We start from the raw sequence: 669783 nt of genomic DNA, 5'->3' as shown, positions 1-669783 counted from the left end.
CTATGGGGGTAGAGCACTGGATGGGCTAGGGGGTCGCGAGACCTACCAAACCTAACCAAACTCCGAATACCATAGAGATAAGTCCGGGAGACAGACGGCGGGTGCTAAGGTCCGTCGTCAAAAGGGAAACAGCCCTAACCTACAGCTAAGGTCCCCAAGTCATTACTAAGTGGGAAAGCATGTGGGAATCCCAAAACAACCAGGAGGTTGGCTTAGAAGCAGCCATCCTTTAAAGAAAGCGTAACAGCTCACTGGTCTAAATAAGGGTTCCTGCGGCGAAGATGTAACGGGGCTAAAGTAATGCACCGAAGCTTAGGGTTCATAATTTATTATGAGCGGTAGCGGAGCGTTCCGTAAGCGGATGAAGCCGAAGGGTAACCGACGGTGGACGTATCGGAAGTGCGAATGCTGACATGAGTAGCGACAAACAGTGTGAGATGCACTGTCGCCGAAAGCCCAAGGGTTCCTGCTTAAAGCTAATCTGAGCAGGGTGAGTCGGCCCCTAAGACGAGCCCGAAGGGGGTAGTCGATGGGAACACGGTTAATATTCCGTGACCTGGTGGAATGTGACGGATCTCGTGTGTTGTCTGATCTTATTGGATTGATCAGGCTTCGAAGAGGTTCCAGGAAATAGCTCCACCATATAGACCGTACCCTAAACCGACACAGGTGGGCAGGTAGAGTATACCAAGGCGCTTGAGAGAAGTATCCTGAAGGAACTCGGCAAATTACCTCCGTAACTTCGGGAGAAGGAGGCCCTGCATGAAGGCAACTTTTTGCAGGGGGCACAAGCTGGGGGGTAGCGACTGTTTAGCAAAAACACAGGGCTCTGCTAAGTCGGCTTCAAGACGACGTATAGGGTCTGACGCCTGCCCGGTGCTCGAAGGTTAAGAGGAGGAGTGCAAGCTCTGAATTGAAGCCCGAGTAAACGGCGGCCGTAACTATAACGGTCCTAAGGTAGCGAAATTCCTTGTCGGGTAAGTTCCGACCTGCACGAATGGCGTAACGACTTCCCCACTGTCTCCAGGATATGCTCAGCGAAATTGAATTCTCCGTGAAGATGCGGAGTACCCGCGGTTAGACGGAAAGACCCCGTGCACCTTTACTGCAGCTTCAGAGTGGCATTAGGAAAGAATTGTGTAGAATAGGTGGGAGGCTTTGAAACTTGGGCGCCAGTCCGAGTGGAGCCATAATGTGAAATACCACCCTATTGTTTTCTGGTGTCTAACCTAGATCCGTTATCCGGATCAGGGACCCTCTGTGGCGGGTAGTTTGACTGGGGCGGTCGCCTCCTAAAGAGTAACGGAGGCGCGCGATGGTGGGCTCAGGACGGTTGGAAACCGTCTGTTAGAGTGCAATGGCATAAGCCCGCCTGACTGCGAGACTGACAAGTCGAGCAGAGACGAAAGTCGGTCATAGTGATCCGGTGGTCCCTCGTGGAAGGGCCATCGCTCAACGGATAAAAGGTACGCCGGGGATAACAGGCTGATGATTCCCAAGAGCTCATATCGACGGAATCGTTTGGCACCTCGATGTCGGCTCATCACATCCTGGGGCTGGAGCAGGTCCCAAGGGTTTGGCTGTTCGCCAATTAAAGTGGTACGTGAGCTGGGTTCAGAACGTCGCGAGACAGTTTGGTCCCTATCTGCCGTGGGCGTCGATAATTGAAAGGAGTTGACCCTAGTACGAGAGGACCGGGTTGAACATACCTCTGGTGTACCAGTCATGCCGCCAGGCGTGCCGCTGGGTAGCTATGTATGGACGGGATAACCGCTGAAAGCATCTAAGCGGGAAGCCTCCCTTAAGATAAGTTATCATAGAGTCGTGGAAGACCACCACGTTGATAGGCTGGGTGTGGAAGTGCAGTAATGCATGAAGCTAACCAGTCCTAATTACTCAATTCGCGCTTGTAGAATCCCGCCATCAACAACAATGTTGGACTAGTTCAACTTGTCGTAGATGCTGGACATATAAGCTCAGCCCACGGTAATATGTGCATGGATTTAAACATGCATATCTTACCAACGATATATCGATTAAAAGACCCGTGATTACAGCTTATGCGCTTGCTTCATTGCTTGGTGGCCATAGCATCTGTGCCCCACCCGATCCCATCTCGAACTCGGCCGTGAAACCAGATTGCGCCGATGGTACTTTGTCTCAAGGCATGGAAGAGTAGGACGTCGCCAGGCATTGCAGCAGGCGCATAAAGATGTAGTCACGAGGAAATAACCCATTCACTTTTTCAAAAAGCGGCCTGTCCGGCAACGGGCCGGCCGCTTTTTTTATTTTGGCGGCTGTTGAAATACAGCTTCCATTGGTGGCGCGGGATGGAGCAGTCCGGTAGCTCGTCAGGCTCATAACCTGAAGGTCGTAGGTTCAAATCCTACTCCCGCAACCAAATTAACGGCTAAAATACAATAGCTTAACGAAAAGCCTCGGTCGAAAGACCGGGGCTTTTGTTCGTTCTGGAGCTAACACATAGCTAACACATTTTGACTCTTTCTCTAAAACCTGATAGCCGTAGGTCATCATATCCCAATTGGTGGAGGCGACGTGTGGAAAGTCACCGAGTTCTCAATGGCAAGGTGCAGCTGTATCGGCGCGGTGAGAGTCGCATCTGGCAATGCTCTGCTTCAGTCGGCGGTAAACAACGACGGGCCACAACCAAGCGTGAAAGTCTCGCGCTGGCATCCGAGTTTGCCGAAGACTGGTATCTTGCACTTCGCGGCAAAGATCACGCTGGCATTCTCCTGTCGGAGAAGAGTTTTGCCCAAGCCGCAGCACAGTTTCTTGCCGAGTATGAAGTTATTACCGAAGGTGAGCGCAGCCAGAAGTGGACCGAGGGACATGAAATCCGGTTGCGGATTCATTTGCTGCCTTTCTTCGGCGAGCTTGGCGTCTCGAAAGTGACCCCGGCCAAAGTGCAGGATTATCGCGTTCACCGGATGACGTCGCGGCTTGAACCAAATCCTGCGTCACGCAGCAATCGACCGTTGGTGGACAAACCGCCAGCGCGCAGCACCCTACATAATGAAATCGTCACATTACGAATGGTTCTGAAGACAGCAATCCGCAACGGGTGGCTTGAGCATTTGCCTGACCTATCACCGCCTTACAGAACGCAGGGCAAGATCGTCCACCGTCCTTGGTTCAGTCCAGCCGAATACAAACAGCTCTATGAAGCCACGCGCGCCTATGCGCGTGATCCCTTCCATGAGCGTGACAGGTGGAATGCCGAACAGGTCCATGATTATGTCCTATTTCTAGCCAACACTGGCCTGCGGCCCGATGAGGCAAAAAATCTCCAGCATCGCGATGTTGCTATTGTCGAAGACGAGGCAACTGGTGAGACGCTCCTCGAAATTGAGGTGCGAGGTAAACGCGGCGTTGGCTATTGTAAGTCGATGCCGAGTGCAGTTAGGCCGTATGAGCGATTGCTCAATCGGCCAAAACCGGTTCAAGCAGAAAGCCGCCGTGAGAAGCAGCGACGGCGTAAAGAAGGCCTGCCGCCATTATCGGAAGACCCACCGGCACCGGAATATCCCGAACTTAGAGACCCAGTGTTTCCAGGCAACCACGTCAGGCTATTTAACGGAATTTTGGAGCGGGCCAACCTCAAGCGCGACCGGGATGAGAAGCCCCGCACTGCCTATAGTCTGCGTCACACCTATATTTGTATGCGGTTGATGGAGGGGGCCGACATCTACCAGATCGCCAAAAACTGCCGCACCAGCGTCGAGATGATTGAGAAATTCTATGCCGCGCACATCAAGAGCACTCTTGATGCGGCCTCCATCAACGTCCGTAGGCCCAAACCCCTTAGAGCCTCGAAATCGTCACCTCGCGCCGAGGTTGATCTTGACGATGAATAGGCTTGTTACGGGCATGGATGGAACAGACCGCTGAACAGCAGTGTTCCCATGTCCAATGAGGCGAGCTGACCAAAGGGGAAGCGCCTCAACTTTTCGCGAAATGACAATCGAAGGATATTGTCATGCTGGCCACCAGAATCCTGAACGGGATTCGGCCATCGCCACAACTTAACGACGCGAAGCGACATTTTTTCCTTTGATGATTGATTGGCACTCGCCTTATCAATCACAATACTGTTATATCATGATTGATAGAAAGGGTTCTTATCGATCATGCGCTGGAACTGGCAACTTCCTGACTGGCCTGACTTTCGCTTCGACGCGGAATCTATCCGCATGTCAGAAGCACAATTCTTAAAAGGTTCCGGTGTTGTAATCGGGGCATTGCATCATCTTGACGACGATGAACGCAACGGCTTGACCATCGAACTTATTTCCCAAGAAATTGTCGATAGCTCTGCCATAGAAGGCGAAATCCTTGACCGCGATAGCGTCCAATCATCACTGGCACGGCATCTGGGCTTTGCTGCCGACCAGCGCCGGGCAAGCGCCGCTGAGGCCGGTGCTGCCGAGCTTATGGCCGATGTCTATCGCAGCCATGCCGCGCCGCTTGACGATCAGACGCTGTTTGCGTGGCACGCGATGCTAATGAATGGTCGCCGCGACATTGCTGATGTCGGACGCTACCGGACACACGAAGATCCGATGCAGATTGTGTCGGGCGCACTCCAGGCACCGCGCGTGCATTTTGAAGCGCCGCCGTCAACAGATGTGCCGATGGAGATGTCTCGCTTTATTGCATGGTTCAACGAAAGCGCCCCGTCATCACCAAATCAAGTTCCTGCGATCACGCGGGCGGCTATCGCTCACCTTTGGTTTGAAAGCATTCATCCCTTTGAAGACGGCAATGGCCGGATTGGGCGCGCGATTGCTGAAAAAGCTTTAGCACAAAGTCTCGCAACCCCGACGCTGACCGCGCTTGCAGAGACGATTCATCGCCACCGCAAAGCCTATTATGCCGCGCTTCATCTCGGAAGCCAGAGCAACGACATCGATGCGTGGCTGACATGGTTTGCCGATATTGTCATCAAGGCGCAGGCTCGCACGATTACCCGCATACGGTTCCTGATTGAAAAGACGCGCCTGTTTGATCGCCTTCGCGGCGAACTCAACGAGAGGCAGGAAAAGGCCTTGATCCGAATGTTCCGCGAAGGGCCAGATGGATTTGAAGGCGGGTTAAGCGCTGGAAACTATCGGACGATTACCGGTGCAACCACAGCGACTTCGACGCGCGATTTGAATGACTTGATTGCAAAAAATGCGCTGATCCGCACCGGTGAGCGTCGCTATGCGCGCTACCGACTGGCGGTGGATATTGGGGGCGATAACAAATGACAGCGACCCTTCGTTTGTTGATTGCGAGTAATGTGCCCCGGCGTCTAAAGATAATCCGTGCAGAATAATAATCAGATAAATTCATTCATTGCGGACTGGGCTATTACCGGCGGTTCGGAGCTTGCCAATACGCAGAGCTTCGTGAACGGACTTTGCGCTCTCATTGGAGTTGATTCTCCCAATGGCAGCCAGCCTGATGACGCTCACAATGATTATGTCTTTGAACGCCGCGTGTTTCAGGACAATGGTGACGGCACAACCAGCTTTGGTCGCTTGGACGCCTATAAGCGTAATTGTTTCGTGCTGGAGGCAAAGCAAGGCACGGATGCGGACCGTGAAGCTGCGAAACGCGGAGAAGCTGACTTTTTCGGCAAACCCGCAGCCGAAAAGCTGAAGCAAGGCACCGCCAAGCGCGGCACTCCGGGCTGGGCTGCGGCGATGCTGAAAGCCAAAGGACAGGCCGAACGCTATGCCAAGGCATTGCCGCTCGAACATGGCTGGCCGCCATTTCTGCTAATTACCGATGTTGGCCATTGCATTGATGTCTATGCCGATTTCAGCGGAACCGGAAAGCAATATACCCAGTTTCCCGACGCGGCTCGTTTCCGCATCAAACTGGATGATCTACGGCATGAGGATGTCCGCGCCCGCTTGGCAACCATCTGGACTGCCCCACTCAGCCTTGACCCCTCCAAGGAAGCGGCCAAGGTCACGCGGGAAATTGCCGACCGGCTTGCCGCATTGTCCAAACGGCTAGAGGCGCGTGAGCAAAACCCGACACGCGTTGCTGATTTCCTGATGCGCTGCCTTTTCACGATGTTTGCCGAAGATGTCGGCCTTATTCCGGACGGCAGTTTTACCGCACTCCTTAAAAAGATGCAGATGCGACCGGATAATCTCACACCCGCACTGACCGATCTATGGGCGAAGATGGACGCTGGCGGTTTTGTCGGCGCGCTGGGTGATGCCGGAGAGACCGTCCGAAAATTCAATGGCTATCTGTTCAAAGATCAGACTGTCATTCCTCTCGATGCAGATGAGATCGGGCTTTTAATCCAGTCGTCGGAAAAGAAATGGAACGATGTTGAGCCAGCGATTTTCGGCACCTTGCTCGAACGCGCGCTCGACGGCAAAGAACGCGCCAAGCTGGGCGCGCATTATACCCCGCGTGCCTATGTCGAACGGTTGGTATTGCCCACCGTCATCGAACCACTGCGTGCTGATTGGGCGGGTGTGCAGGCGGCGGCGACAAGCCTGATTGAGGCCGACAAGGCCAATGAGGCGCGCGCGGTTGTCGAAAAGTTTCATGGAACGCTAGCGCAAACCAAAGTTCTTGACCCTGCCTGCGGCACGGGCAATTTCCTCTATGTTGCGCTGGCGCGGATGAAAGAGCTTGAAGGCGAAGTCGTCTCGCTGCTGATCGAACTGGGCGACAAGCAATATGTGGCGGAAATGAGCGGCCACACGATTACTCCCGAAAATTTCCTTGGTATCGAGATAAACCCGCGCGCGGCGGCGATTGCACAATTGGTTTTGTGGATCGGCTACCTGCAATGGCATTTCCGGGTTTCTGGCGAAGGACGAATGCCGCCCGAACCCGTGCTGCGCGACGTAAAGACCATCGAAAATCGTGATGCCCTTATCTCGTGGGATAAGAAAATCCTTGAACGCGACGAACATGGCAAGCCGCTCACCCGTTGGGACGGCGAGACGATGAAGCTGCATCCCGTGACCGGAAAGAAGGTTCCCGATGAGGATGCGCGCGTCGAGGTTGAACGCTATGTCGGTGCAAAGTCAGCAAAATGGCCCAAAGCGGATTTCATTGTCGGTAATCCGCCGTTTATCGGCGGCAAGGATGTTCGGGAACGATTGGGGGGCGGCTATTTTGATGCGCTGTTCAAAACCACTGATGTTCCCGAATCCGCTGATTTCGTTATGCACTGGTGGGATAAGGCGGCGCTTGCAACAAGAAAGAAAACGGTACGACGCTTTGGTTTCATCACGACCAATTCGCTGCCACAAACATTCAGCCGCCGTGTCGTCGCAAAATATCTGGAAAACAAAGACCGGATCAGTTTGACCTTCGCCATTCCCAATCACCCTTGGGTTGATTCCAGCGATGGCGCAGCGGTGCGTATTGCAATGACCGTGGCGCAACCTGGTAAAGCAGAAGGCTTGCTGCGAACCGTCACGGACGAAGGCGCCGCCCCTGATAGCATCAGCCTTGATAGCAAGCAGGGAATGATAAACAGCGATCTCCGTATCGGTGCGGATGTCACAGCAGCAGTCCCGCTCAAATCCAATGACAAGCTCGCTTCGCGCGGAGTTCAGCTGATGGGGAGCGGCTTTATTCTTTCGCCGGAAGAGGCCGAAAAACTTGGATTTACAACCTCAAACGATAAGCCGCGCTTTCGCTCAGGCAATCCCGGCGATGCCAATGTGATATTTGATTATCGCAATGGCCGCGACCTGGCATCACGCTCGCGCGATGTAAAAGTCATCGACCTTTATGGCCTGACCGAGGCCGAAGCGCGGGACCAGCATCCGGCGGTATATCAGCACGTTCTTTCAAATGTGAAACCCCACCGCGCCCAGAACAACCGCGCCAGTTACCGCGAAAACTGGTGGATTTATGGCGAAGCGCGCAGCGAGATGCGGAAGGCTATGGCCGGAATTGATCGCTATATCGCAACCATTGAAACCGCCAAGCACCGGGTGTTCCAATTTCTGCCAATAGGCATTGTCCCGGATAATAAGCTGATTTGTTCTGCACTAGATGATGCGTGGCATCTTGGCGTGTTGTCGAGTGCAATACATGGCGCATGGGCGCTAGCGGCGGGCGGTCGCCTTGGAATGGGGGACGATCCAGTATATGCCAAATCAGCTTGTTTTGATCCGTTTCCATTCCCAGCGGACGTTGCTGATACTCTAAAAGCCCGTATCCGTGAGGAAGCTGAAAAACTGGATGCGTTGCGTAAGAAAGTGTTGGCTGAACATTCGGATATAACGCTGACCGGGCTATACAATGCGCTGGAAGCCATTCGCGTCGCTGAACAGGAAAAGACCGCGATAGAACCGAAGCTGAAAGACATCGCAACACGCGGGCAAGTCTCGCTCATCAAACAGCATCACGATGCAATCGATGCCGCCGTTGCCGAAGCTTACGGCTGGCCTGCTGGTTTGTCGGATGATGAAATCCTTACCCGCTTGGTGGCGCTCAACAGGGAACGGGCCGCTGAAGAAGCCAAGGGCGTCGTCCGTTGGCTGCGCCCTGAATATCAATCGCCGGGCGAAACCGCCAAGCCGGTGAACCGCGATCTCGATCTGGGCGATGCCCCCGCTTTGCCGGTTGTTGCAACAATCATCCCGTGGCCAAAAACACTTGCCGAACAAGTCAGCGCTGTCGCCAATATTCTTGCCGCATCGCCATTACCCCAACACCCCCGCGACATCGCCCGCGCTATCAAAGGCACAAACGCCAAGGGCATAACCCCCGTGCTGGACGCCCTAACCGCGATCGGACAGGCGCGGCGGCTTGCAGATGGACGGTATGCGGCGTGAAATTAAAATATCAGAGAAAGTCCGATTATGACTTCACTTAGGCCAAATATCGTCAAACGCATTGAGCGTTTGCCAAAGCCCAAAAATGTGACTGCTGCGATGCAACCACTTTTTGAGGCCATTTCGAATGCCATTCATTCAGTTCAAAACCGGTTTGGGGAGACTGTCAGCAAGCAAGGGCAGATTCACGTCACCGTGAACACCAATCGTAACAAGGATAAAGTGTGGGCGACTGTCGAAGATAACGGCTTTGGACTAGACGAGAAGAATTGGGACGCTTTTACCGAAACCGACACGGACAACAAAATTTCGATTGGTGGTAAAGGCGTCGGGCGGCTCTTATGGCTGGATTGCTTCCAGAAGATTAGCGTCGTCAGCACGTTCAAATCCAAAGACGGCATGGAAACACGATCCTTTGACTTCATGTTGAAGCGGAATGACCAAATTCAGAACGAGAAAATAGAGGCAGTCGGATCGACCCAGAGCCCGTCTTTCTTCGTTCGTTTCGATGGATTGCGTGATAACGGGTATCTTTCGAATTTTCCGGGCCGCGACAGCTTTGTTTTTCAACATTTGACTTCGCATTTCTTGCCGACATTCATCGGCAAGAAATGCCCCCAAATTTCGGTCTATGTTGGCGATGAGACCCGTCATTATCCTGCCGAGATCGACAACATCGTTCACCGCAAGCAAGCTGACATACAGCTTGAGACCGAAGAATATGGCCTACTGCTGTTAACCCTTATGGAATGCGATAAAGTTGCCAGCGCGGACCTCAAAGGACACCATTTTGTCCATTTTATTGCTCACGACCGGACGGTCCAGTCTCAAAGCATCGACGGTAAGCTAGGTCTGAAATATTTTGGCAGCGACAATGACCGTGTATTCCACGCTATTTTAACAGGCGAATATCTCGACACGAATGTGAATCAGGAGCGGACGGCTTTCATGTTCGAAGATGTTGTTCTCGACCGCATCATCAATGATGTTTGCAGTTCGTATATTGAGGAGTTTCTCAAGGAACCCCTTGAGAAACTTGGTGGCGAGCAGCGCGAGAAGATTGAACAGATAACAGAAAGCTATCCATCTGTTGCCTTCGGTAACACCGAAGAACTTCAGACCAAAATCCCTTCGGGTGAACTGAAAGAGGATGCCATTTACGGGCATTTGGCTCGTGAGCGCTTTCGCAGAGACCAGCGGCAGGCTGATAAAATTAAATCCGTCCTCAGCCGATTGAGAGGTGGTGAAGCTGACGCCGCTTCCTTTGCCGATGCCATTTCGGAAGCCGGTTCAGCGATTGAGGATGCAGAGCAACGCAGCCTTGCAGAGTATATCGTGCGCCGGAAGGTCGTTCTCGATTTTATCGAAATACTTCTGGAAAAAGTGCGTGATGATACACGGGACAGTTCGTATCAGCGCGAGGACATCCTTCACTCGTTCATTTGCCCGCTACGCATAAATACAATTGAAGATGGCACGAAAAAAGTTGAATCTGCATCATCTCACGATCTCTGGATCATCGATGAACGGCTAACCTTTGCGCAATATTTCAGCTCTGACGTCGAGTTTTCAACGTTGTCGCAGGCTATCGAAAGCGACGAACGCCCTGATGTCCTAATCTTTGATTATGTTCACGGTTTGCGACAAACCGAAGAACCGTCCAAAGTTCTTTTGGTCGAATTCAAACGGCCGGGCCGGTCAAGCTACGGTGACAATGAAAATCCTCAGTCGCAAGTCGAGCGTTATGTGCGGCGGTTGCAAGAGGGAAAATTAAGTGATGTGAAAGGGCGACCGATCAAGCTTGATGATCGCACCGTTTTCCATTGTTTCATCGTTGCAGATATTGTCGGTAAAATTGATGAATGGACATATACTTGGCAACGCACAGCGGATGGGCGCGGGCGTCTATATCAGCCGCAAAGCGGGTTTCAGGGTTCGATAGAGCTGATCGGATGGGACGCACTTTTGGGCGACGCGCGAGCGCGCAATCAGGCGTTTTTTGATCGCGCTGGTATTTCAGGCAAGAGTTATTTTAGCCTAGATTGAACGCCTGCGGACAAGTCCGCACCGCGCTCTATTCCACGATCCCGCCTTCGCGGGCTCACTCCACCGAGCCGCCTTTGGCGTCTCGGCCTGCCGGTGACGATCGCATGGCGCAAGAGGAAGGGCAGTCCTGGCGGACCGCTGGTGATGAGCGGGATTTTTAAGGACGCACTCTTTCCCGCTGCGCTCCTTGAGGGTGCGGCTTCTTTGTTCTGACCCGCAGGCACTCTTGCCTCTCTCCTTGCCCGGTGGGCGCTGGCGCACATTTGCGCGCGCACACCACCGCGCGGCGTCGCGCCGTGCAAGGGTGCCGTTCTTGTTGGGCCGCTTCGCGGATGGGATAATCGCGATTGTTAGCGATTGATATGGACGGCGCGGACGCGCCGGCGTTGTTTTCCGGCACCAGAGAGACGGTGTGGGCGGCGCTCCCGGCTAGGCCCGCCGCGCTCAGGCGCAACCCGGCAAGCCGGGTATTTCTCTTTGTTTCATCCCTTCGGGTGCGCCTGACCGCTTGATGCGGGCCTTTCTGGTCGCTCTTGCCGCCCACCCCGCCTCTCCGGGGCCGGTTGCGGCAGTTTTGGGGTGATGGAGGCGGTTATGTTGCATGAAAATACGAAAGTTAGTGAAAACGGCAAGGGCAGGGCAGCGAAGGCAAAGCGCGCTTCGCGCACGGCGCGCAAGACCCGCCGTGGCGGCAGGGCAGCGCCGAAGCTGTCACTTTATGATGAAGTGACCGCGCAGATTATCGCGCAGCTGGAAGAAGGGGTATTTCCTTGGGTGAAGCCTTGGAATGCTGGCAACGCTGTGACCGGATTGCCGCGCAACGCGATTTCGGGGCGGCAGTATTCGGGCATCAATATTCTCATATTGTGGGGCGCGGTCATTGATGGCGGCTATCCCTCGCAGGACTGGCTGACATTCCGGCAAGCCTTGGCCGCTGGCGGATGCGTTCGCAAAGGCGAGAAGGGCCGGACGATTTTCTATGCCGACCGCTTCACGCCCGACGATGAGCGGCAAAAGCAAGGCGAGGGTGATAAGCCCCGCTCCATTCCGTTCCTCAAACGCTTTACGGTATTCAACGCCGCGCAGTGTGATGGCTTACCCGAGCGGCTGACCGCCGAACCCGCACCGCTTCCGCAGCGCGAGTTGCACGATCAGGCCGAGGTTCTGATTGACGCTACAGGCGCGGACTTTCGGACGGGTGGAACGAAAGCCTTTTACAATGTGGGCGCGGATTATGTGCAGGTTCCCCCGCAGCCAGCTTTTACTAATCAAATCGACTATTACCGCACCGCCTTGCACGAACTTGGTCATTGGACGGGTCACAAGACCCGTCTTGGCCGCGATCAGTCGGGTAATTTCGGGACCGCGCTTTATGCGCGGGAGGAACTGTGCGCCGAACTAGCATCGGCTTTTCTGTGTGCAGCGCTCGGTATCGTGCCGACCGTTCGCCATGCCGATTATCTCGGCTCATGGCTGGCGGTATTGCGGCAGGACAATCGTGCCATTTTCAAAGCCGCCAGTCAGGCCAGCAAAGCGGCGGATTATCTGCTGGCCTTTACCGATCAGGTGCCGCTGCGCTCGGAGCGGGCGGCATGAGCGGGGAAGCGCCAGATCATGCCGCCGCACCGCTGGAAGCGGAGCAGACACCTATCGGCGTGCAGACATTGGTGTCGGGTGTTGCGCCGATCACGCCAGCCCAGAGGCTGGCGATACGCGCCAACGCGCCAATGGAACCCAAGAAGGCCCAGCGACCCGCCGATGATGTCACCGGAAGTCGGGGATGCTCCGGGGGAGCATCTCCTCCGGGGGCACTGTTCGACACCAACAGCCGCAACCAGATCGAGATGTTCTGAAAGGAGTTTTGCCATGATGCTGCTGACCAAAGATCACAGAAAGCGCCTGATCGCCAACGGCCAAAATCGCGGCGACCATGTGCCAATTGTCAAATTGTTCAATCCGGTGGGCGCAGCCACTTGGCTGCTTTCCGAACTCGATAGCGATGGCGACACTTTGTTTGGTTTATGTCGAGTTCAACATAAACCGAAGTATGTCGAGTGCGGAATTATGTTGAGCGCACCGCGCGATCTGGCGGTTTGTCAGGTGTTTCTAAGGACAACACTTCGCATAACGAGCATGCTCCCGACGTCTCAAGACGAAAGGAGTATCACAATGTCAGACGAACAATTTACCACTATAGCGGCTCGCCATATTGAGGATTTCGGCAAACATCTCCGCCAGCAGGGATATGCTGAGGGTACAATCAAGCATTACGGTCATAGCTGCCGCCACTTCGTGACGTGGCTCGATCAGCACGACATTCCACTTGATGCCGTCGATGAAGAGCTCATCGAACGGTTCGCCGTCCATAGCTGTGCTTGCCCAGGCTACTTTGTGCAAAAGGCGCGGCGGAATGCCCAGTATCTGGCGTCGATCCGCCGCTTTGTGCGCCATCTCGCAGCGATCGGCGCGATCCCTGAAATGGTGTGTGGAAAGCAGGGAGATGACCGGCTTCATCCGTTCCGCGACTGGCTGAGCCGACATCGCGGCGCGAGCGAACGCACGATCCTCGGTCATCTGCATATGGTCACCAAGCTGTTGCCCCAGCTTGGCGATGATCCGGCGTGCTATGATGCTGCCCTGATCAACCGGGTCATATTGCAGAATCTGGAGAGCGCGTCGCGGGTGAGTGTCCAGCAGATGTGCGGTTCGCTGCGGATGTATCTTCGTTACCTGGCCGCGAGCGGCACTTGCTCACCGGCGTTGGTCGGAGCAGTCCCGCGAATACCGCGATGGCGGCTCGCGACGCTGCCGCGCTATATCCTGAGCGACGATGTGGAACGCGTGATCGCCTCATGCGATCCGGCCACGCCTCGGGGACTGCGGGACCGCGCCATTCTGCTGTTGCTGGCGAGGCTGGCCCTTCGCGGCGGCGATGTCGCCAACCTGCATCTTGAAGACATCGACTGGGACAATGGCCTGATCCGAGTCGCTGGCAAGACGAAACACGCCGTCGCGCTGCCTTTGCCACAAGACGCAGGTGATGCCCTGCTGGCCTATATCGAACGTGCCCGGCCTATCGTTACCTCGACGAAGGTCTTCATCCGATCAATCGCGCCGTTCGTGCCGTTCGCATCGTCGTCGCCGATCTCGATCATCGTGCGCGACGCCCTTCAGCGGGCAGGTGTCGACAATGCCAACCTGCGCGGTGCCTATCTGCTGCGCCACTCCGCCGCCACGCACATGCTGCGCTCGGGCGCAACGCTCGATGCCGTCGGCGCGGTGCTTCGTCACCGTTCGCCGGAAACGACCGCTATCTACGCGAAGGTCGATACGACGATGCTGGCGCATGTGGTGCAGCCCTGGATCGGAGGTGCGTCATGCTGATGATCACCAATGTTCAGCGCTATGTCGCGATCAAACGCGGGCTCGGCTACAAGTTCGCCGATCAAGAGCAGATGCTCCTGAAATATGCCGGGTTCGCCGACGCCCGCGGTGATGAATATACCTTCGCCGACCGGATGATCGAATGGGCGTCGATGGCGCCATCGGGGCAGCGATCGCGAGAATGGCTGAGGGTAGCACGACACTTTGCGATCTCCATGCATGCCGAGGATGACCGCAACGAAATACCGCCGCGCGATGTGTTCGGCAGGGCCAAACGGCCGAGGCCTCGTCCGCACATCCTAACCCCATCGGACGTCAATCGGATTATGGAGGCGGCGCTATCGGTCCCGCCGGTCGCGTCGATCACGCCCCATACCTATCACCATCTGTTCGGGCTGTTGGCGACGACGGGGCTGCGCGTATCCGAGGGGGTTGCTCTGTTCTATACCGACATAACGCCTGATGGGCTGATGATCCGCGAGACCAAGTTCCGCAAAACCCGGCTTGTTCCGATCCACGACAGCACGCGCACCGCGCTCGCCGAATATCTGACGCTCCGGCAGCGCATCGGCGGTCCCAGTCCGCACCTGTTCGTGCTCTCGACAGGCGAACCACCGGATCATGCGACGGTGACGCGCACCTTCGTCAGGCTAGCGCGGCAGGTCGGGCTGCGCGGTCCGCAAGGCGAGCGCGGTCCAAGGCTGCATGATCTTCGCCATAGCTTCGCGGTCCGCTCGCTCGAACAATGCGGCAGCGATCGTGCAACTATCAACCGGCACATGCTCGCACTCAGTACCTATCTTGGACACGCCTGTCTCTCCGATACCTACTGGTATCTGGAGGCGACGCCGGTGCTGGTCCAACAGATCGCGACCGCGACCGAGGCGTTCCGGGAAGGGGGTGCGGCATGACCGCGCTCGCACCGCACCTCAGCGTCTGGCTGCTGGAGCATCTGCCCCGCGATCGGGGCGCGAGCCGCCATACGATCGACAGCTATGCCTATAGCTTCCGGCTGCTCGTCTGCTTCGCGGCCAAACGGTTGCGCCTACGGCCGTCAGACCTCCGGATCGAACAGCTCGACGCCGCGCTGATCCTCGACTTCCTCGACGACATCGAGAAGAGCCGGGCCAACACGCCTCGCACGCGCAATGCCCGGCTTGCCGCGATCCGGTCCTTCTTCCGGTTCCTCGAATATCGGGCACCGGCCTGCCTCGACGTCGCCATGCAGGTGCAGGCGATACCGGCCAAGCGGGTCGAACAGCCGCTGGTCGATTATCTAACCCGTGCCGAGTTGCAGGCCCTGCTCGACGCTCCTGATCGGCGAACACGATCCGGGCTGCGCGACCGGGCGATGCTGCACCTTGCCTATGCTTGTGGGCTGCGCGTCTCCGAACTGACCGGCATTCAGCTTGACGACATCAACCAGCCCACCGCCGATACCGTCCATGTTCTGGGTAAGGGCCGGCGCGAACGGGTGTTGCCGATGTGGAAGGAAACGCAAGCCGTCCTGCGAGACTGGCTGCGAGTACGGCCAGCAGGTGATGAACAGGCTCTGTTCCTCAACGCGCGCGGCGAGGCGATCGGGCGGCATGGCTTCGCCAGTCGGCTGACGGTGCACGTCAAAACGGCCCAGCGGACTGCTCCGAGCCTCGTCCGGAAGAAGGTTACGCCGCACGTTCTGCGGCACACCTGCGCCATCCACACGCTTGAAGCCACCGGCGACATCAGGCGTGTGGCGCTGTGGCTCGGCCATAGCAGCGTCACCAGCACCGAGATCTATCTGCGGATCGATCCGAGCGAAAAGCTCGACATCCTCGATGCCGGGGCTCCGCCACAGATCAGGAAAGGCACGTTCACCGGCGTGTCTGATCGCCTGCTCGCAATGCTGGAGGCTGCCCATGCCTCATGATTATGTGAAGCAATCAGAGCTCATCGCCGTGAAATGCGACAATGGGACATCCCAACACAACATAACGCTGTGCTCGACATACTTCGGTCTGGCCGATCTGGGGTTTGGCTGCGCTGAACTCGGTTCAGTCAGCCTGTCCGAGATTGCATCTCTGACCTTACCGTTTGGCTTGTCCATCGAGCGCGATCTGCATTTTGAAGCGCGCTTTCCGCTCACCGTTTACGCCGATGCCGCCCGAATAATCGGGCGCATCACCGAGGATGAAATGCGGCTTGAAGCCGCTGTCTTGGCGCAAACGCAAGAGCGCCACGCTTGACCGCGCATTTCCCTTTCACAGCTTCCGCCGTCTTGACCACCCCTCCGGTCAAGGCGCGGCAGACCCCGCACGGCAATCCCGCCGTGCGGACCACCGGCCCCGCTTCCACCGCCACCCCCGTATGCAACGGGAGCGGGGCCAATCATCAACGTAACCTTGAAGGAGAAAACCAATGCAACTCGAAAATATAGACCTCGCCAAACTCTCGGTGTCACCGGCCAATATGCGAAACGCCAAGAAGCCGCCCGACATTAGCGATATATTACCCTCGGTGCGGGTGCGGGGCGTTCTTGTGCCGCTCTTGGTTCGCCCAAACGGCAGCGCCGAAACCTTCGAGATTGTCGCGGGACGGCGGCGCTATCATGCGGCAACCACAGTGGCCGAAGAAGGCGGCAGCGATGGACCGCTCCCTTGCGCGATACTCGAAGAAGGCGATGATGCCGCTGCCTTGGAAGCGTCGCTGATTGAAAATCTTGTCCGCGAAAATCCCGACGAGGTAACGCAGTGGGAACAATTCACGCAGTTGGTGAAGAAAGGCCGCAAGGCAAGCGAGATTGCCGACACGTTCGGGATGGACGAGAAGATGGTGGGGCGCATTCTTGCGCTCGGCAATCTGTTGCCGCCCATCCGCAAAGCCTATGGCCGTGAAGAGATTGATGCCGCCACCGTGCGCCATCTGACCTTGGCCAGCAAGGCGCAGCAAAAGGCATGGCTGGCTCTGTTCAAAGATGAAGAAGCCTATGCGCCGCGTGGAAGCCAACTCAAGGCTTGGCTATTTGGCGGCGCTTCGATTTCTACGTCCGCCGCGATCTTCGATATGACCGAGTTCAAGGGTCAGGTAGTTTCTGATCTTTTTGCCGAGGATGGTTATTTTGCCGATGCCGACCAGTTCTGGGAAGCGCAGACCGCCGCCATTGAAGCGAAGAAGGCGGCATATCTGGAGGATGGCTGGAGCGATGTGCAGATCATTCCGCAAGACAGCTATTTCCAGACTTGGGACCATGAAAAGACGACCAAGCGCAAAGGTGGCCGCGTCTATATTGATGTGAGCGCCAAGGGCGAGGTGACGTTCCACGAAGGCTATCTGACCGCCAAGGAAGCGCGGGTGCGGGAAACCGGACAGGTGGACAGCAAAGCGGATAAACCAGCGCGTCCCGAAATTACCGGACCAATGGCGGAATATATTGACCTTCATCGTCATGCTGCCGTTCGTAACGAACTCGCCGCCAGCCCCTTTGTCGCGCTGCGCGTCATGGTGGCCCATGCGATTTCCGGTTCGCCATTATGGAATGTGAAGGTGCAGGAGCAGCGCAGCCGCAAGGAAGCGATTACCGAAAGCATCGAGACCAGCGTGGCAGAGGCCCGTTTTGACGAGCGCCGCCGCGCCATTCTGGCAGTGCTTGGTTTTGATGGCGACGAACCCACGGTCACACTCGGCCATGAGACACGAAACGGTATGAGTGGCCTGTTGCTCCGCTTGCTCGATGTGCCGGATGCTGTGGTGATGGAGATATTGGGTGTGGTTATGGCCGAAACGCTGGCCGCTGGCAGCGAACTGGTCGAAACCTTGGGCGTCCATCTCGATGTGGAAATGGCCGATTACTGGACAGCCGATGATGCGTTCTTTGATCTTGTCCGTGACCGTGAAGTCCTGACCGCGCTTTTGGGCGAAGTTGGCGGAGCCAGCATTGCTGCTGCGAACGCCAGTGAAAAGACCAAAACGGTGAAGGGCATTATCAGTGACCATCTGACCGGCGAGAATGGTCGTGATAAGCAGGAGCATTGGGTTCCGCGCTGGATGGCGTTTCCGCCCTCGGTCTATACGACACGCGGCGGTGTCGGCACGGTTGCCGCCGCCGAAAGAGCCAAGTGGCTGATGGAAGAGGACGAGCCATCCGAGCCGGAACCGCAGGAAGCGGACGAAGCTGCGTCCACGAAAGACGAGAATGAGCGAATTGCAGCTTGAAACATTGGCGGGCGGCTTGTCAGCCGCCCGCTCCAAAATCACCGCAAAGCCGGTTGGGGCAGCGTTGTGGGTGCAGCCTTCCTTAAGCGGGGCTGCGCCTTACCTGTTGGTGTCAGAGCCATCGCCACCGGCGAACAGGCTGGCAGAAGCAGTGCGCTAGCAGCCTCCCGATGCCCGAAATGATCGCTGCGTTTGCTGCGGCCTTTGACGAGGCCCCGATTAGCCATGTCCATCATAGCCTAGCGCGTCAGTGCGCTTTCATCTGACCTATCGGCATGAGGGTCGCCCCGTTCTGCAAACAGTCCGCGCCATATCGACCGGAGTCTATGAGCCAGACATTGAACGCAATTGGGTATTAGCCAGATCTCCTTGGCATTATTGGCCAGCCGCACTCATTCACGTCCTCGTCAATGGCTTTGATTGGCAGGGGACGGCTGCGCCTCTTGCCCCTAGCTGCAACGGTGCAGCCCAAAGTTTCTTCCCCTGCGCTACGCGCATTCCTCGCGGAAACAAGAAACCCCGGTCTGCACCGTCCTCCACTTCGTTTCGGCCCTGCGGGTGCATCGGTTCAAGCCCCTGCCTGTAATCAGCCATCGAGGCCGCGAATGAGCGCGGGTTCGACCAAACCAAGGAGAAGTATCATGGCTAATATCGGAACATTCAAAAAGACAGGCAACGACTATCGCGGCGAAATCGTGACCGTGATGTTGCAGAAGAAAAACGTTACCATCGTCGCCGAAGAACCAAGCGAGAATGAAAACGCACCGACCCACCGGGTATTCGTGGCAAAGGCAGAAATCGGTGCAGCCTGGGCAAAGACCAGCAAGGAAGATCGCGACTATCTTTCGATCAAGCTCGACGATCCCAGCTTCAACGCGCCGATCTTCGCCAGCCTGTTCGCCGATGAAGATGGCAAGACACACAACCTGATCTGGTCACGCGCCCGCACATCGAACGGCAATTGATCCAAACGCCTACGCCCCGACCGGTGTTCCCGGTCGGGGCTTCACTGTGTTCGTTTGGGGGCGATTCGGTCTCGCGCGCGGATAACAAACTATTGTATATGAAATGTGAAATCCTCTGGTTAGAGTAGGGAATGAACAAAAGGGGGGTGTTAATGCGAGTTGAGCCGATTGAGGATACTGCGTGTGCGTTCGAGGATCTCTTGAATGACGGGAGCAAAAATGAAAATGACCTGCAACGCTTTTTGGAGGAGCATAGTGAGTTTTTGGTGACGCCTTGGCTACTTAACCATCAACTTCATATGAACTGTGTCATAACGAAATTTCCTGTTGGCGATCGCACTGCCGACTTTGCTTATCTGACCAAATCTTCTGACAAATGGTGTCTCGTGTTGGTCGAGATCGAGCGCGCGGATAAGTGTTTGTTTAACAGAAGTAGCAAGCATGTTGGTATGTCTGCGGTATTCAATGAAGCGTTGGCTCAAACCAGCGTATGGCGAGAGTATTGGGATGAAAACAAAAACACTGTCAGAGAGCGGCTTCGACCTCTTCTCGTACCGCTAGGGATGGCCCGCAACAAATTGGAGCTTCGTAGGGTTTTGGTGATTGGACGGTCTCAAGAGAAAGACAGCAATGAAGACCGTCGGCAGCGCATAGCGGCGATTGAAAAAGATCAACAAATTGAGATTCTAACTTTTGATACCTTGCTCCGCCATTACCGCAATGGACGGGGTGAGAAGAGGTGCATATTGTCGCCGCGCTCCAGCGGCTACTCCATCAAACACATGGACGGTCAGCCAGAGCATCTCTTTGCATATGTCTATCCAGAGCACTTGGACGTGCCGCCAATCTTTGAAACGCAGTTGAAGGCAGCGGGATTTCAAATGGATGCTTGGCGGAATAATGAGTTACTTATCTACAACGGGAAGTGGTCGACAACTCCAAGCGACGAAGAAGCGGGCGGTGTCCACCCAGGTGTAAAAAAGATCATTGCAGCAGCTAAAGCGCATAAGACTTGAGTGACCTTAAATGCAAGAATTCGCTGTGTTTGCCGGAGGCCATGAACAGCCGACCCCTATCTCCTTGCAAAGATATTTGCGCGCTGGACGATAGTGCCAGCGTCTGCACCGGCTGCGGTCGCACCGTCGCCGAGATCGCCGAATGGGGGAGCGCGACCGCCAGCCGCCAGCACGAAATCGTGCGGCGATCTTCGGCTCGTATGAGAAGCCCCGCTTCACAGGCGCACTCAAAAACGTAACCCCCAAGCCCATCCAAAGCGGCCTTCATCTTTGATGAAGATAGCCGCTTTGGATGCGCTTTTCTTAGGGGGATTTAGGGCATTTGTCTTAATTGCAGGATATGCCTAGCGGCGCGTGTTGTATTACAATGCCCGTGTTTCACGAGGCAATTTCATGGCGACAAATACCGATCCGAAACCTGCGATGCTGAGCATTAGGCTAGATGCTGGAGCGCTATCTGCGCTCGACAGCTTCGCAGTGGGGCGGGGCGGTCGAAGCGCGATCTTGCGGCAAATGATTGAACAGGTGTTGGAGGAGAACAGTGGCCGTCCTCTGTTAGAACGCCGCGAAGGAATAGCGCATAATCGTGTCTCGCTACGCTTCACCGATGCCGAGATTTCGGTAATCGAATACCGTGCATCACAGCGCTCGACCAATCGGTCAGGCTGGATCAAAGCATTGGTGCGCCGACACCTGTCTTTGAAATCGCGCGTCGATGATGGTTTGCTCGCTGAGCTCGCACCGATACGAATGCAGTTGCTCCGCATTGGCCGCAATCTCAATCAGGCAATGAAGGCTGCCAATTTGCGTATGATGGAAGATGGCGACAAGCAGATTGGAAACGACCTGCGCCGTATCGCCGACATGCGTATGGAAATTTCCGAACAGATAGCAGCCGTCGGTGATGCCATGCACGGCGATGCGGGCTATTGGGAGGTAGCGGATTGATGGGGTTGGAATCTGCCCTTTGGGAAGCAACCCGGCCAGCATTCCGGGTGCGCTATATTCATGACCCGAATGGCCAGCCGCTGACACCGCTCTATGCTAGCTACGGGTCTGCCAGCGGCAAGACAGCACGGGCAAAGTTGGCGAGGATTGTGCGCCGCGCGCCCGAAGTTTTGGTCAAAGTGACGGGACGCCAGAAGGGTGGTCGCCATGTCAAAGCCCACCTAGATTATATCGGACGCAAGGGTGACGTCGAGATCGAAAGCCGCGACGGAGAAATTCTCACGAGCAAAGACGATATTGCAGAACGCGCGGCTGAGTGGAGTGACACGCTGCAATGGCGGTCACGGCCAACTGTGTCGTCGGTGTCGTTGGTTTTTTCGATGCCCGGAGGCACTGACCCAGACAAGGTGCTGGGAGCGGTTCGCGCGCTGGCCCATGCCGAATTCAGCGACAATCATGATTATGTCTTGGCGCTTCATACCGATACGCCGCGCCCGCATGTTCATTTGACAGTGCAGGCAGAGGGGCTTGATCGAACCCGCTTCAATCCTCGCCCGGTCCAACTGAATGGTTTGCGTGAACGGTTTGCACGCGAGCTGCGCGCGCGCGGCGTGGCTGCCGAAGCAACGCCAAGACGCGCGCGCGGGCGAGGGGTTGCTGGGTCAAGCATGGCGTTGGTCAAATTGCGCGCACGGCTGCGCACCGGATCAAGCCGTCAGATGATGAAGGCAGATCGGCGTACCAATGAACAGGCTATCGCCGTCGCGCAGGGGCAAGAGGCACTGCCGACATTTATCGCACTTGGCGCAGAAAAATGGCAGGCGATCCGCAAGGCATATCGCGAAGCTATCTTTGCGCTGAACGCCACCGGATCAAATCAAGATCGAGAGCTTGCCAACGACGTTCACGGCTTCCTCGAAAAGCATCAACACATGAACGCGACCCCCGAAGTCTTTGCCGCGCACTATGCTAAAAAGCTCGGATTCAAGGATGGTCATCCTAAAAAGCAGGCACGTGACCTATCGCCGCGTGATCGCGGGCGAAGCCAATAAACCCGTATGCCTAGCGCTCGAAAAGCGGTCATTAAATTCCAGATTTGGAGGTTGCCTGCTCAGCCTCTGGTCTAATCGCCAGTTGCATAATGGATGGGCTTGAATGATCCGTTATTGGACTGCAGAGCCGAACAGGCCGTCAGCCCAATAATCAAGTCCATCTGAGCGCGGAAGCGGATGCACTCGCCCGCCTTGCTCATCGGCGATTCTACCGTGATTTCGCCTGTAACGGCATTGACTGGAACATTCATAAAGCAGTTGAAGGCTGTCGGAATTTGATCCTCGCTCACACCCCACGGTGCGAGAGCGCTGGCGAGATTGCCAAAGCATCCCCGATGCGGGTCCTTGTCACCATAAATAATGCGAAAAGTATCTTTCGAGCAGGGTGTCAGCAGAAAATCATGTCGCCCGACGTCATCCTGTTCGATCTGAAGCATTACGTTACTGCGATTGGAATAAAGCGGATCGCCAGTTGTTAGGTAAATGCGGCTTGCATAATCCAGTGTTCGCCCGGAAGAAATGACCTCGCCGATGTCGTGAAGGTTATAAGCCAACAAATCGGCTACCTGCTCACCCATAGGATCAATCACGGTCAGCGTCTGCCCGGTCTTTAACTCAAAAGCCGTTCCGGTGCGTGGCTTCAATTCCTGAATCATGGGGCTTTTTTCTCTTTCCTGTGAAAAGGACAGGCCCAATCGGCCTCAACCTGCCGTCCGCTATATTGCCGCGCTGCCGATATCATGCCGTGCGGTGCGAGCATAGGGTTCCGGCTTCCGGCCAGTGCCGTATCACGCTCCGAAATACTTGCCTGTAGCTGATTATAGAGTCCGGTCTTTCGCATTTGTTCAAATTGATCGTGGATGTTAAAAATGATGGTTGGTTTGGAAAAGCGCCGTGCCGGTCGGCTTGAACCCGGATGCAGACCCACGATAAAGAACGCCGCCCCTGCAAAGCTAACGGAGAAATTACCGGCATCAGGATCTGCACTAACCTCTTGATCATGGCTGCACCCGGCTGCGACATCAATGTCGGACAGGGCTTGCAGCCGAATCCACAAAGCCTGTTCAAATTCACGTTCTGACAGTGTGTTGTCGTCAGCAAAAATCACAGCGAAGCTTTGAAACATGTGCGGGTCAGTTCGGTAACGATATGCTTGGCCGCTCAGCCGTGAATAGATGTCTTTATCATCGCCAGTGTAAAACAGGCTGCTTGCTGTCAGGATTTCCATGTTGCCTTTTGCCAATGATGCCTTCGCGCCAACACACGGAAACTTCTGAGCATCAATGAAGCAGGTGAGGGCCTCTTTAGGGGTGGCGGTTTCGTGGTTGGTCATGCGGGGGCATCGCTGTTCAGCGTTAGCAAAGACGCAGCGGGCCGAATTTCTGCGGTTCGTGGCACCTCCTCTTTCTTCACTATGTCTAACGCACGCAACCAATGAGCGCCGATCACCGCGTCCAAACCCACCGGATTAAATGGATCAAGGCCTGAACCGGGATAAAATGTCATCTCTCCAAACACCGGCGACCCTGCAGGTTCGTACAAGTCTACGCGGGCAAAATCGATATCGCTGCCGAGCAACTCGGCGGCTTCTACCATTGAATCTAGTGATCGTGGAGGTTTGGGGTCGGCATCTGCAGTGAGCGCAGAAACCCTACACCAGTCTTGGTCAAATAGAATCCAGCGGTGTCGGTTTCCCCGGCCCAGATGCACCTGAATAAAGGCAACTTCGCCGCCAAAAACATAAAATTTATAGTCGACCGGCACGCCGCCATCTTGCCCGATAAATGGTTCGATCAAAAGGCCATGCGGAATATGCCGGTAGAGCCATTCGTCGAGCCAAAAGCCATAGGTCTTCTTGACCCAGCCATGCGCCCTACGCCTTACCGCAGCCCAATTGGTATCGTTAGGGTCAACAAACGCAATTTGGTTGCAACCATGTCGCGATTTGAGGACGAACCGCTCCCGCCACTCGCTAGTTTCAGGCAATTGCGTCCCGCTCCATAAAGTGGGTGTGATCCATTCCGGTCCCAACCGCTTCGCCGCGATATCCTTGACTGCAACCTTGTCCGCCAGAATGGGAAGCTTGGGATTTCTGTCATGCAGTTTGCGCAGCTGTACTAGTTCGGTAAATGTCGTGGGCGCGGTCAGATTGGGTAAGCGGCCATGGCGCGCCAAATAAGTAAGGTGTATCCGCAACAGAGGAAACAATTTGGTGTTTTCAGTCAATGCTTGGGGATGTTTCAAAAAATTGTTCCAAACTCGGATTTAAAATTTGCCAATACTGTCCCGGTGAAAACATGAGTATGTAGTATTAACACCATAGCTTACGCGTCGGCGAGCGGTAAGTTGCAGGATCAATGCAAAACGCGTTGGATGACAAACATCGTACTAGGACGATGTTCACCACATCGCTGTCGGCCTTGATGCATCATGTCATTCATGCCCGTGATCATCTTCGCCAATCCACAGGCTATGGCTGTCGATCCTCAGCCTCGTGATGGCATCCAGAGCATCTTTTCGGGCACTGGCTTCTGATCGAAAAGCATCATGCGCTAGCCGCTCCGCTAACAATAGATCAGACAGGTCGAAGGCACCAAGGTCGTTTCCGCGGCGCATTTTCATGAGACCATCCACTTGGGCTTTCATACCCTCCCGACTACGCTGCCAAGAGCGCCATGTTGCTTCGGCTGCCGCCAGATCGGTATCGGCCACTTCTTGTACATCAAAGCGAATGGCAGCCGCTTCGGCCTGAACGGCCAACGCTTCGCTCGCGGCGCGGTCAGCCAGAGCACTTCGGTGGCGACCACCCAGCGGTATAGAGGCAATAATGCCCGCTCCTTTTTCCATGCCGTCACGCTCGCTGAACACCCGAAAACCAAGTGATGGATCAGCAATGCGGTCGCGGCGTGTGCGCTCTGCCATTGTAGAGACACGATTTGCTTCCGCATCGGCCGCAGCAATCTCATGGCTGCGCTCAATCACCAGATCGCGCAACATAGCAAACCCGCCTTCAGGTATAGAAGGTAGAGGCATTTCCGGTGCTTCAACAGGCAGAGCTAAACTAGGGAATTGGGCCGCGAGCCGTGCACGTGCATATTCTGCCCGCCCCTTGGATTGCTCGGCCATCAAGCGCGCCGATCCTAACGCTGCTTCGGTTTGATCGGCTTCGAGTTGCGCAGCGTCGCGCAATTGGACCCGCCGCTGTATTGCGGTTAGCGTTGCCTCATAATTTTTGACGGCTTGCGCATCGATAACTGCTTCAGCGCCCGCACCCAACCATTGCCACCAAAGGCTTCCCAATAATGTTGCTGCCTGGTGCTTAACATCCTCAGCGCGGTTTTCAGCAGCTGTGACTCCATATTGGCCAGCCTCCCGATCGAGTTTCTTTTTCCCCGGCAAGCGGAAAGGGCGCATCACGGTCGCATCAAATTCGTTGAAATTACCCTCAAGGTCCACATTGCGGCGAGTATAGGAACCGGAAACGGTCACTTCGTGTGAACCAACTCCTAACGCTCTGGCTTCAGCCTTTGCCGCTTCCACACGAGCGCGCGCCGCTGCGACGCTGGGATGATCGTCGAGCGCCGTCTGAACCGATGCTTCATCAGGCAGGCCAGATTCGACCTGAGCAGATAATGGCGCTGCAGCTGTGACTGTCAGAGTAAGTGCAACAAAATATCGAAGATGTTTCATGCCTTAGCCCCCTCATCAAATGATTTTTGGCCAGCGTCTCGTTCAGCCTTGTTCTCGCCAAATCGTTCGTACAGCATCGGCAGCAAGATGAGCGTGAGCATGGTCGCGCTAACCAGGCCGCCGATTACTACAATGGCCAGTGGTTTCTGGATTTCCGAACCGGGGCCAGTTGCAAATAACAAAGGAACCAGCCCGAATGCGGCAATGCTTGCCGTCATCAAGACGGGCCGAAGCCGCCGCGCAGCGCCAATGCGCACCGCTTCATGCATTGGCATGCCTTCCTCTCGCAATTGCCGGAAATAGCTGACCATCACGAGGCCGTTGAGAACCGCGATCCCTAGTAGAGCAATGAAACCTACCGAAGCGGGCACTGAGAGATATTCGCCTGATGCTGCTAGGGCAACCATCCCGCCGACCATCGCGAAGGGAATGTTGATCAAAATTAATAGCGATGCGCGAACCGAATTGAGCGTTGCGTAAAGAACTACAAAAATAAGGATTAGCGAGATGGGCAGCACGACCATCAATCTTGCTGAAGCACGCTGCTGGTTTTCAAACTGCCCACCCCAAACGATCCGGTAGCCCGGTGGCAGCTTCACATTGCTTCCAATATCAGCTTTTGCCTCTTCGACATATCCAACAAGATCGCGGCCAGACACAAAGGACTGGATCAGCGCGAAGCGGGAGCCGTTTTCATGTTCCAGCTTCACCGGCCCTACGACTTGATTGACGGTTGCAACATCACTGGCGCGCACAAGCTGACCCGTGGGTGAGCGGTAAAGTTGATCGGCGAAGTTTTGCGGGTTCATTCCTCCGCTGCCTTCGCCCTTGATTTGGATTGGAACGCGGCGATTGCCATCGGCTACGACGCCTGAGCGCACACCCTCAACCTGTGCACGCATCATGTCCTGCAGCATGTCGATCGGCATCCCCGAACGCCCGGCGGCCATTCGGTCCATATCAAGCTGCAAATAATCTACCGTATCATTGGCGATGGTCATCGCTTCCGTTGTTCCGTCAATCTTTTGCAAACGACCTTGTATTTCACCGGCAAGGCGCGAAAGCTCCTGTAGATCAGGGCCAAACAGCTTAATCGCCAGATCGCCGCGCGCTCCTGTGAGCATTTCGGATATCCGCATTTCAATGGGCTGCGTGAAACTTGGCTCAATCCCGGGCAAATCATCAAAGACATCGCGGATTTTCTCTGTCAGCTCATCTTTGTTTGATACTTGCCACTCATCGCGCGGTTTGAGTTTCAGGAAACTGTCGGTTTCATTTGGGCTCATCGGGTCCAGGCCCAGTTCGTCACTGCCTACTCGCGCGATGACGTCCGTCACTTCTGGCACGTTGGCAAGTATCGCTTTTTGGACCTTGATGTCGCCATCTACTGAGTGATCGAGCGAAATGCTGGGCAATTTGGTAAGCTGAACGATCAGCGAGCCTTCGTCCATCGTCGGTAAAAACGTCTTGCCCGTCACGCTATAAGCAAAGCCGGCAGTTACGAGAGAAAATGCTGCTATCCCGATTACAAGCGGACGACGATTGAATGCGCCGCCAAGCACACGCGTGTAGAAGGGAGAGAGTTTGCGCATAAGCCACGGTTCGTGATGACCATCTGGCATTTTCAGCATGAAAAAACACAAGACAGGTATCAATGTGAGCGAAAGGATAAGCGAGGAAAGCAGAGCGAGGACAATCGTCAACGCCACGGGTGAAAACAGCTTTCCTTCCAATCCTTCCAACGTAAGCAGTGGCAGGAACACAAGTGCAATAATAGCTAAGCCCGAGGCTACCGGTTTTGCGACTTCGGCTGAAGCAACAAAGATATTGTGCAACTTGCTTACCTTCTTATGTTTTTCCTCAGCTAAGCGCTCGACGACATTTTCAACCACAACAACCGCGCCATCAACCAGCATGCCGATAGCAATCGCTATGCCGCCCAAACTCATCAGGTTCGCCGTGAGACCAATCGACCGCATGCAAATAAAGGTTAGTAAAACCGACATAGGAAGGGCTAGCGCAACGATAATTGATGCTCGGACATCCCCGAGGAATAGCAACAACAGGATCACAACGAGGATTGTCGCTTCAAGCAGCGCTTTTTCTACAGTGCCCACAGCGCGTTCGATCAAATCCGAGCGATCGTAAAACGGGACGATCTTCATTGAGGCTGGCAGGCTTGGCTCAATCTCTTGCAGACGTTCTTTCACGCCCTCAACGACCTTGCTGGCGTCTGCGCCGCGTAAGCCCACAACGAGGCCCTGGACCGCTTCCCCTTCGCCATTTTTTGTAACAGCGCCGTAGCGGGTCAGACTTCCGGTGCCGACTTGCGCCACATCACCGACGCGAACAATAGCGCCATTTTCTGACTTGACGATGATCGCCGCCATATCTTCGACGCTCTTGATGGCACCTACTGACCTGACAATAAGGGATTCCTCGCCCACTGTCAGTCGGCCTGCGCCATCATTGCGGTTGCTGCTTTCAATAGCCGTCTGCAAATCGGAAATCGTGAGATTAGCCGCTGCAAGCGATGCGTTGTTGGGGTTCACTTCATAAGTTTCAACGAAACCGCCCAGTGCGTTAACATCAGCAACACCTGGCACCGTACGCAGCGCAGGTCGAACAATCCAATCCAGCACGCGGCGTTTCTCGGCTAGCGATTGCGGGCCTTCGAAAGTGAACATATACATGTCGGAAAGCGGTGTTGATATCGGTGCCATGCCGCCTGAGACGGTCACGGGCAAATCGCCCATCACGCCGTTCAGCCGCTCGCCAACCTGACTGCGCGCCCAGTAAATATCTGTGCCGTCCTTAAAATCGATAGTAATGTCAGCAATCGCATATTTGGCAACCGAACGCAGCACTGCCTGATCAGGAATACCAAGCATTTCCATCTCGATTGGCGTGATGACCCGGCTTTCGACTTCCTCCGGCGTCATGCCGGGTGCTTTCAGGATGATTTTGACCTGCGTTGAACTGATATCGGGAAATGCATCGACCGGCAGGGTCATAAAAGCATAGACCCCAAAACCAGCTAATCCCAGTGCCGTAGCTACAATAGCCATACGAAAGGCAAGTGCTTTTTCAACCAAATTTCTAAGCATTTGGTCAGTCCCCGCCCAGCATGACTTTAAGTTCCGCTATGCCGCTGGTAGCGACTTTTTCACCGACCTTCAGGCCGGAGTTTATGACCGCAGATTCGCCCGCTTGAGCTGCCAATGCCACTTGCCGTTTTGCAAAACGGTTCCCTGTCAGAACGAAAACATAGTCATTGTCACCTATATGGGCGATAGCTTTTGCCGGGACAGATACGCCGGTTTGCTGCCCATTTCCGGTGATGGTGACCATCACACTTTTGCCTGCCACCATTCCTGGTGCCGCGCCAATACTCGCCTTGGCCATCACCGAGCGGGTCATGGGGTCGAGAGTTGGTGACACCGAGATAATAGTACCGCCATTCGGGATCGGAGTTTCCGTGCCTCCGGCCTGCGCTATATTCACTTCAACAGGCATTCCTGGCGAAACAGATTTGGCCAATCTTTCCGGCAGTTGAATGTCGAGTGTATAGGATGACGTGTTATCAATCACAAAAGGCGCGGTCATGGTGTCAACCGGGCCGCCGGTTTGCACATTGACCGCAGACACGCGGCCGTCGATCGGCGCGCGCAGGGTCATTTGCCCGCCGCTACCCGCGCCGGCCTGTGATAATATTTTCTGGTTTTCTGATACTGTGACCTGCGCGGAGCGAAGTGCTGCATTGGCCTCGTCCGCGCGCGCTTCGGCAATAATTCCCTCACGCGCTAGCTGGTTGAGGCGGTTAGCATTGGCGCGCGCGAGGCCAAGGTGGGCTCTGGCGCGCGCCAAGTCTGCACCGACCTGCAAAGTTTCGCGCACCTTGATCAAGGCCAGGGGCGTCCCGCGTGCAACCGCCTGACCTTCAACTACATACATGCGGATGATCGCACCTTCGAATGGCGCGGTAACAGCAACGCGCGCTTCGGGAGGGAGGCTAACAATCGCGGGGACAGTTCCAAGCGGAACCGCGCCTGCATTAACGGCAACAGCCGTTTCAATGCCGAGAGCTTTTAATTGCTGGGCTGTAACAGTGCCGGGCGTGGTCTCAGCCGGGGCTTCTGTTTTGGACTCAGCCGATCCATTAGTCTCTGAAAAGAAGGAATAATAGGCAATCGCTATCACCGCGATTGCAGCTGCGATTGATAGGATGATTTTATGGTTGCGTGTCATAAATGAGCCCATGCACAGCGAACCTGACAACAACTTGCTATTTTGTCAGCTTCACTTCAGAAACATGCACTATTGTTAGAATCGAACTCAGGAGTAATCACAGAAATGCGGCTTTTACTGGTAGAAGATGATCTGGAGTTGTCCCGGCGGCTGTCAGATCGCTTGCGCCAGTCCGGCTTTGCTGTCGATCTGGTCACCAACGCTGCTGATGCCATCGAATGGCCGGACCTTGATCAATTCGCAGCAATCATTTTAGACCTTGGGCTTCCGGACGGCGATGGGATGCAAGTTATCAAACGCTGGCGGGACTTGGGTGTAAAGGTCCCGGTAATTATCCTCACGGCGCGCGGAGGCTGGGAAGATAAAGTTGAAGGGCTAAACCGCGGTGCTGATGACTTTGTTGTTAAACCTGTACGGTTTGAAGAGCTTTTAGCGCGCCTCCATGCTTTGATCCGCCGCTTTTCAGGACAGGCAGATGACCTTCTCAACGCAGGTGATGTTACAATCGATATTGCTGCAAAGTCGGTCAAGCAGGGAAACAAGCAAATCACCTTGAGCCGCCAAGAATTTAGGTTACTTCATCTTTTCGTTAGGCGTGCGGGCCATATCCTGCCGCAATCCGACATACTCGAGAATCTTTATGCGCTTGATGAAGAACGCGAACAGAACACCATTGAAGTTCATGTCAGCCGTTTGCGCCGCAAAATTGGCAAGGAAAAAATCACAACAATTAGAGGAATGGGATACAGGTTCGAAAAATGAAATGGCAAATGAACAGCCTGCGTGCGCGATTTGTTGTCGCTATATTATTGTGGACGGTAATTGGTACAGTAGCAATCTGGTATTCTTCAACCCGGCTTTTCACAGTCCACGTTGCGGAACAATATCACAGTGAACTTTCCGTTCATGTGAAGGAACTTGATGCACTGACAAAGCTAGATACTTCTGGCCAGCCCTATTTATCGCGGCCACTTTCAGATCCAAGATTTTCTGTCCCGATGGCCGGGTTCTACTGGCAAATTACACGTGACGGCTATGCTCCGGTTCGCTCGCCTTCCCTTAAGCAAGGGGAACTTGACGACAGTATAGCGCGGTTGCCCTCAGTTACGCATCGTTTGGAGCCCGGCCCCACCGGAGAAGCTATAACTTATGGCTTGGTTCGCAAGTCGGATAGCGGAAATGACGTTCATTTCGTGATTGCAACTGATCAGCGGCTGCTCGACGAAATTACCCGGCAGTTTGAAAAGGAATTGACAATCTGGCTTGCCATATTGGCCTGTCTGTTGATCGTCAGCGGCGGTATCATTATTTGGTTTGGCTTGCGACCACTTGAGCAACTAGGGCAACTTGTTGCGGGGCTGGGAAAGGGTGAATCTAAATATATTGAAGGACGCTATCCAAGTGAAATCGAGCCTTTGGTCAATAATCTAAACGCCTATATTGGTAGCAATGACGCGCTAATAATAAGCGCGCGAACTCAGGCGGCAAATTTGGCCCATGCCCTGCGCACGCCGCTGGCAGTTATGACCGATGAAGCTGAGCGAATTAAACAAAATGACCCAAGCTCGTCCGCCGCAGATACTTTCCTGCAGCAATGCCAGTTGATGACCCAACAAACCGAATACCAACTCGCCCGTTCCCGGTCCGGTACTGCTCAAATGCGACCGGGCGGAAGTTGCAGGCCAAACGAGGTCATTGTGCCATTGATAAATGCAATGCGCCGTCTCCACCCAAACAAGCATTTTTCATTCAACTGTAACGCCTCGGAACAAATTCGAGCTGGACTCGGCGAAATAGGATTTCGTGAAATGGCAGGATGTGTCCTTGATAATGCAGGAAAATGGGCGAAAATCGAAGTCACTTGTGTGCTTTATACGTCCAAGAAGCAGATTATCTTGGATGTTAAGGATGACGGTCCGGGAATGACGGCTGATGAGGCGGCAGAGGCTTTTGAGATTGGGTCACGCTTTGACAAGTGCAAACCGGGCTTTGGGTTAGGGCTAGCCATTGCAAATGATATCGCTCGCGATGTTGGGGGCGAGATTCTCATAGTCACCAATGAAGCAACGGTCGCGGGTTTGCTTGTGAGAATTACCATGCCGTTAAGAGCTTAATCATCATAGAACGTGGATAGTCGATTGAGGGTGGAGCGATCCATTCACTCCAATGGACTTGTCGTTGGATTTTGCTTCCCGCTCTGAAAATTCTATATTTCCCACCTGTTCTCGAGCATTGCACCAGCATACATTTTATACCTGTATCAATGAAATCAAATCGGGATGTTATAATGAAGGAAACGAAGGTTTGTAATTTGTCAGCGGGTAGTCAGCTTTCGGGGTCATTATAGGACAGCCCATCAGACTATCAAGGCAAGGAGAAATAGCTCATGCGACAGCAACCTGCTGATAAACTTATGCAAAATTTCCGGTTGATTGAAGAATCTGTTCAGATTTCGCCTTTACTGACCGAAATTGATTCTGTTGAAGGCGCTTGGGACCTCAACCAAGGCCGACAGTCCACGATCAAGGTTCAACGAGAAGCCAAGGCTATCCCTATTCGTGGCCTCAGGAAGTCCAAAATTGCCGGACGCAAAAAATGGGATGTCCATGAATCACGATTTACAACCATTTCTCAAAATTTTCCCGTAGTTCGGGGGCAACTTGAACATTGGGCGGCAAAGTTAAATGGCGAGCTTTCCAGAGCAAAAGTCGTGAAGCTCGAACCTGGACACCGCGTTTATCCGCATATTGATAGAGGGGACTATTACCGGATCCGCAATCGATATCACCTCGTTTTGCGAAGTGATCCCGGCAATTACCTGAGGGCCGGAGAGGAAAAAATCTGGATGAAACCCGGCGAACTCTGGTGGTTCGACAATAAGGCCGAACATGAAGCAGAAAATTGCAGCGATACTGCGCGCATCCATTTCATATTCGACCTATTGCCGCTTTGAACCGGCAGAAATTACAAAATATTTCCCCGGAACTAATCTGGAGTGATATCTTCCCAAAAAGATCATCTAAGATTGATTCCGGGTAATTTACGTTCCTTATCAACCCGTCAAAATGCAATCTGGAACCGGCCCATAAAGGCATTCACATTTTCATTGATTCCGTTTCTGTTCGGCCTTGTTTTGGCGTTGACATAGTTAGCCATAACGCGAAGGTTCTGGGTTATGTACCAGTTTAGGCCGACCGAATAATTGGATTGTTTTCCGCCAGTGATGGGGCCATCAGTTAAATCCAGAGTACTATAACGTGCTGCAATTTCAACGGCGCCGAATTTTCCTTGTGGGCGGATACCGCCAAATGTCCCGCTGGAGCTGCTATAACGCTGGCGTTCCCCGGTCAGGACAAAAGCTGCTTCGACCGAAGCGCCCTTGTAGGTTGGGTCGCCTATTAACGGAGCATCATTCTTACGCATGATATATTGCCCCTGGATCAGGAACGGCCCGTTCATATAGCCTGCCTCGATATTGTAATTCATATATGACTGGACATCCGGTTGTGATCCGGTGCGGATAAGAGTGATGCCTGATAAGCCGAATTCTGGTTGCGCACTCACCTTAGACGGCTCCAAGTCCTTCAGCTTACGATATTCAATGGCGCCGGCAAGGTGGATAGCTTGCTCCCTCTCATCGATCGGAGCAAAAACTGCGCGCCCCACAATGCTCCTTCCCTGATCGGTAGCTCGAATGGGGTCTTGGCCTAGGGGATTACCAAAATACCCCCCGGTGACTGACCAATTTTTGCCTCGATAGCGTGCTGAACCACCAACAGCAAAATTTGGTGCCAGAGCTGAAGGCAGCCCTCGTTCCATCAGCTTCAGATCGTTCGAACTCTTCATATCCTCGCCATTGAAAGGCACGGTCATCTGACCTGCTTTTAGTGACAGATTATCGATGCCGCGATACTCCGCCCAAAGGTTTTTCCAACCGGTGCTCAGGCCGCCAATGTCGCGGTCTACCTTGATACGAAAGTCGTCAGCAATTGTTAGCGTTGCGTCGATACGGAGACGACGGATGTCAGTCCTGCTGGGAATGATAGTGATATCATCGTTTACGCTAACTGTATCCAGATGCAGCCGACCGCCGAAGACCAGCTCGAAATCATCTCCTTCGATCGTTAAACCTTTTTCGTCGGCTGTCACATCTTGTGAATATGCCGGTGAAGCAATTAGGGCTGAAATCGCGCTTCCCATAAATAGCAATTTTTTCATGATTTTTCTCCTTTTTGATCTGGTATGAGCCAATTGAAAACTAACTCGTCCAATTGGTGTTTGCGGATGCTGGCGCCAAAATTGTGTTTAGCCCTGTTTATTATTTGAAGTTCAATATCGGCTTTCACTTTATGATCACCGGCATATTTTTGCATTGCGGTGACCCATCGTTGTGCGCGTTCAACCCGGTTGCGTCCCTGCATCCGATCGATTTGTTTGCCGGTTTTCAGTGAATCGTCCCGCCTCAAATCGCGCTCACCCACGAATACTCGGGTTGGGCATCCGAAAAAACTTGCCAGATCAAATGTTCGGTCGGCCAAAATTTCTGACGGAGCTATTCCAAGAGGGTAGGGGACATCGATATCGGGCATTGTGAACCATCCCGCTGCCATCAAGGCCATTCTGTTCACTAGATGAGGGCGCATCATTCCAAAGCGATGAGCAAATTGCGCACCGCCGGAAAACCCGAATAAATTGATGGTTCGGGTATCGATATTGAATCGCTGCTGGGCATCGCGCAGAAGATTTTCCAATGCTTCAGCAGGACATCGCTCCCCTTTGCGAATTTCCAGTCTTTGATAATGTTTGTGTTCTTTTCGCGAGTATAATGGGGCGATGACAGTAACGCCTTTCGTCTCGGCAAGGCTGGCAAGCCGGAAGGCGTGTTCCGCGGCATTACGCGTCCAGCCATGGATAGAGACGACGGGGGCTAAGCCAGCTTTCGGTGAAGTTGGCTGAAAGATGAAATATGGAAGCTGTTCGGGGCCAGCGTCATGAATAGACAACACCCGACCTTTCCACCGCTTTGCATCAATGGTATCCGCTAGGGGTAGCGAAACAGCTGAAACGTCAATCAATCGATGTTGCTCCTTCATGCCACAGCCTCAGCAATTTCGATGCTGCTATCGTCGAGATGCCAGCGAATTTTCGAATGCTTTAAGAATGCGGGGTTATGTGTCGCGAGGAGCAGCGTGCCCTCAAACTCACGAATAATATTGTTCAGAATCTCAATGCCATCTTCATCCAGATGGCTATCCGGTTCGTCTAACAAGAGCACCGATGGGTTACCGAGCAGGGCCCGCGCTAGAATGATGCGCATGCGCTGACCAGCGCTTAGGTTTCCGCCGCCTTCTTCAACAGGAGAATCAAGCCAATAAGGAGAATCGGAATTTAATCCGTCCATGCCGCAGCGCGCGGCTGCTTGTTGAATATCATCCTCATTTGCGGTTTTTGAACCATATGCGATGTTTGATCCAATCGAGCCTCGCAGGAGCGGAAGGGTTGGAGATGCAATTGAAATTGAACGGCGTAACTGCCCTGTTTTGACTTTATGAATGTCGCGACCATCCAGCAAGATACGCCCGCTCTCTGGCTCGATCAGTCTTAAGGCAAGTAGCATTAGAGTGGATTTTCCAGAGCCGTTAGGGCCGGTGATCAAAACACAGGTTCCAGGCAATGCTTCAGCTGAAAATTCGTTCAATGCCCCGGAAACAGTCACCTTGTCGAATTTCAAATGACCTTGAACGCGTTTCAATGACTTTGGCTCGATCGCCGTTTCAATGACTGGACCTTTACGCAATAGGTTTTCGGTTTTCTCCAGAGAAATATCGTAACTTTTACGATATTCATAAACCCGGCCAAAATCGAAAAGGTTGGGCGTTATCATCGACAAAACGCCCAAAGCCGCCATGATTTGGCCTGTTGTTGCCATATCGTTTGTGACAAGCACACTTCCTACCATCACCGAGACAGTGAGTGCCAAACCGACAACGACATAAACCATAGCGCGAAACGTACCTATCGCGCCCGCCCTCGCGATCATTGCCCGCTTCAGGCTTTGGGTTTGTCGTTTAACTTTTCTTCGCTCATTATTGCGCTGGGCAAACGCTTGCACAATAATCATATGCTCAAGCTTTTCTGTTAGATTGGCGGCGATATTAGCCCGTCTCTTACGAGACTCTCGCATTGTCAGGTCGATTGAGCGTCCGAGAAAAAGTGCGCTTATTGAGCCAAGGCCTACGAGCGCGAATAACAGCCCGCCCAGAATGGGATTCATGATAGTCAAAGCAGACATGGCACCGGTCAATACGACGCCGGATACCGCTAATCTGGCAATACCCATCGTCACCCACTGGCGAAGGGCAGTGAGATCATTGACGAAGCGTAACAGGACGAACCCCTTGCGTGTTTCTCCAAGCGCCCTTGCGGACAATTTACTGACATGTTGAAAAACAGTGAGCCGGATGTCGGCGACATAGTCCTGTCCCATTGTTTCCGCATCAACCCGCTCACGCCGCTTCAACCAACCGATCAAAAATGAAGCAGACACCATTATCAAAGCATTCGGCCAAATTGACTGTTTCGCCCCCGTCACGGTCAAGCCATCAATCATCGTTTTCATGACCATTGCGATTCCAATCATGGCCCCGGCTTGCACGAATCCATTCAAAATCAGAGCTGCCAGATGCCAGCTCCGTTTTCGGGTCAGGAGCTTAGGCAGATTTTGCAAGGCGCTGCTCTTCGAAAACATGCGCGCTGCGCATGCATATGCTCAACGCATTGTCGTCAGCAGCGAATCTTTGAAGTCCGAATACTTCGACACCAGATAAAGATTCGAGTTCCTGTGCGGCCAATGGCGAGGCAGTAACAGCTCCTGATAATGCGCTTGGCTCCAAGCCAATTTCACGTAGTGCCTGAACTCCCGCCATACCGGCCATTGGATCAGATGCAGCGAAGAGAATACTGTCGATGCTGGCACGAAAGCTCGGTGAATGGAGTAATCCGTCTGTCTCTTTCTGGTAGAGGCCATCTGCAAGTTCAACGATGATGATATCGCAGCTCGCAGCAGCTGCATTCACCAATCGATTGAATAGGATTTCGAGAGATGCAATTGATACATCAACAGTTGTGGCATAACCGCCATCGGTGAAATCAAAAACAGGATCGATGCCGCTATCTTGATATTTCCAAAGATCACCGCCCGACCCGGTACCGGTCAGTTTTATCGCGCCGGTGCGCAATCCGCCGCGTAATGCCGCGCGCCCGACCTCCGCTGCGGTCGTTGTTTTCCCTGCATTCATGCTCGACCCCACGACAGCGACGATATGCGGTCTTTGAGGATGAAACGCCCGGTCAGGATTTACCGCGAAGCCATTTAAGTTGACTGTGTTTCCTTTTGCATCAGCGAGTAAGCTGATGGGAGTGATCTGCGTAGGTTGGCGCGTTTTAGCATGGCGTGATAACATTGCCGAAGCGATCCCGCCTGCTGCCACCATTTGGCATGGTTCAAGGTTCGCAGGCACTTCAGAACAAAACTGATCGGTTGCGTAGCGCGCGCCAAAAGCAAGCAGAACTTCATCGCCGGGATATAAGAACGCCCGCCGCCCACTTGGTAGTTCAAGTCTACTATGATGTCCCAAACGGTCTATTCTTGCTAAACAAATATCGCCGGCTTTTGGGGGCTTTTCAATCAATGCTTCGACGCATTGTAGGTCGACCCTACGGGTAACGAACGAACGCTTGGCAGCCGACAATCGGCGGTGCAATTTTGTTTCGGACATCATTAGTTATTCCTCTCAGTTTTTCTGCGCTAGCTCTCACTGGCGTATAAAACTGACGTGAGGCTGAATTTTGAATTAAATGCTGTTTACCAATCGCTTTGGAGGCACTTGCTCATCGATTACTTTAGAAATGACTTGTGTTATCGCAACAAGGCATCTTCCTCGTTTTTAGATTTAGATGATGATTGAGGGCAAGTGGAATAGCCTGATAGTTTTGTAATTGAATTTTATTGCACTACGTCGTTCAATTGGTCTTGACCAATGGGAGTTAAGTAGCGCGGGCAGCGGTTTGGTTCGGGTCGAATCATCTGACGCACGCCATGCAAATATTGATGCAAAACTCCGTCATGCCGAATGACGTTATATTACAGTGCCTACGAGCGTCCCGATTCCCGCCGTTATTGCCATCGCAAGCGCTCCCCAGAATGTTACCCTTAGGGTTGCTTTGACGACCGGTGCGCCGCCAGCTTTCGCGCCCAGTCCGCCTAAAAGTGCTAAGAAAAGCAAAGATGCAATCGCCACAATTGGCACCAATGATAGAGCAGGAGAGAATACGACCAAAATCAAAGGGAGCGCAGCGCCTACCGTAAATGTGCCGGCCGAAGTCAGCGCAGCAAGAATTGGCTGGGCAGCAGTATGTTCTGTTATGGCGAGTTCGTCATGTGCATGGGCCGCAAGTGCATCTTTCGCCATCAGTTGTTCGGCAACGGCATTTGCTGTTTCTTGGTTCAATCCCCTGGCAACATAAATGCCTGCAAGCTCTGCATGTTCACCAACCGGATTGGTCGCGAGCTCGGCAGCTTCGCGCGCAAGATCGGCTTGCTCGGTATCAGCTTGTGAACTCACCGATACATATTCGCCGGCCGCCATCGACATGGCCCCGGCAACCAGCCCAGCTGATCCCGCGACCATGATTTCGCTCGTCCCCGCCGACGCCGCTGCAACGCCGATTATCAGACTGGCAGTCGAGACAATTCCGTCATTGGCTCCCAAAACGGCCGCACGAAGCCACCCTATACGCGAAACCAGGTGGGCCTCTGGATGAATGTGTAATCTGCTCATGATATTTCGCTTTCAGCTAGTTAATATCGGAAACTGTATGACCCAAAATTTATGCGGCGGTATCGGAAGGGAAGGTGACAATGAATTTTGCGCCGCCGCCTTCCGGATTTTCAAAGGCTATCGATCCGCCATGCGCTTCGGCCAATCTTTGGACTATTCCCAGCCCAAGGCCCGCTCCCCGGCCGGTACTGCGATTTTTCCGCCAGAATCTCTCGAAAAGTTTGGGACCATCCGTTTCTGAAATTCCTGGACCATAATCCCGCACACTGAACCGGGGGCCTGGACCAACTTCTATTTCAATAGGTGTATTGCCCGGCGCATGCGCGAGCGCATTGTCGATAAGGTTGCGATAAATGCGGAAAATCGCTTCCTCATGACCCTTGGTTGTTGCTGTGCCATAATCCTCAAAAACAAGGTCGCGCCCGGCTGCAAAAGCGGCAGGGGCAAGCTGTGTTACAGCCTTGCGGCCAACTTCGACCAGGTCAACCGGTGCCCCGGTTTCAAACGCTTTGGCGTCCGCCTGGGCAAGGTCGAGCATCTGGTTCACAAGCCGTGTCATTTGCTGGTTATCGGTCAAAAGCGCATCACGCTGTTCGCCTTTGGGCAACTGGTCGATTGACAATTGCATGATCGATAGCGGTGTACGCAGTTCATGCGCTGCATTGGCGGTAAAGGATCGCAAAATTGCCATTGAGCTATCGAGTCGCTCCAGTGCCCGGTTAACTGCCCGAACCAATGTTGTAACTTCTCTGGGTTCTCTGGGTTCGGTTATGCGAAGCGCCATGTCTTCAGGATCAAGCCGATCAACCTCTGCCTCGGCGCGCCGCAAGGGATTCAACACGCGGCGCACAGCAAAAATATTGAACAGAAGCATAAGTAGCGAAAGCGGTATCAGCGGGAGAGCGACATGCTGAATAAGCTCATTAATAATTACGGGAACATATGGGCTGATGCCTCTGCCTTCGAATTGCATGTAGAGCCAACGCTGCTCCCCTGCGATAACTACTGATCGCACGCCTGAAATGCGGAAGCCTTGCGATAGTTTCTCCCGGCGCGTCCAATCCATGAGCGTCCCGCGATTAGGTGATGGATATGCGGCGGACAAACTTCCGGAATTGCCCAGATTGCTGTCGACATAGCTTGCGAACCAATGGGTTGATTCGGGCGGCCCCGCAAACTGGTCTAGGTCGGTGAACTTGCTGCCATCCATTTTATCCGCTTCAAGTGTCAGCAGTTCTTCCGCCAGCGACTGTGGTTGCTGGCCATAAGTGAAAATTACGATCCCGATATCAAGGACCGCAAACAATAAGGTAAAGATTGCTAACCGGGTAGCAATCTGACGGAATAATGTAGGCCCTTTAGATTGTTCATTTTGCGTCATAAACTTATTCGGTAACATTCGATGGAGCATATAGCGCATAGCCGACCCCGTGAATTGTTTTAATCTGGACATCGGCAGATGCTGCCGAGAGACGTTTGCGAAGTCTTGAAATCGAGGCTTCCATAGCATTCGGTGTTATCTCGGCATCCATCGAATATAGCGCGCTCTCAATCGATTGCTTGGCTACAACATGGCCGCTTCTGCGAAGCAGCACTTCAAGCAGATCAACTTCGCGCGGCGCAGTATCGACAGCAATATCACCAACATGAACTGTCCGTTCGGCAGGGTTTAGCGATACATTCCCAACATGAAGCACGGCCTCCAACGCGTGGCCTGGTCGCCGCAAAAGAGCGCGGCAGCGCGCTGCCAATTCTGGTATCTGGAATGGCTTGACCAAATAGTCATCTGCGCCTGCATCTAATCCGGCCACCCGGTCGTCAAGCCCGCCGCGCGCCGTCATAATCAAGATAGGGGTTTGGTCCATCTGAGCGCGCATAGCTGTCACAAGATCGAGACCATCTCCATCAGGCAATCCGAGATCTAACAACACCAGATCATAATCACCAATCTGCATGGCATGCTGTGCCCCTTCAATTGTCTCATACCAGTCAATGGCAAACCCCTGACGATCCAATCCATCACGAATGAGCGTTGCCAAACGGGGATTGTCTTCAACGAGAAGCAGGCGCATCATCAATATCCGATCCAGAAGCTGCACGCTTATAGCCGGTAATCATCGACCATGGCATATTTTCCCGTTGACGGACACTTTCTACAATCGCCGCACCGACATGGAGCACAGCTGCGCCAATGATTATATTGGCCAGAGTTTCATGCAGCTCTTCCACCCAGGGCTCTCCCCAGAATTGGTCACTGCCCATCATCCAGCCGGTAATTCCCAAGCCAGCGACGAGCGCCATCAAAACGAGCATCATTATTGCGCCAGCGGGATTATGGCCAATATATCTCGGTTCTCGGCGAGCCATCAAGGCAGCTCCGTATCCAAGCAATTTCTTTGGACCAGGCACAAAAGCTGAAAAGCGAGCATGTCCTTTTCCGACGAAGCCCCAGATCAAGCGGACAAGCAGCGCTGCGACCATAGCATAGCCTAGATATATATGCGGGTCTTCGACATGCCGAAGCACGGTCAGGTTAGCGATAGTGCCAAGCGCAACCGTCCAATGAAAGATGCGTACCAGCGGATCCCAAACTTTGATCCGCTGGCTTCTTACAAAGGTTTTTCCAACCTGACCCGTCGGAACTTGATCGACTAGAGGATTATCATCTTTCACGGTCAGTCTACATTATTCTGGACGACAGCGCCCGTTACGGGATTGAAATAAACCTCGGCGCGGCGCCCATCTTTGTTGATGGCATAAATTTCATAACAGCTGCCCGAAACTTGAAAGACTTTAATTGACTTAAAGCCCATTTTGGCAATCTTGGCCTTCATCTTTGCCGGCGCGATCCATTTGCTTTGCGGTTGCGCTGTGCAAACCGGACTGGCAAGAGCGGCTGAGGAAAAGGTCATCGCTGCGATAGTTGCCGCTGCTGAAATCAAAAGCTTGGTCTTCATAATTGTCACTCCATTTATTTGGCCAAGAAATTGGGCCGACACTTGTTAGATGCTCCGCAAAGCTGACGAAGTGCTGACGCGCTGTGCAAATAGTTACGAAATTCCGAGAATTAATTACTGCCTCGTCAGGACGCAGTCAGGAATCTGGTCGATCAGAGAATGGTCGCAACGATGCGAAGAATTTTCGGAGACACACCATGAAGACTTTTGTAAAAATGAGCGCCGCTATCCTAGCGTTGTCCTTTGCAGGTACGGCTGCGTTTGCTGGCCAAGGTGATAGTGCCAAGGAACTCTCGCCGCAAACTAAGGCCAATCTTGAAACCGCGATGCATGGTGAGGCCTTCGCTAATCTTAAATATCAGCGTTATGCTGACCAGGCCGATGAGAAGGGGCAGTCAGAACTCGCTCAACTTTTCCGCGATTCCGCGAATATCGAAGCGAACGAACATTTTGACCGTGAAGCTGAGGCACTGCAACTTGGCAGCTCAAGCGACGTCAATCTGGAAGATGCAATGGCTGGCGAGCATTACGAAAATACCAAGATGTACGTAGAATTTGCAACTCAGGCAGAAGCCGACGGCGATATGAAAGTGGCCGCAATGTTCCGCCAGATCGCCGTCGATGAAGGTGTGCATTATGACGCATATAAGGCTGCGCTGGCGAGATTAAAAACAAAATAATGATCGTCAGCGGTGCCGGTCGGGATCACGCCCGCGCCCGGTCGGCACAACGATACGGCAATTTCTAAATCGATGGAATCTTTAGAAAATGCACCCTGGGTTAGGAGATATAAGGAACGGAACTGCACTTTTGGAAATACGTCTGAATGCCAAATTGTTGAGTAGGCTTTCGGCGTGTTGTCGGCCGGGTTTAACCCCCATCGCCCGGCCGACACTTTACCACACCCCGAATAACAAATTTTTCAATCAAGCAACGGACTTAAATCAGGAGGAATCTTATGAACAAGAACACAACATCAATTTTGGCCCTTATGGCAACTGTAATGTCGCCGATGCTCCTTTCCGCGCCTGCTGCGGCTCAGTCAGAGAGTGACGCGAAACCACAGGCAAAACCAATGTCCAATCAGGACTGGTGGCCAGACAAGCTCGACCTGACAGCACTGCGTCAGCAAGATGCAGGTGCCAATCCCTATGGTGATGATTTCGATTACGCGGCGGAATTTGCCACGCTCGATCTCGATGCTGTCAAAGCCGACATCGAGAAAGTTCTCACGACATCGCAACCTTGGTGGCCGGCCGACTATGGCAATTACGGCCCGTTCTTCATCCGCATGGCTTGGCACAGCGCCGGAACATACCGGGTCGGTGATGGCCGCGGCGGGGCTGGCGGCGGCGAACAGCGTTTTGAGCCGCTGAACTCTTGGCCTGACAATGTCAGTCTCGACAAAGCGCGCCGCCTCGTATGGCCGATCAAACAGAAATACGGACGCAAGCTTTCCTGGGGAGACCTTATGGTTCTTTCTGGCAACGTCGCGTTGGAGAACATGGGATTCAAGACCATTGGTTTTGCTGGTGGCCGTGTCGATACCTGGGAACCGGATATGGTTTTCTGGGGACCAGAAACGAAATTCCTCGCGGCTGATCGCTTCGACAGGGAGGGCAACCTCATCGGCCCGCTGGCAGCAACCCAGATGGGACTTATCTACGTCAATCCGGAAGGACCGGGCGGCAATCCTGATCCTCTGGCAGCCGCAAAGGCCATTCGCATTGCTTTTGGTAATATGGCGATGAACGACGAGGAGACGATTGCTCTTATCGCTGGCGGACATACTTTTGGCAAAGCGCATGGCGCGCGCAAACCAGATGAATGTGTTGGTCCTGACCCAACTGGGGCGGGCGTGGAAGAACAGGGATTTGGTTGGAAAAACAAATGCGGGAAGGGTAATGCCGAAGACACCGTGTCCAGCGGGCTGGAAGGTGCATGGACGTCCAATCCGGTTGCATTCACGACCCAATACTTTGACAATCTCTTCCGTTTCGATTGGGTCAAAACGAAAAGCCCGGCCGGAGCAACTCAATGGATTCCTACGGCTCCTGCCGCAGCCAATTTGGTTCCCGATGCGCATGTCAAAGGCAAGACACATGCACCGATCATGTTCACGACCGATCTTGCGCTAAAAGAAGACCCCGGCTTCCGCGTGATTTCGCAGCGCTTTCACGATAATCCCGAAGAGTTCAAGGATGCGTTTGCTCGGGCTTGGTTCAAACTAACTCATCGCGATATGGGGCCAAGTTCCACCTATCTCGGCAAGGACGTGCCTGCTCAGCAATTTTCATGGCAAGACCCGCTGCCAAAAGCTGATTACGCACAAATAGGTAATGCGGAGATTGTTCAGCTCAAATCGGAAATTCTAAAATCCGGCCTGAGTGTGCCGCAACTGGTCAGGACGGCATGGGCATCGGCTGCTACCTACCGGCAAACAGACATGCGAGGCGGGGCTAATGGAGCGCGCGTCCGGCTTGAGCCTCAAATTAACTGGCTTGCAAATAACCCTGCCGAATTGCGCAGCGTGTTGAAAAAGCTAACTACAATTCAAACGGCATTTAACCGCTCACAAAAATCAGGCAAAAGGGTCTCGCTCGCAGATTTGATCATTCTGGGCGGGAATACTGCGATTGAGCAGGCTGCTAGCCAGCGTGGTAGCAATATCAAAGTTCCGTTTACCCCTGGCCGGGTAGATGCGGCGCAAGATCAGACTGATGCAGTTTCCTTTGCCGCGTTGGAACCAACAGCGGACGGTTTTCGGAACTATTACGCGGCGAACAGCCTTTATCCACCCGCAAAGATGCTCGTAGAAAGAGCAAACTTGCTCGACCTGACTGTTCCAGAAATGACGGTTCTCGTTGGCGGAATGCGCGGATTGAATGCAAATTCGGGGCAATCGGCCAATGGTGTGTTTACAGATCGCCCGGGCACCTTGAGCAATGATTTCTTCGTGAATCTGCTCGATATGTCCACCAAGTGGTCGAAGTCGCCCAATGACGCGGGCCTTTACGAAGGGCGTGACCGGGAAACCGATGCACTTAAATATACGGCGACACCTGTCGATCTCGTCTTTGGATCAAACTCCGAGCTACGTGCGGTAGCAGAGGTATATGCCTCGAATGATGCCAAAGCGAAATTTAATCAGGATTTTGTAAGGGCTTGGACCACAGTGATGAATCTTGATCGTCAGTAAACTCAGATCGATCTGCAGTTGAAGGAACAGTTTCGCTAGTGAACCAAGTTTAACGGGTCGCTTCGCTAGCGCGTACCGACCGGGCAGCGCCCTCGCAGCCCGGTCGGTATTAATTTTGAGAGCCTTTTGACAAAGGGCAAAGACCCTGTTCACGTGTACATCAACCGAAGTAGGCAAAAGATCTCAGGCGTTGGGCGGTCATATTTTATTCAGTCAGGTGCTGCTTATGAAGAAATACTATTTTGGCTCAGCTGTCTCGGTGCTTCTTTCCGTTTCCCCTGCTCAAGCCAGTGAGAAAGGGTGGGCTGATGCTGGCACAGCAGCTGAGATTGGGCTCGTTGTGATTGCACTTGGAGCGCCTGCGGTTCAGGAAGATTGGAATGGTGATTTACAGGCTGCGGGCAGCATCGCAGCCGCCGGCTTGATCACACAGGGATTAAAAGAAACATTCCCCAAATTGCGCCCAGACGGCAGTGACAATCGCAGCTTTCCTTCTGGTCATACGTCGGTGTCCTTTGCAGCCGCCGCGACGATCACCAATCGTTATGGTTGGAAAGCTGGCCTACCCGCACAAGTAGTGGCGGCATTTGTCGGATTATCCCGCATTGAAGCGCGCAAACACGACGTCGCTGACGTATTGGTAGGAGCTGCCATCGGTGAAACCAGCGGCTTTCTGATTACTTCAAAGCGCAACAATAATGTTCAAGTGTTTCCCTGGGCCAGCACAAAAAGTGCCGGTATCTCAGTTGCAGCGCGGTTTTGACTCTACGGATGATTGCTATTGGTGAAAGCAGTGAAGTTCGCGGTACGCATTTTGCGAGAGTGACCCGTACATAAACCGAATGTCAGTCACAGACAATTTCACCATATTGCGTTACCGTTAGCGAGAACGTCCATTCCGCTGCAATACCTGATCCTGTGTAATTTCGCGGATGCGCTGTGCCTGCTGGTTACGCACCTGAATGACGGCGATTTTGTCTCCTTTGGCGATACGGATCGCAACTTCCTGCCGTTTGGCTTCAACTTCCTTTGCCGCTTTAACCGCATCATCGGGATGTTTTGCGCGCGCGATGGATATGGTCTGGGCGACCAGACTTTGTGCGCGACGGAGGTCGGGGTCTCGCGCGTTTTCTGCATGGGACTGGCTCAGGAATCTTTTGGACAGTGCTCTCAGTTTGATCGGTTCTTCTTCAGGTTTCGTTTTAGTGGTCCTAGATTTCTTCGGCTCGCGACGTTTTTCCCGTTCAGCAATCCGTGCGCTGAGACGGTCAGCCTCGGCCTGAACGACTTTTGACGGCCGATAGTTCTCGACGGACAACCCCTGCGCGGAAGCTGCAAGAAATGCGGCCTTTTTGAATTTGTCGCCGCCGTTGATCTGGATTGAAGTCCAGCCATTGGCCTTAGCGATGCGGATAATGTCGGGAAGGGCATCGATATTGCGGGTTTTGAGGCGGTCAGCTTCGAGCCGGACAAATGGTGTTTTGTCATCCGAAGTCCGGTAGAGCTTATTACCGACGCGAAGAAACTTGCCTGTGAGATCGTCGGTGATGGTCGGCCTTTCAGTTTTGCGTTTTGACTTGGTCGGTGCGGGTTTAGCCTTCTCAGACTTTGCCGCACCATCAAGACTTCGCGCGCGCGGGGCGGCGCCTTCTAGTTCGTCAGCCATTCTCATCGCCTTCCTCTAAAATGCCTTGCACCTGGCCGTTCCGATCAATGGTCAGCAAATCGGCGCAGAAGCTCGGATAATCTTCGGTGCGTATGGCATCCGGATTCAGGGGATGGGCCGGATTCCCTTCTGCCTCTTCGTCGCTCATTTCCCGGAATGGCGCGGGAACAGTCGCAATTTGAGTTCGCCGTTCGATAAGCGGGACCAAAGGTGGGAGCATAGCCCGTTTCTTGAAGAAGCGGTTCCTGAAATAGGCGATCTTCGAGCCGATGATTGGCGGGATGCCGCCGCGCAGCAAAACTAGCTTACCGGCTGAAAATTGCATCAGTTCTTGCGGTAGCATCAAGGCGCGGCGTTGCTCTGAAATGGATTTCGACCGATTGGCGAGTAATCCATTGATGGTGAGCGACTTGGTAATGCTGTCCTGTCCTACATAGCCGATGCGTTCGGACAGATCGTTGGCGACGCGCAGTTCTTTTGGCGTAAACGCCACTTCGACGCCGCAATTGGCGACGATTTCATCGGCGACATGCTCGCCGTAAACACCGCGCAATTGCGAACGTGACTGAATGACCGGAAGGAGCCTGATCCCGTAACCTGCGACATAGGAAAAGGCGCTCGCAATCACCGATGCGCGGCCAAGCCGCGCAAATTCATCTAGGATGACCAGCACTGGTATCGGCGTGGTCTCACCGGGTAGTTCTCGCACGTTGAGGTCAATAAGCTGCTGGAACAGGAGATTGTAGAGCGGGGCTATGCGGTCCAGTTCATCGGGTGATACACCAAGGTAGATCGAGATAGGCCGTTTGCGGAGTTGGCGAAGATCGAAGTCGCTTGCTGCGGTTGCGGCATCAACCAGGGGGTTGAGCCAAAGACCGAGGACGTTTGTGATCGTTTTCTTGACGTCAGCAAAGCTATTGTCTGAACCACCAGCAAAATCGGCAAGGGCGGTCCGGCATCCGACCGACAGGATCAGGCTAGGATTGCCCAGTTCCTTTTTGAAAAAACCGCGCGCGTCGCCTTGGTTCAAATGGCGATAGATTGCGCCCATCGTTAGAGGCTCGTCGCTGGTTTCGGCAATCCATGCACCGACACCAGCAAATCCGGTCCGTGCGCCGTTGGCCCAAAAGGCTTCGCCGTGGTCGGGCGCAACAAACAGCATTGTCGCGATCTTCTGCAATTCGATAATGACATCATCGGTATCATCGCGGTTGATGTAGGCCAGCGGATTGTAACGGGCAGTGCGGCCTTCGCGGTCGGTCGGGTTGAACAGATAGACGTCCTGACCATAATGGGCGCGAAACCCCGCGCTCGCATCGTAATTTTCGCGTTTCACATCGAGGACGACAACCGAGCCCTGCCATGTCAGCAGGTTGGGAATGACAATACCCGTGCCTTTACCCGAGCGGGTTGGAGCTTCGACGATGACATGCTCGCTGCCACCAAAGGTCAGGAAACGGCCGCCTTTGCGGCCAAGAACGATACCGGAGCGGGCGCGAAAGCCGTGGCGCTTGACCTCGCTTTCACGGGCAAAGCGCGCAGCTCCATGCAGCGGCGCACCGCGCGCCCAAAGCGCATAGAATAGGCCCACCAGAAGCAAGCCCCCGCCGATCAAACCACCCGCCATCGCCCGCACAACTTGCGGATCGCCGCGATAATACCAGATGAACTGGGGAATTTTGAGCGGATCATAGACAGTGACGGGCAGACCTAGAATAAGCCACCCAATCATACTGGCTATGGCGAGTGCAATGAACAGCCCGAACGGGATTCCGATGAGTAATCTTAACGCGCCGCCGTCAGGCGGCGTGCCTGCCTTCTGGGTCATAATAGATCTCCGTTACCCGAAATTTGCCATCGGTTTTTTTGATCTGGACAACGCAATCCACGAGCATTTTTAGCAACGCCCGAATATCATCGCGCGCAAGATCGGAGCCGCCTTCGCTTTCCTTGACCAGCAAAGTCAGCTGCTCGAACGCCAGTTCGGCGGAATCGGCATGGATAGTAGTAATCGATCCTGGATGACCTGAATTGACGTTGCGCAGGTAAAAGAACGCCGTCCCATCCCGCAGCTCCTGAAGCAAGATGCGATCAGGGCGCATCCTGAGCGCGCTTTCCAGCAAATGCTTGGCAGTAACATTGGCGGTGCCTTGCCCGTCCTTCGCATAGAGCATGTGCACGACATTCTTCTGAGGAACGATCAATTCGCGCGTATCTTCAATGGTTAGGAGCCGTTCTTCGGAAGGGATCAGTTGGATCAATCCCTTGGAAAATGTGGTTTTGCCAGAGCCGGTCGCGCCCGAGATGAGAATGTTCAGTTTTGCTTTGACCGCAGCATCGAAGAATTCGACATGATGACCTGCGCGAAGCAGTGTGAGTAAGTCTAACTCATGCTGGCTGACCTTTTTTTCAGCAATCCGAGTGTTTTTGAACAAGCCCGCTGCTTCGAAATCATCCAGTGTCATGGACACGCTTGATGGTTTGCGAATGGTGATTGAGACCGTTTCATCAGGGACAACCGGCGGGACAATAATTTGCACCCGCTCACCGCTTGGAAAGATGGTTGAAACTATCGGATTTTCGCGGTTGATGTCCTGCGCTGTATAGGCGGCTGCAGCAGTTGCCAGCGCCATCAGCGTTTTGAAATCGAGCGATGGCTCATTTTCCCATGTCCAGCGTCCGCCCCGCTCAATGCCGACCTCACCGGGAAGATTGATAACCAGTTCGGTGACGCTCGCATCATCAAGATATTTAGCTAAAGGTTGGGTCACGCTGTCCAGAACAGCGGTGTTTTTACCCGGCGCGGCCATTATTGAAGCGCAAGGCCGTAAACGGTCGAGAAATCGAAGTCCTGTGCGACGGTTATTCCAACATCCTCACCCTGATTTTTGCGCAGGACCGGCTTGATTTCGCCATTCTGCTGCAAGACGGTGGAGGCTGCGTCAGATGGAACACGGGTTGTGTTCGAGCCATTATTGCCGACCGCTTCTGCTCCAACGGTCGCTGCATCCTCGACAAGACTAAAAAGCAAAGCGGTGCCAAATCGTTTCCAGAAAAAATTTTCGACTTTACCATCAACACCGCCGCGACCAAGTGTGTCGGTTGCCGGCGAGCCGACATCAATCGCGATGCCGCGCGGTGTTACTGCGCGCGTCCAGAGGACAAACAGGCGGTATTGTCCGCGATTGAGGCCGCCTTGATATTCGCCAAAGATCTTCGTGCCTTTTTCCAGAAGCACAACCCGGCCATTGTCGGAATAGACATTGCGCGGGACAATGCAGCTCACATAGCCGGGCTGACTTGAATCCATCGCGGTTTGCAGGACGCACGGAATGAAGCTTCCCGCGGTAATCAGGAAATTTCGGTTGGGAAGCTGGCGTGCCCGAGCCTGTCCGATTACCGACGCGCGCCGGAGCGTATCAAGATTGGTGGCTTGCCGGGGTGAAGCCTCTCCGGTGCTCGTTCCACTAACAGCCGCGTTATAGTTGGCTGCACTGCCTCCACCAGCGCGCTCACCGCCAAAGGCAATAAGTGTTGACTGCCGCGAAGCTTCTCGCAGCGCTTCAGCTGGCGATTGCTGACGCGGCTGCACGGTAGTTGTCGCTTGGCCCTGTGGGGGCAGGGGCTGAGGGCCAATAGCTGGAACAACCGGTTCCCCCAATGGAATAGGCGCATTGGGATCGGTTCCAGCTTCTGCGAGCGTCGGTGCAATCACCGTGGCCGGGTCATAGTCTGCCGCTTCAAGCGCTGGTTTTGGTTTTACGGGCGGCAATTCTGAATTGCCGGTTAGCCCGGTTCCAAGTGCCAGTACCGTAAACATAAGCGCACCAGCGGCGGCGGCAAAGCCGATCATCTTTTTCGGGTCCACAGTGGTGCCGGGAATAGACGGCATTTTGCTACCGCGTTCGCCAGAAGGGCTGCGGTCAATTTCGTCTGGGTTAGGGGTTTGATCGACTTCAGCGCGTTCAGCGGCTCCGACGTCATTGGCTGTATCGGCCATCACCGTGTCTCCCCATCATCTGTGCGTTCAACGACGCTTGATGCCGTGCCGGTCTTGGGATCGCGTCCATAAAAATCAGGTGCGTCATTGAAGATGCACAGCACTTTCTTGCCGCGCCGCAAACGAAGCTGCGCAAACACGCCGTGAACAACCACAAACTCATCGCGAACATCAAACGGAACAATGCTCTCAGTGCCATCGGGATTGATTGCAAATATTGCAGGTAATTCGCGCTGGTTCGGAAAACGCAGGGCGGTAAATTGCCCATTGTCAGTAATTTCGGAAGGCTGGATTTCCGATGATCCCTGAACACTGTATTTTAGATTGCGAGTGCCTTCGAGAACACCAAGATCAAGCGCCGAACGGATTGCTCCGGATTGGAGCGCTACTGCCTGAGTATATGCTGCCTGCGTTGCAGCAGCTTGCGCCGCTGCTGCCTCTTCGCGCGGATAGCGGAAGGCTACCTTAAAGAAGGTATCCGGTGTTCTTTCTCGAATGGCTCCCCTGCGTGCGCTCAGCTCGAAAGTATAGGTGCGATTTCCTGTATTTGAACGCGTGATGACGATCAGATTGGTTGGGCCAGCTCGTTCGCGAGGTTTGATGAACAGCGAATTTTCAGCCGGGGCAACCTCCCAGGATATCGTGTCGCCAAGCGCGACATGCTCTACCCGTTCGCCCGGTGAAAATACGATCTGCGTTGCCGACCGAAAAACGCCCACAATACGGAAAACCTGATTCTCGTCATAGATGACTTCGCGGATTCGGTTGTCTTGCGCCGTTGGCTGAGGGGTTTCACCAGCCATTATTGGTGATCCGCTAAGCAGCATCGCCAATAGGGTGAAGTTTCTTAGATTTTTCATGGTGTGACCTCCAGATCAGCGCGGTAAGTTTGCACTTCCAGCCCCAGCGGATTTTTGAACCGTTGCTGTTCGGTAGTTGGTGTGTCCGTGGTATCGTAGGTCACGGTTGCGATGGCCTGCGTGTCAGTAACGCGCGACCCTTGCTGGAGCGATTTAGTGAAGCGTATTTGCGCTACGTTTTCGGAGACGAATGTGACCGATTTAACCGCGATGAATATTGTATCGAGATCGGTGAAGACGTTCTGCGGTGAGCTTGCATTGTCTTTGCTATAGAAGGCGGTCCAGCGTGCCTGTTCCTCGCGGGATGACATCGCCAGCACGCCCTCAAAAAACTCTTTGCGTGCTTGCGGTATCCAGCCCTCGCGGTTGCGGACATAATCGGCGAGAAAATATTTGGCGACAGCTTCATTGTAGGTGATCTGGTTATCGCCCGACATCTGCGCGGTAATCTCACTCGCGCCGGTCGCCTTATCGACAGTGATGACATAGGGCGCGACGGTTTTTAGCGGCGTCAGCATTGCAACAGCGGCAACGCCGGTAATCGCAAGACCGCTGGCAATCGCAGCAACTATCCACGCGAGCCGTTTTGAACGCCGCGCTGCAACAAAGCGGTCGCGGTCCCAGCTTGCGCTTTCCGCAAAATAGGCTTTGAGATCATCTCTATCAGTGACGCCGCCAGCCACCGCTCAGCAACTTTGATACACGCGCTTTGGCTGCGCGCTGCTGATAGGTGGGACTATGGGCTGGGTTTTGGCGCCGTGCCTTGTTGCGGGTTTTGGGAGCATGGATGATTTGCTAGGGAATACTTCAACGCCTTCACGTTTCGGTTCTTCGCCCGATTCACTACCAGACGGCTGCCCTGCAGGCGTTGACGTGCCAGTCTCGGGATCGACGGTCGGCAATATAGAGCCGTGAGGGTTGGCTGGTCGGCGCTTCTTTCCATCGCACTTGGAGAGCTTGGGCGACTTTGGTGCAGCTACAATAGGGCTGGCAGGTATCGAGATTGCCAAGGCGGCAATCAGAGCCATGATTTGTTTACGCATAATTTGCTCCTCAATTTGTTCCGCGACTGACCGAACCTGATGTCCGTATTCTTGCGATGCCGCGCGCGAAACCGCGTTCGATGGCGCGGCTTGTTGCCTGCGCTCCGGTCGCGCCGCGCCCGATGACAAACCCGCCTGCTGCTGCGATTGCCGATGCGAACTGGTTGGCGAGGGCAGGGCCACCGCCACCTAGGGATGCGGCTAGCATCGGAATTTGCAGGAAAAAGAAAAAGCCGAGCGCGTAAAAGGCGAGAGCCTTGATCGCAGCCATGCCGATTTCGTCATTTTCTGAAATTGTGGCGATGATTGCTTCGCCGGTCTGCGTAAGAAACAGCGTCAGAACGAGCGCGAAGACGATCAGCATCAGATAGTTGATGCACGCGCCCAGCCAGGCAAAGAAATAGCCGCGCGTGGACTCGAACAGAAGTGCCGCAACAAAGAGCGGTCCGACCACCGATAACAAAGCCAGTGCAAACAGGCCAAACGCGCTGATGACGAAGCCGATAGCAGCACATAGCAAGGTGGCTATAAGGACCATCACCACCAGAAAGCCTGAAAAAACAGCATAGCCAATATCGGGAAGCGTGCCTTGAGTTTCCTGATAATTCGCCGCGATCTTGCGCATAGTGTTGGCGGTTTCAAAGCCGGTGCCTGCCAGCTTGTCATAAAAGCCGCCAAGACCGCCAACATCCGCGCCGCCAAGAGCGGTGGCGAACTGGCTTGGCAGGCCGCCAAGTGCGAACATGCCGATTTGGGTTCCGTAAAGCGAAGTTACGGCAAAATAGAGGAACGCGAGCTGGCAGCCGCGATAGGCATATTCGCGAAATGGATATTGCACAGCGCCGCGCATAATCGCGTAACCGAGCAGCGAAATATAAATCACGATGCCGATCCGCAGCGCAGGCGATACTATGCCGATTATAGCAGCATATTTACCAACGATCGCGCCCAAGGCGGTATTAAGCGCCTCAAACATCGTGGTAAAAACATGATCGCTAAAATCCATTTCGGCACATGGTCCTTTTGACTCGGTTCTATTGGGTTAGTTGAAGCTGTGACTTGGCGAATGCTGCTGCGCGGCAGTTGGTCGTGACCACCGCAGGCTGCGCGCTCGTAGGAGTATTCGAGCCTGCCCAGCGCCGACAAATTTCCTGCATTGGCTCGATCTCGGCAGGGTGGGCAGCATAATATTTCCAAGTTCTGGCTGGCATATCGCCGTCAGTCCCGTCCGAATTCTCAGACGCGCCGCACCCCGCGAGCAACAACAGGATCGTCAGCGATGCGGCCCGCATAGTCATTGCCCCCGGTAGTAACGGCTTGCTTCATCAAGCTTGTGTGCCAAGGCGGCTTGACCCTCGGCAGCGCGAGCGCGTTCCTGTGCTTGTTGCTGCAAAGCGATGGCCTGCAAGCGCAGCTGGTCATTTTGCATGGCGGCAGATTCCAGTTGCAACCGAGCGGTTAGATCAGCAACTTCCTTGGCTGTGGATGCGCTCGCCAATCGTGTGCGCAGTTGGTCGAGCCCTTGAGCCCGCGAAGTAACGGCAGAGCCGACATTTTCTGCGAGGCCAGCATTGATGCCAATGTTGCGCGCATTGAGATCAAAGGCCGCGCGCGACTGCTCCGAGCCTGCAAGGCCAAGACGGTCCAGAAGTCCGCGATAGACTTCATCGGCCTTCGCGCGTCCTGCGCCAACTACATTAAGATCGCCATTTCCGAACCCTTCGAGCGAACCGTTTGATGTATCAAGCTCGCGCAGTGCATCGGTTTTGAGCTTCTGGGCTAATGTCGGAATGTCGGTGAGCTTGTTCAGATCCTCATAAAGCCTTTGCGCTTCGGCAATTTGCTCTTTGCCTTGCTTCACCATTTCCAAGGTTTGCCGAACTGTGTTGATCTGTTGGATCAGGCCGGCGCTGTCATGGACGGGCATACCTTGGGCAAATGCGGGCAAGGGTGCTGCGAAAAGCAGCGTGGCACTTAGTATCTGTGTCAATTTCTTCATCGTCTTACCTTTCTTCATGGTTCAGCGTCGTTGTTGGATTCAGCTGGGACGCCTCCGGCTATGGAAGAGGGGAAGCCAGACGGTAGGGTCGCTTCCTACCTCGGCTATGATTTCATCGACCTGGGCTGTGGTTTCGGCGCGGCCCGACAGGACCGCGAGCGCGTCATCGAGACCGCTCAAATCAAGTTCGACCACCACGCTGTCATGGCCCTGCTTGACCAGAAACTTGTGGCTTTCAGGCGAGAGTTCTTCGCGCACGAGTTTGAATTCGGCCTCTGACAGGGCGAATCCATCCACATAATCGCGCCGCGCACCAAAGGGATTTGGCAACATGATCTTGGTTGCGACCTGTTCGAGGATTGAATGGCTTATGTCGCTTTTAAGCGCGTCTGCTGGTGACTGTGTGGCGAACACCATAAGGGCGTTACGCTTCCGGTAAGTTTTTAGGCCGTCCTGGGCGAAGCGCCGGAAGGCTTCATCGCCCAATGCCTTCCAGAATTCGTCAATGCAGATAATCATCCGCTCGCCGGTTAGAAGCTGATCGATCCGGTGGAAGAGATACAGCATGACGGGCGTGCGGATATCGGCGTTGTCGAGGAAGTCGGTCATATCGAAACCGATAAACCTCGCATCAAGCGTCATGCTGTCATGCGCGTTGTCGAACACCCAGCCTAGAGCGCCTTCCGACGTCCATTTTTCTAGCCGCGCGCCAACGCCGCTTGCATCCTTCATGCCGAGCATTGAGCGCAGCGCGCTTAGCGAACGGTCTGCTACGGGAAGTTTCATAACCGCATTTATGCCGTCTTCGATCCTTCGTTCTTCCTGGACCGAGATGGGCTTGCCGTCAGCGCGAACCAATTGGCGGATGAATATCGACAAGAAGCTCTTGTCCGGGGCGCAGTCTGTCAGCGCTTTGAGCGGAGAGAAGCCGGTGGCGATGCCATTATGCAATGCGAGATAAGTACCGCCACTTGCCTGCACGAAAATTTGCGCGCCGCGATCTTTATCGATGAATATCTGCCGAGCGCCGGTCTTTTCCGCTTGTGCCATCAGAAAGTTAAGCAGCACAGTCTTGCCGCCGCCAGAGGGACCAATAATCAGCGTGTGACCCAAATCGCCTTTATGGAAATTGAAGAAATAGGGGCTTCGCGCGCTGGTCTTGAGAAGCGCTATCGCGTCACCCCAATGATTTCCGTTCGCTTGTCCGGCCGGGAAAGTATGAAAGGGCGAGAAAGCCGCAAAATTAAGTGATGTGATAGGCGCGGGCCTGGCGCGCCAAGCAAAATTGCCGACAAGCTGTGACCAATAGGCGGCTTCAAGCGCGGCGCCTTCTCGTGCTGCGACCATCCCGGTATCGGCAAGTGCCGCCCGCGCCACTGACATATGATCGCGCAAGGCGCGCATACTTGTCCCGTAAACGGCAAGCGTGAAATGGTGATCGCCCAAAACAAAGCGATTTGACATCAGATCATCGCTTGCATCAATCAGCGCGTCGGCCTGGCTGACCGCTCGGTCGCCTGAATTTTCCATTTGTGTCATGCGCAGCCGAAACTTCTCGGTTGCAGCCGCTCGCCCAAGAAATGTGAAGGATTGTGTCAGCACGAACCCGAAATCGACTGATAGCAACGCTTCAAACTGGCGCGGGGTGGTTTGCGCGGGATATTCGCGGATTCCGAAAATGCCGCCAAAGGCAGATGTGTCGGCACCGCGAACTTCGATGGTTTCCGCGCCGAAAATCGTCCGCGCGCGGTAAAGCGCGCCGCCCAGATGCCCGCGAACCACGGGAACACGGACATGGCGTCCGGTCATTACCATATCAGCGACTTCCATCGCTTCGGAAAACATCAATCCGCGATGTGCATATATCCTGCAGCGGCGCGGCTGACAGCGCGCCATGAGCTTTTCAAAGTCGCGAGCCTTGTCGTCGAGCAATTCGACCAGTGCCTCGTCAACCAGCGGACCTGTTTCTGCTTGCTTTGAAACCTTGCGTTTGAAGAGCTGGATGATCTTGTCGCTTCCCGTCGCAGAAGGGCGAATGACAAGACTGACGAAGAAGCGGTTGATGAACATCCGCTCCCGGTTGATGCGGCCAAAATAGGCGCGGTCCAGATCGGCAGCGAAACCAGATTGGAATGCCCCACCGGGATATTGATCCACGCGCATCCTGATAAGATGGGTCCAGACCGACAACCGCTCATCATGCAGGTTTCGAAGCAATCCGTTTAACTTGGTATGCCAGTCGTTGAGATCGCGCACATCGGACGTCTCGAAGGCGCGGCCCGTGAGTTCGAAAGTCAACATGATATCGCCGGAATCGAGCGCCACCATTTCCTCGTTTATATGGCGCGCATAGGGCAGAAATTTTTCAGGCGTTGCCTCGCGCTGCGCTATTTTGAGCGGCACAGCATTGTTGGTAGCGAGCAATCTACCCATGACGACCAAAGCCTTTGCGGCGCAGGCCAGTAAGCGGCAGCGGTGAGTAGCTACTGCCGCCCCAGAAGCTGCGGTTCCGGTTACCCGCTTTTGTCCGGCCCCAAAGGAACAGCAGGCGAAACGCATTGACATCATGCCGCACGATCAGCCGCGAAATTGAATAGCCAAAAGCCGCGATCAATGTGGCATAGAGCGGGCTGTTGCTCTGAATCAGTACCGATGCGCTAGCGATTAACAGTAATACCGCCGCTTCAATCGGAATCCCCGCCCAGAGCGCCGGGCGCGTCACCGCGAGGAACAGCGTGTTCTTTGTCAGACTTTCGGTTTGCTCGTTCATCGCCGTCAGCCCGCAATGAGACCGACGATGGAATCCGCCGAAAAGACTATGGCGATGCCAATAATGACCGTCACGAGAACAGCGGTCGAAGCGCGCCCTGTAAACCAGAGCAGGCCAGTTACAATTACGGCGATCACTGCCAGCGTGCGAAGAAGCGTCGATGATAAAAGGCCGCGCACATTGCTTGCAAAGCTTTCCAAATTTTGTGCGTAGGCTGGGTCGGGTAGGGCGAGCGAAATGAACATCGCAGACAAGAGGGTTATGCTCCAGAACACCGCACGTTGGCGCTTGTTTGGAAGCTGGTTAGATTTCGCTGCACGGGATGTGTGCCACACCTTAGCGCCCCGTGCCAAATTTAGGATGATGCTCATATGCTGCCCCTTTCATTATTTGCGAGAGCTTTGGTTTCGCGTTCGTAAGCCGCCCGCTCAAAGAGGTTCCAGCGCGGGGGTGGTGCAGGGCGAGGCGGCGCTTGCTGCGCTGCATTTTCCGCGACGATGATTGCCTGTAGATCGCCGCTTGTGTCCGCGATTGGTTGCGATGCAGTGGGGGTATAAGATACTTGTCTATCGGCAATGCCAGCATTGCCGACAACCTTGGCGACATAGCCATTACGAAACCCGCGTGACTGGCTTCCGGTGTTATACATTGAGAGGGCAATACGAAGGGCGCTTTGTGGGTCGCGCCCCGCTTTTACCGAATTATAATTCTGGGTAAGAACGCGGCCCAGTGCCGCAATATTGGTGCAGGGGTCGAACACTGTTTCCCATGTGAGACCAAGCCAGCGCATATTGCGGGAATTGATCTGGCCAAGGCCCAGATCGACTGAATAACCTGCTGCAACATAGCGTTTAGCTGTGGCAGCGGCTGTTGCAGCGCTGGTTTGGCGGCGAGGCTGCCGGCCTCCGTTGACGTTGAGGGCGAAGGGATACCCTCTGCTTTCGGTATGTATGATTGCCAGCACCGTTTTGGGAGCCACTGTAGGTGCGCATTGTGATGCAAGTGCAAATAAGGCGGCGGAAGAATAGTTCATGTAAGGCTTACCCCAGATGAAGTGACAGTTGGTTTAAGATACCCGCTATATTTCATTAATTTTGTCCCGAACTATTTGCTCTAATACGACTATCATTTTGATTTTCGAACTAATCATAGAAGTCAGGGGCTTAATTCAGCTATAGATTCAGGAAGGCGTTACGGACGTTTCGACTTGTCTATCGAAACCCGTAACGGCTTTTGACCTTCAATCTTGATCCTGCGGACTGTGTGTTCGTCGTTGGGCGGGTTCGCTGTCAGCCCGATTTCAAGTCCGAGTGCGGATAAATAAGGCAAAATCGAACATTTGCCTTCGCAATCTCAAGGCCTCGCCGGAGTCATCCAGCTAGAGGTATATTATGAATCGAAGCCGATATGTAACACGGCCGCTCGACGCTACTGATCGAGCGATCATCGCCGCATTGCACGAAAACGGTCGAATGACCGTTCGTGACCTTGCGGAACAGATTGGAATGTCCAGTCCAAGCGTAACTGAACGCATTCACAAGCTAGAAGATACAGGCGCGATACGGGGTTATACAATTCTTGTTGACCCTACGGTCTTTGGTCTCGGTATTTTTGCGCATGTGCGAGTCCGCGCCATGCCGGGTGAAGCAAAAAGAGTGGCACAGATGCTCATCGACACTCCTGAGATTGTCGAGGCGGATCATGTGACGGGCGAAGATTGCTTTATGGCGAAAGTGGTGGCTGGCGATCTACATGAGCTCGAAACCGTGATTGATCGTTTTCTACCATTCGCATCGACTGACTCGGCAATCATCCAATCTTCAACAGTGGGCCGACGTCTTCCAAAGTTGTGAATTGTTCGTACCCGCCTCATTGGCATTGCCAAGGCGCCCTAGGTCTGAGGCATTGATTTGGCGCTATTCAAGAGCTGTCTAGCTGGGGCCCAGTATCCTAACGCAGACGAATTCCCGGTGACACCCACGCCGAAAACACGTTATTTTTACAAGATGTGACAAGTTCGATAACTAATTATTAACCACAATCCGACATTGCCATCACATCGACGACCATAAAAATAACAGTTCAGGGAAAACAGGGTGGCACATTTCAAATTTCAGCAGCTCGCTATGGCGGGTCGGGCAGTTGCTCGGCTTATTGTCGGCATCGCTTTAGCGATTCCGGCAGTTGCATCGGCACAGAATTTTTCGGTTCAATCGGTGCCCGATCCTTATACTGCGATCTATTCGGACGGTTCGGGACGAACAATTACAGTGCGCGGCGAGCCGCAAAACACGGCCTGCTTTTCCTTCGACGCAAATGGAGTTGCAGACGTTTTCGCTACGGCAAGTACTGCTGCGTGCGACAGGTCGATAGAACTTCGGTTCGAGACATCTGGCTTCTTGTTCGACAGCGTAATTTATCCTGACATCGACGATATTGATGGAACCGCTCCGCGCGATAGCTTCGCTGCAAACGTTGCGGGTAGTTGGTCCTCGCCCACAATTGAGGTTTATTCGTTTGCTTCACCGCCTGCTTTTGCGGATCAAGCCGCGCGGCTTTCAGGTTCGGGAGCCGTGGGAAGCTTTCTGGCAAATGCCGCAGGCAATAACCCCACGAATGAAACTGCCACATTTGCACTAACCAATCCTACTACGACTTTTTCAATTTTTTATGACGATGTTGAAGGAGCGCGGAACGCACGAGCTTTCTTCAATCTCAATTTTCTCACCATTCAAACGGCGCAGGGTACGGTTCTGGCCGTTTCCGACAATGCCTCTGGTGTAAATGGTGTTTCCGGTGCGTCAGCGGTCGTCAATGCTTACGATGATGATACGCTGAATGGAGTTTCTGCAGACCCTACAAATACCGTGCTCAATGTAGCGCTTGGTTCGAGCGTGCCTGCGGGTCTGACGTTCGACACTATGAGCGGCGATGTTGGTGTTGCTGCTGGCACGCCAGCTGGCACGTACAGCTTCGATTATGAGATCTGCGAAATTGGGTTTCCAAGCAATTGTCAGATTGCGACTGTTACTGTGGTTGTCGAACCCACTGTCGATCTAGCTATCACGAAGACGAACACGCCTGGCCAGAATGGCGAAGTCGATCAGTCCAACGATACTGTGACGTCCGGATCGGCCACGACTTATACCGTGATCGTGACCAATAACGGGCCGGATAGCGTCACTGGAGCTGTTGTAACTGATGCGCCCGGCAGTGGTATCACTTGCCCCGGGACCAATGCAGTAATGATTTCGGGCAGCGGAGTTCCCGCTGGGAGCTTTACGATAGCCGATCTTACGGGGTCGGGGATCACGCTTGGCACACTCGCGAATGGCGAAAGTGCAATCCTCACATTCTCTTGCCAGGTGAACTGATATGGTACGCTCAACTTCAACTTATAAGCAATTTTTGCTAACAACTAGTGGGTTGCTGATAGTCGGCTTGCCTTCTGCAGTGCACGCGCAAGTGGCCGCCAATACCGCTAATGTTTCTGCGCCTGCGGGTGCTTTCGAGACCGACGCAAGCAACAACTCTGCGTCAGACTCTGATACGGTATTTGCAGCGATCGTAGCGACGAATGACAGTGCGACTGGCATTAACGGAGCCTCTGGCGCGACGGCGGTTGTGAATGCGTTTACCGCTGACACGATCAACGGTGTTGCGGCCTCTGCTGGCAATGCGACGCTTAGCGTTGCGACCGGTTCAACGGTCCCTGCTGGTCTGACGTTCGATGTTGCGAGCGGCAATGTTGATGTTGCTGCTGGTACGCCTGCTGGGACATACACGTTCGATTACGAGATCTGCGAGACCCTCAATCCTACCAACTGCCAGATCGCCACGATTAGTGTGACGGTGGATGCCGCGCCGATCACGGCGGGTGCTGATACACCGCCTGCGGTGAACGGTGCTACTGGCGGTGATGATATCGTCAATGCGTTCGACAATGACACGCTGAACGGCGCTGCGGTTGATCCGGCTGATATTACGGCCACGATCACCACGCCAGCGACGCCTGCAAGCCCGGGCGCTCCTGTTCCGGTTATGGATCCTGCGACGGGTCTGGTTGACGTTCCTGCTGGCACGCCTGCTGGCAGCTACACGATCACTTCGAGATATGCGAGACGCTGAACCCTAGCAACTGTGCGACGAGCACGGTGACGGTGGTGGTTGATGCGGCACCTGTGGTTGCGACGAATGACAGTGCGACTGGCATTAACGGAGCCTCTGGCGCGACGGCGGTTGTGAATGCGTTTACCGCTGACACGATCAACGGTGTTGCGGCCTCTGCTGGCAATGCGACGCTTAGCGTTGCGACCGGTTCAACGGTCCCTGCTGGTCTGACGTTCGATGTTGCGAGCGGCAATGTTGATGTTGCTGCTGGTACGCCTGCTGGGACATACACGTTCGATTACGAGATCTGCGAGACCCTCAATCCTACCAACTGCCAGATCGCCACGATTAGTGTGACGGTGGATGCCGCGCCGATCACGGCGGGTGCTGATACACCGCCTGCGGTGAACGGTGCTACTGGCGGTGATGATATCGTCAATGCGTTCGACAATGACACGCTGAACGGCGCTGCGGTTGATCCGGCTGATATTACGGCCACGATCACCACGCCAGCGACGCCTGCAAGCCCGGGCGCTCCTGTTCCGGTTATGGATCCTGCGACGGGTCTGGTTGACGTTCCTGCTGGCACGCCTGCTGGCAGCTACACGATCACTTACGAGATATGCGAGACGCTGAACCCTAGCAACTGTGCGACGAGCACGGTGACGGTGGTGGTTGATGCGGCACCTGTGGTTGCGACGAATGACAGTGCGACTGGCATTAACGGAGCCTCTGGCGCGACGGCGGTTGTGAATGCGTTTACCGCTGACACGATCAACGGTGTTGCGGCCTCTGCTGGCAATGCGACGCTTAGCGTTGCGACCGGTTCAACGGTCCCTGCTGGTCTGACGTTCGATGTTGCGAGCGGCAATGTTGATGTTGCTGCTGGTACGCCTGCTGGGACATACACGTTCGATTACGAGATCTGCGAGACCCTCAATCCTACCAACTGCCAGATCGCCACGATTAGTGTGACGGTGGATGCCGCGCCGATCACGGCGGTGCTGATACACCGCCTGCGGTGAACGGTGCTACTGGCGGTGATGATATCGTCAATGCGTTCGACAATGACACGCTGAACGGCGCTGCGGTTGATCCGGCTGATATTACGGCCACGATCACCACGCCAGCGACGCCTGCAAGCCCGGGCGCTCCTGTTCCGGTTATGGATCCTGCGACGGGTCTGGTTGACGTTCCTGCTGGCACGCCTGCTGGCAGCTACACGATCACTTACGAGATATGCGAGACGCTGAACCCTAGCAACTGTGCGACGAGCACGGTGACGGTGGTGGTTGATGCGGCACCTGTGGTTGCGACGAATGACAGTGCGACTGGCATTAACGGAGCCTCTGGCGCGACGGCGGTTGTGAATGCGTTTACCGCTGACACGATCAACGGTGTTGCGGCCTCTGCTGGCAATGCGACGCTTAGCGTTGCGACCGGTTCAACGGTCCCTGCTGGTCTGACGTTCGATGTTGCGAGCGGCAATGTTGATGTTGCTGCTGGTACGCCTGCTGGGACATACACGTTCGATTACGAGATCTGCGAGACCCTCAATCCTACCAACTGCCAGATCGCCACGATTAGTGTGACGGTGGATGCCGCGCCGATCACGGCGGGTGCTGATACACCGCCTGCGGTGAACGGTGCTACTGGCGGTGATGATATCGTCAATGCGTTCGACAATGACACGCTGAACGGCGCTGCGGTTGATCCGGCTGATATTACGGCCACGATCACCACGCCAGCGACGCCTGCAAGCCCGGGCGCTCCTGTTCCGGTTATGGATCCTGCGACGGGTCTGGTTGACGTTCCTGCTGGCACGCCTGCTGGCAGCTACACGATCACTTACGAGATATGCGAGACGCTGAACCCTAGCAACTGTGCGACGAGCACGGTGACGGTGGTGGTTGATGCGGCACCTGTGGTTGCGACGAATGACAGTGCGACTGGCATTAACGGAGCCTCTGGCGCGACGGCGGTTGTGAATGCGTTTACCGCTGACACGATCAACGGTGTTGCGGCCTCTGCTGGCAATGCGACGCTTAGCGTTGCGACCGGTTCAACGGTCCCTGCTGGTCTGACGTTCGATGTTGCGAGCGGCAATGTTGATGTTGCTGCTGGTACGCCTGCTGGGACATACACGTTCGATTACGAGATCTGCGAGACCCTCAATCCTACCAACTGCCAGATCGCCACGATTAGTGTGACGGTGGATGCCGCGCCGATCACGGCGGGTGCTGATACACCGCCTGCGGTGAACGGTGCTACTGGCGGTGATGATATCGTCAATGCGTTCGACAATGACACGCTGAACGGCGCTGCGGTTGATCCGGCTGATATTACGGCCACGATCACCACGCCAGCGACGCCTGCAAGCCCGGGCGCTCCTGTTCCGGTTATGGATCCTGCGACGGGTCTGGTTGACGTTCCTGCTGGCACGCCTGCTGGCAGCTACACGATCACTTACGAGATATGCGAGACGCTGAACCCTAGCAACTGTGCGACGAGCACGGTGACGGTGGTGGTTGATGCGGCACCTGTGGTTGCGACGAATGACAGTGCGACTGGCATTAACGGAGCCTCTGGCGCGACGGCGGTTGTGAATGCGTTTACCGCTGACACGATCAACGGTGTTGCGGCCTCTGCTGGCAATGCGACGCTTAGCGTTGCGACCGGTTCAACGGTCCCTGCTGGTCTGACGTTCGATGTTGCGAGCGGCAATGTTGATGTTGCTGCTGGTACACCTGCTGGGACATACACGTTCGATTACGAGATCTGCGAGACCCTCAATCCTACCAACTGCCAGATCGCCACGATTAGTGTGACGGTGGATGCCGCGCCGATCACGGCGGGTGCTGATACACCGCCTGCGGTGAACGGTGCTACTGGCGGTGATGATATCGTCAATGCGTTCGACAATGACACGCTGAACGGCGCTGCGGTTGATCCGGCTGATATTACGGCCACGATCACCACGCCAGCGACGCCTGCAAGCCCGGGCGCTCCTGTTCCGGTTATGGATCCTGCGACGGGTCTGGTTGACGTTCCTGCTGGCACGCCTGCTGGCAGCTACACGATCACTTACGAGATATGCGAGACGCTGAACCCTAGCAACTGTGCGACGAGCACGGTGACGGTGGTGGTTGATGCGGCACCTGTTGAAGCCCTTCCGGACGAAATAGGTCCAGTTGATAGCACCGAAGGTGATCCTGATGCAGGTAATGCCTATGATAATGATACATTGAACGGTGAGCCTGTTGATCCGGACGATATTGTTGGTTCAATACTAACTCCAGCAACACCGGCAGAGCCAGGAGCCCCTGTGCCCGTTATGAACCCTATAACAGGGGTCATTTCAGCACCTCCAGGGACACCTCCCGGGACGTATGTAATCGTGTATGAAATTTGTGAAAAGCTTAATCCTACAAATTGTAAAACCGGAACAATCAGTATCACGATTGACCCGCCGGTCGCCGGTATAAGCGGTATCGTCTTCCTCGATGAGGATGGCGATGGCATCTTCGATGATGGCGAGAACTTGCTGATCAATTGGATTGTTGAAATCAAAGATGCGGATGGCAATTTGGTTGCAACCGTACAAACTGATGAAAACGGTTTCTATGAAGTTGGTGATTTGCCGCTTGGTGAATATGATATCAGCTTCAAAAATCCAACAAATGGCGTACTTTACGGAACTATTGAGGGTGTTGAACTAACCGGCGGCAATGTCACTGTTGATCAAAACCTTCCCATTGATCCATCAGGTATTGTTTATGATGCAATAACGCGTCAACCGGTTGCAGGTACTAGAGTTACCTTACTAGGCGCCAACGGCAACCCTTTGCCGGCCGCTTGTTTCGTAGACGCTGCGCAACAGGATCAATTGACTGATGCCGACGGGTTTTATCGCTTTGATGTTGTTCCGGGTGGTGCAGTAGCCTGCCCAGTTGGTGAGACAGAATATAGCATCGTCTTCGACGCGCCGGGTACCTATAGCGATAATCCATCAACGATTATTGCGCCTCAATCTGATGCGTTGAATTCGACACCTGGTATTGGGTCACTTCTTGTAGCTCCACAGGCAACCGCGCCAAATGGTGGGCAAGACACAACCTATTATCTGCGCTTTATATTGGCGACCGGTGACCGGGACGTGGTGCACAACCATATTCCACTGGACCCATTCCAGAATCGTTCGCCTTTGGTGGTTAGCAAAACCAGCATTAAACGGTCCGCGAGTGTCGGTGATCTCATCCCTTACACGATCTCTGTTCGCAATGCTGAGAATGTGCAGCGTTCGGGTGTTAATGTCATTGATATCATTCCGCCAGGGTTCAAATATGTACCCGGTAGCTCGATCGTCAATAATATTGCCGAAGAACCTGAGCAAACCGGCCGTGAATTGCGCTGGAATGATCAGACCATCGGCGCAGCAGCAACGTCAACTTACAATCTGACAATGGTTGTTGGTGCAGGCGTCACCGGCGGGGATCGTGTGAACACTGCTCTGGGCCGTAATGGCTTTGATGGAGCGGAGATCTCCAACCGCGGACAGGCCGTTGTATCGATTGTTGCCAGTGCAATATTCGACTGTGCTGAGATTATCGGTAAGGTTTTCGACGATCTTGACGGCGATGGTTATCAGGATGAAGGTGAGCCAGGTATTGCCAGCGTGCGCCTTGCCAACGTCAATGGTCAGTTGATTACAACCGACGAATTCGGACGCTATCACATTACTTGTGCAGCGGTTCCGGATGCCCGGATTGGATCGAACTATGTCTTGAAGGTCGATACCCGCACATTGCCGTCCGGCTATGCGGTGACCAGTGAGAACCCACGGGCTGTTCGTTTGACGCGCGGTAAGATCACCAAGCTGAACTTTGGTGCGAAGCTCTCCAAGCGAGCAATTGTGACACTGGACAGCAACGCGTTTCTTGCCGGAAGCTCGGATCTTAAATCGATATATTCCGAACAGCTAGTCTCGCTGCGAGATCAGATTGATCCTGAAAACCCGGTGATCCGTATCGATTATGCAATTGGTGCGAACGAAGACGCAGGTCTTGCGAAAAACCGTGCTCAGGCCGTGGCAGAGATGATTGCAGCGCAATTTAGCGAAGATTGGGGTGGCCCACCGGCCTCAATCGAAACAAACGTGGTCCGAACCACCAGCAACTCAGGTGGGGAGTAAGAAGTATGTCTTATCAATATCCAAAAAACGCATTCCGTGCATCACTTCCAGTTTCTGTTACCTCACTGGAAATAGACAAAAAAACACGCAAAAGTGAATGGCTGGCAGGAACGGCAGTGGTCTTAACTTCTGCTAGTCTATCGACTGTCGCTCAAGCGGGAACCTTACAGACTGATACCCAGAGTGCGGTTGAGCAAACAAGGGATCTGAACACGCAGAGTTTGAAAGACTCGCTAGTACGTGAAGCTGTTTCAAACACTAAGGCTGCAAACCCAACCCAATCAGCATTTTCTATCAAAGTTGATGAAAACCGGGATGTCGCCGAAGCTAGTGTGCACAATGTACAAGTGCGTGTTGACAGCTTGCTGGTGCAACCGGTCCTGTCGGCAGGATTGGTGGATAGTGAACGAACTGTTGTTCGCGGCGAAAAAGCTCGTTTCGTAGGGTATACGAACTACCCGGCCTTGGTGGAAAAAGCCGAAGTGCGGATATTTGCGGATGGGAAAGCCAGTGACGGCAAACCCATGGCTGTGGCCGAGGTAGATGCTGACGGAGCCGCCAGCTGGCTGGTTTCCGGAGTTGCGCCGGAAAATCTATATTATGTTTACCGGGTCTATGGCGCCAAAGGCCGCTTTGACGAGACCAAACCGCAAGAATTGACGGTTTTGGACGAACCCTTCAAACAGAATGAGGAAGCTCCCTCCAGACCAGAATTTGGTCTGCTGGATCAGGCGAATATTCGAAATATTTCTACATCGGATACAGTGGCAGTAACGGTGACTGGTAAAGCCGATCAATCGAAAGACAATGTCCGCGTATCTGGTCAATATATTCCGATTGATGACAAAGGCAATTTTGTTGCCAAGCAAATCATTCGTAAAGATGTGAAGAAGGTAGAAGTACAGATCGCCCGCAACAATGTGGTGAATCTGGACAGCAGCTACAGCGTCTTTGTTCCCAAGAGCGATTGGTTCTTTGTTGGTCAAGGCGACCTGACATTCATTACCTCTACCGGCAACGGTCCGGCGGTTGACGTCAGCGGCGATATCTTGTCCGATGGTGACTATCTGACTTCGCGGGCTGCCTACTATCTGAGCGGTAAGTTCGGTAATGGTTGGAAACTGACCAGCTCGCTCGATACCGGTGAGGTTTTGCTGGAAGACCTATTCAACAATATCGACCGCAAAGACCCACGCCAGTTGCTGCGCCGTCTGGATAACAATGAATATTATCCGACCTATGGCGACGACAGCGTATTGGTCGAAGATGCGCCAACGCAAACCGGCTTCTACGCCCGATTGGAACATCACGATAGCAGCATCATTGTCGGTAACTTTATCGCCAATTTCAATCAGGCAGAACTGGCGCAGCTAGATCGCGGCCTGTTTGGCGGATTGATCGACTATAAGAGTTCTGCTGTGACAAGCTTTGGTGAACGCAAATTGCAATTGACGGCATTTGCATCCGACCCTGGTACCGTCCCGGCACGCGATGAATTTCGCGGAACAGGTGGTTCGCTATATTTCCTGAACCGTCAGGATTTGACTATCGGCTCTGAGCGTCTGCGTATTGAAACGCGCGACCGGGAAACGGGTCTTGTGCTCTCTTCGGTCGAACTTCGTCCGCAAGAAGACTATGATGTCGACTATTTCCAGGGCCGTATTACACTAGCTCGGCCACTGGCGTCAGTAGCTTCCGATGGCGAGATTGTGCGTCAGGGCAGTTCGGCAGGTAATATCCCTGTGCTTGTTGTGCGTTATGAATATACACCACTGGTCGGTGATCTGGATGGCTATACCGTGGGTACACGCGGTGCTGGCTGGATTGGCGAACATGTCCGTTTGGGTGTGACGTCGCAGAAGGAAACAACCGAAACAGCGGATCAAACGTTGCTCGGTGCAGATGTCTTGCTTCGCTATGCGGCAGGCACATATATTAAGGCCGAAATTGCCAGAACAGAAGGACCCGGCTTTGGCCAGTCCAACTCTGTTGATGGCGGGTTAAACTTCCTGAACATCGCATCGCCGGCAGCTATCGGTCAATCGGCTGATGCCTATCGCGCCGAGGTTGCGATTGATATTGCTCAACTGACCGGAGCAGATGGCAACTTGGGCAAAGTCGGTGGCTATTTTGAGCATTTCGATGCGGGATTCTCGTCTAATTCACAGCTTAGCTTTAGCGATACCGAGCGTTGGGGCGTTCATGCTGATCTGCCGATTGGAAAGAATACCCATATCAAAGCCAAATATGATGAACTCTCGACTGCGACCAATGGCTCAACGGCCGCCGCAACCGGAGAGATTACACAGAAATTTGGTGGCGGTGTAAGCGGTAGCCTTGGCATTCGTCATGACGAACGCACGCCAGGCTTACTGTTCAACAGTGTTGAAAATGGCAAGCGTACCGATGCAGCGTTTCAGGTCGACTATAATCCGGAAGCGGCCAATTGGTCTGCCTATGGCTTTAGTCAGCTGACTTTGGAGAATGACAATGGCCGTTTTGACAATAATCGCGGCGGTGCTGGTGTCAAAGCAGAGCTGACCGACAAATTGACCTTCTCCGGAGAACTATCCGGTGGAGACGGCGGTTTGGGTGCTGATGTCCAATTGAACCGTCGCCTTGGCGAAGGATCTGAAGCCTATATTGGCTATGCTTTGCTCGCCGATCGCAATGATACTGGTTTGGAAGCGCAAAATCTGTTTAACCGCTCCAATAGCGGAACACTGACAGTCGGCGCGCGTCAACGCTTCTCCAGCAGCCTGTCTATATATGGTGAAAACCGTATCGGCCATGGCGGAACCGCGCCGAGTTTGGTCCGCAGTTTCGGACTGACATTCGATCCAAGCGAGCATTGGTCTTTCAGTGGTTCGTTTGAAAACGGGCGGATTGATGATGCGACCACCGGTGTGTTTAAACGTACAGCGGCCACATTGGGCGCAGGATACAGCAAGGAGGGCTTGAAGATCAGCTCACAAGTCGAGGCACGCTTTGAGAACGGCAATGGCCGCGATCAGGAAGTCTGGTTGTTCCGTAACAATGTCAATGCGGAGATCAATCTCGACTGGCGTTTCCTTGGCCGGTTGAACTTTGCCATCGCCGATGAAGAAGGGCCAAGTGTCCGGGCAGCGGACTTTGTCGAAGGGGTCGCCGGTTTTGCCTATCGCCCGGTCGACAATGATCGGTTGAACGTTCTCGCTCGGTATAACTATTTCCGCGACCTAGGTCCCGTTGGTCAAATCACCCAAGGTGGTGAGATCAACAGTCCTAAACAGGTTAGTCAAATTGCGTCGATTGATATCAACTATGACTTGGCCCAATGGCTGACCATCGGCGGAAAATACGGCTATCGCCAAGGTAAAGTATCTTTGGGTCGAAACAGCGATCAATTTGTATCTAGCAACACCCATCTGGGTGTATTGCGTGCCGATGTTCACTTTGTGAAAGATTGGGATGCGCTCGTTGAAGGGCGCTTGCTGACCAATGATATTGCTGGAAACACGCGATATGGGTTCCTGGCTGCAATCTATCGTCACCTTGGTAACAACGTGAAAATCGGCGTGGGCTACAGCTTCACTGACTTCTCTGATGATCTGTCTGACCAAAGCTACACCAGCGATGGACTATTCATCAACTTGCTTGGTAAATTTTAGAGCAATTCTGGATGGCGCATTGTCACACTAGCTTGACATAGACGCGATAAATTTGGGGGATTGAATGTTAGACGCTCAGAGCCATAGATCGGTATTCTCCAAACGCACTAAATCTTAGGTACTTGAACAGGGATCGATTGGTGTGATGACATTGGAAGTCAAAACGATTGTAGGTTGCGGGTTGGAGTCGGAAAAATCACTGAGCTGATTTGACTGATTAGAACCGCTGCATCATTCATTCCTGTCTTTGCTAGGCTTATCGAAACCCCGCTCGTTTCATCTGCTGAGTAAATGTGACAATGCCAAGGACGAGCTACTTGCAACGATAATACAATAATTTACGTTTTCCATCTTAGGCTAGGGTCTCAATTAAGAAATAATTGAGTTTAGAGTTCTAAAGCGGACTGATGGAAGAAACTTTCATCTTTCGTGGCATGACGGTTGCGATACTTGGCCTTTTTGCAGGTGTTTTCGCAAGCATATACCTATACGATCGCAAACAGCGTTTTGCTGGATGGCTGGCCTTGGCCTATCTATTTGGACTTATCGCCTTTTTGACCGATATTAGCCGTTCGATGCTTGCCCCCGTTTTTTCAGATATTTTTGCCAAGACCATGTTCTGGTGTTTCAGCATCGCATTGGTTTTAGCTATCTTTGATAGATACAAGTCCAGATTTCCAATCGTCAAGATTGGCGTGATTGTTGGCCTTGGTGGCGCAGCCTTATTATGGTTCAGTTTCGTGCAACCCGACGTTATCATGCGCTCGATTTTTTCGGCTTCAACCGCAGGTTTGATACTGATGTGCGCCTTGCCACCTTTGTGGCAGAAACGCAGCGGCATGCTCGAAAGCATCATGTTCGGTTTAGTTGCTGCGATTAGCGCCACCTATTTTTTGCGCCCAATCATAGTTTACGGTGTGATGGATGCGGCTCACTCAACGGCTACTTATCAGGGTTCGGCCTATGCAACACTCCTCCATGCAACCAGCGCAATTTGCGCATTGGCTTGCGGTGTGGCTATGCTGATTGTCGCTGGGCATGATATTATCGCAAAGCAACAGCTTGCGATGACAATTGACCCGTTAACGGGTTTACTAAACCGCAGAGGCTTAGATGAACTCGTGGACCAGGAAGTCTCGAACGATGACGGGGTTGGTAACCAAGGTTCGGTTATAATTTTCGACCTTGATTTGTTCAAACAGGTCAATGACCGCTTTGGGCATGAAGCAGGTGATGATGTCTTGAAGCGTGTTGGATCAACTGTCATGACTCTAATCAGTGAACACGGCAAAGCTGCCCGCATTGGTGGTGAAGAATTTGTTGTCATTCTCGATCCGTTGAGTTCGGAAGTCCGCGTCACTATTGCTAATCAGTTGCGTGTTGCGCTAGGAATGTTGGTGCACCCGGAACTTGACGCCGATTGCCGGGTTACATCTAGTTTTGGTGTGGCAAAAATTCATGACGGGGAGAGCTTTAAGATGGCACTATGCCGTGCAGATTTCGCCCTTTACCGCGCCAAAGCAGAGGGCAGAGATCGAGTTGTCGAAGCAAGGCCGGAGCGAGCCAAAGTTGCTTCGAAGAAATCAGCTTGAGAAAGGAAGTAGCAGCTCCTTTCCCATTTCCGAAGTACCCGACCAATCTCAAGCTTAAACGACCATAACAATATCATTGATGCTGTTTCAATAGCGAATACCGTGCGGGCGTATTCAAACCGAGCATTCTAAAATGTTGTCAGCCAGCGTTTTTTTTGCATACATTGAGGAATTTACCTATTGCTGTTCCCGAACCCTCCAGATGGATTGAAAATTTGTTGCCGTTCAAGTTTATAAACGCACGGTTGCCGAGGCGCAGTGCTTTCCAAAGATCATGTGAACGGCCAATATCAAAATGCGGAAAATTAGTATTACTTCCTTGTATTTGAATTGGGTCCATACGACCGATCAATCCATAGGACTTTCCATTGTCGATACGGATAGAAAAGCCGAATTGGTCGCCCTCTCGTAACTCTGGAGGATTAGCGAACAACGTATTTGAGACAGTGCCGTTCTTAAAATTTGCACATGAAAATTCCCATAATCGATCAAGTCGATGTTCTGTTTCTTTCACACCAAACTCTAACGCAGGCTTTCCACGTTGCGATTGGAAGCTCCATGTCATTCCCACGCCGCGCCCGACATCTTCATATAGCTCTTCAGAAGGGGCAGGTGCCTCGCTTTGTGCGGAAACCGCAGACGGCATTGCCACGGCGATGAAAAGCAATTGGGAATATAAAATCCTCATACATATTTTCATAGCACATCCTATCGGTCAAATACAGAATTTCGAACTCCCGGCCCAACATTTTGGAGTTACAAACGGCAACATCTTTTTGCATTTTACTTAACTTTGGGTTCATCGAAAAAGGCGTTGTTCTGGGGCATCACAAAACAGGGACACTCATTATGAACAAGCACATTTTTCTCCTTCCACTCATTTTGGGTATGCCCCCGTCATTATGCCTCAAGATATAAGGTTTGCTGCCCTTCACTTCAACTTTGTGTTAGCCAACTAACACAAAAAGTTACGATTCTAGGAAAAAGAGTAAAAACGCTAACACATATTCTAACACATGTTGTAAAATAGCGGGATATTATCCAATATTGTCAGTTATATAGTTATCTATCATTCCGTCTCATAACCTGAAGGTCGTAGGTTCAAATCCTACTCCCGCAACCAAACTAAAGTCTAAAATACAATAGCTTAACGAAAAGTCTCGGTCGAAAGATCGGGGCTCTTTTTGTCCGAGCAGTAAGCATAGGTAACCAAGCTGCTGAGTAGGATTGAGTATTCGCTCCACGGTGGACCCCGGCGCACGCCTTTTCACGGTCTGCCGATTTCAACCTGTGCTGCCTTGCTAACTTCCTTCCTCTATCTGAGCTCTCGGTATTCTGTTGGAACAATATCAACAACCTTCTTGATTATCGAATTTTTATAGCTGCTTATCCAATAGTTCAGCCATGGATTTGGGAAGGCCTTACTGCCGTTTTCACTTGTTTATCTAAACCCGTAACGGGCTTTTACCTTTAATTTCGACGCTGCGGATGAGATACTCTTCGCTGACTACAATTGCTCTCGAAGCGATTTCTAACTCATAACATAAATGTAAAAGGCAGTATCCGTCATTTGGCGTCGTCGCCAAAAGATGCCCCTACGCTATAAAGCTAAATCGCTCTCTCGCTAGAATGGGTGCCCCATTAATGTTGCGTAAGCAGACGTTCGGAAAGAGATCTAGTGGTAGTCATTCCGAATTTCATCTCTATTTCTTAATAGGGGGATGTTTACCAGCTCACGGGAGCCCTACTTTGGAGGTTCATCAACATTCTTAAGCGATGGTGCATACCGGAAACACATCATCTTACCAACGAGGTGACTTCAGGGGAGGAACCGAGATTGCGGAATGAACTGGTTGGCTTTTTGGATTGAGACACGAACGATTTCTTTTTCAGTTGTATGGCAAGCCCACTACGCACATCTGTTCTGTCAGGAGCCTCGACCTTGAATCTTTAATATCTTATGGTGCAATTTACACGTTTTTACCCGTTTCTAGGGTCTCTATTCTGGTTTAATTAACTATTTTCATTCATTTTTTATCTTACGCGCAACGGTAAGGTAACTTGATGACACACGCCGCTTTTGAAAAGATAGAGCAACCAATTCTCGGCAAACTTTCCAGTTTGTTGAAGGTTGCTGCTGGTATTGGCCTGCTGGCAATATCAGCTCCTGCAATGGCCGCACCGTTTAGTTGTTCGGGTGATATTTACCAGGTTCAGTCCGGGCAATTACGAATTTTTGATCCACTGGTCTCCGCCTATGTCGATGTTGGCACCAATCAAGGTTCTTACAATGCCACGGGCTATAATATTAATGACAATTTTGCTTACGGGTCGCAGGGCAACAATGTAATCCGTATCCATGCCGATGGTACTGCGCAAACGCTCTATAACGTCGGATTTAGCAGTTTTGCCGGGGATGTTGATGATAGTAACGGGCTATGGTTACGCCGTTCTGCAACGCAGTACAGCCGGGTTAATCTGACCGATGGAAGTGTTGCAACTTCAAACTTCACGGGAAATACAGTCAGCGGTGCTGATGCAGTCTGGATCCGCAACGGCGGCATTCCCTATCTGGTAATGGTGACAACAAACAATATTGGCGTGGTCAACCTGAACACCAACGTGTCTGAAAGTAAATCGATTTCAGGTTTACCAAGCGGCGGTTTTGGGGCCACTTGGTCGGATTTTAATGGCAGAATATTTACGTTTAACAATGGTAATGGCGGGATTTACGAGCTGTTCAACATCTTTGGTGCGTCGCCTAGCGCGGTATTGGCCGCACAAGGGGATCCAAGCGGCAATAACGACGGTTTCTCGTGTCCACTGGCTCCTTTCCCCAATCTACAGCCGGTCGCGCAGGACGATGTCTTTACTACGCCTTTCCAGACCGCAATTACCCGAAACGTTTTAACCAACAATGGCAATGGCGTTGATTTTGATCCCGAAAGCACAGCGCTTTTGGTGGAAACTACACCGGTTGTAGCTCCGGCCAATGGAACTGTCTCGATCGCAACAGATGGGAGCTTCACTTACACGCCCAATGCTGGATTTTACGGAACGGACAGTTTTCGTTACAGAATATCTGACGCCACCGGCCTAACCGACACGGCAACAGTTACAATCACGGTTCCGGCTCCCCCCATCAACTTGGTCACTGTGAAAACCTTGGCTTCGGGCAATTCTAATCCGATCGCCGGTGATACGGTGACATTCAATATAACCGTGACCAACAACGGTCCGGCCGAAGCGACGGGTGTATCGCTTATAGATCAAATCCCCACTGGATTGACGCCAACGGCCAATAACGGAAACCTCACTGTCGGCAGCTATGTTGCTGGTTCTGGCGTTTGGACTATTGGCACGCTCCCCAATGGTGCCTTCGCGACTTTAACGATCGAAGGTATAATTGATGGCAGTTCGGCTGGTCAGCCGCTTGAAAATGTAACGACCAAGGCTGTGGGTGATCAAGCCGATCCTACTGATAGCGGCAATGACCTTATGGAAGGCATCGTCATTTTCCCGCTAACCCTGTCTGCTAACTCGGACAGTTCTGATGATATTGTTAGCAGTGTAGGTAACGCTAATGCGCTAAATGTATTTGATGGTGATACCCTAGGTAACAATCCGGTAGTACCGGGGGACATGACTTTGTCGGTTGCTGCGGGTTCATCACTGCCGTCAGAACTGACCTTCGACACGACGAGCGGTGTTGTTGGTGTTGCGCCGGGAACAGCCCCGGGCGTCTATTCCTTCGTTTATCAAATTTGCGAAACTGCAATTCCGACTAATTGTGCAACCGCTACTGCGACGGTTACTGTCATCGCCAATCCTATTGATGCCGTGAATGATGAAGTTTCCGGCATTGTCGGCGCGACTGGCGGATCAGCTGTTTTAAATGCATTTACTGGTGATAGCGTGGATGGCAATGTTGCCACTACTTCCAATGGCCAATTGTCGGTCGCAATCGGTAGCACCGTTCCGAGCGCACTGGTTTTTAACGCTGCCACTGGTGATGTCGATGTTGTAGCTGGCACACCTGCTGGAACTTACAGTTTTGACTATACCCTTTGTGAGGTTGGCAATCCTAGCAATTGCGACACGGCCACGATAACGGTAATAGTCGAAGCTGCTATTATTAAGGCCAACACCGATAGCTTGCCAAGCGTGAACGGCGCAACCGGCTCGCCAAATGCAGGAAATGCCTTTTCCAACGATACATTGAACGGCGCAATGGTTGATCCTGCCGACATCTCTACAAATGTTACGATGCCAGCAACGCCCTCGTCTCCCGGAGCATCAGTACCGGTGCTCAATACGTCTACAGGTATCGTATCCGTTCCTTCAGGCACTCCGGCGGGAGCATATATGATTGAATACCGGATATGTGAAACCATCAATACGATGAACTGCTCCATTTCCACAATTACAATTGAAGTGACAGCATCCGTTGTTGTGGCCACCAATGATAGTGAAACCGGTGTTAACGGCGCAACTGGTCAAGCGGGCGTGCTTAATGCATTTACCGGTGATACGATCAATGCAAACGCAGCTTCTCCATCGAATGCAACGCTCTCCGTTGCGCCAGGTGAAACCGTCCCGTCAGAACTATCTTTTGACTTGGCCACTGGCGCAGTGGACGTTTTGCCAGGCACGTCGGCGGGGATCTATACATTTGACTATCAAATCTGTGAGACTTTAAACCCTACAAATTGCCAGATCGCAACAATCACAATCGATGTCGCGCCATCGGTTGATTTGGTTATCACGAAAACAAATACGCCTGGTGCTAATGGCGATGTTGATCAGGCAAGTGACACGGTTACTTCCGGTACAAATACAACCTATACGTTGACGGTAACCAACAATGGTCCGGATGCCGTTACTGGAGCTATCGTAACTGACACGCCGACCAGCGGCTTGACTTGTGCCCCAGCAAATTCGCTCACAATAACAGGCGATGGAGTGCCGCCCGGAAGCTTCACCGTAGCTGATTTAACAGGTGCAGGGATCACGTTGGTAACCCTGGGTAATGGACAATCGGCGTCCATAAGCTTTGACTGCCAAGTCAACTAAGATTCTGAGAAGCAAACAAAATAAACTCTATACTTGGAATATAATAAATAAAATCTCTTATTCTATTTACCGTAAGATACCATCCCGATTTAACGCATAACCGCTTATTCTGTTCTAGATACATATCCCTGATTTTAGACGATTTTACACCCAGACGGGGGTTTTGGAAGGTTTTTGTTAACCATCTTAATTTAACAAAAATATCGCAAAAGAGCCAAAACAGGGCATAGAACATGAAGTTCAATAGTAACAGTAACCAACTTTTATTTAACCACATCAAAAGTCGTTTTTATAACCTATTAATTGTAGAGTTTTTGAAAAAAAATCTCTTCACGGTTTTGGCGGCCATATTGACTATATTCTATGTGGCAGGTGTTATGCCATTGACATCGAAGGCCGATGCTCAGGTTTTTGCCCTGACTAGCGTTCCGGACAATTTTACCTCTGTCTATACTGATACTGTTGATCCAACCCGGACCATTACGGTTACGTTGGAACCGCAAAACACAGCTTGCGCGTCTTTCAACGCCGCGGGTCGGGCAGATGTTTTTGCGACGAGCAGCAACGCAGCTTGTGATCGTTCCATCGCAATGACCTTTCAAACCTCTGGCTTCGCGTTGAACTCAATCGGCTTCAACGATATTGATGATATGGATGGTATCGCACCGCGCGATAGTTTTTCGGCAAGCGTAGCAGGTACGTGGACTTCGCCGACTATTGAAATTCATACATTTGCCTCTCCTCCTGCATTTGCGGATCAAGCTGCGCGTTTAAGCGGCTCGGGCGGTGTCGGAACTTTTCTCGCCAATGCCTTTGGAGAAAACAACCCAACCAATGAAACCGCGACGTTTACACTTACGAATCCAACCAGCTCCCTGACCATTTATTTTGATGATGTGGAAGGCGCGCGTAACGCTCGTGCATTTTTCAATTTGGATCCGCTCGGTGCGTCGGTAAACCCGAACGCGGATCTGGTGACTGTAAAGTCTTTGGTGTCTGGCGATGCCGAGCCATCCGTGGGTGACACGGTTACGTTCCAGATCGTTGTGACGAACAACGGTCCCGCCGATGCTAAAAATGTTTCTCTAACAGATTTGCTTCCCGCTGGCCTAACGGCAACGGCGAACAATGGCAATGTGACGGCGGGCTCTTATGCGGGTTCGGGTGTCTGGACAATTGGACCTTTGGATAGCGGAGACAGCGAAACCCTGACGCTTGAAGGCACGGTTGTTGCGGGTCAAGGCGGTCAAACGATCCAGAATGTAACGAGCGCTGCATCGGGAGATGAACCCGACCCTTCTACCGCAGGCGATGATCTGATCGAAAGCGTCGTTGTCGATAATCATATCGTTGCCAATGACGATGATTTCTCCGGCACACCAATCGCTTCTAGCGGAGGTAATACCGCCAGTGTCTTTACTGATGACACACTTAACGGTGCGGGCTTTGCCAATGGCGCTGTCATACCGAGTATCACCGATCCAGATGGATTAACGGGTGTCTCGATCAATGCTGACGGTACATTGACGATTCCAGCAGGATCAACGCCTGGTACTTACAATGTTGAATATCAAATTTGCGAAGTTGGCAACCCGACCAATTGCGACACGGCAATTGCCACCATCGTAATCGGGGCGTCAGTTGATTTGGCGATTACAAAAACCAATACGCCTGGCGTCAATGGCGAAGTTGATCAGACGGCAGATACTGTAACATCTGGAACGACAACAACCTACACCCTAGTTGCCACCAATAACGGTCCGGACTCTGTAACCGGTGCGATTGTAACGGACACGCCCACCAGCGGCATCACTTGCCCCGGAACAAATACTGTAACGATCACCGGCGACGGGGTTCCCGTAGGCAGCTTCACTATTTCAAATTTAACAGGCGGAGGAATCGCATTGGCGACGCTGGCTAACGGCCAATCCGCAACCCTCACCTTTTCTTGTCAGGTAAACTAATCATGAAAAATTCAGCAAAATTGTCCACACGTAGTTTTACATCTACAGCTGGAATGCTGTCCAGTGCGATACCGATCATGGTGTTGGCGATGTCATCGACAGCCTACGCGCAGACTGCAGATAATACTGCTACTGTAACGGCTCCAGCGGGCGCTTTCGAAACGGTTTCTGGCAATAATAGCGCTACAGATTCTGATACAATATTTGCAGCCATTGTCGCAACGAATGATTCTGTTTCAAATGTCGATGGTTTGGCAGGCGCTGCGACTGTTTTGAATGTCTTTACTGGCGATACGCTTAACGGGGGCGCAGCTGGCACGGGTAACGTAATTTTGACCTTAGCTCCTGGTGAAACTGTTCCGGCTGGCCTTACCTTTAATCCTGCGAACGGAGATGTTGGTGTTGATGCGGATACGCCTGCTGGCACCTATACCTTCGATTATCAGATATGTGAGGCAGCCAATCCAACCAACTGTGAAATAGCAACTGTTACTGTAGAAGTTGTCAGAACAGATGCTGATCTTGTAACGGCGAAGGTGCTTGCCTCTGGCAATGCGGCTCCGCAAGAGGGTGATACGGTTACCTTCGAGATTACGGTTACGAATAATGGCGCGGCGCAGGCGACGAATGTGAGCCTGACCGATCTTCTTCCTGCTGGCCTGAGCGCGACCGGGAACAACGGGACCGTTACGAGCGGCAGCTATGCTGCTGGCACTGGTATCTGGACCATCGGCACGCTTAGCGATGGCGCTTCTGCCACCTTGACGCTTGAAGGCGTTGTGGATGCTGGCCAGGGCGGCAATACGATTACCAATACCACGGGCGTTGCCACCGGCGACCAGCCTGATCCGACGACTGCCGGGGATGATCTGACCGAAAGCGTTGTTGTAGATGCTGGCGCAGACTTGGTAACGGCGAAGGTGCTTGCCTCTGGCAATGCGGCTCCGCAAGAGGGTGATACGGTTACCTTCGAGATTACGGTTACGAATAATGGCGCGGCGCAGGCGACGAATGTGAGCCTGACCGATCTTCTTCCTGCTGGCCTGAGCGCGACCGGGAACAACGGGACCGTTACGAGCGGCAGCTATGCTGCTGGCACTGGTATCTGGACCATCGGCACGCTTAGCGATGGCGCTTCTGCCACCTTGACGCTTGAAGGCGTTGTGGATGCTGGCCAGGGCGGCAATACGATTACCAATACCACGGGCGTTGCCACCGGCGACCAGCCTGATCCGACGACTGCCGGGGATGATCTGACCGAAAGCGTTGTTGTAGATGCTGGCGCAGACTTGGTAACGGCGAAGGTGCTTGCCTCTGGCAATGCGGCTCCGCAAGAGGGTGATACGGTTACCTTCGAGATTACGGTTACGAATAATGGCGCGGCGCAGGCGACGAATGTGAGCCTGACCGATCTTCTTCCTGCTGGCCTGAGCGCGACCGGGAACAACGGGACCGTTACGAGCGGCAGCTATGCTGCTGGCACTGGTATCTGGACCATCGGCACGCTTAGCGATGGCGCTTCTGCCACCTTGACGCTTGAAGGCGTTGTGGATGCTGGCCAGGGCGGCAATACGATTACCAATACCACGGGCGTTGCCACCGGCGACCAGCCTGATCCGACGACTGCCGGGGATGATCTGACCGAAAGCGTTGTTGTAGATGCTGGCGCAGACTTGGTAACGGCGAAGGTGCTTGCCTCTGGCAATGCGGCTCCGCAAGAGGGTGATACGGTTACCTTCGAGATTACGGTTACGAATAATGGCGCGGCGCAGGCGACGAATGTGAGCCTGACCGATCTTCTTCCTGCTGGCCTGAGCGCGACCGGGAACAACGGGACCGTTACGAGCGGCAGCTATGCTGCTGGCACTGGTATCTGGACCATCGGCACGCTTAGCGATGGCGCTTCTGCCACCTTGACGCTTGAAGGCGTTGTGGATGCTGGCCAGGGCGGCAATACGATTACCAATACCACGGGCGTTGCCACCGGCGACCAGCCTGATCCGACGACTGCCGGGGATGATCTGACCGAAAGCGTTGTTGTAGATGCTGGCGCAGACTTGGTAACGGCGAAGGTGCTTGCCTCTGGCAATGCGGCTCCGCAAGAGGGTGATACGGTTACCTTCGAGATTACGGTTACGAATAATGGCGCGGCGCAGGCGACGAATGTGAGCCTGACCGATCTTCTTCCTGCTGGCCTGAGCGCGACCGGGAACAACGGGACCGTTACGAGCGGCAGCTATGCTGCTGGCACTGGTATCTGGACCATCGGCACGCTTAGCGATGGCGCTTCTGCCACCTTGACGCTTGAAGGCGTTGTGGATGCTGGCCAGGGCGGCAATACGATTACCAATACCACGGGCGTTGCCACCGGCGACCAGCCTGATCCGACGACTGCCGGGGATGATCTGACCGAAAGCGTTGTTGTAGATGCTGGCGCAGACTTGGTAACGGCGAAGGTGCTTGCCTCTGGCAATGCGGCTCCGCAAGAGGGTGATACGGTTACCTTCGAGATTACGGTTACGAATAATGGCGCGGCGCAGGCGACGAATGTGAGCCTGACCGATCTTCTTCCTGCTGGCCTGAGCGCGACCGGGAACAACGGGACCGTTACGAGCGGCAGCTATGCTGCTGGCACTGGTATCTGGACCATCGGCACGCTTAGCGATGGCGCTTCTGCCACCTTGACGCTTGAAGGCGTTGTGGATGCTGGCCAGGGCGGCAATACGATTACCAATACCACGGGCGTTGCCACCGGCGACCAGCCTGATCCGACGACTGCCGGGGATGATCTGACCGAAAGCGTTGTTGTAGATGCTGGCGCAGACTTGGTAACGGCGAAGGTGCTTGCCTCTGGCAATGCGGCTCCGCAAGAGGGTGATACGGTTACCTTCGAGATTACGGTTACGAATAATGGCGCGGCGCAGGCGACGAATGTGAGCCTGACCGATCTTCTTCCTGCTGGCCTGAGCGCGACCGGGAACAACGGGACCGTTACGAGCGGCAGCTATGCTGCTGGCACTGGTATCTGGACCATCGGCACGCTTAGCGATGGCGCTTCTGCCACCTTGACGCTTGAAGGCGTTGTGGATGCTGGCCAGGGCGGCAATACGATTACCAATACCACGGGCGTTGCCACCGGCGACCAGCCTGATCCGACGACTGCCGGGGATGATCTGACCGAAAGCGTTGTTGTAGATGCTGGCGCAGACTTGGTAACGGCGAAGGTGCTTGCCTCTGGCAATGCGGCTCCGCAAGAGGGTGATACGGTTACCTTCGAGATTACGGTTACGAATAATGGCGCGGCGCAGGCGACGAATGTGAGCCTGACCGATCTTCTTCCTGCTGGCCTGAGCGCGACCGGGAACAACGGGACCGTTACGAGCGGCAGCTATGCTGCTGGCACTGGTATCTGGACCATCGGCACGCTTAGCGATGGCGCTTCTGCCACCTTGACGCTTGAAGGCGTTGTGGATGCTGGCCAGGGCGGCAATACGATTACCAATACCACGGGCGTTGCCACCGGCGACCAGCCTGATCCGACGACTGCCGGGGATGATCTGACCGAAAGCGTGACCGTTGAGTTTGCCGAAATTGAGTCACCCGATGACAATGTCGATGGAATTAATGGTGCTACCGGTGACCCGGATGCAGGAAACGCCTATGATAATGACACGCTAAACGGTGACCCGATTGATCCAAGCGAGATAGACGGATCGATATTGACACCCGCAACGCCTTTGATTCCGGGTGCTCCGGTACCGGTAATGGATCCAGGCACCGGCAATATCTCGGTACCACCGGGGACTCCAGCCGGAACATATACGATTGAATATGAGATCTGCGAAACTGCAAATCCAACCAATTGTTCAACCGGTACTGTTACGATTGTTGTCGAAGCTGCTCCAATCGAGTCATCTCCTGATGAGATTGGTCCGGTAGATAGCACCGACGGTGATCCAGATGCGGGCAATGCCTATGACAATGACTTGTTGAACGGCGAGCCGGTTAACCCAGATGATATTGTTGGCAGAATCTTGACTCCGGCAACTCCGGTTACTCCAGGAGCCCCGGTTCCAGTCATGGACCCGATCACTGGTGTTGTATCAGTACCGCCAGGAACGCCTGCCGGAACTTATGATATCGAATATGAAATTTGCGAGAAGCTGAACCCGACCAATTGCACGACCAATATCGTGACGGTAACAGTAGATCCTCCTGTGGCCGGTGTAAGCGGTATCGTTTTCCTCGATGAAGATGGCGATGGCGTCTTCGATGATGGCGAAAACTTGCTTATCAATTGGATCGTTGAAATCAGAGATGCGGACGGCAATTTGGTTGCAACCGTACAAACTGATGCAAACGGTTTCTATGAAGTTGGTGATTTACCGCTTGGCGAATATGATATCAGCTTTAAAAACCCAACCAACGGCGTGATTTATGGCACTATAGAAGGTGTCGAGCTAACCGCTGGTAACGTTACTGTCGATCAAAATCTACCAATCGATCCATCTGGTGTCGTTTATGATGCACTGACGCGTCAACCGGTTGCAGGGACGCGAGTTACTTTGCTTGGAGCCAACGGCAATCCGCTGCCAGCTGCATGTTTTGTAGATGCTGCGCAGCAGGACCAATTGACCGATGCAGACGGTTTCTATCGTTTTGACATCGTTCCAGGTGGCGCAGTGGGTTGCCCTGTTGGTGAGACTGAATATAGCATCGTCTTCGACGCGCCGGGTACATATAGCGATAATCCTTCGACGATTATTGCGCCTCAACCTGATGCGTTGAATCCGACACCTGGTATTGGATCACTGCTTGTGGCTCCACAGGCTACCGCGCCGAATGGTGGGCAGGATACGACTTACTATCTGCGCTTCATTTTGGCGACGGGCGATCGGGACGTGGTGCACAACCATATACCACTGGATCCATTCCAAAATCGCTCGCCTCTGGTGGTTAGCAAGACCAGTATCAAACGTTCAGCGAGTGTCGGTGATCTGATCCCTTACACGATCTCTGTTCGCAATGCCGAGAATGTGCAGCGTTCGGGTGTAAATGTCATTGATATCATTCCTCCAGGGTTCAAATATGTACCCGGTAGCTCGATCGTAAATAATATTGCCGAAGAACCCGAGCAAACCGGCCGTGAATTGCGCTGGAATGATCAAACCATCGGCGCAGCAGCAACGTCAACCTACAATCTGACAATGGTTGTTGGTGCAGGCGTCACCGGCGGGGATCGTGTGAACACTGCTCTGGGCCGTAATGGCTTTGATGGAGCGGAGATTTCCAACCGCGGACAGGCTGTCGTATCGATTGTTGCCAGCGCAATTTTCGACTGTGCCGAGATAATCGGTAAAGTCTTCGACGATCTTGATGGCGATGGATATCAGGATGACGGAGAGCCAGGAATTGCAAGCGTGCGCCTTGCTAACGTCAATGGTCAGTTGATTACAACCGACGAATTCGGACGCTATCACATTACGTGTGCAGCGGTTCCGGATGCCCGGATTGGGTCGAACTATGTCTTGAAGGTCGATACCCGCACATTGCCATCCGGCTATGCGGTGACCAGTGAGAACCCACGGGCTGTTCGTTTGACGCGCGGTAAGATTACCAAGCTGAACTTTGGTGCGAAGCTTTCCAAACGGGCAATTGTAACGCTTGATAGCAACGCATTCCTTGCGGGAAGCTCCGATTTGAAATCGATATATTCCGAACAGCTAGTCTTGCTGCGAGATCAGATTGATCCTGAAAACCCAGTTATCCGTATCGATTATGCAATTGGTGCGAACGAAGACGCAGGTCTTGCGAAAAACCGTGCTCAGGCCGTGGCAGAAATGATTGCAGCGCAATTTAGCGAAGATTGGGATGGCCCACCGGCCGCAATCGAAACCAACGTGGTCCGAACCACCAGCAACTCAGGTGGGGAGTAAGAAATATGTCTTATCAATATCCAAAAAACGCATTCCGCGCTTCACTTCCAGCTTCAGTTACCTCGCTGGAAATAGATAAAAAATCACGCAAGAATGAGTGGCTATCAGGCACGGCTGTGGTCTTAATTTCTGCTAGTCTATCGACTGTTGCGCATGCCGGAACTTTGCAGGCTGATACCCAGAGTGCGGTTGAGCAAACGCAAGATCTGAACACGCAAAGTCTGAAAAATTCACGGGCTAGCAAAGCGGCTTCGAGCGCCCCTCCGGCTGCTCCGGCTCCGTCCGGATTTTCGATAACAGTTGATGAAAATCGGGATGTCGCCGAAGCTAGTGAACATAATGTACAAGTTCGTGTCGACAGCTTGCTGGTGCAACCAGTCCTGTCGGCAGGATTGGTAGACAGTGAGAGAACCGCAGTGCGCGGCGAAGAAGCTCGCTTCGTTGGTTACACCAACTATCCCGCTTTGGTCGAAAAAGCAGAAATACGGATATTTGCTGATGGCAAAGCGAGCGATGCTACACCAATGGCTGTGTTGCCTGTTGACGCCAATGGCGCAGCAAGTTGGTTGGTATCTAACGATACAGTTGAACATCTTTACTTTGTGTACCGGGTCTATGGTTCCAAAGGTCGTTTCGACGAAACAAAACCTCAAGAATTGACGATTTTGGAGAAAGCTTTCGATAAAGACGAGAAAGCGCCCTCCAGACCGGAATTTGGCCTTCTAGATCAAGCTAATATCCGTAACATCTCGACATCGGACACTGTGGCAGTAACCGTTACCGGTAAAGCTGATCAGTCGAAAGATAGTGTCCGGGTTTCCGGTCAATATATTCCGATTGATGACAACGGAAACTTTGTTGCCAAACAAATTATCCGCAAGGATGTGAAGAAAGTCGAAGTTCAAATCGCCCGCAACAACGTGGTAAATTTGGATAGCAGCTACAGTGTCTTTGTTCCTAGGAGTGATTGGTTCTTTGTCGGCCAAGGTGACCTGACATTTATTACCTCTACCGGCAACGGCCCGGCGGTTGATGTCAGCGGTGATATCTTGTCCGATGGAGACTATCTGACTTCGCGGGCCGCTTATTATCTTAGCGGTAAATTCGGCGATGGTTGGAAATTGACCAGTTCGCTCGATACTGGGGAAGTATTGCTCGAAGACCTATTCAACAACATCGACCGCAAAGACCCGCGTCAGCTGTTGCGCCGTCTGGATAGCAATGAATATTATCCAACCTATGGCGACGACAGCGTATTGGTTGAGGATGCGCCAACGCAAACCGGTTTCTATGCCCGGTTGGAACATCACGATAGCAGCATCATTGTCGGTAACTTTATCGCCAATTTCAATCAGGCAGAACTGGCGCAGCTAGATCGCGGCCTGTTTGGCGGATTGATCGACTATAAGAGCTCTGCGGTGACCAGCTTTGGTGAGCGCCAGTTGCAGCTGACGGCATTTGCTTCCGATCCCGGTACCGTTCCGGCTCGTGATGAGTTTCGCGGTACAGGCGGTTCGCTTTACTTCCTCAACCGTCAGGATTTGACTATAGGATCGGAGCGTCTGCGTATTGAAACGCGCGACCGCGAAACTGGCCTTGTGCTCTCTTCGGTCGAGCTTCGCCCGCAAGAAGATTATGATGTCGACTATTTCCAGGGCCGTATTACGTTGGCCCGGCCCCTGGCGTCAGTAGCTTCCGATAGCGCGATTGTGCGCCAGGGCAGCTCAGCAGGTAATATTCCTGTCCTTGTTGTGCGCTATGAATATACGCCGCTGGTCGGTGACCTGGATGGTTATACGGTGGGCACGCGCGGTGCTGGCTGGATTGGCGAGCATGTCCGTTTGGGCGTGACTTCGCAGAAGGAAACCACCGAATCCGCTGATCAAACCTTACTTGGTGCAGATGTCTTGCTCCGCTACGCTGCAGGTACATATATCAAGGCTGAAATTGCCAGAACAGAAGGACCGGGTTTTGGCCAGTCTAACTCTGTTGATGGCGGTTTGAACTTCCTGAATATCGCATCGCCTGCAGCTATCGGCCAATCGGCAGATGCCTATCGCGCCGAGGTTGCGATTGATTTTGCTGAACTGACCGGAGCAGATGGCAATTTGGGTAAAGTCGGTGGCAATTTTGAGCATTTCGATGCGGGCTTCTCGTCTAATTCACAGCTTAGCTTTAGCGACACCGAGCGTTGGGGCGTTCATGCTGATCTGCCGATTGGAAAGAATACCGATGTCAAAGCCAAATATGACGAACTTTCAACTTCGACCAACGGCTCAACTGCCGCTGCGACTGGTGAGATTACGCAAAAATTTGGCGGCGGTGTAAGCGCAAGCCTTGGCATTCGCCATGACGAACGCACGCCAGGCCTACTGTTCAACAGTGTTGAAAATGGCAAGCGTACCGATGCAGCATTGCAAGTCGATTACAAACCGGAAGCGGCTAACTGGTCTGCGTACGGCTTTGGTCAATTGACGCTGGAAAACGATAATGGCCGTCTCGATAATAATCGTGGTGGTGCTGGTGTTAAAGCAGAGCTCACCGACAAATTGACCTTCTCCGGAGAGCTATCCGGTGGAGACGGCGGTTTGGGCGCTGATGTTCAATTGAACCGGCGTCTGGCCGAAGGTTCAGAAGCCTATATCGGCTATGCACTACTCGCCGATCGTAACGATACCGGTTTGGAAGCGCAAAATCTTTTCAGTCGTTCCAATAGCGGAACGTTGACTATAGGCGCGCGTCAACGCTTCTCCAGCAGCCTGTCCGTATATGGTGAAAACCGTATCGGCCATGGCGGAACCGCGCCGAGTTTGGTCCGCAGTTTCGGACTGACATTCGATCCAAGCGAGCATTGGTCTTTCAGTGGTTCGTTTGAAAACGGGCGGATTGATGATGCGACCACCGGTGTGTTTAAACGTACAGCGGCCACATTGGGCGCAGGATACAGCAAGGAGGGCTTGAAGATCAGCTCACAAGTCGAGGCACGCTTTGAGAACGGCAATGGCCGCGATCAGGAAGTCTGGTTGTTCCGTAACAATGTCAATGCGGAGATCAATCGTGATTGGCGTTTCCTTGGTCGCTTGAACTTTGCCATTGCTGATGAGGAAGGTGTCAGCGTCCGTGCAGCAGACTTTGTGGAAGGGGTTGCCGGCTTTGCCTATCGACCCGTAGACAATGATCGATTGAACGTTCTAGCGCGGTATAACTATTTCCGCGACCTAGGTCCGGTTGGTCAAATCACCCAAGGTGGTGAGATCAACAGTCCGAAGCAGGTCAGTCAGATCGCATCGATTGATATCAACTACGACTTAGCGCAGTGGCTGACCATCGGCGGTAAATATGGCTATCGTCAAGGTAAAGTATCTTTGGGTCGTAACAGCGATACATTTGTATCAAGCAACACCCATCTGGGCATATTACGTGCCGATGTTCACTTTGTGAAAGATTGGGATGCGCTGGTTGAAGGGCGTCTGTTGACCAATGATATTGCTGGAAACACGCGATATGGGTTCCTGGCTGCCATCTATCGTCACCTTGGTAACAACGTGAAGATCGGCGTGGGCTACAGCTTCACTGACTTCTCTGATGATCTGTCTGACCAAAGCTACACCAGCGATGGGTTGTTCATCAACTTGCTAGGAAAATTCTAAACCTAAGCTGCAGGGCGGCATTCCCAGCCGCCCTGCAAACAATCGCAGATGATTCGACGCGTGACCGAAATTGTCAAATCGTTAACCAACTTCCGATATATTTTATAAATTGAAATTACCGGAAGTATTGATGTTCCAACGTTCAAACCCAATTATTCCGTTATATGGAATATTTTGCAGTATATCACGGCTGCTTGGGTATTTGATCGCAACTTGGCTCTTTGCCAGCGCCGGTTTAGCACAGGCATCCGGTCTGATTGTTAACGAAGCATCACAGGGACCATCGGGGGCCAAAGAATTCTACGAATTCATGGTTGTTGGAAACGCCGGTAACCCAACCGGTGATGTCAACCTCGATGGCTGGATTTTCGATGATAATAATGGCGAATGGGGAAGTGGCGGTGGCGGCGTTGGCACCTCGCCCGGTTACGCACGTTTCGATGCAACATCTAATGCTACCATGTGCTCGGCATTGTCGTCCATTTCACCCGGTTCAATCATTGTTGTTTATAATGACGGCGATCCAAATGCGAATTTGCCAGCAGATGACGCAAATGATTCCAATGGCGATGGCGTATATGTTTTTCAGGCCCGAGGCGATTGCATAAAAACTTGTGCAGGACCGCCGACAACATCTGACATCAGCTTTTCGACATGTACAACTGCGGCCACGCCATCCTATTCACCCTTGGCACTGCGAAATGGCGGCGATGTAGCACAATCTAGAGATAGCGCCGGCGTTTTATTCCATGGGTTCACTTACGGAGATATTGGAACGCCTTATCCCGCTGGCTCGTTCCGGATAGGGTCGGCGAGCGAAACTGGTAGAAGCTTTGTCTTTTCTTGCGGTAGCTGGTTTGTCGAGGTAAATTTTTCAAGAGTAGCTGCTACATCGGATACCCCTGGAGCAACCAATAATACCGACAACGAAACTTTCCGGCAAAAGATCATCACTGGAACTTTTAATTATTCCAGTCTCACAGACCCATCAAATTGCAGTGCTGGGCCGTCGGTTGACCTTGTAATAACAAAAACAAACACGCATGGTGTCAACGGAGAAATTGATCAGACCAATGACACGGTGACCTCCGGCACAATGACAACCTATACTCTGGTAGTGACCAATAACGGCCCGGACGCAGTGACGGGGGCAATCGTTACCGACGTACCAGGCAGCGGCCTTACATGCCCTGCCAGTAACGCAGTTAATATTTCCGGTGACGGGGTTCCGCCCGGCAGCTTCACGATCGCCGATTTGACAGGTTCGGGTATCGTATTGGGAAATCTCGGCAACGGGCAGAATACGGTTCTCAACTTTAGCTGCCAAGTAAACTAGATAGGTTACGACCGAGTTCATCATCCCGGCATTGTTCATTAGAAGTGAACGTCAGCTGTCGGGATTTAGCGATCATAGCTTTTCAGATAATCTTCTTTCCTGCCTTTCACTTCAATTTTGTGCTAGCCAACTAACACAAAAAGTTGCGATTCTAGGCAAAGGAGCGAAAATGCTAACACATATTCTAACACATAGCACAAGATCGTGATTTATTATCCAATATTATTAGTTATATAGTTATCCATCATTCCGTCTCATAACCTGAAGGTCGTAGGTTCAAATCCTACTCCCGCAACCAAAAAGACTAATGAGATCAAAGCATTACAAGCCTCGCTGTTACCAGCGGGGCTTTTTTGCGTTTGCGCAGTAAGCATATAGTAAGCAAGATGGAGAGTGTGTTAGCGTATTAGCGAGCTATCTTGCGGGTTTCCTGGTTTCAAACAGGAAGCGCTACGATCCCGTCACGACGTTGGATAACCGCACGGTTAACGCAAATACGCCGGATAATGTCAAACCTTCAGGTTTTCCGATTGCTGGTCAGTACATCGATCAAGACCAATTATCCATGTCCACTTCCAGGGCCAAAAATGCTTCTACCCATTTTTCCACATTCGACTTATATCCGTCTAACTCCGCGAAGCCAGGCCTCTTATTTGATCGCGCAACCACGTCAGCCCTGGATCCTTTTCGCGGGTTGCGTGGTACTGGAGCATTTCGCGCATGGGAGGAACCTCGTAGGGCAGTTCTGCAATTCGCAGTGGCAGTCGGCCAGCGAGTGATTGCGCCAGCCGTTCATGCATGATGCAGACCCGGTTAGTTTCCAGCACCAGGAACGGAGCCTGGAGAAAGGAAGGTGCACGCACCTCGATCCTGCGCTTGATATTTGTTTCACGCATCCAGGCATCGATAAACGTATCACCGCCTGATATCGCTACACCCACATGGCCAAGCTCCGACAGAAGCTTGCTCGACATCGGGCCTTTCATGAAAGCGTTACCAGACCATCCCACTACGACGTGCCGTTCTTCAAAAATCAGTTCGGAAGGATGGTCGGGGTGTGTGAAGGACTCGGGGCCAAGGAACATGTCGAGTTCACCATCCGCCATAGCCTTGTTGGTGTTGGAATATGGCAAAGCGATATCTAGTTTCACGGAAGGGGCGATGGCCGAAATCGGCCCCAGCAAGGGAACAAGCAATACGGTAGTGATGTAATCCGATGCCGCGATTTTAAATTCCCGTTCGGAAACTGCCGGATCAAACCTGCCTTTTCGGGCGATCAGAGCTCTCAAGGCCGCGATGGTTGCCGTAAGTTCGGGATGCATAGCCATGGCGTATGGGGTTGGCACCATTTTCTTGCCTTGTTGAGCCAGTATCTCGTCTTGGAACGCATCACGAAGGCGCTTTAACTGCGCGCTCATCGCCGCTTGTGTGACGTGAGCTCTTGCGGCGGCTTTCGTTACGTTCTTCTCCTGCAGCAATATGTCAAATGCCACGAGCAGATTCAGATCAAAATTATCGAGCCGCATATTTCCCCATCAATAAGCTGTTTTGTTGGCAGCGGAACAAACTGAAATCTCCAGATTGCCACACACTCACAAATTTCATTTATGCATAACAACACAAACAAATGATTTTTACAATCTGTAAAATTGGTTATCACTAATACCGATAGTGATTCTTGCAATGTGTGAATGTGGTTAATCCACAAAACCAATCAAGCAGCGGCATACACGCCGCACGGAATCGAAGTTTTAGGGAGGAAAATAATGAAGTTTCGCGTGGGTAATAGGACGGTATCTAAGGCAGCGCTTTCTGTTGCGCTGATTTCAGCAATGTTTGCATCGCCAGTGGCCGCGCAGAACAATGCAGATGCCTCGACGTCGGACGCCGCCGGGCAAAATGATACTGATGAAAATGTCATCCTCGTTACTGCGCGTTTGCGTGACGAGAGCCTGACTGAGGTACCGGTCGCTGTGTCTGTCGCGACAGCAGAACAGCTTGAGCGTGACCAGGTTTACACGCTGGTCGATCTGCAAAAGATCACACCGGCTCTTGAAGTCAGTTCAAGCTTCGGCGGCAATATCAACGGCGGTGCTGGTTTGCGCGGGATTCGCACGCAGGCTTTTAACCCCAGCGTATCGCCCTCGGTGGCCATTGTGGTGGATCAGGCCGCTGCGGGTAACGTGACCTTTCCGATTCTCCATGATCTGGCGCAAGTCGAAGTACTCCGCGGTCCGCAGGGGACGTTGTTCGGTCAGGGCGCGTCAGCGGGTGTGGTTAATATTAGCACGAGGGCTCCGTCTTTGGGCGAATTTGGTGTGAACTTCGGCCTTGATTATGCTGACGATGGCACGGCCGGTTCAGAGAATACCGATATCACGGCTCGCGCAGGTGTGAATATTCCTCTGGGCCAGATTGCAGCTTTGCGTATCTCAGGCCTATTCAGCGAAATTGATGGACTTCGCACCAACACTTTCCTCAACCTTGATGATAGGAACCGCAAATATGCGATCCGTGGGCGGCTGCTCGTTGAGCCATCCGACACGATCACGATCAACCTGATCGCTGATCACGGAAAACAGGACGAAGATGGTGTGAATTTCTTTGGTCAGATTGAAGCTCCTTCAAGCACTGCGCCATTCCCACCTGCGGGCCCCAACGCTACTGTAGGCGGTGTTTCTACAAACAACTTCGCAGCCTGCGGTGTTACGGCAGACCTCTATAGCGATCGGGGGGAATTCTTCTGTGAGGACACGCAGTCCAGAGAAGATGCTACTGCAACAAGCTTGACCGCTATTGTGGATGCTGAATTGACAGATCGACTCTCGATTACCTCGGTCACGTCATATCGTGAGCTCAAGCTTGAGATTTTCGGGCGGAATTTCGGTGGTCGCGCTATTGGTTTTTCTGCACGCGATGAAAACCTGCAAGGTGACTACAAGCAATTTAGCCAAGAACTGCGGTTTGGTTATGAAGGTGATGGCTTTGATCTGATCGCGGGCGGTTATTATAGCGATTTTGGCTATGACCAGTCTCCATTGGACTCGTCCCTAGCATTTAGTAATCCAACTCCGGGTCAACGTCTGGGGTTTAGCGTCTGTCAGCCTGACATCCCAGTTTGCGCCGGCCCGGATAACCTTCCGACATTTGAGCTGGAGACCGCAGACAACCGGACTATCGCTGTCTTTGCCGATGTGACAGTTACTTTGTCGGATCAGGTCGAACTCTTTGGCGGTCTGCGCTTCACCGACTATAAGAATGACAGTTCTTACGGCACCAATACTCTGACCGCGACGGATGTTGGTTCAATTTCTGAAACAAACCTGTCTGGCCGGGTTGGCCTGAGCTATCAGCCGACGCCGGACTCGAATATCTATGCGTCCTATTCGCGCGGCTATAAGCCCTCAGCCTTGGGCTTTCCGGGCATCCCAGGTGATCCGTTTATTCCGCTTGATGCCGAAGAAAACGATGCCTTTGAGATTGGCGCAAAAGCCGAGGTTGGAAGGCTTCAGCTTGCAGGCAATATCTTCTATATGAATGTTGCTAACTTCCAAGGGCAGGAAAGTATTACGACACCAGGCGGGTTGGTCTCGCAGGTCCGTAACATCGGGGACGTTGAATCCTACGGGTTTGAAGTTTCCGCTTTCGGTCAGATCACAGATAATATTTCGATCAATGCTGGTTATCAGTTCAACCACGCAACCTATCCTCAGGGTTTTGCTGGAGACGACGCGTCAGACCTGAGCGGCGAGCAGTTGCTTAGTGCCCCGCGTCACAAATTCACTCTTTCGGGTGAGTTCACGCAACCCGTTGGCGATAGCTTGGAAGTCTTCTTCAACCCGAACATCATCTATAAGAGCGCCATTCGCCTTTCTAACCGAGACCCCGGGAATCGTTTCGTGCATCCAGCCGGAGAAAACGTAAGTCTGCGTCTTGGCTTGCGTGACGAGGATGCTGGTTGGACAGCCTCGCTCTTTGCTAGAAACCTAACCAAAAACCGCGAAGTGTCAGCGTTTCTTCCAACCGTTTTCGGCGGCCGCGATGATGGCGGTCTGCGTGGCCGCCCTGTATCCGGCCTGACCACGCGACTCATTGGTATCTCGCTTGGCTTCGAATACTAAATGAAAGTACGCCCACCCGCTTTCAGATGCATTTTCGATAGGCGGGTGGGTCATTATTCTCTGATAGGATATCGCATGCTTAAACTTACTCTACTACTTGCGAGCACTTTGGCGGCGGTCAGCGTGCCGGCTCAGGCACAGCAGCACGGTGGGGCTGCTGCCGATCAAACAGTTCAACTGGAGATGGGAAGCTGGGTTACACTGGGCACGCGCGGCGGGCCTGTGACCAGCCCAACTCGTTCCCAGCCTGCGAACCTTCTGACTTTTGGTGGCAAACATTACCTTGTCGATGTCGGCGACGGAACTGCCGGACAATCGGGTAAAGTTGGTGTGCAGACCGATGAAATCGACGGCATATTTATCAGCCACCTCCACTTTGATCACACCGCTGGATTGCTCGGCATTTTGGGTCTTCGCTTTCAAACAAGGGCCGATGAGCCGCTGACGATCTATGGCCCGCCCGGAACGCAAGAATTGGTCGATGGGCTGCTCGCAGGAATGCTGCCTGGCGCGACGGCCAATTACGGTGTGGCCGGTGCTCCGATAAGGGACCATACCGCCGGTATTGAGGTCGTTGAACTGCGTGATCGAGACAGCGTAGAGGTGGATGGCATGACCGTCACCGTGCGCAGCAACACGCATTACAGCTTTGTCCCGGGCAGCGATCTTGCGGCTCGTTTTCAGGCGCTGTCGCTAAGGTTCGACCTGCCAGGGCGTTCGATTGTATATACTGGCGACACGGGGCCAAGCACAGCGGTAGAAGAATTGGCGCAAGGTGCTGATCTTCTGGTTGCTGAAATGATGGATGTGCCCTTGATTGTGTCGAATGTCCGCAAGGCCAATCCGAACATGCCCGAGCCCGCGTTAAACAATATGGCAACGCACCTTCGTGATCATCACCTGTTGCCAAAGGATGTCGGGGAGATGGCTAAGCGAGCAGGTGTAAGGGCCGTTGTCGTGACCCATTTTGCTGGCGCCGAACGTGACAGTCCCAAATTTTTTGAATATTTGAAAACTATCGCAGAACATTACGACGGGCCAGTTGTTGTCGCCAATGATATGGACAGCTGCTAAGCCATGAATGATCTGAACATTCTTGTCATCGGTGGCGGTATTGGTGGATTGACTGCGGCAATTGCATTGCGCCAGAAGGGCCACAAGGTCACAGTCATTGAGAAGGACCCTGACTGGTCGGTCTACGGTGTCGGTATCATTCAGCAGTCGAACGTTATCCGCGCGATGTCGGAACTGGAGCTGCTGGACGACTATCTGAGTGCTGGTGTCCCATTTGACAATATCGCGATTCATACTCCGGATGGTACCAAGGTAGCCGAAATACCCGCGCCGCGATTGGCAGAAAATTACCCGGCCAATGTCGGAATCGGAAGGCCCGCTTTGCACAAGGTTCTGGGCGACCGGACAAAGCGATCGGGCGCAGATGTTCGTCTGGGTGTTGTCGCCAAAGAGATTGATGATTTGGGTGACACGGTTCGTGTCAGGTTTTCAGATGGAAAGACCGAAGAATTTGATCTGGTCGTCGGTGCGGACGGGGTCTATTCCGACACCCGGCAGAAGATAATGCCAGATGCGGAGAAGCCGGAGTTTACCGGGCAATCTGTTTGGCGATATAATTTCAAGCGTCCCTCAGACCTAAATGCTCTCCACGTCTATAATGGCCCGACGGGCATTGGGCTTGTACCAATCAGCAAAGAGCTGATGTATATGTATGTGACGACGCCTGAACCTGACAATCCAGTTTATCAAACTGCGGGTATCGCACAGACCATGAAAGACAAATTGTCCGCTGCGCCGCCGCAGATTCAGGAACTTGCGGCTGACATTACCGACGATCTGGGAGTGGTGTATCGTCCGTTGGAGCAGATGATGCTTTATGGTGATTGGCATAGTGGCCGCGTTGTTCTACTCGGCGATGCCGTTCACGCAACGACGCCGCATCTTGGCCAAGGGGCCGGAATGGCGATTGAAGACAGCCTGGTGCTGGCGGATGAGCTATCCGGAAACGATACTCCCGAAGCGGCATTCAAGGCCTTCCGCGATCGCCGCTTCGAACGTTGCAAATACATTGTCGAGAAATCACTCGCCATTTGTAACGGCCAGCTCGGCAAGGGGCCGCCAGTCGACAATGCTGAAGCGACACAAGAGATGTTCGCGATTGTCTCTCAACCTATTTAACTGATTATACCAAGGACAGACCAATGAGCCGAGTTACCGAAATTCGATATGTAGGATACGGCGTCGAAGACTTTGACACTGAACGCAAATTCTATAACGATGACTGGGGTCTGGTTGAGGTGGAATCGCGCGATGATATGGCTTGGTTCAAAACCCATGGTCATGACGAGCATCATGTCGTGCGCCTGCATAAATCCGACACCAATTGCGTTGAAGTGATTGCGCTTGCAGCAGACAGCCGGGCCGATGTTGATGCGCTGCATGGCAAAGTTGCAGAAGCAGGTTGCAAGACTATTCACGAGCCACGCGATCTTGATGCGCCGGGCGGCGGCTATGGTTTCCGTTTCTTTTCCCCCGATGGTTTACCGTTTGAAATTTCATCCGATGTCGCACGCGGCGAAAAACGTCCAATGAAACGCTGGGAGGGCATGCCGGTCAAGATCAGCCATATTGTTTTGCACTCACCGGATCATCAGGCGATGGTGAAATTCTTTACCGATGTGCTGGGCTTCAAGGTAAGCGACTGGCTCGGTGATTTCATGTGCTTCCTGCGCTGCAACGAAGCGCACCACCGCATTGCAGTATTGCCTGGCCCACCTTGTCTGAACCACGTCGCCTACGATATGCTGACCGTGGACGATATGATGCGCGGGGCTAGCCGACTTAGGAAACGCGATATCGATATCAGATGGGGACCGGGGCGGCACACCGCTGGAAACAATACGTTCAGCTATTTTTGTACGCCCGCAGGATTTGCGGTGGAATATACGTCCGAACTGGAAGACGTCGATTTCGAAAATCACACACCCGAGGTCCACGAGCCGGGTCCGCAGATAATGGACCAATGGGGCATCGGCACCGGTGGCCCGCAGACCATGCCCAAAGCCGAGCCCGATCCATGCCTTTTTCAGCCAGCGGAGAATTAGATCATGGCGTTGTTCGAATTCTTCCCCAATTACATCTGGAACCTCTCGGTCGCGATTGCGATGGAAAGTGGCGGACAAATCGGTGAAATCATCGATATGTGCCAGCCAATCAAGGACGCTGCCGATAGCGGCGCTGACGCAGGCGTACCGCAGTTTATGAAGCAATGGTCGGCAATGGGCGAGAAACTGCTCGAACTGGCCGCAGAAGATGAAGCGAAAGGTCGCAATTTTTCTGCCTCAAACAAGCTGGAACGTGCTTCGCTTTATCTCGTCACGGCGGAACGGATGCAGGGACATGGACATCCGGGCCGCACCGAGACTTTCGCCAAGGCACGAGATGCGTTTGATCGCTCCACAAATCTCGGAAAGCTAAATCGCGAACGGGTCGAAATTCCGCTGGATACGGGGACAATGCCCGCGATCTGGACAAAGGCTCCGGGCGACGGCCGGAAGCCTGCGGTGGTTTTCTGCAACGGTCTCGATAGCAACAAAGAACTTTTATACTGGACCCGGCTGCCCGAGGAACTCGCCCGGCGCGGTATCTCGACGCTTTGCGTAGATCAGCCCGGTTCAGGTGAAGCGCTTCGATTGCAGGATCTGCCGGTCGATCCACATAGTGAAAGCTGGGCATCAAAAGCGGTCGACTGGCTAGAAACGCAGGATGATGTTGATGCGTCGAAAATCGGAATGACCGGAATATCGCTTGGTGGGCATTTCGCGCCGCGAGCAGTTGCCTATGAGCCGCGCTTTGCCAGCGGTGCAGTGTGGGGTGCGAACCACAATTGGCGCGAAGTCCAGGACAAGCGGATGGAACGCGAAGGTGAAAATCCCGTACCGCATTACTGGGCGCACGTGCACTGGGCGTTTGGGGCGAAGGATCAGGAAGATTTCCTGGAAAAATCAAGCAATATGAACCTCAACGGACATATGGACCGGATCAAGGTTCCGTTTCTGGTTACGCACGGTTCCAATGACCGCCAGATCAGCGTTGAATATGCTCATGATCTATATGATCAGCTCGTCAACAGCCCGCGCCGCGAGAAAGTGATCTTCACGGCGCGCGAAGGCGGAGTTGAACATGTGGGTGCGGACAATATGGCTTATGGCCGGGATTTATTGTCTGATTGGTTCGCTGAAACTTTAGGTGGGAATGCGGGATAGCCGAGATTAACTGAATTAGCCCGCTGACGGGCAGGGGATAGGAAGCGAACATGAACCAGGCTGCGACAGATCAAGCGGGCGCCGATAGCGGGGCCACACGGCACGGCATCATCATTCTTTTTGCTTCAACTATGCCGATCATGGCGATTGTTTCGCTCATTCCGGTCTTGCCGCTTCTGATGAAGGAATTCGCCGGTGTCACAGGAAGCGAATTCCTTGTGCCAATGGCGCTTACCATTCCGGCCTTGTGTGTTGCGTTATTCTCTCCGCTGGCTGGCTGGTTATCAGATAGGGTAGGTCGCAAACATCTGCTGGTAGCCGCTCTGGTTCTCTATGCTGGTTTTGGTATTATCCCGTGGTTTTTGGATAGTCTTTTTCAGATCATTGCGGCTCGAATTGGGCTCGGCATCATGGAAGCCGTAATCATGACCGTGGCAACAGTCCTAATTGGAGACTATTTCGTCGGCGCGCGCCGCGAAAAATGGATTGCACTCCAGGTTGGCTTTGGCAGCATCGCCGCTATTATCCTGATCGCGGTGGGCGGCGGACTAGGTGAAATATTTGGATCACGTGGCCCCTTCCTGCTCTATCTTCTGGCACTCCCGATTGCGCTTGCGGCAGCGATCATATTGTTCGAGCCAACCGTCAAAGCGACTGTTGCAGATGGAGCAAAAGCGCGGTTCCCGTTGAAAGCGGTGCTTCCGCTAGTTTTGACCACGATTGGTGTGGGGATTGTATTTTATACGGTCATCGTTCAGCTGGGGCCTATTCTCGGATTGTCAGGCGAAGTCTCTCCGGCGACTATTGGCTTGATTGGTGCACTTACCAATGTTGCGGTCGCTATGGGTTCTGTTCTCTTTAACAAGTTCAAACAAAATGTAGGACCACGCCTACTGACCGTAGGTCTGGTCATTGCTGCCATCGGCTATGCTGGGGTGAGCGTTTCGACAAGCCTTGTTGCGCTGGCTGCATTTTCTGTCGTGGCTTGTATTGCCAGCGGAATGATGTTGCCCAATATGCTGACCTGGACGATGAATAGCTTGCCGCCGGAAATGCGCGGCAGAGGCATGGGTATGTGGACCGGTGCCTTCTTCCTTGGACAATTTGTCGCGCCGCTCATCACCGCAAGCATTGTTCCCGTCACTGGCGGCTTCGCGCAAACCTTCATGGCTTACGCGGCCGTCATTGCGATAGGGGCTGTGATCGTGGTGCTCACCTCTCGCAGGAGCACCATGGCAAAATCTGGATGACTGAAACAAAGCCTAAACTCTTTTTTGCACCCGGCACTTGTGCACGGGTCACGCTAACGGCGCTGGAGGAGATCGGGCAACCATTTGAAACAAAGCTGATTGCATTTATGGCGGGAGAACACCGTTCAGAGGATTATCTGGCGATCAATCCCTCAGGTAAGGTTCCGGCGCTACAAACCGAGGCCGGTGTGTTGACGCAGAACGGTGCAATCCTGCTCTATCTGGCGCGCAGCTATCCAGAAGTTAATCTGCTTCCGCTTTCCAGTGATCCTCATTCGGAAGCATACGTGGTTTCTGCGCTGTTTCGGATGTCGAGCGATCTGCACCCTCTGGTGACGCGTTTTGTCCTTCCGGGCATGATGCTGTCTGATCCGTCTGCTAATCCGTACGTGCGAGCGAAAGCCGAAGAGGTGCTCAAGCTGCAATTGGCACCCATTGCAGCGCAATTAGCCGGTCAAGATTGGTTGTTGGGGGAGAACTGGTCGATCCTTGATGCTTACCTGGCGTGGATATGGTTCCGTATTACCGGAGCGGGTTTCGATGCTGCCGCTTTTCCGAATATAGCCTCTCACTATCAACGCGCCAACGAGCGCCCATCTGCGAAGGCGGCTCTTGAGCATGAAGCGCGCGCGCAGGAAGAACTCTCGGCACGCGGCCTTGCCTTTGTGCCACCAAAGCCGAAACAGTAATCTATACAAAAGGAAGTGAAGCTATGAGCGAGAAACCAATCCGCCGCGTTGTCACCGGTCACAATGCCAAGGGAGAGGCCATTATACAGGAAGATGGAGTTGTTCCTCGTATACAGAGGATCGGAGGGGACACTGGACCGATGTTCTATGAGGTCTGGAATACGCGTGCCACACCGGCTCCAATTGATCCGGCATCTGGAGAACCGCCGGAAGAGGGCATTATCCTCGCTCCGCCTTCGAATGGTACCAGAATACGAGTTCTCGATATTCCGCCCGACGACGCTAGCTTTGAGGAGATGACCCCCGAAGCGGCCAAGGCACATTTTGCCGAAATCGGTGCTGAAGATGCATCGTCCTTCGAAGGCGCGGCGTCGCGTCATGCCCGTATGCATCGTACCGAAACAGTCGATTATGGAATCGTCATCGAAGGTGAGCTGGTCCTGATCATGGATGAAGGTGAAGCCACCGTGCGAGCAGGCGATATCGTGGTGCAACGCGGTACAAACCATGGCTGGGCCAATCGCACCGACAAAAATTGCCGTATCGCATTCATACTGATCGACGGAAAATATTCAGAAGAACTACAGGGCTAAAATGTGCTTAGCGATCATAGCGGCTGCGGCATTTCTCGGCCGCGCCATTGAAGGATAACCAAATGATACTTGCTACCTTGAAAACGGACAAACCCGACGGCCAGCTAATTGCGGTTTCGAGCGATCACCAACGATATTTGAAGATCGAACAGCCTGTTTCTAGCCTGATCAGTGCCACCGAGAATTGGGATGGGCTAGTCGGAGAGCTACAGTCCGTTTCCGAACAGCTTGGACAGGGCGGCGGCGATCCATTGGACGTTTCCGCGCTTGCTGCTCCCATGCCGCGCAGTTGGCAGTGGCTCGATGGGTCGGCATTTTCGACCCATGGAGACCTTATGCAAGTCGCGTTTGGTCTGGATCCCATCGATACCGACCGTCCGCTTATGTATCAGGGAGTGTCGGACAAGTTTTTCGGTCCGACCGAAGATGTGCCATTACCCACGCCGGAACATGGCATCGATTTTGAGGGCGAGTTCGGTGTTATTGTAGATCATGTTCCGATGGGAACTTCCGCCGAAGACGCAATGAAGCATATCAAGCTGATCGTTCAAATCAACGACTGGTCTCTGCGCGCGATTGCCCCGATAGAAATGGCCACCGGCTTTGGCTGGGTACAGGCAAAGCCCGCCTGTTCCATGGCACCTTTTGCGGTGACGCCTGATGAACTAGGTGAAGGCTGGAAAGACGGCCGTGTATGTCTTGATCTGGAAATCGACTGGAATGGCAAACGTTTTGGCGCGGCCAATGGCGCGGCCATGGATTTTGGTTTCCACGAACTGGTTGCTCACGCGGCATTGACGCGCGATCTGGTTGCGGGGACGATTATCGGATCGGGAACAGTCTCTAACCCAAATTATGCAGAAGTCGGGTCAAGCTGTATTTCCGAGGTCCGCGCTATCGAGATGATCCGCGACAAGGGTCCGGCGACCACAGGCTTTATGGGTTTCGGTGACAGTATCCGTATGGAAGGACGCGGCGTTGATGGCTCATCACCATTTGGTGTTATCGAACAGAAGGTCGTGCAGGGCTGATGGTTCAGACCTGTATCATCGGTGCGGGGCCTGCTGGATTGCTTCTGGGGCATCTGTTGCGTGCCGAAGGCATAGATTGCGTAATCCTCGAACGGCAGACACCGGAGTACGTTCTGGGCCGCGTTCGCGCAGGTGTTCTCGAACAGGTTACGGTCGATCTGCTCGAGCGCCTCGGACTCGACGCACGGATGAGAGATGAAGGCCTACCACACAATGGCTTCAACTTGGCCGATGGTGAACGATTGATCAGGATCAACATCAAAGAACTGACCGGTCAGGAAGTCATGGTCTACGGGCAGACCGAGGTCACGCGCGACTTGATGGAGGCGTGCGAAGCGCGAGGCCTAGAAGTCATCTACGACGTCAGCGATGTCGTACTCCATGATATCGAGACCGATACGCCTTCGGTGATGTATACGAAGGGCGGTTCCAAACACCGCATCGATTGCCGCATCATCGTTGGCTGCGACGGGTTTCACGGACCGAGTCGCAAAGCGATCCCGGCTGCGGTTGGTAAGGAATATGAACGCGTGTACCCATTCGGCTGGCTCGGCATTCTCGCCGATGTACCGCCCTGCAATCATGAGCTGATCTACGCCAACCACGAGCGCGGTTTCGCGCTTGCGTCGATGCGTTCGAGCACGCGCAGCCGATACTATGTCGATGTGCCTGTGACCGAGAAAGTCGAGCATTGGAGCGACGAGCGCTTGTGGGATGAACTAGCGATCCGCCTTGGGCCGGAGGCCGCGGTAAACATCACCCGCGGACCATCGATTGAGAAGAGCATCGCACCGCTAAGATCCTACGTGTTTACCCCGATGCGCCACGGCTCGCTGTTACTGTGCGGCGATTCTGCGCATATTGTTCCGCCCACTGGAGCGAAGGGATTGAACCTGGCGGCCAGCGACGTGCACTACGCAGCAAATGCGTTGACCCATTTCTTCAGTCGAGGCGCCTCTGACGCGATTGCCGAATATTCGGACACGGCCCTGGCTCGAGTATGGAAGGCTGAACGATTTAGTTGGTCACTCACCCGTCTGATGCACCGCTTCCTTGACGATGGTCCGTTTGAACGAGCCATGCAGCTCGCCGAGCTCGACTACATTGCAAGCTCGCGTGCCGCACAGGAAAGCCTCGCTGAAAACTATGTTGGCCTACCGGTCTGAAATGATGATGGAAACACCCCAAAAGAGGCAATCTATTGCCCGCAAGAAAGCAGATCTGTGAAAGCAATACTCGGACATCGCTATACCATCTGGCTGCTGCTAGCCCTGCCTGCGATAGGTATGACAATTGGATTGATTAGAGGAGGCGCTACACCGGAAGCCATCCTGCATCCATCGGGCGAATTCAGCGCACGCGCGATGATACTGGCACTATATTGCTCGCCGTTGGTGGTGCTCTTTCCACGCGTTGCTATATTCAAGTCACTGCTAAAGCGCCGCCGTTATCTGGGAGTGGCAGCGTTCGGTTATGGCTTGTTCCACACCATTCTTTATCTGATGGAAAAGGGAACGCTTGCTGCCGTTTTGGGCGAGGCAACTGAGCTTGCGATCTGGACCGGTTGGATTGCATTTGTAATCTTCGTGCCTCTTGCCGTGACAAGCAACAATACGATGGTCAAAGCCCTTGGCGCGCGGCGTTGGAAAAACTTGCAACGTGCGGTTTATGTTGCTGCGGTGCTGACTGCGATGCACTGGTTGTTCCTTGACGATAGCTGGAACTCGGTGCTGATGCATTTTGCACCTCTCGCACTGCTGGAGCTGGCAAGATTTGCGAAACAAAGGGGCTTAATATTTGCCAAGCATCGCTCCGCCTAAAAAAGAATGTGCGCCTTCGAAAGAGTGATGGCTAGTAGTCTTCCGTATCAATGGTTGCCCGCATGATTTCAGGGTTGCGAACACAGGGACTATGTTCACGCTGGACCATCGCAATCGGATGAAAGGCATGCGAGAGCCGGGTCGTCGCAGCCGACATTTCGGACAGCCAGATATGGCTAATTTTTCCGGCCTTTTCGGCAAGACAAGCGCGCCAATAGATTCCTCGATAGGAAGATTCTTGTCGAGCCTGTGCAAATAGTAGAGATCGATATGGTCGGTATCGAGCCGCTTCAGGGTGAGGTCGAGAGTGCCAGCAATGGCGTTTGGATTTCCGTTAAGCCCGCGTTCGCCATCATAGACGTCGAGTACACATTTACTCGCTAGCGTATATTCGCTGTGCCGGTGGCCAACATATTTTGCCAGCAGTAGTCTGTTGTTTTTGAAAACATATAGCGCCACAGTATCGAGCATATTGATGCCCAGATCGAGCGAATTATTAAGCAGTCGGCCAGCCTCCTCCTCCGGCGGTGCAATATCGTATGCACACGCATCCCAGCACCACTGCCGACAGCGTGAATGGTCCGATCGGGCGCTGATTGAAGGTCATCTGACTTAGCCCAACTGACCTTCAAGCTCGTGCAGAACCTTATAGCAAGGAAGAACCTGAGCCACGCTGCTGTTCGGTTCGCGGCCTTCGAGGATCGCGGTGACAAATTCGCGGTCTTGTAGCTCAATGCCATTCATCGATACATCAACCTGACTGACGTCGATGACTTCTTCCTTGCCGTTCACCAGATCGTCGTAGCGCGCGATATAGGTCGCATTATCTCCAATATAACGGAAGAAAGTTCCCAGAGGCCCATCATTGTTGAAGCTGAGCGAGAGCGTACAAATCGCGCCGCTTTCGGCTTTCATCTGTATCGACAGATCCATGGCAATGCCCAGTTCGGGATGAATTGGACCCTGAATGGCGTTTGCCTGCACAATAGGTCCGGCCTGATAGGCAAACAGATCGACCGTGTGAGCCGCATGGTGCCAAAGCAGATGATCGGTCCAGCTGCGCGGCTGCCCCTTGGCGTTGATATTTTTCCGCCGGAAGAAATAAGTCTGAACATCCATTTGCTGGATGTTATATTCGCCTGCCTTGATTTGGTTGTGCACATATTGATGGCTGGGATTGAAACGGCGCGTATGGCCAACCATGCAGACTAGCCCGGTTTCCTTTTGCTTTGCCATCACGGCTTCGCAATCGGCCCAGCTGTCGGCGAGTGGAATCTCCACCTCGACATGTTTTCCGGCATCCATGGCTTTAATGGATTGATCGGCATGCATCTGTGTTGGCGTCGCCAATATCACCGCATCGACATCGTCGCGTGTGAGCATTTCTTCATAGTCGGTCGTGGCAAACCCAACGCCGTATTTTTCAGCCATCGCCTGAGTTGGTTCAAGCGTTCGGCCAACCAGTGCCGTCACTTCAACACCATCAATGTTTTTCAGGCCGTCGAGGTGTTTTTCACCAAAAGCGCCGCCGCCTGCAAGTGCGATTTTCATGCTAGATACTCCCTGGAATTCAATTGTCTGGTTCAAGCACCATGTGCCCGATTGCGGTATTGCTGCACGGAATGTGATAATGACGGTGCAAGCATTTGGTTTTTGTTCCCAGCGCAGCGCGCATGATAAGCCACATGACCATCTCAATGCCCTCGCTGCCTGTTTCGCGCAGATATTCAATATGCGGAATATGGCGTGCGACGTCGCTATCGCCGGTCAACATGTCGAGGAACTTGTTGTCCCATTCGCGGTTGAGCAATCCGGCGCGCGGCCCCTGCAGTTGATGGCTCATCCCGCCCGTTCCCCAAATCTGCACGTTTAGGTCTTCCGGAAAACTTGCAACGGCGCGCGCAATTGCCTCGCCCAGTGCCCAACAGCGATTGCCCGAAGGCACCGGATAGGTCACCACATTGACCGCCAGTGGTACGACTTTGACCGGCCATTTATCCGGCTGACCAAACATCATCGACAAAGGCACCGTCAGTCCATGATCGACATCCATTTCGTTGATGATTGTCATGTCAAAATCGTCGAGGATCAGGCTCTGCGCCAGATGCCAGCCAAGGTCTGCATGGCCCTCTACATCGGGAACGTCTCGTGGCCCCCAACCTTCATCGGCCGGCTTGTATTTTTCGCCGCAGCCAATCGCAAAAGTGGGAATGATATTTGCATCGAACGCTGAGGCGTGGTCGTTGTAGATGAGAACAATCACGTCCGGTTTTTCGGACTGCTCCCATTCTTTGGTCCATTCATAACCTTCGAAAATGGGGCCGAAATAGTCATCCTTGGTTTTGCCTTGGTCGACTGCAACGCCAAGCAACGGAACATGGCTGGAACCAACACCTGCGGATATACGGGCCATTTCAATAGTTCCCCTTGATCGAGCGATTGCCCTCAGGCGAACGACCGCCTTGCATCATCATCTCGCGATATTCGGGAAAGCTCATATCGGTCATGGTCGAAACCGCTTCAGCAAAGCTAATACCGTCAGTCGAGAATATCTTGCTGAGGAAATAGATATTGCCGCCAAGCTCCAGCATGCGGTTATAGTCACGATCGACCACCGCTTGACGCTGTTCTTCGGTAATTGGCCATTCGGCAAGATAGGCTTCTTCATCGGCCTTCCAGCGTTTGCGATTCTCCGCCTTCATCAGGCTCATGGCGAACTGATTGAGATGATAACCCTGCCGTGCGCGTGAAGCTGTAAAGACCCGTGTGCCGGGAATGTCCTCTAATTCGGCAAGATATTCGTGAATGTCTTGATCTATCATGCGCTGCCTTCTGCTTTTTTGATACGCTCGATCATTTGGCGAGAACGTACGCCGCCCTCATCGATGTTATAGGCCTGCAACTTGCGATCTGGATTGGCGCTGATGGACTGCTGCTGCGCTTCCAATATTTCGACATCTTCTGCAAAAACGCCGCTCTGTTGCTGCCGGAAACGGGCACCAAAGCCGGGATCATCGGTCCTGAAATCGCGCGCCATGCCCCAGAAATAATGGCTATGCGTTTCGTCCTGCGGTGTCATCACATCCACCACAAACCCGCGAACGCCCTGGTCATGTTTCTCAATACTGGCACCGGCTTCAACAGGCGCAACCCCAACGTCGATGATGACGGCGGACGGTGCGATAAATTCACAAATCTGCCAGCGGTCAACACGGCCCTCCTTGCCCAGCGCGCCTTTCCAAAATGGCGGCGGATCGATGTCTGGGATCCATCGTTCAACAAACACTCGATCATCGGTTGTGCGTGTGTCCAGCGGCGCTTCCATCAGCTCCTGTTGTCCGATCGATCCCTGATGGACATAGGTCTCGTGGGTTAGGTCCATCAAATTGTCGATCAGCAGACGATAATCGCAGGCGATTGAATAATATCCGCCCTCGAAGGCCCATCCTTCCGCAGAGCAGGGCCACAAATCAGGGATAAGATCAGGATCGGCTGTCGTATCGCCCATCCAGATCCATATAAATCGATGTTTCTCGTGAACCGTGAATGTCTCCGTGCAGATGCGCCTATTCACTTTGTCGGATTTCAGCGGCATTTCCTCAGCAACACCGTTGGGGCCGAGTTTCAGGCCATGATATTTACAACGGATTGAATCGCCTTCTTTGATACCCATAGACAAAGGCAACATTCGGTGCGGGCAGGCATCACGCATGGCAACCACCTCACCATCGAGTTTGCGCCAGAGTACGACAGGCACACCCAATATTGTTCGGGCCAGTGGCTGGGGACCTATCTCATAATCCCATCCGGCGACATACCAGGCGTTTTTGATCCAGGTGCTCATTGCGTTTTCTCCGTCAAATTCGAACCTAATTCTGAAATTGGTGAGCGTATTCTGTCGGACTGTTTTTTACTGTTTGGCGGTTTTTCAACAGGATCATCGATTGCAAACACAAGAGTTTCGTACCCGAACATGAGGCAGGAATACCGTTGGCCTTTTTCAAATCCGATTTTCATAAGCCGCGCTCCTTCAACTGTGCATCCAGTCTCGGGAAAACCCTACGCGCATTGCCTTCAAAAATGGCATGGCGTTCCGCGTCGGTCAGGTCGAGCGCATCGACATAGCGCTTGGTGTCGTCGAAATAGTGACCAGTCTGCGGATCGATACCGCGCACAGCGCCAACCATTTCGCTACCGAAGAGAATATTCTTGTTTTCAATAACATCGGCGAGCAGATTGATACCCGGCTGGTGATAAACGCAGGTGTCGAAGAATACGTTGTTCATTACATGCGTCGACAGATCCGGCTGCTTCAACATATCGGCCAGTCCGCGATATCGACCCCAATGGTAGGGCACTGCGCCTCCGCCATGGGGAATGATCAAACGCAATGTCGGAAAATCCTTGAACAGGTCGCCTTGAATCAGTTGCATAAAAGCGATGGTATCTGCCGCAATGTAATAAGCACCCGTTGCGTGCATTGCCGGGTTGCAGCTACCCGAAACATGTATCATTGCGGGCATATCCAGTTCGACCATCTTTTCGTAAAACGGATACCAGAATTTGTCGGTCAAAGGCGGATGTTCAAACTTGCCGCCACCCGGATCGGGGTTCAGGTTGCAACCGATAAAACCCATATCCGCGCAGCGTTGTAGCTCCGCGATGGAAGAGCTCATATCCGCTTCCGGCGACTGCGGCAGCATACAGACCGGAGCAAATCTTTCGGGATAAAGTTCCGCCACCCGTGCGATCAGGTTATTGCAAACTTCAGCCCACTTTACCGCCACGCTCTGGTCGCCGACATGCGGCGCCATCGCCGACGCGCGCGGACTGAAAATAGTCATATCTGCACCGCGTTCTTTTAGCAGACGTAACTGGTTGGCTTCTATCGTTTCGCGGATTTCATTGTCGGAAATATCGGGATAGGGCGGTGCTTCCTCACCCGCCGCGAACGCCTCCTTTTGCAATTCGCGCCACTCGTCATGCGCCTTTGGCAAAACAGTATAATGGCCGTGACAATCGATGATCATGGCATTTTCTCCAAAATGGCGGTCAATTTACCGTTCAAGCCTTTTGGCACTGGACTGATTTCAAACTCTCCCATCGCCTGTTGCCAGCTGACAGTTCCTTCGGTGAGCATTGGAGATACGCCAAGCGAGAGCAGCGTTTGCGATGATTCAGACATCTCGGCAGATCGCCGCAGCCCGTGCACCAACATCCGATCGATACGATAGTCAGCTTGTTCCGACCAATCATTGCCGAAACTGGCGAGCACTTCGTCAGTAACGCCAGCTTTTTCGCTGGCAATCAGGCATTCAGCCGTCAACGCTTCGACACCTTTATACATGACCGAGCGCAGCATCTTGATCGTTGATGCTCGGCCGACATCATCGCCAACAATGCGAATATTGGTAAAACCCAGTACGGTCAGCGCTGCTTTGCCATCTTCCGAATAAGGGCCGGAAACAAGCAAAGGAACCGCCAGCCGCGCTGGGTTAACTGGTGACATGATTGCGACGTCAATATAACGCCCGCCAGCTGCTTCGATCTCTTGGGCAGCGTCGCGCTTGGTCTGAGGCGCAACAGAATTCATGTCGAAATATAATGTTTTGGAGTTTAAATGCGGTGCGGCATTCTTTGCTGCCATGAGCGCCTGATCCGCTGTCACAACACTGATGCATTGCGCGCTGTCCTTCAACGCAGCACCAAGCGCAGAGCAACCGGTGACACCATCTTCAGCATATAACTCATCAATCGGTTTCAAATCGAAAACCTGCGCTTGTGATCGCCAGCCAGCTTCGCGCGCGAAGGTCTGACCCGCTTCGCCATATCCAATCAGAGTTACAGGATTATCCATGCCCTCGAGTGTAGGTACTTTCCGTGTAACCGGCTAATCGGAAGCATGTTCTTGCTATAAGTTATTGATAATTTAACCTGCTTTAGAGATCTCTTTCAAGACTGTCAGAAACTTTGCCTGCATGGCCGTCGGTCGCCATTCTGCACGTGTGGTAACACCAATATTGCGGGTATATCCTTCCGGAATATTGGCAATTTTGACGAGCCAGCCAGCCTCCAGTTCAACAGCCACTTGATCCGGTGATAATAGCGTGAGAAAATCGCTTTCTATCAGGATTTGACGGATGGTAATTACAGACCCGCATTCTATCGGCACTTGCGGCAGGGGAACCGACAATTTGTCAAACATGGCTTCCCATCCAGCGCGAAGCGGCGTTCCCGAGGTTGGAATAATCCAGGGATATTTTGCAAGATTTTCAAGCGATGTTTCGCTGGATAAGGCTGGATGGCCTTTGCGGCCAATGACCGCTGGGCGATCGTCGAACAATGGCTGTTGGGCAACATCCGGGCCGGGCGATGGCGCTCGCATCGCACCGATCATCAAGTCGATGTCGCCATCGCGCAGAGGTTCGATCAATTCATGGAATGCGCCTTCGACGATATTGACCGCGACATCGGGCTGATCTCGATGAAATGCGGCGACCGCAGCTGGCAATACGCGCGCACGAGACAAGGGCATGGCTCCAATCGTGATCAGGCCTGTTTCGTGCCCTAGTAGAACGGCAAGTTCGCTCAATCCCGCTTCAAGCTCTGCACGTGCAAGGCGAAACCGCCGCGCAGTGCGCTTGCCTTGCTCTGTCAGCGCAACACCTTTTCCGCGCCGTTCGACCAACTTACGTTTCAGCGCAACAGACAGATCGCCTACGGCCCGGTGCAACGATGGTTGGGCGAGTCCGGTAGTATTGGAAGCCGCAGCATAACTTCCCGCATCCGTTAATGCTATAAGCGCGCGCAATTGTGTCATGGTGACGCGCGGGGAGATGATATGGGCCAGTGCGGTTTCTATCCTAGGTATAAATATGCGCCCGGCCTCAGTCGCAACCATGCCATCGGTCCTGCGCTCAAATAACGGCTGGCCGAGCATTGCTTCCAGTTTTGCAAGCCCCTGAGTAATAGCAGGTTGACTGATATGGATGGCCTGTGCCGCAGCAGAAATGCTACCCAAACGCCCAATAGCTGAAGCGGCGCGCAGATGACGAAGGTTGAAATCGGAAAACTTCATTGTCTCCAAGATTAGCATATTCTTATGGCTTCTGCATAGTTCCGACTTGCTTGTCTGAGTACAAGCTTTGTAGTCTTCCAACGCACAACAAGGAGTCCGGAATGGCCAACATCGTGGTTCAGAATATCGAGCGCACTGATCTCTTAGTGGTGGATGGTCTGGCAAAATGCGGTGTTGCCACTGTCCACGAAGCTCAGGGTCGGACGGGACTGATGGCCAGCAACATGCGGCCCATTTACACCGGTGCAAGAATCGCCGGGACCGCAGTGACCATATCAGCTGCGCCGGGCGACAACTGGATGGTGCATGTCGCGATTGAACAGTTGAAAGAGGGGGATGTGCTGGTGCTGGAGCCCACTAGTCCCTGCGAGGACGGCTATTTTGGAGACCTTCTCGCGACATCAGCGCAGGCGCGGGGATGTCGCGGTCTGATCATAAACGCTGGTGTACGTGATGTGCGTGATCTCAAAGAGATGAGTTTTCCTGTCTGGTCCAAAGCCGTGTTTGCCCAAGGAACGGTGAAAAACACGCTGGGCTCCGTGAATGTCCCGATTGTCTGCGCAGGAGCAGCCGTAAATCCAGGTGATGTAATCGTAGCAGATGATGATGGCGTGTGTGTTGTGCTGCGTGAAAGCGCTTCCGAAGTGCTTGCAAAAGCGCAGGAACGCGAAGCGAACGAGGAAGAGAAACGCCAGCGTCTGGCGAGCGGAGAACTCGGCCTCGACATGTACAAGATGCGTGGAAGGCTTGAAAAAGAAGGCCTCAAATATGTTTGACGCCTCCAAGGGTGTTCCATGTATGTGGATGCGCGGCGGAACATCAAAGGGCGGCTATTTTCTCGCAAATGACTTGCCTTCCAACATTGCGGAACGCGATGCATTTTTGCTTCATAGCATGGGTTCACCCGATGAACGGCAAATTGACGGTATGGGAGGAGCCGATCCTTTGACCAGCAAGGTTGCGGTGGTCAATAAATCAAATCGTGATGGCGTTGACGTCGACTATCTGTTTTTGCAGGTGTCGGTCGATCAGGCTTTGGTTTCAGACCAGCAAAATTGCGGTAATATCCTAGCCGGTGTCGGACCTTTCGCAATTGAGCGTGGACTGGTGGATGCAACAGGTGATGAAACCCGCGTGGCTATCTACATGGAAAATACAGGTCAAACCGCCGTTGCAACTGTACAGACGCCGGATGGAAACGTGCAATATCAGGGCAAAGCCAGCATTGATGGCGTTCCGGATACGCATGCACCGATTCCTCTCGAATTTCGTGACACCGAAGGATCAAGTTGTGGATCGCTGCTTCCAACCGGCAATGCTGTTGATGAGATTGAAGGCGTCGCTTGCACTCTGATCGACAACGGTATGCCTTGCGTGGTGATGAAAGCAGCCGATATTGGTATTACCGGCTATGAAGATCGCGAAAGTCTCGACAACAACAGCGAGCTGAAAGCCAAGATCGAGGCAATCCGGCTGGCAGTGGGTGAACGAATGAACCTCGGTGACGTGGCCAGCAAAACCGTGCCAAAAATGATGCTCGTTGCTCCGCCCAAAAATGGGGGAACTGTGACCGTTCGCAGTTTCATTCCACATCGCGCCCATGCATCGGTTGGCGTATTGGGCGCAGTGAGCGTGGCGACTGCTTGCCTGATTGAGGGCTCTCCTGCGGCGACTGTTGCACACATTCCGGAAGGTAGAGTCAAAACCCTGTCGGTCGAGCATCCGACCGGAGAGCTAACTTGTGTGTTGGAAACCGATGAGGGCGGCGCTTTTGTCTCGGCGGCCCTGCTGCGTACGGCGCGCAAATTGATGGATGGAGTGATATTTTCATGACCACTAAAAAGACAGACCAGTTGAAAACCTGGAACGACGGCTTCGGTAATATCTATTGTTCATCGAACGAACCGGAAAGGATCGTCAGCTGGCATTCCAATCCGTCCAAACCAACATTCACTCTACCCCCTGGTGCAGTAGATGCTCATTGCCATGTTTTTGGTCCAATGGCGCAGTTTCCGTTCAGTCCAAACGCCAAATATCTCCCCGAAGATGCCGGACCTGAAAAGCTGTTTGCGCTGCGCGATCATCTGGGATTTTCGCGCAATGTCATCGTACAGGCCAGCTGCCACGGCACGGATAACAGCGCAACGCTGGATGCAATCAGGAAATCCAATGGCAAGGCACGCGGCGTGGCGGTGGTTGATCCAGCGATTGGATCGGACAAACTCGCCGCACTCCATGAAGGGGGAATACGCGGTGTGCGCTTCAACTTCCTAAAACGGCTCGTGGACAATGCACCCAAGGAAAAATTTCTGGAAGTTGCCGCTCGTCTCCCCAAGGGATGGCATGTCGTAATCTATTTCGAGGCTGATATATTGGAGGAAATGCGCAGCTTTATTGATGCAATCCCCGTTCCCGTTGTGATCGACCATATGGGTCGCCCAGATGTTAGTCAGGGTCCTGACGGCAAGGATATGCAAGCCTTTCGCAGTCTATTGGAATCACGCTCCGATATTTGGTTCAAAGCCACCTGTTCAGACCGGCTGGATGCTGGCGGCTATCCGTGGGCGGATTTTGTCCGTTCGGTCGCGCCCTTAGTGGCGGATTACCCCGACCGTTGTCTCTGGGGTACCGATTGGCCGCATCCCAATATGCAGGATGACATCCCTAACGATGGTCATCTCGTCGATATCATCCCGCAGATTGCACCGTCATCGGCATTGCAAGAAAAGCTGCTCATCATGAATCCGAATCGGCTTTATTGGAGCGACCAATAGCAGTGACCGTTCCTGTCAGGCTTTGCCCTCCGCATCGGCGCGTTTAATCTGTTTATGTTCGTCTTCAACCAAGCCGCGTTTCCAATAGCTTGAAATGTAAAGCCGCTCCGGTCCGAATTCTTCTTCGACGCGGAGAAATTGGCGTAACAGTTTCATTGCTTCAAATTCACAGGCGACCCAAGCATATGCGAATTTGGCAATCGCAGGTAACTCACGAGCAGCCCCGGACAGCAGTGACGGATTGGCGCCGAGGTCGGGTTCAGCAATCCATTGAATTTTCATACCGGCCGGTTTGGCGATATCCTGCTTGTCATCGGCCTCACGAATGAGGATGATTGCGTTCCCTGTTGCATCATCTGGCAAAGCTTCAAGATTGACAGAGATTGCTGGCAGAGCGGTCATATCGCCGACCAATAGAAATGGCCCCCGTCCTTCCGGCAACGGTTTGGCCGCACCCGGACCGCCTACCTTTATTGAGTCTCCTACCTTTGCACTGATGGCCCAGCTCGTGGCCGGACCAGATTCTTCGTCCGACCCGTGCAGCGCGAAGTCGACATCTATGCCCGTTTCTGATTGGCTGCGGATGGTATAGGTTCGCACAATGCGCTTGCTGTCTTCCGGGACAGGTGGCATGATTTTGACATAACCGCCGTTCTGCTCGCGTGGAAAGCCGGCCATCCCATCACCGCCCAGAGTAATCCGGTGCATGTTTGGGGTGAAGCGAAAACTATCGATGACTTTCAAAATGCGTGGGTCTGGTCGTGGCATTGGTGTTCCGTTTGATCGTGGATCTCGGCGCAATCTCGTCAACTGAGCTGCATTTATAGCTATGTCCGGCGGGCTATCACACTCAAAAATACAATAGAAATCGATAGTTATAATTGATTAGTATTACTTTGGTTTATGCCTCCGAAATGTCGTTCGGACGCTTCATCCTATCAATTCATTTCATAGGGCTTATAATCCAAAACGCTTTCTACAGGTTGCAGTTTGAAGGTAGGGTTATTCAAAACATTTGAGTATCCTGCTGCGGCTGGGCGCAACTAGAAACAATGGAGAGTAGTTTGACATATCCCTTCAAACTAGACCCAAAGATGGTACGCAATCGCTGATACATCGGCGCTTGCTTCACTGCAAGCTCGCCGCCTAAAATATACCAACCAGATGAGACCAAACACTCGCTAAGCCAAACACGCCGCGTGTCTCAATTTATCTGACGGGGAACACTCGGGTTACATCGGTGATCCGCATTCGGCCGATTGCGGGTAGAATGAACAGCTTCAGGTTCCTCCGATATTCTTTTGCGGTGGTCGCTTTGAGATGTACTGCGATATGCTCTGCCTCAAATCGATCGGCTAGTTCCTTCACCGTCAGGGCATCGCGCCGTTCAGCGCGCTCTTGCAGCGGATCAATATCCTGACCGATTTTGGCAAGCGCTTGTATAGCTAGCTTCCGGGCTTGATCTAATGTGATGGCACCGTGTCTTCCGATCATCATTCGTCTTGATTTGCGGCTATGTCGGTATTGCAGAACAAACTTCTTCCGGCCGGATGGAAACACCCGGATACCAAAGCCAGGAAGCTCGCTATCCCAAATGAAATAATCCTTTGACTTTATCTCCAAAGCATCGATTTTGCTCTTGGTTAGTTTAGTCATTGTAATCCCTTCTGTTACCAGTCGGGTCATCGCAGTGCTTACAGTAAGCAAATAGTAAGCAAGAGGGTGAGCATTGCTGCGAAAACCTGCGTAGACACACAGGATCAATAGCTTCTCACAGTCAAGCGAGTGCGGTACAAATGCGGGAAATAGCGCAATAAAAAGAACTAGTTAGTAGAGATTTTAGCAGCGCTCATAACCTGAAGGTCGTAGGTTCAAATCCTACTCCCGCAACCAAAAAAATCAGCACCCGCTTATCCTTGGGATGGGCGGGTGTTTTTTTGTCTGCAGCGAATGTGAGGATGTTGGCAAGACAGTTCTCAAGCCAATTATTATCTTTGTTGTTACGACCCAAGGATATGATGATTTTATCGACAAGAGTCACACAATCATCGCTGTTGCATACAGGCAGTCTCATCAGATATGAAGCCACCTGAAATTCGCTTCAAAGATTGGTGCAATTAATGTGATGGGGCCATTTTCCATTATGTAGGTTGTTCATCTACTACTTCCGATACGCCGACAGGCAGCCGCTTGACGGCCTCTTTGCGAAGCGCTTTGAACCAATGGATGCGTTGGATGTCATCGTCTGAGAGATCCGCTATTTCGTGAACAATCAGCTCTCGGTAGGATTGATTCTAGGAACGCCCTTGAAATTTGACATCAGCTTGGCATGTCCGCGTAATTGCCGGTCAATTTCAGCTGGCTCAGGAAGCAACTTATCATTTCCTCGTTGATGGCTCCCGCCCAGCACGATGTTTCCGCGTCTGGGGAACATGTAGAGCATGCCACCCGGCTCACGGCTGATATAGCTATAATCGATTTCTGGCTGTGGCTTCAGCAGCGTCAACTGGCCGCGAATGGGGAACATGTTCTCGTCACCGAACAGAAGGCCAGCGCCCAAGCCAGAGCAATTGGCAAGTACCGAATGAGGCAATAGTGCCAAGTCTTCCCGAGCGGTAAATTTCTTCGACCAGAAGTTTACGCCCATTTCGGCCAAATCTCCCATCAATGCAGAAAGATAAAGATTAGGATCAACCATTAATGTCCGAAATTTGTCGGTTACTTTGCGTCCCAGGAAGGCTTCGTCAGGCGGTTGGTTGTCTTGCTGCAGCGGTCGCATCTGGATATGGTCAATCCAGTAAACGCCATATCTAGGTGCTGTTAAGAACGGGTTGAATCCAGTTAACGCACTATCATTAATCGCTTCATCCGATGGACCAACCCTGGCATTCTCACCCGATCGATAGTTCGGACCGGTCAATATTATTGCGCCGGCGATGTTCGAAGTCGTGTCGGGAGAAAATTTTTCGGAGTAGACTGTTACCTTGATGCCGCGCCGCGCCAACAGCCAAGCAGTGGTCAATCCACTGACACCTGCACCAACAATGCCGACTGATCCTGGTTGAGCAGCGGAGATCTGGTCCGCCGCCCACGTGGCACATGGCCAAGACAAGGTATAACCGTCACCACCATGGCCATAATTATGGACAACCAGTTTGTCGGCCAGCTTTTCGGTAGCAAGCCTGAACCCGCCAATACGGCCGGGACGCAGTCCAACGACCGATCGATCAAAAAACGCCGGTGATAATTGTACTGGTAGTCCCGGTCGTTGTGATTGCGCAGGTAGAAGACGGGTCGTTTGGCACGCTGTAAGTGATGCTGCGCCCATCGTTAAGAGAAGCGCTCTGCGCGTGGTGAGAGAGTTCGCGTGTAGCGGTGCCATATAGACTACGTAGCTCAGAACCCAAAATGTTCATAGAATTGAAATTGCCGGGACAGCTGGATGCTTTCAGCCATTCTAACAGTGGCTGCATTATGTGACATGGTTTTCGGGAGTGTTGGCGGCGATCATCCCGCCTGAATAGACGCTGGCTGTGTGCCCATATCCACAGAAATGAGATATGGAATGGCAATTGCATATGCGCCCAGGCCCAGTGTGATCAGCATCGTCAGGACGGTACCGATCATCCTGCCTTTACCAAGCTTGCCGCCGTCCATACCGATGCCATGGGCGACACGTCCCAGCATATACAAGCCGCCGACAATCCATAGCCATGTAGAGGACCCCGTAGCCAATTCAATGACTGCAATCAAAATGAGTATAATTGGCAGACTTTCGCCAAAGTTGGCATGGGCTCGCATGCGGCGTATGACTTTCTCGTTGCCTCCGTCGCCAACGCTTACTTTTTCCGACGTGCGCACTTGTCCGACGCGGATCATCAGCCAGATATTGACCAGTGCAGCAGCGCCAGCGATGGTAAGAGTGATAGGTAAAATCATGGTTCCCCCAGAGGTTTTTCAGAATATCACAGGTCTATAGATGCACAATGCTTGCAACGCACAGGAAAATCGTTATACGCGCTGTTTCGCGTGCAGTTAGCTGATCGCATGACACCGGTGATTCGTTGGGAATTATGGAGGCCGGCTTGCTCAAAACCGGCATTTGGCTTATTGTACACTTATATGAAATTTGAATTTTAAAGAACAGGCTGAGCAATGGCTGTCCCTAAACGAAAAACTACGCCGTCCAAGCGCGGAATGCGCCGTTCCCATGACGCTTTGAAAGTTGAAGCTTATCAGGAATGCTCAAATTGCGGTGAATTGAAGCGGCCCCATCACATGTGCGGGTCTTGTGGTCATTATAATGGCCGTGAAGTAATGGCTGTCGATCTATAGTCTTTTGGGCTTTACTCGACTAACGTCACGACGATCACACAGCTAATCAAGGGGAACAACCGGTGGGGATGAGGCCGCGAATCGCAATTGACGCGATGGGCGGTGATATCGGCCCACAGGTAATGGTTGCCGGCGCAGCTTTGGCGCGTCATCGCCATGAAGGTTTTCAGTTTCTTTTCGTCGGTGACGAGGTCGCGATCAAGGAAGCATTGAAAAGCCATCCGAACCTCAGCGCGGCGTCCGAAATATTGCATGCCGAAGATGTCGTCTCCGGTGACGCAAAGCCCAGTCAAGCCCTTCGTGGTTCGAAGAAAACATCGATGGGCATGACCGTCAATGCTGTAAAGACGGGCGAGGTAAGCGCTGCGGTAAGTGCTGGAAATACCGGCGCGCTGATGGCGATTTCAAAACTGGCGCTGCGTACGATGCCGGGAATTGACCGGCCGGCTCTGGCGGCATTGTTGCCAACCATGAAAGATAGCGACGTCGTTATGCTGGATCTCGGCGCGAATGCCGAATGTGACAGCCGCAATCTCGTGCAATTCTCCGTGATGGGCGCAGCCTATAGCCGGATCATGCACGGCTTTGAAAAGCCTACGGTCAAGTTGCTCAACATTGGTACGGAAGATGGCAAGGGTACCGGAACATTGCAGATTGCAGCCGATGCTCTGAAGAATGCAGACGGATTGGCCATGAATTTTCAGGGATTTACCGAAGCCGACAAAATATCTACGGGCGACGTGGATGTGATTGTTACAGACGGCTTTTCGGGAAATATTGCGTTGAAAGCACTGGAAGGAACCGCCCGGTTTGTAACAGACCTTCTAAAGCGCAGTTTTTTAAGTTCTCTACGGTCCAAAATTGGCTTTCTGATTTCCCGACCAGCGACAGAATTGTTGAAAGAGCATCTTGATCCCAACAACCATAATGGCGCAGTATTTTTGGGCCTCAACGGCGTGGTTGTAAAAAGCCATGGTAGTGCGGATGAAAAAGGCGTAGCCAATGCCGTCGAAGTAGCAGCAAGACTGGTAGAGGATAGCATTTTGGAACGAATCAGCGAAGATTTGAACAAGATCGGCAGCCTATCGTCTCTGGAAGCAGCAGCGAAATGAGTGTTGCGACCGCTCGGCGTGCGGTCATAAAAGGGACGGGTTCTGCTTTGCCGCGGACAAAAGTCTCAAATGCTGATCTTGCCAAAAAAGTTGATACAACAGACGAATGGATCGTCGAGCGCACAGGCATTAAATTCCGGCATATTGCCGAGGATGATGAAACAACGTCCAGTTTGGCAACACAAGCGGCGCGCCGGGCGCTGGAAGCTTCCGGTCTGCTGGCACAGGATATCGATTTAATAGTTCTGGCGACGGCGACCCCTGATCAAACCTTTCCGGCCACGGCGACGATCGTTCAGAATGAGCTGGGATGCAACGGATGCGTGGCCTTTGACGTGGCCGCGGTCTGTTCCGGCTTTCTCTATGCCCTGTCGGTGGCAGAAAGCATGATTCGGGCCGGAAGCGCCCAAAATGCGATTGTTATCGGTTCGGAAACATTCAGCCGGATTCTCGACTGGGAAGATCGCGCAACATGCGTTCTTTTCGGCGATGGCGCGGGGGCGATCATCCTTTCTGGCGAGGATACGGACAAGGGGGTGCTCTCTACCCGCTTGCATGCAGACGGAGAGCATAACCAGCTACTATACGTCGATGGCGGGGCAGGCACCACCGGGACAGTGGGTAAGTTGCGTATGAAAGGCCGGGAAGTTTTTCGTCATGCGGTTGTGAATTTGTCATCCGTATTGAAAGAAGCACTGGATGCCGCCGGCGAGGATATGGATAATATTGACTGGGTCGTGCCGCACCAGGCCAATGCGCGGATATTGGACGCGACGGCGAAGAAGCTCCAGTTGGCGCCAGAAAAAGTCATAAAGACGGTTGATCAACATGCCAATACGTCAGCTGCGTCGGTGCCGTTGGCGCTGGATACTGCGGTCAGAGATGGACGGATTAAAACCGGCGACCTGTTAGTGCTTGAGGCAATGGGCGGTGGTTTTACTTGGGGTGCAAGCGTGATTCGATACTGATCGCCTGGTTCGGAATATCCTTCGAAACCTGCTTTCAAATTCCATAAACGACTTGTTCGTCGTTGATTTTACATTTTGGTCGAAAGTCCGTTGAGGATTTAAACGCTCTGCTTCTAGCTGTTGCCATGGGGCAGATTAACTCAGACGACCTAAGTGTTTCGTCACAATTCTTATTTCAGGCCTTTCGAACGTGTCAGGAACTTGGCGCACGAAAGCCGGTTCTGCTGTCTGCGCTCGATATCACCGATTCCGAATTGCGCGATCCCAAAGCGCGATATGATAGCGAAATTGTAACGCGGTTATGTCAGGCGACGGCCCATGAACTCGGTCGTTCCAATATACTTCCTGATATCGGTTCCGGAATGGTACCAACCGGCTTTTCGGATATTGGTTATTCCGCTTTGTTTGGCGACACTGTTGAAGATGTGATGCAGGCGGCGGCGGCCGCGCTCGACTGGGGTACCAGCCGCCCCATGCTGCGATGGGAGCGATCGGGCGCGATTTGTCGTTTGTTAGGCGATCCGGTTTCGAATGGAACGAATGAACTGATCTTTATCATTTTCTCCATTTTATCACATATTGGTGGTGTCGTCACAAATGGCGGTTTGGCACCCGTAAAGGCGGCCTATTTCAGAAACCGCGAACCCAGAATTTGTGATGAACTTGCTCGGACCGAGCATCACCCATTGAATTTGCCATGCTTTTTCAACCAATCCCAAACCTATCTGGAACTGCACCCCCAAGTCGTTGATCGCCGTAACCCTTTGGGTAACCGCATGTTGACGAGGGTCGTGCAGGAAAAATCAGCAAAGCGAAAGATTGCTGCTAAAGAGGCGGCACCACTGACCAACCTCAGCTATGATTATCTGTTCCACTTGCTGGACAAGTCGGGGCTGAGCCTGGACGCGGCTGCCGAAACCTTTGGCATGGCCGAGCGTACTTTGCGCCGCAAGCTTGTCGCTGAAGGCGCTTCTTTTCGCCAGATATTGGAGCAGGTTCGCCGTGATGCCTGCCAGCTCTATTTCCTGGAAGGCACGCGTTCTCTCTCCGAAATTGCGACGAAACTGGGTTATAGCGAACTTAGCGCCTTCACCCGCGCCTATACCGCCTGGCATGGCCGTTCGCCCAGCAGGGACCTGGCCGCGCATATCGCGCTGGCCGCCTAATCAAATTACTGGGAAAATGGTGGGCGTAGAGAGAGTTGAACTCCCGACCCCTTCGATGTCAACGAAGTGCTCTACCACTGAGCTATACGCCCACGCTGCAGGCCGTCTAGCCAGCCCCTAGACAGGGTGCAAGACTTAATTCAATTCACCGATACTATCCGGTTCAAATAGGCGCTGCACTTCCAGAACGAGATCCTTCAAGTGGAAGGGTTTTGATAGAATTTTGGCTTTTGGAACGGACTCACCCGCGCGCAGGGTTACCCCGGAAAAACCGGTAATAAACATGACCTGGGTATCTGGCGAAACCTTCGCACAATGTTGTGCCAGCTCGATGCCATCCATTTCTGGCATAACAATATCTGTCAAAAGTAGGTCGAATTTCTCTGATTCCAGATAGGGAACCGCCGCCGTACCACGATCGACGGCAACCACTTCATAATTGGATTTCTGCAACGCACGCGTCAGGTGCTCACGCATCGCCTGTTCATCTTCCGCAAGTAGAATTCTGATCATTTCTTGGACCGATCCCTGTCTTTATCGTCTTAAAATCTGCATCTTTTATGCCTAACAAACACTATAGGTGCAAATCTCTTAATATTTTGGTTCTGTGCGGTGTTTTTATGAGTTAGTGGTTAATCCATTGAATGGAACGTGATGAAAAACGATACGGCCGACAATTTGATGCACAACGAGTCGCCTGACGGGCCGTTTTCTCACCATAATATTGATATATTGAAATTCCCGCTGTTAATCAGTGTTCCGCATGCTGGTCGGGTATATCCTCAGGAGCTTATGGATAATCTGGCGGTTCCGGCAGCACATTTGTTGCGGTTGGAGGATCGTTATGCAGATCGCCTTGTCAGCGCCGCCATTGATTCCGGGTTTCCCACAATTATTGCCCACCGGCCAAGAGCATGGATTGATCTAAACCGGAATCGCGCTGAAATCGATGCAGACATGGTCGATGGCCTGACGGCTTCCCAATTGCCGACGCCGAGCCGCAAGGTTCGTGGTGGATTAGGCGTTATCCCCAGCCGATTGCATGGTGTGGGAAACTTATGGCGTAAAAAATGGCAATGGGACGACGTCAGCCGCCGTCTGGACAGCTGCCACGAACCTTATCACCGCAGTATTCGCCAGATAACCGAGCAAATGCGGTTGAAATTCGGCTGTGCGATATTGCTCGACATTCACAGCATGCCGCCATTGGAGGAAGAACATGGCCAGGCTGATATAGTTATTGGCGACCGTTTCGGCCGGAGTGCCGGATCCCGCTATTCCGAGCTTGCGCTGGCTTTTTTTGAAAAGTCCGGCGTCAAGGCGCGCCTGAATCACCCTTATGCAGGAGGCTATATTTTAGAGCGTCACAGCAATGTAGATAAGGATATCCATGCTTTGCAATTGGAAGTGGATCGCAGTGCCTATCTTGATGTCGACTTTAGAGAGCCCAGCACTCATCTGCCAATAATGGCGGATCACATCGTAAATTTGGCAGCGCGGTTGGTTGATCAGATCAACAACCAGTTTCTGCTGGCTGCCGAATAGTCAGCCTTTGTGTTGCGCTAAAAAAAACCACCTCGCCAAGACGGCGAGGTGGCCAAGGTTCAGGGAGGTGGCATTCCAAGAATGCCTGCACTGATCCAATCGGGGGATGTGCATCAGTACGACTCTCAATGTGGTCGCTTGTGTAACGAGTTGCAAGTCCCGAACGTGAATTTATTGGTCCGATTCTGTGTGAATCGAGGGCCTATCAATCGAAAATGTTTAATTTCATAGCCTTACCAATCCAAAACAGCCGATTTAGCTGATTTGTCAAGAATCCGAAAAAGGGCTGGCGTGACTGATTTGCCCGCTCATCACTGGCGATGATGATGCCACCAGCCCCTTATTGGTTGATTTTTAGACGGTAGGGGCTTCTGAGACTTGGGGAACTTTACCCGCGGCAACCTGCTTGGCAAAAACTTCCCGCATGATTTGCAAGGAGAAGAGATGCGCATAGATTAACGGCAACATTCCGTTCTGATTGATTTTGCGCAGTTCATCGCCGCGCATATCGCGCAGCTTCTCTTCGTTGACCATCTGGAAACCGCGATAGACAAATGGTTTTTCAACACCAGTCTGCTGAATGGCGACTTCGCCTTCCATCATCAGGTCCATTTTTTTGAGTTCTTCGACAAACTGACCAGTGCGTTGACCAGCTTGTTCAAACTGTTCGCAGAATTCCAGAATGCTTTTGGTTTTTTCAGAAGGCTGATCCTTATCGAAAAGGGCGTCGCCTTCTTTGTAATCGCCAATCGCGCCGGTTGTTGGGTCAAAGCAAAGCGACAACTCGTCAGCATCGGGGCGCAATTTTGCGAGCATGAAAGGGTAGCGGCGCACATAGGCGGGGACATAAGCAGGTTGGTTAAACCGGCCATCTTCGCCCATGAACGTATTTACGCCTTCATTAAGCCCCATCAGGATCAACGGAACGCTATTTTCGCCAACCGAAAAAACAATCGGATAGTTGCGGGCCGCATTGGAAAATTCGTCAACGGTAATTGGAATTGCATGCTGTTCCTGCATGAAAGAAGCATCGTCGAGACCCTTCACTTTCCAATTGCCATGTTCCTTCGAATTGAGTGGAACAAGGTCCTTGTAAAACATAGGAAGAGCTTGGGCTTGAGGCGCGCTGGCCATATGAATTCTCCGAAAATAGGTTAAGCTGTAAATCTGTTGATGTGGCTTTAAGAGGCTGGCGTGCCGGAAGCAAGAGGAACTAGCTTACCCGGATTCATAATGTTTTTCGGATCAATCGCTTTCTTGATGGCTAGAAGCGTGAGCATCCGCGCATCATCGGACAGTCGCGCCAGTTCGTCACGTTTGGTCTGGCCGATCCCATGTTCAGCCGAAATCGATCCATTGGCGTCGATGACCAGATCATGCACCATAGGTGATATTGATTGTGAATATTCTGACATCCAGGCTGCTGCCTTTTCTGGGCCCTTTATTTCAGGCGGGGCTTTGACATGGAAATGGACATTTCCGTCGCCCATATGTCCAAATGCCGCCACTTCAGAACCTGTGAAAGCAGCTTCGATTTTTTCCCCGGCATCAGTAATAAAATCAGCCATTTGCGGCACAGGTACGCTGATATCATGCTGTAGTGCCGGGCCGTCGGCGCGTTCGGCTTCTGAAATGGAATCACGAAGCTTCCAGAAAGCCTCGGCTTGGCTTTCATTCGATGCGATTGCTGCATCGCTAATCAAATCCTGATCCATCGCTTCTGCCAGGAGGCTTTCCACTATTTCGCGCGGATCGGTGGCTTGGGGTTTGTCGCGCACAACTTCGATAAGAACGTTCCAGGCTGCACTTTGCGCAAGAGGCGCGCGCGTGTCCGGAATATGTCTGAGAACCGCATCGAGGCAGGATTTAGGAATAATCTCAAAGCCTTCCAAAGATCGACCTTCGCGTGCGTTGATAAATTGTAGCAGCCGATATCCGGCTTGCGGAGATACAACACCTGCCCAGGCAACGCAGCGATCAATCAAAGCGGGAACCGTTTTGAGGGTCGCTGCTGTAACGATCCCCAAAGTTCCCTCGCCGCCGACAAGCAATTGTTTCATGTCATAACCGCGATTGTCTTTTTTGAGCGATGCAAGGCCATCGTAAATCGTCCCATCCGGCAAGACGGCTTCCAGTCCGGCGACGAGTGTGCGCATTGTGCCATGCCGCAACACTTGTGTACCGCCGGCATTTGTCGATACCAGTCCTCCGACGGTGGCTGATCCCTTGCCTCCTAAAGTGAGTGGGAAGCGCTGGCCATGCTCATCCAGGGCTTCGTGAAGAGTTTGCAAAATGACACCGGCATCGCACACAACAATATCGTCATCCGGCGCAATGTTGCGGATCTGGTTCATTCGGCGCAGTGACAATAATATGGATTGGCCCTCACTATCCGGCGTTGCGCCGCCCACCATGCCGCTATTTCCGCCTTGCGGGACAAGTGCCACTGAATGGTCATAGGCAATTTTAACAATTGCAGATACTTCGGCAGTGGATGCGGGAGAAACGAGCGCCAGTGCTTTGCCTGTATAACGACCGCGCCAGTCGGTCAGCCATGGCTCCATCTCGTCTGCGGACTGCGTGAAGCCTTTGGGCCCGACAATTTCGGCCATTTGATCCAACCAAGCGGGCGCTTGCGACATAATTGCTCCGTGTTTTGAGAGAAGGTTTGCAAATATAAAGGCTTTAGGCGAAAATACCAATATTTCAGTGAAAGTGATAGTTCATCAAATGTTCAATCGCTACTGTTATACGCATGGCGATGATAACTAGGGGTTTTCGGTGAGTCTTTTGCTCTATGCATCGTTGCTGTTGGCGGCACCTGTTGTGGCAGAAGAACCGACAACAGAAGACACTTCCGATGCCCGCGGCGTTTTTATTCCACCAACCCAACATCAATTTGCTCAGGTACGGATAGAAAAAAGGGTTATTATCCGGGTGCCTAGGCAAAGATCCGCTATCTCATCGGCATTGTCCGACATCGCGCGCAACTCGCGACCTGCAACATATACGCAAAAAAAAATTGGCAAATGCCTTCCGATGAACAGCATTCTCGGCGTCCAGCGATTTGGTGAACGCTATATTGATCTGGTTACGAGAGACCGCAAGCAAATCCGCGCGAGGCTTGAAAAAAAATGCCAGGCGCGCAGTTTCTATTCCGGATTCTATATGGAAAAATCCAGCGATGGCCAAATTTGCGCAGATCGGGATATTTTGCACTCGCGTACGGGCTCCAAATGCGAGATTGACCGGTTTCGCCTGCTCGTTCCTGAATAGCCGTTTGTTTCGTCGTGATGATCGCCCGGGATCGTCATGCTAGATAGCTTGACAAAAGCCGCATTTGGCACCATCTCCCGGAGCGGCGTTTACAGGCCTGTTTATTGTGCGACAGTGCACCATTATTTTCCGGAAACATTATGAAATTTGCCGACCTCGGCCTCTCTGACGAATTGTTACAAGCAGTAGCCGATGCAGGCTATGATGAGCCGACGCCGATTCAGGCGCAAGCCATCCCTCCCGTTCTGATGATGAAGGACATTATCGGTATCGCTCAGACCGGCACGGGCAAGACAGCCAGTTTCGTACTTCCGATGATCGACATATTGGCGCATGGCCGGTCAAGAGCGCGGATGCCGCGGTCGCTGATCCTTGAGCCCACCAGGGAACTGGCCGCCCAGGTCGCCGAAAATTTCGAGAAATATGGCAAGAACCACAATCTCAGTATGGCGCTGCTTATCGGCGGTGTATCGATGGGCGATCAGATCAAGGCTTTGGAAAAAGGTGTGGATGTTCTGATAGCCACACCGGGCCGTTTGATGGACCTTTTTGAGCGCGGGCGGATTCTGATGTCCGGTTGTGAATTGCTGGTCATTGATGAAGCGGATCGGATGCTCGATATGGGTTTCATTCCCGATATCGAACAAATTTGCTCGAAACTGCCATCAACCCGCCAGACAATGCTATTCTCGGCAACGATGCCGCCGCCGATCAAGAAATTGTCGGATCAATTTTTGAATAATCCAAAATCGGTGGAAGTATCACGACCTGCAACGGCTAACACTTCGATTGATCAATCGATAATCCACCTTGCGCCGAAGGCAAAGCGCCAGACGCTATACGGTATTTTGGACAATGACGGTGTCGATACCGCGATCATCTTTTGCAATCGCAAAACCGAAGTGCGCGATTTGTGTGAGCAGATGCGTAAAGACGGCTTTGATGCCGGTCAAATCCATGGAGATATGGACCAAAGTTCCCGCCTTGCCGAACTGGAGCGCTTCAAGTCAGGCGAAATCAATATTTTATGTGCTTCTGATGTGGCTGCCCGCGGGCTCGATATCAAAGGCGTTAGCCATGTGGTCAATTATGATATCCCCTGGCACCCGGACGACTATATTCATCGTATCGGTCGAACGGGGCGTGCGGGCGCGACCGGGGTGGCTATTACCTTTGTTACGAAACGCGATGACGAGCATGTCGATAGCATTGAGAAGCTGACAGGTATGAAACTGCCCGTGCGAGACCTGAAATCGATCAAGCCGGAGAAAAAGCAGTCAGGCAAGAAAACTGTTGCCGATAAACCGAAAAGCGAAAAGCCCAAGAAACCGCATTCTGACGACCGGCGAGCCGACAAACCGAAGCGGCCTGAAAAATCTGCCAAGCCGGCAAAATCAATCCCGAAGCCAGAGACGGCGGATGAAACCGATGATGGCTGGAATGGACCAGTTCCCGGTTTTCTTGGTGCAAAATTCGATCGCTAAAATCAGACGCTGACAGTTTTGAAGGCTACTCTGGTTTGAAGCCCGCTATTGTAGTGTCAGGCTATCCAATATTTGTTGCGCCAGAGGGTCGACGGTTTCGGCGCTATCGGCAGGATAAGTAATCGCCGCTTTAATCATCGTGCCGTCAGGTTTGCGCAGGATACGCTGGGCGGTCTTGCTGCCTTCCGCTATAATGCCAGAGGCACGATACTCATTTTCGTTGACATAGTTGCCGGTCATGCCTTCCCCGGCATCTTCCAGGGCTTTTACAGCCGCCGTTAAATCGGCATCTTCGCGATTTTCGATCCAGCCCGCGGTCAGCGTGGCTTTCGATGCAGCATCGTTAAAGACTCTGCCATCATCGTCACTGGCGGAATCATCGGCGACCCAGTCTCTGGGAACCATGATCGAGAAACCGCGCAGCGCGTTGGCATAGCTGGTCATTTCGGCACTATCGACGAGGGGTGCATTTTCAGCACCAGCCGCAGCGGCTTCTTGATCCTGTATCGCTTTTGTTGCGGCATCTGCCTGCTTTGCCAGCTCTTCGCTGGAGGGAACGTCACCAACGGCTTCCTGTTTGCCGCAAGAAGACAGAAGTAAGGCCGCCGACAAGGCGGCGCTAATCGATAATGTGGATCGGATATATGTCATATTCGCTAGACTTAGGGAGTCGCGCGTTAAACATCAACTGAGAAGATGAAGCGATAGATAATCACACGGGCCGATCAGGCAGCGTTGTCGATACCCAGATCAGCAAGCTTGCGATAAAGCGTGGATCGGCCAATGCCGAGGCGGCGTGCAACCTCGGTCATTCGTCCGCGATAGTGGCCAATCGCGAGACGGATCACATCGGCTTCAATCTCTTCGAGAGGCCGCAAATTACCATCTTCAGAATAGAGCGTGACGCCTATCCCTTCCTGATTGCTGATTGCATGAATAGAGGCGTCACCCGAATCGGCCACGAAAGACGCAATCTGCGGAAATTCATCGCAGGTCAGTGCATCGCGGTCGCACATCACGGCGGCGCGAAACAGAACGCTTTGCAACTGGCGGACGTTGCCCGGCCATTGATAGCTGCGGAGCAGATTTAATGCTTCATCGGTAATTCCGAGGCTGCGGAGTCCCGGTTGCAGCGCCAGGCGAGACAGAAAATGCCGGGCAAGTGCCGGGATATCTCCGGTACGGTCGCGCAGCGGCGGGATGGTAAGCTGCACGACATTCATCCGGTAATAAAGATCTTCGCGGAAGCGTTCTTTGCGGACTTCCTGTTCCAGCTTGCGATTGGTCGCGGCGATGATACGGACATCAATCTGAAAGCTGTTCGGGCTGCCGAGCGGCTGGATTTCCGATGATTTCAGAAAGCGGAGCAGGCGCACCTGAGTTTCGGCAGGAATACGATCCACTTCGTCCAGAAATATCGTGCCGCCTTCCGCTTGTTGCAGCAGTCCAATTTTGCGGTCAAACGCCCCGGTAAAAGCGCCTTTTTCATGACCGAAGAGGATGGAATCGAGCAGATTTCCGGTAATAGCGCCGCAATTGATTTTCAGCATTGGCAGTTTCGAACGCGGACTCGCTGCGTGAATGGCATCAGCAATCACTTCCTTGCCAACGCCGCCTTCGCCTTCGATGAGGACCGGCACGCGGGCGCGGGCCGCTTTGGCGGCAATGGCAAGTGCAGCGCGAAAAGCCGGAGCTGCACCGACGATTTCTTCAAATTCCAAGGGTGCTGATATTTTCTCGGTCAGCGGCTGCAACTCGCCCGCTTCCTTGGAGCTCTCCACCGCAGCGGTTAGCGCTTGCAACATCTGTTCAGGCGCAACCGGTTTAATAAGATAGTCTGTTGCTCCGGCGCGTACCGCATCGACGGCTTCGGCAACTGAGCCAACGGCAGTCAGCATCAAGATCGGCAGGGCCGGGCGGCGGGATTTCAATTCGGCGATCAAGTCGGTTGCTTCTGATCCGGGCACCCAATTGTCGAGGATAATCGCATCCAGCATCATGCCATCCTGCGTGCCTAATGTTGCAATCGCGGTTTCAGCATCGCGGGCAAAGATCGTGCGATAGCCTGCCCGTGATGCAAGTGCGGAGATCAACCGGCATTGCGCCGGCTCATCATCGATTAACATCAGCAATTTTGTGCCGTTTTGAGCCATGTTTATCCCATATGTGCCATAATGAACCAATAAAGTAGCAACGAGGGGTAAAGACCGGATTAAGAACCGCTGATATTTTCTATCACTCTTATTAGGATAAAACAGGCCGCTGGGCCTTGAGCGATACGATATATATGGTTAGAGCAGCGGCAATCTTTATTCGAATATTTGGAGGAATCATGGCTTCTGACAACAATATGAAATCTGCGGAAGAGACTTATCATCGTTTTTTGGGCTGGCTCAAAATCGGAACGATCATTACGGCTCTGGTGACAATCCTGGTCATCATTCTTCTTGTTACCTGATTGGAATAACCTTTGAAAATTGCGGTATTGAAAGAACTTGCCGATGGCGAGCGGCGGGTTAGTGCTTCCCCGGAGACGGTAAAGAAGTTCACGGCACTGGGCGCTAGCATGGCCGTTGAAAAAGGCGCGGGCTTGTCTGCTTCGATTGCAGATGCGGATTATGAAGCGGAAGGGGCCAGCATCGGCACCCGGGCCACGGTTTTGAAAGATGCCGATATTGTGTTGGGCGTGCAGGGACCGGATCCCAAATCGCTCAAGGGTATTAAAAAAGGCGCCTGGCTGGTGGCCAGTCTTAATCCCTTTGGGGAAAGGGCGCGGGTTGATGAATATGCCAAGCTCGGCATTGACGCGCTGGCGATGGAGTTCATGCCGCGGATTACGCGCGCGCAGTCGATGGATATTCTTTCGTCCCAATCGAACCTGTCCGGCTATAAGGCTGTGCTTGAAGCAGGCTCCCATTATGGCCGCGCGTTTCCGATGATGATGACGGCTGCTGGAACCGTATCGGCGGCAAAATGCTTTGTTATGGGCGTTGGTGTCGCCGGTTTGCAGGCGATTGCGACCGCCCGGCGTCTCGGCGCGCAGGTGTCGGCAACCGATGTGCGGGCTGCGACCAAGGAACAGATTCAGTCGCTCGGCGCAAAGCCCATTTTCGTTGAAGATGTTGCTGGCATCGAAGGCGAAGGCACCGGCGGCTATGCCACCGAAATGAGTGAAGAATACCAGAAGGCGCAAGCCGAACTGGTATCCAAGCATATTGCCAAGCAGGATATCGTGATCACCACCGCGCTGATCCCCGGACGCCCGGCGCCGCGACTGATCAGTGATGCCCAGATCGCGACGATGCGCACGGGCAGCGTGATTGTCGATTTGGCCGCTGAGCAAGGCGGTAATGTCGAAGGCGCTGTTGCCGGCCAAGTGGTCGAAAAGCATGGTGTCAAAATTGTTGGTGCGAATAATATGCCATCCAGCATGGCAGCCGATAGCTCGGCTTTATTCTCCCGTAACCTCTATAATTTCCTCGGCGCCTATTGGGATGAAGAGGCCAAGCGGCCTGTGCTGCCCGATGACGATGAAGTGACGATTGGCATACGGCTGACCAAAGACGGTAAAGTTGTGAATGAGCGCCTTCTGGCGAACTAGGAGGCATTTAAAATGGACTTTATATCAATTCTCTCAATCTTCGTGATGGCCTGTTTTGTGGGCTATTATGTCGTCTGGTCGGTGACGCCGGCTTTGCATACGCCGCTGATGGCGGTGACCAATGCGATTAGCTCGGTGATCATTGTCGGGGCGCTGATTGCCGCGGCCGCGGGGTCGCAAGCTGATGGGGGGCAGACCGCGAAATGGTTGGGTCTGGTCGGCGTTGTTCTTGCCAGCGTAAACATATTTGGCGGCTTTGCCGTGACCGAGCGGATGCTCGCAATGTACAAGAAAAAGGAGCGCAAATAATGCGCCGTGATCATCTAGCAAACGCCGTTACTCGTGCCCCGGACTTGATCCGGGGTCCATCTCCTGCTGTTGCGTCTGGACGCAAGCTGTGGAGATGGGCATCTGCCTTTACAGGTGCACTGGCATTTTCAACGCCGGCCATGGCGGCATCGGGCGAAGCGGTCAATCCATGGGTTGCGGTGGCCTATCTCATCTCAGGCGTGTTGTTCATTCTCGCTCTGCGCGGGCTGTCATCACCGGAAACGAGCCGTGCGGGTAACCGCTATGGCATGATCGGTATGCTGATTGCAGTGGTGACCACGTTGATCACCCATGATATTGCCAGCCTGCCGGAAATCGGCGTTGCGATTGCCATTGGTGGCGGTTTCGGGTTCATCGTCGCGCGTAAAATCGCGATGACCGACATGCCCCAACTGGTGGCGGGTTTCCATAGCTTGGTCGGTATGGCTGCGGTGCTTGTAGGCATTGCCGCCTATCTCAATCCCGGTGCCTTTGGTATATTGGACAATGCCGGCGAGATTCTGGTTGTTAGCCGGGTAGAGCTCGGCCTGGGCGTTGCCATTGGTGCGATTACCTTCTCCGGTTCGGTTATCGCCTTTCTGAAACTGAACGGCAATATGTCCGGTGCGCCGATCATGCTGCCGGGTCGCCATGTTATCAATCTCGGCGTACTTGCGGGAATCATCGGCTTGACCGCCTATTTCGCGATCCTGCCAACGGCGGAAACGGCGATGGTCTTCTGGATCATACTCGCGCTGGCCTTTATCATCGGCTTCCTGCTGATCATTCCCATTGGCGGCGCGGATATGCCAGTCGTTGTGTCGATGCTGAACAGCTATTCCGGCTGGGCCGCAGCGGCGATGGGCTTCACGCTTGGCAACACAGCCATGATCATTACCGGCGCGCTGGTTGGTTCGTCCGGTGCGATTCTGTCTTACATCATGTGCAAGGCCATGAATCGCAGCTTCATCAGCGTGATTGCCGGCGGCTTTGGTGCGGACAGCAGCGGTTCTGCTGATGGCGCTGAAAAAATCGACCGTCCGTGGAAACGCGGCAGTGCGGAAGACGCGGCCTATATGATGAAGCAGGCGGAAAATATCATCATCATTCCCGGCTATGGTATGGCGGTGGCGCAGGCTCAGCATGCTCTGCGGGAAATGGGCGATATGCTCAAAGAAGAAGGCGTGAACGTCAAATATGCCATTCACCCGGTCGCCGGCCGGATGCCGGGTCATATGAATGTGCTGCTCGCTGAAGCCAATGTGCCTTATGACGAGGTGTTTGAGCTGGAAGATATAAACAGCGAGTTTGCCCAGGCCGATGTGGCATTTATCATCGGTGCCAATGATGTGGTCAACCCGGCGGCGAAGACCGACAAGGGCTCGCCCATTTACGGTATGCCGGTCTTCGATGTTGACAAAGCCAAGACCATCTTCTTCATCAAACGCTCAATGGGCGGTGTTGGCTATGCTGGCGTTGATAATGAAGTATTTTATATGGATCAGACCATGATGCTACTGTCCGATGCAAAGAAAATGTGCGAGGACATTGTAAAGGCGCTTTAGGATGATCTGATTCCCGGAGCAGTCGGTAACTCTGTCGGGGAAGTATTCCATGCGTAAAATTGGCCTGATTGGCGGGATGTCGTGGGTTTCCACCGAATCCTATTATCGCCGGATCAATAGCGAAGTGCAGCGCAAGCTGGGCGGCTTTACCAGTGCGCATATGCTCATCGAAAGCGTCAATTTCAGCGACTATGCCCGGTTGCAGTCGGATGATGACTGGGATGCGGCGGCGGGCCTGATGACGCGTTCGGCCAAGCGGCTGGAGGCTTCGGGCGCGACCGCAATCCTCATCTGCTCCAACGCCATGCACAAAATCTACGAGCAAGTGCAGCCTGAAGTTGGCGTGCCGATCCTGCATATTGCCGATTGCGTTGGCGACAAGATGGTCGCGGATGGCATCAAGAACGCGACACTGCTGGGCACGCGCAATGTGATGACAGAAGGCTTTTACCGCAAACGACTGGTCGGCAAAGGCATCACGCTAACCCCGCCGGATGAAGATCGTGTCGAGGAGATTGACCGGATTATTTACGAGGAGCTTATGTTCAGCAAAGTGAAACGTGATTCGGAACGGACGATGAAAACCTTCATCACCAATATCGCCAAACAGGAAGTGGATGCCGTTGTTCTGGGCTGTACCGAGCTGGACCTGATCATTGATACCAAGGCGAATATCCTGCCGATTTATGACAGCACCGAAATCCATGCGGATGCGGCAGTCGACTGGATTTTGGCGGACGCTTAGCACTACCGGCCTCGATCAACGGGAAATCTTTATATTTTAGGTAGTTAAATCGTTTTCCGGTTGGGCCGCCTTGGCGAGTTTCTACAGCTTCTACACAGAATAGTCTAAAAAATTTCTCGGGTTTCGGGCATAAAAATAGGCCGGAACATCGGATGAATATCGACAGCTGAGCAAGAGCGATCCGAAAATATCACAGTCTGATCCTTGTAGGAAAGCGCTTTTTGGGACGGGTGCTATTTCCCGAAAGCGGACTCAAAGCACTCGGCTCAGCGATCAATGCCGAGCAAAGCTCTCACCGCGTCGACAATCTTGTCAATTTCGCGATGGCTGGGATGATAGAAGGAGACGGTACTGATGCTGTTTGCTGTGAACGCCATCAACAGCTCGCCAGCGATTGGAACGTCAACAGTATCAGGAAGATCACCTGCATTGATGGCATCGGCAACGATGGATTGAAATATCAGGCTATATTCTCTGCGAAGCTCTATGATGTCGGTATATTTTTCGGGTTCCCGCACCATTCGGGTTTGTGCCACGCTGGTAATCAGCGGAAAGCCACGCTCAGCTTTCTGGATTTTGCCGATGATCGTCAGGATATTGTTCAAGCGATCCTTCCAAGAGCCTTCGATTCCAGCCGCCTTTGAAATTATCTTGTGATTTTTTCGGATGCGGTCTTTCACTGTTTCAGCGAATAATTCTTCCTTGGATTCGAAATGATTGTAGATCGCCGCACCGGTCATCCCGGCTGATTTCGCAATTCGGGAAAGGCTGACCTCGCCAAAGCTATGCGCATTAAAAAGGGCAGCGGCAGCGTCGAGCAGGCGTGCCCGTGTTTCTTCGGATGTGCTTCCGAACGGCCGGCCCAGTTTTACCTCATTTGATTTTTCAGCTCCAGACCCAGTCATACGAACGACCTTTCCTACCTTCCGATCATTAGTCAATGCCCAGCGGGTCCTACATTAGAGAGCAGGCAAACAACTTAAGCTGGCTGGTACCAGATTGGAGAACTATATGCCCGCTCCTGTGTTATCAGCGGAGCACCTTTCGGCGGCTTCACCTTGAACTGCACTGCATCATATAGCGTCCAGCGCGGTGTGGGAATTTCCAGCACGCGGACATAGTAGAATGCTGGCTGCTTGGGGTCGAAATCCGGATCAATCCACATGGTCGAGAGAAACGGCTCACCAATATCATTGCTGTAGGTCGCCTCTTCATAGTTCACCGTATTACCAACGGAAGGAATTTTTCCCGTCACTGGATCAACTTTGCGGTCACCGGAGAACACTACCTCGTAGATATTCTCATGCAGTTTGCCATCACTGCTACGCCAGCCCTTGATGACTTGGACGCGATCAAGATTCGCACCATTGGGGTCTTTTAGGGCCGTCACCATAAAACGCGGCGCACTGCCACTGCCCGTCAACATGCCGCCCATCGGGACGCCTTTGGCATAGCCGATGCGGGCATAATCGGATTGCTCCATATCAGACGCCTGATAGTCCCAGCCGCCGAAAAAGCGGACGGCCATGCGGGGGCCTGTCGTCGCATAAACTTCTTTGCGCTTAAACGCCGCGAATAGCTCTTCGCGGGTGTTCGCTCTCGCCCAAGCGCCAATATAGCCAGAGCTTGTCAGCCGCCAGTTTTCCCAGAGACGTCCGCCCATCTTGCTATTGATACGTTCTTTACTCGGTTCGGATTCTACAAATTTGCCCCAGAAATTATTGTCATCCGACGTCGCAAGACCGGTATGGGAATCGGTGCTTCCGATCAGGCCATATTGATAGGGATTGACGCCAAAACGTTCTTGAAGGTCGAGACCTTGTTTCAGGCCTTCGCGCGCATATTCACCGCCAAGCCATTTCCGTAACTTTGCCGGGTCGGTTGGTTTGGCCACCATGGAGATGTTGTTTGCATCCCAGCTTTCGAAATCCGCAAATTCATCGGTGGGCGATAGCAGGGGATGGGATTCTCCATCGCCTTTTACCTGAGTTGTTTCATAAAGCGGTTCCCAGCGCGCGCGCAGATTGACATACTCCTGATTAAAAGGTGAGCCGTCACTTTGGACGTCGCCAAACATGTTGCCGTTGGAAATATTGCCATTATGGGCAATGGCCATCACTTCGCCACCGGTTTGCTCTTCATAGCCAGCCAGATAACGCCACAAATCCATGGGGTTATTGCTGTCCGCAGCCGAAAATGGGAGAGTTTGCAACGTCTTGTCTTTGTCATCCTTAAAAACAACAACGCGGTGCTGATTGCCACCACCGGGCATGGAGGTCCATTCATAGCCTGCAAATGTCGTGAACTTACCGGGCTTATTGTGGCGTTCTGCTGCCTCCACAAGCTCGGACCAAATTGTTCTTCTGAATTTTTCCGGCGGTTGCCTCTTGGCCTTTCCTTCTTGCAGCGACGCGACGACTTCATTCATCGGACCGATGGTATCACCAGCCTCGTTCATGGCAGCCCAGGCTTTTCCCAATGGCGTGTCAACAATATCCGGATTGCCGTTTTCCAAACCAAGAAAAACGCCCGTAAACTCGGCATGATCGGCGACCATCAGAAAATCGAGCGGTTGCTCCAGCTTTGCTCGCTTGCCGCCATGGGCATCAACCTCTTCGCCCTGGGCAAAGCGATAGGCTTCATCCGGGCCCAGCGTTTTGTTGCCAAAATTATAACTGTCGAAGGAATAGAGCGTGTGGAGATGAAGGTCGCCCCAATAGACCTGTTCGGGATATTCGGTCACTTCAACAGAGGCGGCATTTCGGCTTCCTTCTTCTGATTGTTTGGAACAGCCAGAGACCGCCATCGCAACCGCTGCTATGCTCCAGAGCATAGAGCTTCTATTTGTTTTACGAACTCGCATCCTTCCCCCTCGCTGCTTTCCATCGATAACAGTTTTCGCGCCCCATCTCGGCCCTGTCAGTTTTGATTGTGGGCTGCATATTTAAATAAATATATGTTCATTTAATAAATAGAACACGGCCAAAATCAATAGGCCGACATAGGGGAGGAAGATAATGGGTGCATCACGTGCAACGTTTAAGCGGCATATGGCATATGGAACGGCTTTGAGCTTGATGGGCAGTTTTGCTGCACCAGCGATGGCGCAAGCTGATGACACGTCCCAAAGAGTAAGCTCCGGTAACGAAGATATTGTTGTGACGGCCCGTAAGAAAACGGAACGGCTTCAAGAAGCGCCGGTCGCGGTCACTGCTCTTGGCGGTGAACGTCTGGAGCGGATTAACGCTACCGACCTTTCCGACCTGAGCGGTCGAGCGCCCAATGTGACCATCAACACCATCGGCAACTTTGGCAGTTCGGTATCGGTTTTTATTCGCGGCATCGGTAACGGCGATCCTGACTCTACCGTTGATCCTTCAGTCGGAATCTATGTCGATGGCGTCTATATTCCACGTACGGCCAATAGCTCGCTGGACCTTTTTGATGTCGAGCAAGTTGAAATTTTGCGCGGCCCACAAGGCACTTTATTTGGCCGGAATACAACGGGTGGCGCGGTCAATTACCGTACCAAACGCCCAACCGGTGAATTTGGTCTTCGCGGGGCTGTGACACTTGGCGATTTTGGTCAGAGAGATATCAGGTTTGCAGCTGAGGCTCCGCTGATCGACGATGTTCTTGCCTTTAAAGTTGCAGCATTTTCGCAGCATCTTGATGGCTTTTACACCAATACTTTTTCGGGCCTTCCCGGAAGGCGCAGTTCGACGTCGGCTGGTGAAAGCAACACCTTTACGTTCCGGCCATCGCTGCTTTTTACCCCCACTGATAATTTTGAATTGACCATTATTGGTGAATATAGCCGGGAGCGCAGTGAAAACCTGCCGTCGATCAATGTTTCGCCGCCTAATAGTCTTCTGCAAATATTCTATGATGTGCCATCATTTGGACGGGATGAAGAGGTGCGCTCCTTCGCCTTTAATGTTCCCGGACGCAGCGATATTGATGTCTGGGGTGTGACGGCCGAAGCAAATTGGCAAGTTGGTCCGGGCACTTTGACCTCGGTTTCCAACTATCGCGAGACTACCAAGGATATAAACAATAACGATACGGATGGAACGACTGCCGGTTTTTTTGAAACCTTGCGTGATCAGCCGCATGAGCAATATTCCAGTGAACTTAGATATAATGCTGACGTCACGGATGATCTGAATATCATCGCTGGTCTATATTATTTCCGGCAGAAATATTTCTTGCGCAGGGATACTTTTCTCAACGTAACAAATGGTCCGGTCACAGCGCGCAACAATGCTATTACCGGCCAAACACACAAGAATTTCGCGATCTTTGGGCAGGCGGAATATAATATAACGCCAGAGCTTCGGGTATCATTGGGCGGTCGTTATACCACTGAGAGGAAAGACTTTTTCGCCACATTATTTACGCCGTTCCCAAATCTTGGCCCTGTGTTTGAACTGGATGAAAAATGGTCTAACTTTGGTCCGGCCGTCGGCGTTGACTATCAGGCCAGTGACGACATCTTGTTCTACGCGAAATATTCAAAAGGCTTCAAAAGCGGCGGCTTTAATGGCCGTGGCGGTACACCGGGTGCTTTGGGACCGTTTGATGAGGAAAGCGTTGATGCCTTTGAAGGCGGCATGAAAGCAGACTGGTTTGACAATCGTCTTCGGACAAATGTCGCTGTCTATTATAACAAATATAAAGATCTGCAGCGCACGGTTATCAGGAGTCTTCAGAACCAAACCGGCGGCAACAATCAGGAAACCGTGACGGATAATGCCGCAAGTGCGACCGTCAAAGGTGTTGAACTGGAAGTATCTGCTGTTCCCGTCAATGGTTTGAATCTCGATTTCTCGGTTGGCTATAACAACGCCAGCTATGATGAATATCAAGCAGATTTGAACGGCGATACGATCATCACCGACAATTCGGATTTAGAAATATCGAGAGCGCCAAAATGGACATTGGGTGGCGGGATTAGCTATGCAGCCAATCTGGGTGACGCCGGCCTGCTGACCTTCCGCGGCGACTGGACGCATGTTGGCAAGCAAAACTTGCTTGTCACTGGTGCCCTTGATGGCCGTATTCCTTCTTATGACGTTATCGATGCCAGCATAAAATGGGACGTGCCTGGCGACCAATTCTATGTGTCGGTCTTTGTTAAAAACCTGAACAAGGAATTGTACGAAGTCTCCTACACACCTGTTGGTACCTTGTTTGCCTTTCACAACATCAGCCCACCGCGGCGTTGGGGCATTACACTGGGCTTCGAAATGTAGAACGAGCTTCCGCGCGAAGGAAAAAGGGGCGTTCTCCCAACGCCCCTTTTTTGTGCAATCCTAGCATCCCCTTTTGTGTTCAAAGCACATTCTAGCTTAGTCGGCCGATAATCCTCATTTGGTCGCATCACATACCGAGCACCATTGGCCCTTTTTCCCTAGCCTACTGACATCCCTGTCAATGCTCTTGGCAAGCGATCAAATTTGCGTCATTATCTCGCCAAACGGGAGAGAGATATGATCCGCACATTACTAGCCGCCACTGCTTTATGCTGCACCATGCCAGCGCTGGCAAAAACCATTACTGTCGAAGCCGGTGCCGATGCGCAGGAGCGATTGCAGGAAGCACTGATCCTTGCCGAGCCCGGTGATATTGTCGAGCTGGGGGCAGGGACATTCGCGCTAACGGACGGGCTCTCCCTCGATGTGGATAATGTGACGGTGCGCGGTGCCGGGATGGACAAAAGCATTCTCAGCTTCGCCGGACAATTGGGCGCGGGTGAAGGCTTGCTGGTGACCTCTGATGATGTCGTGCTGCGGGACTTTGCGGTCGAGGATAGTAAGGGCGACGGGATCAAGTCGAAGGGCGCGGACCGGATTGTTTATCACGCGATCCGCGTCGAATGGACTGGCGGACCAAAGGCGACCAATGGCGCCTATGGCATCTACCCGGTCGAGGGGAGCGACATATTGGTGCAGGACAGCGTGGTGCGCGGCGCGTCTGACGCTGGCATCTATGTTGGTCAGTCGAAAAACATCATTGTCCGCCGGAACACGGCAATCGAAAATGTCGCGGGGATCGAGATCGAAAACAGCTTTGATGCCGAAGTTACCGAAAATCTCGTTACCGAAAATACCGGCGGCATATTGGTTTTCGACCTGCCGAACCTGCCGCAAATGGGCGGGCATAATGTGCTCGTCGCGCGCAATGCGATCATCAACAACAATACCGATAACTTTGCGCCAGAGGGCAATATCGTCGCCAGCGTTCCAGCCGGCACCGGCGTGATGGTGATGGCCAACCGCAACGTGCAGGTGGTCGAAAATGCCATGATCAACAATGGCACGACCAATGTGATGGTGGTCGCCTATACGCAGAGTTTTGACGATGCCAATTATGACCCGACACCGCGCGACGTTTATATTGCCGATAATGTCTATGGCCGCGCTGGTTTTGCGCCGGATTTCGATGGCGGCGAGCAATTGGCGGCGGCTTTTGGCGGCGCGCTTCCGGCGATTGTTTATGATGGTCTCGGGACAGGCCTGATTGTCAATGATGCGGTTGCGATCCTCAATCTCGGGCTGACGAAAGTCGGTCAGTCCCCCACGGAAGCGAAGCCAACGCTCGATACCGAACGCGGCGCAGGCGAGGCCGTCGCATTGTCACCCATCGTCCTGCCTGCCTCGATGGAGGCGGCACTGAAATAATGCGAACCTTCCTTGCCGTCATTACCCTTTGCGTTGCCGGTTTTGCGGTCAGCGCCGCGCCTACAAAGCCAATAGCACCGGTGTCCGATGCGGTGATTATGGCGGCTGGCATGCCCAAAAAGCTCTCGGAATATGGTTTCTTTACCGATGCCGCTGGCTGGACGCCCAATAAGGGCGTTAAGCTCTACCGGCTCAATAGCGCCTTGTTCACCGACTATGCCGAGAAATATCGCTATATTTATATTCCCGCAGGGCAGCAGGCCGTGGCCGATGGTGACGGTCGGCTGCAATTTCCGGTCGGCTCCGCGCTGATCAAGAGCTTCGGTTACAAGATTGACGGGCAGGACCGGCTGCTTGAGACCCGGGTGCTGCTGCACCGCGCCGACGGCTGGATTGCCTTGCCCTATGTGTGGAATGCCGAGCAGACCGAGGCGACGCTAAAGGTGGCGGGAACCCGGATTCCGGTGCGCTTTACCGATCCGTCCGGCAACGCGCGCGACATCAGCTATGCCGTGCCGAACAAGAACCAGTGCAAGGAATGCCATTCGCTTTCCAACGCCGTGGTGCCGATTGGCCCGAAAATGCGCAACCTGACGCATGATACGCTCGATATGTTGCTGAGCAACGCGATGCTGGAACAGCCGGGCCGCGATCATCCGCCGATACCGGACTTTGCCAATGCAGCGATGCCGCTGGAAAGCCGGGCGCGCGCCTATCTCGATATTAACTGCGCCCATTGCCACAACCGGGAAGGCTCGGCGAGCAATAGCGGGCTGTTTCTGACCTATGAGGAAGAATCGCCGGTCCATCTGGGTGTCGGCAAGCGCCCGGTTGCCGCCGGACGCGGCAGTGGCGGCTTTGCCTTTGCAATTGCACCGGGCGAGCCGGATCAGAGCATCATGATGTACCGGCTCAAAAGCCTGGAGCCAGGTGTGGCAATGCCGGAAGTCGGCCGGTCATTGGTGCATGAAGAAGGCGCGGCGCTGTTGACCGAATGGATCGCGGCGATGGATTGAGATATGGTTATGGAAAGAACAGCACATTGTGATTGTGGTCAGGTGCACATAACCACCACCGCCGACCCTTATGCCGTTGTGATGTGCCACTGCCGTGCTTGTCAGCGACGTACCGGTTCTCCCTACGGCGTTGGCGCTTATTTTCAATCGAGTGATTGCAACATTCAAGGTGAAACGAATAGCTATATCCGCACTGGCGCTAGCGGATCGGATTTTGAGAACCGCTTTTGCCCAAAATGTGGCACAACGGTTTATTGGCTAACGCCATTTCATTCCGATGGGCTGGGCATCGCATTCGGGGTTTTTGATGGCGATGACCTTCCTGCACCCGATCGAAGTGTGTGGGAAAGCGAACGACATCACTGGATTGATGTATCTGCAAGAGAGCGTTGGTTAGAAGGACGGACGGGGCCGAAGGTGAGGTCTACAGAATGAGCCTTATTTCGCGCGAGTCCAGTTCTGACCCTGACAAAACGGCCCGATACAGCCCTTCATCTTCAGCTTTGTTGGCGACATAAGGCTTACTTCCGAGCGATAGGTTTTGCCGCTCTTGGGATCGTAAACCTTGCCGCGCCAGATTTGGCCATCGGGCTTGAATCCCGTCAGAATCGCAATGCCAAGGATCTTACGGTCGCGCAGTTTCTTGTTGGGATTGTTGACGTCTTTCTGGCCCACGCCATTGGGCGGGGTGACGAGATATTTCAAAATGCGACCGCAGACCGTATCACCGCATTTGCCGATTTTGATGATGGCATCCTTGTCTTGCGTGATCCAATTGCCGTTGATGGAATCCGCGGCCAATGCTGGGGATGCAGCCAATAACCCGCCAACCAATATGGCCGTTTTCGCTATTGATAATCCTGTCATGTCGTCACCTTATAATGTCTGTTCGGTCGTCCTTAGAGGTTCTTTCTTTGCCCCTGTCTGAACGCGGCGGAAAAGAACGCCGTTCTCGGCCCACAGGATAAACAGAAAAGCCGCAATGCCGCAAAAGAAAAACCCGATGACAAGCGGCAGGGTCGTACCATCAAATTGCAGGCCAATTGCCCCGCCGATTGCGGCGGATAGCAGGGTCCGGGTAAAATTCTGAAACGAGGAAGCCACGCCAGCGGTTTTGCCAAAGGGCTGCATGGCGATTGAGCTGAAATTCGCGCCGGTAAAGCCGACCATGCCCATGGAGGTGGCAAGCAATATAACAAACAGCGTCATGGTCAGCCATCCCGCCATCGTTATCGCCAAATGAATGATCGCGATGAAGATGAAGAATAAAAGCGCCGCCTGCGATACCCGGCGCGCGCCAAAGCGCATGACGATCCGGCTGTTGATGAAATTGCCCAAAGCCATGGCAATGGCATTCGCCGCAAAGATGAAAACAAACAGATCAGCCGCATCAAAGGTGGTGAAAAATATCTGCTGCGCCGACGCGATAAAGGCAAATAGCGGCGCCATCATCAGGCCGCTGGCGAGAACATGGCCAAGCGCATTGCGGTGCAACATCACGCTGGCCCAGGCGCTGGTCACTGACGACAGATTGATCAGTGTTTTGTCTTCAGGGTGCAGCGTTTCGGGCAAGCGGATGAGCAACCACAGCAGCGCCAGGGCCCCGATGGCGGACAGGACGATAAAAATCATCTGCCACGGTGCGAAAACCAGCACCAGCTGGCCCAGCATCGGCGCGAGCACCGGCACGGCCATAAACACCATCATGATGGTCGACATCGTCCGCGCCATCGCATCGCCTTCGTAGCGATCCCGAATGATGCTGTTGGCAAGCACGCCCATGGCGGAAGCCGCCAATCCCTGAATGAACCGCGCGGTGAGCAGCAGGTCATAGCTTTCGTTAAACGCGCAGAGGATGCCAAAGCCGACATAAATGGCGGTGGTCACCAACAGTACCGGTTTCCGGCCATAACGATCCGCCAGCGATCCATAAAGGATCGACCCGATGGCCATGCCATAGATATAGGATGTGATGATCCATTGCCGGTCATTCTCGCCCGTTAGCCCAAAATCATCGGAAATCAGACCGAGCGCCGGCAGCATGATATCGATCGCCAACGCGTTGAGCGACATCAGGCTGGCCATCATGATGATCAGCTCGACGCGACCAATCGGGAAAGGGAGAGACTTGTTATTCACCGGCGGGCTATGGCAACTAATATTCATCGTGGCTATAGGTGAAAATGCTATAGGTGAGCATATGAACAGGGAGTTTGCGGTATTTTTGACATGCGCACCATATTGTTGCTTTTAGGCTCTGTTCTTGCGCTACTTGCAGGCACAGCGCCGGCCTCTGCCCAATTGCCAACCCCGCCCGTGCCGGGCTGCCAATATGCTTACGGCAATATCTACGGGAATGTAGAAGGCGAGCGCGCCGGGGAAGCGATGCAGACCTATGATGGCAGTAAAATCGCGTCGCCAGAGCAAATCGCGGGCTATTCTGCAGCCGCCGGCGACAAGAGCATCCTGATCGAAGGAGGTAATTTTTCCGGATGGGATTTCACCGGTGTGGCACTGGCCAACATCTGTTTTGTGGAAAGCGACCTCAGCCGTTCGGACTGGACCGGCGCCGAGGCTCCGGGCCTTGGATTTATCAAAGCCAATGTCGAAGCAGCTACAATGCCGGGTGCAAAGATGCAGGATATCCTGATCCGCAGCAGCGTTTTTTCGCGTGTCGATGCCAAAGCTGCGGACTGGAGTAGCGGTAAATTGGACGGTGGCTGGGACGGTGATGTCGAGGGGCTCAATCTGGACGGCGCCAACCTGACCGGCTTCAGATTTGATTGCGGGATCACGGTCAGCGATGGCTGTCCGCTGGCAAGAAGCGGCATGAGCGCGCAGGGCGCCAAATTGGCCTTTGCCGATTTGAGCAGCTTTGGTTTTTACGATGCCGATATGACCGGCGCGGTGTTGAACCAGACGGTCATCAGTCCGCGCCAACTGACCGATTTTAAAGACGCATCCAATATGGGCGCCGTGTTTATCGCTGGCGGAGATCAAAAGGTCATGGTGCTACCCGAAACATGGGCGGTGCTGATGGCATCGGCGCTGGCGGCGGCGGACAATGATGCGCCATCCTTTGATTGCGCCAGAGCCGGAACCGCTGTCGAGAAAGAAATTTGCGGGGAATATAATGGCGATATGCGGCAATCTGACCGGCAGGTGGCGGCGCTTTATGACCTGGCTCGCAAGCAGGACCGTAGCGTAAAGGCCAGCCAGAAAGCGTGGCTGAAACAGCGCAATGCCTGCGGTGCTGAGCAATATCCTGCCGATTGCCTGCGCAGGGCTTATGATGAGCGTGTCGGTCAATTAATCGGACTTTTGGGCGAGCCGGATTGGTTGAAATCCGGCGAGGAAGTTTTGTTCTTTGAAGAGGTGCTGCCGTTGACCGGGGATGTTGCGCAGTCGCCCAGTTACGCGCAATTGGTCCCGATATTGGCAGGCGAGGCACGCGCGAGCCTGTTGGTCAAACGTAGCACGGACGGCAGTCTGGAAGCTTATGGCGATGCGGTCGGCGCCAATGCGCATCTTTGCACTCTGGAGGCAAAAGGCCTCCGCTTTGATGCGGCGACCGGCTGGTATAGTCTGTCCGGAACACAAGAGGGCTTGACCCGAAAATTTCCGGTGCTCCGTTATCATGATGGGCGGATTGAAGTCTATCGCGCCGGCAGGTTGCGCGCCGACGAGGAATTGCCAGGCACGAGCTTTGCCAGCTGTGGTGCGCGGGCGAGCTTCCCGCCGATGATCAAAATGGACGTGCCACCTGCGATGATGGCGCGTTATCGTCAGGCGGTCTCAGAGGGCAGATGAGCGAACAACTCGGCATCCGCAAAATCATCCATATCGACATGGATGCATTTTTCGCGAGTGTGGAACAGCGCGATCATCCGGAGCTGCGCGGGAAACCGGTCGCGGTCGGTGGCTCGGCGGCACGCGGCGTGGTCGCAGCGGCAAGCTATGAAGCGCGACAATTTGGTGTGCGTTCCGCCATGCCGTCCGTGACGGCGAAACGGCGTTGTCCTGACCTGATTTTCGTTAAACACCGCTTTGATGTCTACCGCGAGGTTTCCCAGCAAATCCGTGCGATTTTCCGTACCCATAGCAATCTGGTCGAGCCGCTGTCGCTCGACGAGGCCTATATTGATGTGACGCAAGACAAGATGGGCATTGGCAACGCGACGCGGATTGCAGAAATGATCCGCGCAGAGATCAAAAAACAGACCCAGCTGACCGCCAGTGCCGGGGTGAGCTATAACAAGTTTATCGCCAAAATCGCGTCTGACCAGAACAAGCCCGACGGGATTTGCGTCATCAAACCACATCAGGGCGCGGATTTCGTCGCGCAACTGCCCGTGCGGCGGTTTTTCGGTGTCGGCCCAAAGACGGCCGAGCGGATGGCGAAGCTCAATATCCATACCGGCGCGGATATCAAGGCGCAGTCAGAGGATTTTCTCCGCCAGCATTTTGGCAAGTCGGCCGGCTATCTCTTTCGCGCTTCCCGCGGTGTCGATCACCGCGAAGTGAAACCCAATCGCATCCGCAAATCGGTTGGCGGTGAACGCACTTATGGCGAAGATCTGGTCAGTGATACGGATCTGGAAGAAGCGATGGAGAAAATTATCGATATCGTCTGGAACAGTATCGAGAAATCCGGTGCGCGCGGCCGGACGGTGACGCTCAAGGCCAAATATGCTGACTTTCGCCAGATCACCCGGTCAAAATCGCTGGAACGCAATGTTGAGGGCAAGGCCGAGTTTGCCGATATAGGCCGCGAATTGCTCGCCAGCATTATGCCGGTCGAAAATGGCGTGCGGCTATTGGGCCTGACGCTGGCGAACCTTGAGGGTGTGGTTGAGGCGGCGGAAGAAGCGTCGGCGGGTGAGGCGGGGCAATCGGCATTTGAGTTTTAGGGCTGCCTCAACCGCGGGATTTAATCATCCTAACCGCCTCCGTTCGCACTGAGCCTGTCGAAGTGCTGCCATGGCCTGGGGCTGTCCTTCGACAGGCTCAGGACGAACGGTAATTATTGCGGGGAACTTAAAATTTGAAACCGGCTTCAATGCCCCATATCCGCGGTTCATTGACGAAGCCGGTTAGGTTGTTGAAGTCGATTCCGCCCACTGCCGATTCATCATTGGTGATGTTGCGGACAAAGCCGGCGACGTCAAAGCTGTCGGTTTTGTAACCGATACGCAGGCCGCCTTCGAGCTGTCCGCCATCCTGGAATTCAACCGATTCATAGAGGAAGAAGTTGATTTTCGAGCGGTAGGACCAGTCGGTAAAGGCATAGACTTCGCCAGCGCCGACGGGGATGCTGTAAGCTGCTGTCCAGTTGGCAATCCAGCGCGGTGCCTGGGGCAGGCTGTTGCCATCGATATTGACGATGGCGGCTGAGAATGGAGCGGCTGGAGTCACGATCGGATCAAGCAAGGTACAGAGCGAAACGTCCGGAAACGTGTCCACCCGCGTTGCACCGCAAGCGGCGGTGGTCAGGCCGTCATCCTGGATCTCGGTATTGTTGTAGCTGAGGCTGGCGGTCAGCAGCAGCTCCGGTATGGGCTTGAACTCGGTGTCGAGTTCAAAGCCATAGCCGCGCACATTATCCGCGTTTATCAAACGGTTAGCATTGACACCGCCGCCAACAGCGGTCAGCTGGGCATCATTGAGATCATAGTAGAAACCGTTGAGGTTGATCCGGCCGCGGCCGTCCAAGACGGTGGCCTTGATCCCCGCTTCATAGGACTGGATGGTTTCGGAATCGCCGATTGTCACGCCGTCTTCTAGCGGGGTCGCGGTGGCCGGCGGGAAGAGGATGCGGCCCTGAATGCTTGGCGCGCGATAGCCGCGGGCAATGCGCGCGTAGAGATTGATATCATCCGTCGCAGCATAGGTAGCGCTGATATCCCAGGTGACATTGTCATCGCTGACCGAACGGGTGACGGTACCCAGCGGGTTTTGCAGGAAGGCAGGGAACTGGCTGTCAAGCGAGCGAACCACGCTATAGTCGCGCTCGTCATCATTGTAACGCAGGCCGCCGGAGACGCTGAACTGGTCGGTCAGCTCCACGGTCACGGCACCAAAGATACCGAACGCTTCGCTCGACTGGCGCTGGCGCACGACGATGTTCGGGCCGCCAACCGCGTTGAACGGATCGCCCAGTGTCGAGAAGTTGGTGCTGTCGATGCGCAGGTCTTCATCAAAATAGAAGAAGCCGACCTGATAGTCGAACGGGCCATCGCCATTGCTTTCGAGGCGCACTTCCTGCGTGAATTGGGTCAGGAAAGGCACCGCATCCTGGGTTTCGGCCGTGAATGGGATCTGGCCGGGACCGAACAGGTCGGGCGGCAGGAAGTTGGCGCCAAAGCCGCCATCCACATCGCCGACCGAAGTCGCGTCACCGCCCCACAGGCTGGTTACCGAGATCAACGAGACCGGGCCCAGATCGTGGGTATAGCGCGCGGCGATATTATAGGTTTCGATCTGCTGGTCGTTCTGGCCATCGACCGAGACGGAATCCCGGTCGAAATTGGCATTGAGACCGCGCTCGCCGCGGGTGAAGACGTTGGCGCGAAAGACGCGGGCAGTGCCTTCGAGGTCGCGATACTGGCCGGTGATGAGAAGTTCCTGTTCATCTGTCGGCGTAAATTTGAGCTGGCCGCGCAAGGCGATTTCTTCATAGCCCTCGAGTGCATCTTCTTCGGGCGCAGAAGGATTGTCATTATCGATCCAGTCGTCCTGGCGCTGGTAGAGAACCGAGAGGCGGGCCGACAGCATGTCATCGACGATCGGCAGAGTGACCGCGCCTTCAGCGGTCAGCGCATTGAAGCGGCCATAGCTGAGGCGCGCATGGCCGGTAACCTCATTGCCCGGCTTGACGGAATCGAACTTGACGATGCCAGCAGGCGTGTTACGGCCGAACAGCGTGCCCTGTGGGCCGCGCAAAACTTCGACGCGGTCGAGGTCAAAGACCGGGAAGCCTTTGAGGATCGGGTTTTCAAGGACGACATCATCATAGACGACACTGACCGGCTGCGAAGCGTTAAAGTCAAAGTCGGTATTGCCGAGGCCGCGAATATAGAAGCGCGGAAAAGTCCGGCCGAAGGAGGACTCAACCACCAGGCTGGGGACGCGAGCGGAAAGCGCGCGGACGTCCTGGCCGCCAGAGCCGATAGCCGCTAGCCGTTCATCGCTGAGCGTGGAAATGGAGAGCGGCACGTCTTGCAGGTTTTCTTCGCGCCGCTGTGCGGTCACGACAATCGTGCCGAGCTGATCATCATCAGCACCGGCTTCATCCTGGGCGAGAACGGGTTGTGAAAGGCCGCCTGCGAGTAAAGCTCCAGCAAGGGCGAAACGAGAAATGGCAGATACGGATATACGGCGCATGACGATTATCTCCGGCAATGAATTTGATAATGGATTCGGAGAGGTTCCCTGTTCCCCGTGCGCAAACCCCTGAACATCCCCGGGCCAGCGGTCAAGTTTACGGCGGTGTTAAGGGGCGGGATTGTGCCGAATCCGGCGCCAGTGTTGCAATTGCGTTACAAAAAGGGGGTTTGGTTGCTTTGGTTGGCGAACATTGCGCTCCGCACTTGATGCGGAGCCCAGGGTTAACTGTCTCATGCCTCTGTTCTGGGCTCCGCATCAAGTGCGGAGCACATATGTCTGGCCTTGGTTTTCCAGCGTCCCCCGTGGCGCGGCAGCCTCGCGGAGATCGCGGATCAAGTCCGGGATGACGAGTGGGTGTGAGGCTTCAAACGCCCACCCTGCACGGGAGTACAGCATATTGCTACGTTTCAAGCCTGAGCCACGATTTCGATGGGTAGGCTCGCCTAAAAACTCATCTCGTCATAGATATGTGATAGATCGCCATTCCATTCGCCATGATAGCGTTCGAGCAGCTGGGCAGCTGGCGATTTGCCCTTGGCGACCACTTCGCGCAGCGGATCGAGGAAACCGCTTTCATTGTCGCCGCTGGTGTTGAGGCGTCCGCGGGCGGTCAGGCCAGCCGAGGCGATATCGAGTATCTCGCCGGCGAGGTCGAGCAGCTTCCCGCCATTGGGAAGCGGCGCGCTCAGCCCCTGTTTCGGCACGGCATTGCGCAACGCTTCACGCTCTTCCATGGTCCAATGCTTGACCCGATCCCAGGCGGCATCTAGCGCGGTCTGGTCATAGAGCAGACCTACCCAGAAAGCGGGGAGGGCGCAGATGCGGTTCCATGGCCCACCGTCGGCGCCGCGCATTTCGAGAAAGCTTTTCAGGCGCACTTCCGGGAAGGCGGTCGACAGATGGTCATTCCAGTCGGCCATCGTCGGTTTCTCGCCGGGCAGAACCGACAATTCGCCTTTCAGGAAATCACGGAAACTAAGACCCGCCGCATTGATATATTTGCCGTCGCGAAAGACGAAATACATCGGTACGTCGAGCATATATTCGGCATAGCGTTCATAGCCAAACCCCTCTTCAAACACGAAGGGCAGCATGCCGGTGCGATGGGGATCGGTGTCGGACCAGATATGGCTGCGGAAGCTTTCAAAGCCATTGGGCTTGTTTTCTGTGAAGGGCGAATTGGCAAACAGCGCGGTGGCGAGCGGTTGCAGGGCCAGACCGACGCGGAATTTCTGCGCCATGTCGGCTTCGCTCGCATAGTCGAGATTGACCTGAATCGTGCAGGTGCGCAGCATCATGTCGAGGCCGAGATTGCCGACCGTCGGCATATGGTTGAGCATGATCTCATAACGGCCCTTGGGCATGATCGGCAGCTCGGCGCGGGTTTTGTCCGGCCACATGCCCATGCCGAGAAAGCCTTTGCCGGTTTTTTCGCCAATGGCTTTGACTTGCCTTAAATGGCGGCCGGTTTCGTTACAGGTTTCGTGCAGGTTTTCAAGCGGGGCACCAGATAGTTCGAGCTGTCCGGCCGGCTCGAGACTGACGGTGCCGTCATCACCGGCCATGGCAATGACTTTGCCGTTTTCTTCGACCGGCTTCCAGCCAAATTCCTGCAGCGCGAGCAGCAGGTCCTTGATCCCGCCGGGTTCGTCATAGCTGGGGGCGTGATGGTCATTGGTACAATAGACAAATTTCTCGTGCTCGGTGCCAATGCGCCAATCGTCTTTTGGCTTCTCGCCGCCCTGCATTGGCTCGATAAGCTGGCTGACATTCTCGATCACAGGATCGTTGCTATTTGAAACTTGTCTCGTGCTCATGATCTGCGTTTAGGCAAGTGTCCGAAATATCGCTAGAAATATTTTGTTCGGGCGGGAGGAGTCTTTATTTAACCTCAAGCGCCGGGCGCGGGCATCCGCCCGCTTGGCTATCCTCGCATAAGCTCGGGCGCGCGGTCGCGCTTGCCGACGCGGTGCGTCGGATTGGTGCCACTTTCAGAGTATCGTCCGAGCGCAGCGAGGCAAGGCCGACCGGCCGCCGCGCCTACTGGCGCGTAGCCAAGGGCACGAATGTGCCCGCCCGGCGCCTGAGGTTAAACAAAAACACCCTAAACCAACCACTTCACCGCAGCAAAGCCGCCGACAAACAGCACCCCGCCCAAGGTGGTGGCCAGCGCGAAATTCTTGTCGATCCATTCCTTCATCGGCGCACCGAACCGGGCGAGCAACACAGCAACAAGGAAGAAGCGGGCCGAGCGAGCGATGATTGCGGCGATGATCAGGATATAGAGCGGCATGGCGGTGCTGCCCGCCGCGATAGTGATCACCTTGAAGGGGAGTGGCGTGAAGCCGGCAAGCAGGACGACAATCCAGCCCTGTTCGTTGAAATTCTGCGCAAATACGTCGAACTTGTCGGTCACGCCGTAAAATTCAAGGATCGCAATACCGACAGTTTCGAACAGGAAAAAGCCGATCGCATAGCCGAGCAAAGCTCCCAACACCGACGAAACGGTACAGATGAAAGCGTACCAATAGGCGCGTTTCGGCTTGGCCAAACACATTGGCGCAAGCATGACATCAGGCGGAATGGGGAAAAAACTCGACTCTGCAAAGCTGATACCGGAAAGCCATTTCGTCGCTTGTGGATGACCCGCCTTGTCGAGCATCCATTCGTAAAGGCGTTTGAGCATTGTGGGTTCCTGTCGTTGCTCTTGTACCCCTGCGCAGGCAGGGGCCCATCTCCTGTGTTTAAGTTTGCGCGTTACAGATGTTTGGGTGAATGCGGTAGCCCATAAGCGTTTTGCAATATTGATGGTTCACAGTTTCTCTGGGTATGGAGATGGACCCCTGCCTGCGCAGGGGCACCTATACTCAATGCCCTGCTGCTCCCGACACTTCCTCTTGCAATTCTTTCGGTGTTTCCCGGCCATGGTCGGTGCCTGCCGTACGGTTACCCTTGGCCAGCGCAAAGACCACACCGGACAATGCCAGCAAAGCAATAATATTAGGCAGCGTCATAACCGCGTTTGAAATATCGCCGAGTCGCCAGACCAGTTCCAGCGGCGCGAACGAACCGAGGAAGATGACCAGGCACCAAAGCACGCGCCAGGTTAAATGAAGCTTCTTTTCACCGCTAAGCGAAGAGCCGGGCAGCAGATCGTAAAGATAGGTGATCGCGCGCTCGCCATAATAGCTCCACGTCAGCAAGGTCGTGAACACAAACAGGATCAGCGCGACTGATACAATCAGCGTCCCGATCGGAATGCTGAAAACTTCGAACGGGAACGCCGCTGCATAGGCACCAGATGTCATCGCAAAGCCATTGAGATCGGATTGCCAGGCATGTTCCACCACCGTTTTCACGCCATTGGCATCGGTAAGGGTGAAGTCCCCCGCGACCGTCAGCATGACCAAGGCGGTCATCGTGCAGATGACGATGGTATCGATAAACGTGCCCATCATCGCAAAGCGGCCCTGCGCCGCCGGATCATTGGTCTGTGCTACCGCGTGGGCGATCGGTGTAGAACCCTGACCGGCCTCGTTGGAGAACAGCCCGCGCGCGACACCGGCGCGAATGGCAATCATGATCATTGCGCCCAGAAAACCGCCAGCCGCTGCGTCATATCCAAAGGCCCCGGCAAAAATGCGGGAAAAGGTTTCGGGCAGATAAGGCAGGTTGATCATCAACGCGACGAAAGCCATCACCAGATAAGCGGCGGCCATCCACGGGACGACGGTCTCAGCGACTTTACCGATCGATTTAATGCCGCCGATAATGACCGCGAAGACAGCAATGGCTGCAACCGCGCCGCCAACCCATTCTTCGACACCGAAGAGTTCATTGGCGCTGTCGCCCAGACTATTGGCTTGGATACCGTTGCCGGTTACCAGCGCTGAAAACAGCGCGCCGATACAGAACAGCACCGCCAGCCAGGTCCATTTCGGGCCGAGGCCAAGGGTAATATAGGTCATGGGTCCACCGCGATAGGTGCCGTCTTCGGCCTGTTCGCGAAAGCGGATGGCCAGAGACCCCTCGGCAAAGGCAAGCGCCATGCCGAAAAGGGCGGTGATCCACATCCAGAAAATCGCACCGGGTCCGCCCAGCGTAATGGCGGTCGCCACACCGGCGAGATTGCCGGTACCGACTTGCCCGGAAAGAGCCGTGGACAAAGCGGCGAAGGGAGAAATCTCGCCTGCGCCCTTTTTGTCGGATTTCTTGAAAAGTCCAGCCAGAGCAGGGAATAACCGGCGCAGCGGATAGCCGCGCAGACCGATCATGAAGTAGATGCCAGCGCCCAGCAGGATGATGACCATTGGCGGAATCGGCTGGCCAGCAATGGCAAGAACCGGTTCCCCGTTCCAGCTCCCGCCCCAGATAAAGTCCGATACGTTGGTGACTGGCTGAATAGCCGCTTCAAACCCCGAAACTGGCGCTGTACTCACTCAAATTCTCCCCGCTTCGCGCATCTTGGCGCTGAAATTCTGGCTGTAATTTAATTACAATCGCAACAGGATTAGCAGTCGCGTCGTTTTTGGCAAATGCTTTTGCCAATTGCGCGTCAAAGCCTATGATAAAGTTAGAAAATCAAAACCAATATCATGATTCTTTTCAGATGGAGCAGCGCATATGAGTGACCAGATCAGCAGTCTTTGGGTAAAGAAATCCGATCTCCCCCGAGCCGAATGGCACGAAACTCCGACCCCGGAACTGGCTGATGGACAGATTTTGCTGGAGATCGAGAAATATGCATTGACCGCCAATAACATCACCTATGCCGCCGTGGGCGACGGCTTTGGCTATTGGAATTTCTTCCCGACGGGTGATGCCGACTGGGGCATTGTCCCGGTCTGGGGTTTCGCCAAAGTGGTCGCATCGAAACAGGATGGCATCGCAGTAGGTGAGCGGGTTTACGGCTATCTGCCGATGGCCAGCCTTCTCGTCGTCGCGCCCGGCAATGTCACCGATGCCGGTTTTGTGGATCAGTCCGAACACCGCCAGGGCCTGGCGATCATCTATAACCAATATCACCGTCTCGGCATGGACGCCGGACAGATGGAAGACGAGCGCGCGCTCTATCAACCCCTGTTCACCACCAGCTTCCTGATCGAAGATATGATGCGCAAGGCCGAATGGTTTGGCGCCGAAGCGGTGCTGCTTACCAGTGCCTCATCAAAAACCGCGCTGGGTCTGGCATTGGTCGCGAAAAATCTCAGCCCCGATATCAAGCGTATCGGCCTGACTTCGGCAGGCAACAAGGCCTTTGTCGAGGAAACAGGACTTTATGACGAAGTACGGACCTATGATGACCTGTCGAACGCCGATGCATCGCAAGCCATTGTCTCGGTCGACTTTGCCGGGAACAGCGCGCTGCTTTCCGCGATTCACAGCCATTGGGATACCAATCTGAAATTCAGTTCCATGGTCGGCGCGACCCACTTTGAAGCACGCACAGGCAGGGGTGAGCTAAAGGGCCCCGAGCCTATCATGTTCTTCGCACCTACGGTGGCAGAATCGCTGATGAAGGAAGTCGGTCCTGCCACGTTTCGCGCGATGGTGGACGAGCAGTTTGCTGCCTTTGTTGCCGACGTTGCGGGCCATCTGGCGGTCGAGCATCTCTCCGGTCAGGACGCCTTGCAGAGCGCCTATCTGGAAATGCTCGCCAACAAGGTCGCGCCTAATCGCGGTTTGATCTGCGCGCCGGGTTGATCTGTACTCTGGGCTGACGATGAAAAAGCGTTGATTATCAAAGAAGAAGGGCAGATAATAGGCTGAACAGGGTCGCGCCTGTTAGGGGACGACATGACTGAAACACCGGTTTCCGGCCCAGATTTGGCCCGCCACGCGCTCTTTGACGGTGTGTCGGAGGCAGCGCTTGATGCGTTGGAAGCGGTTTCCACACTGAAACCCGTGGCCGGCGGCGAGAGTCTTGTGATTCAGGGCGATGACGCGGATGCGCTCTATTTCGTCGAATCCGGCCGGTTCCGGGTGGTGGTCAACAAGGTCCATATTGTCGCCCATATCGAAGCGGGGGAAGCTGTGGGCGAGCTCGCCTTTTTTGCCGGTGGCAAACGCACAGCCGATGTGATCGCAACCCGCGATTCTGTGGTTCTCAAAGTCTCGCGCAGCGCATTCGACGATATCGCACGGACGCATCCGGAACTGACACAGGCCATGCTCAAACTGGTGTCCGAACGGTTGGTGGTCGCCACCAGCCGTGCCGGTTCGGTGGGGAGCAGCACACCGCGGGTGATTGCCTTGCTGCCCGCCGGGACCAGCCAGTTGCCGGACGGCTTTCTGGCGCGGTTGGCAGAGGCGTTTGAAGCGGTGGTGAAAGCAGACACGCCGGTAATCGCGGTGGACCAGGGCACAAACGAAGCGTCGGACAGCGCCGCCTATCAGGCATGGCTGGCGGAACAGGAAGCCAAGGGCGCCTATGTCCTGATTGACGGCAGCGGGTCGGAAGAGTGGAGCAACCAGGTCTGCCGCAACGCCGATGCGCTGGTCATGGTGGGGCGCCCTGGCCGCGCCGAACCCGAAGCCAATGCGATGGAACAAAGCGCGATGCGGTGGATTGCCGCGCCGCAGCGGACCTTGCTGCTGGTCCGTGAAAAGGCCGACAAGACGATTACCAAAAGCGCGGCGTGGATCGACCCGCGCGAACCCAAGCTGCACCACCATGTTGCGCTCGATAGCGATGCCGACTTTGCCAAGGTTGCACGCTTCCTGACCGGCCGCGCGGTGGGCTTGGTGCTCGCTGGCGGCGGCGCTTTGGGCTGCGCGCATCTCGGGGTGATTCAGGCGCTGAGAGAGGCGAATGTTCCGATCGACTTCATCGGCGGCGCGAGCGCAGGGGCCGCAATGGGCGGCGCGATTGCGCGGGGTATGACGGTCGAGGAAACACTCGACCAGATGGAGGCGATGTTCATCAAGGCGAAGGCGATGCGGCGGCTGACCCTGCCGCTCTACTCGCTGCTCGACCCGACCGTGTTCGATGCCGAATTGCGCAGCCGCTACGGGACCAAGGACATTGCCGACCAGCCGATTAATTTCTTCGGCGTTTCGACCAATTTGTCGACCAACGGCCTGCACGTCCACCGGCGCGGGCCGCTGTGGGAATGCGTCCGCGCCTCGGGTTCTTTGCCGACCATATTGCCGCCCTTTATCGACAGCGATGGCAATATCCTCGTCGATGGCGGGGTGCTCGACAATGTACCGGTAAAGGTCATGCATGATCTGAAAGCCGGGCCCAATATTGTCGTGTCGCTTGGCGATCCTGATGAAATCTGGCGCACCAATGTCGAATATGACGATATTCGGGGACGCTGGACCCTGATGAAAGACGTGCTGCTGCGCAAAAAACGCGAGGCCGAATTCCCCTCGATTGTCGAGATAATGTCGCGCTCCATGGTTGTCGCCAGCCGGATGGCGTCCAAGGAAATGCTCGGCGAGGACGATATTCTGGTCAATCCGCCGATCATCCCGGATATGCAGATACTCGACTGGCATTTGGGCCGCGAACTGGCCGAAATGGCATCCGAATATATTGCCAGTCAGGTGATCGACAGCGCCGGGCTGAAACATCTGTAAGTGCCCGTGCCCCTGCCTGCGCAGGGGCACAGCCGTAAGCACCACGGAGGATCCCATCCCGACGCATCATCCCGGCGCGCCGGCATCATCTGTCGTTCAGCCGGGTCTCTATATCTGGGCCGATATATGTATTACATAGCGAGTCCCCAAATCAGGATGACTTATGACCGCCACCACCAGCCCCTCACAAACCCTTGAATTTCAATGCCAGTGCGGCGCCATTGAGGGCGCCGTCCGCGAGTCCGCCCCGCCGACCGGCCGGCGGCTGGTCTGCCACTGCAACGATTGCCAGGCCTTTGCCCATTATCTCGGCAAGGAAAAGCTGATGCTTGACGACCATGCCGGAACCCATGTCTATCAAATGGATTCGTCGAAATTTGAAATTACCAAGGGGCAGGACCAGCTCGCCTGTGTCACGGTTACGGGCGGGCCGCTGCTGCGCTGGTATTGCGCGACGTGCAAAACGCCGATTGCCAATACGTTGAGCTCGTCGCGTTTTGCCTTTCTGTCGCTGATCCTGTCCGGATTTGATCGCGGCAAAACCGATGCGGTGCTCGGCAGCGCGGAGGAACATGTGGAAGTCTCGTCCGGGGTCGGTGATCCGGGAAAGGTGAAAACCGCCAGCATGGCGGGCATGCTGTGGAATTTGCTCGTCCGCACGATCAAGGCGCGAATCCATCCGGAACTCAGAAAATCGCCGTTATTCGATGACACCACCGGAAAGCCGCTCGCCAAGCCGATCAGGCTGGAACCCGCCGAGCGGCTGGCGCTGGACGAAAAGGCGGATATTTACCGCGAGGTATTGGCGGAGATTGGATAGGGATATTGTCGCGCCCTATCGCCTAGGGACCGGAATGATGCTTTGCCGGATCGGGCCCTATCGCTTCGGTTATTCTGGCGGTTTTCAATATATGATCCGCCATCGCATTCGCCGCATTGTCGCTGATATGATCGAGCAAGCCCCGCTTCACATATTTGGGAGCTGTCTTGATCGCTATCGCAATCGATATTCGAAGGTCATCTTTGGAGATTCGGCGCATGGCCAGAATAGAACATATAAAGAACAAAATGAAAAGGAATATTTGTTTTTAAACGGTTTTGTGTGTTTTGAGGGGTGGCTCGAAAACTGGTTTTGAACCCTGTGTCTGGCGCGATATCGAAGCGTTTTTGCTATTATGTGTTGGAGAACCAATCACCACGATCTGGCTCATTTCTTTCACTATGTTGCGCTGGATCTAAGTCGGCATTCGTGTTTGCTATGGGCGCATCTGTGGACATTATTTGCGCCGGATCGATTTCTTCAGTCTGTCAGACTCCGTTCAATATTGGGACGAATCGCTGTTACTCCTTGACTCCAGATTAACCATAGAGCAGCGTTGCCCTGGGCCGCATAACAAATTGACCGACTCAACGGTTATTTGGGGGATTGATTATGAGAGCTAAACATCTTGCCGCCGGGGCAGCTTTGGCTGCGTCGTTCACATTGGCAACACCAGCTTCCGCAGTTGTCATCGATTTTGATTCTTTGTCCAATGGAGATGTCGTTACAAACCAGTTTCCGGAGGCCATTTTCTCCTCCACACCTGGATCAGAAATACTCGTAACGGCACAAAATCTGGGATCATCGCCGCCCAATTTTATCTGCTCTGGTGTTATGGGTTCAATTAACTGCGTCGATGATATATTTGTAGATTTCACTAGCGCTGTAAGCGGTCTGAGTTTCATCGGCGTTGGAATTAACGCCGGCGGAGACGTCGGGGACGTCCGTGTCCTGTCGGGGATGACATTATTGGGCACAGTCGATATTTTCGGAACCAACGGAATAGGCACCATAGATTTGACTGCCTTTTCGAACATAACCCGGATCGAGATTTCGAACACAGATCCAGCGGGTATTGGTTTTGATGATTTTACCTTCGATATCGGCATGGGAGGTGCAGTGCCAGAACCTGCCACATGGGCTTTCATGATTTTGGGTTTCGGTGCCATTGGCGGTGCAATGCGGCGTCAACGTAAAGCGACAGTGAAAGTCAGCTACGCATAAGCTTGCCAAACAAGTTTACCCCAAAGCCCCGCTGGAGCAATCCGGCGGGGCTTTTTGTTTGTCTGCTAACGGCCGCTTCCGGGATTTAGCAGCCACCTGTTCTTCGGTCGGCAATGAGAATAAATAACCATATCGGTTAAAAACACTTGACATTGTCACGCTGTTTGGGTACATATCTGGAACATCGAGAAATTGTGATTCGGGCCGAGCGGTTCTGGAACACCGGCTAGGCCTCGCTTTCGGGGTGCCGGGTGTCTCCGCGCGTTCGCCCTTTTTAGCGCCCGCAATCCGGGCGGGAGGATAGATATGTCTGAAACAGTATATGATAGGGAACAACAAGCCGAAGAGCAGGGCGAGGTCCAGTGCGATCCGCGTGCGGCGCACAAGGCGGCCAAGAAACGGGTCTTTCTGGAACAGCTGACGATCACGTCGAGCATCAAGCAATCGCGGGAGGTAGCCGGTATTCCCAACAGCACGCTGCATAGCTGGAAAAACAACGATCCGGATTTCGCCGCCGCCTGGCTGAAAGCGCTGGCCGAAGGCTATGCGCTGCTCGAGATGGAAATGCTGGAGCGGGCGCGTCATGGCGTGGAGCGCAAGATTTTCTATCACGGCAAGCATGTCGAGACGGTGCGCGACTATGACCATAAAACGGCGCTGACCCTGCTGCGGATGCACAAGGAAACCGTGGCGCTGGTGCGCGCGGCGCAGGCGGAGCTGGCCGTGGAAAAAGAGCCGGTGCGCGACACGCTGGATGAGAAGCTCAAGAAGATAAACGTCCGCTTGCGCGCCTTTCAGGCGGAGAAGCGACGAAAGCGGCTGGGGGCAGATCATGATGAGGAAAGGGCCAGCGTGATTGATGACGCGTGATGTCAAAACGGCAGCCGAAATAGGCAAGTTGCGAGATGAAGAGCGTGATTTCTTTCTGGGCTGCATGGATCCGGAAACCCGGCTCGAATATGAAGCCAGCTGGCACCATTGGGCGCGCGATGAACAATTGGCACCGGCGGGCGACTGGACCGTCTGGATGATCATGGCTGGTCGCGGTTTTGGCAAGACCCGCGCCGGTGCGGAATGGGTCCGCGAAATTGCCGAAGCCGACGGCAGCGCGCGCTTTGCTCTGGTCGGCGCGAATTTTGCGGAGACGCGGATGGTGATGGTCGAGGGCGAGAGCGGCTTGCTGTCGATCGCGCCGCCGAAAAACCGGCCAATCTGGGAACCGTCCCTAAAGCGCCTGCGCTGGAATAATGGGGCGGAGGCCTATCTCTATTCGGCCGCGGAACCGGAAGGACTGCGTGGACCGCAACATAGCCATAGCTGGTGCGACGAGATTGCCAAATGGGTGAATAATAGTGGTCAGGCGCTGGCGGCGTGGGACAATCTGAAAATGGGATTGCGACTGGGCCGCGCGCCCAAAATTGCCGCGACAACGACACCAAGACCGGTGGCGCTGGTGCGGACCTTGGTGAAGGATAGCGGCGTGGTGACCACCCGCGGCAGGACGGAGGATAATGTGATGAACCTGCCGTCTGCGTTTATCAATGTGATGAAGGCCGATTATGGCGGTACGCGATTGGGGCGGCAGGAACTGGACGGCGAACTGATCGAGGAGCTGGAAGGCGCGCTATGGACGCGGGCGATGATTGAGGGGTGCCGGGTCAATTCACCCCTCCCCTTCAGGGGAGGGGCCGGGGGTGGGGCATACCGCGAAGCCTACACTAAAGTCCCCCACCCCAACCCCTCCCCTGAAGGGGAGGGGCTTGAAAGTCTCGCCCGCATCGTCATCGGCGTCGATCCGCCCGCCTCGAGCAGCGGAGACGCGTGCGGGATCATTGTCGCCGGATTGCGCCCTGACTGCAAAGCCGTAATCCTCGCCGATCGCAGCGTTGAGAAAGCCAGCCCCGAAAAATGGGCCAGAGCGGTGGCCGATGCGGCACGCAGGTGGGGCGCCGACCGGGTGATTGCCGAGGCCAATCAGGGCGGAGCGATGGTCAAATCGGTCCTGCAGGCGGCGGATATTTCCTTGCCGGTACGGCTGGTTCACGCCTCGCGCGGCAAGGCTGCGCGGGCCGAACCGGTGGCGGCATTGTATGAGGCGGGGCGGGTTTGTCATGCGGGCGCTTTTCCGCGTCTGGAGGATGAACTCTGCGGATTGCTCATCGGCGGCGGCTATGAAGGGCCGGGACGGTCCCCGGATCGCGCCGATGCGCTGGTCTATGCGCTGACGGAATTGATGTTGCGGCGGAAGCGCGTGCCGCGGGTGCGGGTTTAGGAAGGATTCTTTATTGATTCCCTCAGGCGCCGGGCGGCGACATCCGTCGCCTTGGCTACGCGCCATAAGGCGCGGCGGACGCCATTTGATTTTGGCGCCCTTGCCTCCGCTTCGCGTCGGTTTGGTGTTATTCCTCAAGGTCGCGCTGATCCGGCGCATAGCGTCGGCAAGCGCGACCGCGCGCCCGAGCTTATGCGAGGAAAGCCGAGCGGGCGGATGCCCGCGCCCGGCGCCGGAGGTCAAAAAAAAGGAAATAAAATGAAATTCTGGGAAAATATTTCCCTCGCCTTAAAGGGCGGGGGTGGACAATCACGGACGCCCTTGGGCCGCAGCTATATCGGCACCTACGGCGGTGTTTCGTACACCGGCAAAGCGCCCTATTCTTACGAAGGACAGGTGCGCGACGCTTACATCAACAACGCCATTGCCCAGCGAGCGGTGCGCATTGTGGCCGAGGGTGTCGGCGGTGCGCCGCTCGTGCCGATGAACGACGGCATTGCAACCCTGGTCAACGCCACCAGTGCGGGCCAGTCCTTGCTCGAAACGCTCGCCGCGCATCTGTTGTTGCATGGCAATGCCTATGTGCAGGTGATGTGCGGCGCCGACGACCAGCCTGTCGAACTGTTCGCGCTGCGGCCCGACCGGATTACGATCGAGCCGGATGAAAAGGGCTGGCCCGTCGCCTATGCCTATCGCGCTGGCGAGCATCAGACCCGCTTTGCCGCGCAGGATGCGATGGGCCGTCCGGCGATCATCCATATCAAGGCCTTTCACCCGACCGACGACCATTATGGTCTCGGCTGCCTCGGCGCAGCGGCCAGGGCGGTGGCCGTGCATAATGCGGCGGCGCAGTGGAACAAGGCGTTGCTCGACAATGCCGCGCGGCCGTCAGGCGCTTTGGTGTTTGATCCGGGGCCGGATGGATCGGTCTTGTCGGCGGACCAGTTTGACCGGCTCAAGGCCGAGATGGAGGCGAGTTTTGCAGGCTCCGGCAATGCCGGTCGTCCGATGCTGCTTGAAGGCGGCCTCAAATGGCAGTCGATGAGCATGACCCCGGCCGACATGGATTTCGTTGCGCTGAAAGCGGCCGCCGCGCGGGAAATTGCGCTGGCTTTTGGCGTACCGCCGATGCTGCTCGGGCTGCCCGGGGACAATAGCTATGCCAATTACCGCGAGGCTAATCGGGCGCTCTGGCGGCTGACGATCTTGCCGCTGGCCGGTAAGATTTTGGACGGCCTGTCGGGCGCGCTGGGAGCGTGGTGGCCGGAGGCGAAGCTGACGATCGACCGTGATCAAATCCCGGCACTGTCGGAGGACCGGGAGAGGCTGTGGAGCCAAGTGAGCGCAGCCGATTTTCTGTCGCCGGAAGAGAAGCGGGCGATGTTGGGTTTATGATTCTCTCCCCTTGAGGGAGAGAAAAGACTTGGCTTGGCAGCTTGCTGCCTAGCAAGTCTTAGTGAGGGGAGGGCGGCAGTCGCAGCCCTTTATGTGCGCCGCCCACCCCTCACCAAGTTTCGCTAGCGCCCCTGGACAAGCCCAGGGCCGCAAGCTGCACTGTCCTCTCCCTCAAGCGGAGAGGAGGGGGTATTTATTTTACCTCAAACGCCGGGTGCGGGATTTTTTGTTCAACCTCAGGCGCCGGGCGGGCACATCCGTGCCCTTGGCTATCGCGCCATACGGCGCGGCGGCCGGTCGGCCTTGCCTCGCTGTGCTCGGACGATGCTCTTTGACGTTGCGTAGAAGGTCGCGCTGATCCGAAGCGAAGCGGAGGCAAGCGCGACTGCGCGCCCGAGCTTTTGCGAGGAAAGCCAAGCGGGCGGATGCCCGCGCCCGGCGCCTGAGGTCCAAAAAAAGGAACCATGAAATGAAAAACGAAGAAATGCTCGCCCGCCTGGTGGCGCAGGCGGAAGGCGATGGGGCTGATCTGGTCACGCTCCGCGCGATAGTCGAGGAGGCAACCGACAGCGGTGCGGAGCGTGTGCTCGATCGGCTGGGTCTTGCCGATCATAAGGCGCAGGATGATCTCGACGAACTGCGCGAGCTGCTGCGCGCCTGGCGCGATGCCAAGGCGAGCGCCTGGAAAGCCGCGATCACCTGGATTGTGCGCGGGGTGCTGGCACTGCTGCTGATCGGGATTGCGATGCGGTTCGGGTTCGGGAATTTGGTGACGTGAGTGATATTCGCTTCGCTGGCTATGCCGCGATTTTTAACCGCATCGACAAGGGCGGTGACATTATTCGACCCGGTGCTTTTGGGACGCTCGCCGAGGGGCAATCGCTGCCCTTGCTTTGGCAACATAGCGCCGAGCATCGCATTGGCAGCATCAGCTATGCCCGCGAAGATCAGCGCGGCCTGCGGGTGATCGGTAGTCTTTCAGCCGCGACAAGAGCAGGGCGAGAGGTGTCGGCTATGCTGAAAGACGGTGCGGTAAAGGGCCTCAGTTTCGGCTATCGCGTGCGGCAGGCGGCGGGCCAAAAGCCACGCGCGTTGATAGATCTGGATGTGGCGGAAATATCGTTGGTTACGCACCCAATGCAGCCCTTGGCGCGGGTGCACCATATCATCTGACGCGACCGTGCTCCGCACTTGATGCGAAGCACCAATACCAGCTTTTGGCCGCCCCTGACCGGGCGGTTATTCATTATCCATAAGAAAGGAACATCATGGACATTTCAACTACCCCCCTCGAAACGAAAGCCGACCCGCTGGAGGCTTCCTTTGACGCGGTTTTGCAGACCGAAGAAACCGAACAACACGGCAAGGCAATTGCCGCATTGCGCACCGATGTTGATGGTTTGAAGAGCCAGATGGCGGATATCTCCCGTGCATCCGCCCGTCCTGCTTTAGATGGCGCGAAAGGCTTATTGGCTTCCTCTGCATCAAAAGACTTCGTCGCAAAATATCTCCGCCGGGGCGATCATGCAGGTGTCGAGCTGGAAAGTTTTTCCGGAGCATCCGGCCCCGAAGGCGGCTTTGCGGTGCCGCAGGAAATTGATGCGCTCATCGGCCGGACGCTGAAGGACATCTCGCCCATCCGGTCGATTGCCACCGTGGTGCAGACCGGCAGCGCTGGCTATCGCAAGCTTGTCACCAATGGCGGCACGCCATCGGGCTGGGTTAGCGAAACGGCGAGACGGCCCGAAACCGACACCCCCAATTTCAATGAAATCGCGCCGCCGACCGGAGAGCTTTATGCCAATCCGGCGGCGTCCCAGGCGATGCTCGATGATGCGGCCTTTGATGTCGAAGCCTGGCTGGCCGATGAGATTGCGCGGGAATTTGCGCAGGCCGAGGGCGCGGCCTTTGTCGGCGGTTCGGGCATCAACCAGCCGCGCGGTTTTCTGAACGCCCCTGTGACCGACGAGCCGGATGATGTGCGCGCTTTCGGGGCGCTGCAATATGTGCCGTCCGGTGCAGCAGGCGGTTTCGCGGGAGCGGATGGGGAAGATGCGCTGGTCGATCTGGTCCACACGCTCAAACCCGCCTATCGGCAGGGCGCAAGCTTTGTGATGAACAGCGCAACGCTGGCCCAGATCCGCAAGTTCAAGACCGCCGATGGCGCGTTTTTGTGGCAGGCGTCGCTGGCATCAGGTCAGCCGGACATGCTGCTCGGCTATCCGGTGGTCGAGGCCGAGGATATGCCGGATGTGGCGGCGGACAGCCTGTCCATCGCCTTCGGCAATTTCCGCGCCGGTTATCTCATCGCCGAACGCAGCGCGACCAGCATCTTGCGTGATCCGTTCACCAACAAGCCGTTTGTGCACTTCTATGCGACCAAGCGCGTCGGCGGTCAGGTGATGAACAGCGAAGCGATCAAGCTGATGCAGTTTAGCGCGAGTTGATAGTTGTGGGGGAGGGGGGAGAGTTTTTATTGGAACCTCAAGCGCCGGGCGCGGGTTTTTGTTTATTCCCTCAAGCGCCGGGCGGCGACATCCGTCGCCTTGGCTTTCCTCGCATAAGCTCGGGCGGACGCCATCTGATTTTGGCGCCCTTGCCGATGCGATGCATCGGACTGGTGGCATGCTTGAGGTTTCGCCTGTTCTTCTCTCCCCTTGAGGGAGAGAAAAGACTTGGCTTGGCAGCTCGCTGCGAAGCCAAGTCTTAGAGAGGGGTAGGCGGCAACCACCATCGTTAGCGATAACCGCTCCCCCCGCTCCAAGTTCCGCTCCCTCAAGGGGAGAGGATGAAGGAGCGGCCACCATTGTGTACAACCTCAACCCCCAAATCCCACACCCCCCAAAAACCCCAACCTGAAAGGACGCCCGAACCGTGAGCTTCCCCCCTATAAGCCTGCCCGCGATCCCGGCAGAGCTGATCGAAGAGGTCAAAGAATTTCTCCGCCTTGCCCATGGCGAAGATGATGACGCGCTGGAGCAATTTGTCCGCAGCGCCGCGCACCTTTGCGAGAATTTCACCGGCCAGATGCTGATTACCCGACCGGAATGCGATCGCTTGCCGGTTCGCGCAGAATGGCAGAAACTTAAAAGACGGCCGGTACAAGCGATCACGCGGGTCGAGGCCGTGGCCACCGATGGCAATATGACGCCGCTCGACCCGAGCGCCTATGCGATGGATATTGACGGCGACGGTATCGGCTGGGTGAAGCTGTATAGCTACCATAATATCCAGCGTATCGCTGTCACTTATGAAGCCGGGCTGGCCGCCGACTGGGGCGCCGTGCCAATAACCTTGCGGCAAGGCGTGGTGCGCTTGGCAGGCTATCTCTACTCCCATCGCGATGGCGCGGATGTTGCCGCACCGCCGAGCGCGGTGACAGCCTTATGGCGGCCGCATCGCCGGATGAGGCTCGCATGAGCGGTTCAAATTTTGGAGGCGGGGAATTTAGCGGCCTGCTGCGCGAACGCATCCATATTGCACGCCGGTCCGCGCAGCGTGATGCCATCGGATCAGCGACCGACCAAAGCGAAATCGTCGGCGACTTCTGGGCGGCCGCCGAGCCGCTTGGCTCGGGCAGCGAAGCGCTGGCCGAGAGCCGTTCGGCCTTGCCGCGATGGCGATTCACGATGCGTCAGACGGAAGCGATCCGTCCCGGTGATCACCTGAAATGGGGTGATCGGAACATGGTCGTCCGCACCGTGTCCGCCGACCATCGCTTCATTCCGAAAACCATGTTGGAAGCCGAGGAGAAACGGTAATGGAGAAGCTGAAAAACAAGGCGGAAAGCCTGGCAGAAGCGACGGTCGAGAAGACCAGAGCAGACGTCAAAGCGGCGCTGGACGAGCAACTGCCTGATCGGTTTTCGATCGAGGAGTCCAGGGATGGGGTTGTCGTTTCCGGTGGCGGCATTGGCGCGGAAATGGTTGAGAATAACAGCCTGCGCGATATCGCCTTTTTGATGCGAGGTGTTCGATGACCAGCGCTCTTGAGGCGGTGCAGCGGGAACTGGTTGCGGCGATGAACGCGCACCAGCCGTTGCTGGATGCAATTAACGGAATCTATGACGGCCCGCCACCGCTTACCCGCTTTCCCTATATCGCCTTGGCGACGGGCGCATCGCTCGACTGGAGCTATAAAGGCGGCACGGGCCGGGAGCTTAGCCTGGCGCTGACCGTGCATGACGATGGCGATAGCGCGGCGCGATTGCACCGGGTGATGGCGCTGATCGAGGTGGCGCTGGAGAGCGGTCTTGCAGACCCCGACGGTTGGCAGATCGTCACGTTCGATTTTCGCCGGAGCCGGATTTTACGAAATGCGGTGAGCCCGTGGAACGGTCTCGTTGAATATCGCGCTCGGGTTTTGAAGAAGCCCGCGATTTAGAGGTTCGTGCTCCGCATCAAGTGCGGAGCACAATAGTGGCAACCGAAATACCAATTCTCTCCCCTTGAGGGAGAGAAAAGACTTGGCTTGGCAGCTGGCTGCCTAGCAAGTCTTAGAGAGGGGAAGGCGGCAAACGCCGGCGTTAGCGATGGACGCCTACCCCTCTCCAAGTTTCGCTAGCGGCCAGGGCCGCAAGCTTCACTGTCCTCTCCCTCAAGGGGAGAGGATGAAAGGGGCCACCGCCGTATACAACCTCAAGCGTGCCACCAGCCCGGAGCGCAGCGGAGGCAGGCGCGACCGCGCGCCCGAGCTTATGCGAGGAAAGCCAAGCGGGCGGATGCCCGCGCCCGGCGCCTGAGGTCAAAACAAAAACTCCCCGGCGCTTGAGGTCCAATAAAAAACCACCAACACAAAAAAGGAACCAACTATGGCAGCAGAAAAAGGCAGTGCCTTTCTCCTTAAAATTGGCGACGGGCAGGACCCGGTGAGCTATTCCACCATCGCCGGTCTGCGCACGACGCAATTGTCGGTCAATGGCGAACCCGTCGCGATCACCAGTAAAGACAGCGGCGGCTGGCGCGAGCTTTTGTCGGGCGCAGGTGTGCGGTCGGTATCGGTATCGGGCGCCGGCGTATTTACCGGATCGAATGCGGAACTGCGTATCAAGAACCACGCGCTGGGCGGGGTGATTGACGCTTATGAACTCAGCTTTGAAGGCGGTGACCGGATGCGCGGTGATTTTCTGGTCACGCGGCTGGACTATAGCGGCGATTATAATGGCGAGCGCAGTTATACGTTGAGCCTCGAAAGCTCGGGCGCGGTGATCAATGTCTGAGCGGGCAAACGCGCTGCGCGGTGAGGCGGAGCTGGTGCTGGGTGACCAGCGGCTGATCTTGCGCCCCAGTTTTGCGGCCTTGGTCGCGGCGGAAGAGGAACTGGGGTCGCTGTTCGATCTGGTCGAACGGGCGGCGGGTGGCCGGTTGATGCTATCGGAAATTGTCGGGTTGTTCTGGCATGTGATCCGGGATCGGCCTGATCGTCTGACGCGAGAGGATTTTGGCGAAGCGATGATGGCGCTCGGGCTGGCGGGTGTGACGCCTGTTCTCAAAATCCTGCTCAAACAGATATTGCAGGGACGGTGATGACAATCCCGTATCCCTGCGAAGGCAGGGATCCATCTCCTGATCCATCGGTGATCAGCAGCGGCATTGGTGAGCGCCAGTCTTCTGGTAAGAGCACTCCCTCTCCGGCGCCGTCAGATGCAACGGCACGAGATGGGCTCCTGCCTGCGCAGGAGCACAGTGGCTTCCGCACCTCTGCAGCCCATCTCGCTGGTCTGATACCCGCCGCTCTTGGCTGGACGCCCGATCAATTTTGGAACGCCACGCCTGCTGAATTGGCCGCCATCCTGAAGGCTTTGTCTGCAGCCGGTCCGGTCCATCAATGCACCCAACCCCTCACCAAAACCCAACTCGAACAACTGAAAGATACCCTCCATCATGGATGAAGAAATCGAACGTCTGGTCATCGCCGTGCGTGCGGATACCGCCGGATTTGCAAAAGATGTAGCGGATATGAAAGGCCAACTGGATGGCCCGCTCGCCAGCGGAATGGAACGCGCCGGTTCTGTACTCGAAACCGGCCTCCGCCGGGCGGTCCGGCGCGGGTCGCTGGATTTTCAGGATCTCAAAAGCGTCGCGCTGTCGGTGATGGATGATATTGCCAGCGCCGCAGTGAATAGCGGTATTGGCAGCCTGCTAGGCGGCGGCGGATCGGGTGGCGGCTTGCTGGGCCTTGGAACGTCGCTCTTGGGCGCGGCTCTGGGTCTGCCGGCGCGCGCGACCGGCGGACCGGTCACCGGTGGCCGCGCTTATATGGTGGGGGAGCAGGGGCCGGAGCTGTTTGTACCGACAGCAGCGGGCCGGATCGAACCGCACGGCTCGCTCGCCGCGCCGAATGTCCGCCTGACCATCAACATATCGGATAACGGGCAGGGCAGCGCGCCCGATCAGATGCGCCGCTCCAGCCGGCAAGTCGCGCGCGCGGTGCGCAATGCGCTGGCCTATCGGGAGGGGTGAGCCATGGGTTTCTGGCTCGCGAAAGAACGCAGCGCGCAACAGACCAGCTTTATCCAGCGCTTTGATCCGCGCTTCTGGACCGTCAATTTTCCGCGCCCGATGATGGCGTCGGTGGTGACGACCGCACCGGACGCGCTGCGGGTCGATGCGGTTTTCTACAACAGCGATGATCTGGCGGGTTTGATCTGGGATAGCGAAGATACGCTCGATCACCCGCTGCTCGCTTATGAAACGAACCGCGATTATGCGCGGCTGCGGCTGAAATTCCGCTGGCGCTCGCAGGGAATCATGCCGCTCAATCGGGTCAATGGCCCGACGCTAACGATTGAGGGGCGCGATGCCAGCGGCCAGCCCAAGGCCTGGTATGTGCGGCTGTGGAACTATGCCAGCGGCACGCCGACCGACGCGCTGATCGACCTGGAGTTTTCCGCGCTGGATGGCGGCTTTGTGCTGCCGGGCGAAGCGGATCCGGTGCACCCGAATGATATTGACCGGATGTTCATCTCGATCATCCCGCCGGACTATGACGGCGCGGGCACACGCTATGCGACACCCAAAACCGGCTGGGTAGAGATGAGCGCGATTGCGGCCGATGGCGGCGGCGCCGTGCTCGAAATCGGCGATATCATGGTGCCGGAAAATGGCCTGTCGATGGCGACCGGCTATGATGACAGTTTTAACCAGACGCCCGCACGTCTGCTGCGCGCCATCCGCGCGCTCGGCTATCGCGGGGCGATCAATCATTATGTCGGGATGAGCCATTATTTCCGGCTGGAGACCAATGGCGCGGGGCTGTATGTCAGCCTGTCCGCGCCGCAGCCGGGCGAGGAATTTGCCGCGATCAATCAGCCTTGCGCGGTCTGGCACTGCGACTTTGTCACCCGCGCGGAGGCGATGGATTTTACCGTCATTTTCTCGCTGTCCTACGAGCTGTTTGATGCCCATTGCTGGAATAACTGGAAACAGCGCGCGGAAAATGGTGATCCGGCGCTGACCGGCTGGGTACCGCCATCGGCTCTCTTGTCTCCCGCGCGCCCGCCCGCGATGCGCTATCTGCAGGCGGTGGCGCGCGCCTTTACCGCGATTGCGCGCGATGCCGGGGCGGCGATCAAATTTCAGGTCGGCGAACCGTGGTGGTGGGTGATGCCGGATGATGGGCGGATCTGTCTCTATGATGCGGCGGCCAAGGCGGCCTTTGGCGATGCGCTGGTCAGCATTGCGGACATACGCGGCCCCAAGAGCGCCGCGCAAAAGGCAATGCTGGATCAGGCCGGGGAGATGCTGGCCCAATCGACCGCCGATCTGGTCGCAGCGGTCAAGGACGAGGCGCTTGGCGCGCCGGTCGAGACGCTGCTGCTCGCCTATCTGCCGACGATATTGGACGCCGCTGCGCCAGAGGCAAAGCGCGCCAATCTGCCCGTCGGCTGGGCCAGCCCGGCCTTCGATATATTGCAGCTGGAAGATTATGACTGGGTCATCGCGGGCAACCAGTCAGAGACCGAGCGCGGCATTTATCTCGCGACGCAGCGGCTCGGCTATCCGATGGCGCGGCAACATTATTTTTCCGGTTTTGTGCTGACCGCTGACGACAGTTTTATCTGGCCCAATATGGTCGATGCGGTGGCGGCCGCTCGGGCGCGGGGCACGCCGGATATTTTCATCTGGGCGCTGCCACAGGTTGCGCGCGACGGCTTCACCTATTTTCAGGAAAAGGAGGATGATATGGACGCGTTTGACGACGTACAATTTCCGCTCGCCATCGGGCGCGGGGCGACGGTTTCGCCGCGCTTTTCCACCGATGTGGTCACGACGCTTTCCGGCCATGAAAAACGCAATAGCGACTGGGCCGATGCGCGGCTGGAATTTGATGCCGGGCCGGGGGTGCGGTCGGAAGAGGAATTGCGGACGTTGCTCGCTTTTTTCCGTGCCCGGCGCGGAGCGGCCAAGGCGTTTCGCTTTGCCGATCCCTATGACCATAGCAGCAACAATATGATCGACCCGCCGAGCGCGATAGATCAGGTCATCGGCACCGGTGATGGTGAGCAGACGCGCTTTTCACTGGTCAAAAACTATGGGGACGGCGAGGCGCAGCAGCGCATAATCACCCGGCCGGTGCGATCATCCGTTCTTGTGGCGGTCGATGGCGCGGTCGTGAGCAACTGGTCGCTAGACAGGCTGGGTCAAATTGTCTTCGATAGCCCGCCGGTCGAGGATGCCCAGATTACCGCTGGCTTTCTATTCGATGTGCCGGTTCGTTTTGCCGAGGACCGGCTCGATGTCAGCGCCAGCACATTTTTGGCTGGCGAAATTCCCAAGTCCGTCTGATCGAAGTGCGGGAAGCGCCATGAGTCTGGCTTGGCTCGACCTGCCGCTTACCACCAGCTGCTATGCGTGGCGGCTGGAGCGCAGCGACGGCGTGACCATCGGCTTTGTATCGCATGATCGCGATCTGGTGATCGACAATTTGCGCTATCGCGCCGCGCCGGGAATGGTCCCTTCGACCATCGCGCTATCGGACAGTCTGGAAATGGACAGCGTTGATATTGCCGGCGTGATGACCAGTGCGGCGATTGCCGAAAGCGATCTGGTCGCGGGCCGCTGGAACGGCGCGCAGTTGCATATATCGCTGGTGAACTGGGAAAGGCCGGAGGACGAACCACTCCATCTGATCAGCGGTGAATTTGGCGAAATTACGCGCAGCGGCGATGCGTTTCGTGTCGAGATGCTCGGCGGCACGTCGTTTCTGGACGAGGCGATTGCACCGCTGACCTCCCCCACCTGCCGCGCGCGATTGGGTGACCGGCAGTGCAAGGTCAGTCTGGCCGCGCATCAGGTGGAGATGACGGTGACACAGATAGAAGGATCGCAGCTTAAATTTGCGAAGCTGCACAATAAGGCAGCAGATTATATCTATGGTGAATTGCGCTGGCTGAGCGGTAATAATTGCGGGCTCAGCTTTGCGATTATCAGCGGCGATGGTGACCGCATCCAGCTGGCCGATCAGCCAAGCCAGCCCGTATCCGTCGGAGACCGGGCGCTGCTCATTGCAGGCTGCGACAAGAATTTCGCGACTTGCCGGGATCGTTTTCGAAACAGCATCAATTTTCGCGGGGAGCCCTATCTGCCGGGCAATGACCTGCTCACCCGATATCCAGGAGCATGACCTATGACATCAGACAAATCGACAGCCAAATCCTCTGCGATGATTGCCGAAATGGCTTTGCAGCTATGCGGTACAGATTTCCGGCTCCACGGGCGCAGTGCAGAGCACGGGCTCGATTGCATCGGGTTGACGGCGCAATGTTTGAGTGCAGCGGAGCTGGCCTGTGATGTCCCGACGGGCTATTCGATCCGTGGGGGGTCGCTTGAGCAGATTACCGGGGTGATGACGCTCGCCGGATTTACTGCTCTGGCTCCCGCTGAGCCGATGCATGAAGGGGATGTGATACTGGTGCGACCCAGCCCAGTTCAATGGCACTTGATGATCAAGACCGATGGCGGCTTTGTCCACGCCCATGCGGGGCTAGGCCGAGTGGTCCATATGCCCGGCGATGCGCAATGGCCGATCGAAGCAATTTTCAGAATGTTGGAGTGCTAGATGGCAACCTTGGTTTTGACAGCCGTCGGCACGGTGTTGGGCGGTCCGATTGGCGGTGCGCTAGGGGGGCTGCTGGGGCGGCAAGTCGATCAGAATTTCCTGTTCAAGCCTAAAGGCGCAGAGGGTCCGCGCTTGCAGGAACTGGCGGTCCAGACTTCCAGCTATGGATCGCAAATTCCGCGCCTCTACGGCAAAATGCGCGTTGCCGGGACAGTCATTTGGGCGACCGATCTTAAGGAGACGCGAGAGTCGAGTGGAGGTGGCAAAGGCCGTCCGCGCAACACGACATACAGCTATTCGGTGTCCTTTGCCGTTGCCTTGTCGAGCCGGAAAATAAAGAATATTGGACGGATTTGGGCAGATGGCAAGATTTTCAGGGGGCGCGCAGGCGACTTCAAAACGGACACCGGCTTTCGTTTCTATCAAGGGTATGAAGATCAGGCTGCGGACGGGTTAATCGCCAGCGCCGAAGCGGCGGCAGGCACACCTGCCTATCGCGGCCTAGCGCTGGCCGTTTTTGAGGATATGGATTTGACCGATTATGGTAATCGTATCCCGTCACTTACCTTTGAGGTGATTGCCGATAATGGCAAGACCAGCATCGGCTCCATCATCAATGATGTTTCCGGAGAGGTCGTTCTGTCCGCAGTCGAAGAGTTACTGGACGGATTTGCTGCGGGCGGACGGGATCGCCGTGCAGTTCTGGAGGCTATTGCCGACAATTTTCCCTTGTCCTTCCGGTCAACGATATCCGGCTCGATAGCCGCACAGTCGCGCGCGCGCGATCCTGATTTGGAGTCGGTGCAAATCGGCGACGCGATAGTGTCGATCCACAATGGCCAAACCGTAACACCAATAGAACGGCAGACTTTGCCGGAATCAAAGTTGCCGCGGGAATTTGCGCTGCGCTATTACGAACCGGTAAGGGATTATCAATCAGGCATGCAAAATGTGTTTCGCCCCGGGTAAGGCAGGGTGGTGCTGGACCGGGATTTTCCCGCCGCGATGCCTGCCGTTCAGGCGAAAAAGATCGCCCAGACCAATTTATGGTCGCTTTACCAGGAGCGAGTCTCCGCGCAATTGCATGTTTTAAGGACGGGAAGAACTGTTTTTCCCGGAACTTTGGTCGAAGTCGACAACAGCGGAGACGTCTGGCTGGTTCGCAGTTGCGAGTTAAATCATGGCAGCATGAGGCTGGGTTTAACGAAGGCGGCCAGCCCTCTGTTAATCGCAGACCGGGCAACCGATAGCGGTCGTCCGATAACGGAGCTCGATGCGCTGGCCGGGATCACTCGCCTAGCTCTGGTCGACCTGCCTTTTGCAATCGATGCCCCCACACAGGTGTCCGGTCGCGCGCTGTTATACGCTGCCGCTGCGGGTGACCTTGGCTGGCGCAACGCGCAGCTGTTGGATGGAGAAAGTAACGACATTATCGGGCAGATCTCGCGGCCTGCGATTATCGGAACGAGCCGCGAAACACTTGGCCCTAGCGGCGCGCATGTGATTGATCGCAAGAACAAGTTGCTGGTGCAGATGCACAACCGTAACATGGCGCTGAACGATGCCGACAAGGCACAGCTTTTGGCTGGAAAAAATATTGCGGCCATTGGCGCTGAAATCATTCAATTTGGGTTTGCCGAACCCGTTGGAGACAACCGCTATCTATTGTCCTATTTTTTGAGAGGTTTGGGCGGGACAGAGCAGGAAATGGATCGGCACGGCGGCGATGAAGATTTTGTCCTGCTCGACGGCATCGGGCTGACAGAAATTGATAACCGCCATTATACAGCCTTTCGGCCCTTTAAGCTGTCGGCATTGGGCAGGGGAGATCCCGTTCCGGTGAAGCGGGAAATCGCCTGTCCGGGGAGAGCGTTAAAGCCTTGGTCCCCCGTTCACCCTCGCTATGGCTTTGGCGGGCAGGGCGATCTTGAGATCAGCTGGACACGCCGGTCGCGCGCCGGCTTGGCATGGGCTGACAATATCGAAACACCACTGGCTGAAGAGACGGAGCTTTACCGGGTTGAAATCGGTTCCAATCTGAGACTCGAGCCAACGCGGCCACAGGTGGTTATTCCGGCAGATCAGCTTCAGTCCTTTCGCGATGCCGGCGCCACATCACTGATGCTGAAGGTGCAGCAGATCGGCCTTCACAGCATTTCTGATCCCTTGATATTTTCCATTGCAATTTAGCCGCCAGAACGCGGTGCCCTCATTTTTACTCCAAGGAAAACCCATGACAATATTTGAGACCGCTCGATTTTCACTGCCCTTACTGGCCGCCGGACAGGCGCATAAAGAGCTTTTTCATAACGATGCATTGATATTACTTGATTTTTTGGTGCATCCGGTGGTGGAGGCCATTGCCAATGATCCGCAGTCGCTATCGCCGGTAGCCGGCCAATGCTGGCTGGTTGGCCTCGCCGCGATTGGTGAATGGAGCGGCAGGGAAAACCAGATTGCCGGTTGGTCAGCGGGCGGATGGCATTTCATTAAGCCACAGAAATCAATGAAGATTACGGTACGCGAGACCAATCAGCTCGCCCTATATCGCGAAGACGGCTGGTGGTTTAATGCAGATATCACCACGCCAACCGGCGGAAACAATATCGATAGCGAAGCACGATCTGCTATTGATTCGATATTGGCTGCTCTCAAAGTAACGGGCATTTTACCTGAAATCGGCCAAAACGATTCTGGTTTGAGCTAATTCCAGCCCACAAACCACCCTGTTTGCAGCACCTTAGAGGGCATTTTTTCGGTTAAATCACGAAAATGGCGACATTTTCGCAACAGTTGGGCGATTTGTCGGCTTGCACTGCCTTTGGGGACAGGTTACAAAGCGCCGTGAATTCAGAACCTAAATGAGAAGGGGAATATAAATGCGGAAGCTTGCCATAGGATTGGCGCTTGCCTCCACGGCGCTCGCTTCACCTGCCCTGGCCCGTGATGGCCAATGGTATGTGGGCGTAGAAGGCGGCGCGATGCTGGTTGAAGATATTACATCGGATATCGGTGCAAATAGTAACGCGTCAGAAGTCGACCACGATGCTGGTTATGATTTCGACGGTATTGTTGGTTATGACTTTGGTGGTTTCCGTCTGGAAACAGAAGTTGCCTACAAATCAGCTGCAGCTGATCGGCTGCAAGTTGGTGCTCCAGGCATCCCCAGCTTTGCTAACGGAGCCGGAACTTTTATAGGCACCACTGACATTAACGGTGAAGTCAACGCCTTGAGCTTCATGCTCAACGGTATGCTCGACTTCGGCGACGATGACGGCATTCAAGGCTTTGTCGGCGGCGGTGTTGGTGTAGCTCGTACCGAGATCACCAATATTTTTGCTGGTCCTTATCTTGATGATTCGGACACCGGTTTCGCTTGGCAGGCCATCGCGGGTATCCGCGCGCCATTGAGCGACAGCTGGGACGTTGGTTTGAAATATCGTTTCTTCAACGCCGACAAGATCGATCTTGTTGACCAAGTTGGTAACGATGTCAGCACCCGTCTGCGTACCCATTCGATTTTGGGTAGCTTGATCTACAACTTCGGCGGCGAACCAGAGGCACCACCACCGCCTCCACCACCACCACCACCACCGCCTCCACCACCACCACCGCCGCCTCCACCGGCTGCTGTGTGTGCACCTGGACCGTATATTGTGTTCTTTGACTGGGATCAGTCAGACATCACACCAGAAGCTGCTACAGTTCTGGACAATGCGGTTACAGCATATGGTGATTGTGGTTCGGCTCAGGTTATGTTGGCGGGTCACGCTGATAAATCTGGTTCAGCTAGCTATAACGTTGGTCTGTCCCAACGTCGGAACGAGTCGGTTCGGGCCTATCTCGAATCACGCGGCATCGGCGGCGGCGCGATCTCCAGCGAAGCCTTCGGTGAATCGCGTCCTCGCGTTGAAACCGCAGACGGCGTTCGTGAGCCACAAAACCGGCGTGTTGAAGTTATGTACGGTCCTGGTTCAGGCAACTAATAACTTTCAATCTCGATTTAATGAAAAGGGCTGGTCTTCGGACCGGCCCTTTTTTTGTTCTGTCGCCATGTGAAACCTCCCTAATGCAAGTTTTTGAAGAGTCATCCTGGTCTATGGCGCGGACGATGAACAATGTGGGCATGCGACTTCTTTAGAGCTTGACCACAAGATCAAATCACCGTTCATATTTAGAACGGCAATGAACCGTTTTTCAGAGATTAACAGGAAACATACCGAAAACTACCGCTCCCATTTTCAGCGCCATCATCTGATACCCTTGCAAGTGGCTACGATCGCCGATGTCATTTTGCCGCTGAATGAAGCGTTGCCCGGTGGTTTCGATTTTGATGACTTCAGCAAAAATGGCGTTTTGTTGCCCTCAGATGAAAAAACAGCAGTGGAAACGGGCCATCCGCTCCACCGCGGTCCACATCCGCGCTACAATGAACTGGTCATCGATCGACTGATACTTATTACACGACTGAGTGAGCAGATCAAAGGCAAGGGACAGCGCGCGGAGTTTTTCGGTTTCAGGGTCCGCCTTTTACAACAGACCCTTAAGCAAGCTCTGATTGGACGCGGATTAGGACGCCTTCGCCTAAACAAGAGAGACCCGGGGCCGTCTGCCGAAGCATTCAGCAATCTCGATGCGAGCGTCGACAGACTCTATCAGGCCACGCAATGGCCGCCGTTACGGTAACCGCAAGACTAGCCCAACAGGCTTTGAAACAATTTCAAGCCGTCAGTGCCGCCATGCTTCTCGTCTACCGCCCGTTCGGGATGCGGCATCATGCCAAGGACATTGCCATTTTCATTCATGACGCCAGCAATATTCCGCGCCGATCCATTGACATTTTCGGTGTATCGAAAAGCAATCTGGTTATTATCTTCCAGCCTGTCCAGACTCTGCTCGTCGGCGAAATAATTACCATCATGATGAGCCACAGGGATGGTGATCACGCCGTTCTTTTCATAGCCAGATGTGAAAACGGAATCGGTCTGCGCCACCGTTAAATCCACATCCTTGCAGATGAAATTAATATTCTGGTTGCGCATCAAAGCGCCAGGCAGAAGCCCGATTTCGGTCAGAATCTGGAAGCCGTTGCAGACTCCGAGGATTTTCACGCCTCTTTCCGAGGCCTGTACTAGGGAACCTATGATATTCGACCGCGAAGCCATGGCACCGGACCGCAAATAGTCTCCATAGGAAAAGCCGCCCGGCAGAGCGATTATATCCAGACCTTCGGGCAGGACATTTTCGCCATGCCACACCATATGCGGTTTTTTCCCGGTAACCGTTTCCAGTGCAACCGCCATATCGCGATCGCAATTGGAACCGGGGAAAACAAGAACAGCGGATTTCATGGTCAGGCTTCTTCTGTTGCTTGGTCGGTCAGTTTCTCGATCTCAAAATTTTCTATGACCGTGTTGGCGAGCAGTTTTTCGCACATTTTCTCGATGTCGCTGTCGCTGGTGCTATCATCCACATCCAGTTCGATGAGCTTGCCCGCGCGCACATCGTTCACCCCTTTGAAGTCTAGGTTTTCCAAAGCATGGTGAATGGCTTTTCCCTGTGGGTCGAGGACACCATTTTTCAGGGTCACAAATATTCTTATCTTCATGGATCTCGCTTTTCCGATGGCCGACATGATGCGCTATTTCCTATAGCGTGGTCGTCGCAGGGAGCAAGAGGTGGTTATCAGGCGATGCAGTGAATCATCGCAACCAGTTTGCTGTCGTCAGAAAAATTTCGCAAGTTTGAAATTCACCCGGTGCCGGTTCATCTGATACAAGTCATAATTGCTGTCAACGCGCGAATAATTATAGTCGACCGACGGCGAGAAACCGAGAAACTTGATCTGGCGGCTGCCAATATAGGCGCGCCCGAAACTCCGCCAGTCTTGACGTTTTTCGTTAGAATATAACGCGATCGCCTCGTCAAAAGTCGAGCGGCTTAAGCTGCCAGAAATGCCGGCATTTAGGCCGAAAGGCAATTCGCCGCCAATGCCCAGATTCACGCCATAGTTGGTGCTGGAAAAGGCGTCAGAATTCAGCAGATCGCGGCGGGTAAAAACGCTGGCTGATGCGATCAGGGATTTCCCAACCAAATGCTCGTAGGTTACATTAGCACCCAATTGCCAACCGCTAAAACTGTCGCTGAGTTTCGAATCCGTGCGGCGACCATCCAGCTCGATGCCGACGCGTTGCCCCTGGCTGAGAGCGGCCTGAAAGCCTACGCGCGCGCCATATTCCCGCGTCGCGAGTTTGCCACCAAACCAGCGTTGCTGGCCGACTGCTTGCAACGATACGCTGGCATAGCGCGCAATGCGCATTTCCGGGCCCACTGCAATTTGCCCGACAATATCATCAGCTGCCTTGCCTTGATAATTAATCACTTTGCTGTCGGCATCGAAAAGGAAAGCGAGTTTATCGCTGGCCTTTAATCTTACGCCGCCCGAGAATCCGGCAATCTGTCCGATGCCTGACCTTCGCCGTGCACTTTCGTCCAGTTCCAGTTCGCCTTGCGCATCGCCGAGTATAGGAAAAATTGCGCCAAAATTGACGTCGATGGTTTCAGCATTAGTTGCACCGTTGATGTTGGTATCAGGCGCAAAGCCAAAATCGAAGCTGAACCGCCAGACCCGCTGATCTCTCAAAATACTGCGCGTGTTACGGATTGTCCGGGAAATTTCATCCGGCAGGTTCTCGTCATTTTGCGCAAGACGGAAATGATAATCCGCGCTCGCTTCTTTGCCGCTCATCAAATAAGTGCGAGCCAGTTCCAATCGAACTCGCGTTTGTCCCGGATTCTCGTCTAGAATTGAGCGAAATGTCTTGATCGCTTTTTTCAGATCGCCGGTTTCAACCGCGATGTAACCCGCCAGAAACTGCTGTTGCATCCGCAAATCTGGAACCTGGCCAAGAACCTCAACCAACGGCAAAGCACGGTCATATTCTTTTGCCTGAACCAGTGCTTGTGCTTTGGCGAGCAGCTGGGCTGGAGTGACCTGAAATCGGCAGGTGCCGGTCGCATCGCATTTTGGCGTAGTTGCCGGAACGATATTGTCGGCCGCGGTTTCTGCCGCAGCCTCCTCGCTTATGGCCTCTTCAGCGGCCACCGGAACAGCGCAAAGCGAGGCGGCGAGACCGCCTCCCAAAAGAAGCGCTCGTTTTGTGGCAGCCTGAATGGACATGTCTGGCCCCTAGTTGCCTCTGCCGACAAAGGTTCCCAATATGTCGATTCGTTCATCTGGCGTGCCGCCAACAATACGGTATCCGCCGCCAACTTCCTCGCCATTAGGGCCATAGAAAGCGCCGTCGATACTCGATCCAGCAATGTTTATGTCGAGACGTCCGCCGCCTGGATTGACAATCCACGCTTCATTAAATTGACCGAGAAAGCCGCCTGCCGCTACCAAATCGATTTGCCCAGCACCATTGGCACGGAACTGTGCATTTTCCAAAACACTATGGGCCCGGCTGGTGCCGTCAAATAAAGGCGCGCCGACATTGCCATCAAGCGACAAGGCGAATGTGTTCGCACCGAAATCGACAGAGGTTGTTGCGCGGCCGGCGATCCACTGGAAATAGGTATCTGTATTGCCAAGCGTATCCGGTAGGTTGTTGAACACCATGGTTGCAAGCATCGCCCCTTCAAACGAACCTGTGCCGGTTGTTGGAATGTCGTCCGCTGCTGCCAGCTCGCCATAAGCAAATGCGCCACGTTCAAACGTATTTGTTTGTGTCAACAGGGTGCTGGTCGAGCCATCCGGGTTATCTATGTCCGATTCAACGACACCGGCTGTGTTCCGGAGATAGCCTGCAAAGGTCACATACTGGGTTTCTGTGCCAGGCGTCTGATAGAAGAAAGTGGTAACATCACGGCTTCCGGGGGCTCCAGTATCGATGAGATCAAAAATAAACTCGCCACCAGGCCGGCGTACAACATTGTTTCCGCTGCCAGATTCGAGATAATTAATCCCCTGCATCCCGAAGGTAGCTGATTCAAGATCTGGCGTGCCAAACTGGGGCTCTAGTGCACCACCAAAATCGGTACGATGCAACGGATCCTGAAACCGGCTGGTCGCCGTTGTTCCTGCTAAACCGTTGCTGAAGCTCACGTTAAAAATGGCATCACGCGGATTATAGTCGACGGTCAGGTTGCTGTTGCGCACCGTGTTCGCGTCACCCTGATAGAGTTGGGAACCTTGGCGGGCACCTGGGTCGCCCGCATTGACGACCTGATATTGATAACTGTGTGTGCTGCCAATGGCTTTGTAGACCTTTTGCGTTGTCGGATTGACAAATGTGTGCGTGTCTCCGCTTCCGTCGCCGCCTCCAGTGCCTCCGCCGCTTGGTGCAACGCTTCCTGCAGATTGGGGCCCCGCTCCACCGCAAGCGGCAAGCATTGTTGTACTGGCTAACAAAATCAAAAGGCGCATCGGAAAAATTCCTCACATGAGTTCCACATGAGGGCGGTGCTATCAGTTCAATGGTTAAATTCGCGTAAACCATCGCCGTAATTTATGGCTGTTTTGCCCGCCCCTTGAGCGGACAATGCGCATCATCGTTTAACAATAGCCCGAAAAACTATGGTTACTTTCCGCGCTTTTTCCGTTCACTATCCAGATCGAGTACTTCGCTGAGACCACCTTCGGGAAACAACCCCATGCGCCGGGCAACTTCTTGATATGCTTCGGCTTCTCCGCCAAGATCACGGCGAAAGCGATCTTTATCGAGCTTTTCATTGGTCTCGATATCCCACAGACGGCAGCCATCGGGGCTGATTTCGTCGGCCAAAATAATGCGCGAAAAATCGCCGTCAAAAAGCCTGCCAAATTCCAGTTTGAAATCGACCAATTTTATGCCGATTCCCGCAAACATACCGGCCATGAAGTCGTTTATGCGGATCGCCATGGCGGAAATGTCCTGCATTTCCTCCTGCGTCGCCCAGCCAAAACAGGCGATATGCTCTTCGGCTACCAGGGGATCGCCCAGCGCGTCATCCTTATAACAATATTCCAGCAATGTGTGCGGCAATGGTGTGCCTTCTTCGATACCCAGGCGTTTGCTCAACGAGCCGGCAGCAACATTGCGAACGATAACTTCGATTGGAACAATCTCGACCTGCTTCACCAGTTGCTCGCGCATGTTGAGGCGGCGGATAAAGTGGCTGGGAATACCGATATGGCCAAGCTGTGTAAAAATGTGCTCACTCACGCGGTTGTTGATCACGCCCTTGCCGTTGATCGTGCCCTTTTTCTCGGCATTAAAAGCGGTGGCATCATCCTTGAAATATTGGATGATCGTGCCTGGCTCGGGTCCTTCGTAAAGGATCTTGGCCTTGCCTTCGTAGATTTGGCGGCGACGGGACATATCGGATTCCTACTCACAGGAAGAAGCATCAAAAACCAAGCCCCGATTGTGCGAATCAAGCGAACTCGGACAGATCGGGGCAGCGATTTATCTCTATAAGCCAAAGCAGATGATGGCGCAATCAATCCTCTGCTGGCGCGGTTGGTTCCAGTTTTCGGCCCCAAAAACTGCGGTCTGCGGCCTTGAACCTGCGGCGCAGATAAATGGCGAGGGCCAGCAGCAATATCCATGGAAGCATAATCGCGATGAGCGTAATCACGGCTGCAATCGAATATCCAAGGGTCGCTGAAATATCACCCAAAGCCTCGCGGATGGGCTGTGAGAAACCGCCGGCGCCCGGTGCGCTCGACTGATAGTTGATCATCACGGTGCTATAAGAGACACGTCCGCGCATTTCTTTAAGCCAGCTGCGTGCTTGGTCAATTTCCTCATTCACGCTGGTGACAGCGCGTTCCGCCTCGACAAGCTCGGCTACCGTTCCTTTGCGGGTCCGCAGCAGTTCAGTCAGACGTTGAGAAAGCAGAACACGGCTGCGCAGACGTGCTTCAGTATCGACAATGATTTTCGACAGGTCTTCGCCACTGATTGACGCGGCAATCTGGCTGCCACCGCTTTGGTCTACCGCCTCGGCAAGTTGTTCGCCAAAGGCGCGGGCTTTCGGGGCTGCCACTTCAAGATGCAGGCGGCCGGTCGCATAGTCCCCTTCGCCGCCACTATTGGACATGTTAAGGACCCGGCAACCATTGGCAGGGAGCCGGTTGCACAGGGCAATATGCTGTTGCTGGGCTTTTGGAATTTCCGACGAAGGGAGCCGGAAGCCATAATCATAACTATAAGCAATTTGAGGTTGGCTGACAGGGATTTCGCTTCTTGCCGGCTCTTCTGTCGAAGGCATTGATGCCAACGCAGGTTCGCGAGCGATGTCAGCGTCTGCCCCCGCAGCCTCGGTTTCAGCGAGATCATATTCGGAGGCTGTCTGGTCGACACCGCTACATCCGGCGAGCCCTAAAATTACAATGGTCGCGAATAAGGTCTTGCGCATTCGCATATATTCTCTCCATGTTGAGGGTCAGAATGAGTAATGTAACATTATCACATAGTCAACGATAAAGCGTTTATTTTGAGCGACGAAGCGTTGCAAGGAGTGGATTTTGGTAAAATATGGCACGATCGATGAAGTGATGGCAACGCTTTATGACTGTATATCCGGACCACCAGGCGGTCAGGATTGGGAGCGCGACCGCGAGATTTATCATCCCAAAGCGCTGATTAATCGCACGCGCATTGTTGACGGTGAGCCGGTTATCTTTCCCTTCACTTACGATGAATTTGTCGCGGCGACCATTCCGCTGCTCGAAGGAAAGTCGTTCTACGAGATTGAAATTGGCCGCAAGACAGATGTGTTTGGCCAGATTGCGCATGTCTATTCGAGCTATGAAGCGCGGGAGACTCCGGACCATCCGGATATCCAGTTTCGCGGGGTGAATATGGTGCATTTGTGGAATGATGGAACTCGTTGGTGGATCATGGCGATGATCTGGGACAATGAGCGCGAGGGGGTGGACCTGCCGAAGGAGTGGCTCGACACCTGATCCTCTCCCCTTGAGGGAGAGGACAGATTTACTTGTCAGTTTACTGACTAGAAAATCTTGGTGAGGGGTAGAGAAGATACGCTGAGCCTCCACCCCTCACCAACTCCGCTAGGCAGCAAGCTGCCAAGCTCTCGTTTCCTCTCCCTCAAGGGGAGAGGAGAAGCCATCACCACTTTCCCACTACACAGCATGAATCCACCCTGCTATCGCATCTTCCATGAGTGATGTAACCGACCCGCCCGAAGCGGCACCTGAAGATGAATTTGATGCTATAGTCGACGCGCCCTTTGATGCGGCCCTGTCCGAGCGTTACCTGATTTACGCGATGTCGACGATTACCGCACGGTCGCTGCCCGATTTGCGTGATGGCCTGAAACCGGTGCACCGGCGGCTTTTATGGGCGATGCGGTTGCTGAAGCTCGATCCTGCGCAAGGCTACAAGAAATGCGCCCGCGTTGTGGGTGATGTTATCGGTAAATATCATCCCCATGGTGATCAGTCGGTTTATGACGCGATGGTCCGCCTCGCGCAGAGTTTTGCGATGCGCTATCCTTTGGTCGATGGCCAAGGCAATTTCGGCAATATCGACGGCGATAATGCCGCGGCCTACCGCTATACCGAAGCGCGCCTGACACGCACGGCGATCGAGCTGATGCATGGGCTCGACGAAGGCACGGTCGATTTCAAGCCTACCTATAATGGCGAAGACGAAGAACCGGAAATCATGCCGGGTCTGTTCCCCAATCTGCTCGCCAATGGCGCGAGCGGCATTGCTGTGGGCATGGCGACCAGCATTCCGTCGCATAATGTTCATGAGATTATCGATGCTGCAACCTTGCTCATTGACAGTCCCAAGGCCGAGCATGCCGAGATCATGGCGATTATCAAAGGACCTGATCTGCCCACGGGAGGCACGCTGGTTGATCCGAAATCGGTCATTGATGCGGCCTATGAAAGCGGTCGCGGCGCGATGCGCGTGCGCGCGAAATGGGAGAAAGAAGACGCCGAAGGGCGGGGTGCCTGGCAGATCGTTGTCACCGAAATTCCCTATCAGGTGCAAAAGGGCAAACTGATCGAACAGATTGCCCAGATTATCGCAGACAAAAAGCTGCCCATATTGGCGGACATTCGCGACGAATCCGACGAACAGGTTCGCATCGTGCTGGAACCGAAAAGCCGCGCGGTTGATCCCGATGATCTGATGAACGCCCTGTTCCGGATGAGCGATCTGGAAAATCGTTTCTCACTCAACATGAATGTGCTCGACAAGGACCGTACGCCCAAAGTCATGGGCATAACCGAAGTCCTGCAACACTGGATTGTTCATCAGATCGAGGTGCTGGTGCGCCGTTCACAGCACCGCATCAACAAGATCGATGCCCGGCTGGAGCTGCTTGAAGGCTATATCATTGCTTATCTCAACCTCGATCGCGTGATCGAGATTATTCGCAATAATGACGAGCCGAAGCCGCTTCTGATGGAGGAGTTCAAGCTTAATGACCGTCAAGCCGAAGCGATCCTCAACATGCGGCTGCGGTCGTTGCGCAAGCTTGAGGAAATGGAACTGCGAACCGAGCGGGACAAGTTGCTCGAAGAACGTGAGGGGCTGGCGAAACTGATAGATAGCCCGGCACGGCAAAAGACACGGCTCAAAAAAGACCTGGCGGCCATGCGCAAACTCTATGCCGAGGATACGGCGCTGGGCGCCCGCCGGACGATGCTGATCGAGGCAGCGCCAGCGCGGGAAATTTCGCTCGAAGCCTTTATCGAGAAAGAACCAGTCACTGTCATTATGTCGCAGCGCGGCTGGATCAAGGCGATGAAGGGCCATGCCGATCTCAGCGCGCCGGACAGCTTCAAGTTCAAGGAAGGCGACGGCCCCAAATTCGCCTTCCACGCACAGACGACAGACAAGCTGTTGATGTGCTGTGACAATGGGCGGTTCTATACCCTGGGCGCGGACAAATTGCCCGGCGCACGCGGCTTTGGCGAACCGGTTGCCTCTATGGTTGATATGGACCCGGGCGCGGAACCCATTGCGATGATGGTTGCGGATATGAAAGCCAAATTACTGATCGCCTCGACCTGGGGCCGGGGCTTCGTCACCAATATTGCTGATGTCGTCGCGGAAACCAAAAAGGGCCGTCAGGTCGTGAACCTGAAAGGTGATGCCAGATTGCTGGTCGTGCGGCCGGTGCCTGCTGATGCCGACCATGTTGCCGCCATAGGCGAAAACCGCAAGCTGGTGGTTTTCGCGCTGTCCGAAATGCCGGAAATGTCCAAGGGGCAGGGCGTTATGCTGCAACGCTATAAAGACGGCGGACTGTCTGACGCCACGGTGTTCAAGCTGGAAGAAGGCTTAAGCTGGGCAATGGGCGGTGATACCGGTCGCACCCGCACCGAACATGATCTGACCATGTGGCGGGTAGCCCGCGGCGCGGCGGGGCGCTTGCCGCCGACAGGTTTCCCGAAGACGGGAAAGTTTGATTGATTGGTAACATTGAGTCTCATTCTGGCACAGACATGTAAAAAGGTTAACAAATCCTTTCCAAAAGTTTGACTTTTCAGAGTTTTTCGGGACATTAAAGCAATACGAATGGTCGTGAGGGGTCGCGAGCGATTCGATTTCGTGTATTTTGATGATTTAATGCCGTCATGTCGGCACGAGGGGTATTTATGCGTAAGTTACTAGTAGCGCTGGCACTATCAGCTGCAACCATCGCACCGGCGCATGCGGGTGTGGTCTTTTCAGACAATTTTGACGGTGAAAATGGCGGAAATTCCGCCCTGAACTACACGGGCTATGCCAATTTCGCTTCAACTGGTGCTGGCACAACGGACGTTGTCAAAAACGGTGACTTCGGAATAGCATGTTCAGGATCCTGTGTGGATCTTGATGGTTCGCCCGGACCCGGTGAACTGACCAGCCTCAATAGCTTCGCATTTAACGCTGGTGATTTTGTGCGACTCTCCTTCGATCTCGGTGGCAATCAGCGCCGTTCCGGTAATGATGGTTATTTCGTTGGATTTGATTTTGGTTCGTCCATCATGGTCGATGACTACGGCATCAACTTTGGCGGCACAGATCAGATTGTTATCCCATCAACAAACACCTCCAACATCACTACTTCTTCAGGGATCGCCTTTGACGCGCCGTTCTTCACCCGTTCGATTTTCTTCACCGCTGGAGAAGCTGGATCACTGAATTTCAAATTCGGATCCAGCAGCGCCGACAATGTTGGTCCTTTGCTTGACAATGTCGTGCTGGAAATCGGTGCGCCGGTTCCTGAGCCCGCGACGTGGGCGATGATGATCTTTGGCTTTGGTCTGGTTGGCGGTGCAATGCGTCGCAACCGCAAGTCTTTGACGGCCAAACCAGCTTTGGCATAAATCCTCTGACCCAGCTTTGTTGGGTTGAGGTTCGATATTAAAAAGGCTCCCCGTTTGCGCGGGGAGCCTTTTTCTATTGTCATACGGTAGCCTAGACGCGGTTCGTTTTACTACACATCCTTTTTCTGAAACGCTGGAAAATCAGAACAGGCATCATAGTCAGCCTTGATCATCGCATGGCGATAATCAATGGCCCCGGAAAATTCGGGATGGGTGAAGATATAGAGCCGGTCTGCTTCGACACATTGCGCGGTCCATTCCGCGACATCGGCCGGGTCGATTCCGGCGTCGATGACAGCGGCCATTTCCTTGAATCGGGGATCGCTTTCGTCGCTTCCACCGGTAGGTTTATCAAAAGCGCTGCGGTGAATGTTGGTTTTGACCCATGCCGGGCACAAAATGCTGACGCCGATATTGCTCGGCGCCAGTTCCTGCTTCAGGGCTTCGGAATAGCCAACTACCGCGAATTTGGTTGCGTTATAAGGTGCCATTCCAGGCGCGGCGCCATGGCCCGCCATTGATGCGGTGTTGATGAAATAGCCGCCTTCGCCATGACTTTGGATGAGTGGTGTGAATATTTCGACACCGTGAGCAACGCCGATCAGATTGATATCAACGATCCAGCGCCAGTCTTTCATGGAAATTTCGCCAGGCATTCCGCCCAGCGCAACACCGGCATTGTTGACCACGATATGCACCTTGCCAAATTTCTCGATGGTCGCCGCCGCTGCCGCCCGCATTTGCGCTTCGTCTGCGACATCGCACACGACTGTGCCCACATCCGCACCTTTGGCGGAGAGCATTTTTGCTGCCTCGTCCAATTTCGTCTGATCGAGATCTGCCAACATGACTTTTGCGCCCCGTGCTGCCAGCACTTCGGCGATAGCAAGCCCGATCCCGCCTGCTCCGCCGGTAACGAACGCCACATTGTCACTGCCAATTTTCATCAATTTTTCCTTCTGGTTCGGTGCGAGGGATATGGCCGATACTAAAAATGAGACGACCGTTTGCGGGCCTATAGAATGTCCGCAGTGTTTCAAGTGGGCAAAATCAATTCCCGCGCAATAGAGCGCGCGCGGTCTTCCCCCGGAAAACCCTCCCTGATCCATTGGCGCTCAATACGTTCCAAGGTCTCTGCAACAACAGGACCCGGCTTAAGCCCCATGGCGATCAGGTCACCGCCGGTCATCGGTAAGACCGGTTTGTCCCACCCGTCAAGCTGAACCAGACAGTCAGCCAGCGTGTCATCTGCTGCAAACAGCAAGGCCATATCCCGAGCAGCATCTGCGCCGTGATGATAGGCCAGAGGCAGAATATCAGACGCGGTCGGATCAGGAGCAACCAGCCGGCTCGCCACAGCGCGGCGCGTTTTCTTGGACAGTTTCAACCCAGTGACAATATTTATTGCCTTGTCCACATCCTTGGGAAGAAGCCCAACCAAACGCCGAAGCGGGTCAGGGGAAATGTCGTGCGCCTCTTCGCGCAAATTCAGGGTCGCCAGAATCTCGCCGGCATCAGGATCAATCTCCGCCACAATATTGGCAAAAATATCTGCCTGGATCATCTCCTGCACGGCATAGACGGGATCGGATGCACCCAGCAATTTGATCAACTCGTCCGCCACGCGTTCGCGCGACAATTTGGCAAGTTCCCGCGCTGCTTTCCGGCAGGCATCGAACGTGTCCTGATCGACATTATGTTGTCCCAGCCGTGCGAGGAAACGGAAATAACGCATGATCCTCAAATGATCCTCGGCTATGCGCTGCGCTGCCGATCCAATGAACCGGATCTGGTGGTTCTCCAGATCAACCAGCCCACCAAAATAATCGTATATTTCAAGTGTCTCGGGATCAGCGAATAACGCATTGATGGTAAAATCCCTCCGCGCCGCATCTTCTTGCCAGTCATCGCTATAAGCCACCGTGGCGCGGCGGCCATCTGTCGAAACATCGCGGCGCAAAGTGGTGATTTCAACCGGACCGTCGGTTGTAACAGCGGTAACCGTGCCATGATCAATCCCGGTGGGAATGACCTTGATCCCGGCGTCTTCGAGCCGTTTCATGACGGCATCGGGTTTCAGGATCGTCGCAAGATCAATATCCTTCACCGGCACGCCCAGCAATGTATCGCGCACGGCACCGCCGACAAAACGGGTCATGTTCCCTGTGCCATCGAGAACGGCGATCAGGTCTTTCAGCGACTTTCGCTGATGCCATTCGGCGGCCGGCAATTTTTTGTTTTTTGGCGTCATGACAACCAATCCAGCCGCTTGGAAAGATTGACCAATATGCCGGCGGTAATTCCCCAGATACGGCGATTTTGCCAGTTAATCTGATAATATTCTCGCCGTTCGCCGCGCCATTCACCAATATGCGCGTTCTGGTTTTTCGGGTTCAGGACAAATTCCAGCGGGGCCTCGAACCAGTCATCCACTTCTTCCGGGCAGGGGATGAGAGGCAGGTCTGGAGGAATGACACCCAATATCGGCTGGATATTATAGCCGCTGCCCGAATGATAGCGGTCAGTGGGCCCGATAATGTCAACCTTCGCCGGATCAAGCTGCACTTCCTCTTCCGCTTCGCGCAAAGCAGCATGTATCGCATCCTTGTCATCGGGATCAATCTTGCCGCCGGGAAAGGCGACCTGCCCCGGATGATTGCGCATATGATCGGGCCGCTGGACGAGAATGACGCCGGGGTCGTCCGGACGATCGGTAATCGCAATCAGCACAGCAGCGCTCCGTAGGCTATCCAGGTCTTTGATAAAATCGCGCTCGTCCGACAATGCATGATCCAGATCAGTGGCATGTCCGGTGCGAAGAGCCTGCGAGAGTTTTGTCCTGAGGTCGAAGGTGCTGGTCATTCTGGTTTGTCTATCGGGAAAAAGGCGCCGTTGCTCCAGAGACCGAACGGATCAAGATTATCGGCTAGTGCATATTCTGCCAGTTCATAGTAAACCGGCCGTGCCAATACAGCCTCCAGTCCGCCTCGAACATGCAGATAGGGCCTGGCATGTTCTTCGGTTGCTGCACCAGAATTTGTTGCGGCAATTTTGGGAAAACTCAGCTTGTGCATTTCATCAGCCATGACCAGATGATCGGTGTTTAACCGGAACGCGAGTTTGCGGTCCACGCCTTCGCCTTCGCTTTCCACTTCCACCGCAACGAAAGGCGCGTCTTCAATCTGGATATAAAGCTTCTGATAGGGCGTAACCAGGACATAGCTATTGTCCTGCTCCTGCCGCAAAAGGGTAGAAAAAGCGCGGACCATGGCTGGCCGATTAATCGGCGATCCTTGATGATACCAGGTGCCGTCCACCGCAATGCGCATTTCGCTGTCGCCGGTTTCTTCCGGTTCCCACTGGTCCACTGGCGGCAATTTCTGTGCCTCGACCATCTCTGCGATATCAGCAAGGGAAAGAGAGGCGAGTTCGGGTGGCGGTACATAGGGCATGCGCTTTGCCTATTGGGAATAAGCGGACCTGTAAAGCATCGCTAATTATCAAAGGCGGCAAGAGTAGGCGTGGCCGGGAATATTCAACTTGTCCACGGTCCCAGCTTGCCCTTCTCGGGCAATGGTGCATCGCCGGGTGCCCGCACGAGCAAACGTTCCGGTTCCCAAGGTCCGGGGAGTGTCCAGCCGCCGGTACGCTCTGGCGAAAATCCGAAGAAGCGGTCATAATAGGCAGGGTCACCAATCATCACCAATGGCAGGCTTTCGCCTGCCTGCAATTCCTTCAGCAGGCCTTTCATCAGCGCCTGGCCCACACCTTGTTGCTGGCAATCAGGATAGACCGCTACTGGCCCGACCATGATCATGGGATGCTTTTTCTCTTCGGGGTCAGTTAGTGCGACAGGCCAGCATTGTAAGGAGCCAAGCAATTCATTCTCGGCCATGTCAACGGCCGCAACACTGAGCCCCTCTAACATATCCATGCCTTCACGAACTTTATAAGCGGTGCGTTCGGTGCGCTTCTTGCCAAAGGCCGCATCAAGCAGATCTTCAACCAACGCGGGATCAATTTCGGCAAGAGGAATTATTGTAGTCAAATCCAGGTCCTGTGTGATGGAGAAACTTCAGAAAGCGCGCGTTTAAACGGATTGCGCGGCGCTGTCGAGCAACATGGAGCCTCGAACGACAGTTGATTGCACTATGGCTTAGTCGCGGCTAAAAGACAGCAACCTAAAGGGAGGCAATCTGGTGAACAGTCAACAGGATCAGCAATCGAATATGGAACCGGCAGAAACCAGCGCATTAAAGACAGGTAAACTGGCGACACTGCGTAATGATCCGAAAGGCTGGACGGTCTTTGTGATAGCTATCGCATCGGTCATCGTGTTTTTCGGTTCGGCATTTGGCGCGGGCATCGGTTTGTGGGGGTGGCAAGCGGGTCTGGGCATATTGCCGTGGACCGGCTTGGCAGCATTGATTGCCCTGATTATTGCGATTGTCGGATATGTTCTTGATCGCCGGAAAGATCGCAAGACGCGTTGGCCATTGCTTGGCATTGGCACCCTGGTCTCGCTCGGATTTATCGGTTATCTGGCCAGCTATGCGATGACATTGGCGTCGCTCCCGGCCATCCATGATATCACCACTGATCTCGCAGATCCGCCGCAATTTTCTGCTCTGACCTTGCGCGCGGACAATTGGGACAATATTCCCGGGACAGACGATAGCGAGATGCGCGGCATGAATCCGCGCCAGCGCTGGGCAACATTGCATCAGGACGCTTATCCCGACATCCGTTCAGTCCGTATAGATCAACCTGTCGCTGAGGTTATTGAAAAAGCGAGACGACTTGCGGAAGATCGGGGATGGGAAGTCGTTAGTGTCGATCCTGCATCAGGCCATTTGGAGGCGACCGCGACCATTTCGCTGTTCCGGTTTAAAGATGATGTTGTCATCCGCGCGCGCGCGGCCGAAAACGGCGCAGCCAGCATTATCGACATGCGTTCGGTTTCGCGGGTTGGTATTCACGACCTTGGCGCAAACGCCAAACGGGTACGCCAGTTCCTCAGCGATTTGTCCGGAACGACAACGGCTGCTTCTTGAACTGTTGTTGGTTGGTCAGCGCTAATTGGCTGGCGTCAACTTGAGCAGCCGGCCACCTTCGCCATCTTCCAGCACCCACAGGGCACCCTTGGGCCCCTGTTCAAGTTCGCGAATACGCTGGCCCATCGCAAAGCGTTCGGCCTCTTTGGCATTTTCACCGTCAAACGAGATGCGGATAATGGCTTCGCTGGCGAGACCGCCGATAAAAGCACTGCCTTTCCAGGCAGGGAAGAGATCATCGGTGTAGAATATCAACCCCGATGGCGCGATTGTCGGAACCCAGGCCACTTTCGGTGCCGCAAATTCGGGCCGGGTATCATGGTTGGGGATTTTCTTGCCATCATAATGATCGCCTTCGGATACAATCGGATACCCATAATTGGCTTTGGGTTGAACCAGATTAAGCTCATCTCCGTCTCTCGGACCCATTTCCTGGTTCCACAGCCGGCCTTCGCCATCAAAAGCCATGCCGAGAATGTTGCGATGCCCCAATGACCATATTTCAGGCAACGCACCTTCCTGATCCACAAACGGGTTGTCATCGGGAATGCTGCCATCCGGATAAAGTCGAATAATTTTACCTAGATTACCCGTCATGTCCTGTGATGGATCGAATTTCTGGCGCTCGCCTGACCCGATAAAAAGATGTTTGCCGTCAGGCGAAAAGACCATCCGGTGGGAATAATGACCGCGCCCGGTGGTTTTCGGATTCTGTGTCCAGATTTTCTTGATGTCCTTCAGATCAGGCTGGGTTCCCTGTAAATCAAGCTTAGCATGGGCGACAACCGCGCCGCGGGTATCGTCTTCGCCGCTCTCGACCCAGCTCAGGTAAATCCGGCCGCTGGTATCGAAATCTGGCGCCAGAATAACGTCACCAAATCCGCCCTGACCACCATAATCCACTTCGGGCACATTGGCGATTTCTGTCTTGGTACCCTTCTGGTCTACCAACAGCAGCTTGCCTTTCTTTTCCGTGACCAGCATCCGGCCGTCAGGTAGGAAGGTCATCGCCCATGGTTCGTCAAAACTGGCCACTTCGGCTTTGTCAAAAGGTATCCGGTCCACCGGGGAGATATCTTTGGAGGTCTGCGCCTCTTCAGAACTGCTTTTTGAAGCCTGTGCGTCGTCGCCATTGCTGCAAGCGATCAGCACGATGGATAATCCGGTGGCAAGAGTAAGATTTCTCATATTTTTTCCCATGATCATATTTTGAAGCGATCCAATAAGTTGCAGTTTGGTTCAAGAAGTGGCGATATTGCAAATTTACAAAAATATAGCGGAATGATTGGGTAATTCCTAGGATATTCGGGTTCAAAAAGACCGATGTTCACGGGTTACTTACCATTTCTGGTTAAAGCGCCAGTCTATGTTTGCACGCAAATCAGATGCGCTTGATCCGCGGCCGCCTTCTGCGGTGTCCAGCGGTGTGGGCATCGCCGGCCTGGTCGGGCTGTTTTCCTGGATTATGATCGCGCGGCAATATGGCATGGACGGGCCTTATTCGGCGTTGGTCGCCTGCGCCGCCTGCGGCGTTCCGATGGTGATCTGGTCCCTGCTCTATGACAAAGTTCATTTGAGGGCCTCTACCGGTATCGATTGGCAGAATCCCAAACCGTTGAAACAGACTTTCGATATAAGCGTTGCCAAGCTCGCCGGACTGTGGGCGACATGGGCCATTATTGCGCTGATTTACTGTGTCGGGCGATGGTATTGGACCGGGCAATATCAATTTTCGATGGATATGATGGAAGCCGCAGCGCCTTTCGTCCTCGGACTATCCATTCCATATGTCCTGTGGATGGACCGTCGTTTCATCGAACCACGCGACGGTGCCTGGCATTTCGGACAATTTCTGATGGGTGGGGGAAGCAAGGATCATGGCGGTGAATATGACCGCGAGCAAATCTACCATCATCTGCGCGCCTGGGCGGTGAAGGGCTTTTTCCTTGCGTTCATGATTTCGATTGTACCGGGCGGATTTGGTGACATTGTCCGTCTCGATATCTCGCAAGTCCTCGGTAATCCGGTGGCGATGGCCCATTGGCTGATCATTGCGATGTTTGTTGTCGACGTGCAATTTGCGACGGTCGGCTATTTGCTGACGATGAAACCGCTGGACGCACATATCCGCACCGCCAATCCCTACATGGCTGGCTGGGTTGCTGCATTGATATGTTATCCGCCTTTCATCCTTATGGATGGCCCGCTCAACTATCACGTAAACACCGCGGACTGGGCCTATTGGTTGGAGGGGCATGATGCTATTTTGTCTATCTGGGGCGCAATATTGGTAATTCTGACGGCAATATATGCCTGGGCGACTGTCGCGTTCGGACTGCGTTTCTCTAATCTTACCCACCGCGGTATCCTGACCCACGGACCTTACCGGTACACCAAGCATCCGGCCTATGTGGCCAAAAACCTCTATTGGTGGCTGGCGACGATGCCATTTCTTGTCACGTCAAACAGTTTTACGGACATGGTTCGCAATACGGTGATCATTGCTGCTGTCAGCGGTGTTTATTTTTGGCGCGCCAAGACCGAAGAAAAGCATCTGCTTAGCGATCCGGCTTACAAGGAATATGCAGAGTGGATGGACCGTAACGCGCCAATCCCGCGCGCGCTTAACTGGGCGAAAGTAAAAATCGGCTGGTGGCGTCCAAAGCGCAAGGCGGAGCGGGATATTCAGCCCGCAGAATAGCTGTTTTGGCCTTTCATTAGGCCCGCAATCGCCATAAGCTGCCGCCCATGACAGTAATCGGTACAGACGGGAAGCATCGCTGTTTTGGCGGACAGGCGGGCAAGGAATTTTACGGCATCTATCATGACGAGGAATGGGGCATTCCCGAACATGATGATCAAAAACTGTTCGAAAACCTGATCCTCGAAGGAGCGCAAGCGGGGCTGAGCTGGGAAACCGTGCTGCGAAAACGGGAAGGTTATCGCCGCGCTTTTCACCGCTTTGACATTGCACGTGCGGCGGCGATGAGCGACGCTGAACTGGAAGCGCTGCGCGAGGATGAAGGAATTATCCGTAACCGATTGAAGATTTACTCCGTCCGTAAAAACGCATTGGTTTTTCTGGATATGCAGAAGGAATTTGGCAGTTTTGATGCCTGGCTTTGGGCGCATGTCGACGGCCAGCCAATTGTAAACCGGCCAAAAGACGGATCGGAAATGCTCGCCACTTCACCAATCAGCGATGCGATCTCCAAAGACCTGAAAAAGCGCGGGATGAGTTTCGTCGGCAGCACGATCATCTATGCTTATATGCAGGCCATCGGGATGGTCGATGATCATATGGCGGATTGCTGGCAGGCGTAGTTGTTTTTGCCGATGCTCGTTGACCTGTTCGAACTGCGTAGTTGGCAGGCTGGATCATAGGTGCAATAGGGCTGCCATGAAACACCCTCAAGCCACCAGAGCGGCCGCTTTATCGCGGCTCGCAGAATTCACCGCGAATATGGGGCATAACTATGCACATAAACGCAATTTCGACTATGGCCCAGAGGCCGATACCGAAAAGGATCCTTGGCGCGACAATGTGTCAAAGCTGTCGCCATATGTCCGACACAAACTGCTGACAGAACATGAGTTGTTGGCCGCTGCCGTGAAAGCGCATGGTGCGCAGGGGGCGGACAAGTTTGTTTCGGAAGTCTTGTGGCGTGGCTATTTTAAAGGTTGGTTGGAACAAAGGCCGGAGGTGTGGGCGGACTATGTCAACGACCGGGATGCGCGGTTCAAGCAACTGAAAGCGCAAGGCGGTCTGCGCAAAGGCTATGAGCAAGCAATAGAAGGCCGCACAGGCATTGACGCGTTTGATCATTGGGTAAAAGAACTGGTCGATACCGGTTATCTCCACAACCATGCCCGCATGTGGTTTGCCAGCATCTGGATATTCACGCTCAAGCTGCCATGGGAATTGGGCGCAGATTTTTTTCTGCAGCATCTGCTCGATGGCGACGCGGCATCCAATAGTCTTTCCTGGCGATGGGTGGGCGGATTGCACACCAAGGGCAAAACCTATCTGGCCACCAAAGAGAATATCGCGCAATTTACAGGCAGCCGATTTGCAGCCATCGGACTGGCCGCCGAAGCCAAGCCACTAGAAGAAGATAGAAACTACAAGTTGCGGCCGCTCAAGATACCACCTGCGCCGCCGGCTGCCGCCGCCTTTGCACTGTTGGTGCATGACGAGGATTGTCATCCTGAAAGTCTTGAACTGCCGCAGAAGCCATCCCTCATCATTGGTGTGAGCGGTCCAGATGGCAAGAGCCCGAAAGGCGTATCAGAAAAGGTCCGGACCTTTGCCGAAGGGGCGGTGTCCGATGCTGTAACGCGCGGTGCCGATCATTTTGGTTGTGAAAAAGTGATGTGGAACAAGGGTGAGAAATTGAGTGCGATTTTAGCCAGTGCGAAGCTTGAGCGTCTTTTGTCGCCATGGTTGCCCGTGGGGCCGCTCAAAGACGCGATAGGCAAGGAAATAAATGGCAATAATGCCCGGTGGGTGATGCGTGACTATGATGCTGCGATCTGGCCGCTGGCGACCAAAGGTTTTTTCCCGGTCAAGAAAAAGGCGCCAGATGCGCTGCGTAGTCTGGGGATGGCATTGTAATGAAAGAGCATTTTCAACGTCACAAACAACCCTGGACCAGTGAAGAAATCCAAAGACTCCATGCATTGGTCAAAAAAGGGATGACGCTGAAGGCAATTTCCAAAGCGCTTACGCGCAGCGAAGAATCCATAAAAAAGCGCGCCAAAGCGGACAAAATAAAAATTGCCAAGAAGCGCTAGAAAATAGTGAGAGACGAAAAAAGCCCTGGAGTCCAGGTAGGTTCAGAGCCGTAAAATCCCCAGCTCCAGGGCGCGGATCGAGGCGCCGATTCTATCGCTGACATCCAATTTTGCGAATATCCTGCGGACGTAAGTATCTGCGGTCGAACCACCTATGCTAAGGTCTGACGCTATGGCTTTGTTGGACCGGCCGTTGGCGATTAATTGGATAACCTGTGTTTCGCGATCAGATAATTGCACATTGTGAGCGTGTTCTTTCTCAAGGATATTGCAGATCCGGACATGAGCCATACCGGCAATAGCTGAGACCATCGCGATCGTCTTATCATCATACATCAGTTTTTCGGGCTCAAACGTAAATGCGGAATACGCATCGCGGCCTTTGGGACCAAATAAGGGAATACCAATGCCGTTATACAGGCCATGAGCCTCCAATTGCCTGACAAATTCCTCTTCTCCTTCGTTCAGTCGCTTCGATGCGAGTGCGTCCTGCCACAACATCGGTTCACCATGACGCATGATGATATCCGGTATGGGATCATGTTTTCGAAAATCCGCTTCCTCGTAGAGTCTAAGCCATTTGTCCGAGAATCCGGATGTGGCGAGATGAATGCGGCGATCGGTCTGTGATCTTAGTTTGGGAGTGAGGTGATAGCTCGTTCGGTTAGCGCCGAGCTTGACGACCACGGAGCGAACCATTTCCAGAATTTCGGCAATAGACGATGAACTGGAAATTTGTCGGAGAATCTCTCCGACATGTAGATCTTGATCCGTTGTAGCCACTATGCCATGCTACCCCCGAAAGTCACTATCATCCTATATTGCGTTATTTCACAAGTTTTTACAACTTGTCATTCATTTGCGTGACAGTGAAAATCTTTTTCTTAAATATAGGCCTTGTTCCCTGAACCAATAAAGTGTGAGCAAGACGATGGATCAGAATACTGATCAACTAGCGTTGTTGACCGAGATAAAGCATAAGCTTGATCAAATGGAGCGCAATAACTGGGCGCGAGCGATTGAAAAGCTCGATATCGCCAAATTTGCGCTGGATCTCCGCAAAGCCAGAAGTGCTGCTTTTCCCGAAGATTATTTTCCCGGCGGCTCGTGGGATATTTTATTGGCTCTGGATCATGCTGGTCGTGCGAGGCGGCAACTGCAATTGGCCGATGTTGCAGATGAGGCGGGTATCGCGCCCAGTATCGCACAGCGATATGTTGATCTGCTAATGACAGACGGGTTCCTCTATCAGGAAGAAGATCCAGCTGATCATAGCAAAAAATATATCTTGCTGACGGACAAGGGAGCCAAGCAGATGGCGATGCTCTTTTCGCAGCTTCAGGTCCAGATTGCTAAAATGGCTGGCCTTTTCGATGTTGCTGCATTGCAAGGGGTGCCTGACAAAGATTCGCTGACGGCTGCCCAATAGCTATCCTGTCTTTTACAAACCTGCTCTGCGGCTTCATTACGGCGGGGATATCGATTCACTCATCCTCATCTTGACGCAGCGACTGGATCGCAGCATGGCAATCTCATGCGATTTTTCTCCGATAATGCAGCCTCTGTCCATCCTAAGGTGATGGCGGCTCTGGCTGCAGCCAATAAACAGGACACCGCTTATGACGGGGATGCTTTGAGCGCGCAGCTGAGCGGCGCGTTCTCCGACCTGTTCGGGACTGAGGTCGAGGCGATGTGGGTTGCAACCGGAACGGCGGCCAATTCGCTGGCTCTGGCGGCGATGTGTCAGCCGCATCAGGGGGTAATTTGTCATACGGAAGCCCATATCGAACAGGATGAAGCAGGGGCGCCGGGATTCTATACTGGCGGGGCAAAGCTGATGCTGGTGGATGGTGAAGGGGCCAAAATTGCCGGGCAAACCATCGATCACCATTGCGCCGCGATCCGTGATGATGTCCATCAGGTACAGCCAGCAGCGGTATCGCTGACCAATGCGTCGGAATATGGACGGGTCTATACGCCAGACGAGGTCGCGGCGGTGGCAGAAGTTTGCACACAGCGTGGCCTAGGCTTGCACATGGATGGCGCACGCTTCGCCAATGCCATCGCGACTTTGGGATGCCACCCGGCCGATGTGACCTGGAAAGCGGGCGTCGATGTGCTGAGTTTCGGCTTTGTTAAAAATGGCGGCATGGGCGCAGAAGCGCTGGTTTTCTTTGACAAAAGCCTGGCTCGCGAGACCCATTATCGCCGCAAGCGCGCCGGGCATCTGCAATCCAAGGGCCGCTATCTCGCAGCGCAGCTATTGGCGATGCTCGAAGGCGACCTGTGGCTGGACAATGCCCGCGCCGCCAATGCCGGAGCACAGATCATTGCCGAGGCCGCCAGTGACCGGTTGATCCATCCCGTCGAAGCCAACGAGATTTTCATCACACTTTCTGCCAGCGAAGCGGAAAGCCTGCGCAGCGCCGGTTTCGATTTCTACGACTGGGGAGCAGGGCAGGCCCGGCTGGTCACCAGCTGGAACCAGAGCGCCGAAGATATTCGCCCGCTGGCACAGGCCATCCAAGCCCTATGAATCAGCAGGACAGCGGCGAACCCAGCCTATTCACGCCGCGCATATTACTCCCTTTTCTGCTGGTCTCGCTGATCTGGGGCTCGACCTGGCTGGTAATCAAGGACCAGATTTCCGACGTCCCGCCCAGCTGGTCGGTCAGCTACCGGTTCATGATCGCGTCCGCGGCAATGTTCGTGCTGGTCGGGTTCAAACGCTTGCCATTCCGGCTGGGCATAAAAGGGCAGTTCTGGGCGATCCTGATCGGCATTGCCCAATTCTCGTTCAACTTTAATTTTGTTTACAACGCAGAGCTTTACATCACTTCTGGTCTGGTCGCGGTGCTGTTTGCGCTGCTGATGGTGCCCAATGCGATTTTGGGCCGGATCTTCCTGAACCAGCGGATCAACGGCGCATTCGTATCTGGGTCCGCGATCGCGGCGGTCGGTATCGCGATGCTATTCTGGCACGAATATAAAAGCTCGCCAGCCACACTGGCCGATGTTCTCCTGGGGGTCGCGCTGACCGTTGGCGGCATATTATCCGCCTCTGTCGCCAATGTGATGCAGGCGCTGCCGCGGCTGAAAAGCTATCCGATCCTCACGTTGCTGGCATGGGCAATGTTCTGGGGCGCGGCGATCAACATTGTGCTGTCATGGATCACAGTCGGCCCGCCGGTAGTCGAAGTGCGCGCGGCTTATCTCGGTGGTATCGTCTATCTCGCCATCGTCGGCTCGGTTATCACATTCCCGCTCTATTTTTCGCTGCTGAGAGAGATCGGCGCGGGAAAAGCCGCCTATTCCAGCGTGCTGGTGCCGGTCGTGGCGATGATCCTGTCAACGCTGTTCGAGAATTACAAATGGACCATCCTGCCAGCCGCGGGCGCCGTGCTCGCCATGGCCGGCCTGCTCGTCGCTCTGCGCGCACGCAAACCGAAGGCGAATTGATGATGTCTGCACATTCACAAATTTTTCAAGACAGAGCGTGATCAAATGGTCTGCAACAGGCCGTAAAGGGGCTCATTCGGATCACGTGTGTTAGTTTTGTGCTCTTCGAGATTGTCCTTCCCGCGAGATAGGAAGATATTATATAGTCGGCCCTATGAGCCAGATTACGTCGCTATATGTTTACAAAGTCGTCGGGCAGACAAGCGACGGAGTGGAGACACGGGAACTGGTAAAAGGATTGGGGCTGGCGCCCGATGGTCCGATCGATCCCGCTCAGATGGTTTCTTCAACCGACTATTATGCGTTTTTCGCCGCATTAGCTGAACGGGATCCGGACGGCCTTCAGTTGCCCTTGCGCATTGGCGCGGCCATGCGCAGTGACGAGTTCGGGGCCTTTGGATTGGCATGGAAATCCGCGCCGAACCTTCATGGTTCTTACGTCAGATCAGAACGCTATGGCCGAATATTGGGCAATGCCGAGACCTACGCGCTGGAACAGAGCGCAGAAGGTGTGTTTTACAATCTTCACAAAGCGGGCGATGGCGATCTTGGTATGCTGCTCTCTAATGAGGCAAGCCTTTCAGCAGTTGTAGCCATAAGCCAGGAAGTCAGCACAGCTCCCTTCATCCCGCAAGCGGTCTTCTTTAAACACAGCCCAAGAGGCGATCCTTCGGTACATGCCGCCCATTTTGGATGTCCGGTACATTTTGAATCGGGTCGTGATGCTCTGCTGGTTAGCGACGAGAGTCTGGCTGCTCCCAACAAACTGGGCGACGAAACTATCGCGAAGTTCTTTGACCACCATCTAGAGCAAGAACTTGCAAGGCTCGCGGACGAGAACAGCCTGGAGAAACGCGTTCGGCTCGCGGTGGCGCAGTTGCTCAGTGAAGGTGTCCCGACGCTTTCACTCATCGCATCAAAGCTGGGTATGAGCGCTCGAACACTGCAAAGGCGGCTGTCAGATCGAGGACAGTCCTTTCAAAAACTCGTTGATCTGGCCAGGCAGGAACTCGCCCAGCAGCTGCTTCGTGATACAGAGTACAGCCTTGCGGAGATTGCATTTTTGACCGGCTTCTCTGAGCAAAGCGGATTCACGCGTGCGTTCAAACGTTGGGCCGGGCAAACGCCGCGCTCCTATCGATTAGGAGTGACCGCCAACTGACATTTTGGCGCGAACTGTCAAAAGACTGGCATCATTGGGCAAGAGTCAAAATCACTCCCTCCTTATGCATCGACTTGCACAAACCAAACAAGGAGCAAGTCAATGCACGTCCAACCCCAAAAGAAAAACATCACCCTTGTTCTGGGCGGTACGGGAAAAACAGGCCGACGCGTCGCTGAACGCTTGCAACAAAAAGGTCATGCTGTCCGGATCGGATCCCGTTCGGCCCGCCCACCGTTCGATTGGGACAATGAAACGAGCTGGGAGGCTTGCCTCAAGGATGTGACCGCCGCCTATATCACCTATGTGCCTGATCTGGCCATGCCCGGTGCGACCGATGCAATCGAAGCTTTTGTCAGCCAGGCCAAACAGGCGGGCGTCGAACGGCTTGTGCTTTTGTCGGGGCGCGGGGAACCGGAAGCCCAAACCTGTGAGCGCATAGTCGAGGATTCAGGCCTTGAATGGACAGTCATCAGGGCGGCCTGGTTTAATCAGAACTTCTCCGAGGGCGCCTTTATCGACATGGTGCTGGACGGTGCGATCACCCTGCCTGGGGGTAACACGCCTGAACCCTATATCGACGCTGATGATATCGCCGATGTCGCTGTTGCAGCGCTGACCGAAGCGGGTCATAGCGGGCAAATCTATGAGGTCACTGGACCAAGGCTGATGACCATGGCGGATGTGGCAGCAGATTTGTCCAAGGCGACTGGACGCCAGATCGACTATATCGATATTCCGCATCAGGCTTTCGTTTCGGAGATCACCAATTCCGGCGCCCCGAAAGATGTCGTCTGGATATTGGATTATCTCTTCTCAACCATCCTCGACGGACGAAATGCCAATCTAACGGACGGCGTCACACGTGCGCTTGGCCGTCCTCCCAGGGATTTCGCCGAATATGCAAGAGAGATAGCCGCATCCGGGATCTGGAGAACGGCAGCTTGAGCCGGATGGTTGCAAGTTTCCTCTGTAATTCAACCCAAAGGTACCAAATCCATGACCTACGAATGGCCTTTATATTTCTGTCTTTTTCTGGCTCTTTGGAGCGCAGTGGTCGGCGGTGTGTTTTCTGCCTTTTCGGAATTCATCATCGCAGGGCTGCTCCGCGCGGACCCGGCTGGCGGAATGGAAGCAATGCAGCAGATTAATCGTACGGTCATCAAAACCCAGTTTGTTGCCGGGATAATGTCCATTCCGGTCTTTGCAATCGCTTTCGGCCTCTATGCGGTTTTTGTTTTCTCGGGCCCCGCGCTGTTGGCGATGATTTTGGCGCCTGCAATCTTCGTTCCGTCAGTCTTGCTGATGACGATATTTGGTAATGTGCCAATGAACAACAAGCTCGATAGCCTGGATCACACGGCGGCTGGGTCGTGCGCCTACTGGCAGGAATATGGACGGGTTTGGACCAGGCTCAACCATTTCCGTTCGCTCGGCAGCATATTGACCGCCGGTCTCTACATCATTGCAGCGGTAACCCTGATTGCCAGTGACCAAGTCTAAAAACGCATCCCATAATGAACGTGAATTCGAAAGGAACAACGGCAATGTCCAAGATTCTGATCACAATATTGGCCACAGTCCTGGCGATTGCCATTTGGACAGGTACCGTCTTTGTCGGCACCAGCGAAGGATGGTGGAAGACACCGATCACGGATTCGGCAGCCTCCGAAGAATTTGTTGGATCCGTTCGCGCTAAGGTCTCTGCCGAACATCGCGGCAATTTAGGGTTCGCTTTGATCGAAAAAGGAAAGGTGGTCGACCAATTCTCAGTCTCATCTGGCGAACCTGTTGATGAAAATTCGATCTACCAGGTCGCATCCCTGGGGAAGTGGCTGACGGCCTGGGGCGTTATGGTGCTGGTCGAGGATGGTCTGGTTGAGCTTGATGCACCGGTTTCGAAATATCTGACACGCTGGAATTTGCCCGACAGCGATTTTGATCATGCGGGCGTCACGATTGGCCGACTGCTCAGTCATACCGCGGGGCTTGATGACAGGCTCGGCTATAACGGGTTCGATACAGCCGCGGAAGTGCAGACCCTTGAAGCGTCTCTGACCCGCGCCGAAGATGCGTCACCGGGCAAGAGCGGCATCGTCAAAGTCGGCGGTGAACCAGGAGCAGAGTGGGATTATTCCGGTGGCGGTTATACCATCCTGCAACTCCTAGTCGAGGAGGTCTCAGGCCTTTCATTCGCCGATTACATGAAACAGCGCATATTCGAACCGCTGGGCATGACGCGAACAACATTCGACCATGACGAGGCTATTGCATTGGGCCTCGCAGAGAATTTCACCCCGAACGGTAAGACCGAGCCATTCCGCTGGTATACCGCTCTTGGTGCGACTTCCCTGTTTACATCACCGGCCGATATGGCGAGATTTGTTGCAGTTCAATCACCAGGTGGCGTCCAATCGGTGCTGTCACAAGAGACTCTGACCGCAATGGCATCATCTCATGCCACATCGATGGGAGCCGATGTCTGGGGCTTGGGCGTAATGCTTTACGCCCCTAATAATCAGGACGGCTTCATCATTGGTCATGACGGGAATAATGAACCCGCCATCAATACAGCTGTGCGTTTTGATCCGGCTACTGGTGATGGTGTAATAGCCCTGGAAACCGGCAGTTCACTGCTCGCAACTGAAATTGCCGGTGAATGGGTATTCTGGAAGACAGGCAATGTCGACAATCTCACATTTGCGATGGCTCTGGAGCGCATGTTCCTATGGATCATCACCGGCTGCGCGATCATACTGCTTGTCGGACTAGTCATCGGTTGGCGGCAGTGGCGGAACAGGCGTGTTTGAACTGGCTGTCGGATTACGTCGGGCGAAACGCAAGCTTTTGCAGCTAGAGTTCATTTTGCCCCTGGCAAACCAGAGCCCTGCTCAAAACCAGAATCTTATGCCAATCACATAGTTGGTGATGCTCGGATCTTCGCCGTCGGCAATCGCAAAATTGCGGCTATCGCCCAGCTTCCATTCCTGTTCGATGCCAATATAAGGAGCGAATTCCGGGGCGATTTCGTAACGCAGGCGCAGACCGAGTTCGAGATTGTCGATGCCGGCGCCAATGCCCAGTTCGGGAATATCCTGTGCTGACAGATTTGCTTCGGCGCGCGGTTGCAAGATCAGGCGCTGGGTGAGGCGCTGGTCATATTCCGCCTCGATCCGTGCGGTGAGATCGCCCTGGTCCGACAGGAAGGCGGCCGCGTCCACCTCAAACATATAGGGTGCCAGACCTTGAACGCCAACGACAGCATGGGTGCGCGTCGGGCCGGTCAGGTCTTGCCTGATGCCTAGTTGCAGGTCAAAAAACGGGGCGATGGCGCGGCTGTAAAGGGCCTGGATTTCGGCATCCTCGATCGGTTCGCCGAAACTCCCTTCGCCTTCGCTTTTGAACCAGAATTTGTTGATATCACCGCCATAATAGCCCTGCACATCCCAGAGATAACCGTCGTCGCCTTCCCGTACCCGATATTCGGCGCGATCGCCCTGAAACCAGAAAAGCTGCATATTGCCATGTTCTTCGTAGAGCGCCTTGCGCGACGCCCGCATGGCATTTGCGCCCCATATCGCATCGGCGGCACGGATCGGCCCTGCTTCCAGATTGGGTGTGGTGGTTGTCGGTCTGGCGGGGTGATCCTTCTGGTGGTCCATCTTGCTATGGTCCATTTGACTGTGATCCATGACGTTATGATCCACGGGTTCGGCTTGCGCGCTGCCATGATCCATCTGCGAATGGTCCATTTTGCTGTGATCGACCGCTGGCTCCTCGTCGGGAGAAGCAGGCATCTGATGCATGCTGTGATCCCGATGCTGGGCATGACTCTGGGCTATCAACGGGGTTGTGGCGGTTGATACCGCCAAAGCTGCTGCGAATATCCTGACCATCATGCGTCTTTCGGAAAGGCGACGCTGACCGTCTGCATCATGCCGGCATGCATATGGTAGAGCAGGTGGCAGTGGAAGGCCCAGTCACCCGGCTCGTCGGTGGTCACATCAAACATGGCGCTGCTGCCCGGTTGGACGATGACGGTGTGCTTCTTGGGCTGATAATGGCCTTGGCCGTTGACGACTTCAAAGAACATCCCGTGGAGATGAATGGGGTGGGCCATCATCGTGTCGTTGACCAGCTTTACCCGTACCCGCTCGTCATGGCCAAAGCGGATTGGATCATCGCCGACCGCGCTGAATTTCCTGCCGTCAAAGGACCACATGTAGCGTTCCATATTACCGGTCAGATGCAGCTCCATCTCGCGGTCCGGTTTGCGCTTTTCGTGATCCATTTCGAGCGATTTCAGCATCCGGTAATTGAGCACGCGGTGCGGAACGTTATCGAGGCCAAGCCCCGGATAACCGGTGCGGTCCTGCGGGTTCATTGATACCATGTCGATGCCCGGACCTGTCTCCACCGTGTCAGGCAGCAGGCTGGTGTCGCGCATGGACATGCCGCCCATGGCTCTCATATCATGCCCGCTGGCAGCGCTATCGCCAGCAGGCGTTTGGCCGTGTTTCATGCCACCGCCATGTCCGCCATGCCCCCCATCGACCATACCGCCATGGCCCATATCGGTCATGCTGAGCAGAGGTGGATCCCGCAGCTCCGGAAACGCGGCCTTGCGTCCTGGCCGAGATGTCAGCGAAGCCTGCGCCATGCCGCTGCGGTCCATCGACTCCGCCGCGAGTGCAAAGCTGCCCTCTTCGGTCGGCTGCACAATCACGTCATAGGTTTCGGCGACACCAATCTGCAGCTCGTCAACCTCGACCGGTTGCACATTCATGCCATCCGCCTGAACAACGGTCATCGGCAGACCGGGTAAGCGAATGTTGAAGAAGGTCATCGCGCTGCCATTGATGATGCGCAGCCGGACACGCTCTCCGGGTTTATAGGGCAGCTCCAGGCCATCATCGGGACCATGACCATTGATAAGATAAGTGTAGGTTGGCGCAGAGACATCGGCAATATCGGTCGGCATCATCCGCATCTGCCCCCACATGCGTCGTTCCTCGCCGCTAAAGTCATAATCATCAAAAGCCGCGGTCTTTTGCTGGCTGAAATAACCTTCGGATACTTTTAGCTTTTTCATGATCGCATGGGGATGCATGGGCGTAAATTCGCTGAGCAAGATGATATGTTCGCGATCATATTGCACCGGGTCGGGGCCGGCGGGATCAACGATGATCGGACCATAATGCCCCATCTGTTCCTGCAGGCCCGAATGGCTGTGCCACCAATAGGTGCCGGATTGGCGCAGAGTAATCGGCACATCAAAGCGGGCGCTGGGTCTGATACCGGGAAAGCTGATCCCCGGCACGCCATCAAACTGGAACGGCAGCAACAGGCCGTGCCAGTGGACCGAACTATCTTCCTGCAGCATGTTGTGAACCGAAAGCACAACGTCCTGACCTTCTTGCAACCGGATCAAGGGGCCCGGCACGGTTCCGTTCACGGCAATCGCATGACCGGACCGACCGCCGGTGGCAAAACTGCCGTTGGCGATATGAAGATCGATTCTTGATCCGGAGAGCTCATCCATGCCTTTGCGCACGGGCCCTCCCATTTTGTGGCCCATATCGCCCCGCGCCCAGGCAGGCATGGGTAGCGTCAAAGCACTGGAAAGGGCGGCGAGACTGCCTATGACGTGGCGGCGGGAGACAGGAGGTTTGCTTTTGATCATGGGAGGGCCTATATACCCCCCATAGGTATAATGCAACAAGGATGTTCAGATGGATAGCAAGCGCGCCATAGTCTATCGGATGGTGATGGCCGATCATATCTGTCCCTATGGCCTGAAGGCTATAGATTTCCTCGAACGCAAAGGCTTTGCGGTTAAAGATCATCATCTCACCACGCGTGAAGAAACGGATGCGTTCAAAGAAAAGCATGATGTCGAGACCACGCCGCAAATCTTTATCGATGGCAAGCGCATCGGCGGTTATGACCAGATGATGGAATATTTCGGCAAGGATGTCCCGGATCCTGATGCGACGACCTACCAACCGGTCATCGCCTTGTTCGCGATGATGTTCCTGATGGCACTGGGCGCCGCCTTTGTGGCCGAAGGGCAGTGGCTTTCGATCCGGACATTCGAATGGTTTGTTGCCTTTTCCATGTGCGGTCTCGCCTATCTGAAACTGCGCGATGTCGAGAGTTTCTCGACGATGTTCCTGAACTATGACCTGCTGGCGCGGCGATGGGTGCGCTATGGCTATGTCTATCCCTTTGCCGAGGGGTTGGCGGGCCTCTTGATGATCGCGGGCGTGCTGATGTGGCTGGCGGTGCCGGTGGCGCTGTTCATTGGAACAATAGGCGCCTTTTCGGTATTTAAAGCGGTCTATATCGACAAGCGCGAGCTGAAATGCGCCTGCGTCGGAGGTGACAGCAATGTGCCGCTCGGTTTTGTATCGCTAACCGAAAATCTTATGATGATCGGCATGGCTTTGTGGATGGGCGTGAAGCTGTTAAACCAATAGCCTGATTCCGCCATCGGGATTTTTTGAAGGAATATATGATGAGCAAGGACATGATCGCGGCCAAGGTAAACCGCCTCAATCGGATTGAGGGGCAGGTGCGCGGCATTGCAAAAATGGTTGAAGAAGATCGCTATTGCATGGATATTCTAACCCAGATGCAGGCTGTGAAATCTGCCTTGTCCAAGGTTGAAAGCCAGATCCTGAAAGACCATGCCGCTTGCTGCGTTGCCGAGGCGATCTCCTCGGGTGATGCAGGCGAACAGAAAGAAAAATTTGATGAGCTGGTTGATCTCTTTGAGAAAATGAAGCGGTGACAATTTCCTCCGTTTTGTTATTTCAATGCCAAAGGCCGCACCACAGGGCCCTGTCTGGCCATAGTTTGTTTCGGTGAGGCACCTTATCCAAATGCAGTATGGTTTTCCATATCGGGCCGTCTATGGTCGGATGGTTGAAGCGAAGGAAACCGAACAGCCATGGACCCTTATAACTATGTTGTCATTGTAAGCGCGCTGGCGCTTCTGGCTTATTATTTCACTTTGCTGATGGCTGGCCTGGCGCGGGGCCGATTTAAAATTGAAGTCCCGTCCCATAGCGGACCGCCGGAATATGAACGCTATGTTCGCGCCCATCACAACACGCTGGAGCATCTGGTCCTGTTTCTCCCGGGCATGTGGCTATTCGCTTATGTTATCAGCCCGGTTTGGGCGGCGGGTATCGGAATAATCTGGCCGTTCATGCGCGTTGGCTATGCTTTGGGATATCACAAGGCGCCGGAAAAGCGTTTGCGGTGGCTCTATATCAGCATGCCGCCCATCTATATTTTTGTGCTGGGCTCGCTCATTGGCGGCGTGGTGCAGGTAATCGGAGGATAAGAGAGATGACCATGGAACATGATCTGGTGATCCGGGGCGGCACGATTGCCGACGGTAGCGGCGGCGCGCTGATCAAAGGTGATATTGCCGTTTCCAACGGAAAAATATCTGCCATTGGCGACGTGACCGGTCGCGGGCGTGAGGAAATTGACGCAACCGACCGGATTGTCACCCCGGGCTTTATAGACGTGCACACCCATTATGACGGGCAGTGCATCTGGGCCGAGGAATTGAGTCCCTCTTCCTCACATGGTGTGACCACAGCGGTGATGGGCAATTGCGGGGTCGGGTTCGCGCCCTGTCGAAAAGAAGATCATGATATGCTGATCAACGTCATGGAAGGGGTTGAAGATATTCCCGGGGTGGTGATGGCAGATGGCTTGCCGTGGAATTGGGAAACCTTTCCCGAATATCTCGACACGGTGGCCAAGGGTAAACGCGATATTGATGTCGCGGCCTATCTCCCGCATTCGCCGCTGCGGGTCTATGCCATGGGAGACCGCGGGGCTTCGCGAGAGCCAGCCAATGCCGATGATCTGGCACTGATGCGCAAGCTGTCGAAGGAAGCGATTGAAGCCGGCGCGCTGGGATTTGCGACATCGCGTTTGTCGATTCACAAGACCGCCGATGGCGGCAGTATCCCGACATTTGAGGCGGATGTTCAGGAGCTTGAAGCGATTTGCAGCGGAATGGCCGATGCCGGGAAGGGCACGTTTCAGGTCGTACTGGATGCCTTTGTCGGCTGGGACAAGGAATATAAGGTGATCGAACGCGTGGTCGAAGCGAGCGGCCGGCCCGCCACCTTTACGCTGGCGTCAGGAAATGACGGCCCACCGCGCTGGCGCAAGGTGCTCGACATGATTGAGCAAACCAATGCCAATGGCGGCAAAGCCACGGCGCAGATCATGCCGCGCCCGATTGGGTTGATCGCCGGGCTGGAACTGACCGTGCATCCTTTTGTGCTTTGCCCGAGCTGGTCCAAAATTGCAGACCTTTCGGTTGCAGAGCAGGTCGCGGCCATGCGTGATCCCCAATTGCGTGAAGCCCTGATCACCGAGGATTTTGAAAAGGGCCATCCATTTAACGAACTTGCGCGAGACTGGAACTGGCTGTTCCCGCTTGATGACCCACCGGATTATGCCCCGCCAAAGGAAATGAGCATGTCCGGCCAGGCGAAGGCCAAAGGCTGCTCACCTCAGGAAATCGCTTATGACCGTTTGTTGGAAACAGAAGGCAAAGGCCTGTTTCTGGCGGCACTCGGCAATTATGAGAATGCCACGCTCGATAGCGCGCATGAAATGCTCAGCCATCCGCATTGCATCCCCGGGCTTGGCGATGGCGGTGCGCATTATGGCGCGATATGCGATGCCAGCTATTCAACCTTTTTGCTCACCCAGTTTGTGCAAAAGCCCGGAGATTTGCGCTTTGATCTTGCCGAAGCGATACATATGCTGTCGCACAAGGCGGCCAAGGCGGTCGGGCTGCCGAATCGCGGTTTGTTGAAGACTGGCGCCAAAGCCGATATCAATGTCATCGATCTGGAGGGCCTGAAATTGCACTTGCCCGAGATTGTCCGTGATCTGCCCGCTGGAGGACAGCGCCTGCATCAGCGCGCGACCGGCTATGATGCAACGATTGTTTCGGGAGAAGTAATCCGCAGATTTGACCAATCAACCGGCGCCCGGCCCGGTCAGCTGATCAGGGCCAATTAGCTGCGATCAACGGTTATCCGGCTATTCTGAAGTCGATTACTATTTCCCGTTGGCATCGGCCAGCCCAGCCATGCCTGATTTAAAATCAGGATAGTGCGGTTTCCAGCCGAGCAGGCGCTTGGCTTTACTATTGGCAACCCGCCGGTTTTCTTCATAGAAACCGAGCGCTGACGCAGAAAGATCAGCATCCTCGAGTGACAAGAGAGGAGGCGGTGCGACGCCAATCAACCTTGCCGCATGGGCGATCACTTCATGCTGCGGTGCCGGCAAATCATCGGCGATATTATAGACGCCGGCCGGTCCGTCAAAGGAGGCAATGACCGCAGCAACAATATCGTCAACATGGATACGGCTGAAAACCTGCCACGGAACATCAACGCGCTTGGCCTTGCCTTGTTGAACACGGGTGATCGGATTGCGGCCCGGGCCATAGATGCCGGGCAGGCGCAACACCCGCACATCCTTGCGCAGGGTCTGCCAACGCTCGTCGGCTTCGCTGCGCGCCTTGCGCCGTCCCGATCCTATCGGCGCGCTTTCATCGACCCACGCGCCGTTGACATCGCCGTAAACACCGGTTGAAGACAGATAGCCGGTCCATTGCACGCTCGCAGTTCTGATCGCTTCGCCATAGTGATCCAGCACCGGCTCGCTTCCGTCGCGTGCGGGCGGGACCGACGACAGGATATGCGTGGCTTGGTCTAGTGCACCAAGCACGGCGGCCCGATCGTCAAAGGCCAGCGCGCCATCCACCGCCTCGCGCCGGGTGCCGGTTACTTGCCAACCCTGGCAACGCAAATGGTCAGCAAGGCGTTGTGCGGTATATCCCAGACCAAAAATCAGCATATGCGACATGGGGTAGATGTTTCCTCTGCAGTAAACCGGTAGCTACTGGTAGAGGCCATAAACGCAATTGCGCACTGTGCAAATGGCTCTTATGGCTTGGTCTATGCTAGATATCCAAAAGACCGATGCAGCCATGCCTGCGAGCCAGCCCGCCATCATCCGCCGTGAAGACTATCGTCCGCCAGCCTGGTTCATTCCGACGATTGCGCTCGATTTTCAACTGGGTCTGGATCACACGGTTGTGCACACATTACTCGACGTGCGACGTTCCAAATCAGCCAAATATCAGGAGCCATTGCTGCTTGACGGCGATGGTCTGATCCCGACTGCGGTCAAGGTTGACGGAGCGACGTGGACCGATTGGCAGCTGATTGACGGCAATTTGCAATTACCGCTGACCGGCAGCGCGCATGAAGTGGAAATTACTGTTGAGCTGGATCCATCGACCAACACGCAGCTTATGGGGCTTTACGCCTCGCAAGACATGCTCTGTACCCAGTGCGAGGCCGAGGGCTTTCGCCGCATCACTTTTTTCCCCGACCGGCCCGACATATTGAGCCGCTATTCGGTGCGGATGGAGGGTGACAAACAGACCTTCCCGATCCTGCTGTGCAATGGCGACAAGGTCGCGGAAGGAGAAGGCGACAATGGCCGCCATTGGGCGCAGTGGAATGATCCCTGGCCCAAGCCGAGCTATTTATTCGCTTTGGTCGCCGGTGATCTGGTCGCCAATACGGACAGCTTTACGACGCGGTCGGGCAAACCGGTGGAGCTCAATATCTGGGTGCGTGATGGTGACTTGCCGCGCACCGGTCATGCGATGCAGGCGCTGAAAGATTCGATGCGCTGGGACGAAGAAGTCTATGGCCGTGAATATGATCTGGGGCTCTTCAACATCGTCGCGGTGAGCGATTTCAACATGGGTGCGATGGAGAATAAAGGGCTGAACATCTTCAACTCGCGCTACATATTGGCCGATCCCGAAGTCGCCACCGACGCCGATTTTGATGGCATAGAGGGCGTTGTCGCCCATGAATATTTTCACAATTGGTCGGGCAACCGGGTCACCTGCCGCGACTGGTTCCAGCTCAGCCTGAAAGAGGGCTTTACCGTCTATCGAGATCAGAGTTTTTCAGCCGATATGGGATCGACCGCGCTCAAGCGGATTGAAGATGTGCGGATATTGCGAGCAGCGCAATTCCCTGAAGATGCTGGACCATTGGCGCATCCAATCCGTCCGGAAAGCTATCAGGAAATTTCCAATTTCTATACCGCGACCGTCTATAACAAGGGCGCTGAAGTCATTCGCATGATGGCGACTTTGCTCGGCGCAGAGCGCTTTCGCAAGGGCACGGATCTCTACTTTGACCGGCATGACGGAGAAGCGGCAACCTGCGAGGATTTTGTCGTTGCGATGGAAGAAGGCGCCGAAATCGACCTTGAGCAGTTTCGTGCCTGGTATCGCACGCCGGGCACACCGCGTGTATCCGCAAAGCTCGGCCATGATCCGCAAACCGGGACCGCGAAGCTCGACCTGAAACAGAGTTTGGCCGCCAGCGGTGCGCAGCAAAAACCATCGGAGATGGTTATACCGCTCAAGATAGCATTGCTTGACCCGGCAACCGGCTCGCATGAGGGGGAGCAGCTGATAACGTTCGATAAAGCGGAGCAGAGTTTTGCCTTTGAAGGCCAGAAAGACCATCCTATCCTTTCTATCAACCGCGGTTTTTCTGCACCCATCATCCTTGAAAGCAGCCGCACAGCCGAAGAGCTTGCGTTTCTGTCATCCCATGACGACGACCCGTTTGCGCGGTTCGAGGCAATGCAGCAATTGATGACCAGCTATCTGGTGGCGCAGGTCACCGGCACACCAGCGGATCGCGACATCATTTTGCAGGCCATTGGCGCGGTGCTGGCGGATGAAAATATCGACCGCGCGTTTCTCGCCGAATTGATCCAGCTGCCCAGTGAAGCTTTTCTCGGCGACCAGATGATCGAGGTGGATCCGCAGGCCATTCATGACGCGCGTGAAAAATTGCGCGGCAAAATCGGCGTGCAGTTTGAACGCAAGTTCCGGCGCCTCTACAAGCAATGCGTGCCGGGTGAATTCTCGCTCGATGCCGAGGCCCGGGCCGACCGAAAACTGCGCAACGTTACGCTTGGCTATATCGCTGCATCGCAGGTTGAGGATGCAGCGCAATTGGCTTTTGACCAATATCGTGATGCCGACAATATGACAGCCATGCAGGGTTCCCTCAGCGTTCTGTCGCATATGGAGGCTGACGAGCGGACCTGGGCGCTGGAAGATTTCTTCAAGCGATTCAAGGACAATGCCCTCGTGCTCGACAAATGGTTTACCTTGCAGGCGATGTCGCAACGCAGCGACACGGTGAAACGGATCGAGCGGCTGGCGAAGCATCCGGAATTTACATTGTCCAACCCCAACCGGGTGCGCGCGCTTTATGCGGGTTTTACCAGTAATCAGGTCCACTTTCATGATCCGTCCGGCAAAGGCTATCAGATGATCGCGGATATGGTGATCGCGCTGGATGCTCAGAACCCCCAGACTGCCGCACGTTTCATTCCATCGCTCGGGCGCTGGCGCCGCTATGAGCGCGGTCGGTCGGAACTGATGCGGCTGGCACTGGAGAAAATTGCCGCGACGCCGGGGCTTTCGAAAGACGTATCGGAGCAAGTGAGCAAGAGTCTTGCCTGAGCAGAGCCAATTGGCGGTGGATGTCACGACATTATCGCTTTTGGGGGGCACAGCGCACGGCTTTCTCGGGCGAGCGGGCGGACTCTCGACGGGTATTTACGCCGGCTTGAATGTCGGGCTTGGCAGTGATGATGAGCGTGAAGCTATATTGGAAAACCGGCAACGGGCAAAAGCCGCTGTCTTACCCGATAGCAAACTGGTCACGCTGCATCAGGTGCATAGCGCTGATGTCGTGACGGTAACCGGTCCGATCGCACTGGATGCGCGCCCCTATGCCGATGCGATGGTCACGGATAAGCCAGGCCTGTTGCTCGGTATATTGACTGCAGATTGTGTGCCGGTGCTATTCTTCGATCCCTCGGCGCAAGTCGTTGGCGCGGCCCATGCGGGCTGGAAAGGCGCGATTGGCGGTGTCACAGACAACACCTTATCGGCGATGGAAAAACTCGGCGCGTCGCGGGAAAGCATACGCTGTGCCATTGGACCATGTATTGCGCAGGCAAGTTATGAAGTCGATGCCGGGTTCCAGCAGAATTTTGTCGCCAAAGACCCTGACAACGCACAGTTTTTCGAAGCTGGCAAGCCGGATCACTTCCAGTTCGATATAGAATCCTATGTGGCCGATCGCTTAGCGAAGGCAGGCATTGGGACAATCGATAAGCTCGGGCTGGACACCTATGCCCATGAGGATCGCTACTTCAGCTATCGCCGTTCTTGCCATCGCGGGGAAGCGGGCTATGGTCGGCAGATATCGCTGATCGGTTTGCAGGCTTAGTCGTGCTCCTGCGCAGGCAGGAACCCATCTCCCGACATATATTATTCGCGCAAATTGTCTTCTGGACGAAACAGCAAGATTGTTGTGATTGCTATTCCTCGGCAGTTGCGGATAGGGTCAGGTGCAGGAGATGGACCCCTGTCTGCGCAGGGGCACTGGTATCTTTATCTCGGGGAGGGAATAGGACATGAACGCCCAGCGCGTCGGACTTTTTGGTGGCTTGGCGGTATTTGTCATGATGTTGCTGCTTCCTGCACCAGCAGCGATGAGCATAGCGGCCTGGCATGTCGCGGCGCTTACGATCCTGATGGCGACATGGTGGATGACCCAGGCGGTGCCGCTCACCGCGACTGCCTTGCTGCCGTTTCTTGCGCTTCCGGTGATGGATGTGATGGACGTGAAAGCGACAGCCAGCCAGTATTATTCGCCCATATTGTTCCTGATTCTCGGCGGTGCGTTTCTCGCGCTGGCGATTGAGCGGGTCGGTCTGCACCGACGGCTGGCGCTGGCGATTGTCAGCCTGTCGGGCAAGACCGCATGGGGCATATTATGCGCCTTCATGCTCGCGACCGCGCTGCTCAGCATGCTTATTTCCAATACTTCGTCGACCCTGATCATGATTCCGATTGCTGTTGCTGTGCTGGTCGCTGGCGGGGTCAAGGATGGCGAGACAGAGGGATTTGCCGGTGCCTTGATCATGGGCGTCGCCTTTGCGGCTTCTATTGGGGGCCTTGGCACCTTGGTGGGCAGCCCGACCAATGCGATTGCCGCGGGGCTGATCAACAAGACATTGGGCATGGATATTGATTTCCTGAGCTGGCTATTTTTCGGCCTGCCTATCGTGATCATTGGCCTGCCGGTTTGCGCCGCCATCCTGATCACGGTTCAGAAAGTGGGCAAGGACAGCTTTGACGGCGCAGGAGCGCGGGCCGCAATCGGGTCAGCGGGCGCATGGAGCCTGCCGGAAAAGCGGGTCGTGCCGGTGGTGGCCCTGGTCGTGCTCGGCTGGCTGTTCCTGCCCCAGATCAAGACGGTGCTTCCAGAGGGCGCTGTGCATGACGGCAGCATCGCAATATTGGGCGGCTTGCTGCTGTTCATTCTTCCCGACGGCACAGGACGGAAATTGCTGAACTGGGACGAAGCGGACCGCGCGCCATGGGGCGTGATCATGATGTTTGGTGGCGGTCTTGCGCTGGCCGCCGGGATCATCGAATCGGGCCTCGCCGACTGGCTGGGACTGGCACTGGCGCCGCTTAAGAACGTGCCGGTGATCGTGATTGCTATAGCGTTGGTCGCCCTGGTCATTCTGGTTACCGAATTTGCATCCAATGTCGCAACCGCCAGCGGCATCATGCCAGTGGTTGCCAGCCTGATCCTCGCCACCGGCGTCGACCCCGTGCTGCTTGCCATGCCGGCGGCGATGGCGGCAAGCTGGGGCTTCATGCTGCCATCCGGTACGGGGCCGAATGCGATTGCCTGGTCAACCAATCACATTGAATTGCCAAAAATGCTGAAATCGGGGCTGATGCTCGACTTGGCCGGGATACCGATCATCATCGGCTGTATCTGGGTGGTTTCATTTGTAATCAGTTGAGTTTTGCGGCATGGACTTTTCAATATGATCCACGCTGGAGAGAGATAAATGTCCGATCAGAACGACGATCCAATTGTTCCGGTAACGCCGCGCCGCATGCCAAAGGCTCCGATTGAAAAAATCGGTGGGCGCAAGCTGAAACCCGCGACTTTAATGATGGGCCATGGCTATGATCCGGTGCTTTCCGAAGGATCGCTCAAGCCACCGATTTTTCTCACCTCCACCTTTGCTTTTGAAAATGCAGCGGCTGGCAAGCGGCATTTCGAAGGCATTACCGGCAAACGTCCCGGCGGCGCCGATGGTCTGGTCTATTCGCGTTTCAACGGACCCAATCAGGAAATTCTCGAAGACCGGCTGAGCATCTGGGACGAAGCGGAAGACGCGCTGGTCTTTTCCAGCGGCATGTCGGCCATTGCGACTGTGCTGCTCGCCAATGTCAATCAGGGCGATGTCGTGGTGCATAGCGGACCGCTTTATGCCGCGACCGAAACGCTGATTAACAAGATATTGGGCCGCTTTGGCGTGACCTTCCTTGATTTTCCGGCTGGCGCGAGTCCCGATGAAGTGTCTGCCATGCTGGAGCAGGCCAAAGCCCAGGCAGCGGAAAATGGCGGCAAGGTGGCCATTATCTATCTCGAAAGCCCCGCTAATCCGACTAACGCGTTGGTCGATATTGAAGGTGTGGCCGATGCACGGACCAAGGTTTTTGGTAGTGAAAACACACCGCCAATCGCAATTGATAACACGTTCCTCGGCCCCCTGTGGCAGCAGCCGCTGAAACATGGCGCAGACATCGTGATTTACAGCCTGACCAAATATGTCGGCGGGCATAGCGATCTGGTGGCCGGCGGCGTGCTCGGTTCCAAAGCCCATATGAACCCGATCCGCGCGATCCGGAACACCATCGGAACGATTTGCGATCCCAATACCGCGTGGATGCTGATGCGCAGTCTCGAGACCCTGGAACTGCGCATGACCCGCGCCGGTGAGAATGCCGAGAAAGTCTGTGCGTTTCTGCGCGACCATCCGAAAGTCGACGGGCTCGGTTATCTCGGCTTTATTTCTGATGCTTCGCAGCAGGATATTTATGACCGCCATTGTAGCGGCGCTGGCTCCACCTTCTCGGTGTTCATCAAAGGCGGGGAGGCCGAGGCTTTCGCGTTTCTTGATGCCCTGAAAATCGCGAAACTGGCGGTGAGTTTGGGCGGAACCGAAACTCTGGCAAGCCTGCCAGCAGCCATGACCCATTTGTCCGTACCCGATGAACGCCGGGCGGCATTGGGCATTACCGACAATCTGGTGCGGATTTCCATTGGCGTGGAAGATCCCGATGACCTGATTGCCGATTTTGAGCAGGCATTGGAGACGGTTTAGGCCGGGTTCGTGAGCGCGAAAAAGAATAGGGTCACACAGGGTCACACCCCCTAAAGCTGCAATAAATTCTTACCCGTTTATGCCAATCGGTGAGTAATATTCAAAAGTGAGAAAGAGCCGACTTTTAGGTAACATAACAGCCGGATTGTAGGAAAGCCCTCTATCGCGAGAGAGGCGCTTTAATCCTCTCTCCTTGAGGGCGAGGAAACCAAAGCCTTAGTAACTTGCTACTTAGGCGATGTTGGTGAAGGGGCAGCACCCGTCACCGAGTTGCGCTAGTGAACAGGTTCACAATCTCCACTTGTCCTCTCCCTCAAGGGGAGAGGAATTAATCCCAGTCGATGATTTTCCAGCCGCGCCGCTTGGCCAGTGCCCGCAGCTTTGGCGTCGGCGTTGTGGCGATTGCTTCATCGGCAAAATCGAGCATCGGTGCATCGCTGACATGATCGGAATAGGCCCGGATATGCACGCTTTCCCGCGCCAGACCCTGTTCGTCGAGAAAGCTTTTGATCCGGTCCAGCTTGGCCTCATCATAACAATTTTCGCCGATAATCTCCGGCAGCACTTGGCCCCGTTCATCGATTTTCAACCGGGTCGCGATCACGTCATCAATGCCCAGTCGTTTGGCGATAGCATTAACGTAAAGCTCGTAAGACGCGGTGGCGAGTACCAGCTTTCTGCCTTCGGCCCGGTCGGCCTCGAGTTGGGCAATGGCTTTGGCGTAGCTATTGGCCCGCATCACCTTGTCGGCATAGCGTTCGATATGCGGTTCCAGCTTGGCGACATTGGGTTTGCTGCCGAGCAATAGTCGCTGATTATAGGTTTTCAGACCCTTGCGGCTGACCAGCTTCAAGCCATAGCCGATAAATCCAAAGGGCAGCAGCGGGAGAAAGACCAGCCGCCATGGCGCGCGCGCGAAAACCATGTGAAACAGAAACGGCGTATAGGTGCCGCGCACCGTAATCGTCCGATCCATATCGTAAATAGCCAGCTTCGTCATCGCGCCTTTTTCCCCAATAGCGCCGCCTTATTAGCAGCGCCGGTAAAATGCACCCCTTAAATGACTTGTTATAATGGCTTGAGCTTTCCTTGATTTTCGGTCACCAATAACGGCGATGACAGTGCCTAGCGATTTTGTCGAAGAAATAACCGAGGATGGAGTGACAATACTTCGTTTTTCCGGTGATTTGTCGATTGCCGCTATCGGCGACTTGCCGGAGCGTTTGCGCGAATATGATGGAGGCATCCGGCAACTGGATTTATCGGATATCGGGTATATTGATACGGTCGGCGCATGGTTGATCCACCGCACGGCCCGTGACAGCGGCGCCGAGATTGTGGGCGCTGACAACGAAGCGGAACGCCTTATTGTGGCTGTGAGCGGCGTTGATCAGCCAACGGAGGTACGTCCGGAGCCCCCCAATCCCGTGATTCGCGTGCTCGACGAAGTGGGTGAGTCGACAATGATCGCGCTGACGACTCTGGCGGGTTTGGTCGGCTTTTTCGGTTCGGTGATGATTTCTGCCGCTTCGCTGATGCGGCATCCAGGCCGGATCAGATGGAATGCGGTGATCCAGCGCTTTGATGTGGTGGGCGTACGGGCCCTTGGTATTATCGGATTGATGAGCTTCCTCATCGGTCTGGTGATCGCGCAGCAAGGCGCGGTGCAGCTTCGGCAATTTGGCGCGGAGGTGTTTACGGTCAATCTGGTCGGGCGGCTGACTTTGCGGGAATTGGGTGTCTTGATGACGGCAATCATGGTTGCCGGTCGCTCCGGTTCGGCCTTTGCCGCGCAGATCGGTACCATGAAGCTTACCGAAGAAATTGACGCCATGCGTACCATTGGCGTTTCACCGGTGGAAGCTCTGGTCCTGCCGCGTTTTCTGGCCGCTGTTTTCATGCTGCCCTTGCTGGGTTTCTATGCATCGGTTGTCGCGATTATTGGCGGCGGGCTGCTCAGCTGGGTGGAACTGGATATTCCGCCAGCGACTTTCTTTGCCAGAATCAGGGAAGTGGTGCCGCTGACCGATGTCTATGTCGGTCTGGTCAAGGCGCCGGTTTTTGGCGCAATCATTGCGATATGCGGCTGTTATCAGGGCATGCAGGTAAAGGGCAATGCCGAGGAAGTCGGTAAACGCACCACGGCTGCGGTGGTGCAGGCAATATTCCTGGTCATCGTGCTCGACGCCTTTTTTGCCGTATTCTTTACGTGGATCGGGTGGGATTGATGACTGAGGAAGATCCTATCATTGTCGATCGCGAATTTTCCGGTCCGATCATCTGCGTCAAGGGACTACGGAACAGCTTTGGCGAACAGGTGGTTCACGAAGGTCTCGATCTCGATGTCCATAAAGGCGAGATAATCGGCGTCGTTGGCGGGTCCGGTACCGGAAAATCCGTCCTGATGCGCTCGATTATCGGCCTGCAGCAACCCGATGAGGGCTCCATCGAAGTTTTCGGTGAATCGCTTTTGGGCCGGTCAGAAGCCGAAACGATTGATGTGCGCAAACGCTGGGGCGTGCTGTTCCAGGGCGGCGCGCTCTTTTCAACGCTGACGGTGGCCGAAAATGTCATGGTTCCGATCCGCGAATTCTATCCCGAGATGGATCGCGAGTTTCGCCGCGAGGTTGCGAAATACAAGGTTTGCCTGTCGGGACTGCCGCCCGAAGCTGCACCCAAATATCCCGCCGAGCTTTCAGGCGGCATGAAAAAGCGGGCGGGCATTGCCAGAGCGCTGGCACTGGACCCGGAACTGTTGTTTCTGGATGAGCCGACAGCCGGACTGGATCCGATCGGCGCGGCCGCTTTTGACAATTTGACGCGCGAGTTGCAGCAGACACTAGGGCTTACGGTCTTTCTGATCACCCATGATCTCGACACACTTCATGCGATTTGTGATCGGGTTGCCGTGCTGGCGGATCAACAGGTGATTGCTGTCGGGACAATACCGGAATTGCTGGCGCTGGATCATCCCTGGATACAGGAATATTTCAACGGCCCGCGCGGGCGGATGGCATCAACTCAAAAAGCGGCTGGAGGTTGAAAATGCGATCCAATTATAGAGATTTGTTGCAGGCGCCGGTGCGGCTGGCCATAAAGGTGAAATAATGGAGACACGGTCCAATCATATACTTGTCGGTGTTATCACCTTGACCTTGCTGGCTCTGGTAGCCGCATTTCTGGTGTGGATCGTCCGTTTTGGCGATGGAGCGCAGAAAGAATATGACATTTTCTTCGCTCAATCGGTAGGCGGCCTTGCGAAGGGCACCGGTGTGACTTTTGCCGGCGTTCCGTCGGGCCAGGTGCTCGACGTAGAACTTTGGGAAAAAGATCCCGATTTCGTGCGGGTGCGTATCGCGGTCAGCGAGGCAACCCCGATTTTGCAGGGTACGACGGCCACAATCCAGAGCATCAGTTTTACCGCTCCGCCCAATATTCAGCTGGATGGCGCGGTTAAGGGCGCGCCGCCTATCACCGAATTGGGCCCCGAAGGCGTGCCGGTGATCCCGACCAAACCGGGCGCTTTGGGCGAGCTTTTGAATAGCGCCCCACTGGTTGTCGAGAGGTTGGCAACCCTGACGGACCGACTGACGCTGTTATTGTCTGACAAGAACCAGGAATCGATTGAAGGCATATTGGCCAATACGGAACGGATGACGGGCACCTTGGCGGAGCAGGCACCCAATCTGGAAGCGTTGCTGAACGAATCCCGTATCACCATAAAAAATGCCGGAGAAACGGCCCAGAAACTGTCCGCTGTGGCCGAGAATACCAATCAGCTATTGAGCGAAAATGGCGAGCCATTGGCGAAAAATCTGACCAAAACCCTGGCCGCGGCAGAGAAAAGCATGGCGGCGCTGAGCGTTGTGCTGGATGATGCCCGTCCGGGTGTTCAGCAACTGGGAACCAAGACATTGCCGGAAGTCGATCAACTGGTTCAGGACATGCAGGCGCTGACGAAATCATTGACTTCGGTCACCGAACGGCTGGATCAGGGTGGAGCCGGATCATTGCTGTCGGCGCCAACGCTGCCCGACTATGAGCCAGGCCAATAGGAGGCATCGATGGGAGAGCAGGGATTTATGACGATATTGCATAAGACAAAAGCCGTTGGGCTGCTGGCTTGCCTTGGCCTTGTGAGTGCCTGCGTCAGCTTTGGCGGGGCAAAACCACCACCTTTTTTATTGTCGCTGACGCCGGATACGCAGGTTGATGCCGGAGCGGTGCGTACCGGGCCGCAAGCGGGCGCTCTGGTGGTCAGGCTGCCTTCGACGCCTCAGAAACTGAACAATTTGCGCGTACCGGTCCAGACCAGCACAACCGGGATTGCCTATCTCAAAGAAGCAACCTGGGTCGACAAGCCGGCCCGGCTTTTCCATGGACTGTTGACCGAAACCATCGCGGCCAAAAACAACCGGCTGGTGCTGACCCCGACACAAGCGGGAGGCAAAGCGGAAACATTTTTGTCTGGCGAACTCGTCAATTTTGGTCTGGATGGTCCGAGTTTGACCGTCACGGTGACCTATGATGCCGTAAAAATGCTGGAGGGACAGCCGGTCGAGAAACGCCGCTTTGAAGCCAGCGAACCGGTATTTGCCGCCGAAGCCGGTCCTGTCGGAGAGGCGCTGAATAGCGCCGCGAACAAGGTGGTTCTGGAAGTTGCGGATTGGATCGGTTGAAAATAGCGCGCAATCTAAGCCGTTAACGCGTCATTCCCCGCCATAAGCAAAGCCTTCCGGCTGCGGCCAATCCATTGAGGTGGCGGCCATCGCACGAAACAGCCGGCCCATTTCATCGACATGTGTCAACCGGTGATGGGCGGCCCGGATATTGTCGGCTTGCTTGGGATCGGCATTCGCCAGTTTGGTGGCTCGCTGGTCTATGCCGATGGCCTTGAGCCATTGCCCCTGTTCGGCGGGGCCATGGACAGACAAGAGCCGGGTTCTGGCGATATTGGCGAGGCTGTGAAAATTGACATGGGCGGTGAGATCAGACGTTCCCGGGCTGTCAAACGGGCTGATCGGCAAATGGTCCTTCACGGCCTGTAATGTGCTGCCGGTACCGGGCCGGTCATAGCCATAGTCGATAACCAATATGACCCCGCCTTGCTTGGCGATCCGGCCAGTCAGTTCCTGAAAAATCTCGGTGCTGACCGGAGAGCTTTCCAATATCGTCCCTGATGGCAAACCGGCAGATGCCTTTCCGACCTGATTTTCAATGGTCTGCGCGCCCGGGATGGCGATAAATTTATTGCGTTCCCTCGCCACCATTTGACGCCGCCACCCGGTCTTTGTGGAAATATATTGTTCCACCGGCAGAGCATCGAAAAATTCATTGGCGACGATCATAAGCGGTGCGTCTGTTGGCAGGCTGTCTATGCGCTCATGCCAGGCGGCGCTTTGATGCAGAGCGGCTTGCCGGGCCTTTAAAACGGGGCTGTTCTCGACAAAATGGATTTGGGGATTACAGCCGAATTTCGCCATTGCCCGCCGCGCGTCTGCCGCCAGGGTTCCGCGGCCGGGGCCAAGCTCGACATAATGCACATGATCGGGCCGGTCTTTGCGCATCCAGAGGTCCGCCAGCCATATGCCGACCAGCTCTCCAAACATCTGACTGATCTCTGGCGCGGTAACGAAATCGCCATCTTCGCCGATCGGGTCCTTAGCGGCATAATAGGCCGTGTTGGCGATCGTCATATATTCGCTGAGACTGATCGGCCCTTCGCGGTCGATTTTTTCAGCGAGGATATGAGCGGCCGACAGGCTCTCAAGCAATGCTCTTGTCTCCAGCCGTTGGTTCGACACGGACACGCCGGCCCTTGGATGTGAACACCAGGTAGACGCCCAGCAACAGCATCGGCACCGTCAGCGTCTGTCCCATGGTCAGCCCCCAACTCAGATTCTCGAGGCCCTGATCAGGTTGTCGGAAAAACTCAACAATGAACCGGCTCAGGCCATAAACCAGCAGGCCGGTACCGACCAGTTTCCCGGGATGATAGCGCGCGTCGGTTTTCCAGAAGAGCAGGGATGTGATGATGAGATAGAGTATGCCTTCCAGTCCCGCTTCATAAAGCTGGCTGGGATGGCGCGCGACTTCGCCGCCCATGGGGAAGATGATCGCCCAAGGCACTTCGGTCGCACGGCCCCAAAGCTCGCCATTGACGAAATTGGCGAGGCGGCCAAAGAATAATCCGAACGGGATAACACAGGCGATATAGTCGCAGATGCGCAGGAAACTCAGCTTCTCCTTGCGCGATATATACCAGATGGCCAGCACAACTCCCAAAACGCCGCCATGGAGCGACATGCCGCCGTTCCACACCTGCAATATCTCGATCGGGTTTTGCAGAATCTCCGGCTTGTAGAAAAATACATAGCCCAATCGTCCGCCAAGAATGATCCCCAGCGTCGCGTAAAAGATCATGTCATCGGCATGGCGGCGGGCCAGTGGAGCGCCCGGTTCCTTGATTAGTTTCGTAAGATACCAATAACCGATCAATATACCGGCCAGATAGGCCAGCGAATACCATTTTAACTGGAAGAAACCGAGGTCAAGCGCGGTTGCGGACAGTCCCAATTCCTCAAATCGAGTAAATTGCGCCGCACTTGCAAGAATAATATCAATCAACTCTTTTCCCCATCAGCTTTCATCGTCATATAGTTAGGGCATATAACGGGAAATTCTCCGATACCAAGAGAGAAACCCAAACTGACTTTGCGGGAGAAAAATGAAATGCCATCGCCATTAGACGCTATGATCGACGAAACCCTCGGCGTGATGACACAGCCGGGACAGCTTTTGGAGCTTTCCTCGGTTAATAAATATGGCGTTGACATGCCGATGTTCAAAAATGCGCCGAGCAATGTTTCAGACTTTTTTGCCTTTTTCTGCATGCAGCATGCCGAAAAGGAATTTCTGGTCGATGGTGATATCCGACTGACTTTTAAGGAAACTTATGCCGCAGCCCGCGTTCTGGCCGGCGGATTGGTCGCCGGACATGGTGTGAAGAAAGGCGACCGGATTGGGATTGCGGCGCGCAATTCGGCAAACTGGATCATCCTCGACATGGCGATCACCATGGCTGGTGGCGTGTCGACAAAACTTAATGGCTGGTGGCAGGGCGATGAGCTGGCAGACGGGATTGAGGATGTCAGCTGTTCGATTGTTTTTGCCGACAAGCAGCGCGCGGCGCGCCTGACCGAATCGGGTCGCGATCACGGGGCCGAAATTGTTTTGTTCGAACATGACGTGCCGCCGCTCGAAGGTTTGAAGGCCTGTCTGGCAAAAGGCGGGGACGCAGAAACGCCGCTGCCGCAAATGGGGCCTGAGGATAATGCGACCATATTGTTCACTTCCGGCTCCACCGGGCGGTCCAAAGGCGCCTATGCCGAACACCGCGCAGTGGTGCAGGGGGCGATGAGTTTTGTGGGCGCTTTTGCCGTGATGGCCCATCTGATGGAAAAAGCCGGAACGTTACCGGATATCCAGCCAACCGCCTTGGTCGCTGTACCGTTATTTCATGTCACCGCTTCCGTGCCGTTGATCCTCGTCAGCTTTGCCATTGGCCGCAAGCTGGTGATGATGAAAAAATGGGATGCCGAAGAAGCGATGCGTCTTATCGAAAAGGAAAAAGTCACCTATTTTGTTGGAGTGCCGTTGATGAGCATGGAGATTTATTCGCACCCCAAACTTAAAGATTATGATCTCAGCACCTGCGTTTCCATGGCGGCTGGCGGAGCGCCGCGCCCGGTGGAACATGTGAAGCGGATCAAGGAAGGCATGGGCAAGGGTTTCCCGCTCATTGGCTATGGCCTGACCGAAACCAACGGCGTTGGTTGTTCGAACACCAATGAAAATTATCTCGAAAAGCCGGATAGTACCGGTCGCGCGACGCCGCCAATTGTGGATGTCGCGATTCTCGATGACGATGGCAACAAGGTCGCGCAAGGCGAACGCGGTGAGGTCTGCATCCGTTCGTCAGCCAATTTCACCGGCTATTGGAATAACGAACAAGCGACCAAAGAAGCCTTTACCGATGATGGTTATTTCCGCAGCGGCGATATCGGTTATCTCGACGAAGACGGCTATCTGTTCATTGTCGACCGCAAGAAAGAGATTATCATTCGCGGCGGCGAGAATATCAGCTGTCAGGAAGTGGAAGCGGCCATATATAGCCATCCTGCTGTAGCGGAAGCCTGTATTTTCGGCGTTGATGATGAGCGGTTCGGCGAAGTTCCGGCTCTGGTCTATCATGTGAAGGACGGCGCAACATTGCCGCAGGATCAGCTCTTGGAGTTTCTCAAAGACAAGCTCGCACCGTTCAAGATGCCGGTCCATATCTGGCAATATGACGAGCCGCTGCCGAAACTCGGCACCGCGAAAATCGCAAAAATCGTACTGGCGAAAAAGCATCGGGAAATGCTGGCTGCTACCGGATGAATGCGCGCGCCAATATACCCACGCCGGCAGCTGATCCGGGAAAGCGGATTGTCCGGCAGCGGGATATTATCAATCGCCGCAAGCTGGTCGATGCGATTGAGGCGCTGATCGCCAAACATGGCATAACGAAAGCCCGCCCTGAAATATTGCCATTATTGCAAACGGCGCTGGCCGATGGCCGGGCAGAGATCAGCCGGCGATTGATTGAAAAACCGTCAGCGGGCCATGAAGCGGCAGCCGCGCAGTCCTTTCTGATCGATCAGCTCGTACGGATCATCCACGATATCGCGGTGGGTCATCAATATCCGGTGAACAACCCGTCAGCAGGCGAACGCATTGCGGTGATGGCGGTCGGCGGTTACGGACGCGGTGAAATGGCCCCTTATAGCGATGTGGACATCGCTTTCCTGACACCGTTCAAGCAGACCAGCTGGACCGAGCAGGCGATTGAAGCCATGCTCTACTGGCTTTGGGATCTGGGTTTGAAGGTCGGGCAAAGCAGCCGTTCCATCGACGAGATGGTGCGGATGGCGAACGAAGATCTCAGCATCCGGACCGCTTTGCTGGAAGGCCGCTATATCTGGGGCGATACTGGTGTCTACGAAGAATCAAAGGCGCGGTTTTTTGCTGATGTCGTGTCGGGTACGGATCGCACATTTGTGTCCGAGAAACTGGCGGAACGCGATGCGCGTCATGTCCGCATGGGCGATAGCCGTTATGTGGTGGAGCCCAATGTCAAGGAAGGCAAAGGCGGTCTGCGCGATCTTCAGACGCTCTACTGGATTGGCAAATACATCCACAGGGTGACCTCGGCAGAGGAACTGGTCGATGTCGGCCTGCTGACTGCGGATGAATTCAAGCGTTTTCGCAAGGCGGCCAACTTCCTCTGGGCAGTGCGCTGTCACATGCATGATATGACCGGCCGCGCCGAAGACCGGCTGACCTTTGATCTGCAATCAGGCATTGCAAAGCGGATGCGTTTTGCTGACCGGCCGGGCAAGTCTGCGGTTGAACGGTTCATGCAATATTATTTCCTGAACGCCAAAGTAGTCGGGAACCTGACCGGTGTGTTTCTTGCGCATCTCGACGAGACCCACAATGCCGGCGTGCGGCGGTTCATACCCAATATTACCCGGCGCCCCAAAAAGCTGAACGGCTTTACGCTGGATCGTGGGCGACTGGCTTTGCCGGATGAAGACTTCTTCGCAGAAGACCCGGTAAGGTTAATCGAGATTTTTCAGCTGGCCGACAAGCATGAGCTGGAGATCCATCCGCTGGCGATGCGGGCGGCACGCCGTGACGCGAAGCTGATCACCAACAAGGTGCGCAAGGACCGGCGGGCGAACAAGCTGTTCCTGGATGTGCTTTGTTCGCCGCGTGACCCTGAACTCGTGCTGCGCTGGATGAATGAAGCTTCGATTTTTGGCCGCTTCATTCCCGATTTCGGACGGGTTGTCGCACAGATGCAATTCGACATGTATCATCATTATACGGTCGATGAGCATAGTATCCGGGCGATTGGATTGCTCGCGCGGATCGGCAGCGGTGATCTGGTGGATGATCATCCCAACTCGACCGAAACGATCAAGAAGCTGAAAAACCGTCGGGTGCTGTTTGTCGCGACCTTGTTGCACGATATTGCCAAGGGGCGGGGCGGAGACCACAGCGTTTTAGGCGCCGAAGTGGCGATGAAACTATGCCCGCGGCTGGGACTTGAACCCTATGAAACGGAAATGGTGGCATGGCTGGTGCGACAACATCTGTTGATGTCGGCCATGGCGTTCAAGCGCGATCTTTCCGATTTCAAAACCATTCAGGATTTTGTCAGCCAGGTGAAAAGTATTGAGCGGCTGCGTTTGCTGACGGTGTTGACCGTGGTTGATATCCGCGCGGTTGGCCCGGGGGTTTGGAACAGCTGGAAAAGGCAGCTGCTGACCGACCTGTTTCAGGCCGCCGAAGAGATGTTGTTGCTCGGCCACAAACAGCGCGGCCGTAAAGAGCGCATTACCCAGAAGAAGGCTGTATTGGCAGAAGCTCTGGATATTCCGAAAAGCCAATTTACCAAGCTGGCCAATCGCCTGACCGATCCTTACTGGATTGCCGAACCGGATGATATTATCGCGCAGAATGCCCGGCTGATGATGCGTGCAGGTGACGATAATCTAGCGATATCGGCGGAGGCCTATCCCGAACGCGGCGCGACTCTGGTGACGATTTACGCCGCCGACCATCCGGGTCTTTTCTATCGCATTGCCGGCGGTATTCATGTTGCTGGCGGCAATATTATCGATGCGCGGATTCACACCACGCGCGATGGTATGGCTCTGGATAACTTCCTCGTGCAGGACCAGCATGGCCAGCCCTTTGCCGAGGATGCCCAGCTGAAGAGGCTCAAAACAGCGGTGGAAGATGCGCTGGCCAATCGCTCAAAACTGGCTACCAAGCTGGAAGCCCGGCCGCTGGCCCATTCGCGGGCTGGCGCCTTTACTATCGTGCCGAACGCGATGGTCGACAATGATGCGTCTAATCGGTTTACAGTTGTCGAAGTAACGGCGCAGGATCGTCCTGCACTGCTAAACGAACTGGCCTATGCGTTATTTGAATCGAAGGTCACCGTGCACAGCGCCCATATCACCACCTATGGTGAGCGGGCGGTGGATACATTCTATATCACCGACCTGTTTGGCGGAAAAATTGAAAGCAAGACCCGCTTGAACAATCTGAAAAAGAAACTGATCAACGCCGCCGGTCAAAATGAACCAGCCAAGACCGCAGCCTAGCCAAGCTTGTCTTTCAGCGCCGCGAGGGCCCCGAACGGCCCGGCTTCTTCTTCGCTTTTCAGCCCTTTTTTCTCGGCCACGCTGTCGGCTTCCGGCCCGCGCGGGTAAGGATCCAGCGCGAGATAGAGTGTTTGCGCTATGGCTTCGCCCAGATCGATTTGCGCCGCTTCATATTCGATGACATCGCAATCTTCGGCAGCCAGCTCGATTTCTTCCTCACCGGCCGGAAGATCGGTTTTCTCGACGAAGATGATGTTGAATGTTTCGGCCAGATTTACCGGAAAAGGCTGTCCGCTAATCGCGCAAGCCTGATGCAGGCTGGCGCGGATATGGCCGGAAAACCTGATCTCATGTTCTTTGGCCTCAAGGCGATAGTCAGCCTGAATGGATTCAATCGACGGCAAGTCAAATCGCTTGGCCAGGGCTTGACGCTGGCCCTCATCCGCCACGATCTCGCCGGTTAGCGGCGTACCGCCAATATCGGACAGCTTGATGATCCGGGACATTTCCGGTGGCGGCAAGGGTTTTGATTCGGTCATTATGCGGCCTTTGCAATATTTCCGGCGATGATCTGGTCTGTCGCTGTCTCGACGAGAAAGCTGTAAAAGCCCGAAAATCTTTTTGTGGAGAAGTCGAGCGCGGCCGGTTCCGGTGCTTCCCCGCGATACAGGTTGCGGGTCAGTGCCGCGGCGAGATCTGCATCGCCGGTCAGCGCCTCCCCATAGGCCCCCAGTCGTCCTCCCAGTGCGCTCATCATATCGCCAACCCGTTTGCCGACAATCAAATCACCAATGCCGATCTGGCGCAGCTGGCCTTCCATGTCGGTAACGAACAATTCGGTAAGCCAGGCAATTTCCTGTCGCGCCTCGTCACTCTGGTCCATCCGGATCATCACGGCGCAGAGGATCGCGGCAATCATGTCAAACCGGCCGTCCAGCGTATCGGGAACGGCGCCTTTTTCGTACCAGTCGGGCTGCCGTCCTTCGGCAATTACGGCATTGTAAAGTGGCTGCATCACCAGATTCGGGTTTTTGCGCCCTAACAGCTCGTTTAAAAAAGACATTATTCTGGAACCCCGTGTTGCGCCAGCTTCCCTATGGCCCGCCTGACGCTTAATGTTAAGACTACATACAGGGGATATTGATATTTGTAGCGCGAGATGCAATGGGCGTTACGACAAGCGGGGGACAATCTGTCGCTAGAATTGAAATCGCCCTGATTGCGCCCGACGCCATTTTGGCGGTTCTATTGGAGAAGTGAGTTAATGCGTAGCCAATTGAAAATGCACATGGTGCTAAGCGGTCTGGTCGCAGGCGGGCTGTTACTGTCCGGCTGTACACAGGTTCGTGGTCATCAAGGCTATATCGTGGATCCCGTTCTGACCAACGCGATTCAGGCCGGTGTTGATAACCGCGCGTCGGTCGAAGCCACTTTGGGGCGCCCGACCTTTACCGGGCAGTTTGAGGAAAATACCTGGTACTATGTGTCTCGTGAAACCAAGCAGCTTGCATTTAATTCGCCGACCCCGCGCAACCAGATGGTCATGCGCGTGACTTTTGACGAGACAGGCAATGTAACCGCTGTGGACCGTACCGGCCTTGAGCTGGTGGCGAGCATCAACCCCGATGGTGACACCACGCCGACATTGGGTCGCGAGCGGTCATTCTTTCAAGAGCTGTTCGGTAATATCGGCGCTGTTGGTGCACCGGGCGCGCAAGGTGCCAGCAACGATCCAACGCGCCCCTAACAGTCATCCAAGCGGTTTGCCGCCAGCCGGCAGCTTTGCTATTTCGCGATGCCGCTTGCCGCCAGGACCGCCAAGGTTACCAGCTCGGAAGCGGTCGAGGCCATGGTGGCGATCTGCACCGACTTATCCAGTCCGACAAGCATCGGCCCGATCACCGCATCGCCGCCCAGTTCGCGGAGCAACTTGGCCGACAGATTCGCCGATTGCAGACCCGGCATGACCAGCACATTGGCCGTGCCGGACAAGCGGCTAAACGGATAATTGGCCATGAGTTTCGGGTTCAGCGCGACATCGGGTGCCATCTCGCCTTCATATTCGAAATTGACCCGGCGCGAATCCAATGTGGCAACGGCTTCGCGGATATTTTCAAGCCAGCGGCCTGCAGGATTGCCAAAGGTCGAATAGCTTAGGAAAGCAACGCGTGGCTCATGCCCCATTTTCCGAGCGACAGCAGCGGTTTGTTCGGCAATGTCGGCCAGTTCTTCGGCGGAAGGCCGTTCATTGACCGTTGTATCGGCCATAAACACCGTGTGGCTTTGTCCGACCATCACGTGAATACCAAAGGCGGTGCGGCCTTTTTCGACATCAATGACTTTGGCGACATCCTTGAATGTCTGTGAATAAGGCCGGGTCACGCCGGTGATCATGGCATCGCCCTGATCCATCGCCAGCAAGGCCGAGCCAAAGATATTGCGGTCCTGATTGACCATGCGTTTGATATCGCGCTCCATATGGCCTTTGCGGTGCAGGCGTTCATAGAGCATGCTGACCATATCGGGGACCAGCGGGCTGTTGCGGGAGTTATGGATTTCAAAGCGATCCGGATCACTGACACCCAGTTCCTGAAGCTTTTCGCGTACGCGGTCGTCTCGGCCAACCAGCACCGGCGTGCCATAGCCGCCATCCTGAAACTGGATCGCCGCGCGCAGCACAACATCTTCTTCCGCTTCGGCAAAAATGACCCGTTTCGGTGACAGGCGGGACGTTTCATAAGCCTGCGTGAGCACCGATGTGGTCGGGTTGAGCCGTGCTTTCAGGCTCTGGCGATAGGCATCGAGATCTTCAATCGGCTTTTGGGCGACGCCGCTGTCCATCGCCGCTTTGGCAACAGCAGCCGAGACCACATCCATCAAACGCGGATCAAAGGGCGCGGGAATGATATAATCAACGCCAAAATTTGGCGCTTGTCCGCCATAGGCGGCAGCGACTTCTTCGGGCACCTGTTCGCGGGCGAGTTCCGCAATGGCGTAGGCAGCCGCGACTTTCATTTCTTCATTGATACGGGTTGCCCGAACATCCAGCGCACCGCGGAAAATAAACGGGAAGCCGAGAACATTGTTCACCTGATTGGGATAGTCCGACCGTCCGGTGGCAACAATCGCATCGGGCCGAGCCGCCTTGGCATCGGGCGGGGTGATTTCGGGGTCGGGATTGGCCATCGCAAAGATAATCGGCTTGTCGGCCATATCCTTGACCATTTCCGGTTGCAGCGCGCCAGCAGCCGAGAGGCCAAGGAACACATCTGCGCCCTTCAGCGCATCGGTCAGGTCCCGCGCATCGGTATCAATCGCATGGGCGGATTTCCACTGGTCAACATTGTCGCGACCGCGATAGATGACGCCGCTGCGGTCACACATGGTCAGATTATCATGCGGCACGCCGAGTGATTTGATCAGCGAGGCACAGGCGATGGCTGCTGCCCCTGCGCCGTTTACGACGACCTTGATATCTTTGACATCACGGTTGGTCAGCAGGCAGGCATTGATGATGCCGGCTGCCGCGATAATCGCGGTGCCATGCTGGTCATCGTGAAACACGGGTATGTTCATCTGGTCGCGCAAGGTTTGCTCGATGATGAAACAGGCCGGCGCGCCTATATCTTCCAGATTAATGCCGCCGAAGCTCGGTTCCATGATGCGCACCGCGTTGATGAAGGCATCGGTGTCTTCGGTGTCCAGTTCGATATCGATAGAATCGACATCGGCAAAGCGTTTGAACAATACGGCCTTGCCTTCCATCACCGGCTTGGACGCGAGCGCGCCCAGATTGCCGAGCCCCAAAATGGCGGTACCGTTGGAAATCACCGCCACCAGATTGCCCTTGGCGGTATAGTCATATGCTTTGGAAGGATCGTCGGCGATCGCACGGACCGGAACGGCGACACCGGGAGAATAAGCGAGGCTCAGATCCCGCTGCGTGGCCATCGGTTTTGATGCCACAATCTCGATTTTGCCAGGACGTCCGTGGGAATGGAATAATAATGCTTCGCGCTCAGAAAATTCTACGTTGCTCTTGTTTTTGTCGGCCAAATTATCTCTCCGTGATTCAGATTTTGGCATCCCCTGCCAACGTGCTGCGCGTCCCTAATCGTGCCTACTCCGATTGCTATGGTTTGAGCAAGTGTTGCTTCATGAGGCGTTCGTCTATTTGCAGTGCACAGGTTTCTGATACGCGGCCTTTTCTGAACGACGGGTCTGGGCTATCGCATCCTCATGGCAACGCGGACTCAGCATAAACCGGACAAGAAAAAAGCAACGGCTGCGAAAGCCGGTGCCGATGCCAAACGCACGCCGATGATGGAGCAATATTTTGCGCTGAAGGAAAAGGCGCAGGATTGCCTGCTTTTCTATCGGATGGGCGACTTTTTCGAGTTGTTTTTTGACGATGCCAAACTGGCCTCTGCTGCGCTTGATATCGCGCTGACCTCGCGCGGGAAAAATGCTGGCGAGCAAATCCCGATGTGCGGCGTACCGGTCCATGCGGCCGAAAGCTATCTGGCGAAACTGATCCGCGCCGGGTTCAAGGTCGCGATTGCCGAGCAAACCGAAACGCCGGCCGAGGCGAAGGCGCGCGGCGGATATAAAGCATTGGTCGCGCGGGATATCATCCGGTTTGTTACCGCCGGCACGCTGACCGAAGACACGCTGCTCGATGCGCGGTCGGACAATATGCTGGTCGCGGTGGCCGAGGTGCAGGGGCAAATTGGTATTGCGGCGAGCGACATTTCGACCGGCGATTTTGAACTGCTTCAAATTTCCGAAGATGCACTGACCGCCGAATTGTCGCGGATTGCGCCGTCGGAGATTATCTGCAGCCCGTCACTGGCGGCGCGGCTGGAGGCGGCGACGGAGTGGCCAAAAGAGGATTTTGACAGTCAGAAGGCCGAGCGCAAACTCAAGGCGCTATTCGGGGTTTCGACACTCGACGGCTTTGGCGATTTTGCACGCAGCGAACTGGCGGCCGCTGGCGGGCTGATTGCCTATATCGAACATGCAGCGCAAGGCGACACGCCGTTTCTGAAACCACCGGTGCAGCGCCATGCGGGCGAATATCTGCTGATCGACGGCGCGACCCGCGCGAGCCTTGAAATTGAGCGGACCATGGCGGGCGAACGCAAGGGCAGCTTGCTGGGCAATATTGACCGCACGGTCACGCCGGGAGGCGCGCGCCTGCTGGGCCGCGATCTGGCAGCTCCCCTATTTGATGAGGCGAAAATCAACCTGCGCCTGGGCGTGGTCCAGTGGTTTTACGACGCCCCGGCCATTCGTGATACCGTGCGCGATGCGTTAAAGGCCATGCCGGATATCAGCCGCGCCTTGGGCCGGATTTCGGCGGGACGGGGCAGTCCGCGGGATGTCGGTCAGATACGCGATGGTCTCAGCGGCGCGCGCCTGTTGCGCGAGCGGCTGGCGCTCGACATGGCGCTGCCCGATATGATGAACGCGCTGCTGCCAGCGCTTGATGGTCATGCCGCGATGGTCGATCTGCTGGAACGCGCGCTCGTCGAAACGCCGCCGACCGAGATGGGCAACGGCGGTTATATTGCCGCGGGCTATGATCCCGCGCTCGACGAATTGCGCAGCGCCGGTTCCGATGGCCGCAAGGCGATTGCGACACTGGAAGCGCGCTATCGCGAGGCGACCGGGATCAATACGCTGAAGATCAAGCATAATGCGGTGCTCGGTTATTTTGTCGAAGTGCCAGCGCGCCATGGCGACAGTTTGATGGCCGAGGATTCCGGTTTTACCCATCGCCAGACATTGGCGGGCGTGGTGCGGTTCAATTCGACCGAGCTGCATGAAGAAGCGGTCCGCGTGACGCAGGCCGGTGCCCATGCGCTTGCCGCGGAAGCGGCCCATTTTGAAGAGCTGGTCGACAAGATACTCGAGCGTAAGGATCTGATTGCGATGAGCGCCGACGCGCTGGCGCGGATTGATGTGGCATCGGCCTTGGCAGAACGCGCGGTCGAGGGCCAATGGTGCCGTCCCGAATTTACCCATGGCAATGTGCTCGATATCCAAGCGGGCCGCCATCCGGTGGTCGAGGCAGCGCTCAGCGCTTCCGGCGATCCCTTTGTCGCCAATGACTGCGCCTTGTCGAATGATGAGCGGCTCTGGCTGGTATCTGGCCCGAATATGGGCGGTAAATCGACATTCCTGCGGCAAAATGCGCTGATCGTGATCCTGGCGCAGGCGGGCGGCTTTGTGCCTGCCGCTTCGGCTAAGCTCAGCCTGGTCGACCGGCTGTTCAGCCGCGTCGGAGCGTCCGACAATCTGGCGCAGGGCCGATCAACCTTCATGGTCGAGATGGTCGAAACCGCGACAATCCTGAGTCAGGCGACGGACAAGAGCTTTGTCATTCTTGACGAGGTCGGCAGGGGTACATCGACCTATGACGGTCTCGCGCTGGCATGGGCGGTGGTTGAGGCCGTGCATGAAACCAACCAGTGCCGCTGCCTGTTCGCGACCCATTATCACGAATTGACCCGGTTGGCAGACCGGCTTGACGCGATGTCGCTGCACCACGTGCGGGCGCGCGAATGGAAGGGCGATCTGGTCCTGCTCCACGAACTTGCCAAGGGCCCAGCGGATCGCAGCTATGGTCTGGCGGTGGCAAAGCTCGCCGGAATCCCCAAACCGGTATTGAAACGCGCCAAGTCTGTGCTCGACAAGCTGGAGGCGGGCAAGGCGGAAACCGGTGGTCTCGCTGCCGGTCTCGGCGACCTGCCTTTATTTGCGGCAAGCCTTGCCGAAGACGATGCGAAAACCGATATGCTGAGGGACGCACTCCGGGAACTGGACATAGATGCCTTGAGCCCCCGCGATGCGCTCGATCAACTTTATGCGCTGAAATCGGTGCTGGAACAGGAAGAATAATGAACCGCTGGATCATCATCGTCATGTCTGCGCTGCTTTTGGCCGGCGGTGCCTATGTCTATAGCTCCCGCAGTGCCAATGCCGAACCGTTGGAAGTCGGCGCGGTCGCGCCGGATTTTGAAACCACCGGTGCGCTGGCAGGCAAGCCGTTCAAGGTCAGCCTGTCGGAAAAGCTGAAAAAAGGGCCGGTCGTGCTCTATTTCTTTCCCAAGGCGTTTACACAGGGCTGCACGATCGAGGCCAATATGTTCGCCGAAGCAACCCCCGATTTTGAAGCGGCTGGGGCGACAGTTATCGGCATGTCCGGGGATAGCATGGAAGAGCTGACCAAATTTTCGGTCGAGGAATGCCGCGACAAATTTGCCGTGGCGCGGGCCGATGACAGGGTGATGGATGGCTATCAGGTGCGCATGGAACCGACATTGGCACTGACCAACCGGACTAGCTATGTGATTGATCAGGATAGTAAAATTGCTCTGGTTCACAGTGCGCAGGACCCCCGGGGCCATGTCAAAATGACGCTGGAGAAGGTGAAACAAATGGCCCGCGCGCGGATAGCCGCTCCCCCCGAAAATTGATAAACATGTTGCAATTGCCGTAAAGCTGGATTGAAAGACGGCATGACTGAAGAAGCAACCAATCACGCGCCCGATCCTGCGATGCTGGCCAAGGCTGAAACCCTAACCGAGGCTCTGCCTTATTTGCAGCGCTATGCCGGCAAGACATTTGTCATCAAATATGGTGGCCATGCGATGGGTGATCCGGCGCTGGCGCGCAATTTTGCCGAAGATGTGGTGTTGTTGAAAGCGGTGGGCATCAATCCTGTCGTTGTCCATGGCGGCGGCCCGCAAATTGGTGCGATGCTGGAACGGGTTGGCGTCGAGAGTAAATTTGTCGATGGTCTGCGCGTCACGACCAAGGAAACCGCTGAGATTGCGGAAATGGTCCTCTCTGGCGCGATCAACAAGGAATTGGTGAGCTGGATCGAACGGGCTGGCGGCAGCGCGATCGGTATTTCCGGCAAGGATGGCGGTTTCGTCAAGGCGGCCAAGCTGCGCCGTACTGCGCGCGATCCCGACAGCAATATCGAGCGGATTATTGACCTGGGCTTTGTCGGCGAACCGAAACGCGTCGATCGCAGCATCGTCGATACGATTTCAACTGCTGGCATGATCCCGGTTATCGCGCCCATTGGTGTGGGCGATGATGGCCATACCTATAATATCAACGCGGACACTATGGCAGGCGCCGTTGCTGCGGCACTCAGAGCATCGCGGCTGTTCTTGCTGACGGATGTTGCCGGCGTGCTGGACAAGAAAGGCGATCTGCTAACCGACCTGTTTCCGGCCGAGATCAAGCGCCTTCAGGAGGATGGCACAATATCGGGCGGGATGATTCCCAAGCTCGAAACCTGCGTGAACGCGGTGGTGAAGGGCGTGGACGCGGCGGTGGTGCTGGACGGCCGCGTACCGCATGCGATGCTGCTGGAAATCTTCACCAGCAAGGGCGCGGGAACGCTTATTCGGGACGATTTTGAAACGGTTGATTAATTGTCAAACTGTATTATATTGATGATACACTAATTTTTGGCATAGATTGCTTGGCATTGCGCGCCACTATCGTTTAATGGCCATCATGAGATAAAAAGGTTCCGTCCATGTTTTACGCCTTGTTTCAGATTATCAGCATTTTGTTGAACGTCGCGATTACAGTCATCATCGTGCAAGCGATAATGAGCTGGTTGCTCGCGTTTAACGTGATCAACCTGCAAAATGATATCGCACGGGCGATCTGGACGACATTGGACGCGCTGACAGCCCCGATTTACCGCCCTGTCCGCCGTATCATGCCCGATTTCGGATCGATTGATCTGACGCCGATGGTGGTCATTATCGGTATCATCATCCTGCAGGATGCCATTCTTCCACCGCTCGGCGCGGCGCTCATACCGGTTTTATGACCAAGAGCGGGGCGGCGATAATTGACGGCAAAGCCTTTGCCGCTGGTCTAAGGGAACGCATCAAGGCCGCAGTCCCGAAATTTCAGGAACAAACCGGCCGCGCGCCGGGGCTCGCCGTGGTGCTGGTCGGCGATGATGCCGCGAGTCAGGTCTATGTCGCATCCAAGCATAAAGCGACCTTGGCCGCCGGCATGGAAAGCTTTGAACACCGCCTGCCAGCCGACACAAAACAGGAAGACCTGATCGCGCTGGTCGAGCAGCTCAATGCGGACGAGGCGGTAGACGGGATATTGGTGCAATTACCTCTCCCCGGTCATCTTGATGAAAAAGCCGTCGTTATGGCGATTGACCCGGACAAGGATGTTGATGGCCTGCATGTTATCAATGCGGGACGGCTTGCCAATGGCGAGGAAGCCCTGACGCCATGTACACCACTGGGCAGCCTGATGCTGCTCAAGGATCAATTGGGTGATCTTTCGGGCCTGAACGCCGTGGTTGTCGGGCGCTCGATTCTTGTCGGCAAACCGATGGCGCAGCTGCTGCTTTCGGAAAATTGCACGGTGACCATGGCGCATAGCCGTACCCGTGATTTGCCGGATGTCGTGCGCCGCGCGGATATCGTGGTCGCTGCTGTCGGCCGGGCCGAGATGGTCAAGGGTGACTGGCTGAAAGACGGCGCGGTGGTGATCGACGTCGGGATCAACCGGCTCGCACCGGAAGCGGGAAAGGAAAAAGGCCGTCTGGTCGGCGATGTCGCCACGGCGGAAGCGATGGACCATGTTCGCGCCATTACCCCGGTGCCCGGCGGGGTTGGGCCAATGACCATTGCTGTGCTATTGCGCAACACATTGGTCGCCGCATCAATGCGCGCCGGTCTCGCTAAGCCTGAAGGATTATAGTCTATGAAGCGGTTATTGGCAGCGTTCGGAATGGCTTTGATATTGGCGAGCTGCGCCAGCAACGGTCGGCCCAATGACCGCGAGCGGTTTTTGCGGGCCGCAGGCAATCCGGTCGCTAACCCCAGCGATATTGTGAAAGCAGAACTGGCCTTTGCCCGGCTGGCCCGGGAAAAGGGTCAATGGACCGCCTTTCGTGAAACCGCTGCTGCCGACGCTATCATGCTGACGCCAGAATTGGTCAGCGCACAAGTCTGGTTGAAGGATAAAACGGACCCGCCGCAGGCGACCGAGTGGCAGGCGCACAAGATTTACATGTCCTGCGATGGCAGCATGGGCGTAGCGACCGGCGCCTGGCAAGGAGCCAAAGGCGGCACCGGTTATTTCACGACCATCTGGGAAAAACAGGATGCAGAGAGCCGGCGTCAGCGCGGCAAGGATGTCGAGTGGAAATGGATATTCGATCATGGCGTGCCGCTCGACAAGCCGTTGGCCGAACCGGATTTCGTCACCACACGCGTCGCGACCTGCTCCAAGGATGCGCTGCCGGTGATACCTATCGGTCCGAGCGGCGAGAAAAACAAATCCGGTTTTTCAGCCGATCGCACGATGTATTGGAGCGCGCAAAGCTCTGCTGACAAATCCCGCTCGATAATTGTCCGCATGTGGAATGGCGTCGAATGGGAAGATGTCGTATTTGATGACGTGGCTGCGCCAGCCGAATGACCGAGCTGTTCATTTCTGCCTTCATCACCTTTTTCGTGGTGATTGACCCGCCGGGCTGTTCCCCGATCTATGCCAGCCTGACCGGTAACGCGTCGGCTAAACAGCGCCGGATCATGGCGATCCGCGCGGTGGTTGTTGCTGCCATTATTTTGGCGGTTTTTGCCGCTTTTGGTGAGCAATTGCTGGGCGCTTTGGGGATCAGCCTCGACAGTTTCCGCATTGCGGGCGGGATCATGCTGTTCATCATCGCGCTGGAAATGGTGTTCGAAAAACGCACCCAGCGTCGCGAAGACCGCGCGCAGGATATTATTGACCAGCCGGAAATCGAGGATGTCTCGATATTCCCGATGGCGATGCCGATGATTGCCGGTCCAGGATCAATAGCCGCGGTCATGTTGCTGATGGCGCGACATGAAGGCCTGGAAAGCACTTTGGTGATCCTGGGCGCTCTTGGCGCCGTGCTGCTGCTTACGTTGCTAGGCCTGTTGCTCGCGGGTCCGATGATGCGGATATTGGGCCACAAGGTGGAGCAAGTGATTACGCGTGTGCTTGGCGTGCTGCTTGGCGCGCTGGCGGTGCAATTTGTCGTCGATGGGCTGAGAGCCAGCTTCTAGAGCGTCCGCGCTTCCTCAATCAGCATGACCGGCACACCTGATTTAATCGGATAGGCCACACCAGCGGCCTCGCTGATCAGTTCTTGTGCCTCTGCATCATAGACCAGCGGCGTCCGCGTCATCGGACAAACCAATATATCCAGCAATTCGGTGTCGAACGTGCCTGCGTTCTGGTCGCGCATTGCCTCGGTCACTGCAGGGTCACGCGTCCCTCGTCGCCATCCTGCCGCCCGAAAAATTCGAGCAGCTGGATAATCAGCTCCGCACGGTTCGAGAGGCCGTCAATCTCCAGCAAGGCCTGTTTGGATGCCGCATCAAACGGGGCGATTTGGGCAATGCCGTTGACAAACGATGTGTCATCCAGCCGGCCGATGCTGTCCCAATCGACCTGATAGCCCTGAAGTTCCGCAAATTTGCGCGACTCAATTTCCAGTGCAGCCCGTTCGGCGCTGGCCAGAACTTCATCCTGCTCGGCATTTTCCTCGATCTCTGCGCGAACCTGCCGAAATGCGGTGGATGCATCAATCTCCTCGATAATCCGGAACCGTGATACGCCTTCCAGCACGATATTGAACCGTCCGTCGTCCATGGCTTCGATGTCGATGATCTTGCCGACACAGCCGACATCAAACAATTCGGGAATGTCACCCGCCGTTTTCGGCTGGACCATGCCGATCCGCCGGTCCCGTGCCATCGCATCGTTAATCAGCGCGCGGTAACGTTCCTCAAAAATATGCAGCGGCAAATGCATGCCCGGAAACAGCAATGCTCCGGACAGAGGGAAGATCGAGATGCGTTTCGTTTCGGCCATATCTATCCGAACAATATCGCGGAAAGCTTGCGCCTTGTGGCAGAGACCCACTCGTCTTCCAGACCGACGACCTCGAACAGCGAGAGCAGTTTTGCTCGCGCTGCACCGTCGTTCCACTCTTTATCGGCGGCAATGATGGTCAGCAGATGGTCCGCGGCACCATCATGATCGCCCGAAGCAATCATCGCGCTGGCCAGATCAAACCGTGCCTGATGATTCTTTGGATCGGCAGCAACGGCAGCACGCAAGGCTTCCGTTTCACCGTCATCCGGTTTGTCCTTTGCCAATGCCAATGCAGATCCAGCGCGCTCAATGGCAGGGTCGCTGGCCATGGCCTCTGGCACGCCGGCGAGCGCTGCTTCAGCCTCGGGCAAATGGCCGGCCAGCACCAGGGCGCGAACCAGACCGCCAACAGCCTCGGCATTGTCTGGAGCCATGTCGGCTATCTGGGCAAATATGCCCGCCGCCCGTTCTCCGTCCCCCTGCGCGAGGACGTCTTCACCCATGGCGAGCAGTGGAGCAATATCCTGCTTGGGTTCTTCGCTGCCCGCACCGATGGGGAGTTTTTCCAGCAGCTGGTCCAGAATCTGCCCCAACTGGCTCTCGGTACGTGCCGAGGTCAGATCGGCAACCGGCTTGCCTTGAAAAATCGCATAGACGGTCGGGATCGACTGCACCTGAAATTGCGATGCGATGAACTTGTTCTCGTCGACATTAATCTTGGCAAGTTTCACGCCCTTGTCAGCATAGGTCGCGGCGACTTTTTCGAGCACAGGGGTCAGCGCCTTGCACGGCCCGCACCATTCAGCCCAGAAATCCAGGATGACCAGATTGTTCATGCTGGGGGCGACCACGGCCTGTTGAAATTCTTCAACCGCCTTTTGTTCGTCCACTGTTAGTCCTGCTGTTGCCAATTGTTGCTCCTGTATCTTATTTGTCTGTTGCCACGCATAAAGCCATTTCTGGCGGGAATCGGGCAACGTTTTCTTGTTTCTGTGCGCTTTATGTGGGGTCGGACCCAGCAAAGCCAAGCATATTTTTACTTTTCATCCCCATGGATATGAAAATGGGGCTTGCCGGACCCAATAACCCATGCTAACCGCGCGCCTCACCTGCTGATGACGATACCCATGTCACAGCCGCCGAGCGGGCGTAGCTCAGGGGTAGAGCACAACCTTGCCAAGGTTGGGGTCGAGAGTTCGAATCTCTTCGCCCGCTCCAGTTTTTATGAAAATCTCAAATAACATTGCCGTTACGGCATCGCGGACTTGGTCCGGTCGATCGCTGGAGATGAGCGGAAAGCTAGTATTTTTGCGGTTGACGGCGGAGTGCCGTCCGATTTAATCAAGCAGTTAAATCGAATTATCTGGAGAGGCCGCATGAGCATAACCGTCGATAAACAGGGCGATATAGCCTTGATCACCATGGATGATGGCAAGGCCAACGCCGTCAATTTTGATCTGATGGAAGCACTGAACGATGCGCTCGATCAAGCGGAATCGGATGCCAAGGCGATCGTACTGGCGGGGCGCGAGGGGCGGTTTTCCGGTGGCTTCGATCTCAAGGCGATGGCGAATTTCAAGCCGGACGATGCGGTGCGGTTGCTCGACCGCGCCAGTGAGCTGCTGCTGCGTTTCTATGGCGGACCTCTGCCTGTCGTGGGGGCCTGTACGGGCCATGCCATTGCGATGGGCACGTTCCTGTTGCTGGCCTGCGATACGCGCATCGGGGCGGAGGGCGATTTCAAGCTGGGTGCCAATGAATCGGCAACGGGCATGAAATTGCCTGTCTTTGCGCTGGAACTGGCGCGCGACCGGCTGAGCGCCAGCCACCTTACCCGGGCGATGATTCAGGCCTATATCTATCACCCGAAAGGCGCGGTCGAGGCGGGCTATCTTGATATGCTGACAGCGCCGGAAAAAGTGGTCGATCAAGCGCTTGCGATAGCCGGTCAATTGGCGGGCCTGTCGACCAAGGCCTATGCCTATCAAAAATCCGCGCTGCGCAAGCCGACGCTGGATGCGATCCGCGCGAGTATCGGCAATCATCCCAACATGTGAGGCACAGCAAAGAATAATATCGGTATTGCGGGCATTTGCCCCTAACCAGCCAGATATTCGTCCAGAGTCATGTGCAGGCGCCTGATTCGCGCTTCCTGATAATTGCCCAATGATTGCGCGCCTTTTCTGGACGCCTTTGCGCCGTCCCTTTGCATCGCCAGATTATCGGTATCCTGATCGAGTATCTCGGCGAGCGCAAAGCCCGGTACGCTCGTATAGCTGTCCTTTATGTCCAGTTTGATCGGCTTGGCGGGGGCAGGACGATCGCCATTTTCAGGCAATGGCTGCAGCACCAGTATTTCGTGCAGGCACCTATCCACATCAATCGGCCGGAACCGATAGCACAGACGGATATTGATGCCGGGGAAGAAGAACATGTTGGGGAACAGGAAATATTCGAGGCTGTCCAGCATTTCGCTGGTCGAAACCTCGGACAGATCCACGTTAAATTCTTTGCCATATTCCTCGCGCAGCATCTCCGCATGAACGGCCCTGGCCGAAGCGCCCTCGGGCAGATCGGCGGGATCGCGGCCCAGTTTTTCGAATAATTTGGCTTCGCTGACCGGCTGTTTCAGATGCGGGCTTGGCACACCGACAGCATGCATGAAGCGGCTGACATTCTTGCCGAAAATATCATATTGCGCATTGGCGTCGGCGGCATTGTAAATGGCCTGGCTATGGGTTTCGAGCACATGATAGGCCTCCAGAAAAGCCTCCATCGCCATTTTCCAGTTGGCCGGCAGCACTTTTTGCGTATGAAGCGCGACATAACGGTCATCCATCGGCCATTGCTGGAAATGATCCGGGATGATTTCGAGATAATCGGATAGCGGCGGCGCATTGTCATCCATATTGATAAAGACAAAGCCGCCCCATGTGTCGCAGCGCACGGCGGTCAGCCCGAAATTATCCTCGTTGAGATGGGGGAAGTCCCAGCGGCAGGGAATTTCCTTCAAGCTGCCATCGAGATGAAAGGTCATTCCGTGAAACGGGCAACGGATATGGGGGCGTTTGGCGCTGCTGCTGCCCTCTGTCGCAAATTGCATCCCGCGATGGGGGCAGCTGTTGACGAAGGCGCGAATTTCATTGTCATCGCCGCGCACGACCAGAATCGAATAGGGCCCCACATCATAGACATGCCGGTTGCCGGGTTCGGGAATATGCTCCTCGCGGCAGGCCCATTGCCAGGTCCGGTTCCACATATGCTCTATTTCGCGCCGGGCGAAATCTTCGCTGATATAGCGGTCAAAGCCGATATCCTCGTCGCCGAGAAATTCATATTGCTCGGTCCGCATCGCGGCGGGCGGATGATCGCCATCGGCGTCCATAATATCCTGCATCGACGGACCGGGGCAGCGCGCCTCGCCCGGGGCCAGATTGGGATCGGATGGTTTGGTCAGATCATGGGGCATTGCTGGCTCCTGACAGGCGGCGTTTTGCTGCGGCTTAGACATTTGACCGTCGCACAAAGAGCCGCGCGCTCCTGTTCTTTTCGGTGATAGTAAAGGGCCCGGCGCTCAGGTAAATTGACCATATCGATAGCAGGAGGCAGGCAATGGCAGCAGAGGCAGGACATGTTCCTGACATGGCGGAATTGGCGGATCGCGCGGCGATTTCCGAAATTCTCGCGTTACATTGCCGCGGTGTGGACCGGGCGGATGAAGCGGCGCTGAGATCCTGCTACTGGCCCGACGCGACCACCGCCTATGGCGAAGCGGCGGTCCCGGCGCATGCCTTTTGCAGCCAGCTTGCGGAAGCCATCAAGGCCTATGCGCGCACCCATCATATGGTGACCAACAGCCTTTTCGTTTTTGATGGAGACCGCGCACAGGTTGAAACCATGTTGCTCGCTTTCCACTACAGGGAAAGCGCCGAGGGCGATGACAGCGAAATGACCTATCTGGGGCGCTATCTCGATGATTTCGAAAAGCGCGGCAATGTCTGGAAAATCAAACATCGCGAACCGGTGATGAGCTGGAGCCAGAACAGCCCGGCCACCCATGATGCGGCCCACCCGGCCCTGTCGGCGCTGCGCCGCGCTGGGCGCTACCCTGATGATCCGATATATGAGCAAGCCGTCACCCGCGCGTCATCCTGAGCCGAAGGTAGGGCGAGGCGGGCCGGGTCCGGATGGCGGCGATTAAAAGAACCACCGCCAGATCGAAACTATGAACAAGGCGCGCAACCTGATCTGGCTCAGGGGTCCTTGCTGTTATTGTCCTCACTGAACAGGAACCGCTCAATCTGCCTTTTCAATCTTTCCTCTGCGGATCCCGCGCTGGAAAAATAGGGCGGCTCAAACTTGGCTTCGAGGCAGCTGCCGTGAAAATAGGTCCCCATAGTGAATTCGGGCATATTCGGGAAACCTATTTCGACAGTTTTCATATCGGACTCCGGGATTACGCCTTCGCAAATCGAGCAGATAAATCCACCTTCAACCGGTATCTCGGATATTTGAGATTCATAAGGAGTGGCAGGGTCCAGACGTTGCATGAGATCGTCGACCACTGCGTTCCAGGCCTGACCCTCTTCTTCGTGCCAAAGGTCTGCCAGCTCGGAAGCCGCTATTAAACGGGCAGCGGCTGTTCGCGCCAGGGTGAGCATATCTGCGGAAGGCTCGCCAAAGTTCGAGAGCAAATCCGGCGCTTCCTCTGGTAAATCTGTCGCGGGTCTTCCAAGCATGCCCGCCCAAAGATCTGCCGCAGCCAGTGCCTCGCAGGCCAAATCCGCATCTATATAATCTGGCAAACCGGACACTATGGCATCTATCGGCCGTTTCAGATCATCCATCGATGCAATTTCGGAAACAAAGTCCAGAGCGGTATCGTTGCTGAAATTTCCCGGGTTCCAAGCCCCCATAACATCTCTCCCAATTGTCGAAAGACATTAGCCCAAGACTGTTAAAACATTCTCTATCAAACACAAAATCGGGCTTTTCAGACGAAGTACCCACAACGCTAGTGTCCGCTTTGGGCGCAAAAGCGGACATTAGGATTTGATTTACAAAACTAGAAGACCATAGTGTTTTTTGTGTCTCGCTTGATAGGAGACACTACTTGAGGCTGATTGATCAATGAAGACAAAACTCTCGACTTCCTTGCTTCTCATCGCTGGCATATCGGGTTGCTCAGAGCCAAATATATGTGACGCGCAGGTTGTTGACGTCTACTTTCTCAACTTTTCTGGTGAACAAGTTTCAATGCATTTAGGTGACCGGAAGCTTGTAGATGAAAAGCTACAAATACCTGAAGATGAGACAGTTGGAATCTCGAAATTTTTGACTTTGCAAAATGATTGTAGCTCGAAATTGCAACTTTCCATTCAAGGAGAAGGGGCACGATTTGACGGCCTCATTCCAAATAGGACAAAGACTATCTACATTGATCCAATCGGATCAAAAGTGATTGAATTTTCAGTCTATGAGGCGGCCTTAGATTGATTTCGGTAGTGTCCGCTTTCGGGATATTGCTGACTTTCCCTGTACAGCAGCGACTTTCCAAATCCCCTCTTTCCTACATTGTACCATATAGGTTATATCATGGACTTTCCATAACCGATGAGAGAAAGCATGATGACCGAGCTATCCCCCAAGCAATTAGACATTGAAACATTGAACGCACCTGCACCGCGCTGGACACCGGAGAAACAGGGCAGGTTTCTCGAGGCCCTCGCGCGCTCTGGGTCGGTTAAATCAGCGGCGGCTTTTGTGGGGATGAGCCGGGAGAGTGCGCATCGGTTGAGGCGTCGCGATGAGGGGCGCGCCTTTTCGCGGGCGTGGGATGCGGCGCTTATTCATGCGCGGGATCTTTATGCAGAAGAAGTGCTGGAGAAAGGGCTGAATGGCTGGGCCGAGCCTGTCTGGTATCATGGCGAGGAAGTGGGGGAGCGGCAACGTTTTTCTGTGCCCTTGTTGCTCGCGGCACTCGCGCGGCTGGATGCCAAGGCGGATGAATGTGATCTGGCGGGCAATCCGGCGCGCGCGGCTGCAGCGGAGTTTGAGGAGATGGTCGAGGCGATCAGCCAGGGCAGGGATTGTAGCGAGATGCTGGAGAAGCAGGATCAGGCGGGGCAACCGGCAGCGTCGTCCCCTTTTACAGGATTCGACAATGGAGAGCTGCTGCAACGGCTGCGCGAAAAACAGGAACGGGAAAAAATTGCCGCCACCGCTCCGGAAGATATCGACATATCCGATCTTGATCCCGACGAAGCGGCTGACTGGGACGATCTGCAATGGGAGCGCGCGATGCGCAGCAATATGAGCGATGATCCCGATTTCTGGACACGGACCCGGGCGAGTGAAGCTGCGGCGGGTATTGTCCATGAGGATGACGAGATGTTTGAAGGCTTTATGCCAGGCGAAGACATGCCCGCATCGGCGGCACAGGCACTTCCGCTTCAGGGGGTGTGACCCCGTGTGACCCTGGATGGATCGATGAACTTAGCCCGCCATCGTCCGCGGCCGGGCCTGGCGATAGGAACCGAGCAGGCGGACGCTGTTGCAATGGAAATTCAATTCCTCCAGCGCCCGGTCCACCGCCGGATCGCCGGGTGCGCCCTCGATATCGGCATAGAATTTCGATGCGGAGAAGCTGCTGCCCTCCTGATAGCTTTCCAGCTTGGTCATGTTGACGCCATTGGTCGCAAAACCGCCCATCGCCTTGTAGAGCGCGGCGGGCACGTTTTTGACCTCGAAGATAAAGGTCGTCATCGTCGGGCCATTGGCTTCCGGGACAGTGGCCTCTGGCGCCAGCAACACAAAGCGCGTCATATTATGATCTTCATCCTCGATCGCATTGGCAATCGGTTGCAGGCCGTAAATCTGGGCAGCCAGCGGCGGCGCGATGGCGGCGGCATGCGGGTCATCATGCTGCGCGACATAGGCCGCGGCGGCGGCCGTATCGGCATAGGCGACCGGAATAATGTCATGGGCGCGCAGATAATGGCGGCACTGGCCCAGCGCTTGCGGATGGCTCATCGCTGTCTTGATCTTCGCATCGGCGGATTTGGCCATCAGACAGTGGCGAATCCGCATGAAATGTTCGGCAACAATATGCAGGCCCGATTCGGGCAGCAGGAAATGGATGTCGGCGACCCGGCCATGCAGGCTGTTTTCGATCGGAATAATCGCGCTGCCAGCCGTCCCGGTTTTGACCGCATCCAGCGCATCTTCGAACGAAAAACAGGGCAAGGTCAGGCAATCCGGCGCATATTCCATCGCGGCGAGGTGGGAATTTGCGCCCGGTGCGCCCTGAAAGGCGATCGCCTGCGCGGGCGTTTCTGCGGCGGCTTCCGCCATTTTCTTGACCATGCCCAAGGCGTTTTGCGGAAAGCTGTTCATGATGCGGCTGGATCCTGTTTCTTTTTGGCCGGGTTATTAGCGCCCGCGATTGCCGCACAAAACGGGTCGGCGCAAGACCTGATCGCTTTGTCATGCAAGGGACGCAACAATATTAGCAACTGGCCGCGCAATTGAGGTCTTGCTTTGGACCGGCGCACTTATTAGAGAAAGCCCAAAGTTTTGGCAGGTGATGCCTGCCCTTTATTCAGGGATTTGACACGAGATGGACAATAACAACACCATTGCTGGCTGGGTATTGGCAGGCGGAATTGCAGCGCTTGGCTTTTCAATCTTGAGTGGCAAATATTTCCATGCTGACAAATATGAGCGGCCGGAAACCATGGGTTATGTGATTGAAGGCGTCGAATCAGCTGACGGTGGCGCGGAAGAAATGCCGATGAGCATGATGCTCGCCAAGGCTGATATTGCCGCCGGCGAAGCGGTGTTCAAGAAATGCGTCGCCTGTCACACGGTTGACCAGGGCGGTGCCAATGGCATCGGTCCCAATCTATACAACACGTTGGGCAATGCCCACGGTCATGTTGCCGGCTTTGCCTATAGCGATGCCCTGACGTCGATCGACGGCAACTGGAATTTTGACAATATGAATGCGTGGCTGATCTCTCCGCGCAAATATGCGCCGGGCACGAAAATGACCTTTGCCGGTCTGAGCAAGCCGGAAGATCGCGCCAATGTGATCGCCTATATGAACTCAAAAGGGTCGAACCTGCCATATCCTGAGCCGCCGGCTGAGGAAGAAGCTGTCGACGCGGGTGCACCTGCCGAAGCAGAAGCGGCTGCGGCTGCCGAGCAGGTGGCAGAAGAAAGCGTGGCAGCAGACGAAGCGGCTGCTGAGGAGTAAAGGCTTGGCGGATCGAGACGGGCCGCTGGCGGCTAGCCGCAGTCGAGCCCGTAGAAATGCTGGATGATGTTCCAGGCTTCGTCGGCTGTTTCGACAAATTGGAACAGGTCGAGATCTTTGGCGCTAATCGTGCCTTCTTCGGCCAGAGCGTCAAAATCGATCACCCGATTCCAGAAATCCCTGCCGAACAGGATGATGGGAAGTGGTTCCATCTTTCCGGTTTGCACAAGGGTGAGTAGCTCAAAAAACTCGTCAAATGTGCCGAAGCCGCCGGGGAACACGGCCACGGCCCGGGCCCGCAGCAGGAAGTGCATCTTGCGCAGGGCGAAATAGTGGAACTGGAAACTGAGCGATGGGGTCACATATTCATTGGGCGCCTGCTCATGCGGCAACACGATGTTGAGGCCGATGGATTCCTTGCCGGCATCGGCCGCGCCGCGATTGGCCGCTTCCATGATGGAAGGCCCGCCGCCGGAGCAGACGACGAAATCGCGTTTGCCATTTTCCGTGATGCCGCAATCGCTGGCAATCCGGCCCAGCTCGCGCGCTTCGTTATAATATTTGGACTTCTCTTTGAGCCGCTTGGCGGTCTTCAAAGCGGCTTCGTCGGTCGCCGCCTCGATCAGCGCATCGGCCTTTCTAGGCTCAGGAATACGGGCCGAACCATACATGACGAGGGTCGAGCCAATGCCGGCTTCATCCAGCAGCATCTCGGGCTTGAGCAGCTCGAGCTGAAAACGAACAGGACGCAGCTCTTCCCGCAGCAGGAAGTCATTGTCCTGAAAAGCGAGTGTATAAGCTGGGTCTTCGGTCTGGGGAGTGCTTAGAGCCTGTTGTTTGGCGAAATCTGCTTCCTGTTTCGCACGATAGAAGCGGCGGTCGTGTAAATCTTTATTTGTCATGGTTCTGCCCTAGAGCATAGCAATGTGACTTGCCAATGAACTTAATGGTTTATCGAAAAATTTCAGGCTATCGGCAATAGCCGTTGCCACTCATATCAAAATGGAAATGATCATGATGGTCAGCATTGAAATCCGGGCTGAGTACGGTCCCGAAACGTCGACAGGCGCTTTGGTGGATGGCGCGCAGGAATTTCTTCTCCTGCCGCCCATTATTCCAGTGTTTGGTCAGCGTAATGCGCCGGCCATCGGCCAGAACAAAGCCCGACACATCAATCGCATTGGCGCGTCCATGTTCGGACAAACGATTCGAGCCTGCTACGGGGCGACAGCTATAGCTGCCCATGGTTTCGATTCTTACCAGTTCGCTGCCAAGATACTGGCGTGCAGCACGCCTCACGGCATATTCCGTCCATGCGGCAAATTTGTTCGCCAATTCACATCTCACCGGGCCGAGGTTTGAAACTTCGGTACCGCGACCGACATCGAGCATCGTGATCGCGCCAATCTGGCTACACCCGCCGGAGAAATTCTGATTGGGCAAGGGAGAGAAACGGACACCGGCATTGCGCAACTCGCCGAAGCATTGCCGGGCGCTGGGGCTTGGGTTGATCGGGCTAGAGCCGCCTGTTGGTCGCTTGCTATCTGGTATACCGCAGGCACCAAGAGTCAGCGACAGAAACCCCAAATACAAAAAGTTACGCGCAACAGGCGCTTGAACACATGGCTTTTTCATAAAAACTGCTTGACGAAGCGATCCTAACTGACGGCTGAAGATAGTGGTATATACCGGTTTTTCGGCTGAAGAGGATAGTCTTTGCGACAAATGGAATTTTTCTTTCCCACTATCCGATTCGTGCCACCCCAAAAATGCCGATTTGATAGAAGCTTGGATATTGACGCTTGACTTGCTGCGCTGCAACAACCATTGCGGCGACGGGCCACGCGGTCCCAACGCCGCGCGAGCTCTCTGTAAGGAGAAGCATACATGACTGATACTGTGTTACCGCAACCCGAGTTGCGTCCAAATTGCCCGAATTTTTCTTCGGGCCCTACCGCCAAATTTCCTGGCTGGTCTCTCGACAAAATAAATACCGTGGCCATGGGTCGCTCTCATCGCTCTGCGACAGGCAAGGGCCGGCTGAAATATGCTATCGACCTCAGCCGCGAGCTACTCGGCATTCCCAACGACTATCTCATCGGCATTGTTCCTGCGTCCGATACGGGTGCGGTTGAACTGGCAATGTGGAATATGCTCGGCGCGCGTCCGGTGACGGTTGCGGCTTGGGAGAGCTTCGGCAATGTCTGGATCCAGGATGCTGTAAAACAGCTGAAACCTGCCGACCTGACGGTCCTTGAAGCCGACTATGGTGACATTCCAGACCTGACCCAGATCGACAAGGGTGATGATATTGTCTTCACCTGGAACGGTACGACATCAGGCGCGAAAATTCCGAACACCGACTGGATCGCGGACGACCGCGAAGGTGTTACGATCAATGATGCGACCAGCGCTGTATTTGCGCAGCCGATGGATTGGGCTAAGCTCGATGCCACCACTTATAGCTGGCAAAAAGTCATGGGATCGGAAGCAGGCCACGGCATGTTGATCCTTAGCCCGCGCGCTGTTGAACGTATCGAAAGCTATAGCCCGAACTGGCCGCTCCCGAAAATCTTCCGCGTCAAGAAGGGCGATAAACTGAACCGCGCGATCTTTGAAGGTGCGACGATTAACACGCCGTCCCTGCTGGCGACCGAAGATTATATCGCGTCCCTGGAATGGGCCAAATCTATTGGCGGTTTGCCAGAACTGCACGCCAGAGCAGACCGCAATGCAAAGATTGTCCATGACTGGATTGAAGCAACGCCGTGGCTGCGCAATATGGTCGGCGATCCTGCGAAATGGACCAATACCGGTGTCTGCATGATGTTCCAAGGCGATTGGTATGATGGCTTGAGCGACGATGACAAAGCCGCCGTGCCCAAGAAAATCGCTGGCATGCTCGAAAAAATGGATATCGCGTATGACTTTAACGGTTACCGCGATGCACCGCCGTCTTTACGTATCTGGTGTGGTTCAACCGTTGAGGAAGAAGACGTCCGCCGTCTGCTGCCCTGGATTGAATGGGCCTTTGCGCAGGTTAAAGCCGAGATTTAAAACGATAGCCCTCTCCCCTTGAGGGGAGGGGGTTGGGAGAGGGGCAGACCCCCTCATCATTTCTAACATATAAGGGCCGGGAGATGGTCACCCCCCTCTCCCCGGCCCTCTCCCCTCAAGGGGAGAGGGAGACACACATGCCAAAAGTACTTATTTCTGACAAAATGGACCCAAAAGCCGCGGAAATTTTCCGTGAACGCGGTGTTGAGGTGGACGAAATTACCGGTCAGACGCCCGAAGAGCTGATGAAAATCATCGGCGACTATGATGGTCTTGCCATCCGGTCCTCAACCACCGTCACATCCGAATTGTTGGATGCTGCCACCAATCTTAAGGTCGTTGGCCGCGCGGGCATCGGTGTCGACAATGTCGATATTCCTGCCGCATCGGCCAAAGGGGTGGTGGTGATGAACACGCCCTTCGGTAACAGCATCACGACAGCAGAACATGCCATTGCGATGATGTTCGCGCTGGCGCGCCAGCTTCCTTCTGCTGATGCCTCTACCCAGGCCGGCAAATGGGAGAAATCCAAATTTATGGGTGTCGAGCTGACCAGCAAAACGCTCGGTTTGATCGGCGCTGGTAATATCGGTTCGATTGTTGCTGAACGGGCCATTGGTCTGCGCATGAAGGTGGTTGCATATGATCCATTCCTGACCGCAGAACGTGCGGTTGAGATCGGGGTTGAGAAAGTGACGCTGGACGAGCTGCTCGCCCGCGCTGATTTCATTACCATGCACACGCCATTGACGGACCAGACGCGGAATATCTTGTCTGTTGACGCGCTCGCCAAAACCAAGCGGGGTGTTCGGATTATCAACTGTGCCCGCGGCGGTTTGATTGACGAAGCGGCCTTGAAAGATGCGCTGGAATCCGGACAAGTGGCTGGTGCGGCGCTTGATGTCTATGCGCAAGAACCTGCCAAGGAAAATCCGCTCTTTGGCACGCCAAATCTGATTTGTACGCCACATCTGGGCGCTTCCACCAGTGAGGCACAGGTCAATGTTGCCATTCAGGTGGCTGAGCAAATGGCGGATTATCTGGTGAATGGCGGCGTAGAAAATGCGCTTAACATGCCGAGCCTTTCTGCAGAGCAGGCGCCGAAGCTGAAACCCTATATGACGCTTGCAAATCAGCTAGGTTCCTTAATTGGCCAACTGTCCAGCAGTTCGCTTAAGGGCATTTCGGTTGAAGTTGAAGGCGCGGCAGCCGAGCTCGACCCGAAACCCATCACTGCTGCAGTTCTTGCTGGATTGATGGCAGCCTATAGTGATTCCGTGAATATGGTGAACGCGCCCTATTTGGCCAAAGAGCGCGGTCTGGATGTTCGTGAAGTGCGGCATGACCGCGAAGGCGACTATCACACATTGGTCCGCGTATCCGTCACCACCGATGAAGGCGAAAAATCAGTCGCTGGAACGCTGTTCGGTTCTTCGGGCCCGCGTCTCGTTGAGATGTTTGGCATCAAGGTTGAGGCTGATCTTGAGGGCGATATGCTTTATATCGTCAATCAGGATCAACCCGGATTCATCGGCAGCGTTGGCTCGACATTGGGCGAGGCCGGTGTCAATATCGGTACATTCCATCTGGGTCGTCGCGCGGATGCACCAGGCGGAGAAGCGGTATTGCTTCTCTCCATCGATTCGCCGGTAGAAGAGCCCGTCCTATGGGCCGTTTGCAAACTCGAAGGGGTGAAAACAGTCAAAGCCTTGCGCTTCTAGAAAATTGGCTAAAAAACCGGTGGCCTCAGCGCTTGCTTAGGCTATGGAGACGAAAGTCTATGCAAAAGCTGTCTAACTTGCTGCCTGAAGGCTTTCACGATTCCCTCCCTCCATATGCTGAGGCCGGGTCCCGACTCGAACGCGAAGTACACGATACGCTTGCCAGCCATGGCTACGCACGCGTGTCGCCACCGTTGGTCGAATATGAAGACGTTCTGACGGGTCGGATGACCGGATCAGCAAAAAGCGACTTGATGCGTTTTGTCGATCCTATCTCACAGCGAACCTTGGCCATGCGCCCCGATGTGACAATGCAAATTGGCAGGATAGCCGCGACCAGTCTGGCCGGTGCGGCGCGCCCGTTGCGTCTCAGTTATTCGGGTCAGGTACTGAAACTGCGTTCTGGCCAGCTGCGCCCGGAACGCAGCCGATTGCAAATTGGCGCGGAGTTGATTGGAACCGACAGCGTCGCAGCGGCGAGCGAAATTGTGACCGTGGCCATAGAGGCATTGGGCCGGGCGGGTTTGACTGGGATTACGGTGGATTTCACCATGCCCGATTTGGTCGATATCCTGTCCGCCGGACCTTTGCCGCTTAGCGCCGCGCAGGCGGACGAAGTCCGTAGCGAGTTGGACATGAAGGATGCTGGCGGCCTGACCGAGTTGGGCGCCACCGGCTATTTACCGCTGATAGAGGCAACCGGACCATTTAATGATGCTATGGCCAAGATGCGAGATTTCGACTGCGACGATCTGCTGAGATCGCGGCTTGACGGTATATCCGCCATTGCCGCCAACATCAAAGACAAGGCGAAACTTACCCTTGATCCCACTGAACGCCACGGCTTTGAATATCAAAACTGGTTTGGTTTCACCCTTTTTGCCGATGGCTTTGTCGGAGCGATGGGGCGTGGAGGTAGCTACGAAATTCCAACTGCCGATGGCGGAACGGAAAATGCCGTCGGCTTCTCGCTTTATCCCAGCCCGTTGATCGATGCCGGTTTCAGTGCCAAGGCCAAGGATATTCTATTTCTGCCGCTAGGGCATGACAGTGACATTGCTGCATCTTTGCGGGCAGAGGGATGGCGCACCGTTGCGGCGCTTTCGGACAGTGATGATGCTGCGACTTTGGGCTGTACGCATCATCTGGATGGCAAGAATCCGGTAGCAATTTAACAGGAAGAATGTTCAAATATGGCCAATGTAACGGTTATCGGCGCCCAATGGGGTGATGAAGGTAAAGGTAAGATTGTCGACTGGCTATCGGAACGCGCTGATGTCGTGGTCCGGTTTCAGGGTGGTCATAATGCTGGCCACACTTTGGTTGTGGACGGTGAAGTCTATAAGCTCTCGCTGCTGCCATCCGGCATTGTCCGCGGGGCCTTGTCGATCATCGGCAATGGTGTTGTGCTGGATCCCTGGCATTTGCGCGATGAAATTGACAAGCTGCGCAATCAGGGTGTCGTCATCAATGCGGATAATTTTGGTATTGCTGAAAACTGCCCCTTAATCCTGCCCATCCATCGCGATCTTGATGCGTTGCGTGAAGATGCGAGTGGAAAGGGTAAGATCGGCACGACACGGCGCGGTATTGGCCCGGCCTATGAAGATAAAGTGGGTCGCCGTTCTATCCGGGTTTGCGATCTTGCCTATCTCGATGATCTAGGTCCGCAGCTGGACAGGCTTTGCGCGCATCATGATGCTCTGCGCGCCGGTTTTGGCGAAGAGCCAGTCGATCGCGAACGTTTGCTTGCAGACTTGCGGGAGATTGCTGACTCGGTGTTGCAATATGCACAACCTGTCTGGAAGCGCCTGAACGAAGCGCGCAAACGTGGTGACCGGATCCTGTTTGAAGGCGCACAGGGCGTGTTGCTGGATGTCGATCACGGAACTTATCCGTTTGTGACCAGTTCCAATACGATTTCGGGCACTGCCGCTGGCGGTTCGGGCATTGGTCCCTCTGCGACCGGCTATGTTTTGGGGATCGTGAAGGCCTATACCACGCGGGTGGGATCGGGTCCGTTTCCGACCGAGCTAGACGATGATGTCGGACAACGCCTTGGTGAGCGCGGCCATGAATTCGGCACAAATACCGGAAGGCAAAGGCGCTGCGGCTGGTTTGACGCGGTGTTGGTGCGTCAGGCTTTGGCGGTGTCCGGAGTCGCCGGGATCGCGCTAACCAAGCTTGATGTGCTGGATGGCTTTGAAGAGCTGAAAATCTGCGTAGGATATGACCTGAACGGTGTAACTTATGATTATCTGCCGCCGCATCATCAAGACCAGGAAGCGGTGAAACCGATTTATGAAAGCATGAAGGGCTGGAGCGAATCCACTGCTGGTGCGCGCAGCTGGGCGGATTTGCCGGCACAAGCGATCAAATATATCAAACGTGTCGAAGAGTTGATTCAGTGCCCGGTGGCGCTCGTTTCCACATCTCCCGAGCGAGAGGACACCATTTTGGTCACCGACCCCTTTGCGGATTAGATTTTTCCTGCTCTTGGCGCTGGCAACTGTCGGCGGGTGCGGCTCAGCGAAGCCGTTGCAGCCGGATGATGCCGCCGAAGGTACAATTGTGCTACCTGTCATTCCAGCCGGGACCAAAGCCGACAGCATCTTAGTCGACAAGAGCGACCGGACGTTGATCCTTTACAAGGGCGTTGAAGAAATTGCCCGTTATGGCGATATCCGCTTTGGCGATAGACCAGAGGGACACAAACGCTTTGAAGGAGATGAACGCACGCCAGAGGGACGTTATACGATAAACGGACGAAACCCGGGAAGCCGATTTCATCTCAGTTTGCGGATATCCTAACCGAACGCAGCTGACCGCACCTATGCCGAGGCTAGAGGAAAATCACCCGGCGGCGACATCTTCATTCATGGCCAACCCAATGGCCGGAATGGACCGGCTATAAAGTCTGATTGGACCGACGGCTGTATCGCCTTGAGCAATGCGGAGATTGAGCAGATCTGGGATACTGTGTCCGACGGAGCGGAAATATATATCCTCCCCTAAACATCGTCCGCCGATATCATTTCCTCGATATCAATCTCACCGGTCATTACCGCCACTGTGGTTGCAATCGCGGCATCACCGGTAACATTGGTTGTGGTACGCATCATATCCATGATCCGGTCGACGCCCGCAACGAAGGCGATGGTTTCAAGTGGCACGCCGACACTGCCGAATACCAGGGCCATCATGATGAGGCCGGCGCCCGGAATGCCCGCTGCGCCAATGGCACCAAGGGTCGAGGTAATTGCGATCAGAACATAATCGCCGAAGCTGAGATCGACCCCGAAAATCTGCGCACCGAACAAGGTCGCTAGCCCGAGATACATGGCCGTACCGTTCATGTTGATTGTCGCACCCAGAGAAACCACGAAGCTCGCCACCGAGTTGCTGACACCCAGATTGCGCTCCACGCAGCGCAACGTTACCGGCAAGGTCGCGTTGGATGAGGCGGTCGAATAGCTGACCGCAATCGCATCGATAATCCCGCGGAAGAAATCAATCACCGGCAGCTTGGCGACAAATTTGATCATGGCTGAATACATCACACCAATGATCAGCAGGCAGCCGAGATAGTTGAGCCCGACGAGTTGGGCGAGCGAAATGAGCGCATCCGGTCCCAATGTACCCGCTACCCATGCCATCAGTGCAAAAACACCAAAGGGCGTCAGTTCCATGACGATCATCGTGACTTTTTGCATCACGATGGCACCACTATCGAAAATCTTGGCGAGCGGTTTACCGTCTTCTTTTGCCATCAAAATGCCGATACCGATCAGCAACGCAAATACAATCAATGGCAGGACCCGGACGTCTGCCATGACTTGCACCGGGCTGTCGGGTACGATCGAAAGGATCATGTCAACGGCAGTGGTTTCATTGGGAGCAGGTGTTTCACCTTTTTGGATCGCGCTGGTGTCAACGCCCTTGCCAGGTGCAAAAAAGGTCCCCAAGGCCAAGCCAAGCCAGGCGGCAATCTGGCCGGTTATGATGAATAATATCATCGCCCGTCCGCCGACACTGCCGAGTTTGCGAAGGTCGCCAAGCGCAGCCACACCGGCAACCAGTGAGAAGAAAATCAGTGGAACGACCAGCATCTTGATCGCTTTGATAAAGAAATCGCCGATCCATTTGATGGTTTCGGATTCCGGACCCCAGATCAGACCGGTAATGACTCCCAAAATCAGCGCTGCGATAACCCGCTGCCACAGCGGTATTTTGAACCAGAAAGACAGCATATTCCCTCACATCCCCGTATTTTGTTCATGCCTATCCTGCCAAACAGGCAGGAGCAAGCGCGATTAATGCCACATGTTAGGTAGCAGCGGTATTACATCCAAAAACTGATTGCCAGACAGGTTGCCAATCCCACACCAAAGGTCAACGGGATACCGGCCTTGAAGAAATCAGTGAACCGGTAATTACCGGCGGCGTAGACCAATGTATTGGTTTGATATCCGATCGGTGTCGCAAAACTGGCGGAGGCGGCAAACATGACGGCAATGACTAAGGGGCGCGGATCGACGCCAAGGTCCTGACCAAGCGCGATGACAATTGGAGTAATGATGATCGCGACAGCGTTATTGGTCACAATTTCGGTCATGAATACCGACAGGACGTAAATCGCAAAGACCAGCGCCCAAGGAGGCAAATCGACCAGGAACGGGGTTAGTTGCGTCACTATCAGGTCCACGCTGCCCGCCTGTTGCAGACCCAATCCGACGGCAAGCATCCCGAAAATCAGCACCAACACATTGCCGTCCATAGATCCCCAAGCCTCTTCGGCATCAATACAGCGGGCCAACAGGATAGCACCGACCGCCAAGATCGCGGCAACGGCGAGTGGCACTATATTCAGTGCTGCCAACGCGACTACGGCGACCAGTGCGCCAATGGCAATGGGGGCACGGTCTCTGCGAAAGGCCCTGATCTTTGTCTGGCCGACGCCAAAAAGATTGGGGTTTTCATACATCCGCTGGATATCTTTGGTCGATCCAGTCACGAGTAGCCGGTCGGCTGCATGGATGCGGGCGTTGGTCAGGTCAGATCGCGGCAAGTTGCGATAACGGGTCATGCCTAATATGCGGACGTTCAGCTGTCCAAGAAACGGTATGTCGAATAACCGGTTGCCGATGCTGGGATGACTAGGTGCGACCGTCGCTTCAACTAGCTCCTCCCCCAGCGGCCCGACATCGCCGGACCGGACAATGCCAATTTTGAAATCTTCCGATGCGCGCAACGAAATGAGTTCGGTAAGATCAAGGCGGACGACTATCCGGTCTCCCGCACGCAGTTCGTGATGTTCCAGATCATGGCGAATATAGCTGCTTAGCCGCTTGACCGCCGAAACATTGACGCTGGGTCGTCTCACAATTGGTATTTCGGATATTTTCTTGCCAATCGCGGTTGATCGGCTGCGGACTGTGAGTTCAGTAAGAAAATCACTCTCGTCACTGCTGGCGAATTCACCACTAACCTGACCGCCGGGCAACAACCAGCTGCTAAACAAGACCATCATGATAGTCCCGGCTACTGCGGCGATCAGCCCGTAGGGCGTAATGTCGAAAATACCAAAGCCATCAAGTCCGGAATCACGGGCTACAGCATCGACGATAAGGTTCGTCGAAGTGCCGATTAATGTCGTGGTACCACCCAATATGCAGATGAAGCTCAGGGGAATAAGCAGCTTTTTGGAGGATATACCGGTTGCACGGGACAAGCGAATGATGATCGGAATGAGAACCAGGACAACCGGCGTATTGTTCATGAATGCTGACGCGACAAAGGCTCCGAGGAACATCTCGACCACCGCCAGCTTAGGTCTTTTTTTAGCGCGTTCGATAATGAACCCGGCAATCGCATCAATCGTTCCGGTTCGAAGTAATGCCCCAGACAAAATGAACATCGCAGCAATGGTAATTGGCGCGGTATTGGAAAAAACCGAAAACAAGCCGTCGGAATCGATAATCCCGAGGAACAGGAAGGTGCAAGCCCCGAGCACGGCAACCACGGCCGCGGGAAACCGCTCCATGATGAAGCCAGCGAACAGAAAGCCTAATATGACAAGACCGATAACCGCTTTATGCGCCTGAATATAATCATCAATGACATGAAGGACGAGGTCGATCATGGGATCAAGCGCAGCCTTCAATATAACCGACCGCGGCTTTCAGTCCGGCGCGGAAATTGCTTACATATTTGGTTTGGCTTTTCGGGTCCTCAGTTTCACGTCTGGTTCCATCAACGGCCGTTTCGAAGATCATCGCATAAGTACCGTCGCTGGATGTGAGGGATAAGTAGGAACCGGAATCATTGGCATAGGGATGCGCTGAGCTTACGAGCCAATCTCCATAGACGGCGCGAACTTCCTGCTCCGACATGCCAACTCTAGCGCCCGATACGCTTTGCCAAAGGCCAGGGTCGCTTCCATAGGAGACATCAATGCGCACCAGCCGGTCTTCGTTCATCATCAATGCAATATCGGGATAATCTGGTGCGCTGTCCAGATAGTGACAAGAAAAGCGCTCTTCTTCATTGCTCCACGGCCCATCGGTGGTCAGTTTGAACCCTAAGGTTTTGACTTGCTCAACAGTCATCCCGATGCGGATTGGTCCAAGACCTTGAAAAGACAGGCGTGGATTAGACACATTGTTTCCTGTCAGCAAAGCTGCTGCCAGCGTCGGCCAGAGTAGGCCGAAGGTGCGTTTCATCCGCATTGTGCGCGATGCAATAGTTTTTGATCGGCGAGCACCAGTGCCATCATTGCCTCGACAACCGGAACGCCGCGTATGCCGACGCAAGGGTCGTGGCGGCCCTTGGTAACGATCTCTGTTGCTTCGCCTTCACGGGTTACGGTGTCGACAGGTGTCAGGATCGAGCTGGTCGGCTTAAACGCTACGCGACAGAATACCGGCTGTCCCGTCGATATCCCCCCTGCGGTTCCGCCAGCATGGTTGGATTCAAATCGCGGCGTCTCATTTCCTGGTCTCATCGCGTCGGCATTTTCTTCGCCGCGCAAACGGGCAGCGGCAAAGCCGTCACCGATCTCGACACCCTTTGTGGCATTGATGGTCATCATCGCTGCAGCGATTTCGCTGTCGAGTTTAGCGTAAACAGGTGCACCCCATCCGGCAGGAACACCAGTCGCTTCACAGGCGATAATCGCGCCGAGGCTGCTGCCATCCTTGCGTGCGCCATCGACCAGGGCTTCCCAGCGTTTTGCGGCATTGGCATCCGGACAGAAAAACGGGTTATTGCCGATTTCATCGGCGTCAAAATTCGCCATATTAATCGCATCGCCGCCAATTTCAGCAACCCACGCGCGAACGGAAACTTCAGGAATGGCGAGGCGAGCAATTGCACCCGCCGCCACGCGTGCTGCCGTTTCGCGCGCACTGGAACGACCGCCACCGCGATAATCACGAAAACCATATTTGGCATCATAAGCATAATCGGCATGGCCGGGGCGATAGGCTTTGGCGACTTCGCTATAGTCCTTGGACCGCTGGTCGACATTTTCAATCATCAGCGAAATGGGTGTTCCGGTTGTTTTGCCCTCGAACACACCGGACAGAATTTTGACCTGATCGGGCTCTTTCCGCTGCGTGGTATATTTCGACTGGCCCGGGCGCCGGGCGTCCAGAAACGGCTGAATATCGGCTTCGCTCAGTTCCAGCCCCGGAGGACAGCCATCCACAACCGCGCCGAGCGCAGGTCCATGGCTTTCTCCCCAAGTCGAAAAGCGAAAAACGCGGCCGAAACTGTTAAAACTCATATACCCTCATTTATTGGCCCAGTTTTTTTGTTTTTACAGGCGTCCAAAGGCGGGCGCATATTCTGCTCGTCCTGACTGCGGCTTTTGGAACGTCTCGTCAAGCCAGAGTGCTTGAAAATAAGGGCCGGCAAAGGGCGACGCAAATGGCTTTGCGTCTTCGACAGAAAAGCCAAAGCGTGAATAGTAGCGCGGATTACCAAGCAATATGATCAACTGCCATTGATTTGTCCGCGCCCAATGGATAGCGGCTTGAACAAGTTGCGACCCTAAGCCTTCAAGCTGGCGCTTTGGCATGACAGCGACAGGCCCCAATCCCAGTGCTCTGACCGGTTTTTCATCCGCTATGACATCCATAGGACTAAGCGCGATATGACCGATTATCGAGCCCTTCTCTTCAGCCACTTGGGAAAAGGCCAAATCACTATCGCTCCGCAACATATCGACAAGCCGCGCTTCGGCATCGGTTGCAAAAGCAGCCTTGTTTACCGCGAAGATCGGCTTTTCGTCGACTGATTGCTCGGCCCGAAAAAGCATCAATCCAGCGCAATATCAGGCGCATCTTCCTGTTTCATACCGATCGTGTGATAGCCCGCATCAACATGATGCGTTTCACCGGTGACGCCGGAGGATAGATCAGACAGGAAGTACAATGCGGAAGACCCGACGTCATCAATGGTGACATTGCGACGCATAGGAGCATTAAGCTCGTTCCATTTCAGGATGTAGCGGAAATCTCCGATGCCAGAGGCTGCTAAAGTCTTGATCGGTCCGGCAGAGATGGCGTTCACCCGGATACCATCGGGACCAACGTCATTGGCAAGATATTTGACTGATGTTTCAAGCGCTGCCTTGGCCACGCCCATGACGTTGTAATGCGGAATGACCTTTTCCGCGCCATAGTAAGACAGCGTCAGCATCGATCCGCCTGGATTCATCATCGCGACAGCGCGCTTGGCAACGGCGGTAAAGCTATAGACGCTGATATTCATCGTCATCAGAAAATCATCGAGTGTAACGTCAAAATATTTGCCGCGCAGGGCTTCCTTGTTGGTGAAGCCGATAGCGTGGACGACAAAGTCAATTGTGGGCCATTTATCAGCCAGTTCAGCGAAGGTTTTGTCGAGCTGGTCCATGTCAGACACGTCACAATCCAGAAGGAAATCACAGCCCAGTTCTTCGGCCAGTGGTTTTACACGCTTGGCCATCACTTCGCCCTGATAGCTTATCGCCAGTTCCGCTCCGGCTTCGGCCAGTTTTTTTGCAATGCCCCAGGCCAGCGACTTGTTATTCGCCAGACCCATGATCAGGCCGCGTTTGCCTTTCATCAGTTCATTCATTGCCAGTCCTTTTTACATGTAAAATCTGACACTCAATAGCGCCCATCCAGTTGTTATTCCAGAAAATCATCATCTGTCGCACATAAGTCTGGTTCACCATGCTGTGGTCTGTCGGCCAAGGCCGCGTTGAGTTCGGAACCAATCACCATGCCAAGACCGATCAGATAGAAGAAGATCAGCGTGATCATGACACCGGCAAGACTGCCATAGGTCAGTTGATAGTTAGCGGCATATTTCAGGAAGAGCGGTAACAAGCCGGTAATGAGCAGCCACCAGCCGCTGATGAAGACGGCGCCAGGCCATTTCGGATAGGCACGCGGTCGATATTGCCGGGGGGTGAGCAGGCGGAACAGTAGATAGAGTGTGATGAAAAGGATCAGGAAGGGCAACGCACTGGACAGGGAAAACCACGTTGTGTTTTCCGCCAGATCAGGGAAATACCCACCAAGAAATTCGCTGATCCCGGCTACGACAAATTGCGCACTGAGTGCCAGCATCGCGAAAAATACAGACAGAATGATAAGGCTGATCGAAGTCAGCCGATATTCCCAGAAAGTCCGCTGGGCCGTGACACCGTAAGCGCGGTGCAATATTTCGCGGATGGTTTCGATCAGGCTAGCCGTGGTCCATAAACCAACGGCAGCGCTGAACCACAATAGCGGGCCGGTTCGCGCGACCATCGCATCCTGGATCGGGTCGTGCAATGCGCGGGCAACTGAAGGCGGAACGGTTCTTAGAAACGCTTCGACAAAATCGACACCGATGGCGGTCTGTCCGATACTGCCGGCAATGGCGGCTGCGACAATGAAAAAGGAGAAGACCGCCAATAGCGCGAGATAGGCAAAATTTCCGGCGAAGGTAAAGCCATCATTATAGACGCCGACGGCCGTCCGCTCGACAACAGAAATAATCTGACGCGGCAGACGGCCTTCCGCTAATGCTTTGGCTGCTCGTTCGCTTTTTCGCCCCGGTCGCGACGGTTCTTCACGCCGCGCCTCGGGGGAAAGTGGCGATGAATCAGACATGAATCCGTTTAGCCAAAATTACACGCCCATATCAGCGCGTGGGTTTTCGCCGCTGTCCCAGTCTTTCACAAATTCCGCCAGCTTTGCGTTATCCTCCGGCAATGTGATCATCAGCGTCACGAGCTGATCGCCGCGCCCGCTGGTTTTCTTGTGAAAGCCTTTATTTTTCAGGCGTAGCGTTTTACCGGAATCAGACCCAGCGGGAATCGAAAGCATCACCGGACCGTCAACGGTCGGCACTTTGATCTTGGCTCCTTGAACCGCTTCTTTGAGGCTGATCGGCAACTCCAGCTTCACATTATCGCCGTCGCGTTCGTAAAAGGGATGGCCGTTGATGTGGATAGTGACAATCGCATCACCATTGCCGCCCGGTCCTGGCCGCCCTTTGCCACTTAGCCGCATTTGCGTGCCTTCTTCGACGCCCTTGGGCAGGCTGAGATCTATGGTCTTGCCATCCTCCAGAGTGATCCGCTGTTTCTGCAGCGTGGCCGCGGCAATGAATTCGACTTTCAGCCGATAGGCTACATTCGCGCCTTTTGGTGGTGGAGCGCTGCGCTGGCGTGAACCGAAGGGGCTGGAACTGCGGCCACCGCCGCCAAACAACCCTTCGAAAATATCGCCAAAATCCGCGCCGCCATTACCAAAATCAAATTGCTGGCCACCGGCACCACGCGAATATGCACCGCCTGGCCCGCCGCCAAAGCCAAATCCGGCTGGATTGCCATCGGCATCAATTTCGCCGCGATCAAATTGGGCGCGTTTGTCCTTGTCGAGCAGCAGGTCATAGGCCTTGGTGACATCGGAAAACCGCTCCGTCGCCTTGGGATTATCCTTGTTGCGATCCGGATGCAGTTCTTTGGCAAGCTTGCGATAGGCGGTTTTAATCTCCTTCTCGCTGGCCCCTTTGGCCACGCCTAATGCCTGATACGGATCTGCCATTACTCTACCTTTTCAATTCCTTATCTCTCTTCAAGATTGGAACGATAACTCTTTAATTCAACTCAGTGTCTTATTGAGGTACTACGGCATCTGCAACTCTATTATGCCGCGTGAAGCGTAGCAGCAGATAGAGCACTAGACCCAATGGCCCCAACATCAATACGAAAAACAATATGGGAACCTGAATCCAGCGTGCAAATCCGTATTTATCCGCGTTGCGCGCCACCCACATGCCGACAAACAGGTCAAAGGCAAGATAATGGATCCACCCCACCACTGCGCCGCCGTCACTGGAGAGCAGCGCCTGCACACCGGCGAGTGTGGTAAAGTCGGGACTTCCGCCACTTCCACCACCTATCATACCGGTCATGAGCGGTATGACGATCACGGCGTAGGCGAGGGCGAGCAACGCTACTCCGCCATAAAAAACACCCTTCATTACAACATCTTTTCGCGGCGCAAAGGCCAGTATCAGCCACATCACCAATGCCCAGTTATTGGTGATCGTGAATATGAGTTCCCAGTTCATGATGCGTTTCCCCTCTTCTCCAAAAGAGAGGCTAGCATGAAAAAGGCTGGACCTCCAATGGCGGATCACCTTGCGCTTGACAGAAGAGCGGGTTCATAGGGTATAGAACATAACATGAACATTAGTGATTCTATCCATCGGAAAAATAAAGGGAAGGCGGCTTCCCTTTCGCTTTCCTCCGCGTCCTGTCTGGATGAAAATATCAAAAAGGGCGGCGCTATCCTATTGGGTGCCCAGCGCTTTGATCATGCGTTGCGGCAGGGATTACCCAAAGCGGCTTTGCACGAAGTACAAGCCGCCTTGAAAGATGATACGCCCTGCGCTTCCGCCTTTTGCCTGCTTCTTGCAGAACGCTGCAGACTATCCGGTCAAAAGGGAAGCAACCCGATATTATGGGTGGATGAAAAACAGACCCAGCGGTGCAGAAACCTGCTCTATCCGCCGGGGCTTGTTGAACTGGGTATTGATCCTAACCGGATAATATATGCGCAAGCGACAACTGTAATTGCCGCGTTAAAGACAGCAGCCGATGCTGTTCGGTCCAATGCCGTGGTGTCAGTCATACTCGCGCTATCCGGGAAAAACCCACGTGGTCTGGATTTGACGGCAACCCGCCGTTTGTCTCTGTTCGCGCGGGAGAGCGGTGTGACCGTTTTCCTGTTGCGTGATCAACTCTCTTCGCTTTCAACCGCTGCCTATAGTCGTTGGCAAATATCATCTGCGCCATCCCGGCCTTTGGAAGCGAACGCCCCCGGTCATCCTGTTTTTGATGTGAAATTGCTGCGCCACAGGCGCGGGATAGAGGGGCTTTCAAGCCGATTGGAATGGAATCGTGACAGTAGAATATTCGAGGAATACGCGCCGGATATTGGCGCTGTTCCTGCCGTTTCTGTCTTCGGAACGGATTATCAGGAGCAGCGCAGGCGCGCTTGATACCAGGGATCCGCGGCCTTTTGCGCTTGTGGAAAAAAGCCGCGGTGCGCTTGTTCTGGCAGCGCTTGATCGACAGGCACAGGAGCAGGGGTTGCATATCGCTATGCCTCTGGCGGATGCGCGTGCGCGGGTGCCAGAGCTACTCATATTTGATCATGACGGGGATGCCGATACCCGATTGCTGGCCAGGCTTGCCGAAGCTTGTGAACGCTATACGCCAATGATCGCGCTGCATCTGCCGCAGTCATTGGTCCTTGATATATCAGGCTGCGTCCATTTGTTCGGTGATGAACATCTGTTGGTGCAGGATATCGAAGACCGCTTTGATGGCACCGGTCTGTCTTTCCAATGGGCTTTGGCCGGGACGGTGGATGCGGCGCTGGCGCTCGCCCGCTTTGGCCTGAAGGAAGGCGCGCAGGCGCAGCTACCGGTGGCGGCGCTGGATATGAATGACAAAACGCACAGGTCGCTGGAGCGCGCCGGGCTCTATCATATCGGAGATTTGGCAGACCGTCCGCGCGCACCATTGGCGGCCCGTTTTGGGGCAGAACTGGTATTGAAGCTGGAGCGTTTGCTGGGACAGGAGGATCGCCCCGTCAATCCGAAGCGTAAAAGCGCTGCTATCATCACGGAACGACGCTTTGCCGAACCGATGGGGCATATTGATAGCGCCTTGCTATGCCTGCATGAGCTGTTCATCGAGGCTGCGCAGATGCTGGAAGACAGAAAGCAGGGCGCCCGCAAAATACGGATGCAGCTCTTCCGCTGTGATGGCCATGTGGCCAAGCTGGCGATTGAAACGGGCGCACCGACCCGTGACGACAAGCTGTTTCGGCGCCTGCTGAATGAACGGATCGATACGCTGAACGATCCGCTTGATCCCGGTTTTGGCTATGATCTGGTACGCTTGTCCATTGCCGCTGCAGAATCCTTGGACGCGGTGCAAACCGACATGGATGGCGGGCGCGATGCGGCATCGGATGAAGCCGCTTTGCTCAGTCAACTCAGTATTCGGCTGGGGCGGCAAGATGTGCAGCGTTTTGAGCCGGCCAATAGCTATATTCCCGAACATGCCCTGCACGCTCGCGCTGCGCTCGATTACAAAGACGCTTTTATCTGGGATCAGCCTGAATCAGGCGCGCCGCCCACCCGGCCCCTGTTTCTGTTTGACCCACCGCAACATATCAAGGTGATGGCCGAAGTGCCCGATGGCCCGCCGCGCCGCTTCATATGGAAACGCGTCACCCATGATGTCACGCGCGCCGAAGGTCCGGAGCGCATCGCATCGACATGGTGGCGCAAGCGGCAAGGGCATTTGCCGGGCAAGGCGGGTCTGACCCGTGATTATTACCGCGTCGAGGATAGCGAAGGACGGCGTTACTGGCTGTTTCGTTACGGACTCTACGGAACAGAAAAAGCCCAGCCTGACTGGTATATTCACGGCAGCTTCGCATGACTGACTTTGCCGAACTGGTTGCTGCGACACATTACAGCTTTTTGCGCGGAGCTTCTTCGCCGGCGGATATGGTTTTGCACGCCATGAACTTGGGGATGAGCGGGCTTGGCATTGCCGACAGAAACAGCGTGGCGGGTGTCGTCCGCGCGCATGTCGCCCTGCGCGAAACCCGCGAGGCAGCGGCAGAAGAAGGCTTGGAACTACCCCCCTTTCACCTGATCGTTGGTGCGCGCTTGTGTTTTGTGGATGAGATGCCGGACATCATTGCTTATCCGGTCAATCGCAAAGGGTGGGGAAGGCTGACGCGGCTGCTTTCTACCGGCAACCTGCGCACCGAGAAAGGCGCTTGCCATCTCATGCTTGGCGATCTCCTGGGCTTTCATGAGGATATGCAATTTATCGCCATGGCTGATGAAGGCGCGCTCAAGCTTTTGCAGCCTCTGATGGATGTCGCGCACGACCGATTATGGGCGGGCGTGACGATGCCGCGGGATGGGGCAGACCGCCGCTATCTTGCAAGACTGCAAAAAGAAGCCGCTCGGCTGGGCTTGCCTTTGCTGGCCACTAATGCGCCCTTGTTCGCGAGTGCCGAGCAACGTCCGTTGAGCGATATCCTGACGTGCATATCCGAGAAAACGACCATCGCTGAAGCCGGACGCTTGCTTGCCAAAAATGCCGAAGCCCATCTGAAGCCGCCGCAGGAAATGGCGCGGTTATTTGCCGATTGTCCGCAAGCGATCGAGGAAACCCAGCGCTTTCTGTCCGGCATCCATTTTTCGCTCGACGAGTTGAGCTATCATTATCCTGATGAACCGGTTCCGGAAGGATGGACACCGCAGGGATGGCTGGAACATCTTGCCCGGGAAGCGGCGGCAAAGTCTTACCCGGGCGGTGTCCCAAGCAAATTGTCTGACAAGCTGAACGAAGAATTGGAGCTTATCGACAAGCTGGAATATGCGCCCTATTTTTTGACGGTCCATGACATTGTCCGCTATGCGCGGTCCAAAGATATCCTCTGCCAAGGCCGCGGCAGCGCCGCCAATAGCGTGGTTTGTTACCTGCTTGGCATTACCGCGGTTGATCCGATGAAGCATGACCTGCTTTTCTCCCGCTTCATTTCCAGGGAGCGTAAGGAACCGCCCGATATCGATGTTGATTTCGAACATGAGCGCCGAGAGGAAATCATCCAGTATATCTATGACCGCTATGGCCGCAGTCGCGCTGCCATTGCGGCAACAGTCGTTCATTATCGATCACGCAGCGCCATTCGCGAAGTGGGCAAGGCGCTGGGCCTGTCGGAAGATATTACCAGCCGCCTTTCGAGCACCGTTTGGGGCAGCTGGTCGACCAAGGATCCCGACAAGCGTTTCGGGGAGACTGGTCTTGATCCAGACAATCCGGAAATAGCGCGCCTGGGCGCTCTGGTGCAGCAGATACTCGAATTCCCGCGTCATCTGTCCCAGCATGTTGGCGGCTTTGTGCTGACGCAGGACCGGCTCGATGAAACCGTGCCTATCCATAATGCGGCAATGGACGACCGTACCTTCATTGAATGGGACAAGAATGATATTGATGCGCTCGGCCTGATGAAGGTCGATGTCCTGGCGCTTGGCATGCTCACCTGCATCCGTAAAAGTTTCGATATGATGCGGACATCCGCTCTGGGTGATTATGAGCTCGCGACCGTTCCAGCCGAAGACCCGGTCACTTATGACATGCTATGTAAAGGCGATAGTGTCGGCGTGTTTCAGGTCGAAAGCCGCGCGCAGATGAACATGTTGCCGCGCCTGCGTCCGCGTGAATTTTATGATCTGGTCATTCAGGTTGCCATTGTCCGCCCCGGTCCGATTGAAGGGGACATGGTGCATCCCTATTTGCGCCGCCGGTCCGGTGTCGAGAAAACCGAATATCCGTCACCCGCCCCGCCGCATGATCCCGACGAACTGAGAGGCGTATTGGGGCGGACCTTTGGTGTGCCGCTGTTTCAGGAACAGGCGATGAAACTGGCTATTGTCGCGGCCGATTTTTCATCCAGTGATGCGAACAAGCTGCGCCGTGCGATGGCGACATTTCGCAATGTCGGTACCATCCACCATTTCCAGGCAAAGATGATCGATGGCATGGTCGCACGCGGCTATGAACGCGAATTTGCCGAGCGATGCTATAGGCAGATACAGGGTTTTGGCAGCTATGGCTTTCCGGAGAGTCATGCCCAGTCCTTTGCCATATTGGTTTACATATCCTCGTGGATCAAATGCCACCATCCTGCTGTTTTTGCCGCCGCCTTGCTCAATTCGCAGCCGATGGGATTTTATGCGCCAGCACAAATCATCCGCGATGCACGCGAACACGATGTCGAGGTGCGCGGCATCGATATTAATCACAGCAATTGGGATAATATCTTGGAAGCATCAGACTCCCTCTCCCCTTCAGGGGAGAGGGGGGCATCGACGATGGCGCGGTCTTTGAATTCCCCTCTTCCGGCCTCTCCCCCGAAGGGGAGAGGGGACTTGGCTATGCGTCTGGGCCTGCGGCAAATTGATGGTTTCCGCGAGACCTGGGCCGAGCGGATGATCGCTTGCCGGCCCTTTGCATCGATTGAAGAGCTGGCCCATGACGCGCAATTGCCACAACGCGCGATGCAGATGCTTGCCGATGCGGATGCCTGCCGGTCCATCGGATTGGACCGCAGACAGGCGCTATGGGAAGTGCGCCGCACGCCAAGCGGGACTTTGCCGCTATTTGCTGCGGCCGATGCAAGGGAACTGGCTCTGGAGGAAGATACGCAGCTCCCCGGCATGACCAAGCGCGAACATGTGATTACCGATTATCAGACAACGCGGTTATCGCTCAAAGGCCATCCGATGGAGTTTTTGCGGAACGCTTTTGATAGCCAGAAAACACTGCGCTGCGCGGATGTCGCTCATGCCAAAAACGGATCATTTGCGGACGTTGCGGGGATCGTGCTGATCCGCCAGCGGCCAGGCAAAGGCAATGCGATCTTTGTCACGCTGGAAGATGAAACGGGGGTTGCCAACATCCTCATCTGGGCGCGCCTGTTCGAACGCTATCGCCGCCCGATCATGTCTGCGCGCCTGATGAAGGTTCGCGGGGAAGTGCAGAAAAGCAAAGAGGGCGTGATCCACATCATCGCCAGTCATGTGGCGGATTATACCGATCGTCTGGACAGGATTGCTGCGGCCAAGCCGGGTGTAGCGGCTGGCAATACGGGCGCCGCATTCCCCGCCAACCGGAGGCATCCACGCAATGTCAGAATCTTACCAGACTCGCGGGATTTTCATTGAGCGCGTCAGTTTCTTGCAGCGCGGAAATGCCGCTCATCATCCGCCGTGCTTTTCCTTCTGTTTCTTCCTGTAATGATAAATGCCGAAACCGATCGCAGTGATCATCAAAGCTATCATCCCATAAGCAATTTGTAATCTAACCGGCATATTTATTCCTTTTGATTAGGTTTTCTTCGGCAAATTCGGTAGTTATTTCCGCATCGAGCTTGTCGAGTGGATCCAAATGGCCTGCCTCTCGTTTTTCTGCCTGAATTGCTTCCAGCCCCCATGCTTTTGCAGCAGCAGCTGCGATTATCCGGCGGCTTTCCAGCGGGTCATTGACAGCAAGGTCCAACTGGCGCGCTTCCTGAGCACGGCAAATTTCTGCCTTTACGCGCATTTCCCGTTATTTCCCGCGACCGGTTTTCATATGTTCTAGACCGCGAACAATACCAGCCTTCTCGGATGGTTTTGAAGCATTTGTCTTCACCTTCTCTGCTTTGGGCTTACGGACTTCGCGTTTTGATTTTCTTTGTGACTTGGCCATGACGTTTTCCTTCCGACTTTGTGCTTGGAACAGTGTTTCAATTGCTTTGGTATCAAAGAAAAAGCTTTAAAACGGTGATTTAGATCGGGTCTTCGGATCGCTCATGTCGGCCTGTCGAGAATCCGGGCACAGCGATCGGTTTTCCTGTCTCAGGAAAGCCAATCAAAGGAATTTTTGATTGTGAAGAGACACCGTCAGACAGAATTACGATAAATAGATCGCAACGACGTTCTCTAGATATAGGGATTGATAAAGGCTTTTGTAAGGCGCGAAGAGATTTGAGTGCCAGTGCTTACAACCACTCGGTTCAGAACATAGCAGGCTGGACGTTAATCTATAAAAGAGTTTCGTCCAGTAGATCAGATTATGTCAGGAGACATTATCATGAAATTCGTTTTACTCGAATCACGCGGCGGCAACTATTTGGTTGTTGTCGAGAATATCGCTTGGTTACGTGCGGATGCAAACGGCCAAACGAAAGTTGGTATTGTTGGCGGAAGTCCGTTGGTTGTGGACGGCAATATCGAAGAGACAGCTGCGACCGTTTTGGCTGGTTAGATAAACCAGACAAATGGGAGGCCATGGAAAAAACAGCTAGATGCTCAAACCACCATCCACGGCAAAGCCCGCACCAGTCGCAAATTTGCTTTCGTCAGAAGCAAGATAGACGATCAAATGCGCAATGTCGTCGGGTTCGCCCATATGTCCAACCGGCTGTGCCAACGCAAATTGTTCCAGCAATGCATCAGGATCGGGCGAAGCGTCCGCCACAGACTGGACATTGGGTGTCAGGATCGTGCCCGGCAATACCGCGTTAACGCGGACCCCGTTTTTCTCTCGAGCACAATAGAGCGCAATTGATTTGGTCAGCATCGGAATGGCTGCTTTGGCGGAATTATAGGCGGCGAGGTCGGCACTAGCGCTGATGGCAGCGGCTGATGAGAAATTGATAATCGATCCGCCCGTTTTGCTCATCAAGGGCAAAGCAGATTTGCATCCGAGAAAAATGGAATCGACGTCAACGGTAAAGCATCGTTTGAAATCCTCGTAACTAATATCAGCTATCGAGCCAAAAACAGTTACAGCGGCGTTATTGATCAACACATCGAGACGGCCATAGCGGGCTTCGATTTCCGCTATAATCTCGGTCCAGCGGTTCGGGTCGGTAACATCCTGTTCCAGAAATTCCGCGTTTTCGCCCAATGCCGCTGCGGTTTTTTGCCCGGCTTCGATATTGTGGTCGGTGATTATCACCCGGGCACCCTCTGCGATCAATCGTTTGGCGGCTGCCTCGCCGAGCCCCATGGCACCGCCGGTTAACAGGATGATCTTGTCTTGCACGCGTCCCATATTCTGATCCTCAAAATTCACGCTTAGCCTTATTGGCGATGATACGTCACTATCACTTCAGATGTTTTCGATACGACTATGCCAGCAACGAAACATTGCCGCCTGCAGCCGTTGTATCGATACACACATGCCTTTCGACAATGCAGCGGCCGGAAAATTCCTCTTCCGTAATCAAAGGGATAAGCGGCCCGTCTCGTTGCGCCAGGGCGATGCGTATAGCTCTGGTATCCTCAATCTCGCTCCAGCATATAACAGCATCGAAGCCGTCCAATTCGGTCAGATGTTTGCGATCGAGGAACCCGTTCAGTGCATATTCTCCGTTCGCGTCAGGAACAACAATCAGCGGTTCACAGCCCTGCAGCCGTGCGGTTTCCGCTTGCTGTATCGCGTCTGCCAGAGATGGGCCAAGGCACAATATTCTGCCGCGCGCATAGGTGAATAGCTCATTGGATTCCCCCGTGGGTCCCGGCATGATTTCACAGCCGCGTGGCCGTGTATCTGCTTCAGGCAAGCTTTCCAGCGCTGCCTGAACCTGGTCGAGCGTTAATATATTGCCGGATGTCATAGGTTTGACCGGCGTCGAAACTTTAAAAAAGCTAGACAAATAATGCGGCCCCCCGGCTTTGGGGCCTGTGCCGGAAAGGCCCTCTCCGCCAAAGGGTTGAGAACCTACCACCGCTCCGACCTGATTGCGATTCACATAGATGTTACCAACTTTCATCGCCGCACTCAGTTTGTCGATGCGTCGCTCGATACGCGTTTGCAGACCAAAGGTCAGTCCATAGCCGCGATTGTTAATGTCGCTGATTATCCTGTCGAGATCATCATTTTCAAAAGTGGCGACATGCAGAACCGGTCCGAATATCTCCTCGCCCAGATCATTAATGCCATCCACGCGGATGACCGCAGGCCCCACGAAGTAGCCATCTTCGGGAACGTTGAGCTGCTTGATCAATCGGTCTTGCGCTCTGGCAGTCGCGATATGCGCTGTGATCTTGTCTTGAGCAGCTTCGTCGATCACCGGCCCAATATCCGTGGACAGCCACCACGGGTTGCCGATTTCCAACGCGTCCATCGCACCGCCAAGCATTTTGAGAAACGGAGTCGCGATATCCTTATGCAGATAGAGCATGCGCAAGGCTGAACAACGCTGTCCTGCAGACTGAAATGCAGAAGTGATAATGTCGCGAACGGATTGTTCCGGCAAAGCAGTGGAGTCTACGATCATGCAGTTCAGGCCGCCGGTTTCTGCAATAAGCATTGAATTCACTTGCCCGTTTTCGGCGAGATTTCGGTTTATAATCTGCGCAGTTGCAGTGGAACCGGTAAAACAGACTCCTTGAACGCCGACATCGCCACTGATGGCAGCACCCACAGTAGCCCCTGCGCCGGGTAGCAATTGCAGAGCGGTTAATGGCACGCCTGCGTCATGCAACAAGCCAGTGGCAAGCGCCGCAATCAAAGGGGTCTGGTCCGCCGGTTTCGCCAATACAGCATTGCCGGCAGCCAAAGCGGCGGCAATTTGTCCGGTAAAAATGGCCAATGGGAAGTTCCACGGCGAGATGCAACTGATTGTACCGCGTGGCTTGCTGGAAGGAATTTTTTCTGCCTCTTTTGCGTAATAGCGCAGAAAATCAACGGCTTCACGCAATTCTGCAATTGTATCGAATTGCGTTTTGCCAGCCTCCCTCGCCAATAGAGCAAATATTTCGCCGTGATTTTGCTCGTAAAGATCGGCCGCTTTTCTTAAAACTGCTGCGCGCTCGGCAATAGGAACATCCCAGACACGAGCTTCGGCAATAGCGCCGACGGCTTGTTCCGTATCAGCCTCAATTACCTCGCCAACCTGATTTTCCGGCAGCGCGGGATTGACTATTTTGCGCACCGCACCGTTTGTCACTGGTCGCACGGTTATCGGCGATGAACGCCATAGTTTTTCAGCAAATGGCGCGCGTTCGGCTACATATTCGTTCATGTCCATGCGATTGGCGAGATCCCATCCGCGCGAATTGATGCGATCCGGCAGATACAGATCGGCTGGCTTGATGATCTTCGACTGATTTGATTCCTGATCAGCCTCCAGCGTCTCAAAAGGATCTGTAGCAATCTTTTCGGCTGGCACAGCGTGATTAGCCAATTGGTTCACAAAGGACGAATTAGCGCCGTTTTCAAGGAGACGCCGGACAAGATAGGCGAGCAATTCGCGATGCTTGCCGACCGGGGCATAGATTCGTGAACGTACTTTTTCGTTGCGCAGCAGCGCGCCGTGCAATGCTTCTCCCATGCCGTGCAGTCGCTGGAATTCAAAGTCTTTGCTATTGCCCGCTAATTCCAAAATGGCCGCGACACTATGCGCATTGTGCGTCGCGAACTGAGGATAGATCCTGTCAGTCATCTTCAAAAGCTGTGCTGCACAGCAGATATAGCTGATATCGGTTGCTGATTTGGTCGTAAACACCGGGAAGTCGGGCACACCATCCATTTGTGCCCGCTTAATCTCACTGTCCCAATAAGCGCCTTTGACCAGGCGAACCATGATCTTTCTGTCGAGTTGGGTAACAAGCGCATAGAGCCAGTCCAGAACAAAGCTTGCCCGCTTTCCAAAGGCTTGTACGACGATGCCAAATCCATCCCATCCGGCAAGCCGCGGATCACTTAAGACCATTTCGATCATATCCAGCGAAAGACCGAGGCGATAGGCTTCCTCGGCATCAATGTTCAGCCCGATATTGGCATCGCGCGCGGCCAATGCGAGTTCGCCGACGCGTTCAGCGAGAGCAGGCACCGCTTTGGCCTGCTGGCTCATTTCATAACGGGGATAAAGGGCCGACAATTTGATCGAGAGACCCGGGTTTTCGCGAAAGTCATCCGAACTGGCAGCTTTCGCAATTTCTTTTATCGCATCGGCATAGGCCTCAAAATAACGATCCGCGTCGTCTTGCGTGATCGCTGCTTCCCCAAGCATGTCGTACGAATATGTTGCCCCTTTCGCCCGCCATTTCTCGGCTCGCTTTAATGCCAGCTTCATATCCTCGCCAAGTACAAATTGATTGCCGAGTTCTTTCATCGCCTGCCGCACAGCAACACGAATGACAGGTTCACCCAGTCTTTTTATCGCGCCGCGCAAAGCCTCCAGAGGACCCTGGCTTTCAGGCTCCTGTATCACGCTGCGCGTCATGGCGAGCGCATAGGTTGATGCATTGACCAGCGAGCTGTCCGACTGACCGATATGATCACGCCAGTTTGAAGGGCCGATCTTGTCTTCTATCAGGTCGTCAATCGTCTCGTTATCGGGGACACGCAAAAGGGCTTCTGCAAGCGTCATCAGGGCCAATCCCTCGTCCGTCGAAAGGCCATATTGACCAAGAAAGCTCTCGGTCAATGTCGGCCCCGATGCCTGCCTCACCTCTCGTACCACCTGTATCGCTCGCTCCTGAATACGTCCGCGCATGATCTTATCAGGGCCATAATGGGATATCAGATAGTCTATCACTTCGGCTTCATCGGCCCGATGATAGGCACGCACTTTCTCCCGATAGTCAATCAACGCATGCATGGAATATACGTGTCCTTAAAAATGTGGAGGGCTTGTTCCGATGTTCGGATGAAGATGAACCATCTTACCGCTATCGGTTCGCCTGATTATGCTGGACTATCTCAGTTGTGGCTTTGAATACAAGCTTTGTCGTTCGATACGCAAAAAGGATGTAAGTTGCCCGCAAAAATCAGGACCGCGGCGGTGCGATCTTGCTCATCTGTTTGTTCATTTCGTCAGTTGTTTCTCGGCGATAATACAGCATTCTCTTTCAACGCTCCGGAATGACCAGGAGACGATAAGGAGAGGCGTATGAGCCGAATAGCGAAACTACCGCTTGAACAATGGGACCCTCGCATTGTTGCGGCGGTTAAACCGGAAGAAGCAAGCGAGCTAGAGCAGGGATTGACGCGTTTCTTTGCTCACTGTCCCGAGCAAGCATTGGGTTTGATGGGTTTTGGTGGCGCACTCAAAATGAACCGCTCTCTCCCTGACAGGTTGATTGAGCTGGTCAGGTTGCGCATCGCCTTCTTCAATCAATGCCGGTCCTGCATGGCCATTCGGTACAGTGATGCATTGGCAGATGGACTGAATGAAGATCTGGTCTGTTCGCTGGAAAAGCCTGACGAGGCGGAAAATCTATCAAATGCCGAAAAGGCAGCGATCCGTTACGGAGAATTGTTCGCCACGGACCATTTGGCGATCGATGACTCCATATATGACGAGCTGCGGGAATATTTCTCTGAGGCACAAATCGTCGAGTTGGGGATGACAGTCGCATTTTTTGTTGGTTTCGGCCGGCTCGCAGCGACCTGGAAAATGGTTGAGGAATTACCCGACGCCTTCCAGGAAACCGAAAAAGAGATTGGGCCATGGGGCGAGGAATCGGTTCAAGTTCGCTAGCATGGGGAGACAGGAAAATGGCTACTAAATCCAGCCCGCAAATTAATCTGTTCGATGTTGATACCCAACAATGTCCTTATGAGGCTTATAAAACACTTCGCGAGGAAGCACCGGTCTACAAACAGCCCGGTACGGATATTTATGTTGTCTCGCGATATGAAGATGTTCGTGCCATATTGATGGATCCGCAGACTTTTCGCAGCGGCGCGGAAGGGACAGCCTATCGAATGAAAACCGGCAATATCGAACGGCAGAAGAAAATTGCGGCACGGTTTGCCGACAAAGGCTGGGTTCCCGGGCCAACGCTGGGCAATCGGGATGATCCCGGCCACAAACAAATGCGCGCGATGTTCAATGAAGCCTTCCGGCCCGCCAGGATCAAAGAGATGGACCCGTTGGTTGAAACACTCGCTTTTGATCTGATTGATGATTTTATCAAAGACGGCCACTGCAACTGGGTAAAGCAATTCGCCGTTCCGTTGCCGCTCTATATCATCGGCGAGCAAATGGGCGCCAAGCGTGAAGATATGTGGAAGATCAAGGGTTGGACCGATGCTTTCTTTCGGCGCATCTCGATGATGCTCGATGAACAAACTGAAATGGAGATGGTGGACCGCGAAATTGAAGGGCAGCATTATTTTCAACCGATTTTCGAAGAGCTACGGAACAATCCAAATGACAGTCTGTTGAGCGCTTTGGTCAATACCGTGATTGAAGATTGGGGAAGACCGCTAACCGATAATGAGCTGCATGCAGAAATGATGGCCGATACCTTTGTCGGCGGCAGCGAAACAACAACCAATGCTTTGTCCGCCGGTATGAAAATGCTGATTGAGAACAAGGATGTCTGGCATCAACTGAAAAATGATCCCGACAAATATATGAAAATCTTCATCGAGGAAATATTGCGGCTGGAATCACCCGTGCAAAGTCTTATGCGGTTTGTCGCGACTGATACCGAGATTCAGGGGGTGTCGATCCCGGCTGGTTCGCTGATCAATATTCGCTTCGCTTCAGCCAATCGCGATGGCAGCCAATTTGAATGTCCGGAAACTTTGGATTTGAATCGTCCAAAGCCGGGCTCCCATGTCGCCTTTGGATCCGGCGTGCATCACTGTTTGGGTGCGCCTTTGGCACGACGAGAGTTGATTTGGGGTTTCACCGCGGTGGTGGAAAGATTTGAGGATATGTGGTTCGCCGAAGAAAAGAATGATTTTGCTATCCATCCCCATTTCTTACTACGATCCCTGAAAGAGTTGCATATAGAATTTGAACCGAAGAAACGCTGAAAATGAGCATCTAAAACTGCAACCCTTGGCGAGTTTCCGTTAATTGTAACCTGTAAAAGCACAGCCGTTCGCAAATCCGATCGTTATCCGGGCAAGGCAATTGATGGCCGATATTGCAGGGGAGATCTTATTTGGTTTGGCAATGGTTACGGCAGGTTTTTCCAGGACAAATATGTTGTCCCACAAAACTGAGAAAAGCCAGCGTGACCTATTTTTACCGACGATCAATCGATCCATTGGCGCTGTTCAAACAAAAAAGGCCCCGCTTTTCAGCGGAGCCCAATTTTCGTTCAACCATATGGCGATTATTTCGGCATCAAAACACCATCAATAATGTGGACCGTACCATTGCTTGATTCCACGTCGGCTTCGATCACATTGACCTTGTTGCCAGCGCCGTCCTCAAGTATTACTTTCTCACCTTCCATGGTCGCCTTGATGACGCCGCCCTGTAGAGTGGTGAGGCTGGCTGTGCCACCGCCGTCGGTGATCGCCTTGGCAATGTCGGCAGCCTTCATATCACCCTCTACCAGACCGAATTTCGCGATGCTGGCAAGCTCGGTCTTGTCCTCATTCGACATCAGACCGGACAGTCTTTCTGAATCCATTTTGTTGAATGCGTCGTTAGTAGCTACGAACACCGTAAAGGGACCATCATCTTTAAGATCGGCAGCAATGCCTGACAAACCAACCATGGTGCTGGCCGTTGAAAGATCTGGGTTAGCCTGCACTACGGCGGTAAGATTTGTTGGTTTTTTCGCTTCTTCCGCCATGCGCGCATCATAAATGGCTTGTTCGTCCTCACTCATTTCAGAGGAGCAAGCAGTGACGGCTGCCAATGCGGCGGCGGCGAGAATAAATTTTGAGGGGGTGTTCATGTCTAACCTTTCTTTTGAATTCTCTCTTTATAACACCAGTCGCTAGATGATAGCAAAAAATCAAATAATTTGAGCCGCTTTACACTTCTATCTGATCGGCACTCACCAAAAGCATCAAGGCCCCGGAGGATAGCTGGGCTGTAAAGCTATTCCATCGCACCACGCGAACGGTAGTGCCCACGGAGATGGGCAAAAAGCTCTATCCGATGGCGGTCGACCTGTTGAGTCTCGCGCAGACGGTCAAAACCCAAACCCAGAGCGGCGAGCATATTTAGCAAATCGTCAGCGGACCGGCAATTCTGGACACCATGATCCATCCGGCCATTGGCAAATTTGCCGATCAGTATCCAAATACCCAAATCAACGTCGAGACCATGCCGCCTCTGAACCAACTGTCAGTCATTTTATCGATTGTCTCTGATTTCGGATTCTGGCGTCTTCTTTCGCGCTCAAACATACATTTGCTTTGAATATATTTTTCTGCCGGTTTTAGCCTGTAGCGGCTAATTCCACCCAAAGTCTCTCGCAGTTCAGTCCCTATTTTTGAAACACCGGTTCCCAGGCGTACGGGTCCCCGGAAAGACACGATAAAACCACACCCAAACGGCAATTAAGCTCTTGATATAAAAGAGAGAGCTGCGTGGTGACCCCTACGGGAATCGAACCCGTGTTTCAGCCGTGAAAGGGCCGCGTCCTAACCGCTAGACGAAGGGGCCATACCGATGCTCAAAAGCATCTCTGGTCAGCAGAATTGGGCGATTAGGGGTATCGGGCGCTTTGGTCAACCCTTTATTGGCGGTTTGCGGGCATATTTCCCGATATTCTCTATACCCCTTGAAACGCGGGGGATTAATCGGCCCAAGCGGCATCTTCGAGATGGATTTCGGCGGCCGGACGGCTGCCCCAATCATCGATTTTGGCGCGGCCTGCGATCCAAAGCTTGCGATTCTTTGGTGCGCTGAGCAGGGCTTGACCCAGATCACTTTCGGCGGCGCGGAAGGCGATGGTTTTAATCGAACCACCATCGTCGCCTGCGACAATCATGCGGACATGATCTTTACCGACAATATCGCATTTGATGATCCGTACGGGCCCCGCTGCAATCCGCGGCGCTGGCCAGCCCATTCCATAAGGCCCGGCACCGTCCATCGCTTCCACGAACAGCGGATTGACTCCCTTGGGTGACAACACAGCATCGAGCAATAAAGCCTTTCCGGCCTGCGCTGTGCCGACAGTGTCGGCCAGCCGATCGTTCAGAAATTCGCTGAACGCATCAATTTTGGATGCCTCAATAGTGACACCTGCCGCCATGGCGTGACCGCCACCTGCGATAAGCAAACCCTGGTCTTTCGCGGCTATTATGGCGGCACCGAGATCAACACCGGAAATGGAGCGGCCGGATCCCTTGCCAATGCCGTCATCATCCTCGGCAATGATGATCGCTGGTCGGCCGAGTTTTTCCTTGATGCGTCCAGCGACAATCCCAATGACACCGGGATGCCAGCCTTTTGCTGACAGGACCGCAACCGCTTGATTCTGTTGGGAGGAACACATGGCCTCGGCCTGTTCCAGCACATGGGCCTCAATCGCCCTGCGTTCCTGGTTGAAATGATCTAGCTCGGCTGAAATTTTCTGGGCCTCTTCCGGATCTTGGGTCGTTAGCAAACGGACGCCCAGATCGGATTTGCCAACCCGTCCGCCTGCATTGATCCGCGGTCCGAGCGCAAAGCCGAGATCAGAGCATATTGGCGCCCGCTTCAGACGGCTGGCATCGATCAGGGCGGCGAGGCCGACATTTTTACGGCCCGCCAATATTTTGAGGCCCTGTGCCACAAAAGCACGGTTCAGTCCGCGCAACTGTGCAACATCGGCGACGGTACCGAGCGCAACAATATCCAGCAGTTCCAGCAGTTTCGGTTCAGTGCGGTCTTTGAAAAAACCTTTGCCGCGCAGATTGCGAACCAGCGCTGCACCCAATAGGAAAGCCATGCCGACCGCGGCGAGATGTCCGTGTTCTGCCCCGGCATCGCTTTCATCGAGGCGGTTGGGATTCACCAGCGCGCTGGCCTTAGGCAGCTCCGCAGCACATTTATGATGATCAACGACAATCACTTCGACACCCGCGGCATGAGCCATATCAAGGGCATCAAAGGCCATCGCGCCGCAATCAACAGTAACGACCAGATCGGAACCTTGCTGTCCCAGCATGACCAGCGCTTCGCCAGAGGGACCATAGCCTTCCATCAGGCGATCGGGAATATAATAGCCCGCCTCCAGGCCTAGATCGCGGAACAGGCGAATGAGCAATGCGGCGCTGGTGGCACCGTCGACGTCATAGTCGCCGAAAACCGTGACATTGTCTTGATTTAGAACGGCCTTTGCCAATCGTTCTGCCGCCACATCCATATCCTGAAAAACCGACGGGTCGGGCATGAAGCCTCTTATGGTCGGGTCCCTGTTGATTTCCAGCGTTTCGCGCGTGGCGCCTCGGGCCAATAATAACTGTGTGACCAGGTCATCCGGCTGAAAACCGGGGTCGCGAGCATCTGCACTGGTGCTGCGCCATTGCCATGTCTGGCCAGAGAGTGATTTGGTGACATTGAGAACTGCATTCATGTCTGCAGCTATGCGCGAACCATGATCCGCTGACAATTGCTTTGATCGCTGTTAGGGCGGGGGACATGAAAAATCTGCTTATTGTCTATCACAGCTATACCGGTGGCACCCGGCAGATGGCGGAGGCCGCCGCGGCGGCGGCACGTTGCGAAGAGAATATGCATATCGCGCTGATGCGGGCCGAAGATTGCGGACCCGCCCATATGCTGGAGGCCGATGGCTATATTTTCGCGACGCCGGAAAATCTGGCAGCGATTGCCGGGGTGATGAAGGCATTTTTCGATCGCTGTTACTATCCGTTACTGGGGCAGATCGAAGGCCGAGCCTATGCCGCAATGATCTGTGCAGGATCGGATGGTGATAATGCCCGAAAACAGCTGGAACGGATTGCCACCGGATGGCGGCTCAAGAAAGTGGTCGATACGCCGATAGTCTGTACTTATGCGCAGACCGAAGAAGCCATTTTGGCACCCAAGACGATTAGCGAGACGGACAAAGCGCAATGTGCAGAAATTGGTGCGACCCTGGCCGCTGGTCTCGCTATGGGCATTTTTTGATCAATTGCGCGACGCGCTTTTGCAAGACTGGGATCACATCTGCCTCAAACCACGGATTTGCCTTGAACCAGCGGATGTTGCGCGGGCTGGGATGGGGAAGGGGCAGGGCATCGGGCCAAAATTCTTCCCACCGTTCGACTGTCTCCGTAAGTGTTTTGGATTTGGTATCGCCGAGATGCCAGTCGAGGGCATATTGGCCGAGGATGATAGTCAGATCCAAATTTGGCAAGTGACCGAGCAACGGCCGGCGCCACTGCGGTGCACATTCGGCGCGCGGCGGCAGGTCTCCGCCTTTGCCTGTTCCCGGAAAGCAAAAACCCATCGGAATGATCGCGAATAACGCAGGATCATAAAACTGGTCTTCGGTTACACCGAGCCACGCACGCAGACGCTTGCCGCTTTGATCGTCGAACGGGCGGCCTTTTTCATGGGTCTTGCTGCCTGGAGCCTGTCCCGCGATCAGGATTTTTGATGTCGATCCGGCTTGCAGCAGAGGGCTTGGGCCCAGCGGCAGTCCATCACAAATCGTGCAAGCGTGGACATCTTTCAATATTGCATCGAGATCTTGCGTCCCGTTTGTCACTTATTCTGCTTCGCGGCGACATATCGCCAGATGGTCAGGTTTTTCATCCTCGGTGGCGTCAGCCAACATGAATACATATGATAAATGGGTGGCTTCGCGCCCCTTGATCGCCCCGCGCGCGCCATTGACCACGGCCGCAAAATCACGGCAGGCAGCGGCACTGCGCAGATAGTCCCCGTGACCAATGCGGCCGTTGCTGACTGCAGTGGTATCAACAATGGTCAAACCGCTTTTCTCGGGCGGCACATCATATTGAGATTTCGCAGCATAGCAGCGTTCGGGCAGGCCTTTTTCTTTCAAGTCTGCAGCCTTGAACGGGTCGAAGCAGCGAGGATTTCCCAATCGCGGATAACCATGCACATCGTCTGAAAGGGACAAGGCGCTGTCCTTTGCCGAGGCATAGACGGTAATCCGCCGGTCATTGTTGACACGTCGGGCGGACAGTATTTCCTCGGCAATGTCGCGCTCAAAATCCTGGCGGTCGATATCCGGAGAGGCAAGGATGATGTTGGAAATGACGCTCGAATCGCCATTAGGTGTTGTCCGGTCAACAAATTCGACTGCAGGCAGTACCAAACGCGCGCCAAGCGAATGGGAAACCAACACAATTTCTTTGGTCCAGCTTTGCTGTGCCAGCTTGGTCAGGAATTTGCGGAAATTGCGTTCGTCCCAATACATGTTGGTTTCATCAACTGCATATTTCAAAAATTCGCCTTGCGAGGGCCAGGCATATTGGATGACGGGGCCGGTAAAATTGGTCAGCCGGGCAATCTGGGCTGTATCGCGGGAACTGGAGAAAAACGTTTCCCGGTAACCATGTACATAGACCAGAACGCGGCCTTCGCGGTTGCCCATGGTTTTGGAAAGGTCACTCCACCATCGGGCTTCGTTCGATATGGTAAAGGGGATTCGGCGACCGTCGGTCTTGCCCTTTTCATTCATGATATCCTGTGGTGCACCGAAGCGGCCAAAGCGGACTTTGTCACTGCGATGGTTGAGCAGCTTGATCGTTTCATCGCGACAATCGGGCAATCGGCTTGTCACCACAAAGAAGGGCAATTCAGCGCTGTCAGTGGTGTCATAAGCACCAGCTTCTGACGCAGGATCACAGCGTTTATTGGCGACATAGTCCGCGTGCCGTATGTCGCCATAGTCAACTGGCGAGATACAAGCGGCAGCAAAGAGTGGCAGGCCCAATATCAGTGGTCTTAGGCGAGCCACCAACGGTTTGAGAGTGCCACCCATCATAGATTAGGCGCGATGCTCGCTTTTTACCCAGCGCACGGTTCCGGATGAGGCGCGCATTACCACGCTCTCAGTGGTCATGACACCGCTGCGCCGTTTCTTGACGCCTTCCAGCAAGGATCCATCTGTGACGCCTGTGGCTGCAAAAATGACATCGCCCTTGGCAAGTTCCTTGAGGTCATAAATTTTGTCGAGGTCTTTGATGCCCCATTTATGGGCGCGTTTACGCTCATCATCATTGCGGAAGGTCAGTCGGCCTTTAAATTGTCCACCGACACAGCGCAGCGCTGCCGCAGCCAGTACGCCTTCGGGTGCACCGCCGCTGCCCATATACATGTCGACCGTGGTTTCTTCGTCGGTCGTGGCAATGACACCCGCGACATCGCCATCAGGGATGAGCATGATGCCACAGCCAATTTCCCGCAATTCGGAAATGATCTTTTCGTGGCGAGGCCGGTCGAGAACACAGACAATAATTTCGGCTGGATCAACGCCTTTTTCTTTGGCAACGGCTGTTACATTTTCAGTGACCGATTTGTTGAGATCGATAATATCGTCCGAATAGCCCGGCCCTACTGCAAGTTTGTCCATGTAAACATCGGGTGCATTCAGCAGGTTGCCTTTTTCGGCAATGGCAAGCACCGCCAGAGCATTGGCCCCGGCCTTGGCAGTAATTGTTGTGCCTTCAAGCGGATCGAGAGCAATGTCGATTTCCGGTGATTCGCCTTCACAGCCACGTCCGACTTTCTCACCGATAAACAGCATGGGCGCTTCGTCGCGCTCGCCCTCACCAATAACCACAGTGCCGCAAACATCGAGCCCGTTCAAAGCTGCGCGCATCGCCTCTACCGCTGCTGCATCCGCCGCCTTTTCGTCACCACGGCCAATCAGTTTGGCTGCGGAAACAGCTGCTGCCTCAGTCACTCGTACCATTTCGAGGACCAGAACGCGTTCGAGAATATCACTTGATTTAGGCATTTGAATCTTTAGTCCTTCTATAGGGGCCAATTTCGAACTCTCGATAGGGGAGGGATATGACAATGTCGAGAAGCCTTGTGGCCTTGTCCATAATCCTGGCTTCCGGCACGGTTTTCGAGACGGCCCATGCCCAAATAGAGACGGATGACCGCACGGAACAGATGATGAATAATGCGCACCGGCTGGTTGCGGTTGATGCGGATGGTTGTCTGAAAAATTCTGATCCTGATGAGATAGTCGTTTGTGCGTCGGTTGATGCCAACCGGAAATATCGGCTGCCCTTTCCCGAACTTATCGAGCGCGACCAAAGGATCAGAGAACCGATTCCGACGGGCAATGCCGAATTTGTGAATACCGGTCGCTGCTATATCGATGCCAGTGAACGCAAATGTTTCAAGGGACTGCCGATTATGACTGTATCTTTTGGCGGTGCCGGGGGCGGGGTTGATGGTCCGGCGGGCAATCTGTGGCGCGTCATCAAGCCGACCGTGCCCGATGAGGATTATATAAAACAGGTGCAGATCAAGCCCAATCCGCCAAGCGAGTGAAGCGAAACGGGCTTAGTCCTGATCGCTCAACAGGTGCATAACCACCGGCGCGCCCTGCAAACTGCTCGAATCGGACAATTTGTCGAGGCTCGCAACAACATCGCGTTCCAGGCTTTGATGGGTAACCATTGAGATGAGCACCGAACCTTCGGCAGTTTTCTGGGTTTGGATCAGGCTTTCAATCGATACATCTGCATCGCGCATCGCTGCGGTAATTTCAGCCAGCACGCCGGGTTTATCCGCGACGATGAACCGGATGTAGCTTTTGCCGGTGCGGTTCCCGCTTTCGGCTGGCTCGCTGCAGGTCATTTCGCCGGCTGGCATGGAAAATACCGTGCCGCTGTCGCCGCGCGCAATATCGATCAAGTCGGCGACCACAGCCGAAGCGGTGGGGCCATCGCCAGCGCCGGCGCCCTGGAACATCAAACGGCCCGAAAAATTGCCCTCGGCAACGACCGCGTTGGTCGATCCGTCAATATGGGCCAGAGGATGGTTTTCGGGAACAAGATAGGGATTGACGCGCTGAAACAATTTGCCGCCGTCCAAACGTGCCATGCCCAACAAGCGGATGCGATAACCCAGCGCCTTGGCCTGGCCAATATCTGCTGCCATGATATTGCGAATTCCGGCAACATCTACAGCATCAAAATTAACCGCGGTGCCAAAAGACAGAGCTGCGAGTATCGCCAGTTTATGCGCCGCATCCACTCCATCAATATCGAAACTCGGGTCCGCTTCGGCGTAACCGAGCTCCTGCGCGTCCTTCAATACAGCTTCGAAATCGGTGCCATGCTGCTCCATGGTTGTGAGGATATAATTGCAGGTGCCGTTGAGGATACCGTAAACCCGCTCGATGCGATTGGCCGACGCACCATCCCGTAAACCCTTGATGACCGGGATCCCGCCGGCCACAGCAGCTTCATATTTCAGGGCAATATTCTGATCTTCTGCCAGTCCGGCGAGTTCCATGCCATGATGGGCAATCATCGCCTTGTTCGCCGTGACGACAGACTTGCCGTGCAGCAGGCTGTTGCGGGTCAGGTTGTAAGCGGGGCCGTCAGAGCCGCCGATCATTTCGACCACGCAATCCACTTCCGGATCGGTGGCGAGATCGTTCATGTCGTCGACCCATCTGTAGGCGCTGAGATCGACACCGCGATCGCGATTCCGGTCACGTGCGGTAACTGCTACAATCTCGATCGGCCGCCCGGCGCGCTGGGCTATCATCGCACCATTTTCGTTGACCAGACGGATAACCCCTGAACCAACGGTTCCCAGGCCAGCCAAAGCGATGCGAAGTGGTGATGTCATGATGGAGACCTTGTATACGGGCTATTGTGAGAGAGAGGATCGGATAATTCGCCCGATTAATAGCGTCACGATATTATAATGCCAGCTTGTCTTTTAAACTGCCGGCATATTATTATGCGTTAGAATATTAACCTATGCGATATTCGGGGGAACGGGTGCGTGGGCAATTGCCCAAATCCTGAATCACCAGGTCATAGTCGCGGCGGGCTTGATTGGCATTCGATGCGGAATCGCCTGCCAGCGCCTCTTCCGGCAGCGATTTTGGCAAGAAACAAGCCAGCCGATACCATAGCAGGCTGTTGCGCACCGGCGCGCGCGCAGCTTCGTCAACAATTTCGCTGAGCGAAACGGCCCAGACTTTCTTTTGGCCTTCCCGGCTGAGTATCGTGATCGAAACAGGATTTCCGCTTTTGGTTTCAAGGAAAATCTGGGTTTCCCCTTCACCGATAATTGTGCCGGGCACATGAAAAGCGCTGCCGACGCCGGTGATTGCAGGTGCTGCATTGCGGGCCACAATTTCGCGGACAAGAGACCGCACGCGCTGGTCCCTTGCTGGCGTCCAGTCGATCTGTGCATCGCGCGCGGCGAGTTGCACATCGCCATTGGCGGTAGTGAGATTGCGAGCGAATATAATAAACGGCTGGCGTTTTATTTTTGGAGCACGACCGCGTTCGTTCAGAGGCAAATCGATGATATAGCGAATCGTTTCCGGGATCCCTCCCTGACCGCGAATCAACGCGTTGGTTGTCGCCACAATATAATATCTTTGCGTTCCCGGAGGAGGGTTGGTGACCCGTTTTGGATCAACTTTAATAGCTTCTTTGATCGTGACATGAGCAATGATGGGGGCATTAACACTAAGGTCAGCAAGGTCTGCATATTGCAGCGGATCTGCATCGGGGTTTGGTTGAGAAAAGGCAGGGAAACACGCAGTTAGCGCCAATAAAAGGGCGGCTGATATAGAAAGTATCGGGTGCATGGTTATCCTGTAAATTTATAATTTTAATTGGCCGTACAATAAGTGGTATTCTGTGTTTTTGACAGCTTAATCAACGCTGAACTAACAAAGCGATTGCCTGACCCCAACTACCGCGTTAAAACATTTTTAAGATGGCTTTCATCGCAACGAAAAGCTGTCATGGGGAATCTAGGGATTGGTGTGGGTTAGGCTCCGGCAGTTCTCGAACGAATCTTTTGCAAGGTTTTGATTCCTGAGGGAAGAAAAGGAGTTATATTTCTGAATGGCTTATGCTGACCAACAACAAATGAGTTCGAGCAAGATAATTTCTATTATCCTTGTTGTACTGATTCACGCGCTGTTTGGATATGCTTTGGTCACTGGACTGGCTTATAGTGCTGTCAAGAAAGTGGCGTCAGAGCTTGATATGATCGATATCCAAGAAGAACCCCCGGAAGAGATTGAGGAACCACCTCCACCGCCACCGGATCAGCCGATTGAACCACCACCCGTGGTGACACCGCCGCCAATCGTGACGCCGCCAGCAGCGCCGCGTCCGGTTATTCAGCAAGTGCAAACACCGCCTCCGGCGCCTGCACCTGTTGCACCGGCACCACCACCGGCACCACCACCACCACCGCCGCCGCAACGGGCAAATCCTGAGCCGCGCGGTAATCCAGGCAATTGGGCTAATGCGAATGACTATCCGTCAAGAGCGCTTCGTGAAGAGCGTGAAGGGACGACCAGTTTCCGTGTTGTGGTCAATGCAAAAGGCAGGGTGGATAGCTGTCAGATTACCGGATCAAGTGGTCATAGTGACCTCGATGCGGCAACTTGCAAAAACATTCAGCGCCGGGCGCGTTTCCGTCCTTCGCTTGATGCGCAGGGAAATCCGACAACTGGAACATGGTCTAGCCGGGTCCGTTGGCAAATACCGAAATAGTTTTACCGCGGCGAGGCGGCGCTGATGTCGCTCCGTCGTTAAATTTTGAATTCTAATCTATCCTTGAGGGGAAAAAATAATGTTTATTGAAGTATTAGCGGCAGGTGCACCGCAGAATCAGTTTGGTTTTTGGGAAGCAATGGAGCAAGGCGGTGTCATCGCCTGGTTCACACTGGGTGTTTTGGCGATCATGTCCGTTTCGTCATTCTACATTCTGTTTTCCAAATTATTCGAACAGAATAAGGTTATGAAGCAAGGCCAGGCGGCTCGTGCTTCTTTCTGGAAAGCCAACAGCCTAAAAGAAGGCGCTGCAAAGCTCGACAAGAACAGTGCTTACCGTCAGATTGTTGACGACGGCATCAAGGCGGAAGAAGATCACGCCCGTCTGACTGACCCTGTAGAAGCGCATGACTGGTTGCACGGTTCGCTGGATCGTTCGCAAGGCCTGATCAACTCCAAGCTGGCCACCGGCCTGCCATGGCTTGCAACTGTTGGTGCTACATCGCCATTTATTGGTCTGTTCGGTACGGTTATCGGTATTTACCGCGCGCTGATCAAAATCGGTATTGCCGGTCAGGCATCTATTGATGCTGTTGCCGGTCCGGTTGGTGAAGCTCTGATCATGACCGCGCTCGGTCTTGGTGTGGCTGTTCCTGCCGTTCTTGCTTATAACTGGCTGCAGGGCCGCAACAAGCGGATCGCAGAAGATATCAGCGACTTTGCCAATGATGTTCTGGGCTACATCTCATCTGACGGTGCGGTGAAACCATCGACCATGAAAGCCGGCGCAGCAACCAAGCCTGCAACGGCAGCAGCAAAGCCAGCTGTAAAGAAATAGGGCGTTAGCCGGTCCGTCTGTCAGCGTATGTGCGTTTGGCAGGCGGATCGGCCGCTTCTGGCTTTCGGAAAGACAGGCCTGGCCTGGCGGTCCGATAAAGTTTATTTTTGAGAGGATAGTATCTTATGGCGATGAATGTTGGGGGCGGCGGCGGAGAAGAAACTCCTCTATCGGACATTAACACGACCCCGCTGGTGGACGTCATGCTCGTTTTGCTGATCATTTTCTTGATCGCGGTTCCGGTGGTTATTCAAACGGTAGAATTGGAACTTCCCGTTCTGGAGTTTGAAGTGACCACAACGAAGCCGGAAAATGTTCTATTGGCTGTTACTACGACAGACTCGGCTGGACGGGATCCTGGTGATCCTGAATATGCCGGTGCAAATCCAGGCGGAAACTGCCGGATTTACTGGAACACCACTCCGGTCAATTCCACCGAATTGGTCGAACGGGCTGTTAGACAGCTGGAAAACCAGATCGAAGCTTTTGGCGGTGTAGAAAATATGACTCCGGAAGATATGCCAGAAGTGCATATTCGCGGAGACATTAATACGCCGTATCGGTGCATTGGCGGCGCTATCTACGCGATGCAGCGCGCTGGTTTTGCAAAGGTCGGTTTTCTGTCCACGCCAGTGGTGATCGAATAGCCCGAACGGCTTGATAGTTTAGTATTTTGAAGGAGACGCACTAATGGCAATGAGCGGCGGCAAAGATGATGGCACGCCGATGATGGAAATGAACACGACGCCGTTGATCGACGTCCTGCTCGTTCTCCTCATCATGTTCATCATTACCATCCCGGTCCAGACCCATGCGGTGAAGCTGGATCTACCGGTTGACGATCCAAATGCACCACCGCCACCGGAAATTGATCCGGTGAAAAACCGGCTTGGCATTACCGCGACCAACCAGATATTGTGGAATGAGCAACCAGCCTCGCTGGAACAGATCAAACAATATCTTGCACAGACCAAATCAATGGTTCCGGAGCCCGAGCTTCAGTTCCAGCCTGATCCGGTCAGCGCCTATCTCACTGTTGACCGCGTGTTGGCTGAGATCAAGGATAGCGGCGTAAGCAAATTCGGTTTTGTCGGTAACGAACAATATAGCAGCTTTGGTAAAGCGGCACGTCTGCCTAACTAAAGCGGAAGCATATAAATTGTAAAAGGGGCGTTGGAGAGATCCAGCGCCCCTTTTGCGTGGGTCTGTTTGATTAAGGCCGTGGGTGTCCTGACTTCAGGATCGAAAGGGTTAGATAAAAGCTGAAAGGGGCAGTTTTGAGCCTGATTGTCGCGCCAACTTCCCGGCTATGGCTGGATGCATCCTACAGGGATTCTGAACGCCCATCGGTCTTGTAGGAAATATCCAAAGGCCGCCAGAATAGCCTCGCTGCCAGCGCTTGTGCGCCATGATGATCAGCAACATTATCCGGTGCCGTATATACTCGGCATATGGGCTCAAATAGCCACTGCTGCTTTGGATTGTTCGCCGCCATTAAACTGCAATTCGGCCAGTTTGGCGTAGAGACCGTTCCTATTGACCAGACTGTCATGATCACCTTGCTCGACGATCTGTCCTTCATCCATCACTATGATCCGGTCTGCGGATCTGATGGTCGCCAGCCGATGGGCAATCACGATGGTGGTGCGATCCCGCATCAATCGTTCCAGTGCGTCCTGAACGAGCTTCTCGCTTTCCGCATCCAGAGCTGATGTCGCCTCATCAAGGAGCAGGATCGGCGACTGCCGTAACAGGGCGCGGGCGATGGCAACGCGTTGGCGTTGTCCGCCGGAAAGCCTCGTACCAGCCTCACCCATGAAACTGTCGAGTCCATCCGGGAGTTCCATCAGGAATTTCTTGGCATTTGCGGCTCGCGCAGCTTCCCAGATTTCCTCATCCGTCGCATCCCATTTGCCGTATCGCAGATTGTCGCGGGCCGAGGCTGCAAATAGCACCGTGTCCTGAGGCACCAGCGCCATGCGCTCACGAATGTCGGCCGGATCGGCGGAGGGCAGGGCAACGCCGTCGATACGTACGCTGCCGCTTTGCGGGTCGTAGAAACGTTGAGCCAGCTGAAACAGGGTCGATTTGCCTGCACCGGAGGGACCAACCACCGCAACCGTTTCACCAGGCGTAACCTTGAGTGAGAAATTTCTCAGCGCTGCCGTTTCCGTACGGGTCGGGTAAGCAAAAGTTACATTGTCGAAAGAAATCTGACCCCGCGGTGGTTCGGGCAGAGCGATTGGCGATGCCGGTGCCGCGATGCCGGGCTCCTCGGACAGCAGTTCTGCGAGACGGCCCGCAGCACCTGCTGCGCGCAACAGATCACCATATACTTCGGTCAGCGCGCCAAACGCACCTGCAACCAGCCCACCGGTCAGAACAAAGGCCGCGATCGTACCGCCAGATATGGTGCCTTCGGCCACACCGATAGCGCCCCGCCACATCAGCATGGTGATTCCGGTAAATACCATTGCAATGATGACGGCAGTTAATGCCGCGCGCAATCTGATCCGACGTTTGGCTGTATCAAATGTGGTTTCAACCGCGCCGCCAAATCGTTCATGCTCACGTTGTTCCTGACCAAAGGCCTGGACAATTTTCATTGCGCCCAAAGTTTCGGAAACCATGGCGCCGACATCGGCAACCCGGTCCTGACTGAACCGTGAGACGCTGCTAAGCTTTCGGCCGATGAATACGATAGGCAGAATAACAATGGGAATACCGATCAGCAGCCCCGCCGTAAGTGTTGGCGCGAGCGTGAACAGAAAAATTATCCCGCCAATGCCAATGATAATATTGCGTAGCGCGACTGACACTGTGGTGCCGACTGTCTGTTCGATAATCGCGGTATCAGAGGTCATTCGCGATGCGATTTCCGATGGCCGGTTTTCTTCAAAAAAACCAGGGGCCAGACGCAGCAGATTGCGCTGCACCGCAAGCCTGATATCGGCCACAACCCGTTCACCGAGCCAACTGACAAAGTAGAAACGCAGCGCGGTTGCAACGGCCAATATTGCCACAATCACGAGTAAGAACTGAAAATAGGGTGCGATATCTTCACCGCCCGAGGCAAAGCCTTCATCGACGATCGATTTGAAACCCCAGGGAATCGCCAATGTTGCCAGCGCGGCGACCAAAAGAGCAATGGCGGCAAAGACAATCTGTCTCGGATATTGAATGGCCCGATCCCAGACCATCCGCAAATTGCCTATTTTCTTGGGCGAAGGCTTTTCAGTATCCGACTGCTCCTCGTCCGGGGCATTGTCATTGGTAATTTCACTCATAAAAAGCCCCTAGCAGTCCGATCTTTGTGTCACAATCCTGTTGCAGTCATAGGCGGCCGGAAATCCATCCGCTTATCGAACCCGTTATTCCTAGATAGGAAGTGTTCAGCCGATACCAAGCATAGGCACTGTTCATCGACCCAAATCGGGATGGTCCCTCCGGCTTGGCCCAAGCCACTGGCAAAGCTGTGCAACATTCCCTAAGAAACCATAGTATTACGGCGGCTTTCCGCTGTATGATTCGTTCTGGACGGCCGTCAAAGCGGACAGGATATTGTGGGTTAAGGGAAGAAGCCGTGAACCAAATAGCATCTAAAGGCCAGTTACGCATGTCGCTATTGCGCTGGGCTTTATTCATAGTGCCGATTATCGTCGTGCTGGGCTTTATTTCAGGCCAGGTCGCGGGATCCGGCGAGGAAAACCGCTGGTTTCAGGCGTTGGTGAAACCCGAAGCACAGCCGCCTGGCTGGATGTTCGGTGTTGCCTGGACCATTCTCTACATCATGATGGGGATTGCGTTGTCGATGATTTTGCACGCGCGCGGCGCACCTTTGCGCGGACTGGCGATCGTCCTGTTTCTGGTGCAATATGCCTTGAACCTTTTCTGGTCGCCGCTTTTTTTCGGCATGCATCAGATATCAGCGGCATTCTGGCTGCTGATCACGATTTTTGCGATGGCTTTTGTCACGACGCTGGTTTTCGGGCGCATACGCAAAGCCGCGGCCTGGCTTATGGTTCCTTATCTGGCGTGGCTGTGTTTCGCCGGAATTTTGAACAAGCAGATTGTTGATCTCAATCCGGGTGCAGAAACTCTTGTTGTGCCAGCGGCCAGTACCCAGATATAGTGTATCCATATATATAGAGATAGAACGCGACCCCCAGACGGAGTAACTGATATGCAAAGCCAGAACAGATTTTTCGATGACCTTTCCAAAGTGCTGAACGGCCTCGCTGGCACGGTTGCAGGCGTTGGCCGCGAAGCCGAAGCCAGCGCGCGCGAACGGGCAAGGGAATGGGTTGGCGGCATGGACTTCGTGTCACGCGAAGAATTTGAGGCCGTGAAGGAAATGGCGTCCAAGGCGAGAGCCGAGGCCGATGCGCTGAAAAAGCGGCTGGACGCTCTGGAAAAGGCTGGCACCGCAAAGCCCGCTGCGCGCAAGACAGCAGCTGCCAAACCAGCCGCTCGCAAGCCTGTCGCTCGCAAACCAGCGGCTAAAAAAACCACGCCTCCCAAAGCGGGCAGCTAGATTCCTGAGACCATTGTGCCAAAATAGGCCGGCGATTTTTCTATTGATCGCCGGTCGTGATTATCCACAGTCTTCCCACAAACAATATGATCGCAGCGACAGCACCGCCTTGCTCTGCCAGATGGGCTGGGCCACTAAGGCTTGTGATGCAGGGCAATTGCAAATGATGTGGAACCGTAATGCTTGACGATATTTGGTCTGAGCTTGATCAGGAAGAGGCGCCACCAGTTGACATGCTGGTCGCTTTTTTCGAAGCACGCGGTTGGTCGGTTGACCATGTCAGCGAAGAAGAAATCTCGGTCGAGATTAAAGGCAACTGGACCAGCTATCAGCTGCGCGCGATCTGGCGTAACGAAGACCATGTCCTGCAACTATTGCTGCTTCCCGATATTCGTGTTCCGGACGACAAGAAAATCGCCATTTATGAATCGCTTGGTCTGATCAACGAACAGCTTTGGCTTGGTCATTTTGATCTTTGGTCGACCAACAATATCTTGTTGTTCCGCCATGCGATCATGCTGGGTGGCAGCGGCATGCTCGGCCTGGATCAGGCCCAGACGATCGTGGATATGGCGATTGATGAGTGGGAACGCTTTTATCCGGTCTTCCAGTTCGTTTTGTGGAGCGACAAAAGCCCGCAGGATGCGATTGAACATGCCATGATCGACACGCAAGGCGAAGCGTAGCGGGGCCAAACATAGCGGTACGAAGCATCGCAAGGGTGTAGTATAAAGGAACAAGCCATGATTGCAGACAGCTTTGACAGCATCTGGTTTGTCGGCTGCGGCAATATGGGCGGGGCCATCCTGCAGGCCTGGCTCGACAAAGGGCTGGATGTTGCCAAGGTCACCGTTATCAAGCCCCATGTGTCGCCGCTTCCCGGCGGCCTGCAATCCCGGCCCGATTATCCCGACGGTCCAGCACCCGATCTGGTGATGCTGGCGATGAAGCCCTATCAGCTGGACGATGTCGCGGCGGGCCTTGCGCCTCGGGTTGGTGATAATACCCATATTGTGTCGGTGCTCGCGGGAACCGAAATCGACATGTTACGGCAAGCTTTTCCCGGCGCGGGCAAGATCATTCGGTTGATGCCCAATATGGCGGTGACGGTAGCGAAATCGCCGATGATCCTGATCAGCGAGACCGATGATGATGGCCTGAAGGAGCAGATGGACCAGCTCTTTTCTCCGCTCGGGCGTCCCGAGTGGCTGGAAAATGAAGACCAGATGCATATAGCAACGGCCTTGTCCGGGTCTGGCCCTGCCTTTGTTTTTCGCTTCATCGATGCGCTCGCGGTCTCTGCCGTGCAGTTGGGCATGGATGAAACGCAGGCCGCGCGCCTTGCACTGGCGATGGTCGATGGCGCAGCGACTCTGGCTGCCGGATCGGATGTCAGTCCCGGCGCACTGGCTGATCAGGTGGCCAGTCCCAATGGTGTCACACGCAAGGGCCTTGATGTGCTGGATGCGGATGGCCGGGTTAACGCGCTGCTCCATGACGTGCTGAAAGCGGCGATGGAACGGAACCGGGAAATGGCCGAAGAAGCAAAGGCCTGAACTTTCCTACAGCACGGGCGCTATGATAGTCTGGCTGCGTTCTTTCTCAGCTTTGAATATCGATCCTGTCACAGGCAGAAAACCCAGCTTCCACGGGCATTTGAGCCAGTGTGAAATGTGTGAACTTTGAAATTCTGTCGCTAAACAAAACGCCCCAAAGGACTGTGTCCACTTTGTAAACTTCGCACGCCGTTCAGGCTTTGTCCTTGCGCAGATCAAACACCATCTGGCGGTCACTTTCCGGGACCAGCCCTTCCAGCACATGCCAGAAACCGGTCACTGATTCCTGCCCGGCGGTCACATAGGCGGCGGACAGCTTTTCCCGTAACTGCGCGAATAGCTCGGCTTCCAAAGCGGCGCCCTTGTCCGTAAGGCTCAACAGCTTCTGGCGCCGGTCCAGAGATCCGGTTTTGGTCACCACCAGATCGCGATCATGCAACTCTTTCAGCACCCGCCCCAAGGACTGTTTGGTGATCGCCAGCAAGCGTAGCAATTCTCCGACGGTCAGATCCGGTTGACGCGCAATGAAGTAAAGCGCCCTGTGATGGGCCCGGCCCAGACCCTGTTTGGCCAGTTCCTGATCAATCGCATTGGTCAGGCGGGTATAGCCAAAATAGAGCAATTCTACGCCGCGTCTGATTTCGTCTTCGCGAAGGAAGAGCGGCGATGCTCCGGGGGAGGCAGAAGGGCGAGATATGTCAGCCATGTTGACGTATCTTGACATGCTGCTTTGGGGATTGCAAGATAAACTGATCAGGGATTGAACCTTCCAACCAGCATACTGAAAGTGACGGGATATGGCCGACGACGACAGTCTTGAAATCCTTGTGGAACCTAATAGTACGCCGGTGCCAGACGCCGAGCGTGTCAAATTGCTCGAAAACCCCGGCTTCGGCAACCTGTTTACCGATCATATGGCGGTGATCCGCTACACCGAAGGCAAAGGCTGGCACGATGCCAAAGTCGAGGCGCGCCGTCCAATCCCGATGGACCCTGCATCCTCCGTTCTGCATTATGCGCAGGAAATATTTGAAGGCATGAAGGCCTACCGGCTGGCCGATGGTACGACAGCCTTGTTTCGGCCAGAACAAAATGCGCGGCGGTTTCAAGCCTCTGCCAAGCGGATGGCGATGCCGGAACTGCCGGAAGAATTATTTTTGAAATCAGTGGAATCGCTGGTTGATATCGATCGCGACTGGTTTCCTTCCACAGAGGGCGGGTCGCTGTATCTGCGCCCATTCATGTTTGCCAGCGAAGTGTTTCTGGGCGTGCGCCCGGCTAAGGAATATCTCTTTCTGGTAATTGCTTCCCCAGTGGGTGCCTATTTCAAGGCTGGCGCGTCAGCGATCACAATCTGGGTGTCAGAAGATTATAGCCGGGCTGCACCGGGCGGTACGGGGGCTGCCAAATGCGGCGGCAATTATGCCGCCAGCCTGGTCGCGCAGGCCGAGGCTATTGCTCAGGATTGCGATCAGGTGGTGTTTCTTGATGCCGCCGAACAGCGCTGGGTTGAAGAGCTGGGCGGAATGAATCTGTTCTTTGTGATGGAGGATGGCAGGTTGATCACGCCGCCGCTGACCGGCACGATTTTACCCGGGATCACACGGGAATCGATCATGATACTGGCCCGTGAAGAAGGGTTGGAAGTCAGTGAAGAGCCTTATTCCATCGATCAATGGCGCGCAGATGCAGCCAGCGGTAAATTGCTCGAAACCTTTGCTTGCGGCACGGCGGCGGTTGTGACAGCCGTCGGAACCGTGCGCTCCACCGATGGCGAATTTGCGATTGGTAGTGGCGGTCCGGGGCAATTGACTGAAAAACTGCGCATGCGGCTGGTCGACATTCAGCGCGGGCTTGCAGAAGATACGCATGGCTGGGTGAAACGCCTGTTCTAAATTTTGTTCGAAAATAAGCTGCAACTGCCCCTTGCCCCATGGGGGTAAGTTGGATATTAGGCCCCTTCGCTGACGAATGAAGCGTCCATTATTGGGGTGTCGCCAAGTGGTAAGGCAGCGGCTTTTGATGCCGCCATGCGCAGGTTCGAATCCTGCCACCCCAACCATTCTCTTTTCAAAACGACTCGGAGCACGCATCTCCGCCGGCTATCTTGTCACCAGGCGAAGGCGGGTTTTGTCTGGGAAGCGATAGAACCAATCGCAAATTCACCGTCGATTTGCCAGAATTCACCCTGATTTGTGTAAATGAATGTAAAATACGTGTCGTAGTTCTGGTAAAGTCCAATAAAATAGAGATAAACAACCCTGGGTTGGGAATTTACATAAAGCGAAAGCAGAGATGATTTGCTGTTCGCTACCGGGGAACATGTATGCGCATAGCAATAGCAGATGATGACAAAGAGATTGTCGATTTTCTAGGGAACATCGCTGAAGGTCAGGGATATGTCTATGTCGGTTTTGCCGACGGCAACGCGTTGACCAATGCGTTGTTGCGCGACACTTTTGATCTGGTGATTCTGGATTGGAATATGCCGGGCAAAACCGGGCTTCAGATCCTGGAATGGATGGAAGATGCCGTGGATGATCGGCCGCCAGTCATTATGATTACCAGCCGCACGGCAAAACAGGATATCAGCGAGGCGCTCAATGCCGGCGCTGATGATTACATCACCAAGCCGGAAGATCCCGATGTGATTGCAGCCCGGATCAATGCGATCCTGCGGCGCAGCAGCGGCGTGGCCGCGATGGAAACCAAGGCCCAATATGGCGAATATATATTGGACCGGATTGAGCAAAAGGTCCGGCACCGGGAAACCGAAGTGGCACTGACCGCGAAAGAATTTGAACTCACTGATCTGATGTTCCGTAACCGCGACAGAACCTTGTCGCGTCGCTATATTATGGAAACAGTTTGGCGGACTAACGCGCACCTGGCAACACGGACGCTCGACATGCATGTTTCGCGTATCCGGTCAAAATTATCGCTCACGCCTGAGAACGGGTTTCGAATTTTCACCGTTTTCGGTTATGGTTATAGGCTGGAGACACTGAACAACGGGGTATGACCATGGACTGTGTGACAAGTAAACGCAGATATTTCAAATATTTGCGGATTTCCATTTTCTTGTCACTGGCTCCTATTTCCATCTTACCGACGACCGCGCTGGCGCAAACAGCTGCTGACAACGCGCAGGTCGAATATGTATTTAAAAAGGGCGATACGCTGATCGCCCTTGCTTCAAAATATTTGCGCAAGCGGTCTGACTATCTGCAGGTTCAGCGGCTCAACCGTATCGCAAACCCGCGGTTCATCCCTGTCGGCAAAACAGTTGCCATCCCGTTTCGGCTTTTGAAATATCGTGAGAGCGAAGCCAGTTTGGCCGCTTTTCGGGGCAATGTTGTAATTGCGGCTGGTGGGCAGACGATCACTCCTGTCCAGGGCCTTGAGATTGGTGAAGGCAGTCGGCTGGCGACATCGGCGGGCAGTTTCCTGACGCTGCAACTGGAAGACGGATCGCGTATCTCCATGCCCTCTAACAGCAAGATGCGTATCACACGGCTGCGCCACATATTACTTACCGACAGCGTGGATTACGAGCTGGCCGTCGACAATGGCCGGATACGATCCAAGGTTACTCCGTTTGACAAGAAAGCGGATCGCTATCGGGTGCGGACACCTGTTGCTGTCTCGGCTGTGCGCGGTACCGATTATCGGACCCGCGTCGACGAAGAGACAGGCACAGCATACTCGGAAACCGTCGAAGGTGTGGTGGACGTGGCAGCGGGCCAGAGCATCGATGGCGCGACAACAGTGTCTGTTGTCGCGGGAACCGGCGCCGCAGCAACTGTCACAGGCGACCTCGCAACAGCTGACCTTCTCTCGCCACCAGAGTTGATTGACCCGGCGAAAGTCCAATCGGAAGAAACATTGCAATTTACTGTTTCGCCTCGTGCGGAAGCCGCCGCACACCGGATGATAATATCATCGGATGCCGGTTTTGTTGACATTGTCGCGGAGCAACTCAGCGAAACCAATGAAATCAGCCTGGCCGGAATTGACGATGGCCGCTATTTTGCCAAAGCAACCGCCTTTGGTGCTGATGGTTTTGAAGGTATGCCAGCGAGCTATTCATTCAAGCGTCAGCTCAGCACGCTCAGCGGCAGTGCGGATCAGGGCGATTTCGGTTTTCGATTCAAATGGACGGGCGCTGGCAGCGGCAAGCGGGTTTATCGGTTTCAGCTGATACCGGGCAATATAGAGGCTGTTCCTCTTGTCGACGAAGCTGGCTTGACCAGTGATGTCCTGACCCTCTCTGATCTGCCGGATGGTGAATATTTCTGGCGTGTTGGTGTCACACAATATTCCGCAGACCCGGAAGACAGGGACGTTTTCCAGAAATGGACTGATTTCGAAAAATTGACGGTGGCGAATTAGGGGCTTAATCGTTGGCACCGAGAGGCGTGCCATGGCCGCTATAGGGAGAGCTGACGACCAATGAAACTACGCCGGCGCCTGGGGATTGAATGGGCTGGCGTCGCATTGGCAGCATCCTTGATCGTTGCTGGACTGATCTATTGGAACAGTCTCTCGGGCTTTGATAACCTGCTTTATGACAGGCTCTCGGACTATGACCGGCCAGAGGCAATGGACGATATTCTCATCATCGCCGTGGATGAAGACAGTCTGGCCGCCTTTGGAAAATGGCCCTGGTCACGGACCCGCCATGCCGATCTATTGGCGATACTGGCCGATGCCGAACCCAAAGCGATTGCTTTCGATATCTTGTTAAGCGAGCCAGGCGATGCCGAGGCAGACTCCGCTCTTGCCGCCGCGGCGGCAACGAATAAAAATCTTTTTCTGCCGCTGCATTTTGTCGTTCCCGGTACCAATGGCGCCGCCTTTGATGTCAAAGAGCCGGTCGCACAGCTGAAGCGCGCCGCGAGCGGCATGGGTCATGTCAGCTTATTGTTCGATCGGGACGGAGTGGTCCGCCGGACGTCGCTTTGCTTTCGGGGCAAGGCGGATCCCGGAGCGACTGACGAGACGGTTTGGCCGCATCTGATGGAGCAAATCTATCGGAGCGTGCATGGCAAGAGTTCCGCTGCTTTCACGCGCCGGGACGACTGTCAGAAGCCGTTGCTCATGCCCTATGCTAGGCGCGGCGCATTCTCACAAATTTCCCATGCGGCGGTTGTGAACGGAGAGATCCCGGCCGCATTTCTGCAGGACAAAATCATTTTGGTCGGGGCGACCGCGCAAGGACTAGGAGATCAGCATCCGGTCCCGCTTGGTGATGGCGGTACCATGGCAGGTGTTGAGATCATGGCAAATTTGCTGAGTGATATATCGGCGGATCGCTTTGTCGTGCCGGTGTCACTCCCCCTACAGATATTGCTGTCGCTCATTCCCGCTTGGATATTATTGATTGGATTTTGGCGCTGGCGCCCGCGCACGACAATTTTTGTCTCGCTCGGCCTGGTCGTGCTAATATTGGGAGGCAGCGCGATTTTGCTCTCCCTCCAAACATGGTTCGCACCAGGCGCGGCATTGGCCGGGCTGGCGCTCGTTTACCCGGTCTGGGGCTGGCGACGTCTGCAGGCGACGAGCGATTTCATGGATGAAGAACTCAAAAGCTATCGGTCCGAGGCACCCGATATTCCAGTCCTGGAGACACCACTGGGGCCGGTTGATCTGGTCACCGAACAGGCGGAAGAACTGGCCCATGCCATTAAACATGTGCGCGATTTGCGACGGTTTATTTCCGATGCGCTAACGAACCTGCCCGATCCGATGTTCATTACCGATCTCGACGGCAAAGTGAAATTCGTCAACAAGCTGGCGCAGACCGGTGTTGAAGATGGCGCTCAGGATTTGGCGCTGGATGACATGTTGGATCGTTTTGTCGCGCCGGAAGATTTGGAGGACGTGAAAAACTATCTCGCGCTCGACCAGAAATTGCGTGAGCATGACTATGTCGACTTCACTTCGCGCAATGACGAGGTTTTCGCCATGCGAAGAGCCAGAGTGTTGTCTGATGAGGGCGAACTTCGTGGTCACATTCACTATCTGGCGGACATTACCGAAGTCGCCAACGCAGCGCAGGAACGGGAGGAAGTCCTGCAGCTTCTGTCCCATGATATGCGATCACCGCAGGCTGCGATTTTGGCCTTGCTGGATGGTCAGGACGCCACGGATGACAATAAACGCATCGAAAGCCATGCCCGGCGGACGCTGGCATTAGCCGATAATTTCGTCGGTCTCGCGCGGATAAAATCGAGTGAATTTTCCGGTGAGGAAATATTGCTTTCCGATCTGGTGATCGAAGCCAATGATAGCCTCTGGCCGCTGGCGAAACAGCGCGGGATCAAGTCCGTGGTCAAGGATCAAACCGATGGTGCCTTCATCATCGGGGAGCCGTCGAGCCTTTATCGTTCCTTTGCCAACCTGATCGATAATGCTATTAAATATAGTCCTGATAACAGCCAGATAGCGATCGAACTGCGCATGATAGCGCTCGACAAGCAGCCCTATGTGTCTGTGGCGATCACGGATCAGGGCAAGGGTATCGCGGAAGATATGCTGGACCAGCTGTTTGAACGATTTGCCAGCGACGATCATGATTCCAAAGGGTCAATCAGGGGCGCCGGACTGGGCTTGAATTTTGTCGCCGCGGTCATGGAGCGGCATGGCGGATCGATCCGTGCGGAAAATATCAGAAATGGCGGCGCGCGCTTTACCGTATTGCTGCCGCTGGCACCGGATCCCGAGGAACCGATTTAGCCTGCCATCCTATTCGATGCCGGTTCGGGTGCGCGTTTTCCGGTTCACCGCCGGGTTTGATCCATTGCCCAAATCTAACAAAGCGGCATCGATAAGATAAGGCAGCGATTGTTCCAGCGATCCTTTGCAATGATATTCCGCCGCCGTGCCGGAATAGAGCGTTGCACCATTTGCAGAATCGACCATTGTCAGCGTGAAACGATGTTCGACATCGTCGCAGGATTGAAACGGTTTGCGTTCCTTTGGCGAAGCAATGACACGCACATCATCCTTTTCGCCGGTGGTGAGGGCAATGGACGCAGGCCGATTGGCCAGGGCAATATGCACGCGAACGGGTGCTTCATCGACAGCCGTAAACTGCTTTTCGGTCAGTGCCGCAGCGACCAATTGCCGCGCAGTTTGATAGACCGAGCCTTCCTGTTCCGGTTTGACGGTAAAGCTATATTGTTTCTGCGCTGGTAAAGGCAGCGCGGCCTCGGTCTGGATGCGGGTCTCGATCGGTCCACCGCAACTGGCGGTCATTGCCAATATCATCAACAGTGCAAGGCGGCGCATAGCAGTCCTTCAGCTCGTTCGTGATGACTTATCAATAATATGATCCGATTGAATTGTCACGATAATAGGCGCGCCCGAGCCAGCCGGGTTCTGGCTTATGAGCGGGTCAACGCGAAATAGATGACATAGAACCAGGAGAAGAAGCCGTGGATAATCGCCCAGATAATCGACTTGTGCGTGGTGAAACTGATCGCAATGGCCAGCGCGCTGCCAAAGCCGACGCCCTTGCTGACAATTTCCTTGCGAACATAAGTGGCTCCGCGACTCATCGGTGATCCTCCTTGTGCATAGTCCTCTGGCCGCATCCGTTCCGGCTTGATTTTCTCTGCCATCGGTTATGCAGCCTCACGCGCGCGGTCTGATAATTCCTGATTGAGCATTTCCGCCAGCAGAAACGCCAGTTCCAGAGACTGGGCCGCGTTCAACCGCGGATCGCAATGGGTATGATAACGATCACCCAGAGCAGCATCGGTTATCGCGACAGCGCCGCCGGTGCACTCGGTAACATTCTGCCCCGTCATCTCGCAATGGATGCCGCCAGCAAAAGTGCCTTCTGCGCGGTGGACAGCAAAAAAGCCGCGAACCTCGGCGAGAATGCGTTCGAACGGACGGGTTTTGTACCCGCTATCCGCCTTGATGACATTGCCGTGCATGGGGTCACAGGACCAGATGACCGGATGACCTTCCTGCTTCACTGCACGAACGAGGGGTGCGAGGCCACTTTCCACCTTGTCATGACCAAAGCGCGAGATTAGCGTGATCCGCCCGGCTTCGCGGGCCGGGTTCAGCGTATCGAGCATTTTCAGCAGATCGTCGGCTTCCAATGACGGACCGCATTTCATGCCAATCGGATTACCGATGCCGCGCAGAAATTCGACATGGGCAGAGCCTTCAAAGCGGGTGCGGTCGCCGATCCACAGGAAGTGGGCGCTGGTATCATACCAGTCACCGGTCAGACTATCCTGCCGTGTCAGGGCTTCTTCATAGGGAAGCAAAAGCGCCTCATGGCTGGTGTAGAAAGACGTCGCCTTGAGCTGAGGCACGGTGTCAGGATTGATGCCGCATGCTTCCATGAAGGACAGCGCTTCGCCGATCCGGTCTGCCATTTCTTCATATTTTTTTGCCCAAGGGCTGCGTGTCATAAAGTCATGGGTCCAGCCGTGCACCTGTTGCAGATTGGCATAGCCGCCTGTTGAAAAGGCGCGCAGCAAGTTGAGAGTGGCAGCCGCCTGATTATAGGCGCGAACCATCCGGTCCGGATCGGGTTGACGGCGACCGGCTTCAAATTCAATGCCGTTGATAATATCACCGCGATAGCTGGGCATTTCCACGCCATCTTGCGTTTCGGTCGGGGCAGAGCGCGGCTTGGCAAATTGTCCGGCCATGCGGCCCAGCTTCACGACCGGCATTTTCGATGCATAGGTAAGCACCACCGCCATTTGCAGAATGACCCGAAACGTATCGCGAATATTATTGGGGTGAAATTCTGCGAAACTTTCCGCGCAATCACCGCCTTGAAGCAAGAAGGCCTTGCCCTGTGCAACTTCGGCAAGATCTTTTTTCAGGCTGCGTGCTTCACCGGCAAAGACCAGCGGCGGATAGCTGCCGAGTAGCTGCTCTGTATCCGCAAGCTTCGCAGCATCGGGATAGTCAGGCATTTGCAGCCCTTCAAAACTTCTCCAACCGTTTGGCGTCCAATTCGTCGCCATAAGCGCACTCCAATATCTTTCACTTAAAATCGAGTGGCTTTAGGCTCGTTTCAAGGGCAATGGCAAGCAAAAGCGCGGTTTGGTTGCGCCCGAAACTATCCATCCACTGCACCCCACAGCCTAGCTACCCGGTTTTGTTTTCCAGGTACCCGCATTACGATATTCTGACTTGATTTGGCTGACATTTGGCAATTTCTGGCCGGCAAAGGCTTCCTCACCGCCTTTTTCAATGGCTTCCTTGCTGTAACGTGGCGTCTGATAGGTTTTCGGCTTGTCATTTGCGAAATCAGGTGCTGACAGGCTGTGTCGCCGGGCGTTATCGGCGGCAAGAGCAGCCGCCTTTTCTGATCTTGCCGCTTCTTCCTGCGCTTTGCGGCGGCCCGCCTCATAGGCCTTTTCCAAAGCAATCGGGTCGAGCGAAGAAGCAGGCGGCGAATCATATTTACGCGGTTTGGGTGCGGGCAGGGGTTCGCCGCCGCTATATTTCTGGCTAAAGGCTGCGGCCCGACCAGCACTGCCCTTCCAGCTGTAAAAGCGGTGCGCACCTATGGTGCCCAGGAATCTTAGGCTTGGCGCCCAGTAAGGATAAATTTCGGTGGTGTGATAGTGCGTCGCGGTACCGACTGGCGAAGCAATCTTCCCGGACAGAGCCAAGGCGGCAACCTTTCTGGCCCGGTTCCAGTGAAATTTGGACGGCGACCGGCGCAACGACCCGTCACAGGTATAGGAAAACTGGCATCCGGTGCTCCGCTCGCTACCCTGGAAAACCACGCCGCAGACGGTGCGCGGATAGCTGGGATGGCGGACGCGGTTCAGAACGACCTGTGCGACGGCGCGTTGCCCGGCGTCAGGCTCCAGTCCAGCTTCGTAATAGATGGCCGAGGTCAGGCACTGCAGAGCGCGGCTATTGTCGGTCAGTGAAGCACGGAACGCGACAGGGCGAATCAGATGAACCGATGCGGTTTGATCGCGGCTGGCGATTCCGGCGCCACCACTGCTGGTCAGCAGGTCGCCCAAATCATCACCGCCGGTCTCGGCAAGCGGATCGATAGCCAGTTCGCCGTAATTTTGCGGAATCGCGTAACCGGGATCGATGAAATAGAAAGCCGACCCGGCAAAATTTTCCTCTGCCCGCTCGACCGGCTGCAGGTCAGGATCGCTGGGATTATATTGCTGCGCATCGAGACTGGCCCGCGGCATGGTTGCTGGCACCATGATCAGACTTAAGACCAGAAGTCCCAGCAATATCCGTTCGCGAACATTCAGCATCAGCCAGCCAGGCAGGTGCGAGGATGACTTCAGCCTGGAAGCAGGCGCTTCAACCTCGGCTGTTGAAGGAAGGGAAGTTTCCGCACGCGCCACACCTGGCGCGCTTTTGTGATCAGGCGCAGCCGGCGTTGGTCCCGTTTGCGGAGATGGCGAAAACACATATCCTGCCGGCCCGGCGAGGGCCGAATCGTGACTGCCGAGCTTAGGCACATAGGGAGGAGGAACGCGCACTGAGATTTTCCGAAACACCTGCAAGAGCCCCGACTGGGCTGACGGGACCGGAAATACAGCCTTTTGCGTCGGTTTTCGTGAACCAAAAACAGGCTGTTTCAAGATGGGACGCGGCGCGCCCAGTCCTTAAATGGTTAACGCTGCAATTCTGCGGAGAAAGCGGGATGCGTGCGAAATCTGTGACAAAATGAACCGGTTGAACAAGCGAAGTGCGCTTGGCCGATCAGTGCTTTTGGTGATTCGCTTCCTGAATATTGACCAGATGGCGGGCAATCGCATAGCCGATAATGCCAAATAGTACGCCGCCGATGGCGGGGCCTATGACAATACCCGGCAGCCCGTAAAGCGCTCCGCCAATCCATAGAAAGGGTAATATTCCCAATGTGTTTCGCAGCCAGTTCATGATCATCGACCAGGCTGGACGCTCCAGATTATTGCATGCGGCATTGGCGATGAACAACATGCCGTTGAAAAAGAATAATGGCGTTAGAAAGGCAGCAAACAGCCAAAAGACATCGCGGCCTTCACCCTGCAAATTGAAAAGGTCGCTGATCGGACCTTGGAGCAAGAACAACAGCGGCCAGATGAGCAGCGTATAGCCTAGCGCAAAACCCATGGCTTGCTTGATGGTGAGGCGGATGCGGTCAAATTTCAGTGCACCGAAATTCTGTCCGATAATCGGCCCAACGGCGCCCGACAGCGAAAAGAGCAAGCAAAAGGCAACCGGTACGACACGCCCCATCACTGCAAATCCGGCGATGACATCATCGGGATAGCTGGCGATAAAGCGATAGGAGATAAAACCGCCAACCGGCGTGGCAACATTGGTCATGATCGCGGGCAACAGGATTGCCGTGACCGGCTTCAAATCCTCTTTGAACGGTACCGACGCGAATGCCTGAAAACCGCCATAATGTTTGATGATCGGGGCTACCGCCAAAATCGAAGAGACAATCGCGGCGCAAGCGGTCGCCATCGCTGCGCCGTTTATTCCCAGACCAAAGCCAAAGATGAAGATCGGGTCCAGAATCGCGTTGGCAATTCCCATGCTGAGCGTCACGTTCATCGCCCGCCGCGCAGCGCCATGGGCGCGCAGGAACCCAGAACAGACCATCGCGGTGACGCTGAACGGCATGAACGGGGCGACGATGCGAATATAGCCTGTCGCAGCTTCTTTTGCGGTCCCTTTCGCGCCTGCAAGATCCAGTATTTGGGGAGCGAAGATAAAGAATATGATCGCCAGCGGGATGATCAGCATCATGCTCAGCGCCAGGATATTGGTCAGATAGCGGCGCGCATATTCCGCATCGCCCTGACCGATTTTGCGCGCCGCCAGAGCGCTAGCGGCAATCATCAGGCCGATGTTGAACGCCGTGCCGAAAAACAAAATGGTAGCGGCAAAGCCCATCGCGGCGGTCAGCGCGCTGTCACCCAATTGCGCAATATATAGTAAATCAACAAAATCGACGATGAACATTGTCAGCAAACCGATGCTTGCCGTCAAAGTCATAACCGTAATATGCCGCATCGGATTGCCGGTAAGAAATATTGCGGGCTGACTGGCGATAATATGATCCTGAAAAATGAATATGTTGGCCGGAATCGGCAAAAATCTATCGTATAATTGCCCTATAGCGTTTTGCTATCCCGTCAATTCCCCTCTATGCTAGAAAAGCTTTTTGGGGAGCAAAATATGCTTGTTCGTTTTTGCGCGTTGATTGTGTCGGCCGCTATACTATCATCCTGTTCGGTCAAGGAAGATGACGGACAGCGGGACACGTCCGAGCAAGGATATTTCGAACGCAAAAATGTCGCGCCTGATCCTGCCGACAACGCGCAATCTCCGCGCAAGCCGGAACATGCTTATGCCCGGATCGCGCTCGATTGCGTCAACAAGCAATATCCCAATAAAATCAGCCATGTCATGTCCAGCGCCAGCGATGTGCAGGAGCCGGTTCGCCTGACCCCGGTTTTCTATGGCTGTTTTGACTGGCATAGCGCAGTGCATGGGCACTGGCTGTTGACCCGGCTTTGGGGCAATGGCGCAATTCCGGAAATGGAAGATGAAATTGCCGCTGCCTTATCCACCAATTTTACTGCCGAAAAAATTGCCGGGGAAGTGGCCTATTTCAATGGCGAAGGCCGCGCTTCGTTTGAACGGCCTTATGGGCTCGCCTGGTTTTTGCAACTGACTGCAGAACTGACCGAAATTGCCGGAGGTGAGGGTGCCAAAGCGCAGCAGGCGCAGATCTGGCTGGATCGGTTGAAGCCTCTGGAATCGGTCATTATCGAACGGATCAGGACATGGGTGCCAAAGCTTGCCTATCCCATTCGATTGGGAACGCATAACCAGTCCGCCTTTGCCTTTGGTCTGTTTCTCGATTGGGCCAGGATTAGCGGTGATGATCAGATGGAAAGCCTGATCTCGGATAAAAGCCTCGCCTTCCATCAGGGGGATCGCGATTGTCCAATCGCCTATGAACCGTCCGGTGAGGATTTCCTCTCGCCCTGCCTAATGGAAGCTGATCTGATGCGGCGGATATTGTCCGAGACCGAATTTGCCGATTGGCTTAGCGGTTTCCTGCCGGACATTCCCACCGATGGCAGTGCCGACTGGTTGGCGGTCGGGATTGTCAATGATCCGACCGATGGCAAGCTGGTTCATCTTGATGGCGTGAACCTGTCGCGTGCCTGGGCGCTGGAAGGCATAGCAACGGCCCTGCCGGAAGGAGATGCCCGAAAAGCTGCGCTGTTCGCGGCGGCAAAACTGCACGGCGATGCCGGGGAGGAATCGGTTCGCACGCCGCATTATGCCGGTAGTCACTGGCTGGCCAGCTTTGCCACCTATTGGCGAACCGAAAGGGGGCTGAGTCGGGATCGAGCAGGGGGCGACAACGAAAACCAAAAAGATGCCATAGCATCAGAAACTGGTGCGGAGTAGAAGGTGATGGCAACGCAGCCAATTCCGATAATCGATAATCTGTCTCCGAAAGTGTCGCCCTTTTGGCACCGCATATTTCCGGCCAATATTGACCTTGCTATGAAAAGCATTTTCGGCGTGTGGACCGCCTATTTTCTAGTCAACGCGCTGCGTGCAGTGCTTTGGGGCGCGCCGGATCACAGCCATTCTCTGGTAACCTATCTGATCAAGGCGGCCATCTCGGTCACCGTGACCTGGGCCCTCTATCGCTGTCTGATACTAATGGGTGATCGCACCGCCCGCGCGGTCTTCATTTTAACGATTCCGACGGTTTTTCTGGCTCTCGCAGTCTCCTATTTGACCGATTTTGTAATGGCCTTTCCAACGCCGGTTCTGGAACATATTAGCGCTGTCCATAATGTCCCGATAAATATGGCCCTTTCGCATTTTTTCGATACGGCTTTTGTGGATTATCTCATACTTGTCGGCTGGGGCGGGCTTTATCTGGCCATGGCCAATAGCCGGAAGACGCAGGTCGCATTGATCCACAGCCGTAATCTGGAAAAAGCAACCCGTGAGAGCGAAATGCGCGCTCTGCGTTATCAACTCAATCCCCATTTCGTTTTCAATGCCCTGAACTCGGTCAGCAGTTTGATCATCGACAAGAAAAACGGGCAGGCCGAAAATCTTGTGGACGGGCTGGCGGACTATATGCGCTCGGTTCTGATTGACGATGAAGGCGATATGATTACGGTCGAACAGGAGATTGCCCAGCAGGTCCGCTATCTTGAAATTGAACAGGTTCGTTTTCCCAAGCGCCTGTCATTCGAAGTGCATATTGATGATGCTGTGCGTCACTGGAAAATTCCGGCCTTGATTATCCAGCCGCTGGTCGAGAATGCGATCAAACATGGTGTCGCCCGTTCCTGCAAACCGGTCACCATCAATATTTCCGCAGAAAAAGATAATGACCGCCTGAAACTGACAGTCGCCAACGATGGGCGGCTGCAAGCAGCGCGGGACAAAACCACCGGGACCGGAACCGGGCTGGCCAATATAAAAGAACGGTTGGTTGCCCTTTATGGTCCGGCGGCGGCCTTGATTGCTGGCAATGAAGACGATGATCGAGTGGTGGCGACGATCATCATTCCCGATGAAGAACAGATTTTCCGAAACTATTGTTTGTAACCATAGATGAAGCCCGGTCCAAAGCTTGATATATTGATTGTTGATGATGAACCGTTGGCGCGGAGTCGTATCAAGTCGCTATGCAAGCGAATGACAGGGATAAACCATGTCAAAATGGCAAGCGGTGGACGCGAGGCCTTGGATCTGGTTGCGCAAGATTGTCCGCAGATCATGCTGCTGGATATCGATATGCCTGACTTGTCGGGGATGGAGGTCGCAAAGTTGTGTAAGGAGTTTGCGGATGCGCCCGAGATAATATTCACCACCGCGCATGATCGATATGCCATCGATGCCTTTCGGTTAAATGCAACGGATTATCTGCTGAAACCGGTGAAGGAAGAGCTGCTCCGGGAGGCGGTAGAGCGCGTTCTGGAAAAGCGGAAGATGACGGCCAGCGGTCCGTCAAAAACTGGCGATCATTGGCTTTGGGTTCAGGATGGCGAAGGCGCGGTCCAAATCCGCAGCGCGGATATTGGATGGATTGCCGCCGATCGTGATTACATGCGGTTATGTATGTCAGATCGCAATTATCTGGTGCACGAAGCGATGCAATCGCTGTTGCAACGCTTGCCAGGCGGGCTGTTTATTCGCATTCATCGCTCAGCCGCAGTGAACCGCAGCTTTGTCCGTGATATTCGCCGCAAGGGGCGTCGCAGATTCATTGTCATGAAAGACGGAACGGAACTGACTATCGGCCCCAGCTTTGTCAAAGCAGCAATGAGCGCGCTCGCTCACTAGACGAGCCGATCGCTGGCAATCGACGTTGATCGGTTCATGCGGGCGGTTTGGGTTTGTCGGATTTGGTCACCGAATAGCGCGGTGCCGGCGCGGGTTGAAGATAGCCGCCGACATCGACAAATGTCTCCCGTTCGACATTATGAGGGTGCTGTTTTGCCTCGGCGAGCGACAGAACAGGGGCGAAGCATATATCGGTGCCTTCCATCAGGGCGCACCACTCATCGCGTGTTTTGGTCTTGAACAGGTTGGTTAGTTTCTCTTTCAGAGGTCCCCATGATTTCGGGTTCATCTGCGCGTCAAAATCGGCATCGTCTGTCAATCCGGCGACTTGGCGCAATTGCGCATAAAATTGGGGTTCGATCGAGCCGATCGAGACATATTTGCCATCTGCCGTCTCGTAGCTGTCATAGAAATGCGCCCCGGTATCAAGCAAGTTGACACCGCGTTCATCGCGCCATTGACCGACATTGTGAAAGTCGAAAATCATCGCCATTAGCGCCGCCGAACCATCGGTCATCGCACAATCGACAACCTGTCCTTCGCCGCCTGTTTTGGCATGCAAGAGCGCTGAGACCATGCCGAGCGCCAGCATCATACCGCCGCCGCCAAAATCACCGACCATATTGATCGGAGGAGTCGGCTTCTCACCGGCTCGGCCAAAAGCGTGGAGCGCGCCTGAAATGGAGATATAGTTGATGTCATGACCGGCTGCGTGGGCAAGAGAGCCATATTGGCCCCAGCCCGTCATCCGCCCGTAAACCAGCTTGGGATTGTCGTCCAAAAGAACATCCGGCCCCAGTCCCAATCGCTCCATTACACCCGGACGAAAGCCTTCGATCAGCCCGTCAGCCTGTTTGACCAGTTCGCGGGCTTGCTGGATGCCTGCTTCTGATTTCAGATCAACTTCAACAAGCTTACGGGAGCGGGAGAGTGCAAGACGGCCGTCCGGTGCGCCACCCGGGCGGTGTAAAACCGTTACTGTCGCGCCCTGGTCCGCCAGCATCATGCCGCAAAAAGGTCCGGGTCCAATGCCTGCAAACTCGACGATGTTAATTCCTGCCAATGGCCCAGCCATGTCCTGCTCCTGTTTAATCAAATGATTAAACGGTCCTATGCAGCGGCGGGATTCTAATCAAGCAGATTTATAACAGGCTCTTAACGGGGGCGCTGACCATGCCGGAGTGGCTGGCTTTTGGAGCCATGCTTCTTCAGATAGTGAGGCAATTCTATTTTCGACTGCCCGACTGGTTTGCGGGCTAGTTTCGGGTCAATCGGATGGTCAAAGGCAATGCCCAGACGGCCCTGCGCGACCCATGCAACATAGCCGGTAACCCGGCCAATATTGCGTAATTCCAATTCTACGCGATCACCCCGTTTGGTAATGACAGGTGCTTCAGCCATCAAACCGCCAGCGGACAGGTTGCGAATCCGCACCTCGCCACAATCTTCACCATCGACAAAACGCAATATTGCTTTGAGAAACATGCTGTCCCGGTCGAGCTCGCGCTTGGGAAGGCCGCTGTTTTGACCGTTTTTGCCCAGCTTATCGTCAAAAGGTTCTCTCATGTGCTTCCCGCGGTAGTTGTAAAATAATCTTGCTTAGACCGGGTAATAAGCTTGAAATGATGGAAAATTGGTTAATATCCGCCGGAGATTATGGGCCGCGTTGTTCCATATAAAGACACTGGCAGGCGGCCAATGCACGGCGTTCCGCCGCTTGCGTTAAAAACAATCAGAAAAAGTCGGTAGCAGGATCGGATTTTGGCGTCGGTTAGCCAATATCCTATTGATCGCGAGAGATTTTCTCGTTGCGTTCATGGGCTTCCTGCGCCTCGACACTCATGGTTGCGATCGGACGCGCTTCCAGCCGTTCCAGCGAAATCGGCTCGCCGGTAACCTGACAGTAACCATATTCGCCTTCTTCGATCCGCCGCAAGGCTGCATCTATTTTGGATGTCAGCTTGCGTTGCCGGTCGCGTGTGCGCAGTTCCAGACCCCAATCGGTCTCGCTGGACGCGCGGTCGTTAAGATCGGCTTCCTGAATCGGACCATCCTGCAAATGTGCAAGGGTTTCCTTGGATTCTTCTATGATATCCTGCTTCCACTTTTCCAAAGCGCGTTTGAAATAGGCAAGCTGCCGCTCATTCATGAATTCTTCGTCGGCGCTAGGGCGATAACCCTCTTCCAGCACTATTTCGCCTTTGGAACCGCTATCGGAACCGGATGAATTTTTCGCTGAGGAAGCCAAATATACTCTCCAACATCTGCCCCCAACCCGATATGGGTTGGCGAAGGGACGGCTATCAAGCGGGCCTATAAACTCGGCTTTCGTTTGAGACAAGATGCAATATGCTGTGGCACAGAAATTTGTGCCATTCAGCCTCTGATTGGGAATAGAATCGCCTCTATCGCGGTCTAATCAACAAAGTGCCCGCAATCTCACATCTTTGGTAAAGCCTCATTTTAGCTCGGTTTTTCTTGGGTGAAGGAAAGATGTCAGCCGTAAATAGTATCAATTCGGGACATTAACTCTGCTTGGAGAGAGCTTGATAAGAGTTTTTGCATTTTTTGCGATCGAAACAAGGTTAACGCAATTGTGGTCGCTCCCCCCATCTGCGCTTTTATGGGTTGTCGGACCGATTATGCTTCGTTTGCATATTATTGCAAATCTGCAGAATTCGGATCCAAAGCGGAAGAGAGTAGATACTATGTCGGTACGGATGGCTTTAGCAAAATTATGCGCCTGCACTTGCGGCGGGGCATTAATTGGTGGCGGTGCAGTGCATGTTTCGGAAGCGCCCGCGGCCCCTTATATCAAAAAGGTCGATAAGAAAAAGAAAGTGCGTGCGCGCGTCCTTAAGCGGGGCCAATCGGCACGCAAGGTTAAACGTACGCGGCGGACAGTCACCAAAACCGTGACTGCCTGTGCACCAACCGTTGTGACCATCGCACAGCCACAGCCTATTCCGCTTCCACCACCGGCTTATATTCCTGCACCCTTGCCGGAAGTTCCTGTGCTTGAAAGCGGCGGCGGCTCAGTTCCTGTCGTGATCGGCGGCAGCGGTGGCTATGGCGGCGGCTTCGGCGGCGGTTTCTTCGGCGGTTTCTTTGGCGGTGGCGGTTCCGGCGGTGGTTCTGTGGTGATCTCTTCGACCAGCAGCGGCGGCTCCACCAGTACATCCTCAGGTGGCAGCTCGACCAGCGGTGGTTCCACCAGCACATCCACCGGCGGGTTTTCAAGCACTTCGACAGGTGGCTCAACCAGCACCTCGTCCGGCAGCATCAGTACATCCACAGGCGGTGTCAGCACCTCGACCGGCGGTGTAAGTACATCCACGGGCGGTGTCAGTACTTCAACGGGTGGCAGCAGCTCTTCGAGTTCGTCAAGCAGCTCCAGCTCGTCATCAAGCAGTTCCTCCAGTTCGTCGAGCTCCAGCGGTAACACATCGAGCGGTATGACTTCGAGTGGTATGACCAGCAGCGGCATGACCTCAAGCGGCCATCCCGGAACTTCGACCAGCACGGGTAGCGGCGGTTCGTCCGGCAGCTCCGGATCATCAGGCAGCTCCGGTTCGTCCGGTAGCAGCGGATCTTCCGGCGGTTCGTCAAGCAGTTCCAGCTCTTCGTCGAGCGGTTCGTCTAGCTCATCGAGCAGCGGCGGTTCGAACGGCAGCACCGGTTCTTCGGGTGGTTCTGGCTCATCCGGGAGTTCCGGATCATCAGGTAGCAGCGGATCTTCCGGCGGTTCGTCGAGCAGCTCTAGCTCCAGTTCATCCAGCTCCAGTTCGTCTTCAAGCAGCGGCGGCTCCAACGGCAGCAGCGGCTCTTCGGGCAGCAGTGGATCGTCAAGCTCGACATCTACTTCTTCCGGGGCGAGCAGTACTTCGTCGAGCTTTGGCGGCAACAGCACGTCCAGTTCCAGCTCTTCAAGCAGCTCGAGCTCCAGTTCCAGCAGCGGCGGCTCAACCGGTGGCTCCACCGGCGGAACACCGGTTCCGGCCCCGCCCGTTGTCTTGCTATTCGGCGCAGCGGCGGCAGCTCTTTTCGCGCGCAGCCGCAAAGCCAAGAAAGCGGTTGCTGCCTGAACAGACGGCTGACCAGATATATCCAACAAGCGGCTGGAGCAATCCGGCCGCTTTTTTTGTGGCACAGGCGATGCTCTGCACTTGAACCAAGGCCCGTGTCTCGGCATAGGCTTTGGCCATGCATGATCTAAAAACCATCAGAGAAAACGCGGCCGATTTTGATGCCGCCCTGGCACGACGCGGTGTTGAACCCGTGGCTGCGACCATTTTGGCGCTGGACGAGGAGAATCGTAGTCTTGCGACCCGGCTTCAGGAGGGTCAGGCGCGGCGCAATGAGGCTTCCAAGGCGATTGGCAAGGCCAAGGGGCAGGGCGACGAGGAAACGGCCCAGGCGCTTATGGCCGAAGTGTCGGAACTCAAGGCAAGCCTGCCCGCACTGGAAGAGCAGGCCCGCGAAATTTCTGGCAAGTTGCGGGATGTTTTGGCTGGGCTTCCCAATATACCGGCCGCCGATGTGCCCGAAGGTGCCGACGAAGAGGATAATGTCGAGATAGACCGCTGGGGCACACCGCGTGTTTTTGATTTCAAACCGCGAGAGCATAGCGATATTGGCGTGCCGCTGGGACTGGATTTTGAAACAGCCGCGGAAATGTCGGGCGCGCGCTTTGCGTTTCTGCGCGGGCAAATGGCCCGGCTGCAGCGTGCGATCGGGCAATATATGCTCGACCAGCAGACGATGGAAAACGGCTTTCAGGAATGCGCGCCACCGGTGCTGGTGCGTGACGAGGCGATGTTCGGTACCGGCCAGTTGCCCAAATTTTCCGAAGATTCGTTTCAAGTTTTGCGAAAATTACCTCCCGAAGAAATCATAAGGCAAGCTTATGAAAAGTTTGGCCCATCTGCCTTCAAAACTTTTCTTCAAAATGCTCCTAAAATTGGTGGCGGCACCATCGGCGATAATTTCTCGGCCCTCGAAAACGAGATGGCCGAGGTTCACAGGGACTTTGTTGAGAATCTCGAAGAATCGCTTGATAGACTGTGGCTGATCCCGACGGCCGAAGTCAGCCTGACCAACAGCGTGCGCGGACAGATTTTGAACGAGACACAGCTGCCGATCCGGTTAACCGCACTGACTCCCTGTTTCCGCAGCGAGGCAGGCTCGGCTGGCAAGGATACCAAAGGCCTGATCCGCCAGCACCAGTTTGAGAAAGTCGAGATGGTGGCGATTGTCCATCCCGATCATAGCGATGCGGAACATCTGCGGATGACCGAAGCGGCGGAGTCGATTTTGAAAGCGCTGGAGCTGCCCTATCGCAAAATGCTGCTGTGCACCGGCGATATGGGGGCAACCGCCCGCAAGACCTATGATCTGGAAGTCTGGCTGCCGGGACAGGATGCCTATCGCGAGATTTCCAGCATTTCTACCTGTGGCGACTATCAGGCGCGGCGTATGAATGCCCGTTTCCGCGCAGAAGGCGAGACCAAAGGCACGCAATTTGTCCACACGCTCAACGGCTCTGGCCTTGCGGTTGGCCGGACTTTGGTCGCGGTTGTTGAAAATTATCAGCAGGAAGACGGTAGTGTCATTATTCCTGACGCGTTAAAGCCCTATATGGGCGGTATCGAGAAACTGGAGCCTGCAAGCTGATGCGCATATTGCTGACCAATGACGACGGATTTGACGCCCCGGGCATGAAAGTCCTGCTCGACATTGCCCAGTATTTTTCCAACGATATCTGGATTGTCGCCCCTTCGGACGAGAATTCAGGCGCGGGCCATTCGCTGACGCTCACTCGCCCCTTGCGCATCCGCAAGCGCGGCGACCAGCAATATTCGGTCGATGGTACGCCGACAGACAGCGTGATGATGGCGGTCGCGAAGATCATGAAAGACGGCCCGCCTGACCTGATCCTCTCCGGTGTTAATCGCGGGGCAAATCTGGGTGAAGACGTGACCTATTCCGGCACCGTCTCCGCCGCGATGGAAGGGGCGCTGGCGGGTATTCCGTCCATTGCGCTGAGCCAGGCTTATGCCCGCGGCGAAATGGGTGATGACGTTCCGTTCGAAGCGGCGCTGCAATGGGGCGAACGGGTGCTGCGGCCCCTGATCAAGCAGAGCATGGACCACCGGACGCTAGTCAATATCAACTTTCCGGCGCTGCCCGCCAGTCAGGTCAAAGGCATCCGCGTCGTGTCGCAGGGCATTCGCGACTATGGCCGCTTGCAGATTGTCAGCAACCGCGATCCGCGCGGCTTCGAATATCACTGGTTCGGCCTTGGTCCGATGGTCGAGACCCCGGCCCACAGCACCGATCTGGAGGCAATTGAAGACGGCTATGTGTCGATCACACCCTTGCATTTGGATCTGACTCACTATGTGTCAATAGACAGTCTCGGCAAGCTTTACGACAGTTAAGACGGCGCTCGGAACGGTGCTAACTGTCAAACCCGACAAATACGGATGCTTCTTCGACAGATTTTCGTGTTGAAACCACGCTGTTCGCCGGAAAGCTTTCGTCTGGCCAGCCGAGCGCAATGCTCTTCATGATGACCTGATCATCCGCGATCCCGGCATGCTCTCTCACCACCGGCGACTGCATGATGCCCTGGCTGTTGATGACGGTGCCGAGCCCGCGCGACCATGCTGCGTTGACCAGCGCGGTTGCTACGGCGCCGCAATCAAACGGTGTGTCGTCGCTGCCGTCGAGAACACGATCATAGGTGATAATAACGCATACCGGTGCATCAAATTGCCGGAAGCCCCGCATGACCCAGTCCTGCCGCGCCTCTTTGTCATCGCGTTCGATTTTCATTGCGGAAAAGAGTTGCTTGGCAACGCCGATCTGGCGGTCGCGATGTTGCCCTGCGAAAGCCTCGCCGGTTCTGAATTCGCGAGATTGGGGAACGCCCGCCAGCATCCGTTCGGTATTGCCGCTGCGAATTTTTTCCAGTGGCTCACCAGTGATGATGTAAAAATTCCAAGGCTGCGTATTCATCGATGATGGCGCACGCATGGCCAGTCCGATAATTTCTTCGATGAGCTCCCGCGGAACAGGCTCTGGTTTATATCCACGGATACTACGCCGGCCAAGGACAACTTCATCAAACTGCATGCATAGCTCCGGTAAAAGTTAGTCATGGTGGGCTAGCGGATAAGCCCTTGCGTGAAAACCCCAATTTCAAGGCTGATTGTTTTGGGCGCACCAATTGGCGCCCAGGGTTGCGGCTCTCCATTAATGCTGCCTTTCGCATGTGACCACAATCTGTTGTCCGCTCGTTGGCGACCGGAAATCAATAAACAGGCTTTTACATCCAAAATGGTCAAGCGGGGCTGGCAATGGGCCGATTTATTGCTAGGTAACAATCTCTCACCGGGGTGAGAGCTAGTGAACGGGGGCGTTCTGTGCGTAAGATAATTTTCCTTTTTCTGGTCGTTTCTTTGTCTGCCTGTATTCCGCCGGGCCGCGATTATGGCTGGCCGCAAGGTGAAGCAGCGCAGGATGCTCCACCAACGCTGGAAACCGATATATCCGTCTTTGGGCAGAGCCCGGCTGATGCACCGCCGCCTACCTGGACAGCGCAAAGGGTGACGCCCAATGCGATGGCGATCGAAGATGGCATATATGTCGTGCAGGCCGGCGACACTCTGCGCGGTATTGCCAACAAAACCGGGGCCAGTTCACTGATTATTGCAGACGAAAACGGCCTTGTTGAACCTTATATTATCCAACCGGGACAACGACTGAAAATTACCGGTGGCCGCTATCACTGGGTCAATGGTGGAGAGACGGGCATCGCTATCGCGCGGGCATATGGCGTGCCTTGGCGCGAAATTGTGGCCCTGAATGGATTGGAAGAGCCGTTTATCCTGCGGGTCGGCCAGAAACTGTTGCTGCCGGCAGAGGCGTCTGCTGATCCGCAGACGATCAGCATCGAACAGCGCGCGGCCTCTTTTGAACTCGATATTGACGATATTGTGACCGGCAGCCAGCCCGCGCTGGCTGACAACGCGGTTGCGGAGGAGCCATCTGAATGGCGCAAGGCTATTGCGCCAAAAACACCGGCTGCAACAAAAGTCGCCGCTATTGCTGTGCCGACGGCATTTGACAGCCGGTTCAACTGGCCCGTCGACGGTAAATTGCTCTCCGGCTTTGGCAGCAAGGGGGGAGGAAAGGTCAATGACGGGGTAAACATAGCCGTAGCCAAAGGCACCCCCATTCGCGCCGCTGCCGATGGCGTGGTGGCCTATAGCGGCGATGAAATCGATGTTTTTGGCGGTTTGATCCTGCTCAATCACGGCAATGGCTGGGTCACCGCTTATGGTCATGCGGACAAACTCAATGTTACGCGTGGACAAAAGATCAAAGCGGGTGATATTATCGGTTTGGCTGGAGACAGCGGCTATGTACAGGAACCGCAATTGCACTTTGAAATTCGTAAAGATCGAAAACCGGTAAACCCCGTCTCCCATCTGCCGAAGCGGACCTGATCTCTCCATGTCCAGGCGATATTCCCGAAACATTTCCGATTATTTGACGCTGCGCCGCCGTTCGAGCATGCCGATATGGCTGGATATTACCTGGCGGGTTTTGTTCGTGCTGGGCCTGATCGGGACGGCTGTCGCCGTCCACTGGTTTGATCGTAATGGTTTGCAGGACAGTTATGACGGGGATGTCAGTTTTCTTGATGTCGTCTATTTCACGATGATATCGATTACGACGACCGGCTATGGGGATATCGCCCCTGTGACAGAACGCGCGCGGATGTTCGACGCCTTGGTTGTGACTCCCATTCGCGTCTTCGTTGTGCTTATATTTCTGGGCACGGCCTATAATTTTGTATTCAAAAGAACCTGGGACAATTGGCGCATGAAAATCATCCAGAATAATTTGCACGATCATATCGTGATCGCCGGTTTCGGGACCAGCGGCAAGGAAGCGGTACAGGAACTGATTGCACGCGGCACCAATCCGGAGGAAATAGTCGTTGTCGATCCGTTTGACGAGGCTTTGGCGCAGGCTGAAAAACTCGGCTGTGCAGTGATCAATGGCGATGCAACCCGTGACGTGACATTGATGAACGTCAAGATATCGCGGGCGCGTTCGATGATTGTCTCGGCCGGGCGTGATGATACCAGCATCCTGATCGTGCTGACGGCACGCCATCTCGCCTATCATCTGCCGATCAGCGTGTCGGTACGGGCCGCAGACAACGAAATGCTGGCACGGCAAGCAGGTGCTACCACGGTGATCAATCCGGTGAGTTTTGCCGGACTGTTGCTGGCAGGTAGCTGCGAAGGCGCGAAAATATCCGACTATCTCAGCGATCTGGCGTCGGCGACCGGACGGGTCAAACTGGTCCAGCGTGCCATCGAAGAGGATGAAGTCGGTAAGGCGATGAAGGATATCGTGAAAGATGGGCTTGGTGTCCGCATCTATCGCGACAATAACATGTACGGATTCTGGGAAGACGAAGCCAATAAGCTTGAGGCGGGTGATATCATCGTCGAGATCAAGCCAGGCAACGGCTCAGGTAACCATCAGACCAGAGTCGGCGCAGAAGCCGATTAACCGACTATGTTGCACCTGCGAACAAACCTGCTATGACACTTGCAAAATAGCCGTTTTTCCGCAGGAGAAGTGAAATGACCGAGGCCAATGCGATACCGATGCCCAGCGGCCTTCGCCCGCCCAATCGCCTGGCTCAGCTTGGCGAACTGGCGCTACCGCTCGATTTCGTTCGCTTCGGCTTGCAATGGCCGCGCGTCGTAACCGCGCCCAAAGGCGACGGACGTCCGATCTTCCTGATCCCCGGCTATGGCGGCAGCGAATTGTCCATGGGACCGCTGAAAGTCTTTCTGACCGGGCTGGATTATGATGTTTATGATTGGGGACTGGGTCGGAACCAGGGCTCGGTCAATCGCGATATCGGCCGGTTTACCGCGATTGCGCAGGAACAATATGACAGCAATGACCGTCAGCCGCTGACGCTGATCGGTTGGTCACTCGGCGGGATAATCGCGCGTGAAGTCGCGCGTCTTTCGCCCGATCTGGTCCGTGAAGTGATTACCATGGGCACGCCGATTATCGGAGGCCCCAAATATACCACACCCGGACAGCGCTATGCGAAATCGGCGCAGATCAATCTCGATCACTTCGAAAAGGAAGTGCATGCGCGCAACAGCATCGGTTTCAGCCAACCGTTAACCGTGCTTTATTCCAACCGGGATGGCATTGTCGGACCGGATATCGCCAAGGATATCTACAATTTGCAGGCCCGCAATATCCGGGTGGATGGCGGGCATCTGGGCCTTGGCTTCAACCCCAAAGTGTGGCGGATCATTGCCGATACGCTGGCAGGACGGGCGTGACCGCCGGTACCTTGTAACAGGACGCATTTCGGCATATCCTCCTGCGCAGGAGAGAAAATATGCCGCAATTACAACGCCTGTCCGCTGCCGAAGATCCGGAAAAGCTGGCGCAGTTATTGCGGGATGACGGTGCCGCCATTGTCGAGGATGTCCTCGACGCCGCCGCCCTGGAAAAGCTGAAATCCGAGATCATGCCCTATGTCGAGGCAACCGAACCCGGGCGGGATGATTTTACCGGACGCAAGACAACGCGGACCGGCGCGCTGGTTGCGCGATCCGCAGCTTGTCGCGATCTGGTCATGCATGATCTGATATTGGGCGGGGCCAATGTCTTTCTGAAACCCTTTTGCGAGCGGGTGCAGCTTCATCTGACGCAATTGATCCGTATCCAGCCGGGACAGGTCAAACAGCCGCTCCATCGCGACCGGCTGGCCTGGGGCGGCTTTCTGCAGGATAGCATCGAGCCGCAGTTTAACACGATCTGGGCGGTGACCGATTTCACACAGGAAAATGGCGCGACACAGGTTGTGCCCGGTTCGAACCATTGGGTAGCGGGGCGTGAAGCCAAGCCGGAAGAGATTCAATATGCCGAGATGAAAGCGGGTTCTGTTCTCGTCTATTCCGGTTCGGTGATTCATAGCGGCGGCGCCAATAACGCCGACCATGACCGGATGGGATTGAACATTACCTATGCATTGGGCTGGTTGCGGCAGGAAGAAAACCAGTATCTGTCTTGCCCGCCGCATATTGCCAAGGATTTTGATCCGGCGCTGCGCGATTTGCTCGGCTATTGCATGGGCAGCTATGCGCTGGGCTATTACACGCCGCCAACCGGTCCGGGCGAAAGCCCCGAAGTGGTGCCGCCAGAGTTTCTCTTCTCCGGCAAGGTGACAGACTGGAGCGACGGTGACGATCTTTATGAAAGCGTCAGTCGGCGCTCCAGCGAAACGGTGTAGTTAACCGGAACAGCCCTATGCTAGCCAGGCGTGCACCGCCCCCATGGCGGCATAGAATAACAGCCAGTATCCGGCATCGATAAAGAACAGGGCTTTGCCTTTCTGCGAGAACAGATAATTGGTGCCGATGGCGGGAATGATAAAGCCGAGTGCAATCCCCGTCGACATCATCATCTTGATCGCAAATGGCGGCTGGCCAAGACGGAAAAACATATGCGCAAGCATGGCCGAGGCGACGAGGCTGAATGCAAAGGCACCGCCATAGATCAAGCCCATATTGCCGCCTTGTATCTCTTCTTCGGTCAAGCCGACCGCACCCATCCATTTCTTGCCCATGATCGGCCCGTACCAGATGCCGCCGACCAGAAAGCCGCAGGCCGCTGCCAAGATGATGGCGAGCCAGTTTACCTCCAATAAATTCATGATTTCCCTCCCAGAAAATTGCTAGTTAAATCGATATACATCAATTCCAGTGGAGTTGGAAAGTTTCCCCGATTTCGGCGGCTATCCACTGCTTTGCAAAAGCACTGATCGATGAACGGATGGTGTTTATTTGGTCATCGGACAGCGCTGGCGGATCTATGTGAGATGACTGGCAGGCCGCGTTAAACACGTCCCGCAGCGACTGGTTATCACTGGGCTCGCTCCACATATCGGCTTCAAAACACTCCACCAGCCGTTCGGCTTGCAGCAACTCGATAATGTGGGGCTCTGGCGCAGCGGCACGGGTGGAATTGGCATGGCCGGCCTGTTTGGCGATATGCTGGATCTCCTCCGGAGGCGTTCCATCGGCAACATGACCCCAGAAACCCCGGCGCATCGCCAGTGCCTGCTCGACATGAAAGTGGACGGCATCGTGCGGAATGATTCCCTTTTTCGGGAAGGTGGTTTCGGCCACCGAGCCATCCGTTCGCTCGATCTTTATCCAGTCGCGATCCGATCCTTTGGTGATAGAAATGATCATTGCGCTGAATTACAGGCGGACATTATCGATGACAAGCGCGCTCAATACGACTATGGGCGCGGGATATGGCTACCGCAATTCCTTCTCCGCCCAAAGTCGGCATGGTGTCCCTTGGCTGTCCCAAGGCGCTCGTCGATAGTGAACGCATTTTGACGCAGCTGCGTTCGGACGGCTATCAGATGTCGCCCGATTATGCCGGCGCGGACGTCGTGCTGGTGAATACCTGCGGATTTCTCGACAGCGCGAAGGAAGAGTCGCTCGAAGCCATTGGCGAGGCGATGGCCGAAAATGGCCGGGTGATCGTCACCGGCTGCATGGGCAATGAAGCCGACACAATCATGAAGCGCTTTCCGGATGTTTTGGCCGTCACCGGCGCGCATCAATATGAAGATGTTGTCACCGCAGTCCATGCGGCGGCCCCGGCGGCGCGCGGCGCGTTTGTTGATCTGGTCCCTGATGCCGGCCTGAAACTGACACCGCGCCATTATAGCTATTTGAAGATTTCCGAAGGCTGCAACCATCGCTGTTCCTTCTGCATCATTCCGTCGCTGCGCGGCGATCTCGTATCGCGGCGACCCGATGCGATCCTGCGCGAGGCAGAAAAGCTGGTCGCCAATGGCACCAAGGAATTGCTGGTCATCAGCCAGGACACCTCGGCCTACGGCGTCGATATCCGGCACAAGCCGCAAATCTGGAATGGCCCGATCGGGCAGGGCCGCGAAGTGCGCGCGCATATGACCGATCTCGCGGTGGCGCTGGGCGAACTGGGCGTTTGGACACGCCTGCATTATGTTTATCCCTATCCGCATGTCGACAAGGTCATCCCGCTGATGGCCGAGGGCAAGATCACGCCCTATCTCGACATCCCGTTCCAGCATGCCGCGCCCAATGTTCTCAAACGCATGAAGCGGCCGGCCAATGAAGCCAAAGTGCTGCAGCGTGTGAAAAGCTGGCGCGATATCTGCCCGGACCTCACCATCCGTTCAACCTTTGTGGTCGGTTTCCCGGGCGAAACGGAAGAGGATTTCCAGTATTTGCTCGACTGGCTCGAAGAAGCCCAGCTCGACCGCGTCGGCGGTTTCCGTTTTGAACCGGTTGAGGGAGCAGCGGCCAACGCGCTCGACGGCGCGGTACCGGAAGAGGTCAAGGAAGAACGCTACCAGCGCCTGATGGAAAAAACCGCCGCGATCAGCGCCGCGAGATTGCAAGCCAAAGTCGGCCGCACGCTGCCCGTCATCATCGATGAAATCGGTGAACCGGATGAAGATGGCGACATCGGCGCGACCGCGCGGTCACAGGCCGATGCACCGGAGATCGACGGCAATGTATTCCTGCGCAATGTGAGCGCGGATCTAGCCGTGGGTGACATTGTCGACGCCGAGATTGAAGACGCCGACGCGCATGATCTGTTCGGGGCACCGGTCGGGCCCTAAAGTCGGCGAGGGCACACACAAAAAACCCCACTGGATCGGCACCAGCGGGGTCTTTTAAACTTGTTCGGTCAAAAAACGCTTAAGCGTAGCTAACTTTCACGTTGGCTTTACGCTGACGCCGCATCGCGCCGCCAATGGCGCCAAAGCCAAAGATCATGAATGCCCATGTTGCTGGTTCTGGAACTGCGCCCATGCCGTCACTCAGGCGAATTTGAGCCAGAACGAAATTACCGGTATTGCCATTGCTGGTACCGTCAATTCCGGTGAACCCAGCCTGATCATATGGTTCTGATCCACGTTGATCAAAAAAGAAATTCTGGTTTGAATTTCCAGAGAAAGAAAAGCTGAGCAGATAAAAAGTTCCTGCCGTCAATAAAGTCGGCCCGGTATCGAAACTGATGAATTCCAATCCGTTAGTGGTAACATTTTGCATACCGCTAGCAATAACTGTGCCTCCGCCAACAAAACCAGTCGTCGCAGTTGCAACGCTCAAAGAATAGCTGAGATCAATATTGGTCAAATCTTGAAAAATAGCGACGCTACCGAGCATGTAATCCGTTGTCGATGCAAAGACAACGCCTCGTCCATTACGATAGGCATCATTAGAGTTAGTCGTAAAGACTGAACCGACAGGATCGCTTGGCGGAACGAAAATCGTGTCCGCTGCTGATGCTGGTGTGGAAGCAGTCGCAAATCCAAGCGCCGCTGCAGTTAAAAGATATTTTTTCATATGACACCCCTTTTTTTCGGCCAAAAAAATCAGCAGAACGCAACTTACTGCGTATAAAATTACTGCGTATAAATTTTGCGAACCCTAACAAACCGTTAACAGGTTGCACGTTTATGTACAATAAATTACTGGCATGACCTTCCTGCGTCCCAAAACAGGACATATTTGAGTCAAATCTTATGGAAACAGGGTTTTAGTCTGGATAGTCACATCCCCATATAGTCCTTCTTGCCCACGGCCACGCCCTGCATCCGCAGCAGATTGTAAGCCGTCGTCACATGAAAAAACAGGTTGGGGAGGAAGAAGCTCAGAACATAGCTTTGGCCGTCTATGTCCATGGTCTGGTCCGGGCCGATCGGCATGGAGATTTGCATATCTGCATTGCCATCGATCGCAGCATCATCGGCCTTGGCAACGGTATCTCCGCAATCGGCGATGCGCGCGATCAGGGCGTCGAACGTGTCGCCTTCCATCGGCAAGTTTGGCAAATCGTCGGTTGCGACGCCAGACATTCTGGCGGCACCGCGCACGGCAAATTCGGTGATCATCTGTACCTGCCATTTCATCTCGTGCATGTCGGGAAACAGCCGATTTTCCATGAAGGCCTCTTCGGCGGTTCCGGTGGCCTCGGCATGGGCCTTGGCCTTTTCCAAGATATTGGTCAGTCCGCGAAAGGCCTGAGCGGTGGACGATTTGAAGATATGGGAAAGCGCTACGGTCATTTTGGATCCTTGATGGTGAAGAGGTTGGTCGGGGGCGTATCACATTAAGTTGAATAGAAGAAACCCGCCGAGAGCAAGAAACGACCCCAATGTACCAAAGGCACCCAGTGCGCGTCCGGCGACAAATATTTTCCCGCTGTCTGCGCCATGGGAGCCAGCTTCGGTGGACATGGCTATCGCATGGAACAGCCGTGCGACAACAAAAACGGTGGCGATGATCAGGATCACCTGATGGGGAACAACGGTCATTTCCGCGACAGCGAGAACGGCAAGGAAAATGCCGGCATTTTCGGCGAGGTTGCCGTGCCGCCGGACTTTGCGCTCCATCACCGGATCATCACCCAGTCCGAGATTGATACCGGACTTGGCCCGGTGCAGACCGGTCAGGACCATCAATATGCCCTGCATGATGATCAGCAAGGCGCCGGCATAGGCGGAAATAATCGGTGCAGTCATATTCGGTTCTCCTAATGCGTTTTTCAATGCGGGTGTCTGCAGATGTCGGCCATTTTTGCGTGGCAGAAGACCTAGCTACTGGCTAAAAAACCCAAAGTCCAAACATGTAAATGCACATAGTTGGTGCAAAAACGAGCCATGTAATTTACAATGAGGTGCGGTAATGTCGTCAGGCACTATTGGGAAGAGCCGCGATGCAAGAGGGAATGGCCGGGATATGGACTGGGAAGATATCAAGACATTTCGGGAGGTGATGCACGGCGGAACCGTGCGTGCAGCCGCGAAATCTCTGGGCGTCCACCACAGCACGGTAAGCCGGCGGATCGAACATCTGGAGAGGGCGCTTGGCGTGATGTTGTTCGAACGGCGACCGGAAGGATATTTTCCGACCTCGGCTGGCGAGGAACTGGCCCGGGCAGCAGGCGTGTTTGCCGATGACCTGATTGCGGTAGAGCGTCATATTGCCGGCCGCGACAATGATCTGACTGGAACCATAAGAGTGACGATGGCGGAGCCTTTTGCAACATCCATGTTCGCGGCGCGTCTGCCGGAATTTTGCGATGCCTATCCGGGTCTGGAACTGGAAATTTTGACGAGCTATGACTTGCTGGATGTTGCCCGGCGAGAGGCCGATATCGCCATTCGCATGGATAATAATCCGCCGGACGCGTTGGTTGGAAAACGATTATTCGCCTATACAACATCGATCTATGCCCACCCCGATTACCTCGCGCGCCATGATTTTGTTAACCAGCCCGAGCAAGCACGTTGGCTGGGCTGGACTGACCGGGAAAGCCGGTTTCCGGACTGGACACAGGATACCGAATTTGCCCGCGTGCCGGTCTGGGGCAATTTCGCCAGTATCGCTATGCAGATCCAAATGGCGCGCGCCGCAATGGGACTGGTCATGATTCCCTGTATCGCTGGAGACAGCACGCCGGAACTCGTTCGCGCGACCGATCGTGACCCCACGCCGTCGCGCGATATCTGGATATTGACCCATGATGATCTGCGCCGGACCGCGCGGATCAGGGCTTTTATGGATTTTGCCGAAATGGTGCTGCGCGATAACAAAGATGCGCTTGTCGGGCGGTTGCCCGTACCCGTGAATTGACGCCAGCCTGTTAACCAGTTTGCCCTAGATATCTCTTAAAAACAGCTTTTTTTGAAAGTCGTCTTAACCATGAAATTGCACATGCTCGCAATCTCTATGTCTTATCCTGTCATGCATGAACGATTCAATCTTGAAATTATCCCCCGCTCGTCAGGTTGGCATGATGACAGCAGTCGAGGTTTTGTCTGCCTTTGCGGTCACCGCCATCATCTATCTGGCGATTTTTGGCGTAGACAATAATTTCTGGAACGTGATGACATTAGCCTTCATCGTGCCTTGGGTGATTTGTATTCCGGCCAATTTCTATTTCATCAACCAGCGCAAGCAACTGATCGAACTGGCCGACAGGTTGAAAGTGACGCAGGAAGAGCTGCAAAAGGTCAACCAGGATTTGCAACACCGGGCCAGTATCGATGGTTTGACGGGTCTTGCCAATCGGGAGCATTTCATCAAATTGTTTGATGAGCGACGGATGAACTATCATAACAACATCCTGATGATCGTCGATGCCGATCATTTCAAGAATATCAATGATGGCTATGGTCATCCGGTGGGTGACAAGGCGTTGATCCTGCTTTCTTCGGTCTTCAAACGTATCTTGCGCAAAAATGATCTGGTCGGGCGCATTGGCGGCGAGGAATTTGGCGTGTTGTTGCCGGATACCTGTCACGCCGAAGGCGAGATTATCGGCGAAATGATCCGTCACGAGATTGAAAATACTTTGTTCGAGCCGCAGGAGGGCGTGCCGCACCGGATGACGGTGAGCATTGGACTGACCGGTGTATCACCCCATGAAGAGCGTGCTTTGCCGATGCGCAATGCCGACAGTGCCCTGTTCGAGGCAAAGCGGCGCGGCCGCAATCAATGTGTGCTCTATTCGCCGGGCATGCGTGAAAAGCCGCGGCCTTTTTACGAAGCAGGCAATATTCACAACCTGGCCCCCGTTCGCGCCTGATACGGGTTTGCATGGAATCTGAAATCTGATCTGCCGTTGTCGCAGGCAATTTAGTCATGACGGACACGGTTGCCGCTGCTAGTGCATGGTCCCATGACAGACAGTGATTCCAGCAAACAAAAACATCTCTATCTGGTCGATGGTTCGGCCTATATTTTCCGGGCCTATCATCGCCTGCCGCCGCTGACCAATATTCATGGCGAACCGGTCGGCGCGGTTTACGGTTATACCACCATGTTGTGGAAGCTGGCCGCCGAGCTGCACAAGGCCGATGGTCCGACTCATATGGCGGTGGTGCTCGACAAGTCCTCGCAAAGTTTCCGCAACGAACTTTATAGCGAATATAAGGCCCATCGGCCCGAACCGCCGGAAGACCTGCGCCCGCAATTCCCGATGATCCGCGATGCGACCCGCGCCTTTTCCCTGCCGCTGATCGAGGAAGAAAATGTCGAGGCCGATGACATGATCGCCAGCTATACCAAGGCAGCGGTCGCCGAAGGATGGAAGGTGACAATTGTCTCGTCCGACAAGGATCTGATGCAGCTGATCGAGCCATCGGACGACAGCCGCGTCGATATGCTCGACACGATGAAGAATGTCCGCATGGGCAAGGCGACGGTTGAGGAAAAATTCGGCGTTGGTCCGGAAAAGCTGGGTGATGTGCTCGGCCTGATGGGCGACAGTGCGGATAATATTCCCGGCGTTCCCGGCATTGGTCCGAAAACCGCGTCCAAGCTGATCAACGAATATGGCGATATCGAAGCGGTGCTGGCCGCCGCGCCGGACATGAAGAAGTCCAAGATGAAGGAAAATATTCTCGAGAATATCGAGCAGGCACGCCTGTCGCGGGTGCTGGTGACGCTCAAAGACGATTGCCCGCTACCCGATACGCTCGACAGTTTTCTGCTGCAGGATATTCCCGAAGACCCATTGCGCGAATTTCTGACCCATCACGGGTTTAACTCGCTGCTCAAAAAACTCGGCGGTGGTCAGGCCGAGCCACAAAATCCCGATGTCGATGGCGGCATTGGCAACAGCGCGCCGCCCGCCGCGGCCAAACCGGTGGAAGCGCCGGCAATTGATCGCAGCCAATATGAATGTGTGCAGGATCTCGAGACGCTCGACACATGGATTGATCGCGCGCGCACCAGGGGCGTGATGGCCGTCGATGTCGAGACGGACAGTCTGGAAAGCGTCACTGCGCGGGTTGTCGGTGTCTGCATGGCGACCGGGCCGAATGAGGCCTGCTATATTCCGCTCGGCCATGGCAGCGGCGACATGTTTGCGGAATCGCCCAAACAGATTCCGACCGAGGAAGCATTGGCGCGGCTCAAGCCGCTGCTTGAGGATGACGCAGTGCTGAAGGTCGGGCAGAACCTGAAATATGACATGACCGTGCTCGCCCAGCATGATCTGAAAATCACCCCGTTTGACGATACGCTGGTGATGAGCTTCGACCTCGATGCGGGTCTGCACGGCCACGGCATGGATGAACTCAGCAAGCTGCATTTGGGCCATGAGTGCATCAGCTTCAAATCGCTAACCGGTACCGGCAAGAAAGCGATCACCTTTGCCGAAGTCCCGCTCGACAAGGCGACCGAATATGCCGCCGAGGATGCCGATGTCACGCTGCGCCTGTGGGAGATTTTGCGCCTGCGCATGGCGCCGGAACAGGCGACGCGCGTCTATCAGATGGTCGACCGTCCGCTGGTCCCGGTGATCGCGAAGATGGAAGAAACCGGCGTGCTGGTCGACCGCGAAGAACTGGCGCGGCTGTCGCAAAGCTTCGCCGAGAATATGGAAAGCCTTGAGAAAGAGATTCACGAGCTGGCGGGCGAACCCTTTGCCATTGGCAGCCCCAAGCAACTGGGCGAAATCCTGTTCGGCAAGCTCGGCCTGAAAGGCGGCAAAAAAGGCAAGAGCGGCCAATATTCCACCGATGTCACGGTGCTCGAACGGCTGGCCGGCGATGGCGAGCCGATTGCGCAAAAGGTTGTCGACTGGCGGCAATTGTCGAAGCTCAAATCCACCTATACCGATGCACTGCAGGAGCAGATTAATGCCAAGACCGGCCGCGTGCATACGAGCTATAGCCTCAGCGGCGCGCAGACCGGGCGGTTGTCGTCAACCGAGCCGAACCTGCAGAATATCCCGATCCGTACCGAAATCGGCCGGCAAATCCGGCAGGCTTTCGTCGCCGCGCCGGGCAATGTCATCCTGGCCGCCGACTATAGCCAGATCGAACTGCGTCTCGCCGCGCATATTGCCGACGTTGAAACGCTGAAAGAGGCGTTCGCGGCGGGTGAGGATATTCATAACCGCACGGCACAGGAATTGTTCGGCACGGTCGACCGCGATACCCGCGGGCGGGCCAAGACGATCAACTTCGCGATCCTCTATGGCATCTCGCGCTGGGGCCTCGCCAAGCGGCTGGAGGTCGACGCGGATGAAGCGCAGGCGATGATCGACACCTATTTCGAGCGCTTCCCCGGCATCAACCGCTATATTTCCGAAACCCTGCAGGCGGCGCGGGAAAGCGGTTACACGGAAACCCTGTTCGGCCGCAAAACCTGGTTCGAGCGTCTGAAATCTGCCAACCAGGCCGAACGCCAAGGCAGCGAGCGCGCCGCGATCAACGCCCCGATCCAAGGCACCAGCGCCGACATCATCAAACGCGCCATGGCCCGCATGCTCCCCGCACTGGCCGAGGCGGGCTTGCCACAGGTAAAGATGCTGATGCAGGTCCACGACGAACTGGTCTTCGAACTGCCCGAAAGCGACGTCGATGCGGCATCCGAGGTCATCCGCACGGTCATGTCCGGCGCAGCAGAGCCAGCGGTGAAACTATCAGTGCCGCTGGATGTCGATATCGGGACCGGCAAGAGTTGGGACGAGGCGCATTAGGGGTGGTTGTTTTGGGTGTGGAAGAGGGCGTTGTGACCAAGTAACCTGACCTTCCGCTGACGACCCACTTGCGGACGTCAGCAAACGCGACTGAAAAGGCCTCTGCGATTCTATGAAATACCGGTAGGTGCTTTCACTACCAGAGACAGTGCAGTTGCTCTGTCGCGATCGTCGCTACCTAGCCCTCTGCATCGTCTGGTACGTGGCGCAAGATGTCACCGGTCTCGCACTCTAGATAGTCACAAATCTTGGAGAGCGTCTCGAACTTAACGCCTTTTACTTTACCTGACTTCAGGAGCGACAGGTTGGCGTCGGTTATTCCGACATGCGCCGCCAGGTCTTTCGATTTGACCTTGCGGGTGGCCAACATGATGTCGAGAGTTACTTCAATAGCCATCAAACGTATTGCTTTGTCTCTTCCTTCGCGACCTGACCTTCGCGCAAAGCCTGACCCAATGCCAGAAGAACTACGCCTACCAAGAGATATAGGAAATCCAGGTCAACGAAAGTGAGAGGAAGCGAATATCTGTTCTCCATCCAAAAACCAGAAATGCCCAGCACTGGTATGACGACCGCTACAAATCGGGTCGTCAAATAGAGCAGAACCATAGCCACGCCCAAGCGTTTCAATGCGTTGCGCGCAGGATCAACCAGCATCTCACCGCGCTCGGCATATTTGAGGAAGCGGTTCAATGAAAAGAATAACAGGCCAAGCGAAACAATTGCCAGGACGTTGGTCGTAACAATAGCCAATATCGTCGGCACATTCATGGAAAGCGACGCTGCATCTTCGTCAATAAAATCGATCAGCAACTTCTGATCACCGAATAATGCCGCGATGCACGCATATGACATGGCCAGACCGGCAACCAACGTCATGAGGCCCGCCAGTACTCTCAGCACTCGGTATAACAGCCGGCTTTGAACGGTCCGTTCGTTTTCCATATCATCTAATCTCACAGAATTGAGTTTCATCTATACAATCCATTTCTCATTTGTGTAGTCCACTTCCAAGATGCGAAATTCCCACCATTTGTTTGGCTGGGTCTGGGGTCAGCTGTCATGCATCGCGATATGACACGCCAGCAATACTCCAACCGGCCGCGGGGCACGCCCTAGCAATCGAGATGGTCTTGCCGTTGGCGAATATAATCTTTGGCGACACGATGCTCGTCCTCATCCAGTTGATCGCCAAATGAATCCAGATCAGCGCTGGTCGATTGACTGCCTTTGGTCGTAAGGCTGGTGACTGAGTTGAAAAACGCTCTCGTTCCCGCCTTCCGTTCGCCCTCTTTTTCATAGTCAAACGCAACGTCCAATTGGGCGCATGACATGCTGTCAAACCGGGCCATTTGTCCGTCACTAAGACTAACACAGCCTGGGATAAGTAGCACTATCGGCAGCGCGCTAAGGATAATTTTCATTGTTCGTCTCCATGTTTTGGGTCAGCCCGAAAGACTGCCCGAAGCGGTTAAAAGAAATGTTGTGATGAAGGCGGCGAAATGCAGAACCAGAGCCATAAGTCCGAATGTTATGAATTGTTTCATGCTGCGCCTCACATGTTGCAGAAGGGTATGCCGCTGGACGGATCGGCCTCAGGGGTCGGGGTGATCCGTCCAGCAACAATCGGGAAGCTAGAATCGCAGCGTAGCACCGGCTAAAACCTGATTGGATCGCAAGGTTCCATCCAGCTTGTTGCGACGATATTCTACCCGAAAAGCCGCATTCTCATTGAACGCGAATTCAGCGCCGCCTCCGAACATCAGCCCGTCAGCGTTCTTATTGGCTGAGGCAATCGCGGCGTCGTTTCCGTTTGCGAACCTGCTTACCGAGTAGCGTGTGCGATTATAACCAATTCGGCCGTAGATGAGCGCGCGATCTGCAAGAACAACGCCGGCACGAACCGAAGCATTTGCGGACCATTTGGGGTTTAATTCCGCCGATCCGCCATTGGCAATATCACTGGTGATCGTGTTCCCATTAGGGCTGAAACCTGCTTCGACGCCAACTACAAATTTGTCCATCTGCAGATCATATCCGGCGTAACCACCATAGATGATGCCGCTCTTCTTCGCATCGAGCGTCACGGTGTTGCCGCCGTCGAGAATTGGCTCATCGATGCTAATACGGTTGTAGCCAGCTTCAACGCCAATGCTCACCCCGGTGAAAAGGTCGTCTGTATCCTGCGCGAAAGCAGTCTGAGACACGCTTATCGCAACAAGCGATGCGGCAACAATTGAAAGAGATTGATTGTATAAATTCACTATTAGTTCCTTAGATTTGATTTGAGCGCAAAAATCCGTCGTGCAAATCGATGCACGTCGAACTCACATTCGTGTGGCGAGCGTCGGGTTTGGGCGAAGCGAAGCCAAGCCATTCAAGCAGCCTGTGTTCTATTCAGGCATATCGGGGTGTTGTTACATTGAGACTCCAAATGTGATTGCAAGGACCGCTATACCCTGAATATATTAATTTGCGATGAATAATTATTGTCATACAATAAAATATTATCGTATTATGTCATTTCACCCAGACTTGCTTTGGGCTGCGTCTAGGTCACTGGCACCGTGCGAACGTCCGCTCTCACCCTAGTCTTGCGCGTCTTAGAAACTGCGCCAGCGTCCGATACTCTAATCGGACATTCCATGGTAACAGCGCCCTTCGATCTCTTCCCTCTTTCCTACAACGTACCATATAGGTTATATCATGCGCTTTCCATAACCGATGAGAGAAAGCATGATGACCCAACTATCCCCCGAACAACCCGATACTGAAACACTCAACGCACCCGCCCCGCGCTGGACGCCGGAGAAGCAGGGCCGGTTTCTCGAGGCCCTCGCGCGCTCTGGGTCGGTTAAATCAGCGGCGGCTTTTGTGGGGATGAGCCGGGAGAGTGCGCATCGGTTGCGGCGGCGCGATGAGGGGCGCGCCTTTTCGCGGGCCTGGGATGCGGCGCTTATTCATGCGCGGGATCTTTATGCAGAAGAAGTGCTGGAGAAAGGGCTGAATGGCTGGGCCGAGCCTGTCTGGTATCATGGCGAGGAAGTGGGGGAGCGGCAGCGATTTTCTGTTCCCTTGTTGCTGGCAGCGCTGGCGCGGCTGGATGCGAAGGCGGATGAGTGTGATCTGGCGGGCAATCCGGCGCGCGCTGCTGCAGCGCAGTTTGACGATATGGTCGAGGCAATCAGCCAGGGCAGGGATTGTGCCGCTATGCTGGAGGAACAGGATAAGGCGGGGGAGCCCGATATCGAGCCACCCTTTACCGGCATCGGTCATGATGATCTGCTGGAGCGTCTGCGCGAAAAGCAGGCGCGCGAGCAGATTGCCGCCACCGCGCCGGAAGATATCGACATAACAGACCTCGATCCCGATAATGCTGCCGACTGGGACGACATGCAATGGGAGCGCGCGATGCGCAGCGGCATGAGCGATGATCCCGATTTCTGGACACGGGTCCGGGCCAGTGAGGCAGCGGCGGGCATATGTCATGATGAGTTTGCCGATGATATTCCGGGCAGCAACACGGCACACCGCACTGGCGCAGAGGGACCACAGGCGGTTCCGCTATAGGGGGTGTGACCCCGTGTGACCCTGCATGGATCGAGCGCAGGGTTATCCGATGATGGGCCCTTCGCCACCGGGCTGCGAATTTCAAAACACAAGTCTTTCGCGCGCGTCATCACCCTGTTAGAGCGAGCCTCATGACCCATGATCCATTCCCCCTGTTCGAAAGCTGGTTCGCGGAAGCCCGCGAGACGGAATTAAATGATAGCAATGCGATGACCATCGCGACTGCGGATGCCAACGGGCAACCGGCCGCGCGGATGGTGCTGTTAAAGGGCCATGACCGCAACGGTTTTGTCTTTTACACCAATCAGGAAAGCCGCAAGGCCGCCGACATTGCCGCCAATCCGAAAGCGGCGATCCTATTTCACTGGAAAAGCCTGCGCCGGCAAATCCGTATTGAAGGACCGCTGTCGACCGTTTCTAATGCCACTGCCGATGCCTATTTTGCAACGCGCAGCCGGGATTCGCAGCTGGGCGCCTGGGCGTCGGATCAATCCCGGCCACTGGATGCGCGCGCGACATTTGAAGCACGCTATGACGAGATGAAAGCGCGCTTTGAAGGTCAGGACGTGCCGCGTCCGCCGCATTGGTCGGGCTATCGACTGATGCCGCAGCGCTTTGAATTTTGGCAGGACCGCGAACATCGGCTGCACGAACGGCGGACCTTTGTGCGGGCCGATGGCGGTGATGATTGGACGGAAGGAATGCTCTACCCATGACGCAGGAAAATGGAATCTTACCCTATTATCATGTCGATGCCTTTGCCGAGCGGCCCTTTACCGGCAATCAGGCCGCGGTGATGCCGCTCGAAAGCTGGCTTGATGATGCGGTGCTGCAGGCGATTGGCGAAGAGAATAATTTTGCCGAAACCGCCTTTTATCTGCCCGACGCCACAGGCGAGGCGGATTATGAGCTGCGCTGGTTCACGCCGACGATAGAGATTGCGCTATGCGGCCACGCAACTCTGGCGAGCGGGCATATCATCCTTTCGCAACAGCCGGAGCGGGAGAAAGTGACTTTTCGCACCCGCAAGGCCGGCGTGTTGACCATGGTGCGTGATGGCGACGGCTATGCGCTGGAGCTGCCCGCCTATCCGCCGTCTCCCAAAGAGCGACCCGATATTGTCGCCCTGCTTGGCGGGTCGCCGGTCGAGACGCAATTTCATGAAGGGCGCTATAATGTGATCCGCTATGCAACCGCGGACGAGGTGCTGGCGCTCAAGCCGGATTTGAAGGCTTTGGGGGCTTTGGGCAATGAACAGTTTATCTGCACAGCACCGGGCACCGATACCGATGCGCTGAGCCGGGTCTTTGTGCCCGGTGGCGGGGTCGACGAGGACAGCGTGACGGGATCGGCCCATGCCGTGCTGACGCCTTATTGGGCGAAGCAACTGGGCCGCGACAGCTTTACCGCTTATCAGGCCAGTGGTCGCGGCGGCTATGTCGACTGCCGGCTGGATGGCGAAAAGGCCTGGCTGGGCGGCAAATGTGTGACCGTGGTGGAGGGGCTGTTCCGGTTGTAGTTTTGACCAGCGGGTTGGCCACCCCGCTCATGCTGAGCCTGTCGAAGCATCGTGGCAAAGACCCTTCGACAAGCTCAGGGTGAGCGGAGAAGGGGGCTATTGAACCGGGAACATCGCCACGATCCGGCCCATCTGATCGCTCATCGGGCCCAGCACATCATCCTGTGTCTTGCCGAGCCGCACGACCGTCAGCTTCTGTTCCGGCGAGACGATGATCTGCTGCCCCAGATGGCCCAGCGCCGCGAACACCGTGTCGGGCGCCATGTCGGGGAAGAGCACTTGGTTACGGCCTTCGGGTCGCCGCTTGTTGAGCCAGATATGACCGCCATAAGCGGGATCATTGGCAGAGGAGCTACGCATGAACTTGACCCAGCTGACCGGCAGATGCTGCGCCCCCCTGCGCGCGCCGTTGTTGCGGAGGAACTCTCCGAATGTCGCATAGTCCCGGGCGGTGGACTGAATGATGCTGCCGCCGAGGAAGGTGCCATTGGCATCGAACTCGAAATAGGTGCTCTCCATGCCCAGCGGTTCGAGCAGACGGCCGCGAATGAAACGCATGGCGGTGTCGCGGCGCACCTTCGGGTCGGTGCTGTTGGTCAGGGTGCGGGTGATGATGTCGGCCAGTATCATGCTGGTGGCGGTGCTATATTCGAACTTTGCGCCGGGCTCTGCTTCCATCGGCCGGGCTTCGGCATAGCCGGCCATATCACCGGCGCCCGAAAGGAACAGCATCTGCTGGGTATCGGCTTCGTAGAGGGTTTTGCCGCCTTCCTCGCCGACCTCGGTATGGTCGAGGCCAGAGGACATGTGCAGCAGTTGCCGCAGGGTGATATCGCCGCGCGGGTCGCCGGGCCGCTGCCAGTCGGGGACGGGGGCAGGGTCGTCGAGCACCAGCCGGCCATCCGCGACAAGAAAGCCGATCAGCGCGCCGGTAAAGGATTTCGCCATCGACCAGCTGATGAAGCGGGTGTCCTCGTCATAGCCCTCGCCATAGCGTTCGGCGATGATCTCTCCGCGATGCATGATCAGCAGGGCGCGGGTCTCGGCCATGGCGGGGTCGTCGAACAGGGGCGAGATGGCGGCATCCAGCCGGGCTTTCGGAATCGGGCTGGCGTCGGATATATAGGCCAGCTCTTCGGCGGTCTTGGGCGGCGGTGCTGCCGGTTCGTCACTCGCAGCGCAGCCAGCAAGGGCGAAAGCGAGAAAGGACAGGGCAGTGATTTTGATCTTGTGCATGGACATCCGTTGCACCAATAAGACCAGCTATGGCAACCGTAAATGATAATCCCGAAACCGCTTCCAAGACACAAAGCCGTAAAGGCCGCATCGCGCTATATATATTGGCCTTGTTCGTGCTGATATTGGCGGCTGTCTTTGCGTATAATTACAGCTTCATCAAAGGGCAGCTCGGCATCGGTACCGCCTATGGAGCGCGTGTTGCCTGTTCCTGCCACTATGTTGGTGGCCGCGATCTGGCCGACTGCGAGAAGGATTTTGAGCCGGGCATGGAAGTCATCGGTTTGTCGATGGATGACGAAAAGCGCCGGGTAACCGCTTCGGTACCGCTGCTCGCGTCCGCTACGGCCGAGTTTCGCGAAGGCTGGGGCTGCGTGATGCTGACGGAGGCCGAAGCCGACTAAGCGATCAGGCCGTCGCTGCTGCCAGCCATTGCTGGGAAACGGCTCCGGTTTTTTCGATCCATCCGCCGCCTAGCACCCGATCCTTATGATAGAAGACCGCTGCCTGACCGGGGGACACGCCATATTCCGGATTGTGGAATTGCAGCTTGTCGCCTTCAAGCCGTGCATGAGTCGGTTTGGCCATGGAGCGGACCTTCACCTGCATTGGGCCTTCAAAATCGCCGCCAATCCAGTTGATGTCGCGCAGCGTTGCCGATGCAACGGCGAGTGCCTGTCTAGGTCCGACAAAGACGCGTTTGGTCTCCGGTTCCAGGCGGATCACATAGAGTGGTTCGGCCTGCCCGCCAATTTCAAGGCCTTTACGCTGGCCCACAGTATAATGGATCAGGCCCTTGTGTCGGCCCATGACGGTGCCGTCGATATGAACAATCTCGCCATCATCATCGGCATCGGGACGAAGCTTGCGGACAACTTTGGCATAGTCTCCATCGGGCACGAAGCAGATATCCTGACTATCCGGTTTGAAGGCGACGGCGAGGCCCATGTCCTTGGCGATCTCGCGAACGTCATCCTTCGGCATGTCGCCCAGCGGAAAGCGTAGATAGTCGAGCTGGTCCTGTGTCGTTGCAAACAGGAAGTAACTCTGGTCCCGGGCAGGATCCATGGCGCGATGCAATTCAGAGCCATTGTCGCCCATGACACGGCGAACATAGTGGCCCGTTGCCAGACAGTCCGCACCCAGTTCGCGGGAGAGGTTTAAGAGGTCTGTGAACTTCACCCCCATATTGCACTGGACACAGGGGATCGGTGTTCGCCCGGCCATATACTCATCGGCGAACACATCCATGACCGATTCCTGAAAGCGGCTGGCATGATCAAAAACATAGTGGGCGATGCCCAGCTTCTCGGCCACGGCCCGCGCATCTCGGATATCCTGACCGGCACAGCAGCTGCCGGCGCGGCCAACAGCTTCGCCATGATCATAGAGCTGCAAGGTAATGCCAATCGTCTCTGCACCGGTTCGCGCAGCCAATGCCGCGACGACGCTGGAGTCGACGCCGCCGGACATCGCAACGACGATGCGCTTGCCGGTCAGATCGTCCCCGAGCTGAAATTCACTGTTGATTCGGTCAGTCATAATGTCACGTCCCTTAACGATGAACCGCGTGAAGCGCCAGTTTTGTTGAAATACGAAGCCAAAACACTGGGTCTCACCCTGCTATGGTTCATATTGGGACGAAAAGACGAATTGGAAGGAAGGTTTGCTTAACCAGTCCTAAGACCGTGTGAACATCGCCTTTACGGATGTTTATATCTTCGTTGCTAGAAGCCTCTTCATGGAAATGAACTTCCCTCACAAGAGTCTGACACAGACCAGTGCCGATACGGATGCACCAGCAGGCAGCGCGCATGACGCGCTGATTGCGCATGCGATCGCGCGTCAGACTCTTTCCCCTTCGGCGCGTGCATATATTGCACGGCGTAGTGCATTGGCTGGACAGCCAACACACAGCAGCGGGGGATTGATGGAAGATCGGATCAAGTTTTTTGCTGGGGAGCGTCCACAAGGAAGCCCTTTTGTAAATAGCGCGCGCTATTTTGAGAAAGGTCATTTCCGACCTGATCTTTTGCGTGAGAATGATTCAGGTGAGGCGACGCGAGAGTAAATATGAACGCGTTCTTTACCTTGGTGATTTAGTAGTTTGAAAAACTCTATGTCTAAACATGTAACAACATTTGGACGTAGAGAGAAATGCCGCAAGGCTAATATTGAGGGTAGTATGATCGAGAACCAAACCATCAAGCCAGCACAAGTCGTGGGTCCGTTGGGTGAACCACTAACGGTTGCTGATTTGCCTGCGCCTGGAACGACTCGTTGGGTTGTTCGGCGTAAAGCGGAAGTCGTAGCGGCGGTAAATGGCGGGCTATTGACGGTCGATGAGGTATGCGATCGCTATAGTTTGTCGTTGGAAGAATTTGCGTCATGGCAGCGTGCCGTTGACCGTTCCGGTATGCCAGGACTGCGTGTAACGCGGATCCAGCATTACCGTGATCTTTATGAGCGTCAGCAGAAATACTAAGCATAATTGTTAATGATAGTGTCGGCCGTTCGTAGCAACCATTGATCAGATTAAGCATTAATATTAATGTATTAGAGGCCTCGGAAAATTGTTTCCGAGGCCTTTTTGCTGTCCGATTATGGAGTATTTTCTGGTCTCAGGCAGCGAATTGTATAAGATCATCTAACCTGGCTTGAAATACGGCCAAAACAGATCAGGAGGGAAGTATGATCAATTTTATCATTGCGCTTGTTATGGGTGGTATCATCGGTTGGTTGGCCAGCATGGTTATGGGGCGTGATGCATCCATGGGCATTTTTTGGAACGTAGTCGTTGGTTGTGTAGGCTCCATGCTAGGTGGATGGCTGTTCAGTTTCTTTACCGGTGGCACACAAAATCTCAGAGATGCACCATTCAGTCCAATCACTCTACTGGTCGCATTTGGCGGAGCGGTTGTTTTGCTTGGCATCGTGAACTTAATCAAACGCGGACGCGTCCGTTAAACTGATTAGTCTAGAAATCTCTAAAGAAAACAAAAGGCTGGCCTATGATGGCCAGCCTTTTTAAATAGCGAAATATGCGGCTATGGTAAATTAGCAACGTCTAGGGTCCAGTGTTTCATTGGGTAATTGTTCGGGCTTGTGATAACTGGTTTATTGATATAATACACCGATCATAAGAATTAATGTTTTCCCCGCGTTCCAGTGATTCTTTTGTATATTGCAGCGCAAAACAAGATAAAGGCTGGCTGACGAGTATTGAATATGAACTATGAATCGAAAATTCCTGCTGAAGACCTGGATGGCTCAATTCTGAGCGACAGCGAAGATCAGGCGCAGAACAAACGACGGTTTATGATCGTGGTGGCTGTCGCGATAGCATTGATTGCAGGCTATGTTGCTTATCAGCTTTTGGCGGGCAGTGGCGCTGCTCCGGAAGCTGCCGAAGATGCCAACGCGCCTGTTGTAACAGTTATGGTGCCTGGCCGGTCGGACGTTGTGCGTACGATTAATGCTACAGGCACATTGGCTGCCCGACGGGAAATTCCGGTTGGTGTTGTCGGAGAAGGCGGTCGGGTGACACAGGTCTATGTGGATGCTGGTGACTGGGTAAAGCCAGGGCAAGTCATGGCCAGCATTGATCGCTCCGTTCAGAACCAGCAAGTGGCTCGTTTGGAAGCATCGGTTGCATCGGCCCGGGCCGACTTAAATCTCGCGCAGGCCAATCTTGATCGTGCGGCCAAACTGGTTGAACGCGGATTTATCTCAAAAGCTGATATTGATCGACTGACAGCAACGCGCGACTCAAATGCCGCACAGCTTAGGGTCGCGCAAGCACAGCTTGGCGAAACCCGTGCGCGCAACAATTTCCTGAATATTGTCGCGCCGAAAGGTGGCTTTGTTTTGGAACGAAATGTTGAAGTTGGTCAGACGGTCAGCGCAGGCAGCGGTATCTTGTTCCGTTTGGCACAAAATGGTGAAATGGAATTACAGGCACAATTGAGCGAAAATGATTTGGCCAATATATCTGTTGGTGTGAATACCGAGGTCATTCCTGTCGGCACAGATAAAGTGCTCAACGGACAAATATGGCAGATTTCGCCAATGATTGATGCGGATTCCCGCCAAGGTATTGCCAAAATCGCGTTGAGCTATGACACTGCGTTGCGGCCAGGTGGCTTTGCCAGTGCCAGAATTCGCAGTGGTTCCTCCGAAGCAGCTGTATTGCCGGAATCTGCGGTGCAGAATGACAGCCAAGGCAGCTTCGTCTACGTCGTCGACAAAGACAATAAAGTCGTACGCCGCGATGTTACCATCGGGTCTGTTTCTGCTGCTGGCCTGTCGATTACAACAGGCCTGAATGGGACTGAACGAGTGGTGCTGCGCGCAGGCGGTTTTCTAAATCCTGGTCAAACGGTCAAACCAGCGGTCGAGAAAGCTCCAGCTGTCAAGGGTAACGATAAGAATGATGCTGACCAAACGGATAAGGCGGCTTGAAAGACTAACTTATGAATCTCCGCAATATCTCTGCATGGTCCACCCGCAACCCGGTTGTGCCGCTGGTTCTGTTTACGGCCTTGTTGCTGGCAGGCTTGCTCAGCTTCAACCGTATGGATGTGGTCAACAATCCTGATGTCGAATTCCCGGGCGTACAGGTCCGGATTTCCCAACCTGGTGCGGCGCCAACGGAAATTGAGAATCAGATTACCCAGCGAGTTGAGGCCGCCGTACGCGCCATTAGCGGTGTTAAAAATATCAGTTCCACGGCTAGTGAAGGCACCAGTTCTACTTTTGTAGAATTTGAAATCGGTGCTGATGTCAATGATGCCGTGAACGAAGTGAAAAATGCCGTGGACCAGGCGCGTGGTTCTCTGCCTGACGGTATTTTGGAGCCACAAATTTCCAAAGTAGACGTCGCCGGTGGGCCAATTGCTTATTTTGCGGTGAAAGCCGACGATATGACGGTGGAACAGTTGAGCTGGTTCGTTGATGATACGGTGGCAAAAAACCTGCTGACTGTGGAAGGCATGGCAGAGGTTGATCGCTTCGGCGGTGTGGACCGCGAAATTCGGGTAATTTTGAAACCCGCCCGGATGCAAGCGCTTGGTGTCACTGCCAGTCAAATCAACACGGTATTGCGTCAGGTGAATGTTAACGCCGCTGGCGGGCGCGCGGAGGTAGGTGGTACACGGCAATCGGTGCGCGTATTGGGTAATGCCGATGATGCCTTTGCGCTGTCCCAGACGCAAATCTCGCTGGGCAATGGCCAAACCATAAAACTGGCTGACGTGGCCGACGTAACCGACTCCTTCGGTGAACGCAGTTCGATTAGTAAAGTCAAAGGCGTCGAAGTTGTCAATTTCGCAATGTCGCGCTCACGCGGTGCATCGGATGTGACCGTCTATGATAATGCAGTCGAGATTATGGACCGGATTACCGAAGAGAATCCAGGCGTAGAGTTTATCCGGCTGGGCAGCAGTGTTGATTACACCAAAACGCAATATAAAAGCTCAATGGCAGCGATGGTGGAGGGGGCGCTGTTAGCTGTTGTTGTGGTGTTCCTGTTCCTGCGAGATTGGCGCGCTACGGTTATTTCAGCCATTGCTATTCCTTTATCTGCCATCCCGACTTTCTGGTTCATGGACCTGCTTGGCTTTAACCTGAATTTTCTTTCGCTTCTCGCACTCGGCCTTGTAGCCGGTGTGTTGGTTGATGATGCGATTGTGGAGATTGAGAATATCGTGCGGCACATGCGGATGGGGAAATCCGCTTATCAGGCATCGATCGATGCTGCTGATGAAATTGGCTTGGCCGTTGTTGCGACATCTTTTTGTATCGTTGCGGTCTTCCTGCCCGTTGGCTTGATGCCAGGAATATCTGGCCAGTTTTTCAAAAATTTCGGCATTACGGTCGTTATCTCGGTGCTGATGAGTTTGGCGGTTGCGCGGATGATTACTCCGATGGTCGCCGCCTATTTCCTGAAATCCAAGGGCCATGCCGATCACGGTGAAGGCGTTTGGATGGATCGCTACATGAATTTGCTGAATTGGTGTCTGGACCAGACAGCCGCGAACGAGATCAGAAAAAGTCTAACACCGGTAAAAATCGCCTGGTGGCAATATCTGATTGGCTTTATGTTGTTTACAATCATCACACTGGCATTCTTAGCGGGAACCTTTGCCACTTTCGGGGCCGTCAATGGCTTCCTGACGGAAATATTGCCAAGCAAATTTGTCAGTGCCCTGATCGGTTTGGCGGCCGGCGTTGGCGTCGGTTTCGCTGTTGCTTGGGTCGTGGCATTTGTCATTCGTTTTGTGGTGAAAATTATCAGCGACAGATTTTCCCAATGGTATGACTATCGTGCCACCCGCTTTCGCGCGCGGGCTCATGATCACCGTGTGTGGATGATGGGTATGGGACTGTTGGCTTTTGGTTTGACTGTCATTCTATTCATGTCAGTGCCAGCCCAATTCCAGCCAACGATCAATGAAGACTCCAGTCGTGTTCAGATTGAAGTCGTCCCGGGCACCACTTTGCAACAAACGGAAAAAATTGCCGACCGCGTGTCCGAGCTTATGTATGAGCAACCGGAAGTCGACCGCGCGTTGACCCGGGTTCGCGAAACCAATGCGACGGTGTTTGTGAACTTCAAGGAAGAGCGCGACAAGACGTCAGTGGAGTTTGAGCGCAGTATGGCGCCCTTGCTGCAAGAAATACCCGATGCCCGTATTTCCTTCCAATCGCAAAGTGGCGGCGGTGGGACCGGACGAGATATTTCGATCATGCTGACTGGCTCTGATCCTGCTCTATTGGATGAAACCGCGTTTCAACTGGTCGAGCAGATGAAGGGTATCAATCTGGTTACCTCTCCGCGGATTGCGGCGGACCTCAGCCGGCCAGAAATACTCATCACGCCCTATACAGATCTGGCATCCAAATTGGGTGTGACAACCGCTGCGCTGAGCCAGACGATCCGGATTGCAACCCTGGGCGAAATTGATCAGAATGCGGCGAAATTCTCACTATCCGATCGTCAGATTCCGATCCGTGTCATGCTGCCGGAGGAATCGCGGACAGATCTGACAACCATCGAAAGCTTGCCTATTCCGACGGCGTCCGGAGGCACCGTCCCCTTAAGCCGTGTCGCCAAGGTTAGTTTTGGATCCGGACCAACGTCTATCCAGCGTTATAACCAGAACCGACGGACTTTTGTCGGTGCTGACCTGGCCCCTGATGTGATCAAGGGCGAGGCGATGACGGCCATCAACAATCTGCCCATCATGAAAAACCTGCCGACTGGTGTGTCAAACGCTCCCTTTGGCGAGGAAGAATGGCAGCAGGAATTGTTCGTTAACTTCATTATCGCTCTGATTGCCGGCGTGCTTCTGGTTTTCGCTACGTTGGTGCTGCTCTACAAACGCTTGATGTCACCACTGGTGAATATGGGTTCGCTGGCATTGGCCCCGCTTGGCGGAATCTTTCTGGTCTGGGCGGTTGGGCAACCATTGTCGATGCCGGTTTTAATCGGCGTTTTAATGTTGCTCGGTATTGTCAGTAAGAACTCAATTTTGCTGATCGACTTTGCGATTGAGGAAATGCAGAAAGGTATTCCGAAATTCGAAGCAATTATGGATGCCGGGCACAAGCGCGCACAGCCTATTGTGATGACGACTGTCGCAATGACTGCGGGCATGGTGCCAACGGCCCTGTCCCTATCCGGTGACGGCGCCTGGCGTGCGCCAATGGGCACGGTGGTGATCGGGGGATTGATCGTTTCCACTCTGTTGACATTGGTTATTGTACCCGCTGGTTTCAGCCTTGCCGATGGCTTTGAACGCCGGGTCGGACCATGGCTGCGCAAGACGATGCTTACCTATAATCCTGGCGATGACGCGGATGATAAAGCAAGGGTTCAGCCAGCCGAGTGAAGCCGCTTTCTTCTAAATTGGCGCCCACGTCGAATAGCAGTCCGATTTCTGGTTCATCGGCAATGACTCCGGATATGAACAATGCTGGCCGCGATATGAAGATTATCGCGACCGGTTTGCTGGTGTTGATGGCGGTGATCTATTTTACCTCCAAAACTTATGAAGAGATCCACCCCGCGCTAGGTTTTGTCCGCGCGTTTTCTGAAGCGGCAATGATTGGCGGTATAGCCGACTGGTTTGCTGTCACCGCTCTGTTTCGCCATCCGATGGGATTACCGATACCGCATACCGCGATCATACCGCGCAACAAGGATCGGATTGGCAATACTCTAGCAAATTTCCTCAAAAACAACTTTCTCGTTTCCAGGATCGTTGCCCAGCGGATGCATGGTATTGATCTGGCCGGTGGAGTCGGGCGGTTTCTAAAATCACCCAGCGGTGGGCAGGGGCGATTGCGTATGGGCGCTTCTCGATTGATCGGCGATATTATCGGCTCGCTCGATCAGGACCGGTTAGGCAGCATGTTCAAGGGCGCTGTGAAAACACAGGCGAAGGAACTCGATCTGGCGACGCCGATGGGCCAAATTCTTGAATCTGTAATGGCCGAAAATCGCCATGGACCGCTCATCGATTCGACGATCAAGTGGGCTTATCGCACGCTTGATGCCAATGAATATGTTATCCGCGCCATTGTCCATGATCGCGCCAATACGGTGATGCGCTGGACTGGACTGGATGATCGCCTTGCCAATGAAGTGGTCGATGGGCTCTATAAATTGCTGGCAGACATGGCAACTGATCCACAGCATCCGGTTCGGGCGAAAACAGAAGAAAGTCTGGTTCAGCTCGCTCAGGAATTGAAAAGCGACCCGGAACTGCGGCAACGGGTCAACGAATGGAAGCTGGAGATGATTGAAAATCCGGCTATTGCAAACTGGATTGACGGTATGTGGGAAACAGGTCGTCAATCCCTGTTAAAAGCGTCTCGCGATCCCGAAGCAGCCATGGCCGGTCATTTTGGCGATGCGCTGATGCAGCTAGGCAGCAGCTTGCAAAAAGATCCTCTGCTTAACCGTCAGTTGAACCGTTTCGCACGCCGTGCCGTTGCAGGAGTGGTCGCAAGCTATGGCGATAACATCGTCAAGCTTGTGTCAGAGACTATTCGTGGCTGGGACGCCCAGACGATTACCGATCGCGTTGAAAATGCAGTCGGTCGCGATCTTCAATATATACGTGTGAACGGCACGCTCGTCGGTGGCCTGGTTGGCATGATGCTTCATCTCCTGGGCTATTGGATTTAAGCCTTCCAACCAGTGTTAGGCCGGTGGGGTTGGTCAATATCGCCCTAGCGGGATAGTAGTATCCGAGCCTGTCCTGCGATCTGCGCGAGCATGGGGATGGACGGTTTTGGTGACCGCTGGGCCCGATCCATAATATACCGGAACTGGCTGACGCGGTCGCTGTTCTTCTCTGCCCAGCTTTCCAGAAATTGGTCCATATCTTTGCTGCGCGCCCGCCGCAGGAAATCCAGTCGCATCTGCTGAAAATCGCGTGCCAGTCCAGCAACCAGCAATCGGTCCCAAGGATCGGAAGGGTTGATGCGGGTCGCGGTCATCTGCGCCCAATCCAGCCTCAGCAAGCTACCCAAACGCGTGAAGGCTGCAGCAACATCTATTGCCTCAATTTCCCTTGTTTTTGCCAGATGGGCTATGCCGGCCGCCCCATCATTTTTATAGATATTCGCCATTTTCTGGGCGATATCATTAGTTGCACCGGCGTCTACAAGAAGTCGCGTCTGTTTGGCGGCTTGCAATTGACCCTCGGCTGTAATCAGGCTGTCCACGTTTTCATTCAACGCGGCAATATTGGGCGCCAACATCGTCACCGCGTCATCAATCGTGCCGTTGGTAAGGCCAATCCGCATAAGATCTGCCATATGGGACCGCAGCACGTAGGCCACGCGGTCGAACAGCAACAAGCGAACATTCTCTCCGATTTTTGCATCTTCGAGGGACTTCCAGATGGTTTCAGCATCGAACAAGCGTTCCGCCATAACAAAAGCCGCAGCAACTTCGCCCAACGAACAACCTTCTTCTTCGGCCAGTTCAAAGGGGTCGATCAATCCGAGCCGATTGATCATGCGATTGGCCAGCTTTGTAGCGATGATTTCTTTGCGGAGCTGGTGGTTGAGGATAGAGGTTTTGTGGCGTGATTTCATGGCGCTGGGGAACGCGCTGAGCAGCTCGTTATCGAGGCCCGGATCATTGCTTAGTTCGCTGTCTTCAATTGCATCCTGGAGAGCAAGTTTCGCTGTGGAAATCAAAACGGCCAGCTCCGGACGGAATAGTCCACGATCCTCTTGTCCACGGCGGAATAGGTCTTCGTTGGTAGCAAGACCTTCGATAGCCCTATCAAGTTTGCCTTGTTCTTCGAACAGTTCGATCAATCGGATATAAGAAGGAAGGGTTTTCTGGCCGCCAATCTCTGCAATAGACAAGCCAAGAGCCTGAAGCCGATTATCTTCAAGGACCAGCGCCCCAACTTCTTCAGTCATTTTTGCCAGCAAAGCATTGCGTGCCGATGGCTTCAACCTCCCTGCCGCCATCGCCGCATTGAGAGCAATCTTGATGTTAACTTCATTGTCTGAGCAGTCAACGCCTGCGCTATTATCGATAAAATCGGTGTTGATACGACCGCCCAGTCCGGCAAAAGCAATACGCCCTGCCTGTGTGATGCCCAAATTTGCGCCTTCGCCAATGACTTTGACACGCAATTGTTTGGCATTAACTCTGATATTGTCGTTGGAAGGATCGCCCACTTCAATATTATTTTCGGTCGATGCTTTTATGTAGGTCCCGATTCCACCAAACCAGAGGAGATCTGTTTTGCTGGTCAAAATAGCAGAAATGAGGCGAGAGGGCGTTATCTCTGTCTCGCCGGAGAGGTCCAGCAATGCAGCAATTGTTTTATTAATTTTCAGGGTCTTAGAGCTTCGAGAAAATACCCCGCCACCTTTGGAGATCAAGGCTTTGTCATAGTCTTCCCAACTGGAGCGCGGCAATTCAAAAAGACGTTTGCGTTCCTTCCAGCTGGTTTCGGGATCGGGGTCGGGGTCGATAAAGATATGACGATGATCAAAGGCTGCAACCAGGCGCAGTGATTTCGACAACAACATGCCGTTGCCAAACACATCGCCGGACATGTCGCCCACACCAACAACGTCAACCGGTTCTTTTTGAACATCAACGCCCATTTCGGCAAAATGCCGCTGCACGGAAACCCACGCGCCACGTGCTGTAATGCCCATAGCCTTGTGGTCATATCCATTGCTGCCGCCACTCGCGAACGCGTCGCCTAACCAAAAGCCCTTGTCGGTCGCGATTTCATTGGCAATATCAGAGAAGGTCGCGGTACCTTTATCAGCGGCCACCACGAAATAAGGATCATCCTCATCCAGTCGCACCACATTTTGCGGCGGAATGACCACACCTTCTTTTATGTCATCCGTTATGGACAACAGCGCGCTGATGAAAACCTTATAGGATCCGACGCCTTCCGCTAAATACGCGTCCCGATCATCACTTGCAGGCAGTTGCTTTGCGTAAAAGCCGCCTTTGGCGCCAGTTGGAACGATAACGGCATTTTTGACCCGCTGTGCCTTCATCAGGCCCAAAATCTCGGTGCGAAAATCATCCCGCCGGTCCGACCAGCGCAATCCGCCGCGCGCAACCGGTCCCGCACGCAGATGAATGCCCTCAACCCGTGGGCTGTAAACAAATATTTCGCGCCAAGGCACGGGCTTTGGCAGATCAGGAACTTTTGCGCTTTCAATCTTGAAAGCCAGGGCACCATGGTTGCTTTCGGCAAAGGCGTTGGTACGCAAAATAGATTCAATAACCCCGCGGAACAGACGCAAAATGCGATCGTCGTCAATGCCTTGAACGCTAACCAATCCGCGCTCGATAGATTTGATTGCATCTTTGACGGCCTTGTCCCGGTCACCCTCGAAGGCCGGATCGTGCAAGGACGTGAACAAGCGGATCATGGCGCGTGTGACATCCGTTGCCTCGGCAAGCGCCTCGACGACCGTAATCATCCCATAGCTCAATCCAGTTTGGCGAAGATATCGGAACCATGCCCTGATCCAGATAGTCGACCGGGCGCTGATCCCGGTAGAGGTAATCAGCTGGTTAAAACTGTCATTCTCTGCGACACCTTCGAGAACGTCGGTGATCGCGTCCTGAATTTCAGAGGCACGAGCGATCAAATCATCGCGTGCATCTGGGTTGGACAAGGAAAGCTGGAAGTCGTGAATATAACCCAACCGGCCTTCATCAAGCGGCGTGGGCAGTTCCTCCAGAACCGAAAAACCGAAATTTTCCAAGGTCGGTACAGCGTCAGAAAGGGGCAGCACGCCACCAAGATGATAGACTTTAAGCCGCAGGAGATGGTCAGCATCACCGTCAAGGCGATAGAGCCGTGTTGATTTTTGTCCACCGCGCTCCAGCTGGAACAACCGCATGATATCGCGTGAAGCTTCTTCCGCCCCATAAGTGGAGCGATAGGTTCCCGGAAAACACTCCGCATAGCGCTGTGCGAGAATCTCGGCCCGATTGTCCGGAACAAAATTACTCAAATGGCTAGCCACTTCGGGCCGCCAGCCACGGATCATGTTTTCCAGCTGACGGTCGAGGGCATCTGGATCAGGAATTTTGCTGTCGGCACCCATATCGAGAATATAGCGCAAAGAAGAAATCCCGCCTTCGTCGAGCGTATTGGACCAGCTCAATATCCGGGCGCCCGTTGCTTGTGTAAGCATCGTTTGGATGTTTTCTCTGCGTTCGGTTGATAGCTGCTCGCGCGGGAGCCAGATGAAGGCGAAGAGGTGCCGGTTGAGCGGCGACATGACGCTGTGCAGTTTCGGTCGCGGGCGATCGATGAGGGACATTGAAATCAGCGCCAGTTTCTCAAGATCCTCCTGCTTGAAGGTGATCAAAATATCGTGAGGCAAGGCAGTCAGGGCGTGGGTTAGCGATTTGCCGGCATGCCCTGTGGGTGCAAATTCAAACTTGTCGAACAGTTGCGTCATCTGTGTGCGAAGCAGGGGTACCTTCTCGGGCGGCGCGGCCAAGGCGGCACTGGTCCATAGGCCAGATGTAATTGACAGGCCGACCAGAGCATCTTTTTCGCGCCGTGGCACGATGATGACATCCATCAGAACCTGTCTGTGGACGGTCGAAACCTGATTGGACTTGATGATCAAAGGTGCCTGACCGCCAGCCTTAAACCAATTAAAGGCGCGCTTCTGGCTTTCGCGCGACAGCGCGGGTACGTCCCGCATGCGCGCGACACCGATGCGATCCGTCCGTTGTCCTTTTTCGTCGACTTTCTCATGGGCAAGCAGGGTGAAATTGCGATCCAGAAACCAGCGTATCAGTGCGGTGCCTTCTCCTGCGGGCAAGCTGTCCGCATCTTCGCCCAATGCGATTTGCAATTTCAACCAGTCTGTCACGGCTGCGCCGACATCCAGCAAGTTTTTTCGTAATGCCTTTTCAAGCGCCCGGCGCGGCTTTGCGTCGGTTCGTTCCAGCTCAATATAAATGATGGATTCGCGCTTTTCGCCGCTATCGGGATCATTATGAATGGTCTCTAGCTGACCCGTTTTATCGCGCTTTACGCCGACAACGGGGTGGATCAGCCGTTCGATATTCAGCCCGAAACCAGAGATGGTGGCACATACGGAATCGACCAAGAATGGCATATCATCATTGACGATGGCCAAGCGCAAATGTCGTTTGCCATTAGCACTTATGACGCTTTCGAGGGAGAGGTTGGCTTCGGAACTGTTTCGATGGAAGCCGGTATCCAGCGCAAACTCGACAGCCTCATTGCAGGCCTTGGCATCAAAACCGATGTCCTCTCCCGGCAGAGCGCTATCCTGAAACGCGATAGTCAAATTTTTCTTGAGTGTTTTGCCGGCCTTCGAATTGGTCGTTTTCGCTGCTTTTGCGTCGCGGCTACCAGTCATGGTTCCCCCAATAGATCAGTCCGGGTTAAGACTCCGGCTGTTGGAGCAGTCTTATGGGCCCATTATGAGGCTTGCTCAAGAGCGTTCGACAAATCGCGCAGAGCATATTGCCGAATGTCTTTCGAGCGTGATATTAAGGTTACATATGAAACTAAAGAGTCGGAGTTAGTCCGCTTTGGTTTAACGGTTTTCAGACACTGGTTTGTTTCAAAGCCTTTTCTGTCAGTTTCTGATCACCGAGCACGGGTCCGACAATTGACAATTGTCCGTCTTCATCCTGTCTAGCGACCAAAACAATAAACTCTGCATCGCCGGCATCAATATCATGCAGCTCCCGGCCTGGCGCGCTGCGAAGGCGTTCGAGCACATCTTCGTTTTGCAGGACAGGATCGGTTGCTTTCTGCTTCGGGTTACGCGCGTCTCTCTCGGCATAGACAACGGCTTTCAGGCCGCCGTCATAATTTTCGAGATAGTCGGCAAAGGCGCCCTTTTCGATGCCGGCCTGTTTCGCAAAGCGCAACGCTGCGGCATATTCTGTCAGCCTGGTTTTGTCATAATGTGCACCAAAGACAAGCTTGACGATTGGCGTCATCGGCGCCCGTTCCTGCGCCTTGAGGCCGGAATCTTCGAGAAGCGTTGCATAGTCCTGAGGATAAGTTTCGGTCATCAGATAGAAATCATAAGCCTGACCAATCGCCTTGTAGAGGGCTGCGCGGCTGCGTTGCTCGCTATGTGCAGCATTGTCTGCACTGCTGCGTGCGGCCACCAGCCAATCGGCGAGGCAGGCATCTTCATCGGGTTGATCGCTGATATCTTCCAAATCAATATGATCGCTGCCAACAATAGTGTCTGGCGCTGGAATTACATCTTCTGCAGTCAGTTCGAGCGGACCGGACGTCGGGCTATCTGCCCAGATCGGACCGGTTTCGGTTTTGGCAGGCGCAGAACGCATGGCCTGCGCAACTTGCTCTTCCAATTCTTTTGCAAATTCGTCACCGGCAACTTCTTTCCAGTTGATCACCCCGTAGATGAAATCAATGGTGTCGTCGTCGGTTGAGAATGGCAGCAAAATGCCGCGATACATGATCGTCACGCCGCGTTGATTGACAAATTCGGCTTCAAAGCCAATCGGAGCCTGATTAGCAATTATTTGAAGATAATGGTCGGTAATGCGCGACAATAATGAGCGGGCCGGAACCTGATCGATACTCGTGATGCTTTCGTCCAGCTCACATTCCTGACGCAGGGATTTGCCGAGAAACTGAATCGAAGGATTCTCAACACCATTGGTGAAATCGAGCAAAACACTGTTCGGCCCGAAGTCCTTGTCTGATTCAGGATCAAGATCTTCAACACTCGGAAACTGGCGATCGCCAAGCAATCCTGCCCAAAAATTATAGGCCCGCACATGCATGCGGCGCTCATCCTGACCAATGGCAGGTGGCGCTTCACTGGTTACGTCCTCATCTTCATAGGCGATATAATCGGCGTCAGAGCCAGCGCTCAAACCCATATTTTCACCGGAGTTGCGAAGATTTTCCATGCCTGATCCTACTTTATAAGCTCATTTCCCCACTGGTTTGCGCCAGCCATGGTAAATATCTGGTAAACATTCCCAACTTTTCTCCGCCCTGAATATTGGAAATAGCACGATATTTCGGCGCCAACGCAACCGTCAGGCTTGTCATCGCGCAGACCGGCTGTTAAAGGCGCGATCGTCAAGCATTTGGTCGGCATTTCGCATGCCTATCGCCTAAATGCCGCTTTAGCTCAGGTGGTAGAGCACATCATTCGTAATGATGGGGTCAGAGGTTCGAGTCCTCTAAGCGGCACCACGCATATTTCTGTTATATATCAAGCACTTAGGATTCGCTGAGTTGCTCGATTTAGTCCCCAAACTTCAGAAGGTTAGGTAAACTGCGGGATACGAAACGGTGGCTAGAGACCATTTGGCGGCGGCGATATGGGCCAATATATCACGAGTGTCTCACAGGCCGATTTCGTGGCTGTCAGATGCAGATCGCGATTTTGGGTGGAAAATCAGGCGAACCCGAACATTTTTCGCTGACTAGGCCAATCCAGCGGAATCGCATTGGCGCGGGTGAGTTTGCGGCCGTTCAGATCAACAGGTTGGGTTCCATCCATGATGGATGCGATGATGTCTGGTGCCAGCCAAGAGATACGAACCAGCTGCCCCAGATAGCGTCTACTGTAGCTGGCCAGCGCTGGATTATGTTTGCCATGGAGCAGCTGGTCCTGAGCAGCGAACGCCTGCGCGACCAGCTTTTGCAATGTCGGATCAGGCGCAGGTTTGATGTTTGTTCCGGTGGCCGGAATGATCAGCTTCAGTTCCTTGCCTTGCTTTGCCAGTTTGGCATCGACCTGAACTTCCGTTCTTTCAGTACCATCGGACATCCGGAAACTGATCAAGACCTGAGCCTCTCGGATCTGCGCTTTGACTTTGTGATCTATCAATATTTTGCGCTTTTCCTGAACGGGTCCATTTTTTAGTTGATCAGCAACTTTGCGATTAATGGCAATATGGTTTTGAATGACCTTTGCCTCGTTGGAAGTCGACCCAGCTTTGTCGATCACTTTGGCCAGCGTATCTGTGACAAGCCGTTCCACTTCTCCAGCCGGTAATCTCCAGACGCCATTCTTGTCATCACCAGGTGCGAGACGCGAAACATAGTAGCGAAACCGCTTCGCTCCCTTGCAAGCATGCGTTGGCGTCATGGGCCGACCGTCTGGATCGGTGATCCTGCCAGTGAGCAGACTGGGGTTCTTTGCTTTCTTTCCCATGGCCTTGTCTCTTCGATTGCTTGCAAAGATGTTTTGTACCTCATCGAACAATGGCTGGTCTATGAGAGCGTCATGCGCGCCATCATAGGTGTTTTCGTTGTGGCGGACCTTGCCGGTGTAGATGGGGTTCTGGAGCAGTTGGGCCAGCGACCCTGTGCGGAACGCAATGCCTCCGATAGTCCTGCCATCCTTGTAGGTGCGCTTTTTGGTGCGATAGCCCTGCTCCGCAAGTTCATCGACCAGCAGCCTCAAAGACCGAAGCTCGGTATAGCGCTGAAACAGGTGGCGAACCGTTTCAGCTTCTTGGGCATTCACAATCAACTTACGGTCTTCAAGGTCAAAGCCAAGGGGAACTGGACCTCCCATCCATATGCCCTTCTTCTTTGAGGCCGCAATCTTGTCGCGGATCCGTTCGCCGGTAACCTCGCGTTCAAACTGAGCAAATGACAGTAATACATTTAGGGTCAGTCGGCCCATGCTGGTGGTGGTATTGAATGACTGGGTAACACTGACAAAGCTTGCATTGTGCGCATCAAGGATTTCGACAATCTTCGCAAAGTCAGCGAGGCTTCGGGTGAGCCGATCCACTTTGTAAACAACGATTACATCAACTCTGCCAGCCTTCACATCTTGCAGCAGCTGTTTGAGCCCGGGCCGTTCCATGGTTCCACCACTAAAGCCGCCATCATCGTACAGTTCTGAAGAACCTTCCCAACCCTCATGGGTCTGACTCAAAATATATGCAGCGCAGGCCTCACGCTGCGCATCCAGACTGTTGAAATCCTGCTCCAGCCCATCCTCTGTCGATTTGCGGGTATAGATCGCGCAGCGGGTTTTCTTCTTTACTTCAGACATTGATCAACGCCTTTGGTTTGAATCCGCTGCGCTTCTTCAGCCCAAAGAAACGTGGTCCGGACCAATGGGCGCCGGTAATCTCATCGGCGTTCTGGCTGAGGCTCCGAAACTGCCTGCCATCGTATTCAAAGCCATCGTCGCTAACGAGCACATGATAGCTTTGGCCCTTCCATGAGCGAACCAGCCTTGTGCCCGGCTTGAGTGCGATGTCCGAGAGCGTTCCCGCGCCATTTGATTTTGCGAGTTGTTTTTGCATTCGGGCAATTTGCTTTTTGACAGCCGGCGTCAATCCACCGTGCACGCGCTCCTGCAATCGCAAGGCTATGGAACACCGCAAGAGATTGGGTGGGATTTCAGGTGCGGGTTTACGGAACACATCTCGCCACATCGAGCGGAGCTGGGCTGGAGGCATGGTGACCAGCTCTGAAAGCCGCGTTTCCAAATCACTCATCGGGATGCCTCCTTGGCGGATGGATCAGATGTGATGCGATAAACTGTTCCTCCATCGCCGCGTTGCTCACGGGCCAAAACAAAACCCTTCTTGCGCAGGCCGGTGAGGAAGGATCGAACGCTGTGCGCTTGCCATTGCGTAGCCTCGCTGATTTCTTCAATTGACGCGCCTTTAGCACGCGCCAATAGCTGTTTGACGCTGTCAGATTTTGATTGTGGTTTCGTTTTGACATTGCCCATTTGGGTTCTCCAGTTTGGCGCTGGAGGATCCAGCGCTTCCACTGACCCAAGCCGCAGGTCGCTAGCGGGCGGCGTTTCGTCACGATTGTCGCGACACGAACAGCAATGCTCAGTTAAGCACCGAAGTCCAGTCGAATAGTCAAATTATGACTGCTTTGCGCCCCGTTTCTGACGTTCCGATGGTGCCAGCATCATCTTCAAAGCGGATATTAGCCCATACTTTCAAAACGACCGATTCAGCGGGAGGTGGGGGCCAACGTAGCGGATGCCAAATCAATCCATTCCACGCCCTCGAACCAGCTGTCTCACACTTCCGAGAACCATCTCCTCCCATTCTGCTTCACTCATGCCAGCAGCATGAGGTTTGATCGCAATGAAACCATGAGTGCTAGCCCAGGTTTGAAACGCGAGACGCCGAGCTTCCTCTTGCGCATTTTCGTCGCTGATGAGGGGTTGCACGGTACTGATCGCCACAGCAAAGCTTTCACGCGCAGAGCGCTTCGCTGCTTCTCCTGGAGAATAGTCAGTGGCTCCCATGCCAAACATTAGGGCATAACGGTTTGTGTTTCGACGATAAAAGTCCAAGTAGGCTGTTGTCGATTTTATCACAGCGGCTTCAGGGTCTTCACCGGACCCTGAGCGCGAAACGGCTGCGGCTAAATCACGAAAGCCTTCTATATAGAGCTGCTCGCAAACTTGGTCTTTACCCCCGAAGTAGCTGTAGACGCCCATCGTCGAAAGGCCCGCGCGTTTGGCGATATGGCGCACCGATAGCGCTTCGTGCCCCTCCTCTCGCAATATATCCCGCGCTGCCGCCATTATTCGTGAGCGTTGGTCTGTAGCTTTAGTCATGACACTTGCCATAGCCAAATAACGCTGTTATAGGCAAGTTAATAACACTGTTATAGGAGCAGCTATGTCCACAAGTCCCTGGGTTAAAGGTCCCTACACACCGGTAGAAAAGGAGGTCGAGGCTTTCGATCTTGAAGTCGAAGGTAGCATCCCTCCAGAGTTGAACGGTATGCTTGCACGTATTGGTCCCAATCCGATTGGTGAGGTGCCACCTGACCACAATCTCTTCTTTGGTGACGGGATGATGCATGCGCTCACTCTCAAGGACGGTCGCGCTCAAACATATCGAAACCGCTGGGTTCGCACCGAGCCGGTAGCGCATAAACTCGGCGAAGAAGCCCCTGTTCAAGCTATCGATGGCACTGATGTCGCAAATACGCACATCTTCCCATTTGCCGGGTCGCTCTATGCCATGACGGAAACTTGTATTCCATACCGTGTGAGCGAGGAACTCGAAACGTTGGGGAGGGAAGACTTCTCCGGATTTATAGATTCCGGTTTCACGGCGCACCCGCATGTCGATCCGTTGTCTGGCGATCTCCATGCAATTGGTTATGACATCAATAGCGAGGCGAGCGTCACGCATTACGTTTTGGGAGAAGACGGAAGTCCGAAGCGCAAGGCCAGGATCACTCTCAATGGTCCCGGTCTTATCCACGATTTTGCCGCCACTGAAAATTTCATCATTATCTTTGATCTTCCCCTGCTTTATGATGAGGAAGCAGCAATACAGGGCTCGCAAGCAGCTTACAAATGGACCCACGGTTACGAAGCTAGAGTCGGCCTTCGCCGACTCGACGCCGAAGACGCCAGCGTGCGGTGGTTTGAAGGACCGAACTCCTTCGTCTTTCACGCGATGAATGCGTGGGAAGAACGAGATGAAAGCGGCTCGGTTACCAGAATCCACTGCGATGTGTGTCGTTTCGAGAAGATGTTTGATGAGGTCCGCTCCGGTCCGGGCGAAGGGACTGTACCGCAACTTTATCGCTGGACCATGAACCTTGTAACGGGTGAGATGTCAGAACAGCTTATCGACCCTCGTGTGCAGGATTTTCCGCGCATTGACGAGCGTTATTGGGGCCGGGAAAACCGGTTCAGTGTCACCACCGAATTGTTCAGCCGCACCGGCCAGTCCGGCATCATTGCCCAATATGGCAATGGAGCCAGTCAGGAATGGGGCTTCGGTCAAGGGGTGGATACGAGCGAGGCAATATTTGTTCCGCATGATGACAAGGCTGGCGAAGGCGAAGGATACCTGCTCGCAACCGCCTGCAATTATCGGAACGGTGCCGCAAAGGCGGCCATCTTTGACGCGCAGGATGTCAAGAATGGTCCCTTGGCAGAGATCATGCTGCCCCAAAGAGTGCCGGCCACATTCCATGGCAGCTGGTTACCGGCACTTTGAATCAATTAGATTTCCTCGACATCCAATAGGACCTTTGGGACGTATTCATATTGAGGGTCGGATTAAGATAAAGTTTACATCATAAACATTACATTCCGTACTAACACGAGGTTTCGATTGTCCCCAAAATCCTATCATCACGGTCATTTAAGAAGCGCCATTCTAAATGAAGCGCACTCTATTCTCGAATCTCAAGGCGAAGAGGCCATGACGATGCGCCGCATCGCAAATGGGGTTGGTGTCAGTGCGATGGCGGCCTACAAACATTTTGCAAACCGCGATGCCATTCTACAGGCTTTGGCGATTCAGGGTTTCAACAAGCTTGCGCACGTTACTTCGAGCGCACGCAAGAAGAACAAGCTTCTTGCCGATGAGCAATTGGTTGCCATCGGTGTGGCTTACATCATGCACGGCATCAGCCATCCCAAAATCTATCGTGTCATGTTTGGTCAACTGACATCCGGCATTCCCAATCCAGTGACCAAATCAGCAGCGGATGAGGCCTATAGTGTCCTTTGCGACTGTTTGCGAGACAATGCCGAACATTTTGGATTCGAGAAAGAGGAAGCCGAAACACATGCTTTCTCAGTCTGGTCGATGGCACATGGGATGACATCCCTTTTTGTGGAAGGGCATGCCCGGACCCGTAATTTCAAAACAAAAGCGCAGCAGCGTGCTGTCGCGACCAGAGGGGCAGAGCTGGTCGCTCGCGGCATTTCCTTCCGGCTAGGAAATGAGGCATCCGATGATCGTTAGATTTTCCATACGAAACCGAATGTGGCTATTTGCCGTGGTCGCGCTCACTTTCATCTCAGTAGCGCTCTGGATCTATCTAGGTATCGGGAAAGCTGCGGAAGAGGATCTGAAACCGGCAACACCGGTTGCAGTCGACATTGTGCAAGAACAACCGGAATACTTGGTGTCCCGGACCTTTGCAGGTCGTCTTCGCGCTTCCAATGTAACGGATCTGGGATTTGAGTTGCCGGGCAGGATCAGCCGAGTATTTGTGGATGCGGGGGACACAGTTGTACGTGGAATGCCGCTTGCGCGAATTGATACTGACGAGCTGGCCAGTCAGGAGTCCGAACTGTCCGCTGTGCTGAAGGAAGCCGAAGCGCAACTGGTCCAAACATCAACACGGTATGATCGACTGGAAAAACTTGCTCCGGATTTTGCCTCTGTACAGCAACTGGACGACGCACGTGCCGCACGAGATACTGCCAGAGCGCGGGTAGATCAGGCGTCCGGTGCCTTGCGCAGGCTGGGGACAAATCAGAGAAACTCCCTGCTGGTGGCACCATTTTCGGGGGAGATAGTCAGTCGCAGCGCCGATAAAGGCGCGGTAGTCGGTGCAGGCCAGACGGTTTTCCGACTCAATGGAGGCGGGTCAATGGAAGCAGATGTCGGCATACCGACAAGGTTTCGGGATCAGATTGTCCTAGGTTCCGAATATATAATAACTAACGGAGAGCAGGAATCTGTGGCGGTCGCAGAGCGCGTGGTTGACGATGTTAACCCGCTTACAAATACGATTACCGTGCGATTTGTCCTACCTGAAAGCAATGGTTTTGTGGCCTCGGAAACGGTGCGGATCTCTTTGCAGGAAACTTTGCGGACCAAGGGATTGTGGGTAAGAAATTCAGCTCTGGTCGAGAGCCTGCGAGGCCTGTGGGCTGTCTATGTGGTCAGCCCGCAATCACAATCTGAAAATCGTGATTCGGGGCATGTGACCGGTATCGTGAAACGCCAGGATGTCGAAGTCTTGCATAGTGAAGCTGATTATAGCTTTGTTCGGGGCACGCTCTCCAGCGGCAGTCTAGTTGTTCGCAACAGCCCGTTTCGCTTGGTCCCCGGACAGCGGGTTTCGGTCAAGCAATCGGCAGTATTCAATCGCCATCAGAAACCCCCGTTGGCGGGTGGCGGGATTTCCAGCCAGTGACGACGCTGTTCTATGATGTCCGGCGATTGCTTGTGCTTCTTTTCCTGCTCATCCTGGTTGGCGGTCTGGGCGCCCTGGGGTCGATGGCAAATGAAGAAGACCCGCGCATCACAAATCGGGTGGCAACCGTTCTCACATCATTTCCCGGAGCCAGCGCCGCGCGGGTCGAACAGTTGGTAACCGAGAGAATTGAAGCGCGATTGAAGCAGCTGGACGAAGTGGACGAGTTGCGATCGGTTTCGACCAACGGATTATCGTCCATAATCGTCGTGTTGAAGGACAGCATAACCGAACCGGATACGCCCTTTGGGCTGGTTCGGGATGCGTTGACAGATGTGACCCCTGATCTTCCCGCCGGTGCCGGCGTTCCGATTTTTGATGATACCCGCGCCGGAGCCTATACGGTGCTGGTGGCGCTGACCTGGGAGGCGGAAAGCGACCTGAACCTCGTGGTACTGCGGCGGTCGGCGCTTGAGTTGAAGGATCGCATGCGAGCGTTCCCGGGAACAGAACTGGTTACATTGCATGGGGCATCGAAAGAAGAAATCAGCGTCGCCCTGGACAGGTCGGCTTCGGCAGCGCTGGGACTTTCCAAGACCCAGATCGCTCAAGCGATTGAATCAGCCGACGCAAAGGTTTCTGCGGGGCAGTTCAAGGGTGAGCAAACTGAGTTGAATCTGGAAGTCCGGGGCGAGATTGACGGGCTAAGCCGACTGAGAGAGACGATTATCGGTCAGTCAACGCAGGGGCTTGCCATTCGTCTCGGCGATGTTGCGACGCTTTCGCGTGGCATTGCATCGCCCGCGACTGACCTTGCCTATCACAATGGCAAACCCGCCATAGTCGTCGCAACCCGCATGCAGGCGGGACTGCGGGTGGCCGACTGGACAAGCGATGTCAGGCAACTGGTTCAGGAGTTTGAGTTGGCGGTTTCAGACGGTGTGAAAGTGGAAATCATTTTCGATCAGGGCGGCTATGCCAGCGAACGCTTTCAAACGCTTGTCGGCAATTTGCTCATCGGTGCCGGGTTGGTCGTCCTAGTCCTGTTTGTCACTCTCGGGTGGCGATCGGCCCTGATCGTTTCTGCGGCCATACCGCTCACCGGGCTGGCTTCACTTATCATCCTCAACCTGCTCGGGAGACCGATAAACCAGATATCCATTACCGGCCTGATTGTTGCGCTGGGCCTGCTGGTTGACGCGGCAATTGTCATGACAGATTCCGTTCGTCGACATCTGCTGGACGGCACCTCGCCAAGAGAATCCGTCCGCCTCTCGGTCCAGCGCCTGTGGCTTCCGCTGTTCAGTTCCACACTGACGACGGTATTGGCGTTTCTACCATTGGTCATTCTGCCCGGTGGAGCGGGGGAATTTGTTGGTGGAATCGGAAGCAGTGTGATCGTTGCCTTGATTGCGTCTTTTGCGCTGGCCATGACCGCTATCGCAGCCCTGGCTGGTATTTTTCTGAAGCCACCGTCTCAGGAAAAGGGCGGGCAAGGCCGATTGGGATTTTTGCAATCAGGCATTCAAGCCACCGCACTGGGTCAGCATTTTGAAGCATTGTTTCTGAAAAGTCTAGCGATGCCGAAAAGGTCCATCGCAATTGCGTGCCTGCTTCCGCTGATCGGTTTTTACGGTGTAACAACCTTGCCAACTTCTTTCTTTCCCGAGGCAGATCGCAATCAGTTTTATGTGGAACTGCGATTGCCCAGTCAAAGTGCAATCGACGAGACAACCAAAGCGGTCAGAAAAGCGCAACAATATCTGGAAACAAACGAGGAGATTGTTCAGATCTCCTGGTTTGTCGGACGTTCAGCCCCAAGTTTTTACTATAACATCGCGAATAATCAGGACGGCAATGCCAGTTATGCCCAGGCGATGATTACCACCCGGTCTGTCGGTCAGGTGAAGCCGACAATAAACGAAGTGGGCCTAGCATTGCAGGCCAGATTGCCAGATGTTCAGGTGATCAGCCGGCAGCTTTCACAAGGACCGCCGACGTTCTCGCCGATTGAGCTTCGGATCTTTGGCAATGACATGAAGATACTGCAGGATCTGGGCGAAAAATCTCGTCTGATCTTTGCAGAGATCGACGAAGTGACCGCGACCAATCCCTCCTTTGCCGGGGGCGAACCCAAGTTATGGCTCGATCTGGATCCTGATCGTGCGCGCCAGTTCGGCCTCGGTATCGGACAGGCGTCGGAATTGATCAGGGCAGAACTGGATGGTGTGGTCAGCGGGTCAATAGTTGAGGGAACAGAAGAACTGGATATTCGAATCTGGACCGCGGAAGAAGACCGCAATCAGTTGTCTGACCTCGCATCCATAGAATTTGTGAGAGAGGATCAGCCGGGAAATTCCGTGCCGGTCCTTGCACTGGGCGAGCTTGAGCTTCTGCCAGCTCCGGCAACCTTGCGACGTTTTCAGGGCAATCGCGTCAACATCATCTCCGGATATGTGGCGGCCGGAGAAATTCCTTCCACGGCGATAGAGAAATTCAAACTGGCCTGGGAGGAAGCCGGCCATGAAATGCCCCCGGGCTATAATTTCCAGTTCGGCGGTGACGAGGAAGCACGGGCGGACAATTTTGGCGTGCTTCTGAGTATATTCGGCATAATTTCGATCATTATGCTGGCAACCGTAGTGCTGACATTCAACTCTTTTCGGCTTGCGGCCATCGTGTTCATTGTCGCCATCCTGTCCACCGGGCTTGGAATGCTCTCGCTAACCATCTTCCAGTTCCCATTCGGTTTTCAGCCAATCGTCGCACTCATTGGACTGATTGGAGTGGCCATTAATGCCGCTATCATTATTCTTTCCGGCCTCAAGTCAAACACGCGAGCCAAGCAAGGTGACCGCAAGGCCATCACTGACGAAGTCATGGCCACGTCGCGACATATCTGGTCGACTACAATCACAACATTTGGAGGGTTCCTGCCGCTCATCTTGTCTGAAGGAGGGTTTTGGCCGCCGTTCGCGACAGCGATAGCCGGTGGCGTATTGCTCTCCACCATCGTTTCTTTTTTCCTCGTTCCGCAGATGTTTCTGCTGTTGTCCGGCTTTGAGAAGAAATCTCGCTCAGGTTTTCCAAAATCCGCAATGCTCAAATCTTAGGCCGTGGGGGCGGTCTGGATGAGCTTCAGTCAAAAACTCCCGTTTTTGACCGGAGTTCACATTGGGTTCGTAGAGAACAAGGAAGAACCGATGTCCGATTCTGTACCCATAGCAGTCAGAACCGGACATTCTGTATACGGCCCATTATCAGACATTTCGTACTCTGACTGAAAGGTTGATAATATCCAGTATGTGAAGTGTCTTCTTTTTCCCAAGAAAACCGGTCAATCAGGAAGTTTTCAAAGATACCCGGACACCTGCAAATTGGCTTCTCGAGCCCAGCTGTTCACAATGGACCACTCGTGGGTAGTGGGATCTCGGTTTGCCAAGCCACGGCATTGAACGATCATTCCATTGCTATCAACTTCTATGGTCTGACGGCGTTCAAGCTTTTGATGATCTACTCCCACCGCTAAGCTCCAAATAGTGCAATAGCCCCGAGCGCACGACCAGTGATAGCTGGCTACACAGTGGCGCAGATCATCACTTTCAACTTGCAGATCTTTCGCAGATAGGAGCTGTCTAATCACCCATCGTTCGATTTTGTCGCCGCGACGTTTTTCAATGACAATGCCATCGAACGGAGCTTTCTCATATAGACCGGAAGGCAGGTTGCGCAGCTTTCCAAGGCTTTGGTGCCATGCATCGACCTGTTTGAGCAGTGTATCTACCGTTCGACCATTCATCGACAAACTAGGCTGCGCAGGAGGATCAGTCCTCCAATTGCCCGGCTCGATTTCAACCTCGATAGATTCGAAGCGTTGGTTCTGCAGATAATCAACGATCGGGCCGATTTGCCTAGGATCAAGCATCGGATTGTTCGCGAAGAATCTCAATACGGTGAACCAAAATTCCTCGTTCACCAAGGAACGACCAAGCCTGGAACCTGCCACAGCATCGACCGCCGCATCCGAACATCCCAGAGCCTTCATCTGCCCCCAGCGTATAGCCTGTTCGACAGTATAATTGTCTGGTGCTTGCAAATAGTGATGAGCCATTTTCTTTGTGAGAGGAATAACGGACTTAGCTTTTCTGAGGTTGTATCCGCGTCCCAAATGGACGAACCAATCACGGTAACGCCAACTAGGTCGATCGTTCCTCAACCATACTGCTTCCATAAAAGTGGGCACATCTCCAAATTTGTCAAATAAATGATGAGTCAGTTCGCCAAACATTCGTTCGCGGTTTTTGCTCTTTGGTTTCCATTCTTCAAGCGGACGCAGCCACAATGCTTTCCGATCATGTAGTTTGATCAATCCTCTGATGAACGGCGTTTCATCGCGATTTGGAACGGTCTGGAATATGAAATCTCCGAAAATGGTAAGGTGAGATAACATACTTAGCAGTGATGATCTTGCCTCGGCATCTTCCTTGCTGGCTTCAATTTCTGCAGCAGCCAATTTGAATACTGGTCGGTCGATCTCATCTGATGATAGTTCACCTTGGCAAACAGCAGCCAGAAAGGCTTTCGGATTACGATGAAGTTTGGCGTGCGACTTTCTTTTGATCTGCTCAGTTTGATATGCTTCGATTTCCTCCCGAAGGTCCATAGCGGACTTTTCCAAGGAGCCATCAAAGCCATTGGCCCAGCACCAGTCAAAATAGTCTGTCGACTGGATGAAATTGAGCGCCAGCATATGCCGTTCGATTTTGACCGGCACAGGATCGCTTTCCTGAAGAAATCTGGAACGCTTTGCCACTAACTGATACGCACGAGAAACTCGCCGCCTTCCTGCTGGTCAAAACTGGTTTTCCTCCCGGTGAATTTTTCGATCACATTAGCGCCAGTTAGACTGTGCTGACTTGGTTTCACCGTCGTAAACGATCCGCCACCGGCCAGAGCAAAAGGAAGCAGAAGCTGATCCGCTAAATAGGGTCCTGCAAACGCATTGCTCTCCATGTAACCCTTCATCCGATTTGCAGCAGTTTTGGCAAGGCGTTCTGCTTTGAGACCAAACTTACCAAAACCAGCCACCACTTCGCTAACATTCTCAAACGCAGCTTCCAGTATTAGTATATTCCCAGGTCCTTGACCTTCAGGAAGCTCGCGTACGCCAATCGCACCGTCATCCCAATCAAGAACCTTGTTGGCAGCTTTGACCTCGCGATCTGCAATATCAAAGGGAAGGCCGGCAAAATAGGCCGTGCCTTTGGTTGACCACAATTTGCCACGTTCAACACAGTCAATGCGCTGAAGAGGCGCAGGAGTGATGTCAATTTCAATCCGGCCCCCGCCTTGCGGATAAAATCCATGCCGGACCAGCTTGGCCGAGATATTTGGTCCCATGCGGTTGATGATCGGAAGGAAGGTCCGTTCAATAAAATCAAAGGGCGGTGCCATGAGATTATGGGTTCCGCCTTCGAGAACAATATGGGAAGGTCCATCCGCAAAGATCAGGGCAGGTAGGATCGTCTGCAGAACCAGATTTGTACTACCCGCAGTCCCGACCGCAAAATTATAGTTGCCCGCTTTGATCGGCCCGGGCCGGAACGTAATGTCCGCCGAGCCAACAGCAAGGCCCTCGCACTCGGAATCACTGATTGCACAGGCGGCCTCAAGCGAAGTCACATGCTGGCGCATCAGTCCCTTTTTTTCGCGCTTTCCGCGAATGTTGCTAATCTGAAAAGGCTCACCAGTGACAAGCGAAAGCGATGCAGAGGTTCTCAGAACCTGCCCGCCACCTTCCCCTTCTGAGCCATCAATAATAATCATCTCTTATGTCCTTAAGGATTGGTGTGTGAAAGGCTAACCCTTCACACACACAACCTGTTTCAGCGTATGGACAATCTCGACGAGATCGTCCTGTGCGGCCATTACCGCTTCGATCGGCTTGTAAGCCTTGGGCGTTTCGTCGAGCACGCCGATATCCTTCCGGCATTCAACGCCTTTTGTATCTTCGATATGCTCTTCGATACTAACCGCTTTCTTGGCTTCGGTCCGGGACATAACCCGGCCTGCACCATGGCTGCAGCTTTCAAAGGACTCTCGGTTTCCGAGACCCCGAACAATGAACGATTTTGCGCCCATTGACCCTGGAATAATACCCATCATGCCTTTTGAGGCACGCACGGCCCCCTTCCGGGTGACAAGCACATCTTCGCCGAAATGCCGCTCCCGATTGACATAGTTATGGTGGCAGTTAATCGCCTCCATCTGTGCATCAAACGGTTTAGCGATCTGGCTACGCAGCGCCTTGATGACATTTTTCATCATCATCTGACGGTTTGCCGCCGCAAAATCCTGTGCCCAGTCTACCGCTTCGACATAGTCGTCAAAATGGTCGGTCCCTTCCGGGAAATAGGCCAGATTCTGATCCGGCAGGTTGATATGCCATTTGCGCATATCCTGCTTTGCCAGTTCGATAAATTGCGAGCCAATAGCGTTACCGACACCCCGCGAACCACTATGTAGCATCACCCACACCCGGTCTTCGGTATCAAGGCATAGCTCAATAAAATGATTGCCTGTACCGAGCGTACCGAGATGCGCGATGTTGTTCGTGTTCTTGAACCGTGGATATTTATCCGTGATCCGGTCGAACCGCGCCGACAGCGGCGCCCATGCATCGGTAATCTCACTTTGTGGATCACCCCATGAACCTTTGTCCCGCCGACCGCGACCAACCGACCGGCCATGCGGCACGGCGGCTTCGATGGCACTCCGAATGCCTTCCAGGTTATCCGGAAGGTCACTCGCCATCAGCGATGTTTGAGCGGCCATCATGCCGCAGCCAATATCAACACCGACAGCAGCCGGAATAATCGCGCCTTTGGTCGGAATAACCGAACCAATGGTCGCGCCAATACCGACATGAACGTCTGGCATCGCGGCCATATGCTTGAAAATAAACGGCATCTGTGCCGCTTTGGAAAGCTGAACGCGGGCGCCATCATCTACCGGGACACCACGTGTCCACATTTTGATCGGGTGTCCGCCTTCAACGTCCACATATTCATATTTTGTATCGACCATCGCAGGTCTCCTTATCATGTTCTTTAGCAGCCAAAGGCCACATAGATAGGATCATAAAAATCTGGTCAGGATGGCTGGACTTGAACCAACAACATCATGCTTCCAAAGCACACGCTCTACCGATTGAACTACATCCTGCTTTTGGAAACCTCTGGAGCGGCTGGCCCATTCCAGCCGCTCCGGTTTCCGCTTCACCCGGCTGACCATGTTTGCGCAATCATCCGGATACCCATAGCATAGCAGCGACCGTGCCAGTTTTTCGGTTGCAAGATCTAAAATCACGCAAACTTTTGATTAATATGCAAAAATATCAATTTTGTCGCCCAAATCATCATTTGAGCATTCGAAAATTTTGTAAAATAAACTATATAAATAGATATCATATTATCTTATAAGATAAAATATGAAACCACTTGTTGTCATTGGATTTTTGGGCTCTACGCTCGATGCAGGGAAATTTGGGCCGACGCGATGGAACAAGTGGCGACCGTCCGTCTCTATCGCCATGCACGAAGATTTGCGCATCGATCGATTTGTCCTCATTCATGGCAAACAGCATCATCGGCTGGCCGATCAGGTCGCAGCGGACATTGCCTCTGTTTCGCCGGAAACCAAGGTTGACCAGCGGCTCTTGGGATTTGACGATCCCTGGGAGTTTGAAGAAGTTTACGGCAAGCTGCTCGACTTTGCGCGCGAATATCCTTTTGATCCTGACAAAGAGGATTATCTGATCCACATCACAACCGGCACGCATGTCGTACAGATTTGCTTGTTTCTTCTCACAGAGGCGCGCTTTCTGCCTGGCCGCCTGTTGCAGACACAGCCCGCGAAAATGTCGGCGGGGAATTTTCCCGGCCGATTGAGCATGATCGATTTGGACTTGTCGCGTTACGACAGTCTCGCCTCTCGCTTTGCCGTGCAAATGGCTGAAGGATCGTCTTTTTTAAAGTCGGGCATCGAAACCAAGAACAAGGCTTTCAACGCCCTGATTGATGAAATCGAACAAGTAGCCGGCCGATCGAAAGCACCAATTTTGCTCACGGGGCCAACAGGTGCTGGCAAGAGCCAGTTGGCCCGCCGCATCTTTGAACTCAAAAAATTGAAACATCAGGTCTCGGGAAATTTTGTCGAGGTAAACTGTGCCACCTTGCGCGGGGACAGCGCCATGTCTGCTCTTTTTGGTCACACCAAGGGTGCGTTTACCGGAGCGGCAACAGAGCGCGCCGGTCTATTGCGAACAGCAGACAAGGGGATGCTGTTCCTTGATGAGATAGGCGAGTTGGGCGCGGACGAACAAGCGATGATCTTGCGCGCGATTGAAGAGAAGCGTTTTTTGCCGGTTGGTGCAGACAAGGAAGTGGATTCAGACTTTCAGTTGATCGCCGGTACAAACAAGGATCTCTCGCTGGCCGTGACCAAGGGGACTTTCCGCGATGACCTTCTTGCCCGTCTCAACCTCTGGACATTTGCGCTGCCGGGTCTCGCGGACCGCAAGGAGGATATCGAACCCAATCTGGATTATGAACTGGACCGCTTTGCTGAGAGAGAGGGCAATCGCGTGACTTTCAACAAAGAAGCGCGCGATCGATATCTGAAGTTTGCCAATTCGCCGAGCGCGCTTTGGACAGGCAATTTTCGCGACCTTGCGGCGAGTGTTACGCGAATGGCAACCCTTTCTCCCGAGGGCAGAATAGGCCGCGAAACCGTTGACCTGGAAACCAAGAAACTGGACCGCCTTTGGCACGGGAATAAGGTTGAGACGGACAATATCCTCCAAAATATGTTGGGCGATGAGCAACTGAATGAACTGGATCCTTTCGACCAGGTGCAGTTGGCGGAAGTTATAAAAGTCAGCCGTAATAGCAAATCAATGTCAGAAGCTGGACGCACGCTATTCGCATCATCCCGTCAGCGCCGGAAAAGTGCCAACGATGCAGACCGCTTGAAAAAATACCTTGCCCGCTTTGGATTAAGCTGGGCTGACATTCATGCGGAGGCATAGTGTATGAAAACAATATTATTCGATATTGACGGAACACTCGCGAATATCGAGCATCGACGAAATTACGTAGCCCAAGATAAACCTGACTGGAAATCCTTTAATGCGGAGATGGGCGCAGATACGCCCAATGCACCGATCGTGGCGTTGTATAAGTCCCTTTGGGCATCAGACGCTTATGAACTCATTCTGGTAACCGGACGAAATGAACGTTCAAGAACTCTGACCGAGCAATGGCTGACCTGGAATGAAATCCCATTCGAACATATATTGATGCGGCCGGACGATGATTTCAGAGCCGATCATATCATCAAGGAAGAGATTTTGTATCGTTTAAAGGCCGCGGGAAAAGCAATCGAGTTTGTTGTCGATGACCGTCAGCAAGTTGTTGATATGTGGCGTCGGAATGGCATTGTCTGCCTGCAATGCGATGTAGGTGATTTCTAGTATTTATTCGAGGTACAGATGCCTATAGAGGCTAGCGGTAAGGTCGATATTATCCAGATTTTTGGTGTCTGCTTTATGTCGAAAGCGGACACTAGCGTGTTTTCTGATTCTTTTGGAAAACCTTTTTTGCTTTCTTTGCTAAATCTCGAACCACTTGCCAGCGTGGATCGTGCCAAAGTGCGTCGCGCGCCCAAAAATCGGCGTTCTGTTCGCCCCATAGTTGACCTAGATGTTCGTCCAATAACCTGGTTGCTTGCAATTGATCTTTCGATAGCTCTGAACAGTGAACCACATCATCAACGGCAATAAAAATATCATCAAACTCCAAGCCGAGCTCATCATTCCCGTACCCTCGGCCGTCGTTATAACCACTCACTGGAGCCAAGATGCTTTCAAGATAAGCGTGCTGTTCATCGGCATTTGCCGCAAGATTGGAAATGGCCTGTTCTAGTCGATCAATACGCGTCATGTGGCGTTATTGGCAGATAAAGCTTCGTTCTACAATTTTAGGGCATCCCCTATGTCCACAGATGCGCCCAAAGCGGACATTAGCAGAGCGCCAATCCCGCGACAATTGTCAGGACGGCAAACTTCTGCGATCATCCCTATATGCCGAAAGCACCAGCAAGCCAGTTCACACATTCCCATCACGTTTTGGATGATGGAACCGTTACTTTTAAATGCTCGTCCGACAAGGACCAATGGCCGTGGCTGGCGTTGCATCCGTTTGATCCAATCGTGGTGCAGACCGTCAATTACTGGGCGTCGGTAGAGACGAGTGCGGCGCGCGGAACATTTGATCCGACGAAATGGTCGGCTTTGACGCAGACAGAATGGACCTGTGGAAAGCCCGGAGTAGGGCATGCGACGCACGGCATTGCAAATCCTATGAACGAGGAAGGCACAGCTCGTTTCGGGCTTAGCTTTTTCGATGACGACGAAGCGCTCGTCTACGGCATGGATGGGACTGGCGTCGTGTTTCAGAACCGAGACTTTGAAGCTTGGCGCCATAAAGCAAAAGCAAAAATGGCAACGATCCCTGCCGTAACGAACTTTCAATATGCCGCCGCAAATGCTGTGGGCGTTGCGACGCAAAGTCAGAGTTTTCTCTCGCCCCTCATCGATGGCAAGACCTCTTGTGCGCGGGCGCTGATCACAAAAGAAAATGGATTTCCTCCCTTGCACCCCTATCTCAGCGGGTCTGGCGATCATGTGAATTCGACGCATCTGGCCGATGTCGGGAGGCAATTTGCCAGCCTTTTGCTCGACGGAGAACCGTTAACAGTCATCGGCGGTGAGATGCTTTTTACGCGATATGTGGAATTGGGACGGCCGTTTGATATCCAGCTGGATCACCATGATCGAAAAGACAATGTGGTATCCATGACCGTGCAACAGGCGGAACGGTTATGCGCAACGGTCAGGATCAGGTATCTGGGGCAGCAATGATCCGAAAGCATAAGCCGGTTTACGACAGAAACTAGACGTCCGCTCTATCCCGAAAGCGGACAATAGTTTAGGTCGTTTTTAACGACAGCAATTGGGCCGTTTGCAGACTGTCTGCATTTAATCTGCGATACCGACAAAGCAGACGTTGTGGTTCGCATTTCAGGAACTTCCGCTTGCGACCCAGAAGCAGACATTTCGAAGTATTCTCAGATGATCGCGGCCAACGGGCTTCGCTGCACGTACTTTTCCCGGGCCGGCCTGCCTGTCACGAGCGCAAACTTGCTATCAGTCGTTGAGCGCACAGTAAGCGCAGCTTAGTTTAGTGAGCAACAAACTCCTGCACGCCCGCTTTTAGCATGAAATCCACTGAAGCGACACAACACAATAGCCGGCGCACTAAACTGTCAACAGCTCCTTCCGTCAGCGCTTGCGGCGCCTCCAGCCCAGTGCAATCCCCATCAAAAGAATCGAAAATGATCCCGCTCCAGCCCATAGGAGCCAGGTCGAAAGGCCCATTGCGAAAGCCAGACTGTCCACCCTACCGGTCTTCCAGAAAACCCACTCGCTTGCGAGGTGGGTGGCGAGCAGATCCCTCCCGGTTTCCAGTATGACAATCCCGTCGCCGGTGGCAGGGTCGAGCCGCGCAGCCGTGTTGATCGCCGGTTCGTTATTCCCGTCGTGACCGATGATGAAGTCTCCCGCATTATTCGGTGCATAGAGCATTGTTCCCAAGCCCCAGATATCGGCGCCCATCTGGGACGCGTGCGGCTGGCGCATCAACCGCATGCTGGTTTCAGACAGGACGCTATGCCCTGATCCCGGCCCCTGTGCTGCCAGGAAAAGAGCCAAGTCCCGGCTGCTGGTAAAAAGGGAAGTGGAGGCCAATGAACTATAATATTTCAGCGGTTCGACATTCCCCTCGAGATCGAAATTTTCTGCGAGACCCAGTCCGGCGGCTTTCTTGTGGTCAAAACCGCTTTGCGACATGTTCAGCGGCTCGAATACCCGTTCAGCCATATAATCGGTAAATGGCTGCCCCGAGACTTCTTCGATCAGCAGCTGTAGAAGCGTGTAGCCGCCGCCGGAATAATTCCAGCTGGCGCCGGGTTCGCTGCCGACCTTAACGACACCGCTTTTCCCCGGTGATGCGTCCAGCGCTCGGTCGAGGGAGCTTTCGAGAGATTGCACCGCGCTGTCGGAATCGAAACCGGCATAGCCAAGACCGTCGTCCAACCCTGCTGTATGGCTGAGCAGCCGCCGGGTGGTTACACCATCATTGTCGAATGGGCCGGTGGGCAGTTGCCAGCGGGTGAGATAGCGCGATACCGGCTCATCCAGGTCTATGACACCATCCTCGACAAGAGTCATGACGCCCCATGCGGCGAGCCATTTGCTCAACGAAGCGACCTGAAATACCGAATTTTCGTCAACCGGCTTACCCGTGGAAGAATGATGGCTTGCAGCAACCTTGCCGCCTTCGACCAAAAGCATGCTCAGATTGCCGCGGTGGTCCTGCTCTACGATTTCGGCCGCCGCCGCCACAAACGATTGCGCCGAGGCATCGGCTGCGATGGGACGTTTCAGCCATCCCTCGCTGCCGATGACAAAGATCGAGCCGGACCAGATGACGATAGCCGATAATGTTAAGGCTGCGATGCCGATCATTTTCTTCATGACGTTCTCCATTCACTTGCAGGAACTGCTGCGTTCGCCATTTTCTGGCAAGGCTTTCTGGGGTTTTGAGGTCGATGGCGGCCGGTTCTGCCCATAATTTGTCTTGCAGCGCCATCTTCATCATCTTTCCGCAAAAGACCATGGATCAGGCTCCCGGCCCGCAATCAATACATCGCAGTGGAGGATTGGGGCCAAATCCAAGAGCATGGTTCAAATTTCTGAAGGCTGTGCGCACGCCCTCTTCCAGTACGGGATGGTAAAACGGCATTTGCAGGATTTGCTCTACGGTCATGTTGGCCTGAATGGACCACGCCAGAAGATGCGCGATATGTTCAGCTGAAGGGCCGATCATTTCGGCTCCGAGAAACCGTGCGCTGCCGTGTTCGGCATAAAGCCTGAGGATACCCTTGTTGAGACCCATCACCCGGGCACGGCCCTGGTCCTCAAATGAAACTTCTCCGGTCGCGAAGTGGCATCCCTGTCTAGCCAAGAGCGAGGCATGGCTGGCCCCGACCATCGCAATTTGCGGATCGGAGAAAACGATGCCGATCGGGGTGCGGCGAGATCGTTTGTATGAATGCGGAAAGCGCGCTGCATTCTCTCCGGCCAAGCGGCCTTCATCTGCCGCTTCGTGCAGCAGCGGCAGGTCAAGCGCAGCATCGCCGGCAATGAATATATGGGTGTCGCCAACGCGGCCGGACAAGGGGTCATATTGAGGCACGCCCGTCTTTCCGAGCGGCAGGCCGGAATTCTCGAGACCGATTTTATCAATATTGGGCCTGCGACCGGTGGCTGCGACCAGATAGTCGAAGCTGGCTTCCTGATCCGCCGTTTCGCCCCAGCGCACCGCGACTGTCTCCCCTTTGCGCGAAATCCGGGTGTCAGCGTTCCAGATGGCCGGGAACTCGCCAGAAAAAATGTCGGTCGCATATTGGCGCACCACTGGATCGGTTAGTGGCCCGGCCTGACCGCCCCTTCCGAAAAGACGCACGCGCACTCCCAGCCGGTGCAGGGCCTGGCCCAATTCCAGCCCGATGACACCAGCCCCGAATACCGCGACCGAACCGGGCAGATCGGCCCAGTCAAATATATCATCATTGACGATCAGCCTTTCGCCGGCGGCGAATAATGCTTGGGGAATGGCGGGCCGCGAACCGGTGGCGATGACGATCGTGCGGGCAGAAATCTTGCGTCCGCTGCTCAACCGAAGCGTGTGATCGTCTTCGAAGCGGGCATATTCCCTTATTATCTCGCCCTTGTCGAATCCATGGACAGCCTCTGTGACAAAACCGACAAAGCGGTCACGCTCGCTACGTACCCGTTTCATCACGGCTATGCCGTCGATCGCCGGATCGTCATATCGGACCCCGAACATGGGAGTCCTGGACCCCGCATGCGCTGCCTCGGCTGCTGCGATCAGGAGTTTGGAAGGCATGCAGCCCACGCGCGCGCATGTTGTGCCTAGTGGCCCGCCATCGATCAGTGCAACGCGATCGCTATATTGCGAAGCTTCACGATAGGCCGCCATTCCGGCTGTGCCAGCGCCGATGATGGCGACATCGAAATCGAATTCACCGGCGCCAGATATCGGCCTGTAGCTGTTGGTGATTACCGTTTGATTGGTCATGGAAAAAGATCCTGATGATTTTAGAGAGAGCGAGACGGGGTAAGTGAAAACCCACGCACTGGGCTTTGCCGATCATTGCGCCAAGAGCATGCTGTGGCCGCGCCTATCTGCCTCGCGTGTCGCAGGTGCATGTTCTTCAGGTAGAGCGATCATGCTGCCGACTTTCTGCGGTCTGAGTTCAGGGGGAGCGTCGTGACCAGTGTTTCGACCAAGGGATCGAGCGCTGCAAAGGCTGCTTTATGCGAGGCGTCAAAGCGTTCGTCGCCAAACTCCTGATACTCGATCCCGACCTGGTGAATTGTCTCCACGCCAAGATAGCGCGATGCCGTGCGGACATGCGGAGTCAGGCTGTCGCGCCCTTCATTGGGCCCTCCAGCAGCGAAGCCGAATTCCCCCCATGAAGTGAGCAGGATGAGGGGCTTGCCCGCAAATATCGGCTCAAGCGGGGCATCGCCGCGAGTGAGGTCGAAGGTAAAAGTCTTGTCGATTCTCACAACCTGGTCAAACCACGCTTTGAGCGCGGCGGGCATGCCGTAGTTGTACATCGGCGTTGCCATGACGAAGATGTCGGCACCGGCCACTTCGGCAATCAGTTCGTCTGATAGCGCAAGAAGCTGTTGCTGATCGGTCGACCGGTCCTTTGCAAAAGCCGCTGCAATCCAGTCTTCACTGATGATCGGAGGCGGATTGGCGCCGACGTCGCGCAGGACAATCTCATCCTGCGGACGCCGCTCACGCCAGCTTTGCGTGAAGCTGTCGGCCAGTTCCCGGGTAAGCGAACGCGTGATCCGCGCGCTGGCATCAATGCGTAATAGTCTAGTCATTTTTCAGGTCTCCTGCGTGGCGGCAAGCTCTGGTCAGCGGGTAATCTCGCGGTTGAAGTGGACGCGGTTAGCCTTCCCGAGGGATATCGGCTGTGTGCGTGACAGAATGGACCAGATTTGCCTTGTATCAGCCCATGTCGACGAGGTCGGTCGTCCAGGCGTTCGGTTCAAATGCAGCGTCCAGTTCGGTGGCCGCGATATGGTTGGTATAGTTCGACATGACCTTGAGGGCCGTGCCGAGAACAACTTCCAGAATATTCTGCCGGGTGTAGCCCGCTTCAAGAAATGCCTCGATATCTGAAGTTTCGGGCCAGCCGCGCGTTTTGTTGATCACGGCGGCGAAAGTACGAAGCGCCTCGAGCTTCGGATCATTGATCGGCGTATCGGTGCGCAGGGCCTCGATTATATCCTGCGGGACACCGGCGCCTTGCGAGATCGAAGTGTGGGCAGCCATGCAATAATGACAGGCGTTCAACCGGTTATTCGTCATCAGAATGATTTGGCGCTCGGCCTCTGACAGATCGGTTTTGTCGAAAATTCCGGCCAGCGTCATATAGCCTTCGAGCAGGGCCGGGGCCTCGGCCATCGTTCCGAGCAGGTTGGGAATAAAGCCGTATGCGCTTGTGGCGGCATTCAGCAGTGGCTGTGCGTCTTCGGGTGCGGTTTCGAAGTCGTGGGTGGTGAAAGATGTCATTTCAATCGGTCCTTTGAATGGGGTCGTGCCTGACGAGAGACACGAACGGGAGAGGGTGTTTTCCCGGCATGGACGGCTGGCCTTGCGGGATAGCCAGCCGTCCTGCGGGGATCAGAGATCTTCGACTTTGCTGTGCTTGATGGTCGGCCATTTCTCTTTGGCGGTGCGCAGCGTGTTTTCCTTGTCTGCGAGGTAGCTCTGGAAAACAGCGGCGTTGACGAAGAGATAGAGCTTGCCTTCCACGATGTCCGCATACCGCGGATCGCCATCGAGTTTCTTGCCAAGGGCAACCGCATAGGCACAGAAACCACCATATTGCGGCAGATAACGCTCTGGATCGGATTGGAACCGTTCCGCCGTCAGTCCGGACGCGAAATAATAGGTCACGCCATCGTGAACGACCGCATGGCTTGCTTCGCCAGGCGCAACAGCGTTCATCGTGCTGAGTACAACCGTGTCGACGCCATGGACGCCCAATCCGGCGCCATCCAGAGTATAGCCGTTGGTAACATTATATTCGTCAGCCGCATGAGCGGGTGCCGAAAAGCCTGCGGAAAGCGCGATGGCGAGGGCAAGGCTGGTTGGCAAAATACGCATAATTTATCTCCTTTGAGTTTTCAAAAAGGGGGACGGTGACCGATGAAGCCGGGATCGGGGGGCAATGGGCATTCCCGGTCACCGTCCGTTCGGCTGGAGCAGGGAGAGGGGTCAGTGGCTCCAGCCAAAGATCAAGAGGGTTGGGCTATTTGCTGCGATAGGCAGCCCTGATCGCCTTGACGGTGTTGTCGGTGTTGTCGACAGCACTGGCAATCATGCGGAAGTTCACAAGCGAAGCATCGTAGCCGTTATAATGTTCGGTGATGGCACCGGCGGTGGCATCGGTGACAACCATGACTTCAAAGCCTGCCTCGATCAGCGACCGCATGTGCGATTCCGTGCAAAGGTTCGAGGACATGCCGCCCAGGATTACCTTGGAAATCCCTGCCTTGCGCAGCTGCAGGGCCAGGTCGTTGCTGTCAGGCCCGTAAACCTTGTGCGGGCTGGTCACGACTGTGCGACCGTTGTTGATGTAAGGCTTGTATTGGTCGAGCCAGTCAGCACCTGAACCTTCAAAAGCTTCGAGGGTTAGGGCATGCGGGCGGTCAAACATGCCGATGGAGTGCATCAGCGTTTCAAGCGTGCCTTCGAACTGCCAGCGATGGTCGTGTTTGAAATAATAGTGGGGAGAGACGAACACCGGCATGCCGGTTTGATCGGCAACCTTGAAAAGTGCTCCCAGATTTTCAACGGTGCGGTTCTTGGTGATGCTTTCACCCACGACGCCCCAGGTCACACCGTTGGGCGACAGAAAGTCGTTTTGCGGGTCAGTAATGACGATCGCGGTTGTTGCAGGATCGATCTCGAATCCGGGCATCGGCAATCCGTCGTTGACCGGTGGTTGGGTTGCGGTTGCGGCGCGGGATTCTTCCTGTGCGGCTGCGCCGCCGGTAGCCATGCCAATTGTTGCGATAGACGCGAGCAGGGCAAAGGCCAGCTTGCGCGAAGGCTTGGGGGGGTGGTTCATCATTTATTCCTCAGCAAGTGTTTCAACCTGCCAACTCGCCTTGGGTCATATATCCGGACCTACAGGTCAAATATTGCTATTCGCCGGATTTCGCCTTGGAGTTGACGATGACTGGATTACGCCGACCGAGCGCGGTATTTCTTGACCGTGGCTGCCAAAAATTTGATCTGGCATGCCAAATTCGGAGAAATGCGTTATACGAAGCATTGAATCGGCAACGACGGGGTAGGGAGAACGCACGGTGGTAAAAGTTTCGAGCCTTTTTGCCCGCAAGGCGATTGCTCAGGCGGAGCAGGCGGTCGCCAATCGTGCGTTGGCGCGCGTCGGCATAGCGCGAGAAGTGCTCGCCGATCCCGCGAACCACATACCTGTGCAACAGCACCACCTGCTGTTTGAAACATTGGCCCGGGAAGAACGCCCGCAAATCAGCTTTCACATGCGGACGTCGGCTTCGATGCGCTGTGAGGAGTTCGGCCCGCTCGGGCTGACGATCAAATCCGCGCCAACGCTGCGACGATCGTTCGAGCGGCTTGACCGCTATGCCAGACTCTACAATCCCTATTCCGTCTTCGCCTTGGCGGACAAAGGTTCGGAATGCTGGTGGATGAACCGTAAGCCTGCCCCGGATAATGACGGCGCCAAGCTTTCGAACGAAGCAGCGCTGGGAACCTTTGTCTCGCTTTGGCGCGATGCGAATGGCGACGAATTCAACCCCAAGCGTGTCCAGTTCACTCACCTGCCGGTGGGCGATGTGCTGCCGCTTGAAGAGCATTTCAAATGTCCGGTGACCCACGGCGCTGAAGTCGACGCGATTATCATGCATCAACAGGACGTTGATCGACCAAACGGCGTCGGAGACCAGCATATCTGGAAATTTCTCCGTGAGCATATGGAGGAAATCCTTCGCACTACCGAACCGGATCGGATTGACCGCGAGGTGGTTATCCAGATTGCCAACAGCCTCAGCGATGGGGTGCCGCGCCTCGAGGATGTGGCATGCCATCTGGGCATGGGGAGCCGTACCTTGCAGCGCCGCTTGTCGGATCTGGGGCACAGCTATCAATCCCTGGTCGATGAGGCACGACGGGAGGTGGCTCTCAAGCTCGTCGGCGAAACCAGCCATTCGCTGGTGGAGGTTGCCTTCCTGACCGGCTTTTCGGAACAAAGCTCCTTCACCCGTGCGTTCAAGCGATGGTCGGGAAAAACGCCGCGGACCTATCGCGGTGAAGGGCCGAGAGTGGCGGTTGTCCAATATTAAAGGTTCAAAGTCTTTCTTCATTGGTCGGGAACGGCACCTGCTGCCTCACGTGCGCAAGAGTGCCTGCAGATATCGGCAGTCCGCTAAAGCCCAAGCTGGGACAGACCCGGATGATCGTCAGGACGCCGCCCGAGGGGCCAGCGGAAAAGACGTTCAGCTTCTGTGATCGGCCGTTCATTGATGCTGGCATGGCGGTTTTGCATCAGACCGTCTTCGGCAAATTCCCAATTCTCGTTGCCATAGGTGCGAAACCAGTTTCCGCTGTCATCATGATATTCGTAAGCATAGCGAACCGCGATGCGATTGCCGCTATATGCCCAAAGTTCCTTGATTAGCCGGTAGTCGAGCTCTTTCGCCCACTTCCGCTCCAGAAATTTCCTGGCTTCTTCGCGGCCCCGGGGAAATTCGGCGCGATTGCGCCATCTGGTATCTTCAGTATAGGCCAGAGCAACCTTGGCTGGATCGCGACTGTTCCAGCCATCTTCGGCCAGTCTCACTTTCTCGCGAGCGGACGTTTCGTCAAACGGGGGCAATGGGGGACGTGACATGGTTCAATCCTTTATCTGGTGGGGAGAGAGAGGAGGCTGAATGCGATCCTCACAGGGGAATTCTGCCAGCGTCCCCGCCTCTGCCGCGCCTGATTGCGCATCGGCGGAGCGGGCACCCGATGGAAACTGGAATATGAGCAGCAACATCAGCAGATAGAGACCCGCGATATTGCGAAAGGTAACGAAATCGCCATGCTCGCGGCTGGCGCCATCCGGTGGAAAATAATCCATAGCCAGCTCCTCAGCGGCAGGCATAGCTATCAGGCTGATAGTCATGGTTCGATCTCCCCGGGCGCGCTTCCGGCCGCCCGTGCGGCGGCGGAAAGCGGGGCTCTGCTATCGGAGTGAGTAGCGCGGCCCGCGCCAAGCTCGGTCGCAACCTCTGCCCAAGAGCCGGTTCTCAGCGATTTCGGCGAGAAGGCATTCTCACGCATCGTCCACCGCAAGGTCGAGCCCCCCCGGCGAAGGACCATCTTGGTCGGGCTGAACCTCCAGATCCGTTCTGCGCCCCTGAAAGATGCGATTTCCGGAGAATCAGTGATAACCCGCGCGGTCCCGGTGATTTGCAGGATGTCGCCTGTTTCAAAATCGACGAACAGCAAGCCGGCGCGCGGATTGACCAGGAAATTGCCGAGCGTGTTGAAGTGGAAATTGCCGGAAAAATCCGGGATCGTCAGCTGACCATCGTCGCCTATCCTGACAAATCCGGCTTTGCCGCCTCTGTGCGAAGCATCGATCTGCCTGATGTCACCGCGGTCGACATAGGATGCGACGAAAAAGGTGTCGGCGGTCGCAATGATGGCACGGGCCTCCTCGGTCAGTTCGCCGGATTCCGCGACCGACGCCGACTTGGTCAGGTCCGTTTCACGCGAAAAGCTGTAATCACGCAGCTGGATATATTGCGGGCAGTTGCCAAAGGCTTGGCCGACCGTAACTTCCAGGGAACCGTCTGCGGCGCTCTTGATGTCTCCGTTCATCCGGTTGCGACGCCGGGTGTGCAGTTCGATGCCGAGCATGCCGATGGCATCGCCGGTCTGTGCGCCGGCGGAGGCGGGATCGGCGGCATCAAGCGTTCCGCGGATGGTAAGAGACCGGGGTGACGGGGAACTGATGAAGCCCGGAGCGCCAGTCAGCATTGTGGACCATATATCGCCAGAATGATCGACCGTCGCCACAATGATGAACGGCAATCGCGCATAGAAGTCGCGGTGCTGCTCGGGCATGAAATCCCGCACTATTTTTGCGCCGATATGCTCCATCCGTTCAGCCATGCCGACCGAGCGCTGCAGTGCGATTTCGCCTGCGTGGAAGAGCCCGTCTGCGGGTTCGCCAGTCAATCTGTTCATGGCCAAGGTTCCTGTTGCAAGGGGGGCGGGGCAGCGGCGCTGCAGGAGGTGGAACAATGCGCACCGCTGCCTCGCCAATGGTGTCAGGCCGCTGCGGCGAGCCCGATCGGGGTCTGGGGGAAGGCGACGAATCCGGGCAGCGCTTCGATGCGGGAAAGCCAGGCGTTCACTTCGAGATAGCCAGAGAGATCGACATTCCCTTCCGGCGCCCGCGCGATATAACTGTAGAGCGTAACGTCTGCGACCGATGGTTTTGGCCCGCCAGCGATCCAGTCGCGGCCTGCCAGTTCTGCTTCGATAACAGTCAGGACATCGTGCGCGCGGCCAATCACTTCATCCGGGCTGAAGGCGGCGCCGAACACTGTGATCAATCGCGCTGCGGCCGGTCCGAAAGCAATCTGCCCTGCGGCAACCGACAGCCAGCGCTGAACCGCTGCTGCTTCTGCCGGCGTCTCCGGCAACCAGTCTGTGCGGCCAAATTTCTTTGCGGCATAGACCAGAATTGCGTTGGAATCGGCGATGACCTTATCACCGTCGACCAGAACCGGAACCTGGCCAAAACGGTTCATTTTCAGATAGTCGGGCTGCTTATGCTCGCCTGCGCCCAGATCGACATCGATGACTTCAACCTCCGCATCGATTAGTGAGAGGAATAGCCGCGCCCGATGGGCATGACCGGAAAGTGGGAAGTGGTAAAGTTTCATGGGATCACTCCTGATTATATGGGGCCGATATGTTCGGCAGGTTCTATGTGGAGCAATCCAGTTCCCGTAAGAACCGGGATTATTTTGAATTCAGTATTTCGCAAATTGAAACAATATGGGTTGTTTCTCTCTGCTGTCCCGCTAATCTGCGCTCTTCCATTGCTGACGGAGGAAGAAAATGGATCGGATCCAAGCCATGCGCGTGCTGGTGCGCATCGCCGATAGCGGAAGTTTCGCGGAGACGGCCCGCCAGCTCAACATGAGTCCGCCTGCGGTAAGCCGCGCCGTCGCGGGACTGGAGGACATAGTCGGCGCCCGTCTGCTCACGCGCACTACGCGATCGGTTAAACTGACCGAGATTGGCGCGCGTTATGTCGAAGACTGCCGGCAGATCCTCGCCGCGGTTGAAGAGGCTGAAGCCGCCGCATCGGGATCCTTTGCAAAGCCGACCGGAAGTTTAACCATCACGGCTTCGGTGATGTTCGGACAAATATATATTCTGCCGATCGTTACCGAGTTTCTCGACATCTATCCCGAGGTGACAGGCCGTCTGGTGTTTCTGGATCGAGTGACCAACCTGATTGACGAAGGTCTGGATGTCGCCATCCGGATCGGCCATCTTCCCGACTCCAGCTATAGCGCGATCAAGGTCGGATCCGTCCGGCGTGTTGTCTGCGGCGCTCCGGAATATTTCGATCGGGAGGGTGTCCCGGCACGACCTGCCAATCTCGCGACGCACCGGATAATTGCGGCAACCAGCGCCTGGACCTCACTGGACTGGAGATTTGGTCGAGAAGAAAAGGAGACTGTCCGGGTCTCGCCGGGTCTGTTCTGCAATTCCAATCCTGCGGCAATCGAGGCGGCGCGATCCGGTTGGGGACTCACCAGGGTTCTATCCTATCAGGTCGGGCCGGATCTGGTATCGGGAGAGCTGCAGACGGTTCTCGAGGAATATGAGGAAGAGCCTTTGCCGGTTCATATCGTCCATCCGGAAGGCAGGAATGCATCTGCTAAGGTAAGGACATTCGTCGATTTTGCTGCTGAACGACTGCGGGCAAACCGCTTCATCAATTGATTCATTGTTTCATTTATTGGAATAATATCTTTCGCTGAAGATCGATTATCACGAAAGTCGGACGATCCTATCTGCATATCCGACCCCGCTTCAGGGGCAAGATATGGAGTTAGAAATGAAATCGAAAATAATCTTAACGGCCCTCGCAGGCATTGCAGGCTTAATCGCAGCGCCGGCGCAGGCCGATAATTTTGATGGCCCCTATATTGGTGTTCAGGCGGGCTGGACCAGGGCTGAAGTGGCCGATCGCACCATCGATGCTCAGCCTGTCGATGCCGAAGTGTCGCGCGATGCCGTCGTGCTCGGTGGCTATGCCGGATATAATTACAAGGTAAGTGACCGCTTCGTGATCGGTGCCGAGGCTGGCTTCAGCGGCGCATTTGATGATGATGTTCGCGGCCAGACGTCCGGTGATTCGGTCACAATCGATCCGCGCTACAGCTTCGATTTGTCTGCTCGTGCGGGTTACCTCGTGGATGACAAGACGCTCGCCTATGTGCGGGGCGGCTATGCCAATGCCCGGGTTCGCACGACACTGGTTTCGGATGATGCGACGTCGCGTGCATCCGACAATCTGAACGGTTGGCTCGTCGGCGGAGGCGTCGAACGCATGCTGACCGACAAAATCAGTGCGCGTCTCGAATATCGCTACACCGACTTCGGCAACAATGGTGGTCAGTATGACCAGCATCAGGCCCTGGTCGGCATCAGTTACAACTTTTGATCCGCTTGATGGTGCCGCCGTCCTGAAAAGGCTGCGGCACCAATGTGGTCATGGAATTCATCATGAGATGGACTTATTCGAAATTTGTCGAGCCTGATCTGGGGTTCTCGTTGTTCAAGCTGCAGTCGATCGTGAATGCAGCCTTCGGCAGCGGTCCCCTGACCGCGGCTCTTTTGAACCTGACTGCAGTGGCATTGGTTGCGGTGGTTAAGCGCTACCTGCCTGATCTTCTGCGCCTACGCTGTGTGCACCCCTGCAATGGCTGATGCTGGGTACGAACGGATATTAAGCCAGCTCAAACTGGCTTTGCTTAACGATTGCGGCTGTGAGGATACCCTTTCTAGGGCCGAGGAGGAGGCGCGCGATGCGGGACTCTCCGGTGCCGATATAGACGCCGCATTGGGCGAACGCAGTTTCGATGTCCGAACCATGGCAGTTCTGGCCTTCGGCTGCGCGCTCAAGAATGGTGATGTTACCGCTCGAGAGTCTGCCAGAGAAAGGGCGCTGGCCTTGGGTTTGACAGCCGAAGAGCTGGATTTCTTTACCAGTTTTGTTTCGGAATTTCGCGGGCTGGCGTAGAGATGATAGCACGGCCAGCCCCTTATTGTCGATTGTCTGATCGTCCGGTTCAGCGATCGTTAGTTTTGAACAATGGAGATCGCCGATGACGGATCACGAGAACAGCAAAACCAGGGAAATATTCATTGCGGGGTGGAAAGGCCATTGTCCGCGTTGTCGCCAAGGGCGCATGTTCCGCTCCTGGCTGAAGATTCAGGACAGGTGCGAATTCTGCGACTTGGATTACCGTTTTGCGGCTCCGGATGACGGCCCGGCATTCTTCTCTCTGTGCTTTGTTGCATTCCCGCTATTGTTCTTCGTGGTCTGGCTTCAGGTTGCTCTCGAGTTACCGGTGCCTCTTGTTTTTGCAATCGCGATCCCGCTGATGGGAATTGGCTGTCTACTCCCATTACGTCCGATCAAGGGATGGTTGGTCGCCTCCCAACACTTAAACCAGGCGGTCGAAGCTGGAACGGAAAAGCTCTGGTCGGACATGCATGCAAGAGAGGATGAGGCAAAACGCGACACGCTAGACTCTTGGCGATCTCCAGACTCTCGATGATCCACTTCTGCTTGCCGCCCATGAACAGCCCTAGCGCAGCCTTTCGGTCGCCGCGGAAAGCGGACGCAATCGCCGCGCCACCTACGACCGCTTTCGGGCTACGCTATACCCGATCCCAACGTCTTAGATTGGGGCGCTTATCCGACCGACAACTTCCGCATTCATAATGTCCGCTTTTGATGCTGTGGACGGCGTGCCTCACCAGCTGAGTCGAGCTGGTATGTTGAGGGAGGCAATGCCGCCAGCACAGGAGCACGCAGATGAAGCAGCAGATAGCAGTTATCGGTCTGGATTTGGCCAAGTCGGTATTTCAAGTTCACGGGATTGGGGATGATGGTGAGGTGATCACGCGCCGCAAGTTGTCCCGGTCGCGGTTGCTGGAGTATTTTGGCAGACTTAAGCCGTGCCTGGTTGGTATGGAAGCCTGCGCAACAGCGCATCATTGGGCCAGAGAGATCGGAGCATTGGGGCACGAGGTAAAGCTGATGCCGCCACAATATGTGAAGCCATACGTCAAGAGCCAGAAGAACGATATGGCCGATGCCGAGGCGATCTGCGAGGCAGTGACCAGACCGAACATGCGCTTCGTGCCAGTCAAGACACTGGAACAACAGGCCTTGCTGGTGCTGCATGGCGTTCGCGATCAGTGGGTGCGTTTGTCAACGCGCCTTATCAACACATTGCGAGGCCATTTGGCGGAGTTTGGCATTGTCGCTGCCAAGGGCCGAATGGGCGTGGAAGCGATATTGGCAGTCCTTCTTAATGATGAGGATGAACGTCTGCCTGATTTGGCTCGAGAGAGTCTGATACCACTCGCCCATGAGCTGGGCATCGTTAAACGACAGATAGTTGAGGCGGATCGCAAGATAGCCAAGGTGCACAAAGCCAGTCCAGCCAGCAGGTGCCTGGAGACCATTCCCGGTATCGGCCCTGTCATTGCCACCCGTGTCATTGCCGAAGTTGCCGACCCCGGCAGCTTCAAGTCAGGCCGGGCGTTCTCGGCATGGATAGGTCTGGTACCCAAGCAGCATAGCAGTGGTGGTCGGGATAAGCTCGGCCACATCACCAAGAATCCGCCACAAGATAATGATACCAAAGGCCTTGGAACCGATTATTTCGACCGCGATTGGGAAAAGATTAAAGAACATCAGCAGATAACGCAGAATCTAATCAAAGACATCGCCGCCAATCTTTCAGACGAGGAAATATCTGACATTGAAGTCCTATTCTACGTCGGTCGCGGAGGTGAATTCGGAGAGCATTACGAGGCCATGCTAGCTGAGACGTTGGCAAAGCATAAAAAAGCAAAATCACGCTGGGAAAGCATCTATCATATCATGACCAAGACCAGTCTACTCAATAACGTCATCGCGGGGTTGAAATCCGTAGGACAGCCGTCGCTTGCCAGTAAATTACAAGCTATGTGGCCCAATTGAGTAATCTAGAGGTTGCGGGCGGACATTATGATCGACCAAAGGACTTCTCGATTGCGACTAACCAGAAACGAAGTGTAGAGACCAAATAGCCTAGTTTTGCGTAATTAATTCACAAATTAAACTTATACAAAAAATACACAATTCTATATTGCATCCATAAGATATTGTTATATAATTATTTTATAATAGATTATTGCCCTCCGAAGGCAGAGGTCACAGGTTCGAATCCTGTCGGGTGCGCCATATCTAATTGTATTATCGCCCTCTGCTGAAATATTCTGCGAGGATGTCGAAAACCAGTCGGATACGGCGGGCCGTTCGCAGTTCCGAATGCGTGGCCAGCCAGATGGGGAATGTAAACGGTTCGCGCTCTGGCAAAATCCGTTCGACTCCGGGTGTTAGTTCAGCCACCTCGTCCGACATTACGCTGATCCCAAGGCCTTGGCGGACCATCTCCCATGCGACGACCCCGTTTTGGGAGCCCAGGCGAAAATTTTGTACCGTGATAGGAATACCGGCAGGTTGAAAATAGCCAGCAATCTCGGCAGCATCGCCGAAGGCCACAAAATCAAGTTTGGCCAATTCCGCTTCATTTTTCGGTCGTCCAACACGGTCAAGATAGGTTGATGCAGCGTAGAAATTTGCCGAAGCCTCTGCCACAAGTCTGGCAATAAGATCAGGCTGGGTTGGTCGTATGTGCCGGATTGCAATATCGGCCTCGCGTCGCTGAATATCGCGTATATCATTGGCTGCGACCAAGTCGATTTCCAGCCGGGGCGCCGCCAATCGTATTTGTTTCAGGACAGGTGGCAACAGATAGGCCGACATCACATCCGAAGCGGTGATTCTTACCTGTCCGTCAATCGTCTGAGACTGGCTTGAAGCCGTCAGTGAAATCCGGTTCGCAACGTCAGCCATCTCGCGCACGTGCGAGAGCAGTTCCGTGCCTGTACGGGTGAGATTCAAAGATTTGCCAACCCGTTCGAACAGTACCACTCCCAAGGCTGTCTCGAGCGCAGCAACCTGTCGTCCCACAGTCGGCTGCGTCTGACCAAGAACACGCGCGGCAGCAGAAAACGAGCCTTCCTCGACAGTTGCGAGAAACGAACGCACCTGATTCCAGTCAAAATTGATCGCCTGCCAATTCATGCATTTATGCATAACAAATCTACAGAAAGTGACAATTTAAAAGAAAAATGTTTGAATCTAATGAGAGGCTAAATCGTAGAAGGAAGGAATAATATAATGGCTCCCCTAACCGATAACGCAGCTTTCTGGACCAAAAAATCCCGTAAATATGCCGCCAGCCCCATAGCTGATATGGACGGTTATCTCAATACGCTTGGGCGGACCAAATCTTATCTCAAGTCCAGCCACAGGGCGCTGGAAATGGGCTGCGGAACAGGATCGACGGCGCTTCTTCTTGCACCTCATGTGGCCCATATCACCGCTACCGATATCGCGCCGGGCATGATCGAGATTGCAAATGAGAAACTGGCGGAGGAAGGCTTGGACAATGTTACTTTCGCGGTCGCCGACATCCTTGATCATAGCACCAAGGATGGCCCTTATGACGTGGTCATGGCCCATAATCTGCTGCATCTGGTATCCGACCTCGACGGCGCGCTGGCCCATATCAGTGCGTTAGTAAAACCGGGTGGTCTCTTCATTTCAAAGACGGTTTGTGCACCCTATCACGCGGGATTTAAATTCAACCTGATCCGCAGCTTTGCTATCCCGATTATGCAGGTCATCGGGAAAGCTCCTTTTGTCGAATTCATGGCGGCGAATGTGCTTGAAGGAAAGATTAAGGCAGCAGGTTTCAAAATAATCGAAACAGGTGATCAAACCAGCATGGTTCTTAGCCGATATCTGGTTGCGCGGAGGGTGTGATCACAAGCAATGCGCCAAATCAAACCGTTGATCCAGTTTGTCTTTCCGATTGTCGTAGGGACCTTGAGCCCCTTTGCGGTCTATATTATCCCATGTACGGGGGTTCATTTTGGCTGGCTGAGATATATTTATGGACACCCGATTTGATGAAAAGCCGCGCTATCGACTTTGGCCGGTTTTCATGATGGCATTGCTGTTGTCTGCCTGTGCTTCCTCTCCTGCATTCCCGGTTGAGACGGCTGAACAGCCGGATATCAAACAAGCCTATCAATTGGGTGCTGGCGAAACGGTTCAGATCATCACTTATGGTGAGGATTCGCTGACCGGCGAGTTTATTATCGGTGCCAATGGCATTCTTGCCTTTCCCTTGGTTGGCAATATTCAGGCTGCTGGCCTGAGCCCGGCTGACCTTGGTATCAACATCGCTGCAGCCCTGGCTGATGGTTATGTGATCAATCCACAGGTGAATGTCGAAGTAAAAAGCTATCGCCCCATTTACATATTGGGTGAAGTGAACAAACCGGGAGAATATCCCTATAATCCCAACATGACCGTGCTTGCCGCGATTGCAAAGGCGGATGGCTTTACCTACCGCGCACAGCAGCGACAGATTTTCATCAAGCGGGCAGACCAGCCAAACGAGGTGTGGATCACACTGGGAAGCAACACCCGTATTTATCCCGGCGATACGATACGGATAGTGGAGCGGTTCTTTTAAGCCTGTCAGGCTCAGGTTAGCGGACGAAAACCGGTGTCATAGTCGGGATCGACTTGCCTGTTTACATAGCCTTCCGATCCGTTCATCGACAATATTCTTGCCGGTATGCCGCCGACCACCCCGTCATCCACAACGTCTTTGGTGACGACGGCATTCGCACCAACGGCCGCCCGATTACCGATCCTGATCTTGCCAATCACCTTGCACCCGGCGGCGAGGAAAACACCATCCCCTAATATCGGTGAACCCTGATTCGGCCCACGGTTCATTTGGCCAAGCATGGACCCATGGGTAATATTGCAATTGGCGCCAATAATCGCATCGCCATTGACCATGATATTGCCAAAACGGTTGATGAAAAACCCGGGGCCAATCCGCGTATATTCGGGAATCGCGATGCCATATTTGTAGCGATAGCGCAGCAGCAGGAGTTTGAGCGGCGGATAGAAAATAACGCGCATGATGCTACGTTTTTTGAGGCAACCGCACAGCCGCATGACAGTTGAATATTTAAAGCCGGGGGTAAAAAAATAGTGCCGCAGAAAGGATCGCGTGCTGCGGTTCCCGGCATAACGATAAAGGTCTGATAATATCAGCGCCCAAGTATAGCGCAGGCTGCGGCGGCGGTGCAAAGCTTTGTCACTCGCGGTGATATTTTCTGTTAGCGCTTCTTGCAAAGCCGGTACTCCCATGAGTCGAATTATTGCGATGCAGCATTGAAATATAATGGTGCCAAAGTGACATAAATGTCGTCCAGAGCAACCACGGATAGACCATATGGTATCTAATCGTGTTGAATACACATCCTGTCTCGGTGACGGAAAACATAGCGTGACAAGCCGTTTTCGCGATGGCAAGCAAGAGTCTCAGGGGAATGATTTCAACCCGTTTCAATATGGCAAGTACCATCGGATTTAATCCGAGCGACAAGAAGATGGATTGATCGAGAGTTTTTATTGCTGCGCCGCAGCACAAATTTTAGACTTTCGATAATCGGAACTGTTCTGGCCATATCGCTGAGACGATCGTGAAAGGGTTCTCGGATGACTTCAACGATACGTAATCTGCAAAACGCATCTTTCACAGCCGCCAAAATCACCAAAAAGAAAGAATCCAGCCTGACCAAAAGGTCGCGGCGGGCCGGTATTTATTCGATCATGCTGCTGACCGATGCGTTGGCCGTTTGGATCGGGTTTCTGATCAGCAATGCGGTGCTGCTGGGTCACCCTTTCGCATCGCCAGGATTGAAACTCGGCCTTCTCTCGATCCCCATATTCCTGGCCCTGGGATTGAACAGTAACGCTTATGGCAGAACCGCGCTTTTTAAAAGCGCTGGCGCAACAGTCCGCAGCCTTGCAGCCCTGTTTGCGACCCTGGTTCTCATATCATTTGTGTTGGTTGGCCTGTCGATATTGATACCGCATCACCCTTCATTCATCGCGCTCGGGTTCGTGATTTCATCAATCATTGTTGCTGGCGGGCGTTATGTTTGTCATCGGTTTGCCAAACGGATGCTGGGTGCCAATCCGCTCAGCGAGTTGGTTATTGTCGATGGCGTACCGCACGGCCCGATTTTTGATCAGCCGGTGATTGATGCCAAGAAAGCGGGACTGCATCCCGATATTTCCGATCCGGTCATGCTGGACCGGTTGGGAAATCTGTTCCGATCTATCGATCGTGTCATTGTAGCCTGTCCAGTGGAGCGCCATCAGGATTGGGCACTGGTCCTCAAAAGCACTGGGGTAACCGGTGAGGTCTATCGGCACTATCGATCCGCACCGGCAGACACCTATGCGCGGGGGTTGCTCAATATATCGCAAGTCAAACCGCTCACCCGCGTACAGCTATGGTTGAAACGTGCGATGGATCTTGTTTTGGTGTCGCTGGCGATATTGTTTCTGGCACCGTTAATGCTGATTACGGCCATTGCGATCAAGCTGGAAAGTCGCGGCCCGATATTGTTCAAGCAGCAACGGCTTGGCCATGGTAATCGATTGTTCAATATCTACAAATTCCGCAGTATGCGCGATGAGATGAGTGACGCGAATGGCGATCGGTCCACCGGACGAGATGATGACCGTGTCACGCGTGTCGGCCGTTTCATTCGCGCGACTAGCATCGATGAATTGCCGCAACTGTTCAATGTGCTGTTTGGCACGATGAGTTTGGTGGGCCCGCGCCCGCATGCACTTGGTTCCAAAGCGGACTCCAAGCTGTTTTGGGAAATTGACCGGAATTACTGGCTCCGCCATGCTACCGTTCCAGGCCTGACCGGCCTGGCGCAGGTCCGCGGATTTCGCGGCGCAACGATGACGCGCGCTGATCTGGAGCAGCGCTTGGCATCCGATCTTGAATATATTCAGCGTTGGTCGCTAGGCTTTGATCTTTTTATCCTCGCGAGGACATTTGGCGTCGTCATCCACCGCAACGGTTTCTGATCGGCTTTCCAAAAACCCGATCAGGACATAACCTTGCGATATATGGATGACGTGTTGAGTGCAATTTCATCCCAGTCAAACTTCTTGCGAAATTCCGCTGCATCAACCCGGTAGAGATAATAGGGTTTATTCAGCGCCTCGGCCAATGCACTGGTATCGCCTACCGGGAAATAATCCCCTTCAGGCAATCCAATATCGCGATTGGGCTGAATGTCGCTAAGCAACATTGGTGTCGAACATGAGCCCGCTTCCAGCGCCGCGATCGGCAAGCCCTCATGATAGGAGGGCATGACAAACAAAGCGGCGTTTTCATAAAGCTCCCGCAAGGTTCCACGATCCTGCAATCCGGTAAATATGACCCGGTCATTGGCCAATTTCAGCAAAGACTCGGAATACTTGCTGCTATGGTCAGCCCCGCCGACAATGACCAGCTTGCGGCCATCATGGATATCGGCATGGGCTTTGATCAGATCATGCAGCCCTTTTTCCGGAACCAAGCGGCCCACTGCCAGCACATATTTATTCGATTCCAGCTTGAATCGGGCCAGCGCATCTCCCGGTGCACGCGGCAATTCAGGCGCACCGTTGGGAATATAGGAAATGCGGTTGGTCGATCCCGGGAAAGAATTTTGCAGCTTCCTGGCAAGTGAAGGGGAAACAGCAATCACATGGTTGGCAAACCACAGCCCCAGCCGTTCGCCCATGCGCAGGACGAACCGGGGGAAGCGACCCCATTTTGCGCGGTTATAATCCTCGCCATGATGGGTGAGGACAACCTTTAACCCCATCAGGCGTGCCAGGGGTGTCAGCAATGCCGGGCCAATGGCGTGGATGTGGATGATATCCATCTTCTTCCGGCGCGCAGCCAGAATCGCATTGAAGGTGGATGTGATCGCTTCCCGCCATACCGAGACCGGAGATGAAACGCTGATCACCGAAACGCCGCGATATTTATACTCGGCTTTTTTCACGTAGGGCGCTCTGGCAAAGACGGTTATATTGAGGTCTGGATCAAGCCCTTTGACGCGCGGCAACATTTCTTCGCAATGCGTTTCTACACCGCCCATGACATTGGGAATGCCGCGCAGGCCGGTTACGGCTACTTTCATGACAGCAACTCCTCTGCCAGCGCTTGCGCTTCTTCGAGCGTGTCGGCGGTACGCAGAAACCCGATGTCGGATGTCCAGGCCTGAATGAAGTTCTGGAGCTTACCATAGCTGTTGTCGAGTGCGACATGCGGGATACCGAGCAGTGTTGAGAGAATGTGACCATGCAGCCGATCCGTGACCACGACGCGTCCGGAAGACAGCAAGGCGATTCCGCGTTTGAGGCGCGTACTCGCCAGACGATCATATTTCATGGTCCTTGCAGCATTGGGGCTGTGGCCCAAGTCCATCAGTTTGGACGTTGCAGCCGTCATTCGCATCTGCAACTTGTCCTCGGTCAGCCAATCACTGCTTTCAAATCTATGTCCGGGGTGATTGGCCTTGCCCCGCACCGAGCGTTCGAAGTCGGTGCGCATCAGATAGTAGAAGTCGTGGACCGGCGTCTGGCGCTCCAGCGGTTTCATATATAGCGCCATATCCGGACATAGAAAAACCTCGCACTGGAAATGACAGCGCGAGAATTCCAGCGATCGCTGATCCCGGACAAGCAGGGTAAATTTCCCGTGCTGTTCGATGGCACGCGCAGTTTCATCGACCGCTTCATAATTATCGAAGTAGATGGATTGCGGGAGTTGGATGATCCGTTGATCGCGAAAGCGGGACAAAAGCTCTAGCCGGAAATCCTGATGAGATTTCCAGATGGTTCCGAAATTTCCGCCGCCATGCAGAAAGATCGTGCCATCGCCAATAGCCTGTTCCATCTGATTGGCGTCATGGGATCTCAACTTGCTTGTATAAGCGGGCGGCTTCGCATGTTCGCCGAAAAATTGGGTTTCGCCGAGCCAGATGGCCGAATCTCCGACATTGGAATGATCCGGGAAATCAAGCAGCGCGAAAGGCCGTTCGTCGAGCAGCGGCTGCAAGCGTTCAACGATCGTCTCGCGCAGTTTCTTCATGATAGCGCCGGGATGCGTGTGTTGGAGAGTGAGTTGTTCAGGCATGGGGGGATAGCTCCTTTAGGGGAAGGAAGTCTGTGACCAAACGGCGATAAGTTGCGGAAATCACGAGCAGGGCCGCGGCGTAAAATAGCGCGGCGCCAGTGATGGCCACGATCAGCTTCATCCACGTGAGCGGATCATTGCCAGCGAATATTTGGAGCGTGGTCCACAGCAACAGGCCCATGAGCGTGGAAGCAAAGAACGGCGCTCTAATCGCGGCAAAGGTGGTTTTCGTCCCGATGCCAGAGGCTTCTTTCAAGAAATACATCTGCAACGGTAATGTGAGATAGGACCGGGCCACATAGGCAATGGCGACTGCGGTCAGTCCATAGGGCAGGGCCATGATGGTCAGGATGAGTGTCAGCACCAGTTGTGTGATCGCAAGCGTGCGTTGCCGGTGGGTATTGCCGACAGCCGATAATACCGGGGAGGCAAAGAAATTGAGGGTATAAGGTATCGCCATGAAGGCGAATACCTGGGCAAGATCACCAGCGGCTTGCCACTTCCAGCCGAAAACCAGCGGCACCAAATCGGGCGCGATCACACCGAAGCCGACCAGAGCGGGGAACGACATGGCGGCACAGACGCCGAGCATCGCCTTATAGGCTTGCTTCATTGCGGCCGGATTGTCTTGCAGCCGGGAATAGATTTGCAGGCCGACGGATGAGAAGGGTTGGATCGCGGCGGCGGCAAACATTTCCGTCGAGCGCCATGCCACCCGGTAGACACCGACAGCCGCAGCCCCGAGGCTGGCCCCGATCAACAGATCCTGGATCCGCACCAGCATCAGGAAAATCAACTGGGCAATAGTGAGGTTGCTGGAAAAGGCGAAATTCTGTTTCGCCTGCGGCCAGTCAAACTGCAATCCCGGCACCCAGCGGTAGGATGCCCAGGCCAATATGGTGCTGACTGTTTCGGTGACACAGCGTTGAACGACCAGCGACCAGATGCCCCAGCCAGACATGGCGGCGGCAACAGCAGTCGTCCCGCCGATAATTCCCGCCAGTATCGACCGCAACGCGACCGTCTTGTGACCGAATTCCCGGAGACGCAGCGCGAAATGGGATGCGCCCAGCGCGTTGATCGGCAGCGCCAGCGACAATATGCGCAGCGGATCGACGAGGCCGGGTTGGTTGAGGAGGGCGGCCAGTAGCGGCGCAATCAGCCAGATGAGTCCGACATAGACAAAGGCGATGCCCATATTGGTCCAGAAAATCGTGTTAATCTGGAGATCGTCTACCTTCTTGGCCCGGGCTATAAGCTGCACCAGGCCGCCGGTTGCGATGATCCGGCCAACCTCGGAAAAAACATAGACCATCGCGAACAGGCCGATCTCTTCTTTGGTCAGCAGCCGGGCCAGCATGATGAATATGATTAGAGAAAAGACCTGATCGCTCAGCGCCTTGGTCACGGTCCATCCCAGTGATGTTTTGGATTTTTGTCGCAATGAGTCGTCAAACATTGCCCCGGTATTGCCAGGAGCATTGTCAGATAGATCGATGCTTTTGTCCGTCATATGCGGGTTACTCACAGGTTAAAGCTGAAATCGAAAACGACGGCGGCCCAAAATCTGATATGCGGCACGCTCCCATTGCCGTGAGACAAAGCGCCGCAATTTCAGCCGTTCGGGTATTTGATAATTTTCAAAGCGGGATGTTCCGATGGCGCTGGGAATTGCGCGCTCGAGCACCGGAAAGGGAAATACTGCCAGATTGGGAACACCGTGAACCCAGGACCGGTCCATCTGGTCATCAATGGGGCGGTCCACGGCATTGATATTATCCAGAAAACGCTGTGCGCCATTTTTGGTCAGCAGATAAGCCTGCGTGCCAAAGCAATAGCCGGACAATTCAATGAGCCGCGTCGTCCGGCAGACAAAATCCCTTTGCAAGATCCGCTGCGGTGCCGGTTTCTTATAGTAGAGGCGAATATAGTCGTGGCCCGATTCACCATGATCTTCGGCGATCAGCGACTTTAGGAAACTCCAGTCCGCCAGAATATCGTCTTCCAGGATAAGATATTGATCGGCATCGTCTTTCAGCAGTTTTTGCCACAGAGCGTGATGGCTCGAAAAGCAACCCAGCTCGCCCGGCTTAAGCGGGCGGCCCTTGGCAATGATCGCCTTGTCCTCGTCATAGTGAAGGCCGGCATGTAATTTCTCGTGCGCATCGAAAAAATCCCAGGGCATGGATTTGGGGATGCCGCTGCTGATGAATGCGTGCCGCCGCTGCGCTGCATCGCGCATGCTGATGACAAAAATTTTGGTCCGGACGGAGCCACGCGCCATTACAGTTCCTTCGTCCGGCATCTGTTGATGCCGATCTAAATGTTGTTCGGGATCGGTCGTTAGAATCCCCAGACCGACCGAACTTTACTGCATTGCACAACGAAGGAGCTAGGTTCTATAAATGCCTGTATCGCGCAGATGGCAAGGCTAAAAATCCATTCGTCGATGTCACGGAACATGTTATCTTCGGCACTGCAAAAAACGGGATAAAATGATTGATCTAAGCTTCTCTGTTGTTATCCCGGTCCACAACAAGGCCCGTCATGTGGCGGCGAGCATCACGAGCGCCTTGCAACAGACTCGGCCGCCCGAAGAGATTATCATTATCGATGATGCCTCCACCGACGACAGCGCCGCGATCATTTCCAGAATGCAAGATCCGCGCATTCGTGTGCTGTTTCGCGATACGCCTGGACCCGGTGGCTATGCCGCGCGCAATCTTGGCATTGCCGAGGCCAATGGCAACTGGATCGCCTTTCTGGATGCCGATGATATCTGGTATTCGTCGCATCTGGCGGACATCGCCGCAGCGATCGAGCGGGCGCCGGAAGCGGGCTGCGTCGCCACGCGTTATGAGCATGTTTTCGAAGCGCACCGCAGGCCATCCAAAATGACCGGCATGCTGGCCGCCGTCGAGGGGCGCAGCGCCGACTTTCGGGAAAGCCTCGATATCTGGGTGCAGAGCGGGGAATGTCCAATCTGGACCAGTGCCGCAGCCTTTCGCCGCGACGTGCTGGAACGGGCCGGACCTTTTCCGGCAGGAAAAGCGGTGCGCGGCGGTGACAAAGATATGTGGTTGCGGGTGCTCGCACTTGCTCCGTTTGCCTATGAACCGAAGATCAGCGCGGAATTCCATCGCGATACCGATAACAAGGTGAGCAAGATGACTCATCCCGATACCATCCCGATCATGGTGAAAACGGCGCGAGCAATGATGGACAAGGTTGGCGCAAAAGAGCGGGTTTTGTTGCGCAAGCTGATCAATCAGCAAATCGGCCTGTACGCACGGTTCTCATTCAAGAGCGGGACTATTTCGCGGCAGTTTGCCCGCAATCTTTGCATGCCTGAAGGGGTCGGGCTGTTTGTGATGATCGAGGCATTACGGCTGATGCCAGCGGCGTTGCGGCAGAGCATCTACCGGGTCGTCAAAGGGGTATGATCATTTGAATTAGGGGGCAAAATCAGGGCGAAAACGCAGGGGGCTTTGTGAAGGAGCTGGCGTGCCATGAATAAAATGTCGGATACACCCTTGCCGCTCGACCGGTTTGTGGCGGAAGAATCCAGTGAGCTGATTGACCTGCGCGCCATCGGTCGTGCCTTTCATAAACATATAGTCCCGGTTTTCCTGGTGGCGGTCCTTGCCATCGCGGCAACCGCCGCTGCTTTTTTCCTGACCAAGCCACGCTATCTTGCAACCGCGACTATGGTCGTGGAACGGCAAGCGCAGGATGTTGTTCCCGTAGAGACTGATACGCCTGCTCTGACAACCGACTCGCCAACTGTAGATACGACGGTCGAGATACTGCAATCGCCCTTCATTGCGGGGCGCGTGGTCGATGCGCTCAAGCTGATCAATGAACCGGAATTTAATCCCGGTCTGTTGGAGGATGGCGCTGCACCGCCCAGTACGGCGGCCGAGCAAGAGGTCGCCCGTGATCGTGCTATCCGTATATTGGGCGGATCATTAAATGTTCAGCGGGAGGGGGTCTCTTATGCAATTGCAGTGAGCTACACATCCGAAAATCCAAAAATGGCCGCGAATGTCGCCAATGCAACGATCGATGAATATCTTCTCACACGCGTCGAAGGCGAGGAAGGTACGACGCAGCGCAGTGCTGATTTGCTGGAAACCCGGCTGGAAGAATTGCGCGGCGAAGTCCTTGCGGCAGAAGCGCAGGTCGCCCGCTACCGGTCAGATGAAGGATTATTTGCCGCAACGGATGTCAGCTCGATCACGCAGCAAGAATTGTCGGTATTGAATAACCAGCTTGCCGAAGCACGGGCGGCAGAGGCGGTTGCCAATGCCCGATTATCGACGGCACGCTCGCAAGTGGCGCAGGGCCTGACGGGTGAATCGCTCGGTGCGGCTCTGGAATCGGAAGTTGTCGGTGCTCTGCGAGCTCAGCGCGCCACCGCCAGCGCCGAGGTGGCAAACCTGACCACCCGCTATGGGGCCCGCCACCCCAGTTTGATCAAGGCACGAAGCCAATTGGCCGATATTGATCTGCAAATCGGCGCCGAGGTTGAACGGATCATGGCAAGTCTGAAAACGGAAGCAACCGCGGCGCGTGGCCGAACGTCTTCGATTGCATCTTCTATTGCCGGGCTGCAAAACCGGCTGGCGGTGGATAGCGATGCATCGGTGCGGCTCAGCGAGCTTGAACGCAACGCGGCCTCCGCGCGAGAACTATATCAAGGTTTTCTGGATCGGTATAAAGAATCGGTGGCACGCCAAGGCACAGAAACCAGCGGAGCTAAAGAAGTGTCTCGCGCCGCGATACCGGCCATGCCGATATCTCCAAACCCGCTGCTATATATCGCCATCGCTCTGGTCGCAGCGGGTGCCTCTTCCACTGCTGTGGTTGCAGGCCGGGAGTTTATGGAAAGCGGTTTGAGAACGGCGGCCGATGTTGAAAAAAGGCTTCGTGTCAGTGCCTTGGGGTCTATTCCGGAAATTGGTTCGCTGCCTGACGTCAAAAAGTCCGGTGAGGCAAATGCCTGGCCGCCGCAATTTTTGATCGATCATCCGAAATCAGCATTTACCGAAGCTTTCCGGGCGCTGAAAACAACCCTTGCGATGGCACCCGTGGGACGATCGGCGGCGCGGCAATCGACGAAGATCATTTCTGTTACCTCCGCTCTACCCGGCGAAGGCAAGACCAGTTCTTCCATTTGTCTTGCCAGTGCAGCGGCGCGGTCAGGTATTCGGACGCTTTTGGTTGATTGCGATTCCCGGCGGCAGGCTTCTTCACGCTCGCTGGCAAATGCGATTACCCACGGCCTGACCGACGTCTTGAACGGCGATGCGTCACTTCAGCAGGCTGTTGTCCATGACGAAGATAGTGGAGTGTATTTCCTCGGACAGAAACCGGACGAGGAAACGCCTTTTGATTTGATGGGATCACAGGCAATGGCCGATCTGCTGACCGAATTACGCGGCCAGTTCCAATTTGTCGTACTGGATACGGCACCTGTTCTACCTGTCGCAGAATCGCGGATGCTCGCGGCCTTGGCGGACATGGTCCTGTTTCTTGTGCAATGGAAAAAGACGCCGGCAAAAGCGGCTGAAATCGGCCTGCATCAACTGGATGCGGTTGGTGCCAATATCGCCGGGGTGGTGCTCAGCCGTGTCGATGTTGTGGAACAGGCACGCACCGGCTTTGGCGATGCGGGCCTCTATTTCAAACGGTACAAGGAATATTACGCTTAGTGCGTGTGGTTCTGGCCGTGATTATTGCGCAGACAGAGAGAGTGTCATAATGGGCGGCGGCAATATTGGCGGCGCGCCATCCTTGCCCCTGCCAATTCTGGCTCTGGTAGCTGTTTTATTAGCTGTCCCGATGATTTTGGCGCTAAAATCAGTGCAAGGTTATCCGGCGCGTTTTGTGATCTTGGCCATCTGGCTGCGCTATATCATGAGCGCTTTTCACGAGATTACATTTGCGCCTGTCGTCGCTGGATTGAGCCTGAACGCTCTGGGGTCTGTCGCCATTGCAGGCATCGGCCTGCTGCTAGTGGCGCCTCGGCACTTTCTGCTCAAACCGCTGATGCCGGTTTATGCGCTGATATTGCTCTCGCTGATCAGCGCTGCTGCCAATGACGGGCTGTTTACCGCCCTCAACGCGGCGGTGAAACATATCTATTTCATGGTCCTGATGATCGCCGTCTATCGGGCTTTACTGGAAAATGGCGGCGCGCGTTTTTTCGCACCATTGCTTTGGGCCTTCGCGCCGCTACTGGTTTTCCAACTGCTGTCTATCGGGTTGGGCGCGGTGAAAGCATCCGAATTTGACGGCTCGAGCAGTTATATTGGCGGCTATAACCATGAAGCCACTTTCTCAATCGCGATGGCGACATTTTTTCTGGTGGCATGTTTTGCAGTAACGTTGCAGCGCGTGATCCAGCTATTGCTATTCGCTGTGCTGCTCGGCGGGATCATCCTTGCCAACTATCGCACCACGATGCTGGCGGTTCTGCCATTAGCCGCCATACAGGTGGTAAGCAGTACAATGTTCTCGTTCGTCCGGGAACAGCGAGTGATTTTGGCGATCATCCTGTCATTGTTAACGTTGATGGGCATTGCGGTGCTGGCCGGTTTTTCCGCAGAACGGTTCAACGATCTGGCGGTATTTTTCGGAGACCCGGGTCAGTATATCAAGCCGCAAGCCGAGTTTTCCTTCGACGAGCGCCGTTTGCTGTCGGGCCGTCTCTATATCTGGTCGGGCTATCTTTATGCCTGGCTTGATGGGTCAACACTCAATCACCTGATCGGTTTCGGCCCCGATAGCTGGGAAGAGTTATTCAAAGTCTATCCTCATAATACGATCGTTGCCTATCTTTACGAATTGGGCTGGGCAGGGGTTTTTCTGCTGATCATTTTCTGGATCAGCATGGCCAAGTTAGCCATGCGAGCACCCGTAGAGGATCGTGCGACATTGATATTCGCGCATTTGTCATTCCTTTTCATGAACTTGTCGACAATGGCGATGTGGCAAATAGAAGGTGTAATTTTTTATGCCATTCTCTGTGGTTTTTCGCTATTCAGGAAAGTGGAAACAGGGGCAATAAGAAGCCAGTTGAAACCGAGCCTGCGCCCCGTTTGAATTTTTGTTCCGTTTTTCAGGAACAGGGGAGGCGCGATTGGATGACAAAAGCGGCGATACTGCTGGACGCAAGCCAGCCACGATTGCCAACGAGGTGATTTCTCACAATGGTGTCAGTGCCCGAACATCTGTCGATGATGCATCGCGCGTTGATGACTTTGGGCAATCAGAACAGCCAGACAAGCCGATGTCTGCTATGGCATCCGACAACGCGGAACAACTGCCCCTTCGTATGTGGTTCATTGCCGGTGCCGGGCTGATCAGCTGGATCCTGATTGCAATTGGTGCAATGATTTTCTTCTTCTGATCGGGAATCCATCCCGTTAACCCGGAATCGGTGCGCTACAGCGCCGAAGCATTTTTCTCGATTTGGCGTTTTGATAAGAAAAATCCGGTTGCCTGGATCGGGATATATTTTACTTGCGCCCAAAAATTCTCTTCATCATCAATTCCCTGACCGGCGGTGGTGCCGAGCGGGTTATGGCTGCGTTGCTCCTTCATTCGCGCGCTTACGGTGATCGCTATGATATGGCGCTGGCGCTGCTGGATGACGAACCTGCTGCCTATACAATGCCCGACTGGGTCACGCTCCATCAACTCGACTGTCGCGGCAGCCTGTTACAATCAATACGGCAATTGCGATCATTGGAACGGTCTTTGCGGCCGGCCGCAACGCTCAGCTTCCTGACGCGGGCCAATGTCGCCAACTGGGCGAGCCGCGCGGGGTCTGGCCGGCCTTGGGTGATCAGTGAACGCGTCCACACCGCCGCGCATCTCGGGACAGGCCTGTCAGGACGGATTGGTCGCATGCTCGTTAGCCTGTCTTATCGCTATGCCTCTCATATCATTGCTGTTTCGCAGGGCGTAGCGGATAATCTTTCGGACGAGTTTGGTGTGCCAAGCGATAATATAAGCACGATCGCCAATCCCGTCGATACAACGCGTATCGCTCGCCAAGCCCTGGAAAAATACCCAGCCCATCCTGACGAGCCCTATATCATGGCGATGGGCCGTCTCGTCGAGAACAAGAATTTCGGGCTGTTAATCGACGCTTTCGCAGCAGCATCCATCCCCGGGAAACTGATCATCATTGGAGATGGTCCGCTGCGCCCCGATCTTGAACGACAGATCTTTGACCATGGCCTTGTGGACCGGATCATTCTGCCCGGCTTTGTGCAGAACCCGTTTCCCTTATTGGCCGGTGCCCGTTTTTTTGTGCTTTGTTCCAATGCGGAAGGTTTTCCCAATGCGCTGGTCGAGGCGATGAGTACCGAGACAGCGGTAATTGCGACCAATTGTCGATCGGGACCCTCGGAAATTCTGGCGGGCACACATGATTTGAACGTCGAAGCCATGACCCTGGCCAAATTCGGTATCCTTGTGCCTTGCAATAATGTTGCCGCTATGGCCGATTCTTTGCGCTATTTTCAAGAGGATGAGCCGCGAAAACGCTTCGCCCGGCTCGCTTTGGCGCGTACCAAAGACTATACACCGGAAAAGGCGGCACAGCGCTACTGGCACGTGATAGAGCAGAGCATGCAAACAGTTTAGTTGCGGTGCAACGAGCTGTCTAACCTTGTGGGGCTATGCAAGGAGTGAAAGCGGAATGCATCAGCCTGCTCTCGGGATTGTAATATCGGTAATTTTGGTTGGGTCGCTGCCGGGCACGGTTCACGCTCAGCAATCTGACGTGCTGGAAGATTTTCGGGACGAGAGCCTGCAATTCCAGCGCCCTGACATACTCAGCGTGCAAGAACGGCCGCAACCCGCTTTCGATTCCGTCCCATATCGCATTGATGGGGCAGAGATCATGCCGAGCATCTCCGTTGATACGCAGTATAACAGCAATATATTCGCAGAGCGTGATGCCAGCGATGATTTGATCGTAAGAGTCAGGCCAAAACTGACGGCAACGAAACAATTTGGTAATTTGCATATCGCCACCGCGGCGGAAGTCGAGCGCCAACAATATCTTGGCAAAGATAGCCAGAGCACGACCGATTATGTTTTGGGCTTGCGCGGGCGCTACGATATTGACCGTAACGGCCAAATTTATGCCGGGACACGCAGTGGTCAGCGCACAGAGGATCGCACTGATCCCGCCTCGCCGCTAAATGTGCAAAAGCCGGTTCAATATCGCTTTGCTTCCGCCTATCTGGGGGCGGCACGGAGCTTTGGCCAGCTAAGAATTGCGGGACGCGCAGGTGTTGAAACCAGAAATTACAAAGATGGCCGTGATGGTCTGGATGCTCTCGTGGACCAGGATTTTCGTAACCGGACTTTGTTGACCGGCGATCTCGGTGCAGAATTTGCTATCAGCCCGGATGTATCGGTTTTTGCCAATGGCAGTGTTAATCGGCGCGATTACAAGAGTCAGCCGCCATTGCTGCCATCACGCGACTCCCAGGGATTTGAAATTACCGCAGGGACCAGCTTTCAATTGAGCAAGCTCATCCGCTCTGAAATTGGCATCGGCTATTTTCAGCAAAATTTTAAAGATCCGGAATTTGAGGATGTCGGGGGCTTTGCTGCGCGGGCGAAATTTGAATATTTTATCACGCCGCTGGTGACACTTACCGCTCGTGCCAATCGCGGTGTTGAGGAATCATCGACGCTGGGTTCGGGTGCCTATGTCGCGACATCATTCTCATTGACCGCAGACTATGAGCTTTTGCGCAATTTGATTGTCACCGCCAGTGGCGGATATGAACGCAACGATTTTCAGGAGATCGATCGCCATTATAACACTGCTAGCGCAAAATTTGGTGCAAAATGGCAGGTCAGCCCGCGCTACGCACTGACCGCGCAATATGATTTTCGTGATCAGGATGCTTCGGGCTTGTTCCCCGGACGAGAATTTACCCGGCACCGATTCCTGGCGGGCATCACCATAGCAGGAATGTGACATGATCGCTTATCTAGACCGACGAACCTTTATTTCCGCCCTGGCTCTGGCTTCGCTTGCCGGATGCTCGCGTGCGGCCAAGGCAGCTACTATAGATGGCCGAACATTTCAGGGCGATGGCAACGGAGAAGGACTAAGAGCGCAGTCCGATCTTGTTGTTAAAAATTCGAAATTCCTCAATCTCGGGAACGGCGCGATACGCGTGAATGTAGCGACCGACGGGTTGTTGGTGGAACGGGTCGAAGGACGAGACCTCTACCGTTTTCTTGAAAACACCGCTTCGGACAGATCGACGCCAGCGTCGCTGACCAATTTCATCCTCCGCCAGATTAGCGGCGACGACATAAGGCGCGCCATGACCCGGATACGCTATGGATCGCGCGACGGTCTGATCGAGGATGTCATTGCCCGGGCGAGCGCCAATACCGAACGCTATTGCACCGGCTTTGTGCTGGATGACGAAGCGCAGGCGATTGTCTATCGCCGATGCGAGGCCCATGGTTTTGCCGAGCAAGGCCGATCGAGCAGCGACTATTGGAATGGCGACGGCTTTTCCGACGAACGGGGTAATAAAGCGATCCAGTATCTTGATTGTACCGCCACCGGCAGCACGGATGGGGGCTTTGACCTTAAATCCACCGATGTGCAGCTGACCAATTGTGTCGCCAAAGATAATAAACGCAATTTCCGTTTATGGGGCACCGGCGCGCTGGAAAATTGCCGCAGCGAAGATCCGCGATCCCGCGGCGGAGCCGGAAGGCCCGGCCATTTTTCGTTTCATGGCGGCTCGGCCAAATATGTCTTCGATCGCCCGATTGTGCGCGCGGCAGCAGACAATGACACGCCGGTTTTTCTGTTTGACAACGATACACCCGCCAATGTCGAAATCCGCAATGCCGATATCGACGCGCCGGGTGCGCCGCTCGTGCTGGTCGAAAACAGCGAACCGAATATCACTTGGGTTCCTCCACGCGAAGAACAGAATATCCGGACGGCCGAATAGGTTCATTACGGAAAATCCTTTCCTACAACACCCGTGATTGGCTATCATGATCGCCGAATCTGGTTCCTGTCGCGACAGTCCATTCGGACAGAAGGCGGGGAGGAATTTTTTTTAGGCGATTCTGTGTCGAAACTGCAGAAACTGGGCAGAATCCAAAATCCTATTCTGATCGTGCATTTGGCAAGAGTGACGGTTGACATTATCGGCCATACACACCCGCATTCCCGGAACTCTGCGATATTTGCGTGAGAACTGTGTGAACTTTCGCCTTAATCAGCCGATTAAATTGCCATTTGCAACCTTGTCGCTGGAATGGCATAGTATCGCCAAAGCTGGGAGAGACGGCAAATGGCTACGCAGATGGCAGAAAAAAGTAACACTGGTGCTCCGGCACCCATGGAATCGGTCGATGTGCTGATCGTCGGCGCCGGTATTTCCGGTATCGGCATGGCGGTCCATCTGCGGGATAAATGTCCCGGCAAAAGCTTTGCCCTGGTGGAGCGTCGCGACGAGATTGGCGGGACATGGAATCTCTTCCAATATCCCGGCATCCGTTCGGATAGCGACATGCATACTTTGGGTTATAAATTTGAACCCTGGACCGAGCAAAAGGCCATTGCCGACGGTCCGTCGATCATGGAATACCTTCACCGGATCAAAGCAAAGCATGATCTGGAAAAGCATATCCATTTTGGTCAGAAGGTGCTGTCGGCCAGCTGGTCTAGCGAGGATGCACGCTGGACAGTTACTGCCGAGAAATCAGATGGCAGTCAGGTCGTGATGCACGCCAATTTCCTCTATATGGGTTCTGGCTATTATGATTATGATCAGGGCTATGACGCGAAGATAGAAGGCATCGAGAATTTCAAGGGCGATGTCGTCCACCCGCAATTCTGGCCCAAGGATTTTGACTATAGCGGCAAGAAGGTTGTGATCATTGGTAGCGGCGCGACGGCGGTGACCATCGTCCCTGTCATGGCGGAGAAAGCAGCCCATGTGACAATGCTACAACGTACGCCGACATGGTATTTTGCCCGGAATGCGAAGGATCATCTCGCCAATTTCCTCCGCAAGATCATGCCAGATCAATGGGCCTATAATATCATCCGCAAGAAAAATGTCTGGATGCAGGATCTGACATTTAACATGGCCCGGAAGAAGCCGGAAAAAATCATCAAGAAGCTTGAAAAGCCGCTCAAAAAAGAGCTCGGCGACAAATATAACAAGGAAGATTACACGCCGCCTTATGGTCCCTGGGAGCAGCGGCTATGCCTCGTTCCCGACAGTGATATGTTCAAGGCGATTAGCGCCGGAACAGCGGATGTCAAAACCGGCCATATTGAAACCGTGACTGCAGACGGTATTAAACTGAAGTCCGGCGAGACATTGGATGCGGATGTGATCGTTACTGCCACCGGACTGAAACTGGCGGTCGCCGGCAAGGTTGCCTTTGAAGTGGATGGCAAACCAATCAATTTCCATGATCATTTCTATTATAAAGGCTGCATGTTTTCCGATATCCCGAACATGGCAATTGTCTTTGGCTATCTCAACGCATCGTGGACGCTCAAGGCCGATATTGTTTCGGAATATACCTGCCGCTTGCTCAACCACATGGACGCGACGAGTACGCGCATTGCCAATCCGGTGCTTTCCGAAACGGTGGAAGAGGAAGAGCTGTTCGACTTCTCCTCCGGCTATATCAAACGGTCCATCAACGAGCTGCCGCGCAACAGCACAAAAATGCCGTGGAAGCTCAATCAGGACTATCTGTTTGATAAAAAGATCCTGCTCAAAGACCCCATCGACGATGGCGTGATTCAGTTTTACGGGCCGAACAGTGCAAGCGTTTCGGGCGATGAACCACAACTCGAGGCAGCAGAATAGGCTTCCAAGCTCAGGGCTAACGGACTTTACGTCACCCAACACGTTACCCACCTTGCAATTAACATCAATGTCAGTAAATAAGCTTTATGGAAAATGAAATAGTTGATGTGCTGATCGTGGGTGCCGGCCTTTCGGGAATTGGCGCTGCCGTTCACCTGACCAAGCGCTGCCCCGGTAAAAGCTTTGCCATTGTCGAAGGGCGCGAGCGGCTGGGCGGGACATGGGATCTGTACCGCTATCCCGGCATCCGCTCGGACAGCGACATGTATACATTGGGTTATAATTTCAAACCCTGGACCGCGCGCAAGGCTATTGCCGATGCGCCCTCGATTCTCAAATATCTCCACGAGACCGTTGACGAATATCAGCTGGAAGACAGAATCCGCTTCAACCGGAAGGTTGTGAACGCCAGCTGGTCGAGCCAAGAGGCGCTCTGGACCGTCAGCCTCAAACATGGTGACGGATCAAGCAGTATGATCAAATGCAATTTCCTCCATATGTGCTCTGGCTATTACAGCTACGATGAAGCCCACAGCCCCGATTTTCCGGGCAAAGAGGCTTTTGCAGGGCAGATTGTGCATCCCCAATTCTGGCCCGAAAATATCGACTATGCTGGCAAGAAAGTCGTTGTTATCGGGAGCGGCGCAACCGCCGTGACATTGGTGCCGTCCATGGCCGAAACGGCAGAGCATGTGACGATGCTCCAGCGTTCACCGACATATATCGTATCATTGCCCGGCGAAGATAAATGGGCGCTGCGGTTCCGGAAAATTCTGCCTGGTAAACTGGCCTATCTGCTCACCCGCTGGAAAAACGTACTGTGGGGTCTTTTTACGTTCAACCTGGCGCGCAACAAACCAAAGGCATTCAAAAAGCGCATATTGGATATGGTGAAAGAGGAAATGGGCGAGGGCGTTGATATGACCCATTTCACGCCAAGCTATAATCCTTGGGATCAGCGCCTATGCCTGGTCCCGGACAGTGATCTGTTCAGCGCGATCAAATCAGGTAAAGCGTCCGTTGTCACCGATCATATCGAGCGCTTCACCAAAGAGGGCATAGCGCTGAAGTCCGGCGAAACGCTGGAAGCCGATATAATCGTTACAGCCACGGGCTTGAAAATGCTCACGGGCGGCAGCGCCGCCATTGAAGTGGACGGTGAGCCCGTCATTTTCGGCGAAAAAATAAACTATAAGGGCGTCATGTTTTCCGGAGTGCCCAATTTTGGGATGACTATGGGCTACACCAATGCCAGCTGGACATTAAAAGCCGATTTGACAAGCGAATATGTCTGCCGTTTGATCAACTTCATGGACAAGAACGGCACACCGATTGCGACACCCACTCTGCCTGCAGACGGCTCGGTCGGGACCGAGCCGATGCTCGATTTCACTTCCGGCTATGTGCAGAGGGCGATCAAGGATTTACCGAAGCAGGGAGACCGCAAACCTTGGCGGCTCAATCAGAATTATCCCAAGGACATTATTAACTTGCGCCATAAGACCGTTGATGATGGCGTATTGGTTTTTGCCAAAGCGGGAAGCCCGTCGCCAAAGCCATCTCAAGATACTCCGGAAAAGGACTCGGTTGCGGCCTGATTAGGCACTCGCGTTCCGATCGTACAGCAGCTATAGCACAGGCATGACCGACTTTAAGACATTGATAGAGGCCGATAAAGGCCAGCCTGCCCGCACCATCCAGATATTGGATGTGAACATTTTCGAAGACTGGTTGAAAGACCAGCCTGATAGCGTTCGCAGCATAGTGAAGGCTTATAAATTTGTCGCCAATCCGGAATCATATCTGATCCTTCCGGTCACCGGCGCGAAGGGCAAGGAAGAAAAATCGCAGCAAGGCGACTTCACGGTGGTTGCCGGCGTGATTAATCACAAGAAGCTAGACCCATGGGCGCTTGCCAAGCTGGGCGGCAAATTGCCGGAAGGCAAATATCGTTTGGCTGGTGCCAGCGCCAAGGATGCGCTTTTCGGCTGGTTGATCCCCCAGCATGAGTTTGATCAATACAAGGAATTACCGGATCGTCAGGGGCCAAGCGTGCTGTTGGTCAAGGACGAGATCGGACAAGTCGACGAAGCTGTCCGGCAAGCGGAAGCCACGGCTTTGGTGCGCGATATGGTCAATACGCCGGCCGCCGATATGGGACCGGACAAGCTTGAGGACATTGTCGAGAAACTGGCCGAGGCGAATGGAGCGGACCTGAAAGTCACGCGCGGTGACACATTGGAAAAGAATTTCCCGATGATCCACGGTGTTGGCAAGGCTGCGATGCGCGACCATGCGCCGCGTCTCATCGAATTGAATTGGGGCAAGGCCGATGCCCCAAAAATCGCAGTTGTTGGCAAGGGTGTGACCTTTGATAGCGGTGGACTGTCGATGAAGTCGCCGGCGGGCATGCTGATAATGAAGAAAGATATGGGCGGCGCGGCCCATGCGATTAGTCTGGCCAAGATGATCATGGAATCCAAGCTGCCGGTGCAGCTGCATTTGCTGGTGCCAGCGGTTGAGAATTCGGTCGATGGTCACGCCTTGCGCCCTGGCGATATCCTCAACAGCCGCAAGGGCCTGACGGTTGAAATTGGCAATACCGACGCGGAGGGCCGTCTGGTTTTGGGCGACGCACTGACACTGGCGGGCGAAGAGGAACCGGAACTGATTATCGATTTTGCAACGTTGACGGGTGCTGCTCGTGTGGCCCTGGGGCCGGATTTGCCAGCGATGTTCTGTAGCGATGACGAAATGGCGGCCGGTTTGCTGGAAAGCGGCGATCTGGAAGATGACCCGCTGTGGCGCATGCCCTTATGGTCGCGCTATGAATATCGCCTCAATAGCCCGATTGCCGATACCAATAATGTGGCCGTGGGTTCGTTTGCGGGTTGTATAACGGCGGCATTGTTTCTCAAGAAATTTGTTCCGGATGATATCCCTTGGGCGCATTTCGACACCTATGCCTGGCGGCCCGCCAGCAAAGCTGGGCGACCCAAAGGTGGCGAGGCGCTGGGTTTGCGAGCGAGCTGGCACTATTTGAAAGGGCGCTACAGCAAATAGACGCTGCAGTCGCTGCTTGATCAACAGGTGGATTCTCGGTTAAGGGCGACTATTGTCACAACTTCGTCACAAAGCATCGCAGTTCGCAGCAATTGTGCGCGCAGTAAATGGGGTAGATAAGGGTAAATGAACATAGTCGGGGACATAAAAGCCGGAGATCAGGTGCCGCGCGCGAAATTTTCGCTGCACGGTCCAGAAGAGGACTTTGATCCGCGGACGACTGCTCATCGCGGCGATCTGGCAGACATTGCCTTGGCAGGAAAATTGTTCGCGCCGCACTATGCAGAAGCCATGCCGATGCGCTGTGCAGCGCCGAAGGCGATGATCCGTAAAAATGGTAGCAAGGACCATGAAGCGGTGTCCGAACTGCTGCATGGTGAGGACTTCCATTTGCTCGATGTTGTCGGGGACTGGGCCTGGGGATTTTGCGATCATGACGGCTATGTCGGCTATCTGCCGGTTCATGCACTCCAACATCAGCACAAAACGGCCCAGCCCACTCATCTGGTTTCTGCGCGTGCAGCCCTGATATTCATTGCGCCTGATGTAAAAGCCGGTGTGATCAAGCGTTTGCCGATGGGTGCGAGATTAGCATGTGGCGAACAGAGCGCTTGTGGCAAGTTTTTGAAAACCGGCAAGGGCTATGTCCATATTCGCCATGTTCAGCCAATTGGTGCAAAGCTGGTTTTTGATGGCAGTAACAGCAGTATTGATTTTGCCGAGCAACTCATTGGCGCACCTTATTTGTGGGGTGGTCGCAGCGGCGATGGACTTGATTGTTCGGGTTTGATCCAGATGGTGCTTGGCTTGACCGGTCAGGCGGCGCCCCGGGATGCGGATCAGCAGCTAAAGGCTGTAGGTTCGGAGATTGCGACTGATGAAGATTTGAAGCGGGGTGATTTTGTGTTTTTCCCCGATCATGTAGGAATTATGGCTGACGGCGATCAAATCATCCATGCTAATGTGCATTGGATGCGCGTAGTTGCCGAACCGCTAAGCGATGTGATTGCTCGCTTTGATGCAGATGTCGAGCAACCGGTTTTGGCGCGCAAGCGCCTCGGCTGATTTACGATCATGCCTTATAGTGTTTTCATTGATGGCGCAGCCGGGACCACCGGCCTTGAAATTGCCGACCGGTTAGGTGCACGCGAGGAATTCGATCTTGTGCGATTGCCCGAGGATCAGCGTAAGGACGTCCATGCCCGCCGCGAAGCGATTAACGACAGTGACTTTGTTATCCTTTGTCTTCCCGATGAGGCGGCAAAACAGGCGGTATCGCTGATCGAAAATGATCATACGCGAGTAATTGATGCTTCATCCGCGCATCGCACTGCAGCGGACTGGGTTTACGGGTTCGCCGAGTTTAGAGATGGGCAACGCGAGCGCATTGCGGGCGCAAGATTTGTGTCCAATCCCGGCTGTTATCCAACCGGTTTTCTGGGACTTGTAGCGCCGCTTGTAGCACGTGGTTTGTTACCGGCGGACTGGCCCTATACGGTTAATGCCGTGTCAGGCTATTCCGGTGGCGGCAAAGCGTTGATCGAGCGGTTTGAACAGGAAGCAGATATCGGCTTCCGCAGCTATGGGCTCACTCTGGAGCACAAGCATATGCCGGAGATGAAGCGCCATGCAGGCTTGGCCCATGACGTTATTTTTGCGCCGTCAGTTGTGCGTGCCTATCGCGGAATGATTGTTGAAGTGCCGTTAAATCTTGCAGCAATGGGCGGTGGCGCAAAAGCCGGTGACTTGCTGGAGGCCTTAAAGCTGCATTATAATGGTTCTGCGATCGTCCGCCCACATGAAGGCAATGGCATAAGCGAATTGCTTTTGAATGAGAATGACCCGGCTACGGATCGGCTGGACCTATTTGTTTTTGCCAACGAAAGCGGTGATCAGGTACGTTTGATAGCAAAGCTCGATAATCTAGGGAAAGGTGCGGCTGGCAGCACCGTTCAGGATCTGAATATCATGGCAGGCCTGGATGAGACGCTGGGCTTGCGCCTCTGAAACATTCCGCAATTTACTCGGAAACGCTATCGTCACGATCAGGCCGCAGACTTGTTCCGGCACGGCCGCTGCGAAAGGATGTAAACCAGCTGACTGGATTGAGACTAGTCGTGCCATCGAGCGAAAACGTAATGAACTCGGCACGTCCGCCAATATTTTCCCAAGGTATAGTCCCGTTCAGACCAAGCGGATTGGCAACCCGGCTGTCGGCAGATAGATCACGATTGTCGCCAAGTAGATAGACATGCCCTTCAGGGATAATAACTGGCGCAACATCATCTGTGCCCTGGGGACCTAGATCAATAATATCGTAGCTGACACCATTTGGCAGCGTTTCACGCAAAATTGGTAACGAGCATATAGTGTTACCGGCGGCGTCCGTGCCTCGTAGGCCAGGAAATTCACGGCTGCCACATGGTGCATTGGCATCGATAGGCAGCTCCAAGTCCGGTTGGGCTTCCTGGTCTACAGCTATTCCATTTAGGAAGACCTGCCCGCCACGCAGTTCCAGTGTATCGCCTGGCAAACCGATGACACGCTTGATATAATCGCTGCTCTGATCCTTCGGTGTCAGGATCACGATGTCGCCGCGTTCTGGCAAAGACCCGAACAGCCGTCCTTCCATGCGCGGCAAAATATGAAATGTTGGCGATACCCATGACCAGCCATAGGAATATTTGCTGACGATCAGACGATCACCCACCAGCAGGCCAGGCATCATCGATACGGAAGGGATGTAAAAGGGTTTCGCAACGAGGCTGTGGAAGGCAAGCACCGCCAGCAATAGCAAACCAATACTTTTGGCTTCACCGACCCAATCGGTCTTTTCTTTTTCGGAATCTCCAGACTTGATTGCCGGTTCATCCACCTTCTCTAAAGCCATATCCTGTTTCTTCTTCTGTTGTCACACTCGGCAACACCTCTAAATCGAAGGCACTGCTTCGATAATCACGAATGCTTGTGCCCATGGATGATCGTCCGTGAGTGTAAGGTGAACAATCGCATCATATCCATCGGGTGTCAGGGCGTCGAGGCGTTTTTTTGCGCCGCCGGTCAGCGCCAGCGTTGGGGCACCGCTTTTGGCGTTGACTACACCAATATCTTTCATGAAGACGCCGGCTTTGAACCCCGTGCCCACCGCCTTGGAATAGGCTTCTTTGGCGGCAAAACGCTTGGCGTAGGTTCCTGCTTTTGTATATGGTCGTCGCGCTGCTTTGGCGCGTTCCACCTCGGTAAAGACGCGATTCTCAAAACGCTCACCAAAGCGGTCCAGAGAGTTTTGGATGCGTTCGATATTACAAAGGTCAGAGCCTAGTCCTATTATCATGGCGTATCGATCATCGGGCATCGTCCATTAAGCTACGCATTTGCATGATGCTCCCTGCCAGGCCGCCAAATATCGCCTCGCCGATCAAAAAGTGACCGATGTTCAGCTCGACCAATTGCGGGATAGCGGCAATGGGCACGACATTATCAAAAGTCAGGCCATGTCCGGCATGCGGTTCAATGCCGTTTTTTGCGGCCAGCGCGGCGGCATCGCTGATCCGGCGTAACTCTTTTTCCCGTTCCGCCCCAGTCACATGGGCATAGTGACCGGTGTGAAATTCAACCACGGGTGCGCCCAGATGAATCGCTGCCTCGATTTGCCGCGGGTCTGGTTCGATGAACAGGCTGACCCGGATATTGGCCTCTCGCAGCTGGCCAACAAAATCTGTCAGCCGGTTATGCTGGCCTGCAGCATCAAGTCCGCCCTCTGTCGTCCGTTCTTCACGATTCTCTGGAACGATACAAGCGGCATGGGGTTTGTGACGCAGCGCAATTTCCAGCATCTCATCGGTCGCAGCCATTTCCAGGTTCAGCGGGATGGACAAGGTGTCCATCAAAGCAATCAGATCATCATCGCGAATGTGCCGTCTATCCTCGCGCAGATGTGCGGTTATGCCATCGGCACCGGCTTCTGCTGCGATAGTTGCAGCTCGAATGGGTTCAGGATGATCGCCACCGCGAGCGTTGCGGATGGTGGCAACATGATCGATATTGACGCCTAATCGAAGATGTGACGTGTTACTCATTCCTTGCGGCTACCAGGTTTTGTGGTCGGAACGGCTGCCAGTTCCGGCGGTAACTCATCTTCTGAATAAGAGGGTACGTTGAGTTCGATTAGTGGAAAAAAAGGTACATCGAAACGGGCTTCTCCGCCTGATCGATCGACCAAAGCACCGGCAGCTATGACGTCTCCGCCTGCCTCACCAATTGCCTTAATGGCCTCGCGAGAAGAAAGGCCAGTGGTTACAACATCTTCCATCATCAAAACTTTTTGACCGGGTTCCAGACGAAAGCCCCGGCGCAATTCAAATGTTCCTTCCGGACGTTCAAGAAATATCGCTTCTGTACCAAGCGCACGGCCCATTTCATGTCCCACAATGACGCCGCCCATGGCTGGCGAAACAACAATGTCGATAGCATCGCGGATAGAGTCTGGCATTTTTGCAACAAGCGCATCAGCTAGACGAGCACCTCGTGCGGGATCCATCAGGACGCGTGCGCACTGTAGATATCGTGCGCTGTGCCGACCAGATGACAATATGAAATGCCCTTCCAGCAGGGCGTCACTGGCGCGAAATTCCTGCAATATTTCGTTTTCTGTCAATGTTTATATTCCGTTCTTTTCCGTCTTATGTTGGCCAATTGGCTTCAACTTGGTTCTAATGAAAGCCTAAAAACTTAAAAAATATGCGTAGAGTAGCTTGAGGCTTGCGACAACCCTGCTTATAAGCCGCGTCAAACGGGATATTTCAGGCTGACGGGGCTGGTGTCCGAATGGACATGTTTACCAGAAATCCTCGTCGTTTTATGCGCTGAAATTGCCCGAAAATTGGGGTATAGATAAGGTTGAGCAAGTAATGACTCATTATGTGAAAGCATGGATCTTGGCATTGGGCCTGATTCTCACGCCAGCGGCGGTATCGGCGCAAGATGCGCTGCCAGCGGCGCCGGGAGAGGAGGCATCGCCTGCGGTCGCAAGCAGCGACGCAGAAGCGCCAGCGACAGAAGTCGCGCCGACATCTGGCCTTGATCCAGCGCTTTACACGCCAATGAAGCCCACTGAAGGCGTTGGCATGCCCGTTGACAAGGGTATCGATTTCCAGCCGCAGGTCAGTGAGACAGGCAAGGAAGCAAAATGGATCAATAACGCGATTCTGTTACCGATCATGACGGTCATCTGTCTTTTCGTGTTGCTGCTTCTGTTTATCGTGATGATCCGTTTTCGTCGCGGCGCCAATCCAGAACCTTCAAAAACAACGCACAACACGTTTATCGAAGTCGTATGGACCGTAATTCCTGTTTTGATCCTGCTGGTCATCGCGGTGCCATCGATCAGCTTGCTGGCCAAGCAGTTTGAGCCTGCCCCGGAAGACGCGCTTACTGTGAAAGTTACTGGTTACCAATGGTATTGGGGTTATAGCTATCCCGACAATGGCGATTTTGAAATCATCTCCAACATGTTGCCGGAAGACGAAGCCAAGGCAAACGGGGAGCCCTTCCAGCTTGCCGTTGATAACCGGATGGTTATCCCTGTTGGCAAGCCCGTTAAGATGTTGATTACTGGTGCGGATGTTATTCATAGCTTCGCCATTCCAGCGGCCTGGTTCAAGCTGGACGCTGTTCCAGGTCGAATCAATGAAAAGGTGCTGCAGATCGATGAAGTTGGCGTTTACTACGGCCAATGTTCCGAGCTATGTGGCGCTCGCCATGGCTTTATGCCGATTGCAGTTGAAGTGCTGCCGGAGGACAAGTTTAACGACTGGGTGCGTGCCAACGGCGGAACCGTCAAAGGAGACGAAGCTGCAGAAGGTGAAGGCGATGATGCTGAAGCAGAAGAGAGCGCTTCCGACGAAACGACAACAGAAGGCGCGCCTGCAGATGCAGCCGCCGCTGCAAATTAAGGGATAGCAAGCGATGACAACTATTGCAGCAGACGGTCAGATCTTGGATGATCACGCGCATGATGCGGATCACAAGCCGGCCTTTTTCCAACGTTGGTTCATGTCTACCAACCATAAAGATATTGGTACGCTTTATCTGATTTTCGCTATCGTCGCCGGTATTATTGGCGGTGCTATTTCCGGTATGATGCGGATGGAGCTTGCCGAGCCCGGCATTCAGTATCTGACAAGCTGGGTTGGTGCTGGCGCTTCCGCAGACGAAGCTCTTCATCTTTGGAACGTCTTAATCACCGCACACGGCCTTATCATGGTTTTCTTTATGGTGATGCCGGCAATGATTGGCGGCTTTGGTAACTGGTTTGTACCGTTAATGATTGGTGCTCCGGATATGGCATTCCCGCGCATGAACAATGTTAGTTTCTGGCTGCTCATTCCTGCATTCCTCTTGCTCCTCGGCTCGGCCTTTGTGCCTGGAGGTACAGGTAACGGGGCGGGTACTGGCTGGACAGTCTACGCGCCGTTGTCGACCAGCGGGTCGGTTGGTCCGGCGGTGGATATGGCGATCCTGTCGCTCCATTTGGCTGGTGCTAGTTCGATTTTGGGAGCGGTCAACTTTATCACGACCATTTTCAACATGCGGGCACCAGGGATGACCCTTCACAAAATGCCACTCTTTGTCTGGTCCGTTCTCGTAACAGCTTTCCTGTTGTTGCTTGCGCTGCCCGTGCTGGCTGCGGCTATCACGATGCTGCTGACCGATCGTAACTTCGGTACGACTTTCTTTGATGCAGCGGGCGGTGGTGATCCGGTCCTGTACCAGCATTTGTTCTGGTTCTTTGGTCACCCTGAAGTGTACATCATGATCCTGCCTGGTTTCGGCATGATCAGTCACATCATTTCGACTTTCTCGCGGAAGCCGATTTTCGGCTATCTCGGAATGGCTTATGCCATGGTTGCCATCGGTGTTGTCGGCTTCGTAGTCTGGGCGCACCATATGTTCACCACCGGTATGTCGGTTAATGTGAAAATGTACTTTACCGCGGCCACGATGGTTATTGCGGTGCCGACAGGCATCAAGATTTTCTCTTGGATCGCGACCATGTGGGGCGGATCAATGACCTTCAAAACGCCAATGGTTTGGGCGTTGGGTTTCATCTTCATGTTCACCGTTGGCGGCGTGACCGGCGTTGTGCTGGCTAATGGTGGTATTGATGATAACCTGCACGACACCTATTATGTTGTGGCGCATTTCCATTATGTGCTGTCGCTTGGTGCGGTTTTCTCGATCTTTGCCGGTTTCTATTACTGGTTCCCGAAAATGTCGGGTCGCCATTATAGCGAGCTACTTGGCCAACTGCATTTCTGGATTTTCTTTATCGGCGTGAACATCCTGTTCTTCCCCATGCATTTCCTGGGAAACCAGAGCATGCCGCGTCGTTATCCTGATTATCCTGAGCAGTTCGCTTATTGGAACGAGATTGCTTCGATCGGCTATGTCGTGATGGCTGTGGGTGTCTTGATCTTCTTCGTCAATATTGGCTGGTCTTTGGTTGCTGGCCGCAAGGCGGAAGGCAATTACTGGGGTGAAGGCGCGACGACGCTGGAATGGACATTGTCCAGCCCGCCGCCATTCCACCAGTTTGAGACGCTGCCTCAGATCAAGTAATCCGAGGCTATAAGCTGAAAATGTCAGCCCGGCACTCGTGAGAGGCGCTGGGCAGGCAATTAATAGAGACTTGAGACATTTGATACAGATATGACAATCGCTTCGACATCATCGCACAAGCTGGCCAGCGCGCAGGATCTGTTCGCGCTTACTAAGCCCCGTGTCATGTCGCTCGTGATTTTCACTGCTATCTGCGGCCTGCTGGCGGCACCGGGATCAATCCATCCGGTAATTGGTTTTACCGCCATATTGGCGATTAGTCTTGGCGCTGGTGCCTCTGCCGCGCTGAACCAATGGTATGAACATGATATTGATGCCATCATGAAGCGAACGGCTGATCGGCCACTACCCGCAGGCCGTATGGACCGCGAAACGGCTTTGCATTTCGGGATCGGATTGTCCGTTTTTTCCGTCCTGCTGATGGGCGTTGCCGTGAATTGGTTGAGCGCAGCCATATTGGCTTTTTCGATCTTCTTCTACGCCGTTGTCTATACCATTTGGTTGAAACGCAGCACGCCGCAAAATATTGTTATTGGTGGCGCTGCAGGGGCTTTTCCTCCGATAATCGGCTGGGCTGCAGTTACCGGTGATGTTACAATCATGCCTCTGCTTTTGTTCGCGATCATTTTTTTCTGGACTCCGCCTCACTTCTGGGCGCTCGCATTGTTTGTGAACAGCGATTATTCCAAAGCAGGGGTTCCGATGATGCCTGTTGTTGCTGGACGGCAATCGACCCGTCGACAGATTGCCGCATACAGCTTGGTCCTGGCGGCCTGCTCTATCGCTCCTTTTGGCTTGGGCCTGACCGGAATTATTTATGGAGCGGCCGCGATTTTGTTAAATGCAGCCTTCGTCTTCCTTTCGTTCCGCGTTGGGTTAAGCAAGACGGAAAATCCCAGTGCAATGAAGGCGGAAAAGCACCTTTTCAGTTTCTCGATCCTCTATCTGTTCGTGTTATTCGGCGCGTTGGTAGCAGATCGTATGATTTGGACATGAGCAAGATGGACACCAACAAAACCACAATGTCTCCTGAGGAGCAAAAGGCTTATCAAGCGCGTCAGAAGCACCGCGCAGCAATCATGGCCGGGTTGCTCTTTTTCCTTGTCGTGTTATTTTATCTGATAACCTTCGTGAAAATTAACAGTTCGATATCATGAGCCACGCGCAACCAAGAGATTTGTCCCATAGTAATGTTCGCATCGCACTGATGGCTGGCGCGATGGGTTTGGGAATGTTGGGCATGGGATATGCTGCGGTTCCTCTTTACGAGATATTTTGTCGCGTGACCGGATATGGCGGCACGACCCAGCGGGTTGATGCGGCCCAGGCTGCGACAGTGCAGACCACTTCCCGGGTAATGTCTGTCCGATTTGATTCCAATGTCAATTCTGCCTTGCCATGGGCCTTTAAACCAGAAAATGCGGTGGACCGGGTCAGCGTCGGCGCCCGCGATATGGCAATTTATATCGCAACCAATAAATCAGAACAGCCAGTGGTTGGTACAGCGACCTTCAACGTTACACCGGTGCAGGCTGGAAAATATTTTCATAAAGTACAGTGCTTCTGTTTTACCGAACAGCTTTTGGAGCCAGGCCAGACGATGCGGATGCCCGTTCTCTATTATGTTGATCCGGCGATTCTGGAAGATCCCGAAACAAAAGATATTGAAGAGATTACGTTGAGCTACACATTTTATCGTTCGAAAGACGGCATTGCGGTAGACCCCGCAAAGAGCGATAGCTAAGAATAATAACCAACCGAATTTGGGGAAATACACCATGGCTGGAGCCAAAAACCACGATTACCATATTTTGCCGCCGGACATCTGGCCATTTGTCGGCTCCATGTCCGCGCTAGTCATGGCCTTTGGCGGCATTATGTGGATGCACCCCGATGTGTTCGGGTCTTTCGGTCCACTTGTATTTGCATGTGGGGTTGGGCTGGTTGGCCTGACTTTCTTTACCTGGTGGTCGAATGTGGTCAAAGAAGCGCATGCTGGAGACCATACACCGGTGGTGCAGCTTCATCTTCGCTATGGGATGATCCTTTTCATTGCATCCGAAGTCATGTTCTTTGTTGGCTGGTTCTGGGCATGGTTTGACTATTCCTTGTTCCCCCAACCCATCGACTTTGCTGATGGAATAGCGACCAATATGATCGGCCAAGAAGGCGCAGAAGCACTGATGCAATGGCCACCAAAGGGCATTGAGGTTCTGAATGCTTTCGAATTGCCTCTGCTAAACACGCTTATTCTGTTGTGTTCTGGTACAACCGTTACCTGGGCGCATCACTCATTGATCCACAATAATCGTAAAGGCCTGATCACCGGTTTGTGGCTGACGATTATTCTCGGCGTGGTATTTAGCGCCATTCAGGCATATGAGTATAGCATTGCACCATTCCCGTTTGCTGGGCTGAACTATAGCAGCGCATTTTATATGGCGACCGGTTTCCATGGTTTCCACGTAATTGTCGGCACGATCTTCCTGATCGTCTGTTTGGCCCGGGCTTATAAGGGACATTTCACGCCCAAACAGCATTTCGGCTTTGAAGCTGCGGCCTGGTATTGGCACTTCGTCGATGTCGTATGGTTGTTCCTGTTCCTCGCTGTTTATGTCTGGGGTGGCTGGGGTGCGCCGGTTCACTAGGACAGTGTTTTGACAGATACCAACAACGCAAAAGGGCAGCCGGACCTAGTTCCTGCTGCCCTTTTTGGACTATGCCCCAATTGCGGGCATAAAACTTTGTTCAGCAGTATCACGGCTTTCGCTGACAATTGCCGCGCTTGCGGATTGGACTATGACAAATATAATGTCGGAGATGGTCCAGCAGCGTTTTTGACACTCATTGTCGGCGGAATCATTCTCGCTCTCGCTCTGGTTGTAGAGCTGAATTACTATCCGCCGATGTGGGTGCATGCAGTATTGTGGATGCCGCTTACAATTGCAGCCGTCGTGGGGTCGCTTCGAGTGTCCAAGGCCATTCTGTTGATTTTGGAACATCGTAATCAAGCCCGTGAAGGTAGTATCGATCATGGTGATGAGAAATGAAGGGCTTTCCGATCTTTGTCACTATCCTTGTTTTGGTTGCCGTTACTACGATGATTGGCCTGGGCATCTGGCAGCTACAGCGAGCGGACTGGAAAGATACACTTCTGGCAACCTATGAAGCTGCCAGCGATCAACCCGCCATTAGTTATCCCACAGTGCCTACCGATGATGATCCACCCTATTTCCGGCAATCATCGGTCAATTGTCTAGAAGTTTTGGATTGGCGGGCCGCTAGCGGTCGGAATGCAAATGGCCAATCGGGATGGGCGCATATTGCGCATTGCAAGACTTCGGGGGGTGAAGGCCCCGGCGCACAGGTTGTAGCGGGATGGTCCAAGTCGCCGGCGGATCCAGAATGGAGCGGCGGCATCGTGAATGGCGTGATCGCTCCGGATAGTCAGCATATCGTGCGGCTGGTCTCCAGCCAGCCCGTTGCCGGATTGCAGAAAATTCATGCGCCTTCGACCGATGATGTTCCCAACAACCATATGGCTTATGCCGTTCAATGGTTTTTGTTCGCGGGCATTGCGTTGACCATCTATATTCTGGCTCTGAGAGGGCGCAATAAGGCGGCCAACAAAGCTTAAAACTTGCCCTTGGTGAATGAGGCCGCTAACCCGCTGGCCATCATGGAATATATCTCGACCCGTGGCGGCGCAGTACCGCTGAATTTTGAACAGGTAACGCTTGCTGGTTTGGCCGGTGACGGGGGGCTTTATGTGCCGACCCACTGGCCGAAGATGACCGAAGCTGAAATCGCCGATATGGCTGGGCTACCCTATTCCGAAATAGCGGTTCGCGTGATGCGACCATTTATTGGCGATGTTCTCTCTGAAGAGGAAATGCGCGATCTTTGTGAACAAGCCTATGGCCGTTTTGCACATAGTGCAGTGACGCCGCTCGTGCAGTTGGATGGGCAAAATTGGTTGCTTGAACTGTTTCATGGGCCAACCATGGCGTTCAAGGATGTTGCTTTGCAACTATTGGGCTTGCTGTTCGAAAAGTTTCTCGCCCGGCAGGATAAACACCTGACGGTGGTTGGCGCGACTTCCGGTGATACGGGGTCGGCAGCCATTGACGCGTTGGCAGGGCGCGACAAGGTCGACATATTCATGCTCCATCCTGATGGAAGAATCTCGGATGTGCAACGGCGGCAAATGACGACCGTGCTGGCGCCAAATGTTCACAATATCGCGATCGATGGCAGTTTTGATGATGCACAGGCGATGGTCAAACGCATGTTTGCCGACAATGAAGTGACCGACCGGTTTGCGATATCGGCAGTGAATTCAATTAACTGGGCGCGGTTGATGGCTCAGATCGTGTACTATTTCTATGCGGCCTCTCAGCTGGGCGCACCGCATCGTAAAGTCGCATTTTCTGTACCAACCGGCAATTTCGGCGACGTATTTGCCGGCTATGTAGCAGCGCAAATGGGGCTGCCGATTGAGCGATTGGTTGTTGCTACAAATGTGAACGACATCCTCCATCGCGCCCTGAGCGATGGTGACTATTCTGCCGGTACCGTGACCCCAACCGCTGCGCCGTCAATGGATATCCAGATCAGCAGCAACTTCGAACGGTTGCTTTTCGACCTTGAAGGCCGTGACGGTGCAAAAACCGCCGCACGGATGCAAGCGTTCGAAGCAACCCGCGACATGCAGATTGCGCCCGACATGCTTGCCAAAGCAGCAGCCATATTCACCAGTGAAAGGGTTGATCCCGATGGCATGACCCTTGCCATGAGCCAGGCGCAAGAAGAGGCAGGGCAGGTCATCGATCCGCATACCGCCATTGGACTGTCGGCGGCTCGGTCTGCCGATATTGACCCGTCTGTTCCAATTGTCACATTAGCAACGGCGCATCCCGCCAAATTCCGCGATGCTGTCGAACGGGCGACCGGTATGCGTCCGGCACTGCCGCGTCGCATCGGAGATCTGTTCGACCGCGAGGAAGCCTGTGACAAGCTGCCGGGCGATTATGATGCGGTGAAAGCTTATGTGACCTCCAAAGCGACCCTTGCCAATGGCTGAGGCGGCATCAAGCCCCGGCGTGATGATAAGCGATCCGCGCAGTGATTATGCGCTGGTCGATAGCGGCAATGGCCGCAAGCTCGAACGCTATGGCGACTATCATTTCATACGTCCGGAACCGCAGGCTATGTGGTCGCCCGCGCAAGATGAGTGGCAGGCGGATGGAGAATTTATTCCAGCATCCGATGAAGATGGCGGTGGGCGCTGGCATTTTAACAAGCCGGTGCCCAAAGAGGGGTGGCCGCTGCGCTGGGAGGAAGTTACTTTCACTGCGCAATGTACAGCTTTTCGTCATCTGGCCTATTTCCCGGATATGGACCCGGTTTGGCGCTGGATCAGATCGAATCTGCAGGACGTTGACGACGCTCAGGCGCTCAACCTGTTCGGCTATACTGGTGTGGGCACACTGGCACTGTCAGCAGCCGGAGCCAAGCTGGTTCACGTCGATGCATCCAAAAAGTCGGTTTCGGCAGCACGAGATAATGCGGCACTGTCTGGCATGTCGGAGCGTCCGGTGCGCTGGATCATTGATGATGCGGCTAAATTTGCCGCCCGCGAAGTGCGGCGGGAACGGCGCTATGATGCGATTCTTCTCGATCCTCCCAAATATGGTCGTGGACCGGATGGTGAGATATGGCGACTGGAGGAAGATCTGGCGCCGCTTGTCGAGAATTGCGGAAAGCTGCTGGACGAGAATAGCCGTTGCCTGTTCCTGACCGTTTATGCGGTGCGGATGTCAGCGTTGGCTCTGGGGTCCTTGCTCAACGAGAAGCTCGCGCATCTGGGCGGTCAGATCGAGGTAGGCGAACTGGCGGTCCGAGAGGAAGCCCGCGGCTTGCTCCTGCCGACGGCCATTTACGCGCGCTGGTCCAAATAGCGGCCCGATTCCAACAATCTGACGGCCAAGCTTGCCATTTCGCCCGCAAAGTGGTGAAGACATCTCATGACAGATACACTTACATTAGAGGTCAATGATTTAGAAGTAGATGTCCTGACCGGCATCTATTCCGAAGAGACCCATTTGCCGCAGCCGCTGCGCATTTCCATTGCTGCTGATTTGAAGATTCAGGAGCGCTATGAAGCGGATACGCCGCTCGACAGCTCGAAAAACTATATGGACCTGAAAGACGCCGCGACAACGGCCCTGCCAGAGGGCGTGCATTTCAAGCTGATTGAAGCGGTTGCCGACCATATTATCGAGACCTTGTTTTTGCAGGATAAGAACGTGCTGCGGGTTACCGTGAAGATCGTGAAGCTGCTGATCTCCGAAAAGGGCGAAGCGATCGGGATTACCCTGTCACGAGTCCGTAAATGAGCGTTGCCCCGATGAAGCTGGCTCTGGTCACCGGCGGACTGAGACGATTGGGCGCACATATTGCCGGCCGTCTCGCACAATCCGGATACCGTCTGGCGCTTCATGGCCATAGCGATGCCAGTCCGGAAGACGGCCTGGCTGCAATACTGGAAGCGCAAGACACCGATTGGGCGCCCTTTATCGCAGATTTTAGCGATGATCAGGCTCCTGACAAGTTGCTGGATGCTGTCGTCCAGCATTTTGGCCAAGCGCCCGATCTGCTGATCAACAATGCGTCGCTGTTCGACTATGACAATGCCGAAAGCCTTGATGATGCTTCGCTTGCGCTTCATTTGAAGATCAACATGATGGTGCCGACTGTTTTGACCACGTTGCTGTCCCGGCAGGTACCCGAAGGCCAGCGTGCCGCCGTGATCAATATTGTCGATCAGCGTGTCCGTAACCCCAATGGCGATCAACTCAGCTATACCTTGTCCAAGCAAGCGCTGGCCGAGTCCATCAGAACGCTGGCGATTGCCTGTGCAGACAGTTTGCGGGTAAACGGCGTCGCGCCGGGCCTGACAATACCGACAGAAGACTATGATGCGGATCAGATGAAACGTCTGACCAATGTCATGCCGCTGAACCGGCTGTCCTCACCGGACGATATCGCAGCGGCCATTGCCTACCTTGCGGAGGCAGACAGCGTCACCGGGCAGACCCTGTTCGTAGATGGCGGCGCACATATGAAAAGCTATGACCGGGACTTTATGTTCCTCGAGCAGCAATAGGTCGTAGATTTCCTCTCGGTTCGTCGACAGATTCCTTGTTTTCTGTGGTTTACTCCCCAATTTTAAGGGTCAAGTTGTGGACCGCATGTTCGGCCAGATTTTGAACTTCATGAAAGGAATATGATGCGTATACATTCTAAGATCCTCCTGGCCAGCGCGGCAACACTTGCTCTTGCAGCCTGCGCCCAGGAAGCCACCGATGCCAGTGCCGAAGGCACGGTTGAAGAAGGTGCCACCGATGCCATGGCGGCAGCAGAGCCTGCCGAGCTCGCGACAATTGTTGGTGTGGCGCAAGGCAATGAGAATTTCTCCACATTGGTAACCGCGGTCACTGCTGCCGACTTGGGTGAAACCCTGTCCGGCGAAGGCCCATTCACGGTTTTCGCGCCAACCAATGATGCATTTGCAAAAGTCGATGCGGACACACTTAGCGAGCTGCTGACACCGGAGAAGAAAGACGATCTGACCGCACTGCTCACCTATCATGTGGTTGCCGGCAAGCTGACCGCTGCCGATGTCGCCAAAGCGATTACAGATGCCGGTGGCACCGCGACGCTGACAACCGTTCAGGGCGGGGAGCTAAAGGCATCGATGGACGGCGAGAATGTCGTTCTGGAAGATGCCGCTGGCGGGAAATCGACCGTGACCATGGTTGATGTCGAAGCCACCAATGGTGTTATTCACGCCATCGATACGGTTGTGATGCCCGGTTAAAACCAAATCAAAAATGTTTCGAAAGGCCTCGCCTCATGGCGGGGCCTTTTTTGTTGGCATTGGCGAGGTATTTGATAGGCTAGGTGGCGAACAAGGAGCTGATAGATGACACAATATTGGTTGATGAAATCAGAGCCCGATGAATATGGCTGGGATGACCTGATCGCGGAAAAAGAAGGCACCTGGGACGGGGTAAAAAACGCGCAGGCCAGCAACAATATGAAAAAGATGAAGGTCGGCGACCAGGTGTTTTTCTATCACTCGCGCCAGGGTTTGGAAATTGTCGGGATCATGGAAGTCAGCGAAGAGCAATTCCCCGATCCGTTCGATGATACCGGGCGCTGGATTGCAGTAAAGGTGAAACCGGTGCGCAAATTGAACAAAGCGGTGCCGCTTAAAGAAATGAAGCAAAATCCGAAACTCGCCAATCTGGCGATTATCCGCCAGACCCGTTTGTCAGTGGCCCCGGTAACCGCAGACGAATGGGAAGCGATTCTGGCGATGGCCGCATAGCCCGCTTTTCTATAGAGGGTCACACAGGGTCACACCCCCTAAAGCGCGAAAAGATTTTTGTGGTTTGCCAAAGAAAATAACGGCTTATGGCAAACCGATGCGCATGGATATTCAAGACTGAGAAAGAGCGAGGCTTCGGAAATATCACAAAGCAGCTCTTGTAGGAAAGCGCTTTGATCCGAGCCAGCGGATAGATCTTTGTGCTCCGCACTTGATGCGGAGCCCAGGATGAGAGGGCGTGACAGCTAACCCTAGGCTCCGCATCAAGTGCGGAGCACGTAGCATACAGCTTTTGCGCTTATTTGCTCCGCAACCCGCTGACCGTGGCACCGGCAGCAGTGAGATATTCGACGTCGGTTTTCAGGTGGAGCAGGCGCAGCCCCTTGTGCTGCATGGCCTGTTCCAGCGCCGGAGCAAACTCATCAGTGCTCTCCACAGTCGCGCTCCATCCGCCATAGGCTTTGGCGAGCATCGCGAAATCGGGGTTCTGCAGCGTGGTGGCGGATAGCCTTGCGGGATATTCGCGCTCCTGATGCAGGCGGATGGTGCCGAAGCTGCCATTGTCGATAACCAGCACGAGCAGGTTGGCGTCATATTGCACCGCCGTTGCCAGTTCCTGACCGTTCATCATGAAATCGCCATCGCCTGCAATCACCACCGAGACGCGCTCGGGGAAGCGCAAGGCAGCGGCCACGGAAGCCGGCACGCCATAGCCCATGGCGCCGGATGTCGGCGCCAGCTGGCTGGGAAACGTGCCATAGGTCCAGTAACGATGCCACCAGCCGGAAAAATTGCCGGCGCCATTGCAGATGATCGCATCGGCCGGTAGCATGTCCTGCATCGCTGCGACACACGGACCGAGATCGAGCTTCGCGTCGGTTGGTTTGACCGTTGTCCATTGTTGATAGTCGGCATGGGCAGCCTTGCCAGCGTCGAAGCTGAGGAGGTCGTCGTCCCATAATGCGGCTTGTTCGGCAAATTCGTGCATCTCCGCGCAGATGGGCAGGTCGATGCGATAGACATGGTTGAGCTCGTCGGGATCGGGGTGGATGTGGACCAATATCTGGTCCGGATGATCCGGCGTGATGAGTGTATAGCCATCGGTGGTGGCCTCGCCCAGCCGCGCCCCGACCGCGATGACCAGATCGGCGGCCTTGACCCGCTCGACCAGTTTGGGATTGGGGCCATAGCCAAGATTGCCCGCGTAAACCGGACTGGTATTGGGAAAATTATCCTGCCGCCGGAACGCGCAGGCGACCGGAAGGCCAATCCGCTCGGCATAGGTGGCGAAATTTTCGCGCGCGCTGGCACACCATCCGGCGCCGCCAATAATCGCAATCGGATCAGTGGCATCGCGCAGCAGATCAGTCAGCGTAGTCATTGCATTGGGGCACATGGGCTGTACCGGTGCGACCACTTTCGGGCGGTCGAGTGTTTCGACAACATCGCGCAACATATCTTCGGGCAAGCTCAGCACCACCGGACCGGGGCGTCCCGAACTGGCGGTATCAAAGGCGCGCGCGATATATTCGGGGATACGCGCGGCATTGTCGATCCGCGCCGCCCATTTGGCGAGCGGAGTGAACATGGCGGTGAAATCAACTTCCTGAAAGCCTTCGCGGTCACGGTCGTCGCGCGCGACATCGCCGATGAACAGGATCATCGGGGTGCTGTCCTGCATCGCCGTGTGGACGCCGATGCTGGCATTGGTCGCACCGGGACCGCGGGTGACAAAGGCGATGCCGGGGCTTCCGGTCATTTTTCCATCGGCTTCGGCCATGAATGCGGCGCTGCCATCCTGACGGGTCGAGACGGTTTCGATCGAACCGCAATCGTGCAAGGCGTCGAGCACGGACAGAAAGCTCTCACCCGGTACGGTGAAAATGCGATCGGTGCCCTGGATCACCAGTTGGTCGACCAAAACCTGCGCGCCGGTACGTTTTTTCATCTGCTTCTTCCTTCTCTTCCTTCTCTCTTGAGGGAGAAGGATAATAGCCTTGCCAGCTTGCTGGTTAGGCGGCGTTGGATGAGGGTGCTCTGCCTTCGCGCATTGTGCACCCTCACCAGCTACGACTAGCGAACATGTTCGCAAGTCTCCACATCCTCTCCCCCGGGGGAGAGGAAATCAACTCTGGTGAATGGCTTTGGTCACCATATAGGCTTTCAGGCCATCCGGGCCATCTTCTGATCCATGACCGGATTGTTTCACGCCGCCAAAGGGCGCATCGCCGGGGCTGACGGTCAGATTGTTAATAGCAACCATGCCCGCTTCGACCATGTCTCCGACAATATTGGCCGTGCGCAGGCTTTCCGTAAAGGCATAGGCAGCAAGACCCAGTGGCAGGCGATTGGCCTGTTCAATCGCTTCGTCCAATGTATCAAACGGGCGCATCGCGGCCACGGGACCAAAGGGCTCGTTGCTCATGATATCGGCTTGCAGCGGGACTTCGGTCAGCACCGTCGGCCGGTAGAAATAGCCATCACTGTCTATCGCTTCCCCGCCAAGACGCACGGTTGCGCCTTTGGCTTTGGCATCGCTGATGAGCTTTTCCATCGCCTCCGGACGGCGCGGATTGGCCAGCGGGCCCATGTCGATATTGTCGCCAAAGCCATCGCCGACCTGCACTTTCTCGGCGCGTTTGGTAAATTCGCTCGCAAATTTTTCATAGATGCCGGACTGAACATAGAAGCGGGTGGGGGACACACAGACCTGTCCTGCATTGCGATATTTTTGCATGGCGAGCAAGTCGAGCGCCTTGTCCAAATCACAATCGTCAAACACCAGAACCGGCGCATGGCCGCCCAGTTCCATGGTTGTGCGCTGCATATTTTCCGTCGCCAGTTTCATCAGATGCCTGCCGACCGGCACCGATCCGGTGAAGCTGATCTTGCGAATGATATCAGAGGCGATCAGGTGGGACGACACTTCGGACGGATCACCGAACACGACTTGCGCGGTGCCAGCGGGCAGGCCGGCATCGAGCAGACAGCGGATCATTGCAATCGGGCTGGCTGGCGTTTCTTCCGCTGGCTTGAGGATGATCGAACAACCGGAGGCCAGAGCAGGCGCCAGTTTGCGGGCGGGCGTATAGACCGGGAAATTCCACGGGCTAAACGCGGCCACGGGGCCGACCGGCTGATATTTGACGAAGCTATTCTGTCCGGTCGGGCGGACCAGCACGCGGCCATAACAGCGCTTGGCCTCTTCGGCCATGACATCAAACATCGCCGCCGATGCGGTGACTTCGCCGGTTGCCTGACCCACCGGCTTGCCTTGTTCAGCCGTCATCATCCGGCCAATTTCCGGCGCGCGTTCGCGCATCAGGTCGGCGGCTTTGTGCAATATCGCGGCGCGTTCATTCACGGGCGTATCGCGCCATTTCGGGAAGGCGCGCTTCGCAGCATCCAGCGCGCGATCAAGATCGGCCTTGCTGGCTTTGGGCAGATCGGAAATCGTCTTGCCCGTGGCTGGATTGACAACATGATGGACGTCGCGGTCCTCCACATCGATCCATTCACCATCGATATGGAGTTGCAGGGAGGGGGGGTAAGTGTTGGACATAGTTGCTCCTGTAACCGGTTGAGACAGCACTAGACTTGTCGCTGCATTCCCGCAATGACTGTAACAAAGACGGAGAGGAAAAATATGGAACTTGTCACCGATGGATTGCGTTTTCCCGAGGGTCCGATCGCGATGCCGGATGGCAGCGTCATATTGGTCGAGATTGCCGCGGGGCAACTGACCCGCATCGCTGCTGATGGTACGAAAGACGTTATTGCAAAACCGGGCGGTGGTCCCAATGGCGCGGCTCTGGGGCCGGATGGCAAAATCTATGTCTGCAACAATGGTGGTTTTGAATATCAGGAATCGGGCGGGTTTCTGACCCCTGCCGGCATAGCGAAAGACTATGCAGGCGGCCGGATCGAGCGGATAGATCCGCAAACCGGTGCAGTGGAAGTGCTGTATAAAAGCGGCGACTTTGACTGCGTCCTGCGCGGTCCCAATGACATAGTTTTTGATGAACATGGCGGCTTCTGGTTCACCGATCATGGCAAGACCGATTATGAAAATCGCATCCATGATATTGTCGGGATATTCTATGCCAAGGCCGATGGCAGCTTCATGGAAGAGGTGGTCTTCCCCTCGCAAAATCCCAACGGTGTCGGCCTGTCTCCCGACGGCAAGACGCTTTATGCGGCCGAGACTTTCACCTGCCGTCTGATGAAGTTCAACATTACCGAACCCGGTAAAGTATCTCCGGACGCGGGGCCAGGCGGTCCCGGCATCCCGGTCTATCGCCCTGCGGGCTATAAGTTTTTCGACAGTCTTGCGGTCGAGGAAAGCGGCAATATCTGCGTTGCGACTATCGGTGAATGCGGGATCAGCGTGATTTCCCCCGCCGGTGAGCTGGTCGAATTTGTGGCAACTCCGGATATCTTCACCACCAATATCTGCTTTGGCGGCGACGATATGATGGATGCCTATATCTGTCTGTCGGCAACCGGAAAACTGGTCAAAACCCGCTGGAAACGCCCGGGTTTGAAATTGGAGTATTTGAATAAATGAAATTCGACACCGTAATTTTCGACTTTGGCGGCGTGATCACCAGCTCGCCCTTTGATGCGTTTAACCGGCTCGAGGCTGCGCGTGGCGTGCCTATTCACAGTGTGCGGACGATCAACAGTACCAACCCGCATGATAATGCCTGGGCCAAGTTTGAACGCTCGGAAATTGATGCGGCGGGTTTTGATGCGCTTTTTGCCGAGGAAGCGCGCGCCATTGGTATCGAACTGAAAGGCAGCGATGTGCTGGCCTGTCTGGCGGGCGATATCCGGCCAGCGATGGTGGCGATGCTCGATACGCTCAAGGCCAGGGATTTTACCATTGGCTGCATCACCAACAATGTGCCGTCCGGCAAAGGTTCTGGCATGGCGCTGGATGATGGCAAGGCAGCGGCCATCGCGGCGATCATGGCGCGGTTCGATCATATTATCGAGAGCAGCAAGGCAGGTATCAGGAAGCCCGACCCGCGCATTTACGAAATGATGTGCGAGGCGTTGGACGTGCAGCCCGAGCAGTGCATTTATCTCGATGATCTTGGTATTAACTGCAAACCCGCCGCCACTCTGGGCATGGCGGCCATCAAGGTGACGGGTGAGGAGCAAGCGCTCAAAGACTTGCACGACCTGTTGGAAATGCCGTTCGGATAGCCGCCGCATTCGCCACAAAATAATCGCTTCTTACCCCAGTTAACAGACTGAAAGCATGGTGTTTTCAGTGGAAATGACGCTTGTCCGGCTGCTTTTCGTGACTCTTCCATGACAGAAATATTGCAGTTATGTTGCAGCTTTGGTCATAAAAGTGTAATACAGGGCCAAAGAAATAGGAGAGTGACTATGAAAAACGCAAAGAAAATTGCGTTCGCTATGGGCCTGACCATGGCCGCTTTGCCCGCACTGGCACAGGCGCAAGAAGGCGAAATTGGTTATGCCAAGGGTGCCTTGGCTTATGACGCCCTGATGTCTGGCGACAATCAGGCGGCCGTAGAAAAGCTTGAGAGCGGCAAGCTGAAAGATCCCGCCGTTATGATCAATCTGGGTCAGGCTTATGCCCGCACCGGACGAACGGGCGATGCAGCGAAAATGTTCACGGCGGCGATGAACAGCAACCGCAGCTTTGATCTTGTGCTGGCTGATGGTCAGGTGATCAATTCTCGCAAGGCGGCTGCAATCGCTCTCAACGATCTCAACGGACGGTTGGCTTCACGCTAAGCCGGTAATCCCGTCCACAGGATCAGGCGGTCGTTCACGCGGCCGCCTTTTTTGTTTCAACAATATTTATACTGATGCTTTTTTGCACCGCAGCATCAAAAACCAAGTGCTTCAGCCACTCCCGAACCGGCTGCAACAATCCTGAAATATTACTGTCTCCAAAGAGTCATGCAAACAGCATCGGCAGGTCATTTGCCGCGCCTAGTGCCCAAGTCCGAAGGCGATGGGGGCATTTTTGATTCGTTTCCACATCATCTGATCTGAAAATTTTGAAATCAGTAATCTGCGGAGACTTGATCCATGTTGAATAAGCAAATTCGTTCTGTCCTTTTTGCTGGTGTAGCAGCAATTGCGGTAACCGCCTGTGGCGCTGATGATGTGGCATCACCGGGTGAAGGTGTAGTGATTATTCCACCAACCCCCACGCCAACGCCAACTCCAACGCCGACCCCGACCCCGACCCCGACACCAACCGGCCCTGCGGCAGACTGCCCCACCGGTACAGCCAATGTCGGAACGATCACGACCGGCAATGGCGAAGAAGTGCGCAACTGCCAGATTTCGGGCGTTGTTACCGGAAATCTGGTTGTTCCGGACAATGCCGGTACGATCTATTCGCTTAACGGTGCGGTTGAAATTGGTGTTGATGGCGGCGCCACCGGGATCATTACCATCGAATCCGGCGTTGTGATGTTCGGTTCATCCGGCGGCGATTTCCTGCTGGTCAATCGCGGTTCCCAGATTTTCGCGGAAGGGACAGCATCTGAACCGATCATCATGACGTCGCGCCAGAATATTGAAGGCTCGACCAATGTGAACAGCATCGGCCAGTGGGGCGGTGTGGTCATTTTGGGCCGTGCGCCCATTTCCGATTGTGCAACCGGCGGTGCATCCAATCCGGGTGGCACGCGGACCGATTGCGAAGCGATTGTCGAAGGCCCGACTAACGCGGTTTACGGCGGCACCTTGCCAACCGATTCCAGCGGCCGGATGTCCTATGTACAGGTCCGCTATCCCGGTTTCGAAGTGTCGCCGGGCAACGAGCTCAACGGCATCACCCTGGCGGGCGTCGGCAGCGGAACATTCTTCCAGAATATTCAGGTCCACAACAGCTCGGATGATGGTGTCGAATGGTTTGGCGGCCGGGTAAACGGCAAAAACCTGGTGATGACCGGCATTGACGATGACTCGGTGGACTCGGACTCCGGCTATAAAGGCAACAACCAGTTTGTTCTGGTCGTGCAACGGGCCGGTGGCGGTGACCATGTCATGGAAGCGGATTCGAACGGCGACGAAGATGCCGAGCCACGGCAAGATCACAAGCTGGCCAACGTGACGTTCGTTTCCAGCGGACAGGACCATGTTATCCTGCTTCGTGGCGGCGGTGATTATGCCTTCTATAACAGCGTCTTCAACAGCCCGGCCGCCTGTATCGATATCGACAGCGCGACCACTATACAGGCCGCTGGTGCAGCAGCAGACGAAAACGGTCCGCCCGTCTTCGAATCTTTGTTCATGAGCTGCGCAACAGCATTTGTCGACGATGGCAATATCACCGTTGCCCAGATCCAGACCCTGTTTAACGCGGGCAGCAACAATACCGAATCAGGTACGTCGACTCTAGCAAATTCTGCCGCTGCCTTCCCGTTCATCAACGGTGCCAATGAAAATGGAGTGACCCCATTTGCGGTCAGCGGTGTCAACGCCTTCTTCGAAGACGTGTCCTATATCGGCGCGGTGCAGGATGCCAATGACACCCGGTTCCAGGGTTGGACATGCGGTCTCTATGCCGACGATTGTGCAACCGCACCGACAATTGGTTGATTGAAAACATAATGTCGGGATGGCGGCTCGCGCGGTCGCCATCCCCTTTTTTGAGTTTTAAAAAGGAATAATCCGATGACGAAGCGGGCATCTTTGGTCACCAGTCTATTTTTGAGCACGGCGCTGTTTTCGCCTGCTGCATTGGCACAAACAACGGCCGATGATGTCGCCGAGCAACCTGATTCCGCCGATGATGCTCCGGAAGAAGAAGTGGATATCTCGACCCCGGGTGGCGAGTTTAGCGGAGAGATTATCGTTCGGGGTAAATTCATCCCCAATCCGATCCGTGCGACATCAGAAGTTGTCTCGGTTCTGGGTGAAGAGGAAATCGCCCGTGCGGCCGATGGTGATATTGCCGGATCGCTCCAGCGCGTCACGGGCCTCAGTGTTGTCGGTGGCCGGTTTGTATTTGTTCGCGGTCTGGGCGAGCGTTATTCGCTGGCTCTGCTCAACGGCCTGCCGTTGCCGTCTCCCGAACCGCTGCGCCGGGTTGTCCCCCTCGATCTGTTTCCAACCAGCGTTATCGCATCGACCGTGGTGCAGAAAAGCTATTCGGTAAACTTCCCCGGTGAATTTGGCGGCGGTGTTATAAACTTGACGACCAAAGCGACGCCGGAAGAGCCGTTTTTGAAATTCAACTTTGGTATCAGCGGTGATACCGAAACCACCGGAAATCTGGGCTATACCTATGATGGCTCCGATCTCGATATTCTGGGCTATGATAGCGGTGTTCGCTCTATTCCCAACGGTCTGCAGCAAGCGATTAATCAGAATGTACCGATTTCTGTGGGCAATAATTTCTCCAGCCTCGACCTGCAGAATTTTGCCGCCAGCCTGAACAATGCCGAAACATCGCTGATTCAGCGGAACAACGATATTCCCGCCAATTTCTCGGCAGAAGTTACCGGCGGCACCACAGTCGATGTCGGTGATGCCTTTGTTGGTATCATTGCGACGGCAGGCTTTGAAAATAGCTGGCGTACGCGCGGCGGCGTCCAGCAAACATCGCAGGGCATTGTTAATATTGATGGCACGCCCGGATTGCTACCCGATCAGGACTTCAATTTCCTGACCACTGAAAACCGCATCATTGTCAACGGTTTGCTGGCCCTGTCTGCTGAGATTGACGAGCATAAGTTCCGCTTCACCAATCTTTATATTCACGACACGGTCAAAGACGCTTCGATCAAACAGGGCATCGATGCGATTAATGTCGATGAAGAAACCCTGCTCAACCAGAGCCGGACCAGCTGGTTTGAACGGCAACTATTCACCACCCAATTTGTCGGCGAGTTGAAATTTGATGAACTGTCCGTCGATCTGCGCGGCAGCTATGCCAATTCCAAACGCGATGCGCCCTATCAGCGCACGTCAAGCTATGCCTTTGACCGCTTGATCGCCAATGATTTTGTCAATGATCTGACGTCGCCTGGCGAATCTGCCCGTATTCGTTTCAGCAATTTGAATGACGATGTTTACGGCGCTGGACTGGATATTGGATATGAGACCAATATCGGTGTGCCGATCAACTTCACGGCCGGCTACAGCTATTATTTGAACGACCGTGATGCCGAACGCCGCGACTTCCGGTTTGTTCCAGCCAATGGCCTGGATAATCCCTTTGACCAACAGCGGATCGATTTTCTCCTTTCCGATTTCAATATCTTCACACAGGAAATTGAACTGCGTGAAGTGGCTGCGCAAACATCTGTCCCGGCCTATACTGCCGAACTGGAAATTCACGGGGGCTACGGCCAGGTTGACGCCGAACTGGCCGATGGCCTGCGCCTGAATGTTGGCGTGCGCTATGAAGACGCGCAGCAAGAAGTCCTGCCGATCACGCTGACCGGCGGCCAAGCCACCGTGGCGACCAATTTGAACAATGACTACTGGCTGCCTGCCGGAACGCTTACCTGGAATTTCGCAGATGACATGCAGTTTCGTCTGGCGGCTTCCAAAACCGTGGCGCGCCCGCAATTTCGTGAATTGGCTCCACAACAATTTCTCGATCTGGAAACTGACCGGACGTTTATCGGGAATCCGTTGCTGCAAGACAGTGAGCTTATAAATCTCGAAGGCCGGTTTGAATATTATATCGGTCGCGGAGAGCGGATCACGGTGGCCGGTTTCTACAAGGATATCGACAACCCGATCGAGAATGTCGCCTTTGTCCAGGGTGGTGGTACCTTGTTTACAGGCTTCTCGAATGCGCCGCAGGCTCAGCTCTATGGAGTTGAGTTGGAGCTGGTTAAATATTTCCCGCTTTACGATTTTGGCGGCACATTTTTTGAAGACCGCCGGCTGATACTCGCGGCTAACTATACATATACGGAATCAGAGATTAAGGTCGTCGATGGCGATACCGCAATCAATCCGGTCACGCTGCAACCGACCGGCGCGCTTAACCTGTTCGATGACGGTGACCGCCTGACCGGTCAATCCCGCCATGTTGCCAACCTGCAATTCGGACTGGAAAAAGAAGAAGGGCTGTCGCAGCAGACGTTTCTGGTGAGTTACAATAGCCCGCGCGTTACCGCACGTGGACCACAGGATCAGCCGGATCTGATTGAACGCACCGGCTGGCAACTGGATTTCGTGATGCGCGAAGCCCTTGAAATTGCGGGCCAGGAATTTGAGCTGAAATTTGAAGCAAGGAATATTCTGGGAACGGATTACCGCGAATCACAAACCCTGAACAACAGCACGATCATCAACAACGGATTTGATATTGGCACGCGATTCTCAATGAGTATCGGCATCAACTTCTAGGCTGAAGCCGCCACTGATTGTTTTAAATACACACCCTGTAATTTTTATGTCATCAATGAGTCGCGGGTTGGTCACCTAACCGTTATAGCGATGTCAGGGAAGCAGGATGCGGGGATTCGTGAAAATTCTATCTTCAAAGCAAATGTTTATGTCGGGCCAGCGATCTGGCTCATTAGGCCTTTATCCCATCTTATTGGGAGTTTTGTCGGTTATACTGGCAATTCAGCTTATCAGACTGGTCTGGCTGGTGGTCACGCCGCTCGGACCTCTGGGGGCCTGGCAGACGAAAGAGGTTGAAATATTATCGCCGCAATCCCGGTTGTCGCTGTTCAGCAGCTTTGATCCTTTTTTCCGGTCTGGACCGTCGGCCAGCGCCAATGTAGTCACGTCGCTGCAACTTACCTTGTTCGGTGTCCGGATGAATGAGGGTTCCGGCCTCGGCTCGGCTATATTGGCCGGACCTGACGGGGTACAGGAAAGCTATGCCGTTGGCGATGAAATCATGTCCGGTGTCAAACTGCATGCGGTGTTGTTTGATCATGTTGTGATTGATCGCGGCGGTGTCCGGGAAAGCCTGTATCTGGATCAGTCCATTCCGGCTGAAACGGTAGGCACGGATGATGTGGCCACAGCGCAACCGATTGGCCCGGCTCCGTCCGTGGACGGGAATATACCCTCATCAGACGTCATTGCCGCTGCTGTCGATTTTTCGCCGCGCAATACCGACGGAAAGGTGACCGGCATCGTCGTGTCGCCGAGGGGCGAGGGCGAATTGTTTCGGGCGGCGGGTTTCAGGGATGGTGATATCATCGTTTCGGTAAACGGACAGCCGGTCACATCGACCAGCGATATCGCGGCATTGAAACGAAGAATTGTCCCCGGCGCACGCCTCTCTGTCGAGGTGGAACGCGGGGCAGACACCGTTCCCATCTCGATCAACATGGGAGCGCAATGATGAAAAATATATTCTCCAAAGTCGCGCTCAAACTCACAGTATCTCTGGCTGTCTTGGGGCCGTTGGCCGCTGCACCGGCTATCGCGCAGCACAGCCTGAATGTCCGGGATGCCGACATCAGGGCGTTTGTTCAGGATGCGGCGCGTGTGACCGGCCGAACCTTCATTGTGGATAGCCGGGTACAGGGCAAAGTGTCGGTTGTGACTGACAGGCCGCTGTCGCGATCGGAATATTTCGAAATATTCCTCTCGACTTTGCGCGCCAATAATCTGGTCGCCATCCCGACCTCAGGCGGGGCCTATCGGATCCAGCCTGCAGATGGTGCGGCAACCCAGCCAACGCGGATTGGCACGCGGCAATCGCCAGCCAACCAGTTTGTAACCGAAGTCGTACGCCTGAAATCGATCGAAGCCACGGCGGCTTTGGAAACCTTGCGGCCGTTGATCAGCAAACAAGGCGCGATTACGGCAAATCGCAATGCCAATAGTCTGGTAATCGTCGATTATGCTGACAATATCCGCCGGGTGCGGGCATTGGTTCAACGGATTGACCAGGATAGCGCTGCGTCGACCATCGTGAACCTCAGAAACGCCGGAGCCCGGGAAATTGCGACATCGCTGCAAGCGCTAGCGCAACAGGGCGGAGAAGGCGTGGTTGCCCCGGTTACGGTTGTGGCGATTGATAGCAGCAACAGCATCGCCTTGCGCGGGGATCCCGGGGCGGTAGCAAAATTTGTGCAAATGGCAAAAGAGCTCGACCAACGCGCTGAATCCGGAACGGAAATCCGGGTTCATCAGCTCGATTATGCAAATGCAGAGCAGCTATTGCCCGTGATTGAACAGCTTATGGGACAAGGCAGCCCCGGAACAGCTGGGTCGACGCCAACCTCTGTCGCGCCTGCATCGGGGACCAATGGGAACGGCGCCGCCGCTCCAGCCGTGACGCCAATTTCGACCGGTGCCGGCGCGGGCGGCGGGATAGCCCGCCATGGCCCGGCCGTTGTGACTCGCTATGAAGGGACGAATGCGATCATTGTCGCTGCCAACCCTGATGTGCAGCGGATGATCGGTGAATTGATCCGGCAGCTTGATGCGCGGCAAGAGCAAGTCTCGGTCGAAGCGATCATTGTCGAAATTTCTGATTCTTTGGCCCGGGAACTGGGTATCCAGTTCCTGATCGGGGGCAAAGATACACCCTTTGCGGTTACCAATTTCTCCAATGCGGGTCCCAATATTGTGGACATCGCCGGAGGCCTGCTCGCGGATCAGTTTGACACGACAACCACTACGACCACCGATACGGCAACCACTACCACCACCAATAGTGCGGTGGGTGACAAGTTGCTGGAGAATGCAGCGGATGCGATATTGGGTGCGCGCGGTTCCTTTACCGGCTTTGCCACTTCGCTCGGTGGTGATGCGATTTTGGGGACGATCATCAACGCGGTTCAACGGGACTCGGATTCCAATCTCTTGTCGACCCCGTCCCTGACGGTGAACAATAACCTCAAAGGCAGCATCCTGTTCGGTCAGGAAATCCCGGTATCCACCGGCGAGGCTCTTTCGAATAATTTCGACAATGCCTTCCGGACCATCCAGCGGCAAAATGTCGGCATCGAGTTGGAAGTGACACCGCAAATCAACGCCGGCAATGAAGTCCGATTGGAGTTGCGGCAGGAGGTTAGTTCAATTGCCGGACCCGTTTCCGATGATTTTAACGAACTGATTATCAACAAGCGCGAGATCCAGACTACGGTTACGGTGGGCGATGGCGAGATTATCGCTCTCGGCGGATTGCTAGATGACAATGAACGCCGCACCATCGAGAAAATCCCATTTCTCGGCGATATTCCATTGCTTGGCGAGCTGTTCAAATCGCGTGGTAGAGAGCGGGTGAAAACCAATTTGATGGTCTTTATCCGGCCCAAGATCTTGCGGAGCCGTGCGGATGCCAGGGCTTTCTCGGCGCGTCGCTATGGTTATATCCGCGATCGTCAGTTACGCCGCGATCCAGAACTTGAGCCTTCACTGGACGTGCTGGTTCGCGACTATCTGGGCGCTGTACCTCCGGTAGCGGAATCGCGGCCGGGAGACGAGATTATCTATGCGCCGGGCGCTGTTACAACGCCTCAAAATAGCGGGCCGGTTGAACCCGTTCCGGTCGCCCCCAGCAATCCAGAAGCGGAGAGAGAGGACGAATGAAAATCGCAAAAGGAACAGACATAGACAGTTCCAGCGATACTGAAAAATCTGCTGGTGAACCGCCAGTGGTCTCTCCTCCGCTTTTAGACATTCCTTATTCCTTTGCGCGCGATCATGGCGTGCTGTTGATGCATTCCGATGGCAATCGTTTATCGGTTGCGATGCGTGAAGGCTCGGATCCGCAGGCATTGCTGGAAGTTCGCCGTTATCTGGCGATGCCTTTCGATGTCGAATTGACCACGCCAGAGGCTTTTGAAAAATTGCTTTCGGAACATTATGCGATGGACGGCAGTGCTGCCGCCATGGCGGGTGATATGAGCCTCAACAATGATGCGCTTGATGATATTGCAGGTGATATTCCGAGCGCCGAAGATTTGCTGGACAGCGCCGATGATGCGCCGACCATTCGTCTCATTAACGGCATTATCGCAGAAGCCGCGAGACAAGGTGCTTCGGATATTCATATCGAGCCGTATGAAACCGGGCTGGTGGTGCGGATGCGTGTTGATGGTGTTTTGCAGGAAAAATTGCGGATGCCGCCTCATGTTGCCTCGGTCATTGTCAACCGGATCAAGGTCATGGCGCGGCTGGACATTGCGGAGCGACGGATTCCGCAGGATGGCCGGATCAGCCTTACACTGGGCGGAAAGCTGCTCGATGTGCGCGTTTCGACCTTGCCCAATCGCGCCAATGAACGCGTTGTCATGCGGATTTTGGACAAAGAAAGCGCGGCGATCTCGCTGGATTTGCTTGGCATGTCCGAAACGACCCATGAAATTCTGACCGAAGCACTGGCAGAACCGAACGGGATTATATTGGTCACCGGGCCGACGGGCTCTGGTAAAACAACAACGCTCTATGCCGGTCTAAAACAGCTCAATGACGGCAGCCGCAATATATTGACCGTCGAAGATCCGGTGGAATATGCGATTGACGGTATCGGTCAGACGCAAGTCAACGCCAAGGTGGGCTTGACCTTCGCTGCTGGCCTGCGCGCCATTTTGCGGCAGGATCCTGATGTCGTGATGGTTGGTGAAATTCGCGACAGGGAAACGGCAGAGATTGCCGTGCAGGCCTCGCTCACAGGCCATCTGGTGTTGTCGACGGTGCATACCAACGATGCGGTAGGCGCCATAACCCGGATGCGCGACATGAAGGTGGAACCGTTCCTGCTCGCCTCGACGTTAAGGGCGGTGGTCGCCCAGCGGCTCGTGCGCAAACTATGTCCGCATTGCCGCGTTCCGATACAGGCAGATGGTAGCCTCGCCTCGCTGCTGGGCTTTGACAACGGCACGGTGGTGTATCGCGAAGTGGGTTGTGATGAATGCAATCAGACCGGTTTTCAGGGCCGCATTGGCGTGTTTGAAGCAATCCGGGTCGATGAAACGATACGCAAATTGATCAATGACGGCGGTGATGAAGCCCGCATTGCCGCCCATGCTTTCCTCAGGAAACCCAATCTGGGCTCGGCGGCACGGACGCTGGTGCGCGAGGGTTTAACCACTGCCGAGGAGGGCATAAGGATCTCGCGCCGCGAAGTGCTGGATGAACAGGTCGATGCCTGATTATTCCTACACAGTGATAGATCCCAAGGGGCGGGAAAAAACCGGCAGATTGGCTGCCGACAGCAACGCTGCGGCACGCGCCAAACTGGCAGAGCGTAAACTCTATATCGTAAAGGTTGAAACAGCCCAGGGCGTCGAGGCGAAAGATAGGCGCAGCCTGTTTGGTCGCAAGCGATTACGGACCAAAGAATTGACCTTGTTTACCAGACAATTGTCATCATTGGTGCAGGTAAGTCCGCTGGAAGAAGCGCTGCGGACAATCGGTCAGCAAAATGAGAAGCCCCACGTCCGGGATCGCATAGGATCGGTCCATAGCGGGGTTATTGAAGGGCAGCGCTTGTCGGAAGCAATGCGCCGTGAGCCGGGCAGTTTTCCGCCACTCTATCGTGCGATGATCTCGGCGGGTGAAAGTTCCGGGACTTTGCCCGATATTACCGAGCGGCTCGCCAATTTGCTGGAACGGCAGGCTGAAATGCGCGGCAAGCTGATTAGCGCGCTCGCCTATCCGATCATTCTGGCACTTGTCGCCATATTGGTCGTGGCGCTGCTGATGATCGCAGTCGTTCCCAAAGTTGTCGAACAATTTGACGATGTGAACCAGCAACTGCCATTCGTCACCCGGCTGGTGATTGGCATATCGGACTTTCTCGCCAATTGGTGGGGCGCGATTTTGGCCGGTTTCGCTATTCTCATTGTCATTGCATGGCGCGCCTTGAAAGAGCCTGCAATCAAATATCGCTTTGACGGCTTTTTGCTGCGCATACCGTTTTTGGGACGATTGCTGCGCGACCTGCACGCCGCTCGTCTGGCCCGGACCCTGTCAACCATGGTGGCGAGCCGATTGCCGATCTTGGAGGGATTGCGACTGACGAGCCGGACAATCAACAACGCGGTTTTGCAAAAAGCATCGGAAGACATGGTCGAAGCGATACGCGGCGGGGGTAGCCTGTCCAAAGCGCTCAAGAATACCGGCGTGTTCCCGCCTATGCTGGTATATCTGACCGCCAGCGGTGAAGCATCCGGTCAACTGGACGACATGTTGGCACGGGCGGCGGATTATCTTGAGCGGGAATTTGATAATTTCAGTTCGACAGCTTTATCATTGCTGGAACCGATTATCATAGTCTTGCTGGGTGGTATTGTTGCAGTCGTGATTTTGGCTATATTGTTACCGATATTACAGCTTCAGAATCTTGCCGGACTATAGGGCGAGATTGATAGGAAAACTTATGTTCACAACCAAATCTGATCGTTTTGCCGATATTGCCCGACAAAAGCCATGTGACGAAAGAAAAAAGCGGAAAGCCAATGGATTTACGCTGGTTGAGTTGATGGTGGTGATCTTCATTCTCGGCTTGCTTACAACCGTGGTGGTGATCAACGTCTTGCCGAGCCAGGACCGCGCTATGGTGGAGAAGGCACGGGCAGATATTGCAACGCTGGGGCAGGCGCTGGAAATGTACCGGTTGGATAACCTGACCTATCCGACTTCTGCGGATGGACTTGCTGCATTGACCAGCGCTCCGGCTTCTCTGCCACCATCAGCCCGCTATCGACAGGGGGGCTATATCAAGACATTGCCTGACGATCCTTGGGGAAGGCCTTATCAGTATGATAATCCCGGCCGTAACGGTCCCGGTTTTGACCTTTATTCGCTGGGTGCGGACGGCGCGCCGGGCGGTGAAGAGGACAATGCGGATATTTACGCAGAATAGAATGCCACCAAAGGTGACAGCGTCAGCAAAATTGACTAGCTAACGGTCTTAATTGCCAGAAAAACTTTTCAACCGAGTCGGGGAGGCCATGTTGGAACAAAGTCCGTTGCCACCTCTGTTCGCCAATTTGTCGAAGCGGATCAACTACGGCTAATGTCAGAGGCTCAGCTCTTTATAACGGCTTTTTCGACGGCAGAGGGCGAGGCGCTGCGGTGGTGGCATTATGTCGACAATATGTTGGTGGCGAAGGGCTGTGACGCTGATCCACTGTTGGCAGCCGGCTTGAAACTGCCATCTGTTGAACAGGAACAGGTTTTTTACATTGCCTTGATGCCATCTGCTCTCTCGGTCGTGCGGTGGCATGAGCCATTGGAAGATCTTACGGATCAGCAAGCGCTGTCCGCAGCCCGAATTACGGCTCAAGAAAACAGTCTGGACTTGGAAAACCTGCATATTGCCGCCGTTTTGGACAGTGACGGACAGGCCGCGACAGCTTCTATTGGCAAGGACGTGATGGCTGCCGGACTGTTACGGCTTGAGGCTCGCGGGATTGATCCTGATGTGGTTGTTCCAGCCGGCTGGCTGGTCGCTCCGCAGGATGACGGGATTGTTGAAGCTGATTTCGGGTTTGAAACATTGTTACGCGGTGCGCAGTTTATTGCGCCCAATGAGCCGGCACTGCGAACGCAATTGGTCGGGGACAACAGCGTGACCGTCCTTTCCGAAACTGCGGTTGACAGGTTGCTGGCCAATGCAGCCGACAATAGCGGCTTGAACCTGCGGTCGGGTCCATTCACCAAAAAAGTCGCCAAATATATGAGCGCCGAACAAAAGCGGACGCTAGGTTGGTTAGCCGCTGCCGTGGTTATCGTCTCTTTACTTATCCCGGGAATAGAGCTGATGAAATATTACTGGGCAGCCAGTGAAGCCGAAACCGCCGCTCTGGCCGCTGCGGAACCTGTTATCGGCCCGGCCGAGACGGTCGATGCGGCGGAAAAATTGTTAAATGACCGGTTGATAAGCGAAAATCGTGGTAATATTGCTTTTTCGGTGCCTGCATCTGCCCTGTTTTCCGCGCTTCAACAGAGCCAGGCGGTGTCCATCGACCGGATCAGTTATCGCCGGGATGGCACTGTATCAACCACTCTATCCGCTGTCCGCAACGAAGATATTAATCCGGTTCTTATCGCTATCCAGAAGTCCGGTTTTGTGATCACCGCAACGCCGCGCACCGATGCCACCGGGTCGGCGAAAGCGGATGTTACTGTAAGGGCGCCATGATGACGGCAATCAAGGACTGGTTTCAGGCGCTGAGCCAACGAGAAAAGATATTAATCGGGATAATGGGATTTCTGATTGTGTTGGTTTTCGGATATTATGCCATCATCTCACCCTTTATCAACGCTTATGGGTCAGCCCAAAAAAACCATGCCGAAGCCGTTGACAGTCGGGCAAGGATCGAGGCGAAAGTGGCTGCCCTGACAGCGCCAGCGGACGGAAAAGTGAATCCGGTGGACGGTCCCCTTGATGTGTTTATCAGCCAAAATGCCGGCGAGGCCGGTTTTGCCGTCGGGCGACTGGATCCGCAAACTAACGGAACGGTTCGCTTGGCGATTGAATCTGCAAAGCCCACGGCATTGTTCGGCTGGTTGGCTCAACTGGAGATGCGCGGCATATCGGTCGAGGAACTCGCGGTAAATTCGGGGGCAAACGACACCGTTACGGCGACGATGCTGCTACGATCTGCGAAAACCCAAGCGGACGATTAGCCTGCGTCTGCAGGTGCCTTTGGTTGAGGGGCTACCGCCTCGTCGGCGAACATCAGGCCGCTATCAGCCTCTGACATGGCTTCTGGGCTCCGTTCTTCTCCGGCCACGACCAGTTTTTTCTCCTGCACCCAATTGCCTTCGCTATCGCGGACATATTTAGGCGCTCGCTGGACATTCCACACCAGACCCATTTTTTCCCAAAGCGAGATGATATAGCCGTTCACATCGACTTCCCACCACATCAGGCCAGCATAGGCCGAGCGCGGGTGCTGGTGATGGTTGTTGTGCCAGCCATCGCCAAAGGTCATCCACGCCATGAACCAGTTGTTGCGCGATCCGTCTTTGGTCTTGAATCGCTGCGAGCCGAAAACATGACCGATGCTGTTCACACCCATCACGAAGTTGAGAAAGAAGAAATTGCGGAAAAAACCGCCAATCAGAATGGTGCCGATAATATGTTCAGGGCCACCGAAGGCGAGAGCCCAAAGAGCCGGAAAAACAATGCTGGAGAAAATTGCGATTTCCCAGCGATGGCGGTGACACCAAAGAACCTGCGGGTCATCGATCAGGCCTTTGCCATATACGTTCATATCCGACGTGGTGTTGTCGAACAGCCAGCCGAAATGGGCGATGCCTAGGCCCTTCCACTTCGACATTTTCTTGCCATGCCCGTCAATATAAGGGCTGTGCAGATCGCCTACCCGGTCTGAAAAGGCATGATGGCGGCGATGATCGGCCGCCCATTTCAGTACCGAAGCCTGACAGGCCATTTGCGCCATGATACCGATAGCCAGACGCATCTTTGGTCCGGCTTCAAAAGCACGATGTGTATAGAAACGGTGATAGCCAATGCCAACGCCCATATTGATCAGGATATAACCGAACAGGAAGGCAGACCATTCCACCCAGCCGGTTGCATGGGTCAGCGTCCAATAGAGCGCCCCGACCGATCCGATCACCATAGAGGATAACAAGATGCCATATTCGATACGTTTGGCTCGCGCCGCCGGACCACCGATGATCACACCATGTTGCGGATGGGATTCGGAAGGTTCAAAATTGTCCGGTTGAATGTCGCGATACGCCGTCGCCATAGACTTGCCCCTGATACTATTTACATCAATGAAATTAACGGTTTTGGGCAAAGATTACAATTCTCTTAACTATTATTCGAACCGATATGGAGGCGATTGGCCGAAACGGTCAAAGATTCGTTTGAAATCAGCTCAATAACACTCGCGCAGCTGTGGCTTTGCCGCATCAACAGTCCATTTCAAACAGCGATTTCACAGGTTCAAAATACCGAAACTGCCTTTTGTTCGTTCTGGTAAGGGCGAAATATCAGGAGAATAAGGATCAAGAATCGCGATATGATTTTACCGCTACTGGCGCGAGGGTGACTGTTTTACCTGTTGCCGGAACTGCAGACCAGCCGCCGTATTGCGGTGCAAATGAGGAAATTCCGAAACTATTTATTGCCCGCGGCAAAAACAATCGCCGGGACGGGTCTCCTGCTGGATACAGGCAGTTTTGATGCCGCTCTCCCGAACAATCGCGAGATTGTGGTGGTTTGAGGGCTTATCGCCTACCCATCAATTGTCACTGACGTTGCGGCGCGATACTTCGCTGCGAGAAGATCGCGATGGCGCACGCGCGCGGGGTGCCTGGCGCGGCGCACTGCGCGCAGCTGGCGCTGATTGCCGGACTGCCGGACGGGCTTGCTGACCTCGTTGTTGCGTGGTCGCTGGTCGGGCAGTGCGTTCAGAACGAGCACTATTGCCCTGCCGGGTGCTGCGCCGCGCCTGTCTGGCTTCGCTATTGCGTTGACCGCGAATGGCACCGTCTCTCAACGCTGCGCGACCGGTGATTGCGCGATTGCCGTCATTGCGTTCGCTGCGCCTTTCTGCGCGACGTTCACGGCGGTCTGCCCGTTGTTCCGGGGTCAGGTCGCGCCAACGTTCACGGCGCTCGGCGCGCTGTTCTGGTGTCAGGTTGCGGCCGCCTTTGCGCACACCATCACGGCCACCGCGCCGGGCATGGCGTGAACCAAATTCTGCCCGTTGGCGTGCCCAATGATAACGGTGATGGCGCTTCATCGCATAGCGGGAACCGCGCCGGTCAAATATGTAGACGCCGTAACCGGGATAGTAGAAATTGTCATACCAGCCACCGCCAAATCCGATATTGGCATATCCATAACCATAGTCGCAGGCATAATAGTCATCAAAGGGTGCATAGGGATCGCAGGCATAACCCGCGCCATTGACATAGCCGTCGCCATAAGAGCCCCCACCATAGGCACAAGCGCTTAGGCCAAGCATTGCGCCGCCAAGCAGTGCCGGTTTCGCGAATTTCTGCAACCAAGACTTTGCCATGATCATTCCCCTCATCATCCAATCAGGTGGTGTCAATCATCACCGATCGGATTTATCTGTTCTAGACTGGCTTGGCCCCGCGAGTCCGATTTCATTTCCTGTTGCCCTATTTTGTAACATTGATGGATTGAATTGGAAGCGAACGCAGATGCTTGCTGACATTAATGAAAGTAGCTATTAAGAAGGTCTACCCCAAGTATTTCAGGAGCTTTCACTTTGGCAAGCGCAGCACAAGCCCACGGATATCCCTACACCGAAACGGCCAACCCGCATTGGGTCAAACCACCCCATAAAGATGCACTGGCGCATATACCGGGCGAAGAAGGCCTGCCGATTGTCGGCTCGACCCTGAAGATCATCAAGGATCCCATCGCCTTCGGTCGGCAAATGTTTGAAAAATATGGTTCCGTCTACCGGACATATAATTTTGGGAAACATAATGTGACGCTGCTTGGCGCGGATGCCACCGAATTGGTGTTGTTCAACAAGGACAAGATTTTCTCGAGCGAGCAGGGCTGGGGACCGGTACTCAACAATCTCTTTCCGCGCGGACTGATGCTCATGGATTTTGAGCGTCACCGGGCAGATCGCAAGGCGCTCTCTGTTGCCTTTAAACCGGGGCCGATGAAGCATCATTGCATGGTTTTGAACGAAGGCATAGCCGAGCGCGTCACCGAATGGAGCGGAACGGATTTCAAATTCTATCCTGCCATCAAGTCGCTCTCTCTCGATACCGCGGCCAGCGCGATTCTCGGTATCCCTTGGGGGCCGGAAGCGGACAAGATCAACAAGGCGTTTGTCGACGAAGTGCAAGCGTCAGTGGGCGTTGCCCGTTCACCCATCCCGTTCACCAAAATGTGGAGGGGGGTGAAGGCACGCGAATATCTGCTGAGCTATTTCACACCGCAAGTGAAGGAACGGCGCGCTAAGGGCGGTGAAGATATTTTCACGCAAATCTGTCTTGCGACGCATGAAGACGGGGAATTGCTGACTGAAGATGAAGTCGTCGATCACATGAACTTCCTGATGATGGCGGCACATGACACCATCACCTCATCCGCTACCAGCATGACCTATTTGCTCGCCAAACACCCGGAATGGCAAGACAAGGTGCGCGAAGAATGTCTGTCGGTCGCACCTGCTGGGCAGCCGCTATCCTTTGAAGATCTCGGCAAGCTGGAACTTACTGAAATGGCGTTCAAGGAGTCTCTGCGCTTGATTCCGCCGGTGCCAAGCATGCCGCGCCGGGCGATCAAGGAATTTACCTTCCGCAACTACACGATACCGGCCGGAACAAATATCGGGATCAGCCCGCAATTTGTTCACAAGATGGAAAAACACTGGCCGAACCCAATGAAATTTGATCCGATGCGCTTTACACCAGAGAATAGCGCCGGTCGTCACAAATATGCCTGGGTGCCCTTTGGCGGCGGTGCTCATATGTGTCTGGGACTGCACTTTGCCTATATGCAGATCAAGATCCTGATGCATGCCATGTTGACTCAAAACCGCGTCGTTCTCAGCGGCGGGCCGGATTATGAGCCCAATTGGCAGGTCTTTCCGATTCCGCAGCCGAGAGATGGATTGCCGGTGCGTCTGGAAAAACTTTAACAATCAGCTAGTCGCTGAGCAGCAAGCCGTTTCAATTGGCGGCTTTCGCCTTTTTGACTTTCTCACGAACTTGGACTGACATCGGTCCGATAGGTATTTGTACGTATTCTGTTGTCAGCAGATAAGGTAAATAATATGGTCTTTCCAGCACTTGGAAATTTTGACCCCCATGGACAGAGTTGGAAACGACCTTCCCATTAAAAAGGCAACCAACCGATGAAGTTTCGCGGTTCATGGCTACTGGCATTGCTGTTCACTTTGACGGCTTGCGGTGATGCCAACGGTGGCAGCGGCCAGCGTGGCGGCGCCCCAACGGTCGTTGGTGGCATAGTGACGCAAGCAGAATTTGTCAGCGAGATAGAGGCTGTCGGGACTGCATTCGCCAACGAACAGACAGTGATTACCTCTCCCGTGACCGAGCGAATAGAACGGATTGCCTTTTCTGATGGCGCGATTGTCCGGCGCGGCGCGGTTATCGCACAATTATCCCGCGGCGAGGAATCCGCCGATCTCAATTCGGTAGAAGCGCGCGCGCGCGAAGCAGAGAAACAGCTGGAGCGATTGACCGCGTTACAGGAGCGTGGCTTTGCCACCAATGCTGCAGTCGACGAACAGACAGCATTGCGTGATGGCGCGCGGGCAGACGCCAATGCGATCCGGTCGCGTATTTCCGACCGGGTCATACGTGCGCCCTTTGACGGCGTTTTGAGCTTGCGGACGGTATCGCCGGGTACAGTGGTGACATCGGGCAGTCCGATTGCCACAATTAGCGACATTTCATCGATCAAATTGGACTTTACAGTTCCCGAAAACTTTCTCTCGGCGCTGGAAACGGGGCAGGTGATTGAAGCCTCTACATCTGCTTATCCGGACCAGAGTTTTTTTGGCAGGATCGATAATATCAATCCGCTGGTTGATCCCCTTTCGCGAAGCGTGACCGTTCGCGCGATACTGCCAAACGGCCCGCGGCAGTTACGGCCCGGAATGTTGATGAGCGTGCGAATCGTTTCAGAAACCCGGACTGGCCTGGCCATTCCTGAAACGGCCTTGTTGGCACAGGGGGATCAGAATTTCGTTTTCCTGGTCGATAGCGAAGGAACCGCGCGGCGGACGCCGATTGAAATCGGCCTGCGTTCCAAAGGTATGGTCGAGGTAAGAAGCGGTGTTGCGCTGGGTAACAAGATTGTAGCTGACGGAACCGTCAAAGTGCGTGATGATGCGCCGGTCAATGCGGTGATTCCGGGTCAGAAGCCTGCTGCCAAGACCGCCGGGAAAACTGGCGGAAAGTCGCCAAATTCAAAGCGTGGTGATGGAGCTGGCGGGTCATGATTCTTTCTGACGTCTCCGTCAAAAGGCCCGTTTTTGCCGTTGTCCTTAGTCTTCTGCTGGTGCTCGCAGGTATCGTTGCTTTTCTCGATCTGCCGGTGCGGCAATATCCGGCGATTGAACCGCCGATTGTCTCGGTTGATGTCAATTATCCCGGGGCTGCAGCCAATGTTGTGGAATCGCGCATTACGCAAATATTGGAAGACCGGATTGCGGGGGTAGAAGGCATAGAGATGATACGCTCGTCCTCTCGCGATGGACGGTCTGATATTACCATCGAATTTTCTCCCGATCGGGATGTTGATGCGGCGGCCAATGATGTCCGCGACCGTGTTTCCGGCGCTTTGGACAATCTGCCCGAAGAATCCGATCCACCTGAAATTAACAAGGTAGACGCAGATGCGCGGCCATTCATGTGGCTGAACCTGACTGGTGAAGGGCGTGAGTCGTTATGGTTGGCCGACTATGCTGATCGGGTTCTGGTCGACCGCTTTTCCTCGATTGACGGTGTTGCCCGGGTACAGCCTAGCGGTGCCTCTCGCCCGGCTATTCGGGTTTGGCTGGACCGTGAGAAAATGGCTGCATCAGGCATCTCGCCCAATGATATTGAAGAAGCATTGCGGCGGGAAAATGTTGAGCTACCCGCCGGACGAGTTGAATCTTCCGATCTCAACCTGACGGTTCGTGTGGCCAGAGCCTATGCCAATGTCGACGATTTCCGGGCGCTGGTTATCCGTCGCACCGACGACGGTGCTTTTTTGCGCCTGGGTGATTTGGCCCGCGTCGAGCTGGGTCCGGAAAATATCTATGCCCATTTTCGCTCCAACGGACAGCCGGGGGTCGGTATGGGTATAATCCGGCAGTCGGGCGCAAATGAGTTGCAGGTTGCGAATGACATCAAGGATCGTATCGCGGAAATAACTCCTCTGCTGCCTCCGGGTGTGCAGCTAGCCGTCAGCTATGACAGCAGCGTTTTCATTGCCAAGGCGATTGAAAATGTCTGGCAAACGCTGGCCTTCGCGGCGATCCTTGTTATTTCGGTGATTTACCTGTTTCTCGGGTCTGTCCGCGCCACTATTGTTCCGGCGGTTACCGTGCCGATTTCCATCATCGGGACGTTTTTTGTCCTCTGGTTGCTTGGTCTTTCGATCAATCTGCTTACCTTGCTGGCGCTGGTTATGGCGATTGGTCTGGTGGTTGATGATGCGATTGTGGTGTTGGAGAACATCTATTCCCGCATTGAACGCGGAGAAAGTCGGTTGATCTCAGCCTTTGAAGGCGCGCGGCAGGTCGGGTTCGCGGTCGTTGCGACCACTGCTGTGGTGGTGGCCGTATTTGTCCCGGTCATGTTTTTGCCTGGCGAAACCGGACTTTTGTTTCGCGAACTGGCGATCACTATGATTGTCGCCGTTTCCATTTCTACCTTTGTCGCGCTGACGCTGATCCCGGTTATGTGCTCCAAGATCCTGAAAAAGGGCGGCGGCGAAACCAAGTTGAGCCGCTATGTTGATGACAAGTTCCGGCAAACCAGCGTCCGCTATGAGAGCATCCTTTCGCGCTGGATCAGCAAACCGTTTCTTCTCGGCGGTATCGCGTTTGGACTGGCCGCCCTGTTTGCCGGGATCGGCTTGCAGACATTGAAAAGCGAGGTTGCGCCGCCGGAAGATACCGGTTTCATGTTTGGCCGCGCGACCATTTCCGAAGGTGCCGGTTGGGACCGTTTGGTAAGGGTGATGTTTGATTTGGAAGAGCTTGCGCTGCCGCTCACCGAAGACGATGGTCCGCTGCGCCGTGTCCTGTTCCGTGCGCCGGGTTCCTTTGGTCCTTCTGCAGATTTTTCATCCGGTCGCATGATCATGTTCCTGAAGCCATGGGATGAGCGCGACATGACCACGGCTGAAACTGTTTCGGCAGTCAATGGACTGTTCCGTGACTATCCCGCTGCCCGCGTGTTTGTTTCCGGCGGATCCACTATCGGCGGGCGGGGCGGTGAAGCCATACGTTTCGTTATTGCCGGTGATACTTACGAAGAATTGACGCGAGCCCGCGACGCTTTGTTTGTTGCGGCAGATGAATATCCCGGCATTGCGACACTGGAATCGGACTATAAAGAAACCCGTCCGCAACTGGTGGTCAACGTCAACAGGCTACGAGCGGCTGACCTTGGTGTTTCGGTCGAAGAAATCGGTCGGACTCTGGAAACGATGATGGGATCACGCAATGCCGGAACATATGTCGACAGGGGTGAGGAATATGATGTCATATTGCAGGCGGAACCCGAGGACAGGGTAACGGCAGAGGATCTCGCCAATGTTTATGTTCGTGCCCGGGATGGAAATCTCGTGCCCTTATCAGGTCTTGTATCGCTGGCCAGCCGAGCAGAAGCTGGCGAATTAAACCGGTTCAACAAGTTGCGAGCGATCACACTGGAAGGCACGGTTGCAGAGGGCTATTCGCTCGGTGAGGCGCTATCTTTTCTGGATGAGGAAGCGGCTTCGTTGCCCGAAGTCGTGTCTATCGGTTATGAAGGACAGAGCCGAGCACTCCGCCAAACGGGTGGCTCGATCTGGCTTGTTCTAGGCTTTACAGTCATATTGGTTTACCTCGTTCTCGCGGCGCAATTTGAAAGTTTCATAAGTCCGCTGATCATCATTCTCGGCGTGCCATTGGCCGTGAGTGGTGGATTGTTGGGTCTCACCGTGATGGGCGGCACGCTTAATCTCTACAGCCAGATCGGTTTGGTTATGTTGGTCGGGCTGGCGGCAAAAAATGGTATCTTGATTGTCGAATTTGCCAATCAGTTGCGTGATGAGGGCATGAAATTCGAAGAGGCAATTTTGAAATCAGCCAAACGCCGTTTCCGTCCTGTTTTGATGACATCAATCGCCACGGTCGCGGGTGCATTGCCGCTTATGTTGGCAACTGGAGCCGGGGCAGCAAGCCGCGAGGCGATCGGAACTGTGATCGTCTGGGGTGTAGGTATATCGACGATATTGACGCTTATCATCATACCTTCATTCTATTACTTGCTGGCCCGCAGTACCGGCAGTCCGTTGGCTGTTACCCGCCGGCTCAAGAGTCTGCGGCATGGCAAGGAAGTTGCCGCCAACGCCTAGGTCGATTTACTAAAAGCCAGCTATCGGGCAGAGCCCGATAAAATCCTATCCACTATTGCGCAGTGCGGTCGCAATCGCATTGAGAGACAATTGTATCCCTTCGCCAATCCGCGAATCCTCTTCTCCGGCTCGCAGGCGTTTCATGAGTTCAATCTGCAGATGGTTCAGTGGTTCTATATAGGGCAGCCGCAACTCGATACTGTTGAACAGCGCCGGGCTTTTTGCGAGCAAATGCGGCTGATCGGTTATTTCCAGCAAGATATCGCGTGTCTGCTCCCACCCTGATCGGATACGATTGAAATAGTGCTCTCGCACGGCCTTGTCCTCAACCAGCTCCGCATAGCGCGCGGCAATGCCCATGTCGGATTTGGCTAGCACCATTTCCATGTTGGACAGGCTCGCCTGAAAGAAGGGCCAGCTTTGCGCCATATCTTTAAGTTTCTGGGTATCATCAAAGGCAGTCAGCGCCTGTCCGACACCATACCAGCCCGGCAGCATCACGCGTGCCTGCGCCCAGCTGAACACCCAAGGTATGGCGCGCAAATCTTCAATCTTGTCGCTTTTTGTCCGGCTGGCGGGACGCGACCCGATTTTCAGCTTGGCGATTTCGGTCAGCGGGGTCATCTGGCGGAAGAAGGTTCGGAAGCTGTCCTTGCCATAAACCAGATCGCGATATTCCGCGAAGGCTGTCTGCGAAATCGCGTCCATTGCATCGGCAAAACTGGCCTGAACCTTCTTGTCGGACGGATCGGGTTCGAGTGAGCGCAGCAATACCGCCGAGGTCATGGCTTCAAGATTGGCTTCTGCGACTGCCATTGTGCCATATTTGGCGGCAATGACTTCACCCTGTTCGGTAATCCTGATGCGACCGTCGACGGTTCCTTTGGGCTGCGCCTTGATCGCGCCAAAAGCCGAGCCGCCACCACGGCCCACAGCGCCGCCGCGGCCATGGAAAAGCTGCATCTTCACGCCAGCCTGTTCGAAAACGGGTGTTAGCGCCTGACTGGCTTTGAACAGGCTCCAGGTGGAGGTCAGATAGCCACCGTCCTTGTTGCTGTCCGAGTAACCGATCATCACTTCCTGCGCGCCGCGCGTACGGGTGAGGGCGTGCATTTCCGGCAGGGCAAAAAAGTCGGTCATGACTTGCGGCGCGTTTTCCAGATCGGCGACGGTTTCAAACAGAGGTACCGCCATGATGGGGCAGGTGGGGGCTGCCTTGTCATCTGCCGATGCGCGGTACAGGCCCGCTTCCATAAGCAGGACATAAACTTCCAATATGTCGGATACGGTCTCGCCATTGCTGATATTGTAATTGACGATGACGTCCGGCCCATATTGCTCATGGGCCTCAGTCGCCGCGTGCAGGATGGACAGCTCCTTGGCGGTTTCTTCGCTATAGTTGATCCACGGGCTTACCAGCGGACGGTTATTAGCCAATTCCTGCCGGAGGATTTTCACGCGGGTCTCTTCGTCCAGTGACAGATAATCAGTTTCAACACCGGCTTCGGCAAGCAATTCGGCAACAACCCGTTCGTGAATGCGGCTATTCTGGCGCATGTCGAGTGTCGCGAGGTGAAAGCCGAAAAGTTCTACCGTGCGGATAAGTCGTCCGAGGGCTCCAGAGGTAGCGAACACGCCTTTACCACCGGCACGCAGCCCGTGCGCAAGCGTAACAAGATCTTCGCGCAATTGCTGCGGATTATCATAAGGCTCGGCCATAATGGGCGAGGGTCGTCCGGGGACATGACCGCATAGTTTCAAATGCGTGGCGGACAGACGTGCATAGATGCCGGACAGCGCCCGGCGATAGGGCTCATCTTTGCGACTTGGTGCATCATCGCCGCTGGCTTCGGCCAAAGCGAGCACTTCATCTGGTACCGCGGCCAATTCGGTGGAAATGCTCAGTTCAGCGCCCATCGCGTGGATGCGGGCGAGATAATAACCGATGACCGTCTCTGCCGCGCGTGACAAGGCCTCACGCATCGCATCAGCATCGACAAAGGGATTGCCGTCGCGGTCTCCCCCGATCCAGCTGCCAAGTTTCAAAAAATTGGGCAGTCGAGCGCCAAGCACCTTTTCCCATTTGCCGTAGAGCTTTGGCAAAACTGGCAAGAAAACGTCACGCATGTAGCTTTGCGAAATCTGCACCTCATCGGTTACAAACAGACGTTCACGGCGCAACGGCCGGGTCTGCCACAGCAGCGCGATTTGTCGCATGATCGCTTCATCAAGTACGTCGCCTTCGGGCGTATTGTCCGCTCCCGCATCTTTCATCAGAAGCAATTCGGCAATCCGTGCCTTGTGGTCGATCATGCTCTTGCGCCGCACCTCGGTGGGGTGAGCGGTTAGTACCGGCGCGATAAGAGCATCGTCGAGCAATGCCAGAACCGCTTTTTCATCGACTCCCTCGGCGGCGAGCTTTGTAATAGCCTCTGCAACGGTTGCGCCTTCTTCCGCCGCCACGCCCTGGCGATCCTCAGCCAGATTGGCGAGCAGTGAAAAGAGCATGAAGCCCCGCACAAAGGCGGTCGTTTCATCCAGCGAAAGCGCATCCAGACCCGGATCAATGGCATCGGCATCGGCTACGCCACGATGCCGGTCGACGCTGGTCGAGCGAATATATTCGGTGCGGCGATACAGTTCTTCACCGCCATAGCTGCGGATTACATCACCGAGCAGCTTGCCGAGATATTTAATATCAGGATTTTGGCGCACAACCAAAGGCGGTGTGGCCGACGATTCATTGGGGAGGATATCAGTCATGTCGCTTTGCTGCACGGCTGTGACAACGTGGTCAAGAAAATCCTCGTGATCGTAACTATTGAAACGACCTGGACTGTTTGGAAGAATATTTGACGGGGATTAAACCGCTACGGCAGCCTGATCCCGTGATCGCCTAACCCTCCAGTTCTATATCCCAATAGAGCCAGTCATGCCACGTATCGTGGAGGAAGTTCGGCGGGAAAGCGCGACCATGTTCCTGCAACTGCCAATTGGTTGGTTTGATCGGCCTGCTTGATAGCTGCATATGCGCTTCCTTGGGCGTGCGGCCGCCTTTTTTCAGGTTGCAGGGTAGGCAGGCAGTAGCAACATTTTCCCAAGTCGTGCGGCCTTTCTGGCGACGCGGAATGACATGGTCGAAGGTAAGATTGTCGAGGCTGCCACAATATTGGCACATGAACTTGTCGCGCAGAAACAGGTTAAACCGGGTGAAGGCCGGGTATTCCGAAGGTTTTACGTAGTTTTTGAGCGCAATAACCGACGGAATTTTCATGTCGAGGCTAGGACTATGAACTTCGCGTTCATAGCTTGAGACTATATTCACCCGGTCCAGGAAGACCGCCTTGATTGCGGTTTGCCAGGGCCAAAGGCTCAATGGATAATAGGACAGCGGCGTATAATCAGCGTTCAGCACCAGCGACGGGCAACTTTCGGGATGCCGCAACAGGTCGGGGTGATACATAGGCTAACTACTCCCTTAGTCTTTGACTGAAGACCCTTTATCCGCAAGAACATGACATGGTCATTACAACTGACATGCAAACAACATTATCTGCGCTATGACGTCAAGAGGGTATGTCAGCCAAGATGTTGTGGTCCGCTTTGCACCCAGCCCCAACGGATTGTTGCATCTAGGGCATGCCTATGCCGCTTGCTTCGCCCATGATTATGCGCGGGAGCGCGGCGGGAAATTGCTGCTCAGAATAGAGGATATTGATAGCGGGCGTAGCAAACCGGAGTTTGTCGCTGCGATTCTGGCGGATTTGCGGTGGCTGGGTCTTGACTGGGATGATGCGGTTATTTTTCAGTCTGACCGGCTAGACAGCTATGCCGAGGCGGCTGGTCGTCTGAGGCAACAGAATTTGCTATATCCCTGTTTCTGTAGTCGCTCCGATATGCGTGCGGTGTTCGAGAAACAAGGGTATGACAAAGGACCGGATGGACCTATCTATCCCGGAACTTGCCGAAGACTTGATCCCGATCAAGCCGCTGAAAGAATGAAATCCCAACCCTATAGCTGGCGTCTCGATGTTGCAAAAGCGCTCCTGTTGACCGGCGATCTTGTCTGGCATGATGCAAGATTTGGTGATCAACATGCTGTCCCGGCGGCGATGGGCGATGTTGTGCTTGTCCCGAAAGACACGCCGGTCAGCTATCATCTTGCTGTAACGCTGGATGACGCGCGCGATGGTATAACGCATGTCGTTCGCGGCGTTGATCTTTTTGCCTCAACGCATATCCACCGCTTGTTACAGGCACTGCTCGATCTACCTGTACCGCATTATGTGCACCATCCGGTGCTGCTGGATGAGACCGGTAGCAAGCTTGCAAAAAGCCGGGATTCTGCATCTTTAGCCGTATTGAGAAACAGGGGTGTAGATGGCAAATCGCTGATAGAAAATTTAAGGAAAAATATATTCCCAGTTGGAATTACTCTGGCGAAGGACTAGTTAGAAGAAATGAGCTATATTTTAATATTGTTAATCCTGCTGGCGGCCGGCGCCGTCGTTTTTGCTTTGGTGCGCGGACTTATTGCTTTTGCCAATATGGAACCGGAAGATGTTGATGCCGATGGCGTGACCGCTTCGCACAAGAAACAGAATGAAATGATGTTCGCACGGGTGAAGTATCAGGCCATTGCTGTCATATTGGTCGCACTGTTACTATTACTGGCCGGGGGTCAGAGTTAAGACCTGCGAACCATGGTTAAACTCAACAAGATTTACACCAAAACCGGAGACGGAGGAACTACGGGGCTTGTCGACGGGTCGCGTGTTGCCAAAAGTGATCCGCGCATGGCAGCCATCGGTGACGTCGATGAGCTTAACAGTGCGCTGGGTATCGCGATTTGCGAGATTTCGGACGCTGTACTGACTCAATCCCTGCGCGTCATCCAGAACGATTTATTTGATCTTGGCGCTGATCTTGCGACACCCGCAGATGAGGGCGATGACTTTGCGCCATCGGATATGGTTTTACGGGTAACGCCGTCCCAAGTGGAGCGTTTGGAGGCCGAAATTGATACGATCAATAACGACCTTGAACCATTGACAAGCTTTATCCTGCCAGGCGGGGAAAAATCAGCAGCCGCCATTCATTTGGCCCGTACCATAGCGCGGCGGGCAGAACGGACCGCCGTGGGCGCTGCACAGGTGATAGCGATTAACCCACAGGCTTTGGCCTATATCAACCGGTTGTCGGACTATCTATTTGTGCTGGGGCGGATGCTTAATAATGGCGGTAAAGCTGACATCTTGTGGGTACCTGGCGCTTCCCGCTAATCTGGGCTTTCGTTGCGCAAACGCGCCCAAAAATGCAAATTTGCAACCCACTGGCGAAAATATAAGCGGTTGACCCCTTGGTCGTTCGCTCTATGTTCCCAGGGAATGCAATGAGCGGATGGAGTAGGAACAATCGCTGGCCGAGCCGAAAATATTATCACGCCCCCCTCGATTTCCAGCAATTCTGATCGACGCGCAGCATTAGCGCAATGTTATCAAAAGGTCCGTGCGCACAGCATTTCACTGGTTGCCAATTTGAGCGATGCCGACGCCACCGTGCAGTCGATGGAAGATGCTTCCCCGGCAAAATGGCACTTGGCCCATACCAGCTGGTTCTTTGAAACCTTCCTGTTGCGCGATCACGCAACAGATTATCAGACATTTGACGAAGGCTATGCCTATCTGTTCAACAGCTATTACGAAGCCGAGGGCGCGCGTCACGCACGGCCGGATCGGGGTTTGCTAACCCGGCCATCGCTGGACGAGATACGCGATTATCGCGCTCATGTTGATACCGCGATGCTTGCGGCGATAGGTGGATTTTCTGAAGCCCTGCTCGATCTGCTCGAACTGGGACTGCACCACGAACAACAGCATCAGGAATTGTTGCAGACCGATATATTGCATCTGTTTTCGCGCAATCCAATTGGTCCCGCTGTTACCGAACCCAAGCCACGTCCGGCTATTATAGAAACACCCATGCAATGGATTGTTGGTGAAAGCGGAATCCAATCCATCGGCCATGATGGTGACGGTTTTGCCTTTGATTGTGAAGGGCCGCGTCATGACGTGATATTGCACCCACACGCCATCGGCGATCGGCCTGTTACCAATAGCGAATGGGCGGAGTTCATCGCTGATGGAGGCTATGCAAATCCGGCCCATTGGCTGTCCGACGGCTGGGCATGGGTCCAGCAAGAAAATATATCTGCGCCACTCTATTGGCGCACCCGTGGCGGGGAGATGGAAGAATTTACCTTACAAGGTTGGCGCAAGATCGTGCAGTGTGCGCCTGTCAGACATATCAGCCTGTATGAAGCGGATGCCTATGCAAGCTGGGCGGGAGCACGTTTGCCGACCGAGGCCGAATGGGAGGTCGCAGCTGAGAACGGATTGCCAGACACTGGCGCGGTTTGGGAATGGACGGGTAGCGCTTACCGCCCCTATCCCGGATTCAAAGCCGCCGAAGGCGCAGTCGGTGAGTATAATGGCAAATTCATGTCGGGGCAATTTGTGCTCAGAGGCGGCAGTGCAGTTACTCCTCCTGGTCATTTGCGACCCACCTATCGTAATTTCTTCTATCCGCATCAGCGCTGGCAATTTACCGGCCTGCGGCTCGCCAAAGACCTTTAATCGCGCAAAGGACGCTCCCTCCAATGGATATGACAGTCAGCCGGGTTGATCTGGCGTTCCGCAATGATGTGCTGCGCTGTTTCGAGCAGGAAACGCACGCTATACCAGCCCGCTGGCTCTATGACCGGGCAGGATCGGAATTGTTCGAACAGATTACACAGCTGCCAGAATATTATCCGACCCGCACAGAAACCAGTTTGTTGGAACGCTATTGCGGCGAGGTTGCCGAGATGGCTGGCAGTGGCCGTGCCGTTATAGAATTCGGCTCCGGCAGTTCGACGAAAACGCCGCATCTTCTGAGAGCTACAAAGCCTGCTGCATATGTTCCGATCGATATTTCTGGTGATTTTTTGGCGGATAGTGCGGCACAACTGCAGGAGCAGTTTCCGAATTTGCCGATTTATCCGCTTGAGGCAGACTTCATGCGACGAATAGATCTGCCAGATCAAGTCTCGTCCAGTCCAAAACTTGGCTTTTTCCCGGGCTCTACCATAGGAAACATGATCGCGCGCACATCTGTCGATTTGCTTCGTTTCATGCGCGAAACACTGGGCGAGGGGGCGCAACTCCTGATCGGCTTTGACCGGATCAAAGATATCGATGTTCTGATTGCAGCCTATGATGATAGCGCCGGAGTCACGGCGGAGTTTTCACTGAACCTACTGCACCGGATAAATCGCGAGCTCGATGGCAATATTGCAGTCGATCAATTCCGGCATATCGCTGAATGGAATGACATCTATGCGCGGATAGAGATATATCTGGAAGCGCAGACGGATGTGGAATTTTCAATCGACGGTTCTGCATTTAGCATTGCAAAGGGCCAACGCATTCACATCGAAAATAGCCACAAATACGGTCTGCGCGATGCGCGTCTGATGCTGAGAGCTGGCGGCTGGTCACCCGTTCGTGAATGGAGCGATGAAAAGGACTATTTTTCACTTATTCTGGTAGAAGCACACCCCTACAAGAACGCACCTTAGAATCTATTCGATGGCGTCGTCGGAAGGCGTGGTCTGTTGCGCCAAGGATTCAGCTTTCCGATAATTTGCGCGCCAGGTGGTAATCCATTCATAAGCGCCACGGCATTCGTGCATGCTGCTTGCTTCGATCAGCCGGAACTGTTCCCCATCCCAGATGAAGCTCTCTGCACTACCGCAATCGCCAATGCCCCTACCTTTGGCGAAGCTGCTTAGTATTTGCCGGTTCTCTTCCCAATGGGCGTTAACCAGCAAGGGTTGGCTTTCTTCGTCGCTCCAACTGGGTTGAAAATCAAAAGTCGCGGGGCGAAAAGTCCAGCTGGCACCGTCTTTCTCACTGCCTTTGATTTCTCCGATATAGGCAGCACTGGAAAGATTATAGGCGCCGGACCCGCAGGACATCAGGACAAGAGCACGATAACGATCATCTTTTTGGCCAAGCGGAAAAATTTGATCCTCAACAACACCGAAACGATCATCTTTGCAAACCGAATTCTCAACCAGATCCACAATCTCTGAAGTTGCTGGAATCCGTTGGGCCGGTGCCCATTGATTGGTTGCAATCATTGGTATTTCGGTTTTCTGGGGCCGGTATGTGCGACGACCCTTGGCAATCAAAGCTGTGCGGGTATAAGCCCTTTTCTGCTGTTGATCGATATAGCGTAGCGCGGCCATCGATCCGGCCAGCGAGATTTGGGTAAGACTTGATCCATCCGGTCCGGTAACGTTCAACTTTCGACCGCGCGCAATGGCCCTTGTTACCTTTTTAGCATTTTCGCCGGTGATTTCGATCGGATATTCGCCCTGACTTATTGGTCCGGTGTCTACGACCCTGCCGTCCACAATCATCTGGTAACCGCTGACACCCGCATCCTGGACCAGCACGCGTATTTTCAATATGTCATCCCTGCCAGCGGTCCGGCTGATATATATCGGTCCACCCCAATCACTGAATCCGCCGCTCGCATCATCAACCAAAGAAACTGCCTGGCAATTACCGCCATTGTCACAACCGACAGACCAGTCCCTGAATACCTGCACTTCGCCGGGAGCCGGCAACGGTATAGGCGCGTTAGCGGTTGTTGCCGCTGTCATTGCCATGAAGACCATAGTGGAAATAATAGGGGGCATATTTGTAATCTAGCCAGTTTGATCGACAATCGCTAGTGCCTTGTTACATCAGGATTAACAGACAGGTCATGATAAAGAAAAGGGACGGTAGATGAAATCAATCGGTATTATTGGATCGGGACAAATGGGTGCCGGTATTGCGCAGGTTTCGGCGCAAGCGGGTTATCATGTCTATTTGTCGGATATGAACCAGGAAATTGCCGAAAAGGGCAAGGCCGGGATTGCTAAACAATTGTCCCGGCTGGTGGAAAAGGAAAAGATTGAGCAACAGGCGGCACAGACGGCGCTTGACCGGATTGAAGCTGTTGGTTCCCTCGATCCCATGGCCAGTTCCGATATTATCATCGAAGCGGCAACCGAGCGGGAAGATATCAAGCGTCAGATTTTTGCCGCGGCATCCGAGGTGCTTGGTCATCAGTCGCTGCTTGCGTCAAACACATCGTCGATTTCGATTACCCGTCTGGCCCAAGCGGTCAAAGATCCATCCCGTTTTATTGGTGTCCATTTTTTCAATCCAGTACCTCTCATGGGCCTTGTCGAAATTATTCGTGGTTTGGCGACCAGCGATCATAGCGTCGCTATGGCCAGCGAATATGTGAAAGCAGTGGGCAAGCAGGCGGTATTGGCGAAAGATTCCCCCTGTTTTGTAGTCAATCGCATTTTGCTGCCGATGCTCAACGAAGCGTTTTTTGCGCTTGGTGAAGGCACGGCGTCGATGGAAGATATTGATCGCGGCGTGCAGCTTGGTCTCGGGCATCCGATGGGGCCGATTACATTGGCGGATATGATTGGCCTGGATACATTGCTCGAAATTCTTCGCGTGCTGCAGAATGACTTTGGTGATCCCAAATACCGGCCCGCACCGATATTGCTGAAATATGTCGAAGCGGGATGGCTGGGACGCAAAACCGGCAAGGGTTTTTATGACTATTCGGGTGAAGCACCAATCCCTACAATGTAAGCGGGACTAAATGGAGGCGATGCGATGAGCGATAATATCAGGGACTTTCAGATTGATATTCCGCAGTCGGCATTAAACGATTTGCAGACCCGACTGGCTATGACCCGTTGGCCTGACCCTGAGCCGGTGGATGATTGGTCTCAGGGAATCCCGCTGGCCTATGTACAGCAGGTGACCGACTATTGGCGTGATGAATATGACTGGCGACGTTGCGAGGCTGCGCTCAACCGATATGCGCACCATATGACCAACATTGACGGCGTTGATATCCACTTCATGCACATCCGCTCACCAGAAGCGGAAGCACGGCCACTGATCATGACCCATGGCTGGCCGGGCTCGATCGTTGAATTTATGGATGTAATCGGTCCACTCACCGATCCGTTAGCCTATGGTGGAGACGCTAAAAATGCCTATCATCTCGTTATTCCGTCTCTGCCCGGATATGGTTTTTCCGGCAAGCCTGCCGAAACCGGCTGGGGCGTGGAGCGGATCGCACAGGCGTGGAACGTGCTGATGACACGGCTGGGCTATAATCGTTATTTCGCTCAGGGCGGTGACTGGGGAGCGCTGGTGACATCGGCTATCGGCGTGCAGAATCTCGGCAATTGTGCGGGTATCCATCTCAATCTCGTGGTCGTCGGGACGCCGCCCGAAGAGGTGCTGAAAAAACCGACGCCAGAAGAGCAAGCCTCGCTGGCGCGTTTCTCTAACTACCAGACACAGGGCGGCGGCTATGCTGAAATTCAACGCACCAAGCCACAGACCTTGGGCTATGGGCTGGCGGACTCGCCCGTGGGCCAGATGGCCTGGGTGCTGGAGAAATTTCAGGGCTGGTCTGATGGTGCGACGACACCAGACGACAGCTTTGACCGTGATCGGTTGCTCGACAATATCATGCTCTACTGGCTGAACAATGCCGGGGCATCATCTGCGCGGCTTTATCGGGAGAGCTTTGGTAATCCCAATGTTGACCCTGTCCACCTTGCGGCGGGATGCAGCATCTTCCCTAATGAGATTATGGCTCCCTCTCGTCGCTGGGCGGAGCAGCGGTTCAAGAACCTTCAATATTGGGGCGAGGCCGACAGAGGTGGTCATTTTGCGGCCATGGAAGTGCCGGAGCTGTTTATGCGCGAAGTGCGTGGTTGTTTTGGCCAGATGGACCTGTAACGCAAGATGTTAGCGTTGGTCGCAAGGCGGTTGATGACAGCGATCCCAACGCTGCTCGCGATCATATTGGCTTCATTCTTTCTTATGCGGCTGGCACCCGGCGGACCTTTTGACGGAGAGCGCCCGCTTCCGCCCGAGACTCAAGCCGCTCTTCAAGCCGCCTATGGATTGGATAAACCGCTTTGGGAGCAGGCGTGGCTTTACATATCGCGATTGGTGCAGGGCGATTTTGGACCATCGCTCGTCTATCGCGATTTTACCGTTTCAGAACTTGTGGCGCAGGGTTTGCCGATATCACTGACTCTTGGCGGTCTGGCGATATTATTGGCTATGCTGATTGGTATATCTGCAGGACTATTTGCCGCGGTGAACGCGGGTAAGGCCTTGGACAAGGCGGTCATGATGCTGGCGACCGTAGCGACGGCATTGCCAACATTTGTGACCGGCCCAGCACTGGCGCTTTTTTTCGGATTATGGCTGGGGCTGTTGCCAGTTTCGGGAACGGGCGAAGGCGGGGCTTGGTTGATCATGCCAGTGGTTGCGCTGGCGCTGCCGGTATCAGGTGCAATCGCGAAATTGACCAGAGCGGGCTTGGCGACGGTGCTGAAGCAGGACCATATCCGCACCGCACGCGCGCGCGGTTTATCCGAACCAAAGATTTTGTTCAAACATGGCTTGCGTCCGGCGCTTGTTCCGGTGGCCAGTTATCTTGGGCCTGCGGCGGCTGGGTTGCTCACCGGCGCGGTGGTGGTCGAGACCGTTTTCGGCCTGCCCGGTCTGGGACGATATTTTGTTCAGGGGGCACTCAATCGGGACTATCCCTTGGTGCTTGGTGTCGTCACGCTTTATGCGGCGCTAATCATCCTGTTCAATCTGTTTGCGGACCTGATTTACGGCTGGCTCGATCCGCGGATGCGGGAAGAATGAAGGCGCTGTGCAAACGTGATCACTGGCCGCTTTGGGTGGTGCTAACGCTGATAGGATTGGCGCTGGTACTCCCCGCTATCCTGCCATGGAACTATGAAGAGATCGACTGGGATGCCGTCCGTGCGCCGGCTTTTAGTGGATCCCATATTCTCGGCACAGACGAAATTGGCCGCGACCGTCTGGCGCGTCTGGCAGCCGGGACGCAGGTTACATTGATGGTTGCTATTGCCGCAGCCCTGGTGTCGTTGATCGTCGGGATAGCGTGGGGCGCAACCGCAGGTTGGATGGGCGGGAAAGTTGATGAGGCGATGATGCGATTTGTCGATGCGCTCTATGCGCTGCCTTTCATGTTCATCGTGATCCTGTTGATGGTAATCTTCGGCCGGTCGATATTGCTAGTTTTCGTCGGTATCGGTCTGGTGGAGTGGCTTACCATGGCGCGAGTGGTGCGAGGGCAGGTCATGGCACTCAAACAGCGGCCGTTCATTCTTGCCGCCGAAGCCGCAGGTACTTCGCCTTTTACGATCATCCTGAAACATATCCTGCCCAATATCGCCGGTGTGGCGCTGGCCTATCTCATGCTAACTGTACCGTCGGTCGTGATGGTTGAAAGCTTTCTGTCTTTCCTCGGGCTTGGAGTTCAGGAGCCGCTCACCTCCCTTGGTATATTGGTCAAGGAAGGAGCGGATGACATGGACATGACGCCGCTGGGACTTCTGTTGCCAGGCGGATTGCTTGTTATATTGCTGGTCTGCCTCACAATTGAAGGCGAACGCCTTCGGGACACATATTCATGAGCGTTTATGAAATACGCGACATGGCGATCCAGATTGCAGGGAAGCGGCTGGTGGAAGGCGTTAACATCTCCGTCGAAGCTGGCAAATGCACGACGATTATCGGCGCCTCGGGTTCTGGAAAAAGCCTCTCCTGTCTTTCTCCATTCGGCCTGACGCCAGGTGAGGTTTCAGGGTCCGTCAAGCTTGGCGGGATTGATCTAACGCGCGCCAATGCCAACGAGATGCTTAGAGCAAGGAGCCGAATGACCGGCTTTGTATTTCAACAGCCTTTGACCGCACTGACACCCCATTTGACTATTGGCGCGCAATTGCTGGAAGCGGCTACCCAAGCTGGAAAATTGCCACCGTCACGGCATGAACTTGCGCAAATGCTGGAGCGTGTCGGCTTGTCACGCGCTGACGAGCGGTTGGACCAATTTCCGCATCGCCTGTCCGGTGGCGAGCGGCAGCGGGTGATGATTGCCGCTGCGATTGCTCACCAGCCCAAGTTGCTGATTGCAGATGAACCCACAAGCGCTCTGGATGCCAGTTTGCGGGGTGAGATTATGACGCTGCTAGACGAGTTGCGCGCCGAGCAGGGGCTGGCAATGCTGTTGGTCAGTCATGATCTCGCTTCGGTTGAGGGCCATTCGGATAATCTGATCGTTATGGAGCGGGGCCGCGTGGTAGAAAGCGGTCCTACGGCGCAAGTCATTGCCCATCCGCAAAAGGATTATACAAGGCGTTTAATGGCAGCAACGCCGCGCATGACCGAACCTGCGCCGGATTTGCCCGTTGTTGGCGCTGAATTGATGGACGCCGAGGCCGTGACCGTTACATTCCCGCGTCCGGGATGGCGGCGCGGCACGATAGATGCCGTTGTGGATGCGAGCATTACCGTGCGCGAAGGCGAAGCGTTGGCCATTGTTGGTGGCTCGGGATCCGGTAAATCGACCTTGGGTAGAGCCATCGCAGGCATTGGCCACCTGACATCGGGAACTATCAGCTGGCAAGATGCAGTTTTGCCCGCACGCCGCGGCCGAAGCCTGGCCATGCGCAGGATGATCCAGCCGGTTTTTCAGGATCCGGTGGCGAGTCTTGACCCTCAATGGAAGGTTCAAGACATAGTTGCGGAACCGGTAAAAAATCTGCGTCCAGATGTTGTTCGTACCGATCGTGATGAGATGGTCAGCAAGGCACTGAAAGATGTCGGACTTGGCAATGATTATCTCGAGCGGATGCCGGCCAGTCTTTCCGGTGGCCAAGCCCAACGTGTGGCCATTGCACGCGCGATGATCGCTCGTCCGCAAATGCTGGTTCTCGATGAGGCGACCTCGGCGCTCGATCCGCTCGTGGGACACGCGATTTTGCAATTGCTGGCCGAGTTACAGAATCTCTATGGTCTCAGCATCATCTTCATTACGCATGACATTGCCTCGGCCCGGCGGTTATGTCATCGGATTGTGGTTCTGGATGAAGGCCGCGTTATTGAAACCGGAGAAATGGCAAAGGTGATCAGCAGTCCGAAAGCCCACATCACAAAGCAATTGATCGCAGCTAGTTAACATAGGCCAAAAAAAGGCCGCTCTGCCCCCAGAACGGCCTTCTTTGTATGACGAACCTTGTGTGAATTCAAACCCGAAGGGTTTAGAAAGATACGCCCAGAGTAAATACAACAGCACTATCCGTGAAATTGTTGACGGATGGCGCATCGGTATCGGTGTAAGCAACGCTGGCCGTCAGGTTTTCCGTGATTGCCCAATCGGCACCCAGGGTCCAGTCGATGTAATTATCATCGCCAAAGACTCCCACCGGGTTGCCCAGTGAACCGTCATTGATACCGATATTCGCGTTGAGCGAGATCGGTGTATTCGGGATACCGCCTGAAATGCCTGTATAGATATAGACATTGTCGCTATCGCCGAGGCTCGCCTGAGACCAGGCATAGGCAATACCGGTGGTCAGTTCGACTGGACCAAGGGTGGTTGAAACCGATGCATAAGGCTCAAGATAATCGCTTGGGCCGGCAGCGCCGCCTTCACCGTTTGGGTAAATGTAATAAAGTAAGCCAACGTCAAGGGTCAGGCCATCGGTTACATCGCCGGACCAACCGCCATAGATATCCAATTCGGTGTGTCCGAATGTCGCGCTGTCTTCAATAGAAGAAGCCCAGGTGCCGATGTAGAAACCGCTTTCGTGAGCAACATCAATGCCGCCTTGAACAGCAATGTCACCGTCTGAGAAAGACAGGCCGCGGAAACGATAATCTGATGTGAGTGCAGCGTTGCCGGAAATGGTAATTCCGCTGCCTTCCACTTCCTGAGCGAAGGCGGGAGCTGCCGTTGTAGCTAGCAAAATAGCTGAAAGACCGATGATCCCCGATTTGGCTTTATTGCCGAGTGTAGTTTTTGTGGACGTGCGCATGAAAATCCCTTTCTGGTTGATGCGTATCGCCCCTCCTGGAATTTGTCCCGGTTGTCTTTTTATTGCGCCAGTAGAGCCAGCGGCAGACAATCTCAAAACATGCATTAAAAAACTGCAACATATTGCTGCGTTGCACAACAGAAAAATGACAGCAAAGATGACATATTTTGATAGTGTGGCAATCCAGCCACATGTGTTGTGTTCGCGGCACCAATGCTTGTTTAGAGCTTGTTAACTATGAGTATCTATCCCTGCGAACATGTCGAAAATGGATTCCATTGAACAAGCAAATGGTGGGAGTGATCCCTTTGCAGAGAGCTTTGCTCGCCTGAAAGCCGTCGAATCGGTGGCTGGGCTTGTCGCCAATATGGCCGGATCATCCGAGGCGGGCAATTTTATACTGAACGATGCCGCATCCATGGAACGGGCATATCATGATAGTTTTCCGATGACCCGGAAGCGCTTTGATCGCGGATGCGATGATTTGGCAAAAATGGCGCAGTCAGGGGCCAAGGCTTTACTACAACTCAAGTCGGCCGGAAGAAGCCACATCACTGTCGCTGCCGGGCGATTGATGCGCGAAATCCATATGACGGGTCATCAGACTTTGGATCTGCTCCAGAAATAAAACGGCTATTCGGTGGAAAGCCCGACCGTTCCTTTTTCAGGGAGTGATTTGACGTGGACATCACGTTGCGGGAACGGGATTTCGATGTCATTTTCTTTGAACAAGTCCCACACCCGTTTGAGGACGGCTGCTTTGAAATTGCCAACGCCTGACTGCGGATCATTGATCCAGCAGCGAATTTCAAAATTCACACTGTTGTCGCCAAATTCCAGCATCCAGACAACCGGCTTCGGGTGATTGAGGACCCGCGGAACATCGACGCAGGCTTGTTTCATCAATTCGATTACCTGGTCCATATCGCTATTATAGGAAACACCCACCGGTATGCTGATTCGGACATTTTTATTGGAATAGGACCAGTTCTCAACCTCCTGGGTCATCAGGTTTTCGTTCGGGATCAAATGCTCCTTACCCTCGCGGGTCAGAACCGAGACCGCCCTGACGCCAATCTTGTTGACCCAGCCAAAACTGTCGCCAACCGCTATCACGTCACCCGGCTTGATCGAGCGGTCCATCAGCAGGATGATACCGGCAATCAGATTACCGATGGTCTTCTGCATCCCGAAGCCGATGGCAAGGCCAAATGCGCCTGAGAAGACGGCTAGAGCGGTGAGGTCGATACCCAGGACATCCAGGCCGAGCATGAAGGCCGCGGCCAATATGGCGACAGTGGCGAGCTTTTGGCCGAGTACTTTTTGCGCGCCGTCGAGATCGCTATTGCCGATCACATGGGTGACGAGCTTCATCAATACTCGCGCAACGGCGAGCAGGATAACCGCTGTCATGATGGTCGTCACAACAGCGAGCAGGGAAATCCGGTTGGTGCCGACGTCAATTCCAACGCGTTCCAACGCTGTGGTGATACGATCGATATTGCCGACCAGACCAAGCGCTGCCGATATGAAAACCGTAAGCCCCATGGTTGTTCCCAGCCAGTCCGGCATGCGAACACCGCGAATCAAGTCATTGGTAAACAGCCCCATAGTGATCGCTATGGTCAGCGCAAAAATAACCTGGGGGATGAGCTGCCATTCCCAGATCGCCAGAAAAAAGCCGCACAGGATGAAGGTCGTCGCTCGCCGCGTCATATCGCGAATACGCCGTCCGGCCAGTTCGCTCTCATAGCCCGCCCGGGTTTCCCAGATATTCCTCAATTTGGGGCCGATATATCGGCTAAGCAACCAGCCCGCGAAGAGCGCAAACGCCACTAAGCCAGCAGCAACAGCACTTTCGATATATTGCACGTTGCTAGGAGTGTCTGGCGCTAGCGATTCAAGATAGTCGAGAATTTGCTCCATCATGGTAAAACATTGTTATAGTGTTCAAAGGCTTTGGCAAGATCAGCGATCAAATCATCGGAATCTTCAAGACCTATATTTAACCGCACCAACGCCCCTTTCATCGTCCAATCTGTTGCAGTGCGATATTTGCCGGGATCGACGGGCAGCGCGAGGCTTTCAAATCCACCCCAACTATAACCGATGCCAAAGAGGGCCAGTGCATCAATGAACGCAGCGCGCGATCCCTCATTTCCCTCAGCAAGCGCAAACGAAAATAGTCCGGATGATCCTTTGAAGTCGCGTTTCCAGATTTCATGCCCCGGACAGTCGGGCAGGGCAGGGTGCAACACTTTGCTGACTTCGGGGCGCTCTTTCAGCCAATGCGCAACAGCAAGAGCCGATTGCTCGTGCTGTTTTAACCTGACTTCCAGCGTCCTTAGTCCGCGAGCCGCGAGATAAGCGTCATCGGGCGAAACAACCTGGCCCAGCTGCTGTGCGGTTCGCCTTAACCGCGTCCAGTATTTGTCATGTGTCGTCGCAGCGCCCATCATTACATCGCTGTGCCCGACGATATATTTTGTGGCGGCGACAATGCTAATGTCGATGCCTTGTTCAAGCGCCGGAAAGAAACGCGACGTGGCCCATGTGTTGTCGAGCAGCGTGACGATGCCGGCATCTTTGGCTACACTGCAGATTGCGGGCACATCCTGTACCTCAAAGGTTAAACTGCCGGGGCTCTCAAGCAATATTGCTCGTGTTTTATCCGAGATTAATGTTGCGATGTCCGCGCCGATGAGAGGGTCATAATAGCGCGCGGTGATACCCATGCGTTTCAGGAAGTTATCGGCATAGCTACGGCTGGGGTCATAACTGCTGTCGGTCAGCAGCACTTCATCGCCGGGCTTGAGCACTGCCAACATGGCACCGGCAATGGCAGCGACGCCAGAAGGATAGAGCATAGTGCCCGCTGCTCCCGGCTCCATCTCGGTCAGCGCCTCGGCCAATGACCACTGGGTTGGTGATCCGCGCCTGCCGTAAAAGAACCGGCCGTCTTCGTTTGACGATAAGCCTGACCTTAAATCCGCGACGCTATCATATAGATGCGTACTCGCGCGCCAGACCGGCGGGTTTACCACCGCGCCGGTCCATTCCTTGCGCCGGCCGCTGGTAACCGCTCTTGTTGCCGGTGTGTTGGATTTTTGCGGGCTATCGGTCACTCATTGTTCCAATAGCTTGTGATAATCAGGCTGTTGCTTTGGGCGTGTCCGCGTCTGCACCCCATTCGGACCAACTGCCGTCATAAAGTGCGACTTTTTCACCGCCAGCCAAGGCTGCCGCGAATGAAACCACTGCGGCGGTCATTCCGGAACCGCAGGTGGTTACAACCGGCTTGCCGAGATCAACACCGGCGTCATCAAACAGGGCTTTCAATTCATCGGCGCTTTTCCAGGTGCCATCGGCATTGAAAAACTCGCTGTGAGGAATATTTACCGAACCGGGGATGCTGCCTGAAACTATACCAGGGCGCGGATCTTCTTCGGCGCCAGAGAAACGTCCTGCAGGCCGCGCATCAACGACTTGCTCTTCTTTGCTGTGCAGATTGGCCAGCATATCTGCCTTGGTCCGTACATCCTTGTCGTCTTTCCAAACCGTGAAATGGCGGTGACGCAGGGCTTCTTTGCCGGTTTCGAGCGGACGGCCTTCGGCCTTCCACTTGGCAATACCGCCATCTAATATCGCGACTTCATGGGCGCCGAAAATGGTCAGCATCCACCAGGCACGCGCGGCACTTTTCAGCGGACTGTCGTCATACAGCACGATGCGACTGCCATCCCCAAGACCAAGCGATTGCATACGGCTGGCAAATTTTTCCGGTGGCGGCAGCATGTTTTCAATAGGATTGCTGGTATCTGTCAGCTCGCCCAAATCCATGAAGACGGCTCCTGGGATATGGCCTGCTTCATATTCGGCAGCTGGATCGCGCCCGGCATCGGGCATGAATTTGGTTGCGTCAACAATGCGCAAATCCGATGCGCCCAGTTCATTTGCGAGCCAGTCGGTGGTTACCAGCAGTTCCATTTTATGCTCCTTGTACGCCGCCGTTTCTGTACGGCTTAATTCATCATTAGATAGCGATTCGATTATGAAAGATCGAAGCTATAACGCATTGCACAAGGAATCCACCGCTTATGTCATTTTTGAGCAAATGATTGAATTATAAGCGTTCCAGAAAAGCCGCAGCGCTGTCTCTCAGGTCATTCTGCAGGTCCGGTTCCATCTTGTTCCAGGTGCGATAAGGCATGGCGAGCCGGTTATTGTCTTTCAGCGCATCTTCATTGCGAGCCAGAAAATCCCAGTATAGCGCATTGAACGGGCAAGCATCCTTGCCTGTGCGCTGTTTGACATCATAGCGGCAATCTCCACAATGATCGGACATCTTGTTGATATAATTGCCTGAAGACGCATAGGGTTTAGAGGCAATAATGCCGCCATCGCCAAATTGGCTCATCCCCAGCGTATTGGGAAGCTCGACCCACTCATAGGCATCTGTGTAAACTTCCAGATACCATAGATGCACAGCATGGGGATCAATTCCTGCGATCAACGCGAAATTTCCGGTGATCATCAATCGCTGGATATGATGAGCGTAGGCAAGGTCGAGCGTTTGCCCAATTGCTTCCGACAGGCACAACATGTCGGTATCGCCGGTATAATAGAAGTCCGGCAGGGGGCGTTTGGCCTTCAGGAAATTACGATATGCATAGTCCGGACCTTCGCGCCAATAAATGCCGCGGACATATTCGCGCCAGCCGATAATCTGCCGAATGAAACCTTCTGCGGCGTTCAGCGGTACTTTGTCTGCAGCATAAAGATCAGCCACCTCCTGGCACAGGTCCAGAGGATCGAGCAGACCACTGTTGAGATAGGGGGAAAGGATCGAGTGCCAGAGAAACGGCTCACCGGTCAGCATTGCATCTTGATAGTCGCCAAATTGCGCCAGTGCGTGATCGAGAAATTGTCGCCGTTGCCGCAAAGCCTCTTCATGCGTGACGGCAAAATGGAAATGATCAAGAGATCCCGGGTGATCCGAAAATCTCTTCGCGACCAGATCCAAAACCTCTTGCGTCACCGCATCGGGTTGAAATCGGATTGGCTGCGGCATCGTCAGATCAGTTTTCGCCGGCTTGCGGTTTTCCGCGTCATAGTTCCATTTGCCGCCTTCGGGTTTGCCATCCTCGTCAAGCAACAGTCCCGTTTTGCGGCGCATCTCTCGATAGAAAAATTCCATCCGCAACTGTTTCTTGCCCTCGGCCCAGTTGTCGAAATCCTGGTGCGTCGCAACGAAGCGTTGATCGGGGCATATGGTAACGGGAAGATCGTACTGGTCTTGCCAGTTCTCGATCATCGCCATCACGCGCCATTCACCGGCTTCTGTAATCCGGATGGCGCCAATATCATGGCGTTCCAGCGCACGTGCGATTTCACCGGAAAAGCTGCCTGCGTTATCGGGTGCATCAAGCTTCACATAGTCAACGGTCCAGCCTCGTTCTTGTAACGCCGCCGCATGATGGCGCATGGCAGATAAGATATAGGCTATCTTGGCTTTATGATGCTTTACGTAAGTGGTTTCCGCATCCACCTCCATCATCAACAATACGCAATTATCAGGTTCTTGGTCCGACAAGGATGAGATATCGCGCGACAGCTGATCGCCGAGAATCGGAATTAGGGTCTTTTTTGTCATGCAGCAGACATGCCACAGAAGCCTTCCGGGTACAGTCTGTGCTTTGGTACATTTGCTAGGCCTTCAAAGCCCGTTGTCCAACGGGGCCAAAGCTGCCTGGGCCTAGATCGAGGCGGAATGGAGCCATTTTTGGCCGTGGTGGATCATATTCGCGACCGACAATGAATGATGCCATTTGCTGCAATTCCGAGCCATCCTGACCATGATAATCTGCGACAAAGCGGGCCAGCGGGATGAACAGAGCCTGTGATTTGAATGTGATCGGTCGGATAGCATTGAGCGGTAGACGGATGTTACCGGTCAATTCCACGGTTTCGCCTGGTGAAAGGGTCTCGATTTTTTCCAACAGGTCATCACTCTTGACCTTGCCGCTTCTGACCGTTTCGGTGTCAGCTTGCATCATGGCACCGGATAGCCGGATATCGCGCAATTCCTGATCCGACCGGTTGGTCAGTGTGATGGCATAATCCAAAACAGCATTTAACAAAGTCGACGAAGCGCCGCTGGCGGTAAAGGTGATTTGCAAATAATCGGCTTGCGGGGTGCTGGTTGCGGCCTTTTGCGCCGGCGGCGATGTAGGGAGCGGAGGCTTTGTGTTCACCGTCGGTGAAGGTTTCGGAGCAACACCGATTTTGGATGTTACAAAGCCATTGGAATCAACAGCCGCGGGTTTCTGTTGCTCCGCTGGATTGGGCGGCGAATAGATTTTGGGTGCTGGCTTGCGCGGAGTGGGTTCAGGATCGACGTCCGTCAAAGTTTCAGGCTCGTCCGCCATCTCAATATTTCCAGGTTTCTCTGCGCTTCTCCGTCGCCACAGATGAAAACCGGCACCGCAAAACAACAATAAGACGATCGCCCCGGCGGCATAATAGAGAATTGTGTTTGTAGTAGCGGCTGCAGGACGGGCCGATATTGGCGGAGATTCTGTCGCAATATCGGACGAGGCAGGTTTTGCAGCAGTGTTTTGATTGGGTAGCTCAGTGGAGAAGCCGGGCGTCGGCTGACTTTCGCCGGCAGACGGCGTAGCCGGCATGGGCGCCGTAACAGTTGATCGGGCTTCGGGTTGCGAGGCGACGCTGGTGGGCGGATTGCCTTGTGGGCTGGTTTCTGAAGGGGCCGAGGCTTGAGGCAAGGGGCGTACGGAAGCGGGTTGGAGGTCAGTTGGCGCACCTGACAGGCCATTATTCTGCACCGGCACAGCTTGTGGCGGGGCCGCATTCTCCTCCACGGGCCCCTCAGCGCTGTTGTCCGGTGCTGTCTGATTATCCCCCGGGGGTAGTGAATAGTCACTAACCGAAGGCAGCTCCGGCGGTGGTTCAGGCGGCAATTGCCTTGGAACAGCCTGTGCATGCACGGGAGGCATGGCGGTTGATATGCCGAACATACCAACCGACATGATTGCCAGCAATCCTGCACGCATCATTCGTTTCATTTGATTTATTGTCATTGCCCTTTTTAACCCTGTTCCATGTTTTGCCGCCTTGTTCGCTGAACCATGAATGAATATCGGCATAGGGATGACATAAGCCGCCCCGTGCATTAGATGACCTGCATGACAGATAATGCTCCACCGATATCCGCGCCCCGCTTTCTGGGGCAGGATAGCGCTTTGCCGGCTTCCCCTGAAGAAGCGATACTCGACTATGTACCAAATCCAAGGTCGGGCGAACTATACCTCACGCGCTTTGCGGTGCCTGAATTTACCTCGCTTTGTCCGGTTACTGCGCAACCAGATTTTGCGCATCTGGTGATTGATTACGCACCGGATCAGACGATTGTAGAATCCAAATCGTTGAAGCTGTTTCTGGGATCATTCCGCAATCATGCTGCTTTTCATGAGGATTGCACAGTTGGTATCGGCCAGCGGTTATTCACCGAGATGAAGCCCAAATGGCTGCGCATCGGCGGTTATTGGTACCCGCGTGGCGGCATTCCGATTGATGTGTTCTGGCAATCCGGCGAACCACCTCAGGGCTTGTGGATTCCTGATCAGGGTGTTGCTTCTTATCGCGGGAGGGGTTGAGTTGACGCACAAGCTATATGCTGCGCCGCTATCGCTCTATTCTGGAAAGGCGCGTGCTTATCTTGACTGGAAGGATGTGGATTATGAGGAGATTCTCTCCTCCGGAGAGGTTTACAAGGATATTATCGTTCCGAAAGTCGGACGGCCGGTTATACCCGTTTTAGATACAGATGATGGCCGAACCATTCAGGATACAACCTGTATTATCGACTATTTTGAAGCAGCGGTCGGCGGGCCGTCGGTTTATCCCGATACGCCAAAGCAAAGACTGGTCGCCTTATTGCTAGAAGCATTTGGCGACGAGTGGTTGGTCATTCCGGCGATGCATTACCGTTGGAATTACAACGAGGAATGGGTTTACGGTGAATTTGGTGCGACCGCCGCCCCGGATGCCAGCAAAGAAGAACAGTTGGCAATCGGGCGTGAGCGCGGTGCCAATTTCAAAGGTTTTTGCCCTATTCTGGGTATCAACCCCGAAACGATACCAGCGATCGAGGCAAGCTATGAGGCGTTGCTGGCTGACTTGGATGCGCATTTCGCGGTTCACGATTATCTGCTCGGTTCGCGGCCATCCATCGGCGATTATGGTCTGATTGGCCCGCTTTACGCGCATCTTTATCGCGATCCGGCTTCTGGCGAGATCATGAAGAGGCTCGCGCCGCGCGTTGCAGCATGGGTTGAACGGATGGTTGATGTCAGAGCGCCTCTGTCAGGCGAATTTCTGTTAGAAGACGAGATTCCCGCAACGCTGATCCCGGTGCTTGAACGGATGATGAGCGAACAAATGCCTTTTCTTCAGACCACTGCCAATATGCTTACCGCCTGGGCAGCGACCAATCCGGATGCAGAACTCCCCCGTGCGGTCGGCATGGCAGAATTCACAATCGAGGGCATAACGGCCCAGAGAATTTCGCCGCCTTTCAGTCTGTGGATGCTACAGCGTGCCCTGAGCTATTATCAAAGTCTAAGCAACGCCAACAAACTGGCCGTCGATCAGTTTCTGTCATCGATCAAAGGCAGTGATAGCTTTCGAAAATTTGAGGAAGGCCCGCACCTCGCTTTTGAAAATTTCAAACTATCGGTTGTCTAGAACTCAATTGGTACGCAAGAGCGGTCCATCATCAAAAACTGTGTCTATTTAGCACTATATTACACCGGTGTATCGCTTTTCCGCTTTTGCCCTATGAATCGCCTGCCGCTAACATTACTGTTAGCGCCATGAGCAGCATCCCCCACCATTATAATATTGCCATAAAACCCGATGATATCGACTTCATGGGCCATGTGAACAATGCCAATTATCTGAAATGGGTGCAGGATGCTGTTGTTGCGCATTGGGAGAAAATTGCGCCTTCAGAAGCGGTCGCAACGCATCTCTGGGTGGCTCTGAAACACGAGATAACCTACCGGAAACCGGCATTTCTGGACGATGATGTGATTGCCGAGGTTTTGCTGGAAAAAGTCCATGGTGCACGTGCTTTTTACAGCACAGTGATCCGCCGGGGCGAAGATGTGCTAGCGGAAGTGCAGTCGAGCTGGTGCTGTGTCGATGCCGATACATTGCGTCCGATGCGAATCGCCAAGGATATTGTCGCCAATTTTCTTGGCAGCAAAGGCTGAGCGAAGCGCCTAGCGCATCAGTCCACCGATCAGATTGCGAACAAAACGGCCAGCTACAGGGCCGGCCAATTCGGTTGCAATCGAACCAACTGCCGACGTCACTCCGGATCGCATCGGATTAGCCCGTGATTTCTTGCCAAGCATTGTCGAGGCGGCCATGCCGGCTGCGGAACCCATGGCAACCTTTGCACCGCGGCTAAAGGCTTTTTCCCACATACTTTTGCTTTTACGGGGCTGTTTACGGACTTCCTCTTCGCCCTTTTCCTCGACCTCTTTCGCGGTTTCAGTGGCATCGATGACCTTTTGCGCCAATATCTCTTCGGCGCTCTTGCGATCTATCTCTTCGTCATATTTTCCATCATGTGGTGAAATAGACTGCATGATCGCGCGCTCTTTGGCCGTTATCGGCCCCAGACGGGAACGCGGCGGCTTGATCAATGTCCGCTGGACAATCGATGGTGCGCCATCTTCCATCAAAGTCGATACGAGAGCTTCGCCGACACGTAGCTCGGTAATCGCTTTTTCGACATCCAGATCGGGATTGATCCGGAACGTATCTGCGGCGGCCTTGATCGCTTTCTTGTCGCGAGGAGTAAAGGCACGCAGGGCGTGCTGAACGCGATTGCCGAGCTGTCCGGCAACATCCTCGGGAATATCGACCGGGTTCTGGGTAACAAAATAAACGCCAACGCCTTTGGAACGGATCAGCCGTACGACCTGCTCGATCTTGTCTTCCAGCGCCTTGGGTGCGTCTTCGAATAACAAGTGAGCTTCATCAAAGAAGAAGACCAGTTTCGGTTTTTCCGGGTCACCAACTTCGGGCAGCGTCTCAAACAGTTCGGCCAGAAGCCAAAGCAGGAAGGTCGCATAAAGCTTTGGACTGCGCATCAACTGGTCAGCGGCCAGCACGTTGATATAGCCGCGGCCCTGATCATCACATTTGATGAAATCATCGATTTCCAGCGCCGGTTCTCCAAAAAACTGACCCGCGCCCTGGCTGTCGAGTTGCAGCAACTGACGTTGGATTGCGCCGACACTGGCTTTGCTGACATTGCCATATTTGGCTGATAGCTCTTTTGCATTTTCGGACGTGTAAGCGAGCATCGATTGCAGATCGTCAAGATTCAGCAACAAAAGACCTTCTTCATCAGCAAAGCGGAAGACGATGTTGAGCACGCCTTCCTGTGTGTCGTTCAGGTCCATCAGCCGAGCCAGCAGCAATGGCCCCATCTCGGTGATAGTGGTCCGGATAGGATGGCCTTGCTTGCCATAGAGATCCCAGAATATCGCCGGATTATCGGAATAGGCATAATCAACCATGCCTAATTCTTTTGCCCGTCCTTCGAGCTTGTCGGCATGTTTGAAGGTGGAGGAGCCTGCCATTGAAATGCCGGCCAGATCGCCTTTCACATCTGCCACAAAGACTGGTACACCATTGGCGGAAAAACTCTCGGCCAGGCCTTGCAGCGTCACGGTTTTACCGGTTCCGGTGGCACCGGCAATCAGGCCATGGCGATTGGCGCGCTTGAGGTTCAGGCTTTGACGCTCATCGCCGCCCAATCCCAAAAATATTTCTGTTGCGCTACTCATTCCCGAATCCCCTCAATCATTTGTTTTTGAAAGATATCCTTCACCATACAAAAAGGCCAGCGCGATGCGCTGGCCTTTGGGTAATGTTACAATTGACTTGGAGATATTAGCCTTGGTCGTTGAGCCGGACGGCGACGAAACGCGGATCACGGGACCCACGTTTAACCTGCAGTAAAACAGCTTCCCGGTTAGACCGTTTTGCGGCGCTAATAGCGTTGTCCAAGTCAGCAGCAGAGGTAACCGGACGCCGGTTGACGCTGGTGATCATAAAGCCACGTCTGATACCTTTTTGTGCTGCATCACTGCTTGGATCCACGGTAGAAACGACAACACCTTTCTGGGATGCTGAAACACCGATCTGCCGCGCAATCGCAGGCGTCAGATCGACGACCGATAATCCCAAAGCCTCGGCTGTTGCCTCTGCGCTGGAACCGTCTTCATCGGTACCCATGGGGTCTTCTGCATCGGGATCGAAGGTACTTGTTGCCAATTCTTCTTCTGAAGGACGCTTGCCCAGTGTCGCATTAACTTTGACCATTTTGCCGTCTCGGAGCAGCTCGATTGGAACCTTTGTTCCTACTGGCAAATTCGCGACCAGAAACGACAGGGTCTGATCCGGCGTGACGTCGCGGCCGTTGACTTTCACGATGACATCGCCAGCTTGAATACCGGCTTTAGATGCCCCTTCACCCGGCACAACGCTCTGGATAAACTCTCCGCGATTTTTGGGAAGACCCAAAGAATCTGCAAGGTCTTCGGTCAATGGGCTAATCTGCACACCAAGATAACCGCGTTCAATTTTTTCGCCTTTGCGCAACGTATTGACGATTGGCACAGCAACTTCCGCAGGGATAGCAAAACCGATTCCGACATTGCCGCCAGTTGGTGAAATGATCGCGTTGTTAATGCCGATGACATTGCCGTTCAGGTCAAACATTGGTCCGCCACTATTGCCGCGGTTGATTGAAGCATCCGTTTGCAGGAAGCGGTCATAGGCACCGCCTTGCCCGGTATTACGATGAATAGCAGATACGATACCGGTGGTCACCGTTCCGCCGAGACCGAAGGGATTGCCGATTGCGATCACCCAGTCACCGACACGGGCGCTTTCACTATCACCAAATTTGACGAACGGTAGATCTTTGTCAGCATTGATTTTCAGAACCGCAATGTCAGAAGCAGGATCGCGGCCGACCAAGGTGGCTTCATATTCGGTGCGATCCGGCATGATCACTGTAATTGTTTCAATTGTCGCGTTGCGATTGCCTGGGGCGACCACATGGTTGTTGGTGACAACATAGCCATCGGCGGAAATAATGAAGCCGGAGCCCAGCGATTGGGCTTCGCGAGTTTGATTGCCGCCACCGCCACCACGGCGATTGCCGAACAGGCCATCAAATGGCGTGCCAGCAAATGGGTTATTGTTCACTCGGACTCTTTGTGTGGTGGAAATGTTGACCACCGCAGGTTGAAGTTGCTCGGTCAGATCGGCAAAGCTCATCGGCGCACCCGCACGCGGTGCGGCGGCTCTCATGGCCTCACTGTCATTGGCAGCTACCTGAGCTCCAGCGGACCCGACGCCGGTCAGCGTCGCGGCACTTCCCGCTAAAAGCAATGCTGCTGAAATCCCGTAAGCGTAACGCACTATATATTCCTCTCAATTAATAGACATCGGCGATGAACGCTCGACATCAAACTCGTTCACGTTTGCGTAAATAACTGCCGCAAAATTTATGAACCGAATTTGAATACTAACACAGTCAATCCTTAACATCAGCCATATGATATCCGTTTTCGATCCATTCCATAGATATTTGGGAGCGGGAAATGGCTTTCGCAAGCCAAGAATCGCTAATTTATCGAAAAAAAACATGTTTCCGCAGAAAAAACGACAAATGTAGTCGATATGGTCCGCTGGCGCTGTTTACAATTCAAGGGCCGCTCTAAAATGTGAAATCGCCATCGGTTTTGCAGTTTGGTTTTTTGCTAAAGTCGAGCGATTCATTGGCAAGCTGCGTATCAAAAAATTCGTGAACGGTTGCGATTTTACCTTCGCGAAAAGTGAAGATATGCGCGTAACGCTGATCATAGCGCTTTCCGTTCTTGGCAAGGCCTTTAGCTTCCATAATCGCCGTCGTGCCATCGGGGCCGTCGTTCATGATCTTCCACTTTTGGGCAAACTGAAATTGTTCGAAGTCCAGCGCTTCGAAAATCAGCGGCAAAATGGTTTTGAGCGCTTCAAAACTCTCATAGCGACCGGATATGATTGTGTTGCCCGAAACATTGTAGACAACATCGGGATGATGAAGCGCTTCAAACGCATCGACGTCCAACCGGGCAAGCGCCTCATAATAGGCATTCACGATATCCCGATGGGAGGCCCGGTTGGATGTCAAAGCGATTTATCTGCCTCGGAACTGGCGCAGATATTCATTATCTGGTGACAGTACGAATGAAGAGCTAGGATCGCCTTCCTGTCCTCTGCGGAAGGTGGTTTCATAGCTTTTCATCGCGCGGTAAAAATCATAAAAATCCGCATCTTTGCCGAAGCTTTCCGCGTAGGTTCTCGCCGCACTCGCGTCTGCTTCCGCGCGAATAATCTGAGCTTGCTTGGCACCTTGCGCCTTGATCGTACGAGCTTCCTGTTCACGCGCAGTCCGCATGCGCTGATAGGCGCTTTCCAGCGGTGTACCGTCCGGGAGATCGGCGCGTTTGATCCGCACATCGACAATCTCGGCGCCATATTGGCGTGCTACCCGGTTCAGGCCGGTGCGGATATTGTCCATAACCTGACCGCGTTCAGGGCTAAGCAAAGCAGCAAATGGCCGCTTGCCGAGCTCGTTTCGCAAGGCTGAACCCAAGATTGGGCGCAGCTCGTCGGCTACGCGAGCCTCATTGCCGGCCGCGATGAACATCCGAAGCGGATCGGTGATGCGGAAACGCGCAAAGGCATCGACCTGCAGACGCAACTGATCGGTGGACAGCACTTGTTGCTGTTCCATTTCAACATCCAATATCCGTTTGTCGATCCACTCTACCTGTTCGAAGAACGGAATTTTGGGGAGCAATCCGGCGCCCGTCTGGCCGAAGGGTACATTGTCCTGATAACGGTTGATGATCCGCACCGGTTCACCAAAACGAACAACCACGCCCTGTCGGGTCTCGGGCACTATGATCAGTGTGTTAAACAGGATCAAGATCAGGCCAAAAGCGATTACGCTAAGGGCGACTGGATTTTTCATGATGTTACCCATTAGTTCGGCTCCGATGCTTGCGGCGCCGCAGCTTGGGCCCGTTTCTTGATTTCCGGTAGCGGCAGGTAAGGCGTGACGCCTTCTGCCTCAATAATGGTTTTATCTACTTGTGAAAGTACACGCTCCATTGTTTCATAATACATGCGTTGACGAGTAACCCGGGGAGCGAGGCGATATTCTTCGTAAACCTTGTCAAAGGCCGCCGATTCACCCTGCGCCTGGGCTGTAAGCTGCTGCGCATAGGCCCGTGCTTCGTTGAGATAGGTCTGGGCGGTTTGCTGGGCTGCGGAAACTTCCTTAAAAGCATCGTTCACTGCTGCGGGAGGATCGGCCTTCTTGATCGCAATACCGCGGATTACCACACCAGCGCCATAGCCATCGAGCAAGGCTTGCATGTTCTGTTCCACCTGTTGCTCAATTTCGGTTCGCTCTGACCCGATAGTGTCGTCGAGGGTGAAATTGGCGACTGATGCACGCATTGCAGATTCAGCAACCTCTTTGATCGTTTCTTCCTGCTCGGCAATTTGGAAAAGGAAGAGTTCAGGTGATTTGATATTCCAACGCACGGAATAGGCCAAGTCGACAATGTTCTGGTCACCCGTCAGAATCAGTTTTTCTGATTCACCGGTCGGAATGTCAATCGTCCGAATTTCTTCTACATCAAGCTTGGTAACCTGTTCAATCGGCGCAGGCAGGGTAAAATGAAGGCCGGGCTGCATTGTTCGGGAATAGGAGCCAAAGAGAGAAACAACACCGCGCTCCTGAGGACTGACACGGTGGATGCTGGTCAGTGCGACCCATAGGAGGACAAAACCGATTATCAAAATAGGCCACCAGGACCGGCCACCGGGCCGCTGAGGAATGCCGCCTTTGAAGCCGCCGCCGGTTCCTTTCTTGAATAGTTCTTCGAGCGAACTGGCGCCACCTTTGCGGCCGCCTCCAGAAGAGCCGCCCGCAGGACTGCCCCACGGATTGCGAGGACCGCCGCCCTTGCCGCCGTCGTCGCCGCCATTGCCCCAAGGGCTAGCCATGTTCAATATAGAACCCAAGAACGTTTTTTGGGACACCTGCCCATCAATTTTTTTATCCATATTGTCTTTATAGGAAGCGTCAGGTCAGAAAAACAGTGTCAATCCGATAAAAGTGCAACTATGCGAAGCAAATGACCGATATTTCTATGATTGAGGCGGCTTTGAACGAAGTTGCCAGCGGAAGATTTAGCGCGGTTCGTCTTGAAGATGGACGCGCATCCTTGGTATTGAACGTCAGCGGACTGGATGTCCGCGACCGTGGACAGATTGAAATTGCCGTTAAAAGCAAATTGCTTGCGCTCGATGGTGTTGAGAAAGTTGACATTGTGATGACCGCGGAAAAAGTTGAGCGCCGCTTGATTGCCATCGGCAGCGGCAAGGGCGGGGTCGGCAAGTCCACTCTTTCAACCAATCTTGCCATCGCTCTCAAGTCAATGGGGCATAAAGTTGGTATGGTTGACGCCGATATATACGGTCCATCCCAACCGCGCCTGCTAAACTGTGAAGGCCGCCGACCGGAAGCAGAAGGCAAGCAACTCATCCCGGTGCCGAACGAATATGACATTCCGGTGCTGTCGATGGGACATCTCGCCAAACCCGGCCAGGCTATTGCCTGGCGCGGCCCGATGGCAGGCAAGGCTCTCGAACAGCTGATTGATGCGCATTGGGGCAATACCGAGCTGTTGATCGTCGACATGCCGCCAGGCACTGGCGATGTGCAATTGTCGATGATGCAAAATCACAAGCCCGTTGGTGCGCTAATTGTATCAACGCCGCAAGATCTTGCGCTTATGGACGCGGTTCGCGCGGTGGACCTTTTTGAACAGGCCAAAATTCCGATTATCGGCATGGTTGAAAATATGGCGGGTTACATCTGTCCCCATTGCGGCGAAGTCAGCGATCCCTTCGGGTCGGGTGGCGCCGAAGCGGCGGCCAAGACTATGGGCATGGCCTTTATGGGGCGGGTGCCTCTGGATATCGAAATTCGCAAGTCGAGCGATGGTGGAACGCCACCGGCCTGTTCCGACAGCCTGCAGGGGAAAGCCTTTCATGATATTGCCAAACGGCTCGCGACATGGTTGGATGAGCGGTAAGTCGTACAGGGATAGAAGAAAGAGCCGCTATGCCTTTGGAAACCGATCAGGATATCGCCCGTCTTCTGACAGATACGCGGCGCATTGCTCTGGTTGGAGCATCCGCAAAGCCGGAACGGGCGAGCAACCGCATTCTCGAATTTCTGATTGACCAGGGCTATGTTGTTATCCCGGTTAATCCAGGATTGGCTGGGCAGACACTGCATGGTGTCGAAGTCGTATCATCACTTGAAGCGATCGACGGTCCGATCGATATGGTTGATATCTTTCGCAACTCAGCAGCAGCGGGCGGCGTGATTGATGAAGCGATAGCGGTGGGCGCCAAATCAATATGGACGCAGTTAAACGTGATCAATAGACCGGCGGCGGAACGCGCAGAAAATGCCGGACTGGATGTGGTGATGGATCGTTGCCCGAAGATAGAAATCCCGCGGCTTGGGTTATTAAAGGATAATGATGGTAGCTGATCCGGACATCAGCAGCGAAACGGAAACGGGCGAAAACAAACCAGTTGGTTTCAGCCGTCGCAACTTCCTGATTGGCGGTAGCGCCGCGGTTGGGCTGGTGGTCGCCTGGGCAATCTGGCCGCGATCCTACGAGCCCAATATTAGCGCTGCCGAGAATGAAGAGATATTTGGAGCTTACCTAAAGCTGTCCAAGGAAGGGCAGATCACGGTTGTGGTCCCGCAAAGCGAAATGGGGCAAGGCGTCTATACAATTTTGCCGCAGATATTGGCGGATGAACTGGGTGCTGATTGGCGCACCATTGCCGTTGAGCCAGCGCCGATCAACCCGCTCTATGCCAACAGTTTTCTGGCGCAGCAATGGGCAGAAACACTGCTGCCGCCGGGCGCCGGAGCATTGACTGACAAAGAGATGGCGGCCTGGCTGTCGAAGAATGTCGCTACCCGGAATGATTTTATTGTTACGGCGGATTCGGCGTCCATAGCGGCCTATGCTGGTAGCTTCCGTGAAGCTGGCGCGGCAGCACGCGTCTTGCTCAGCAAGGCCGCCGGTGAAAAATGGGATGTAGCCTGGGAATCCTGCATTGTTGAAAATGGTTTTGTTTCCAATGGCGATAAAAAACTGCGCTTTGGGGAACTGGTGGCTGACGCTCTGAAACAGGAATTGCCTGATCCAATTCCGTTGCGATCCAGTCCAGTCAACAATCTGGTCGGGCAAGATGTTCCCCGCCTTGACATGCCGGCGAAGCTTGACGGTTCTGCGAATTTTGCTGGTGATGTCAGATTGCCAGACCTTGTCTACGCCTCACTGCGGCAAGGACCGATTGGCGCAACCCGCTTGAAATCGTTCAATCGAGAGGGGGCGAGCAAGATTACTGGTCTTGTCGATGTAGTCGAGCATGACAAATGGATCGCCGCGGTCGCAACCAACTGGTGGGCAGCCAATCAAGCGCTCGATAAGATGAGCCCAATGTTCGAAACAACCGGTCTGTTACCCGATAGTGATACAATTGATGCTACTCTCGAAAAAGCGCTCGAAGACGGCGCTGGCAAAAGGCTCGCGAGCCGCGGAGAGACGGAGCCTGCCTTTGACGAGCATACGAATATCCGTTCCATTTATCGGGTTGAAGCCGCATTGCATGCACCTATTGAAACCCGCACCGCAACTGCCGATTTTCGAGATGGCCGATTGGAATTGTGGCTGGCAACGCAGGCACCTGCGGCAGCAGTAAAAGCGGCCGCTGATGCTGCAGAAATCAGCACGGACAATGTAACTCTCTATCAGATGTTGGCCGGTGGATCTTTCGGGCGAAATCTCGACAGCAAAATCGCCGCCCAAGTCGCTTTTATTGCCAAGAAAATGGCACGGCCGGTGCAGCTCATATGGTCGCGAGCCGAAGAAATGATGCATGATCATTATCGTCCACCAGCCGCCGCCCGGCTTGATGCCGCGACTGACAAGGCAGGCCGTATACAGGCATTGCAAATAAAGGTTGCGGCGCCAGCTACGGCGAGAGAACAAAGCAAACGAGTTGTTCAGGGGATGAACGAAATTAAAGCTATGCAGGCATCGATTGACGAAGCCGATAGCAAAGCCGTTGAAGGCGCTGATGTCATTTACAACATCGCCAATTTTTCGCTCGACCATCATCCGGCTTATATTGGCGCGCCTACGGGGAACTGGCGTAGCAATGCGCACAGCTATAATGCTTTTTTTGTTGAATCGTTTATCGACGAACTCGCTGCCAAAGCGAAAATCGAACCCCTGTCTTACCGCATGCAGATGATGTCGGGGCGACCGCGTCTGGCACGTTGCTTGACAGGTGTTGCCGCGATGGCAGGGTGGGATGGCGGTCTTGATGGCAGTGGCCAGGGATTGGCTTGCCATTCCATGCGCGGTGGCCATATCGCCGTAATTGTCCGCGCCAATCGCGGCGACAGCGGCCTTCGCGTGAGGCGCATTTCCGCGACCGTCGATGTGGGAAGGATCATTCATCCAGACATTGCCCGGCAACAGATCGAAGGCGGTATTATCTATGGTCTCGCTATGGCATTGGGCGCAGCCACACGTTTTCACAAGGGCTTGCCCCTCGCACGCCGGCTGAGTGATTTGTCTTTGCCGCGTCTTGCGGAAATCCCGCCGATACAAATTGAATTTATTCGCAGCGAAGAAGATCCTGTCGGCGTTGAGGAGATTGGCGTACCAGCTGTTGCTCCCGCCATTGCCAATGCTCTTTTTTCTGCAACGGGACTTCGGTTCCGCCAACTGCCATTATTCTCAGAGGCTTCTTGAAAATGCAGACCCTTGACCATTTACCAGCCGGGCATCCACCGGTAAAAACCGGAAAAATCGGCGTGCTTCTGGTAAATCTCGGGACACCTGATGCCCCGGAGAAAAAGGCGGTGAAGCGCTATCTGAAACAATTTCTTTCGGATAAGCGAGTGGTCGAAATTCCCGATATCATCTGGCAGCCCATATTGCGCGGAATCATATTGAACACACGCCCGAAAAAATCGGCCCATGCCTATAGTCTGGTGTGGACTGATGAAGGTTCCCCGCTGGCTGTCTATACGCGGCGCCAAGCCGAGGCACTGGCAGGTAAATATGGCGACCAAGTCCAGGTCGATTGGGCGATGCGATATGGCAATCCCAGCATAGGGAGTAAAATGGAGGCTCTGAAAGACGCAGGTTGCGAACGGATTCTCGTGGCGCCGCTTTACCCTCAATATAGCGGTGCAACGACTGCCAGCGTGCATGATGCAGTTTTTGATGCGGTAAAATCGATGCGTTGGCACCCCGCGATCCGTGTTTTACCTCCATATCATGATGATACCGATTATATCGGCGCGTTAAAAACGACTGTAGAGGCTGGCCTTGCCGGACTGGACTTTGAACCGGACGCAGTGATTGCCAGCTTTCACGGCATGCCGAAAAGAACGTTGGAATTGGGCGACCCCTATCATTGCCATTGTCAAAAAACTGCGCGTTTGCTTTCCGAAGCAATGGGACGGGAACTTACAATTGCTTTTCAGTCACGCTTCGGTCCGGCCAAATGGCTGGAGCCCGCCACTGACCTTACGCTTGAGAAACTGGCTGAGGAAGGCAAGACAAAGGTCGCGATATTTGCGCCCGGTTTTTCCAGCGATTGTCTGGAAACCTGCGAGGAGCTGGCAATAAGGGGCAAGGAAGATTTTGAAAATGCAGGCGGCGAGCGTTTTGCCTATATCCCATGTTTGAATGACAGCGAGGTCGGTATCAATCTTCTTGATGGTCTGGTGCGCCGGGAACTGGCCGGATGGATCTAGACACGGACGATATTTTCCATCCACCATTGAAGCGCAGTATCACGATTGCAGGGCATCAGACATCGATCACTCTGGAGCCTTTATTTTGGGATATGTTGAGAGATGCAGCGGAGAAACGAAACCTGCCTATCAATGCTTTGGTCGCGCAAATTGACGTTCATCGGCTGGATGCCGAGGAACCACCGGGGCTGGCAACGGCGATCCGCTTGTGGTTGACGCATGATCTGCTTGGAAAATCCGCCCAAGCCGACTAAGGCAGCGTCATGAACGCAACCCTTCTTGTCATGGCGGGCGGCGCAGTGGGCGCGGCAGCGCGTTATAATCTGGGACGGCTGGTTTTCCATTGGGGCGGAACAGATCTGCCTTATGGCACTTTGATCGCCAATATATTGGGTGGTTTACTAATGGGTGTGCTGGCCGGTGTGCTGGCGCGCAGTGATATTTTCGATGAGCCGTGGCGGTTGCTGCTCGGCGTCGGTTTGCTGGGTGGTTTTACGACCTTCTCGGCTTTTAGTTTGGAAGTTTTGAATATGATTGAGCGCGGAAATTGGGGCATAGCACTTGGCTATGCATTGCTATCCGTCATTGGTTCGGTCCTCGCACTATTTGCGGGCCTGGTGGCGGTAAGAGCAATAGCATGACCGGTTTTGATCCCACTGCCGAAAGCGGCTCCGAAGAGGAAAAGCCGCAAGGTCAGGGCAAGCTCAAGGAACAAAAGCAGGCGCTGAAGGTGCTTGATGTGCGGCAGTTTACCGTGTCGGCCGACGATGATGATATCCGGCTCGATCGATGGTTTAAGCGCCATATGGAAGATGTGCCGTTTAACGTCGTATCGCGCTGGTCGAGAACTGGTCAATTGCGGTTGGATGGCAAGCGGGTCAGTCCGGGCGACCGGGTCAATGAAGGGCAGGTTATTCGCGTCCCGCCGGCAGAAATAGAGCGACCGGGCCGCGTTGCGAAACCGCGGACCGATCTGTCGCAAGATCAGATTGATTTTGTGCAGGAACTTGTGATCCACAAAGACAAATCGGCCATTGTGGTCAACAAGCCACCGGGTTTGGCAACACAGGGCGGCAGCAAGACGACCACCCATCTGGACGGGCTGCTCGACGCGCTGACTTATGACGCAAAAAGCAGACCCAAGTTGGTGCACCGGCTGGACAAGGATACTAGCGGCGTTATCCTTTTGGCACGGTCACCGGGTGCCGCTTCCTTTTTCTCCAAACGGTTTTCAGGCCGGACGGCACGAAAAGTCTATTGGGCGCTGGTCATGGGTGTGCCCGAAATCGCCGATGGTATGATTGATTTGCCGCTGTCCAAGCAACCGGGCTCTGGCGGTGAAAAAATGCATGTCGACGAGGAAAACGGGCAAGCCGCAAAATCGCGCTACCGGATCATCGAACGCGCGGGCAACCGCGCGTGCTGGGTTGAATTGCAGCCGTTTACCGGGCGCACCCACCAGCTTCGTGTGCACATGGCGGCCATTGGTCATCCGATCTTGGGAGACGGTAAATATGGCGGTAAAGAAGCCTTTCTGACCGGCTCGATCAGCCGGAAGATGCATCTGCATGCCCGCCGACTGAAAATTGAGCATCCAGATGGACATAATCTGGACGTCAAAGCCGAACTCCCTACACATTTTGCTGAAACAATTGAGGGATTAGGTCTTGACCTGAGCCTGGGCGATTTGCCTCTGGAAGAAAAGAAACCGGGTGGGAAGGCGGTACGCAAGAAACAGGGCCGCGCTCATGCCAAACAAATCCGCAAAGACAAGCGCGGCGAACGCCGCGGGCGTGGAGAGAATGAAGGCAAGCCGACGAAAGCCGGCAAGCCAACCAAGCGCGAGCGGCCCAATGCCGGAAAAGCAACGCACAAGAAAAACATGCCGCACAAAGCCAAAGTCAAACAAAAGAGCCGTTAATGCATCCCGATCCCGCGTTCCGATGGCCCAAGTCGGGCAATGACCATAATGATGCCGATGAGCGTGCCGCGCTGGAGGCGTTGATTGCCCAAATCGGATTTGGCATGATTTTCGCGACTACATCTGATGGTCCTCGTGTTGCACATGTGCCGGTTTTTTCCACCGGAGACGGCGCTTTGCAATTCCATCTGTCCCGGGGCAGTGCACTGACCAAAAGCTTGGTAGGTTTGACAGCGCTTTGTGTACTTAATGGACCGGAGGCCTATATCAGCCCTGACTGGTATGGGATCGACGATCAGGTTCCGACATGGAACTATCTGTCGCTCGAACTGGAAGGTCCTGTTCGCGAAATGGAACGCGAAGGGCTGATTGCCTTGCTGGATGACCTTGCCGAGCAGAATGAAGCCAAGCTGGCGCCGAAAACACCATGGCATCGTGACAAGATGGATGCGGGTAAGTTTGACAAGATGGTTGATGCCATCGTCGGTTTCGAAATGGAGATCATGGCATGGCGACCCACGGCGAAATTCAGTCAGAACAAGCCCGCTGTAGCCCGTGATAATGCCGCCGATGCGCTCGATGCTATCGGGCGGCGAGCTGTGGCGCATATGATGCGGGAGTTTGCACCTAAATGAACAAGCTTGCCCTGTTCGATTGCGATGGCACGATGGTCGATAGCCAAGCCAATATTTGTGCCTCAATGGATCAGGCTTTTGCTGCGCACGGTCTTGCTCCGCCCGATCATCACAAGACACGGCGCATCGTCGGTCTCAGTCTTCAGGAAGCCGTGCGCCAGCTGTTACCCGATGGGGAAGATGCACTGGTCGCTGCCGTGACCCAATCTTACCGCGATGGTTTTTTTGCAATGCGGGAGCAGGGTGCGGTACAGGAACCGCTTTATGATGGTCTGATCGGATTAATCGACCGGCTAGAAAGTGACGGCTGGGTGCTTGGCGTTGCCACCGGAAAGTCTGATCGCGGACTGAATCATGTTCTGGAAGCCCACGGATTGACAGGCCGGTTTGTGACATTGCAGACCGCCGACCGTCATCCGTCCAAGCCGCATCCGGCAATGGTAGAACTGGCGATACTGGAAGCCGGTGCCGCTGTGGAAACAACCGTCATGATTGGTGACACGACCTTCGACATGGAAATGGGTGTTAATGCCAGTGTCCGCCCGATTGGAGTCGACTGGGGTTACCATGATAGCCACGAGTTGCTAAGCGCGGGTGCGCATGTCGTCGCTGCAACCATGGATGAATTATACGAGACTCTCAATCAATGACCCAGCAACCCGAAAAATCTGACGACCCCATTTATGTTGCCGATCCGGAAAAGGAAAAGCAGGCCAAGTCGCTGCATTTCATGGTCAGTATCATCCGGTTGCTGGGCATCGCGATATTGATGTTGGGCATTGCGATTGCACTAGGGCGGCTCGCCAATATTCCGGCGGCGGTGGGTTATGTGCTGGTCATAATCGGCCTTGTGCAGACCTGGGTCGCACCAATCATGATGGTGCGATCATTCGTGAAGCGACAGGTGGCGGAGGAAGCTGACAAAGAAGCGTCCGATGAAAAGATTTTATAAGCGGGCTGCCAGCAGCGCCGCAGACAATGGTTTTGCGATCCATCTCGATGGGCGCCCGATCAAAACCCCCGCCCGTAACCCGTTCAATTTGCCGACCCGGCAGCTGGCTGAAGCGATAGCTGCGGAATGGACGGCGCAAGGCGAAGAGATTGATCCCGCCACCATGCCGCTGACCGCTTTGGCACAGGGTGCGCTGGATCAAGTTGCCCATGAACGGGATCGGATTGTCGGGCGCATTGCCGCCTTTTCCGACAGCGATATGCTCTACTATCGCGGTGACGACAGCCAACAGGCGCTGGCCGATCATCAGGCCGAACAGTGGGATCCGCTGCTCGACTGGGCGCGTCAGCGCTATGATGTCAGCTTCACTTTAACCCGCGGGATCATGCATCAGTCCCAGTCAGAGCAAACAATCACGCGTCTGTCCGAAGTGGTTGAAACGCAAGACGACTTCACCCTTGCTGCGATGCTATCACTGGTTGGTCTTGCCGGGTCGCTGGTCGCTGTGCTGGCGCTGGTTGAAGGGGCCTATGATGCCGATACGCTCTGGCCGTTGGTGAATCTGGAGGAATTGTGGCAGGAGCAGCAATGGGGAGTCGATGATCTAGCGGTAGAAACCCGCGCGATCAAGCAGGCCGAATTTCGCGCGGCCGTGCAATTTCTTGATCTGTCCCGTACTTAGCTTTTCCCTTTTGGCGCTTTTTCCGCTACAGGCCTGTAACTGTAAACGGAGACTACATGACAACTACTTCCCCACGCCAGCCTTTGGCGCTATGTGACAGCCCGGCAGAGGCCGTCGCTCTTCTCGAAAAACTCTACCAAGAACAAATTGATCTGATAACCGAACGTTTTGGCCGCTATGCCAAAGGCGATCTATCTGATGGCGACCGCGAACAAGGCGTTTATCCGATGATTTCGGTTGAAATCCCGGCCGATCAGGCGACCGAGACCAGCAATCTGGCATCGGGCCGAATTTCCGATATCAACTGTTACAGCACCACAATCAGTCAACCAAAACTCTATCGCCGTTATCTGCTTGACCAGCTGGAGCGGATCAACCGCATCTTTACCGCGAAAATCCATGTCGGCTTGTCCAGCACCCCCATTCCACTGGCATTTGCGATTGAAAATGCCGCTGGCGGGTTGGACCGGGATCGCAAGGATGCGCTGCCCAATCATTTCCACACACCCAATCTGGTCAAGACCAATGATGAAATTGTCGATGGCGGCCAGATTTTTCAGGATGATGTCGATAGCGCTTTGTCGCTCTTCACCGCCGAACGGGTGGACTATTCGCTGCACCGTATCCGCCACTATTGCGCGACTGATCCGGAATATTTCCAGCCTTTTATTCTGTTCACCAACTACCAGCGCTATGTCGATGAGTTTATCGAATTTGGTTTGGAAGAAGTGAAGTCCGGTAAAGCGGAAATGCTGGTTGAACCGGGTAACCGGATCACCGGTGCGGATGGCAAACCATCTTGTCCACCGATTGCAAAGCCGCCGCAAATGCCGGCCTATCATCTGGTCCGCAAAGATGGCAGCCCCGGCGTTACGCTGGTCAATATGGGCGTTGGTCCTTCCAATGCGAAAACGATTACGGATCACCTGGCTGTCTTGCGACCGCATGTCTGGCTGATGATCGGTCACTGCGGAGCGTTGCGCCGGACGCAGCGGCTGGGCGACTATGTTCTTGCGCATGCCTATCTGCGCGACGACAATGTCCTCGATGACGTGTTGCCGCCCAGCATCCCGCTGCCAACCATTGCCGAAGTGCAACTCGCGTTGACCAAGGCGGTGCAGGAGGAAACCGGCATTGACCAGTCACAGCTTAAACAACATCTGCGCACCGGCACCGTGGTGACCACCGGAGACCGTAACTGGGAATTGCGCTTTGAGCAGATCGCCAAGCGCCTCAACCAGTCCCGTGCTATTGCCATTGATATGGAATCGGCAACCGTGGCGGCCAATGGCTATCGCTACCGGGTGCCCTACGGGACGTTGCTCTGTGCTTCGGACAAGCCGTTGCATGGCGAGATTAAACTGCCGGGGATGGCTGATGCTTTCTATCAGGAGCGCGTTGGTCAGCATCTCGCGATCGGATTGCGGACAATCGATCTGCTGGCGAAAGAGGCAGATGCGGGGACATTGCATAGCCGGAAATTGCGGAGTTTTGGCGAGCCTCTGTTTCGGTAGGGCACAACCTTCCTCTCCCTCAGGGGAGAGGAATAATCCGCTAAATTCCACTGAAGTTCACAAAGTGCACAGGGTCCTTTGGGCTTGTCATCTTGTGCCACCAAACTTCAAAGTTCACACAAATCACACAGCATCGCGTTTCACGCTGCACGTGGCGAAGTTGACAAAGTGGACACAGTCCTTTTGGGCATTTTTCGCCGTGCAAGAAAATGGCAAAGTTCACACAAGTCTCACCCCCTCATGCGGATTGTGAGGATCTATTCAATTGTCAAAGAGCCAGCGGCGACGATGCCACAAACGGCTGTGTGTAGGACAGATAAAAAACGCAAATCATACGCCATTGACCCAGATCAAACATATTGTTGCGCTGGATCAATGCGACCCCTTCTTGCCCTGCCTAACCCCATTGGGAACCAAGTAAGAAGGATGTTTCCAATGTACAGAAGGACAAAGTTTCTCGCCCTAGCAGCGGTATCGGCCATGGCGATTACGTCTACGCCGGCTTTTGCCGAGCAGGGCGACATATTGCTCCGCGCCCGGGTCATCAATGTGATGCCGAGCGAGGAAAGCAGTTCGATCCTGCCCGCCTTTCCCGGAGAGCAAGTCAGTGTTGATAACAGCCCCGCACCGGAATTCGATATCACCTATATGGCGACCGACAATATCGGGTTCGAGCTGATTGCGGCGACGACCAAGCATAGCGCGAGCGGTGTCACCGGAACCACCGGCAGCATCGGCCGCCTCGCCAAGACATGGGTGCTTCCACCGACCCTGACGGCGCAATATCACTTTGCCCCCGATGCGGCGATCCGCCCCTATATTGGGGCCGGAATCAACTACACGATTTTCTACAATGAAAAAGCGACCCGGGATCTGGAGGCGGCGGTCGGTGACACGAATGTCAACCTGAAAGACAGCTTCGGCTACGCGCTGCAAGCGGGGATGGATATTCCGATCAACGACCGGATATTCCTGAATTTCGACGTCAAATATCTCGATGTTGACACCACGGCTACGCTGCGCACCACCGATGCCGGAACGCAGCGGGTGAAGATCAATCTCGATCCGATCGTGGTCGGCGTTGGACTAGGAATCAAGCTATAGGAATGAACTGGAACTTATAGCTTTTGGGGGAGGTCACGCGAGGACGCAAAGCCGCCAAGACGGGACAACTTGGCCGCTTTGGGTCTTTGCGTGATTATTTTTTCGTCATACTGAATTAAGTTCAGCATGACGGATCGTTTTGACAGTTTCGTCCTGCCTGTCATCAGCCACCTCGTCATTCCAAACTTGATTTGGAATCCAGAGCGAGCTGACACTGACTATGTCTTTCCAAAACGGTTCAGGCGAGAACCAAACATGCGTGACCCTAATGCAATGCTCTGACAGCCGCTGAAGTTAACCCCCAATTCCCAAAGCCATCGCTGCTTCCCTGATCCGCTTCGCCTCAGCGCCGTCATTTTTAAACGCAGCCAGCCCATCGGCCATTGCCTTTTTCGCCTTGGCGGTCTGACCCAGTTGTTGGCGGCTGCGCATCAACATGATCCAGCCATTGGCGTCATTGGGATTGGATTGCAGTCTTTTGTCGAGGCCATCCACCATGTTGGCGATCATCGCTTCCTGTTGGCCAGCGGGCAGGGCGGCGGCGGCTTGCATCTGCTCTCGGCTCGGGCCCGGAATGGCAGCGGTCGCCACTTGCGGGCCGTCAGTGGATATACCACCGGTCGGTGCGGAGGGCGAGATTTTCGCGAGGCGCGCAGCCACGTCGATATTTTCCTTTTCGGCAACCTGTCCGATCACGCGGCGGATGTCTTCGGCATAGGGTGCATCGGCTGGCGTGTCTTCGAGCAGCGCGAACCAGTCGTTGATCGCGCCTTGATGATCGCCGGAAATGTCCTTTTGTACGGCGAGAAAATAGCGCGCGCGGGGATCACTTTTATCCAGTGCGAGTGCCTTTTTGAAGGCATCGGCTGCATCCGGGGGCACTTGCTGTCCGTCGCTGGACATCACCAGCGCTTCGCCAAGCATCGACCAATATTCCGGATTTTTCGGATCGAGCGTTGTCGCGCGTTTCATCGCTGTCGCGGATTCGGCAAATTTCTGCGTCTCGAAATAGCTCCAGCCCAGCATGCGCCAGCTTTCGGCATCTTCGGGATCTTCCTGCAGCTTCTTCTCCAGGCCGGCGATGACCTCATTGACGCTGGGCGCTTGTTCCGTCTCGCCAGCGGCAAGTCCTGCATCGGAACTGCCAACCGCGTTGTCGCTATCCATGCCACGATAAACCTGAACGCCGACCGCGCCAATTGCTAGTACAGCCGCAGATATCAGCGCTATACGGCTAATATTGCTTCCGGACTTCCCGGACGGTGTAACGGTTTTTTCTGGTTCGCTCATTGCAAAGTTTTTCCTCAACTGGTGCGACCCGGATGATCCACTAGTTTGTCGTGAACCGCAATGGTTTGACAAGTATTTATTGTACAAAACAATTTGAGACCAAAGCGGATTAGACTGTGATATTTTCCACTGGCATCTCAAAAGCATTTTGGTAAGGTGCTGGTAAGTGAAGTCTTTTGGGGTCGCGCTTAAGCCAGAAAGATTACTGCATTGGCCTGTTAAAACGCATGAGGGAGCGTTGGGTCGACACGGTAAAAGGGGGAAGATAGCGCGTGGCTGACAAGTTTCGAGTAGTGATCGTAGGATCCGGGCCTGCAGGCATGAGTGCCGCTGGGCGGGCCGCGCAGTTGAAGCTAAAACATGTGCTGCTGGAAAAGACCGATCATCTGTCGGACACCATCTATAAATATCAAAAAGGCAAGCATGTCATGGCGACGCCGAGTCAGCTGGTGCTGCGCTCGGATATGGATTTTGACGCGGGCAAGCGCGAGGCGATCCTGGGCACCTGGGACAAGCAGACCGAAGTGTGCGGCGTCAATGTCCAGTTTAATGCGGAGCCGGTGAAGATTGAAGGGGAAGAGGGCAACTTCACCATCACCCTGAAAAACGGCGATAAAGTGTTGGCCGAGACGATCGTTATGGCCATCGGTACGCAAGGCAACCCCAATCTGATGCGCTGCCCCGGTGGTGACAACAAGCTGGTGCAGTATCAGCTGGATGATCCCGGTGAATATTTTGACGAGCATATTACGGTCATCGGTTCCGGCGATGCGGGGATAGAAAATGCGCTCGGTCTGGCGGCAGATGCGGCGCAGAATAATATTGTTACGATTCTAAACCGTTCGGCCGAATTTGCCCGGGCGAAGAAAGCCAATGTGAAGCTGCTGATGGAAGCCGGCGAGCAGGGCAAGGTGATGATCCGCAACGAGACGACGCCAGCCGAAGTCAAGGATGGTGAGCTGGTTCTCGAAACGCGTGATGGGCAGGAAACGATTCCCTGCGACCGCATCATAGCGCGCATGGGATCTGCCCCGCCACGCAAATTTGTCGAAGAATGCGGGATAGAATTTACCAGCGAAGATCGCGAGGCCTACCCCAAGCTGACCCCCGCTTTTGAAAGCACGAAGAAGGGCATTTATGTCATCGGCGCTCTGGCGGGCTATCCGCTGATCAAGCACTGCATGAACCAGGGCTATGATGTCATTGAATTTATCAACGGCAACACTGACCTCAAACCTGCTGATGAGCCCATTCTCGAGAAGAAATTTGCTGGCCTGCCGGGTGGCAAGTCGGTCGATGAGTGGCTCGAATTTTTCCGCGAGAAAGTGACCATCCTCAACGATCTGTCGCCGTTGCAGATGCGCGAGTTTATGCTCGATAGCGAGGCACGCGCCTATCGCCGCGATGAGGTCGTGTTTGAGCGTAATGATCCCGGATCATCGCTGTTCACTATTGCGCAGGGCTCGGTGCTGGTCGAGGTTGATCCGAACGACAGCTCCAAAGTCATTCCGATTGAAGAAGGCTCGATCTTTGGCGAAGTCGGGTTGATCTCCGGCCGTCGTCGGGGCGCTACGGTCAGGGCAGCTGAAGATATGATCGTGATTGAAGTGTCGCGCACGGCGGCGCTGAAATTGCAGGCCTCTGTCCCTGCCGCCAAGCGCGCAATCACCCGGATATCGACCGAACGGCAATTGCTGCAGATGTTCGGTTCCGGCTTGACCAAGGAAGATATAGCAGAAGCAGTAGAGACGAGCGAGATCGTCAACGTTCGCGCCGGCGAGACGATTATCAACGAAGGCGATGACGGTAATGACATTTTTGTCATCCGCGTCGGATCGATGGTTGTCGAGAAAGAAATTGGCGGAAAGCCGGTGTTCCTCTCCTATCTCCCAGCCGGTTCCTATGTCGGCGAAATGACCCTGATTGCTGGCGGTATGCGCACGGCGACGGTCAAGGCGGCGATCAAGTCGGAAGTCATCAAGATACAGGGCGATGCGTTCAAGAAAGTTCTCGACGCCCATCCCGATCTGCTTCGCCGGGCCAAAAAGGATATGGCCGCACGGCAAGATATCAACGCATTTGTCGAAGCCAAGAAAGACAGTTTCTCGGGGGTTGTCGACATGTATTCCGGGGTTGCCAATTTCCTCGTCGACAATGGCATTGGCGAGGCGACCGATGTGTTGCTGATCGATGAAAACCTTTGTGTCGGTTGCGACAATTGCGAGAAAGCCTGCGCCGACAGCCATGAGGGCCTTTCCCGTCTTGATCGCGAAGCCGGGCGTACCTATGCGCATTTGCACGTTCCGACCAGCTGCCGTCATTGCGAGCATCCGCATTGCATGTCCGACTGTCCACCTGACGCGATCCACCGCGGTCCCGATGGCGAAGTGTTTATCGATGACACCTGTATCGGCTGCGGCAATTGCCAGCGCTACTGCCCTTACGGTGTGATCCGCATGGACAAGGTGCCGCCCAAGAAGCCGGGGATTCTCAACTGGTTGCTCTTTGGCTTTGGTCCCGGCCCGGGTGAACCGGACAAGAATTGGGTTGCTGAAAACAGTGATCCAGCGGTCGAGAAGCCCAAAAAAGCGATTAAGTGCGATATGTGCGCCGGCATAAAAGGCGGTCCGGCCTGCGTTCGCGCTTGTCCGACCGGTGCCGCGATCCGTGTTGCTCCAGAGGAATTCCTCACCGTCGCCAAGCTTGAGCAGGAGGACGCATAATGGCCTCTGTTCCTGTTCCCGGCGGCGGCGCGAAAAAGAAAGTCGCCATGCATGACGGCTTTCTGAAGCATGCCGGTTATAAATGGCTGAAAATAGCATCCTTCATCATGCTGATATCCATTGTCAGCTATCTTTTTATCGACGTCTCCCCCCGCCACAATGGCGGGAGCTGGTATGGCTATACGCTGGGGACCATTGGTGCCGGGCTGATCCTGTGGCTGACAATGCTCGGTGTGCGCAAACGTGCGATGACGGCGGGCAAATGGTCGCTCAAGGCATGGACCTCAGCGCATATCTATCTCGGTCTCAGCCTGATTGTTATCGGCACCTTGCATACCGGATTCCAGTTTGGCTGGAACATCCATACGGCTGCCTATGCCTTCATGATGATCGTGATCATTTCGGGCATTGTCGGTATCTATTTCTACGCAACCATTCCGCAGGCGCTGTCCAATAACCGCGACGAGATGACCGAGACGCAGATGCTGGAAAGCCTGCGCTCGCTCGATCGGCAATTGCATGAAGCGGCACAACCGCTGTCGGCGGAACATGCCGCTCTGGTGCTGCAATCGCTGGAACAGGATCCCTTTGGCGGCGGTTTCCTGAAACGGGTGTCCGGAAAATATCCCAATTGCGCTACCCGCGCTGCGCAGGCTGATTTGCGGCGAGAACGCGCTTATCAGCCTCGCATGGGGGGTGATGATCCGCTCGATAAAGTCGATGCATTGCTCGAAAAGAAAGAGGCAACGCTCGCCCGCGTGCGCCGTCATCTCCGATTGAAGGCCTTGCTGCAGGTCTGGTTGTTCATCCATGTGCCCATGACTTTCGCCCTGATCGCGTCGCTATCGGCGCATATCATCAGCGTTTTCTTTTACTGGTAGGCGGGAGATAGACCCATGACATTTATCGTTCGTCAAATTGCCGTAACCGCCGATGGCCGCGAGATTATTCGCGCCAATCCGTTTGCCGAGCCCCAAATCGGGGTTGGCCGTAACGCCCAGAACGCCATTCATTTACCCGATCTTGCCGTCAATCCAGACCATGCCGTCATTCGGCAACTGGACGACGGGCGGATAGAGATTGAGAGCGTTTCCGGCCAGAAATTCTCGGTCGATGGCCGCGATAAGATGACGGCGACGATTGATCCCGCCAAAGGCGCAGAGATTGGTTTTGGCGGTCATGTCATTTCGGTCAGCCATGACGAAGAAGGCGTTATCCTTACCGTCAAACGTGTCGAGGCTTTGTCTGATTCCGCGGAAGACCGGGAAGAAGGCGCGCTTTATACATTAAAGGGCCTATTGCCCGGCAAACGCATAAGCGCATGGAGCTTTATCGGACTGGTGCTGGCCGCTTTCCTGATCTGGCCGATTTATACCTGGGCGACCTATAGAGGCGTTGAGGAACGGCCGGATGGCTTCCATGCCGATACGATGTGGTCGTCGGGCAAGCTGAGCGAGGCGCATCACAGTCTGGAGGGCGATTGTCAGGCTTGTCATGTTGATGCCTTTGTGACCGTCACCGACAAGACCTGCCTGACCTGCCATGAAGATGACGCGCACGATCATGCCGATAAAGACCGTTTGCTCACCGCTGTCGGAGAACCGGAAGGTTTTGAAAAAGTCGGAGCGGCATTTGCCTCTGCTTTCAACAAACCGCCGGGCCGGTGTGTCGAATGTCACACCGAGCATGAAGGCGAGGGTGCTATGCAGCCTACAGCGCAACAATTCTGCGCGGATTGTCACGAGGGAATGGACGGGCGTTTGACCGATACGAAGCTAGAAAATGCATCAGATTTCGGAACGTCGCATCCGCAGTTCCGTCCTGCGCTGTTGATCCAGCCCGGCGGCAAAAACCCCCCTCGCAAGCGGGTTTCGCTCGATGAAAAGCCAACCGAAGATAACGGTCTGAAATTCCCGCATGACATTCACATGTCGAAAACCGGCGGTGTTGCGCAAATGGGTCGGCGGTTGTCGGCAAAATTTGGTTTTGGCGATTCGCTCGCCTGCGCGGATTGTCATACGCCCGATTCCAATGGTGTACGTTTTGAGCCCGTCGATATGAAAGAAGATTGCAGCATGTGCCACAGTCTTGCCTTCGAAGAAATTGGCAACACAGTGCGGACACTGCGGCATGGCGAACCGGATATGGTGCGCGCAGACTTGCGGGCATATTATCGTTCAACCGGTCCTTCGCGGCCGATTAATCTGGGCGGCATGAAGCGTCGCCGTCCTGGCGCAGAAAATGATAACCGTGTCGCCAGCGACTATGCGCGCGCCGTTCAATTCCGTCCAAGCCGCTCCAATCTTGCCATCCAGCAGGTTTTTTCCCGTGGCGGTGCCTGCTATGATTGTCACGGCGTGACGCCGCCAACTGCGCGCGGCAGAGTGGATTATGGCATCAAGCCGGTAACCCAGACCGACCGTTACATGCACAAAGGCTGGTTTAGCCATGAAGCGCACAAGCAAGAGGATTGCACTTCATGTCATGCTGCGACGACGTCTGACAATGCGCGTGACCTTTTGTTACCCGGCATCAAGACCTGCCGTGAATGTCATGGCGGTGAATTCCAGAAATCGTCCGATGTGCCGTCGACATGCGCCATGTGTCATGATTATCATGCCGATGATGGCGCGCCTTGGTTGATCAAGGAGCAGCAAAAGGACAAGCGCAAAAAGCCCGATAGCGTTGCGAATGATAACGACGCGTTGAAGCCATCGGACAAGCTGAAAGTAAAAGTACGAAAGCAGAAAATTGCCAGTCGCTAGATGCGACTATTGGATGACTGTCGCTAGATGCGGCGTAAAAGAGAGGAAGCGCCCATGATCTTGGCGCAGGTAACGGATATTCATCTGGGTTTCGACCCGGATAATCCATCGGAATTTAATCGCAAGCGCCTCGATCAGGCGCTGAAGGTCTTGTGCGAAATGACGCCGCAACCCGATGTGCTCCTTGCCACTGGCGATCTCGTCGATCGCGGTGACCAAGACAGTTATATGCGACTGGAAGAGGCTTTCGCTGATTTACCTTTTCCCGTCTATATGTGCCTCGGCAATCATGATTTGCGCGCACCTTTCCATAAGCAATTCCCTGATGTTCCGATGGCAGACGGTTTTGTTCAATATGAGATTGACGACGGGCCGCTGCGCCTGCTGTTTCTTGATACGCTCGAAGAGGGGCGTCATGGCGGTGCATTCTGTGATGTCAGGGCAAAATGGCTGGCCGACCGATTAGCTGAAAAGCAGGACAAGCCGACATTACTGATATTGCACCATCCGCCGGTGGAATCGGGAATTGCCTGGATGAACACGGACCCCCGCGAACCCTGGGTCTCAACCTTGGCTGATACTATTGCCGGCCATGACCAGATCAAGGGCATGATTACCGGCCATTTGCATCGCAATATTTCGACCTCGTTCGAAGGAACCAGCCTGTCCATCTGTGCCTCCACGGCGCCGCAGGTGGCGTTTGATCTGGAACCGATTGACCCGGAAAATCCCGACGGGCGCAACATGATCGTGGCCGACCCGCCCGCCATTGCGCTGCACTGGTGGAACGGCAAGCAACTGGTCAGCCATTTCGAGACGGCCGAAGAGCATGTAATGCTGGCGCGCTATGACGAGAATTTGCAGCCGCTGGTGCGGGCGTTGTTGGCGGAGCGGCCGGAATAGTTATTCTTTTGGTCAATATTGTCCCAAATCTGCACATTTATGAATTGCGGACAATTCAATTTGCTCAGCCATGGAAATTCTGTTAATAATTTCTTAGGGTTCGCAATATTTTGGGGGGCAAAGTCCCGCTGCAATTCAAACAGGAATTTTTAATGAAGAAATTTGTTTTAGCTGCAACGGGGGCATCCCTTCTTGCTTTGTCAAGCAATGCGAGTGCCGCCGAAATGGTTTTCCTTTGGGATTATCAATCACCCACATTGACTGGTATTACTTTTCAAGACGGGGCTGAGGTGCAGAACATAGCTGTTGGCGCCGACTATATGGGGAACTACGGCTTGTTCAATAACCAGTCGTTGCTTGCAGACCTGGACTTGGCTTTCAATATATTTGATGGCGGTGGGAATCTATTGCACACATGGTCGGTAACAGGCGCGGCGGGCGACACGCTCTTTAGCACGCCGTTTCTGAATGGCGAGCTTGGCCCATTGCAACCACTGGCCGGCGGCATTGATTTCATCGCTGATGGAACAATCCAGACGGTAGGCGGATTTTCAACTGCTGATGACAACTATACTTTGCAGTTCAGAACAAATGCCATAGCTGCAGTACCAGAGCCAGCAACATGGGCGTTCATGATCTTTGGCTTTGGTGCCATCGGCGGTGCAATGCGTCGCCAACGTAAGGCGAACGTTAAAGTCAGCTACGCCTGAACGTATAAAATAAGTTATCACAAAGCCCTGCCAGAGCGATCTGGCGGGGCTTTTTGTTTGGCTTCTGTGCACATGTTGGCACATAGTCGGATTGATATTATTCATGATGACGGAGATTGGATGTGACAGAGCTGGTGCTGCGCGAAGACAAGGACGGACTAGCAATCTTGACGTTGAATCGGCCCGACAAGTTGAACAGCTTGACGGTCGGCCTGTTCAAGCAATTGCGCCAGCATATCTCTGACATCCGCCGTGATGAGACAATTGGTTGTGTCATCCTGCGCGGTGCCGGGAAATGCTTTTCCGCTGGTCATGACCTCAATGATATTTCCGAAGGCGAAGATGTGCCCTCGCGCGGCTGGCATTCCGAAACCCTGCGGATGATGGAAAAATTGCCGCAGCCGGTTATCGCGGCCGTCCATAGCCATTGCTATACCGGCGCGCTGGAAGTGGCATTGGCCGCCGACTTCATCGTGGCCGCGGACAATGCCAAATTTGGCGATACCCATGCAAAATGGGCGCTGACCCCGGTCTGGGGGATGAGCCAGCGGCTGCCGCGACGGGTTGGGGTAGCGACGGCCAAAAAACTGATGTTCACCTGTGAGACGGTGCTGGCGGATGAGGCGCTGCGGATCGGGCTTGCCGAACAGGTGTTCCCGATAGCGGAATTTGAGGCTGCAACCGAAGCGCTAGCGCGGTCGATTCTGGTCAATTCCTCTTTTTCTCATGCGGCGAACAAACGGCTGCTGGAGGCGACAGATGCCGACCCGTTGGACGCTGGCCTGCAATGGGAAGTTATGGAAAATGAAGGCGTTGGTCCGGACATGCAGGACCGTATAAATGCGTTCATGAAGAAATAGGGCCCGATGTCTGCCAGCCGCGTCGTTCATCGACGGCTAAGCGCCGTTCGTCTAAAACATGATTTCAAACGCAACCTTTTTGCCTTTGGTGCGCGGTTATTGTAACGGGGTATCAAGCGCAAGACAGCGTAGAGCTTTGTGTCCTGAACAGGGGACATACTTCTTATTTTTCGGAGAGACATATATGCGATTTTCAATTTCCAGCCGCAAATTTTTTCTGGGCGTATCAACCGCCGCCTTGCTAGGTTTTAGCGGCAGTCCGGCACTGGCCGATCATCACGGCAAGAAGATGACGACCGCAGAACTCAATAAGATGAGCGCGAACGGAAATAGCGGCATGAAGAAAACGTCTGACGCATCTGAAAATAGCATCCTGCAAGAATGGACCGGCCCCTATGACGGCGTGCCGCCATGGGATGAAGTCAAGGTTTCAGACTTTCCTGGCGCATTCCAGGCGCTGATGGACGATGGCAAGAAGGAGGCTGATGCCATCCTGTCCAACCCAGAACCAGCGACATTTGATAATTTCATGGTGCCATGGGAGCTCGCCGGTTCCAAGGCCAACGAAGTATTTGCATTATGGGGTGTCCATGCGAGCAACCTGTCCAACGAAGAGGTTCGCAAGATCCAGGGCGAGTGGCTGCCAAAAATCTCAGCCTTCTACAACGAGATCCAGCTTGATCCACGTTTGTTCACGAAGACCAAGGAGGTCTATGACAATCTGGAAAATTCCGGCCTGAATGCCCAACAAAAGCGGCTGGTGACACGCCAGTATGAATCACTAGTCCGCAATGGCGCTGAACTGGAAGGCGAGGAAAAGCAGGAGCTGATCCGCCTCAACACAGAATTGTCCAAAGCCTTTAACGAATTTTCGAACAAGGTGCTGGCGGATGAAGAAACCTATATCTACCTGACCGACGAAGCGGAACTGGCCGGGTTGCCCGACAGCTTCATCGCCTCTATCCGCGCCGCAGCCGAAGCGCAGGAAAAGGAAGGTTGGGCGCTCAAGAATACCCGTTCGGTGATGCAGCCCTTCCTGCAAAATTCAACCCGCCGCGACCTTCGCGAAAAGGTCTATATGGCCTATATTAATCGTGGCGATAATGGCGATGCGAACGATACCAATATGACGATCGCCAAAATCCTGAAACTGCGGGCGGACCGGGCCAAACTGCTAGGCTTTGAAAGTCACGCCCATTACCGCATGGCTGACACCATGGCGAAAGATCCGGATACGGCGATGGATCTGATGATGCAGGTCTGGCCAGCCGCGGTTGCCCGGGTTGGGGAAGAAGTCGCTGACATGCAGGAAGTGGCGGATGCCGAAGGCGCAGGAATCACCATCGAGCCGTGGGACTATCGCTTCTATGCAGAGAAGGTCCGCAAGGCGAAATATGATCTCGATGAAGCCGAGATCAAACCTTATTTCAAACTCGACAATATGGTCGACGCGATGTTCGAAATGGCGAACAAGCTCTACGGCATGACCTTCACCGAGAATACCGGCACAGTGCCAGTGTTCGAGCCAGAGGTTCGCACATTCGAAGTGAAGCGTGGCGAAAAGGTCATCGGGGTATTCTATCTCGACAATTTCGCGCGGGAGGGTAAACGCTCCGGTGCCTGGATGACGACCTATCGCAGCCAATATGAGCTGGGCGGCGAGAACCGTTACATCTTTGCCTCGAACAACAATAATTTCGTTCCTGGCGGCGACGGCAAGCCGACGCTGATCAGTCTTGATGATGCGACCACGCTGTTCCATGAATTTGGTCATGCGCTGCATTATTTCAACTATGATATCACCTATCCGGGCTTTGGCGGCACACCGCGCGATTTCGTCGAATATCCCAGTCAGGTGCATGAGAACTGGCTGCTGACGCGCCATATTCTCGACAATTATGCGAAGCATGTCGAAACCGGCGAGCCAATGCCTCAAGAGCTGGTCGACAAGATTGAAAAGTCGAAAACCTTCAATGAAGGCTTTTCAACGGTAGAATATCTCTCCAGCGCGATTGTTGACATGAAACTGCACAACCGCGCCGAGCCGGTCACGGACCCGGATGCGTTTGAGCGCGAGACGCTGACCGAAATTGGCATGCCGCGTGAGATTGTCATGCGCCACCGTCTGCCGCAGTTTAATCACCTGTTCTCATCCGATGCCTATTCGGCCGGCTATTACAGCTATCTCTGGTCAGAGACGATGGATGCGGATACCTGGGCGGCGTTTGAAGAAGCGGGCGATGTTTGGAATAAAGATACGGCGGAACGCTTCCGTTCAATCATTCTGGCGACCGGCAATGAAACCGACCGCAAGGATGCCTATCGCCAGTTCCGCGGCCGTGATCCGGAGGTGAAGTATATCCTCAAGAAGCGCGGTTTCCCGGTTCCTGGTGAGACTGCCAGCGCAGGTAGCGGAGAAACAGCCGGCAACGACTAAGCCTGTTCGAAAAACAAAAAAGGCGCGCTATCCGTGGGGTTAGCGCGCCTTTTCTTATATGTCGCTATTGCTTAAAAGCGAATGCCGACGCCTGCGACAACCTGGTGCCGATCAAGATCGATACCAATTTCGCTGTTATCGTTGAACAGCTCATCATCGAATTTCAGGCTGCTATAGTTGGAATAACGGTATTCCAGTTTCACATAGCCAGGGCCGATAAGCTGTTCGATGCCAGCGCCGATGCGGAAGCCATCTATCGTCTGGCTATCATCAAACTCAAAATCGAAGCCATCGTCCTGGATCTGATCCTGGAAACGGGATTCCACGCTGGTATTGGTGTAACCACCTTTTGCGTAGAGCAACGTGCGGGGAGCCACCTGGGCACCGATACGGGCGCCGAGATAGATGTCCCGTTTCACATTGATCCGGTAACCAAAGGGCGCAGCGATGTCCTCGTCGGTTTCCTGTTTACCGGTCGAATCCATAAATTCGCCTTCGACGCCCAGAACAAAGGATCCCAGATCGAAATCATAGCCGACCGCTGCACCATAGGCGAAGCCATCGACGGATTGATCTAGGTCGTTATCCTCGAAAATGCCGTCGTCATCGGTATCAATGTCAACGTCGCTGCCGGAGCGAAGCTGGTCATAGCCACCGAGTATTTCGATCCGCGGACCGGAAAAGGGGGATTTTTCCTGAGCCTGGGCGACCGCGGGAAGCATGACGCTGCTCGCGAGGAGAGTGAGTATTAAGGGGGATTTCATAACTAACTCCAATTTTACTATTCAAACTAATCTGCGATAAAAAGCCGCAGATATTACTCTGTTCATTCTTTGAACAACCGCCCGATGCTCGAATTTAGCTGAACGGCAGATGACAGTTGCCCGCTGTTCGTCGCAAATCTAAACAAATGTAAATTCGGCGCAAAGCTGTTGCTTTTTTGCCATATCTAGCAGTGCCTGTTCGTGTTTTTGCGATGCCGCGCCGCAATAATGCGGCCTTGACCGATCTGCCATCTGCTGACAGGTTTCGAATCAAAACCTGAAGAGAGGACGTCCCTGTTATGACCATCAATGCTGTCCGTACGCCCGATGACCGTTTTGCCGATATTCCCGATTTCGATTATCCGGTTCACTATGCGGAAGATCTGCCGGGCTATGAAGGCCTGCGGGCGGCGTGGATCGATGCAGGGAACAAAGATGCTGACCGCACCTTCCTGTGCCTGCATGGTGAACCAAGCTGGTCCTTTCTCTATCGCCGGATGATCCCGGTTTTTCTGGAAAGTGGCGCACGGGTTGTCGCGCCGGATTTCTTTGGCTTTGGTCGGTCCGACAAACCGACTGAGCTGGATGATTATACGTTTGATTTTCATCGCAATTATATCTTGGCACTGGTTGAACGGCTGGATCTCAAGAATATCACTCTGGTGGTACAGGATTGGGGCGGCCTGATTGGGCTGACCTTGCCGGTTGATGAAGCGTTCAAGGCGCGTTTGTCGCGGCTGATTGTCATGAACACCGGTCTTGGCTTAGGCCGCACGCCTGGCGATGGCTTCAATGCATGGAAAGAATTTGCGCTTAATACGCCGGAATTCAAAACCGGACAGATTATCGCCAGCGGCACGCCGCATCTGACGGAACGGGAAATTGCTGCCTATGACGCGCCATTCCCGGACCCGACCTATCAGGCAGGCGCGCGGAAATTCCCGGCGCTTGTCCCCGTATCACCAGAAATGGACGGCGTTGAAGTCAGTACGGAAGCCGCTGTCTTCTGGAAAGACGAGTGGAAAGGCGATAGCTTTATGGCCATTGGTGATGCCGACCCCGTTCTCGGCCCGCCGGCCATGCTGAAATTGCAGAAGCTGATCAACGGCTGCCCCGATCCGATGATGATCGAAGGCGGCGGCCATTTTGTGCAGGAATGGGGCGAGCCCATTGCCCGCGCCGCGCTTGAGGCTTTTGGAGATATCTAGGCAAATATTGATCATTCTGATATAAATCCGCCGGAAATTGGCCACGGGAAATAGCCTTGTTAAGCGATAGTCTGGACAGAATTTTCATTCGCCCCTTAACCGCCTCTCAGCTGCTGCTGGTGGCGCTCGCTCTTACGCTTGCCTCGTCCCTGTATTGCGTGATCTACACCACGCTTGCTGGACGGGGAGAGCCGTTGATCGACGGGATAGTCTGGGCAGGGCTGAATATCGTCCCCTGGGTGATATGTTTTGAAATCGCAAAGCGCCTGGGTTCATGGCCAGCGCAATTCGGCATATTGTTTGTTTTTGCCCTTGGAATGTCCCTTCTCGACAGCCTTATGTCTGGCAGCAATATGATGTTCGAGCTAACGAGACGGCTTCCCGGCGCGGCCATTATCGCGGGAATGCTGGCCTTGTCCTGGATATTGAAACGCCTTGTGTCTGATCGGGCCGTGGCCAAGAAACTGGTCTCTACCCTAGAGCTTCCTCTCCTTGTGGACCAGATTGGGTGGGTTACCGCCGCTGGCAACTATGTTGAACTGCATGGATCAGGAGCGCCAATTTTGCACCGGATGTCGATATCCGCGATGACGAAGCTCTTGTCTGCGCATGATTTTGTCCGGATCCATCGATCCGTTCTCGTGCGCCGTCAGAATATCAAGGAATTTACGGGCAATATTGTTACGCTCAACACCGGTCAGACCTTCAAAACCGGTAACCGTTACCGTTCGGCATTGCAGTAACCGATATTGCGATCGCAAATTTAGTCCCTTCGTCACATCGCCCTTTCTAGGCCGCATCTGGCTGATCTATCAATCTGCTCTCATCCAGATAAAGAGCATGAAAGGGACGATTATGCGCCGAATGTTGACAGGGTTGATCCTCGCGATGGCAATGGCCGGGACAAATGGGAATGCCTCACATGCCGAAACCCGAATAACCGGAAGTCTGGAAGTGGCGGCGGATGTGCCGCTGGAACAGACCGAAGGTTTGGAAACGGAATATGGAACAATCACAACAAGTGAGGGTTTGCGCTTACGCAGCATTGTTACCCGCCCAGAAGGGACTAGAGGACTACTGCCGGCCATATTTCTGACCCAATGGGTTTCCTGCGACAGCATTGTCTTTCCGGAAGGACGCGATACGCAGTTGCGGTTGCTTGCGCAGCAGTCGGGAATGGCCATGGTTCGTATTGAGCGCGCGGGCACTGGCGACAGCGAAGGACCGGGATGTGATAAGCTCGACTATGATACAGAGGTGCGGCACTATCGCGAGGCTCTGGTCCAGGCCAAACGGCATCCATGGGTCGATCCGCAGCGCGTCGTCATATTAGGATCCAGTCTGGGGTCTACCACGGCGCCTCTGGTTGCGCAGAACAACAATGTCGCCGGGGTGATCGTGCAGGGCGGTGGTGCGGTTACCTATCTGGAACGCATGATCCATTTCGAACGTCTCTATGTCGAACGGTCTGGCGCCGTGAAGCCGGAAGATATCCATCCTGAAATGGTCCAGCGGATTGCGTTTCTGCAACATTATCTGATCGGTCAGAAAGCACCGGATAAAGTAGCATCAGACCATCCGGAACTGGCCGGTGTCTGGCAGAAAATCCGGGGGACCGATCCCGAAAACCATTATGGTCGTCCGTTTGCCTGGCATTGGCAGGCAGCGGATAAGAATTTCCTGGCTGCTTGGCTATCGCTGGACGTGCCGGTTATGGTGGTGTTTGGCGAATATGAGCAATTTGAAAGCCGCCACGGTCACCGGATGATTGTCGACATGATCAACCGGAAAACGCCCGGTGCAGCACAATGGCTGGAAATCGCACAGGCCGATCACGGGCTGACATTATATCCCGACGCTTATTCCGCATATGCCTATGAAAATGGTGCCACAGCGCATCAACTTTATGTCGCCCCCGTCAGCAAATGGCTGCGGCATGTCACAGGATTAGCGGAATAAAATGCTCAACCGGTTCAAGCCGCCATTGCTGTTTTGCTGAAGCTTTCGGTAAAGCGGGGTTCCATGGGCTGGCTGGACACAATGGCTAGCGGCAAAGCCGTTTCGCAATGCGCACATTCTGCACTGAACCGGCCAACATGCCAGTGGGACTTGCCACAACCTGGGCAGCGATTGACAATGTCCAGATGGTACATTGGTTGATATCCGCGTTGCAGCACGGCCGCTTTTTGCGGACTGTTCGTTTCGGCCAATACGTCTTGAGGACGGTTGACGAATGATCTTGGGGACAAATACATCGTTCTTCCTTCTCTTGGTTGCCAAAATAACTACGCACGAGACTAAGGTTCGTTACTGAATCGACGGTGAACCGTTTCTTTCCGTCGATGAAGAGATAAGCCTTCACAGGAATGTAGATAGGATTTTTCCGCCATCTCGCGGTGACAATTCGCACAGCTTTGTCCAAGTGATTGAATCATTGTGGGAAAAAATGTTAAAAAAAAGTTACGGAAAACTGCCAAATATTGACAAATATCCTTAAGAAACGGTTAAAATTGGTTAGTTGAGCGACTCTTCGAGCAATCTTGCGAGTCGCAACCCGGCGCGTTCGATCTGGAGTCGCGCGGTGGGGATGAGTTTCCGAATCTCGTCATTATCCACCTTGCCGCGCTTTGTCAGCTTAGGGCCGCAAGCTGGTTGATCCTCGGCCGTCGGATAGCTGTAGTCGCGCGCTACCTGCCAGGCCTGCAATGCCCAGAAATCTGTAGTTCCGAAGGATTTATCCGATTTTTCCTCTTCGCTATAGCGGCGCACCATTTCCGGACCATCGGTGATGGCGCGTTCCGCCAACGGGCCGTCCCATAGCCAATGGAGATTCATCCGGCCTTCGATCAGGCCATAGGCTGCGCTCACGTCATTGCCACCGCGATCGCTGCGATCGCCGCTGTGCAATGGCATGTGCATGTCCCCGACGAAATGCACCAGAAACGTTAACGCTTCCAACCGGATATGAGCGGGTAGCGATTTATCTTTCAATAGCGCCGCGTTGCGATCGATTTGGGCGGACACGCAATTGCCGTTGCGGCACGCAGTTTTGAGGTCAAACGGCTTGCAGATATCGACATTTTGATAGTGCCACGGACTGGTGTAGCCCCAGCGCAGACGGTCGCGGCGCACGCAATCAGGCCAGACACTGGCGTCTCCGATATTCTTGAGCTCACATTCCGGTGTGCCGAGCATGGCTGCTGACCGAAACAGACTAATCATCCGCGCCTTCGTGACCGGGTCAATATTTTCCTCTGCAATCCCGGCAATCGTGCGATGGGCATAACCACCCCATGCCAGAGCGGGGCCGGATGTAACGAGCAGTGCGAGGGTGAGCAAATTTTTCAGCATGAATATCATGAATATACAGTAGGCTAATTCGATTACAGGTTTGTGTATTGGCGGAAAGGAGTCAGTGGTGACGAGCGTTTAATCGCTGACATTGGCAACATTATATTTCAGCGCTTCTTCTTTAGTCAGGCAACGACGTGTGGATTGGTCACCGCTTTCTGTCTTCACGGCCTTTTGTTTGTACATGACATCGGTGAGCAGCTTTCGCGATACACCCATGCGGATCAGGAAATCATTATCTTCAGTCGCTAGCAACGCGCTTTCCTGCTCAACTTCTCCGATGAGTTCGACGGTAGAATCTGTACCCATCTCAATACTGTAATTAATCGCGTTGCGGTCGCCGGTCATAGTGAACATGTGGACCATGAAACCTCCATCCGCCTCTACAATGCGCGCTCGGCCTCCCATGAAAACAAAGTTACAGGCGCTGAAACAGGTCCATCCGGCCGGGATTCTGGTGATAATTGCCCCGCCGACTTCGCGGATTATGCGCCCTGCTTCGTTGCCAGCGCGGGCATGGCCGCCGGGTGAACGCAGCCAGATTTCTGTGATATCGGGATTGTCGGAAAGCGCCTTTTTCAGTCGCTCGGGCAAGTCTATATCTACAACACCCTCGGCGATCAGGACTTTCGTACCGTTCTTCTCAACCGGCTTCAGCTCCATTTTTTGGTTGCTGGTCCAGTTCGGTTCGGCCGGGCAAGTTGGATTTTCCGGATCCATGGCGGGCTTCGCAGCAGGTGCATTGCCCTGAACGGCTAGCATTGCCGTTAGTCCCATCACCATTTTGAAATATCGCGTCATGTTTATTTTTCCAGCCCTCTCAGCAACATAGCATAGTCCAAGATCAATTATGCAGCAAGAAGTGCGATATTTCACAGACAATAGAAAAAACGCTGCGTAAATAGCGTCTTAACCAGCGGCGCATGTCCACAAGATACCAGGTGGTGCTTGCGGTAATGGCGGTTTGAAGCTAGCAAATTGGACGGGAGGCAATCAGATGAAAAAACAAGTGTACAGCATGGTTCATGCGCTGATCGCGTCTTCCTTGTTGGCTGGTATCGGTTCTCCCGCCATTTCGCAGGATCAGGAAGTGTCAGAGGCAGATCGTGCCTATGTCGCTCCGGTCACGGCGGAGCCGGACCTGCCCGCCTTGCCGCCAACGCCAATCCTCAGTCAGGATGGTTATCCCGACTGCCGAGAGGATTTTCAAAAAATTGCCGCACCTTTTGACAAGGCAGAAGATACCAATCGATGCACCATCTTGCTCGATCGCTATTATGCAGAGGTGCTGACCCCGTTTCGTCAGCGGATGATTGACCATCAGAACGAAATTTCGGGCATCTATACGTCTAAAGTTGCCGGCAAAATGGAATATTCAGCCAAGAGCCGCGACGACTTTTATGCAGCGATGATGGCGGAACATGCCGCCTCCGATCCCGATGGTGCGCATCTGGAAACCTATCGCACTTTGGAAGCACGCTATCAGCAGGATCGCGCCTATCTGCAAGATCGGTTCTGTTTCAACACGGGCTGCGGTGGTTACTCGGTACCGGAATATGTCGCGGTAGAAGAGAAACCGGACAAGGGCACAAAATCAAAAAGTGCCGGAAAATCCAAGGGTCCGCAAAAATGCAAGAAAGCCAAAAAGCGCGGTGGTGTTCTTGGCGGCTTGCTCGGCGGGGTTGCCGGTAATGCCGCTGGTCTGGGCAAGATCGGTACGCTTATATCGAGCGCGGCAGGTGCGGTACTGGTTGGGGAAATTGCTTGCCAATTGACCGAAGACGAACAGAAAGAGGCGATTGCCGCCACGGTCGAAGTTACCGAGAAAGAAGAAGTAGGCGCCACCGCCACATGGAAAAGCCCGACACGGGCAGGCGTTTCCGGTTCATCTACGGTCACCGCGCTCAATACCGAGCCCAATGGCCGCAAATGCCTGAACATTACAGATGTGGCGATTATCGATGGCCAAGAAACCCGCGTATCCAAACAGATGTGTCGCGGGCAGGGTGACGAGGGTTATACGATCCTGGCTTAGACCCTGATCGCGTTCCTGTATCGCTAGGCCAGATCCGCTTTGATAAAGTCCGCCGCACGTTCGCCGATCATGATGCTTGGCGCGTTGGTATTGCCGCTGATGATTTCCGGCATGATCGACGCATCGGCGATATAGAGGCCATCCAATCCCTTGAATTTCAAGCGGCTATCGACAACAGCATCATCGTCGCTGCCCATGCGGCAAGTGCCGACCGGATGATAGACGGTATCCGCCCGTTCACGGATCAGCGCATCGAGCGCATCATCGTTGCTCATGTCAATCGGGTGACGGTTGGTCGGCTTGAAATCGGTCAGCGGCGGGGCTTCCATGATCCGCTGCATATGCCGGACGCCTTTGCGCAGGGTCGCGATGTCGCGGTCATCGTCGAGGAAATTCGGATCAATAGCGGGCGGCGCCGTGGGGTCAGTGGAACCAAGCCGCACCGTGCCTTTGCTATGCGGACGCAGAACACAGGCGTGACAGCTAAAGCCATGGCCTTTGACCTTTTCGCGGCCATGATCTTCGAGCATCGCGGGTACAAAATGATACTGGATATCAGGAGCCGGTACGTCCGGGCTGGAGCTCCAGAATCCGCCTGCTTCAGCATAGGGCGTGGTCATGATACCGGTGCGCTTCATCCGGTGCTCCAGAATCGCTTTGCCCATGCGCATCGTGCCCTGCAGGGAATCCCCGATCAGTTCTTTGGATTCCGTCTGATAGCCCGAGACGAAATCGATATGATCTTTCAGATTTGAACCCACTTCCGGTTTGTCAGCCGCGACCGCCACACCCTTTTCTTTCAGATGCTCGGCTGGACCAATGCCCGATAACTGCAGGATATGAGGCGTCCCAAAGGCACCAGCGGACAGCACCACGGCGCCCTTTGCGGTTAGCGTTTCCTGTTTGCGCCCCCGCTTGATTTGAACGCCGGTTACGCGGCCATTCTCGATTATCAGCTTTTCCACCAGGGATTTCGTCTTGATATCGAGATTTTGCCGGTTCCGACCGGGTTCAACATAGGCCCGCGCGGCTGACCAGCGTTCCCCGTTTTTCTGGGTAACCTGGTATATGCCCATACCTTCTTGCGCAGCGCCATTGAAATCATCGAGGATCGGAATCTGTAAATTGCGGGCGGCTTCGACAAAGGCGACACTGCCCGGGTTTGGCCATTTCTGGTCGGATACGGATAGCGGGCCATCACCGCCATGATAGGCATCGCCGCCTCGTTCATTGCTTTCGGAACGTTTGAAATAGGGCAGGACATCATCATAGCTCCAGCCATCACATCCGAGAGCGGCCCAATTGTCATAATCCCATTTATTGCCGCGAATATAGACCATTGCGTTGATTGCACTGGAACCGCCGAGACCGCGTCCGCGCGGCTGATAGCCTATCCGGCCGTTCAGCCCCTTTTGCGGGACGGTATCAAATTTCCAGTTGGCGTTTTTCAGCAGAAACGGCATCATACCCGGCGTCTTGACCAGGAAATTATTATTATTTCCTCCGGCCTCAATCAGGCAGACGGACCGCTTGCCGTCTTCGCTCAGCCGTCCGGCAACCGCGCTGCCTGCTGATCCGCCGCCGATGACGATGATGTCATATTCTGCCATTTCATTCTCTCCTGCTTTGCCCAGCGCGCCTTTATGGTCTCACTGTTTTCCCGGGAGCCGTCATGGCTCCACCCGGGCGGTTTTATCAGATAGTTTAATTTGTAGCGCCACGGCGCTGACCATAGGTCCTTAAAGATACCGATCCACTCATGAAAGGCGGCCCAAAGGACATTATAGCTGGTCAGGTTTTTAACGATGCCATATTCGATTTTTTCATCCGCCGTTTCCGGTTCAAACGTCCCGAACATCTTGTCCCAGGTGATGAAGACACCGGCATAGTTGCGGTCGAGATAGCGCGGATTGGTCGCATGATGGACGCGGTGGTGTGATGGCGTGTTCATGACCGCTTCAAACCAGCGCGGCATCCGGTCAATCGCTTCGGTATGGATCCAATATTGATAGACCAGATTGACGCCGGCGAGAAAGAAGATCAGCGCGGGCGGAAAACCGAGAAAGAAAAGGGGCATACGGAAGATGAAACTGAGCGCGAAAAAGCCCGTCCATGTCTGCCGCAGCGCGGTGGTCAGATTATAATGCTGGCTGCTGTGATGGATAACATGCGCGGCCCAGAACCAGCGAATGCGATGGGCTGTACGATGAAACCAGTAATAGGCAAAATCGTCGAGAATGAACGCGAGTGGTACAAGCCATAGCGCATTGGCCCAAGTGACTTGGAAGTCGAACAGGCGATATCCGTAGACCCATAGAGACAGGGCAAATACGATTCCGCCTGTCAGGAACCCCGCAACCACGCTTCCGGTGCCGAGGGACAGCGACGTTAGCGCATCTTTGGTCTCATAGCGGATGCTCTTGTTTTTCCGGCTCCACAGCCATTCACCCGCGACCGTCGCCACGAAAAAGGGAATCGCCCAGAGGGTAGGGGAAGGAAAGCTCTCCATGCCCGCGTATTTACATGAATGTTAGTTGCTGTCTAGATTTTTACTCCTCTCCCCTTGAGGGAGAGGAAGCTAGAGCTATTGACCGCCCGACAGCGCATCGACCATCGCCCTTACCGGCGTGATATCATATCCGGCATTCCCGGCCAGCCGCGAAATCTCGTCGGGCGCTACGCCCTGCTTCGCTTGCGCCAGCGACCATAGCAAGGTCGAGCGCGTGCCGGACCGGCAATAGGCCAGGACTTTGTCATCAGCTGCCAAAGCGGCGATCATCGCATCGATTTGCGGTCCGGAAAAGCCGCTATGGGTAATGGGAATGGCGATATATTTCAGACCCACCGCTTTCGCTGCCGCCTCGATTTCCGCGCTTTGTGGGGCGCCAGGGTCTTCGCCATCCGGGCGGTTGTTGACGATCAGCGTCACGCCTTCGGTTTTGGCGGTTGCGACATCATCCAAACTGATTTGGGGCGATACACTGATCTTATCATTTATTTTCCGAAACATGCTTTCAACCTTTTCTACAGGAACCGAGGAAGTCTCTTCAGCGGAGCTGGCGGAGCAACCCCACAACAAGCCGCTAGCCGCGAGCGATATTATCATGGCTTTCATGCGCTTTCCTCCTGTGCTTCTGACACCTGTCTTATCACATTTAGGAAATCATCGCCGTATTTTTCAAGCTTGGCCGCGCCGATGCCCGGCAGTTCGGCCAGTGCCGACAGGCTGCGCGGCTTGAAGCCCGTCATATCACGCAGCACGCTGTCGTGGAAAATCACATAAGGCGGCACGCCTTGTTCCTTGGCTAGCTCCATACGCTTGGCTCGTAGCGCATCGAACAGGGGATCGCCAACCGGATTGGGCGAACTGCCGCTGCGCCGTTTCTTGCGTTCGCGCTTGGGTGGTTCGACAATCGCGACCTCGGCTTCGCCCTTCAATATAGCGCGTGCTTCCGGCCCGAACATCAACCCGCCATGTTCGGTATTGCGCAAGGCGTCGCGCAGCAACAGCGAGCGTGACACCGGTTTGATCAGCGGCGCTTCCTCGCTATCAACAATATCGAAAACCGAGAGTTGATCATGCCCACGAGAGAGGACCTTATCCTCCTGTTTGCCGGTTAGAACCGCTTCCAGATGACCGACGCCAAAGCTCTGGCCCGTGCGATAGACGGCCGACAGAAATTTGCGCGCGAGCTCGGTGACATTGCGGGTCATCGGTGCGTTCAGACAATTGTCGCAATTGCCGCAGCTTTGGGGAGGCTCTTCGCCAAAATGCTTGAGGAGAATCGCGCGGCGGCATCCCGCTGCTTCGACCAGCCCGCCGAGAGCAGCCAATCTCGTCCGTTCGCTGCTCAACCGCTGTTCGTCAACTTCGGTAAGCCGTTGCCGCGCTTTGGCGAAATCTTCGGCGCCCCAGAACATATGTGCTTCGGCAGGATCGCCGTCGCGGCCCGCTCGCCCGGTTTCCTGATAATAGGCTTCGATCGATTTGGGCAGTCCTGCATGTGCGACAAAGCGGACATCGGGCTTGTCGATACCCATGCCGAAAGCGATGGTCGCGACCATAACCATATCTTCGGATGCGACAAAGTCGGCTTGGTTGCGCTGGCGCACTTCGGGCGGCAGACCGGCATGATAGGCGCGCGCGCTGCGGCCGGTTCTGGCAATCTGGTCGGCCATTTTTTCGGTCGCATTACGGGTCTGGGCATAGATGATCCCTGGTCCGGATACGCGCTCGACCAGATCGGCGATCTGCCGGGTCAGGCCCTTGCGCGGCGAAATGCTGTAGCGGATATTGGGCCGGTCAAAGCCCGCGATGATCAGGCCGTCTTGCTCGATACCCAGCTGCACCAGAATATCATCGCGCGTATGGGCGTCTGCTGTTGCGGTCAGCGCTAGGCGCGGCACATCGCCAAAATGATCGAGCAAGGGACGCAGCAAGCGATAATCCGGCCTGAAATCATGGCCCCATTCCGAAACGCAATGCGCTTCATCAATCGCGAAAAGCGAGATTTTCGTCTGTTCGAGCAAGTTCCTGAAATGCTCGCCCGACGCGCGTTCCGGTGCGGCGTAGAGCAAGTCAAGCTCGCCCGCTTTCAGCCGCGCAATCGTCTCTGCCCTATTGTCGTCAGCCGAAGTCAGCGTCGCGGCGCGGATGCCGACTGCCTCTGCGCTGCGCAATTGATCGTGCATCAAGGCGATCAGCGGAGAAATCACCACGACCGTGCCTTCATTGGCAATGGCAGGCAATTGGTAGCACAGGGACTTGCCCGCACCGGTCGGCATGACGGCCAGCGTGTTCTGCCGGTCCATGACACGCGCGAGAACCTGATCCTGCACCCCGCGAAAGGCGTTAAATCCGAAGGTTGATTTGAGGAGCGGCAGGAGATTCTCGATCATCGGGCTCTACTACCCAGCAGATCAATGGAGCGAAACCGCTAAAGTGGAAATGACCGATTTTGTTGGCGTGGCGGTGCTTGCAAAGAAGGTCAGTCCGGCATGGTGCGGGTGGCACGCCAGAAATGGAAGCCGGCCCAGATATTGAATAGCGCCAATATGGCAAGGGCGCGCTGCAAGGCTGCTGCCTCACCCAACTCACCGGAGAACATGTCTGAAAGGACACCAACAAATACCGGACCGACGCCCAAACCTATAATGCCCGCGATCAGCAGGTAAATGGCTACCGCCATTGCGCGTGTTTCATCGCTGGCCAGCCTTTGTAGTGCTGCGAAATTCGGGCCATAATAAAAGGTTGCTGCAAAAGTGGGGATGGCCAAAAGGAGTATTGCGACATTGGCACTTGGCCCATATATCGCCCAGATCATACCCGGGGAGGCGATAACCATGACCAGAGCCGCGACCAAAAGAGGCAGTGTGGGGCGCAGCTTTCCGAAATAATCGCCCGCCTTGCCTCCCAGCCATGCACCGAAACCGCCCGACACGCCAACCATGACGCCGAGCTTCCATCCTAGTTCGCCATAGCCAATGCCATGAACGCGAACGAATAACCCGCCGTAGAAACTGGCTAGGCCATAAGAGACAAATTGCACGAGAACGCCGGCAGCGACCAAATGCCAATAGGCCGGTTTGGTCGACAACTGGATCAGGGCGTCTTTGAGACTGGTCTTGCTGGGATCGGGCTTGAAGGCATCAGCCAACGAGACGTTGCCGCGCGGATCGGGAACCGTGAACCAGATGACAATCGCGATGATGATGCCGGGTAATCCGGCCATGAAAAACGCGATGCGCCAGCTGAAATTTTCGGCAATCCAGCCACCACCGGCATAGGCAATGAACGCGCCGATGGGAACCGACATGCCCAATATGCCGAGCGCGCCCGCACGGCGTTCGGGCGGGAACAGGTCGGCGATTAGCGAATGGGACGCGGGTGCTGATCCTGCTTCGCCGATACCGACCCCCACGCGCGCCAGAAAGAGCTGGATGAAATTGGCGGAGAGGCCGCAGGCCACTGTCATGGCAGACCAGATCGCGATGGCAATGGCGATAATCCGGCTACGGTTCCATTTGTCGGCCAATGCGGCGACGGGAATGGCAAGAGTCGTATAAAAAATCGCGAAGGACAAACCGGTCATCAGGCCGATTTGCGTGTCGGTCAGGTCCAAATCCCGTTTCACGGGTTCGGCCAATATCGAAATTATCTGCCGGTCGAGGAAATTGAGCATCGTAACAATGAACAGGACGCCCAGCACATAATTGGGATAGCGACTGGAGGTCGCTGCGCTGGATTCTGCGGTTGTTTCTAAACCTGCCATGCCATTGTTTCTCATGTTGTTATGACGTGGCATACCCTCTGTTTAGCTAGGCCTGGCTTTCGGGTCTTCGTCCGGTGATGGGCAAGGCCGATACGGCGTTTGGGGCAGTGTATTTTTGCCGCGCGCTGCTCTATTCCCGTGTCATGCTCCATATTGTCCACCACAGCGATTATGTCGCCCCGCCGCCGACAAGGGGCAGCTTTGCCTTCGATAAATATCGGCTGGTGATGGAGGCTGTGAGGGCCATTGGCGACAATCACACGGTTCACGCCCCGCATGCCATGGAGCGCGAGTGGCTGGAGGCCGTTCATGACCCCGCCTATGTCGATCAGGTTCTGTCTTCATCCGTGCCTGCCGACAAAGAACGCCGAATTGGCTTCCCCGTATCAGCCGAAATCGCGCAGCGCGTAAGGTTTACCTCCGGCGGCACCTGGCTGGCCGCGAAACTGGCGCTGGAACATGGCTATGCCGCCAACAGCGCGGGGGGCAGTCACCATGCGTTGGCCGATACCGGTGCGGGCTATTGTGTGTTTAACGATCTGGCCGTGAGCGCCAATCGCCTGATTGCTGAAGGGGATGTGGCACGGATATTGATCCTCGATCTTGACGTGCATCAGGGCGATGGCACCGCCTCGCTGCTGGCCGGACGCAGCGACATCATGACGGTTTCGGTGCATGCGGAAAAGAATTTCCCGGTGCGCAAGGCGCGTTCGACCATCGATATCGGTTTGGATGATGGCACGGATGATGCCCAATATCTGAATATATTATCTCGGCATCTGCCAGCCATACTGGATGATTTTGCGCCCGATCTGGTGCTCTATCAAGCCGGAGTCGATCCGCATGTCGATGACCGGCTGGGCCGGCTGGCTCTGACGGATCAAGGGATAGACGCGCGCGAACGCTATGTCATTCGGCAAGCGCGCAATCAGAATATCCCCGTCGCCAGTGCCTTGGGCGGGGGCTATGGCCATGACCATATGGCGGTGGCCAAACGACATGCGCTGTCGATGCTGGCAATGGCGGACGAAAATAGCCGCGGCTGATCGCTTGTTCGCTGGGAATATTTCCCTGTTCATCACCCTAATTTTGTTGTTTATCTACGACATAAAATAAAGCCATCCGGGAGTCCTCATGAAATATCGCCTGATCACTGCGCTTGCCGCCATTTCCTTCGCCGGGCAAGCTTACGCCCAGCCCGCTGAAGACAAAGCGAAAGAGGAAAAATGGGACGTCAACGCTCCCAAAGGCGCGACCATCAAGCAGGTGCCAATCAACACGGATGAGGGTAGCTGGATCGATGTCGATGTCAGCCCCGACGGGAGCAGCATCGCTTTTGCGTTGCTCGGCGATATTTACACCATGCCGATGGCGGGGGGAACACCAACCCGCATTGCCGAAGGCCTCGCTTGGGAAGTGCAGCCGCGTTTCTCGCCCGATGGCAAGCGCATTGCCTTTACCTCGGACCGCGGCGGTGGCGACAATATCTGGATCATGAACCGCGATGGCAGCGACAAGCGGCAGGTGACCAAAGAAAAATTCCGTCTGCTCTATCAACCGAGCTGGAGCCCCGACGGCCGTTACATCATTGCCAAGAAGCATTTCACCACCGGCCGTTCGCTCGGCACCGGCGAGATATGGGTCTATCATGTTTCTGGTGGTGGCGGTGTCGCGCTGGTCAAGAAACCAAATGAACAACATCAGAAGGAACTGGGCGAACCGATCTACGCGCCCGATGGCAAGTCGCTCTATTACACACGCAATATCACGCCTGGCAGCCAGTTTATCTATGCGCAGGATTCCAACACGGACCTGTTCAACATCGAGGAATATGATCTTGAAAGCGGCGAGGTCACCACCGCGGTTTCCGGCCTTGGCGGATCAGTGCGTCCAACGCCGTCACCGGATGGAAAAAGCATTGCCTTTGTCCGGCGCGAGCGGGCCAAATCGAAACTCTATGTCAAAGATCTGGCGAGCGGTATTGAGCGCAAGATCTATGATGATCTCGACCAGGATGTGCAGGAAACCTGGGCCGTTACCGGCGTCTATCCCAATATGGACTGGACGCCCGATAGTCGCAGCATCGTGTTTTGGGCCGGCGGCAAGATTCGCAAGGTTTCGGCTGATGGCTCCGGCGTTGCTGTCATCCCCTTTGCAATTAACGACACGCGCGGCGTGGCGGATGCACCGCATCCCAAAATCCCGGTAGCACCCGATAGCTTCACCACCAAAATGCCGCGCTTTGCCGCCGTATCTCCAAATGGTCGACAGGTGGTTTTTGAAAGCTTGGGCCAGCTCTACGTCAAACCGATGTCTGGCGGTGCGCCAAAGAGATTGACTAACAGTCGCAGCGAACGTGAGCTTTTTCCATCGTGGTCGCGCGACGGGCGGTCGATTGTCTTTGTCGGTTGGACCGACAAGGGGCTGGGCCGGATAAAAACAGTCAACGCATCGGGCGGATCGCCCCGCGTCATCACCAACCGGCCCGGACATTACGCCCGCCCGCATTTCTCACCCGATGGGCGGACGATCATTTTTGAAATGCAGGGTGGCGGGTATTTGACGTCGCCGGACTATTCGGTGGAAGACGGCGTCTACCGTGTTGCAGCTTCCGGTGGCACGCCCGAGCGCGTCGCCAAGGGTGCTGCCGGTCCGCAATATGGAGCGAGCAGCGACCGTCTGTTCATGATGAAGCAGGAAGACAATAAACGCGTGCTGATGAGCAGCGACCTTAACGGCGAGGCGAAGCGCACCCATGCCACTGGCGAACTGGCGAATAACTACATCGTCTCGCCGGATGGCCAATATGTTGCTTTCCGCCAGAATTACGAAGCGTTCGTGATGCCGCTTTTGCCCGGTACGCAAGCGGTGGCGGTTGCACCGGACAGCAAGTCGTTGCCGGTGACCAGGGTCAGCAAAGGCGGCGCAGACTATATCCACTGGTCGCAAAATGGCGATCAACTGCACTGGAGCCTCGGCCCGACGGTCTACACGGCCAAAACCAGCGCACTGTTTCCGGTTGCACCCACAGATAAGGACGCACCGGAATTTACACCACCGACCAGCGGTGTCTCTTTGGAACGCACCGTTTCAGCAGCCAAGCCGAGTGGCACTGTCGCTTTGTTGGGCGCGCGTCTCGTCACTATGGCCAGCGATGATGGCGGAATTATCGATGACGGCGCGATTGTAGTCAGAGACAACAAGATCATTTCCATCGGTCAGCGCGGGAATATTTCTGTTCCCGCAGGCGCGACAGTGGTCGATGTGACCGGCAAGACGATCATCCCCGGCTATATCGACGCCCATGCCCATGGTGCGCAGGGCACGGATGAACTCGTGCCGCAGCAGAATTGGTCTTTAGTTCAGAACCTCGCGCTCGGCACAACAACAATCCACGATCCGTCCAGCCGTGCCAGCGAGATTTTCGTTGCCGCTGAAATGCAGCGCGCCGGAATGCTGGTTGGACCGCGCATCTTCTCTACCGGTGAGATTGTCTACGGCGCCAAAGCCCCGCGTATTTATGCGGAGATCAACAATCTTGATGATGCGCTCGACCATGTCCGCCGGTTGAAGGCGCAAGGTGGCAGCAGCGTCAAAAACTACAACCAACCGCGACGCGAACAGCGGCAACAGGTCGTCGAAGCCGCGCGGCAGGAAGATATGCTGGTCGTTGCCGAGGGCGGCTCGCTTTTCGGGATGGACATGGCGTTGGTCGCCGATGGTAACAGCACTTTGGAGCATAATATTCCGCTAGATATATTCTACGACGACGTGGTTCAGATGTTCGCGCAGTCGCAGACCAACTACACCCCGACGCTGACGGTCAGCTATGGCGGACTAGCAGGCGATCCATATTGGCGGCAGGCAACCGACGTCTACAAACATCCCCTGTTGATCCACACGCCGCCGAAACAACTCGCTGCCGCTACCATCCGTCGCACCAAGGCGCCGGAAGAGGATTTTGTCGACGACAATAATGCCCGCGAAGCCAAGAAGCTCATGGACAACGGTGTGCTTGTGTCCATTGGTGCCCATGGTCAACAGCCAGGCATCGCAACCCATTGGGAGCTCTGGTCCTTTGTCCGCGGCGGCATGTCGCCACTGCAGGCGCTGCGCACCGGTACGATCGATTCCGCCAAATCGCTTGGTATGGCGGACGAGATTGGTTCGCTGGAGGCTGGCAAGCTCGCTGATCTGGTGGTGCTGGATGCGGACCCAACAACAGATATCCGCAACAGCGACAAAATCCACCGCGTGATGATCAACGGCCGGATGTATGATCCGGTGACGATGAACGAAGTCGCCACGGGCACATCACGGCGGTCAGCCTATTGGTGGGAATAAGCAAATATATCGAATGGAATTTCCGGCATGGTCGAAGGACATTGTAATTGCAGTTCTGTAAGCTTTGCAATCGATGCTGAGCCGAAAGAAATATTCGTTTGTCACTGCTCCATCTGCCGCCGGTGGACCGGCAATAATGGCGTTGCGGTTATAATAGTTCCTAACGACAAGTTTCGCTGGATAACCGGCCAAGAGCAAGTGGCATGCTGGACGAAACCAGATGCTGATTGGCAAAGTTGGTTTTGTCGCATTTGCGGGTCGGCCTTGCCCGGAGCCAATGACGAGCTGAATATGTTTGTTCCCGCCGGGTTGCTGCAATCTAACACTGCGGGTCTTCGGATCGCTCATCACATTTGGGTCGACTCAAAGGCATCATGGGACGAGATATCAGGCAATGGAAAGATACACCCAAAAGAATTCCAAAACTGATTATTAGTTTGGAGGCTCTCTGACTGCGCCTAATCTTTCCTTTGGCAATATAGTGTATCATATGTATAATACACTGATCTGTGATGGAGTTGCCGATGCACGATCAAATTGCTGCCCATGAATCAAAGCAAAAGAGGACTTCAAATAGCAACTTTGGAGCCTTGACTGACCTTGTTGCTGTAATGGCAACACTGGTGATCGTAAAACAATCTATCCTTCCATTCAGCTATTTATATGCTGGCCCCGCTTCAACATTTTGCGCGATGGCTGTCGGTACCTTTCTGCTGCGACGACGAGGCCTTGGTTGGAAAGACCTGGGTCTACGTTGGCCGGAAAGCTGGTTGAAAATTATCGGCCTTACGATTCTGTCGATGGTTGCTTTTGTTTTTGCTACCCAGATGATGGATGTGGTGGCTGATTATTTTTTTGAGGACGTTGGGACTAGTGGTCGATTCGACCATATTGAAGGCAATTTGCCCGCTTATATTGGAATCATGCTCCTCGTTTGGACTCACGGATCATTCTTTGAGGAGCTCCTGTTTCGTGCCTTCGTGATAGACCGCACCAGTGTTGCGCTTGGTGGTGGATTGAAGGCTGATCTGATCGCAGCGTTGTTTTCGTCGATTTTCTTTGGTTATCGCCACTATTACTATCAGGGTATGAATGGTGCATTGGTTACGGGTGCTGGCGGATTTGCCTTTGCGATGCTGTATCTCTGGTTCGGTCGCAAAAATATCATGCCACTCATTTTTGCGCATGGTATATTTAACAGCCTTGCGCAAACGATCAGGTTTTTGGGGATCAAAGACTAAGGACAAATTGGACGCCTGATCAGCACCGATTTCTCGAAAAGGCGAACATGGTGAACTGCAGCACGAGGATTCCAATATAGCAGTTTCAGAAACAACACGTCCGTCAGTTAACAACAGGATTGTCCAAACCAGCCATTTCACTGGTCGTGAACTTCAATCTCAAGATTGGCAAAGCGCGCCTTTAATTGCAGTCCCAGATAATGGGAATAAAAGCGCGATTGCTGGAGGTTTCCGCCATGAAACCAGAGACCTTCCTGCGCTGTCGGTTTCCACATATTGCGAATTTCGCCCTCCCACGGACCAGGATCGCCAGCTGCGCCCGAACCATATCCCCAACAGGGACCGATTTTATCCGCCACGTCGGGCGATATCAGCCGCTTGACCCATTGTTCCATCGATCCGAACCCGGTTGCATAGATGATGACGTCTGCGGGTATTTCCGAGCCATCGCTCAACACCAGTGCATTCTTGTCTATCCGTTCGACACCAATCCCGGACTTCAACGCGATCCGGCCATCCGCGACCATCGCGGATGCACCGACATCAATATAATAGCCTGACGCGGTCCGCAGATATTTCATGAACAAGCCAGTGCCGTCCTCACCAAAATCAAGCTGGAAACCGGCCTGAGTGAGCGAGGCGTAAAAATCAGCATCGGCTTCGGCAACCTGCGTCCATATCTGTTTCTGCACCTGTTCGCTCATCCGCATGGGCATGGAGGCATTCAGGAAATCCGCCCTTTCGGTTGTCAAACCCTGTTCCACTGCTTCCTCGGAATAGAGCGGACGTGCCATCTTGCTGTTGGTGGATCCACGCAAGACCAGCGTGGAGGATCGCTGGATCATCGTCGGCTGGATGCCATGTTCAACCAGATCCGCGCAAATGTCGTGCGCGCTATTATTGGCTCCTATTACAACGACCTTTTTGCCGACAAATCCCTCGCCGCTGGTATATTCACTGGAATGATATTGTTCACCGGCAAAGTCGGATGCGCCGACAAAATCGGGTTTGCGTGGAAAACCTGCGTTACCCACGGCCATAACAATATGGGCGGGCTGCAATTTGGTCGGCTTTCCATCCCGCAGGACGGTGACCTCCCAATGCTTGCGATCGTCATCATAGGAAGCAGCGGTGAATTCCGTGCTATTCCAGATGTTGAGTTCCATAATCTTAGCATAGGCTTCCAGAAAATCACCGAGCTTGTCTTTCGGCGTGTAAATCGGCCAGCTATCCGGAAATGGAATATAGGGCATATGATCATACCAGACCGGGTCATGCAGTGTCAGCGAGTTATAGCGCGAACGCCATTGGTCACCCGGGTGGTCGTGGCGGTCGACAATCAAGGCGGGAACGCCATTGACCTTGAGTCTAGCGCCCAGTGCCAAGCCACCCTGTCCGCCGCCCACAATTAGTACATAGGGCTGCTTCTCTTGTCCCAACCTTATCTGTTCGTTCTGTCGGCGGTCCAGCCAATTGCGGGTATCCTGGTCGTCATATAGCCCGGAAGGTCGACGCTTGCCGCTCGGTTCTTCGTAATCGCGCAGGTCCTGAAGTGCAGTGAAGAGCGTCAGGGCTTTTCCGTTTTCCAGTCGCAGATAGCCTTTGCAGGTTCCCATGCTGGTTTCGAAATGCAGCCAGCCTTCCGTGGCTTCTGGCTTGGCCTCTACGGTCCAGTTATATGGCGCAGTATTGGCCAGCCTGGCATCCAATAATGCAGCAATGGCGTTGCGACCTTCAAATGTCCGGATTGTCCATGTAAAGGCCAATACATCTCGCCAAGCGCCGTGTTTAGCAAACAGGGCGCACGCGCTGGTCACATCGCTTCGTTCAAAAGCTAATGCAAATTGTGCGATCCATTGATGGACATCCAAGCTATGAGCGTCTGTATCTGCCATTGGGTCTCACTATAAGAGATGCGACTTGTTGGTGGCACAAGTCGCTCACGGATTTTGACTAAGTCTACAGCCATATTGCTTACCCGTACTACCCCTATAATTGCTATGATGAGCCGGTTTTAGCTGCCGCCTAAAGCCTGCCACAAGGCAACCCGTGCGCGCAATGCACGGCCATTGGCAATAGCGACTTGCGTTCGGGTAGTGTTCAAAGTGCGACGGGCGTTTAGAACATCGCGAAAATCACTCAGGCCGTTGCGATAACGGATACCAAGCAGATATTCGGCATCTTCTTCCAGTTTTTCTTGCGCCATCAGTGATATTATTTCCGCGTCAATCGACGCCACTTGCCCATAAGCTGTTTCCGTTTCGCCGAGGGCGGAGAAGACTGCGCCGCGATAGGAAGCAAAGGCTTCGCGGGCATTGGCTTTGCTTTGGTCAATCTGGGCACCCACTCGTCCAAAGTCGAGTAACGGGCCAGCGATGCCGGCACCGAGACTTCCTACCAAAGAGTCATTGCTGAACAGATCGCCCAGTGCGAAGCTGAGTAGCCCGATAGCGCCGGATAATGTTATTTTTGGGAAACGCTCTGCCGCCGCGGCAGCGATATCAGCGTCGGCGGCGGCTAGCCGAGCCTCCGCCGCAGCAACATCAGGGCGGGCGCGCAGCATATCGGATGGCGAACTCAGCGGTGGTTTTGGAGCATCGGTCTCAGCGGGATCACTTTTCAGACTTTCCAATATCGTCGCTGTGTCCTTTCCGGTCAGCGTGACGAGCGCGCCGACAATGACGGCACGCTCGCCGGGCAACGCAGCCAGTCTGGACCGTGCATCGGCAATCAAGCTTGCGGCTTGCACAGCATCAAGACCCGGCGCGATGCCTGCTCTGGCGCGTTCTTCGGTCAAACGCATCAGGTTTTCGGCTGAGGCCAAATCCTCTTGCAGGACGACGGCCCGGTTCTGCAGGGTGCGCCAATCAACAATATTGGCGGCTATGGCCGACACCAATGCCAGTCGCACCGCTGCGGCATCAGCGGTGGCGGCATCGATCCGGATTGTTGCAGCCCGCGCACTGGCGCGCAGACCGCCAAAAATGTCAATATCCCAGTTGGCTGCAATATTAGCGCCATAACTGGTCTGATTACGGTCAATGGATATTCCCGGAGGCAAGTTTGTTCCGAAACTGTCGGGATTGATGCGGGTTCGGGAAACACTGCCGTCAGCCGCTATCGAGGGCAAGCGGTTGGCATTTGCGCCATCGGCAGCGGCCCTTGCAGCATCAATCCGCGCCAAGGCAGCGGCGAGTGTCGGTGCACCCGCCTCTGCGATCGCCCGCAAGGTCGTAAATGCCGGGTCTTCGATTGGCAGCAGATAGTCTAAAGTTTTGCGATCTTGCGCAACGACATCGGATGTCAGCGCAAACGCTGCCGGTGTTGTCACGGTTGCCGGATCGAGATCAGGGCTCGTCTTGCCGGTTCCCAAAGTGGAGCAGCCCGCCAGCGCAAATGATGCTGCTACAGCGACAGCAATTTTCACAGTCTTAGTCATTTGTCCCGTCCGCCTTATTCGAGCCGTTGCGGGTACCGTTTTTCGCTTTGACAAAGGCATCGACCTGTTGCCCGACAAAAAAGCCCTGGTCAGTCGGTATTTGATAGATGAGCTGCAATACGCGAACATCAACCCGTTCGGTCGCGGAATTGGTCAACGATGTTTTTGGCGTGACGAGCGGCTCTGCTCTAACAAATGTGGCCTTCACACGCTGATTTGCCTGGCCGCGCGGGCTGACTATCGCTTCCGCACCCATCACGACCCGGCCGATCTCATTCTCGTCAATATCAATTCGGATGTGCAAGGGTTCGGTGTTGCCGATTTCCATATAGGGATCTCCACCGCCTTGTGGTCCGCCTGGATTGACATATTCGCCGGGCCGGATGTTTACAGACAATATCTCAGCCGCAATAGGGGCTCGGACAGTAAGTCGACCGAGATCCGTTGTTGCCCGGGCCCGCGCTGCTTCTGCGCTATGGATATCGGCTTCCGCTTGTCTCAACCGGGCCTGCGCTGTGCGCACTGCGCCGCTACGGTCAATCACCTCCTGCCGAGAAACAGCGCGGGGATCTTCAATATTGTTATAAAGCGATGATTGCTGACGCGCGGTGGCGAGCTGTGCCCGTGCCGTTTCCCGGGCCGCGCGGGCCTGTGCTATCGCGGCACTGGCCTCGCTGATTTGCGAACGGATTGCCCGGTCATCAACCAAAAATAATGGATCACCTGCCGATACCTGTTCTCCCGGTGCGACATAGACTTTCGTAACTATACCAGCGAGGCTGGTGCCTATATTGATGACCTCGCTAGAGGGTTCTACAACACCGGATCCCGCGACGCTTGGTTGATTGCCAAAGGCGGCTGTGGCTTTTGGCGGACTGATCTCGGGCTGTTCTTCGCTGCGGTCCGGCTGACCGCTCATCACCACGATCGCGGCAATGATAATAGCGATCACCGCTAATATCGGCAATATGGTGCGAACAAAGCTAACGCCACGCAGCCGGTTCATAATAGTTTCTAACACGATATCATCCCTTTGCTTTTCTGACCATTGCCGCGATCAATGATCGGGCATCTCCTTGCCATCATGGGTGATCCGGCCGTCTTCCATCACCAGGATACGGTCAGCCAAATCGAAAATACGGTTGTCATGAGTCACGATAATCACGGTGCGTTCAGGGGCGAGGGCGACTTCGCGCAGCAGGTCCATGACCCGCCGACCCGATTTCGCATCCAGTGCCGCCGTTGGCTCGTCACACACCACCAGTCGTGGTTCATGGACCAGTGCGCGGGCAATCGCGACCCTCTGTTGCTGACCTCCAGATAACTGCCGCGGCAGTTTCTCTGCCTGATCAGCAATATTGAGCTTGTCGAGCATCTGCCGTCCGCGTTCCACTGCCTCGTCGCGCTTCATCCCGGCAGCGACCAGCGGCACCGAGGCGTTTTCAGCGGCTGTCAAAGTCGGAATCAAGTTATACTGCTGAAAGATAAAACCGATATTCGACAGCCGAAAACGGACAAGATCATTGTCGGACAGGCTGTAGATATCTTGACCGAACACGGAAACGGAGCCGTCGGTGGGATAGAGAATTCCGGCGATAATAGAGATCAACGTGGTTTTACCGGAACCTGATTCGCCAACCAGATACGTGAGTTCGCCGGACCGGATTTCTGCATCAATACCATGCAGCACCCGGATCATCTGGCTTCCGGCGCTAAACTCTTTGACAATGCCATTTATCGTAATGGCGGTGCGTGTCGCGGTCATCTGAAGACCTCGGCCGGTTCGGTTTTCAGGACGCTGCGCAAGGCCAGCCAGCCCGTTATCAGGATCATCGCAATCACCACTGCCGCAGTCAGTAACGGAATTTCCCAGGGGGTATAAAAGCCCTTGAATTCGGGTGAATTAGCCGCGCCAGAGGAGATAAAGACGGCCGCCAGCAAAATCCCGATGCCATAGCCGACGAGACCGACCAGCAAGGCTTGAGCGGCGACCATCATGCGGATTTTGTTGTTGGTAACGCCAATCGCTTTGAGGGCACCAAATTGTTTGATATTATCGCGAATAAACAGGCTGAAGGTCAGGCCGACAATTGCGACCCCGACGATGAAGCCCAATGCGACGGTTATACCGAAATTGACTGGAATACCGGTATTTTCGATGATGAAATCGACGCCGTCTCTGGCAAATTCATCGCGGGTTCGCGCCTTCAATCCGGTGGCTTCTGTAATCCGGGTCGCGACTTGTTTGGCGCTCAGGCCGTCCGATGCATTAGCCAATACAAAAGACATGCGGTTGCGGGTACCGGGAACAAAGGCCAGCGCGTTGGAATAGCGAGTATAGAGAATGACCTGGCTGGTGAAGCTGGGGTCCACATCAACTATCCCGCGAATAACCGCGCGTCTGTCGTTAAGCTCCAGACGCACACCGATCGGATCAAAACCTTCGGGGAAGAGCTTGGCCGCACCGACGCTGTCGATGATGACAGCATCAGGCTCATAAAGCGCCTCGCGGCTGCCTTTCACAAACTTCTTGGGCAATCCGATCAGTGTTGCATCATCCACACCGACCACGGTCACGCCTTCAAGGTCACCTTCTGGCGTACGCACCGTCGCACCGGAACGCAGCATCGGTGAAGCCCATTCTACACCATTGACGGAGCGGACCTTGTCGAGCGCCGTCGATGGCATCGGCAATGCAACGTCGGTGGTGCGGCTAACCGGATCCATCACCCAGATGTTGGCCGTAGGGATGTTGTAGACCGCCGTAGCCCCGCGCTCGATCAGATTGACGAAGATTGTCAGCTGCTGCGAGATTAGAAGAGCGGAAAAGGCGACACCGAACAATAGGCCGAAGAATTTCTGACGGTCTCCGGTCAACATTCGGATGGCAATCCAAGTCATCGAATCAGGCCTTTTGTGATTGGGGTTGAATGCAGGAGTAGTAAGAGACATAATGAACGTCAACGTTTTATTATACGGAGCCGTTCAATAATGTCTGACCGCAAGTCTGCGAAAACCAAGTCTGCCGCTAATATCAAGGCGTTGGGCCGTCCTGTCGATACGACCAAAAGTGCGACAATATTGGATGCCGCGCGCCACGAGTTCTTCAACGTTGGCTTCGCGCAGTCGAGTATTGAATCAATAGCCACGCGCGCGGGTGTTTCGAAGGTCACGGTATATAATCGTTTCAAAACCAAGGAGGCGCTGTTTGCTGCAGCCGTTAGCAATGAATGCGCTGTTATGCGGCAGGCCTTATCGGTTGAGGCCACATCTGGTGGTACGATCAGGGAACGACTTGTTCATTTCGGCATGGAGATGGTTGCATTTCTGTGGCGCGACGAGATGGTACGGTTCGAACGACACCTGGCGGTTGAAGTGGAACATAATCCGGAAATAGGCTTGCTGTTTCTGGATGCTGGCCCGCGCCGATTGCATCAGGCGCTGTCCCAATTATTGGACGAAGCAGTGGCGGATGGTGAATTGGTCATAGATGACACGGATCAGGCAGCTGAGCATCTGTCCGGAATGATAAAAGGCTTGGCAGATTTGGAACGGCGGTTCGGGGCAAATGTTTCCATGACAAAAATACCGGACCCCAAGGCTGCGAAGCGCGTGAACAGCGCTGTCGACCTTTTTCTGAAAAGCTATGGTCGGGATTAGCACACGCCAGACGTTTTTAAAGACATCAAACCAATCAACCAAAATTGTTTAAGCCTTGCCATCGAAAAGCCAAGCGCTAAGCCAGATCACAATTACAAACAAATGGCATGATTATTCTGGGGGTTATCATTATGGGCCTGTTTCGGATTGCGACTATAATTTTCGCATTAATTCCACTCTTTTTCGGTGTACTCGGCATTTTGTCAGGTGCGGCGGGAATCGTGCCGGAGCCAGCGCGATCCAGTCTGCCAGAGATTACAGCGCTCGATAATCAGTATCGCTATCTCTCTGGGGTCTATATCGGCATAGCGGCGATGCTGTTCTATTCCGCTGGAGATGTTGTCGGACGGGCATTGGTTTTTCGAATGGCGGTTCTGGCAGTGTTTATAGGAGGCCTCGGACGCGTCGTTTCCTTTCTCAGTACGGGCGAGCCTCCGATATGGCAGTTAGGCGGCATGGCGCTGGAACTCATCGCACCGGTCTTTATCCTGTGGCAGGCAAAGGTGATCAAAGGCGTCTGATCGCGCGGGACCGGTATTGCTTGCGCAAACGCGCTAATTTGAAGGTGGGATTTGACGGTGGCTGCCGAAAGGCGCATTGTCATGCCCGCCGCTGCAACAGGGAAAAGCACTGGCGGCATTTTTCAAAGGGGGCGTAACCCGAAGGAGAGTGTAATGGCAGTAGCAAGAGTAACTGAAGTCATTTCAGCTTCAACCAGTTCGATAGAGGATGCAGTTAAAGAAGGCATCGCAAGGGCGTCGCAGACACTGACCAATGTCCAGTCAGCGTGGGTTAAGGATATCAAAACCGTAGTAACCGATGGCAAAGTGACCGAATGGCGCACGACGCTGGCCGTAACCTTTTTACTGGAAGAATAGGGCTACCCGAAAATTCGGAGCAGACAATGGACGGCGCTAACCGACAATCCCGTTCTGATAAACGGTTCTGCGCCGGCCGTTGCGCATGACTCGATTGGCGGTCAGTTCCTGATTACGATAGGGTTCACGGTAGGACACGTGAACCCAACCGCTGGCCGGCTTACCGGGCTCGTAAAATTCCAGGATCAGCTGGTCATAGTTGAGTCGGCGTTCCATCCATTGGCAGATGCGCAGATTGTCGATGCCGGCAATTTCAAAATCCGCCGCTTCACCTTTGGCGTGCTGTGAATTGCGCGAACCGCGGATGGCGCGATTGACGGCGGGTGAGCGATAGCCGGAGGAGATTAGGACTGGGCGGCCAAAATTTTCCCGCACAGGCTCGAGCACTTTTTCACAGAGCAGTTTCAGCGCCGCGATCTCCGCAGGTCCGGGCGTGTTGTCGAGCATCAGCCTTGTCGCCGTCTGCGATTGTGTGAACTCGCTGAGGTGGAAATTGGGGCTAAGTTTCATGGAGCGAATGTGCGAGCAGTGCATGCATCGTGTCAAGGGAAGGACCTACAGACGGAGTAAAAGCTGCTACCCATAAGAAACCCGTCATCCTGAACTTGATTCAGGATGACAGGTCTGCGATCTTTCTAGCTTCGCCTAAGTCTCCCTCACGGGAGATGGCGCGGCCTCACTTCGCCAGCATTTCCTTCAAATATTGTCCGGTGAAGCTACCCTTGACCTTCGCGACCTGTTCCGGAGTGCCCTCGGCTACAATCTCGCCGCCGCGCACCCCGCCTTCAGGGCCGAGGTCGAGTATGTGGTCCGCGGTCTTGATGACGTCGAGATTATGTTCGATCACGACCACGCTATTGCCCTGCTCGACCAGTTGGTGGAGCACTTGCAGCAGCTTCCGAACATCCTCGAAATGGAGCCCGGTTGTCGGCTCGTCGAGAATATAGAGCGTTTGTCCAGTGGAGCGTTTGGAGAGTTCTTTGGCGAGCTTCACGCGCTGGGCCTCGCCACCGGAAAGCGTCGTCGCCTGCTGTCCGACCTTGATGTAGCCAAGCCCCACTTCATAAAGCATCGCCATTTTGTCACGGATCGGCGGGACGGCCTTGAAGAAGCTCACCGCGTCTTCGACTGTCATGTCGAGTATGTCGGCGATGGACTTGCCCTTGAATTTCACTTCCAGCGTCTCGCGATTATAGCGTTTGCCGCCACATTCCTCGCAGGTCACATAGACATCGGGAAGGAAGTGCATCTCGATCTTGATCAGCCCGTCGCCGCGACACACTTCGCAGCGTCCGCCCTTAACGTTGAAGCTGAACCGCCCCGGTTTATAGCCGCGCGCCGCAGCTTCGGGCAGGCCGGCAAACCAGTCGCGGATATTGGTGAAGGCACCCGTATAGGTCGCCGGGTTGGACCGAGGGGTACGGCCAATGGGTGATTGATCAATATCGATCACCTTGTCGCAATATTGCAGGCCGGTAATCTTGTCATGCTTGCCAGCAATCACTCGCGCTCCGTTGAGTGTGCGCGCTGCCGACGCATAAAGCGTGTCGATGGTCAGCGATGATTTGCCGGAGCCCGACAGGCCTGTGACGCACGTAAACGTACCAAGTGGGATCGACGCGGTCACATTCTGCAAGTTATTGGCCGTCGCGCCATGGACAGTCAGCTTCTTGCCATTGCCCTTGCGTCTTTTGGCGGGAACCTCAATCTCGCGCGAACCGTTTAGATATGCTGCGGTCAGGGATTTCTTTGATTTCAGGATTTGTTTGAGCGTTCCTTCGGCAACAACTTCACCGCCATGGACACCGGCACCGGGGCCCATATCGACGACATAATCCGCCGTGCGGATCGCATCTTCGTCATGTTCGACGACAATAACAGTATTGCCGAGATCACGCAGGCGCTTGAGTGTCGTCAATAGCCGGTCATTGTCGCGCTGATGCAAGCCGATGCTGGGCTCGTCCAGAACGTAGAGGACGCCGCTTAATCCTGAACCAATTTGGCTCGCAAGACGGATGCGCTGGCTTTCTCCACCGGATAATGTGCCGCTGGTCCGGTCGAGATTGAGATAATCAAGGCCGACATTGTTGAGAAACCCGAGCCGTTCGATAATTTCCTTCAGGATCGGTTCGGCAATCTGCTTTTGTGTTTTGTCGAGCTGGTCCGCAAGGCCGTCGAAAAAGGCTAGCGCGTCGCCAACACTGCGACGAGTCGGGATGCTGATGTCCTCACCAGCAATTTTGACCGCCAGAGCTTCGGGCTTGAGTCGGGCACCGTGACAGACTTCGCACGGTGCAGCAGCCTGAAATTTCGCGAGCTCTTCGCGCATCCAGGTGCTTTCAGTTTGCAGCATCCGACGAGTGAGGTTGCCGACCACACCTTCAAACGGCTTCTTGACCTCATAGCTTTTCCGCCCGTCCTGAAAGCGCAGCGTGACTGGCAAGCCCTGCGTGCCGTTCAAGATGATATCGCGATGGTGCTCGGACAGATCCTGCCACGGCGTATCCAGCGAAAATTCAAAATGTTTCGCGAGACTGCCAAGTACCTGCATATAATAGGGGCTGGGCGGATTAGACTTGGCCCATGGCACGACCGCGCCCTTTTTGATGGACAGCGCCGGATTGGGCACGACCAATTGTGTATCAAAATGCAGCTTTTCACCCAGCCCGTCACAGGCAGGGCAGGCGCCTTGCGGTGCGTTAAACGAAAAGAGCCGCGGTGCGATTTCCTCAATCGTGAAACCGCTCACCGGACAGGCAAAGCGTTCGGAGAAAACAATGCGATTGTCGGGCAGGCCTGTGCCCTTCATCTTGCCTTGAGCCCTCTCCCCTTCAGGGGGGAGGGTTGGGAGGGGGGAAGTTTCGTCCTTACCGGACTTCCGCTCCCTTAATCCCTCCCCTGAAGGGGAGGGAGACTTTTTGGCCATGGCCTCGGCAACCGTTCCCTCCGCCAGATCGACAAAGGCGAGTCCATCTGACAAGCGCAGCGCCGTTTCAAAACTGTCGGCCAGCCGGGTTTCCATGCCCTCTTTATTGTCGGTCTCGGCGCGAACGACCAAACGGTCGACGACCACTTCAATGTCGTGCTTCAGCTTTTTGTCGAGCTTGGGCGTTTCTTCAATATCGTAAAATTCGCCATCGACTCGAACACGGGTAAAGCCCGCTTTCTGCCACTCCAGCAATTCCTTGCGATATTCGCCCTTACGCCCGCGCACGACGGGTGCGAGCAGATAAAAGCGGGTTTTCTCTGGCAGCGCCATAACCCGGTCGACCATCTGGCTCACCGTCTGCGCGGTAATCGGTTCTCCGGTCGCGGGGGAATAAGGCACACCCGCGCGCGCCCACAACAGACGCATATAGTCGTAAATCTCGGTGACCGTCGCAACCGTCGAACGCGGATTGCGCGAGGTCGTCTTTTGCTCGATCGAGATGGCGGGGGACAGGCCTTCAATATGCTCCACATCCGGCTTCTGCATCATCTCAAGAAACTGGCGCGCATAGGCGGAAAGCGATTCGACATAGCGCCGCTGCCCCTCGGCATAGATGGTGTCGAACGCCAGGCTCGACTTACCACTGCCGGAAAGTCCGGTAATGACGATCAATTTGTCGCGGGGAAGGTCGATATTGACGCCCTTGAGATTATGCTCCCGGGCGCCTTTCACTTTAATATGGGTAAGGCTCATGTGCGTGCTTTGCCGAAGATGTGGAGGAGAGTCCAGCGGGTCATAAGGCCGTATTATGTTCTATATATGTTCTTTTGACAAGTGAGTTTGTTTACAAGCTTGTGCGAGTGGCGGGGAGGGCTTGCCAGTGCCTTGTTGGAAACACGCAATCTCCGTAGTTCACCGTACTGTTTTGGAGCGCTTTCTTCTTTATCTGATGCAGAAACAAATCAAAATATGGGTCAGCGCAGATTGGGAATCGGTAGCTACTCAAAAAAGGACTGCCACTTATGCGCCTATTTACCCTGGGAATTATTCTGCCATTCGCAATAATCGGATGTACCACTATACAATCGGAACAGACGGGATCGGTTTCGTCTGAACGCAAGGCTGCCGCAGCTGGAGATGACGATTTGGCGCTAGATGTAACACGGGGTCTAACATTTGCTGAGGCGCATTGTGCAGCGTGCCATGGCGTGAAAGACAGACAGACATCACCCAATCTGCAAGCGCCACCATTTCATGCCATAGCCAATACCAACGGCCTAACAAAGGACACGCTCACGGTTTGGTTAGGTGATTCCCATAATTATCCGGATTTAATGGATTTTGATATCGAACACGCTGACATTGATGCTCTGGCCACTTATATACTCACGCTGCAAAGGGCCGACTATAAACCATCCATTCAATGAACCACTATCTTTGGCGGCTTTGCTAGCAGGTCCATTGTTTCGCTATTTTTATGCATGTAACCGCGTTTCCAAAATCGGCACTGTGATTGCTCGTTGGCCAAGCTGATTTTGGCGTAATCGATTGCGCCATATCGCATGGCTTGAATCAATAGACTGGATTGAAACACCACATAGACTGAATATAAATTTATCGCCCCGGGAAATTCTTGCCGCTCTTTACATCAATTGTGCCGCCGTCTTTCACGGGTACAACACCGCGACCAAACCAGACATAGCGAGCAGTCGGTGTGGTCAGGATATTGTCATAATTCTCCTGCGCATAGCTCACATCATAGCCCATGTGTGCCAGCGTGGTCGGGAATAGCTGGCTGAGGCTGCGGCCACCTTTCCCGGTGTTTTGGTCCTCCGCGATTTTCGGTGGTAGAAAGGCGATGAGTGGCACTGAAAATTCTTCCCGCACGGGGCTCCCGCTGCAATGCGGAGTTACTCCGTCTTCTATGTTCTGGCCATGGTCGGACGTATAAAAAATTGCGACCTTGGAACGATCCACTCCATCGAGCAGAACGTCGAAAAACCCTTCCTTGGAATAGGCAATGGCCTTTTCATATTGTGCCTGCGTACTGCTGCCTTCGGGTAAAGCGCCTTTGGGATAATGATCGCGATACTGGAAATGCACACCGCGCAGGATCGCATAGGTGAACTGCTTTCGCCCGGTCTTGAGACTGGCATTGATCGTGCGGGCAATTGCAAGGTCGGTTTTCAGACCATTTGCGGCGCTTTGATAGCTGTCGATCAGCGCGCGTTCCGGTGCCAGCAAGAGGTTTTGCGGCGGGCCTGTAACCTGTCCGTCAAGCATGTTAGTCATATAGCCTGCTTTGGCGGCATAGGCCCAGATAGAGGGGGCTCGGCGCAAATCGGTCCGGTCATCGACGGAGTTGACATTGACACCTGATCGCATCGCGACATTGGAAGGTGTGCTGCAATGCCCAAGGGACGCGGTTTCACCAAAATCGACATGGTCGATCTTTGTCAAATCGGGTTTGATGATCTGCTGAAATGCCGGATAGGAAATGCTTTCGTCTATCAGCCATATGATCTTACGGATGTCGCCGTTCGTATCGGGTTCTGGTTTAACCGGTGCTCGAGGCGGCGGTGGATCGGCGGTCCAGATGGTCGCGGCAAAATTATAGAGGCTACGCTCAGCGGCCAGCGGGTAGATGTTTAGGGGAGCCCATAGCAAAGATGGTGTAATGAGCAACATCAGGACCATAGCCAGCGTCCGCTTGCCGGAACCAAGAACCAGAGCGCGATCTGACAATGCCGACCGCATCATCCGCCGCGCGCCAATTATCAAAATGACCGTCAATATGAGCTTCAGCATGGAAATACCCAGCGGCATCGCAAATTCCCCGGCAGCTTCGCTCGCTTGTCGCGCTTCGGTCAGCAGCCAGCGTGTTTTCTGCACATCAAGCATATTGCCGACAATCTGTCCGTAGACAATATTCACGCCAGCCGAGAGGGTTATCGCAACAATCAACGCAGCAAACCAACGCCGCGGCAACAGCATTGTGGCTAAAAACAGGATCATCGCTTGCATGGCAAAGGATAGTCCCGCCAAACCAGCTGTGGCATAGTCATTGGCCGCCGCGCGATAAAGAATTGTGTGGGTGAGCGGCAGTTGATTGATCAGCGCATAGGCAGCGCTGAACAGCAGAAAACCAGCCAGAAGTCGGCTGACAAGCCGTTTATGGTCGGTTCTGTTTATCACGCGTCGTTTCTCACATCCATAAGGCCCGAGGCAATGCTTGTAATTCGGGAATTAACCATGCCGCAAAGCCCTTAAGAAACGGTGACCGCTATTGGTTTTCTAGGGTTTTTTTGGCATTTCAAACCATATCGACCGCTTTTGTCAAAACAGCTAAACGGTTGTCGAAGCGCATCATCGTTTCGTCGAAAGCCACTGCCTTCGGGCTGTTGTCTGTCATAATTTTCTTCCGAGCCACATTGTGGTCCTGTTTGGTTACGCATTAGGATCGCCGCGCGGCTTCAAAAAAGGGGGATGGTACCATATGACAATCGTGGTTCGTGTTTTATTGTTTCGGGAATTTGCCCTCCGCATGGGCAGCTCCTTTTCCCGATCCGGAACCCAAAGCGCCCTACCCCTAATCTGCGCTTTGTTTGCGGCGTTGTTGGCATCATCCCCTGTTTTTTCATCATCTGGTTTTGCGCAATCGCAGGCACCTGCCGCGCCTACTGTTAAAAAGCCGGCACCCTGCGCGAGTGCTGAACACCGGGCCTTTGATTTCTGGATCGGAACCTGGGATGTCACTCCGGCAGGTAAGGACGCACCAACAGCAATCAACAGCATTAGTGCGCAACATGGCGGCTGTGTCATTCGCGAAGAATACGAAACGCAGGGCGGTTACACCGGAATGAGCATGAGCTTTTATGATGCTTCCCGAAAAATCTGGCACCAGACCTGGATGGGTGCAGACGGAACCGCTTTGTTCATTGCTGGTGGCCTCAACGCGCGTGGGGAGATGGTGCTGAGCAATGCCAACTGGCCGGGTTATGTTGCCGGATCACCTATAAACAGGGTCACCTGGACTCCGACCCGCAACGGCGGAATTATCGAAAGTGTGCGCCAGCATTGGCAAAACTCGAATGATGGCGGCGAAAGTTGGTCTACGATATTTGATGGCACTTATATCAAGCGCGTGAAAAGTGACTAAACGTTAGTCCTGCTCTTGCGAAACCAGATCCCGGACAAATCCGATTAGTCCCGTTTGCCGCGACCGGCGCATCCGTTCGGTAGCGAGGATATTCTGAACTTTTGCGAAACAGGCGTCGAGGTCGTCGTTGATCAGGACATAGTCATAGCCGTCCCAGTGGCTGATCTCGCTCGTGGCGCGCTGCATCCGGCTGTCGATGATTTCGTTGCTGTCGGTGGCCCGTGCCTCCAGCCGCTCACGCAGTTCGGCCAAGGAGGGTGGCAGAATGAAGATGCGGACCACATCTTCACCGGCCCGTTGATAGAGTTGCTGTGTGCCCTGCCAGTCAATATCGAACAGAACATCCTGACCATCTGCCAGATTTTTTTGAACCGGAGCGGCTGGTGTCGCGTATCGATTGCCAAATACCGTGGCATATTCGAGAAAGGCATGATCGGCGACCATCTCTTCAAACTCATCACCGCTGACGAAATGATAGTCCTTGCCATCTTCTTCTCCGGGGCGTTGCGGCCGGGTGGTGACAGACACGGACATTGCGATCTGGCCATCCGCTTCCAGTAGCATGCGTGCGAGTGTGGATTTTCCAGCGCCAGAGGGTGAAGAAAGAACGAACAACAGACCTCGGCGGCTCAGTTCGTCATGCGGAAGAGAAGAAATATCGTCGGCCATAGCGGCTATTGGCCGAGAAGGGTGTGCGCCGTCAAGATGCTAGTCGCGATTGCCAGCAGATGTTAACAGACCGGCTGTTGCACTGTTCGGATGACAGGGTGGATTTTTATGTTTATCAACCGTTTGCAAGAGCATTTGTCCGCATGAGAATATGGTGATTTAGAACAATGTTACACGGCCGCGTCAGCACGATATTCTTCTCGGTCGGGATAACGATCATGATTGGTTGGCTATTCTATATCGGCAAGGATATTATCCTGCCGATTGTGACGGCGATCATCCTGCTTCAGATTCTATATTCGGCAAGCGCAGCTGTTGCCCGTATCCCCGGCCTTGGGCGCTCACCGATGTGGTTGCGCGCTACTCTGGCCCTGGTTGGGGTCATCCTGTTGTTGTTCGCGATGACGCGCATGCTGGTGGCCAGTCTACAGACATTGGTACCCTCATTACCGACCTACCAGAGCAACCTGGAAAACCTTTTCGCTACCTGGTTTCCTACACCCACGGAGACAGCGGCGGCCCAGATTGATGTCGGCGATATGATGGCATCACCCGGACGGATGATTGATCGCGGCAGTGAGGCTGTGGTTAAGGCCGTTAGCGAATTTGCGACCAGGTTACTGACCGAGGTTGATATTGCAGCGATTGCTCAATCGGTATTGTCATCGTTGACCAGTTTTGGCGGTTTCGTTTTCATTACCATTCTATACGCCTCCTTCATGCTCAGCGAGATCACCGGATTTCCGGCGAAAGTGCAGCGGGCATTTGGCAATGACACTGATTCCAAAGATACGATGAACATGATCGCGCGGATCAACCATGATATCGGTAGTTATCTGGCAACCAAGACATTGATTAATATCATGCTGGGCGTGATCTGTTGGGTCATCATGATCGCGCTTGGTATCGAATATGCTGCCCTCTGGGCCATCATTATCGGTTTGCTCAACTATATCCCGTATATCGGCTCTATTGTAGGTGTAGCCTTTCCGGCGCTGTTCGCTGTTGCCCAATTCGGCACTTTGACAGTGCCACTCATCGCCACCGGCCTGATGACGGCGGCGCAGGTAATTATCGGCAATGTGGTTGAGCCACGCATGCTCAGTAAATCGGTTAATCTCAGCCCAATGGTCGTATTGGTGGCACTTTCGGTCTGGAGCACGCTTTGGGGTATTCCCGGTGCGATATTGGCGGTGCCTTTTACAACCATATTGATGATCATTCTGGCGGGCCGCAAGGGCACCAAACCGATTGCAGCTCTGTTGTCGAGCGACGGTAAAGTCTAGGCTCCTTCGGTTGCTGTCTTATGCTCAGGCGGCGTCAAACAGATGGCGGCGATCAGCGAAAGGCCAAGCAATATCGAACCGATCAAGAACGCCAGGTCATAATTGCCATATATGTCGAAAATATAGCCCGCGCCGGCCGGAGCCGTCGCTACGAACGGCAGGAGCAGCGGCGCAAAGACCGAATTGATTTTAGCAAAGCTCTCTTGTCCGAAAAAATTGCTCGTAAGGGCAGGGGACAGAGCAAAAAATCCTCCATAGCATAGCCCGAGCAAGAAGGCGGCAAAACCAAGGCCGATCAGGCTGTCGAGTGCCCAAAGCATGATGAACGAGGCCAGCATCATGGCCATCATCGCCGCCATCAACCAGCGTAACTCGAAACGATCGCCAAGCCATCCTGCAGGCATTCGGCCAAGTCCGCTACCAATAATAAAAATGCTGACGATGGAGGCTGTTTGGATTTTCGAGATACCAATATCAGACAGGTAGAGCGAGCCATGGGTGAGCAGGAAAGTGCCTATGCCGAGATAGGTAACACTGATAATCATGATGAAATAAACGGCGCGGGTGCTAAAGACTTCACCGACAGTCCAGTTCTGAGCGCTGCGATAAGTGCGTGGCTTGGGGGCGGGCTTGTTGCTGTCCGCACGGGTTGCATGGGGATCAAAATTATCAGGATGCTGTCCGATGTCCCCGGGCCGATTGACGATAAATTGGGTCAGCAGCAGCGCGCCAACAACCGCAGAGGCGCTCACCAACCAGCCGGATTGCCAGCTGCCAAAAATCTCCATCACACGGATAAGTATTGGCTGGGCAAAGAAGCCCCCTGCGGCGCTGCCAGTTAGGATGATTCCCAAAACCGTTGCACGTTTGGCGTTGAACCAGTTGATTACCACGGTCTGTCCACACAAGGGACCGGCCAGCGCATTTGCCGCGCCCATGAAGATGCCCCAGATCAGGGTCCAATGCCAGATCTGGGTCACGAAAAACACGGTCATCAAAAGACTGGCCAACATCAACACCAGGCCGACCGTTAACGTAAACCGCACACCCCGTTTCCCGATCAACCAGGCGGTCAGAGGGTAACTGAGACCCAAGACCAGAAAGCTGAGGCTATGCGCAATAGACGCATCGCCACGGTTCCAGCTCATAGCCTCGACCATTGCCGGAAAAATCGCGGCATAGGCAAAATAGACAAAACCCGAAGCGGCGAACTGGATGAAGAACAAGAGCGCGGCATTGTTCCATCCGTAGAACTTTTGGCGGCGCAATGGTGGCGAGGGCATGCCTTTATCAATGTCGGCTTCAATGCCCTTCAAAGCCTTCTCCTATGCTATCGTTGAAACTTGATTTTAGAGAAGAGACGCCGTGTAGGAAAGCAGTTTGTGCGTCCGTACCTGACCGTTTGGGTAAAGACGTGGTTCCCCGCGGACAGGCGCAGAATTGCTACGAAGTTGACAAAGTTGACAAAGTCCTTTGCGCGCTTGACAAGCGCGGTGTTGGATTATTTGTTACCAAAGTTGGAAATTAAATTACGCGAAGGTCCGGCGGTCGCGTTGAGACCGAATTGGTATGACGGCAGTCATAGCCGACAGACATACATCCAGATATTCCATGGACTTATGGCATGGCATTAAGGTACACAATGCTAATAAGTGAATAGCTTAGCCAATGATCTGGCGAAAATTGTGGGGGATAGAGGGATTTCTTTATTAGAAACCGGAATACAAATAGCGCGCGATGTCAGGCGCCTGCAGCGCTATTGCAGTTTTCGCTGGGAAACAAGAAATGCCGCCATCACAATTCCTGACACGCCGATCTTTGCACCACAAGATGATCAGTGGTTCCGTGAGCAGTTAGCGAAAACAGAATTTTATTTGGAATTTGGCACCGGCGCATCAACGCTATTAGCGGCCCAGGCGCGTGTTACGACCATAGCGGTCGAAAGCGATCCTCATTTTGCCGAGGCACTGAAACAGGCTTTGCCGCCAGATCATGACATTACGGTCATCGCAGCTGATGTAGGATTGACCGGTGCATGGGGGTATCCCGTGTTTACCCGCAAGACCAGCAAACGGCTTGAAGGTTGGCGAAGCTATACGTCGGACGCGTTCGATCTCCTGAATACCAAGCAATTGTTTCCCGATTTTATATTGGTTGATGGCCGGTTCCGGGCCGCCTGTGCTCTGGCATCCGCAGCAAATGCGGCCAAGCAGTCCGCGAATACGACGATCATGTTTGACGATTATGCAGGGCGCGCTTTCTATCACTATGTTGAAGAATATCTGGGCAAGCCGGAAATGATGGAACGGGCTGCAATTTTCAAAATTGCGGACGGGGTTTTGGAAGCCCCCATTTCATCGGAAACACTGCAATCGGCGCAAGAGGATTTTCGGTGAACTGCATTCGTCGGGACAACCTATCCTGAAAGACGACAAAACCCTTCAATGGCTCGTCATGGCGCATTTCCTTCGGAATTCCATCATCAGCTTGTAGGTTTGGTTTCTCCCGTGGGGCATGCCAGTAAAAGGAATAGTCCCATGCGTAAATTGTTTGCCCCCACTATCTTTATCTTTGCCAGCATCGCGCTTCTTCCATTAAGCGCCTGTATGGATACGGTTCAGGAGGAAGATATTGATTCATACCCCGAACCCTATGTGCCTGAGAGAGAAGAGGGGCCTACCTAACCTCTGACGGCGATAAATTTGGTTGCCTGGCATCAGGTAAGATGGTCGCAAAAAAGACAGGTGCACCGTTCCCAGCAACGCCGTTCCGGCGACTGTGTCACAGAAGCGTTCACACCTGTCTCAGATAATCTTGGTCGCCTTGATCCATTTGTAATATCAACGACCGCTCGCGCTAAAAGCGATAGGCGAGGCCAGCGCTGATCACCCACGGATCGATTTCATGCCGGGTGCGCAGCAATTCCGCGCCGGTTCCATCCGTCCAGCTTGCATCCGTACGAAGGAAATAGCGCTTGGCATCTACGCTGATCCCCAAGCCAGTGTCATTCAGCGCCAGATCAAAGCCAGCCTGTAAAGCAACACCAAATTTGTCGTTCAGTTGCAGGCGTTCGGCGCCAAAACCGCGCAACGCCGCCCCGGGTTGTTCATCGATGAAAATGAAATAGCTCGGACCAGCGCCGAAATAGGGTTTAAACCCATTGGAATCGCCAAAATGATATTTGATCGTCAGTGTTGCCGGAATGATTTTGGCGTCAGAAACCGTTTCTGCCCCGTCCAGGCCACCCGTGCCGTCGACATCATGCTGGGTAATGCCCGCTATGGTTTCGAGCGACAGGTTGTCCGTGACAAAATATTCAATCGCCACGGTGGGCACCAGATTGTCATTCGCTTTGGTCTGGCTGTTTGCAGGCAAGCCGATATTGTCGACTTTAACCTCGGTGATGCTGGCATCCGGGGCTACTAATGTACCGAGCAGCTTCGCTTGGAAGCTTCCTGCCTCGGCATGGGCAATGGAGGGAATAGCAACGGAAAGCGCAATAACAGACACAGCTCTGAAAACATTCTTCAACATCAAGTAAACTCCGTAGATACAGATCGTGAAAGATACTCGCATGGTCGGCTGCGAGGGGGAGCGTTATATTTAGTCGATGAAGTTGAAGAAAAAATTTTAAAGAATAAAGGGTTTTGATAGATTGTGTCTATTAGCTGAGACCGCTAGGTTCTCCCGCGGCACGGCAGATGCCGGTAAAGGTGTGAAATGCGATGGTTTTGAACTGGTAGCGCTCTATACTACCCACGATAAACTGGGGCTCAATGCGCTAATGCCAACCTTCCCGATTGAGGCAATCAAAATTTGGCAGGTCGCTATCTAGGTCTTGGCTTTGGTATTCTCGGTTGGAGCGGGTGTTCCTTCTATTTCTATAATCTGGTCCGATGCGGGAATTTCTTTCTGCTCTTCTTTTGAGCGGTCGTAGAGCGCTTTTGCGACCATCGCACCGCCGACCAGCAATGCGCCAGGCAACGAGCGGGTAGCAATGCGGGCAGCCAAAACACCCACACCAAAGCCCAGTAATCCGTTTCCTTTACCGCGCTTGCGCGCTTCATTACCGACAATGGCAGTGGCGACATTGCGAATGAGCGACATGAATTCTAATCCTTTTCTGCGAGCGGAACTGGTTCCTTGAATGTGTGTGTAACATAAGGGAAGGGGATTTCGATACCCGCTTCATCCAGTGCCCGTTTTATAGCTCGGATCACATTGTCACGACTTTCATGCATGGCGCGGGGATTGGATCCTGACCACCAGCGGACCTTGAAATCGACGGAACTGGAATTGAACTCGCAGGCGAAAACGTCAACTTGCTCGCTCTTGTCGACTTGTTCCGATGATTGCACTGCCTTCAAAATGACGTCCTTGGCTCTATCAAGATCGGTATCGTAAGCTACCCCCGCGATAATCTCATGTCTGCGTTTGTCGTCATCTGTCAGAATCTTCACCGGGTTTTTAAACAAAATGGAATTGGGAATGATGGTCAGTTCCCGGTTGTTTCGACGGACATGGGTTTCTCGCAGCGCGATGCTCTCGACAACGCCCTCGACGCCTTCGCATTCTATATAGTCGCCAATTCGCATTTTTTCGCGGATCATGATCAGGATGCCGGCCATGAAATTTTCGAAAATATCCTGGAAGGCGAAGCCTATCGCAACGGCCCCAAAGCCCAAGCCAGCGATTAGGCTGGCGGGTGTCAGGCCCGGTAACAATATGGTGAGCGTCGCCATCAGGCCGACGATCCAGATTGCCAGGCGGACTATTGTTTCGACCAGCTCTTGCAGTGATGCACGCATGTTGGTCTTGTCGGTCAGTTTGTCAGCAATGCGGGTGGCAAAGCGAGCGATGATCCAGGTGATTATGAGGACAATCAAAGCGATGACCAGACTGGGGACAAGCGAAACCGCCTGTTCCCACATGCTCAATAGCTGTCGGATCAAAATGTCCACAGCGTTCAGTGATTCATCTATTGGATCGTCCATGTTGTCGCGCCGTGCCCCGATTGTTATAATATTGTTATATCACTTTAACTTATACCATATTTTCTGGTTTAACATGGGCGTCGTAGGTTTCGGCATCGACTAATCCCAATTTCAGGGCAGCTTCGCGCAAGGTCATGCCCGTGTCATGCGCATGTTTGGCGATTTTGGATGCCTTGTCATAGCCAATAACCGGCGCCAGCGCGGTCACTAGCATCAGGGAATGATTTACGAGCTCGGCGATACGGGCTTCATTTGCCTCTAGCCCATCGACGCAGCGCGTAGCAAAGCTGGACATGCCAATCGACGCGATCTCAATGGAACGTAAAACATTGGCACCAATCATCGGTTTGAAGACGTTGAGTTCGAGATGCCCCTGCATTCCGCCGATTGTTACTGCTTGATGATTGCCGATCATTTGTGCTGCGACCATCGTCAGCATCTCGCACTGGGTAGGATTAACCTTGCCCGGCATGATCGAACTTCCTGGCTCGTTAGCGGGCAGGCTCAGCTCTCCAAGCCCAGATCGCGGGCCGGAGCCGAGCATGCGGATATCATTAGCGATTTTGGTAAGCGAAACGGCGAGCGTATTTAACGCTCCGGATAACTCAACCATCGTGTCATGCGCAGCGAGTTCGGCAAATTTGTTATGTGCCGAGGTAAATTTCAGGCCGGTAATCTTGGCAATCTCTCGTGCGATATGCTGTCCAAAATTTTCCGGCGCATTGAGGCCCGTGCCCACGGCAGTTCCTCCCTGGGCGAGTTGATAGAGACGTGGCAAGACGGCCTCGATCCGGTCACGATCGGCCAGCAATTGGGCTGCGTATCCTGAAAATTCTTGCCCCAGCGTCAATGGGGTCGCGTCCTGCAAATGGGTCCGACCGATTTTGACGATGGCTTTCCAGTCTTGCGCTTTTTGGGCCAGGGCATCATGCAATTGTTCGAGCGCAGGAAACAGCTCAACCTCTAGTGCCCGCGCAGCAGCGACATGCATGGCGGTCGGAAAACTGTCGTTGGACGACTGGCCGCGATTAACATGATCGTTGGGATGTACCGGGTCTTTCCCGCCCCGGATTCCGGTCAGGCTTTCGTTTGCGATGCCCGCGATCACCTCGTTGACGTTCATGTTTGTCTGAGTGCCCGAACCTGTTTGCCAGATGGTGAGCGGAAATTGCGTGTCAAAAGCACCGGATCGCACTGCTTCGGCTGCTTTTGCAATTGCACCGGCAATTTCCGGGTCGAGTCCGTGAATACCATTTACGCGTGCCGCCGCCTCTTTTACGGTGGCCAAAGCATGAATCAACCGGATCGGCATGCGCTCGTGACGAGGGAAGGGGAAGTTCTCGATACTGCGCTGCGTCTGGGCCCCCCAATAGGCGTCCTGCGGGACTTCTATCGGACCAATGCTGTCGGTTTCCGAGCGTGTGGTTTTTGAAGGATTACCTGGCATCAGGCGATCACTTCTTTTTGCCGAAATCCACCGTTACAACGTTGGAGCCATCATCGACTGTCTGAACCGCATCCTGATCCCCGTCATTTTGCGCCGGTTCATGGCTGTCGAGGTCGCCTTCGACTTCATCTACCTGAAATTGCAGGGCAAAATCGACGGCAGGATCAACAAAAGAGGTGATCGCAGCGAATGGTATATGCAGCATGGAGCTGATTTGATTAAAGCTTAACCCCACCTCAAACCGGTCTTCGCTGACCGACAGATCCCAATAACGGTTTTGCAGCACTATGGTCATTTCATCCGGGAATTTGGCGATCAAGTGATCGGGGATGTCCACGCCCGGCGCTCGGGTCTTGAACGTGATATAGAAATGATGCTCGCCAGGAAGCCCATTGGCCTCAACTTCGCCCAGAACTCGACCGACCACAGCGCGCAGGGCTTCCTGCACGATTTCATCATAAGGAATCAGGCTGTCGGGGGCACTGTCATTCATAGCTACTTGGTGGCGCGAACGGGTGGCAGGGTCAAGGGGATTTCAACATTTTTCGTCAACTGTGATATTTCTGATTTTGCAGTGAAATTCTTGCCTGATCAAATCCAGCCATTATAGGCATCAATCATGAGAACAGCGACCATAGAGCGAAACACCAAGGAAACCGAGATTTTCGTCGAGTTAAATCTGGACGGAACCGGGCAATATGACGTGTCTACTGGCATAGGTTTTCTTGACCATATGATCGAACAATTCTCGCGTCATTCGCTGATCGACCTGACGCTAAGAGTCAAAGGTGATCTGCACGTAGACCAGCATCATACGACCGAAGATAGCGCCATTGCTTTGGGACAAGCCATTGGTCAGGCGTTGGGTGATAAGGCTGGAATCGTGCGCTACGGCAGCACCTATTCGCCGATGGATGAGACATTAAGCCGCGTCGCACTGGATATTTCCGGACGTCCCTGGCTGGTCTGGAAAGCCGGATTTACACAGGAACGGCTCGGCGAGATGGACACGGAGCTTTTCAAGCACTGGTTCCACAGCGTGGCTGACGCGGCCGGCATCACGCTGCATATAGAGCTGCTTTACGGTGAAAATAACCACCATATAGCCGAGAGTATTTTCAAAGGCTTCGCCCGGGCCATGCGTCAGGCCGTTGAACGTGATCCCCGCAAAGGAGACGCGATTCCGTCTACTAAAGGGCAGCTTGGTGGCTGAAACCATTGCGCTTATCGATTTTGGCGCCGGTAACTTACACAGTGTGCACAATGCGTTAATCGCAACCGGCGCGTCGGGGGTTGTCGTGACCGATGACCCCGATGTGGTCGCGGTGGCGGATCGTATCGTCCTGCCAGGCGTGGGTGCCTTTGGTGCTTGCCGCGATGCGCTGGCGGGTATCGACGGAATGATCGCTGCGATGGAACAGCGGGTCCGGCAAGAGGGCGCGCCGTTTCTGGGTATCTGCGTGGGCATGCAGCTGCTCGCCGACAAGGGCATAGAATTTGGCGAGCATCAGGGACTCGGCTGGATCGGCGGTACGGTCCACGCGATCGAAGCACCATCTGCTGATATCAAAATTCCGCATATGGGCTGGAATGACGTGACTCCCACGACGGGTCATGAATTATTGAAAACCGGCGAAGCCTATTATCTTCACGGCTACCATTTTGACGCGGCCGACCCGGCCGATATTTTCGCAACGACCTTTCATGGCAGAACTCTGGTTTCTGCCATAGGCCGCGACAATATTGTCGGCGTGCAATTTCATCCGGAGAAAAGCCAGGCCTATGGGCTGGCCTTCCTGAAACGCTTTTTGGAGTGGAAACCATGATCGTCTTTCCTGCCATTGACCTGAAATCAGGCGAAGTCGTGCGTCTGGCCGAGGGTGACATGGATCGCGCTACCGTTTATGGCGACAATCCGGCGGAGCAAGCAGGGCTTTTTGCTGCCGCCGGCGCAGAACATATCCACGTTGTCGATCTTGACGGCGCTTTTGCAGGATCCCCGCGCAATGCCGAAGCGGTTGAAGCAATTGTCGCGAGCTTTCCTGGCTATGTGCAATTGGGCGGCGGTATCAGAAATCGCGAAACAGTGGAGCGCTGGTTCGAATTGGGCGTGGCGCGGCTGGTAATTGGTACGGCAGCGCTGAAAGACCCTGAATTTGTTCGCGATATGGCGAAAGAATATGAAGGCGGCATCGTTGTTGCTGTGGATGCGCGTAATGGCATGGTGGCCACCGAAGGCTGGGCTGATGTGTCGGAAGTGAGCGTCAGGGATATGGCGATGCGCTTTGAGGATGCCGGTGTGGCGTCGCTGTTGTTCACCGATGTAGGGCGTGACGGTATGCTGACAGGGTGCAATATTGAAGCGACAGTCGATTTGGCACGATCGGTCAATATTCCCGTGATTGCCAGCGGGGGCGTAAAGGGACTGGATGATATTCACATGCTGAGCCAGTTTGCGCAGGATGGAATTGAAGGTGTGATTACAGGGCGGGCGCTCTACGATGGACGGCTGGATCTTGCTACCGCCATAGCGATGGCGAACCGATAGAGATGACCGTCCGTATCCGTGTCATACCCTGCCTGGATGTTGCTGATGGTCGCGTGGTCAAGGGCGTCAATTTTGTTGACCTCAAGGACGCTGGTGATCCGGTAGAGCAGGCACGGGCTTATGACGCAGCGGGCGCGGATGAGCTATGTTTTCTCGACATTGGCGCAAGCCATGAAAAGCGCGATACGATTATCGATGTGGTCCGGCGGACCGCAGAAGTTTGTTTCATGCCAGTCACGGTCGGCGGCGGCGTGCGGACAGCGGATGACGCCCGCGCGCTGCTTATGGTCGGAGCGGACAAGGTCGCGGTCAACAGCGCGGCGGTCTCGCGCCCCGAAGTTGTCAGCGATATAGCAAGCCGCTTTGGTAGCCAGTGCATGGTGGCCTCAATTGATGCGCGGCTGGTGGAAGAGGGGCGCTGGGAAATCTTCACCCATGGCGGGCGCACGCCAACGGGCATTGATGCCCTGGAGCATGCCGTGCGTATGGCGGAACTGGGGGCAGGCGAGTTGCTTGTCACATCGATGGATCGTGATGGTACACGTGATGGTTATGATCTGGCACTGACCCGGACAATCAGCGATGCGGTCTCTATTCCGGTGGTCGCCAGCGGCGGCGTGGGCACGCTTGAGCATATGGTCGAAGGTGTAACAAAAGGCGGTGCGAATGCGGTGCTGGCTGCCTCCATTTTCCACTTTGGCCAGCATAGCATATCGGAAGCTCATGACGCCCTTCGCGCCGCAGGCCTGCCTGCACGCGGCGATAGTTAAGAAGTTGTCTTAAGTCGAACCAAGCTGAGGCAAATTCATTAAAGCCCCTACTAACCTAATAATTTTACAGAAAATTAATCTCGTTTTGTATTAACGCTTTTCAAACCTTTCCTTCGCGGATTGCTGATCATCCGGCTATGGCGGATCAAGCAGCTCTTCCAGTTCGAGTTCGAGCAGCAGCTCGTCGTCAAGAAACTCATTAAGCTCAGGCGGATCCGCGAGTGATTATCTGTCCCATATTGGGACAATGATGTTTAGGGTTAATGTCGGCTTAACTTACATTTCCAATGTCGAGGAAAAACCATTAACCATCGTCATCGACGAATTGAGCGGACATTGCGTTTCTGGCAAGATTATTGCTTCTCTATTCGCCGACGCATTTATAATTCAGCCATTTCCCCGAAGGTGAGCTATGAGAATTGCAAAACTGACCATATTGACCGGAATTGCTGTTGTGAGCCTGTCTGCTGCAGGGGCTGCCGACCCAACATCCTTTCCTAACAATGGCGAATTTAGCGGTGCCCGGAGCAGTTCCGGTTGGGCTTTCGCGGATTGGGGATTTACCGGCCTTGGCGGTGCAAAAAGCAAATCGACCATGGGCACGTCAAGCAGTTCAGTATCGACAATTTCGACTTCGAGCAATTCATCTTCTGGCGGTATAGCGGCTCCAGAATCTTCCAATATGGCCATGCTGGCACTCGGCGTTGCTGGCCTCGTTGCCGGCCGGATTGCGACGCGCCAGAAACGCAAGAAGAAGTAAAGTTCGTCACCGGATGGATGCGCGGATCTTTGATCTCGCTGCACCATGGAAGGGCCGTCATCGGGGGATTAGACGGCCCTTTCTTATGGAGAATCTCTTTTCAAAAGATGCAAAGGCTTGACGACCATCCCATGGCTCGCGCAAACGGGCGGTTATGACAGATATTTTGCACAAGCTGGAAGCGACCATCCGTCAACGGCGCGATGCTGATCCCAAGGACAGCTATGTTGCCAGCCTGCGCGCAAAAGGGCGCGCCAAAATGGCCGAAAAACTGGGCGAGGAAGCGGTAGAAGCGGTTATCGCAGCGGTTCAGGATGATAAGGTGGGCATGACAGGCGAGGCGGCTGACGTTGTCTTCCACCTGATGATATTGCTGGCCGATATGGGTCTGTCTGTTGATGATGTGCTTGCCGAACTTGCCCGCCGCGAAGGCCTGTCCGGCATTGCTGAAAAAGCTTCTAGAGAGTACTGATCCATGGCGATCGACGCAACTCAACCTTATGATGATAACAATATCTTCGCCAAAATCCTGCGCGGGGAAATTCCGAACCGAACGGTTTACGAGGACGAACATGCATTGGCTTTTCACGACATCAACCCGCAGGCACCTCACCATATTCTAGTAATCCCCAAGGGCAAATATGTCAGCTGGGACGACTTTTCGGCCACGGCCGATGAATCTGAAATCGCCGGATTTGTTCGCGCAGTGGGCCATGTTGCGCGGGAAGCGGGTATGGTCGAGCCGGGCTATCGCCTGCTCGCCAATATTGGCCATGACGGGCATCAGGAAGTACCGCACCTCCATGTCCACATCTTTGCTGGAAAACCACTTGGCCCGATGTTGATGAGAGGCTAGGTACAGGCGTTGAGACCGCTCAGACGGCGCGTGTAGTAGATAGGGGAATATGTTATGGCAGGTTCAGTAGCACCGGGCGGAGAAGGCTGGTCCTCGAGATGGGCCTTTGTGCTGGCGGCGGTTGGCGCCGCAGTTGGCCTTGGCAATATCTGGCGGTTTCCGACTCTTGCCGGTGAAAATGGCGGCGGCGCGTTTGTACTTGTTTATATCGGTTGTATCATCCTTATCGGCCTGCCTATGGTCCTTTCCGAAATCCTGATTGGCCGCCACGGCCGCAGCGATGCCTATCACAGCGTGGTCAAAGTGGCCGAGGATTCCGGCCGCAGCAAGAATTGGGGCATATTCGGCGGTATCGGAATATTAAACGCCTTCCTCATACTCACCTTTTACAGCGTCGTGGCCGGTTGGGTCATGTATTATGTCGGCGTAATGAGTGTCGATTTTCTGGGCGCTTTGTTCTCGGGGGATCCTTTTGCCGGGGCCCTGGCTAACGAGAATCCGGAAACTATTCCCAGCCGTATGACTGACCTGTTTGCAGACATTCCCATGCTGCTCGGCATGCATACACTGTTCATGATTGTTACCATCTGGATTGTTGCTCGCGGCGTTACAGACGGGATCGAGAAAGCTGCAACCTATCTGATGCCAACATTCTTCGTACTTCTTGTCCTGATCACGCTTTACGGCGCATTCACGGGCGAGTTTGGCAAGGCTGTGACCTTCCTGTTCAACCCCGATTTTTCGAAATTGTCACCGTCCGTTGTAAATGATGCGCTGGGGCAGGCGCTGTTCTCCATGAGCGTCGCCTCTGCTGCGTTGATAACCTATGGCGGATATGTGTCGCGGGAAACAAATCTCGCGCCCACGGCAGGTATGATTGCTTTTGCCGATACAGGCGTTGCGCTTCTTGCCGGTTTGATGATTTTTCCTATTGTTTTCGCCGTTGGACTGGATGCGGCGGCAGGACCGACCTTGGTGTTCCAATCTCTTCCGATTGCATTTCACAATATGCCTGGTGGGTCTCTGGTAGGTTTACTATTTTTCGTGCTCATATTTTTCGCCGCTTTGACCAGTTCGATATCCTTGCTGGAAGGTGTGGTTGCTTGGGCGATGCGCAGATTTGAATGGAGCCGGCTTTTACCGCTTGGCTGGTTGGCGGAGTCATTTTCCTGATTGGTGTTGCCTGTGCCTTGTCTCTCAATGTCTGGAGCGACATTCGCCCACTCGGCTTCATTCCGCTTTTTGAAGAAAAGAACATCTTTGATGCGATTGATGATCTTGTTTCGAAAATACTGCTTCCGATTACGGCATTTTTGACAGCCATATTCATTGGCTGGCGTGCCGATAAAAAGCTGGTGGAAGAGGAAACGGGTCTGGAAGGTACGATGTTCGGATTATGGCGCTTCCTGATCGCTTGGCTGGCGCCGCTTGCTGTTGCGATGATTTTCGTTTTCGCAGTCTTCCCTAATCTGATTGGACAGGGCTAGGCATTGGCCAAGACGCGTTCCTCCAATTGCCCGGTATGTCGTAAACCGAAGTCACAGAAATTTGCGCCTTTCTGCAGTGCCGGCTGCAAAGATCGCGATCTTCTGCAATGGCTAGGAGAGGGGTATAAGGTCCCCGGACCATCTGTTTCCCCAGACCAGCTGGCCGATCAATTTGCGGAAGAATCAGGACGTGATGGAGAGTCCTGAGCCAACGCAACAGTAGGGCGATTTTTGGGGTGGACAAGCGATACACCCCCCGCCTATAGCGGCGCTTCAAATTCGGTGGGATCGTCAATCCCATCTGTTGCCCGAATAGCTCAGTTGGTAGAGCAAGCGACTGAAAATCGCTGTGTCGGTGGTTCGAATCCGCCTTCGGGCACCACTTTTTTTCTAAGTTTTCGGTGTCTCCAAGTTTCTTCGAAAAACACCAATATTATGCCTATATTCCCGAAGGTTATCTCATATCGATTGTGGTTTCACTCAACCGGAGACCATTTGTCCGCGGCGATATGGGGCCGAAATGACCAATGATCTCGATGGGCCGAAACGCTAGCACCAGATGCACTTCTAGAAATGGGTAGTTTTAGGGGTCTATTTGAACCCAAGCATAGCGCGTTGAGCAGTCCAGCAAAGAGGCAGGCTTCCAATCCGCAAGATCTTCCGGCCGGTCAAATCAACTGGCTGAGTTCCATCGATAATGGATGAGATGATATCCGGAGCCAGATAACTAAGACGGGTGAGCTGTTGCAGATGCCGTTTGCTATACTGGGATAGCATGGGTGAAGGGATGCCTCGAACCATTTGATCTTGTGCTGCGAAAGCGTGAGCAATCAATCGAAGCAAAACGGGATCGGGATCGCGTTTCGCCAATCCTTCGCCGGCAGCGATAGCCAGTTTCAGATCGCGTCCTTTGCTAACGAGCTTCGCATTCATTGAGATAGCAACTGTTTGATCCTGGTCCGGAGGTGTAAATTCAATACCGATTGAGCTTTCATTAACAGATACACTGGCATTAAAATCGATCAACATTTGGTATTGCTCGGAAATGCTCATGTCGGGCAAAGAGTCAGCGATGGCTTCATGTTTTTCTATAGTTTGTGACAGAACCTCAGCGGTTTCCTGTGCATCAGATTCCGCAGAGTTGAGTTTCTTGGATATTGCACTAATCACCAGTCGTTCGATCTCTCCAGCGGGCATTCGCCATTTGTCTGATTTGTCTCCAGGCGGAGTGCGTGTGACGTAGTAGCGGAAACGCTTCGAACCCTTTTTCGCATGCGTAGGTGTCATTGGTTTACCATCCGGATCGGTTATCATGCCGGTCAGTAAACTAGGATTGCGACTCTTCTTTCCCAACGCGTTGTCACGCCTGTTTTCAGCAAAAACAGATTGGACCAAATCGAAAACCTTGTGTGAGATGATCGGGCTGTGCTCTCCATCGTAGATTTTGTCTTTATGCCGAACTTTCCCAACATAGATCGGGTTTTGGAGCAGATGCGTCAAAGTACCGGTTTTGAAATGGATGCCGCCAACTGCGCGCCCGCTCTTCCAAGTTCGAGTTCTGGTTTTGATATCTTTGACAGCGAGTTCATCGACAAGCTGCGGGACTGACTTCAGTTCAACATAACGCTGGAACATGTGCCGGACAGTCTCTGCTTCTGCTTCGTTGACGACCAACTGGCGCTCTTCCACCTTATATCCGTACGGGACACCGCCGCCCATCCACATGCCCTTCTTTTTGGATGCCGCTACTTTGTCGCGGATGCGTTCACCGGTTACCTCGCGTTCAAACTGGGCAAAAGAAAGCAGGACATTAAGGGTCAGTCTTCCCATGCTGTTTGTTGTGTTGAAGCTTTGAGTGACACTGACGAACGATGCTTCATTCTCATCCAGTATTTCTACAATCTTGGCAAAGTCGGCGAGGCTCCGGGTTAGACGATCAACCTTGTACACTACAATGATTTCGACCTTGCCGGCTGTCACATCATCTAGCAGTTGTACAAGGGCAGGACGCTTCATGTTCCCACCGGACCAACCACCATCGTCATAGAGCTCAGAAACTGCATCCCAACCTTCACTAGCCTGGCTTAAGATATAGGCAGCGCACGCTTCTCGCTGCGCATCCAGACTGTTAAAATCCTGCTCCAGACCGTCTTCGGTGGATTTGCGAGTGTAGATAGCGCAGCGCTTGCGTTTTGCACGCTCAGCCATTTGCGAGAGCCCTTGGCTTATATCCGCTTCGTTTCTTCAATCCGAAGAAGCGAGGGCCAGACCAGTGCGCGCCGGTGATCTCGCGGGCAATATGGCTGAGGCTCGAATAGTGGCGGCCTTCAAACTCAAAGCCATCATCACAAACAAGCACATAGTAGCTTTTGCCGTTCCATGATCGAACTAGTCTTGTTCCAGTCTTGAGTGATATCGCATGCATGTGACCGGCTTTACCGGTTCGCTCGACGCGCTTGCGAAGTTTCTCGATCTCTCGTTTGGTGGCACCTGTCAGGCTACCATGAACACGTTCCTGCAGCCGGTTTGCGATACCGCGCCGAAGTAGGTCAGGTCCGATGTTGGGTGAAGGTGATTTGAACGTATCGCGCCAGGCTGCTCGCAACTGGGCTGGGGGCATGGTTGTTAGTTCAGTCAATTGGTTATCCAGCACGGTCATGCTGCACCTTTGGCATCGTTATCACTTGGGCTTTGTGTGATCCGATAGATCGTTCCATCATCACCGCGTTGTTCGCGTGCCAGCATAAAACCCTTCTTGCGCAGGCCGGTTAGAAATGCGCGAACGCTATGCTGCCGCCAGTTCGTTATTTTGCATATCTCATCGAGAGTTGTGCCTTTCGTTCGCGATAGTTGCGCGATGACTTTTGCGGACTTGGTTTGTGGTTTGGTTTTTGATGACATCGAGGGTCTCCAGTTTGGCGCTGGTACTTCCAACGCTTCCACTGACCGGAGCCGCGGATCGCTTTTAGGAGCGGGCGGCCCGTCGCAAATGATGTTTGCGACACCAACAACAATGGTCGAACAAACTCCTAAGCCCAGTTGTTTATTCTGATAATTTGAAAAGCTGCATGTGGACTTCCGTAAAAAGTCGAGCATGGGTAAGGGCATGGCTGATGACGACGAAATTAACCCGATCAAAGTGCGAACCGGTCTATTTGCGTTGATCACCGCAAGACTTGAAGATGCCAATGAAATCGCAGTTAAGGGGCAAGCCGCTAACCTCGGTAATCCCGATGTCAGCGGCTTGGTCATTGAACTGCGTTCGCTGCTCGACGAGATCAATGTTCAACTAGATGCAATTGAATTGATGACCAATCGGTAGCGACGGCAATTGGGCCGTTAGCGGCCTGTCGGCTTTACAACCATGGCGGTTTGAAAGCTGACTATCTGCTTCTACCCCAACAGCGGGCGTTTCGATGTCAACAAAAGCTCCCAAAAGCCTTCATAAACCTCAGTGCGGATTTTCCTTTGTTTAAGTTAATTTCAACGCCGCCTTACATTAGCTTCAATCAGTTCCTATGTCGTTACAACGTCGTTGCGGTTTTTTGATCGCAACACTGTCTGACGGTGTCTCTTTACGATCAAAAAATCATTTGATTGGCTTTCCTGAGACAGGAAAAGCAATCGCCATGCCCGGAGTCTCGACAGACCGGCATGAGCGATCCGAAAGGCTTGCCTGATGATTGTCTACTTCACGCCCGTTTCCTCTATGCCTGCTTCCCAATGTCCCGTTGAGCGAACATGAGCAAATATCTTCTTTTTACGCCAGGACCAGTCAATGTTGCTGAGAATCTGCGGGCAGCGATCTCGAAAGAGGATATCTGCCACCGTGAGGTGGACTTTGACCAACTTCTCGTCTGTATAGAGCAAAAGCTTCTATCGCTTTTCCAGATAACAGAACCCAAGCGTTATCGCGCGGTAGTTATAACCGGATCAGGCACTGCGGCGAATGAAGCAATGCTCTCTTCGGTTGTCGGGCACGGCGGAATCCTGATCCTGTCAAATGGTGAATTTGGCGAGCGTCTGCATAAAACTTCGCTGATCCACAATAGCCCGACCCATCTTATTGAAGTGCCATGGGGAGAGCCATTTGATCTGCAAAAGATCGAACGGTATCTTGAGCGCCACAAGATTGATGTCATCGCTATGGTCCATCATGAGACTTGTTCAGGCATGCTCAATCCGCTTGCCGCCATCGGTGCCTTGGCAAAAGCGCACAAAGCAATATTTATAGTAGACGGCGTGAGCAGCGTGGGGGCTGAGGCGGTTGATATGGAGGGCTGCAATATCGCCTTTTGTTCGAGTTCCAGTTCCAAGGCGATTGGCTCCTATCCCGGTCTGTCCTTCGTAATTGGCCGAAAGAAGCAGTTTAAGAAACTCAAAGCCCATAAGGCTAATACAACCTACTTGAACCTCTCGACATTCTACCACTTTCTCAAAGCCCGCTCACAAACGCCAAACACGCCAGCAGTGCCGCTATTCTTTGCTTTGGATCAGGCTCTGACAAACATATTGGATGAAGGCGTGTCCCGACGCTTTGCTGCTATCCGCGCCCGAGCCAATCAGCTCCGCGACGGGATGCGCAAACTCAACCTCGAATTTCTGATCGACGAGAGCGACATGTGCTCGGTCCTGACGACCGTCAAAGTGCCCCCGTCGGTCAGTGTTGGCGAGTTACGGGATCGTCTGCGCGAGAAAGCGATCATCATCTATGAAGGAAAAGGCTGTTTTCAGGACAAGGTTTTTCAAGTCGGGAATATCGGAGAAATGTCGGTCTTTGACATCCAGTTCTTCTTGCAGACGCTCAAAGATGTTTTGCTGACACTGCAAGCCGAGGCTGCGGACGTTGTCATCCCATTCAGGCCAAATGCGACCATGCCTGTTAACGTCAACATTGTGCCGATAGCGAGGCCAAACGGTGCTCTAAAGCCTTCCAGCTTGTGACGGACAAAATGGCTCAATTGTGGGCGACAAAGACTAAGGATGACGAATGGTGGTCGTCTTTTGTTACCTCACCATTGGCTATCGCCGCAAATTACGCTGCGGTAGAACTGCCATGGATCACGCCAAACCGGATCACAGCTATGTCGTTTCTGGTGGCCGTCGTTGCTGCCATTTGCGTAGTCATCGGCGGCTTTTCGAATTTCGTGATTGCTGCGACGTTAATACACCTAAGCCATATACTCGATTGCATGGACGGCCAGATGGCGCGCTATCGTAAAACCTCATCGGCCACCGGTAGTTATTTCGACCGGATGACCGATCAGGTGCAGGTCACACTTTGGTTCGGTGCCGCCGGATACGCTGCATATAGCCAAACGATGAGCGTTTTCCCTGTTTTATTGGCCCTCATCGGCATCGGTTTCTATGGTTTGCGCGGTTACACAAAATATGTTGCGCTCGAAGTCGAAATGACACGCGATCCCGACTATTTGGTAACAATTGCCAATCAGAAAAAAATCGAAATTATCGCGGGGCTAGGCTTTAGTTTGGGTGCAAATCTGACCTGGTTCGCCCGCGAGCAACCCAAGTTCCTGCTGTTTAGCGAAGGCGTGTTCATTTTCATGCTGTCAGCAGCACTGTTACTAAACGCGCTGGAACCGATGCTCTGGATATTTGCCGCAAGCCAGGTTTTCTGGGGCCTATATCGCGGCATCCAGCACGGCCTGGAAATTCATAAAAATACCGGACTCCCCATTCAAAAATAACCCGCTGACATAGGCGCAAAAGAGAAATATATTCCATGGAAAAAACCACAACGTCCACCCACAAAGCTGTCATTCTGGCGGCGGGTGTCGGATCCCGTATCCGGCCCCTAACGGATGACTGCCCAAAAAGCCTGTTGATGGTCGCGGACAAACCGATCCTTGAACGAATGATCCGCAATTGTCAGGATTGCGATATTTCCGAGTTCGTCATTGTCCTCGGCTATCTGGAGGAGCGTATCAGGCGTTTCGTGAGCGAAACCTTTCCGGAGCTTCAGGTAACATATCTCGTCAACGACCGATGCGAAGAGACCAATACGGGCTATTCCCTGATGTTGGCCAAGCAAGCGGTCGGCAATGCCAGCTTCATCAAGTTTGACGCCGACGTGGTCTTTGACCCGGAAATCTTGCGGCGCTTGATAGCAAGCGACGCCCCGAACGCTCTGTGTATCGACCGGGATATCCAGCTTGATGCCGAAGAGGTGAAAGTGGTGGTCGATGATAAATTGCTGGTTCTCCAAGCAAGCAAGACGGTCGATCAAAAAGCTGCCTTTGGAGAATCTATAGGGATCGAGAAAATCTGCGCGAAGACCGCTAAACTGCTGTTTGCCGAGCTGACATTGGCGATGGGTCAATCTGGCCGTCTCCAAGACTATTATGAAGCCACATATGAGTGGCTAATCGCGCGAGGAACGGAGTTTCAAGCGCTTGATATAACCGGCCTGAAATGGACCGAGATCGATACGCATGATGATTATGCGGCGGCAAACAAGATGTTCGACGAACCCTAGAAACAGCATTGCCCAAGTTACGGCGGCATGAGTCGTGGTGTGGGTAAGCCCGGAATATGTTCGCTCAAATCCAGCGCAACTGGTCAGCTATTCCCACAAGATTGATATCCGGAAACTGGCTTTTAATTTTGTTCATGGCCTTTGTCACATTGGATTGAATGTTCATGTCGCCGAGATCGTTGGCATGAATCCCGCCGGTAATGAAATAGGCGTCGAACCCGTTCTGAGCGGCCCCCTTGATATCTGTAGGTAACCCGTCACCCACTGCCAGCAATCGGCTTTTAGCTATATTCCGGCCTGCGATACTCGCCGCTCTTTTTTGGACCTCGTCATATATTAGCGCCTCTGGTTTACCGGCAAAAACCACTTTGCCGCCAAGCTTTGCGTATTGCTGAGCAATTGATCCGGCACAAATGACCGTTCGACCTCCGCTTTGGACAACCAGATCAGGGTTTGCGCAGATCATTTCGACGGCGTTTTCGCGCATTTCAATCAGAAGGCCGTGATATATGTCAACGGCCTCTATTCTATCATCCAGTGGCCCGGTTAAGAGGCATAGCGCCGCATCCGTTATGCCAACAATTGGATTCTTCAGGTCTTCCAATATCGAATGATCGCGCGCGGGGCCAAAGTGAAATAGCGGCGCGTCTGGATTTTCTGCCAGCAATATCGTGGTCATATCCCCTGAGGTGACAATAGAATCGAAGGCTTCGCGATGAACGCCAAAGCGCTCCAATTGCGGATAGATTTCTTTACAGGAGCGAGGCGCGTTGGTCATCAATATGACAATGCCGCCATTCGCACGGTATCTACATAATGCATCAACGGCGTTATCGAACGCGGCAATTCCGTTGTGAACGACGCCCCAGATATCACACAGCAGGCCGTCGTAGTGATCAGCCAGTTGGCTGAGCGGAGTGAGTTTAGACGTCTCGTTCGGCAAACGTGGCAGACTATGTTTTTCCATCTTCTCGCCTTACAATAGCCGTTATCAATCCCTACATATATTTTACGTTGTTACAGTGTGTTGATCGTGTAATTTTATCTTTTTTCACCAATACTTCGAGCAATTTAAGCGCCTTTCCCAGCCCATTTTTCTGCCTGGCAATCCATTTGTCATTCGCAGTATCGAGACGAATATATCATGACGAAATCGTTGAAAAGGTCGAAGCAAGGGCCCCGCCAACTCAAGAATAGTTATCCGGGAATGCACGTTAAAGCGGACTATTGTCGTTTACAGGAAGCCTATCAGTTGAACCTCGCTGCGCATGACCCGTTGGAAAGCCGCCGAATAGTGGCATTGGCGGCGGCAGAGGCGTGGCGACTGGAAGCAATCAAGTCCGAAAAACGTGAGGCAAAAACTATGGAGCCGCTGGTCAAGCGGGATGCGAAGATCACATGTGAAATTGTGAAAGAAACAATGGTTGAAAAGACAACCACGCTCCCGAATTGCTGATAGTTCAGGCGGGGATCAGCACATTGGCATAAAGCGGGTCTTCCAGCGCCCGGCCCGCGCCATTGGCAACGCAAGTGAGCGGATCATCGGCAATCGTGACGGCCAATCCGGTTTTCTCGGCAATATGTTCGTCAATCCGTCCCAGCAATGCACCGCCGCCGGTCAATACAATTCCCTGATCCATGATATCGGCTGCCAGTTCCGGTTTGGTGTTCTCCAGCGCGTTTAGCACGGCGTCGATTATCTGTCCCACTGGCTCGGCAATGGCATCAGCAATTTCAGCTTCGGTAATTGCTATTTTTCTGGGCATGCCCGTAACAAGGTCGCGACCCCTGATATGCATTGTCCGTCCGTCACCATCTGGACTCACGGCGCTGGCAATTTCATGTTTGACTCTTTCTGCGGTTGTTTCACCAATGGCCAGATTATGCTTGCGGCGGATATGGGAGGTGATTGCATCATCGATCTTGTCACCGCCCATGCGTTCTGATGAGCTGTAAGCCAGCCCTTGCAGCGATAATATGGCGACTTCGGTCGTTCCCCCACCGATATCGACAACCATCGCTCCGATAGGCTCGGCAATCGGAATCCCTGCGCCAATCGCAGCGGCCATCGGTTCTTCGATAAAAAACACGCGCGTTCCACCTGCATTGGACGCTGCATCGCGAATGGCGCGCCGTTCGACATTGGTGGAGCCAGAGGGAATGCAAACCACAATGTCAAAACGCCGCAGTATTCCAGTTTTTTTACCATGTGCTTTATGAATAAAATGTTTGATCATTTGCTCGGCAACGTCGAGATCTGCGATGACCCCGTCTCTGAGCGGTCGAACGACCTTTATATTATTTGGCGTTTTGCCCATCATCAACTTGGCTTCAGTGCCTACTGCGCGCACTTTGATTACGCCGTCATTGGTTTCCAGCGCGACAACAGATGGCTCATTGAGCACGATCCCGCGATCCCGCACATAAATTAGTGTATTGGCCGTACCAAGGCCGATGGCCAGGTCGAGAGACTGGAGCTTAGGAAAACTGCGCATAAAGCAGAGGTTATTTCATATCGAGGGGTCGCATTGCCAATCTAACATGATTGCATGAAGTTGGTTGCAGCGGACCCGCGATACTATACTGTATGCTTGATCAGCGCCAACGATCTTTCCAATTGCCATAATTTGATGTCCGAGGCTGGTTGGTTCTGTAACAAGGGAAGCTGCTAGCCCAATCGAAGTGCCATGAGATGATATTTTGGTTTTGACCGAAATATGATCAATTGGTGCGGACCTCTTTTTTAACTTTTAGTTTGCCAAATGCCGATGACCAAAGGTTCCCAAAGCATGGTGAAGAATATTCTACCGCTGATCGCGCTCTTAATGGGTTCTGGGTTCCTACTATTCGCCGGTGGTATAAACGGTCTGATCCTGCCCGTACGAGGCGAAGCTGAAGGATTTTCGGCCACTTCACTTGGCTTGGTCGGAACCGGTTGGGCCATCGGCTATGTGGCTGGCTGTCTCAAAACCCCCGCACTGGTCGCGAATGTGGGCCACATCAGGGCCTTTGGGGTCATGTGCGCTCTCGCAGCCATCGCAGTGCTCTTTTCGCTTCTCATAATCTCGCCCTGGACATGGATCCCGGTGCGGGCAGTATCCGGTTTCTGCTTCGCAGGCGGCGCGATGATCGTTGAAAGCTGGCTCAACGAACGCACTGAGGCTGCTTCGCGGGGACGTATCTTTGGCATCTATACAATGGTCAATTTGGCTGCGACGACTGCGGGCCAGATGGTCCTCACGCTCGGCGATCCCAATGGATATTTTTTCTTTGTTCTTGCCGCAATGGTTTACTGTTTGGCGCTATTACCAACCGCAATGTCCGCCACCTCCTCACCGCAACCTTTGACCAGCGTATCACTGAACCTGCGCGGCCTCTGGGGAAACTCGCCAATTGCAGTCTTTGCCATATTGATGGTTGGTGTCTCCAACGCATCTTTTGGCACTCTGGCGGCGGTCTATGCGGCGCGGATCGGTTTCACGCTGAATGAGATTGCTCTTTTTGCGAGTATTCCCATTCTTGCCGGAGCTTTGCTTCAGATTCCCGTAGGGATCGCCTCGGATAAGGTAGACCGGAGAATCGTTCTGATCGGGATTACGTTGCTTGCCTTGATTGCAGATACACTTTTCTTCTTTGGCAATTTCAGTGATCCCATAACCATCATGGCATTGGCTGGTCTCTTTGGCGGTTCAGTATACTCAATGTATCCCGTCATTGTCGCCCATGCGAATGATCATGCCGAACCAGGTACGTATATTCAGGTCAGCGGCGGGCTCTTGCTCGTGTTTGGTATCGGTTCAATTGTCGGACCGACCATCGCTGGTTTTGCGATTGCGATTTATGGCGCTGCCAGCATGTTTGTTATGATTGGTTTCGCGCATACCTTGCTGATCATCTTCGCGCTTATTCGATTGTTGTCCGCTCCAGCAGTGGCCCAAGAGGCGAAAGGCGACTTCCAGATGTCCCCGCTTGCCCGCGTTTCCACACCGGAGACCGCAGCTTTGGCTTCAGATCATTCAGAACTGAATGCGGATCGCAATCAGGCCAATGATCTTGCAGAGGTAGAACAAGGCCTTGAGGACCACAAATGATTGCATTTGGGGCTGCATATATCTGTGCTAGGGGCTTAATCGTAAAAGTCGAACCGAGCATCAGCGGAGAATAAATCCCCGATCCCTATAGTTTGGCTTTTAGCGTTAAGTGTCCAAAAGCAGCCGTTCAGCTACCCACCCAGTTTTTGCCGTTCTGGCGCGAACAAATTCTGAGCGTTGAATGGCTGCTTTCAGAATCGAGAATGGATGGCGAGGACGGCAACAATTGGGGCGCAAAGCGGACTTTAGGAAACGGTTGATAATTTCTCTTATGTTGAAGGGGGAGGGTACAGGTATGTCGGCTTCATCCCAAAAGCGGACTTCGGCAAACAATCAGATACTGTTTGAAGCCATATCGCGCATATTGCGAATAGCGGAGCAATCGGGGCGACCTGATTGCTCCGCTATCCCTCGTCAGCGTCGTGAGGATTTTGTCGATTGAACCAGATGGCGACGTTCTCCCGCTTTTGCGATCGCAAGTCTAACCGAGCTGTCAATCTTCCGCGATGTTTGATCTCGACATTTTCTGCGTGTTGCTCGCTGCACCAGGGGATGAAAAGTCCTCGTTCTGCATACCTGTCTCACTGCAGTTTTGATTCTGCGGTGAAACTCCGCCTTGTCTTCAGGCCTGGCAAAATCGAGATCATCGTAGCTCACCTTAATGGTGCTGACTGGTTCGGCAGCTGCCGTTGGCGCGAGACACAATGTGGTCAGGCCAAGTGCAACCGGTGTAACAATTTTCAACTTAATATCGTCCTATCTTGCAACTATTCGCACCATTGCGATCCATCCATGTCTTCGGAGGTGGGATCAAAACTATTTGGATTCGGGCAGCTCCACATCGGACGTTCGTCCGATGCACGACGCGATAATCGTTGGTTTATGAGCGTATAGATGCAAACACGGGCCATTCATGCTAGTTATCTGGTGCGGTCTGGGTAAGCCAAAGAGCAGGTTGGATCGATGAATATGGAAGAAGACAAATTCGATAGAGCGATAGCGCTCACTTACGAAGCAGCAATCGACAATGCAGGGTGGAAAAAAGCGCTGCTGGCCATCGCCGATGCAACCGGATCGTCAAGCATTTCCCTCTTGATGTATGACGGCCTGGAGCCGGTGTCCGGTCTGATGCCCATGACCGATCCTGAAAGTGTGCGAACCTTCCTCCGCAATATCGATCAATATTCCAGCGAATGGCAGTCCGGTTACCATGTACCGACCGGCCAAGTTGTCGGATTCGATGATCCATATGTTCGGGAAAATTTTGAAAACAGTTTAGAATACAACGAGTGGTGGCGAACCGAAAATATGGGTTTAGGGGCGCTATTTGTAAACCTGCTTGTCGGAGAGAACAGTCGGGCGGTGGCATCGATTTACAGGCCTGTTGGCGAGGAATATGATGCCGCCACCCGGCACCAATTCGCCAGATTGGCGGAGCATCTGAAACGCGCTGCGGAAATTAGCCGCAAAATGAGTCTGGCGAACGTCAGCGATAATAGTTCGATGAATCGAACAGGCTATCTGGTTGTCGACAGGCAAGGGAGAGTGCTGACCGATCATGGCAAGGCTTTGACGCAGATGGCAAATGCCGGACTTGCCCAAAAAGACGGCAATAATTATCGGATCCGCACCGCAAACCGCGTCCTTGAACGCTGCGTTGCGGGCACTCAAAATGCAGGGGAGCGTGGAAACACAGTCCGACTGATCGGCGCCGATGCGGCTGAATACCGTCTTGATGTTCTTCCAGCTGATGAATCTGAAAGGGCTTCTCTGTCTTGGCTGGCAATAGATCGCCCGGCCGCAATTATCTGCATTTCGGCGCCCGACAACCGGAAACAGGACCGCATTGACAAACTTCTCTCGTCCCATGGCCTGACTCCAGCGGAAGCAGCGGTCGCTTATGAAATTTCAATAGGAGATGGGCGCAAGGCGACCGCGCACCGGCTCAAGATCCACGAAACCACAGTCCGTAGTCACCTTTCAGCCATTTTTGAAAAACTGAATATCCATCGTCAGGCCGAACTGGTGCATATCGTCGCCGACCTGTAGCGGAAACCGCAAGCGTCTGCCTTTTAAATTACTTTCCAACCTTTTAGCTGGACCATGATGTGAGGGCAGCAATACGCTGCGATCCGCAATACCAACCCAATGTCCGCTTTTGCGCCCATAGTGGACATTAGCGGAGTGACTGCTTTATCCCGAAAGCGGACATTAGAATTTTAAGGTATCCGCGGCAGATGTCTGAACGCGCTGCGTGCCTTTCCTTTTTGTTTAAACTCCGGTGACCTAGGGACGGCTAGGCGCGGCTGTTTCACCCGGAGGTCGGCGTGGAGCTTTTGTCCCCGGGGGAAGCATATAGAGCATGCTAACTTTGTGATCTCGGTGGCGATTCCACATATAGCAGACGTAATTGTCGATATTGTTCAGCGCGGTTTTGCGCGCCCCCAAATTGCCGCCGGTTGCCGCGATAGCCAGTTCCCTCGGGTTACCCGCTTGAAACATACGGTTCTTTTGTTGACCGGAATCGTCGACCACGACGTCGACGTCATCGGGATCGCGATAACACATGTTGTTTTGTAGGTTCCAGCCGCCAGAGCAAAGGTCATGCCGCTCGTCTCGTGGAGTGGTCAGCGCCGTGCTGCGATGGCCCATTTCATGTAGCATGGTAATCTGGCGTTTTTGCGGAGACATAGTGAAATAAAGTGGAAAAAGCTCGATCGTGTTAGCCACGAGATGGCGCGCAGGGCCTCCTCCGACTCCGTTCTTTGACTTACAGCGGATCCAGACGGGTAAAAGCCCCCGAAAGCCGCCGCAAAAGGCAAGTGACCATTCGGTTAGAATGCTCTCGATTTTTGTTAACATGCGATTGATCTGGCGCGGGCTGTAATCTGCACCAAACCAGTAAGCGAGCGAAGCCGTTTCATATTTGTAAGACGCGTGCCAAAGCAATGCAGCATCGGAGCTATGACGGATGGCTGAGACCTCTTGACGTGCACTTTCGGCATAATAATAGGCGTTGGAATAAGCTCTCATAACGTCTTTGAGGTTGTTCCCGGTGCATTTACCAATGCCCCGTTTTTGTCGCCGAAACTTGGCGACGGTGGGGTCTATAGTTCGCGGCAGATCTTTGATGCCAACGTTGCGCCAAGGATCGCCGTTATATTGTCCCGGTTTCATGAGACTGGAAATCGGAAGCGATGCTGGTGTGATTGTCTTACGGGACTGTGCGGGCTTGGCCTTTGGCACAGCTAGACGAGCCCGGCGAGGGCGCTTGGCTTCCCGTTTTGCCTTTTTTTTTGCTAAGGCCGCGGCAATGGCGGTTTTGCCCTCGGCACTCGTTGACTTGGTCGTACGGGTCCGACGGCGAGTGGTTGCGGTTGGCCTTCCCGACTGCGTTTCTGCACTGCTGTGATGTGTCATAAAGGCTTCGAGGTCGCGGAGTGATTCAAAAGCCTCACGCTTGATCTTTACTTCGCCAGGGACATTATGCTGTTTTCTTAGCGCAGCGACATACCGGGTGAAGGCGCTTTTGTTGAGGCTGTCGATATCGCTCTGAGAACTGCTTATGTTTGTGCTGCGGTGGCGTACATTTGTCATGGCGATGTCCTTCTATTTGCACGGACTGGCGATAAAAGCACCTCGCTGAATTGCTCCAGCGAGGTGCAGGGCTACACTTACGGGTCGCAATTAAGCGTAGCTGACGGTTGTTTTTGTTTTGGTTTGTCGACGCCGGTTGGATCTCAGAGCGCCGCCTACGGCACCAAAACCAAATATCATAAACGCCCAAGTCGCTGGCTCCGGAACAGCACCCATATTACCAATTGTCAGGTTATCAATACCAAATGATCCTGACGAACTTGTCTCGCCATCAGGACCAAAGGCAATAGAACTTATCAGTAGATCCGAAGTCAAGCCGAAGAAATCCAGACGAGAAATCGGGCTAAGTGCAAGATCATAAAGCTGGGTGCTTCCATCTCCAAAAGTTACCAATGCGTCGAAATTTCTGAGGGGTTCTGAGTTGAAGAAATCAAAGCCCACTCCGAACACTCCGCCGCTGGTACCAACCGATGTTGTGTCGAAAAACAGGTTAAAGCTCCCATTGCAGCCTGCACAATATAATTGATTGCCACCGGCATCGAATACAATATTACTATTCGGAGAACCGGTTGTTTCATATCGGGTTTCGCCCACTACAGCAGACATGGCTGCATCGTCCTGAAAGAAGACATACCCTGCGTTTTCGTAGTCATCAACGACAGATGTGCCCAGTGCGCCATTAAAGTTTGTCGCATCGGCATAGACAGTAGTCGCAGCATTTGCTGGAGCGACCAGCATCAAGGCTGAAGAGGTAAGCAGAAGAAATTTTTTCATTGTCCTAATTCCTGTTGATTGCCTCATGCTTCAATACAAATGAAACAGAGGTTTTTGTGCGATCCCCAATATCCCAAAAGCGAACATTGGGATGGGCGGCCGCCATTGCAGCCCGCGCAGATAGATGCGCTTGGATTTTGCGAACCCTAAGTGATGATTAAGTAAGTCAGCTTTTCATTGACCTGGTTATTGGCAACCAACAGCGGCGGTTTTCCGATAGATCTGTCAATCGAACGGTCTAGAATTCTGCTCGGCGGAAATTCTAATCTGACTTTTCTGGACCGATCTCAACATTTTCTATATCCTTCTTAAGTTCTAATCCTGCCTATAAAAAATTATCGCGCCTTTCTTCGGGGAAGCCACCCAATTTTGAAAAATTGCACACCTATTTTTGAATTGCCTTTCCCTGATAAATGACATGATGAACATATACCGGAGTAAGCACATTCGATGTTGTTTGAGAGAGATAATGAGCTTGCGCACCTTTTGAACCTTGCCGAAAACGTGACGCAATCGAACGGACAACTCGTGACGATTAGCGGGGAAGCGGGGATCGGCAAATCTAGTCTGTTAAGGGCATTTACCCAGCAGATAGATGACAAAAATGATTGCGTCTGGGGAATGTGTGACGCGCTTTTTACGCCCCGTCCGCTGGGGCCTTTGCATGATATTCTAGAAATGTTGCCTGATCTGGAAACAGACCGGCGACTGGAAGCCGGAATCGAGCTTTTCCCTAGATTGCTTTCCTATTTTTCAAACCTTTCTGCTCCGATGGTTCTGATTATTGAAGACGTCCACTGGGCCGACAATGGCACGCTGGATTTCATCCGGTTCCTCGGGCGCAGGATTACGTTATGTCCTATCCTTTTCATCATAACTTACCGGGACGATGAACTGGGCCGAGATCACCCATTGACCAGAATATTGGGGGATCTACCCAACGATCGGCTGCATCGCATTGGCTTGAAGCCGCTATCTATGAAATCGGTTAAGGAAATGGCGAGCGGTGATGTGGACCCGGCAAGCTTGATGCAGATTACCGGCGGCAATCCTTTTTTTGTTTCCGAGATATTGGCCGATGGTTCCGACAAAAATCGGCGTGTTCCAGAGTCTGTACAAGACGCTGTAAACAGTCGCTTATCGCGCTTGGAAGAAGCGCACAGGCTCATGTTAGAGCAGTTGAGTATAATTGCCGTTCCGATTGCTCCTGAACTGCATTGCAGTGAAATGGAAAATAGTGAGCGCTGGATTGCAGCATCGCTGAGTGTGGGCATTCTGCAAGAAGAGTCTGACGGCAAGTTGCGCTTTCGGCATGAATTGGCGAGGCGAGCCACAGCGTCCCGTTTCTCTTCCATTGAGCTGCGTGGCCTGCACAAAAGGCATCTCGATATCTTGTTGCGATCTCCCGAGAAATACAGTTTTGCAGAGCTTATGCATCATGCAAAAGGTGCCGCAGATGCCGCGGCAATAATGCGCTATGCGTCCGCTGCAGCAGAAAATGCCGCTCGGCTTGGGGCGCACAGAGAGGCCGCGGGTTATCTGGAGGCAGCGCTTCAATATATTGATATAGCCGACACCCAAGAAGCAGCAGAAATCTATGAAGCCTGGGCATATGAATCCAGCATTTCAAACCAAATTGATGATCGCGTTTTGGAGGCTACTCGACACGCTCTTACGCTTTGGCGTGCGATTGGCCGTAGCGACAAAATAGCGGAAAATTTGCGATCATTGTCGCGGCTTCATTGGTACCGTGGTGAGTCAGCACAAGCCAATCGGTATCTTGATGAAGCGGTCAAGTTGTTCGAACAATTGCAGGATGATGGTAAATTGGCCCTTGCCTATTCTATGCGATCACAAATGATGATGCTGAATAGCCATATGGAAGAGGCAATTTCTTGGGGCGAACGCGCATTGACAAAGGCAGGTGAAACAGAAGCGTCAGAAGTGCGGGTGCATGCTCTCAACAACGTCGGTACTGCAAAATTGTTTCTTGGAGACAAAACCGGGATTGATGATCTGCAACAGAGCCTGTCCTTAGCTATTTCCAAAAACCTGCATGAAGATGCGGCGCGGGTTTATACCAACTTGTCGGAATATGCTGTTGATATCCGAGATTTGGAATTGGCGGAAAAAACTATCACAGATGGTGTCGCGTTTGACACCAAACATGATTTGGATTCTTGGACCTACTATCTGCTCGGCCGTAAGGTTCAATTGCGACTGGAACAGGGGCGATTGGAAGAAGCTGTTTCGATTGCCCAAGAGGTTATTGAGACGGAAGGGCAGACGCTTTTGATGCGTTTACCAGCGCGGATAATGTTGGCGCGCGCGCAGCTGCGCTTAGCCGATAAAGAAGCGATCAAAACACTCGAACAAGCCCGGCATGACGCACTGGAAACAGGTGAAGTACAATATCAAATACCCATTTTATTAGGATTTCTGGAGAAAGCTTGGCTGTCTGGTGCCGCAGCCGTTGTCGATGATGCAATGTTTGCTCTTGGCAAAATTGATATAGAACGCTTCAGCGTTTGGACTAAGGGCGAATATGCTTTTTGGGCTAAGTTGCTGGGCCGGCCAACAGGCTTGTCTTTTAACAGTCCAATCACTTCTTTTGATGATGCCGTTGATGGACATTATGAGAAAGCTGGCGATAAATTTGCCGATGCCGGCGCCAATTATCTTGCTAATATTTGCTATGGTTTGAGCGCAAAACCGTCCCTTGTTTCTAAGGCACTCACAAGCTTACGGGAACAGAAGGCAGATGCGGCCGTCGCGCGCTTGATTGATGCGGCAGAAACAAGAGGCATTGGACGCGACAGATTAAAAATTCCACGCGGTCCCTACAACGCCGCGCGCCAAAATTCGCTGGGCCTGACGGCCAAAGAGCAAGTCGTTTTGAAACTCCTTGGCCAAGGTCTGAGCAATGGAGAGATCGCTGAAACCCTGTCCAGATCACCAAGAACAATTGAGCATCACGTTTCCTCGATTTTGCAAAAGATGAACGTTGAAAATCGAATGGCAGCAGTGCTCAAATTAAAGGATGAACCCTGGCACTTTGACATGGTCAAAGATGATTTATTGTCGTGAGATCAGTGTCAGGGAATGCAACAATTGGGGCTAGTAAATCATTTGGATATGGAGTCCGCTTTTGCGCCCATAGCGGACACAAGCCTTGTGGCTGCTATATCCCGAAAGCGGACACTAGATTCGGCACTGGAAACCAACCCTTAGCTTTATGTGTCACCTTTTTTGAAACATGTGGCCTTATCCAAGAAATCAGCAACGGCATCGACCAATATCTCGTTCACCGGCGCTGTTTCATCTTGATAACTGGCCATTTGTTTCTGCCTATCGGCCGTCTCTATCTCTTTGAGCACATGGTTCATGTTTTCGATTACGACCAATTTGGCATTCCTATTTGAAGAGGCCAATCTTTCTGCATCTTGCATGGACACTTGAATATCTTTGTTTCCTTGCAAGATTAATATGGGCTGATTCAAGGTCTTGATTTTCGACGCTGGATCAGTTGCAAACATATCGATTAAAAACCCTTGCACAGCGGGATCAAACAACCCTTTTAGCGCTGGATGAAGCTGGGATGTATCGACCCGCTTTCCATCTTCTATGCTATTAATTGCACTCATTGCTTGCGGCAGTAAGGGGGCGTTCGCGGGATTAGCCTTTAGCTGTTCTCGCAGGATATCTCCCATTTTTCGACCGGGGGCTCCAACTAGGATCAGTCCACAGATTTTAGCCTCATCTCGCGCAGCATTGAGCGCAACCAATCCGCCCTCCGAATGCCCAAGGAGCCAAATACAATTGCGCCCTGTTCGTTTTTTCATGGCGTCAGCCCACGTCAACACGTCATCGGCATATTCGCCTAGAGTAACGTTGTTGGGATCAGGCACAGCAGCGCTGCTACCAAACATGCCGCGCTTATCAATCCGAAGCGTCGCGATGTTTTTCTTTTGCAGCGCCTCTGCCAGCAAGCGATAGCTTGACGCCTTTATCCCAAGAGGACTGTTGCCATCGCGATCAGTCGGCCCAGATCCCGGTATGATAAGTATCAGGGGACCTGTGCCATCCGTCTCAATTAAGGTTCCAGCCAAATTGCCGTCAGGTCCGCGCGCTGTTACTTGTTTTTCAAATTTTGATGAGGGAGATGCCAAAAGCTCGCTACCGCTTGTGATTGTCAATGCGACCAACGTTAGAAAAAGACCATTGAATTGGCGACTTATCATTTCAACCCCCCGTTACCATTTGCGAATAGTTTCAGACGCTGAACCTGCGTTCCGATCGCATATATATCTGCGCCCAATTCAGTCTTTACGATCTTGAATTTATTCGCTGCTTTGGCAATTGGAACCGACTGAAAGCTGGCACCGCCATCATCGGTGTAAAAGCCGCCTGCCATTGTCCCCACCCAACCGCGCTTTTCATCGATAAATCCAATTCCGAACTGACGCGCCTTGGCATTCAAGGTCAGCGGTATTTCGCTCCAATTCCGGCCACCGTCAGTTGTTTTGATAAGCAATTGCTGCTCACGTGTCTGGTCATAGCTCTGCACTGTCGCATAGCCCGTTTGACGGGTTGGGAAAGACGCTTTCCAGATCAGCTCGCCTTTTCGACTACCGCGATAGACCTCTTTCCAGTTTTTGCCGCCGTCTTGTGTTGACAAAATCAGTCCATGGTTTTCGTCAGCCTCCAAACTGCTGGCAAAAACCATTCCGACATTCTCGCTAAAAAACTTCACGTCCAATATCATACCTGCATGATCGGTCATATCGATAACGGTCCAATTGGCACCACCATCAACTGACCGTAAAATACCTGTCGGACCGCCCACGCGGCCCGCGGCGTGAATGACGGTTCGAGGCTGTTTGACACCTTGATATATCCGATCCGTCTTTAAAATATCGATAGCGCACACACCCTTTATGGTGGTGTCCCCCAAATCAACTGGTGTCCAGTTTATGCCACCATCATCTGTACGATAGAGGGGAGTTTCGTCTGTAACACCCGGATAATAGTCGGTTCCGACATTGCCAATATAGCCGCTCGTATTACTGATAAAACCGACCGCCCGAATGAAGGTACCCGGACGACTGGCAACAAGATCCCAATTGTCTCCGCCGTCTGTCGTTGCATAAAGGTCTCCCTTGCCAGTGCCATACCAGCCATGAGTTGGTGAGGAGAAACTAATGTCATCGCGCTTTCCGCTATAGGGAGCCGTATCAAGAGTCTGCCAGTCGCTGGAAAGGACGTGCGGAGGGTTCCCACTCGATGCACTGGATGCCTTCAAGGCGCATGCCGGGATTAATACTAGAGAGGCCAAAGCGGCATAATATGGCAATTTGATCATTCATATATCTCCTTGGGCAAATGGATGTTCTCGCGAATATTCCCGTTCAGTCGATGGACGAAAGCATATATAACAAAACTTTTGATTTTTTGATGTCCGTCCATGACAGCAAGGACAACCCCCTTCAGTTCCGGTGTCCTGCCCATCATGCGAAGATGTCCGACTGCACGGGTGTAGTTACCACCGTCTCATCGAACAAAAGAAAGGGTAAGACATGCAGCATATCGGCTCAGGACTATTGATGTTGGCAGCGTTGACCGGAACGCAGCCGCTAGCCGCCCAGAATTATCTAAAGGATGCTTTGGCCGCGCAAACAAATGGACCAGTCTATTCTTATCAACTGCAATATATGTCGCCGGAATTTCGGGCAACAGCACGGGTCAACCCCAGTCGAGCGAGGGGCCAACGCATAACCGTCCTCTCCCCGGCAAAATCTGAATGGGGTAAAGACGAGAAACGCGCGCTGGCCGACGTTGATAAGGATGCTGGCAAAGCATTTTGGTGCCACAGTTTTGCCAAACGCATTCCATATCAAAGCGCAAAGCTGATCAGTCAAACTGACAAAACGGCAACATATCGCTTTGTTCCTTTGCCAGAGCCGGGCGATGCTGATGATGCGAAAATAATGCGCAATCTGGTTGGTTCGGTTGTCGTGCATAAAACCAAACCAGCCATTCTGAAATTTGGTCTAAAAGCGCCCAAATCTTTCAAACCGGCCTTTATCGCCCGCATCAAAACCTTTGTGTTGAGCGCCAGCTGCGCGCGAACCGCCGATGGCAGGACATATGTCAGCCGCTTCGAGCTCAATGTCTCTGGTTCAGCGATGATGCAAAAATTTACCGAGAAAGAAACCCGTATCCATTCGCGCCTAAAGCGCGCCGTGAATTGATCTGGCACAGAATTTTCAAACGATAACATCCCAAAAGGAATTCGATAGATGACGAAGAATATCACACGCACATTAATGGCCGCTACATTTCTATTGTCTTGTGGAGCCGGCGTGCAGGGCATTGAAGCCAAGAAGGTTAAGCTCGCGAGCCAAACCGATCTACATGGAATATGGCAGTCAGAGGGATATGGATATGTTGTCGAGACTGATTCAAAAAATGTGACATTATACGACGTCACAGATCGGGTCTGTGTTCGATCAACCGAGAAAGCAGAACAGATAAAGCACTATCTGCAAGATACACCTCCTGATGTCTCACCAGACAAACAAACGGCCTTGTTCCGGACGACGCTAGAGGACTACGCGATTTCTCTTCAGCGCATTTCAAACTTGCCTGCGGTTTGTGATAAACTGACCCCAAATACTCCGCAGGAGAATTTCGAAGCCTTTGTAAGCTATTTCGAGACGCACTACGCGTTTTTTGATTTGTATAATGTCGACTGGGCGTCCGCTGTGGCCGAAAAACGACCGCTTGTTAGTGATGATACGAGTGATGCGGACCTATTTGCGATCATGAAGGATCTTATGCAGCCGATGAAAGACGGGCATTTGTCTCTGTCTGCCACAATTGACGGCGAGAAAAAGATATATGGGCCCAATAGAGGTATTATTACAGATACGTTAAGCCAGCGTGCCAAAGCGGAAGGAACGGACAGAAAGGGAAAGAGCGATGCTTTCTTGAAAAAATATTGGTTGGAAGGGGTCGGTGAAAAAATTCTCAATGGCGACGGTGAATTGGCTGCAGGTTTTTTTATTCAATATGGAATGCCCACCGAAGATATCGCGTATATCGGATTTCTAACGGTTGCCGGCTTTGGGAATGGGGATTTACTTAATGAACGCCGCGACCTTGCGGCCCTTGATAAAATTATGGACAAAGCTCTGGCCAAGTTTGACAAGGCCGGCGCCAAAGCGGTCATAATCGATCTGAGTACAAATTTAGGCGGATATGATTTTATAAGCCGCAAAATTGCTGGTCGCTTTGCGGATAAAAAAAGGTTTATATATTCGAAATATGCTGCTGATCGCCTCAACGCAGAGCCTCATAAGCAATATGTAGAACCTTATAGTACAACAGGTTTTACTGGCCCCGTCTATGTGCTGACATCCAATGCCACTGTAAGTGGAGGCGAGATTCTGACCATGGCTTTGCGCGTATTGCCCAATGCCACCCATGCCGGGCAGGCGACCCGTGGGGCACTGTCTGATGTTTTGGACAAAAGTCTTCCCAATGGCTGGAAACTGTCGTTATCGAATGAAGTCTACACAGATGCTGATGGAAAGAAATGGGAAGGCAGAGGTATAAAACCGGATCTCCCTATCACAGTCTTTGACCCTGAAAACCTGACACAAAGCCATATTGAGGCCGTCAAAACGCTAATCACGCATATCAGGCAGAACCACTAAATATTTTGGCAATGGCAACATAAGAAACGCCTTCGCAATCCTATCACAAACTATGACTGGGTTTTAAGTGATCGATATTGTGAAGGCGTTTGCCCGGTTTCCTTTTTAAAAGCATTGTAAAATGACGATCTGGAATTGAAGCCGACGTCATAGGCAATGTTGGTCACTTGCTCATTGCTTTCCCGCAACAACGGCATCGCTTCCTTGATCCGCCATCGGTTGACATAGTCAAAGAACGTGTCGTTCAGCTCGCCATTGAGCGTTTGCGATACGTAGTTAGGGTGAGCCGAGATATGGCTAGAAAGATCCCGTAAGGACAGATTGGGATTCATGTGAAGCTTGTCCATTTGCATAGCATGATCAATTTTGCTCGCGATGCGCTCAATCTGTTCTTGCGATAGCGCAGACCTGTCATATTTTTGTTTTTCGCTCTTGGTTTCCGGCGATGCTCCGCGATAATCTCCACTTTCTTCTATGTTATTCCCATTTTGCCTGAGACCCGGCAGCTGGCGCAGACCCCAAATAGATAGCGTCCATATTAGAGCAACATTGGCAAGTTCGCCCACGATCTCGATATTGCCGGGGGCTTCGAAGAACGTGCTGTAGAGTCCCCAAAGGACGTTTGTCAGCAAAAGCCCAAGCATCCACAAAACCCAGGTCAATTGCCGGTTATGGGTGCTGGCATAGAGATCTTTCAACCGCTTCCAATATTTCAGCAACCGGAAAAATATCGGGAATATATATCCAATTAACTGTCCCATATAAATTAGCGCGATGCCGACAAGGAGAACGGTTGCAATCACAACCGCTTGGGAATCCGTGGCTGAGCCGTCGCCGATAATCTGCTCTATCACCGCAGAGGAGAAACCGGCCATTGCGATACACACGCCGATACCGAGTATGAAAGGCACAAGATGGAAGCTGTCTTTCCAGTTTAGTTCGACCGGTTCTTCCGATGTTAGTGCCACAACATATTTCCAGATGGCTGGCGCCAAGAGCAATGTTGCCGGAATTCCTGAAAGGTTAATCGCATGTTCGATGGCGCGGTTGTCAATTTGAAAGGCGGCGGGAACCGAAGATAGTTCGGTTACGGCATTGGCCAGGAAAAAAATGATCAGCGGTGCGCGTACATCCGGATTGGCTTTACGCATCGCAAGTATATTGGCGGATAGCAGAGATTGCGCCAGCGCAATCACAGTCAGAACCAAAGCCAGTGTTTGTAAATTGCTCACTTTAGTCTCCTGCGTCCTGAACATCCGTAGATGCCAGCGGCGCTGTAGTTACAAGATATTTTTGATGCCCCTTGTCCATCTATGACGGCGAAGACATGGCTTTTGTCCCTCTCCACATGAAAAGATGAAGGATCAACTCCGTCGCGCCATCTGCCTGTCTCAAGATCAAATATTAAACGACGGAGACCGCAATGCGCAAATATATCACAGTGATTACAACCCTTTCCCTGCTCTCTATCTCTCAGATTGCTCAAGCCGAGTTTAACGGGTTCGGGCAATCTGAAGGGTTCACATTGGGCGGCGGAGTGATTACCGAATTTTCCCCATATGAAGGTGTCGAAACACCCGATATCAACCCTGTCCCGTATATCGCCTTTGACTGGGAAAATGCTCATATCGGTGTGGACGGCGTGACCTATAGTTTTTTCAATACTGATAATCTTGAAATTACTGTTCTGGCAGAACCGCGATGGTCTTTTGCGGATCCGGATGAATCCCCCTTATTTGAAGGAATAGAGAGAAAGACGGCTTTGGAAGTTGGTGCAAGCGCGAAGCTAGCGTTGGGCAATCTATATGCAGAAGCGCAATTTCAGCATGATGTGACGGACATCCATAATGGTTACGAAGTAATGGCAAAAATTGGCTTGGAACAGGAATTTGGCCGCTTTGCAATTGACATAGGGGGCGGCACATCTTTTCAGGACAAAAACTGAACGCACATCTATTCGGTGTCCGGCCGGAAGAAGCCCGCGCCGATTTACCGGAATTCTCGCCACGTGGGTCCTTTAACTATTTCGCTGAAACAGAACTGGGTTATGCATTGGGCGACAAAACCATGATTTTCGGTTTCGCCAGATATACGCGGCTCAGCAAAAGAGTGCGGATTAGCCCTCTCGTCAACAAAAAGCGATCGGCTACTATGGGTTTAGCGATATTGCGGCGGTTTTAGCTATTACATAATAGCTTAGCAGACCAACTGTTAATGCCCGCTTTTGCGCCCAAAGCGGACACTTGCTTAGTGGCTGCTACATCCCGAAAGCGGACGCTGACTTTGACAATTTTGGAGGACCACAACTGGATGAAAGCCGGTCATTCGTCCTGAGGTGTCGCGACTTTAATGGTCGCAGAAAAGATCATAACCGAAAACCCTTTAGCCTTGACTTCCTGTAGTGCCCTTTTGTCCGCTCCCGCCTTAAAGGTCGGTCCATTTGTCGAGACTTCTTGGCGAAAACGCCATGGAGCATATTGTTGGGGAAGGTTCGTACCTAACTCGTCGATACTGTAAGCCATAGCCCCACCACTACCGGCAAACATATAAAGGGTTTCCACTTGCTGTTCTCCAACCGCTGTCGTCTCCGTAGCACAGGCTGCGACGGCAATTGCAATCGGTAATAACCAAACAGGACGTATCACACTTCTCATTTCTGAATACGCTACGGCACTACTTAAACGTCCGCAAGTGGGGCGATTGCCGAAGGAAAGCCTTTGCATGTTTGTGTCCGCTTTTGCACCCAAAGCAGACGCTATAACCATGGAATCAATTCGTAATGTTCGGCTCCAAATTCAGGTACACAATCTAAACTACCTCTACCGCACCCGAAAACTGCTAGTCGGCCTACAAATCCCGACAGGACTATTAATGGCAAAAAATTTTCCGTGTAAAGTTGGAAGCCAACTTCGAAGCAGGTGTCATTTTCATAAGTAATAATTTTTTTGATTTCTCTAGGTGCATTGAGGATGGGCGGAAGATTTAAAACCTCTTCGTCCTTCAATTTTTCCACGTTTTTTGAAAAAGTTAAGATACCAATTTCTAAATCACTTTCTATGTCGACCACATCTTGCACATAGCTTTGTACAACCAACCTACTGTTATCCGCTGCAGTAAAAACAATAGCATCTGGGCGTTTGTCGCTAAGTCTCCGAATACTAAGGGATGCAATGGAACCGGTGAGGAATGCACCTAAATCTATACCCTCATTCAAAAATTTTTGCGGCTGCATCTGTACTGTCCAATTGAAAAAATAAGAGGGGTATGTAATGCAGACCTCGAAAGGGTTTGTCATCACTTTCCAAGACATCGATATGTGATCCATTGCCTCGATCTAGCGAATTCCTAGCGTCCGCTTTTGCGCCCAAAGCAGACTCTGCTTCACGCTCACTCCGCCGCCAGTAACTCTTCCGCCGCATCCAGATCCACAGACACCAGCTGCGAAATGCCGCGTTCAATCATGGTTACGCCGAATAACCGATGCATCCGGCTCATCGTCACCGCATTATGGGTCACGATCAGATAACGGGTGTTGGTTTCCGCGACCATCTTGTCGAGCAGGTCACAGAAGCGCTCGATATTCGCATCATCCAGTGGCGCATCAACCTCGTCGAGCACACAGATCGGAGCGGGATTGGTCAGGAACAGGCCAAAGATCAGCGCGACCGCGGTCAGTGCCTGCTCACCGCCTGACAAAAGAGTGAGAGATGTCAGCTTCTTGCCCGGTGGCTGTGCCATGATTTCCAGACCGGCTTCCAGCGGATCATCGCTGTCAACCAGCGCGAGATGCGCCTTGCCGCCGTCAAACAGGGTTGTGAACAGCCGCTGGAAATGCTGATCCACCTCTTGAAACGCCGCGAGCAGCCGTTGTCGGCCTTCGCGGTTGAGACTGCCGATGGAGCCGCGCAGCTGGTTGATCGCCTCATTTAACTCATTGCTTTCCTTTGTGGATTTTTCCCACTCTGTCTCCAATTCCTCCAACTCATCGGCCGCTACCAGATTAACCGGCCCGATCCGCTCCCGGCTCAGCGTCAGCCGTTCGAGTTCCGCTGATTCCAGTCCGGCTTCACCAACCGTCTCTTCATCAAACCCACATTTCTCTGCTAGCAATTGCGGCGGACATTCAAATTTCTCACCCGAAATCCGGCCCATCTCGACACGGCGCAAGTCCTGATTTTCTGCTCGCGCTTTCGCTCCGGCCCGTTCCTCGCGTGCCTGACTGAGCGCCTCGCTCGTGGCGTTTAACCGGTCTTCATGATCGCGCTGCGCCAGTTCAGCCGTCTGCTGTGCGGCGTCTTTTTCAGCGACCACGGCGTTCAAGGCATCCTGCTGCTCCTGCAGCTTGGTCACTTCGACTTCAATCACGCGCGGGCGATCAGCGAGCTTTTCAACCTCGGTCTCAATCGCCGCGCCGCGCTTGCTCATCTCTGCCATGCGTGTGGCGGCCTCGCTGGAGCGATCCTGCCAGGATTTTATCTGCGCGCATGCCACGGCTTTTTGCTCTTTCACCTGTGCCAGCTTCTGATCGAGTGCGGACAGAGCGGCGTGTGAAGACATGACGTGCTGCCGGGCCGCGTCGCGCTGATCCTGCAGAGCAGCACGCGCGCTTTCTTGTGCAGCGCCATCGGGTTGGCTTGTGCGTTCTTTCTGGGCCGCTGCCAATTCGGCATGCGCGGTGGCCGCTTCTTCTTTAAGGGCCGCTTCCCGCTCGGACAGGCTAGCCGTTCTCTTTTGCAGCCAGCCTAGCGCTTCTTCTGCTTGATCTGCTTCCCGCAGCGCTTGCCGCAGCAAATCCTCTGCCTCTCGCCGCGCTGTTCGCGCTTCGACAAGCTGTTGTTCGGCGATCGCAATGGCTTCCTGCTGGCTGTGTAAGGCGGTTTCCGCCGCGGCGACTTTCGCTTCGGCTGGCCCAAGCAAGCCGGTTAATTCGGTCAGGCGATTGGCCCGCACAAGTCTTTCGGCGCTGGCATTGCCATCATCACGAGCGACAAAACCGTCCCAACGGCGCAAGGCCCCCGATTTGGTAACCAGCCTTTGGCCAACCGTGAGTGACTGGTTGGCATCGCTGTCGGCAACAAAAATTTGCGACAGGCGGCTGTGCAACTGTTCTGGCGCGTCGACATGATCGAGCAAGGCTTCGGTTCCGGCTGGAGCTTTGCCGGCCGCAGGGGCGCTGCCTCCACCCCAAAAACGGTCGCCTTCTTCGCCGATCGAAGCCAGCAAATCATCACCCAATGCCGCCGCCAAAGCCCGCTCATATCCGGGCGCAGCCCTCACCTGGTCGATGGCCTTGTGATCGCTCTCGCCTTTGGAAAGTTCGCGCTCTAACGCGCTGTGTTCGGATGTGAGCCCCGCCAGTTCCGCCTTCGCGGAGGCCAGCGCAGACTCAGCCGCATCACGGGCTTCGCTAGCGGCCAGCCGCTCTGCCTCCAGCGCCGCGATTTGCGATCCGCTGGTATCAGCCTGTTTCTGGGCCGCTTCCCGCGCCGCAACCGCTGCGGCAGAAGCCGCTTTCAGTTCGGCCTCATCGCCCATTTCGGCGCGTTCCTGAGCCAGCCGTTCCAGTTCGACGGTCAAACGATTGTGACGGGTTTCGGCGGCTTCCAAGGCGGCATTGGCTACCTTGATCTCCGCTTGAATCCGCGCTTCTTCGGCCACGGCTTTGGCGAGTTCCACTTCACTGTCACTTGCGGCGCGTTCCGCTTTTTCCGCTTGTTTTTCCAGGTCCGGGCGCTCTGCTTCGAGTGCTGCAAGCTCGGTTGTCAGGCGTTTGTCATCCTGTTCGAGCCGCGACAGAGCTTCCATCGCATCGCGGGTCAATTGATCCTCGCGCGCGTTGTCATCGTGGATGCGCTGGGCCTGTGACTGGAGGTCGAGCAGACGGGATTTCAGGTTATCGCGTTCATTGGTCAAGGAGAGAAGCCGATGACTGGACTCACTGGCTTCCTCGCGCGCTCTGGTGAGGTCTGCGCGCAATATGCCAAGCGTCTTCGCGCTTTCATTTTGCGCTTTCACTGCCGATTGTTGGGCGTTCTGGGCAGCGTTGACCCTGGCTTCTGCCGCTTCCGCTTCGGCTTTCGCAGCGTCGGCGGCCGCTGCCGCTTCTTTCCAGCGGGCGAAGATCAAGCGCGCTTCGACCGTCGTGATCTGGCCGCTCAGTTTCCTGTAGCGTTCGGCCTGCTTGGCTTGTCGGCGCAAGGCTTGGGCGCGCTGTTCCATATCGCCTAGAATATCGTCGAGCCGCGCGAGGTTTTTCTCCGCCGCCCGCAATTTCTGTTCGGCATCTTTGCGGCGAACATGCAGCCCGGAAATACCCGCTGCTTCTTCAAGCATTTCCCGTCGGTCGGTCGGTTTGGACGAGATTACATTGCTGATCTTACCCTGACTGACCAGCGCCGGACTGTGCGCACCGGTGGCGGCATCGGCAAATATCAGCGCAACATCCTTGGCCCGGACGTCGGTGCCATTGGCGCGATAAGCACTGCCGGCCCCGCGCTCAATGCGCCGGACAATCTCCAGCTCGCTGTCATTGTCACCGACGTGAAGCGAGGACACATCATTCGTCTCACGCTCAGCATGCAACGCAACTTCGGCAAATTGCCTCTGCGGGCGTTGGTCGGTACCGGCAAAGATCACATCTTCCATACCGCCTCCGCGCATGGATTTGGCAGAGTTTTCACCCATGACCCAGCGAATGGCTTCAAGAAGGTTGGACTTTCCACAACCATTGGGGCCGACCACGCCGGTCAGCCCTTTTTCAATGCGCAGCTCGGTGGGATCGACAAAGCTCTTGAAGCCCGAAAGTTTGAGCTTCTTTATTTGCACGCCGGTTGGCCCGCTTGGCTGTTATCCATCACTCGCATTACCCGCTTCCCCCAAGCGATAACAGGTGCTTACCGGGCGCCTGCTTCTTTCAATTTGGTTTCCACCATATTCCAGCTCGTGCCTTCGATTTTCTGACCGTTGATTAGAAAAGTCGGTGTCCCTTGAACGTCGAAGTCTTTCACAGCCGCCTGTGTGTCGGCCATGAGTTTTTCAGCCGTTGCCTCTTCGCTCAGACAGGCTTTTGCCTGATCTTCTGAAACACCGAGCTGTTGAAAATAGCTTATCAGGTCAAGCTGTTCAGCCAGTTTGACGAACCGCTCATTAGGCTCTGATTGCAAGATTGCATTATAGGTTGCTTCACCCATGCCTTGTGCTTTTTCGAACATCGGGCCCTGATTGCTCAAGGCCTGTTTGGTGAGCGCGAAATAGGGTCCCTCGCCACCACAACGAGACAATATCGCTGCGGTCAGATCCAGTGGATCGCGGACAAAATTCCGGATCTCAAAACTTACCCGGCCAGATTCAACATAATCGTCGCGGATACTGGTAAATGCTTCCTCTCCGAAAGAGGCGCAAACCCCGCAGGTAATCGACATATACTCGACCAGCTTGATCGGCGCGTCTGGGTTACCCATAACAAAGCCACCAGCTTCGGTCTGAGCGACCGTGGTGGACCATTTCTGGCCTTCAGGAGCCGCTACAGTTTCAAGCGCTTCCCCTGACGTTGCACCGCCTTCGGCCGTTTCAGCCGCGCCGCCACAGCCGGTTAGCGCCAGTGCCAGAGCGATTGGTGCGAAATAGAGTGATTTAGACATAGATAGCTTCCTGTTATTTCAAGTAGTTTTCATATTATTCCGACAATGCCGACAGGGCAGGACGCAGCCGAGCCCAATTGTGAACTTTGTCGATCGGTTTGTTATTCAGCGTAAAACTGGGGGTGCCGGTTAGTTTCAATTTGCCTGTGGCGTATTTCGTCATCTCAAGAATTTTATCCTGCGCTGATTGGTCTGCCAGGCACATATCGACCTGTGCCGCAGAATAACCGCGTTTCTTCATTAGCCCATAAAAGTCGGCAGCTTTAGCGATTTTCTTCAACCGCTCGGGAATTGTGCCCTCGTTCAATGATTGCATTACCTCGGGAGAGGAGGACTGGAAGGTCTGCATCCAGCTTGCCTGAGAGGTTAACAGCGCCCGATGATTGCCAAAAAATTTGGTACGTCCGCCGCAGCGCGCCAGCATCGCTGCGGTAAGATCAATGGGATTGAGTATCAGATTGCGCACTTCAAAGCTGATGTGTCCTTTTTGGATGAAGTGTGTTTTTAGCGGATCGTGCGATTCCGCTTCGAAATTTGCACAATGGTTGCAAGTATAGCTCATATATTCAGCCAGTCGGTGCTTGGCTAACGGATTGCCCATCACATGACCGCCCTTGTCGGACATGGTAATGCGCTGAGTCCAATCCGTTTCTTGAGCTCTAGCCGGTGCTGCGATCACGATCGCTGCTCCCAATGCTACTGAAGCAAGATACGCGCTTCCAAACTTCATGTGTCGTCCTCTGTCTTGCTCGGCTTCCGCTTTTGGCCTCCGCCGATCTTGCCGACGATTGTGATCGGCTTTGGTTCCTCTATTTGCGGAGCGCCATCCGACTTGGCAATAGCTGTTGCCAGTGATTCAAGTACCCTGTTCAGTTCCGGGTCACCAATGTCGCGCAGGCTGTCGCCTAATTCAATCGGTGCAGGCTTCAACGACAGCGGCGGCGCGACCCGTTTTTCTCTAGGCTTTTCAGGGTCTTTGGCAGGATTTACTGGCCCTTGCCTGAATCGTACCTGACTGATAGCGCCATAGCCGAAAAATCGGTTCACCCGTTCGATAATCTCGGGTGTAATATGTTGCATCAGGGTCGAATGCGCCCCCGAAACCAGCAAATGAAGTGTGCCGCCTTCTTTTTCGCCTCGTGGAAAGCGGATTGATTCGGGCAGGGAGACGTCGGCATAGCGCTCTCCGACAATTTCCGGCCAGCGGCTAACGACCGAACTTTGAATGAAACCATAACGGCGAAAGGCGGCCCGGCCAATTTCGGGCATCAGATCGGAGATGCTACGCGCTTCACCGCCGCGCGGGCGCTGATATTTACCAAATTTCCGTCCGACAGCGGGCCGCCTGGCGCTTTTGCGCTTTGACTTTTCGCTGTCTGGACTATTTTCCTTCGCCATAGCGATGCATCATGGCATAGGCGGCCCATGGGCGTCGACAGAATAACCGGTGAAGCGCAGAAAATCACCGCCAAAATCAGTGCACATTATGTGGATAACGCGCGAAATCTGCCGTGGCGCATGCCGCCCAAGCTGTCGGCCGGGGGTAAATTGCCTGATCCCTATCATGTCTGGATGTCGGAAGTGATGCTACAGCAGACCACTGTTGCAGCGGTAATCGCCTATTTTCAGAAGTTCACCCAACGCTGGCCCACTGTTGCCGATTTGGCGGCGGCAGATGAGGCGGATGTCCTCGCTGCATGGGCCGGTCTCGGCTATTATGCCCGGGCGCGGAACCTGCACAGGTGCGCACGCTATGTAACCGATGAACTCCGCGGGATATTCCCTTCTGAAGAGTCCGAATTGCTTAAACTACCCGGTGTCGGCGCTTATACGGCAGCGGCCATAGCTGCGATTGCCTTTGGCCAGCGTGCCGTCGTGGTTGACGCCAATATCGAGCGGCTCGTGGCCCGAATTTTTACGATCGACACCCCGTTTCCGACAGGAAAAGCCGATATTCGCGTCGGTATGGGCGCGCTGACGCCGCAGCATGGCGCTGGCGATTTTGCTCAAGCCTGTATGGACATTGGCGCCGGCATTTGCAGTGCCAAGGCGCCGAAATGTGAGATTTGCCCGGTCCAAGGCCATTGTGCGGCCTATGTCAGGGGCGATCAGGAGCGCTATCCTGTTAAACCGCCCAAAAAGATCAAACCACTACGCAGGGCGCGGTTTTTCTGGATTGAGCAGGACGAGAAACTATTGCTGGTGACTCGCCCAGCAAAAGGAATGCTGGGCTCTATGCGTGCGTTGCCGGATGACAATTGGGCCGCAGGCACGGACGGTCATGGCCAATCGCCGCTCGACGGCAAGTGGCGAATTCATGAAAATATTGTTCAGCATAGCTTCACGCATTTTTCGCTTGAGGTTGATTTGGCGGTTTATCAAAGCGAAAAAATCGTTATTAACAAGCGTGATAATAATAAAACGAAGCTGGATGACGCGCTCTGGTGGCCGATTGCCGGGATTGAGGATGCAGGTTTGCCGACCCTATATGCCAAAGTAGTACGCTGGGTTGTGAAACAAAAAATGAAGGATCTCATATGACGACAGACAAAAAAGCTATTTCTTCCTTTAGCCGGCGTTCGGTTCTGGGTGCAATTGGTGCCAGCGCTTTTCTGGCTGGCGCTCCGACCGCTGCCTTTGCAAGATCACTGGCGCGGCCTGCATCTCCGTTTCCGGGCCTGACCAAGATTATCAATGACTATGTCGCTGAGAAGAAAGTGGCCGGTATGTTGGCCGCTATCGGTATGGGACAGGACGATCCTATGATGATCGCCGCCGGTACCCATAAGCTCGGCGGCGACAAGCCGGTTGATATGAATACCCTTTGGCGGCTCTATTCGCAAACAAAGCCCGTAACCGGCATGGCGATCATGATGTTGATCGAAGACGGCCAGCTGAAGCTCGACCAGCCGCTGGCCGACATTCTGCCTGAATTTGCAGATATGCGCGTGCTGCAAAACCCGGAAGGTTCGCTGGACGAGACGGTGCCAGCACGGACGCAAATTACCATCCGCCATTTGCTGACCCATACTGCTGGTCTTGGCTATTCCATCATCAGTAAAGGTCCGATCCAGAAAGCCTATATAGCCGAGGGTATCACCCCCGGTGTGGTCAGTCGGATGCCTCTTCCTGGCACCGAGCCCGGACCGCCAACGCCGGATATTGAGACCTTCTCGAAAAATCTCGCTTCCCTGCCGCTCGTTTATGAGCCCGGTTCGAAATGGAGCTACTCCGTCAGCATCGACCTTCTCGGTTACGTTGTTCAAGTAGCCTCAGGTATGCCGCTGGAAGAGTTTTTGCAGAAACGGATGTTTGATCCATTGGGCATGAAAGACACGTTCTTCCAGCTTCCCGCCGACCGGGTAGCGGACTTTACCGATAACTATGCCCCCTTTAGCGGTACCCTGATTCCGATCGATCCAGCTGCCAACAGCATTTATCTCGACAAGCCTGCCTTTGCCTTTGGCGGTGCTGGTCTGGTTGGTTCTGCAGCGGACTATGACAAGTTTCTCACCATGTTGCTTGGTTTCGGAACCTATCGAGGAACCGCAATCATGCAGCCTGAAACGGCCAAAATTGGTATGTCGAACCTGCTTCCAGAAGGCGCGGACATGAAAGGTACATGGGTTGCCAAGCAAGGCTTTGGCGCTGGCGGCCGTGCGGGTCTTGGTACTACGGAAAGTCCGGCTGGAACCTTTGGTTGGGGTGGTGCTGCTGGTACGGCGGCATTTGTCGATACCCTTAATGGGTTCCGCGCTGGTGGCTATACGCAATATATGCCTTCCAACACCTATCCGTTCCAGTCGGACTTCCCGAAATATGTCTATGCAGACTTGATGAAGCAAATGTCAGCGGGTGAAGGAAAAACTAGCCCGTGAGTGACACTATCAGTCCGATCATGACGACCGACCTGAGCGCGATTATTCCAACCTTCGCTGGCGGAACCATGGATCGCGCCGATCAGGTCCGGGTCAATCCCGAGCGGCTGAAAGAAGCGATGATGCGGCCCAATGCAAGATTGTTAAAGCTTGACGGGCTGAGTCCGGTTTTTGACGCAATGGGGGATCTCGCCTGGGGTCCGCTTTACGATGCATCGCCAGACAATGACTTGTTGTTGCTGGGCATGGATGGGGACACCCCGTGCTTTGCCGAGTTGAACGGTGCTGGTAGCGCCATGCCCACCGCCGACCCGCGGCTATGGCAATCACTCGGTGTCCTGCCACCCGAACAGGCCGCGATTTATGCGACCGCGCGTAGTCTGGTCGACTGGCATGCGCGGCATCGGTTTTGTGCCAATTGCGGTCAGCCGACGGATTCGCGCAAAGGGGGCTGGGCCCGGCAATGCGATAAGGAAAAGCAAGGCTGTGGTGCTGAACATTTTCCGCGCACTGATCCGGTCGCGATCATGCTGGCGGAATGCGAAGGTAAGATACTGCTGGGCCGGCAACCGCGATTCCCGCCCAAACGCTTTTCGGCGCTAGCCGGTTTTATCGAACCAGGCGAAAGCATCGAAGGCGGTGTTGCGCGCGAATTGTGGGAAGAAGCAGGAATCAAGGTTCGCAACGTCCGTTATATTGCCAGCCAGCCGTGGCCGTTTCCATCGTCGCTGATGATGGCTTGTACCAGTGTAACGGACGACCCGACATTGACGCTGGACGAGGAAGAAATTGAGGAAGCCCAGTGGTTTTCGCTCGATGAAGTCAAGGCCGCCATGAATGGCGATCCTGATGCGCCTTTTATCGCGCCGCCGCCATTTGCGATTGCCTATAATCTGCTTAAAAACTGGGTTGAAGAACAGGAAGCCTGAGATCCAGCTCGGTTGAGGCGCTGAATGGCTTGGCTTTGTATTCCCGCTCAATTCGCTAGTGGCCTTCCTGCTATCATAACACCCATAAAGCCGCGGTTATGAGGTAAGGGGAACAGTTATGGACCGTCTAGCCATCACAGCCGACAAGCTGGAATGCACCGAACTGGTAAGCCGGGTAGCGCGGGCGATTGACCGCTGTGATGCCGATATGCTGGCTGATTTGTTTCATCCTGATGCAACCGATGATCATGGAATCTTCAAGGGAACGGCAAGCGAGTTTATCGACTGGGTCATCCCGCTATTGAAAACGATGAAACGAACGCAGCACCTGATCGGGCAGGTCTTGATCGAGGTAGATGGCGACTATGCAGCGGGCGAAAGCTATTTTGTGGCGCATCATGCTTTGGCAGGGCCGGATGGCGATGTTTTTATGATCGCGGCGGGGCGATATCTGGACCGTTTTGAGCGCCGGGATGGCAAGTGGAAAATTTCCCATCGACAGGCGGTCTATGACTGGAACAGCAGCACGCCATTGACGGACAATTTCGACCGTGAGGGAACTGGTCTGCAGACTTTTGGAAAACGCGGCCTGAATGACGCCTCCTATGCTCATCTTGCAGGTTGTGGACGAGTGACTGACTAACCTTAACGGCAGTCTACAGCCAGGGTCAGATTTGATATTGTCACGACATTGGTTCGGTGAACAAAGGAGAAATTCCCATGGCTGATCACGACCCGCGCGAGTTGCAACGGCAGCTTGCAGATATTTCAAAACAACCCGAGCCGGAGCTGCGCGGCACCCCGATCACCCCTGAGCGCTATTTTTCAAAAGACTATATGGATCGGGAGTGGGACAAGATCTGGACACGCACCTGGCAGATTGCTGGATTGTCGCGAGAGCTTGTCAAAAAGGGTGATTATATCACAACATCGCTTGGCCCAGAGAAAATCCTGTGTACCCGCGGCGAAGACGATAAAATTCGCGCCTTTTACAATGTATGTCAGCACCGCGGTATGCAACTTATGGAGCAGGCTTCGGGAAATACACGGCGCTTGACGTGCCCCTATCATGGCTGGGCCTATGATCTGGCAGGTACATTGAAATTCGTGCCCGATGAAGCTGATTATCCGCAGGGCAGTCCATGTGGTAAGCTTAATTTGGTGGAGATACCATGCGAGGAATGGGCGGGTTTTGTCTGGTATAATATGGATGAGAAGTGCGGTTCGTTAAAAAGCTATCTCGGACCCATTGCTGATCAGATCGATAGCTATCCGATGGAAAAGATGACGCGTACCCATTGGGTCACAATCGAAGGCGATTTTAATTGGAAATTGGTTCAAGACAATTTCAGTGAATCCTATCATGTCCCGTTCGTTCATCCCGGCTCGGTATATGTGCTCGAATATAGCCATCAGCATTGTCAGTTTGACCATTACCCCGAAGGCCATTGCCGGATGTTCATGCCCGGAGCTGGACCAGCCCGCGTGATAAAGGGCGGCGAGAAACAGACGCTAGAGATCATGGCCGAAGAGCTAAAACGATGGGAGCTTGACCCGGACGATTATCGCGGCGGAAAAATCCGTAATCTCCGTGCGGATCTGCAACGGCAGAAACGCAAGTTAGGTGAAGAGAAAGGATATGATTTTTCCACCTATCATGACGATCAACTGACCGATAACTGGCACTATACAATCTTCCCCAATCTGTCTTTCAGTCTCAAACCAGATGGCAATATCTGGCTGCGTGCGCGGCCCCATGAAACCGATCCGGAAAAATGTTATTTTGACATGTGGTTCATGACGCTTTTTCCAAAGGATGCCACGGAATATTATTCCCTGATAATGCGGGAATTTGTCTCGATCGATACACCCGCGGAACATGTGCAAGGCAAGGCGGGTGAGGTTTCTGCGGGCCCAGCGATTGACGAAGATCTCGCAATTTGGCCACTGCAACAGCGCGGTTTGCATTCACGCGGCTACAAGCGCGACTATCTCGCCGGCCAAGAGAGCCGGATGCGCTATTTCCATGAAACGCTCGAAGACTGGTTAGCGCGGTAACGGCGCCGAGAAGGTCATAATTCGCCTGCGGGCAGGGGTTCATCACCCAGCGCGAGATGGAGGTTGATCCGGTTTTCTATCTGCGCGCGGCGGGTTTCAATCGCCCGTGTTTCAGACGCAATTGCGGTGGTTTGCGCATTGATCAGGTCAAAAATAGTGGAGCGGCCATTGATGTAGCGACTGCGGGTCAGGTTGACGGCAGCACGGGCTTCTTCAGCGGCTGTCGTCGTTGAAGAGACCTGTCTTTCGAGAGTAGCTTCGGCATCGAGGCGATCCTCTACTTCCTGAAAGGCCGTCAAAGTCGATTGCGCATAGTCGAACAATGCTGATTTTGCGAGTTCCCCCTGTCGATCGGCTTCAGCGAGCAATGCACCGCCTCTGAATAGCGGCTGCAAAAGGCCAGCCGAGATGGCGTTGATATAAGTACCGGGATCAAACAGGTCTCCGAAATTACCGCTTCTGGTCGTGGCGTCGAAGCGCAAGGTGAGTTGCGGAAACATGGCATGTCGGGCATCAACTGCACGCAGACCGGCTGCGTCGACGCGTGCCTCGGCTGCAATCAAATCGGGCCTGCCGGCTAGAACCGACACCGGTGCCGTAATACTCGGCAGCGGTCCAGGCATGACAAGGTCGCTGGCGCCCGCTGCGTTGCCAGATGGATAGCGCCCCGTCAAAACCTCCAGCGCACGCGCCGCGTTTGTTGAACTGCGTAGCGCCGTTTCCAGACGGTCTTCGCTGTTGGAAACGGCAACCTGTGCCAACCGAACATCCAATCGTGACGCCAGGCCAGCACGAAAACGGGCATCGGTGATCCGTAAAGTATCCTTGCGCCGTTCCAGATCGCTAGTCGCCAGATCGAGAGAAATGCGCGCGGCGCTGCGATCATACCAGGCTTGGGCTACCGCAGCGGCCAGCGCCTGACGCGCAGCGGCATATTCTGCAGCGGCAACTCTGGCCTCGGCATTGCCTGCCCGGGCAAGAGCAAGATTGCGGCCCCAGATATCGACTTCCCAGCTCGCCTCCAAAGACCCATCATAGACAGTTGCGGCGTTTTCGGCATCGGTGGCGGTGCCGGATAGATTGATGGTGGGGAAGAGATCGGATCGGGCCACACGCATGGCGGCACGGGATGCGCGCAGCTGCGCCAGCACAGACTGTAAATTGCGATTATTCGCGAATGCTTCTTTCACCGCATCACGCAAATCTTCGTCGTCAAATTCTTTCAACCAACCATTTGCTATGGCATCGGGCTGCCCATCATCGGCGATGTTCAACGGTAAATCGGGACGCGATGCCCAACCGTCCGGAGCGGTAGGAACCGTCGCAAGATCAAGATCTGGACCGCCGCGGATCGCGCATGCAGACAGGGCAACCAGACAAATAAACGGAAAAACACGCAAGTTCATACCGATCACCCTGCAGACTGCTGCGGTTCGGCATCTGGTTTCTTGCCCTCGTCCCAAGTGACGTTCTGGCCATCACGCAGTCGCTCTCCGCCGCGGACGACGATCATGTCACCGGCTGCTATCTGGCCGGAAATGGCAACACGGTCGCCGGCGGGCTCACCAACCTGAACATCTACGCGTTTCGCTGTTTTGTCCTTTGGATTGACCACATAGACGAAAATACCACTGTCACGCAGTACCAAAGCATCACGCGGCGCTGTCAGAACATCGCGTTCAACGCCGGTGGGAACCGTGATCGAGATAGCACTGCCCATTTTGAGATTATGGCTTCCCATGGGTGCGCGCACTTCAACCGTACGGCTGACTTCGTCACCAGCCTCGATGACCGTGCGGACACGAGAAGATCGCTGTTCTCCATTGGCAAGGATGGTAACCTCTTGTCCGGTTGAAAGTGATCCGGCGACAGCAATCGGGACACGGACGCGGGCTTCTGAACCTTCTCTCCCAACGATCCGGCCAATTTCCCGTCCTGGTGTCGCATATTCGCCCACTTCAATCCGGCGTTCGACCATTTGGCCAGCAAAAGGCGCGCGGATCCGCGTGCGGGCAAGATCGACTTGCGCGGTTTCCAGCGCAACCCTTGCTGCAGCAAGGCGTGCCCGGGTTTGATCCCGTGTAGAAATGGCCTCGTCCAGAGACGCTTCGGATTCTGCCTCCTCTTTTAGCAATTGCTGTAGCCTGCCAACCAGTCGGTCTTGATAAGTGAGATCCGACTGCAGACGGGCAACCTCAGCGCGTGCCTGGTCACGGGCCAATCGTGCCGTTTGATCATCAATCACGGCGATCACAGTGCCGCGGCTCACCCGTGCTCCGATATTCAGAGTGGATTGAATGCGTCCGGCCACTTCCGCAGCGACGACGGAATCGCGATTGGCGACTATGTCACCCGGCGCAGTGAAATTTGGTGTCAGTGCTAGTTTCTCGATCTTGGCCAGCGTCACAATGGCAGGTGGCGGTCCGCCTTGCCCTTGCCCGCCTTGTCCTTCGGCTGCATTGGATGCGAAGAACAGGAAATAAACCAGAGCGATAACAAGCAATGTTCCACCGATCACTATCCAGCGAAGATTGGTACGGATCATATCAGGCAATGCAAAACTCATTCGGCAGGCTCCGGCATTAGTCCGCCGCCAAAATTCGCTTCAACGTCGGGGGTTTTTTGGGGTTTATCAGGGCGATCGGGTTTGGTTGGCTTGTCCTTCTTCGCCGAACCCAGTTGGATGAGCGCTGGCAGCAATATCAATGTGAAGATGGTCGACACCATGACACCGCCAACGATAATCACGGCCAATCCGCGATAAATCGCACTGCCGGGTCCAGGAACCAGGGCCAGCGGCAGCATGCCCATCACCGAGGTACCGGTCGTCATCAATATGGGCCTCAACCGCAAACGCAGTGCGGTGCGGGCGGCTTCTGAACGGTTCATGCCCTCTCTCTCGCTGTCGCGGGCCTGCGCCATCAGCAGAATCGCGTTGTTCACCACGATGCCAAGCAGGATGACAAAACCGATCATCCCCAGCAGATCGAGGGGTGTCGGTTTGAAGAGATTCAATATCTGGATTGCTATCACGCCACCGACAGTTGCCAGCGGCAACGCAATGATGACCAGCGCGGCATCGCGGGCGGACCGAAACACCGAGGCCATAATCACAAACAGCAAAGCGGCGGCCAGTATGAAGTTGGTGCTGAGCGATTTTATTGCCTTGATCAGCGCATCGGCATCGCCGCCATAGCGCAATGTACCGCCGGATTGCAGCGCATCCCGGATGGCAGGCTCAGCCGTCGTCTGAATGATCTCCACTGCTTCACCCAAAGCCATTCCTGGTGGCGGACTGATATTGAGTGTCACCGTTTTGCGACCGTCCACGTGACTTATCTGTGTCGGGCCAACGCCGCGCAGCAAGGTTGCCACTTCGCCCAGCGGCACCGTACCGGCCGTTGGCGTTACCAGAGGCGCACTTTCAATCGCTTCTGGATCCGAGGCCTCCGATCCGCGCATGATGACCCGCATCCGTTCTCCATCGGAGACATATTCGCCCAGATACAGTCCGTCACCCAAAGCCCGAACTGCGCGTCCGACCTGGTCCCGGGTCATACCCAATTCAGCAATGCGGCGGTCATTGGGCGTCAGCCTGAGTTCCGGCACTACGACATTGGGATCGGGATTGGGCCGAACCATCCCGCCAGGCAATGCCGCCTGAATGGAATCCGTTGCGACCAAAGCAGCCTCGCGCAGATGTTCGTCATTTTCGGACTGCAGATAGAGTTCAATCGATCCGTTGCCGCCGAAGTTTCCAAACAGGCTGCCTTGTTGGGCAAAGGCCTGCACATCCGGGAAACCCGCCAATATCTCGCTGTTCACAATGCCGGTCATCTCGTCGATCCGCGACTGGTCCTTGATCCTGATGCCGGTGTTGATACCCCACGGATTGACGAACAGATAATAGTTGAGCAGCTCCGGCTGTTTTTCGCCTTTCAGATAGGGATCAAGCCGTTGCACTACTTCTTCGGCAATTTCGGTGCGCGCTGATTCCAGTGTTGCGCCCGATGGCAATCCGACCCACGCATCTACCGCATCACGCTTCACGTCGGGCAGGTAATCTGTCTGAGGCCACAGGAAATAGGAAATGATCAACGGCGCGAGAATGAGCGAGGGAATCCAGATATTCCGTTTCTTTTTGCTGTCTATCAAAGCAAATATGCGGTCAGCATAGCCGTCCCAGCGGCGTTCATTGTCCTCCATGTCAAGCTCGCCATAATGGCGTGCTGCTGCGGGTAGCAACGTGACAGCAACGATCAAACTGGCAACAACGGAAATCGCGATCGTCAGAGCAAGGTCAGCAAATAGCTGGCCCTCGACATCTTCGATAAACATGATCGGAATGAAGATGGCGACGGTGGTTGCGGTCGAAGCAAACAGGGCTGGCCACACCTGTGATACCGCTTCAAGAGCCGCTTCTCCCGGCGATCGTCCGTGATTGCGCAGGCGAACGAAATTCTCCATTACGACAATGGCGGCGTCGAGCACCATGCCGGTCGCGAAGGCCAAACCAGCGAGAGAAATCACGTTGATCGTCCGCCCGGTCATGCCGATCACCGCAAGTGTTGCCAATAGACAGACCGGCACGGTGGCCGCGATGATGAACGTCGCACGCCAGCGGCGTACGAAAAGCCAGAGCAGACCAACGGCGAGCAACGTTCCCAGCAGCAGATTACCGCTAAGGAAGGAAAGGGCGCGTTTGATAAATACGGAGGGATCAAAGCTCTTTTCGATCCGGGCGCCCATGCGCTGCAGCTCATTCTCGTTGAAAGTCTGTATTGTCGATAGCACGCCATCAATGGCGTCGAGTGTGTTGCTGCCCGGCTGGCGGACAACCCGCATGCCAATCGCGGGGTTGCCGTTCTGATAGGTCACGCCAAAAGCCTTGTCAGGACCGACATCAATATCGGCGACATCGCGCATGCGGATCACAGTGGAGCCCCGCTGTGCAACGGTCAGGTCGCCAATCTGTTCGGCCGAAAAATTGCCTTCAAAGCGCAAAGCATAGCCACGCCGCCCGACATCGACAGTGCCGCCGCCAATATCCTGAAACCGTCCGACAGCGGCCGAAAGCTGTTCTATAGTGAGGTTCAGTTGGGCCAGTCGCCAGGGATCGAACTGGATACGCAATATCCGTTCGCCGGTCGGTGCCTCTACGGAAACGCCCTGCACCCCTTCAATGCTCTCCAGTTCCGGGGTAATGGTATCGCGGGCAAAGGTGGCAAGGGCTTCAGCATCGAGGTTGCTGTCCGGCAGGGCCTGAAGAAACAGATAGATGAGCGATTCACCCTGATCACCATTGGCACCGCCAACCGATGGTCGATCGGCATCCAGTGGCCAGTTGCGGACACGTTGAACGCGGCTGGAGACTTGGGCAAAGGCCTTGTCCATATTCGTGCCCAGCGCAAATTCCAGATTAAGCCAGACATTGCCGTTGTTGGACCAGGAACGCACGCTGGTCAGGCCAGGAAGTCCGCGCAATTCATCCTCAATCGGAATGGTAATCTCGGATTCAATTTCCTTGGGGCTTGCCGCGCGCCAGCCTGCCTGTACCGTTAGGCTTGGTCGTTCGATATTCGGGAATAGCTGAATGGGTGTGCTGAAAGCGGAGATGATACCGATTAGCGCGATCAACGCCAAAGCAGCCGCAATTGCAGCAGGATATTTCAGTGCAATATTGGTGAGGTTCATGACCGGCCACCAGCACAAATATCTACGTCATCCCTCTGTTTCCGCATGCATCTACCCTCCCGTTGCCCATATCCCTCTGGCAACATCTGCCTTCGGATTATCGTAACAAACGAAACTTGCTCATTTGATTTCGACCAAGGCAGTGGTGATTTCGATTAACGGCATCGGGCAAGTTTTGGATTTTGCGCTGCCCGGGAGCGCTGGCATGCGATCCTTCAATCTGCGTGTTCTAGTGGAGGATGACTGCGAAAAACCCCGGATAAAGCATCATATTTACGCCCCTTTTCTAGCCTTCCTTTGGTACGACCCGCAGAATTTTGCTGGTCGCACCGCCTTTTTCTTCGGTAAGCAGATAAAGATATCCATCGGGTCCTGTCCGCACATCACGGAACCGCGCGCCCAGTTCGCCAAACAGCTCTGCCTGTTTCCCGAGGGAACCGTCGGCTTCCATTTCCACATGCCTTACATGGGTGAGGACCAGGGCAGACAGAAACAGATCGCCTTGCCAGTCCGGAAACGCCTCGCCTGCATATTGGGCAAAACCGGATGGTGCGATGGAAGGCGTAAAGTGCACCAGCGACTGCTGCGTGCCGTCTAGCGCCTCGAACGGCGAAATCCGCCCGCCGGAATAGTCCAGTCCATAGGATACGGTTGGCCATCCATAATTTTGACCGGCCTTTATCTCGTTGATTTCATCGCCGCCCGCCGGGCCATGTTCATGGGCAAACACGCGGCCATCGGATGCCAGAATAATGCCTTGTGGATTGCGGTGGCCGTAGCTCCATATTTCCGGCAAGGCGCCTTCCTGATCGACAAAGGGATTGTCCGCCGGAACCGATCCATCATCATTCAGGCGAACGATCTTGCCAAAATGGGTGTCCAGCGTTTGCGCTTTTTCGCGAAAATGGAAGGCGTCGCCGATCGGCATGAGCAATGTTCCATCCGGCAGAAACTGGATACGGGCACCATAGTGATTGCCCTGAACACGGGTGGGCGAGGCCGCGAATATCTGCTTCCCCTCAAGCAACTCCGGTCCTGCGGCATTCTGATATTTGAACTGCATCAACAGCAATGTGTTTTCCTCGCCCATCTCTGCCGCATAGGAAATATAGACCAGTCCGTTGGTGTCGAACTGCGGATGCAGAACAACATCAAACAGCCCGGCCTGCATGCCGTCGCCGAAATGAACCTTGGGATGTGGATCTCCGCTGGTGAAATCGAAGACCAGAGTGACTTTGCCATTCTGATCAACATGTTTCAGCTTGCCGGTGCGTTCGGTCACCAGCATATCGCCGTCGGGCAGAAAGGCGAGCGACCAGGGGTGATCCAGACCGTCCGCTACCGTCTGAATTTCATAATTGACGGGCGCAGCGTCCACCCGGCCCACCGCAACACTGGTTTTGTCACCAGAGGAGGACGCACCCTGATTGGAGCAGGACATCACCAGGCTGGCAGCCGCCAGTGCAAGAGCCAATGAAAAGTAACGCATGTCGATCCCCCGTATTGATTTGGCGATTGTCAAACAAGTCTGGCGATTTGTCCACCGGCATTTACGCTTGATCACACTGGCAAAGACGGTAGGTTCGATAAATATAAGGGGATAGGCATTATGGCGCGATTGTTACGCTTCTTTCTGGGATTGCTTGGCGGTGCCCTGGTCACATATATATTGGGAACAGCGGTGAATGCGCAATTCGTAATGAATGCGCATGATGTGCCGGTTACCTGGGGTGACCGGCTCAACATGACCCTGTTCGATATCTCCAACATGCTGCCCTATCTGGTGATCATTGCCATCAGCTTCCTTATCGCGTTCCTGATTGCCGCCTTGCTCAAACGGTTTTTGCCGAAACTCGCAAACATCGCCTACCCGATAGCCGGTGCAGCCGCTTTAGGGGCGGCGTTGGGGCTGATGTACGTCATGTTCCAAACCGTACCAATCAGCGGCGCGCGTTCAACGCTGGGGTTTCTGGCGCAGATGGCGGCAGGTGGCCTAGGCGGATGGGTATTCGGACGGATAATGACGACCAAATAAGCGCCGGGCGCGTGAGTTTTTTTTGGACCTCAAGCGCCGGGCGCGGGCATCCGCCCGCTTGGCTTTCCTCGCATAAGCTCGCGCGCGCGGTCGCGCTTGCCGACGCGGTGCGTCGGATCATCGCGACTTTTACGTCACGTTTGTGACCATCGTCCGAGCACAGCGAGGCAAGGCCGACCGGCCGCCGCGCCTTATGGCGCGTAGCCAAGACGACGGATGTCGCCGCCCGGCGCTTGAGGTTAAATAAAGACTCCTCTCCCAAAGTTCACACAAATCACACACCCTCCTTTCTCCCTTTCACGCTCCAAAGTTCACACAATTCACACCGGTTCTTCCAGATCATCAAATATCCCGCTGCGTTCCAGCAAGCCGCTGCGATCGGCCCGCTCCCATTGCAGATCATCCCATTCTTCGCGATCGGCAATATCAAGATCGGAGACATCAATATCCTCCGGCGCCATCGCCTGTATCTTCTCGCGTTCGCTGTGGAGCGCGATGGTCGCCAGCAAATCACTGTTGGACAAGGATGATTGCGGCTGTGCACCGACCGTCCGGCCAGAGGCCTCAATCTCCTCGACAAGCTCAGCGCAATCGCTGCCTTTGCCAATGCCTTCCAGCAGATCATCAAAATGCTCTGCTGCCACCCGTGCCGGATTGCCTTTCACATCCAGCCCGTCAGCCATCTTGTCGAGCCGTGCCAATGCCGCCAGAAACAAGGGCGCGCTCCAGCGCTCTCTGGTGCCCACTTCCTCGCCCTGATGCCATACCGCCTCGCGCCAGCCATTGAGCCCCTTGTCCATCAGCTCATCCTGAAAGACATCGCGCGCATGAATGAGCGCCGCATCCCACGCCCGGGCAAAGGCCCGCGCATCCGGCCTGCGCCTGAGCTTATACGCGCTCTCCCGCGAAAGCCCGGCATAGCGCGCCGCCGCCCGGACATTGCCGGTCCGCGCCAGGGCTTCGAGAAACGCCACCTGCCTGTCCGGCGACCAGCCATCATGGCGCTCTCTGGGATGGGCCAGATCATCGGCATCAGGGATATCGGTGAACTGTTCATGGGAAGGGTGTTCGGTCATAGCTGTGTTCCTTTCTGTTGGGGAACATGCAGACATAACCAATCTGGTTATTTGTAGGAAAGGGCAAAGAGACACCAAAGCGCTGTCATGCCGGAGGGGCGGCTTTATCCCGAAAGCGGATGGTGTGGATGGCTCCTGATCTCGGCGTCGCAATGCGCCATAATGCAGTTGTTATCGTAGACTGCGAACACAAGGAGCCACCCATATGCATATTACCACAATCGGCCTCGATCTGGCCAAGAACATTTTTCAAGTCCACGGCGTTGGGGAAGACGGAAGTGTCGCCTTTAACAAGCCGTTGCGACGCGCGCAGATATTACCATTCTTTGCAAAGCTGGAGCCTTGTCTGGTTGGCATGGAAGCATGCAGTAGCGCTCATTACTGGGCACGCGAGTTAACGGGGCTGGGACATAGTGTGAAGCTGATGCCACCTGCTTATGAGAAGCCCTATGTTACATGCTGTCCCTGATCGGTTGTTTCTGAGCGCAAATCTGCGGCCTGTATCGCCTTTAATCTAACGCTGGACGCGTCCTGAACCGTCGCCGGACATTAGCTTTTCGACTTCAGCAACGCTGACACGGTTGAAGTCGCCGAGGATGGAATGTTTCAGGCAGCTGCCTGCGACGGCAAATTCCAGGGACTGCTGGCGATCATCATAAGCGTTGAGGCCATAGATGAGTGCAGACGCGAAGCTGTCGCCGCCGCCAACGCGGTCGATAATGTCGGTTATCTCATAGCGCCGGGACAATTTGAAATCGCCGCCGCGTTCACGCAGACAGGCGGACCAGCCGTTGCGATCAGCGCTCATGCTCTCCCGAAGCGTTATCGCGATGGTGGACATGTCAGGATAGAGTTCCAGCACTTTTTCCGACAGGGCTTCATATTTCTTCGTGTCGAGTTCGCCCGCTTCAACATCGACATCGACGCTGATGCCAAGCGATTTCTGGCAGTCTTCTTCATTGGCGATGCCGACATCGACATGCTTGACCAGCTCGGACATGACTTCGGGCGCGCTCTTGCCATAGTTCCAAAGCTTGCCGCGATAGTTGAAATCGCAGGACACGGTTACGCCAGCCTTTTTGGCCGCCTGCACGCATTCGATGCTGAGGTCAGCAGAGTCCTGCGTGAGTGCGGGGGTGATGCCGGTTATATGGAGCCATTTTGCGCCATTGAAAATTGTCGCCCAATCGAAATCGCCGGGTTTGCATTGGCTGATCGCACTATGGGCACGGTCGTAGATGACCTTGGATGGCCGCTGGTTGGCTCCCGTCTCGAGGAAGTAAATGCCCACGCGGTCACCAGACCGGCGGACATGAGACGTATCGACGCCAAAGCGGCGCAGCTCGCCAATGGCGGACGCACCAACATCATTATCAGGCAAGGCCGAGATGAAGCCGGAGTTGAGACCATAGTTGCTCAGCGCCACCGCGACATTGGCTTCGCCGCCGCCAAATGTGGCTTCAAAAGCCGGCGACTGGAAAAAGCGTTCATGACCCGATGTCTTGAGCCGCAGCATGATTTCACCAAAAGACAGAAATTCAGTCACTCTTAATTCTCCGTTGGGCGCGCTTGACGGCTGATGGCAACCGCTTCCTGCGCCAATGTGGTTATCGCATCAAAATTACCGGCTTCAATTTCAGCGGGTGGGGTGAGCCAGCTGCCCCCACAAGCAACGACCGAGGGCAGGGCGAGAAAATCGCCCAAATTGCTTGCCGATACCCCGCCGGTTGGCATGAAACGCATGTCGCGAAAGACCGAGGTCAGCGCTTTTAGCATTGGCACACCGCCAGCCAGTGATGCCGGAAAGAATTTCACTGTGCGTAGTCCCAAGGCATAAGCGCGCTGGACTTCGCCGGCGGTCATGGTGCCGGCAAAGAGCGGCATCGACTGTGCCAGACAATATTCCGCCACTTCATCGACCAGCCCGGGACAAACTACAAATTGTGCACCACGGGCGATGACTTCTTCTGCTTGCGCGACTGTCAGAACGGTTCCGGCACCGACGATCAGCCCCGATGTCTCTTTGACAATCGCCTCCATGCAATCAACTGCTTCATCGGTGCGAAGCACGACCTCGATGACGCTGAGACCACCCGCGCCAAGCGCTTTGGCAGTATCGACCGCAACAGCTGTATCGCTCGCCCCAATCAGAGGCACGACAGGCGCCGATGTAAGCCGCGTTTCGAGGTCTTGTTCGATATCCATGCTCGTTTCGCTATCTCTTCAGATCAGGAGAAATACAGACCGCCATTAATGTCGATATTGGTGCCGGTGATGAACGACGCTTCGTCCGAAGCCAGATAGGCAGTCGCATCTGCTGTTTCCTTCGCAAGACCTTGGCGACGCAGCGGGGTCGAGTTGGCAACATTTTCGCGCACAGCATCGGCAGTGAATGTGTCGTGGAACGATGTTGCGATCATACCGGGGCATAGTGAGTTACAGCGAATGCCCTTCGGACCCAGATCCTTGGCCATTGCACGCGTGAAGGTCATCACTGCGCCTTTGGACGTTGCATAGGCCGCAGCGCCCGGTCCGCCACCATCACGGCCTGCCAGCGAAGCGAAGTTAACGATGGCACTCCCTTTCGGCATATGAGGAACCACCGCCTTGGTTGCGAGGAATGTCGAGGTAACATTGAGCCGCATGACATGTTCGAAAAACTCCATGTCCATTTCATCGAGCCCTTTGCGCTGAACCATCCCGCCCGTCACGTTGACGAGAATGTCGATTTTATCACCAAAGGCGGCTTGCGCCGCAGCGACCAAACCGTCGACATCTTCGGGTTTCATCATATCGCCCTTGCAAGCAATAGCTGTTCCCCCAGTGGCTTCGATTTCTGCCAGTGTGTCGTTGGCCTGTTCTTCATTGTTGCAATAGTTCACAACAACCTTTGCACCTTCGGCGGCGAGTTTCACCGAGACAGCGCGACCAATATCCCGGCTACCGCCGGTTACAATTGCTACCTTGTCTTTCAATTTAGTCATGTTTTTCCCTGTCTATAAATTGATGAAAATTTTAAGCGGATTTGGATTTCAGCGGTTTGATATCCGGACAGAACACCAGAACCGACAAAACAGTTAGAATGGCAAGTGCAGCGCCGACGATGAAGGCGGGCGTGTAGCTGTTGACGGTGATGATCGGGATCAGGAAGTTGAGTCCGACCACCGCCAGCTTCGCGGCCGTCCCTGCAAAACCGGCGAGTGAGCCGACCGATTTGCCGCTGTAGAAATCACTCGGCAAGGTCTGGATATTGCCCACCGCCGTTTGGAAGCCGAATAGGATCGCCGCCATCAGCAGCACTGCGACCAAGGGTGTCGCGGCCTGTGTAGTCATCAACAACGATACAAGCATGATCAAGCCACCCAGACTGATCACGGCTTTGCGTGTCTTATTAACCGTCCAACCCGCCTTGATACGGTTTTGTGCGAACAGTCCGCCAAACCAAGCGCCGAACATTGCGCCCACATAGGGCACCCATGCATAGAGGCCGATTTCTTTCACGCCGAAGCCATAGGTTTCGTTGAGATAGAGCGGCAACCAGCCAACAAAAAGCCACCAGATCGGATCAAGAAAGAAGGAAGCCATGATCACGCCCCAACTTTCTTTACGAGAGAGTATCTCCTTGGAATTGGGCGCATAATCGGCAACTTCACCGGATTCTTCGTTGCGTTGGCCGGTTAGAATATATTGGCGTTCTTCCTCTGAAACCCAGGGGTGCGTATCCGGGCCGGATTTATACATGATCAACCAGGGAACCAGCCAAAGGAAGCCCAGCGCCCCCACCGCGATAAAGGTCGCCTGCCACGTACCGAGAAAGACAAACAGATAAGCAATGATGGGGGCAGAAACGATCCCGCCAATGGCAGCACCGGAATTGAAGATGCCCTGTGCCAGCGCGCGTTCGTTGATCGGGAACCACTCCGCATTGGCCTTGGTTGCGCCCGGCCAGTTACCCGCCTCCGAAACACCCAAAATTGCGCGAAATACTGCAAAGCTGGTCAGGCCGGTTGCGACCGCATGCAACATGGTCGCGGCAGACCAAACGACGATCGAGAGCACAAAGCCGAGACGGGTTCCGATCCAGTCAAATATCTTGCCAAACAGCGTCTGGCCAAAAGCGTAGGCGAACGTAAAGACGTTCAGGATGATCGCATAATCGGTTTTGGAAAGTCCCAGATCGTCGGAGATTTCCGGCCAGAGAAAACCGAGCGCGCCGCGATCAATATAGTTGATGATCGTCGCAACGGCGACCAAAGTGACGATCGCCCAGCGGAATTTCCCAATTTTCAGAGCGCTGCTCATGCTTCTTCTCCCGCTGCCAAAAAGTCTTCCCGAACCGGATTGAATATATCGAGCAAGGAGCCTGCTTCGATGCATGTAATGCCATGATCGGTATCAGGCGTAATGACGACACTGTCGCCAGCGCCCAGTTCCTGTTCCATGCCGCCCATCATGGCGCGAAAACGCCCCGATTCAATGTAGCTGATCTGACTGTGGGGATGCTGATGAACGGTACCGGATATTCCGGAATCAAACCACAGGCGGCACAGCATCAGATTCGGGCCATAGGTCAATATCTGCCGCTTTATGCCCGGTTCCAGAGTTTCGACCTCTGCGTCAGCACCAAAGACAAATGTTTCGCTTTGGCGTTCCTGCAAAGCTGTATCGATCATTTCACTCTCCCCCCAGACGAAGATGGGCAGCAAAGCCCGTCCAGCTGATTGTCTGACCATCTATCGCGGCCGTATGTTTTTGGTTTTTGTCTTGATCGTAAGAGATGGCGAGTACCGACTTCGCGCCAGCAAGCGTTTCGATCAGCAATAAATCCGCTCCGCCATGACGAACATGTTGGAGCGTCTTGACCTGACTATCGCTTGCAGTCGTGCGCTCTGCGGCCCCGTCATAACGTCCATGCGCTTCGAGAATGCTAGCAAACACGATATCCTTGCCACTCGCCACGCGCTGAACGAGCATTTGCTCACGGCGCAAGTTAAAGTCCGGATCATTGGCGCCGCTCTCTGCCAGGATCGTTTCGCTGCTCGGCTGAGGCACCCAACGTGCAGTGTAGAAACGGTCGTCTTTAATCCAGGTAACAAAGCCATTGTCTGCGCTGGTTGGCTTGCCGGTGCCATCAACCCAGATATGTTGGTAGCCGTTGCTCTCGCCCAAGACGGGACGATCCGTCACGTTGGATTTCACGTCGAACCCAACGCGCATGATATGCCCATTATAATGGAGCGGGAGGTCATAAGCATGATCACCCCGGGCATCCACACGCATAACATCGGCCACGAGCGGTTGCCCCAGACCTTCAACGTCAAGCAATGCCAAGGTTCGCGTAAATTCAACTCCAGGATAGGCGCCGGTCATTTTTGCAGTGCTGATCTGACTTCCCATTTTGTCGGAGAAATAGAGCTGTTCCGGTGCTCGATTATCGGCAGCCGTCCTATCGCCGTTGAAATGGCTTTTTTCATCTACGACCAGACTGTTATGCGCGATGCTCTGCTTGGCCCAGCTTTCATTCTCAGGCAGATAGCGGCCGCCCTGCTTGGCTTCGATATTCAGGAAACGGGCAGCGCCATAATCGCTGACGATCTCATGGCCATTGTCATAATATTGCCAGCTCAGCTTGTCGAAATGGCCATGGCCCATGCCCTGCGAGCTGTTCTTCGCAACCAGAGCCTGTCCGGTCATGCCATCGCCCTTGCGCATGATCGCAACCGCGCCTTGATTGCCTTCTGGTCCATCGGAGAGCAGCAGCGATTGAAACGAAAACGGTCTGGCCTTGCCAGCGGCCAAGTCGTTAGCGACGATCATGCCGTCATCAGTGAGCACCGTGCGCCCCTGCCACTGCGCGATCGACAAAAGTCCGGGATCGCGCGTTTTGTTATAAGCCACGGCAACGCCATGATAAAGTTCATCTGTTTTCAGACTCTTGTCCCGGATCGCATCGTTGAACGGGAAAAAATAGCCATCATAGGTCAGTTGGATCGTGGTACGCAGGGCCTTCAACAATATCCCATCGCGATGCTCGAAAATCTTTCGCGAATGTTCGTTTTTCTCAATCGCTCCGGCGAATACAAGGAAAGGTTTGAGCGCAAAGCGCTGGTAATAAGGGCCTTCGGTATAATAGCCGTCGGGTGAAAACAGTAACTCGCTCTGCCGCAGAAATCCTGTCTTACCGCTTTTGTCCAGTCCGAAAAGAGCGACATCGACCAATTCCTTGTCGCCCAGGACATAGCCCGTCATTCCTACGCCGGCTGTCGCCCAGGTCGCGTGGTTGTGTATCTTGTTAAACGTAATCGCTGAACCAGTGGACAGGAAAGCCGCGGCCTTGCGGAAGAGATTGTCGTCAATATTTTTACGATCAGCTTCGGACAGGCTGTCTCGAATGGCTTCGTAGCCCTGTATGCTATCGACCATCCACATCGCATCGTTCAGGACCTGCCAGAAAATCCGGCCCGAACCCTGGCTATTCTTCCGTGCCGGATGTTCGCCCAAAGTGGGATAGAGGTTCGCATAAGCAAGCAATATATCGCGCACATAGTTGGCATATTTCTTTTCGCCGGTGAGCTTGTAGAGCTGACCACCCTGATAGATGATTTTGAAATTTTGCTTGTGCTGTTCGTGCGTATAACCGCCGCCGGGGTCTTTAGGGACGGGGACGACGACCCCAGCCTCCATCATCTGATCAACAAATGACCGCGAAAGATCCAACTCCTTTTGAAACAATGGCGCGTGTTGCTGCACCGCTGTTGCAGACCTGTTGAGAGAATATTCGATCGGTCCTGCCATTGCAGCTGAAGAGACAACACCGCATATTGCCATCGCGAGGAGATTGCCCTTCATTGCTTTGCAACGCCTTCGAACCGGTTGCCCGATAGAGTAGCGCGATGCGCGCCCTCATAATGTAACTCCTCAAGTATCGGTTCCCGCATATTCTGCGCCATATTATCCGAAATCCGGGTTTGCGGCCTGCCGACCGTATGAACGACTTTGATCGGAGCGGCATCGAGGAAATTATTGTCACGAATATCGCTATACTGGACACCGTGAAGAACCATGGAAGCGCCCGAGATATTGTTCTTGCTGCGTCCAACATTCATGAAATTGGAGTCGGTCAGAGAAAAATGCGGCCCAAATGTGCTTTCGTCCCGTCCGCCGCGATAGACGTTGAAAACCTCGCCACCAATATCTTTGAAATTGGACCCAGATATCTCGATATATTCGGCGTTATACTGCCCATAATCCTCGGTTTCCGCAGCAGCCTGCAAAATCGAACCGGAAATTTTGGAAAAATTGCTGTTCTTGATGCTCACACGGTCGGCAAACGAGCTTTTGCCCAGTGTAATCACATGGAATGAACGGTTCACATCCAGATTGGTGACATTGACGCCATCGAAATCGATCAGGAAGTTGGACTGTATCGGGAAAATTGTCGTGCGGATAACAGCATTGCCAACCGAATCCGGCGCCATATCGCCATCAATGGTGAGATTGGTCAGGCGTAGGCTGCCACCCTGCTTGATCTCAATCAGTGATGGCCGGGCAAAACTGATCCTTGCGACGCTGTCCTTTGGTCCCTGAATGGAAATGACCTTGTCCAGTGGCAAAACCTTGTTCACCAGATAGTCGCCCGAACTCAGGATCAGGCGATCCCCGTCAGAGGCGGCTGCAAAGGCGTCCGTCAAACTGTCTTCGCCAGGCTCGACCGGAATCGCCTTTCCTGTTCCGAAGCGTTCACCTGATGGCGGTTTCGGATACCATTTTACGCCAACCTGATCGCGCGTAATGGGCTTCAGGTCGCGAGATGCGCCTGCATTCGACCCTTCAGGGTAGAGCAGACCATTGGCCGAACGCTGAAGAGCTATCTCCGTCGCCGATATGCCGGCAACCGGTTTTTCGATATTGCCTTTGGTCAATATATTGTCCGCAAATGCAATGCCGCTGATATCATCCTGAATTTTGATAAATAGGCTTTTATCGGTGCCGCCCAGCAGGTTATTCTTGAAACGGCTATTTACCGGTGCGGCCGAGCGCTCCGTATCGGCACCGGCATTAAAAGTAATGCGGCCACTGTCGACGACTGTGTTATTCTCTACAATCGCATTGTCGACCTGAACATAACGGTTCACAGGCGAATTGGGGACGCCGTTCATTATTGTCAGCGCACTGGCAAATCCGGTTCCGCGAAGGCCTTCCATGTAATTGTTGCGTATCGTCTGGTCACGATTGATCACACGGATCCCACCGGTATGATCTTTGCCATTACCGAAAAAGACGTTGCTTTCGACCAGATTGCCATCGCCATGGCGAAGCGTCAGCGTTCCGCTCGATTCAAAGAACACATTCCCGCGGAAAATATTATTCCCCGCCTTGGATGAAATAATCTCTACCTCGCCATCACAGCGGTCGAAATAGTTATTCTCCACCGTCGTATGAGAATTGAACATCGAATATTTGCTGGTTCCGATGCGCAAAGTTTCGCCGCCATTCGAACCCAGCACCGGCCGGGGGCCGAAATAGTTATGGTCGATGCGGTGGTAATTCTCCTGACTCTCTCTGGAATCCAGCCGGACGGCGAAAGTCACTCCCTTGTTGGTCTTGCCTACAAGATGGTTGTGATCGAAGCGGTTATGCTTGCCGTAAAGGCCAACCCAATAATCGCTTTCATAGCGATCCGGTTTGCTGAAATGGTCAATCACCACATTGGTAACCCGGCTGTAAGAGGCCAGATCTTTCTTCGAGCGCCGGAAAGAAATTACTTCGCCGGTTGGGCTATAGCCATTTTTGAAAACCAGTCCGGCCACGACCATATATTTACCGCCAATACGAAGGTTGGACTGGCCCGAAAGGATGACCTTGCCCGCGCTTTGCGGACGCAAGGTAATCGGCTTTTTCTTGGTTCCGGCGCCCGAGAATTTAATCTCGAAATCTTGCCAGACACCGTCTGCCAAGACAATCGTGTCGCCTGCCTGCAACTGCTTCTCGGCAGCGAAATAGTCTTTCTGGGTTTTGACGAAATATGTTTCAGCAGAAGCCGGAAATGCGACTGTAACACATATTGCTGCAAACAGGCCGAGCCTGGCGTTCATTCCCCGAAATCCTCTCTTTATCCACGATTGGCGTATCTGGCATACGACAAATTGTCAACCAATATATATAACCAAAATGCCATACCAATTTGACCTTCGCCTAAATGATTATACCGTCGAACCAAAATGGCGCAGCAGGTTCAAGCTCCCGCTGCGCCATTCCCCCATTTGGAGTTCTGGATACCGGTAGTCGTTGAGCCTGCTGGCCCACGACTACCCATGGCGCGACCCTCTTAGAAACTGAGGGTAGCTCCAAAAGTAAGCCGTCGGTCTGGCAGGCCCTGGAAGCACAGAAGCGCGCTTTCGTTTACACAAGACTGCGTGATCTTGGACTTTGTCAGATTAACGCCCTCTACGCCGATGTTCAGATAGTCGGTCACATCATAGGTGATACTGGCGTTAAGCTGGCCTCTGGATTCTGTAACCGTCGGGAAACCAAGAGTACTGTTGAGTGAGGCACCGCCAGCGGTATCCAGGGTCCGGAAGGCATCTCGCCATGTGTAACGAGCGCGGGCAGAAATCCCATATTTCTCGTAGTAAAGCGTGACGTTATAAGCGTGCTGCGAGAAGTCCAGCAGACCTTGGACGGCTTCAACCGGTACTGTAATATTCGGGTTGATCGCCTGGAAGATATCCTCTCCGCGGCCGGAATTGGTGTTCGTAGCTTCGCCACCACCGAAATCCTGGTAGGTATAGTTGGCAATGATACCAAAGCCCGATGCGAAACCAAGTGTATCCTCAAATTGAGAGAGATCGTACTGGAGGGCCACTTCGATACCTGTTTGGGTCGTATTTGCCGTGTCGTTGATGATCGTTTGGAGCGGGACGCACAATCCATTTCCGATAACAGGAGACAGGACATTGCGATCCGGAACCGGGTTGAAAATACCGCCCTGCTCACAAGGGTCCGTAATGTCACGGAAACCATTGGCATCCTCAAACGCATCTTCCACCTGCGTGACAAACAGATTGGTCCGTTTTTTGTGGAAGACACCAACACTCAATACTGATGAAGGTGCAAAATACCATGAAAGCGAAGCGTCATAGGATTGCACTGTTTCTGGGGCCAGATTCGGATTGCCTAGCGCCACAGCATTATTCGGACCGCTCGGGAAACTGATCGAAAGTGACAGATCGTCGAAATCGGGACGGTTGATATCTTCCGTATAGCTTGCCCGGAAAACCAGGTCATCGGTCAGGTCGGCAATCACGTTAACGCGGGGCAAGAACTCTTGATAATTGCCGCGTGATGTTACGGGCGATACGACACCGTTAGCAACGGCATTACCCGATGAAAGGATGTTTGTGCTCACCCAGCGCAAACCGATATTCCCTCGGATCGGACCGCTTTCAAAACTTGCCTGTCCATATACCGAGTGGGTTGTTTCTTCGATATTGAAAGAACCTTGCGGAAGCATAGCTGGATCACTTAACAGCCGATCACCATTTGCAATTGCCGCTTGCCCGCCAGGCGTGGAATCAAGCGCAGCCTGAAGGGTTGCAAGTGTTCCTTCGCGGTCGGAAAAAGATCGGTCGGGGTCGACGAGAAGGAAATTGCGGAAAGCCAGTTCTCTTCCATCAAAGTCGCCAAAGTTGCTGGGGCCAGGCACAAGAAGATCTGCAAACAACGATCCGCTTGGACTATTTGCAATTGCCCCAGTGCCAAAGGTTGACCGAACCTGAGTGAAATCCGTCGAGATATCATTGTAGCGATAGCCCCAGTCAAAAGAGGTGATGAATGGAGTCAGATCTTCCGTGTCCAGTGACATGTCGAGACGGAACGCATCCTCTTTATTTTCCGTACGGTTGTTTTCAGCCGTCACAGCATCGAGCACAGTGTTGTTGGGATCGAGCAGCTGATCAACTGTCGGCGCAAACGGTGAATCAAAGTCAACACCGAATGTCAGGGCACCGCCGGAAAGATCATATCGGAATGGAACGCTGTTGTCGTTACTGCTTCCATCAAGCGGTGTCAGCGCGTTCGGATTGATGAAATTCAAAGTGGTACTCAAATTTGGGTTTGTTGTGGTTGAAGTCGCCCTCGATCCTTCGGCCCGAACTAAAAAACGGCCGCTTTCCCACTCTCCGCCAAATCTGTAAACCTGACTATCGGTGACACGGGCACCCGTATCGCTGGAAAAGCGCAGGTTTGGATCGTCATCGTCGACAGCCAGATTCGGCTGAATGGTGCCAATTTGTGACGCCTCAATGCTGCCCAGATTTACGCCGTCCAGTGATCCGAAATTGACGGTTTCGAAAGCATCAGGGACATTGTTAAAGCGCAGCGCGCTTACGCCTGAGGCCTGGACGCGCGAACTATCCTGCCTGCGTTCCTGATCACTCACAATCGCATCGAAAAAGAGTTTCAGATTGTCAGATGGAGCCCATTCCAGGGTGCCTGCAAAGTTGATGGTCTCATACTCGAAATTTTCAAGCTCCTGGTTGAGGAACTGAATGCCGAGATAATTGAAGTCCGGTCCCGGGGCCCCGGCGGCGGTTACGGCGCTGCCAGCTGAAACCAGGGTGTCGCGGTCAACACGCGGACGGAATGACGTTGCCTCCTGTTCGGCGTAGCTTCCACTCAAGACGATACCGATTTCACCGATGCCTGTGTCCCAAACGTCGCCAAAGCTTGCAGAAATCCTAGGCTTAATGCTGTCTGAAAGTTCGCTATATTCGCCCTGCGCGCGAATACTCAATATACGATCGGTCAGGTCAAGCGGACGAATAGTGCGCAAGTTAATGGTACCGCCAACAGCACCTTCAATGTCTTTTGCCGTAGGCGCTTTGATAACCTCAACAGAAGCGATAATGGCTGCATTAATGTCTTCGAAGTTGATACCCCCACGGCCAGTGCCGGAACCCAGCGTAGAAACACCATTGATTGCGGTACGGTTATCATTAGTACCACGGATCTGAACCCCGGTGCCGACACCTGCTGTTCTGGTGATCTGGACGCCGGTGACATTTTCGAGAACCTCGGCGAGGTTCTGATCGGGCAATTTCCCGATATCTTCTGCCTGAATGATTTCGACCAGACTGTCTGCTTCGCGCTGCTCTGCGAGCGCGCTCGCTAGAGAACTGCGAATACCGGAGACGATAATAACGTCTTCATCCGCATCAGCCGCTTCGTTGACTTCATTATCTTGTGCATAAGCTGGACAAGCCACAGCGATCAACGCGGAGCCAGCCAAAAGTGCTTTGGTCAGACTTGCGCGCGCACCGTGCCTGCGCGCAGAAATGCTCATTATGTTCATCGAATCCCCTCCCAGAGTGTTTTTGATTTGGAGCAGGACTGGGCTTCCTGAGTAGATATGTCAACCATTAATGGTTACCTATAATCTATAAACTGTCATACCAATTATGCATGCCTGACAAAAAGGCTTGTTTCAGAATTGCTTAGCAATTCTGACTTTAGGAAAGTATCTGACCTTTCGGGAACGGCAATATTTTTATGTCACATTTTTGCGACACACTAAGAGAGGCTTTGGGTCAGCCCGTAGCTCTGGCCAATTCGAAAACGACAGCTCAGTCGTCGATAATTCTTTCGTCGGAAATAAACGCGTTATCCCATCCGGGCGACGTCGAGAAAGCGCTCGCGGCTCTCGATTGCCCGCTGCTGCACCTCGCGCAAAGCCTCCTGCTCGGTAACGTCCAGCATCGACCCGATGAGGCGCAAGAAATGCTCACGCATCGCACGCCGCGCAGCACCGGGGTCTCGCTCCTTTAGGGCGTCAAGAATCGCCCGGTGCTCCTTGGCACGGGCGACCGCATCCTCTTCGCATACTGCGTCATAGCTATGTTTCACCTCGGGAAGCTCTTCCCGCATGCGCCACAATGACTCGATGGCATGAACCATGGCCCCATTGCCTGATGATCGCGCAATCATGGCATGGAATTCACGATCCGCCGCCAGCGACGTTTCTTCATCGCTGTTACCCATTGTCTCTATCAACTCATCGAGTTTTTGCAGATTCTCATCGGAAATGATCTTTGCCGCCAAGGCCGCCGCCTCTGCCTCGATAAGAGATCTTGCCTCTGTGACTTCGAAGGCACTTACTTCGGGAAGCTGTCCCGGCTGTTGCGGCTGTTCTTCGCTGACATATACACCAGAACCGGTCTTGATCTCAATATGCCCTATTGCTTGGAGTGCAATCTCGGCCTCGCGAATCGTGACACGACTAACATCAAAACGCTCGGCTAGTTCGCGTTCGCCGGGGAGGCGCGTTCCTGGAGGAAAAACACCTTCATCAATCAATTGCCTGATTTTCTCTGCAATACGGTGATAAAGTCTTTGTTCGGCCATGTGTTCATGAACTCCGTTCCAGCTGATTGCGGTCAATTACTCTACTGTCTAGCGCAATTCCTTATAAATTGTCGATCAATTTGGTCGGTCACAGTTGTGGATATTGGTACAACCGGGACCAAACCCGGTCGCACCAACACCTGTTGAACCTAGAATTTGAATTGAACGCCAGCGAAATAGCGTGGTCCGTAAACTTGAACAGCGCCGAAATCATCCGGTGCTCCGCGGAAATTGGTCCGCGGCTCGTTGAACAGGTTGATTCCTTCGATGGTGAATTTCACATTGCTATTCAATCTGAACGACGCGCGGGCCTCGAACACATTTACATCGTCGACGTAACGGACACGTCCTGGTGTCGCAATAAATTGCTGGAAGTAGTTGCTACGATATTTGTAGACGCCCTGGAAATCGAACGGGCCAATTTCGTAATAAACCTGCGCCGACAAGACGTGCTTCGAAAATCCGAACAGGTTTGATGGCGGGATAAGGCCGTTACTTACAGTTGTCGAACCGTCAGCGTTCAAACTCGTGATGGCTCCGAGCGTATCATCCTCAAATTCAAAATTCGAATCCGCATAGTTATAGCTAAGCTTAAAGCCAAGACCATCCAGTGGTTTCGGCAGATAGCTGAGCCGGTGCGCGGCCGTAATTTCGACACCATAGATTGTGCTAGTGTCCTGACTGGTATTGACGGACGTAACGAGGAGATCCTGATCCACTCCGTTAATGTTGAAGCTCTCGAAGATACCAACCGTTTCAAAGCCACCATCAAAGCTCTTGTAATATGCATTGACGGCCAGGATAGTATCATCATTCGGATACCATTCGAGGCCCGCATCAATATTCCACGAAAGCAGCGGATCAGTAGACGGATTGCCTGTAGCGGTAACATTATCAATACCATTTGCGATGGCTTCCTGAGCAGTCGCAAAGTCGTCATTGTTCAAATTGAACAACCGGCCATCGCCAAGGCTCGAAGGATCAGGACGCGAAAGCGCACGATAGACCGCCACACGTCCCAACAGGTCAGGCCGGAATTCAGCTACCAGATTTAGGCTCGGCAAAAATTCCGTGTAGGAACTCTTGGTTTGACGGGGAACCAGATCGCCGCCTGCCTGACTCAGCGTAAAGTCACCGGTAACCGGATCAGCTACGACAACAAGATCCGCCTGAAACCCCTTGGAGATAACATCAGTGCCAACCACACGCAAACCAACATTGCCCCGGATGGGCATATCACCCCAATCGCCGCCAAAATTCGCCTGACCATATAAGGCCCAGCTGCGCTCGGTCACATCAGTGTTCTGAATCGAATCAAAATCGCCAGTCGGGTAGATGGGGATGCCATTATCATCAAATTCCAGACCCGATGGATCTTCACGTTCTAATACTTGCGCGATACAGAGAGCATCGAACGTTGCGAATGTGTTGGATGTGCCAATCACATTCCCATCTGCATCAACATTGGTGATCAGCGGGTTTCCGCCGGAAACTGAGGACAAGAATCCCGACTCAGGAAAGGTTGTACGGCATTCCTGATTGGCTATAGCAAGAGCGCCCGTGCTGCTGGTGTCGTTATAGGTATTTTCAAACCGGCTGTTTCCATTCTGTGCGCCGGGCACGTCCTTATATCTCAATTCCTGATACCGGGCACCGGCCTGCAACGATGACAGAAAGCCATCAATTTCATACTCGATATCCCCGCGGAAGGCCCACACGCTATTGAAACGGTCCTGCTCCAGATCAGCACGCAGGCGCGGGTCGTTGGCAAACAGGCTATGGTCGTTAACGTCGAAATTCTGAGTGACGAAGTTCAATCCCCCAGCCCCATTCTGAAGAATCTGGACGGCTGTTTCCACCCGGTCATCCTGGGTACTGCCATCACTTTCAATGCTAGGCGTAAAGGCGCCGGTATTGCCGAAGATATCTTCATCATCCTCAGTCCGGAAGCGAATCTGCACCGCCTCTTCTACCCGCTGTGTTCTTGAATAGGATGCATCGAGCGAAATCTTGACGCGATCCGTCACCTGCGCATCGAGCGAGAGGCCACCACCATAATATTCCTCGTCACGCTCAAGATATTCACTCACCGCTTCAATGCGCTGCTCACCGGTAAACTGACGCAAAGCACCAGTTTCAGTGAAAATCAGTGGAAGATCGATACGGTTGGGGTCACCCGGCCCGTCAATCCGGCGACCTTCCGCAAAGTTCAAATCGCTGCGCTGTTCGCGGAAAAGGCGTTTTGAATATTGAAAGTCAGCGTTGATATCTACATCAGGACTCGGCTTGAATTGAATCGCGCCAAAGAAAGAATCCCGCTCGTCATCGGTAATATTGGAGCGGAATGAGTAGCTGTTTCGGGCAATAACAAAATCATCTGTCACACTGCCATCGCGCAGGCCATCTATAGTGCCCGAACTGGTATCGCAGTTGCCATCATCAAACACACCGTCGCCGGTATTGGTCGGATCAACCACACAGGCGCGAATGGTATTAGAGACATTTGCCTCCTGTTCAGGATTGGATGTCTTGTTACGGGAATAACCAAGCGAAATACCTAGTTCTGCATCGCCCAGCTGAAACTGGTCGATATAACTGGCTGTCGCACGATAACCAAATTTCTGAAACCGTTGATCGGCATCGATATCAAGATTGTCAGGATTGATATTGAGCTTGAAATTGCCCTGGAACTGCCGCTTGCCATAATCGAGTGGCCGGACGGTTTCGAGAGCAATCTGGCCGGCTACGCCGCCTTCGATATAGCTGGCGGCCTGAGACTTATATATCCCGATTTTGTTGAACAGTTCGGAAGGGAACTGGCTAAAGTTAACCGAGCGATCGCCGCTACCATTTGTCGCGATACGGCCGTTGATTACCGTAGAACCCAGAAATGGACCAAGACCACGAATGGATATTTCGGTAGCACCACCTTGCTCCCGGTGCGAACCGGCACCCGTTAAGGTTTCCAGTGCCTCGCCGATCGAGAGTGCTGGGATGTCTCCGATCTCTTCCGCCGAAAGGGCATCGAAGACTTCTGTCGCTATCCGTTTCTCTTCAATTGAATTCTGGATTGTGCCGCGAATACCCGAAACGACGATCAGGTCGTCATCATCAGCACTTGTCTCCGAACCCTGCTCTTGCGCCTGTGCAGGCATCGCCAAAGCTGTTGTTGCACAGCCAGCCATTAAAATTTTCGTGATCGATGAAAGGCTCCGCACACGCGCGCCCTGGTTTTTCCCAAGCATCCCTATTCTCCCTGTCCTTGTTTTTATGGCGAGGAAAATGAACGCCTACAACCGGTATGTCAACCTTTAATACATTCCAATATGGAAAAACTGTCATACCAATAATGCCTACCGAGATTTTCTATTGGCATAGAGGCAAGGATGGCTGTCTAACGAGGGCGTGCCAGTTGAAGTTTTGAATAATGGCTCGTGAGTTGAGATTTGTGCTAACGCTAGACATGCTTCGCACCCATAGTTAGCCTAAACTATTAACAGGAGGCTGCCCATGTATGACGTTGTGCTAACCGAATCTTATTTTCCGGCGCAGGGCGGGCCGGAGCCATCGCCAATGACTATTGGAGATATGCTACGTCAGTCGGCCGCGCAGGCGCCAGATCAAACGGCGCTAAAAGAGCTAACCTATGACGGAGCAATTGACCGCTGCTGGACTTATGCGGAACTGTTGAATGATGCGGAGCGCTTGGGTCGGGCGCTGGCCAGCCGCCATGCCGAGGGTGCCCGCGTCGCAGTATATGCGAATAATGTGCCCGAATGGGTGCTTCTCGAACTGGCTTGCGGTTTGGCTGGCGTGACGCTGGTGACGGTTAATCCGGCCTATCAGAAGCGCGAACTGAAATATGTTCTCGAACAGTCGCGTTCCGAGGCGGTTTACTATGTCGCGGATTTTCGCGGAAATCCGATGCAGGAGATAGCCGACGCGGTATGCGACGAAATCCCAGCAATCAAGTATCGCATTTTGTTGACGGACCATGATGCACTTTATGCCGGGGAAGATGAAGGCGCGCTGCGCGATCCGAAACCGCAGGACGCGGTGCAACTGCAATATACATCCGGCACAACCGGCTTCCCGAAAGGCGCTGTGCTGCATCATAACGGCCTGGTCCGCAATGGCGTTGATACGATGGCCCGGGGCGGGATGGAGCAGGGCGATATTTTCGTGCACACCATGCCCCTTTTTCACACGACCGGCTGCGCAATTTTGGTGCTGGGAGGCTTTGGCCGCCGTGGCACCATGTTGCTCGCACCGATGTTTGATCCCGTTATGATTGCAAATGTCATCGAGAGCGAGCGTGCCAAGTTCATCCTTGGCGTTCCGACAATGTTGGTGGCCTTGATCGACGAGGTGCGCCGGTCGGGTCAGGACGTTTCCTCGACCCGACGGATCATGTCAGGTGGTGCCATGGTGGCGCCGCAACTGTGCCGCGATGCCAAGAATGTGTTCGGCGCACCGGTTCAGATCGTGTATGGCCAGACTGAAACATCACCGGTGCTGACGCAGGCCTGGTATGAAGATTCAGAAGAGGACCTGACCCAGACAATCGGTCAGCCCGCCGCCCATACGGAAATTTCCATCCGCGATCCGCAAACGAATGCCGTTCTGCCGATTGGCGAGCAGGGCGAGATTTGCGCGCGCGCTTACAGCGTGATGCTGGGCTATAATGATAATCCGGAAGCTACTGCCGCCGCCATAGATGACGAAGGCTGGCTGCATACGGGTGATCTCGGGCGTATGGATGTACGCGGCTATGTCAAGATTACAGGCCGGGTTAAAGAAATGATTATTCGCGGCGGCGAGAATCTATTTCCGGCGGAGATTGAAAATGCGATGCTTGAGCATGAAGAGATTGATGAGGTTGCTGTCGTTGGCATTCCGGATGAAAAATGGGGCGAGCAGGTCGCCTGTTTCTTCCGAAACGGTTCCGGGCAGGCGCTGCGCGCGGATGATTTGAAAGCCTTCATTCGCGAGCGTCTGGCACCACAAAAGACACCTGCCTATTGGATTAACGTATCGGAATGGCCGCTTACCGGCTCCGGGAAAATTCAAAAGTTCAAACTGGTCGAGGCTTTTGAAGCCGGTGATTTTGAAGTTTTGGATTAAGCTGTGTTGACTGTCCGGATTAAGGCAAAAAGTTGATGTTAGGCACCTTAAGGGGCGCAAAGGTGACCGTCGCAATTGTGCCTCGTTACGTCATCTATTGCGAGTAACCTGCGTGTTTCAGGTCAACCAAAGGTTGGTTCAATTACAATGCGTTTTGTGTATGCGTTGTACGTTATTTAATGCCATAGCGTATTGACGGCCCTTCGTTCGAAAGGGGCTATATAATATCATTGGGAGAAAAGATGCTCAGAGTCGCGGCCAGTCTGTTGGAATCCAAACTAGACCAAATATCTGTTCTGTGCATCGGGTACGCCTCATGAGCTTACGACTTCGGGGGGTATCCAAAACATCCAACGGCGAGACGCACATCTATCCTACCGATCTGGAACTGCAAAAAGGAACGATGAACGTTTTGCTGGGGCCAACATCGTCCGGCAAGACAAGCTTGATGCGCCTCATGGCGGGGCTCGACAAGCCTGATACCGGCAAAATCTTTTGGGAAAGCGAGGATGTCACGAAAAAGCGCGTGCAGGACCGCGATATTGCGATGGTGTACCAGCAATTCGTGAATTATCCCTCAATGACAGTCTATGATAATATAGCATCGCCGCTGAAGCTGCAGAAAAAGTCAGCAGCAGAGATTGATGCAAAAGTGCAGGAAATGGCTGAACTGCTGAAACTGAAACCTATTCTGAACAGCAAACCACACGAGATATCAGGAGGACAACAACAGCGGTGCGCCATGGCCCGCGCATTGGCGAAAGATGTTGGACTGGTGTTGATGGATGAACCACTTGCTAATCTGGATTATAAATTGCGGGAAGAGCTACGCGTTGAAATCCCACGGTTGTTTGAGGCGTCTGGCAGCATTTTTGTTTACGCTACAACTGAGCCAGAGGAGGCATTGTTGCTCGGCGGAAACACCGCGGCGCTCTGGAATGGCCGGGTGACACAATATGGTGCGGCTAAGGATGTTTATCGCAATCCCGTGGATGAGACGACCGCCCGCATTTACTCCGACCCGCCGATGAATTTTGTATCGGTCCGAAAGGATGGCGCAGTCGTTCATTTTCCCGATGGGCAATCAACAATGCTGAACGATGATTTGGCATGCTTGCCCAATGGCGGGTACAGAGCCGGATTTCGCGCCCATCATCTCGAAATGAGTGATGGCCGGCCTCGCACCATTGAATTTACTGCAAAACTCATCGTCACGGAGCTTACCGGGTCAGACACATATATTCACGTCAATGCAATGGATGAAAGATGGATCGGCCTGATCCCGGGGCTTCAGGCTTTTGAGCTTGGGCAAATGGTGAAAATTTCCCTGAACCCGGAAAATATTTTCTATTTTGATAAGGATGAAAAGCTGGTTGCCTCTCCAAATCATGAGCCTGAAAAGTCAGGAGCATAGGTTTGGCCTCCATAACTCTCGAAAATCTAGCGCATAGCTATCTTCCCAATCCGGGTGGCGACAGTGACTTCGCTCTCAAGGAAGTAAATCATATCTGGGAGGACGGGCGAGCCTATGCGCTGTTGGGCCCCAGCGGGTGCGGCAAGACAACATTGCTCAATTTAATTTCCGGATTACTCACACCGACCAGCGGCAGTATATTGTTTGATGACAAGGATGTTACGGCATCATCGACGGCCGAACGCAATATTGCGCAGGTCTTCCAGTTTCCGGTTGTCTATGACACGATGACAGTCGGGCAAAACTTGGCATTCCCACTCCGTAATCGAGGCATGGATTCCGGTTATGTCGCCGAGCGTGTGCAACGCATCGCGCAGATGATCGGACTGGAAGCGGATCTTCATAAAAAAGCGCGAGGCCTGACCTCCGACCTGAAACAGAAAATCTCGCTGGGACGCGGGATGGTTCGGGATGATGTGAACGCAATCCTTTTTGACGAACCTTTAACAGTCATCGATCCCCATCTGAAATGGGAATTGCGGACCCAGCTCAAGTCGCTGCACCGGGAATTTGGGCACACAATGATTTATGTGACCCATGACCAAACAGAAGCTCTGACCTTCGCGGAGAAAGTCGTGGTGATGCATGAAGGCCGGGTGTTGCAAATCGGAACCCCGAAAGCGCTTTTCGAAACACCGGCACATGTTTTTGTGGGCTATTTTATTGGTTCTCCCGGAATGAACTTCATTCCTGTCTCTGTCACCGGAAACAAAGCCCATACAAATGGTGAAACAATCAACCTCAATCATGATTATGGCAACCCGCAGGGTGATACGGTTTTGGGAATACGGCCTGAATTCGTTCGATTGACCAAAAGCGACGGACTACCGGTTCAGATAAACCGCATTCAGGATGTAGGTAGACATAAATTCATCAATGCAACATTGTTCGATATTGAAATAAACATCTCTGCCGACGGAGGTTTTGAAATTGAACCGGACATGGTCATGGTGGAGTTTGATCGGGCTAACATCAGCCTGTTCTGTGATGATTGGCGCATGAATGGCAAGGCGATTGATCAAGGCAAAAGGGGCGCGATCTAGTGGAAAAGACTGTCAATCAGCGTGCTTGGCTTCTGGTGCTGCCAGTGTTGGTTCTCGTCGCATTTTCATCAATCATCCCGATGATGACGGTGGTCAATTATTCTTTCCAGGATAGTTTTGGTGAGAATATTTTTTTCTGGGTCGGACTGGAATGGTATCAGGAACTGCTGCAATCAGAAAGGTTGTGGGATGCGTTGGGCCGACAGATGCTCTTCTCTTCCATCATACTTATGATCGAAATCCCTTTGGGCATTCTGGTGGCGCTGAGCATGCCGAAAAAGGGATTGTCAGCCTCTGTCTGTCTGGTTCTCATGTCTTTGCCATTGCTCATCCCTTACAATGTTGTCGGGACGATCTGGCAGGTGTTCGGGCGCGCGGATATCGGACTGCTCGGCCGCGTATTGTCTGACGTGGGTATCTCCTACAATTATTCCCAAAATGCTTTTGATGCTTGGGTTACCGTAATAATTATGGACGTCTGGCACTGGACATCATTGGTTGCACTTCTGGCCTATGCGGGCCTTCGCTCCATCCCGACCGCTTATTATCAAGCGGCGATGATCGACCAGGCAAGCCGGTGGAGCGTTTTTCGATATATTGAACTGCCGAAGATGAGAGGCGTTTTGATGATAGCGATCCTGCTACGCTTCATGGACAGCTTCATGATTTATACGGAGCCATTTGTTCTGACTGGCGGTGGACCCGGAAATGCAACGACATTCTTGTCGATAGATTTGGTGAAAATGGCGCTTGGTCAGTTTGATCTCGGGCCAGCGGCCGCATTCTCGCTCATGTATTTTCTGGTGATCCTGCTTATTTCCTATGTGTTCTACACCGTCATGATAACCATCGATAAAGATGAGGCGAAGCAATGAACCAGAACCGGCATCCAGCCAAAAAACGTGGTGCGACATCGATGCCAAGAGCGCGAATAGGGGCTCTCGTGATGACCGTATATTTGGTTTTCCTGCTGGTTCCGATCTATTGGCTGATCATCATGAGCTTTAAGTCCAACTCTGAAATATTGAGCTCGTTCACGCTTTTTCCGGACAATTTTACGCTGAAAAATTACAGCACCATCCTCACTGACCCGTCATGGTATATGGGCTATGTGAACAGCTTCATATTTGTGTCGCTCAATATGGTGATTTCGCTTCTGGTCGCGTTGCCGGCGGCTTACGCCTTTAGTCGCTATCGATTTTTCGGTGACAATCATCTGTTTTTCTGGCTCCTTACCAATCGCATGGCACCGCCAGCCGTTTTTGCTTTGCCATTTTTTCAACTCTATTCCAGCGTGTCTTTGTTCGACACCCATATTGCCGTTGCATTGGCCCATTGCCTGTTCAATGTTCCGCTCGCCGTTTGGATATTGGAAGGGTTTATGCGCGGGGTTCCAAGAGAAATTGACGAAACAGCTTTCATTGATGGCTACGGATTTACGAAATTCTTCACAAAAATCTTCATTCCGATGATCGCACCGGGAATTGGTGTGACCGCCTTTTTTTGTTTCATGTTCAGCTGGGTCGAACTTTTGTTGAGCCGTACGCTCACGAGCGTGGATGCAAAACCGATTACCGCGATTATGACCCGGACTGTTTCTGCATCCGGTCTTGATTGGGGTGTGCTTGCCGCTGCGGGTGTTCTGACCATTATCCCCGGTGCTATTGTGATCTATTTTGTACGCAATCATATTGCCAAGGGTTTCGCCCTTGGCCGAGTTTAGATAAGCGCAACATGGGAGGGATATCTTAAATGGAATGGATGGCCTGGACGCTACCGACTGCCATATTCTTTCTGTCGATTGGTGCTATGCTGATTGGTATGGGATTACTGCACATGAAATATCCCAGTACTCCCAGAGTCGGTGTACTCGGAATCGAAACAATGCGCGGAGATAGGCTATTCATCTCCCTTCTGGGCTCTGCATTTATCAATCTTGCGTGGATTGGCTTACTGGACGCACCCCAATATGGTGCGCTAATCATCTGCGGCCTATTTGCAATATTCGTATTTCGCTGGGTATAAAATCAAAAGATCGGATCAATGGAATGAGAAATTTTCGGACAGCAGCAATTCTTTGTATGAGCTTGGCTGCGTTATCCTGTTCAGATTCAACGGAAACGAAAAATGGCGGCGGAAATGATATCGACATTTCCAATCCGGCTGGTGCGGCGAGCAAATTCCTAGATGAAGAGATTGGCGAACTGTCCAGCCTCAGCAGGGAAGAACAGGAAGCCGAATTGGCCTGGTTCACGGAGGCGGCAAAGCCGTTCAGGGGCATGGAAATTTCGGTGGTATCGGAAACGATTGCGACCCATGAATATGAATCCAAGGTGCTGGCTCCCGCCTTTACAGCCATTACGGGTATCAAGGTTACCCATGATCTTATCGGCGAGGGTGATGTAGTTGAGAAACTGCAAACGCAAATGCAGTCAAACGAGAATATCTACGATGCCTATGTCAACGATTCAGATCTGATCGGAACGCATTGGCGCTATCAACAGGTTCGTAATCTTACTGACTGGATGGCCGGTGAAGGCAGTGATGTCACCAGTCCGGGACTGGATTTGCCTGATTTCATCGGAACCGACTTCACGACCGGACCGGATAGAAAACTATATCAATTACCCGATCAGCAATTCGCCAATCTATATTGGTTCCGGTACGATTGGTTCACCGATCCGAAGATCAAATCCGAGTTTAAAGAGCAATATGGATATGATCTGGGCGTGCCCGTCAACTGGTCAGCCTATGAAGATATCGCCGAATTTTTTACCGGCAGAAAAATTGACGGAAAAACGGTCTATGGCAACATGGACTATGGCAAAAAAGACCCGTCCTTGGGATGGCGATTTACCGATGCCTGGATGTCGATGGCCGGCATGGGATCGGTCGGGGAGCCCAATGGCCTACCGGTCGACGAATGGGGCATAAGAGTAAATGACAAGTCGCAACCTGTCGGGTCTTGCGTCGCTCGAGGCGGGGCGACCAATTCACCTGCTGCGGTCTATGCAGTGGCCAAATATACCAAATGGCTTTCCGATTTTGCACCGCCATCAGCCGCCGGCATGACATTTTCAGAGGCAGGACCGGTTCCGTCACAAGGCGCCATTGCGCAACAGATGTTTTGGTACACGACATTCACCGCCAATATGGTCGGGGAAGAAGCATCTGCCGTCCTTTATGAAGACGGAACACCGAGATGGCGGATGGCCCCCAGTCCGCATGGTGCCTATTGGGAAGAGGGTATGAAAGTCGGGTATCAGGATGCCGGCGCCTGGACGCTCATGAAATCCACACCAACAAAACGGGCAAAAGCGGCTTGGCTGTACGCGCAGTTTGTGACCTCGAAAACTGTGGATGTGAAAAAGTCCCATGTCGGACTGACGTTCATTCGGGAATCGACTATTCAGCATGACAGTTTCACCAAGCGCGCGCCAAAATTGGGGGGCCTGGTAGAGTTTTATCGTTCACCAGCGCGGACGCGGTGGTCGCCGACAGGAACCAACGTTCCCGACTATCCTCGTTTGGCGCAGCTTTGGTGGCAAAATATCGGTGATGCCTCCTCAGGCACAAAAACACCGCAAGCAGCACTCGACGCTTTGTGCGAACAGCAAGAGCGCGTACTCAGTCGGCTTGAGCGATCTGGGTTGCAAGGCGATCTTGGCCCCAAACTGAATGACGAGCGAGACAATGCCTACTGGTTGAACCAACCAGGGTCGCCCAAGGCAAAACTGGCCAACGAAAAGCCCAAGCCCGTGACAATCGAATATGACAAGTTAATCGCCACCTGGCAGTAGATTGATTAACCTCCGATTTTGTCGCACCGGACAATATTGGCTGACTGAGGCGTAAATGCACATTGCCAACCGCGATGTCCGGCAAGCAATTTTACAAATTCTATGTCTGCTCTTGGGTGAAAAGCAGACACTAGCCGCTCGGTTGGCTATTTCCAGAAATGCAAGCTTTCTGATGTTGCTCACATTTCACCCACAATTGCGTTACAGAGTTGTTTTACGGGGGCAACGGTCAAAACGATGCAATTACGGCTGTTTCATAAGTTATTTTTCCTTGTAGCGCTAACCGCGTTAGTCGCATCACTGGCGATGGCTGGTGTGATGTCGCTTAATCTCAGCAGAGGTTTTGCCGACTATCTGGATGCGCGCGATGCGGAGATGCTGGATAGCTTGGTATCGACAATAAGCGCCAGTATTGAAGCAGAAGAGTATCGGGATGCGCTTGAAAACGGCGATTTAACAATAGCCGGCGTAGTACGAAACATGGCGCGTACCGGGCAAATCCGCGGATTGCGAAATTTGCCACCCCATCGCGGTGCGGACTTGCCACCACTGGCAAATGGGGGTGCAGTTAGTCGATTTGAAGCCGCGTCCAATCGTCCGCCACCTAGATATTACCGATCAAGGCGAGATCGGCCACCACCGCCGCCCGGCAATTTTGGCACCAGATTGCTGCTATTTGATTCCAATGATGTTCAAGTAATTGGGCCACGACCACCAGAAGGAGATTTGCAAAATAGGATGATCGAACGCGATATCACGGTCGATGGCGCAATATGGGGAAAAGCCCGATTGCTCCCGCGTGGACCATCCCCCGACAATGTGGACGCAAGATTCCTCCGCAGCCAATATATAGGCTCGGCGGTACTGACCCTCGTGCTCTTGATATTGGCTGGCGTTGCTGCATTTTACTTTGCTCGTGCCGGAGCTAAGCGACTTGGCGATATGCAAAAAGCGACGGATGCGATTGCACATGGTGATCTTGATGCACGGGTAACCACCAAAGGCAGCGATGAGATTGCCGCGATGGGTGAAAATATCAATATCATGGCGTCCAGTCTGGCAAAGCTGGATAGCGCCCGGAGGCGGTGGCTGGCCGAGATCGGGCATGAACTAAGGACGCCATTGACGGTGCTGGTCGGAGAGCTCGACGCGCTTCAGGACGGCGTTCGGCCTATTAATATGGCCGCTGTGCAGTCTCTGTCAGACGAAGCCAAACTACTCAGCAGGTTGGTTGAGGATTTGCACTTTTTGGCAGTTTCCGATTTATCAGGACCGCCTTGCCAATTCGATCACACCGATGCTGTCGTGTTGATAAAAAATGTCACGGCGCGGTTTTCTCCCCAGATGGAAAAGGCCGGCCTGCAATTGGATGCTGATCTTGGGGCTTACAAATCGATGCCGGTTTATTGGGACAATACCCGGATTGAGCAATTGCTTGGTACGCTGTTGACCAATTCCGAACGGTATACAGATGCACCCGGCACAGTGCGTGTTGGTTTGAAACGGGAAGATGAGATGGTCAGCATCTCAATAGAGGATAGCGCACCCGGGGTGCCAGCTGAGCATCTGCCGCATTTATTTGAACCGCTGTACCGGCTTGATGAGGCAAGAAACCGTGCGACCGGTGGCAGCGGCCTGGGACTCGCCGTCAGCCAGACCATCGTCCGCGCCCATGGCGGGACTATCACCGCCGCCCCATCACCCATGGGAGGGCTTTTGGTTGAGGTGCGTTTGCCAACGGAAAGTGGTGCATGATGAAGACCCGAAAAATTAAAGGCCGCACCATTTTTGTCGTCGAGGATGACCGCAAGATATCCGCAATATTGGAGGATTATTTGCGCAGTGCTGGCCATGAACCGCAATGTTTCTACGATGGCAGATCGGTAGTAGATAGAGTGCGAAAAGACGAACCGGCTGCGGTAATATTGGATATCATGCTGCCTGCCAGTGATGGCTTAATGATTTGCAGAAAGCTCCGCGAATTCAGTGCTGTTCCGGTGCTGATGCTCACCGCGAAAGTGGAAGAAATTGACAAGATTAGTGGCCTCGCCTTTGGTGCAGATGACTATGTCACCAAACCGTTTAGCGCTCAGGAAGTCATTGCCCGCGTCAACGCCATGATCCGGCGGGCTGAGGGACGGATCACTAATAATCCGGCGGGACATGTCTATTTGGTCGATGAAGCAGGCCAACGGGTGGCATGGCATGGTGAATGGTTGGATCTATCGCCGTCGGAATTTCGGATATTGGCGGCGATGATGAAACGGCCGGGCCAGGTCTTTTCCCGGGATCAGTTGCTCGATGCGCTGGGTGATCATGCTCTCGACAGTGGTGACCGTGCGATTGACAGTCATATCAAGAATATCCGCCGCAAGATCGTTGCCGTGGATCATAAGGCGCGGTGCATCGCATCGATCTATGGCTCAGGTTACCGGTTCGAACCGGACTAAGACGCAGAGCGTCAAGCAATAACAATCGCATCAAATCCCTTGCAATGTAACCGGGCCGAAAGGCACGAAGAAAAGGAGTCAGACTAAAAACAAAAAACGCAGCAAAATTTGCTAAATCAGCACAATGCGTTGAATCAAAAGGATGAAGCCGAGAATAATCGCGGTGGCTGAAGCAAATTTGGGTACGCGATCAGCGATCCTCATATTGCCGAACCGGTGGAAGACACCAACCAGAAGCAGCACTGCACCCAGAAAGAAAAACTGGCCAAGCTCGATCCCGATGTTGAAGCCTGCAAGGGTAGCGACCAGATTTCCGGTATCGCTTGTCATCGCGCCGATGGCAGATCCAAAGCCAAAGCCGTGGATCAACCCGCAGACAAATATGACACCAATCCGTGTCCAGCCGATTGTCGCATCATTTTTGTGCCAATAAGAAAGGTTGAGCAACGCCATCAGGACAATGCTCGCCGCTATGGCCGGTTCAACAATATCTGGCGATATCCGGAAAATATCCTGCGCCGAAACGGTCAGTGTGATGCTGTGGGCGATGGTAAAGCTGGTTACGACACTGACCCAGTAGCGCCACCCCGCTCCGGCAATGATGATTGTCAGCAGGAACAGCAAATGGTCCGCACCCGTCAGGATATGCTCACCGCCGATGCGGATATAGTCCAGAAAAATCGCCCAACCGCCGCGAAAAAACTGATGAGCGGTAACATCCGGCCGCAAGATGGCGACCTCTGATACACCGTCCAGGGTCGCTTTAACGGTCATCTGTTGCTCGTCGGGGCCGGTGCCAAATAAGTCGGTCGTCAGAACCAGGTTTTCAGGCGTTTCCGGAAAGTTGGCGCGATGCAAGATAACGATATAATCCACCTCCATTTGCGCATCGCTGCCATCCGGTGCCATCACCCAGGAAAGAACGGATGTGCCCGCTTGTCCGCCGTTACTCACGGTGAATCGGTCGGCAAATTGCTGTTTTATGCTCTGGTCGTGCTTCTGGATTTCCTGCGCTGTCAGCTTGCCATCGCCGTCATCATCCACATTTTTCAGCGCCGACACTGGCACGGACACGACAAAGAAAGCCGCGTTGTCGACAATGTTCATTGTCGCATTTTGCTTAGGCAACAAATGGGCTTGTGCACCGCTGGCTAAAATGAGTAGCCATAATGCGGCACATATCCGGGCGATCATTTATGATCTGCCGCCGCCGCGCGGTGGATGGTTGCCCCGTCCGCGACCTTGCCCACGCTCACCGCGACCTTCGCCTCTGCGCTCTGCAGTCGGCTGACTATCCACGGAGCCTTTGACGCACCGTTGCAGGAACGGATAAGTGTCGGTGGCATAATAATGGTAAACCCCCGTCGGAAAGTCCGGCGTCACACCAAATCGGCCATTGCATTCATCCAGGTCACCAGAACCTGCGACATATTCATAGTCCTGGGTGAATGCGCCCATAGGTATGACGCCGGCGCTCGGGCGACCAGCGTCGGGAGTAGACTTTAGCTGGTAGCTCGATTTCATAGCACGCAAGGGACTCGTGCTATATTTGGGGTCCGCATAGCCATAGCGGGCATAAACGGGAAAACCGTCGGCGGCCCAGCCGATCAGCTGCATCGCTTCACCGGCAATATTTTGTTCGGTGAGCATGCCTTCGGGGATGCCGTGATAATGATATTCGCCGCTTGGCTGGACATGGGCATGGTTTTCGTCATCCCCGAAGTCGAAACTCGACTGGCCGAGGGCCTCAATGCGCCATTCACCGGTCCCGCGACCGAGATCGCAGGCGGCCGGGTCGGTCACATTCGATCCGCATCGTCCGGCCGTGCCAGGGTCAAATTTTATGCCGTTAAGAGCATAAGCAGGAACTTTGACCGGCCGGCCGGACCCTGTCCGCGCGACAGGCGTCAGCGTTGTGGCAAAGCTGACGGTTTGCGCCGATATCCGGTTAGGATTGTTGGCGTTGGGGAAAGTGCCAGTGGCGTGATTGGGCACGCCATTGGCGACCAGCAACCGCTGGCCTCGGGAACAGGACCATTTCGCCTCGCTCTTTAGACCAAGTTGCTCGTTCAATATATTGACTTCACTGCTGCAACGGACGCCCAGCGTCTGGGCTTGGGTAGAAGCAATCGGGTCGCCCTGATCGCCGGCATCTGGTCCTCGCCCATCTTGCCCGCCACCGCGGCGGCCAGGGGGACCTCCGGACGGACGGCAGGCAAGGGGTCTATTCCGAGGAGCAAAACAGGTGCCGGAAACTTCATCCTGCTCAGATGATTCAAAAGAACAGCCATCTCCAGCCGCTTTGCTTTCACAGGCGCTCAGCATTTCTTCGGTTGGACGGCCTTGTCCGCCGCCGCGAGAGCCTTGTTGTGCGGACAGATTGACTGCACCAAAGACGCCAAAACAGAGTACCGCAATCGACAGAAATGGTACCCAATAGCGTTTGATTGCCCTCGTCATATCAGTTCACCGTCCCTTTGAGACAGCGGCTGAAATAGGGATAGCTGTCGGTCGCCATGTAATAATAAATACCATCGGGAAATTCCGGGGTGACTCCGGTGCGGCCATTGCAATCATCGAGATCGCCGGATCCTTCGACATAGTTCCAGTCAGACCCAAAGGCGCCCAGGGCGACAAAATCCGTGGAAGGACGATCGGCATCTGCGACTGTGTCGAGCTCAAAGCTGCCTTCGCAGACTTTAACCTCGCTAGTCGCATCCATGGCGTCTGTGTAGCAATAGCGCGCGTATACCGGATAGCCGTCAGAAGCCCAGCCGACATGAACCATTTGCCGATTGGCATCGGACACGCCAGCATTGGTCAAAATGCCTTCGGGCATGCCGTGATAATGATATTCACCGGTTGGCTGAACATGCGCATTGTTCATGTCCTCGCCAAAATCGAACACATCCTGTCCCAAGGCTTCCACTCGCCACTGATCGGTACCGTTGGCGAGATTGCAGTCACTCGCTTCATCGGCATCACTCGGACAGGTTCCAGCGGTTCCGGGGTCGAATTTGACGCCATTACGCGCAAAAACACTCGCGCCGCCAGGCCCGCCTATTTGCGTATTGCCGGTACCCGTCGTCGGAGTCAGGGTTGCGATCATAGTGACGGTTTGCGCTGAAATCGTGTTGGGGTTGCCGGCGTTGGGAAAGGTTCCCACTTCATGATCCGGCAGGCCATTGGCAGTCAAAGTTCGATTGGTATCGTCACAAGACCAGTCCCATGTCGATGTCAGCATGCCCGAGGTGCTATATTCACCCATGTAGCTGCCGCTATAGGGACAGTCGACGGCAGCCGTTGACGTACCGGTAGGAGTTGGCGTCGGGGTTGGCGTGGGCGTCGGAGTTGGTGTGCCAGGCAAAACAACTTCCGTCTCGTCATCAGAATCATCACCGCAGCCGACAAGCGCAAGCGCCAGTACCGAAGCGGCGGCACCTCTGAGCAAGTCTCTGCGAAAATCCTGCAACATCATCTCGTCTCCACATTTTGCCCGTCCAAAAATGAAATATGTGAAGAATGTGGATGCAATATGGATGATTGCTTTCAGCGTTTCGCGCCGAAAAAGCTTTCTGTCTAAACTAACACCGAGCGTTGGGACCCTGTTGCGGTTTCGTGGTCGTTCGGAATTGCCAGATCCATCGCGGGACGAATGCCTGTCCACGGCATCAGTCGTTTAAGCCGCCTCGTATATATTTCAAAAGATCTACAAGTGCTTCAGGTCCATCTCTTATTGACAGATCGCCAAACATGGTCCGATTCAGACCACTATCATTGGCCAGGCCATGAACGATGTTTAGCGTCGAATATATCAGACGGCGTTTAATGGATGTTGTATCCTGATTTGGAAAGGCGTCAAAAATCCGTTGGGGATTTGTGCTTTCCGCATTGCCAAAAACGGGTTCCCAAATAGCTTGAATATCCGGGTCATTGCTTTGCAGTAGCTGGGAGAGAAATCCCAGGCTAAATTCGCCCTTCGGCCGGAGGTAGCGCAAGACCAAAACCGGGCCAAAAAAACGCGCTATGGCTTCCAGTTGCTTGTCGCCATCAATTGGCAATCTGCTGACAATCAAGTCGATTTCTTCCGGCGTTGCCGTGTCAATATGCTCAACCATAGCACGGATCAGACCTAGCCGATTTTTGAAATGGTAATGGGTTGCGCCCGAGTTTTTAGCTTTTGCGGACTGATTGACCGCTCTTAAGGAGACACCATCAAGACCGTTGCGAGCAAACAGCACCATCGCCGCTTCGATTAGTCGGACCCGTGTCGTTTCGTTTGATTTTGGTACCATCTCCCAGGCAATAGGCTGGAGCTGACACGTTCGCAAATCCATTTCTATGCAATTGGACAACGGGTTTAGCTGATTGCACGACCTTGGAAAAAGAGGTTAAGCACGGACTCAATATGGGTTTCGACCATCTCATCTTCCAACGTGTTTACTCCGTAGAGCGCCTTGGCCTCTTGCGCGAGGATAAATGGCATCTGGCATGCCGCCGTGAGAATGTAGACGAAGGAGATCGGGTGCATATCCGGCATACCCGCGATACCGCCGCTTGAATCAAACCGCTTGCCCAGGTTTTTATGCAATGGGCGAATAAATGTTTCGACGATCCAGTCCAGACGGTCGCCGCCGCGCACCGATTCCATAATCATGATGCGCGCATGCTCCGGATGGGCTGCACTGTACCGAATATATCGTCGTAAATAAGCCTTGAAACCATCCAGACCGCTTAAACTTGCGGACGACCCATCATCAAATGCCAGCGCCTCATCTAAAAGTTCAAACATATCTTTCACAGATTCGCGCCACAGTTGGTCTTTGGTACCGAAATGATAGCGGATCATGGAATGGGTGGTCTTGGCTGCTGCGGCGATATCGCGGACATTCGCAGCATCACATCCTCTTTCGGCGAAGATAATCCGCGCTTGATGCAGGATTTCAGAACGCTTTTGCTTCGATCGCGCTTGCATCGGCTCTCGGTGGTTTAGCTTGCCTGTCTTAGTCTCAGACGGTGCGATAACAGCTGACATTGTTTTACCCATTTGCTTAGCAATCCCCTAGTCAAAAGGACTACTCGAACCCTCTGTATATTCTGCAGGCCCGATGGTTTATAGTAGCGATTTCTCATTGCAGGGTGCAGCCGCAGACGAAAGCTATGTGATCGAACTCGGACAGGTAGAGGGTGTTGCGAGCGTGTCAGTCAACGGAACCGAGATTGGCAAAGCTTTTGCCCATCCATTTCTGGTTGATATCACGGATGCTGCTCGCGTCGGGCAAAATACGATCAAAGTCTCGGTGCGACCTCCGTTACGAAACGCGCTTGTGGGCCGCGCGCTTGCCGGTGACAAGTTTGCTGAGCATATGAAGACACATGAAAATAATCTTGTTCGGCTTGGGTTGGTTAAACCGGTCAGATTATTTCGCGTCGACGGGGACGGAAGGCGCATAGGTGCTGCGAAACCCTAACTTGTTTCGCAGCGCGTCGTGCCAAAGGTTTCTCGTGCCGAAGCGAGGCATTGAATGGCTTGGATCGGATAGTCTTCTGCCATAGGTAATTTTTGTTTGCTAATCTGAGCTTTGGCGTAGAATGGCGTTCAATCATGATCAACACCCCCATTAAATATGATGCCATCATTCTTGGCGCTGGCGGCGCTGGCCTGATGTGTGCAGCCATTGCCGGTCAACGGGGCCGCAAGGTGCTATTGATCGATCATGCCGACGAACCCGGTAAGAAAATCCTTATTTCCGGCGGCGGTCGCTGTAATTTTACCAACAGCAATACAGCGCCCGACCGCTATCTTTCGGCCAATAAGCATTTCGCCAAATCGGCGCTTAGTCGTTACACGGCTCAAGATTTCATCGCTTTGGTCAACAGATATGACATTGCATGGCACGAAAAGACTTTAGGACAATTATTCTGCGATGGTTCGGCGAAGCAGATCGTTGCTTTGTTGATGGATGAGTGCCCTAAAGACGCCGTGACTTTGTCGCTGGGACAATCGGTTACGGATATCCGTCACAGCGTTGGCACATATCATGTTGACTATGGCAATAAGGCAGCGACAGCCCCGTCATTGGTTATCGCGACGGGCGGGCCGTCTATTCCGAAAATGGGCGCGACGAGTTTTGCCTATGATATTGCCCGGCAATTCGGCCTGAAGGTTGTGGAGCCACGGCCTGCTTTGGTCCCGCTAACCCTTGGGGGCGAAGAAACCCTGTTTCGTTCGCTATCCGGTGTATCGGCGCCGATTATTGCGAGCTGCGGCAAGACTGCTTTTCGCGAGGCGGCTTTGTTCACGCACAAAGGACTGTCCGGCCCAGCCATATTGCAGATTTCATCTTATTGGCGTCACGGGGAGCCGGTGAGCGTTGACTTCCTGCCGGACCTGAACCCCAACTGGCTGATCCGGTTGAAGCGGGAACAACCCCGTGTTTCGCTGAACAAAGCCGTTAACGAGCATTTGCCAACTCGACTCGCGGAAACTCTATTGGACCGGATCGCGCTTTCGGGCGATCTTGGGAATCTGGCGGATCGCAAGCTGGAAGATGCGTCCCGACGATTATCCCACTGGCGTTTCATGCCCAATGGAACCGAAGGTTATGCCAAAGCGGAAGTCACCGCCGGTGGCATCAGTACGGCCGATTTATCCTCCAAGAATATGGAAGCTAGGCAAATGCCCGGACTCTATGCTATTGGCGAAGCTGTAGATGTTACCGGCTGGCTCGGTGGCTATAATTTTCAATGGGCTTGGGCGAGTGGGCATGCTGCCGGTAAGGCAATTTGATCCCGCCGCACAATCTCTTTAAATAAGCGATATTTTATCGAAAACCGCTGGTGATTGGCATTCCCGGCGGTCTTTTACTTCTGCCACTGAACGGATTTTCATGCCTTTTACCAAACTCCCGCCGCTTCTAGCTGAAGCGCTTGAAGCACACGAATATACAAAGCCAACAGCGGTGCAAGCTGCGGTACTTGAACCGGAAGCCGCAGGTCGCGATCTTATCGTGTCGGCACAAACTGGCTCCGGCAAAACGGTGGCCTTTGGCCTTGCTATGGCACCAGAGCTATTGGACGATAATGGAAGGTTCCCGTTTCTGGTCGAACCTTTGGCCTTGGTCATCGCTCCAACCCGTGAGCTAGCTTTGCAGGTCAGCCGCGAACTGACCTGGCTCTATCAGCCGGCCGGCGCGCAGATTGCGACTTGTGTCGGTGGAATGGACGCGTCAAAGGAACGGCGTACCTTGCGTCGCGGTGCCCATGTGATAGTTGGCACGCCGGGGCGCTTGCGCGACCATTTGGAGCGTGGCGCGCTCGACCTCAGCAAGCTGCGCGCGACGGTGCTTGATGAGGCCGATGAGATGCTCGATATGGGGTTCCGCGAAGATCTCGAAGAAATTCTCGATGCGACCGGAGAAAATCGGCGGACCTTGATGTTCTCGGCTACCATACCAAAGCCGATTATCAACTTGGCCAAACGCTATCAAAATGATGCGATGCGCATCTCAACAGTAGGCGAAGACCGCGGACATGGCGACATTGCTTATCAAGCGATAACAGTTGCCCCTGCAGATACCGAAAATGCGGTGGTCAACCTGCTGCGTTTTCATGAAGCGGAATCAGCAATGCTGTTCTGCGGAACAAGGGAAGCGGTCCGCCGGCTTCATACCAGCCTGGTTGATCGTGGGTTCAGTGCCGTTGCGCTTTCGGGCGAACATACACAGGCCGAACGTAACCAGGCGATGCAGGCGCTACGCAGCAAACGTGCGCGGGTCTGTGTGGCAACCGATGTGGCGGCGCGTGGACTGGATTTGCCAACTCTGTCTTTGGTTGTACATGTCGAAATTCCGCGAGACGCGGAGACTCTGCAGCATCGGTCGGGCCGAACAGGCCGTGCCGGCAAAAAAGGCACTGCGGTTATCATTGTGCCCTATCAGCGGCGCAAACGGGTTGAATCGATGTTGCGTGGCGCAAAAATCAACGCAGAATGGAAAGATGCTCCGACGCGGGCGGATATCCGGAAAAATGATGCAGAGCGTTTGATAGAAACCCTGCTGCAGCCTGTTGAAATTGACGAAGATGATCTGGAACTGGCAAAACGCTTGATGGCGGAAAAAACGCCGGAAGAAATTGCCGCGATGCTGGTCCAATCCCATCGCGCAAAAATGCCGGCGCCGGAACAGATGCTGGATCGTGGCGCGCAGTCACAACCCGCGCCTGGTGGGCCGCGCCCGGGCTTTGAAGATACTGTATGGTTCAAAATGAATGTCGGGCATAATCAGCGTGCCGATGCGCGCTGGATTTTACCAGTATTGTGCCGCCGTGGTCACATCACCAAAAATGAAATCGGTGCGATCCGGATTAACGGTGATGATACGTTGTTCGAGATTCCTCGCCGTGTCGTCGAAAAATTCACCAAGGCGATTGCAGAAAAGCGAGAGACCGGTGGTGACGATACCGACGACATCAGCATCACCCAGTTTGAAGGCACACCACGCGATGCGGCCAAACGCAATCGCAAGGGTGGACGCAGTGACAATGCTGGCGGTAGCAGAGACTATAGCAATGCCAGCAAGAAGTTCGGCGGCAAGAAATTTGGTGCCAAAAAATTCGGAGACCGCAAATCGGGCGGCGGAAACTCCGACGGTCGGGATTTTGGCGGTAAAAAGAAATATGGCAAAAAGTCGGACGATGGCAGCAAGCCCTATTTGAAGCGCAAGCCCGCTGGTGATCGCGAAAGCGGTAGCGAAGGTGGCGGCAAACGCGAATTTGGCGATGGATTTAAAAAGAAGTCTGACTTTAAGGGCGACCGCAAAACTGGCCCCAAAGGCGACTTCGGCGGCAAGAAGAAGCCTCATCGCGGAAAGCGGCCCTTTGAAGGCCAGAAAGACCGAGGGCCTAGAAGCGACTAGGCCTGCTTATGACTGATGCCATACAGATATATGTTGATGCGGATGCTTGCCCGGTAAAGGATGAAGTTTACCGGGTGGCTTATCGCCTTGAAGTACCGGTGATCATTGTAAGCAATAGTCATTTTCGTGTGCCTCGGCACCCACTGGTCAGCCGTGTGGTGGTGAGCGATGCGTTTGATGCAGCAGACGACTATATTGCTGAACGCGCGTCAGAAAAAACGGTGGTAATCACATCCGACATCTTGCTGGCAGACCGCTGTTTGAAAGCTGGATCAACGATTATTGCCTCCAATGGAAAGCCGTTTACGGCAGATTCTATTGGTGCCGCGGTGGCGACGAGGGCAATTATGGCTGACCTGCGTGCGGGAATGGGAACGGAGAATATTGGCGGACCGCCGCCGTTCACCAAGACCGATCGATCGAGATTTCTGTCCTCTCTGGATCAGGCGCTGGTACGGCTAAAGCGCAGCGCTTAGTCTACGGTAACCTGAAATGTGAGTGCATAGCCTTCCGCTGGTCCCAAGCTTGCCGCGGTTGCCGTGAGGACCGCCCCACTGATGGATGCACCAAAGGGGTCATTCTCGTCAGCCCCCGAATTGTCATCATCTTCAGCGGTTGCCGCTGAACCACAATTGCTGCCGCTTTGCATGGATGCTGGAGTATAGGTTAGATTTCCCGGAATGGTATCTGTTGCAGTTATCGACGAAGCGGTGGCGCTGCCAGCGTTGGAGATCAAAATGCAATATTGGATGGTCGCTCCGGGAATGGATTTCGGGTCGGTGGTGCCATTGACCGGGTCACTAATAACGCTGCTGATTTTGGTGACGCTGAGCGATGTTTGCGGTGCGCAGAGATTTATGTCGTGAATGGCAATGGCCTGACCATCGGGAATGGCGGGTGCGGTGGTGTGATTGCCATAGATGATGGTGACAGTATCAACCGGCGAGAGGAAGGTGACAACGACATTGCCATCGCCAGATGTACCGCCAGAACCGGCATCACCGATAGCAACATTACCGACAACATAATTGGCTATACCATTGGTCAGCGTTGGCAAGACCGTTGCGCCGTTGAAGCTGCCTATAACGGTCAATTTATCGGCAAAGTCATTGGCGGCAAAATCGATGTCAAACACCGTGAATTGCAGTCCCGGCACGGCGGTTGGCAATGTCAGGACCGTCGTTGCCGTCTGGGATTGATTGGCGAAGTCCAGATATTCATGCAGTGAAAGCTGCGTACCGGCAAACCCGCCATTATTGGCATTGGCCAAGCTAGGGCTTTGCCCACCGAAACCGGGGTCATTGACGAAAACGCCGGGCGAACTGACGGTCCAGTTAATCGTGCCAATGCCGGCCAGGCTGTAACTGTTACTCAATGAACCCGCCGCCCAGGAAATTGTGTCCCAGTCGAACAATATCTGGTTGGCAATCGGACAAATGCTGCCCAAATTGGGCGGTGTCCCAGCGGTTCTGGTGCCTGAAACGGTGATTGAGGCGTCATCATAGTCATCTTCCCCGATGCTGCCATTATTGGGTGTCGAGTCCAGATCGATAATGGATGATGCGCTCACTTCGGCAGAATTGGTTACAATGGCACCCGATGTCGCCGTGACATTGGCGACGATATTTAATGTCCGCGTCTGGCCAATCGGCACGGAGCCAACCGTCCAAATGCCGGTCGCATCATTATAGCTGCCAAATCCGGACGAACTGACAAAGCTGACCCCGAGCGGCAATAGATCCTGCACTAGGACACCGGTAGCATTGTTGGTTGATGCGGCTGCATTGGTGACGGAGATCGTATAGGTAATATTGGTCCCATTGGCCGGCGTTGCGTTGCTCACCGTTTTGTTGACCGACAAATCTGCGAAATTGGCAGGTTGCTCGGTCAAATAGAGTTCGGCATGCTGGAAAGTGCCGTTGTCGGCGGTAGGGAAAAGATCACAGATTTCCAGCCGCCAGGTACCCAGACTATTCTGTCCGTTAAAGGCAGAGAGCGGGTTATTGGGAATGAAATCATGCTGAAAAGGTGGCGGCGCTGTGGTGGAATGGGCGCTATTATTCCCGTCTGTATTCACAGTCTGGGTTCCGCCATCGTTCAACCGGACGTTGAAATTATCGCCGTTGATGTTGTTGGTGTTGCCGTTGACCAGTTGCACCCGGGTACCGGCCGGGGATTGCAAGGTCAGGCGAATATCTCCGCGCCATGTGTGGGTGGCAAAAACCCCGATGTCGACGTCAGAGACGGTAAAGCTGGTCCCCACAGAGAAATTTCTAACAAGCGGCGCGGTGCAGGTAGTTGTGCCGTTAATCGTGCCGTTGGTGGGATTGACATAAGTGGTGACAGTCTGGGCACTAGCGGTCCCCGCAAGCAGCGCGAAAAGGGCAAAGCCGAACAGCAGGCGCAACATAACGATTGCGCCTCTGTTGCGGTTTAACCTTTCTGGCCCAAGGTCTATTCCCAGATACATGACGCCGACTTACACCAACAGGCTGAATATTTGGTAAAAATTTCATCGCTTATACACGGTTAACGAAATTTTACATTTGGCGGGGTTGGCGATAACTCATTGAATAGATAGCCTATTCAGGAATTTATACTCAATTCCAGTCACCTCGTCCCGCCATCCAAAGACTGATCGCAGCCACCGCGGCGGTATCCGCGCGCAATATGCGGGGACCCAGTGATACGGCAACCGACTGGGGCAGGGCGCGGATGGCGTCATTTTCTGTATCGGAAAAGCCACCTTCGGGGCCGACTAATATCGCTGCTGGACCACCATGGGCAACCAGCGCCTTGCGAAAACTGCCTTCTCCGCGGTCATGGATGCGTTCATCGGCGAAGAATAAATGACGGTCAGCAGGCCAATTCTTCAATAAAGCGTCGAGCTTTATGAGGTCATCAAGCATGGGCAGCGCGGTACGCTCACATTGTTCTGCGGCCTCAATCATGTGGGCGCGCAGTTTGTCGGGTCTGATCTGGCCGTTTTGGGTCCGGGCGGTTTGAACCGGTACCATCTTCGCAATGCCCAGTTCGGTCGCTTTTTCGGCAATCCAGTTATAACGATCCTTCTTGATCGGCGCCGCGAGCAACCAGAGATCGGGCACATCTTCGCGCGTGCGGGTTTTTCCATCAATTCGCAATATGAGGTCGCGTTTGCCAAGCATTGTCACATGTGCCAGATATTCGCCGGTCCGGTCGTCAAACAGTTTAACCGGCTGGTCTTCCTTTATCCGCATGACTTTCAGCAGATAATGGGCGTGGCTACCATCCAGCCGGATTTCTGCGCCTTCGTTTAGTTCCACGTCAACATAAAGACGTGGCGCGCTTTGCGGCGGATAGGCGGGTGTGGCCGGCATTCTTCCAAACTCCATTATGTCACCCGAAATCAAGTTCAGCATGACGGAGCTTCTAAGTCGATCTATAGACACCTTATGTCAACCCAGCCTGAAATCGTTCCCGACACCGAAAATCACGGCCTGGTCGGATTGCTTCCCGCTTTTGTTCGCCCGTATGCGTTGCTCGCGCGGCTCGATCGTCCGATTGGTTGGTGGCTGCTTTTTTGGCCTTGCTCCTGGGGTGTCGCCCTGGCTGGCGGTGCTGTGCAGCGCTGGGATCTACTTCTCTGGTTGTTGCTCGGCTCCATTGCGATGCGCGGAGCGGGATGTGTATATAATGACATTGTCGACCGCGATCTCGATAAACAGGTTGAACGCACCCGATTCAGACCGTTGGCGATTGGAGCGGTGTCGCTCAAAGCGGCCTGGATATGGCTCGGACTGTTATGTGCCATCGGCTTGGCCGTATGGCTGCAGCTCAACCTGATTGCCAAGCTGGTCGCGCTTAGCAGCTTGGCACTGGTTGCTGCTTATCCCTTTATGAAACGGATCACCTGGTGGCCGCAGGCTTGGCTGGGCATGGTCTTTTCATGGGGCGCACTGGTTGGATGGCTCGCAATCGAACCCGGTTTTTCATGGGCGATGCTGCTACTCTATGCCGGATCGATATTCTGGGTGATCGGATTTGATACGGTTTACGCACTGCAGGACAGGGAGGATGACGCACTGGTCGGTATCCGTTCCAGCGCACTGCGGCTCGGTGACAATGTGCGTTTCGGGGTGCTCGTTTTCTATGCGCTGGCTCTGGCCGGCTGGGCAGGCGCGTTCTGGATCATGCGTCCGCAAATATTGGGTCTGGCTGCCCTGATCCCGCTTGCGCTGCATCTAATGTGGCAAGTTGGCACGCTGAACAGCGGAGATGGCGAAGATGCCCTTGCCAAATTCAGGTCCAATCGCTTCGCTGGTTTTCTTATGTTTCTAGCCTGTCTGGTGCTCGGGCAGGCCGGATAGATCAAATCTCTTTCGGGTTTCGTTACATTGCCTCTTGCAACCTATGTAGATTCTGGCATCTTTAACCGTATAGTTAAAAACACAAACCACCCCGGAGAGCCTGAATGAAACGACGCCGTCTTGGCAAGAGCGCCCTGCATGTTTCCGATATATGCATGGGTACTATGACCTTTGGTACCGGCGCCGATGAAGCCATGTCACACAAGATCATGGATCAATCGCTTGATGCCGGAATCAATTTTTTCGATACCGCTGAAATCTATCCTGTACCGCCGAAACTCGAATATTCGGGGCGGACCGAAGAAATTGTCGGTCGCTGGCTCAAGGATAAAGACCGGGATTCGATCATATTGGCAACCAAAGTAGCCGGCCCAAGCGGTGGCTGGTTTCAAGCGGCGGTCCGACAAGGTAACACGGCGCTCGACCGGCACAATATTGTCAAGGCGCTGGATGACAGCCTGAAGCGCCTCGGCACTGATTATATCGATCTGTACCAGACCCACTGGCCGGATCATGGTACTGCTTATGATGAGACCATGGAAGTGCTCGATGACCAGATTCGCGCAGGAAAAATTCGCGCGATCGGCTGTTCTAACGAAACCAGCTGGGGCTTGATGAAATCGCTTGAAGCATCCGAGCGCCTCGGCGTTACCCGCTATTGCACGATCCAGAATAATTTCAGCATGAACAATCGCCGGTTCGAGGATGAACTGGCGCAGGTTTGCAAGAAAGAGGGCGTCAGCCTGATTCCCTATTCGCCGCTTGCCGGCGGGGTGCTGTCCGGGAAATATAATGATGGTGCGAAACCGGAAGGTGCTCGTTTTTCCGCCTATCTCGCTATGGAAGGCAAGCGCCAATTTAAGATGGCGCAGCGTTTCGTAAATGAAAAGAGCATCGCGTCGACCAAGCGGTTTATGGCTATCGCTGAAGAAGCCGGCATGGCGCCCGTCACATTGGCTACCGCCTGGTCGAAGCAGCATGATTTTGTCGCCTCTACCATCGTTGGTGCGACCCACACAGACCAGTTGCCTGACATATTTGCGGCCAGCGAACTGGTGCTTAGCGACGATGTCATGAAGGCCGTCGACAAAGTGACGAAGGACATACTCTATCCGATGGGCTGATCGGGTTAACTCTATTCAACGAAAGACCCAAAGAAAGGTCAAAAACCATGAACCGTTTTCTCGAGCATACTGGTGCGAAATATCCAATTGTACAGGCACCGATGGGCTGGATCGCCCGTTCGCAACTCGCTTCTGCCGTCTGTAATGCGGGTGGTCTTGGTATTATCGAAACATCATCCGGCGAGACAGAAAACTGCATGGCGGAAATCGCCAAGATGAGCGATCTGACCGATGCGCCCTTTGGTGTGAACCTGCCGATCATGTTTCTAAAGGACCCGGCAATTCTCGACCATATTTGTGGCTCGGGCGTGAAATTTGTGACAACATCTGCCGGTAGCCCGGCCAAATTTATCGGTCCGCTGAAGGAGGCCGGGATTACAGTCTATCACGCTGTTCCAACAGTTGACGCTGCGATGAAATGCGTGGAGGCGGGCATTGATGGTCTGGTAGTCGAAGGCGCAGAAGGTGGTGGGTTTAAAAATCCCGAAGAAGTCTCGACCCTTGTCCTGCTCCAGGCCATCCGCCGCCAATCCGACATACCGATGGTCGCTGCTGGCGGTATCGCGGACGGCAAGGGCATGGCGGCGGCTTTCGCTCTGGGAGCGGAGGCGGTCCAAATGGGCACGCGTTTCGTGTCCAGCGCAGAAAGTCCGGTTCACCACAATTACAAACAGGCGATACTGGATGCCAAGGAAACCGGCACCTATGTCCTGAACAAGAAAGCGACGCCCTGCATCCGCGCTTTGAAGACAGATCGCACGGCGAAAATCTATGAAGACGGCCTGATGCCGCCCGATACATTCAAGGGCATTTTGGATGTCTACTTCGGCGGTGACATGGAGGCCGCTGTTGGCCTGGCCGGACAATCATCCGGTTTGATTGACGAGATAAAAACTGCCAAACAGATTATCGACGAAACGGTGGAAGAGTTTTTCACCATTACCGAGCGCATGAGCGCGCTAAACGCATCCAGAAGTTTTTGAACCCAACCCTGAATAAGCAAGGAAATTCCAAATGAGCATCGATAATGCAAAGCAACTTTTCACCACCGTAACGGATGACGGCAAGCTTGTGCTATCTGTAGAGCCTTATGAAGTGCCGGAGCCCAAGGATCATGAGGTCGTCGTGCAGATGGAAGCCGTGCCGATCAATCCGTCTGATCTGGGACTTCTGACCGCTCCGGCGGATATGAATACCGTGCGCAGCGAGGAAGTGGACGGGCATCCGGCTCTGGTTGCTGATATTGAGCCCAAGATGATGCGCATCTTCGCGGGCCGCAAAGGCAAGAAACTTGCTGCAGGCAATGAGGGCGCGGGTACGGTGGTCGCAGCTGGTTCTTCAGATGCCGCGCAGGCGTTGCTTGGCAAGACAGTTACGATTGTCGGCGGTGAAATGTATCGCACCCACCGCGTGATGCCAGCCATGATGTGTGTGCCGCTTCCGGAGGGCGCGCCAGCAAAAGAAGGCGCGAGCCTGTTCGTGAATCCGATGACAGCACAGGGTTTCGTCAACACCATGCGCGCGGAAGGTCATGAAGCGCTGGTCCATACGGCCGCCGCTTCCAACCTCGGCCAGATGCTCGCCAAATTGTGCCTGAAGGAAAATATTCCTCTGGTTGCGATTGTGCGGAGCGATGAGCAGAAGAAAATCCTCACCGATATTGGTCTGCCGGATGGACATGTCCTCGACAGCAGCAAAGATGACTTCATGCCCAACCTTGTCGATGCACTGGCAGAAACCGGTGCGACATTGGGCTTTGATGCCATTGGCGGCGGCAAGATGGCTAACTACATCCTGACCGCGATGGAACAGGCCGCTGCGAAACGCGGCGCAGAGTTCAGCGTCTATGGTTCAACCGTCAACAAACAGGTTTATATCTATGGCCGGCTCGACACGGGCGACACCATCCTGGGCGCGGGCTATGGCCTCTATTGGGGCGTCGGCGGCTGGCTGCTTACCCCGCATCTCGAAGAGGTTGGCATGGAACGCATGATGGAAATGCGCATGTTCACTGTCGCCGAGCGCAATGGCATATTCCACAGCGATTATTCGAGCGAAATCTCGCTGATGGACATGATCGATCCGGACATTGCCAAAGCCTATGAGAAGAAAGCGACCGGTGAGAAGGTGCTGGTGAATCCGAGCCTCTAAGACAAATTGCAATATTTAGACTCGTCATCCTGAATTTGTTTCAGGATGACGAGGATGTTATTTCAGTTTTTCCCGCAGTTCCTGATTCTCAGCCGTCAGGCGAGCGATCTCATCCTGCAAAGGCTTGGCCGCAAGATCGACCATATCTTTCGTGAAGCGCGGGACAATATGTTGCGGGCAGTTCCAGTCATAGGATTCCAGCGTTAGGGTCATCAGCCGCTCGGGCTCGCCCGGATAGTCGGTGTCGATGATCTGTGTCGCCAGCTGCGGATTCTCGTCCAGCTGATAAACGGAAAGATGCGCGAGCAACTTCAACCGTTTGCGCCGGGGATAATCAACCATGAACAGGGCCACCCGGTCATCAGCCCGGACATTGCCGAGGCTGATATACTGCCGGTTGCCGCGAAAATCGGCAAAGCCAAGCGTCTTGTCGTCCAGCACTTTCAGAAAGCCGGGCGGACCGCCACGATGCTGGACATAGGGCCAGCCATTTTCTGAAACGCTCGCCATGTAGAAACTATCGCGGGCAGCAATGAAGGCTGCTGCGCGTTCGTCGAAATGATCAAAGCGGCGGTCGCCGGGAAAGTCTTCCCACTGCTCGCGTGCGTCATTTTCGGCCTGGGCTGCGCGGACACTATCCGTCGTCAGCATATCGAGAAATTTATAGGGCATGGTCTGTCTCCATGGCCCGGTTCGGGCCGCCATCGTGAAAGGTTACGCGCTGACGGCCCGGATGGGAAGATCTGCCCAATCAGGCGTAGCTGACAATCTCGAACTCGATACCGTTCCAGTCGAAAAAGTAAAACCGCCGGCCCGGATCATAATCATCATGGCCAAAGGGTTTCAGGCCCGCCGCGATCACTTTCGCTTCGACGCCATCCAGATCGTCGACCGTCATAGCAACGTGGTTCATCGGTTCACCCTTGCGGAACTGGGGCTCGGCGGTCTTCACATCCTTATTGGTATAGAGCGCGAGATATTGATCATCGGTCCCAACGTGGATCGTGTGGCCACCCGACATTGATGGCCCCTCCCACCGGATATGCCAGCCAAAAAGGTCGCGCATCAGGTCGGCGGACCGCTGGGGGTCGCTGACTGTCATGTTCACATGTTCCAGCTTTGCTATTGTCATTTTTCATATCCTTTTCCTTGGTTGCTGTTTGAAATTCGCCATGGCGGGAAGCGGCGATTGTCGCCGCCGTGATAGAGGCACAGAGCATTGCCGGCCGGGTCGCGGAGCCGCGCTTCTCGCCAGCCCCAGCTTTGATCCGTCGGCAGTGTGTCGAAGATGATGCCTTTGGCTTCCAGAGACGCAACGTCCGTATCAAGAGTGCCAGTTTCGAAAAAAATCATTCCGCTCGGCTCGGAGACTTGATCCACAGCGTGGATGGAGAAGGTTTCCCCGGACTCTGTTTCGAAGCGCGCAAAGCGGGGCGGAGCATCGACAATCTGGACGAGGCCGAGCGTCTGATAGAATTTGACGGACGCGTCATAATCGAGACATCCAACGGTGACCTGGTTCAACTTCATACTGGCTATTCTCCTTTCGAACAGACATTTTTGCTGGACTACTTGTCCTCACTTGCGATTCGTACAACCTCAAGCTAAGTTGAGGTCAAGAGATTATTCTGGAAATCTAAACGCAGTGCGCCTGCGCAGGCAGGAGCCCATCTCCAACCGAAACAAAATGGCGCGAGGACAGGAGATGGATCCCTGACTGTGGAGGGAAACCAAGAGGAACTAAGATGACTGAAACCAAATCCCTGACGATCGGAGCCTTGGCCGAGCGGACCGGCCTATCGGTCTCGGCGATCCGTTTCTACGAGGAAAAGGGGCTAGTCGAACCTTTCCGCTCCAGCGGCGGCCAGCGGCGCTTTTTGCGTTCGGATATCCGGCGCTTGTCCTTTGTCCTGATTGCGCAACAATTGGGACTCACTATCGGAGAGATTGAACGCCAGCTGGCGGGCCTCCCGCATGGCCGCACACCAACGCAGGCCGATTGGACCCGGATCAGCAAAGCGATGCGTAAAGTAATCGATGCGCGGATTGCGGAGCTGCAGCGAACCCGCGACCGGCTGGACGGGTGCATCGGTTGCGGTTGTCTGAGTTTGAAAAAATGTCAGCTCTATAATCCGGAAGATCGGGTCGGGTTGAAAGGGCCGGGGCCAAGACTGGTTTTGGAGGATTAGTGTTTGTTCTCAGTCCGATTAATGTCCGCTACATCCCGAAAGCGGACATTAGAAAGGGGTCTCGATATAGACATATTCTGGGAGCTTAATCTTACTGAGAAAAAAGATTTCGTCATACCAGATATCTTCATCTGCACCTTTAAGTTCATCTATTGTCTGTTTGTAACGTATCGGTTCATTGTCCCAGTATCGAATAAGAGCTTTCAAGCAGACGGCTGTAAGGCCGGGCTCCCAGAATTCCTGCGAACAAAATCGCTCACAAACTTTTTCAACTTCAGGGTCACGAGAGAATGAATAAGCAAAAATGTAGATAGCCGATTCAAGCTCCGAAGTGTCTTGCGAGAATAAAATGAGGCTGCGTAACAGCGATCTGTCAGAATCTTCCAAGCCAGTTTTCTGGTGCTTCTCTTGTAATTTATCGATCGCCTTCTTGGTCATTGGACCATTCTGCAATCTAGCAAGGCCTTACACAACAATTTTCAATCTCTAGCGGTAGATCCATTCCGAAAGCGGACATTAGACTTTCACGTGATACCGGTCTCCGGTATGTGACGTCGAGGAGGAAGCGATGTCGATTTCTTATAACTACATGGACGCAGATAAAGATGAGCCAGATCAATTTCTTGAGTTCAATGATTGGGAGTCAATTAAACCCGCTTTGGTGGCATTGAAAGCGAAGAGCGGTGTGGAGATTGATCCATATTCTGATACCAGATTTAGCGATGATCACGCAGTGTTGCTATCTCAACTTATCGAACGATTGGTAAAGGGACCTTCCATAGGGGTTTCCAACCTATCGCAAATACTCAGCGAAAGCGGGAAGACTGGTCGATGGTTGTTGTTTGTTGGAGATTAAAGCAAATAATGATCGTCCGCTAAATCCCGAAAGCGGACAAGAGGTCACCGCTTGCTTGATTTTCCAACGGTCGCATTCAAAGCTAACTCGAACGTCTTACTTTGACCCAATCAAAAACAATCCAACCGGCTGACACGAGAGAAAGGATCAAAAAGATATATTGGGCGTAAGATAACATCACAAGTTCGCTACCTTGCCCTTCCACATACAGTGCATAGGCTTGAGTAGATAGCCAAATATAGCAAGCTGTCATTGTTCCAACGAAGGTTAAAAACAGCGCAAACCATATGGTTTTCCGTGAAATCCATAGCCGTTTTGCTATTTTGATTACAGCTATCAAAAGCACCGCCCACAACAATAATGTTGCCCAAACTTCAGGATGACCAAAATACCAGATCAGATGTTGAAACAAGACGGGGTCACCGCCATTTTCTGCAGCAAAAAAATCAATTTCCATGTGTTGAAATTATCAAAGCGATATTGGCTTGTATATAGTTGATGGCCGTTCTTTGGTGATTTCTAGTGTCCGCTTTTGCGCCCAAAGCCGGCCATTTTTTATCGCGCGGCGGAGCAGTTGCACGGATCCGGGGATTGTTGACGATGGCTTCATGACGAAACCGGATTGCGCCTTAACCCATTCACTCCGCTTCAGTACTCAGGCCCAGTTGCGGGATGCCGATGGAGCGTTTTCCGCCGAAATCGGCGCGCACAACAACGGTCCCCTGTTTTTCCATGTATTCGACCAGTCTGCGGATACGGCCGGGGGAGCGGGTGCCATAAGCGCGGCCGAGTGTTTCGTCATCCGGACAGCGGCTGCCTTCCATCGCGGCCCGCGCGATTTGCAGGAATGGCGCGGCCATGTCTTCCGGCAATTCGGCTGCGGCGGTCAGAACATCTGCCCAACGGGGATCATCGGGCTCCAATATGCCGCCTTTTGCCAAGGCAAAGCGGCGCCGAAATTCAGCCAGTTCCAACGGAACCGTGGCCAGCTGCTGCATCCGGCAACGCACGGAAAAATCCTGATAGAGCAGGGCATCGGGTTGATAGGCGCTGTTCGCATCCGCCAGCATGTCTTGCAAGACAGCTATGATCGTTGCTTCGTGATTGGTAGCGTCTGCATTTGCTTCCTCATCGGCAGCACCGGCAACCGGTTCCGGTTCGATGGCAGGCTCTGGCTTGGCGATGCGGCGGATCAGTTCCTCGGCTGCGATCGGTTGCGGCGCGGGTTGTTCGCGAACGGGCAGCGGCTCTGCCTCCATTTCGGCGAATAGCATCGTCCGCAGATTTTCGGGTTCTGCTTCCGGCATCGGCAAAAGACTATGCGTGCCCATGCGCGTGCTGGTCTGGGTCGGTCCGATTTTCATGGAGATTGGCCGCCGTGATATCGCCGGGCCAAGGCCAAGAAAATGTCCGCGCTCCAGATCCCTTATGCGCTCTGCCTGTCGCCGTTCCATCCCCAGCAAATCAGCGGCGCGGGCCATGTCAATGTCGAGAAACGTGCGGCCCATCAGAAAGTTGCTTGCCTCGGCAGCCACATTTTTGGCGAGCTTGGCCAGCCTCTGGGTGGCAATGGCGCCGGCCAGACCGCGTTTGCGGCCGCGGCACATCAAATTGGTCATGGCGCCAAGGCTGGCCCGGCGCACGGCATCGGGCACATCGCCGGAAACCGAAGGCGCGAACATCTGGGCCTCGTCGACGACAACCAGAACGGGATACCAGTGATCACGTGGCGCATCGAATAGGGCATTGAGAAATGCGGCGGCGCAGGTCATTTGCGCTTCCAGTTCCAGCGACTCCAGATTCAAGATGATCGAAGCGCGATGCTCCCTGATGCGGGCGCCCATGGTCGCGATTTCCCGCTCATTATAGTCCCCCGCATCGACCACGACATGATTATAGGCATCGGCCAACGTCGCGAAATCGCCTTCAGGATCAATTACCACTTGCTGAACCAGATGGGCGCTTTCTTCGAGCAAGCGTCGCAGAAGATGGGATTTTCCTGAGCCGGAATTGCCCTGCACCAAAAGCCGCGTCGCCAGCAGCTCTTCGATGTCCACGTGCACGGATTGCCCCGTGTCATCTCTGCCAATTTCGATACCAACACTCACATCGTCGCCCTACCGAGATGACCGGGAAGTTGCAATGACGGAACGCGGTCCACAGGCGTATTTTTGTAACGCATTGAACCTAAAAGGAAGTTGCGCCTCCATGGGGCATCGCGTAGGTCTACGCGAATGGACTTTGATGATCAGTTGCAACGCTATTTTGGTACAACCGACCTGTCGTCCGTCCGGGCGGAGGCGTTGGATGCCGGGCTTGAGCGGATGCGTGTGGATCTTGGTCTGGAAACAGATCGCGGACGCCGCTTTGCGTTATGGGCGGTGCTATATATGCTTGGCTCGGCGCTTGATCTGGAAAGTGCGTTCGAGGATGAAACGGATCGCAATTCCGCGCGAGACTTTATGGATTTGATGGATCGCGCGCAGAATAACCAGATTTCAGACTGATGTTTCTCTAGCGCCGGTCCTTTGCCTCCGCTAACGGGCTATCATGGTCAGTGCAGCGCAATCTTTTCCATATCCCAACCCGTGGCGCCGTGAAGCGAGCACGACGCTGAAACTCGCCTGGCCGCTGATCCTCTCGAACCTGACCATGGCGCTGATCGGGGCAACCGACGTGCTGATGATCGGCTGGCTTGGTGCGCGCGAACTGGCCGCTGCAACGCTTGGCTTTAATCTCGCCATGAGTTGCGCGATTTTCTGCATGGGACTGGTCACGGCCTCGGCACCGATGATGGCGAGCGAAATTGGCCGTATGGGCCACAGCGTGCGGGATGTGCGGCGCACCTTTCGGCAGGCAATCTGGGCTGCGGTCACCGTAATCATCCCGTTCTGGGTGCTGCTCTGGAATACTGAAAGCATATTGGTATATTTTGGTCAGCAACCCGATCTGGCACGCAATGCCGGCCTTTATATCTCGGCCTATATGTGGTCGATATTGCCATTTTTATGCTTCATCATCTTGCGCAATTTTGTCTCGGCGCTGGAGCAACCGGTTTGGGCGCTGATCATCAGTGTGATCGCTGTCCTTGCCAATGCATTGTTCAACTATGCCCTGATTTTCGGGAAATTCGGCGTTCCGGCCTTTGGTGTGATCGGTGCTGGCATTGGCAGTGTGATGACGAACGTCCTGATGTTTGGCGGCTTGGCTCTGGTGGTTGTCCTGCACAAACGCTTTCGCCGCTATCATCTGTTCGGGCGGTTCTGGCGCGCTGATTGGCAGCGCTATCGCGCGCTGTGGAAACTGGGCCTGCCGATTGCCGTAACCATGGGTTTGGAAGGGTCGGTCTTTGGTATCGCTGCCTTGCTGATGGGATTGATCAATGCAGAATCAGTGGCAGCGCACGCCATTGCGCTGCAGCTCGCGTCGTTATCATTCATGGTGCCGATGGGGCTGGGGCAGGCGGCGACGGTCCGGGTTGGCATTCAATATGGCCGCAAGGACCATGCCGGAATAGCCCGCGCCGGTTGGGTCAGCTTTGTGCTTGGCACGACGTTCATGGCAGCGATGGCGCTGCTTTTTGTTCTGGCGCCCGATTTTTTGATCGCGATCTTCATTGATGCCAATGCACCGGGTAATGAGAAAGTGGCAGCGCTGGCTGTCAGCTTCCTCGCCATAGCAGCCATTTTCCAGATTGTTGATGGCGCGCAAGTGGTCGGCGCGGGGATGCTGCGGGGACTGCATGATACCACCGTGCCGATGCTCTTTGCCTTGATGGGCTATTGGTTCATCGGTATCGGCGTGGGCGCCGGTCTCGCCTTTTGGCAGGGCTGGGAAGGCATTGGCGTTTGGACCGGCCTTGCCAGCGGATTGGGCATTGTCGCAGTACTGATGTTGATGCGCTGGACAATGCGCGAGCGCATCGGGTTGCTACCCTAAATCGAACCAATCAGCCACAAAGGGCAGAATTTGGGGCTATGATAGTAAATAGCTATGAACGGCAAGCAATCGTTTCGATTGGATCAATTGGCGACTCTTTGGCAGAAAAGCATCAAGCAATTTAACCGAAGGAGGCCGTTATGACGAACTATGTAAATGAACTGGTAAAACGCCACCGCCGACTAAACCGCTTGATCGACAATTGCCGTACCGCTGGACGGCAACAGGAAATGCAACAACTGAAGCGCATACGCCTGAGGATCAAGGACAAGATCGCTGCCGCACGGCGCGAACTGGTTCCTGTTACGAGCTAACAGGCCAGACAGTTGGGCGATATGTAAAGTGTTTCACTCCCCGGTCCCCGCCGGAAACAGACGCATATCGTCCAACATTTTTCATGATTCCCTAAATACTCCAGCCCAGGAAATGCTATGACATCTTATTCGCCCGATGGTTCCCGCGCCCCGCAAACTGCGCCAGCCATGCCTTGTCCGGTTTGCCAGGTCAGCTTGACCATTAGCGAAAGGCAAGGGGTGGAGATCGATTTCTGCCCCCAATGCCGCGGTGTATGGCTTGACCGCGGCGAAATCGACAAGATCATAGAGCGGTCACAATTGGCCACGAGACCGCCGGCGGAACAGACTTACAGACCGGACCGGACCATCTACAGCGACAGCTATGACCATCGGAGCTACAAGAAAAAGCGCCGCAAGTCCTTTCTGGAAGACTTGTTTGATTAGCCGCTAGAAGGGAACCAGACCGACAAACTGTTCTGGCTGAAAACCGTTTTTCAGTCGCGCACCCTGTTTCAGCAAGAAATCATGCCGGACAATCTCTGCCTGCTGCTCAATGCCATAGTCGTCAAATGATTTGCCCGGCGTCAGCGTGTAATCATAACGACAGAAAGGATGGCGAGCGAGCGGCAGGAATACCCCTTGCTGATGTTGCCACACATGCACCATTTCATGAATGAACAGGCCCTGCAGGTTCAGGTCTGTCTCGCTATAATCATCGCGAAAAAGACCGCTCCTGGGATGGAACCAGATGTTCCCGTCAGGTGCCATGGTCACGCGCTTGGGTTGAAAGGGCCACCATTTGCGATTGAATATTCTGATGGCTTGATAGTCAATCACATCACTGAACACGGATCGGCATAAATCCATTTCTGCCGTGGTAAGCGGGCGACCTGAACGCATTCCAGAGACCACCTACTATTCGGTGTTTTCTTCGGTTTCCGGGCTTGCGCCGCCCGCTTCTCGGATCACTGCATCGACCTGAATCCGGTCATCATTGGAAAAAATGAAGATCATTCTCAACAGGCCGCGCTGAATAGAACCCCGGCCAACACCCCAAATCATCAGATGCTTGCCACCGGGTTCAAATTTGATTTTTTCGCCTGCCGGAACGGAAACAACGGACAGCTGCTGCATTCGTGCCATCCCGTCAGTTTCGACGGTCTCGTGCATTTCCATCCGCATCACGTCGTCGGCAATCACACTGACCAGCGATACATCATCCGGTCCGCCGTGGATCGTCATATAGCCAGACGAGGGATTGCCATCGACGGGAGAGAGATTGACGACGGCTTCATCCACGCGCAACACATCGCCCTGACCGCAGGCGCTGAGAAAAATTACCGCAAGGCTAGCAAAAAAAAACGAAAGTTGTTTCGTCATGACTGGCAGAAAACTCCTGAATCTGGGGGTAATCGGATAGTTTCTTGATATGTACATCCTCCGCGCGTCCCTGCCAAGACTTGTGCCAAAGAAAATGCCTCCTATATCCCATTCCGAAGCCGTAACGGTGCCACTTGAACAGGGCCGGGCGGTTATTTTGCTAATTATAGAAAATATTTGAAATTGAATTGAGGGAAAAATGGCTAAAGTTATCGGTATTGATTTGGGCACCACCAACAGCTGTGTTGCCGTTATGGACGGCGGCAAGCCGAAAGTTATTGAAAATGCGGAAGGCGCGCGGACCACGCCATCCGTTGTTGCTTTTGCGAAAGACGGCGAGCGACTGATTGGACAGCCGGCCAAGCGCCAGGCAGTTACCAATCCGGAAAGCACCATCTTCGCAGTGAAACGCCTGATCGGTCGCCGCTTTGATGATCCGATGACGAAGAAAGACATGGAACTGGTCCCTTATGAAATTGTCAAAGGTTCCAATGGCGATGCATGGGTAAAAGCCGGTGGTGAAGATTATTCTCCTGCCCAGATTTCCGCTTTCACCCTGCAAAAGATGAAAGAAACCGCCGAGAGCTATCTTGGTGAAACGGTTACACAGGCCGTTATCACAGTTCCCGCCTATTTTAACGATGCCCAGCGTCAGGCAACCAAGGATGCCGGTAAAATCGCTGGCCTGGAAGTGTTGCGGATCATCAACGAGCCAACTGCTGCGGCCCTGGCTTATGGCCTGGAAAAAAATGACGGCAAAACCATTGCAGTTTATGACCTTGGTGGCGGTACATTCGATATTTCGATTCTCGAAATTGGCGATGGCGTTTTTGAGGTGAAGTCCACCAATGGTGATACCTTCCTTGGCGGCGAAGATTTTGACGCCAAGCTGGTTGAATTTCTGGCGGACGATTTCAAGAAAGCGGAAAGCATTGACCTGACCAAGGACAAGCTGGCGCTGCAGCGTTTGAAAGAAGCGGCAGAAAAAGCGAAGATTGAATTGTCTTCGGCTCAGACCACAGAGGTCAACCTGCCCTTCATTACCGCTGACCAAAATGGTCCCAAGCATCTGGTGAAGTCGATCACACGCTCCGACCTGGAAAAACTGGTCGGTGATCTGATCAAGCGTACGCTTGATCCTTGCAAAAAGGCATTGAAGGACGCTGGCATCAGCGCATCGGAAATTGACGATGTTGTGATGGTTGGCGGCATGACCCGTATGCCTAAAGTGCGCGAAACCGTACAGGAGTTTTTTGGCAAAGAGCCACATACCGGTGTGAATCCGGACGAAGTTGTTGCCATGGGTGCTGCCATTCAAGCTGGCGTTCTGCAGGGCGATGTCAAAGACGTGCTTCTGCTCGACGTGACACCATTGTCGCTGGGTATCGAAACCCTTGGCGGTGTTTTCACGCGCATGATCGACCGTAACACCACGATCCCGACGAAAAAATCGCAAGTCTACTCGACCGCTGATGACAATCAGGGCGCGGTAACCATCCGTGTATTCCAGGGCGAACGGGAAATGGCAGCGGATAACAAGATGCTCGGTCAGTTCGATCTGGTCGGTATCCCTCCAGCTCCGCGCGGTGTGCCACAAATTGACGTGACGTTTGACATTGATGCCAATGGTATCGTGAACGTCTCGGCCAAGGATAAAGGCACCGGCAAGGAACAGCAGATCAAGATCCAGGCCTCTGGCGGTTTGAGCGACAGCGATATTGATCAGATGGTTGAAGATGCAGAGAAATTTGCGGAAGAAGACAAGAAGCGGCGTGCAGAGGCAGAAGCCAAGAACAATGCGGAAAGTCTGGTCCACACGACTGAGAAACAATTGTCGGAACATGGCGACAAGATTGATGCCGATCTGAAAGGCCAGATCGAAGAAGCGATCAAGGAAACCAAGGAAGCGATTGAAGGCGGTGATCCGGAAGCGATGAAGACCAAGTCAGAAGCACTGGCGCAGGTTTCCATGCAAATGGGTCAGAAAATCTACGAAGCCGAGCAAGCAGAAGGTGGCGATGCCGCCGACGCAGCAGCGGCCGATGCAGCCGCCAAGGCGGATGATGATGTAGTTGATGCTGAATTTTCGGAAGTGGACGATAGCGACGACGCTGATACTGACAAAAAAGAAAAAGCGGCAGAGTAACAATCATTAAAGCCGTTCGGACTGCGCCCGTCGAGGTCATTCCTTTTACGGGAGCGCCTTCGATAGAGCCAGTAGGAGCGGCTTTTTTGGATTTTCGGCTTTTGGGGGGCTGAGGTAAGTAATGGCAACCGAAATGGATTATTATCAGCAACTTGAGGTCGATCGCAGCTGCGATGGCGCGACGCTGAAATCATCATATCGCAAACTGGCGATGAAATATCATCCGGACAAAAATCCTGGCGATGCTGCGGCTGAAGCGAAATTCAAATCGATCAGCGAAGCTTATGATGTTCTGAAAGACCCCCAGAAACGCGCCGCTTATGACCAATATGGTCATGCGGCCTTCACCAATGGCGGCGGCAATAATGCCGGCGGTGGCGGCTTCGCCGGTGCTGCATTTAACGATATTGGCGATATTTTCGAGACAATTTTTGGAGGCGGTGCTGGCGGCGGAGGCTTTGGCGGCCAGCAACAACAGCGCGGCCCCGCGCGCGGTGCAGACTTGCGCTATGACATGGAAGTATCGCTGGAAGACGCTTTTCATGGCAAGCAGACCGAAATCGAAATAGATGTTTCGGTCGGCTGCGACGAATGTGATGGATCCGGTGCAGAACCCGGAACGGGTGTCAAAACCTGCACCACTTGCCATGGTCATGGAAAAGTCCGTGCGCAACAGGGCTTTTTCGTTGTTGAACGCACCTGTGCCAGCTGTCAGGGGCGCGGTGAAGTAATCGAAAGCCCGTGTCATATCTGTTATGGCGAAGGCCGGGTCGACAGGCCGCAGGCCCTGGAAGTTGAAATTCCGGCTGGTGTTGACAGCGGCACTCGGATCCGGCTGACAGGTAAAGGTGAGGCGGGCGCCCGCGGCGCCCCTCCCGGCGATCTTTATATTTTCATCCACCTGGCCCGCCATGACATTTTCGAGCGTGAAGGCACAACATTATTTACCCGCGCACCGATCAGTTTTTCGGTCGCAGCGCTGGGCGGAGAGATTGTCATTCCCGGTCTCGATGGCACCAAACATGAAATACGCATCCCGGCAGGCATTCAATCGGGCAAACAAATCCGCCAGCGCGGTGCCGGCATGCCGGTTCTGCGCGGACGCGGCCACGGTGACATGGTTGTGCAGATAGAGGTTGAAACGCCAACCAAACTGTCATCAAGGCAAAAGGAATTGCTACGGGAATTTCAAGAGACCGAAACCGGTGATGAAAGTCCCAATAGCAGCGGGTTCTTCTCGAAAATCAAGGAAGCCTGGGATGGCTTGGCTGATTGAGGCTATTTGATCCATTGCCTGTGGCGAGACGGATCAAATATTTTGAGGTGAAGCGGTTTCCGCTTACCAACCCAATTCTTCTGACGCATTGTAACGGATGAGAAGCACGCACTCGCTCCGGCTGCTTACCTTGGCGCAATATCAGTTTGGAAATCGCCGGAATGTGAAAAAGGGGCGACCCTGTAAGGACCAGCAGACAGGATCGCCCCTTTCCAACTCATACTAAACTACCCGCTCATTGTGGGGATGATTAATGCGGGCCTAGCAAACTACAGGCAAACTGAACTGCCCGAACATATATACGGTTGCGATTTTTGGGATTAACAGCCGGAGTAGAATTTTGTGTCTTTTTCCGCTGAATATCCTGAGAACCCTCTTTGGCGGTGCTGCTGCAATAGAGCGGCAAGGCAGAATTGCCGCCAGCCTATTGTCTTGAAGACTGTCCCAACATGTCTATTGCTTCTGCGACTTTAATGGCTGGCATCGTGAGATTTCGCTGATCAAGTTCAATCAACAACTTCTGCAAGGATGAAATAATTTCATCGATTTTTTGATCATCATTGTTGATTTCTGTCTTTTCGCTACCACCCATCATCCTGTCTTCCAATTTCTCTTCTGATTCTGCTGGTATTGAAAACCACAGACCCCTTTGTTCCATCGGCCGTAGTTGATAGTGCAATCATTATGAATATACACTGTCAATCTGTGTAAACTCTTGTGTCTCAAGAGAAATATCATAATTTTCGGAATTATTTGCCCCAATATGGGTAGAAGTGATAATGGAAAATTATCGCGATGATGGCTAAAATCATCGTTAACAGGGGAGTTTTTGGGGCATGTTGTTCATCGACTATAGATGCATTCGATCGGATGCCTGGTTGCCTCGGCTTGAGGGTGAAGCTATGCTAGCGCTGTATTTTGGGGAATACCGTTGGACCAGTTTGAAATAGAATCTGCACGGGTTGCAAAACTAACTGCCAAGCAGCGTGAATGCCTGCACCTAGTCGTGCAGAGAAAATCTTCAAAAGAAATTGCGAGGATATTAGACATATCCAAACCAGCGGTCGACCAGCGCCTTGATAGCGCCCGACGTACGCTGGACGTCACGACGCGTGATCAAGCCGCGATTGTCTTCGCACGCGTCGCCGGAGACTATGATCGAATCATATATGATCCAGCCTATCTTCCCAATCACCCCGATTCCGGCGCAGAAGCAAGTCAGGGCGAACAACCACAATCTTTCATGTTGGAAGAAGCAGCCGTACCATACGACTTTAATTCCACGCTTGAATCAGACCGGTGGTTGCAAGCCCTGAAGGAACCGAGTGGCGAACTGGGTACCGTTCAAAGACTGGCCATTGTTGTCGGCATGACCGTCGGCATATTGGCAATTGTCCTGATCGGACTTGCTGTCTCTCAGTCTCTTTCAGGCCTGTTGGCAGCGTAAGCCGACACAAGGTCTACCTTAAAAACAACTTTTGGAATTCGCGTTTCGCGGAAAGGGAGTCTTATGTCTTACGAAATCAAAAAAGCTAAAGATCAAATCGGCCAGGATATGCCGCACAGCGAGTATAGCATTGACCAGGCGCTTGTCTCTGTCTCAAATCTTATGTCCACACTGGTTAATGCTCGTCTAAACACAGGCGTACCTGCATCGACTGGCCAGGCTGCGATCCTGCGGCTTGCTAAGGCACAGATGGCACTTGTTGATGCCAGCAGTGATATTTTGCGCGTGCACGGCGAATTGAAGAAAATTGGCAAGGAATATGCTTGGGGAGACACGCACGAAGATTGCCCGCCGGCAGCTCAGGCCTCCGATAAAGATGGCAAACGCCTCTCGATCGTTGCGTGAGTTAGCAAGTTGTTGACTATGAAGCGCCAGCATGTTCCTCATAAGCGATGCGAACAGCAATATTCTTCCTCCTTCTTTGTGCGACAACTTTCTATGCCTTGTATAAAGGAGGGGCGCCTGAACGTTGGGTTGCTTCAACTCTTCTGGTTGGGTTTTTCTCGGATCCAATGGTCCACTATTTCACGCCAGTGGAATATTCGGAAATGGATCCGGGACACTTCATTATCGATTTGTTCGTTTGGGGCGCCGTTCTTGCAGTGGCCATGCGTGCAAAGAGGTTCTGGCCGCTATGCGTAACCTCACTGCAAACAATAGCTCTGGTGGCGCATATGGCCAAGCTGATGGATGTGTCGATACACCCGCAGGCATATCTCATTATGCAAGTCGCTTCATCTTATCCATTTCTTATAATACTTGCGATAGGGACCTATTGCCACCGGCGCCGGTTGAAAACAAACGGAACCGATCCATCCTGGCGCAGCAGTTAAGTGAGGCTGTATCTAAAGTTCGAGAGCGGTTGACTGCGCTTCGCGATTATAGTCATCTTGGAAAATGCGAGTTGCAATTTTCTACTTCTTGTTCGCATCTTGCACGCTCTACGCACTTTGGCGAGGTGGCGCACCGGAGCGTACGATTGCTATTTCGTATTTTGCCACTTGGGTGCTGGATCGCTCGGTGCATTACTTTACCCCAGCAGAATATGCTGAAATGGACCCGGGACATCTGGTCATCGACTTCATTATCTGGCTCTTGTTTTTCGTGGTCGCCATGCGCGCGAGGAGGTTCTGGCCGTTATGCTTAGTATCTCTTCAAACCATCGCGCTGGTGGCGCATACGGCGAAATTCATGGACGTAACTATCGTCCCGAGGGCCTATTTCGTAATGCAATACGCAACTTCCTTCCCGGTGCTGATAACGTTGGCGATCGGAACTTATTGTCATCAGCGCAGATTGACAATTTACGGGACCGATCCGTCCTGGCGCAGCTCATTGAGTCGGTAGCCCCGGAAAAAGCAAGCATTCTATCGGACGCACTTTTGACAGAATTCGGATCAATCGGGCGAATTTTGTCTGAAACGGAAGAATCTCTACAGCGTGTAGTCGGAGCGCAGAGCGCGGTGATCAATTTGCTCATCGCTACCGAAAAACTTATTATAGCTCAGTTTCAGAATGAGCTGCCCAAGAAGTTGATATCTTCGACCGATGAAAAGCTGATCCGGTATTTGCAGGCCAGCATGGGTTCGCTTGCGACCGAAACAATGCGTATATTCTTCCTCGATACTGCCAATCATCTCATCAAGGACCAGATTTTCGGGCATGGTTCACCAAGCAAGGTGATTGTGCAACCCCGAAGCATCTTGAAACGGGCGCTGGAGCTGAATGCGAGTGCTCTGATTATGGTGCATAACCATCCTGGCGGCAATGTGAAGCCAAGCAAATCCGACGTGAACTTTACGATGCGGATAAAGATATTGTGCCAGGAACTGGAAATCAAACTTCATGATCATATTGTCATTACCGGCAGCAGTTGGTCGAGTTTTCGAAAGATGAAATTGTTATGACCGAACATCTTTTGAATGACCGCGTAAAACATGCACGTCAACTGCTGGACCGGCAGCGAAAGAGAAGCTTGTTTTTTTCCAGTAACAATATTTTTGGCGATCCTGCCTGGGAGTTGTTGTTGGAAGTTTACATTGCATCAGACCAGCATCATTGCGTTTTGAAAACGGATTTATACGCCAAACTTTCTGTATCGGAATCAATAGCATCCCGCTGGCTCACTGTATTTCTCGATCGAGGCGATATAGAAATTTGCGAAAGCCACGGTTATGATCATTTACGCATGACGGACAGGGCTTTGTCCGAATGCGAAGCCTATTTGGATTCTATGACGGATTAGGATTTGAAAACCGGATTGATAGCAGAGCCAGATCCTTAATATTTCCGGCCGTCAACCGTTACTCCTTCTGATATTTGCTATTAGAGGGGATAAGATGGCCCAGATGTGCCGGACGCAAAATTCCATTGTCGTTCCGAAGCTCTTTTTCCTTGTTTGGATTTTGATGATCGCGGTTACTTGCATTCCCGGAAGACTGGAAGCGGCTCCATCGAAAACCAAGTCAACCGGTGTCAGGGTTTTCGCCCATGCCAAAATTCAGAAAGGCATCGAGGTTCGTTCGTCTAGCGGAGCAGAGCCCGCAGAAGATAAGGAATTTCCAGCAGCGAACATCAGCATTCGTGAATGTGATGTCGAGGCACTTGAGCTGGCAAAAAATTGCATTTTAATAATTTACGAAATGCAGTGATGGTCGTTCAAAAATCGGTGCTTTGGTTATCTAAGGCTAAGCATCCCCGGGCGTTTCATCCGTATTCAGCGGCTGCTGCAAAGAATTGATAGCTTCTTCAATTTTTATAGCGGCAATCGGATGACCCTTGTCATCCAGGATCGACAGGATCTCGCTTAACCTTTTAATCACCCCCTCTATGTCGGCATTGTCAGTTTGCATTATGATCGACATTGCCTTTCGTTGAGCAGCGACATTTTATTATCCAGATTCCAAAATTATTAGATTTCAGAACGGCTATTTTTCAAATCTTTGAAAGTGCATGTGTCTCTAGTTGTAACCGGTTACAATTTCAACATAAATTGCTTTGGCTCTTGTCAAGAGAACGGTTTCTTAACGACTGTCCCATTTTGACGCATAATGCCGGGTCGCGATCCCGCCGTCGTACGGGCCGAACTTTCAAACAACTACATGGGCTAGAGCATTTTTATTTTTTGGGGATTTAACTATTTTTCCTGCCGCCGTTAACCATAGGGTGAAAGGGTCGATATGACAGATTTTGACTATGAGTTAGTGATTATAGGCGGAGGTCCAGCCGGACGGCGAGCGGCCATACAGGCATCGAAGCTTGGTAAGTCCGTGGCCATTGTGGATGATCAGAAAAATATCGGCGGGGTTTCGGTCCATACCGGGACGCTTCCATCCAAGACGATCAGGGAATCGGTGTTGTCCGTTACAGGATGGCGCGATCAATATTTCAAGTCCGGTCGGCAGCGCGATGGAGCCGCTGCAACACAGAGCGCTATTTCTTCCCGTTTATCGACAACGCTCGGCGATGAAGTTGAGGTTATCGACAGCCAGTTGTCTCGTAACAACATTACAACGCTGAATGGGCGGGCAAAATTTGTGAATCCGCACAAGCTGTCTGTAACGCAATCGGTTCAGAGCAAGAGGATCAGCTTTACTGTGACAGCCGAGAAATTTCTGATTTCTGTTGGTACAAAACCGTTTCGACCGAAGCATATCCCGTTTAACGGAACCACCATCCTCGATAGCGACGCTATTGCCGCGAAGATGCCCATGCCAAAATCCATCATAATTGTTGGTGGAGGTGTTATCGGTCTGGAATATGCAACCATATTCTCAACGCTTGAAATCCCGGTGACCGTGGTCGAAGCGAGAGAGAATATTCTGGAATTTATTGACCGCGATATCATCGCAAATTTCAGCCACCAGCTTACCGAGCGGGGTATAAGCCTTCGCTTGGGGCGTTCAATCGACAAGATTTCGCTGGACAAGGAATGTCATCCCAATGTCCAGCTAGACGATGGTCGGCAATTGCGTGCTGACATGCTTCTTTTCACGGCCGGCCGTGTTGGAGCTGTGGATGGGCTTGGTCTTGATAAGATTGGCATCAAGCCGGACAATAGGGGGCGCCTTTCGGTCAATCCGAAAACGCTTCAGACAACGCAGCCTCATATCTATGCTGCGGGTGACATTATTGGTTTTCCGTCGCTGGCTTCGACGTCGATGGAGCAGGGGCGATTAGCCGCATGCCATGCCTTTAATCATCCTATCCAAAGCTCCAAGCACAGCTTTCCTCTCGGAATATATTCGATTCCAGAAATTGCCAGCATTGGGCTTTCGGAAGACGATGCAAGGGCCAAGGGGTTGCAGGTAGAAATTGGTCTGGCGCGTTTTCAAGAGACATCGCGCGGACATATTTTGGGTAATTGCAAAGGACTTCTGAAATGTATTTTCGATCTCCAGGATCGAAAATTATTGGGCGTGCATATCGTCGGTGAGGGAGCAACGGAATTGATCCACATTGGTCAGGCCGTTCTCAATCTCAATGGCGGCATCGATTATCTGTCCGACACCGTATTTAACTTTCCCACATTAGCAGAGGCATACAAGGTCGCGGCGCTAGACGCCTACAACCGGATGCCGCAGCCCAGAATGAGAGCATGACGTGAAAATTGATATCAAGAACATATTAGACGGCTATTTCCGAGAAAATGGCAACAATGACAATTGCCCGGTTTGCACGGAAGAGGACGGCGAACGGTCGCCCCTTTATGCTATTGCCGAATTCATCCGGCAGCATGGTCTGGTGGTTTGCTCAAGCAATCTGGAACTGGCTTGGGCCTACATCTGCGGCGGCAACAGCGTATTGAAGAATGAGATTATGGGGCTTTCTTCTGCCGGCCGACTGGACAATGCGGCAGCCAGCGAACTTTACAACAAATATTTGAGTCCCGACGTCGGAACGCAAATCGATAGAATTGTGATGGAGGCCATCGAGCATATCCGCACCACAACAAAAATCATCGATGAGGGAAACAAAAAGACAAGCGAATGTGAAGAAAATCTGATCGAGCACGCGGGTACCATCAAGACCAATTCCGTTGATATAGATGGTGCGATCCAAAAGCTGCTGAGCTTGTCGCAATTGATGGTTGAATCGACCCGTGAAAATCGCGATCAAATCGCCAAGACCAACAAAAAGCTGGCCAACCTGCAGACCGAATTGGAGCAGGCCAGGAACGAAGCAGATTTCGACCAGCTCACCAAGCTCGCCAATCGGCGGAAATTTGAGCGAACGCTGGATGAAGTGCTGGTGAAACTGATTGAGCAAGGGCAATCCTTGATCTTGGTCTTTATCGATATTGATCATTTCAAGAGGGTGAACGACACATTTGGTCATGAGTGCGGTGACCGGGTTCTGAGACTGGTGGCCGACGAACTGGCGACACTGTCCAACAGCGATTGTCACACATCACGCTATGGCGGTGAAGAATTTGCAGTCATTTTTGAAGGCCAGGATATCGATACCGTTTGCAAAATGGTTGATAATTGCCGCGATTCCTTAGCGTCCCGTTCGCTTGTTGATTTGGAATCCGGAAAAGCACTGGGGACGGTTACTTTCTCTGCTGGCGTCGCGCAATGCCTGCCAACCGATACAAAGCGATCCATTCTTAGAAAAGCAGATCTGGCATTGTATGAAGCGAAATCGCAGGGACGCAATACGGTCTTGAAATATTCCAACGAGAGATAGTTGGCCCCAAGCTTGACGGGGTACAAACATGGCGGTGAACAAACATCATCCGCGATAAAATGAGCGCGGCGGAATTTGCTGTTGGCGAAACATAAACTCGCTGTCAGCTTCCGCCCGCTTTTCTGTTTTTGGAATGGCGTTTGACGGTGCCTTGCATGGCGCCAGTCCTGACATCAATCATCCGATGCGTTCGCCCACTTGAACATTATGGTGGCATCTACCCTTGAACGATATATTTTGCATGGAGTGGGCCATGACCCATCTCCGGGGCAAATGCAGTAACCAGCGGTTGACTAGACACATGGCAATCTGCCTTTCGCCAGGTGATGCAAGTTAAATGATAAGCCCTGATGCCATCAAGTATAACCGCGTGAATTGGCAATACTTTTTTAGACCGACGGCGGCGGGATGCAGTTTTTCAGGATGCAAGCATCTGCTGGCCGATCCAGAGGTCGAGCCATGAAACTCTTTACAGGCTATGGATAGAGACCGGCCTTGCCGGTTGCGCGATTGCGGGCCTTTCCCGGCTTGGTCATCTTACCCGACTAAAGCCCTATTAAGTGACCGACAACTTGGATCGTTACGACGACAGGGGAGGGGGCAGCTTCGAGAATTGAAGCAGTAATCGGGTAGGATGACTCTCGCCATCCCACCCAATCGGTTCGCACGCAGACCAGGTGCGCTGCGTAATCCAAAACCCAACCTGCGGGGGCTGTGATGGTCTTGGCAGAAGCTGAACTTCTGCAACATCTATCCGGAATGGATTGAAGGGATTCAATTGATATTCAGCCCAATTTGGTGGGATGCTGCGAAATTAATCCCAAATTGGATGTAATCTGAGCGGCATAGCCGGGCACCAGCAGCTCAGATTGTCTTCATCGTTATGGATATACGTCTGTTTCTATCATCCATACGATCTTGCGGATTATAGGGTTCTGTATCGGCCACGCCTTCGATCCGGGCCATACGATCCATTGCAACACCCTGCCGGACGAGTTCGCGCCTGGTGGCTTCAGCTCGCGCAGAGGACAGGAGCCAATTGTTCATGCTCTTGCCGCTGGCATAGGGTAAGCTATCGGTATGACCTCTAATGACCAGATCATTGTCGACGGTGTCGATAATCGCCGCAACCTCCCCGATCAGTTCTTTTGCACGTGATTTCAGATCATCGGTGGCCAGTGCGAACATGCTGAAGTCAGCTTCATCGATTATATCAATGCGCAGCCCTTCCTTGGTGTCTGTAAAACGGACGTTGGAAAGCAATTTCAGATTGGCCGGATCATTTTTAAGTTTTTCGCGGATGCGTTTTTCGAACTCCTTGGCCGTGAGCGACCTGGGCTTCGCTTTCGCACCATGGCTTTTTTTACCATCGGGTTGCTGATCATCTGTTGCCGGCCGGGGTATGGCAATAGTCTTGTCTCCGGAATTTTTTGCTTTGTGTGGGTATTTGTCCGGATCTGTCACCGATGAGCCGCCAAACATCCCCTTGCCACCAGCACTATCGCGCTTCATCTGGGCAAGCGTTGGTGCGAAATAATCAGCAATGCCCTTGCGCTGTTTTTCCTCTGTCGCACCAAGCAACCACATCAGCAAAAAGAAAGCCATCATCGCCGTCACGAAATCGGCATAGGCCACCTTCCATGCGCCGCCATGATGGCCGCCATGGTCTTCCATAATGATCTTTTTGACGATGATCGGCCTGACTGGTTCAGGGGCTGCTTTCTTTGCCATGGTTTATTTTGCCCTTATGGCGTCGAATACATCGGAGAAGCTTGGCTGGTTTGCATGCTGCAGGCTTGTGCGGGCCGCTTCAATGATCAGCGGCTGCGGATGCCCGTGCAGACTGGCAATGATCAGCTGTTTCGCAACATGATAAATGCTGGCATCGCTTTCGATTACAGAGCGCGCGCGATTGGCCATCGGACCTACAAAACCATAAGCCAGCAGAACGCCGAGAAAGGTTCCGACCAGCGCTGAACCGATCATTCCGCCCAATATGGCCGGGGGCTTATCGATCGAACCCATGACCTTGATGATACCCAAAACGGCAGCAACAATGCCCAATGCAGGCAGAGCATCGGCTAGACCCTGCAGATTGTCAGCAGGCGCAATGGCCTCGTGATGGTGCGTTTTGATCGCCTGATCCATGACATCCTCGACCGCGTGCGGATCCAGCGTGCCCGATGACACGACAACAAGCCTCAGGCTGTCTGCGATCAGATGGATCAGCGTGTCGTCCTTCAACAGCTTGGGATATTCGCTGAAAATCGGGGATGATTTCGGATCTTCGATATGCGGCTCCAAAGCCACCGGGCCTTCGCTTTTTAGGATTTTGGTCAATTTGGATACCAGCAATATGCAGTCCATAAAGTCCTGTTTAAGGTAGGTTGGACCTTTAAACACTTTTCCGAAGCCGCCCATCAGCGCTTTGAGTTGCGCGCCGCTGTTACCGATGATCAATGCGCCAATCGCAGCACCACCAATAATGCCCATTTCCACTGGAAGTGCAGCCACGACGACACCCAGATCACCGCCGGATACCAAAAACACGCCAAATACCATGACGAGCAGGACAACAATTCCAATTCCAGCGAACATAAACTTATTTCCAATCCACAGGTCCGTTTAGATCAGTCCGTCGTCACAAAGGACGAAACAGTTGATCATCTCTTTTGTGAACGGAACAAACCCCGTATGGTTAAGGGGTGAATAATTATGAATTTAGCCGATGAGGCTGATCAGCGAAGTGCGCTCGGATTGCGCATAGAGCCGCTGCGCAGCCTCCAAATTAACCAGCAGAGACTGGAAACGCGAAATAGCTTCCGCAATATCGGTATTTTCCAGATTTGACCGCCTCTCTATGAAACTGAGTTGCGACAATTCAAGCCGGTCCTCCTGCTCGTCAAGCCGGTTTACCATTAGGCCCTGACTAGCGAGCAGGTTGGAAAAATGATCGGTCAGGCTTTCTGCTCTATCCAATTGTTGCGACCTGTCTGCAGGCGTGCCGGTGCGCACTGCCGCGATCATATTTGTCATGATCTGATCCAGGCTTTCGGTGGCGCCGCCTCCGATATCAATATCCTGCGATACGGCCTGCTGGGTTGGGGCAGGGGTTAGAAGTATATCCGTGTCAATCCGTATCTGGATGGGATCGCCAGAATGGAACAACTGCCCACCATAGCTGTCCTTCGCCTGGGTGAGCTGATTAAACTGTTCCTGCAGGCTTTCCAGCTCCAGCGCGATGACCTCCCGATCCTGGGGGGCCAATGTTTCGTTGTTGGCGAGTACCATCAGTTCTCGGGTACGGACGATACCATTTGATATGGTATCAAAGGTGGATTCCGCTTGTTGCGCCAAAATACGCGCCCGACCGATATTGTTCAGCCATGAATCTTCGATGGTCTTTTGTCTGCCCAGGCTGGAGATTTCAAGCCAACTGGAAGGGGCTTCCGATGGCCGGTTGAATTTGATCCCGGTCGCGATTGTTTCCTGCGTCCTGCCAATGAGATCATTGAGTTCGCTTTGTTTTTGAATAGTATCCGCCGGCCTGGTTCTATTAATTGATTCCATCATATATTCCTTGAATCACCGCCGATTAAAAAATGGCCAGGACGGATTGGACTGTTTCCCGGGCAACCTGGATGATCCGGGCAGAGGCTTCATAGGACTGTTGAAGGCGGATCAGGTCAGCAGCTTCACGGTCCAAATCGACAACCGATACGCGGTCTCGCGATTCCCGCGTTGCCCGGTCAAAGGCCGTGGCTGCTTCACCTTCGCTGCGTGCAGACAACAGATTCTGTGCTTGTCCGATTACAATCTCTTCATATCTCTGTTCGGATCCGGTCGGCGTTCTGAGATCGACAAATGACAAAATATTGCCATTGGCAACTCCGGCAGGTGAGGCCAGGGCGAGATCATCAGCGGTCAAACCTGTCAGTGAAAGACTGGCCGCAGTACCGCCATGGGAAACGACGGCAGCGCCGACAGCACCTGCATCGGTCCGGCCATTGGCCTGCCATCCGTTCAATTCATCGGCAAACTGGACGGCCAATGCATCAAGATTGGTCGATGTGGCAGCAATGTCCGACTGCGCACGATGAAGACCGCCCAAGGTTCCATTGGTCGGTGGAGGCTGAATGGCACCACCGACATCAATATCAAAACCGCCACCCGGATTTGCAACGAAACTAATCGGGCTGGCGGCATCATAGACGACGAGATTTGTCCCGTTGCGGGTAATATCTACCAAACCATTGTCCTGGAATGTTATCTCTACGTCCAGTTTTTCGGTGATAACCGTCAGCGCCGCATCGCGTTGGTCAAGTAATGCCGTATTCTGGGCGGTACCAGATTTGGTCGGCAGCAATTTTTCATTGACAGACGCCAGTTCACTCAGCGCGGAATTGAGCTCGGAGACTTCCTGCGTAGCGGCACCGTCAATCAGGGTCAGTGTCGCCGACAGATTCGATGCGGTCTGATTAAAGCGGGAAACTGTATCTCCGATATCGCCAAGAAACTGATTGCGGAGAGCCGGTTCGAACGGAACCGCAGAGAGCTCTTCCGCACTTCCAAAAATCTGTGTTAACTGGCTTCCGATATCTGACTGATTGTTCGCAAGGGCGATCTCGCCTTGGTCAAGCCATTGTACCATTACATCGGTTCGAACCCGGTTGGCACCGGTTTGCCGGGTTGCAGCTTCCAGAAACTGATCACTCGCCCGAACAATGCCGTTGACGACCACCCCGCCGGATCCAGTGTAATTGCCGTAGATAGGGTTGGTCGAACCATAAATAGTTGTGTCGCCAACGTTAAGCGAGCGCCGAACATAGTCCGGATTTTCTGCATTCGCGACATTGGACCCGACGATTTCAAGCGCGCGGCTGTTTACCTGCAGCGCCGAGCGCCCGATGGCGAGCAAATCAGACATTATTTTTCTCCACATGGCGGCTCAACAGGTCGGCAATGCCGAAAACGCCTTTGTCTGCCATATCCTTGGCCAGCATCGAATCCTGCATATCGCGGAATTCTTCCATACCTTGACCATCAAACAGGCCTTCGCCCAGCGAAGAGGTGCGCATGGTCGAGAGCATTTGACGAACGAAGATGGCTTCGAAATCCGCCGCCATTGATTCCACACCGGATTTCGTGCTGGCGGAGTTATCCCTGTTTTCCAAAGGTTTGGCCGCGTTGTTGGCCGGCGTCGCGACAAGAGGCGCAGGTATATTTGTAATGGTCATATGATGATCAACTCCGCTTTTAGCGCTCCTGCCTGCTTCAAACCTTCCAGTATCGCTGTTAAATCAGACGGTGAAACACCGATGGAATTAATAGTCTCGACAATTTCCGATAGAGAAGCATGGCGTCCAATCTCAAAAGCAGGAGCACCATCATCT

The 669783-nt window shown here is 54.0% G+C and carries 607 protein-coding genes, 11 tRNA genes, 2 rRNA genes and 6 pseudogenes (2 of these 626 only partly in view); 364 read left to right on the top strand and 262 right to left on the bottom strand.

Features of this window, described 5'->3' with window-relative positions:
- The 20 genes from ACO6S1_RS03625 to ACO6S1_RS03530 all read left to right on the top strand — a co-directional run.
- Window positions 1–1912 (top strand): 23S ribosomal RNA (locus tag ACO6S1_RS03625); it begins 885 nt to the left of the window's first position.
- A 165-nt stretch (window positions 1913–2077) separates the two neighbouring features.
- Window positions 2078–2192, top strand: a 5S ribosomal RNA gene (rrf, locus tag ACO6S1_RS03620).
- Window positions 2193–2324: 132 nt separating this feature from the next.
- Window positions 2325–2401 (top strand) — tRNA-Met (locus tag ACO6S1_RS03615).
- A 157-nt stretch (window positions 2402–2558) separates the two neighbouring features.
- A complete protein-coding gene (locus ACO6S1_RS03610; RefSeq protein WP_422344975.1) occupies window positions 2559–3875 on the top strand; it encodes a site-specific integrase in 1317 nt (438 codons plus the stop codon).
- Between the two features lie 273 nt (window positions 3876–4148).
- Window positions 4149–5270 (top strand): Fic family protein, encoded by a 1122-nt coding sequence (locus ACO6S1_RS03605; protein ID WP_422344974.1) that lies wholly within the window; start codon window positions 4149–4151, stop codon window positions 5268–5270.
- Window positions 5271–5327: 57 nt separating this feature from the next.
- The gene (locus ACO6S1_RS03600; RefSeq protein ID WP_335653889.1) at window positions 5328–8831 is read left to right on the top strand and encodes a class I SAM-dependent DNA methyltransferase; all 3504 of its coding nucleotides are present in this window, start codon (window positions 5328–5330) and stop codon (window positions 8829–8831) included.
- Between the two features lie 27 nt (window positions 8832–8858).
- The gene (locus ACO6S1_RS03595) at window positions 8859–10877 is read left to right on the top strand and encodes an ATP-binding protein (RefSeq protein ID WP_335653890.1); all 2019 of its coding nucleotides are present in this window, start codon (window positions 8859–8861) and stop codon (window positions 10875–10877) included.
- A gap of 594 nt (window positions 10878–11471) precedes the next feature.
- Complete coding sequence (locus ACO6S1_RS03590) at window positions 11472–12473, top strand: ArdC family protein (RefSeq protein WP_422344973.1); 1002 nt, start codon at window positions 11472–11474, stop codon at window positions 12471–12473.
- A complete protein-coding gene (locus tag ACO6S1_RS03585; RefSeq protein WP_422344972.1) occupies window positions 12470–12730 on the top strand; it encodes a hypothetical protein in 261 nt (86 codons plus the stop codon). The genes ACO6S1_RS03590 and ACO6S1_RS03585 overlap by 4 nt, the downstream gene beginning before the upstream one ends.
- Before the next feature lie 13 nt (window positions 12731–12743).
- Window positions 12744–14261, top strand: a complete 1518-nt coding sequence (locus ACO6S1_RS03580) for a tyrosine-type recombinase/integrase (protein WP_422344971.1) — start codon at window positions 12744–12746, stop codon at window positions 14259–14261.
- Window positions 14255–15172, top strand: a complete 918-nt coding sequence (locus tag ACO6S1_RS03575; protein WP_422344970.1) for a tyrosine-type recombinase/integrase — start codon at window positions 14255–14257, stop codon at window positions 15170–15172. Before ACO6S1_RS03580 ends, ACO6S1_RS03575 begins: the two co-directional genes overlap by 7 nt.
- On the top strand, window positions 15169–16170 hold the full coding sequence (locus ACO6S1_RS03570) for a tyrosine-type recombinase/integrase (RefSeq protein ID WP_422344969.1): 1002 nt from the start codon (window positions 15169–15171) through the stop codon (window positions 16168–16170). The genes ACO6S1_RS03575 and ACO6S1_RS03570 overlap by 4 nt, the downstream gene beginning before the upstream one ends.
- Entirely contained in the window at window positions 16160–16486 is a 327-nt protein-coding gene (locus tag ACO6S1_RS03565) for a DUF2958 domain-containing protein (RefSeq protein ID WP_422344968.1), read from the top strand. The genes ACO6S1_RS03570 and ACO6S1_RS03565 overlap by 11 nt, the downstream gene beginning before the upstream one ends.
- A gap of 172 nt (window positions 16487–16658) precedes the next feature.
- Window positions 16659–18452 carry a ParB/RepB/Spo0J family partition protein gene (locus ACO6S1_RS03560; protein ID WP_422344967.1) on the top strand — a complete coding sequence of 598 codons (1794 nt, stop codon included), beginning with the start codon at window positions 16659–16661 and terminating at the stop codon, window positions 18450–18452.
- The gene (locus ACO6S1_RS03555) at window positions 18433–18612 is read left to right on the top strand and encodes a hypothetical protein (RefSeq protein ID WP_422344966.1); all 180 of its coding nucleotides are present in this window, start codon (window positions 18433–18435) and stop codon (window positions 18610–18612) included. Before ACO6S1_RS03560 ends, ACO6S1_RS03555 begins: the two co-directional genes overlap by 20 nt.
- A 481-nt stretch (window positions 18613–19093) precedes the next feature.
- Complete coding sequence (locus ACO6S1_RS03550) at window positions 19094–19417, top strand: DUF736 domain-containing protein (protein WP_422344965.1); 324 nt, start codon at window positions 19094–19096, stop codon at window positions 19415–19417.
- 152 nt (window positions 19418–19569) lie between these two features.
- On the top strand, window positions 19570–20433 hold the full coding sequence (locus tag ACO6S1_RS03545) for a Shedu anti-phage system protein SduA domain-containing protein (protein ID WP_422344964.1): 864 nt from the start codon (window positions 19570–19572) through the stop codon (window positions 20431–20433).
- A 41-nt stretch (window positions 20434–20474) separates the two neighbouring features.
- Complete coding sequence (locus ACO6S1_RS03540) at window positions 20475–20672, top strand: DUF1289 domain-containing protein (protein WP_422344963.1); 198 nt, start codon at window positions 20475–20477, stop codon at window positions 20670–20672.
- Between the two features lie 154 nt (window positions 20673–20826).
- The gene (locus tag ACO6S1_RS03535; RefSeq protein ID WP_335660839.1) at window positions 20827–21381 is read left to right on the top strand and encodes a hypothetical protein; all 555 of its coding nucleotides are present in this window, start codon (window positions 20827–20829) and stop codon (window positions 21379–21381) included.
- Window positions 21381–22433 carry a relaxase/mobilization nuclease domain-containing protein gene (locus tag ACO6S1_RS03530; RefSeq protein WP_335660840.1) on the top strand — a complete coding sequence of 351 codons (1053 nt, stop codon included), beginning with the start codon at window positions 21381–21383 and terminating at the stop codon, window positions 22431–22433. The genes ACO6S1_RS03535 and ACO6S1_RS03530 overlap by 1 nt, the downstream gene beginning before the upstream one ends.
- A 71-nt stretch (window positions 22434–22504) precedes the next feature.
- Here ACO6S1_RS03530 and ACO6S1_RS03525 read toward each other — a convergent pair whose 3' ends face one another.
- From ACO6S1_RS03525 to ACO6S1_RS03500, 6 genes are all read right to left on the bottom strand, one after another.
- A complete protein-coding gene (locus ACO6S1_RS03525) occupies window positions 22505–23089 on the bottom strand; it encodes an urea carboxylase-associated family protein (RefSeq protein ID WP_335660841.1) in 585 nt (194 codons plus the stop codon).
- Window positions 23086–23766 carry a guanitoxin biosynthesis heme-dependent pre-guanitoxin N-hydroxylase GntA gene (gntA, locus tag ACO6S1_RS03520; RefSeq protein ID WP_335660842.1) on the bottom strand — a complete coding sequence of 227 codons (681 nt, stop codon included), beginning with the start codon at window positions 23764–23766 and terminating at the stop codon, window positions 23086–23088. Before gntA ends, ACO6S1_RS03525 begins: the two co-directional genes overlap by 4 nt.
- Window positions 23763–24677, bottom strand: coding sequence for an ATP-grasp fold amidoligase family protein (locus ACO6S1_RS03515; protein WP_335660843.1), 915 nt, complete (start codon window positions 24675–24677; stop codon window positions 23763–23765). Before ACO6S1_RS03515 ends, gntA begins: the two co-directional genes overlap by 4 nt.
- A 189-nt stretch (window positions 24678–24866) precedes the next feature.
- Window positions 24867–26123: a TolC family protein gene (locus ACO6S1_RS03510; RefSeq protein WP_422344962.1), complete on the bottom strand. Its 1257-nt coding sequence runs from the start codon at window positions 26121–26123 to the stop codon at window positions 24867–24869.
- Window positions 26120–29230 carry a CusA/CzcA family heavy metal efflux RND transporter gene (locus ACO6S1_RS03505; protein WP_335660845.1) on the bottom strand — a complete coding sequence of 1037 codons (3111 nt, stop codon included), beginning with the start codon at window positions 29228–29230 and terminating at the stop codon, window positions 26120–26122. Before ACO6S1_RS03505 ends, ACO6S1_RS03510 begins: the two co-directional genes overlap by 4 nt.
- Window positions 29231–29234: 4 nt before the next feature.
- Entirely contained in the window at window positions 29235–30371 is a 1137-nt protein-coding gene (locus tag ACO6S1_RS03500; RefSeq protein WP_335660846.1) for an efflux RND transporter periplasmic adaptor subunit, read from the bottom strand.
- Between the two features lie 42 nt (window positions 30372–30413).
- Between ACO6S1_RS03500 and ACO6S1_RS03495 the strand changes: the two genes are divergently transcribed.
- The 3 genes from ACO6S1_RS03495 to ACO6S1_RS03485 all read left to right on the top strand — a co-directional run bounded on the left by ACO6S1_RS03495 (window position 30414) and on the right by ACO6S1_RS03485 (window position 33324).
- The gene (locus tag ACO6S1_RS03495; RefSeq protein ID WP_422344961.1) at window positions 30414–31133 is read left to right on the top strand and encodes a response regulator; all 720 of its coding nucleotides are present in this window, start codon (window positions 30414–30416) and stop codon (window positions 31131–31133) included.
- Window positions 31130–32485, top strand: coding sequence for a HAMP domain-containing sensor histidine kinase (locus tag ACO6S1_RS03490; RefSeq protein ID WP_335660848.1), 1356 nt, complete (start codon window positions 31130–31132; stop codon window positions 32483–32485). The genes ACO6S1_RS03495 and ACO6S1_RS03490 overlap by 4 nt, the downstream gene beginning before the upstream one ends.
- 272 nt (window positions 32486–32757) lie before the next feature.
- Window positions 32758–33324 (top strand): aspartyl/asparaginyl beta-hydroxylase domain-containing protein, encoded by a 567-nt coding sequence (locus tag ACO6S1_RS03485; RefSeq protein ID WP_335660849.1) that lies wholly within the window; start codon window positions 32758–32760, stop codon window positions 33322–33324.
- Between the two features lie 107 nt (window positions 33325–33431).
- Here the strand turns inward: ACO6S1_RS03485 and ACO6S1_RS03480 are convergent, their stop codons facing one another.
- The 9 genes from ACO6S1_RS03480 to ACO6S1_RS03440 all read right to left on the bottom strand — a co-directional run bounded on the left by ACO6S1_RS03480 (window position 33432) and on the right by ACO6S1_RS03440 (window position 42168).
- Window positions 33432–34589, bottom strand: a complete 1158-nt coding sequence (locus tag ACO6S1_RS03480) for an OprO/OprP family phosphate-selective porin (protein WP_335660850.1) — start codon at window positions 34587–34589, stop codon at window positions 33432–33434.
- Window positions 34586–35122 (bottom strand): hypothetical protein, encoded by a 537-nt coding sequence (locus tag ACO6S1_RS03475; RefSeq protein WP_422344960.1) that lies wholly within the window; start codon window positions 35120–35122, stop codon window positions 34586–34588. Before ACO6S1_RS03475 ends, ACO6S1_RS03480 begins: the two co-directional genes overlap by 4 nt.
- Before the next feature lie 338 nt (window positions 35123–35460).
- Entirely contained in the window at window positions 35461–37119 is a 1659-nt protein-coding gene (locus ACO6S1_RS03470; RefSeq protein ID WP_335660852.1) for an ABC transporter ATP-binding protein, read from the bottom strand.
- Window positions 37082–37669, bottom strand: a complete 588-nt coding sequence (locus ACO6S1_RS03465) for a hypothetical protein (protein ID WP_422344959.1) — start codon at window positions 37667–37669, stop codon at window positions 37082–37084. Before ACO6S1_RS03465 ends, ACO6S1_RS03470 begins: the two co-directional genes overlap by 38 nt.
- An 840-nt stretch (window positions 37670–38509) precedes the next feature.
- Window positions 38510–39211 carry a VIT family protein gene (locus ACO6S1_RS03460; protein WP_335660854.1) on the bottom strand — a complete coding sequence of 234 codons (702 nt, stop codon included), beginning with the start codon at window positions 39209–39211 and terminating at the stop codon, window positions 38510–38512.
- Between the two features lie 49 nt (window positions 39212–39260).
- Entirely contained in the window at window positions 39261–40592 is a 1332-nt protein-coding gene (locus ACO6S1_RS03455; protein ID WP_335660855.1) for a HAMP domain-containing sensor histidine kinase, read from the bottom strand.
- Window positions 40593–40596: 4 nt separating this feature from the next.
- The gene (locus ACO6S1_RS03450) at window positions 40597–41286 is read right to left on the bottom strand and encodes a response regulator transcription factor (protein WP_335660856.1); all 690 of its coding nucleotides are present in this window, start codon (window positions 41284–41286) and stop codon (window positions 40597–40599) included.
- Window positions 41264–41884 (bottom strand): cytochrome b/b6 domain-containing protein, encoded by a 621-nt coding sequence (locus ACO6S1_RS03445; protein WP_335660857.1) that lies wholly within the window; start codon window positions 41882–41884, stop codon window positions 41264–41266. The genes ACO6S1_RS03450 and ACO6S1_RS03445 overlap by 23 nt, the downstream gene beginning before the upstream one ends.
- A 2-nt stretch (window positions 41885–41886) precedes the next feature.
- Window positions 41887–42168 (bottom strand): PepSY domain-containing protein, encoded by a 282-nt coding sequence (locus tag ACO6S1_RS03440; protein ID WP_335660858.1) that lies wholly within the window; start codon window positions 42166–42168, stop codon window positions 41887–41889.
- A gap of 197 nt (window positions 42169–42365) precedes the next feature.
- On the opposite strand from ACO6S1_RS03440, the gene ACO6S1_RS03435 reads away from it, so the two are divergent.
- The 3 genes from ACO6S1_RS03435 to ACO6S1_RS03425 all read left to right on the top strand — a co-directional run bounded on the left by ACO6S1_RS03435 (window position 42366) and on the right by ACO6S1_RS03425 (window position 46130).
- On the top strand, window positions 42366–42848 hold the full coding sequence (locus ACO6S1_RS03435; RefSeq protein WP_335660859.1) for a rubrerythrin family protein: 483 nt from the start codon (window positions 42366–42368) through the stop codon (window positions 42846–42848).
- Between the two features lie 278 nt (window positions 42849–43126).
- Window positions 43127–45367: a catalase/peroxidase HPI gene (gene katG, locus ACO6S1_RS03430; protein WP_335660860.1), complete on the top strand. Its 2241-nt coding sequence runs from the start codon at window positions 43127–43129 to the stop codon at window positions 45365–45367.
- Window positions 45368–45593: 226 nt separating this feature from the next.
- Window positions 45594–46130: a phosphatase PAP2 family protein gene (locus tag ACO6S1_RS03425; RefSeq protein ID WP_335660861.1), complete on the top strand. Its 537-nt coding sequence runs from the start codon at window positions 45594–45596 to the stop codon at window positions 46128–46130.
- Window positions 46131–46247: 117 nt separating this feature from the next.
- On the opposite strand, the gene ACO6S1_RS03420 is transcribed toward ACO6S1_RS03425, so the two are convergent.
- From ACO6S1_RS03420 to ACO6S1_RS03355, 14 genes are read right to left on the bottom strand one after another with little or no spacing between them, the layout of a single operon-like run.
- A complete protein-coding gene (locus tag ACO6S1_RS03420) occupies window positions 46248–47033 on the bottom strand; it encodes an LPD7 domain-containing protein (protein WP_335660862.1) in 786 nt (261 codons plus the stop codon).
- Window positions 47026–48861 (bottom strand): type IV secretory system conjugative DNA transfer family protein, encoded by a 1836-nt coding sequence (locus tag ACO6S1_RS03415; RefSeq protein WP_422344958.1) that lies wholly within the window; start codon window positions 48859–48861, stop codon window positions 47026–47028. The genes ACO6S1_RS03420 and ACO6S1_RS03415 overlap by 8 nt, the downstream gene beginning before the upstream one ends.
- Entirely contained in the window at window positions 48833–49843 is a 1011-nt protein-coding gene (virB11, locus tag ACO6S1_RS03410) for a P-type DNA transfer ATPase VirB11 (protein WP_422344957.1), read from the bottom strand. The genes ACO6S1_RS03415 and virB11 overlap by 29 nt, the downstream gene beginning before the upstream one ends.
- Complete coding sequence (gene virB10, locus ACO6S1_RS03405) at window positions 49843–51033, bottom strand: type IV secretion system protein VirB10 (protein WP_422344956.1); 1191 nt, start codon at window positions 51031–51033, stop codon at window positions 49843–49845. Before virB10 ends, virB11 begins: the two co-directional genes overlap by 1 nt.
- The gene (gene virB9, locus ACO6S1_RS03400; protein WP_422344955.1) at window positions 51033–51893 is read right to left on the bottom strand and encodes a P-type conjugative transfer protein VirB9; all 861 of its coding nucleotides are present in this window, start codon (window positions 51891–51893) and stop codon (window positions 51033–51035) included. The genes virB10 and virB9 overlap by 1 nt, the downstream gene beginning before the upstream one ends.
- Window positions 51890–52576, bottom strand: coding sequence for a virB8 family protein (locus ACO6S1_RS03395; RefSeq protein ID WP_422344954.1), 687 nt, complete (start codon window positions 52574–52576; stop codon window positions 51890–51892). Before ACO6S1_RS03395 ends, virB9 begins: the two co-directional genes overlap by 4 nt.
- A 3-nt stretch (window positions 52577–52579) precedes the next feature.
- On the bottom strand, window positions 52580–52936 hold the full coding sequence (locus tag ACO6S1_RS03390) for a hypothetical protein (RefSeq protein ID WP_422344953.1): 357 nt from the start codon (window positions 52934–52936) through the stop codon (window positions 52580–52582).
- 10 nt (window positions 52937–52946) lie between these two features.
- Window positions 52947–53942 carry a type IV secretion system protein gene (locus ACO6S1_RS03385; RefSeq protein ID WP_422344952.1) on the bottom strand — a complete coding sequence of 332 codons (996 nt, stop codon included), beginning with the start codon at window positions 53940–53942 and terminating at the stop codon, window positions 52947–52949.
- 28 nt (window positions 53943–53970) lie between these two features.
- Window positions 53971–54234 carry a hypothetical protein gene (locus ACO6S1_RS03380; protein ID WP_422344951.1) on the bottom strand — a complete coding sequence of 88 codons (264 nt, stop codon included), beginning with the start codon at window positions 54232–54234 and terminating at the stop codon, window positions 53971–53973.
- A complete protein-coding gene (locus ACO6S1_RS03375; protein ID WP_422344950.1) occupies window positions 54231–54935 on the bottom strand; it encodes a type IV secretion system protein in 705 nt (234 codons plus the stop codon). The genes ACO6S1_RS03380 and ACO6S1_RS03375 overlap by 4 nt, the downstream gene beginning before the upstream one ends.
- 39 nt (window positions 54936–54974) lie before the next feature.
- Window positions 54975–57368 (bottom strand): VirB4 family type IV secretion/conjugal transfer ATPase, encoded by a 2394-nt coding sequence (locus ACO6S1_RS03370; protein WP_422344949.1) that lies wholly within the window; start codon window positions 57366–57368, stop codon window positions 54975–54977.
- Complete coding sequence (locus ACO6S1_RS03365; protein ID WP_422344948.1) at window positions 57361–57705, bottom strand: type IV secretion system protein VirB3; 345 nt, start codon at window positions 57703–57705, stop codon at window positions 57361–57363. Before ACO6S1_RS03365 ends, ACO6S1_RS03370 begins: the two co-directional genes overlap by 8 nt.
- Before the next feature lie 5 nt (window positions 57706–57710).
- Window positions 57711–58076 (bottom strand): TrbC/VirB2 family protein, encoded by a 366-nt coding sequence (locus ACO6S1_RS03360; RefSeq protein WP_422344947.1) that lies wholly within the window; start codon window positions 58074–58076, stop codon window positions 57711–57713.
- Complete coding sequence (locus tag ACO6S1_RS03355; protein ID WP_422344946.1) at window positions 58073–58738, bottom strand: lytic transglycosylase domain-containing protein; 666 nt, start codon at window positions 58736–58738, stop codon at window positions 58073–58075. Before ACO6S1_RS03355 ends, ACO6S1_RS03360 begins: the two co-directional genes overlap by 4 nt.
- Window positions 58739–59096: 358 nt before the next feature.
- Here ACO6S1_RS03355 and ACO6S1_RS03350 point away from each other — a divergent pair, with 358 nt between their 5' ends.
- From ACO6S1_RS03350 to ACO6S1_RS03320, 7 genes are all read left to right on the top strand, one after another.
- A complete protein-coding gene (locus ACO6S1_RS03350; RefSeq protein ID WP_422344945.1) occupies window positions 59097–59558 on the top strand; it encodes an Lrp/AsnC family transcriptional regulator in 462 nt (153 codons plus the stop codon).
- Between the two features lie 243 nt (window positions 59559–59801).
- Complete coding sequence (locus tag ACO6S1_RS03345) at window positions 59802–61079, top strand: hypothetical protein (RefSeq protein ID WP_422344944.1); 1278 nt, start codon at window positions 59802–59804, stop codon at window positions 61077–61079.
- Window position 61080: 1 nt separating this feature from the next.
- Window positions 61081–61833 (top strand): hypothetical protein, encoded by a 753-nt coding sequence (locus tag ACO6S1_RS03340; protein ID WP_422344943.1) that lies wholly within the window; start codon window positions 61081–61083, stop codon window positions 61831–61833.
- Window positions 61834–61868: 35 nt separating this feature from the next.
- Window positions 61869–62840, top strand: coding sequence for a hypothetical protein (locus ACO6S1_RS03335; protein WP_422344942.1), 972 nt, complete (start codon window positions 61869–61871; stop codon window positions 62838–62840).
- A complete protein-coding gene (locus tag ACO6S1_RS03330; RefSeq protein ID WP_422344941.1) occupies window positions 62837–67006 on the top strand; it encodes an SdrD B-like domain-containing protein in 4170 nt (1389 codons plus the stop codon). The genes ACO6S1_RS03335 and ACO6S1_RS03330 overlap by 4 nt, the downstream gene beginning before the upstream one ends.
- Window positions 67007–67011: 5 nt before the next feature.
- Window positions 67012–70656, top strand: coding sequence for a hypothetical protein (locus tag ACO6S1_RS03325; RefSeq protein ID WP_422344940.1), 3645 nt, complete (start codon window positions 67012–67014; stop codon window positions 70654–70656).
- Between the two features lie 554 nt (window positions 70657–71210).
- A complete protein-coding gene (locus ACO6S1_RS03320) occupies window positions 71211–72248 on the top strand; it encodes a GGDEF domain-containing protein (protein ID WP_422344939.1) in 1038 nt (345 codons plus the stop codon).
- Between the two features lie 139 nt (window positions 72249–72387).
- On the opposite strand, the gene ACO6S1_RS03315 is transcribed toward ACO6S1_RS03320, so the two are convergent.
- Window positions 72388–72936, bottom strand: coding sequence for a hypothetical protein (locus ACO6S1_RS03315; RefSeq protein WP_422344938.1), 549 nt, complete (start codon window positions 72934–72936; stop codon window positions 72388–72390).
- Window positions 72937–73276: 340 nt separating this feature from the next.
- Between ACO6S1_RS03315 and ACO6S1_RS03310 the strand changes: the two genes are divergently transcribed.
- The 6 genes from ACO6S1_RS03310 to ACO6S1_RS03285 all read left to right on the top strand — a co-directional run bounded on the left by ACO6S1_RS03310 (window position 73277) and on the right by ACO6S1_RS03285 (window position 90207).
- Window positions 73277–73371, top strand: a tRNA-OTHER gene (locus tag ACO6S1_RS03310).
- A 941-nt stretch (window positions 73372–74312) separates the two neighbouring features.
- Window positions 74313–77321 carry an Ig-like domain-containing protein gene (locus ACO6S1_RS03305; RefSeq protein WP_422344937.1) on the top strand — a complete coding sequence of 1003 codons (3009 nt, stop codon included), beginning with the start codon at window positions 74313–74315 and terminating at the stop codon, window positions 77319–77321.
- Window positions 77322–77635: 314 nt separating this feature from the next.
- On the top strand, window positions 77636–79285 hold the full coding sequence (locus ACO6S1_RS03300; RefSeq protein WP_422344936.1) for a hypothetical protein: 1650 nt from the start codon (window positions 77636–77638) through the stop codon (window positions 79283–79285).
- A 2-nt stretch (window positions 79286–79287) separates the two neighbouring features.
- Window positions 79288–85221, top strand: a complete 5934-nt coding sequence (locus tag ACO6S1_RS03295) for an SdrD B-like domain-containing protein (RefSeq protein WP_422344935.1) — start codon at window positions 79288–79290, stop codon at window positions 85219–85221.
- Between the two features lie 5 nt (window positions 85222–85226).
- Window positions 85227–88871 (top strand): hypothetical protein, encoded by a 3645-nt coding sequence (locus ACO6S1_RS03290; RefSeq protein WP_422344934.1) that lies wholly within the window; start codon window positions 85227–85229, stop codon window positions 88869–88871.
- A 202-nt stretch (window positions 88872–89073) separates the two neighbouring features.
- Window positions 89074–90207 (top strand): hypothetical protein, encoded by a 1134-nt coding sequence (locus ACO6S1_RS03285; protein WP_422344933.1) that lies wholly within the window; start codon window positions 89074–89076, stop codon window positions 90205–90207.
- A 626-nt stretch (window positions 90208–90833) separates the two neighbouring features.
- Here ACO6S1_RS03285 and ACO6S1_RS03280 read toward each other — a convergent pair.
- Window positions 90834–91733: a LysR family transcriptional regulator gene (locus ACO6S1_RS03280; RefSeq protein WP_422344932.1), complete on the bottom strand. Its 900-nt coding sequence runs from the start codon at window positions 91731–91733 to the stop codon at window positions 90834–90836.
- Window positions 91734–91973: 240 nt separating this feature from the next.
- Between ACO6S1_RS03280 and ACO6S1_RS03275 the strand changes: the two genes are divergently transcribed.
- From ACO6S1_RS03275 to ACO6S1_RS03225, 11 genes are all read left to right on the top strand, one after another.
- Window positions 91974–94328: a TonB-dependent receptor gene (locus ACO6S1_RS03275; protein ID WP_422344931.1), complete on the top strand. Its 2355-nt coding sequence runs from the start codon at window positions 91974–91976 to the stop codon at window positions 94326–94328.
- A 75-nt stretch (window positions 94329–94403) separates the two neighbouring features.
- Window positions 94404–95402 (top strand): MBL fold metallo-hydrolase, encoded by a 999-nt coding sequence (locus ACO6S1_RS03270; protein WP_422344930.1) that lies wholly within the window; start codon window positions 94404–94406, stop codon window positions 95400–95402.
- Between the two features lie 3 nt (window positions 95403–95405).
- Window positions 95406–96521 carry an FAD-dependent oxidoreductase gene (locus ACO6S1_RS03265; RefSeq protein ID WP_422344929.1) on the top strand — a complete coding sequence of 372 codons (1116 nt, stop codon included), beginning with the start codon at window positions 95406–95408 and terminating at the stop codon, window positions 96519–96521.
- Between the two features lie 23 nt (window positions 96522–96544).
- Window positions 96545–97447 carry a VOC family protein gene (locus ACO6S1_RS03260; protein ID WP_422344928.1) on the top strand — a complete coding sequence of 301 codons (903 nt, stop codon included), beginning with the start codon at window positions 96545–96547 and terminating at the stop codon, window positions 97445–97447.
- Window positions 97448–97450: 3 nt separating this feature from the next.
- A complete protein-coding gene (locus tag ACO6S1_RS03255; RefSeq protein WP_422344927.1) occupies window positions 97451–98608 on the top strand; it encodes an alpha/beta hydrolase family protein in 1158 nt (385 codons plus the stop codon).
- A 50-nt stretch (window positions 98609–98658) separates the two neighbouring features.
- Window positions 98659–99858 (top strand): MFS transporter, encoded by a 1200-nt coding sequence (locus ACO6S1_RS03250; protein ID WP_422344926.1) that lies wholly within the window; start codon window positions 98659–98661, stop codon window positions 99856–99858.
- Window positions 99855–100547: a glutathione S-transferase family protein gene (locus tag ACO6S1_RS03245; RefSeq protein ID WP_422344925.1), complete on the top strand. Its 693-nt coding sequence runs from the start codon at window positions 99855–99857 to the stop codon at window positions 100545–100547. Before ACO6S1_RS03250 ends, ACO6S1_RS03245 begins: the two co-directional genes overlap by 4 nt.
- A 23-nt stretch (window positions 100548–100570) precedes the next feature.
- Window positions 100571–101140 (top strand): cupin domain-containing protein, encoded by a 570-nt coding sequence (locus ACO6S1_RS03240; RefSeq protein WP_422344924.1) that lies wholly within the window; start codon window positions 100571–100573, stop codon window positions 101138–101140.
- A 62-nt stretch (window positions 101141–101202) separates the two neighbouring features.
- Window positions 101203–102171 (top strand): fumarylacetoacetate hydrolase family protein, encoded by a 969-nt coding sequence (locus ACO6S1_RS03235; protein WP_422344923.1) that lies wholly within the window; start codon window positions 101203–101205, stop codon window positions 102169–102171.
- Window positions 102171–103337, top strand: a complete 1167-nt coding sequence (pobA, locus tag ACO6S1_RS03230) for a 4-hydroxybenzoate 3-monooxygenase (RefSeq protein ID WP_422344922.1) — start codon at window positions 102171–102173, stop codon at window positions 103335–103337. Before ACO6S1_RS03235 ends, pobA begins: the two co-directional genes overlap by 1 nt.
- A gap of 57 nt (window positions 103338–103394) precedes the next feature.
- Window positions 103395–103991, top strand: a complete 597-nt coding sequence (locus tag ACO6S1_RS03225; protein WP_422344921.1) for a ferric reductase-like transmembrane domain-containing protein — start codon at window positions 103395–103397, stop codon at window positions 103989–103991.
- Here the strand turns inward: ACO6S1_RS03225 and ACO6S1_RS03220 are convergent.
- The 9 genes from ACO6S1_RS03220 to ACO6S1_RS03180 all read right to left on the bottom strand — a co-directional run bounded on the left by ACO6S1_RS03220 (window position 103962) and on the right by ACO6S1_RS03180 (window position 111069).
- Window positions 103962–104462: an aldo/keto reductase gene (locus ACO6S1_RS03220; RefSeq protein WP_422344920.1), complete on the bottom strand. Its 501-nt coding sequence runs from the start codon at window positions 104460–104462 to the stop codon at window positions 103962–103964. The genes ACO6S1_RS03225 and ACO6S1_RS03220 overlap by 30 nt on opposite strands.
- 141 nt (window positions 104463–104603) lie before the next feature.
- The gene (locus ACO6S1_RS03215; RefSeq protein ID WP_422344919.1) at window positions 104604–105542 is read right to left on the bottom strand and encodes a Gfo/Idh/MocA family oxidoreductase; all 939 of its coding nucleotides are present in this window, start codon (window positions 105540–105542) and stop codon (window positions 104604–104606) included.
- 19 nt (window positions 105543–105561) lie between these two features.
- A complete protein-coding gene (locus ACO6S1_RS03210) occupies window positions 105562–106404 on the bottom strand; it encodes a class III extradiol dioxygenase subunit beta (RefSeq protein ID WP_422344918.1) in 843 nt (280 codons plus the stop codon).
- A 1-nt stretch (window position 106405) separates the two neighbouring features.
- Complete coding sequence (gene ligA / locus ACO6S1_RS03205; RefSeq protein ID WP_422344917.1) at window positions 106406–106813, bottom strand: protocatechuate 4,5-dioxygenase subunit alpha; 408 nt, start codon at window positions 106811–106813, stop codon at window positions 106406–106408.
- Window positions 106810–107835 (bottom strand): Rieske 2Fe-2S domain-containing protein, encoded by a 1026-nt coding sequence (locus tag ACO6S1_RS03200; RefSeq protein ID WP_422344916.1) that lies wholly within the window; start codon window positions 107833–107835, stop codon window positions 106810–106812. The genes ligA and ACO6S1_RS03200 overlap by 4 nt, the downstream gene beginning before the upstream one ends.
- Window positions 107832–108008: a hypothetical protein gene (locus tag ACO6S1_RS03195; protein ID WP_422344915.1), complete on the bottom strand. Its 177-nt coding sequence runs from the start codon at window positions 108006–108008 to the stop codon at window positions 107832–107834. The genes ACO6S1_RS03200 and ACO6S1_RS03195 overlap by 4 nt, the downstream gene beginning before the upstream one ends.
- Window positions 108005–109021: an amidohydrolase family protein gene (locus tag ACO6S1_RS03190; RefSeq protein ID WP_422344914.1), complete on the bottom strand. Its 1017-nt coding sequence runs from the start codon at window positions 109019–109021 to the stop codon at window positions 108005–108007. The genes ACO6S1_RS03195 and ACO6S1_RS03190 overlap by 4 nt, the downstream gene beginning before the upstream one ends.
- On the bottom strand, window positions 109018–109848 hold the full coding sequence (locus ACO6S1_RS03185; RefSeq protein WP_422344913.1) for a DUF1932 domain-containing protein: 831 nt from the start codon (window positions 109846–109848) through the stop codon (window positions 109018–109020). Before ACO6S1_RS03185 ends, ACO6S1_RS03190 begins: the two co-directional genes overlap by 4 nt.
- A gap of 72 nt (window positions 109849–109920) precedes the next feature.
- Window positions 109921–111069 (bottom strand): LysR family transcriptional regulator, encoded by a 1149-nt coding sequence (locus ACO6S1_RS03180; protein ID WP_422344912.1) that lies wholly within the window; start codon window positions 111067–111069, stop codon window positions 109921–109923.
- 101 nt (window positions 111070–111170) lie between these two features.
- Between ACO6S1_RS03180 and ligK the strand changes: the two genes are divergently transcribed.
- From ligK to ACO6S1_RS03165, 3 genes are read left to right on the top strand one after another with little or no spacing between them, the layout of a single operon-like run.
- Window positions 111171–111845, top strand: a complete 675-nt coding sequence (gene ligK, locus ACO6S1_RS03175) for a 4-carboxy-4-hydroxy-2-oxoadipate aldolase/oxaloacetate decarboxylase (protein WP_422344911.1) — start codon at window positions 111171–111173, stop codon at window positions 111843–111845.
- A complete protein-coding gene (locus ACO6S1_RS03170; protein WP_422344910.1) occupies window positions 111838–112902 on the top strand; it encodes a 4-oxalomesaconate tautomerase in 1065 nt (354 codons plus the stop codon). The genes ligK and ACO6S1_RS03170 overlap by 8 nt, the downstream gene beginning before the upstream one ends.
- Window positions 112899–113843, top strand: coding sequence for an amidohydrolase family protein (locus tag ACO6S1_RS03165; RefSeq protein ID WP_422344909.1), 945 nt, complete (start codon window positions 112899–112901; stop codon window positions 113841–113843). The genes ACO6S1_RS03170 and ACO6S1_RS03165 overlap by 4 nt, the downstream gene beginning before the upstream one ends.
- Window positions 113844–113858: 15 nt before the next feature.
- Here the strand turns inward: ACO6S1_RS03165 and ACO6S1_RS03160 are convergent, their stop codons facing one another.
- Both ACO6S1_RS03160 and ACO6S1_RS03155 read right to left on the bottom strand, forming a co-directional pair.
- The gene (locus ACO6S1_RS03160; RefSeq protein WP_422344908.1) at window positions 113859–114611 is read right to left on the bottom strand and encodes a siderophore-interacting protein; all 753 of its coding nucleotides are present in this window, start codon (window positions 114609–114611) and stop codon (window positions 113859–113861) included.
- A 441-nt stretch (window positions 114612–115052) separates the two neighbouring features.
- Window positions 115053–115499: an integrase arm-type DNA-binding domain-containing protein gene (locus ACO6S1_RS03155; protein ID WP_422344907.1), complete on the bottom strand. Its 447-nt coding sequence runs from the start codon at window positions 115497–115499 to the stop codon at window positions 115053–115055.
- A gap of 141 nt (window positions 115500–115640) precedes the next feature.
- Here ACO6S1_RS03155 and ACO6S1_RS03150 point away from each other — a divergent pair.
- A tRNA-OTHER gene (locus ACO6S1_RS03150) sits at window positions 115641–115736 on the top strand.
- Between the two features lie 379 nt (window positions 115737–116115).
- Here ACO6S1_RS03150 and ACO6S1_RS03145 read toward each other — a convergent pair.
- On the bottom strand, window positions 116116–117225 hold the full coding sequence (locus ACO6S1_RS03145; protein WP_422344906.1) for an FAD-dependent oxidoreductase: 1110 nt from the start codon (window positions 117223–117225) through the stop codon (window positions 116116–116118).
- Between the two features lie 125 nt (window positions 117226–117350).
- Window positions 117351–117782, bottom strand: a complete 432-nt coding sequence (locus tag ACO6S1_RS03140) for an MAPEG family protein (protein WP_422344905.1) — start codon at window positions 117780–117782, stop codon at window positions 117351–117353.
- A gap of 216 nt (window positions 117783–117998) precedes the next feature.
- Here ACO6S1_RS03140 and rpmF point away from each other — a divergent pair, with 216 nt between their 5' ends.
- The 4 genes from rpmF to ACO6S1_RS03120 all read left to right on the top strand — a co-directional run bounded on the left by rpmF (window position 117999) and on the right by ACO6S1_RS03120 (window position 121424).
- Window positions 117999–118178 (top strand): 50S ribosomal protein L32, encoded by a 180-nt coding sequence (gene rpmF, locus ACO6S1_RS03135; RefSeq protein WP_207990200.1) that lies wholly within the window; start codon window positions 117999–118001, stop codon window positions 118176–118178.
- 68 nt (window positions 118179–118246) lie between these two features.
- Window positions 118247–119290 carry a phosphate acyltransferase PlsX gene (plsX, locus tag ACO6S1_RS03130; protein ID WP_422344904.1) on the top strand — a complete coding sequence of 348 codons (1044 nt, stop codon included), beginning with the start codon at window positions 118247–118249 and terminating at the stop codon, window positions 119288–119290.
- Window positions 119287–120258 carry a beta-ketoacyl-ACP synthase III gene (locus tag ACO6S1_RS03125; protein ID WP_422344903.1) on the top strand — a complete coding sequence of 324 codons (972 nt, stop codon included), beginning with the start codon at window positions 119287–119289 and terminating at the stop codon, window positions 120256–120258. Before plsX ends, ACO6S1_RS03125 begins: the two co-directional genes overlap by 4 nt.
- A gap of 125 nt (window positions 120259–120383) precedes the next feature.
- Window positions 120384–121424, top strand: a complete 1041-nt coding sequence (locus ACO6S1_RS03120) for a helix-turn-helix domain-containing protein (protein ID WP_422344902.1) — start codon at window positions 120384–120386, stop codon at window positions 121422–121424.
- Between the two features lie 17 nt (window positions 121425–121441).
- Here ACO6S1_RS03120 and ACO6S1_RS03115 read toward each other — a convergent pair.
- Window positions 121442–121516: transfer RNA gene (locus ACO6S1_RS03115), tRNA-Val, on the bottom strand.
- 43 nt (window positions 121517–121559) lie between these two features.
- Entirely contained in the window at window positions 121560–121937 is a 378-nt protein-coding gene (cpdR, locus tag ACO6S1_RS03110; RefSeq protein ID WP_422344901.1) for a cell cycle two-component system response regulator CpdR, read from the bottom strand.
- 141 nt (window positions 121938–122078) lie between these two features.
- On the opposite strand from cpdR, the gene ACO6S1_RS03105 reads away from it, so the two are divergent.
- Window positions 122079–122969 carry an N-formylglutamate amidohydrolase gene (locus tag ACO6S1_RS03105; RefSeq protein WP_422344900.1) on the top strand — a complete coding sequence of 297 codons (891 nt, stop codon included), beginning with the start codon at window positions 122079–122081 and terminating at the stop codon, window positions 122967–122969.
- 354 nt (window positions 122970–123323) lie between these two features.
- On the opposite strand, the gene ACO6S1_RS03100 is transcribed toward ACO6S1_RS03105, so the two are convergent.
- Together ACO6S1_RS03100 and ACO6S1_RS03095 are read right to left on the bottom strand one after the other, a co-directional pair.
- Window positions 123324–124103, bottom strand: coding sequence for a SapC family protein (locus ACO6S1_RS03100; RefSeq protein WP_422344899.1), 780 nt, complete (start codon window positions 124101–124103; stop codon window positions 123324–123326).
- A gap of 47 nt (window positions 124104–124150) precedes the next feature.
- Window positions 124151–125611 carry an FAD-binding oxidoreductase gene (locus tag ACO6S1_RS03095; RefSeq protein WP_422344898.1) on the bottom strand — a complete coding sequence of 487 codons (1461 nt, stop codon included), beginning with the start codon at window positions 125609–125611 and terminating at the stop codon, window positions 124151–124153.
- A gap of 397 nt (window positions 125612–126008) precedes the next feature.
- Here ACO6S1_RS03095 and ACO6S1_RS03090 point away from each other — a divergent pair, with 397 nt between their 5' ends.
- Window positions 126009–126245 (top strand): hypothetical protein, encoded by a 237-nt coding sequence (locus ACO6S1_RS03090; protein ID WP_422344897.1) that lies wholly within the window; start codon window positions 126009–126011, stop codon window positions 126243–126245.
- A gap of 140 nt (window positions 126246–126385) precedes the next feature.
- A complete protein-coding gene (locus ACO6S1_RS03085; RefSeq protein WP_422344896.1) occupies window positions 126386–127729 on the top strand; it encodes a DEAD/DEAH box helicase in 1344 nt (447 codons plus the stop codon).
- A 45-nt stretch (window positions 127730–127774) separates the two neighbouring features.
- On the opposite strand, the gene ACO6S1_RS03080 is transcribed toward ACO6S1_RS03085, so the two are convergent.
- Together ACO6S1_RS03080 and ACO6S1_RS03075 are read right to left on the bottom strand one after the other, a co-directional pair.
- The gene (locus ACO6S1_RS03080) at window positions 127775–128380 is read right to left on the bottom strand and encodes a hypothetical protein (RefSeq protein ID WP_422344895.1); all 606 of its coding nucleotides are present in this window, start codon (window positions 128378–128380) and stop codon (window positions 127775–127777) included.
- A 74-nt stretch (window positions 128381–128454) separates the two neighbouring features.
- Window positions 128455–129882, bottom strand: a complete 1428-nt coding sequence (locus ACO6S1_RS03075) for a sigma-54-dependent transcriptional regulator (RefSeq protein WP_422344894.1) — start codon at window positions 129880–129882, stop codon at window positions 128455–128457.
- A gap of 179 nt (window positions 129883–130061) precedes the next feature.
- Here ACO6S1_RS03075 and ACO6S1_RS03070 point away from each other — a divergent pair, with 179 nt between their 5' ends.
- The 5 genes from ACO6S1_RS03070 (at window position 130062) to ACO6S1_RS03050 (ending at window position 133949) form a co-directional block, all read left to right on the top strand.
- Window positions 130062–130187 carry an aa3-type cytochrome c oxidase subunit IV gene (locus ACO6S1_RS03070; protein ID WP_422344893.1) on the top strand — a complete coding sequence of 42 codons (126 nt, stop codon included), beginning with the start codon at window positions 130062–130064 and terminating at the stop codon, window positions 130185–130187.
- 12 nt (window positions 130188–130199) lie between these two features.
- Window positions 130200–131330: a Re/Si-specific NAD(P)(+) transhydrogenase subunit alpha gene (locus ACO6S1_RS03065; RefSeq protein WP_422344892.1), complete on the top strand. Its 1131-nt coding sequence runs from the start codon at window positions 130200–130202 to the stop codon at window positions 131328–131330.
- A gap of 12 nt (window positions 131331–131342) precedes the next feature.
- Window positions 131343–131639 (top strand): NAD(P) transhydrogenase subunit alpha, encoded by a 297-nt coding sequence (locus ACO6S1_RS03060; protein ID WP_066743604.1) that lies wholly within the window; start codon window positions 131343–131345, stop codon window positions 131637–131639.
- Window positions 131640–131779: 140 nt separating this feature from the next.
- Window positions 131780–133204: an NAD(P)(+) transhydrogenase (Re/Si-specific) subunit beta gene (locus ACO6S1_RS03055; RefSeq protein WP_422346278.1), complete on the top strand. Its 1425-nt coding sequence runs from the start codon at window positions 131780–131782 to the stop codon at window positions 133202–133204.
- Window positions 133205–133253: 49 nt separating this feature from the next.
- Window positions 133254–133949: an aspartate/glutamate racemase family protein gene (locus ACO6S1_RS03050; RefSeq protein WP_422344891.1), complete on the top strand. Its 696-nt coding sequence runs from the start codon at window positions 133254–133256 to the stop codon at window positions 133947–133949.
- Between the two features lie 266 nt (window positions 133950–134215).
- On the opposite strand, the gene ACO6S1_RS03045 is transcribed toward ACO6S1_RS03050, so the two are convergent.
- Window positions 134216–134854, bottom strand: a complete 639-nt coding sequence (locus ACO6S1_RS03045) for a TetR/AcrR family transcriptional regulator (RefSeq protein ID WP_422344890.1) — start codon at window positions 134852–134854, stop codon at window positions 134216–134218.
- A 74-nt stretch (window positions 134855–134928) separates the two neighbouring features.
- Entirely contained in the window at window positions 134929–136782 is a 1854-nt protein-coding gene (locus ACO6S1_RS03040) for a DUF3604 domain-containing protein (RefSeq protein ID WP_422344889.1), read from the bottom strand.
- Between the two features lie 184 nt (window positions 136783–136966).
- Between ACO6S1_RS03040 and ACO6S1_RS03035 the strand changes: the two genes are divergently transcribed.
- The 4 genes from ACO6S1_RS03035 (at window position 136967) to ACO6S1_RS03020 (ending at window position 142083) form a co-directional block, all read left to right on the top strand.
- A complete protein-coding gene (locus ACO6S1_RS03035) occupies window positions 136967–139204 on the top strand; it encodes a TonB-dependent receptor (protein WP_422344888.1) in 2238 nt (745 codons plus the stop codon).
- Between the two features lie 237 nt (window positions 139205–139441).
- The gene (locus ACO6S1_RS03030) at window positions 139442–140632 is read left to right on the top strand and encodes a parallel beta-helix domain-containing protein (RefSeq protein ID WP_422344887.1); all 1191 of its coding nucleotides are present in this window, start codon (window positions 139442–139444) and stop codon (window positions 140630–140632) included.
- Complete coding sequence (locus tag ACO6S1_RS03025; protein WP_422344886.1) at window positions 140632–141648, top strand: SO2930 family diheme c-type cytochrome; 1017 nt, start codon at window positions 140632–140634, stop codon at window positions 141646–141648. The genes ACO6S1_RS03030 and ACO6S1_RS03025 overlap by 1 nt, the downstream gene beginning before the upstream one ends.
- A 3-nt stretch (window positions 141649–141651) precedes the next feature.
- Window positions 141652–142083, top strand: a complete 432-nt coding sequence (locus ACO6S1_RS03020) for a GFA family protein (protein ID WP_422344885.1) — start codon at window positions 141652–141654, stop codon at window positions 142081–142083.
- Window positions 142084–142086: 3 nt separating this feature from the next.
- Here ACO6S1_RS03020 and ACO6S1_RS03015 read toward each other — a convergent pair whose 3' ends face one another.
- Window positions 142087–142515, bottom strand: a complete 429-nt coding sequence (locus ACO6S1_RS03015; RefSeq protein WP_422344884.1) for a DUF2147 domain-containing protein — start codon at window positions 142513–142515, stop codon at window positions 142087–142089.
- Window positions 142516–142524: 9 nt separating this feature from the next.
- Window positions 142525–143814, bottom strand: a complete 1290-nt coding sequence (locus tag ACO6S1_RS03010) for a multidrug effflux MFS transporter (protein ID WP_422344883.1) — start codon at window positions 143812–143814, stop codon at window positions 142525–142527.
- Window positions 143815–143877: 63 nt separating this feature from the next.
- Here ACO6S1_RS03010 and ACO6S1_RS03005 point away from each other — a divergent pair, with 63 nt between their 5' ends.
- Together ACO6S1_RS03005 and dinB are read left to right on the top strand one after the other, a co-directional pair.
- Window positions 143878–145458, top strand: coding sequence for a hypothetical protein (locus tag ACO6S1_RS03005; protein ID WP_422344882.1), 1581 nt, complete (start codon window positions 143878–143880; stop codon window positions 145456–145458).
- The gene (dinB, locus tag ACO6S1_RS03000; RefSeq protein WP_422344881.1) at window positions 145455–146558 is read left to right on the top strand and encodes a DNA polymerase IV; all 1104 of its coding nucleotides are present in this window, start codon (window positions 145455–145457) and stop codon (window positions 146556–146558) included. The genes ACO6S1_RS03005 and dinB overlap by 4 nt, the downstream gene beginning before the upstream one ends.
- A 127-nt stretch (window positions 146559–146685) precedes the next feature.
- Here the strand turns inward: dinB and ACO6S1_RS02995 are convergent, their stop codons facing one another.
- From ACO6S1_RS02995 to ACO6S1_RS02980, 4 genes are all read right to left on the bottom strand, one after another.
- Window positions 146686–149031 carry a TonB-dependent receptor gene (locus ACO6S1_RS02995; protein WP_422344880.1) on the bottom strand — a complete coding sequence of 782 codons (2346 nt, stop codon included), beginning with the start codon at window positions 149029–149031 and terminating at the stop codon, window positions 146686–146688.
- A 446-nt stretch (window positions 149032–149477) separates the two neighbouring features.
- Entirely contained in the window at window positions 149478–150851 is a 1374-nt protein-coding gene (locus tag ACO6S1_RS02990; protein ID WP_422344879.1) for a glutamate--cysteine ligase, read from the bottom strand.
- A gap of 287 nt (window positions 150852–151138) precedes the next feature.
- The gene (locus tag ACO6S1_RS02985) at window positions 151139–151720 is read right to left on the bottom strand and encodes a YqaA family protein (RefSeq protein WP_422344878.1); all 582 of its coding nucleotides are present in this window, start codon (window positions 151718–151720) and stop codon (window positions 151139–151141) included.
- A gap of 181 nt (window positions 151721–151901) precedes the next feature.
- Complete coding sequence (locus ACO6S1_RS02980) at window positions 151902–153473, bottom strand: alanine/glycine:cation symporter family protein (protein ID WP_422344877.1); 1572 nt, start codon at window positions 153471–153473, stop codon at window positions 151902–151904.
- Between the two features lie 184 nt (window positions 153474–153657).
- On the opposite strand from ACO6S1_RS02980, the gene ACO6S1_RS02975 reads away from it, so the two are divergent.
- The 3 genes from ACO6S1_RS02975 to ACO6S1_RS02965 all read left to right on the top strand — a co-directional run bounded on the left by ACO6S1_RS02975 (window position 153658) and on the right by ACO6S1_RS02965 (window position 157438).
- Entirely contained in the window at window positions 153658–154737 is a 1080-nt protein-coding gene (locus tag ACO6S1_RS02975) for a DUF2855 family protein (RefSeq protein ID WP_422344876.1), read from the top strand.
- Window positions 154738–154830: 93 nt separating this feature from the next.
- Complete coding sequence (locus tag ACO6S1_RS02970) at window positions 154831–156618, top strand: patatin-like phospholipase family protein (protein ID WP_422344875.1); 1788 nt, start codon at window positions 154831–154833, stop codon at window positions 156616–156618.
- Between the two features lie 163 nt (window positions 156619–156781).
- Window positions 156782–157438 (top strand): DUF6151 family protein, encoded by a 657-nt coding sequence (locus tag ACO6S1_RS02965; RefSeq protein WP_422344874.1) that lies wholly within the window; start codon window positions 156782–156784, stop codon window positions 157436–157438.
- Window positions 157439–157460: 22 nt separating this feature from the next.
- Here ACO6S1_RS02965 and ACO6S1_RS02960 read toward each other — a convergent pair whose 3' ends face one another.
- Window positions 157461–157658 (bottom strand): hypothetical protein, encoded by a 198-nt coding sequence (locus ACO6S1_RS02960; RefSeq protein WP_422344873.1) that lies wholly within the window; start codon window positions 157656–157658, stop codon window positions 157461–157463.
- Between the two features lie 392 nt (window positions 157659–158050).
- On the opposite strand from ACO6S1_RS02960, the gene ACO6S1_RS02955 reads away from it, so the two are divergent.
- From ACO6S1_RS02955 to ACO6S1_RS02845, 23 genes and pseudogenes are all read left to right on the top strand, one after another.
- Window positions 158051–158662: a PEPxxWA-CTERM sorting domain-containing protein gene (locus ACO6S1_RS02955; protein ID WP_422344872.1), complete on the top strand. Its 612-nt coding sequence runs from the start codon at window positions 158051–158053 to the stop codon at window positions 158660–158662.
- Between the two features lie 306 nt (window positions 158663–158968).
- Window positions 158969–159532, top strand: a complete 564-nt coding sequence (locus ACO6S1_RS02950; protein ID WP_422344871.1) for a hypothetical protein — start codon at window positions 158969–158971, stop codon at window positions 159530–159532.
- Window positions 159533–159596: 64 nt separating this feature from the next.
- On the top strand, window positions 159597–160934 hold the full coding sequence (locus tag ACO6S1_RS02945) for a DNA-packaging protein (RefSeq protein WP_422346277.1): 1338 nt from the start codon (window positions 159597–159599) through the stop codon (window positions 160932–160934).
- Window positions 160935–161192: 258 nt separating this feature from the next.
- Window positions 161193–162329: a phage portal protein gene (locus ACO6S1_RS02940; protein ID WP_422344870.1), complete on the top strand. Its 1137-nt coding sequence runs from the start codon at window positions 161193–161195 to the stop codon at window positions 162327–162329.
- A 469-nt stretch (window positions 162330–162798) separates the two neighbouring features.
- On the top strand, window positions 162799–163107 hold the full coding sequence (locus tag ACO6S1_RS02935) for a DUF6127 family protein (RefSeq protein ID WP_422344869.1): 309 nt from the start codon (window positions 162799–162801) through the stop codon (window positions 163105–163107).
- Window positions 163104–163502, top strand: coding sequence for an HK97 family phage prohead protease (locus ACO6S1_RS02930; protein WP_422344868.1), 399 nt, complete (start codon window positions 163104–163106; stop codon window positions 163500–163502). The genes ACO6S1_RS02935 and ACO6S1_RS02930 overlap by 4 nt, the downstream gene beginning before the upstream one ends.
- Before the next feature lie 95 nt (window positions 163503–163597).
- Window positions 163598–164776, top strand: a complete 1179-nt coding sequence (locus ACO6S1_RS02925; protein WP_422344867.1) for a phage major capsid protein — start codon at window positions 163598–163600, stop codon at window positions 164774–164776.
- A gap of 427 nt (window positions 164777–165203) precedes the next feature.
- Window positions 165204–165749: a head-tail connector protein gene (locus ACO6S1_RS02920; protein WP_422344866.1), complete on the top strand. Its 546-nt coding sequence runs from the start codon at window positions 165204–165206 to the stop codon at window positions 165747–165749.
- The gene (locus ACO6S1_RS02915) at window positions 165746–166090 is read left to right on the top strand and encodes a phage head completion protein (protein WP_422344865.1); all 345 of its coding nucleotides are present in this window, start codon (window positions 165746–165748) and stop codon (window positions 166088–166090) included. Before ACO6S1_RS02920 ends, ACO6S1_RS02915 begins: the two co-directional genes overlap by 4 nt.
- Window positions 166090–166308, top strand: a complete 219-nt coding sequence (locus tag ACO6S1_RS02910) for a hypothetical protein (protein ID WP_422344864.1) — start codon at window positions 166090–166092, stop codon at window positions 166306–166308. The genes ACO6S1_RS02915 and ACO6S1_RS02910 overlap by 1 nt, the downstream gene beginning before the upstream one ends.
- Window positions 166305–166712, top strand: coding sequence for a DUF3168 domain-containing protein (locus tag ACO6S1_RS02905; RefSeq protein WP_422344863.1), 408 nt, complete (start codon window positions 166305–166307; stop codon window positions 166710–166712). The genes ACO6S1_RS02910 and ACO6S1_RS02905 overlap by 4 nt, the downstream gene beginning before the upstream one ends.
- Before the next feature lie 427 nt (window positions 166713–167139).
- Window positions 167140–167547, top strand: a complete 408-nt coding sequence (locus tag ACO6S1_RS02900) for a phage tail tube protein (protein WP_422344862.1) — start codon at window positions 167140–167142, stop codon at window positions 167545–167547.
- Window positions 167540–167854 carry a gene transfer agent family protein gene (locus ACO6S1_RS02895; RefSeq protein WP_422344861.1) on the top strand — a complete coding sequence of 105 codons (315 nt, stop codon included), beginning with the start codon at window positions 167540–167542 and terminating at the stop codon, window positions 167852–167854. The genes ACO6S1_RS02900 and ACO6S1_RS02895 overlap by 8 nt, the downstream gene beginning before the upstream one ends.
- The gene (locus tag ACO6S1_RS02890; RefSeq protein ID WP_422344860.1) at window positions 167854–168219 is read left to right on the top strand and encodes a phage tail assembly chaperone; all 366 of its coding nucleotides are present in this window, start codon (window positions 167854–167856) and stop codon (window positions 168217–168219) included. The genes ACO6S1_RS02895 and ACO6S1_RS02890 overlap by 1 nt, the downstream gene beginning before the upstream one ends.
- Window positions 168212–168790, top strand: coding sequence for a tail tape measure protein (locus tag ACO6S1_RS02885; protein WP_422344859.1), 579 nt, complete (start codon window positions 168212–168214; stop codon window positions 168788–168790). The genes ACO6S1_RS02890 and ACO6S1_RS02885 overlap by 8 nt, the downstream gene beginning before the upstream one ends.
- Window positions 168791–168793: 3 nt before the next feature.
- Window positions 168794–171138 (top strand): annotated as a pseudogene (locus ACO6S1_RS02880) (DUF2460 domain-containing protein).
- Window positions 171135–171953, top strand: a complete 819-nt coding sequence (locus ACO6S1_RS02875) for a DUF2163 domain-containing protein (protein ID WP_422344858.1) — start codon at window positions 171135–171137, stop codon at window positions 171951–171953. The pseudogene ACO6S1_RS02880 and the gene ACO6S1_RS02875 overlap by 4 nt, the downstream one beginning before the upstream one ends.
- A 3-nt stretch (window positions 171954–171956) precedes the next feature.
- Complete coding sequence (locus ACO6S1_RS02870) at window positions 171957–172388, top strand: peptidoglycan endopeptidase (protein ID WP_422344857.1); 432 nt, start codon at window positions 171957–171959, stop codon at window positions 172386–172388.
- Complete coding sequence (locus ACO6S1_RS02865) at window positions 172389–173357, top strand: hypothetical protein (RefSeq protein WP_422344856.1); 969 nt, start codon at window positions 172389–172391, stop codon at window positions 173355–173357. It abuts the gene before it with no gap.
- Between the two features lie 9 nt (window positions 173358–173366).
- Window positions 173367–174578 (top strand): phage tail baseplate protein, encoded by a 1212-nt coding sequence (locus tag ACO6S1_RS02860; protein WP_422344855.1) that lies wholly within the window; start codon window positions 173367–173369, stop codon window positions 174576–174578.
- 43 nt (window positions 174579–174621) lie between these two features.
- The gene (locus ACO6S1_RS02855) at window positions 174622–175095 is read left to right on the top strand and encodes a DUF2793 domain-containing protein (RefSeq protein ID WP_422344854.1); all 474 of its coding nucleotides are present in this window, start codon (window positions 174622–174624) and stop codon (window positions 175093–175095) included.
- Window positions 175096–175267: 172 nt separating this feature from the next.
- On the top strand, window positions 175268–176374 hold the full coding sequence (locus ACO6S1_RS02850; RefSeq protein ID WP_422344853.1) for an OmpA family protein: 1107 nt from the start codon (window positions 175268–175270) through the stop codon (window positions 176372–176374).
- A 199-nt stretch (window positions 176375–176573) separates the two neighbouring features.
- Window positions 176574–177074, top strand: a complete 501-nt coding sequence (locus ACO6S1_RS02845; RefSeq protein WP_422344852.1) for an AHH domain-containing protein — start codon at window positions 176574–176576, stop codon at window positions 177072–177074.
- An 8-nt stretch (window positions 177075–177082) separates the two neighbouring features.
- On the opposite strand, the gene purQ is transcribed toward ACO6S1_RS02845, so the two are convergent.
- From purQ to ACO6S1_RS02815, 6 genes are all read right to left on the bottom strand, one after another.
- Window positions 177083–177739, bottom strand: a complete 657-nt coding sequence (gene purQ, locus ACO6S1_RS02840) for a phosphoribosylformylglycinamidine synthase subunit PurQ (protein WP_422344851.1) — start codon at window positions 177737–177739, stop codon at window positions 177083–177085.
- Window positions 177740–177741: 2 nt separating this feature from the next.
- Window positions 177742–177996 (bottom strand): phosphoribosylformylglycinamidine synthase subunit PurS, encoded by a 255-nt coding sequence (gene purS, locus ACO6S1_RS02835; protein ID WP_422344850.1) that lies wholly within the window; start codon window positions 177994–177996, stop codon window positions 177742–177744.
- 117 nt (window positions 177997–178113) lie between these two features.
- Window positions 178114–179568: a surface lipoprotein assembly modifier gene (locus ACO6S1_RS02830; RefSeq protein WP_422344849.1), complete on the bottom strand. Its 1455-nt coding sequence runs from the start codon at window positions 179566–179568 to the stop codon at window positions 178114–178116.
- A 9-nt stretch (window positions 179569–179577) separates the two neighbouring features.
- Complete coding sequence (locus tag ACO6S1_RS02825; RefSeq protein ID WP_422344848.1) at window positions 179578–180816, bottom strand: hypothetical protein; 1239 nt, start codon at window positions 180814–180816, stop codon at window positions 179578–179580.
- Window positions 180817–180970: 154 nt separating this feature from the next.
- Entirely contained in the window at window positions 180971–181750 is a 780-nt protein-coding gene (purC, locus tag ACO6S1_RS02820) for a phosphoribosylaminoimidazolesuccinocarboxamide synthase (protein WP_422344847.1), read from the bottom strand.
- A 121-nt stretch (window positions 181751–181871) separates the two neighbouring features.
- The gene (locus ACO6S1_RS02815; RefSeq protein WP_422344846.1) at window positions 181872–182798 is read right to left on the bottom strand and encodes a DUF4349 domain-containing protein; all 927 of its coding nucleotides are present in this window, start codon (window positions 182796–182798) and stop codon (window positions 181872–181874) included.
- Between the two features lie 103 nt (window positions 182799–182901).
- Here ACO6S1_RS02815 and ACO6S1_RS02810 point away from each other — a divergent pair, with 103 nt between their 5' ends.
- The 3 genes from ACO6S1_RS02810 (at window position 182902) to ACO6S1_RS02800 (ending at window position 186732) form a co-directional block, all read left to right on the top strand.
- A complete protein-coding gene (locus ACO6S1_RS02810; RefSeq protein ID WP_422344845.1) occupies window positions 182902–183342 on the top strand; it encodes a hypothetical protein in 441 nt (146 codons plus the stop codon).
- A gap of 217 nt (window positions 183343–183559) precedes the next feature.
- Complete coding sequence (parC, locus tag ACO6S1_RS02805) at window positions 183560–185833, top strand: DNA topoisomerase IV subunit A (protein ID WP_422344844.1); 2274 nt, start codon at window positions 183560–183562, stop codon at window positions 185831–185833.
- 185 nt (window positions 185834–186018) lie between these two features.
- Entirely contained in the window at window positions 186019–186732 is a 714-nt protein-coding gene (locus ACO6S1_RS02800) for a PEPxxWA-CTERM sorting domain-containing protein (protein ID WP_422344843.1), read from the top strand.
- A 110-nt stretch (window positions 186733–186842) separates the two neighbouring features.
- On the opposite strand, the gene ACO6S1_RS02795 is transcribed toward ACO6S1_RS02800, so the two are convergent.
- From ACO6S1_RS02795 to ACO6S1_RS02775, 5 genes are all read right to left on the bottom strand, one after another.
- On the bottom strand, window positions 186843–187679 hold the full coding sequence (locus ACO6S1_RS02795) for an SDR family NAD(P)-dependent oxidoreductase (RefSeq protein ID WP_422344842.1): 837 nt from the start codon (window positions 187677–187679) through the stop codon (window positions 186843–186845).
- 89 nt (window positions 187680–187768) lie between these two features.
- Window positions 187769–188983, bottom strand: a complete 1215-nt coding sequence (locus ACO6S1_RS02790; RefSeq protein ID WP_422344841.1) for a CCA tRNA nucleotidyltransferase — start codon at window positions 188981–188983, stop codon at window positions 187769–187771.
- Complete coding sequence (locus ACO6S1_RS02785) at window positions 188980–189594, bottom strand: CoA pyrophosphatase (RefSeq protein ID WP_422344840.1); 615 nt, start codon at window positions 189592–189594, stop codon at window positions 188980–188982. Before ACO6S1_RS02785 ends, ACO6S1_RS02790 begins: the two co-directional genes overlap by 4 nt.
- Complete coding sequence (locus ACO6S1_RS02780; RefSeq protein WP_422344839.1) at window positions 189591–190184, bottom strand: DUF1285 domain-containing protein; 594 nt, start codon at window positions 190182–190184, stop codon at window positions 189591–189593. The genes ACO6S1_RS02785 and ACO6S1_RS02780 overlap by 4 nt, the downstream gene beginning before the upstream one ends.
- Window positions 190185–190267: 83 nt before the next feature.
- A complete protein-coding gene (locus ACO6S1_RS02775; protein ID WP_422344838.1) occupies window positions 190268–190780 on the bottom strand; it encodes a GNAT family N-acetyltransferase in 513 nt (170 codons plus the stop codon).
- Between the two features lie 151 nt (window positions 190781–190931).
- Between ACO6S1_RS02775 and ACO6S1_RS02770 the strand changes: the two genes are divergently transcribed.
- Window positions 190932–191786: a DUF1499 domain-containing protein gene (locus ACO6S1_RS02770; RefSeq protein ID WP_422344837.1), complete on the top strand. Its 855-nt coding sequence runs from the start codon at window positions 190932–190934 to the stop codon at window positions 191784–191786.
- A 21-nt stretch (window positions 191787–191807) separates the two neighbouring features.
- Here the strand turns inward: ACO6S1_RS02770 and ACO6S1_RS02765 are convergent, their stop codons facing one another.
- Window positions 191808–192974, bottom strand: coding sequence for a PQQ-dependent sugar dehydrogenase (locus tag ACO6S1_RS02765; RefSeq protein WP_422344836.1), 1167 nt, complete (start codon window positions 192972–192974; stop codon window positions 191808–191810).
- Between the two features lie 178 nt (window positions 192975–193152).
- Here ACO6S1_RS02765 and ACO6S1_RS02760 point away from each other — a divergent pair, with 178 nt between their 5' ends.
- From ACO6S1_RS02760 to ACO6S1_RS02745, 4 genes are all read left to right on the top strand, one after another.
- The gene (locus ACO6S1_RS02760; protein WP_422344835.1) at window positions 193153–194487 is read left to right on the top strand and encodes a methyltransferase family protein; all 1335 of its coding nucleotides are present in this window, start codon (window positions 193153–193155) and stop codon (window positions 194485–194487) included.
- A 47-nt stretch (window positions 194488–194534) separates the two neighbouring features.
- Window positions 194535–195110, top strand: coding sequence for a DNA-3-methyladenine glycosylase I (locus ACO6S1_RS02755; protein WP_422344834.1), 576 nt, complete (start codon window positions 194535–194537; stop codon window positions 195108–195110).
- 76 nt (window positions 195111–195186) lie between these two features.
- Window positions 195187–196401 (top strand): FAD-binding domain-containing protein, encoded by a 1215-nt coding sequence (locus ACO6S1_RS02750; RefSeq protein ID WP_422344833.1) that lies wholly within the window; start codon window positions 195187–195189, stop codon window positions 196399–196401.
- Window positions 196401–196580, top strand: coding sequence for a hypothetical protein (locus ACO6S1_RS02745; RefSeq protein ID WP_422344832.1), 180 nt, complete (start codon window positions 196401–196403; stop codon window positions 196578–196580). The genes ACO6S1_RS02750 and ACO6S1_RS02745 overlap by 1 nt, the downstream gene beginning before the upstream one ends.
- A gap of 42 nt (window positions 196581–196622) precedes the next feature.
- Here ACO6S1_RS02745 and ACO6S1_RS02740 read toward each other — a convergent pair whose 3' ends face one another.
- Window positions 196623–197363 carry an autoinducer binding domain-containing protein gene (locus tag ACO6S1_RS02740; RefSeq protein WP_422344831.1) on the bottom strand — a complete coding sequence of 247 codons (741 nt, stop codon included), beginning with the start codon at window positions 197361–197363 and terminating at the stop codon, window positions 196623–196625.
- Between the two features lie 148 nt (window positions 197364–197511).
- On the opposite strand from ACO6S1_RS02740, the gene ACO6S1_RS02735 reads away from it, so the two are divergent.
- From ACO6S1_RS02735 to ACO6S1_RS02705, 7 genes are all read left to right on the top strand, one after another.
- Window positions 197512–198009, top strand: coding sequence for a helix-turn-helix domain-containing protein (locus ACO6S1_RS02735; RefSeq protein WP_422344830.1), 498 nt, complete (start codon window positions 197512–197514; stop codon window positions 198007–198009).
- A gap of 105 nt (window positions 198010–198114) precedes the next feature.
- Window positions 198115–199116: a threonine aldolase family protein gene (locus ACO6S1_RS02730; RefSeq protein ID WP_422344829.1), complete on the top strand. Its 1002-nt coding sequence runs from the start codon at window positions 198115–198117 to the stop codon at window positions 199114–199116.
- Window positions 199113–200039, top strand: a complete 927-nt coding sequence (locus ACO6S1_RS02725) for a DMT family transporter (RefSeq protein WP_422344828.1) — start codon at window positions 199113–199115, stop codon at window positions 200037–200039. Before ACO6S1_RS02730 ends, ACO6S1_RS02725 begins: the two co-directional genes overlap by 4 nt.
- A 154-nt stretch (window positions 200040–200193) precedes the next feature.
- Window positions 200194–201201 carry an AraC family transcriptional regulator ligand-binding domain-containing protein gene (locus ACO6S1_RS02720; protein ID WP_422344827.1) on the top strand — a complete coding sequence of 336 codons (1008 nt, stop codon included), beginning with the start codon at window positions 200194–200196 and terminating at the stop codon, window positions 201199–201201.
- Between the two features lie 102 nt (window positions 201202–201303).
- Window positions 201304–202149 carry an NAD(P)H-binding protein gene (locus ACO6S1_RS02715; RefSeq protein WP_422344826.1) on the top strand — a complete coding sequence of 282 codons (846 nt, stop codon included), beginning with the start codon at window positions 201304–201306 and terminating at the stop codon, window positions 202147–202149.
- Window positions 202150–202200: 51 nt separating this feature from the next.
- Window positions 202201–202704: a DUF1772 domain-containing protein gene (locus ACO6S1_RS02710; RefSeq protein ID WP_422344825.1), complete on the top strand. Its 504-nt coding sequence runs from the start codon at window positions 202201–202203 to the stop codon at window positions 202702–202704.
- 44 nt (window positions 202705–202748) lie between these two features.
- Entirely contained in the window at window positions 202749–204011 is a 1263-nt protein-coding gene (locus ACO6S1_RS02705) for a serine hydrolase domain-containing protein (RefSeq protein WP_422344824.1), read from the top strand.
- A gap of 81 nt (window positions 204012–204092) precedes the next feature.
- On the opposite strand, the gene ACO6S1_RS02700 is transcribed toward ACO6S1_RS02705, so the two are convergent.
- Both ACO6S1_RS02700 and ACO6S1_RS02695 read right to left on the bottom strand, forming a co-directional pair.
- Entirely contained in the window at window positions 204093–205097 is a 1005-nt protein-coding gene (locus tag ACO6S1_RS02700; RefSeq protein ID WP_422346276.1) for a copper resistance protein B, read from the bottom strand.
- Window positions 205097–206884: a copper resistance system multicopper oxidase gene (locus tag ACO6S1_RS02695; protein ID WP_422344823.1), complete on the bottom strand. Its 1788-nt coding sequence runs from the start codon at window positions 206882–206884 to the stop codon at window positions 205097–205099. The genes ACO6S1_RS02700 and ACO6S1_RS02695 overlap by 1 nt, the downstream gene beginning before the upstream one ends.
- A gap of 49 nt (window positions 206885–206933) precedes the next feature.
- Here ACO6S1_RS02695 and ACO6S1_RS02690 point away from each other — a divergent pair, with 49 nt between their 5' ends.
- The 4 genes from ACO6S1_RS02690 to ACO6S1_RS02675 all read left to right on the top strand — a co-directional run bounded on the left by ACO6S1_RS02690 (window position 206934) and on the right by ACO6S1_RS02675 (window position 210264).
- Window positions 206934–207680: a MauE/DoxX family redox-associated membrane protein gene (locus ACO6S1_RS02690; protein ID WP_422344822.1), complete on the top strand. Its 747-nt coding sequence runs from the start codon at window positions 206934–206936 to the stop codon at window positions 207678–207680.
- 35 nt (window positions 207681–207715) lie between these two features.
- Entirely contained in the window at window positions 207716–207994 is a 279-nt protein-coding gene (locus ACO6S1_RS02685) for a metal-sensitive transcriptional regulator (RefSeq protein WP_422344821.1), read from the top strand.
- Window positions 207995–208153: 159 nt separating this feature from the next.
- Window positions 208154–208552 (top strand): MAPEG family protein, encoded by a 399-nt coding sequence (locus tag ACO6S1_RS02680; protein WP_422344820.1) that lies wholly within the window; start codon window positions 208154–208156, stop codon window positions 208550–208552.
- Window positions 208553–208557: 5 nt separating this feature from the next.
- Window positions 208558–210264, top strand: a complete 1707-nt coding sequence (locus ACO6S1_RS02675) for an N-acyl-D-amino-acid deacylase family protein (RefSeq protein WP_422344819.1) — start codon at window positions 208558–208560, stop codon at window positions 210262–210264.
- A gap of 39 nt (window positions 210265–210303) precedes the next feature.
- On the opposite strand, the gene ACO6S1_RS02670 is transcribed toward ACO6S1_RS02675, so the two are convergent.
- Window positions 210304–211116 carry an SDR family oxidoreductase gene (locus tag ACO6S1_RS02670; protein ID WP_422344818.1) on the bottom strand — a complete coding sequence of 271 codons (813 nt, stop codon included), beginning with the start codon at window positions 211114–211116 and terminating at the stop codon, window positions 210304–210306.
- Window positions 211117–211210: 94 nt separating this feature from the next.
- On the opposite strand from ACO6S1_RS02670, the gene pepN reads away from it, so the two are divergent.
- The 4 genes from pepN (at window position 211211) to ACO6S1_RS02650 (ending at window position 217566) form a co-directional block, all read left to right on the top strand.
- Window positions 211211–213823, top strand: coding sequence for an aminopeptidase N (gene pepN, locus ACO6S1_RS02665; RefSeq protein ID WP_422344817.1), 2613 nt, complete (start codon window positions 211211–211213; stop codon window positions 213821–213823).
- On the top strand, window positions 213816–214598 hold the full coding sequence (gene pgeF / locus ACO6S1_RS02660) for a peptidoglycan editing factor PgeF (protein WP_422344816.1): 783 nt from the start codon (window positions 213816–213818) through the stop codon (window positions 214596–214598). The genes pepN and pgeF overlap by 8 nt, the downstream gene beginning before the upstream one ends.
- 187 nt (window positions 214599–214785) lie before the next feature.
- On the top strand, window positions 214786–216192 hold the full coding sequence (locus ACO6S1_RS02655) for an SLC13 family permease (protein WP_422344815.1): 1407 nt from the start codon (window positions 214786–214788) through the stop codon (window positions 216190–216192).
- A gap of 48 nt (window positions 216193–216240) precedes the next feature.
- Window positions 216241–217566: a cystathionine gamma-synthase family protein gene (locus ACO6S1_RS02650; RefSeq protein WP_422344814.1), complete on the top strand. Its 1326-nt coding sequence runs from the start codon at window positions 216241–216243 to the stop codon at window positions 217564–217566.
- Window positions 217567–217894: 328 nt separating this feature from the next.
- Here ACO6S1_RS02650 and ACO6S1_RS02645 read toward each other — a convergent pair whose 3' ends face one another.
- A complete protein-coding gene (locus tag ACO6S1_RS02645; protein ID WP_422344813.1) occupies window positions 217895–218566 on the bottom strand; it encodes an HAD family hydrolase in 672 nt (223 codons plus the stop codon).
- 115 nt (window positions 218567–218681) lie between these two features.
- On the opposite strand from ACO6S1_RS02645, the gene ACO6S1_RS02640 reads away from it, so the two are divergent.
- From ACO6S1_RS02640 to ACO6S1_RS02625, 4 genes are all read left to right on the top strand, one after another.
- Window positions 218682–219794, top strand: a complete 1113-nt coding sequence (locus ACO6S1_RS02640; RefSeq protein ID WP_422344812.1) for an ABC transporter permease — start codon at window positions 218682–218684, stop codon at window positions 219792–219794.
- Window positions 219794–220609 (top strand): ABC transporter ATP-binding protein, encoded by an 816-nt coding sequence (locus tag ACO6S1_RS02635; protein ID WP_422344811.1) that lies wholly within the window; start codon window positions 219794–219796, stop codon window positions 220607–220609. Before ACO6S1_RS02640 ends, ACO6S1_RS02635 begins: the two co-directional genes overlap by 1 nt.
- A gap of 64 nt (window positions 220610–220673) precedes the next feature.
- A complete protein-coding gene (locus ACO6S1_RS02630; protein WP_422344810.1) occupies window positions 220674–221621 on the top strand; it encodes an MlaD family protein in 948 nt (315 codons plus the stop codon).
- A gap of 27 nt (window positions 221622–221648) precedes the next feature.
- Window positions 221649–222245, top strand: coding sequence for an ABC-type transport auxiliary lipoprotein family protein (locus ACO6S1_RS02625; RefSeq protein WP_422344809.1), 597 nt, complete (start codon window positions 221649–221651; stop codon window positions 222243–222245).
- A gap of 30 nt (window positions 222246–222275) precedes the next feature.
- Here ACO6S1_RS02625 and ACO6S1_RS02620 read toward each other — a convergent pair whose 3' ends face one another.
- Together ACO6S1_RS02620 and lgt are read right to left on the bottom strand one after the other, a co-directional pair.
- The gene (locus ACO6S1_RS02620; RefSeq protein WP_422344808.1) at window positions 222276–223376 is read right to left on the bottom strand and encodes a class I SAM-dependent methyltransferase; all 1101 of its coding nucleotides are present in this window, start codon (window positions 223374–223376) and stop codon (window positions 222276–222278) included.
- The gene (lgt, locus tag ACO6S1_RS02615; protein ID WP_422344807.1) at window positions 223333–224193 is read right to left on the bottom strand and encodes a prolipoprotein diacylglyceryl transferase; all 861 of its coding nucleotides are present in this window, start codon (window positions 224191–224193) and stop codon (window positions 223333–223335) included. The genes ACO6S1_RS02620 and lgt overlap by 44 nt, the downstream gene beginning before the upstream one ends.
- A 105-nt stretch (window positions 224194–224298) precedes the next feature.
- Here lgt and ACO6S1_RS02610 point away from each other — a divergent pair, with 105 nt between their 5' ends.
- On the top strand, window positions 224299–226005 hold the full coding sequence (locus ACO6S1_RS02610; protein WP_422344806.1) for a class I adenylate-forming enzyme family protein: 1707 nt from the start codon (window positions 224299–224301) through the stop codon (window positions 226003–226005).
- A complete protein-coding gene (locus ACO6S1_RS02605) occupies window positions 226002–228785 on the top strand; it encodes a [protein-PII] uridylyltransferase (RefSeq protein WP_422344805.1) in 2784 nt (927 codons plus the stop codon). Before ACO6S1_RS02610 ends, ACO6S1_RS02605 begins: the two co-directional genes overlap by 4 nt.
- Here ACO6S1_RS02605 and ACO6S1_RS02600 read toward each other — a convergent pair.
- Both ACO6S1_RS02600 and ACO6S1_RS02595 read right to left on the bottom strand, forming a co-directional pair.
- Window positions 228782–229324 carry a YceD family protein gene (locus tag ACO6S1_RS02600; protein WP_422344804.1) on the bottom strand — a complete coding sequence of 181 codons (543 nt, stop codon included), beginning with the start codon at window positions 229322–229324 and terminating at the stop codon, window positions 228782–228784. The two genes, ACO6S1_RS02605 and ACO6S1_RS02600, sit on opposite strands and share 4 nt — an antisense overlap.
- Window positions 229324–229848, bottom strand: coding sequence for a ubiquinol-cytochrome C chaperone family protein (locus ACO6S1_RS02595; protein WP_422344803.1), 525 nt, complete (start codon window positions 229846–229848; stop codon window positions 229324–229326). The genes ACO6S1_RS02600 and ACO6S1_RS02595 overlap by 1 nt, the downstream gene beginning before the upstream one ends.
- Window positions 229849–230049: 201 nt before the next feature.
- On the opposite strand from ACO6S1_RS02595, the gene ACO6S1_RS02590 reads away from it, so the two are divergent.
- Window positions 230050–230532 (top strand): outer membrane protein assembly factor BamE, encoded by a 483-nt coding sequence (locus ACO6S1_RS02590; RefSeq protein ID WP_422344802.1) that lies wholly within the window; start codon window positions 230050–230052, stop codon window positions 230530–230532.
- Between the two features lie 38 nt (window positions 230533–230570).
- Here the strand turns inward: ACO6S1_RS02590 and ACO6S1_RS02585 are convergent, their stop codons facing one another.
- Window positions 230571–232841 (bottom strand): NADP-dependent malic enzyme, encoded by a 2271-nt coding sequence (locus tag ACO6S1_RS02585; RefSeq protein WP_422344801.1) that lies wholly within the window; start codon window positions 232839–232841, stop codon window positions 230571–230573.
- A 264-nt stretch (window positions 232842–233105) separates the two neighbouring features.
- Between ACO6S1_RS02585 and mutS the strand changes: the two genes are divergently transcribed.
- From mutS to ACO6S1_RS02550, 7 genes are all read left to right on the top strand, one after another.
- Window positions 233106–235688 carry a DNA mismatch repair protein MutS gene (gene mutS, locus ACO6S1_RS02580; RefSeq protein ID WP_422346275.1) on the top strand — a complete coding sequence of 861 codons (2583 nt, stop codon included), beginning with the start codon at window positions 233106–233108 and terminating at the stop codon, window positions 235686–235688.
- The gene (locus ACO6S1_RS02575; RefSeq protein ID WP_422344800.1) at window positions 235688–236266 is read left to right on the top strand and encodes a peroxiredoxin; all 579 of its coding nucleotides are present in this window, start codon (window positions 235688–235690) and stop codon (window positions 236264–236266) included. The genes mutS and ACO6S1_RS02575 overlap by 1 nt, the downstream gene beginning before the upstream one ends.
- A 42-nt stretch (window positions 236267–236308) precedes the next feature.
- Window positions 236309–237238, top strand: a complete 930-nt coding sequence (argB, locus tag ACO6S1_RS02570) for an acetylglutamate kinase (protein ID WP_422344799.1) — start codon at window positions 236309–236311, stop codon at window positions 237236–237238.
- Between the two features lie 107 nt (window positions 237239–237345).
- The gene (locus ACO6S1_RS02565) at window positions 237346–237648 is read left to right on the top strand and encodes a YggT family protein (protein ID WP_422344798.1); all 303 of its coding nucleotides are present in this window, start codon (window positions 237346–237348) and stop codon (window positions 237646–237648) included.
- Window positions 237645–238547, top strand: coding sequence for a bifunctional methylenetetrahydrofolate dehydrogenase/methenyltetrahydrofolate cyclohydrolase FolD (folD, locus tag ACO6S1_RS02560; RefSeq protein WP_422344797.1), 903 nt, complete (start codon window positions 237645–237647; stop codon window positions 238545–238547). Before ACO6S1_RS02565 ends, folD begins: the two co-directional genes overlap by 4 nt.
- A gap of 3 nt (window positions 238548–238550) precedes the next feature.
- Entirely contained in the window at window positions 238551–239270 is a 720-nt protein-coding gene (locus tag ACO6S1_RS02555) for a hypothetical protein (RefSeq protein WP_422344796.1), read from the top strand.
- Window positions 239267–239884, top strand: coding sequence for a MarC family protein (locus ACO6S1_RS02550; protein ID WP_422344795.1), 618 nt, complete (start codon window positions 239267–239269; stop codon window positions 239882–239884). The genes ACO6S1_RS02555 and ACO6S1_RS02550 overlap by 4 nt, the downstream gene beginning before the upstream one ends.
- Here ACO6S1_RS02550 and ACO6S1_RS02545 read toward each other — a convergent pair.
- From ACO6S1_RS02545 to ACO6S1_RS02535, 3 genes are read right to left on the bottom strand one after another with little or no spacing between them, the layout of a single operon-like run.
- Window positions 239881–240066: a Trm112 family protein gene (locus ACO6S1_RS02545; protein ID WP_422344794.1), complete on the bottom strand. Its 186-nt coding sequence runs from the start codon at window positions 240064–240066 to the stop codon at window positions 239881–239883. The genes ACO6S1_RS02550 and ACO6S1_RS02545 overlap by 4 nt on opposite strands.
- An 8-nt stretch (window positions 240067–240074) precedes the next feature.
- Window positions 240075–240695, bottom strand: coding sequence for an LON peptidase substrate-binding domain-containing protein (locus ACO6S1_RS02540; protein WP_422344793.1), 621 nt, complete (start codon window positions 240693–240695; stop codon window positions 240075–240077).
- Window positions 240696–240697: 2 nt separating this feature from the next.
- Window positions 240698–241609 (bottom strand): tetratricopeptide repeat protein, encoded by a 912-nt coding sequence (locus ACO6S1_RS02535; protein ID WP_422344792.1) that lies wholly within the window; start codon window positions 241607–241609, stop codon window positions 240698–240700.
- A gap of 232 nt (window positions 241610–241841) precedes the next feature.
- Between ACO6S1_RS02535 and ACO6S1_RS02530 the strand changes: the two genes are divergently transcribed.
- Both ACO6S1_RS02530 and ACO6S1_RS02525 read left to right on the top strand, forming a co-directional pair.
- Window positions 241842–241916 (top strand) — tRNA-Gly (locus ACO6S1_RS02530).
- Window positions 241917–242074: 158 nt separating this feature from the next.
- Window positions 242075–242755: a crotonase/enoyl-CoA hydratase family protein gene (locus ACO6S1_RS02525; protein WP_422344791.1), complete on the top strand. Its 681-nt coding sequence runs from the start codon at window positions 242075–242077 to the stop codon at window positions 242753–242755.
- A 41-nt stretch (window positions 242756–242796) separates the two neighbouring features.
- Here the strand turns inward: ACO6S1_RS02525 and ACO6S1_RS02520 are convergent, their stop codons facing one another.
- Window positions 242797–244167, bottom strand: a complete 1371-nt coding sequence (locus ACO6S1_RS02520; protein WP_422344790.1) for an aromatic ring-hydroxylating dioxygenase subunit alpha — start codon at window positions 244165–244167, stop codon at window positions 242797–242799.
- Between the two features lie 143 nt (window positions 244168–244310).
- Here ACO6S1_RS02520 and ACO6S1_RS02515 point away from each other — a divergent pair, with 143 nt between their 5' ends.
- Complete coding sequence (locus ACO6S1_RS02515) at window positions 244311–244853, top strand: nuclear transport factor 2 family protein (RefSeq protein WP_422344789.1); 543 nt, start codon at window positions 244311–244313, stop codon at window positions 244851–244853.
- Window positions 244854–244951: 98 nt separating this feature from the next.
- Here the strand turns inward: ACO6S1_RS02515 and ACO6S1_RS02510 are convergent, their stop codons facing one another.
- Window positions 244952–245614, bottom strand: a complete 663-nt coding sequence (locus ACO6S1_RS02510) for a DUF4259 domain-containing protein (RefSeq protein ID WP_422344788.1) — start codon at window positions 245612–245614, stop codon at window positions 244952–244954.
- Window positions 245615–245828: 214 nt separating this feature from the next.
- Here ACO6S1_RS02510 and ACO6S1_RS02505 point away from each other — a divergent pair, with 214 nt between their 5' ends.
- Complete coding sequence (locus ACO6S1_RS02505) at window positions 245829–246194, top strand: hypothetical protein (RefSeq protein ID WP_422344787.1); 366 nt, start codon at window positions 245829–245831, stop codon at window positions 246192–246194.
- Between the two features lie 129 nt (window positions 246195–246323).
- Window positions 246324–247163 (top strand): hypothetical protein, encoded by an 840-nt coding sequence (locus ACO6S1_RS02500; RefSeq protein WP_422344786.1) that lies wholly within the window; start codon window positions 246324–246326, stop codon window positions 247161–247163.
- A gap of 30 nt (window positions 247164–247193) precedes the next feature.
- On the opposite strand, the gene ACO6S1_RS02495 is transcribed toward ACO6S1_RS02500, so the two are convergent.
- Window positions 247194–248093, bottom strand: a complete 900-nt coding sequence (locus tag ACO6S1_RS02495; protein ID WP_422344785.1) for a prephenate dehydratase — start codon at window positions 248091–248093, stop codon at window positions 247194–247196.
- Between the two features lie 223 nt (window positions 248094–248316).
- Here ACO6S1_RS02495 and ACO6S1_RS02490 point away from each other — a divergent pair, with 223 nt between their 5' ends.
- On the top strand, window positions 248317–248955 hold the full coding sequence (locus tag ACO6S1_RS02490; RefSeq protein ID WP_422344784.1) for a c-type cytochrome: 639 nt from the start codon (window positions 248317–248319) through the stop codon (window positions 248953–248955).
- Window positions 248956–248987: 32 nt separating this feature from the next.
- On the opposite strand, the gene ACO6S1_RS02485 is transcribed toward ACO6S1_RS02490, so the two are convergent.
- Window positions 248988–249857, bottom strand: a complete 870-nt coding sequence (locus tag ACO6S1_RS02485) for a TIGR00730 family Rossman fold protein (protein ID WP_422344783.1) — start codon at window positions 249855–249857, stop codon at window positions 248988–248990.
- Window positions 249858–249924: 67 nt separating this feature from the next.
- A complete protein-coding gene (locus ACO6S1_RS02480; protein ID WP_422344782.1) occupies window positions 249925–250590 on the bottom strand; it encodes an extensin family protein in 666 nt (221 codons plus the stop codon).
- A gap of 252 nt (window positions 250591–250842) precedes the next feature.
- Here ACO6S1_RS02480 and ACO6S1_RS02475 point away from each other — a divergent pair, with 252 nt between their 5' ends.
- From ACO6S1_RS02475 to ACO6S1_RS02455, 5 genes and pseudogenes are all read left to right on the top strand, one after another.
- A complete protein-coding gene (locus ACO6S1_RS02475; RefSeq protein WP_422344781.1) occupies window positions 250843–252012 on the top strand; it encodes a phosphoserine transaminase in 1170 nt (389 codons plus the stop codon).
- Window positions 252013–252149: 137 nt separating this feature from the next.
- A complete protein-coding gene (gene serA / locus ACO6S1_RS02470) occupies window positions 252150–253733 on the top strand; it encodes a phosphoglycerate dehydrogenase (protein ID WP_422344780.1) in 1584 nt (527 codons plus the stop codon).
- A gap of 59 nt (window positions 253734–253792) precedes the next feature.
- Window positions 253793–254908 (top strand): ATP phosphoribosyltransferase regulatory subunit, encoded by a 1116-nt coding sequence (locus ACO6S1_RS02465; RefSeq protein WP_422344779.1) that lies wholly within the window; start codon window positions 253793–253795, stop codon window positions 254906–254908.
- A gap of 18 nt (window positions 254909–254926) precedes the next feature.
- The gene (locus ACO6S1_RS02460; protein ID WP_422344778.1) at window positions 254927–256216 is read left to right on the top strand and encodes an adenylosuccinate synthase; all 1290 of its coding nucleotides are present in this window, start codon (window positions 254927–254929) and stop codon (window positions 256214–256216) included.
- An 88-nt stretch (window positions 256217–256304) separates the two neighbouring features.
- Window positions 256305–256748, top strand: a pseudogene (locus ACO6S1_RS02455) (L,D-transpeptidase family protein).
- Here the strand turns inward: ACO6S1_RS02455 and ACO6S1_RS02450 are convergent.
- From ACO6S1_RS02450 to ACO6S1_RS02410, 9 genes are all read right to left on the bottom strand, one after another.
- The gene (locus ACO6S1_RS02450; RefSeq protein ID WP_422344777.1) at window positions 256745–257983 is read right to left on the bottom strand and encodes a dicarboxylate/amino acid:cation symporter; all 1239 of its coding nucleotides are present in this window, start codon (window positions 257981–257983) and stop codon (window positions 256745–256747) included. The pseudogene ACO6S1_RS02455 and the gene ACO6S1_RS02450 overlap by 4 nt on opposite strands.
- A gap of 92 nt (window positions 257984–258075) precedes the next feature.
- A complete protein-coding gene (locus ACO6S1_RS02445) occupies window positions 258076–259875 on the bottom strand; it encodes an SLC13 family permease (RefSeq protein WP_422344776.1) in 1800 nt (599 codons plus the stop codon).
- Between the two features lie 4 nt (window positions 259876–259879).
- Entirely contained in the window at window positions 259880–260455 is a 576-nt protein-coding gene (locus tag ACO6S1_RS02440; RefSeq protein WP_422344775.1) for a hypothetical protein, read from the bottom strand.
- A complete protein-coding gene (gene aroC, locus ACO6S1_RS02435; RefSeq protein ID WP_422344774.1) occupies window positions 260452–261519 on the bottom strand; it encodes a chorismate synthase in 1068 nt (355 codons plus the stop codon). The genes ACO6S1_RS02440 and aroC overlap by 4 nt, the downstream gene beginning before the upstream one ends.
- 33 nt (window positions 261520–261552) lie before the next feature.
- Window positions 261553–262053 carry a GNAT family N-acetyltransferase gene (locus ACO6S1_RS02430; RefSeq protein ID WP_422344773.1) on the bottom strand — a complete coding sequence of 167 codons (501 nt, stop codon included), beginning with the start codon at window positions 262051–262053 and terminating at the stop codon, window positions 261553–261555.
- Window positions 262053–262856 (bottom strand): enoyl-ACP reductase FabI, encoded by an 804-nt coding sequence (gene fabI, locus ACO6S1_RS02425; protein WP_422344772.1) that lies wholly within the window; start codon window positions 262854–262856, stop codon window positions 262053–262055. The genes ACO6S1_RS02430 and fabI overlap by 1 nt, the downstream gene beginning before the upstream one ends.
- 53 nt (window positions 262857–262909) lie before the next feature.
- Window positions 262910–263881, bottom strand: a complete 972-nt coding sequence (locus tag ACO6S1_RS02420; RefSeq protein ID WP_422344771.1) for a YihY/virulence factor BrkB family protein — start codon at window positions 263879–263881, stop codon at window positions 262910–262912.
- Window positions 263882–263899: 18 nt separating this feature from the next.
- Complete coding sequence (locus ACO6S1_RS02415) at window positions 263900–264820, bottom strand: DnaJ C-terminal domain-containing protein (protein ID WP_422344770.1); 921 nt, start codon at window positions 264818–264820, stop codon at window positions 263900–263902.
- Window positions 264821–264890: 70 nt separating this feature from the next.
- Window positions 264891–265349, bottom strand: coding sequence for an ABA4-like family protein (locus ACO6S1_RS02410; RefSeq protein ID WP_422344769.1), 459 nt, complete (start codon window positions 265347–265349; stop codon window positions 264891–264893).
- Between the two features lie 114 nt (window positions 265350–265463).
- Here ACO6S1_RS02410 and ACO6S1_RS02405 point away from each other — a divergent pair, with 114 nt between their 5' ends.
- Genes ACO6S1_RS02405 through ACO6S1_RS02395 form a run of 3 tightly spaced genes read left to right on the top strand, consistent with a single transcriptional unit; the run spans window position 265464 to window position 271043 of the window.
- On the top strand, window positions 265464–266282 hold the full coding sequence (locus tag ACO6S1_RS02405; RefSeq protein ID WP_422344768.1) for an ImuA family protein: 819 nt from the start codon (window positions 265464–265466) through the stop codon (window positions 266280–266282).
- The gene (locus ACO6S1_RS02400; RefSeq protein WP_422344767.1) at window positions 266182–267738 is read left to right on the top strand and encodes a Y-family DNA polymerase; all 1557 of its coding nucleotides are present in this window, start codon (window positions 266182–266184) and stop codon (window positions 267736–267738) included. The genes ACO6S1_RS02405 and ACO6S1_RS02400 overlap by 101 nt, the downstream gene beginning before the upstream one ends.
- Window positions 267735–271043 carry an error-prone DNA polymerase gene (locus ACO6S1_RS02395; RefSeq protein WP_422344766.1) on the top strand — a complete coding sequence of 1103 codons (3309 nt, stop codon included), beginning with the start codon at window positions 267735–267737 and terminating at the stop codon, window positions 271041–271043. The genes ACO6S1_RS02400 and ACO6S1_RS02395 overlap by 4 nt, the downstream gene beginning before the upstream one ends.
- A gap of 136 nt (window positions 271044–271179) precedes the next feature.
- Here the strand turns inward: ACO6S1_RS02395 and ACO6S1_RS02390 are convergent, their stop codons facing one another.
- Window positions 271180–271422, bottom strand: a complete 243-nt coding sequence (locus ACO6S1_RS02390; protein ID WP_422344765.1) for a hypothetical protein — start codon at window positions 271420–271422, stop codon at window positions 271180–271182.
- Window positions 271423–271428: 6 nt separating this feature from the next.
- On the bottom strand, window positions 271429–271569 hold the full coding sequence (locus ACO6S1_RS02385; protein WP_422344764.1) for a hypothetical protein: 141 nt from the start codon (window positions 271567–271569) through the stop codon (window positions 271429–271431).
- Window positions 271570–271953: 384 nt separating this feature from the next.
- Between ACO6S1_RS02385 and ACO6S1_RS02380 the strand changes: the two genes are divergently transcribed.
- Window positions 271954–272127 carry a hypothetical protein gene (locus tag ACO6S1_RS02380; protein ID WP_422344763.1) on the top strand — a complete coding sequence of 58 codons (174 nt, stop codon included), beginning with the start codon at window positions 271954–271956 and terminating at the stop codon, window positions 272125–272127.
- Between the two features lie 36 nt (window positions 272128–272163).
- Here ACO6S1_RS02380 and ACO6S1_RS02375 read toward each other — a convergent pair whose 3' ends face one another.
- Window positions 272164–272919 carry a glucose 1-dehydrogenase gene (locus ACO6S1_RS02375; RefSeq protein ID WP_422344762.1) on the bottom strand — a complete coding sequence of 252 codons (756 nt, stop codon included), beginning with the start codon at window positions 272917–272919 and terminating at the stop codon, window positions 272164–272166.
- 76 nt (window positions 272920–272995) lie between these two features.
- Window positions 272996–276475, bottom strand: coding sequence for a bifunctional proline dehydrogenase/L-glutamate gamma-semialdehyde dehydrogenase PutA (gene putA / locus ACO6S1_RS02370; RefSeq protein ID WP_422344761.1), 3480 nt, complete (start codon window positions 276473–276475; stop codon window positions 272996–272998).
- Between the two features lie 291 nt (window positions 276476–276766).
- On the opposite strand from putA, the gene ACO6S1_RS02365 reads away from it, so the two are divergent.
- The 3 genes from ACO6S1_RS02365 to ACO6S1_RS02355 all read left to right on the top strand — a co-directional run bounded on the left by ACO6S1_RS02365 (window position 276767) and on the right by ACO6S1_RS02355 (window position 278980).
- On the top strand, window positions 276767–277357 hold the full coding sequence (locus ACO6S1_RS02365; protein WP_422344760.1) for a carboxymuconolactone decarboxylase family protein: 591 nt from the start codon (window positions 276767–276769) through the stop codon (window positions 277355–277357).
- A gap of 17 nt (window positions 277358–277374) precedes the next feature.
- Window positions 277375–278646: a cytochrome P450 gene (locus ACO6S1_RS02360; protein WP_422344759.1), complete on the top strand. Its 1272-nt coding sequence runs from the start codon at window positions 277375–277377 to the stop codon at window positions 278644–278646.
- 103 nt (window positions 278647–278749) lie between these two features.
- The gene (locus ACO6S1_RS02355; RefSeq protein ID WP_422344758.1) at window positions 278750–278980 is read left to right on the top strand and encodes a hypothetical protein; all 231 of its coding nucleotides are present in this window, start codon (window positions 278750–278752) and stop codon (window positions 278978–278980) included.
- Here the strand turns inward: ACO6S1_RS02355 and ACO6S1_RS02350 are convergent.
- Window positions 278952–279524: a fasciclin domain-containing protein gene (locus ACO6S1_RS02350; RefSeq protein WP_422344757.1), complete on the bottom strand. Its 573-nt coding sequence runs from the start codon at window positions 279522–279524 to the stop codon at window positions 278952–278954. The genes ACO6S1_RS02355 and ACO6S1_RS02350 overlap by 29 nt on opposite strands.
- 113 nt (window positions 279525–279637) lie before the next feature.
- On the opposite strand from ACO6S1_RS02350, the gene ACO6S1_RS02345 reads away from it, so the two are divergent.
- Window positions 279638–279799 carry a hypothetical protein gene (locus ACO6S1_RS02345; protein WP_422346274.1) on the top strand — a complete coding sequence of 54 codons (162 nt, stop codon included), beginning with the start codon at window positions 279638–279640 and terminating at the stop codon, window positions 279797–279799.
- 366 nt (window positions 279800–280165) lie between these two features.
- Here ACO6S1_RS02345 and ACO6S1_RS02340 read toward each other — a convergent pair.
- Both ACO6S1_RS02340 and recJ read right to left on the bottom strand, forming a co-directional pair.
- A tRNA-Glu gene (locus ACO6S1_RS02340) sits at window positions 280166–280240 on the bottom strand.
- Between the two features lie 133 nt (window positions 280241–280373).
- A complete protein-coding gene (gene recJ, locus ACO6S1_RS02335) occupies window positions 280374–282140 on the bottom strand; it encodes a single-stranded-DNA-specific exonuclease RecJ (protein WP_422344756.1) in 1767 nt (588 codons plus the stop codon).
- Between the two features lie 65 nt (window positions 282141–282205).
- On the opposite strand from recJ, the gene ACO6S1_RS02330 reads away from it, so the two are divergent.
- Entirely contained in the window at window positions 282206–282697 is a 492-nt protein-coding gene (locus ACO6S1_RS02330) for a flavodoxin family protein (RefSeq protein WP_422344755.1), read from the top strand.
- Here the strand turns inward: ACO6S1_RS02330 and ACO6S1_RS02325 are convergent.
- Genes ACO6S1_RS02325 through glpX form a run of 3 tightly spaced genes read right to left on the bottom strand, consistent with a single transcriptional unit; the run spans window position 282681 to window position 285503 of the window.
- Window positions 282681–283280 carry a uracil-DNA glycosylase family protein gene (locus ACO6S1_RS02325; RefSeq protein WP_422344754.1) on the bottom strand — a complete coding sequence of 200 codons (600 nt, stop codon included), beginning with the start codon at window positions 283278–283280 and terminating at the stop codon, window positions 282681–282683. The genes ACO6S1_RS02330 and ACO6S1_RS02325 overlap by 17 nt on opposite strands.
- Complete coding sequence (locus tag ACO6S1_RS02320) at window positions 283281–284528, bottom strand: alpha/beta hydrolase (protein ID WP_422344753.1); 1248 nt, start codon at window positions 284526–284528, stop codon at window positions 283281–283283.
- A 3-nt stretch (window positions 284529–284531) separates the two neighbouring features.
- The gene (glpX, locus tag ACO6S1_RS02315; protein ID WP_422344752.1) at window positions 284532–285503 is read right to left on the bottom strand and encodes a class II fructose-bisphosphatase; all 972 of its coding nucleotides are present in this window, start codon (window positions 285501–285503) and stop codon (window positions 284532–284534) included.
- A gap of 56 nt (window positions 285504–285559) precedes the next feature.
- Between glpX and ACO6S1_RS02310 the strand changes: the two genes are divergently transcribed.
- A complete protein-coding gene (locus ACO6S1_RS02310) occupies window positions 285560–286051 on the top strand; it encodes a hypothetical protein (protein WP_422344751.1) in 492 nt (163 codons plus the stop codon).
- A gap of 12 nt (window positions 286052–286063) precedes the next feature.
- Here the strand turns inward: ACO6S1_RS02310 and ACO6S1_RS02305 are convergent, their stop codons facing one another.
- Both ACO6S1_RS02305 and ACO6S1_RS02300 read right to left on the bottom strand, forming a co-directional pair.
- Window positions 286064–287362, bottom strand: coding sequence for a homoserine dehydrogenase (locus ACO6S1_RS02305; RefSeq protein ID WP_422344750.1), 1299 nt, complete (start codon window positions 287360–287362; stop codon window positions 286064–286066).
- Window positions 287363–287489: 127 nt separating this feature from the next.
- A complete protein-coding gene (locus ACO6S1_RS02300) occupies window positions 287490–288116 on the bottom strand; it encodes a hypothetical protein (protein WP_422344749.1) in 627 nt (208 codons plus the stop codon).
- Between the two features lie 487 nt (window positions 288117–288603).
- Between ACO6S1_RS02300 and ACO6S1_RS02295 the strand changes: the two genes are divergently transcribed.
- From ACO6S1_RS02295 to ACO6S1_RS02280, 4 genes are all read left to right on the top strand, one after another.
- Window positions 288604–289263 (top strand): energy transducer TonB, encoded by a 660-nt coding sequence (locus ACO6S1_RS02295; protein WP_422344748.1) that lies wholly within the window; start codon window positions 288604–288606, stop codon window positions 289261–289263.
- 79 nt (window positions 289264–289342) lie between these two features.
- Complete coding sequence (locus ACO6S1_RS02290; RefSeq protein WP_422344747.1) at window positions 289343–290101, top strand: MotA/TolQ/ExbB proton channel family protein; 759 nt, start codon at window positions 289343–289345, stop codon at window positions 290099–290101.
- Window positions 290102–290226: 125 nt separating this feature from the next.
- Complete coding sequence (locus tag ACO6S1_RS02285; protein ID WP_422344746.1) at window positions 290227–290748, top strand: ExbD/TolR family protein; 522 nt, start codon at window positions 290227–290229, stop codon at window positions 290746–290748.
- Between the two features lie 43 nt (window positions 290749–290791).
- Window positions 290792–291244: an ExbD/TolR family protein gene (locus tag ACO6S1_RS02280; RefSeq protein ID WP_422344745.1), complete on the top strand. Its 453-nt coding sequence runs from the start codon at window positions 290792–290794 to the stop codon at window positions 291242–291244.
- Between the two features lie 314 nt (window positions 291245–291558).
- Here the strand turns inward: ACO6S1_RS02280 and ACO6S1_RS02275 are convergent, their stop codons facing one another.
- Entirely contained in the window at window positions 291559–293388 is a 1830-nt protein-coding gene (locus ACO6S1_RS02275) for an ABC transporter transmembrane domain-containing protein (protein WP_422344744.1), read from the bottom strand.
- Between the two features lie 296 nt (window positions 293389–293684).
- Here ACO6S1_RS02275 and ACO6S1_RS02270 point away from each other — a divergent pair, with 296 nt between their 5' ends.
- The 4 genes from ACO6S1_RS02270 (at window position 293685) to ACO6S1_RS02255 (ending at window position 296191) form a co-directional block, all read left to right on the top strand.
- Window positions 293685–294233, top strand: a complete 549-nt coding sequence (locus ACO6S1_RS02270; RefSeq protein ID WP_422344743.1) for a TspO/MBR family protein — start codon at window positions 293685–293687, stop codon at window positions 294231–294233.
- Between the two features lie 51 nt (window positions 294234–294284).
- On the top strand, window positions 294285–294635 hold the full coding sequence (locus ACO6S1_RS02265; protein ID WP_422344742.1) for an accessory factor UbiK family protein: 351 nt from the start codon (window positions 294285–294287) through the stop codon (window positions 294633–294635).
- Between the two features lie 179 nt (window positions 294636–294814).
- Window positions 294815–295321: a YbjN domain-containing protein gene (locus ACO6S1_RS02260; RefSeq protein WP_422344741.1), complete on the top strand. Its 507-nt coding sequence runs from the start codon at window positions 294815–294817 to the stop codon at window positions 295319–295321.
- A gap of 57 nt (window positions 295322–295378) precedes the next feature.
- Window positions 295379–296191: a pyrroline-5-carboxylate reductase family protein gene (locus ACO6S1_RS02255; protein WP_422344740.1), complete on the top strand. Its 813-nt coding sequence runs from the start codon at window positions 295379–295381 to the stop codon at window positions 296189–296191.
- Window positions 296192–296384: 193 nt separating this feature from the next.
- On the opposite strand, the gene ACO6S1_RS02250 is transcribed toward ACO6S1_RS02255, so the two are convergent.
- Window positions 296385–296897 (bottom strand): MarR family winged helix-turn-helix transcriptional regulator, encoded by a 513-nt coding sequence (locus tag ACO6S1_RS02250; RefSeq protein ID WP_422344739.1) that lies wholly within the window; start codon window positions 296895–296897, stop codon window positions 296385–296387.
- Between the two features lie 91 nt (window positions 296898–296988).
- Here ACO6S1_RS02250 and ACO6S1_RS02245 point away from each other — a divergent pair, with 91 nt between their 5' ends.
- From ACO6S1_RS02245 to ACO6S1_RS02225, 5 genes are all read left to right on the top strand, one after another.
- Complete coding sequence (locus ACO6S1_RS02245; RefSeq protein ID WP_422344738.1) at window positions 296989–298086, top strand: branched-chain amino acid aminotransferase; 1098 nt, start codon at window positions 296989–296991, stop codon at window positions 298084–298086.
- 92 nt (window positions 298087–298178) lie between these two features.
- Window positions 298179–298253: transfer RNA gene (locus tag ACO6S1_RS02240), tRNA-Gln, on the top strand.
- Window positions 298254–298517: 264 nt separating this feature from the next.
- Window positions 298518–299213, top strand: a complete 696-nt coding sequence (locus tag ACO6S1_RS02235; protein WP_422344737.1) for a response regulator transcription factor — start codon at window positions 298518–298520, stop codon at window positions 299211–299213.
- 59 nt (window positions 299214–299272) lie between these two features.
- Window positions 299273–300583, top strand: coding sequence for a FecR family protein (locus tag ACO6S1_RS02230; protein WP_422344736.1), 1311 nt, complete (start codon window positions 299273–299275; stop codon window positions 300581–300583).
- A gap of 60 nt (window positions 300584–300643) precedes the next feature.
- Window positions 300644–302929: a CHASE2 domain-containing protein gene (locus ACO6S1_RS02225; protein ID WP_422344735.1), complete on the top strand. Its 2286-nt coding sequence runs from the start codon at window positions 300644–300646 to the stop codon at window positions 302927–302929.
- A 9-nt stretch (window positions 302930–302938) separates the two neighbouring features.
- On the opposite strand, the gene ACO6S1_RS02220 is transcribed toward ACO6S1_RS02225, so the two are convergent.
- The 5 genes from ACO6S1_RS02220 to ACO6S1_RS02200 all read right to left on the bottom strand — a co-directional run bounded on the left by ACO6S1_RS02220 (window position 302939) and on the right by ACO6S1_RS02200 (window position 308302).
- Entirely contained in the window at window positions 302939–303484 is a 546-nt protein-coding gene (locus ACO6S1_RS02220; RefSeq protein ID WP_422344734.1) for a hypothetical protein, read from the bottom strand.
- Window positions 303485–303579: 95 nt separating this feature from the next.
- The gene (locus ACO6S1_RS02215; RefSeq protein WP_422344733.1) at window positions 303580–303816 is read right to left on the bottom strand and encodes a hypothetical protein; all 237 of its coding nucleotides are present in this window, start codon (window positions 303814–303816) and stop codon (window positions 303580–303582) included.
- 3 nt (window positions 303817–303819) lie between these two features.
- Window positions 303820–305193: a class II 3-deoxy-7-phosphoheptulonate synthase gene (locus tag ACO6S1_RS02210; protein WP_422344732.1), complete on the bottom strand. Its 1374-nt coding sequence runs from the start codon at window positions 305191–305193 to the stop codon at window positions 303820–303822.
- Window positions 305194–305313: 120 nt separating this feature from the next.
- Window positions 305314–306693 (bottom strand): cell wall hydrolase, encoded by a 1380-nt coding sequence (locus ACO6S1_RS02205; RefSeq protein WP_422344731.1) that lies wholly within the window; start codon window positions 306691–306693, stop codon window positions 305314–305316.
- 223 nt (window positions 306694–306916) lie between these two features.
- Complete coding sequence (locus ACO6S1_RS02200; RefSeq protein WP_422344730.1) at window positions 306917–308302, bottom strand: MATE family efflux transporter; 1386 nt, start codon at window positions 308300–308302, stop codon at window positions 306917–306919.
- A gap of 84 nt (window positions 308303–308386) precedes the next feature.
- Between ACO6S1_RS02200 and ACO6S1_RS02195 the strand changes: the two genes are divergently transcribed.
- From ACO6S1_RS02195 to ACO6S1_RS02185, 3 genes are read left to right on the top strand one after another with little or no spacing between them, the layout of a single operon-like run.
- On the top strand, window positions 308387–309634 hold the full coding sequence (locus tag ACO6S1_RS02195; protein ID WP_422344729.1) for a DUF2891 domain-containing protein: 1248 nt from the start codon (window positions 308387–308389) through the stop codon (window positions 309632–309634).
- Window positions 309635–309640: 6 nt separating this feature from the next.
- Window positions 309641–310801 carry a sensor histidine kinase gene (locus tag ACO6S1_RS02190; protein ID WP_422344728.1) on the top strand — a complete coding sequence of 387 codons (1161 nt, stop codon included), beginning with the start codon at window positions 309641–309643 and terminating at the stop codon, window positions 310799–310801.
- A 6-nt stretch (window positions 310802–310807) separates the two neighbouring features.
- The gene (locus tag ACO6S1_RS02185; protein WP_422344727.1) at window positions 310808–311539 is read left to right on the top strand and encodes a LytR/AlgR family response regulator transcription factor; all 732 of its coding nucleotides are present in this window, start codon (window positions 310808–310810) and stop codon (window positions 311537–311539) included.
- Between the two features lie 34 nt (window positions 311540–311573).
- On the opposite strand, the gene ACO6S1_RS02180 is transcribed toward ACO6S1_RS02185, so the two are convergent.
- The 4 genes from ACO6S1_RS02180 to ACO6S1_RS02165 form a co-directional block, all read right to left on the bottom strand.
- Window positions 311574–312614, bottom strand: coding sequence for a CaiB/BaiF CoA transferase family protein (locus ACO6S1_RS02180; protein WP_422344726.1), 1041 nt, complete (start codon window positions 312612–312614; stop codon window positions 311574–311576).
- Between the two features lie 80 nt (window positions 312615–312694).
- A complete protein-coding gene (locus tag ACO6S1_RS02175; protein ID WP_422344725.1) occupies window positions 312695–313105 on the bottom strand; it encodes a PilZ domain-containing protein in 411 nt (136 codons plus the stop codon).
- Window positions 313106–313322: 217 nt separating this feature from the next.
- Window positions 313323–313733, bottom strand: a complete 411-nt coding sequence (dksA, locus tag ACO6S1_RS02170) for an RNA polymerase-binding protein DksA (RefSeq protein ID WP_422346273.1) — start codon at window positions 313731–313733, stop codon at window positions 313323–313325.
- A gap of 873 nt (window positions 313734–314606) precedes the next feature.
- Complete coding sequence (locus ACO6S1_RS02165) at window positions 314607–315653, bottom strand: hypothetical protein (RefSeq protein ID WP_422344724.1); 1047 nt, start codon at window positions 315651–315653, stop codon at window positions 314607–314609.
- Window positions 315654–315742: 89 nt separating this feature from the next.
- Here ACO6S1_RS02165 and serS point away from each other — a divergent pair, with 89 nt between their 5' ends.
- Window positions 315743–317212 carry a serine--tRNA ligase gene (gene serS / locus ACO6S1_RS02160; protein ID WP_422344723.1) on the top strand — a complete coding sequence of 490 codons (1470 nt, stop codon included), beginning with the start codon at window positions 315743–315745 and terminating at the stop codon, window positions 317210–317212.
- Window positions 317212–317979 carry a 5'/3'-nucleotidase SurE gene (surE, locus tag ACO6S1_RS02155; protein WP_422344722.1) on the top strand — a complete coding sequence of 256 codons (768 nt, stop codon included), beginning with the start codon at window positions 317212–317214 and terminating at the stop codon, window positions 317977–317979. The genes serS and surE overlap by 1 nt, the downstream gene beginning before the upstream one ends.
- Before the next feature lie 19 nt (window positions 317980–317998).
- Here the strand turns inward: surE and ACO6S1_RS02150 are convergent, their stop codons facing one another.
- Window positions 317999–318676, bottom strand: coding sequence for a nitroreductase (locus ACO6S1_RS02150; RefSeq protein WP_422344721.1), 678 nt, complete (start codon window positions 318674–318676; stop codon window positions 317999–318001).
- 290 nt (window positions 318677–318966) lie between these two features.
- Here ACO6S1_RS02150 and ACO6S1_RS02145 point away from each other — a divergent pair, with 290 nt between their 5' ends.
- From ACO6S1_RS02145 to ACO6S1_RS02130, 4 genes are all read left to right on the top strand, one after another.
- On the top strand, window positions 318967–320052 hold the full coding sequence (locus tag ACO6S1_RS02145; protein ID WP_422344720.1) for a peptidoglycan DD-metalloendopeptidase family protein: 1086 nt from the start codon (window positions 318967–318969) through the stop codon (window positions 320050–320052).
- 7 nt (window positions 320053–320059) lie between these two features.
- Window positions 320060–321133: a potassium channel family protein gene (locus ACO6S1_RS02140; protein ID WP_422344719.1), complete on the top strand. Its 1074-nt coding sequence runs from the start codon at window positions 320060–320062 to the stop codon at window positions 321131–321133.
- Window positions 321134–321207: 74 nt separating this feature from the next.
- A complete protein-coding gene (locus tag ACO6S1_RS02135) occupies window positions 321208–321933 on the top strand; it encodes an esterase/lipase family protein (RefSeq protein ID WP_422344718.1) in 726 nt (241 codons plus the stop codon).
- A 59-nt stretch (window positions 321934–321992) separates the two neighbouring features.
- A complete protein-coding gene (locus tag ACO6S1_RS02130; protein ID WP_422344717.1) occupies window positions 321993–322889 on the top strand; it encodes a phytanoyl-CoA dioxygenase family protein in 897 nt (298 codons plus the stop codon).
- 15 nt (window positions 322890–322904) lie between these two features.
- On the opposite strand, the gene ACO6S1_RS02125 is transcribed toward ACO6S1_RS02130, so the two are convergent.
- Together ACO6S1_RS02125 and ACO6S1_RS02120 are read right to left on the bottom strand one after the other, a co-directional pair.
- Window positions 322905–323312 (bottom strand): DUF1761 domain-containing protein, encoded by a 408-nt coding sequence (locus ACO6S1_RS02125; RefSeq protein WP_422344716.1) that lies wholly within the window; start codon window positions 323310–323312, stop codon window positions 322905–322907.
- A 40-nt stretch (window positions 323313–323352) separates the two neighbouring features.
- On the bottom strand, window positions 323353–323853 hold the full coding sequence (locus ACO6S1_RS02120) for a hypothetical protein (RefSeq protein WP_422344715.1): 501 nt from the start codon (window positions 323851–323853) through the stop codon (window positions 323353–323355).
- Between the two features lie 65 nt (window positions 323854–323918).
- Between ACO6S1_RS02120 and rimO the strand changes: the two genes are divergently transcribed.
- Entirely contained in the window at window positions 323919–325286 is a 1368-nt protein-coding gene (gene rimO / locus ACO6S1_RS02115; protein ID WP_422344714.1) for a 30S ribosomal protein S12 methylthiotransferase RimO, read from the top strand.
- Window positions 325287–325365: 79 nt separating this feature from the next.
- Here rimO and ACO6S1_RS02110 read toward each other — a convergent pair whose 3' ends face one another.
- From ACO6S1_RS02110 to ACO6S1_RS02100, 3 genes are all read right to left on the bottom strand, one after another.
- Window positions 325366–326016 (bottom strand): PEPxxWA-CTERM sorting domain-containing protein, encoded by a 651-nt coding sequence (locus ACO6S1_RS02110; RefSeq protein WP_422344713.1) that lies wholly within the window; start codon window positions 326014–326016, stop codon window positions 325366–325368.
- A 206-nt stretch (window positions 326017–326222) separates the two neighbouring features.
- Window positions 326223–326738, bottom strand: a complete 516-nt coding sequence (locus ACO6S1_RS02105; RefSeq protein WP_422344712.1) for a DUF1993 domain-containing protein — start codon at window positions 326736–326738, stop codon at window positions 326223–326225.
- A 39-nt stretch (window positions 326739–326777) separates the two neighbouring features.
- Entirely contained in the window at window positions 326778–327194 is a 417-nt protein-coding gene (locus tag ACO6S1_RS02100; protein WP_422344711.1) for an MAPEG family protein, read from the bottom strand.
- Window positions 327195–327357: 163 nt separating this feature from the next.
- Here ACO6S1_RS02100 and ACO6S1_RS02095 point away from each other — a divergent pair, with 163 nt between their 5' ends.
- The 3 genes from ACO6S1_RS02095 to polA all read left to right on the top strand — a co-directional run bounded on the left by ACO6S1_RS02095 (window position 327358) and on the right by polA (window position 332167).
- Window positions 327358–328308, top strand: coding sequence for a LysR family transcriptional regulator (locus ACO6S1_RS02095; protein ID WP_422344710.1), 951 nt, complete (start codon window positions 327358–327360; stop codon window positions 328306–328308).
- 130 nt (window positions 328309–328438) lie between these two features.
- On the top strand, window positions 328439–329263 hold the full coding sequence (locus ACO6S1_RS02090; protein ID WP_422344709.1) for a GGDEF domain-containing protein: 825 nt from the start codon (window positions 328439–328441) through the stop codon (window positions 329261–329263).
- A gap of 93 nt (window positions 329264–329356) precedes the next feature.
- A complete protein-coding gene (gene polA, locus ACO6S1_RS02085) occupies window positions 329357–332167 on the top strand; it encodes a DNA polymerase I (protein ID WP_422344708.1) in 2811 nt (936 codons plus the stop codon).
- Window positions 332168–332345: 178 nt separating this feature from the next.
- On the opposite strand, the gene ACO6S1_RS02080 is transcribed toward polA, so the two are convergent.
- The 4 genes from ACO6S1_RS02080 to ACO6S1_RS02065 form a co-directional block, all read right to left on the bottom strand.
- Window positions 332346–332564, bottom strand: a complete 219-nt coding sequence (locus tag ACO6S1_RS02080) for a helix-turn-helix domain-containing protein (protein ID WP_422344707.1) — start codon at window positions 332562–332564, stop codon at window positions 332346–332348.
- Entirely contained in the window at window positions 332564–333142 is a 579-nt protein-coding gene (locus ACO6S1_RS02075; RefSeq protein ID WP_422344706.1) for a hypothetical protein, read from the bottom strand. Before ACO6S1_RS02075 ends, ACO6S1_RS02080 begins: the two co-directional genes overlap by 1 nt.
- Before the next feature lie 140 nt (window positions 333143–333282).
- The gene (locus tag ACO6S1_RS02070; RefSeq protein ID WP_422344705.1) at window positions 333283–333591 is read right to left on the bottom strand and encodes a hypothetical protein; all 309 of its coding nucleotides are present in this window, start codon (window positions 333589–333591) and stop codon (window positions 333283–333285) included.
- A gap of 210 nt (window positions 333592–333801) precedes the next feature.
- Window positions 333802–334431, bottom strand: a complete 630-nt coding sequence (locus ACO6S1_RS02065) for an outer membrane protein (protein ID WP_422344704.1) — start codon at window positions 334429–334431, stop codon at window positions 333802–333804.
- A 472-nt stretch (window positions 334432–334903) separates the two neighbouring features.
- Between ACO6S1_RS02065 and ACO6S1_RS02060 the strand changes: the two genes are divergently transcribed.
- The 3 genes from ACO6S1_RS02060 (at window position 334904) to ACO6S1_RS02050 (ending at window position 337256) form a co-directional block, all read left to right on the top strand.
- A complete protein-coding gene (locus ACO6S1_RS02060; protein ID WP_422344703.1) occupies window positions 334904–335737 on the top strand; it encodes a hypothetical protein in 834 nt (277 codons plus the stop codon).
- A 131-nt stretch (window positions 335738–335868) separates the two neighbouring features.
- Complete coding sequence (gene pdxH, locus ACO6S1_RS02055) at window positions 335869–336453, top strand: pyridoxamine 5'-phosphate oxidase (RefSeq protein ID WP_422344702.1); 585 nt, start codon at window positions 335869–335871, stop codon at window positions 336451–336453.
- Complete coding sequence (locus ACO6S1_RS02050) at window positions 336450–337256, top strand: PhzF family phenazine biosynthesis protein (RefSeq protein ID WP_422344701.1); 807 nt, start codon at window positions 336450–336452, stop codon at window positions 337254–337256. The genes pdxH and ACO6S1_RS02050 overlap by 4 nt, the downstream gene beginning before the upstream one ends.
- A gap of 96 nt (window positions 337257–337352) precedes the next feature.
- On the opposite strand, the gene ACO6S1_RS02045 is transcribed toward ACO6S1_RS02050, so the two are convergent.
- Window positions 337353–338498, bottom strand: coding sequence for a serine hydrolase (locus tag ACO6S1_RS02045; protein WP_422344700.1), 1146 nt, complete (start codon window positions 338496–338498; stop codon window positions 337353–337355).
- Between the two features lie 23 nt (window positions 338499–338521).
- Between ACO6S1_RS02045 and ACO6S1_RS02040 the strand changes: the two genes are divergently transcribed.
- A complete protein-coding gene (locus ACO6S1_RS02040; protein WP_422344699.1) occupies window positions 338522–338896 on the top strand; it encodes a hypothetical protein in 375 nt (124 codons plus the stop codon).
- Between the two features lie 4 nt (window positions 338897–338900).
- Here ACO6S1_RS02040 and mnmA read toward each other — a convergent pair whose 3' ends face one another.
- On the bottom strand, window positions 338901–340034 hold the full coding sequence (mnmA, locus tag ACO6S1_RS02035) for a tRNA 2-thiouridine(34) synthase MnmA (RefSeq protein ID WP_422344698.1): 1134 nt from the start codon (window positions 340032–340034) through the stop codon (window positions 338901–338903).
- A 199-nt stretch (window positions 340035–340233) separates the two neighbouring features.
- Between mnmA and ACO6S1_RS02030 the strand changes: the two genes are divergently transcribed.
- From ACO6S1_RS02030 to ACO6S1_RS02005, 6 genes are all read left to right on the top strand, one after another.
- Window positions 340234–340563, top strand: a complete 330-nt coding sequence (locus ACO6S1_RS02030; protein ID WP_422344697.1) for a hypothetical protein — start codon at window positions 340234–340236, stop codon at window positions 340561–340563.
- Window positions 340564–340677: 114 nt separating this feature from the next.
- Window positions 340678–340977, top strand: a complete 300-nt coding sequence (locus tag ACO6S1_RS02025) for a DUF1153 domain-containing protein (protein ID WP_207989496.1) — start codon at window positions 340678–340680, stop codon at window positions 340975–340977.
- Between the two features lie 206 nt (window positions 340978–341183).
- Entirely contained in the window at window positions 341184–341459 is a 276-nt protein-coding gene (locus ACO6S1_RS02020; protein ID WP_422344696.1) for a GlsB/YeaQ/YmgE family stress response membrane protein, read from the top strand.
- 261 nt (window positions 341460–341720) lie between these two features.
- On the top strand, window positions 341721–342953 hold the full coding sequence (locus ACO6S1_RS02015) for an efflux RND transporter periplasmic adaptor subunit (RefSeq protein WP_422344695.1): 1233 nt from the start codon (window positions 341721–341723) through the stop codon (window positions 342951–342953).
- Between the two features lie 11 nt (window positions 342954–342964).
- Window positions 342965–346384, top strand: a complete 3420-nt coding sequence (locus ACO6S1_RS02010) for an efflux RND transporter permease subunit (protein WP_422344694.1) — start codon at window positions 342965–342967, stop codon at window positions 346382–346384.
- Window positions 346385–346458: 74 nt separating this feature from the next.
- The gene (locus tag ACO6S1_RS02005; RefSeq protein ID WP_422344693.1) at window positions 346459–347685 is read left to right on the top strand and encodes a DUF445 domain-containing protein; all 1227 of its coding nucleotides are present in this window, start codon (window positions 346459–346461) and stop codon (window positions 347683–347685) included.
- A gap of 44 nt (window positions 347686–347729) precedes the next feature.
- Here the strand turns inward: ACO6S1_RS02005 and ACO6S1_RS02000 are convergent, their stop codons facing one another.
- Together ACO6S1_RS02000 and ACO6S1_RS01995 are read right to left on the bottom strand one after the other, a co-directional pair.
- A complete protein-coding gene (locus ACO6S1_RS02000; protein WP_422344692.1) occupies window positions 347730–352412 on the bottom strand; it encodes an NAD-glutamate dehydrogenase in 4683 nt (1560 codons plus the stop codon).
- Window positions 352413–352602: 190 nt separating this feature from the next.
- Window positions 352603–353955: a PAS domain-containing protein gene (locus ACO6S1_RS01995; RefSeq protein ID WP_422344691.1), complete on the bottom strand. Its 1353-nt coding sequence runs from the start codon at window positions 353953–353955 to the stop codon at window positions 352603–352605.
- A 216-nt stretch (window positions 353956–354171) separates the two neighbouring features.
- Here ACO6S1_RS01995 and ACO6S1_RS01990 point away from each other — a divergent pair.
- Window positions 354172–354247, top strand: a tRNA-Thr gene (locus ACO6S1_RS01990).
- A gap of 205 nt (window positions 354248–354452) precedes the next feature.
- On the opposite strand, the gene ACO6S1_RS01985 is transcribed toward ACO6S1_RS01990, so the two are convergent.
- The 4 genes from ACO6S1_RS01985 to ACO6S1_RS01970 all read right to left on the bottom strand — a co-directional run bounded on the left by ACO6S1_RS01985 (window position 354453) and on the right by ACO6S1_RS01970 (window position 357611).
- Window positions 354453–356069, bottom strand: a complete 1617-nt coding sequence (locus tag ACO6S1_RS01985) for a recombinase family protein (RefSeq protein WP_422344690.1) — start codon at window positions 356067–356069, stop codon at window positions 354453–354455.
- Window positions 356062–356520, bottom strand: a complete 459-nt coding sequence (locus ACO6S1_RS01980) for a DUF2924 domain-containing protein (RefSeq protein WP_422344689.1) — start codon at window positions 356518–356520, stop codon at window positions 356062–356064. Before ACO6S1_RS01980 ends, ACO6S1_RS01985 begins: the two co-directional genes overlap by 8 nt.
- Window positions 356517–356759: a DUF3489 domain-containing protein gene (locus ACO6S1_RS01975; protein ID WP_422344688.1), complete on the bottom strand. Its 243-nt coding sequence runs from the start codon at window positions 356757–356759 to the stop codon at window positions 356517–356519. Before ACO6S1_RS01975 ends, ACO6S1_RS01980 begins: the two co-directional genes overlap by 4 nt.
- A gap of 273 nt (window positions 356760–357032) precedes the next feature.
- Window positions 357033–357611 carry a TetR/AcrR family transcriptional regulator gene (locus tag ACO6S1_RS01970; RefSeq protein ID WP_422344687.1) on the bottom strand — a complete coding sequence of 193 codons (579 nt, stop codon included), beginning with the start codon at window positions 357609–357611 and terminating at the stop codon, window positions 357033–357035.
- A gap of 64 nt (window positions 357612–357675) precedes the next feature.
- Here ACO6S1_RS01970 and ACO6S1_RS01965 point away from each other — a divergent pair, with 64 nt between their 5' ends.
- The 4 genes from ACO6S1_RS01965 (at window position 357676) to ACO6S1_RS01950 (ending at window position 364068) form a co-directional block, all read left to right on the top strand.
- Window positions 357676–359016: a carotenoid oxygenase family protein gene (locus tag ACO6S1_RS01965; RefSeq protein WP_422344686.1), complete on the top strand. Its 1341-nt coding sequence runs from the start codon at window positions 357676–357678 to the stop codon at window positions 359014–359016.
- Between the two features lie 117 nt (window positions 359017–359133).
- Window positions 359134–359772 carry a TetR/AcrR family transcriptional regulator gene (locus ACO6S1_RS01960; RefSeq protein ID WP_422344685.1) on the top strand — a complete coding sequence of 213 codons (639 nt, stop codon included), beginning with the start codon at window positions 359134–359136 and terminating at the stop codon, window positions 359770–359772.
- Window positions 359762–360955, top strand: a complete 1194-nt coding sequence (locus ACO6S1_RS01955; protein WP_422344684.1) for an efflux RND transporter periplasmic adaptor subunit — start codon at window positions 359762–359764, stop codon at window positions 360953–360955. Before ACO6S1_RS01960 ends, ACO6S1_RS01955 begins: the two co-directional genes overlap by 11 nt.
- On the top strand, window positions 360952–364068 hold the full coding sequence (locus tag ACO6S1_RS01950; protein WP_422344683.1) for an efflux RND transporter permease subunit: 3117 nt from the start codon (window positions 360952–360954) through the stop codon (window positions 364066–364068). Before ACO6S1_RS01955 ends, ACO6S1_RS01950 begins: the two co-directional genes overlap by 4 nt.
- Window positions 364069–364307: 239 nt before the next feature.
- Here ACO6S1_RS01950 and ACO6S1_RS01945 read toward each other — a convergent pair whose 3' ends face one another.
- The 4 genes from ACO6S1_RS01945 to ACO6S1_RS01930 all read right to left on the bottom strand — a co-directional run bounded on the left by ACO6S1_RS01945 (window position 364308) and on the right by ACO6S1_RS01930 (window position 368179).
- Window positions 364308–365729 carry a PcfJ domain-containing protein gene (locus ACO6S1_RS01945; protein ID WP_422344682.1) on the bottom strand — a complete coding sequence of 474 codons (1422 nt, stop codon included), beginning with the start codon at window positions 365727–365729 and terminating at the stop codon, window positions 364308–364310.
- Between the two features lie 38 nt (window positions 365730–365767).
- Window positions 365768–366781 carry an RNA 3'-terminal phosphate cyclase gene (rtcA, locus tag ACO6S1_RS01940; protein WP_422344681.1) on the bottom strand — a complete coding sequence of 338 codons (1014 nt, stop codon included), beginning with the start codon at window positions 366779–366781 and terminating at the stop codon, window positions 365768–365770.
- 33 nt (window positions 366782–366814) lie between these two features.
- Complete coding sequence (locus ACO6S1_RS01935; protein ID WP_422344680.1) at window positions 366815–368041, bottom strand: RtcB family protein; 1227 nt, start codon at window positions 368039–368041, stop codon at window positions 366815–366817.
- Between the two features lie 62 nt (window positions 368042–368103).
- Window positions 368104–368179, bottom strand: a tRNA-Pro gene (locus tag ACO6S1_RS01930).
- Window positions 368180–368444: 265 nt separating this feature from the next.
- On the opposite strand from ACO6S1_RS01930, the gene rtcR reads away from it, so the two are divergent.
- Complete coding sequence (gene rtcR, locus ACO6S1_RS01925) at window positions 368445–370043, top strand: RNA repair transcriptional activator RtcR (RefSeq protein WP_422344679.1); 1599 nt, start codon at window positions 368445–368447, stop codon at window positions 370041–370043.
- Between the two features lie 3 nt (window positions 370044–370046).
- Window positions 370047–370487, top strand: coding sequence for an HAD family acid phosphatase (locus ACO6S1_RS01920; RefSeq protein ID WP_422344678.1), 441 nt, complete (start codon window positions 370047–370049; stop codon window positions 370485–370487).
- A 91-nt stretch (window positions 370488–370578) separates the two neighbouring features.
- Here ACO6S1_RS01920 and ACO6S1_RS01915 read toward each other — a convergent pair whose 3' ends face one another.
- Window positions 370579–370956 carry a hypothetical protein gene (locus ACO6S1_RS01915; RefSeq protein ID WP_422344677.1) on the bottom strand — a complete coding sequence of 126 codons (378 nt, stop codon included), beginning with the start codon at window positions 370954–370956 and terminating at the stop codon, window positions 370579–370581.
- Window positions 370957–371096: 140 nt separating this feature from the next.
- On the opposite strand from ACO6S1_RS01915, the gene ACO6S1_RS01910 reads away from it, so the two are divergent.
- Entirely contained in the window at window positions 371097–371936 is an 840-nt protein-coding gene (locus ACO6S1_RS01910; protein ID WP_422344676.1) for a hypothetical protein, read from the top strand.
- Window positions 371937–372356: 420 nt separating this feature from the next.
- Here the strand turns inward: ACO6S1_RS01910 and ACO6S1_RS01905 are convergent, their stop codons facing one another.
- The 6 genes from ACO6S1_RS01905 to ACO6S1_RS01880 all read right to left on the bottom strand — a co-directional run bounded on the left by ACO6S1_RS01905 (window position 372357) and on the right by ACO6S1_RS01880 (window position 378322).
- On the bottom strand, window positions 372357–373610 hold the full coding sequence (locus tag ACO6S1_RS01905) for a serine hydrolase domain-containing protein (protein WP_422344675.1): 1254 nt from the start codon (window positions 373608–373610) through the stop codon (window positions 372357–372359).
- Between the two features lie 145 nt (window positions 373611–373755).
- Window positions 373756–375237: a dihydrolipoyl dehydrogenase gene (locus ACO6S1_RS01900; protein ID WP_422344674.1), complete on the bottom strand. Its 1482-nt coding sequence runs from the start codon at window positions 375235–375237 to the stop codon at window positions 373756–373758.
- A gap of 149 nt (window positions 375238–375386) precedes the next feature.
- Window positions 375387–376061, bottom strand: coding sequence for an FMN-dependent NADH-azoreductase (locus ACO6S1_RS01895; RefSeq protein WP_422344673.1), 675 nt, complete (start codon window positions 376059–376061; stop codon window positions 375387–375389).
- Between the two features lie 127 nt (window positions 376062–376188).
- Window positions 376189–376755 (bottom strand): carboxymuconolactone decarboxylase family protein, encoded by a 567-nt coding sequence (locus tag ACO6S1_RS01890; protein WP_066749114.1) that lies wholly within the window; start codon window positions 376753–376755, stop codon window positions 376189–376191.
- Window positions 376756–376866: 111 nt separating this feature from the next.
- Window positions 376867–377352, bottom strand: coding sequence for a YHS domain-containing (seleno)protein (locus ACO6S1_RS01885; RefSeq protein WP_422344672.1), 486 nt, complete (start codon window positions 377350–377352; stop codon window positions 376867–376869).
- Window positions 377353–377497: 145 nt separating this feature from the next.
- Window positions 377498–378322, bottom strand: a complete 825-nt coding sequence (locus ACO6S1_RS01880; RefSeq protein ID WP_066749108.1) for an isochorismatase family protein — start codon at window positions 378320–378322, stop codon at window positions 377498–377500.
- A gap of 238 nt (window positions 378323–378560) precedes the next feature.
- Here ACO6S1_RS01880 and ACO6S1_RS01875 point away from each other — a divergent pair, with 238 nt between their 5' ends.
- Window positions 378561–379577, top strand: a complete 1017-nt coding sequence (locus ACO6S1_RS01875) for an AraC family transcriptional regulator ligand-binding domain-containing protein (RefSeq protein WP_422344671.1) — start codon at window positions 378561–378563, stop codon at window positions 379575–379577.
- An 83-nt stretch (window positions 379578–379660) separates the two neighbouring features.
- On the opposite strand, the gene ACO6S1_RS01870 is transcribed toward ACO6S1_RS01875, so the two are convergent.
- The 4 genes from ACO6S1_RS01870 to ACO6S1_RS01855 all read right to left on the bottom strand — a co-directional run bounded on the left by ACO6S1_RS01870 (window position 379661) and on the right by ACO6S1_RS01855 (window position 382175).
- A complete protein-coding gene (locus tag ACO6S1_RS01870; RefSeq protein ID WP_422344670.1) occupies window positions 379661–380125 on the bottom strand; it encodes a DUF1348 family protein in 465 nt (154 codons plus the stop codon).
- Window positions 380126–380128: 3 nt separating this feature from the next.
- The gene (locus ACO6S1_RS01865; RefSeq protein WP_422344669.1) at window positions 380129–380401 is read right to left on the bottom strand and encodes a hypothetical protein; all 273 of its coding nucleotides are present in this window, start codon (window positions 380399–380401) and stop codon (window positions 380129–380131) included.
- Entirely contained in the window at window positions 380398–381471 is a 1074-nt protein-coding gene (locus tag ACO6S1_RS01860; protein ID WP_422344668.1) for a pyridoxamine 5'-phosphate oxidase family protein, read from the bottom strand. Before ACO6S1_RS01860 ends, ACO6S1_RS01865 begins: the two co-directional genes overlap by 4 nt.
- 83 nt (window positions 381472–381554) lie before the next feature.
- Window positions 381555–382175: a glutathione S-transferase family protein gene (locus ACO6S1_RS01855; RefSeq protein WP_422344667.1), complete on the bottom strand. Its 621-nt coding sequence runs from the start codon at window positions 382173–382175 to the stop codon at window positions 381555–381557.
- A gap of 178 nt (window positions 382176–382353) precedes the next feature.
- Here ACO6S1_RS01855 and ACO6S1_RS01850 point away from each other — a divergent pair, with 178 nt between their 5' ends.
- From ACO6S1_RS01850 to ACO6S1_RS01820, 7 genes are all read left to right on the top strand, one after another.
- Complete coding sequence (locus ACO6S1_RS01850; protein WP_422344666.1) at window positions 382354–383250, top strand: LysR family transcriptional regulator; 897 nt, start codon at window positions 382354–382356, stop codon at window positions 383248–383250.
- Window positions 383251–383365: 115 nt separating this feature from the next.
- The gene (locus ACO6S1_RS01845) at window positions 383366–383974 is read left to right on the top strand and encodes an outer membrane protein (RefSeq protein ID WP_422344665.1); all 609 of its coding nucleotides are present in this window, start codon (window positions 383366–383368) and stop codon (window positions 383972–383974) included.
- A gap of 62 nt (window positions 383975–384036) precedes the next feature.
- Complete coding sequence (locus tag ACO6S1_RS01840) at window positions 384037–384240, top strand: hypothetical protein (RefSeq protein WP_422344664.1); 204 nt, start codon at window positions 384037–384039, stop codon at window positions 384238–384240.
- The gene (locus tag ACO6S1_RS01835; protein WP_422344663.1) at window positions 384233–384553 is read left to right on the top strand and encodes a hypothetical protein; all 321 of its coding nucleotides are present in this window, start codon (window positions 384233–384235) and stop codon (window positions 384551–384553) included. The genes ACO6S1_RS01840 and ACO6S1_RS01835 overlap by 8 nt, the downstream gene beginning before the upstream one ends.
- A gap of 85 nt (window positions 384554–384638) precedes the next feature.
- Complete coding sequence (locus tag ACO6S1_RS01830; protein WP_422344662.1) at window positions 384639–385094, top strand: DUF983 domain-containing protein; 456 nt, start codon at window positions 384639–384641, stop codon at window positions 385092–385094.
- A 260-nt stretch (window positions 385095–385354) separates the two neighbouring features.
- The gene (locus ACO6S1_RS01825; protein WP_422344661.1) at window positions 385355–386530 is read left to right on the top strand and encodes an IS110 family transposase; all 1176 of its coding nucleotides are present in this window, start codon (window positions 385355–385357) and stop codon (window positions 386528–386530) included.
- A gap of 150 nt (window positions 386531–386680) precedes the next feature.
- A tRNA-Ser gene (locus tag ACO6S1_RS01820) sits at window positions 386681–386773 on the top strand.
- A gap of 12 nt (window positions 386774–386785) precedes the next feature.
- On the opposite strand, the gene ACO6S1_RS01815 is transcribed toward ACO6S1_RS01820, so the two are convergent.
- Window positions 386786–387679 (bottom strand): LysR family transcriptional regulator, encoded by an 894-nt coding sequence (locus tag ACO6S1_RS01815; protein ID WP_422344660.1) that lies wholly within the window; start codon window positions 387677–387679, stop codon window positions 386786–386788.
- 96 nt (window positions 387680–387775) lie between these two features.
- Here ACO6S1_RS01815 and ACO6S1_RS01810 point away from each other — a divergent pair, with 96 nt between their 5' ends.
- Together ACO6S1_RS01810 and ACO6S1_RS01805 are read left to right on the top strand one after the other, a co-directional pair.
- On the top strand, window positions 387776–388423 hold the full coding sequence (locus ACO6S1_RS01810) for a class I SAM-dependent methyltransferase (RefSeq protein ID WP_422344659.1): 648 nt from the start codon (window positions 387776–387778) through the stop codon (window positions 388421–388423).
- A gap of 130 nt (window positions 388424–388553) precedes the next feature.
- Entirely contained in the window at window positions 388554–389141 is a 588-nt protein-coding gene (locus tag ACO6S1_RS01805) for a polysaccharide biosynthesis/export family protein (RefSeq protein ID WP_422344658.1), read from the top strand.
- An 11-nt stretch (window positions 389142–389152) separates the two neighbouring features.
- Here the strand turns inward: ACO6S1_RS01805 and ACO6S1_RS01800 are convergent, their stop codons facing one another.
- Window positions 389153–389818: a hexapeptide transferase gene (locus ACO6S1_RS01800; protein WP_422344657.1), complete on the bottom strand. Its 666-nt coding sequence runs from the start codon at window positions 389816–389818 to the stop codon at window positions 389153–389155.
- Window positions 389819–390184: 366 nt separating this feature from the next.
- Here ACO6S1_RS01800 and ACO6S1_RS01795 point away from each other — a divergent pair, with 366 nt between their 5' ends.
- The gene (locus tag ACO6S1_RS01795; RefSeq protein WP_422344656.1) at window positions 390185–391579 is read left to right on the top strand and encodes a sugar transferase; all 1395 of its coding nucleotides are present in this window, start codon (window positions 390185–390187) and stop codon (window positions 391577–391579) included.
- A 20-nt stretch (window positions 391580–391599) separates the two neighbouring features.
- On the opposite strand, the gene ACO6S1_RS01790 is transcribed toward ACO6S1_RS01795, so the two are convergent.
- The 4 genes from ACO6S1_RS01790 to ACO6S1_RS01775 are packed head-to-tail and all read right to left on the bottom strand — an operon-like array spanning window position 391600 to window position 395970.
- Window positions 391600–392688, bottom strand: a complete 1089-nt coding sequence (locus tag ACO6S1_RS01790; RefSeq protein ID WP_422344655.1) for a glycosyltransferase family 4 protein — start codon at window positions 392686–392688, stop codon at window positions 391600–391602.
- Window positions 392685–393686, bottom strand: a complete 1002-nt coding sequence (locus ACO6S1_RS01785; RefSeq protein ID WP_422344654.1) for a polysaccharide pyruvyl transferase family protein — start codon at window positions 393684–393686, stop codon at window positions 392685–392687. The genes ACO6S1_RS01790 and ACO6S1_RS01785 overlap by 4 nt, the downstream gene beginning before the upstream one ends.
- The gene (locus ACO6S1_RS01780; RefSeq protein WP_422344653.1) at window positions 393679–395199 is read right to left on the bottom strand and encodes a lipopolysaccharide biosynthesis protein; all 1521 of its coding nucleotides are present in this window, start codon (window positions 395197–395199) and stop codon (window positions 393679–393681) included. Before ACO6S1_RS01780 ends, ACO6S1_RS01785 begins: the two co-directional genes overlap by 8 nt.
- Before the next feature lie 18 nt (window positions 395200–395217).
- Window positions 395218–395970, bottom strand: a complete 753-nt coding sequence (locus ACO6S1_RS01775) for a glycosyltransferase family 25 protein (protein ID WP_422344652.1) — start codon at window positions 395968–395970, stop codon at window positions 395218–395220.
- Between the two features lie 211 nt (window positions 395971–396181).
- Between ACO6S1_RS01775 and ACO6S1_RS01770 the strand changes: the two genes are divergently transcribed.
- From ACO6S1_RS01770 to argC, 12 genes are all read left to right on the top strand, one after another.
- Window positions 396182–397129, top strand: a complete 948-nt coding sequence (locus ACO6S1_RS01770; protein ID WP_422344651.1) for a glycosyltransferase family 2 protein — start codon at window positions 396182–396184, stop codon at window positions 397127–397129.
- A 66-nt stretch (window positions 397130–397195) separates the two neighbouring features.
- Window positions 397196–399400 (top strand): GumC family protein, encoded by a 2205-nt coding sequence (locus tag ACO6S1_RS01765; RefSeq protein ID WP_422344650.1) that lies wholly within the window; start codon window positions 397196–397198, stop codon window positions 399398–399400.
- A 49-nt stretch (window positions 399401–399449) separates the two neighbouring features.
- On the top strand, window positions 399450–400793 hold the full coding sequence (locus tag ACO6S1_RS01760; RefSeq protein ID WP_422344649.1) for an O-antigen ligase family protein: 1344 nt from the start codon (window positions 399450–399452) through the stop codon (window positions 400791–400793).
- 37 nt (window positions 400794–400830) lie between these two features.
- Window positions 400831–401100 carry a hypothetical protein gene (locus tag ACO6S1_RS01755; protein ID WP_422344648.1) on the top strand — a complete coding sequence of 90 codons (270 nt, stop codon included), beginning with the start codon at window positions 400831–400833 and terminating at the stop codon, window positions 401098–401100.
- A 113-nt stretch (window positions 401101–401213) separates the two neighbouring features.
- Window positions 401214–402344 (top strand): glycosyltransferase, encoded by a 1131-nt coding sequence (locus ACO6S1_RS01750; protein WP_422344647.1) that lies wholly within the window; start codon window positions 401214–401216, stop codon window positions 402342–402344.
- A gap of 55 nt (window positions 402345–402399) precedes the next feature.
- Window positions 402400–403698 carry an outer membrane beta-barrel protein gene (locus ACO6S1_RS01745; protein WP_422344646.1) on the top strand — a complete coding sequence of 433 codons (1299 nt, stop codon included), beginning with the start codon at window positions 402400–402402 and terminating at the stop codon, window positions 403696–403698.
- Window position 403699: 1 nt separating this feature from the next.
- Window positions 403700–404701 (top strand): hypothetical protein, encoded by a 1002-nt coding sequence (locus ACO6S1_RS01740; RefSeq protein WP_422344645.1) that lies wholly within the window; start codon window positions 403700–403702, stop codon window positions 404699–404701.
- A 348-nt stretch (window positions 404702–405049) separates the two neighbouring features.
- Entirely contained in the window at window positions 405050–406588 is a 1539-nt protein-coding gene (locus ACO6S1_RS01735) for a flavin-containing monooxygenase (RefSeq protein WP_422344644.1), read from the top strand.
- A gap of 86 nt (window positions 406589–406674) precedes the next feature.
- A complete protein-coding gene (locus tag ACO6S1_RS01730; RefSeq protein ID WP_422344643.1) occupies window positions 406675–408186 on the top strand; it encodes a flavin-containing monooxygenase in 1512 nt (503 codons plus the stop codon).
- Between the two features lie 43 nt (window positions 408187–408229).
- Window positions 408230–409651, top strand: a complete 1422-nt coding sequence (locus ACO6S1_RS01725) for a leucyl aminopeptidase family protein (protein WP_422344642.1) — start codon at window positions 408230–408232, stop codon at window positions 409649–409651.
- A gap of 126 nt (window positions 409652–409777) precedes the next feature.
- Entirely contained in the window at window positions 409778–410716 is a 939-nt protein-coding gene (locus tag ACO6S1_RS01720; protein ID WP_422344641.1) for an NlpC/P60 family protein, read from the top strand.
- 9 nt (window positions 410717–410725) lie between these two features.
- A complete protein-coding gene (gene argC, locus ACO6S1_RS01715; RefSeq protein WP_422344640.1) occupies window positions 410726–411658 on the top strand; it encodes an N-acetyl-gamma-glutamyl-phosphate reductase in 933 nt (310 codons plus the stop codon).
- Window positions 411659–411671: 13 nt separating this feature from the next.
- Here argC and lepB read toward each other — a convergent pair whose 3' ends face one another.
- From lepB to pyrE, 4 genes are read right to left on the bottom strand one after another with little or no spacing between them, the layout of a single operon-like run.
- Window positions 411672–412541, bottom strand: a complete 870-nt coding sequence (gene lepB / locus ACO6S1_RS01710; protein WP_422344639.1) for a signal peptidase I — start codon at window positions 412539–412541, stop codon at window positions 411672–411674.
- 39 nt (window positions 412542–412580) lie between these two features.
- Complete coding sequence (gene acpS / locus ACO6S1_RS01705) at window positions 412581–412985, bottom strand: holo-ACP synthase (protein WP_422344638.1); 405 nt, start codon at window positions 412983–412985, stop codon at window positions 412581–412583.
- A gap of 10 nt (window positions 412986–412995) precedes the next feature.
- Complete coding sequence (locus tag ACO6S1_RS01700) at window positions 412996–413730, bottom strand: pyridoxine 5'-phosphate synthase (protein ID WP_422344637.1); 735 nt, start codon at window positions 413728–413730, stop codon at window positions 412996–412998.
- The gene (gene pyrE / locus ACO6S1_RS01695; protein ID WP_422344636.1) at window positions 413727–414308 is read right to left on the bottom strand and encodes an orotate phosphoribosyltransferase; all 582 of its coding nucleotides are present in this window, start codon (window positions 414306–414308) and stop codon (window positions 413727–413729) included. The genes ACO6S1_RS01700 and pyrE overlap by 4 nt, the downstream gene beginning before the upstream one ends.
- A 253-nt stretch (window positions 414309–414561) precedes the next feature.
- Between pyrE and coxB the strand changes: the two genes are divergently transcribed.
- From coxB to ACO6S1_RS01630, 13 genes are all read left to right on the top strand, one after another.
- Window positions 414562–415605, top strand: a complete 1044-nt coding sequence (gene coxB / locus ACO6S1_RS01690; protein WP_422344635.1) for a cytochrome c oxidase subunit II — start codon at window positions 414562–414564, stop codon at window positions 415603–415605.
- Window positions 415606–415618: 13 nt separating this feature from the next.
- Window positions 415619–417271, top strand: coding sequence for a cytochrome c oxidase subunit I (gene ctaD / locus ACO6S1_RS01685; protein ID WP_422344634.1), 1653 nt, complete (start codon window positions 415619–415621; stop codon window positions 417269–417271).
- A gap of 90 nt (window positions 417272–417361) precedes the next feature.
- Window positions 417362–418267, top strand: a complete 906-nt coding sequence (locus ACO6S1_RS01680) for a heme o synthase (RefSeq protein ID WP_422344633.1) — start codon at window positions 417362–417364, stop codon at window positions 418265–418267.
- 157 nt (window positions 418268–418424) lie between these two features.
- Window positions 418425–419015, top strand: coding sequence for a cytochrome c oxidase assembly protein (locus ACO6S1_RS01675; RefSeq protein WP_422344632.1), 591 nt, complete (start codon window positions 418425–418427; stop codon window positions 419013–419015).
- Between the two features lie 34 nt (window positions 419016–419049).
- Window positions 419050–419919, top strand: coding sequence for a cytochrome c oxidase subunit 3 (locus tag ACO6S1_RS01670; RefSeq protein WP_422344631.1), 870 nt, complete (start codon window positions 419050–419052; stop codon window positions 419917–419919).
- A gap of 9 nt (window positions 419920–419928) precedes the next feature.
- On the top strand, window positions 419929–420321 hold the full coding sequence (locus ACO6S1_RS01665) for a DUF983 domain-containing protein (protein WP_422344630.1): 393 nt from the start codon (window positions 419929–419931) through the stop codon (window positions 420319–420321).
- Window positions 420318–420908 carry an SURF1 family protein gene (locus tag ACO6S1_RS01660; protein WP_422344629.1) on the top strand — a complete coding sequence of 197 codons (591 nt, stop codon included), beginning with the start codon at window positions 420318–420320 and terminating at the stop codon, window positions 420906–420908. Before ACO6S1_RS01665 ends, ACO6S1_RS01660 begins: the two co-directional genes overlap by 4 nt.
- Window positions 420909–420950: 42 nt before the next feature.
- Complete coding sequence (gene thrC, locus ACO6S1_RS01655; RefSeq protein ID WP_422346272.1) at window positions 420951–422354, top strand: threonine synthase; 1404 nt, start codon at window positions 420951–420953, stop codon at window positions 422352–422354.
- On the top strand, window positions 422347–423231 hold the full coding sequence (locus tag ACO6S1_RS01650; RefSeq protein WP_422344628.1) for a class I SAM-dependent methyltransferase: 885 nt from the start codon (window positions 422347–422349) through the stop codon (window positions 423229–423231). The genes thrC and ACO6S1_RS01650 overlap by 8 nt, the downstream gene beginning before the upstream one ends.
- Window positions 423232–423297: 66 nt before the next feature.
- Complete coding sequence (locus ACO6S1_RS01645) at window positions 423298–423669, top strand: dihydroneopterin aldolase (protein ID WP_422344627.1); 372 nt, start codon at window positions 423298–423300, stop codon at window positions 423667–423669.
- On the top strand, window positions 423666–424439 hold the full coding sequence (locus tag ACO6S1_RS01640) for an SDR family oxidoreductase (protein WP_422344626.1): 774 nt from the start codon (window positions 423666–423668) through the stop codon (window positions 424437–424439). The genes ACO6S1_RS01645 and ACO6S1_RS01640 overlap by 4 nt, the downstream gene beginning before the upstream one ends.
- A 120-nt stretch (window positions 424440–424559) precedes the next feature.
- A complete protein-coding gene (locus tag ACO6S1_RS01635) occupies window positions 424560–425153 on the top strand; it encodes a fasciclin domain-containing protein (RefSeq protein WP_422344625.1) in 594 nt (197 codons plus the stop codon).
- Between the two features lie 105 nt (window positions 425154–425258).
- The gene (locus tag ACO6S1_RS01630; RefSeq protein WP_422344624.1) at window positions 425259–425666 is read left to right on the top strand and encodes an EVE domain-containing protein; all 408 of its coding nucleotides are present in this window, start codon (window positions 425259–425261) and stop codon (window positions 425664–425666) included.
- A gap of 298 nt (window positions 425667–425964) precedes the next feature.
- Here ACO6S1_RS01630 and ACO6S1_RS01625 read toward each other — a convergent pair whose 3' ends face one another.
- Both ACO6S1_RS01625 and ACO6S1_RS01620 read right to left on the bottom strand, forming a co-directional pair.
- Complete coding sequence (locus ACO6S1_RS01625) at window positions 425965–427614, bottom strand: thiamine pyrophosphate-binding protein (RefSeq protein ID WP_422344623.1); 1650 nt, start codon at window positions 427612–427614, stop codon at window positions 425965–425967.
- 177 nt (window positions 427615–427791) lie between these two features.
- Window positions 427792–429228: an NAD-dependent succinate-semialdehyde dehydrogenase gene (locus ACO6S1_RS01620; protein WP_422344622.1), complete on the bottom strand. Its 1437-nt coding sequence runs from the start codon at window positions 429226–429228 to the stop codon at window positions 427792–427794.
- Between the two features lie 84 nt (window positions 429229–429312).
- Here ACO6S1_RS01620 and ACO6S1_RS01615 point away from each other — a divergent pair, with 84 nt between their 5' ends.
- From ACO6S1_RS01615 to gspM, 12 genes are all read left to right on the top strand, one after another.
- Complete coding sequence (locus ACO6S1_RS01615; protein WP_422344621.1) at window positions 429313–430233, top strand: SMP-30/gluconolactonase/LRE family protein; 921 nt, start codon at window positions 429313–429315, stop codon at window positions 430231–430233.
- Complete coding sequence (locus ACO6S1_RS01610; RefSeq protein WP_422344620.1) at window positions 430230–430877, top strand: HAD-IA family hydrolase; 648 nt, start codon at window positions 430230–430232, stop codon at window positions 430875–430877. The genes ACO6S1_RS01615 and ACO6S1_RS01610 overlap by 4 nt, the downstream gene beginning before the upstream one ends.
- Before the next feature lie 186 nt (window positions 430878–431063).
- The gene (locus tag ACO6S1_RS01605; protein WP_422344619.1) at window positions 431064–431438 is read left to right on the top strand and encodes a hypothetical protein; all 375 of its coding nucleotides are present in this window, start codon (window positions 431064–431066) and stop codon (window positions 431436–431438) included.
- Window positions 431439–431738: 300 nt separating this feature from the next.
- Window positions 431739–433262 (top strand): hypothetical protein, encoded by a 1524-nt coding sequence (locus ACO6S1_RS01600; RefSeq protein WP_422344618.1) that lies wholly within the window; start codon window positions 431739–431741, stop codon window positions 433260–433262.
- A gap of 75 nt (window positions 433263–433337) precedes the next feature.
- Entirely contained in the window at window positions 433338–436031 is a 2694-nt protein-coding gene (locus ACO6S1_RS01595; RefSeq protein ID WP_422344617.1) for a TonB-dependent receptor domain-containing protein, read from the top strand.
- A gap of 148 nt (window positions 436032–436179) precedes the next feature.
- On the top strand, window positions 436180–436986 hold the full coding sequence (locus ACO6S1_RS01590) for a type II secretion system protein N (RefSeq protein ID WP_422344616.1): 807 nt from the start codon (window positions 436180–436182) through the stop codon (window positions 436984–436986).
- The gene (gene gspD / locus ACO6S1_RS01585; protein ID WP_422346271.1) at window positions 436986–439187 is read left to right on the top strand and encodes a type II secretion system secretin GspD; all 2202 of its coding nucleotides are present in this window, start codon (window positions 436986–436988) and stop codon (window positions 439185–439187) included. The genes ACO6S1_RS01590 and gspD overlap by 1 nt, the downstream gene beginning before the upstream one ends.
- Entirely contained in the window at window positions 439184–440752 is a 1569-nt protein-coding gene (gspE, locus tag ACO6S1_RS01580; RefSeq protein WP_422344615.1) for a type II secretion system ATPase GspE, read from the top strand. Before gspD ends, gspE begins: the two co-directional genes overlap by 4 nt.
- Window positions 440745–441959 (top strand): type II secretion system inner membrane protein GspF, encoded by a 1215-nt coding sequence (gene gspF / locus ACO6S1_RS01575; protein WP_422344614.1) that lies wholly within the window; start codon window positions 440745–440747, stop codon window positions 441957–441959. The genes gspE and gspF overlap by 8 nt, the downstream gene beginning before the upstream one ends.
- A 22-nt stretch (window positions 441960–441981) precedes the next feature.
- Window positions 441982–442467 carry a type II secretion system major pseudopilin GspG gene (gene gspG, locus ACO6S1_RS01570; protein WP_422344613.1) on the top strand — a complete coding sequence of 162 codons (486 nt, stop codon included), beginning with the start codon at window positions 441982–441984 and terminating at the stop codon, window positions 442465–442467.
- Between the two features lie 153 nt (window positions 442468–442620).
- The gene (locus tag ACO6S1_RS01565; protein ID WP_422344612.1) at window positions 442621–443748 is read left to right on the top strand and encodes a hypothetical protein; all 1128 of its coding nucleotides are present in this window, start codon (window positions 442621–442623) and stop codon (window positions 443746–443748) included.
- Window positions 443745–444236 carry a type II secretion system protein GspM gene (gene gspM, locus ACO6S1_RS01560; RefSeq protein WP_422344611.1) on the top strand — a complete coding sequence of 164 codons (492 nt, stop codon included), beginning with the start codon at window positions 443745–443747 and terminating at the stop codon, window positions 444234–444236. Before ACO6S1_RS01565 ends, gspM begins: the two co-directional genes overlap by 4 nt.
- Here gspM and ACO6S1_RS01555 read toward each other — a convergent pair.
- Both ACO6S1_RS01555 and ACO6S1_RS01550 read right to left on the bottom strand, forming a co-directional pair.
- The gene (locus ACO6S1_RS01555; RefSeq protein ID WP_422344610.1) at window positions 444233–445330 is read right to left on the bottom strand and encodes an acyl-CoA desaturase; all 1098 of its coding nucleotides are present in this window, start codon (window positions 445328–445330) and stop codon (window positions 444233–444235) included. The genes gspM and ACO6S1_RS01555 overlap by 4 nt on opposite strands.
- 498 nt (window positions 445331–445828) lie before the next feature.
- Window positions 445829–446611: a hypothetical protein gene (locus ACO6S1_RS01550; protein WP_422344609.1), complete on the bottom strand. Its 783-nt coding sequence runs from the start codon at window positions 446609–446611 to the stop codon at window positions 445829–445831.
- A 216-nt stretch (window positions 446612–446827) separates the two neighbouring features.
- Between ACO6S1_RS01550 and ACO6S1_RS01545 the strand changes: the two genes are divergently transcribed.
- From ACO6S1_RS01545 to ACO6S1_RS01535, 3 genes are all read left to right on the top strand, one after another.
- Window positions 446828–448222, top strand: a complete 1395-nt coding sequence (locus tag ACO6S1_RS01545) for a cytochrome P450 (RefSeq protein WP_422344608.1) — start codon at window positions 446828–446830, stop codon at window positions 448220–448222.
- A gap of 216 nt (window positions 448223–448438) precedes the next feature.
- Window positions 448439–449551 carry an efflux RND transporter periplasmic adaptor subunit gene (locus ACO6S1_RS01540; RefSeq protein ID WP_422344607.1) on the top strand — a complete coding sequence of 371 codons (1113 nt, stop codon included), beginning with the start codon at window positions 448439–448441 and terminating at the stop codon, window positions 449549–449551.
- A complete protein-coding gene (locus ACO6S1_RS01535; protein WP_422344606.1) occupies window positions 449548–452664 on the top strand; it encodes an efflux RND transporter permease subunit in 3117 nt (1038 codons plus the stop codon). The genes ACO6S1_RS01540 and ACO6S1_RS01535 overlap by 4 nt, the downstream gene beginning before the upstream one ends.
- A gap of 45 nt (window positions 452665–452709) precedes the next feature.
- Here the strand turns inward: ACO6S1_RS01535 and ppc are convergent, their stop codons facing one another.
- Both ppc and ACO6S1_RS01525 read right to left on the bottom strand, forming a co-directional pair.
- Window positions 452710–455427, bottom strand: coding sequence for a phosphoenolpyruvate carboxylase (gene ppc / locus ACO6S1_RS01530; protein WP_422344605.1), 2718 nt, complete (start codon window positions 455425–455427; stop codon window positions 452710–452712).
- A 133-nt stretch (window positions 455428–455560) separates the two neighbouring features.
- Window positions 455561–456127, bottom strand: a complete 567-nt coding sequence (locus ACO6S1_RS01525) for an HNH endonuclease (protein ID WP_422344604.1) — start codon at window positions 456125–456127, stop codon at window positions 455561–455563.
- Between the two features lie 97 nt (window positions 456128–456224).
- On the opposite strand from ACO6S1_RS01525, the gene gluQRS reads away from it, so the two are divergent.
- The 5 genes from gluQRS (at window position 456225) to egtD (ending at window position 460282) form a co-directional block, all read left to right on the top strand.
- Window positions 456225–457115 (top strand): tRNA glutamyl-Q(34) synthetase GluQRS, encoded by an 891-nt coding sequence (gluQRS, locus tag ACO6S1_RS01520; RefSeq protein WP_422344603.1) that lies wholly within the window; start codon window positions 456225–456227, stop codon window positions 457113–457115.
- Between the two features lie 9 nt (window positions 457116–457124).
- Complete coding sequence (locus ACO6S1_RS01515) at window positions 457125–457355, top strand: hypothetical protein (protein ID WP_422344602.1); 231 nt, start codon at window positions 457125–457127, stop codon at window positions 457353–457355.
- Between the two features lie 12 nt (window positions 457356–457367).
- A complete protein-coding gene (locus ACO6S1_RS01510; RefSeq protein ID WP_422344601.1) occupies window positions 457368–457946 on the top strand; it encodes a cob(I)yrinic acid a,c-diamide adenosyltransferase in 579 nt (192 codons plus the stop codon).
- A gap of 171 nt (window positions 457947–458117) precedes the next feature.
- Window positions 458118–459299, top strand: a complete 1182-nt coding sequence (egtB, locus tag ACO6S1_RS01505) for an ergothioneine biosynthesis protein EgtB (protein ID WP_422346270.1) — start codon at window positions 458118–458120, stop codon at window positions 459297–459299.
- Window positions 459300–459322: 23 nt separating this feature from the next.
- Window positions 459323–460282, top strand: coding sequence for an L-histidine N(alpha)-methyltransferase (gene egtD, locus ACO6S1_RS01500; protein WP_422344600.1), 960 nt, complete (start codon window positions 459323–459325; stop codon window positions 460280–460282).
- A 3-nt stretch (window positions 460283–460285) separates the two neighbouring features.
- Here egtD and ACO6S1_RS01495 read toward each other — a convergent pair whose 3' ends face one another.
- Entirely contained in the window at window positions 460286–461410 is a 1125-nt protein-coding gene (locus ACO6S1_RS01495) for a DUF1176 domain-containing protein (RefSeq protein WP_422344599.1), read from the bottom strand.
- A gap of 91 nt (window positions 461411–461501) precedes the next feature.
- On the opposite strand from ACO6S1_RS01495, the gene ACO6S1_RS01490 reads away from it, so the two are divergent.
- Genes ACO6S1_RS01490 through ACO6S1_RS01470 form a run of 5 tightly spaced genes read left to right on the top strand, consistent with a single transcriptional unit; the run spans window position 461502 to window position 466809 of the window.
- Complete coding sequence (locus ACO6S1_RS01490; RefSeq protein ID WP_422344598.1) at window positions 461502–462371, top strand: 3-hydroxyacyl-CoA dehydrogenase NAD-binding domain-containing protein; 870 nt, start codon at window positions 461502–461504, stop codon at window positions 462369–462371.
- Window positions 462372–462395: 24 nt separating this feature from the next.
- Window positions 462396–463541, top strand: coding sequence for an epoxide hydrolase family protein (locus tag ACO6S1_RS01485; protein ID WP_422344597.1), 1146 nt, complete (start codon window positions 462396–462398; stop codon window positions 463539–463541).
- A gap of 6 nt (window positions 463542–463547) precedes the next feature.
- On the top strand, window positions 463548–464468 hold the full coding sequence (locus tag ACO6S1_RS01480; RefSeq protein WP_422344596.1) for an ABC transporter permease: 921 nt from the start codon (window positions 463548–463550) through the stop codon (window positions 464466–464468).
- Window positions 464465–465265 (top strand): ABC transporter permease, encoded by an 801-nt coding sequence (locus ACO6S1_RS01475; protein WP_422344595.1) that lies wholly within the window; start codon window positions 464465–464467, stop codon window positions 465263–465265. The genes ACO6S1_RS01480 and ACO6S1_RS01475 overlap by 4 nt, the downstream gene beginning before the upstream one ends.
- Window positions 465262–466809, top strand: coding sequence for an ATP-binding cassette domain-containing protein (locus ACO6S1_RS01470; RefSeq protein ID WP_422344594.1), 1548 nt, complete (start codon window positions 465262–465264; stop codon window positions 466807–466809). The genes ACO6S1_RS01475 and ACO6S1_RS01470 overlap by 4 nt, the downstream gene beginning before the upstream one ends.
- An 82-nt stretch (window positions 466810–466891) precedes the next feature.
- On the opposite strand, the gene ACO6S1_RS01465 is transcribed toward ACO6S1_RS01470, so the two are convergent.
- Complete coding sequence (locus tag ACO6S1_RS01465) at window positions 466892–467668, bottom strand: TorF family putative porin (protein ID WP_422344593.1); 777 nt, start codon at window positions 467666–467668, stop codon at window positions 466892–466894.
- A gap of 268 nt (window positions 467669–467936) precedes the next feature.
- On the opposite strand from ACO6S1_RS01465, the gene ACO6S1_RS01460 reads away from it, so the two are divergent.
- On the top strand, window positions 467937–468296 hold the full coding sequence (locus ACO6S1_RS01460) for a hypothetical protein (RefSeq protein ID WP_422344592.1): 360 nt from the start codon (window positions 467937–467939) through the stop codon (window positions 468294–468296).
- 5 nt (window positions 468297–468301) lie between these two features.
- Here ACO6S1_RS01460 and ACO6S1_RS01455 read toward each other — a convergent pair whose 3' ends face one another.
- The 5 genes from ACO6S1_RS01455 to ACO6S1_RS01435 form a co-directional block, all read right to left on the bottom strand.
- Window positions 468302–469597 carry a mechanosensitive ion channel family protein gene (locus tag ACO6S1_RS01455; RefSeq protein WP_422344591.1) on the bottom strand — a complete coding sequence of 432 codons (1296 nt, stop codon included), beginning with the start codon at window positions 469595–469597 and terminating at the stop codon, window positions 468302–468304.
- The gene (gene metC, locus ACO6S1_RS01450; protein ID WP_422344590.1) at window positions 469594–470793 is read right to left on the bottom strand and encodes a cystathionine beta-lyase; all 1200 of its coding nucleotides are present in this window, start codon (window positions 470791–470793) and stop codon (window positions 469594–469596) included. The genes ACO6S1_RS01455 and metC overlap by 4 nt, the downstream gene beginning before the upstream one ends.
- Window positions 470794–470818: 25 nt before the next feature.
- A complete protein-coding gene (gene sseA, locus ACO6S1_RS01445; protein ID WP_422344589.1) occupies window positions 470819–471655 on the bottom strand; it encodes a 3-mercaptopyruvate sulfurtransferase in 837 nt (278 codons plus the stop codon).
- 136 nt (window positions 471656–471791) lie between these two features.
- On the bottom strand, window positions 471792–473321 hold the full coding sequence (locus ACO6S1_RS01440) for a cryptochrome/photolyase family protein (RefSeq protein WP_422344588.1): 1530 nt from the start codon (window positions 473319–473321) through the stop codon (window positions 471792–471794).
- A gap of 55 nt (window positions 473322–473376) precedes the next feature.
- On the bottom strand, window positions 473377–474768 hold the full coding sequence (locus ACO6S1_RS01435; protein WP_422344587.1) for a hypothetical protein: 1392 nt from the start codon (window positions 474766–474768) through the stop codon (window positions 473377–473379).
- A 105-nt stretch (window positions 474769–474873) separates the two neighbouring features.
- Between ACO6S1_RS01435 and queF the strand changes: the two genes are divergently transcribed.
- The 3 genes from queF (at window position 474874) to ACO6S1_RS01420 (ending at window position 476964) form a co-directional block, all read left to right on the top strand.
- Window positions 474874–475344 (top strand): preQ(1) synthase, encoded by a 471-nt coding sequence (gene queF / locus ACO6S1_RS01430; RefSeq protein ID WP_422344586.1) that lies wholly within the window; start codon window positions 474874–474876, stop codon window positions 475342–475344.
- A gap of 1 nt (window position 475345) precedes the next feature.
- Entirely contained in the window at window positions 475346–476434 is a 1089-nt protein-coding gene (locus ACO6S1_RS01425) for a glutathione S-transferase family protein (RefSeq protein WP_422344585.1), read from the top strand.
- Between the two features lie 128 nt (window positions 476435–476562).
- Window positions 476563–476964, top strand: coding sequence for an acyl-CoA thioesterase (locus tag ACO6S1_RS01420; protein WP_422344584.1), 402 nt, complete (start codon window positions 476563–476565; stop codon window positions 476962–476964).
- Between the two features lie 9 nt (window positions 476965–476973).
- On the opposite strand, the gene ACO6S1_RS01415 is transcribed toward ACO6S1_RS01420, so the two are convergent.
- The 5 genes from ACO6S1_RS01415 to hflK form a co-directional block, all read right to left on the bottom strand.
- Window positions 476974–478554, bottom strand: a complete 1581-nt coding sequence (locus tag ACO6S1_RS01415) for a helicase HerA-like domain-containing protein (RefSeq protein WP_422344583.1) — start codon at window positions 478552–478554, stop codon at window positions 476974–476976.
- A 106-nt stretch (window positions 478555–478660) separates the two neighbouring features.
- Entirely contained in the window at window positions 478661–480199 is a 1539-nt protein-coding gene (locus ACO6S1_RS01410; RefSeq protein ID WP_422344582.1) for a Do family serine endopeptidase, read from the bottom strand.
- Window positions 480200–480497: 298 nt separating this feature from the next.
- A complete protein-coding gene (locus tag ACO6S1_RS01405; protein WP_422344581.1) occupies window positions 480498–480917 on the bottom strand; it encodes a nuclear transport factor 2 family protein in 420 nt (139 codons plus the stop codon).
- A gap of 39 nt (window positions 480918–480956) precedes the next feature.
- On the bottom strand, window positions 480957–481796 hold the full coding sequence (gene hflC / locus ACO6S1_RS01400; protein WP_422344580.1) for a protease modulator HflC: 840 nt from the start codon (window positions 481794–481796) through the stop codon (window positions 480957–480959).
- Window positions 481797–481807: 11 nt separating this feature from the next.
- On the bottom strand, window positions 481808–482839 hold the full coding sequence (hflK, locus tag ACO6S1_RS01395; RefSeq protein ID WP_422346269.1) for an FtsH protease activity modulator HflK: 1032 nt from the start codon (window positions 482837–482839) through the stop codon (window positions 481808–481810).
- Window positions 482840–482970: 131 nt separating this feature from the next.
- Here hflK and ACO6S1_RS01390 point away from each other — a divergent pair, with 131 nt between their 5' ends.
- The 13 genes from ACO6S1_RS01390 to ACO6S1_RS01330 all read left to right on the top strand — a co-directional run bounded on the left by ACO6S1_RS01390 (window position 482971) and on the right by ACO6S1_RS01330 (window position 494511).
- The gene (locus tag ACO6S1_RS01390) at window positions 482971–483933 is read left to right on the top strand and encodes an Mrp/NBP35 family ATP-binding protein (RefSeq protein ID WP_422344579.1); all 963 of its coding nucleotides are present in this window, start codon (window positions 482971–482973) and stop codon (window positions 483931–483933) included.
- A 29-nt stretch (window positions 483934–483962) separates the two neighbouring features.
- Window positions 483963–484400 (top strand): CoA-binding protein, encoded by a 438-nt coding sequence (locus ACO6S1_RS01385; RefSeq protein WP_422344578.1) that lies wholly within the window; start codon window positions 483963–483965, stop codon window positions 484398–484400.
- Window positions 484387–486690 (top strand): molybdopterin cofactor-binding domain-containing protein, encoded by a 2304-nt coding sequence (locus ACO6S1_RS01380; protein WP_422344577.1) that lies wholly within the window; start codon window positions 484387–484389, stop codon window positions 486688–486690. The genes ACO6S1_RS01385 and ACO6S1_RS01380 overlap by 14 nt, the downstream gene beginning before the upstream one ends.
- Before the next feature lie 2 nt (window positions 486691–486692).
- Window positions 486693–487703, top strand: a complete 1011-nt coding sequence (hemH, locus tag ACO6S1_RS01375) for a ferrochelatase (protein WP_422344576.1) — start codon at window positions 486693–486695, stop codon at window positions 487701–487703.
- A complete protein-coding gene (locus tag ACO6S1_RS01370; protein WP_422344575.1) occupies window positions 487694–487957 on the top strand; it encodes a ribbon-helix-helix domain-containing protein in 264 nt (87 codons plus the stop codon). Before hemH ends, ACO6S1_RS01370 begins: the two co-directional genes overlap by 10 nt.
- Before the next feature lie 9 nt (window positions 487958–487966).
- Window positions 487967–488344, top strand: a complete 378-nt coding sequence (crcB, locus tag ACO6S1_RS01365) for a fluoride efflux transporter CrcB (protein ID WP_422344574.1) — start codon at window positions 487967–487969, stop codon at window positions 488342–488344.
- Entirely contained in the window at window positions 488341–489624 is a 1284-nt protein-coding gene (locus ACO6S1_RS01360) for an RluA family pseudouridine synthase (RefSeq protein ID WP_422344573.1), read from the top strand. The genes crcB and ACO6S1_RS01360 overlap by 4 nt, the downstream gene beginning before the upstream one ends.
- Window positions 489624–490259 carry an FMN-binding negative transcriptional regulator gene (locus ACO6S1_RS01355; RefSeq protein ID WP_422344572.1) on the top strand — a complete coding sequence of 212 codons (636 nt, stop codon included), beginning with the start codon at window positions 489624–489626 and terminating at the stop codon, window positions 490257–490259. Before ACO6S1_RS01360 ends, ACO6S1_RS01355 begins: the two co-directional genes overlap by 1 nt.
- Window positions 490256–490909: an HAD-IA family hydrolase gene (locus ACO6S1_RS01350; RefSeq protein ID WP_422344571.1), complete on the top strand. Its 654-nt coding sequence runs from the start codon at window positions 490256–490258 to the stop codon at window positions 490907–490909. Before ACO6S1_RS01355 ends, ACO6S1_RS01350 begins: the two co-directional genes overlap by 4 nt.
- Entirely contained in the window at window positions 490906–491211 is a 306-nt protein-coding gene (locus ACO6S1_RS01345) for a hypothetical protein (RefSeq protein ID WP_422344570.1), read from the top strand. The genes ACO6S1_RS01350 and ACO6S1_RS01345 overlap by 4 nt, the downstream gene beginning before the upstream one ends.
- Window positions 491195–491893 carry an ATP12 family chaperone protein gene (locus ACO6S1_RS01340; RefSeq protein ID WP_422344569.1) on the top strand — a complete coding sequence of 233 codons (699 nt, stop codon included), beginning with the start codon at window positions 491195–491197 and terminating at the stop codon, window positions 491891–491893. Before ACO6S1_RS01345 ends, ACO6S1_RS01340 begins: the two co-directional genes overlap by 17 nt.
- Before the next feature lie 56 nt (window positions 491894–491949).
- Window positions 491950–493407, top strand: coding sequence for an AMP nucleosidase (locus ACO6S1_RS01335; RefSeq protein ID WP_422344568.1), 1458 nt, complete (start codon window positions 491950–491952; stop codon window positions 493405–493407).
- Window positions 493408–493887: 480 nt separating this feature from the next.
- Window positions 493888–494511, top strand: a complete 624-nt coding sequence (locus ACO6S1_RS01330) for an OmpW/AlkL family protein (RefSeq protein WP_422346268.1) — start codon at window positions 493888–493890, stop codon at window positions 494509–494511.
- A 294-nt stretch (window positions 494512–494805) separates the two neighbouring features.
- On the opposite strand, the gene ACO6S1_RS01325 is transcribed toward ACO6S1_RS01330, so the two are convergent.
- Window positions 494806–495801 (bottom strand): TPR domain-containing protein, encoded by a 996-nt coding sequence (locus ACO6S1_RS01325; RefSeq protein ID WP_422344567.1) that lies wholly within the window; start codon window positions 495799–495801, stop codon window positions 494806–494808.
- A gap of 320 nt (window positions 495802–496121) precedes the next feature.
- Here ACO6S1_RS01325 and ACO6S1_RS01320 point away from each other — a divergent pair, with 320 nt between their 5' ends.
- From ACO6S1_RS01320 to ACO6S1_RS01290, 7 genes and pseudogenes are all read left to right on the top strand, one after another.
- The gene (locus ACO6S1_RS01320; protein ID WP_422346267.1) at window positions 496122–498524 is read left to right on the top strand and encodes a cyclic nucleotide-binding domain-containing protein; all 2403 of its coding nucleotides are present in this window, start codon (window positions 496122–496124) and stop codon (window positions 498522–498524) included.
- On the top strand, window positions 498524–499405 hold the full coding sequence (locus ACO6S1_RS01315; RefSeq protein WP_422344566.1) for a hypothetical protein: 882 nt from the start codon (window positions 498524–498526) through the stop codon (window positions 499403–499405). Before ACO6S1_RS01320 ends, ACO6S1_RS01315 begins: the two co-directional genes overlap by 1 nt.
- A gap of 15 nt (window positions 499406–499420) precedes the next feature.
- Window positions 499421–501289, top strand: coding sequence for a cytochrome c3 family protein (locus ACO6S1_RS01310; RefSeq protein ID WP_422344565.1), 1869 nt, complete (start codon window positions 499421–499423; stop codon window positions 501287–501289).
- Window positions 501290–501343: 54 nt separating this feature from the next.
- Window positions 501344–502192 (top strand): phosphodiesterase, encoded by an 849-nt coding sequence (locus tag ACO6S1_RS01305; protein ID WP_422344564.1) that lies wholly within the window; start codon window positions 501344–501346, stop codon window positions 502190–502192.
- 596 nt (window positions 502193–502788) lie between these two features.
- Window positions 502789–502902 (top strand): annotated as a pseudogene (locus ACO6S1_RS01300) (PEPxxWA-CTERM sorting domain-containing protein); the annotation flags it as partial.
- A gap of 122 nt (window positions 502903–503024) precedes the next feature.
- Entirely contained in the window at window positions 503025–503762 is a 738-nt protein-coding gene (locus tag ACO6S1_RS01295) for an enoyl-CoA hydratase/isomerase family protein (RefSeq protein ID WP_422344563.1), read from the top strand.
- Between the two features lie 184 nt (window positions 503763–503946).
- Complete coding sequence (locus ACO6S1_RS01290; RefSeq protein ID WP_422344562.1) at window positions 503947–506199, top strand: M3 family metallopeptidase; 2253 nt, start codon at window positions 503947–503949, stop codon at window positions 506197–506199.
- A 71-nt stretch (window positions 506200–506270) separates the two neighbouring features.
- Here the strand turns inward: ACO6S1_RS01290 and ACO6S1_RS01285 are convergent, their stop codons facing one another.
- Window positions 506271–506963 carry an outer membrane protein gene (locus tag ACO6S1_RS01285; protein ID WP_422344561.1) on the bottom strand — a complete coding sequence of 231 codons (693 nt, stop codon included), beginning with the start codon at window positions 506961–506963 and terminating at the stop codon, window positions 506271–506273.
- 299 nt (window positions 506964–507262) lie between these two features.
- On the opposite strand from ACO6S1_RS01285, the gene ACO6S1_RS01280 reads away from it, so the two are divergent.
- From ACO6S1_RS01280 to ACO6S1_RS01270, 3 genes are all read left to right on the top strand, one after another.
- Window positions 507263–508171 (top strand): haloalkane dehalogenase, encoded by a 909-nt coding sequence (locus tag ACO6S1_RS01280; RefSeq protein ID WP_422344560.1) that lies wholly within the window; start codon window positions 507263–507265, stop codon window positions 508169–508171.
- A gap of 56 nt (window positions 508172–508227) precedes the next feature.
- On the top strand, window positions 508228–508914 hold the full coding sequence (locus ACO6S1_RS01275; protein WP_422344559.1) for a LytR/AlgR family response regulator transcription factor: 687 nt from the start codon (window positions 508228–508230) through the stop codon (window positions 508912–508914).
- A gap of 112 nt (window positions 508915–509026) precedes the next feature.
- On the top strand, window positions 509027–510130 hold the full coding sequence (locus tag ACO6S1_RS01270) for an alpha/beta hydrolase family protein (protein WP_422344558.1): 1104 nt from the start codon (window positions 509027–509029) through the stop codon (window positions 510128–510130).
- Between the two features lie 14 nt (window positions 510131–510144).
- Here the strand turns inward: ACO6S1_RS01270 and ACO6S1_RS01265 are convergent, their stop codons facing one another.
- The 3 genes from ACO6S1_RS01265 to ACO6S1_RS01255 all read right to left on the bottom strand — a co-directional run bounded on the left by ACO6S1_RS01265 (window position 510145) and on the right by ACO6S1_RS01255 (window position 512323).
- The gene (locus ACO6S1_RS01265; RefSeq protein WP_422344557.1) at window positions 510145–510426 is read right to left on the bottom strand and encodes a hypothetical protein; all 282 of its coding nucleotides are present in this window, start codon (window positions 510424–510426) and stop codon (window positions 510145–510147) included.
- Between the two features lie 259 nt (window positions 510427–510685).
- Entirely contained in the window at window positions 510686–511522 is an 837-nt protein-coding gene (locus ACO6S1_RS01260) for a S1/P1 nuclease (RefSeq protein WP_422344556.1), read from the bottom strand.
- Window positions 511523–511600: 78 nt separating this feature from the next.
- Window positions 511601–512323: a hypothetical protein gene (locus tag ACO6S1_RS01255; RefSeq protein ID WP_422344555.1), complete on the bottom strand. Its 723-nt coding sequence runs from the start codon at window positions 512321–512323 to the stop codon at window positions 511601–511603.
- Window positions 512324–512519: 196 nt separating this feature from the next.
- Between ACO6S1_RS01255 and ACO6S1_RS01250 the strand changes: the two genes are divergently transcribed.
- Complete coding sequence (locus ACO6S1_RS01250) at window positions 512520–513557, top strand: hypothetical protein (RefSeq protein WP_422344554.1); 1038 nt, start codon at window positions 512520–512522, stop codon at window positions 513555–513557.
- Between the two features lie 23 nt (window positions 513558–513580).
- On the opposite strand, the gene ACO6S1_RS01245 is transcribed toward ACO6S1_RS01250, so the two are convergent.
- The 5 genes from ACO6S1_RS01245 to ACO6S1_RS01225 form a co-directional block, all read right to left on the bottom strand.
- A complete protein-coding gene (locus tag ACO6S1_RS01245) occupies window positions 513581–515167 on the bottom strand; it encodes a GMC family oxidoreductase (protein ID WP_422344553.1) in 1587 nt (528 codons plus the stop codon).
- Window positions 515101–516066 (bottom strand): sterol desaturase family protein, encoded by a 966-nt coding sequence (locus ACO6S1_RS01240; protein WP_422344552.1) that lies wholly within the window; start codon window positions 516064–516066, stop codon window positions 515101–515103. Before ACO6S1_RS01240 ends, ACO6S1_RS01245 begins: the two co-directional genes overlap by 67 nt.
- A 75-nt stretch (window positions 516067–516141) precedes the next feature.
- A complete protein-coding gene (locus ACO6S1_RS01235; RefSeq protein ID WP_422346266.1) occupies window positions 516142–516567 on the bottom strand; it encodes a TIGR01244 family sulfur transferase in 426 nt (141 codons plus the stop codon).
- A gap of 101 nt (window positions 516568–516668) precedes the next feature.
- Window positions 516669–518456 carry a DNA helicase RecQ gene (recQ, locus tag ACO6S1_RS01230; RefSeq protein ID WP_422344551.1) on the bottom strand — a complete coding sequence of 596 codons (1788 nt, stop codon included), beginning with the start codon at window positions 518454–518456 and terminating at the stop codon, window positions 516669–516671.
- An 89-nt stretch (window positions 518457–518545) separates the two neighbouring features.
- The gene (locus tag ACO6S1_RS01225; protein WP_422344550.1) at window positions 518546–519829 is read right to left on the bottom strand and encodes a spinster family MFS transporter; all 1284 of its coding nucleotides are present in this window, start codon (window positions 519827–519829) and stop codon (window positions 518546–518548) included.
- Between the two features lie 143 nt (window positions 519830–519972).
- Between ACO6S1_RS01225 and ACO6S1_RS01220 the strand changes: the two genes are divergently transcribed.
- The 4 genes from ACO6S1_RS01220 to ACO6S1_RS01205 all read left to right on the top strand — a co-directional run bounded on the left by ACO6S1_RS01220 (window position 519973) and on the right by ACO6S1_RS01205 (window position 525414).
- Window positions 519973–520875 (top strand): histone deacetylase, encoded by a 903-nt coding sequence (locus ACO6S1_RS01220; RefSeq protein WP_422346265.1) that lies wholly within the window; start codon window positions 519973–519975, stop codon window positions 520873–520875.
- Window positions 520876–520963: 88 nt separating this feature from the next.
- Window positions 520964–524173 (top strand): amidohydrolase family protein, encoded by a 3210-nt coding sequence (locus tag ACO6S1_RS01215; protein ID WP_422344549.1) that lies wholly within the window; start codon window positions 520964–520966, stop codon window positions 524171–524173.
- Between the two features lie 27 nt (window positions 524174–524200).
- Window positions 524201–524602, top strand: a complete 402-nt coding sequence (locus ACO6S1_RS01210) for a GFA family protein (RefSeq protein WP_422344548.1) — start codon at window positions 524201–524203, stop codon at window positions 524600–524602.
- Window positions 524603–524697: 95 nt separating this feature from the next.
- The gene (locus ACO6S1_RS01205) at window positions 524698–525414 is read left to right on the top strand and encodes a CPBP family intramembrane glutamic endopeptidase (RefSeq protein WP_422344547.1); all 717 of its coding nucleotides are present in this window, start codon (window positions 524698–524700) and stop codon (window positions 525412–525414) included.
- Between the two features lie 137 nt (window positions 525415–525551).
- On the opposite strand, the gene ACO6S1_RS01200 is transcribed toward ACO6S1_RS01205, so the two are convergent.
- The 5 genes from ACO6S1_RS01200 to ACO6S1_RS01180 all read right to left on the bottom strand — a co-directional run bounded on the left by ACO6S1_RS01200 (window position 525552) and on the right by ACO6S1_RS01180 (window position 531754).
- Window positions 525552–527309, bottom strand: a complete 1758-nt coding sequence (locus ACO6S1_RS01200) for an NAD(P)-binding domain-containing protein (protein WP_422344546.1) — start codon at window positions 527307–527309, stop codon at window positions 525552–525554.
- A 119-nt stretch (window positions 527310–527428) separates the two neighbouring features.
- On the bottom strand, window positions 527429–528853 hold the full coding sequence (locus ACO6S1_RS01195) for an efflux transporter outer membrane subunit (protein ID WP_422344545.1): 1425 nt from the start codon (window positions 528851–528853) through the stop codon (window positions 527429–527431).
- Window positions 528846–529874 (bottom strand): efflux RND transporter periplasmic adaptor subunit, encoded by a 1029-nt coding sequence (locus ACO6S1_RS01190; RefSeq protein ID WP_422344544.1) that lies wholly within the window; start codon window positions 529872–529874, stop codon window positions 528846–528848. Before ACO6S1_RS01190 ends, ACO6S1_RS01195 begins: the two co-directional genes overlap by 8 nt.
- A 36-nt stretch (window positions 529875–529910) precedes the next feature.
- Entirely contained in the window at window positions 529911–530618 is a 708-nt protein-coding gene (locus tag ACO6S1_RS01185) for an ABC transporter ATP-binding protein (protein ID WP_422344543.1), read from the bottom strand.
- Window positions 530615–531754, bottom strand: coding sequence for an ABC transporter permease (locus ACO6S1_RS01180; protein ID WP_422344542.1), 1140 nt, complete (start codon window positions 531752–531754; stop codon window positions 530615–530617). Before ACO6S1_RS01180 ends, ACO6S1_RS01185 begins: the two co-directional genes overlap by 4 nt.
- A 90-nt stretch (window positions 531755–531844) precedes the next feature.
- Between ACO6S1_RS01180 and ACO6S1_RS01175 the strand changes: the two genes are divergently transcribed.
- The 3 genes from ACO6S1_RS01175 to ACO6S1_RS01165 all read left to right on the top strand — a co-directional run bounded on the left by ACO6S1_RS01175 (window position 531845) and on the right by ACO6S1_RS01165 (window position 533391).
- Window positions 531845–532513 carry a TetR/AcrR family transcriptional regulator gene (locus ACO6S1_RS01175; protein WP_422344541.1) on the top strand — a complete coding sequence of 223 codons (669 nt, stop codon included), beginning with the start codon at window positions 531845–531847 and terminating at the stop codon, window positions 532511–532513.
- A 107-nt stretch (window positions 532514–532620) separates the two neighbouring features.
- On the top strand, window positions 532621–533034 hold the full coding sequence (locus ACO6S1_RS01170) for a DUF4345 domain-containing protein (RefSeq protein WP_422344540.1): 414 nt from the start codon (window positions 532621–532623) through the stop codon (window positions 533032–533034).
- Window positions 533035–533187: 153 nt separating this feature from the next.
- Window positions 533188–533391, top strand: coding sequence for a dodecin family protein (locus ACO6S1_RS01165; protein ID WP_422344539.1), 204 nt, complete (start codon window positions 533188–533190; stop codon window positions 533389–533391).
- 36 nt (window positions 533392–533427) lie between these two features.
- Here ACO6S1_RS01165 and ACO6S1_RS01160 read toward each other — a convergent pair whose 3' ends face one another.
- Window positions 533428–533901 carry a D-Ala-D-Ala carboxypeptidase family metallohydrolase gene (locus ACO6S1_RS01160; protein ID WP_422344538.1) on the bottom strand — a complete coding sequence of 158 codons (474 nt, stop codon included), beginning with the start codon at window positions 533899–533901 and terminating at the stop codon, window positions 533428–533430.
- A gap of 166 nt (window positions 533902–534067) precedes the next feature.
- Entirely contained in the window at window positions 534068–537073 is a 3006-nt protein-coding gene (gene uvrA, locus ACO6S1_RS01155) for an excinuclease ABC subunit UvrA (protein WP_422344537.1), read from the bottom strand.
- A gap of 269 nt (window positions 537074–537342) precedes the next feature.
- On the opposite strand from uvrA, the gene ACO6S1_RS01150 reads away from it, so the two are divergent.
- Window positions 537343–537747, top strand: a complete 405-nt coding sequence (locus ACO6S1_RS01150; RefSeq protein WP_422344536.1) for a c-type cytochrome — start codon at window positions 537343–537345, stop codon at window positions 537745–537747.
- 187 nt (window positions 537748–537934) lie between these two features.
- Here the strand turns inward: ACO6S1_RS01150 and ACO6S1_RS01145 are convergent, their stop codons facing one another.
- Entirely contained in the window at window positions 537935–539515 is a 1581-nt protein-coding gene (locus tag ACO6S1_RS01145) for a sulfatase-like hydrolase/transferase (RefSeq protein WP_422344535.1), read from the bottom strand.
- Between the two features lie 301 nt (window positions 539516–539816).
- Here ACO6S1_RS01145 and ACO6S1_RS01140 point away from each other — a divergent pair, with 301 nt between their 5' ends.
- Window positions 539817–540479 (top strand): hypothetical protein, encoded by a 663-nt coding sequence (locus ACO6S1_RS01140; RefSeq protein WP_422344534.1) that lies wholly within the window; start codon window positions 539817–539819, stop codon window positions 540477–540479.
- Between the two features lie 3 nt (window positions 540480–540482).
- Here the strand turns inward: ACO6S1_RS01140 and gmk are convergent, their stop codons facing one another.
- On the bottom strand, window positions 540483–541148 hold the full coding sequence (gmk, locus tag ACO6S1_RS01135; protein WP_422344533.1) for a guanylate kinase: 666 nt from the start codon (window positions 541146–541148) through the stop codon (window positions 540483–540485).
- A gap of 167 nt (window positions 541149–541315) precedes the next feature.
- Here gmk and ACO6S1_RS01130 point away from each other — a divergent pair, with 167 nt between their 5' ends.
- On the top strand, window positions 541316–542434 hold the full coding sequence (locus ACO6S1_RS01130; RefSeq protein ID WP_422344532.1) for an AI-2E family transporter: 1119 nt from the start codon (window positions 541316–541318) through the stop codon (window positions 542432–542434).
- On the opposite strand, the gene ACO6S1_RS01125 is transcribed toward ACO6S1_RS01130, so the two are convergent.
- The gene (locus ACO6S1_RS01125; RefSeq protein WP_422344531.1) at window positions 542431–543750 is read right to left on the bottom strand and encodes an MFS transporter; all 1320 of its coding nucleotides are present in this window, start codon (window positions 543748–543750) and stop codon (window positions 542431–542433) included. The two genes, ACO6S1_RS01130 and ACO6S1_RS01125, sit on opposite strands and share 4 nt — an antisense overlap.
- Window positions 543751–544086: 336 nt before the next feature.
- On the opposite strand from ACO6S1_RS01125, the gene ACO6S1_RS01120 reads away from it, so the two are divergent.
- Both ACO6S1_RS01120 and ACO6S1_RS01115 read left to right on the top strand, forming a co-directional pair.
- The gene (locus ACO6S1_RS01120) at window positions 544087–544830 is read left to right on the top strand and encodes a hypothetical protein (RefSeq protein WP_422344530.1); all 744 of its coding nucleotides are present in this window, start codon (window positions 544087–544089) and stop codon (window positions 544828–544830) included.
- A gap of 141 nt (window positions 544831–544971) precedes the next feature.
- Window positions 544972–545118 carry a hypothetical protein gene (locus ACO6S1_RS01115; RefSeq protein ID WP_422344529.1) on the top strand — a complete coding sequence of 49 codons (147 nt, stop codon included), beginning with the start codon at window positions 544972–544974 and terminating at the stop codon, window positions 545116–545118.
- Window positions 545119–545290: 172 nt separating this feature from the next.
- Here the strand turns inward: ACO6S1_RS01115 and ACO6S1_RS01110 are convergent, their stop codons facing one another.
- A complete protein-coding gene (locus ACO6S1_RS01110; RefSeq protein ID WP_422344528.1) occupies window positions 545291–545968 on the bottom strand; it encodes an OmpW/AlkL family protein in 678 nt (225 codons plus the stop codon).
- 181 nt (window positions 545969–546149) lie between these two features.
- Here ACO6S1_RS01110 and ACO6S1_RS01105 point away from each other — a divergent pair, with 181 nt between their 5' ends.
- The gene (locus tag ACO6S1_RS01105; protein ID WP_422346264.1) at window positions 546150–546269 is read left to right on the top strand and encodes a DUF2585 family protein; all 120 of its coding nucleotides are present in this window, start codon (window positions 546150–546152) and stop codon (window positions 546267–546269) included.
- Here the strand turns inward: ACO6S1_RS01105 and ACO6S1_RS01100 are convergent.
- From ACO6S1_RS01100 to ACO6S1_RS01085, 4 genes are read right to left on the bottom strand one after another with little or no spacing between them, the layout of a single operon-like run.
- Window positions 546266–546541, bottom strand: coding sequence for a hypothetical protein (locus tag ACO6S1_RS01100; RefSeq protein WP_422344527.1), 276 nt, complete (start codon window positions 546539–546541; stop codon window positions 546266–546268). The genes ACO6S1_RS01105 and ACO6S1_RS01100 overlap by 4 nt on opposite strands.
- 5 nt (window positions 546542–546546) lie before the next feature.
- Complete coding sequence (locus ACO6S1_RS01095) at window positions 546547–547428, bottom strand: mechanosensitive ion channel family protein (protein ID WP_422344526.1); 882 nt, start codon at window positions 547426–547428, stop codon at window positions 546547–546549.
- Between the two features lie 49 nt (window positions 547429–547477).
- The gene (gene fumC, locus ACO6S1_RS01090) at window positions 547478–548875 is read right to left on the bottom strand and encodes a class II fumarate hydratase (RefSeq protein ID WP_422344525.1); all 1398 of its coding nucleotides are present in this window, start codon (window positions 548873–548875) and stop codon (window positions 547478–547480) included.
- Window positions 548876–548882: 7 nt separating this feature from the next.
- Window positions 548883–549368, bottom strand: coding sequence for an SspB family protein (locus ACO6S1_RS01085; protein ID WP_422344524.1), 486 nt, complete (start codon window positions 549366–549368; stop codon window positions 548883–548885).
- 126 nt (window positions 549369–549494) lie between these two features.
- Here ACO6S1_RS01085 and hisB point away from each other — a divergent pair, with 126 nt between their 5' ends.
- From hisB to ACO6S1_RS01030, 11 genes are all read left to right on the top strand, one after another.
- Window positions 549495–550088, top strand: a complete 594-nt coding sequence (gene hisB / locus ACO6S1_RS01080) for an imidazoleglycerol-phosphate dehydratase HisB (RefSeq protein WP_422344523.1) — start codon at window positions 549495–549497, stop codon at window positions 550086–550088.
- Complete coding sequence (gene hisH, locus ACO6S1_RS01075) at window positions 550081–550701, top strand: imidazole glycerol phosphate synthase subunit HisH (protein WP_422344522.1); 621 nt, start codon at window positions 550081–550083, stop codon at window positions 550699–550701. Before hisB ends, hisH begins: the two co-directional genes overlap by 8 nt.
- On the top strand, window positions 550698–551423 hold the full coding sequence (gene hisA, locus ACO6S1_RS01070; protein ID WP_422344521.1) for a 1-(5-phosphoribosyl)-5-[(5-phosphoribosylamino)methylideneamino]imidazole-4-carboxamide isomerase: 726 nt from the start codon (window positions 550698–550700) through the stop codon (window positions 551421–551423). The genes hisH and hisA overlap by 4 nt, the downstream gene beginning before the upstream one ends.
- A 2-nt stretch (window positions 551424–551425) precedes the next feature.
- Window positions 551426–552193: an imidazole glycerol phosphate synthase subunit HisF gene (gene hisF / locus ACO6S1_RS01065; protein WP_422344520.1), complete on the top strand. Its 768-nt coding sequence runs from the start codon at window positions 551426–551428 to the stop codon at window positions 552191–552193.
- Window positions 552194–552605: 412 nt separating this feature from the next.
- Entirely contained in the window at window positions 552606–552953 is a 348-nt protein-coding gene (locus ACO6S1_RS01060) for a hypothetical protein (protein WP_422344519.1), read from the top strand.
- Between the two features lie 154 nt (window positions 552954–553107).
- Window positions 553108–553425 (top strand): phosphoribosyl-ATP diphosphatase, encoded by a 318-nt coding sequence (locus ACO6S1_RS01055; protein ID WP_422344518.1) that lies wholly within the window; start codon window positions 553108–553110, stop codon window positions 553423–553425.
- A gap of 3 nt (window positions 553426–553428) precedes the next feature.
- On the top strand, window positions 553429–553809 hold the full coding sequence (locus ACO6S1_RS01050; RefSeq protein ID WP_422344517.1) for a histidine triad nucleotide-binding protein: 381 nt from the start codon (window positions 553429–553431) through the stop codon (window positions 553807–553809).
- A gap of 54 nt (window positions 553810–553863) precedes the next feature.
- Window positions 553864–554982, top strand: coding sequence for a sodium-dependent transporter (locus tag ACO6S1_RS01045; protein ID WP_422344516.1), 1119 nt, complete (start codon window positions 553864–553866; stop codon window positions 554980–554982).
- A complete protein-coding gene (locus ACO6S1_RS01040; protein ID WP_422344515.1) occupies window positions 554934–555296 on the top strand; it encodes a hypothetical protein in 363 nt (120 codons plus the stop codon). The genes ACO6S1_RS01045 and ACO6S1_RS01040 overlap by 49 nt, the downstream gene beginning before the upstream one ends.
- A 3-nt stretch (window positions 555297–555299) precedes the next feature.
- Window positions 555300–555503 (top strand): DNA gyrase inhibitor YacG, encoded by a 204-nt coding sequence (locus tag ACO6S1_RS01035; protein ID WP_422344514.1) that lies wholly within the window; start codon window positions 555300–555302, stop codon window positions 555501–555503.
- A 99-nt stretch (window positions 555504–555602) separates the two neighbouring features.
- Window positions 555603–555678, top strand: a tRNA-Phe gene (locus ACO6S1_RS01030).
- Between the two features lie 209 nt (window positions 555679–555887).
- Here the strand turns inward: ACO6S1_RS01030 and ACO6S1_RS01025 are convergent.
- Genes ACO6S1_RS01025 through ACO6S1_RS01015 form a run of 3 tightly spaced genes read right to left on the bottom strand, consistent with a single transcriptional unit; the run spans window position 555888 to window position 558197 of the window.
- The gene (locus tag ACO6S1_RS01025) at window positions 555888–557504 is read right to left on the bottom strand and encodes a recombinase family protein (RefSeq protein ID WP_422344513.1); all 1617 of its coding nucleotides are present in this window, start codon (window positions 557502–557504) and stop codon (window positions 555888–555890) included.
- Window positions 557497–557934, bottom strand: coding sequence for a DUF2924 domain-containing protein (locus ACO6S1_RS01020; RefSeq protein WP_422344512.1), 438 nt, complete (start codon window positions 557932–557934; stop codon window positions 557497–557499). Before ACO6S1_RS01020 ends, ACO6S1_RS01025 begins: the two co-directional genes overlap by 8 nt.
- A 17-nt stretch (window positions 557935–557951) precedes the next feature.
- On the bottom strand, window positions 557952–558197 hold the full coding sequence (locus ACO6S1_RS01015; RefSeq protein ID WP_422344511.1) for a DUF3489 domain-containing protein: 246 nt from the start codon (window positions 558195–558197) through the stop codon (window positions 557952–557954).
- A gap of 205 nt (window positions 558198–558402) precedes the next feature.
- On the opposite strand from ACO6S1_RS01015, the gene ACO6S1_RS01010 reads away from it, so the two are divergent.
- The 4 genes from ACO6S1_RS01010 (at window position 558403) to ACO6S1_RS00995 (ending at window position 561792) form a co-directional block, all read left to right on the top strand.
- Window positions 558403–558618, top strand: a complete 216-nt coding sequence (locus ACO6S1_RS01010) for a hypothetical protein (protein WP_422344510.1) — start codon at window positions 558403–558405, stop codon at window positions 558616–558618.
- A 419-nt stretch (window positions 558619–559037) separates the two neighbouring features.
- Window positions 559038–560240: a pyridoxal-phosphate-dependent aminotransferase family protein gene (locus ACO6S1_RS01005; protein ID WP_422344509.1), complete on the top strand. Its 1203-nt coding sequence runs from the start codon at window positions 559038–559040 to the stop codon at window positions 560238–560240.
- Window positions 560241–560248: 8 nt separating this feature from the next.
- Window positions 560249–561004 carry a CDP-alcohol phosphatidyltransferase family protein gene (locus ACO6S1_RS01000; RefSeq protein WP_422344508.1) on the top strand — a complete coding sequence of 252 codons (756 nt, stop codon included), beginning with the start codon at window positions 560249–560251 and terminating at the stop codon, window positions 561002–561004.
- A gap of 35 nt (window positions 561005–561039) precedes the next feature.
- On the top strand, window positions 561040–561792 hold the full coding sequence (locus ACO6S1_RS00995; RefSeq protein WP_422344507.1) for a sugar phosphate nucleotidyltransferase: 753 nt from the start codon (window positions 561040–561042) through the stop codon (window positions 561790–561792).
- 64 nt (window positions 561793–561856) lie between these two features.
- On the opposite strand, the gene ACO6S1_RS00990 is transcribed toward ACO6S1_RS00995, so the two are convergent.
- On the bottom strand, window positions 561857–562759 hold the full coding sequence (locus ACO6S1_RS00990; protein ID WP_422344506.1) for a TIGR01459 family HAD-type hydrolase: 903 nt from the start codon (window positions 562757–562759) through the stop codon (window positions 561857–561859).
- 240 nt (window positions 562760–562999) lie between these two features.
- Between ACO6S1_RS00990 and ACO6S1_RS00985 the strand changes: the two genes are divergently transcribed.
- Window positions 563000–563248 carry a hypothetical protein gene (locus ACO6S1_RS00985; RefSeq protein ID WP_422344505.1) on the top strand — a complete coding sequence of 83 codons (249 nt, stop codon included), beginning with the start codon at window positions 563000–563002 and terminating at the stop codon, window positions 563246–563248.
- Between the two features lie 4 nt (window positions 563249–563252).
- Here the strand turns inward: ACO6S1_RS00985 and ACO6S1_RS00980 are convergent, their stop codons facing one another.
- Window positions 563253–564287 (bottom strand): rod shape-determining protein, encoded by a 1035-nt coding sequence (locus ACO6S1_RS00980; protein ID WP_422344504.1) that lies wholly within the window; start codon window positions 564285–564287, stop codon window positions 563253–563255.
- A 294-nt stretch (window positions 564288–564581) separates the two neighbouring features.
- Between ACO6S1_RS00980 and ACO6S1_RS00975 the strand changes: the two genes are divergently transcribed.
- The gene (locus ACO6S1_RS00975; protein WP_422344503.1) at window positions 564582–565883 is read left to right on the top strand and encodes an MFS transporter; all 1302 of its coding nucleotides are present in this window, start codon (window positions 564582–564584) and stop codon (window positions 565881–565883) included.
- A 414-nt stretch (window positions 565884–566297) separates the two neighbouring features.
- On the opposite strand, the gene ACO6S1_RS00970 is transcribed toward ACO6S1_RS00975, so the two are convergent.
- Window positions 566298–566627, bottom strand: coding sequence for a UrcA family protein (locus ACO6S1_RS00970; RefSeq protein ID WP_422344502.1), 330 nt, complete (start codon window positions 566625–566627; stop codon window positions 566298–566300).
- Window positions 566628–566852: 225 nt separating this feature from the next.
- On the opposite strand from ACO6S1_RS00970, the gene ACO6S1_RS00965 reads away from it, so the two are divergent.
- Window positions 566853–567932: a helix-turn-helix transcriptional regulator gene (locus tag ACO6S1_RS00965; protein WP_422344501.1), complete on the top strand. Its 1080-nt coding sequence runs from the start codon at window positions 566853–566855 to the stop codon at window positions 567930–567932.
- Window positions 567933–568169: 237 nt separating this feature from the next.
- Here ACO6S1_RS00965 and ACO6S1_RS00960 read toward each other — a convergent pair whose 3' ends face one another.
- Window positions 568170–569480, bottom strand: a complete 1311-nt coding sequence (locus ACO6S1_RS00960) for a hypothetical protein (protein ID WP_422344500.1) — start codon at window positions 569478–569480, stop codon at window positions 568170–568172.
- 90 nt (window positions 569481–569570) lie between these two features.
- Window positions 569571–570254, bottom strand: a complete 684-nt coding sequence (locus ACO6S1_RS00955; protein WP_422344499.1) for a PEPxxWA-CTERM sorting domain-containing protein — start codon at window positions 570252–570254, stop codon at window positions 569571–569573.
- A gap of 450 nt (window positions 570255–570704) precedes the next feature.
- On the opposite strand from ACO6S1_RS00955, the gene ACO6S1_RS00950 reads away from it, so the two are divergent.
- Window positions 570705–573341 carry an AAA family ATPase gene (locus ACO6S1_RS00950; protein WP_422344498.1) on the top strand — a complete coding sequence of 879 codons (2637 nt, stop codon included), beginning with the start codon at window positions 570705–570707 and terminating at the stop codon, window positions 573339–573341.
- 146 nt (window positions 573342–573487) lie between these two features.
- Here ACO6S1_RS00950 and ACO6S1_RS00945 read toward each other — a convergent pair whose 3' ends face one another.
- Together ACO6S1_RS00945 and ACO6S1_RS00940 are read right to left on the bottom strand one after the other, a co-directional pair.
- Entirely contained in the window at window positions 573488–574495 is a 1008-nt protein-coding gene (locus ACO6S1_RS00945) for an alpha/beta hydrolase (RefSeq protein ID WP_422344497.1), read from the bottom strand.
- Window positions 574492–575616, bottom strand: a complete 1125-nt coding sequence (locus ACO6S1_RS00940) for a WD40/YVTN/BNR-like repeat-containing protein (RefSeq protein ID WP_422344496.1) — start codon at window positions 575614–575616, stop codon at window positions 574492–574494. The genes ACO6S1_RS00945 and ACO6S1_RS00940 overlap by 4 nt, the downstream gene beginning before the upstream one ends.
- 214 nt (window positions 575617–575830) lie before the next feature.
- Here ACO6S1_RS00940 and ACO6S1_RS00935 point away from each other — a divergent pair, with 214 nt between their 5' ends.
- Both ACO6S1_RS00935 and ACO6S1_RS00930 read left to right on the top strand, forming a co-directional pair.
- The gene (locus tag ACO6S1_RS00935; protein ID WP_422344495.1) at window positions 575831–576505 is read left to right on the top strand and encodes a hypothetical protein; all 675 of its coding nucleotides are present in this window, start codon (window positions 575831–575833) and stop codon (window positions 576503–576505) included.
- Between the two features lie 48 nt (window positions 576506–576553).
- Window positions 576554–577972 carry a S41 family peptidase gene (locus tag ACO6S1_RS00930; RefSeq protein ID WP_422344494.1) on the top strand — a complete coding sequence of 473 codons (1419 nt, stop codon included), beginning with the start codon at window positions 576554–576556 and terminating at the stop codon, window positions 577970–577972.
- A gap of 50 nt (window positions 577973–578022) precedes the next feature.
- Here ACO6S1_RS00930 and ACO6S1_RS00925 read toward each other — a convergent pair whose 3' ends face one another.
- Window positions 578023–579204 (bottom strand): helix-turn-helix domain-containing protein, encoded by a 1182-nt coding sequence (locus ACO6S1_RS00925; protein WP_422344493.1) that lies wholly within the window; start codon window positions 579202–579204, stop codon window positions 578023–578025.
- Between the two features lie 191 nt (window positions 579205–579395).
- On the opposite strand from ACO6S1_RS00925, the pseudogene ACO6S1_RS00920 reads away from it, so the two are divergent.
- Window positions 579396–580153 (top strand): annotated as a pseudogene (locus ACO6S1_RS00920) (MipA/OmpV family protein).
- 140 nt (window positions 580154–580293) lie between these two features.
- Here ACO6S1_RS00920 and ACO6S1_RS00915 read toward each other — a convergent pair.
- The 6 genes from ACO6S1_RS00915 to ACO6S1_RS00890 form a co-directional block, all read right to left on the bottom strand.
- Window positions 580294–580695 (bottom strand): hypothetical protein, encoded by a 402-nt coding sequence (locus tag ACO6S1_RS00915; protein WP_422344492.1) that lies wholly within the window; start codon window positions 580693–580695, stop codon window positions 580294–580296.
- A 32-nt stretch (window positions 580696–580727) separates the two neighbouring features.
- Complete coding sequence (locus ACO6S1_RS00910; RefSeq protein WP_422344491.1) at window positions 580728–581204, bottom strand: hypothetical protein; 477 nt, start codon at window positions 581202–581204, stop codon at window positions 580728–580730.
- 155 nt (window positions 581205–581359) lie between these two features.
- Window positions 581360–584797 carry a chromosome segregation protein SMC gene (smc, locus tag ACO6S1_RS00905; protein ID WP_422344490.1) on the bottom strand — a complete coding sequence of 1146 codons (3438 nt, stop codon included), beginning with the start codon at window positions 584795–584797 and terminating at the stop codon, window positions 581360–581362.
- A gap of 68 nt (window positions 584798–584865) precedes the next feature.
- Window positions 584866–585612, bottom strand: coding sequence for a DsbA family protein (locus tag ACO6S1_RS00900; RefSeq protein ID WP_422344489.1), 747 nt, complete (start codon window positions 585610–585612; stop codon window positions 584866–584868).
- Window positions 585613–585646: 34 nt separating this feature from the next.
- Window positions 585647–586342, bottom strand: coding sequence for a DsbA family protein (locus ACO6S1_RS00895; protein WP_422344488.1), 696 nt, complete (start codon window positions 586340–586342; stop codon window positions 585647–585649).
- Window positions 586339–587010: a DUF721 domain-containing protein gene (locus ACO6S1_RS00890; protein ID WP_422344487.1), complete on the bottom strand. Its 672-nt coding sequence runs from the start codon at window positions 587008–587010 to the stop codon at window positions 586339–586341. The genes ACO6S1_RS00895 and ACO6S1_RS00890 overlap by 4 nt, the downstream gene beginning before the upstream one ends.
- A gap of 27 nt (window positions 587011–587037) precedes the next feature.
- On the opposite strand from ACO6S1_RS00890, the gene ACO6S1_RS00885 reads away from it, so the two are divergent.
- The 5 genes from ACO6S1_RS00885 (at window position 587038) to ACO6S1_RS00865 (ending at window position 592477) form a co-directional block, all read left to right on the top strand.
- Entirely contained in the window at window positions 587038–588153 is a 1116-nt protein-coding gene (locus ACO6S1_RS00885; RefSeq protein ID WP_422344486.1) for an A/G-specific adenine glycosylase, read from the top strand.
- Complete coding sequence (locus ACO6S1_RS00880; protein ID WP_422344485.1) at window positions 588150–589490, top strand: serine hydrolase domain-containing protein; 1341 nt, start codon at window positions 588150–588152, stop codon at window positions 589488–589490. Before ACO6S1_RS00885 ends, ACO6S1_RS00880 begins: the two co-directional genes overlap by 4 nt.
- A 20-nt stretch (window positions 589491–589510) precedes the next feature.
- On the top strand, window positions 589511–590419 hold the full coding sequence (nudC, locus tag ACO6S1_RS00875; RefSeq protein ID WP_422346263.1) for an NAD(+) diphosphatase: 909 nt from the start codon (window positions 589511–589513) through the stop codon (window positions 590417–590419).
- A gap of 118 nt (window positions 590420–590537) precedes the next feature.
- Window positions 590538–591062, top strand: coding sequence for a nuclear transport factor 2 family protein (locus ACO6S1_RS00870; protein ID WP_422344484.1), 525 nt, complete (start codon window positions 590538–590540; stop codon window positions 591060–591062).
- A 77-nt stretch (window positions 591063–591139) separates the two neighbouring features.
- Window positions 591140–592477, top strand: coding sequence for an aromatic ring-hydroxylating oxygenase subunit alpha (locus ACO6S1_RS00865; protein ID WP_422344483.1), 1338 nt, complete (start codon window positions 591140–591142; stop codon window positions 592475–592477).
- Window positions 592478–592491: 14 nt separating this feature from the next.
- Here the strand turns inward: ACO6S1_RS00865 and ACO6S1_RS00860 are convergent, their stop codons facing one another.
- The 4 genes from ACO6S1_RS00860 to ACO6S1_RS00845 form a co-directional block, all read right to left on the bottom strand.
- Complete coding sequence (locus tag ACO6S1_RS00860) at window positions 592492–593883, bottom strand: efflux transporter outer membrane subunit (protein WP_422344482.1); 1392 nt, start codon at window positions 593881–593883, stop codon at window positions 592492–592494.
- 5 nt (window positions 593884–593888) lie between these two features.
- Window positions 593889–595043 (bottom strand): efflux RND transporter periplasmic adaptor subunit, encoded by a 1155-nt coding sequence (locus ACO6S1_RS00855; protein ID WP_422344481.1) that lies wholly within the window; start codon window positions 595041–595043, stop codon window positions 593889–593891.
- Window positions 595040–598171, bottom strand: a complete 3132-nt coding sequence (locus ACO6S1_RS00850) for an efflux RND transporter permease subunit (RefSeq protein WP_422344480.1) — start codon at window positions 598169–598171, stop codon at window positions 595040–595042. Before ACO6S1_RS00850 ends, ACO6S1_RS00855 begins: the two co-directional genes overlap by 4 nt.
- 286 nt (window positions 598172–598457) lie before the next feature.
- The gene (locus tag ACO6S1_RS00845) at window positions 598458–599660 is read right to left on the bottom strand and encodes a PQQ-dependent sugar dehydrogenase (RefSeq protein ID WP_422344479.1); all 1203 of its coding nucleotides are present in this window, start codon (window positions 599658–599660) and stop codon (window positions 598458–598460) included.
- 120 nt (window positions 599661–599780) lie between these two features.
- On the opposite strand from ACO6S1_RS00845, the gene ACO6S1_RS00840 reads away from it, so the two are divergent.
- A complete protein-coding gene (locus tag ACO6S1_RS00840) occupies window positions 599781–600206 on the top strand; it encodes a hypothetical protein (RefSeq protein WP_422344478.1) in 426 nt (141 codons plus the stop codon).
- Window positions 600207–600526: 320 nt separating this feature from the next.
- Here the strand turns inward: ACO6S1_RS00840 and ACO6S1_RS00835 are convergent, their stop codons facing one another.
- The gene (locus tag ACO6S1_RS00835) at window positions 600527–601282 is read right to left on the bottom strand and encodes a hypothetical protein (protein WP_422344477.1); all 756 of its coding nucleotides are present in this window, start codon (window positions 601280–601282) and stop codon (window positions 600527–600529) included.
- Between the two features lie 205 nt (window positions 601283–601487).
- Here ACO6S1_RS00835 and ACO6S1_RS00830 point away from each other — a divergent pair.
- Window positions 601488–601736, top strand: a pseudogene (locus ACO6S1_RS00830) (IS110 family transposase); the annotation flags it as partial.
- Window positions 601737–601796: 60 nt separating this feature from the next.
- On the opposite strand, the gene ACO6S1_RS00825 reads toward ACO6S1_RS00830, so the two are convergent.
- The 10 genes from ACO6S1_RS00825 to ACO6S1_RS00780 all read right to left on the bottom strand — a co-directional run bounded on the left by ACO6S1_RS00825 (window position 601797) and on the right by ACO6S1_RS00780 (window position 617928).
- Entirely contained in the window at window positions 601797–602828 is a 1032-nt protein-coding gene (locus tag ACO6S1_RS00825) for a PfkB family carbohydrate kinase (RefSeq protein WP_422344476.1), read from the bottom strand.
- Window positions 602829–602830: 2 nt separating this feature from the next.
- Window positions 602831–603487, bottom strand: a complete 657-nt coding sequence (locus ACO6S1_RS00820) for a bifunctional 4-hydroxy-2-oxoglutarate aldolase/2-dehydro-3-deoxy-phosphogluconate aldolase (RefSeq protein ID WP_422344475.1) — start codon at window positions 603485–603487, stop codon at window positions 602831–602833.
- A gap of 23 nt (window positions 603488–603510) precedes the next feature.
- On the bottom strand, window positions 603511–604266 hold the full coding sequence (locus ACO6S1_RS00815; RefSeq protein ID WP_422344474.1) for an SDR family NAD(P)-dependent oxidoreductase: 756 nt from the start codon (window positions 604264–604266) through the stop codon (window positions 603511–603513).
- A gap of 31 nt (window positions 604267–604297) precedes the next feature.
- Window positions 604298–605584, bottom strand: a complete 1287-nt coding sequence (locus ACO6S1_RS00810) for an MFS transporter (protein ID WP_422344473.1) — start codon at window positions 605582–605584, stop codon at window positions 604298–604300.
- A complete protein-coding gene (locus tag ACO6S1_RS00805; protein ID WP_422344472.1) occupies window positions 605581–605955 on the bottom strand; it encodes a cupin domain-containing protein in 375 nt (124 codons plus the stop codon). Before ACO6S1_RS00805 ends, ACO6S1_RS00810 begins: the two co-directional genes overlap by 4 nt.
- 1 nt (window position 605956) lies before the next feature.
- Window positions 605957–608131, bottom strand: a complete 2175-nt coding sequence (locus ACO6S1_RS00800; RefSeq protein ID WP_422344471.1) for a heparinase II/III domain-containing protein — start codon at window positions 608129–608131, stop codon at window positions 605957–605959.
- Entirely contained in the window at window positions 608128–610377 is a 2250-nt protein-coding gene (locus ACO6S1_RS00795; protein ID WP_422344470.1) for a polysaccharide lyase 6 family protein, read from the bottom strand. Before ACO6S1_RS00795 ends, ACO6S1_RS00800 begins: the two co-directional genes overlap by 4 nt.
- Before the next feature lie 233 nt (window positions 610378–610610).
- Window positions 610611–613634 (bottom strand): TonB-dependent receptor, encoded by a 3024-nt coding sequence (locus ACO6S1_RS00790; RefSeq protein WP_422344469.1) that lies wholly within the window; start codon window positions 613632–613634, stop codon window positions 610611–610613.
- 308 nt (window positions 613635–613942) lie between these two features.
- Window positions 613943–614683 (bottom strand): FadR/GntR family transcriptional regulator, encoded by a 741-nt coding sequence (locus ACO6S1_RS00785; protein WP_422344468.1) that lies wholly within the window; start codon window positions 614681–614683, stop codon window positions 613943–613945.
- A gap of 149 nt (window positions 614684–614832) precedes the next feature.
- A complete protein-coding gene (locus tag ACO6S1_RS00780) occupies window positions 614833–617928 on the bottom strand; it encodes a TonB-dependent receptor (protein WP_422344467.1) in 3096 nt (1031 codons plus the stop codon).
- 265 nt (window positions 617929–618193) lie between these two features.
- On the opposite strand from ACO6S1_RS00780, the gene ACO6S1_RS00775 reads away from it, so the two are divergent.
- The 9 genes from ACO6S1_RS00775 (at window position 618194) to ACO6S1_RS00735 (ending at window position 628574) form a co-directional block, all read left to right on the top strand.
- Window positions 618194–619807, top strand: coding sequence for a class I adenylate-forming enzyme family protein (locus ACO6S1_RS00775; protein ID WP_422344466.1), 1614 nt, complete (start codon window positions 618194–618196; stop codon window positions 619805–619807).
- Between the two features lie 316 nt (window positions 619808–620123).
- On the top strand, window positions 620124–621221 hold the full coding sequence (locus ACO6S1_RS00770; protein WP_422344465.1) for an ABC transporter ATP-binding protein: 1098 nt from the start codon (window positions 620124–620126) through the stop codon (window positions 621219–621221).
- Between the two features lie 2 nt (window positions 621222–621223).
- Window positions 621224–622324, top strand: coding sequence for an ABC transporter ATP-binding protein (locus ACO6S1_RS00765; protein WP_422344464.1), 1101 nt, complete (start codon window positions 621224–621226; stop codon window positions 622322–622324).
- A complete protein-coding gene (locus ACO6S1_RS00760) occupies window positions 622324–623199 on the top strand; it encodes a carbohydrate ABC transporter permease (RefSeq protein WP_422344463.1) in 876 nt (291 codons plus the stop codon). The genes ACO6S1_RS00765 and ACO6S1_RS00760 overlap by 1 nt, the downstream gene beginning before the upstream one ends.
- A gap of 71 nt (window positions 623200–623270) precedes the next feature.
- Window positions 623271–624047 (top strand): carbohydrate ABC transporter permease, encoded by a 777-nt coding sequence (locus tag ACO6S1_RS00755; protein WP_422344462.1) that lies wholly within the window; start codon window positions 623271–623273, stop codon window positions 624045–624047.
- 29 nt (window positions 624048–624076) lie between these two features.
- Complete coding sequence (locus ACO6S1_RS00750; RefSeq protein ID WP_422344461.1) at window positions 624077–624349, top strand: DUF2160 domain-containing protein; 273 nt, start codon at window positions 624077–624079, stop codon at window positions 624347–624349.
- Between the two features lie 56 nt (window positions 624350–624405).
- Entirely contained in the window at window positions 624406–626124 is a 1719-nt protein-coding gene (locus ACO6S1_RS00745) for an ABC transporter substrate-binding protein (protein ID WP_422344460.1), read from the top strand.
- Window positions 626125–626361: 237 nt separating this feature from the next.
- A complete protein-coding gene (locus ACO6S1_RS00740; protein WP_422344459.1) occupies window positions 626362–627879 on the top strand; it encodes an ATP-binding protein in 1518 nt (505 codons plus the stop codon).
- Window positions 627876–628574 carry a response regulator gene (locus ACO6S1_RS00735; RefSeq protein WP_422344458.1) on the top strand — a complete coding sequence of 233 codons (699 nt, stop codon included), beginning with the start codon at window positions 627876–627878 and terminating at the stop codon, window positions 628572–628574. The genes ACO6S1_RS00740 and ACO6S1_RS00735 overlap by 4 nt, the downstream gene beginning before the upstream one ends.
- A 111-nt stretch (window positions 628575–628685) precedes the next feature.
- Here ACO6S1_RS00735 and ACO6S1_RS00730 read toward each other — a convergent pair whose 3' ends face one another.
- The 5 genes from ACO6S1_RS00730 to ACO6S1_RS00710 all read right to left on the bottom strand — a co-directional run bounded on the left by ACO6S1_RS00730 (window position 628686) and on the right by ACO6S1_RS00710 (window position 633621).
- Window positions 628686–629681: a HupE/UreJ family protein gene (locus tag ACO6S1_RS00730; protein ID WP_422344457.1), complete on the bottom strand. Its 996-nt coding sequence runs from the start codon at window positions 629679–629681 to the stop codon at window positions 628686–628688.
- 87 nt (window positions 629682–629768) lie between these two features.
- A complete protein-coding gene (locus tag ACO6S1_RS00725; protein ID WP_422344456.1) occupies window positions 629769–631034 on the bottom strand; it encodes a YHYH protein in 1266 nt (421 codons plus the stop codon).
- A 1-nt stretch (window position 631035) separates the two neighbouring features.
- Entirely contained in the window at window positions 631036–632052 is a 1017-nt protein-coding gene (locus ACO6S1_RS00720) for a YHYH protein (RefSeq protein ID WP_422344455.1), read from the bottom strand.
- 193 nt (window positions 632053–632245) lie between these two features.
- Window positions 632246–632869 (bottom strand): TetR/AcrR family transcriptional regulator, encoded by a 624-nt coding sequence (locus tag ACO6S1_RS00715; protein WP_422344454.1) that lies wholly within the window; start codon window positions 632867–632869, stop codon window positions 632246–632248.
- A 65-nt stretch (window positions 632870–632934) separates the two neighbouring features.
- Window positions 632935–633621: a TetR/AcrR family transcriptional regulator gene (locus tag ACO6S1_RS00710; RefSeq protein WP_422344453.1), complete on the bottom strand. Its 687-nt coding sequence runs from the start codon at window positions 633619–633621 to the stop codon at window positions 632935–632937.
- A 58-nt stretch (window positions 633622–633679) separates the two neighbouring features.
- Between ACO6S1_RS00710 and ACO6S1_RS00705 the strand changes: the two are divergent.
- From ACO6S1_RS00705 to ACO6S1_RS00690, 4 genes and pseudogenes are all read left to right on the top strand, one after another.
- Window positions 633680–634045 (top strand): annotated as a pseudogene (locus ACO6S1_RS00705) (glycosylhydrolase-like jelly roll fold domain-containing protein); the annotation flags it as partial.
- A gap of 134 nt (window positions 634046–634179) precedes the next feature.
- The gene (locus ACO6S1_RS00700; RefSeq protein ID WP_422344452.1) at window positions 634180–635364 is read left to right on the top strand and encodes an NAD(P)/FAD-dependent oxidoreductase; all 1185 of its coding nucleotides are present in this window, start codon (window positions 634180–634182) and stop codon (window positions 635362–635364) included.
- Between the two features lie 100 nt (window positions 635365–635464).
- The gene (locus ACO6S1_RS00695; protein ID WP_422344451.1) at window positions 635465–637489 is read left to right on the top strand and encodes a DEAD/DEAH box helicase; all 2025 of its coding nucleotides are present in this window, start codon (window positions 635465–635467) and stop codon (window positions 637487–637489) included.
- 20 nt (window positions 637490–637509) lie between these two features.
- Window positions 637510–637965 (top strand): YaiI/YqxD family protein, encoded by a 456-nt coding sequence (locus ACO6S1_RS00690; RefSeq protein ID WP_422346262.1) that lies wholly within the window; start codon window positions 637510–637512, stop codon window positions 637963–637965.
- Here ACO6S1_RS00690 and ACO6S1_RS00685 read toward each other — a convergent pair.
- Both ACO6S1_RS00685 and ACO6S1_RS00680 read right to left on the bottom strand, forming a co-directional pair.
- A complete protein-coding gene (locus ACO6S1_RS00685; RefSeq protein ID WP_422344450.1) occupies window positions 637962–639899 on the bottom strand; it encodes a proprotein convertase P-domain-containing protein in 1938 nt (645 codons plus the stop codon). The two genes, ACO6S1_RS00690 and ACO6S1_RS00685, sit on opposite strands and share 4 nt — an antisense overlap.
- 190 nt (window positions 639900–640089) lie before the next feature.
- Entirely contained in the window at window positions 640090–640848 is a 759-nt protein-coding gene (locus ACO6S1_RS00680) for a 16S rRNA (uracil(1498)-N(3))-methyltransferase (RefSeq protein WP_422344449.1), read from the bottom strand.
- Window positions 640849–640923: 75 nt separating this feature from the next.
- Here ACO6S1_RS00680 and ubiA point away from each other — a divergent pair, with 75 nt between their 5' ends.
- The 4 genes from ubiA to ACO6S1_RS00660 all read left to right on the top strand — a co-directional run bounded on the left by ubiA (window position 640924) and on the right by ACO6S1_RS00660 (window position 645113).
- On the top strand, window positions 640924–641838 hold the full coding sequence (gene ubiA / locus ACO6S1_RS00675; RefSeq protein WP_422344448.1) for a 4-hydroxybenzoate octaprenyltransferase: 915 nt from the start codon (window positions 640924–640926) through the stop codon (window positions 641836–641838).
- A 104-nt stretch (window positions 641839–641942) separates the two neighbouring features.
- Window positions 641943–642962 (top strand): aldo/keto reductase, encoded by a 1020-nt coding sequence (locus tag ACO6S1_RS00670; RefSeq protein WP_422344447.1) that lies wholly within the window; start codon window positions 641943–641945, stop codon window positions 642960–642962.
- A gap of 47 nt (window positions 642963–643009) precedes the next feature.
- Window positions 643010–643945: an NAD(P)H-dependent flavin oxidoreductase gene (locus ACO6S1_RS00665; RefSeq protein WP_422344446.1), complete on the top strand. Its 936-nt coding sequence runs from the start codon at window positions 643010–643012 to the stop codon at window positions 643943–643945.
- A gap of 31 nt (window positions 643946–643976) precedes the next feature.
- Window positions 643977–645113, top strand: coding sequence for an NADH oxidase (locus ACO6S1_RS00660; protein WP_422344445.1), 1137 nt, complete (start codon window positions 643977–643979; stop codon window positions 645111–645113).
- 57 nt (window positions 645114–645170) lie between these two features.
- Here ACO6S1_RS00660 and ACO6S1_RS00655 read toward each other — a convergent pair whose 3' ends face one another.
- The 3 genes from ACO6S1_RS00655 to ACO6S1_RS00645 all read right to left on the bottom strand — a co-directional run bounded on the left by ACO6S1_RS00655 (window position 645171) and on the right by ACO6S1_RS00645 (window position 646643).
- Window positions 645171–645785, bottom strand: coding sequence for a pyridoxamine 5'-phosphate oxidase family protein (locus tag ACO6S1_RS00655; RefSeq protein ID WP_422344444.1), 615 nt, complete (start codon window positions 645783–645785; stop codon window positions 645171–645173).
- Window positions 645786–645864: 79 nt separating this feature from the next.
- Complete coding sequence (locus ACO6S1_RS00650) at window positions 645865–646245, bottom strand: VOC family protein (protein ID WP_422344443.1); 381 nt, start codon at window positions 646243–646245, stop codon at window positions 645865–645867.
- Window positions 646242–646643, bottom strand: coding sequence for a VOC family protein (locus tag ACO6S1_RS00645; RefSeq protein ID WP_422344442.1), 402 nt, complete (start codon window positions 646641–646643; stop codon window positions 646242–646244). The genes ACO6S1_RS00650 and ACO6S1_RS00645 overlap by 4 nt, the downstream gene beginning before the upstream one ends.
- A 215-nt stretch (window positions 646644–646858) precedes the next feature.
- On the opposite strand from ACO6S1_RS00645, the gene soxR reads away from it, so the two are divergent.
- Window positions 646859–647302, top strand: a complete 444-nt coding sequence (gene soxR / locus ACO6S1_RS00640) for a redox-sensitive transcriptional activator SoxR (protein ID WP_422344441.1) — start codon at window positions 646859–646861, stop codon at window positions 647300–647302.
- A 48-nt stretch (window positions 647303–647350) separates the two neighbouring features.
- Here the strand turns inward: soxR and ACO6S1_RS00635 are convergent, their stop codons facing one another.
- Window positions 647351–647740, bottom strand: coding sequence for a hypothetical protein (locus ACO6S1_RS00635; RefSeq protein ID WP_422344440.1), 390 nt, complete (start codon window positions 647738–647740; stop codon window positions 647351–647353).
- Between the two features lie 130 nt (window positions 647741–647870).
- Here ACO6S1_RS00635 and ACO6S1_RS00630 point away from each other — a divergent pair, with 130 nt between their 5' ends.
- The gene (locus tag ACO6S1_RS00630) at window positions 647871–648158 is read left to right on the top strand and encodes a hypothetical protein (RefSeq protein WP_422344439.1); all 288 of its coding nucleotides are present in this window, start codon (window positions 647871–647873) and stop codon (window positions 648156–648158) included.
- Window positions 648159–648240: 82 nt separating this feature from the next.
- Here the strand turns inward: ACO6S1_RS00630 and ACO6S1_RS00625 are convergent, their stop codons facing one another.
- Window positions 648241–648615, bottom strand: coding sequence for a hypothetical protein (locus ACO6S1_RS00625; RefSeq protein WP_422344438.1), 375 nt, complete (start codon window positions 648613–648615; stop codon window positions 648241–648243).
- A 181-nt stretch (window positions 648616–648796) separates the two neighbouring features.
- Window positions 648797–650266: a helicase HerA domain-containing protein gene (locus ACO6S1_RS00620; protein ID WP_422344437.1), complete on the bottom strand. Its 1470-nt coding sequence runs from the start codon at window positions 650264–650266 to the stop codon at window positions 648797–648799.
- 126 nt (window positions 650267–650392) lie between these two features.
- On the opposite strand from ACO6S1_RS00620, the gene ACO6S1_RS00615 reads away from it, so the two are divergent.
- The 4 genes from ACO6S1_RS00615 (at window position 650393) to ACO6S1_RS00600 (ending at window position 652837) form a co-directional block, all read left to right on the top strand.
- Window positions 650393–650665: a hypothetical protein gene (locus ACO6S1_RS00615; protein WP_422344436.1), complete on the top strand. Its 273-nt coding sequence runs from the start codon at window positions 650393–650395 to the stop codon at window positions 650663–650665.
- 43 nt (window positions 650666–650708) lie between these two features.
- A complete protein-coding gene (locus ACO6S1_RS00610; RefSeq protein WP_422344435.1) occupies window positions 650709–652097 on the top strand; it encodes an MATE family efflux transporter in 1389 nt (462 codons plus the stop codon).
- A gap of 140 nt (window positions 652098–652237) precedes the next feature.
- The gene (locus ACO6S1_RS00605; protein WP_422344434.1) at window positions 652238–652411 is read left to right on the top strand and encodes a YdcH family protein; all 174 of its coding nucleotides are present in this window, start codon (window positions 652238–652240) and stop codon (window positions 652409–652411) included.
- 117 nt (window positions 652412–652528) lie between these two features.
- Window positions 652529–652837 carry a zf-TFIIB domain-containing protein gene (locus tag ACO6S1_RS00600; RefSeq protein WP_422344433.1) on the top strand — a complete coding sequence of 103 codons (309 nt, stop codon included), beginning with the start codon at window positions 652529–652531 and terminating at the stop codon, window positions 652835–652837.
- Between the two features lie 3 nt (window positions 652838–652840).
- Here the strand turns inward: ACO6S1_RS00600 and ACO6S1_RS00595 are convergent, their stop codons facing one another.
- Together ACO6S1_RS00595 and ACO6S1_RS00590 are read right to left on the bottom strand one after the other, a co-directional pair.
- Window positions 652841–653293 (bottom strand): vgr related protein, encoded by a 453-nt coding sequence (locus tag ACO6S1_RS00595; RefSeq protein ID WP_422344432.1) that lies wholly within the window; start codon window positions 653291–653293, stop codon window positions 652841–652843.
- Between the two features lie 15 nt (window positions 653294–653308).
- The gene (locus ACO6S1_RS00590) at window positions 653309–653773 is read right to left on the bottom strand and encodes a copper chaperone PCu(A)C (RefSeq protein WP_422344431.1); all 465 of its coding nucleotides are present in this window, start codon (window positions 653771–653773) and stop codon (window positions 653309–653311) included.
- Window positions 653774–653972: 199 nt separating this feature from the next.
- Here ACO6S1_RS00590 and dnaK point away from each other — a divergent pair, with 199 nt between their 5' ends.
- Complete coding sequence (dnaK, locus tag ACO6S1_RS00585) at window positions 653973–655919, top strand: molecular chaperone DnaK (protein WP_422344430.1); 1947 nt, start codon at window positions 653973–653975, stop codon at window positions 655917–655919.
- 121 nt (window positions 655920–656040) lie between these two features.
- Window positions 656041–657195 carry a molecular chaperone DnaJ gene (dnaJ, locus tag ACO6S1_RS00580; protein WP_422344429.1) on the top strand — a complete coding sequence of 385 codons (1155 nt, stop codon included), beginning with the start codon at window positions 656041–656043 and terminating at the stop codon, window positions 657193–657195.
- 424 nt (window positions 657196–657619) lie between these two features.
- Here the strand turns inward: dnaJ and ACO6S1_RS00575 are convergent, their stop codons facing one another.
- A complete protein-coding gene (locus ACO6S1_RS00575) occupies window positions 657620–657790 on the bottom strand; it encodes a hypothetical protein (RefSeq protein ID WP_422344428.1) in 171 nt (56 codons plus the stop codon).
- 336 nt (window positions 657791–658126) lie between these two features.
- Here ACO6S1_RS00575 and ACO6S1_RS00570 point away from each other — a divergent pair, with 336 nt between their 5' ends.
- The 6 genes from ACO6S1_RS00570 (at window position 658127) to ACO6S1_RS00545 (ending at window position 661353) form a co-directional block, all read left to right on the top strand.
- Window positions 658127–658642, top strand: coding sequence for a sigma factor-like helix-turn-helix DNA-binding protein (locus tag ACO6S1_RS00570; protein ID WP_422344427.1), 516 nt, complete (start codon window positions 658127–658129; stop codon window positions 658640–658642).
- A 63-nt stretch (window positions 658643–658705) separates the two neighbouring features.
- Window positions 658706–659047, top strand: a complete 342-nt coding sequence (locus ACO6S1_RS00565) for a hypothetical protein (protein WP_422344426.1) — start codon at window positions 658706–658708, stop codon at window positions 659045–659047.
- Window positions 659048–659599: 552 nt separating this feature from the next.
- On the top strand, window positions 659600–660049 hold the full coding sequence (locus ACO6S1_RS00560; protein WP_422346281.1) for a hypothetical protein: 450 nt from the start codon (window positions 659600–659602) through the stop codon (window positions 660047–660049).
- Window positions 659983–660609, top strand: coding sequence for a JAB domain-containing protein (locus ACO6S1_RS00555; protein WP_422346261.1), 627 nt, complete (start codon window positions 659983–659985; stop codon window positions 660607–660609). The genes ACO6S1_RS00560 and ACO6S1_RS00555 overlap by 67 nt, the downstream gene beginning before the upstream one ends.
- Window positions 660606–660947, top strand: a complete 342-nt coding sequence (locus ACO6S1_RS00550; protein WP_422344425.1) for a hypothetical protein — start codon at window positions 660606–660608, stop codon at window positions 660945–660947. The genes ACO6S1_RS00555 and ACO6S1_RS00550 overlap by 4 nt, the downstream gene beginning before the upstream one ends.
- 94 nt (window positions 660948–661041) lie before the next feature.
- Complete coding sequence (locus tag ACO6S1_RS00545) at window positions 661042–661353, top strand: hypothetical protein (RefSeq protein WP_422344424.1); 312 nt, start codon at window positions 661042–661044, stop codon at window positions 661351–661353.
- Between the two features lie 36 nt (window positions 661354–661389).
- Here ACO6S1_RS00545 and ACO6S1_RS00540 read toward each other — a convergent pair whose 3' ends face one another.
- A complete protein-coding gene (locus ACO6S1_RS00540; protein WP_422344423.1) occupies window positions 661390–661554 on the bottom strand; it encodes a hypothetical protein in 165 nt (54 codons plus the stop codon).
- Window positions 661555–661881: 327 nt separating this feature from the next.
- Between ACO6S1_RS00540 and sthA the strand changes: the two genes are divergently transcribed.
- Both sthA and ACO6S1_RS00530 read left to right on the top strand, forming a co-directional pair.
- Complete coding sequence (gene sthA / locus ACO6S1_RS00535; protein ID WP_422344422.1) at window positions 661882–663303, top strand: Si-specific NAD(P)(+) transhydrogenase; 1422 nt, start codon at window positions 661882–661884, stop codon at window positions 663301–663303.
- Window position 663304: 1 nt separating this feature from the next.
- Window positions 663305–664390, top strand: coding sequence for a GGDEF domain-containing protein (locus ACO6S1_RS00530; RefSeq protein WP_422344421.1), 1086 nt, complete (start codon window positions 663305–663307; stop codon window positions 664388–664390).
- A gap of 864 nt (window positions 664391–665254) precedes the next feature.
- Here ACO6S1_RS00530 and ACO6S1_RS00525 read toward each other — a convergent pair.
- From ACO6S1_RS00525 to ACO6S1_RS00500, 6 genes are all read right to left on the bottom strand, one after another.
- Complete coding sequence (locus ACO6S1_RS00525; RefSeq protein WP_422344420.1) at window positions 665255–666121, bottom strand: flagellar motor protein MotB; 867 nt, start codon at window positions 666119–666121, stop codon at window positions 665255–665257.
- Between the two features lie 3 nt (window positions 666122–666124).
- Window positions 666125–666988 (bottom strand): flagellar motor stator protein MotA, encoded by an 864-nt coding sequence (motA, locus tag ACO6S1_RS00520; protein ID WP_422344419.1) that lies wholly within the window; start codon window positions 666986–666988, stop codon window positions 666125–666127.
- Between the two features lie 123 nt (window positions 666989–667111).
- Window positions 667112–667963, bottom strand: coding sequence for a flagellin (locus tag ACO6S1_RS00515; protein ID WP_422344418.1), 852 nt, complete (start codon window positions 667961–667963; stop codon window positions 667112–667114).
- A 22-nt stretch (window positions 667964–667985) separates the two neighbouring features.
- Window positions 667986–669317, bottom strand: a complete 1332-nt coding sequence (gene flgK / locus ACO6S1_RS00510; protein WP_422344417.1) for a flagellar hook-associated protein FlgK — start codon at window positions 669315–669317, stop codon at window positions 667986–667988.
- A complete protein-coding gene (locus tag ACO6S1_RS00505) occupies window positions 669310–669627 on the bottom strand; it encodes a rod-binding protein (protein WP_422344416.1) in 318 nt (105 codons plus the stop codon). Before ACO6S1_RS00505 ends, flgK begins: the two co-directional genes overlap by 8 nt.
- On the bottom strand, window positions 669624–669783 hold the 3' portion of the coding sequence (locus ACO6S1_RS00500; protein ID WP_422344415.1) for a flagellar basal body P-ring protein FlgI. The gene runs 965 nt beyond the window's last position; 160 of the gene's 1125 nt are visible here — the last part of the coding sequence; its start codon lies beyond the right edge, outside the window — the gene reads right to left on this strand; the stop codon is at window positions 669624–669626. Before ACO6S1_RS00500 ends, ACO6S1_RS00505 begins: the two co-directional genes overlap by 4 nt.

This window comes from Parasphingorhabdus sp. (assembly GCF_965233695.1).
Classification (GTDB): domain Bacteria; phylum Pseudomonadota; class Alphaproteobacteria; order Sphingomonadales; family Sphingomonadaceae; genus Parasphingorhabdus.
The sequence above is the reverse complement of the archived record's forward strand: the minus strand, read 5'-3'. Positions and strand labels throughout refer to the sequence as shown.

Coding starts and splice junctions, on each gene's coding strand:
- ACO6S1_RS01785 (WP_422344654.1), bottom strand. CDS start 393,686: ATGCCTGAACAACTCACTCTCCAACACACGCATCCCGGCGCTATCATG.
- ACO6S1_RS02705 (WP_422344824.1), top strand. CDS start 202,749: ATGTCCAAGATTCTGATCACAATATTGGCCACAGTCCTGGCGATTGCC.
- ACO6S1_RS03035 (WP_422344888.1), top strand. CDS start 136,967: ATGGGTGCATCACGTGCAACGTTTAAGCGGCATATGGCATATGGAACG.
- ACO6S1_RS02375 (WP_422344762.1), bottom strand. CDS start 272,919: ATGGGACGCGTGCAAGACAAGATCATCCTGTTAACCGGCGGTGCCATG.
- ACO6S1_RS02365 (WP_422344760.1), top strand. CDS start 276,767: ATGAGCCGAATAGCGAAACTACCGCTTGAACAATGGGACCCTCGCATT.
- ACO6S1_RS01185 (WP_422344543.1), bottom strand. CDS start 530,618: ATGACCGCGACACGCACCGCCATTACGATAAATGGCATTGTCAAAGAG.
- ACO6S1_RS03265 (WP_422344929.1), top strand. CDS start 95,406: ATGAATGATCTGAACATTCTTGTCATCGGTGGCGGTATTGGTGGATTG.
- ACO6S1_RS02050 (WP_422344701.1), top strand. CDS start 336,450: ATGACGCAGGAAAATGGAATCTTACCCTATTATCATGTCGATGCCTTT.
- purS (WP_422344850.1), bottom strand. CDS start 177,996: ATGAAGATAAGAATATTTGTGACCCTGAAAAATGGTGTCCTCGACCCA.
- ACO6S1_RS01895 (WP_422344673.1), bottom strand. CDS start 376,061: ATGACTAGACTATTACGCATTGATGCCAGCGCGCGGATCACGCGTTCG.
- ACO6S1_RS02825 (WP_422344848.1), bottom strand. CDS start 180,816: ATGCGCCTTTTGATTTTGTTAGCCAGTACAACAATGCTTGCCGCTTGC.
- ACO6S1_RS00985 (WP_422344505.1), top strand. CDS start 563,000: ATGCACGTTAAAGCGGACTATTGTCGTTTACAGGAAGCCTATCAGTTG.
- ACO6S1_RS03525 (WP_335660841.1), bottom strand. CDS start 23,089: ATGATTCAGGAATTGAAGCCACGCACCGGAACGGCTTTTGAGTTAAAG.
- ACO6S1_RS03290 (WP_422344934.1), top strand. CDS start 85,227: ATGTCTTATCAATATCCAAAAAACGCATTCCGCGCTTCACTTCCAGCT.
- ACO6S1_RS00635 (WP_422344440.1), bottom strand. CDS start 647,740: ATGACCAAGAAGGCGATCGATAAATTACAAGAGAAGCACCAGAAAACT.
- ACO6S1_RS02910 (WP_422344864.1), top strand. CDS start 166,090: ATGGAGAAGCTGAAAAACAAGGCGGAAAGCCTGGCAGAAGCGACGGTC.
- ACO6S1_RS01000 (WP_422344508.1), top strand. CDS start 560,249: ATGGCTCAATTGTGGGCGACAAAGACTAAGGATGACGAATGGTGGTCG.
- fumC (WP_422344525.1), bottom strand. CDS start 548,875: ATGCCAGGTAATCCTTCAAAAACCACACGCTCGGAAACCGACAGCATT.
- ACO6S1_RS00820 (WP_422344475.1), bottom strand. CDS start 603,487: ATGGATATCGAACAAGACCTCGAAACGCGGCTTACATCGGCGCCTGTC.
- ACO6S1_RS00700 (WP_422344452.1), top strand. CDS start 634,180: ATGATCAACACCCCCATTAAATATGATGCCATCATTCTTGGCGCTGGC.
- ACO6S1_RS01495 (WP_422344599.1), bottom strand. CDS start 461,410: ATGCCCCCTATTATTTCCACTATGGTCTTCATGGCAATGACAGCGGCA.
- ACO6S1_RS00515 (WP_422344418.1), bottom strand. CDS start 667,963: ATGATGGAATCAATTAATAGAACCAGGCCGGCGGATACTATTCAAAAA.
- ACO6S1_RS02625 (WP_422344809.1), top strand. CDS start 221,649: ATGACGATATTGCATAAGACAAAAGCCGTTGGGCTGCTGGCTTGCCTT.
- ACO6S1_RS03015 (WP_422344884.1), bottom strand. CDS start 142,515: ATGACAGGATTATCAATAGCGAAAACGGCCATATTGGTTGGCGGGTTA.
- ACO6S1_RS02905 (WP_422344863.1), top strand. CDS start 166,305: ATGACCAGCGCTCTTGAGGCGGTGCAGCGGGAACTGGTTGCGGCGATG.
- ACO6S1_RS03595 (WP_335653890.1), top strand. CDS start 8,859: ATGACTTCACTTAGGCCAAATATCGTCAAACGCATTGAGCGTTTGCCA.
- ACO6S1_RS02185 (WP_422344727.1), top strand. CDS start 310,808: ATGAAGCCCGGTCCAAAGCTTGATATATTGATTGTTGATGATGAACCG.
- ACO6S1_RS02595 (WP_422344803.1), bottom strand. CDS start 229,848: ATGTCTTTTTTAAACGAGCTGTTAGGGCGCAAAAACCCGAATCTGGTG.
- ppc (WP_422344605.1), bottom strand. CDS start 455,427: ATGACTGATATCCTCCCCAATGAATCGTCGGCCACACCGCCTTTGGTT.
- hisB (WP_422344523.1), top strand. CDS start 549,495: ATGAGAACAGCGACCATAGAGCGAAACACCAAGGAAACCGAGATTTTC.
- ACO6S1_RS00715 (WP_422344454.1), bottom strand. CDS start 632,869: ATGGTACCAAAATCAAACGAAACGACACGGGTCCGACTAATCGAAGCG.
- ACO6S1_RS02250 (WP_422344739.1), bottom strand. CDS start 296,897: ATGGCTGACATATCTCGCCCTTCTGCCTCCCCCGGAGCATCGCCGCTC.
- folD (WP_422344797.1), top strand. CDS start 237,645: ATGACCAAGAGCGGGGCGGCGATAATTGACGGCAAAGCCTTTGCCGCT.
- ACO6S1_RS00595 (WP_422344432.1), bottom strand. CDS start 653,293: ATGCGTTCAGGTCGCCCGCTTACCACGGCAGAAATGGATTTATGCCGA.
- ACO6S1_RS03390 (WP_422344953.1), bottom strand. CDS start 52,936: ATGCGTAAACAAATCATGGCTCTGATTGCCGCCTTGGCAATCTCGATA.
- ACO6S1_RS03365 (WP_422344948.1), bottom strand. CDS start 57,705: ATGAACGAGCAAACCGAAAGTCTGACAAAGAACACGCTGTTCCTCGCG.
- ACO6S1_RS01335 (WP_422344568.1), top strand. CDS start 491,950: ATGACAACTACTTCCCCACGCCAGCCTTTGGCGCTATGTGACAGCCCG.
- ACO6S1_RS00885 (WP_422344486.1), top strand. CDS start 587,038: ATGGGCGTCGACAGAATAACCGGTGAAGCGCAGAAAATCACCGCCAAA.
- ACO6S1_RS01845 (WP_422344665.1), top strand. CDS start 383,366: ATGAAATCGAAAATAATCTTAACGGCCCTCGCAGGCATTGCAGGCTTA.
- ACO6S1_RS01900 (WP_422344674.1), bottom strand. CDS start 375,237: ATGACCAATCAAACGGTAATCACCAACAGCTACAGGCCGATATCTGGC.
- mnmA (WP_422344698.1), bottom strand. CDS start 340,034: ATGACTGACCGAATCAACAGTGAATTTCAGCTCGGGGACGATCTGACC.
- ACO6S1_RS02430 (WP_422344773.1), bottom strand. CDS start 262,053: ATGCTTTTTCGGGCCGAGCAATCAGTCGACGAAAAGCCGATCTTCGCG.
- ACO6S1_RS03040 (WP_422344889.1), bottom strand. CDS start 136,782: ATGCTCTGGAGCATAGCAGCGGTTGCGATGGCGGTCTCTGGCTGTTCC.
- ACO6S1_RS01390 (WP_422344579.1), top strand. CDS start 482,971: ATGACCGATATTTCTATGATTGAGGCGGCTTTGAACGAAGTTGCCAGC.
- ACO6S1_RS02765 (WP_422344836.1), bottom strand. CDS start 192,974: ATGAGAAATCTTACTCTTGCCACCGGATTATCCATCGTGCTGATCGCT.
- ACO6S1_RS02525 (WP_422344791.1), top strand. CDS start 242,075: ATGAGCATAACCGTCGATAAACAGGGCGATATAGCCTTGATCACCATG.
- ACO6S1_RS03190 (WP_422344914.1), bottom strand. CDS start 109,021: ATGATCATCGATTGTCACGGCCATTATACTGTTTTGCCAAAGGCGCAT.
- ACO6S1_RS02460 (WP_422344778.1), top strand. CDS start 254,927: ATGGCCAATGTAACGGTTATCGGCGCCCAATGGGGTGATGAAGGTAAA.
- ACO6S1_RS02350 (WP_422344757.1), bottom strand. CDS start 279,524: ATGAACACCCCCTCAAAATTTATTCTCGCCGCCGCCGCATTGGCAGCC.
- ACO6S1_RS01975 (WP_422344688.1), bottom strand. CDS start 356,759: ATGGGCAATGTCAAAACGAAACCACAATCAAAATCTGACAGCGTCAAA.
- ACO6S1_RS02900 (WP_422344862.1), top strand. CDS start 167,140: ATGGCAGCAGAAAAAGGCAGTGCCTTTCTCCTTAAAATTGGCGACGGG.
- ACO6S1_RS03140 (WP_422344905.1), bottom strand. CDS start 117,782: ATGATTTTACCTATCACTCTTACCATCGCTGGCGCTGCTGCACTGGTC.
- ACO6S1_RS01730 (WP_422344643.1), top strand. CDS start 406,675: ATGGAAAATGAAATAGTTGATGTGCTGATCGTGGGTGCCGGCCTTTCG.
- ACO6S1_RS02985 (WP_422344878.1), bottom strand. CDS start 151,720: ATGCTCAAACGCCTTTACGAATGGATGCTCGACAAGGCGGGTCATCCA.
- ACO6S1_RS02005 (WP_422344693.1), top strand. CDS start 346,459: ATGAACAATGCTGGCCGCGATATGAAGATTATCGCGACCGGTTTGCTG.
- ACO6S1_RS01610 (WP_422344620.1), top strand. CDS start 430,230: ATGAAATTCGACACCGTAATTTTCGACTTTGGCGGCGTGATCACCAGC.
- ACO6S1_RS02215 (WP_422344733.1), bottom strand. CDS start 303,816: ATGGCAGAGAAAATCAAGCCGGAACGGATGCGGCCAGAGGACTATGCA.
- ACO6S1_RS01085 (WP_422344524.1), bottom strand. CDS start 549,368: ATGAATGACAGTGCCCCCGACAGCCTGATTCCTTATGATGAAATCGTG.
- ACO6S1_RS01645 (WP_422344627.1), top strand. CDS start 423,298: ATGACAGATACACTTACATTAGAGGTCAATGATTTAGAAGTAGATGTC.
- ACO6S1_RS01980 (WP_422344689.1), bottom strand. CDS start 356,520: ATGAGTGATTTGGAAACGCGGCTTTCAGAGCTGGTCACCATGCCTCCA.
- ACO6S1_RS02635 (WP_422344811.1), top strand. CDS start 219,794: ATGACTGAGGAAGATCCTATCATTGTCGATCGCGAATTTTCCGGTCCG.
- ACO6S1_RS03490 (WP_335660848.1), top strand. CDS start 31,130: ATGAAATGGCAAATGAACAGCCTGCGTGCGCGATTTGTTGTCGCTATA.
- parC (WP_422344844.1), top strand. CDS start 183,560: ATGAGTGATGTAACCGACCCGCCCGAAGCGGCACCTGAAGATGAATTT.
- ACO6S1_RS01920 (WP_422344678.1), top strand. CDS start 370,047: ATGAAAACAATATTATTCGATATTGACGGAACACTCGCGAATATCGAG.
- dnaJ (WP_422344429.1), top strand. CDS start 656,041: ATGGCAACCGAAATGGATTATTATCAGCAACTTGAGGTCGATCGCAGC.
- gspF (WP_422344614.1), top strand. CDS start 440,745: ATGCCTGATTATTCCTACACAGTGATAGATCCCAAGGGGCGGGAAAAA.
- ACO6S1_RS01680 (WP_422344633.1), top strand. CDS start 417,362: ATGACAATCGCTTCGACATCATCGCACAAGCTGGCCAGCGCGCAGGAT.
- ACO6S1_RS01630 (WP_422344624.1), top strand. CDS start 425,259: ATGACACAATATTGGTTGATGAAATCAGAGCCCGATGAATATGGCTGG.
- ACO6S1_RS01770 (WP_422344651.1), top strand. CDS start 396,182: ATGATTGATCTAAGCTTCTCTGTTGTTATCCCGGTCCACAACAAGGCC.
- ACO6S1_RS02850 (WP_422344853.1), top strand. CDS start 175,268: ATGCGGAAGCTTGCCATAGGATTGGCGCTTGCCTCCACGGCGCTCGCT.
- ACO6S1_RS03125 (WP_422344903.1), top strand. CDS start 119,287: ATGAGTGTTGCGACCGCTCGGCGTGCGGTCATAAAAGGGACGGGTTCT.
- ACO6S1_RS01220 (WP_422346265.1), top strand. CDS start 519,973: ATGCTCCATATTGTCCACCACAGCGATTATGTCGCCCCGCCGCCGACA.
- ACO6S1_RS01195 (WP_422344545.1), bottom strand. CDS start 528,853: ATGACTAAGACTGTGAAAATTGCTGTCGCTGTAGCAGCATCATTTGCG.
- ACO6S1_RS00865 (WP_422344483.1), top strand. CDS start 591,140: ATGGCTGATCACGACCCGCGCGAGTTGCAACGGCAGCTTGCAGATATT.
- ACO6S1_RS01650 (WP_422344628.1), top strand. CDS start 422,347: ATGGCTGAGGCGGCATCAAGCCCCGGCGTGATGATAAGCGATCCGCGC.
- recJ (WP_422344756.1), bottom strand. CDS start 282,140: ATGAATGCAGTTCTCAATGTCACCAAATCACTCTCTGGCCAGACATGG.
- ACO6S1_RS02105 (WP_422344712.1), bottom strand. CDS start 326,738: ATGACCGTAGCGCTTTCCCATATCTTCAAATCGTCCACCGCTCAGGCC.
- ACO6S1_RS03325 (WP_422344940.1), top strand. CDS start 67,012: ATGTCTTATCAATATCCAAAAAACGCATTCCGTGCATCACTTCCAGTT.
- dinB (WP_422344881.1), top strand. CDS start 145,455: ATGAGCGAACAACTCGGCATCCGCAAAATCATCCATATCGACATGGAT.
- ACO6S1_RS00945 (WP_422344497.1), bottom strand. CDS start 574,495: ATGATAAGTCGCCAATTCAATGGTCTTTTTCTAACGTTGGTCGCATTG.
- ACO6S1_RS03245 (WP_422344925.1), top strand. CDS start 99,855: ATGACTGAAACAAAGCCTAAACTCTTTTTTGCACCCGGCACTTGTGCA.
- ACO6S1_RS03485 (WP_335660849.1), top strand. CDS start 32,758: ATGCGACAGCAACCTGCTGATAAACTTATGCAAAATTTCCGGTTGATT.
- gspG (WP_422344613.1), top strand. CDS start 441,982: ATGTTCACAACCAAATCTGATCGTTTTGCCGATATTGCCCGACAAAAG.
- ACO6S1_RS03270 (WP_422344930.1), top strand. CDS start 94,404: ATGCTTAAACTTACTCTACTACTTGCGAGCACTTTGGCGGCGGTCAGC.
- ACO6S1_RS00935 (WP_422344495.1), top strand. CDS start 575,831: ATGCAGCATATCGGCTCAGGACTATTGATGTTGGCAGCGTTGACCGGA.
- ACO6S1_RS03195 (WP_422344915.1), bottom strand. CDS start 108,008: ATGAAAATCGGATTTGAAAAAGGCCAACGGTATTCCTGCCTCATGTTC.
- ACO6S1_RS00840 (WP_422344478.1), top strand. CDS start 599,781: ATGGCGCGATTGTTACGCTTCTTTCTGGGATTGCTTGGCGGTGCCCTG.
- ACO6S1_RS01170 (WP_422344540.1), top strand. CDS start 532,621: ATGATTATTCTGGGGGTTATCATTATGGGCCTGTTTCGGATTGCGACT.
- ACO6S1_RS02720 (WP_422344827.1), top strand. CDS start 200,194: ATGAGCCAGATTACGTCGCTATATGTTTACAAAGTCGTCGGGCAGACA.
- ACO6S1_RS03080 (WP_422344895.1), bottom strand. CDS start 128,380: ATGACATATATCCGATCCACATTATCGATTAGCGCCGCCTTGTCGGCG.
- ACO6S1_RS02650 (WP_422344814.1), top strand. CDS start 216,241: ATGTCCGATCAGAACGACGATCCAATTGTTCCGGTAACGCCGCGCCGC.
- lepB (WP_422344639.1), bottom strand. CDS start 412,541: ATGGCTTTAGAGAAGGTGGATGAACCGGCAATCAAGTCTGGAGATTCC.
- ACO6S1_RS02210 (WP_422344732.1), bottom strand. CDS start 305,193: ATGGCGACGAATTGGACGCCAAACGGTTGGAGAAGTTTTGAAGGGCTG.
- ACO6S1_RS01490 (WP_422344598.1), top strand. CDS start 461,502: ATGAAATCAATCGGTATTATTGGATCGGGACAAATGGGTGCCGGTATT.
- ACO6S1_RS03120 (WP_422344902.1), top strand. CDS start 120,384: ATGGGGCAGATTAACTCAGACGACCTAAGTGTTTCGTCACAATTCTTA.
- ACO6S1_RS01515 (WP_422344602.1), top strand. CDS start 457,125: ATGAGCTATATTTTAATATTGTTAATCCTGCTGGCGGCCGGCGCCGTC.
- ACO6S1_RS02490 (WP_422344784.1), top strand. CDS start 248,317: ATGGACAATAACAACACCATTGCTGGCTGGGTATTGGCAGGCGGAATT.
- ACO6S1_RS03440 (WP_335660858.1), bottom strand. CDS start 42,168: ATGAAGACCAAGCTTTTGATTTCAGCAGCGGCAACTATCGCAGCGATG.
- ACO6S1_RS02225 (WP_422344735.1), top strand. CDS start 300,644: ATGAAACTACGCCGGCGCCTGGGGATTGAATGGGCTGGCGTCGCATTG.
- ACO6S1_RS00900 (WP_422344489.1), bottom strand. CDS start 585,612: ATGTCTAAATCACTCTATTTCGCACCAATCGCTCTGGCACTGGCGCTA.
- ACO6S1_RS01260 (WP_422344556.1), bottom strand. CDS start 511,522: ATGCTGAAAAATTTGCTCACCCTCGCACTGCTCGTTACATCCGGCCCC.
- ACO6S1_RS01910 (WP_422344676.1), top strand. CDS start 371,097: ATGCCGAAAGCACCAGCAAGCCAGTTCACACATTCCCATCACGTTTTG.
- ACO6S1_RS01175 (WP_422344541.1), top strand. CDS start 531,845: ATGTCTGACCGCAAGTCTGCGAAAACCAAGTCTGCCGCTAATATCAAG.
- ACO6S1_RS03455 (WP_335660855.1), bottom strand. CDS start 40,592: ATGACGCAAAATGAACAATCTAAAGGGCCTACATTATTCCGTCAGATT.
- serS (WP_422344723.1), top strand. CDS start 315,743: ATGCATGATCTAAAAACCATCAGAGAAAACGCGGCCGATTTTGATGCC.
- ACO6S1_RS02915 (WP_422344865.1), top strand. CDS start 165,746: ATGAGCGGTTCAAATTTTGGAGGCGGGGAATTTAGCGGCCTGCTGCGC.
- pepN (WP_422344817.1), top strand. CDS start 211,211: ATGCTAGATATCCAAAAGACCGATGCAGCCATGCCTGCGAGCCAGCCC.
- ACO6S1_RS01860 (WP_422344668.1), bottom strand. CDS start 381,471: ATGAACAGATTGACTGGCGAACCCGCAGACGGGCTCTTCCACGCAGGC.
- ACO6S1_RS00880 (WP_422344485.1), top strand. CDS start 588,150: ATGACGACAGACAAAAAAGCTATTTCTTCCTTTAGCCGGCGTTCGGTT.
- ACO6S1_RS02330 (WP_422344755.1), top strand. CDS start 282,206: ATGAAAAATCTGCTTATTGTCTATCACAGCTATACCGGTGGCACCCGG.
- ACO6S1_RS02785 (WP_422344840.1), bottom strand. CDS start 189,594: ATGACCAGCACCTTCGACCTCAGGACAAAACTCTCGCAGGCTCTTCGC.
- ACO6S1_RS02755 (WP_422344834.1), top strand. CDS start 194,535: ATGACAGTAATCGGTACAGACGGGAAGCATCGCTGTTTTGGCGGACAG.
- ACO6S1_RS02485 (WP_422344783.1), bottom strand. CDS start 249,857: ATGACAAATAAAGATTTACACGACCGCCGCTTCTATCGTGCGAAACAG.
- ACO6S1_RS01795 (WP_422344656.1), top strand. CDS start 390,185: ATGACTTCAACGATACGTAATCTGCAAAACGCATCTTTCACAGCCGCC.
- ACO6S1_RS02540 (WP_422344793.1), bottom strand. CDS start 240,695: ATGGCCGAAACGAAACGCATCTCGATCTTCCCTCTGTCCGGAGCATTG.
- ACO6S1_RS02550 (WP_422344795.1), top strand. CDS start 239,267: ATGACCGAGCTGTTCATTTCTGCCTTCATCACCTTTTTCGTGGTGATT.
- ACO6S1_RS02125 (WP_422344716.1), bottom strand. CDS start 323,312: ATGAATTTATTGGAGGTAAACTGGCTCGCCATCATCTTGGCAGCGGCC.
- ACO6S1_RS02875 (WP_422344858.1), top strand. CDS start 171,135: ATGAGTCTGGCTTGGCTCGACCTGCCGCTTACCACCAGCTGCTATGCG.
- ACO6S1_RS00860 (WP_422344482.1), bottom strand. CDS start 593,883: ATGAACTTGCGTGTTTTTCCGTTTATTTGTCTGGTTGCCCTGTCTGCA.
- ACO6S1_RS02495 (WP_422344785.1), bottom strand. CDS start 248,093: ATGAACAGCTTTCCGCAAAACGCCTTGGGCATGGTCAAGAAAATGGCG.
- ACO6S1_RS01965 (WP_422344686.1), top strand. CDS start 357,676: ATGTCCACAAGTCCCTGGGTTAAAGGTCCCTACACACCGGTAGAAAAG.
- ACO6S1_RS01250 (WP_422344554.1), top strand. CDS start 512,520: ATGAAAAAACAAGTGTACAGCATGGTTCATGCGCTGATCGCGTCTTCC.
- ACO6S1_RS00955 (WP_422344499.1), bottom strand. CDS start 570,254: ATGAAAAAATTTCTTCTGCTTACCTCTTCAGCCTTGATGCTGGTCGCT.
- ACO6S1_RS01280 (WP_422344560.1), top strand. CDS start 507,263: ATGACCATCAATGCTGTCCGTACGCCCGATGACCGTTTTGCCGATATT.
- ACO6S1_RS03145 (WP_422344906.1), bottom strand. CDS start 117,225: ATGGCACCGCTACACGCGAACTCTCTCACCACGCGCAGAGCGCTTCTC.
- ACO6S1_RS03005 (WP_422344882.1), top strand. CDS start 143,878: ATGCGCACCATATTGTTGCTTTTAGGCTCTGTTCTTGCGCTACTTGCA.
- ACO6S1_RS01510 (WP_422344601.1), top strand. CDS start 457,368: ATGGTTAAACTCAACAAGATTTACACCAAAACCGGAGACGGAGGAACT.
- ACO6S1_RS03250 (WP_422344926.1), top strand. CDS start 98,659: ATGAACCAGGCTGCGACAGATCAAGCGGGCGCCGATAGCGGGGCCACA.
- ACO6S1_RS02500 (WP_422344786.1), top strand. CDS start 246,324: ATGATGACCGAGCTATCCCCCAAGCAATTAGACATTGAAACATTGAAC.
- ACO6S1_RS02780 (WP_422344839.1), bottom strand. CDS start 190,184: ATGCCCTATGTACCGCCACCCGAACTCGCCTCTCTTTCCCTTGCTGAT.
- recQ (WP_422344551.1), bottom strand. CDS start 518,456: ATGATCGAGAATCTCCTGCCGCTCCTCAAATCAACCTTCGGATTTAAC.
- ACO6S1_RS01830 (WP_422344662.1), top strand. CDS start 384,639: ATGACGGATCACGAGAACAGCAAAACCAGGGAAATATTCATTGCGGGG.
- ACO6S1_RS02545 (WP_422344794.1), bottom strand. CDS start 240,066: ATGCGCGACCAGAACGCAGGCACGTTCGACACCGAATTGCTGGATATA.
- ACO6S1_RS02645 (WP_422344813.1), bottom strand. CDS start 218,566: ATGACGAAGCTGGCTATTTACGATATGGATCGGACGATTACGGTGCGC.
- ACO6S1_RS00590 (WP_422344431.1), bottom strand. CDS start 653,773: ATGACGAAACAACTTTCGTTTTTTTTTGCTAGCCTTGCGGTAATTTTT.
- ACO6S1_RS01640 (WP_422344626.1), top strand. CDS start 423,666: ATGAGCGTTGCCCCGATGAAGCTGGCTCTGGTCACCGGCGGACTGAGA.
- ACO6S1_RS00950 (WP_422344498.1), top strand. CDS start 570,705: ATGTTGTTTGAGAGAGATAATGAGCTTGCGCACCTTTTGAACCTTGCC.
- ACO6S1_RS02600 (WP_422344804.1), bottom strand. CDS start 229,324: ATGACCGAATCAAAACCCTTGCCGCCACCGGAAATGTCCCGGATCATC.
- ACO6S1_RS01775 (WP_422344652.1), bottom strand. CDS start 395,970: ATGGCGCGTGGCTCCGTCCGGACCAAAATTTTTGTCATCAGCATGCGC.
- ACO6S1_RS03350 (WP_422344945.1), top strand. CDS start 59,097: ATGAATCGAAGCCGATATGTAACACGGCCGCTCGACGCTACTGATCGA.
- ligA (WP_422344917.1), bottom strand. CDS start 106,813: ATGATAGATCAAGACATTCACGAATATCTTGCCGAATTAGAGGACATT.
- ACO6S1_RS02265 (WP_422344742.1), top strand. CDS start 294,285: ATGCAAAGCCAGAACAGATTTTTCGATGACCTTTCCAAAGTGCTGAAC.
- ACO6S1_RS02590 (WP_422344802.1), top strand. CDS start 230,050: ATGCGTAGCCAATTGAAAATGCACATGGTGCTAAGCGGTCTGGTCGCA.
- ACO6S1_RS00895 (WP_422344488.1), bottom strand. CDS start 586,342: ATGAAGTTTGGAAGCGCGTATCTTGCTTCAGTAGCATTGGGAGCAGCG.
- ACO6S1_RS00795 (WP_422344470.1), bottom strand. CDS start 610,377: ATGAACGCCAGGCTCGGCCTGTTTGCAGCAATATGTGTTACAGTCGCA.
- gspM (WP_422344611.1), top strand. CDS start 443,745: ATGATGACGGCAATCAAGGACTGGTTTCAGGCGCTGAGCCAACGAGAA.
- ACO6S1_RS02700 (WP_422346276.1), bottom strand. CDS start 205,097: ATGGTCAGGATATTCGCAGCAGCTTTGGCGGTATCAACCGCCACAACC.
- ACO6S1_RS01040 (WP_422344515.1), top strand. CDS start 554,934: ATGGAGCCGGCTTTTACCGCTTGGCTGGTTGGCGGAGTCATTTTCCTG.
- ACO6S1_RS01880 (WP_066749108.1), bottom strand. CDS start 378,322: ATGATGAACCACCCCCCCAAGCCTTCGCGCAAGCTGGCCTTTGCCCTG.
- argB (WP_422344799.1), top strand. CDS start 236,309: ATGACTGAAGAAGCAACCAATCACGCGCCCGATCCTGCGATGCTGGCC.
- ACO6S1_RS01765 (WP_422344650.1), top strand. CDS start 397,196: ATGAATAAAATGTCGGATACACCCTTGCCGCTCGACCGGTTTGTGGCG.
- ACO6S1_RS02310 (WP_422344751.1), top strand. CDS start 285,560: ATGACAATGTCGAGAAGCCTTGTGGCCTTGTCCATAATCCTGGCTTCC.
- ACO6S1_RS01850 (WP_422344666.1), top strand. CDS start 382,354: ATGGATCGGATCCAAGCCATGCGCGTGCTGGTGCGCATCGCCGATAGC.
- ACO6S1_RS02405 (WP_422344768.1), top strand. CDS start 265,464: ATGAACATTAGTGATTCTATCCATCGGAAAAATAAAGGGAAGGCGGCT.
- ACO6S1_RS01595 (WP_422344617.1), top strand. CDS start 433,338: ATGACGAAGCGGGCATCTTTGGTCACCAGTCTATTTTTGAGCACGGCG.
- ACO6S1_RS03160 (WP_422344908.1), bottom strand. CDS start 114,611: ATGCCACGACCAGACCCACGCATTTTGAAAGTCATCGATAGTTTTCGC.
- ACO6S1_RS00600 (WP_422344433.1), top strand. CDS start 652,529: ATGACATCTTATTCGCCCGATGGTTCCCGCGCCCCGCAAACTGCGCCA.
- ACO6S1_RS00615 (WP_422344436.1), top strand. CDS start 650,393: ATGGACTTTGATGATCAGTTGCAACGCTATTTTGGTACAACCGACCTG.
- ACO6S1_RS02235 (WP_422344737.1), top strand. CDS start 298,518: ATGCGCATAGCAATAGCAGATGATGACAAAGAGATTGTCGATTTTCTA.
- ACO6S1_RS03075 (WP_422344894.1), bottom strand. CDS start 129,882: ATGGCTCAAAACGGCACAAAATTGCTGATGTTAATCGATGATGAGCCG.
- ACO6S1_RS03480 (WP_335660850.1), bottom strand. CDS start 34,589: ATGAAAAAATTGCTATTTATGGGAAGCGCGATTTCAGCCCTAATTGCT.
- ACO6S1_RS02730 (WP_422344829.1), top strand. CDS start 198,115: ATGCGATTTTTCTCCGATAATGCAGCCTCTGTCCATCCTAAGGTGATG.
- ACO6S1_RS01970 (WP_422344687.1), bottom strand. CDS start 357,611: ATGACTAAAGCTACAGACCAACGCTCACGAATAATGGCGGCAGCGCGG.
- ACO6S1_RS00740 (WP_422344459.1), top strand. CDS start 626,362: ATGCAATTACGGCTGTTTCATAAGTTATTTTTCCTTGTAGCGCTAACC.
- putA (WP_422344761.1), bottom strand. CDS start 276,475: ATGCATGCGTTGATTGACTATCGGGAGAAAGTGCGTGCCTATCATCGG.
- ACO6S1_RS03090 (WP_422344897.1), top strand. CDS start 126,009: ATGAACAGCATTCTCGGCGTCCAGCGATTTGGTGAACGCTATATTGAT.
- hisA (WP_422344521.1), top strand. CDS start 550,698: ATGATCGTCTTTCCTGCCATTGACCTGAAATCAGGCGAAGTCGTGCGT.
- ACO6S1_RS01240 (WP_422344552.1), bottom strand. CDS start 516,066: ATGGAGAGCTTTCCTTCCCCTACCCTCTGGGCGATTCCCTTTTTCGTG.
- ACO6S1_RS03315 (WP_422344938.1), bottom strand. CDS start 72,936: ATGAGGATTTTATATTCCCAATTGCTTTTCATCGCCGTGGCAATGCCG.
- ACO6S1_RS03220 (WP_422344920.1), bottom strand. CDS start 104,462: ATGCTCGATACTGTGGCGCTATATGTTTTCAAAAACAACAGACTACTG.
- ACO6S1_RS01840 (WP_422344664.1), top strand. CDS start 384,037: ATGAGATGGACTTATTCGAAATTTGTCGAGCCTGATCTGGGGTTCTCG.
- ACO6S1_RS02045 (WP_422344700.1), bottom strand. CDS start 338,498: ATGTCCATGCACAAGATCAAAATCACTGCCCTGTCCTTTCTCGCTTTC.
- hisF (WP_422344520.1), top strand. CDS start 551,426: ATGACCGTCCGTATCCGTGTCATACCCTGCCTGGATGTTGCTGATGGT.
- ACO6S1_RS02925 (WP_422344867.1), top strand. CDS start 163,598: ATGGACATTTCAACTACCCCCCTCGAAACGAAAGCCGACCCGCTGGAG.
- motA (WP_422344419.1), bottom strand. CDS start 666,988: ATGTTCGCTGGAATTGGAATTGTTGTCCTGCTCGTCATGGTATTTGGC.
- ACO6S1_RS01330 (WP_422346268.1), top strand. CDS start 493,888: ATGGCGATTACGTCTACGCCGGCTTTTGCCGAGCAGGGCGACATATTG.
- ACO6S1_RS01470 (WP_422344594.1), top strand. CDS start 465,262: ATGAGCGTTTATGAAATACGCGACATGGCGATCCAGATTGCAGGGAAG.
- ACO6S1_RS00720 (WP_422344455.1), bottom strand. CDS start 632,052: ATGATGTTGCAGGATTTTCGCAGAGACTTGCTCAGAGGTGCCGCCGCT.
- ACO6S1_RS01550 (WP_422344609.1), bottom strand. CDS start 446,611: ATGGCAAAGTCTTGGTTGCAGAAATTCGCGAAACCGGCACTGCTTGGC.
- ACO6S1_RS03505 (WP_335660845.1), bottom strand. CDS start 29,230: ATGCTTAGAAATTTGGTTGAAAAAGCACTTGCCTTTCGTATGGCTATT.
- ACO6S1_RS00575 (WP_422344428.1), bottom strand. CDS start 657,790: ATGATGGGTGGTAGCGAAAAGACAGAAATCAACAATGATGATCAAAAA.
- ACO6S1_RS00670 (WP_422344447.1), top strand. CDS start 641,943: ATGAAACGACGCCGTCTTGGCAAGAGCGCCCTGCATGTTTCCGATATA.
- ACO6S1_RS00610 (WP_422344435.1), top strand. CDS start 650,709: ATGGTCAGTGCAGCGCAATCTTTTCCATATCCCAACCCGTGGCGCCGT.
- ACO6S1_RS03545 (WP_422344964.1), top strand. CDS start 19,570: ATGCGAGTTGAGCCGATTGAGGATACTGCGTGTGCGTTCGAGGATCTC.
- ACO6S1_RS03420 (WP_335660862.1), bottom strand. CDS start 47,033: ATGGCTGACGAACTAGAAGGCGCCGCCCCGCGCGCGCGAAGTCTTGAT.
- sthA (WP_422344422.1), top strand. CDS start 661,882: ATGACAGATTTTGACTATGAGTTAGTGATTATAGGCGGAGGTCCAGCC.
- hflC (WP_422344580.1), bottom strand. CDS start 481,796: ATGAAAAATCCAGTCGCCCTTAGCGTAATCGCTTTTGGCCTGATCTTG.
- ACO6S1_RS03025 (WP_422344886.1), top strand. CDS start 140,632: ATGCGAACCTTCCTTGCCGTCATTACCCTTTGCGTTGCCGGTTTTGCG.
- ACO6S1_RS01675 (WP_422344632.1), top strand. CDS start 418,425: ATGAGCCACGCGCAACCAAGAGATTTGTCCCATAGTAATGTTCGCATC.
- ACO6S1_RS02150 (WP_422344721.1), bottom strand. CDS start 318,676: ATGCAGTTTGATGAAGTTGTCCTTGGCCGGCGTAGTATCCGTGGATAT.
- egtD (WP_422344600.1), top strand. CDS start 459,323: ATGGATATGACAGTCAGCCGGGTTGATCTGGCGTTCCGCAATGATGTG.
- ACO6S1_RS02135 (WP_422344718.1), top strand. CDS start 321,208: ATGACCGAGGCCAATGCGATACCGATGCCCAGCGGCCTTCGCCCGCCC.
- ACO6S1_RS00815 (WP_422344474.1), bottom strand. CDS start 604,266: ATGACTAAATTGAAAGACAAGGTAGCAATTGTAACCGGCGGTAGCCGG.
- ACO6S1_RS03375 (WP_422344950.1), bottom strand. CDS start 54,935: ATGAAGAAATTGACACAGATACTAAGTGCCACGCTGCTTTTCGCAGCA.
- rtcR (WP_422344679.1), top strand. CDS start 368,445: ATGAAACCACTTGTTGTCATTGGATTTTTGGGCTCTACGCTCGATGCA.
- purC (WP_422344847.1), bottom strand. CDS start 181,750: ATGTCCCGTCGCCGCCAAATCTACGAAGGCAAGGCCAAGATCCTTTAC.
- ACO6S1_RS01245 (WP_422344553.1), bottom strand. CDS start 515,167: ATGGCAGAATATGACATCATCGTCATCGGCGGCGGATCAGCAGGCAGC.
- ACO6S1_RS00930 (WP_422344494.1), top strand. CDS start 576,554: ATGACGAAGAATATCACACGCACATTAATGGCCGCTACATTTCTATTG.
- ACO6S1_RS02075 (WP_422344706.1), bottom strand. CDS start 333,142: ATGAAACTCAATTCTGTGAGATTAGATGATATGGAAAACGAACGGACC.
- ACO6S1_RS02025 (WP_207989496.1), top strand. CDS start 340,678: ATGATCGAGAACCAAACCATCAAGCCAGCACAAGTCGTGGGTCCGTTG.
- ACO6S1_RS01985 (WP_422344690.1), bottom strand. CDS start 356,069: ATGTCTGAAGTAAAGAAGAAAACCCGCTGCGCGATCTATACCCGCAAA.
- ACO6S1_RS02010 (WP_422344694.1), top strand. CDS start 342,965: ATGAATCTCCGCAATATCTCTGCATGGTCCACCCGCAACCCGGTTGTG.
- ACO6S1_RS03170 (WP_422344910.1), top strand. CDS start 111,838: ATGTTTGACGCCTCCAAGGGTGTTCCATGTATGTGGATGCGCGGCGGA.
- ACO6S1_RS00545 (WP_422344424.1), top strand. CDS start 661,042: ATGGCCCAGATGTGCCGGACGCAAAATTCCATTGTCGTTCCGAAGCTC.
- ACO6S1_RS02795 (WP_422344842.1), bottom strand. CDS start 187,679: ATGAAAATTGGCAGTGACAATGTGGCGTTCGTTACCGGCGGAGCAGGC.
- ACO6S1_RS02140 (WP_422344719.1), top strand. CDS start 320,060: ATGTCCAGGCGATATTCCCGAAACATTTCCGATTATTTGACGCTGCGC.
- ACO6S1_RS01305 (WP_422344564.1), top strand. CDS start 501,344: ATGATCTTGGCGCAGGTAACGGATATTCATCTGGGTTTCGACCCGGAT.
- ACO6S1_RS03435 (WP_335660859.1), top strand. CDS start 42,366: ATGAAGACTTTTGTAAAAATGAGCGCCGCTATCCTAGCGTTGTCCTTT.
- ACO6S1_RS01385 (WP_422344578.1), top strand. CDS start 483,963: ATGCCTTTGGAAACCGATCAGGATATCGCCCGTCTTCTGACAGATACG.
- ACO6S1_RS01270 (WP_422344558.1), top strand. CDS start 509,027: ATGCGCCGAATGTTGACAGGGTTGATCCTCGCGATGGCAATGGCCGGG.
- ACO6S1_RS01315 (WP_422344566.1), top strand. CDS start 498,524: ATGGCCTCTGTTCCTGTTCCCGGCGGCGGCGCGAAAAAGAAAGTCGCC.
- ACO6S1_RS02855 (WP_422344854.1), top strand. CDS start 174,622: ATGACAATATTTGAGACCGCTCGATTTTCACTGCCCTTACTGGCCGCC.
- ACO6S1_RS01010 (WP_422344510.1), top strand. CDS start 558,403: ATGGCTGATGACGACGAAATTAACCCGATCAAAGTGCGAACCGGTCTA.
- ACO6S1_RS03360 (WP_422344947.1), bottom strand. CDS start 58,076: ATGAGCATCATCCTAAATTTGGCACGGGGCGCTAAGGTGTGGCACACA.
- ACO6S1_RS01435 (WP_422344587.1), bottom strand. CDS start 474,768: ATGACAATAAATCAAATGAAACGAATGATGCGTGCAGGATTGCTGGCA.
- ACO6S1_RS01200 (WP_422344546.1), bottom strand. CDS start 527,309: ATGGCAGATACAGACGCTCATAGCTTGGATGTCCATCAATGGATCGCA.
- ACO6S1_RS03500 (WP_335660846.1), bottom strand. CDS start 30,371: ATGACACGCAACCATAAAATCATCCTATCAATCGCAGCTGCAATCGCG.
- ACO6S1_RS01455 (WP_422344591.1), bottom strand. CDS start 469,597: ATGATGGAGCAAATTCTCGACTATCTTGAATCGCTAGCGCCAGACACT.
- ACO6S1_RS03085 (WP_422344896.1), top strand. CDS start 126,386: ATGAAATTTGCCGACCTCGGCCTCTCTGACGAATTGTTACAAGCAGTA.
- ACO6S1_RS02110 (WP_422344713.1), bottom strand. CDS start 326,016: ATGAAAAAATATCTTTTAACTGCAGCGGCGCTTGGATTTGCGACTGCT.
- ACO6S1_RS02420 (WP_422344771.1), bottom strand. CDS start 263,881: ATGTCTGATTCATCGCCACTTTCCCCCGAGGCGCGGCGTGAAGAACCG.
- ACO6S1_RS02245 (WP_422344738.1), top strand. CDS start 296,989: ATGGCCGACGACGACAGTCTTGAAATCCTTGTGGAACCTAATAGTACG.
- dnaK (WP_422344430.1), top strand. CDS start 653,973: ATGGCTAAAGTTATCGGTATTGATTTGGGCACCACCAACAGCTGTGTT.
- ACO6S1_RS01735 (WP_422344644.1), top strand. CDS start 405,050: ATGGCTACGCAGATGGCAGAAAAAAGTAACACTGGTGCTCCGGCACCC.
- ACO6S1_RS01025 (WP_422344513.1), bottom strand. CDS start 557,504: ATGGCTGAGCGTGCAAAACGCAAGCGCTGCGCTATCTACACTCGCAAA.
- ACO6S1_RS00540 (WP_422344423.1), bottom strand. CDS start 661,554: ATGCAAACTGACAATGCCGACATAGAGGGGGTGATTAAAAGGTTAAGC.
- ACO6S1_RS00650 (WP_422344443.1), bottom strand. CDS start 646,245: ATGACAATAGCAAAGCTGGAACATGTGAACATGACAGTCAGCGACCCC.
- ACO6S1_RS00755 (WP_422344462.1), top strand. CDS start 623,271: ATGACCGTATATTTGGTTTTCCTGCTGGTTCCGATCTATTGGCTGATC.
- ACO6S1_RS00560 (WP_422346281.1), top strand. CDS start 659,600: ATGCGAGTTGCAATTTTCTACTTCTTGTTCGCATCTTGCACGCTCTAC.
- ACO6S1_RS02285 (WP_422344746.1), top strand. CDS start 290,227: ATGGCGATGAATGTTGGGGGCGGCGGCGGAGAAGAAACTCCTCTATCG.
- ACO6S1_RS03450 (WP_335660856.1), bottom strand. CDS start 41,286: ATGATGCGCCTGCTTCTCGTTGAAGACAATCCCCGTTTGGCAACGCTC.
- ACO6S1_RS02515 (WP_422344789.1), top strand. CDS start 244,311: ATGGCAGCAGAGGCAGGACATGTTCCTGACATGGCGGAATTGGCGGAT.
- ACO6S1_RS00910 (WP_422344491.1), bottom strand. CDS start 581,204: ATGCAGCCGCAAAAATTTTTGAATGAGGGTATAGATTTAGGTGCATTC.
- ACO6S1_RS03165 (WP_422344909.1), top strand. CDS start 112,899: ATGACCACTAAAAAGACAGACCAGTTGAAAACCTGGAACGACGGCTTC.
- ACO6S1_RS03215 (WP_422344919.1), bottom strand. CDS start 105,542: ATGAAAATCGCACTTGCAGGCGGCGGCGCTTTTGGTGAAAAACACCTC.
- ACO6S1_RS02355 (WP_422344758.1), top strand. CDS start 278,750: ATGGCCGATATTGCAGGGGAGATCTTATTTGGTTTGGCAATGGTTACG.
- ACO6S1_RS02760 (WP_422344835.1), top strand. CDS start 193,153: ATGTTTGCACGCAAATCAGATGCGCTTGATCCGCGGCCGCCTTCTGCG.
- ACO6S1_RS01955 (WP_422344684.1), top strand. CDS start 359,762: ATGATCGTTAGATTTTCCATACGAAACCGAATGTGGCTATTTGCCGTG.
- ACO6S1_RS00980 (WP_422344504.1), bottom strand. CDS start 564,287: ATGCGCAGTTTTCCTAAGCTCCAGTCTCTCGACCTGGCCATCGGCCTT.
- ACO6S1_RS00790 (WP_422344469.1), bottom strand. CDS start 613,634: ATGAACATAATGAGCATTTCTGCGCGCAGGCACGGTGCGCGCGCAAGT.
- ACO6S1_RS03240 (WP_422344924.1), top strand. CDS start 100,571: ATGAGCGAGAAACCAATCCGCCGCGTTGTCACCGGTCACAATGCCAAG.
- rpmF (WP_207990200.1), top strand. CDS start 117,999: ATGGCTGTCCCTAAACGAAAAACTACGCCGTCCAAGCGCGGAATGCGC.
- ACO6S1_RS01540 (WP_422344607.1), top strand. CDS start 448,439: ATGAAGTTTCGCGGTTCATGGCTACTGGCATTGCTGTTCACTTTGACG.
- soxR (WP_422344441.1), top strand. CDS start 646,859: ATGACTGAAACCAAATCCCTGACGATCGGAGCCTTGGCCGAGCGGACC.
- ACO6S1_RS01100 (WP_422344527.1), bottom strand. CDS start 546,541: ATGTCGCTCATTCGCAATGTCGCCACTGCCATTGTCGGTAATGAAGCG.
- surE (WP_422344722.1), top strand. CDS start 317,212: ATGCGCATATTGCTGACCAATGACGACGGATTTGACGCCCCGGGCATG.
- ACO6S1_RS01825 (WP_422344661.1), top strand. CDS start 385,355: ATGAAGCAGCAGATAGCAGTTATCGGTCTGGATTTGGCCAAGTCGGTA.
- ACO6S1_RS00915 (WP_422344492.1), bottom strand. CDS start 580,695: ATGCAAAGGCTTTCCTTCGGCAATCGCCCCACTTGCGGACGTTTAAGT.
- ACO6S1_RS03155 (WP_422344907.1), bottom strand. CDS start 115,499: ATGACTAAACTAACCAAGAGCAAAATCGATGCTTTGGAGATAAAGTCA.
- thrC (WP_422346272.1), top strand. CDS start 420,951: ATGGAATATATCTCGACCCGTGGCGGCGCAGTACCGCTGAATTTTGAA.
- ACO6S1_RS01055 (WP_422344518.1), top strand. CDS start 553,108: ATGACAGATATTTTGCACAAGCTGGAAGCGACCATCCGTCAACGGCGC.
- ACO6S1_RS02095 (WP_422344710.1), top strand. CDS start 327,358: ATGTCGTCAGGCACTATTGGGAAGAGCCGCGATGCAAGAGGGAATGGC.
- uvrA (WP_422344537.1), bottom strand. CDS start 537,073: ATGAGCCTTACCCATATTAAAGTGAAAGGCGCCCGGGAGCATAATCTC.
- ACO6S1_RS00665 (WP_422344446.1), top strand. CDS start 643,010: ATGAACCGTTTTCTCGAGCATACTGGTGCGAAATATCCAATTGTACAG.
- ACO6S1_RS03340 (WP_422344943.1), top strand. CDS start 61,081: ATGGTACGCTCAACTTCAACTTATAAGCAATTTTTGCTAACAACTAGT.
- ACO6S1_RS01620 (WP_422344622.1), bottom strand. CDS start 429,228: ATGTCCAACACTTACCCCCCCTCCCTGCAACTCCATATCGATGGTGAA.
- ACO6S1_RS02060 (WP_422344703.1), top strand. CDS start 334,904: ATGATGACCCAACTATCCCCCGAACAACCCGATACTGAAACACTCAAC.
- ACO6S1_RS02725 (WP_422344828.1), top strand. CDS start 199,113: ATGAATCAGCAGGACAGCGGCGAACCCAGCCTATTCACGCCGCGCATA.
- ACO6S1_RS03060 (WP_066743604.1), top strand. CDS start 131,343: ATGGACTTTATATCAATTCTCTCAATCTTCGTGATGGCCTGTTTTGTG.
- ACO6S1_RS03030 (WP_422344887.1), top strand. CDS start 139,442: ATGATCCGCACATTACTAGCCGCCACTGCTTTATGCTGCACCATGCCA.
- ACO6S1_RS00960 (WP_422344500.1), bottom strand. CDS start 569,480: ATGACAAATGTACGCCACCGCAGCACAAACATAAGCAGTTCTCAGAGC.
- acpS (WP_422344638.1), bottom strand. CDS start 412,985: ATGATAATAGGACTAGGCTCTGACCTTTGTAATATCGAACGCATCCAA.
- ACO6S1_RS01870 (WP_422344670.1), bottom strand. CDS start 380,125: ATGTCACGTCCCCCATTGCCCCCGTTTGACGAAACGTCCGCTCGCGAG.
- ACO6S1_RS01060 (WP_422344519.1), top strand. CDS start 552,606: ATGAGAATTGCAAAACTGACCATATTGACCGGAATTGCTGTTGTGAGC.
- ACO6S1_RS01325 (WP_422344567.1), bottom strand. CDS start 495,801: ATGAGCGAACCAGAAAAAACCGTTACACCGTCCGGGAAGTCCGGAAGC.
- cpdR (WP_422344901.1), bottom strand. CDS start 121,937: ATGATCAGAATTCTACTTGCGGAAGATGAACAGGCGATGCGTGAGCAC.
- ACO6S1_RS02675 (WP_422344819.1), top strand. CDS start 208,558: ATGACCATGGAACATGATCTGGTGATCCGGGGCGGCACGATTGCCGAC.
- ACO6S1_RS03385 (WP_422344952.1), bottom strand. CDS start 53,942: ATGGATTTTAGCGATCATGTTTTTACCACGATGTTTGAGGCGCTTAAT.
- virB10 (WP_422344956.1), bottom strand. CDS start 51,033: ATGGCCGATACAGCCAATGACGTCGGAGCCGCTGAACGCGCTGAAGTC.
- ACO6S1_RS01110 (WP_422344528.1), bottom strand. CDS start 545,968: ATGTTGAAGAATGTTTTCAGAGCTGTGTCTGTTATTGCGCTTTCCGTT.
- ACO6S1_RS02000 (WP_422344692.1), bottom strand. CDS start 352,412: ATGACTGGTAGCCGCGACGCAAAAGCAGCGAAAACGACCAATTCGAAG.
- ACO6S1_RS02935 (WP_422344869.1), top strand. CDS start 162,799: ATGAAAAACGAAGAAATGCTCGCCCGCCTGGTGGCGCAGGCGGAAGGC.
- ACO6S1_RS02290 (WP_422344747.1), top strand. CDS start 289,343: ATGTTTATTGAAGTATTAGCGGCAGGTGCACCGCAGAATCAGTTTGGT.
- ACO6S1_RS02965 (WP_422344874.1), top strand. CDS start 156,782: ATGACCGCCACCACCAGCCCCTCACAAACCCTTGAATTTCAATGCCAG.
- ACO6S1_RS02295 (WP_422344748.1), top strand. CDS start 288,604: ATGGCTTATGCTGACCAACAACAAATGAGTTCGAGCAAGATAATTTCT.
- ACO6S1_RS02990 (WP_422344879.1), bottom strand. CDS start 150,851: ATGAGCACGAGACAAGTTTCAAATAGCAACGATCCTGTGATCGAGAAT.
- ACO6S1_RS00645 (WP_422344442.1), bottom strand. CDS start 646,643: ATGAAGTTGAACCAGGTCACCGTTGGATGTCTCGATTATGACGCGTCC.
- ACO6S1_RS01810 (WP_422344659.1), top strand. CDS start 387,776: ATGGCTCCCCTAACCGATAACGCAGCTTTCTGGACCAAAAAATCCCGT.
- ACO6S1_RS01340 (WP_422344569.1), top strand. CDS start 491,195: ATGAAAAGATTTTATAAGCGGGCTGCCAGCAGCGCCGCAGACAATGGT.
- ACO6S1_RS01635 (WP_422344625.1), top strand. CDS start 424,560: ATGATGCGTATACATTCTAAGATCCTCCTGGCCAGCGCGGCAACACTT.
- ACO6S1_RS03095 (WP_422344898.1), bottom strand. CDS start 125,611: ATGTCGCAAGCGCCCGCTTGGTTGGATCAAATGGCCGAAATTGTCGGG.
- ACO6S1_RS03275 (WP_422344931.1), top strand. CDS start 91,974: ATGAAGTTTCGCGTGGGTAATAGGACGGTATCTAAGGCAGCGCTTTCT.
- ACO6S1_RS03570 (WP_422344969.1), top strand. CDS start 15,169: ATGACCGCGCTCGCACCGCACCTCAGCGTCTGGCTGCTGGAGCATCTG.
- ACO6S1_RS00850 (WP_422344480.1), bottom strand. CDS start 598,171: ATGAACCTCACCAATATTGCACTGAAATATCCTGCTGCAATTGCGGCT.
- ACO6S1_RS00680 (WP_422344449.1), bottom strand. CDS start 640,848: ATGCCGGCCACACCCGCCTATCCGCCGCAAAGCGCGCCACGTCTTTAT.
- ACO6S1_RS00735 (WP_422344458.1), top strand. CDS start 627,876: ATGATGAAGACCCGAAAAATTAAAGGCCGCACCATTTTTGTCGTCGAG.
- ACO6S1_RS02305 (WP_422344750.1), bottom strand. CDS start 287,362: ATGACATCACCACTTCGCATCGCTTTGGCTGGCCTGGGAACCGTTGGT.
- ACO6S1_RS02255 (WP_422344740.1), top strand. CDS start 295,379: ATGATTGCAGACAGCTTTGACAGCATCTGGTTTGTCGGCTGCGGCAAT.
- ACO6S1_RS00780 (WP_422344467.1), bottom strand. CDS start 617,928: ATGCTTGGGAAAAACCAGGGCGCGCGTGTGCGGAGCCTTTCATCGATC.
- ACO6S1_RS00805 (WP_422344472.1), bottom strand. CDS start 605,955: ATGATCGATACAGCTTTGCAGGAACGCCAAAGCGAAACATTTGTCTTT.
- ACO6S1_RS02510 (WP_422344788.1), bottom strand. CDS start 245,614: ATGGGGGCTTGGAACCCGGGAAATTTCAGCAACGATACCGCTCTGGAC.
- ACO6S1_RS02865 (WP_422344856.1), top strand. CDS start 172,389: ATGGCAACCTTGGTTTTGACAGCCGTCGGCACGGTGTTGGGCGGTCCG.
- ACO6S1_RS02220 (WP_422344734.1), bottom strand. CDS start 303,484: ATGCGCCGCCTTGCACTGTTGATGATATTGGCAATGACCGCCAGTTGC.
- ACO6S1_RS01590 (WP_422344616.1), top strand. CDS start 436,180: ATGTCGGGCCAGCGATCTGGCTCATTAGGCCTTTATCCCATCTTATTG.
- ACO6S1_RS02970 (WP_422344875.1), top strand. CDS start 154,831: ATGACTGAAACACCGGTTTCCGGCCCAGATTTGGCCCGCCACGCGCTC.
- ACO6S1_RS00550 (WP_422344425.1), top strand. CDS start 660,606: ATGACCGAACATCTTTTGAATGACCGCGTAAAACATGCACGTCAACTG.
- ACO6S1_RS02695 (WP_422344823.1), bottom strand. CDS start 206,884: ATGATCAAAAGCAAACCTCCTGTCTCCCGCCGCCACGTCATAGGCAGT.
- ACO6S1_RS03180 (WP_422344912.1), bottom strand. CDS start 111,069: ATGAAGTTTTCCGATTTCAACCTTCGTCATCTGCGCGCCGCTTCAGCT.
- ACO6S1_RS02020 (WP_422344696.1), top strand. CDS start 341,184: ATGATCAATTTTATCATTGCGCTTGTTATGGGTGGTATCATCGGTTGG.
- ACO6S1_RS01265 (WP_422344557.1), bottom strand. CDS start 510,426: ATGTATTTGTCCCCAAGATCATTCGTCAACCGTCCTCAAGACGTATTG.
- ACO6S1_RS01205 (WP_422344547.1), top strand. CDS start 524,698: ATGCACGATCAAATTGCTGCCCATGAATCAAAGCAAAAGAGGACTTCA.
- serA (WP_422344780.1), top strand. CDS start 252,150: ATGCCAAAAGTACTTATTTCTGACAAAATGGACCCAAAAGCCGCGGAA.
- ACO6S1_RS01670 (WP_422344631.1), top strand. CDS start 419,050: ATGGCTGGAGCCAAAAACCACGATTACCATATTTTGCCGCCGGACATC.
- katG (WP_335660860.1), top strand. CDS start 43,127: ATGAACAAGAACACAACATCAATTTTGGCCCTTATGGCAACTGTAATG.
- ACO6S1_RS03565 (WP_422344968.1), top strand. CDS start 16,160: ATGCCTCATGATTATGTGAAGCAATCAGAGCTCATCGCCGTGAAATGC.
- ACO6S1_RS03235 (WP_422344923.1), top strand. CDS start 101,203: ATGATACTTGCTACCTTGAAAACGGACAAACCCGACGGCCAGCTAATT.
- ACO6S1_RS01320 (WP_422346267.1), top strand. CDS start 496,122: ATGAGTGCCGCTGGGCGGGCCGCGCAGTTGAAGCTAAAACATGTGCTG.
- ACO6S1_RS01835 (WP_422344663.1), top strand. CDS start 384,233: ATGGCTGATGCTGGGTACGAACGGATATTAAGCCAGCTCAAACTGGCT.
- ACO6S1_RS00845 (WP_422344479.1), bottom strand. CDS start 599,660: ATGCGTTACTTTTCATTGGCTCTTGCACTGGCGGCTGCCAGCCTGGTG.
- ACO6S1_RS02745 (WP_422344832.1), top strand. CDS start 196,401: ATGAAAGAGCATTTTCAACGTCACAAACAACCCTGGACCAGTGAAGAA.
- ACO6S1_RS02670 (WP_422344818.1), bottom strand. CDS start 211,116: ATGTCGCATATGCTGATTTTTGGTCTGGGATATACCGCACAACGCCTT.
- argC (WP_422344640.1), top strand. CDS start 410,726: ATGCCTTATAGTGTTTTCATTGATGGCGCAGCCGGGACCACCGGCCTT.
- ACO6S1_RS03070 (WP_422344893.1), top strand. CDS start 130,062: ATGGCTTCTGACAACAATATGAAATCTGCGGAAGAGACTTATCATCGT.
- ACO6S1_RS03575 (WP_422344970.1), top strand. CDS start 14,255: ATGCTGATGATCACCAATGTTCAGCGCTATGTCGCGATCAAACGCGGG.
- ACO6S1_RS02385 (WP_422344764.1), bottom strand. CDS start 271,569: ATGGCCAAGTCACAAAGAAAATCAAAACGCGAAGTCCGTAAGCCCAAA.
- ACO6S1_RS00965 (WP_422344501.1), top strand. CDS start 566,853: ATGGAAGAAGACAAATTCGATAGAGCGATAGCGCTCACTTACGAAGCA.
- ACO6S1_RS02475 (WP_422344781.1), top strand. CDS start 250,843: ATGACTGATACTGTGTTACCGCAACCCGAGTTGCGTCCAAATTGCCCG.
- ACO6S1_RS00785 (WP_422344468.1), bottom strand. CDS start 614,683: ATGGCCGAACAAAGACTTTATCACCGTATTGCAGAGAAAATCAGGCAA.
- ACO6S1_RS00835 (WP_422344477.1), bottom strand. CDS start 601,282: ATGACCGAACACCCTTCCCATGAACAGTTCACCGATATCCCTGATGCC.
- sseA (WP_422344589.1), bottom strand. CDS start 471,655: ATGGAACTGCTGGTAACCACCGACTGGCTCGCAAATGAACTGGGCGCA.
- ACO6S1_RS03020 (WP_422344885.1), top strand. CDS start 141,652: ATGGTTATGGAAAGAACAGCACATTGTGATTGTGGTCAGGTGCACATA.
- ACO6S1_RS02940 (WP_422344870.1), top strand. CDS start 161,193: ATGAAATTCTGGGAAAATATTTCCCTCGCCTTAAAGGGCGGGGGTGGA.
- ACO6S1_RS01345 (WP_422344570.1), top strand. CDS start 490,906: ATGACCCAGCAACCCGAAAAATCTGACGACCCCATTTATGTTGCCGAT.
- ACO6S1_RS00505 (WP_422344416.1), bottom strand. CDS start 669,627: ATGACCATTACAAATATACCTGCGCCTCTTGTCGCGACGCCGGCCAAC.
- ligK (WP_422344911.1), top strand. CDS start 111,171: ATGGCCAACATCGTGGTTCAGAATATCGAGCGCACTGATCTCTTAGTG.
- ACO6S1_RS02120 (WP_422344715.1), bottom strand. CDS start 323,853: ATGATCATTTCTATCACCAAAGGATCGGATCGCGACTGGATAAAGATC.
- ACO6S1_RS01360 (WP_422344573.1), top strand. CDS start 488,341: ATGACCGGTTTTGATCCCACTGCCGAAAGCGGCTCCGAAGAGGAAAAG.
- ACO6S1_RS00630 (WP_422344439.1), top strand. CDS start 647,871: ATGTCGATTTCTTATAACTACATGGACGCAGATAAAGATGAGCCAGAT.
- fabI (WP_422344772.1), bottom strand. CDS start 262,856: ATGAATGAACTGATGAAAGGCAAACGCGGCCTGATCATGGGTCTGGCG.
- ACO6S1_RS03010 (WP_422344883.1), bottom strand. CDS start 143,814: ATGAATATTAGTTGCCATAGCCCGCCGGTGAATAACAAGTCTCTCCCT.
- ACO6S1_RS01935 (WP_422344680.1), bottom strand. CDS start 368,041: ATGGTCGATACAAAATATGAATATGTGGACGTTGAAGGCGGACACCCG.
- ACO6S1_RS02945 (WP_422346277.1), top strand. CDS start 159,597: ATGGATCCGGAAACCCGGCTCGAATATGAAGCCAGCTGGCACCATTGG.
- ACO6S1_RS02870 (WP_422344857.1), top strand. CDS start 171,957: ATGACATCAGACAAATCGACAGCCAAATCCTCTGCGATGATTGCCGAA.
- ACO6S1_RS01005 (WP_422344509.1), top strand. CDS start 559,038: ATGAGCAAATATCTTCTTTTTACGCCAGGACCAGTCAATGTTGCTGAG.
- ACO6S1_RS00695 (WP_422344451.1), top strand. CDS start 635,465: ATGCCTTTTACCAAACTCCCGCCGCTTCTAGCTGAAGCGCTTGAAGCA.
- ACO6S1_RS03415 (WP_422344958.1), bottom strand. CDS start 48,861: ATGACCCAGAAGGCAGGCACGCCGCCTGACGGCGGCGCGTTAAGATTA.
- ACO6S1_RS01140 (WP_422344534.1), top strand. CDS start 539,817: ATGACAATCGTGGTTCGTGTTTTATTGTTTCGGGAATTTGCCCTCCGC.
- ACO6S1_RS02815 (WP_422344846.1), bottom strand. CDS start 182,798: ATGCGAATGCGCAAGACCTTATTCGCGACCATTGTAATTTTAGGGCTC.
- ACO6S1_RS00565 (WP_422344426.1), top strand. CDS start 658,706: ATGTCTTACGAAATCAAAAAAGCTAAAGATCAAATCGGCCAGGATATG.
- virB11 (WP_422344957.1), bottom strand. CDS start 49,843: ATGGCCGCGCCGGGTAAAAACACCGCTGTTCTGGACAGCGTGACCCAA.
- ACO6S1_RS00810 (WP_422344473.1), bottom strand. CDS start 605,584: ATGAGCAGCGCTCTGAAAATTGGGAAATTCCGCTGGGCGATCGTCACT.
- ACO6S1_RS02080 (WP_422344707.1), bottom strand. CDS start 332,564: ATGGCTATTGAAGTAACTCTCGACATCATGTTGGCCACCCGCAAGGTC.
- ACO6S1_RS01615 (WP_422344621.1), top strand. CDS start 429,313: ATGGAACTTGTCACCGATGGATTGCGTTTTCCCGAGGGTCCGATCGCG.
- ACO6S1_RS03460 (WP_335660854.1), bottom strand. CDS start 39,211: ATGAGCAGATTACACATTCATCCAGAGGCCCACCTGGTTTCGCGTATA.
- hflK (WP_422346269.1), bottom strand. CDS start 482,839: ATGGCTAGCCCTTGGGGCAATGGCGGCGACGACGGCGGCAAGGGCGGC.
- ACO6S1_RS01555 (WP_422344610.1), bottom strand. CDS start 445,330: ATGGCGACGGCGTATCGCGACATTCAACCGGACAATTTTGAACCTTCC.
- ACO6S1_RS02565 (WP_422344798.1), top strand. CDS start 237,346: ATGTTTTACGCCTTGTTTCAGATTATCAGCATTTTGTTGAACGTCGCG.
- ACO6S1_RS03370 (WP_422344949.1), bottom strand. CDS start 57,368: ATGGGTAGATTGCTCGCTACCAACAATGCTGTGCCGCTCAAAATAGCG.
- ACO6S1_RS01605 (WP_422344619.1), top strand. CDS start 431,064: ATGAAAAACGCAAAGAAAATTGCGTTCGCTATGGGCCTGACCATGGCC.
- ACO6S1_RS02130 (WP_422344717.1), top strand. CDS start 321,993: ATGCCGCAATTACAACGCCTGTCCGCTGCCGAAGATCCGGAAAAGCTG.
- ACO6S1_RS01415 (WP_422344583.1), bottom strand. CDS start 478,554: ATGAGTAGCGCAACAGAAATATTTTTGGGATTGGGCGGCGATGAGCGT.
- flgK (WP_422344417.1), bottom strand. CDS start 669,317: ATGTCTGATTTGCTCGCCATCGGGCGCTCGGCGCTGCAGGTAAACAGC.
- queF (WP_422344586.1), top strand. CDS start 474,874: ATGACAGATAATGCTCCACCGATATCCGCGCCCCGCTTTCTGGGGCAG.
- ACO6S1_RS02575 (WP_422344800.1), top strand. CDS start 235,688: ATGAACCGCTGGATCATCATCGTCATGTCTGCGCTGCTTTTGGCCGGC.
- ACO6S1_RS02605 (WP_422344805.1), top strand. CDS start 226,002: ATGAATGCGCGCGCCAATATACCCACGCCGGCAGCTGATCCGGGAAAG.
- ACO6S1_RS02390 (WP_422344765.1), bottom strand. CDS start 271,422: ATGCGCGTAAAGGCAGAAATTTGCCGTGCTCAGGAAGCGCGCCAGTTG.
- ACO6S1_RS03470 (WP_335660852.1), bottom strand. CDS start 37,119: ATGTTTTCGAAGAGCAGCGCCTTGCAAAATCTGCCTAAGCTCCTGACC.
- ACO6S1_RS02445 (WP_422344776.1), bottom strand. CDS start 259,875: ATGATCGACCTCGTCCTTCATGTCATTGATGATTATATTCAGGCGCAT.
- ACO6S1_RS03280 (WP_422344932.1), bottom strand. CDS start 91,733: ATGCGGCTCGATAATTTTGATCTGAATCTGCTCGTGGCATTTGACATA.
- ACO6S1_RS01660 (WP_422344629.1), top strand. CDS start 420,318: ATGAAGGGCTTTCCGATCTTTGTCACTATCCTTGTTTTGGTTGCCGTT.
- ACO6S1_RS02410 (WP_422344769.1), bottom strand. CDS start 265,349: ATGAACTGGGAACTCATATTCACGATCACCAATAACTGGGCATTGGTG.
- ACO6S1_RS02275 (WP_422344744.1), bottom strand. CDS start 293,388: ATGAGTGAAATTACCAATGACAATGCCCCGGACGAGGAGCAGTCGGAT.
- gmk (WP_422344533.1), bottom strand. CDS start 541,148: ATGGCCGACGATATTTCTTCTCTTCCGCATGACGAACTGAGCCGCCGA.
- ACO6S1_RS02975 (WP_422344876.1), top strand. CDS start 153,658: ATGAGTGACCAGATCAGCAGTCTTTGGGTAAAGAAATCCGATCTCCCC.
- ACO6S1_RS00745 (WP_422344460.1), top strand. CDS start 624,406: ATGAGCTTGGCTGCGTTATCCTGTTCAGATTCAACGGAAACGAAAAAT.
- ACO6S1_RS01905 (WP_422344675.1), bottom strand. CDS start 373,610: ATGAAGAAAATGATCGGCATCGCAGCCTTAACATTATCGGCTATCGTC.
- ACO6S1_RS01525 (WP_422344604.1), bottom strand. CDS start 456,127: ATGTATCACCCCGACCTGTTGCGGCATCCCGAAAGTTGCCCGTCGCTG.
- ACO6S1_RS01995 (WP_422344691.1), bottom strand. CDS start 353,955: ATGGAAAATCTTCGCAACTCCGGTGAAAATATGGGTTTGAGCGCTGGC.
- ACO6S1_RS02710 (WP_422344825.1), top strand. CDS start 202,201: ATGACCTACGAATGGCCTTTATATTTCTGTCTTTTTCTGGCTCTTTGG.
- ACO6S1_RS03585 (WP_422344972.1), top strand. CDS start 12,470: ATGAGCGGGGAAGCGCCAGATCATGCCGCCGCACCGCTGGAAGCGGAG.
- ACO6S1_RS02750 (WP_422344833.1), top strand. CDS start 195,187: ATGAAACACCCTCAAGCCACCAGAGCGGCCGCTTTATCGCGGCTCGCA.
- gluQRS (WP_422344603.1), top strand. CDS start 456,225: ATGACGTCAAGAGGGTATGTCAGCCAAGATGTTGTGGTCCGCTTTGCA.
- ACO6S1_RS01475 (WP_422344595.1), top strand. CDS start 464,465: ATGAAGGCGCTGTGCAAACGTGATCACTGGCCGCTTTGGGTGGTGCTA.
- ctaD (WP_422344634.1), top strand. CDS start 415,619: ATGACAACTATTGCAGCAGACGGTCAGATCTTGGATGATCACGCGCAT.
- ACO6S1_RS03055 (WP_422346278.1), top strand. CDS start 131,780: ATGGCGGCATCGGGCGAAGCGGTCAATCCATGGGTTGCGGTGGCCTAT.
- ACO6S1_RS02950 (WP_422344871.1), top strand. CDS start 158,969: ATGTCTGAAACAGTATATGATAGGGAACAACAAGCCGAAGAGCAGGGC.
- ACO6S1_RS01890 (WP_066749114.1), bottom strand. CDS start 376,755: ATGACATCTTTCACCACCCACGACTTCGAAACCGCACCCGAAGACGCA.
- ACO6S1_RS02450 (WP_422344777.1), bottom strand. CDS start 257,983: ATGCTGTCTTTCTGGTTCAAAATACCGCTGTGGCAGCGGGTTATCGCA.
- glpX (WP_422344752.1), bottom strand. CDS start 285,503: ATGCCTAAATCAAGTGATATTCTCGAACGCGTTCTGGTCCTCGAAATG.
- ACO6S1_RS03540 (WP_422344963.1), top strand. CDS start 20,475: ATGAACAGCCGACCCCTATCTCCTTGCAAAGATATTTGCGCGCTGGAC.
- ACO6S1_RS03425 (WP_335660861.1), top strand. CDS start 45,594: ATGAAGAAATACTATTTTGGCTCAGCTGTCTCGGTGCTTCTTTCCGTT.
- ACO6S1_RS01210 (WP_422344548.1), top strand. CDS start 524,201: ATGGTCGAAGGACATTGTAATTGCAGTTCTGTAAGCTTTGCAATCGAT.
- ACO6S1_RS01160 (WP_422344538.1), bottom strand. CDS start 533,901: ATGAAACTTAGCCCCAATTTCCACCTCAGCGAGTTCACACAATCGCAG.
- ACO6S1_RS02655 (WP_422344815.1), top strand. CDS start 214,786: ATGAACGCCCAGCGCGTCGGACTTTTTGGTGGCTTGGCGGTATTTGTC.
- crcB (WP_422344574.1), top strand. CDS start 487,967: ATGAACGCAACCCTTCTTGTCATGGCGGGCGGCGCAGTGGGCGCGGCA.
- ACO6S1_RS01535 (WP_422344606.1), top strand. CDS start 449,548: ATGATTCTTTCTGACGTCTCCGTCAAAAGGCCCGTTTTTGCCGTTGTC.
- rtcA (WP_422344681.1), bottom strand. CDS start 366,781: ATGATTATTATTGATGGCTCAGAAGGGGAAGGTGGCGGGCAGGTTCTG.
- ACO6S1_RS02960 (WP_422344873.1), bottom strand. CDS start 157,658: ATGCGCCGAATCTCCAAAGATGACCTTCGAATATCGATTGCGATAGCG.
- ACO6S1_RS03380 (WP_422344951.1), bottom strand. CDS start 54,234: ATGACTATGCGGGCCGCATCGCTGACGATCCTGTTGTTGCTCGCGGGG.
- ACO6S1_RS01115 (WP_422344529.1), top strand. CDS start 544,972: ATGCGTAAATTGTTTGCCCCCACTATCTTTATCTTTGCCAGCATCGCG.
- ACO6S1_RS01440 (WP_422344588.1), bottom strand. CDS start 473,321: ATGACAAAAAAGACCCTAATTCCGATTCTCGGCGATCAGCTGTCGCGC.
- ACO6S1_RS00625 (WP_422344438.1), bottom strand. CDS start 648,615: ATGGAAATTGATTTTTTTGCTGCAGAAAATGGCGGTGACCCCGTCTTG.
- ACO6S1_RS03255 (WP_422344927.1), top strand. CDS start 97,451: ATGGCGTTGTTCGAATTCTTCCCCAATTACATCTGGAACCTCTCGGTC.
- ACO6S1_RS02790 (WP_422344841.1), bottom strand. CDS start 188,983: ATGACGCCAAAAAACAAAAAATTGCCGGCCGCCGAATGGCATCAGCGA.
- ACO6S1_RS01285 (WP_422344561.1), bottom strand. CDS start 506,963: ATGAAATCCCCCTTAATACTCACTCTCCTCGCGAGCAGCGTCATGCTT.
- ACO6S1_RS02480 (WP_422344782.1), bottom strand. CDS start 250,590: ATGAAAAAGCCATGTGTTCAAGCGCCTGTTGCGCGTAACTTTTTGTAT.
- ACO6S1_RS01165 (WP_422344539.1), top strand. CDS start 533,188: ATGGCAGTAGCAAGAGTAACTGAAGTCATTTCAGCTTCAACCAGTTCG.
- gntA (WP_335660842.1), bottom strand. CDS start 23,766: ATGACCAACCACGAAACCGCCACCCCTAAAGAGGCCCTCACCTGCTTC.
- ACO6S1_RS02260 (WP_422344741.1), top strand. CDS start 294,815: ATGCTTGACGATATTTGGTCTGAGCTTGATCAGGAAGAGGCGCCACCA.
- ACO6S1_RS02465 (WP_422344779.1), top strand. CDS start 253,793: ATGCAAAAGCTGTCTAACTTGCTGCCTGAAGGCTTTCACGATTCCCTC.
- ACO6S1_RS01790 (WP_422344655.1), bottom strand. CDS start 392,688: ATGAAAGTAGCCGTAACCGGCCTGCGCGGCATTCCCAATGTCATGGGC.
- ACO6S1_RS02715 (WP_422344826.1), top strand. CDS start 201,304: ATGCACGTCCAACCCCAAAAGAAAAACATCACCCTTGTTCTGGGCGGT.
- ACO6S1_RS02640 (WP_422344812.1), top strand. CDS start 218,682: ATGACAGTGCCTAGCGATTTTGTCGAAGAAATAACCGAGGATGGAGTG.
- ACO6S1_RS00685 (WP_422344450.1), bottom strand. CDS start 639,899: ATGTTGCGCCTGCTGTTCGGCTTTGCCCTTTTCGCGCTGCTTGCGGGG.
- ACO6S1_RS01480 (WP_422344596.1), top strand. CDS start 463,548: ATGTTAGCGTTGGTCGCAAGGCGGTTGATGACAGCGATCCCAACGCTG.
- ACO6S1_RS03560 (WP_422344967.1), top strand. CDS start 16,659: ATGCAACTCGAAAATATAGACCTCGCCAAACTCTCGGTGTCACCGGCC.
- ACO6S1_RS02100 (WP_422344711.1), bottom strand. CDS start 327,194: ATGACTGCACCGATTATTTCCGCCTATGCCGGCGCCTTGCTGATCATC.
- ACO6S1_RS00725 (WP_422344456.1), bottom strand. CDS start 631,034: ATGACGAGGGCAATCAAACGCTATTGGGTACCATTTCTGTCGATTGCG.
- ubiA (WP_422344448.1), top strand. CDS start 640,924: ATGTCAACCCAGCCTGAAATCGTTCCCGACACCGAAAATCACGGCCTG.
- ACO6S1_RS01310 (WP_422344565.1), top strand. CDS start 499,421: ATGACATTTATCGTTCGTCAAATTGCCGTAACCGCCGATGGCCGCGAG.
- ACO6S1_RS02830 (WP_422344849.1), bottom strand. CDS start 179,568: ATGTCCATTCAGGCTGCCACAAAACGAGCGCTTCTTTTGGGAGGCGGT.
- ACO6S1_RS03100 (WP_422344899.1), bottom strand. CDS start 124,103: ATGGCCAGCGCGCCTCAAGCCCAAGCTCTTCCTATGTTTTACAAGGAC.
- ACO6S1_RS00730 (WP_422344457.1), bottom strand. CDS start 629,681: ATGAACATTGTCGACAACGCGGCTTTCTTTGTCGTGTCCGTGCCAGTG.
- ACO6S1_RS02735 (WP_422344830.1), top strand. CDS start 197,512: ATGGATCAGAATACTGATCAACTAGCGTTGTTGACCGAGATAAAGCAT.
- ACO6S1_RS00975 (WP_422344503.1), top strand. CDS start 564,582: ATGGTGAAGAATATTCTACCGCTGATCGCGCTCTTAATGGGTTCTGGG.
- ACO6S1_RS02520 (WP_422344790.1), bottom strand. CDS start 244,167: ATGCCCCATGATCTGACCAAACCATCCGATCCCAATCTGGCCCCGGGC.
- ACO6S1_RS03305 (WP_422344937.1), top strand. CDS start 74,313: ATGACACACGCCGCTTTTGAAAAGATAGAGCAACCAATTCTCGGCAAA.
- ACO6S1_RS03510 (WP_422344962.1), bottom strand. CDS start 26,123: ATGAAACATCTTCGATATTTTGTTGCACTTACTCTGACAGTCACAGCT.
- ACO6S1_RS01805 (WP_422344658.1), top strand. CDS start 388,554: ATGGACACCCGATTTGATGAAAAGCCGCGCTATCGACTTTGGCCGGTT.
- ACO6S1_RS00605 (WP_422344434.1), top strand. CDS start 652,238: ATGACGAACTATGTAAATGAACTGGTAAAACGCCACCGCCGACTAAAC.
- ACO6S1_RS02280 (WP_422344745.1), top strand. CDS start 290,792: ATGGCAATGAGCGGCGGCAAAGATGATGGCACGCCGATGATGGAAATG.
- ACO6S1_RS02380 (WP_422344763.1), top strand. CDS start 271,954: ATGAAATTCGTTTTACTCGAATCACGCGGCGGCAACTATTTGGTTGTT.
- rimO (WP_422344714.1), top strand. CDS start 323,919: ATGGCTACCGCAATTCCTTCTCCGCCCAAAGTCGGCATGGTGTCCCTT.
- ACO6S1_RS00990 (WP_422344506.1), bottom strand. CDS start 562,759: ATGGAAAAACATAGTCTGCCACGTTTGCCGAACGAGACGTCTAAACTC.
- ACO6S1_RS00995 (WP_422344507.1), top strand. CDS start 561,040: ATGGAAAAAACCACAACGTCCACCCACAAAGCTGTCATTCTGGCGGCG.
- ACO6S1_RS03530 (WP_335660840.1), top strand. CDS start 21,381: ATGGGGTTGGAATCTGCCCTTTGGGAAGCAACCCGGCCAGCATTCCGG.
- purQ (WP_422344851.1), bottom strand. CDS start 177,739: ATGAAATCCGCTGTTCTTGTTTTCCCCGGTTCCAATTGCGATCGCGAT.
- ACO6S1_RS01625 (WP_422344623.1), bottom strand. CDS start 427,614: ATGAAAAAACGTACCGGCGCGCAGGTTTTGGTCGACCAACTGGTGATC.
- ACO6S1_RS00940 (WP_422344496.1), bottom strand. CDS start 575,616: ATGATCAAATTGCCATATTATGCCGCTTTGGCCTCTCTAGTATTAATC.
- ACO6S1_RS02070 (WP_422344705.1), bottom strand. CDS start 333,591: ATGAAAATTATCCTTAGCGCGCTGCCGATAGTGCTACTTATCCCAGGC.
- virB9 (WP_422344955.1), bottom strand. CDS start 51,893: ATGAAAAATCTAAGAAACTTCACCCTATTGGCGATGCTGCTTAGCGGA.
- ACO6S1_RS03045 (WP_422344890.1), bottom strand. CDS start 134,854: ATGACTGGGTCTGGAGCTGAAAAATCAAATGAGGTAAAACTGGGCCGG.
- ACO6S1_RS03605 (WP_422344974.1), top strand. CDS start 4,149: ATGCGCTGGAACTGGCAACTTCCTGACTGGCCTGACTTTCGCTTCGAC.
- ACO6S1_RS02395 (WP_422344766.1), top strand. CDS start 267,735: ATGACTGACTTTGCCGAACTGGTTGCTGCGACACATTACAGCTTTTTG.
- ACO6S1_RS02845 (WP_422344852.1), top strand. CDS start 176,574: ATGAACCGTTTTTCAGAGATTAACAGGAAACATACCGAAAACTACCGC.
- ACO6S1_RS02195 (WP_422344729.1), top strand. CDS start 308,387: ATGCTTGTTCGTTTTTGCGCGTTGATTGTGTCGGCCGCTATACTATCA.
- ACO6S1_RS01215 (WP_422344549.1), top strand. CDS start 520,964: ATGAAATATCGCCTGATCACTGCGCTTGCCGCCATTTCCTTCGCCGGG.
- nudC (WP_422346263.1), top strand. CDS start 589,511: ATGACGACCGACCTGAGCGCGATTATTCCAACCTTCGCTGGCGGAACC.
- ACO6S1_RS01745 (WP_422344646.1), top strand. CDS start 402,400: ATGCATCAGCCTGCTCTCGGGATTGTAATATCGGTAATTTTGGTTGGG.
- ACO6S1_RS03535 (WP_335660839.1), top strand. CDS start 20,827: ATGGCGACAAATACCGATCCGAAACCTGCGATGCTGAGCATTAGGCTA.
- ACO6S1_RS00775 (WP_422344466.1), top strand. CDS start 618,194: ATGTATGACGTTGTGCTAACCGAATCTTATTTTCCGGCGCAGGGCGGG.
- ACO6S1_RS02555 (WP_422344796.1), top strand. CDS start 238,551: ATGAAGCGGTTATTGGCAGCGTTCGGAATGGCTTTGATATTGGCGAGC.
- aroC (WP_422344774.1), bottom strand. CDS start 261,519: ATGAGTTTTAACAGTTTCGGCCGCGTTTTTCGCTTTTCGACTTGGGGA.
- ACO6S1_RS01485 (WP_422344597.1), top strand. CDS start 462,396: ATGAGCGATAATATCAGGGACTTTCAGATTGATATTCCGCAGTCGGCA.
- ACO6S1_RS01565 (WP_422344612.1), top strand. CDS start 442,621: ATGTCAGAGGCTCAGCTCTTTATAACGGCTTTTTCGACGGCAGAGGGC.
- ACO6S1_RS00750 (WP_422344461.1), top strand. CDS start 624,077: ATGGAATGGATGGCCTGGACGCTACCGACTGCCATATTCTTTCTGTCG.
- ACO6S1_RS02440 (WP_422344775.1), bottom strand. CDS start 260,455: ATGAAACGCACCTTCGGCCTACTCTGGCCGACGCTGGCAGCAGCTTTG.
- ACO6S1_RS00525 (WP_422344420.1), bottom strand. CDS start 666,121: ATGGCAAAGAAAGCAGCCCCTGAACCAGTCAGGCCGATCATCGTCAAA.
- ACO6S1_RS02610 (WP_422344806.1), top strand. CDS start 224,299: ATGCCATCGCCATTAGACGCTATGATCGACGAAACCCTCGGCGTGATG.
- ACO6S1_RS02690 (WP_422344822.1), top strand. CDS start 206,934: ATGGATAGCAAGCGCGCCATAGTCTATCGGATGGTGATGGCCGATCAT.
- ACO6S1_RS01885 (WP_422344672.1), bottom strand. CDS start 377,352: ATGCGTATTTTGCCAACCAGCCTTGCCCTCGCCATCGCGCTTTCCGCA.
- ACO6S1_RS03590 (WP_422344973.1), top strand. CDS start 11,472: ATGTTGCATGAAAATACGAAAGTTAGTGAAAACGGCAAGGGCAGGGCA.
- ACO6S1_RS00770 (WP_422344465.1), top strand. CDS start 620,124: ATGAGCTTACGACTTCGGGGGGTATCCAAAACATCCAACGGCGAGACG.
- ACO6S1_RS02955 (WP_422344872.1), top strand. CDS start 158,051: ATGAGAGCTAAACATCTTGCCGCCGGGGCAGCTTTGGCTGCGTCGTTC.
- ACO6S1_RS02040 (WP_422344699.1), top strand. CDS start 338,522: ATGGCAACCGTAAATGATAATCCCGAAACCGCTTCCAAGACACAAAGC.
- ACO6S1_RS03550 (WP_422344965.1), top strand. CDS start 19,094: ATGGCTAATATCGGAACATTCAAAAAGACAGGCAACGACTATCGCGGC.
- ACO6S1_RS03580 (WP_422344971.1), top strand. CDS start 12,744: ATGATGCTGCTGACCAAAGATCACAGAAAGCGCCTGATCGCCAACGGC.
- plsX (WP_422344904.1), top strand. CDS start 118,247: ATGAGGCCGCGAATCGCAATTGACGCGATGGGCGGTGATATCGGCCCA.
- pobA (WP_422344922.1), top strand. CDS start 102,171: ATGGTTCAGACCTGTATCATCGGTGCGGGGCCTGCTGGATTGCTTCTG.
- gspE (WP_422344615.1), top strand. CDS start 439,184: ATGAAAATCGCAAAAGGAACAGACATAGACAGTTCCAGCGATACTGAA.
- ACO6S1_RS01760 (WP_422344649.1), top strand. CDS start 399,450: ATGGGCGGCGGCAATATTGGCGGCGCGCCATCCTTGCCCCTGCCAATT.
- ACO6S1_RS02680 (WP_422344820.1), top strand. CDS start 208,154: ATGGACCCTTATAACTATGTTGTCATTGTAAGCGCGCTGGCGCTTCTG.
- ACO6S1_RS01350 (WP_422344571.1), top strand. CDS start 490,256: ATGAACAAGCTTGCCCTGTTCGATTGCGATGGCACGATGGTCGATAGC.
- ACO6S1_RS01050 (WP_422344517.1), top strand. CDS start 553,429: ATGGCGATCGACGCAACTCAACCTTATGATGATAACAATATCTTCGCC.
- ACO6S1_RS00800 (WP_422344471.1), bottom strand. CDS start 608,131: ATGAAGGGCAATCTCCTCGCGATGGCAATATGCGGTGTTGTCTCTTCA.
- ACO6S1_RS02890 (WP_422344860.1), top strand. CDS start 167,854: ATGACAATCCCGTATCCCTGCGAAGGCAGGGATCCATCTCCTGATCCA.
- ACO6S1_RS02320 (WP_422344753.1), bottom strand. CDS start 284,528: ATGATGGGTGGCACTCTCAAACCGTTGGTGGCTCGCCTAAGACCACTG.
- ACO6S1_RS01255 (WP_422344555.1), bottom strand. CDS start 512,323: ATGACGCGATATTTCAAAATGGTGATGGGACTAACGGCAATGCTAGCC.
- ACO6S1_RS01420 (WP_422344584.1), top strand. CDS start 476,563: ATGAGCAGCATCCCCCACCATTATAATATTGCCATAAAACCCGATGAT.
- ACO6S1_RS01600 (WP_422344618.1), top strand. CDS start 431,739: ATGTTGAATAAGCAAATTCGTTCTGTCCTTTTTGCTGGTGTAGCAGCA.
- ACO6S1_RS00660 (WP_422344445.1), top strand. CDS start 643,977: ATGAGCATCGATAATGCAAAGCAACTTTTCACCACCGTAACGGATGAC.
- ACO6S1_RS02030 (WP_422344697.1), top strand. CDS start 340,234: ATGGAAATGAACTTCCCTCACAAGAGTCTGACACAGACCAGTGCCGAT.
- ACO6S1_RS00870 (WP_422344484.1), top strand. CDS start 590,538: ATGGACCGTCTAGCCATCACAGCCGACAAGCTGGAATGCACCGAACTG.
- ACO6S1_RS01150 (WP_422344536.1), top strand. CDS start 537,343: ATGCGCCTATTTACCCTGGGAATTATTCTGCCATTCGCAATAATCGGA.
- ACO6S1_RS03210 (WP_422344918.1), bottom strand. CDS start 106,404: ATGGCCCGTATATCCGCAGGTGTTGGTTCCAGCCATGTTCCGTTGCTT.
- ACO6S1_RS01380 (WP_422344577.1), top strand. CDS start 484,387: ATGATGGTAGCTGATCCGGACATCAGCAGCGAAACGGAAACGGGCGAA.
- ACO6S1_RS00710 (WP_422344453.1), bottom strand. CDS start 633,621: ATGGGTAAAACAATGTCAGCTGTTATCGCACCGTCTGAGACTAAGACA.
- ACO6S1_RS01725 (WP_422344642.1), top strand. CDS start 408,230: ATGACCGACTTTAAGACATTGATAGAGGCCGATAAAGGCCAGCCTGCC.
- ACO6S1_RS02505 (WP_422344787.1), top strand. CDS start 245,829: ATGAAGACAAAACTCTCGACTTCCTTGCTTCTCATCGCTGGCATATCG.
- ACO6S1_RS01700 (WP_422344637.1), bottom strand. CDS start 413,730: ATGAGTAACACGTCACATCTTCGATTAGGCGTCAATATCGATCATGTT.
- ACO6S1_RS01740 (WP_422344645.1), top strand. CDS start 403,700: ATGATCGCTTATCTAGACCGACGAACCTTTATTTCCGCCCTGGCTCTG.
- ACO6S1_RS01915 (WP_422344677.1), bottom strand. CDS start 370,956: ATGACGCGTATTGATCGACTAGAACAGGCCATTTCCAATCTTGCGGCA.
- ACO6S1_RS02180 (WP_422344726.1), bottom strand. CDS start 312,614: ATGGCTGGGCCATTGGCAGGAATTAACATCGTCGAGTTTGCAGGCATT.
- ACO6S1_RS01865 (WP_422344669.1), bottom strand. CDS start 380,401: ATGACTATCAGCCTGATAGCTATGCCTGCCGCTGAGGAGCTGGCTATG.
- ACO6S1_RS02895 (WP_422344861.1), top strand. CDS start 167,540: ATGTCTGAGCGGGCAAACGCGCTGCGCGGTGAGGCGGAGCTGGTGCTG.
- ACO6S1_RS03355 (WP_422344946.1), bottom strand. CDS start 58,738: ATGAACTATTCTTCCGCCGCCTTATTTGCACTTGCATCACAATGCGCA.
- ACO6S1_RS01290 (WP_422344562.1), top strand. CDS start 503,947: ATGCGATTTTCAATTTCCAGCCGCAAATTTTTTCTGGGCGTATCAACC.
- ACO6S1_RS01095 (WP_422344526.1), bottom strand. CDS start 547,428: ATGGACGATCCAATAGATGAATCACTGAACGCTGTGGACATTTTGATC.
- ACO6S1_RS03260 (WP_422344928.1), top strand. CDS start 96,545: ATGAGCCGAGTTACCGAAATTCGATATGTAGGATACGGCGTCGAAGAC.
- ACO6S1_RS02995 (WP_422344880.1), bottom strand. CDS start 149,031: ATGCGCCGTATATCCGTATCTGCCATTTCTCGTTTCGCCCTTGCTGGA.
- ACO6S1_RS02190 (WP_422344728.1), top strand. CDS start 309,641: ATGGCAACGCAGCCAATTCCGATAATCGATAATCTGTCTCCGAAAGTG.
- hemH (WP_422344576.1), top strand. CDS start 486,693: ATGCAGACCCTTGACCATTTACCAGCCGGGCATCCACCGGTAAAAACC.
- ACO6S1_RS01045 (WP_422344516.1), top strand. CDS start 553,864: ATGGCAGGTTCAGTAGCACCGGGCGGAGAAGGCTGGTCCTCGAGATGG.
- polA (WP_422344708.1), top strand. CDS start 329,357: ATGACAGACAGTGATTCCAGCAAACAAAAACATCTCTATCTGGTCGAT.
- ACO6S1_RS01780 (WP_422344653.1), bottom strand. CDS start 395,199: ATGACGGACAAAAGCATCGATCTATCTGACAATGCTCCTGGCAATACC.
- ACO6S1_RS02885 (WP_422344859.1), top strand. CDS start 168,212: ATGGATGAAGAAATCGAACGTCTGGTCATCGCCGTGCGTGCGGATACC.
- ACO6S1_RS03050 (WP_422344891.1), top strand. CDS start 133,254: ATGCGTAAAATTGGCCTGATTGGCGGGATGTCGTGGGTTTCCACCGAA.
- pdxH (WP_422344702.1), top strand. CDS start 335,869: ATGACCCATGATCCATTCCCCCTGTTCGAAAGCTGGTTCGCGGAAGCC.
- ACO6S1_RS00855 (WP_422344481.1), bottom strand. CDS start 595,043: ATGAGTTTTGCATTGCCTGATATGATCCGTACCAATCTTCGCTGGATA.
- ACO6S1_RS02175 (WP_422344725.1), bottom strand. CDS start 313,105: ATGAGAGAACCTTTTGACGATAAGCTGGGCAAAAACGGTCAAAACAGC.
- ACO6S1_RS03295 (WP_422344935.1), top strand. CDS start 79,288: ATGAAAAATTCAGCAAAATTGTCCACACGTAGTTTTACATCTACAGCT.
- ACO6S1_RS01855 (WP_422344667.1), bottom strand. CDS start 382,175: ATGAAACTTTACCACTTCCCACTTTCCGGTCATGCCCATCGGGCGCGG.
- ACO6S1_RS03465 (WP_422344959.1), bottom strand. CDS start 37,669: ATGAATGCAGGGAAAACAACGACCGCAGCGGAGGTCGGGCGCGCGGCA.
- ACO6S1_RS03185 (WP_422344913.1), bottom strand. CDS start 109,848: ATGGATAATCCTGTAACTCTGATTGGATATGGCGAAGCGGGTCAGACC.
- ACO6S1_RS02015 (WP_422344695.1), top strand. CDS start 341,721: ATGAACTATGAATCGAAAATTCCTGCTGAAGACCTGGATGGCTCAATT.
- ACO6S1_RS01130 (WP_422344532.1), top strand. CDS start 541,316: ATGTTACACGGCCGCGTCAGCACGATATTCTTCTCGGTCGGGATAACG.
- ACO6S1_RS01225 (WP_422344550.1), bottom strand. CDS start 519,829: ATGGCAGGTTTAGAAACAACCGCAGAATCCAGCGCAGCGACCTCCAGT.
- gspD (WP_422346271.1), top strand. CDS start 436,986: ATGAAAAATATATTCTCCAAAGTCGCGCTCAAACTCACAGTATCTCTG.
- ACO6S1_RS01235 (WP_422346266.1), bottom strand. CDS start 516,567: ATGTTTCGGAAAATAAATGATAAGATCAGTGTATCGCCCCAAATCAGT.
- ACO6S1_RS00655 (WP_422344444.1), bottom strand. CDS start 645,785: ATGCCCTATAAATTTCTCGATATGCTGACGACGGATAGTGTCCGCGCA.
- ACO6S1_RS02415 (WP_422344770.1), bottom strand. CDS start 264,820: ATGGCAGATCCGTATCAGGCATTAGGCGTGGCCAAAGGGGCCAGCGAG.
- ACO6S1_RS01465 (WP_422344593.1), bottom strand. CDS start 467,668: ATGCGCACGTCCACAAAAACTACACTCGGCAATAAAGCCAAATCGGGG.
- ACO6S1_RS01015 (WP_422344511.1), bottom strand. CDS start 558,197: ATGTCATCAAAAACCAAACCACAAACCAAGTCCGCAAAAGTCATCGCG.
- ACO6S1_RS01460 (WP_422344592.1), top strand. CDS start 467,937: ATGGATTCCATTGAACAAGCAAATGGTGGGAGTGATCCCTTTGCAGAG.
- mutS (WP_422346275.1), top strand. CDS start 233,106: ATGATGGAGCAATATTTTGCGCTGAAGGAAAAGGCGCAGGATTGCCTG.
- ACO6S1_RS01815 (WP_422344660.1), bottom strand. CDS start 387,679: ATGAATTGGCAGGCGATCAATTTTGACTGGAATCAGGTGCGTTCGTTT.
- ACO6S1_RS03555 (WP_422344966.1), top strand. CDS start 18,433: ATGAGCGAATTGCAGCTTGAAACATTGGCGGGCGGCTTGTCAGCCGCC.
- ACO6S1_RS01720 (WP_422344641.1), top strand. CDS start 409,778: ATGAACATAGTCGGGGACATAAAAGCCGGAGATCAGGTGCCGCGCGCG.
- ACO6S1_RS02360 (WP_422344759.1), top strand. CDS start 277,375: ATGGCTACTAAATCCAGCCCGCAAATTAATCTGTTCGATGTTGATACC.
- ACO6S1_RS01370 (WP_422344575.1), top strand. CDS start 487,694: ATGGATCTAGACACGGACGATATTTTCCATCCACCATTGAAGCGCAGT.
- ACO6S1_RS02630 (WP_422344810.1), top strand. CDS start 220,674: ATGGAGACACGGTCCAATCATATACTTGTCGGTGTTATCACCTTGACC.
- ACO6S1_RS02685 (WP_422344821.1), top strand. CDS start 207,716: ATGATGAGCAAGGACATGATCGCGGCCAAGGTAAACCGCCTCAATCGG.
- ACO6S1_RS01180 (WP_422344542.1), bottom strand. CDS start 531,754: ATGACTTGGATTGCCATCCGAATGTTGACCGGAGACCGTCAGAAATTC.
- ACO6S1_RS03200 (WP_422344916.1), bottom strand. CDS start 107,835: ATGAGCACCTGGATCAAAAACGCCTGGTATGTCGCCGGATGGGATTAT.
- ACO6S1_RS03105 (WP_422344900.1), top strand. CDS start 122,079: ATGAAAAACGATACGGCCGACAATTTGATGCACAACGAGTCGCCTGAC.
- coxB (WP_422344635.1), top strand. CDS start 414,562: ATGACTCATTATGTGAAAGCATGGATCTTGGCATTGGGCCTGATTCTC.
- ACO6S1_RS02800 (WP_422344843.1), top strand. CDS start 186,019: ATGCGTAAGTTACTAGTAGCGCTGGCACTATCAGCTGCAACCATCGCA.
- ACO6S1_RS00890 (WP_422344487.1), bottom strand. CDS start 587,010: ATGGCGAAGGAAAATAGTCCAGACAGCGAAAAGTCAAAGCGCAAAAGC.
- ACO6S1_RS01355 (WP_422344572.1), top strand. CDS start 489,624: ATGCATCCCGATCCCGCGTTCCGATGGCCCAAGTCGGGCAATGACCAT.